We start from the raw sequence: 918,547 nt of genomic DNA on the forward strand, positions 1-918,547 counted from the left end.
TTTTAGTGGCTTGGCGCAGATTGTGGGTGAAATCTGGCCATTTGGGGCCATTGGATTAATGATGTGCTATTTATTGGTTCGTCCAAAAATCGACGTTTAGAGTGGGGTATTGCTCATTTGGTAATATTCTATAATATTTGCGTGGCAATACCCTAGAGCTTAAGGGGTCACTTGTAGCGGAACCGTTGGATTACTAAACGATGTTTGCGTTAATAACTTCTCGTACATGGCAGGATCAAGCCATTCTTGCTGGCATTGCTCGGAAAAAATAATCTCAGCTAGACGAATTTCGCCCATGCGCGGATTGTAGGCATCTTCTCGAAATGCCTGAGCATAACCAGTATCCGTTTCGTGGGCAATGACTGAGTGGAGTCGTACATCGGTCTCACCATTGCTCATGATGGTCTGCGATAGAATTCGGTCGATGACAACAAAAAACAGCCGTGCAAACTGTTCGGCAGAGGGTGATACTGGCATCGAAATCCAGCGGGCTGAAAACTGTTTGCACAGTCGAATATATTCGGCGTCGTCTTTATCCCAAAAGCAAACCGCATGATCGAAAGCATCAATCACATCACGAATCGTGCCCTTCATTAAGCCAAAGTCATAAACCATCTGGCCATGATCCAATGCATGCGCCTCGAGCAACACTTCTACTTTATAGCTGTGGCCGTGGATTGAGGTGCGGCAGCGCTCTGATGAGCAGTTGCGCACGATATGCGCATTTTCAAATTTAAATAGTTTACGAATCAGCATCTTTGGGTACCCGAATTTGATTCAAGGTTTTATCAGATGATGCTCAATCGGGCAAGTTGTGTTTTGCCGTTATGGCGCTGAGAAAATGGCTTTTGATTGATGAATTGCCGTTCATAAGCAAGCCGGCTTATCTCGTTTGAGTATTAATCTATTTGAATTTTCTAATACCACTATTCTGACAGGCGCTTCAAATTTCCGTGGAAATATTCCAGAAAGTATTTTCGAAAGCAATAAGAAAGATAGTTGGATGCTGGCATTTTGTGCAGGTATTTTGTTCGATCAAAACTTGTGCTTGTGGCGAGAAAGAAAATTTTTTTTCCATTAGAAACTACTTGTTTTGATTGAAATATCCTACATTAGATTCGTCTAATGATGTGGTGCAGCATTGGTTATGTTGCACTGAATTTATTTATTATCAATGAATTGCGTTTAATATTGTGCGGTGCAATATATTTTTATTTTTAATTTGTGTAGTTGTATGTAGTGTTGCTGGAAATAACTACGTGCGGTGTTTCACAGTTGAAAAATAGGGTGTTGACAAGAAAAACGGCTTGGCGGTTAATCGAAGCAACTGGAAGAGGTTTGAGTATTCCCAAACAGCTCTAGCGTAAATAATCACCCAATACTTACAAAAGGGTGACTAGGTGGCGGTCATCAGTAAAGACCACTTTATCGAAGACCCCAATGCCATTTATAAAAACGGAGGAGACGTCAATGTCCCGTATTAATCGTCTTGCGCTTGCTACATTGCCTGTAGCAATGTTTGCGGCATATGCATTTGCTGCACCAGCGTGGCAAGAAGGCTCGACTTACAGTGCTGGCACTGTTGTTAGCTATAAAGGTAGTGATTATTCTGCGCTTGTAACGCACACCGCTTACGTGGGTGCTGGTTGGACGCCAGATACAACCCCAACGCTATGGAAGCTTGTTGGTACTGCATCAGCAACTTCAGCTCCAGTGGTAACGCCAACCGCAGCTCCAGTCGTTACACCAACAGCTGCGCCAGTGGTAACGCCTACAGCCGCGCCAGTAGTAACTACTGCGCCAGCTGCGGGTTGTGATAACACCGTGGCTTGGGATTCTGCAACGGCATATACCAGCGGTAAAGTTGTTGCATACAACGGCAAAAAATTCTCTGCGAAATGGTGGACACAAGGTCAAGCGCCTTCTGCTACAGATCAGTGGGGCCCATGGAAATATGAAGGTGAGTGCGGTGGTTCAACTGTAACGCCGACTCCAACTCCAACAGCTACGCCAGTGACTGTAACGCCAACGCCGACTCCAACGGCGACTCCAGTTACCGTTACACCGACACCTACTCCTACTGCAACACCAGTGGGTGTAACGCCAACACCAACGCCAACAGCTACACCAGTAGGCCCAACGCCAACACCAACTGCTACTCCTCCTGTTGTTGGTGGCCAAGATCAATGTCGCCCAACGGGCCTCGTGTCTGAAGTTGCGAATGTTCCATACTGCGATGCATACGACAGCGCTGGTCGTGAGAAACTGGCTAATGGCATGAAACGTCGTAGCATCGGTTACTTCACTAGCTGGCGTAACGGCGCGAATGGCCAGCCAGCCTACTTGGCTGCTGACATTCCTTGGAATGACATCACTCATGTTAACTACGCATTCGCACACATCGACCAAAACTGGAAAGTATCAGTTGGTACGGACGGCCCAACTAACGCTGCGACTGGTATGAGCTGGGATTCAAAAGGCGCGAAATACGCGCTGGACCCAAGCTTGCCGTACAAAGGTCACTTCAACATGCTGAACAAGCATGCTGATCCAAAAGGCGTGAAGTTGCTATTGTCTGTTGGCGGTTGGGCTGAGACTGGCGGCTACTTCGGTGATGATGGTAAACGCGTTGCCAGCGGTGGTTTCTACTCGTTGACTGTGGACGAAGTAACTGGTGCAGTTCGTCAAGATCGCATTGATACATTTGCTAAATCTGCGGCTGAATTCGTTGTTAAATACGGCCTGAACGGTATCGATATCGACTACGAATACCCAACTTCTATGTCTGACGCTGGTAGCCCAGACGATTGGAAGATCGCGAACAAACATCGCGGCAAATTGTGGGATGGCTACATGGCTTTGATGAAAACTCTGCGTCTAGAGTTGGATAAAGCTGCTGCAGCGCAAGGCAAGTACTACATGCTGACGATTGCTTCACCATCTTCAGGTTACCTATTGCGTGGTTTCGAAGGCTTCCAAGCATTGAAATACCTCGACTACGTGAACATCATGAGCTATGACTTGCATGGCGCATGGAACCACTTCGTTGGTCACAATGCAGCGCTGTACGATACTGGTAAAGACAGCGAAATCGCTGACGCTAAGATCTACGACACTGCTGGCGATGGTAAGTACTACAATGCTCAGGGTTACCTGAACATCGACTGGTCTTACAAATACTTCCGCACTGCATTGGCAGGTGGTCGTATCAATATCGGTCTGCCGTACTACACTCGTGGCTGGCAAAACGTAACTGGCGGTACTGATGGTCTGTGGGGAACTGCAGCATTGGCTGACCAGAAGACTTGTAACACTGGTACTGGCGGTAACTTGGGTCCAGACGCTCTGAGCCCGAAAGCTGGTGCTCCGTGTGGCTTCGGTGCACAAGGTATCGACAACCTGTGGTTTGACGTTGATGCCAACGGCAAGGAAATGTTTGCAGGTGCTAACCCATTGTGGCACGCAAACAACTTGCGTGATGGCTTGCCAACGCCATACGTTGGTATCTATGGTCATGACATGACTAAGCCAGAGTCTAAAGTTCGCGGCACTTATGTAGAACGTTACGACGACATCGCTCAATCGTCTTGGTTGTGGAACCCAACGACTAAAGTCTTCTTGTCGACTGAAAACGAGAAATCGTTTAAAGCTAAAGTTCAGTACGCAATTGACCAAGGCGCTGGCGGTATCATGTTCTGGGAATTGGCGGGTGACTACAGCACGCCAGCACAGAATGGCTTGGGTCACTACTACTTCGGTAGCACGTTGACTTCATTGGCAGGCACGATGCTGAAAAATGCAACGCCATACGGCATCAAAGCGGGCGACGAGAAATTTGTAGCTCCTGCTGAGGCACTGGATGTATCGGTAGACTTGGTTGGTTTCTTGCCAAAAGGTGAAGACAACTACCCAATCCAAATCGGTTTGAAATTGAAAAACAATTCAAATGTTGATTTGACTGGTGCAAAAGTATCCTTCGATATGGCGCCTTCTACTCCGCTGACTTCGTCAACTGTTGAGTTCTTGAAACCTTATGCGCCTCCAGCGGGTAAAGGGATCGAAAACTTGGTTGATATCTACAGCGGCGGTACTTGGTCAGCAACGACTGCCTCTAACAAAGTTGGCAACATCGGCGGTCTGCCAAACGCCTTCCACCGTCCAGCTTACCAATTGAAGCAAGGTACTGTGGGTACTACGTGGGGTGTAACTGACTTCGGTCCAGGCAAAACCATTACCATCGGTATGCGTATTTTCATGCCAATGCCAGTGCCAACAAATGTGACTCTGACTCTGCCAAATGGCAAAGTCTACGGTGTTAAGCAGTAATTTTAGCTAAGCCGTCAACGAAAACGCCGCGAGTGATCGCGGCGTTTTTTTTGCTGGCGCTATAGCTTCTGTGTCAACCCGTTTTGATTCGGCCAGTAGTTTTCTTGTCGGTTGGTGGGGTAATTGAATTGGCTGAAAAACGCAGAGCCATGTATTTCTTCGAGCGATATCTACGTTGCAGGGGGCAGGGTGGCTTCACTGGCTTATTGAAGTGATGCAGGCAACAGGTGGCGAATAATTAGTCTGTGGCGTGTTTGTGGTTAATACCACTTGCTGACGAATATAATTATTTTCGAATATTTTGCTGATGGTTGTGTAAGTACGAGTCCGCTGACTTTTTGTGTAATTCTATGAATTATTCAGGAAAGCTTTCTCCTGGTGCATAGCTGTGATTTACACCATAGTTGCAACGGAATTGGCTAAAAAAAGTTGTAGTTAATTGGTGTAATACTACATGTTATTTATTTTAAAGCTACATTATTTAATGCTTATGTTGCGGTGCAATAGTGCCTTTTTTCTTTGTTTTGCTGGTTTTTTTGTGGTTTATTTGCTCGATTGTTGCGATGCAATATTCGTGTTTAAAGGCTGTTTGTAGTTTCTTTGTAAGAGGCCTTTTTTTTTAGGAAGTCCTTCAAAAAAAGTTAAAAAAAGAGTGTTGACAAGGTTTTTTGTTTGACGATAAATAGACAGCAACGCAGCTCAGCACAGATTGAGATGCGAAGATTGAAGGCTCAAATCAGTTTAATCTTTCATTATGCTGACGTGCCGAATGATCTGGTTAGTACCAGTTGCATTGCGCGAGTGATGCCAAAAATATATGAGGATGGAGACCCTTATGTCACACTTTAATCGTTTTGCTGTAGCTGCAATCCCTGCTGCCTTGATGGCAGTTGCTAGCTTCTCTCACGCAGCTGAGGCGTGGAAAGAAGGTAATACCTACACTGCGGGTACCGTTGTTACCTACGCAGGCCAAGACTACAAAGCACTGGTGACTCATACTGCTTATGTAGGTGCTAACTGGACACCGTCAACAACTCCAACACTGTGGACTGCAGTTGGTACTGCAACGCCTACTACTGCGCCTACAACAGCGCCAGTCGTAACTGCTGCGCCAACAACTGCACCAGTAGTGACAGCTGCACCGACAACGGCTCCTGTAGTGACTGCAGCGCCAACAACTGCGCCAGTAGTAACATCAGCTCCTGCCCAAGGTTGTGGTACCGTACAAGCTTGGAACTCTGCAACTGCCTACAATGGCGGTGCGACTGTTGCCTACAACGGCAAGAAATTTACTGCTAACTGGTGGACGCAAGGCAATACGCCTTCAACTACCGATCAGTGGGGTCCATGGAAATATGTTGGTGACTGCGGTCCTGTAGTAACTACTGCGCCAACTGCTGAACCAACAGCAACACCAGTAGGCATGACACCAGCGCCAACAGTTGCTCCAACTGCTGCTCCAACGCCAGTTGCTACTTTGGCTCCAGGTCAAGAAGTTCCAGCTCCAGCAACTGCACAAGTTGGTTCTTACTTCACTCAGTGGGGCGTTTACGGCCGTGACTACCAAGTCGCTGACATTATCAGCTCTGGTGCTGCAGCTAACTTGACGTTCATTAACTATGCATTCGGTAACATCTATCAGAAAAATGGTGGTTACGAATGCGGTATCGTTAACAAACTAGAACCAGGTGCAACTGATGCGAACGCACCAGGCGCAGGTACTGGTGGCGATGCTTGGGCTGACTTTGGTTTAACAGCTAAACGCCGTGTTGACCCAGCTGATCAAATCAAGTGGGACGACAAACTCGCAGGTAACTTCCGCGAATTCCAAGCGTACAAGAAAAAATTCCCAGATACTAAACTGTTCATCTCATTGGGCGGCTGGACTTGGTCTAAGTGGTTCTCTGCAGCTTCGAAAACAGATGCACTGCGTAAACAGTTGGTTAGCTCTTGTATCGACATCTACATCAAAGGTAACTTGCCAGTTGTTGATGGTCGTGGTGGCCCAGGTTCAGCGCCTAACATCTTCGACGGTATCGATATCGATTGGGAATTCCCAGGTGTTCAAGGCGTTGGTTACAACACTGTAGCGCCAGAAGACAAACAAAACTTCACACTGTTGTTGGCTGAATTCCGCAAACAATTGGATGAGTTGGGTGCCGCAAACAACAAACGTTACTTGCTGACTGTGGCAATTGGTGTTGGTCGCGACAAGATCGAAATGACTGAGCCACGTGAGTACGCACGTTACCTCGACTGGATCAACATGATGACTTACGACTACAACGGTGGTTGGAATGCTCAAGGTCCTACAGACTTCCAATCACACTTGTACGCTGACCCAGCTAGCCCACAATACAAGTGTTCTGGCAAAGCAGGTGACAAGTGCTACGGTGATCGCAGCTTGACTTCGTTCTACAACACTTCTGATGCCGTTGACTTGCTGATCCAAGCTGGCGTGAATCCGAAGAAACTGGTTGTAGGTGTACCTAAGTACGGTCGTGGTTGGACTGGCGTAACTAACGCTAACAACGGTCTATACCAAAAAGCGACTGATGCAGCTCGCGGTACTTACGAGAAAGGCATTGAAGACTTCAAAGTACTGAAAAACGCACCAGGTACTGTGTACGTTCACCCAGTAACTAAACAGTCTTACAAGTTTGACGGCTCGACTTTCTGGTCTTATGACACGCCAGAAGTGATCCAAACTAAGATCGACTACGCAAAAGCTAAAGGTTTGAACGGCGGCGTATTTAGCTGGTCTCTAGATGGTGATGACAGCGCAGCAACTCTGTCTAAAGCAATGGGTAAAGCGCGTCAATAATTGACGAGCTCTCAACAAAAAACCCCTCTTCGGAGGGGTTTTTTTATTTGCGCAGGATTATTTGGATGAGTGGCACGATGTTGAATGGCGGACTAACTATAGTTAATTATTGAATTTAACGAGGTGGATGATGAGTCGATTTATCCAACGCTTGTTTGCAGAAAAAGAAATCGCCAGCGGGCCAGATGCCTTTGCTCAGTTAAACCAGCTATCGCCTTTAACCAGTCCTGAAGGGAACGATCATGACGTGGCGCATGCCCATGACGCCCACAGTATCTTATGCCGAGAGACGATCGTTAATCGTGAAGAAAAAGTAGTTGGGCATGAGTTCATGCTGAAAAAGAGCATCACGCGCCGAATTTTTCTCGGGCACGCAATGCGTCGGCTCTATGATCAGGCCTTAGTCAGTCAATTGGTGGGGATGCCCTTAGTCCGTTTATTGGGTCATCGTTTTGCCTTGGTCAATTTCGAAGCCAGTCATATTTTTGATCCCAATCTGCAATTTCTACCTGCATCGCAATGTGTGCTTATTTTGCGTTTTGGTGAAGAAGATGTCAGCCCTGAGATCATCCATCAGGTGGGGCTGCTGCGACAAATTGGGTTGCGATTTGGCGTTTTTGCACATGAGTGTATGAATGTGGGCATGTCACAGCTAGCCGCGCAGCTTGATTTCATCGTGCTTGATTTGCAGGAAGAATGGACTTTTGCCAACGATGTGGTGCAGTGGATTAATGACCTGGAACGATTGCAATTGATCGCCTGTCGTGTTGATTCGAATGAAGCCTTCGAATCGGTGTGGCATTCCGCCGTGTATGGCGAGCGTATTGACTACTTTCAAGGGGCATTTATCAGTTCGCGCTCGCGGTGGGATGCTCATTCGCCGCAAGTAATGCGCTCGCAAGTACTTCAATTGATGGAGTTCATCCGCCAGGAATCACCTACTCCGGTTTTAGTAGAAGCGCTCAAAGCGGATCCGATTCTATTTTATAAATTACTAAGAATGATTAATTCGCCCGCGCTGGGTTTGGAACATGAAGTGAGCACCGCCGAGCAAATCCTCAAAACAATAGGCCGGGATAGCTTGTATCGCTGGTTGAGCTTATTGTTGTTTAGCGCAGAAACGCAGTGCGTGGATGATTTGCATTTTATGGATGCCGCACTCCTGCGTGCGCGCTTGATGGAAAACTTGGGAGCGCATAAATTCGGAGCAGGGCAGGGGGAGCAATTATTTCTAACGGGCGCTTTATCGCTGATGGATGTATTGTTGCAACAACCTTTGAATCAAGCGCTGGCCGCGCTATCTTTGCCAGATGCGGTGAACGAAGCTTTGCTCAAACGTAAAGGCCCATACTACCCTTATTTGCAATTGGCCATGGTCATTGAGCGCAATGATCGGCCTAATATGCTGCGCTTGGGTGGTCTACTCGGTTTTAGTGAGGCGCAATTACTGCGTTGTCGAAGCGAGGCATTAATTTGGACCGAAAAAGTTCATCATTAAATTGGTGGGGTATAGTCTTTATGTTCTCAATTTAATTATCTTGTATAGATATACTTCCGGTGTGTATTGGCTTGAGCCACAAATCGTTTACACTGCGATGAATTGTGGAGTTGATATGACCGCCAAAATTCTCATCGTTGAAGATGATGCCCAAATTAGCGCCAATATTTATGACTTTTTAAGTGCCAAAGGCTTGCAGCCCGATGCCGCCCCGAATGCTGCCGCTGCGCTGCATTTATTGGCCAATGAGCACTTTGACTTAATGGTCTTGGATTTAGGGCTACCAGGGCTAGGTGGTGTGCAGCTGGCTCAGCATGTTCGGCAACAATTAAAGCTCACCCTTCCGATTCTGATTTTAACTGCTCGCGATACCATCGAAGACAAGCAGCTCGGCTTTGATGCCGGCGCTGATGATTATCTGCTCAAGCCTTTTTCGTTGGCTGAGTTGGTGATGCGGATTAATGCGTTGTTGCGTCGTGCACATGGGCGGGTAACCTCGGCGGATTTACGCTTTGGTGCTTTGTATTATACCGCGCAAACTGCCCAATTCTACTGGCAAGGTCATGCATTACATCTGCCACCCAAAACATTAACGCTATTGCACATCTTGCTGCAAAAACCGCAAACTTTATTTACCCGAGAGCAACTCGAACGAGCGTTGTGGGGTGAAGTACAAGACACAAGCGATGCACTGCGTTATCACCTTTCTCAATTACGCAAAGTACTCACACTGGCTGATGGGCATAGCCCAATCCAAACGATTCATGGTCGCGGCTATATGCTTGTGCCGCATGAGGCGCAGTCATGCAAAGAATGAGTTTGCGTCGGCGAATTTCTTTCGCGTTTTCGTTGCTGATTTGTAGCGCTCTCATTGCGCTGGCCTTCGCAATATTAACTGCCACGCAAGAGCAGGAAGAGGAGTTGATTGATGAAATCGTCAATGCCACGCTCAATCAGATTCAAACACGTTGGCCGATTCAAGGTGAATTACTGCTGCCGAAAAACCTGTATTTTTATCACGCTCCGCTTGGTCAAGTTGCCGCAAAATTGCCAGCAGAAATCAATCAGTTTGGCTTGGGTAATACCGAATACTATGAGCAAGGGCGCGAATATCATGTGGGCGTGCGTGAATATCGTGGCGAGCGACTGTATGTACTCTACGATACCCAAGATCACGAGTTGCGCTTAACTGCCACCTATATTGGTGTCATTTGGGCGGTTGTGTTGCTAAGTATTTTAGCCTTGCTCGTTGGGTATTTTTTCGCTGGGAGCATCTTGCGGCAGTTTAATGCGCTAACAGCCGCGGTTGAGTTTGATCTGCCAATTGATGTTTCGCAGGTACGTGACCGAGAGCTTGGAGTCTTGGCGCAAGCTATTTCCGAGTCTCGCGAGCAAAAAGCACAACTGTTGCTGCGTGAGCGTGAATTTACTGCGCATGTGGGGCACGAACTTCGCACTCCGCTGACTCGCATCCGCACTAGCGCCGAGCTAATCCGAGAATTGGGGGCGCTGAGCAAGTCCGATCAAGAACGTGCTATGCAGATTGAAGCTGCCGCTGATGAAATGGAGCAAAGGTTAAGCGCCTTGCTATTTTTAGCGCGCGACTTGCGATCAATAAATCTGGCACAAATCAATTTGCGCCAGGCTTTAGAGACCTCTTTGCAGCAAGTTGCCGAGCAAAAGCCACAAATACAGCGCTTGCTTAATGTGGATGCCGCGGTGTGGATTCTGGCTGATCCACAATTATTGAAGATGTTGATTGATAATTTGCTCAGCAATGCATTGCGTTATACCCAGGCAGGGCAAATCCGTTTGGATTGGCTCCAAGGCCAGCTAATTCTGAGTGATACTGGGCAGGGAATGGCAGAGCAAGATTTGCACCGAGTAACGCTGCCATTTGAGCGTGCTAGTTCATTGCCTGACGGAAGTGGCTTGGGTTTGGCGATTGTGATGCGAATTTGTGATGCCTTGGGTTGGCAATTACAGATTCAAAGTCGGCTGGAGCATGGTACGAAAATTAGCATCCAGATGCTGAAAGTCTAAGGATTTTCCCCTCACAAAATACTCACACAAACCTTCGTTTCTACTCACACTGTGCTTGTTACAGTGTGCGCCATTGTTTCTTTTTTTGCTGCATGCTATGGCGCAACACTCTCTTCGGTTTTACTGCAGCCACATTTTACTTCCGCTTGTTGCTGGTGCGGCATTGCTTTGGCTCTATCCACAAACGCAATGGGATGTAACACTCACTAGCTGGTTTTATGATCCAAATCGGCATGTTTTTCCGCTAAAAAATCATTTTTTCCTTGATGCAGTTATGCATACCGGGCTAAAGAGTGCACTGTGGTTTATTCCGATTACCTTGCTCTCTGCTTTGATTTGGTCCCGATTTGCTAGCGACTTTGTCGTTCATCGGCGGCGCATCATTTGGATGCTGCTGGGGTTATTGCTCTCTACAGCACTGATTCAAGTAATGAAACGCCACAGCATTCATGCCTGCCCATGGGATTTGCAACTCTTTGGCGGCCAAGCCCCGCTATTGCCTTTATTGGGCCGTTTACCGCTCGGAGTTAGCCCTGGACGCTGTTTTCCAGGCGGCCATGCTTCGGGTGGTTTTGCGCTACTCGTTTTTTACTTTGCACTGCGTGATGACGCGCGAAAATATGCTTGGATTGGCTTTGCCATCGCCATTGGTTTGGGCTTTGCGATGGGCTGGTCGCAAATGATGCGCGGGGCCCATTTTCTTTCACACAATTTATGGACGCTGTGGTGGGTATGGATAATTCTCGTATTGCTATATATTGTGTGGCCGCCAGTTTTGTGTCAGAAAATAGTCAAATGATGGGTGGATTTTAATATGGTCTTACGTAGCGAACGGCTCACCGCCTTATTTGTTCTATTTTTGCTCAGTGCCTGCAATATGGTGTTTTGGCAAAAATTTATCGCCTTGCAGCAACCCAATACTTTTGCGGCATGGATGTTTATTGCAATTGGCTTTGTTTTTTTATTTTTGGTGTTTAACGCCATTTTGACGCTGATTGCGGTGCCCTATGTGCTCAAACCCACGTTCACGGCCATCCTTCTAGTTACCCCATTTATTGTGTATTTCATGAGCCAATACGGGGTAATGATTAATGCGGAAATGGTACAAAACGCATTTGAAACCAATCACGGCGAGGCGCGCGATCTGCTCACCTTCAAAATGCTGCTGTATGTATTGCTGCTTGGTATAGTCCCTATCGTCTTGCTATGGCGTGCGCAAATTGAGTTTCGACCTTTTAAACACGAGGCCAAAGTGAAATCTTTGGTGATCTTGGGGTCCGTTCTGCTGCTGGGTACGATTGCTGCCGGTTACTATAAAGACTTTGCATCCGTATTTCGTAATCACCGCGAATTGCGCTATTTGCTAACGCCGAGTAATTACATTCAAGCCACCTCAAAATACTTGCGCAATAGCGCGGCATTAACGCCGGTTGAGGTTAAGCCGATTGGTGAGGATGCCAAGTTGGGGGCGAGCTGGCAAAAAGTAACCCGTCCGTCATTGACCGTCTTGGTGGTCGGCGAAACGGCGCGTGCTGCCAATTTTTCGCTCAATGGGTATGAACGCGACACTAATGCTGAATTAAAGAAAATTCCAGCGCTGATCAATTTTAGTCAGTTCAGCTCCTGTGGTACCGATACCGCAGTGTCGGTGCCCTGTATGTTTTCGATGTTTGAACGTAGCGATTACAGCGATAAGCTGGGTAAAAGCCACCAGGGCTTGCTCGATATATTGCAAAGAGTGGGTTTGGCGGTGAACTGGCGGGATAATCAGTCTGGCTGTAAAGGCGCCTGTGACCGTGTGCCGAATGAATCGACTGCGGCTGAGTCCGATCCTGCTTTATGCCGCGACGGTGAGTGTTGGGATGAAATCTTGCTGCAAAAAATTCCGGCGCAATTGGCGGAGCTGGAAAAGGGTAAGCAATCCGCGGTACTGGTGTTGCACATGATGGGTAGCCATGGACCTGCCTACTACAAACGCTACCCTGCGCAATTTGCACAATTCAAACCGTATTGCCAAACCAATCAGCTTGATAAATGTAGCCAGGCCGAAATTTTAAATAGCTATGACAATACGCTGCGCTATACCGATCACGTATTGGCGAGCTTGATAAAGATGCTGCAAGAAAAACAAGATGTCGTAGATACTGCTATGGTGTATGTGTCTGATCATGGCGAATCAATTGGGGAAAGGGGGTTATACCTGCATGGTTCGCCCTATGTGATTGCGCCAGATTATCAAACACATATTCCTGCAATCATGTGGTTTTCGCCGCAGTATCAGCAAAGCCGGGGTTTGAATGCTGCGTGTTTAAAGCAAAAAGCAGCTCAAGCGTATTCACACGACAATCTATTTCATTCGATGCTCGGTTTGCTGGATGTGCAAACCACGGCCTATCAGCGCAAGCTTGATTTATTTGCCGCTTGTCAGCCGCGGTCGTAATTGAGCAAAGGCGTGCATCAGCGCGCCTGCGCCTTGCAGTGAAATCACATCGCGACCCCAAGGTTTGCGTTGCTTGGGCAGATGGCGCAGCCAAGCCAGACTATGGCCGCTGTTTTTGATTAAAGCTTGAACTTCAGTACTATCTTGCCCAACAAAATGGGCAAAACGCTCAGTCAAAACCTGCAGCTCGAGCTGCATTAGGTAAACGGTTGAATGGATAAACAGCAGCCAATCTCGCGTTTGCGCCTGTGCCAAGCTCAGTACCTCGAGCGGATCGTCTTCAAAATCGATGAAAATGATTTCTCCATCGTGGAGGTGGATATTGCGTGCAAAGGCTTGGCTTAAGGTTTGCCCTTTACGATGCGTATCCAAAATTGCGGCTAATGCTTTGTCCCAGGTCGCTAACTGCGGCTCTGTGCTACGCGTGAGTAAATAGTCGATCGATGTTTCGCCGGCATCACTGATGGCAATCCAGTCCGAGCCTGTGTGCAGTACTTCGGGTACTGCAACTGCCGCATCTTTGAGTTGGCGCAGGCGACGCACTTCAGTGGCTTGGCCTTTTGCTCCGCCATAGGCGGGCACTGCGCATAAAATCGGCTGCTGTAATATTTTCGCCGCTAAGTTAAGCGCGCTGTAGCCAAACGGGCGGGCGCGGCTTTCTTGCCGTTTAACGATGACACGTTGGCGATCTAACTCGACGACCACGACCCGCCCGCTGCGCGTGGTTAGGGCTTGTTCAATGGTGTGAAGGTGTGCGGCAGACAGCATACTGAGCTCAATCATCAAAGTGGCGCAATTATAGCCTTGAATGAAATGTTCACTGACGAAAATGACAGTGGAAAATTATCGCTTAAGTACCCAATCAATTAAGGGTTGCCACTCGGCTTGGTCGCGCTCGATTTTACTGGCGGGTAGGTCGAATAAAGTCATGCCGCGTTGGATGGTTTGGTTGTACAGCTGCGTATCGCGGATGCTGGTGATCAATGGAATGTCGAATTTTCTTAAAAATTCAGGAAGTTGATGGGCTGCTTGCGTGCGCGAATTAACCCGCATCCCCACCGCGCCAACTTGTACATTTTCATGGCGCACAGCTTTCATTTCAGCCAATTCTTCAAAAAAATCAGCGCTGGCCCATAAATCGAACGCCGATGGCAATAAGGGCACGATGACATGATCGACGATTTTTAATACTTTTTTGAGTTTGCCACCGCTAAAACACGCTGGGGTGTCGAGGACGGCAACTTGGCAACCTTTTGGGGGACGAGCGATGTGATCGTCACCGATTTCCCAGCGATTGATTTGCGGCAGCGTTTCAGGTCGTAAATCCAGCCAATGGTGGCTAGAGTGCTGTCGATCTAGATCGCCCAACATGACTTTCGCTTCTTGCCAGGCAAACCAGCTGGCCAGATGGGTAGAGAGGGTGGACTTGCCACTGCCCCCTTTGGGATTGACGATCAGAATCTTGCGCATAAAGCTAAAAACCAAAACAAAAAGCGAGATTGATTATGGCAGAGATTGTCAGCTTTAATGTGACAAATTTGTTAAATTATTACTAATTTTTTAAATTTTTGTGAATATCTCAAAGATTGGTGTAAGTGATGCCCGTGTTTTTTGCGGGGTATGAGTCTATAGCTATTGTTGAAAAAGGCTTTGATGCTTACACATTGGGTGGGTATAAAAAAGCCCCGCTCTAGGCGGGGCTGGTGTTGGGCTAAACTAAATTATTTAGTCAGTTCCAACAATTTGGCAAAGGCTTCGTCAAATTGCTTCAAGCCATCAACCTGCAATTGCTCGCCAGCGAGGTTGTAGTTGATACCCAATTCGCGCACTTTCACCAAAGTTTGTACTGCTGCATCTGTGCCAGTTTCCAGCGTATTTGCTGCATTGCCGTGGTCGCGGAACAACGCCAAAGTCGCGTCAGGTACGGTGTTCACAGTTTCTGGTCCGATCAAATCTTCCACGTACATCACGTCGTTGTACGCTTTGTTTTTCGTACCCGTTGATGCCCACAGCAGACGTTGTGGGTTTGCGCCTTTGGCTTTCAACGCCGCAAAACGGCTACCGTGGAATAGCGCTTTGTAGTGCTGGTAAGCCACTTTAACGAATGACTTAGCTACTGTGCCGCGCAATGCGAGTGCTTCTGGGGTGCCGATCGCTTCGAGTTGTGGGTCGATCAGGCTATCCACGCGTGACAAGAAGACTGACGCGACAGCTTGTACTTTATCCACTGGCAGGCCAGCCGCAGCACGCGCTTCCAAACCGCGGATGTAGGCGGTCAATACGTTATCAACGTGTTTCAGGTTGAACATCAGTGTGATGTTTACATTGATGCCAGAAGCGATCAATTCTTCAAACGCCACCACGCCAGCGTCAGTGGCTGGTACTTTGATCATTGCGTTAGGGCGGTTGATTTCAGCCCACAGACGTTTCGCGTTGTCGATGGTGCCTTGTGCGTCGTTAGCCAGTGTTGGTGATACTTCCAAGCTTACATAGCCGTCTTGGCCATTGGTCGCGTCGTACATTGCGCGCGTTAAATCGCACGTTGCTTGAATATCAGGCACAACCAGCGCTTCGTAGCGTTGTTCAGCAGTCAGGTCTTGCTTTTTCAGCTCAGCCAAGTCGCCAGTGTAGAGCGGATCAGACGAAATTGATTTGTAGAAAATCGCAGGGTTAGAAGTCACACCAGCGATGTCGTCTTCTGCGATCAGGCGAGCCAATTCGCCAGATTCCAACAGACCACGGGAAAGATTGTCCAACCAAATACGTTGACCGAAAGGTTTAATTGCGGCGATTCTGCTCATGGTAATGACCTCATTTTCTGTGAAGTAGGCAATTCATTTCTGCACGATGTGCGCGTCGGTTTAAACCTGTGCGCCACGCATTTCAATGACATGGGGCATTATCAACGAAAGCCAAGAGCTTTGCCTTTGCGCAGACGCAAAAAAACCGCAATTGCGGCATTTGCAGCGCAAAAAAGGCGGCAAATGCCGATTTGGACTACTCGATCATGCGCGTGGCTGGAAATTTCACTGCAAATTCACTGCCTTTGCCTAATTCCGAAGAAATCAACATTTGCGCTTGATGGCGGTGCAGAATGTGTTTGACGATTGCTAGTCCCAAGCCCGTGCCACCGGTATTGCGTGAGCGGCCGCGATCAACCCGGTAAAACCGCTCGGTCAGGCGTGGAATGTGTTCGGGCGCGATGCCAATGCCGGTGTCACGGCAGGTAAAGCAGACGCTATCGTCGCGTTTTTCCCAGCCCAGCGTAATTTTGCCGCCCGGCGGCGTGTAGCGAATCGCGTTCGAGACTAAATTGCCCAGCGCGGAATGCAGTTCATCGTGATTGCCAATCAAGCGTGGGCGATCAAGTTGACCAATCTCCACCGTATGGCGCCCTTGCGAGAGTCCATTGGCTTCGGTGCGCAGTAATTGCATCAGCTGCGGGATATCGACTTCTTCTTCACGCACCTGCGCGCCACTCTCAAGTTTAGAAAGCGTCAGCAAGTCTTCTACCAAGCGCTGCATGCGCTGTGTTTGTTCGTACATCAGTTGTAAATGCGTTTCGCGCGTTTTCGCGTCAGACGATGGCATATCGATCATCGTTTCGATAAACCCTCCCACGACAGTGAGCGGGGTACGCAATTCGTGCGAGACATTGGCGACAAAATCACGGTGCACAGTTTGCACGCGTTCAAGCTGGGTAATATCACGGCTAAGCAATAATTTACGCGTTGAATCAAACGGTACCACTTGAGCCGAGAGCGTTTGCTCGGTGGGGCGGGTAATGCGAATGATGACGGGATGACTAAAATCTTGCTCTTTCAAATAATCGCGTAGGCTAGGGTAGCGCAGTAAATGCGTAATGGGCTGCCCCATATCGAGCTTGCGATTCAGGCTTAAATGCTCGCACGAGGCCGGGTTGCACCATTCAATGCGATCATTGTCGTCCAGAATCACCACGCCATCGGGTAACGCTTCGGCGGCTGATAAAAAGCGATCCAATGTGCCGGCCAAACGCTCTTTGGCTTTTTTCTGTTTACGCACCTCGGCGTAAATTTGATCGAATACTTCCTGCCACAGCATAAAGCTGCCCGGCACATTATCGACTTGCGGGTTTTGCAACCAAGCGTGCAGGCGGTGCAGGTTATAAATATGAAACAAACAAGCGATCGCAACGACGCCCAGTGCGAAAGACAGCCCCCAGACCACGCCGCCGATGGCGCTAATGGCCAAGGTAATTAGCGCAACAAAAAAATAATAAACAATCGATCTAAACCAAAGCATGGGCTGCCTTTCAATCCGTTCTAAACAAAAAGGGTAATGCAGTGCATTACCCCCGTCGGTGAAAAAAGCGCACTTAGTTCACAGACAGTCGGTAGCCTGAGCCACGCACGGTTTGAATCAGATTATCGTGACCAGTTCCCTCTAGTGATGAGCGTAGTCGACGAATGTGTACATCAACAGTGCGTTCTTCAACAAACACATGGTCACCCCAGACTTGATCGAGTAGGTGGGCGCGGGTATGAACACGTTCGGTGTGCGTCATAAAGAAATGGAGCAGGCGAAACTCGGTCGGGCCCAGTTCCAGTGGCTGGCCATTACCTGAAACGCGATGCGTAACTGGATCGAGACGCAGCCCATGAATCTCAACGGGGTCGTCCGTCGCCTGTGGCGCACGGCGGCGCAGTACCGCTTTGATGCGCGCTTGCAATTCACGTGGGCTAAATGGTTTGGTGATGTAATCGTCCGCACCCGTTTCCAAGCCGGCAATTTTGTCTTGTTCGTCTGAGCGCGCGGTCAGCATGATCAGTGGGATCGAGCGCGTGCGCTCATCTCCGCGCAGTTTGCGCGCAAAATCAATGCCCGACATGCCTGGGAGCATCCAATCGAGCAAAATTAAATCGGGTAGGGCATTGCGAACAATCCCTTGTGCGCTTTCGACCGAATCGGCGCGCATCACATGATGACCTGCCTGCGACAGATTAAAAGCAATCAGTTCTTGAATGGCTGGTTCATCTTCGACCAGCAGAATGTTGGCGGCCATAGATCGCTCCTCGCGGAAAAAGTTCAATTATTTGATTGCGAGAATAAGGCTTAAGTGTGAACTTAATATTACAAGTCTGCAAATTAGCGATTTATTTTTCATGTTTTGAAAGCTTTACTGTCGCCAATGGCGCGGATTCGTGACGCTAGTAACTATTTATTAGGCTAAGTGAGTGAAACTTGCCCGCAGTTTGCCATGCTGCGCAGGTGGTCGCTAAACCGTAAGCGCGGTATCATTAGCACAATTTTCATCTAGGCACATCAACGTTTATGGCTGGCCTTCAAGCAGACACTCCGCATCCAACCGAAGTTACCTTGCATCAAGCGTCGCGCGTGCTCGAAATCGCCTTTGCCGATGGCGCACGTTTTCAATTGCCGTGTGAGTATTTGCGCGTCCTGAGCCCATCGGCCGAAGTGCGCGGACACGGCGTGGGCAATGAAGTGCTGCAAGTGGGCAAAATCAACGTCAATATCAAGGCGATTGAGCCCGTTGGGCATTATGCACTCAAGCTGGTATTTGACGATGACCATGATTCAGGCTTGTTTTCATGGCAATACCTCTATGAATTGGGTGCAAACTATTCAGCCTACTGGCAAAAATATCTCAATGAACTCGAGGCGGCCGGCGCGTCGCGCGAACCACTTTAAAAAGGCAGAACGCAATGAGCGATTCAAAAACCCATTTCGGTTTTAGCACCGTCAACGAGTCGGAAAAAGCGCAAAAAGTCGCCGAAGTGTTTCACTCGGTGGCGCAAAAATACGATGTGATGAATGACTTGATGTCGGCCGGTTTACACCGCGCATGGAAGTTTTTCACCATCGAAACCAGCGGCGCAAAAGCGGGTGACCGCATCTTGGATATCGCCGGTGGCACGGGCGATTTATCAAAAGCGTTTTGCAAAAAAGTGGGTAAGACCGGCCAAGTGTGGCTGACCGATATTAATAGCTCGATGCTCGGCGTAGGTCGTGATCGTTTGCTCGATGCCGGATACCCCCTGCCAGTAGCTCAGTGTGATGCAGAAAAACTGCCGTTCCCAGATGGATACTTCGATATCGTGACCGTGGCGTTTGGCTTGCGCAATATGACGCACAAAGATGCTGCGCTCAAAGAAATGCACCGCGTCCTCAAACCGGGTGGCCGTTTGCTGGTGCTGGAGTTTTCTAAAGTTTGGGCGCCGCTTAAACCGGCTTACGATTTGTATTCATTTAAATTGCTGCCGTTTATGGGCAAGCTGGTGGCCAATGATGCGGATTCATACCAATATTTGGCCGAATCCATCCGCATGCACCCTGATCAAGAAACGCTAAAGCAAATGATGCTCGACGCAGGTTTTGGCCGCGCCGATTTTCACAATATGACCGGCGGCGTCGTGGCGTTGCATAAAGGGACGAAATTCTAATGTCGCTCGGGCAATGGGGTTTGTCGGCGGTACTGAATCATTTATTGCAGCAAGCGCCAGCGGTGCAAGCTGATTTGGCGCGCGTCGCTGGGCGTACCTTTGCGATTCAAATGCCCTTGTTGGCTGCGAATGTGGTGGTGATGCCCGATGGCTTGTTAGCCCACTCCGAAGCACCATCGGAGGCGAGCCTGCAACTGCCATTGTCCTTCTTTAGCATGCGACTCACCGACCCACAGGCCGCTTCGCGCCAAGTGATATTGGCGGGCGATCCGGATTTTGCGGCGAAGATTGGCGCGGCCTTGGGCGCGCTGTCATGGGATGCCGCCGAAGATTTATCGCGTCTGGTTGGCGACATCGCCGCGCATCGCATCACCACGGCAGGACAAAGCTTGGCCAAAATGCCGCTGGCGTTTGGTCAGCGCTTTGGCGAAACCGTGGTGGAGTATGTGCGTGATGAAGATCGGCTATTGCCGCGCAAAGAAGCGGTCGCTGCGTTTTGCGACGATGTCGATACGCTGCGCAATGATTTAGCGCGTTTGGAAAAACGGCTGGTGCAACTTGAAGCCCATTTTGGCGCAGCCAGCAAAGAATAAAGGCGGCTATGTTTCGTTTTTTTAAAATCGCCTACGTGGTGGTGCATTTCGGCTTAGACGAATTTTTACTTGGCCATGAACGTGTGCACGGCTTGCGCAAGCTAATTGGCGCACTGTTTTTCTGGCGCAAACTCGATCAGCCGCGCGCAGTGCGTCTGCGTTTGGCACTCGAATCACTTGGCCCTGTTTTCGTTAAATTCGGCCAAGTGCTCTCCACACGGCGCGATTTAATGCCGCCCGATTTGGCGGATGAACTCGCCAAACTGCAAGACAAAGTGCCGCCGTTTGATTCGCAAACGGCGATCAACCAGATTGAAAAAAGTTTGGGCAAATCGATTGCCGAGCTATTTGCTGAGTTTGACCCGCAACCCGTCGCGTCGGCGTCCGTCGCGCAAGTGCACCGCGCGCGCCTGCATCCAATAAATGGTGAAACGGGGCACGAAGTGGCGGTTAAAGTATTGCGCCCAAATATCTTGCCGGTGATTGAAGGCGATTTGGCGCTGATGCGCGTACTGGCAGTGTGCGTCGAAAAACTATTTGCCGATGGCCCGCGCCTGAAGCCGCGTGAAGTCGTGGCCGAATTTGATCGCTATTTGCATGACGAGCTCGATTTAATGCACGAGGCGGCGAACGCCAGCCAGTTGCGCCGCAATTTTAAAAATTCAGATCAATTGATCGTGCCCGAAGTGTATTACGACTTCTGCGCGCGCGAAGTGCTGGTGCTCGAGTGGATGAACGGTATTCCGATCGGCAAAATTGACGAGCTGAAAGCCGCCGGTATGGATTTGAAAAAGCTCAGCCGCTTTGGTGTGGAAATCTTTTTCAGCCAAGTATTTCGGCACGGTTTCTTTCATGCCGATATGCATCCGGGCAATATTTTCGTGGCGCCAGATAATAGGTATATCGCGCTAGACTTTGGTATTGTTGGTTCGCTGAGCGATACGGATAAGCAGTATCTGGCGATTAACTTTTTGGCGTTTTTTAACCGCGATTATCATCGCGTTGCGACTGCGCACATTGAGTGCGGTTGGGTGCCAAAAGACACGCGCGTTGAAGAACTCGAAGCAGCGGTGCGTACTGTGTGCGAGCCGTTCTTTAATAAGCCGCTGAGCCAAATTTCGTTTGGCTTTGTGTTGCTGCGCCTGTTTGAAACCTCGCGTCGCTTTAATGTCGAAATCCAGCCACAGCTGGTGCTGCTACAAAAAACGCTGCTCAATATCGAAGGTTTGGGTCGCCAACTCGACCCTGATCTCGATCTATGGCAAACGGCGAAGCCATTTCTGGAGCGCTGGATGAATGAGCAAATTGGCTGGCGCGGCCTGATTGCAACGCTGAAACACGAGGCGCCGCAATGGGCGACTTTGTTGCCAACGCTGCCGCGTAAACTGAATGAAGTGCTCAACCAAAACCACACCGAGCTATTGCTGCAGGGCTACAAAGGCCTGATGTGGGAACAAAAAAAGCGCAATTATCTACTGGCGGTGATTGCCACCTTGCTGGGGGCCTTAGTATTTAGCATTTGGTTTAGATAGTGCCCCACCTTGTGATTGTTGAAATTAGAAAGAAAACAAAAAAGCCACCTGACTGGGTGGCTTTTTTGTTTTGCTAGTCCATTTCCGCTGAGCATTTGCGGCTTGCTATTCCTCGAATTTGATCTGTATTGATAGTTATTGTTGTTTAAAAAAGGCGCATCAGGCGCTCGAATAAAAGAACAAGCAATAACTCCGAGGAGTATGAATGATGAGCAAATATCTCTGTACCCTGACCATTTTTGCCGCTTTAGCGCAGCACACTACAGCCGCACCTTTGCCGCAGGTTGTTGAAAAGCTGTTACAAAATAGCCCGGATATTTTGACCGATGTTGGGCAGCGACGGGCCAGTGACGCTGCGGTGGATAAAGCCAAGAGTGGCTATTATCCGCAAATTGATTTATCCGTAGGCGCTGGCCGGGAGTACACCAACGATCTGTCGACGCGAACTAATTTTGGTGGTGGTACTGATTACAATCGTCAAGAAGCTCAGGCGCTGTTGACGCAAATGTTGTTCGATGGCATGGGAACACAAAATGAAGTGGCCCGACAACGTGCACGGCAGCAAGGGGCGGCTCATCGCTTAGCGAATACTTCAGAAGATATTGCGCTGAAAACGACCGAGGCGTATCTAGAAGTATTGCGCCAGCAAGAGTTGGTGAAACTTACCCAAGAAAATTTAGAGTCTCATTTAAGCACGGCCGATCAGGTTAAATTGCGGACTTCCGGTGGTTTTGGGCGCAAATCTGATGATGAGCAAATTGATGCGCGTGTTTCATTGGCAAAAGCCAATTTATCCGCCGCTCAATCCAGCTTGAACGAGGCCAAGATTGCATATATGCGCTTGGTGGGCGAAATGCCTGAGGATCTTGTTCAACCCACATCACCCGCTAATTTGCCTGCGTCAATGGAGGAGGCCGCCGATTGGGCGGTGGCGTCCAACCGCTTATTGCAGGCAGCCAAAGCGGATGTGGATGGGGCCAATGCCCAGCATGGCTTGGCGCAATCGCAAATGTATCCGCGCATTAATTTAGAGGCTGGGGCGGTTTATACCAATTCACTGGATGGTAAAGCCGTCGAGGATTCAACCCGCTATTACGGCATGCTGCGGATGCGCTATGCCTTTAAAAGCGGTGGCGATAAGGCGTATGTTGCTGAAACTAAGCAACTAGCCTATTCCGCTGCTGAGGTGGCGCGGCGGGTAGAGCGTCAAGTGCGTCAAAATGCGGCGCTGTCATGGAATGCCATGACCATTGCCGCCGAACGCGTGCCAGTGTTAACGCAATACGCCGATTCTAGTAAATCGGCTCGTGATGAATACAGCAAGCAATTCTCCCTTGGTCAGCGCTCATTACTCGATTTGCTCGATAGTGAAAATGAGTATTTCACCGCCCGTCGTGATTTAGTTGGTGGGCAATATGATGAGCTGCGTGCTCGTTTTCGCCTGCTAGCCGATGGCAACCAATTGCTGAACAACTTAAGTGTTCAACCATTGGTTGAAACTGAGCTGGTGAATCAATAGTTTTTTCTGACCTAAAGAGGCGGCCATGTCCGCCTCTTTTTTTGCCCAGACAAAAGCGCAAGCGTGTTTTTTTTCAACTAGGATCAAAACAAGTCGTATGAAATAGGATGATATCAACCGTGAGCTCTAGTTCTGCGCTTCCACATCACGAAACGGCCATTCCACACTCGGCCTTTGTGCCCGATGATCCATTAACCACGTGTTTGCTGCAGCTCACACGTTTTTTTCATCGCCCCTGTTCGGTGCAAACACTCACTAGTGGATTACCACTCAATGGCAATCGGCTCGATGCGATGCTTTTTCCTCGAGCTGCGGCCAGAGCGGGGCTGAATGCTAAATTGCAACGGCGCAGCTTAGACGATATTCCTGAATTATCGTTACCCGTAGTCCTGCTGCTCAAAGAGGGCGGAGCCTGCGTTGCGATTGAAAAATCGGGCAGTGATTGGTTAATTCTTGAGGCCAGCTCAGGCGGCGGACAGCAGCGCCTTAGTACTGAGGCGCTAGAACAGCTATTTTGTGGCTTTGTTATTTTTGTTAAACCGAGTTTTCAATTTGATGCGCGTACTCACAGTGACTACATCCCCAAAGCGGAGCATTGGTTTTGGAGTAGCGTACAGCTGTGCTATCCAATGTACGGTCACGTTTTACTTGCGGCGTGTTTGATCAACGTTTTTGCGCTTGCTTTACCGCTCTTTACGATGAATGTGTACGACCGTGTGGTCCCCAATCAAATTTATGACACGCTGTGGGTGTTATCGATTGGCGTAATCTTGCTCCTGCTTTTTGATATGCTCATTAAGGCATTGCGTGCGTATTACATTGATTTGGCGGGTAAGCGCATTGATGTGATGTTGTCGGCGCAAATTTTCGAGCGAGTGCTGGGCTTAAAAGTTGCATCACGCCCCCAGTCTGTGGGATCCATGGTCAGCCATTTTCAGGAGTTTGAAGGTTTTCGCGAATTTATCACCTCCGCGACGGTGACGGCGATTGTGGATATTCCATTTGTCGCATTGTTTTTGCTGGTGATTTTTTGGTTAGGCGGTTGGTTGGTTGTAATTCCTTTAGTTTGTATCCCACTCATTATTGTCATTAGCCTCTTATTGCAGCGCCCGCTTGGGGATTTGATTCAACAAAGCTTTCGTGTCGCCTCACAAAAGCAATCGGGCCTGATAGAAACCCTCAGTGGTATTGATACTTTAAAGGCCTGTACGGCAGAGAGCTTTGCTCAGCGTCGCTGGGAAAAAATCATCGGTGAGTTTGGCAAGCTGGCTGTTCGCACGCGAGGCTTATCCAGCATGATTGTTATTCAGGCCGGGTTTATTCAGCAGTTAGCCACGGTGATTATGGTGATCGGTGGGGTGTATTTGATCGGCTTGCACGAGCTCACTGTGGGGGGCTTGATTGCCTGTAATTTATTGCTCGGTAGAACGCTAGGCCCGTTTGCCCAAGTGGCAAGTTTAATTAGCCGCTATCATCAGGCTCGTGCCGGTTTGCAGGGGATGGAGCAAATCATGTCATTGCCTGTGGAGCGAGAAAAAGGGCAAGATTTTGTGCAACGGCCTAATTTTCGCGGAGAGATTGAGTTTCGCGATGTGAGTTTTAGTTATCCAGGCCAAGATACCCTAGCCTTAGATAAAGTCTCGTTCCGAATTAATGCCGGTGAGCGGGTCGGTATTATTGGCCGTATTGGCTCGGGTAAAAGTACGCTTGAGAAATTGATTTTAGGATTCCAGCAGCCGAGCGCGGGGGCGGTTTGGATTGATGGCGTGGATGTGCGCCAAATCGACCCTGCTCAATTACGTCACAATATTGGTTATGTACCGGAAGACGTGTTTTTGTTTTATGGCTCGGTACGCGATAACTTAGTCCTTTCTGCGCCGTATATCGACGATGCCGCCATGCTTGATGCCGCTGAAATTGCAGGGGTCAGTGAGTTTGTTAATCGGCACCCAAAAGGCTTTGACATGATGGTGGGCGAGCGCGGGGCGGGCTTGTCGGGTGGGCAAAAACAAACCTTAGGTATTGCGCGAGCGCTATTACTGAATCCGCCCATTTATGTGTTTGACGAAGTGACCAGCGCGCTAGATAACCGCAGTGAAGAACAATTCAAGCAACGCTTTGCGCGGCGTTTAAATGCAAATCACACCTTATTGCTGATTACCCACCGCATGTCGATGCTCACCTTGGTTGATCGTTTGTTGGTGCTGGATAACGGCCGTCTGATCGCGGATGGACCAAAAGAAGAAGTGATGAATTTGCTTGCGGGAGGAAAACTCCATGCTGCCAAATAAGCCTATTAAGCAAGAAGACCTCAATTTTCTTGGCGATGGTGCCGCCGCGATATATGGCGGAACGACGCAGCGAGCCAATAGCCTACTGTATGCCTGTGCTGCGCTGTTGGTCGTGGGAGCGCTTTGGGCGTGTTTTGCCGAAATTGATGAGGTCACCGTTGCGGAAGGTAAAGTGATTCCATCCAGCCAAGTGCAGGTGATTCAAAATTTGGAAGGCGGAATTGTGGCCAATATTCCGGTGAAAGTCGGCGAAGTGGTAAAAAAAGGCCAAATTTTAATGAAGTTGGATGAGAAACGGTTTTCGTCATCATTGGATGAAAGTAATGTGAAGCAAGACGCACTAGCTGCCAAAATAGCCCGCCTAAGTGCCGAAGCCAATGGCACTGCCTTTGTGCCTCCACCACAAATTATGAAACGCAACCCAGCATTGATCGACGCGGAGCAGCAATTATTTAATTCACGTAAACGGGAAATCGAATCGTCTGTCGCCATTTTACAAAGTGAAGCGGCGCAACGAAATCATGATATTGCGGCGATGCGTGCCAAATTGGCCAAGCTCGAATCGGGCTTGAAGCTGGCGCAAGAAGAATATGCAATGAGCAAACCATTGGCCGAGAAAAACGTGATTTCGCAAATTGATTTTATGCATTTGCAACGGCAAATGAGCGATCTAAGCGGCGAGATTAATGAAACGCGCTCAGCTATCCCCAGTTTGCAAAGTAGTTTGTCTGAAACCAATGGCAAGATTGCCGGGGTGTATGCCAAAGCCAAAGCCGATGCTGCCAATGAATTATCCACGGCGCAGGCCGAGCTGGATGCCACCTCTGCGACCACTGTCGCGCTGAGCGATCGATTTGAGCGCACCACCATCCGCGCCCCGCTAGCAGGGATAGTTAAGCTGATCAAAGTAAATACCGTTGGCGGTGTCTTGCAGCCTGGGATGGATGTGATGGAGATTGTGCCGTTAGAAGATAATTTACTGGTTGAAGCCAAAATCAGGCCTTCTGACATCGGTTTTTTACGCCCCAAACAAGAAGCGATGGTCAAACTCACGGCGTATGATTTTTCGATCTACGGTGGCCTGCAGGCTGATGTAGAAACCATTACCGCCGATTCGATTGTTGATGAAGCCAAAAAAGAAAGTTATTACCTCGTTCGCGTGCGGACGCGCTCGAATCACCTCGGGGATAAACAACACAACCTACCCATTATTCCGGGCATGTTATCGACCGTGCATATTAAAACCGGCAAAAAAACAGTGATGCAGTATTTGCTCAAACCCATCGTTAAAGCCAAGAACGAAGCCATGCGAGAACGCTAACTGGGTATGTGCTGGTGAGTTATTTCTCTCTTTGCGTACAATAAAATACCCAGCCAAGTATGGCTGGGTATTGTTATATTCACCTCAGATCAATGACTCGTTTTAATTTCGCCGTTATCGAGTAAGGTGTTGAGCAAGGTGCTTGGATCGGTTGTGCCCATGCCTGTTAGTGTAGCAACTTGGACTGCTGCACCAGCACCTGTGCCATCAGCGTCAAACATCACATTCACATCGCCGATATTACTGCCCTCAGTAAATTGTAAGAACGCACCTTCATTACCCGAGAACGCGCCGCCGTCATTGGATAGATTAGCTCCGCTCAGTAGATCGGTAATGTCCAGGACATCTCCACCAGTTGTAACTGTTTTGACTGTAAAGTCTTGAATGAGATCAGCTCCATTGTTGCTGAGGTTGTTGAAAACAAAGGTATCTGAACCGTTACCGCCATTCAGAATATCGTTGCCTCCCCCGCCTTTGAGTAGATCATTGCCGTCGCCTCCGACGAGAATATTGTCATTACTATCCCCATTGAGTACATCATTGCCTGCATAACCAAAGACATATGGGTGAGCAGGGGTAGAACCGGACGCTGTGTTTGCAGTCAGTGTGTCACCGCTGCTTGTCCCTTCGAGCGTGTTCGCTACAGGGTATAAGCTGGCAAGCAAATTGCTGCTAATGCTATCTCCATCGGAATCTTTACCAATAATTCCATAATTTAGATCAATAGGGATATTTGTCGGATTAGTCTGAATAGTGAATAAGCCAAGGGCAAAGGTATCCGTACCTGTTGCTCCGTCAATTTGTAAGGCATTAAATGGAGTTGAGGAGCTAACGGTAAATGTCCAGTCATCTGCAAGACCTGTGAGGGTAACAAGCCCACCATTTTCAGTTACATGTCCTGTATTGCTGACGATGGCATTGGTGGCATCCCTAATGACGATATCATTGATCGATAGAGCAATTGAAGTATCGCCTGTATCGCCAATAAATTGATTATCATTATCGGAATTAATGGCGCTTAGCGTGAAGCTTGCAACGCCCTTGCCATTAATGCTGATGATTTGAGTGAAGCTGCTGATGCTCATATGACTGGTATAGCTCGGTCCGGTGGAGCTCACGGTACTGGCTAGATCTTTAATAAAGTCATAACGGAGGTGTTCACCAGCCTCAATTGTTTGCCCTTGGTCGACGCCTATATCACTGTTGCTTGTATTGGCGGTATGCCCGACTCCTGCTGATAGGAGTACATCGAGTGTGGAGCCAGAAACGTTGACCATGGTTTTATATTCAGAATTGCCGCCACCCACAGTGGATAATGTACTCGACGTGGCCGAAATGGTTTCGCTATTACTTACCACCCCTGCTCCCAAGGTGAGAGTGTACTGATTCGTATTGGGGTCGATATCAATACGGAATGCTTCCGTTCCACCTGTGCTGGCTGACGTGGTTGCCTTCAAGACTGAATGATCACTTCCCTCATAGTGCAGATAGAGTTTTTCGGCCCCCAAATAAAGCTGATTGCCATTTGTATCTGTCGCAAATACCGGGTTAGCCAGCGTGCTTTCTACGAATGTGAATGTCACTGATCCTATTCCATCAGCACCAGGGAAGAAATTCAATCCGCCTGTAAATGAGTCAACACCACTTGTATGATCAACAATGTTTGTTATTTCTGGTGCTAGTCTGAAAGGCGCATCATCGTTGATAGTGATGCTTATGTTTGCGCTATTACTCAATGTGCCATCAGAAACTGAAATTGTGACCACTTCGTCAAAACTGGTTGATGCAGGCGTCGTATTCAAAACGGACTGCTTCAGTTCATAGGTATAAGTAAACACACCATTTGCACTATCATTTTCACTGATACTTAGTGTGCCGTGAGGGGTATCTATAGATTTACCCACCAAATCGCTAAGCGAATTGATATGTACTTCACCAACTCCTGCCACGCCAAACGTAAACACTTTCCCACCAATGGTGATAGAGCGGATATCATCTAACCCATCTTGATCGCCTAGGCTAAAGCTTCCTTCTGCGGTCCTAGTATTAATGCTACCCAGATGTGAGCCCGTGCTCAGCCAAGCTTCCGCCACGATATCCGCACTGTTTCCAATATTAGTTGTAATTGTGGGCCTATCATTGGTGCCGTTGATGGTCACGACCACATTGACGCTAGCGCCATCCACGCTGACGACCGTAAAGGTTTCGCTGAGTGTCTCATCATCATCGAGCCTTTGAATGACAGCTTGGCTATTGTCGGCCGTATAGTGCCAAGTACCATCACTATCAACGCTAAATGAGCCATACCCATTGGCATGAGTCGTGTTGGTTTGAGGGATGAACACCGATTCATCCGTATCGGCGTCGCTAATCGTTAGTTGACCACCGACGCTGATTTGCCCCTCGACCACATTGACATCTTCTTTGACACTGCCTTCGTCATCGCCCCCAATCACTGCGCCATCGTTGGTGCCGGTAATGGTGATCGTGAGCGTACTGGCGACGGTTTCTGTGCCATCGGTGACCGTGTAGGGCACATTTAAGGTGAGTTTTTCTCCTGCTTTCAGGTAGTCATATGCACTGTTGCTAGGGTCGAAGCTAAAGCTGCCATTGTTGTTGATGACAAGCCCTGCAACGGGGGCTTCACTGGCTAACGCAAAAGTCAGTGTTTCGATATCCACATCCGTTGCAATTAGCTGGCCCGTGGCTAGACTGCCACCCTCTGTGACTTGCAAGGTGGCGGCAGTGGGGACTGGTGCGTCATTGGTGCCGTTGATGGTTATTACGACTTCGACGCTAGCGCCATCCACGCTGACGACCGTAAAGGTTTCGCTGAGTGTCTCATCATCATCGAGCCTTTGAATGACTGCTTGGCTATTGTCGGCCGTATAGCGCCAAGTGCCATCACTATCAACGCTAAATGAGCCATACCCATTGGCATGAGTCGTGTTGGTTTGAGGGATGAACACCGATTCATCCGTATCGGCGTCGCTAATCGTTAGTTGACCACCGACGCTGATTTGCCCCTCGACCACATTGACATCTTCTTTGACACTGCCTTCGTCATCGCCCCCAATCACTGCGCCATCGTTGGTGCCGGTAATGGTGATCGTGAGCGTACTGGCGACGGTTTCTGTGCCATCGGTGACCGTGTAGGGCACATTTAAGGTGAGTTTTTCTCCTGCTTTCAGGTAGTCATATGCACTGTTGCTAGGGTCGAAGCTAAAGCTGCCATTGTTGTTGATGACAAGCCCTGCAACGGGGGCTTCACTGGCTAACGCAAAAGTCAGTGTTTCGATATCCACATCCGTTGCAATTAGCTGGCCCGTGGCTAGACTGCCACCCTCTGTGACTTGCAAGGTGGCGGCAGTGGGGACTGGTGCGTCATTGGTGCCGTTGATGGTTATTACGACTTCGACGCTAGCGCCATCCACGCTGACGACCGTAAAGGTTTCGCTGAGTGTCTCATCATCATCGAGCCTTTGAATGACTGCTTGGCTATTGTCGGCCGTATAGCGCCAAGTGCCATCACTATCAACGCTAAATGAGCCATACCCATTGGCATGAGTCGTGTTGGTTTGAGGGATGAACACCGATTCATCCGTATCGGCGTCGCTAATCGTTAGTTGACCACCGACGCTGATTTGCCCCTCGACCACATTGACATCTTCTTTGACACTGCCTTCGTCATCGCCCCCAATCACTGCGCCATCGTTGGTGCCGGTAATGGTGATCGTGAGCGTACTGGCGACGGTTTCTGTGCCATCGGTGACCGTGTAGGGCACATTTAAGGTGAGTTTTTCTCCTGCTTTCAGGTAGTCATATGCACTGTTGCTAGGGTCGAAGCTAAAGCTGCCATTGTTGTTGATGACAAGCCCTGCAACGGGGGCTTCACTGGCTAACGCAAAAGTCAGTGTTTCGATATCCACATCCGTTGCAATTAGCTGGCCCGTGGCTAGACTGCCACCCTCTGTGACTTGCAAGGTGGCGGCAGTGGGGACTGGTGCGTCATTGGTGCCGTTGATGGTTATTACGACTTCGACGCTAGCGCCATCCACGCTGACGACCGTAAAGGTTTCGCTGAGTGTCTCATCATCATCGAGCCTTTGAATGACTGCTTGGCTATTGTCGGCCGTATAGCGCCAAGTGCCATCACTATCAACGCTAAATGAGCCATACCCATTGGCATGAGTCGTGTTGGTTTGAGGGATGAACACCGATTCATCCGTATCGGCGTCGCTAATCGTTAGTTGACCACCGACGCTGATTTGCCCCTCGACCACATTGACATCTTCTTTGACACTGCCTTCGTCATCGCCCCCAATCACTGCGCCATCGTTGGTGCCGGTAATGGTGATCGTGAGCGTACTGGCGACGGTTTCTGTGCCATCGGTGACCGTGTAGGGCACATTTAAGGTGAGTTTTTCTCCTGCTTTCAGGTAGTCATATGCACTGTTGCTAGGGTCGAAGCTAAAGCTGCCATTGTTGTTGATGACAAGCCCTGCAACGGGGGCTTCACTGGCTAACGCAAAAGTCAGTGTTTCGATATCCACATCCGTTGCAATTAGCTGGCCCGTGGCTAGACTGCCACCCTCTGTGACTTGCAAGGTGGCGGCAGTGGGGACTGGTGCGTCATTGGTGCCGTTGATGGTTATTACGACTTCGACGCTAGCGCCATCCACGCTGACGACCGTAAAGGTTTCGCTGAGTGTCTCATCATCATCGAGCCTTTGAATGACTGCTTGGCTATTGTCGGCCGTATAGCGCCAAGTGCCATCACTATCAACGCTAAATGAGCCATACCCATTGGCATGAGTCGTGTTGGTTTGAGGGATGAACACCGATTCATCCGTATCGGCGTCGCTAATCGTTAGTTGACCACCGACGCTGATTTGCCCCTCGACCACATTGACATCTTCTTTGACACTGCCTTCGTCATCGCCCCCAATCACTGCGCCATCGTTGGTGCCGGTAATGGTGATCGTGAGCGTACTGGCGACGGTTTCTGTGCCATCGGTGACCGTGTAGGGCACATTTAAGGTGAGTTTTTCTCCTGCTTTCAGGTAGTCATATGCACTGTTGCTAGGGTCGAAGCTAAAGCTGCCATTGTTGTTGATGACAAGCCCTGCAACGGGGGCTTCACTGGCTAACGCAAAAGTCAGTGTTTCGATATCCACATCCGTTGCAATTAGCTGGCCCGTGGCTAGACTGCCACCCTCTGTGACTTGCAAGGTGGCGGCAGTGGGGACTGGTGCGTCATTGGTGCCGTTGATGGTTATTACGACTTCGACGCTAGCGCCATCCACGCTGACGACCGTAAAGGTTTCGCTGAGTGTCTCATCATCATCGAGCCTTTGAATGACTGCTTGGCTATTGTCGGCCGTATAGCGCCAAGTGCCATCACTATCAACGCTAAATGAGCCATACCCATTGGCATGAGTCGTGTTGGTTTGAGGGATGAACACCGATTCATCCGTATCGGCGTCGCTAATCGTTAGTTGACCACCGACGCTGATTTGCCCCTCGACCACATTGACATCTTCTTTGACACTGCCTTCGTCATCGCCCCCAATCACTGCGCCATCGTTGGTGCCGGTAATGGTGATCGTGAGCGTACTGGCGACGGTTTCTGTGCCATCGGTGACCGTGTAGGGCACATTTAAGGTGAGTTTTTCTCCTGCTTTCAGGTAGTCATATGCACTGTTGCTAGGGTCGAAGCTAAAGCTGCCATTGTTGTTGATGACAAGCCCTGCAACGGGGGCTTCACTGGCTAACGCAAAAGTCAGTGTTTCGATATCCACATCCGTTGCAATTAGCTGGCCCGTGGCTAGACTGCCACCCTCTGTGACTTGCAAGGTGGCGGCAGTGGGGACTGGTGCGTCATTGGTGCCGTTGATGGTTATTACGACTTCGACGCTAGCGCCATCCACGCTGACGACCGTAAAGGTTTCGCTGAGTGTCTCATCATCATCGAGCCTTTGAATGACTGCTTGGCTATTGTCGGCCGTATAGCGCCAAGTGCCATCACTATCAACGCTAAATGAGCCATACCCATTGGCATGAGTCGTGTTGGTTTGAGGGATGAACACCGATTCATCCGTATCGGCGTCGCTAATCGTTAGTTGACCACCGACGCTGATTTGCCCCTCGACCACATTGACATCTTCTTTGACACTGCCTTCGTCATCGCCCCCAATCACTGCGCCATCGTTGGTGCCGGTAATGGTGATCGTGAGCGTACTGGCGACGGTTTCTGTGCCATCGGTGACCGTGTAGGGCACATTTAAGGTGAGTTTTTCTCCTGCTTTCAGGTAGTCATATGCACTGTTGCTAGGGTCGAAGCTAAAGCTGCCATTGTTGTTGATGACAAGCCCTGCAACGGGGGCTTCACTGGCTAACGCAAAAGTCAGTGTTTCGATATCCACATCCGTTGCAATTAGCTGGCCCGTGGCTAGACTGCCACCCTCTGTGACTTGCAAGGTGGCGGCAGTGGGGACTGGTGCGTCATTGGTGCCGTTGATGGTTATTACGACTTCGACGCTAGCGCCATCCACGCTGACGACCGTAAAGGTTTCGCTGAGTGTCTCATCATCATCGAGCCTTTGAATGACTGCTTGGCTATTGTCGGCCGTATAGCGCCAAGTGCCATCACTATCAACGCTAAATGAGCCATACCCATTGGCATGAGTCGTGTTGGTTTGAGGGATGAACACCGATTCATCCGTATCGGCGTCGCTAATCGTTAGTTGACCACCGACGCTGATTTGCCCCTCGACCACATTGACATCTTCTTTGACACTGCCTTCGTCATCGCCTGCAATGATTGCTGCGTCACTCATTGGAGTTACGTTGATATTAACACTCGCAGTATCGGAACCCCCTTTACCGTCATCGACGGTGTAAGTGAAGCTGGCGGGGCCGTTGTAGTCTTTCGCTGGGGTAAAGACAATCTGTCCATCGACCAAGGCCACCGTCCCATTTACGGCACCTTGTACGCTGGTGATGGTCAATGTATCGCCATCGGGGTCGACATCATTGGCTAGCAGCGTTGCTGGGCTGATATTCAGCGCGATGTCTTCCTTCGTGGTCAAGGCGTCATTTGCCGCATCAGTACTATTGTCATTTTTGGCATCCGGCACATCATTGACTGGCGTGACCGTGATATTCACAGTTGCGGTATCAGTGCCACCATTGCCGTCATCGACGGTGTAAGTGAAGCTGGCGGGGCCGTTGTAGTCTTTCACTGGGGTAAAGACAATCTGTCCATCGACCAAGGCCACCGTCCCATTGACCGCACCTTGTACGCTGGTGATGGTCAATGTATCGCCATCAGGGTCGACATCATTGGCTAGCAGCGTTGCTGGGCTGATATTCAGCGCGATGTCTTCCTTCGTGGTCAAGGCGTCATTTGCCGCATCAGTACTATTGTCATTTTTGGCATCCGGCACATCATTGACTGGTGTGACCGTGATATTCACAGTTGCGGTATCGGTGCCACCATTGCCGTCATCAACGGTGTAAGTGAAGCTGGCTGGGCCGTTGTAGTCTTTCGCGGGGGTAAAGACAATTTCTCCATTGACCAAGGCCACCATCCCATTGACAGCTCCTTGTACGCTGGTGATGGTCAATGTATCGCCATCGGGGTCGACATCATTGGCCAGCAGCGTTGCTGGGATGATATTCAGCGCGGTATCTTCCTTGGTGGTCAAGGCGTCATTTGCAGCGTCAGTGCTATTGTCATTTTTGGCATCCGGCACATCATTGACTGGCGTGACCGTGATATTCACAGTTGCGGTATCAGTGCCACCATTGCCGTCATCGACGGTGTAAGTGAAGCTGGCGGGGCCGTTGTAGTCTTTCACTGGGGTAAAGACAATCTGTCCATCGACCAAGGCCACCGTCCCATTGACCGCACCTTGTACGCTGGTGATGGTCAATGTATCGCCATCAGGGTCGACATCATTGGCTAGCAGCGTTGCTGGGCTGATATTCAGCGCGATGTCTTCCTTCGTGGTCAAGGCGTCATTTGCCGCATCAGTACTATTGTCATTTTTGGCATCCGGCACATCATTGACTGGTGTGACCGTGATATTCACAGTTGCGGTATCGGTGCCACCATTGCCGTCATCAACGGTGTAAGTGAAGCTGGCTGGGCCGTTGTAGTCTTTCGCGGGGGTAAAGACAATTTCTCCATTGACCAAGGCCACCATCCCATTGACAGCTCCTTGTACGCTGGTGATGGTCAATGTATCGCCATCGGGGTCGACATCATTGGCCAGCAGCGTTGCTGGGATGATATTCAGCGCGGTATCTTCCTTGGTGGTCAAGGCGTCATTTGCAGCGTCAGTGCTATTGTCATTTTTGGCATCCGGTACATCATTGACTGGTGTGACCGTGATATTCACAGTTGCGGTATCGGTGCCACCATTGCCGTCATCAACGGTGTAAGTGAAGCTGGCTGGGCCGTTGTAATCAGGGTTGGGGGTAAAGATCACTTGCCCGTTGATCAGCGCAACGGTGCCATTGATGGCGTCTTGTACGCTGGTAATGGTCAGTGGGTCACCATCCACATCGACATCATTGCCCAATAAGGTGGCTGGATTAATAGTTAAGACGCTGTCTTCATTGGTGCTAAGTCCATCATCGGCGGCACCGGTGCTGTTGTCATTGATTGCGGCTGGAGGGGTATTGGCTACCACATCGCTCTGTGGCGGCTCTGCCAGCGTTAACGTGGCCCCAGTATCGATACCGGTTGTGTCAATGCCAGTTGGGATATCTACCCGTGATTGTGGGGTATCAAGTACCACGAAGCTGTGCCCACCATCCTCTGTGCCCCCTGCTCCCGCGGCGGTAGCGGCGGCAATTTGGGTTGGGTCTGCACCTTGGGCGATCAATTCTTGAATTCGTGCAGCATCATCGGCGGCACTAGTGGCCGGTTTTATTAGTTCGGCTAAAACTTGCTCGCTGAGGAGCAAAGAATCGGCGTGGCCAAGACTGATTTGTGAGCCATTATCAAAAGTGATGGAGACGGCGCCATCGGCGCCAGTTTGAATCGTGTCTCCAGGATTGAGCTTATCGCCAACGCGTAAAACGCGCTCTTCGCCATTGGCGGCAATCACTTTGACTTCGCCGATTACTTGGGATGCGACGCCTTTTTGGCTGATTGCATTCGCGCCATTGCTAACGGCTTTCGTGGTGGTGTTTGCTACGGCCATGATATGTACTCCTGATCAGAAGGCGAAGGCGCTGGTTTTTAACTTCGCAAGCACCTAAGCTGGTTTGCACAGCGGTACACAATGCCGCCACGCACGAATTGGCTGAATGATTCATTGTATGAATTGCGGGTCAAACTGAAATCAGCCTGATGGACTACAGCAAATACCTTATGGGCCTTGGTTGGCGGGGATAATCGCGTATGCTGGCAGAGTTTGTTTTGGCTTCGAGTGATCAGGCGCTGATCCAGCGATGGCAATCGCTGGCTGTGCCTTGCCAGCGCTTTATCGTGTGCGCTGATTATCAACAATTGGCACTGCTCGCTTGGCCCGCACCCAGTTGCTGTGTGCTTGATGTGGAGATGGGCGCCGAGCTTGAGCATCATGAACAATGGCGCCATTTAAGTCGCGAAGTGAGTCTTTGCTTATTTGCACCAGCGTTCACAATTGAAGCCGAATTGCATTGGCTCTCGAGCGGTATTCGCGCATGTTGCACACCCGATTTGGACGATGAGCGTTTAAAAACCATTGTTGAAGTCACTGCACAAGGCGGAATTTGGGTTTCTCAGCACGCTTTGCCGCAGTTAATGCAAGGACTACAGCGTTACTCGCAGGAGTCTCATCTCCAAGCTGGCGCAAAAACCGCGATGTCGAGTTTAAGCGTGCTGACCCCGCAAGAGCGCAAAATTGCCCAGTTGGTCGGGCAAGGGGAGAGCAATAAATTAATTGCCCGCGCTCTCAATATTTCCGATCACACAGTTAAAACTCATTTAAGTGCCATTTTTAGCAAGCTGCATTTGAGTGATCGGGTGCATCTGGCCTTGCTCGTTAATCAAGACCCGGAAAATCGACCTTGAGCTTTTGGCCCATGCTGCATATACCAAAATGTTAACTGAATGAGCTTTGCTAATGATGCTGGGGCATTTTCCATTTCGCTCTAATTTGTTTTGCCGATGCGCCTTAGTCGCCGCCTTGGGCTTGGCCGCCTGCTCATCAACGCCCACTGTGGGTGAAAATCCATATAAGTTGAAAAATGACACCTTAGATCGCGCCGAAACCAAGTACGGCCCCGAGGCCAGAAAACGCTTAAGCAGTTGGCAAGACTTGTTGGGCGCAGGGCCAAAGGGCGACGAAGTGGCTAGGCTTAATGCGGTGAATAATTTCTTTAATGAACGCATGATTTTTGCTCCCGATCGCCAAGTGTGGGGGGTGGAAGATTATTGGGCGACGCCAGTTGAGTTTTTAGGGCGCGGCGCAGGCGATTGTGAAGACTTTGCGATTGCTAAATATTTTTCTCTTTTAGCGCTCGGAGTGCCCGAGAGTAAATTGCGCATCACCTACGTTCAGGCCACGGGTTATGGCCCGGCCAATTTGGCGCATATGGTGTTGACCTATTACCCCACGCCATCCGCGGTGCCGCTGGTGTTGGATAATTTAATTCCCGATATCAAGCCGGCGTCGAAACGGCCTGATTTGACGCCCGTGTATGGTTTTAACGGGCAAGGTTTGTGGTTAGCCAAAGATCGTAGCAGCGGGAATGCTGCGCCGCGGCAAAATAAAATTGGTTTGTGGGATCAACTCAAAGCGCGCCAAGGGCGGGAGTTTGAATAAGTAACTGACCAAAAATTTTGGCCCTAGGCCACCCCGTCGCCAAGGCGGCAAAGCCAAAGATAGTACTGTGCTACAGCTAGGCGTGGCAACGATGGGCGGAATTTTGGCTGCCTACTTAATCGCCGTGCATTGGCCTCAAGGAGGACAACATGACCTTACTGAAACAGCTTATTCTTTTAATTGTCACGCTGTTTGTTTTTTTGTTTTGCGGCACCGTTTATCTGAATGCGGAAAATTCCCGCGCTTTTTTGACCGAGCAGCTCACAACGATTGCGCAAGATTCAGCCACATCGCTGGGCATGCAAATTTCCCCACTGATTTTGGATAAAAATAATCAAGTGATTGTCGAGCGCATGGTCGATGCGGTGTTTGATAGCGGCTATTACCGTGAAATTCAAATCGCAGATATGGAAGGTAAAGCGCTGATTAGCAAGAAAGCCGGTACACAGGTTAATAAAGTGCCCGATTGGTTTATTCGGTTATTTCCGATCGAAACCCCGTTAGGCGAAGCGTTGATGACCAGCGGTTGGCAGCAAGCGGGTACAGTTAAAATCGCCGCGAATCCCGGGATTGCCTACGCCTCGCTATGGGCGAGCAGCATCAATGCCTTGTACTGGTTTCTGGGCGCTTCAGTGCTGACACTGCTGGTGGGGCTGTTTGTTTTGCATTTTGTGTTGCGTCCGCTGCGCGATGTGGAGATGCAAGCCTTGGCCATTTGCAACCGCGAATATCCAGAGCCCGCGAAATTGCCGTGGACTTTGGATTTACGCAGTGTCGTGCAGGCCATGAACCGCATGACGCAAAAAGTGAAAGAAATGTTTGCCGAGCAGGCGGCCAGTATCGAGCGCATGCGCGCAGAAGCTTATCTGGATTCCTTAACGGGTCTTGCCAATCGGCGCTATTTTGATATGCACGTGAAGCAGCTCTTGAGTGCGGAGGAGCCACTTAGTCATGGCGCATTGATGTTTTTAGAAATCAGCCATCTGAAGGAAATCAACGATCAAAAAGGTTTTCGCGTTGTCGATCAACTGTTGATTGACACAGCCGTATTAATGAAAACCTTGGTTGATGAATCTGGCTGCGCCGAGGCATTTGCTGCGCGGATGAGCGGTAATACCTTCGCCGGTTTTTTTGCCGATTTGGATCAAGAAAAAGCCCAGCAACTGGCCAATACCCTGGCGCATAAAATCAGTAGCCTGCACGAACGCGGCTTAACGCCATTGGCCGATGTTGGGCATATCGGTGTGGCGATGTTTCATGGGCAGAAAATTCCCGCTTGGTTGTCTGAAGTTGATATGGCTTTACGCACCGCGCAAACCGCAGGGCCGAATGCGGTTCATGTTTATGCGCCGCAAGTTGAAAGTGTGCACGGTACTTTAAGTGCCAGCCAATGGAAGGGCTTATTGCTCGAAGCGTTGAATTCGCAGCGGATTGAACTTTACACTCAGGTGGTCAATACGGTGGACAGCGAGCTGATTCATCGTGAGGTGTTTATCCGTTTACGCGATGAATTGGGTGAGCAAATCCCGGCGGGGTTGTTTGTGCCCATGGCTAAACGCCATGGCTTAATCCAAGAGTTTGATCGTGTGGTAATTAATTTGTGTTTTAAAGAATTACTGAAAGATCAAAGCCTAAAATTGGCGATTAATTTATTTCCCGCGTCGATTTTGCACCCCGAGTTTGTCGCATGGCTGGTCAAAAAACTGGAAGACAATCCAAGCATCGCCAGCCAAATTAGCTTTGAATTGCCAGAGCAAGAAGCATTAAACGAGCTGGATGTCTTGCGCAGTTTTATTAATCAGGTTGCTCGTTTGGGCGTGAAAGTCGGGCTCGATAATTTTGGTCGCGGTTTTAGCTCATTTGCTTATCTGAGTAGTTTAAAAGTGGATTACCTGAAGGTGGATGGCTCATTTAGCAAAGACATCGATCAAAATCGGGAGAACCAATTTTTTATGGATGCCATCGTTAAGATTGCGCATGGCCTCGATTTGCTAGTGATCGCAAAATCCGTCGAAACGCCCGCCGAGCAGGCCATGCTCGAGAGTTTACGCGTCGATGGTGAACAGGGCTTTGGCGTGGGGGGTACGGAGCTGTGGAAAAAAGCGCCTAGCTTGTAATTGATGAGTATTGCCATGTAGCTAATTATTTATATGGCTTGTGTGGCAATACCCAGATCTTTACTTGTCGAGCAATTGGCGGTCGATTTTAATGACTACTTTGCGAATCTGCTGCGACTGGTTCAGGCTACGACAGGGCTTATGTAGCTCGCCAGGAAAGAAAATCGCAAACATCCCCGCGCTTAATACCAGTTTGCTTTCATTTTCAATCGGATGAACGAAGGCAATATCGCGTTCCGTCAATTGATCAGTCGCCAAGGGCAAATCCGGTTGGGCAATGCTAAAACCAATTACTTCTTCGCCTTCCAATAAATATTGAATATCCAGATAGCGTTGGTGAAACTCGGGCATGCCGGTTTCCCATGGTTGCGTTTGCGGGTTTTGCACAATCGCGATCATTTGATCGCCTTCAATTGGATAACGGCCAGGGGCTAATTGGCTAAAATCGGTCGATTTTAAGTAGGCAAGGCCACGCTCAATGGCTGCAGGTAAGGGGGCTTGCGGATGGTGTAGATGGCTTAAATACATAGTGATCTCAAGAGGCGCTTAGCTGGCTGCGGTGGTGTAAAACAAATTGTTTGAATTCTTCGGCAGGGATGGCAGGCGACCAGAAATAGCCCTGACCTTGCTCGCAGCCTAACTCGATCAGGCGGTTTAGGGTGGCCTGATCTTCAATCCCTTCAGCGATGAGTTGTAGCTTCAGGCTATTGGCAACCTGAATAATCGCACTAACGATGGCTTCATCATGCGCATCTTCAGTTAGGCGGCGAATAAAGGACTGGTCAATTTTCAGCCGTTCCACTTCAAAGTGTTTCAGATAACTTAGATTGGAATAACCGGTGCCAAAGTCGTCAATTGAAAAACTTAAACCCAAACTGCGTAGATTTTGTAGTATCACTTTGAGGTGATCAGAATCTTCAAGCAGGAGCGATTCAGTTAGCTCCAATTCGATTAATTCAGCTGGCAGGCCTGAGAGCCTCAGTGCATCGGCGACAAGTTTTTCCACATCGCCGCGGCGAAATTGGATGGGGGAAATATTAATACCAATGACAATACCTCCCAAACCCTCATCATGCCATTGCTTGGCTTGTCGGCAAGCCTCCTGCACAATCCATTCGCCCATTTCAACAATTAAGCCTGAATTCTCAGCCACCGGGATAAATTTACCCGGTGGTACCAGCCCAAGCTCGGGGTGGCGCCAGCGCACCAAGGCCTCGGCGCCAATAATTTGCCCACTTTTTAGATCAAATTGCGGTTGGTAATGCAGAGTAAATTCAGATTTACTCAAGGCGGTGCGCATTTTAGACGCCAAATGCAATTGCTCTGCCGCCTTGGTATTCATGCTTTCATCGTAAATACGCATCGCATTGCGTCCGGCGGCTTTGGCGCGATACATGGCCATATCGGCCTGCTGCAATAGGGTGTCAAAATCATCGGCATTCCGATTTGATACTGCAATGCCGATCGAGCAGGTCGCCGTGATTTGTAAATGCTTGAGTGTTATTGGTTGGGCAAGGGTGCGGATCACCTTATTAGCAATTTCTGTGCAGATTGCGGCGTCTTGAATCTGATCCAAAATAATCAAAAATTCATCGCCACCTTGGCGAGCGACGGTGTCGGATTGGCGCACACAGCTCTTTAAGCGCCGTGCCATTTCCACCAATAATCGATCCCCGGCATCGTGCCCGAGTGAGTCATTAATCGTTTTGAAATTATCTAGATCAATGTAGAAAACTGCGGTTTTTTGTTGATTGCGCCGACTGATTTCTAAGGCATGGGCGCAGCGATCTCGTGCTAGAACACGATTCGGTAAGTGGGTTAAGGCGTCATGAGTGGCAAGAAATTCGACCTCTTTTTGCGATTTGCTCACACGCATATTTTCGGCTTGCAGTGACAAAACAGCTTGGCGAAAGTCTTTCATAATGAGCGCGACCCCTGCTGTTACGATGCTCATAATCAAGATGGTGTCGAGCCAATAGGGTAGCCCAGGTGGTGCTATGGGGGAAATTCGCCAGCCTTGAGCTTCGGCTAAAATCAAAAAGCTTAGATTGATCACGATCACGATAAATTGCAGAATAAATAGCCATGGGGCACACAATAAGCCGGTAAAAATAATCAAAGCTGGATACATCAGCATCCCCGGGTCATAAATACCGGAGTCGCTCCAATGAATAATGACCATCATGGTCGTGAGGCTGAGGGTAAATAGGCTTGCTGCGGATTCAAGTCGTTTATACTGGGCCAAACCGAAGGAAATCGAGGTTGCAAGCAGGCCACCAAAGAAAATCAATGCGTCGAGGGTTTTGCCAAAAAACAGATTTTGCAGCGTGGTGAGTATCAAACCGATCAGGGTCAACTTGATTAAGTCGACCAAGCGGTGATGACGGATTGCTTTCATGCTGGCATCGTTTTTCAGAAAACAAAGATTCATGGTGTTTGCAGATCCAAGCCGAGCGTGGACGGGGCTTTTATCATAGTCATACATTTGGCAATTGCAGGTGGTTCTGCTGTTGTTTAGTCCGTTTGCCAGAATGCGCGAATCAAAAAAAGCGGCCCGGAGGCCGCTTTGTCATCTTACTGCAATTTAGCTAACTGAGCATTCAGTTTGGCCAGTTTGTCGTCGAGTTCCGCCAGTTGCGCGCGGTCTTTCTCAACCAGATGCGCTGGTGCTTTGTCGGTGTAACCCGGTTTTTCCAGCTTCGCCATCAGCTTCTCGCGGGCATCGGTGGTTTTGCCGATTTCTTTGCTCACGCGCGCGGTTTCTGCCGCTTTATCGACTTCAACGACCAACATCATCCGCGTCGTGCCCAAGGCGCTTGCTGCGACTGCGACTGGTGCGTCACCCGCTGGCAGCGCGGCCACGATATTCACTTCCGACAATTTCGCCAATGGCTTCAGGTACGGTGCGAACTCGGCCATTTCTGGCGAGCCTTCCAAGAACATTGGCACTTTCACCGCAGGCGACAGGCCCATTTCACCGCGCAGATTACGCGCTGCAAAGGCCAAGGCTTTCAGCGTTTCAACTTTGGTGTTCGCTTCCGCGTTCACTTTGCTCAAATCTGCTACTGGCCATTTCGCCGTCATCAGCGAATCGCTGTCTTTCTTGCCGGCAAGCGGTGCAACGGTTTGCCACAGCTCTTCGGTAATAAAAGGCATGATCGGATGCGCTAGGCGCAGGATGGTTTCGAGTACGCGAATCAGAGTGCGACGCGCTGCGCGCTGCTGGGTATCTGTCCCAAATTGAGTAGATACCTTGGCTAGCTCGATATACCAGTCGCAGTATTCGTTCCACACGAATTCGTAGATTGCTTGTGCAGCCAAGTCGAAACGGAAAGTGTCGAGCGCTTGCGTGATCGTGGCTTCTGCTTCTTGCAGGCGACCAATAATCCACAAATCAGGGAAGCTGTATTCGAGCTCTGCGCCGTCTTCTAGACCGCAATCTTTGCCTTCGACGTTCATCATCACGAAACGCGTGGCGTTCCAGATTTTGTTGCAGAAGTTGCGATAGCCATCGCAGCGTTTCTGGTCGAAGTTGATCGAGCGGCCCAAAGACGCCAATGACGCAAAGGTGAAGCGCAGCGCATCCACACCGTAGGCTGGAATACCGTCCGGGAATTCTTTCGCCGTTTTTGCCGCGACTTTTGGTGCGTTTTCTGGGCGACGCAGACCGGTGGTGCGTTTTTCCAGCAAAGGCTCTAGCGCGATACCGTCGATCAAATCGACCGGATCGAGCACATTGCCTTCGGATTTCGACATCTTATTGCCTTCGGCATCGCGCACCAGACCGTGGATGTAAACGTGTTTGAACGGCACTTTGCCGGTGAAGTGCTTGGTCATCATAATCATCCGGGCCACCCAGAAGAAAATAATGTCGTAGCCAGTCACCAGTACCGATGAAGGCAAGAACGCTTGCAGATCAGGCGTTTCGTTCGGCCAGCCGTGGCTAGAGAATGGCACCATTGCTGAGCTAAACCACGTGTCGAGCACGTCGTTATCGCGCGTTACTGCTTTGCCGCTGGCTTTGGCAACGGCTTCGGCTTCGGTGCGCGCTACATAAACTTGGCCGTCTTCGTCGTACCAAGCTGGGATTTGATGGCCCCACCACAATTGGCGTGAAATACACCAATCTTGGATATTGTTCAGCCACGCGTTATAGGTATTCACCCAGTCGCCCGGTACAAATTGCACTTCGCCTCTGTGAACGGCTTCAAGCGCTTTATCGGTAATGCTTTGGCCGTTTTCGTCGGCCTTGCTCATCGCCATAAACCATTGGTCAGTCAGCAATGGCTCGATCACCGTGCCAGTACGGTCGCCGCGTGGCACCATCAGTTTGTGCGGTTTGGTCTCCAGCAACAGGCCTTGCGCTTCCAAGTCCGCGAGCATTGCTTTACGCGCTTGTGCTGTTGTCAAACCGGCGTACGCCGCTGGCAATTCAACGCTACCCAAGCTCGCGCCGTCAAAGCTGAATACTTGCGCTTTAGCCAGAATCGTCGCTTGCAAGCTCATCACATTGATCAGTTGCGTGTTGTGACGTTTACCAACTTGGTAGTCATTAAAGTCGTGCGCTGGCGTGATTTTTACAAAACCAGTACCGAATTCTTTATCGACGTATTCGTCGGCAATCACGGGAATGGTACGGCCAGTCAGCGGTAGCTCAACTTGCTTGCCAACGAGGTGCAGGAAGCGCTCGTCGTCCGGCGCAATCGCCACCGCCACGTCGCCGAGAAGTGTTTCTGGCCGCGTCGTTGCGACGGTGATGAATTCATCCGAGCCCACAACTGGGTATTTGATATGCCACATATGGCCGTTTTCTTCTTCGGAAATTACTTCCAAGTCAGAAATCGCGGTGCCCAGTTTGGCGTCCCAGTTCGACAGGCGTTTGCCACGGTAGATCAGGCCTTCTTCGTACAGACGTACAAAGGCTTCGATGACTGCGGTCGACATTTTGTCGTCCATCGTGAAGTATTCACGGCTCCAATCGACCGACGAGCCCATGCGGCGCATCTGGCTGGTGATCGTGTCGCCCGATTCTTTTTTCCATTCCCACACTTTTTCGAGGAAGGCGCTGCGACCCAAATCGTGGCGGCTTACACCTTGCGCGTCGAGTTTGCGCTCAACGACGATTTGCGTCGCGATACCGGCGTGGTCAGTACCTGGCAACCATAAAGTGTTGTCGCCGCGCATACGGTGGTAGCGCGTCAGGCCGTCCATAATCGTTTGATTGAACGCATGGCCCATGTGCAAAGTGCCGGTGACGTTCGGCGGTGGCAACTGGATACAAAAGGCCTCGCGGGCGAGGTCCATACTTGGCTGGAAATAACCCTGGCTTTCCCAGAACGGGTACCAGCGGGATTCAATATTCTGTGGCTCGAAGCTCTTGGCGAGTTCCATGGCGGCGTGCTCGAATTAAACGCGAAACCGCAGATTATAAACGAGAAAGGGGGGCTCTGTGCGAATGGCGCAGCTGAGCTTGAGCTGGCCAATCGCACTGGTCGTCCGTACTGCGCAGCTTAATCTAGCAATTTTTTGCTGCGCAATTCCGCTTCGACTAATTCGGCAATCCGGGGGGCGAGTCGCTCTTCCAGATCGCGGCTGATCTCTTCGGTGAGTTTGCGCAAGGTTTCGGCATAAAACTGATTCATTAGCGTACTGAAATGCTGTTTGGTCAGTTGCTCGATTTCCAGTGCGACATCAATCGCGAGGTGAGCACCAACGCTAGCGGTGATTTCTTCTATCGTTGCGTTGGTAATTTTGTTGGGTATTGCTTCAGGAGTTAAGATGGTGCTTGTTTCTAGAGTAATACATTGTGGTTCGGGTGTGGGTGTAGCTAAAATTTCTGCTTCTGCTTCTGCTTCTGCTTCTGCTTCTGCTTCTGCTTCTGCTTCTGCTTCTGCTTCTGCTTCTGCTTCTGCTTCTGCTTCTGCTTCGATTTTTACCTCGGACTCTGCCTCTGTCGTCGCCACGCCTGCAATATCGTGCAAGCTGATTGTCGTGCCATCCGTGTAATGCGTTTCCAGCTCTGATGATAGGGCTGTGTTGTCGTCTAAATTAATGGACGCGGCTTCAATGGGCTCGGCGCTGTAAACGACCAGCTCTGGCTCATCATCCCAAATCAGTGTGGTCGGCGCGCTGTTGACGAGCACTTGGCGTAGCGTCTCATCTTGCCGCAAGGTCTGTTCGATATTGTCGTTGCTGTGCAGAACGTGTTGAGCTAACTCAGCTTCGCTGCTGTCCTCGACGAACAGGGTGTGTTCGACCTGGGGTGCGAGTGCCTGCTCGACGATCAGGTCATCTAGCGTGATTTCGTACTCGCCTTGCGCTAAGGTCGGGGTGGGGGTTGCCAGTAATATCTGATCTTGGCTTAGCGTGAAAGTGTCGACGCTGATTTCATCGGATAGCGCACTGGATTCAGATAAATTGAACTCGGCGTCCAGCTGAGACAGTGCTTGATCGTCGCTAATCAGTAAAGGTGCTTGCGCCAAAGTATCCAATAGTTGGGTGTTAGCGGGCGCGGTATTTTGTGTTTCCGGCGTATCTAGAAACTCAGGGGCCGCTACTTTGGGGGCCGCTATGCTCGACTCTGGAACGATCGAAGGCGCGAGATCACTGGGGGGGATGCTTAAGATGGCATCCAAATCAAGGTGAGGTACTTCGTCGGCGGCAAGGCTCGTTTCGGCCAGAATTTGTGAAAAATCGATGGTACTTGGCGCGTTGCTCTGGTTGATGTCTTCTAAGGGTAAGACTAAATCAGTCGCGATAAAGTGTTCGGTTGGAGTGGGGGGCTCCATATCCCGGGGTGCACTAATGCTAAGTAATGGCAGGTCGAGATATTCTGGCGTTGGGGCTCGCGTCAACTCGTCTAAATCCAGCATCGGTAAGTTCATAAACTCCGATGTTGGCTTGGGGGCTGCACTCTTGACTTCCGCCGCTTGCGGTACTTGCAGGATAAATCCTTCCGCTTGCGGTGCTGGAATAGCCGTTTTGCTCGCCGGCTCGAGCCCCCGCGTTTTCACTGCTTGTGCCAGTTCGGCGGTTTTTTGAAATGGCAGCGGGTCTATGGCGAGCGAATCGGCTTTGGCCTGTTGTTGGGTAATGATTTCTTGATCTAAATGACTAATGTCAGGTTCATGGTGATCAATGCCCCAAGCGATCTCTAGGCTGGCAATCTTATCAGCTAAATTGGGCTCGACCACGTCAGTGAGTGCGGGAATATCGTCGATTGCATCAAAGAGACTGGGGATCGCCTTCGGCGCCACGTCGGTGAGCACCGGAATATCATCCAAGCTGGCGGCAGGACCATTGCGATGGCGCGCCATCAGGGCATCCATTTTATTGAATAGTGGATTGACCGAGTCATTATTCGGCATAGGTTTTTGATCATTCTGATCGGCCACGATTCAATCGCTCCTGCTGGCAGTAAGTAAAGTCATATCGGTTGCCGTGGGGGTGTAGCCCAATTGCTTATAAGCCGCCCAACGCTGCCGGGCGGCTAAACGCAACTCTTCATCGGTATCGACAATTTCAATCAAGCGGCCAAACTCGCTAAAGCGGGGCGCAACATGATCGGTCCAATTAAACAGCACATCGCGCGGCTGGAGTAGCTCTACGCGATGATCGAGAATAATTGGGGTCTGAGTGGACTGCGCCGAGTCAGCGCTGCAATGGGGCAGAAACCCGGTTGCCGGCACTTCCCACAACAGGCGATCAAGCGCCTGCGTTGCGGCTTCGGACCCGCTAAGGATGCAGATGCGTTTGCCAGCCGCTAGCGCTTTGCCCGCGAGTTGGCACAAAGCCGTTTCGCGGGAACGCACATTAAAATAAAACGAAATCTCAGTCATATCTTGTGGGTATGCGCCTAAGGCCTAATTAATGAATAATTCCTAGGTGTATACCCTATGAGTTATAGCTTGGATAAATATTGCAATAACAGCGGAACAGGTCGGCCGGTTGCACCTTTGGCTGCGCCCGATTTCCACGCGGTGCCAGCGATGTCCAAGTGCGCCCATTTTTGCTCTTTGACAAAGCGCGATAGGAAAGCCGCCGCAGTAATTGAGCCCGCTGGACGACCGCCAATATTGGCCATGTCGGCAAAGTTGGATTTAAGCTGTTCTTGGTATTCGTCAAACAGCGGCATGCGCCATGCTTTGTCGTCCGATTCTTTTGACGCAGCTAACAACGCATCGGCCAAGTCGTCGTCGTTGGCGTACAAACCAGTCGTTGTGTGACCGAGTGCAATAATACACGCACCAGTTAATGTCGCGATATCGATCACGGCGGCTGGCTCAAAGCGCTGCACATACGTCAACGCGTCGCACAAGATCAAACGGCCTTCGGCGTCGGTGTTCAAAATCTCAATCGTTTGACCGCTCATGCTGGTCACGATGTCGCCCGGTTTCACCGCGTTACCGTTTGGCATGTTTTCGCAGGCGGGGATAATGCCGACCAGATTGATTTTCAAATCAAGCTCAGCTACCGCACGGAAGACGCCCAGTACGGTCGCAGCGCCGCACATATCGTATTTCATCTCGTCCATGCCTTCGCCTGGCTTCAGAGAAATACCGCCCGAATCGAAAGTAATGCCTTTGCCGACCAGCGCGACCGGTTTTTGCTTCTTATCGGCGTTGCGATATTCCATCACGATGAATTTCGGTGGCACGATAGAGCCGCGCGCAACCGACAGGAACGAACCCATTTTCAGCGTTTCGAGTTCTTCTTGCTCGAGTACGTGGCAAGAAAAGTCGTAGGTATGCGCCAAATGCTGCGCAGTCGCGGCAAGGTAATCTGGCGTGCACACATTCGGCGGCAAATTGCCCAAATCGCGTGTCAAGTTCATGCCGTGGCCGAGCGCCAAGCCATACACCAAACCGGCTTCGATTTCGTCGATATCACCTTTTTTCGGCGCCAGCAGGCTGACTAATTCCAGTTTGATCGCAGGCGCTGCTTCTGATTTGAATTGGTCAAAGCGATATACTTCGAGCATCAGCGCGTTAACAATTTCTTGCGCCGTTGCTTTTTGGTCTTGTTTTTTATAGCCAGCGAGCGACAGTGCAACGCAAGCGGTTTGGTTTTGGCTGGCCACCAATACTTTGGCGAGCGCGCGCGTGCTATCGCGAACGATTTTCTCGCTTGGCTCTTTGCTTAATTGCACCAAAACGACGCGTTTAAAGCCTAAACCGGCTGGCAAGCCCAAGGCGATTACTGAGGCAGCTTTAGCGGCTAATTCGCCATCTTTAATCGCTTGGCTTAAAATGCCGCCGCAAGCGGTATCGAGCTCTTTGCCTTGTGCGGGCAATTTTTCACCCAAAACTGGTAATACTAAGCAGTCTGCCGACTCGGGGGCTGGGGAAACTATGGTAAATTCCATGTTGAGCTCCAAGAAAATATTTTATAAATTTTAAGCGATTATTCTCTTACCCTAGTCTCAAGTCAAAAGACAAATTTACTGATGCTTTTTCGTAAAACCCTAATTCATGAAATGACTTGGATGGCCTTTGGCCTCTTTATCGTTTTATTGCTGATCGTGATGACCTCGCAAGTGGTGCGCTTGCTTGGCGAAGCGGCCCTGGGCGCACTGGCTTCCTCCGCTGTTTGGGCGGTGATGGGCTTTACCGCGGTGCGTTATTTGCCCACTTTATTCTCGTTGATGCTGTTTATTACGATTTTGTCGGTGATTACGCGGCTGTGGAAAGATCATGAGATGTTTGTCTGGTTTTCCGCTGGCCGCTCAATTTACAGCTTTATCACGCCGGTATTGATGATGGGCTTGCCAGTGGTGCTGCTGATCGGTGCATTATCACTAGGCGTGTCGCCATGGGCGCAATTGAAAGGCAAAGAATATCGCGAGGCTAGCTTGAAAAGCCAAGAAGTCACGCAGGTTGCGCCTGGTGTGTTTCGTGAATCGAAAGGGGCTGATCGCGTTTATTTTATTGAGAATTTTTCACCCGAGCGTGGTTTTGGCGAAAACGTCTTTATGCAAATTCGGCAAGATGGCAAGGTCAGCACCATTTTGGCTAATCAGGGTGGGATTGAGGTCGATGAAAATGGTGACCGCTGGTTGTGGTTAAAGCAGGCGAAAGCGTATCAAGGGATTCCTGGCGCTGCGCAATACGACATATTGCGCTTTGAGGAAGGGCGAATTCGCATTGATGATCCCTCAGCCCCAATAATCCAGCCCGCAACGGAAGCGACTAAAACTCGCGATTTGATCAAGGATTTAAACCCGCAGCGTTGGGCCGAGTTGCACTGGCGAATGGCCTTGCCGATACAGGCGCTGATATTAATGTTGGCAGCGATCCCGCTGGCGTTTGCTAATCCGCGTGGTGGGCGCTCATTTAATATTTTGTTTGCCGCGATTTTGGCGTTTGGGTATTACAACGCGATCAATGTGCTGCAAGCATGGATCGCGGCAGAGAAAATCCCAGGTGTAATTGGGATGTGGCCGTTGCATATATTAATGGCATTGCTGACGGCAGGGCTGTTTGTTTGGCGTAGCAAGGTGAGGGCTTAATCATGAATCGCCTTGGTCGCTATGTATTGCGCTCGGTGGCTTGGCATGTCGTTTTGACTTTGCTGGTCTTATTGGGCTTATTTGTCTTTTTTGATTTGATCGCTGAATTACGTGATGTTGGTAAAGACGGCTATCGCCTGCATCATGCGCTGATTTACGTGCTGCTCGAGTCACCATCGCGAATATATGATTTGCTACCGGTATCATTATTAATTGGCAGTATTTTTGCCCTGTCGGGATTGGCGGATAGCTCGCAAATTACCGTAATGCGTGCGGCAGGCGTCTCGATTTTGCGTTTTTGTGGCTGGTTAACGGTGGGGGGCGTGATTTTTGGCGCACTCACCTTTGCTATCGGCGAGTATTTGGCCCCACAGGCGAACGATGCCGCGACACGTTATCAAGTGGCAGCGAAGCAATCGGTGATGTTTGGTCGTTTTCGCTCGGGCGTGTGGATTAAAAACGGGGATCAAATTATTAATATATCTGCCATGCAGCCCGATTACAGTTTGCAAGGGGTGCGGGTCTATGTCCACGATCATGGGCATCAGCTGTTAAAAACAATGGAAGCGGAAAAGGCCACTTATCAAGGAGATGGGGAATGGGTGCTGACTAACGTGACGCAAACCCGTTTTTTTGTCGATTCAGTGAAAGTGACGCATGCGGCGCAAGCGCAATGGCAGGCGCAAGTCGAGCCGAAAATGCTGGCGGTGCTGATGATTAAGCCCAAAGACATGTCAGTCAGTGCGCTGGCACAATATATTCAGCATTTGAAAGACAATAAACAAAGTACCACGCGCTATCAATTGGCGTTTTGGAGCAAAATTTTCTATCCACTGGCCTGTTTGTCGATGATGCTGATCGCCTTGCCATTTGCCTTGGGGCAGCGCCGTAGCGGCAATGTGGGTGTGAAGATCTTCCTAGGTATTTTGCTGGGCGTGTCGTTCAATTTCATTAATCAAATGATGGGTTATATCGGCGAGTTGTATCGTTTACCGCCGATGCTGGCCGCCGCGCTGCCAACTTTGGCCTTATCTGCGCTGGCGGCGTTTTTCCTGTGGCGACAAGAAAATAGTTAATGATTCATTTCGCGTCGGTATTGTGCTGGCGCGAGCATAATTCTCAACTTGGATACCTATTGTATGTATGTCTTGCTAACTGGCGGTGCAGGTTATATTGGTTCACATACCTATATAGAATTATTAAGTTCAGGCTTTGTGCCGGTGATCTTTGATAATTTTTATAATTCGAATCCAGAAGTGCTCAATCGCATCAAAACCATTACTGGCCAAGAAGTGCTGTGCATTGAAGGTGATATTCGCGATTCAGCAGCAATGGATGCCGCGCTGGCGCAATATCCATTTTCTGCGGTGGTGCATTTTGCTGGCTGGAAAGCAGTTGGCGAATCGGTGGCTAAGCCACTGGAATACTACGATAACAACGTCGTAGGTACGCTGCGCTTGCTCGATGCGATGAAAAAAGCCGGCGTTAAAAATCTGGTGTTTTCATCCAGCGCAACTGTATATGGCGACCCGCATACGGTGCCGATTTTGGAGCATTTCCCACTCTCGGCGACCAATCCGTACGGCCGTAGCAAATTGATGATCGAAGACATGCTGCGCGATCTGCGCGTGGCCGATCCAAGCTGGAATATTGCGCTGTTGCGCTACTTTAATCCGGTGGGCGCGCACGAAAGTGGCCTGATCGGTGAAGACCCGCAAGGCATTCCGAATAATCTGATGCCGTTTGTCACGCAAGTGGCGGTGGGCAAGCGCGAAAAATTGTCGGTATTCGGCGGTGATTACCCAACGCCAGATGGTACGGGCGTACGTGATTATATTCACGTGGTGGATTTGGCCAAAGGTCACGTTAAAGCACTGCAAAAGCTGGCTACCAATCCGGGCAATGTCACTGTCAATCTGGGCACGGGCGTGGGTTATTCGGTGCTCGATATGGTCAAAGCGTTCGAATCTGCCTCTGCGCGTCCCGTGCCATACCAGATTGTTGACCGTCGTCCTGGCGACATTGCCGCGTGCTATGCCGACCCAAAGGCCGCGTTGGAACAATTGGGCTGGCGCGCAGAAAAAACCTTGCAAGATATGTGCAACGACAGCTGGCGCTGGCAAAGCGGTAACCCGAACGGCTACGCGGCATAACTTTAATAGCATTACTCCAATGATGTTGGCCAACTCAGCCTTGAGTTGGTTCGCCTAGCCAGCTATATCTCAAGAGCAATCCAATCTTATATAAGCCAATACGCAGAGTATTGGCTTGTAGCTTTTATAACGATTGATCTTGAGGGTGATACGGCATGGTGTATGGCGAAGGCCAAGCTCGGTTCAAACAATGTGGCGCGGTTGTGTTGCTGCTAATGTTGATACTGACGGTGGGAGTGGCCTCGCTATTGCTTACGCGATTACCAACGCGAAATCTTGAACAACAGCGACGAGAACAAAGTGTAGTTGTGCTTGAAGCAGCACGCCAAGCGCTATTGGCGTGGTCATTAACGCGCGATGGCACGGGCGGCAGTGGCAATTGCTCTGGATCTACAGGCCGAGCCTGCGCACCGCTTGAGCTACCTTGCCCCGCCAATCCCAATGAAACCGCGATCAATACCATTGGCACATCGATCACCAGCTGCAATAGCGCCAACAATCCTAGCTCACGCATTGGTTGGCTGCCGTGGAAAACGCTAGGCATTCCAAAACTCGTTGATGCCTATGGCGAGCCGCTGTGGTATGCAGTGGATTATGGATTTGTTGTGCGCACGCAGGACACTGAAGCGCGCAAAATCAATAGCGATAGTCTGAGTATGTTGCAGTTGCTGCGCATTTCGCAAAATATTGCGGGAGATGGCGAAAATCCTGCTGCAATTATCATTGCTCCAGGCCCACCATTAGCGGGGCAAATTAGAACGACTCCATTGGCCGTCGCGCAATTTTTAGAGGCAAAGGGCAGCGCAAATAATGCGTTAGCAACCGGTCCATTTGTCAGTGCGCCACAAAGTGATGCGTTTAACGATTTAATGCGCGTCATTACTGGCCATGAGCTGATTGTGGCAGCGCAGCCGCGTTTGGGGGCGGTGATTGCTAATCAGTTAGCGCAGTATTGGCAGGCCTATCAAACAAGTAATCCAACCATGGCGCAGGCCAAACAATGGGGTACTGTGCCGCAAAAAGCCACAGCCGCTGCTGCGCCCGATTGTGCTCCTGCATGGAGTGCTAGCGTTAGCTATCAAGTCGGGGAGCTGGTTAGTGCTAGTTCTGCTGGTGGCGCTACTTGGCGAAACTATATGGCTCAGTCATCTTCTATTGGCGCCGCGCCACCAGACTACCCCGCTGTTTGGTTGGTCGCAGCGCTTTGTTCGGCACCCACACCCAGTGCTGAACCCAGTGTGACTACAACCCCATCGCCTGTATCGAGCTCCACGCCTTATTCGGAAGATCATCCAGAGGTATACCCATATCCTGCTGATTTAGTCGGCGATGCTAAATGCCGCGATAATGTGATTTATTCAGCAAATGCGGGCTGTCGTAGTCAAAGTAATTTGTGCTGCGGCATCTTGCCACGTGCTATTGATGATTGGACAGGGCTGGGCAAATTAGCGATCCCTGCGGCCAGCCAGTTGCCAACATGGTTCCACCAAAATATCTGGCATCGTGCAGTGCTGTACGCCGTGCGGCAAGGCGCCAGCTGCAGTGGCATGTTTTATCTGGATGGCGTGGCTGAACCCAATATTGATGCGCTGTTTATCTTGCCCAGCGCACCACGTATCGCGCGCGCAGATAATTTAAAAACCGCAGCCGCGGCGAGCAGTGATTTAAGCCTGTATTTAGAAGATGCTGGTAATCAAAATAAATGGCTAAACCCCAATGATCGCCATTTTGTCAGCCCGAGTTGTGCGAGTAACGATCAGCTTTATATCTGCCAGCAAGGGGTCTGCACGGCAAGGGAGAAGGCATGTTAAGACATAAAAAATGGCCGCGACAAAGCGGTTTTTCCCTCGTAGAAATGGCGATTGTATTGCTGATCATTGGCATCTTGCTCGCATCCGGCTTGGGCGCGCTGACAGGGCAAATGGCGGCACAGCGCTATGCTGATACGAAGAAAATGCTGGAGCAGGCCAATGAAGCATTGCTGGGCTTTGCGCTCGCCAATAATCACTTGCCTTGCCCGGCTGATCCCGCGCTACTGAATGCCGACGCCAACGCGGGGACTGAAGAACGCCAAAGCGCCGGCAGTGCCAACGCTTACCGCTGCGTACGCAGTTATGGCGATCTACCTTGGCGAGATTTAGGTCTGCCCGAGCTGGACTCATGGGGGCGTCGCCTCAAATACGCCGTGGTCACCAATCCCACCGGTGGAACCGCCAGCTACGCCGGAGATTTTGCCGGATCAAACCCTACAGCAGGCACCACGTGCGGCCTGCCGACCAATAAACCCTGCTTCACACTCCAAAGCACCGCCAACCTCACCATTCGCTCTGCTACTCGCCGCGACGGAGTGGCGGTGACCTCGCGCGTGCTAGTGAGCAATGCAGTGGTGGTGGTTTTTTCGGAAGGGGAAAAAGGCGCTCTTGGCACGACAGACGAAAACGAAAACAGGAATGGAGATATTAACTTCCGAGCCGATGCCCCAGTTACTGAATTTGATGACTTGATAATCTGGCTTCACAGTAATCAATTGCGCTATCAACTCACCCAGGCCCGAAAATTACCATAGTGCGTGCTTTTCTGTGGGGGGAAACACAAAAAGCGCATTAGGACTAGCGTCTTCATATGTGCTCTAGTAGGCTTTGCTAATTCGGGATCAAGCGTAGGATTGGCAGATGAACAAGGCACTTACAGAGCTAGACGTCCGTTTAGCAAATCGAACCGTGGTAGTTGGCATATATGGCTTGGGTTATGTTGGGTTGCCGTTAGCATTAAGATTTGCCGAGGTGGGTGTTAAGGTTATTGGTTTTGATATTGATCAAAACAAAGTGGAACTGATTGGCCGGGGGCAAAGTTACATTGAGCGGATCACTCCGTTGGAAATTACTGCTGCACAAAAGCATGGACTGGAAGCCACAACCGACTTTAGCCGCACTGTAGAAGCCGATGCGTTGATAATTTGTGTGCCAACCCCGTTGGATCGTCATCATGCCCCTGATCTAAGTTATGTAACCGATACAGTTGACGCGCTATTGCCTTTTTTTCGAGATGGGCAGCTATTGAGCTTGGAAAGCACCACCTACCCAGGGACTACAGAAGAGGTGTTAGCCCCAAGATTGTTGGCAAGGGGGTTCACCCCAGGCGTAAATTGCGCACTGCTGTTTTCCCCTGAGCGCGAAGACCCAGGGAATCCAAATTTCACGACTAAAGATATTCCAAAGGTTGTGGGAGGCATGACGCCAGCCTGCCTTGAGTTGGGTAAAAAATTATATTCCCTTGCAATTGATCAGGTGGTGCCTGTGAGTAGCCCACGCGTCGCAGAAATGAGTAAATTGCTGGAAAATATCCATCGAGCTGTAAATATCGGTCTTGTAAATGAAATGAAAATTGTGGCGGATAAGATGGGTATTGATATTTTTGAAGTAATCCGCGCGGCAGCCACCAAACCATTTGGCTTTGTTCCATATTACCCAGGACCAGGGTTGGGCGGGCATTGCATCCCGATTGACCCATTCTATCTTACGTGGAAAGCAAAAGAATATGGTGTGAATACACGATTTATCGAGCTAGCAGGTGAAGTTAATCACTATATGCCTAAATATGTCGTTGAGAAAATAACCGAGGCGTTGAATAATCGAGGTAAGGCGCTTAAAAACAGCAAAATACTAATTTTGGGCATTGCATATAAAAAAAATATCGATGACACGAGGGAATCTCCTTCCATCGAGATAATGGATCTTTTGGTGCAACGAGGCTGCTTCATTGCGTATTCTGACCCACATGTATCTTCATTTCCAATTAAGCGAGATTACCGATTTGATTTACAGTCAGTACCGATTAATGAAGCATCTCTCAATGATTTTGACTGTGTAGTACTGGCAACAGATCATGATGCATTCGAGTACGAATTAATAATGAATCAAGCAAGGCTAATTATTGATTGTCGTGGTCGATTCGTTAAAGGTATCAATGTTGTTGCTGCGTGAATAAGAGTCAGCTAAAGGTGTCATTGATGCATGCGCTGCATTTTTTGCCCAGCTTTAAGTCTTGGGACATGATTAAATTGGCCTACTAGGCTCTCCCAGTCTTGGCTGGCTTCAGTTCGAAATTTAAATTGATTTTGAGTGACTATACATGCTGTCTACTCGCCCTCGTATTTTACACATGACCCGTAATTTGCCTCCGCTTGTTGGTGGTATGGAGCGATTGAACTGGCATATTGCTGATGAATTAGCCAATTATGCTGATGTTCATGTCATGGGGCCTGATGGGTCTTACAATTCAAAGCCTAAGCAAGTCCAGTTGTCGGAGATTTCATTACGACCACTATGGAAGTTTTTATTGCTTGCGAAGATATATGGGGTTTTTCTTGCTAAAAAATTTAAGCCAGATATTGTTCTAGCTGGAAGTGGGTTGATGGCTCCTGCAGCATTGTTCGCCGCTCGCATTACCGGCGCTCGTGCATGTGTCTATGTCCATGGATTAGATGTCGCTGTTATGCATCCAATTTATCGCGCCCTATGGCACCCGGCTATTCGCCACATGGATGCGGTGATTGCCAATAGCTTGCCTACAGCCGAACTAGCTCAAGAGATTGGTGTTAACCCAAAGAAAATCAATATCGTGCATCCAGGCGTAGATATTCCGAAATCACGGCAAGCCATGGCAGCATTGCAGGCTTTTCGACTACAGCATGGTTTGGGAAACGCTCGAATTTTATTGTCAATTGGACGTCTAACCACTAGAAAAGGGTTGCGTGAGTTCGTGTTGGAGGCATTGCCTGCAATTGTCAAGGTGGAGCCACATACCTTGCTAGTTGTAATTGGTGATGCCCCAAGTGATGCTTTGCGTGCAGGGGCACAGTCTCGCGAAAGTATTCAAGCAGCTGCTGCTACAGTTGGTGTGAGTCAGAATTTGCGTTTCTTGGGCGTTGTTACCGACCCGATAGAATTGGCGCTTGCCTATGAAAGTGCTGAATTGCATGTATTCCCAGTGCGCACACTTCCCGGTGACCCTGAGGGTTTTGGAATGGTTGCGATCGAAGCGGCAGCTCACGGTTTGCCAACTGTTGCATTTGCTTCAGGAGGGGTTATTGAGGCTGTTGCCAATGAACGTTCCGGTGTTCTGGTACCCCCTGGAGATTATCCCGCATTTGCTCAGGCTGTTTTAAACGTACTCGCTGCAGATAAGGCAGTATTTTCTCGCTCAGCTTCTGATTTCGCTAAGGAGTTTGCCTGGCCTGAATTTGGTAGTAAGCTATTTCCGTTGTTGCAAAATCAAATCTAAATTAGCATTTGCAACAAGTTTCTTTTCTTGTTGATTGTGACAATCAACTAACCTTTTGGAAAGAATGGTCATTTTTAGGATTTAAAAACCACGTGCAGATCAATGGTTTACATTTCCAATAAATGAAGCTACTTTCTAAAAGATTAGTAAGCCAAACTTTGAGCCCGTGTGGCTATAGAACGCTCATCATGAAGCTTGAACGCGCACTGGTGTCTCAGCTGGCTGGGCTATAGCTTACGGACTCAAGCTGAATGAGAAGTGCGAGGAAAACTATATTGAATTCGAAACCAATCACTTGCACGATAGAATTAGTATCCCTCCTTGAGATAAGGTTACTAACCTTTTGACAAGCAGAGTCATTTTTATTGAGAAAGGTCCCTTGTAGATCGGGGGACTACATTTTAGAAAAATGAATCTACTTTTGCAGAGATTAGTACGTTGTCTAATTTTTCTGAATTTGAATGCGCTAAAAAAGTTAAACACACTCGACGTTAAAGTTCTGACGTTTGCATTGAAAAATTGTTCAAAGGGTCATAGAGCATGAAGATCTCTCAATTTAGCGGGAAAAAAGTTTTAATTACTGGTGGTCTTGGTTTTATTGGCTCGAGTCTGGCTATGAGGCTTGTTGAGTTGGGAGCGGAAGTTTTACTGGTAGATAGTCTTATACCCGAATATGGTGGCAATTTATGGAATGTTGAATCGGTTAAAAATAATTTGCGAATTAATATCTCTGATGTACGCGATCCACATTCTTTGAAGTATTTAATAAAGGGGCAGGATTATTTGTTTAACTTGGCTGGTCAAACTAGTCATGTTGACTCAATGCAGAATCCTTTTATAGATCTCGATATAAATGCACACTCTCAGCTTTCAATACTAGAGGCGTGTCGACAACATAATCCAGATGTTAAAGTTGTTTTTGCTAGCACAAGGCAGTTATATGGAGCCCCAAAATATTTACCCGTGGATGAAAACCATCCACTTCACCCTGTTGATGTAAATGGGATTAATAAAATGGCTGGTGAAGGATATCACCTGCTATACAATCAGATCTATGGCATACGTTCTGTAATATTGCGATTAACGAATACATACGGTCCTAGAATGCGTGTTAAAGATGCTCGACAAACTTTTTTAGGAATATGGATTAAGAAGATACTATGTGGCGAGGCATTCCAAGTTTTTGGCGATGGATTGCAATTGCGTGATTTTAACTATGTAGATGATGTGACTGATGCTATGTTACTCTCCGCCTTGTCAGAAGATGCGAATGGACAAATTTTTAATCTTGGCGATTCAAATCCCGTAAATCTTATCGCGTTAGCAGAATGTCTTTGTCGCTTAGAGCCTGCCGGTCGTTTTGAATTAATACCATTTCCACCGGAAAGAAAGGCAATTGATATTGGTGATTATTATGCAAATTACCAGCTCATTCAGCATAAGTTAGGCTGGGAGCCACAATGCCATCTAGAAGAAGGCTTGAATAAGACGCTGAATTTTTATCGTGAATTTGGTCTTCATTATTGGGATTAACTTTTATGAATATGATTCCTGTTGCCAATCCACAAGCTCAGGTGAGTGCTCTACGTACCGAAATTGATAAGGCAATATCAAAATTTTTATCAGGTAATGTCTACATTTTGGGATCTGAGGTATCTGCTTTCGAGCAGGAGTTTGCTTCATACCTTGGGGCATTATTTGCTTGTGGGGTCGCGAATGGAACTGATGCAATTCGTCTTGCATTAATGGCGGTTGGCGTACAAGCCGGAGATGAAGTGATCACTGTTTCTCATTCAGCAGTAGCAACAGTAGCTGCGATTGTAGAAGTTGGCGCTGTTCCGGTTATGGTGGACATAGATCCGCAAACCTATTGTATTGATATTGCTGCAATTAGGTCTGCTATTACGCCAAAAACACGAGCAATTGTTCCGGTGCATATTTATGGGCATCCTGCAGATATGCTTTCTATTATGCAGTTAGCGAAAGAATTCAATTTAAAAGTTGTGGAAGATTGTGCTCAGGCACATGGTGCATCAATACTTGGAAAGAAAATTGGCACTTTTGGTGATGCTGCGGCATTTAGTTTTTATCCCACTAAAAATTTGGGGGCTCTGGGTGATGGTGGTGCTGTTGTGTGCCAAGATCCAATTATCAACGAGCGTGTAAAAAATTTAAGACAGTACGGTTGGAAAACCCGTTATATCAGCGATTGTCATGGGATTAATTCTCGTCTTGATGAAATACAAGCTGCAATATTAAGGGTGAAATTGAAGTATTTAGAAACTGGTAATCAGCGGCGTAGGGAAATCGGAGCTCAATATTCTGCTGCGTTAAGCAATAGTGGTGTCATTGCTCCCTATACTTGTGAAGGCGTAAAGCATGCAATGCATTTATATGTAGTACAAAGCAAAAATCGTGATGCATTATCTGTCTATCTAAGAGAGGAAGGTATTGCTACGGCGCTTCATTATCCAGCGGCAATTCATCAGCAGGCGGCATATCGCATTGAAGCATCGTTAGTGCAAACGGAGTCCATATATAAAAATATATTGAGTCTTCCTATGTTTCCTGAGTTGAGTGAAGCGCAAGTCGAATATATCTGTCAGGTATTGCGGGTTTGGGATAAGGACTGAAGTTATCTAGAAGGAAAGCTGCTCATTCAAGATGCTTTGAACTAATTAGTATGTAGAAAGATTGAGCAATATCCCGCCATGTTTGAGTTTTACAGGTATATGAGTAATGGTTTTCTAATGAATCAATTATTTTTTGATTGGCATTTTTATCATCGTTTAAATCTAGTAGCAACGATTGCTGATCGTTGAGAATCCATTCAATCGACTTTGTTCTAGAGCACAAAATTCGCCGATTACAACTAAGAGCTTCATATATTTTAACAGGAGATGCATAGCTACCAAAAGAATCTTCTTTGTTAAGACAAAGAACTATATTGCATGCATTAATTAATTGCGGGATTTTCTCTGAAGCAATGTAGCCTAAATTGGTAATTTTTGCATGTGTGGTTAATTGACGGTCTAATTTTCGTCCGCTTATAAATATTTGAATATCGTTTCGATCTATGATGTGATCTGCAAGTTTTAATAAAAAAGGTTGATTTCTGTGCTTGTCAATAGACCCAAAGTGTCCAATTATTTTTATTGAAGGGTCAATATTAAAGTGGTGTCGACATTTTTTTAGGTCTAGTGGTACAAAGTTTGGATCAGCTGCCATTGGAATTACTTTCGACAATCCAGTGAAACTTGAATTTTTCAGTAAAAGGTTAAGCAGTGGAGTCGAAGAAGCTGTTAAATAATCTGCTTGGTGGCATGCCTTGCGCCATGCATAATGCAAAGGTTTGAAATAAGGAGTATAGGATTCGTAGTTGTCATATGCATCAATGAGTAGTTTACACTTGGCTTCTTTTGCGATTGAGGCAGCTAAAATGCCAATCCATGAGTCAGAAAAACTAACAATTATGTCGATTTTTTTATTTCTTACGATGTCAAGCAAATTTTTTTTTAAATGCAAATTAGGGCGGAACACATAATGACTATTATGTTTTAAACTATTACTCTGCATCGATATATCGATATATACATTAGTGACTTGTGCGGATGTTTCGTTTTGGATAAAGTCTGGAATGTAGTGAAACCTACCATATGGCGAGTTGACAAGATCTCTGCCTTGAGTGTAACGCTTGCAAAGAAATAGAATATTCATAATTTAAATTGGTGATAAAGGTTTAATTGCTTAACATGTCTATAGATTCCGACAATGAGCCCGGCAAGAGAACCTAGAAGACCCAGTGACTTGCGCTGTGGCTCTAGAATTATATTCTGCTCTTTAAGCTCTGAAATCGTTCTTCTTAGATCTCTAAAATATAAAGAGTAAACATAATTTAATGTTGGTGCTGGAATCCAATTGCCACTCCTTACTATATAACGTTCACTCAGTCTTACATCATGGAAGTGATAAAGTACAGCCTCTGAGTGTGGATAACGCATTGCATTCCAAGGTGCTTGAGTTAACTCGGGCTTTGATAAAACATGCACTTGGCTTGGATAGTCAGTTGGCCATGTATCTAAATATTTTTGGTCACCAAATCGACCATTTTCCGCTCGTGCATAACACCATTCTATGCATTGCTGCTGCCAAATATCTAAAATTTCCTTACTGCCCTCTCGCTTGAAAATCATAAATTGAACACAGAAATAACCATTTTCTGAGGATTTGTCATAAGCAGAATAAAATCCATGTTGTGTTATAAGTACAGATTTATTTGATTTTTCGAATTCGGTGTGAATAATTTCTAAATCTTTCAAGAAGTACAAATCTGCATCAATGTATGTAACTTCATTGATGTCAGGGTTCAAATCAAATATAAATTGTGGGCAAAAGGGAGTTAATGTCCAACAATACTCGCCTTTAGTTCTTGTTTTTTTTACTTCTACTAATTGTTGATTTTCTACTGTGCTTAGTAGAATGGGTCTCAGGTCTGGTCGCGATTTGAAGGAGATGAAATCAAATGTAATTTGATCAATACAAATGACCCACAGAGTAAAGTTTTTCGAATGTTTGGCTAAAGAGTAATACAGTGTAAGACCTTGTGGAAGATAATTTTTATCAAATAGCGTGACGTAATTACGCATGATTTATCCTTTGCGCAACAATGACCTGATCTAGAAATATCGAGTCAGGCATAGAAAAGAATTTAAATATTAATGAGAGAGGATTTAGTGTAAAGCTTGCTGCTATCAGCAAAATTAATCGAAGTGGCCTCGGTAGGTTTTTGCTACTGTCATATATAGAGCTTAAAATTGTCTGTAGTATTGTATTTGGGCTATTGCCAACTTTAGTCTGAGAGATAATTGAAAGCCTATTATCATTGAGTAATTTACTAATGCCAAATGATGTGTAGCGTGCATAGTCATGAGGTTGCTCATGTTCTGCCCAGAAAAAAGGGATTGTAATTATGATTTTGGCACTAGGTTTTGCAACGCGGGTTAACTCTGATAAAAATTCATCAGGTTCAAAAATATGCTCAAGTACTTGACTAATTAATATTGTATCAAAAGTATTATCGGAGAATGGAAGGTGGCTGCCATTGTAATAAATATCGGCCGTGGAATTTTGATTCTTAGTGGGGAATTTTTCAATTCCAATATAAGTGCAAGTTTTAAAAATCTCTTGATATGGCTTTGATCCACAACCCAAATCAAGCAGAAAACCTTTTGCATGATGGGACTGTGCTTTCACCGAGTGATATAAACCCGCTCTCGCAATGTAAAAAGGGTTTGTTAAGAGTGAGTATATATTAGGTTCAAATCCTATTTTTCTTTTTTGCGATGATGTTAACATACCTTATTTCCAATCCTGTATATGTACTATGCGATGTAGATTCAAATTCTATGGTGGTAACGGTGTAAAATTTTTCAATTTTGGACAAAAGTAAAGAAAGTGAAAATACCCAGATAGGGTAACTTGCTTCGTAAATGTTGCTTGGAACTTTTTGTACGAAGCAACGCTGAATACTTAATTCAGCAGTTGGTAGCATTCTGAAAAATAATATTTGATGCTCTTGGTGGTTAATTACTTTATCAAGTAACTCCATTGGAGATTCGATGTATTGAAGGCTATTCGAAAAAATAAGTGCTGTAGAGTTCTCCAGTTCATCGTGGATGCTTCTATGAAAATATATATGTGATGGAAAGTTGAGTTGTTTTGCTGCGGCAATAAACTTGGGTTGCTCAATTATGTGCCATTCTAAATTAACTTTTGTGTGCAGTATTTCCTTGTGGCGAAAATACAAAGAAGCTAACCCTCCCCCAAAGTCAATTATTCTTGAGTTTTTTGGCAAATCTGAGAGAAAATTCGCAACAATCGGTTCATTTGCCGGCGAATGGAATAAACGTGAATCTCGTTCATACACCGCAATTCCGTCAATTACTTGCTTGGTGCTTTCTAGCGTTTTATTGATTATGTTGTCACTGTCATAGCCTGTGGAGTTATCAAGTGCTTTACTCCAAGATTCATAAGGACCATTGAATGAGATTTTTCGAGCATGTGCTATATTGTAAGTCCATTTTCTTATTTTCATCCAAATTGAGTTGTAATTGTGAAATAAAAATAGATAGCAATGATCAAATTTTGACGAATTCTTCTTAAAAAAACTACTAAATTGATTGTATGCGGCTGCTGAATGCTCTGGCAGAGGTGTTTCGTGTGGTACAAAGTCCGCAATTTCAGTGCAATAGATGTCACTTTTCTTTGAATGCGTGCCAGATGCATCATTTCCAATATTTTTTATGAATGATAATTTTGAATAGAGTGTAAGTTTATTCTGTAAAACAGCGCTTGCATGCCAGCGTATAGCCCATGACTGACTTTGATTTTTAACGACCTTTTTGAGTAGTCTGCTGAATGGCGCTTTTCCATTATAATCAAAATAATTAAGCTGATCAGTTTTTACTAGTTCCTCATACAACGCTTTAGCGTTAGGATTGAATAACTGCCAGCCTCGTTTCCAGGTGCCCCATCCCCAGCAATCTGCACCTTTTAGAAAAAATACATCAGGTAACTCATTGTGAATTGGGTAGCTGTAGGCGTGTATACTTAATACATCATGAGCATCCTTATAGTAATTCAGGTATTTATTCATGAATTCGAGAAAGTATTCGCTGCAAATTAAGTCGTCCTCTAGAATAATTGCCTGTTCATGAGTTTCAAATATTTTATTAAGCGAGTTAATAATGCTGGTGGATAACCCTTGATTGCTTTGGCTGTAGTGTCTTGTTAGTGATTTGAAAAAAAAATCCTGGTCATTAATTATGGATCTACATGCTTCAACATTTTTGATGTCTTGGTCTGATTTTGGCCCATCCGAGAAAACAATTAGATCTGTTTCTATAGCAAGCTTATTTTTTTTAAGGCTGTTAATTACAGCCGACAAATGTGCTGGGCGATTATAAATAAAAAGTATTACTGGCGCTACGTGCATGTCACTACTCATCTTGTGTCAGCTCAGAAATTGCAACTAGATTTTGGTAGGCATAGATGTTCTGGAGATATGCGGCACTCGGTAATGGAGTTAAGCCTTTTGGAAGCATACGGTATAATTTATAATTTGGTAGTGCAGTAATTATGTCTTGCATTGTTATCTTCGATATGTAGTTTATTTCATTGAATTCGAATTGAATGCAGGTGATTTTTCCTGCTTTTATAAGAGAGTTTGCACCATGTAGCGCATCTAGCTCATTTCCTTCGAGGTCAAGTTTGAGAAAATCAATGTGTTCTATCCCTTGTTGCATGCAAAATGCATCTAGTGTAGTACATTCAATTTGAATTTGATTCACAGCGCCATGCTCTAAACGATAAAGTGAACTATGGCTGCTGCCTGGATTGTTGGTGGGTTCGAATAGAATTGACTGCTTGCATTCTGCACCAAGAGCCTTGTTTATAGCTTGAAAATTATCTTTAATATTAATTAGCTGGCGGAAGGCTGTGGGATTGGGCTCAAATGCATAGATTTGTGCCTTGGGAAAAAATTTCTTTAAAAGAGACTCGGAGTAGCTTCCAATGTTGGCTCCTCCATCGATAAATACTAAATTGGCTTTTTTTCTGACTATTTTTTTTAGTTCCTGTTTAATAAAGAAATGCTCTCCGCTCTGTAGGTGGTTTGAATAATTTAATATGCCTATTGATCTAAGGTGGAATCTGATCGCTGCATGGTTGAATTTTTGGAACGATACTCTTCCGAATATATATAGGTAGATTTTTAGTGTCATGTTAAATATAAGTTGCTTCATTTTATGCCCAGTGATTTTATTTGTAGAATGAAAGATTCTTTTGCCCATATGTAGTTTGCAAAAAAAGCGGCAAAGCTTTGTGCTAAGCTTGCGACAATTGCTGCAGATACAAGCCCAAAATGTGGAGTTAACAATAGATTCAATGTTATGCTGAGTATTGCGGTTGCTATTGTTCCATATAGACGCACCAGAGGTTTTTGGTTGGAAAGGATCCAAAGGCTATGTGCCACCCCCATAAAAACGAAAAAATTGCTAATAGTTAATGTTTTTAGTATTAATGCAGATGCTTGGAATTTTTCCCCGTATGCTAAATTTATAATAGAATCTGCACATAATAATATAAAGATCGATGATGCAAGGGCGGCTTTGTTAAATTTAATGAATAATGCAACAAATTTTTCATTGCTTATTTTTTCATTGTTTTTTTGTAAGGAAAGAAATGAAGCTGCATGACTGTTATATAGTGCAACTGGAATGAAATTAAAAAAGCTGATTATCTGCGTGGCAGCAACATATATTCCTAACTGTTGTTCGCCAAGGCTTCTGGCAATGATAATTTGATCTACTCTGGTGTAAGCTGCAATTCCTAATGCGGAAACCCAAAGGGGCATCGATTCAGTAATTATACTTTTAAATGATGACAAAAAAGGTAGGGAGATTAGCTTTCTGTTCCTATTTTTTTTGGCGAGCATGAATATGCAAGCATTAGTGATGCATGGTTCTGCTGCATAAGTGATGAGTAATAAATTAAGAGGTAATTGATGAAATATGATTACGGCTTTAACTATGGCGATAAAGGAACAGCAGAATATTTTTATTTTTGCTAAGGACATTTGTTGATTGTTACTTAATAATTCAACCTCGAATAATTCTAGGCAGGTGAACGGAATATATAGTAAAAGTAACAGATAGAGAAAATGCTCAGATGGCTGGATTAATGGCCAGCACATTAGTGAAATTAGCGTGGCGAATAGGCAGGCTGCTATTTTTATTTCTAGAAAAGAATTGAGGTGGTTGATTCTGTCTTTTAGGGAAAGCTGCCTAAGTAGAGGTCCTTCTAGGCCGAGCGATAAAAATATAGAAGCTAAGGCTAGATTTGTAGTAATAAAAGCTAATAGCCCATATTCTGCAGGTCCATATGTTCGAGCAATCAGAGAGGCAAGTATAATCGAAATCAAAGACCTATAGATTTTCTCGGCTACAAGAAATGATGCTCTGATGTTTTCAATTGGAAAGGCTAGCTTTATTTTCATTTAAACTACTGGCTGACCGAAATAATATTGTTATTAGATCTGTTTGTTGATTTTCAGATCGTGGTTTGAGTTTCTTGGTGCTTCATGGCCGCAAGGCTGAAATAAGTAGCGTTGAGTAACAACATGTAGTATATACTAATCTACTTGCGTAGATGCCGCTTGGTTAATGGCTTTTCCATGGCATTGACTCTGAGTTTTTCCATTCGGTTGCAACCTAAGACTTAGTTTTATTTTTTATACATTAATTGTGTGATTTGTTCTGAAATTAGACCCAATAAAAAAGTCATAACTGAGCCGGTATACAGCAACGCGCTCATATTAGTGAAACGTTGCTCATGCCACCAAGTCCATCCGTACCAGCTGCTTGCAATTAAAAACATAGTAAAGGCAACTGGGGCAAATATTTTTAAAGGTGAAAATAGTGTTCCAACTTTAAATATAATCAGGAAGAAGCGAACGCCATCTTTCCATATGTTGATATGGCTTTTTCCTGTGCGTTTAGGTGCGTGTATTGGTAAGTATGCCACCGAATATCCAGAGCGAAAAAAACTCATAGTAATTGTTGTTGGGTAGGAAAAACCATTAGGGAGGAGGGGTAAAAATTCCTTAAATTTTTCTGTTTTAACCGCACGAAATCCTGAGGTTAAGTCATAGATTTTATGTCCTACCATCCAGCCTGAAAAAAGGTTGTAAAATCCGTTGGCAAGAGAGCGATGTGCTCCCGCTTGTGAGGCACGACTTCGTGCGCCAACCGCCATATCATACCCCTCTGCTAATTTTGCAAGGAGGTGTTGAATGTCATCAGCTTGATGTTGCCCATCTGCATCCATTGTGATCAATATATCACCTTGAGCTATTCTTGCTCCTGACTTGATCGCCGCTCCATTTCCTTTGCTATAGGGGTGGGTGATTATCTTGTGATTTGAACCTGCAAAGGCAGAACTGGTGCCATCCGTAGAGCCATCATCAATAATGATTATTTCGGCAGATGGGTGGAGGGTGTGAATTTGGGGTATTAGAGTCTTTAGGCTCTCGAGTTCATTTTTTGCAGGTATTATGATTGAAATGTTTACCATTGTTTTTCGGAACACTTTTGAATTTTGTCTAGAATTATTTGGCTATAGATAGCATTGTTTTTACTTGAATTAAGGTATTGCTTTGCCTTTCTCGTTGTCTGGCAAGAGTCAGTATAGTGTCCAGCGAGTCCTTGCCAATTGGCGATAATAATCAATAGTTCGATATTTTTGTTCAGGTCGAAGCTTTTTCCCATGTGGCTGATTGCGTTACTTGAATCCCCGTTCGCATGTAGCAACATTGCTTTCATGAAATGCAGGCGATCCTTTTCTATTTTAGCTGGATTAATGAGTAGCGCATCAACCACTTGATTGGAGAAAGATCTAATTGTATCAGGGCAATGCCCATCGATTGTGGCTTCTACTAGCTCTTGGAGCGAGTTTTCAATGTATCTAAATTGAGTGGCGGTTTTAAATCTCTGGACGATTTCTTCCGAGTTCTCAAATGTTACGCGATCATCCATGCATTTTAATCTGGCGAGTGAAAGCCATGGCGAAAGCTCGTTGATATTTCGTAGTGCTGATGCAGTTACGATTTCTGCTGCATTGAGCACATATCCTTTATTCGCTAGAATGACGACAGCGTATTCCTGAGCGCGCAACGAATTAGGTTTTGATTTTGCCCAGAGTAAAGCCTGTTTTGTGGGGTCTGACCAAGTCAGTGCTTGGGTATAAAGTACTCCGGCAAGGAGGGCGATATACACTAAAGTAATTGTTGAAATTAATTTTGAGTTAAGATCAACAACCTTAATTAGTGAGTTTAGAGAGTTTGCTAGAAGAAAGATTGGCCCAAGCATGGGTAGATAATTACGGTGGTCGAAGTATAGCTCAAGACCTATGGTTGTTGATTCCAGGCTGTGGCCAAGGAAAAACCAAAGGCAAGAGAATGCGAATATTGGATATTTTTTCTTTAAGGCTATTGCAGCTAAAATTAGTCCAATTATGATTGTTGTTGCAAATAATGTGCTTAATGGTTTGAGGATGCTGCGGGAGACAAGATAGTCATCATAAAATAAATGCAAATTGCTTGATGATGGAATTAAAATTTTGTAGAGGTATTCAATTAATATTCTGGCTTCTGTGATGAGTCTTTCCACTGGCGTGAAGTCACGGTTGGGCCAGTTTGAAAAGATGAGTGAGTAGATTAAATATGCAAAGAAAATGTAAACAAGAGTGTGTGTAGTGAAAACCACAATTCTATTGAGGGTGCAATTGTGCTGATTTGGAATTGTTATTTGCATGCAGAAAATATATAGCAAAAGCAATCCGCCGGACTCTTTTGATAAGATTGCAAGCATCCCTGCAGCTATGACAGCTACAAGGTAAAGGATACTAGACTTTAAGTTCTTTTCGATGTTGATAGCATCGAAATATTTTAAATATAGAATGCACCCCACTAGGACAAAAGTGGAGGACAGCGTGGTCATGCGCTGGATAATATATAGCACGCTTGAGGCATTAATCGGGTGGATCAACCAAATTGTTGAGACTACAAAAGGAATCCAGCGATGGTTTGAGTTGGTGTCTGCAAGTTTATTCGCTAATTTGCTGATGAAAATATAGACTAGCGCGCCATTAAGTAAGTGAATCATAATTCCGATGTGTCGGAAATTTTCTGGCTGGGATGGCCAGGAGTCACGTTGTAAATAAAATGTGAATAGACTAATCGGGCGCCCTAATGGGCCGGCGATTCCCTGTTGAACAAGGAAAGTATATAGGTCCGATAAGCTGAATTTGGAGTTTGTATTGGCGAGTAATTCCAAATTTGCGGCATCATCTAATACAAAACCGCCAGGTAATCCTTGGCGGTAAATGAAATAAGCTAGTGGCAAGATTAGAAATAGAAAAATTAGGTCGTAATTTGTAAGTCTTTTTTTCATCGGTGCCAATTTAAGCCTTGCTGATTAATTGCAGCCTGAAGGTTTGATATTTTGATCTAAATCGGAAGTGCACGCCCAATATTTACTTGTGGTGATGTAAGTAAAGGTTATTTTTCGGCCAATTAGTTTTCCAGACACGCTTCCCGCACCCTTGAAGTTTGCCTCCAATCCAAGAGCGCCAGACTTAGTAATTGCGCTGACGTATTTGCCAGTAGTTACTGCACCACTTGGAACTGTGAATATCCCGGTTTCAGAGTATTCTTGAGTTGCAGAGCTTTTTAGGGCTCCCAAAAGTTCAATTGCTTCGGATGCTTGAGCTTTGGCAGTGTATTGTTGGTAGGCTGGGATTGCTATTGCAGATAAAACCCCAATGATGGCGACAACAATCATTAGCTCGATTAAAGTAAACCCTAGGTTTTTATACATGGCGTTTACCCTTTAAGCGATATCAGGAGGATTGAAAAAGGCGACTTCCTTGCAATAGGAAGTCGCCTTGATTTCATTAAATTACGAACATACTTTTGGTTTTACTGATGTATCCAAGGTAGAGGTACAAACCCATTTGCCATCTGCTGTTGTGTAAGTAAATGTGATTGTTTTGCCAGCCAATTTTGCATTCACACTACCCGCGCCTTTAAAGGTTGCAACAAATGCATTGGCGCCGCTTTTTGCAATCGAAGCAACGTACTTGCCGCTAGTAACAGCACCTGTTGGCAGTGTTACAACGCCTGAGTCAGCGTAGGCTTCAGAAACTGGTGTTTTTAGGCCACCTAGCAAATTCATGCCCTCAGTAGCTTGACCGCGTGCAGTGTAGTCTGAGTAAGCTGGAATCGCCACTGCAGCTAAAATACCGATAATCGCTACAACGATCATCAACTCGATCAGGGTGAAGCCTTGCTGTACTTTTTTCATTGACATGGTAATTCTCCATTGTGTAATTGAATGGCTTATCGCCTGAGCTTGATAAAGCAAACATCATGCCAATTTAATCTAGCGCAGGGGGCGCTTCTTCCCGTTCATGGCCAATTCATGCAGTTTCTGATTACTTGATCCCCGCCATGCTAAGGTTATAGCTTTGTCATGTTCGTAGCGCCCATCGATTACCACGTCCACATATTCAAGCAATGTCAGCTCTCGCACTTCTTCGTACAAATATCCAGTCCACAGCCAGATATTCTTATCTGGAAATCGTGTTTTGAAGGCTTTACAGAGTTCCAATATTGCTTCGCGATTGGCGGGGTGAAGTGGATCACCTCCGGATAGGCTCAGGCCATCGTGGCCTTCGCTGGCGTCGAGTAGTTCTTGCTGGATTTGTGCCGTAAATGGTAAGCCTGATTTTCTATCCCATGTTGATTGGTTGTAGCAGCCGGGGCAGGCGTGGGTGCATCCGGTGACAAAAAGTGTCACGCGAATGCCGGGGCCGTTGACGAGGTCGTGGGTGTAGTAGCGGTCGTAGTTCATAGTACGGTTGATAATTCTTGGGTATTGCTCTGTAGTTCTTTTACTGTTTGATTTTTAGACTTATACCCATTGCTGTATCTGACTTGAGCAAAATGTTTAACGCGGCGCATTACTTCTTTTTGTTTGCCGGCATTAAATGGCCGAGCATTTGGGCTGCCGAGGTAGCCGCAAACTCGGCGGGTGACGGAAAGTGTCGCACTGTCGTGATTGCCGCATTCTGGGCAGGTGAAACCATTAGCTGTCGCTAATGTTTCGCCCATAAAGCCGCATTTTCCGCAGGCATCCACCGGTGTATTACTGCCAAAATACGGCACTTTTGTAATGGCGTAGTCCCAGATGCGTTCCAGCGCCAGCAGGTTGTGCTTCATATTTGGCAATTCAACGTAGGTAATGTGCCCACCGCTGGCTAGCTCCGCGTAGCCCGCTTCAAAGTCGATTTTTTCAAATGGATTGACCTTGTGCAGTACATCGAGGTGGAAAGAGTTGGTGTAATAGCCCTTGTCGGTCACTTCGGCAATATCGCCAAAGCGTTCTTGGTCGAGTTTGCAAAAACGATGGCATAGCGATTCGCTGGGTGTGGAATACAGTGAATAGCCAAATCCTGTTTCGGCTTTCCAGCGTTTGGCGGTGTCGCTCATCGTTTGGACGATTTGGTGTAAAAACGCTTGTGCGTCTTTGCTGTGCGCTGGATGTTCGCCAAACATTAATACGCCAACTTCATGTAGACCGATGTAGCCCAGCGAAATAGACGCGCGGCCATTGTTAAAAATGTTGATGATGTCGTCGTCCGGTTGCAGGCGAATGCCAAACGCACCTTCGGTATATAAAATCGGCGCGACATTGGCTTTAACGCCTTTTAACCGTTCGATGCGCAGTTGCAAGGCGCGAAAGCAAACTTCGAGTCGGCTATTGAGTAGCTCGTTAAATTTGGCTTTATCACCTTGGGCTTCAATCGCAATGCGCGGCAAGTTCAAACTCACCACACCAAGGTTATTGCGGCCATCGAGCTCTTCATTGCCGTTGTTATCATGCCACGCCGATAAAAAGCTGCGGCAACCCATTGGTGAAACCGGAACGCTAGAGCCGGTAATCTGGCGATTGAGCTTGGCCGAAATAATATCGGGATACATGCGTTTCGATGTGCATTCGAGCGCGAGCTGCTTAATATCGTAATTGGGGTCGGCGGGTTTCAGGTTGATGCCTTCGTCGATAAAGAACACCAGTTTTGGGAAAACCGGCGTCGTGCCTTCTTTGCCCAAGCCTTTAATGCGTACGCGCAATATCGATTGCTGAATAATCCGCTCTGCCCAGCTGGTGCCCATGCCGAATGAGAAAGTCACAAACGGTTGCTGGCCGTTTGAACTGAACAGCGTGTTGATTTCGTATTCACACGCTTGAATGCCGTCGTACGCTTCTTTTTCGGTGCGCTCTTTGGCGTAGCGCTCGGCGTCGGGAATTTGGTATTCAGCGGCGATCGCGAGGTTTTTCTCGTAGGTTTTTAGTACATACGGCGCGAGCGTTAGGTCGATATTGGGAATCGTCGTGCCGCCGTATTGATGGCTGGCCACTTGCGCAATGATTTGCGCGGTGACGGCACACGCGACGCCGACTGATTTTGGGCTTTCAATTTTGGCATTGCCAAGGCGGAAGCCATTTTGCAGCATGCCTTTTAGGTCGACCAAGCAGCAATTGGTAAAGGGCAGGAAGGGCGAGTAATCCAAGTCATGGAAGTGGATGTCACCGCTGTTGTGCGCCTCCAGAATATCTTTTGGCAAAAAGGTGCTGGCAAATTGTTTGGACACAATGCCGGCCATTAGGTCGCGCATCACGGGAAAAACATTCGCGTCTTTGTTGGCATTTTCAGTGGTGGCGTCGATGTCGGTTTTATTGACTAAGCCCATCAACTTGGCGTGCAGCTCCGAGCCTTGTGCGCGAATCCGGTCGCGATCCGAGCGGTATTGAATATACACACGCGCGACTTCGGGGTATTGCTGCATCAACGCGTCTTCGACTAGGGCTTGTATCGTCGGAATGTCGAGTTGCAATGGTGTTTTATTAAATAAGTCGGCCTCGGTGAGTTTGCGACATTCGTCTTCAACGTAAACGGTGATTTCTTCGGCGAGCAGATCCGGCTCTGGGTATTTGGCTGCCGCGGCAGCACGACGACAAGCTTCGAAGATTTTTGCGCCATCGTAGGCGGCTTTGGCACCATCGCGTTTGATGACTTTCAGCATGACGTCCTATGTCCTTTGTGTGAAAAAGTGAGTAGGTTTTCGTGTGGTCAATTTTCATGGCAAAAAGTGGGCGAGCAAAATTGCTCGCCCCAAGTGGCTCATGATTGTATCTTGCTCAAATTCAACCCCTGCCTTGTATGGCGCAACATACCATGTAGGGTATGTTGTTAGCTTACATGCTAAGGTCTATCATTGCGGAGGGGTGAGTTCAAAACACAATATATTGTGTTGGTGTCTTCTTGTCTTCGCTAAATGTGTGGTTTTTGATGGTGGTCAATTTCTGACTTATATTTTCTTTGTGTGAAAGCTTTGGTGGGTGAGGGGGTTGTTGCTATGATTCAAAACCTGCGATTGAAATCAATTTAGGTCACAAATTTTGCTGTGTTTCCAAGCTGAAAATGAAGCGTTGAAGCAAGTTTTTGGCTTGCGAGTTGAGGTGGGTAAATTGAGCGCCTGTGCGGATAGTTTTAATGCCATTTTTCAAAATCAATTCAGACTGGCTGCCAATTGATAAGTCGCAATGAAAGATGCCGAAATGTGCGAGCTCAATTCGGCACCCTCGAAGGATTTGCCCAGCTTGAAGGTCAAGATCAGGGCTGAATCCAAGTAGGCCTAGGCCACCGTAGCCAATATCAACGATTGCAAAACGAGATTCGCTCAAAGCGTCGATGGGGCGGATAAAACAAGAGCACGGCAGTGCAGGGCTAATCGCCAAGCGAAGACTGTCACGGCGTTGCATCTGCGTACTCCTTAAAATAGCAGCTCTTTAATTTCGCCTAATGGCTGAGCTTGGCTATCATCGCTGCTTGCTCCACCACCTAAGCCCAATTCGCTGTTGGTATTTGGAAACTCTTGTAAATAATATTCTGTAACGGTTCCACGTTCGGTTTCAATGCTTTTGCTGATTAAGCCATCTGGGATGGGCATTGGTGTTTCCGGCACATTATCGAGTGCGCTGGACATAAATTTCACCCAGACCGGAAGTGCTGCAGCGCCACCGGTTTCGCGTGCGCCTAATGAACGCGGTTGATCGAAGCCAATCCAAGTAACCGCGACTAAATTAGAATTATAGCCAGCAAACCATGCATCAAATGCATCGTTGGTGGTACCTGTTTTACCCGCTAGATCGTTGCGACCAAGGGCTTTGGCTTTGGTCGCAGTACCCATTTTGATTACATCGCCCATCATGCTGGTCATGATAAACGCATTGCGCGGGTCAAGTGTGCGTGGTGCATTTTGGCCTGCCACTTCGGGTTGGGTTTTTGCAATAATATTGCCTCGTGGATCTTCAATGCGGTCAATGTAGTATGACCTCACTCGATAGCCACTATTGGCAAATACTGCATAGCCTTCAGCCATTTGTAATGGTGTTACGCTGCCTGCGCCTAGGGCCATCGTTAGGTAGGCAGGATGGTTTTTGGGTGAAAAGCCAAAGCGTGTTAAGTGCTGCTGGGTGTAGTCGGTGCCAATTGCCTGCAAGATTCGAATTGAAACTAGGTTTCTTGATAAAGTTAAAGCACGGCGAACACTCATCATTCCGGAGAAGGTGCCGTCGTAGTTTTTAGGCTCCCAGCGCTGACCGTTGACGCTGCTAGGATCCACCACTAATGGTGCATCGTTAATTTGGGTTGATGGTGTTACGCCCCGCTCAAGGGCTGCTGAGTAGATGAAGGGTTTAAAAGTTGAGCCCGGTTGGCGCCATGCTTGAGTGACATGATTGAAATTGTTGCGATTAAAGTCAAATCCACCAACTAGGGCCTGAATTGCACCTTGTTGCGGGTTGAGGGCAATGAGCGCTCCTTCAACTTGAGGTAGTTGGCTGATCGTCCATCCTTGATCACTAGCACGAACACGAATAATTGCACCTGGTCGGATGCGTTTTGCAGGGGCAATTTTTTCCGATAGTGCAGAGCGTGCGAAGCGAAGACCGTTGCCTTGAATTGTGATTTTCTCTTCGCCTTTAAGGTAGGCGGTAACGACTTTGTTACTTACTTGTGTAACAACGGCAATCCGTAAATCATCTGTATCTTTTACATTATTCAATGCATCGTCAAGCTGCTCTTCCTCACCGGACGTCAGTAGGTTGGGGTCAATAAAACCCTCGGGGCCCCGATACCCATGGCGTACATCATAGTCAATTAATCCGCTGCGCAATGCTTCGTAGGCTGCTTGTTGGGTTTTGCTGTCGAGGGTCGTGTAAACCTGATAGCCGTCGGTGTAAATTGCCTCTTTGTAGCGTTCATACATCATCTGACGAACCATTTCTGCGACAAATTCGGCGTGAACAGGGAATTGTTGCGCAGATTTATTAATTGCTAATTGTTCGGTTTGAGCGTGTGCATATTCGGCATCACTGATGCTCTTGAGTTCATGCATGCGCCGTAAAACATACATTTGACGCAGTTTTGCCCGTTTTGGATTTACTACGGGGTTGTAAGCTGATGGTGCTTTGGGTAAGCCTGCTAACATCGCCATTTCGGCAATACTCAATTTGTCTAGCGGCTTGCCATAGTATATTTGCGCGGCAGAGGCAAAGCCGTAAGCTCTCTGGCCAAGATAAATTTGGTTGATATAAAGCTCTAAAATTTGGTCTTTAGATAGATTATGTTCAATTTTAAAAGAGAGTAATGCTTCGTTAAATTTTCGCGTGAATGTTTTTTCGTTTGATAGATAAAAATTACGGGCTACCTGCATCGTAATTGTGCTGGCGCCTGAGCGTGCGTGTCCTGAGGTGAGGTTACCAGCGATGGCGCGCAGAACCCCAAGATAGTCAATTCCTCCATGCTCATAAAAGCGCTCGTCTTCTGCCGCCAATAGCGCATTGATCATTTGTTTTGGAACTTTATCAATAGGTGTGAATGCTCTGCGTTCTTCACCAAATTCACCAATTAATACTTTATCTTGAGTAAAAACCCTAAGTGGAACCTTTGGCTTATAGTCAGTTAATGCTTCCAGCGATGGAAGTTTAGGGTAAGTAATTGCTACGGCCATAGCCGATAAACAGACTGCTACTACAACTAAGCTGAAAATTATCGTAAAACAAATTAATAGGATTTTTTTTATCATTGCAGTTGTGTTTGTTTGTTTATAAAGTTCAAGCTAAGGTACTAATGTACTTGTTCTGACGCGTTGTTGCAAAATGCGAGTTTGTGACGGTGCTTTCTTTACACTGGATTGCGTCCGCTGATAGCATTTTTCAGATTACATATAAGGGGGCTATTGCGTTGAACCTCGATTTTTTAAAGCCATCAGCACCACCTCTCATTGGCGTGGATATCAGCGCGTCTGCGGTAAAAATGGTTGAGCTGAGCCAAATGGGGCGCAATTTTAGCTTAGACCGCTATGTAATTGAGCCTTTGCCAAAAGATGCTGTTACAGATAGCAATATTACAAATCCAGATGCCGTTGCCGAGGCCGTGTTGCGGGCTTGGAAGCTCATGGGTGGGAAAATTAAAAATGTAGCAATCGCATTGCCCGCTTCAGCTGTAATTACCAAGAAAATTTTGGTTGCGGCTGGTATGAGCGAGCGCGATTTAGAAATGCAAGTTGAAACAGAGGCAAATCAATACATTCCATTTTCGTTGGATGAAGTAAATCTTGATTTCCAAGTTCTTGGTCCTGCTGTTAATAATCCCGATGAAGAGGAAGTTCTCATTGCTGCGGCCAAAAAAACCAAGGTAGAAGAACGCGTTGCAGCCATTGAAGAGGCCGGCCTCAAGGCTGTGGTGTTGGACGTTGAATCTTATGCAACTCAAGCTGCATTTGAGCTGATGCGGCCACAGTTGCCAAATGGTGGAGAAAATCAGATTGTTGCAGTTGTTGATATCGGCGCAACAGCAATGCACATGAATATTTTCAAGGATGGTCAATCAATCTATAGCCGGGATCAGGGGTATGCTGGAAATCAGCTGACGCAAGAAATTCAGCGCAAATTTAATATGTCTTCTGAAGAGGCCGAGCAGGCGAAGCGTCAAGGCGGTTTGCCAGATAATTACGAGCCAGATGTTTTACAGCCATTTATGGACACCATGGCACTGGAAATATCGCGCTCACTGCAGTTTTTTTACACTTCAAGTAACTACACAACTGTCGATCACATCTTGCTAGCTGGTGGTTGCAGTGTTATTCATGGTTTGGATGAAGTTGTTTCGAGTCGTACACAAGTCGCTAGTACGATGCGTGCAAATCCATTCTTTAGCATGTCTACAGGCAAAGTGCGCGGCAAGCAAATTCAATTGGATGCGCCTTCGCTGCTTATTGCATGTGGATTGGCTATGCGGAGGTTTGACCCAGCATGATTAGAATTAATTTATTACCGCACCGCCAAGAAAAAAGAGCCGCTCGTCAGCGTCGCTTCGTAGCTATGCTCGCGTTTTCTTTTGTCGTGGCATGTGCCATTGTGGTTGCTGGATATTTAGTGCTTGCGGCAAAAATAGAAACGCAGTCCGAGCGCAATGAATTCTTAGCTTCTGAAAATGCAAAACTAGATCGTGAAATCGCTGAAATCGAGAAGCTTAAAGCAGAAAAACAGGCTTTGCTTGATCGCAAGCAAATTGTAGAACGTTTGCAATCTAATCGGACTGAAGTTGTTCACATGTTGGATCAGCTAACTCGACAGGTTCCAGAAGGGGTGTATCTGAAAGATGTTAAGCAAACAGACGATTTGCTAGTGTTAAACGGATATGCTCAATCAAATGCTCGAGTTTCAACGTTGATGCGTAATCTGAATGACTCTCAAACCTTTGAGCAGCCTTTATTGATTGAAACGAAAGCCGCTTCTGTGGGTAATCAGCGTCTATCTGACTTTACTCTAAATATAAAGTTAACTAGAGCTTCGCTTGAGGCCTCGGCAGTTGCAAGTCAACCAACTGCTCAAGGGAAATGATATGGCAATGACATTTGATGAATTCAGAAATTTAGATCCCAAAGATGCGGGCAACTGGCCAATTCCTGTTCAATTAGGTGCGATGTTCTTATTGTTGATCATCGTTGTAGCTGCTGGTGTGTTTTATTTTTGGCAGCCTCAATTTGATGAGTTGGAGGTTGGTACTCAACAAGAAGAACAATTAAAGCAGGAGTTTTTGGATAAGAAGAAAAGAGCAATTAATCTCGAAGCGTATCGTCAGCAGTTACTTGAGATTCAGCAATCTTTTGGTGCTTTACTGAAGCAACTGCCTAACAAGTCAGAAATGGAAACATTGCTAACAGAGATTAACCAAGCTGGTGTAGGTCGTGGCCTATTGTTTGAGTTGTTCAAGCCTGGTGCCGAAGTGAAAACTTCAGAATTTGCTGAAATGCCAATCCAAATTAAAGTAACAGGCTCATTTCATGATTTGTCTGCTTTTGTCAGCGATGTGGCTCAGTTGTCACGAATTGTGACTTTGAGCGATGTTAAGTTGTCTGTGCCAAAAGATCCTGCCATGTTAAATATGGAAGCAACGATTAAAACTTATCGTGCGTTAGATGAAGCAGAGCAGCAGGCAATTCGACAGGCTGAACTTGAAGCTCGTAAAAAGAATAGAAAGTAATGTTCTATCCGGGGAAAAACAATGAAAAGATGGATCTTACTTAGTTTGCTGCCAGTTGCGCTTACGGGATGTTTTGGTGAAGAAAATAGCGATCTAAAAGCATGGATGGCTGAACAGTCTGAAGGATTGCGTGGTCGCGTAGAGCCTTTGCCCGAAGTAAAGCCCTATCAACCATTTACTTATGATGCATTCGGTCTTCCTGATCCGTTTCGACCCAGTAAAATGGAGCTGGCAAAAAAGGCAGGCAACAGTGGCTTGGCACCAAACACCAATCGCGTCAAAGAAGTATTGGAAAACTACGATTTAGAAAAGTTACGCATGGTTGGCACTTTGCAGCAAGGCAAAACAATACAGGCTTTGATTAAAGCCCCTGATGGTAATCTTTACCGCGTCAAAAATGGTAGCTATATGGGGCAAGATTTCGGTATGGTAATGAACATTACTGAAACCGAGATCACTCTCAAAGAGATCGTGGAAGACAGTGGTGGTGATTGGGTTGAGCGTACAACAACTCTTGGCTTAGATGATGCGGAGCAAAAAAAATGAAAATGAAGAAACTACTGAGCTGGGCAACTCAAATAACCCTTTTGTTTGTTGCTCCGTTTGCCATTGCCGCAGATGTGGCTAGTATTACAGCTGTTGACGTAAGTAATGTTAGTGCCGAAAAACAGCTGGTTAAAATCACTTTTAATGGGACGCCGCCTACCCCTACAAGTTTTTCAGTGAACACCCCGCCTCGAATTGCTTTCGATTTCGCCAATACAAGCAATCAAGCGGGCAAAAACTCTGTTCAGGTTAATGGTGCAGCATTACGCTTAATTAATATTGCCGAAGGTACTGGTAGGACAAGGGTGGTTTTCAATCTTCAAAAACCTGCCTCATATGAAACCAAAGTAGAAAATAACAATTTATTAATTTCAATCGACGGTGCTGTTGCTGCTTCTACAGCCAAAAACAGCGCTCCAAGTAATACAAGTACCCAGTTTGCTGCAGCAAAACCAAGCGGAAAATCTGAAGGTATTCAAGATGTCGATTTTCGTCGCGGTACAGCAGGCGAGGGTAAAGTAGTAATTGATTTGACAAGTGCGAATGTTGGAATTGATATTCGACAGCAAGGAAAGAAATTATTAGTTGAATTTACCAAGGCTTCTCTCCCAAAAAATCTTGAACGAAGCTTAGATGTTTCCGACTTCGGTACTCCAATTCAGAAAGTGGATACTTTTTCGCAGGGTGACAAGGTCAAAATGCTGATTGAGCCCAAAGGAAATTGGGAATATTCAGCATATCAAACAGAGAATCGATTTGTCGTCGAAGTGCGTGATGCGTCTGATAGCAAAAATAAAACAGCACAATCGAAGCCAAATTATAAAGGTGAAAAACTCTCACTTAACTTCCAAAGCGTAGAGATTCGTACAGTTTTGCAGGTGATTGCTGAGTTTACTGGCTTAAATATCATTACAAGTGACACAGTTAGTGGTTCGCTAACCTTGCGTTTAAAGGATGTTCCTTGGGATCAAGCACTGGATATTATCTTGCAGGCCAAAGGCTTGGATCAGCGCAAATCTGGCAATGTTATGTGGATCGCACCCCGTGACGAATTAGCTTCTAAAGAAAAGCAAGAACTTGAATCAAAGAAGCAAATTGCTGAACTTGAGCCAACTCGCACTGAATATTTTGATTTGAAATACAGTAAAGCAGATGACTTTAAAAAGGTGCTAACTGACGAGAAGCAAAAATTATTATCTCCTCGTGGTAGTGCTGTAATTGTTCCACGTACTAATCAGCTTATTGTTCAAGATATTCCATCAAAACTTGAGCAAATTCGTGACATGATTGCCAAAACCGATATTCCTGTTCGTCAGGTCATGATCGAGGCTCGGATCGTAGAGGCCGAGGATGGCTTTAGTCGAAATTTGGGCGTGAAGTTTCACGGATTGTATTTGAATAAGGATGTAGGAGTTGCCGGTGGTTTAACCACTAAAGATTATAAACCTACAAATGGCGACTCTTATCCTGCTCCTGCCCTTGCTGGCGATAAGCCTTCCGTTAACTTACCTGCTGCAGCTATTGGTGGTTTTAATCCGGGCTCAATAGCCATGCTTTTGGCTGGTTCTGATGGCTTACTAGGTTTGGAATTGTCGGCTCTTGAGCAAGATGGTAAGGGTAAGATTGTTTCTAGTCCGCGTTTAGTTACCGCTGATCAAGTTGAAGCGGTTATTGAAGATGGTCAAGAAATTCCATATTCAGAATCGTCTCAAAATGGAGCAACTTCGGTTTCGTTCAAAAAAGCAACGTTATCGTTAAAGGTTACACCTCAGATCACTCCTGACGGTAATGTATTTATGGACGTAGCCGTTAATAAGGATAGCCGTGGCGAGAATACGATTAACGGACCAGCGATCAATACTAAGCAGATTAAAACTAAAGTGTTAGTTGAGAACGGCGGTACAGTGGTCATTGGTGGGATCTATATTGAAGATACAACCAATACCGTAACGCAAATTCCTCTGCTAGGTGATATCCCTGTAATGGGTAATTTGTTCAAAAATCGCTCAACTATAAAAGCCAAGCGTGAACTGTTGATTTTCTTAACGCCACGCGTTTTGCAATCTGATCTCACATTGCGATAATTAAAAAAGCTAGAGATTGAAGATCGCTAAGCTTCGTAGTTTCAAGTAAAATGCCTGGCATGAAAATGCCAGGCAATTTTTTTTTAGTCGGCCTCATGGGGGCTGGCAAGACGACAGTGGGTCGTGCCCTAGCCAAAGCTGCAGGCAAAACGTTTTATGATTCTGATCATGAAATTGAAGCCAAGACTGGTGCTCGTATTCCTACAATTTTTGAACTTGAAGGCGAGGCTGGCTTTCGGCAACGAGAGGCAGAGGCGATTGCTGAGCTAACACAATTGAAAAACATTGTGCTAGCTACTGGTGGCGGTGCTGTGCTTAATCCGATTAATCGTGCTCATCTACGAAGAAACGGTTACGTGATCTATCTATGCGCTTCGCCGGAAGAGCTATATCACCGCACCTGCCACGATAAAAATCGCCCTTTGCTGCAAACTGCTGATCCAAAGGCGCGATTGGCCGAGTTGTACGCTGTGCGCGATCCTTTGTATCGTGAGGTAGCCGACTTGGTAATGGATACTAGCCAGCAAAGTGTTAATTCTCTACTGCAATTACTTCTCAAAGAATTGGAACGCAAAACATGACCACTCACGTTGTTCGTGTCGACATTGACCACGCGCCATACGACATTTTGATCGGTAATAATCTGTTGTCATTGGGCGAAAAGATTGCAAGCCACTTGCCTCAACCGCGTGCTGCGATTGTCACGAACACAACGGTGGCGCCACTATATTTAGCCAAGCTAAAGGCGACGCTAGCGTCACAAGGAGTGGCCTGCCAAGAAATTATTTTACCCGATGGTGAAAAATATAAAACTTGGGATTCACTAAACCTGATTATGGATGCCTTGCTCGGTGAGCGCGCCGAACGTAAAACTACGCTAATCGCGTTAGGTGGTGGGGTTATTGGCGATATGACGGGGTTTGCCGCTGCGATTTATCAACGTGGCGTGCCCTTTATCCAAGTCCCAACTACCTTGCTTGCTCAGGTCGACTCTTCCGTCGGAGGTAAAACAGCGATCAATCACCCCTTGGGTAAAAATATGATCGGTGCTTTCTATCAGCCGCGCCTAGTTTTAGCCGATTTGGACACCCTTAAAACGCTGCCTGATCGTGAATTTTCTGCCGGTATGGCCGAGGTTATTAAATACGGCTTGATTGATGATCCCGAATTCTTGGTTTGGCTAGAGCAAAATATTGATGCACTCATGCTGCGTGATGAGTCCTTGCTTGCGCAGGCTATTGAGCGTTGCTGCCAAAATAAGGCCCGCATTGTCGCCGCCGATGAAAAAGAAACTGGTCAGCGTGCTTTACTCAATCTGGGCCATACCTTTGGCCATGCGATCGAAGCGGGCTTGGGTTATGGTGCATGGTTACATGGCGAGGCGGTAGCAGCGGGTATGGTGCTGGCTGCGTATGCTTCGAAAGAGCTCGGTCATCTGAATGACCAAGACCTCTCTAGGGTTATCCAGTTGTTAACAAAAGCAAAATTACCCGTTGTAGCTCCTCAGTTAGGGCCTGATTGCTATAAAACCTTAATGGCTCAAGATAAAAAAGTAGATGCTGGCCGAATTAAATTTATTCTGTTGCGCCAATTAGGCCAAGCTTATATTGGCGAGCTGCCAGAATCTGCGATTGACGCCGCATTGCTGGCAGGCTGCGCCGTCGCTAAGTAGTCTTGCAAGGTGATCTCAAGTGCGGCTTTCGCTTGGCCTAACGGACGAGCCAAGCCGCTTTTTTCATCGCTGCTCAGTGGGCTGACGATAAGTTCAAAAACTTGATCAAGCCGAATTTGACTCGCGCTGCAGGCCAGTAACCATTGTCCGTCACGGTTGGACTCAACCCAATCTCGTTCGGCCATCTCCTCTAGCAAACATTGCGTCGCATCGACCCCTAGGCCAACGCGCTTGCGCAGATCGTTGATGTGCAAAATTTGTGCATTTTGATGGGCGAGAGCCAGCTCTTTTAAGATGCACATCGCTTGTTCAAAGCGCGTGCCATGATGATCATTCCACTGCCAGCCATCGTTATGCCAATACGATAGTGTCGCCGATATCACTGCACCAGCCAGCACAATGACCCAGCACACATACAGCCACAATAGGAAAATAGGGAAGCTAGCAAAAGCGCCATAAACCAGTTTATAAGTACCAAATTGCTTTAAATACAGCGCAAACAGCCATTTCATTAATTCCAGAAAAACGCCCGTAATTAGTGCTGCTGTTAGTGCATGCTTACGTGGAACAAAACAATGTGGCAGCGCCAAATACAACAAACTCAAAGTGCCGATTACTAAGATCATTGGGCCAATTTTAATAATGTCGACGCCAATGCCGGTGAATTCCCCCGCTTGATTTGCTAGCCAATTGGTGAGCGACAAACTCAAACCAATGAGTAATGGCGCCAACGTTAACGTGGCCCAGTACGTCAGCGTGCGTGATAGCAATTTGCGCTGGCGACGTACCCGCCAGATATTGTTGACCGATTTTTCAATCGTCATCATTAATAAAATCGCAGTCGCCAACAAACCAATCATCCCGAACGCGGTGAGACGGTCGGCATTTTCTGCAAACTGGCGCATATATACGCCAACTACTTTGCCTGCCGCATCGGGAACTAGGTTTGTGATAATAAAAACACGAAATTTACTGCTGATGCCGCTGAACATCGGAAATGCCGAGATGACGGTGAGTGCAATGGTAAACAGCGGTACGACCGCCAGTAGCGTGGTGTAAGTCAAGCTCCCTGCAGTTTCGAGGCAGCGGTCTGCATATAAACGGCGGCCGACAAAGCGGGCGAAACCGATAATTCTGCGCCAAAGCGGCAAGGGAGAAGTCTCAGACATGTTTATTTCGCAGAGCTTGAATGCCTTTATAATACCGCAAACTTTGAATGAGCCTGATAATGACAGAGATATTGGTGTTGTATTACTCAACGCATGGCGCAACGCGGCAAATGGCGCAGCTGATTGCGCGTGGCATTGAATCTGTGCCAGGAGCAAAGGCACGGCTGCGCACTGTGCCGCGCATTTCCACTGTGTGTGAAGCGACTGAGGCGGTGATTCCTGAGGCTGGTGCGCCGTACGTTGAGTTGAAAGATCTGCAAGAATGCGCCGCTTTGGCGCTAGGTAGCCCCACTCGCTTTGGCAATATGGCCGCACCGATGAAGTATTTTTGGGATTCAACCATTGCTGAATGGTTGCAGGGCACGCTAATTGGAAAACCAGCTTCAGTATTTACCAGCTCGGGTACTTTGCACGGTGGCAATGAATCGACTTTGCTAACCATGATGTTGCCGCTGCTGCATCATGGCATGTTGATTGTTGGAACGCCGTATTCAGAAAATGCCCTGATGTCGACCACGACCGGTGGTACGCCATACGGCCCAAGCCACTGGGCGGGTACTGATTCTAAGCAGCCGATCTCCGAAGCCGAGCGCCAATTGTGTTTGGCACAAGGCAAGCGTTTGGCCGAGATTGCCTTGAAATTAAACGGAGCAGCAGCATGAATTTAAGCCCGAAACAATTGCCTTTGTGGCAATGGATTACCGTTGCTAGTTTGCTAGGCATGGTATTGCTTACCATGCTATGGGAGCTATGGCTTTCGCCGCTATACCCTGGTGGCTCATGGTTGGCGGCGAAAGCATTGATTATGCTATTGCCACTGCGAGGTTTGCTGCATGGCCGCCGCTATACCTTTCAGTGGTATACGATGTTTATTTTGCTCTGGTTGCTGGAAGGCATTATGCGCGCGTACGCCGAGCAGGGCATGGGGCGTTATCTGGCGTGTATCCAAGTTCTGTTAGTCGTCATTGGATATACGACGGCCAATTTATACGCCAAATATTCTGCGCCGTCGCGCTTGGCGCAAGCCAAGCAATAACTTTACGCGGTGGAAAAGCAGCATAAAAAAATCCCCTGCGAGCAGGGGATTTTTATTTGTTAACAATGAGCCGCTTATTTTGGATACGTATTCAAATACGCTTTATGGCCTTTGGCAAATGAATAGCCATTAGTTTTATCCCAGTTAATCGACCAAGTCATCACGCCGCGCAAATCAGGCTGCGCTGCAGTTGGTTTGTAAGTGCCGCAGTTTTGTAGCTTCATCAGGCAGTCGAGCGCTTTTTGCACTTCAGCATTATTCATGTAGCCACCTGAAGGAGCTGCTGCAGGAATCGAAGGCAGGCCGATGCCGACTTGGTCTGGGCGTAGCGGTGGGAAGAACTTGTTCGGGTCACGCCCCACGTTAAAGCCGGTCAGCAGCATATCCGTCATCGCCACTTGGAAGTCAACTGTACCTTGGGTGTAGGTTTTGTCGTCTTTGCCGGTGATGCCGCCTGAATTGTAGTGCTGAACGTGCAAGAGGTTCAGATCATCACGCAGGCCGTGGATAATTCCCAAGTAGCCACCCCAAATGCCGCCAGACACGCCGTAGCCACCCTGCACATAGGCGGTTTCTGGTGCCATGGTCAGGGTAAAGCCTGGGCCAAAGCGTTTTTTCAGCGCTTTAACGCCCGCAACCAGATTCACCACTTGTGGCGTGGTTGGGTTACGGAAGTCTTCGCCAGATGCAATCGATAGATTGTTTTCAATATCGATATCTACGCCGTTAAAACCATATTTAGCGATGATGTCGCCCAAGCTTTGGATGAACACGTCGCGCGCAGCTGGGCTGTCGATCACGATGGTGCCGTTAGCGCCACCAAGTGAGACTTGTACAATCTTGCCCTTAGCTTGTTTTTCTTTGATGTCGGCAATGAATTCAGCTTCGTTAAACAGCTTGTCCAGTACGAAAGTCGCTTTGCCCTTAGTCCATGGATCGCCTTCGACGAATGACACATTGATGATGTCGTATTCATCCGGCACGTCTTTAATGCGAATTACGCCTGAGCCATTGTCAAAATTGTGCCAATAACCAACAACAGCGTGTTTTGGCAATGTTGGGCAATCGCTAGTGCATGGCGTTGCTGTTGGTGCCGGTGTTGGCGTTGCTGTGACTACTGGAGTCGCCGTTGGTGTTGGGCTTGGCGAGACGCCAATACAATCACCACCCGGTGCAACTGGGCATGGCGTTGGCAATACAGGGGTTGCCGTAGGTGTTGGTGAGGCGGTTGGTGTTGGTGTAGCAGGCGTTCCGCTAACTAATTTCCAAGGTCCCCATTGATCCGCACCAGGTTGATTACCTTGCGTCCACCATTTGGCTTCGTAAACCGCGCCGTTATAGCTAACGCGTTGGCCGCCGTTATACACCGCAGTGCTGCTCCACGCGGCGACTCCAGAAACTGGCGTTGCGGTTGGGGCATTTGTTGGCGCAACTGTTGGCGTAGCGGTTGGTTTTGCGCTCACAGCAGGCGTTGCCGTTGGTGCGCTAGTTACGACAGGGGTAGCTGTTGGTGTAGTACTTGGCACAGGTGTTGTGCTGCTGGTGCCCGTTTCTTTCCACAGCGTTGGGGTTGCGGCAGGATTCCAGTTGGCGCCTACATAAGCGGTGTGGGTAACCAGCGCGCTGTAGGTTTTACCGTTGTAATCGACCACAGTACCTGCTGTGTAGGTATTGCCTTCTTGCCAAGTTGCTGCGCTCACGCTGGCTGCGAGCAGCAGGCCGCCAATGACAGCGGCAATACGGGTACGGCGCATCATGGTGCGTTGTTTCATCTTTCGTCTCCGACCAAATAGTTTGGGGTGCGGCTTTTTTGAATGCCGCTATTTTTTACTGCTCTATGGCAGCTCGTTGATCGTAAGGTATATGGCTTACAAAAACAACAGCGCTACAAGTGCTTGTTGCGAAAAAGAATTTATGCTTACATGGGGCTGATTTTTACTTCGTGAGCATGAGAAATATTCATGGGTAAATAGATTGTTTGGTGTTACCATTCATAAATTAACTGCTTTTGAGTTGTAAAAAATGACCTCCGGATTGCGCCCCATTAGTTTTGAATTTTTCCCACCTAAAACCGAAGAGGGCGCGGCCAAATTAGCGACTACGCGTCAGCAATTGGCGCAATTTAATCCTGAATTTTTCTCGGTCACCTTTGGTGCTGGCGGCACCACGCAAGAGGGCACTTTGCGTGCGGTGTTGTCGATCCGCGAAGCGGGTTTTGCCGCGGCGCCGCATCTTTCTTGCATTGGCTCAACGCGCGACAGCATTCGGCAAATTGTGCAGCAGTATAAAGACCATGGCATTCGCCATATTGTTGCGCTGCGCGGCGATATTCCATCGGGGATGGTTGGTTTGGGCGAGTTTCGTTATGCCAATGAGCTGGTCAGCTTTTTGCGCGCAGAATTTGGCGATTGGTTTCACATTGAAGTGGCCGCTTACCCCGAGTTTCACCCGCAATCGGAAAGCGCAGAAGCGGATATGCGCAACTTTGTGAACAAAGTGCGCGCCGGTGCTGATTCGGCGATCACGCAATATTTCTTTAACGCCGATGCTTATTTCCGCTTTGTCGATGAAGTGCTCGCGCGCGGGGTGAATATCCCTATCGTGCCGGGCATGATGCCGATTCAAAACTACAGCCAGTTACAACGTTTTTCTGATATGTGTGGCGCAGAAATTCCGCGTTGGTTGCGTCTGCGTTTGCAGTCTATGGGCGACGATACCGCATCGATTCGTGCGTTTGGTTTGGATTTTGTCACCGAGCTCTCTGATCGCTTACTTAGTGGTGGTGCGCCGGGCTTGCACTTTTACACGCTCAATTCCGCTGGCGCGGTATCAACGATTTGCCAGCGTTTAGGGTATTGATGGGTATTGCTTTTTTGCGCTTTTAAAATAATGGCTACAAGGCTATACCCTAGAGACTGTTCGTGGTTTTGGTGAGTGGCACCACGCGGGCTGTCACTCCATCAGTAATCACATCCACATGCTGACCCACGCTAAAGTTGAGGTCAGCATCTTGCACCACAACCAAGCGCTGCGCGTTATCCTTCATTAAAATCGTTAATTCTTTCGCTGGTTTGCGCGTGATATTGGTTTCGATTTTATTGCCCAGTAAGCCGCCTAAAATCGATCCAATCACGCCGCTCACCACTGCACCGCTGCCTTTGCCGATATGTGAAGACGCGCCAAGTCCGCCGATCACCGCACCTGCAATTGAGCCGATGCCTGTGCTGCTATCGTCCATTTTTACGTCGCGAATATTCTCAATCACACCCGCGCGTGCAGTGGTCAGCTGCTTCATCTCGTTTTTTTTATACACATTGGCCGAGTCGGCTGTAATGCATGCACTGAGCAGACTAGTACTCGCCAGGATGCAAGCCGTTAAAAACTGTTTGCCGCGCATAGGGCCTCCTTGCTTCGCTTTCTTCTCCTTAGTTTACGCTCGCAGCATTGAAAAAACTGTACCAAATGTCATCTTCTAGTGCCCACCGCGTCGATTATTTCAATAACCATAGATAAGTTTTTCGGCACGGCATGTCCCCTTAGTCGTAAGATTAAGGCATTGATACGCTGACTTATTTTCAAACGAAGTATTTCGTCTAAAATAAAGCCACAATCAATGTATGGGCTTTGGAATGAAGTATTTTTTTCTTTTGCTACTGAGCTTGTTTTTATCTGCAGGCAGCCACGCGGCAAAAATCGTGAAGGTGGGCGCGGCCGTATTTCCGCCTTATATCGTGGAACGCAACAATGGTGATTTGTACATTGAACTGTTAGATGTAATGAATGCCTTTCAAGATCAATATCAGTTTGTTGTCGTTGCCAGCAATCCTAGCCGACGCTTTATCGATTTTGATCGAGGCCTGTTTGATGTGTCTTTTTACGATAATCTAGCCTGGGGTTGGCAGGGGCGCTCGGTTGAGGCAAGCCCTATTTTTCTGCGGGGTTGTGAGCGCTATGTGGCGCTGAAAAAAGCGGGGCGAGATCAGTCATTTTTTGCAGAGTTTGATAAAAAACGCATGCTTGGTTTACGTGGGTATCACTACCAATTTGCCCAATACAATGCCGATCCGCAGTATCTACTCAAGCACTTTCGCATGATAGGCTCATTGAATCATGACGCCACGCTTAGGCAATTAAAAGCTGGGCGTGGTGATATTGCACTGTTAACCGAAGCGTATCTGCTGCAGAAACTAGCCAGTGAGCCTCAACTACAAGATCAATTACTGATCGGCACAGTCCCAGATCAGGTTTACCACCACACCGTTGTGGTCCGCAAAGGTACATCGCCTAGTGCCGCGGAAATTGGCGAATTGTTAGAAAAAATGGAACGCACCGGTGCCCTACAGCCGCTGTGGCAAAAGTATGGCACTGGCCATGCGTGCGAGAAAAAGCGTAATTAAATTCTAAACTGCGCGTCGCTTTGTTGTAGTTCGTTACGCTCAGCCAGTTTATGCACTCCATCTGCGATCACGGCAAAGCCACTGCCTTATTCGCTAGCCCATGCCGCTTCAATGGCGACATTGAGCGCCAGTAAAGTGGTTTGACCTGCACTGTCTTTAATGACCGCCACAACGCCCGAAATTTCGCGTGCTTTGTGGTCTTAGGCTTGAATTGTCTGCTTGTACGTTAAAGCTAATGTTTACATTGAAATACCCTGCCAGAGTATTTGGGGGCTTAAACTGGGCGGCGGCGATACCAACCTGTTAGCGAAAAGCGTTCGCGCTTGGCTGGTAACACTTCATGCTCAAAGCGGTTCGACATAAATACCGCCAGCGTGCCGCCGTAGGGCGTGACATCAACATGGCTGCCATCGTCCAGATAAATGCGCAATTGGCCGCCATCATCGGCATGCCATTCAGGATTCAGGTATTGCACCACGGTTACCACGCGTGTGTCTTGCTCGCGATGCTGATCCAAATGGCGTTGATAAAACGCCCCGACTGGATAGCTAGCAAAGTGCCATTCCAGCTCGTGTAGCCCCAAATACAGCGTACGATTCAGGTATTGCTGCAACAATGCCATACGCTCATTGGCGCTGCGCATCGCCGCATCGTCGTCTTCAACCCATAAAACCGAATCGCCGCGAATGTCGCTGCGGATTTGATGCCCCGCTTCGCGTCCCACGCCAGCGCGGTTAAATTGATCGCGCCGACTTTGTGCCAATTGCTGTAATTCGAGCACGGTGGCTGAGTCGAGAAAATGGGGAATCTCAATCCAACCAGGGCCGGCTAGGGCATCGCAAATTTGCTCGAGAATGTCATCGGCAATCAAGGGGCTATTCATTGGCTTTCTCAGGCTGAGCTTTCGGGGCAATAAAAAAGTCGATCGGGCGCTGCCAGAAGCGCTTCCACAACAAACCAACAATCGGCTGCAATTCGCGCAGGCGGCGTTTGCGTGAGCGCAATGCAACCCAGAGCGCCAACACAAAGCTGGTAATTAAATTGGTGGCACCAATCAGCGCCACGCCAAGGAAGGCCCAACCGATGGCCATCAGCGGCATTTCAAAGCCATTGCCCGCGAAGGCGTATGATAAATTGGCGGCCGAGAAGGTAATGTGACGAATATCAACCGGCAAGCCGAGCAGAATCCCAATGGTGCCGATGCTGCCCAGCATAAAGCCGAAATAAAAATTTCCCGCCAGCGCGCCCAAATTGTGCTCAATGTATTGACCGACTTTTTGCGCGCGATAATCGCCAATGATTTTACGCAGCATGGGTAGGGCGGCAATCCGCTCTGGAATGCGATTGTAGAGCGCTTTATTATCGTAATAACCTGAAATCAAACCTGCTAGGAATAAACACACCCCGGCAATCGCCGCGTGCGGAATGCCCATGCCGGCGATGGGCTGCAAGTCGCGTAATAGTGTTTCAGCTTTTTCCGGTCCGACCACGTGTTCGCCCAGTCTATCCCACCACAACCATGCAATCCCCAGCGCCACCGGCATAGCGAGCAAAACGTTGCCCATAATCGCGATAAATTGGGTGCGAACAACTTTGACAATCAGCTCGATTAAATTGCTATACCCATCGGCGTTTTTACTGCCCGCTGCTGGCAACGCCGCCGCGATCCGCGCCGCCGTCATCGCGGGTTGTTTGGTCGCAATCGTGCAATGCATTAAATGCACCAGCATAAAACCGATGGCGTAATTTAGGCTAAATGCAAAGGCTTCCAGCAGCAGCGGTAAGTGTGCTTTGGCAATCAAAATTTTGATCAGCGCCATAAAACCTACCACCACACCTGCGCCCGCCGCCGAGCGGAACATATCCAGCCATTCACGGCGTGATTCGCTGGTGTAATGCTCGCCAGTGTGGCTAGCGTGTTCGGTAATCTGCAGCGCCAAAAGCTCGGTATTCTCACGGAATACATCACCAACACTATTTTTGCGGTTTTCCGCTTTGACTAATACAAGAAATAAGCGAACCAGTGCATCGCCTTGCGTCACGGTAGGATCGATTAATTCGAAGAGTAACTTCATTCGATCAATGTGCTGTTTCAGACGCAATAAATGGTAAGTCAGGCTGACCGACGCCCCGTTTTTGGAGGCATATTTCCACACCCGACCCATGATCGTTTCGCATTGCTCCAGCAATACTAATAAATGACGATGATCTTCGGCTGGCGCAGCGCGTACCGTTAAATCTTGCCGATATTTTTCGATATAGTTCAGCACTTCGGCATTTAGGCGCACAAAAGGCGATTCAAAGCGCTCTACATCGGGGTAACTGCGAATAATTTCCGGCTCAAGTCCAATGGCTGAAATACGACACGATAAAACCTGAATGGCTTCCAGTTGTTGCAAGCGGATATGTGCAGGTGATTCATCCGGCGGCACCTCTTCCATGTGCAGGGCATTGCCAATTTCATGCCATACATCCCGGGGGATTGCCTCTAGCCACAAGTAATCATCTGGTTTGTGAAAGATTACCCCCAGTAAATCGCTGAAATGTTCTTCATTAACAGTGGGGGGGAGTAATTTCGCGCCAATCCGGCGCTTAACCGCAGTCATCATGCTCTCGTTGAGCAAAATCCCCGTTTCGGTATAGAGATTAACTTGACGGGTGTTATCGAGCAGCGAGTAAAACTCATTGCGTAATGCCGCGCGATACTCGGGATGTTGTTCAAGTAGATAACACAATGCGCGCGCATTATTAATCGCAGCGATGTGATCATCGGCCTTCATGGGCCGTAATGCATTGACCAGCGCAGTGAGCTTAGTCAGTGAATCTTGATCCGTTTTGCTGTTCTGCATCTCGCGCAGCAGTTGTTCCATACCTAATCCTTGTTCAAGACTATCCTCGCCTAAGACTTAGCTAGGGCGAGTTTGGTTCTCTAAATCTGTGAGCCAGTACATTGCATCGTGGCGGCTATTTCCACACATCTCCAGCGCGGGTTGCAGCCCTGCACAAACAGCTGGCCGATCTGGGTGCATGAATATTTTACACCGCAAACTGTCATCAAGCTGAATACAAGCCACACCCGCAGGCTTGCCATTGGGCATTCCGGGTATCGGGCTGGAGATGGAAGGGGCGGTGCAGCAGGCGCCGCAGTGTGATCGACATTGCATTTGGCCGATTATACCTGATACCTGTCTACATCAAGTCTGACAAGGTTGGTGCTTAGTCGGCGTGGCTTTGGTACATTGGCAGACTAATATCAGCGGCTTAGCCGCAAGGCCGTTAGAGCCACCATGGATGGAGTGTGAAAATGTTACGTCAAACCGTATTGGCAGTGAGTTTGTGCTTGGCGCTGTCTGCCGCCCACGCCCAAGAGGCGCAATCATCGGCCAATCAAGCGCTGGTGAATGAATCATTCGAGAGCGGCACTGCGCTGCCCAGTGATTGGACCTTAACCGCGTGGCAACCCAATATTTCAACCGCTACGGTTGCGGCAGCGAGCGCTGCCGATGGTCAGCAAGTCTTGCATTTAAGCAGTAGCAAACCCAACCACGTGCGCGTGAATAAAACTGTGCCCGTCGAGCCGAATCAAACGTATTTATTCCAAGCCAAAGTCAAAGCGCGTGGCGCGAATGCCGACAAACTCGCTGCGGTGATCGGCGTTGAGGGCGTGTATGACGTCAGTGAAACCGTGCGTACCGATGCTGAATGGCAGCTGCGCCAAGTGTATATCAAGACTAACGACGCGCAGCAGTTGCAACTCTTGCTTGGTCTTGGGCACTTTGGCAATGAAAATCAGGGTGAGGCGTGGTTTGATGCGGTGAGCTTGGAAAAAGTCACCGAGGTACCCGCAGGCGCGAAAGTACTAGAAATGCCGCGCTCGCAAGCCAAGACCGAGAACGTCACCGCAGCACTGAGCCCCGCAGCTCAAGGCAAAGCCGCGCCGTGGCTGATGCTGGTTGGATCAACGCTGGTGCTGTCGGTGTTTGGGATGGCGCTGGCCATGGTGCTGATGCGCCGCAATGTTGTGGAAAAGGGCGTCGTCGTAAAAGATGACGCGAAGGATGCCGCATCATGAGCGCGTCAACCCTAGAAAACCCGCACGCGCCGACGAGCGCTGCGCAGCATATTGCGATTGTCGATGGCTTGCGCGGCTTGGCGATTTTGCTGGTCGTGCTGTTTCACTATTGGCAAATCACGTGGTGGGTGATTCCCGTGCCGTTCACGGGCGGTACGATCAATTTTGAAATGATTCAATACGCTGGTGCGCTGGGTGTTGAATTGTTTTTCTTTTTAAGCGCATTTTGTCTTGCCTATCCACACGCCAAAGTGATGCTGGACAAGGGCAGTCTACCGAGCATTGCCCACTATACTTATCGCCGTGCGATCAAAATTTTGCCATCGTACTGGCTGGCGATGCTGCTGTTGCTGGTGCTGTTGCCCGAGATGTACCCCACCAGCGGCCAGCGTGGCTACTGGACTGATATCCTGATGCACTTGGGCTTTGTGCATAATCTGTTCCCCGACACGCACGGCAGCATCAATGGCGTGTTCTGGTCGCTCGGGGTTGAGGTGCAGTTTTACCTGATCTTCCCGCTGCTTGCGTGGGGTTTCCGCCGCAAGCCGTGGCTGGTGTTTGCGCTGATGTGCGCGGTGGCGCTGATGTATCGCCACTGGACACGGACCTTGCCAATGTGGGAGTTCGTTAACTTAAATAATCAATTGCCGGGATTTCTTGATTTATTTGGCGGCGGCATGCTGACCGCGTATTTGCTGGTTTGGGTGCGAGATCAGGGTGCGAGTGTGCTGAGTGCAGTGAAATCGGGCATGGGCGTGATCGTTGCGCTTGCGCTGTTGACGATGCTGCTGCTGTTTAATGATTTGTATCTAGCCCGTTTTGAGCCCGATTCCTACCCCATTTGGCAATCGCACCATCGGCTGATGTTCGGTATCGTGCTCATCGCGCTGACCGTTGCGGCCACCTACGCGCACGCAATTTTCCGCACCATCCTCGCCAATCGCGCGCTGACCTTTTTGTCGCTGATCTCGTACAACTTGTACATCTGGCACCAAGTCATCGCCCGCGTCATCAAAGAGCACGGCTGGTGGACCGCCGCCACACCCACACCGACTGACGATCCCACGTGGCGCTGGAGTATGTTCTTTGTGGCCTTCATAGCCTCAATCCTCGTCGCCAGCCTGATCACCTATTGCTTCGAGCGGCCGTTGCTGCAATATGGGGTGAAGGGATGTTGGGCTAGGCTAAAAGCCAAGATGGCGGGGTATATGGCAGAGGAAGAATCCAGTGTTCCTGCTAAGGCAAATACATGAGCTGGTATCTGAAAGATGGCGATAGATATTCGCCAACAGCATAATAAATAAGGCTGCAATCGCGGCCTTATTGATTGGATTTCAGATCATTTTCGATACGCCTGCGCCCGTGCCGACACCGCCAGCACTTGCACCTGCCCATTATCAAAAATCACCGGATATTGCCCGAATAGGCTGGCCAGTGTGGGGTAGCTATTGCGCTCAAAATCGCTAACGTAAATATAATCGACCTTGTATTTGGCGATTAGCGCCGCGCGCTCGGCCGGGCTCTCGTAGATTTTGCGTACATCGTCGTGGCGCTGTTTGGTGTTCAGACCGTGGAAGAACAAATAAGTATCCGTGCCGACGACGATATTGCGGCCAGTCAGCGCGGCGACGGTGTTGTTGTGGTTGTCGGCGGTGACAAACATCGCATCCACCGGCGTGTTGTTATCAATAAACTGCGCCGCAGCAACGTGGGCGGGATTGTACGCGGTGTAGGTTGAAACCCATTCGCGCGCCAAGGTGAGCACGCCCGAGATGCAACCAAGCGCGATGCTAAACACCACTAAATTAGCCGCCAGCATATAGCGGCCACGCGCCAGCCAGTAGCGGAAAGCGGTGATAATCACGCATGCAGCGGTGATCGTAGCGAACACATACCAGATGTAAAACAGCTTGTTGTTGTCATAGAGATTGGGCTGGAAAATAATCAGCTCGGCGACGATGTAAATTACCAGCGGGCCAAGCTGCAACAATGCCAGATGTTTATCGAGCAGCGAGCCTTCTGCGCTATCAGTCGCGATGGCGAATTTCTCGCGCCATGCGCTGCGCGCGAGCAGTGCCAAGCCCATCAGCCAACCGACATACACGACACCCATGTTTTTCAGATAGAACCAGAAGTAGGGATCAATCTCGAGCTTGTTCACCCAATTCAGATGGAAATGCACAAAGCCTTCGCCCGCCGTGGCTTGCTGGAAAGTCCAGAACAGCAATTGGCCGATGCCAAGGCCAATCGCCGGCAGGCCGTACCAGCACCAATCGATAATCACCTGCACGATAGCTTGGCGGCGTAAAACTAAATCCACACCGAGCCAGCCGAGCGAAATCAGACCGATGGCCATGAAAGAGTGGGTATGTATCATCGGGAGTAATCCCACCAAGATCCCGGCGAGCATACCCCAGTCGCGTTTATCTTCGCGAGCTGTGGTTCGTGTAAAGCGCAGCAGCGCCCACAGCGCAAATAGCGCCACTGACCATCCCGCCATCGTCGTGCGCTGCGGGATAATCATATCGGCGATCACGTTCGACCAGCGAATATTCATCTCGTTGTAATTGGTCGGCGTTTTGTAGAATTCGGTCAAAATTTGCGCGAAGGTGTATTCGTGCCAGCCAAAGAAATAAATAAAGCCCAAGCCACCGTTAAAGAAAAACAGCAGCGTTGCGAGTTGCATTGCACGCTTGTCTTTGCTGACTTCAAATGCCAGCAGGATAAAGCTGAACACAATCATCGCGCACATCAATAGCGACGGTAGCAGCAGCGACCAACGCAGCGAGAAACCCATCTGATACAGCGACGACGACACCAGATTCACCAAAAACGGATAGCTCAGGCGTTGGCCGGGCAAGATGCTGTATTCGGGTGGGAAAATCTGCTGGCGCGCCAGTGAAGTCACCATGCCCATATGCATTTGCAAGTCGCCAAACGTCGATTGGCCAACATCGTAGCCATTGGCCGTTGGCAAAATCAGATGCGTGTGCAGCAAATAGGCCATCAGGCCAAAGATTGGCAAGCCTAGCCATAGCAAGGTTTTTTGCATCGCGCCGTAGTTAATCGGGCTAGCTGCGAGCGGGCGTGCTTTGGCGTAAATCGCACCCGCCAACGCGCACGAGAGCACCAATCCAAGCCCATGGCTAAGCGGACTAAATTGCACAAAGAAGGCAAACGGCACCGGTGCCCACATTAAGGCCGTCACCGCCAATACACCACCAGCGCCCAAGCGCACCCACTGCGGATGATCTGCAAATAATTTTTGCGCGGCATAGCCCCACGCGATCAGATGGGCGACGAAATAAATCAAAGCGAACAACATGATGTTTTCTCTTTTAGCAATCTTTAAGCGCTGGCTGGGTGGCGAAATGCCCACCAGCGGCTACCAGCGAAATTCCACAACAGACCAATCGCCGTGGTTAATAGCTGCGCCGGCCAGTGGGCCCACGCCAGCATATCAACGAACAGCAGCATCAGGCCGGTATTGAGCAGCCAACCAAGGCCGGCAATGGTATAAAACTTCGCCGCCGCCTCACGATGCGATTTTTGCCCGTGCTGGTCTTTAAAGGTAAAAAAGTAATTGAGCAGGTAATTGGCCACCGAGCCAAGCAGGTAACCAATCGCCGACGCGCTGACAGCTGCGCTATCACCGCGCCAAGCAACGCCTAGCCAGAGCACCAGATATTGAATACCGGTGCCGCACAGGCCGACGAGGGCGAAGGTTAGAAATTGTTTTAGAATTTTTGGCATTTCATTTTTAACTCAGTGAATTTAATGAGCTCACGCAAAATCAAGGCCAGTTAAGGTAAAGCCATAAAGCCCCATACGCATTAATCCCCAACCCAAACAGCGCCAGCATTAAATCTTTGCCATCAAACTTGCTGCGGTTCAGCCACAACAGCAGCACCACCGCCGGAATCATATCGATAAAGTAGCGATTACCAAACTGCCAGCCGCCCATGGTGCGGTGGCTCCACGTCGATAACATGTGCAACGCAATGCCGCCAAACAACAGGGCATTCACTTGCCACATTTCGCGTTTCAGTTGCAGTAGCTTGCGCGCCAAGATTAAAAAGATTGGATTAACCAAGAAGAACATCACGCCGTCCATGCGCGGGAAGGTCAGCCCGCCCTCTGGCGTGAAGCTTGGCAGGCGCAAGCTGCGCATGATGTTTTCCGGAATATACGACAGGCTAAATTGCCCCTCGGTTGCGCGCTGAAATTCGGGCAGATAGTTATGGCCAAACTCGATCGGGTTGCCAAAACGCAGCCAGTTATACCAAGCCAGCGCGCCGCCAATGATGATCGGGAAAATCAAAAACTGCTGCAGCGGCTCGGCTTCTTCGCGACCTTCGGGCGTTTTTGCTGCTGGCGTGGCGTTGCCGATATAGCCAAGGTGATAGGCAAAAATCCACAATAGCGCTGGGAAGTACACCAACTGGAATGGTCGGCAGCCTACGGCCAGCGCCAAACACAAGGCCGACAGATGCATCGCCCAGATGCGATTTTGGCTTTTCACAGCGAAAAAGAAGGCGATGATCGTGAACAAAAACGCCAACACTTGAGCCTGAAACCACACGCCGCCATTCAGTGACACCGCCAGCAAATTGCTACCAAACACCGCTGCAAGCGGTACGGCAAAACCTTTGATTTTGAGCTCGGGGTTAAACCACAGGGTTAGCAGCGCGAAGCTCAACACTGTGTAGGTCGAATTGAGGAAGTGATTGGGCGTATTGGTGTCAAAGAAAGGGTAAAGCAAAAATTGCGGAATCGTCGGCACCGGCGGGAAGCTGACATAATATTGGCCGTTGAAAATCGCCAATTCCAGATACGGGTAATCCTGCGCCAGCATCGTGCGACCTTGCCACCACGCTTGCGCCTGCAAGATGTACGAATCCCAACCGCTGTGCGAAAACCATGGCTGCTTTAGCGCTGCGTAAAACAGCACATACATCAGCACAATGCCGAGCACGATATAGCTCCACTCAGCCCGCGCAAACAGGCTATTGCGCCAGCGTGCGTTCCAGCGCGGCAATAGCGCATTCAGTTTGCGGCCAACAAGCAGGGTATAGGCTTGGCGGCTAATCTTGATGCTGACTTCGTCGATATACTTGGCAAAGAAGTGCGATGAGACAAACACCGCCACTAAATACACGGCAAAGGTCATCACAAAAGCCGCCGCATAGCCGATGCTAGGCACCAATTTCACGATCAGCCACGAGCAAATCGAACCCAAAAACAGGCCATGCATTAAATACATCGAAAACGAGATTCGTCCCAACCAACGCCAAGGTTGGCGCGACAAAATCGCCTGCCAGCTTGGCGCGTGCAGCACGGCAATTAGCAAAAATAGCGCGCCCCAATTGTGCGTCCACTGCGCATTCGGCATGGAACCGCCATCGAGCCAATACAGCCAGCTAAACCAGAAGTTCTGGCTGGCGTCGATCCCCTTTGGAAAACTGCCCAAATAGAGGCCAATAATGGCGAAAGTCCAATACGCAGCAGGGCGGCTTAAGAACGCGCGCGCTTTAGCTGCGCCCGGCGCATAGATAAAATCAGCCAGCGCCACGCCCATTACAAAACACAGATAGGGCGAATTGCCAAAATAAAAACCCAGCGCCACATAGGCCCACGCGCGCCAGCATTGCCGCCCCAACACGGCGACCATCGCAAACGCCAATAGCGAGCCATAAAACTCGATGCAAATTGTCCACAACACATTGTTGTAGCGTGGCTCAGGTTTAAACGGCACCTCTAAAAAAGTATTACGCAGCACATCAACAAAGCCCGCGTTGGGCGTATGCCATTGCAGCGCCAGCCATTCAAACGATAGGGAATATTGCGCTGCTTGTTGATGAAACAGCCCGCCCATTTGCATCACGAGCAGCACAATCAGCGAGGCAGCAAAAATTGGCAATACCAAACGCGGATAGCGGCGCAGCGTGGCCGAGCTTAAAAAGCTAACGCGGCTAAAGTTCGGGTCGTGCTGATCGCGGAAGAAGCGATAGGTGAGCACAAAGGCGCTCATCACAAAAAACACCATCACGGCATAATCGCCGCTCCACAATAAATTCAGCGGTGTTTGCGCAATCGCCATCTCAAACTGCGGAAAAATCAGCCCCTTATTACCAGCCGCACCCCAAATCAGCGCTGGCAAAAAGGCATAAAAGAAATGATGTAGCGTGACAGAAAACGCGGCAATGCCGCGCACGCCATCGAGATAGTCAAAGTGACCTGCTTCTTGCTTCATGTTTTTCCTCCATCCATCCCGCGCTTTAGTTTTGTGTTTCCGATGCGGGTATTGGCTCAATCATTGTGGGGTGTTGCTCGGGCGAGGCTTTTAAGGCCGCTTCAAAGCGGGCAAATAATTGTGGTAGTCCATAGCTCGCGAGCAATAAGAGCGCAATTGTGCTCGATAGGATGTAGCGCGATTTGGATTCCCACAGCATATACATGCCAAACACCATCAGCGTGTAAAACACCAACAGCAGTACGGTTTCATCCAGTTGCGCATCCTGATCGCGGCAGGCGCGTTTGAAGGCCAAAGCGACGACGCAAGTGGCGGCAAACAAATACAGCCAGTTTTGCAATTGGGTAATGCGCCGCACAGAATGGCGGAAAGTCTCACCGTGTTCGCCATGTGCAAATTGGCTGGCCGGCGTTGCGTGGGCAAAGTAATCGGGGCGGGCTGGGTCGCCAATGCCGTAATACACGGCTTGGTACGTGCCTTCAGTCCATTGCCAATAGGTTTTTTTCGCCCAGTGAGCCAGCGTGCCAGTCAGGCCAATCGTTTGCCACTTTTTGGCGATTTCTTGTTTGAACAGCGTATTCACTGCAGCTTCATCAATCGGCGCCTCGCTAACGAAGGTCGCGTACGCTTCGTTGTACGACCACACGCCCAAGCGCTTGTAATCGTAGCCAATATTGAGCCACATCCATTTGGGCGCGGGCGCGCTGGTCGCAAAGCCGCTGTAGGTCGGCACGCCACCGAGCGCGAGCGCGCCGTTGACGAGTTTGTGCGGTACTTGAATTGCAATAAATAGCCCAAACAAAATCCATAGATAAGATTTATATTGGCCTGATTTAATCCAGCGCAGCACAATAATCAGTGCAAAGCTCAGCGCCAACAGCAACGCAATTGGGCGAAATAGATTGGCAAAGGCCAGTGCAATCAGGCACAAAATCATCGCGCGTTTGCGGCCTTGTTGCTGCCATAGCGTAAAGAAGTAAATCGATACACAGCTTAAGAAAATCGCAGGAAAATCGTTATACACCCACGCACCGAGCAAAATAAATGGAATAAACGTGGTGCAAATCAGCGCCGCAAAGAAATCATGCGTTTTGCGCTGCCACAGTAAATAGATTTGATAAATTGTATAGCTACTGCCGGTAATCCAAATGGTATTGATGATACGCGTATAGGTGTAGCTATCGCCAATCACGCTATGAATCGCGTAGGTATACAACGTAAACGGTACTTGTAGCGGAAATAGGTAGAGGTAATTCTTCGCTTTATTTTCCAAGGACATCGTATCAAAAAACGAAATGAAATTGCCGCGCAATAAATCATCGACCACGATACGAATCACCAGCGCGTCGTCGTAGGCATGTACCGGAAAATAATAAATAAATACATTAATCAGGCCAAAAAAAACTAAAAACAGCGCGGGGATAATCAAACGAATGTATTTGGCTTGATTGATTCTTTGCGATGCTTTCCACGCGCCATACAGCGCAAAAAACCACAGCGAAATGCCTAATGCCTGAATAAAAGGATTTTGCGCGCCCAGCATTTCCAAATCGCCACGCGAAAACCAGGTATCGCTTTTCCAAAATGCATCAACAAAAAATGCGCAGCCAAGAAAAATCGAAAAAACGCCAGCGAAAATCAAATAGATTGATTGCGTGACGCGCTGGCTGATCGTGGTATACAAGCTCATAGGAGGTATTGCTCTCTAAGCTTTTCATGTGAATGCGCATAGCGCAATACATGGTTGGGTATTGCGTTGTGCACGATGGATATAAAACAAGCCAGCGCAAATGGCTGGCTTGCGGGGCTTATTTTTCTTCGGGGAACCCTAAGCGATCTTGCACCACATATAGCGGGCGGCGTTTGATTTCGTTGTAGGTGCGGCCTACGTATTCGCCCAAAATGCCGATACACAGTAGCTGTACGCCACCGAGGAACAGAATCGCCACCATGATTTCGGCCCAACCGGCAACCCAGTCATTGGTTGTTAAGCGCACCACTAAGGTATTAATAATGCCGATTAGCGCTAAGAACGACGCGATCAAGCCTAGGGTGACTGCTAAACGCAATGGCTTGGTCGAAAACGACATAATGCCGTCGGTGGCAAAGCGCACCATTTTGCGCAGCGGATATTTGCTCTCGCCAGCAAAGCGCTCGGCGCGGCGGTACGGTAGTGCCACTTGTTTGAATCCCACCCAGCTCACCATGCCGCGAATAAAACGATCGCGCTCTGGCATGCCCTTGAGTACATCAACCACTTTGCGATCCATCAGACGGAAGTCGCCCGTGTCGAGCGGAATTGGCACATCAGAAAGGCGATTGAGCACGCGATAGAAAGCGCGGGCGGTCACGAGTTTGAACGCTGATTCACCCGGGCGATCAACTCGCGTGCCGTACACCACATGGTAGCCATTGCGCCACAAGGCGATCATTTCGCTGATCACTTCGGGCGGGTCTTGCAAATCGGCATCGATCAGCACCACGGCATCGCCGCTGGCGGCATCAATGCCTGCGGTAACCGCAGTTTGGTGGCCGAAATTTCGCGCAAAGCCAACGACGCGGATTTCGGGATTGGCTTGCTGTGCTGCGGTCAATAATTCGCGGGTGCGATCTTTACTGCCGTCGTCGACAAAAATAAATTCCACGTCCAAATCGGTGACGGTGGCACGAAACTCGCCCAAGCGCTTGAGGGTTTCGCCGATCACTTCTTCCTCGTTGTAGCAAGGGATGACTACTGATAGAAGTTGCTGCATTGTCTCTTCCTCCATGCGCTCCAAGCTCTTTGGCTTGGTATTGGCGCTAGGCACGCGGCCTATTTTGTTATGGTTTTTTCGCGACTACATCACGATTGGGGTCAACCTTACATCATCGCGCTTGGGTTGAAAACCCCACGATGGAAGCTTTGTGCCATAGCTCTCGAAAAACGGTATTGCAGGTGCAATAAGTACTGCGGCAAATTTGCCACAAAGCTAGGAAAATAAACGCTTTAGCGGATGCTGATATAGCTAAAACAATGTTGCGTCGCGATATGAGAGGAAGGCCGCAGGAGCGTTGGGTTTGTAAGGAAGTACTGGCTCTGGAGCATTCAATTCTGCTGCACATGCGCACGAGGAATGTGAGCCTAGGAACTAGGCGTAAGTATGCAGAGTCGATATAGTGCGAGCTTCCCTCAGTCTCATTGAGTTTCAAATCATGTTGATGTCTGCAATGCGTATAAATTGGCACACTTTGTCGATGAAATGGCTACTGCTGTGCTGGTGCTGCCTATTGGCATTGGCTTGGCCGGCGCACGCGGCTGAGGAGTTGGCACGCAATGCTGGCGTTGAGGAAACCAGCCCATCGGGCGGCGCGGCGGGGTGGACTTTTGATCACTGGACGCAGGGCGAGCCTAAAAGCATTGCGCAACGCGATGATCAGGTTTTCCATTCTGGCAAAGCCTCGGTCAAGATCGTGTTGGGGCAGGGTGACGATGGCAAATTAACGCAGGCCATTAAGGTTAAACCCGATACTTGGTATCGCGTGTCGGCTTGGGTGAAAACCGATGGTATTCCTTCTGATGCGCGAGTGGGCGCGAACATCAGCATCGTTGACGCGATGGATTACTCGAATGATTTAAAAGGCAGCAACGATTGGCAAGAAATCGTGGCTTGGGGCAAAACAGGGCCTGAGCAAACCGAAGTCAAACTCGCCTTGCGTTTGGGGTTTTATGGCAGTTTAACTACCGGTACAGCGTGGTTTGACGATATTTCGCTGCAGGCGGCCGAGCCGGGAGCTGGCGCCAAAGTGATCAGCTTTACCCCGCCCCCCGCAGCGGCGGCCGCACCGGCTGCGAGCACCAGCCCGAATCAATCGGCCACCTTGGCCAATGTGATGACATGGCTAGTTACGCTGGGCTATATCGGCCTAGTTGCTTGGCTGATTCGAGCTCGTGATGGCGCGTATCAGCGCTTTGGCGCGGTGCTTGATGGCATTGCGCCGCTGACTAAAACTTGGCCTGCGATTGCGCTGGTTTTGGGCGTATTTCTAATTAAATGGTACTGGGCAGGCGCGTATCGTGGGCACTCTTACGATATCGGCACGTTTAGCGCGTGGGCGCTGGATATGTACCAACGCGGCTTTGCTGGCTTTTACCGCCCCGGCTATTTTGCCGATTATCCGCCGGGCTATATCACTGTGCTGTGGTTGGTTGGCGGCGCAGCCAACTGGTTTAATTTGGCGTATGACACGCCCGGCTTTTTTATTGCGCTGAAAATGCCAGCCATGCTGGCTGACATCGCTGGCGCGGTGTTTTTGCTGTGGGTAGGTCGCAAAGAAAACGCCACGCGCGCGATTGCATTGATTGCGGCGATTGCATGGCTGTTTAACCCGCTGGCGATTGTCACCTCCACCTTCTGGGGGCAGGTTGATAGCATCTTTACGCTGATTTTGGCCGCATCGTTCCTAATGCTAGAGCGTCGTCGCATTGTATTGTCTGCGGCTTTGTACGCCGCGGCGGTGATTTTCAAGCCACAAGCGCTGCTGGTTGGGCCGATTGCGCTGATTGCATTGCTGACTTTTGGAAATGTCAAAGAGCAAGCCAAAGCCTTGGGCGCAGCGATTGGCACGTTTATTTTGCTCTCGCTGCCGTTCACGATTTCGCGCGAACCATTGTGGATTTTTAGCTTGTACGGCGGCACGCTGGCCAGCTACGACTATCTGACGGTGAATGCGTTTAATTTATACGCGCTGTTTGGCGGCAATTGGCTACCGAACGAAACGCTATTTCTCGGCTTGCCAGTCGGCAAATGGGCGTGGTTCTTAACACTATCGGCCTTAGGCGCCGTGGTGTATGGCGTGATCAAGGGTAAAGGCCAAGGTCGTTATCTGTTTGGCGCGTTTGCGATTTACGTGCTGTTTTTTGTCGTTGGGCCAAAAATGCACGAGCGCTATTTATTCCCCGCGGCGTTTGTCGGTTTGACCGCGTTTATGGTGATCCGCGATTCACGCGTGCTGTGGCTGGCGGTGTGGGCAAGTTTGACGACCTTTGTGAATACCTGGATCACGCTCGATATTCTGACGCGCCTGAATAGCACCGGCGTGCCAAACGATAATTTCTTTATGATCGCCTGCTCGATCGCCAACGTGGCCTTGCTGATTCAAACGTTCCGCGTCGGCTACGCGATTTTCTTGCGCGGCGAGCGTCAGGAAATGGAATCGAAATCAATTGATGAGGGTATTGCTCCGCAGGCTAATTCTGGCGTTGCTGCTGAGGCTATACCCGTTGCGCCTATTGAAACGCCACTCGCTCCGATTAGCCGCCGTGCGTGGCTGGCGCTGGCGGCAATTTGCGCGGCGTACAGCGTGGCGGCGTTTACCTATTTGGGTAATACGCAAGCGCCGCAAAAATTCTGGAACCCACCGGCGGCGAGCGATTGGGCTGTGTTTGACTTGGGGCAAATGCAGCAAGTCACGCAGCTGCAATACCACCACGGCTTGGGTGAAGGTGAATACGCGCTGCAATGGTCGGCCGATGGCGAAAATTGGACTGTCGGCAAAGGCATCGTCATTAGCAACCGCTTTTCCGAATTCCGCTGGCGCAATTTGGATGTGAATTTACCGGCACGATATTTCAAAATTGGTTTGAGCACCGGTTCATTACAGATGAACGAAATCGCGGTGCGCGGCAGTAATAATGCCTTGCTAACGCCTGCGCTCAAAGCGGGGCCAAGTGATGCGGTGGCGCTGATCGACGAGCAAGAAAAAGCGGTGACTTTATCAACCGCGTACAACGGCATGTACTTTGACGAGGTCTATCACGCGCGCAGTGCGTGGGAAATCTTGCAAGGCATCGACGCGACTGAAAACACGCACCCGCCGCTGGGCAAGATTTTGATTGCCTTTGGCGTGTGGTTATTTGGTATGAATCCGTTTGGCTGGCGCTTTGTTGGCACTACTTTCGGCGTATTGATGCTGCCGGTGTTCTTTGGCCTGTCGCGTCGCCTGTTCCGTTCGGAAAATTTCGCCTTGCTGGCGACCGCCCTGTTAGCGCTCGATTTTATGCACTTCACGCAAACGCGGATTGCCACGATCGATACCTACGGCGTGTTCTTTATTCTGGCCAGCTCCTACTGGATGCTGCGCTGGATGCAGCAAGAACCGGCGAGCCAAGATTGGAAAACCGATGTTAAATCCTTGCTGCTATGCGGCACGATGTTTGGCTTGGGTGCGGCGAGTAAGTGGATTGTGCTGTACCACGGCGTCGGTTTGGCGATCTTGTACTGCTGGAATTTGTGGCGCCAATACCAAGTCGCAAAAGGTTTGCCGCCCAAACTGCCAGGCCAACGCAGCTACGGCGATTGGGTGACGCAAAGCGTGATGTGGTCGGTGCTCGGCTTTATTGTGATTCCGGCGCTGATTTATACCGCAGCGTATATCCCGCTGATGCAAGCGACTGGCCAAGGTATTTCGGGCATGTTGGCCAATCAAACCGGCATGTATCAATACCATAGCCAACTGAAAGCCACGCATCCGTTTAGCTCGATGTGGTACGAGTGGCCGACGATGGTCAAACCGATGTGGTACTACTCGGGCACGGAATGGACTGGCCCGCTGAAAGTATCGTCGATTAGCGCGTTTGGTAATCCAGTGACGTGGTATCTGGGTACGCTGGCCTTCTTGCTGGCCATCGGTTGGCGTTTAACGATGGCGAGCTCAAAAGCGATGGTGCAGCGCTTTGCTGTGACATCGAGCCAGATCTTCGCACTGAGCTTTATCGTTGCGGTGGGCCTGATTCAGTTCCTGCCATGGGCGCTGATTCCACGTAAATTGGTGTTTATCTACCACTTCTTTGCATCAGTGCCATTTATTATTCTGGCCTTGGTATGGGGATTGCAGCGTTTGCAGCTCGACAACCCGCAACGCGCTTGGGCCAAATACCTGCCGTGGGGTGTGGTGGCGCTAGCCGCCGTCTTGTTTATTGCCTACTTCCCAGTAATTAGCGGCTATCCGGTACCGCGTGGCTGGGTGGAATTCATCAACAAAGGGCCGGTAACGCTGTACTTCTAAGCGAGTGATGCGCTGAAATGAAAAAGGCCAACTGATGTTGGCCTTTTTGCTGGGTATTGCCCTCTGATTAATCCAAATAGCGATCTGGTTGGCAATACGGGTATGGGTATTAGCTAAATAGTTTGCCTTTGAGCAAATCTAAACCTGCACTTAATACATTGCCACCGTCTTGCGTAGGCACCTCACCATCGGGGGTGAGCCCATCGATCAATTGCGGCAGCAGGGTTGTTAATGAGCTGGCTGCTTGCTGTGGGTCCACGCCAAATTTTTCAGCTAAATTCGCCACGGTTTCGTTGCCTAAAACCGCTTGAATTTGTTCTTCTGAAATCGGCAGATTACCGCCGGTGGATACCCAAGATTGCGCAATCTCACCCAGCCCGCCATTTTGAAATTTCTCGACCAGCCCCGAAATTCCACCGTGTGACTCCAAAAGGCCAGACAAGGCGCTGCTTTGCTCGTTGCCACCCAGAACTTGTGCTGCCAAAGTGTCAAATAAACTCATGCTAGTTACTCCCGTAGTCAATCATGATTGAAAGGCGTTGCCATGGGCAATTGCCCTATCATACAGACAAATGTTGTTTGTTTCATGTAATTAATTTGTTGGTATTTTTGTGGTTGTGTCAGAAAGTAGGTGAGTTGCTATAGTTTAGGGTATTGCTCTGTATGCCTTATTAATCAAGACTTACTGGGCGATGCATTAGCGGGTATCTGAGAGTGGCCGAATTGCTCGGCGCTGCGGTAAGGCGTGTCCTACACTGAGAGAAAATTGCCGATGCCCGCGATATGATCAAAAAAATACCTGCTCATGCACTTCGTATCGGGATGTTTATTCATGACTTAAATGTCGATTGGATGAATCATCCCTTTGTGCGTAATAAGTTTGTTATTGCGGACGATGAAGCTCTCGCCAAAATTATGGCCACTGGCGTGCGCGAGGTTTACATCGATATCACTCGGGGTTTAGATATGCCCGACGCGCCAACGGTCGAGGAAGTGAATGCCGAGTTAGATGCGCAGTTAATTCAAATCGCTGAGGCGCCGGCGCCGATTATTCAGGTCTCGTTTGCTCAAGAGCTGGGCCGGGCAAAGAAAATTCATGGCCACGCGACGAATGTTGTGCGCAATGTGATGCGGGATGTGCGCTTGGGCAAGGCGATTGAGCTGGCGGGCGTGGCGCAGGTTGTTGAGGATATTACCGAATCGGTGCTAAGAAACAGCGGCGCGCTGGTGGGGTTGGGCGCGATTAAAGATAAAGACGAATACACGTTTTTGCATTCAGTGAGTGTCTGCACCTTAATGGTGACATTTGCACAGTCGCTAGGGCTCGATCGCGACACGATACGCTTGGCTGGCGTTGGCGGTTTATTGCACGACACCGGAAAAATGAAAGTACCGAATGATATTTTGAATAAACCTGGACGATTGAGCGAGGCGGAATTTGCCATTATGCGTAGTCATCCTGAAGAGGGGTGGAATATTCTGCGCGGTATTGAAGGGGTGGAGGAGATTCCGCTGGATATTACGCTGCATCATCATGAGCGGCTCGATGGTACTGGCTATCCACATCAATTACCTGGTGAGCAAATTAGCCGCATGGCGCAGATGGCTGCGGTGGTGGATGTGTATGACGCAATCACCTCTGATCGCTGTTATCACAAAGGGATGACCGCGCCCGAAGGGCTTCGTAAATTATGGGAATGGAGTAAATTTCATTTTAATCCCGAGCTGGTGCAGGCCTTTATGCGAACCGTTGGTATTTATCCTGTTGGTACCTTGGTTAAGCTCGAATCTGGTCGTTTGGCGGTGGTGATTGAACAAAATAATGCAGCGATGCTGCAGCCGATTGTTAAAGCGATTTTTAGTACTAAATCCAACACCTATATCAACCCTGTTGTCGTTGATTTGTCTCGCCCGATGGGTAAGGGGGGGGCGGATAAAATCGTGGGGCACGAAAACCCGGAAAAATGGCGCATCGATGTGCAGCGATTTTTGTTTGAACTGGTGTAAATGCTAGTTGTGAGATGAAGGGGTAACGCAAACATGGCCGATGTTGGGCAACAGCGAATATTAATCGTCGATGGTGATGCGGCGATGCGCGTGCAACTGATCGACGCTTTGGCCCATTTAGGTGAGATCAAAGAGGCGCATGATGGACAGCAGGCTCTGGCGTTAGCTCAAGAATTTAGGCCGCATATCGTGTTACTCGATACAGATCTGGCCGTGATCGATGGGTTTGAGCTCTGTCGTCAACTGGTGCAAAGCGTGAAAGAGACGCGTGTCGTGTTCATGGCGAGTAATGCCTCTTTGGAAAGCCGAGAGGCGGCGTATCTGGCGGGGGCCGATGACTATATGGGCAAGCCGCTACTGATGCCGAAGGTGCGTTATCGTATAGAGCGATTAGCCAAAGTGATTGCCGATGCTGAGCAATTAAAACAATCGCTGAAATCAGCCACCGATGTGGCGATGATGGCCATTTCCAATAGTGGTGAGATGGGCGGCGTTATTGATTTTATGAAACGCACCAGCGAATGCCATGATATTGAAGCGCTACTCAAAGCGGTGGTCTCTACGTGTGCAGGCCATTTTCAGCTAAAAGTTTCGGCGCAAATTAGTACAGAACATGAGCAAAAAACACTCAATAGTGAGGGGCGTTCCAGCCCGCTGGAAGCCGAATTATTGCTACGTTTAAGAGAGGGCCAGCGTATTTATCAATATGGCACGCGGATGGTGATTAATTACCCGAATGCCATCGTGCAAATAAAAGACCTCAATTGGAGTAATGACGAATACATTGGGCGGATACGCGATCATATTGCCATCGTGGTAGAAGCGGCATCTAATCGTGTGAATGGCATTGTGCTTGAGCAAGCGATGATCGAGCACAATCGCAAAATACAGTCCTCGATTAACCAAATTGTCGAGGTGGTACGGCAAGTCGAAGTGGAATATAAATACCAGCAAGGGGCGGCCCGTGAATTATTTGAAGGTTTAAGGATCCAAATTTCAGGTGCTTTAGCTGGATTGGGCTTAACGGATGCTCAAGAAGAAGATTTGTTATACATTGTGCAAGCCAGCTCAATGTACGCTGATAAATTATACGAAGCTGGTTTTTCTCTAGACCAGAAATTTGCAGGTGTAATCGGGCAACTCCAGCAATTAATCGTCGCAGAAACGCAGCTTGTTTCTGTGCCCGAATCCGATTTGGACGATTCTGTGATTTTGTTTTAATGCCAATTCATCAAGGTTGACGCCATGTTTGCTGCCGCCGAATTAGGACATACCCTCGAAAAAGAGCAATATAAAATCGCTGCGGATCAATTAAGGCAGCAATTACTGAGTATTCAGTATCAGCTCAAAGAGCGTGCGGATTTTCCCGTCGTTATTTTATTAGGTGGCGTGCCCACTGCGGGACGCGGGCAGGTGGCCAATTTATTGCTCGAATGGATGGATCCGCGGCATATCGCCACGCACGCTTTTGCCGCTCCGAACGATGAAGAGCGCGCGCGCCCTCCGTATTGGCGCTATTGGCGGGTGCTGCCACCCAAAGGCAAGATGGCCATTTTGTTTGGCGGCTGGTATAGCGGGCCGATGTGGGATCAGATGATGTCGCAGCCCGATTCAGTTGATTACGAGCATGAATTGGCCAAAATTATCCGCTTGGAAAAGATGCTGTCGGATGAGGGCGCGCTGATTTTGAAATTTTGGCTGCACTTACCGAAAGAGCAGTTGAAAAAACGCCTCAAAAAATTTGCCAATGACCCGCGTACTTCTTGGCGCTTTGATGAAAGCGATACGTGGTTTGCCGATCATTATGATGAAGTGATCGCCTCGCAAGAAGATTTATTGCACAGAACCAATTTAGCCGATGCACCATGGCGTGTGATTGAAAGTACAGATGAGAAGTACCGCGATATAACCGTTGGCACACATATCTTAGAAGCCATTACCCACCATATGGAGCGTGCTTCGGTACGCCAGAAACGCGTTGATGCCGCGCCCTTGATGCCATCGATTGATGGTGTGCGCTTGCTCGATAAGCTAAGTCTGGATTCATCACTCAGTAAAAGCGAATACGTCGAAGAGCTCGAAGTTTTACAGGGGCGCTTAAATCGCCTCACGCGGCACCCCGATTTTAAACAGCATTCGGTGGTGTGCGTGTTTGAAGGGATGGATGCTGCGGGTAAAGGCGGGGCAATTCGGCGCATTACGGCTGCTTTGGATGCGCGCCAATACCGCACCGTTCCAATCGCGGCCCCCACTGAGGAAGAACGCGCACAGCCGTATTTATGGCGTTTTTGGCGGCACATTCCGCCCCACGGGCAAATTACCCTGTTTGATCGCTCTTGGTATGGTCGCGTTTTGGTGGAGCGCGTTGAAAGCTTTGCCAGCCGCGCCGATTGGATGCGCGCATATGGTGAAATCAATGATTTTGAAGCGCAGATTAGCAATGCCAATGTGATTGTGGTGAAGTTTTGGCTGGCTATCAGCAATGAGGAGCAACTACGCCGTTTTAAAGAGCGTGAAGCAATCGAATATAAGCGCTTTAAAATTACCGACGAAGATTGGCGCAACCGCGAAAAATGGGATGCGTATATCGAAGCTGGTAGCGACTTAATTGAGCGCACCAGTACCGCAATTGCACCGTGGCATTTGGTTGGTGCTAATAATAAATACGCGGCCCGTCTAGCTGTATTACGTCATCTATGCGATCGAATTGAAGCCGCTTTAGAACCCAAACCAAAGAAAAAACGCAAATCCAATTAGCCCAGCGTGTGCATTGTGCACACCCAGTAGATTACTTCTCCGTTTTGAGCGCTGAAACGGTAAAATAGGCCGCTTAAAGGAGAGTCGTGTGGCCGATTGGAGTATCTGGAAAACGCTGGAAGATTGGCGGAGCAAGCGTCATGAGCTTGATCCGATCTTTGCTCGAGCCGGTGTCGCACCAGAGTTAGAATCGCTCGCCAATCGGATTGCAACTGATCTGCGCCGCGTTCCCCCTACTAAACCGCTGCTATCGGGCGACACTGATCGCGATGATAAAGAAATGGCCGCCTATTTTGAGGCCTATTTTATTCATTTTGATGAAGCGTTGTACAAAGCCGAAAATCTGGTGCGGATGCCGTGGGTGCCTGAAGCGGCCCCAACAGGCCGCGCGGTGCTGGCTGAAATTGAACGCCTGCGTAAAGAGATGCGCACGCATCCAGGCACACATCCACCGTTCGAGCCTCTGGATCAATTGATTCAACAGTACATCCGGCTTGATGATCCGGATCTGAATATTCCAGCCGAATTAATGAATGCGCGCCGCCAGATGTTGGTTGATGTGGCGGGCTATCCGCTGAATGTGCAACACTCCATCAAAGACCCGTACGACAATTCAATTCCACCCTTAGCGAGTGACGAATTTCGGGTGCAGTTGCACGAAAAAATGCAGCAATATTTGGAGCAAGACTGGCTGCATTGTCGTTTGATCACGCAGTGGTACATCAGCCTTGCACTGGATGCCGCCTTGGCACGCAAGAAGCGCGATGCCGCGGACGACGAGCGTATTCGCGCGATGCTATCGCGGCGCTGGCCAACTTTATCGGTGCTGATGCCAACCGTCGAGCATATTGATCAAGTTTGGTATTTGCTATTGGCAATGGGCGCGATTGCTAGCTTATTGCTGGAAATTTGGTGGTTGGCTGTGCCCTTGATTCTGTGGCTGAATTTATCAGTGGGCGGGCATCGTCGCGAGCGTAAAGAGCTAGAGGCGCGGCGAGCGCAATTAGCTTCCCGTGCCCAAAGCCTTAAAACGGTGCGAGATCGCTTTGCGCATAATCAATTGACCTTGGAGCGGATTGCGCCTCTGTTGCGCCAATTAGATGAAAAAGGTGAATATTTCGATGAGCATGTCTTCGCGCTATTGGGCCTTCATCAATTTTCAAGCTAGGGTATTAGCATACAGGCCAATCTAGGAAGTGCTTGTGCTGCTATACTCTGGCTCTCCATCGACGAACATTAATAACTGACCGCTTGGCATCGCGATCCATTGCTCATTATCCGTGAGTGGCTCGGTGGCGATCACTGCGACCTTGTCGTTTGGTGTGGTTTCTTTAGCAAAATCAACGGCAAGATCAGTATCACGCAAATGGGCTTGGCAAAACGGGGCTTGTCGCACGATATAGTGCAATTTGGTGCTGCAATGTGCAAACAAGGCTTGGCCATTTGAGAGTAGGAAATTAAATGTGCCGCCCTCGGCCAGCTGTGCGCTCAAGCCTTGGAGTGTTTCATGCAGCTGGACCAAGCTTGGCGCTTGCGCAAAACGGCTTGCTAGCTCGTTCAATAGCCAGCAAAAAGCATGTTCGCTATCGGTTGTGCCAACTGGCAAAAAGCGTGAATTCGTCAAAGGGGGCAATTGAGTCAGATTGCCGTTGTGCGCAAAGATCCAGTGTTGCCCCCACAGCTCGCGGCCAAATGGGTGGGTATTGGCTAAATTAATTTTCCCTTGTGTTGCTTTGCGAATATGCGCGATGACATGCTTGCTTTTGATTGGATAGGCACGGACTAAATCCGCGACCGGGCTCGAGATCGACGGTAAATAGTCCAAAAACAAGCGACAGCCTTCGCCTTCAAAAAAAGCAATCCCCCAGCCATCGGAATGCTCATCGGTTAAGCCGCCGCGCCGCCGAAACCCTTCGAACGAAAAAATAATATCAGTGGGCGTATTGCAGTTCATGCCGAGCAGTTGGCACATGATCGATAACCTATTGTTTTTCAACGCTATTGGCGTAGAATGAAAAGAGATGCTTTTGGGTTATCACCGTATCGCCATCTCGGCGAAAGTAGGTGAACATCATGTTAAATAGTATATCTGGCCGCAACGATTTTTACTCGCGCTATGGCGGGGCTGAATCGATTTACGGGCGAAATACCAGTGTGCAATCTGCGGGCTTATCCGCTCAATCGCTTGCTGCCATTAATCAGCTGAGTGGCATTGGTTCGATTTCAGCCTCCAATTTACGGCTGAATAATCTCAATTCGCTCAATAGCCTTTCGAACGATTTTCTCAGCAAACGCAGCGCTAGCTCGACGGTGAGTTTATCGCCCAGTGCCAAAATCCAATCCAGCTTAAGCACGCTCAATACCGAATTAAAACGCTTAGCGGCGCCATTGCGTAGCAATCTTTTGCAAGCAACGTCGTCCGACCCTACGGTCGCACAGGCAAAAACGCTGACGGGCGGCGCGCCGGCTGCGGCAAAAAATGTCAATGTCGAACAATTGGCGCAAGGCCAGCTCAGCCAAACTGCCAACTTCAATGCCGCGACCGAGCTGCTTGGTCAGGGGCGCTTAACGATTCAACTGGGCGCAGTAGCCAATGGCTCGCAGCAAGCAGAGGGGCGTGCGATTAGCGTTGATCTGGCCGCAATCGATACCTTGAGTGACGTGGCGCGCAAAATCCAAACGGCTCAACCGGCATTGAAAGCCAGTGTGGTCAGCGACGAGGCGGGCACGCGTTTGCAAATAGAAAATAGCGCAACTGGTGCGGCGCAGGCTTTTACGATCCAAGCGCAATCCAGCGATGATGAGGCAGCGTCGGGCAACTTGGCAAAGCTCGCGATCGACGCCAGTGCGGCACAAAATAATGCCAATCGTGTGGCGCAAGATGCCCGAGTGCAAATTGACGGTCGCGATCTGCGCAGTAATACCAATGTGCTGAACGACCCCACCAGCAATTTAAGCCTCGATATACGTCAGGTCGGCTCGACGTCCGTGACTTTAAGTCGTGATGTGCGAAGCTTAAATCAGAATTTTGCGCAATTGATTGAGCAATTTAACCAAGCGCGTAGCCAGTTAACCGGGCAGACAAAAAGTGCGAGCAGCACGGATGTGGGTTCTGGGTTGGCGCGGCGTGAACTGAGCCGCTTAGACGAGGTGCTGAGCAATTTGGCGGTAGGGCAGGGGCAACAGCGGGTTTCGCTGAATGATTTAGGAATAACGACGGCCAGTGATGGCAGACTGATCGTCAATGAAACACGGCTCAGTCAACAAGCTTTGGCGCAGCCCGAGGCTGCCAATAATTTGCTGAATCTAGCGATCGATAAACTGAGTCAAAGCACGGCGAGCTCATTGCAAGAGTTGTCGATACTCAATTCACCGTTTCAGCAAATACAGCGCAGCGCCAATCCAAATACCAGCATTAGTTTTGCTGCGGCAGGCAATGCGCTGTCGCTGTTGCAATCGAGCTCGCAAGGCTTAAGTCTGCGTGGTTTGTATGGAGTCTCACAGTATCTGCAGGTGGCCCAATTTAGATAAAGGCTAGCGCGATATACTGGATGGAGGTAATAAAAAAGCCCGCTTGCGCGGGCTTTTTCTATTCAAGCGGTATGCTGCTTGATTATTCGCTAGCCAATGCGCCAGCACCGATGAAGAAGCCAACGTCAACGTGCAAGATCTCACCGGTCATCCCAGATGCCAAGTCAGACAACAAGAAGGCGGTTACATTGCCCACTTCTTCTTGCGTTACATTGCGTTTTGCTGGGGTTGCATCGGCCGCGCCTTTCAGCAATTTACCAAAATTGGCGATACCTGCTGCGGCCAAAGTTTTAATTGGGCCAGCAGAAACACCGTTAACACGGATTTCTTTGCTCGTACCCAAAGCGGCGGCCATATAACGAACGTTCGCTTCCAAACTCGCTTTTGCCAAACCCATCACGTTGTAGTTTGGAATCGCGCGTTCAGCGCCAAGGTAAGACATCGTTACCAACGAGGCGCGTTCATTGAGCATCGGGCGCGCAGCTTTGGCCAAAGCGGCAAAGCTGTATGAGCTGATGTCGTGCGCAATCGCGAAGTTTTCGCGGGTTACGGCGTCTAGGTAATCACCTTTCAATGCATCGCGCGGCGCAAAACCGATCGAGTGCACCAAGCCATCAAATGTTGGCCAGTGTTGACCCAGTTCAACGAATAAACGGTCAATTTGTTCATCGCTGGCAACATCACAGGGCAGTACGATGCTTGAGTTAAAGTGCGCTGCTAATTTAACAACGCGGTCTTTCAAGTCTTCGCTGACATACGTGAATGCCAATTCAGCGCCTTCGCGGTGACACGCTTGCGCAATGCCGTAGGCGATAGAGCGATCGGACAAAAGGCCAGTAATCAAAATCTTTTTATTAGCGAGAAACCCCATTGGGCACAGTCCTCGAATATCAACAATCGGGCGATTATAAGCTTAAAAATCAATTCATGGCATAGGGCAATGCTAAGTTGTGCAGCAAGGGGCCATTTACATCGCCTAAATGTAGGCCATGTTCAAGGCTGGCGATTTGCGCCACAACAAGCAGTTCCATGCCGCCTTGCGGTGCTGGCGCTGCCAACATAATTTTGCCGCTAGGCTGGCCATTCATTTCAGGACTGAATACGTCTTGCCCTGCTTGAGCATCAAGACTATCAACGTGCATGCGGTAAGTGCGACGTTTGAGTTTGCCCAAGTATTGCGTACGCGCCACAATTTCTTGCCCAGGGTAGCAACCCTTGGTAAAGCTAATGCCACCGATTAGTTCGAGGTTGGCCATTTGCGGAACAAACTCTTCTTGTGTTGCCGCCGTGACCCATGGCGAACCAGCTTGAATTTCGCTGAGACGCCATACCGCTTCACCTGCAGGCGTAGCACCACTGGCAACGATTTGTTCCCAAACCTGCTTGGCTTGTTCTTGCGGTAGCAATACTTGGTAATGCTCATTGAGCAAACCGATGATCTGAATGTCGCCTTGCTCGATCACTTGCATCGCATCGGGCGCAGCGCCAAAAACTTTGCTTATGCTGGCTTTGGCGTGCTTGCCAGCTACACCTAGTAATGCCAATTCGCTAGTTGCATCGCTGGCTTTGGTTTTGCTGCGCAAAATAAACATCGATAAGCGTTTTTGGATTGCAGCTTGAATCGCCTGATCGATTTGCAATAAGTAGTCGTTGCCGCGACGAATCACATAAAAACTCGCCTGCATCCGCCCCTTCGGCGTTGAATAGCTCGAAAATTGAATCTGATTGCTTTGTAGTGCGCGAATATCGCTCGACAATTGGCCTTGTAAAAAGGCTTGAGTTTCTTCTCCGCTAAACCGGATCAAACCGAATTGTGTCAGCGGGCAAACAACGGTTTGCTCTGCATAAGCCTGTAGCTCGGCATCGGGCTTGCCAAATGAGGTAACCAGAGTGGGATTAGTGTCAGAAAGCGTAGCGCCAATCTCGTTGAGCCAAGTCATAAAGAAAGCCGTCCTATCAAAAAATTTAGAGCTAAATATTATCACGCCCCGACTAGCGGGACGTATTGGCTTACTCTTTTGCAGCATCAAGATTTGGGGGTGGTGGCTCACTTGACTCTTGCAGTGTTGGAGCTTGGCTGGAGGGGCGGTATGCGCCGGCACTGCGCAGCTCTGGTGCGTTCAATGCGCCAGTGACGCGCAGTTGATTGCTAACGGTAACCACGCCAGCAGAAAGTTGTGATGCCACATTTCCTGAGATTGTATTGTCGCGGATGATCAGGTCGCCGCGAGAACGGAATTTCCCAGCGTCTAAAGTCATGCTGCGCAATTGCACCACTTTGCCGTTGATCGCTATGCCACCTGATAAGGTGTTGAAGTTCGTTTGTCCGCCTCGGCTTTGTACCGTAGGGCTTTGGGTTTTGAGTGGAGTAACTAAATCGAAGTTGCTCAACATACCGTCTTGGATAATAAATCGACCACTGATTTGAGCCTTATTGAATAAGCTTGCATAGTCTGCCGCAGTATATCTAAACACTGCATCGGCGTTCATTCGACCGCTGCTACGAGTGACAGGGCTAAAGATTTCAATTAAGGGCTCGACTTGAATGTTTTTGCCGAACAACTGACCAGTTAATTCCCAGCCTTGCTTCCAGTTGAGTTGGCCATTGCCAGTTACAAGGCCGTTGTAAAGGTCGGCTCGAATGTCGGCGATTTCAATGCCCTCCGTATTTGCACGACCAATCAGTTTGAGGTATTCGAAATGGACAGGATAGCCCAAAGGGAGCTTCCAGCCCTTGGCATTAAACTGTACTTTGAAGTTTTCACCTTGCTCGGGTTGAACTTGCAGCTCAGCGCGACCTTCGTCGGCGGTAATCAGTAAATCATCAATACCACCATCGGCCTTAAAGCGAAGCTGCCCATCAACGGGGCCGATAGTACTGTTTTCGAGCTTAACGCTGGTCTGTACTAAATTTAGGCGTGAGATTTTAATTGGCTTGTCCGCTGCTGGCTGTAGCTTATTTGGTATATCGAGCGCGAATGCACGAGAGAAAGTGGCCTGATTGAGTGAAATATCGCGAAGTGATTTGCCCCAATTGAGCACGTTATAGGTGTTGATTGGAATTTCGATGCGTTGAATTGATGCGGTATCTGCCGAATCGAGTACGACATTCTCTAAGCTGAAAACGGGTTTAGGGGTGTAACTAAAATGAATGCTACCGATCTGAGCCTTGCTGCCAGATACCTTGGAGAGCGTTGATTCCAAATCAGATTTGATCAATCCATAAGGAAAAATGAGGGGGGCTGCGGCAATGATGCCACCGGTTGCCAATAAACCAATCAGGATATTTTTAGACATGGGTTTCGTTTTCGTCGATAAATTTTTACGGTTTTTCTTGACTGCAACGCTAGAGGTGTCTATTATACGCCCCATACCGATTCCCCGATAGCTCAGTCGGTAGAGCAACGGACTGTTAATCCGTGTGTCCCTGGTTCGAGCCCAGGTCGGGGAGCCAAATTACCGATTCAAGTTAGATCTATTAACTTGAATGGATTGATGTAAAGATCAATTCCCCGATAGCTCAGTCGGTAGAGCAACGGACTGTTAATCCGTGTGTCCCTGGTTCGAGCCCAGGTCGGGGAGCCAAATAAGAAGGCTAGCTTACACGCTAGCCTTTTTTCTTTTTTGCTGCAAATAAATCTTCTTGTCCGATTGATATTGTCGCGTTTATGCTAAATGAAGTTAATGCTTTAATCATTAATGGAGTTTAAGCATGTCCGAAGAAACTGCCGCCCCTGACGAAGAGAGTCATACCCCTAACCCTGTTGTTGCTGACGCGCCTGGCTTTTTACAGAAATATCGCTGGCATTTGATCGGTGCGGGGGCATTTTTGCTGGTGGTGATCTTTTTTATGGCGGGTGTAGCCGTTGGGATGAGTAAGCGCGGATTTGAAAAAAAATTCTATCTGGATCAAATTGCCAAACTCAAAGTAACTTTATCCAGCGCCGTTGAACGGCAGGAAGAGCTGCGGCAGGAAATAAAAGAGCTGAAAATTGATTTGCGCGCCAAAAAAGATCATGTGGCCGAGCTGGAAGATAAAGTGGCGGCTTTTGAGCGTAAATCTGAGAAGTCGGCTGAGCCTGCTGCGCATGGTGCTGTCAAATCTGAGGCGTCGGCGCAATCTGCAGAATCAGGCGATCCTGGCTTAGATTATGTTCGAATGAAGGCGGGTGATTGTGTGGTTGATGGCTCCGCAGGTGCGACGGCAAATAAATGGAAAGAGTGCCTGCAAAAGGCAAAAAAATAAGGGTATTGCCTGCTAGCTAATGCAAATTGCTATTTGTAGGGTAATACCTACCATTCTGAATTCTATGTTCGTAAAAAAGCCCGCAAGTAGCGGGCTTTTTTCATTTCAATTTGAGGCGCTAATTACAATACTTTAGCAATTGAATCAGCTACGTAGTCGATGTTGTTGACGTTCAACGCAGCCAAGCAGATGCGGCCAGTTGAAACGGCGTAAATGCCGTATTCAGCGCGCAGTTTTTCAACTTGTTCAGCAGTCAGGCCTGTGTACGAGAACATACCGCGCTGTTGCGTTACGAATGAGAAGTCTTGCGCCACGCCGCGAGCTGCCAGCTTTTCAACCAAGCCAGAGCGCATTGCGCGGATGCGAACGCGCATGCCGCCGAGTTCTTCTTCCCACATTGCGCGCAATTCTGGGCTAGCCAACACTGCAGCAACCACTGCACCACCGTGGATCGGTGGGTTAGAGTAGTTAGTGCGGATAACGCGTTTCAATTGGCTCAATACGCGGCCAGATTCTTCTTTGCTTGAGGTGATGATCGACAAAGCACCAACGCGCTCGCCGTACAAAGAGAAGCTTTTCGAGAACGAGCTAGAGATAAAGAATTGCAGGCCAGACGCAGCGAACGCTTTCACCGCTACTGAGTCAGCGTCGATGCCTTCAGCGAAACCTTGGTAGGCCATGTCGAGGAATGGCACCAAGCCGCGCTCACGGCACACTTCAACCACTTCGCCCCATTGTGCGTCAGACATGTCTGCGCCAGTTGGGTTGTGGCAGCAAGCGTGCAAGATGATGATCGAGCCAGCTTCAAGAGTTAGCAGGAACGCTTTCATCGCCGCGAAATCAACGCCGCGTGTCGTCGCGTCGTAGTATGGATAGTCGCCTACTTTGAAACCAGCCGATTCAAAAATCGCGCGGTGGTTTTCCCAGCTTGGGTTGCTGATGTAAACGGTCGCATTTGGGTTTAGACGTTGCAGGAAGTCGCCGCCGATTTTCAGTGCGCCCGTGCCGCCCAAAGCTTGAGCAGTCACTACGCGACCTGCGGCGATCAGCTCGCTTTCTGCGCCGAACAACAAGTTTTGCACGCCCGCGTTGTACGCTGGGTTGCCTTCGATGGCTTGGTAGCCGCGTGGTGGTTGCGCCGCCAAGCGTGCTTTTTCAGCTTCTTTCACTGCTGCGAGCAAAGGAATTTTGCCTTCGTCGTTGTAGTAAACGCCTACGCCCAAATTCACTTTGGTGCTGCGTGTGTCGGCATTAAACGCTTCGTTCAAACCCAAGATCGGGTCGCGAGGGGCCATTTCTACGGCGGCGAAAATCGAGGATGTCATCCTGTGCTCCATCAATGAGTGTATCCGGGCAAGGGCCTATGCATGCGGTTGCCGCGGTTTAGGGAAAATATCGTCGCCAATTTTACCACGACTGTGTGCTGTGTGCTGTAGTGCGTGTGTAAGGCGCTTTGTGTCAAATCAAGCTGTTGGGTTTAATTTTTTAACTGGTGGGTATACGTCTGAATATCTTTTTCAGTATGAATTCTAGCCGCATACCCTGATGTATTTTTTATGGCTTAAACACTGCGACGGGAAAAATCGCGTGGTCTAAAGCCCAATAGGCCCAGCGTCGCAAAGTAGGCACCAATGCCGACTGCAACCAAGCCCGCCAAGCGCAATAAGCGCAGTGCCATATTGCCTTGCGACCATTCGGGCATGATTTGCAACATGCCAAACAAGGCTGCACCCATCACGCTGACGGCGATCAGTAGTTTGAGTAAAAAGCCAGCCCAGCCACTTTGTGGCGTGAAAAAATCTTGTTTACGCAAATTATAAAAAAGTAAGCCCGCGTTGGTTAGCGCGCCCAAGCTAATCGCCAATGCCAAGCCTGCGTGTTTAAGTTCGCCGATCAGCAATAAGTTAAATAACTGCGTAACCGCCAAGGTAAATAGCGCAATTTTGACCGGCGTTTTAATGTTTTGCCGTGCGTAAAAGCCGGGCGCCAAAATTTTAATCAAAATCAGCCCGACCAAACCCACTGCGTAGGCGCTGAGTGCCTGTTGCGTCATTGCTGCGTCGTGTGCGGTGAATTTGCCGTATTGAAACATCGCCACGGTCAGCGGTTCAGCAATCAGCGCCAACGCGACGGCCGAAGGGATGGCCAGCAAGAGCGCGAGGCGCAAGCCCCAATCGAGTAGGCGTGAGTATTCGGCGGTGTCGTTGCTGGCGTAGGTTTTCGACAGCGACGGCAATAAAATCGTGCCCAGTGCTACGCCAAGCAAACCCGTCGGAAATTCCATCAAGCGGTCGGCGTAATACATCCATGAAACTGAGCCCGAAATCAGGAAGGACGCGAAAATCGTATTAATAATCAGCGAAATCTGCGCGACTGAAACGCCCAAAATGGCGGGACCCATTTGCCGCATCACACGCCAGACACCGGCGTTTTTAAAATCAAGTTTCGGCCACGACAGCATGCCGATTTTGCGCAAATGCGGTAGCTGATACGCCAACTGCGCCACGCCACCGACGACCACGGCAACAGCCATCGCCATAATTGGCGGGTCGAAGTAGGGCGTTAAAAACAGTGCGAAAATAATAAACGAGATATTCAGCAGCGTCGGAACAAAGGCGGGGACCGAGAATTTATTCCAGGTATTAAGTACCGCGCCCGCTAAGGATGACAGCGAAATCAGGAAAATATACGGGAAGGTAATGCGCAGCAGATCAACGGTTAGCGCGAATTTATCCGGGTTTTTGGCAAAGCCCGGGGCTGAAATCCAGATAATCGCCGGTGCGGCAATTACGCCAATGGCGGTGATGATCGCGAGCACCAAGGTCAGCATGCCTGACACATCGGCGATAAACTCACGCGCTGCTTCGTCGCCTTGCTTGTTTTTGTATTCGGCCAGTATCGGCACGAACGCCTGGCTGAATGCGCCTTCGGCGAAGATACGTCGTAGTAAGTTGGGTAATTTAAACGCCACATTAAATGCATCGGTGGCGACGCCCGCACCAAAAATCCGCGCCATAATTGCATCGCGCGCGAAACCTAACACGCGTGACACCAAGGTCATTGAGCTGACCGCTGCGACTGCTTTTAATAAGTTCATGTTTTTATTCCCACCCTATTGGGGGTGAATGATACGCTGCTCTTGCACTTGGCGTGAAGAACGAATAAAATCGTCGGCTTTCTAGGGTTGTGTGTGCTGCCGAAAGTCCGTGTCTCCGGCCAAGCAGTAGACCCGTTACACCTACTAGGAGCAATACAACATGGCAAATTCAGCACAAGCACGCAAACGCGCTCGTCAAGCTACCGCAGCACGTGAACACAATGGCGCTCAGCGTTCAGAGTTCCGCACTGCAGTTAAAAAGGTACTGAAAGCGATCGCTGCTGGCGATAAAGCTGCTGCAGCTACTGTTTACCAGCAAGCGGTTAGCACGATCGACCGTATCGCTGACAAAAAGATTTACCACAAAAACAAAGCTGCTCGTCATAAGAGCCGCCTGGCTGCTGCTATCAAAGCAATGGCTTAAGTTTTTGCTAGAATCGCAGAAAAGCCCACTTTCGAGTGGGCTTTTTTGTGCCTGCAACTTTTGTGGGTGTTTAAGCTGGAGTAGGTCTCGGCGTAGCCGAGCCCTTGAGCATGGTAGAGAAATTTGCAGGCTATGTTCTATTCTCACACCCCCCCTGCCCTCTACCGCTTCGGGTATGCCACGTCGCTAAGCGGCAAAGCCGCTAAGCTTTGGCGTTATCCTTGAGAGGGAGCCTCGCTGCGCGAGTGGGTATTTCATAGAACTCAGTTTGTTGCGTAGAAATCGCTTTATTTCAGGTTTTTGAGTGATTTGATTAATGCGGGTGTGAGAGGCGAAACGTTTCCATAATGCGCCAGTAGGCCGCTTCTTCGAGAATAAACACGCGTCCATCGGGGGCTTCGTGTGGGGCGATGTCGATCACAATGCGTACAAAGCGGCCGATATCTTGCCAGAGTGCCGCCGCAATCCGCTCAACGAACCAATCCGCGCTTTCGCCCGCTTTGAGTGCGGCTTCATGGCGTAGCTCTAGTAACAATACGCCATCGCCCAGCGCTTGCTTGCGTATCCAAGAGGGCATGCACCAAATTCGCCGAATCGTGGTCAGGGCAATTTCTGCCTCTTGCGGGGCAAGCGGTGACAAACCAATTTGTAAACGATAAGAGCTAGCCATCGGTTTATCCTTGCACAATGCGGCGGCATTAACCCCTTATTTATTACATGCTCGCCGTTGACTGTCTAGTCTTATTCACGTTACTGCACTAGATTTACACCTTTCTGGGCTTGTTATGCTAGGCTACAGACACTGCATCAATGAATAGATAAAACCATGAATGACAGCACCGAATTGCTAAATCGCCCGAAAATTCTGGTGGTTGATGATTCTCGTATTGTCCGCGCGACAATTAAAAAGCATTTATCTGAGTTCTATGATTTGCTTGAAGAGGCCGATGGTGAGGCTGGCTGGCGCCGTTTGATTGGCGATGACTCGATTAGCTTGGTGTTGTCGGATTTAACCATGCCCGAACTTGACGGGCTTGGCTTATTGGCGCGCATTCGTGCCTCGGGTGAGCCTCGCCTTAATTATTTGCCGGTGATTATTATTTCTGGTGAAGAAGATGAGGAGACCAAATTGCGCTGTGTCGAATGCGGTGCGAACGATTTTGTCACTAAATCAACCGATCGCACTGAAATGTTAGCGCGGGTGAAAGCTAATTTAGATCTAGCCGAAACGCGGCGCGAACTTGCCGAATCGCGCTCGGTGCAAATCCAAACCAGCACTACGGATGCGATCACAGGGGTTGGTAGCTCGCATTTATTGAACTTGCAGCTAGAGCAGGCATTAGCATTTGCTTTGCGCCACAATAGCGAAGTCACAGTGATGCTGCTTGAAATTAATCACGGGCAAACGCTGCAAGATAAGCTGGGTGAGCGCGTGCATGGCCAATTATTAGGTCTGCTGGCGAAATTACTCGAAGCCAAGCTGCGTAAAGAAGACACCTTAGCGCGCTTAAATGATTCGATGTTCGCCGTAGTATCTCCTGCCACCCCGCTGATTGAGGCTCGCGTGGTTGCCGAGCGCTTGCGCCAAACGGTAGCGAATGCGCGGGTTAATTTCCGCAATGAGCAATTGCGGGTTACGGCATCCATCGCGGTGGGTAATTCTTGGCATGACGACGTGCACTCAGCCGAGCGCATGATGGCTATTTTGCAGGATAGGCTGTATGCCGATCCGATGAATAATCATGTGTTCATGACCGACCCAGATACGGTGCAAACACCAACGCCGTTAATTTCGGAAGCCTTAGTGATGCTACACAAGGGCAATGTGGATGAGTTGCGTCCGCACTTGGCCGCCTTGCTGCGCAATTTAAAACCACTCTTGCAATTGGCCAATGACGAAATGAATTTGGATTGGGATTTAAAGCAAATTGATTAGGTATAGCGCCACGGTGCTTTGCTGGTATGTGCTTACTGGCAATACCTGCTAGATTCTACTTTCGTTGTAGCCATTGATGCGTCGATCAATAAACAAAGCATTGCCCGCCTTGCGCTTCGCCATACTTTTCGCCGAGCTGGCAATGCTGGCGACTTCATGATGCGATTCATACCAACGCGCAATAATGCGTGCCGCACCCAATGATAAGGATACGAGTGGGTGTTGCTGAATTTCACCTTGTCGGTTGGGGGCGACATAGCTGCCTCGATTTATGTCGTCGTGGCTAAAATATTGCCGCAGTTGATTGGAAAAATCTTGCAACAAGGCTTCACAGCGCTGCTGCCAATTATCGCTGCGCAGTAACAAGATGAAATCATCGCCACCTACGTGTCCGACAAAATCAACCGCAGGGTCAAAATGATTGAGCAGCAATTGCCCAACGCATTTTAATAATTCATCGCCCCGCGCATAGCCATACACATCGTTATAGGGTTTGAAGTGGTCAAGATCGGCATACACCACCGTGAAGTTTTCTTGCTGCGCCAATAGCTGGCTCATGGTTTCTTGGATCGGCACATTGCCCGGCAAGCCCGTTAATGGATTGGCGTGACGGGCCGCATTGAGTTGTAGTTCGGTCATGGTGCGAATAAAGTCCCGCCCCGTACCCATGCCCAAATAGCGGCCTTGCTCGGTAATGATAAAACCCTCGTCGAGTTGTCGGTGCTCACACGCAGTCATTAAGCGTGCCAATTCAGTAAGACTAGTCGATTGTTCGACGATTAATGGCTGGGTATTCATATGCAAACTACACTTGCGGGTGCCAAATAATTCTCGACTAAATGGACGAGCCAGTAATTCTAGAAAGGCGTGGCGCCGAATCAGTCCAACCGGTTTATCTTGATCGAGGATTGGAATAGCTTGTAATTCGGCGTGAGCTTGAAAACGGCGCCACACCGCATCGTGCGAGTCATGAACCGACATCGGCGTGACATCACGCAATAAAGACATTGCCGAGCCATTGCTATGTAAAGAGTGATACTCAGTTTCCAATGGGGGCAAATTGATATTGGTCTTGGGATGTGGTGCGGCATGGCCTAGCAAATACCCTTGGCCAAATTGAATGCCTAGGCTGCGCACCATATCGAGTTCGGCACTTTCTTCAATGCCTTCTGCGATGACTTGGGTATGCGTATTTACGGCAATTTGCTGCAATGAACGCACAAATTGCCGTTTTTGTGGGTCTAAATGAATACCGCGAATAAAGTATTTATCAATTTTAACAATGTCAGGCCGCAGCTCCGACCACAAACGTAAACCGGAAAAACCTTCACCTAAATCATCCAAGGCAATTTGGAATCCCATTTCACGATAGTGGCGAATGGCATCAGCGAGCAGCGCATAATCGCTAATCGCCTGAGTTTCGGTCAACTCAATCACAATCCGCTGCGGGCGTAGTCCTACCCGGTTAAGGTAGTCGAGTGTTGCACGGGGACGAAAATTGGCTTGGGTAAAACTGCTGGGGCACACATTTAAAAAAAGTTTGCCGGGTAATTGGCTTTGGACAAATGCCGAAATAATCACTTTGCGACACGCAATATCCATTTCGGTCAGTAGGCCACAGCGTTCTGCGGCCTGAAAGAGCGCCATCGGCTGATGCAATTCACCTGCTGGGCCGCGAATTAATCCCTCAAAACCAAAAACCTCGCCCGTTTTAAATGCCGCAATGGGCTGAAATAAAGGGAAGAGCGTTGCTTGCTGGATAATATGGAGCACTTGTTCATACAAGTGCTCGATACGGCTAGAGGGAGGCATGCTAGGTAGTCGAGTGAGGCGTGAATATTGTAAGGTAACAGTGTAAGGTTACGATTGCGTTACATCAATATGTAAAATCGCACGTAGCGAAGCAGATTACACTGTACCCACATAAGAAACGCACATACTGCTACGCCGTAGGCACCGCAGTATGACTTGGATGACCAGCTTATAGGGTGAAGCGTTGCGTAATTGGCATGCGCCAATCTTTGCCAAACGAGCGCTCGGTAATGCGCGGGCCAACCGGTGCTTGGCGGCGTTTGTATTCGTTGATTTTCAATAAGCGCACCACTTTATTCACATCGGCCTCGGCGTAGCCGCGCGCGATAATGTCGGCAATGCTGAGGTTTTCTTCCACATACGCTGCCAAAATCGCGTCGAGCACGTCGTATTCAGGCAAGCTGTCTTGATCTTTCTGATCGGGGCGCAGCTCGGCCGACGGTGGGCGCGTGATAATGCGCTCGGGAATCGGCGCAGCTTGGCCTTTTGCAATCGCTTGTTGGTTGCGCCAGTTTGATAGGCGATAGACCATCGTTTTGGCGACGTCTTTCAGCACCGCAAAACCGCCGGCCATATCGCCGTACAGTGTCGCGTAGCCCGTCGTCATTTCGGATTTGTTACCCGTGGTGAGTACTAGCTTGCCGGTCTTATTGGATAAGGACATCAACAGCATACCCCGAATACGGCTTTGCAGATTTTCTTCGGTCGTATCCATGTCCGTGCCAGCAAACTCGTCGGCCAAACCCGCCATCATGCTTTCATACATCGGCCAGATTTCGATTTCGGAATATTTGCAGCCCAAAATATCAATCATCGCGCGTGAGTCGGTGACCGAAATATCGGCGGTGTAGCGCGATGGCATCATGACCGCGTGGCAACGCTCGGCACCGAGCGCATCAACGGCAATCGCCAGCGTCAGCGCCGAATCAATTCCGCCCGACAAGCCCAGTAAAATGCCGGGGAAACGGTTTTTGCCGATATAGTCTTTCACGCCTTGCACTAGCGCGCCGTAAATGCTTTCTTCTATCGAGGTATCGGCTTCAACCTTAGAAGGTAAAAGATCGCCAGCGCTATACTCACAGTAGGTAATTAGATTTTGATACGCAGGTGCTTGCAGCACCAACTCACCCGATTTATTGAGCGCAAACGAGTGACCATCAAACACCAATTCATCTTGCCCGCCCACCAGATTGCAATACACAATTGGGAAGCCGTTTTCTTCGACGCGTTGGCGCGCCACTTCGCGGCGGGTTTCTTGCTTAGCTTGATGGAACGGCGAGGCGTTCAGCACCAATAGTAGCTCAGCGCCTTCGTCACGCGCGGCGGCAGCAGGTTCGGTATCCCAAATGTCTTCGCAAATCGCGATGCCGACTTGCACGCCATCTTGCTCAAAGACCAAGGGCGAAAAGCCGGGGGTAAAGTAGCGAACTTCGTCGAAAACCGCGTTATTCGGCAACAACAATTTATCGTAGCGGCCAAGCAGATTGCCATCGCGAATCACGCTGGCCGAATTGAATACTTCATCGCCCGCCACACCGCTCGGGTGGCCGATCACCAAAGTGATGCCGTCAACTTCGTCGATAAAACGGCCGATCGCTTGCTTGCACTGCTTGAGAAATGCCGGGCGCAGTAGCAAGTCTTCGGGCGGATAACCAGTGAGCGCGAGTTCAGGCGTCAGCAAAATATCAGCGCCAGCCGCTTGTGCTTCGCGTGCGGCGGCCAAAATCAGCTCGGTATTACCAGCAAGGTCACCAACAATGGGGTTGATCTGGGCAAGGGCGATTTTCATGGCAACAGCTTCACGCAAAGTAAAACCGCTATTTTACTCCAGATTGCGCTTGGCGACTGCTATGTGCATTGAGCCTTTGCGGCAACAAGTGGCTGGACAACTAGTTCAAAAGGCGGCGCTTTTGTCTGTGGGCCGCATCACCTTTTTGATGTATGGCGCACTCGTAAAGATGTAAGCAAGGTACAATTCGAAGCGATTGATTCCACACCTTTTTTTCGAAGTATGAGCCAAGCCAAAATCGCGCATTATCAGTTGCAGTCCCGCCTCGGTAAAGGCGCGATGGGCGTGGTTTTTCGCGCGCGCGACGAGCGGCTTGAGCGCGATGTGGCAATTAAATTATTGCAGGTGAATCTCGAAAGCGATGAAGCGGCCGATTACGCTGCGCGTTTACTGCAAGAGGCGCGCTCTGCCGCGCGCTTAAATCACCCGGGCATTATTACGGTTTACGATTGTGGTGAGTGGCGTAGTAAATCGTATTTGGCGATGGAGTTGGTGCACGGCATTACGCTGAAAGACTTGCTCGAAAAGCGTGGGCAATTGTCGATCCGCCAAGTCGTTAGTATTGCGCGGCAAATGTTCGCCGCCTTGGGGCATGCGCATCGGCATAAAGTCATTCATCGCGACATCAAACCCGGCAATTTGATGTTGACCAAAGAAGGGCGCTTGAAGATTACCGATTTTGGCATCGCCCAACTTCCCGCCAGTGATTTAACGCGGACGGGTACGATTTTGGGCTCGCCACGGTATATGTCGCCCGAGCAATTGGCGGGCAAAAAGTTGGATGGTCGTGCCGATTTGTATTCGGCTGGCGTCGTGCTGTATCAATGCCTGACGGGCAAAGCGCCTTTTGACGGCGAAACGACGATGAACATCGTTTATCAAGTGCTACACACCACGCCGCCCGCGCCGCATGAGCTACGCCCAGAAGTGCCGCGCGTGCTTTCTGACCTCGTTATGCGTTGTATTGATAAGCACGCGGACCAGCGTTTTAGTAGTTTGGATGCCGCCTTGGCGGCTTTGCTTGGCGGAGATGTTTCCCCACAACGAGCAGAGTTGGCACCCGAAGACCCGACCGAGGCATTTCATACCAGCGATGCAGCTTTTGAAGCCAAAACGGTGGCGACGGCTTCACCAATATTACCGTGGTTGTCGCAAACGGGATCTGTCTTGGCATGGTTGGTGCGGCATTGTCTTGTTGGCCTGCGATTTTTGGGGCGACATCTTTGGTATTGCACTCAGGCCTTGGCGCGAGCATTACAACGCTGGACCCCACTGCTGTGGAATGGCCTGACTCGCTATGCGCAATTTTTGCGCCCTTACGGTAAAACGGCGCTGCAAGCGACTCGTTCGGCATTTCGCCGGCTGCCGCAACGGGTTCAGTTGCTGATTGTGCTGCTTGCAGCAGCAGGGGCGCTGTGGGCGATTTGGCCTAGCCAGCCAGCGGTTGAGCTGGAATTAAGCCCGGCCGTATCGAATAGTGTTGAAGACAGCAATGGCGATGCAAATCAATTGCAGGCTGAGCATCAGCAACGTAGTCAGTTATTAGAGAGTATGGCCGAGCAACAGGCTTTGGCTCAAGGCGAAGAGGGCACAAATCAAGTTCAGGCCAAGCAAGAAACCGCACCGATTGATCAATTTGACGCAGATGCACCGCGTGCCGAGCCAGAATCAATTGATCAGCAAGCGAATGTGTCTGGCTCGCTAAAACAGGCGGGGCAAGAAATTAAACAGGATGTCAAAGGGGTGTTCAATTGTATTCTGGGGCAAGGAAATTGCCCGAAGACGAATACCCAGGCTAATCATCAAACTGATCAACGGCGTCCTTAATGCAATTTGGGCAAGCTATTGCTTGCCCAATCAAAGCCATTTTATGCTGCAAGCTGGCTCAATAATTTGCCATGGATACCGCCAAAACCACCATTGCTCATCACTAAAATTTGATCGCCGGCACGCGCTTCAGCGACAATTGCTGCAATCAATTGATCTAAATCACTAAAACTATGCGCTTTTTCCCCTAACGGCGCGAGTGCTTCGGCAGGATCCCAGCCCAGATTAGCGCCGTAGCAAAACACCACATCGGCCTCGGTCAAACTCGCTGGCAGCGCCGCTTTCATCGTGCCCAGTTTCATCGTGTTCGAGCGCGGCTCTAGCACCGCCAAGATGCGTTGTGTGCCGACTTTCGCGCGCAAGCCAGCAACTGTAGTGGTAATTGCTGTCGGGTGGTGGGCAAAATCGTCGTACACGGTAATTCCGTTCACTGTGCCTTTGACTTCCATGCGGCGTTTGACGTTTTCAAAGCGGGATAGCGCATCAATCGCCACTTGCGGCGTGACGCCAACGTGACGCGCCGCGGCAATCGCGGCCAAAGCATTGTGCGCATTGTGTTCGCCCATCAACGACCACACGAGGCGGCCTTGTTGCTCGCCATTAAACAGCACGTCAAAACCATCGGAATAAATCTCGCCTAAGGCCCAGCCTTGCGCGTCAGCAAACTGCTCCACTTCAGACCAGCAGCCGCGCTCCAATACGCGCTGCAGGCTGTCCTCTTTGCCATTCACAATCACGCGGCCTTGGCCAGGAATGGTGCGCACCAGATGGTGAAATTGCGTTTCAATCGCGCTCAGATCGGCAAAAATATCGGCGTGATCAAATTCCAGATTATTCAAAATCGCAGTGCGCGGGCGGTAGTGGACGAATTTGCTGCGCTTATCAAAAAAAGCCGTGTCGTATTCGTCCGCTTCAATGACAAAAAACGGTGACGTGCTGGCCGCATCTTGGCGCGGCGTGCCCGGAGCGCGCGCCGAAACGCCGAAGTTTTCCGGAATCCCGCCAACCAAAAAGCCCGGCGCTAAACCGGCGTCTTCCAAAATCCACGCCAGCATTGAGGTGGTGGTGGTTTTGCCGTGCGTGCCAGCGACTGCCAATACCCATTTATCGCGCAGCAAATGTTCGCCCAGCCACTGTGGGCCAGAGGTATAGGGTAATCCGGCGTTGAGGATTGCCTCCATCAGCGGCATACCCCGCTTAACCACATTGCCGATCACAAATAGATCAGGCTTGAGCGCAAGTTGTTCTTCGCCAAAACCTTCGATTAATTCAATCCCAAGGCTTTCGAGCTGGGTCGACATCGGCGGGTAAACGTTGGCATCACATCCCGTCACTTTATGGCCTGCCTCACGAGCCAATGCGGCAATGCCGCCCATAAAAGTGCCGCAAATACCGAGAATGTGAATATGCATAATGCGATCCTCTTACCGAGTGCGAGTAATCGGTAATATTGAATTGGAATAAAAAGATGCATCATTGTATCGAACTTGCTTGGCGTAGTCTGCGCCAACACTTACAATCACTTTTCCAAGTATTAGCTTTTCCTTAGGTAGCTTTCAGATGTCTTCAGCAACACCGGTCAATCCGGTCGAAATTGCCCGTATTGCGCTCAAACGATTATCGGAGCGCGGCCTGCCACCGACACCTGAAAATTATGCGCAATTTTATAACGCGATTGTCACGATCAAAGCCCCTGAAAGCAAAACGGCGACCGAGATGCAATTGGCGTGGCAAGTGCTATATAAGCTCGATGATGCTGCGCATGATATGGGGGTAATGACCGAGGGCTTGCTGACCAATCTCTCTGGCTCGACCTCGGTGATGCAGCAAAGCCTGGGTGATCTGCACGCGGTGCGCGAAGCGCATGCGGCGCAAGCGGTCTCGCCTGAAGAGACGCATGCCACGCTGGAAGATTTACTGAATGTGGTGATTAGCACCACGCACAATGTACATTCAACGGTGACGACATCGCATGCGGATTTGCAAACCATCCGTGATTCGATTCGCCATATTGAAGAAGACCTTGCGTTTAATCGCAAAGTGCTCGAGCAAGATGCGCTCACCGGCGCACTTAATCGCCAAGGTTTGGATCATCTGCTCATGCGTGAAGTGAAACGCGCACAGCGGAATGATGCGCGTTTGACTGCAGTGATTATTGATTTGGATGAATTCAAATCAATTAATGATCGCTTTACGCATTTGGTGGGTGATCAGGTGTTGGTGCATATGGCCAATCTAACCAAGGCGGTCTTGCGTGAATCGGATATTTTGGTGCGCTACGGTGGCGAAGAATTTTTAATTCTATTGGTTGATACGGATAACAAAGGCGCGGCGTATGTGGTGGATCGTTTACGTCTGGTTGCGGGTAGAACGCCGTATATGCATCACGCGCAGCGTATTGAAGTGCGCTTTTCGGCTGGGATTGCGCAATTGCGTAATGATGAAAATGGCCGAGCGATGGTTTTGCGTGCCGATGAAGCGTTATACCGCGCAAAAAATAGCGGGCGTGGCAAAACTGAAGTGGCCGAATAATCTGCAGAATCGAGATCTGCATCCTATTAAGCCCAGCCTGTGCGCTGGGCTTCGTATTTACAGCAGGGCGTGATAGCCGTTGCGAATTACGATGATCGCAAAATAAACATACAGCAAGGCCGACATGATATGGCAGCCTTGCTTAAACCTAGCCCCCATGGTCTGACCGCCATGATGGGCGGCCAAGGCGATAAACACAGTCCACGCGACGCCGCCCAGAAAGAAGCCGCTCAGAAAATCGATGGTACTCAAGAGCGTGCCATCTGTCGCTTGTGCGATTAGCGTGCCGCCAACTGCGGCGAACCACAGTATCGACGTTGGGGAAGCCATCGCGAGTGTTAATCCGCGCGAAAATAGATGGCGGCGGCTTGGTAGGGCCGGGTGCTCACCTTCGGCACGGCTTGCATCGCGCAAAGCTTCACGCGCCATTTTAAAGGCCAGATAGAGTAGTAAAGAACCGCCGCCGAGCCACGTTAGCCACTGTACCCACGCAAATTGCAGCAAAAAGCTCATCCCTGCTAGCGCCAAAATGGCGTAGGCCAGATCGCCAAAGCACGAGCCAAAGCCCATCCACAGCGCAGCTTTGCGGCCGTATTTGAGCGTCACATCGATCATCGCAACATTAACGATACCAATATCCAGACACAGAGACAGTGAAAGTAAAAAGCCGGTGAAAAAAGTATCCATCGCGCTAGCTTACTGCTGCACTTCGCGCGTGGATATTGGGGATTTGGCTAGTTGCTTGGAGTATTGCTCTGTAGGCTATTTCAGATCTGGCCTACAGAGCAATACCTTAGTTTCGCCAGAAGGCGGTTGTGAATAAAATCAAGACCGAGAAGATTTCCAAGCGACCCAGCAGCATCGTAAAGCTGCACACCCAAGTTTGAAAGTCGGTCAACCCGGCATAATTGCTGGCCGGGCCCACTTCCCCCAAGCCAGGGCCTGCATTATTGATGCAGGCAATGATGGCCGAAAAGCTACTGATAAAATCCAAGCCCGACAGCAATAACACAAAGGTCAGTACCACGATGCTGGCAAAATAGATAAAGACAAAACCCATTACCGAAAATAGGATCGAATTGGGAATAATTTGGCCATTAACCCGCAGTGGGTGTACGCCTTGTGGGTGCAGTAGCGTGGACATTTGGCGCGATACTTCGCGTACTTGAATCATTGTGCGGATCATTTTAATCCCGCCGCCCGTTGAACCTGCGCACGCTGTAACGCAAGATAAAAACAGCATCACCAGCGGCACCAAGATCGGCCACGCGCCAAAATCGACGCTGGCAAAGCCGCAATCGGTGGCGAGCGACACCAAATTAAACGCCACATGACGCAGTGCGGTTAGAAATTCAGGGTAAGTGTTTTGCCAAACCAGATATGCGGCGCAACCGAGTGTGGAGACCACAATCAGCATGAGCATCGCTTTAAATTCGCTGTCTTTGGCGTAGACCGACAGTTTGCGCCCCGAGAGCGCGAAATAATGCGTGGCAAAATTGGTCGCAGCCAGCAGCATAAAAACGATCAAAATGCCTTCGATCACTGGCGAATTAAAATAGCCGACGCTTGCGTCTTTGGTCGAAAAACCGCCGAGGCACAAGGCGGCAAAGGCGTGGCAAACTGCATCGAGCCAGCTCATGCCGCCTACGTATTTCAGTAGTAAAGCGCAAATCAGCGTGAGGCCGGCGTAAATTAACCACAAATTGCGTGCCGTTTCGTGGATGCGCGGCGTGAGTTTGCTGTCTTTAATTGGACCTGGTGTTTCGGCTTTAAATAGCTGCATACCCCCTACACCTAATAGCGGCAAGATCGCTACAGCCAATACGATGATACCCATACCACCTAGCCAGTTTAGTAGGTGACGCCACAGATTGATCGAAGGCGGCAAATGATCCAGCCCCGTAAACACCGTCGCCCCCGTGGTGCTGAGTGCCGACATGGTTTCAAAGTAGGCATCGGTAAAGCTGGTGTTGGGGTTAAATAACAATAGCGGCACCGCCGCGACCGCAGGAAGCAAGCTCCAGACACCGACCACAAGTACAAAGCCGTCGCGTGAGCGCATTTCGCGTTTGTATTTGCGCGTAAGCACAATCGTGCTCAGGCTGACTAGCAGTAGCGCAGCCAGTGAGTCGATGAACGGCCATAAACCGGCATCATTATTCCACCACGCGACAATGATCGGCACGATGATCGAGAGTGAAAACAGCGCAGAAACGCGTGCCAAAACATTGACGGTGGGGAGAAGGCGTTGCGAAAGCGTCATTTAGAAGAACCCAATTTTGACGGCAAAGAGTTGCTCAATAGCGCGAATGTGATTTTTGTTGTCGATAAACACGACCACATGGTCTTCGTTTTCAATCACGGTATCATGGTGCGCCATAATGACCTGTTCGCCACGAATGACCGCGGCCAAATTGGCGCCTTGTGGTAGTTTGATTTCTTCAACTCGCCGACCAACCACGCGCGAATTGCTGCGATCACCATGCGCAATCAATTCGATCGCCTCGGCCTCGCCACGGCGCAGGCTATGCACGGCCACGATATCGCCTTGACGAACGTGAGTGAGTAGGGCGCCAATGGTGGCTTGGGCTGGCGAAATCGCCACGTCGATTTTTCCGCCTTGCAATAAATCAACGTAGCGCGAGCGATTGATAATCGCGACGACTTTACGCGCACCCATTTGTTTGGCCAATAAAGACGACATGATGTTGTCTTCGTCGTCGGAAGTTAGCGCCAAGAAGAGATCGCAGCGATCGACTTGCTCGTTGTCGAGCAGATTTTCATCGGTGGCTTCACCGCGCAAAATTAGGCATTTAGGTAAATGCTCTGCCAGCCATTGTGCACGCTCACGGTTGATTTCGATGATTTTGACTTGATAGTCGTCGGCCAAAACTTGCGCAAGTCGATAGCCGACATTGCCGCCACCGCAAATCGTGATGCGCTTAATGGCTTGCTCGGTTGCACGTAGCAAGGACAACACCGTGCGAATGTCTTTGCGTGCGGCTAAAAAGAAAACCTCATCACCCACGCTGAGTGTTGTCGCTCCATCAGGGTTGATCCGCTTGTTTTTGCGATAGATCGACACGACCCGACAATCGACCTCATCGAGGTATTGCGCCATCGTTGCAAGATCTTTGCCATCCATGCGAGAGCCTGCTTCAACACGAACTGCCACCATTTTGGCGCGTGCCTTGCCAAAATCGAGCACTTGCAGCGCTTCGGGAGTGGCGACTAAACGTGCCAATAAATCGGTGACAATCTGCGCCGGCGTAATAATATGGTCAATCGCAAACCCATCGGTATTGAATAATTCTGCGTGCGATAGAATGTCTTGGTCGCGAATACGCCCCAAACGGGTTGGAATATTAAACAGCCGATGCGCCATTTTGCAGGCGACCATATTGAGCTCGTCGGATGGGGTGACGGCCAGTAACAGATCGGCATCTGCTGCGCCAGCATTGGCTAAGGTCACTGGGTTGGCGGCGTGCCCGACTAAAGTTTTTAGATCGAGTTTGTCGGCCAAAGGCTGGAGATTGCTGGCATTTTCATCCACGATGGTGACGTTGTAGTTTTCGCGAACTAATTGCTCGGCAACCGAAGTGCCGACCCGGCCTGCGCCGAGGATCAGGATATTGGGCATAGCTACTCCAGCGGGATCACCGCCACAAGTTGCAACGCCGACGATGGGAGATTCGTCGGCGCTGTCGGGGTTAAATTACGCTTCTTCTAGATTGCGCAATTTACGGGGCATTTGTATCCCCAGTTGTTTCAGTTTTCGATACAGGTGCGTGCGCTCGAGGCCAATACGCTCGGCAACACGGCTCATATTGCCATTCGATAGCTCGATTTGGCGTTCCAAGTAAAAGCGCTCGAATTGATCACGCGCTTCACGCAATGGCAAATCCAAGTCGATTTGCGGCAATGGCATTGCTTGTTGGATTTCTGTGGTGGCGACTTGCGATTCTGGTGAGAGTTGAGCCAATAAGCGGCTAACTGGCAAGATATCAATATCGCCATCACGCCCCGTCAAAGCCAAACTTTTCACCACATTCGCAAGCTGATCGATATTGCCAGGCCATTCTTGCTGGCTGAGCAATTGCAAGGCCGATTTCGAGAAGCGACGAACGCCCAATTTATTCACGGCAACAGTTTGTGCCAGCAGGTTTTCCGCCAGACTCGGGATGTCTTCCGCGTGGTTGCGTAGCGCTGGTACTGGCACAATAATTTGCGTCAGCTGGCGAAGTAACTCAGGCTCAATCAGACCGGTTAATTGATCTAGTGGGCGAGTTGACGCCGTTACCAATCGAACTTTGTGCTTTTCAAGCTTCGGAATCAGATTGAGTAAACCGGTTTGCGCTTTACGATCCAACCAAGCAATATCGCGGACAAAAATTGTGCCGCCTGCCGCGCGAGTCAACATGTCTTGCGGTGGGAGTGCCAATTCTTCATTTGAGTTTGGCGCGACGAAACCGCCCCCTGTGCGGGTGAGATGACGGGCGCATGCTTCAAAACCAGAGCCAGGTTCACCGGTTAAGATCAGAGGCAGGGACTGACTTGCAACTTGGTCAAGTGCCTCGCGCAGCGCATTAATCGTGCTGCTCGTTCCCAGGCTCTGCAGACCCTGCGTTGGCTTTACCGAGTGAGCGGGTTGCGAAAATGCGCGCTTCACTGCGGCTAGCAATTTTTGCAAGCCAATGGGTTTTTCTAAAAAGTCGAGTGCGCCGATGCGAGTGGCTTCAACGGCGGTGTCGACCGTTGCGTGCCCAGACATCATGACGACCGGCATCGTGAGTTGGCCATTACGCGCCCATTCTTTGAGTAGCGTCACACCATCGGTGTCCGGCATCCAAATGTCGAGTAGTACCAGCTTTGGTTCAGCTTGGTTACGGTATTTACGTGCAGCCTCAGCATTTTCAGCGAGTGCAACGCTATACCCTTCATCCAGTAAGATCTCAGATAAAAGTTCGCGAATACCAACTTCATCATCAACGATCAGAATTTCTTGATTAACCACTTATTGTTTCCTCCCAGAGCGGCAACTCGATCCGAACGTAAGCGCCAGTGGCATTGCCCACCTGAACCCGCCCGTGATGTTCTTCAATAATTTTTTTAACAATGGCCAAACCCAAACCCGTGCCCTTGGTTTTTGACGTGACATACGGCTCAAAAACGCGGGGTAGCAAATCGGCAGGGAAGCCTTTGCCGCTATCTTCGATATAAAGACGCGCCCATTTTTCGTCTTTTTCGAGAATAAGGCAAATCTGTTTTTCATCGACCTCTGCAATTGCGTCTTGTGCATTCTGTAATAGGTTGTGAATGACTTGACGTAAATGGGTGGCGTCGCCGTTGACCATCAGCGAGTCATGGACTCGGAATTCACGAATCACCGGTGACGCTTCGTACAACACTAGGACTTCCTTGACCAAGGCCATAAAGTCCAGTGGTTTCTTTTTGCCCGACGGTTTGCGCGCATAATCGCGGAAGGCATCGACCATTTGTTTCAGTGCCGCAACTTGCTTGATGATGGTTTGCGTGTTGCGGGTTAAGAAATCTGCGCCAGTTTGGTCGAGTTTGTCGACCAATTTAATTTCCATCCGCTCGGCGGAAAGTTGAATTGGCGTGAGCGGATTTTTAATTTCGTGCGCTAAGCGGCGTGCTACTTCACCCCAAGCAGCATCACGCTGCGCGGATAACAGCTCGGTAATGTCGTCAAATACCAAAACATAGCCGTGCAAGTCTTCGGCGCCGTCGATGATTTGCGTTAACCGAGTGCCGCGTACCAGTAAGACACGTTTTTCATCGGCCAAATCAATTTGGCGCTGCCACACTTCTTCGTCGGATAAAAAGCCGTGAATGGTGTGCGCGGCAAATGCGGTGAGCGCCGGGTAGCTTTCGTTCCAGCGTGATAAGGGTTGACCAATGATACGCTCTGGATCCAAGCCCAAAATGCGCGAGGCGCTTTGATTAATCGATTTGAGTTGCCATTCTTCGTCAAATGACAATACACCGGCAGAGAGGGACGCTAAGATCGCCTCAACATAGGCTTTGGCTTCGGCTTGTTCAGCTTGGTTTTCTTCCAGCTTGTCTCGTGCATCGGCCAGCTGCCGTGTCATGCGATTAAACGAGTGAGTTAAAATACCCAGCTCATCGCGGCTGATCACGGGGTGTTGCTGCGTAAAATCGCCTTGCGCTACCGCGCGTGTTCCCGCCGCTAAAACACCCAGCGGGGCTGCTAGTTTGTCTGATAAATAAATTGCCAGAGCCAGCGCGCCTAACAGTGCAATGGTTAATGCAATGGTGAGGGTCAGGCTGTAAATGATTTTCAGCCCTTGTCGTGATTGTGAGAGCTGTTTGTAATCACTGCGGACTTGTTCAACCAATTCGGCATCTTGCGCTAATTGTGCCGGCACCGGCTGCATTAATTGCAATAAACGGGTGCGATTGCCGATTTCCCCTTCGGGCATCGGCACGATGACCCGCATCATTAACCCATTTAAATCTGATTTTTCCAGCCCGCGATAACTGCCACGTAAAGCCTCACGGACTAACTCGCGGGAGGGTAATTGCGGAATCAATGCCGCATATTCGTTACCAACGTTGGCATACAACTGGTTGTTGTCATCAAACAACGTAATTTCTTGGACGCCAGTTTGCTCGCGCAATTTGGATAGACGAGCAAACACCGAGCTTTCACTATTGTCGTGTACATCCCACGCAATAACGCTGGCTTTGCGCTCAAGCTCGCCTAGCTGAAAATCGATCGCATTGCGCCCCAAATTCAATCCACGATCAAGCGCGTTATCAACACGAACGTCGAACCAAGCTTCAATGGAGCGATTTAAAAATTGAACAGAGAGGGTGTAGACCAAAGCTCCTGGTAGCACCGCCACCAGCGCGAACATAAACACCATGCGCAAGGTGAGCCGCGAGCCAAACACCTTGCGTTTGACGCGTTTAACTAACCGAGTGAGGCGGGTGCCGACCAGAAGGGCCATACCCAATAGGAGTGCTACATTGAGCCCAAGTACTAAGCCGTAGTAGTTAGAAAATTGTGAGGTATTGCTAGATGCGGTTGCTAGCAAAAATAATAAAACAGCGGCTAAACAAGCGATTAATAACAGCCAGCGTTTCACTGCTCAATCTCCGCTTCTGCGCTCAACACCTGCAGCTCATTCCAATTGGATTCCAGCTGCCAATTGGCGTTGCCAATGGTGCTAACTTGATAGGTTTTCGGCAGTTGTGAGCCATCTAGTCGCAGTCGAATTCGCCCAGCGAAATCCTCAGGATCGATGTTGGCGTTATCGAGAACTTTCCAATGTTTTAGTTGTCCTAACACTGCTAGCGCTTCTTCGAGTGAGTTGAAGTGGCGTGTAACGGAATTTGAAGCTACGCGATACTGTTTGGTGAGAGGCAGGTAGCTAAGACGCAATGCGAGTTGTGCATTAGGGCCAAAACCTTCGGCCACTTGGCGATACCAAGCATACATTCTGGGTTTGCTGAGTTTGAACTCGTATACAAAAGGAAGTGTTAAGCCATTTTTAAGGGCGTCTTCCAGATCGCTATTGAGTACCACGCTATATTTGGCGAAAAGCTCTATCTGTTGCGGTTTGACTGAGGCTTCCATTTTGGTGCCGCGAATTTCAGCGGCATGCCCCTGCTGGATGGCTAAGAGCAATAGTAGGCAGGCGCTAAAATAGCGCCAGCTCATACGCGCCATTGTGTTAAACGGCTTTGGTAAATAAAGCGTAGTAAAAACCATCATGCTCTGAATTGGGTAGTAGCTGACCCTCGCTGAGGTCGGCTGGAATATATTCGCTACTCAAAACTTCCCATTGCGCATCAGGGTGGCGCGCGGCAAAGGCTTGGGCAGACAATCTGTTTTCCACAGGAAACACAGAGCACGTAGCGTACAGTAGTTTGCCGCCTGACGCTATGAGTGGCCAAAGCTGGTCCAGCATTTTTTCTTGTTGACGTGCAAATTCAGCAAAATCTTCAGGTCGACGCAACCATTTTATATCAGGGTGGCGTCGCGCTACGCCCGTCGCCGAGCAGGGGACGTCAGCCAAAATACGATCAAACGGTTTCCCATCCCACCAGCTGGTAGGCTCACTGGCGTTGGCGGCCAGCACTGTGGCACTGAAATTTAAACGCGATAAATTATCTTCAACGCGTTTTAAGCGGCCCGCGTCGGCGTCGATCGCGGTTAAATCGACGTTAGCCAATTCCAGAATATGGCCCGTCTTGCCGCCCGGCGCGGCGCAAGCATCGAGCACGCGCATGCCATCTTTCACGTCCAGCAAATGCGCTGCGGCTTGCGCGCCCCAATCTTGCACCGACACCCAGCCATCAAAGAAATGCGGTAAGGCGTCCACAGACTGGGCTTTTTCCAGTTGAATGCTGTACTGACTAAGGCGACGCGCAGCGATGCCGCGTTCAGCTAACAAGGCTAAGTACTGATCCGCATCACCGTGGCGGCGATTAACGCGCAAGGTCATTGGCGGGTGCTGATTATTCGCCTGCAAGATTTGTTGCCATTGCTTTGGATAGGCATTTTTCATTTCAGTCATCCACCATTTGGGATGGCTGAATTTGGCGCGCTCGTTTTTTTGCACCGCCACGACGAGTTCGTCCTTTTGGCGCAAAAAGCTGCGCAGTACCGCATTAACCAAGCCTTTACCCTTGCCTTGCCCAATTTTGGCCGCGACATTGACGGCGTGATCGACCACCGCGTGCGCGCCGGCGCGGGTAAATTGCAATTGATACAAGGTGGTCAGTAGCAGCACTTTGAGCTCAAGCTCTTTCAACGGTTTGTTGGCGAGGGTGTTTAAAATCGCTTCGAGCAGGCCGAGATGACGCAAAGTGCCGTAGGCAATATCTTGCACCGCGCCGCGTTGCTGCGGCGTGATATTTGGGTTTTGGCGCCAAGTGGTACTCAGTGCTTCGGTCAAATTTTGTCCTGAGAGCACCGCAAAAACGGTTTCACAGGCGAGGGTTTGCGTGAGTAACATTCAGACTTCCGAATCGGTGGGTATGTGCTTGGGGGTTAATCTGATTTAAGTTTTCAGGCTTATACCCCGTTGGTGTTATTGGCCTAGTTGCTGGCCTGCAGCGAGTTCATTGCCGCTTAAAAAAGCTTGAGCGCCCAGGCGTTTGCCGCCGGCTTTTTGCAACTCGGTAATGCGCAATGCGTTTTCGCCGCAGGCGACGATAATCGCCTCTTTTTCGAGTGCAAGAATTTCTCCAGGCGCACCATGGCCCTCCGTGACGCTGGCCTGCCAGATTTTCAATGCTTGGCCTTGCCAAGTGGTTTGGGCGCTCGGGAAGGGGTTAAAGGCGCGGATCATGCGATCAAGCTCGCTGGCGCTGGCTGACCAGACAATTTGCGCTTCTTCTTTCTTTAATTTTTCCGCGTACGTCACGCCTTCTTCGGGCTGCACTTGGCGCGTGCTTTGCAATTGCGGCAAATCGTTCAGTGCAGCAACAATCGCTTGCGCGCCTTGCGCGGCGAGTTTGTCGTGCAAGGTGGTCGCGTTGTCGTCGCTTAAAATTGCGGTGCGATGAATCGACAGCATATCTCCTGTGTCGAGCCCCGCGTCCATTTGCATGATCGTGATGCCGGTTTCGGCGTCGCCCGCCAAAATGGCGCGCTGAATCGGTGCCGCACCGCGCCAACGTGGCAGCAAGGACGCGTGAATATTGAGGCAGCCTAAACGAGGCAAATCCAATACGGCTTGCGGGAGTATAATGCCGTAGGCCGCAACGACCATGACGTCTGCGTCAATACCCTTGAGTGGTGCTTGCTGTTCCGCGGTACGCAACTTTTCCGGTTGATAGACAGTAAGGCCGTGTTTGAGGGCGACTTCTTTGACGGCTGACGCGGTCAGTTTCATGCCACGGCCACTGGGTCGGTCCGGCTGCGTGAGCACTAAGGCGATGTCGTGGCCTGCAGCGATCAGCGCCTCAAGCGCGCTCGCCGCAAAATCCGGCGTGCCGGCAAAGATTATTTTCATAACTCAATTTCAGTACTGGAGAGGTAAAAGGTGCGATTGGGGCGGCTCGCTTACATCGCTTTGCGTTTTTTTAGCTTTTGCACAATGCGATTGAGCTTCAGGCGCGAGAGCTTTTCGACAAAAACCTTGCCATTCAAGTGATCGATTTCATGCTGAATACAGATCGCGAGTAAGCCATCTGCGGCCAGTTCGAATGGTTTGCCCTGAGCATCGAGTGCTTTGATTTTGATGGTTTCAGCGCGTTCGACTTCTTCATAAATCCCCGGCACTGACAAGCAACCTTCTTCATAGGTTGTGATGCCGTTCATCTCTATAATTTCAGGGTTGATCAGCACCAGAAGATCATCTTTGTTTTCTGATAGATCGATGACGACCAAGCGCTTGTGGTAATCCACTTGCGTGGCGGCCAGGCCAATGCCGGGCGCTGCATACATGGTTTCAGCCATATCATTGATTTGGCGTTGTAAAGCCGCATCAAATTCAGTGATAGGTTGTGCAACTGTGTGCAAACGCTCGTCGGGGTAGTGCAAAATATTAAGAATTGCCATCTTTGCTTGCTAGACCAAAAGTTTGTGATGCAGAATCGGTTAAATTATTGCTTAAGCTTAAAACATCATATAGAAATTTGAATAGGACTGCATTTTATATCTAAGACCTATCCAAGTTGAAAATTTACTTGCTGTACTAAGGCGAGAACTGGGCTCACACTATGCGTAAATCAATTATATCCCTTCTTATGCTGGCCGGATTCATGGCTGGTACAGCCTCTGCCGATGAGCTCAAGCTCGCGCAAAATGCGCCAGAGAGCTACACGGTGGTTAAAGGCGATACGCTTTGGGGGATCTCGGGGAAGTTTCTAAAACAGCCTTGGCGCTGGCCAGAGATTTGGCAACTAAATAAAGCCGAGATTAAAAACCCACATTGGATTTACCCTGGTGATGTGATTGTACTTGCGACTTGCAACGGCAAGCCATGTTTACGGCTACTGAAGAATGCAAAAGCCGACGGACGTCGTGGTACGGGTAAGTTAAGCCCGCGTGTTCGTGCTACGCCATTAGAGGGGGATGCGATTCCAAGTATTGCAATGACCTCCATTGAGCCATTTTTCTATAAACCATTAATTATGGATATGGAGACCTTCAAGGCCGCGCCACGCATTGCTGCAGGCCCTGATGACCGTGTGATGTATACCACCGGAGATCAAATCTATGCCGTGGGTATGCCTGACGTAGAGCCAGGCGAAACGTATCAAGTATTTCGCAAAGGTAAGGAAATCAAAAATCCGGATAATCTGAAAGAAACGCTTGGCATGGAAGTCAATTATCTGGGCGATGTGATCGTAAATAAAGCGGGTGATGTACAAACGCTCAAAGTGCTATCGACAGTACGCGAAATACAAATTGGCGATCGCATGGTTAAAACGCCAGAAAAGACCTTCCTCAATTACGCGCCGCATCTGCCTGTTCAATCCATCGAAGGTAAGGTGGCATCAACCTATGCCGATGTGGTCGATGTTGGTTCGCTGATGACCGTGGTCATTAACAAGGGTGCACTGGATGGTGTAGATGTAGGTACTGTTTTCTTTACTTACAAAGCGCCACGTGTGGTTAAAAAGGAGGAGAAATCTGAGCCAGATCGTATGACTCCGCCGATTAAGAATGCCAACCTCTTTATTTACCGCGTTTTCCCAAATCTATCGTACGGCTTAGTGCTCGATAGCACGATGCCAGTGAATGTGGGTGATGTGGTTAGTGCGGAAGCTAGTCTTGCGGAGTGATGATTGCTGACTCATGATGAATTAGTCCCGTGGTTGCGACTTAGTCTAGTGAAAGGCTTGGGACCACGGGGGCAAATTCAACTATTACGGGCTCTGGGTGAGCCCGTTGCTATTTTTGCCGCTCCCTATGAGCAATTACGCGCGCTGGTGACGGATCCGTTGGCACAGACTATTGTTGCGACACGAGAGCTCGAGCTTCCGCAAATTGAAATGACTTTGCGCTGGCTTAATGAGCCTAATCGACTGATTTTGACCTTGGCTGATGAGCAATATCCTAAGAAACTACTCGATTTACCCGATCCGCCTTGCGTGCTTTATGCTCAGGGGAAGTTAGATTTTTTAAATAAGCCTGCCTTAAGCGTGGTTGGTAGTCGAAACGCTAGTGCTCAAGGCATTCAAAATGCGCATTCGTTTGCCCACTATGTGTCGACACAAGGGGTAACGATTGTCAGTGGCTTAGCCACCGGTATTGATGCTGCGGCTCATCGTGGTGGTTTAGCTGGGGTTGGGGCTAGTATAGCTGTTGTGGGGACAGGCTTAGATCGTGTGTATCCGGCATCAAATCATCAATTAGCCCACCAGCTAGCTGCCGATGGATTAATCTTGTCTGAGTTGGCCTTGGGTTCGCCGCCTAAGTCGGAACACTTTCCACGGCGAAATCGTATGATAGCGGCGCTGGGTTTGGGTTGTTTGGTGGTTGAGGCTGCCCTTGGTAGTGGATCGCTGATTACCGCTCGGCAAGCGTTGGAGCTTGGGCGTGAGGTTTTTGCCATTCCGGGCTCGATCCATTCGCCTTTGGCAAAAGGATGTCACCAGCTAATTAAGAATGGCGCTAAGCTGGTTGAGTCAGGTGCTGATATTTTCGAGGAGTTGGCCGCGCCTTTATCTTTATTTGAGCTGCCCAAAGGCTCGAACGCGATTGAGAAAAAGCCGAAAAAGGCAATAGAAGTGGATCCGATTTTATGCCAAATGGGCTGGGATCCGATTGAATTTGATGCGTTGATTGAAGTAACTGGCTTGACTAGTGAGGCGCTGTGCGCGATTCTGTTAGGTTTAGAATTAGAAGGGCAGATTTCTTGCTTGCCGGGTAATCGATACCAGCGCTTAGCAGGAACTGGGAAAAGCTAAAATATGCTGGAAGTGCTAGCCTACCTTTTTGAGCAGTTTTATAACGCGGACGGACTGCCTGATGTCTCCCAATTGGCCAAAAAATTGTCATTGGCCGGTTTTGAGGGCGAAGACATTCATGATGCATTGGCTTGGCTGGGTGAGTTAAAACAGATTGATGTCACCCCGTATCGTGCTTTAGATCAAGCCGATGCGCCTTTGCGTTGCTTGCAGCCGATCGAATTGGCTCGATTTAGTGATGAGGCAGCCCAGTTTATGTTTTCGCTGGATGCCACTAGAATTTTGACCGCTGGCGAGCGCGAGTTAGTGCTTGACCGAGTTTGGCGTGAGCCCGAAGGTGAAGTTAGCTGCGAGCGGATTAAGTTGATTGTGTTGATGGTGATTTGGCAAAAGCGGGATGCATTGTCTAATCTCCTGATCGAAGACTTGCTCTTTGGCCGAGATGGCGCAGCGTTCCATTAAAAACAATGCTGTGGCTACTTAGCTGTTTTAATTAAAACTATTGAATCTTTATTAACGGGGAACCATGCCCGCAAATCTATTAATCGTAGAGTCGCCTTCTAAGGCGAAGACGCTGCAAAAATACTTAGGCAAAGATTTTCAAATCTTGGCTTCCTACGGTCACGTGCGCGGCTTAGTCCGTAAAAATGGTTCGGTCGATCCTGAGAATGACTTCAAGATGAAGTATCAGGTCATCGACAAAAACAAAAAACACGTCGACGCCATCTGTGAAGCGGTAGATCAAGCCGATAACGTCTACCTCGCATCCGATCCGGACCGCGAAGGTGAGGCGATTTCTTGGCATATTTTGGAAATCTTAAAAGCCAAAAAGCTGCTAAAGCCAGAAAAGCTGTTTAAGCGTGTCGTATTTCACGAGATTACTGAGACAGCAGTACTGAATGCGGTTGCTAATCCTCGCGATTTGGATTTCAACCTCGTGAACGCGCAGCAAGCACGTAGCGCCTTGGATTACCTGGTCGGCTTTAATTTGTCACCATTGCTATGGCGCAAAGTACGTACCGGCCTTTCTGCTGGTCGTGTGCAAAGCCCCGCTCTGCGCCTGATTTGCGAGCGCGAAAATGAAATTCGTGCGTTTAACGCGCAAGAATATTGGACTGTTCACCTCGACACGAAAAAAGGCCGCAGCAAAGTTGCAGCTAAGCTAACGACTTGGCAAGGCAATAAGCTCGATCAGTTCGATATCCCGAATGAATCGGTGCAGGCTGATATTTTGGCGGGGCTGGCTGGCAAAGAGGCTGTCGTTCATTCGGTTGAAAAGAAAAAGAAATCGCGTAGCCCAGCTGCGCCATTTACCACGTCAACGCTGCAGCAAGAGTCGGTTCGTAAACTCGGATTTACCACCGATCGTACGATGCGGACCGCGCAATCTTTGTACGAAGGTATCAATCTCGGTGGCGAAACCGTCGGTTTGATTACCTATATGCGTACCGACTCGGTGGCCTTGTCGAATGACGCTTTGGCTGAAATTCGCGATTATATTTCGAGCAATTTTGATAAAGACTATTTACCGAATTCGCCCGTAGCGTACAAAAACAAAGCGAAGAATGCGCAAGAGGCGCACGAGGCGATTCGCCCGACGTCGATTTTGCGCACGCCCGAATCAGTAAAAACCTTCCTGTCGCCTGAGCAATTTAAGCTGTATCAAATGATCTGGAAACGCACCTTGTCGTGCCAGATGACGCCAGCGAAATTTGATACCGTCGCCGTTGATATTGCCGTAGGTGGGCCAGAAAATCTGTTCCGCGCCACGGGTCAAACCTTGGTATTCCCAGGCTTTATCGCCGTTTACCAAGAAGATGCGGACGACGTTGAAGACGATGAAGACGAAGCGCGTCTGCCGGTGTTGACTGAAGGCGATGCTTTGCCGGTGGAGAAAATCTACGGCGAGCAGCATTTCACCCAGCCGCCGCCGCGCTTCACCGAGGCGAGCTTGGTGAAATCGCTCGAAGAATTTGGCATCGGTCGCCCTTCAACGTACGCATCGATTATTTACACGTTGAAAGATCGTGAATACGTCATTCTGGATAAAAAACGCTTCACGCCGACCGATACCGGCGAAGTGGTGAATAAATTCCTGACCGAGCATTTTACGCAATACGTGGACTACAACTTCACCGCGAAGCTGGAAGACAAGCTCGATGAAATCTCAACTGGCTCACGTGAGTGGGTACCGGTGCTTGATGAATTCTGGAAAAAATTCCACAAGCAGTGCGAAGAAAAACAGGCGCTGTCACGTGCTGAAGTCACGCATGAAGCGATGGACGAAGATTGTCCGAAATGCGGCAAGCACAAATTGTCGATTCGCTTAGGCCGTCGCGGCCGCTTTATTAGCTGTAGCTCGTACCCTGAGTGCGACTACACGCGCAATATTGGCGACGATCCCAACGCTGCGCCGATTGAGCCTGAAGTGGTGCCAGATCGCACGTGTCCGAAGTGCGAATCGGCTTTGCATATCAAGGTGGGTCGTTACGGCAAGTTTATTGGTTGCTCCAATTATCCGAAGTGCAAACACATAGAGCCGTTGGAAAAACCAAAAGACACCGGCGTTGAGTGTCCTGAATGTCATAAAGGCAGTTTGATCGAACGTAAGAGCCGCTACGGCAAGATGTTCTACTCGTGCAATACTTATCCAGATTGCAAGTACGCGACGTGGAACCCGCCAGTGGCGGAGGCTTGCCCGCAGTGCAAATGGCCGGTGATGACGATTAAAGTGACCAAACGTCGGGGAACTGAAAAAGTTTGCCCGCAAAAAGAGTGTGGTTACAGCGAAGTACTGATTCCACCGCCAGCAAAAGAATAAAGTCATATGCTGATTAAAACGGGAATTCTGTTGAATTCCCGTTTTACGTTTGTTTAGTCGAAAATAACCAATTATTGACCAGAGGCTTTCATTGTCTGATTCAATTGCTTTTACTGGCTTAGCCCAAACCGAGCAGCAGGCGCTGGGCATATATCACACTTATTTCAATGCATTTGATAGTGTGGTTGGCATTCTGGCGCAGCCAGATAGCCCAGAATACCTGGTTGATATGCTGCAGGTATTAGGACAAGCCTCGCGCAGCAGTATGACGGGTTTGTATCTGAATGATGAGCGGGGGCGCTCAGCCAAACTCGTTGCGGCTTGGCGCGACTGCGATTGCCATTTCCTTGAATATACTCCTACCCCGTTTTTGTCGATAGACTATGACCAATATGCGCTACTGGGCGATACCCTTGCTGTTGGTATGGTGTTGAATAAATCTTTATTGGAATTGCCACTCGCCGAGCAAATGCTGTTAGCACAAGTCGGAATTCGGCAATTGCTCTGTATTCCACTGCTGCAAGGCGGTGAGTTATTCGGCTTTTTGGCGTTTTTAAACGATGACGATAGCCGAACTCGAGATTCAATTGAGCTGCGTCTATTGGCGATGTTATCCAATCATGTCGCGCAATCGTTAGGCAAAGCTAAGCTTGAAGCTGAAGCGCTCGCTAATCAGCTGCGCTTGCGTGCACTGGTTGGCGCGACGCAAGATATGGTGTTCGAATTGGATGCGCATGGCGTTGTGCGCCATGTATGGTCTGGGCATCCGGCGCTGCCAGTGGCTGACAATTTACTCAATCGGCCGATGGCTGCGGTGTTGCCCTATGAATTAGCCCATGAGTTGATTCGGGGACTACCCGCTGTTTTAGCAGGGCAAGGCAGTAAACAATTTAACTGTGTCCTCCCACAACAGGATTTGTGTTTCTTGGTACGAATGCAGGCACTGGGAGATGAACAAAAGCGCAGTGCTGTGGTGCTATTGCAAGATGTATCAGCCTTAATGCACGACGCTGCGCGCAAGAAAACCATGCTGGAAACGCTCAATCTGCTCGAAGAGGCGATTATCGATCTGTTGCCAGATGGGACTTTGATTGAAGCCACAACAGCATGGGCGCAATTACGCGCCATTGAAGCACGACTTTTACCCCAAGAATTAGGCAAAGCATTGTGTGCGTGGGTCTACCCCGAAGATGTTGCACTGGTGGCGCAGTTAATTCATCAGCAGCTCAAATCGAAAGTCGCCGCTAGTGAACGCTTTAGACTTTTGCGCGCCGATGGCGATTTCATTTGGGTTGAGCTGCGCTTGATCGCCCATTTTGGCCCCGATGAGCGGCCGAGTGCCTTGCGAGGCGTACTGCGTGATGTCACTGTGGCGCATCTGAATGAGCAGAACATCACGCAAATGGCGCTGTACGATGGGCTTACTCGGCTACCAAATCGCTTATTGCTCGATAATGAGATTCATCGTGCGATTGATGAAGCGGCGCGCGAGCATAAAAAAGTGGGTCTTGGCTTTATCGATCTTGATCATTTCAAGCAAATCAACGACGCATTTGGCCATAAGACTGGCGATGATTTGTTGGTGCAATTGGCAGTGCGCTTGCAAAATGCCCTGCCTGAGAACGCCGTCTTAGCCCGCTGGGGCGGGGATGAATTTGTCGCACTAGTTCCCGATCTTGATAACCAAAAGCAATTGGCCTTAATCGCTGAGCAGCTGCGTCTGGCGGCGCGCCATAGTATGGTGATTAATGGTATGGAAACGCAACCGACAATTTCGGTTGGTTTTGCGATGTACCCAGATAATGCCGAAAGCGGTGATGAATTGTTATCGGCGGCCGATCACACGATGTACCACGCGAAACACGCGGGTCGCAATAGCGTGTGCTTTTACAGCGATATCGTTCATCTGAAAGCGCTAGGGCGTGAACACGTCGCAATCCAATCGCGGCTATCGAATGCCATTCGCCATGGTGGTTTACAAGTATTTTACCAACCGATAGTGAATGCGCGAAGTGGCGACATCATTGCGGTAGAAGCGCTGGCACGTTGGATGGATGATAAGAGCGGTTGGATTAGCCCCGAATTGTTTATTCCAATGGCGGAAAAAGTCGGGCTGATTCAAGAATTGTCCGAGCAAATCATGTTGCAATCGTTCGCCAAATTACGCGAATGGCGCGATTCAGGTTTGACGCAGCGTTTAATGATTAACGTCTCGCGTAGCCAGCTGTATTTACCCACCTTTGTCACGACCTTGGTCGAGCGGCTGAGCCAATTTAAATTACGGCCGAACGACGTCATTATCGAGGTGACTGAAAGCGTCGCTTTAACCGATTACGCCCGACAAATGCGGCATTTGCGGCAATTGAGCGATGCGGGGTTCATGCTGGCGATTGATGATTTTGGCACTGGCTATTCTTCCTTATCGCAATTGCACGAAATGCCCGCAAAAATGCTGAAAGTTGATGTGTCGTTCTCACAGCGTTTACACACTGATGAAGGCCGGCGCGTGATGCAAGCGATTGCGCAAATGGCGCAGGGTTTGCAGCTTGATTTGGTGGTGGAAGGGGTCGAGAGCTTAGAAACGGTTCGCTTTCTGCAGGGTTTAGGGGTGAATAATATGCAGGGCTTTTATTTCAGCGAACCCGTGCCGTCTGGGGTGGCTGAATTATGGATGCGAATTGGTTTGGTCGGTAAAATTTAACATACCAGGCGGAGTATTGCTTTGTAATAATTATGGTGCAATGTCTATATAGCTATACTGCCTGATTTTATTTTGCCATTTTGGGTCTTTCGCCATTTCGTCAACGGCTTTGTTGATAAATTTAATTAAGCCCGTTTGGTTTGGGCTGATTAGAATTAGTCGCTCATAGCGATTGCGCGGTGTGCTGGCGGCATAGAGCCCTGCTACAGCAGCAGGTGTGCTCAGACGTAATTCAATCCAACTACTGTGCGGAATAAATACAAAGTCTACCCGGCGTGCCTGTAGTTTTTTCAGATTCATGTCTTGATTGGGCGCATCGTCGCGCACTATGCGGCCACTACTGATAAGGGCTTCAAATTCTGCGTAGCGATGCCCTAAGATGCCACCCAATGTTTTGCCACTCATTGATTCTGGATTGGTGTAATTGAAGGCCTGATAACTTAAGACTAAATCGGCATCATGCATAATCACGCCACTCCAGGCGTAATGCGTTTTTGTTTCATCCCGAAACCAGATGGGGGATACCCAAGGAATAATACCCTGCCATTTTGGATCTTCTAGTAGTAAGTCAATGCGCTTTCTGGGGGTGATTTGAACTTCAAATTGGTACGCGCCTTTGCTTTGTTCGCTCAGCCTGTGGGCCAATTCTTGCGTTAAGCCATAGCCATCAGCGCGCCAAAAAGGCGGAAAGTCGTAGTGTGAATAGAGCGTAATACGCTCGGTGGCGAACAGCATCGGCGCGATACACGCGACGATGAGAGCGGTAAGCAGCTTCATGGAAATCTCGCAGCAATTATGTTGAGTTTAGACCAAAACATTTGATTTGCTGCGAGCAGGCGACATAACGCGCTCAACAGGTCGTGAGCGCGTGGACCGCGATTACTGGTGCATTGGCGCCAAGATTTGACGCAGGAATTGTTTTGCGCGATCGGTTTGTGGGTTGGTGAAGAATGATTCTGGTGTTGTATCTTCCAAAATTTCACCATGATCGAGGAAAATAATCCGATCGGCCACTTCGCGCGCAAAGCCCATTTCGTGGGTAACGACCATCATCGTCATGCCCGATTCGGCCAGCGATTTCATTACTTCCAAAACTTCACCGATCATTTCAGGATCAAGCGCACTGGTTGGTTCGTCAAATAGCATTACGCGTGGGCTCATCGCCAAACCGCGTGCAATCGCAACGCGTTGCTGCTGACCGCCAGACAGATTGCTAGGGTATGCGTCTTTTTTATGCGCTAAACCAACGCGTTCCAACAATTCCAATGCGGTTTTATTCGCGACTTCTGGGGATTGCTTTTTCACCTGAATTGGCGCTAGCGTGATGTTTTCGAGTACCGACAAATGCGGATACAGGTTGAAGTGCTGGAACACAAAACCGACTTCTTCGCGCAGTTTATTAATATCGGTTTTTGGGCTATTCGCTTGTACGCCGTTCACCCAGATCTCGCCGTCGTTAATCGCTTCAAGCTGATTAATGGTGCGAATCAGCGTGGATTTGCCCGAGCCTGACGGGCCACATAACACCACCACTTCACCTTGCTTTACTTCCAGGTTTAGATTTTTTAAAACATGGTGGCTAGGGCCATACCATTTGTTAACTTTGCTAAAGCGAATCATGGTGGTATCTGTGTTCATCAATCAAGCCTTTGATTTTGCAATCTTTGTACTGCAAAGCCTAGCGGGGAAAACCCTAGGCCTTACACTTATTTTTGCAATGCGTTCGATAGCGCAACATACTGCGCGACGGTGACGTTTTCTGGGCGCAAGCTCGGCTCAATACCAACTGCTGCGAGCACTTCATCATTCGCAATGCCTTTTAGATTATTGCGAATGGTTTTGCGGCGCTGAGCAAAGGCCGTTTGCACCAGATTGCGCAGATGTTCTTCATCCTTGGCTGGGTGTGGTAACACATCGTACGGCACCATGCGCACCACGGCAGAGTCCACTTTCGGTGGAGGATCAAAACTTTCTGGTGGCACATCAATGATGTGATCCATCAGATAGCGATACTGCAACATGATCGACAGCCGACCGTAATCGGTAGTGCCCGGCTCGGCGACCATGCGATCAACGACTTCTTTTTGCAGCATAAAGTGCATGTCATAAATCACATCACCAAAGCTCGCGAGGTGAAACAGCAGCGGCGTGGAAATATTGTAGGGTAGGTTGCCGACCAGCTTAATGCGGCCACCGGGCGCAATCTCGCGCGCCAAGGCACCAAAATCAAACATCAGCGCGTCACAATTATGAATCACCAATTGTTCTGGCGTGTAGCGGGCGGATAAATGCGCAACGATATCGCGGTCGATTTCCACCACATGCAGCTGTGGCACACGCGCCATCAATGGGATAGTCAGTGCGGCCAAACCAGGCCCAATTTCAACGATGGCGTCTTCTTTGTGCGGGTCAACCGCGTTGATAATGCTGGCGATCACGCCTTGGTCTTGCAAAAAATTCTGCCCAAAACGTTTGCGTGGGATATGTGCCATGTCTTTCCTAATTCTATGTGGGCGAAAGTCTCGCACGGGCGCGAGTCTGTCGCTTAAAGCTGATGTGATGCGAGTTGGGCCGCGAGTTTCGTCGCGGCAATCAGGCTGCCGATATCGGCTTTGCCGGTACAAGCCAAATCGAGCGCCGTGCCGTGATCGACTGAGGTGCGAATAATTGGCAAGCCCAAGGTAATATTAATGCCCGCACCAAAAGTTGCGAATTTTAACACTGGCAGACCCTGATCATGGTACATCGCCAGTACGGCGTCACCCTGCGCCAAGATCGGCGGATTAAACAGCGTGTCGGCGGGCAGCGGGCCGATCAGTTGCATGCCTTCACCGCGCAATTGCTCCAGTACCGGCATGATGACGTCGATTTCTTCACGCCCCATATGGCCTGATTCACCTGCGTGTGGATTGAGCCCCGCGACGATAATGCGCGGCTGCGTAATGCCAAATTTTGTCTGTAAATCGGCGTGCAAAATCCGCAAGGTCGTCGTTAACGAATCGGCCGTTAATGCGGCTGGCACGTCTTTGAGCGGTAAATGCGTGGTCGCCAAGGCGACGCGCATCTGCTGTTGCTCGCCGTATTCGCCCGCCAGCATCATGACCACCTGTGGGGTATTGGTCAGTTCGGCAAGGTATTCGGTATGGCCAGAGAAATACCCCTTGCCATCGGCATGAATACCTTCGTTTATCACGCCTTTATGAATCGGCGCGGTCACCATGGCTGCGAATTCACCATTCACACAACCTTGCGTCGCGCGATCAAGCAATTGCAACACATAAGCAGCGTTGTCGCGATTGAGTTGCCCCGCTTGCACAGGGCTGCTTAGCGCAATATCGAGAATGGAAACTGGCGCAGTTTGCGCCGCGTCGTAATCTGGCCACGCTGCGACTTGTGACGCAGCAACGCCCAGTTGTGTTGCACGCTCGAGCAGCAAGTGGCGATCACCCAAAATCACAATGGGGTAGGGTATTGCTCCCAAGGCCATTTGGATAGTGATATCTGGGCCAATACCTGCGGGTTCTCCGCTGGTGATCGCCAATGGCTTAGCTGACATTATTCGTCCTTCAGGCGAATCACAATGCGGGAGCGATCACGCAATTGACGTAACCAATCTTCGTACTGCTCTTCGGCTTTGCGTTGGGCTAATTCTTTGCGCACTTTAAAGCGTGCTTGCTCCTGCGTTACGTCTTGATCGCGGCGTTCGAGCACTTGAATCAAATGGAAGCCAAACGGCGATTGCACCGGCATACTGATTTCATTCACCGCTAAGGCGTTCATTGCCTCTTCGAAGGGCGGTACGGTTTCGCCTGGATTGAGCCAACCTAGATCGCCACCTTTGCTCGCACTGGCATCATCCGAGAACGATTTGGCCATGCGGGCAAAATCTTGCCCACCTTGAATGCGATCACGCATTTGCAGCAGTTTCTGGCGCGCATCGGTGGTTGAGGTGACTTCGTTGCTACGAATTAAAATGTGGCGCGCACGGGTTTGTTTAACGATCACTTTTTCTTCTTGGCTGCGTTTATCCATCAGCTTGAAGATGTGAAAAGCGACAGGAGTACGCACAATATCGGTGTATTCGCCCGGCTGTAATTTATCGAGCAAATTGGTAAAGGCGGGTGGCAATGAACCTGCTGGGCGCCAGCCGAGCACGCCGCCTTTGGTGGCATTGGCATCATTTGAGTAACTCGCCGCCACGGTGCCAAAGGCTTTGCCCGCTTCAATTTCTTGTCGCGCAGCCTGAATGCGGGCGCGTTTAGCGGCAATTTGCTCAGGGCTGGCGTTTTCCGGAATATTTACTTGGATTTGTGCCAATTGATATTCCATTTTGGCTTTGCCGGCCGAAATCTTCAGATAGTCATCAATTTCTGATTCGGTAACGACCACTTTGCTATCCACTTCTCGCTCTTTTAGACGGGCGAGCAAAATTTCTTGCCGAATGTCATCGCGAAATTGGCGCCAAGTCACGCCTGTGCTTTGTAATTTATCGCGAAAAGCGGGGACACTCATGCCATTTTGTTCGGCCAAACGGTTTATTGCCATTTCCAACTGTTTGTCATCGACGCGAAGGCCAATCTTTTCTGCGTGCTGCAGTTGTACCTGATCGGTAATTAAGCGATCAAGCACTTGCTGCTGCAAAATGTCATCAGGGGGAAGTTTGACTTTTTGGCGATCAAGGTTGGTTTTAACGGCCGACACTTTGCGATCAAGTTCGACTTGAGTAATCGCATTGCGATTGACTACGGCGACAACGCGATCGACGGTGACAACTTCTGCGGGCGCAGTTTGGCTAAGCAAAGCAGCTAAAAGCGCTGCACTGAGTTTTTTACTAGATGTCAGACTGAATGTCATACGATGCCTATTAACGCAGTTTGGGCGAAGAGTAAGTGTCGGCATAGCCGGGAATGGACTGACGCAGCACCGAAATCGGATTCATCCCGATGCCTGCCAAACCTCCAAGTTCCAATAACAGGAAGTAATTCGTTTTGTATTCGCTATCGGTCGTGATATAGCGCTGTGCCGCAAGGCGCAGTGCCCAGCAGCCCGCATTATATTCAAGGCCAGCTAGTGCCTCTAGCGCTTGATTGTCTTTCAATGAATAGTTGTAACGAGCGACGCCGTACCAACCGCCGCCCAGTGGCCATTGACCGCTGGCATCGACTTGTTCGGTGGCGGTGGTACGATTGACGCTATAGCGCAAATTCAGCGTTTTATACTCGCTTGGCGTCCAGTTTAAATTCACGTCGGCACGGACGGTGCGGTCATTACGTACATCTTGTTGCAAGGTGTAGTCGGCACGCAAATGGTAAGGTAGCTGGCCACCGAGCATCACTAATAAATCAGACGAGGTATTCAGATTATCTTCATAGGTGGTATCAAGTCCGACTTTGGGGGCGGAAAAATAAACCCGCTGCCCTATCCCCGCATAAAAACGTTCGATCCCATTTGCATCGTCAAAAATCCGTGTATTGACAGCCAAGGTGATTTCATTGGCGTCGTTAATGCGGTCATTACCCGAGAATTTATTTTCCGAAAACAGGGAAGACCACGATAAATCGGTGGTGCCGCTATCGTAGTTAGGCAGGTGCGATTGTTCTTTAAACGGCACGTACAAATAGTACAGCTGTGGCTCTAGCGTTTGCAGAATATTATTGCCGAACAAGCTGCCTTCGCGCTCAAAAAAGAGCCCGGTGTTGATACTGGCGATGGGCAAAACCCGATTCTCACTACCCAAATCCTGACCCGTGATTGATTCATTGCGATAATGAGTGGCATGAACGCCAATTTTAGGGGTAATGAAGCTGTATTCATTGGCTAATGGAAGGCTCACCGTTGGATAAATCCACGAGCGATCTCCTTGGGCTTTGCTGTCGTGAGCAAAACGCGTGTACTCGGCCGAAATATTGCTTTGTGTGCCTGCGCCTAAATTGGGCGTATAACTGCCATACCACTGTGGCAAGCGTTTATACGGCTCATCAACAGGTGTCGTGCTGCTTTGTAGGGTCTGATATTGCTGCGCACGCAAAAAGGTTGACCAATTGCTACCGCTATATGACAAAGTGCCTTCTTGTGGCAGATTGACTTGCGAAGCCACGGCGAGTCGATCGCCAAAATCGCTAAAGTAGTGGTCGTCCGACACTTTTTGATAATTTAAATCGAGACGCAAGCGATCGGCCAGTAATTGACTGTGCTGGAAGATTACGCTGTAGCGACGATCTTCCTCTTCCTTGTCGTTAATTCCCTCTAACTTGATCGCACCGGCGTAATTGGGCTGCAAATATCTAAATTCGCCACCGAGCATAAAGCCGCGCTTGCCAAAATAGCTTGGGTAAATTGTTGCGTCATAATTGGGCGCGATATTCCAGTAAAACGGCTGGGTATATTCCAGCCCATTGGTGCTGCTGTACGCAAAATTGGGCATTAAAAAGCCGGTTTTGCGTCCGCCATCAAGCGGGAAGTCGACCCATGGGTAATAAAAAACTGGTACCGATTGAAACTCGAGCCAGCCATGCCAAGCTTGGCCATAATTGCGCGTGTAATCGAGTTGCAGCTCATTGGCGTGCAGTTTCCACGAGTTTTGTTCTGGCGTGCAGGTGGTCATGGTGCCACTTTGGACGCGGTATTTATCCTTGCCTTCAAACAGGATTTTCACCGCCTCGCCACGCGCCATACTTTGGCCCATTAAATAGGTGGCGTCTTCCAGTTCGCCCTCTTGAGCGGTGACGGCGATATCGAGGCGTTTGCCGGTGAGTGTGTCGCCATCTTTTTCCATTGTTACTTTATCGCCAGCGTGCACCATATCGGTTTGCTGCTGGTATTTGACCCAGTCGGCCTTAATTTCCACCGCATCGCGATTGATGATGACGTTGCCCTTGGCCTCAAGATGATCGCCCTCAAGCACATTGGCTTGATCCGCCTCGATAAACACCGGCGGTTCAGGCGTTGGGGCAGGTGCGGTTTGTGCCTGCGCTTGCAAAGCCCAAAAACACGGCAATGCAGCGAGCGAGAGCTTCAAAATAGTGAGGTGAAATGGTGGTGAATGATGCACCCGCATGTGGCCTTGTTCAGCTAACTGGTAGAATTGCGTGATATTAGCAGATTTGAGAGTAATTCTTAGCATGAACAGACAAGAACAAATTACCAATTGGCTGCAAGCAGAGTTTGCCGCCACGCCTTCTTCACTCTCCATTGCGGCGTCTGATGCCAGCGTACGCCAATACTGGCGCGCTAGCTGGGCCGATCGATCCCTGATCGTGATGGATTTTGACCCTACCCAATTTGATGTGCAGCCGTTTCTAGCGCGCCAAGCGCAACTGGCTGGTGCTGGCGCAGCGGTGCCGGTGTTGCTAAAAACATCAAGCGACTTAGGCTTGGTCGCACTGGAAGATTTGGGCGATGTGACCTTGGCGAGTTTACTGAATGAAGACAATGCCAAAGCCTGGTATCTGCGTGCAATTCATGATTTAGTTCAGCTGCAGGCGCATACCCTTGATGAAGGCTTGCCACTGTTTGACGCTGCTTTTATTCAGCGCGAGCTTGATATTTGCCGCGAGTGGTATATTGGCCAGCAATTTAAAACCGAATTAGCCGGCACCGATCTGAAGGTGTGGGAACGCTCGTGCGAGTTGATTCGCAATGAAATTTTGCAACAGCCTACCGTGTTTATGCACCGTGATTTTCATTCACGTAATTTAATGGTCAAAGACGATCAGTTGCGCGTGATTGATTTTCAAGACGCGGTCAAAGGCCCCATCGCGTACGATTTAGTGTCTTTATTGCGCGACGCTTATGTGTCGTGGAATGAAGCGTTTGTCCTCGATCTAGCGATTCGCTATTGGGAAATGGCGCGCGAAGCGGGTCTGCCGGTGCACGACGATTTTTCTGACTTTTACCGCGCCTTTGAATGGGCTGGCCTGCAGCGCCATATCAAAATCCTTGGCCTGTTTGCACGTTTGAGCATCCGCGATGGCAAAGATCGCTATCTGGCTGATCAGCCACGGGTATTTGAATACGTGCGCCAAGTGTGCCTGCGCTACCGCGAACTAACACCACTGGGCCGTATCTTGCTTAATTTGCACGGCACGCCGGTTGAGTCTGGCTTTACCTTTTAATATGGGTATTGGGCTGTAGGCCAATTACAATAATTTCTGTGGCCCAATACTGTTGTTGGTATATGTAAATGAAAGCAATGATCTTGGCCGCTGGCCGTGGCGAGCGCATGCGCCCGCTGACTGATGTAACTCCCAAACCCTTGCTCGACGTGGTCGGTACGCCGCTGATTGGCTGGCATCTCAAGCGCCTCGTTGCGGCGGGAATTGATCAAATTGTGATCAACCACGCTTGGTTGGGGCAACAGATTGAAGACACGCTGCAAGATGGCGCGGCGTATGGCGCGCAAATTCAATATTCAGCCGAGACCACCGCACTAGAAACCGCAGGCGGGATTACGACTGCTTTGCCGCTGTTGGGCGAAGCGCCGTTTTTGGTCGTTAACGGTGATGTGTTTACCGATATTGATTTTAGCCAAGCAGCTTTGCAGCAATTGGACGCCGGCATCCTCGCGCATCTGATTTTGGTGCCCAATCCGCCGCAACATCCGAATGGTGATTTTGCGTTGGTCGATGGTAAAGCACAGTCTGATGGTGAGCAGAAATATACCTTCAGCGGAATTGGCATATATCACCCCGATTTATTTGCCGATTTAGCGGCTAATCAGCCCGCCAAATTAGGCCCGCTGCTGCGTGAGGCGATGACGCAGGGTAGGGTGAGCGCGTCATTGCATACTGGCTTATGGATGGATGTCGGTACCGTTGAGCGTTTGGAATTGGCGCGGCAGGCTGCCTTGGCACTCGGGTAATTTTTTGGTGTGAGCAATGCGCAAAAAGTGCATTGCTTTATGTTGCGTCGCAGCGTAAATTTAAAGATATCGCCTGCGGGGAGCATGATCATGCCAGAAACGATTTTTTCTCAGTTTTATGCCGAGCAACAACAGCGTTTTGAGCAGTTTCAACACCAAATGCGTCAAACTTTGGATCCTTTTGGCCTTGGGGAAACCACGCTAAAAGCGCAAAAAGCATGGCTGCACCACCCCGATCTGCTGTATCAGGCGTATACCAGCTACGCCAATGATCTGATTCGTATCCAAGGTTTTACGCTAAGGCGTTATTGGGGCGAGCCCGATAGCGATGTGATCCCGCCGCATCCCGATGATCCGCGCTTTGCCGACCCGATTTGGTGCGATTCGCCATTCTGGGATAGCTTAAAAGAATGGTATTTGCTCAATACCCGCTGGCTGCAAAATAATCTGTATGCCACGCCTGATTTATGCGATCAAGAGCGCAGTATTTCGGCCTTTTGGTTGCGGCAAATGCTCAACGCCATGGCGCCAACCAATTTTCTGCTCACCAATCCGACTGCGCTCGCCACCGCTTTAGAAAGCAAGGGCATGAGCCTAGCGCGCGGCATGGATAATTTTATCCGCGATATGGGTAAGGGCGATATTGCGATGACCGATTTGGATGCCTTTAAAGTCGGTGAAAATCTGGCAACGACTGAAGGCGCTGTGGTGTATCGCGGTAGACTCCTTGAAGTGATTCACTATCAGGCCAATACCCCTACGGTGCATAAAGTGCCGCTGGTGCTGGTGTCGCCGTGGATTAATAAATACTACGTACTCGATCTCAATCCGCAGAAAAGCATTATCAAATATCTGGTCGATCAGGGCTTTTCGGTGTTTGTCACCAGTTGGAAAAACCCCGATAGCAGCATGTCGGAAGTGAGTTTTGACGATTACCTGACCGATGGCGTGGCGCAAATCATCGACGTGGCGCGCGAAATTAGCGGCAGCGCCAAGGTTAACTTGCTCGGCTACTGCATCGGCGGCACCTTGGTAACGACTTATTTGGCGTGGGCTAATCGGGCCGATCCGAATAATGTGCCAGTCGAAACCGCTACTTTACTAACGACACTCACCGATTTTGAGCGACCCGGCGATATTGAAGTCTTTATCGACGAAGACGGTCTTGATTACATCGATAAAGTGATGGATAGAAAAGGCTATCTCGACGGCAAAGAAATGGCCGCGAGTTTCCGCCTATTGCGCTCCAACAGCCTGATTTGGAATTACTGGGCGAGTAACTATTTGCTCGGCGAAACACCGATGGCATTTGACGTGCTGTATTGGAATATGGATACCACGCGGATGCCGAAAAAAATGCACCGCAGCTATCTGCGCGATTTGTATTGGTCGAATAAATTAGTCCAACCCGATGCGCTGAACTTGGCGGGCCAGCCGATTGATTTAGGCAAAATCACGCAGCCAATTTATATGGTCAGCGCCGAAGAAGATCACATCGCACCATGGAAGCAAACCTTTACTCTGGCTGATCGAGTGTCAGGCCCAGTGCAATTTACGCTCTCCACCTCGGGGCACATCATCGGCATCATCAATCCACCGGGGCCAAAATGTAAGCGCAGCTACTGGCAGGGCGAACCCGCTAAGCAGCAAAGCGCGGATGAGTGGATTGAGGGTAAAGAGCAGGTGGCGGGCTCGTGGTGGCCCAATTGGGTGGAATGGCTCAAGCCTTATTCGGGCAATCAAGTGAAGCCAAAATTATCGAGCCGTAAACATACGAAGTTGTGCGACGCACCCGGCACCTATGTACTCGAATAAACGCTAAATTCCTTTCATGAAATTTTGTTTTTCCGCAACATCACGCTCACGCCCGTATTTTACAATGCGGGCGTGTAGTTTTTTTATCTAGCCCCTATGCCACTGGCCTTAGGCTCGGCGATAATGCAGCACCCATTTTTACCTTGGTTCGCGACAGAATTTCAGACACACTGTGGCGCAGCAAGGAATTCGTTTTCATACAATAAGGAATACAGTGATGGCAGCAACGCGTACTGACTTAGCAAATGCAATTCGCGCACTGGCGATGGACGCTGTGCAAAAAGCCAATTCAGGTCACCCAGGCGCACCGATGGGGATGGCTGAAATTGGTCTGGCGTTGTGGGGTGGCCATATGCGCTTTAACCCGCAAAACCCAGCTTGGGCTAACCGTGATCGCTTTGTGCAATCGAACGGCCATGGCTCAATGCTGCAATATGCGCTGCTGCACCTCACTGGTTTTGATGTATCGATGGATGACATCAAAAATTTCCGTCAATTCCACTCAAAAACGCCAGGCCACCCAGAAGTTCACTACACGCCAGGCGTAGAAACAACGACTGGTCCATTGGGTCAAGGTATCACCAACGCCGTGGGTTTCGCTTTGGCAGAAAAACTGCTGGCGGCGCAATTTAATAAACCGGGTCTGGATATCGTTGACCACCACACGTATGTGTTCTTGGGCGACGGTTGCTTGATGGAAGGTATCTCTCACGAAGCGTGCGCTTTGGCCGGTACTTGGGGCTTGGGCAAGCTGATCGCGTTCTGGGACGACAACGGCATTTCAATTGATGGCCACGTTGAAGGCTGGTTCACTGACGATACGCCAAAACGTTTTGAATCATACGGCTGGCACGTGATTGCTGGCGTAGATGGCCACGACGTTGACGCACTCAACGCTGCGATTGTTGCCGCCAAAGCGGAAAGCAATAAACCAACACTGATTTGCTGCAAAACCATCATCGGTAAAGGCTCGCCAAACAAAGCCGCTAGCCACGATTGCCACGGCGCACCATTGGGCGACGCTGAAATCGCTCTGACGCGCGAAGCGATTGGCTGGCCACACGCGCCATTCGAAATCCCGGCTGACGTGTACGCAGGTTGGGACAAAAAAGCCGCTGGTGCTGCAGCTGAAGCCGAGTGGAATGCATTGTTTGCGAAATACGCAGCGCAATTCCCAGCTGAAGCGGCTGAGTTCACTCGTCGCATGAAAGGCGACTTGCCAGCAAACTGGCAAGATCTGGTGAAAACTGCCGTTGCGGAAGCGAACAGCAAAGCTGAAACCATCGCTACGCGTAAAGCCAGCCAAAACGCAATTCAAGCTTTCGCGCCAAACTTGCCAGAAATGCTCGGCGGTTCGGCTGACTTGACTGGCTCTAACTTGACCAACTGGAAAGGCTCGAGCAGCTTGAAAGTTGAAAACGGCCAAATTAGCGGCAACCACATCAGCTACGGTGTACGTGAATTCGGTATGAGCCACATCATGAATGGCTTGGTACTGCACGGCGGTTTCCGTCCATTCGGCGGCACCTTCCTGATGTTCTGCGAATACGCATTGAACGCGGTGCGTATGGCTGCGCTGATGAAAACCAACAATATCTTCGTTTACACGCACGATTCAATCGGCTTGGGCGAAGATGGTCCAACACACCAGCCAGTTGAGCAATTGCAAACGCTGCGTTGCATCCCGAACATGAACGTATGGCGTCCAGCTGATACCGTTGAATCAGTGGTGGCTTGGGCTGATGCGATCGAACAACGCACTACACCATCTTCATTGATCTTCAGCCGTCAAAACTTGGCTTTTCAAGCGCGCACTGAAGAGCAAATCGCCAACATCAAACGCGGCGGCTATGTATTGCGTGATGCGGCCAATCCAAAAGTGGTATTGCTAGCCACCGGTTCTGAGTTGGATCTGGCGGTGAAAGCGTTCGACGCACTGGCTGCTGAAGGTATCGCAGCGCGCGTGGTTTCTATGCCAAGCACCAATGTGTTCGACAAACAAGACGCAGCGTACAAAGCTTCAGTGTTGCCAGCCGGCGTAGTGCGTTTGGCGGTTGAAGCGGGCACCAGCGACTTCTGGCGCAAATACGTTGGCCTCGAAGGCGATGTGATCGGCATCGACACCTTCGGTGAGTCAGCGCCAGCGCCGTTGTTGTTCAAACACTTCGGCTTCACGGTAGAAAACGTAGTAGCGCGTGCGAAAGCTTTGGTGAAATAAGCCTTGCTACGCCAATAAAAAAAGCGCCTTCGGGCGCTTTTTTTATTGCCTAGATTATCTGGGTATTGCTTCCAAAGCTAGATTTTAGCTTGTCTTCGAAGTATTACTACCATCGGGTATTAAGCGATTTAAAATCGAAAATAGCGGTGGATTGATCAAGATTGAAATCAGCGCGCCAGCAATAATCAGCGCATTGGCATCGGCATTTAACAGCCCTAGCGACAAACCCAAGGTTGCCAAAATAAACGAAAATTCGCCGATTTGCGCCAAACTGGCGGCGATCGTGCTGGCAACGGCGTTGTTATAGCCATAGACACGCACAATACCCCACGCCGCGAGTGATTTGCCGACGACGATAACCAGCACGGTGGCGATCAGCGCCAACGGTTGTTCAACAATAATGCTCGGGTCGAACAACATGCCGACCGAAACAAAAAACAGCACGGCAAACGCATCGCGTAGCGGTAGCGATTCTTCGGCGGCGCGATGGCTAAACTCCGATTCGGCCAAGACCATGCCGGCAAAGAAAGCGCCGAGCGCGAAAGAGACGCCAAATAAATGCGATGCGCCGTAGGCGACGCCCAAGGCAATCGCCAAAACGCCCAGGCGAAACAACTCGCGGCTACCGGTCCACACGGTTTTTTCCAGCACCCACGGAATGACACGGCGACCAATAATCAGCATAAACGCGACAAAGGCGGCGACCTTGCTCATCGTTGTTAATAGCAACATGCCCAAGCTTTGCTCGCCACTGCTGGCGCTGGTATTGCCGCCAAGCAATCCGGCCATCGCCGGTAGCAAAACTAAAATCAGCACCATGGCCAAATCTTCGACAATCAACCAGCCAATCGCAATGCGGCCTTGTGGTGTGTGCTCTAATTCGTATTTTTGCAGCGCTTTCAGTAGCACGACGGTGCTGGCGACCGACAACGCCAAGCCAAACACCAGACCTTGACCCCAAGGCCAGCCCATAAACCACGCCAAGGCCATGCCCAGCAGCGTGGCGCACGCGATTTGCAAAATCGCTCCCGGCACCGCAATGCGTTTGACGCTCATTAAATCTTTGATCGAAAAATGCAGCCCCACGCCAAACATCAGCAAAATCACGCCTATTTCGGCCAGCTCGGTGGCTAGTGCTGGGTCGGCAACAGGGCCGGGTGTATACGGGCCAACAATAATCCCGGCACATAAATAACCAATTAGCGGCGGCATACGACAACGTTGAGTCAGCATGCCAAACAGGTAAGCCAGTCCCAAACCTAACACCAGTGTCGTCAATAAAGGGGTATCGTGGTGCATTCATTCTCCTGCGCTAGAGTGGGGCTTGATCCTATTGTAATACGCAGTGATGACACAAACCTTGCACAATCTGCGCATATCGGTTTGGCATATTTACTTTACAAAAGTTGAATGGCTTTATTTTGACTCGGTTTTTTGAGCTTAAGGCACAAGCAGGTACAATAGACCCTTTGGCTCGCCGCCGTGATTGATCCGGCCTTGTTCGAGCCCGCACAGATCCAGCTTTAGGCGCATTTATGACCCAAACCACTGCAAACTTAACGATTTCTCAACTTCTCGCGCAACGCGTTGAAGCCGCCTTGGCTGCCGCGGGCGCTGCTGGCGCACCAGCGGTGATTCAGCCGTCGGGCAAACCCGAATTTGGCGATTTTCAAGCCAATGGCGTGATGGGCGCCGCCAAAGCGGCCAAAACCAATCCGCGCGAGCTGGCGACCAAAGTCGTTGCTGCCCTGGATTTGGCTGGCATCGCCGACAAAGTTGAAATCGCCGGCCCCGGCTTTATCAATATTCACCTCGCGCCGTCTTTCCTCGCGCAGCGCCTTGAAGCCGCGCGTAACGACGACGCGCTCGGCATCAATAAACCCGCGCCGCAAAAGGTGATGGTTGAGTATTCATCGCCGAACTTGGCCAAAGAAATGCACGTAGGCCATTTGCGCTCAACGATTATCGGCGACGCGATTGCGCGTGTGCTGGCATTCGCCGGCCACGACGTTCAGCGTTGCAATCACGTTGGCGATTGGGGCACGCAGTTCGGCATGTTGGTTGCGTATCTGGTTGAAACGCGTCAGTCGGGCGACGCCGATTTGGAACTGGCCGATCTGGAAAATTTCTACCGCAAATCCAAAGTACGTTTTGACGAAGACGCCGCTTTTGCCGATACCGCGCGTAATTACGTGGTGAAACTGCAAGGTGGCGATCCAGAAGTGTTGGCACTGTGGAAGCAGTTTGTTGAAGTCTCAATGCATCATTGCCAAGCGGTTTACGACAAGCTCGGCGTCGGTCTTGATCTGGCCGCTGTACGCGGCGAGTCGGCGTACAACGACGACTTGCCCGTTGTCGTGTCGGATTTGAAAGCCGCAGGCCTGTTGGAAGAGAGCCAAGGCGCGCAAGTGGTGTTCCTGCCGGAATTCAAAAATCCGGAAGGCGAAGCGCAAGCGATGATTATCCAGAAAAAAGATGGTGGCTTCCTGTACGCGACGACTGACCTTGCCGCCGTGCGCTACCGTCACCGTACGCTGGACTTGAAACGTGTGGTGTACGTGGTTGACGCGCGCCAAAGCCTGCACTTCCAGCAATTGTTCACGCTGAGCCGCAAAGCCGGCTTCGCACCCGCCGACATGGCGCTGGAACACGTGGCGTTTGGCACGATGATGGGCGAAGACGGCAAACCGTTTAAAACCCGCTCTGGCGACACGGTGAAATTGGTTGAATTGCTCGACGAAGCTGTTGAACGTGCGTATGCGCTGGTAAGCCAGAAAAACCCTGATCTAGCTGAGGATACCCGTCGCAGTATTGCGCAGGCCGTTGGTATCGGCGCGGTGAAGTACGCCGATCTATCAAAAAACCGCACCAGCGATTACATCTTCAACTGGGACACGATGCTGGCCTTCGAAGGCAACACCGCGCCGTACCTGCAATACAGCTACACGCGCGTCGCCTCAGTCTTCCGCAAAGTCGGCGACTACAATGCGAACGCCGAGATCGTCATCAGCGAGCCAGCGGAAAAACAACTGGCGCTGCAATTGGCGCAGTTTGACGAAGTGATCGCTTTTGTGTCGGACACCTGCCAGCCGCACCAATTGTGCAGCTACTTGTTTGCCCTCGCGCAGCAATTCTCACGCTTCTACGAAGCATGCCCAATCTTGTCAGCCGAGGGCGCAGTGCGCGACAGCCGCTTGGCGATTGCGGCATTGACCGCACGGACGATGAAGGCGGGCTTGAGTTTGTTGGGTATTGCGGTGTTGGAAGAGATGTAATTGGATTGATTAATAAAAAAGCGACCGGAAGGTCGCTTTTTTATTTAAAGATAATGTTGCTTAGCTCGTCAATTTTTGCAGAATGCATGATGCTTTGCTCTTTTAGGGTTTCTAAATTGAACGCCATTAGCGTGTTCCAGTGTGAACCATCTTTGTGTCTTGGATACCTTAATATTTGATCTGTTGGATGTTGTTGGTCAGCTTGCTTGACAAGCGTTTCTAGATTTTCCTCAATAAAACCCGCGAATTTGTTTTCGAATGGGAGATCTACGTGGAAGAAGCTATCGGGGTATAGTTTTCTATACGTCCGAGCCAATGAGTTTATCGAGTGATTTAGTTTTTTGAATTCTTTGTCTTTTTTTATAATTGCGGCTTTGAGAAAAAGTTCGGTGCCAAGCCTTAGATTGAAAGCTGCAGTTGCTGCATGAGCATAATTGTATTTCTCTGGTTTTTTTTCTAAATCTTCGATGATTGCTATAGCTGCACTTAAATATGCTTTCGAAAATATAAGGTATTCCTGTTCTGGAGTGCCCTCAGTTCGGTACTCATAATTGCTAACCATCATTTCTTTTATTCGCAGTAATAGTATTAGCGATCCATTTTAGGCGTGGACTAACTTCAATGGCAATTTGATTCAGCCGTGTAGGGCGGGTTGGGTTTATCAACCCGCGCTGATCAACAACTTGGATTTATCGCCATGTTGGCTAGTTACGCCTGCGGCTAACCCGCCCTATGTTGGTTGATCTATTTTTTGCGCCGTTGGCGCGATGTTTTCACTGCGCGTTCCGCCGCGCTAACGGGAAGGGGTATTTGCTTCGCCAAATACCCCTTCACCCCAAAGGCGACCCCTCATCAAGTTTTGCTGCGCAAAATGCCCTCGCTGCGGACAATCGATTCGGCGGCTGCGGAACTCGGCCTGCGGCCTCAAACAGTCCTCGCCGAAACCCCGAACCGCTTGTTCCTCGCTCGGCTTGATGAAAGGGGAATTCAAAACCATCGCTCAACCATCGTTGTATATACGTGCCTATGTGTAGCTCTGTAGTCGTGTAGGGCGGGTTGGGTTTATCAACCCGCGCTGATCTGCAACTTGGATTTATCGCCATATTGGCGGGTTACGCCTGCGGCTAACCCGCCCTACGTTGGTTGATCGATTTTCTGCGCCGTTGGCGCGATGTTTTCACTGCGCGTTCCGCCTCGCTAACGGGAAGGGGTATTTGCTTCGCCAAATACCCCTTCACCCCAAAGGCGACCCCTCATCAAGTTTTGCTGCGCAAAATGCCCTCGCTGCGGACAATCGATTCGGCGGCTGCGGAACTCGGCCTGCGGCCTCAAACAGTCCTCGCCGAAACCCCGAACCGCTTGTTCCTCACTCGGCTTGATGACAGGGGGAAATGTGAAGAACGACGATTGTGGTATATACATGCCTTGGTATTTCCATAAAGGTTATTTATTGATTGGTTTTTGTAGATATACCCATACTGTTGATGAGAACGGAAAGCCCGTTTGAGCCGCGCCGCTTGAAAAAGTTATGGCGAGGTTTTAAGCCGCGATTTGTTTGAGCCACGCGACGTTAGCGCGTGGCGAGTTGAAGCGGCGCCTCGCCGTGGCTTTTTCAAGCGGGGTTTCGCGGCGATCGGGTGCGTTAGGGTTATCAGGGGCAAGGCAAGACTGCCCCTGATTCGTCCGGCGGGCGAAACCGCCGGTTTACCGCCTGCGCCAGCAGGCCATGCAATCGCAAAAAAACCGCCGCGCGATGCACAAACTAGCACCAAAAATTGCTGCATTGCCACAAATCCATCCTTTAATTTCAGCTAACTGACTTCTACACTGGTTGTATTGCCAATAGGAGTTCAGTCTGATGCGCGCTTTATTTCTTCCCGCCATTCAATTGCTGTCTCGCCTGCGCTTTGCCCATAAATTTATGCTAATTGCGCTGATTTTTGCGGTACCAACTTTTTATATGCTGAGCCGCTTAGTCATTGAGAATAATGAAAATTTGGCGATTATTGCAGCTGAAAAAGAAGGTTTGGCGATTACCGCGAAGGCGCGGGTGGTGATTGAAGAGGCGCAAAAACACCGTGGGCTAACCACATCCTTCTTGCAGGGGAAGACTGATTTTGCGCCGGCGATTGCCGAGTCGGAAAAAAAATTACAGCAGGCAGTGCAAGACTTGGATACTGTGTTGAGTGATACGTCACTCAAAGAAGTTGTCGCGGGTTGGGCTACGGCCAAACCAGCACTCGAAGCCGTTTTGGGGGCGTGGAAATCAGAAAAACCCGGCGATAATTTTGCCAAGCACACCGCGGTGATCGTGCAGCTAATGCAAATGATGTCGGATATTTCGCACTATTCAACGCTGGCGCTCGATCCCGAAAGTAATAGCTATTATTTGCAAGACACCTATTTCAGCCATTTACTCCCCTTGGAGGAGGCACTGGGTAAAGCGCGTGGCATTGGCGCGCGCTTGGCGACGGCGCAAACGGCAACGCATCAAGAGCAGTTGCAAATGGGCGCTTTGGCGGGAATGTTGGGTTATCAGGGGGAAATGGCGGCTCATAAATTGGCGCGTACCGATTTTAGTGATTTGCTCAATCAGGCCAAAGGTTTGGGAGCCGCGCTGCAAAGTGATCAGCAATATATTTTGACCACATTTTCAAGTGAAGCCGTTGCTGCCGACCCTAAGGTGCATTTTGCCCGCCTGACCGAGCGGATTGAGTCACTGAATCAATTCTCGGATTTGGTTTTTGCTGGTGTGGTGCAAACACTGGATGCACGGGAGGCTCGTTATGAGCGGGAACGTTTTATTGTATTGGGGCTCACGATTGTAACCTTGTTGCTGGCGAGCTATTTCTTTGTTGGGGCCTATCTGTCTATTCAGGGCGCGGTATCTCAGTTACGAGCCGAAAGCGAACAATTTGCGCAGGGTAATTTAAGCCGTGAAGTGAATTTATCGGTACACGATGAATTAGCTGATGTGGCTCATAGTTTTAATACCATGGGAACGAGTTTGCGCAGCCTAATTCAGCAAATTCGACAAAATGCGGACAAAGTGGCGAACTCTGCGCAGCAATTAACCCGCAATGCACAAGAGGTCGTTGCATCGTCACGTGAGCAAGCGAATGCCTCGGGCGCAATGGCGGCAGCAATCGAGCAAATGAGCGTGAGCATCGCCTCTGTATCCGAGCATGCGGCTTCGTCGGTGCAGCAAGCCAAAACGGCACAGACTGAAGTTGATCAAGGCCAGCAATTAATGCAAAGCGTGCTGCACGAAATAACCGAGCTATCGGGTAATTTGGAGCAGTTGGCTGGCACGGTGGACAGCATGAAAGGCCATTCAGTCGAAATTGGCCGTATTGTGCAGGTGATTAAAGAAATTGCCGAACAAACCAATTTGTTGGCGCTCAATGCCGCAATTGAAGCGGCGCGTGCTGGTGAGCAGGGGCGCGGTTTTGCCGTGGTCGCTGATGAGGTGCGTAAATTGGCCGAACGCACGGCGCTATCGACTGGTGAAATTACCCGCTTGGTTGATACTATTCGCCGCGATACCGATGCGGCTGCGCAAGGGATGGATTTAGCGCGTGAAGAAATGCAGCGCGGCAGCAGTCGCGTGAGCGAAGCTACTGGTTCTTTGGCGCATATTCGCGATAGTAGTTTGGCCGAGCTCAATGCCGCGGATGAAATTAATACCGCGATGTACGAGCAAAAAAATGCCAGCCACGCGGTGGCGCAAAACGTCGAGCAAATTGCGCGTATGGCCGAGCAAAATAATCACCATGCCGAGCAAAATGCGCAGCTATCCAACGATTTACAGCAAAGCGCCGCAGAATTGGATCGCTTAGTGGCGCAATTCAAATTGACTTGAGCTGCATGCGCCTTGCTTGATCGTCGCCCGCGGCCAAACCGCGGGTTTTTTCTGCCGCTTGTGCGCTGTTAAGTCTTGTTCTGGCCGCTACTTGCTGCCATATTCACGGCTTGCCTGTCTGATCTGCTGCCAGAATGAATAAACAAACCCGCCATACTTTTTATGCTCGTCTTGCCGAGTTAGACCCGAATCCGACGACTGAACTCAATTACACAACGCCGTTTGAATTGCTGACCGCCGTGCTGCTATCGGCGCAGGCGACCGATGTCGGTGTCAATAAAGCGACCAAAATTCTATTTCCGGTGGCCAATACCCCTGCGGGGATTCTGGCGCTAGGCCAAGAAGGGCTTGAGTCCTACATCAATACCATCGGTTTATATCGCAGCAAAGCCAAGCATCTGCTCGAAACCTGTCGCATTTTGATTGAGCAGCACGGCGGCGACGTGCCACGCGACCGAGAAAGCCTCGAGGCCTTGCCAGGTGTTGGCCGCAAAACGGCGAATGTGGTGCTCAATACCGCGTTTGGCGTGCCAACGATTGCGGTCGATACGCATATTTTCCGCCTTGGTAATCGCACGGGGCTGGCGCCGGGCAAGGATGTGCGCGCGGTGGAAGATAAATTGCTCAAGGTGACGCCGAAAGAATTCTTGCTGAACGCGCATCATTGGCTGATTTTGCACGGGCGTTATATCTGCAAAGCGCGCAAGCCGGAGTGCTGGCGCTGCGTGGTGAACGATGTGTGTGATTACCGTAGTAAAACGATGATGCCACCGCCTGGGCGTTAGGGTATTGCCCTTCGATCCATATTTGGATTTGCCTTAGTGGGAATGCCCTAGTGTTCGAGCAGCGAGTGATAAATAAAGTGCTCGAGTACCAGCCGCTCGGCAAGTGGGAGCTTGTCAAATTCAATCCCAAACTGCGCAGTGACCGCTGGTGGATCGATATGACAATTACGCACGGTAGCGGCGATTGTCATGGTGTGGTCGTCACCTGCGGCGGGTAGGCGTAGCGCGATCTGGATTTTTTGCTCCGCCTCCAATTGCAAATTGCCTCCCTCAAGCATGGCACCGCTCGCCGATAGGTTGGTGATTTTTGCGGGGGTAGTGTTTAGCTGCTCGCCGCTAATACTCACAATCAAATTGGTGTTCACGCGAAAACTATTGCGTAGTTGATGAATTTCGAGCTGCTCAGGCCAGCTTAAATGTAGATACGGAAAGGGGGTAAAACACACTTTGTTCACGATGCCGCGAAAACTGATTACGTCTTTGCCCGCGATCGTTTTAAGCTGCAACGTTTCACCCTCGCGAAACGGCAAAATCGCGCCCTGTTGATTCAATGTGCTAATCAAAACCCCCGTTTTTTCCAGCCAGCCAATTAATTTAACCGAAGCTTTGGGTTTGAGTGGGTCGCCCAAGGATTGTACGTGCAAGGTCGAATTTGGCGGCAGTTTAACTTGGGCAAAATGCCGTGCAGCTTTGGGCTGCTTTTTGGCTGGGGCGTAATTTAATGGCGTTTCTGCCTGTACCGCTGTGCGTGTTTGCGCACGCATTGAGCTATCGTGCCAAAGCGGGTTACGAAATAAACCCTGCTGGCCGATTAATTCCAGTTGCTTCCTATTTTGAATAGTCTGCCCAGCGCTGAGCAATAATAATCCTTGGCCATCGTAAATGGGGTAGGGGAGTGGCACGCCGATTTGCAAATCTTGTTTGCGCACCGGTGATAAGTTGGATTCTGTCATGATCAACTGTTAAGCCAAGGAATAGTTTAGGTTGTAATCTAATTCTTACTACGCGCCAAGTGTCAGCCGACCTGCGTTGCAGTTTGGTGACGTGATACCATTTGCGCCTTCTTGATCGTCACAAAGTTATTGCCACTGATGTTGCATCTACTGAACGCCCCCCAACGTGCCGCTGTGCAATATTTATCTGGCCCTTGCCTGGTCTTGGCTGGTGCTGGTTCAGGCAAAACGCGGGTGATTACGCAAAAAATTGCGTATCTGATCGAAACGGCGGGCATGGATGCGCGCAATATTGCGGCGATTACCTTTACTAATAAAGCCGCGCGCGAAATGTCGGAACGAGTGGCCACTTTGCTGCCACCCGAGCGTTTGCGCGGGCTAACGGTGTCGACCTTCCACAGCTTGGGAATGAAAATCCTGCGCGAAGAAGCGCCGCACTTGGGCTATAAACCCAAATTTTCGATTCTGGATTCGGCCGACGCGAGCAAGATTATTGCCGATCAATTGGTCACCACCGATAAGGCGCTAATCCGCCAAACGGTCAGTCATATCTCAATGCTGAAAAACGACCGAATTTCGCCCGATCAAGCGATGGCGATGGCCACGTCGGAAGGCGAGCTGCAACTGGCGAAGATTTACCGAGCTTATCAAGACACTTTGTACGCGTACCAAGCGGTTGACTTTGACGATTTGATTCGTCTGCCGGTCGATTTATTTGAAGACAACGAAGAAGTGCTGAAAAAATGGCGCCATAAACTGCGCTATTTATTGATCGACGAATACCAAGACACCAACACCACGCAATATCAATTGGTGAAGCTGTTGACCGACGTTACCGGCTATTTCACTGCGGTGGGGGACGACGACCAGAGTATTTATGCGTGGCGTGGCGCGAACGTTGAAAATTTGAATCTGCTGAAAACCGATTTTCCGAAGCTGGAAGTGATTAAACTCGAGCAAAACTATCGTTCTGTCGCACGCATCTTGCGCTGTGCCAACGCGGTGATCGGCAATAACCCGAAATTATTCGAGAAAAAACTGTGGTCGGATTTGGGAGAGGGCGATCTGATTAAGGTTGTCGAAACCAAGAGCGACGAAGATGAAGCTAAATGCGTCGCCGATCGCTTGCGCCAGCATATGTTACTCAATCGCACTTCGTATAAAGATTATGCGATTTTATATCGCGGCAATTTTCAGGCGCGGATTGTCGAGGCGCAGCTGCGCAACGACAAAATCCCGTATGTGATGGCAGCGGGTGAAAGCTTTTTTGATCGCGCTGAGATTAAAGACATCTTGGCCTATCTGCGTTTGATCGCCAACGAGAACGACGATCCGGCATTTATTCGCGCCGTCACCACGCCCAAACGCGGTATTGGCAATGTCACTTTGGAAAAGCTAGGGGCATATGCTGCTAGCCGGCATATTTCTTTATTTGCAGCGGTATACGAGGAGGGGTTTATTCATCAAGTCCAGCCCGCGCAAAATGAGATGCTGCATACCTTCTGTAATTTCATCGGCAAACTGCAATCACGCGCCGAACGCGAGCCTGCAGGCCAGCTCTTGCAAGAGTTGCTCGGCGCAATTGATTACGAAGCATGGCTCTACGACACCGAAGAGCAAAAACCAGCCGAGAATAAATGGAAAAGTATTCTGGACTTGGCCGGCTGGATTCATAAGAAGGGCGAAGAAGACGGCAAGAACCTGATCGAAATCGTGCAGACGATTGCGATTATCACGATGCTAGAAGGGCGCGACGAAGAAGAAGTCGACGCGGTGCGGCTATCGACTTTGCACGCCAGCAAAGGCTTGGAGTATCCGCATGTATTTTTGATTGGTTGCGAAGAAGAAATCTTACCGCACCAAAATTCAATCGAATCGGGCATGGTCGAAGAAGAACGTCGCTTAATGTATGTAGGTATTACGCGTGCACAGCGTAGCTTAACTATTACTTATTGTAGCAAGCGCCGACGTGCCGGCGAATGGCAAATTACGCGACCAAGCCGATTCTTGGATGAAATGTCACCGGGCGACGTGCATTTCACTGGGCGACTGTCGGAAAAGTATCAGCAATCGGCTGAAGTAAAAAAAGAGCACTCCGGAATGGCCGCCAGAATGCTCGAATTACTCGCCAAAAAATCATAGACTTATCACCTTTCTTCGCTTTTCTTTGTCGATAGGTGTTGACGGGTTTCAAGGCGGTGGGTATAGTTCGGCCTCTCTGCTGATGACGCAGCGAAACAAAACAAGTTTCACAGTGTCTCGCAACGATCTTTAACAAATTACAGCCGATGAGTGTGAGTGCTTGATTCGTAAGTCGAAACAAGTGCTTGCACTCAGATGATAGGAAATAAACAAGACGAACTTAATTGTTCATCTCGTTTCTTTCTTTGAGTATTGAAGTACAAGCCAAGTAGTAAAAATAGCAGAGATTAAACGAAAGAGTTTGATCCTGGCTCAGATTGAACGCTGGCGGCATGCTTTACACATGCAAGTCGAACGGCAGCACGGACTTCGGTCTGGTGGCGAGTGGCGAACGGGTGAGTAATACATCGGAACGTACCCAGTAATGGGGGATAACTATCCGAAAGGATAGCTAATACCGCATACGCCCTACGGGGGAAAGAGGGGGATCGCAAGACCTCTTGTTATTGGAGCGGCCGATGGCTGATTAGCTAGTTGGTGGGGTAAAGGCCTACCAAGGCAACGATCAGTAGCGGGTCTTAGAGGACGATCCGCCACACTGGAACTGAGACACGGTCCAGACTCCTACGGGAGGCAGCAGTGGGGAATCTTGGACAATGGGCGCAAGCCTGATCCAGCAATGCCGCGTGCGTGAAGAAGGCCTTCGGGTTGTAAAGCGCTTTTGTCAGGGAGCAAATCCTTGTGGCTAATACCCACCGGGGATGAGAGTACCTGAAGAATAAGGACCGGCTAACTACGTGCCAGCAGCCGCGGTAATACGTAGGGTCCAAGCGTTAATCGGAATTACTGGGCGTAAAGCGTGCGCAGGTGGTTTGTTAAGCACGATGTGAAATCCCCGAGCTCAACTTGGGAATTGCATTGTGAACTGGCTAACTAGAGTACGGCAGAGGGGGGTGGAATTCCACGTGTAGCAGTGAAATGCGTAGAGATGTGGAGGAACACCGATGGCGAAGGCAACCCCCTGGGCTGATACTGACACTCATGCACGAAAGCGTGGGGAGCAAACAGGATTAGATACCCTGGTAGTCCACGCCCTAAACGATGTCTACTAGTTGTTGGGCTTTTCGGAGCTTAGTAACGCAGCTAACGCGTGAAGTAGACCGCCTGGGGAGTACGGTCGCAAGACTAAAACTCAAAGGAATTGACGGGGGCCCGCACAAGCGGTGGATGATGTGGATTAATTCGATGCAACGCGAAAAACCTTACCTGGTCTTGACATGTACGGAATCCTTTAGAGATAGAGGAGTGCCTTCGGGAACCGTAACACAGGTGCTGCATGGCTGTCGTCAGCTCGTGTCGTGAGATGTTGGGTTAAGTCCCGCAACGAGCGCAACCCTTGCCACTAGTTGCTACCATTCAGTTGAGCACTTTAGTGGGACTGCCGGTGACAAACCGGAGGAAGGTGGGGATGACGTCAAGTCCTCATGGCCCTTATGACCAGGGCTTCACACGTCATACAATGGTCGGTACAGAGGGTCGCTAACCCGCGAGGGGGTGCCAATCTCACAAAACCGATCGTAGTCCGGATTGCACTCTGCAACTCGAGTGCATGAAGTCGGAATCGCTAGTAATCGCGGATCAGCATGTCGCGGTGAATACGTTCCCGGGCCTTGTACACACCGCCCGTCACACCATGGGAGTGGGTTTCACCAGAAGTAGGTAGGCTAACCGTAAGGAGGCCGCTTACCACGGTGGGATTCATGACTGGGGTGAAGTCGTAACAAGGTAGCCGTAGGGGAACCTGCGGCTGGATCACCTCCTTTCAAGAGAAAAGACCTTCGGGTCAAGTACTCACACTCATCGGCTGTAGAGTTTGAAGATACAGAGAAAGTAGCTGAGCAATGAAGCAATTCATTGCAGGGTTACGGACTTGGTTGGAAGCTGGGTCAGTAGCTCTGGCGGCGTAGATTATCTAAAAGTAATCGCGAAGTTAGAGATGATCTAGTGAAGACAAAAGCTGGGTCAGTAGCTCAGTCGGTTAGAGCACCGTCTTGATAAGGCGGGGGTCGCTGGTTCGATTCCAGCTTGACCCACCATTGATTCATCAGTGGAAACAGCTTTGTAATGCCAGATTGGGGGATTAGCTCAGTTGGGAGAGCACCTGCTTTGCAAGCAGGGGGTCGTCGGTTCGATCCCGTCATCCTCCACCAATCACAAGAGTTCAGAATTCAGTGAGCAAGCAGATTTATTCTGGTTTGTTTATTTTGTTCTGGTTTCTTAAATCAGAATGCCTTTGGCATCTGTATCGTTCTTTAACAAAATAGAAGAAGTAATATCTCCTAATTAAACAATGTGAGCATCAAGGCAACTTGGTGTGAACAGTAAATAAATTGGGTTGATTGTATCTCTGATCGAAAGATCAGCGTTGAATGACGTGAGAACTCATTCAACAAGTCGTAAATACCGATACTCTAAACCGATGATACGGTAAAACGTGTTTGAGGTTATAGGATCAAGCGAATAAGTGCATCTGGTGGATGCCTTGGCGATGATAGGCGACGAAGGACGTGATAGCCTGCGATAAGCGTGGGGGAGCTGGCAAAGTGCTTTGATCCCACGATTTCCGAATGGGGAAACCCGGCCCTTTTGGGTCACTCATCACTGAATACATAGGTGATGTAGAGCGAACGCGGTGAACTGAAACATCTAAGTAACCGCAGGAAAAGAAATCAACCGAGATTCCCAAAGTAGTGGCGAGCGAAATGGGAAGAGCCTGTACGTGATAACAGTCGTGTTAATAGAACGGAATGGAAAGTCCGGCCATAGTGGGTGATAGCCCCGTATATGAAAACACAATTGTGGTACTAAGCGTACGATAAGTAAGGCGGGACACGAGAAATCCTGTTTGAAGATGGGGGGACCATCCTCCAAGGCTAAATACTCATCATCGACCGATAGTGAACCAGTACCGTGAGGGAAAGGCGAAAAGAACCCCGGGAGGGGAGTGAAATAGAACCTGAAACCGGATGCATACAAACAGTGGGAGCAGACTTGTTCTGTGACTGCGTACCTTTTGTATAATGGGTCAGCGACTTACGTTCAGTAGCAAGCTTAACCAAATAGGGGAGGCGTAGGGAAACCGAGTCCGAATAGGGCGCATAGTTGCTGGGCGTAGACCCGAAACCAAGTGATCTAGCCATGGCCAGGATGAAGGTGCGGTAACACGCACTGGAGGTCCGAACCCACTGACGTTGCAAAGTCAGGGGATGAGCTGTGGCTAGGGGTGAAAGGCTAAACAAACTTGGAAATAGCTGGTTCTCCTCGAAAACTATTTAGGTAGTGCCTCATGTATCACTGACGGGGGTAAAGCACTGTTATGGCTAGGGGGTCATCGCGACTTACCAAACCATGGCAAACTCTGAATACCGTCAAGTGCGAGCATGGGAGACAGTCCTGGGGTGCTAACGTCCTGGGACAAGAGGGAAACAACCCAGACCGCCGTCTAAGGTCCCAAATGATCAATTAAGTGGAAAACGAGGTGGGAAGGCATAGACAGCCAGGATGTTGGCTTAGAAGCAGCCATCATTTAAAGAAAGCGTAATAGCTCACTGGTCGAGTCGTCCTGCGCGGAAGATGTAACGGGGCTCAAATTGATAACCGAAGACGCGGATATGTACGATGTACATATGGTAGAGGAGCGTTCTGTAAGCCTGTGAAGGTGTCTTGAGAAGGATGCTGGAGGTATCAGAAGTGCGAATGCTGACATGAGTAGCGATAAAGGGGGTGAAAAGCCCCCTCACCGAAAACCCCAGGTTTCCTGCGCAACGTTCATCGGCGCAGGGTGAGTCGGCCCCTAAGGCGAGGCAGAAATGCGTAGTCGATGGGAAACAGGTTAATATTCCTGTACTTGGTATTAGTGCGATGTGGGGACGGAGAAGGTTACCTCAGCCAACGGTTGGAAGAGTTGGTTTAAGCGTGTAGGTGTGTGGCTTAGGCAAATCCGGGCTGCTTTAACACTGAGGCGTGATGACGAGTCTACTTGTAGACGAAGTGAGCGATACCCTGCTTCCAAGAAAAGCCACTAAGCTTCAGCTAATATCGAACCGTACCGCAAACCGACACAGGTGGGTAGGATGAGAATTCTAAGGTGCTTGAGAGAACTCGGGAGAAGGAACTCGGCAAATTGACACCGTAACTTCGGGAGAAGGTGTGCCTCTAGTAGGTGAAGGTGTACAACTGGAGCCCAATGAGGCCGCAGAGAAATGAGGGCTGCGACTGTTTATCAAAAACACAGCACTGTGCTAACACGAAAGTGGATGTATACGGTGTGACGCCTGCCCGGTGCTGGAAGATTAAATGATGGGGTGCAAGCTCTTGATTGAAGTCCCAGTAAACGGCGGCCGTAACTATAACGGTCCTAAGGTAGCGAAATTCCTTGTCGGGTAAGTTCCGACCCGCACGAATGGCGTAACGATGGCCCTACTGTCTCCTCCCGAGACTCAGCGAAGTTGAAGTGTTTGTGAAGATGCAATCTCCCCGCTGCTAGACGGAAAGACCCCGTGAACCTTTACTGTAGCTTTGCATTGGACTTTGAAGTGGTTTGTGTAGGATAGGTGGGAGGCTTTGAAGCAGGAACGCCAGTTTCTGTGGAGCCGTCCTTGAAATACCACCCTGACCCCTTTGAGGTTCTAACCTAGGTCCGTTATCCGGATCGGGGACCGTGCATGGTAGGCAGTTTGACTGGGGCGGTCTCCTCCCAAATTGTAACGGAGGAGCTCGAAGGTCGCCTAGGTACGGTCGGACATCGTACTGATAGTGTAATGGCAAAAGGCGGCTTAACTGCGAGACCGACAAGTCGAGCAGGTGCGAAAGCAGGACATAGTGATCCGGTGGTTCTGAATGGAAGGGCCATCGCTCAACGGATAAAAGGTACTCCGGGGATAACAGGCTGATTCCGCCCAAGAGTTCACATCGACGGCGGAGTTTGGCACCTCGATGTCGGCTCATCACATCCTGGGGCTGTAGCCGGTCCCAAGGGTATGGCTGTTCGCCATTTAAAGTGGTACGTGAGCTGGGTTCAAAACGTCGTGAGACAGTTTGGTCCCTATCTGCAGTGGGCGTTGGAAGTTTGAGGGGGGCTGCTCCTAGTACGAGAGGACCGGAGTGGACTGACCTCTGGTGTACCGGTTGTCACGCCAGTGGCATTGCCGGGTAGCTAAGTCGGGAATAGATAAGCGCTGAAAGCATCTAAGCGCGAAACTAGCCTCAAGATGAGACTTCCCTAGGTCTTTAAGACCTCTAAAGGATCGTTCGAGACCAGGACGTTGATAGGTCGGGTGTGGAAGCGTAGTAATACGTTAAGCTAACCGATACTAATTGCCCGTGAGGCTTGATCCTATAACCTGAGACGCGTTGATATGACGTGATACAGTTGACCCAAAAAGACTGTTTAAGACAGAGAATAAAGATTACTTCTTCTATTGATTTCGAGTGATTGCAAACCCAATGGGGTAAGCAGTTAACTCACCCAGTTTTGTCTGGTGACCATAGCGAGGTGGTCCCACTCCTTCCCATCCCGAACAGGACAGTGAAACGCCTCAGCGCCGATGATAGTGCGGATTGCCCGTGTGAAAGTAGGTCATTGCCAGACTACCCAATAGAAAGCCCAGCTCAACCGAGCTGGGCTTTTTGCTTTGCGCTGGAAAGAAATAGATACCTGTCTTGGTATGGCTCTGTGAGCTTTATTCCTCAGGGAATCTAGTGGTATACCTCATTCGACTGTTGCGAATGTTTTGCTCAGATTGCGAGGTGTGTCAATGCTATTGCCGCGTAGTGTTGCGCTGTAATAGGCGAGTAGCTGTAGCGCAATGATAAAGGTAATGGGGGCTAAATGAGTTAATCCCCCTGGCATCCGGATTACATTGAATCGCTCCGCATTAGCGAGCAGCCCATCCGATAAGACGAATAACTCACCCTTATTGGCGCGAATTTCCTGCAAATTGCTAAGCATACGCTCTGCATGTTGGTTCCAAGGTAGGCAGGCGATAACAGAGAGTTGCGGATTAACGAGCGTAATCGGGCCGTGTTTGAGTTCCCCTGCCGCAAAGGCGCTGGCATATTGGTAGGCAACCTCTTTAAATTTAAACGCGCCTTCAAGGGCAACGGGATACATCGCGTTGCGGCCAATGACAAACAGATGCTCTTTGGCATGTAATTCACCAGCCCAGCGGCGTAGCTCTTTGCTGTGCGCTAGGACTTGCTGCACTTTGCTGCCTATTTGCGCCATTTCATTTTGGCATTCGTGTACACGCTCAGCGCTGATGTATTGCCGCGTTTGGCCTATTTTTAATGCCAAATTGAACAAGAGTAATAATTGTGCGGTAAATGATTTGGTAGAGCTAACTGATAATTCTGCGCCGCTATGAGTAAGTAAGGTAAAGTCACTCAATTTGCTTAAAGAGCTTTGGCTGGTGTTACAGATGGCGAGGCAGTGTGGATGCCCTGCCGCTTGGGCGTGACGGACTGATTCGACGGTGTCGGCGGTTTCACCTGATTGTGATAGTGCAATCAATAGCTCTTTGTTATCTGGGTGAACATCCCGATAACGGTATTCACTGGCGATGTCGACTATGGTTTTCAATCCCGCCAAAGTTTCAAACCAATACGCTGCGGTCATCGCCGCGTGATAACTAGAGCCGCTGGCGACGAGGGTAATGCTGGTAAACCCAGCCAGTTTGGCGCTAAGTGGTGTTGGCATCCATGGTTCTGACAGGTAGTGCTGAGCAAGCGATGCTAGTAAGCTGGCCTGGCTTTCAATTTCCTCTAGCATGTGATGCGGCAGGTTTTTGTTTTGCTGTTGTTGCAGAACGAGTGTTTCGGGCGTTTGGCGATAATGGCAGCGAGCGGGTGCATGTAGGCCAAAGCGGATAATTTCGCCTGGTTGTAGTGCATAGCTTGGATTGGCTACGTGCTGAATGAGCCGAGCATGTGTTGAGCAAATCTGGCGCAAGCCTGCTTCTAGGCCAAGATATAGCGGTTTGCCCCAGTGTACCGCATAGCCATGTTGTAATTCTTTTAGATCCTGACAAATAAGCGCCATCTCACCCATCAGATATTTGCCCATTTGCGCAAGGGCATCGCTCAGCGGCAAGCCCTGTTGCAGTAGTGGATAGAGCAAATGCGCAAGTAGTACATTGAGTGTGCAATGCGCCTCAAGCTGATATTCACGTGCTAGCTCCTGATGATTTTGGCAGTGTCCAATGGCGCAAATGGCCAAACGATGCTGAAAAATCAGTGGTGATATTTCGCCTTGCGGGCTGCTCGCTGCCAGCGCCCAGCGCGTTGAATCTAAAAAATCCAGCGCTTGAACGGGGCTTTCGAGGACAAATTGGCGCACTTGGAAATCAGGGGCTTGCCCTGAGGCCAGAGCAATGTGGTTGTCATTTGTGCCTAATACCGAAAAGGCAGAATGCAGTGCAGGAACTACGTTTTGTGGGGCGATTAGTGCAATGAGGTCAGGCATGGGCTGAAGTCCGGTAGCGAGAAAGTGCTTACCGTTCATCTTAGGCCATTTCAATTTTGCTTGACGCTGAAATGGCCTAAGTCCATCAAATTACAACTTATTTTTTGACCGCAGCAAATAAGGCTAGCGCAGCCTCACGTTGTTCTGCGTGATTCACAATCGGTGGGAAGTAATCCGTTTCTTGCAGGAAATTCGCCGATCTGCGCGTACTGGCTTTGGCTTCCCACGGAGCGTGGATTGCCTCATTGGGTAAGTCAGCCAACTCGGGGCAATAGCGACGGATAAATTTGCCTTGCGGGTCGAACTTCTCCGATTGCGACACCGGGTTAAAAATGCGGAAGTAGGGTTGCGCATCGCAGCCGGTTGACGCCGCCCATTGCCAGCCGCCGTTGTTCGCCGCCAAGTCAAAATCGAGCAAATGCTCAGCGAAAAATTTTTCGCCCCAGCGCCAATCGATCAGCAGGTCTTTCACCAAGAAGCTCGCAGTCACCATGCGTAGGCGATTGTGCATATAGCCCGTTTGCGTCAACTGGCGCATTGCCGCGTCAACCAGTGGATAGCCCGTTTCGCCGCGGCACCACGCGTCGAATAATTCGAGGTGATTCGGGAAGGGCAAATTGTCGTATTCGGGTTTGAATGTGTGTTCAACCACATCGGGTCTGTGCCACAAAATTTGCTGATAAAACTCGCGCCAGATCAGCTCAGATAGCCACGTTTCAGCACCCGCACCACCGTGATTAAACGCATAACTCACTAGCTCACGAATCGACACCGTGCCAAAACGCAAATGCGCCGATAAATACGACACGCCTTTTACGGCGGGGAAATCGCGCGCTTCTTTGTAATCGTCGATGCGGTTTTTAAAGTCTTCGAATAATTTCTCGCCACCACTCATGCCGAGCGGTATTTTCAGCTCGGCCAAATTGGTTTTGGCAAAGCCCAGCTCTTTGAGTGATGGGAAATACTGCGCCTTCATCGGTAGCAGCTTGTGAATAAATTTATTCACCGCCCACGATTTCATCGCCTTCGGATTGAGTTTATTCAACCACGCGCGCTTGTACGGCGAGAATACGCTGTACATCGTGCCCGATTGCGTCAGCACTTCGTCTTGCTCAAAAATCACTTGATCTTTATAGGTATTGAAGTAGCGGCCTTGTATTTTGAGTGCTTCAGCCACATACCCATCACGCTTGATGGCTGCTGGTTCGTAATCGCGGTTGCAATACACGGCTGACGCATTGTATTGCTCGGCCAGTGCCAGAATTTCAACGAGCGGGTCGCCATGACGAATGACGATGTCGCTATTGTATTGGCGCAGCGCAGTTTTAATGTCTTTCAGCGCTTCCCAAATAAATTCAACGCGGCGATCTTGCTTGGGCAGCCCCGCCAAAATCGTCGTATCAAACACAAAAGCCAGCACCACCTGATCGGCATTTTTTAGCGCGGTATACAGCGCAGCGTTATCAAAGATGCGCAAATCACGGCGTAGCCAAACGATGGCGGTGGTTTTGGTGGCGCTTGAATCGCTCGCAGTCGTGCTCATGGTGATCTCTTCTTTACTCACAATACTCAATGGTAGTGCATTGTACGCGAATGCCAGCCTTGCTTTATGCTGCCTTGCGATATGCCATGGCGATAAATGGCTTGACTGTATATGTGTATTAATAAAATAATACACATATACAGTTGCGGAGCACAGCGATGTTCGTGCTAAACCCCCATTTACCGACGCCAATTTATCGGCAAATCCAAGATCAGGTGCGACGCCTGATCGCTGGTGGCCAGCTTGCGCCCGGCGATGCGCTGCCATCGGTACGCGAAATCGCCGAATCGCAAGCGGTGAATCCGATGACGATATCCAAAGCCTATAGCCTGCTTGAAGCCGAAGGGCTGCTGGTGCGCCAGCGTGGCAAGCCGATGACCGTCGCAGCGCCATCCGAGCGCAGCGTTAGCCCGCAGCAGCAGCTCGCGCCGCTGCTCAACGATTTAATTATCGCCGCCCGCCAGCTCGGGCTTTCCGATTCAGACCTGCAAGCCGCGCTCAATGCCGCGCTGCAAAAACCAGATCAGGAGTAAAACATGAGTGTTAGCGATTCATTTCTAGTCGCCCGTGATGTCGAGCTGGGCACTGTGCATTGCAAAGGCCAAAGCTTCGCCATCGAGCCGGGGCAGGTGATTGGTTTGGTCGGTAAAAATGGCGCGGGCAAAACGACTTTGCTCGATGGTTTACTCGGCTACACCTTTTTGGCAAGCGGTGAGGTCAAGGTGTTTGGCCACACCCCCACCGATCTGCCGCCAGAGGTGTGCAGCCAAATTGGTTTTGTCGCCCAAGTCGACGATTTAATGCCGTGGCTCACCGGTGGTGAAATGCTGGCGGCGACCAAGCTGTTTCATACGAACTGGAACGCCGAGTTGGTCGAGCGCCTCGTTAAAAATTGGCAAGTGCCAACGTGGCAAAAAATCAGCGAGATGTCGGTGGGCGAGCGGCAAAAGCTCGCGCTGATTGCCGCGATGGCGCACGAGCCGAAATTACTGGTACTCGACGAGCCCGCCGCCAGCCTTGATCCGGTCGCGCGCCGCGCATTAATCGAAGAAATCATCGCCATTGTCGCCGACGGCGAGCGCTCGGTGCTGCTATCTAGCCATATTTTCAGCGACATCGAGCGCGTTGCTAGCCATGTGTGGCTACTGGAAAACGGCCGTTTCAGCTATCGCGGTGAATTGGATGATTTAAAAGAATCCATCGTGCGCCTGCATTTAACTCGCCCTCTCAATATTACCGGCTCACTCGCGGTTACGACCAGCCGCGTTGTGCGTACACACCTGAGCGCCGAGCGTGAAACATGGATTATCCGCGGCTGGAACGATGCGCTCGCAGCCGAATGCGCCGCTGCGATCACTTCTCCGTATCAAGTTGAATCCTTGGGTTTGGAAGACGCTTTTGTGGAGATTTCACAATGAGTTTGGTGCTTGATGTGTTTACTCAATGGCGAGACCCTGCGATCCGGACGCAGCGGGACTGGCTATTTACTTTATTCTGGGGGCGCACTAGCAATCAGCGCATGATTTGGCCTTTGGCTTATATGCTATTGCTGTGTTGGATGTGGATTTTCCCAGTTAATTTTGTACTGGCGATGTATTTGCCATTGGCTTTTCTCGCATTTGCTCCAAGCATGAATACCGCAATGCTGCTGTGTGCTCTGGAGCGCTGGCGAGTACGCAAACCATATTGCGCAGTGATGATTGCTCAGGCTTTGCTGCTCAATGGTTTGGTATGGGGCTTGATCGGTTTGATGTTCTGGTATCGCACATCCAGCCCAACGGTATTACTGGTCATGGGGTTTGCATGGTTGCTCGGGCAATTCATGGCATTTGCTATGCCTCAAGCTTTTGCTAAACGTAGTTTTACGCCAGTACAAGGCCAAACTTGGCAGGTGCAACTGGTGTTTACAGTTATGTTTATTCCGCTGTTGGGCTTAACTCTAGCTCCGCAGTATGAGTTTTGGATCGGGGTAGCTTTGTTGCTTTGTTCTATGGGTTTGATCGTCGCTCTGTTGGTGCATATACAGCGCTTTGGACAACCACGTTCAATTCAGGGTATCCATATGAGCAAGGATACTAAGCGCACCATTTCGCCTGTGAAATCGCCGTTGTTGTTCAGAGTTGAAATGAATTTGGGCTTTGCTTTGGACGCCAAAGGCTGGAGAAAATTGTTTAATAGCTTAATTTTGACGCCTTACGGCATGATTTTGGCGTATCAACATTTCTTGCCAATTCAGGGGGTAAATCAATGGGGGGCAGGGGCTATTTTTGCCATGCAAATGGGGGCATGTCTGGTGTATTTTTCAGGGCGCCGCCAATGGTCGAATGCATGGTTAAGGCGCAGCAATAGTCGCAGCCAACTTTGGTTGCAGGATGAGCAGCTTTTTCTTGCCGGCCTTGTTCTGATTGCCGGATTAAATTGTGGATTATTGCTGCTGTTGGGGATGGATGGCCTCACGCAAATCGTTAACGCCGCACTATTATTTGTCGTTGGTATGTCTTTGCTGCGCTATGTGGTGCAGAGCTTCCCTTTGTTGAATTTGTATGGGCTAAATGCCAATGGGCGCAGCGATATGCAAGGTGTTGGCTTAGCTTTTATTTTACTAATGCCTATTTGGATGGTTGTCGCTTGGATTTGGGGGAAGGGCGTGCAAGATCAAATTGAGATAATGATCTTCTGCTTGGCTACGCCGATTCCATTCTTTGCGTATTTTTCGTATCGCTATGCGCTGAAAATTGATTTGGGGGCGATGCGTCGAGCAAAGCTGAATTAACTTGATGGGTATATGCCATTGGGTGTTATCCATATTGGGTTATGAAGATATACCCATGACTTAATCTGAGGCTTTGCGCCAACGCTGTTTGTGCTGCGTGTTGGCGCAGCGACTTTGCAAAAGCTATGCGATAATCACGGCTATGGAAAATACCGCTGAAATGAATCTCGCGCGTCACTTTCTGGTGGCGATGCCTAATCTGACCGACCCGATTTTTGCGCGTTCGCTGATTTTGATTTGCGAGCACACCGCGGCTGGGGCGATGGGGGTGATTTTGAATCGCCCGCTGGGTATGAATGTGCAAACGCTGTTCGAGCAAATCGAGCTGGAATTGCATCGCCCTGACGTCGCCGATTTACCAGTGCATTTTGGCGGGCCGGTGCAAACCGATCGCGGTTTTATTTTGCACTCGCCGCTCGGTAGTTGGCAGGCATCGCTGGCGGTGACCGATGTATTGGGCTTGACCACGTCGCGCGATATTCTAAACGCCGTTGGCGAAGGCGCGGGCCCTGAGCAGATGTTTGTTGCGCTGGGTTTTGCCGGCTGGGAAGCGGGGCAGTTGGAAAAAGAAATCGCCGAAAATTCTTGGCTGACGGTGCCGATGGAAGATATGAAAATCCTGTTTGAAGTGCCGTCGGATGAGCGATATGAGGCGGCGCTGGCACTGCTGGGGATTGATGTGGCGATGTTATCTAAAGACGCAGGCCACGCATGAAATTGGCGCGCTTTGCTACTGCGCCAGCGCTAGACTTTGTCGTGCGCTGCTCGACCTCCTCATGGACATTAGTCCATTGCGGGCTCTGCGCTGCTACTTCGCGTCTAGCACTGGCTCGCTACGCAAATCGCCTCCAATTTCTATACCTTCAGGCATCGTACGCATGAGCACAATACTGGGTTTTGATTTTGGCGAGGTGCGCATCGGCGTGTCTATGGGCTCGACCGAATTGGGGATTGCGCATCCGCTCGAAACGATTGCGTTTGAAGAGAACGATAAAAAGTTCGCGCGCATCGAGGCCTTAATTAAGGAATGGCAGCCCAGCGCGCTGGTCGTTGGTCTGCCCGCGCATTTGAATGGCGAAGAACATGAAATGAGCCGCCTAGCGCGTAAATTTGCCAACCGCCTGAAGGGGCGGTTTGGTTTGGCGGTGAGCTTGGTCGACGAGCGCTTATCCAGCGCCGGTGCGACTCAGGCTTTGAATGAAATTGGCTTGCGCGGTCGCAAGCAAAAACCAGCGCTCGATCAAGTGGCGGCGATGCAGATTTTGCAATCGTACTTTGATGGCGTTGGGGTAATCACTGAATAAAGGGTATTGCGCTGTAGGCTAATTCAGATTTGTGCTGCAGGGTGATACTGGTAGGGAGTAATCAAGGCGACTTGATTGTTCCAAATGAATTTTGATCGTTTTGATCGCCGTGAAGTACTTTGCCGCGAGGATGCTATGTATAACCCGCAATTAAATGCCCAAGGTGAGTTGATTCACCTGTTGACGACCGAAGGCCTGCCGCGCCGAATTTTGCACCAGATTTTAGATAAAGCCGCTGAATTTGTTTCGGGCGGCGAGTTGGTGAATCAAAAATTTGCCGATCTGGCAGGTACGTCGGTGTTCAACCTGTTTTTTGAAAACTCAACGCGCACGCGTACGACGTTTGAAATCGCGGCTAAGCGTTTGTCGGCTGATGTGTCGAGCTTGAATATTCAAGCGTCCAGCACTGCCAAGGGCGAAACGCTGCTCGACACGGTACACAATCTGGAAGCGATGGGCGCGAACTTGTTCGTCGTGCGTCATTCGGAATCAGGCGCGGCGCATTTGATCGCCAAGCACGTGAAGCCGGGCGTTGCGGTGGTGAATGCTGGTGACGGCCGCCACGCGCATCCGACGCAAGCGATGCTCGATATGTTCACGATTCGCCATTACAAAGGCGATTTCACCAATCTGCGCGTCGCCATCGTCGGCGACGTGTTGCACAGCCGCGTGGCGCGCTCGCAAATTCACGCGCTGTCGACTTTGGGTTGCCCTGATATTCGCGTGATCGCACCAAAAACTTTGCTGCCAACGGGCGTCGAGAATCTGGGCGTGCATGTGTACCACGATATGGCAGAAGGCCTAAAAGACGTGGATGTCGTTGCGATGTTGCGCTTGCAAAACGAGCGCATGGCCGGCGCTTACCTGCCAAGTACGCAAGAATTCTTTAAATACTACGGCCTGACGCCAGAAAAACTCGCGCTGGCTAAGCCCGACGCGATTGTGATGCACCCAGGCCCGATGAATCGTGGCGTTGAAATTGATTCTGCGGTGGCCGATGGCGATCAGGCGGTGATCTTGCCGCAGGTGACTTTTGGTATCGCGGTCCGCATGGCGGTATTGAGCATTGTTGCTGCCAATCAGAAAGGCTTGCTCTAAGGAAACCAGACATGACGAAGAATATTCATATCAAAAATGGTCTGTTGGTGGACCCGATTGCAGGTACTGAATCACAGGGTGATTTATTTCTGGCCGATGGCAAAATTGCCGGCGTGAATACCGCACCAGCTGGTTTTGTTGCCGACGAAGTCATCGACGCGAGCGGCTTGGTCGTTGCGCCAGGCTTGGTCGATTTCGCCGCGCGTTTGCGCGAGCCAGGTCAAGAATACAAGGCCACTTTGGCGTCTGAAATGGCGGCGGCAGTCGCTGGCGGCGTGACCAGCGTTGTGTGCACGCCTGATACTGACCCAGTCCTCGACGAAGTCGGTTTGGTCACGATGCTGCGCCAGCGCAGTAAACAACTCGATCTGGCACGTGTATACCCAGTCGGCGCGCTGACCCGCGGGCTAAAAGGGCAAGAAATTACCGAAATGGCGCAATTGCACGAAGCCGGTTGCGTCGCGTTCTCGCAAGGCGACGTGCCTATTGCCGATCTGCAAGTGCTGTACCGCGCGATGCTGTACGCGGCGAACTATGGTTTCGAGCTGCGTTTGCGTCCTGAAGAAGCATCCTTGGTGAACGACGGTGTCGCCCACGACGGCCCATACGCTTCGCGCCTTGGTTTGACTGGTATTCCGGTGATTGCCGAAACGATCGCGATCGCGCAAATCACGCAGCTAATGCGCGCTACCGGTTGCAAGGTGCACTTGGCACGCGTGTCGAGCGCGGCGGGACTGGAGCTGATTCGCGCGGCCAAACGCGAAGGTTTGAAGTTGACCTGCGATGTGAGCATTAACCACATTCATTTGGTTGATCTGGATATCGGCTTCTTTGACAGCCAATACCGCTTCGATCCACCGCTGCGCTCAGTCGCTGACCGCGATGCGATTGTGGCGGCGCTCAACGACGGCACGATTGATATGATTTGCTCGGATCACGCGCCGGTGGACGACGACGGTAAATTGCTGCCATTTGCGCAAGCGGAGCGCGGCGCGACGGGTCTGGAATTGTTGTTGCCATTAACACTGGCTTGGGCGCGCGCCAATAAAGTGAGTTTGCCGCAAGCCTTGGCCAAAATCAGCGCCACGCCAGCCAAAGCGCTGGGTTTTGACGCTGGTTTAGCTGTCGGCAATCGCGCCGATTTGCTGCTGTTTAATCCAGAAGCGAGCTGGTATGTGATTCCAGAAAAACTGAAATCACAAGGCAAAAATACGCCATTTGTTGGTCACGAAATGATCGGTAAAGTGGCGCATACCATCGTGAAAGGCAAGGTCGTTTATTCGGCTTAGGCCATAATCGAATGCAGTAAATAGGGCGACTGAGGTCGCCCTATTTTTTTGTCTGCGTGATAGCTTGAATAATGCTGAGGGTATATTGACGAATGCTTATTAAAAACAGCTTTTGGAGCGAATACCTCTGAATGTTAAGCGTGAGCTAGATTACATTGCGCTAATTTTTTAAACCTATTTGTAATTTTGGTGAAGTATTCACGTTGGCTGTGCTTTATGCTATTGGCTTATTGAAATGGAGGAGTGGCATGAAGCGTTCAGCATTGGCGTTGTTAATGGGGTTGTCCTTGGTGGCGTGTGGGGAAAAACCGGTCGCGCCAGTGGAAACAACAGAACAATCCGTTCAAGCCTCGTTCAGTGCAGTACGAGACTGGTTGGGCCAAGAGGCCAAGCCATTGGCAAGCCTTGATGCTGCACACTCAAGCCCTGACGATTTAAGTGAATTTGGTGATGCTATTGCTGATGCGCGTGTGGTGGTGCTCAGCGAAGATAGTTATGCCGATGCAAATGCGTTCGAGCTGATGAATCGCTTGGTGCAATATTTGCATCAGCAAAAAGATTTTGATGCCTTGATTATTGAAAGCGCCATGTTTGACGTTGAGGCGATGTGGCGTAGTGCATTGGAAAAAGATGCCAGCCTGACCGATCTGGCTCCTGGTCGTGTGTTTTATATGTATTCGCAAACCGATGCTAGCCGCAAGGTCTTGCAGTATGCCGACGTGATGAAAAAGTCGCCGCGGCCTTTAGCGCTGTATGGTCTTGATATTCCATTGGCAGGAACTACATCGATTAATGAATTAATCCCAGCCTTAAGCGATTATTTACAGCAAACGGGCTCAGCCATTTTGAGTGAACCGGCTTGGCCTGCTTATGTAGCAGTCGCTAAAAAAGCCATTTCACTCAATAGTGAGGGGGCAGAGCTAAGCGAGTTTACGCAAGTCTCGAAATTGCTGGAAACTGAGCTGTGTAATGGCGCTAGTGATGCCGCACTCATGCGTGAAAATGCGGGTTGGTGGTGCCGCCAAGTGCGGGGAATTTCGGCAAATGTGATTCGCCAGCAACATCGAGATGATAAGAACTACGATTATCGTGATACCGCCATGGCGGATAATGTACAGTGGCTACTGCAGCATCCACTCAAAGACAAAAAAGTCATTATCTGGGGCCACTCGTCGCATGCAATTCCGGCTGTGTCGGGGCTTAATCCAGATTCTAAACAAGAAATTCACAGCATGGCGTGGCATTTAAAATCGCAATTAGGCGATCAGGTGTATATCGCCAAATTGCTACCTTTGGGTGGGCAGGTGAGCCGGTACTGGGATACTGGTGAGCAAGCGGTGACCCTTGAGGCCAACTCGCTCGAGTGGGCTTTGAAATCGCTCAATTTGAAACAAGGGTTTGTGAATGCGCCCAATGATGTCGCAATGCGAGCGCATTTGTCACAAATTAAAAAAAGCTATTTATTTGGTAAAGATGTGAATGGTTTGTTTTTCTACGAAGCCGCTGTTGCAGCTAAACAAGGAACTCATCCTATCCTACCTTTACCGCAATAAACATTTGTCTACACGAAGTACCACTTAGTTTGATGGAGTTTTACATGCGTCATTTCGCAGCACTGGCTTTCACTGTTTTGGCATCTCTTGCCCATGCAACTTCACTTGAAGCAATCCAAAAGAAAGGTGAAATTGTGATTGGAGTTAAAGATTCATCGCCACCTTTTTCGATGATGGATACCAAAACCCGTGCGCTTAAAGGTTATGACATTGATTTTGCGCTAGGTATTGCCAAACGCTTGAATGTAAAACCCGTTTTCAAAATTGTTGAATCAGATGATCGGATTCCACATTTGAAAAATGATACGGTTGATATTGTGGTGGCCGATCTTACTCGTACCGCCGAGCGCGAGCGCGAGATTGATTTTAGCGTGGGCTACTTTGTAACCGATGACCGCATTTTGGCAAAGAAAGGCCGTTTCAAGTCAGAGGCTGATTTAGCTGGGGCGCAAATTGCGGTGACGGCCACATCGAGCACGTCAAAAAAGATGAAGAAAAATTTGCCCAATACCCCACAGGTGGAGTTTGAAGACAAGCCTGAAATGGTGAAGGCGCTTCTAGCGGGCTCGGTGGAAGGTGTTGCGGCCGATGGCCCTGTGCTTGCGGCATTTTTATCGAGAATGCCAGCCGCACAACGTGCGCAATACGAAATCAGCGATTTCGCCATTGAAATAAAAACCATTGCAGTGGGCATGCAAAAAGGCGAAAAGAAACTGCAAGAGGCCGTGAATCTGGCTTTAGTTGATATGGAAAACACTGGCGAAGCGGTCACTATTTTTAATCGCTGGTTTGGCCCGCAAACGGCAATGCCAATGATGCGAATTTTCAAAATTAGCAATCGTCGCTTCTAATAAAAAAGCCCTAGTGATCTAGGGCTTTTTTATTTTTACTGCTAATTTCAGCCAAATAGGCCTTTCCACCATAAACGAATCGTATCCCACGCGCGGCCGAAGATGCTGGCTTCTTCGACGGCGGCCACGGCGACGACTGGGCGCTCACTTAAAACTTTGCCATCCAAGGTGATTTTCATCGTACCAACAGTTTGGCCAACTTTAATCGGCGCCATCAGTGGCTGCTGCGTGGTTAAATCAATTTTAAGTTTCGCAGCATCGCCTTTGGGTACGGTGATGTATTGGTCAGCCATAAAACCGACAGCAATTTGCGACTCTTTCCCCTTCCAGACTGGCACTTGTTGTACGGCTTGTTTGGCCGCATACAATTTAGGGGTTTCAAAGAATTGGGTGCCCCAGTTCAATAGTTTTGATGATTCAGCCGCCCGAACTTCTGGACTAGCAGTACCCACCACCACAGAAATCAAACGACGGCCATCACGCTTGGTTGAGGCTACTAAATTATAACCCGCGCTATTGGTGTGACCGGTTTTCATGCCATCAACGAATGGATCTCGGTACAGCAATAGATTCCGGTTTGGCTGGCTGATATTGTTGTACTTGAATTCTTTAATTGAGTAGATGTGATAGAACTCAGGGAAATCGTTGATGATGGCAGTAGCCAAACGCCCCAAATCACTGGTTGTGACATGAAGTGCTGGGTCGGGGAGGCCGGTTGAATTAGTAAAATGCGAGCCTTTTAAGCCAAGTCGCTTTGCTTCGGCATTCATCATTTGTGCAAATACTTCTTCGCTACCCGCAATCGCTTCGGCCAGCGTTACGCAGGCGTCATTACCTGATTGAACAATCATTCCTTTGATTAGATCTTCAACGGTTGCGGGTACTTTCGGGTCCAGATACATCCGTGAACCTTCTGTTTTCCAACCTTTTTCGGATACCAGCAAAGTTTGGTTGAGTTTGAGTTTGCCCTCTTTAACCATTTTGAACGTGATATACGTCGTCATCATCTTCGTCAAAGAGGCGGGCTCGACTTGCAGATCTGGATCACGCGCGGCCAAAACTTGGCCACTTTGTTTGTCATACAGATAATAAGATTTCGCCGCGATTTCCGGCACTGGTGGCACAAAGGCCTGAGTTATTGAGCTAGAGAAAACGGCGACAAGCGCAGTCGCAACGATAGAGCTTTTCAATGGTAGGCGCGGCATGTTGTGATCTTTGCTGAAAAGAAAGGTAAGTTTTGTGTGAACCCATTATACGGGTAAACCGTCTAAAAAAGACTGGCGAAGTGATGAATTGTTCCGGTAAAAATTGCGTAATTGTGTGGCCTAGCGCTCAAAAAGAAAGGCCTACCCGCGGGTAGGCCAATTCATTCGAGCAAAATCAAATTAGAAAGGATAGCTTGGTGTCGTTGCCGCTAAATCTAGCCAGACTCCGGTGCTCGGTTGATTGTGTTTGCCCGTGGCTAAGGCGTAAAACTGCTCGGCTGCGAGCGGTAAATTCAAGTCTGCAATTGAATCGAGCGCAGTTTGCGATACGCTGATGCCGTACATTGCAAAAATAGAGCGCAAATCGCGGCCGATGATTTTGGAACTTAACACATACAGCAAGTCTGGATTACTGATTTTATTATCTGCAAAGCGGCTCATGCCATACTTGGCTTTATTGTTGGCATCCCAGCCTTGGGCGACCATCCGGTCCGCCTTGGTGAGCAACGTAAAGTAGTCCAAGGTGCTTTCCATACTTGGTTTCGCTTCGTTCAAACGATATTTGCCAAACAAAAATGCAATTTGGAAATGCGCTGCCCGCATCGGGTCTTGCCCATTGGCCATATCCCACAAGCGCGTTTGCATATCGACAATTTTGGCGTTGCCACTTAGGCCTGAGTTTCGATTAGCGATAATGTCTTGATATAAACCGGGGTGATCGGTTGCGTGTCCAGTATCGATGCCCAAGAGCTTGTACTGGCGCATCATATGCATGCTAGCAAGAATATTATTGTCGCATTCCACCACGCAGCCTTTGCCATTAAATTCAATGTGCATAACACGCTGTACTGTGTTGTGACCCAATTCGTGCGAGTGCCCCCAGCCTGTGCCGCTAATGGCGGCAAAGCCATCAGAAGGGTTGCCCGAGCAGAGGTAACCACATGCAGCAATCCAGCCGACAAAGTGCTGCACGCTGCGGGCTCGATGGATAGGGCCAGTACAATCCCAGCCAAACTGAGTGCATAAATTAGCCACATTGCTGCTTAGCGGCATATTGTTGAAGCCATTGGCAATGTGGTTCGAGTCGAACAGCATTTCTTTGATTTCACCGACCACATATTGCTCTGGCGTTTTATTGCCCATTGCACTGTTGGCAAAACCGATGGTTTGTTGAATTTCACCACCCACCAATTTAGCCGTTTGCCAGCCAAAATCTCTACGCTGCATGGCGGCAACGGCTTCGTCGATTTCGGCCTGATTTTGCGGCTTGGTAAAATCAAAGTGAGCGTATTTAGCTGCGCCGCGAATTTTTAGCGTCACATTTTGGCCCGCCGTTGCGCCGCTGTAATTCAAATACAGCGGGCCGCCAAACGGGGTGACAAAGACATTTTCCCCACTAGCTAGGGGGATGGAAAATGATTGCGGACGGCGAGGGCGTTTATAACCGTCGCTCACCTTGTCAGTCAGCGGGTTGCCCCAAGCGCGTAAATAGTTAGTTTGAACTTTCAGTGCGCTCGCGCCACCTGCATTAACAACCTCGATATACACCGGTTTGCCTGGCACCGCACCGCGGCCAATAGCGGTAATACCGCCACTTTGAGGAATGGTTACTTCGATGGTTTCTGCATTGCTACTCACCGGCAGGCTTTGTGCTACCGCAGGCATAAAGTCGCCTTGGCCAGTTGCTGAAACCGTCGTGTCGCTGCGGTTGAAGGCTAGCCAAGAGTCGGAGGCATAGGTGCGCAAAAAATCACCGGGGGCTGTATCGCGATTGATTTTGCCGTACTGAATTTCGGGGCGATACAGATCGGCCCAGAGTACCAATAAGCGATAAAGATCGGTGGTGGCGTCATTAAAAATATTGATGCCATTACCTTGCATTGCGGCCAATTCATTATGAATTTGCGTGATGGGATTAGCCACGCTAGCGTCTTGGCTTAATGCCAATTGTGGCTTGTCTTGCGCAAGTAAATTGAGCGTTTGCACCAATTTGCTCATTTGATCGCTTTTGGCCAGATTCTCAGCCACAGTGCGAGTCGCGCCAATTGAAACTCCTGCTGCAGAGGCATAGTAATTGCCGGGATAGCCGCCCAGCGACATACCCATGCCCGCTAAGACTTGGCGGCCCCCAGCGGAGTCGATCCAGCTTGGATGCATGTAAATCACCGCCTTGCCGCTATCTAAGTATTTGCGCACTTGCGCGGCTAGCTCGGCGCTATAGGTGGTTCCACTGCCGAAGACCAGCAAATCAGCGTTTTGCCAGCAGGTATTGGTATTTACGCTTAGATCACATGCTACCGCCTGCGCTACTTTGCCTTGATTGCTAATGAATTTGCTGACATTGGCAGTCGCATAGCCCGTTGTCGCAAATTTGATTGTGCTCGGTAATGGCCCTGCGGCTTTGCCAGTGAGGACCCAGTTAAACGCACGGGTGAATAGCGCGGTATGCTGTGTTTCGCGTGATTGATTCGCAATCCAGCTTAAAACATCAGCGCCATAAGCCAACCCACGCCCTTTACCATATTGCGCGATGGCAGCCATGCCGCTGCCATCATCAGCTAGCAGCAATGGCGTTGCCACGGTGCGGCTAGAGACATTGATCTCGCTGCTATTGGACGTGTGGTTGAGCGTTAAATTGAGCGAGGCATCGCCATAAATATCTGTAATTGCACCATTTTGTTGCTGCTGATAGCGCGTGGAAAGTTGAGTCGCTAAGGAAAGAAAGGCTGCTCGGTCGGTGGCATTAAGCCCTTTAACACTACCTGTGCGTAGCGCTTCAAGCTGCGGATTGCCGTTCCCTGTACCTACTTGTGCAATCGCTGAATTGGTGACTTGATCTAGTGTGGTTTGCGTTGTGCTGCCTGTTCCAGAACCTGAATTAGGGTTGCTGCTGTTGGTGCCTATCGTGCTGGAGCCTCCGCCGCCACCGCAGGCCGATAATAGGCTGGTGCAAACAAAAGCTGCAATTAATCGTTTATTCATTTTTTACTGAAACTAGAATTATGCGCGGCTGCAGATTCTAGGTTGTATTAGAAAATTCTGATATATCCATTGGTCATGTAGTTTCTAGAGTGTGTGCTAGCTCACAACTGAATGCGCTGGATAGGATAGGGCATTTCTATCCCAGCGAAGTGCAATAAATATACTTAAATTTCTGCCGCTAATTTAAATGTCCCTTCACCAATTCTTCTTACTTTACCCCCTATATGTATCTGCTTGTTGGTATTGATCGATAAGCTCAATCGAGCAATACGTCCAATGCTGTGCCCTTGTTCCATCTTCAGTTGCAGTGGTAGCGGGGTGTTTTCGGCCAACAGCCAGCCGCCCAAGTTGGCGCATGCTGAGCCAGTGCCAAAATCTTCGGCAGCTTGCCCATGTTGCGACCAGAAATACCGCGCGATAATGGTGTCGCCAGACTTGGCCCAAACCAGTGCGCCCGAGCGGCCTTCTAAATTGCACGCCACTTGCTCAAACTTGGCTAAGTCGAGCGTACAACGCGCGACGCTCTCTGGCGAATCCAGCGGCACAACCAATTGCTCGCTGCCGGTATTCACAAAGCGCGGCGTTCCGATAATGTGTTTGGCGTCGATATTGAATGCAGCGGCGAGCTCGGCCACATCAGGCCCTGCGCGATAGCTCGGCGAGTTGGCAGACAAAGTAATCTGTTCGCCGTCGATCTCAACTGGAATAATGCCCGCCTGCATTTCAAGCATCAGCTGTTTGCGCCCGGCGGCAATCACGTACGATGTGCCCAAGGTCGGGTGGCCGGCAAAAGGCATTTCGTAGCTAGGCGTGAAAATGCGCACATGCGCGTCGGCTTTATCGCTCGGGCGCACAAAAGTGATTTCCGACAGATTCATCTGCTGACCCAAGCGAAGCATGGTTTCATCACTTAAAGTCTCCTCTGGCTCGAACACCGCCAGCGGGTTGCCCGACCAGAGCTCATCAGTCACAAATACATTGACTACTTGATATTTCAACACGGGCATTGTGCGCTCCTTTATGGGTATTGCTGGCTATATTAACCACAATATTGCCTGCAGAGAAATACAGTTGGGCAGTATTTGAGGGGATCAGATTATCGTGTGAATGGCTGTGCCAAATGGTCGCGTAGATGACTGATCTGCCACGCGATCTGCGTAAAAAAGATACGTCAGTCACATTGCGCTTGTATAATGTGCGGTTTCGCCGTGTTATTTCGATAAAAGCCCATGATTCGTAAACTGATAGGCAAGGTATTGCGCCGCCCTGGCAAGCGTATTTTGCACGCCAAACACTATGGCATCCGCCGTGATCAATTGCACTCAGGCGCGTTGAAAGTCTGCGATCGTCTGCAAGATGCTGGCTACGAGGCGTATATCGTCGGTGGCGCGGTGCGTGATTTGTTGCTCGGTAAGTCGCCCAAAGACTTCGACGTGGCCACCAGCGCCACGCCCGAACAAGTGCGCCATGTATTTCATCGCTCGCGCATCATTGGCCGTCGTTTCCGTATCGTGCATGTGCCGTTTTATGACCGTGGCGGCGAGGAAATTATCGAAGTCACGACCTTCCGCGGCAGCGCCGATTCTCCGACCGATGCGAGCGGGCGCATTATTCGCGATAACGTCTACGGCACTTTGGAAGAAGACGCGTCACGCCGTGACTTTACCGTGAATGCGCTGTATTACGACCCGAATAGCGATGAAATCATCGATTTTCACCACGGCGTAGAAGACCTCGAAAAAAAACAATTGGTGATGATTGGCGATCCGATCAAGCGTTACCACGAAGACCCAGTGCGCATGCTGCGCGCGACGCGTTTGTCGGCCAAATTAGGGCTGCAAATCGCCGCCGATACCGCCAAGCCAATTAAAGAACACGCGCAATTGCTGGAAAACATCCCGTCGGCACGCTTGTTCGACGAAATGATGAAGCTGTTGTTGTCGGGTAAAGCGTGGGATTGCTTGCAATCGTTACGCGCCTACGGACTGCATAAGCCGCTGTTTCCGCTGCTCGATAAATTGATGAGCCAAAAAGAAACGACGGCGTTTTTAAAACAAGCGCTGCTTAGCACCGATCAGCGTTTGGCCGACGATAAACCAGTATCAGCGGGCTTTTTATTTGCCGCTTTGTTGTGGCACGAAGTTGAAGCCAACTGGCAAAAGAAAATCGCCTCCGGCGAGCATAAAGTGCCGGCCTTGGTGGAAGCGATGAACGACGTGGAAGCCAAAGTAACCAAGCGCTTGGCGATTCCGAATCGCTATAGCGCGGCGATGAAAGAAATCTGGCTGTTGCAGCCACGCTTTGAGCAACGAGCGGGCCAAAAGCCATTTCGCTTGCTGGAGCAGCCGCGTTTTCGCGCCGCGTACGATTTCCTCTTGCTGCGCGCCGAATGTGGTTTGGTCGAGAAAGAGCTGGCCGATTGGTGGACGCAATTTCATGCCTGCGACGATAGCACGCGTGAAGTGCTGATCAGCGACGCCATTGCCGCTGGTAAGGGGGGCGAAGTTGAAAAACGCCGCCGCCGTTCTCGTCACCGTAAACCGGCATCAGCCAAAACTTCTGCTCCGAAATGACCATTGCTTATATTGCCTTGGGCGCCAATTTGGGCGACCCAAGTGCGCAGCTGCGCGATGCTCTGCGTTTGATCGCGGCTTTGCCTGGCACGCAGCTACTTGCTAGCTCGTCTTTTTATGCCAGCGCGCCGGTGGGCTACGCCGACCAACCTGATTTTGTAAACGCCGTTTGCGCCGTACAAACCGAGCTGTCGGCGCCTGATTTGCTGCAAGCGCTGCTGGCGCTGGAATTGCAGCAAGGGCGCGAGCGCAGTTTTAAAAACGCGCCGCGGACTTTAGATTTAGACGTGGTGCTGTATGGGGATGAGGTGCTTAATTTGCCCAATTTGCAAATACCCCATCCTCGTATGCATCAGCGCGCGTTTGTGCTGCTGCCTTTGCTAGAAATAGCCCCTGATGCGCAAATTCCGGGTTTGGGCGCGGCGACGCAATTTATTGCTGATGTGATCGATCAAGAGCTCTATCGCCTCGAAGCCTGAGTTTAAATCGTTCAATATTGCCTTTGTGTTCGTAAAACAGTCGATTTTAATCCGCGAGTGTTTTAGCATCTGATTACGAATTTAATCTTGCATTGCACCACGAGTGCAGTCCTTAACGAAACGGCTTGATTACCCATCATGAAAACGACACTTTCGACTCTTAGAAAAATGAAGCAGGATGGCGCCAAGATCGCCATGCTGACTTGTTATGATGCGAGCTTTGCCTCGCTGCTCGACGAAGCGGGCGTGGATATTTTGCTCGTCGGCGACTCGCTCGGCAATGTGATTCAAGGTCATACGACCACGCTGCCGGTCAGCGTTGACGACATGGTGTATCACACCAAAGCCGTCGTGCGCGGCACGCAAAAAGCGCTGGTGCTGGCCGACTTGCCGTTCGCTAGCTACCAAGCGTCGCATATCCAAGCCTACGAAAACGCCGCTCGTTTGATGGCCGCTGGTGCGGAAATGGTCAAAATCGAAGGCGGCGCAGTGATGGTCGATACCGTCGATTTTCTGGTGCAACGCGGTATTCCGGTTTGTGCGCATATTGGTTTGCAACCGCAGTCGGTGCACGTTTACGGCGGCTACAAAGTACAAGGTAAAACCGAAACCGAAGCCGAAGTTCTGAAGCGCGATGCTTTGGCCTTGCAAGCAGCAGGCGCGGCGATGGTGTTGATGGAAATGGTGCCCGCTAGCGTGGCGGCCGAAGTCACCGAATCGCTGTTTGTGCCAACGATTGGGATTGGCGCTGGCGTACAGGTCGACGGCCAAGTGCTGGTGCTGCACGATATGCTCGGCGTTTATCCCGGCAAAAAAGCGCGCTTTGTGAAAAACTTTATGAGCGGTGGCGTGAGCAGCATTCAAGGCGCGGTTGAAGCTTATGTGAAATCAGTCAAGGCACTGACTTTCCCGACTGAAGAACATTCATTCTGATTCAAGATTGACCGCCAGCACGCATGAGCCGCGTGCTGGTATCCAAAAGATAGAACTATGAAAATCATCCATACCATTTCCGAATTGCGCGAGTGGCGCAAAACCGTCGGCACCGTCGCTTTCGTGCCAACGATGGGCAATTTGCACGCGGGGCATATGTCGCTAATCCATGCTGCAAAACAGGAAGCTGCGCATACCGTGGTCAGTATCTTTGTGAATCGCCTGCAATTTGGTCAGGGCGAAGATTTTGATCGCTACCCACGCACTTTGGATAGCGATGCGGCGATCATCGCTGAAAACGGTGGCGTTGACGTGATTTTCGCGCCGGATGAGAAAGAGCTGTACCCAAATGTGATTCAGCAATATCAAGTGAATCCCCCCGCGATTGCGGACGAGTTGTGCGGTGCCTTCCGTCCGGGGCACTTCCGTGGCGTGGCGACGGTGGTGACCAAGCTATTCAATATCGTCGAAGCCGACGTGGCCTGTTTTGGCAAAAAAGACTACCAACAATTGGCGGTAATTCAGGGCATGGTTGCCGATCTGAACGTGCCGATTCGCATTGTGCCAGTCGATACTGGTCGCGCGGAAGATGGCTTGGCGCTGTCGTCGCGCAATGGCTATTTGACTGAACCGCAACGCGCTGAAGCGCCGCGGATTTACTACCATTTAAGCCGCATGAAACGCGCGATTGAAAACGGCGAGCGTGATTATTCCAAGCTGGCGATCGAAACCGTCACCGACTTGCGCGTGCGTGGTTGGTTAGAAGTCGATTACGTTGAAACGCGCAATGCGCTAACCCTCAAACCCGCGGCCAGCACCGATAAACAATTGGTGATCTTAATCGCCGCCCGCCTTGGCTCGACGCGCTTGATCGATAATATTGAAGTGAATTTGCCCTAAATCATCTGCAACAAAAAAGACCGCTGCGGCGGTCTTTTTTGTTGGGTATATAGCTCTAGCTCTCTATTCAATTGCCTTTCAAGTAGATACTGTGCTGGCTGGTGCTGAGTCTAAACTCACTGTATCTCCGCTAGGAATGCCTTCTTTTTGCCAGCGATCAAATTCGCCCATGATCTTATCGTAGGTTTGCTGGCTAATATCGGGTAGTGCGCCGCCCAAAGCTTCTTTGGCCGAATCAAAGCCTTGCTGCACCGCTTTGCGAATGCTCTCTAGCTTGCTTGGATCGTCGCCGATGGCAAATTTAGCAAAACTTAAAATCCGCTCGGCGACTTTTTTGACGCCAAATTCACCATCCTCGCCAATCGCTTCTTTCGCAGCGTCAATGCTGGCTTGATCTGCGCTTAGTTTTTGCTCGCCTTTGATAACTAGTTTGAAGTCTAGCCCTTGTTGCTCGACAAGATTGCGCACTAGATTAATCAGGCTTTCCGCTTTCTTTTCAGATTCAGCCATTAAGGTTTCTAAATCTGGCGGCACGATGCGTGGATTTTTTGGCTTGCTATAGGTTAGAGCTTCACTTTGTTCGTTTTTTAGATCGACTTGTTCTTGGGGAACGACTTCGTTTTTGTTCTCGTTGGCTTTCGGGTTGGATTTGCTCTCTATGGTGATCGAGCTGCTCACGCCGACATTGATGCTCGATAGATTCATGCTCATGATGTCACCTCAAAATCGTAGTTTGTCGCAATCATTATCGGCAAGATTGAGTTGGCTTTTGAGTGGAAAATGTATTTGAATCAATTAATTGGCGGTTTTCTTCTGATTGAGCTGATCGACGGTAGGAATGAGCGTGCGTTTGACCTCTGGAGTAGGCAAGTAGCGCGCGATGATTTTTTGGATGGTGCCATCCGCTTGCATTTGGTAGATGATCTGATCCCATGCTGCCATATCAGCCTCGCTAAAATGCTTTTTGGAATAAACCAAACGCGCTTCAACGCCACGATCAACCGGCGCCCAGTCGCGGGCAACCAGCGGCTTGTCAAAACTGAGCTGGCGTGCATAAAAATTGTAAGCGGTGGCTTGGGCAAATAAGCCTTGGATTTTATTCTCGCTCAGCATTTGAAATAGCTCAGCGCTGTCTTTGGCCTCAATCACGCGCTCTTGGGCGCGAAGTTTTTCAATCAATTCGTCTTGTTCCGCGCCGTGTTTGTACGATTTCACTACGCCCCAACGCAAATTAGAATTGGCCAGAAAACGAGCCGCATCGGGGTTTTGGTCGGCGATGTGTTTTTGCATCACCGCCATATTTTTAAGGCGTAAATACGGTGCGCTAAAGAGCGAAAACACTTCGCGCTCGGGGGTTTTAATCGCCGATACGCTCATCATCAGCTGACCGCTACTGAGCTCGTTCCAAATCTGTGCGCGTGGCAAATTACTCAGCTCAAACTGGCAGCGACTGCGTTTGATTAATTCATCCACCAGATCGCGATCAATGCCGACGTCCTGATGGTAGAGCAGCCCGAATTCATAAAACGCCAAGCTAATTTTTTTGGGCATATGGGCAAGGCAAGCGCAAATTGGCTGGCAAATATACCTGTTATGAGTATTGTCTTGGTTATTTTACTTAGCATGGGTTAGCCTCGAATACCCCAATTCCTGATTGATAAGATATGAAATATCTCTTTGCATAGTGGTTGATTGCCGTGGTGATGAAAAACAAAATGCGCACAATTAGCTTACGAGCGGTGGCTTGTAGTTTTTATAGAACGAACGTACACTTGCTAGATCGGTGCTTATTTCAACGCATGCGACATGACGCTGTATGGAGAGGGGATTTTGCGCAAAATCATTCATATCGACTGCGATTGCTTTTACGCTGCGGTGGAAATGCGCGATCGCCCCGAATTGCGTGATGTGCCGATCGCGATTGGCGGTGCGCCCGATCAGCGCGGCGTGATTTCAACGTGTAATTATCCAGCGCGTAAATTTGGCATCCACTCGGCGATGCCGACCAAATGGGCTTTGCGCCAGTGTCCGAATTTAATCTTGTTGCCGCACTCGTTTGAGCGCTATCGCGATGCATCGCGCCGGGTGCAGCAGATTTTTGCCGATTACACCGAGCGCATCGAGCCGCTGTCGCTCGACGAAGCCTATCTGGATGTCACGGGCTTGCCGCATTGCCACGGCAGCGCGACCTTGATGGCGCAGGAGATCCGCGCGCGCATCGAGGCTGAAGTCGGCATCACCGCCAGCGCCGGTATCGCGCCGAATAAACTGCTCGCCAAAATTGCCAGCGATTGGAATAAACCCAATGGGCAATTCGTCATTACGCCCGACGACATCGCCGCCTTTATGCCGAGTTTGCCGGTGGGCAAACTGTGGGGCATCGGCAAGGTGACGGCGGGCAAGCTGGCGAAATTGGGCTTGAATACTTGTGGCGACGTGCAAGGCTGGTCGCATGAAGAGCTGGTGCGCGTATTGGGGCGCTTGGGCGAATCGCTGCACTGGCAAAGCCGCGGCATCGACGAGCGGCCTGTGGCGCGCAGCGAAAAGCGCAAATCGCTGTCGGTGGAGCACACCTACAATCAGGATTTGCCCGATTTAAATTCGTGCTTGGCCAAACTGCCCACGCTGTATGCCGATTTTAGCCAACGCCAGCAAAGGTCGCAGCGCGATACCCCGCATAAAGCGTTTGTCAAAATCAAATTTCACGACTTCACGCAAACGACGATGGAGTGTATCTGCCCCGATCCCGATCCGGCCGTGTTCGAAACGCTGCTCAGCCAAGCTTGGCAGCGCGGCGCCAAGCCGGTGCGTTTGCTTGGTGTGGGCGTGCGGTATGCTGATCAGCCTAAAACCGTTATCGGGGAGACTTTGCCGCTGTGGTAAGTTGCTGATAGCTATGGCCAAGGGCAATGACCATCATACTGGCTAATAAGTAGCCAGCCAGAATATCGCTAAAATAATGCACTCCGAGTACCAAACGAGCTGCACCGCTGCACGTAATCCAAAGCGCTGCCGATACCAGTCCAATGTTGCGAAAGTGGGGCTGGTGGCGGCTAAAAACTAGGTAGGTTAAGGCGCTGAGTGTGACTGAAGCCATTGCGTGGCCACTAGGGAGCGAATGGCCTGTGGTATGAACCAGATGTTCAAATTCGGGTCGAGGTCGACCCAGGAATTCTTTAAAGATGGCATTAAGTGACCAGCTTAGCACTACGCCGCCAAATATCAGCCATGCGGCCAATTTGTCGTGAAAGCGCCGATATACAAGGGCTGCTAGTGCGCCGGCAATCAGCAGTGTGCCAACGCCACTGCCCAGCATGCTAATCACAATGCTGAGTTTGATGCTCCAAGGGTTGGCGGCATATGCCCATTGGCCCAATGCCAAGTCTAAATTGGCTAATCGTGGATAGTTGGCCAATAAAAGCCATAACATGGCTGCGCAGCTTATAAGTGCAGCTAAGGGGCGTGTGTAGGAAAGTTGCATCGCCAATTTTGCGAAGTAATAAAGGCGCTGAAGGTACACAATGCCGCTCTGCTTGGCATTGTGAGTATTGCCATTGGCAATTTACTATGGGTACCCTGCCATAAATCAATTATGGATTGATTTGTAGCGGTATACCCATTGATGTATTTAGGCCTGAATAATAAAAACGGTAGGGCGTTTATTGATATTTGGCTCGGCGCGTTTTTTCCATTGTGCGATGTCGAGTGTGACGATTTCTTCGCTAGGCAGCGTGATGTCGCAGGCAACGGTGAGCTTGGTGCCAGGTTTGAGCGTATCGCGCAAAGCAGTAAAGAGCGCAGGATTGCGGTACGGTGTTTCGATAAACAGCTCGGCTTGGCCTTCTTTGGCGGAAATGGTTTCGAGTTGGCGGATGGTTTGTAGGCGACCCGCCGGATCAGACGGCAAATAGCCGTTAAAGCGAAATTTCTGGCCATTTGCGCCTGACGCCATGAGCGCTAGCAGCAGGGACGACGGGCCGACCAGCGGCGCGACTTTAATGCCGCGCTGATGCGCCAATTGCACCAAGCGCGCGCCCGGGTCGGCCACGCCGGGGCAGCCTGCCTCGGACATCAGGCCGACGTCGTGGCCTTCAAGTAGCGGTTTCAGTAGCGCGCTCACTTCGTGATCTTTGGTGTGCTCTGATAATTCTTGCATCCACAAGCTGCGTAACTCGTGCGGCGTACCGAACATTTTCAGATGCGCGCGCGTGGTTTTGGCGTTTTCAACGACAAAGTGCGTCAGCTTTTTGGCGATTTCGATGACGTCGGCAGGCAAAATATTGCCGAGCGTGTCGCCACCCATCGGAACGGGAATTAAATATAAAGTGCCAGCCATGTGATCCTCGAAATAAATACTGTGCTGTGTATAGGGTGATATACCGCTAATTCATTTAGCTGTATGGATATACCAGCTGCTTGACGCAAATTATAGAATGGCAAAACCTTCTTGATTGAGCATCGTCACCAAAGCAATTAACGGTAGACCAATAATGGCGCTCGAATCGGTGGTTTCAACTTTTTCAATCATCACAATGCCCAGCGCTTCAACTTTGGCGCTGCCGGCGCAGTTGTACGGCTGATCGCGCAGCAAATAGCTTTCGATTTGCGCGTCGGTATAATTACGCATCGTCACGTTTGTAATATCAACGTGGCTTTGATGCTCGCCAGTGGCGGTGTTGTAGAGGGCGAGTGCGGTATGAAACTCAATGGTTTGCCCGCGCATCGCTTGTAGCTGTGTCACTGCGCGCTCGTGCGTGCCCGGCTTGCCCAGTTGCGCGCCATTCAGTAGCGCGACTTGGTCGGAGCCGATGATTAAACTATTTGGAAATTGCTCGGCCAGCACGCGCGCCTTGGCAATCGCGAGGCGCTCGCTGGTTTGCGCGGCACTCTCGTCCGCTAGCGGAGTTTCGTCTAAATTAGGCGCGGCCACGGTAAAGTCGACGCCAAGGCGTGCGAGTAATTCCTTGCGATAAGGCGAGGTTGAGGCCAGTACCAAGCGGCGATTCTCGACGCCAGAGAGAGTGGCTTGTTTTTTCATCATAAATTAATCTCACCGTGCGCCACGCGCATTTGACAGACATGGGGCGCAGATTATATCATGCGCGGTTTCCGGTTCTACGCCCCAGCCAATATGACTGTGATACATAGCGCGGAATTTGCGCAGGAAGCTAGAGAACTTAAGGGTTCAATACCACTTTCCCAGCTTTCTCGGCTTGCCGATCAGTTGGCTAATACGTCAGGTGAAGTGTTCTGGCATATAGAAAGTGGTGTGGATCGCTTGCAGCGCCCTTGGCTTTATTTAGAAGTGACGGGAACTCTGCAGCTGGTGTGCCAACGCTGCCTTAGCGCAGCGCCTTGGCAGCTACACAGTGAAACCGTATTGACGCAATTTGCCGACGAGGCACAAATCGACGAAGCCGAAGCGCTCGACGAAGACCTCGAAGGGATTTTGATCGATCCGGAACTGGATATTGAAGCACTGGTTGAAGATGAGATCTTGCTCGCTTTACCTGTAGCGCTGACGCATGATGTATGTGGCGGCGACGACGCGCTAGCCAAATTGGCGAGCGATAAACCTAATCCGTTTGCAGTCCTGGCTCAGTTGAAAACCAGGAAAGCGGAATGACAACTGAGTATTAAGGAGTTTTAACATGGCAGTTCAACAGAATAAAAAATCACCTTCGAAACGTGGCATGCACCGCGCTCACGACTTCCTGTCTGCACCAGCTTTGTCTGTAGATGCTGCGACTGGTGAAGTTCATCGCCCGCACCACATTTCTCCAAACGGCTTTTACAAAGGCCGTCGTGTGATCAAGGCTAAAGGCGAGTAATTAACGCTTTTGTATGCCTCTCTAAGCTTTGCTTAGCCTTGCGGCGCAAGTGAGACCCCTCGCTTGCGCCGTTCGTCGTTTAGGAATTCAGATGGATATTACCGTTGCAGTTGATGCCATGGGTGGCGATCACGGCGCTCATGTGACCGTACCCGCAGCCCTGCGTTTTTTGCGCGATAACCCCGATGTCAATATCGTGCTGGTTGGTTTGGTCGATGCGTTAGAGGCGGAATTAAAAGCTCATAATGCACAAACTGGGCCGCGTTTGCGCATTCATGGTGCGACCGAAGTCGTTGCTATGGATGAATCGCCGCAATTGGCGATGAAGAATAAAAAAGATTCTTCAATGCGCGTCGCGATTAATTTGGTGAAATCGGGCGAAGCCAATGCTTGCGTCTCTGCAGGTAATACCGGCGCCTTGATGGCGACAGCGCGTTTTGTGCTCAAAACGATTCCGGGTATTGATCGGCCTGCGATTGCTAGTCTGATGCCGACGATGAAAGGGCAGACTTTGATGCTCGATTTGGGCGCGAATGTCGATTCAACACCGCTGCAGTTGACGCAATTTGCGATTATGGGCTCGGCGATGTTTGGTGCATTAAAGCAAAAAAGTGCGCCGACCGTGGGTTTGCTCAATGTGGGCTCAGAGGAAATCAAGGGCAATGAAGTGGTGAAGGCGGCCGCTGAACTGGTGCGCCAAACGCGTCTGAATTTTGTTGGCAATGTCGAAGGTAATGACATCTACAAGGGTACGGTCGATGTGGTTGCGTGTGATGGCTTTACCGGCAATATCACACTCAAAGCATCCGAAGGCGTAGCGCAAATGTTCAGCACCTTTTTAAAGGCTGAATTTACCCGCAACTGGTTTACCAAAATGCTGGCTTTGTGCGCCATGCCGGTATTGAAGAGTTTTAAAAATAAACTCGATCCGCGTCGCTTTAATGGCGCGTCATTCCTTGGTTTGCGTGGCATTGTGGTAAAAAGCCATGGCGGCGCAGACGAAGTTGCGTTTTACTGGGCGTTGGCTCAGGCCGTTGAGGAAGCACGCTCCAGCCTGATTCAGCGTATTACTGATCAAGTGCAGCATGAGTTGCAGCACTTTGAAGCTGTTGATGCTGTGGAAAAATCGGCATCAGGACAAACTGCCTAGATGCAGCCTTTGGCTGGGTGCTGGTAGTGCGACAGAATATAGTTTCTTAGTGGTATCTCCGCTAAGGACGGCATCAGATCGTTTGGGCGATCTGTTAAGGGAGTGGCTTGTGATTTATTCTCGTATTGCAGGAACTGGCTCGTACTTGCCAGAGCGTATTTTAAGCAACGATGAGTTGGCTCAAACCGTTGAGACTAGCCATGAGTGGATTGTGACCCGCACAGGCATTTCAGCGCGTCATATTGCGGCCGATGATCAGCTCACTTCTGATTTGGCGTTGATCGCAGTTGAACGTGCGATTGAGAGCGCTGGTGTTGCTAAAGAAGACATTGATTTGCTGATTGTCGCAACGACAACACCAGATAATATTTTCCCGTCAACTGCATGCTTGCTGCAAAACAAATTGGGCGTACATGGTTTTCCAGCGTTTGACGTGCAAGCGGTGTGCGCTGGTTTTGTTTATGCACTAACAACCGCCAATGCAATGATTAAGAGCGGCGCGGCTAAATGTGCCGTGGTGGTCGGCGCTGAAAAGCTCTCAAACTTGATTAACTGGCAAGATCGTGCAACCTGCGTGTTGTTTGGCGATGGCGCTGGTGCTGTCGTGCTCACGGCATCTGAAGAGCCGGGTATTTTGTCGACCAAGCTTAAAGCGGACGGTCGTTACAACGGCATTTTGAAAACTGCCGCACGACCGAAGCAAGGCGTACTCGATGGCGAGCCATGGATTTACATGGAGGGTAACGCGGTATTTAAATTCGCCGTTCGCGCCTTGGCCGATATTGCCGAAGAAACTTTGGCCGAAGCTGGTTTGGAAAAAAGCGATATCGATTGGCTCGTGCCGCACCAAGCTAATGTGCGGATTATTGAGTCGACCGCCAAGCATTTGGGCTTGGAGATGGATAAAGTGATTGTCACTTTGGGTGAGCAGGGTAATACCTCGGCGGCGTCGATTCCATTGGCGCTCGATCATGGAGTGCGAACTGGCAAAATTCAGCGCGGCCAAACCATTTTGATGGAAGGCATTGGCGGCGGTTTTGCTTGGGGATCTATCCTCGCGAAGTTTTAACAGCTTGAATCAAAACGGCGCTGAGTGCGCCGTTTTTACTGTATTGAAACATTTGTTTGAATGTGAGTCTGCGCAGGGCGCACGCTTATCAAGGAGTTGGCAATGTCGTTAGCATTTGTATTTCCGGGCCAAGGCTCGCAATCGATTGGGATGATGAATGGCTGGGCAGATTCAGCGGTGGTGAAAGCTACATTTGACGAAGCATCTAGTGTGTTAGGCCAAGATCTGTGGGCCATGGTTAATGAAGGCCCGGCGGAAGATCTGAACGCGACCGTCAATACCCAGCCTGTGATGCTAGCTGCCGGTGTGGCTGCGTGGCGTGCGTATTTAGCCAATGGTGGTGCGATGCCAGCCGTGATGGCCGGTCATAGCTTGGGCGAATATACCGCTTTGGTGGCGGCAGAAGCGATTAGCTTTGGCGATGCCTTGCAATTAGTGCGTTTGCGCGCCGAAGCAATGCAAGAAGCCGTGCCTGCTGGCACCGGCGCGATGGCGGCGATTTTGAATTTGGCCGACGAAGAAATCATCGCTGCGTGTGCTGAAGCCGCGCAAGGCGAAGTGGTGCAAGCGGTTAATTTTAACTCGCCTGGCCAAGTGGTGATTGCCGGTACCAAAGCTGCGGTTGAGCGCGCCTGCGAAGCATGTAAAGCACGTGGTGCAAAACGCGCCTTGTTACTGCCTGTCTCAGTACCATCGCACTGCGATTTAATGAAGCCTGCGGCAGAAAAATTAGCGGCTAAATTGGCGACGATTGAAATTAACGCGCCAAAAGTGCCGGTCTTGCACAACGCTGATGTGGCTGCATATAGCGATGCCGCCGCCGTGCGTGACGCGTTGGTTCGTCAGCTGTATCAGCCTGTGCGCTGGGTAGAAACCGTGCAAAAAATGGTCGCAGATGGTGTGACGGTGATGGCTGAATGTGGTCCAGGTAAAGTGTTGGTTGGCTTGAATAAACGCATTGCCGCCGATTTGCCATCTGTGGCTTTGCTTGATTTGGCGAGTATCGATGCACTTAAAGCTGCGCAATAAGGATCAAGCCTTGAAAAAATCAATGATGCAGCATGTGATTTTGCTTAGCCTGTTGGCTTCGGCGCTGGTTGCGTGTGGTGGCGGTGGGGTGAGTATTGAGAATGGCAATGTGAATGCCGTGATCAGCAATACCGTGCCTACCTTAAGCGCATTGCGGGTTAAGGCCAGCGCAGTGACTGCATCAAACGCCTCTGCGGTGCAGATTGCCGCAGGTGAGTTTGACGTCGAATGGGATGCTCAGGCGGTCGATGCATCAACGCTGAACCTGTATCTGAGCGCCGATGCAGTGAAAGGCGATGGTGATTTGGATATATTCCTGACCGCCAATCCGCAAAAAAACAGCCGTGTCAAAATGAATTGGAAGGTAAGTCAAACCCAAATTGAGTTGGCGGGTTTGCCGTTGGATATCTCGTCATTTTTCACGGCGAGCCCAACCGGTCAGGGTTTTGTCATTGCGCGTGCTTGCGGTTTGATTGTGGATACGGCCAATGGCGAGCGTAAAGAGTGTCAGCAAAAAGAAGTGGCCATCGTATTTTTGAAATAAATAAAGCAGATACTTTTTCGATGGTATTGCCCTGCAATGATTTGTAGTTATTGGTTGCAAGGCTATACCCTTAATGGAGATATTTATGAGTTTGCAAGGTAAAGTTGCGCTGGTCACCGGCGCATCACGCGGTATTGGTCAAGCCATTGCTTTGGAATTGGCGAGCATGGGCGCTACCGTGATCGGTACCGCAACCAGCGATAGCGGCGCTGCGGCGATTGGCGAGTATTTGAAAGCAGCTGGCGCTAATGGCGCAGGTTTGCGTTTGAACGTGACTGAAGACGGCGCGTGTGATGCGATCGTGGCGCAAATCGAGAAAGAATTCGGCGCGATTGCGATCTTGGTCAATAACGCCGGTATCACGCGTGATAACCTGTTGATGCGCATGAAGGATGAAGAATGGGATGCCATTATGGATACCAATCTGAAGCCGGTGTACAAATTATCGAAAGCCGTGATGCGCAATATGATGAAGGCGCGTTGGGGCCGTATTATCAATATCGCTTCAGTGGTGGGCGCAACGGGCAATGCCGGTCAAACCAACTACTCAGCAGCGAAAGCGGCTTTGTTTGGCTTTACCAAATCATTGGCTAAAGAAATCGGCAGCCGTGGTGTAACGGTCAATGCCGTGGCGCCAGGCTTTATCGATACCGATATGACCAAAGGTCTGCCGGATGAGCAAAAAGCGCATTTGGTGGCCAATATCGCCTTGGGTCGCTTGGGTGATCCACAAGATATCGCTGACGCCGTGGGTTTCTTGGCCTCGGATAAAGCAGCGTACATCACAGGCAACACCATTCATGTAAATGGTGGGATGTTTATGAATTAATCAGGTAAAATCGCGACCGAGTTGCGATTTTGCCGGATAAGATGCGATAAAAATCTGCTCCGGCGGTAGCAAAATTACTGAAAAAAAGGTAAATTTGCGCTCTATTGCATCATGTAACTGTTTGCATGAGCCAAAATTTTGGTAGAATGCGAACGCACTTTTCAGAAATTAAGCTAATAAAGGCTTGGGAACTAAATCCATGGAAAACATCGAACAGCGCGTGAAGAAGATTGTTGCTGAGCAACTGGGCGTGCCAGAAACTGACGTTAAGATTGACTCTTCGTTTGTTAACGACCTCGGCGCCGACTCACTCGACACCGTTGAACTCGTTATGGCCCTCGAAGAAGAATTCGAGTGCGAAATCCCTGACGAGGACGCTGAAAAAATCACTACCGTTCAACAAGCTGTTGACTACGTTAACGCTCACCTGAACAAGTAATCTCGGTGATTCCAGACCTCCGCTATGGCTTGCTGTAGCGGGGGTTTTATTTTATCTGGCGCTGCTAAAACATTTGTTTGAAACGCAAAAAATCTCCTGCAAGACGCGATGTCGCAGGCCGTACATGTTGTACGGCGAGACAAAGCAACGCTCCGGAGGGATTTTTGCTTTAATACTATTTTTGAAGCGCTGCCGGCTAGATGCCGGCTTTTAAGCGGAGTACCCCCACGTGTCTAAACGCAGAGTAGTTGTTACCGGGTTGGGTCAAGTATCGCCCGTCGGCAATGATGTTGCCACTGGCTGGGCCAACCTGCTTGCTGGCAAGTCTGGTATTGGTATGATCACCCGATTTGACGCGAGCGATCTGGCTTGCCAAATCGCCGGTGAAGTAAAAGATTTCGACATCGGACAGTACATCAGCCCGAAAGATGCACGTCGTATGGATGTGTTCATCCATTACGGTATCGCTGCGGCATTGCAGGCCGTTGCTGATGCTGGCTTGGATGATATTGCTGGTTTGGATAAAACCCGTGTTGGCGTGAATATCGGTTCGGGTATCGGTGGTTTGCCATTGATCGAGAATACCGGCGTTGACGTTGTCCACGGCGGCCCACGCAAAATTGGCCCGTTCTTTATTCCTGGCTCTCTGGTGAATTTGATTGCTGGCCACGTATCAATTATCAAAGGCTACCAGGGCCCGTCGTACGGCATCGTTTCGGCGTGTACGACTGGCGCACATTGTATCGGCGACTCAGCCCGTATGATTCAATACGGCGATGCAGATATCATGGTGGCGGGTGGCGCTGAAGGTGCGATCTCTAAACTGGGTATCGGCGGCTTTGCAGCGATGAAAGCCCTGTCGACTCGCAATGATGATCCAGCGACTTCGTCTCGTCCATGGGACAAAGGCCGTGATGGTTTTGTGATGGGTGAGGGCGCGGGTGTCTTGGTACTGGAAGAGTACGAACACGCGAAAAAACGTGGCGCGAAAATCTATGCTGAGCTAGTTGGTTTTGGTATGAGCTCTGACGCACACCATATCACTGCGCCAAATGCTGATGGCCCTGCGCGTGGCGTATTGAATGCGCTGCGCGATGCTGGCTTGAACGCAACAGACGTAGATTATGTGAATGCACACGGTACATCTACGCCACTGGGCGACGCGAACGAAACCAATGCACTGAAAATTGCGTTGGGCGATCACGCGAAGAAAGTCGTGGTGAACTCAACCAAATCAATGACCGGTCACTTATTGGGTGGCGCGGGTGGTGTTGAGGCCTTGTACTCTGTATTGGCCTTGCATCATCAAGTATCGCCACCAACCATCAATATCTTCGAACAAGATATTGAAGCGGGTTGCGATCTGGATTATTGCGCCAATACTGCGCGTGATATGAAGATCGACGTTGCGATCTCCAATAGCTTCGGCTTTGGTGGTACCAACGGTACTTTGGTATTCCGCCGCGTTTAAGCTAGGATGGTCCAATAAAAAACCACGCTGCGGCGTGGTTTTTTATTGGTTTGGCAATAATTAAAATTTAATACATGGTCTACCCTTGTTTAATGCAAAGCATTGGCAGTTGGCAAAGCGACCATCAGCATTCACGATTAAAGTGTGTGCACTCAGCTTGCACCAACGACCACTTGTAGCTTCAAATGCATGATCAATATCGAGCTTGTTGCTACTTTGGCTGTGAGCGGCGACAGTGTAATTGCCATGATCATCATCCCAAACTTGAACAGCTTGTGCACTTTGATTATTGACCCGACCATTTAAGGGCCAAGGCCAGTGGCCATCACGTTCGCGTTCTTGCAGGATGATGAAAACGGCGGCTGTTGCGAGAGTGCAAAGTAACAGCCCCAATAGAATAAATATGCGAAGTTTCATTACAGCTTGGCCGATTTAGTTGTTCCGTTTCGCTTTACGCCAATCCCACGGTGGGGTTGGATTTTTATCGGCCCATAAGCCGCTTTGATCACGCTGTGCCGCTTCTTGTGCTGATTGATAACGTGAATAGTCGCTGCCGCTCTGTGTCTTGGCGTATTGGGTATAGTGCCAAGCGTAGCCGTTCACAACTTGCTGAAAATTGATATCTTGTGCGCCTTTAGTGATGCGTGCTACGCCACGTCCATATCGATCCACATCGTCAATATCCGCTTGGATCGTTTGACCGTAGACCAAGTCAGAGAGTGATTTCTTGGCTGCTTGGCCAAATGGCATTGCTTTTTCTGGCGCATCAATGTAGGCCAACCGCAGCTTATATTGTTTTTTATCGTCATCCAGCACGGTGACGGTATCGCCATCAGCAACACCAACAACCTGGCCGTTGATCACCATGCCCGTCGTTAATTTGCCAGGCTCGCTCGGTGTAGGCTTGATACAGGCCCAAGCGCCGACCAAAACGATGATCAGCGCCACAATCCGTTGTGGCCAGGTTTTAGCACTAAATAGGCGGAAAATAGCGCGTTGTTGTGCGGCAGTGACTTTCATTGCTTTAATGACATCCGGTGTGAGAGTTTGATGATGGGTATTTCGCTTTAATTGCTTGATACAGAATAATGGGCCAGTCCAAGGTGGTTAAGGTTGGACGCGCGGTGTAGATGTTGTAATTTACTTGTTTTAGTTTATGTAAAACTCGATCCGCAGATAACACAATCGTCCGAATTTCGAGGCCAATCCTGCCTGGTAGTGCACGGCCTAAGGGTGAGCCGGCACGCAGCATTTTGCGGGTGCGTTCACACTGAAAAGCCATTAGCCGCTTAAATTGCTCGTTATACTCGTGTGCAAAAAGCTTGCCATCCGTAAGACCGTATTTTTGCAATTCGTCCTGCGGAATATAGATTCGATCCTTTTTGAGATCGATTGCCACGTCTTGCCAAAAATTGACTAATTGCAGGGCGGTGCAAATGCCGTCTGACTGTGCCAGCATTCTGCCGTCGGTATAGCCAAAAATATGCAGCAAAATTCGTCCCACTGGATTCGCCGAACGGCGGCAATAGTCGATGACTTCGCCGAAATTGTCGTAACGACTTTTGACGACATCTTGGCGAAATGCGGAGAATAAATCTTCAAATAACTGCAATGGAATAGCGTATTGCTGCACAACAGGCACCAGTGCTGCAAAGCGAGGTGTTAAGGGGGGGAGCCCCTGAGCAATTCTTTGCAGTTCGTGGCTGCATTCATCGAGTGCTGCGATGCGCTGCTCGGGACTAAAATCACCTTCATCAGCCAAATCATCGGCATAGCGGGCGATGTGATACACGACGGCGATCGGTTTGCGAAAGGGCTTGGGAAGTAAAAATGAGCCAACGGGAAAATTTTCATAATGTTGGACTGTTTGCCCAGGGGTAATCATGACATATCCTTAATAAAAACTGACTCAGTCTGGTTTTATTTTCTATGAATGCTATAGTGGTCGAGCGTAAATGCTTACGTATTCAATTTTAATAAGTACGGAGAATGTAATGTTGAAAAAACTAGTTATGACCTTGTTTGCCACTTTCATGCTGTCAGCTTCGGCATTTGCTGCTGTTAATATTAACACCGCTACTGCGACCGAGTTGGAGGCGCTTAATGGCATTGGCCCAGAAAAAGCCAAGGACATCATCGACTATCGTACCAAAAATGGCCCGTTTAAAACGGCTGAAGATATTATGAAAGTGCCAGGTATTAAGGAAGGTACTTTTGCCAAAATTAAAGCTGACGTAACTGTAAATGGTAAAACAAGCGCAGTCGCGGCGGTAAAAGCCCCAGCTAAAGCCGAGTCCAAAGCGGCTCCAACTATGAAGCCAACCGCAGAGCCAAAGGCGACCAAAGCGCCTAAAGCAACCAAAGCGCCAAAAGCGGGCGCTAGTGAGCCAGCAAAGAAATAATTGAAAAGTGGCAGATAAAAAAACCGGATCAGTGATCCGGTTTTTTTATCTGCGCAAGCTATGCTCGGCAAGTAGGTCTTACTGGACGATTTTGGCGTTTTTCATCAAATCATCAACCAGTTTTTGAATGCGCTGCCCTTGGATTTGTTGTTCCAATTGTGGTTTCACTTCATCGTAAGAAGGGCCTTTCGCATCACGCACGTCATCTAGCTTGATAACATGGAAACCAAATTGCGTTTTCACTGGGTCAGAAATTTTGCCTTTAGGCATTTTTTCTAGTGCGCCGCCGAATTCAGGAACGAAGTTCTTTGGATTCGACCAACCCAAATCACCGCCGTTTGAGCCTGAACCTTTGTCCATTGATTTAGCTTTGGCCAAATCATCGAATTTTTTACCTTTTTTCAGGTCTTCGATAATCGCTTTAGCTTCAGCTTCAGTGGCCACCAAAATGTGACGCGCTTTGTATTCTTTGCCGCCAAAGTTCACTTTGATTTTGTCGTATTCTTTGCGCAGTTCGGCATCAGTAATTGGGTTGGCTTTAACGTACTGATTGATGTACGCGCCGATCACGATGCGCTGTTTCAGCATATCCAATTGCGCCATGGCTTCTGGGCTTTTATCCATGCCTTTTTTGATCGCTTCTTGGTAAACCACTTCGTTTTTGATCAATTCATCTTTGATCTTTGCGCGCAATTCTGGAGAGTCTTTCTGACCACGTTGTGCCAAATCATTCACAAATGCGTCTGATTTAGCTTGTGGAATAGCGACGCCATTGACGGTGGCCACAGTACCTGCCGGAGCAGCAAAAACACTAGCTGACAAGCTAGCAGCAGCAATGGCCAGAGCCAAACGGTTTGCTTTAAACATGCGATTTCCTTCGTTCAAAATAGCCAACATCAAAATTCATCCGGCGTTAGCGCTCGGATACTGAGTGCATGTATGCGATGCGGAATTAGATCAGCTAAGGGCTGGTACACCATACGGTGCCGCTCCAGCGTTTTTTTGCCAATAAACGCGCTCGATACAATTGTTAATTCATAATGCCCGCCGCCACTGGCTGCGCCGGCATGGCCCGCGTGGGCTGCACTATCGTCAAATAGCTCTAAGCTTTCAAACTCCAGCGACTGCAAACGCGTGCGAATTTCGTCGGTAATGCTCATGATACCAGACTCTTAGGGCAATACATGACGGAAGGGTTTTACCACGACTTCGGTAAAAATGCCATCTGTCACGTAAGGGTCTTCACTAATCCAGCTTTGGGCCGCTGAAAGGTTTTCGAATTCGGCAACAATCAAACTGCCGCTGAAACCTGCTGGCCCAGGATCGACGCTGTCAATAGCAGGAAACGGGCCCGCTAAAATCAAGCGACCTTCATTTTTCAACTCTTCCATCCGTGCCAAATGCGCAGGGCGCACGGCGAGACGATCAGCTAATGAGTCTGGTTTATCGGTACCGATAATGGCATACAAAGGCATGAACGATCCTTAAGTTTTATTCAGAATCGGCAGGCTTTTCTTCCTGCTCGGGCAACATGTGTTTTGATAGGTAAAGGCTTTGTGCCACGACAAAGGCTAAGGTCAGCACCAAGGTGCCAAATACTTTGAACTTCACCCACAAGGCTTCAGAGAAACTGTGGAACACATAGATATTAAGTGCGCCCATTGCGAGGAAAAACAAGGCCCAAGCGTACAACAATTTCGTCCAAATCGGGCGTGGAAGCGTAATCGATGCGCCCATGAGCTTCTCAATCAAATTGTTTTTTTTGATGTGCCACGCCCCGATCAGGACTACGGTAAACAGCCAGTACAAAATGGTGGGTTTCCACATAATGAATTGTTTATTGTGGAAAATCAGCGTGAGGCCGCCCATGACCGTGATGAGTACTAAGCTAATCCACAGCATATTGTCAACGTGGCGGTGACGAACCCAGCTGTACACGACCTGGAGTACGGTTGCTCCGATGGCCACGCCCGTGGCGAGGAAAATATCGTTGGTATAACTATACGCGCCGAAAAACAACAAGATTGGAAATAGGTCAAAGAGGAATTTCATCGAACGTCAGTCCCAAAGAATTTCGGCGATTATGCAGTGGGAGTGACAGGGTGACAAGGCGAAAAAAAAACGCCGATCAAAAGATCGGCGCTCAATGACCACTGGAGATACACGAAGCATCAGCTTGCGAAACCTATAGTGCGCCTTTGCGGTGTAAGCCGCTTTGATGTGGCGCAATAAATCATTTCTTGCGCAAAATAATCAAAAGCTCGGCCTGCTGGAGCAAATCGTCAGCCTCTGAATGGCTAAAAATTCTATTTATTGGTTCGGGTGGTGTGACGCTTAGGGGGTATTGCTTGCTAGACAAGATAAAATCTTAGGCGCAGGGCAATACATTGCACGTGTATGTGTAGATGGATAGCATCGCAAAATTTTAAGAGGGGGGGTGGCGAGCCCGACCCCCGGCACTAGCATCAAAAGCTGTGGCTGCTTCCTTCCGGACCTGACCAGGTTCACCTTCTAGCTATGCGGGGAGACCCGCCGTCGAAGCTTTTGGCTGACGCCAAAATTCGCGGTGTTGTGCTCAAGAGCGCGTTAAATCGCAGCCTCAATCACAACAGGCCGCGACTATAGCACAGCGATGGCTTGCCACGCCAGTGCTAAAACATCTTTTGGTGCGCGCGCCAAGTGCGTATACAGCCAAGTGGTCGCCGCTTCAACGCTGCGCCGTCCGGCTGGCCACGCGCCCAAGGTGTTAAACACGCTGCCCGCCGCGTACAGCCCTTGGCGTACTTCGCCGGCGATGCATTGCGTGCAATTGATAATCACCGCGCCGTGATCGGCCTGCGCTTGTAGTGCGGCGATCAGCGCCGCGTGTTGCGGTAAATTGCCGCTGCCATAGCTCTCAACCACGATGCCATCCCAAGTTTGGCTATTGATCATGCCGGTGATGGCCGTCTCGCAACCGGGGTAGAGTTTGAGCGCCAAAATGTGCTGCTGCGGATTGAGTGGTAGATACGTAAAATCTTTATCGTTCGAAGTGGTGTTCTTGGGCGCATTCGGCGCGGCGTACGCCGTATCGTGATCGGCGTCGAGTTTTTTCACGCAATGCGCTGGCAATAGCAAACCACCAAATGCCAACTGAACGCCGGCCGGCGCAGAAGCTGCGCTTTGCAAGGCCAGCAGCATATTCGCAGGCGCATCGCTGCCCACATGCACCCATGGGCGTTGCGAACCGGTCAGAATCACAGGCTTGTGAATATGGTCCAGTTGCCAATGCAGCGCTGCGCCCGTCCAAGCCATCGTGTCGGTGCCGTGCAGCACAACAAAACCATCGAAATCGTCGATGCGGCTGGCGATGTCTTGTGCGATTTGCTGCCAGTGGTGCGGTGTCATCGCCGAAGAATCAAGCGGCGTAGCGTACTCGTGCAGTGTAATCGCTACATCGGGTATATGTTTAAAAGCTAAATCAGCAATGAGCTTGCTTAATATACCCTGTTGCGGCGCCAAGCCATTCGGGCCATCGACGCAGGCAATCGTGCCGCCGGTATACAGACAAAAAATTCGTTTCATGGTCAGTAGGCCCTTCGGGTGCTAGAATTCTTTCTTTTTTGCAGTACAGGATGATACGGCATGGTCATCGCCGACAACCGTAAGGCGTTTCACGAATATTTTATCGAAGAACGAATCGAAGCAGGCATCGTTCTGGAAGGCTGGGAAGTCAAATCGATTCGTGCTGGACGCGTACAACTCAAAGAATCATATGTGATTTATAAAGGGGGCGACTTTTACCTGTTCGGCTGCCATATTTCACCGCTGATTAATGCCTCGTCGCACGTCTTGCCCGACGTAGTGCGCACGCGCAAATTGCTACTCAAACAAAACGAAATCAACAAGCTGGCGATCAAGGTGGACCGCGCTGGTTACACCATCGTGCCCGTGAATATGCATTTCACGCGCGGCTATATCAAGCTGGAAATTGGCGTGGCCAAGGGTAAAAAGCAGCACGATAAACGTCAAACCGAGAAAGAGCGCGAATGGCAGCGGGAGAAGGCGCGCATTGTGCGCGACCACACCAAACAAGCTAGCTGATGCGCTACTGCGAGCGGCGATTCCTGCTAGCTTTGCACACACTGCGTGCGAAAAAATAACTCAAAATCCTCATGTACTCGAGTACATTCCGGTTTTTCCTTATTTTTTGCCTTGTTCTCACCGCTCTCGCTACGCGCTTCAGCGTAGTGGTAAGTGTCCAAAAATAAAAACCGGGCTAATTCGCGCCCGGTTTTTTTATTCTTCGATTTAGGTCTTAATTAGCCTTTTCGCCAATCTTGCCTTCTTTGCCGCTGATTAAGCCCATAATGTTTTGCTTGTGACGAACAATCAGCAGTACGCTGATTGCAATCACTGCGGCGATGTAGACTTGGACGGGCAGGAAATACCAGCACAAAAAAGGTGCCGCAATTGCGGCGCAGATCGCCGATAGCGATGAAATCTTCAAGCCTTTGGCGACAAACAGCCAGATGCCTAAAGTCGCTAAGCCCAGCCATAGGTTGAGCGCCAGCAAAATCCCCGCCGCAGTCGCAACGCCTTTGCCACCTTTAAATTGGAAAAACACCGGCCACATATGGCCAACGGTCACCGCTAGCGCGACGGCGGCGATTAAGGTATTAAATTCTTCTGGGGCATTGACGCCAACCACCGGTGCGAGCTGCTGCGCTGCAAACACGGCAACCCAGCCTTTGAGTGCGTCGCCCAGTAGCGTGAGCGCGGCGGCTTTTTTATTGCCGGAGCGCAAGACATTGGTCGCGCCCGGATTATTGGAGCCATAACTGCGTGGATCGGCCAAGCCCATGACGCGGCTCACGATGACGGCAAACGATAAAGAGCCAATCAAATAGGCGCCAATGATGAAAAATACTAAGGTGAGGTTCATCCCAAATTCCACTACAATCGTGAACTTTTGATTTTAAGCTAATCTGCTATTGGCCTCAAACGATTCGAGTTTGCGGCGCAAGCGCAGAGGGCGATCCGCTATGGACATTATTTATTTACAGCAAGTGCGCGCCGAAACTGTGATTGGCTGGTATGACTGGGAGCGCACCCAGTCGCAGGTCGTTGAGTTGGATCTGGAAATCGGCCTGCCTTCTGCGCGCGCCTGTGTGTCAGACGATCTGGTCGATACCATCGATTACGATAAAGTCGTCACGCATTTGCGCACGGTAATGGCTGAAAAGCACTTTTTGCTGATCGAGGCCTTGGCCGAACATATCGCGCATATTTTGATTCACGACTTTGGCGCCCCATGGATCAAGGTGTCGGTGACCAAGCTCAATATTCTGAAAGATGTCGCTCGCGTTGGCGTGACGATTGAGCGTGGACAGCGCGGTCATTAATGCCCGGTAGGTGTATTCCTCTGTAGCCATTATTGGGTTTGGCCTTTGGCTTAATACCCATGAGTGGGGTGAGTGTATCGCCTTTTCTTCTGGCCACTTATTGAACTTATTTAACAGCGCCCATACTAATACCGTATTCATAAACTAATCCCATTACAGGGTAGAGATAAAAATGGCTCGTTTTAGTCAAGCTTTTATGGTGGTGCTGATGAGCACGACCTTGTTTGCTAGTCACATTGCCGAAGCAAAACGCGTTGGCAGTGGCCGCTCAGCCGGGATGCAGCGCCAAGCTGCGCCAGCGCCGCAACGTCAAGCCGCGCCGCAGCAACCTGCGCCAATGGCACCGGTGCCTGTGCAGCAGAAAAAGAGCAGCAGCGGCATGATGGGGGGCATCTTGGGTGGTCTCGCAGTCGGTGGTTTGCTCGGTTATATGATGGGCAATAATGCATCTGGCGCCGCAGAAGGCGACGGCATGCCTTGGGGTACTTTGCTTTTGCTCGGCGCATTGACTGCCGGTGGCGTGATGTTGCTACGTCGTCGTAAATCAACGCCAGTAGGTCAAGCGCACGCTTACGCAGGTGTGCCAGCGATGAATCCTGCCCAGATGAGCTCTTCACCTGCGCCTGCAATCAATCCACAAGCAACGGCGTTTCAAGCGCCACAACAAAACGATTTAAGCGGTGGCTTCCGTATTGGCCAAGGTGTTGGTGGTGCATACTCATTGCCAGCAACACCAATTACGCGTTTGCCGGATGGTACTGAGTCTGCGGCCTTCTTGCGCCAGGCGCGTGCAAGCTTCTTGCACATGCAGGCACTTAATTCGCCAGAGCAAGCCGAAGAAATGCGCCGCTATATGACGCCTGAATTGTTTGCGATGCTCAAAGACGATATCGCTAGCAACGATGATTTGGCGGAGTTCCCAGAGTTGAATCTGAATATCATCGAAGCCGTTGATGAGGGCGGCCGCATGGTGGCGAGCGTGGAATTTAGCGGTCGCGTCAGCGAAAGCCTGAATGCACCAGCGGTGCCGTTTAAAGAAGTTTGGCACTTTGTTCGTCCAATGCAGGGTGATCCACGCTGGTTGTTGGCGGGTATTCAACAAATTTAATGTGAAAGTTTGTCGTAATTAATTAAAAGCCCGTTAGGTTATTGCGACTTAACGGGCTTTTTGTCTTACAATTTACCTTGATTTCCTGTTAGAAGGTGTTCCTGTGAAAGCGCTAAAAACGATGTTGCTGCTAGTGCCGCTGACATTTGGCTTGGCAGGGTGTGACCAACTGCTCGAGCTGGTAAATAAGCCCAAAGCGAATGGCAAAGCGATCGGTGCAGCCTGTCGCCACAGTGGTCGCTCGCTGGAAGATTGTTTTCGACGCAATGCGAAGATTCCTAAGGCCGATATTTTTGCCGGCTGGAAAGAAATGAACGAATACATGCAGGCCAAGAAAATCGATGTGGTGCCACCACCACCCGATGTAAAAACGGGCGAGCTATCGCAAACAGAAATGATGAAAGAAGAGACCGAGCCGATGGCCTCTGAAGTCGCCTCCGCAATGGCCAGTGAAAAACCAGCCAAAGAAGCGGCCAAACATTAACAAAGAGCATTGATATGGGATACGAAGCAGTTTTAGCTAAAGTCGAACTATTTTCTACCTTACCCGTTGAGGACTTGCTCGAACTTGAAAACGTTGCAACGCGGCGCCACTTCTCAAAAGGGGTGCTGATTTTTAATGAAGGTGAGCCGGTAGATCATTTATTGGTGCTCATCGAAGGCCGGATGCGTATTTTTCATAATAATGATGCGGGGCGTGAATTTGTATATGGCGTTGCTGATGCAGGAACCAGCTTTGGTGAGTTAGCGCTGTTTGCTGATGAAGAGCGTGCAGTGAGCGCAGAAGCCGAGGAAGATTGCGTCTTTCTCGCTATTTCCCGTACCAATTTTCTGACCTTGCTGTCTCAGCATCCAGAGCTGAAAGATCACATGCTGCTGACGGCCATGAATGTGATTCGCCATTTAACCAAAACAGTCAGTGATTTGGCATTGAAAGACGTGTACGGGCGAATCCGTAAAGTGTTTGAAGCCTTAGCCGTGCCGACCGAAGAGGGCGGTTTGATCGAAGATCAGTTAACGCAACAAGATTTGGCTGATCGCGTAGGGGCTTCGCGCGAAATGATTGCCAAGGTGATGAAAGAACTCGTTGCAGGCGGTTATGTCCAAACGGGTCGTCGCCGTATTTTAATTTTAAAAAAGCTGCCTGAGCATTTTTAAATCATTTCAATTTGAATTGAATACCAAGACTAAAAACGAGGTGTATGTATGCTGGAAATGTTAAAGGCAATCCCGCTTTTGCAGGGGTTTCCCGATGATCAGTTGGAGTACATTCTTCATACTGGTTTAAAGCGCAATATGCCAAAAGGCACGTTCTTATTCCGTGAAGGCGATCCTGCTGAGTCGATGTATGTGATGATCGAAGGCCGCGCGCGCAGCTTTACCAGTGATAACCAAGGTAAAGAATTTGTCTTTATGGAAGTTGAGCCGGGTGATGCGATTGGCGAGATTTCTTTGATTGATGAAGAGCCACGTGGTTGGTCATGCCAGTGTGAGGAAGACTCGAGTTTCTTGATGTTTACTAAGCAAGAATTTCGTGAGGCGATGGAGCGTGAACCGCATGTAAAAGATTTGGTTATCCAAAATCTGGCAGCGATGGTTCGCCATTTATCTACCACGATGAAAAACTTGGCCTTGCTCGATGTGTACGGCCGCGTTCGTGCTTTGTTTGAATCAATGTTGATTGTGGAAGATGGCGTTGAGATGGTTAATCAGCCGCTCACTCAGCAAGCGATTGCCGATCGCGTTGGTTCTTCGCGCGAAATGATTGCACGTATTTTGAAAGAGTTGGTGTTTGGTGGTTATATCCGTTTGGAAAACAAACGGATTATTATTGTACAAAAACTGCCCGAACGTTTCTAAGCGTGGATAGTCAATAAAAAAGCGGCCTCGGCCGCTTTTTTTATACCTGCTTATTGAATGGCAGAAGCCGTTACCGCACTGGCTTTGCTGCTATCGACCGGCTGATCGTTCGGTAAATACAAGGGGCCTTTAAAGCCGCAAGCGCTGAGCACAAAGGCTGAGCAGATAAATGCAATCAGGGCGCGCATAGAATCGATAAACAGTGGCAAAATTGCAGTTTAACACGAGCGAGTAGGGCTATGACTGAATCTGAATTCTTAAGCGCAAGCGACGCCATTTTTGCGCAAATCGAAACTGCGCTCGACGACGTTGATTTTGATGTTGATCCTCTATTATCTGGCAATGTGCTCGAGATCGAATTTGAAGATGGCAGCAAAGTTATCGTCAATCGCCATACCCCCAATCAAGAGTTATGGATAGCCGCTAAATCGGGGGGCTACCACTATCGCCAGCAGGGTGGGGCGTGGATCAATACGCGCGGCGACGGCGAGTTTTTTGCCGATCTGGCGGCTGCAATTAGCGCGCATGCGGGCGAGCCGTTTGCCTTCGGTCGTTAATGCAAACTGTCGCGTGGCTGCTCGGCCTGTGGTTTTCGGCGTTTAGTTCGGCAACGATTTTACCGGGTAACTCCGAGGCGGTTTTTGCCGCTGCGCTGCATTTTCAACCGCAATTATGGCTGCTGGCGTGGGTTGCGGTGTCGATCGGCAATATTATGGGCGGCTTGCTTACCGTATGGATGGGGCGCAAATTGCCAGCCGCACCGACCTTGACGCACTCGCCGCGTTTAGCGCGTTGTCTTGATTGGGCGCAGCGCCTTGGGCCGATGTCCTTATTGTTGTCGTGGGTGCCGGTAGTTGGCGACGCTTTGTGTGGTTTGGCGGGTTGGTTGCGCTGGCCAGTTTGGCCGGTTGTGGTTTGCTTAAGTTTGGGTAAAATTGCCCGTTACGGGGTAATGGTTTGGATGTTAATCTAGATAAGCGTTGCGCGAGTGTACGTAGTGGGGGTATAGCTTGAGGTCTAAAATTATTGCTGCCAGCTTGGCGCTGATCATGGCGATTCCTCCTGTGAGCTATGCAGAAAAATTGCCCGATATGGGTGATGTGTCACAGCAAGGCCTGAGCAAACAGCAAGAGCGTGAAATCGGCGAATCGGCGATGCGGCAAATTCGCCGCAGCGGCATTATGATTGAAGACCCCGAAATCATCGCTTTTCTGAGTGCGATGGGTAATCGCCTGACCGACGCCGCCGAAGTGTACGAGCCGCAATTTACTTTCTTCCCTTTGCTCGATAGCTCGGTTAATGCGTTTGCGATACCGGGTGGTTTTGTCGGCGTGCATACTGGCCTGATTGTGCAAGCTCAGCATGAGTCTGAAGTTGCCAGCGTCTTGGCGCACGAGGTGGCTCACGTTACGCAAAACCATATTGCCCGCTTGATCGAAGGTATGAAAGCCAGTCCGTGGCTGAGTTTAGCGGGGATTGCTGCTGCCATTGTTGCTGGTAGCATGGGGCGGGGTGATGCGGCGGCGGCGGCGATTGCGGCAACGACCGCAGTTTCGGTGCAACGCCAGCTCGATTACACCTATTCGTTTGAGCAAGAAGCCGATCGTATCGGCATGCAAACCTTGCAAAAGTCGGGTTACGATCCGGCAGCTATGGCGGTGTTTTTTGAGCGCCTGCAAAAACATAATCGCATCGTTGAAAATAATGCGCCAGAATATTTGCGCACTCACCCGGTGACGATGAAGCGGATTTCAGACGCGCAAAATCGCTTGGGCGATAGTAAATATCGGCAAGTGCCTGACTCGGCCGAGTTTTTGTTTATGCGCGAAAAAAGTCGCGCCTTGCAGTTTGGCGGCCGTGAAGCCGTGTCGTATTACCAAAAAACCATTAATGAAAAACGCTACGCCAGCGAAGCCGCGCAGCACTATGGTTTGGCGTTTGCCTACTATTTAAACCGCGAATACGAGCCCGCTTGGCAGGCTTTGCAAAAAACCAAAGCCGTGTTTGGCACTAAATCGCACCCAACTTTAGAATATTTGGCGGGCAGCATTCGCTTGGCGCAAGGCAATAGCAGCGAGGCGGTGAAGATCTTAAGCGAGGCGAGCGTTCGTTTTTCTGGAAGTCGCGCCTTATTGTACGGCTTGCTCGATTCACAAATTGAGGCCGGAATGTACGAGCAGGCCAAGGCAGGCTTGGATGACGCCTTGGCAATGTATGCCAGCGATGCGCAGCTGTACCAACGCGCCGCTAAGTTGTACGGCAAACAGGGTAAGGCGATGCTGCAGCATCAAATGCAGGGCGAATATTATTTGCGCTTAAAAGAATATTCGTCGGCGCTGGAACAATTTAATTTGGCCTTGCGCCAGCCCAACCCCGATTTTTATGTGCAATCGGGCGTTGAGGCGCGAATTCGTGAAATTGAAAGCCTAGATCAGCCGAAAAAGAAATAAGGGTATATTGCTGCAGTTAATTTCTAGCAAGCTCTATGGCTGTATACCTAGCTGCGTATCTTAACGCGCGCACGTAAACCTTCTAAATAGATCTTGGGATCTGGTGCGGTATTGTGGCGTTGTGCTTGCCAAATCATTTCGCCCAAGCATTCGAGCATATCGTGCAAAGCTTTGTGTGCGTCGCCGTATTGCGCATGCAATTGGCTGTACAGTTGGCGCACGCCAGCCGGTTGGTCAATCGATAGTTGCTCGGCAATCGCTAAATGCAGGCTAATGTGCAAAAACGGGTTGCTGTCGCCATGCTCGGGTGGCCAGTCACGATCAATATAGTCTTCGCTCAAATATTGATGGTATTCCGGATGCGCCATCAACACATCAATCACGATGGCTTCAAGGTCGGCCAGTTGCAGGCCTTGCTGATGTTTTTGCCAGCTGGTGATAAAAAAACGGCGGGCTTGGTCGCGACTCGGGTTGAACAACATGGTTTTAATCAAATAGAGCAAGAAGAACGCTATTGTCGACGATGCGATTGAGCTTGTCGATTGGCTGATGATGATTGGGCGGTGGAATAATTTGCCCGTTGCCGTAAAAGCCTGCGAATGGCACGTCGGGCAAGGTTTTGCGCATTACATTCCAATCCGGCTCGCTCAAACCATCCCCTGTCATGACACGGCGATGGCTGGAAAATGCCAGTGCCCATTTCGGTTGTGGTTTGCCTGCCAACTGCAGCATGATCTGTTGCGCCAATTCGTCGCTGGCGGCTTTCGCGTTAAAGTGCCCCCAGCGTAATTGCTCGCCAACAAATAACTCATGCGCCAGCATGACGCTGCCGCGACTTAAATCGGTGCCAATCACAGGAATCCAGCTTTGCGCGGCATTGCTAATTTGTGCAAGTAGTGCTTCTTGTGGATATTGCGCTAAATAAGGTCCCAACGTATCTAGTGCTGGCCGCCCATCCAGGCTTTCCAGAACTAAACCTTGGCTCGCCGTAATGGTGAAATACGCGCCTAAACTTTGTGTGCCTTCAGACACAATAATATTGCGCGCTTCTAATGGAATCTGAATAAAACTAAATCGCTGTTGCGCTGCTTGCCATAAAGCGTAATGACCTAAGCCGGTGGCATCGCCCGCAACGCCACCGAATTTCAGCGCGCCATCATTGAGCCAAAATTGGTTGATGGCATTGGGCGCGGCCAGTGCTAAATGGGAATTGCGCATTTGCGCCGGAAAATCTGGTGGTAACACTAAGGCCGCGGCGGCGGGGGAGTCGAGCGACCAATCTTGTTCGGTAAAAACCCCGGCGGCACTCGCGCCAACAACGTCCATGCTGCCGCTAATGGCAACGACAGCACGCAAACATTCGTCGATCTGTTGATGAAAATGCGTCGACAAAAACAAAAACACTTTCCCGGCTTGCGTTAGGCCGCCGCGCGCCATCGCGCTGCTCACCGCAGCAATCGCGACTTGCGTGCTGGCCTTGGGGCCGTTGGCGTATCCACTGGCTGGCTTCATATGCTACTTTATTCGCTTACAGGTCAAACCGGAGTTTTTGATGTCTAGCATTTATGAAATACCGCTGTTGTCGATTGATGGTCAGTCCAGCACGATGGCGCAATATCAAGGCCAGGTGCTGTTGATCGTGAATGTGGCGAGTCGCTGTGGTTTTACGCCGCAATACGCCGGCTTGCAAGCTTTGTACCAGCGCTTTCATGAACGTGGATTTACAGTGCTGGCGTTTCCTTGTAACCAATTTGGTCTGCAAGAGCCTGATGCAGAGCCTGAAATTGCGCAATTTTGTGCTAGCAATTATGCCACTCAATTTCCGTTGTTTGCCAAAACCGAGGTCAATGGTGCAGCGGCTCATCCGCTCTTTCAATTTTTATGCCAAGCGAAACCTGGCTTACTGGGGACTGAAGCGATCAAATGGAACTTCACGAAATTTTTACTTGATCGCAATGGTCAGGTTGTTGGGCGCTATGCGCCAACAACGACGCCTGAGTCGCTGGCTGATAAAATTGAAAGTTTATTGTAAATATGAAAGTATCTGCTGACTAGTCTAGGCTTTGCCATTGATGGACAAGGCCTTTTGCGGTAGAATTCGGCCAATTTTGTATGCGTAAAACGGGGTTGGCTCAGCTGATCCCGTTTTTCTACGCCTACCCCACGGATTTTGACTTATTGGGCGTAAGCCCTGGAGCCCGCCAGTGTCCACACCAGCCCCCACTCCAGCCCTGTTGGCCCTTGCCGACGGCACCCTGTTCCACGGTATTTCCATCGGCGCAGACGGTGAAACCCTTGGTGAAGTGGTATTCAACACTTCAATGACGGGTTATCAAGAAATTCTGACTGACCCATCGTATACCAAACAGATCGTAACTTTAACCTACCCACACATCGGCAACTACGGCGTTAACGCTGAAGATGCGGAAAGTCGTGGCGTTTTTGCTGAAGGCCTGATCATTCGTGATCTGCCTTTACTGCACTCTAACTTCCGTTCAACGATGAGCTTGGGGGAGTATCTCAAGCAAAACAACGTCGTGGCTATTGCGGATATCGATACCCGTAAACTCACGCGTATTTTGCGTGAAAAAGGCGCTCAGCCTGGCTGTATCGTTAGCGGACACAATATCGACGCTGCGGCAGCGGTTGAGAAAGCCAAATCGTTCGGCTCAATGGCCGGTCAAGATTTGGCCAAAGTTGTGTCATGCGACAAGCCTTTTGAATGGACAACCGCCGAGTGGAAACTGGGCGTGGGTTATACCGTTCAATCGAATCCGAAATTCCATGTTGTGGCTTACGACTTTGGCGTGAAGCACAACATCCTGCGTATGCTTGCTGAGCGTGGCTGCAAACTGACCGTCGTGCCAGCGCAAACGCCAGCCAGCGAAGTATTGGCGCTGAATCCAGATGGCGTGTTCTTGTCGAACGGCCCTGGCGATCCTGAGCCATGCGATTACGCGATCAAAGCGATTCAAGAATTGTTGGCAACTAGCCTGCCGATCTTCGGTATTTGCTTGGGCCATCAATTGCTCGGTTTGGCGGCAGGCGGCAAAACCAGCAAGATGAAGTTTGGTCACCACGGTGCCAACCATCCGGTGCAAGACCTCGATAGCAAACACGTGATGATCACGAGCCAGAATCACGGCTTCCAAGTTGACGAAACCAGCTTGCCAGCTAATGTACGTGTAACGCACCGTTCATTGTTTGACGGCACAGTGCAGGGTATTGCGCTGACCGATAAGCCAGCATTCTCGTTCCAAGGTCACCCAGAGGCGAGCCCTGGTCCGCACGATGTGGCGTACTTGTTTGATAAATTTATCGATGCAATGACCGCGAAAAAAGGCTAACACATGGATAGCCTGATCGCCCAAATCGGCCAATTCTTCGCTTCGCAACCATTAGGTTGGGGCACGCTGATTGCTGTGGTGGTGGGCTATTTTTTTGTGACCCGCATTTTGAAACTGATCTTTTTCTGCGTGTTTCTTGTTGCAATTGCGGCCGGTTACTATTACCTGACTCATCAGTCGGAATTGCAGCCCGTTGTCGATAGCGTCAAGACCGTCATCGAGAAGAAACACTAAGGACGAACAAATGCCAAAGCGTACCGACCTAAAAAGCATTCTGATTATTGGCGCTGGCCCGATTGTAATCGGCCAAGCCTGCGAATTTGACTACTCTGGCGCCCAAGCGTGTAAAGCGCTGCGCGAAGAGGGTTACAAAGTTATTCTGGTGAACAGCAACCCTGCCACCATCATGACTGACCCGAATATGGCCGACGTGACTTACGTTGAGCCAATTACGTGGCAAATGGTTGAAAAAATTATCGCCAAAGAGCGTCCAGACGCGATCTTGCCAACCATGGGTGGCCAGACCGCACTGAACTGCGCGCTTGATCTATGGCGCAACGGCGTGCTGGATAAATACAGCGTTGAATTGATCGGCGCGACGCCAGAAGCGATTGATAAAGCGGAAGACCGTCAGAAATTTAAAGCCGCGATGGATAAAATCGGCTTGGGTTCTGCGCGCTCTGGTATCGCGCACAGCTTGGAAGACGCGTTGGCAGTGCAAACGCAAGTGGGCTTCCCAACGATTATTCGTCCGTCGTTCACGATGGGCGGCTCAGGCGGTGGTATCGCCTACAATATGCAAGAATTCATCGAAATCTGCACCCGTGGTCTGGACTTGTCGCCAACCAACGAATTGCTGATCGAAGAATCATTGCTCGGCTGGAAAGAATACGAGATGGAAGTCGTGCGTGACCGCAACGACAACTGCATTATCGTGTGCTCGATCGAAAACTTGGACCCAATGGGCGTGCACACTGGTGACTCGATCACCGTCGCACCAGCGCAAACGCTGACCGACAAAGAATACCAAATCATGCGTAACGCATCGATCGCGGTCCTGCGCGAAATCGGTGTCGATACTGGTGGTTCAAACGTTCAATTCTCGGTGAATCCAAAAGATGGTCGTTTGATCGTCATCGAGATGAACCCACGCGTATCGCGCTCTTCAGCTTTGGCATCGAAAGCGACGGGCTTCCCAATCGCGAAAATCGCGGCGAAACTGGCTTGTGGTTACACGCTGGACGAGCTGAAAAACGAAATCACGGGCGGCAAAACGCCAGCGTCGTTCGAGCCATCGATCGACTACGTGGTAACGAAGATTCCGCGTTTCGCTTTCGAAAAATTCCCGCAAGCGAACGACCGTCTGACGACACAAATGAAATCAGTCGGCGAAGTGATGGCCATCGGCCGCACGCAGCAAGAATCGTTGCAAAAAGCTTTGCGTGGTCTGGAAACCGGCATGTCAGGCTTTGACGAAATCTGTACCGATCGCACTAAGATCGAATCAGAAATCGCGACGCCTGGTCCAGAGCGTCTGTGGTACGTGGCTGACGCGTTCCGCGTTGGTCTCAGCCGCGACGAAATTCACAATATTTCTAAGATCGACCCATGGTTCCTGGTGTTGATCGAAGACATCTTGAACGACGAAGCAGCGTTGCGTGGTCGTAGCGTTGATAGCTTGTCTAAAGAAGAATTCCGCAAACTGAAACGCAAAGGTTTCTCTGATCGTCGCTTGGGTACTTTGCTCGGTTGCGATCAAAATGCAGTACGCAAAGCGCGTCACGCCTTGGCTGTTCGCCCAGTGTATAAGCGTGTAGATACGTGTGCTGCTGAGTTTGCGAGCAATACCGCCTATATGTATTCGACTTATGAAGAAGAATGCGAAGCGCAGCCAACGGACAAGAAAAAAGTAATGATCTTGGGCGGTGGCCCGAACCGTATTGGTCAGGGCATCGAGTTTGACTACTGCTGCGTACACGCGGCGATTGCGTTGCGCGACGATGGTTATGAAACCATTATGGTCAACTGCAACCCAGAAACCGTTTCGACCGACTACGACACGTCAGATCGTCTGTACTTCGAGCCGTTGACGCTCGAAGACGTGCTGGAAATCGTTGCAATCGAAAAACCAATCGGCGTGATCGTGCAGTACGGTGGCCAAACGCCATTGAAACTGGCGCGCGCTTTGGAAGCGAACGGTGTGCCTATTATCGGTACAACACCAGACATGATCGACGCAGCGGAAGACCGTGAACGCTTCCAAAAATTGCTGCAAGACTTGGCCTTGCGTCAGCCGCCAAACGCGACTGCACGTAACGAGCAAGATGCGCTGCATTTGGCACGTGAATTGGGCTACCCATTGGTTGTTCGTCCGTCCTACGTATTGGGCGGCCGCGCGATGGAAATCGTTCATTCAGATAAAGACCTTGAGCGCTACATGCGCGAAGCGGTGAAAGTATCGAACGATTCGCCAGTCTTGCTCGATCGCTTCTTGAACGACGCGATTGAAGTGGACGTGGATGCGGTGTCGGACGGTACTGACGTGATCATCGGCGGTATCATGGAGCACATCGAGCAAGCGGGTGTTCACTCAGGTGACTCAGCGTGTTCATTGCCTCCGTACTCTTTGAGCAAAGAGCTACAAGACGAATTGCGTCGCCAAACCGTGTTGATGGCCAAAGGCCTGAACGTGGTTGGTTTGATGAACGTGCAGTTTGCGATTCAAGGCAAAGGCGCGGACGCTAAAGTTTACGTGTTGGAAGTAAACCCACGTGCTTCACGTACCGTACCGTATGTATCAAAAGCGACCAGCGTGCCGTTGGCGAAAGTCGCTGCGCGTTGTATGGTTGGCCAGACTTTGGTGTCGCAAGGCGTAACTGGCGAAGTGATTCCACCGTACTACTCAGTGAAAGAAGCGGTATTCCCATTCGCGAAATTCCCAGGCGTGGATTCGATTCTCGGCCCTGAGATGAAATCAACGGGTGAAGTGATGGGCGTAGGCGTGTCATTCGCTGAGGCGTTTGTTAAAGCTCAGTTGGCAGCTGGCGTGGTATTGCCAAGCTCAGGCAATGTGTTCATCTCGGTTCGCGAAGGCGATAAGGCACAAGCCGTTGAATGCGCGCAAGTGCTGACTTCATTGGGCTTTAAAGTGATCGCCACCAAAGGCACTGCGGCTGCCATTAACGCAGCGGGTGTTGCGGTGACTGCGGTCAATAAAGTGACCGAAGGTCGTCCTCACATCGTGGATATGATTGTGAATGGCGAAATCGGCATGATCTTTAATACCGTGGACGAGCGTCGCCAAGCAATTCAAGACAGCTACTCAATCCGTCACGAAGCACTGAAAGCGAAATTGCCAGTGTTCACCACCATCGCCGGCGCGAAAGCGGCGTGTATTGGTTTGCGTGATATGAAAGAGTTGGATGTTTATGACCTGCAGGGCTTGCATCGCCAACTCAATAGCTGATATTTTATCGCTGTATAAAATACGATAAAAAGCCGCCCCTGTGATGGGGCGGCTATTCTTTTTAGCGGCGCCTATCCTCGCGCTGGGAGAAATAAATGAATAAAGTGCCTCTGACCGTTGTTGGTGCAGAATTATTGAAAGCTGAATTGGCGCATCTGAAAAGCGTAGAGCGTCCAGCCGTGATCGCGGCGATTGCCGAAGCGCGTAGCCACGGCGATTTGTCGGAAAACGCCGAGTACGATGCAGCCAAAGAAAAACAAGGTTTTGTTGAAGGCCGCATTGCCGAGCTGGAAGGCAAGCTGAGCAATGGTCAAATTATCGATCCAAAAGACATGGCCGATACCGCCGAAGGTCGTATCGTGTTTGCGGCGACTGTGGTGTTGCAAGATTTGGAAACCGAAGCCGAAGTGACTTACCAAATCGTTGGTGACGACGAAGCCGATATCAAATTGGGCAAAATTTCAGTGTCTAGCCCAATCGCTCGCGCGCTGATCGGCAAGTACGAAGGCGATGTGGCTGACGTGCAAGCGCCAGGCGGCATTCGCGAATACGAAGTTTTGGAAGTGAAATACATCTAAGCCAAAGCCCGCTGGCCTGCCGTCTACGCCAGTGCTGTTTTCATGAACGTTGATTGGAGGTGGGTATTGCTCTGTGGGTTATATCCATATTGAGCTATATCTAAATACATCGTATGGGTAATGGAATCAAGAATCTACTGACGACATTGTGGATTGGTGGGATGTGGATTATCGGCGTCGTAGTGGCGCCAGCCTTGTTCTCGACTTTGGATAAGGCTGTAGCGGGGATGGTGGCGGGGAAGTTGTTTCACGCCATCGGCTGGATTGGCATTGTCGCAGGTGTGTTTTTGCTGATTTGGTGGATTTGGGTCGACGGTGCGCGCGCGTTTAAAGGCGGCAAAATCTGGCTGATTGTTGGGATGTTGCTGTGTACCTTAGTCAACCAATTTGCGATTTTTCCACTGATTGCCGAAATTAAACCGGCAGTGAGCCATGCCGCGACAGGAATGTTTGGCGGTGGCTTGGCGCAATGGCACACGATTTCAAGTTTGATTTATTTACTGCAAAGTGTGCTCGGTTTAGCGTATATTTGGCGCAACGACTAAGTGATTGAAAGCGCAATAAAAAAGGGCGCTAGTGGCGCCCTTTCTGTTTCACGTTGAACGTGATTATTGTGCTGCCTTTTTCTTCTTCGGCAAAACAATACGTGGTTTGTCGGTATTGCTAGGGCGGTAAATGAGTAATAATTTACCGAGCATTTGCACTGGGGCCGCGCCCAAATCAGCACAAATTTGCTGCATAAATTGCGCGCGCGCTTCTCTATCGTCGCCCAATATACGCACTTTGATGAGTTCATGCGCGTCGAGGTTGACGGCAATTTCGCGCATAACGGCGTCGGTTAGGCCATTGTTCCCAATCATCACCACCGGATTAAGGTGATGCGCCAAACTGCGCAAATGACGGCATTGATCCGGCGAAAGTTCTAACATAATGATTGAATCCTTGAAAATCTTCTTAACTAACAGGGTAGTGTAACCGATGGCAGGTATCAATTCCAGTAGTGCTTGGCTACACGAGCATGTCAATGATCAGTATGTGCAGATGGCCAAAAAAGAAGGCTATCGGGCTCGTGCGGCGTACAAGCTGCTCGAAATTGATGAAAAAGATAAATTACTCAAGCCCGGCTTGTGGGTGGCCGACCTAGGCGCTGCGCCAGGTAGCTGGTGCCAAGTGGCGATGAAAAAGGTGGGCAAGAATGGTCGGGTCTTTGCGCTCGATATTCTGGAAATGGACCCGATTCGCGATGTGGAATTTGTGCAGGGCGATTTTCGCGAAGAAGAAGTGCTGAATCGGTTTAATGCCTTGCTCGATGGTCGCCAAGTTGATCTTGTAATTTGCGATATGGCCCCCAATATGAGTGGTAACGCGGTCACTGATCAGGCGCGCAGTATGTATTTGTGCGAGTTGGCACTGGAATTTGCGCAAGAACAACTCAAGCCTGGTGGGCATTTTTTAGTGAAAGTGTTTCAAGGAAGTGGTTTTCAAGAGTATATGAAGGTGATGCGTGAAACTTTTACCACCGTTGTCTCTCGAAAGCCTAAAGCATCTCGTGATCGCAGCTCGGAAATCTATCTCTTGGGTAAGCAAAAAAAGGCTTAAACAATTGCGCGTTCCGAGTAAAATATATTTGTCATTCCCACGTTCGGGAAATACAGGAGTAAAGCCGTGAACAATCTCGGCAAGAATGTCGCCATTTGGTTAGTTGTTGGCTTGGTGCTGATGACTATTTTTAACCAGTTTTCGAAAAGCCAAGATACGGCGAGCCAAATTCCCTATTCACAATTTATGGTGGAAGTGGAGCAAGGCCGAATTGCGAGCGCCGAAATTGAAGGTAGCCCGCTGCGTGGTCAGTGGATCCGCGGTAAAAAATCAGATGGCAGTAACTATGCAACTTTGGCGCCATTTGACTTCCGTATGGTTGATACGCTGATCAAGCACAATGTGAAGTTTGCTGCCAAGCCTGAGGCTGAACCAAGCTTGTTAATGAGCTTCCTGATGAATTGGGGGCCAATGCTGCTGCTGATCGGCGTGTGGATTTTCTTTATGCGCCAAATGCAAGGTGGCGGTAAAGGCGGCGCGTTTAGCTTTGGTAAATCCAAAGCCAAAATGCTCGATGAGAGCAATAACGCAGTGACGTTTGCCGATGTAGCAGGTTGCGATGAAGCCAAAGAAGAAGTAGCTGAAATCGTCGACTACTTGCGCGACCCAAGCAAATACCAAAGCCTTGGCGGCCGTATGCCACGCGGTATTTTGATGGTGGGTTCGCCAGGTACGGGTAAAACGCTGCTGGCCAAAGCTATCGCTGGTGAAGCGAAGGTACCATTCTTCTCGATTTCAGGTTCTGACTTCGTTGAAATGTTTGTGGGCGTTGGTGCCGCGCGTGTTCGTGATATGTTTGAAAATGCGAAGAAAAACGCGCCGTGCATTATCTTTATCGACGAGATCGATGCTGTGGGTCGTCAACGTGGCGCAGGTATGGGGGGCGGTAACGACGAGCGCGAGCAGACTTTGAACCAGATGCTGGTTGAGATGGATGGTTTTGAAGGTAATTCCGGCATTATCGTCATTGCCGCTACAAACCGTCCAGACGTGCTGGACCCAGCCTTGATGCGTCCAGGTCGTTTCGATCGTCAAGTTGTTGTGTCGTTGCCGGATATTCGTGGTCGTGAGCAAATTCTGGGCGTGCATATGCGCAAAGTGCCCATCGCGAACGATGTTGATGCATCAGTTCTAGCGCGTGGTACACCTGGTATGTCCGGTGCTGATTTGGCCAACTTGGTCAATGAAGCCGCGCTGTTTGCTGCGCGTCGTAACAAACGCTTGGTCGATATGGCCGATTTTGAATCTGCTAAAGACAAGATTTATATGGGGCCAGAGCGCCGTAGTATGGTGATGACCGAGGAAGAGCGTCGTGCGACGGCTTACCATGAGTCTGGCCATGCTGTGGTTGCTGAAATGCTGGAAGGCACTGACCCTGTGCACAAAGTCACCATTATGCCGCGTGGACGTGCTCTTGGTTTGACTTGGCAGTTGCCTGAGCGTGATCGTTTCTCGCATTACAAAGATCAAATGCTCAATGAGTTGGCGATCTTGTTCGGTGGTCGTGTCGCGGAAGATTTGTTCATCAATCGTATTTCGACTGGTGCATCGAATGACTTTGAGCGTGCAACTGCAATGGCGCGTGATATGGTCACTCGCTACGGTATGACCGAGAAAATGGGCCCGATGGTCTACGCCGAAAATGATGGCGAAGTTTTCTTGGGTCGTTCAGTAACGACGCATAAAAACGTATCCGAATCGACTATGCAGCAAGTTGATTCAGAAATTCGCCGCATTATCGACGAGCAGTATGCGATTGCAGTGAAAATTCTTGACGAAAATCGCGACAAAGTTGAGGCAATGACGCAAGCGCTAATGGATTGGGAAACCATTGATCGCGAGCAAGTGCTCGATATTATGGCTGGTCGTCCACCGCGCCCGCCAAAAGAATTGCCTCCGCTACGCAAGCCCGCTCCGGTTCAAAAAGATGAGCCTACTGGCGGTGCAGAAGCGACTGATGCACCTGCAGCTGAGGCATAACTTCGTGTGTGTTTAACTAATAAAGGCGGCTTCGGCCGCCTTTATTGCATTTTGAGAACTTTCAATGCAAACGTATTTTCACTGCGGCCGTTTCAAGTTGGAGTTGGAGCGCCCACTCGTGATGGGTATTGTGAACGTAACACCGGATTCATTCTCCGATGGTGGACGTTATTTGCAGCTTGAGCAGGCTTTACAAAAGATAGAGCAACTCATCAGCGATGGTGCGGATATTATCGATATCGGTGGAGAGTCAACTCGGCCAGGTGCGGCGAGTGTATCGGTAGATGTGGAGCTAAGTCGCGTTATGCCGGTGATTGAGGCTGCACGGGCTTTTAATGTGCCGCTATCAATTGATACGTGTAAAACAGCAGTGATGCAGGCTGCATTGCAGGCTGGCGTGGATATGGTGAACGACATTGCTGGTTTAGAGGCGCCTGGCGCCATTGCAGCCTTGGCGCAATCACAAGCTGGAATATGCCTAATGCACAAGCAGGGCAATCCTCAGACCATGCAAGCCGCGCCACATTATCAGGATGTTGTTAGCGAAGTATCCAGCTATTTGGTAGATCGAATTTCAGCGGTGATCGGTGCGGGGGTTGCAAAAGAGCGTATTCTGGCCGACTTGGGGTTTGGTTTTGGTAAAAATCTTGAACACAATCGCGCGCTTTTTCGCTCAATCAGTATTTTGATTGAAGAGTTGCAAACCCCGATGTTGGTCGGCGTATCGCGTAAGCGGATGCTGGGCGAATTAACTGGGCGCGAAGTCGGTGATCGAACTACCGCCAGTGTAACTGCTGCATTATTGGCAGTTCAAGCTGGCGCTCAGATTGTTAGGGTGCATGATGTAAGGGAAACATTAGATGCACTAAAGGTTTGGCAAGGGTTAAAATAAGCAAAGTGATTGAGGGAAAGGTTTATGGCGCGTAAATATTTTGGTACTGATGGTGTGCGAGGTTTGGTTGGTGAGTTTCCGATTACGCCAGATTTTGCGATGAAATTAGGCTATGCCGCAGGCCGTGTTTTGGTGGCTGAGGCCGCCAAAAAAGGGCTGCAAGAGCATCCAGGCGTATTAATTGGTAAAGACACCCGTGTGTCTGGTTATATGCTGGAAGCTGCATTGCAGGCCGGTTTTAACGCTGCAGGTGTTGATTGCCACCTCACTGGCCCGTTACCAACGCCGGGTGTTGCCTATTTAACCCGAGCACTGCGTTTGTCAGCGGGCGTAGTTATTTCTGCATCGCACAACCCATTTCATGATAACGGGATTAAATTTTTTGGTTCGGGTGGCAAGAAGCTACCTGATGATGTGGAGTTGGCGATTGAGGCTGCTATTGATGAGGTGCAGCCTTGTGTTGCCTCGAAACAAATTGGCCGTTCTTGGCGCATTAACGACGCTGCGGGCCGCTACATTGAATTTTGCAAATCAACGTTCCCAAATGATCTTGATTTACGCGGATTGAAACTCGTCATTGATTGTGCGCATGGCGCTACATATCATATTGCACCGCACGTGTTTCATGAATTGGGTGCAGAGGTTGTTAGCATTGGTGCTCAGCCTGATGGCTTTAATATCAACGAAGAAGTCGGTGCAACACATCCCGAAACTTTGCGCTTAAAAGTGCTGTCGGAAGGCGCGCATTTTGGCATTGCATTAGATGGTGATGGCGACCGGTTGATTATGGTTGATCGCGACGGCACGATAGTTGATGGTGACCAGTTGCTCTACGTGTTGGCGGTATATCGCCAGCAAAAAGGAACCTTGGGTGAGGGCGTTGTTGGAACTTTAATGACTAACCTCGGTGTTGAAAACGCTTTGAAAGCGCGCGGTATTGGTTTTGTGCGTGCCAAAGTCGGTGATCGCTACGTGCTGGAGCAGCTACAGGCGAAATCATGGCTAGTTGGTGGTGAAGGCTCGGGGCACTTGTTGTGCCTTGATAAGCACACCACGGGTGATGGCATCGTTTCTGCTTTGCAAGTGATGCAGGCGCTGAAAGAAAGTGGCCAAACTTTGGCTGGTTTCTGCAAAGATCTGCAGCTCTCCAAACAAGTCTTAAAAAATGTGCGGATTGCCAAAGGCTTTGACTGCAATGGTTCGCAAGCCATTCAAGCTAAAGTTGCCGAAGCAGAGTCGGCAATGGGGACGGATGGCCGCGTGCTCTTGCGTCCATCAGGTACTGAGCCAGTCGTACGTGTCATGGTTGAGCACGTAAATCCAGTGCAGGCGCGTGAATGGGCCGATCAAATTGCCGTGGTCGTCACTGCAGAGGCTGCACTGCATGATGCTTAATGGGTATATTCATCAGGCCGTTGTCTATAATGGTTTGGGTGAGTATACCTAGCAACAAAAAGGGACTGCATTGCAGTCCCTTTTTGTTGCGGTTTGATTTGGAGAGTTAGCCAAATTTACCAGTAATGTAGTCTTCGGTGGCTTTGAGACTTGGTGCAGTAAAGATCGTGTCGGTTTCGCCCATTTCGATCATTTCGCCCAAATACATATAAGCGGTGTAATCGGAAATACGCGCCGCTTGCTGCATATTGTGCGTCACGATGGCGATGGTGTAGTCCTTTTTCAATTCGTGGACCAATTCCTCAACGTGTGCGGTTGAGATTGGGTCCAATGCCGAAGTAGGCTCGTCCAGTAACAGCACTTCAGGTTTGACTGCAACTGCGCGCGCAATGCACAAACGCTGTTGCTGACCACCAGATAGGCCAAGGCCTGATTGTTTCAACTTGTCTTTCACTTCATTCCACAGCGCGGCTTTGGTCAGAGCCCACTCAATGCGGTCGTCCATTTCGGACTTGCTCAGGTTTTCATACAGCTTCACGCCAAACGCTACATTGTCATAAATCGACATTGGGAATGGCGTTGGCTTTTGAAACACCATGCCGACTTTGGCGCGTAGCATGTTCAAATCAATGCCGGGGCGCAGAATGTTTTCGCCATTGAGCAAAATCTCACCCTCAGCGCGTAGCTTAGGGTAGAGGTCGTACATACGGTTAAACGTGCGCAATAGGGTTGATTTACCGCAGCCTGAAGGGCCGATAAACGCAGTAACCTTGCCTTCGCGAATGTCGAGCGTAATGTTTTTTAGCGCATGAAAATTACCGTAGTAAAAATTGAGGTTTTTTACGGCTAAAGTAGCTTTGTGTTCGATCGTCATTATCAATATCCAATATCAATGTTGTTTCGGCTGGCGCAGCATGACGCGAGCAATAATATTCAAGGCCAGAACAAAGAGGCCGATCAGCAGTGCACCTGCCCAAGCGAGGGTGTGCCAATCTTCATACGGGCTCATCGCAAACTGGAAAATCACCACCGGCAAGTTGGCCATTGGTTGATTCATATCTGAGAAGAATTGATTGTTCAAGGCGGTAAATAGCAGTGGTGCGGTTTCGCCTAAAATACGTGCAATCGCCAGCAAGATACCAGTTGCCACACCAGTTTTTGCTGCACGCAAGGTAACAAACATCACCATTTTCCACTGCGGTGCTCCTAGGGCATACGCAGCTTCACGCATCGCAGTTGGTACTAAACGCAGCATGTTTTCGGTGGTGCGCAATACAACTGGAATCACCAAAATTGACAAGGCTAAAGAGCCTGCCCAACCAGAAAAATGCTCCACTTGCGCTACGTACACTTCAAATACAAACAGACCAATCACAATTGAAGGTGCTGAAAGCAAAATGTCGTTAATGAAGCGTGTCGCTGGGCCAAGCCAACCCCGGCTACCAAATTCAGCTAAATACGTGCCAGCTAAAATACCAATTGGCGTGCCGATCAGTACCGCGACAAAGGTCATTTGCAAACTACCCAAAATCGCATTAGCCAAGCCGCCTTGACTGCCTGGTGCTGGTGTCGCTTGGGTAAATGTTGCCATGTTAATGCCGGGTAAACCGTTAACAAAAAGGGTTTGTAAAATCCAGCCTAACCAAAACAGGCCAAAGGCCATGGCTGCGTAGGATAAAACTTGGCTGATTTGGTTTGCCAATAAACGGCGTCGATACAAATTAGTCATCACAGTGCTCGCTTAAGAATGGGTGCCTTCGCCAGATTCCAGGCGCATTAACAGTAGCTTGGACAGAACCAGAACGATAAAGGTGATAAAGAACAGTAGCAGGCCAAGCTCGATCAGTGACGAGGTGTACAGTTCGCCATGCGCTTCGGTAAATTCATTCGCTAGCGTTGCAGAAATGGTTGTCGCTGGATCGAACAATGAGTTTGATAGCTGCTGTGAGTTACCAATTACGAAGGTAATGGCCATTGTTTCACCTAGCGCACGGCCTAGGCCCAGCATAATGCCGCCGATAATGCCGTTTTTGGTGTAGGGGACAACGACTTTCCAGATCACTTCCCAGCGGGTTGCGCCAAGGCCATAAGCCGATTCTTTCAGCATTGCTGGGACGATTTCAAAGACGTCACGCATCACAGATGCAACGAAGGGAATTACCATAATTGCCAAAATCAAGCCCGCGGTGAACATGCCGATACCCATCGGTGCACCCATAAAGAGCTCACCGAGTAATGGTACGTCGGCTGTGACATCCATAATCCAAGGTTGAATATTGTCGGCAAAAAATGGCGCGAAAATAAATAGACCCCACATCCCGTACACAATCGACGGAATGCCGGCTAATAATTCAATCGCGATGCCGAGTGGGCGGCGCAGCCACATCGGTGAAAGCTCGGTAAGGAAAATCGCGATGCCGAAGCTAATCGGAACAGCCACGACGAGCGCAATCGAAGCGGATAATAAAGTGCCGCGAATCGAGGGCCACGCACCGAATTGATCGGTAACCGGATTCCATTCAGTCGACGTAATAAAACCTAAACCAAAAGCTTTAATACTAGGTAGCGCGCCATACAGCAATGAAACAATAATCGCCGTGAGCGTAAATAAAACAAGCGCTGCAAAAAATCGCGTGCTGTTGACAAACAGCGCGTCTTGAAAGCGCTGAATTTTCATACGCGCATTTTGAGAAGACATCGAACTCTCCAAACCTTCAACACAAACAAACACCCAACCACTCAAATGGAGCGATTGGGTGTTTCATTCACAGACAAGTCTGCAAATTGTAAGCTAATTATTTCCAAATTGGCTTGCTGCCATCACTAATTTGAGTCTTCCAGTTGGCTTTGATCATATTCACTACGCTGTCTGGCATAGGGATGTAGTCCAGTTCCAGTGCGGTTTTGTCTGCATCAGCACCGTAGGCCCAATCAAAGAATTTCAACACTTCAGCGGCTTGGGCAGGTTTATCTTGTTTTTTGTGCATCAAGATAAATGTTGGGTTGGCAATTGGCCATGAACCTTTGCCTGCCGCATTCGTGGTAATGAGGTACATGCCTGGTGCTGATTTCCAATCGGCACCCGCTTGAGAAGCAATAAATGATGCTTCAGTTGGCTGAACAAACGCACCTTCTTTATTTTGCAATTGGGTATGAGTCAGTTTGTTTTGCTTGGCATAAGCAAACTCAACATAACCGATTGAGCCTTTGATGCGCTGTACGTAGTTAGCAACGCCTTCATTGCCTTTGCCGCCTACACCCGTTGGCCATTGAACAGATGTGTTCGCGCCCACTTTTGCTTTCCATTCAGGAGAGACTTTCGATAAGTAGTCGGCGAAAACGAAAGTGGTGCCTGAGCCGTCAGAGCGACGTACTACTGTAATTGCTTGGTCTGGTAATTTAACACCCGCGTTGGCTGCAGCCAAAGCTGGGTCGTTCCAGCGTTTGATTTTGCCTAAGTAAATGTCAGCTAAAGTTTGCGGGGTTAATTTCAATTGGCCAGCTGCGACACCGGGAATATTAACAACTGGCACAACGCCGCCAACGACGGTTGGAAATTGTACTAAGCCAGCTTTGTCCAATTCTTCTACTTTCAACGGCATATCGGACGCGCCAAAATCAACAGTTTTGGCTTGAATTTGTTTGATACCACCGCCAGAACCGATGGATTGGTAGTTCAAGCCGTTACCAGTTTTGGCTTTATATTGCTCAGCCCATTTTGCGTACAGTGGATACGGGAAGGTTGCACCCGCGCCGGTAATGTCAGCGGCCATTGCGTTTGTAAAGAGACCAGCAACTAAGCCAGCGCTAACCATCAATTTACGAGCTAAAGTCATGCTAAAAATTCTCCAGTGCGGATGTGTGTGTTGATTCGATAGCTCGCATCTTAGTGGAGTAATGTTTCTGAATTATTACAAATCTACTGTGTGAATCGGCTGAGCGGAAAAACAAGGTTTGACGGTCACTCCGTGGGGTTGTTACCATCGCGCTCTATGTTTGCCAAAGAGGTGTTGCATGGCGAAGCAAATGGTGATTGGCAATTGGAAATTGCACGGCAGTATCGGGCAGATTAAGTCTGTATTGGGTGAGGTCGCGCAAGCCAAGCTGGCTGCCAATGTTGGGGTTTGTGTTCCAGCCCCTTATATTATGTTGGCGAAACAGATTTTGCAGCATACCCATGTGCAGTGTGGGGCTCAAGACGTTAGTCAGTACCATATTGGGCCGTATACTGGTGAGGTTTCGTCCGGTATGTTGGCAGACGTGGGTTGTGAAATGGTGATTATCGGCCATTCAGAACGCCGCCGATTGTTTGGTGAGACAACGGAACAGGCTGGCGTGAAGTTGCGTTCGGCATTGGATGCTGGTCTGTTTGGCGTGTATTGCGTGGGTGAGTCGGCTGAAGAGCGTCGCCAAGGGCGGGCGGAAGAAGTGGTTGCTGCACAATTGGAAGTATTGCGCGGCTTGCCGATGGGCTTGTTTGCTGTGGCGTATGAGCCGTCGTGGGCAGTGGGAAGTGGTGTTGTTGCTTCGGGTGCGCAAATTTCACCGATGCATGCACTAATCAAAGATCGCTTAGATAGTCGTGTCAAAGTGCTTTATGGTGGCAGCGTGAAATCAGGTAATGCTGCTGAAATTTTGGCGGTAGATCATGTAGATGGCGTCTTAGTGGGTGGTGCGGCGTTATCGGCATTTGAGTTTCTTGGGATTTGCCAAGCAGCGCGCTGATTGGTACAATTCACGCCGCCATAGGAATGGGAAAAAATGGACTTTATTACTAGTTTAGTGTTGATCGTTAACGTGATTTCTGCTTTGGCAGTAATCGTCTTGGTGTTGATGCAGCACGGTAAGGGCGCCGATATGGGCGCTGCGTTTGGTAGCGGCTCTGCTGGTAGCGTGTTTGGCGCTTCGGGTTCTGCTAACTTTTTAAGCCGCTCTACAGCTGTTGCTGCGGCGGTGTTCTTTGTAACTTGTATGGCTTTGGTGTTGTTGACTGCGCCAAAAACCAACAAAAATGACTTAGGTGTCATGTCAGGTGTAGCAGCTTCCGCACCTGCAGCAGCATCTCAGCCTGCTGGACAAAAGATTCCTGACTAAACCGCAGTTGGTGGTTTGAGTCCGGGCGACTTACCAAGTCGTCTATCAATATCTAGCTGAGCTGCGTTACGTAGCTCAGCTATTTATATAAAAAAAGCAGTATAAATAACTGCTATTCTGTCTTTTTGTATTACTTCTGAACTGGGGATTTTCATGCTGCAAGACTATTTCCCCATCCTGCTTTTTCTAGTTGTCGGTTTAGTGGTCGGTGTATTGCCGCTGCTGCTCGGTGCTGGGATCGGTAAGGTCTTGGGAACGGTTCGGCCAGATTCGGCAAAATTATCACCTTATGAGTGCGGTTTTGAAGCATTCGAAGATGCGCGCATGCAGTTTGATGTGCGTTACTACTTGGTGGCGATTCTGTTTATTCTGTTCGATTTGGAAGTCGCGTTTTTGGTTCCTTGGGCTGTTGTGCTCAAAGAATTGGGTCTGTTCGGCTTTGTATCGATGATGATATTCCTGGCCATTCTGGTGGTCGGCTTCGTCTACGAATGGATGAAGGGTGCGCTGGAGTGGGAGTGAGATAAATGGAAGCACAAAGTCTCGAGAAAGGGTTTGTCACCACAACGGTTGATGCAGTTGTTAACTGGACGCGCACTGGTTCTTTGTGGCCAATGACGTTCGGTTTGGCCTGTTGTGCGGTGGAGATGATGCATGCAGGTGCGGCGCGTTACGACTTGGATCGTTTCGGGATCGTATTTCGCCCGTCTCCACGTCAATCCGATTTGATGATTGTTGCAGGTACGCTTTGTAACAAAATGGCGCCAGCGTTGCGCAAAGTTTACGATCAGATGCCTGAGCCTCGTTGGGCGATTTCAATGGGTTCCTGTGCGAATGGTGGTGGTTACTACCACTATTCATATTCAGTCGTGCGCGGCTGTGATCGTATTGTTCCGATTGATATTTATGTGCCGGGCTGTCCTCCGACGGCTGAAGCGCTGTTGTACGGTTTGATTCAGTTGCAAAACAAGATCAAGCGTACCAACTCAATTGCGCGTTCTTGAGGTGAGCCATGGCAAATAAGCTAGAAACACTGATTGAAAGCCTACGTGCGGTATTGGGTGAAGCAAAAATTGCTTCGCTGAAAAACGCGCTAGGTGAAGTAACAATTGAAGTGCCCGCTGCTGCATGGCCTGAAGTTGCGTTGCAGCTGCGCGACGCTGCAAGTTTGCACTTTGAACAATTGGTTGACGCCTGTGGTGTTGACTATAGCGAATATAAAGATGGTATTTGGGAAGGTCAGCGCTTTGCTGTTGTCTACCATTTGCTCTCTTACAAGCACAATGTTCGCCTACGTGTGCGCGTATTCTGTGCAGATGATTCGTTCCCAGTGCTCAATTCTGTAGTTGATGTTTGGCCAGCGATTAACTGGTTTGAGCGCGAGGCGTTTGACCTCTTTGGTATCGTTTTTCAAGGTCACCCTGATCTGCGCCGCATTTTGACTGACTACGGTTTTGTTGGTCACCCATTCCGCAAAGATTTCCCATTGTCTGGTTATGTTGAAATGCGCTACGACGCTGAGCAAGCGCGTGTCGTTTACCAGCCTGTGACCATCGATCCGCGTGAAATTACACCGCGCATTATCCGCGAGGAGAACTACGGTGGCTGCTGAAATCCGTAATTACACCTTAAACTTCGGTCCACAACACCCTGCAGCGCACGGCGTATTGCGTTTGGTGTTGGAGTTGGATGGCGAGGTGGTTGAGCGTGCAGACCCGCATATTGGTTTATTGCATCGTGCAACTGAAAAATTAGCTGAGCACAAAACTTATATCCAATCTTTGCCATACATGGATCGTCTTGATTACGTATCGATGATGTCAAACGAGCATGCTTATTGCATGGCAATTGAAAAATTGCTCGGTTTGGAAGTGCCGATTCGTGCTCAGTATATTCGTGTGATGTTCGATGAAATTACACGTGTATTGAATCACTTGATGTGGATTGGCGCACACGGTCTGGACTGTGGCGCGATGACAATCTTCTTGTACGCTTTCCGTGAGCGTGAAGACTTGATGGATTGCTACGAGGCCGTTTCTGGCGCCCGTATGCACGCGGCTTACTATCGTCCAGGTGGTGTTTATCGCGATCTGCCAGATGAAATGCCGCAGTATCAAGCATCAAAAGTACGTAATGCAGCTGCAATTAAAGATCTGAACAAAAACCGCCAAGGCAGTTTGCTCGACTTTATTGAAGACTTCACCAACCGCTTCCCAACGTATATCGACGAATACGAAACGCTGTTAACGGATAACCGTATCTGGAAGCAACGTACTGTCGGTATCGGTGTGGTTGATGCTGATCGCGCGAAAGCAATTGGCTTTACTGGTGCGATGTTGCGCGGTTCTGGTGTTGAGTGGGATCTGCGTAAAACTCAGCCTTATGAAGTTTATGATCAATTGGATTTTGATATTCCAGTTGGTAAAACTGGCGATTGCTACGATCGTTATTTGGTTCGCGTTGAAGAAATGCGCCAATCAAATCGCATCATCAAGCAATGTGTTGCTTGGCTCAAAGCAAATCCAGGTCCTGTGATTACTGATAATCACAAAGTGGCGCCACCTTCTCGCACGGCGATGAAGGAAAACATGGAAGAGCTGATTCACCATTTCAAATTGTTCACTGAAGGTATGCACGTGCCAGAAGGCGAAGCATATGCCGCAGTAGAGCACCCGAAAGGTGAGTTTGGTATCTACATGATTTCTGATGGTGCTAATAAACCATATCGTTTGAAAATTCGCGCGCCAGGCTATGTACATCTTTCTGCGCTCGACGAAATGGCTCGTGGCCATATGATTTCCGACGTTGTGGCGATTATCGGTACGCAAGATATTGTATTCGGGGAGATTGACCGCTAATGACAACTACCAATCTTCTTTCTGCTGAGTCTTTAGCGTTAATCGATCGTGAAGTTGCAAAATACCCTTCTGAACAAGCGCGTTCAGCGGTAATGGGTGCTTTGCGTATCGCGCAAACTGAAAAACGTTACTTGACCAATGAATTGATTGAGTTCATCGCTAACTACCTCGGTATTGCGCCCATGATGGCGTACGAAGTGGCGACGTTCTACAACATGTACGACATGAAGCCTGTAGGTAAATACAAGCTCACTGTGTGTACTAATCTGCCCTGTGCTTTGTCTGGCGGCTATACAACTGCAGACTATTTAAAGCAAAAGTTGGGTGTCGATTTTAATGAAACGACCGCTGACGGCAAATTCACTCTCAAAGAAGGTGAGTGTATGGGGGCCTGTGGCTATGCACCAGTAATGCTGGTTAATAACCACAGCATGTGTAATCACATGACGCCAGAAGCAATCGATAAAAAACTGGCGGAGCTTGAATAATGACCGTCTATGTAAAAGGCGTCGTTTTTGAAGGCGTGAATTTTGAAGATCCAAACTGCTGGCGCTTAGAAGAGTATGTAAAGCGTGGTGGTTATGCGGCTCTGAAAAAGATCATCAACGACAAAATTACCCAAGATGACATCATCGCAGAGATGAAAACATCGAGCTTGCGCGGTCGTGGCGGTGCAGGTTTCCCTACAGGTTTGAAATGGTCTTTTATGCCCCGGAGTTTTCCAGGGCAAAAGTACTTGGTTTGTAATACCGACGAAGGTGAACCAGGTACATTTAAAGACCTAGACATTATGGTTTACAACCCTCATGCCTTGATCGAAGGCATGATTATTGGCGGATACGCCATGGGTATTACCGTAGGTTACAACTACATCCACGGTGAAGTCTTTGAGGCATATCAACGCTTCGAAGAAGCGCTTGAAGAAGCTCGCGCAGCTGGCTTCTTAGGTGACAATATTTTAGGTTCAGATTTCTGTTTCCAACTGCACGGTCACCATGGTTATGGTGCTTACATTTGCGGTGAAGAAACGGCTCTGCTCGAATCATTGGAAGGTAAAAAAGGCCAACCGCGCTTTAAGCCTCCATTCCCTGCGTCTTACGGTTTGTACGGTAAGCCAACCACGATTAATAACACTGAAACCTTTGCTTCAGTACCTTACATTATTCGCGAAGGCGGCCAGAAATTCCTTGAACTAGGTAAGCCAAATAATGGCGGTACTAAATTGTTCTCGGTTTCTGGTCATGTTAATCGTCCAGGTAACTACGAAATTCCATTGGGCACGCCATTCTCTGAGTTGTTAGAGATGTGCGGCGGTATGCGCGACGGCAAAAAACTTAAAGCAGTGATCCCTGGTGGCTCTTCTGCTCCAGTATTGCCTGCTGATGTGATGATGCAATGCACGATGGATTACGACTCAATTGCTAAAGCCGGCTCAATGCTGGGTTCTGGTGCGGTAATTGTGATGGATGAAACAGTTTGTATGGTGAGCGCTCTGGAGCGTTTATCGTATTTCTATCACGAAGAGTCATGTGGTCAATGTACCCCTTGTCGTGAAGGAACAGGCTGGTTGTATCGTGTAGTGCACCGCATCGCAAAAGGCGAAGGTCGCTCAGAAGACCTCGATTTGTTGTCACGCGTTGGTGACAATATCGCTGGTCGCACAATTTGTGCCTTGGGTGATGCTGCTGTGTTCCCTGTGCGTGGAATGTTGAAACACTTCCGCCATGAATTCGAAGATTTGATCAATAAAGCACAAAAAGCGAAAGGTTTGTAATTTCGCGCTGTATTAGTCGAGTTTTCTTTTGAATTATTGCCTTTGAATCGAGTCGAGCATGCTGGAAATCGAAATCGACGGTAAAAAATTGACAGTCCCTGGTGGTAGCACTGTGATGGACGCAGCCAATTCAATTGGTGTGCATATCCCTCATTTTTGCTATCACAAAAAACTCTCAATTGCCGCAAACTGCCGTATGTGCCTTGTTCAGGTTGAAAAAGCACCTAAGCCTTTACCGGCCTGTGCCACACCTGTTACTGATGGTATGAAAGTATTTACCCACTCTGATCAAGCGGTTACCGCTCAGAAAGGGGTTATGGAGTTTCTGCTGATCAACCACCCACTTGATTGCCCAATTTGCGATCAAGGTGGTGAATGTCAGTTGCAAGATTTGGCTGTCGGTTATGGCCAATCAGGCTCTGTATACACTGAAGAAAAACGTGTTGTTGCCAATAAAGACCTTGGCCCGCTGATTTCCACTGACATGACACGCTGTATTCATTGCAGCCGTTGTGTTCGCTTTACTGAAGAAATCGCAGGTTTCCAAGAGTTGGGTATGGCTAACCGCGGCGAATTTACCGAAGTGATGCCATTCATTGGCAAAACGGTTAATTCTGAAATCTCTGGCAATGTGATTGATCTGTGTCCGGTTGGCGCTTTAACCAGCAAGCCATTCCGCTACACCGCACGTACTTGGGAGTTGTCGCGTCGTAAATCAGTCGGTGCGCACGATGGCTTGGGTTCTAACTTGATCGTTCAAGTTAAGAACAACAAAGTAATGCGCGTATTGCCGCTGGAAAACGAAGCGATTAACGAATGCTGGTTGTCTGACCGCGATCGTTACTCATACGAAGCTTTGAACAGCCAAGAACGTTTGACCAAGCCGATGATTAAGCAAGGTGGCGTTTGGCAAGAAGCTGATTGGCAAACTGCTCTCGAATACGTTGCGAATGGCCTGAAACAGGTTGTTGCTGAACACGGCAAAGACAGTGTTGCTGCGGTTGCTTCTGCAAACAGCACAGTGGAAGAGTTGTTCACGCTGCGAAAATTGATGGCAGGCTTGGGTGTTGATGCGGTACAAGCATTTGCACGCAATGCTGACTTCTCAGTGAAAACGCAAGGCGCTAAATGGCTAGGCCAATCACTGGAAGAATTGTCGCAAAACGAAGCAGTTCTGATCGTTGGCTCAACGGTTCGTAAAGAACAGCCTTTACTGGCACAGCGTCTGCGTCAAGCAGTGAAGAAAGGCATGGCCTTGTCATTGGTGAATGTGCATGGCGATGACTTGCTGACTAAATTGGCTGGCGAAGTCATTGTTCGTCCTGACCAATTGGTCGAAGGCTTGCTGCAAGTAGTTAAAGCTGTAGTTGAGCTCAAATCAGTTGCTGCTCCTGCTGGCATCGATTTGGCTAATGTTGTCGTTAGCGATGCTGCACGTGCAATTGCAAACAGCTTCGAAGGCAAAGCAAAAGCGGCTGTGTTGTTGGGCAATATCGCTCAAACTTCAGCACGCTACGCTGAAGTCTACGCTGCTGCTGCTGCATTGGCTGCCTTAACTGGCGCTAAGCTGGGCGTTCCTGCTGTTGCTGCCAATAGCGTTGGTGCTGAACTGATCGGCGCTGATGTTGGTGGTAACGTCTTCGCTTCAGCTAAAAAAGCTTATGTATTTGTCGGTGTAGAACCTGAATACGACGCACACAACGGCGCGCAAGCGTTGGCTGCGGCTAAACAAGCGGAAATGGTTGTCGTGATGTCGGCGTTCCAAAGCTGTGCGATGGATTACGCGGATGTATTGCTGCCAATCTCTCCATTTACTGAAACGTCAGGTACGTTTGTCAATATGGAAGGTAAAGCACAAAGCTTTAACGGCGTAGTTCGTCCATTGGGTGAAACGCGTCCAGCTTGGAAAGTATTCCGTGTCTTGGGTAATGTCTTGGGCTTTAACGGCTTTCACTACAACTCATCCGAAGAAATCCGTGATGAAGCGCTGGCTGGTGATACCGCAGCTCGCTTGAACAACACGTTGACTTCAGCTGTCGCAGTTTCTGTGAAATCAGCTCAAGGGCTGGTTCGTTTGGGTGAAGTGCCTGTTTACCAAGGCGATGCAATTGTTCGTCGCGCTCCAAGCTTGCAAGCAACTGCTGATGCGGCTTTGGCAACTACAGTTCGCCTCAATGCAGCAACCATCGCGAAGCTTGGTCTTGTTGATGGCGGCAAAGCCGTTGTTAAACAAGGGCAGGGTAGCGCTGAGTTGACTGTGAAGCTTGACGCTGGTTTGCTTGACGACGTAGTTCGTGTTGCAACTTCTCATCCGCTGACTCGCGATTTGGGCGAGATGGTGGGTGCTGTTGAAGTACTCAAAGGATAAGGGGGTAGATAATGGAATTTCTACAAAACATCCTCGCTGGGTACTTGAGCGCAGAAACTGCACATCAAGTGGCATTCCTAGTTTGGACTTTGCTGAAGATCGTTCTGATCGTTGCGCCAATTATGGGCGCGGTTGCTTACCTGACTTTGGCTGAGCGTAAAGTAATTGGTTATATGCAGATCCGTATCGGCCCTAACCGGGTCGGACCGTTTGGTTTGCTACAGCCAATCGCTGACGGCGTGAAGTTGTTGCTCAAAGAGATCATCGCACCAAGCGCAGCCGATAAGAAATTGTTCTTCTTGGCGCCAGTGATGGTATTGGTCCCTGCGCTTGCTGCTTGGGCGGTTGTACCGTTTTACCCTGGTTATGTATTGGCAGATGTTAACGTAGGCTTGCTCTACGTAATGGCCATTACTTCAATGGGTGTTTACGGTGTGATCTTGGCTGGTTGGGCGTCTAACTCAAAATACGCTTTCTTGGGTGGTATGCGTGCAGCGGCTCAGGTGATTTCGTACGAGTTGGCGATGGGCTTTGCGCTCGTTGGCGTGATCATGGTGTCGGGCAGCTTGAACTTGACGAAAATCGTTGAGCAGCAAGCGTCTGGCATGATGGGCGGCTCGATCTTGTCATGGAACTTGATCCCTCTGTTGCCACTGTTCGTTGTTTACTTCATTGCTGGTGTGGCTGAAACCAACCGCGCACCATTTGACGTAACCGAAGGTGAGTCTGAGATCGTTGCCGGTCACATGGTTGAATACTCAGGTATGAGTTTCGCGCTGTTCTTCTTGGCCGAATACGCCAATATGATCTTGATTTCGGCAATGGCATCGGTGATGTTCTTGGGCGGATGGTTGTCTCCGTTCCCTGCGTCAATCCCGGTGCTCGGCGCTGCAAGCCCACTGTGGTGGGTATTGAAAGTAGCATTCTTGCTGTTCTGCTTCTTGTGGTTCCGCGCTACTTTCCCACGTTATCGCTACGACCAACTGATGCGTCTGGGCTGGAAAATTTTCATCCCTGTGACCTTGGTGTGGATTATCGTGGTCGGTGCTTGGATGCAGACCCCTTGGTCGATCTGGTAAGAAGAAAAGGACAGAGACCGTGGAAAAAATTTCGTATTTCTTTAAAACCTTCTTGCTGTGGGAGTTGGTGTTGGGCCTGAAGTTGACCGGCCGCCACTTCTTCCAACGCAAGATCACCGTGCAGTTTCCGGACGAAAAAACGCCGTACAGTCCACGTTTCCGTGGTCTGCACGCGCAACGTCGTTATGCCAACGGTGAAGAGCGTTGTATTGCTTGTAAATTGTGTGAAGCAGTTTGCCCAGCAATGGCGATTACGATCGAATCAGAAGCGCGTGAAGACGACAAAACTCGTCGTACTAGCCGTTATGATATCGACCTGACAAAGTGCATTTTCTGTGGTTTCTGCGAAGAAGCCTGTCCAGTTGATGCCATTGTTGAAACACATATTTATGAATATCACGGTGAAAAACGTGGCGATTTGTATTACACCAAGCCAATGTTGTTGGCAGTGGGTGATCAATACGAAAAAGAAATCGCTGAGCGTAAAGCCGCTGATGCTAAATACCGCTAAGGGTTCCGAGCTATGGATATGAGTTTAGCGATTTTTTATGTATTTGCCGCCGTACTGGTATTCGCTGCGTTCCGTGTGATCACAGCAAAAAACCCAGTTCACGCCGTGCTGTACTTGGTACTTTCGTTCTTTAATAGCGCCGTACTTTGGATGCTGATGAAGGCCGAATTCTTGGCGGTATCGTTGATTGTGATTTACGTTGGGGCGGTGATGGTACTGTTCCTGTTCGTGGTGATGATGCTCGATATCAACTTTGAAGCATTGCGCAAGAGCTTCTGGAAGTTCTTGCCAGTGGCGGGCACTGTTGCAGTGATCATGTTGGCCGAGATGGTGATGATTTTGACGCACCGTTTTGCCAAGATCGACAATGTAGTTGAGCCGTCTTTTAACACTGCTTCTGCTGAAGTGTTGGGTAAATTAATTTATACCCAGTATTTCTTGCCATTCCAATTGTCAGCAGTTTTGCTGCTGGTGGGTATGGTAGCGGCAATCGCCTTGACGCTGCGTAAGCGCAAGAATACGAAATACATTAATCCGGGTGATCAAATCCGTATTAAGCGTGAAGATCGTGTTCGCATGGTGAAAATGAAGTCAGAGCCTAAATTCGTCGCTGATGATGCATCAGCTGGCGAAGATAAGCCTGCTGCATAATAGGGGACGACAGTGCTAACGCTTACACATTACCTCGTACTTGGCGCCATTATGTTTGCCGTCAGTGTATTTGGCATTTTCATGAACCGTAAAAACCTGATCGTATTGCTAATGGCAATCGAGCTGATGCTTTTATCGGTCAACATGAACTTCATCGCGTTTTCGCAGTTCTTGGGCGACACCGCGGGTCAGATTTTCGTCTTCTTTATCCTCACCGTAGCTGCTGCTGAAGCAGCGATCGGCTTGGCGATCTTGGTTGTTCTGTTCCGTAATCTACGGTCGATCAACGTTGAAGATCTGGATAGTCTGAAGGGTTAAACCGGACAACATTAAATCGGACAAGAATACCAATGGACATGAAATCGATTTATCTGCTGATCCCGCTTGCGCCGCTGTTTGGTGCGCTGATTTCCGGCCTTTTAGGCTGGTTAATCGGCCGCCGTGCAGCACACTGCGTGACCATCGCGGGGGTTGCCGCTTCATTCGGCTTATCAGCTTACGTACTGAATTATTTGCTCGGTGGTGGCGAATCATTCAATGGCACGGTTTATACCTGGCTCACCGTTAATGGCGTTGATCTGAACGTCGGCTTCTTGGTCGACAATCTGACCGCCATGATGATGTGCGTGGTTACTTTTGTATCGTTGATGGTGCACTTATACACCATCGGCTATATGCATGACGATCCAGGCTATCAACGTTTCTTTAGCTACATCTCACTCTTTACCTTCTCAATGTTGATGCTTGTCATGAGTAACAACTTTGTTCAGCTGTTCTTCGGCTGGGAAGCAGTAGGTTTAGTGTCTTACCTGTTGATCGGTTTCTGGTTCAAGCGTCCAACTGCGACGTTTGCGAACTTGAAAGCCTTCTTGGTTAACCGTGTAGGTGACTTCGGTTTCCTATTAGGTATCGGCTTGGTACTGGCGCACTTTGGTACACTCGATTACGCCGAAGTTTTCGCAAAATTGCCAGAGCTTGAGCACGCAACGATCAGCATCATTCCAGGTACAACTTGGTCTTTGATGACTGTCACGTGCATCTTGCTGTTTATTGGTGCAATGGGTAAATCTGCTCAATTCCCATTACACGTTTGGTTGCCAGATTCGATGGAAGGCCCAACGCCAATTTCTGCACTGATTCACGCAGCAACAATGGTTACAGCGGGTATCTTCATGGTATCTCGTATGTCACCGATGTTTGAGTTGTCAGAAACTGCGTTGAACTTTGTGTTGGTGATTGGCGCAATTACTGCGCTGTTTATGGGCTTCTTGGGCATTATCCAGAACGACATTAAACGTGTGGTTGCGTACTCTACTTTGTCGCAATTGGGTTATATGACTGTTGCATTGGGTGCTTCTGCGTACTCAGTAGCAGTATTCCACTTGATGACTCACGCGTTCTTTAAAGCTTTGTTGTTCCTTGCTGCTGGTTCGGTAATTATGGGTATGCATCACGATCAAGACATCCGCAATATGGGTGGCTTGCGTAAATACATGCCAATTACTTGGATTACGTCGTTGCTTGGCTCATTGGCCTTGATTGGTACGCCATTCCTGTCTGGTTTCTACTCTAAAGATTCGATTATCTTGGCAGTAGAAGCGTCTAAATTGCCAGGTGCTGGTTTTGCGCAATTCGCCGTAATTGCTGGTGTGTTTGTTACTGCGTTCTACTCATTCCGTATGTACTTCTTGGTATTCCACGGTAAAGAGCAGTGGATGCAGAAGAAAGAACATCACCATGCTCACGACGCGCATGATGATCATGACCACCACCACGGTTTGGGTCCGAATGACAAGCCACACGAGTCACCATGGGTTGTTACATTGCCGTTAGTCTTATTGGCGATTCCATCAGTGTTTATTGGTGCGTTTGCAATGACCAATATGTTGGTGGGTGATTTCTTCAAAGACGTGATTTTTGTAAATCATGAACTGCACGGCGCAATGGAAGCGGTAGGCGAGCACGCTGAAGACTGGTACCACATGGGCATGCATGCGTTTGTAACGCTGCCGTTCTGGTTGGCTGTAGCCGGTGTAGCAAGTGCTTACTTCTTCTACATGGTTAAACCAGAAATTCCAGCTGCTTTGGATCGCTTCTTCACTTCGATTGGCGTGAAAAAATTGCTGGAAGAGAAATACTACATGGATCACTTGTACATCAACGGCTTTGCCGCTGGTGGTCGTGCATTGGGTACCGTGTTGTGGAAAGTGGGTGACACCCTGCTGATTGATGGTTTGGTTGTCAATGGTACGGCGAAATTGGTTGGTTTGTTCTCTAACCTAACGCGTCGCATCCAAAGCGGCTACATCTATCACTACGCGTTTGCAATGATTGTTGGTGTGTTGTTGTTACTAACATTGTTAGCAAATTCGTTACTGCAAGTGCAGTAATCAGTGGGTTCACTGATTGCCAGATTTAATTATTAACAAGTAGGTTAACTATGACGGGTAATCTCCTCAGCCTTGCGATCTGGATGCCAATTTTGGCAGGCGTGATCGTGCTCGCGACAGGAAGCGATAAAAACGCTACTGCTGCGCGCTGGCTGGCGCTACTGGGCGCTTTGGCCTCTTTCCTTGTAACGATCCCTTTGTATACAGGTTTCGAAACGCTTCATGGCGGTATGCAATTTGAAGAAATGAAACCTTGGATTCAAAGCCTAAACATTAACTACCACTTGGGCGTTGACGGCTTGTCGATGTTCTTTGTGATCTTGAACAGCTTTACCACCTTGATGGTGGTATTGGCTGGCTGGCAAGTCATTGAAAAGCGTGTAGCGCAATACATGGCTGCATTCTTGATTATGTCAGGCTTGATCAATGGTGCTTTTGTTGCGTTGGATGCGATTCTGTTCTACGTATTCTTCGAAGCAATGTTGATCCCGATGTACCTGATTATCGGTGTATGGGGTGGTCCAAACCGCGTTTACGCGTCAGTGAAGTTCTTCTTGTACACGCTGATGGGTTCATTGCTGACTTTGGTGGCCTTCATCTACCTGTACTTCCAATCAGGTGGCAGCTTCGAAATCGCTGAATACCATCGTCTGCCTTTGGGCATGGCGGCGCAAACCTTGTTGCTGGTGGCGTTCTTCTTTGCCTTCGCGGTGAAAGTACCAATGTGGCCAGTTCACACTTGGTTGCCAGACGCGCACGTTGAAGCACCGACCGGTGGTTCTATGGTGTTGGCGGCGATTACGCTGAAACTCGGTGCTTACGGTTTCTTGCGATTCGCTCTGCCAATCGCACCAGATGCCTCTCGTGAGTATGCTTGGGTATTCGTTGTATTGTCGCTGGTTGCAGTCGTATACATCGGTATGGTGGCGTTGGTACAAACTGATATGAAAAAATTGGTGGCTTACTCATCAATTTCTCACATGGGTTTTGTGACACTGGGCTTCTTTATGTTCGGTGGTGCTGATGGTAACCAATTGAATGCTTGGGCTGTAGAAGGCGCCTTGGTTCAAATGATTTCTCACGGTTTTGTTTCTGCCGCGATGTTCTTCTGTATCGGTGTGATGTATGACCGTGTACACAGCCGCAAAATCGCTGATTACGGTGGTGTTGCGAACAAGATGCCAATCTTTGCTGCCTTCATGATGTTGTTTGCTATGGCGAACTCTGGTTTGCCAGCGACATCAGGTTTTGCTGGTGAATTCATGGTGATCTTGGGTGCTGTTCAGGTGAACTTCTGGTACGCCGTTGCAGCAGCCACTACGCTGATCTTCGGTGCGGCATACACATTGTGGATGTACAAACGCGTGATTTTTGGTGATGTTGCGAACGACAACGTTGCTGAGTTGAAAGATGTCAACGCACGTGAATTCTTGGTATTGGCTATTTTAGCCATCGCAGTATTGGGTATGGGTCTATTCCCGAAACCATTTACTGATGTGATGCACCAGTCAGTGAACGACCTGATTTGGCATGTTTCACAAACCAAGCTCCACTAATAATCGACTATAAAAGTAGGCTAGAACCATGACCTGGACCAGTCTTAATCCATGGGTGGCAACGCCAGAGATCTTCTTGCTCTGTGCGGTATGTGCCATCCTGCTGATTGATTTATTTATCAGTGATGCAAAACGTGGCATTACCTATGTTTTGACCTTGCTCACTTTGGGTGTAACCGCTGCACTGGTTGTTGCGGGACACGAACCTCAAGCGCGCATGGGCTTTAGCAATTCATTCTTGGCTGATGCCTTGTCTGACTACGCTAAACTCGGAATGATCTTGGGTGTTGCCCTAGTATTGATCTACGGCCGAGGCTACGCAAAGGCTCGCGGCTTATACCGTGGTGAATTCTTCACGCTGGCGATGTTCTCATTGCTCGGTATGATGGTAATGGCATCTGCTGTTAACTTCCTGACTCTGTACGTGGGTCTGGAATTGATGTCGCTGTCGATCTACGCGATGGTTGCGCTGAATCGTGATTCATTTGCTTCTACTGAAGCTGCGATGAAGTACTTCGTACTTGGTGCTCTGGCGTCAGGTATGTTGCTCTACGGTATGTCTATGCTGTACGGCGCGACAGGTACTTTGGACGTATTCGCGATTGCGAAAGCAATTCAGCAAGGTACGGCGAATAACCTGCTGGTGGTGTTTGGCTTGGTGTTTGTTGTAACCGGTCTTGGCTTTAAGTTTGGTGCTGTTCCATTCCACATGTGGGTGCCAGACGTTTATCAAGGCGCGCCAACACCAATGACTCAGTTGATTTCAACTGCGCCAAAAATTGCCGTGTTTGTTTTCACGCTGCGTGTATTGGCGCAAGCGCTAGAAGGCTTCGCAGGCGACTGGCGTGGCATGCTGATGATCTTGGCAGTGTTGTCGATTGCCTTGGGTAATATCACAGCGATTGCACAAACCAATATCAAGCGTATGTTTGGTTATTCAACCATTTCTCACATGGGCTTTGTGCTGTTGGGGATTTTGGTTGCAACGCCAAATGGCTACGCAGCTTCATTCTTCTACGTGATGAGCTATCTGTTGATGGGCGCGGCAGGTTTTGGTGTGTTGATGCTATTGTCACGCCAAGGTTTTGAAGCGGAACAAATCGTAGACTTGAAAGGTCTGAATCAACGCAGCCCATGGTTTGCGCTGATGATGTTGTTCACAATGTTCTCAATGGCGGGTATCCCTGTGTTCTTGGGCTTCTTTGCAAAACTATCTGTTTTGAAAGAAATCGTGAATCTGGGTATGGTTTGGTTAGCCGTTGTCGCTGTGGCGTTCTCGTTAATCGGTGCATTCTATTACCTGCGTGTCGTTAAAGTGATGTACTTTGACGATGCAGAAACGACTGAACCATTGAATGCTTGCTTTGACGCCAAAGTGATTCTGTCGATCAACTGCTTGTTGTTGCTGGTATTGGGCTTAATGCCAAATACGGTGATGACTGTGCTGATCGATGCGGTACAGCGCTCGATTATTCCTGGCGTTATTCACTAAGCCTAATTAAATGCAAAATTTGCTATTAATTGGTACGTTGGCGGCCTTGGCCGCCAATTTGCCATTCTTGTCTGAGAAAATCTTGTTTGTTTGGGAAACCAAAACAGGGAAAAAAAACTTCCTGTGGCGTTTATTTGAACTCACTTTTTACTTTATCGTTGTTGGTTTTATTGCTCGCTTGGTCGAGGCGCAAGTCAGCCCAATTCATTCACAAAACTGGCAGTTTTATGTGAGTGTGTTGGCCTTGTTTATCGTCTTGGCGTGGCCCGGTTTTGTCTGGCGATATTTCTGGCGCAAACCCGGATTGTAAAATTAGCCATCACAAGCTAAATTCTTGCCAAAGCGCAGTAAGCCGTTTATGATTGCGCTTCTTTAGGCACGTAGCTCAGCTGGTTAGAGCACCACCTTGACATGGTGGGGGTCGTTGGTTCGAGTCCAATCGTGCCTACCAACATAGAGGAATAAGACATGCAACGAACGAGCACCACAACCTGGATTATTTTAGGTTAAGCCGTTCACAGTCTTGTTTCTAAAAAGTGCGGCTTAGCCCGCACTTTTTTTTTGTTCAGTTTCAATGATGACATCGGCGCTCCCGATACTTGTAAAGGCGAAAACAATGCCAGTAGTTACTCTTCCTGATGGTTCGCAACGTCAATTTGACGCAGCAGTGACGATTGCTGATGTTGCCGCAAGTATTGGTGCCGGTTTGGCGCGTGCTGCGTTGGCGGGCAAAATCGATGGTCAACTGGTTGATACCAGTTACTTGATCGACCGTGATGTCAATTTGGCGATCATTACTGAAAAAGACGCCGATGGTCTTGAGATTATCCGTCACTCTACTGCGCACTTGTTGGCGTATGCAGTTAAGCAATTATTCCCGACCGCGCAGGTCACCATTGGCCCTGCAATCGAAAACGGCTTTTATTACGATTTTTCCTACGAGCGCCCATTCACGCCAGATGACTTAGTGTTGATTGAGAAAAAAATGCAGGAGTTAGCCAAGCAAGATATTCCTGTCGAGCGCTATGAAATGTCGCGTGACGACGCTGTGGCTTATTTCAAGAGCATTGGTGAAGTTTACAAGGCTGAAATCATCGAATCGATCCCTGCAGATCAAACGCTTAGTCTGTATCGCGAAGGCGATTTTACCGACTTATGCCGTGGCCCTCACGTTCCTTCAACTGGCAAACTGAAAGTATTTAAGTTGATGAAAGTGGCTGGTGCATACTGGCGCGGCGATAGCAAAAACGAAATGCTAACGCGTATTTACGGTACTGCGTGGGCTAAAAAAGAAGACTTGGCGCAATACCTACATATGCTGGAAGAAGCCGAAAAGCGGGATCACCGCAAAATCGGTAAGCAACTTGATCTGTTCCATATGCAAGATGAAGCGCCGGGCATGGTGTTCTGGCATCCGAAAGGTTGGACTTTGTGGCAAACGATTGAACAGTATATGCGCCGCAAACTCAATCAACATGGTTACGACGAAATTCGCACGCCGATGGTGATGGATCGTACCCTGTGGGAAAAATCAGGCCACTGGGAAAACTATCACGACAATATGTTCACGACTGAGTCGGAAAAACGTGATTACGCCGTTAAACCGATGAATTGCCCTGGTCATATTCAAGTCTTTAACCAAGGCTTGCGCTCTTACCGCGATTTGCCGTTGCGCTACGCTGAGTTTGGTTCATGCCACCGTAATGAGCCATCAGGTTCTCTGCACGGCATTATGCGCGTGCGTGGCTTTGTACAGGACGATGCGCATATCTTCTGTACTGAAGATCAAGTGCAGCAAGAAGCGGCAGCATTTATTGATTTGCTCAAAGAAGTGTATGCAGACTTTGGCTTTAGCGAAATTCTAGTCAAACTCTCAACGCGCCCTGAAAAACGTGTGGGTACAGAAGAGGCCTGGGACAAAGCGGAAGCTGCTTTGGCTTCTGCGCTGCAGTCAAAAGGCTTAGAGTTTGAATATCTGCCAGGCGAGGGGGCTTTCTACGGCCCTAAAATCGAATTTACGCTGAAAGACTGCTTAGGTCGTCTGTGGCAGTGTGGTACTTTGCAGATTGATCCAAACTTGCCTGAGCGTTTGGGCGCTGAGTATGTCGGCGAAGATAATGCCAAGCATCGCCCGATCATGTTGCACCGCGCGGTGTTGGGTTCACTCGAGCGCTTTATCGGTATTTTGATCGAAAACTTTGCGGGTGCATTCCCGGTCTGGTTGGCTCCGGTGCAGTTGGTCGTGATGAATATCTCAGAATCTCAGCGTGAATATGCCCAAAATGTGACCGCTCGTCTCAATCAAAGTGGCCTTCGTGCAATTGCCGACTTGAGAAATGAGAAAATAACCTATAAAATCCGCGAACATAGCTTGCAACGTTTGCCATATCAATTGATTATTGGCGATAAAGAACGTGATGCAGGCTTGGTGGCCGTGCGAAATCGCAGCGGTGAAGACTTGGGCCAGATGACTGTAGACGCATTGATTGCGTTGATTCAATCAGAAATGCCGCAAGCCTAACGCTAGCCGATGCACGGTTTTGTTTTTGAATGACTTGGAGTAATGACAATAGCTGCTCAGGACAAAGGCCCGCGGATCAATGGTGAGATCACCGCGCGCGAAATTCGTTTACAAGGTGTGGATGGCGATCAACTCGGTATTGTTTCGCTGAATCAAGCTCTTCAAATGGCTGAAGATGCAGATGTCGATCTCGTTGAGATTGCGCCTAATGCACAGCCACCAGTTTGCCGTTTGATGGATTTCGGCAAATTCCGTTACGAAGAGGCCAAAAAGAAGCACGCTGCCAAGCTCAAGCAAAAGCAGGTACAGGTCAAAGAAATCAAGTTGCGTCCTGGGACGGATGAAAACGACTACCAAGTTAAATTGCGTGGCGCGATCCGTTTCCTGAACGACGGCGATAAATGCAAATTCACTTTGCGTTTCCGTGGTCGTGAAATGGCCCACCAAGAAATTGGTATGGCGCAACTGAAACGCGTTGAAGCTGACTTGGCTGAATTGGCGACTGTTGAGCAATATCCAAAGCTCGAAGGCCGTCAAATGGTCATGATGCTGGCACCGAAGAAAAAATAACAGACTGACGACTGTGTCTGTATAAGGCGCGTTGCAAGACGTTGCTAACAGTCGTAACAAAAGCGTGGTGGCGGGTATTAAGTTCTAATTTATTAGACGCCTGTCGCCTGATCTAATAGCTCATCGGAGCAATGCAATGCCAAAGATGAAAACCAAGAGCAGCGCGAAAAAGCGCTTCAAAGTGCTTGGCGGTGGTGGTGTTAAACGCAGCCATGCGTTCAAACGCCACATCTTGACCAAGAAAACCACTAAAACCAAGCGTCAATTGCGCGGTACCTCTATGGTCGATGCGACCAATATGGGTCACGTTCGTGCAATGTTGCCTTACGCTTAACCAAGGAGAAGAATCATGCCTCGCGTTAAACGTGGTGTAACCGCTCGTGCTCGTCATAAAAAAGTTTTAGCTCTTGCTAAGGGCTATCGTGGTCGTCGTAAGAACGTCTATCGCATCGCTAAACAAGCGGTGATGAAAGCCGGTCAATACGCGTACCGTGACCGTCGTCAGAAAAAACGTCAATTCCGTCAATTGTGGATCGCGCGTATTAACGCTGCTTCACGTGAGTGCGGTCTGGCGTACAGCCGCTTCATGAACGGCCTGAAAAAGGCTGGCATCGTGGTTGACCGTAAAGTGTTGGCTGACTTGGCTGTATTTGACAAACCAGCTTTTGCTGCTTTTGTTGAAAAAGCTAAAGCTAGTCTCGCTGCCTAATCGGTTCTGCTGATGAGAAGGGAGGCTTAGCCTCCCTTTTTTATTCAAAAAATCCAAGAGATTATTTCTACAAGCCAATGTTGTATCTAAATTGCGCTGTTGCTTTGCAGAAACAATTTCCCTCCACATTTATATAGATCGGGCGCAAAACCATGGTTGCGAACGTGCAAACGTTACTTGAAGCCGGTTTGGCCGCATTAGCTGCGACCAATGATCCGGTAGAACTCGAAAATGTCAAAGCCCATTACGTCGGTAAACAGGGCGAAATCACTCAATTGATGAAGCAATTGGCTAGCTTGCCTCCGGAAGAGAAAAAATCTTTCGGCGCAACGGTCAACCAAGCCAAACAAGCATTCGAAGCTGCGCTGAACGCCAAGCGTGACGCGATTGCGGCGCAAAAATTGGCGGCGCAATTGGCGGCTGAAGCGTTGGATATCAGCTTGCCAGGCCGTGGTACGGCGAAGGGCGGCTTGCACCCTGTGACTTTGGTGCAGCAGCGCATCGAAACGCTATTTGCCAGCATGGGTTTTGCGGTGGCTGATGGCCCAGAGATCGAAAACGACTTTCATAATTTCGAAGCGCTGAATATTCCAAAGAATCACCCTGCGCGCGCGATGCAAGACACGTTTTACGTTGAAAACGACGGCGAGCCATTGGTATTGCGCACGCACACGTCGCCGATTCAAGTTCGCTACATGTTGAACAACGAGCCGCCGATCAAAATCGTTGCGCCAGGTCGCGTATTCCGCGTCGATTCGGATGCCACGCACTCGCCGATGTTCCACCAAATGGAAGGTCTGTGGGTTGATGAGAACGTTTCGTTCGCAGATTTGAAATCAGTGATTGTCGACTTCCTGCGCCGTTTCTTTGAGCGTGATGATCTGGAAGTGCGTTTCCGTCCTTCATTCTTCCCGTTTACCGAGCCATCGGCTGAGATCGACGTGAAATGGTCGAAAGGCTGGATGGAAGTCGGCGGTTGCGGCATGGTGCACCCGAACGTGCTGAAAAACGTCAATATCGACGCTGAGAAATACACTGGCTTTGCGTTCGGGATTGGCCTAGATCGTTTTGCAATGCTGTATTACGGCGTGAACGATTTGCGCCAGTTTTTCGATAACGATCTGTCGTTCTTGTCTCAATTCAAATAAGCCGAGCTGGTAAAAATGAAATTTTCTGAACAGTGGTTGCGCAGCTGGGTGAATCCTGCGATCAATTCTGACGAGTTGGCTCATTTGTTGACGATGGCCGGCCTCGAAGTCGAAGAGAACGATCCTGCTGCACCTGAATTTACTGAAGTGTATGTCGCTGAAGTGCTGAGTGTGACTAAGCACCCAGATGCAGATCGCTTAAACGTGTGTAGCGTCAATGTTGGCGAAGCTGAGCCTTTGCAAATCGTGTGTGGTGCAGCTAACGTTGCCGTTGGTATTAAAGTGCCTTGCGCGCGCGTTGGTGCGGTGTTACCGGGCGATTTTAAAATCAAGAAAGCCAAAGTACGCGGTGTTGAATCATTCGGCATGTTGTGCGCCGAGCAAGAAATTGGCTTGGCTGAAGAGTCTTCCGGCCTGTTGATTCTGCCGGCTGATGCGCCAGTCGGTATGCCGATTCGTGAGTATTTGAATCTCGACGATCGCTTAATGACGTTGAAATTGACGCCAAATCGTTGTGATTGCTTGTCAATTCGCGGTCTAGCACGCGAAGTTGCTGCGCTGACCAAAACCGAGCAACAAGTTGTTGCAACGCCTGCGGTGGCCGTTACAGCCAGCCAAACGCGTGCAGTCAACTTGCAAGCTGGTGATGCCTGCCCACGGTATGCCGGTAGAGCCATTATTGGTGTTAATCAGGCGGCCAATACCCCTGATTGGATGAAGCAGCGTCTTGAGCGGTGTGGTGTGCGTTCGATTTCAGCGATCGTTGACGTAACCAATTATGTCTTGCTCGAACTCGGTCAACCAATGCACGCGTTTGATCTGGCTAAATTGCAAGGCGACATTAATGTGCGTTTTGCCAAAGCTGGCGAGAAGATCAAACTCTTGAACGAAAAAGAGTTGGAACTGACCGACGATTTGCTGGTGATTGCTGATGACGTGAAGCCTGTCGCATTGGCCGGCATTATGGGCGGCGCAGAATCCAGCGTTGAAGCCGGTTGCACCGATATCTTCCTCGAATCAGCCTTCTTTGCGCCCAACGTGATCGCCGGTAAAGGCCGTCGCTTTGGCTTCTCGTCTGATTCAAGTCATCGTTTCGAGCGTGGTGTTGATTTCGGCTTCGTGCGCGAAGCGCTGGAGCGCGCTACAGCTTTGATTATCGAAATTTGTGGCGGTCAAGCTGGTCTAGTGACTGAGTCATTGGCAGAACTACCTGCGCGTAAACCTGTCGCTTTGCGCGTATCTCGCGTTGCTAAAGTGCTGGGTATCAGTTTGCCTGCGTCTGAAATCGTCGCTTTGTTGCAAGGTCTGGGTCTGAATAGTGAGCTGGCTGGCGACGTGATTACTGTAACGCCACCGTCGTACCGCTTTGATATCGAGATCGAAGAAGACTTGATCGAAGAAGTGGCGCGCGTTTTTGGTTACGACAATATTCCAGTGCAAGCGTCGAACGCCCGCATGGCAATGTTGCCGCAACAGGGTAATTTGCGTAGCAAAAATGTGCTCAAGCAAATTATTGCTGGTCGTGATTACCAAGAAGCGATTTCTTATGCCTTCGTTGAAGCGCAATGGGAAGCCGACTTTGCCAATAATACCGCGCCAATCAAGCTGATTAACCCGATTGCCAGCCAAATGAGCGTGATGCGCTCAACGCTGCTTGGTGGTTTAATTTCTGCATTGCAACACAATCAAAACCGCAAACAAGACCGCGTTCGTCTGTTTGAAGTGGCGCGCGTGTTTAATGGCTTGAATGCCGAGCAACAACCTGAGAAAATCGCCGCCCTCGCTTGGGGTGGTCGTGTGGCTGAACAATGGGGCGCAGGCAAGGAACGCGTTGACTTCTTTGATGTCAAAGCCGACGTCGAAGCTTTGCTGGCGCCACGCGTGGCTGAATTCCGCCGTGCTAGCCATCCTGCGCTGCACCCAGGCCGTAGCGCTGAAGTGGTGCTCGATGGTCAAGTGATTGGTGTACTGGGCGAGTTGCACCCACAGTGGGTACAAAAATACAGCCTGCAAAATGCACCGGTGGTTTTTGAGCTGGATGTCGCGGCACTAACGCAGGTTGAGAAATTGACTGCTGGTGCAGTATCGAAATTCCAAGCTGTACGCCGTGACTTGGCTTTGCTGATGGATGAGGCGGTATCGGTGGCCGAGTTGCAGCAAGCTTTTGCAAGTGCAAAACAAAGTATCGTTGCAAACATCGAGGTGTTTGACGTTTACCGTGGCAAAGGTTTGCCAGAAGGTAAAAAGAGCCTTGCATTCAAGGTGTTATTGCAAGATACTCACAAAACTTTAACAGATGAAGAAGTTGATGCTGCAATTGCAGCATTGATTAAGAAGGCAGAAACATGCGGCGCGATCTTGAGAACATAATGCAGTACGAAGCAAGTACTTTGACCTTAACCAAGGCTGACTTAGCCGATATGTTGTTTGATAAGGTTGGGTTGAATAAGCGCGAAGCCAAAGATATGGTTGAAGCGTTTTTTGATGAAATTCGCACTGCATTGGCAGAGGGTGATACGGTTAAATTGTCGGGTTTTGGTAATTTCCAATTGCGCGACAAACCACAACGCCCAGGCCGCAACCCTAAAACTGGTGAAGAAATTCCTATTTCTGCGCGCCGCGTGGTGACATTCCACGCCAGCCAAAAACTAAAAGGTATGGTTGAAGTTCACTATGCAAAACTCCAGCAGCGTTATTCCAACCAATGAGTTACCACCGATACCAGCAAAACGCTACTTCACCATCGGTGAAGTTAGCGATTTGTGCGGTGTCAAACCTCATGTTCTGCGTTACTGGGAACAAGAGTTCACCCAATTAAAGCCGGTTAAACGGCGCGGAAATCGACGCTACTATCAGCACCATGAAGTTTTATTGGTGCGTCGAATCCGCTCTTTGCTCTATGAGCAAGGCTTTACAATTAGTGGTGCGCGCAATCAATTGGGTGCGCATTTGGCTGAAATTGGTCATTTTGATTCGGGCGAAGTTAGCCTGAATGAAATTCGCCATGAGCTAGAAGACCTACTCGCTTGGCTCGAAGACTAAGCACTTATATGGGGTGCAAGGGGTAGCGCTGGATAAAATCAGCCTACCACCTTGAGGCTCTATGTAAGCTCTGATAGAATGCAGTTTCTCGGAATATGGCGCAGCCTGGTAGCGCACTTGCATGGGGTGCAAGGGGTCGCGAGTTCGAATCCCGCTATTCCGACCAATTAAATAAATGGGTTACAGCAAGTGGTTGTAACCCATTTTTTATTGCTGTGACTATTGAATTTCGCAATATAAATTACATGCTCGTTCAAGCTATAGATTGCTAAAGTTCAGAATATACTGGCAAAATCAAGCTCAGTTTGGTTTCTGGGCTTGTTTGAACGTTTATGTTGATTCGCGAATGGATTACCAATTCTAATTGCCAGCCTTGGCAATATCAGCAGTATATCGTTCCGAAAATCCAATTTCATTTGCATTATCATCCCGAATTTGAGCTTACTTATACGCGCAATGCCAGTGGCTTGCGTTATATCAGCGGTAAGGCTGAAGCGTTTCCGCGTTACGATTTAGTGCTAGTTGCGCCAAATCAGCCACATAGCTGGGAGGCTCCGGCCAACTCAGATGCTAGTCCACAGCGATTGCAGGTACTTTTTTTTCGCGAAAGTTGGCTTAGGCAGTTGGCTGAATCTGGCTTGCCTGAGTTGCGAGGTGTGTGCAATTGGCTAAGCCAAATCCGCCATGCCATCAAGTTTAGTGCTGGCCTAGCCGAAGAGTTAGCGCCACACTTTGATCGGCTGCATCAAAGTCGTGGTCTGGAGCGTATCGGTTTAATTATTGAGTTGCTCGCCATTTTGCATAAGGCGCCAGATTCGGCAGAAATCATTCAGCGGATTGGTGGCATTTCACCGGATCAGCGGATTGAAATTGCGCTGGAATATATCTCGCAGCATTTTGCCAAGCCACTGTATTTGGCTGATGTAGCAAAGACAGTTTTGACTAGTGAAGCCAATTTAAAGCGTTTATTTACTTTGCAACTCGGTAAAAGTTTTAGCGACGTTCTGGCAGAGTTTCGAGTGATCCACGCGTGCAATTTGCTGTTGAGCAGTCAGATGAATATCGAAAGCATCGCGAATCAAAGTGGCTTTCCAAGTCTGAGCAATTTTCACCGGATTTTTCAATCTTATACCCGACTAACACCACACGCTTATCGCAAACAACGCCAAGGCATTCATGCTGAACTTGCCCTTAGCGTCGATTTGCCGCAGACGTAGGACCCAATCTCGAAATCGAGCCCCCGCAATCATTTCACTGCACCATCCATGCCAGAGATAAAGAAACGCTGCGTAAAGGCAAAGAACACCAGCACAGGCAATACTGTTAACACAATCGCGGCCATCAATAGATTATCCGATGTTGCAAAAGGCCCAGTTAAATCATTAAACACCCCAACGGCGACGGGCAGTTTTTCTTTAGTATTGATGACAATCGATGGCCACAAATAATCATTCCATGCGCTTACCAGCGTAAAAATACTCAAGGCCGCAATCGCGGGGGCGGTAACGGGGACCATTACCAGCCACAAAATCTGCATTTCGCTCGCGCCATCAACGCGTGCCGCATCGATTAAATCTTGCGGAATCGCTTCAAAAGCCTGTTTCATTAAAAAGATGCCAAAGGCGGTGGCAAAGTTAGGCACGACGGCGGCAAAGTGGCTATCCAAACCCACCCAGTTCGACCAACTGGCGGGGCTTTGGTTTGAGCCAAAGAGGCTATGTGCAAACGGGCCCCAGCTAGCTTGAACCGAATGCCAAAATTCATTGTTTGGTGATGTAGGATCAAAACAAAGCGTTTTGCCTAGCATAAAAAGCTGAGCCAAAAATGCAATTGCCCCAAGGGCAAGCATCAGATTGCCCTTCGCTCTATTGGTGTACAGCGCCAAAATGGCGAGCAGCACTGCTGCGCCAAAAATGGCAAGACAGCTCCACACAAACCAATCTCCACCATAGAGTAGATGCTGAAATGTATTGGCCAAATCACCCATTTTCTTAATGATGATAAAATTCGGTACGATGCCTACTTCGGATGGCAGCATCATCGTGGTGACAATCGCGATAAAAATAAACTGCCGCCCCGGAAATTCCATCCGTGCCAACGGATAGGCCGCCAATACCGAAACGGTGAGTACGCCGACAATGCTCATCACCGACATAATCAATGAGTTTTTCAGATAGATCAGAAAAGGCATTTCTTCAAAAACGCGGCTAAACCAATCTAGGCTAATGCCGATGTAAAGCCCTTCCTTGCTCGATTCAAATAGACAATAGCTCAAGGTATTGCTACAACTGGCTGCGTCTTGATGCGGAAAAAAACCATCGGGAAAGAAATACGCGACAGATGCATCACTCGATAAGCCAAACGCAATGGCCCACACAAATGGAAATGCGGTAAAGCCCACCATCAGCAATAGGGCTGAGTAATGCCAGAAATAGGCCGCTGTTTGCTTGATCCGTTTTTTCGGTAATTGCATGGCCTTGTCCTAGTCTTTTTCTTTGAATAATCTAAATTGCGCAATCGCTAGCAATACGCAGAATAAGGTAATGACCAAACCTGCGGCCGCAGAGCGGCCAAATACAAAATTCTTAAATGCTTGATCGTAAACGTAGTACAGCGCGGTATAGGTATCGGCCTGGCCTTTGGATAGCACGATTACCTCTTGAAAAGCCTTCAACGCCGCAATGGTAGAGAGCAAAGTGCAGAGCAAAATGGTCGGCTTAACCATCGGCACGGTGATTTTCCAAAAACGCTCCCAAGCATTCGCCCCATCCAGTTCCGCCGCTTCTTCAATTTCACGCGGAATCGCTTGAAGCCCCGCTAAATACAGCACCATGTAATAACCCACGCCTTTCCAGCACGTGAAGGCCATCGTTGAATACAGCGCGATATCTGGATTGCCCAGCCAGTCGATTTCGATTAATTCATCAGCTTTCAGTAGCCAAGTGTTATGGCCTATCCAAGTTAAAAAGCCGTTTAGCATCCCATCGTATTTGTAAACGAAGGCCCAAACGACGCCGGCGATAGAAATGGCCGTAATGACCGGGATATAAATCGTGGCGCGAAAAATCGTCATTCCAAATAGTTTATTGTTCACCAGCTTGGCGGTGACCAAGGCCATGATTTGAACAATGGGGACGATCAGCAGATAGATCAGAGAGTTTTTCAGCGCGCTATGAAACAACTCTTCTTCGTAGATGTAGGCAAAATTCTCTAAGCCTATCCATTTGGCGCTGCCATCAGAAATATTGTAATCATGAAAGGCGAGATAGGTATTAAAGCCCACCGGCAGAAAAGTAAACAGCGCCAGCAAAATCAAGGCTGGTCCTAAAAACAGGTACGCTACCAATATGTAGGTGTGTCTGGGTTTCATAAAATACCTGTTCAAACTGGGTATTAATTCAGAAGGTGCATCTTGGCTGCAGCTGCGCTAGATCAATAGAGAAAGCGCAGGTGCCTCGCATGAAGCACCTGCGCTGAGGCGATTATTTTTTCGCCATTCTGCGGTTCCAATCGTTGGCCGCGTCTTCCAGTGCTTTGCTCGTTGGTTTACGGCCTTCGATCGCCATTTGCATCTGATCGTTAAAGATCTTCATCATCGTGGCTTCATCGGGCAGTGCATTCGGCGGCAGCATCGGTGTGCGTGCGTATTTCATCGACTGCGCTGCAGCCGCGCGAGCGCGCTCGATGGGCTCCTTGCTGTTCTTACCAGCCATGAAATACGGGTCTTCGGTTGCTTTTTTCGATGACGGCAGCATGGTTTCGGTAAAGCGGGCAATCGCTAATTGCTGCTCATCGCTGGTTAGGAATAAGCCCAACTTGGTCGCAGCTTCGGTGTTGGGGTAGCCTTTCGGAATCACATAGCTCATCAACCATGCACCCAAAGCCATTTTGCCCTCAGCCACAGGGAAAGGCATGATGTCGGTTTTGTTGTACATCGCCTTATTATCCACTTCGACGCGTTTCAGTGCCGTTGACGAAGTGGTCATCATCGCCAACTTGCCCGAAGAGTAGGCTGCCACTTCTTGCTCGTATTCCAAGCGGAAGCTGTCTTTGGGTACTACGCCTGACTTATACAAATCGGCGAAAAGATCGACGACTTTGGCGTGCTCTGGCGTATTAAATGCAGCCTTACCGTTTTGCACGACGGGTAGGCCAAGGTACATAAACCAGCGCGCCATGCCGCCGTCACCGCTCTTGGTGGCCAGCTTCGGCGAGAACGCTGCTACGCCAGTTTTTTGCTTGATTTGACGTGCTTGCGCGATAAATTCATTAAAGTTAGTAGGCTGTGCGTTAATGCCGGTCTTGTTGTACAAGTCTTTGTTGTAGGCAATGACCGACACCGAGTTATAAAACGGGAAGCCATACACTTTGCCATTCACCGTCAAATCATCGAGCGCAACGGGTAAATAAACATTGCGGCTTGCGCCATTGCTTAATCCATCTAGCGCTTGCAAATGGCCTTTGCGGGCAAATTCATGCGTCCACGGCACATTAAAATTCACCAGGGCCGGTGCTTTGCCCGCGGCCATCGCGGTGATGAGTTTAGGCTGGATTTGATCCCAGTTCATGTCCACCCATTTCGCTTCCAGAGTCGGATTGGCTGCGTTGAATTTTTTAACTGCGTCTTGGAAGTAAGGGGCAAATGGGGATAAATTGAAGGTCCAAAATTCCACCGTGGTTTTTTGGGCAAATGCGCTGCTGGCAAGTAAGGCTGCGGCGAGGGGTAAACAAGTTACAAAACGCGATTTCATTTTATCCTCCAGGATGATTCAACTTTGAGAGTTCGTATTCTTTTGCTCCGTGTCCTGTAGCGATGTCCAAGGCGCTACATTGATGTTTATTCTCAATGCCTTGATCGATTGAATATCCTCAATTAGCTAAAAATTATCCTTTATTAGCTATTTTGAATGCCTTGCGGAAGTTTTTTGTAAGTGATCGATAGGAAGTCAGCGTGGGCTTAGTCTGCTTCCTTCTTGCTTCGTGAATAGTTTTTCTTCGGCCTTTTGCCGGTAAACGCTCTCGAGGTGCCCCGCATCCTTTACAATATCGCCTCACTTCCTTGCGTTAGGCATTGCTAGCTTATGGCCCATAGAATCATTTTTCTCGATACCGAAACCACCGGTTTGCGCGTGGAAGACGGCAACCGCATTTTGGAAATCGCGGCCGTCGAGATGATCGATCGCAAACTGTCTGCGCCCGATTGTCATTTGCATCGCTATATCAACCCTGAACGCGATTCGGAAGAGGGCGCGTTGAATGTTCACGGTTTAACGACGCAGTTTTTGGCCGATAAACCCAAATTTGCCGCGATTGTTGACGAATTTCTGGAATTCGTACGCGGCAGCGAACTCGTTATCCATAATGCACCGTTTGACGTTGGCTATTTGAATATGGAGCTGGGCCGCCTCGGCCGCGGCAAAATCGAAGACTACGTCGAGACTGTTACCGACACGCTGAAAATGGCCAAAGATTTGTGGCCGGGCAAGCGCAATAGCTTGGACGCGCTGTGTGATCGTTACGAAGTCGATCGCTCTGGCCGTACTTTGCACGGCGCCTTGATCGACTGCGAATTGCTCGCCGAAGTGTATATGGCGATGACGCGCGGGCAAGATAGCCTGCTGATCGACTTTGCCCCGACGCAAGAAGAAGCCGCCGCCGACGCCGCGCGCCGCAGCCAACGCGCGCCGCTAATTATTGCGCAAGCGAGCGCCGAAGATTTGGCGCTGCACACGGCTTATTTGGATGAACTCGATAAAATTGTCAAAGGCGATTGCCTGTGGCGCACGCTAGAACCTAAGCTTGAATCTACGCCTGCCGCGCCTGCAGCTTAAAAAACTATGAGTGTTTGTATGAATACCACCGAATTAAAATCCGCCGCGCACGCGGCGTGGGAAGACGGCGATTTAGCCGCCGCCGAACAGCATTTTTTGGCCGCGCTCGCCATCGACGAGCAAGACGCGCAAACGCATTACGATTTGGCGCTGCTGTATAAAAACAGCGAGCCGAGCAACTGGACCAAAGCGCAGCAGCACAATGCGCGCGCGCTCGAAATCAAACCCGACGACGAAGCCGCGTGGTGGAATCTCGGCATCGCCGCCACGGCCAACCAAGATTGGGCCAGCGCCGCGCAGGCGTGGGCCAAGTTTGGGCATCACTACAGCGCTGACGAATTAGCGGGTTTGCAATCTGGCACTGAACGTATTGCCATCCGCATCCGCGTTGGCAAACATCAGGAAGTGATTTTTGGTCAACGCATCGATCCAGCGCGCGCGCTGGTATCGGGCGTGCCGTTGCCCGATCTGGAAATCGGCCACGGCGATATTCTGCTGCTCGACGGCGTGCCGCGCGGCGCGCGCGAAGTTGACGGCGTGAGCTACCCCGTTTACGAAGTGTTGGAGCGCATTTATCAACATACTGCCGCCACGTATGTGATTGAAGCCGAAGTGCCGGATGAGACTGCACAAGATACCCTGTTTAAAGTGGCGGCCGAAGCGAAACTACCCGTTGCCGATTTTGACTTTAATGTTGCCAGCGAAGCGCCGAAATGGCTGGTCGTGCGCCAATACGGCGTCGCCGCAATCGAAGATCAACCCGTCGCCGACCTGATCACCGCCTGGCTCACCGCGCGCAGCGATGTGATTATTCGCGATGTGTATGTGGCGTATCCGGAAGAGTAATGAAAAAGATCGCCCTCGTTCCCGCCGCTGGTAGCGGCAGCCGCATGGCCAGCGCCACGCCGAAACAATACCTTGATTTACTCGGCCAGCCGCTGATTGCGCACACGCTGCGCGCGCTGCTTGGCGCGGCGCAGATTGATCAGGTCATCGTCGTGATTTCGCCCGAAGACGAATGGTGGGGCAGCTATGATTGGGCGGCTTTGCTCGGCAGCCTAGAGCGCCTGCTGGTGCTGCGCGTCGGCGGCGCGAGCCGTGCCGAATCGGTGATGAATGGCTTGGCCGCAATGGACGCCGCCGACGAGAGCTGGGTGCTGGTGCACGACGCCGCGCGGCCTTGCCTGACGAGTGCGCAAGTCGATGGCATGATTACCGAGCTGGAGTATGATGCTGTAGGCGGTATTCTGGCTGTGCCGGTGGCCGATACCCTGAAGGTTGCTGCTGCAGAGCAACGCATTGCGCGCACGACACCACGCGATGGCCTGTGGCAAGCGCAAACCCCACAAATGTTCCGCCGCGGCGAGCTACTCGCCGCACTGCAAGACGCTTTGCCCGATCATGTTGCCGAGATAACCGACGAAGCGAGCGCGCTCGAACGCCTTGGTAAATCGCCCAAACTCGTCATGGGCAGCCCGTGGAATTTGAAAGTGACCTATCCGCAGGATTTGGCTTTGGCGGGGTTATTGCTTAACGCCAAGTGATCAAGCATCTTAAAATTGAGGAGGTTTGATGGTTTCGTTTCTTTTTTTAATTATCGGTTTTGGTCTGGCTGCGTTTGTTTCTGAGCGTTCTTTGAAACTGCTAACAGAAACCGAGGTTGGGTTGCTAATGAAAGAAACGGCGATTTTTTGCAAGTTTAATCTAGTCGCAATATTCATTTTTGTAGGGTTGTCATATCTTGTAGAAGGTTATGCGGGGCTGTGCTATTTTTATTGTGTTTATTGATTATTCAAGGTTTTTCAATACGAAAAATATTGAGCCTAAATTTGCCCCCGTCGTGTAAAAAAGCCCAAATAGCGTCTGTAGTGATTGTAAATTTAGGTATTTTGCTAACGCTTAGCGCGACTTGGTTGGGGGTTGCGTAGGGTCGGCTTTAGCCGACTTTTTATTTTGATAGGAATTAATCATGCCACGCAGTGATTTGCTAAAAGGTCGCTATAGCGCCGCTGGGCATGTTTACCACATTACTTGTACCACTCATAAGCGAACCCCTTATTTCGAAGAACCCGCATTTGCCAGAATCGTGATTCGTGAAATGCGCTCTTTGCACGAAGCTCATCACGTTGATTCATTAGCATGGGTATTGATGCCCGATCATTTGCATTGGCTTTTTACTCTGCAATCTGAGCGAGATATGGCAGATGTAATGCAAAGTGTAAAAGGTCGCAGTGCAAGATTGATCAATGAATTTTTGCACCGCAATGGCGCGATTTGGCAAAAAGGTTTTTATGATCACACAGTGCGTTCGGATGAAAATTTGAAGCACATTGCGCGGTATATTGTGGCAAATCCACTGCGTGCTGGATTAGTGCAGCAGATTGGTGACTACCCGTGGTGGGATGCAGTCTGGTTGGAAAATAGTCTGATGGTCGGCTGAAGCCGACCCTACAAGTACATTTGGTTTAATAAGGAATTTGAAATGTCTTTACCTTTCCGCATCGGCCAAGGCTGGGATGTGCACCGTATGGTGTTGGAACGCCCGTTAATTCTGGGTGGGGTGCATATACCCTATGAAAAAGGCTTGCTCGGCCATTCGGATGCCGATGCGCTATTGCATGCGATTACCGATGCGGTGCTCGGCGGTGCTGGCTTGGGTGATATTGGTCGGCATTTTCCGGATACCGCGGTCGAGTTTAAAGGCGCTGATAGTCGCGTGTTGCTGCGCGAAGCGGTCAATCGGGTGCGGATTGCGGGTTGGCGCGTGGGCAATGTTGATGCGTCGATTTTGATTCAGCAGCCGAAAATGGCGCCGCATATTCCAGCGATGGTCGCCAATATTGCCGCTGATTTGGGCATTGACCCGACTTGCGTCAATGTTAAAGCCAAGACTTACGAAAAGCTCGGCTCAGTGGGTGAGGGCGATGCGGTTGAGGCACAAGCGGTGGCTTTGCTGCTGCCAGCATAAAATACTGTGATTGGTATATAGCTGTAGCCTTTATATAAACTAACCTACAGCCCTATACCTTTTTTTGTAAAAAAGCCGAAACAGCCATTTTCGGCCTTCTTCCAGCAGCCAAATGCTAGACGCGACGGCGATGCAAGTTGGCCAGTCGCTCCACGCCATGCCGTGGGTGTGAAACAGGCTTTGCGCGGTAGGCCAGTGCACCGCGATGATTTGCAGGCTCAGTACCGCCAAGAGCGACATCCACAGCATGCGGTTGGTGAAAAAATGGCCGTTGAACGCGCTGTGGCGCTCGTTACGGGCGTTAAACACATTAAAAAACTGAAACAGCACAAAGGTCGTGAACGCCATCGTTGCGGCTCGCTCGGGGCTGCCTTGCTGTAATTCCCACGCCAAAACCCCAAGCGTGCCGACCATCATCGTCGCACCGTAGGCCAGAATGCGGCTGAGTCGCGGCGCGGTCAACACCGCTTCGGATTGGCTGCGCGGCGCTTGCTCCATAATGTCGTCGCGCGCCGGGTCGAGCGCGAGCGAAATCGCCGGCGGGCCGTCCATAATAATCGCAATCCATAAAATCTGTATCGGCGTAAACGGCGCGGGCAAGCCCAGCCACGGCGCGATAAACACGGTCAGAATCGCGCCGATGGTTGTTGAGAGCTGAAAACGCACAAACTTCAGGATGTTTTCATACAGCGCCCGGCCTTGATGCACGGCGGAAACGATGGTGGCGAAATTATCGTCGGTCAGCACCATCGTCGCTGCTTCCTTGGCGACTGCGCTGCCGTTTTTGCCCATTGCGACGCCGATGTCGGCGGTTTTCAGCGCCGGCGCATCGTTCACTCCGTCGCCTGTCATTGCTACGACATGGCCTTGCGCCTGCAGCGCATTCACAATTTTGACTTTGTGTGCCGGTGAGACGCGCGCAAAAACGGCGATATCGTCGATGCGCTCGGCCAGCTCGCTGGTGCTGAGTTTTTCCAATTCCGCGCCGGTCATGCAGTTGCCGACAAGGTTGAGCTCGTGCGCAATCGCTTGGCCGGTGGCCTGATGATCGCCCGTAATCATTTTGACAGCGATGCCCGCGCGCTGGCACAAGGCTATGGCATCGCGCGCTTCGCTGCGCGGTGGGTCTTGCAGGCCGATTAAGGCGACAAAGCATAAATCATGGATGTGTTGCTTGAGTGGCGTGCTGGCTAATGCCTGCGTAGGAATATGGCGCTGCGCCAGCATTAAGCCGCGCAGGCCTTGCTGCGCCATCGCGTGATACTGTGCGATGATGTTTTGGCGCTCGCCGTCGCTCAGCGCTATTTCGCCTGCGGCATTCAGCGTATGCGTACAGTGCGCGAGCAGTACATCGGGCGCGCCTTTTAGATAAATCTGCACGCCAGTTTCTGCATGATGGAAGGTCGCCATGTATTTGTGCGCGCTGTCGAACGGGATTTCGGCGCAGCGTGCCAGCGCAGGGCTTTGGCCGGGTATTTTCGCCGCCAGCACCAACAAGGCGGCTTCCATTGGGTCGCCGATGATTTGCTCGCCAGTGATGTGGCTATCGTTGCAGGCGCGTAATGGCGCAAGCAGCGGCATCAAGTCGGGCAGTGTATCGCAATCACTGGCGCTGATTTCACCGCTGCTGCGATAGCCTTCACCGCTAATCTGAAATAAGCGTTGTTGATAATACAGAGATCTGGCCGTCATTTGATTTAGTGTCAGCGTGCCAGTTTTATCTGAGCAAATGACCGTAGTGCAGCCCAAGGTTTCCACGCTGGCCAGGCGTTTGACGATGGCGTGCTGCTTGGCCATTTTATGCATGCCTAAAGCCAGCGTGACGGTGACCACGACGGGTAAACCTTCGGGAATTGCAGCTACGCCCAGCGCAATGGCGCTGATGATAATTTGCGCTAAAGCCAAGCCGCGCAGCCACTCGAGTAGGGCTAGTATGCTGACCAAACTGATTGCAATTAGCCCCAGTTTCTTTCCCAACAGATCGAGCTGGATTTGCAGCGGAGTGGCCGATTCGGCGCTGGCGGCAAGGACGGCTGATATTTTCCCCATTTCAGTGTGCAGACCGGTGGCGGTAACAAGTATTTCCGCGCGTCCGCGTGTCAGTAGTGTGTTCATAAACGCCATGGTATGGCGCTCTGCCAATGGCGTTTCTATGGGCAGCGCAGCGTCGACTTGTTTGCTCGCGGGCAGTGATTCCCCAGTCAGTGTTGACTCATCAATTTCCACGCCAACCGCCACCAGTACTCGCCCGTCTGCAGGGACGCGATCACCCGCTTCCAGTAGCACAATATCGCCAGGGACTAGCTCGGAGGCGTCGATTTGCTGCTTTTGACCATTGCGCCGCACTTGGGTTTGCGAGGGTAGCATCGCTTTCAAAGCGCTGAGGCTTTGCTCGGCGCGGTATTCTTGGTAAAAGCTAACCAAGGCATTGATTAATACCACGGTAAAGATGATTAGCGCATCTTTTTGATTGCCGATCAGTGCCGATAAAATTGCCGCACCAATTAACACTAAAATCAACGCACTGCGAAATTGGCTGATAAAAACCAAAACCGCATGACGCTGCTGTGTTTCAGGTAAGCCATTTTCACCATAAGCGGCTCGCAATGAGTGAATGGCCATGTCGTCCAAACCCAGCTGCGCGTCCACGCCAAAACCTTGCGCCAATTCACGGTGTGACATTGCGTGCGCGTGTGTAAGCGGGCTGGGCGAATCTTTTGCAGGCAGACTGGGCATAATGCACATTCTCAACAAGACATAGTTCAGTTTAGTTCTATCGCTGCGCAGTGCAGAAAATCATGACGAATCGTGAGTGCGAAGCGTTATTTTTTACCGAATGAATACTTGAGTTTGGCGTACGATAAAGGCTTAGCGAATGAGACAGAAAGAGGCAAGGTGATGAAACGGCAAAGCGTGCAAGGGCTGATCGGATTGCTCATGTTAGGAATGAGCTTATTCAATGTGGCGTATGCGGATTATGTTGATAGCTTCGCACCCCGACATAAGTTGGCGAGCCAATTGGCCGACGTGCTACAAGCAGCTTTTCCCGATGCATCGATCAAAGCATTTTCTGGTCAAATTATTGTGAATGCAGCTGATCAGCCAAGTTACGAGCGGATTCGTGCTTTTGCCACGCAACTTGATACTGCAACACGCAGTTTGCAAATTACCGTTGAGCAACGTGCGCAATCACAAACGCAGCAAAGTGCTGTTGGTGTGGATGGTGAGCTTGTTCTTTCTAATCAAGGAACTGCCGGGCGTGTTGAGCTGGAGATGCAGCATCAGCAAAATCAGCGGCAAGCATTTAGCCAGCAGCGTTTGCGTACCCTAGATGGGAGCAATGCAATGATTATGCTGGGCCAGCAGCGCTTTATTCCGCAGCTCAGTTTTGTATACCGACCAGGGTATGCCATTGTGCAGCATGGTGGCGCTTGGCAAGCGGCAGGTACTGGCTTTTATGTCGCTCCAAGCTTGCTGGGTGATGGTCGTATTAGTCTGAAGATTGCACCGCAAGCGAGTAGTTTTATTCGCGATGGCAGCATCAATGTGCACCAAACCTACAGCGAGGTTGAAGGCCGCTTGGGTGAATGGTTGCCGATTGGAGAATCGCGCAGCGAGGGCTCGAACGATAGGCGCCGTATTGCTGGGGTCGACCAGCAAGCCAACCAAGCGCGCTATACCGTGTGGGTAAAGGTTGAATTACAGTAGGCTTTGAATTGACTTTAAAAGGGATCACGATGTTGGCAGTGGGGTTGGATCATCTTAATTTTCGAGTGCCTAGCCATTTATTGGTGCCAATGAAGTCATTTTATTGTGACATTGTCGGACTGTACGAAGGTGCAAGGCCTGATTTTGGCACGGTTGGATATTGGCTATATGCTCAAGGTCAGCCGGTGATTCATTTGTCGTGCTTAAAAAATGCCGACCTGTTTGACCCTCTGGCTAAAAGCGCTTTTGATCATGTCGCCTTTCGTTGCTTAGATGCCGATGCGGCTCTGCAAGCGCTAACCGAGCAGGGCGTACAATTTACGCTACGCCATTTTCCACTTGAGGGATTAAGCCAGATTTTTATGCGCGACCCTGCGGGCAATACGGTGGAGCTCAATTGCCCGCTTTCAGCATCGCATCAAGATCAAGCCTAAGCGCAGAGAATGCTCATTGGGTTTCGGCAATAAAGCGCAAAATTTCGCGCTCCTGCAACTCATAAAACGGGTTGTAGCGCAGCCGTAAAATCTCCCCACCACCCACTTGTAGCAAACCGCGCTCGCCAATCAGGATCTGGTTGAGCTTCAGGGCGCGCGAGTTGCTCTCTTGGGCTGGGTCGCCAAACAAAGGATCAAGCGGTGAAAAGGGGAGTGCAATGTGCGAGAGGGCAAAGATCTCATTCGGCCACGCTAAATCACTCTCAATCAACTGCCGCTGCGAAGCGCCCGCTGCGGTGTCTTCAATACTGACCTTGCGCGATTGCGGGACATGGCGATTGCTGACAAATTGCAGGCGATAGGGCCGCGCTTGCGCTTGATTGGCCAGTGCAAGCGCCCAATCAGCTGCGTGCGTATTCAGCAGCGGCGAATATTCCTGATAGCGATTTAAATCAAACAGCATCAATTGATGGCGGCCCGGAACGAGTTTGGACATCCAAATGCTGACGACGGGCTCGGGCAAGACTGTGCTATCGACCGCACTTAAAAATACATTACTTGGCGGCCAGTCTTTTAGCGGGGCGTGACGGGCAAATCCGGCGGCAATATGGCTGGTCAACTCGTGCATTTGCACAGCGGCGTTCAACGGGAAAGAGTTGTATTTATACGGGTTATATTCGGGCGCAATATCGCTCCACGCTGCCGCTCCGACGCCGCTGAGCGGTGCTAAATAGCGTACCCATTGTGCATATTTGGCTGACTCTGTGACGGCAATGGCGGGCGAAATAAAAGTCACGCTGCTAATAGCTGGCAGTTGTTCGCCGTCCAAGCGCGCCAATAAATATTCGCAGCCCAGCGTTGCGCCCGTTGAATAGCCGACATAATGAATTTTGCTGTGCGTTTTGGCCAAGTCATGCATTGCCAAGCGCACCACGGCCGCTGCGTCTTGCCATTTAAATCGCGTTAAAGCCGCTGGTGCTGTGCCATGCGAAGGTAGACGCAGGCCCACTACGGTATAGCCTTGGCGGTGTAGCTTTTGTGCCAGCTCGTGCAGGCTGTAGGGTGAATCCGACAAGCCATGAACCAGCAGTACCGCTTCTTTGCCACCCTGAAGTTGATAAGTTAGGTTCCAGTTTTGCGGGTATGCCAGTGGATTAGTTAGCGATTTTTGCGCAAAGCGGTTAATGGCACGTTGCTGATCAGGCTTGGTTTTGGCAATGATTTCTTCGCTGACTTTGAGCAGTAGCTTTTGCTCCAGCGCCTGGTAATCGGCTAAGGTTTTGATGTCGCTCCTGTTACGCGTGAATTCACCTGTGGGAACACGTGTATGCCAGATTTCTAATTCTGGGAGTTTTTTGATCCACAAAATGGCCAAAACTAGAAAGGGGATAAGCGCACCCAGTGCAACCCAAGGCAGTTTTCGAAGGAGTAAGCGCAGCATGGCTCTAGCCTGAGCAAAAAACTAATCTTAACTGATCTTTACGGATTACTCGTTGCTTGACTTAAAACTTGTACCATCAAGGCGCAATAAACGCAGCTGTTGACCGTCATGCGCTAAATAGCCGCCCTCACCAAGGTGCCAATCGGGTAGAACATAACGAAGACCTGTGGGGTATTGGTGGGTGAATGGCTTATGGGTGTGGCCGTGGATCAATACCTTGGTAGCGTATTTTTTGAGCGCTGCTTCAATCGCTGCGTTGTTCACATCCATAATCATCTGCGATTTATGCTGATTCATGGCTTTGGATTTATTGCGCAATTTTTGCGCTTCGCGATCGCGAATGCGGCGCGGTAAATTGAGCCAAATCCATTGCACCAAGCGGTTGCGCGCTAGTTTACGATAGCGCTGATACCCCACATCATCCGTGCAATACGCGTCGCCATGCGCAAGTAGGATGGTTTGTCCGCCAAGTTCAATTATGCTGGGGTCGGGGATAATCGTTAGCTGTGCCGCTTGGGCAAAGCGCTGGCCGGGTAAAAAATCGCGATTGCCGGCCATAAAATAGACCGCGACGTTGGCGCTTTTTAGTTGCGCAATATCGCGCGCAATATCGCCGTAAAACGCGTCATCGAGTTGATCATCACCGAGCCAGTATTCAAACAAATCGCCCAATATATACAGCGCGTCGGCTTGGCGCGCAGGGCCAGCCAAAAACTGGCGGAAAGCCGCAACCGTGGCTGGATCGTGTGGGCCAAGGTGTAAATCAGAAATAAACAGCGTTGCGCGTGTCATAGGCGAGTTCAAATTAAAAAAGCACGGTGGTGAGCCGTGCTTTTTATCAGTCTTTCTGTGTGTTGTTAAGCCAAAACTTCGGCTTTAACGATCAATACATCTTCTTTTGGTACGTCTTGGTGGAAACCGTTGCTGCCGGTTTTCACTTTTTCGATTGCGTCAACGACGTCTTGGCCTTCAACGACCGCGCCAAATACCGCGTAGCCCCAGCCTTGCGCTGTTTTGCTGCGGAAATTCAGGAAGTCATTGTCAGCGGCGTTGATAAAAAATTGCGCCGATGCTGAGTGTGGATCTGGCGTGCGTGCCATCGCGATGGTGTAAATATCGTTTTTCAGACCGTTATCCGCTTCGTTTTGAATGCTCGGACGTTTGTCTTTTTTCTCTTTCATGCCTGGCTCAAAACCGCCGCCTTGGATCATGAAACCATCAATCACGCGGTGGAAAATCGTGCCATCGTAGTGGCCAGACTGAACGTATTGCAAGAAGTTCTCTACGGTAATCGGCGCTTTTTCGGCGTTCAATTCCAGAACGATATCGCCTTTGCTGGTGCTGAGTTTTACTTTAGACATGGTTTTCTCCTGTGGATTGATCTGCTGAATCTGTTCGGTTTTATTTACCCGCTTTGCTGGCCTTTGACGCGACTTTAGAGGCGGTCTTTTCGGCTTTGGCTGGCAGCTCTTTGGCGCTGATCAGCACGATATTTTCTGCTGGACGATCTCCAGGAACGGTTGGCGCTTTGGCGATTTGATCAACCACATCCATCCCGCTAACGACTTTAGCAAATACGGTATAGCCCCATTTATCGAATGAAGGGTAGTTCAATGAATCGTTGTTCACCAGATTAAAATAGAACTGGCTGGTGGCCGAGTGGGGGTTGCCAGTGCGCGCCATTGCGATGGTGCCGCGATCATTTTTCAAGCCTTTTTCCAGCGCTTGTTTGGCTTCGTTCTCAATCGGTGCTTTGGTTGGTTTTTGCTCTAGGTTGGTGTTCATGCCACCGCCTTGCACGACGAAATCTTTAATCACGCGGTGGAAAATCGTGCCGTCGTAATGTTTGCTATTCACATATTGCAGAAAATTAGCCACTGATTTGGGCGCCGCCTCAGGGTAAAGCTCGATGACGATTTTACCTTTGGTGGTGGTCATTTCTACTTGGGGGTTGGCAGCAAAAGTCACCATGCTGGTGAAGGCGAGAGCGGCGGCAGCAATAAAGCGTTTCATTGATATTCCTACTTGCAGTGCAATTTGAAGGATTTTTAAGCTAGGGGTGAAAAATATCAACGAATCATACCACGGTGGCGGTGTAGAATTGTGCGTCTGATGGAGTCCACCTATGTTCAAATTACCTAGCATTGATCAAGTTATTGGCGAATTCGATACCGTATTGCGCACTCTGGCTGCGCCTGCGGGCAGTGTGCGGCCGCATCCGGATCGTGATCTGGCTGAGGCCGAATTGAGCGAGGCTGAAAAAGCCCATGCAGCCGGTTTAATGCGCGTGAATCATTGTGGCGAAGTGTGCGCACAAGCACTGTATCAAGGCCAAGCCTTGACTGCGCGTGACCCGGCGGCCCGCGATGCGCTCAAACAAGCGGCGGCCGAAGAAGTTGAACATTTGGCGTGGACGCGCCAGCGCTTGGATGAGCTGGGCAGCCATCGCAGTTTACTCAATCCAGTTTGGTACGCCGGCTCATTCGCGATGGGCGTGACTGCGGGTTTGGTGGGCGACAAGTGGAATTTGGGCTTTTTGGCTGAGACTGAACGCCAAGTGACCGCGCATCTGGAAAGCCATTTAGACCTACTGCCTGAGCAAGACGCGAAAAGCCGCGCGATTGTGAAACAAATGGCGATTGATGAAACCAGCCATGCCGAGCAAGCGGTGGCGCTGGGCGCAGCTGAATTGCCGTTGCCAGTAATGAAGCTGATGAGTGCCACGTCCAAAATCATGACCAGCTTATCTTATCGCATTTAAATTAGACTGTTTATTGTTGTGTTGGGGTATATCCTTCCAGGCCTTTATCAGAGTGGCTTTGATGGGTATACCCTTTTTTATGCGTTATTTCGATTTAAAGCATGCAATCTTCATATTGGTTTGATCGGATAAAAAATACCGTTTGTCGTGTGTACTAATACCTTGTTGATTACAGTCAAGAACTGCTTGTAAGCAAAGTGGCACTCTAGCTCTAACGCCAAAACCTTTACAACAAAGGCGGCGTATTTTGGAGTGACGGAGGTCATAATGGCTAAAAATAGATGGTTAATGGCTGCAGCTGGGGTGGGGATTCATATCTCAATTGGCTCTGTGTATGCATGGAGCGTTTTTTCTAAACCGCTAATGGCGCAATTTGGTTGGAGCTTGAAAGAAGTCGGCTTCACCTTTGGTTTGGCCATTTTTATGCTCGGGATGTCCGCTGCGGTGATGGGACACGTGGTGGAAAAACGCGGCCCGCGCTTCTCCGGGACGATTTCCGCACTATGTTGGTCGATCGGTTTGCTAGGCTCTGGGTTTGCCATTTCAATTGGTAATCTATGGATGCTGTATCTGTGCTACGGCGTACTCGGTGGCGTGGGGCTCGGGACTGGTTATGTCACTCCAGTTTCAACTTTAATGAAATGGTTCCCGGATCGTCGTGGCTTGGCCACTGGTTTGGCGATTATGGGCTTTGGTTTCGCGTCTTTCCTCGGCGCGCCCTTGATGGCTGAGTTGATTCAAACCGTTGGGATTGCCAATACGTTCTATACCTTGGGTATTTTGTATGCGGTGGTGATGTTGGCTTCAGCGCGTTATCTTGAGCCACCTCCTGCTGGCTGGAAGCCCGCTGGTTTTGAAGAGAGTCTAGCCAGTGGTAAAGCCAAAGTGGCGATGGATCTGATGCCGATGACTGCGAATGAGGCGGTGAAAACCAAACCATTCTACGGTTTGTGGATCATGATGTTTATTAACATCACTTGCGGTATTGCGGTGATTTCGGTGGCCTCGCCGATGACACAGGAAGTGACTGGCATGAGCCCATTGGCGGCAGGTGCCGTGGTCGGTTTGATCGGCTTGTTTAATGGTGGTGGCCGCCTTGTATGGGCAACATTGTCAGATTATTTGGGGCGTCCAAGCACATACATCACTTTCTTTGCGATTGAAGTCGTTGCGTTCTACTTCTTGCCTTCAATGCGCGACGCAATCATCTTCCAAGCTGTGCTGTATCTGATCATGACTTGTTATGGCGGTGGCTTCTCAACCTTGCCAGCGTATATCGGCGACTTGTTCGGTACTAAGCAAGTGAGTGCGATCCACGGTTATGTGTTGACTGCATGGGCGATGGCCGGTTTGGTAGGGTCTTCATTCGCATCCTTCCTGCGTGAAGCATCAGGCAGCTACGCGGCGATGACCGTGGTGTTTGCTGGGATCTTCTTGTTTGCCTTGGCCGTATCAATTGCGATGAAAGTGTTTGTAACTCGCGAACTGGCCAAAAAACAAGCGAGAATTGGTAATGCGGCTTTGGGTGCAGTAGGTCAGTAATCAGTGAAGTTTGATTTGGAACAAAAGAGCCGATAATTCGGCTCTTTTTTATTGGTATTTGTTAATTTTGGGCATTTATTTTAATAGTGCGAAGCCTAGAATATGATCTCCGCATGTCTTGTTGGTATTTTTAAAAATGGCCGCAACGAATATTCTTAGTCCCGATCATTTAGTTAATTACATTGATGAAGCCGCCGTCACCAAAGTGGCGTTGAGGCCGCCACGTTTGTTGGTGATGGCTTTTCTCGGCGGCATTTTTATCTCGCTGGGAGCCTTATTGTCGGTCGTTGTGGCGGGTGGGGCGATTCAGCTCTTGGCGCAAAATCCAGGGCTGGATAAATTGCTGTTTGGCGCGGTATTTCCGATTGGCTTTATTGCCGTCGTTTTAACTGGTGCGGATTTATTTACCTCCAATTGCGCCACCCAAATGGTGCCATGGTATCGCCGCAAGGTGAAATTACCCGAGGTGGCGCGTGTCTGGGGTGTGTCGTATGCGGGTAATTTGATCGGAGCCTTATTTGCTGCTTGGGCTTTTGCACATATGACGGGTTTGCTCGCCGCCAATCAACCGTGGACGCCGTATTTAATTAATTTAGCCGAGCATAAAGTGCATCAGCCATTTCAGGTGGTGTTTATGAAAGGCGTGCTGGCCAATATGTTGGTGTGTGTGGCTGCTTGGCAGGGTTATTCGGCCAAAGATACTTTAGGGCGCATGGTGGGGATCTGGGCGCCAGTGATGACCTTTGTGGCGCTGGGAATGGAGCACAGTATTGCGAATTTATTCTTTGTGCCTGCGGCAATTTTGGCGGGGGCAGACATTACCGTTGCTGAGTTTTTGAGTGGGAATTTATTGCCAGCCACCTTGGGTAATATTGTTGGCGGTGCGCTACTCATCGGCTTGCCATATGCATGGTTGTATTCTGAAACAGAGGGTAAAGTAGACTCTCCTACGGAAATTGATTTGCCATGAATCAGTCAACACACTTAGCCGCCGAAGCGACGCGTTATCATCCAACCTCAATTCTAATGCACTGGCTTACCGTATTACTGGTGCTGGGCATTTTGGCTGCTTTGGGGGCTGCACACTGGCTTGGCCGTGGGAGTGCGATGTATGCGGGGCTGATGCAGCTGCATTCAATTTTAGGGCAGGCAACCTTTATCGTTACTTTGCTGCGCTTACTTGTACTGAATTACTACGGTGCACCCAAGCCTTGTGGCGTGGATGAATCGCAAGTGCTCGTCGCCAAAGTAATGCATTCATTACTGTATGGTTTGATCGGCTTTTTGGCATGTAGCGGTATTTTATTGAGTATTTCGTATCTGGCTGGGCAACAGATGGTTGGTTTTACTATTCCAATGACCTTGAATTCTCAGGCGATGGGCTTGATTCGCCAGTTGCATGGTTTAGTGGCGATGGGCTTTATTTTCATCGCTTTTGCCCATGCGCTCTACGCTGGGGCGATGCATTACTTTGCGGGGCAGGTGGCCTTGCGTCGCTTGTCGGTGCGGGACTTGAAAGTGGTCGACGCGATTACTGCGCCACAAGTAGATGCAAAATATATCCAATTCGAGCAGGAGCGAGCCTAGTGTATGGTCAGATCGGTTAATCAGCGCTTTATTGCGATTATTGCTGGCGCTGTCTCTGCATTACTAATCATTGGCCTGATCGGCGTGCTTAGCACTCGCCAGATGGCCGATGAGCTGGAGTATACCGACGAGAGTATTATCCGCAGTTTGGCTATTTTATCGGGCATTGAGCGCGATTTTCTCTTGATTCGCGTGAATGCGCTCTATCACCTTTCGTATGCTGAGCAAGGCAAGAAAGCGCCGCACGAGGCGACGATACGGCACAATATTGCCGAAACGCAGTCGCTGCTCGACGAATATCAACGCACATTAGTGGTGAATGCGCGCGATAAAGAGCTAATCGAGCAAGATATCCAATTATTTAATGTGTACTTAGCCGCGCTAGATAAGGTGCTGTTGCATTCCAACGCCAACCAGAAAGAAGCGGCGGTGGTGGTAGTTGAGAGCGAGTGGAAGCCGGCAGGAGAGCGTTTAACGACGGCTTTGGCGCAGCATGCGCACTTCAAAGAGCAGTTTGTCGAACAGGCGGTGCAAAAATCGATGGAGTCAGGACGGCGCCAGACTTGGTTGATTGTGCTGCTAACGATTTTGGGTATTGTCGCGGTGGTGGCGGCGGCCTACTTTTTCCGTAAAAGCCTGCTCGCCACGCATCAAACGCATTAATTAAAGCAATTAATTCGCTTCAAGCACTTCAAAGTCATGCGTAATGGGCACAACTTGACCCAGCATAATTGAGGCTGAGCAGTATTTCTCTGCCGATAGCTTAATTGCGCGTTCAACTACTTCGGGCTTGAGTGCTTTGCCCGTCACAATAAAGTGCAGATGGATTTTGGTGAAGACTTTTGGGTCGGTTTCTGCACGCTCGGCATCCACTTCAACCACGCAGTCGCGTACATCAGCACGCCCCTTTTTCAAGATATGAATCACGTCATAGGTTGAGCAACCTGTCATTCCCATGAGCAGCATTTCCATGGGGCGAGGGCCTAGATTGCGCCCTCCGCCAGAAGGCGGGCCATCCATCAATACAGCGTGACCTGACTCAGAGGTCGCTAGAAAACTTACTTCTTCTACCCATTTGACACGAACTTTCACGTGTATCTCCTTTTGGCCTTACGCCGCGATTGTGCTGATATGCCGGTTATTTTAGCGGGAAATCTGCTTAAATGCCCGTTGCGTTAGCATTGTTTCTAATTTGGTGCATCCTCTTGTCGCGATGCACCAAATCCACTTGCCTTACATAAAGATGTCATGGATAATCCAATGTGACATCAGGCCTGCTTGGTGTCGTCTCCTCCATCCTCCATTTTTGGTGGATTTCGCGCAATCTGGGTCACACTAGATTGCGTTTTTTTTGCCGCCTGTGAATGTTTGCGGATTGTTTGCATAAACTCTTTGACAGGGTGGCAACTTGTTCGTTAGAATTCTCGACTTTCTCAAAATCAAAAACGTGGACTAGCAGTCATGAAAACCTTTTCTGCCAAGCCGCACGAGGTGAAGCGCGAGTGGTTCGTTGTGGACGCCACAGACTTAGTGCTGGGCCGTCTCGCTGCCGAGATCGCCAAACGCCTGCGTGGCAAACATAAAGCTGAATACACCCCGCACGTCGATACTGGCGACTACATCGTTGTGGTAAACGCAGACAAGCTCCGCGTTACTGGCGATAAAGCTACATCGAAAAAATACTACCGTCACACGGGTCACCCAGGTGGTATCTACGAGCGTACCTTCACTGAAATGCAAAATAAATTCCCTGGCCGTGCTTTGGAGTTTGCCGTTAAAGGTATGCTTCCAAAAGGTCCGTTGGGCTACGCAATGATCAAGAAGATGAAAGTTTATGCTGGCAGCGAACACCCGCACGCCGCGCAAGAACCTAAATCTCTTGCTATCTAAGCAGAACTAAAGGAATTGCATCATGGTAGGTAAATACAACTACGGTACTGGTCGTCGCAAGAGCTCTGTAGCTCGTGTGTTCATCACCAAAGGTACTGGCAATATCGTGGTAAACGGTAAAGATCTGGATCAGTACTTCGCTCGCGAAACTGGCCGCATGATCGTTCGTCAGCCACTGGAAATCACTAGCAACCTCGAAGCTTTTGACATCATGGTAAACGTAGCTGGTGGCGGCGAGTCTGGCCAAGCTGGTGCGGTTCGCCACGGTATCACTCGTGCTCTGATCGAATTCGATGCAGCTCTGAAGCCAGCATTGAAATCAGCAGGTCTGGTTACTCGTGACGCTCGTGAAGTTGAGCGTAAGAAAGTCGGTCTGCGTGGCGCTCGTCGTCGCAAACAGTTCTCAAAACGTTAATTCGTTTTTGGTTCTGCTCAGAAAGCCATCCTTCGGGGTGGCTTTTTTATTGCCTATCGTGCGCAAAATGAGCGTTTTTTTCGTCCTGCGCCTGTCTCTGTAAGGCTTTTTGTTTTATGATCATGCTGACATTTTCACGGGGGTTAGGCATGATCAAGGTAGGGATTGTTGGCGGTACTGGATACACTGGGGTTGAGTTATTGCGTTTGTTGTCTCGCCACCCCGATGTGCAATTGCATGCCGTAACGTCGCGCAAAGAAGCGGGAATGAAAGTCGCAGAAATGTTCCCTAGCCTGCGTGGCCGCGTTGATATCGCGTTCTCTACCCCTGAAGAAGCCCAACTGACCGAATGTGACGTTGTATTCTTTGCCACGCCGCACGGCGTAGCAATGGCGCAAGCACGCGAATTACTCGACGCGGGCGTCAAAGTCATCGACTTGGCGGCTGATTTCCGCCTGAAAGACCCGGCTGAATTCGCTAAATGGTACGCGATGGAGCATAGCTGTACCGATCTGCTCGCTGAAGCCGTGTACGGTTTGCCTGAAGTGAATCGCGAAGCGATCAAACAAGCGCGTTTGATCGGCATGGCGGGCTGCTACCCAACTTCAGTGCAGCTTGGCCTGTTGCCGTTGATTGAAAATGGCGCGAAATTAATTGAAACCAGCGGCATTATCGCCGACTGCAAATCGGGTGTTTCTGGTGCTGGTCGTAAAGCCGAAGTCGGTACTTTGTTTGCCGAGGCGGGCGACAATTTCAAAGCCTACGGCGTCAAAGGCCACCGCCACTCGCCAGAAATTATGCAAGGCTTGTCGGCAATTCACGGCGCGCCCGTTGAATTGACTTTCGTGCCGCACCTCACGCCGATGATCCGCGGTATTCATTCAACGATTTACGCGCGCTTAACCGAAGCGGGTAAAGCGGCTGATATCCAAAAACTATTCGAAGAGCGTTTTGCTGGCGAGCCATTTGTTGACGTGATGCCAGCGGGCTCTTGCCCAGAAACGCGCTCAGTGCGTGGCAGCAACACAGCGCGGATTGCGGTGCATCGTCCAGGCAACGGCGACTTGCTGGTGATCTTGGTGGTCGAAGACAATCTAGTGAAGGGCGCTTCAGGCCAATCGGTGCAAGTGATGAACTTGATGTTTGGCTTGAATGAACAGCACGGCCTCGATGTCGTGCCATTGTTGCCATAAGCCTCAATGCCGATTAAACGCCTGTATCGTGCCCATCGGGCGCGGCTGACTGCCGCGCCTTTAACGCTTCGTCCGCAAGAAACGTGGCGTGGTAAATTGCTTAGGTGGGTATTGCTCTGTTGCTTAATGCTAGCAATTCTCATGGCCGGATACTGGCTTGGGTATCGACAGTTTTTATCAGAGCAAGCACAGACGCAATCGCAGCACCAAACCGCCACGCATAAAGCGCAGGCACAAATTGCCTCTTTAACAGCTTCAGCGGCTCTGTTGACGCAACAGGTTACGATCCTAACGTCAGAGCGTGATGCCCTTGCGCAAGCGCAAAAGCAAGCGCAACAAGACGTTGCGGCAATGCGTGAGACGCTGTCGTTTTTTGAGTCTTTATTGCAAAGCAACGATAGATCACGTATTGCGAGTTTCGTAGCCTGCGATTTGCAACCGCTTGAACCGGGGAAATTTCGCTATCGATTGTTGCTGGTGCAAGGCACGAATCGCACCGACGAATTGCTTGGTCGCCTGCAGGTGAATTTGCAGTTTCAGGCAGATGGAAAAAAAGCGCGCATCAGCCAAGGGCAAGCCCCGATTATTAAAGTCCAAGCCCGGCACTATGCCAAGCTAGAGGGCGAATTAACGCCACCTGCTGGTGCAAGTAATCTGGCGATGGACGTGCAATTCTTTGGCGAGCAAGGCAATCAGGTTTTGGCGAGTTGTCAGAAAAAAATATAAGGAGACGTGATGTTTAGCAAGAAAAAAGGCAGCACCAAAATTGATAGCCTGATCGGGCACGGCACCACGCTGACGGGTGATGTGCAATTTGCCGGTGGTTTACGCGTAGATGGCGTGATTATCGGCAATGTGAGCATGGCCGATGAAAAAAATGGCACCTTGGTCGTGAGTGAAAAAGCGCGCATTGAAGGCAAAGTACAGTGCAGCCATTTAATTCTAAACGGTGAAATTCGCGGCCCGATTGAAGTGAGTCATTACGTCGAGCTGCAAGCGAAATCACGCATTGTTGGCGATTTGGCGTATAAAACTTTGGAAATGCACCCTGGTGCAGTGATCGAAGGCCATCTGGTGCATGTCCACAATGGCAAGCGCGAAGAAGTTTCGCCAGCCGATGTGCCGCGCACCGAGCCGAAAAAAGCGTAAATTTGCGCTGAAGGTGATTGTGCCAATTGACCTTGTTGCCGTTGCAGCGGATAATTCATACTGTTTTAGTCAACTATTATTTTCGGAGCTGTGATGACTACCGACATGCCAATGCCTTTTATTTTCACCGATAACGCGGCAGCGAAGGTGAGTGAGCTAATCGCCGAGGAAGGCAACCCAGATCTGAAATTGCGCGTCTTTGTGACGGGTGGTGGCTGTTCAGGCTTCCAATATGGCTTTACGTTTGACGAAATCGTCAACGAAGACGATACGCCAATTACCAAAAATGGCGTGACTTTGCTGGTTGACCCGATGAGCTATCAATACCTTGTTGGCGCGGAAATCGACTACGTTGAAAGCTTGGAAGGCTCTCAATTCACAATTAAGAACCCGAACGCACAATCAACCTGCGGTTGTGGCTCTTCATTCTCGGTTTAAGCGACACAATGGCAATGAAAAAGCGACCTGATGGTCGCTTTTTTTATGACAACAAGGATTAAGAATGGGCTCCATTGCGGTTATGCCATTTAGTGCTGAGCTTGATCTGAGTGGCGTCTCTACTTCTTTAGATGAAACCCAGGTCGCACGATTGGCGCAGATTACTCACTCGGAGCGCAAGAAGCAGTTTTTAGCTGCTCGCTACCTCGCGATTGAATTATTGCGCGAGCAAGGCGTGCAGACTGAGCTAGGGGCCCACGACTCTGGTCGTCCATACGCGAAGCATTGGGTCAGTGCCGAGGGTGTATCGTGGACTCACAATCCACACTGGGTGGGGGCTGCCTTGGGCGCAGGCCGAGTCGGCATTGATATTGAATCTGTGCGTCCGGGGCGTAATGTTATTGCGATTGCCGAGCAATATTTCAGTCCCAATGAAGTGCGCTATTTGCAGAGTTTGGTGGGGCAAGAGCAAACCACGATATTTTACTTATTGTGGGTGGCAAAAGAAGCGTTGTTAAAGGCTTTGGGGACGGGCATTGTTGGTGGTTTGGCTCGTTTTGAGTTATTTCAGCAGCAAAATACATGGTACTTTAACTGCTTAGAGCGTGAAAACTGGTTTTTACAAGTTTGGCAATTAGATCTGCATACTTACTGCTCCGTTGCGAGCGATACGCGGCAATCTTGGTCGTTTGACTGTGCGACGGCGCTTTCGGTGTTGGAAATCAGTTGTTAATTGAGTTGTGCACTTAGCAACTTGCGGGATTGAGTTCTATAAATAGACCATCTGAATAATGGGCGACTAAGATGGTAAAAATTCCAAGTAGCGGCTCAGCGGCGCTCAACCCTGACTTGAATTGGAGTCAGGTGCAGGAAACGATTTTGATGCTTGGTATCGTTGTTGCCCAAGTTCGCCATGCGATGGAAGACAGTAGCGCTTCGCTGAATACCTTAGCCAATTCATTTTCTGCCACCGCCGCACATATAGAAGCGTTTAAAGAGGCCTTGCTGGAGGTTGGGCAGCAGCTACCCGCAGAAATAAATGTTGAAGCACGTGTGGCGGAAATTAATGAGCAAAATATTAAATCGGTTATGGCGTTTCAGTTTTATGATCGCTTATCCCAGCGGTTGGAGCACGTGTGCGGCACGGTGAGTGCGCTGGCCGAATTGGTCGCAGATCGGCAGGCGATGTTTATTCCGTCGGAGTGGCTGAAATTGCAAGAGCGTATTCGTTCGCAGTACACGATGGAGCAAGAGAAAATGCTCTTTGATGCCATTCTAAAAGGTGTGCCGATTAATGAGGCAATTGAACTGGCGGGTTCGGTGAAATTGGCCAATACCAGTTCGAAATATGACGATATTGAGTTGTTTTGATCTTGATTTTTACAATGAAAAAGCCGCCCATTATGGCGGCTTTTTCACGTCGCTTGAAAGCTAAATCACGCTGAAGGCTAGCATCCCGACACCAGCACCTGTTGTGCCAAGTATCGTTTCCATCACCGACCAAGTTTTTAAGGTCTGTGCTTCATTCGCGCCGGTAAATTTACCAAATAGCCAGAATCCTGAATCATTTACGTGGCTGAGTACGATTGAGCCGCCGGCAATGCAAATAGACAACGCCGCCAACTGCGCGCCGGAATAACCAGCCAATTCGATCACAGGCAAGACCAAGCCAACCGTCGTCAAACAAGCCACTGTGGCTGAGCCTTGAATCACTCGTACTGCGGCGGCAAGAACAAAGCAGGCTAGTGCAATTGGCAACCCTGCACCGATCAACGCGTTGCCCAGAGCGGGGCCGACGCCAGAATCAACCAATACTTGTTTAAAGACACCACCTGCGCCAGTGACTAGCAGGATAATGCCAGCAGGTTGCAATGCGGCGCTGCATACTTCCATGACTTTATCGCGGCTCATCCCACGGCGCAGCGCCAAGCCATAAATTGCCAATAAACACGCCAGCAAGATTGCTGTGAATGGGTGACCAATCAATTGCAGCCAAGGATAAACCGCACCGGCTGGGTCAACAAAACGCGCCGCGATCGTTTTCAAACCGACCAGCAGTAGGGGAAAGAGTACCAGCGAGATGCTAAAGGCAAACGACGGCATTTGCCCTTTGCCAAGGCTAGGCTCGTTGACATCGGCGGGCAAAGGCAGTGAAACGTATTTGCTGATAAAGTTGCCGTAGATCGGGCCAGCCAGCAACATGCCTGGAATCGCAGCCGCTAAGCCAAGCGCGATCATCCAGCCAAAATCCGCGTTCATTTGCGAAGCCAGCAGCATCGCCGTTGGTCCCGGCAGTAAGAATGCTGCAGAAGCCGCGACACCAGCAAACAGCGGAATTGCCAGTTTAATTACATTACCACCAGTACGGCGCGCTACGGCAAATACGACACCAATCAGCAAAACAATCGCCACGTCGAAAAACAGCGGTAGCGTACAAATCAAACCGGCGATACCCAGCGCGTAATTGGCACGGCTATGACCGAATTTGTCGAGCAATTTCACCGCAATTTGATCGAGTGCGCCCGTTTCGTGCAAAATTTTGCCAAACATGGCACCGAGCGCGACGACAATGGCCAAAAAGCCCAAAGTGCCACCCATGCCTTTTTGCATCGTATCGGCGATTTTTTCGATCGGCATGCCAGAGAAAATCCCTGCGCCAATTGAGACCAACATCAGCGCAACAAAGGCGTGTAGACGTGCTTTCATCACCAAAAATAGCAGCAACAATACTGAGCCGATGGCAGTGAAAATCAGTGTGAACGTTTCCATGCTATTTCTCCTGCGCCAAAATAATGGCTTTCGCAGCTGCCACAACGTCTGCTAAAGGCGGGGTAATATCCACGCTATGCACATCGGTTTCGCTTGAATCAGGTCGCTCTAAAGTGGCAAATTGTGACGTGAGCATGCCTTCCTTTTGAAAATGTCCTTGACGTTGGCGTAGGCGTTCGGCGATCAAATCGTACTCACCGTCGAGGAAAATAAACGCCAAGTTGGGGTTACCTGCACGCAAGCGATCTCGATAGGCTTTTTTTAGCGCCGAGCATACGATGAGAGACACTGCATTGGTGCGTTGCATTGCAAACGCGGCATCGTTTAACGCAGCGAGCCATGGCGCTCTATCGTCGTCGTTGAGCGGCTGACCTGAGGCCATTTTGGCGATATTGGCGCGTGAATGAAGAAAATCTCCATCGAGCAAGGCTGCGTTTAATTGCTGAGCCAGCGCGGTGGCAACGGCCGATTTACCGCAGCCTGAGACGCCCATCAGGACGTAAATTTTAGCGTTATCCATAAAATCGACTCCCATCGATAAGTGTTGTTACTGGTAACATGTTATGGGTAACATTTTGCCTTGAGCTGCGATGTAGTTGCAATGGCTTTTGCTACATATTTGATTTAAATCAGACTAGGAATTGTACTTATACGAGGAAATGATAAGCGTGTTTTGATGTATATTGCTGCAAGCCATTATTTATATTGGTTGCAGATAAATACCTGTTTAGGTATTTGGTGTACTGTTTAAAGGCTGCCGCCTAAAAACAATTCAAAGCCAAGATCGAGTACAGCTTGATCAATCTGTTCACCGTTAATGCGAGCAATTAAGCGCTGCGCAGATTGGCGTCCAATTTCATGGCGCGGCGTCATAATACTCGCCAACTGCGGCTGCAGTGCCAAACCAATGTCTAGATGATTAACACCAGCAATGCTTAAATCGCGTGGAATCTGCAAGCCTTGCGCTTGGGCGGCCAGTAGCGCGCCAGCGGCGATATCGTCGTTGGTGCAGAATAAACCGTCCACTTCGGGTACTCCACGCTGCGCTTGGGTTAAGAGTTGTGCGCCAAGACTAAAGGTCGACGATGCATTCGTTTGTACGATTTGGCAGGGCAAATTGGCCTGTGTCATTGCTTGCCGATAACCTTGTTCCCGAAGCTGGGTTCGATAATCAAGGCGGGCGGCCAAATAGACAATATGGCGACGCCCACGCGCAATCATTGCCTCGACCATCGCATACGCTGCAGCGGCATGATCGAGCCCGACGGCTTGATCAATGGGTCGTGCGGGTAGCTCCATCATTTCAACGACAGGAATATTCGCGACTTCCAGCATTTTGAGCGTGCGCTCGGTATGCTGCGATTCGGAGAGCAGCAAGCCATCGATGTGAAATGACAATAGTTGCTCGATCTGTTGCTCTTCGCGCAGCATATCGTAGCCGTAGTGGCCATATAAAATGTGATAACCGGCAGGGAAGGTGATTTCTTCAATCCCTTGTGCTACCGCGCTAAACACCTGATTCGACATCGAAGGCAATAGCACGCCAATTGCGCGGCTGCGATCATTCGCCAACATTTCGGGCACGCGACTGGGAATATAGCCCAGCTCAGCCATGACTTGTGTAATGCGCGCTGCCGTTGCGGGCGCAACGAGCTCGGGCGAGCGTAAATAGCGACTGATCGTCATTTTGGACGTGCCTACCCGATCGGCAACGTCCTGCATTGAAGGGCGGCGTGGTTTATCGTTCATCAGTATTATTTTGCGCTGCGGATGGATTGACCGCTGCAGATTGATTGCTGCAAATGGGGCAAGCGGGGTCTTTTTTGTAGCGCATTTCGCGCCAGCGCGCAGTGCGAGCATCGTAGAGCTGCAAGCGGCCACGCAATACTTCGCCGCAGCCGGAAATCACTTTCAGCGTTTCAGCCGCTTGCGCCGCGCCAATAATGCCAACGAGCGGTGCAAAGACGCCAAAAGTCGCGCAAGGGCTGTCATTGGCGTCGCCATCTTCGCCAAACAGACAGTGGTAGCACGGCGCACCGTCGACGCGTGAGTCAAATGTGGTAATTTGGCCATCAAAGCGTACGGCCGCGCCTGAGACTAACGGTTTTTTTGCTTCAACGCAGGCACGGTTTACGGCGTGACGCGTTTCGAAATTATCACAGCAATCAACCACAACATCGGCTGCGGCGACTAATTGAGCCAAGCGTACCGCGTCAGCGCGTTCGCCAATCGCATTGATCGTAATGTGTGGATTAAGTGCGCTGAGCGTGGCTTTGGCCGATTCGGCTTTATTACTGCCAACACGCGCTTCGGTATGGACAATTTGGCGCTGTAGATTGGTTAAGTCAACGTCGTCATCGTCGATAATCGTTAACGTGCCCACGCCAGCGCTGACCAAGTAAAGCGACAGGGGAGAGCCCAAGCCCCCAGCACCGATCATCAGCACATGCGCGGCACTGATTTTTTCTTGGCCTTCGATGCCAAGTTCGTCGAGCAAAATATGGCGGCTATAGCGCAGCAGTTGTTCGTCATCAAGCTCAATCTGGGCGCTGCGAGTCGGGCAAAATGTCATGATGGGGCCGCCACAAAAGAATAAGCCCCGATTATAACAATCGGGGCAGGGCTTGGCTTAAGCGATATCAAAAGTCGATTGCGCAATTATAAATAGCGGCGCAGCTCTTCAGGGGTGTCGTCATGGTCGCCGTGCGGGTGTTTTTCCCATACTTTGACGTAGACATCACGGCTTTTAATATTGTGTTCAGGGATCGCGCGGTTGTCGTAATGCACTTCTTCGCAGTAATGTACTAAGGCACGTTTAATTTTTTGCAAAATGCTGTTGTCCAGATGAAAGCCGGCTTCTTGCAAGCGTGTTTCCAGCTCAATCAATGTATGTTGATCGATGTGGTATTGCACGCTAATACGATGCTGGCGGACAAACACTTGGCATTCGACGCCTGCGATGCGATTGAGTAATCGAGCGGCTTGGCTGGCTTGCTCTAGCGGATGTGCGCTAAAAACAATGTCGCGATGTTTAATCTCGTCATGATGGTGTTTCATGGCAGCCCCTTATCGATAAGTCTTATCGTTGTTTTAGATTAAACCTTTTTTCACTTTTGTGCAGCAGGTTTTTGGGGCTTTGGGCTGAAATATTAAATTATAAAGCTGGTTCTCAATACCTTAGCTGGTATTGGTTTGGGGTGATTATTTTATAAGGCTAAAAATAAAATACCCCTTAGTCACTTGCGTGATTAAGGGGTAGATGTTGTTGCGTGTACTTACTTGCTAGCTGGTTTATTCAGGAGCAATTGCTGCACTTTCAGTACGTTCAAAGCTTGTTGCAATTGGTAGTCAGACTTCGATACCAATTCACGTGGGTTTTCTTCGCTTTCCACTTCGCTACCCACTTTGGTGCTGGGCTTGGCTGGCGCTTTAGTCGTGTTGCTTGGCGCTGGTGTGGCTTTGCCTGCGTCTTTGTCGGTAGGATTATCGAGGTGACGACCCAAATCGGCTTCGCGCAGACGGAAACCATTGTCTTCTTTGCCGTTAAGTGTTGCTTCTTCAACGACGATATCTGGCGTAATACCTTTGGCTTGAATTGAGCGGCCATTTGGCGTGAAGTAACGTGCAGTTGTTAACTTCAGTGCGCTCTTGGCATCGATTGGCAAAATGGTTTGTACCGAGCCTTTACCAAAGGTTTGTGTGCCAACTACCAGTGCGCGTTTATGATCTTGCAAAGCACCCGCAACGATTTCAGATGCCGAGGCTGAGCCACCATTGACTAGCACAACCAGTGGCACCGATTTCACGTCTTTCGGCGTGGTTTTGAAATAGTCTTTGCCGGCATCACGCTGATAATATTGCGGGCTTGCGGTCAGCTTAATTTTTGCATCTGCGGTGCGGCCTTCGGTGTAAACCACCAATACGTCTTTCGGCAAGAAGGCGGCCGATACACCGACGGCACCATCGAGCAAGCCGCCCGGATCGTTACGTAAATCCAGCACCAAGCCTTTGAGTGGCGCTTTGTTTTCTTTGTACAAAGCTTCAATTGCTTGGGCGAGGTTTTCCGTGGTTTTCTCTTGGAACTGCGTAACGCGGATATAGCCGTAGCCGGGCTCGGCTAACTTGGATTTCACGCTTAGCGTTTTAATGATCGCGCGTTTTAAATTCAGCACCAACGGTTTTGATTCACCTTTACGCAATACCGTTAGCGTCACGCTAGTGCCAGGTTTGCCGCGCATTTTCGACACAGCTTCATTCAAGGAAATGCCCTGGACTTGCAAATCATCAATTTTAACGATGTAGTCGCCAGCCTTAATGCCTGCACGATACGCTGGCGTGTCTTCAATAGGCGATACGATACGAACGAGGCCGTCTTCCATATTCACTTCAAGACCCAAGCCACCAAACTCGCCTTGGGTGCTGGCTTTCAGATCTTTGAAGTCATTTTCGTCCAGATAGCTTGAATGCGGATCGAGCCCTGACACCATGCCTTTAATCGCTTCATTGATCAGTTTTTTATCTTCCACTGGTTCAACATAGCTTTGTTTGATCAGGCCAAACACGGTAGAAAATGCGCGTAACTCATCAATCGGTAGCGGATTGCTACTGGCTTCTTTATCTGCCGTAGCAGTCAGTGAAAGGCTAAGTACGGCGCCGAGACCGGCACCCGCAGCCAAAAGGCTAATTTTTTGCCAGCGGCTGTATGGCTTGTTAGGCATCCCAAGTTTCCTGTTCGTGCTTGTTATTTGGCCCACTGCAATGGATCGAGTGGACGACTGTTATATCTGATTTCGAAGTATACGCCAGATTCTGCCATGCCACCGCTATTGCCAACGGTAGCAATTACATCACCGGGTTTAACGCTATCACCAACGCGTTTAAGTACGCTTTCATTGGCACCATATAAACTCATATAGCCGCCACCATGATCGATAATCATTAAGTTACCAAAACCGCGTAGCCAATCGGCAAAGACCACCCGACCACTGGCAATGGCGTGTACTGACTGACCATTATTGGCCTTGATCATCAAGCCTTTCCATGTGCCACCTTCACCGCGTGGCGCACCAAACTTACCAATAACAGCACCTTTAACGGGTAGACTTAACTTGCCTTTGAGCGAGGCGAAATTAGCCCCAGCAAGTGCTGGATTCGGTAAGTTTTCATTGATTTGCGTCGCTTCTTCTTTTGGTTCTGGCTCAGGCGTTGGCGCAGGGCGGCCAGCGGCTTTCGCTTCTTGAGCTTGCTTGGCTTGACGTGCCGCGCGCTCGGCTTTGGCACGGGCTTGTTGCTCTGCCCGTTTTTTGGCTTCTTGGCGTTGTTTTTCTAGCTGGCGAGCGCGTTCGGCCTCTTGCTTTTTAATCAGCGCATTGAGGCGTTCGGTTAGCTGAGTTAGACGCTTTTCATCGGCGGCGAGTTTTTGAATTTGATTTCGCTGGTCGGCGATTTCTTTTGATAACTGGTTAACTACGGCTTTTTTCTCTTGCTGCTCATTCACCAATTGCTCGCGCTGGATTTGTTTATTGCGGGCAATTTCTTGTAATTGCGCGTTTTTTTGCTGGATTTCTTCGGCTAATTGATTGAGTTGTTCCAGCTGAGTTTCAAGCTGCGTCGCCAATTGTTGTTGCGAGCGTGCCAAATGCTTGTAATACGTTAAGTCACGACTAACTTGATTGGGGTCTTTTTGGTTTAATACCAAACGCCAAGCTTCAAGCTGGCCTAATTTGTAGCGACTTTTTAATAATTCGCTCAGGCGACTCTGGCTGGCACGAATGCTAATGCGGGTGCGGGCGATGTCCGCTTCCAATTGCGCGAGTTCATTCGCTGTTAAGGCTCGTTCGTGAGCTAGTTCGCCCAGAACACGATTGGCTTCGGAAATCGATTTTTCTGATTCTTTCAGGGCATCGGCCGCTTCGCTACGCGAAGACTCATTGGCGGATAATTCTTTTTGTAATTGCTGGATTTGGCCGCGCAGATCTTTCAGCTCGGCTTGTTTGGCTTCTTTTTCTTTAACGCTGGCATTGGGCGCCTTAGTCGCAGCGGGCGCAGCGACTAAGGACGTACTGGTCACGAGGCCAGCAGTAATCAGCGAAACAAGTAAACGTACACGCACAGCTTTAACTCAGAGTCCTGTCAGAGTGCATAACTTTACTTGATTCGTCCAATTCCCTAAACCCAATTTATATTAATTACAGAAAATTGATCAGTGACTGACCTGTCATTTCGCTTGGTTGCGGCAGACCCATCATTGCCAATAGCGACGGTGCGATGTCTTTGAGTGCGCCGCCAGGTGACAGGCGAGCAGGACGGCCCACGTAGCAGAACGGTACCAAGTCGGTGGTGTGCTGTGTGTGTGGCTGGCCAGAGTTTTTGTCGTACATCATCTCGCAATTGCCATGATCGGCCGTGATCAATACTTCACCACCGATGGCCAATTGCGCGGCAACCACTTTGCCTACACACTCATCGAGCGCTTCAACCGCCTTAACTGCTGCGTCGAAAATACCGCTGTGGCCAACCATATCGCCGTTGGCGTAGTTACAAATAATCGCTGCGTACTGTTTGCTATTGATCGCCTCGATCATTTTTTCTGTTACTTCGGCCGCAGACATTTCTGGTTTCAAATCGTAGGTAGCCACTTTCGGTGATGGCACCAAAATGCGATCTTCACCGGCAAATTCTTTTTCTTCGCCACCAGACAAGAAATATGTCACGTGCGGATATTTTTCAGTTTCAGCAATACGCAATTGTTTCAAGCCAAGACCTGCAATGTATTCACCAAAGCTGTTTTTCACTTTTTCTTTGGTGTAGGCCACTGGGTGGCTGTAGGCCGAACCGTAATCAGTTGCTGAGCAGAAGAAAGCCAATTTTGGCTGACGCTGAGGATGCTCAAAGCCTTTGAACTCAGCTGAAGTCAACGCTGTCGTCAATTGGCGCGCACGGTCGGCACGGAAATTCATAAAGATCACCGCGTCACCGTCTTCCATGCGAGTTGGTGTGCCGATGACGGTGGCTGAAACGAACTCGTCGTTTTCGTCGCGTGTATAAGCGTCTTTCAGGCCTTCAAGCGCCGTGGCTGCGCTGTAGAGACCTACACCGTCAACAACGAGCTTATACGCAGGTTCAACTCGTTCCCAACGTGTATCGCGGTCCATCGCCCAGTAACGGCCAACGATGCCGACGATTTTGGCGCTGTTTGCATCACAGACAGTTTGTAGTCGTTGCAAATAGACTTCGGCGCTACGTGGCGGGGTGTCACGACCATCGAGGAAGGCGTGTACACGGATATCGCTGACGCCCGCTTTGGCTGCGGCTTCAATCAGGCCAAACACGTGGTTTTCATGGCAGTGTACGCCTCCATCTGACATCAAACCCATGATATGCAGCGCTTTGCCGCTGGCTTTAACCGTATCGATGGCTTGTTTGAATACTGGATTATCACCGATGGTTTTATCGGCTACATCGCAATCGATGCGGCTGATGTCTTGCTGAACGATACGGCCCGCGCCGATGTTCAAGTGGCCCACTTCTGAGTTGCCAAACTGACCTGCTGGCAAGCCGACAAATTGCTCAGAAGCATTAATCGTCGTGAACGGATATTGGCTGAACAAGCGATCGAAATGATGTTTACGCGCGTGCAAAATGGCATTGTCATCGCCACCGGTGCGGTAGCCAAAGCCGTCAAGAATAAGAAGAAGTACGGGAGTGATTTGTTGTGGCATGACAAAGTCCTATGAAGATTCGCTTGCAACTTGCTAAAATATTTGCAGTCTGCGGTTGCGAATAGATTTCAAACACGGTTAGTATTCTAACTCAAGCTGATGTTAGATCGTCGCAATTTGGCATAATGCTGATTCGGCTCAAGCCTACAGCCCAAAAAATAAATAAAAGAAACTCCAAAATGATTGAATCAATTGAAGAGATGGATGATGAGCACATCGACCAAGCGTCACGGGCGATGAAAGCAATGTCTCACCCTTTACGTTTGAAGATTTTATGTGTGCTGGCCGATCAAGAGGTGAGTGTGCAGGATATCGTTGAGCGCGTAGGCACAACCCAATCGAATATTTCACAGCATTTAGCACTAATGCGAGAGAAAGGCGTATTAAGAACGCGCAAAGATGCTAATCGCGTGTATTACCGCGTGGGCGATATTCGCACGCTGGTCGTGGTGGCGATGATGCGCGACGTGTTCTGCGGTTTCTAGATTCTGTTTTTAAAGCATAAAAAATACGCCCTACGGGGCGTATTTTTTTATTTGCGCTTCCATTTCAGCTTTTGTGATCTTTCCCACATGTTTGCTCACTTGCTGGCCTTTGGCGTCAAAAAACACGGTAAATGGCAGCCCCCCCAAATTATTGCCTTGGCTGCGCATTAAATTCATCGCGCTATTGCCACCGATTAAAATCGGATAATTGACGCCAATTTGTTTGGCAAATTGTGCCGATGGTGCAGGCTCATCGATGGCAATCCCGATAAATTGCACCTTTTTGCCATATTGCTTTTGCAGCGCAATCATTTCAGGCATTTCGACGCGGCACGGCCCGCACCACGTGGCCCAATAATTCACAATCACCATTTTGCCTTGCCATTGTTTCATCGCCTGAGCTTTACCTTGTGGATCGGGAAAACTCATTGACCAGATCGAATCTACCGCCCAAACGTTCACGCTAAGGCAGAGCAGGGCGCTAGCAAGCAGTCGTTTCATTGTTCCAAGCCTCGTAGTGTGGCGATAAATTGTTCGGGCCCTTGAAAGCCGATAACACGCTGCTTAAGCTCCGCACCGTCGTTAGCATAGAAAATCAAGGCGGGTGGCCCATACAGCTTGTAACGTGCCAGCAGGGCGGCATCCTCAGCGCTATTGGCGGTGACGTCGACACGGATCAATTTGTAGTCTTTTAACGCGGCTTGTACCGCTGGCTGGCTCAGCGTTTTACGCTCAAACTCGATGCAGCTCACGCACCAATCGGCGTAAAAATCGACCATCACGCGTTGGCCTTTGGCGGCGGCTAAGGCTTGATCAAGCGCGCTATTGCTTTTCACTGTTTCAAATGCCAATTCGCTGTGATTATTAATACCCAGGAGGGGTTCCCATAGTGGACGCGATACCCAGATTGCCATAGCGAGCAATACTATGCCAAAAACGATTTTGACGCCTTTCATCACTTTGCCTGAAATTTTAGGCAGCACGGTTGAGCCAAAAGCGCCAATTGCCAGCAATGGTACGCCCAGCCCTAAGGCCATACTGTACAGCGCAGCCCCGCCTAGCCATAAGTCGCCAGTCTGACCAATGTAGGCCAGTGCAGCCGCGAGCGGCGGTGCAATACACGGGCCGATAATCAACGCCGATAAGAGCCCCATTAGCAGCACTGATGTCCATTTGCCGCCGGGAAGCTTCATGCTCGCTTCATTGAGCTTACTTTGCAGCGCGCTGGGCAGTTGAAAGTTAAATAGGCCAAACATCGACAAGGCCATCGCCACAAAAAACAGCGCAAACAGCGCAATCACCCAAGGCTGCTGCAAAGCGACGACCAGCAGTGTGCCCGTTGCAGCGGCGGCCACCCCAATCGCGGTATACGAAATCGCCATGCCTTGCACATACACAAAGGTCAGGCTAAACGCGTGCCAGCGCCGCGCTGCTTTTTGCCCGATCACAATGCCAGATACGATGGGAATGAGTGGGTACATGCAAGCAGTGAGCGCGAGGCCAATACCGGCGACAAAGAAAATCGCGAGGGTACTAAAAAAACTACCCCCGAAAAATTGTTCTTCGGGGGTGTTGTCGTTAGCGCCGAAAAGCTGCTTTAGGGCGGGAATTTTGGTATCCCCCAGCTTCATCGTCTGGGTTTGCGGCGGGTAACAGATGCCAGCCTCCGCACAGCCTTGGAATTTCAGCGTAATCGCTTGCTGCGCCGAGATCGGCTGCTTGCTATTGATGCGAACAATTAATTGGTCGTGAAAAACAGCTACTTTGCCAAAGCTAGGGTCGTTTTTAATTTCGCCTTTGGGCATTTCAACTTTAAGGTCTAAGCCTTGCGCTGACACACTGATTCGGTCGCGGTACAAATAATATTTAGGGGCGATGGCAAAGCGCACCTCAACCGTGTTGTCATCAATTTGCACTAAGTTGGGTTTGAAGGCCTTTTCTGGCGGTAAAAAATCCGCACTAGCCCAAGCGGCTATTGAAAAAAAGCACATCAGCAAGCAAGTAATAAAGCGCGACATCATTTGGTACTACCTTGTTCAGAGCTGCGTGTTTCTTGAGCTATCCAAGTAAGGTAACTCGGGCTGCCCGCCATGATGGGGAGGGCAATGATTTCGGGTACGTCGTAAGGATGGTGCTCAAGCAGCCAAGTTTCAAGCTTTGGATACGCCGCAAGCGTGGTTTTTATCATTAGCGGAACTTCTTGTGCGGTTTCGATTCCACCATTCCAGTGGTACGTAGACTTTACCGTTCCCATTTGGTTCACACAAGCGGCTAAGCGAGCGTTAATAATGCCGTTGGCCAGCGCTGTGGCGCTGGTCTCATTGGGGCAATTGCACCATACTACGATCGACTGTTGGAATGTGTTCATGGTTGAGGATTTTTCATGCCGTATTTAGTTTTTGCCTGTTTCTTGGCGTATCCGTTTATCGAGATCATGTCACTGATTTGGCTCTCTGACGCGATTGGTACGTTTCCGATGTTACTTGTCGTGCTATTGAGCTTTGGTCTGGGCGTTATGATGTTGCGCCATCAGCGTTTAGGCATTGGTCTAACCTTAATGAATGACTTACGGAGTGGTCGCCTAGGGTTACATAGCCTATTTAGTGTGGCGCGTTATTATATTGCCGCCGTTTTATTTATTATCCCTGGTTTGCTTGGTGATGTTATTGGGCTTATTTTACTCTTGCCATGGGGAAAGTCAGCACCAGCAGTCAGCCCGACGGGCGGCATGCCGCCACAAGATGGGGTGATTGATGGCGAGTTCCGCCGCGTTGATCCGCAAGGTAATCCAAATCCTGATGATACTCAGCGCCGTATTGGCTCGTAGGTATTCTGGTCACTAGGTGGGAGGGGTATACACCTGCCTATGCTTCTGAATGATCTAAAAAAAGGGGCTCTATCAAGCCCCTTTTTTATTATCCAATGACCTTCACGCTTTGCAGTAAGATCGGTTCAAGCTCTGCAATGACCACGCCCAAAATCAATTGAATCAGCAGGATCAATACTAAGGGCGAAATATCAATGCCACCAATGGGTGGAATGATTTTTTGAATCGGGCGTAAAAATGGTGCGGTTAAACCTGTTAACGTTGGCATCAGTGGATTGTATGGCGCCAGCCAGCTCATTAACGCCTGGCCAATCACGGCGGCAAACAGCAGATAGAGCGACATTTTCACTAGTTCTAAGGTCGCAGTGAGCGCCAAAGCGACGATTGATGCGCCGGCCGAAAAATCAAACGGCCATGGCGTAATCGCCAGCAGTAGCGAATGCATCCCAAACGCAATCAGCCACGCCAGTACCATGCTGGTGCTGTCGTAGGTTTTAAACGGTGGAATTAATTTTCGCACCGGTAGTACCAGCCAGTTGGTCAGCGCAAGGACAAATTGCCCTAGTGGATGACGAAAAGACACCTTAGCTGCTTGTAAATAAAACCGAGCAAGCAACAACAAAATCAGAAACTCGAGCAAATTACGGATTAAAAAATCCAAAACGCTGGTGAGCATACGCTACCCCTTTGTCCTTTCGGTATCCAATTAAGGCTCAATGTCGCGGCCAAGCTCTTCACCTAACTCGCGTGAGCGCGCTGCGGCGGCCGAAGCTGCGGCAATAATTGTCGAGCGCACTTGGCTAGTTTCCAGCGCTTTAATTGCGCGCTCAGTTGTGCCGCCTTTGGAGGTGACTTTTTGTTGCAAGGTGCCCGCATCGTCCTCTGAGTTGAGGGCTAATTTCACCGCTCCCGCAAAAGTTTGATACGCCAGTTTATGCGCGATTTCAGGGGCAAAGCCTTGCGCGCGCGCTGCGGCTTGCAGTGCTTCCATGAAATAGAAAATATACGCAGGGCCGCTGCCCGAGATCGCAGTAATGCCATCAATTTGCGATTCTTCGTCAACCCAAACTTGCTCGCCAATCGACGTAAGAATGCGGCGGGTCAACTCGCGATCGGCCTCGTTGACAGCTTCACTGGCGTAAACGCCTGAAATGCCTGCTTGAACGAGGGCGGGGGTATTAGGCATGACGCGAATAATACGCTGATGTCCAGCAAGGAACCTGGATAGGGTATCGACGCGAATGCCGGCCGCAATTGAAATCACCAATGCATCGCCAATGTGTGGCTGCACTTCGGCAGTAACGGCTTTGAATTGCTGTGGTTTTACGGCAAATAAAATGGCCGTGCTATTTGGAATGTCTTCGCCTGGGGCAGAAGTTTGAATACCGTATTGTTGCGTTAGCTCCACACGTTTGCCGGCATCGGGCTCGACCACGTGAATTTGTTCACTGCTAAAGCCTTGCGCCAACATGCCACCAATCATGGCTGTCGCCATATTGCCGCCACCGATAAAGGTAATGATCATTGCTGTTCCTGCTGTGTTGAATATTGGCGGGCGCCAAAAATGGCACTACCCACACGAACTAAAGTTGTGCCATTGGCAATGGCAAGCTCTAAATCACTCGACATGCCCATCGAGAGCGTGTCGAGCTCAAAACCTTGTTCGATTAAATGAGCCAGACATTGTTTCAGTAATTGAAACTGTTTGGCGAGTTTTACTTCATCATCCGTTGCCTCTGGGATGCACATTAGGCCACGTAACTTCAAGCGCGGCAGCGCGGCAATCGCTTGCGCTAACTGAATAACTTGATCTGGCGCGACCCCAGATTTGCTCGCTTCACCTGAGACATTTACTTGCAGGCAGACATTCAGCGGCGGCAAATGTTCCGGTCTTTGCGCGTTCAGCCGTTCGGCAATTTTAACGCGCTCTACGGTGTGTACCCAATCTGCACATTCGGCGACGATTCGGGTTTTATTGCTCTGCAGAGGGCCGATAAAGTGCCAGATCAGGTCGGTACAATCGGCCAATTGGGTGTGTTTATCGCTTAATTCTTGCGCATAATTTTCGCCAAAGCTGCGCTGACCCAGCTCGTAAAGCGCTCTGACATCTGAGGCTGGAAATGTTTTACTCACCGCCAGTAAGCTAATTTCTGCTGCATTTCTTGTACAGGCTGTGCATGCAGCGGCTATCCTGCCTTGTACGCCTTGCCATGCTTCAAATAACGTTGCCATAATGAACGGATCTTTGTCAGGATGTTGCTAGAGCGCATTGATGCTTGCTAACAGACCTGATTCGTGAATGAGAGGAAGAATTATAAATGGAAATCTCGGAACTCTTAGCGTTTTCGGTCAAGAATAAAGCATCCGATTTGCATCTGTCGGCAGGCTTACCACCGATGATTCGCGTGCATGGTGATGTACGTCGTATTAATTTACCGGCAATGGATCACAAAGACGTACACGATATGGTGTACGACATCATGAATGATGGTCAGCGCAAAATTTATGAAGATACGCTTGAATGCGATTTCTCATTTGAAATTCCCAATTTGGCGCGTTTCCGGGTAAATGCCTTTGTGCAAAACCGGGGTGCCGGTGCGGTATTTCGGACGATTCCTTCGAAAGTACTCACGCTGGAAGAGCTCAATGCGCCGCGTGTTTTTCAAGATATTGCAATGAATCCACGCGGGCTGGTGCTGGTTACTGGGCCTACGGGGTCAGGTAAATCAACCACCTTGGCCGCGATGATTAATTTCATTAATGACAATGAATACGGCCATATCTTGACGGTGGAAGACCCGATCGAGTTTGTGCATCAGTCGAAAAAATGTTTGGTCAACCAACGTGAAGTCGGGCCACATACTCTGTCGTTCTCGAATGCATTGCGCTCAGCCTTGCGGGAAGACCCCGATGTTGTGCTGGTCGGTGAGATGCGAGACTTGGAAACCATCCGTTTGGCCTTAACTGCGGCCGAAACGGGGCACTTGGTGTTTGGTACCTTGCATACGAGTTCTGCCGCGAAAACCATCGACCGTGTGGTCGACGTGTTTCCTGCCGCAGAGAAAGAAATGGTTCGTGCAATGTTGTCTGAGTCATTGCGGGCGGTAATCTCGCAAACGCTGCTCAAAACCAAAGATGGCACAGGCCGTGTGGCTGCGCACGAGATCATGATTGGGATTCCTGCGATTCGAAATCTGATCCGTGAAAATAAAATTGCGCAAATGTATTCGGCGATTCAAACAGGTTCAGCGCACGGCATGCAAACTTTGGATCAGTGCTTGCAAAATCTAGTACAACGCAACATTGTTTCTGTGGCTGAAGCGCGTAATAAAGCGGCCATTCCGGATAACTTCAAAGGTTAATCCGAGTCGGAGGAGTCAAAATGGAAAAAGAACAAGCCGCCAAGTTTATGCATGATTTACTGCGCCATATGCGCAGTAAAAATGCGTCCGATTTATTTATTACGGTTGATTTTCCGCCAGCGATGAAAATCGATGGTCGAGTAACGCCAGTATCGAATCAGCTATTAACTGCGCAGCATACCAAAGAGCTGGCGCGGGCGATTATGAACGATCGCCAAGCCGAAGATTTTGAAGCAAATAAAGAATGTAATTTTGCGATTAGCCCGGGCAGTATGGGGCGTTTTCGCGTGAATGCGTTTATGCAGCAAGGCCGTGTAGGCATGGTGCTGCGGACGATTAATTCCGAAATTCCAAAGTTGTCTGAGTTAAATCTGCCGCCGGTGTTGGAAGACATTGCGATGACCAAACGTGGTCTGGTGATTTTCGTTGGTGGAACAGGCTCGGGTAAATCAACTTCGCTCGCGGCGATGATTGGCCATCGTAATGAAAATGCGTACGACCATATCATCACGATTGAAGACCCTATCGAGTATGTTCACGAGCATAAAAACTCGATCATTACCCAGCGCGAAGTTGGCGTTGATACCGACTCGTGGATGGCGGCACTGAAAAACACGCTGCGTCAGGCGCCCGATGTGATTTTGATCGGTGAGATTCGCGACCGAGAAACGATGGATTACGCGATTGCATTTGCTGAGACCGGCCACCTATGTATGGCAACCTTGCATGCCAACTCGTCCAATCAGGCACTCGATCGGATTATTAACTTCTTCCCCGAAGAGCGCCGGCAACAATTGTTGATGGATTTGTCCTTGAACTTAAAAGCCTTTGTTTCTCAGCGCTTGGTGCCGCATTTGTCAGGCAAAGGTCGCGTTGCTGCGGTTGAGGTGATGCTGAATTCACCATTGATTTCTGAGTTGATTTTCAAAGGCGAAGTGCATGAAATCAAAGAGATTATGAAAAAATCTCGTGAATTGGGCATGCAGACTTTCGATCAGTCACTGTTCGATTTGTTTGAGCAAGACCGGATTTCATATGAAGATGCGCTGCGAAATGCAGACTCGGTCAACGATCTGCGTTTGCAGATTAAGCTCAATAGCTCAGACGCAAAACAGCGCGATGTTTTAGCTGGCTTAGACCACTTGGATATCGTCTAGGCGATATCGCAAGATCAGATGAGTTTATGAAAACAAACTTTGTGAAAGTATTCGAACTTCGATTAATTTCTCTTGCCTTAATCAGTGCAGGTTGTATCGGCTTTTCTCAGGCGGCCATGCTTGGGGAAATTCAGGTGCGATCTGCGCTGGGTGAGCGATTTAATGCGTCGATTACGGTGGCTGCGGCTGAGGATGAAGATCTCAATGCCAATTGCTTTCGCATTGTTTCCCCGCAAGATGAAAATGCGGCAGGCATTTTACGCCGCGCTAGACTGACCTATCAGTATGAGGTAGGTGGAGGGCGACTGCTGGTTAAGGGGGAGGAAGCGCAAAGTGAGCCTGTCTTAACCCTAGGCATTCGTGTCAAATGCCCAGGTGAAGAGGAGCGGGTATTTCAGCGGGATTATCGAATCTTGCTCGATCCTCCCGAGTATCGTCCCAATATCGCCGCCCCGAGTGTTCCAAGCGCACGCTCAAGCGATAGCAGCTCACGTTCTCGACGCAAGCTACCCGCGATGGGGACCGCTTGGTTGACGGAAGATGGGGATTCGGTGGCTAAAATCGCGGCGAGTTATTACCCCGGCGATAAAGCGAAACAGCAAGCTTTAGTCGAGGCCATTTACGATATCAACCCCGATTTGCCCCAAAATACCAATGCCCGTTTAGATGGAGATTGGCGCATTTTATTGCCCGTGCCAACACCGAAAGCAGGGCGCTCGTCATTAGCTGCCGCGCCGCGCTTGGAAAACTTACCCGCAGCGCCGCAATCGCTTGAGGCTTTACCAAGGCTAACTTTAGGCAGTGATTCTTTGAGTGGTAATGCTCAGGCGCAATCTAATCTACCTGCCACGACAGAAAATGCCTCTGGTGAGTTTCGGTTGCGACTCTCGGAGGCAAATTTAGATACTGATCGAAAAAACACGCTAACGCCCGAGCAAACATTGCAATTACGCGAGCGTTTATTATCGCTTGAATCAGATGATCAAGCCGCACAAATGCTGCAACTCAAATATCAAATCACCGAGTTGGAGAAAAAACTGGCGAGCTTCCAATCGCAAACTGGTCAATTGGCAGAGCGGCAGGAAAATACCGATAAAGCAAATTCTTGGTGGTATTTCTCGCCGCTGATTGCTTTGTTGTTATTGCCTTTCGGCTTTTGGCTATGGCGTCGTCGCATGCAGCATATTACGGCGCGAGATGATTTCTATACCTCGATTTCACCGTCCACCAGCTATTTACATTCTCCGAGCCCTAGCGGGGGGGAAACCAGCTTACGTAGCCGCGGGCTAACATTAGGGGGGCTCAATGGTGAAGAAATTGGAACGCCAATTCACCGTGACCATGCTGATGATTGGCGCAATATTGATGCCGATGATATGGATGTTGTTTCACCGAGCAATGTGGCAGAAGAAGCCCAATTATTGCTAGATCATGGCTTGGTGCCGCAGGCGATTAATTTATTGAATCATGAAATTGCACAGATGCCAGCGGCCTTGGCTCTTTGGATGAAATTATTTGAGATATTTCAGCGTAATGCGATGCCTGAAGCGTTTCAAGAAAAGGCTGTGGCATTTCGTTTACAGTTTGCCAGTGATGCCCTCTGGAAAAATGTGCAAGAACTGGGTTTAACCGTCGACCCCGCTAACCCACTGTATCAGTCGCTAGAGTTGAGTGCCGAAAGTACCGCAGTGGACGAGCCTACAGTGGACGAGCCTAAATTTGTAGGTAATGCCGATGATTTGGCATTTGCGACTGCCTTGCATGTCGATGCTGGTTTGGATGTGCCGGATCAATTGATTGAAGCTAGGGAAGAGGTGGCAATACACAATTCGCTGAGCTTGCAAGATAATGCACCTGAAATTCTCGCAATTAAAAACGACAATGGCTTGATTTACCATAGCTCAGCGGATCAGCGCGTGGATCATGAGTTGGTGGAAAATGAAGCAATAGAGTTACAAGCTCTTGATGCAAATGTGTCGCCTTTTTCGATTCAAATTGATGATATTCAAGTGTTTGATCCAGTGGAAATCAAGCCAATTGAGGCTCATCAAACCGCAAGCAAAGAAGCAAAATCAGCTCCGCTGTTTAAATCAGATGACCCCGCTTTGCAGGAGATCGCTCAGCTCATTGAACATGGTCAACGAAAGGAAGCTTTTAAGCTTTTAGAGGAAATGCTGTACAAAGGAACAATGCCACAGCGACTCACTGCATCAAAATGGCTTGATAAAATGTTGGGCACTTTTGGGCATGGTTAATATAGCTTGATGCCATAAAAAAGCCGCAGCGGTGTGAGCAGCGGCTTTTTTATGCAATAAGAACTTAGATTTAAGCCAAGCGTGTATAGCCGGGCAGGGTGAGGAAGTCAACAAACTCATCACTAGTGGTGATTTGCTCGAACATTTTGGCTGCTTCTTTCAGCGTGGCGCTATAGCGTCCTTGTTGCTCCAGTTTATCCACCTCTTCTCGCAATAAAAGCTCGAACAACTCTCGAGTGACTTTGCGACCATCTTCCAGTACGCCTTTGCTCGAGCGTATCCATTGCCAGATTTGCGAGCGGCTAATTTCGGCTGTGGCTGCGTCTTCCATTAAATTATGAATCGGTACGCAGCCCATGCCCGTCAACCATGACGCCAAATACTGCACCCCGACCGAGATATTGTTGCGTACTCCGGTTTCAGTAATCGGTGTTTCAGGCTGAAAATTCAGTAAATCGGCCGCGTTGACCGTTACATCGAGTCGCTGCTTATGAATTTGATTGGGGTATTTTCCTAGAACCTTATCCCATGCTTCCTTGGCGATTGATACTAGTCCGGGGTGTGCTACCCAGCCGCCATCGTAGCCATCGCCCGCATCACGCTCTTTATCCGCTTTCACTTGCGCCATCGCGCGCTCATTCGCCTCGGGATCGGATTTGACTGGAATATACGCCGACATGCCCCCCATCGCGGGTGCGCCGCGCTGGTGGCAGGTTTTTAGCAACAGCAAGGAATACGCGCGCATAAACGGTACGGTCATCGTGATTTTGCCGCGATCGGCGAGGCAAAAATCGGCGTTGCTGCGAAATTTTTTAATGCAGCTAAAAATATAATCCCAACGACCGGCGTTGAGTCCTGCCGAATGCTCACGCAATTCGTACAGAATTTCGTCCATTTCAAACGCGGCCAAAATCGTTTCGATTAGCACCGTGCCCTTAATGCAACCATGCGGCGCTTTCAATTTCGCTTCGGCCCAAGTGAACACATCGTTCCACAAGCGCGCTTCCAGATGCGATTCCATTTTGGGCAAATAGAAATAACAAGCGCTGCCAATGCTGAGGCGATATTGCAGATTGTGAAAAACGACGAGGCCAAAATCGAATAAGGAGCCTGACATGATTTCGCCGTCGACCTCGACGTGTTTTTCCATCAAATGCCAGCCACGGGGGCGTGTTAGCAAGGTCGCAATTTCTGGGTTGAGCTTATATTCCTTACCTTCGGGGCTGGTGTAGCTAATCGTGCGCCGATACGCGTCATAAACATTGATTTGGCCTTCGATTTGGTTTTCCCATGTCGGCGTATTCGAGTCTTCAAAATCGGCCATAAATGATTTCGCGCCGGAATTGAGCGCGTTAATCATCATTTTGCGCTCGACAGGGCCGGTGATTTCAACGCGGCGGTCTTGCAAATCTTCAGGAAGCGGGCTGATTTTCCATTCGCCATGGCGAATGTGTGCCGTATTCGGCAAAAAGTCGGGTTTAACGCCTTGATCAAGTAATACTTGTCGCGCTAAGCGCGCCGCCATCAGCTCGCGGCGGCGTGGTTCAAACAGGCGGTGAAGTTCGGTCAGAAATGCTAGGGCGTCAGGGGTGAGTATCTTGCTGAACTCATTGCTGATATTGCCTTTGATGCGGATACCCGCCAATGTGGTCGACATAATGATTTACTCCCTTGGCTGGTGAGCAGCCGTGTATGGGCTGAGCAGGGTTCGCAAGGAAAAAGCGGAAAGCCAGCCATCGCCAGACTTTCCGCCCTTGTGCTTAGTGAAATTGTTCAGTTTCAGTCGAGCCTTTCAGCGCCGTGGTCGACGATTGGCCTTGCTGAATCACCTGGGTGACTTGGTCAAAGTAACCCGTACCCACTTCGCGCTGGTGTTTCACCGCCGTGAAACCGCGATCGGCGGCGGCAAATTCGGCTTGTTGCAATTGCACAAAGGCTGTCATGCCCTCGCGTGCATAGCCGTGTGCCAAATTGAACATACCGTAGTTCAGTGCATGGAAACCCGCCAAGGTGATGAACTGGAATTTATAACCGAGCGCGCCCAGCTCTTTCTGGAATTTGGCAATCGTCGCGTCGTCGAGATTTTTTTTCCAGTTAAACGATGGTGAGCAGTTGTACGCCAACATTTTGCCCGGGAATTTAGCGTGGATGGCCTGTGCAAATTTGCGCGCGTATTCTAGGTCTGGCTTGCCGGTTTCACACCACACCAAGTCAGCATAGGGGGCATAGGCCAGACCGCGAGAGATGGCTTGCTCTAGGCCCGGATACGTCTTGTAAAAGCCTTCAACGGTGCGCTCGCCAGTGCAGAATGGTTTGTCGTTGTCGTCAACGTCGCTGGTCAGCAAATCGGCAGCTTCCGCGTCAGTGCGCGCTACGATAATGGTCGGCACGCCCATGACGTCCGCAGCCAAACGGGCAGCGACCAGTTTTTCGACGGCTTCGCGTGTCGGAACCAACACTTTACCTCCCATGTGGCCGCATTTCTTGACTGAGGCGAGTTGATCTTCAAAGTGCACGCCAGCAGCGCCTGCTTCAATCATTGCCTTCATTAATTCAAACGCATTCAAAACACCGCCAAAACCCGCTTCGGCATCGGCGACAATCGGTGCAAACCAATCAATACTGTCGTCGCCTTCGGCGTGATGAATCTGATCTGCACGCGCGAGCGTGTTATTGATACGGCGCACGACTTGCGGTACCGAATTGGCAGGGTAGAGCGATTGATCAGGGTACATTTCACCCGCCAAATTAGCATCGGCTGCAACTTGCCAGCCAGAGAGATAAATCGCTTTGAGGCCGGCTTTGACTTGTTGCATTGCCTGATTACCAGTCAGAGCGCCAAGTGCATGCACGTAGGATTGCTCATGCATCAGCTTCCACAGCTTATTCGCACCGTGACGGGCAATCGTGTATTCCTGCAATAAATTGCCACGCAAACGTTCCACATCCGCGGCGGAGTAGGGGCGTTTGATGCCGGCCCAACGTGGGTTGGTTTTCCAATCTAATTCAAGTGCGGCGATTCGTTCGGTTGCTGTGCTCATGGTGTACTCCCTGTGGTCTCTCAAAGCGGCAGTTCAAAGGCTGTTTTTATTGAAGCAGGAAAATTTTGCAATGCAACAAATATTGCGATGCACAATGAATTGTAGTCGAAAAAAAATGACTACATATTGGGGCAATTACTTAGCGAGTGCGTTTTTTGCGATGAAAAGCCCTTGAAATGGTGTGGCTTATCCCAATCTAGCCGTCATTCGCTGTTGGAGAACATCATGAATCAAGAAGTAAACCCAGAAATTCAAGAAGAAGTTGCCGCTCCAGTTGAGCAGCAAGAAGCGCAAGCGCCAAGCACAGAAGAATTATTGAACCAAGCTTTGGCTGATTTAGAAAAAGCGCGCCAAGACATTTTGTACGTGCGTGCAGAAGCTGAAAACGCACGCCGCCGTGCAGCGGAAGAAAATGAAAAAACGCGCAAATTTGCCGTTGAAAAATTCGCGCGTGAAATCATTTCAGTCAAAGACGCGATGGACATGGCGCTGCTCGATCAATCTGGCAATTTTGAAGGCCTGAAAATGGGCGTGGATTTGACCGCGAAGCAATTGATTAACGTGTTTGAAAAATTCGAATTACGCGAAATCAACCCTGTGGGCGAAAAGCTCGACCCGAACAAACATCAGGCTATTTCAACTGTGCCGAGCGACGAAGAAGCTAATACCGTCGTGCAAGTGATGCAAAAAGGTTATGAATTATCTGGTCGCACTATCCGCCCAGCCATGGTTGTGGTGGCAGCAGCCAAATAAGCAGTATGAATTCAAGCGCTTGAGTGAAAAGACTTGCTAATCGGCTCTTGAAATCAAAATGTGTATCCCCACTTAGTGGACATGGTTAATTAAACAAGGCCGCCTTAAAAATTTGAACAATCAAGGTGGCTGGCACTAGAGATGAAGGAAGAAAAAAATGGGTAAAATTATCGGTATTGACTTGGGTACAACCAATAGCTGTGTGGCTGTGATCGAAAATGGTCAACCTAAAGTAATTGAAAATTCAGAAGGCGCGCGTACTACGCCTTCGATCATCGCTTACCAAGAAGATGGTGAGATTCTGGTTGGCGCGCCTGCAAAACGTCAGGCGGTAACTAACCCAAAAAATACTTTGTACGCTGTTAAGCGCTTGATCGGTCGCCGCTTCGAAGACAAAGAAGTGAAGAAAGACATCGATTCAATGCCATTTAGCATCGTACAAGCTGATAACGGCGACGCTTGGGTTTCTGTGCGCGACAAAAAAATGGCGCCACCGCAAATTTCTGCCGAGATCCTGCGCAAAATGAAAAAAACCGCCGAAGACTACCTCGGTGAAGAAGTAACTGAAGCAGTGATTACTGTTCCTGCGTACTTTAACGATAGCCAACGCCAAGCAACTAAAGACGCTGGCCGTATCGCGGGTCTGGACGTAAAACGTATCATCAACGAGCCAACGGCTGCGGCGATGGCGTTCGGTATGGACAAAGTAGCGAAGGGCGACCGTAAAATCGCCGTTTACGACTTGGGTGGCGGTACTTTCGATATTTCGATCATTGACATCGCTGACGTTGATGGCTCGACTGCATTTGAAGTATTGGCTACCAACGGTGACACGTTCCTCGGTGGTGAAGACTTCGACCAACGTCTGATGGACTACATCATTGCTGAGTTCAAGAAAGAGCAAGGCATTGATCTGAAAAACGACGTAATGGCGCTGCAACGCCTGAAAGAAGCGGCTGAGAAAGCGAAGATCGAATTGTCATCTAGCGCGCAAACCGAAATCAACTTGCCATACGTGACAATGGACGCAACCGGTCCTAAACACTTGGTAATGAAGATTACTCGCGCCAAATTCGAGTCTTTGGTGGACGATTTGATCACTCGCTCTATCGAGCCATGCAAGATTGCATTGAAAGACGCGGGCCTGAAAGCGTCTGACATCGACGACGTGATCTTGGTCGGCGGTCAGACTCGTATGCCAAAAGTGATGGACGCAGTAAAAGACTTCTTCGGTAAAGATCCACGTCGTGACGTGAATCCAGACGAAGCGGTTGCGGTTGGCGCGGCATTGCAAGGTTCGGTATTGGGCGGCGATCGTAAAGACATCTTGCTGCTCGACGTAACGCCATTGTCTTTGGGTATCGAAACTCTGGGCGGCGTGATGACTAAGCTGATCCAAAAAAACACGACGATCCCAACGAAAGCGTCACAAACGTTCTCTACTGCGGACGACAACCAAAGCGCGGTAACGATCCACGTACTGCAAGGTGAGCGTGAAAAAGCGTCGGCGAATAAATCGCTGGGTCAGTTTAACTTGGGCGATATTCCACCAGCTCCACGTGGCGTGCCACAAATTGAAGTGACGTTCGACATCGACGCAAACGGTATCTTGCACGTTGGCGCGAAAGATAAAGCATCAGGCAAAGAAGCGAAAATTACGATCCAAGCTTCTTCAGGTTTGTCTGAAGCTGAAATCGAAGCCATGGTACGCGACGCGGAATTGAACGCGGAAGAAGACAAAAAACTGCACGAATTGGTAACAGCTCGCAACTCAGGCGAAGCGATGATCCACCAAGTGAAGAAAATGTTGACTGACGCGGGCGACAAAGTAACGGCCGATGAGAAAGTGGAAATCGAAGCGGCTATCGCTGAACTTGAAGGCGTAGTGAAAGGCGACGACAAAGAAGCGATCGAAGCGAAAACTGAAGCGCTGATGAAAGCCAGCCACAAAGTTGCTGAGAAAATGTACGCTGAGCAGGCGCAACCAGAAGCTGGCGCACAAGCAGCTGGTAGCGAAGCTAAGGATGACGGCAACGTAGTTGATGCTGAATTTACCGAAGTGAAAGACAAGTAATTTGGCATAACCATTAGGCACAGCGCTTGCATTGCGGGCGGCTGTGCCTTTTTGTCTCATGGAAAAGCATCATGGCAAAGAAAGATTTTTACGACATTCTGGGCGTTAATCGCGACGCTTCGGATGAAGAAATCAAAAAAGCATATCGCAAGCTAGCGATGAAGTACCATCCGGACCGCAATCCGGATGCGAAAGATGCTGAAGAAAAATTCAAAGAAGCGAAAGAAGCCTACGAGATTTTGTCGGATGGCCAAAAACGTGCTGCGTATGATCAGTATGGTCATGCTGGCGTTGATCCACAGGCCGGCATGGGCGGCGGTGGCTTTGGTGGCGGCGGCTTTGGTGATTTTGCCGACATCTTTGGCGACATCTTCGGTGGCGGCGGTGGTCGTGGCGGTCGCAGCAATGTCTACCGTGGCGCTGATTTGCGTTACAACATGGAAATCACGCTGGAAGAAGCGGCGCGTGGCGTTGAAAAGCAAATCAAGATTCCATCGCATGAGGAATGTGATAGCTGCCACGGTACTGGTGCAAAACCCGGCACCGAAGCCAAAACCTGTCACACGTGTAATGGCCACGGCCAAGTTCGCGTCGCGCAAGGCTTCTTCAGTATTCAGCAAACGTGTCCAACGTGTCATGGTTCGGGCAAATACATCCCAGATCCATGTCGCAAATGTAGTGGTACAGGCCGAGTTTCAACGCACAAAACACTGGCGGTGAAGATTCCTGCTGGTGTGGATGAAGGCGATCGTATTCGCCTCAGCGGTGAAGGCGAACCAGGCGTCAACGGTGGCCCTCCGGGCGATCTGTACGTCGTAACGCACATTAAGAAACATGCGGTGTTTGAGCGTGAAGGTAACGATCTGCATTGCGAAATGCCGATCAGCTTTACCGTGGCGGCCTTGGGTGGCGAGATTGAAATCCCAACGCTGTCGGGCAAGGCGCGCATTACGATTCCGCCTGAGACACAAACCGGCCAAGTGTTCCGCTTGCGCAGCAAAGGCATCAAGGGCGTACGCAGCGCGATTACCGGTGACTTAATGTGCCACGTGGTCGTTGAAACGCCAGTGAAGCTGACAGGTCGTCAGAAAGAGCTATTGAAAGAATTTGAAGAAATTAGCCAAGGTGATTCGGATAAACACAATCCACGTGCCAAATCATTTATGGATAAAGTAAAAGAATTCTTTGCTAGCTAATGGGTATTGCTCGCTAGGCTAATTACAGTTTGGCTTGGCGGGTGATACCTAAGAAAAAGGCCATTCATTCGAATGGCCTTTTTTATTGCATGGAGCAATTCAATCCCGCGTTAACGAGTAAGTGCACCGGTCGGTGAAATCATCGTCAATTCACCAAAGGTTGAACCGCTGCGTTTTGTTGCGTTGTAATCAACGACAAAACCGCCAAGGTCATAACGGCCCAAGGTGCTTAATGCGGTATACAAGGCCGCACGAGAAGGGGCTTTGCCGGCACGTTTAAGGCCTTCAACCACAATTCTCGCTGCGATATAACCTTCAAGCATTGCGTAGCTTGGGTACTTCGCAATCGCGGCCAGAGATTCGGTTTTACCTGATGAACCTGAGCCTAGCTCGGCATAAACGTCGTCTTGGAATTCCTGCACTAAGCGTGTCCGCGTATTGTATGGGTAGGGAATCACTTGGCTAATGCCCAAACCATGCGCTGTGCGCTTCCCGATCTGTTTGCTCACTTCTTCAAACTGCACTGAAGAGAGGGAATACAATTGCGAGGTGCCGCCGCTATTTTTGTATTCCTGCACAAAAATTGCGGCCGGGCCGGTTTGTGCGACCAAAATGACGGCTTCTGGATTTTTCTTGGCTAATTCTTTTGCCGCTTTGCTGCTATCGCCTGATTTGGCATCGTACCAAGCTTCAGCAGTGAGGCTGAGTTGACGTTTGGCCAGAGCTGCTTTCAGTGCCGCTACGCCGGATTCGCCAAAACCATCTTTTTGTGCCACAACACCAAACTTGCTAACACCCAAGTTTTCGTTGAGTAGCTTCACGATCCGTTCGGCTTCAAGCGAGTAGCTTGCACGCGTATGGAAAACATAAGGGCTCGCCGCGTTACGCACCGCATCAGCGCCGGTATGAATCCCAATCAGGGGAGTGGTGTTGGTATCGAGTACTTTTGACTTGGTTAGCGCCGCTAAGTTATCGGTGCCATAAAACGAGATCAAGGCGGTGGCGTTTTCTTTCTCGATCAAATCTTGGGCATTTTTTACTGTGCGTTGCGGATCGCCTGCATCGTCACGTACTACATGGTTGATTAACTCACCATTGACGCCACCCCGGCTGTTGACCTGATTAAAATAAATCGAGGCACCCAAAGCCATTGCTTTGCCGGTCACCGCGCCAATTCCTGTGGTGGGCACAGATTGGCCGATGGTGATATCCGCGTAAGCCTGTGAAGCTAAGCCCAAGCTAACCGCGATGACGAGTTTTTTGAACACGATGCACTCTCCCCTTTGCATGTGAATTGATGCGTCTCATCTTAAATTAATGTGGGCTGGTGGTATAGTGTTCGCTGAATTTGGCGGAGAAAATGGTATGCGGCGTGGCGTTTACGCAGGTAGTTTTGACCCAGTGACCAAAGGTCATCTATGGATGATCGAACATGGCGTACAGATATTTGACGAAATGATTGTCGCCATTGGTGAAAATCCAGACAAAAAATACACCTTTAGCCTGGAAGAACGCGTGGCCATGCTGCGTGAAACAACCAGCCTTTGGCCTAATTTGCGCGTAGAAGTCTTTCAAAACCGCTTCTTAGTCGACTATGCCCGTGAGCAAGGTGCGCAATTTATCTTGCGCGGTATTAGGGAAGCTGCTGACTACGAGTTCGAGCGAAAAATGCGCTACGTCAATGCTGACCTAGCACCGCACATCGATACTATCTTTTTAATGCCACCGCGCGAGATTGCCGAAATCAGCTCGACGATGGTCAAAGGTTTGGTTGGCCCGCAAGGCTGGGAAGGCGTGGTGAAGCAATATGTGCCCGATCCAGTCTTTATGCGCTTACTGCATGGATATAAAACTGTCGCTAAATAACACCACTTTTTGTAAGAAAAATTGAGTTCGCTGTTGCGTGACATGCTGAAATGGAAGGAATTGTCGTGAGAATTGGTACGCCATTAAGTCAATCTGCTGTGAAAGTGATGCTGCTCGGATGCGGCGAATTGGGAAAAGAAGTCATCATCGCGTTGCAACGCTTGGGCGTTGAAGTGATCGGTGTTGATCGCTATGACAACGCGCCAGGCATGCAGGTCTCGCACCGCAGCCATGTGATTGATATGAGCGATGCGCAAGCCTTGCGCGCTTTGGTTGAATTAGAGCGCCCGCATTTTATCGTGCCCGAAATCGAAGCCATCGCTACTGATGAGTTAGTGCGTATCGAGGCCGATGGTCTTGCAACCGTAATCCCAACCGCCCGTGCGACGCAATTGACGATGAATCGCGAAGGCATTCGTCGTTTGGCAGCAGAAGAGCTGGGCGTACCTACCTCAAGCTACCGCTTTGCCAACTCTTTGGCCGAATTACAAGCGGCAACGGCCGAAATTGGCTTTCCGTGCCTTGTTAAACCGGTGATGTCTTCGTCGGGTAAGGGCCAGTCCTTTCTTAAATCGGATGCCGATGTTGAGGCCGCGTGGAACTATGCCGCAGCCGGTAGCCGAGTTGATCATGGCCGTGTGATTGTTGAAGGTTTTGTTGATTTTGAATACGAAATTACGTTGCTTACGGTGCGCTCGCTTGGCGAAGATGGCGATATTAAAACCTCGTTCTGCGCGCCGGTGGGCCATTTGCAAGTGAAAGGCGATTATGTTGAGAGCTGGCAACCGCAACGCATGAACCCGAAAGCGCTGGCGCGTGCGCAAGAAATTGCCGCCAAAGTCACTGGTGCTTTAGGTGGTCGTGGCCTGTTTGGCGTTGAGTTGTTTGTCAAAGGCGACGACGTGTGGTTCTCCGAAGTGAGCCCACGCCCGCACGATACCGGCTTGGTGACCTTGATGAGCCAGTATTTCTCAGAATTCGAACTGCACGCGCGCGCGATCTTGGGCTTGCCGGTTGATGTCAGCCAACGCGAGCCTGCGGCCAGCGCGGTGATTTATGGTGGTGTCGAAGAAGCGGGCATCGCCTTTGACGGTGTCGCTGCCGCCTTGGCCGTGCCGCGCAGCGATTTACGCCTATTCGGTAAGCCAGAAGCTTTTGAGCGCCGCCGCATGGGCGTGGCTTTGGCTGCTGGGCACGACACCGATGTGGCGCGCGATCGCGCTAAATTGGCGGCGGGCTTGGTGCAGCCGGTTATCGTCGAAAATGAATAGCGAGAGAAGTAAATAAGATGAGCTTGCCGGTACTTGATGCCTTTGATCATGTGCACATTTATGTTGCAGATCGAATCCGCGCTGAAGCTTGGTATCAACAAGTCTTAGGTTTCACGCGGAGTGCTGAGCTCGAATTTTGGGCTGTCGATGGTGGGCCTTTAACGTTGCAAAACGCCAGTGGCTCAGTGCATTTAGCACTATTTCAAAAAGCAAACGCCAGCGCTGGGCCAACTGTTGCTTTTCGCGTCGGCGCGCAAGCTTTTGGCGACTGGCGCGCGCATTTGCAGCGCCATGAAGTCAGCGTTGATTTACAAGATCATCAAGTATCGCTGTCATTGTATTTTGCTGATCCTGATGGCAATCGTTATGAAATCACCACGTATGACTATGCGAGCGCGCGCGATTTACTCGCGCTCAATTGACCGCTGGCAAGTTAAATCGCGCATTTTGTAGCAAAAGCACACAGCGAAGACCGCAGGGTTTGATACACTGCGGTCTTTGCTTTTTGAAGTAGTGCGCCACATGTCCGATTTATCTAGCTATCGCAATCGTCTTGCCAAAAACGCCCGTCACTGGGGCAAATGGGCTCGTCGTCAGGGTTTGCAGTGCTATCGCATTTACGATAGAGATGTGCCCGAATACCCGATGATTGTTGATGTCTACGCTGATCGCGTGCATTTGCAAGAGTTCGATACTGGTTGGGTTGAGTCGGATGAAGACTACTCGGCGTGGATCGACGAAGTGCATGCGGCAACGGCCGAAGTGCTGGGTTTGCCGATCGAACACGTGTCGCTGAAAATCCGCAAACGGATGAAAGGCCTGACGCAGTACGAGAAAAACGAAGAGTCGGGCGAGTTTTTTGTCGTCGAAGAAAACGGTCTCAAATTCGAAGTTAACCTCGACGCTTACCTCGACACCGGCCTGTTTCTCGATCACCGCAACACGCGCAAACGCGTGATGGGCGAGGCCGCTGGTAAGCGTTTTCTGAATTTATTTAGCTATACCGGTGCGTTCAGTGTGTACGCTGCGGCGGGTGGCGCGGCGAGCACGCTGACGGTCGATTTATCGAATACCTATCTGGAATGGGCGGGCCGCAATTTTGCGCTGAACGGCATGGATCCAGCCAAGCATCAGCGCGTTCGTGCCGATGTGTTTGAGTTTTTGCGCGAAGCAACGTGCAGCCCGCAAAAATACGATTTGATTGTGATGGACCCGCCAAGCTTTTCCAATTCGAAAAAAATGCTCGGCGTACTCGATGTGCAGCGCGATCATGCTTACTTGATCGAATCGTGTATGAGTATGCTCGCACCCGGTGGCGTGCTGTATTTCTCAAATAATTTGCGCAGCTTTGAGCTTGATCCGATGTTTGTCGGCCAGTGCGAAAACCTGACCGCGCAATCGGTGCCGGAAGACTTCCGCAATAAGCGGATTCATCAGTGTTTCCGTTTCACCAAACGAGCGATTTAACAAGGCTGCGCATCCCGTGATCGCTGTTTAGGTGGTACTCGAAATCCTCATGTACGGTAAGTACATTCCGGTTTCTGCGTTCCAGCCGCACAGCGCTGACGCTCGCTCTCGTTAAACTCGCACTTATATTTTTGATGATGTCGTCGATGAGTTATCCCTTTTACCCCGCGCCGCTGGTGCTGCTCGATCTGGAAACCACCGGCGCGAAGCCCGCGAGCGATCGAATTACTGAAATCGGCTTGGTGCATATCAACCAAGTTGATGAGGGTATTGCTAGCTGGAGCGCTTTGGTTAATCCTTGTCAGGCAATACCCCCGTTTATTCAGGAGCTAACGGGGATTGATGACGCAATGGTGGCCAATGCGCCAACGTTTGCGGATCTTGCTGATGAAGTGCTCGCCAAGCTGGATGATCGCATCTTTGTTGCGCACAATGCGCGCTTTGATTACACCTTTTTGCGCAATGAATTTAAGCGCCTAGGCATGACGTTTCGTGCCAAAGTACTGTGCACGGTGCAATTGTCGCGCAAGCTCTACCCCGATGAATTCAAACACAGCTTGGATGCGCTGATCGCGCGCCATGGGCTGGAATATCACGGTGAGCGCCATCGTGCGCTGACCGACGCTGAGCTGATTTATCAATTTTTAAACGCAGCTGTGAAAGATCTTGGCGCGGAACGCGTACAGGCGGCGATTGACGAATTGATTCGCCCACCAGCGTTGCCGCCGCAAATTGATGAGCGCGTGATCGACGATCTGCCCGATACCGCTGGCGTGTATATATTTTATGGCGAGCGGGACGAGGCGCTGTTTGTCGGCAGCAATAGCAATTTGCGCCGCCGCGTGTTGCAGCACTTCGGCAAAAAAGCGGGAGATGGGCAAGCGGCGCATTTGTCCGCTGCGCTGCGCCGGATTGATTGGATCGAAACCTCGGGTGATTTAGGCTCGGCCTTGCTCGAACGTCGTTTGCTGAGCCAATTACGCCCACGCTTTAATCCATCGGTGCGTGGCAAGGTCGATCAGACGCAAAGCGTGTGGGAAGTGGTTTTGCCTGAACTCGGCGCGAGCGAACAAGCCCTGCAAATTAGACTGCTACCGCTATCTGATATGCCGCAAGCAAAGGGTGACTTATTTGGCCCGTTTCGCGGCGCGCGTGAAGCGCAAAATGTGCTTAATCGGATTATCAAAGGGCAGGGCTTGTGCCGCGTGACGTTGGGCCTCGAAAAACCAAAGAAAAGCGCTCACGCTGGCGCATGCGCGGCGTTTGCGCAAGGCGAATGCCACGGTGCTTGCGTAGGGCGTGAACCCGTCAGCATGCACCATGCGCGATTGTTATCGGCTTTATCTAAACACAAACTCGCTGAGTGGCCGTACACAGGGCCGATCGGCATTACCGAAGGGCCGGAGTGGGCGCAGGTGATGCATGTGATCGATCAGTGGGTATACTTGGGTGAGGTACGTGATCAGAGTGAACTAGCAGAGGTGCTTGCAGCGCCATACCCTGATTATGATTTGGATATGGCGAAACTGATACGCTCAGAAATTAAAAAGGCCCAGCACATCAGCATCCTTAAAGCTTAATTCCCTAAGCGATGTTCAGCTCGGCGCCAGCAGGTATGTGGGGCTTCGTCGGGCCAGCACATGACGGTTGGGCTGCTGAAGGTGGATTTTGTCATCGGCGGCTTGACGTCGAACATCGCTAACGTCATCCCTGCTGTGAGCACAATAATCACAAAACTGATTTTTTCTAGCATCGGGTTTCCCCTAAGGAAGAATCAGTCTCAATTCTATATTTCTTTATTGGAAATATATTGTTAAATATTTAGTAAGCTGATGATCGGTTATGGGTAATAAAAAAGCCAAGCGAATTGCTTGGCTTTTTGGCGTTGAGCAATCAATTAAGCAAAAATCGCTTGAATATCATCGCTCTCGCTCAGCGTGAATTTCTTATCGGTTGGCACGAGTTGGTTGCCGTCAAATTGGCCGATGTGGTAAATCGTACCAAACGAGAACGTTGGCGCAGCCGCACCTTGACCGCCACAGACTTCAGCGCCACGGCGGACATTATCCGCCATCCAGCCTGGCAAACGCAGGTGGTATGGATTGCGACGTACTTCTTCCACGTGACACGCAAGCGCAGCGATCAAATCAGCGGTGTCTTGCTCGTTGGTTGCGATCAGTGCATTTGGCGCTTCCATTTGACGCCAGAATTCACTTTGTACGATGGTGCAGCTGTGGTTCGCTGCTTTCAAGGCATCGACCACGAGGTAATGTGTACCGATGTGCGCTGAGTGGTAGTCATTATTGTGCGGGCAAACCACCACTTTCGGTTTGTGTTCGCTGATGATTTTAGCAATCACGGACACTTTCTCGGCCCATGCTGCTGGATCGCTATCGCGCGTTTTGGTCGTTACTGACATCAGGCCGCCTGGAATGGTTTCCAATAGACCCCAGCCGAGGTAATCGCAGGCGTTTTTCAGCTCAACCCAACGCTCTGGCTGGCGTTTGGCGTTTGAGCCTTGCGTTACCGCAACGTTGATTACGTTAAAGCCCGCTTCGCGGCCCAAGCGCAATGGAAGTGCGCCGATAATGCATTCATCGTCAGGGTGAGGAGCGAAAATCATCGCGACAGGTGCATCAGCAGCCACGGTTTTGGCGGCGCTACCCAAAGTGCTTAAATCACTAAAAAGTGGGGCATCTTGTTTTTGTAATAGCTCGTTATGCGCTTGTACGAGTGCGAGGTAAGGATTGCTCATTCGATGATCGCTCCAACAGTGAGGGTAAATGATGCCCTAAGGTCCGCAATCTGCGTCGCGTAAGGCATGTGCAGAATAGGCAAGAGTATAGGCGCTCCGCCTTGCTCGACCAAGTGCTTTTGTGGCTTAGTTCGGATTCCTCTGATGATTCTCAGCTTTTTGGCCGAAAGCGGTTCTGATGCAACGCGTCAAATCTGGCAGAATGTGACAGGAAGCTTTAATCACTAAAAACACGACCTACTTTCATGCGCTATTTTTATTCCTCGTTTGTTGTAACACTGTGCGGTTTATTCGGCGCGTGGCTGCTTGCTGGCTGGGCTGGTTTGTGGATTGCGTTTAATTTGGCCTTGCTTGAGACCAGCCTCAGTTTCGATAACGCGGTGGTGAATGCATCGGTGCTCAAGCATTGGGATGAAAAATGGCGGCGGCGTTTTTTATTGTGGGGTATGTTGATTGCAGTGTTTGGCATGCGGGTGATTTTTCCGCTGATTATTGTGGCGGTAATAGCTGGCATGGCGCCGATGCCGGGGCCGATGGCGTTGTGGGAGTATTTGAATACGCATATTTGGCCTGCGCATGATGTGCTGTCGATGGCGATTATTCAACCAGATCGTTATGCGGCGATTTTGTCTTCCGCGCATATCGAAGTGACTGCTTTTGGGGGGGCTTTTTTGCTGTTGGTCTTCCTCAATTTTTTTATCGATTACGAAAAAGACACGCACTGGTTTGCGCCGCTGGAGCACATTTTGGCCAAACTGGGTCGGATTGAGATGGCCGCCGTGTTGGTCAGTTTGCTGACTTTGCTGTTGCTAGCGGCAAGTATGCCGATTGCGACGGCGCAGCGATTCCTAGTGGCAGGCTTGTGGGGGGTGATCGTATTTATCGTGGTCGATGGACTGGGTGAGGTGATTGGCGATGAGGGTGCTGCGGCGAAAACGGGGTGGGCAGGCTTTATTTACTTAGAAATCCTCGATGCATCATTTTCGTTTGACGGGGTGTTGGGGGCCTTTGCGCTGACGAAAAATATTTTTCTGATTGCGATTGGCCTGGGTATTGGTGCGATGTTTGTTCGTAGCTTTACACTGATGCTGGTCGAAAAAGGAACGCTAAACGCGTTTAAATATCTGGAGCACGGTGCATTTTGGGCGATAGGTGCGCTCGCGGCGGTAATGCTGCTGGCCGCACAGATGCATGTGCCTGAAGTCATTACCGGTGGCGTGGCTGCGCTCTTAATTATGCTCTCTGCACTGCATTCTTGGTTTATTCGGCCAAGTGGTGGGGTATCTTCATCGAGCTGATTTTTAATAAAGCTTTGGGCTATATACCCTTGTTTTAGTTCTGATGAAATATTTATTTTAGAGTGGTGAAAATAGCGATCATGGGATCGCTATTTTTTTTGTCGGTGATGTTTGTATGTCGCGCTGCACCACTGGGGCTAAATAGTCGATAGTTTTGCTTTGGCTTTTCCAATATGTCAGCTAAAAACAAATGGAACTTAGGATTGCTAACGGGGGGTCAAAATGAATAAAAAGCTCTCGCCATTTGTTATTGCCCCGATTGCGTTTTTGCTCGCAATGCAGGGGGCAAGCGCCATGACTTTGGGCGACTTACAAGTCAAATCATATATTGGGCAACGATTCAAAGGGGATATTCCATATCGTTTGGGCGCCAATGAACGTTTACTTGAAGACTGCCATGCAATTCGGCAAATTAGCGGTGATGTGAATTATTTGGGATCGGCCAGTTTGCAAGTGATTCCGTATGGCGATGGAAACTCCGGCGTAATTCGTATTACCTCGCAACGCCCCAGTGACGAGCCCATCATGGGATTTGCCCTTCAAGTGCAATGCGAAAATATTGACTTAACACGGGAATTCACTGTTTTTCTTGACCCAGCTCCGATCGTCGATGCCCCGGTAGTGTCAGACAAAACGAAAACTTTGCCGCTGAATACGTCAATCGAAGCTAAAAAAGCGCAGATGACAACGGTTGTTAAAAAAGACACCAGTTTGGAGCAAATTGCCCGGCGTTATTATTCTCTAGGTTCAACTCAATATGAGCGCTATTTGCAGAAACTTAAACGCAGCAACCCAGACTTTACCGCAGATGAAGTGATTGTGGCAGGGACTGAATTGCATGTTCCTCCCAGACCGAAAGCCAAGCCTAAAGCCGTTAATTTGAACGCGGCACCACCTCAATTAGCGGCAAACCCGCCTCAGCTTGCTAATGAGCAGGGCTTATTACGTCTGGAGGGGGCTGAACGGCAGGTCAGCGTACCCAATTCCAAGGTGAACCCCGATGCGTATGTAAAAGAGCTGGAGGCGAAGGTTGCCCAATTGACGGAACTGCGGCAAAAGTTACAAATGGAGATCGATGCTCTAGACCAGCGTTTGGCACTCAATGCAGCAATAAGTGCGCAGCAGACAGGGTTGGCGAGTGGTATGGCTAGTGCAGTGGCGACTGTCGCGCCTAAGCCGGTGCAAACGGCTGCCGCAATCGCAAAACCCGCTGAATCGACCGTTAAAAGATCTGTCGATAACGGGATGACCTGGCAATGGCCGATGGTTGGGTTCTTGGCCTTTGTGGGTGGGGGAGTGTGGTGGTGGTTGCGTCGCCGTACTGAGCAGGATGGTTTTGATTCGGTGGCATCACACAGCGTCTTGAGTGTATTAAAAACGAATTACTCGCCGCGGCACGCCGCGCCCACAGAGTTGTCATTAATTCAGCAAGCCAATTCGGCTATTCAGGTATCAGATGCGGAAACATCGAGTTTAGAGCAGGCTCAGTATTATTTAGCCCATGGTGATACTTTCCGTGCTCTGGAATTGCTGCAGCAATTACTGGATGCAGACCCGCAAGACGTTGAACGCTGGTTGATGCTATTTCGGGTTTATCGTCAGCAAGGGATGAAGTCAGACTATATTCGTCTGGCACAACAATTTAGAGCGCAAGATCCAAAACCAGCCGATGATGATTGGGAGTTGGTTCGCAGTATCGGCTATAAGCTAGCGCCGGAAGTGGAGTTGTTCGCGCGCGGGGATTCAACGCATGTTGCAGCTGCTGCTGAAAAGCAGCAAGAACAACCTGTAGATTTAGCCATTGAGAATTTAACCATGGCCACTCAGGCAGCCAGCATCGGCAAAGAACCCGATAATATTAACTTGCTTGAGGCATTTCAGGCTAAGCCAGCCATGGTGAAGCCATCTACAGCACAAAAAATCGCACCGCCATTAGCAGGGGATGAAACGATCAATGTGCCTGAGCTTTCGGTGATGAATCATCAGGAAGATATTTCTAGCTTGGAACAATTTGAGTTTGATGTGAAAGAATTAGAGTTTGACGATGAAAAAGAGAAGGCCAACAAAAACTAATTGAAAGATCCGTAATAAAATCTATGCTCAGCCAGAACTTTGCAAGCACAATTTACTGATGAATAATGACTTTGAAGCCTTGCTCTAATCTATTCGGATTCTGTTGGACTCAATAGCCCGATCCTTGATGTGAGCCGCTCCTGACGATCCTTAAAAAGCCCACAGTCTCGTGGACTGTTTTTATTGCCAGGTTAGTCGTCAGGCCGTGGGGCCGCTTGTCTTCATCAGTGTCTGTCTTGCGCAAAGGCAGGCTTCACTCACCGCCGGTTCTGCCGGCGGTTTGTTTTTTCATGCAAGGTCCGCGGGTGCGGGTGATACTCGTCCCCTGTGGCGAGGATCGCCCACACCACGCGGGCCAATTTGTTGGCGACCGCACACGCCACTACATTGCCGTGTCGCCGCACCATCAATTCTCGCGTCCATTCGGCGATCGCACTGTCCCAGCGTGTCGCGTTGAGCATGATCACGTGCGCGCACTGCACTAACAATCGTCGCAACGACTTGTCACCTCGTCTGCTGATGCCCAATAGTTTGGCTTTGCCGCCCGTCGAATGCTGCCGCGGCACGAGGCCAAGTGAGGCAGCAAAATCCCGTGCTTTGCCATATCCTTTGGCGTTGCCCGCATCGGCGGCGAGTTGGCTGGCGGTGATCGGACCGATGCCGGGTATCGTCATTAAACGTGTGGCGACATCATTGCTGCGTGCCTCAGTGGCAATCTGCTGGTCGAGCACCTGAATCAGGCGTTCCAGCAACAGCACGTGCTCGAACTGCTGCAACAAGATCTGCCGCACCATCACCGGCAAATCATCGGATGGTGTGGCGAGCAAGGTGGGCACTTGCCGGATACCACGCATGCCTAGCGGCAATGTGATGCCAAATTCCAGTAGCAAAGCATGGATCTGATTGGTGGTTTGAATCCGCTCGGCCATGCGGGCTTCGCGCATTCGATGCAAGCTCGAAACAGCTTGTTGTTGCATTGATTTGATCGCGACATAGCGCATTGAAGGACGACAAGCGGCTTCGCAGATGGCGTGTGCGTCGATGAAGTCGTTCTTGTTGCCTGTGACGAAGGGGCGAATGTACTGAGGGGCAATCAGCTGGGCGTGATGTCCGAATTCGATGAGTTTGCGCGCCAGCCAGTGCGCACCGGCGCACGCTTCCATCACAATACGGCAAGGTGGATGCGTCGCAAGAAACTCGATCAAGCCTGTGCGGGTGAATTGGCGCTTGTAGAGAACGTGCCCTGCCACATCCTGTGCGACAGCGTGAAAAGTGTGTTTGCCAATATCAAGCCCAATCAAAGTTGCAGTTGCCATGATGATCTCCTCGCCAGAAAAGAAAACAGCCCCTACAGCTTACGCCTGCAGGGGCTGGTTCTGGCTGACCATCACATTAAGCCTCGATTCTTTCCGTAGAGTCGAGGCTTTTTAGTTAGTGCAACTTAATACATTGCAAGTAAAACTAGCTAATTACTGCTCAGTTTTTTCTGGAAACGGCTCACCACGGGTTTTCCACAGTGAGTACAGCACACCAGCGAGCAACAGGCCAAACGTCACACCTAATGAAACCGCGGTTGGAATCTTAAAGTCGACCAAGCCTTCGTGATTGAAGTATACCAAGCCCACCTTCACACCGATGAATACCAATACCACTGACAATGCGTATTTCAGGTAATGGAAGCGGTGAACCATTGCTGCCAAAGCGAAATACAGCGCACGCAAACCTAAAATCGCGAAGATGTTTGAGGTGTATACGATGAAGGGATCTTGAGTGATCGCGAAGATCGCAGGAATACTATCCACCGCGAAGACCAAGTCAGCCGTTTCAACCAAGATCAAGGTCAGGAACAGCGGAGTAGCCCACCAGCCTCTCGCCAAACCGTGATCTTCACCACGAACCCAGAAGTTTTGGCCGTGCAAAGTTGGGGTGAAGCGCATTTTGCGACGTAGCCATTGGTAGAATTTATTGTCTTCCAAATTGCCGTGTTCATCGTCCGAGAACAGCATTTTCACGCCAGTGAAAATCAGGAATGCACCGAACAATACCAACACGCCTTGGTATTTTGCAACCAAGACTGCTCCGAGGCCGATCATGATGGCGCGCATCACAATCACACCCAAGATGCCCCAGAATAGGACGCGATGTTGATACATCCGTGGCACGCCTAAGCTGGTGAAAATCAAGGCAATCACAAAGACGTTATCCATCGACAACGATTTCTCAATCAGATAGCCTGTAATGTACTCCATACCCGCTGTCGCACCTTTATACCACCACAGCCAAGCACCAAAAGCCAAGCCCATGAAGATATAGAAAGCCGATAATTTCAGGCTTTCGCTGACCGAGATTTCATGTTGATCTTTGTGTAATACACCTAAGTCAAACGCCAGCAGGGCAATGACCAAGCCAAAGAACATGAGCCAGACCCATAAAGGATAGCCAACCCAAAGCGTAGTAAAAAATTCCATAAATTTCCCTTACCCCGTTAGGTAATACAATGTGGATTAATTATTAATATATAGCGTACACAACCGCGAACTACACTATGAACACAGATTCAACAATAAGTTTCATTGATAGCCACTGCCATTTAGATGCCAGCGAGTTTGATCGTGATCGTGACGAAGTCGTCGCGCGTTCAATTGCGGCTGGTATTCATCAGTGGGTAGTTCCGGCGGTCAGTGCTCAAAGTTTTGCCAAGACGCTAAGCATGCAGCAATTATACGGTGCAAAAATTGCTTTGGGTTTGCATCCTATCTATGAGGCAGAGCATGATGACTCCGACTTAGGACAATTACAGGGATTGTTGGAGCAAGGGCATGCTATTGCTGTGGGTGAGATTGGTCTAGATTTTTATTTGCCAAAACTGAATGTTGCTCGGCAAATTCAATTTTTTGAAGCTCAGCTTAAAATAGCCCGCGATTATGATTTACCAGTGATTGTGCATATTCGGCGCAGTCAGGATCATGTGCTCAAATATCTTCGGAAATGGCGAGTAAAGGGCGGTATTGCCCACGCTTTTAATGGCAGTGAACAACAAGCAAATGAATTTATTAAATTAGGTTTCTGCCTAGGGTTTGGTGGTGCCATGACCTATAGCGGATCACAGCGCATCCGCCGACTTGCGCAAAATTTGCCGCTGGAATACATCGTGTTAGAAACTGATGCACCCGATATTCCGCCTGCGTGGTTGGCTGGTCCGCCCATGCAACGAAATGAACCTGCCGAGTTGTTACTGATTGCAAATGAGTTGGCGAAGCTGCGGGGGATAGATCTAGCAAAAGTTGCTTTACAAACAAATGAAAATGTATCCCGGGTGCTTGAGTTAAGCCTTGAGCGATAAAAAAATGCCGTTCACAACAGGAACGGCATTTTATTCTTATATGCCGATGCGAGTGTTTTTATCACTCGTTGCTTTGCTGCTCCCACGGTAGCGGCACTGCGATGTCGTTCAGAATGAATTTTCCCTTTTGCAGCGATGCCTTGGCTGATAATAAATCACCGTTTACTCGGATGAGATTTTGATCGGCAAGCTTGTTGATCTGTCCTTCAACAAATTGGCTAGCTAAGTAGTCAATATCGGCATGATTGACATCACCTGCTGCTCCATCGGCGTTGCTAAACATATTGCGTGCTTGCCACATCACTAGTGTTTCAACAACTTTACGTGGAATCACAAAATCGGCTTTGGCGTCGAGTTTGTTGACCAGATCAACAGGCTTTTCCAAATCAGCCTCAACAAAGCCCTTTAAGCCCACTGAGCCAGAAAAGTGAATTTTGCCATTAGGTAACTTCACTTCCAGTTTACGAATGGCAAATTCTGGGTCGTTTTTCAATAATGGTAGGCCGTGTTCTTTTGCTAATTTGCTCAAGGCTTCTGTGAGCTGCTCGCGAGTAAGTTTTTGTTTTTGCAGTAGTGTTACTTCATCGCTAATTTTAGCTAATGTTTTACCGTGCAAATGATTGGCTTCAGCCAGCAAAATAGCTGGGCCGTAAGGTTTGTCGTTGAGAGTGAGCTTATTTAAGTCAAATTGCGCACTGCCATTAATAAACTCACCTTGTTCGCTCACTTTGCCGTGATAAACCAAGTTTTCCAGCTTGAGCTTCAGTGGATTGCCTTCTTGCATATCCAAATCAAACTGAGCTACTTTTGCGGTGTTGGTGCCGATCATGATTTGATTGGCGCCTTTGCTTTGATTCAGATTAATCGTCAAGCCCTGTAGCGCAAAAGAGCCCTTAGACTTAGCTTCGCCAGATAGGCCGGGAACGCTGGCGTCAAATTTTACGCGATTGAAATCACCGCCGTAATCGAGCGTGGCTTCTAAGCCTTGCCACTTGGCTTTAACGCCAGACAGCGCTTCTTCATAGTCAAAGCTTGGCACAGAAATTTTCATCACGCCATCGTCGTTAAAGGCGATGCGGTTTTCGATGCTAATTGGTTTTTGTTCACCAAAAAATTTGGCTAAGAATTTTTGTGTATCTTCGCTGTATTTAAAGTCCGTAGTCACAACGGCTTTATATGGAATGGGGTTGAGGCGAGTTAGCAGCGGTAAAGGGCCATGTTGAATGTGATTGGTGTAAGTCACTTCAAACGTTTGCAGCTTTTCGCCTTCTTTTTCTAGCAAAAAGCGATACAACTCTGGGTTGACTTGCAAAGTGGTGGTTTCAGTCGAGCTGAGCCAACCTCGCTGATAGCTGTGCGATTTAACGATAAAGTACGGCAGTTTGCTGATCCAATCGTGCTGTTTAAGCATCGTAGTTTCAACTGCTTGACCAGCATAATAGCTGCCACCCAAGTAGCCAGTGCTCAACACGAGCAAACCGAGTGCACTGCCTGCGATTACTTTACGTTTCACCGTGAAACCTCTAAATTTGATGTTTGTTTTACCGTGTTGCGATTATATCTGATCGATGTAAAAACAGGCGCCGAAGCGCCTGTGATTATTTGCTTAGTGCTTAGATACGGCGCGCCAGTTCCTCGGCGGTGCCAAGGTAAGAGCTAGGCGTCAATGCTTTCAGACGGTCTTTCGCGTCTTGTGGAATCGCCAGGCCATCGATAAACACCGCTAGCGCCTCTTTGCTGATACCAGTTTTGCCACGCGTCAATTCTTTCAATTGCTCGTATGGATTAGGTACGCCATAACGACGCATTACGGTCTGGATAGGCTCAGCCAATACTTCCCAGTTGTTGTTCAAGTCAAACAACATCGCATCGCGATTGGCCATCAATTTGTTCAAGCCTTTCAGCGCTGCAACGTAGCCGAGCAAGGAATAACCCAAGCCAACGCCCATATTACGTAATACGGTTGAGTCGGTCAGGTCACGCTGCCAGCGTGATACTGGCAGTTTTTGGCTGAGGTGGAACAATACTGCGTTGGCGATACCCAGATTACCTTCGGAATTTTCGAAGTCGATCGGGTTTACTTTGTGCGGCATCGTCGAAGAGCCCACTTCGTTTTTGTTCACTTTCTGTTTGAAGAAACCCAGAGAGATATAGCCCCAGATATCGCGATTCATATCGATCAAGATCGTGTTCGCGCGCGCGAAGTCGTCGTACAACTCGCTCATGTAGTCGTGCGGTTCGATCTGGATTGTGTATGGGTTGAATGTAATGCCTAAGCTTTCAACAAAGCGGCGGCAGAAGCCTTCCCAATCGAGTTCTGGATAGGCTGATAAATGTGCGTTGTAGTTACCTACGGCGCCATTAATTTTGCCAAGCAACTCAACATCAGCGATGCGGCTTAGTTGACGCTCTAAACGGAAAGCGACGTTGGCCATTTCTTTACCCATCGTCGTTGGCGTAGCTGGCTGGCCGTGCGTACGGCTCATCATTGGCGCATCGGCTAATTCGTGGGCCAATTCTTTCAATTTGGTAATGATTTCGGCCAGTTTTGGCAACATCACGCCTTCGCGTGCGCCTTTGAGCATTAAAGCGTGCGACAGGTTATTGATGTCTTCTGAAGTGCAAGCAAAGTGAATAAACTCGCTCGCAGCTGAAACTTCGGCGTTGCCAGACAGACGTTCTTTCAACCAATATTCAACGGCTTTCACGTCGTGGTTGGTGGTGCGCTCGATCGTTTTTACTTCCAGCGCATGTTCGGTATTAAAGTTGGCAACCAGTGCATCCAATTCTGCGATGGTCGCTGCCGAAAATGGTTTGATTTCTTCCAGTGCGTTTTCGCTGGCAAGGGCTTTGAGCCATGCCACTTCTACGGTCACGCGATTTTTAATCAGGGCGTATTCACTGAAATGGGCGCGCAAATCGGCCAATTGTTTTTCATAGCGGCCGTCAAGCGGCGAAAGCGCGGTCAGTGCTGAAAGTTCCATAATGCCAACCCGTCCGTAGGTCTTTATCGATCAAACCCGAGATTCTATCACAGCAGTGGCACGCTGACTGCCTAACACGATCAACGCATAACGAACAGTGAGAACCCCATTTTATAGGGTGGCTTGTGACGTTCGTGACGAATCTGCCCAGTGGTATGTAAGAAAGAGTGACAAGTGGTCTTTTCGCATGAATAATGCATATACCTTACAACGTTTTCGCGACCAGGCCGATCTAAGCGCTTGGCGACGAAACGAGCGAGTCTAGCGAGCCGGTCAGTTTTCGCCGGCCATAGACACCCGCAAGACAATGGATGGAAGAGGCGTATTTTAAAATGAGCGGTTTTACCCAAATTACCCCCGAGTGGCAGGATTGGATTATTGAAAACTTGCAACGTGGCTGTCTGGCGCAATCAATCGTCGAAATCATGATTGAAAAAGGCTTTGACCCGATGTTTGCCAATGCCGTCGTTTTCCATTTTTCGTCTAGTCCTACCCAACGTTATTCGCAAGCAGATGATGGAGCAGGCCAGCCTAGTTAAATACTCGGCCGTACTGCTATGGGTATGTTCTTGTCGGTTTTGCTAAGTAAGCTCCACAGGGATATACCCATTAAAAAGCCCCGCTAAATTAGCGGGGCTTTGTTTTTGCTGCACTCTGTTTAGCCTTATTTGATTTCAGCCATGGTTTTGGTCAGCGTAGCGTTGGCGTCGTCACCATCGAGCGCCCAGCTGAAGTTACCGCGCAAGCCTTTGGCTTTGAGGTAATCATTTTTCAGGCGGATCGTTTGTATGTCGTCGTAGCTCCACCAGTCGCCTGTGGTCGTGTACAAGTACAGTTGTTTGGTGACTGGATGATATTTCCGTACCCCAGCCACGTCTTTCAGTGCTTTGTAATCACCATAACCAGCTTCGGTTTGTACGCCGACTTTACCCGCGGCGCGAGTTTTCTTCTGGTACAAGCCATCATTCAGGCTAGCAACACCACCAAAACCACGGCCGTAGTAGGGGATACCCAGCACGATTTTATCGGCAGGCATACCATTGGCCATCAGTTTGGTCAGCGCGTCGTCGATGTTGTACGTACGTGCGATGCCCACGGTTGGATCCGCTGGATCTGGATACAGGTGTGAGTGGAAGTTGGTGGTGTCATCCCAATCCCCGTGGAAGTCATAGGTCATGACATTCACCCAATCCATCGATTTGCTGTATTGCGCAGGCTCGGTTTGATCGATTTTCTCGCTGCCCGCGCCGATGGCTGCGGTTAGATAGAATTTCTTGCCACCTTGGCTCGCGCCGTATTCATCCAACTGCTTGCGGAACTCGGCCATCAGCAGGGTGAGGTTGTGTTTGTCGTTCACGGCGTCGACTACGTTGTTGCCAATGCCTTGTACACCTGGGTATTCCCAATCGATGTCGATACCATCAAAAATATCTTTGGCAACACCAGCACCACCTGCGGGATCGCCCCCCGATTTTTTCAGATTCCCTTTCAGGTAAACGTCGATACACGAAGCCACCAGAGCTTTACGGTTAGCATCGGTTGACGCCGCGGTTGAGAAATAACGTGACCAAGTCCAGCCACCCAAGGAAATAAAGATCTTCAGGTTTGGATTTTTAGCTTTCAGTTTTTTCAGCTGGTTAAAGTTGCCTTTGAGCTTGCTTTCCCAAGTGTCGGCCACGCCGTCGACTGAGTCTTTGGCAGCATAATCCATTTGGTAATCAGCCCAAGCATCGCCGCCATCGCCGGCGGTATTGCCATCGTTGGCTTTATTGATGCCGCTATCGCACTTGATCGTGCCATCCGCTTGTTTGTAGATATTGCCGAACGCGTAGTTGATGAAGGTCAGTTTGGCGGCTGCGCCACTGTCTTGCACGGCTTTGGCGAAAAATGCGCTGTCGTAGACGCCCCATTGGGTGAAGTATGAACCGACTTCACGGCTTGGAATTTGGCCAGTTGGCGTTGAGCTAGGTGTAACCGCTGGCGTTGCAGTTGGAGTTACCACTGGCGTAGCTGTTGGCGTTACCACAGGAGTAGGTGAAATAAGCGGTGTTGCAGTCGGTGCTGGGCTTGGTGTAGCCGTTACTTTTGGAGTTGCAGTTGGTGTGACAACTGGCGTAGCCGTTGGGCTTGCGCTTGGTGTTGCAGTCACGACTGGGGTGGCTGTCGGGGTGACCGCGCCGCAAGTGCCGCCAGCTTTCCACAGCGTTGGTGTTGTCGCAGGCGTCCAGCCAGCACCCACATACGCGGTGTGCGCACTGAGAGCTGTGTAAGTGACCCCGTTGTAGCTCACAACGTCGCCTGCTTTATAGCTGCTGCCTTCGCTCCAAACAGAGCATGAGCCAACAGGCGCGCTCGTCACGACCGGGGTTGCCGTTGGTTTTGGCGTGGCAGTTGGCGAGCTGGTTGGTGCGGTAGTTACGACTGGGCTGGCAGTCGGTGTAGCGGTTACTACCGCTGTGGGGGCTGGTGTTGCGTTGCTCGCGCCGCATACGCCCAGATCGCTCCACACGCCCCAAGAACCCGATTTGCTTGGGTCTTCGTTCAGCGTCCACCATTTATTGCTGTAGTTATGGCCGTTTTGGCTCACCAGTGTGCCGCCCGCAGCGTACGTGGTATTGGCTGACCAAGGTGTGGCGCAATCCGCGGCCATCACCTGGCCGCCGATCAACACGAGCGAGCCCGCGATGATCGTTTGGCTTAATTTTTTCATCTCTTCCATTCTCCGTTAGTTTGTTCTGCACCCTGATCGCAATCGAAGATTGCGATGCCACCTTGTCTCAGGTGTTTGCGCACCTTTTTTAGTAAGGTTGGGTGCAAGTCGAGCATGCACTGCGAAAAATGGAAAGTAAATTGACTGGTCTGAGAATTAATGAAACGTTAATGCCTGTGGGTTGAATATTATCTTTTTTCGCGTAGTGCTGGCAGTGGATGGCCCAATTCGCAGCTAGCCACTATTTGTTGTTTGGCGTCACTTAAATCAAAACCGTTGGCGGCAAGCCAAGTTGCGGAGAAGTAAGTCTGTGCATAGCGTTCGCCACTATCGCACAGCAAAGTGACGATGCTGCCTGCTTGCCCTTGAGCCTGCATTTCTTGGGCTAATTGCAGTGCGCCAACCCAATTGCAACCCGTTGAGCCGCCGACCTTTTTTCCGATTTTGGCACTTAACCAATGCGCGGCGGCTAGGCTTAAATTGTCTGGAATTTGCAACATTCGATCGATGACGCTCGGAATAAATGATTCTTCCACGCGCGGGCGCCCGATGCCTTCGATACGAGAGCCGGTTTCTAACATGTGGTTACGATGCGTGCTGTGATAGGCGTCGAAAAACACTGAATTTTCTGGGTCAACGCAGGCAATGCCAGAGGCGAGGCGGCGATAGCGCACATAACGCCCCAGCGTGGCACTGGTGCCGCCTGTGCCGCAGCTGGCAACGATCCAATGTGGAATTGGAAAACGCTCGAGCGCCATCTGGTTAAAGATTGATTCGGCGATATTGTTATTCGCGCGCCAGTCGGTCGCGCGCTCGGCATAGGTAAATTGATCCATAAAATGCCCGCCCGTTTCAATGACCAACTCTTTCGATTTGGCACTTATTTGGCTTGGGTTACTCACGAAATGGCATTGCCCGCCATAAAACTCGATCGCGGCGATTTTCTCCTTGCTGGTGCTCTCGGGCATGACAGCGATAAAGGGGAGTTTAAGTAAGCGGGCAAAATAGGCTTCCGATACCGCGGTCGAGCCGCTAGAGGCTTCGATCACCGTGCTGCCCTCGCGTAACCAGCCGTTGGCAAGTGCATACATAAATAACGAGCGCGCCAAGCGATGTTTTAAGCTGCCGGTCGGGTGGCTGGATTCATCTTTTAGGTAAAAATCAATATTGGGATAAGCGGCCAAATGCACCGGAATCAAATGCGTATCAGCCGAGCGATTGTAATCGGCTTCGATGGTTTGCATGGCTTGATTGAGCCATTCGCGGTGCTGTGTCATGATTTTATCCCTATGGTATTGATTTGTAAGAACCATTCAAGCTGAAATGCAGAGCAAAACCTATTGGGGGTATATCTTATAAACCCAGCTCGGCTTGCTGAAGAATGCCTTGCCGTACTTCCACGCTGATTTGCTCATCGGCAAAGCGCACATTCAGCGCTTCGCCTGCACGCACATCCAAAGCGCTACGCACAATTTGGCCATCGGTTTTGCTAACCAAGGCATAGCCGCGGGCTAGCACCTGCTGTGGGTCCCACGGCGCCAATTGCAATTGGGTCTGTTTTAAACATTGCTGACGCAACTCCAAAAAACGGTGCATAGCGCGTTGCAAGCGCTGTTGTTTCTGCTGCAAGCCCTGTTGCTGCAAGGATAGCTTGGGGCGTTGATGTGTTAATTGCAACGCCAAGCGCGCCAGTTTCTGTTGCTGTTGCTGTTGCGACACGCGAATAAATTGCTGCAAACGGCGCGCTTTGTGCGCTAAGTCTTGTTGCTGCTGCGCCAGCCTTTGCCCCGGATGAAGTAATCTGCGGCCAAGTTGGTCGAGCTTTTGCATGTGTTGCTGCAATTGATATTGCATCACCCGCGCCAGCCTTTGCTGCTGCTGGTTTAAACGCATTAATAATTCTGCGCGATTCGGGCTGACGAGCTCGGCCGCAGCCGTTGGCGTCGGCGCACGCACGTCAGCGACAAAATCGGCAATGGTAAAGTCGGTTTCATGCCCGACGCCACTGACCAGCGGAATCGGGCATGCCGCCATCGCGCGCGCGACGATTTCTTCATTAAACGACCATAAATCTTCCAAGCTTCCGCCGCCACGGCACACGATCAGCGTGCCGACCTCGTTACGGCTGGCCGCTTGGCCGATCGCCTTGGCAATTTGGGCCGCGGCATCCGCGCCTTGTACTGCGGTGGGATACAAAATCACCGGGATATTCGGCATGCGGCGCGCTAGCGTCGTCAGTACATCACGCAATGCTGCCGCCGCGGGCGAGGTGACAATACCAATTGCGCGGGGAAAAGCTGGAATGACTTGTTTGCGTTCAGCCGCAAACAGGCCTTCGGCGGCAAGTTGTTTTTTTAAGGCTTCAAAACGCTCGAAAAGCGCGCCTTGACCCGCTTGGCGCATCGCTTCGATCGTTAGCTGAAAATCGCCGCGTGCTTCATATAAAGACACCACCGCGCGCACTTCGACTTGCAAGCCTTCGCGCGGTTGAAAGTCGAGTAGAGATGCGCGGCCACGGAACATCACGCAGCGCACTTGGGCGTTGGCGTCTTTCAGGCTGAAGTAACAATGCCCTGAGTCATAACGTTTAAAGTTAGATATTTCGCCCGCCACCCACAGTGAGGGAAAACCGGTTTCTAGCAACATGCGCACGTCACGATTCAGTTGCGTGACAGATACTACAGCTTTAGAGGGGCTTGACAAATCAAGATTCACGCCGAAAACACCTTGAGTAATCCACAAAATCCAGCTTCTAAGCCTTTTGCCGTTAGAATCGAATGTTGTAGTTTATGAAAAACATCTAAGTTGATGATAAATAACAATAATATATTTAAGCTATAAGTTGTAGCAAAGCGATTATATACAGCATTTATGCCGCTTTTAGCCCCGTTTTGCCAACTTGCTCACAAAGTTATCCACAGAAAGTGTGGGTAAACAAAATTTTCCCAATTAGATCTGTTGCTTAGGGCTCCACCTGTAATCATAGCCTCTTCCCCCAACGGCAAATAGCGGCTAAAGTTACGCGGTTTTCGCGCTAGACTTCAGATTCACTTTTTTCAAGGTTTAAACCACTATGTACGCCATCATTCAGGCTGCTGGCTGGCCGATTTGGCTGATTATCGCCGCTTCTGTTGCCACTGTGACCATTATCATCGAGCGTTTACTCTCTTTACGTAAATCGCAAGTGCTGCCCACCGGCTTGCTCGCGAAAGTGGTGCAAGAATACCGCTCGCAAGGCGTGAATGCAGAAATGCTCAATAAATTGGCCGCGAACAGCCCATTGGGCCGCGTACTGGCATCTGGCCTACGCAATGTGAAAAGCTCACGCGAAATTATGAAAGAGTCGATCGAAGAAACCGGCAGCGCCGTAGCACACGATCTCAATCGTTACCTCTCGACTTTGGGCACATTGGCGGCGGTAACGCCATTACTCGGTCTATTTGGTACCGTGATTGGTATGATCGAAATTTTCGGCTCGCAAGCGCCTACCGGCGGTGGCAATCCAGCGGCGCTGGCGCATGGTATCTCGATTGCGCTATATAACACCGCCTTCGGTATTATCGTCGCCGTACCAGCGCTGATGTTCTACCGCTACTTCGCGAGCCGCGTGGATGACTTCGTGGTTGAGATGGAACAGCAGGCGATTAAGCTAGTAGAAGTCGTTCACGGCGAGCGCCACCACTGATTTGCTGAGAACGGGCTGCAAAGCCCAATGACCGCGTTAAAAAGATGACTCAAAATCCTCATTTACTTGGTGTAAATTCCGGTTTTTCGTCCCTTTTTGCCTTGTCCTTGGACTTTTCGCTCCGTTCTTAAAGCCTGTTGAAGGACTGAAAAGCTATGAAATTTCGTAAAGGACGCGAACGCGTCGAACCCGAAATCAACTTTATCCCGCTGATCGACGTTTTGCTGGTGATTTTGATTTTCCTGATGGCGACGACGACGTATTCCAAATTTGCCGAATTGAAAATCAACTTGCCGACGGCCGATGCTGAAAAGCAAGTTGAGCAGCCGCAAACCATCCAAATCGGCATTTCGGCCAACGGCCAATACGCGATCAATGGCGAACCCGCGGTGTTTAACAGTCCCGACGAATTCTCGGTACTACTACGCCGCACCGCCGGCAACAACGCCGACCCAATGATCGTCATCAACGCCGACGCGCAATCAAGCCACCAATCGGTGGTCAATGTGATGGAAGCGGCGAGGACGGCAGGGTATGGGAAGTTGACGTTTGCGACGCAGACGACAGGGAAGTAATTTATCTTGATCTGAAATGAAAACGGAGCGTAAGCTCCGTTTTGTTTTTTTGCGGCTTAAAAAGGTGTTTGATATGTCTTTTCCTCACTTCTTAGTGATTATGTTTCTAGTTTTATCTTGTGGGGATATAGCACGAACTGTTTTTGCTCAGCCTGATTTACACGCTCCACCTACTAAAGGCCTTTTAGTATTCTTTTATTTGACAACGTTTCCTTGCTCTATTGGAGTATTTCTTTTTCCAATATATGGATTTTTTATTCTTCCTTGGTGGCAGCCAATCGCTGGTTTTTTTATTGCATCAATACTTGTTAATGTGGTGACTAGGCCTCTCGTTTCAGGTAAACGTGCTTTATATGTATGGTCATCCGCTCTTGGTTTAACTGCATCGACGTTCTTTGGCTATTCGTTGACATTGTAACTAAAGAAAACACAATACTCTTAGGTTGGGCCAATAATTGCCCCGCATGCTTTGTACGATTAGCGGAGTGTAAACGGACGCATGAGATGCCACTAATGGTGATTGGTCTATTGCAATTTCATTGATCGGGGTTGGCGGCTATGCGCCGCGGCACTTACTTCTCTTGCTTCGCCAAGAGAAGTAAGCAAGAGAAGGCGACCCGGGCGAAAAGCGCTCCGCGCTGCCCTTGCTTCGTCGTGAGCCAAACGATAAAGCCGTTTGTCTCCCTCCTCGCCGCGGTTTTCGCTACACGGGAATCAAGCTCTAGACCAACCATCACGGAAAGATACCTGCCTTAGTGTTGCTCTGAAAATTAGTGTTGAATTAACTTTGGTGGATATACCCCCTATTGCTAATTAGAACGGCTTGCCCGTGGAGCCGCGCCGTTCGGGAGGCGGTTGGCAAGGTTTTAAGATGCGGCTGTTTGAGCGTTGCGACGCTAGCGCAACGCGAGTTTGCCGCATCGCCTTGCTAATTGCTGGACGGACGGGGTTTCGCGGCGATCGGGCGCGCGAGGGTTGCAAGGGGCGGGCAAGACGCCCCTTGCTGGCCATCGGCCACGGCCTTTGCTACGGCGGCAAACCGCCAAGCTTCGTTACGTCGTCAGTCGGGCAGAATCGCCGGTTTACCGCCTGCATAGCAGGCCATACAATGGCGGTGAAACAAAAACATGGTAGCCCTGTAGCACTGAGGCTATGTTTTAACGATCTTGGCGGGTTACGCCTGCGGCTAACCCGCCCTACATGATGTTATGAGCCTCGAATCCCTCATCCACCGCATCTGGTATCGCCCATCGCTGTCGCTCGGCGCAGTAATTTTGTGGCCTTTGTCGCTGCTTTTCGCTGCGCTGGCGGCGGTCAATGCCGCGCTATTCAAACTGGGCATCAAAAAATCGACCCGCTTGCCAGTGCCTGTCGTTGTGGTTGGCAATATCACTGCGGGAGGTACGGGCAAGACGCCGTTGACGATGGCTTTGGCGCGCGGTTTGAGTGCGCTGGGTTATCAGGTCGGGATTATTTCCCGTGGCTATGGTCGCCACGATGATGATGGCGCGGCGCGCGCGGTTGAGTTGGCTAGTTTGCCCAGCGAAGTGGGTGACGAGCCCTTGTTGATGCGGCGCTCGCTGGCGGATTTGCCTGTGCCGGTGTTCGTTGCGCGGCGGCGGGCCGAGGCGGGTAGGGCGCTGTTGGCGGCGTATCCAAACGTGAATCTGCTCTTGTGCGACGATGGTTTGCAGCATTACGCGCTGGCGCGTGATTTTGAAATTTGTGTGCTCGATGCAGCTCGCTGCCTTGGCAATGGCTTGCGCATTCCCGCTGGGCCACTGCGCGAGGCGAAGACACGTTTGAGCACGGTGAATGCCTTGGTTGTGAATGGGGTATCTGATGTAGTGCCAATTAGTGATTGGCTTGCGGGGCTACACGGCAATGGGTATATGTCGAGCCATCAAATGAGCTTGCTCGCCGATGCGTGTTATTGCCTGAACGATGCCAGCCAGAAACGCCTCCCCACAGATTTTGCCGCGCCACTGCACGCCGTGGTGGGGATTGGCAATCCGCAACGCTTTTTTAACACGCTCGCAAGCTTGGGGTTTAGCTACACCGAGCACGTATTTCCCGACCATCATGCGTTTACGCTGGCCGATTTGCCGTGCGAGGGCGAGATTATCGTCACTGAAAAAGACGCGGTGAAAATTGCGGCATTGCTGCAAAACAAAGCGCAGCTTGACGCGACTCAGGGCGCGCTCGGTGATAGAATCTGGGTTTTGCCGGTCAACGCGGTGATTTCGCCCGATTTGGCGCAGCGCATTGATCGTTTAATTCAAGACCAAAGGTAAATCATGGACGCCAAATTGCTTGAGATTCTCGTTTGCCCTGTGTGCAAAGGCCCCCTGGTGTACAACAAAGCCGCGCAAGAGTTGATCTGTAAAGCCGATCGCCTTGCATTTGCGATTAAAGATGGTATTCCGGTGATGCTCGAAGGCGAAGCGCGCCAAATCGCTGCGGATGAAGCCATTTAATCACGCTGGAGATCAATCATGCGCTTTTACGCCATTATCCCTGCCCGCTTAAAATCGACGCGTTTACCGAATAAACCGCTGGCGGATATTGGCGGCAAGCCCATGATTATCCGCGTGATCGAGCAGGCATTAAAAACCGACGCCGAGGCCGTGGTGGTGGCGTGCGATGATATGGCGGTGCAAGATACCGTGGCGTTAGCAGGCTACGCCTGTATGCTCACCAGCCCCGATCACACCTCAGGCACTGAGCGCTTGGCCGAGGTGGTGGAACGGATGGCATTGCCCGACGACGCAATCGTGGTCAATGTACAAGGCGATGAGCCGCTGATTGACCCAGACTTGATTACCGCAGTCGCAGCGCATTTAGCGGCGGATAAAAGCCTCGCCATGGCAACGGCCAGCCACAAAATTGACAGCGCCGAAGACTTCTTTAACCCGAATGTGGTCAAAGTTGTTTGCAATGCACAACAGCAAGCTATGTATTTTAGCCGCGCGCCCATTCCGTGGGATCGTGATGCGTTTGCATCGGATAACGAAGAGGATGACTGGGTATTGCCTGCTGAGCTAGATGCACAAAGGCATATCGGCCTATACGCCTATAGAGCAGGATTTCTGCGCGCCTACGCCAAGCTGGAAGCATCGAAATTAGAAGATATTGAAAAATTAGAGCAGCTGCGCGTTTTATGGCATGGCTATAAAATCGGCGTTTACCGCGCCGCACAAGCGCCAGCAGCCGGCGTGGATACGCCCGAAGATTTAGAACGTGTGCGCGCCGTTTTTGCGCAAGCGTAATGGACGCAAAGCGGGTGCGTAAGCACACGAGCAATTGAAATAATTAGAATCGAAATCGATCACTGTTTTACTTTTTAAACGTTGGGGAACTGAGCAATGCGATTAATCCTTCTGGGCGCACCAGGCGCTGGTAAAGGCACTCAAGCTAATTACATCCGCGAAAAATTCAATATTCCACAAATCTCAACGGGCGACATGCTGCGCGCAGCGGTAAAAGCCGGCACGCCGTTGGGTTTGGAAGCGAAAGCGATTATGGACGCGGGCGGTTTGGTGCGTGATGACATTATCATCGGTTTGGTGAAAGAGCGCATCGCTCAGCCAGACGCAGCCAATGGCTTCTTGTTCGACGGTTTCCCACGCACGATTCCACAAGCTGAAGCGATGATCGCGGCTGGCGTGGACATCGACTACGTGGTTGAAATCGACGTGCCGGACGCTGCCATCGTTGACCGCATGGCAGGTCGCCGTGTACACGTGGCTTCAGGCCGCACTTACCACGTGAAATACAATCCGCCGAAAGTGGAAGGTAAAGACGACGAAACCGGTGAAGAGCTGATCCAACGTGACGACGACAAAGAAGAAGTGGTATTGAAACGCCTTGGCGTTTACCACGAGCAAACCGAAGTATTGGTTGGCTTCTACGGCAAGATGGCTGAATCTGGCGCGGCTAACGCACCTAAGTACATTAAAATCGACGGCACGCAAGCGGTTGAAACCGTGCGCGACGAGACTCTGAAAGCTCTCGGCGCATAATCAAGCCGGTGTTCGCAAAAAACCGCACTTTAGGGTGCGGTTTTTTTATGCCTCAAACCTCTGCTCGGGGCTTGGATATTCCTGATTATTTTCACTTTTTCGCCTAAAAAGAGAAATCAGGAGGCGACTATGTATTTGGGATTGACCTATATTAGCCATTCAAAAAAAATGCTTACCGAAGATATGCGCATGCAGCTAATGCGTGAATGTCAGGTACGCAATGCGCACAATAACATTACGGGTTTATTGCTGTATCAGCAGGGTTTTTTTCTGCAATACCTTGAAGGGCCACCCGATCAGGTGCGAACCGTTTTTGCGCGGATTGGCCAAGATCATCGGCATGAAGATGTGGAACTCATCAGTGAAGAAGTGCTGATGGAGCGGCGGTTTCCGCATTGGACGATGTTTTTTCGCGATTACGATTTTATTTATCCGCATATTCGGCAAGATTATGCCGAACTCACGAGCTTGGCCAAAGTAGTTGAGGCACTCGAGGATGATCCAGATTTGCAAAAGTTGATGTTTGATTTTTTAAAGCTCACCCACGATCAGCAAAGCTGAAATTGGGCGGCAATAGATTGCCACTTTTCCGCATTGCAGCTTTAATACCCCATGCCGTATGCTTGTTTTTTTCAAATCATTCTTGCCAAGTAGGGCAATACCCATGGAAAAAATCTTGTTCGAAATATTTGCCACCGTGCTGGCAACCATTTCAGCCCTGCTGCCAATTACCAACCCGCTGATTACCGTATCAATTTTGCCAGGCATGGCGGCGCATTTGACCGCTGCCGAGCGCGATAGCCAAGTCAAACGCGCCTGTATTTATATGGCGGGGATTTTGGTGACTTTCCTACTGGCTGGCGCGCTGATTATGGATTTCTTTAATATTTCGATTCCGGGGCTGCGTATCGCAGGTGGGCTTATCGTTAGTTATTTTGGTTTTGATATGCTGTTTGGCGAACCGCACGATGCGAGCAATGCGCCCAACAGCAGTAAACGCGATATTTCGTTTACCCCACTGGCGATGCCATCGCTCTCTGGCCCCGGCTCGATCGCGGTGGTGATCTCGATGTCATCGGGTGTGCATACGCAAACGGCATTGCCAGTCTGGTTGGGCTATCTCACCGTTGTAATTGGTATTTTGCTGGTGGCCTATATTTCATGGCTAACGCTACGCGCCTCGACCAAGCTGTACCGTTTACTTGGCGAGGATGGCATTAACGCGATTTCGCGAATTATGGGCTTTTTGCTTATTTGTATTGGCGTGCAATTTGTCATTAACGGCATTGGTAATCTGTTGCACGACCCGTTTTTTTGGCCGCTAGCCAAATAAACCGCGTTTCTCTCGATGAAAAAAACGGCGCAGCGGCGCCGTTTTTGCTAGGTAGCGATTTTATAAATACGCTTGAACTAACTGAAGCGAGTCAGCTGACATCGTAATGCCACTGCAATCAATAACGCTTAAATTATCCATACTGCGTAGCCAAGTCATTTGGCGCTTGGCCAATTGCCGTGTTGCTGCAATGCCTTTTTCTCGGCTGGTTTTCAGGTCGACCTCGCCATCCAAATATTCCCAAGTCTGCCGATAGCCTACGCAGCGCATTGACGGCAAATCAAGATTCAGTGGGTATTTCTCGCGCAGTATTTTGACTTCATCAATCAAGCCTCCAGCCAGCATGGTGTCGTAGCGCTGCTCAATGCGTTTATGCAGTACGGCGCGGTCTGAGGGCAGTAGCGCGATTTTCAGTAAATCGTATTGCAGTGTGTCTAGCGCAGGTTCGGCCAAAATCGCCGACATAGGGCGGCCAGCCAGAATGCAAATTTCAATTGCGCGCTCGATGCGTTGCGAGTCGTTGGGCGACAGGCGTGCGGCGGTGATCGGGTCGAGCGCGGCGAGGCGTTCGTGCATTGCGGGCCAACCGAGTTTGATCGCATCTGCATGGATTTGTTCACGCAGCGCAGCGTCGGCCTCGGGTAAATCGTGGATGCCTTGCTCTAGCGTATTGAAATACAGCATCGTGCCGCCGACCAGCACCGGCACTTTGCCGCGCGCTGTAATGTCGTCCATCAGCGCACGCGCGTCGCTGCGAAATTGCGCGGCCGAATACACTTCGGTTGGATTAATAATATCGATTAAATGATGCGGCGCGCGTTGTAATTCTTCGCGCGTGGGCTTGGCGGTGCCGACGTCCATATCGCGAAACACCAAGGCCGAATCGACCGAGATTAGCTCAACCGGCAGGCCCGATTCGAGCAAATGCATCGCGGCGGCGGTTTTGCCGCTGGCGGTCGGGCCCATGATGAAGATGGCGGGGGGCAGTTTATTCATGTGGTAATTCCAAAGCGCGGCGTTGCGCGATTAGATGCAGGCTGGCGGTGCAGCACACGGCGGCCAACAGGGCGGGCAGTAGCGCGGCAAAACCTAGTTGGCTAATGCCGAGCGGCCATAATAAAAAGCACACGGCAAAGCCGATTAAACCGAGCACAAAGCCGCGCAATTGATGCAGGAGTGCGCTGCGGCCGTACAGCGCCAAGGTAAACGCGGGCAATATCAGCGATGCGACCGGAAAGCCAGTAAAGATGCCGCTGTAGCTGGTGCCAACGCTGGGCGCGGCGAGGCTTAAGGCCAAAATCAGTGCCGCAGCCAAGCCCATGCGCAGCAGCAATTCAATTTTTGGCAAGGTAGTTTTGAGATGACTTGTGGCTTGCTTGGGTATTGCCTTGTAGGCTAATGCCAAGAATATTAGCGAGCAAATACCGCTATGGGGTATTTGATGGGCGGAAAATTTAACCAGCAAAATCGCCATCGCCACATAGCCACTGATGGCGACGAGTACGGTACCGAAGACCTTAAAAAAACGGCTCGCGTACGCCAGCAGCAGGATATACAAGGTATTGGCGAATAGGCCAATCGGCGCGTATTCAATCACGTTGCGGGTAAATTCGCTGCCTTGCTCCAGCCACAAAATACCAATAATCAGCAGCGCCAAGCTCGGCAGTCCAGCCAAAACGCCGGCCATTTGCTGGCCCCAGCGCTGCCCAGCCAAGCTGGTGGCGCCGATGACGAGCGGGCCAGCGAGCAATTTGGCGACAAGGACGCTGAGCATTATTGGCCCCGCATGAATAGTTTATCCAGATCATTCATGCTAAGCCGGAACCACGTCGGGCGGCCATGATTGCATTGGCCCGAACGTTCGGTGACTTCCATTTCGCGTAGCAGTGCGTTCATTTCGGGAATGGTGAGTGATCGATTGGCGCGCACCGAGCCGTGGCAGGCCATCGTCGCGAGCAATTCATTGCGCCGACCAGACAGCACTTGCGAGACGCCGACTTGGCGGATATCGCGCAGCATTGCTTGCGCGAGCTCCACTGGATTGCTGTTTTTCAGCAGCATCGGCACCGCGCGCACGGCCAATTGTGTTGGCGACGACACTGAAATTTCCAAACCAAGCCCCGCCAATTCTTCGGCGTGATCTTCAACGGTGGCGACGTCGAGCTTATCGGCGGCGAAAACGTGCGGGATTAGCAAGGGTTGCATCGGCATTGCTTGCAAATCAAGCGCGGTTTTCAGCTTTTCGTACACCACACGTTCGTGCGCCGCGTGCATGTCGACTACGATCATCCCGTCTGCCACTTGGCTCAAAATATACACGCCGTGTAGCTGCGCCAAGGCAAAGCCCAGCGGTGGAATTGCCGAGTCGTCGGCTGCAGGCAAGGCGGTGTTGCTGGCGCTGCCGACAGGTAAATAATCATTAGCTGAGCGAGTCGGTACTGGACGTATTGCTTCCAACTGCTTCATCCACGCTGGCTGCGCGCCAGTACTGGCTGGCGTATCGCGGCGCAGATCGCCAAATTGCGTGTCGTAAAATGCCATTGGTGCGCCGGACGAGGGTGCGATGTCGCGGTAGCTGAAGTTCGTCCGCTGCTGAGCTGAGGCCGATCCTTGGTTGGAATTTGCTTCGCTTGAGTTTGCTCCAGAGGCGGAAAACGGCTCGTTCGAGTTTGATCCATATCCGGCGAACGGTTCGTTCGAGATCGATCCATAACCGGCGAACGGTTCGTTCGCCATCGGCAAGGGCATCGCTTGCTGATGGCGGTAGGCCATCTGCGCGTAATCTTGCGGTTTAAGTTCACCTTGGGGTATTGCCGCAGCGCTTAATACCTCACCTGTTTCTGGGTCAATACTGCTGGCAGTATCCTGCGTGGCCGCGCCGGCCGTGGTTTTGGCCAGCGCTTTGGATAGGCTGGTAATCAAAAAGCGGTAAATCGCTTGGCTTTCGCGAAAGCGCACTTCGATTTTGGTCGGGTGTACATTGACGTCGACGCCTTCGGGGTCGAGCTCTAAAAACAGGCAAAACGCCGCGTGCATATTGTGGTGTAACACGTCGCGATACGCCTCGCGCAGCGCGTGTTGCACAACTTTATCGCGCACAAAACGGCCATTTACAAAGAAAAACTGCGCATCGCGGCTCGATTTGCCCAAGGTTGGCGAACCGGCAATGCCGTATAAACGCAGATTGCCAAAACCTTCATCCACCGGAATACCGGTTTTGACGAATTCTTCACCGATAATCGCTGCGGCGCGTTTATTCAGATCGCCCGCTTGCCAGCGGTTTTGCGCGCGGCCGTTGTGGATGACAGTAAATTGCACGCTAGGATTGGCCAGCGCCAAGCGCTCGATCATCGCCGCACAATGCGCGTATTCGGTTGCGTCTGATTTTAGAAATTTCTTGCGCGCTGGCACTTGGTGATACAGCTCGTGCACTTCAATTGTCGTACCTGCCGCCAGCGCCGCCGGTTCCGGGTCGAGCATACGGCCGTGGTCGGCCTCAACGCGCCACGCGTGCGGCGAGATTTGGCCATTGTCATTAAACCGACTGGTTAAACTCAGGCGCGATACCGACGCAATCGACGCCAAACCCTCGCCGCGAAAACCCAGCGTGCCGACGCGCGCCAAGTCTTCCATGCTGGCGATTTTACTGGTGGCATGGCGATGCAGCGCCAGTTCCAGATCGTCTTTGGCGATGCCACAGCCATCGTCGATGACTTTCAGTAATTTAGTGCCGCCCGCTTGCAACTCGATTTGCAGATTTTTGCTGCCGGCATCTAGGCTATTTTCCAGTAATTCTTTTAGCGCCGAAGCGGGGCGCTCAACGACCTCGCCAGCGGCGATTTGGTTCACAAGATGGTCGGAAAGTAACTGAATGCGTGGCATGGGGCGTTTTGGTCTAATATGAAACGGCGTAGGGCGTCAGTATATCAGTCGGTGCCGAATTCATGATTGTTAGGGTGAGAATTGATGGGAAGCAAAAAAATCAGCTGCGTCATCATTGATGACGATGCCATTATCCGAAACTTGATGTCGGCATTGCTGCGCCAATTGGAATTCACCGTGATTGGCGATGTGGGGCACGCGCACGATGGGTTGAAATTGTGTATGGATCACAATCCCACGGTGGTGTTGCTGGATATTAATTTGCCCGAAACCGATGGTTTGGCGCTGCTGCCGCAATTGTTGAAGCTCAACCCGCAACCAAAAGTGATTATGGTTAGTGGCGAAGCCACCGGCGAGCACGTGCGCGAAGCTTTAACGCTAGGGGCGAGTGGCTTTGTCGTCAAGCCATTTACCCCTGCGCGTTTGCTCGACGCCATCGGCAAAGCCGTTGGCGTTAAGTTGTAATTATTTGGTCGCGATGCGGGTGCGCGCCAGTGGCGGATTTTTCGCAAAGTAACGTTTGATGCCTTTGAATAAGGCTTGTGCCATTTTTTGCTGATACGCCTCGTCAATCAACTTTTGCTCTTCCGCTGGATTCGAAATAAACGCGGTTTCGACCAAGACCGATGGAATATCAGGCGCTTTGAGTACTGCAAAGCTGGCTTGCTCGACATTGGGTTTGTGCAGCCGATTGATGCCGCCCAATTCCCCAAGCATCGCTTTACCTAGCTTCAAACTGTCGTTAATCGTCGCCGTCGTCGTTAAATCCATCAGCGTTTTACGCAGGTCTTCACCTCCTTTGATCTTCACTCCGCCAATCAAATCGGCATCATTTTGCGTTTGCGCCAACCAGCGTGCCGCGGTGCTCGATGCGCCGCCTTCCGAGAGCGCAAATACAGACGAGCCATTGGCATCGGGGCGCACAAAGGCGTCGGCGTGAATCGAGACAAATAAATCGGCTTGCACCGCGCGCGCTTTACGCACGCGAACGCCTAAAGGCACAAAGAAATCGGCGTCGCGCGTCAGCACTACGCGGAAATTGGGCTCGCTTTGCAGCAAATCGCGCAGGCGTTTGGCGATTTGCAAGACGACGGTTTTTTCATACGTGCCGCTCGGGCCGACCGCACCCGGGTCTTCACCACCGTGGCCTGGGTCAAGCACGACAGTAATCAGGCGATCGACTTGCAGTTTATTGCGATCAACCGTTTCGCTTGGTTTTTTCTCGTTTTTGGCTGGCTCGCTGGCGTCGGCTTTTTTCGCGCTGCTGGCCGAGCTGGCGGTGTTTTTCTCGGTTGGCGCAACGACGACTGGCGGCACAGGATCGGTTTTCAGATGGCTATTGTCATTTAAAAACGCCAGCAGCTCGTCGGTTTGTACCGCAGGGTATAAATCGATTACCAAACGGTTTTTGTATTCCGATACCGGGTCGAGCGTGAAAATCTGTGGCTTGACCGCTGTTTTGAGGTCCAGCACCAAACGCACCACGCCCGGCTTATTGCGGCCCGCGCGCAGCAACTTGATATACGGATCGTCTTCGCCGACCTTGCCGGCCAAGCTTTGCAATTCGTTATTGAGGTCAACGCCTTCCAAATCGACGACAAGGCGCTCTGGGTCTTTAAGCAGAAATTGCTTAAAAGTGAGTGGCGCGCTCGACTCGATCGTGACTCGCGTATAGGCATTGGCAGGCCAGACGCGCACCGCGACGACGCTAGCGCTGGCCGCAGCCAAACCCACTGGGGACACCGAGAGCAATAAGGACGCAGCCAGGCCGCGCAGTACGTCGCGTCGCTCTAGTTTCAGCGTTGAAGATGAAGCGATTAATTGCTCAGCGATTTCAGGGTGTTTTGACATGCCAAACCTAAAGGAGTCAATGCGTTAAGTACTAAGCGGCGACCGTTGTTTTCAGGTGCCAATTCAATCATCCAGTCGGGCTGGGGGAGTTGGCCTTGGGCTTTATCGGCCCATTCAATCAGGCAAACCGACTCGCTGTTAAAGTAGTCACGAAAGCCGGCGTCTTCCCATTCGCTTGGATCATTAAACCGATATAAATCAAAGTGATAAAAGTATAAGCTAGAAACAGTATAAGGTTCAACCAAGGTATAGGTTGGGCTCTTTACCCGACCATTAAAGCCCAATCCGCGCAACACTCCGCGGGTTAAGGTGGTTTTGCCTGCGCCCAAATTGCCTTCTAGAAACACCGTCATCCCCGGCGCAATCGCGCGCGCTAGCTGCGCGCCCAGCGCCAGCGTGGCGTCTTCGTCGCTTAAATAAACCGAAAAGGCGTTATCATTGGGCTGCATTGACTCATACTTCCGTTTAAAAAATCTGATGGATCAAATTGTTACTCACCCTGCTGCCGACTACGCGCAATTGGCCTTATCCATTAAGGACTGGGCGCGCGAGCTTGGCTTTGCCCGCGCGGCGATTACTGGCGTCGATTTAAGTCATGCCGAAGCCGAACTACTGGCGTGGCTGGACAAGGGTTATCACGGCGAAATGGATTATATGGCAAGGCACGGCTTGAAACGCGCCCGACCAGCGGAATTAGTACCAAATACCTTGTCGGTGATTAGTGTTTTTATGCCGTATCTGTCCGCAGGGCAAGATCCAGAGCAGGTTCTGGCCGATACATCCAAGGCGTATATTTCGCGTTACGCGCTAGGGCGTGATTATCACAAAGTTTTGCGTAATCGTCTGCAGCAATTGGCCGATAAAATCAGCGCCGTAGCGGGGCAATATGGCCATCGGGTGTTTGTCGATTCGGCGCCGGTGCTAGAGGTTGAAGTTGCCAAACAGGCGGGCAACGGCTGGCGCGGCAAACATTCGCTATTGATCAACCGCGAGTATGGCTCGTTTTATTTTTTGGGCGAGCTATTTACCGATTTGCCGCTGCCAACTGATCCACCGTTGCCCAAAGAGCATTGTGGTAAATGCACGGCCTGTATCGACGCCTGTCCAACGCAGGCGATTGTTGCGCCGTATCAAGTGGATGCTCGGCGCTGTATTTCGTATTTAACGATCGAGCTCAAAGGCGCTATTCCACTCGAGTTTCGCCGCGCGATCGGCAATCGGGTGTATGGCTGCGACGATTGTCAGCTTGTGTGCCCGTGGAATCGTTTCGCCGCGCAAAGCCCGGAAACCGATTTTGCGATTCGCAATGGGCTAGATGATGTGAGCTTGCTCGAATTATTTGCCTGGAGCGAGGCTGACTTTAACCAAAAAATGGCCGGTAGCCCGATATATCGGATTGGCTACGCCAAATGGTTGAGTAATCTGGCGATTGGTTTGGGTAATGCGTCCGCACGCCCTGAGATTGGCGCAGCATTACTGGCTCGTCGTGCTGATCCCAATGATTTGGTGCGAGAACACGTTGAATGGGCTTTGCTGGTGGGCGGGTATATTCATGAGAGCATTAAATGATAAGAGTTGGGTGCTTATACATCTATGTTTTTTTCTTGCTGTGCTCGCGTAATACTTGATCAATCGTGAGCAAAGCCTGGCTGATTTGTATCGGTTTGCTTAAGTAGGCGCAAAAGCCAAGGCGCAATGCATCGTCAATTTGCTCGGGCAAGGTATTGCCCGAAAGAGCAATGCAGGGGATGACGCGCGTGCGCTCATTTTTGCGTAATTGCTCAAAAATCATCTGCCCGCTGCCATCGGGTAATTGCTGGTCAAGCAAAATGAGATCTGGCATCAGTTGCTTTGCTAGACCAATTCCTTCTTGAGCGGTTTTGGCGACAAAAACTTGGTAGTCTGGGCGTTGTGAAGCCAGAATATTTTGGATCAATTTTTGTGATAGCAGATCGTCTTCGATATACAAAATCGTCTGTGCGCCTTGTGAAATAGCGATGGTTTGGTGAGCATTGGCGGGGCTAGGCGCGGCCGAGGCTGGAAGCTCGATCCAGAAGCAACTGCCGACATTCAGTTCGCTGCTCATCCCAATTGCACCGTGCATGATCTGGGCGAGTTTTTTTGTGAAAGCGAGTCCAATCCCTGTTCCCTCAATGCTACTTTGCGCATTGCCAACGCGGTTAAAGGCCATAAAGAGTTGGCGCTGGTCGTCTTCTGAGATGCCCATGCCTGTGTCCTGCACATTGATCCGCCAACACTCGTTTTGTCGGTGTTCAAGCGTGATGTTCACCGAGCCATGAGGTCGGTTGTATTTAATGGCATTTGAGATCAAATTGAGCAACATTTGTTTCAGGCGTCGACCATCCGCCCAAATAAAACAAGGCTCGCTCGGAGGGGTAATTTGCAGAGTAATGCCCTTATCTTTGCTGAGCACTTCAGTGAGTTGCAGGCAATCGTTGATGCAGGCGATGGTGTCAACCGATTCAAGTTGCAAGGCCATCTTACCGGCTTCGATACTCGCTAAATCCAGAACTTCATTGATCAGACCGAGCAGATGTTGCCCTGCTTTATGGATATAGCCCCCTAAAATGTGATTGCTAGCACTCTCGTCGGCTTCAATTACTTGCGCAAAGCCCAGAATAGCGTTGAGTGGGGTGCGCAGCTCATGACTCATATGCGCTAGGAAATCTGATTTGGCTTTGCTGGCATGCATGGCGATGTCGCGTGCCTCGCGCAGTGCGGCCTCGGTGGCTTTTAGCGATGAAATATCGTGAACACAAAATAGCCGACCAATCGGCGCATCGCGGTATTGCAGAGGGCAGCTACTGATTTCAAATACCCGATCATCGTACAATTTAAATGTGTTTTGTTCTTCGATATAGGGGTCATGAAATAGCAAGGCCAACCATTGCTCGAATCCAGAGCGATCACAGAGTTGAGCTTTAAATTCTTCAAGCTGCCGATGTAAGCTCGGATCATTATTGGCATGCCAAGGCCAAATTTGGCCAAGCCTGTGATTGTAATTGATGACGTTGCCATTTAAATCACAGACCAGTATGCCGTCTGCCGTCGATTCAAGCGTGGCGGAAAGTAGCGCGCTGGTGCGTGCGCTTTCATCTTCTAGACGTTTATTGGCACTAATATCGTTGGCTGAAATAATGCACAGCGTTTGCCCATCCTGCTGCACGATGCGGATGGTTTTGCTGACAAAAATAAAATGCCCGTTGCGATGACGATATTCGCCTTCAACTTGAAATACCTCCTGCACGCCAGAATTACGGACATCTTCCCAAAAGAAAACATCCTGCAAACCGACTTCAATCTCAGAGATTTTTAAGCCGATTAATTGTGCGCTGGTGTAGCCAAGCAAAGTTTCACAGGCGGGGTTGCAGGCAACGATGCTTTCATCTTGCGGGTTAACCGCCAAAATAGCCGTGGCGCAATAATCACTGAGTAACTGAGGGGCTATCATATCAAAGCCTCACTCGGGCTAAAGTAGTACGTCATGCGTTTGCGCGGATTAAGGTAGGACAGAACCGGACGCGGCAGTTGGCTAGCTTTCAGTGCCTTGCTGATATTCAGATCTGGATGGCGTTCTAAATCCAGCACCATCGCCTCATCGCGCGTAATCGCTGGGTCGTGTACTAAAACTTGCGGTTTGAGCGGTCGGGAGGAGTTCACAGCGACCACCAAACCATAATGCTCATTTGACAGCTGTACCAAGGTGCCTGGCGGATATACACCTAAGCTACGAATCAAAATATTCATCGGCGCAGGATCGAATTTGGCCTTTTGGTGCGAAAACATCAAAGCCAACCCCTCATGCGGGGTTAGCGAATCAGCAGGATTGACCTTGTTGCAATAGTTGTCATACGTATTGGCAACAACCAAAATGCGCGCTAATGGATCAATTTGCTCCAGCTTCAATTGTTTGGGGTAGCCGCTACCATCACAATACTCATGGTGTTGTTTGATTAAAGTTAGGATTTCAGGCTTGAGCTGCGCCCGCTGGCCTGCCTCGACGCCCCATTGGCAGTGTTGCTCCAGCAAGCTTTTTTCTGCACGATTCAGAGCCTCGGTTTTCAGTAAAATGCGATCTGGCACTTCCACTTTGCCAATGTCGTGCATTAACGCCGCCATTCCTAGCGTTTCAATGGCTGCGCGATCGCACTTCATTTCGCGCGCGAGCAAGAGTGCCAGCACGGTGGTATTGAGGGCGTGAAAATACAAATCATCACCCATCGATTTTTCATTCATCAAATGAATCGCAATGTCGTTATCGGTGAGCAATGAATCGAGCATGGTGCTGATGAGTTGCTCACCGGCGGCAATACTCTCGCGGGGATTGCTGTGAATTTCTTTGGTTAGCTTACGCACGGCGTTGGCGGCCAAGCTAAACGCCTTCGTGCATTCGGCCAATTGCGCTTTGCGTCGCTCTTGTTCGGCTTGGCGCTGGCGTTTGGCGGCCAATTCAGCGGCGATTGCTGGGTCTAACTCGGGAATCTCTTCGCTGGTTGGTGTTTGTGGCGTGGCAATTGCTGTTTCTTTCGGTTGGCAGTCGCTCTTATCCGGAATGTAGCGAATCTGCGTCAAACCTAGTTTTTTCAGCGTATTAATTTGCTCGTCAGATTTAAGCTTGAAACTACCAAACGGAAACGGGTGATCCATCCAATGCAAATCAAGTTGGATAAATAATCCGATTTGGAGTTGATCTGGTGAGATAAATACCGCTGTGTCGTCTTGAGTCATTGCACCGTTGTTACCGTAGCTAAATTGACTGAGTGAAACTGTTTTCTAGTATGGCCTATTTTGGTTTTTTTGGTAGCGTTCTTAAAGCGAGTGGTGATGTCCAGCTTAATGATTTACCCCTTGGGGGAAACTGCCTTGGTGTTGCAAACCAATCTGGCCGAGCAATCCCGATTAATTGCGATGCTGCGCCATTTTGAAAAGCAGCACAGCGCGCATACTGGCTACCAAATGGTGTTGGGTGTGGGCAATCTTACGCTACGCTTTAATCCTTTGCAGCAATCCGCTGAGGACGCGCTGCTATGGTTGCAACAGCAATGGGCCCTGAGTGAGATGCAGGTGGACGAGATCAACGGAGATACCGTGGAAATTCCTGTGGTGTATGGTGGTAATGCGGGGCCTGACCTTGAGTTTGTGGCCGAACAAGCCAGCATGAGCGTGCAACAGGTCATTGAGGCGCATTGCACGCCGCTGTATCAAGTTTTGTGTATTGGATTTTTACCCGGTTTTCCATATCTGGCAGGCCTAGCGCCAGTATTACATACTCCGCGCCGTGCTGAGCCTCGCAGTCAAGTACCTGCGGGATCAGTTGGAATTGGCGGTGCACAAACGGGCATTTACCCCTGCAGTAGCCCAGGGGGATGGCATCTAATTGGCCGTACCGCTCTGACGCTTTTTGATGCCAATGCCAATCCGCCTTGTCGCTTGCAAGCCGGGGATCGGGTGCGTTTTGTGGCGCAGGACAGCTTATGAAGTCGGGCCATACTGCAATATTGCAAATAGAAAAACCGGGCTTGCAGACTAGCGTACAAGACCTTGGGCGACCACAGGGCGCAAGCTGGGGGCTGCCGATTGGGGGGGCTGCGGATGGTTTTGCCATACAAGTGGCCAATTTATTACTTGGCAATTCACTGGATGCGGCAGCGCTGGAAATTACCTTGGGCGGTTTTCGAGCCCAGTTTTTACACACCACATCGTTTGCGCTAGCAGGGGCAGATTGCCAAGCGAGGCTTGATGGACAAATTTTGCTGCCAAATGCGGTCTATCGAGGTGTGAAAGGACAAACCTTGCAATTGGCCGCTCCAGCACAGGGGGTGCGTACTTATTTGGCACTGCCGGGGGGAATTGATGTCCCTGTGTTGTGGGGTAGCCGCTCAACCTTATTAAGTGCCCAGCTGGGTGGCTGGGATGGGCGCGTTTTGCATAAAGGCGACCTTATTGCCGCTCGCCGGCGCGATAAATTACGCCCTGCATGTGCGGTAGCAATGCCTGAGCGTGGGCAAATTGTGCGATTTATTGCCGGACCACAATGGCAGGAGTTGGGGCTTGAGGGGCAAAAAAACTTCACCGCTCAAAATTGGAAAGTGGATGCCAAAAGCAACCGTATGGGCTTGAGATTAAATGGCAATCAGCTATCTATGGAAATACCCATAGAAATGGCTTCCCATGCTGTAATGGCGGGTACCGTGCAATTGCCCGCAAATGGCCTGCCGATTATTTTATTAAGTGATGCGCAGGTCACGGGCGGCTATCCGGTGATCGCGCAGATTATTCAAGCCGACTTATGGCGTTTGGGGCAATTACGGCCAGGGGAGAGTTTTTTCTTATTACCTGTTGAACAGGCAGAGGCCTTAAGTGCTTTGGCTCGTCAACAGGCTTGGTTTAAACGACTAGCTAGCGCGATAGCTACCTGCACTTAATGGCTCGTGCCCTGCTAAAATAAACGCTTATGAAAACCCACCTCGATTTAAACGCCGATTTGGGCGAAGGCTACCCGTTTGATGCTGAACTGATGCAAGTGATTAGCTCGGCCAATATTGCCTGTGGTGGCCACGCCGGCAATGTCGACAGCATGCGCACGACGGTGCGTTTGGCGCATCAATACGGTGTGCGCATCGGCGCGCACCCGAGCTACCCTGATCGCGAAGGTTTTGGCCGCAAAAGCATGACGCTCACGCCGAGCCAGCTGGTGTTTAGCCTCACCGCGCAATTGTGGGCGCTCAAAGCCGTTAGCATCGAAGAAGGCGTTTCGGTCGCGTATGTGAAACCGCACGGCGCTTTGTATAACGACGCCGCGCGCGACCCTGTATTGGCGCGGCAAATCGCGCAAATGATCCGCGAAATCGACCCCGATCTGGCGTTGATGGGTTTAGCTGATAGCGAACTGATCAAAGCTGGGCGAGAAGCCGGTTTGCAAGTGATTGAAGAAGGCTTTGCCGATCGCGCCTATTTGCCCGACGGCAGCCTGATGCCGCGCGAGCAAGCCGGTGCGGTGTTGGAAGACACGCAAGCGGTGATTGTGCAAGCCTTGGCGCTAAGCCAGCGCGTCGATTCGCTGTGTTTGCATGGCGATAACCCAGCGGCGCTGACCCAAGCGCACGCGATTCGTGATGCTTTGCGCAAGGCGGGAATCCGCATCAGTGCGGACGATAACCCCGTGGATGCAATTGTCGGTGATCGCGCTTTCGGCAACCCTCCGCCGCCGAATGAATGGGAGTGATGGGTATTGCTCTGTAGCTAACTATTGGTGATGGCTACAAAAATATACTAGCCGGTGTATTGTTGCTCTAGCCAAGCTAACAGCGCTTGCATCAACTGCGGCTGAGTGCGATCGCACATCATCGCGTGACCGGCCTCGGGCAAGATCACTGGGTTAACGCTCCATGCCTGCGCGGTGATTTGCACGTCGCCAAACGGAATAATGCTGTCATCTCCCGCGCCGAGCACCAAAACCGGAAACTTGGGAAAGCGCGGCAGGTTTTTCCACCAGTTCGGCATCCACAGCTCAGACAAGGCGGTCATCGATTCTAGCTGCGCGTGCGCGGCAAAATCGTCGACGACCTGCATCGCGGTATTCTTTGCAAAGAGTAAATGCTGTAGCAGTGCGGCTTCGGGCTTGCTGGTGTGACCCAAGGCAAAGCTTTGTAAACCCATCAATAGATTCGGATGTAGCGCCGACATATACGCCAGCGAGCCCGATAAACCGTAAGGCGGGATGCTGGCCAATAGCACGAGGCCGGCAATCGTATGGCGCTCGGCAATTTGCTGCGCTAGATAGCCGCCCAAAGAATGGCCGACCAGAATGCAAGGCTCGCCAATTTGTGCCAGTGCCACTTCCACATCGGCGATGAAATCATTGATCGTCGCGCTGGCGAGCAATAAATCTCCGTCGCTGTGGCCGTGCCCGCGCAAGCTCAGCGCGTAGCTATCCCAGCCTGCGGCGGCGAGGTCGTCTTGCACGGCTTGCCAGCACCAAGCACCGGCAAATGCGCCATGCAGTAATAAAATCGGCGCGCGCGTGGTTTCGGTGTGGGCACTGACGTGTCGCAATTCAAGCTGTAGGTTGGGCATGCTGTTCTGATCTATGTGGTTGATTTGCTGGGTTCGAGGCCATCGCTGGCGCGCAAAGCGCGGCTCAGCCTTTGCCCCAAGCTAATTAAATCGACGCTATGCGCTTGCGCGCGTTGGCGACAATGGTTTTGCAGCGTTTTTTGTGAGGGCAGGCGGCCTTGATTAAAGCCATACACAATCCGATTGGCACAGCCATCAGCGCCGATTGCGATCGCCGCGTCGTTAAAAGTGAGGCGAATGCGCTGGTAGTAGCTATCAAAGCGTTTGTCGCTGCCCCATAAGTTGACGATCAGCACGCCGTGGCGTGTTAAGCGCTGGCGGCAGAGGTCAAAAAAAGCTGCGCTGGCGATCTGTTCGGGCATGCCTGCAGGGCCGTAGGCGTCGATCATCAATACATCAAATAATTGAGTGTTGTTTTCCAGCCAATCTGCGCCGTCGGCGCAATCAATTTTCAGCCGTGGGCTAGCGAGCGGAATTTGAAACTGCGGCGCGAGTGCAATCACGCGTGCGTCGATTTCGGCGACGCTAATTTGCACTTGCGACAGGTAATGGTGGCAGTATTTGGCAAGCGAGCCACCGCCCATGCCTATCATGCCGATCTGTTGGGTATTGTCTTGTAGTAAAACAAAACCAAGCATTGCACGGGTATACCCAAGCACTAAATCGTTGGGTTGATCACGCTTCATCCGGCTTTGCACGGTATTGAGGTCAAACATCAGCGACACTTCGTCGCCTTCGTCGTAAACAAACGGCTTGCCCGATTCGCTTTCATTCAGTAGCGCGGCGAAGGTTTCGGCAAAGCTAGTTGGCATGGTTTTGTTGGAAGTCACAAATCCTCGACAGATGACGGTCTAAACTGAAATTCCCAAGCTACGCAAGCCGCCATCATGATCGCCGCCCTTGAAGCCCAGCGCGCTGGACTATTTCAGCGCCAACACATCTTACCGAATTTAATCGCCGGGGTGGTGGTCGGCATTGTGGCATTGCCATTGGCGATGGCGTTTGCCATTGCCAGCGGCGCCAAACCCGAGCAGGGCATTTACACCGCGCTGATCGCGGGCATCGTCGTTGGGCTGTGCGGCGGCAGCCGGGTGCAAATTGCCGGGCCGACTGGCGCGTTTATTGTAATTTTGGCGGCAATTACCGCGCAGCACGGCATTGTCGGGCTAGAAATCGCGACGATGATGGCGGGCGTGATTTTGCTGCTGATGGGGCTCGCTAAGCTCGGCGGCGTGATTAAATTTATCCCCGCTCCGGTCATCGTCGGCTTTACCGCCGGCATTGGCGTGATTATCTGGACTGGGCAATGGCCGGCTTTTTTGGGAATCCCCAATCCAAATGCTGCGCATTTTCACCAAAAAGTGTGGCTCATGCTCAATAGCCTGCCCGAGTTGCACGTCGCTACTACCGCGCTGGCGAGCCTAGGTTTGGCGCTGCTGCTCATTACGCCCAAAATCCCCTACCTAAAAAAACTACCCGCGCCGCTGATTGCGATGAGCGTCGTAACAGTGATTCAAGCGATTTGGCATTTTGACGGCGTCGCGACCATTGGTTCAGCGTTTGGCGGTATTCCACAAGGCCTGCCGCAACTGGCTTGGCCCGATGTGACGATGGATCGCGTCATTACGCTGATCGGCCCAGCGTTCACCATTGCAATGCTTGGTGCGATTGAGTCGCTCTTATCGGCGGTGGTCGCAGACGGCATGGCGGGCACGCGGCACGATTCGAATCAGGAGCTGATCGGGCAGGGCTTGGCCAATATGGTCATCCCGCTGTTTGGTGGTTTTGCCGCAACCGGCGCGATTGCCCGCACCGCGACCAATATTCGCAACGGGGGCAATAGCCCGCTCTCCTCGGTGGTGCATGCGCTGGTGCTGGTGTTGATTTTGCTATTTTTAGCGCCACTTGCCGCCAGTATTCCCTTGGCGGTGTTGGCGGCGATTTTGTTTGTCGTGGCGTGGAATATGAGCGAGGTGAAGCATTTTTACTATATGGCCACGCACGCCCCGCGTGCCGATGTGGCGATTTTATTCATTACTTTCTTGCTGACGGTGTTTGCCGATTTGGTCGTTGCGGTGAATATTGGGGTGATTTTGGCAACGATGCATTTCCTGCGCCGCATGGCGATGTCGGTTGAAGTTGGCCCGCAAGATGAAAAAGAGCTGGCCATGGATTTGCTCAGCCAAGGTATGGTCGAGCTTCCCAAAGGCGTATTGGTTTACGCCATTGAAGGGCCATTTTTCTTTGGCGCGGTCGAAAACTTCCAGCGCGTATTGCACGACACGCACACCGATCCCAAAGTACTGATCATCCGCCTGCAACGCGTACCGTTTATGGACATGACCGGCCTACAAACGCTCGATGAAGTTATCGCCGAACTGCAAAAACGCGGTGTAGTGGTGATTTTGTGCGAAGCCAATCGAAAGGTGAGCGAAAAACTAAGCCGCTCGGGTGTACTCGACACCTTAAAAACCGAAAATCTAGTTCCAACTTTTGCTGCGGCTTTAAGTCGAGCGGATGCCTTGCTGCATCAAAGCCAGCAATAAAATGAGCAAAATTGATTTGGCACTATTTTTGTCGCGCTCGCGCCCTATCTGCCACGCTGCGCGCAGGGTAGAATTGCGTTTTTCTGTCTTCGCCTTGCGTGTATGAGCTCAACTCGAATTTCTCAAAACTCTTTGCCTTCGCACCCGATTGGGGTTTTTGATTCGGGTGTTGGCGGTTTGACTGTCGTTCGCGCTTTGATGGATAGGCTGCCGTTTGAAAACATCATCTATTTTGGTGATACCGCGCGCGTGCCGTATGGCGTAAAGTCGGTCGCAACGATTGAGCACTACACGCAGCAAATTGCTGACTTCTTGCAGCAACAAGACGTCAAAATGCTGATTATTGCGTGCAATACGATGGCTGCGGTGGCGGCTGATAAGGTGCGCGCGAGTGCTAAAGTGCCGGTGCTCGATGTCATCGAAGCGGGGGCGAAAAATGCCGTGGCGCACACCAAAACTGGCGGCATCGGCGTAATCGGCACGCCGACGACAATTAATTCGAATGCCTATGCGCGCGCAATTCACCAGCTCAACCCCGCTACGCGCGTGTATTCGCAATCGTGCCCGCTGTTTGTGCCGCTGGTCGAAGAAGGCTGGCTCGATCACGCGGTAACGCGAATGACGGCGCAAGAATATTTAAAACCAGTGTTTGTTGAAGCGATTGATACGCTGGTGCTCGGTTGTACGCATTATCCGCTGATCAAGCCATTACTGCTTGATGTGTGTGGTAACCGCATGCAGCTGGTCGATTCGGCTTTGTCGATTGCCGATCAAACGGCTGAAATTTTGCAAAGCAGCGGTTTAGCCAACCCAGCGCACAGCATGCCAGAGTACCGCTTTGTCGTGACCGATTTGCCGGTGAAATTCCAAACCATCGGCGAGCGCTTTTTGGGGCGCAGCTTGGGTAAGATCGAGCTGACCCAGCTGTAATTGCTTTGATCAACAACCTAGACGCAAATAGTACCAATGCCCAATGTCATCATTGGGCTGGCGTAAAATAGACCTTCAACGCACAATCAAATTAGGCAATATGCCGCCGCGATTGCTGCCGATCGAACAAAATACATTCAATCGCTTCACGCATTGAATGGGCTTTAAACGTTGAAAAAGCACTGGGTTGTTGGGCCAATAACTCGTGTAAACCAAATTCCAGCGCTTCAAGATCACGATCAGGCAGCAGATTCAGCCAATCGTAGGGGGCATTACCAAATGTAGGGCGTTGCATTATCAACCTCGCTTTTTTGTTTCTTCCACCTCAGTAAAGCCAGCTTTGGCTGGTTTTAAAGTTGCAATGGACAAAAGGCGTTTTCGATTTATGTGTAAGCAATAACTGGACGGAGAGGGTTCATACTCGTGCTCTATGGCATAACGATCATTTTCGCTGCGCTTTTTTTGGGGGAGGCTTTATGCATTTTGCTGCACTTGCCGCTACCAGGCTCAGTATTGGGAATGTTGTTATTGCTGCTCGCCGCGCTGATTAAACGCGGTTTTGATTTGCGTGTGGTTGAAGTATCCAATCATTTATTGCGCTATATGGCTTTGTTGTTTATCCCCGCCGGCGTTGGCCTGATGACCTTGGGAGATTTATTGGGGCAACAAGGCTTGGCTTTATTGCTAACGATGGTTTTTTCTACCGTTGTGACGATGGCGGTGACTGGTTTAGTTTTGCAATGGTTATTACGTCGGCAACGTAGAAACAAGGATGCACCATGACTTGGGATATGCTCGAGCACATGGCGCAGCCATTGCAAAGAATACCGATTATCTGGTTAATGCTGACCATCGCTGCTTTTGTGATTAGCGATGCCATTTATGTGGCTGCGGCTCGTTTTCCGCGGATACAGGCTTTTTTCCACCCCGTTTTAATTAGCGTGTGTCTATTAATTGGTCTGTTACGACTGGCTGATGTGCCGTATACGCGATATTTTCAGGGCGCATGGCCGATTCATCTCTTACTCGGGCCCGCCACCGTGGCCTTGGCTATCCCGCTGTATGCCAATTTACGCCGGATACGCGAAAGCTTGCTACCCTTAATTATTGCCCTAATCATCGGCTGCATCGTTGGGATCGTCTCGGCCTTGTTGTTGGGGCAACTATTTGGGCTCTCTGCAAATAGCTTGGTGTCGATCGCGCCCAAATCGGTGACGACGCCAATTGCGATGGCGCTGGCCCAGCATGCGGGCGGCAATGTGTCTTTGGCCGCTGGCTTTGTGATTTTGACTGGCATTTGTGGCGCGGTACTTGCCGTGCCCTTATTTCAATTACTGCGAATCGATGATGAAGTAGCGCAAGGCTTTGCCATGGGCATCGCCGCGCATGGCGTGGGAACTTCTCGCGCGATGCAAATGTCTGAGACCACAGGCGCGTTTGCGGGCTTAGCGATGGGTTTGAATGGGGTATTAACCTCTTTGATTTTGTCGTTAGTGCTTAGCGCTTGGTTTTATTTTTTCTAATGTGCCCATTGGGCAATAATCGGTTTGATTAAGCTATTTGTTTGTCATGCGCTATACACGGCGATGGCATTGCTGATAAGCTAAAAAAGATGAAAGCGCTGCGAATCTTCCTTTTTTGTGTGATGGCCATTGTGCTGCCGGTGAATACCGTGCTGGCGCAGTCGCTTGCGCACGCAAAAATACTCGCTGCGTCGCATTCTGTGGCAGGCAACGCAGAGCAAACAGCACTGGACCACTCGCATCACCCACAAGCCGAGTCTGAGCAGCATCTGCACTTGCATAAAGGCTTGTTTGGCAAAGTGAGCGTGCATATTCATGAGCCCGCCAAGCAAAACGATTGCATCAAAGCCTGCCAAGCGATGCCAAGCTCTATGCTGGCCGCGGACAGCTTTGCTGAACCTCTACCTCTTGCCGCGATTTTAGTTGGCATTTCTCTTGTCACCCCAGCCGGTGTCACCGTCGATCCGCTCGAAGACCCCCCTAAATTGCGCGCCTAATCTGGCGCGTCATTCACTTTTATTTATTCGTAGCTAGTACTTGGCTTCCAAAGCCATAGCTTTGTGCGTGCGGTCAACGTGCCTGTTTTTTTGCGGCAATGGTTGTGCGAAGCTCAGTTTGGCTGCAATTAAAAGTGGACTACTGATGCGTCTTTTCTAGTGGCGCGCTACTGCGTGCCGGTCATTCTAGAAGTGATGATAAGTAATCGAGCAAAAGTAATCCCGCAAGGCACCGAGCCGCAGACAGTACATAGGTACGGCAAGGCGAGGTAACGATGCGCGATAACCTTTGGCTGCCCACTTAGGTATACCATCATGCGATTAAACCGATTCTATACCCCCATTTTATGCGGGGTATTCATCGCGCTACCCGTTCATGCTGCAAGCATGAAAGACGTTTTTGAATTAGCCACCCAGCTCGATGCACCGCTGTATGCGGCGCAGCGCACCAAGGCTGAGATGGCTTTAAGCAATGCGCAAGCCCTAACGCCAGAGCCAATGTCCTTAACTTTGTCTGGCACCAATTCGCTCAATGACAATTTGGCCCCAACGCAAGATTCGCGTGAATATGAGGCTGAGCTAGGCATCCCGCTTTGGCAATGGGGGCAAAAAGAGCGCTTGCTCTCGCAAGTGAAACAAGCCGCACAAGTAGAGCAACAGCAATTATTCCTCGAGCGTTGGGAATTGGCGGGCAAGGTGCGCGAAGCTGTTTGGGCTGCGCGCTTAGCCCAGCTCGAGCAGCGCAGCGCAGAGCAGAAAAAAGCTGCGCTCGAGCAAATCGCCAATGATTTAGCCCGCCAGCTCAAAGCGGGTGAAGTTGCGCCGCTTGATGTTAATTTGGCGCAGCAGGCTTTGTTGCAAGCAGAGCAAGAGCTGGCGCTGAGTCGCCAATTGGCGAGCGAAACCGTGCAGCAGTTCCAATCTTTGCTTGGTGCCGACAGCGAGTTGCCACAACACGCAGAAGTCATCCCAAGCCAGCTGGAAGCAACTCACCCGCAACTATTGGCTTTGCAGGCGCAGGCCGAGTTGGCGCGGGCTCATTTGGCGCAAGCGCAGTACGACACGCGCGAGACGCCTGAGCTGGCGATTAGCTTAACGCGCGAACGCGGCTCGCCCGATGAAGAATACAAGCATTTGGGCAAATTATCGTTGCGGATTCCTTTTGGCTCCGATGGCCGAACTCAGGCGCGCGTCAGCAGCGCGAATGTCGAGCTACTGAGCGCGCAAACGCAGGCGCAGCGGCTGGAAAAACAAATTCGCATGCAACAATTCGCCGCCCAGCAAGCGCTGACTCAAGCCCAGCAAGCACTGAAGTTTGCCGAGCAAAATGGCCAGTTAGCCGCGCAAGCATGGCAATGGCAGCAGCGTAGCTACCGCGCTGGGCAAACCAATCTACAAGCTTTTTTAAACGCACAGCGCGATTTTCTTGACCGCGGTTTTGCCGTGCAGCGAGCCGAATTGGAATTGGGCCGCGCTACGTCACACTATTTACAAACACTAGGGGTATTGCCATGAAGCGTATTTCTGTATTGATCTGTGGCCTGATACTCAGTGCTGTATCTTGGGCGCATGGTGATGAAGACCACGGCGCTGCGCCGCATCCCGAACCCGTCCTTCAAGCCGGTGCGAGCGCTGAAAGCGCCAGCAGTGATTTTGAAGTGCTGGCCACGATGCAAGGCGAGCAGCTCACGATTTATCTCAACCGCTATGCCGACAACCGCCCAGTGAGCGAGGCGCAATTGGAAGTTGAAAGCGGCGCGTTCAAAGCCAAGCTCAAACCCGTCGCCTCAGGCGTGTATCAAGTCAGCGCCGCGCCATTGGCCAAAGTCGGCGAGCATGCGCTGGCGATTACCGTGGTCGCTGGCGAGCAAGCGGATTTGCTCGACGCCAGCTTAAGCGTTGCATCGGCAACTGAATCGTTGGCCGTGGCCACTGCAGCCACTGAATATAAAAATTGGATTTGGGGCGCAGGCGCGGCAGCGCTGTTGCTACTGGCTGGCGTGTACGTGCGCCGTCGTGGGGGTAATCAAGCATGAAATTAAATCGCATTATTTTAAGTTTAAGTCTGGCTCTGGCGACGGTGAGCAGCTTTGCGCACGAAGGCGAAGACCACAGCCAAGACGCTCCGAAAGCCGCTGTTGCCCCCAGCCTGAATAAACCGCAACGTTTACCCGATGGCCGGGTGTATGTACCTAAAGCCACGCAGTTTCAATTGGGCGTGATCACGCAATTGGCCAAAACCACCGCCGCAGCCAAAACCATTGAACTTAACGGCCATGTGGTGATGGACCCGAACCGCAGCGCCCGCGTGCAAGCCAGTACCGCCGGGCGCATCAGCGCACCGAGCGTGGGTTTACCGCTCTTGGGTAGCAAAGTGAAAAAAGGTCAGGTACTGGCGGTGATTCAACCGGCGCAAAGCGCGTTTGAACTCGCGCAACAGCGCGCCGATTTGGCCGAAGCGCAAGCCAATTTAAAGCAAGCCGAGCAAAGCCTTAATCGCCTGCGTGATTTAGAGGGCTCGGTGGCGCGCAAAGACATTGAAGCCGCCAGCGCGCAAGTGAGCGCCTTGCGCGCCCGCACCGCGGCGCTGTCGCAAGCCAGCAGTGGCGAAGTATTACGCGCCAGCGTTGATGGCGTGTTGGCCTCAAGCAATGTGGTGAATGGTCAGGTGATTGACCCCGCGATGGTGCTGTTTGAAGTCGTTGATCCCAAAGGCTTTTTAATCGAAGCCACCGCCTTTGATCCGGCCTTGCTTAGCCAGATCGACAGCGCGGCATTGAACGGTGTGAAGCTGAAATACTTAGGCGGCGCGAGCGCCTTGCGCGACGGCGCTTTGCCCTTGCTATTTGCCCCGAGCGAGGCGATGCCATTGGCTTTAGGCCAAGTGGTCAAAGTGGCGGTCAGCACGCGTGAGCAAGTGAAAGGCAGTGTTTTACCCGCCAGTGCGGTGGTGAAAAACGCCAGCAATCAAAGCGTGGTGTGGATTTTGGAGCAAGCGCAAGTATTGCGCGCGCAGCCAGTGCAGCCTATGCCGCTCGATGGAAAAACGGTGCTGGTACCGTCGCTGAAAGAGGGCGCGCGCGTGGTGGTTGAGGGCGCAAACCTGATTAATCAGATTCGTTAAGGGGGTTGCGATGTTTAGTTGGATCGTCAATGCCAGTTTAAAAAACCGGCTGTTCGTCCTCGCCATCGCGGTGATTATGATGGTGTATGGCGGCTATACCGCCAGCAAAATGCCGGTCGATGTGTTTCCCGACCTGAACAAACCCACGGTCACGATCATGACCGAGGCGGGCGGGATGGCGCCGGAAGAAGTCGAGCAATTGATCAGCTTTCCGCTGGAAACTTCGCTGAACGGCATGCCAGGCGTCACGCGCGTGCGCTCGGTGTCGGGCGTTGGGCTGTCGATTGTGTACGCCGAATTTGCTTGGGGCTCGGATATTTATCGCAATCGGCAATTGGTTGCCGAGCGGCTCGCCGAAGTGAAAGAGCAGTTGCCGGCCGACATTAGCCCGAAAATGGGCCCGATTTCGTCGGTGATGGGCGAAATTATGTTGATCGCGTTTCCGATTGTGAATAACTCCGCGAATCCACAACAAGGCATGGCTGTGCGCGAATACGTCGATTTCGTGCTGCGCCCACGTCTTTTGTCGATTCCTGGTGTGGCGCAGGTGATTCCGATTGGTGGCGAAGTGCGGCAATTTCGCGTTGAGCCCGATTCGGCGCGCATGGCGCAATTAACCGTTGGGTATGAGGATATTGAGAATGCGCTTAATGGCTTTGCAAGTAATACCAGCGGTGGGTATTTAGAGCAAAACGCGCGCGAATATCTGATCCGCAATATGGGCCGCACCACGCGGCTGGCCGATATGCAAAATCTGGCGGTGAAAGTCGTTAACGGCCAGCCGGTGCTGCTCAAGCAAGTGGCGCAAGTGAAATTCGCACCGGCTTTCAAACGCGGCGACGCAGGCTTTAACGGCCAAGCGGCGGTGATTATTGGCGTGCAAAAACAGCCGACAGCCGACTCGGTCAAAGTGACGCGCGAAGTCGAAAGCGCGCTCGCCAGCTTGAGCAAAGCGCTGCCCGCCGGCGTGAGCCAGCCGCAAGTCTCGTTCCGCCAAGCCGATTTTATTGAGGCCTCGGTCAATAACGTCGAGGAAGCGTTGCGCGACGGCGCGATTATGGTCGCGGTGATTTTGTTCCTGTTCTTAATGAACACGCGCACGACGATTATTTCGCTAACCGCAATTCCGCTGTCCTTGGGGCTGACGTTTTTGATTTTCCAAGCGCTGGGTTTGTCGGTCAATGTGATGACTTTGGGCGGTTTGGCGATTGCGATTGGCGAGCTGGTTGACGACGCGCTGGTGGACGTGGAAAACGTGCTGCGCCGGCTGAAAGAAAAGCGGCCGCAAGGCAAAATCGAGGCGATCAAAATCATCGCCAGCGCGTGTAATGAAGTGCGCTCGGGCGTGGTAGTCGCGACGATGGTCGTCGTGCTGGTGTTCGTGCCGCTGTTTGCCTTGCCCGGCATGGAAGGGCGTTTGTTTGTGCCGCTGGGCGTGGCTTATATCACATCGATTTTGGCCAGTTTGCTGGTCGCGCTGACCGTCACGCCGGTGATGTGCTACTACTTGCTGCCAAAAATGCGTCAAATCGAGCACGGTGACTCCAAGCTGGTGCAATGGCTAAAACGGCACGATCAACGCTTGCTGGAAGGCACCTTCGATCGCGCCAAATCGCTACTGGCGGCGAGCACCTTGCTGCTGCTGGTGGCGATGGCGAGCATGCCATTTTTGCCGCGCGCATTTTTGCCCGCGTTTAACGAAGGCACGCTGCTGGTCAGCCTATTGCTGAACCCCGGTACCTCGTTGGCTGAGTCAAACCGCATTGGACAATTGGCCGAAACCTTGGTGCAGCAAGTGCCAGAAGTCGAAAGCGTTGGTCGTCGTACCGGCCGCGCCGAGCTTGACGAGCACGCCGAAGGCGTTCACACCAGCGAGCTTGATATCGACCTAAAACCATCCGATCGCCCGCGCGAACAAGTGCTGGCCGATATTCGCCAAAGTCTGGCTGGCCTGCCAGCAACGGTGATGTTGGGCCAACCAATTTCGCACCGACTCGATCACTTATTGTCCGGCGTGCGCGCGCAAATCGCCTTGAAGATTTATGGCGACGATCTCGATACGCTACGCGCGCAAGCGGCAGGCCTGCAGCAGAAATTGGCTGGCGTGCCCGGGCTGACCGATTTGCAAATTGAGAAGCAGGTGTTGATCCCGCAACTGAAGGTGCAAATCGATTATGACCGCGCCGCGCAGTTAGGCGTTGCGCCCGGCACTTTGCTCAGCACGCTGGAGGCGCTGAGCGAGGGCGATACGGTGGCGCAAATCGTTGACCAAAATAAACGCTTTAATTTGGTGATCCGTCTGCCCGACGCGGCGCGCGATGCCGCTGGTTTGGCCAATATTTTGATCGACACGCCGCACGGCAAAGTGCCGCTGTCGCAAGTGGCGACGATTGAAGAGGGCGACGGCCCCAATCAAATTGGCCGCGAAAATGGCCGCCGCCGCATCGTGATTTCGGCCAATACCGATGGCAGCGATATGGCGCAAGTGATCGCCAAAATGCGCACGGTGATTGCTGAAAACCAGATGCCGGAGGGCTATTTCGTCAGCCTAGAGGGTCAGTTCCAAGCGCAGGAAGACGCCACGCGTTTGATCGCCTTGCTCTCGGTCGTGTCCTTGGCGCTGATTTTTATGGTGCTGTACACGCGTTATCAATCGGGCGTACTCGCGACGATGATTATGGCCAATATCCCGATGGCACTGATCGGCAGTATCGCGGCGATGTGGCTGGCGGGTATTACGCTGTCGGTCGCCTCGATGGTCGGCTTTATTACGCTAACCGGTATCGCCACGCGCAACGGCATTTTGAAGGTCAGCCACTACATCAATTTGTGCAAGTTTGAAGGCGAAACCTTTGGCAAGGCGATGATTGTGCGCGGCTCACTCGAGCGCCTAACGCCGGTGTTGATGACCGCCTTAACAGCCGCCTTGGCGTTGACGCCTTTGCTATTTGCTGCGGACGCGCCGGGTAAAGAGATTTTACACCCTGTGGCGGTGGTGATTTTTGGCGGGCTGATTAGCTCGACCTTGCTCGATACGCTGCTGACGCCGCTGATGTTCTGGCTGTACGGCGAAAAACCGTTGCAGCGCTTATTGAAACAAGATGCAGACACCGTTTTTTAACCCCTAGCCTGCGGCGAATGTCGCAGGTTCTTACCAACAAGGCTCGTACGAGCGGCGCTAGTCAGGCCGTATGGGCGTGTTGGTTTAACACTTAGAAAGGAAATAGTATGAAAAAGATGATGATTGCTTTGAGCTTTTCTTTGGCTTCTGCGCTGAGCATGGCCGATGGCACGATGACGCCAGCCCATGGTGGCGTGATGAGCGAGGCCAAATCAGGCACGCGCGCTGAATTGAGCACCGCCGGCAATATGCTGATGGCCTACTTAACGAGCCATAGCAATGAAGCGATTGCAACCAAAGGCGCAGTGGCCGAGCTGACTTTGCTCAATGGCACCGAAAAGCAAGAGGTTAAATTTATGCCATCGGGCGCCAATTCATTGATGGCGCAAGGCAAATACAAAGCCGTTGCCGGCACTAAGGCTTTGCTGAAAGTGACTTTGCCGGGCAAAGCCACTGAGCAATTTCGCTTTGAATTGAAATAATCAACCTTTGGGTATTGTTTTGTATGCTAATTGTGTATTTGTTCGCATCGCAATACCCCTGGTATTCCTTAAAATCATGGCGCAAAAAGTACGATGCTTGGCTTAAGCTTGTGCTTAACAGATTAATCGCTGGCTGCGTCCATTGCGCAGTCTGGCTATATTGAGCCGGATACGGTACACAGAGGCTGTGTGCAAGGGCGCGAGTGGCGCATGGCTCGTCCAGATGAAGGAGTTTGAAATGGATAGACGACAATTTTTAACTACGTCGATCGGCGCTGGTGCGCTCGGCTACTTTTCGCTTAATGCGGCGTGGGCGGCAGCTATGGATCACTCCGCACATGGCTCGATGGATCATTCCGGCCATGGTTCGGCTGGGACTGCGTCACACGGCGCTGGCGCAATGACATTAAAAACCGTGCCCGACATGCCTTTGCTGCCGGTGACGGCCTTAGCCGCCGGACGCGCGCACGTGGCTCTATCGAAATTGGCCAATACGGCCACCGCTGTAAATCGCTTTGAGGCGACGCTGACTGCCGCCGAGCACCAAGTTGAGCTGGTTGCAGGCCAGAAAACGCCGATGTGGTTGTACAACGGCCAAGTGCCTGGCCCATTGATCGAGGCGTATGAAGGCGACGAGGTGGCGATTCGCTTTGTGAACAAACTAACGCAAGCGTCGACGATACATTGGCATGGCCTGCCGGTGCCACCGGAAGAAGACGGTAACCCGCAAGATGCCGTGCCCGCGGGCGCTGAGCGCGTCTATCGTTTTAAATTGCCGAAAGACAGCGCTGGCACCTACTGGTATCACCCGCATCCGCACGGCGACACGCCCGAGCAGGTTTATCGTGGGCTAGCTGGGCTGTTTATTGTACGCAGCAAAAACGATCCGCTACGCGCATTTGCCGAGCAGCATCTGGTGATTTCGGATTTAAAACTCGATGCACAAGCGTTGATTCCCGATAACACCGCCAACGACTGGATGAATGGCCGCGAAGGGCAGTTTGTGCTCGTCAATGGTCAGCGCGAGCCCGTGGTGACGATTGCCGGCCGTCAACGCCTGCGCATCTGGAACGCGTGCAGCGCACGTTATTTGCAACTGGCAATTCCCGGGCAAAAGCTGACCTTGGTCGGTACCGATGGCGGTTTGCTGGAAAAACCGGTCGTACACGAGCAGATTTTGCTGGTGCCGGGGCAAAGAATTGAAGTGCTGGTCGGTGACGGTAAAGCGGCCCAGCTGGCGCTAAAAGCCTTGGCGTATAACCGCGAAAAAATGGGCAATGTAGAGCCCGAAGTTGATCGCGTCTTGGCGCGTGTGAATTTTGTCGCTGGTGCTGTGCCCGCAATTCCGGCGCAGCTACGCAAAATCAACGATTTAGGCCGCGCCACAGCGCTGAAAAAAGTTGAGTTTAGCGAAACGATGAGCATGGAGAATGGCGTTCACACGATGGCGTTTTTAGTGAACGGCAAGGTGTACGACATGGATCGTATCGATATGACCAGCAAACTCAATGAAGTTGAGATTTGGGAAATCTTTAATAACTCGCATATGGATCACCCTTTCCATATCCACGGCACGCAGTTTTTGGTGCTTGATTCAAAGCTGGACGGCAAACGCCAAAACGCGAAATACCGCGCGCTGCACGACACGATTAATTTGCGCCCGTATGAAACCGTGCGCATCAAAATGGTCCAGCACGACAAGGGCTTGCGCATGTTCCACTGCCATATTCTGGAACACGAAGGGCAGGGCATGATGGCGCAAGTGCTTGTCAAATAAGGCTGTGATCAGAAAATGAATTTTGGAGAATATCAATGAATAAAATAGTTCCTGCTTTACTGATTAGTTTACTCGCCGCACCAAGCTGGGCGGGCGTGGCCGCAACGCTGTACAAAGACCCATACTGCGGCTGCTGCGATGAGTATGTGAAATATCTGAACGCCAATGGCTTTAAAGTGAACGCGATTGTGTCAAACGATATGAGCACGATTAAAAAGCAATTGGGCTCGGACAAAATGGCCAGCTGCCACACGATGCAAATCAAAGCCAGCAATGGCCGCAGCTACACGGTTGAGGGCCATGTGCCGGTGGCGGCGATTAATAAAATGCTCAAGCAAAAACCCGATATTGTCGGCATTACCGTGCCAGGCATGCCGGCCAATTCGCCTGGGATGGGGCCAGAAGTGAAGGGCACCTTGAAGGTTTACGCCTTAAATCGTGAAAATAAGGAAGTGCTTTTCTCGGTTGAGTGATGGGTATCTTAATCTAGAGCTCTTTATATATTGGCTTGCAATACATACTGGCTAGAGTATTTAAAAGCCACGGTCTTGACCGTGGCTTTTGTATCTGGATTTGTGCGTTGCAGCATGTTAAGCTGCATAGATCGAATGGCGTAATTCTTGCGCTATTTTCCTGATTTTCTTTGTGATTTTTTTGAAATGAACTGCCAGCTCGTAAAGGAGAATTAGCATGTCGTTTTATTTTGAAGATCTGAAAATCGATCAAAGCGCAGAATACCGCAAAACCTTAACCGAAACCGATGTGGTGTTATTTGCTGGCCTGACTGGCGACAATAATCCGATGCACATCGACGCCGAGTTTGCCAGCCAAACGCGTTTTGGCGAGCGCATTGTGCATGGGATGTTAACCGCGAGTTTTTTGTCGACGGTCATCGGTATGCATCTGCCGGGGCCGGGTTGCATTTATATGGCGCAGAATATCCGCTTTGTTCACCCTGTGCATATTGGTGAAACGGTCAGCGCGCGGGCGCGGATTGTTGAATTGTTTCCAGACAAACAACGCGCCAAATTAATTACCGAATGTTGGGTGCGCGATGTACTGGTGCTGTCGGGCGATGCACTAGTTTGGGTGCCAAAACGTCCGGCCTAATGGGTATTGCCTTGTAGCTTTCTCAAATTGAAGGCTACAGGCTGATACGGTAATAAAAAAGCCACGCTAAGTAAGAGTAGCGTGGCTTTTTTAATGGGCGGTAAATTTACTTTTCTTGTGCTTCCGTATCGATCTTGATTTGGCGACGCACAAAGAAATAAATATAGATGGCCATGACCAGTACAAAACCAATCGTAAACAGGCTAAGCAGACCAATTTGGGATGAGAACAAGGTACTGAGCGGGGTATTTTCCATGATGCATCTCCGTTGTTGTGACTTTAATTTAGTCTGGAAATGCCAGATGAGTTTTGACGTTAATCAATCTTTAAGTGTAAGAAATTAAACGCTAAAGTTGCTCATAACACTGAGTCTGATTTCGGCCATTACGCTTTGCCACATACAGTGCTTCATCCGCGCGTTTTAGTGGCGCTTCGATGGATGTGTCGCTTTCAAGTAATTCGCTAATGCCAATACTGGTGGTGAAATGAATAACGCGATGATCGTCAAGCGTTAGCGAATGGCTTTCAATTCGTCGGCGCAAACGTTCTGCAACTTCATACGCTTGGGCTAGTTTTGTTTCTGGCAGGAGGGCGGTGAATTCTTCGCCACCAATTCGAGCCAGTAAATCATTGTCGCGCAGTGTGGCTTTACACAATTGGGCCATAGTTTTAATAACCGCATCACCCGCCTGATGGCCGTATTGATCATTTACTTTCTTAAAAAAATCAATGTCGAGCATCATGACGCAGGCTGGATGATGGTAGCGTTTGGCTCGCGCTATTTCTTGCTGGGCCCGCTCCATAAAATGGGCGCGGTTGGCTAGGCCACTCAAACTATCGGTCGTTGCACGATGTTTCAGCTCTTCTTCAAGGCGTTTGCGTGGTGTTATGTCATTAAAACCAATGACCAACGTGCTGCCATCTTCAGTATGTGTCGCAGACATCGAGACATTGGCCCAAAATGGGGTGCCTTCACGATGCTTTAACAGACATTCAGCGTTATTCACGGGGTGCCCGGCCAGAGCTTGTTCGGAGTGATGAATGAAATCAATTCGATCGTAATACAGTTCATGTGCTCGTTTAGATAAGGCCGCCGCTTGGGGCCAGCCGAACATTTTGGCACCAGGTTGATTGATATAAGTGATAAAAAAATCTGGGATCCGCACCAAAACCAAACCGACTGGCGTGGTTTCAATCATTTGCCGAAAGCGGGCCTCGCTGGCAGAGAGTTTGATTTGTTTGGTTCGCAAATTTTGTCGTAAACGCTGCGAGCGCCAAAAATAAAATGCCATTAATAAGGTAAGGAGTAACACTAAACAGCCAGCGAATACGTAAAACAGAACGCTTCTTTGCCACGGGTTTAAGTACACCTCAGCCGGAAACTGCGTGACAATGATGAGATCGCTACCTGTAATCTGCTGTAAATTGATCAAGCCGGTCCGCGATTCATACGTCACCATTTTTTGCGCGGGATTCACTTTTGATTGAAGAGCCGCAATGAGTTCTGGTGTGGACTTGAGTGGTTTCGCATCAGTAGGTAATGCTGCAATGACATTAAGGCTGGCGTCGAGCAAAAATAATTCTTGTCCCGAATGTCGAGGTGCAGAGGCAAAGGCCGTCTGCAAATAGGATCGGTTCATGTGGGCCAAGAGTAGTTGAGCGCCCTCTGCGGTCTCAAAACGCTGCCCAATGATTAAAGCTACCGGCTTTTCGGCGCTGCTGGTCAAGAAACTGCTGTGATGTTCACTCAGTTTGAAGAGTGGGAAGAAGTCTTGCTCTAAGCTATGTGCTTTTTGCTCGCTCAGCTGGAGATTGAGTTTGCCATCGGCTTGCACCAGGGCGAAATTATCAACTTGTGGCAGGCGGCTTTGTGCCTTGCTCAAGCGTGCCTTGATCTCCTCGGCGGAGATCGAGTTTTCACCCCACTGATCAGTGATTTGCCCAAGCGTCAGGGCGACTTCGCGGCTGAGCGTGGCAATTTTATTTTCCACGACAACGGCTAAATGCTGATTATCGCTACGGGCTTTTTCCTGTGCGGCAGTGAAGTTCATGCTGGCTTGATAGGCGAGTAGGAAGATCATTCCTAAGCCACCTAGCAAAGCCAACATAATACTAAGGGAAGTTTTCTTTTTGAGCTCGCGCATGGAAACGGGTCTAGTAGCAATTGCTAATAATTAGCGCAATTATAGTAGATTGCTGCCCGTTTCGTCGGTTTAGTCGCGGAAATTACCGCATTGCAATGGGAAGTCGATCTTAGTACGCACTAAGGCAATCACTTGTTGCAAAGTATCGCGATCTTTACCGCTAATGCGCAGCTCTTCGCCCTGAATTGCTGTTTGCACTTTGAGCTTTGAGTCTTTGATTTCTTTAATGATCTTGGCGGCTAGTTCGCGATCAATGCCGTCTTTAATTGTTAGCACTTGTTTGGCTTTATTGCCCGATACTTTTTGCACATCGCCTTGTTCCAGACGCTTGCTGCTATCCGGTTCTTTCTTTTCCAGCGCCGGGAAAACGATGTCTTTGATTTGATCGAGCTGGAAATCGGAGTCGCCATGAATGGTGATCAGTTTGTCTTTTTCGTTCAATTCAACTTTGGCGCTAGTGCCTTTAAAGTCGTAGCGGTTGACGATCGTTTTTTGCGCAATATCGATCGCGTTTTTCAAAGCTACCATATCGGTTTCAGACGTAATGTCAAAAGAAGGCATGTTTGATTCCTCGCGGGGATGAAATGACAAAAAGGCAGGCGAGAATCTCGCTGCCTTTTTTGAAATATTTTAGACGGCTTTACTGCAAGCCGCCGAATTGCTGTATCAGCCGAAATGGCAAACGTAGTGCAGAGTTTCTACCGTTTCGATTTCGAAACTAGAATTGCCAGGTACGTTGAAAGATACGCCTGCGCCGTATTCAGTTGCAGTGCTTTCGCCTGCTAGCTTAACACGGCATACCCCTGCAACCACTTCCATGATTTCAGGTGCGCCGGTGTTGAAAGTCAGCGTTGATGGCAAGATCACGCCAACAGTTTTTTTGCTGCCATCAGCAAAAACGACAGTGTGGCTAACGCATTTGCCGTCAAAGTAAACATTACCTTGTTTCAAAACCGAAACATTATCAAATTGGCTCATTACTTAAATCCTTGATTGATAAAGCAAGTAGCTTCACGCACGTGACTGTAGCTGACGTGAAAACACTTGCTGAATTATTTATTTAAAACTTCGGTCAAAATGGTTTTGGCGATAAAACCCAACATGCCAAAGCCAAGCGCAAAAAACAGCACCAAAGTGCCGTATTTGCCCGCTTTTGATTCTTTGGCCAGATTGTAGATAATAAAGCCCATATACAGAATCAAGCCGGTACATAAAATGCTGGTCGAGAGCGTGGTAAACGTCTCTTCATCCATATTGATGATGGCTTCAAGCATAGCGATCGCTTCTTTCTCATGGTTTTAGGTTTACCCCAAACCATGACTTATTAAACAGTGCAAAGTTCATCGCCGATCGCGCCGAGTACGGCTTGGCGCGATGTGCGATTTTTTGCAGATTACTTATTATTCATGCGACCAGCAATGCGCATACGCAATGCGTTCAGCTTGATAAAGCCGCCCGCATCAACTTGGTTGTACGCGCCGCCATCATCGTCAAATGTTGCGATATTCATATCGAACAATGAGTTGGTTTTCGAATCGCGGCTCACGACGATTACATTGCCTTTGTACAGCTTCAGGCGTACCCAACCATTGACGGTTTTTTGCGTTTCGTCGATCAGCGTTTGCAGTACTTTACGCTCTGGCGACCACCAGTAGCCGTTGTAAATCATGCTGGCGTAACGTGGCATCAAATCGTCTTTCAAGTGGGCTACTTCGCGATCCAGTGTGATCGATTCGATCGCGCGGTGCGCTTTCAGAATGATCGTACCACCTGGTGTTTCGTAGCAGCCGCGTGATTTCATGCCGACGTAACGGTTTTCTACCAAGTCCAGACGGCCAATACCGTGCTTGCCGCCCAATTCGTTCAATTTAGCGAGTACTGTCGCGGGTGACATACGCACGCCGTTCAAGGCCACGATATCGCCTTGCTCGAATTCAACGTCAAGGTATTCAGCTGCGTCAGGCGCAGCTTCTGGGCTCACGGTCCAACGCCACATGCTTTCTTCTGCTTCAGCCGATGGGTTTTCCAGGTGACGACCTTCAAACGAGATGTGCAGCAAGTTCGCGTCCATTGAGTAAGGCGCGCCGCCGTTTTTGTGTTTCATGTCGACTTCAATGCCGTTTTGCTCGGCATAAGCCATCAATTTTTCGCGGCTGAGCAAATCCCATTCGCGCCATGGGGCGATGATTTTAACTTCTGGCATCAAGGCGTAAGCGCCCAATTCGAAACGAACTTGATCGTTCCCTTTACCGGTTGCGCCGTGGCTGATCGCGTCTGCGCCAGTTTCACGTGCGATTTCGATCAAACGTTTCGCGATCAATGGACGCGCAATTGAAGTGCCGAGCAGGTATTCACCTTCGTAGATGGTGTTAGCGCGGAACATTGGGAATACGAAGTCGCGAACGAATTCTTCACGCACGTCGTCGATGTAAATGTTTTCTGGCTTGATGCCGAATTTCAATGCTTTTTGACGGGCAGGTTCCAGCTCTTCGCCTTGGCCCAAGTCAGCAGTGAAAGTCACCACTTCACATTGGTAAGTGTCTTGCAGCCATTTCAAAATAACCGAGGTATCCAAACCACCGGAATAAGCCAGAACTACTTTTTTTACATCAGACATGAAAGAACCTCGATTACGTCAATCAAATTACTAGGATGAGTCTCACGCGACTATTCGTTTAGTCTAACGCCAAGCGCAAGCCAAAGCTCACAAATAGCGTGCCAATCAGTTTACTTAATAAGGTTTTTAGCCAGCGCACCCCAGAGAGGCGGCGCGACAGCGCGCTGCCGGCCAAAATTAAAGTGGTAAGATAAGTAATGCTAACCACTTGCACAATCAAGCCCAGCACGGCAAAGCTTTGCCACACGGCGGGATAGTTCGGGTCGACAAATTGCGGGAAAAAAGCCATGAAAAACAAAATGGCTTTTACATTGACCAGCGAAATTGTCAGCGCCGAACGGAATGCATGTTTGGGGTCGGCTTTTTGTGGTGCTTGTTCGCGAGTTTGGCTTGGGGTATTGCTTGCTAGCAAAGCCTTAATGCCGATCCAAACCAAATACCCCGCACCTAAATAGCGCACTACGTCAAAAGCAACGGGGTGGGTTTTCATCAGTGATGCCACGCCCAACACGGCGGCCAGCATCAAAATCAAATCGCCCACTACGATACCCGCGGCAGCAGCAAAGCCGGCTTTGCGCCCGCGCGTTGCTGCTGTGGTGAGTGCAAATAGCGAATTAGGGCCCGGCGCTAAAATAATCAGCACCGTGCCTAATACATAAGCCCAAATGTCGACGATCCCAAACATTGGCTTTAGTCGTCTACACGGCCAAGCAGTAAGAACTCAATCACCGCTTTTTGTACATGCATGCGGTTTTCTGCTTCGTCCCACACCACGGATTGCGGGCCGTCGATGACTTCTGGATCGACTTCTTCACCGCGGTGCGCAGGCAGGCAGTGCATAAACACGGCGTTGGCTTTGGCTTGCAACATGACTTTTTCTGAGACTTTGTAGTTCAGGAAGTCTTTCTTGCGTTGCAGCGTTTCGCGCTCATAACCCATTGAAGTTGATACGTCGGTGGTTACGATGTCGGCATCGCGCGCGGCGCTGTAAATATCGCGGAACATTTCAAAATGCTCAGAACCGTAGGTTTCGCCATCCAAGACCGTCATTTCATAACCGGCAGGGCAGGCTAGATTGAGCTTGAAATTAAAGATTTTGGCCGCTTGCAACCACGTGCGGCTCACATTATTTGAGTCACCAATCCACGCTACGGTTTTACCTTCAATCGAACCGAAACGCTCAACGTAGGTAAAAATATCGGCCATGATCTGGCAAGGGTGGTATTCATTGGTCAGTCCATTGATCACCGGTACGAGCGAATTTTCGGCAAAGCGATCAATGATCGATTGCTCGTAAGTACGCACCATCACAATATCAACCATGCGGCTAATGACTTTGGCCACGTCTTCAATCGGCTCGCCACGACCCAATTGCGTATCTTTGGATTGAAGGAACATCGCGTGTCCACCCATCTGGAACATACCAGCTTCGAATGAAACACGGGTTCGGGTAGACGATTTTTCGAAAATCATACCCAGCACTTTGCCAGTGAAAGGCTGATACAGTTGGCCTGATCGCAAGCGAGCTTTAAGTTTTGCCGCGCGTTCGAACAAGTATTGGTATTCTTCAAGAGTAAAATCGCTGAACTTCAAATAATGGCGCATCGGATTGTGTCCCGAGCCGTGTTTTTTAGCGACGGCTCAAATGGCTGAAAAAACGAACATTATTCAGTGTTTTACCCATTTCTGGCAAGTACTGATCAATTGTGAGCAAATTGCAATAGTGACTTGTACTAGTTGGTGCAGTGCTACAAATGTCAACGTGAAACCTGCGCTCAATGCTATAATCGGCACATTGGTGATCGGCCCAAAGCAGCCGTGTTCAAATTCATTTACGCTTGGCACCCTTATGATCTGTAATCCGTACGAAATTATCATTCAGGGAATCACGAGTTCTGGTCGTGAATTTCGCCCCAGTGATTGGGCAGAACGTTTGTCTGGGATCTTATCTACGTTTGGCGTCGATCAAAAATTATCTTACGCGCCCTTTGTTCGCCCGATGGTGCACAATAATGTGCGCTGCGTTGCGGTGGATCGCCAGCTCGAAAAAGTGGACCCGCGCGTGTATGAATTTATTATGACGTTTGCGCGGGATAACGATCTGCAAGTGGTGGACTGTCGCTCCCTAATCAAAGGGATTGAGCGCTAAGCGTTTCATATCTCATTGTTTTTAGAAATCAGCTAGCCAATCCGAAACTGAATGTTTCCGATTGGCTTTTTTGCGTTTAATCAAAATTATTTCGTGAATTGTTTCTTGCTGCGACGCAGCATTGGGCTTATTCTGATAGACAGCAACCATGCTGCAATGCAGGGTTATTTTTTGTCTAGGGGAAAACCATGAAACTCAAAGATAAAGTAGCGATTATTACCGGTTCGGCTAGTGGTATTGGTGAGGCGACGGCTGTTCGTTTTGCCGCTGAAGGTGCAAAAGTAGTGGTATGTGATGTGAATCAGGCTGGCGTTGATGCGGTGGTTGCCAACTTGAAAGCCAGCGGGGCTACTGCATTAGGTTTTGTGGTGGATGTCACCAAAAAAGACACGATTGTGGCCATGGTCGATGCCGTGAAAGCGCAATGGGGCCGTGTGGATATTTTGGTCAATAACGCCGGCATTACGCAAGACGCGCAGCTGTATAAAATGAGCGATGAGCAGTTCGATCGTGTGGTTGATATTAATTTAAAAGGTGTTTACAACTGCACCAAGGCCGTAGTCGACACGATGATTGAACAAAACTACGGTGTGATTTTGAATGCATCATCAGTGGTGGGCGTGTACGGCAATTTTGGTCAAACCAATTATGCCGCGACTAAATTTGGCGTGATCGGCTTTGTGAAAACATGGGCCAAAGAGCTGGGTAAAAAAGGTATTCGCGCCAACGCGGTTTGCCCGGGTTTTGTCGCCACGCCGATGGTGAAAGCGATGCCAGAAAAAGTACTGCAAGGCATGGAGGAGAAAGTACCGATGAAGCGCCTAGCGCAACCGTCGGAAATTGCCAGTGTGTATGCGTTCTTGGCGTCGGATGACGCGAGCTACATCAATGGCGCTGCGATTGAAGTAACGGGCGGTTTGACCTTGTAATCAGCCGCTGGCAGTGTTCAATAAAAAAACCCGCTTTGTGCGGGTTTTTTTTATTAGGTATTGCTTGCAAGCTTAGTGCTGTATTTACTTGTAATGATATACCTAGTAGGTAGCGTTGCCTTCCCAGCGGATCTTCCATTGCCCGTTTTCGGGTTGCCAATACAGGCGTTTACGCATTTTGTTTTGCAGATTATTGCTTTGATAATCTTGCTCAAACGTTGCAACCATTTGATCGTCGCCGCCGGTTATGCTGAAAATCGATAAATCATTGAGCTGCACTTTGGTCCAGGTTTTACTGCGGTTCACTTGCTCTTTTTGCGAGCGCCACGTGGCTAAGTTTTGCCCTTCGCCGCTGATAAAATGATTGCCGTAGAAATTCAGGTATTGTTCGGTATTGAGCGTTTCCCACGCACTTTCCCATTGCCCCATCAGCAACTTGGCCGCATGGTGACGTTTTTTCCAGTCGGCGCGGCTGAGCCATTCCACTTTGGGCGTTACAATCACTGGCGTAGTGCCGATTTGCAGGTATTCGGCGACGTTCAGCATCTCTTCGTTGGTCAATACCACGCAGCCATTCGATGCTTGTGGTGCCCGCGCGTAGGTGGCGGCTGGGCTGCCGTGCAACCAGATGCCTGAACCGGTTTTGCGATTACTTTTATCTAGCTCGTTCGGGTAAGAAATTGGCCACGCGCCTACGCCATACAGATCGGCGAGTTCGCCATAGGTTTTATCTAGTAGCGGGCGGGGTAGGTGTTTATAGACAAAATAAACGCCAATCGGCGTGCGCTGATCGCCTTCGACAAATTTGCCCGTCCCCAGTTTGCCCACCGTCACATAATGGTCTTTCACCATTTTGGGGGTGCCATTATCGTTAGCAAAAACATAGAGCCGTGAGGTTTCGGCATCGACCAAAACTGCGTATTTTTGCTGCGCGTTGAACATCAAAATATTCGCAGGCAACAAATCGGGCGGGGTTGGCATATTGCGATAATTGCTACGCACCAAGGCTTCGTTACGCAATTCCGCCAATCGTTCGGCGATAATTTTTTGCTGCTCTGCCAATAATGCCGGGGCTGCCGCACCAATATCGCTGAGCGGCATCGCACGCATCGCATATAAATCGGCTTTTAATAAATGGGCCAGACGGTAATTGGGTTTTTCTTCCAGTAATGCATCCACGGTGGCGCGCGCATCGGGTAGGTTGCCAGTGCGTATCGCGTCAATTGCCGCCAAAATCCGCTCTTCTGGGCTGCCTTGCGCAGCTTGGCCGACTTCATCACCGCTAAGTTTAAAATAATTGCTCTGTGAATCCGTCATCAACGGTTGCGCGGCAGGCGCGAGCAAGAGCAATGCAACCAAGCAAAGCGCTCGCTTGGTGCGACGTTTCAATCTAGGCATTCAAAAAACCGCAAGCTGTGGCGTATATAAAAACTGGAAACTCAAATTAGCCACCAATACGTTCTTCACGAATCAGCCAACGGCTGCCCGATTTTTCCATGATCAGCGTTTTGCCGGTGCTGGTCGATAGGCGATCAGATTTATAATCCTGACGGAAGCGCACTTTGGCGGTTTTCTCGTCAATCATTTCTACTTTGATATCACGCAGATTCACATCAATCGATTTTGGCCCGCTGATTTTCGCCTCGCGATCTTTTTCCCACGCGCTACGTCCGCCCGGTGCTTTGAATGATTTGGCGTAGCTATTGATATAGCCATTTACATTCTGGCGGCTCCACGCGCTTGCCCAGCCTTCTACGCTGGCAATCACTTGCTGGCGAGCTGCGCTATCCGATTTTGGTGCTTCCGTTGGTGCCGCGGTTGGCTTGGCTGTTGGCTTCGCCGTTGCAATTGGGGCTGTTGTTGGTTTCGCGGTCGCTTTTGGTGCTGCAGTTGGCGCGGCGCTTGGTACTGGTGTCGGTTTGCTCGTTGGCACTGCCGTTGCAGCAGCTTTGACTGGTGCAGTTGGTGCCGCCGTAGCTGCGCTTACAGGTCTGCTTGGCGCTTTGTTGCCTGGCTGGCTAAATAAAGAGCCCACCAGTTTTAATTTGGTTTGAACTTGCGCATTGCCGCCTTCCAGTTGCAAGGCTTTATCGTAGGCTTGTGATGCGAGGCGGGCGTATAAATCGCCCATGTTTTCATGCGCAATCGCGTAGCTCGGGTTGGTTTGAATTGCCAGTTGTAAAGCGCCACGCGCTTTATCAAATTGCCCTTTGTTGGCGTAGAGCACCGCTAAATTATTATATGGCTCTGGCAGTTGCGGATAATCTTCCGACAACTGAGTAAACGCCTTAATCGCTTCGTCGGTGCGACCCATCTCGCTCAAAGTAATACCGCGCAAGAAACGCAGTTGGGCGTCTTTCGGCGTTTTGAGCAGTGCTTTGTCGGCACGTTCTAGCGCTTGCGGGAATTGTTTGGCGCGAATCAGTTGCTGAATGTCCTCACTTTCGCCCGCATAAGTTGCCATTGAAAAGAACAGGGGCAAGGCGACGATGATAGAGCGTAGTGCAGACATTGGCATTCCGAATGAAGTAGGGGTTACGGTAAACTGCGCAGATTCTATCAAAATTTCAAGCGTTTGCCTGTATGAACCTGCCGCCCGCGATCACCAGTGTAGTGTTATTAGTTGCGTCTAATGTTTTTATGACATTTGCGTGGTATGCGCATTTGCGCGATGGCACAAGCAAACCGTGGTTTCTCATGGCCTTGATGAGCTGGGGCATCGCGTTTTTCGAATATATGTTGCAAGTGCCCGCTAATCGGATCGGCTATCAGGTTTACAGCTTGGCGCAGCTGAAAATCATGCAAGAGGTGATTACCTTAAGCGTATTTATCCCGTTTGCGGTGTTGTATATGAAGCAGCCATTTTCGATGAATTACGTCTACGCCGCGCTGTGTATGGTAGGGGCGGTGTATTTTATGTTTCGCGGTTAATGGGGTATTGGTAGCTTAGTTAATATTGAATTGATCTGCAGTTATATACGTGGCTAGGTATGCATGGTGTGCGCTAAGCCTACGCCTAGGTGATAAGCGCATTCACGCATTCATCAGTTCTCCGTTATAATGCCGTGTTCTGGAAAGGAGTACTTATGCCTATCTACGCTTATCGCTGCGCTGCTTGTGGTCATGCTGACGAACATATGCAAAAAATGTCCGACGCGAGTTTAACGCAATGCCCAGCTTGCAATACCGAGCAATACGAAAAACAAGTCACCGCTGCCGGTTTTCAATTAAAGGGCAACGGTTGGTATCAAACTGATTTTAAAAATAAATCAGCGCCAAGCAACTAATTATTAATGCGGTTTTCACCTTCAGGAATGTTGTGACCACTTTCTTTAAGCGCTACATGCTGACCGGTTTGCTGATCTGGATCCCAATGGCGATTACGCTGTGGGTGCTCAGCACACTGATTGGGACGATGGATCAACTGGGTGCATTTTTGCCCAACGAAGTTCGCCCCGATTACTGGTTGCTCAAAGCCTTATCGAGCAGTTTCCCATTCCTGAATGGCACCAAGCACATCCCCGGTTTTGGCGTGATTTTAACCGTGTTGGTGTTGCTGACCACCGGCATCATCGCCACCAATATGATTGGTCGTCGCCTGATGCAATTGGGTCAGAGGCTGCTGAATCAAATTCCGATCGTGCGCTCGATTTATAACGGCGTAAAGCAAGTATCGGACACGCTGTTTTCTGATTCGGGCCAAGCGTTTCGCAAAGCGGTGTTGGTGCAGTTCCCGCATCAAGGCACCTGGGCGGTAGGGTTTCAAACGGGTACGCCCGGCGGTGAAATCGGTGAAAAATTGGATGGCGACTTGATTTCGGTGTTTGTGCCGACCACGCCCAATCCAACATCGGGCTTTTTGTTTATGGCGCGTAAAGCGGATGTCAAAGAGCTGGATATGAGCGTTGATGACGCGCTGAAGTATGTGATTTCGATGGGCGTCGTGATGCCCACCGCCAAGGCGGTGACCTATCCCGAAGCCTCAAGCCTGAATATCGGCGAAGCAAGTGCAGCCCCGGCTGCAAAAGATTAACTGTAGATATGTAATTGGCCAAAAGTTTTCGCACAAGGCGGCGAAGCCGAAGATAGTACCCACGTACAGCGAGGCGAGCCAACGAAGGACGGAAACTTTTGCCTACCTATTTAACGCGCCCAGCCGCAAGGTGGGCGTTATTGATTTAGTTTGAATTAGGGAAATGCAATGCGTACTAATTACTGTGGTCTGATTAACGAGCAATACCTCGGCCAGACTGTAACTTTGCAAGGTTGGGCTCATCGTCGTCGTGACCACGGTGGCGTGATTTTTATCGACTTGCGCGACCGTGAAGGCATCGTGCAAGTGGTCGTAGACCCAGACACCCCAGACGCATTTGCGACCGCCGACAGCGCGCGTTCTGAATATGTATTGGAAATCAAAGGTATCGTTCGTGCGCGCCCTGAAGGCACCACTAACGCGAAAATGATTTCTGGCCAGATCGAAGTGTTGGCCAAAGACATCATCATCTTGAATAAAGCCGAAACGCCACCGTTCCAGATCGACGACGAAAACCTCTCTGAGAACGTGCGTTTGACCAACCGCGTGATCGACCTGCGTCGCCCGACGATGCAACGCAATCTGCGTTTGCGTTACCAAGTGGCTTTGCTGGTGCGTAACTTCCTCGACACCAAAGGCTTTATCGACATCGAAACACCGATGCTGACTCGCAGCACGCCTGAAGGCGCGCGCGATTACCTCGTGCCATCTCGCGTACACGACGGTCAATTCTTTGCCTTGCCACAATCGCCACAGCTGTTCAAACAATTGTTGATGGTGGCGGGTTTCGATCGCTACTACCAAATCACCAAATGCTTCCGTGACGAAGACTTGCGCGCTGACCGTCAGCCAGAATTCACACAGATCGATATTGAAACTTCGTTCCTGAACGAAGAAGAAATCATGAGCCTCACCGAAGAAATGGCGCGCCACGTCTTCAAACAAGCCATCAACGTTGATCTGGGCGAATTCCCACGCATGGCGTATGACGACGCGATGTTCTACTACGGCTCGGACAAACCGGACCTGCGCGTTGACTTGAAATTCACCGAACTGACCGACGTGATGAAAACGGAAGAATTCAAAGTCTTCCGTGGCGCGGCGGACATGGACGGCGGCCGCGTCGTTGGCTTGCGCGTACCAGGCGGCGCAGTAATGAGCCGTAAAGACATCGACGACTACACTAAATTCGTCGGTATCTACGGCGCGAAAGGTCTGGCCTACATCAAGGTTGAAGACGTTAACAACATCACCAACGGCGAAGACTCTGGCCTGAAAGCGCCTATCGTCAAGTTCCTGTCGGTTGAAGCGCTGAAAACCATTATCGAGCGCACTGGCGCGCAAAATGGCGACATCATCTTCTTTGGCGCGGACAAACGCAAAGTGGTGGACGAAGCGATCGGCGCATTGCGGATCAAGATCGGTCACGAGCGCGGCGAAGAAGGCGGCTACTTCACCAAATCGTGGAAACCATTGTGGGTCGTTGACTTCCCAATGTTTGAATACGACGAAGATGGCAAACGCTGGAACGCCTGCCACCACCCATTCACATCGCCAAAAGCGGAACACCTCGAGCTACTCAAAACCAATCCGGGCGCCTGCAAAGCACGCGCTTACGACATGGTCTTGAATGGTTGGGAAATGGGCGGGGGCTCGGTGCGTATCCACCAAGCGGACGTACAATCAACGGTATTTGACGCACTCGGCATCGGCGAAGAAGAAGCGCAAAACAAATTCGGCTTCTTGCTCGACAACCTGAAATTCGGCGCGCCTCCACACGGCGGTTTGGCCTTCGGTCTGGATCGCTTGGTTACATTGATGACCGGCGCCGAATCAATCCGCGACGTGATCGCCTTCCCGAAAACGCAACGTGCGCAGTGTCTGTTGACCAATGCACCCAATGCGGTGGACGAGAAGCAATTGCGTGAATTGCACATCAAATTGCGCAATCCGCCAGTGATTGAGTAATTGGCTTTGTAGTTTGAGATGATAAAAAAGACCGCCGATGGCGGTCTTTTTTGTTTTGGGTATGTCGGTGTGGTTATTGCTAGTATTGGGCTGGCTATACATACCTTGGTTGGTATATGAAGGTTGGCGTGTCTTCAACAAGGGTGGCAATACGCCAGGGGATGTCGGTTTATTTGAATTAGTGCTTTTGTCTACTAGCCCTAGGGCTCTTAACTTCTAAGCTGCTGTTTTTTCGGAAAGGGAGGTGCGCATCAGTAGTTCTTTGAACCAGCCTAGATCTTGTAAATTGATCAAATCAGGGTCTTTTTCGAGGTGGTCGCGATCTGGTAAATTGCCAGCATCTTCGCTTAGTTTAAGATATTTCATAGCTTCCTCTATTTCTCCTTGAATTGCATTCCAGCATGCAAGGTTGTAATAACCTTCGTGGCCTGCGGCCAGGAGGTGCTCTTTTGCAGTACTTAGCTTCTGTGTACGCTCTGCCCCTGTCAAAACGTGCGACCAGCCCATGAAGAAGTTACCTAGTGAATCTGAAATTGCCAGATCGTTTGGGTCTAGCGCGCTAGCATTTTTTAGTTTCTCAAGTGCTTCGTCATAAAGTTGCTTTTGTTGTGCTTTATCCTCTAAATTTTTTGCCAGCGAAGCTAATGCGTCTGCCCAGCAAGATAACGTCTGAATATCATTGGCTCTCAAACTGTCAGCTAGAGTGTATTTTTCGATTGCCTCTGAGTACAGTTTTTGTTGCTCTTCTCCATTTGATTCCTCAGCCCAGGTACTAAGTGCCAAACCCCAGTTGTGATAGCTTGCCGCAGATTTTTTTAGAAACGCTGCATTCTGATACGCTTCGCATATTTCTTTGGATGGGGATTTTGTATTTTGTAAACAATGTCCCAGGTTAAACCATACGCTAGGGTCATCGCCCTCAATAAATCTTAGTGCGCGCCAATGAGGTAATGCGTCATGCCATTTTTTCGCTTTATATAAATCCCACGCCTCTTGAATTAAATGGGCGACTTGAGGTGGGCGCTCATTTTTTAACTCCTCTAGTATTTCACGCTGCTGTTCTTCAGACATTTCTTTAGTCGGAATTGCCGCTACTTTTTGATGGCCATCCTTTACCAAATTATCAAGTGCCGAGGTGTGTTCTTTTGCCAATTCGAGTTGTTTGCTTGCTTCATCGAGTTTTTGGGCGATGACTTTCAAATCGGACTCCAGTTCTTGCCTCCGATTACGTCCCATTAAATAGGGGATTGCAAGACCTGCTCCGGCAATCACAAAGCCTACTACGCCAGTAAATAAACTTAGATGTGACTCCCACCAATCAATAGATTTTCTGCTAGTTTCAAACCAATTCTTTTGTTGTTCTAAATCGAATTGCCGAGCTTGTTGCAAGGCAATTATTTGAGCGTTCTGATCTTGAAGTTTGTTGCTTAGATCATTTTTAATTTTTTCTATTTCTAATTGCTGTTTTGCTGTAAATGGCTCAATGTCAGCTTTTTTGGCGAAAGCACACGGTGTGAATATGGATAAATAGATAATTATACTTGCGATGAGGTGACGCATGATCGAGGCGGTTTGATTGGAAATGGTAAGTTATGAGTCTACCTTAGCTGCCGTTGGGCGGCTACCGCGTAAATACGCTATTTTCTCCGCCGTTAGCGCCGTAGGGCGTAATCGCCGAAGGCATTACGCCGCAAGCAAATCTGGCTGGCGTATTGCCGCTTTGCGTCGAATACGCCCTACATTTTGAGGTTTTTGCGCCGTTGGCGTGATGTTTTCAATGCGTGTTCGATTGCCTTAATTCTTCTGATTTCGTGTCGCGGTATCTTTTGGCTTGGGTTGGCGGCTGTGCGCCGCGGCACTCACTTCTCTTTTCGCTGCGAGAAGATAAGCAAGAGAAGGCGACCCGGGCGAAAAGCGCTCCGCGCTGCCCTTGCTTCGTCGTGAGCCAAACGAAAAAGCCGTTCGTCTCACTCCTCGCCGCGGTTTTCGCTACACGGGAATTCAAGCCCCTGATCGATCCGCGTGGCATATACATGCCATGGTGTTGCTCTGAAGGTTAATTTGGGGTTGATTTTCATCGATATACACATGCTGTCTTTGTAGGGTCGGCTTTAGCCGGCCTTTTTTGATCGTGCGCGGTCGGCTAAAGCCGACCCTACTGTTGCTGCTGATTAGAACGGATTGCCGTGGAGCCGCGCCGCTTGAAAATGACTCGGCGAGGCATGGTGGAGCTTGGCAACTTGTTGCCTTAGCGGAGACTGTGGCCTTGGGGCATTTTAAGCCGCAACCTGTTTGCGACCGAAGGAAGTCCAGACGGAAGCTGCGCGACGGTAGCGCGCAGCGAGTTTTGCGGCGCCTCGTCGTGGCTTTTTCAAGCGGGGTTTCGCGGCGATCGGGCACGCGAGGGTTGCAAGGGACGGAGCAAGACCCGTCCCTTGCCGGCCTTAGGCCGCGGCCTTCGCTAAGGCGGCAAGCCGCCAAGCTCCGTCGCGTCGTCTGGTGGGCGAAGCCGCCGGTTCACCGCCTGCGCAGCAGGCCATGCAGTCCTGTTAAAGGCTTAATCATTGTGATTTTGCTGCTTCAAATCCAAGCAGCTGCCGCCATGTTGCACGATCCAGCGTGGGATTGTTGTTGCTAGCACTATCAATTGCCCATTCTGCCAATTGGCGGCTCGATAGTTGTGCTGTCTGAAGTTGAGTTAGTTTTTGAGAGCACAGCTCGGTTTTGTTTTCGCATTGCCATTCTTGATTTAGCCACTGCACAAAATCGATATTGGCGGAGCATTGGCTCGCAATAGTCGGATGGCTGTTGTTGCAAATGTCTGCCCAGTTAATGGATTTAAGTAGACATTCCTGACTTTGATTGACGATGAGCTTGAGCGTTTGAATTTGATTACTTAGTTTGATTGTTTCAGTTTGCGAGCTCAATGCATTTGTATCTATTGTGGTCGATGCATTTAGGGGTTGCGCAATTTGCATTAATCCTTGCATCGTTCTGAGATCTAGTTGCCACTGCTGCAGACGCGTCGTTGGGTTGAGTAAAACAGCGCAGCTTCGATCTTTCTGTGCCTGTTGTTCCATTAAGGGGATGAGCTGCTCTGCAATTTTTGGGTTGCTAAATAGCTTTCCAATATCTACCGCATAACACGGCGCAGACAAAACCAAGACAATCACAAGAGGCGCTTTCATCGGGCTATTTCCACTTTATTTGACGGACAAAGGCTGCGTTCATTTGTGCGCTGCAAGAAGCCATTTTTTGATTAATCGTGTTTTTTTTGCTGATAGTATTGCTTTGAATGCTATGTATTTGAAGCTTTTTGGCTTTATACCTATAACATTAAAGCGCTAATAGATTAATTTTGACTCATTGACGCTACTTAAAACAGCGCGTGCTTCAATTTCCCCATTTTCAACACGGGCGAACGCGCTTTATTGCCGCTTAAATCAATCTCAGCCTCGCCCAGTTGAAAATCTTCACCTTCGTGATTACCGGAAAAATGTTCCACCAGTTTTTTCTGGCCTTTAAACACCGTTAGCTCAACGCCGCTGGCTTGGCCGCCGTTGATGGCGATATAGTAGCTAAATTCACCTTGATAGATGCCCACCACATCCATGCCAGTGTGTGGCCCGGTGCTGAAGTTGGCGATGGTGAACGGCGCTTGGGGCGTGGCGTCGAGCTTCATTTCTACTTTGCCGGGTAGGCCGTAGCGATAGCTGATGCGGCCAAATGGCTCGCGCGCTTGGTCGGCGCACAGTGATAGCACTTTGCCTTGCCGCGTATTTTTGTAGCCTGAATCGGTGGCGACCGTTTTACCCATCCACGCGTCGACAATGGCGTATTCGTTTTCGCTGCAGTGGCTGGGCACTTGCGCCTGTGCCAATAAGCTGGCGCTGAGGAAAGTGACACTGAGCAATAGACGTTGAATCATGAGTCGCTGATTTAAATGGGGAATATGCGAGTGTAGTTGGATTTAGTTGTGATTTGAAGGGTATTGCTCGCAACATTAAATTTTATGTGTTGTTCTGGGATATGCCCAAAATAAAAAACCGCCCGTTCTTGCGAAGGGCGGTTTTTGGCGAAGCATTCAAGCGCTTAGTCTTGATGGTAGTTCGGCGCTTCTTTGGTGATTTGCACGTCGTGAACGTGTGATTCACGGATACCAGCAGCGGTGATTTGCACGAATTCAGCTTTCGCGTGAACGTCGTCAATCGTCGCGCAACCGAGGTAACCCATTGATGAGCGCAGGCCGCCAACCAATTGGTGGATGACCGCAGTCAATGGGCCTTTGTACGGAACGCGACCTTCGATGCCTTCCGGTACGAGCTTGTCAGCATCAGCGGTTTTGTCTTGGAAGTAACGGTCAGACGAGCCGTTCGCGCCGGCCATGGCACCGAGCGAGCCCATGCCGCGGTAGCTCTTGTACGAACGACCTTGGTAGAGTTCAACTTCGCCTGGTGCTTCTTCTGTGCCGCCGAACAAACCGCCGAGCATGACCATGTGCGCGCCCGCAGCGATCGCTTTAGCGATGTCGCCAGAGAAGCGGATACCGCCGTCGGCGATCAATGGCACGCCAGTGCCGGCCAAAGCTTCAGCCACATTCGCCACGGCAGAAATTTGTGGTACGCCAACACCGGCTACGATACGCGTCGTGCAGATCGAGCCTGGACCGATGCCTACTTTCACCGCGTCCGCGCCTGCTTCAACCAGAGCCAAAGCCGCTGCGCCAGTAGCGATATTGCCGCCGATGACTTGCACTTGTGGGAAGTTGGTTTTTACCCACTTCACGCGATCCAGCACGCCTTGGCTGTGGCCGTGCGCGGTGTCAACAACGATCACGTCAACGCCAGCTTCCACCAGCAATTTAACGCGCTCATCCGTACCTGCGCCAACGCCAACCGCAGCGCCAACGCGCAAGCGACCTTGCTCGTCTTTGGCGGCCAGTGGGTGCTCACTGGTTTTGATAATGTCTTTAACGGTGATCAAGCCTTTGAGCTGGAATGCGTCGTCGACGACCAGCACGCGCTCAAGGCGGTGTTCGTGCATTAAGGTGCGAGCGTCTTCGATGCTCGTGCCTTCTTTAACCGTAACCAATTTGTCTTTTGGCGTCATGATTGATGAAACTGGCACATCCAGGCGAGTTTCAAAACGCAAATCGCGGTTGGTCACGATGCCGACCAGTTGACCGTTGTCGATCACTGGTAGGCCAGAAATTTTGTGTTGACGCGTCAGTGCGATGACGTCGCGAACCAGCATGGCTGGTGCAACGGTCACAGGGTCTTTCACAATGCCAGACTCGTAGCGTTTTACTTTCGCTACTTCTTTGGCTTGCATTACCGGAGTCATGTTTTTGTGAATGATACCGATGCCGCCTTCTTGTGCCATGGCAATGGCCAAGCGTGCTTCAGTAACGGTATCCATCGCAGCAGATACGAGGGGGAGGTTCAGGCGGATACCGCGCGTGAACTGGGTTGCCAACGAGACATCGCGTGGCATCACGTTTGAGTGGGCTGGGACGAGCAAAACGTCGTCGAACGTGAGGGCTTTTTGCACAATGCGCATGAGCTAAATCCTTTTCGCCAAAAAAGCATTATACCGAAATGCAAGTTTTTCGACTATGGGCTTGTAATATGACAAAAGTGCTTTTGTGTATCCAAATGTGATTGCTGCGTTGCATGATTGATGTATTGCGCCGCGCAAGCTAGCTTGAAAGCATGACAGCCCGATCCATGTTAATTAATTGGGCGAGGAGGCGGCATGAGTCGCACACTCAATGCAGCGCCCAATACCGCGCTGATTTTATCCGGCGGTGGCGCAAGGGCGGCGTATCAGGTTGGCGTGTTATTGGCGATCGCCAAATTATTGCCGCAGCACGCGGCGAATCCTTTTCCCATTATTTGCGGCACGTCGGCCGGCGCGATTAACGCCGCTGGTTTGGCAATGGGCGCGGGTGAGTTTCGCCGTGCGGTGTTTTCCTTGGCGCGGATGTGGCAAAACTTGCAGCCCGAGCAGATTTATCACGGTTCGATTAGCGCTTTGCTTGGCACTGGGGCTCATTGGCTGGGGGCGCTGCTGCTAGGTGGTTTGGGGAAATATAATCCGCGCTCTTTTTTAGATAATTCGCCGCTGCGCGAATTTTTATCGGGCGTGGTCGATTTTTCGCAAATCCAGCGACATATCGATTCGGGTGCGCTGCGGGCGGTGTCGATTTCGGCGCTGGGCTATAGCTCGGGGCAGTCGGTGGCGTTTTTTCAGGGCGCGGCAGATCTGGATGGCTGGCAACGCGCCTCGAGAATTGGTGTACGTACCGAGCTTAATGTCTCACACTTAATGGCTTCCAGCGCTATACCCCTGGTTTTTCCGGCCGAGCGCATTCACCGTGAGTTTTTTGGCGATGGCTCGGTACGTCAAATCGCGCCGCTCAGTCCCGCGATTCATATGGGCGCGCAACGCGTGCTGGTCATCGGGGTTGCGCCGCAGTCGGACGATAATCCGGCGCGCCAACATACCACCGCTTATCCGAGTTTGGCGCAGGTGAGTGGGCAATTAATGAATAGTATTTTTTTGGATTCGCTCGAAACCGACTTGGAACGCATTACGCGCATCAATCGCACTATTTCGTATATCTCACCTGAAGTGCGGGCGCAGGCGAATTTAAATTTGCGCCCGGTTGAGGTCTTAACCATTTCACCATCACAACCGTTGGAGAAATTAACGCTACCATTTCGGCGTGAGTTTTCGCTGGGGATGCGCTTTTTTCTTGGCGGTTTAGGCGCTTTTCGCCGGCAAGGTTCGGTGCTGGCGAGTTATTTATTATTCTGTGGGCCATATTCTCGCAAGCTGATTGCCTTGGGCTATCACGACGCATTGCAAAAAGAGCAGCAATTGCGTGATTTTCTAGCTGCTGAACCGCCGAAATAAGCGTTAGAATAGTTGTTTTCTATTTGCGCGGAGATCCGGCATGAATCTATTACGCTGGCGACTCGGTTTTGGCGTCTTGTTTTTGGCTTGTGCTGGCATGATGGGCTTCGCGCTCTACCACCAATTTTATCAATGGCTAATGCCGTGCCTGATGTGTGTGTATGAGCGCATTGCAATAATTGGTTTTGGTCTGTTTGCGCTGCTGGCCGTGGTTTTGCCGGCTCGTACGCGCACGGGTGTGTATCTATATGGATTGATTCTAACCGCGTGGGCGGGGTTCGGCGCGGTTACAGGCGCTCGCCATACTTGGATGCAGTACGGCCCGAAAGACCCTACGGTGACTTGCGCTTCAAGTCTGCCATTTCCGATTGATCTGAATGCTTGGCCAGGCTGGATTGCTGCAGTGATTCGTCCGGTGGGTGATTGCGCGAATATTGATTTCCTGCTGTTTGGTATCACGATGCCGATCTGGATTGTTGTTGCTTGCGTGGGTTTAATTGCCGTGACTTGGTATTTGCTACGGCTTCAATTGCAAGAAATTCGTAGGAATCAATGGCGATGACACTCACTGAACTTAGATATATCGTCGCAGTGGCGCGTGAACGCCATTTTGGTCGTGCCGCCAATAGCTGTTTTGTCTCGCAGCCCACTTTATCAGTTGCGGTGAAAAAGCTCGAAGACGAGTTGGGTGTTACGCTGTTTGAGCGCTCTTCGGGTGATGTCACTTTGACTGCGAATGGCGAGCGCATCGTCGAACAGGCGCAGCGCGTTTTGGAGGAGGTTTCTGTCGTCAAGCAATTGGCCGAGCAGGGGAAGGACCCGCTGGCAGGAACGTTGCGACTTGGGGTGATTTACACGATTAGCCCTTATTTATTGCCGCACTTGATTCCGCAACTACGCGAACACGCGCCGCAAATGCAACTCTTGCTTGAAGAGAATTTCACTTCGCGTTTGGCTGAAATGCTCAAGCAGGGCGAGATTGATGTTGCAATCGTGGCTGACCCATTTCATGAGGGGGGCATTGCTACGCAGGCGCTTTATGATGAAGGATTTGTGGTTGCTACCCCTAAGGGGCATGAGTGGGAAAAGTTGGCTGCTGTTTCTGCTGAACAATTGGCAGAGGAAAACGTGCTGTTATTGTCACCTGGCAATTGCTTTCGCGACCAAGTTTTGCAAACCTGCCCAGATTTGAATCGCGAAAGTATTAATCATGGCGGCTTGCAGCGTACCCTACAAGGCTCGTCGCTGACGACAATTCGGCATATGGTGGCGGGTGGCATTGGTGTGACGGTGCTGCCAGAAACATCGGTCAGTGCCGCAGATGATGCTTTATTAAGTATTCGTCCGTTTAGCGAGCCAGCGCCAACGCGCCGTGTTGTGATGGCTTGGCGTCGTAACTTCCCACGTATGGCTGCAATCGAAGCGCTGCGCAAGGCAATTTTGCAGTCCACAATGCCTAAGGTGCAGTGGTTGCACGATGCCAAAGTCGAGTAATAGAGAACGCCTACTGAGTATATAAATATAATCAAGTGGCTATAGTTGATTGGTCCGACTAAGATTATTTGAGCAGAAGTGCAGATAGCTAACATGGTGCTGCAATCAATCAAGGAGTCGGGTTATGGCGGAGCTGTTGAATCAACTCAAAGAAAACATGGCTGTGGTGTGGGAGCATTACGGTGCGGTTTATTAATAGGCTATAGATACTTGGTATGTAGTTCATGTCAAAGCCCGCGCCAGCGGGCTTTGTGCTTTTTGTTCTTGGTTTTTGCAGTTTGTTTGTTGGGTTTGCCAGTGCTGAGCTCGTTGAGTTTGCGGGAGTTTCAAAATTGTTTTAATTTGCGTTTTCTTTATTATCAATGATTTATCGCCTTTGTTCGCTTTTCTTTGTCGATAAGTGTTGACGTGTTTCAGAGGCGTGGGTATAGTTCGGCCTCTCTGCTGATGACGCAGCGAAACAAAACGAATGTTTCTCTGGTTGTTCAGCCCGATCTTTAACAAATTACAGCCGATGAGTGTGAGTGCTTGATTCGTAAGTCGAAACAAGTGCTTGCACTCAGATGATAGGAAATAAACAAGACGAACTTAATTGTTCATCTCGTTTCTTTCTTTGAGTATTGAAGTACAAGCCAAGTAGTAAAAATAGCAGAGATTAAACGAAAGAGTTTGATCCTGGCTCAGATTGAACGCTGGCGGCATGCTTTACACATGCAAGTCGAACGGCAGCACGGACTTCGGTCTGGTGGCGAGTGGCGAACGGGTGAGTAATACATCGGAACGTACCCAGTAATGGGGGATAACTATCCGAAAGGATAGCTAATACCGCATACGCCCTACGGGGGAAAGAGGGGGATCGCAAGACCTCTTGTTATTGGAGCGGCCGATGGCTGATTAGCTAGTTGGTGGGGTAAAGGCCTACCAAGGCAACGATCAGTAGCGGGTCTTAGAGGACGATCCGCCACACTGGAACTGAGACACGGTCCAGACTCCTACGGGAGGCAGCAGTGGGGAATCTTGGACAATGGGCGCAAGCCTGATCCAGCAATGCCGCGTGCGTGAAGAAGGCCTTCGGGTTGTAAAGCGCTTTTGTCAGGGAGCAAATCCTTGTGGCTAATACCCACCGGGGATGAGAGTACCTGAAGAATAAGGACCGGCTAACTACGTGCCAGCAGCCGCGGTAATACGTAGGGTCCAAGCGTTAATCGGAATTACTGGGCGTAAAGCGTGCGCAGGTGGTTTGTTAAGCACGATGTGAAATCCCCGAGCTCAACTTGGGAATTGCATTGTGAACTGGCTAACTAGAGTACGGCAGAGGGGGGTGGAATTCCACGTGTAGCAGTGAAATGCGTAGAGATGTGGAGGAACACCGATGGCGAAGGCAACCCCCTGGGCTGATACTGACACTCATGCACGAAAGCGTGGGGAGCAAACAGGATTAGATACCCTGGTAGTCCACGCCCTAAACGATGTCTACTAGTTGTTGGGCTTTTCGGAGCTTAGTAACGCAGCTAACGCGTGAAGTAGACCGCCTGGGGAGTACGGTCGCAAGACTAAAACTCAAAGGAATTGACGGGGGCCCGCACAAGCGGTGGATGATGTGGATTAATTCGATGCAACGCGAAAAACCTTACCTGGTCTTGACATGTACGGAATCCTTTAGAGATAGAGGAGTGCCTTCGGGAACCGTAACACAGGTGCTGCATGGCTGTCGTCAGCTCGTGTCGTGAGATGTTGGGTTAAGTCCCGCAACGAGCGCAACCCTTGCCACTAGTTGCTACCATTCAGTTGAGCACTTTAGTGGGACTGCCGGTGACAAACCGGAGGAAGGTGGGGATGACGTCAAGTCCTCATGGCCCTTATGACCAGGGCTTCACACGTCATACAATGGTCGGTACAGAGGGTCGCTAACCCGCGAGGGGGTGCCAATCTCACAAAACCGATCGTAGTCCGGATTGCACTCTGCAACTCGAGTGCATGAAGTCGGAATCGCTAGTAATCGCGGATCAGCATGTCGCGGTGAATACGTTCCCGGGCCTTGTACACACCGCCCGTCACACCATGGGAGTGGGTTTCACCAGAAGTAGGTAGGCTAACCGTAAGGAGGCCGCTTACCACGGTGGGATTCATGACTGGGGTGAAGTCGTAACAAGGTAGCCGTAGGGGAACCTGCGGCTGGATCACCTCCTTTCAAGAGAAAAGACCTTCGGGTCAAGTACTCACACTCATCGGCTGTAGAGTTTGAAGATACAGAGAAAGTAGCTGAGCAATGAAGCAATTCATTGCAGGGTTACGGACTTGGTTGGAAGCTGGGTCAGTAGCTCTGGCGGCGTAGATTATCTAAAAGTAATCGCGAAGTTAGAGATGATCTAGTGAAGACAAAAGCTGGGTCAGTAGCTCAGTCGGTTAGAGCACCGTCTTGATAAGGCGGGGGTCGCTGGTTCGATTCCAGCTTGACCCACCATTGATTCATCAGTGGAAACAGCTTTGTAATGCCAGATTGGGGGATTAGCTCAGTTGGGAGAGCACCTGCTTTGCAAGCAGGGGGTCGTCGGTTCGATCCCGTCATCCTCCACCAATCACAAGAGTTCAGAATTCAGTGAGCAAGCAGATTTATTCTGGTTTGTTTATTTTGTTCTGGTTTCTTAAATCAGAATGCCTTTGGCATCTGTATCGTTCTTTAACAAAATAGAAGAAGTAATATCTCCTAATTAAACAATGTGAGCATCAAGGCAACTTGGTGTGAACAGTAAATAAATTGGGTTGATTGTATCTCTGATCGAAAGATCAGCGTTGAATGACGTGAGAACTCATTCAACAAGTCGTAAATACCGATACTCTAAACCGATGATACGGTAAAACGTGTTTGAGGTTATAGGATCAAGCGAATAAGTGCATCTGGTGGATGCCTTGGCGATGATAGGCGACGAAGGACGTGATAGCCTGCGATAAGCGTGGGGGAGCTGGCAAAGTGCTTTGATCCCACGATTTCCGAATGGGGAAACCCGGCCCTTTTGGGTCACTCATCACTGAATACATAGGTGATGTAGAGCGAACGCGGTGAACTGAAACATCTAAGTAACCGCAGGAAAAGAAATCAACCGAGATTCCCAAAGTAGTGGCGAGCGAAATGGGAAGAGCCTGTACGTGATAACAGTCGTGTTAATAGAACGGAATGGAAAGTCCGGCCATAGTGGGTGATAGCCCCGTATATGAAAACACAATTGTGGTACTAAGCGTACGATAAGTAAGGCGGGACACGAGAAATCCTGTTTGAAGATGGGGGGACCATCCTCCAAGGCTAAATACTCATCATCGACCGATAGTGAACCAGTACCGTGAGGGAAAGGCGAAAAGAACCCCGGGAGGGGAGTGAAATAGAACCTGAAACCGGATGCATACAAACAGTGGGAGCAGACTTGTTCTGTGACTGCGTACCTTTTGTATAATGGGTCAGCGACTTACGTTCAGTAGCAAGCTTAACCAAATAGGGGAGGCGTAGGGAAACCGAGTCCGAATAGGGCGCATAGTTGCTGGGCGTAGACCCGAAACCAAGTGATCTAGCCATGGCCAGGATGAAGGTGCGGTAACACGCACTGGAGGTCCGAACCCACTGACGTTGCAAAGTCAGGGGATGAGCTGTGGCTAGGGGTGAAAGGCTAAACAAACTTGGAAATAGCTGGTTCTCCTCGAAAACTATTTAGGTAGTGCCTCATGTATCACTGACGGGGGTAAAGCACTGTTATGGCTAGGGGGTCATCGCGACTTACCAAACCATGGCAAACTCTGAATACCGTCAAGTGCGAGCATGGGAGACAGTCCTGGGGTGCTAACGTCCTGGGACAAGAGGGAAACAACCCAGACCGCCGTCTAAGGTCCCAAATGATCAATTAAGTGGAAAACGAGGTGGGAAGGCATAGACAGCCAGGATGTTGGCTTAGAAGCAGCCATCATTTAAAGAAAGCGTAATAGCTCACTGGTCGAGTCGTCCTGCGCGGAAGATGTAACGGGGCTCAAATTGATAACCGAAGACGCGGATATGTACGATGTACATATGGTAGAGGAGCGTTCTGTAAGCCTGTGAAGGTGTCTTGAGAAGGATGCTGGAGGTATCAGAAGTGCGAATGCTGACATGAGTAGCGATAAAGGGGGTGAAAAGCCCCCTCACCGAAAACCCCAGGTTTCCTGCGCAACGTTCATCGGCGCAGGGTGAGTCGGCCCCTAAGGCGAGGCAGAAATGCGTAGTCGATGGGAAACAGGTTAATATTCCTGTACTTGGTATTAGTGCGATGTGGGGACGGAGAAGGTTACCTCAGCCAACGGTTGGAAGAGTTGGTTTAAGCGTGTAGGTGTGTGGCTTAGGCAAATCCGGGCTGCTTTAACACTGAGGCGTGATGACGAGTCTACTTGTAGACGAAGTGAGCGATACCCTGCTTCCAAGAAAAGCCACTAAGCTTCAGCTAATATCGAACCGTACCGCAAACCGACACAGGTGGGTAGGATGAGAATTCTAAGGTGCTTGAGAGAACTCGGGAGAAGGAACTCGGCAAATTGACACCGTAACTTCGGGAGAAGGTGTGCCTCTAGTAGGTGAAGGTGTACAACTGGAGCCCAATGAGGCCGCAGAGAAATGAGGGCTGCGACTGTTTATCAAAAACACAGCACTGTGCTAACACGAAAGTGGATGTATACGGTGTGACGCCTGCCCGGTGCTGGAAGATTAAATGATGGGGTGCAAGCTCTTGATTGAAGTCCCAGTAAACGGCGGCCGTAACTATAACGGTCCTAAGGTAGCGAAATTCCTTGTCGGGTAAGTTCCGACCCGCACGAATGGCGTAACGATGGCCCTACTGTCTCCTCCCGAGACTCAGCGAAGTTGAAGTGTTTGTGAAGATGCAATCTCCCCGCTGCTAGACGGAAAGACCCCGTGAACCTTTACTGTAGCTTTGCATTGGACTTTGAAGTGGTTTGTGTAGGATAGGTGGGAGGCTTTGAAGCAGGAACGCCAGTTTCTGTGGAGCCGTCCTTGAAATACCACCCTGACCCCTTTGAGGTTCTAACCTAGGTCCGTTATCCGGATCGGGGACCGTGCATGGTAGGCAGTTTGACTGGGGCGGTCTCCTCCCAAATTGTAACGGAGGAGCTCGAAGGTCGCCTAGGTACGGTCGGACATCGTACTGATAGTGTAATGGCAAAAGGCGGCTTAACTGCGAGACCGACAAGTCGAGCAGGTGCGAAAGCAGGACATAGTGATCCGGTGGTTCTGAATGGAAGGGCCATCGCTCAACGGATAAAAGGTACTCCGGGGATAACAGGCTGATTCCGCCCAAGAGTTCACATCGACGGCGGAGTTTGGCACCTCGATGTCGGCTCATCACATCCTGGGGCTGTAGCCGGTCCCAAGGGTATGGCTGTTCGCCATTTAAAGTGGTACGTGAGCTGGGTTCAAAACGTCGTGAGACAGTTTGGTCCCTATCTGCAGTGGGCGTTGGAAGTTTGAGGGGGGCTGCTCCTAGTACGAGAGGACCGGAGTGGACTGACCTCTGGTGTACCGGTTGTCACGCCAGTGGCATTGCCGGGTAGCTAAGTCGGGAATAGATAAGCGCTGAAAGCATCTAAGCGCGAAACTAGCCTCAAGATGAGACTTCCCTAGGTCTTTAAGACCTCTAAAGGATCGTTCGAGACCAGGACGTTGATAGGTCGGGTGTGGAAGCGTAGTAATACGTTAAGCTAACCGATACTAATTGCCCGTGAGGCTTGATCCTATAACCTGAGACGCGTTAAGCGACAGGTGCAATCGACCCGATTGTGAATGTTTAAGACAGAGAAATAAGATTACTTCTTCTATTGATTTCGAGTGATTGCAAACCCAATGAGGTAAGCAGTTAACTCAGCCAGTTTTGTCTGGTGACCATAGCGAGGTGGTCCCACTCCTTCCCATCCCGAACAGGACAGTGAAACGCCTCAGCGCCGATGATAGTGCGGATTGCCCGTGTGAAAGTAGGTCATTGCCAGACTCCCTAATAGAAAGCCCAGCTGAATCAGCTGGGCTTTTTGCTTTGCGCTGGAAATATAGGGCTTGATGTATTGTCGCCACAGCATCACTTGCTATGGCTTATGGAAATATACCCATGCTTTGGGTCGGTTCGGCACGATATAATGTCTACGAATGAGTTTTAAATACTAAATATAAACACTGGAATAGGTTGTGCAGGATTGAGAATGTTACTTAAACTGCTTCTTCTGTGTGTGGTATCAAATTAAGGAATTGCAATGTCTGTCTATGACAAACCGAGCTTTGAGTCGAAAATTTGTGCGCCTGAGCAGTTGCTGCAGCGCCTAGGACAAATTGCGCGCCCGCTGGTTTTTACGAATGGCTGCTTTGATATTCTTCATCGCGGCCATGTGACGTATTTGGCGCAAGCAAGCGCGTTGGGTTCTGCGATGGTGGTGGCTTTAAATACGGATGCTTCAGTACGTCGTCTGGGGAAGGGCAATGACAGACCAATTAACCCACTCGAAAATCGTGCTGCCGTGATGGCGAGCTTGGAGTCGGTTGATTTGGTGACGTGGTTCGATGAAGATACCCCATTTAATTTGATCGAGCTGATTCAACCTGAGATATTGGTCAAAGGTGGAGACTGGTTGCCTGAGCATATCGTGGGCAGTAAAGAGGTTTTGGCACGCGGTGGTGCGGTTCATTCGATTCCATTTTTGTTTGATACATCGACGACTAAAACGCTGCAATTAATTCGAGGTGAGTAATTAATGACGCTGGACCGACATAATTTGTTAGCAATTCTGATTAGCGATTTTAATCAGCTGGGCTTCTTTCATCCGCAGATTATCACGCAGGCTGTGACACTTTTGCTCTGTTGGGGCGCTGCATTTTGGGCTTCGCGTCGAGTGCTCAGTCATCAGTCCGTGCAGGACATGCGCTGGAAAACCGGTGGTGATGGACTCAAACGGGTTTTATTTCCAATTTTGGCGCTCATTTTGGTAAGCGTATCGAATTTGGTGCTGCATTTTATTGATGGGCAAAACAATTCGCTATTGCGAGTCGCGAATTTATTGATGCTAGCCATGGTCAATATTCGCATCTTTGTTTATGTGATTCGCCGAGTATTTGAAGGTGCACAATGGGTGCAACAATGGGAGAAGTATATTTCGCTCACGATTTGGGGCTTATATGTCTTGCATGTCGTTGGTATTCTCCCAGAAGTTTTACAAACACTGGATGCGATTAGCTTTGATGCTGGGAAGGTGCATATATCGGTATTGACCGTGTTACAAGGCTTGCTGTCTGTTGGGGCAACATTATTGTTGGCGATGTGGTTAGGACGAACAATCGAACATCGTTTAATGATGGCCGATGTAATGGAAATGAATGTTCGCGTGGTTTTGGTCAAAGTCATGCGTTCTGCCTTAGTGGTATTGGCCGTACTGCTTTCTTTGTCATTGGTTGGTATTGATCTCACGGTGTTATCCGTTTTTGGTGGAGCCTTGGGGGTCGGTTTAGGGTTTGGCCTGCAGAAAATTGCATCGAATTATGTGTCTGGTTTCATCATTCTGCTCGATCGTTCGATCAAAATGGGAGATTTGATTTCAGTAGATAATCGGCAAGGGGTGATTAGCGGACTAACTTCGCGTTATATCGTGCTTAAAGCACCGGATGGCACTGAATCTCTAGTGCCTAACGATACTTTAATTACGCAAACCGTTGTTAATCAGTCGTATAACGACCGCTCAGTATGGGTGGGGTTACCCGTTTCAGTGGCGTATAACTCTGACTTAGATCGAGTCATGGAAATTATGGTGGCGGCGACTGAGGGGAATCCACGTATTTTAAAAGATCCTGCGCCAGGGGCTTTTGTCACAGCCTTTGCGGATAGCGGCATCAATCTAACACTTGGTTTTTGGCTGGCGGATCCCGAAAATGGGCAGATGGGACTTAAGTCTGAGCTGAACTTAAAAATTTGGCGCGCGTTTAAGGAAAACAACGTCGAAATTCCGTATCCAAGACGCGATATTATGCTGTTGCAGCCGGATGGCGCTAGCCCATCATCGGTGAATCCTGCGTAATAATTGCGTAGTGGGTAGAATTGATTTCGAGTACCCGCTCGAATGATTGGTTTAAGGATAAATTTACAATGCAATGGCTCAATGGCCTAATTGATTTGCCTTGGTGGGCATATCTTATTATCACTTTATGTCTGACCCATATCACGATTGCATCGGTGACGATTTTTTTACATCGCCATCAAGCACATCGTGCGTTAGATTTGCATCCGATAGCGAGTCATTTTTTCCGTTTTTGGTTGTGGTTGACAACGGCACAGGTTACGAAGGAATGGGCAGCTATCCATCGCAAACATCATGCAAAATGCGAAACAGAAGAAGATCCGCATAGCCCACAAATTCTTGGGATTAAGAAAGTTTTCTTTGAAGGGTGGGAGCTCTATCGCGCCGAAGCTGCAAATGCTGAGACGATGAAAAAATATGGGCATGGCACGCCTGATGATTGGCTAGAGAGAAATTTGTATAGCAAGTATGCGTCTATGGGCCCAGTATTGATGGCTCTGATTGATCTTGCTTTATTCGGTGTGAATGGCATTTGGATTTGGGCAGTTCAAATGCTTTGGATTCCTGTTACAGCTGCAGGTGTAATCAATGGGATTGGCCACTACTGGGGCTATCGGAATTTTGAATGTGAAGATGCATCGACCAATATCATGCCGTGGGGGATTTTGATTGGTGGTGAAGAGTTACATAACAACCATCATACCTTTGGTACCTCGGCCAAACTTTCGTATAAATGGTTTGAGTTTGATATTGGCTGGCTGTATATCCGAATTTTATCCTTATTGGGTTTAGCGTCTGTACGCAAAGTAGCGCCCAAATTGAAACTAGCTGATGCGCGCCCAGTTTTGGATGACGCTGCCTTGCAAGCGATTATCGCTAATCGTTATGCAATTGCCGCTAGCTATGCACGTACCCTCAAAGCGACGGTAGCTGCAGAGGTAGAGTCATTGCGTGCCGCGGCCTGCTTACCTGCATTCAATAGCAATTTGACCAAGCAGATGAAAATTTGGCTGAAGCAGGATGATAAAGACACCCCAATGGCAGAAAAAAAGCATCTGCAAGCTGTGTTAGCGCAAAGTGCAGTATTGACCCAAATTTATCAAATGCGGCAAGAGTTGACGCGAATTTGGGAGCGCTCAACCTTAACTCGGGATGAATTAGTACAACAATTACAAGATTGGTGCCAACGCGCAGAAGCCAGTGGAATTCAAGCGTTGCAAGAATTCTCCTTACGATTACGCGCTGTGGCTTAATTCTATTCATCGAGGCGAGCCCAGCTCGCCTTTTTTGCAAGGAAATTAAATGTCTTCAATTCAACGCTATCATGTTGGCCCACGCTTATGTGAGACAGTGGTACATAACAATACGGTCTATTTGGCTGGGCAAATCGCCGAGACCTTGAGCAAAGATGCATTGGGGCAAACTCAGGAAGTCTTAGCCTGCATTGACCGTTTATTGGGGGAGGTGGGGTCAGACAAAAGCAAAATCTTGCAAGTGACGATCTTTTTGAGTGATATGGCTGATTATGATGCCATGAATCAAGCGTGGTCTGACTGGGTTCCACAGGGGCATACGCCGGCTCGAGCTACTGTGCAGGCCAAATTGGCGGATCCGCGCTATTTAGTGGAAATGACGATTATCGCTGCTTTGTAAACTTGCCTTAACTAACGCCAAGACCGGTACCATGTCCCGTATATTTTTAGCCTATTTGGCTACTTGGAATAAATTTGATATTGCTAGCATGCCGGCAGAAAAACTCACTCATGTGTGTTATGCCTTTGCCAATATTTGTGATTCTCAAGTCGTCTTGGCCCCTAGTCTAGCCAGAGGTAGTGAGCAGTTAGCGCAGTTTGAGGATAAGTTCAAGCAGCTTCAAACGCTTAAATTGCAGAACGCTGAACTCAAAATCATGATTTCGATCGGTGGTTGGGGGGCGGAAGGGTTTTCTGATGCCGCACTGAATCAACAATCTAGGCAGGAGTTTGCCCGCTCAGCAGTGCAGTTTATGTGTGAGCGACAACTCGATGGAATCGATTTGGATTGGGAGTACCCGAGTAATGCCATGGCGGGTATCAAAGCACGCACCGAGGATAAAGGTAATTTCTCCCTACTATTAGAGGAAGTACGCCAGGCCCTCGATCGGCAGTCAGATCTGGAGTGTCGGCAAGGTTCGGCACGCTATCAGCTCAGTATTGCGGCGGGTGCGGGTCAATATTATCTCGATGGTGTTGAGATTGAACGAGTTGCCCAGACCTGCGATTTCATTAATTTGATGACGTATGATTTTTATAATGGCTGGGCAACGAAAGCCGGTCATCATGCCAATTTGTATTGCTCTTCGCTCGACCCGACTGGGGATAGTGTTGATAGCGCCGTTCAGCTATTCATCGATCATGGTGTATCACCGGCAAAATTGGTGCTGGGTTGTCCGCTCTATGGTCGTTCGCTTAAAGGGGTTGGTCGGGCCGGTTTAGGGGCGCTTGGTCAAGCCGGGAGTAACGCAGCACCTGGGTTCCACAAAATAATGACGGAATTACTTCCGAGTAATCGCTTTGTGCGTCATTGGGATGAGGCGGCACAAGCACCATGGCTTTTTGATGGCGATGAATTCATCAGCTATGAAGATTGCGAATCCATCGAGCGAAAAGGGCGGTATGCAAAACAATTGAATTTGGCAGGCGTAATGTTTTGGGAGTTAAGCGACGATCATCATTATGCGTTACTTAACGCGCTGCATGATGGTTTTTATTCCTAGGGTATAGCGTTCTATTAAATATATAGACTGATTTTGGGCGGAATACGTGTAGGAGTATTGTGATGACGACTTTAACGACAATGCATATTAATCTGCCATTTGGTGGTGTCGAGTTGATCGCGACAGATGCCACACTATTAAGGCTAGATTTTTTAGGCCACCTCGTACCGGAATTGACATGCGTCCATCCCTTGCTCGCCGAAGCGAAAAAGCAGTTACTTGCATATTGCAATAATCCGAGATTTACCTTTGATTTGCCCTACTCCTTAGAGGGGACACCGCATCAACAAAAAGTATGGCAACAAATTGCACGCATCGAGTCGGGGCAGACGCTGCGATATCTCGATATTGCCAGTATCATTCGCTCAAGTCCCCGAGCGGTAGGGGGGGCATGTGGTCGAAACCCGCTACCTATTATTGTGCCTTGCCACCGAGTTCTTGCGGCGAATGGGCTAGGCGGTTTTAACGCGAATCGAAATGGCATCGATTGGATGCCGATCAAACGTTGGCTGTTGGCACACGAAGGCATCATTTCCTCAAACCTTATCAAATGACCGATAGCCGCAATATTATCTCTGCCGATGAAGTCACACTGATTGATCGTTTTCTCGATGGCATTTGGTTAGGCGATGGCTTGGCGAAAAATACCATCGAGAGTTATCGCCGCGATTTGCTGATCTGGGCGCACTGGTTGCAGCAAGAGCGACAACTGACTTTATGGCAAGCTGATCGTGATGCAGTGCAAGCATTTCTAGCTCGCCAAGCTAGGGATTTAAAAGCCGCCAGTCTTGCGCGCAGAATGGCCAGTTTACGGAAGTTTTATCGTTATTGGATTTTGCAGGATCAGTTGAAATTGGATCCTTGCGCTGAACTAGCGTCACCAAAGCGCGTGAGACCCTTACCCAAGGCCTTATCTGAAGGCGCTATTGAATCATTATTAAACGCTCCAGATTTGGACACTGCGGCTGGCTTGCGCGATCGGGCCATGCTTGAGCTTATGTATGCTACCGGTTTGCGGGTCACTGAATTGGTAACGTTGCCAATCACACAAGTGCATTTACGTGAGCGCTATTTGCACATTACCCAAGGTAAAGGCGGCAAGCAGCGCTTGGTACCAATGGGGGAGGTGGCCGCGGATTGGATTGCCCGTTACCTCACTGAGGCGCGTACATTACTGGTGGCAAATCCTGCCGAAGCATGTTTGTTTGTCAATCAGCGTGGTGAAGCCATGACGCGACAAGGCTGTTGGTTCATTATCAAGCAGTATGCGGCGCAGGCAGGTATTGAGCCCCAATTGCTGAGCCCTCATGTGCTGCGCCATGCATTTGCTACTCATCTATTGAATCATGGCGCTGATCTGAGGGTTGTGCAGACTTTATTGGGGCACTCCGATATCACGACAACTCAAATCTATACGCAAGTTGCAAGCGAACGACTCAAACAATTGCACCAAATTCATCATCCACGCGGCTAGTTTGTTCAGTAAAAAGCTAGATTCGGGTAAGATTTTGTTATGCCAGTAGTTGGCTATCATTAGGAGAGGATTATGGATACGGCGGTAATTAGTAAATACCAAGATTTGGCCATGAGTTATGTGGCTGAGTTCGGGATTAAAATTTTAGCTGCGATTGCCTTTTGGGTGATTGGTCGTTGGTTAATTGGTGTTGTTGTTCGTTTTGTGCAAGGAGGCTTGAATCGGCAGCACGTTGATCCTACGGTGTTACGCTACGTAGGCTCCGCGGTTACCGTCATTTTGAATGTCCTACTGGTAGTGGGAATTTTGGGCTACTTTGGCATCCAAACGACCACTTTTGCCGCGCTACTGGCTGCAGCGGGTGTTGCAATTGGTATGGCATGGTCTGGATTGTTGGCTAATTTTGCGGGTGGCGCGTTCTTAATCGTGCTTCGCCCGTTCAAGGTGGGTGACATGATTACAGCTGGTGGTATCACTGGTGTAGTGCACGAAGTGGGCTTATTTTCGACTGTGATTTTAACGCCAGACAATATCATTACTTATGTCGGCAATAACAAAATTTTTAGCGATAATATTCAAAACTACACATCAACTCAATTTCGCCGGGTTGACTTGAAAGCGCAATTATCAGCTGCTGCCAATGTGCCAGAGGCCATTGCACAGCTGAAAGCCAATATTGCCAAGATTCCAAATGTGGTGGCAGAGCCGACTGTTGACGTTGAAATTCTAGAATTCCAATTAGTGGGCCCAGTTTTGGCTGTTCGTCCGTATTGCCATAATGATCATTACTGGCAAGTGTATTTCGATACGAATCGCGTCATTATGGAAACGCTCGCTGCATTTCCCGCGCCGACACCATCTCAGATGCTCACCGTCGTGCAAAAATAATCTATTTGAATATAAAAAAACCCGCCTTCGATTGGCGGGTTTTTTTATGCATCAGTAGAGTATCAAGCTGGAACTGTTTCTTTCTCTGCGATATCAAGCAATACCTTACCATCCTTGTCGATGTCGATGGTTACTTCGCCACCACTTACCAAGCGGCCAAACAGCAATTCATCAGCTAAAGCTTTGCGTATCGTATCCTGAATCAGGCGCGCCATTGGACGAGCACCCATTTGCGGATCAAAGCCGTGTTTAGCCAGATAGTCTTTCAACTCATTGCTGAAATGCGCTTCGACTTTTTTCTCGTGCAGTTGAGCTTCAAGTTGCATCAAGAATTTCTCGACCACTTGTAGGATGATCTCGTGCGTGAGTGGCGCAAACGGAATGATTGCATCGATACGGTTACGGAATTCTGGCGTGAACATGCGTTTGATTTCTTGCATCTCATCACCAGTTTCTTTTTTCGCAGTGAAACCAATCACCGATTTATTCAGCATTTCCGCGCCGGCATTGGTCGTCATAATGATCACGACATTGCGAAAATCCGCCTTGCGCCCATTGTTGTCGGTCAGCGTACCGTGATCCATTACCTGCAACAATACGTTGTAGATATCGGGGTGCGCTTTTTCGATTTCATCGAGCAAGACCACTGCGTACGGGTGTTTGTTAATCGCTTCGGTTAGCAAACCTCCTTGTTCAAAACCAACGTATCCGGGTGGCGCGCCAATCAAACGGCTAACCGCGTGGCGCTCCATATATTCCGACATATCAAAGCGAATCAACTCAATCCCCATTGTGTACGCGAGTTGGCGCGCCACTTCGGTTTTGCCGACTCCGGTCGGACCAGAGAAAAGGAAAGAGCCGATTGGTTTTTGCGGATTGCCCAAACCGGCGCGCGCCATTTTGATCGAAGTCGCAAGTACTTCAATCGCTTTTTCTTGGCCAAAGACGACATTTTTCAAATCACGCTCGAGTGTTTTAAGCGTGTTTTTATCGTCAGTCGACACCGATTTAGGTGGGATGCGCGCAATTTTTGCGATGATGTCTTCGATTTCACCTTTGCCGATGGTTTTTTTCTGTTTCGAGCGCGGCAGGATTTTTTGCGCCGCACCGGCTTCGTCGATCACATCAATCGCTTTATCGGGCAGATGCCGGTCGTTAATAAATTTGGCAGAAAGCTCAACTGCAGTGGTTAATGCGGCTTGCGTGTATTTGATGCCGTGATGGGCCTCAAATTTATCCTTCAAGCCTTTTAAAATTTCCACGGTTTGTTCAATCGTTGGCTCGACCACATCGATTTTTTGGAAGCGACGCGACAATGCGTTATCTTTCTCAAAAATGCCGCGATATTCGGTGTAGGTGGTTGCGCCAATGCATTTGAGCGTGCCGTTCGACAAGGCAGGCTTGAGCAAGTTGGACGCATCCAGCGTGCCGCCGGAAGCCGCACCTGCGCCGACCAGGGTATGAATCTCATCGATAAACAAGATGGCGTTGCGCTCTTCGCCGAGTTGCTTGATCACGGCTTTAAGGCGTTGCTCAAAGTCGCCACGGTATTTAGTCCCAGCAAGCAGGGCTCCCATATCAAGCGTGTAGACGGTGGCGTCGGCCAGCACATCAGGCACATCACCTTCGACGATTTTACGTGCCAAGCCATCGGCAATTGCGGTTTTACCCACGCCAGCTTCCCCGACGAGTAGCGGGTTATTTTTACGGCGACGGCACAAGGTTTGAATTACGCGTTCCAGCTCATGATCGCGGCCAATCAATGGATCGATTTTGCCCGCCAGCGCTTGCTGATTCATATTCTGCGTGTAGTTTTCTAATGCGCCACCTGCGCTGGTTTCTCCATCGCTTTCTTCATTAGGCTCATTTTTCGGTGCCGATTGCGATGAATTGCTCGCACTTTTGCTGATGCCATGCGCGATGAAATTAACCACATCCAGACGGGTAATGCCTTGTTGGTGCAGGAAGTACACCGCATGGCTGTCTTTTTCACCAAAGATGGCGACCAAGACATTCGCACCGGTCACTTCTTTTTTGCCCGATGATTGCACGTGCAAAATCGCACGTTGGATTACGCGCTGAAAACCGATGGTGGGTTGGGTTTCCACTTCGCTGGTGCCTGAGACCACGGGCGTGTGCTCGGTGACAAAGTCTCCCAACTGACGGCGCAGTTCTTCAATATTGGCACCACACGCCTTCATCACCTCAATGGCGGAGGGGTTGTCGAGTAGTGCGAGCAATAAATGTTCGACCGTAATATATTCATGGCGCTTTTGCCTCGCATCCATGAACGCCATATGCAAGCTGACTTCGAGTTCTTGGGCGATCATTTTATTTCACCTCCATGATGCATTGCAGCGGGTGCTGATGTGAGCGCGCGTGCTGCGTAACGTCGGCCACTTTGGTGGCGGCAATGTCTTTGGGATAGATTCCGCAGACGCCGCGACCTTCATGGTGCACTTTAAGCATAATTTGTGTGGCCTGATCCGATCCTAGTCCGAAAAACTGCTGCAACACGTCGATGACGAAGTCCATCGGGGTGAAATCATCATTTAATAACACTACCTGCCACATGGGCGGGGGCGCGGTACGTACGTCTGCTTTTTTGAGTTCGGTGTCAAACTGATGCGAAATTGCCATTGTGTTCCACTACTTTGGGTGTCTCTTCTATTTTGGCTCTAAGTCATCTTTTTTCAAGCGTGATAGAGATGACACACTGTTAATTAGTTAAGTTTGTTCCACTTGACCGACCACGTTAATCTCGCGTAAAAAGTAATGCAAGTTTGATGGAAGTATTTCTGTCTAACTAAACCTAGGACTTGACGTTTTATTGGGTCCGAAATTTCATGATTATTTAATTTAGTTTGCAGGATTATTTCGATATGGCATTAGGTACTGTTAAGTGGTTCAATGATTCTAAAGGTTTTGGCTTTATCACTCCAGATGAAGGCGGCGATGATTTGTTCGCTCATTTCTCTGCAATCAATATGCCAGGCTTTAAAACACTGAAAGAAGGTCAACGCGTTTCTTTCGAATTGACGCAAGGCCAAAAAGGCATGCAAGCTGGCAATATTCAAACAGCTTAAAACTTTCGAGTTTTAAAGCCCGCAGCATTAGTCTGCGGGTTTTTTTATGTCTGTTGCTTCAGTATATCGGTGAAAATTGTAAGAAATAAAAAAACCCCGCTAAGCGGGGTTTTTTGTTGATCAGCGTGATGCGAATTACATGCGCTCGATCATTGCTTTACCGAAGGCCGAGCAAGACACTTCTTGCGCGTCGTCCATCAGGCGAGCGAAGTCGTAAGTAACGATCTTGTCTTGAATGGCTTTGCCCATAGATTCGATGATCTTGTCAGCAGCTTCAGTCCAGCCCATGTGGCGCAACATCATTTCAGCAGAAAGGATCAATGAACCTGGGTTTACTTTGTCTTGGCCTGCGTATTTCGGTGCAGTACCGTGCGTTGCTTCAAAGCACGCTACGTTGTCAGACAAGTTCGCGCCTGGAGCGATACCGATACCACCCACTTCTGCTGCCAACGCATCAGAAATGTAGTCGCCGTTCAGGTTCAATGTAGCGATAACGTCGTAATCAGCTGGACGCAACAGGATCTGTTGCAAGAACGCGTCAGCGATCACGTCTTTGATTACGATGCCGTTTGGCAATTGCAACCATGGGCCGCCGTCGATCTCAACGCCGCCGAATTCGTTTTTAGCGAGTTCGTAGCCCCAAGTGCGGAACATACCTTCGGTGAACTTCATGATGTTACCTTTGTGAACCAAGGTAACGCTCTTACGGTTGTTGTCGATTGCGTATTGAATCGCTTTACGAACCAGACGCTCAGTACCTTCTTTCGATACTGGTTTGATACCGATTGAAGAAGATTCTGGGAAGCGAATCTTGTTCACGCCCATTTCTTTTTGCAAGAATTCGATAACTTTTTTCGCGCCTTCAGAAGTGGCATCCCACTCGATACCGGCGTAGATGTCTTCAGTGTTTTCACGGAAGATCACCATGTCTACGAGGTCTGGGCGTTTAACTGGCGAAGGAACGCCGTCGAAGTAACGTACTGGACGCAAGCAAACGTACAGGTCCAGGTTTTGACGCAAAGCCACGTTCAATGAACGGATACCGCCGCCAACTGGTGTAGCCAATGGGCCTTTGATCGATACAACGTATTCTTTCAATGCATCGAGGGTTTCTTGTGGCAGGTAAGAGCCGTCAGCGTACAATTTAGACGCTTTCTCGCCGCAGTAGATTTCCATCCAGTGGATTTTACGCGCGTCGCCGTAGCATTTTTTCACAGCAGCATCGACTACATCGATCATTACTGGAGTGATATCCACACCAATACCATCACCTTCGATGAAAGGGATAATTGGATTGTCAGGAGTGGCGAGGTTAGGAACGATTTTCGCGCCGCCTTGAGGTACTTTGATCAGACTCATCGTGCTATTTCCTGTGTAAAACAGTCATTGAAAACAAATCGATTCAGCTATTTATTGTATTTTTCCAAGCTGAAACGAAAAAACGCACTATTATCACAGGTTTGACGCTTACCTGCCAAGTCCGATCGCCATGCCACAGCTGATCTTGTTGAATAAACCCTACGGTGTGATTTGCCAATTCACGCCTAGCCCGCCGCACCAGTGCTTAGCCGATTATGTACCGATCAAAGACGTCTATGCCGCTGGTCGGCTCGATACCGATTCGGAAGGCTTGTTATTGCTCACCGGCAACGGCCCATTGATCCATCGCATCACCGATCCCAAGCACAAATTACCGAAAATTTACTGGGTGCAAGTCGAAGGCATTCCCGACGAAGCAGCTTTGCAAGCGTTACGCGCAGGCGGTTTGGATTTGGGCGACTTTAAAACGCAGCCCGCCGGCGCGCGGATTATTGATCAGCCAGAGATCGTTTGGCCGCGCATCCCGCCGATTCGTGAGCGCGCCAATATTCCAACCACATGGCTGGAAATTACGATTTCGGAAGGCAAAAATCGCCAAGTGCGTCGCATGACCGCTAAAGTTGGGTATCCAACGCTGCGCCTTATTCGGTATGCGATTGGTGGCTATACCTTAGATGGTATTGCCTTGGGTAAATATAAAGAGTTGAGCGTTGCCGCGCCCGGAGCGCCCAGGCCTGCAAGCCCACAAAAGGCAAGACCTAAGCAGCGCGGTCGCCGTGGTCCGAATAAAGTGCGCTAATCTTATTTTCCAACGCTGATTTTTACGCAGTAAGGGCTTAGGGCTTTGGGCTTGAGTGCGGTAAAATTCTGTTTTTCCTGTTTAAATTCAAATCCAATGTGGAAACCCAATACCACCGTTGCAGCGGTAATCGAACGTGATGGCCGTTTTTTGATTGTAGAAGAGCGTATTCAGGGCGAACTTAAGCTTAATCAGCCTGCGGGTCATGTTGACCAGAATGAATCGATTATTGCCGCTTGCCGGCGTGAAACTTTGGAAGAAACGGCTTACCACTTTGACCCCACCGCCTTGGTCGGGATTTATCAGTGGACGGTGCCGGGCACCGATTTGACGTATCTGCGTTATGCCTTTTGCGGCAAGCTAGGTGCGCACGACCCGCAGCGCCAGTTGGGTTTGGCTGATGAGGGCATTGAAGCGGCGGTATGGTTGACGCGCGATGAGCTGATCGCTCGGGCCGAACAGCATCGCAGCCCATTGCTGCTGGCGTGTATTGATGATTATTTAGCGGGGCGGCGTTATCCGATTGAGCTGATCCGCGACTTTGATGGTAATAGTTTATGAGCAGCAAAATTGTAGTGGGTCTATCTGGTGGCGTTGATTCGTCGGTCACTGCGCATTTATTAAAAGAGCAGGGCTATGAAGTGCACGGCGTTTTCATGCAGAACTGGGAAGACGACAATAACGACGAATACTGCTCGATCAAAGAAGACTCGATGGACGCGATTGCGGTCGCTGACTTATTAAGCATCGACATCGAGCTGGTGAACTTTGCGGCTGAATACAAAGACCGCGTGTTTAGTCATTTCCTGACCGAATACTCGGCGGGCCGCACGCCCAACCCCGATATTCTGTGCAATAGCGAAATCAAATTTAAATCGTTTTTGGAATACGCGATCAAGCTTGGTGGCGTCAAACTCGCGACTGGGCATTACGCGAAAACACGGCTACGGAGCGACGGTCGCACCGAAATGCTGCGCGCCGCCGATCAAAGCAAAGACCAGACGTACTTCTTGTATCGCCTCAGCCAAGAGCAAATCTCGCACGCGGTGTTCCCGCTCGGTGATTTACTGAAGTCCGAAGTACGGGTGATTGCGGAAAAGATCGATTTACCGAACGCGAAGAAAAAAGACTCAACGGGCATCTGCTTTATCGGCGAGCGTCCGTTCCGTGAGTTTTTGAATCGTTATCTGCCGAAAAAACCGGGCGCGATGGTGACGCCGGAAGGCAAGGTGATGGGTGAACATCAAGGCTTGATGTACTACACACTCGGTCAGCGCCAAGGGCTGGGCATTGGCGGCACCAAAGGTAGCGCCGAGCCGTGGTTTGTCGCCGGCAAGAATATGGAGCGCAACGAGCTGATCGTCGTGCAAGGCCACGATCATCCCTTGCTACTCAATCCAGTGCTGGTCGCCAAAGATTGCTCATGGATTTTGGGCGAAACCCCAGCGGAAGGGCGCTACACCGCCAAAACGCGCTACCGTCAGCAAGACAGCGCGTGTACGCTCACTCACATTGATGGCGGCGTGCAACTGGTGTTCGACGAGCCGCAGTGGGCGGTAACGCCGGGGCAGTCGATGGTGCTGTATAAAGATGAAGTGTGTCTGGGTGGTGGAATTATCCAATAGGGTATTCGCTGGTATTTATTTATAAATAAAGCTTGGGAGGCGATACCTATTGTTTGATGGGGCCGCCTTTTACCAATCGAGAGCGCCTTTACTTCAATTTAATTGAGATGTTTTTTTGCCCGCCTTATTCCAAATAGCAACACTCAAGCGTAGTTTCACTGACCGTCAGTGACTTTGAATTCAACCATTTATCTGGATTTTTAAAAAAAAGCTGCTGATAGGAACTGAAATCCTTACAATCCGTCCGATAAAAAGAGGTGAGTGTCATAATAATTTCACCCTAAAATAAAAAATTGCGCACAAATGGATGGATATGGATCGAAATGACTTATTGACCGTCATTCGCGGTGAGTTTTTGCGGGCGTTTAATCAATTATTGCCTACTATTTTGTCGGATGCTGCGGATGCCTTATTTCTAAAAGCGGATCGGGCAAGCAGTCTTATTGAGCAGCGAGCGATGCTCGATGCGCGTGCCGCCTTGATGACGCGTGAGCAGGCGTGGCCGCAAGCGTTGGCGATTGATATGGAAAAACTGCTCAATCGCAGTTTTCAAACCGCTTATAGTACTTTTCGCCCTTCATTTAATGCCTCTGCAACTTTAGGTGCTTTGTCCTTGGTGGACGTCGGTGAGTTTGATGGCGAGCTGAAAATCGACGAACTAACGACCCAATTGCGCAACTGTGCCGAAGAGGAGTTGCGCGACCTAAATATCCGCGTAGCAATCTTGTTTGAACAAGATGATATTAATGAACGCGAAAATCCATTTCGTCCCTATTTATTAACGCGCTGCCTCGGTATGGCCAGTGAGCAATTGGGTATAGAGCCTGAATTGCACGAGCTGCTCAGCGAAACCTTAAGCGAGCAGTTGCAAAAACATGTTGTTGGTATTTACCGCCAGTTAAATCAATTATTGGCACAGCATGGGATCGCAGCGCAGTTGCAGTTGCGTGTTCGCCAATTACCGGACCCCATGACCTTGCGGCAAATGGTGGCAGATCCAATTAGCGAGGCGAGTGAATCGCAATTTGCGCATGGCGATTATGTTGATACCAGCGCGGCACCCGCGGAACTGAGTATTGGTGCTGGACCGCAGCCATTTATGGACGGGGGTTATTCGAGCCCTATGCAAAATGGTGAAGTGAAAAGCCCCGCTTTGAGTGTGGAAAGTCGCCTTAACCAATGGACATCGCTAATTCGTGATCAAGCGCAGTCGCAAGTGGGCAGCTCAACGCCTCTGCATTCCGCACCGCAGGCCAGCAGTGCGCCCTTAGGCTGGTTAGGGACGGTGAAACAGGTTGGTGCAGCTATCCGGCAACTTTGGTCGGGTCAATCGCCGATTCAGGCTCAGCCACAAGTTTTAAGTACTGGTTTGGCGCAATCGATTGCGCAGATGAGTCAAGCCCATATTCAAGGCACGCAGCTGGATGAATATGGGCAGGTTCGCAATCTAATTTTGGAACAGCGCGCCGAGCTTGCTGCGGCGACAAGTGATATTAACGAGCAAATGATCGTTGATATCGTCGGGATGTTGTTCGAATTTATTTTGCGCGATGCGCAAGTGCCTGCGGAGATTCGCGCGCAATTAGGGCGTTTGCAATGGGTGGTGCTGAAAACGGCTTTGCAAGAACCCGCGCTGTTTTCGCAAAAACATCATCCCGCGCGTTTACTGGTCAATCGTATTGGCTCCATTGCGCAAGGCTTGCAACTCTTAGACCCAAATGCCGAACGCGTTACGGCCGAAATTCGCCGCATTATCGAAGCGCTGCTGCAAGATGAAGAAGAGAGCAGCGCCTTATTTGCGCGCATGCTCGATGAGCTTGATCGGTTTATCGCGCGTGAGTTGCGTGCCGCCGATGAGCAGTCCGAGTTGGCCTCGCAAGCATTAGAGAACGCAGAAAGCCGGACCTTACGCTTTGCGCGCATTACCGCACAAGTCTCACAAGCGATTAGCCATTTTACCCTTGACCAAGTGCTCGCTGATTTCTTGGTACAAACTTGGCCGTATGCCATCGAACATGCCGAGCGTACCGATCAAGTGCAGGCTTTGCGTTTTCGAATTTTCGTACCAGAGCTGATTTGGAGTATTGCACCCAAAACAGCTAAAGAGGATCGGCAACAATTACTGGGAATGATTCCGCGCCTAGTTAGTACGCTGAGTGAAGGGCTAAAGTTAACGCCGTGGTCAAGTAGCGAGCAGCTTACGTTTAAGGGCTATATGATCGACGCGCACCGCAGCGCGATGGCCGGGCAATTGCAATCGGATGTCGAAGTGCCCACAATGCCGATGCTGCGGGCACAAATGGCCGACTTTATTAGCGAAGTGGCCAGCGATACGGTGCTGGAATCGCCACATGACTTGGCCGAGATTAACCCAGTGCTGCTCGATCAAGCGATTAGCGAATTAAAAGTCGAGATTGGTTTTATTGATCGTCAGGTTGAAAGCGAATTAGCGCACTTGGCTCATCAGCCCGATGTGCAGGAGCTGAGTAATGAAGCGCTATTTGAATTTTTGCGCAGTGGTGTGCCGATTGAAATTAACCTCACCGGCAAATTGTTGCGAGCACGTCTGTGCTGGATGAATCCGAATGAGACGCGCTTGTTACTCAAATTTGGCGAAAATGCACCGCCATCGATGATCACCGTCGTGGTCTTCAAGCGCTTGCTGGCACGTGGTCGTGCGCGCTGGATTGAACAAGCGCCATTGTTCGAGCGCGCGATGGAGTCCTTGCTCAATTCAGCTGATCAGCTTGACCAGCAAGAGGCCTAGTCAGGTATAGCCCTGTAGCTCAATTTTGATAAGTGCTACTGGGCTATACCTTAGTTGTGGCGAGTGTAGTCGAGCTCGCGTAAATCATAGCCTTGTTCAATCGCCGCTTTTTGCGCTGCTTGTAATTGCGCTTCAGGCAAGACTGCGGTGCGCGATAAAATCCATAAGTATTTGCGGTTCGGCGTACCGACCACAGCCCATTGATAATTTGAGTCCAAGCCGATCACCCAATAGTCGCCTTTAAATGGCCAGAAAAAGCTCACTTTTAATTGCGTATTATTGCTGTTCTCGACCACGGTCGCCTTGCCTTGGGCTTGATCGAATTCGCCAGACTCAGTCCGGCAGCGATTGATGACTTGAATCGTGCCATCGTCGTTGGCGCTGTAATTGGCCGTCGTGTCGCTGACGCACTTGCGCTGAAAATACATTGGAAATTTGGCGATTTCATACCATTGCCCCAGATAGCGGTTTAAATCAACGCTCGCTACGCTTTTTACTGGCGTGGTGTCGCTTGCGCTCACCCAGCTGCTGGCCAGCAAGGCGCAGTACAGCGCCCATTGTTTAAGCTTCATCATATTCATCCTTTTGTGATGGAGATGTGTTCTGCGGGATCAACCTATATCGTGTTTGCACGCGAATGCCATTACAATGCGCGCATGCACGCTTATCATACTATCCGTCTTTCTACCGCACCTGATTTCATCGCTTTGGCCGCGAGCAAGCCGCAAGCTTTCCCTGCATTATTGCAGTCGGCGCGCACTCAGGGGTGGGATATTTTATTGGCTTTGCCGCAAAGCCACCGCGTTTATGCTGCCGATGAAGGTGCCGCTTTTGTCGCCGACTTGGCCGCCTTGCCCGTTCAAGCGCGCATCGAGTCTGAATATCCATTTCATGGCGGCTGGCTGATTTACGCTGGGTACGAATTATTAGAAACCTTTGAGCCAACGGTCGCTGCGCGTGACAGTGCGAGCGCAGGGCAAATCGCTGATTTTCCACTCGCCGCCTTAATGCGTTGCCCTGCGGCGATTTTATTGCACCGCGAAACACAGCAAGCAACGCTGATCGCCGAAACGGCGGCGCAATTGCAAGAATTGCAATCGCTGCTCGCCGACGACATCACTTGGTCGCCCGCTGCACTGAAAATCGCCGCGATTTCTGAGGACGAGCCGCAAGCTTTCCTCGCCGGCGCGCAACGTGCGAAACAATATATCTACGATGGTGACGTGTTTCAGGTGAATTTATCGCGCGGCTGGGACGTGACGCTGGAGCAAGGTGAGCCGCTCGACGTGTTTGCGCATTTGCGTCAGGCCAATCCGGCGCCGTTTTCGGCGTATGTGAATTTAGGCGACGACGTCGGCCAGATTGTTAGCAGTTCACCCGAGCGCTTGGTCAGCGTGCGCGATGGCGTGGTGCAAACGCGCCCGATCGCCGGCACTTTTGCCCGTTCGCTCGACCCAGTCGAAGATGCGCAACTGAAAGAGCGGCTACTCAATACCCCGAAAGAGCGCGCTGAGCACATTATGCTGGTGGATTTAGAGCGCAATGATTTGGGGCGGATTGCAGTGCCGGGCACGGTGAAAGTCGACGAGCTAATGGCTGTTGAGACGTATGCCTTTGTGCATCATATTGAATCTAATATTCGGGCGCATACCCGCGAGGGTATTAATGCGGCCGATGTACTACGCGCGCTGTTCCCGGGCGGCACAATCACCGGTTGCCCGAAAGTGCGCTGTATGCAAATTATCCGCGAGCTCGAAGATCGACCCCGCCTCGCCTACACCGGCAGCTTGGGTTACATCAACCGCGACGGCAGCATGGACACCAATATCTTAATCCGCACCTTTGTGCAGCAAGGCAATCAGCTGTATTTCCGCGCTGGTGCTGGCATCGTCGCCGATTCGGACCCAGAACGCGAATTGCAAGAAACGCGCCATAAAGCCCGCGGGCTGTTGCGCGCCTTGGGCGAGGCGGGCTGAGATGAGCGCGGCCATGAAGCTCGTCAACGGCATACCCGCAGAACAAATTAATTTAGCCGATCGCGGCCTGCAATTTGGCGATGGCGTGTTTCGCACGATAAAAGTCGTCGATGGCCGCGTAATTTGGTGGTGCGAGCATTACGCCAAACTCGTTGCCGATTGCGCCAAATTGGCGATTACGCCGCCGAGTGAAGCCGATTTATTGGCTGATATTGCGCAGCTCTCGCCGAGTAATCACACGCTAAAAATCATCGTCACGCGCGGCGAAACGGCGCGCGGCTATGTCGCGTCGGCTGATTTACCCGCCAATCGCATTGTACAAATCGCACCGTTGCCCGCGTACGCGCCAGAATTGGCAACGCAAGGCGTGCGTTTGCGAACGTGTAGCACGCGCGCGAGCTGGCAGCCTGCGCTGGCGGGGGTGAAGCATTTAAATCGACTCGAAAATGTGATCGCGCGGCGCGAATGGAACGACGCGAGCATTTTTGAAGGGCTCATGTTTGATCGCGACGACAATCTAATCGAAGGCGTGATGAGCAATGTGTGGGTGTTGCTCGATGGCGTGCTGTGTACGCCAGATTTATCCGAATCGGGCGTTGAAGGGGTATGTCGCGATATGGCCCAACGCGCTGCAGATTATATCGGCATACCTGTATTGGTATGTAAAATAGCGCGTAGCCAATTAAGCCGCGCACCGGCGATGTGGGTGTGTAATAGCTTGGCCGGTTTATTGCCGGTGAATACATTGGATCAGCAGGCGCTGGCAATTGGCGCTTGCCATGCAGATTGGGCTCGTGCCTTGCAACAATTGATGCAAATCGATTCAGAATGAGGTTTCTAATGAAGTTGGGTGTTTTAATTGCATTTGGTTTAACGCTGGCCGCGGCCAATGCCGAACAATATTACCAACCCGATCCGGCCAAGCTCGCCAAGCTTGAGGCGGAGCGCTGCGCCAAATTACAAAAAGAAGATAATCTAATCTCGCGCCGGCTCGGTGGTGGCAATAATAAATCGTACGACATCGAGAAAATGCGGGCGCGGCAAAAAGTCGTTCAAGCCGACTACGCTAAATTTTGTAGTAAAAAATAAGTTTCCCCACTGAATCTGAGGGCATGCTCCGCTCATTCCCTCGCCGCTTGAAGCGTTCGTGGCATTGTCTACACTGAAACCTCGCATGAGGAGCTTGGTCATGGACATTGCGCAACGTTTACAACAGTTGATCGGCGAGGGCTCATTCCCTCAGCAGGTTGTCACGCAATACCCGCATCTTGCCGAGCGGCTCGTCAATATTTGGGGCACGCCAGCAATGGATATTTTCCTCAACGATCTGTTTTTTGATCGACGCGGCGGTCGGCAGGGCTTTAGCGATGAAGTGATGCACGAGTTGTTCGCGCTGCAAAATCGGCATAACACCTTATTTCCCCCTAAAGAAAACAACGGCATTTGGACTGAAAGCGATCTGGCGGTTGAAGATCAGCGGGCAGATTTGGCCACCTTTGACGTTTCTAAGCTTATCGAGGCGGCTAAGGCAGGCAATATGGCGCTGATTACGCATGCACTCAGTTGTGGCGTGCATATTGAATGTGCCGATGATGCTGGCCTCACAATGCTGTGGTGGGCATGTCGCTATGGCCATGCCGAGCTGGTGCTGACTTTGCTACGCGCTCGAGCCTCAGTCAAAGTGGCTGATGAGCATGGCTGTTTTGGCTTGCATTGGTTAGCAGCACAGGACCTTGCTCTGGTGATCGAAGAAATGCACCGCTGCGGAGCCAATTTAAACGTGAAAGATCATGATGGCATGACGCCATTAATGTACGCAGCAAGGCGCGGCCGCCTCTCTGCTGCGGGCTCATTATTGCGATTGGGGGCGGAAATTGATGCGCAAGACGAGCGTGGAATGAGTGCTTTGCACTTTGCGGCCGATGCGGGCGTCGCTCGAATGCTCGAATTATTGATGGCGTACTCTGCCAATCCAAGATTACTTAACTGTCAGCAAAAAACCGCCGCCGATTTGGTCGATGAAAAGCCGGATGCCATGCGCTTAAAAATGTATCTGAGCGAGTGAAAAACTGGCGGTTGTAGCCAATTTTGCTTGCCGAATATAGGTTGGATTTGAGCTTTTTCTCTCTGAGGGAATGACGACCTTTCCTTTGTCATTTTCTTTCGTTATTTGAATTTTAATCCCAGGTAAATTTATTTTTTTTCTTTTGCTGATGGCAAGAAAAGTGGCGTTTTTGCTGAAATATTAGATTTTTATAATGGTCTTGTGAAAATTTTTGTTTGTCGTTTCAATAAGATGCAGGCACAATGCGCGCATCCTTACAGATTATCAGGTCGGCATGAAGAGATTTTTGGTAGCGCTTTCTACGTTCTTATTATTCGGTTGTGGCGAGTCAAATCAGGCTCGTGTGCAGCAGGTATTACCGTGGTCAGAGACCAAAGAACTTGTCGTACTGGTGCAAAACGGGCCAACCGCTTTGTACGTCAATGCCGAGGGCAATTACGCGGGCCTTGAGTACGATTTGGTGACGCAGTTCGCGCAAAAAAATAATTTGAAAGTGCGTTTTTTGGTGAGTAGCAATTACGCAGATATGCTCGAGCGCCTGAAACGGCGTGAGGCGCATATGGCTGTTGGCGGCCCACGGGATGATGTGCCAGGCCTGATTTATGGTTCTGCGTATCAAGACGTCAATGCAACGCTGATTTTTAGCTCAAAAGTGAGCGAAAGCGCCGCTTTAAAAGCCTTGCACGATGGGCGTTCTACGCTCAATACCTTGCCGCAGTATGTGAATGCGCTCAATAAAATCAAGCAAAAATCACCTGCGCTTAATTGGCACGTGGTTCCCAATGGCGATAGCGAATCGCTGATTGAGCAAGTCTCGCAAGGCAAGCTCGATTATGCTTTGGTCGATTCACATGCGGCTGAAGTGGCGCAAAATTACTACCCGAATATCGTTCGTTCACGTGAAATTGAAGGTGCCCAGCAGTTAGCTTGGGCGATGCCTGAGAATGACATCTACCTGCAGGTGCTGATTAGCGGCTTTTTCCAGCAGCAAGTGGCCGACGGTACGATGCGCCGCTTGCATGATCGTTATTATGGCCACGTTAATCGAGTCGATCAGCTCGATGCCTTGGCTTACCTTGGGCGAATTCAATCGACTTTGCCACGCTATAAAGAGTGGTTCCAAGAAGCCGAGCAGCGCACCGGTCTTGATTGGCGTTTGATTGCCGCCTTGTCGTACCAAGAATCGCATTGGAATCCTGATGCGGTCTCGCCCACTGGCGTACGTGGCATGATGATGCTGACCAATGAAACGGCGCAGCGGATGAATGTGGATCGCACCAATCCGTATGAAAGTATTATCGGTGGTGCCAAATACATTCAATTGCTCAAAGAAACACTGGCCGATCGCGCGCCAGAGCCGGATCGCACATGGCTCGCGCTGGCGGCCTACAATATCGGTTTGGGTCATTTGATCGACGCGCGCACTTTGGCGGTGCGAATGAAGAAAGATCCAAATAGCTGGACTGATGTGAAATCGGTGTTGCCTCTACTGCGCAAGCCTGAGTATTTCAGCACCCTGAAATATGGCTATGCCCGCGGTGGCGAGCCGGTGATTTTTGTCGAAAGCCTGCAATCGTATTACGACATCTTGGCTCGTTTTCAGCCGCCGAGCAAAACTGTGCTGCCAATGCCGTCCGATTCGGTTATCGTGCATAATCCAGACAATTTGCAGCTTGAAATCAATAGTGTGCTAAACCCGATGGCGGTGGAAAAACTCGCGTCCCTTTAGGGTATTGCACTCTAGCTCAATATTTATAATTTTTAGCGGCAAATACATCGGCATGTATTTGCCGTTTGTGTTTCTGCGCAGCTTGATCAAGCATTGAACTGGCGTTGCATCATCCTCGCACTTTCTTGCCGTGCCGCATAACCCGCCAGACTATCTTCGGCTGCGCCGCCGAGCGCAGAAACTTTTGGTCGTGACTTACGGTACAATGGCGTTTTTGCATTCTGCTGGACTTAAGCACGATGACCGTACGCACTCGTTTCGCTCCTTCACCCACTGGCCTGTTGCACATTGGTGGTGTTCGCACAGCGCTGTTCTCTTGGGCTTATGCCAAAAAACACGGCGGCCAATTTGTTTTGCGCATTGAAGACACCGACTTAGAGCGCTCAACGCCTGAATCGGTTGCGGCGATTTTGGACGGTATGCACTGGATCGACATCGGCTACGACGAAGGCCCGTTCTACCAAATGCAGCGCATGGAGCGCTACAAAGAAGTCATCGCGCAACTGCTTGCGAGCGGCCACGCTTATTACTGCTATTGCAGCAAGGAAGAGCTTGAAGCTCAGCGCGCAGCCGCCGAAGCGAAAGGCGAAAAGCCGCGCTACGATCGCACATGGCGCCCAGAGGAAGGCAAAACCTTGCCAGCGATTCCGGCTGACATTACCCCAGTAGTGCGTTTTAAAACGCCTATCGGCGGCTCGGTAGTGTGGGAAGACCAAGTGAAAGGTCGCATCGAAATCGCGCACAGCGAGCTGGACGATCTGATCATCGCGCGCCCCGATGGCACGCCAACGTATAACTTCTGCGTCGTCGTTGATGATGTGGATATGAAGATCAGCCACGTGATTCGCGGCGACGACCACGTGAATAACACGCCACGCCAAATCGTGATTTACGAAGCGATGGGCGCGACCGTGCCAGTATTTGCGCACTTACCAATGATCAACAACGATCAAGGCGTGAAACTCTCTAAACGCCGCGACGCGGTATCTGTCGTCGATTACGACAGCCAAGGTTTTTTGCCAGAAGCTTTGCTCAATTATCTAGCGCGTTTGGGCTGGGGCCATGGCGACGACGAAATCTTCTCGATGCAGCAGTTCGTTGAATGGTTCGATCTGAAAGACGTCAGCGGCAGCCCAAGCCGGATGGACCGCGATAAATTGCTGTGGATTAACGCGCAATATATTAAAGCGGCCGATCCAGCCAAACTCGCAGCACGCGTGGCCGGCTTCTTGGCCGATAAAGGTGTGAATACCGATGCTGGCCCAGCTTTGGCTGAGGTGTGCGCCTTGCTGAAAGATCGCAGCCAAACTTTGGTCGAAATGGCCGAGCAAGCGGTGTACTTCTACCAAGCTTTGACGCCAACAGCCGAGATCGTCGAAAAACACCTCGACCCAGAATCAGAAGAGCGTTTGAAAGTCTTTGCGGCTGAAGCGGCAAAACTCGAAAACTGGGACGCGGCAACGATCGGCGCGTTCATCAAAGAGTTTGTGAAAGCGCAGGGCGTGAAAATGCCGCAAGTGGGCATGCCATTACGCGCGAAAGTCTGCGGCATTACCAACACGCCATCGGTCGATGCCGTACTCGCGCTAATTGGTCGCGAAGAAGTATTGCGTCGTTTGACGGCTTAAACGACAGGCTACGTTCTCCTCCCCTTACGCTACGTCGAGTGATGCGTAAGGGTGGTTAGGGCGATATTATTAAAGCTGCATGGCCTGTCATGCAGCTTTTTTATGTGGGGTGAACTGCAATGAAGAGCGCTTTACTGGTAATCGATTTTCAAACTGGCTTGATCGAATCAACTCTACCTGCGACGCGAGGTGCTGAAACACTAGCGCAAATTAACGCGACGATTGCGCTGGCGCGCCAGCGGCAGATGCCGGTGATGTTTATCCAGCACCATGAAGACGATTTGCCGCAAGGCTCGCCAGCGTGGGAGTTGCACCCAGGTTTGGCGCGTGTAGAGAGCGACATCGTTATTGCTAAAGAGTCAGCCGATGCTTTTTTGGATACCGATCTGACAGCAACGCTTGAAGCGATGAGGATTAAGGGCCTTTGGATTACGGGCTATGCCTGTGATTTTTGTGTCGATACCACGCTACGCCGCGCAGCCTCATTGGGTTATGCCGTAACCGTGGTGAGCGATGCGCATACCGGTAAAGATCGCCCGCACGCCACTGGCGAGCAATTGGTCGCGCATTTAAATTGGCTGTGGGCTCATTTGGCGGTTAAAGGCAATCCAATTAGAGTAATTTCCTATGGTGAGTTGGAATTGTCAGAGCGGACTAATATCTAGAGTTCGTATTTGGTTAAGTGATTCAAAAGCTACACACTAGCGCACTTGCGATTAAAGGCTATTTTGCAAAACTTTATGACCTGATTCTTTTAATAAGGATTGGTAGAGTGGTTTTTGTGCTTGCTATTGATTGGGAGCGGAAAGTGGTTTAGGGCGTGTGGGCCATTCCTTTTGAGCAGTCGCTTATACGATTGAGCCTAAAAGGAGGTTGTAGTTTTGCAAGGTTTCGGCTCTGGTTGTTCGATGCTGAATAAAAGCTAATGCAACGCGTGAAAATACTCCAACGTGCTGTATTTCTTGTGTATTTGCCTGAAACTACAAAGGAATTATAAAGAACCGATTGGATGTGCCTTCAGATAGCATAAAACAACACTAGCGGGGATGCGAACACGGGGCTGTAAACTGCTGCAAGAAACGGTAAAATCGGCCGTCCGATGATGCGCGGTGTAGGTACACGGTTAGGTGCACAATTTGTAGGGGTATTTTGATTTCGATTGACGCTAAGTCTTTGATTCATTTGGTGGCGCACCCAGCAGGAATCGAACCTGCGACCTTCAGCTTCGGAAACTGACACTCTATCCAACTGAGCTATGGGTGCATCAAGGAGCGCAGATAATAACTGCTTTATATCTGTGCGTCTAGCTGGCAAAAACTTGTCGCGCTTGTGATTAGCGGTATAATTGCACGCTAGAAAAGCTGTACAAGCTATTATTAACGAATTCTACAAGGGATGACAGCATGGGCGGATCCAACGCGTCTGCGTCTAAGGGCGTTGCTGGTATGGTTCTGGCAGCTTTGATTGGCGTGCCACTGGTTGTATATTTGCTTATTAAATTGTTTACATCAGGCATGTCAACAAATTTGACGAGCTCGACGATGACTTCAGAAGCTGTTTCTGCTCGTCTGCAGCCTGTTGGTGTGGTGAAAGTGGTAGAGGGTGGTGCTCCAGGTTCTCGTAGCGGTAAAAGTGTTTATGAAAACGTCTGTATCTCCTGTCATGGCGCTGGCTTAGCTGGCGCTCCAAAATTTGGTGATGCAGGGGCTTGGGCTGCGCGTATTGGTCAAGGCTTTGAAACTCTATCGAAACACGCTATCGTTGGCTTCAACGCTATGCCTGCGAAAGGTGGTGCGGCTGATCTGACTGATGATGAAGTGAAGCGTGCAGTTGCCTTTATGGGTAATGCAGTCGGTGCTAAGTTTGAAGAGCCTGCCGTGGCTGGCGCTGCTGCAGGTGGTGCAGTAGATCCAAATACCAAAGGTAAAGAAATCTACGGTTCAACCTGTGTTGCGTGTCACGGCTCTGGTGCTGCTGGTGCACCTAAGTTTGGCGATAAAGCTGCTTGGGCTCCACGTCTGAAAGATGGTGTAGATGCGGCTGTCGCATTGGGTATTAAAGGTCTGAACGCTATGCCTCCAAAAGGTGGTTATGCTGGTTCTGATGAAGAGTTTAAAGCTGCAGCGTTGTACATGATCAACGCATCAAAATAAGCTAATTCTGTAATAAAAAAAGCCGCATTGATGCGGCTTTTTTTATTTCTACAAATCAATTAGTCATTGGCTTGGGCTTTACTAAGGTTGCGTGGTGCATCAACATCATTACCACGAGAAATAGCAATTAAATAGCTCAATAGCTGAAATGCAACGCCGTACAAAATAGGATTGAGGTGCGGCATTTTTCGTGGAATTTGAATGCAGTAAAAGTGTTCGCTCGAACTTAACGCAATATCTGTTAAGAGGTAAATATCACCCTTTCTAGATTTCACTTCGTGCAAATTAGCGAGCATTTTGTCGGCATTGACATCCCAAGGTAAGCAGGCGATTACCGGAATTGTGTGGTCAATCAACGCAACAGGGCCGTGCTTGAGTTCGCCGCTGGGGTAAGCTTCGGCATGGATGTAGCACACTTCTTTAAATTTTTGCGCAGCTTCGAATGCAATGGGTAGCTGCGAATGTTTACCAATGACGAACAGGTTTTGCATTGGCGCTAAGCGCTGCGCCCATGTTTTTAGTTGGGTGTTCAGTTGAAGTGTTTCAGACAATGCCAAAGGTAAGCAGTGAAGCTCTTCTATGGCTGCGCGATTAAAACGCTGTCGTCCTTCAGCTAATTTGATCGCGATAAAATACAGGCAGAGTAATTGGCTGGTGTAGGTTTTTGTCGATGCGGTACTTAGCTCTGGCCCTGCATATTGCAGGAATTCATATTTTGCCAACTTGGCTAACGGGCTATTTTTTTGATTGCTGATCACCAGGGTTTCTTGGTAGCCAGTGGCTTTTGCCAAGCGCAAGGCGGCGACAGTGTCAGCCGTTTGTCCCGATTGCGAAATGGCAATCACTAGTGTGTTCGGTTCTAGTAGCGGCTGTTGGTCGCGATACTCACTGGAATATTCTACTTTGCACGGCAGTGCCGCGATTTGTTCTATCCAATATTGAGCGCTGAGCGCGGCATGATGACTTGAACCGCTGGCTAGCAACAGTATCCGCTCGAAAGCATGGCCCTGCCCCAGTTCGTTTAGCACTGAAGCAAGTTGGTTGTTGAGAAATAATTCAATTAGGTCAGCGGCAACCATCGCTTGGGCAAAAATGTCGTCCAGCATATGGTGGGTAGTGCCGAGTATGGCATTGTGTGGCGTTGGGTCTTTATGCCGAACTTGACCTGCATAATCAAAGCAGAATATCTGTTGTGGTGTAATTTGCGCCAATTCATCGCTGTCTAGCGTAATAAAGAGCGAGCTTTGGTCTTTAAGGATTTTGCGATCGCTACATACAAAGTTGCCCTGCGAATTTTGGCTGATATATAACTGTGGTCCCTTGCTGCAGCAAATTAAGCTGGGTGCTAACTCTTGGGCATAAACACAGCAACTAAAATAGCCTTGAAGTTCGGCCAAGGCCTCACGAATCGCAACGAGCAAATCTTTGTGAGAGCGGCTATGCCAATCGATCAATGCCGCAACAACTTCCTCTGCGCGCGATAAATTTGCTGCATAGCCTACAGAATCTAGTTTGCTGAGGATGAGGTTGAGGTTTTCAATATGACCAATTATTGAAACAATAATCCGTCCCCGAAAAGCATGGCAATTTTGTGTGCTGGCTGCCAAACCTAAAGTCAGTACCCCTACTTGAGCGTGGGTATTGTTATGAAGGCTCCCCAGTGAGGCGGGGTTGAGCGCTTGTTCGTCTAAATGGCCGCAACGCAGCTGATAGTGTTGCTGGCTGGCGCGCAGCAGCGCGGCACTTAGCATTTGGCTAGTGCTACTCAACGATACTGCGCCAATCAATATGCTCATAAAATTGTTTAATTTGCGGTGAGGACTAACTCATCCTAGCCCCGCTTGAGCAGGGCTGCAAATTTGAATGATTATTTTACACTGGCCGAATTGCTGGCGTTTCTTGCTCACCCAGCCAGCACTTGACGCATATTTTGAAGCCAAATTGACTCAAGCAAGGCCAAATTCAATGCGCTGAGGTAGAATAGCGGGCTTTAAGTTCGAGTTGCCTGCGCCGTGGTTTGGCAAAGCGGAGCTTGTCTTTGATTTTGAGAGATTTTTGATGGCCAAAGCGAGTAAACCCCAATTACCAGAGAGCTACGAAGCGGGCGTGGCCGAGCTTGATGCACTCATTGCACAAATGGAAAGTGGCGCCATGCCGCTAGAAGCGAGCTTGGCTGCGTATCAGCGTGGCACCGAGCTTTTGCGCTTTTGCGAAGGCAAGCTAGCGGCTGCTGAGCAGCAGGTAAAAATCTTAGAGGCGGGCGAATTGAAAGCCATGCCAGATTTGGGGGCTTAATTGGTGAGCACGACAACACTCAATTTCAAAGACTGGATGGCGCAAGTTCAAGCGCAAATGGAAGACGCGCTCGGCCAATTTCTCCCGGCGAGTACCCATATTCCCGAACGCCTGCATGACGCGATGCGCTATAGCGTGCTCGACGGTGGTAAACGCGTGCGCCCCTTGCTGGTGTTCGCAGCAGGTCAGTTGGTCGATGCCGACCCGCAACGCTTGCAAGCCGTTGGCTCAGCAGTGGAAATGATCCACGCATATTCATTGGTGCACGACGATATGCCACCGATGGATAACGATGTGCTACGCCGTGGCAAGCCAACCGTTCACGTGGCATTTGGCGAAGCCACTGCTTTACTGGCGGGCGATGCGCTGCAAACGGCGGCGTTTGATGTTTTGTCAGCTCAAACTTTGGCTGATTCGCCTACCGATCAATTGAAAATGGTCAATATCCTCGCGCGTGCTTCAGGTAGTCTGGGGATGTGTGGCGGGCAGGGGATCGATTTATACAGCGTGGGCCAAGCGCTAACATTGCCTGAACTTGAACACATGCATATTCTAAAAACCGGCGCGCTGATTCGCGCGGCGGTATTGCTCGGTTCTTACTGTGGCCAGCCCTTGAGCGAAGCGCAGCGCAATGGCTTGGATCATTTTGCCAAGTGCATTGGTTTGGCCTTCCAAGTGGTCGACGATATTCTCGATTGCGAAGCCGATTCAGCAACTTTGGGCAAAACTGCAGGTAAAGACGCCGCCAATAATAAGCCGACTTATGTTGCGCTATTGGGAATGAAGGGCGCGAAGGAAAAAGCCCAAGAGCTCAAACAAGCGGCGTTTGATGCATTGGCACCGTTTGGTGAAAAAGCAGATCGATTGCAGGCCCTTGCCGGGTATATCGTTGATCGCAAGTATTAATATTGTCTGCAGACTTATACCCTGTGGATTGGATGGTTTTAAATGAATTGCCCTGTTAAATATCCTTTACTCGATGCTATCGATTGCCCGGCTGATTTACGCGAAGTCGAGCGCAAAGACCTGCCGCAAGTGGCGCAAGAAGTGCGCCAGTTTTTGCTCGGCTCGGTCAGCCAAACTGGCGGCCACTTTGCCTCGAACTTGGGCGCGGTTGAGCTGACTGTAGCGCTGCACTATGTGTTCGATACGCCGCACGATCGCTTGGTGTGGGATGTGGGGCATCAAAGCTATCCACATAAAATCCTAACCGGCCGCAAAAACCGCATGCACACCATGCGGAAAAAGGGCGGTTTGGCGGGCTTTCCCAAGCGTGACGAGTCTGAATACGACACCTTTGGCGTCGGTCATTCGTCAACGTCGATTGGCGCTGCGCTCGGCATGGCTGAAGCTGCGCTATTAAAAGGCGAAAAGCGCAAAGCGATTGCCGTGATTGGCGATGGCGCAATGACGGCAGGGCAGGCGATTGAGGCGCTGTTTAACGCCGGTCACCGCGATTTAACCGATTTATTGGTGATTTTGAACGACAACGAAATGTCGATCTCGCCGAACGTCGGCGCGTTTAATAATTACCTCGCCAAACTTTTGTCAGGCAAGTTTTATAACGGCATTCGCAATGCCTCGGGCAAAGTGCTTGACGCAATGCCGCCGCTGAAAGAGCTGGCGAAAAAGGGCGAAGAAAGCGTGAAGGGCTTTTTGACGCCCGGCACCTTGTTTGAAGAAATCGGCTTTAACTATATCGGCCCGATTGACGGCCACGATATGGAAACCTTGGTGGCGACGCTATCGAATATCAAAGAGCTGCGCGGACCGCAGTTTTTGCACGTCGTCACGAAAAAAGGCAATGGGTATAAGCTGGCAGTGGCCGACCCTGTTAAGTATCACGCGGTTACCCCCTTTACGCCAGAAGATGGCATGAGCGCGGGCAAGGGCGGCGGCAAGCCGAGTTTTACCCAAGTATTCGGCGATTGGCTGTGCGATATGGCCAAAATTGACGATAAATTGGTCGGCATCACGCCAGCGATGCGCGAAGGCAGCGGCATGGTGCGCTTTCATGCCGAGCATCCAGATCGCTATTTCGACGTCGGTATCGCCGAGCAACACGCGGTGACGTTTGCCGGCGGCTTGGCCTGTGAAGGGCTCAAACCCGTCGTGGCAATTTATTCGACCTTCCTGCAGCGCGCGTACGATCAGCTCATCCACGATGTTGCACTACAGAATCTGGACGTGACCTTTGCGATCGACCGTGCAGGTCTGGTCGGTGCAGACGGCCCTACGCACGCAGGTAGCTTCGATTTGTCATACCTGCGCTGTATTCCGAATGTGGCGATTTTGGCGCCGGGCGACGAAAACGAATGCCGCCAAATGCTGTACACGGCGTATCAATATCCGGGCACGGCCTGTGTGCGGTATCCGCGCGGTAGTGGTTTGGGCGCGAAGGTTGAGGCCAATATGGTCGCGCTGCCTTGGGGTAAAGGCGAAATTCGCCGCGCAGCTGCGGCTAGCGAAGGCAAAAAGGTAGCGATTCTGGCCTTTGGTACCGTGCTCGAGCCAGCATTGAAAGCCTCTGAGGTCCTCAATGCCACGGTCGCCAATATGCGCTTTATTAAGCCGCTCGATACCGAATTGGTGCGCCAATTGGCTGCAACGCATGACTTGATCGTGACCGTTGAAGACAACGCGGTCATGGGTGGCGCAGGTAGTGCGGTGATCGAAGCGATGATGACGATGGGCGTGTGCAAACCGGTGCTGCAATTGGGCCTGCCCGATAGCTACGTCGAGCACGGCGAGCAAAAAGAAATCCTCGCGCTGTGTGGCCTCGATGCCGCAGGCATTTGCGCGAGCATCGAGCAAAAACTCGCCACGCTGTAACCCATTACTGTCGGGCTGCCCATGCACACATTAGAACAACTGTGTACCGGGCAGCTGCTCGGTATTACTCGGCTCGATTTATCGGCCAATCTCAGCGAATTTCCGCGCCAGATTTTCGATCTGGCCGACACGCTAGAAATCCTGAATCTATCCGGCAATCAGCTCTCTAGCCTGCCAGACGATTTACCGCGGCTGCACCAGCTTAAAGTCATTTTCTGCTCGGATAATCGCTTTACCGAGCTGCCCGCCGTGCTGGGGCAATGCGCGCAGCTGGAAATGATCGGTTTTCGCGCCAATCTAATCAGCCACGTACCTGCCGAATCCTTGCCGCCACAACTGCGTTGGCTGATTTTGACCGACAATCAGATTACCCAACTGCCAGAGCAATTAGGCCAAGCCACGCGGCTGCAAAAGCTGATGCTGGCGGGTAATCAATTGCGCGAATTGCCAGCCACGCTGGCCAATTGCCACAACCTCGAATTAGTCCGCATCGCCGTCAACCGCTTTGAGTCGCTACCCGAATGCCTGCTGAATCTGCCCAAACTAGCGTGGCTGGCTTTTGCTGGCAACCCATGCGCTGATCGCGTTGAAGCTGCGATGGTCGCGCGCTATAGCGTGCCCAAAGTGGCATGGTCTGAACTTAGCTTGGGTGCGCAGCTCGGGGAGGGTGCATCTGGGCAGATTTTTGCTGCTGAATGGCTGCATGAGGGCCAAGTGCACAAGGTTGCGGTCAAACGCTTTAAATCGGCGGTGACCAGCGACGGCGTACCGCGCTGCGAAATGGACGCGTGCATTGCCGCAGGCGCGCACCCCAATTTAATCCCGGTGCTGGCTCAGATCGACGACGCGGAAAATCCAGCGCTGGTGCTGGGGCTGATTGATCAAGATTATCAAATCCTCGCCGGCCCACCGAGCTTAGAGAGCTGTACCCGCGATATTTTCGCGCCTGACGCGCAATACAGCGTGCCGGTGATTTTAACTATCCTGAAGGGTATTGCCTCAGCACTGATGCAGCTCAATAGCCATGGGCTCATACATGGTGATGTATATGCGCACAACATCTTGGTTCATCAAGACGGCACCTGCCTACTCGGCGACTTCGGCGCCGCATCGTTCATGCCGCCCGAACACAGCGTAGCTCTCGCCGCGATCGAAATGCGAGCGTTTGCTTGTTTGATCGAAGATTTAATTGATCGTGCAACAGCCGCAAATAAAATGGAGTTGCAACAACTTGCAGAACTGAAAGCACTGCAAGCCCAATGTGCAGGAAAAAAACCAAGTTTGAGGCCAAACCTCTCTTTGGTTCTCGACTTATTGCAGAATGAAACATTAAAGCTAGGGTAGAGATATGCGATCCGAGTGGGTTAGTTTGGGGCCAAAAAAACAAAAACACTCATCTGGGATGGTCTGGATTGTGCGAGTTGGCTCTATTTTATTGAGTTATGCTTTATTTAAAGCACTTGCTGAATATGATGATTGGTTTCTTTCATCTTGTACCGTCGCAACTTATCTAATTTTTGCTTATGCGTTTGGATTGAATCACGAAATTAAATTCAATTGTGTACGACGAGTAATTGCTACTTCGAGTACATGGTTTGGTTTGCCATTAAAAAAACAAACGGAAGTCGAAATAAAAGATTTTTTATACGTTTATCTCAGTCGTCATGGGAGTGAGTCTGAATTTTGGCAGGTCAAATTGTTTAGCATTAAGCATGCTGAAACGGGTGTTTCAGTGGCTTTTTCAGATAAGGATGTGGGCTTGGCTGAGGCTGAGCGCTTGGCCCAATTATTTGGCTTACCCAATCGCGGATTTGTCACTTTTAAAGGTGGGTTTTCGCAGTAAATAGGAAAGCTCAAAATCGTTGAACTCAATGCATAAAATGTATAAATAAAAAAACCGACCCGTAGGTCGGTTTTTTTATTGGGTATCGCTCTGCAGCTCAATGCTAGATTGAGCTGCAGGGTTATACCTCAGTTGTGCAATGCCAGCATCAAACCATTCAGGCGTTTTACGAACGCTGATGGGTCTTCCAGTTGGCCGCCTTCGGCGAGCAGCGCTTGGTCGAACAGCAATCGTGTCCAATCGCCAAACTTGTCGCCAGTCGCTTCAGCTTTTAGTTTGCCGACCAGTGGGTGAGTTGGATTCACTTCCAAGATTGGCTTGCTACCTTGCACGTCTTGGCCGGCGGATTTGAGCAATCGCTCCAGATTCGCGCTCATATCGTTGTTTTCAACGACCAGACACGCAGGGCTGTCGGTCAGGCGGTGCGTCACGCGAATGTCTTTGACTGAATCGCCCAGCACGCCTTTCATTTGCTCCAGCACGTCTTTCAGCTCGGTCGCTGCAGCTTCTTGCTGTTTTTTCTCTTCTTCGTCGGTAAATTGCTCCAGATCGAGTTCGCCTTTGGCAACCGATTGCAGTTTTTTACCTTCAAATTCGGTCAAACCGCTAAACGCCCATTCGTCAACGCGATCGCTCAGCAACAGCACTTCGATGCCTTTTTTGCGGAACACTTCGAGGTGCGGGCTGTTTTTCGCTGCGGCGTATGAATCGGCAGTGATGTAGTAGATCAACTCTTGGCCTTCTTTCATGCGGCCCAGATAGTCTTTCAGCGATACAGTTTGCTCGGCGTTGTCGTTGTGCGTTGACGCAAAACGGCACAGGCCAGCAATGCGCTCTTTGTTGGCGAAATCTTCGCCAACGCCTTCTTTGAGCACTTTGCCGAATTCGCGCCAGAACGTGGCGTATTTTTCTTGATCGGCCGCTTCTTCCGAGTTCGCCAAACCTTCGAGCATGCCGAGGACTTTTTTCACGCAACCCGATTTGATTTGCTCGATGTCTTTGCTGTGCTGCAAGATTTCGCGCGATACGTTCAGCGGCAGGTCAGACGAGTCGATCACGCCGCGGATAAAGCGCAGGTATTGCGGCAGCAATTTTTCGCTGTCTTCCATGATAAATACGCGGCGCACGTAGAGTTTTACGCCATGACGACGCTCGCGATCGTACAAATCGAACGGCGCGCGTTTTGGTACGTAGAGCAGCTCGGTGTATTCCTGACGGCCTTCGACTTTGGCGTGGCTCCACGCTAGCGGATCGTCGTAGTCGTGTGCGACGTGTTTGTAGAATTCGGTGTATTGCTCATCAGAAATTTCCGACTTGCTGCGCGTCCACAACGCGTTGGCTTGGTTGACGGTTTCTTCGCCTTCGGCCGGTTTAATCGAGCCGTCTTCGTTGTAACCGGCTTGCGCTGGCATCAAGATCGGCAGCGTGATGTGGTCGGAATATTTGCGGATGATAGAGCGCAGTTTCCAATCGCTGAGGAATTCCTCTTCACCTTCTTTCAGGTGCAAGACGATTTCAGTACCACGGCTCTCTTTCGCTACGTCCTCTAAAGTAAATTCGCCATCACCGGCAGAAACCCACTGCGTAGCGCCAGTTTCACCCGCGCGACGCGTCGTCAGTGTCACTTTATCAGCAATGATAAACGCCGAGTAAAAACCCACGCCGAATTGGCCGATCAGGTGCGCGTCTTTTTGCGCGTCGCCTGAGAGTTGGCTAAAGAATTCTTTGGTGCCCGAGCGCGCGATGGTACCGATGTTTTTGATCACTTCTTCGCGGCTCATCCCGATGCCGTTATCCGCAATCGTGATGGTTTTGGCGTCTTTATCAAACGACACGCGGATTTTCAATTCCGCATCGTTGCCGTACAGGCTGTCGTTGTTAATCGCTTCAAAGCGCAGCTTGTCGCACGCGTCGGACGCGTTGGATACCAGCTCGCGCAGGAAAATCTCTTTGTTCGAATACAAAGAGTGAATCATCAATTGCAATAATTGTTTAACTTCGGCCTGAAAGCCTAGGGTTTCTTTACTCATGGTTTTTTATTTCCCTAATAGTGGGTTGCAGACAATGCTGGATAAATGGGGCTAGTTCAAAACTCTTCAAGACCCTTTTTGGCGCAGGGGCATCGCTGTGGTTGGGTAAAACGCTAGGTGAGTGATTTAAAACGTTGTTTTGAAGAACATTTGCGCTTAGCTGACAGCAAGAGTGGCTAAAAGCTTGTTATAGTGTCGTCAATAGGTGAAATCAGCCGAGGTGACGATGTTACGACGTGTGGTGTTTAACCAGAAAGGCGGGGTAGGAAAATCAACGATTACGGTGAATTTAGCCGCCGTTGCTGCCGCACAAGGCAAGCGGGTATTGGTCGTAGATTTAGATCCACAGGGCAATAGCAGCCATTACCTACTAGGGGCATCTGCTGCAGAGGCCACGCCAACTTTGGCCGATTTTTTTGAGCAAGTGCTCAATTTCTCCTTGTACGCCAAAGGCCCGGCTGAGTTTGTTCACGCCACGCCGTTTCCCAATCTGTATTTAATGCCCTCGCATCCAGCGATTGCCGAGCAGCAAGTCAAGCTAGAGTCGCGTTACAAAATCTATAAACTGCGCGAAACGCTGGCTGAGCTCACCGGCCAATTTGATGAGGTGTACATCGATACGCCACCGGCGCTTAATTTCTTTACCCTCTCGGCCTTGATCGCGGCCACCGGCTGCTTGATTCCGTTTGATTGCGATACCTTCTCGCGTGATGCGCTACTGGGCCTGATCGCCCGCGTGGAGGAAATCCGGCAGGATCATAATGCCGAGTTGCAAATCGAGGGCATTGTGGTCAATCAATATCAACCGCGCGCCAGCTTGCCGCAGCGCTTGGTGCAAGAGCTGGAAGCGCAGCATTTGCCCGTGCTCAAAACACGGTTATCGAGTTCGGTTAAAGTACGCGAGTCGCACGATAAGGCTGCGCCGCTGATTGCGCTGGATGTGAAACATAAATTGGCACAAGAGTTCATCGCACTCTACGGTGAATTGTCAGCCGTACCGCAAGCAGCGTATATTACCGAATAATAATAAAGAAGGATTGGGCGAGTGATGAAGCCATTGAGCAAACCTGGCCGAGTGCTGATCGTCGATGATGAGCCGTTTAATTTAGAGATCTTATCAGAACATTTGAACGACGCGGGTTACGAAACCGCGACTGCGATGGATGGCGAGGAGGCTTGGGAGGTTTTGCAGGCCGACCGCATTGGTTTTGATACGATTTTGCTCGACCGGATGATGCCACGCATGGATGGCATGCAAGTGCTCGCTAAGCTCAAGCAGCACCCAGAGTTTCAACACATTCCAGTGATTATGCAAACCGCCGTTGGCGCGGCTGAGAACGTGCAAGAAGGGCTGGCCGCCGGCGCGTATTATTATTTGATCAAACCGTTTCAGCGCGAAATGCTGCTGGCGATTGTCGCCGCCGCAGTGGGCTTTCATACTGAGCGCAGTCAACTTGAGCGTGAAATTGCCGAGCACGCCGATTCATATAAATTACTCGTCAATGGGCATTTTCGCTTTCGTTCTCTCGACGAAGCTCGCCAATTAACGCTGCTGCTATCGCGCGCTTGTCCTGACCCTCAACGTGTTGCACTCGGCTTATCCGAGCTGCTGGTTAATGCGGTTGAGCATGGCAATTTGGCCATTAGCTACGGAGAAAAAACCCGCCTGCTACAACTAGGCCGTTGGCAAGATGAAGTTGAAGCGCGTTTGCTCGACGAAAAATACAAAGCACGTTGTGTGGACGTGAGTTTTGTGAGCGCAGCCGATGAAGTCCGAATTCGGATTAAAGACGAAGGCGCTGGCTTTGATTGGCAGCCATTTTTGGAGTTTTCACCCGAGCGCGCGTTTGACCCGCATGGCCGCGGTATTTCAATGGCGCGTATGATGTCGTTCGATAGCGTAGAATATCAAGGTAATGGCAACGATGTGCTGGTGCGCATTAAAAAATAGTTTCTAAGGTAGACTTGATTTGTATCGTTATCGTAATGCGTTTGGGTATTTATTGCGTACGCTGTGTTGGATGGGCTTGTTTTATTTGTTGCTTGAATACGGCTTTAGCTTCGCCGCCGAATTTTTGCAGCTCAATCTCGATGGTCGCTTAAAAGCCTTTGCTTTTCTGCTCGGCTTAAATCTGATCGCCGCTTTTTCTTTGCCGGCCACTTTCGAAGAAATTAAACGCATTCGGGAAGAGAGCCGCTTTAATCCCTAGCCCTTTCGTCGCTCTTCAATTATTTATTCAAACGCTATTGCACTGCGCCGTGCAATCATCCCCCAGTTAGGAATCCGTGATGTCACAACTTATTTCCGCCGAGCTACGCGCGCAAATTGGTCAACTGCTAATGGCAGGCTTTGCTGGTTTTCAACCCAGTGAAGAGATTGAACGCTTGATTCGTGAGCAGCGCATTGGCGGCGTGATTTTGTTCCGGCGCAATATCGATACGCCAGCGCAAGTGGCCGCGCTGTGCCGCCGCTTGCAAGAGATCAATGCGGAAGTTTCCGATTTGCCCTTGCTGATTGGCATCGACCAAGAAGGTGGGATGGTGATGCGCATCGAAGAGGGCGTTACGCCGCTGCCGTCGGCCATGGCCTACGCCTCGGGCTACGCCTCGCACGCGGTGGCGGGCTGCAGCCCCGCTGATTGCGAAGAGCTGCATCGCATTGGCGCAGATGAATTGCGCCAGATGGGCATCAATATCAATTTTGCGCCTAGCCTCGACATCAATAATAACCGCGCCAATCCGGTGATTGGCGTGCGCTCATTCGGCGAAAACTCGCCCACGGTGACGGTCTACGGTTTGGCGGCACTGCGGGGTATCCAAGCCGCAGGCTTGGCTGCGACCGCCAAACATTTTCCCGGCCATGGCGATACCGCCGCCGATTCACATTATGCTTTGCCGTTAATCGCGCACGATAAATCGCGCCTCGATGCGGTTGAATTGGCGCCGTTTAAAGCGGCGATTGCCGCCGGCGTTGATGCGATTATGACCGCGCACGTGGTTTTCCCCGCGATTGAGCCCGATACTCAAATCCCCGCAACTTTATCGCGCAAAGTGTTAACTGGTTTGCTTCGTGACGAGTTGCAATTTAACGGCGTGATTGTCACCGATTGCTTGGAAATGGACGCGATTGCCAACGTTAACGCCGGCGGCGTTGGTGTTGTGCAAGGTGCGGTGCAGGCGATTGCCGCTGGGGCGGATATTGCGTTGGTTTCGCACACCTACGCGCACCAACGCGATGCGGTTGAAGCACTGATATTAGCAGTGGAGCAGGGGTATATCTCGCTGACTGAAATTCAGCATAAATTACAGCGCATTACCCAGCTTAAATCGCTCAAAGCAGCACAAGATTGGCGCACACTGCCGCAGCAGCCGGCGAATTTACAAGCGCCAAGCAGTCTGGTTTTCGCAAAAAAAGTGCAAAGCAAAGGCATTTTCTTTGCGGGACAAAAATTAAACGTCTGTAAATCGACTTTGTTGATCACGGTGGAGCTGTTGGTGCGCACCGAAATCGATGAAGTCGCACTTGGCGCATCCAAAAGTGCACGCGGTACTTTACTGCCTTTCTTGCAGCGAGCAGGCATCGCGGCTCAAGAATTGATTATTGCGCCCAAGCCAAGCGATGAAGAAATCGCTCATGTGCTCGCGGCAGCGCAAAGCGCGGAGCAAATTATTTTCCAAAGCTATAACGCCACGCGTTTTGCTGCGCAGCGCTCTTTGATTGAGTTGCTTGATCCGCAAAAATTGGTACTGATTGCAGGGCGTAACCCCTATGATATCGAGATCGCTCCGCAAGCTAAAACGCGAGTCGCGGCCTGCAGCAATCGCCCTCCGGTTCTCGCGCTGATTTTTGATCGCCTAATGGGTATAGCTTTGCAATAATTGCAAATAGTTAGATAGAGGCTGATACCCCGCTAGGGGTCTCGCTTTGTGTGAGTTGACTGGGTAGAATTTCTGGTTTGTGAACGCCAAAGCCTTGGGCGTAGTCGACGCCAAGGCGGCGCAAAATCTCAATTTGCTGATTGTTTTCGACAAATTCGGCGATCACTTTGAGTTCCAGCGATTTGGCCATTTGCACAATCGCCGTCACCATCACCTCATCTGCGCGATTGTTTTCGATATTGCGTATCAAACTACCGTCGATTTTTAGGTAATCGACGGGTAGGTCTTTTAAGTAGCTAAAGGATGAAAATCCGCTGCCAAAATCGTCCAGTGCAAAGCGGCAGCCCAATGCTTTGAGCGAGGTAATAAAGTGGCTGGCGGCCTTCATCTCGGTCATGGCGGCGGTTTCGGTGATTTCGAAACAGAGTTGCTCAGCTGGGACGGCACTTTGCTTAATCCACATCAGCAAGGTCTCAAGAAAACGCTCGTCGGCCAGTGAGGCGGCTGAAAGATTGATACCGAAGACCACTTTTTCGGGCAGGATTTGATTTAAAAAGGTTTGGCTAACCCAGCGATCAATGCGGTTAATCACATTAAAGCGCTCTGCCGCCGGTAAAAATAGCCCTGGCGGCACCACTTTTCCCTGCTCGTCCAAGCCTCGAACCAGAATTTCAGCATGTGGCTCAAGCTCTGCAGTGTCTTGTAAGGCCAGCATTTGCTGATAAAACAGCACAAACCGGTTTTGCTCCAACATTTCCGGTAATTTAGCGGCCCAGCTCATGTCTTGTTGTAGCTGTTGATGGCGCTGGTCAAATTCAATGGCATGGGCGATTTGGCCTTGCCCGCGCTCTTTGGCAATGCTGCATGCCGTATGGGCGCGCAAGAGTAATTCATGGAACTGGCTATCACTCTCTTTGATCGCGATGCCGACGGCAATATTTAAAGCAAAGTTGCGGTTTTGCCAAATAAACGGAATGGCTTGAACCTGTTGTTGCAAGATTTCGGCAAAACTTTGCGCACTTTGCGTATCCTGTTGTGGTAAGAAAATCGCGAACTCATCTCCCTCAATGTGCGCCAAAACCCCCGCGCTGCGTTCAACTAAAGCAGCAAAGCGATGTCCGAGTAGGCGCAATAAATCGTCACCGGCGCTATGCCCGCATAAATCATTGATCAGCCTAAATTGATCCAAGTCGAGATACAGCAGTGCGCCTTGCTGGTGCTGAGCTAGTGAGAGTGTACGTGCAAAACCGCGGCGATTTAACAGGCCAGTGAGGGTGTCGTGATCTGTTTGATAAGCGAATTGCCGACCAATTTGCAGGCTTTTACGTGTCACCGAATAAGCCAGCAAAGCGCAGAAAATGATTAGGCAACTACTTACAAACGCCAGTTGGATTAAGCGATGTTGGCGTAAATCATCAAGTTGTTGAATCGATGATAGTTCACGCTGTTCACTCGCAACGCTGAGTTTGCTAATTGTCGATTCAAGATTGTAAATAAAGCTTTTGTAGGGCGTGAAGCTGCGATTGGCATCGGCCGAATTTTCAAATTTTTGATGTTGAATATGATCGATTAAGATCAAGATGCCATCCTGATAACGCGCGAGATTTTCTCTAATGATGTGTAAATCCTTCGCATTATTTTGCCCCAGCAATTGACCTAGTTTAATGAGCCGCTGTTGCAGCGCAGTTTTGGCGACCGTCCACTCACGAATATTTTCAGCCACCATACTGGGTAAATTCAGATTGAGCATTAGATTTTTTTCGGCTCGTCTCAACTGAGCAATTTGATATTCAAGCTGCATAACAGCTTCATAGCGTTCATGGTCTTGAGTGAGCTGTTTTTCAAGCTCGCGATAACTCAGATGAGCCTGATAAGCGATTAATCCACTGAAGCCGATAATGACAATAATCAGAGTCAAAAAACCGAGCGCGATGCGTAGGCCGATTTTTTCATAAAATAATTGGCTCATAGTGCTCTCGTCGATTATTGAATGATTTAACTATCTATCAACATAGTTCTTTCAGATGAATTCGACAAATAGCAATAAAAAACGCCACATAGATACCTATGTGGCGTTTGTCGTTCTAGCTTAGGCTAGATGATTATTTCAGAGTGATACCCCAGTTAGCTTCCACACATTTGGTGTATTGGCCGTCGATCAGGGCATTGTATGGTGTTTGGTAGCTAACAAGCTGACACTTGTTGTCGCCGCCCACTTTCCAATCTTTTTCCCAGTAGATGTTAAATGCGGCTGATGAACCACCATCAAAACGACCCATGCCTGAGCACTTCATCGATTCTTTGGTGATATCCCAACCCAAATCACGCGCAAACTCGGTGTAGTAGTTAATGCGGTTTTGCGCAGCTGGTTTGGTAGGCGTGTCTTGACATTCAGCATTGATAATCTGGATCGTCGTTGGGAAGTCGTTACCCAATTGACGTGATTTATCAAACTCGTTTGGCACCCAAGTACCGTCAATGACGTGCAGCATTGATGGTTTTGGTGGTTGTGGGTAAACGAAGAAGAACACCGCTGACGCGAGATTCAACCAGCTTTCCGCTACCAAGTCTGGGTTTTTCAGCAAGACAGATTGGTCGCCATCAAACATTGCTTGGCTAAATGGGCCGTAGTTGTAGTTATAAGACAACTGTTTGGCGCCACGACCGAAGTATTTCAGGTAGCCGCCTTTGGCATCGGTACCGCAAGTCCATACTTTGTTAAATACTGGGTCAGCGCATTCGCCGTTGTAGCCGCAGTTAGTGCCTTCGTCAGTACAACCCATTTCACGAACGTGTACCAAAGCTTGCAGCCATTCTGGATTGCCGTATTGCTCTACGCTATGGCCACCAGTTTCTTGGGCGAAGTGCGCAAATGATGCAGCCAGAGAGCGGCGGCAGATTTCATCGGCGTTGCGACCATCGGTGTAGTCACCGCAGAAGGCTGGGAATTTAGCCGTGGCTTGCAAGAAGCGGGTGTAAGTGTAGCTTGGGTGCGCTTTCGAGAAGTAGTAATCCCACTTCGCTTTTGGCAAGATCGCTTCAACGCGTTTCACGTTGCTTGGATTGCTCATCAGGCCAGGGGCAACAGCTTCCACCACCGAGTTTGGCATGGTGCGAACTGATGCTTTGACTTTGCGGAAGATATCGCTATTGGTCAGTGTGGCAGCGTAGGCTTCAGCTTCCGCTTTAGTCGGTACGCCAGTTGAGCCGCCGCCAGTACCTGGTGCTGGGGTTGTCATACCCGCGGTATCACACGCGCCCGCAGCGCCCCAAGCGCCGTCTTTGCCAGGCTCTGCGCCGGCATTCGCCCACCATTTAGCAGTGTAGTTGACCGCGTTAAAGCTCACTTTCGCGCCGCCAGCGTAAGAGCTACCTGCGTTCCAAGCGGTTTCACATTTTGGCAAGCCAGTTCCTGGTGCGCTGGTTACGGCCGGGGTTGGAGTAGGGGTTGGTGCGGTCGTTGGCGCTGTAGTTGGTTTAGCGGTAACAACAGGGGCCGCAGTCGGCGCAACGGTTGGAGCTGCCGTAGGCGCTACCGTTGGTTTTGCTGTTGGGGCTGCAGTCACAACGGGTGCCGCAGTTGGTGCTACGGTTGGCGCAATGGTCGGTTTTACGGTTGGAGCGGCTGTCGGAGCTGGTGTTGTACCACCCGCAGTGCTCACCACTTGCCATGGACCCCATTGGCTTGCGCCTGGTACTTCACCTGTTGTCCACCATTTAGCTTTGTAGTCTTTACCTTGATAGGTGACTACGCTATTGGCGACATACACCGCTTTGGCATCCCAAGCTGGTGCAGCCCAAACGCTGGCGCTAAGGCACATTGCTGCGACCAAAGCAGAAATTTGGAAATTCTTTTTCATAGTCCCACTCCATCGAGGATTTTGGCCTTTCCATTTTGGAATGCAGCGATTTCCTCATTGACGCTGCAGGCGCTTTTATTGTGACCGCGCCAAGCTCACGCTAAGAGTGGTCCTGTATCTATTCTTAAATTGGTATTCAAGAATTTTTGTAATCCTACCACTTGTAGTGCAGCCGTCAATCACTACAAGCTAGGGGAAACACTTATTTTTGTGAAATAAATTACTTAGTAAATCAAAGGTTTACAAAATATTTATGTTCCTGACATATGGCTTTTGCATGGCTTTTTTTGGCGCAGATTGTTAGTGCTTAATAATGTACTAAAGCAGCTCTGGTTTGGCAGAAGCTAGGTATAATGGCTCCTGAAATTTGAACCCGACAAAGGCCTTGAGGGAATGCGGCAATTTTTGAAGCAACTGGTTGTTTTTTCGAGTGCAATGGTCTTAGCCATCAGCACGGTTTGGGCTGAAGATGCGCCATTGCCATTCGATAGTCCGGATGCAGCTCCACCGATCGTTAAACGGGCGCCACCAGTGTCAGCGCAGCCAAGTACCGCACAGACCACGGCCCCGAGCAAAAAAACCACCAAGGCTGTGAGCAAAACCCGAGCGACTAAAGGTAGCCAGAAAGGTAAAAAAGGGAAGGCAGTACGTCAATCCAGCGCAAAAAAAGGCCAATATGCAACGAAGAGCAAAGTTAAGCAAACGGGCAAATCGAAGACGAACAAGGTGAAAAGCAGCAAAACGAGTAAGGCCAATAAGGCCAAGTCTGGAAAGCGAAATCAAACCAAGAAGGCTAAACAAGCTCAGTCGAGTACCAAAAAATCGGCAGCTAAAAAAAGCGTTAAAAAAGCGCCCCAGCGGCGTTAATAAAAAAGCCCTCAGATGAGGGCTTTTTTATTAACGAATGTATTTAGCTCAACAAATTATTCTAGTTAAGCTTTCAGGCAATACCCTTACAGGGTAATTCGAGCCAATTCTTCAAAGTAAGTCGGGAAGGTTTTCGCCGTGCATTTTGGATCGTTAATGCGCACCGGCACGCCACCCAAGGCCACTAGCGAGAAGCACATCGCCATGCGGTGATCGTCGTACGTGTCGATTTCGGCATTTGGCGTCAGTTGTTCAGGCGGGATGACTGAAATCCAATCCTGACCTTCTTCCACAATCGCACCGACTTTGCGCAATTCAGTCGCCATGGCCGACAGGCGATCGGTTTCTTTCACGCGCCAGCTTTCGATATTGCGAATCGTGGTTTTGCCCTTGGTGTACAGCGCAGCCACGGCAATCGTCATTGCTGCATCAGGAATGTGGTTCAGATCGACGTCGATGGCTTTAAGCTGGCCATCGCTCGGTGGGGCGGCTTCGATCCAATTTGGGCCCCACGTGATCTGCGCGCCCATTTGTGCCAGTGTTTCGGCAAAGCGTTTATCGCCTTGAATCGACTCGCTACCGACGCCGGTGACGCGAACGGCATCGCCACCACCGATCGCACCGGCGGCAAGGAAATACGACGCGCTGGACGCATCACCTTCAACAAAAATCTCGCCCGGCGATTGGTAGACTTGGCCGGCAGGAATAAAGAACTCGTTCCAGCTCTTTTTCTCGACTTTCAGACCAAATTTGGCCATCAGGTTCAGCGTGATTTCGATATAGGGTTTGGAGATCAGCTCGCCGACCACTTCAATCGTCATATCACGATTGGAGAGTGGCAAGGACATCAATAGGCCGGTCAGGAACTGGCTAGACACATTGCCTTTGACTTGAACTCGATCGGCAGCAACCACGCCCGGTTTGATTTTCAGCGGTGGGAAACCGTCGTTGCCCAAATAATCAATCTGGCAACCGGCTTGCCGCAACGCATCGACCAAGTCGCCAATCGGGCGCTCGTGCATGCGCGCCACGCCGTGCAGGTGATAGTTGCCGTTTGATAAGGCCAGCGCGGCGGTCAAAGGGCGAAATGCCGTGCCAGCGTTACCGAGGAATAGGTCGGCGTCTTTATTCGGGAAGTTACCCGCGCAACCATGCACGATAAAATCGCGGCTGTCGCCAATTTGTTCTACCTTCACGCCCAAAGTGGCCAAGGCTTCGAGCATGCGCTGCGTGTCGTCCGACGCGAGCAGGCCACGCACAGTGGTTTGGCCTGCGCACAAAGCGGCGAGCAACAGTGTGCGGTTAGAAATACTTTTTGAGCCCGGGAGCGCAACCGTACCGGCTACTTTGGCGATCGGGGCGAGGTCGAGAAATTCCATCGTGATTCCTTCAGTATCAAAAGGCGCGGGGCGCATTATTCGTTGCAGCTGGCGCTGATCTCTTTCAGCGCTTTCAGCACGCGATCAGGCGTGAGTTTATTTAAACAGTCCATATGGCCCAGCGGGCAAACGCGCTCGAAGCACGGACTACATTCCAAGTCGAGCGTCACAATTTTGGCTTTTAAAGTCAGCGGTGGCGTAAACGACGGCGAGCTAGAGCCAAACACCGCGACCAGCGGGCGGCCGAGCGCGGCAACCACATGCATCAAACCCGAATCATTGCATACGGCCACATGCGATAATGACAGCAAATCAATCGCTTCGGCCAAGCTGGTTTTGCCGGCCAGATTGATCACTTGCGGCGCGAGTTGCGCAATCTCAGAGCAAATTTCGCTGTCTTTGCCTGAGCCGAACAGCCAAACTTGCGCGCCATCGGCGATCAGTTGCTTGGCTAATTCGGCCGCGTGCACGGCAGGCCAGCGTTTGGCTGGGCCGTATTCGGCGCCGGGGCAGATGGCGATGATCGGTTTGTCGGTGCTCAAGCCCAGTTTGGCCAGCGCCGCAGCGCGTGATTCTTCGCTAATCGTCAGTACCGGATGCGGGATGACGCTGATGCGTGGTGCGTCTTTTTCATCGGCCAGCGCGTAAAAACGCTGCACCATTTGCGGCAATTTCAGCGGATCGAGGCTGCGGATATCGTTCAGCAAACCAAAACGCGCTTCGCCTACCCAACCGGTGCGGGTGCGAATGCCAGCCAGTAGCGGCACTAAAGCCGATTTGATTGAATTGGGCAGCACAATCACTTGATCGTAGCCGCGCGCTTTCAATTGCCGCGCCAATTTCCAGCGCTCGCGCAATTTGAGCTCGCCATGACCAAACGGCGCGTCAATCGCCTCGCTAATCTCAGCCATTCGCGCATGCAGCGGGCGCGTCCACGCTGGCGCGAGCACATCAATTTGCGCATTTGGGTAGCGCTGCTTTAAGCGCGCATACATCGGCTGCGCCATAATCGCATCGCCAACCCAAGCGGGCGCGACAATCAAAATCTTATTCAAACAGCAAATTCCTAAAACGTACTTTTTTAAAGCATAAAAGCGGCGGCTGAATTTCAGCTGCGCCGCTTTGGTCGATCTAAGCCGATTAATGGCCTTTGATCACTTCGCCTTCTTTCAATTTGTATTGCGTGCCACAGTATGGGCATTGCGCTTTGCCAGTTTTGGCAATGTCGAGGAAAACGCGTGGGTGCGAATTCCATTTCAACATATTGGGCATCGGACAGTGCAATGGCACGTCGTGCGCGGTTACTTCGATTTCTTTTTGGGTGTTGTCGATCAAGCTCATCATTCTCTCCAATTTAATATTGGGTACTCTATTGGGTATCGTTGTCTAATCATTGATTAATAATGATTAGAGAAATATACCCTGGATATTCTGGTGGGTTACGCCTTCGGCTAACCCACCCTACGATGCTGCGGTGCCAATTTAATACGCTTCAGCAATGCCAAGAAGCGAGCGAGAGGCTCGAAGGCAAGGCAGAAAAAAGCGAAAAACCGGAGTTTACAAGTGTAAATGAGGATTTTGAGCTTTTTTCTAACGCCGAATTCGAGTCTCGCAGCCGCTTTGACTTATACCAGCGTCAGCCAGTCTTCGTGGCGAGGGTCTAGCCCCTTCACGCAGTCGAAGTAGCGTTTTTGCAAACGCTCAGTAATCGGGCCGCGCGTGCCTGCGCCGATAGGGCGGTTGTCCAATTCGCGAATTGGCGTTACTTCGGCTGCGGTGCCGGTGAAGAAGGCTTCGTCGGCGGTGTAAATTTCATCGCGCGTGATGCGTTTTTCAACGACTTTAAAGCCTTCTTCGGCCGCCAGCGTCAGCACGGTGTTACGGGTGATGCCGTCCAAGCAAGACGCGACGTCTGGCGTGTAGATCACGCCTTTTTTCACGATAAACAGATTCTCGCCCGCGCCTTCCGATGCGTAGCCATCGGTATCCAATACCAAAGCTTCGTCGTAACCATCGGCTGCAGCTTCTTGGTGCGCCATGATCGAGTTGATGTAGTAGCCGCTAGCTTTCGCACGCACCATTGATACATTCACATGGTGACGAGTAAAGCTCGACGTTTTCACGCGGATACCTTTCGTTAAGCCGTCTTCGCCCAGGTAAGCGCCCCAAGGCCACGCCGCCACGATGGTGTGGATGGTGTTGTTAGTCGCTGCGATGCCGAGTTTTTCGCTGCCGATGAACGACAGTGGACGCAAGTAGCATGATTTCAGTTTGTTTTCACGCACCACGGTTTTTTGCGCTTCGTTCAGCTCTTCGGCGGTGTAGCCAATCTTCATTTGGAAAATTTTGGCTGAATTGAGCAGGCGCTCAGTATGGTCTTGCAGGCGGAAAATCGCAGTGCCTTTTGGCGTTTCGTACGCACGTACGCCTTCAAACACGCCCATGCCGTAATGCAAGGTGTGCGTGAGGACGTGCGTGGTCGCATCGCGCCAATCTACCAATTTGCCATCGTACCAAATGACGCCGTCGCGATCTGCCATTGACATGCTGAGCTCTCCTGCCTGTTTTGCTGTATTCGGGAAAACGGCGATTGTAACCGAAATTGCCCGTTTTCTGTTGTACTTAGTGAGTAGGCTACATCGCGTGCTTAGGCTGTGAAATCAGCGGCTTGGGCTAGGCCTCGTTTGTGGGGTTGAGGAGTTTTTCCAGCGCCGGGTGCAGGATTTTTTTCGGGCTGTAAATTGCGTGGTATTGCACCTCGACCTGATCAAATGCACCTAAGTTTTGCAGTGTGTCGATGGGTATTGTCTTGGATGGGATGACTGGTGCTGGCTGTAGGCCAATACCTGCTTTGGCAAAGGTGTGCATTAATTCGCTATCCGAAAATTCGCCGACAATATCGGGATAAATTTGGCGTTCAGCAAACCACGCATCCAGTTGCAAACGCAGCGCGGTATTGCGCGTCGGCAGCAACAGCGGCGCGCCATTCAAGCTGTGCGGAAAATGTGCTTGATACTGGGCCACGAGTTCTGGCGTGCCTTGCAGCATCACGGGCGCAGTGGCCAGCGGCTGGCTGCGCAATTGCAAGGCTTCGGCGTTCAGCAAAGGGCGGTCGGCCAAAATCAAATCAAACTGATGCAAAGTCAGTTTGGCGAGCAGTTCATTGAGTTCGCCATCCACCTGACAAACCAGCTTAATCGTGTTCGGCGACGTTTGCAGCAAGGGGCTCAATAATTGCAAGGCATTGCTTTTCGGGATCATATCGACAATGCCGATATTAAGCCGTGCGCGTTGGCTATCACCGCGCTCCATCGCTTGTTTTAGCTCTTTACCGAGCATGAAAATCTGATCGGCGTAATGCAGCATGGTGCGGCCCGCTTCCGTCAGCTGCAAATTGCGCCCAACTTGCACAAACAGGCTTTGACCGATGTCTTGTTCGAGCAGGCTGACTTGCCCACTAATGGTTTGCGCGGTGATGTCGAGCTTGCGAGCCGCGGCGCTAATGCCGCCTTCTTTGGCGACCACCCAGAAATAATGCAAATGTTTGAAATTAAGCGGCTGCATGCAATCTATCGAAAAAAACTGAAGGTTCTTAAGCGTAAGACTGATGTTGGAATCTGTAAAGTGCGTTTATGCTAGCTGCATCATAAAGCTGCAAAGGGGATTGAGATGGATTGGGCTGTCTTGATGGACTCGTGGTGGTTTGCCGCGATCTGTATCGTTTTTGTTGCCGCCTTTTGGTATATCGCGGTTTACAACCCCGGCGCGCAAACTTATTGGGAACGCTTGCCGACGCGAGAGCAATATCGCGCACAGCATCCAGACTGCATTCGCGGAGAAGATATGGCGTGCTGTCACTGTGGCTCAACCGTTAAGCTCGATTTGGGCCTATTGCAATACTGGGATTGGCGTCGCCGGATGATGTGCCGAAATTGCAAAAATTTACTTTGGCGCGAAGAAGATAAATGACAAAGTGGTTGAATCTGGCGTGGTTGATAAAGGATCTGCCCTTTGCGTACTATATTTTTGAGCGTTACTTGATGCATTGGCCTGGTTTGCAAAATCGAATGCATGCCCAAATGAGCGAGATTGAATATCGGCAGTGGCACCTCGATTTAATCACTAACAAGGGTATTAGTTGTTATCAATGCGGTGGAACTGAAAAATTAAGCGTAACTCTAAGCCCTAAACAGTGTGGTATTGCTTGCGCACGCTGCAAAAGCATTCTGTGGCGGCAAAGCTCTACTTTATAATGCTGAAAATTCTAATTAGGAGTGACAAATGAAACGGACGATCCTGTTAATCGCGACCAATATCGCGATTATGGTGGTGTTGGGCATCGTGGTCAGCGTTTTGGGCCTGAATCGCTTTTTAAGCGCCAATGGCCTGAACTTACCGATGCTGTTGATGTTTGCTGCGGTGATGGGTTTTGGCGGTGCGTTTATTTCTTTGGCGATGTCTAAAACCATGGCCAAATGGAGCACCGGCGCACAAGTGATCGAGCGCCCACGCAATCAAGACGAGCAATGGCTGTTTGATACCGTGGCGCGTTTGGCGCAACGCGCACAAATTGCGATGCCGGAAGTGGCGATTTACGAAGGCGAACCGAACGCGTTTGCGACGGGTCCGAGCAAAAATAACTCGCTGGTCGCAGTATCAACCGGCCTCTTGTACAGCATGACGCACCGCGAAATCGAGGCGGTGTTGGCGCACGAAGTGGCGCACGTGAAAAACGGCGATATGGTTACTCTGACGCTGATTCAAGGCGTGGTGAATACCTTTGTTTTCTTCTTGGCGCGTGTGGTCGGTTATTTGGTCGATTCGTTCTTGCGCAAGAACGACGAAGAATCATCTGGCCCCGGTATTGCCTATATGATCACCGTGGTGATCTGTGACATCGTGTTTGGTATTTTGGCCAGCGTCATCGTCATGTACTTCTCACGCCAACGCGAATTTCGCGCTGACGCCGGTGCTGCGCAATTGATGGGCGACGCTGCGCCTATGGTTGATGCGCTGCGCCGCTTGGGTGGCATGTCGCCAAGCGCTTTGCCAAGCAATATGGCAGCGTCCGGTATTTCGAATAAATCGGGCTGGAGCTCATTATTTAGCTCGCATCCGTCAATGGAAGAGCGTATCGCTGCTTTGCAAGGCCAACGTTAATACGTCGGTCAGTATTGCTTTGAAACACAAATGGGGTATTGCCTGTAGGCAAATACCCCATTTTTATTTCTGTGCTGCCAATCAATTACTTGGCATTCAAGGTTTTTTTCAGGCTGTTTAATAAAGTGAATTGCGCGTCGTCTTGCGTGATTTCCCAAATCATCACGCCGCCCAGTTTTTTAGTTTTGACAAATTTCACCTTCTCGGCCAATGAGATCGGGTCGTCAAAAGTGATCAGCTCTTTTTTAGCCGCGTGATACAGATACGGCGATTGGCCTGATTCAGCGTTGCGATAGGCTTTCCAGACATCGGCTTTGGCGTATTTGCGCTGAAAATCAGCCCAGCTGGCTACGCCAGCCTCAGCTTCATCTTTCAGGCCGGGGCCATTCATGCTTTGGACCAAGCCATCGCCATTCGGGCCTGCGGCCACATTGCCCAAACCACGTACATAAAATGGCACGCCCAATACTAATTGCGCCGGTTTTGCGCCTTGCGCAATCAAGTATTCCACTGCTTTGCTGCTTGATAGCACATTGCCATCTGGGTCATTGGGCACACTGTGCAAGCTCGCTTGCAAGGTTGCCGTTTTGCTCCAGCCGCCGCTGCGATCGTAGGCCATTAAATTTACCCAATCGAGCAGCGGCAGCGCGCCTTTCAAATTGTAGCCCTGCATGACCCAACCGCCGTTATTGGCGGGAATCGCTGCGGTGAGCAGGTATTTTTTGTTATCGGCCTTGCCGGCCTCATCGAGCGTTTTGCGCATTTCGCGCAGCAAACTCACCCAGTTTTGAAAATCCGCCGCTGAGGCATCCGCTGCAAAATCACCGCCGGTGACGGGGTGTTCCCAATCCAGATCCAAACCGATGCAGCCACTGTCGCGCATGATGTTGAGCGCAGATTTGGCTAATTTACTGCGGCCTGCGTCGGTTTGTGCTGTTTTAGCAATATTGGCCGATAAACTCCAGCCGCCGATGGCCCACATGCAGTTAAATTGTGGGTTAGCTTTGCGCGCATTGGCTAAATGTGGTTTCCACAATGCAGCGCCATTTTGCGTGCTTTTGGAAAGCACCGCTTCACCACTGGGCGTGACTTCAATAAAAGACAAAATCGCGTAATCGACTTTGCCCAATTGCGCGCCTGCAGGATTGACCAGCGATGCGTCTTTCCATGTGGGTAAATACGTGATGAGCTTGTCATTGGCTGCTACTTGTAGGCTTAGCATTAGGGTGCATAGGCCAAGTCTGATCGGTTTCATTCGGCTCCTCGTTATCCTGCTCGGCAGGTTTTGCTTTCTTATCAAGCCCGCAGTATAAGCAGGATCGATCGGCACGAACATGCTCTCAATGATATGCACCTTCCATTTTTAGGCGCTGATGACAAGCCGCCCGTAGTCGTTCTGCCCCGCTGGTAAGGCGCTTTTCGGCGTGCCATACCAAATAAAACCGCCGCAGCATTGGGATATTGGGCAATGGAATCATCACAAATTCACCGCACGCTAATTCGCGTGCAATGGCACGTTTGGAGCCGCAGGAAATTCCTAACCCTAGCCGTACGGCCTCGCGCACGGCTTCGCCACTGCCTAATTCAAGCAAGATATTAATACCGCCCAAGTGCGGTAACAGCATAGATTCCAGCATTTGCCGCACCCCTGATCCCGGCTCGCGCATAATCCACGGCGTAGCGGCTAAGTCGCTCAGATTCGGTTCTTGTTGCGCCAAGGGATGATCGGCGCGAGCAAAAATGGCCATTTCATCGCTGAGCCATAATTCATTAACCAATTGGCGATGGCTAATCGGCGCTTCGATCAGGCCGATATCAGCGCGACTATCAAGCAATAAATCAACAACTTGCTGCGAATTACCGATAGCGACTTCGTAGCGATCTTCGGGTCTGGCCTGCATTAACTCGCCGAGCAGACTGGGCAGGACAAAATTACCAATTGTGAGGCTGGCTGCAATATGCAGGCGGCTTGGCGCACCTGCGGTGTAGCTACTTTCTAAATCAATTGCTTGGCCGAGTAATTCTTGCGCTCGGGGCAGCAAAAAGCGCCCGTGTTCATTCAAAACCACCCGCCGCCCGATGCGATCAAACAGTGTACAGCCCAGCCGGCGCTCTAATTCGGCCAAAGCCCCACTGGCCGCTGATTGCGATAAGCCCAATTGCTCGGCGGCGGCCGTGACGCTGCCGGTGTGATTGATCGCGCAGAATACCTCAAGCTCACGCAGGGTCATTTTGAGCATGCTTTACTCCTGATCGGTTTTTCCGATTGATTAATCTGAATTATCAGTTATTCAAGATTGGTTGGCCAGCTCTACACTAGGCGCATCAATCGAAGTCAGGAGTACAACAATGAGCATCTTAGCTTGTAAGCGCTTAATACCAGGTTTGGCGCTGGTAGGCGCTCTGACCATCGTGGCGCAAATGATTGGAGAGTATGTGCCGTTGATGGGCGGGGCGGTCGCAGGTATTTTGCTGGGATTGATGTTGCGTAGCCAATTTAAAATATCGGATGCGCAATTGCCGGGTATTCAATTTGCGGGTAAGCAATTATTACAATGGTCGATTGTTGGTTTAGGTTTGGCTTTGCCCATCAGCGCGGTGCTCGAGACGGGGTTGCAGTCTTTAGCGGTGACCTTGGTAACCTTATCCGTCGCCTTTACAAGTGCTTTCGTATTTGGCAAATGGCTGAAAATTCCAACTAAATTATGTGTGTTGATCGGCGGCGGGACTGCAATTTGTGGCGGATCAGCGATTGCCGCAATGACACCTGTGGTCAAACCCGATGATCATGAAACCGCATTCTCCTTATCGACCATTTTTTTATTTAATATTGTTGCGGTATTGATTTTTCCCCCACTGGGTCAGTGGTTGGGGATGAGCGATACTGGCTTTGGTCTTTGGGCGGGGACGGCGATTAACGACACCTCGTCAGTGGTCGCGGCCGCCTATTCATGGAGCAAGGCGGCTGGGGATCACGCTACGATTGTGAAACTCAGCCGTGCCATGCTGATTATTCCCGTCACTTTGATCTTAAGTTTGATCTTTATGCCACGTGATCGCTCAGCAGCCGGTACGCCGCGCCTGAGCATCGCTCACGCGGTGCCGTGGTTTATTGTGTGGTTTTTGGCGGCTTCACTTTTTAATGGCTATTTGCCCGAAGTGTTAACTCGCACAGCGCATAGCATTTCAACCGTGATGATTACTGCGGCATTAACCGCAATTGGTCTCTCTACTGATTTGGGCCAAATGAAAAACACGGGCTGGCGTCCAGTGCTATTAGGTTTGCAAGTGTGGGTTATGGTCGCTGGTTCAAGTTTGCTGATGCAATATATTGGCGGACATTGGTGATCGTAATGCGAAATTAAAAAAGCCCGCGATTTGCGGGCTTTTGTTTGTGGCTGAGAAAGTTACTCTTTTTCAAACCAAGCAATACTCTCCACATGGGCAGTATGTGGAAACATATTAATAATGCCGGCGCTTTTGAGCGTATACCCCTTCACATTAACCAAGACATTCGCATCGCGTGCCAAGGTCGATGGGCTACATGACACATAAATAATCCGTTTCGGGCCATTTTCTGCCGAGATCGCTGTCACTAATGAGATCGCGCCATCGCGTGGCGGGTCGATCAGCATTTTGTCAAAGTGACCGAGCTGTTCTAACCATTCTGGGTTCATATCGAACAGATTGGCCATCGTGAAATCGGTCAGGTTATCGAGGCCATTGTGTTTGGCGCTCTCGAACGCGCGCTCAACCAATTGCTGGCTGCCTTCCATGCCAAGCACTTTCGCGCCGCTGCGGGCGATTGGCAAGGTGAAGTTGCCCAAGCCACAGAACATATCGGCAATGCGCTCGCCCGGCTGCGGATCAAGCATTTTGATCGCACGCTCAACCATGACTCGGTTAATCCCGTGGTTCACCTGAGTGAACTCGGTGGGTTTAAACGGCATTTCAATATTGAACTCAGGCATCAAGTAGCTGAGTTTTGGCGCGTCGAGCGGGTAAATTGGATATGCAGTATCTGGGCCTTTCGGTTGTAGCCAGATTTGTACTTTCCACTGATCGGCGTAGGCTTTGAATAAAGCAAAGTCAGCGTCGTTGATCTCTTCCATATTGCGGAACACCAGCACGGTGACATTCGCGCCAACGGCCAATTCGATCTGCGGCATACGATCGAAAATCGACAGCGATTTCACCAGCTCGCGCATAGCGGGTAATTGCGCTGAGACATGCGGCGGCAGAATATGGCATTCGGTCATGTCGGCGATAAAACTGCTGCGCTTTTCATGAAAGCCGACCAGTACCGTGCCTTTTTTGGCGACGTTGCGCGCCGATAAACGCGCTCTGTGACGGTAGCCCCATGCAGGGCCATAAATTGCTGGTAGAATCGCTTCTGGCTTTACATGACCAATGCGACTGAGGTTATCCTCAAGTATGCGTTGTTTAGCTGCAACCTGTGCACCAAATTCCATGTGTTGTAATGAACAGCCGCCGCAGACGCCATAATGTGGGCATTTTGGCTTTACGCGCATAAAGCTGTCATTATGTACGCTAGTAGCTTGCGCATTTTCAAAGGTTGGTTTTTTGCGGTAGCTGCTATAAGTCACGGTTTCGAATGGCAGCGCACCGTCAATAAAAATTGTTTTGCCCTCGACATGGGCAATTCCGTAGCCTTCATGGCTTAAAGATTCAATCTGTGCGGTCGGGTTGGTCATCTTGAGTCAATGTATTGGGCAATTAGATCGCAATTATAACTGAGGCGCGCGGCTTAGCCCATGCTCAGCCCCATTCTGATATTTAGGTCGTTTTGATGAAGCTCGAATCAGTTCTCCAGCTTTCTGCGCTCCTTGAGGCGCCAACTTGGGAAGTATTTGCTGAGCAATTAGTTGGTGCCGTTCGTCATTCATTTGATGCCAAGCGCACGTTTCTGATTTTACCGAGTGCTGCGCCAGAAACCCTGCTGGTTCACGCTCAGGCCGTTGTGGGTTTGCGCCCTTTGTGCTTTGTCGAGCCACAAAATCCCAACGAGTTTTTTGGTTTAGCAGTGGAAGAACTCATTTGGCAATTGCGCGAGCCGGCCTTGTCGGTGCGACCTGTTGATTTTCAAGTGCAGGATATTTGGGAAGTAGAAGGAGATTGCGTTCCCGAATTGGTGCGCTGGATTTTGCCGCTCGAATCGCATGGGCAACTGATGGCGCTGCTATATGTGGAATTGACTGATGTACAGCGCTTGAAATCATACTTAGAAACGGCGTCATTCCGTGTTGAGTGTGAAGCTTTGTCAGGCATGATGGCCGATCGGATTGAGGCATTGCTCAGTGGGGGCGAGATCGAGCGCGATGAAATGACGCGTCGTTTGCAAAACAGCCTGCAGCGCGCCGAAGAATACCGCGCCTTATTACAAAAATTGCATGAAGTTACGCTCCGCCTCACTCAAACCCCTGATCTAGATACCCTGCAGCGCGAATCTGTGCGTGCAGCCATTACTGATTTGGGCATTGATCGGCTGGGTTTGTTTGCCGTTGACCACGAAAAAGGGTTAATGCTCGGCACTTACGGCACCGATAATAATGGTCAATTAACCGACGAACATTGGTACAGCACCACCATTCCACAGCATCAAATTTTTGTTGCGGCGGCCGAAAAACCGGGCGAAGTGATTGTTAAAGAAGACGCACCGATTTATTACAACAAAGTGGTCGTCGGTCGAGGCTGGAATTCCTTAGTGGGCTTGTATGCAGACGGTATTCATTTAGGCTGGATGGCGGCGGATAATTTCTTGCGCCGTCGTACCTTGATGCCGTATCAGCGCGAAGTGATGAAACTCTTTGCTGCGATTGTGGCGCAACTCATTCGTGCCAAACAAGTGCAACAAGAGATGAGCCTGCTCAATGCGCGGCTTTCGCAGCAAACCGCGGCCTTAGCGCATGCCAAAGATATGGCCGAGGAGGCCAGCCGTGCTAAATCAGATTTTTTAGCCACGATTAGCCATGAAATTCGTACTCCCCTCAATGGCGTGCTGGGGTTTGCGCAATTACTGGCCGATACCCCGCTGAATAAAGAGCAAAGCGAATACGTGGGCAATATTCGCAAATCCGGCGATTCGCTGGTGCTGCTGGTGAATGATTTGCTCGATTATTCAAAAATTGAAGCGGGTAAATTTGAGCTGGTTCCTGATTTCTTTAATTTGCAAGAAGTGCTGGAAGACTCGTGCAGTATGTTGGCATCACGCGCCGTTGAGCGCCGTATCGAACTCGTACTCGATATTGCACCGGTGTTTCCCGTCCGCTATTACGGGGACGGCTTGCGCCTCAAGCAGGTGATTGCCAATTTAGTGTCGAATGCTTTGAAATTTACTGAGCAAGGTGGTGTTTATATTCGCGCGGGGGTTAGCGGCGATGCGATTGAAATCTCTGTGCGTGATACGGGAATTGGGATAAGTAAACAACAGCAAGCGTTGCTATTTCAGCGCTTTTACCAGGCCGATTCAAGCTCAACTCGGCGTTATGGCGGTACAGGTTTAGGGCTGGCCATTTGTAAGTTATTGCTTGAATTAATGGGTGGCGCGATCAGCGTAGATTCCGAGTTAGGGCAGGGCTCCTGTTTTAGCGTCCGCTTGCCGATAGGCAGTGATGACGCGATCCGCCCGCGTATTTTGCCGACGTTGTCGTCCTTAAAAAATAAAAAAGTTGCATTGCTGGGTTTGCCGAACTGGAGCTTAGCGTGGGTGCAACGTTTACTCAGCGCATCGCACGTGCAGTGGCTGGATTTGCAAAGCGCTAGTTTGGCTGAGGCAGATCTTATTGTGATCGATGAAGCCGCTTCGGCCATGAGCACCCTCGATACCCACGTGCCGACATTGGTGCTCGGTTGGCAAACACAGCCCCATGCTGGACAAAACGGACAAAGAACTTTCTTGCCGAAACCGGCTTTGACTGAAAATGGTTTAATCGTTGGCTTGAAAAAAATCCTCGATAGTCAGCCGCCAGCCATTGTTGTGGAACCAAGTCAGCTTCGCTTGCAGGGTCACATTTTAGTGGCCGAAGATAATCCAATGAATCAACGGGTTGTGCTTGCTTTCTTAAAAAAACTGGGCTGTTCCGTCAAAATCGCCCACAGTGGCAAAGAAGCGATTGAAATGGTGCAACGTGAGCCATTTGATTTGATCTTGATGGATTGGCAGATGCCGGAAATGGATGGCATTGAAGCAACGCGTTTATTGCGCAGCCAGCCGCAGTTTCAATCGCTGCCCATTATTGCGCTAACTGCGAATGCATTTGAAAGCAGCGAAGCACAATGTCTTGCCGCAGGGATGAATGGTTTTTTAGCTAAACCGCTTGAATTTGGTCGTTTGCAAGATATGTTGTCTTACTATCTGGCCGAGTGCGATGATGATGAATCTTGCATGCAATGCCAATAATCAGGGAAAACCCTAGCTGGATTGGATGTTTTAGCCGATTAAGCTAGCTGCCCCATCTCAATTGAAATAATCATGAAATCCAATTTAAAAGGCCATTTATTGGTGCTGTTTTGCGTCTTGGTGTGGGGCGTGACTTTTGTTTCGACCAAAGTACTGCTCCAGCTGCGTACGCCAGTGGAAATTGCCTTTGATCGCTTTGTGCTGGCCTTTGTAGTGCTGTGCGCGCTGCACCCGAAGTTTAAATGGCAAGCTTGGCGCACTGAATTGCAATTTTTTGGCCTAGGTTTATGCGGCGTTACGCTGTATTTTCTAACCGAAAACTACGCGCTGCAATTTACCCAAGCGTCCAACGTCGGCTTATTAGTCTCCTCCGCGCCGCTATTGACCGCCATCTTTGCGCACTTTATCACCCACGAAGAACAACTGAGCGTGCGCTTTGCCATTGGCTCCTTCATCGCCTTACTTGGCGTAGCCTTGGTGATGTTTAATGGCTCGGTGATTTTGCAGCTCAACCCCCTGGGCGATATTTTGGCCTTGCTCGCGGGCGCTGCGTGGGCGTTGTACTGTTTGCAATTGCGCAAAGTCGGCGCACGGTTTGGTTATTTGTACCTAACGCGGCAAGTGTTTTTTTATGGCCTGATCACGATGCTGCCTGCCTTGTGGTTTAGCCACTATCGCCTTGATTTGAGTTTATGGCTGACGTGGCAGCAGGGCGGCAATATGCTGTTTTTGGGGCTGATCGCCTCCGCCTTGTGTTATGTGGCGTGGAATAAGGCCGTGGGTTTGATCGGCTCGGTGAAGGCCAGCAATTATATTTATTTAATACCCATCGTAACGATGGCGACCGCGGTGCTGGTGCTGGGCGAAAAGCTCACTGCCGTGGGCTTGGCGGGGGCTGCATTGATTTTATTTGGGGTATATTTCGCTGAACATGGTTTGAAGCTGCCTTCAAGTAAATAGATAGGGTAAGTATATGAAACTCATCGTGGTCACTGGCGCGCAAAAAAGTGGCAAAAGTCGTTATGCCGAGCAACGCGCGCTCGCGTTGTCAGATCGCCCCGCCTATCTAGCCACCTCGCGCGTATGGGACGATGATTTCGCGCAACGCATCGCGCGCCACCAAGCTGAGCGTGACGAGCGCTGGGTTAATTTAGAGCAAGACGTCGATCTGGCCGCGCACGGCTTTACAGGTGAAGTGATCGTGCTCGATTGCATTACACTGTGGCTGACTAATCTATTTACCGATTGCCAATACGATAGAGACGCCACGCTTGTTGAGGCCAAGCAGCGCTGGCAACAATTTGCCGCAGCGACACCGCAAACGGTGATTGCGGTCGGTAATGAAATCGGCTGGAGCCTACACGCCGAAACCCAAATGGGTCGCCATTTTGTCGATCTGCACGGCAGCTTTATGCAACACATCGCCGCGCAAGCCGACGAAGTCGTACTGATGGTGGCGGGCTTGCCGATGGTGGTGAAAGGAGGTGCTTGAGGATGATGCGGATCTATCAAATTTTACTTAGCGGTTACTGTCTGCTCGCTGGTTTTGTGTTCGCAGGCGAGGGCCACACAATGCTCTTTAAGCCGATGAGTAATGAAATAGTTGTAGAGCAGGCGCCTCCTCCGCCAGTTTATCCCGCTATATCACGGCACTTGGGTGAGGCTGGAACTGTTCAATTGCTGTTGATTGTTGGTGAAGATGGAACTGTCATAGATACTCAAATTCTATCGGCTTCTTTTCCAAGACTGGGTAAGGCATGTGCTCAGGCGATGGGGCAAATGCGCTTTGCGCCAATCGTTCGAAATGAAACGTCATACCAATTTCAAACTAGCATCAAATGTCGTTTCCGTCTTGAGGCTGACGCGTCGGAAGCTTCTTCAATTCCAGCTAAATAACTTGAACTACCCTAGTTACCGCGATAAAAAAGCCGTGCATTGATGCACGGCTTTTTTTATCGAAGGTTTGATTACTCAGCTTTCGATGAACTCAGGAAACATTTGTATGCAACGCCTGCCAGTGCCGCACCAATAATTGGTGCAACCCAGAACAACCAAACTTGTGATAAGGCTGCCGTATCGGCAAAGAAGGCCACAGCCAAGCTACGTGCTGGGTTGACTGAGGTGTTGCTCACTGGAATTGAAACCAAGTGAATCAGCGTTAAGCCCAAACCAATCGCGATTGGAGCAAATCCAGCTGGTGCGCGGCTGTCAGTAGAACCCAAGATAATGATCAGGAACATAAAGGTCAGCACGATTTCGCACACGAGTACCGCCGTGAGCGAATAGCCGCCAGGTGACAAGGCATCAAAGCCATTCGTTGCAAAACCACCGGCAACAAAACCCGCTTTACCTGAGGCAATCAGATAGAGCACAGCAGCTGCGGCAATACCACCCAATACTTGGGCGATGATATACGGAATCAAGTCTTTGGCATCAAAGCGGCCGCCCATCATCAGGCCCACTGATACCGCAGGGTTAAAATGGCCGCCTGAAATATGGCCAACAGCATACGCCATGGTCAGTACGGTTAAACCGAATGCTAAGGAAACACCAACAAAGCCAATTCCTAATTCTGGAAAAGCTGCTGCTAATACCGCGCTACCGCAACCGCCCAATACTAACCAAAACGTGCCGATAAATTCGGCCGCGAGTTTATTTTTTAATGAAACCATGTTGCTCCCCTCTGTGATAAAAAAATGCCATTGCACAGTGCTGACAGTTATTCAGCCTTATGGCAATGGCATTGATATTACTCTTTTGGAAAGCTATGGAAAAGTAAAGATTTTGTGTTCTTTGCTTTTAAAGTTACATTTTTATGCGGATAAGATTTCACCTAGGGCAGAAACCAGTGCCGCACACTCGGCATCGGTGCCGATTGAGATGCGCAAAAACTGCTCAATGCGCGGTGCTTTAAAGTGGCGTACCAAAATCGCGCGCTCGCGCAAGGCCTGCGCTAACTGCGCTGCGTCGCGTTGCGGGTGGCGGGCGAAGACGAAGTTGGCTTTCGATGGCAACACTTCAAAACCCAGTTCGGTTAATTGCTGAGTTAGGGTATCACGACTGGCATTAATCGCTGCGCAGGTTTGCTCGAAATACCCCTTGTCTTCAAATGCGGCTACTGCGCCAGCCAGCGCGATGCGGTCGAGTGGATAGCTATTAAAGCTGTTTTTAACGCGTTCTAGCGCGGCGATCAGGTCGGGGTGGCCGACGGCAAAGCCAACGCGCAAGCCAGCAAGCGAGCGTGATTTCGATAGGGTTTGCACGACGAGTAAGTTGTCGTAACGCTGTACGAGGCTAATTGCGCTTTCTCCGCCAAAATCAACGTAGGCTTCATCGACCACGACCACTTGATCGGGATGCGCTTTCAACAGTGTTTCGATGGTGTCGAGCGGCAACAAAATGCCGGTGGGCGCGTTGGGATTGGGGAAAATAATCGCGCCGGCATCGCTATAGTCGGCAGTGTCGATTTCAAAGGCGTCATTCAGTGGCACTTGGCGGTAGTCAATGCCATACAGGCCGCAGTAGACCGGATAAAAGCTGTAGCTGATATCGGGAAACAGCAAAGGTTTATCGTGTTTGAGCAGCGCTTGGAAAGTATGCGCCAACACTTCATCCGAGCTATTGCCCACAAACACATTCGCGCGCGCAATGCCATCGGCGCTGTGGTAGTTGGCGATAGCGTCTTTCAGTACGTCGCCATTCGGATCGGGGTAGAGGCGCAAATGATCATTTACCGCCGCTTGCATTGCCGCGATGGCCTTCGGCGATGGCCCATACGGGTTTTCGTTGGTGTTTAGTTTGATCAGATTGGTGATTTTTGGCTGCTCACCCGGTGTATACGGGGTGAGGGTGTGAACGACAGGGCTCCAAAAGCGGCTCATGGTCAGGTGCTCAGTGATAAGGGTTTGCACTGATTCTACCAAGATCAAGCCATTTTGCGTTGATCCATGTGCAACTCAAAAAATTGAGCGGCTTGCCGTAACTTAGCGCCTGTTTTCTTGTCGACGACGGCTGGATTGTTTTTCGGAATACATATCTTTATCGGCCTGTTCGAGTAAAGCGTCGGGCGTGGTTGGATTATGGGGAGAGAATGGCGCTAGGCCGATACTGAGTGAAATATCATAGTCTTGAGCCAGATCTGTTGCACTCCTACAGAGATTTAATGCCCATAATTTAGGATCTTCGTGGCTGAGCAAGATTACAAATTCATCGCCGCCAATTCGAAAGGCCACTGCCCCTGCTGATTTGAATTTATCCGCGCAACGCTTTAATACTAGATCCCCCGTTTCATGGCCAAAGCGGTCATTAACAGGTTTAAAGTTATTCACGTCAATATATAACAGCGTGCCTGTTTCACCAGCTTCTAGCTTTTGCTTTAAGGTATAAAACAAGGCGCGGCGATTGCCGAGACCCGTTAGTTCATCGGTATTGGCTTGGCGCTCTAACTCGATTTTTAATTGATTCGAACGTTGTATTTCATTTTGATATTCGGTAATTAGCTGTTTTTGTGTTCGCGTGGCATTTACAAATGCCAATCCAATGAAATAAAACCCTATGGTCAGCAGCAGGCCATCAAGTATATCAAGTGGCTCTGCCCAGGGGGGCGGGACTAATTTATCGAAATAATCAAACAATAATGCAAACCAATAAATGCCTATCCCTAGGGATAAATGCTTGGAAGGGTTCGCCTGGAAAATGGGTTCACTTTGGATGTAGATGAGCACTAAGCTGGTGAGTAATAAGGCATACAGATCGCCCCCTTCAGAGATAGGTAAAGTATCCATGAGGATATGTACTGCCACCAGAAGGATAATCCAGTGCCAATTTTTAATCTTATCCATAGTGGGACAATTCACGCACGATGTATCGGTCTCAAGTATAGGTAGAGTTCAGTAAAATTCCTGCTTCGATTTGGATCTTCAGGCCCTAGTAGGTGTGTTGAGTTTTTGCCCTTGTGGGAGGCCAGACCTGACTGCTGCTAAGCCGCTTAAAGCAGGGTTGCAATCAATCCCAGCAAGGCACAGCCAGCAATGACTTGAATAACGTTGGCCTTAAATTTAAACAGCGCAATCGCCGCAATGATGGAAATCCCCACCGCGATGCCATCTATTTGACTGATGAGCTGTGAACCAAAACCGCTAAACCCGGTTGGCCACCATACGTGGTAGCCAAAAAAAAGCGCCAAATTGACAATCACGCCAACGACGGCCGCGGTAATTGCGGTCAGCGGCGCGGTAAATTTCAAATCATTTTGCGTGCTTTCGATCAAGGGTGCGCCAGCCAAAATAAAAATAAACGACGGCAAAAAGGTAAACCACGTCACCAAGCAGGCCGCCATCGCGCCGGCCAAGAACAGCGAATCGGGGCCAAAAACTGCTTTAACATAAGCGCCAACAAAACCAACAAACGCCACCACCATAATCAGCGGGCCCGGCGTCGTTTCGCCCAATGCCAAGCCGCTCATCATTTGGCTAGGGCTCAGCCACTGATAATGCGTGACCGCACCCTGATACACATACGGCAATACAGCATAAGCGCCGCCAAAAGTTAGCAAGGCGGCCTTGGTAAAGAACCAGCCCATTTGCGTGAACGTGTGTTCCCAGCCGTAAACAAAATACAGCAGCCCCATCGGCACAGCCCACAGCAGCGCTCCCGCAAGCAAAATGCCCGCCAGTCGCATCGGCTTAAAGCGCGCATGTTCTTGCACCGGCGTGTGGTCATCGATAATCGCTGCGCCCGCAGAGCTGGCGGTGGCGGCATGGCCGGCAGCGCTTTGAAAAAAGTCTTTACGGTATTGTCCGACCACATAGCCAATTAACGCTGCAACCAAGACAATGATTGGAAATGGAATCTGAAAAGCAAAGATCGCAATAAATGCCGCAGCCGCAATCGCCCAGAGCAGATTATTTTTTAGCGTGCGCGCGCCGATGCGGTGCGCAGCTTGCGCGACAATGGCCGCTACCGCGGGTTTGATACCATAAAAAATACCCGCCACCAGTGGCATATCGCCAAAGGCAATGTAAATCCACGAAAGGGCTATCAGTATTGCTAGCGAAGGCAGTACAAATAAGACTCCGGCGACAATACCCCCGAGCTTTTTATGCATTAACCAGCCGATATAGGTCGCCAATTGTTGCGCCTCTGGGCCTGGGAGCAGCATGCAATAGTTAAGCGCATGCAAGAATCTTTTTTCTGAAATCCAGCGGCGGCGCTCGACCAATTCTTCGTGCATGATCGCGATCTGCCCTGCAGGGCCGCCAAAGCTAATCCACCCTAATTTCCACCAAAATAACAGCGCCTGCCAAAAGCTAACCGAAGCAGGAGCATTGTGTGTTGTTGAATGGGGCATCGCAAGGCCAGTGAACGTTGAAATTGAAAACCGCTAGTTTAATGTTTTGGCTTTGATTTGCGCAGCAAAAACAGCCAATTTTATGTGAGGGACTGTCGCGATGCGCAGCAAGGTTCGCGATGGTGATGTAATAGCGATGTGGGTATTTTGGTAGTCAACCCAATCGGTTTCATTGTTGAAGTACAGATTCCGTAAGCAAATTGCTGCGCAGCTTTTTTCATCGTCTATAGTAAACGCAGCCCGATGCTGGCATCTGGCGGCTTTTGGGATGGTCTAATGCGAATCAATTGAGGTCGGAGATGTTCTTAACAGAAAAAAACAGCAATGAAATTCCAGTTTACTGTGTGCGGGGGGCCGCTGATATCGCGGGAATTGGCGAGATGTGGGCGCAGCTATCTGAATTACGCGAGCAAACAGCACAGATTGATTTATCTGGTGTTGTTTACGCCGACAGCGCTTTCCTACAAATGCTGTGCATATTAGATCGCGATGCCCCACAACTGAAACTAACCAATCCCAGCGATAGTATTTTGGCCTTGGCTTCGATTTTTAATCTTGAGCGCTTGTTTGCGAGGGCATGATGAGTCAGGCGGCCAAGCGATTGTTTTTCGTTGAGGCGCAAGAGCAATTGCTTGAATTGGAAAGTATTGTCCAGTCTATGCAGCCAGGCTCTCCAAATGACGAATCGCTTGCCGCATTATTCCGAATTTTTCACACGATCAAAGGTTCGGCCAGCATTTTTGATTTTCGGGTAATTGTTGATTTTATCCATCAATGTGAAAGCGAATTGAGCCAGCTGCGCGCGCAGCCCCAGCTATTAAATCAGGCCATGCTGGACGATTTATACCGGCAAATTGATCAGTTGACGCGCTTGCTACAGGCTGCCGAAACTGAGCAATTAGCAACTTCATCCCCGCAGATCGAAAATCAAACGCCTGTAACTGAATCGGAGTGGCATTTATCACTGCGTTTTGACGCTCAAGCCTTCCAAATGGGCATAGACCCCGCCGCGATCATCGATTTTTTGCGCCAGCAGGGGCGGATTTTGTACCTGCAAACCTTGCTCGATGATTTGCCCGAATGGTCGCAATACAATCCGCTCGATTGTTACTTCGCTCTTGAGTTGGGCTTGCAAACACAGCTTGGCCAAGATGAACTGCGGCAAAGTTTATCGTTACATTCGCCCTATTTACGGGCAGAAATTTTGTCCAAAAATGCGACCAATGCCCAATTTGAAGCGCTTGCCACACAATTATCTACTCATCCCGCGCGGCTAATGGCGCTTTGGCAGCAGTTGGGGGTAATCGCATTGGCAGCTGAGTCAACAACCAAGCCGATTACGTTTACTGAGCAAAGGCGTGGGGTCAGAGTCGATCCTGATCGGCTTGATCTGTTGATTCATTTGGTCGGAGAGCTGATTTTGGCGGGTGAAGGTAGCAATCTGCACGCGCAACGCTTAGAGGACGAAGAATTATTACAATCGCAGCACCTGATGAATCGCTTACTCAATCAATTACGCTCCCAAGCTTTGCAACTACGCATGGTGCCTATTAGCGATGCCTTTGAGCGCTTTCCCCGCGTCGTGCGTGAAACCGCAGAAAGCTTAGGAAAAATAGTGCGGTTTGAACGGCTAGGTGGGCAAACCGAACTAGATAAACAAATTATCGATCAGTTGTTCGATCCTTTATTGCATTTAATTCGCAACGCATTGGATCACGGCTTGGAAACGGTGGAACAACGGCGAGCTGCGGGTAAGCCAGATAGTGGCGTTCTGACCGTCTCGGCGCGGCAAGATGCGGGTTTAATCGAAATCGAGGTGCGCGATGACGGGCGGGGGCTGGATGAGCGCCAAATTCAAGAACGGGCCTGGCATTTGGGGTTAATTCAGCGTGATGAAGTGCTCGATCGCGAGCGCTTAGCACAATTGATTTTCCATCCCGGCTTTTCCACGTCGCACGAGGTGAATGCGCTTTCAGGGCGCGGCGTTGGTTTGGACGTAGTCAAACGCAGTGTTGAGGCGCTGCGCGGGCAAATTAGCCTGCATAGTGAGCCGGGGCTAGGGTGTGTCTTTAAATTGCGTATGCCTTTGACCTTGGCGATTGTACAAGTCTTTCGCCTGCGCGTAGCGACGGCGCAATTTATTATGCCCGTTGATCAAATTAAAGCCTGTTTTGGTTTACGAGACCCCAAGGCTGATCAGCTCAAGCATATTGCTTGGCAGGGTGAAATGTTGCCGCTATTGCATTTGGGCGCTTTGTTTGGCATTGCCTCACCCAGCGCCAAACGCCGTGATATTGCGGTGATTAGCCATGGTTCACAGCGCGTTGGGCTAGTGGTGGATGAGTTGTGCGGAGAAATGGCCGCAGTGATTAAGCCTATGCACGAGTTACTGCAGCAGTTACCGTGTTTGACAGGCTCAAGCACTTTGCCGGATGGGCAGATGGCTTTGCAACTCGATGCTCGGCAATTGATCGAACTGGCTGAGCAACGCGAGCAAGATAGCAGTCGGAAATCGCCTTTTATTATTCCATACGGTGCGGAGGTATTGAATGGAAGGTCTTGAAAGGTATGTTCTATCGGATTATACCCATAATTATTTGACGTTCTCCTTGGCGGACGAGCTGTTTGCTTTGCCCTTAGCCCAAGTGCGAGAAATTATTTTTTATCGCAACGTGAGTCCCATTCCGCTGATGCCTAATTTCATGCGTGGTATTTGCAACCTGCGTGGACACGTCATGCCCGTGATTGATTTGGCTGTTCGGCTTGGGCGTGAGCCACAGGCGTTGCATAAGCGCAGCAGCATCGTGATCTGCGTGCTGACTACCGGGCAATTATTAGGGGTTTTGGTCGACGCGGTATGCGATGTTTTGGTTTTACTGCCCGATACGATTGAGGCTGCGCCATTACTGGGTACCGAGATTCGGCATGATTTCATCCATGGCGTAGCGGCCTATCATGATGGTTTTGTCGTGGTGTTGGATGCGGAACGAGTGTTACACATGAGTGAGTTGGCTGAGTTAACGCAGCAAGCCCATTTAGCCTTTGCACAGCAATTTGCCAATTAAGCCCAGGGGAATGCCATGCCATCTCTGTCTTTAAAAGCGCGTTTCACTTTATTGCTGTGCGTCATCATGCTGAGTATTTTGGCGCTAGGCCTTTTGGGTTATTTAAAAATGAGTGCGATTAATGAGCGAGAAAAAATCGTCTCTGAGCAAGTCGAACGAAATATCGCACTGAATAATGCGATGGCGAGTACACAAAAACGATTCCTAACCCAAGTGCGCGAATTTAAAAATGCCCTACTGCGCAGCTACGACGAAGCGATGTTTCGCAATCACCATCAGCTATTTATCGAAGAAACTAAAGGCGTTGAGGCGGCGTTAGAGCATACGATTAATTTGACGGCGCTTGATACAAAAGAGCGCAATATGCTGTTGAAAATTCGCACGGATAGAGCAAAGGTCAATCAACAATATTTGCAGGTTTTGGCGCAGATTAAGCCTGGCACGCAAAATCAAGCTAAAAAAATTGATCAGGAAACTCTGGGGATCGATCGCCCAAGTAGTGAGGCCTTAACGCAATTAAGAGAGGAAATCTCTCAGCGTAGCAAGCAAAGCCTGCATCAAAGCCACTTAATGAGCGCCCAGCTCATACAAAATAGCGTACAGCAGTTTGTCGGCTCGGCCTTGATTGGTCTATTGATTCTATGCGTTTTATTGATCTGGCTCTATTACGATCAGCAACGTACTTTGGGGGGGGATTTGCGTGATGTGAACACATGGGTTGCGCAAATTGCCGGTGGCGATCTCACCGTCGATTTTCACGGCAAGCAATATCCGCAAGGTAGTTTGATGGAGTCGATGCAGGTAATGGTGGTGCGTTTGCAAGGGATATTTGTCGACATCCACAATAGTGCGCAGGCAGTGGCACTGGCTTCGGATCAAATGAGTTCCACCTCGATCAATTTGTCTCAAAGCGCCACCGAGCAAGCGAGTAGCCTAGAAGAGGTGACCGCATCGATGCAGGATATTTCTTCCGCGGTGACTTACAACGCCGATCACGCCACGGTCACCGAAAAATTTGCAACCACAGCAGCCGATGATGCAGGAAAAAGCAGCTCGACGGTGAAAGCCACCGTGCAGGCGATGAACGATATTGTCGAGCGTATCGACATCATCGACGATATTGCTTACCAGACCAATATGCTGGCGCTCAATGCCGCAATCGAAGCGGTACGCGCGGGTGAGCAGGGGCGAGGCTTTGCGGTGGTTGCTGGTGAAGTGCGCCAATTGGCTGAGCGCAGTCAAAAGGCCGCCAAGGAAATCGGCAAATTGGCTTCACGTAGCATCAAAGTGGCGGACGAGGCCGGTGAAGTGCTTGATGCCATGGTGCCCGGCATCCAGCGCACCGCCGATTTAAATCAAGAAATTGCAGCCTCTGCACGCGAACAATCGAACAATATTGCCCAAATCAATAATGCGCTGGCGGGCTTAAACGATATCGTGCAGCAAAATGCGGCGGCGTCCGAAGAGTTGAGCGCAGTAGCTGAGGAGATGGCCGGACAAGCGGCGACACTCAGGCAAAAGCTCGCCTACTTTAAACTGGAAAAAACGAGTGTGCTTGCCAGCCCACTGAAGGCCGCTTGAATATGTTTAAAGTATTGGTCATCGATGATTCCGCGGTAGTGCGCCAAGTTGTCAGCGATATTTTAAATAAAGCGCCTGATATCAAAGTGATAGGTGTGGCCAATGATCCCATTTTTGCCAAAGCAATAATGGAAAAAGATTGGCCTGATGTCATTGTGCTGGATATTGAAATGCCGCGTGTTGATGGCTTAACCTTTCTACGTCAGCTTATGCAAGAGCGGCCCACGCCTGTTGTCGTGCTCTCATCGCTGGCGCAAGAAGGCTCGGCCACGGCGATTGAAGCTCTGCGACTCGGTGCTTTGCATGTGTTAGCCAAGGCCAAACTCGGGATTAAGCAGCAGCTATTAGATGATGCCAGTAGCCTACTTGCTGCCGTCTATAGTGCGGCACAAGCTAGAGTGCATGCCGCTCATTTAATCACTTCCCAGAGTAGCGATATCGCGCAGCAGGTGAATGTCGGTGCAATGCAGCAAACGACCGATAAAATCGTGCTGATCGGCGCCTCGGCGGGGGGGACACAGGCTCTTGAATATGTGCTGGAGCGTTTACATCGAACTAGTCCACCCATTGCAATTGTGCAGCACATGCCTGAAGTCTTTACCGAGGCTTTTGCCAAGCGCTTAGATCAAATCTGCAAAATCGATGTACGAGAAGCTAAGGCAAATGATCGACTATTGCCCGGCACCGCTTTGATTGCCCCTGGCGGGAAGCATTTAACAATTAAGCGCAGCGGAGCCAATTATTTAGTCGATGTAATCGCAGGCCCACGGGTGAGCCGCCATTGTCCTTCAGTAGATGTGCTATTTCGTTCCGGTGCACAATGTGCCGGTGCCAACGCGGTGGGGATTATTATGACCGGCATGGGCGATGATGGGGCGCGTGGTTTAAAAGAAATGCGAGATAGCGGTGCAACTTGTTTTGCCCAAGACGAGGCGAGTTGTGTGGTGTTTGGCATGCCCAAAGAAGCCATTCGCCTAGGTGCAGCGAACGCGGTAGTGTCATTGCAGCAAATTCCCGGCATCATCGAAAATTTAACCTATACCAAATCCGCCTAACGCCGCATCAAGCTCGCAGTTATAGCGAGTTGGGTCGGCTGATTTTGTCACAAATGTGACATTTCGTATCGTTCCCTTTTCTAATGCAACGAAGACGTTTTTTTTAGCCTATTTTGTGCATTTTTACGGCAGAATAGGGGCAAATCCTGACGTTTTTGAGCTTGCCATGAAAAAGATCCGCAAAATCCTCGTCGCCAACCGTTCTGAGATCGCCATTCGAGTGATGCGCGCTGCATCCGAAATGGGCATTGCAACGGTGGCTATTTATGCCCGTGAAGATCGTTTTGCCTTGCATCGTTTTAAGGCGGACGAAAGTTATTTGGTTGGCGATGGTCAAAAGCCAATCGCGGCTTATTTAGATATCGAGAGTATTTTGCAAGTTGCCAAAGCGGCAGGCGTTGATGCAATTCACCCTGGCTACGGTTTCCTTTCAGAAAATCCAGATTTTGCCGAGGCCTGTGAGCGCGAAGGCATTCAATTTATTGGCCCCCGCGCCGACGTGATGCGCACCTTGGGTAATAAAGTCGCCGCGCGTAATGCTGCGGTGGCGGCGGGGGTGCCGGTGATGCCAGCGACTGGACCGCTGCCTAGCGATATGGACGAATGTCTGGCGATGGCGCAAGCTGTTGGCTACCCATTGATGCTGAAAGCGAGCTGGGGCGGCGGTGGTCGTGGTATGCGCGTGATCGAAAGCGCAGCCGATTTGCCGGGCAGCATTGCCACCGCGCGTAGCGAAGCGCTGGCTGCGTTCGGTAATGACGAAGTTTACTTAGAAAAACTGGTGCGCCGTGCGCGCCACGTTGAAGTGCAATTGCTCGGCGATAAGCATGGCAATTTGGTGCATTTATTCGAGCGCGACTGCACGATTCAGCGCCGCAACCAAAAAGTCGTCGAGCGCGCACCTGCACCGTATTTGAATGATGAGACGCGTAGCGAGTTGTGTAATGCCGCGCTGCGCTTAGGCCAAGCGGTGGGGTATAGCCACGCAGGTACCGTCGAATTTCTGATGGACGCCGATACTGGCAAGTTTTACTTTATTGAAGTGAACCCGCGTATTCAGGTTGAGCACACCGTTACCGAGCAAGTCACTGGCGTTGATATTGTCAAAGCGCAGATTCGCGTGACAGCCGGTGCCAAGCTCACCGACCCTGAAACCGGCGTTCCCGCGCAGGCAGATTTGCGCCTGAGCGGCCATGCGATTCAGTGCCGTGTAACGACGGAAGACCCGGAAAATAATTTCGTACCCGATTATGGCCGCCTGACTGCGTATCGCAGCCCAGCTGGTTTCGGTATCCGTCTGGATGCGGGTACTGCGTACGCCGGAGCGGTGATCACGCCGTACTACGATTCGCTGTTGGTGAAAGTGACCGCGTGGGCGGCAACGTCTCACGAGGCCGCGCACCGTATGGATCGCGCCTTGCGCGAGTTCCGCATTCGTGGCCTGTCGACCAATTTGCTGTTTTTGGAAAACGTCATCAGCCATCCACAATTTTTGTCGGGTGAGGCGATTACGCGCTTTATTGATACGACGCCAGAGCTGTTTAAATTTACCCACCGCCGTGATCGCGCATCGCGCCTGCTGCGCTTTATCGGTAATGTGGTGGTGAATGGCAACCCAGAAATGAAAGGCCGCAGCAAACCAGCGCTGCCTTTGTCTGAGCCGATCACGCCAAAAATTGTACTGAGCACCGAGATTCCACGCGGTACGCGCGATATTTTGCTCGAGCGTGGCGCGCAAGGTTTTGCCGACTGGATGAAAGCGCAGCCGCAAGTGTTGCTGACCGATACGACCATGCGCGACGCGCACCAATCGTTGTTTGCCACGCGGATGCGCACGCACGATATGGTCAAAATTGCGCCGCATTACGCGCGCATGTTGCCCAATTTATTGTCGATGGAATGCTGGGGCGGTGCGACGTTTGACGTGGCGATGCGCTTTTTGAAGGAAGACCCGTTTGCCCGTCTGCGCGAACTGCGCGCTGCGGTGCCGAATGTGCCGTTCCAAATGTTGCTGCGTGCGTCCAACGCCGTCGGTTACACCAATTACCCCGACAACGTCGTGCGCTATTTCGTACAGCAAGCGGCGATCAATGGCGTTGATATTTTCCGCGTGTTCGATTCGCTGAACTGGGTGGAAAACATGCGCGTTGCGATGGACGCGGTGATCGAGGCGGGTGGCGTGTGTGAAGGCACGATTTGCTACACCGGCGATTTGTTCGACCCAGCGCGCAGCAAATACAACTTGGCCTATTACGTCAAAATGGCCAAAGAGCTCGAAAAAGCCGGCGCACACGTGCTCGGTATTAAAGACATGGCCGGCATTTGCCGCCCACGCGCTGCGTCGGCCTTGGTCAAAGCACTGAAAGAAGAAGTCGGCTTGCCGATTCATTTCCACACGCACGACACCAGCGGCATCGCGGCGGCCAGCGTGTTGGCGGCGATTGAAGCGGGCGTTGATGCGGTTGATGGCGCGCTCGATTCAATGAGTGGCCTAACGTCGCAACCGAATTTAGGCGCGATTGTTGCCGCGCTGGAAGGCACTGAGCGTGCGCCGGATGTTGACTTGAATAATATGAAGTCGCTGTCGACTTATTGGGAAGGAGTGCGTCGTTTCTACGCGCCGTTCGAAGCCGATATGCGCGCCGGTACGTCGGACGTGTACCAGCACGAAATGCCGGGCGGCCAATACACCAATTTGCGCGAGCAAGCGATCGCGACGGGTTTGGAAGCGCGCTGGCCTGAGGTGTCACGCGCGTATGCTGACGTAAACCGCGCGTTTGGCGATATTGTGAAAGTGACACCAACGTCGAAAGTCGTCGGTGATATGGCGCTGTGGTTGGTGCTGAACGACTTAACGATGGCCGATGTTGAGAGCGCTACGCGTGATTTTGACTTCCCAGAATCGGTGATTTCGCTGTTTAAAGGCGAGTTGGGCCTGCCGCCGGATGGCTTCCCAGTCGCGCTGCAAAACAAAATCCTGAAAGGCGCAAAACCGCTGACCGAGCGCCCAGGCGCGAGCTTGCCACCAGCCGATCTGGAGGCGGTACGAGCTGAAGCTGAAAAAGCGACGGGTCGCAAGATTAGCGATGCGGATTTGGCGTCTTACCTGATGTATCCAAAAGTATTCCGCGATTTTGCCGAGCACCAAAGCCATTACGGTGATGTGTCGAAACTGCCAACACCGGTGTTCTTCTACGGGCTTGCCGAGCATGAAGAAGCAACGGTCGATCTGGAGCCGGGCAAATCGCTGATTATGACCTTGCAAGGTCAGACCGAAGTGCCGAGCGATGGTGAAGTGAAAATCTTCTTCGAACTCAACGGTCAGCCACGCACGGTACGCATTGCCAAAGCCGCTACTGAGGGCAAAGCCGCAGTGGCGAGCGCCAGCCATCAACGTGCTGAAGCGGGCAACCCAGCCCATATCGGCGCGCCGATGCCGGGTATGGTCGTTAATGTGGCGGTCAAAGCAGGGCAGCGCGTTGAAAAAGGCGATACTTTGCTCGCCATTGAAGCGATGAAGATGGAAACCGCGATTCGCGCCGAGTTTGCCGCAACGGTCAAAGACGTGCTGATCAAGCGTGGCTCAGCAGTCAAAGCGCATGATTTACTAGTGGTGCTAGAAGCGGTTTAATATAGTGCATTAAAATGAAATACAACGCCGACCTTTTAAACGAGGTCGGCGTTTTTACTGGATAAAAGGTATTGCCATGTTTGAAACCACCGAGCGCACCCGCACCCCAGATTACGCGCAATTGGAACTGCAATTGCAAAGCTTGCTCGCGGGCGAGCGCAATTTCGTGACGAATGCCGCGCAGTTTTCGGCGTTTATTTTCCAGACCTTGGCCGATTTGAATTGGGCGGGGTTTTATTTAGCGCAAGACCAAACGCTGCTCTTGGGGCCGTTTCAGGGCAAAGTGGCGTGCGTAAAGATTCCATTTGGCCGTGGCGTATGTGGTGCCGCGGCGCAGCAGCGCAAAACCATCGTCGTGGCCGACGTGCACGCTTTTGACGGCCACATCGCTTGTGACTCGGCATCAAATTCGGAAATTGTCTTGCCTGTTATCGTGGGCGAGCGTTTATTGGGCGTGTTTGATATTGATAGCCCACAACTGAATCGCTTTAGCGACGCCGACCAGCTTGGCCTAGAAAAGCTGGTCGCGTGTTTTGTGGCAATGACCGACGTGGCTTAATGCTGACAGCCAGGCCCGCATTGGTGAGGTACAGCGCTCGCTGTTGGGGCGCTTGCCGTACCTTTGAGTGCAATACCGACCGCACTCAGTTGTTTTTCATATTTCGGCGCTTGGCATTTGGGGCAAACGGTCAGTTGTGGATCACTCATTTTTTGCAAATGATCACCCTGATGACCGCATTCACTGCAACGGTAAGCATAAATTGGCATAGATACTCCGGTGTGTTGGATACGCAAAATATCATTTCTATGTCAAAGCTTAACTCATAAGTGGAGGTAGAAACAGCATCGGGAAATTGAGGATGGCTTTGCGGATTTAAATCCGTTATAAGAGAAATGTTCCTTGGTCTGAGCGTTTTGCGATGCTGAATCAGCAACTCTATCTCGTTGTGCTCTTGCTGCAGCAAACCTGCATTTTTATGGTGATTGCGTGGCTATTGGCACGCACGCCGCTCTTTACGCCGCTGATGCAAGTGTCGATTCGCTTGCCGCACAAGCTCACCTGTTACGTCGTTTTTTCCGGTTTTTGCATTTTAGGCACTTATCTTGGCCTGAAGGTCGACGATTCGATTGCCAATATCCGTGCGATTGGTGCTGTGCTCGGCGGTTTGTTGGGCGGGCCTTCGGTCGGGCTGGCGGTGGGTTTTACCGGCGGTTTTCATCGCTACACGATGGGCGGCCCAACCGATGTGGCGTGCATGGTGTCGACGATTTGCGAAGGTCTGCTCGGCGGCATGGTGCATCGTTTTCTGATTCGCAATGGGCGAGTTGATCTATTGTTTCAACCCATGTTGGTCGGCCTGGTAACGCTGGTGGCCGAAATGATGCAGATGTTGATTATTCTGCTGCTGACCCGCCCGTATTCCACCGCGTTTTCTGTTGTGAACCATGTGGCGCTGCCGATGTTAATTGCCAATAGCGTTGGCGCGGCAATGTTTATGCGATTGCTGCTTGATCGACGCGCGCTGGCCGAGCAATTTTCCAATGCTTTTTCTGCGCATGCGCTGCGTATCGCTGCCCGCACTGAGGGTGTGTTGCGTTCGGGCTTTAACGAAGCCAACTCGATGAAAGTGGCGAAAATTATTTCCGAAGAAACCGGCGTTGGCGCGGTGGCAATTACCGATAGAGAAAAGTTACTCGCGTTTACCGGCACCGGTTCAGACCATCATTTGCCCTGCACGCCAATCACCTCGCAGCATACGATACAGGCGATTCGTGATAATCGGGTTGTGTATGCCGATGGCAATGAGGTCGCGTATAAATGTTCGATCCACGCCGATTGCAAACTCGGCTCAACCTTGGTGATTCCGCTGCAAGACGCTGATGATCAGGTGATCGGTACGATCAAGCTGTACGAACCGAAAGGGCGCTTGTTTGCCAAGCTGAATCGCACCTTGGGTGAGGGGATCGCCAAATTACTGTCGCGCCAAATTCTAACTGGGCGGATCGAGGCGCAACGCGCGCTGCTGGCGCAATCCGAAATCAAATTGCTGCACGCGCAGGTGAACCCGCATTTTCTATTTAATGCGCTCAATACCTTGAATGCTGTAATTCGGCTAGACCCTGATCGCGCTCGTGCCTTGGTGCAGCATTTATCAACGTTCTTTCGCAAAAACCTCAAGCGGCCCGACGAAATGGTGACGCTGGCCGATGAGTTAGAGCATATCAACGCCTATTTGCAAATCGAGTTGGCGCGCTTTGGCGACAGATTGAAGGTGGCGGTTGAAATTGATTCGAGTTTTTTACAAACTCGCCTGCCGGCATTTTCATTACAGCCCTTGGTCGAAAACGCGATCAAGCACGGCACCTCGCATTTGCTCGGTTTGGGGCAACTGAAATTGTTCGCCCAGGCGGGCAGTAAAGCCAATACGCTGCTGGTGCACGTTGAAGACAACGCCGGTTTGTTTGAGCCGAGCCGCGGCGATGGGATGGGGATGAGTTTGGTTGATCGGCGGCTCAAAGCACGTTTTGGCCCAGAATACGGCTTAAGTGTAGAAAAAGAATCCGATCAATTTACCCGTATCACCTTGATGTTACCGTTGGCAGAGGAGTTGGCTTGATGCAGGCCTTATTAATCGATGACGAGCCGTTGGCGCGCGACGAATTGCGCAATTTGTTACTCGCCGAAGGCGTCGAAGTGGTTGGCGAAGCCAGCAATGCGATTGAAGGCATACAGCAAGTGAATCGCCTGCGCCCCGACGTGATCTTTCTCGATATCCAAATGCCGCGTATTTCGGGGCTGGAAATGGTCGCGATGCTCGACCCAGAACGCCTGCCGCTGATTGTGTTTGTCACCGCGTTTGACGAGCACGCGGTCAAAGCGTTTGAAGAGCACGCCTTTGATTATTTGCTCAAGCCTGTTGAAGCCAATCGCTTGGTTAAAACGCTGACTCGATTGAGAAAATCACTGGGTAGTCGACCCGACTACAGTGCGCTCGCGCCGCGCGAATCGTTAAAACAACTGCCTTGCCATCGCCATGATCGCATCGTGTTATTGCCGATTGACGAGGTGGAGTTTGTCACCGCGCGGCTCTCGGGCGTGTATCTGATTTCGCGTGATGGTAACGAGCACTTCACTGAGCTGACGCTTAAAACGTTGGAAGAAAAAACCAAATTACTGCGCTGCCATCGTCAGCATTTGGTCAACCCTGATCGTATCGCCGAAATCATCCACCAAGACGGTGGCGGCGCAGATTTATTGACTCGCGCGGGCTTAACTGTGCCGGTGAGTCGCCGCTTTTTGAAGTCGGTCAAAGAGGCTCTTGGAGTATTGCACTGAAGTCATTGTTTGATGGTGATTATGGGGCTATACCTATCGTAGTAATTTTGCCATTGCTTATTCTGCGCTAAATCAATATGCGCGCCGCTTAATCTGTGTAGCGCACCGCTTAATTGCACCCATAACCGCTCCCTGCTTTTTATGAACGCTTGCACAAAGCCCTGGCTTAGCATCAGCGTGTCTAAAACTATGCACTGAGGTCAATCATGAGCTCAATCAAGCAGTGGGGAGCGTGGGCGGCGGTGACGCTGGGCGGCGCATTCTCCTTTGCCATGCTCGCGCTGTCGCGCGGCGAGCACGTTAATGCCGTGTGGTTGGTGTTGGCAGCAATTTCTTGCTACAGCATCGCCTATCGTTTCTATTCCAAATTTATCGCAGAAAAAGTGTTCGAGCTCGACGATTCGCGCTTAACACCAGCAGTTCGTCGTAACGATGGCCTTGATTATGTGCCAACGAATAAGTGGGTGCTGTTTGGTCACCACTTTGCTGCGATCGCCGGCGCGGGCCCTTTGGTCGGCCCGATTTTGGCCGCGCAGATGGGGTTTTTGCCCGGCACGATCTGGATTTTGGTCGGCGTGATGCTCGCTGGCGCGGTGCAAGACTTCTTGATTTTGTTTATTTCAACGCGCCGCGACGGCCGTTCTTTAGGTGAAATGGCCAAACAAGAGCTCGGTACGATTCCCGGCTTTATTGTGATGGTCGGCGCCTTGGGCGTGATGATCATTATCTTGTCGGCGCTGGCGCTGGTCGTGATCAAGGCCTTGGCCGAAAGCCCATGGGGCGTGTTCTCGATTGCAATGACGATTCCTATCGCCTTGTTTATGGGCGTGTATATGCGCTACCTGCGCCCAGGTCGCATTATGGAAATCTCTATCATCGGTTTCGTGCTGATGATGGCGGCGATTGTCTTTGGTGAGAATATTGCTGCCGATCCATACTGGGGCCCATTCTTCACGATGACTGGCCCGCAACTGACTTTTGCGCTGGTGCTGTATGGCTTTATCGCGTCGGCCTTGCCTGTTTGGCTCTTGCTTGCGCCACGTGATTATCTGTCTACCTTCTTGAAAATCGGTGTGATTGCTGGTTTGGCGGTCGGTATTGTGTTTGCCGCGCCAGAGCTGAAAATGCCAGCGGTGACAAAATTCATCGACGGTACTGGCCCAGTTTTCTCGGGTTCATTATTCCCATTCTTGTTCATTACCATTGCCTGCGGCGCAATTTCAGGTTTCCACGCCTTGGTGTCATCAGGTACAACGCCAAAACTGGTTGAGAAAGAAAGCCATATGCGCGTGATTGGCTACGGCTCGATGTTGTGTGAATCGTTTGTTGCGATCATGGCGCTGATTTGTGCTTCGGTTCTCGATCCTGGTATCTACTTTGCGATGAACTCGCCAGCTGCCGTGATTGGTAAAACGGTAGAAAGCGCGTCAACCGTGATTAATGGCTGGGGCTTTGTGATCACACCAGAAATCTTGACGCAAATGGCCAAAGACGTCGGCGAGCATTCAATCTTGTCGCGTGCGGGTGGTGCACCAACGTTTGCAGTGGGTATGGCGGCGATTATTTCCGACATCTTCGGCAGCAAAGCGATGATGGCGTTCTGGTATCACTTTGCCATTCTGTTTGAAGCGCTGTTTATTTTGACTGCAGTCGATGCCGGTACGCGTGCTTGCCGCTTTATGGTGCAAGACACGGTGGGTGTGTTTATCCCTGGCTTTGCAAAAAGCACTTCATGGGCCGGCAATATGCTCGGTACCGCGGTGGCCGTATCGGGTTGGGGCTTCTTCGTTTACCAAGGCGTAACCGACCCATTGGGTGGTATTAATACGCTGTGGCCGCTGTTCGGGATTGGTAACCAGATGCTCGCGTCGATGGCCTTGCTACTCGGTACCGTGGTGTTGTTCAAGATGAAGAAAGAGCGCTACGCGTGGGTAACGATTGTGCCAACCGTATGGTTGTTCATCACGTCGATGACGGCTGGCTGGCAAAAAATCTTCCATGAAAATCCGAAGATTGGTTTCTTGGCGCAAGCTGATCGCTTTAAAGCGGCGATTGCTGACGGCACGATTTTGGCTCCCGCCAAAACCATCGCCGATATGGAACGCATTGTATTTAATAACCAGATCAACGCCGGTCTATGCGCCTTCTTTATGTTGGTGGCGGTGACGATGTTGATTGCAACGATTATTCATGTACGCAAAGCGCTTGGCCACGCGCATCCGACCGTGAATGAAGTTGGTAGCAATCTAAAAGTTGAGGCCAGCCGTGCTTGATCTGAGCTTTTTGCTCCCCAGCGCAGGGCGTGAACAGCGCTCTGCCTTGGCTGATGAGACGCTGCAGGATGAATATGATCGCTACGTGGCCGAACAGCGAGCTATTAATCCCTACGGCGTTTTGATGAGCCCGGAAGATTTTCGGCGTTATAGTCTGGGCTCTAACTGGTTGACGGATTCGAACTGGTTAGCGGACTTGAAAGACACCGCGCAAAAAGTGGTACAGACTTGTCGCTTGATGGTCGGGATTCATGATTATGAATATTACGTCGATCATATGCGCAGCCAGCATCCGGGCGCTACGCCATTCACGCGCGAGGAGTTTTATCGCTATTGCCTTGACGCGCGCTTTCCCGGCGCGGGCAATGTCAATAAATGCCCGTGTTAATTAAACCCATTCATTGGGCGTAGTACAAAGCAAAAGCCCAGTTGAGACTGGTAATGCCGTTCACTTAAGCCGTTCGTGGTGAGCTTGTCGAACCATGAATGGCGTGCATAACAGACAAAATGGCCGTTTCCCCTTCGACAAGCTCAGGGCGAACGGCCATTTTTTTGCTTAAGTGAACGGCATTAAGTAGTGTCTGGGTTTTTGCTTTTTATTCAGCCATTATGCTGTTTACCAAGCCAATTCAAGTGTTTTGATTTTATCCAGCACCTGCTCAGCTACTTGCTGATGATCACTTAAATTCGGGTGCCACTGGCAGGCGGTGAGTTGCAGCGGATCAAGGTTCAGATAATGAATCCGCGTATTTCCTACCGCTTTTTCCTGCTCAACGACGGCTTGTACATTCGGGCGCTGCTGATCATCGGGCCACAGCTTCATCGCGGTGAGGATGATTTGTGGGTTTTTATAACGCTCGTTCAGTTGGGCAATCAATTGGCGGTAGGCCGCCTGAAAGTCCGTGGCCCTTTGCTCGGTCGTGCGTTTTTCGCCGGCATTCACTGGCGTTGAAAAATCATTAATTCCTAAACCGATGACGACCAATTGCGGCTGCCATTTGGCATCAAGTTTGCTGCTGGCATCGGTGTGCAATTGGCGCGGGTAAAAGGTGCGAAAATCACGATCAGGCAAATTGCCGTTCCAGTTGCGAATCAGCCCCATGCCCGACATCGCATTGGTTTGCCATTGTGCGCCCAATTGCCGTGCTACTTTGATCGCAAAACCTTGGCTGATGTCGGTGCTGGCGCCAATCTCTGCGTCGCTGCATTCGCGTTTGGTCGATAAATTGGCCAGCGCCGCGGTGAACGAGTCGCCAATAAATTCAATTTTTCGCTTTGGTACTGCGGGCGCAGCCAACCATTGGCCTTTGTCCAGCGTAAAGCCGTGTACGGTGCCGATGTATTCTGGGGTTTCATTGCGGCGTATGAGTTCTATCGTGTGCTCGCCCGCGGGCAAGTTTTTAACCCTAACCGTGCGTTTACCCCAAGCTGGCGTAATTTGCTGGACCACTTTGCCGTCGATTTCAACGCTGTAAAAACTGCGCTCATCATTAAGCACCACACCGACCGATTCGCCGTTAAAACGTGCCGAAAGCGTCACTCCCGCCCATGTGGCCTGATAGCCTTTCTGTGTGAGTTGCCAGCGGCCACTGGTATGAATCTGCTCTGGGGTGGTATGAATTGCGTCGCTGGCTTGTACCGCCAGACTCAGCGTGCTGATCAATAGGGCTAGTAATTTTTTTTGCATAAAGCCTCCTCCTGATCGATCAGTTTACTGCCATTGAGCAGGAAAGGCTTTGATGTAAATGACTTTGTCATTCAATACAGACACACCCAGCTAAGCTGAGTGTGCCGGTATTGATGTAGTATGTATAGCTCAGAAGTTATTGCTAATATTGATCTGTAAAGATATACCCCGCTCTGACTTAGAAAACATCAAAGACTAGGGCTTCAGCGTGTTGTCCGTGTGCCAGTTGCAATTGTGTCTCGTGCGTTAGCATTGCTGCATCGCCTGCTTTGAGCACAATACCGTTCACCTCCAGTAGCCCGCGCGCGATATGCACGTATAATTTGCGCCCCATTTGAATCGGCGCTACATATTGCTCGTCGCCATCAAATAGCCCAACGTATAAGCGCACATCTTGGTGAATCAGCACCGAGCCATTTTCAGCATCGGGGCTGGCGACCAAGCGCAATTGCCCGCGTTTTTCTGCCTCGCTAAAGATCTTTTCTTCATACGATGGCGTCACGCCTTTTTGATTGGGCATAATCCAAATTTGCAGCAAGTGCGTCTCTTCAGTTTCACTTGGATTAAATTCGCTATGACGCACGCCCGTGCCGGCGCTCATGCGCTGCACATTGCCGGGGCGAATGATGCTGCCATTACCCATGCTGTCGCGGTGCTCAATCGCGCCTGAGAGTACATAGGTGATGATTTCCATATCCTGATGCGGATGCATGCCAAAACCCATGCCCGGCGCGATGCGATCGTCGTTGATCACGCGTAGCGCACCAAAATGCATGTGTGCCGGGTCGTAATACTCGGCAAATGAAAAACTGAAATTGGAATCGAGCCAACCATGGTTGGCGTGGCCGCGTTCTTCGGCTTTGCGTAGCGTAATCATCAGATTCTCCATCAATTCATTTGAACTCTGTATGCCATAATAAGTTGACGGCTGCTGCTTTGATAGCTAAAAGATCTGCCGAAATTATTCAAAATTTTCGATAAAGAATCCTGCGCTGAGGTAGGTTACACACGCGGATCTTCCAAAATAGGGCTGCAGGTCGGCTTCTTGTGCTACTAGGACGGAGTAAAAATATGCTGCGCTTGAGTTTGGAGTCGCTAGAGATCTTGGATGCGATTGCCCGGCGGGGCAGCTTTGCTGCCGCCGCAGAGGAGGTGCATCGCGTGCCGTCGGCGGTCACGTATATGGTGCGCAAACTCGAAGACGATATGGGCGTGGCGATTTTTGATCGCAGTGGTCATCGCGCCACGCTTACCGCTGCGGGGTTGGAGCTGCTGAATGAAGGCCGCCATTTATTGCGCGCGGCTAATGAGTTGGAGTGCCGAATCAAGCGGGTGGCCACGGGCTGGGAAACCGAATTATCCATCGTGATCGATACGATTATCCCGCAGCATTTGATTTACCCCTTGTTGCGCGATTTTGATGCGATTAATTCTGGCACCCGTTTGCGCTTATTGCATGAGTCTTTGGGGGGTAGTTGGGAGGCTTTGCTTGAACGGCGGGCAGACATTGCGATTGGTGTGATCGCCCAAGGCCCATCAGGAGGGGGGTATTCCACCCATGCATTGGGTGAGTTTCGCAGCGTCTTCGTGGTGGCGCCGAATCACCCCTTAGCTAACGCTCCCGAGCCGCTTGCCACACAGGTGATTATGCAGCATCGCGCGATTGTGATTCCAGATAGCGCAAGGCAAATGCCCGCTTATTCGTACAATATTTTGTCTGGGCAAGATATTTTGCGTGTGCCATCGATGGCCGATAAAGTGGCGGCGCAAGTCGCTGGCTTGGGTTGTGGCTATTTGCCGCTGCCGTGGGCCAAGCCTTATTTAGATCGTGGTGAGTTGATTGTGAAAGCGGTGTCAGAAGTGCGTCCGCAATCGCGTTTGTGTCATGCTTGGCGCAGTCAAGACGCGGGGCAGGCGACGAAGTGGTGGATTAATGCATTAACGCATTCGCCACTGATTCAGCAGTGGCTAAATGCAGAGGGATGATGGGTATTGCCTTATAGCTTAGATCAGTAAATGGCTAGGTGGCAATACCCTGTTTGCTTAGTGCTGACTGCTAACCGAATGCAATAGTTTATCGGTATACGCCAAAGCCGCCGCAGAAACGAGGAAGGCCAGGTGAATGATCACTTGCCATTTCATTGTTGCTTCCGACATTTGCGCGGCGTTGATAAATGTTTGCAGCAGGTGAATCGACGAGATGCTAATAATTGCCATTGAAAGCTTCACTTTCAATACGGTCGCGTTCACATGATCAAGCCATTCTGGCTGATCGGGATGGCGGTCAATGCGCAGGCGCGAGACAAAGGTTTCATAGCCGCCCACCGTCACCATCAATAACAAATTGGCAATCATCACCACGTCGATCAGTCCCAATACGCCCAGCATAATTTGCGTTTCAGACAAGGTGGTTAAATTGCTCATCATGCTAAATAACGCGGCCAAAAACTTATACGCATACACGCCTTGCACGATGATCAAACCCAGATAAATTGGTAGTTGCAGCCAGCGGCTGGCAAAAATCACTTTGCCTAAGAGGGGCGTTGGCATTGAGTCTGGCTTCGCTTGTTGATCGTGCATAAAGGTTCACTCGTGTAAATCAAAGGGTGGCGGTATTGTCTCTGTTGGCCTGTATCGCTGCAAGTCTGCTACCAAGAAAAAACCCCTTTGCACGAAACAAAGGGGTTTTAATTGGCAAGCGCTGAATTATTTTGCGCTAGCTTCTACTTGAATACGCAATGTCACTTCGTCGCTCACGGCTGGCACGTAAGCGGCCATGCCAAATTCGCTACGCTTAATTGTTGCTACCGCATCAGCGCCGCACGTTGGTTTTTTGCTCATAGGGTGCGGCGCACATTTGAAGGCGCTTACATTCAGGGTCAATGGTTTGGTCACGCCGAGCAAAGTGAAATCGCCGCTGACGCTGCTTAATTTGTCGCCGTCAAATTTGAATGACTTGCTTTTGAACGTCATCGTTGGGAATTTGCCCACGTTAAAAAAGTCTTCGCTAGTCAAATGCTTATCACGCGCCGCCCAGCCGGTATTCAGGCTGGCCGTGTCGATGGTGATATCGACGCTACCGGTTTTCTTTTCTTGATCTAGCGTGATCACGCCATCGGTTTTTTGGAAAGAACCGCGTTGAGTTGAGAAACCCAAGTGGTTGATTTCAAAGCTGGCGTAGGTGTGCGATGGATCCACGTTGTAAGTGACCGGCGCAGCTACCGCGCTGAGCGTTGCTGCAGATAAAATCGAAGCCAAAATCAGTTTTTTCATTGTATTACTCCTAGTGGGTATGTTAATGAGGCCTTTTATTGACCTGCTTTTCCGGTTAATACGAGTTTGTACTTCACTGTTACTTCGTTAGCGACCGTGCCTGTATCGGCCCATGCGCCATCGCCGAGTTTGTAATTCAGGCGCAGTAAGGGCACGCTGCCTTCCAGAATTAATTCAGCACCTTGCTGCTTCGCGCTCATCTGGCCGACCACATCACGGCTAATGCCTTTGATCGTTAATTTGCCACGGGTTTCAAATTTGCCGCCGCCCAGTGCTTTGACACTGGTCGCGGTAAAAGTGCCTTTCGGAAAGGCGGCTACGTCAAACCAAGCTTTCTTTTTGGCTTCGGCATTGCCATCCGGTCCGCCGACGTCAATGCTGGCCAGATCAACAACGATCTGTGCTTTGGCGCTTTCTGGCTTGGCTGGGTCAAAATCAATCGCCGTGGTGTAGGTTTTAAACAGGCCATCCACTGGCGTATTCATTTGGCTAAAACTAAAACCGATGCGGCTTTTTTGCGGTACCAAGGTTTGTGCAGCTTGTGCACCTAAAGCACCGATCAATAGCGTTGCAGCGAGAAGAGGGCGGATCATGCTGTGGTTCTCCGTAGGATTTATTTATGTTTCAAGAAAGGTAGCATCCGCGACAGCGTAGCATCTTTGTCGATGAAATAGTGTTTCAACGCACCCGCCACGTGCAGGCCGATTAACAGCAGCAAACCATTGGCGAGTAATTCATGAATATCTTTCAATACTTTGGCCAAATCTTCATTTTTGGCGACTAAATCAGGCATTTGCCACACGCCATAAAGCATGACGGGATAGCCCTTAGCGGAGCTAAGCATCCAACCCACCAGCGGCATAACCAGCATCAATACATACAGCAGATGGTGTACGCCGATGGCCAATTTGCGCTGCAGCGGCGGTAAATTCGGATCTACCGCAGGAGTACCCCGTACCAGTTTGTAGGCAAAGCGCAGTGCAAATAAGCCCAATACAGTAATACCTGCCCATTTGTGCCAAGCAATGAGTTGAAGTTTGAGCTTAAAGGTATCTGGCGCTAAGGGCGTATTGTCGAAAGTCCAAACCAGCGCAAAGGCACCGCAGATCAAGATGGCGGTGAGCCAGTGCAAGCTGATTTGCAGTGCGTTGTAGTTACTAGGGGCTGCTGACTTCATTGTGGAATCCTTATTCAGTTATTCTGAATTCGAAGTTGATCTTAAATGCGAATACTTCCTATTGATAGCAAAAATACTTGTATTGACTATTCAAAAAAATTGAACCAGATCAGTCTTTGCGTGCCATCCACGTAATTGTCCGTACCAAGTGGGCTGAAACACAGTAGAATTGCGCAAAAAAATTCACTGAGAAACTCAGGGGGAAAGATGGAAGATATTGAAAAATTCATCGGTGGGTTTCGCCGTTTTCAGCATAAATATTTTGGTGAACACAGCTCTTTGTTTGAAGAGCTGAAACAAGGCCAGAATCCAAAGACACTGTTAATTGGCTGTTCAGATTCACGCGTAGACCCTGCTTTACTGATGGACTGTGATCCGGGTGATTTATTTGTCGTGCGCAATGTGGCCAATATGGTGCCGCCGTACGAGATTGATGGGGCATATCACGGTGTTTCGTCGGCGATTGAATACGCAGTTGTGCATCTGGAGGTCAGTAAAATTATCGTTCTTGGCCATTCCGGTTGCGGCGGTATTCGCGCTTTGATGCAAAACCCAGAGTCGAAAACCGAGGCCAATTTTGTTGGCCGTTGGGTGCGTATTGCCGATTCGGCGCGTGAGCAAGTGCAACGTGAATTGGCGCATAAAGACGAAGAACGCCAAATCCGCGCCTGTGAAATGGCGGCGATTATTGTTTCACTCGATAATTTAATGTCATTCCCCTTTATTGCCGAGCGTGTTGAAGCGGGCAAACTGAGCTTAATCGGCTGGTATTTCGATATTCAGCAAGGTGCGCTCTACGACTTTGACCAAGGCATTAACCGTTTCCGCCCCTTGGTAACGGCGATTACCACGCCTTAATGACCAAGATAAACCGCGCTTCGCTGCATTAAATGGATGGCAAATTCCACTCGCGCAGCGAGGCTCCCCTCAAGAGGGGACGGGAGGGGGGAGTAAAACATCAAGGCTGCAGATTCAAGGCCTTATTTCTTAGGCTCGGCTTTGCCGAGATTTGGAAAATGTTGCCTCACCTCTTGCTCATCAGCCTGAGCCGCCCGTGGGCGGCTATTTCTTTGGCAACCAGCCCTCGATTTTGCTGATGATTTCTTTGTCATCAGGTTCGGTCATCGAGCTATAGGCCGTGACCGTTTTGCCATCGGGCGCGATCAGGTATTTGTAGAAATTCCATTTCGGGCTGGTGTCAGAAGCTTTGATCAGCTGCTGATAGAATGGGTTGGCGCTTTTGCCAGTGACGCTGGATTTTTCCATCATCGGAAACTCGACCATATAGGTGAGTTTACAAAAATCGCCAATTTCGGCGTTGCTCTCCAATTCTTGCTTGAAATCATTCGATGGAAAGCCAATCACCAATAAGCCGCGGCCTTTGTACTTGTCGTACATCTGTTCCAGCTTGGTAAATTGCTTGGTAAAGCCGCATTTACTTGCGGTATTGACGACCAAAATCGGCTTACCAGCATACTGGCACAGATCAAAAGGCTGGCCTTGCAGCGTTTTAAATTTGTGCTGGAGTATTGGGCTGCAAGCAGCATTAGCCAAGCCACTGATAAGAATACCGCCAAGTAGTATTGCAAAGCGCATGATGTACTCCTGCCCAATGTTGATGTTTAGAGTTTAAACATACTGCGTAATTGTGTTGCCACGCCATGATTTTCATTACTACCGATCATCGGCAGATTGGGGTGCGCGGCTTTCAATTTTTCACTCGCGTTGGCCATTACAAACGCTGTACCGGCCACGCCGAGCATTTCAATATCATTTTGCCCGTCGCCAAAGGCGATGCAATGTGTTTTATCAGAATCGAGCCGGCTTAATACCGCTTGCAATGCGTGCCCTTTGGATACGGTGGGCGCCATGACTTCTAGGCAATCATGCGCTGAGAACGTGATGTACACTTGATCGCGGTACTGGGCCAAGATTTTGGCTTCGATTTCAGTTAATTGAGCGTGCTCGCCAATATACAAAATTTTGGCCATGCCTTCGCCGGAGTGGTTTTTCAAATCGCACACTTGATAGCCAAAGCCCGAATCTTTGTAATACACACCGACCAATTCAGGGCAGTCGCGCTCGACGAGCCAGCCTTCATCGACGTAGGCATTGAGCAGTGAACCGGCAGAAAATTCAGGTTGCATCAGCGTTCTAGCCAAGGCCGGATCTATATTTTCGGCGTAGATTTCTTCATCATTGGGCGCATGCACGCGTGCGCCGTTGGAAGTGATCAAATGCGCGGGAACGCCTAAAACGCTGCGGATGCCCTTCACATCGAGAAAGTGACGACCGGTGGCGATAGTGATGTTGATGCCTTGCGCCGCAAGCGCCTGAAACGTTTCGGCGGTATACGGATCGACTTTGTGTTCTGAGTCGAGCAAAGTGCCATCGAGGTCGGTAACAATCATCGTGTGCATGCAAAAACTCCGGCAAGATTAAGTAGCTTATTTTACGCCAATGCTGGGCTTAAAGGTCTGCGTAAAAATGCCAATGGGGTTTGGCCTTAGTTGATCAGCGTATATGCCCACAGGCGCCGAAGTCGGTACAATGTGCGCCTTCGAAGGGGTAAGCAATGCAGCAAACAGACGTAGTAATCATTGGCGCGGGCGCCGCAGGTTTAATGTGCGCCGCGACTGCGGGGCAACGGGGCAAGCAAGTGGTGCTCGTCGATCACAGCACCAAGCTCGCTGAAAAAATCCGCATCTCCGGTGGTGGGCGCTGCAACTTTACCAATCTGAATATTCACCCCGATTGCTACCTGTCGAACAACCCGCATTTTGTGAAGTCGGCGCTCAAGCAATACACGCAGCACGATTTCATTGCGCTGGTGTATAAGCATGGCCTGAGTTTTCATGAGAAAACTTTGGGGCAATTGTTTTGCGACCAAAATTCGGACGGCATTATTCAAATGCTAAAAGCCGAAGTGGAGCAGGGCGATGTGCTCTGGCGTATGGGCACCAGCGTGGGGGCCATTAGCCAAGCCGACGGTGGCGGTTTTATCGTTGAGACCAGCCAAGAAACTTGGCATTGCGCATCGCTGGTGATTGCGAGCGGTGGCTTGTCGATTCCGCAAATCGGTGCGACTGCGTTTGGCTACGAAGTGGCCAAGCAATTTGGCCTAAAAATCGTGCCGCAAACGGCGGCATTGGTGCCGTTAACTTTTCAAGCCGAAGATTTGTGGCCCGAATTGGCTGGTGTGGCGATCGAAGATGCGATTGTTTCGTGCCAAAACCAGCAATTTCGCGAAGCGGTATTATTCACACACAAGGGCGTTTCTGGCCCTGCAATTCTGCAAATTTCCAGCTATTGGCAGCCGGGTGAAGTCATTTCGATCGACTTAATTCCGGATCTAGATTTGCAAGAATTTTTGGCCAGCGCCAATCGTGACGCGCTGTTAACGACCGTGTTAAGCGATATTTTACCCAAGCGTTTTCTGCAGGTATGGCTTGAAAGAAAAGGTGAAATAAAGCCTTTGAAGCAATACTCACCTAAAGTATTGCAAGCCTTAGAGGCGGAATTGCACGCATGGCAAGTCAAACCGTCGGGCACCTTGGGGTATAAAAAAGCCGAGGTGACCAAGGGTGGCGTTGATACGGATGAGCTGCTATCCAAGACCATGATGGCGCGCAATGTTCCAGGCCTTTATTTCATTGGTGAAGTGGTCGATGTGACCGGTTGGCTGGGCGGATACAATTTTCAATGGGCCTGGTCGTCGGGATATGTTGCAGGAATGAATATTTAGGACTAGAGTAATACTACAGCAACAAAACAGGAGGCCAGTTTGGAATTCAAAGTTTGTTGTTTGAGCATAAAACACAGGAGGCCAATTTGAAGAATTGTTTTCTGGATGTTTTTGTAACAGGCCGCTAAGGCTAAACATGATCAATCAGTTGATCGATAAAAATGGTTTTCGGTATAAGGCAGTCACGGAACTCGCCTCAATCGATTTAATACCGAGCCAAAAACGAGAAGCAGTTAAGTTCTCGATGCTCTTTAGATGACGTTCTTTCGTAGTGGCAAGTGTCGTAGATCGGTAGTCAGCATCTTTGCTGATAAGGCAATTCTGTTTAGATCTATGTTGCACAGGCAACTTTAACAGTTGAAAGCTTTAAAGGTAGTTTGATCTGCGAGCGTAGTATTGGTAAGTAGGAAAGAGCGAATAATCAGTATTATCGATTATTCTTTTCATCGAAGGAAAATAAAAAGCGAGGCCGATTTTGACCTCGCTTTTTTTCATGCCTTGCGTATTGGTTTAATTTAAACCTAACACATCCTGCATATTGAAGTGGCCTGCTGTTTTGCCCGCCAAAAAGCGCGCAGCGCGCAAACTGCCTTGTGCATAAATGGTGCGATTGCTTGCTTTATGAGTGATCTCGACACGCTCGCCCGCGCCAGCAAATACCACGGTATGATCACCAATCACATCGCCGCCGCGCAGTGTAGCAAAGCCAATCGTGCCGTCTTGGCGCTCGCCGGTAATGCCTTCACGTGACCATACTGCGATGTCTTTCAGCGCTTTATCCCAAGCTTTGGTTACTGCTTCACCCATGGCAATCGCAGTGCCTGATGGCGCATCAACTTTGTGCTTGTGGTGCATTTCAACGATTTCAACATCGTAACCTTGATTGAGCACACCTGCGGCAACTTCTAGCAGTTTGAACACCAAGTTGACGCCCACGCTCATATTGTAAGCCGACACAATCGCGATTTTTTCGCTGGCAGTGGCCACCGCAGCGCGGCCAGCTTCGTCAAAGCCGGTCGTACCAATAATCATATTCACGCCATATTCTTGGCAGGCTTTTAGGTGTTCAAGCGTGCCTTCAGGGCGGGTGAAGTCAATAATGACATCGGCGCCATTCAGTGCAGCTAAATCGCTACTAATTAGCACGCCGCTATTTGTACCCAAAAAAGCAGTGGCATCGGTACCGATGCTGTCGCTGCCTGCGCGATCAAGCGCGGCGAAAAGTTCAGCATCAGGCGCATTTACGACCGCTTCGATCAACATGCGACCCATACGGCCGCTCGCGCCTGCAATGGCGATTTTCATCGTCATTTAGAATCCTTTATCTATCAGTGGTTTGACTTCGATTTCTTTGCTGCCCACATTACTTGGATCAGCCTTCATTCGCATTAAATCGTCGTCTTTAAGTGGCGCGCTGGCATTATTTTTGATGGCTTTACGGGCAGGAGGTTCGGGGAGTACATCGCCCTGCCACTTGGTGACCAGATTATTTTCAAAGAATACCGTCAGGCGTTTTTGCTCTTTCAGTGAGCCAGAACGTTGATCGCGGTAAATATATTCCCAGTTGTTTTGATGAAATGGGTCAACCAATAGTGGCGTGCCCAGAACAAAACGAACCTGAGACGGTGTCATCCCGACCTTCAAATTGGCAAGCTGATCTTCCGTCACTTCATTACCTTGAGGAATGTCGAGCTTATACGGCGTGATGAAATTGACTACGCTGCAGCCAGTTAAAAACAGGCTGCTACTGATGATAACAGTTAAGATTCTAGCCTTCATGCGTTTACGCTTCACGGTGAGGGTCGGTGCGCGGCACCGAAAAACGCTATATGATAACCGTATTGAGCCAACACCGCACATATCGACAGTGGGAAAATTAATATGAGCAAAGCAGCTGAATTAAAAGGCATGGGTTTAAAGGCTACCGGACCGCGCCTGAAGATCCTTAATTTATTTGAAACCAGCGCCGAGCGTCACCTAACCGCCGAGGATGTATATCGCCTATTGCTAGCCGAAGAAATTGATGTGGGCTTAGCAACGGTATATCGTGTGCTCACGCAATTTGAACAAGCCGGTATTTTGGTTCGCCATCATTTTGAAACGGGCAAATCGGTATTCGAGCTCAATCACGGTGATCATCATGATCACTTGGTGTGTGTGAAATGTGGCAAGGTCGAAGAGTTTTTTGACCCCGAAATTGAAGCACGCCAAGACGCGATTGCGGAAAAACACGGCTTTCAAATTCAAGAGCATGAAATGTACCTTTATGGCATTTGTGGCGAATGCCAAGACAAAGGCAAAAAATAAGCAGGTTTTTGTCGCGTTATGATTCCTTGGCTAGACCATCGCCACCAATTTCCGCCGCTAGCAACTGCGTTAAATGAACCCAATGGTTTGCTCGCCGCGGGCGGTGATCTAGCGCCAGGACGCGTTCTGGCCGCCTACCGTCGCGGCATTTTTCCGTGGTTTATGCCTGGCGAGCCGATTCTATGGTGGAGCCCTAGCCCGCGGATGGTGCTTTACCCAAATGAATTACATATTCATCGCTCTCTAGCCAAAGTGCTGCGCAATAAACCCTATCGGGTTACTTTTGATACCGCGTTTCGCGACGTGATGCAGGGCTGTGCTGAGCCACGCGGCGCTGAAACCGGAACTTGGATCTCTCCCGAGATGCTCGAAGCCTACGTGGCCTTGCACGAGGCCGGTTACGCGCACAGTTTTGAATGCTGGATGGGCGACGAACTCGTCGGCGGACTTTACGGCATGGCGATCGGCAAAATGTTCTATGGTGAATCAATGTTTGCGCGCCGTGCAGATGCATCGAAAATTGCCTTTGTGCATGCGGTACAGTGGTTGAGTGCGCAGGGTTTTGGCTTGATTGATTGCCAAATGTACACCGACCACTTAGCTCGATTTGGCGCGCGGGAAATTAGCCGCGACGATTTTATCGAGCAACTTGAAATGTTAACGGCGCAATATGATGTGCTTGGCCCATGGCCATATCGCTATGAATCACTAGGCGCCAACTAAGCTGCGCCAAAATGAGGCCGATATGAACGACACTTTTCGTAAGCATACGGTGCAACTTCAGTTTTACGCGACCGCGCCGTATCCATGTAGTTATCTCGAAGATCGCGCCGCGCGCTCTCAGGTGGCTGTGCCTTCGGATTTAATCAATACCAGCGTCTATAGCCAGTTGGTCGAGCAAGGTTTTCGCCGTAGTGGCCAGTTTGTGTATCGCCCGTGGTGCGATCACTGCCAAGCCTGCGTCCCGGTGCGCCTTCCTGCCAATCAATTTCAGCCAAATCGTACACAGCGTCGTGTCGTGCAACGCAATCAAAATCTGAAAGTGCGGTTGATGGATTTGGTGTTTCGCGAGGAGCATTTTTTGTTGTATCAACGCTACCAGCAATCGCGGCACGCGGGTGGCGGGATGGATCAAGATAATCGCGAACAGTACGAAAGTTTTCTGTTGCGCAGTAATGTCGCTAGCTTTTTGGCCGAATTTATCGAAGATGGCCAAGTACGGATGGTCAGCCTAATTGATCAACTCGACGATGGTATTTCATCGGTCTACACCTTTTTTGATCCTGATATGGCGGCGCGCAGTTTGGGCGTTTACAACGTCGTATGGCAGGTTGGTCTGGCCAAGCAATTAGGCCTGCCCTATGTGTATTTGGGCTATTGGATTCAAGAATGCCGCAAGATGTCATACAAAACGCAGTATCAGCCGATCGAAGGGCGGATTAATGGCGAGTGGATTGTGCTGGATTGATGGGTATGTTCATACGGGCTATATTTATAAAGCGCTATATTAATATACCCATAGTGATTAATTGCTGATTTTTCTCGACCACGCGGCGAGTGCTACAAGCTGCGCTTTGATGTTTTCTTTCAGCTTATCGTCGACGACATTGCCATCGGCATCAAAACTGCCCGTGAATGCGTTGGCAAACACTTCGGGCTTATTCAGCGGGTGCAAGTCGACAAAGACGCAGACTTGGCGCAAATGATACTGCGCACGCGATGTGCCCATGCCACCACCAGAGCCCATGAGCGCGACTGCTTTGCCGCCAAAAATCGCATTGTTGGGGGCGCGTGAACCCCAATCAATCGCGTTTTTCAGTGCAGGAGAAATCGAATAATTGTATTCCGGGCCACCAAAAATAAACGCATCGGCTGCGGCCATTTGGGCTAGTAATTGCTGCACGCTTGCAGGTGGATCGGTGATGTCAGCGTTATAAAACGGGATTTGTGATAAATCCGCGATGTCGATTTGCATACCTTCAGGCGCATTGGCTTGCGCGCAACGCAGCATGCCCTTGTTGGTTGATTTTTCACGCAAACTACCGCAAATGGCAAGTACCTTCATGATGAGCTCCTAAATAAGTGTGCTGCAACAATAAATGTTGTGTCAGCGCACGGATAGTTCAATTATTCGTCAAATGGGTTCAGTTTTCTTGAAGAAGACGTCTTTAATCTGTGCAATTACCCAATCGGGCGCATCGAGGCTTAAATCATGCCCAGCTTCAGGGTGAGTGCGCAGCGGTACTTGCCAAGCACGCGCAATAGCAACACTACACTCGGGGCTAACCAAGCGATCTTGCTGGCCATTGAGTAGCAATAGCGGCACGGGCGGCGCAGCATTTTTCGCTTGATAACGAGTGGCAGCCAAGAGTTGCCGCGCGGCATTACATGCCGTGATGGGGTACTGCTGTGCATAGTGTTGCCATTGTGCCAGCGTGTTAGTTGGCGGGTTTTGGCTCGTAAGCTGGAGAATGATTTGTTCCCGCGCAATGGCTGGCATGAAAAGCAATTTCACAATATTCGGCCAGTTTTGATAGCGAAGGCGTTGGGAGTAGGGGTTGTAGTTGCGCAGGCTGGTATTGATTAAAGTGCAACTGGCGATATTGTGCGGGTAGCTGTATGCCCATTCGATCGCCGCCATGGCACCAAGAGAAATCGCAACCACATGGTATTGCCCTGTATGTCCCATATTATCTAGGCTTTGCTGGATATACTCTGCCATGATTTCAATTCGGCTGAAGCTGGGTTGCTGGTGCAAACGCCCATTACCCGGCCATTCAATACTCACAATCTCGTCACAAGGACACTGCGCTTGTAGTAATGTCGCAAAATCACCCCAATGCCGTTTTTCGCGCATGAGGCCGCGTAATAACACCCATGTGCTCATGATGAATACCAGGTCTGTAGTGCTTTTTGCTGCACAGTGTGGCGCTCAGTGCTTGTGACTTGCCAGTGTTCAAAATCATGCACGGCGTGGATTAAAAATTCAAATAAGATCAGATGCTTGCGTAGCACACGTTGTTCGCGGTGTTCAACGATCGGGTTAAATAAACCATCAATCGAGAATAGTTGACGAGGATTTTTCTTAATCCAGAGCCACGACCCCATTTCCAGCGTCAAAGGTAAAAACACGCGATCTGACTGCGCTAAATGCTGCTGGTAGAGATAATCCCAAATATCACCATGAGTCATATATTGTTGTGATTGCGGTTCGATCAGATAGGGGTGATAGGGATAGCTGCGCTGAAATAACTCGGTTAAAGCGAACACCTCCGCCAGATGCGCGATTGGTTCTTGGGTGTAAGCATAAGGAAACCATAGGCGATCACGTAGTCCAAAGCCAGAATGGCAATCGAGCGCCAGGCTAAATGGGCTATTGAGCAATTGATCTTGTACCAATTGGCATAGTGCTTGGTTTTCTTGCGCCATCGCAGTATTTGCCGCGCCACGATACCAAGGCAAAACTCGGCTAATGCGATGTCCCCCCATCAAAAATGGCACCCGATGGGCTGCCTCGATCGGCGCATTGCGCATCAGATCAATGCCATCGTGATTGCAGCGCGTGCCACGCGCCATCCCTACTGGATTAATCAGCGGCATAAACACCAGGCGGATTTTTTCTAGCTGCCGCTGCAAGCTGCTATCCCACTGCAAGCGCACGAATAGGCTAGCCAGTAAGGACAGCACAATTTGGCAGCCAATTCGTTCCAGGCCATGAACCCCGCCAAAGAAGCCGAGTACGGGGGCGCTCGGCGCAGCATTGCCGATTGTTAAGCTATACAGCGGATAGCGTTGCTCTTTGTATGCAATCTCGCCGTGCATGCCCACCCGAACACAGGCAGGTGCTTGCATGATCAGGTGTTCCAGTTGGGTTAATTGAGCAAAATGGGGCATTTCATCTATGAGCGCAAAGCAATGCCACCACTATAGGCAAGCAATCTCGGCCTTATGTTACAGCTTGAGCTATTAAGGAAATTACTGCTTGTGCGTCGCACGACGAATCGGGCTAAATCAACATCAATCTCACTTTGCCAGGTGTCAGCATGACGGTTCATGTCTCGCTATTGAAAAATCATAATGGCTCTCAAATTGCCTGCCTTGCCTTAAGCGCGCCAGAGCGGATTAATGCGCAGAATTTGGCGATGGTTCGGCAAATGAGCGCAGCGCTGGCGCAATGGCGGGATGACGAATCCATCATGGCCATTGTGTTGATCGGCGCTGGGGAACGGGGCTTTTGCGCCGGTGGAGATTTAAAAACGTTGTATCAGGCGATGAGCGAGCCAGCGCACATCGAGCAAGGCGATGCATTTTTTCGCGAAGAATACCGCCTATGCCAATCGATTCGTGAATATCCAAAACCAGTGTTGGCGTGGGGGTATGGCATTGTCATGGGCGGAGGCTGGGGGCTGTTTGCCGCGGCCAGCCATCGTGTCGTGACCGAATCGAGCCGCTTGGCGATGCCGGAAACCGGCATAGGTTTATTTCCTGACGTTGCTGCGAGTTGGTGGTTGCCCAAATTAAACGGCGCCGGGCGCTTTTTGGGGCTGACCGGTGCGGCCATCAATGCACGCGATGCGCTGGAGTTGGGCGCAGCCGATTTCTTGCTGCCCGATGCAACGCGGCACGAGACCTTAATCGCGCTGGAGGCTTTGCCATGGACAAGCTCGGCTCAACAAAACGCCTTCTTGCTTAGCGAGTTTTTAAGCGCCCGCTCGCAGCAATTACAGCATCTAGAGCCGCAGCTCATGCGTTATGAGGCACATTATCAAGCGCTCAATCAGTTCGAACTACCGCAGGCCTTGGATTATCTGGCGCAGTGGGTTGATGAATCTGCGACCGATTCAGCATATTTGCTGCACGTATCACAGCGGATACGCAAAGCATCGCCCACATCTTTGTATTTAAGCTGGGCTTTGCAAGCAAAGTGTGCCGCCTTGACGATGGCGAAAACGGTCGACATTGAAATTGCAATGGCGGCGTGCGCATTGCGCTATGGCGATTTTGCCGCCGGCATTTACAGCACACTCATCGATCGCCAATCGAGCCCACGCTGGCAGTTTGCCGATTGGCATTTACTCGATGGCGCACATATTCAGTCGCATTTTTGGCCTTTACGGCATGAATAAGTAAAAAAACTTACCCATTTTGCAATCGAGCTTGAAACTTTTTAGCTTTCCCCGCATCTTAGTCATAGGTTAAGCGGTTTGACGCGAGCCAATGATAAAGACTAGGAGAGCCTGATCATGCAATACAATACTGCTACATACGGGAGCACGGCGCTTTCTGCTGAACGCAACCGCGTGATGCGTAATACTTATTTCTTGTTGGCGCTAAGCATGTTGCCAACAGCCGCCGGTGCGATGCTCGGTATTTCAATGAAGTTCGGTATGAGCTCCTGGATGGGGCTGATCGTTTTCTTGGGCGTGAGCTTTGGTGCTTTTTACGCCATTGAGAAAACCAAAGAATCCGCTTTGGGCGTGGGTATTTTGCTCGCCTACACCGGCTTTATGGGCCTGTGGCTCAGCCAAATCTTGCAAGTGGCGCTCAAATTTAGCAACGGCGCGCAATTGATTGGTATTGCCGCGATGGGTACTGCCGCGATCTTCTTCACCTTGGCGAGTATCGCGACCGTTACTAAGAAAGACTTCTCCTTCATGGGCAAGTTTTTGATGATTGGTATGGTCTTGGTGATGTTGGCGGCAATTGCAAATATCTTCTTCGCGATTCCTGCGCTGTCGCTGACGATTTCTGCGGTTGTGGTATTACTGATGTCAGGTTTTATCCTGTACGACGTTAGCCGCATCGTGAACGGTGGTGAAACCAACTATATTTCAGCCACTTTGAGCTTGTACTTGAACATCTACAACTTGTTCACAAGCTTGTTGCATTTGCTGATGGCCTTCACTGGCGGCGATCGCGATTAATCTAGCGATACGTAATAAAAAACCGCACTTTATGGTGCGGTTTTTTTATGGGTATTGCCATCTGGGTTAAATGAAGTATGGCTTAGCTAGATATACCTATTGCTGTATTTGTGCCAAAGAACTAGCTTAAACCCGATAACGTGAAATCGCTTGATCAAGCTGTTGCCCCAAATCATTTAAGCGTGAGCTCTCGGCTGCGGTGCTCGCGGCTGCGGCGCTACTTTCTTCTGACATTTGTGCCACGCGCTCAACTTGTTGCGCCATCACCGAGCTGGCGCTGCTTTGTTCGCGCATCGCGGTGGAAATTTCGCTTACCTGATCAACGACGGTATCGGCGCTATGGCGAATATCGCCAATCGCTTTACTCGCTTGTTGCGCGCGCGAAACGCCTTCGTCCACTTGCCGTACCGTCATTTGCATCGTTTGTACCGTGGTATTGGCTTCGTTTTGGATCGACGCCACGGTGCTGATAATTTCTTGGGTAGAGCTTGAAGTGCGCTCAGCCAGTTTGCGCACTTCGTCGGCCACTACGGCAAAACCGCGCCCCAGATCGCCCGCGCGAGCGGCCTCAATCGCGGCGTTGAGCGCCAATAGATTGGTTTGGTCGGCAATGTCTTTAATCACATTGACCACTGCATTAATGGTGGCGGTTCGCTCTTTTAACGACTCGATTTGCAGTGCCGAAGCGCGCACTTGCTCGGCAATTTGATTAATGCTGCTAATCGTATCTTCGATCACCGTGCCGCCTGTGGCTGCCAAACGGCCCGCGTCGCGCGCAGTGTGATCGCTTTCTTGCGCTCGATCGGCTACGTGGCCAATGCTAACGGTGACCTCTTCAATGCCGGCGGCCATCGCGGACGCTGATTCACTGACTGCGGTAGAGGTTTGTGACATTTCATGGCTGGTGGCCATAAGGGTATTGACCGATGTACTGACGTCGCGGCCAACTTGGTGCACGCGCTTGAGGCTGGCTTGTAATGAATCGAGTAAAGCATTGAGCGCAACAATCGATTTGCCTATTTCATCATTATTTTTCACAGGCATGCGCTCGGTGAAATCAAAATGGCTGCCGAGTTTTTGCATAAACTGCTGCATTGCGCCCAGTGGGATGGTGATGCTGCGCGTTACAAAGTAGGCGGTAATACATCCAACAAGCAGAGCGAGCACGGTAATCATAATCATCAAGCTTTTGGTCGTTGATATATCGGTTTTGGTTTGCTGCACTTTTTCCTGATTGCTTTGGTGTTCGTAGTCTGCAAAATCCCGCAAAGCCTGATTTAAATTGGTGACCTTTACGGCTAAATCGCCGTTGATTACGCTGCGCGCCTCTGCAAAATTACCTGCGGCGGTGAGTTTTAATAATTTATTTTCTACTAGCGCAAAAGTGGCTTCCTGCTCACTTTTGATCAAGCCCACTGCTTTCTTTTCCTGCTCATCGGCGGGGTAATCAGGGCTGGCAAACAGTTTGCTCAGCTCTGCTTCGGCTGCTAAATAATCTTTTTTGGCTGCTTGGTATTTTTCGGTGGTTTTCGCTTGCTGATCGGGATCGGGCTCTAGAATCAGTTGTCGATACTGAACGCGAATTTCTTGCAGTCGGTCAATCATGATCGAAGCATTGCGCATTTGCTCGGTATTGGCGGTAACAATTTCATCCATATCTTCCGATATTGTATTAATCCCGCGAATCGCCAGAAAATCACTCACGGATAGCAAGAGCATCAAGAGGATAAAGCCGGTAACTAGGCGTTGCGCTACGGTGAAGTTCATGATGACACCTGAGTGTGTTAAATAACTTCTTACAGCCTAGACGCAGACTTCACCAAAAAAAGTAAAAAATAGTAAGCAATGGATGAAGGGTTAGCTGGGCAGGATCAGTGGGGGGGGGCGGGAACAGAATTTGAAATTCAATAACTAGGCAGTATTGCTCTGAAGTAATTCATAGGATTGGTCTGCGGCGTGATACAGGCAAGGGTATCAGCCCCTGAGTGGATCAGGGGCTGATGTTCACTTTAGGCCTTGCTCAATTGCATTGCGCCATCTGCTGCATCGATTTTGATCGTGTCTTTTGGCCCAAATTCGCCTGCCAAAATACGTTTGGCCAACACGTTTTCCAGCTCGCTTTGGATCGCGCGTTTTAATGGCCGTGCGCCGTAAACCGGGTCGAAACCCGCTTCGGCAATCAGATCGAGCGCGGCATCGGTGATGTCGACGCCGATTTCCAATTGCGCCAAACGACCAATCAGTTTTTCTAGCTGGATCTTGGCGATATTGCGAATATGCTGCTGCGCCAAGGCGTGGAAAACGACCACTTCGTCGATGCGGTTGACGAATTCGGGGCGGAAATGCGTTTTCACTTCGGCCATCACCGCCAGCTTGATTACTTGATAATCCGAATCGGCCAAGCGCTGGATGTGATCGCTGCCCAAGTTCGACGTCATCACGACGACGGTGTTGCGAAAATCAACCGTACGGCCTTGGCCGTCTGTGAGGCGGCCATCGTCGAGTACTTGCAGCAGGATATTAAATACATCCGGGTGCGCCTTCTCAACTTCATCAAGCAAGATCACGCTATACGGTTTGCGGCGCACTAGCTCGGTTAAGTAGCCGCCTTCTTCATAGCCCACGTACCCCGGAGGCGCGCCGATCAGCCTTGCAACCGAGTGTTTCTCCATAAACTCGCTCATATCGACGCGAATCAGTTGCTCTTCCGAATCGAACAAATAGCTGGCCAAAGTTTTGCACAACTCGGTTTTACCAACACCCGTTGGCCCCAAAAAGAGGAAGGAGCCATAAGGGCGATTCGGGTCGCCCAAACCGGCGCGCGAGCGGCGAATTGCATCCGACACCAATCGCACTGCTTCGTCTTGGCCGACGACGCGCTCGTGCAAGACATCTTCCATATGCAGCAGTTTTTCGCGTTCGCCTTGCAGCATTTTGCTGACCGGAATGCCGGTGGCGCGGCTAACGACTTCGGCGATTTCCTCTGCGCCCACTTGCGTGCGTAGCAGTTTATTGGCTTTTTCCGCTCCGCCTTCCGTCGCTTCGGCGGCTTTCAGTTTGGCCTCCAAAGCGGGTAGGGCACCGTATTGCAACTCGGAGACTTTCTGCCATTCGCCGGCGCGCTTGAGCGCTTCCATTTGGTTTTTCAGCTTGTCGATTTCCTCACGAATCGCTTGGCTGCCGAGCACGCTGGCTTTTTCGGCTTTCCAAATCTCTTCAAGGTCTGAATATTCTTTATCGAGTTTGGCGATTTCGTCTTCGATTAAGCCGAGGCGTTTTTTACTCGCTTCGTCTTTCTCGCGTTTCACCGCTTCGCGCTCGATTTTGAGCTGAATAATCCGGCGATCGAGTTTATCCATCACCTCGGGCTTGCTGTCGATTTCCATCTTGATCTTGGCGGCCGCTTCGTCGATCAAATCGATCGCTTTATCAGGCAGGAAGCGGTCGGTGATGTAGCGGTGCGATAACTCGGCGGCAGCAACAATCGCCGGGTCGGTGATATCAACACCGTGATGGATTTCGTATTTTTCCTGCAAGCCGCGCAAGATCGCGATGGTGTCTTCAACGCTTGGCTCGCCAACTAATACTTTCTGGAAACGGCGCTCGAGCGCAGCGTCTTTTTCGATGTATTTGCGGTATTCATCCAGCGTCGTCGCGCCGATGCAATGCAGCTCGCCGCGCGCCAAAGCGGGTTTGAGCATATTGCCGGCATCCATCGCGCCTTCGGCTTTACCCGCGCCAACGAGGGTGTGCAACTCGTCGATAAAGACAATATTATTGCCTTCGTCTTTCGCCAATTCATTCAGCACGGCTTTGAGGCGCTCTTCAAATTCACCCCGGTATTTGGCGCCAGCCAGCAGCGCAGCTAGGTCCAGCGACAATACCTTCTTGTGTTTGAGTGATTCTGGCACTTCACCATTGATAATGCGCTGCGCCAAACCTTCAACAATCGCCGTTTTACCAACGCCGGGCTCACCAATCAGCACCGGATTGTTTTTGCTGCGACGTTGCAGTACTTGAATCGCGCGGCGAATTTCATCGTCGCGACCGATCACCGGGTCGAGCTTACCGGCGCGCGCGCGCTCGGTGAGATCAAGGCAGTATTTAGTCAGTGCTTCGCGTTGCTGTTCAGCATCTGCACTGTTGACATTGTCGCCACCGCGCACTGCGTCCACCGCAGCGGCAATCGCTTCTTTTTTGCCGCCATTTTCTTTTAGTAGCCGACTAGTTTCGCCTTTGTCGTCGGCCAAAGCGAGCAAAAACAGATCACTAGAAATAAATTGATCGCCGCGCTGCATGGCGGCTTTATCGACTTGATTCAGCACACGGCCCAAATCTTTGCCGATGGTGATATCGCCATCGCCGCCTTGGATTTTCGGCAAGCGCTGCACCGCTGCATTGAGCGCGATTTTGAGTGGTTGCACGTTCACGCCGGCGCGCGCGAGTAGCGCCGCTGCGCCCGAATCGTTGTCGTTCAGTAGCGCCAGCAGCAAATGCTGTGGCTCGATATAGGCATTGTCGCCTGCGACGGCCAAACTTTGCGCGTCGGCCAAGGCTTGCTGAAATTTGGTGGTGAGTTTATCGATACGCATCTTAGGCTCCTACAAATGGGTTGATTAATTCCTAAATGGACGCCGCCGAAGGAAATTCAAGGATGCAAATGAGCACAGTTAGAAAAGTGCTTTAGGCCATTTGTGCAGTGCACTAAGATCGTTTTAGATGTAAAAACAGCCCGTGAAACGGGCTGTTAGGATTAGCGGTAACTTTGGAGAGTTATTTTTGTGCTTCGGGTGCAGGTGCTGGCTCAGCAACATAAATTTCAATCCGGCGATTCTGTGCTTTGCCCTCGCTGGTGCTGTTGTCGGCGATTGGCTCACGTGACCCACGGCCTTCAATGGTAATGCGGCTGCTGGCAACATTTTTGCCAATTAAATACGTTTGCACCGCTGCCGCACGATTTACTGATAGTGGGTCGTTGATGGCATCGCTACCACTGCTGTCGGTGTGACCAATAATACGAACTTTGGACACTGGGTTTTGATTGAGCGTGGTCGCTAGGGTATCTAGCACTGGGCGCATCGTTGGCTTGATCGTCGCTTTGCTAGTATCAAATGAGAAGTCACTTGGAACTTGAATTTTCAACTCATTATCCGGCGTTTGGATGACATCAATATCTGTGTCTTTGGTCGCGTCTTCAATCGCTTTGCGTTGTTTTTCCATATGGGCTGACCACGCATAACCACCAATACCGCCAATGGCAGCACCGATCGCCGCATCGCGGCCTGTGTGATCGCCACCAGTGCCTTTACTGATTAAGGCACCCGCTGCCGCGCCGCCGGCGGCACCCAGTGCTGCGCCAGACATATTAGAGCAACCACCAACGCTTAAAGAAATAGCAATAATTGCAGGGATAACTAACTTTTTCATGAGTTTCTCTCCTATCAAATGATGTCTACATTAAAACATGCAAATTATGACTATGTCTGTAAAAAAATACCATTGGTATTGTAAATATACGCACAGAATGGCGTAGTTTATCGCGGGATTGTCTTTGTATGTATTTGATATTTATGTGTTATTTGTTTTGAAATAAATTTTTCATAATTTGTCAGTTTTAGGGTGTTCTCACCAGACTAGCGTCTAAAACGATATACTGGGTTCGGATAATTCGTTTGAAAACTGCTGCTGTTCATGGTTTTGCCATCAAAATGTCACCATTTTTTCCTTAACTTGTCGCTGTAACGTCATTGAATTTCAGTAAAAAGAGTGAAGACAACGCTGGAGTTCATAGCATGCGGATTACGGTAATTGGTTCGGGTTATGTGGGTTTAGTGACAGGGGCCTGTTTGGCAGAGTTTGGCAATCAAGTGCTGTGTCTTGATCTTGATGTTGAGATCACTACCCAGTTACAACAAGGGCACATACCGATTTACGAGCCCGGTTTGGATGAACTGATTCGGCGCAATCTCCAAGCAGGGCGTTTACAATTTACCTGTGATATTGGCGCATCGGTGGCGCACGGCACGATTCAATTTATTGCGGTAGGTACGCCAAGTGATGAAGATGGTTCGGCCGATTTGCAATACGTTTTGGCCGCAGCGAGCAATATTGGCCGTTACTTGAATGAGTATAAAGTCATCGTCAATAAATCAACGGTGCCAGTCGGAACGGCTGATTTAGTGCGGCAAACCGTGCAACAGCAGCTTGATCTGCGCGGCCAGCGTAGTAGCTTTAGCGTGGTGTCTAATCCAGAATTTTTAAAAGAAGGCGCTGCGGTCGATGATTTTATGCGGCCAGATCGGATCGTCATTGGCGCTGAGGATGAAACCGCAAAAGATTTAATGCAGGCTATTTATGCGCCGCTGGTACGAAATCACGATCGTATCCTCAATATGGACTTGCGCTCAGCCGAGCTGACCAAATACGCCGCTAATGCCATGTTGGCCACCCGTATTTCGTTTATGAATGAGTTGGCCAATTTAGCCGAGGTGCTGGGGGCCGATATTGAGCTTGTGCGCAAAGGAATTGGCTCCGATCCGCGTATTGGCTACCATTTTTTATATCCAGGGGTAGGTTATGGTGGCTCTTGCTTTCCCAAGGATGTGCAGGCATTGCAGCGAACCGCGCTTGAATTAGGTGAGCCGCTGAAAATTCTGCAGGCGGTGCACGAAGTGAATGGCTTACAAAAGCAAATCTTGCTCGATAAAATCATCGCTCATTTTGGTCCTGATCTACGTGGTTTTCACTTCGCGGTATGGGGCTTGGCCTTTAAACCGGATACCGATGATTTGCGCGAAGCACCTAGTTTGGTCTTGATAACAGGCTTGCTGGCACGCGGGGCGACGGTGACTGCGTATGATCCGGTGGCTAACGCCAAAGCGGCGCAGTATTTTGCAGGTCACCCTGCCTGCCGTTTCGCAGAGCAAGCGCTCGACGCGCTCAATGAGGCCCATGCCTTGCTGATCATCACCGAGTGGAAAGCATTTCGCAGCCCTGATTTTGCTGAAATGAAACAAAGGCTACGCAAACCGATTATCTTTGATGGGCGTAATTTATATGATCCTAAGCGGATGAAGGCCGAAGGATTTGCTTATTACCCGATTGGGCGTGAACAAATCGAATTTCCTATCTCATCGACGCACCACCACTTAGCCACTCAATTGGCTACAGTTGTCTAGCAAAAACGGCCTTTGGTCTTTTTGCCTGACTGCAAGGATGAGTAGTGACATAGGCTAAGAACTCTGATTTTGTGTTCTGACTAATGTCACTGATTTTTCGCTGTTTTTTCTTATTCTGGGTGCTCATTGTTGACGTCAATGGCAATGGCACGCAGTTTGTTGTGCGCTCTGAGCTGGAATCTAGCGACCCTTGGCGCGCAGCGGTTTATTACTGTGAACAAGCTCGGCAAGGTAATACCGAGGCGCAATATCGTTTAGGCGTACTGTATGCTTTTGGCTTGGGGGTGCCAGAAAGTCGTACTATGGCCGCTAGCTTATTTTCGATTGCGGCCGAGCAAGGCCACAGCCAAGCGCAAGATATGCTCGATACGATACGCATTAGTCATCATCAACTGCCCAATTGCGTGATCAATGCCAGTTTGCCCGATCATGCGCCACCTGGTGCGGGCTCGATTACCCGAATCAGCTTTAGCGTTGATCAGAAAAAAACCGCACGAATTATTGCGCAAATTGCGCGTTGGTACGGCGTTGATCCTAATTTTGCGCTCAGCATTGCGATGGTTGAATCGCGCTTACAAACCTATGCGGTGTCGCCTAAAGCCGCGATGGGCGTTATGCAATTAATCCCCGATACAGCCAGTCGATTTAATGTACAAGACGCGTTTAATGTTAGCCAAAACGTCAAAGGTGGCGTGCGCTACTTGCGCCTCTTGCTCGATCGCTATCAGGGGCGTATCGATCTGGTTTCAGCGGCATACAACGCTGGCGAAGGCGCGGTGGATAAATACCGGGGCATCCCGCCGTACCGTGAAACTCAACAATACGTCAGCAAAATACAAAAGCTCTACCCAGCGCCGATCCATCTGCCTGATCTGGAGCGCTATACCCGCGCCGAGCATAAACGCTGGCAATAAGCGTGCGGGCTGTTCTCGCGGCCATTGGGCTTCTCGTGGATACGCACACAAAACTGCTAAACTCGCAGCCTATTTGCTAGAAGGGCGGCGGAGATGATGACGGGAAACTGGGCAATTTTTTGCCGTGTGGTCGATAATTTTGGCGATATTGGCGTGTGCTGGCGTTTGGCGCGGCAATTGGCCAATGAATTTGCGCTGGATGTCACGCTCTGGGTCGATGATCTGGCCAGCTTTGCGCAAATCCGCCCCGAAGTGAACCCGCAGCTTGCGCAGCAAACGCTGGAAAACGTCACGATTAAACACTGGCCCAATGATTTTCCTGCTGACGAAATCGCTGCTGACGTCGTGCTTGAAGCATTTGCCTGCGAGATCCCCGCCGCGTATCTGGTGCAAATGAAGGCGCGAGCCATTTCACCGGTTTGGATTAATTTGGAATACCTGAGCGCCGAGCCTTGGGTTGAGGGCTGTCACGGCTTGCCTTCGCCGGTGCAGGGCTTGAATAAATATTTTTTCTTTCCCGGCTTTAGCCCCAAAACCGGCGGTGTATTTAGCGAACAGCAGCAGCGGCAATTGCAGTTGAGCTGGAATCAAACGCACAGTGAGCAATTTTTGGCTAAGCTTGTCCCGCAGCTAGCCACTCGTCGGATGGATGATTTAGTGATTTCACTATTTGCCTACGAGCCTGCCGCGCTGCATGATTGGTTGCACAGCTTAAGTCTGCAATCACACACCACGCATTTGATTGTGCCTGAGGGCAGGGTATTGCGTGCTATGAATTTATCAGAAAGCAGTTCATGGCAATGCATCGCGGGGGTATGTCAGCAGGGCGCAGTCAAAGTCTATCCGCTGCCAATGTTGTCGCAAGATGATTACGATCGCCTATTGCTGAGTTGCGATCTTAATTTTGTGCGCGGTGAAGATTCATTTTTGCGCGCGCAATGGGCGGCCAAACCTTTTGTTTGGCATATTTATCCGCAGGACGATAACGCACATCAAGACAAGCTCGACGCCTTTCTGGCGCTGTATTTGCGCGGCTTAGCGCCAGAAGCTGCGCAGGCTGGCGAGCAAATGATGCAGGTTTGGAATCACGGTGGCGACATAGTGAGCGCGTGGTCGGCGCTATTGGCGCAGCGTGATGCGCTACAACAGCACGCCGAGCAATGGCGTAAAAACTTGATCGAACTCGGGGATCTGGCAACTAATCTGGTCAGATTCGTCAATTCCAAGGTAAAATAGCGGGATTTTTCTATTTTCAAACATCGATTTTTCTAAAATCGATCAATTTCAGGTAATCGAAATGGCAATCAAAACCGCACACGAAGTACGCGCTGGTAACGTAATCTTGGTTGACGGCCAACCTTTGGTCGTTCAAAAAACTGAGTTCTCTAAATCTGGCCGTAACGCTTCTGTGGTCAAAGTAAAATCTAAGGGTCTGTTGTCAGGCTCTGGCTCTGAAGTCGTATACAAATCAGACGACAAATTGGAAGTAGTGGTTCTGGACCGTTTGGCTTGTACTTACAGCTACTTCGCTGACCCAATGTACGTATTCATGGACGAAGAGTTCAACCAATACGAAGTTGAAGCTGACAACTTGGGCGACACTTTGGGCCTGATCGTTGACGGCATGGAAGACAAATGTGAAGTGACTTTCTACGACGGCAAAGCGATCTCTGTTGAGTTGCCAACTGTTGTCGTGCGTGAAGTTGAATACACTGAGCCAGCAGTTCGTGGCGACACGTCAGGCAAAGTAATGAAACCAGCTAAATTGGTTGGCTCTGAACTGAGTATCCAAGTTGCTGCCTTCATCGACATCGGCGACAAGATCGAGATCGATACTCGCACAATGGAATTCAAAAAACGCGCTAACTAAGCGTTTGTTGCATCCATAAAAAAAGCCACCGCGAGGTGGCTTTTTTTATGACTTTGTACGCAATACAAGGGCATAAGAACGCGTTATGATGTTCAGGGTTTATCAAATAAAAAGGTAAAAGCATGAAATTTCTCGGTGGCTTTAGTTTAGGTACTGTGATCGCGGTTGCTTTATCTTGGTCGGCCAATCATTCGATTCTCTGGGCGATCGTGCACGGCTTTTTAAGCTGGTTTTATGTGATTTACTACGTGTTATTCAAATAAGCCAGACGAAAACTAACCGAGCTAGCAAAGGCATACGACATGACAAGCACTATTTATTTATTGCGCCACGGACAAACCGAATTCAACGCTGAGCGTCGTTTGCAAGGGCATTGCGATTCGCCGTTGACCGCTTTGGGCGAAGAACAAGCGCAAGCGATGGGCGCAGCCCTGCGTGATGAATTGGGCGATGAGCTAAGAAATGGTCATGACTATGCCGTGCTGGTCAGCCCCTTGGGGCGCGCGCAACAAACCGCGCGTTTGGTGTGTCAGCAGCTGGGTATTCCTACTCAGAGAATTCAAACTGATCAACGCTTGATCGAGGTGAGTTTCGGCAATTGGGAAAAGCTCAATGTCCTCGAATTGCACGCCGAGCAACCGCAATTGGCTAAGCTTGATAACTGGTATTTTGAAGCGCCAAACGGCGAAGCCTATACCGACGTCGTGGCGCGTATTGAGCACTTTTTAGCCGACCCGCAGCTCCCCAACAAGATGATTATCGTTGCGCACGGCCTATTGGGGCGGATTTTCCGCGGCGTTTACGCCAATATGAGCGCCGCGACGATGTGGTCACAAGATATGCCGCAAGATGCATTTTTCAAACTGCGGGCTGGAAAGATTAAACGCATCGAGTGCCGCTTACCTGCCTAGTGTATTGCTCTGAAATCTATATATCAAAAGGGTTTTGACTCAATACTTGGGTGGGTATTGCTGCTGAAGTTGATCTGATTTTTTGCGCAGTCGGCCAACTAGGCTGCGCTACGTGCTTAAACCCGCCTCCCTCACCCTTGGGGGCAGGTCTTCAGCGCGAAGGATCACCCTGTTGTATAAATCCCCACTGTTTCTCTCTTTCTGCATGAATCAAAGTAAGCCTGAAGGCTTATTCTCTGAATGATCATTCGTCTGGCAAGGGCTTACTTAGGGATGGAGCTTCCCCATAGCTTAAGGTTCTTCGGCATCAGCGCTTGAGGTATTTCTTCTTCGTGATTGACCTGATTTTGATTGTGTTTTTTTTATGTGCTTGAATTTAAAAGGAATAAAGTTTTTTTATGAACTAGTTTGAACTAATTAAATCATGGTTGGTCTATGTAAAAAGCCTTTCCGATTTTCAATTAATTACACATTTAGCTGACGCAGGTTTTTGGTTTTTCGTAATTACCATTTGTTTGTGGTCTGGTCAATGTGAATATTGACATTGCGCAAACCGTCCTTCTCGCAAAATGCCCTAGTATCTGAGCAAACCCACTGTTGATGTTGCTAAGCCGAACGCTAGCGTAATCGCAGTGGTGGCAGATCGATGCATGACCCTTTGAAGGAAGGATAAACAATGACTAATTCCGATAACCCTGCACCATTTGGCGAGCCAAATAATGCGCCGCACCGAGTTGTGATTCTGATTGCTGGGATTACCTTGCTGGCCAGCTTAGGCTCCGTTTATGCATGGAGCTTCTTTTCCAAAATTCTTCAAGCGACCTATCACTGGAGCAATATGCAAACCAGCTTGGTATTTAGCTTGGCCGTGGCGGGTTTGGGTTTCTCTGCCCTTTACACCGGCCCCTATGTTTCAAAGTTGGGTGGACGCCACCTGATGAAGCGAGCCACCAAGTTTTTTGTGGCGGGCAATTTTATCGCGGCCTTGGGTCTATATCTGGGCGGTGGGGTGCTTGGCCCAGTCGAGACGCCATGGATTAATCATCTGAGCTTTGGCTTATTGGCGCTGGGCTACGGCGCGATTGGGGGTATTGGCTTGGGAACGGGTTATGTCACCGCAGTTTCCACCGTCTCTGGGTGGTTTCCTGATAAAAAAGGCTTGGCTACCGGCTTGATTGTGATGGGCTTTGGTTTGGGCGCGCTGTTTATGAGTAAAGTGTTTGCCCCGCTAGCCATGTCACTGACTGGTGGCGATGTCGCACTGAGCTTTCTGTTCCTAGGCATCTTTTTTGCGATCATTATGACCATCGCTTGCCAATATATTTACAGCCCGCATGCGGCGGTGAAATCGAAAGCCAAACCCACTGTTGGCGAAAGTATGGAATATGGCCAAAGTGTACGTGTTCGTTTGTGGCTGATTTGTTTCCTCTATAGTGTGGCCGGTTTGGGGATTATTAGTCTGCTGTCGCCACTTATGCAGAGCATGATGTCGGCTGCCGATCCTGCCATGGATAAAGTGGCGTTGGCTGCGGCAGGGGCTACCTTGATTGCGATTGCCTCGATCGGCAATAGCTTGGGGCGTTTGCTGTGGGCGGGTTTATCCGATTACATCGGCCGCGTGAATGTGTTTTTAGCCTTGCTCAGCACTGCGGCGTGTGCATATCTGGTCTTGCCGTATGTGTCATCGCCATTTTTGTTTGGCTTGTTAATCTGTTTTGCAATTTCAACCTACGGCGGTGGTTTTGGCACCATTCCTTCGTTAATTAGCGATCTGTATGGCGTGAAACGTATGTCGGCCATGCATGGTTTGGTCCTGACTGGTTGGGCGACGGCGGGTTTGATTTCTCCAACTTTCTTTGGGATTTTGTACGATCGTTTGCCGGCAGCACAGGCTACGCAAATCGCCTATGGGATTTGTGCTGCGGTACTGGTGGTGGCCACGGTGATTGTGGCGTCGTTACGCAGTGCACATCAGCGTGCGGTAACACCGGTAGAAGAGGCTGCGCTCGCTTCGACTTAATCTTTATCTAATCTTCAAATAAAACGACATCTGTTTTACATGCGGATGTCGTTTCTTGACATTCAAGTGGCTGCAGCTACCCGCCATAGCTGACCAGCGTCAATTTATCTGTAAATCCAGCCAAAAATGTAAATAAGTCACAATAATGTTTTTCCCTAGGCGGATAGAATTCGGCTCCTTCTTCGATCGCCAAGGATGCGAGCATGCCTTCTTCTGCTAACGCACTATCTATCAATGATACCTCTGCAAATCCCGCACCCTTGGGCCTGATGGGCTTTGGTATGACCACCGTTTTGCTCAATTTGCATAACGCCGGTTTTTTTGAACTCAACGCCATGATTTTGGCGATGGGCATTTTCTACGGCGGCATTGCGCAAGTGATCGCGGGCATTTTGGAATCGAAGAAAAATAATACTTTTGGCATGACCGCGTTTACTTCGTACGGCATGTTCTGGCTAACCTTGGTTGCGCTGATTTTCTTGCCGCAGTGGGGTATTGCTGCAAAGACTAGTGAATTTGCGATGGGCTGTTATTTACTGGTGTGGGGTATTTTTACTGCCTTCTTGTTCGTTGGCACTTTACGAATGAATTTCATCACACAGTTTATTTTCGGTTCGCTCACCGTGTTGTTCTTCCTGCTGGCGATTGGTGACTTTACTGGCAGCGCCGCAATTAAAACGATTGCGGGCTATGAAGGCATTATCTGCGGTGCCGCGGCAATTTATTCCGCAATGGCGCAAATTTTGAACGAAATTTATGGCCGCGAAATTATGCCTTTGGGCGGTAAATCACACTAAGCTTGGTCAGCAAGCTGATAAAAAACCGCGCTATCTGGCGCGGTTTTTTTATGGTAGTTAATTGAGGCGATTCCAGTTTTTGGTGGCCAGATTGAAAAAACCCGATTCTCGGTAGGCTTTTTCGATTAAGCCTTTGTCGCGCAATTTATCGAGGCCAAGGTCGAGCTGCTTAGCCACTTGAGCTCCATTAGGCGCGGCTTTGCTGACGAAAAAATGGCGGCTGCCTTGTAGGCCGACTTTCACATTTTGAATCGGCACCAGTTTTTTTCCGCCAACATCCATCGACATATCGGCTGTCGGCTGAAACGGGGCTAGCACGACATCGGCCCGTTTTTTAAACAGCATGCCCACCATCGAATCCCAGCTTTGGGTTTTTAATAAATTGGAAAATTTCAAGCTTTCCAATGTGGCGACATCGGGTTTCCAGCTTTCGGCCACGACGGCGGTGAGCTTTTGTAATTCAGGCAATGTGCGAGTCAATCGTGCATCGGCGTTATCTGCGGTGGTGTAAAAACCCGCTTCAAATTCACCATTGCGAATGACTGGGTCGGAAATAAATACCTTATCGGCGAGGGGGTTTAAATCAATTTGCCATGCACTATTGCCGCCCATTGTGGCACTGCCGCTGGTGATTTCTTTGATATAGCGACTGTAGGAATCGCTGCTATTGTCCACTTTTACAATCTTGATCGGTAATTCATTGCCACCGGCTTTCAGTGCTTGCTGCACCAAAATGAGCTCAACCACATCGCGCCGCGAACCAGTTCCACCGTAGCTCGTTAAGGTGAGGGGGTCGCGTTGCCCGATGAATTTTTGGTAATCATTAAATACATCTTGCTGCGTTAAGATCGTGATGACTTTGTCACTTGCCCAAGCAGGGGTCTGACTTGCCATGAGTGCGACAGAAAGGGCCACTGTGAGTTGTTTAAATTGGCGCATCATGATTCCTAATGATTCTGCAATGCTATGATCATGGCAAGTTGTAAGCCAAAACGCAAACCGTGTTTTCCCTAAAGTGATCTACTCCATCTAGGCCATTTCTGCTGCCCTTATAGTATTTAACTATGAAGTAGATGAATACTCTTGATTTGACGGATTGTGCCCCCATGTCTAAAGTAAGCAGATCCTGTTTTAACCTACCCTAGGAGTATTCAAATGGCTGTTCTCGTTGCAAAGCAAGCCCCTGACTTTACCGCTGCTGCCGTACTTGGCAATGGCCAGATCGTAGATAGCTACAATCTGAAAGCCGCGACTGCTGGCAAATACGCTGTGATTTTCTTCTACCCATTGGACTTCACTTTCGTATGCCCATCAGAGTTGATCGCTTTTGATCACCGCCTGGAAGAATTCAAAAAACGTAACGTAGAAGTGATCGGTGTATCGATCGACAGCCAATTTACTCACGCTGCATGGCGCAATACGCCAGTGGACAAAGGCGGTATCGGCCAAGTGGGCTACACTTTGGTAGCTGACGTTAAACACGAAATTTGCCAAGCTTACGACGTTGAATTGGCTGAAGCTGGCGTGGCATTGCGCGGCTCGTTCCTGATCGACAAAAACGGCGTGGTACAACACCAAGTGGTAAATAATCTGCCATTGGGTCGTGATATCGACGAAATGTTGCGCGTAATCGATGCGCTGCAATTCACTGAAGAGCACGGCGAAGTTTGCCCAGCGGGTTGGAAACAAGGTAAAAAAGGCATGAAAGCTGACGCTGCTGGCGTTGCTGATTACTTGGCAGAAAACGCAGCTGCGCTGTAATTTACGCCTGTGCTGAAAAAACCCCGCGCTGCGGGGTTTTTTTTCGGCTGTATTTCATAGCGGATTTTTGCGCTGGTTTTTCCCGAGTGGGCTAGAAGATGCGCTATGTTAAATTGTTCATCCTCAAACTGTAGCCAAAGGTTTGCCCTATGCAGCTGCCAGCGTTGTGCTTGGCCTTTTTGTTGCTGGCCAGTGTGAAAATCCACGCCGCATGTAGCCAGACCGTGCTTGTGCCTGCCGCGCCAGCGGGTAAATTTGTCATCGCCAATGAGCAAACGCACGAAGTATCTGGCGTTTATCCCAAGCTTTTGCGCCAAAGCAGCAAAAGGGTCGGCTGCACGTTTAAATTTGAAATTGTGCCGCGCGCACGCATGGCCAATATGTTTCAAACTGGCGAAGGCCAGCTGATTATCCCCGAATCACAAACGCCAGAAAAAGACCGTTTGGGCGAGTTTGTTCCGCTGTTTTATTCCACGCCGCTGATTATCTCGGCCCGACCTGAACTTCATCTCAGCAGCATCGACGATATTTTAAAACACCCACAGCTGCGGGTGAATATCGTGCGCAGCTACGACTGGGGCGAGGCGTACCGCAAAGCCATCGATCGCTTGCGCAAGGCGGGAATGGTTGAAGACGTGATCGACGCGGCTGTGATTGCCAAAAAAATGGACGCTGATCGCGCCGACATTACCATCATGTCCGCGCATATTTTGTACGGCAATGTGCAAACCTTGGGCTTAGATACCACGCTGGGTAAACGCCTGCGATATATTCGCAGCAATGATTTCGAGCCTATACCCTCGGGTGTGTATTTATCCAATAGCCTACCGGCTACTGACCGAGCCCAATTAAAAATCATGCTGCAACAATGGCTCAACTCGCAGGCTTTGTGGCGCGAATTTCAAGCCACTTTGCCGCCCGATGGCTTGATGAGCCTCACGCCACTGCAAGCACAACATCGCCCTAATTAGCGTTCGCCGCATCACAGTCGGTGCAATCGCCTTTATAATGCCGCCACTGAATCTTGGATTTTGCTCATGTCGCAGCACGTTATTGCCCCACCGCAAACGGGAGTTAGCCCGTTGACTTGGTACCAATCGCTCGCCAGCCAACCCGGCTTTATTGCCGACGAATCGCAAGCTGCGGCGATTGAAAAGCTCGAAAGCCTTTGGCAATCGCTGGTGGTGTTCAAGCAAAAGCGCAATCGCCTGTTTGGCAAAACGCTGCTGCCGATGCCCGACTTACCGCGTGGCCTGTATTTTTGGGGCGGCGTTGGGCGCGGCAAAAGTTTCTTGATGGACGCGTTTTACGCCGGCTTGCCATACAAGCGCAAAAAACGCCTGCATTTTCACCACTTTATGCAGGAGGTGCACCGCGAGCTGCGCGCGCAGCAAGGCAGCGACGATCCGCTGGCCAAAGTCGCCGACAAATGGGCCAAAGCCGTACGCGTGCTGTGTTTTGACGAGTTTCACGTTTCCGACATTGCCGACGCAATGATTTTGGGCCGGCTGATGGAGCAGCTCTTTAACCGCGGCGTCGTGCTGGTAACGACCTCCAACTACACCCCCGATGGCCTGTACCCGAATGGCCTGCAACGCGCCAACTTCCTGCCGACGATTGAATTACTGAAAGCGCGCCTCGATGTGCTGAACGTCGACGGCGGGCAAGACTTCCGCCTGCGTACGCTGACTGCTGCGCGCACCTATTTGCAGCCGCAAAGCAGCGACACTGAGCGCGAAATGGCCGAGTTGTTTGGCAAAATGAGCACCGGCAACGATCAAGACCCGCACCTCACCATCGAAGGGCGCAAAATCAAAGCGCATCGCCGCGCCGGTGGCGCCATCTGGTTTGATTTTGCCGTGCTGTGCGGCGATGGCCGCGGTCAGGCCGATTATCTGGCCTTGGCGCAGGAATATCACACGGTATTTTTATCGGGCCTGCCCAAACTTAAGGCCGAGCAAAGCAATCTAGCGCGCCGCTTTACCTGGCTGGTCGACGTGTTTTACGACCACCGCGTGAAGCTGATCATCGCCGCCGACGTGCCGGTCGAAGAAGTGTATGTTGAAGGCCTGCAAGCCAGCGAATTTTTCCGCACCGCCAGCCGCATGACCGAAATGCAATCGAAAGAATACCTCGCGCTGGCACACCAAAGCGTCGAGCAAGCGCAGGCTGGCTTGATTGAAACCTGATTTGCGCTGCGCATCGTAGCTAGTCTGCTGAATCTGACTTTATGTTATGGTTTTGCTTATCGTATAAATCAGAGCAAAACCATGGCCAAAGGATATTGGATCGTCCGTCTCGACATCAATCAGCTAGAACCCTTTCAAGCCTACATTGCCGCCAACGGCGCGGCACTGGCACAATATGGCGCCCAGTATCTGGTTAGAGCTGGCCAGTATCAATGCGTAGAAGGCAATACCCGTTCACGCAACACCATCGTTCAATTCCCAACTTATCAAGCCGCACTCGATTGCTATCACTCCGTACCGTATCAAAATGCCAAAGCCTTGCGCGATGGCGCGTGTGAGATTGATTTGGTGATTGTCGAAGGGTATGAGGGGGCGCAGCCAGAATAATTTGGTTGAGTTCGGTCAGACTTCGGCGATTGCCTTTGCCGCTTACGGTACTTTCACCCAATTTTTTTCAGCATCAATTAAGAATGCATGGGGTAAAAAATAGTAATGCCTACGCCGAATGAACTTGCAGAGATGTTTCTCAACGGGGAATACATCATTGACATTGATGGAAGTGTCTGGCGTGACACATTTCTGTTGCTCGCTAAGCGAGGAGAGCCAGAGCTGTCTGTAAAACATAAAGCCCACATGCTTTGGACTGTGAACGGGGGCCATCTGCGCAGAAAAATTCAGGACGACAGATTAGTTCTGTGTGTCCTTAAAAAATACCTGCCAGGTTACGGTGGTTCTGGATTGTGGCTCTATAGAGGCGAGTGCCAATTTCTACATGAGAAAAATTTAATTGGTTTTTGCTGGAGCCCCAAAATTGAAGTGGCAGAGCGATTTGCAAGCGGGTTAAATGCCATTGAATCTGGCGGGATTCTTTTAAAAGCGTATGCCCCTCCCGAGGCAATTTTGGCAGAGCCAAATCAACACAGCGCTGTACAGATGGAAGAGTTTGAGTACACCTGTGATCCTTGGCTACTGAAAGAAATTGAAATAGTAAAAAGCTTTCCAGCATCATAGCTCCGATTAGCACAGCTAAATCGGAGAAATTTGCTATGTACGATTACGCTACGCTAATCGTTCCTACCTGATTACTTGGGATTTTGAATCAATGATTAGAGTCGCAAATTCTAATGACTTAGCCGGTGTACTGCGCTTGTATCAAGAGCTGCGCCCGCATGATCCGGCCTTGGCCGAGGATCTTGCGCAAGAGCGCTGGGCGCAGATTATTGACGATCCAAACACGCAGATTGTCGTGGCCGAGATCGATGGCGTGCTGGCCGCGACCTGTGCTTTGAGCATCAATCGCAGCATCGCCAATGGCGCCAGACCGTTTGGCATCATCGAGCATGTGATCACCGCCAGCGCCTATCGCCGCCGTGGGCTAAGTCGCCAAGTGTTGGAATTCGCGCTCTCCTTGGCGTGGCAGCGCGATTGCTACAAAGTGATGCTGCTATCGGGCGAGCAGCTGACTGCGGCGCATTCGGTGTACGAGTCGGTGGGCTTTAAAAGCGGAATTGAAAAAGGTTTTGTGATTAAACGGCCTAATTAGCTGCGCGATTTGAAGATTAATAATTTGTTGGCGAGGCAGAGATCGGGTGTTGTTGGATAATGGAGGGATTCTCTGATGGGTATTTGCTTAAATGATGTCGTCATCGGCACCTGTGACGCTGATGATCTTGAGCAAGCAATTTTCTTGCTGCATGAATCTGCTCGCACCCATTTTTTTCACGGAGTTGAATTAAAACAGCAAGCATTATTTCTCGAAGCAAATACTCACCAATGCGCGATTGAATTACAGCAGCAGGGATTTCAATATTTTGCGGCGAAATGTACTGATAAATTAGTCGGTTTTGTTTCGATCTCTCCGCTTGGGCATATTCATCAATTATTTGTTGCAACATCGAATCAGAAAAGTGGGGTTGGTCGCCTGTTGTTGCAAAAAGCAATTGGCAGTGTGGATTTAATCAAGGCGAAACATAGAGTAACCGTCGCGGCGTCGTTCAATTCAGCGCAATTTTATGTAAAAAACGGCTTTGAATTTATTGATGATAAAAAATACTGGCACGGAGTTGCATACTATCCCATGGCTTTACAGTTGAAGTAGTTTTGTTCATGTGCACGATTTGACGGCTTGAGCGCTTAATCAATTTAGGCATGTATCTTGCTAAATACCCATATCTCTTTAGACTCTGCGGAGCCCCCCATGCGCATCATCATCGACGACCTTTCCCACCCCAAAGTCGCCGCTTTATTAAATGAACACTTGGCGGGCATGTACGCCAGCTCGCCGGCCGAGTGCGTGTTTGCGCTGGATTTGGACGCTTTAAAAGCGCCGGAGATTACGTTTTTAACCGCGTGGGATGGCGAAGCGCTGCTCGCTTGTGGTGCATTCAAGCAGCTGGATGCCCTACATGCGGAAATTAAATCGATGCGCACCGCAAGCCAGCACTTGCGCCGTGGCGCGGCACGCGCGATTTTGGACGAGATCGAGCGCCAAGCGCGTGAGCGCGGTATTGCACGGTTAAGTTTGGAAACGGGAACCACGCCCGATTTTATCCCTGCGCATACCCTGTATCGGCAACGCGGCTTTAGCGAGTGCGGGCCGTTTGCTGATTATCGCGAAAACGAATTTAGCCTGTTTATGACTAAAGAATTGGCGGTTTAATTACGGCTGGGGTGGAGCTTCGCTGGTGGGTTTATTGCTTGCCTTGGGTGTTTTGTAGGCTGCGCTGAAACAAATACGCCACTGCCAGCACCAAGAGCACGGCAAATGCGGTGAAGCCGAGCAAAATCCATGAGTTTCTGCGCCCACTGTGCATTGATTGCTGCATCACTTGATCCACCAGCCGCTCTTTGTATTGTGCATGATCGCTAAACGCTGCGGTGAGTCGCTCGCCGGCGGGCTTCCATTCGCTTTCTACAATCGCTAGTGCCTCGATCCGTTTACCCGCTTTCGAGGCCGCTAGCGCTTTTTCCAGCGCGATTAGGTATTCATCGAGCAATTCTCGATCGCGTTGTAGTAGCTCGCCGTCTTTGCGATTGACGACTAATTCGGTTTGATAGTTTTGCAGGTGCAATTGAATCTGCGCAATATTGTGTCGGATGGTATTTTCATGCGGCGCTTGTTTTAGCGGGTCTTCATAGGTGAGGTGATAGAGCGCATTGACGCGTATTAGTAAGAAATCACGTTCAATACTGGATAAAACGGCGAGGCTGCGAAAGATGTTTTCATCGGTAAATTCGATTTCTTCCGACATCCATTGTGAGCTAAAAAAACCGATCAAACCGGTGACGACAACGGCCAAAATGGCGCCGCCAACGACAGCATGAAAGCGCTGTAAAATGCCAAAACTCATCGGGTAGTGCGCCTTAATTAACTCAGCGGTGGGGTGGGGTGGCGATCAATGCGCGCATAGTTGTCTTCGCCTTGCTGCGAGGTCAGGTAGTCTAATGCGCGCCCTTTGGGCGTCATGCGAGACAATACACTTTCCTCGCCCTTCACATGCAAGGCATAGGCCATTGCAATATGTGCCAGTGTAACAAACACCAGCAAAATTCCTGCAAGTTGATGGCATTGCGCTACCAGCATCACTGCGCCACCGGTTAACAGCAGCGGTATCGTCATGCCTAGCCATTGCTGTCCCGCCGCTTGTGCCAAAAGCATCAGCGCGCTGGAGCAGGCCAAAAACCCCACTAAGCCATAAAGCAGGGCGTGGAGCACCGCGCTGCCCATTTTTTGATCTTCATTCAGGCCAGCAGGCGCTGGCTGGCCGAATGTGCTGAGCACTAATAGCCGCAATAAATTAACCAAAAATAGCCCTTGCCCACTCCACATATGCGTCAACATCAACACATCATGCGCAGGGTGCCGCCGCCCGAGTATGCTGGCGAGCAAAACCGTTAGCATGCACAGTACGGCCAGCGCCGCTGCGAGCCAGTGCCCGGCGAGTGACAGTGGGTGATAGCATTGTGTTGCGCTCTGATTCATGATCGTCTCTCTGTGTTGATGGCGGTACAATCTATCGTCGATATCGACTCTCGGTTTGCTACGTAGCTACTTTCTGCATAGTGCAAACAATCGCTGATCGCCATTCAGAAGCGATACGGGCTAAATCCTGTAAAGGCAGCTAGCCCAGTTGAAATTAGATCACACAATCTGCGCTGGGTATTTGCTATGACGGTGGCGTTTGTCGCAAATCAAATCCAGCCTCGCATTTAGGGGGAGTAGAGGGCTGTTTGAGCTTTGCGGTTGGTGTTTTCCAACTACTTTATTGATAATCACGGCTCGCATTCGGCTTGCACCTGTGGGCCATGTTCGATCCGATCAACTGCCGTCACTGAGCAAGGATAAGCATGTACGCATTTATCGCCCAGCAAGGGCAACTCGCGCTGGTTGAGCATCCGATGCCAAGCCCCGCAGCGGGCCAGTTATTGGTGAAAGTGGCCGCGGCAGGCGTGAATCGCGCCGATTTAATCCAAGTGGCGGGCAAATACCCACCGCCGCCGGGCGAGTCGGAAATTTTGGGCTTGGAAATCGCCGGCGAGGTGGTTGCACTGGGTGAGGGTGTGAGCGATTTTCGCCTTGGCGACAAGGTATTTGGTTTGGTGGCGGGTGGTGCCTATGCAGAGTATTGCCTGTTGGATCAATCTCTATCTATTCTGCAGCCCAATACCCTTGATGATTTATCGGCAGCCAGCTTGCCCGAAGCATGGCTAACCGCTTGGCTGAATTTAGTCGAGCTGGGCGGCTTGCGCCTCAATGGGAGTAGCGCGGGGCAACGCGTATTAATCCATGCTGGTGCCAGCGGCGTGGGCGCGGCGGCGATTCAGCTGGCTAAAGCGTGCGGAGCGTGGGTGGCGGCAACAAGCAGCTCGCCAGCCAAATTGGATTTCATCCGTGCGCTCGGCGCTGATCTGGTGATCAATTACCGCGAGCAAGATTTTGCCGCCGAAGTTAAAGCCGCAGGCGGTGCGGATTTGATTTTGGATACCGTCGGTGGGCAGTATTTGGCCGGCAATCAACGCTGTCTTAATCAGGATGGGCAAATGATCGTGATTGGCCTATTGGGCGGCGTAGAGGCGCAACTGAATCTGGGCCTCTTGCTCGTCAAGCGTCAGCGCATCAGCGGTTCCACCTTGCGTAGCTTGCCGCTGGCGCGCAAAGCGGCCTTAACGCTGGCCTTGCGCAGCGAAGTGCTACCGCGGATTGCGATGGGCGAATTTAACATCACGCTCGATCGCCATTTTGCCTTTGCCGACGCGCCCGCTGCGCATGACTATCTGGCGCAGAACCGTAATCTAGGCAAAGTGGTTTTGCAGTTTACGCCGAGCGGGAAGGGCTAAGATGCTGGAATTACTAAAACTCAGTGCCTTGTTTGCAATCACAGCGATTGCCGAAATCGTCGGCTGCTATTTACCGTGGCTGGTGCTCAAGCAAGGCAAATCCGCACTCTGGCTAATTCCCGCCGCGCTGTCGTTGGCGCTATTCGCCTACCTGCTCACGCTACACCCCAGCGCCTCAGGCCGCATCTACGCCGCCTACGGCGGCATGTACATCGCCGTAGCCTTACTCTGGCTGCGCTGGGTTGACGGTATAGTGCTGACGCGCTGGGATTGGATCGGCGCAGCGCTGGCCTTGACAGGCATGGCGGTGATAGCGCTGCAGCCTAGCCAATCGTAGTGAATTAACTCGCAGGGTTTGAGTTGATATTTCGTTAAAACCTGAGGATTCCTCAGGAAAAACCATAGCAAGCCTATGTCATAATCGCGGCTCAATATTTTTAGAGCCCGTCATGAATAAGTCATTCATTGTTGCTGTTTCTATATTTTCTGCTTTCTCATCATTATCTTTAGCTGACAAACTGCCATTGATTCCGCACCTGCATAGCAGTGTAAAGCAAGGCCAATTGCCCAATGGCTTGCGCTATATGATCAAAGCCATGCCTGCTAAAGCTGGTGGGGAGCGCGAAGTTGAGCTGCGTTTGCTTGTAAATAGTGGCTCGATGGATGAGCTACCGGGCGAGCGTGGTATCGCTCACTTAATCGAACATATGGCTTTTCGCCAGACAAAAAGTTTTCCTGCAGATCAGCTAAAAGCGCTATTAAACAGCAATGGGTTACGCTTAGTGAATGACAGTAATGCGTTCACAGCCCATGAAAACACGGGCTATATGCTTAAGCTCAAGCAGGAGTCGTTGGGACAAGGACTACAATTAATGGCCGACTGGGCCAATGGCGATGTAATTTTTGATGCTGCTGCATTAGATCTAGAGCGACAAATTGTATTGGATGAAGGGCGCCTTCGTGGTAATGGCTTTAGGTCTTATTTGTCTGCGTTGATGCCAGATTCAAAATATTTACAGCAAATGCCTTTGGGCGAGAATATGGATATTCGAGAGGTGTCGCTTGATCAAGTGGGGGCTTTGTATCGACGCTTATATCAACCACAAAAGATGACCTTGGTGGTGGTGGGTGATGTACCCAAGGATATAGAAGAGCAAATTAAAAAGCGTTTTGCCAAAGCGCCGCAAGGCGATGGCATTGCACAACACCCGAATTTTCAACCTACGCCTACAGTGCGCATGTATCGTGGTAGCCCACCACCGTGGCCGCAAAACGAATTCGCGGTGGCATGGAATTTCTTGCAAAGCCCATTGCTCGATGCAGAACAAGTCCAATTGCAAGCTATTGCCATGATATGCATGCAGCGTCGTTTGCAGGCGATCTCCGCCAAGGATCAGCAAGTGCTGGCCCGTGCCGAATGGGTGGACTTTAGTGGTATGGTTGGCCGAGAGCGATATCTGACTTTGTATGCGGCTGTAAAAGATGAAAAATTAGGTGAAGGCTTAGAGCAGCTTTATCGCGAAATTCGCCGGGCCCGCGAATTTGGTTTGATTGAGCAAGAAGTCCTTGAAGCTAGTTCCAGCCTCGCTCTGTATCTAGAAAATTTGCCTAATCACACTACATTTTGGGCCGATTCGCTCATGAACGCAGCCAAACTTGGCGTTGCAACGTTGAATGTGAAAGCGCATTCTGGGCCGCTCAATACTAATACGATCAATGTTAGTTCAGTGAATGCCGCGCTACAGCAAATTTTGACAACGCCAGATCAATTGGCGAGCGTTTTGTATTCCGGCGTTACGCGCGATAAAGCGAATGAAAAATGGAACGATGAAACCTTGGCGGCCATGGTCAAGCGAGTGAATTCTGAGGCGCTGCAAAAAACGACGATTGAGGCGGCTAAACCGCTGATATCAAAAGAACCTCTGCGCGGTAAAGTGATGCAGGAGCGGGCAGAGCAGGGTGTAACGGAGTGGACTTTATCGAATGGAGTAAAAGTTTTGCTTCGCCCACAAAGACAGGCCGATGAGCGAATTGGGATTAATGGGCGTTTTGCGGGTGGAGCGCTAGCACTGCCAAAAGAATTGCAAGCGAGTTCGCAAGTATTAACGCGATATATGAATTTATCTGGAATCGGTGCACTGAATGTAGCCGAGGTGCAGCAAGCTTTGCGCAATGAAGATATGCAACTGTTCCCTACTTTTGAAACCGCTCAGCATGGTTTTGCTGGTGACGCGGCACAACGCTCTTTGTTGCCGATGATGCAGACCATTCATTTGGCTTTGGCGCAGCCTCGCAGTGATGATGGCGCGCGTAAAACAGCCATCAATCAAGGTGCAATTGAATACAAGGGGCCAGGTAGTAATCAATTTCTCTATGGTTCAGCTTGGCCTTTTAGGGTATGGGGAAGTTTAGAAGACTTTGAGATTAGTCTTGAAAAGCTAGATTCACTTCGACAACAGTTCTTTGGCAACCCCGCTGAGTTACGCGTGATGATTACTGGGGTGAAGGATATGGCGCAAATGAAAGATCTGGTTGAGCGTTATATTGCCAGTATTCCTGCGCCAAAAACGCCAAACCCTACTTTGCTTGTTAAACCAATACTACCGAAAAAGTATGGCTTTCAAAACTTGAGCTTAAGTGCTCGGATTAAGGGCTCCTTGAGTGAATTTGAAACGGCTAACCCTGCGTATACGCTGTGGAGCCATGCAATGGATGGCGTACCGAGTAGTACATCAACTGGATTTATGTTGGAAGGTTTGGCGGATATAGCAAAGCAGCGCTCATGGAATGTGCTGCGGGAAAATTCTGGCGATAGTTATGAGGTTGCGAGCTGGTATGAGATTTCCCCATATTTTGGGCCGATTATTAATCTTCAGTACAGCGCAGATGCAGATAAATGTGGCCCCGCTATCTTAGCAACAGCCAAAACGCTGCGTGAGTTGAGCTTGAATTCGGTGACCGACAAGGAGCTCAAAGCCATGCACGAATATATGAGAAATGGATTGAATAATGCACCAAAGCAAGCAATTGGTTACGCTTATGCACAGATGTTTCATTGGGTGAACAACACGGATTTTAACTGGGTCAACCCCAAGCCAGAGCAGATCTTAAGCCGCGAAAAAGTGGATGCTGCCGCGCGAAGCTGGTTTGCGCCAGAAAAATGGCTGGTGCAGGCCAATTGCAAGGCTTTGCCGGATTTGAGTGAGCTTGATTTGCCACTAAAAGCGCAGTAATCAGTAGCTAAGAGCATTAGCAAAAACGCCGCTTTAATGCGGCGTTTTATTTGATGCACCTAATGAAGGTTTGAACTACCAAGATTTTTTCTCAAAACCAGTTTTGATTATGTACGATGATCTGTGTTACTCACACAGAAAGGAGATGCGCAATGTTCCAAGGCTCCATGCCGCAACTGATGGCGGCGTATAACCAGTGGCAGAATCAGCAAGTGTATGCGGCGGCGCTGCAATTGAGTGATGAGCAGCGCCAAGCGCAACGTGGGGCGTTTTTTGGCTCGATCCAGCGTACGCTCGATCATATTTTGTGGGGCGATTTGATGTGGTTGTCGCGCTTTACCGGTGAGGAGCTGGTGAATACCCCGTCGAGCGAAGCGCTGTTTAGTGAGTTTAGCGATCTGCACGCGGCGCGTGTGGCGATGGATGCGCGCTTAATTGCTTGGGCCGATGGGCTGAGTGCCGAATGGTTGAACGAGCCGGTGACGTGGACGAGCAAGATGTATGGTTTTACCCAAACGATTCCGCGCTGGGTGCAGGTGCAGCACTTATTCAATCACCAAACGCATCATCGCGGGCAAGTGGGTACATTGCTCAAACAATATGGCATTGATGTTGGCGTCACCGATTTGCCGCTGTTGAGTATGCTCAACGACTAGGTATGTCTTGCAAAGCTCTATTTAAATAGGATTTGAGCAATATACCTAGTGCTTATTTGCTGATTTGCTGGGCGCGGATTTGGTTTTTTTGTCGATCAAAAATGCCGCGCCGGATTAATTCCAATTGCATCAGCATTTTTAAGCGCTTGGCGGTTTGGTGTAGATCGCTTTGTGGTTTGCTCTGTTGCTGTAACTCTTGAGCTTGCGCTTCGATGCTGACTAAGTCGGATGAGTCGAGATTTTGCGGATTCATATTAAGTCTCCCTTAAACTGATTTCATTGTATAAAACCAGCGCCAAGGGGCTTAGTAAGCTGATGCGCGGTGATGTGGTGTAAAAGCTGACGAATTAGCGCAGCTTATTCCAATTGGCAATCGCTTCTTTTTTATTGCTGCCTTGCGGGCTGATCGCGTTGCAATTGCCGTTCTTGCCAAATTTACTGCACTGTACCCAGAATCGATTTGAACCGGCTTTTTGCGGTTCGGCTGGCGCGCCGCATTTGGGGCAAGGTTTGGCGGTGACTGCAGGGGCTTGATCGCTCATATTGGCTTCTCTTGAAAATGGGGCGCTTTATCCATACGCACGGTGATGAATTCGCACTGTAGGCTAAAAAACGGCGGGGCGCGAGTAGGGCTTATGGCGCTGGCTGATGATATGTAAAAGGGCTGAGTTGAACTTCACTCAGCCCTTGGGTATCTGCCGCTAGGCCAGATTTAGATTGGCTTACAACTTAATACGTTCAGCTAAATACGCTTTAACTTTAGCCGCATCCGCGTCAATCGCGTCAAAACGTTGTGGCAGCTCTTCCAAGCCCACCAAGCCGGCTGGGCGAGCAGGTGGCTGGTTTAGCGCTTCTACCATTGTCGTTTCAAACTTGGCTGGCAATGCGGTTTCCATAATCACCATCACCACGTCGTTGCGGCGGTGCGCTTTAGCGGCTTTGTAGCCATCGGCGGTGTGCGGGTCGATCTGGACGCCGAATTTTTCAAACACTTCGCGGATATGCGCTACGCGGTCGGCGTGCGTACTGGCTTCTGATTTAAAGCCGTATTGGTCGCGCATTTGCGCAAACAATTGCTCGCCGATTTCAAAGCCGCCGCCAGTTTCTACCGATTTCCACATCGCCGCCAGTTTGCTCGCATCGCGACCCACCAAATCGAAAACGAAACGTTCCAAGTTCGATGCTTTGGTGATGTCCATCGATGGGCTAGACGTCTCGTAAGTGCGATCCAAACCGCGCGGGTGGTAACCGCCGGTTTTGAAGAATTCGTCGAGCACGTCGTTTTCATTGGTCGCAACGATCAATTGGCCAATCGGCAAGCCCATCTGGCGCGCGATATGGCCGGCGCAGATATTGCCGAAGTTGCCCGATGGTACGCAGAAATCAACCACGTCGCCGACATTCTTGGCCGCAGCGAAGTAACCTTTGAAGTAGTAAACCACTTGCGCAACGATGCGACCCCAGTTGATCGAATTCACCGCGCCGATTTTGTATTTGGCTTTGTATTCAGCGTCTTTATTCACATCTTTGACGATGTCTTGGCACGCGTCGAAAAAGCCATGGACTGACAAGTTGAAAATGTTCTCGTCTTGCAGACTAAACATCTGCGCGCGCTGGAACGGGCTCATTTTGCCAAATGGGCTGAGCATAAACACATTCACGCCTTTTTTGCCGCGCATCGCGTATTCCGCCGCCGAGCCGGTGTCGCCTGAAGTTGCGCCCAAAATATTCACTTGCTCGCCTTTCGCAGCTAACACGTACTCAAACAAATTGCCCAAGAGTTGCATCGCCATGTCTTTAAACGCCAGCGTCGGGCCGTTCGACAATTCTTGGATCACCAAGGTGTCGTCCAGTTTGATGATCGGCGTGATTTGGTCGGCATCAGCGGCATTGCGGCCATTGCTGTACACGGCAGCGGTGTAGGTTTTGTCGATCAGCGCTTTTAAATCCGCCGCTGGAATATCGTCAACAAAACGGCTGATCACGGCAAACGCCAGATCGCGGTAGTTCAGTTTGGACAGTGCTACGAGTTCATCTTGCGAGAACTGTGGGTAGCTTTCTGGAATCGACAAACCGCCGTCGGCCATCAAACCGCCAAGCAGGATATCGCTAAATTGTTGGGCGGCAACGCCACCACGGGTAGAAATGTATTTCATGGGTATAGGCCCGTAGATATTTATATGATTGGTCTGCGTGTTTATACCCATTTGGGTATTGAGCTGCGTAGGGCGGGTTAGCATTGCGTAACCCGCCTTTCAACGCCGATGGTGGGTTACAGCCTTCGGCCTAACCCACCCTACGATGCAATCAACCGTTTAGGTGTTCCAAGCGCAGTTTCACAACTTTACCGTTCGTGCTTGGCAACAATTCGATTTTGGCAATCGCGGCATTGACGTTTTTCTCGATCGCCGTGTGCGTCACGATGACGATTTCAGCAGCGTCGTTCGCCGAAGCTGCTGGTTTTTGCAGCATTGCGTCAACCGAAATCTGGCCCTCAGCCAAGATCGCCGTTACATTCGCCAATACGCCTGGTAGATCTTTTACGCTCAGGCGCAGGTAGTAGCAGGTTTCTACCTCAGAAATTGGCAGAATCGGCAGGTTTGCCATCGCGGTTGGCTGGAAAGCCAAATGCGGTACGCGGTGCTCTGGGTCTGCGGTGTGCAGGCGAGTGATATCAACCAGATCAGCAATCACTGAAGACGCTGTTGGTTCAGCACCAGCGCCCGGGCCGTAGTACATCGTAGCGCCGACTGCGTCGCCTTTTACTAATACTGAGTTCATCACGCCGTCGACATTGGCGATCAAGCGTGAAGCGGGGATTAGCGTTGGTGACACGCGCAATTCGATGCCGTTTGGACGGCGGCGAGTCATGCCGAGTAATTTGATGCGGTAGCCCAATTCAGCGGCGTATTTAATATCCGCAGCTTCCAGTTTGCTGATGCCTTCGAGGTAAGCTTTATCAAACTGAACTGGAATACCAAACGCAATCGCGCTCATGATCGTCAGTTTGTGAGCTGCGTCGTGGCCTTCGATATCGAAGGTTGGATCCGCTTCTGCGTAACCGAGGCGCTGTGCTTCGGCCAATACATCAGCAAAGGCCGAGCCTTTGTCGCGCATTTCGGTCAGGATGAAGTTCGATGTGCCGTTGATAATGCCGGCTACCCATTCGATTTTGTTGGCGGTCAGGCCTTCACGCAAAGCCTTGATCACGGGAATACCGCCAGCAACCGCGGCTTCAAATGCAACCATCACGCCTTTTTCTTGCGCTTTGGCGAAAATTTCATTGCCGTATTCGGCGATCAATTTTTTGTTGGCTGTTACGACGTGTTTGCCGTTTTCAATTGCCGCCAATACCAAATCTTTGGCAATCGTCGTGCCGCCAATCAATTCAACCACGATGTCGATGTCTGGGTTATTCACCACATCCATCGCGTTGTCGGTCAAGGTAACATTTTCACCGACTAATTCGCGCGCGCGCGCGAGATCGCGATTGGCCGCCATTTTTACGACAATCGGGCGACCCGCACGGCGGGCGATTTCTTCGCCGTTACGCTTCAAAACGGTGGCAGTACCGCCACCTACAGTCCCCACGCCACACAGGCCTACATTGATAGCTTTCATGCTGAACTTTCCTGAAAAATAAAATTGCCAATAATTAAAATCTAAAACGATAGTTTTATTTTGCCGCAAACTCGCCTGTGCCGTGGCGTTTTCGCCAGCCAGCCAAGAAACGAGCCACGCGATTGATGGCCTCGGTTAGGTCATCTAAATTCGGTAAGAACACCACGCGGAAATGGTCGGGTTGGTGCCAGTTAAAGCCGGTGCCTTGCACCAATAGTACTTTTTCTTCGGTCAGTAGTTCCAGCATCAACTGCTGATCGTCACTGACCGGGTAAATCGCTGGGTCCAGCCGCGGGAACATATACAGCGCGGCTTTCGGTTTGATGACGCTAACGCCCGGAATGGCGCTGAGCATCTCGTACGCCAAATCGCGTTGCTTAGCCAAACGGCCGCCTTCTTTAACCAGATCATCAATACTTTGGTAACCACCAAGCGCCGTTTGAATCGCGTATTGCGCAGGCACATTGGCGCACAAGCGCATCGTCGCCAGCATATTCAGGCCTTCGATGTAGTCTTTCGCCGGTTTTTTATCGCCAGATACAATCATCCAGCCCGCGCGGTAACCACAGGCACGGTAGTTTTTCGATAAACCGTTAAACGTAATAAACAGCACGTCATCAGCTAGTGAGGCGATCGACGTGTGCGTTACGCCGTCGTACAACACTTTGTCGTAGATTTCATCGGCGTAAATAATCAGGCCGTGCTCGCGCGCCAGATCAACGATTTGCAAGAGCAATTCGTCTGGGTAGAGCGCACCCGTTGGGTTGTTTGGGTTGATCACAACAATCGCGCGCGTTTTGTCGGTAATCTTGGCGCGCATATCTTCGATCGACGGATACCAGTGGTTGGCTTCATCGCACAAGTAATGGCGCGGTTTGCCTCCCGCCAAGCTCACGGCCGCAGTCCACAGTGGATAATCCGGCATCGGTACCAAAACTTCGTCGCCATTATTGAGCAGCGCTTGCATACTCATCACGATCAGCTCGGACGCGCCATTGCCGATGTAAATATCATCAACAGTCACATCTTTGATGTTTTTTTGCTGTGTGTAGTGCATCACCGCTTTGCGCGCTTGGAACAAGCCTTTGCTATCGACATAGCCCGCAGCGTTCGATAGATTGCGAATCACGTCTTGCACGACTTCTTCAGGTGCGTCAAAACCGAAGTTGGCCAGATTGCCAATATTGAGTTTAATAATGCGGTGGCCGTCTTCTTCCATCTGACGGGCTCGCTCTGGAATCGGCCCGCGAATTTCGTAGCAGATGTTCAGTAGTTTGTTCGATTTAAGAATGGCTTCCATCGGTGCGGCCCACGCAAAATAATTTTAGGGGAAACCCCGTATTCTATCGAAAGATTCGCCATAGCGAACAAACAATTAAGTATCAAAACGCACAGCACAGTGCTTTTGCAATGATTTAAAATGATCGCAATGAAAATTTGAGGTTTCCCATGAAGCTGCATCAGTCCAAAGTTGATCATCTGAACCAAATCACGGCTTACGATCATGAGTCGATTCACGTTAATCAAGAGCGCTATGCAGGCAGCTTGCTGGTATTGCCCGATGCCGTGCATAGCTGGCGCCCGACGCAGTTTAGCGATTTGACCGAGGATGATTTTGCGAGTTTATTGCAATACCAGCCTGAACTTGTTTTGCTGGGGACCGGTGCCAATATTCAGTTTCCGCATCCCAAACTCTACGCCGCATTGTCGGCTAAGTTGATCGGCGTTGATGTGATGGGCACTGGTGCTTTGTGCCGCACCTTTAATGTGCTGGTTGCCGAAGAGCGCCGAGTTTTGGCTTTGATACTGCATAAGTAACACTCGCGAACAGGTATTCCTGCACAAAACCCTCGGTAGAGGGTTTTGTTTTATCTAATTTACAACTAATCAGTGCATGATATTTTATGTAGGTGGTTTCCTGTATGAACTAAGTTGTGGTGTGTTTGAATCGCCTTGCTGCTAGAGCTTATTGTGCTTGTAGTGAGTCTGGTAAGATCGTTGAAATAATTAGAAGATTCTGAGCTCGCAACTGATGCCGATGACGGTGCTGCGCGGGCTTTTCAACGTCCAACCAACCGCTGCAGGGCGGATTACAAACTAAAGAGATGTCGCATGCCATTTGCCGCAATGACGTCCATTACGCTACGACTGCGTATGGCTTTTTTGATTGTTGCCGCGACCACCTTGTGTGCGGGTCTAGTCGCCATTTGGGTGTTTCGTTCTGTTGATCAAACCTATAGCAATATTTCGAAAGAGAGTTATCCGGCAACGCGGACCATTGCCGAATTAGAGAAAAATGCCTTGGAAGTCGCTTTGTGGCTCCATCAGCTCTCTAGTGCCAGTGATGAAGCGAGTCGAGCCGATGCATTTCGACATTTGGGCCCCTTATTGCAACAAGCCCCCACGCATCTAAGCCAGCTAGAAACATTCTACAGCACAAAAAATCAAGCTCTGGCCGAGCAATATAGCCAAATCAGCAAGCAATTTGTTGAAACCAATCAGATTATTCAAGACTTAATCGAAATTGATCAAAAGAACCGCCTGATCGTGCAGCAAGTTGAGGCGATGAATGCTGGCTTTGAGAAAAGCATCGATCCACTGCTGCATAAGGCTAAAGAAGATCTGTTGTTATCGGCAGCGAAAACCTCTGCGCAAGCAGGGCAAAAATGGGCCAAGTTAAATGAGGCCGAAAAATCATTGCGCATCGGAGCGACTGCGGTACGGGCCGATATTTCGCGTTTGCAAATGCTAATTGTTAATGAGGGAGCCGAAGGTTTTCGCAAGAAAGGCCCAGAAATTATTGATCGTTTGGAAAAAGCCATTTTACAAACTGAACCAGAGTTTCGCGCGGAAGGGGCTAAGCTAATCAAGATTTTGCGCTCCCCAATGGCCAATGTTTCCAGAGATTCGTCAGAGGCGATGACGAATTTCTTTCGCAATACCAGCCGTTTAAATCAGCGCGCAATGGATCAACTGAACCATACCGGTGATTTAATCACCCAAGAAGCAACCAGCTCGGTGGTGAATTTGGTGAATAACCAAGTCCAAACATTAACGGCCAGCGAGCAAATAAAAAGTGGCTATTTCCGGCTCATGAGCACCTTACGCAAGATGATCTGGTCGCAAAATGAGGAAGTGTTAAAGGCAGAGAGCCATCGTTTTCAAACTACTTATAACGAGGTGCTTGCGGCAACGCAGCGCATTGTGAATCCTCAATTTCGGCAGGCTCAGCTTGATAGTCGTACTGCCTTGGAAAATTTACAGCATCAACACCAACTGATCTTGGCGCAAACATCGCGCAAAATTATCCTCAAGGCGCTTTTAGAGCGTTTAGAGGCAGAAAATAAAAGCGTTACCAATGAGTTGCTAAAAACTACGCATTCGCTAAGCACCTCGGTATCAGGTAGCTTAAGCGGACAGGTGAGGGTGCTGGATAAAGAAATAAAGCACAGTGTGCGTTTCATGATGATTGCGACTTTTCTATCGATTTTGGTCGCTTTGCTCGTTGGCTGGCTGTATGTCTCACGCTACCTCGGGAATCGACTTGAACGTTTAGCCCAAGCCATGCGCTCCTTATCACAAGGACAATTGGCCGATGATTTGGTCGTGCAAGGCAGCGACGAGATTAGTGATATTGAGCAAGGTGTAGTGCAGTTTCGGGCCTTGCTCATTCAGCAGCAAGAACAAACAGAGGCCTTAAGGCTGGCGCGTGATGAAGCACAGGCCGCGGTTAAAATGAAGAGCGAATTTTTGGCCAATATGAGTCATGAAATTCGTACACCACTGACCGCGATTTTGGGCTACACCAATTTGGTAGCCAAAAATGATCTGACAAGTGTGCAGCGACAATATATTGGTCGGGCCCAAATCTCAGCGCAAATGCTGTTGGGGGTGGTGAATGATGTGCTCGACTTCTCCAAAATTGAAGCCAATAAGCTGGAAATCGAAAATAGCCCGTTTGATGTTATGCAGTTGTTTGGCCAGTTAGCAGGTACTGTTGCCATTCAGGCGCAGGAAAAAGGCTTGCGCTTAAGTTTTGAAATTGCCCCCGAAGTGCCCAACTATTTACAGGGTGACGCCTTGCGTTTGGGGCAAGTGCTGCTCAATCTACTCAATAATGCAATTAAATTTACCACTCAGGGTGATGTGAGCTTGTTTGTGCGCTGTGTTCGACAGGATGCACAAAACATAGCCCTTAGTTTTGCCGTGCAAGACTCAGGAATAGGGATTAGTGACGAAGCGCAAGCACGCTTGTTTAATTTATTTAGCCAAGCCGATTCATCGACCACGCGGCGTTTTGGTGGAACAGGGCTGGGCTTGGCAATTAGCCAGCAATTAATTCATTTAATGGGTGGCCATATCCGCGTGCATAGCGAGCTAGGTTTGGGTTCGGAGTTTAGTTTTGAATTGCAATTTGTTAAAACCGCGCAGCAGGTCGAACCCTTGTCCTGTTTTGAAGCGCGTCGAGCAATTATTGCCGACAGCAATCCAGATCATGCACTGCATTTAAGCCAGCACTTGCATGCGCTCGGCTGGCAGACCGTTGTGCTGAATAATGCAGCTCAACTGCAAAGTTATTTGGCCTCTGATCAGGCGATCGACCTGCTGTTTTTAGAGGTCAAACTTTGCCAGCAACCAGGCCAAGGTATTTGCGAACAAATGCAAAAACTGAGCACGCAAGGTATACCACTTATTCTGCTGTGCTACGGCCTAGATGATGTCAATCAGGCGCAAAACAGTAATTTAAAAGATTGTCCAGTCATAATTAAGCCCTTGGTGCCCAGCCATATCCGTAGCGTGATTGCCCAAGCCCTGGATCTCGATCAAGCGAATGCGACGGCAGACCAGCCATCGTCTGAGCAGGAGGTGCTGCAAGGTTTGCGCGTCCTGTTGGTTGAAGATACCGACATCCTGCTCGATTTAGGGCAAACGGTGTTGAGCAATATGGGGGCCGACGTAACCGCCGTAAGTAGTGGCAATGCGGCGATTGCCGCTGTGATGTCGACGACTTTTGACGTAATTTTGATGGATGTGCAAATGCCTGATATGGATGGTCGCGATACTACGCGCGCCATCCGGGCGCTGCCTGGCTGTGATCAGTTGCCTATTCTGGCGCTAACCGCCCACGCAATGGAAGGTGAGCGTGAACTTTGCCTAGCGGCAGGGATGAACGATCATTTATCCAAACCGATTGATGCACAAACGCTAAAACACGTCTTACAAGCCTATTTGCCACAAGGTCGGGGTGTAATGTTGTCGCACGTAGAACCCGCCGTCAGCGCGCAGGCAAGTTTTGCCAGCGATGGGGTTGATTTTCTATCGGCTTTGCAACGCATGGGCAGCATGAAAATGCTGAGCAAAATGTTGCCACGTTTTGTCGAGCGATTTGCAGATAGTGCCGCGCAATTGCAGCGTTTGATTGCTGAGGGACAATTCGCCGAGGCTGAGCGCCTAGCCCACACGTTAAAAGGCGTGGCGGGGCAGGTTGAGGCTGGCAAAGTGATGCAGCTTGCTGCAATAATCGAGCAAAGACTGCATCACGGGCAAGGCGATTTAGCCGAACAATTGGATGAGTTGGCCAGCGCTTTGACACAGGCCTGTACGCAAATTACACAATGGTTGGCGGTGAATGTGGCCACTGAGTCTGTGGTTTGATCCTGAGTATGGGTCGAAAGAATAATATAAGATTGGCTTTTCGACCTATACGGGCTGGATGTATCTGGCTCTTTTCCAAATTGTTCGGGTTATTGCTTGTTGAGAATTAATCCTCCTCACCCAAAAAACCACCACTTTGGTGCGCCCACAATCGTGCATAAATACCGCCTTGCGCGAGCAGCTCGGCGTGCGTGCCTTGTTCAACAATTTGGCCCTGATCGAGTACGATCAATCTATCCATCGCCATGATCGTCGACAGCCGATGCGCAATCGCGACGACGGTTTTGCCTTCCATGAGCTTGTAAAGGCTTGCTTGAATCGCCGCTTCCACCTCCGAATCGAGCGCGCTGGTCGCTTCGTCGAGCAATAGAATCGGCGCATTTTTCAGCATCACGCGCGCAATCGCGATCCGTTGGCGCTGTCCGCCCGAAAGCTTCACGCCGCGCTCGCCTACGTGCGCATCATAGCCTTTGCGCCCGCTCGGATCGCTTAGCTGGCTAATAAAATCGTGCACTTCGGCCCGCTGCGCAGCGCGGATCATTTCGGCCTCAGAGGCATCGGGCTGGCCGTACAGAATATTGTCGCGCACCGAGCGATGCAGTAGCGAGGTGTCTTGCGTGACCATGCCGATTTGGTGGCGCAAACTGTCTTGCGTTACCGCGGCAATATCTTGTCCATCGATGCGAATTTGGCCGCTGTGCAAATCGTAAAAGCGCAGTAGCAAATTCACAATCGTCGATTTGCCTGCACCAGAGCGCCCGACCAAGCCGATTTTTTCTCCCGGCTGGATGGTTAATTGCAGCCGATCGATAATCGCCTTGGCGCTATCGTCTTGGCCGTAATTAAAGCGTGCCTGATCAAATTCGATCAAACCGCGGCTGACTTGCAAAGCGGGGGCGTTAGGCTGGTCAAGCACGCTGGCGGGTTTGGCCAGCGTGTTAATGCCGTCTTGCACCGTGCCGATGTTTTCAAACAGGCCGGCCATTTCCCACATAATCCAATGCGACATGCCGCTTAAGCGCAAAGCCATGGCGGTCGCTGCTGCGACGGCACCCATGCCCACTTCGCCGAGTGTCCATAAATACAATACCGCGCCCGCCGTTGAGGCGATCAGCAGCATGCTCAGCGTGTGGTTGACGATTTCAAACAAGCTGACCAAGCGCATTTGGCCGTACGCGGTCAGCATAAATTCTTGCATCGCCGTTTTGACAAAACTGGCTTCGCGGTTGGTGTGCGAAAACAGTTTTACGGTGCTGATATTGGTGTAGGCGTCGGTGACGCGGCCAGTCATCAAGGAGCGCGCATCGGCTTGTTCGCGCGACACCCGGCTCAGGCGCGGGACGAAATAAATCATCGCCACGATATACAGCAGCAACCAGCCCACAAAAGGCAGAATCAACCGCGTGTCAAAGCCGCCTGCGACCGAGGCCATCGTGACAAAATAGATAATGACAAACACAAAAATATCGCAGGTCGTCAGCACCGTATCGCGCACCGCCAACGCGGTTTGCATTACTTTGGCCGAAATACGGCCAGCGAATTCGTCCTGATAAAAGCTCATACTTTGGCCGAGCATTTTGCGATGGAACTGCCAGCGCAAACGCATCGGGAAATTCCCGGCCAAAGTTTGGTGTTTGATCAAGGTTTGCAGGCCAATCAGGATTGGGCTCGCGAGCAAAATGCCGAGCAAGAGCAGCAGGTTTTGCTTCTCGTTTTGCCACAATAGCGCCGGCTCGGTGCGACCCAGCCATTCGACCACATTGCCGAGCATGCTATAGAGCAGCGCCTCAAACGCGCCGCACAAGGCCGTCAGCAGCGCCATCACTGCGATGTAGGCGCGCATCCCCTTGGTGCAGCTCCAGACAAAACCGAAAAAGCTGCTTGGCGTTTCGGCGCTTTGATCAGGGTAGGGGTGGATGAGTTTTTCAAAAAATGAAAACATGGCTGCGCCAAATAAAAATAATTATCAGCTGATTCTATCGTACTTTTGTCCTCTGCTTGAGCAGGCTTTCGCAACGAAATGTTATTTTCGTGTCAGTATATTTCGTTAGGGTATTGCTCTCTAGATTATTTGATGTGAGATTTCTGGCGTAATACCCAGTTGGTGTATGTGTGAGCCAAAAAAAACGGCAGCCGAAGCTGCCGTTTTTGTCAGAAGTAAAACTTAGTTAGACTTGGTGTTATCAACCACGATCTGGCCGTTAAACTTCACTTGGCCGCGGAAGAAGTAGTCTACGCACGCTTTGTAGTCGCCTGGATTGGCCAAGCTAAATGGCGTTTGGTAAGTCGCCAACTGGCAAGACCAAGACACGCCGCCTGGGTTGTTGGCGTTGTAGTTCCAACCTTTATCCAGATACGTTTTAGTCGCTGCTGCTGAGCCATCGGTAAAGCCTTTCGATGTGCCGCAAGTCAGTTGCTCGCCAGTGATGTCAACGCCGAGTTCTTTAGTGAACTCTTTGTACGCCGCGATACGGTTCAGCGATTGATTGGCTTCAGAACCTTTACCACACTCGATACCACCGTTGATGATGTAAGTGGTTGCACCAAAGCCTGGCTTCATATTGTTGGCGGCATCCACTTGATTTGGCTGCCATGTGCCATCAACAACCCAAGTCATAGGTGGTTTTGGCGATTGTGGGTAAACCGCGAACCAGATCGCTGAGGCGAAGTTCATCCAGGTATCGGCTACCAAGCCTGGCTTATCAAGCAAGACGTTCACATCGCCGTACATCGATTTGCTGAATGGACCGTAGTTGTAGTTCCAAGACAATTGCTTAGAGCCGCGACCGAAGTAGCTGAAGTACTGGCCTTGCTCGTTTTTACCGCATGGGTAGAAGATCGAGAAGATCGAGCCGCCCGCGCCGTTAAAGCAATCTTGGTAACCACCAACGCCGCTGCCCTCTTGCATGCCTTGTTCACGCAGGAACCACAAGCCTTGACGGAAGGTTGGAATCGCTGTGTTTTGCTCCATTGTCGCCAACACCGCGTTGTTTTGATCGGCGTAGCCGCGTGCGGTTGCAGGCGTCAAAGCTGGCCAGTTCGCGCCAGTTTCTTGCGCGAAGTGAGCAAACGACGTTGCCAGCAGTTTTTTACAAATCAGATCTGAATCGCGACCATCGGTGTAGGTTTTGCAATACGCTGGGAATTTCGCTACGCCTTTGAGCAAGTTCAGATACGTGTATTTCACGTTGCGTACAGGGAAGAAGTAATCAAACTTCGATTCTGGCAATACACGTTCAACGCGTTTTACGTTGTCTGGATTACCTGCTGCACCGGCAGCCACCGCGTCAACCACTGAATCTGGACGAACTTGCAGTGCTTCGCGGATGCGGTCGATGGTTTTGCTGTCAGAACCGGCTTGGCTGTACAGCGCTTGTTCAGCAGCAGCAAATTGCGCATCAGTTGGGTAGCCCGCTGGTGCTGTAATGTACGTGATTTGCGGTTTGTACGATGCAGTTGATGGCGTTGGTGCAGGAGAAGGTGAAGCACATGGGCATGGGGTGGGAGCAACTGTGCTGACTGGTGTCGATACTGGTGTATTTACAGGCGTAGCAGTTGGTTTAACCGTCACCACTGGTGTTGCCGTTGGCGCAGCAGTAACAACTGGCGTGGCCGTCGGTTTTGCTGTCACAACAGGTGTCGCTGTTGGTGCTGGCGTTGAACCACCAGAGCTGCAGGTGCCGCCCGCTTTCCACAATGTTGGTGTTGAAGCTGGATTCCAGTTTGCACCTGCATAAGCGGTGTGCGTAGATAGGGCGGTATAGCTCGCACCGCCATAGCTAACAGAGGTTCCAGCTGTATACGTATTGCCTTCAGCCCAAACTGCGCAGCTGCCTGCGCTTGGTGCTGTGGGTGCAGGGCTTGCTGGTACGGTGGCCATCGGTGTGGCGGTTGGGGCACTGGTCGGTGCTGTTGTTGGTGCCTGCGTCGGCGCGGCGGTTGGCGCGCTGGTTACATTTGCAGTTGGGACTGGGGTGGCGCTAGCTGTGCCAAGCAATTCCCATGGGCCCCATTGTTCGGTGCCTGGTACATTACCTTGTGTCCACCATTTAGCTTTGTAATCTTTACCTTGGTAAGTGACCACTTGGCCGCCGGTATACACCGCTTTACTATCCCAAGCGGTTGCCGCCATCACTTGTACCGAGCAAATAGCCGCCGGGATTGCCGCCAGCATCCAACGATTCAATTGCAACATAAATCTAGTCTCCATCCTATTGCGCACCCGCTAGTAGCAGGTAGCTCGTTTTGGTTTTGACGGCTGACTAATTCCTAAGACGCGCCGTGACAAGATATTAACGAAGTAATGAGATAAATGCCTAGTGCTGATTGTCACAATTGTTGTTTTAATTCATTGTTTTATTGATTATTACAATGTCGTAAACAAATAAGAGGCCTTATGTAAAAAAATAATTGATTTAGCTCAAAGAAAATGGCTTTCCTTTAAATATCAATATGTTAGATTTTTCTAATTTATCATTCGGAAAAATAATAAATTATCAACTTGTAGGTTAAGGCCAGGGTAATTCGCCCGGATTTTTATGCGCAATTAATGCTTGTGAAAAAGCGGGTGATTGAAAATGAATCCCAATTTCAGGTAATGCATAAAAAGCATAATTGCATTCACCCAAGCTAAATTCGATCGCATAGGCGTGTAAATAAGCGCGGTCGGCTGCGCCGCCACCATAGCGGTCATCGCCTAAGATCGCGCTGCCTAGGCTTTTCATCGCCACACGCAATTGGTGGGTGCGGCCACTGAGTGGCTTCAGAATAAATAAGCGCAAGCCGTTACCCAAACCAAAGCTGAAAAACTGCGTAGTGGCCAAAAGGCCGCCTTCGCGCACCAGTTTCCAGCAGCCATTACGGCCTTTTTCCATTCCCCCTTGGATTTTGCCTTGTTTTTTGCTTGGTTTTTTATCGCTGAGCGCAACGTAATATTTTTGAATTCGGTGCTCTGCAAACAATTGTGCTAGCTCGCGTGCCGTGTCGGCTGTGCGCGCAAAAATCAGCAAGCCTGAAGTGATTTTGTCTAAACGATGCACAGGATATAGCTCGTTCAAACCAGTTTGCTGGCGCAGCAACTCAACCAAGCTGTCTTGCTCATCGTTGTGATGAAAATCGAGATTAGCAGGCTTATTAATCACCAAAAATTGCTCGGTCTGCGCGATGATAGAAATGTTCTGCAGATTGGTCACGATGTTTTATTAACCCATTGATCGCCAAAATTGACTAGCAGCACGCCGATAATAATCAGTGCCGCACCCAGCAGACGTGGCCAGCTAATATCGCGCAGCGGCAGGCCCAACCAGCCGAATTTATCGAATAACAGCGAGGCGATCACTTGGCCGCCGATGATCAGCGCCATCATGCTGGCAGCCCCCAATTTTGGGGCGATCAGCGTGGTGCCAAATACAAACATCGCCCCCATCACCCCGCCCAATAGCATCCAAGGTTCAGCTTTCGGTAGCGCGAGCAGGGCGTTGATTTTTTGCCCGCTGGCTAGCGACATCAAAATCAGCGTTAGCATCCCCACCGCAAATGAGACCAATGCCGCCAGCAAGGTACTGCCACCGATGATGCTTTTGAGTTGATTGTTGACTGCGGCTTGCAATGGAACGATGAGGCCAATGACGAGCGCAAATAGCGCGTAAAAAGATTGCATGCCAGATCCTTAGCAGGAAAGAGGTCGATTTTAAGCGCTACAGCGCGAGATCGGCGTATTTGCGATGAAAAAAACGCTCAAATTGTGATCTAGCCAGTAAAATGAAGATGATCAAATTCCAATACAGGTTAGCGCATGCATCATATTTCAGCAGTCGAACTCAAAGCATGGCTTGATGACGCGAGTTTAGAACCTCCTAAATTATTAGATGTGCGCGAAGCGTGGGAGTTTGCGCTATGCCAAATTTCAGGTAGTGAACACATTCCAATGGGCAATATCCCCGCCGATCAAGCCAGGCTAGATCCCGATGCAACCTATGTGGTGATTTGCCATCACGGCGTGCGTAGCTATCAAGTCGCGGGTTTTCTGGAGCGCCAAGGGTTTGAAAAAATGGTTAATCTGGATGGTGGTGTGGCGGCATGGGCCGAGCAGGTTGATCCGAATATGGCAAGATACTAGTCGGGTGTATTTCTCAATAATGCTCTTATTGATTAATCTTCATGGCGATACCCAGGATTACTCGTATGCAGCGAATTAGCAATTTTTTGATCCTGCTAGAGAAAGCGCTGGCGGAGCAGCCAGATTTATACGCCGATCTAAAGGCCGTAATGCAGTTTGAGCCGACTTCGTTGCTGGCCTGGTTGCCGCTACTTGATTTGGCAGAACAAAAATTCGGTGATTTGGAGACCGTTGTACAGTGGCTAACTTGTCCGCATGCTGAGTTAAATGGACAAGCGCCTGCGATTTTGGTCGGATCGCAAGATGGGATCGAGCGGGCAAAAACCTTGCTGGCGATGTATGAAGCCCCGCCTTGGCGCAGCTAAAATCGCCCAGCATCTGAATTCTTTGTTCCATTTGCCAATGGGCTGGCTATGAAAATCTTACTTTGCGTGCTGTGTCTATTTGGATCGTGGTCTACAAGCACAATGCTACAGGCCGCGCCTGAGCCGCAGTCGCGTAAGGTCGTATTTTTATTAAGCCAAAGCAATAGTATGCCGATGCTGGAGTTGCAGCGTGATCGGCCTACGGATGGCATCCTTAAAGACATGGCCAGCGAGCTGGCCGCGCAATTGCAACGCGACGTTCAGTTTCGGGTGTTGCCACGAAAACGCTTGCAAGCTGAAATTGAATCGGGCGCGGCGGATTTGTATTGCTACACCAATGCTGGGTGGCTCAAGGGCGATATGCTTTGGAGTGAGCCACTCATTCGAAATCATGATGTGATTGTGACCCGCCGCGATACTGTGCAACCTAAGGCAATTCAGGCATTAAAAAACCAGCGTGTAGGCACCGTACTCGGTTATCAATACCCTGAGCTTGAGAAATTGCTGGGCCCTCAATTTATCCGTGACGATGGTTTGAGTGAGCAGCAAAACCTAAAAAAACTGCTCGCACGCCGTTATGACTACCTCATTATGAGCGAACTTGATTTTCTATATTTGTTTCGCCAGCGTGAGCTGAACAAGCAACTGAATCAAACAACGCTGCGCATTAGTAGTTATGACAATGCTTGTGCACTCAGTCGCCATAGCACGATTAAGCTTGCGCAGTTGAATGCAGCCATTCAAAGGCTGAAAAAAAACAACCGAATTCAGGCTATTCAACTGCGCTATCGATAGCCATTAATGACCATATCCATCCGGCTTGGCTTTATAAAACTCAATCGTTTGCACATTCGCCGTTGTGGGTGGCGGCGATTTGAGAATGTGCGATTTCATTTTGCCCACCACGTGCATCTCGCACGGCTTGCAATCAAAATCGAGGCGATACGTCTCTGAGCCAGAACTGAGTGTCATCGAGTCCGCTTTGATTTGACCCTTCACCCCAATCACACCTTTGGCCTGTTTCGGGCATAAATTAAAGCTAAAACGCAGGCAGTGTTTGGTCACCATCAACGGCACTTCGCCAGCTTCCTCGTGCGCTTCATACGCGGCGGCGATCAATTTAACGCCGTGCTGGGCATAAAATTCGCGTGCTTTGGCGTTATAGACATTGCCCAAGAACGATAGCGTTTCATCAGGGTATTGCGCTGGAGGCTCTACTGGCGCTTTGCGTTCAGGCCTATACCATGCTGCAATACGCGCAGCTTCTAATTGTTCAACCGCATCGCGGCGCAGCGCGTTAATCACTGACGCTGGCGCAAACCACGGTTGCGAAAGATTAAGTGCTACATCTTCGGCATAAAACATCGTATTGCCCAATTTGGCCAAATTATCGCGCAGCGTGCTCCACGCTTTATCGGCGTTTTGCGCTACTTCGAGCGCCAGCTCGACTTGCGCCGTTGCCGTACAGCCGTCGGCGTCGGTCATCGTGAGCGCGAGTCCAGAGCTAGTTTCATTTAACGTGAGCCAAGCGCCGATTTTGCGCTCGGCCGATTTTTTCGTTAGCGCCTGCTCCCACGCATGATCGCGGTTGCGATGAATTGGCGTGCCGGCTTTGAGGCCGACCAATTCACTCATCATTTCATTTGGGAACACGCGCCAGATGCCAGCGGCTTTATTCGCGGCCTCCACCGTGTTCGCTTGCACGCCAACTACTTCACGTTTTTTCATGAAGTTTAAGCCGTCGCCATTGCTCATCGCGTCGTTCTGATCGGCGACTTCCAGCTCGAAATATTTATCGGTGACTTTGGTGACGGTGCCCAGCGGCACGCCGACGTATTTCGGTGAATCAAACGCGCCGATGTCTTCTTTGCGCGCGGTGGCAAAGTAATCGGTGTGGCCGCGGTGGAATGATTTATCAACATCAGGGCGGAAGAAAATATCACTGCGACCGCTGGAAGCGGGCGCGAATTCGCTGCGTTGCTCCATGATTTCGTCGAGCAACAAGCGGTAATGCGCCGTGATGTTTTTGACGTACTGCATGTCTTTATAGCGGCCTTCGATCTTGAAAGAGCGCACGCCCGCGTCGATCAGCGCTTCCAGATTATTGGTCTGATCGTTGTCTTTCATCGACAGTAAATGTTTATCAAAAGCGACCACGCGGCCATTTTGATCGGTCAGTGTGTACGGCAAACGACAGGCTTGTGAGCAGTCGCCACGGTTGGCGCTGCGGCCAGTGTGCGCGTGGCTGATATTGCATTGGCCCGAAAACGCGACGCACAAAGCGCCGTGAATAAAGTATTCAATCGTCGCTCTGTCGCCCATGAAGTCGCTGATTTGCTTGACCTTGCCCAAACCCAGTTCGCGCGCTAACACGACTTGCGAGAAACCGACATCGGCCAAAAACGCCGCTTTTTCCGGCGTGCGAATATCGCATTGCGTGCTGGCGTGTAGCTGAATTGGTGGAATATCGAGCGAGAGTACGCCCATGTCTTGCACGATTAATGCGTCAACACCGGCTTCATAGAGCTGAATAATTTGTGATCGCGCCGGTTCTAGCTCGCTGTCGTGCAAAATCGTATTGAGCGTGACAAAAATACGCGAGTGGTAACGATGCGCAAATTTGACCAGCTCGGCGATGTCTTCAATCGAGTTGCTGGCGTTATGCCGCGCGCCAAAGCCCGGGCCGCCGATATACACCGCATCCGCACCGTGCAAAATGGCTTCGCGGCCGATTTCGGCGTTTTTAGCAGGGGAGAGCAGTTCGAGTTGGTGGGGCAATAACATGGGCTTTTCGCAATTAAGACAGCAAGGCGCGGAAGTATAGCGGAATCAAGGGCTTGTGCGGCGGATTTGCTACTTTTTCACTGAAGAAAAAGCTTAGCGGCTGCGGTTGCGGCGTGCGGTTTTTTCCTGATACATCTCGTGGTCAGCTTTGGCCAATATTTCATCGGCGCTATGTGCCGCACCGTCGCCATAGCTGGCTTGGCCGATGCTAAATGAAACGCCGTATTCTTGATTCAGTGTATGGGCCAATTGGCTGATTTCATCAATCCATTGAGCGGGTTGCAGTGTCGGAAGCAGAACAACAAATTCATCGCCGCCGATTCGAAACGCCTGCGCGTTTTTGTGCCTGAGTTTATTGGCGCATCGTTGCAGCACTAGGTCGCCTGTGTCATGGCCATATTGATCATTAACAGGCTTAAAGTTATTTACATCGATAAACAGCAGGGTGCCTTGCTCTTGGCTGGCAAGTTTGCTGCGCAATGATTCAAATAAGGCCCGACGGTTGCCTAAGCCGGTTAGTTCATCGGTAAACGCTTGCTGATAAAGGGAGTTTTGTAATTCAATGCTGCGTTTTTTTTCTTGATTTAGCTTTTCAATCACGCGTAAAAAGGCAATTCCGATCAGAAAAAAACCTGCTGCAAAGAATAAATCATCATAAGTATCCGCAATTTTGCCAATAAAACCTTCCCCTTTGAATACTCCATCGATCCAATCCATCAGATTGCCGATCCAGTAGATGGATACGCCTAGCGTGAAGGGGCGAAGTAAACTTTGGTTGCTGACTTTGCTCCAAACTAAGCCCAAGATCAGTGTGGTCACAAGCAAACCAAAGAGGTCGTGCGCATCAGGAAAGTTAAATACATGAAGCGCGCCGCGAATGAGGGCGAGGATGCCAATCCAATGCCAATAGCTAAGAAAATTCATTCAGTTGTTTACGCCTTCATGCGAAATCAATCAAAAAAATGGCGGTAGAGTGTGTTTACTTGCCTTATGGTGTGGCGATGAAGAAAATTAAAGGCTTGTTTTCAAAAGGTTCTTCTTCAATATACTTTGCTTTGTGTGGGTTGGTATTGGGGTTTTTATGTATGAAAAATCAGAAAATACATGCACAAGCGGGTAAATTCAGTTAAAAGTAAGCCCTTCGTTCTGAACTATTGTTGCTTGCGATGCGTATTCCTGTTTTAGCTTTCTCTTTTTTGCTGCTATCGGCATCGGCTGCGGCTACTGATCCGCGCTCTTACACGGTCAATGCTGATGATGTGGCGCGTACTTCGGTGCGCTACCGTGTTCAAGAGACCGAAGCGCCCCGTGGACCTAAGGAGATTGAACATCGAACCCGCCAATCCTACTCGATTCGACATGTGCAGTATTTCGGCCTCGCTGGGCAATTGGCCTATGCGGGTTTGAGTGTGCCATATCATCGTATTGAGCAAGATTTCAGCAATAGTCGCCGCAAAGGTGATGATCAGGATGGCTTAGGCGACCCGATGCTGGCGTTTGGCATGGGGCTATACCGTACCCCTGCGCTCAGTCGTGAAGCTCTGCGCAGCTACAATGACGACGGCCTCAGTAGCGGCTGCCAGCTTCATATCAGTGTGCCTTTGGGCTCATACCAGGAAATGCGCGCAAGTAATCCTGGTGCGAATCGCTGGATGGTCATCCCCGAGTGTCAGCTGGGCTGGAATCAAGGCAATTGGTTATTTGAAGGCTTGGCCAGCGTTAATTGGTTTTCCGATAACGACGAATACCGTGGCACGACATTTAGCCAAGAAAATCAATATAACTTGAAGTTGATCGGCAGTTACGGCTCGCAAAGATCGATGTATGGTGGCCTCACGCTGGAATATCATAATGGCGGCGAGACGATACGCGCCGGCCGTGCCGATGATAATAAGCTGGATAACTGGGTTGGCGGCGCGATGGTGTATTTCAAAATCGATGGCTTAACCAATGTGAAGTTGATCGGCGAAGTGCCGCTGAAAACTGCCAAAGGCGCGCCGGAAACCAGCGAATTCTCGGTCGTGCTCTCACACAACTGGTAAAGCACCGCGCTTGGTCTGATTGTCGGTTTGGCGTTTAGTCGCGCGTGATACTATGTGGCTCGTTTAAATAGATGCTCGCCCGTGCTTGGGTAGAGTGCTTTGGCTACGCGCCGGTTTACCAGATAGTGTGACTATGACTTTTTCTTCGCTCGGTTTATCAGATCAACTTGTTGCAGCTACGCTAGAACACGATTACGTCGCGCCAACGCCGATCCAAACCGCTGCGATTCCGGCAATTTTAGCCGGTAGCGATGTGCGTGCGTGTGCGCAAACGGGTTCTGGCAAAACGGCGGCGTTTGTCTTGCCGCTGTTGGCGCGTTATCAAGCGTATCGTTTGGAGCTGAGTACGTGTGATATTGATTTGCGGCCCAAGCAAAAAGCGGTGCAAACGCTGATTCTGGTACCGACGCGAGAACTCGCGGTGCAGGTAGCCGAGACCATTCGTAAACTGGCCAAACGTTTACCCGAATTACCCAAATTAGTCTGCGTCTATGGCGGCGTATCGATCAACCCGCAAATGATGGCCTTGCGTGGCGGCGCCGATATTGTGGTGGCGACGCCGGGGCGTTTGCTCGATTTGATTGATCAGCGCGCACTTAAAATCAATGCGGTGCGCTCGCTGGTGCTGGATGAAGCCGATCGCTTGTTTGATCTGGGCTTTAGCGCCGAATTAAACCGCATTTTAGAGATCTTGCCACGCCAGCGACAAAATCTGTTTTTCTCGGCCACCTTCTCGGCTGCGGTACAGGCTTTTTCTGAACTCTTGCTCCAGCAACCGGTGCGGATCGAGATTGAAGCCACGCCAGTGGTCGCGCCCGATATTTGGCAGCGCGCAATCGAAGTCGATGAAGCTGCGCGTACTTCAGTTTTGCGCCATCTAATTAAAGAGCGGGGCTGGCAGCGCGTTTTGGTTTTTGTGGCCACTCAATACGCCGCAGAACACGTCGCCACAAAATTAAAACGAGCCGGCATCAAAGCCGAGGCGTTTCATGGCAATTTTGAACAGGGCAAACGCAATCAGGTCATTAGCGATATTAAAGCGTCACGCATACAGGTTGTTGTCGCCACCGATTTAGCCGCGCGCGGTATCGATATTGCGCAATTGCCTGCGGTGGTGAATTACGACTTACCGCGCTCCAGCACTGATTACACGCACCGCATCGGTCGTACTGGCCGCGCGGGCGAGCGTGGCGAAGCGGTGAGTTTCATTACCGCTGATTTTGCCGCGCATTTTCAGCGTATTGAAAAACAATTAAAGCTAAATATCGAGCGCGAGCAAATTGCTGGGTTTGAGCCCAAAGATAAAATCAGCGTTGCCGAAATCAATTTGGTGGCCGCCGATGGCGGTGGTATCAAAGGCAAGCGCAAGAGCAAGAAAGATAAATTGCGTGAAGCGGCTGCATTGGCAGCGAAAGAATAATCTTGATGGGGTATTGCTCTGAAGGTATTACTAATAGACTGGTGTGAGGTGATACCCTCTATTTGCTGCTGATGCGATAGCGCTGCAAGATTGCTTCGATTTGTTTGTCGCTGTGCAATTGTGCTATTGCGGCTCTGATTTGCGAGTGGGGGATTTGCGGCTCAGGGGCAAACAGGCAATACGTGGTTTGCACATCGAGTGTTTGCACGATAGTTAATTTTTTTTCTGGCGCTAACTCGCGATTGAAATAGTCGACGTTGATGCGATTAGCAATACTGTACGGCAGTTTGCCGTCTTGGGTATTTTTTAGTAATACGGCTTGATTGGGAGAATCGATCCTACGAATAATCCCGCGGCGAATGGCATCTGCGATTTTCGGGTATTGATAACCCAGCACGGTCCCTAAATTCAAATGGCTGGTCTGTTCCAAATTAATCGGAACGATGGGGTGATTGGGCGCCTGAATAATCACGTTCTCTTGCGGCAAAAATGGCCCACTCCAGCGGTCAACTGGCAACGGGGTGTCGAGCCACTTTGGGTTGATATGGCACAGCACGTCAGCTTGATTCTTTTCGAGTGCAAATAACAAGCGCTTGCGAGGTAAAACTTGCAATTTAAGCTGAGCATTTAAGTTTTTGGCAATTTGTGCAAAGAGCTCAATAAATACTCCTGCGACGGGGTGGCCATCCTGATAGATCACTTGGGGCGAATTCCAAGCAGAGTCGACTACAACGCGGATTGCTTTTTCTGCCGCGCTGGTGCTGCTTAAAGCCAGAGTAAAGATCATTAAGCGCAAAAAGCTAATCATCGATTGGCACCTAGGAGCTTTGCTGAGTTGGCATGAAGCCATACTAGGCTATTTTTAACATCCTGTCGTGTGACTAAACTTTCAGCAAAGCTTCGCGCCCGGGCAGCCAACGATCCAAGTGCGGCTGCGCCAATTGCGGGCTGTGCGCCAGAATATCTTCAGCGGTTTCACGAGCGATTTCGAGTAAATCGACGTCGGCTTCCAAATCGGCAAAGCGTAGCATTGGCACGCCCGATTGCTTGACGCCCGCCAGCTCGCCGGGGCCGCGAATTTGCAAATCTTGCCGCGCAATTTCAAAACCATCGGTGTGCTCGTAAATCACTTTCAGCCGCGCTTTGGCGGTTTCGCCCAGCGGCGTGGTATAGAGCAAAATACATAGGCTGGCGTGCGCACCACGCCCAACGCGGCCGCGTAGCTGGTGCAATTGCGATAAGCCCATCCGTTCGGCGTGCTCGATCACCATTAGGCTGGCATTCGGTACATCAACGCCGACTTCAATCACCGTGGTCGCGACCAAAACCTGAATTTCATTGCGCGAAAACGCCGCCATCGTCGCCGCTTTCTCGTCCGCTTTCATCCGCCCATGCAGCAGCCCAACGCTGATGCCTTCTAGTTCTTCCGATAGTTGCGCGTGTGTATCGACCGCAGTTTGCAATTGCAGTGTTTCCGATTCTTCAATCAGCGGGCAAACCCAATACACTTGTCGGCCTTCCAGCACTTTGGCCGCGATGCGCTCGATAATTTCATCGCGTCGCGCATCCGAAACCAGTTTGGTGACAATTGGCGTACGCCCCGGCGGTAATTCGTCGATCACGCTAACGTCCAAATCGGCGTAAAAACTCATCGCCAAAGTGCGTGGAATCGGCGTTGCCGACATCATTAATTGATGCGGGCTGCCGCCTTTTTCGCGTAGCGCCAAACGCTGCGCAACGCCAAAGCGATGTTGCTCGTCGACAATCGCCAAACCGAGGTTTTTGAGCTCGACGCTGGCTTGGAAAATTGCGTGCGTGCCGACGAGTAATTGCGCGCTGCCATCGGCTGCGGCGGCCAAGGCTTCGCGTTTTTCTTTCGCTTTCAAGCTGCCCGCCAGCCAGACCACTTTGACGCCTAGCGGCGCTAGCCATTGCGATAATTTTTGAAAATGCTGTTCGGCCAAAATCTCGGTTGGCGCCAGCATCGCCACTTGGTAACCCGCTTCAATCGCGTGACAAGCGGCCACTGCGGCGACAATCGTTTTACCCGCGCCGACATCGCCCTGCAGCAATCTTTGCATTGGGTGTTTTTGCGTTAAATCGTGGCAAATTTCGAGTAAAACGCGCTTTTGTGCGCCAGTCAGGCCAAACGGCAGATTGCCGATTAATTGCGCCGCCAAACGACCTTCGGGCGCGATTGTTGGCGCAGTTTTTTCCCGCCGCACTGCGCGAGCAAGGCGCAGCGATAATTGCTGCGCGAGTAATTCGTCGAATTTCAGCCGCTGCCACGCCGGATGCGTGCGCGCCGTCAGTAAAATTTGTGGAATATCGGGCGTAGGGTTGTGTAGTAGCTTCACGCTGGCGGCAAAGTCGGGCAAATCCAGCGTATCGAGCAGCGCCTTGGGCAGCGTGTCGCTCAAGGTCGTCGCTTTGAGCGCTTTGGCGATTAAATTGGCGATCTGGTTTTGCGATAAACCCGCTGTCGTTGGGTAAATGGGGCTGAGCGCCTCTTGCAAGCTGACTTCGCCGCCGACGCGAATTTTCGGGTGCACCATTTCGGGGCCAAAGTAGCCGCGGCGGATTTCGCCATACAGCCGCACGCGTTTGCCCGCCGCCAGTTGCTGTGCTTGGCTGGGGTAAAAGTTCAGCAAACGAACCATTACCGAGCCGGTCGCATCTTTGACGCGCGCGACCAATTGTTTGCGCGGTTTGTAGTTGACTTCGCACGATAGCACTTCGCCTTCGATCAACACGCCACCCGCAACAACCTGCGCGTCGGCGATCGTATACAAATGCGTTTCGTCTTCGTAACGCATCGGTAAATGCAAAACCAAGTCAAAAGGGCGATTGATGCCGATTTTGGCGAGCTTGGCTTGCAAAGGGGCGGGAAGTTTAGCGAAGTCCATTTGTGGAACAATCGTTCTGTGATGTTGGCACTTTAGCGTTTTTTGTATCGACTGACTAGCGTTGGAGGTGCAAATTCATTTGATTTTCCATTTAGGAAATAGCTTGTCGAATTGATCTTTCAGTCTGGAAATTTGCGTCTACATTCAAAGCAAAGGCTGAAAGTATGGGAGTCTGTATGAACAAGCAAGGCGAAATGCACAAAATTAAAAATGAGCAGGAGCTAAAAGACTACCTTGAGCGCGCCAAGGAGCTTGCTGTCATGCCGATTGGTCAAGTGTTGCTGAAGGAGGGCGCGATTACCGAAGAGATGCTTAACGATGCAATCAAGCTCAAAAAGGTGCTGCCCGATAAGCGCTTGGGCGATGTATTGCTCGATTTAGGGATGGTGGATAATAAAACCTTGCAGCTTTTGCTTTATCGCCAGATCGGTATCCCCTCTATTGATCTGGATGGTTTTCTTATCACCCATGAGTTAACCAGTTTATTGCCCGCCGCAGTGGCTCGCAAAAACAAGGTGTTGCCCTTGCTGAATTTAAATAGCACCTTTGTTGTGGCCTCCGATCATCTGCCCACTCAATTGGTCTACGACGAGCTGCGTTTTCATTTACAAAAAAACGTGATGATTGTACTGGCCGAACACAGCCAGATAGAAGAAAAAATTCGGCAGTTCTATGACATCATTACCGAAAATCTTGAGGCGGAAAGTAAAAGCCCCGATCGCATCGTTAATAATGATGCTCGTATCTGGCAAGAGGCGGAATATTTAGCCAAACAAACGCCGATCGTTAAATTAGTCAATTCGATATTTACCGAGGCAATTACGCTCGGCGCTTCTGATATCCACCTTCGGCCTACGGATAGTGACGTTAAATTGTCATTTCGCATCGATGGCGAACTACACGCAGCGCGCTCGATTGAAAAGCATTTGCAAGCGGCACTGATTAGCCGCATTAAGATTTTGGCCACAATGAATATTGCCGAGCATCGCATGCCGCAGGATGGGCGAATATTGATTCAGGTAAACGATCAGGAAATCGATTTACGCGTCTCGATTATGCCCACCTTACATGGTGAAAATGCCGTCATCCGGGTACTGGGCGGCAATAAATCCTTGCTGAGTTTAGAGGATATTGGCTATAGCGGGCACGATTTACAACGTATCAAAGAGATGGTGCATAAAGAAAGTGGGTTGGTGCTGGTCACCGGCCCGACTGGCTCGGGCAAGAGCACCACTTTATATAGCATGCTTCATGCCGTGGCGCGCGACGGAATTAATGTGGTGACGATTGAAGATCCCATTGAGTTTCATCAGCCCAAGATGGTACAGGTGCAGTTATTATCGTCACAGGGCTTTGGCTTTCCGCAAACGCTGCGGCACGTTCTGCGGCAAGACCCTGATGTGATTATGATCGGTGAGATCCGCGACGCCGAAACGGCGCAGTTGGCATTTGAAGCAGCATTGACAGGGCATTTGGTGCTGAGCACTTTGCATACCACGTCGGCTTGCGGCACGATACCGCGCTTAATGGAGTTGGGTATTTCGCCGCAAATTTTGAAATCGGCTTTGCTCGGGGTGTTGGCGCAGCGTTTGGTTCGCCACAATTGTCCGCACTGTTTACAGCACGAAGTGATTTCTGAATTGGTGCAAAGCAAATTAGGGCTGAAAGACACCAGCGCATATCGGATTGGGAAGGGGTGCAAGCAATGTAAACAATATGGCTTTAAAGGTCGCCTTGCTGTTTATGAATTGTTTGAGCCCGATGCCGCGCTGCGCGAGCATTTTTCATCGAGCATTACCGAGTATCAACTGTTTAAATTAGCCAGCGCCGCAGGAATGAAATCCATGCTGCGCTATGGACATGAATTAGCGCTGCAAGGAAAAGTCTCGCTGCTCGATGTGTACCGCGCGTGCAGTTAAGGCTTGCGCGGCAATTTGGCTAGAAAACGATCGAATGATCGACCGAATGCTTGTCGATCACTCTGGCTAAATGGCGCCGGCCCACCGATATGCCGACCTTCGCTGGGCATACTGCTGCGCAGCTCTTCCATAAAATCGCGCATATTCAGCCGCTCGCGGATGTTTTCTGCCGAGTAAAATTCGCCACGCGGATTGAGCGCGGCGACATTTTTCTCGACCACGCGTGCTGCCAGCGGTATATCGGCGGTAATCACTAAATCGCCTGGCAAAGCCTGCTCGACAATCCAATGATCGGCTTCATCAAAACCGTGCGCCACTTGTACGGCGCGAATTACCTTGGACGGCGGGACGCGCAGCAATTGATTGGCCACCAGCACCGTCGGCAATGCTAAGCGTTCCGCAGCACGGAAAATGATTTCTTTAATCACAACCGGGCAAGCGTCGGCGTCGACCCAAATATGCGGCCTGCGGGTATTGCCCGCTAGTTCAGATCCAGTTTGTTCTGTAGTCATATACCCTGCTTGCGTTCGAGCAGTTTTTTCCGGATTTGCGGCAAGGCGGCCAAAGCGGCTTTTTCACCTTCTAAAATGGCGACGTTTTTCTGGTCAAAATCTGCGGCGCCAATTTTGCCGACTTTCGGGCGAATCACAATATCGGCACGGGCCAGCTCTTGTTCGCCCAGTTTTTGCCCCATGATGACAATCGCTTGGTTCATCATGCCCAAGGTGCTGGTCGATGATTTGCCGGTGGCTTTGGCCGAAATATCGACGGCGATGACAAAGTTTGCGCCCAATTGGCGCGCAGCATCGACTGGCACAGGGCTAACAACGCCACCGTCGACGTATTTACGCGGGCCAATCAGAGTCGGTGCGAAAATACCCGGAATGCTGCTTGACGCGCGCACCGCTTGGCCGACGTTCCCGCGGGTAAATACCACGCGATTGCCGTTATCCAAGTCGGTGGCAACGGCTGCAAAGGGTTTGGCGAGCTTTTCAAAGGGCTTATTGCCAATTTGCGCGTTGACATAGTCTTGCAGTTTTTGCCCTTTCACCAGTCCGCCGCCAAGTAAATTGACGTCACGAATTTGGCTTTCGTCGAGCGCGACGGCTTTTTCTTGTAGATCAAACACATTGATGCCGCTGGCGTACAAGCTACCGACGACGCTGCCGGCGCTGGTGCCGCTAACGACTTCGACTTTAATGCCATTGGCTTCGAGCATTTTAATCACGCCAATATGCGCAAAGCCTTTGGCCGCGCCGCCACCTAAGGCTAGGCCGATTTTGATCGGCGCGGGTGTGGGAGTGGGGGCGGATGGTGCAACCGGTTGTGGATTGGTCGTAATACAAGCGCTAAGCACGATTGCAGCGCTTAAACTTAGCAATGTGATTTTAATTTTGCTCATTTTTTACCTTCAAACTGAGGTGCCGTTGCTAGAGGAAGATGGGATTGTGCAAAAACAAGTTCTAGCGATTCAACCCATGCGGTTTGTCCATCGCAACGCCACTTCACGTCATAATCATAAAGGCGTACGCCATAGGTGCGGTATGGGTCGCTAGCGTATGCTGGTCTTGGATCTTGGGCCAATACCTCGGTAATTAATTGCCGAAAATGCGAGTGCGAGCTGGCCGTGATTTGCTGCATGGCTAAGGCGGAAAACTCAACCGCTAATTGCTCAGGCTCACCGCGAACAAAGCCTGATTTTGCGTCATTCACGCTTTCGACAAATGGAATATACGGTTTGATATCGACAATCGGCGTGCCGTCGACCAAATCAACGCCGCCAAAGTGCAGGGTGACGCCATCACTGCAATCAATATCGATCAGTTGAACTAAAGATAAGCCCAAAGAATTAGGACGAAACGGGCTGCGGCTGGCAAATACGCCGACTTTGGCGTTGCCGCCCAAGCGCGGTGGGCGCACGGTGGGCGACCATTGCCCGGCGACTTCATGAAAAACAAAGCTCAGCCATACATGCGAGAAATCGCCCAAACCGCGCACGCATTCGGCGCGGTTATACGGCGCTAGTAGGCGCAGCGTACCGATGGCATGCGGTGCAAGGCGTGGCTGGCGCGGAATGCCAAACTTATCGGCAAAAGGCGTCGCAACATAGCCAATTGGCTCAATGGAGTAGGAAAGATTCGTGTTCACCAGCGCATTGTGCCCAATCTAGCGCCGAAGCAATAGCCTAGATTGGGCTTTATACACGGTAAATATGTTACAGACTGTGAATCCAGATTGCGCCAATCACCACCGGTGAAACCCACGCGCACACAATGCGGAACGACGGCAAGATGCGCGCTGAACCTTCTGCTTGCATATCTTGTGTCACGCGCGGCCAAATCGCCCAGCCGACAAACAAGGCCGATAGCAAGCCACCGGCTGGCAACATGATATTGCTGGCGGCGTAGTCCATCAGATCAAACGGATTTTTACCAAACAGCAGGAAGTCTTTGAGTACGCCAAACGACAAAGCGGCAGGAATACTAAATACAAAGACGCTTAAGCCGGCTGCCCAGGTTGCGGTTTTGCGGGCAAAGCCAAATTCGTCAATCAAGAACGCCACGATAGGCTCTAAAATCGAAACCGATGAAGTGAGCGCAGCAAAAATCAACAATAAGAAGAAGGCAATCGCAAACAACTGACCAAATGGCATTTGAGCAAAAATGGCGGGCATCGTAATAAAGGTCAGGCCAGGCCCAGCGCTTGGGTCCACATTAAATGCAAATACTGCAGGCAGTACGAGCAAGCCAGCAAAAATACACGCCAATGTGGCCAGCAGGGTAATCCACAGCGAGGTTTTACTCAAATTGGTTTCCGGTGCTACGTATGAGCCGTAGGCGATAATTAGGCCGCCGCCGACTGATAGAGAGAACATCGCCAGACCCATGGCGTCGAGCACCATATCGGAATTAATTTGTGAGAAATCCGGCGTGAGAAAATAAGCCACACCTTCCATCGCACCCGGTAAAGTTAATGAGCGCGCGATCAGCACCAACATCAGGCCGAACAGCAGCGGCATTAAGACCTTACTCCAGCGCTCAATCCCTTTTTCTACGCCACACAACACCACCCACATCGTTACGCCCAAAAACAGCACCGTGTAGAGAATCGCCTGTGCGGGATCTGCAATAAATTGACCAAATAAAGCACCCAGCTGATCAACATTGCTGGTAATCGCTGCACCAGTGATTGACTGGTACAAATAGGCAAAGGTCCAACCGCCGACGACCGAATAGAACGATAAAATTACAAACGAGCACAGCACCGATAAGCGTCCCGCCCATGGCCAGAGGCCACCTTTGAGATCGCGGTAGGCGGTGGTCGCCGATTTTTGCGCCGCACGGCCGATAATCATTTCAGCCAATAGCATGCCGATACCCACGGTGAAGACACACGCTAAGTAGACGAGCAAAAATGCGCCACCGCCATTTTTACCTGCCATATACGGAAATTTCCAGATGGCTCCCAAGCCGACGGCAGAGCCTGCCGTGGCTAGAATAAAGCCGAGTTTTGAACCCCAATTTGCTCTTTTCATACGCGAATACCTGAGTTGTGCTTCAAATTAGTTTGCCATGCAGTACATTGTCATGACGAACTACAAGTGCCAGAAAGATAGTGATTTAATTACTTTTAATCTGAAGCCGATTTTAGCCATCAGTTCCCACTCGCGAGTTGGCGATATCCCCAATAAAATCACAGAAAATCAGGCTTTTTTCGGTGAAAATGCTTAATTCCGTCATCCCCTTGCGTTACAATTGCGGATTCTTGCTCGGTAAAGAGTCAATTATTGTTTTGGAGCTACTATGCCTGTAAATATTGCCCCGCTTGATCCTGCGGCTTTGTTGCCCATCGCTGGTGTTGAAATTGGAATTGCCTCGGCAGGGATTAAAAAAGTAGGGCGCAAAGACACGACTTTATTCCGCATTGCGCCGGGATCGCGTGTAGCAGGCGTGTTTACCCTCAATCGCTTTTGCGCGGCACCAGTACGTTTGTGCCAGGAGTATCTGGCTGCAGGTCAGGAGATCCGTGCCTTGGTGATCAATACTGGTAATGCCAATGCCGGCACTGGCGTTGATGGCATGCAACGCGCGCAAGCGATTTGTGCTGCGACTGCGGCGCAATTGGGTGTCAAAACCGAGCAAGTATTGCCGTTCTCAACTGGTGTGATTTTAGAGCCGCTCCCTAGCGACAAAATTATTGCGGTGCTACCCGATGCTGAAGCGAATTTCTCCGCCAGCAATTGGGCTGAAGCTGCCAGCAGCATTATGACCACCGATATCGTGCCGAAAGCCACGAGCACGCAAGTGAATATCGGCGGCAAAACCGTGACGATTACCGGTATCGCCAAAGGTTCGGGCATGATTCACCCGAATATGGCGACGATGCTGGGCTACGTGGCGACGGACGCGGCGATTAGCCAGCCATTGCTGCAGCAAATGCTCAAATACGCAGCCGACCATTCATTCAACAGCATTACCGTGGATGGTGACACCAGCACCAACGACAGCTTTATTCTGATCGCCACTGGCCAAGCGGGGAATGCTGAAGTTGTTGACGCCAACAGTGCCGATTTTGCCGCTCTGCAAGCAGCAGTGGTGCAAGTATCACAATTTTTGGCGCAAGCGATTGTGCGCGACGGCGAAGGCGCGACGAAATTCATTACGATCAATGTTGAAGGCGGCGCAAGCTACCAAGAATGTAAAAACATTGGCTACGCGATTGGCCGCTCGCCACTGGTGAAAACGGCGTTTTTTGCCTCTGACCCTAACTTGGGCCGCATCTTGGCGGCGATTGGCTATGCTGGTATCGACGATTTGAATGTCGATAATATTGAAGTGCGTTTGGACGATGTGCTGGTTGCGATTAACGGTGGTCGCAATCCAGAATACCAAGAAAGCCAAGGTCAAGCGGTGATGAATAAGGCGGAAATCGCGATCAATATCAAACTCAATCGTGGCGAGCACAAAGGCACCGTTTGGAGCTGCGATTTCTCTTACGATTACGTCAAAATCAACGCGGAATATCGCAGCTAATTTTGATTCAAGGCACAACCAGAGAGCGAGATACCTATACGGGTATCTCGCTCTTTTTATTTAAAATTATAAGATAGCAATATATACCCAGCCTTCGAGGTTAGCTTGCAAAGCCCTTATTTGCACTGAGTCAGTGGATGACTATAGTAAAGCAATAGTTTTTACTGAGCGCATTGGGCATGAGTCATCTTCCGATCTCTGCACCGCTACAAATTGAGTTGGACAAAATTATCAAGTTGACCAACTCTGATCGCTATGAGGCTTTCAATTATTGTGAGGCTGGCTTTGCGGCTGCGCGGGCGGCGCATGATGATGCGGCATTTATCGCTATTGCGATTCAGTATGGTTTAGTAATCGATCAGCATGGCTATCCGCAAGAGAGCATTGATATCTTGTATGAAGCCTTGCAACTAGCACAAAGTTACCACCAATTTAGTGATGAAGCTCGGTTACTAAATGTGATTGGGCGAGCAGTCTATACCCGAGCAGAATATCGCCGCGCGATGCAGGCATGGGCTCATTGTCTGGAAGTAGCTAATTTGGCGGGGGACAATATCAGCTGGATTTGGGCCAAGGTGGGGATTGCCCAGATTTATGATGCTTTGGATGATAACGATACCGCAGTTATTTTATTAAAGCAGGCAGAAGAGCGAGCCAGACCGCTGGGTGATCCGATTCTACTGCTCAATATTATGCTCAATTTAGGCGTCGATTTATTTCATCTTCGGCGTTTTCAGCAGGCGCTCGATTCATACCAAGAATCGTTGCAATTAGCGAGAACGCTCAATCATCTGGATGATATTGGTGAAACCTTATTTCGCATCGCCGAAGTTGAATTGGAGTTAGATCATCTCGACACTGCGTTGGATTTGCTGAAAGAAGCGCAAGAAATCTGCTCTCAATCTCACCATATGTGGGCTTTGGCGAATATTCATGGCGTGCGAGCTAAAATTTTGCAACTGCGCCAGCAGCATGATCAAGCCTTGGAAGAGGTGCAGCAGGGGCTAGATTATGCTTGCGCCTCCAGTTCGACGCATATTCAAATGCGTTTATTGTATTTACAGGCCAAAATAGCGGAAAGTTCGCAGAAGATTTCGCTGGCTTATTCCTCATTCCAGTTGGCCACAGAAATCAAAGGGAAAATAAATCCGACGGATTATCGACAGCAATTGGCGGAATTAGAAGATCTAGCAGGGCTTCGTCCAAGTCCTGGTCGTGTTTTGCTAGATTTGGCCAACAGCCGGGATTTAGATCATTGTAATTTGCCATTTTTAGCACAAACATTGTGTGAACACGCTGCCAAAATTATTCGACAAGTCCAGGCCAGTTATTGGGAATACCAACCGGGTGATGGGACATTTTGTCAGCTATTTCCTGATAAACAAGCCGAAAAAATCACTTTAAATGATAGGTTGATTTTAAGCTTGCGTCGTGGGGAAACTACGGTTGCACATAATGCCCAACATCATCAACATACCTGGGATTTGTACGAAAAATTATGGCTTTTCAAGAAAACGATTTCGCTGCTAATTATACCTTTACGTTTAAATGAAAGTATTTATGGTATTTTAATGATCGAGTATAGTGAACGATCAAAAAATTGGAGTTCTGATGAAATTCAATACATGAACCAATTGGCGATGATTGGAACTCGGGTGTTACTGAACATCGAGCGCGATGTTTTTCAGGCGGATGTGGCCCGTTTAAATGCCCAGCTGCAGGAAAGTAATGTTGAATTAGAAGCGCGAGTTTTGCAGCGAACTCTCGAGCTCCAAAAAGCCATGGAACATTTAATTGAGGCTGAAAAGCTTGCTTCCTTAGGTAATTTAGTGGCTGGATTTGCGCATGAACTAAACACCCCGCTTGGCAATACATTGACCGCTTCTTCGACGTTGTTGGATAAGAATAAAGAATTAATGGAAAGCATCAATGCTGGCGTGATGAAGAAATCAATACTATTGCAGTACCTAAATGAAAGCACGATGATTGCTGAGTTGGTAGAGCGCAACGCGCGACGAGCAAGCAATTTAATTTCTAATTTAAAGCAGGTGGCTGTCGATACCGCCTCTGGCAAGCGCAGGTTATTTAATTTAAATACCGTAGTCGAGGAAACTATTGCGACATTGTCAATGAATCTAAGACGTCGCCATATTCGTGTTACAAATTTGATTGATTCAAAAATTGAACTAAATAGCTATCCGGGGTCGCTAGAGCAAATTATCAGTAATTTAATTAATAATTCCTTGGTGCATGGCTTTGGAGAAAATGAGGAAGGCGAAATTGTAATCGAAGCCTACAAAATTAACGAAAACAAAATTGAGCTACATTATAAAGACTCTGGCGCAGGTATTCCGGATACGATCAAAAAACGTGTGTTTGAGCCGTTCTTTACTACCCGTTTTGGGCAGGGAGGTAGTGGTCTTGGCTTGTACTTGGTTTATTCATTAGTAACAGGAACTTTAGGCGGGATGCTGGAGCTGCGGGATCCTCCACTTCACGGTGTTTGGTTTGTATTGACTCTGCCCATCGAGGCGCCAGCAGAACATCATGAAAAAGTCGATATTTTCCGACATTAATTGTGCAGCTAAATAAAAAAACGGGGCTTTCGCCCCGTTGCTTTTTACTCATTCAGTTTGCTTTGGCCGCACCTACCGAAATGGTTCTGCGATCTCAAGTGCGAGGTTTCTCGCGTCATCATGATCGAGTTGAATCGGATTTTTAAAGGCCCGGAACAAGTTCATCAACGCATCGTTGACCGTACTCGCTAAGCCTTCCATGAAGTGTACTCGCATTGCGAACTCCTTGAAGGTTTCACTATCTACGTCGCTGATTTTGCTGACAGGTGCTATCCACATTAGCGATAGCTCGTTGCAGGAGTGTCGTCTCCTGCCTCGCCGACACAATGGCGTCAGCCTGTTGGCACAACCGTACGTGTTACCCTAACCCCATGTTAAGGCAACAGATTTACTCTAGCACCAGTGAAAAGAAAAGGAAATATAAATTACATCAAACGGTTGTTGGAGGCTTGATCGGCGTGAGTAGGAATAAATCCTTGATAAGGGTTAGCTAAAGAATACAGTGCTTCACTATTGCTCTGACACAGTAGGCACGGTTGCAGACTAACTAAGTAATCAGCGGCAGGTTCAACATCGATATTGCTTAAATCATTAATAAAGCTGCTGATGAAAAATACGCGGTGTGCTTTTTCAATTGAAGGGCGTAAGTATTGTAATAATTTGATTGGGCCGCTGCGCAATAGATACCATTCATGATCATGTACAATCAAAGCATTGAAGTAGTGTGACGCGCTGCTTAGCTCCGCACTGTTTTGCGGAGAGATCGCCAATATTGTACAAACCATTTCACTCTCATGAATGAGTGTGTTGAGCTGCGCTACTGTGCGCGTCAACTGGCTGTGTTGTAATTCGATCAGGTTGCGTTTCACGATTGAAATGATTGGAATTTAACCACTTGATTCTTATGTATTTGCCATAAAAATCAAGCTGTTTTCAAAAAATTGCAGACAAACGATGAATAAAAGAAAAGTGACCCGTGTTGCCGCTGGTATCTTGATTAAAAGGGATGGCCAGTTTTTGCTCGCTAGTCGTCCACAAGGCAAGCCCTATGCGGGATATTGGGAATTCCCTGGTGGGAAATTAGAAGAAGGTGAATCTGCCCTTGAGGCGTTAAGCCGCGAATTAAAAGAAGAATTAGGCATTGAACTTGCGCAAGCAACGCCATGGCTTTGCCAGCGCTTCGAATATCCACATGCATTGGTTGAATTGAATTTTTTTCGCGTAACGTCGTGGCAAGGCGAGCTTCATTCGCATGAGGGGCAGCAATTTGCTTGGCAAAAAACGAATCAGCTATCCGTTTCGCCTATTTTACCTGCCAACGGCCCAATTCTACGTGGACTGAGTCTACCAAATACTTTGTTGTTCTCTCCTGCTGGCTTGATTGATGACGAGTCCTTGATGCAACAGGCGGCACATTATTGGCAATATTCTAATATGTGTTTGGTACTGCGGGAGCCGCAACGCTCCGTTGCCGCGTACGCCAAGCTGTGCAAACAACTTGCGGCTTTGCCGCGGCCTCATGGTGGCAAGTTAATCGCGCACGGTGAAATTGCGGCAATCGGTGATTTGCCTGTGGATGGGATTCACCTCACATCTGCGCAGTTGATGGTGCTGAACGAACGCCCACGTGGTTTTGATTGGGTTGGAGCATCAACGCATGATGAAACGCAATTGGCCAAAGCACAAAAATTGGGGGTTGATTACGCCGTTTTAGGGCATGTCAACCAAACGGCGAGTCATCCCAACCAAGCCCCATTGGGTTGGGATAAATTTGCACAGCTCTTGGCGCTAGGTTGGGCTTTTCCTTGCTTTGCTATCGGGGGACAAACTTGTGCGAGTATTCCGACCGCACAAACCCATGGAGCGCATGGCGTGGCCATCTTGAGTGGGGCATGGCGATGAAATCGAATCGTTTATTACGTCGTGTTCTATTTGCACTCATCATTGTATTGCTTGGGCTTGCCGTGGTTATATATCCACGCTACCAGCACCTGTTTGGCGAACAATCCATGCAAACAGTGCTCCATATGAGTTGCGAGGATTTACAACAAGGTTGCCAATTTACCGTCGATGGCCAGCAATTTCAGTTGAAAACCAAACAAGCGATTGGGGGCGCAGCTCCATTTGAGCTGCTATTTCATGGTAAGGCCAATCAAGTTCGTGCTAATTGGTCTATGCAAGGAATGGATATGGGGCCTAATGAATATCGCTTTGTCAAAAAAGGTGATGTTAGCTGGACTGCAACTATGGCCCTGCCATTTTGTACTGCCGCACGTAAGGACTGGATATTAAATCTGAGCATTGATAAAGTGAATGTGCAGATCACTACGGTGGCACAGCGCAATTAGCATGAATCTCAAGTAATAAAAACAACTAGATTGGGGTTGGAGGGGAAGAGGTAATGATGAAAATAACCATGATCTGTTGCGTGGTGGCGGTGCTGACAGCCCCAGTTCACGCTGGCAAGGTTTATCAATGGCGGGACGCGGATGGTCGCGTGTTTTATTCTGATCAGCCGCCCCCTGTCTCTGGGGTAAAAGAGCGACAAATTCGCCCAAACACGGTGGGCAATGCCAGCCAGCCAGAGGCCAAGTCTCTATCCGTGGCAAAAGATGAAGTTACCCTTTGGGTGAGTGCTGCATGTGAGCCTGCATGTTCTCAAGCGCTTGCCATTCTCGATCAGCGCAATGTGCAATATGAAGTTCGCAGCGTAGACCCTGGCAATGAGCAAAGCATGCTGGCGTTTTTTAATGCCGTGGGAACGATGCAGTCGCGGCCCCCCATTCTGATTATTGGTAAACAAGTATTGAAAGAATGGAATAGCCCGATGTGGCAAGCGGCCTTAAGTAAGGCCGGCTACCCATTGCCCAAAGCAAAAAAATAAGCGGCCAACAGGCCGCTTATTGGGGCAAGCGCTGATTATTTGGTATTCAGCTCTTTATCGACTGAGTACTTCGATCCAGCAACGGTGGCCTCCGCAACCAAGCCATTTTCGGTAAATTGATACACGTAAACGCCTTTGGCTACTTGTTTGGCGCCGGTAATACCCACGCCTTTATCGCTGGCTTTCGCTGCTGCGGTTGCATTGGCGTCTGCGGTCCAGCCGCTATTTACAAATGAATCAAATGCTGATTTTTCTGTAAACACTAAGACTTCGCGGGTTTCTTTGGCGCCCAAGCCGAGGCCGACTTTGCCTTGAATCATCGTCATATAGGTTTTTTTGCCTTTCGATACGGCCACACCTTCACCGCCGCCAGCCCCTAAAAACACGGCAGTAAATCCGCCGGTTTTGAAAACGGCATAGCCAGCGGCTTTGGCTATCTGTGCTTTGGCGTCGGGATATTTCTTGTAAACCATTGCAAGTGATTGCTGAATATTTTTATCAATATCAGCACGCCGCTGCGTAGGTGTTTTTTGCTGTTGGGTTTCGTGGCTTTTATTGGTGGCATTGCCCTCGGCCCAAACAGGCATACTGAGTGTAACTGCTGCAACAGCGATAACGCATTGACGTAATAGCATGATAACCCTCATTCTTGGATTGAAACTTTAGTATAGCTTGCGATTTACTTTCATTTAAAAATTATTTTCCTAAGCTGACTTAGTGTGTAGCGTTATTTTTTGATCAAAACAAGCCATCAACCCTGCATTTTTAGTCATACCAAAAATAAAAAACCGACCAGCGTGGTCGGTTTTTTATTGGTTTAACCTATTGGGGTACTGCCATCTAGCTTGATTAAAGATTGCGCTGCATCAATATACCCTTGGGGGCTATTTCTGCGCTACTTTCTGGCCTACGCCATCATTCCAGTCGTAATACCCTTTCCACGCGCTATAGACCAGATTCGGGTATTCGGCTTTACCGAGGCTGCCGTTGTAGCGGCCAAGGGCGCGAAATAGGTCGCCGTTTTCGATGTTCAGATAATGGCGCAAGATTGAACAGCCGTAGCGCAGATTGGTGTTCATATCAAACAAGCTTTGATCGGGCGTGCCAATCGCGCGTTGCCAGAAGGGCATCACTTGCATCAGACCGCGTGCGCCGACAGGGCTGATCGCGTAGCGGTTAAAGCGGCTTTCGATGTGAATCAGGCCCAGCACCATTTGTGGGTCGAGCCCGGCGCGGGTCGCTTCGTAATGTATCGCCGTGAGCAATTTACGGCGCACGAATTCGTCGGGGATGCGCGATTTTAGCCGCTCGGACATTTCGTCCAGCCACGCTTCACCCTCGGCTTTATTGGCAAACATCAGCCGCGGCTCGATGCGATCGGCAATGCTGCGGCGCAAGCTGCTGGCGACTGAATCAGATAAATATTCTTCACGCTGCGCACCGGCGTGGGCAGTGGTGGCGAGCAGGCTAAGGCAAAGTAGGGTAGGAGCGAAAAACTTCAACATATTGAACGACTTGTATAAATTGCTGGTATGCACTGATCCGTCATTTTGGCCGCTAGTGTGCGCAGGGTCAATGCCTTACAGCGATTTGGGCTGCTCTAAGGTGAACGATCACACTTTGCGCTAAGCATAAAAAAGCCCACTAATTCGTGGGCTTATTTTGCGCATAGGGTATTGCCTGCTAAGTCTTTTTAGGCCTGTGCTACAAGGCAATACCCAGCTTGATGCTTAGGCGATTTGTTGCTGAACAAAGCTCAGCGCTTCGCCGATCGCCACTTTCTGCATTTCACCTGCGCGGCGTGCTACGTATTCAACTTCGCCATTGGCCAAGGCTTTGTCGCCAATCGTCACGCGGTGTGGAATGCCGATCAATTCCATATCGGCAAACATCGAGCCTGGACGCTCGTTGCGATCGTCGAGCAACACGTCGATGCCAGCGGCAGTAAAGTCCGCGTACATCTGATCCGCCGCCGCTTTCACCGCTTCCGATTTGTGGTAACCCACTGCGACGATGGCCACGGCAAACGGCGCCATCGCTGCTGGCCAGATAATGCCGCGTGCGTCGTGGTTTTGCTCGATCGCGGCGCCAACAATGCGCGATACGCCGATGCCGTAGCAGCCCATTTCCATAGGCGTCAGCGTGTTTTGCTCGTTCAGGAACGTGCAACTCATCGCTTCGGAATATTTGGTGCGCAATTGGAAAATATGGCCGACTTCAATACCGCGGCACAATTCCAACACGCCGCCTTTGCCGTCTGGACACACATCGCCGTTCACGACATTGCGGATGTCGGCCACAACGTGCGGTTCTGTCAGGTCGCGACCGAAGTTCACGCCTGCCAAGTGCAATTTCGGTTTATTCGCGCCGCACACAAAGTCGCTCATCGCTGCCACGGTACGGTCGGCAATGACGCGAATGTTCGCGTTAATGCCAACAGGGCCGATAAAGCCCGGTGGGCAATTCAGATTGCTGCGAATTTCTTCGTCAGTCGCGAAGCGGAAATCCGCCATGCCTGCAACTTTGCTGATTTTCACTTCGTTCAGATTATGGTCGCCACGCAGCAGCGCCAGTACGAATTCGCCCGCGGTCGTTACCAAAGCAATCGCTTTTACCGTGCGATCAATGCCGATGCCGAGCAAGGCGGCAACGTCTTCGCACGCGGTTTGTTTTGGCGTGTCTACTTCGGCCATCGCTTGCGCCGCAGTTGCGCGTGGTGTCGCGGGTGCGAAGGCTTCAGCCAATTCAACGTTCGCAGCGTAGTCGCTAGTTGGGCAGTAGGCGAGCAAGTCTTCACCCGCGTCAGCCAAAACGTGGAATTCGTGCGAGCCATCACCACCGATTGCGCCAGTATCGGCTGCAACAGCACGGAATTTAAGGCCTAGACGCGTAAACACCTTGGAGTATGCGCCGTACATTACTTCGTACGTGGCTTTCAATGAATCCAGATCGGCGTGGAATGAATACGCGTCTTTCATCATAAATTCGCGCGCGCGCATTACGCCAAAACGGGGGCGGATTTCGTCGCGGAATTTGGTTTGTACTTGGTAGAAATTCACCGGCAATTGTTTGTAGCTTTTGATTTCCGAGCGCGCGATGTCGGTGATGACTTCTTCGTGCGTTGGGCCAAAGCAGAAGCTGCGCTCGTGGCGGTCGGTGATTTTCAGCATTTGCGGGCCAAACACGTCCCAACGGCCGGTTTCTTGCCACAGTTCAGCCGGTTGCACCGCTGGCATCAGCAATTCTTGCGCACCCGCGCGATTCATTTCTTCGCGCACCACGGCTTCTACTTTGCGCAAAATACGCAAGCCCAGCGGCATCCACGTGTAGAGGCCTGAGCCCAAACGTTTGATCAAGCCCGCGCGCAGCATCAGCTTGTGCGATAGTAATTCGGCCTCGGAAGGCGCTTCTTTTAAAGTCGAAATGAATAATTGCGATGTGCGCATGGTGCGTGATCCAGTGAAGTAGGGCTAACTCAAATGAAGCCGGCTATTTTATCCGATTTATGCTGATTATTCAGCTGCCGGCTTCTCAGTTTGCGCGGCGCGCTCGGCTTCGAGTTTGGCGATTTCAGCCGCTTTTTGCTCAGCGCGTTTGGCGGCAAATTTCGGGCGCAGCTTGTTCATTAAAATAATGTCGCGCGCTTTCATCAGCGCCAGCAGCCAAACGACCAAAATCGCGCCGTAGGCCAAACTATCGGTGCGAACGCTGGGGGCGAGCGACTCAAGCAAAGGGTTGATGACGTATTGCACACTGCCAAAAACGGCGATTAACAAAATCACGGTTGAAACGGCACGCTCGCGCAGAAAAGTGCCGCGCAGCAAAACGCGTTGTTCCCAATTGCTCAAACCCGATAATTCAGGCACATCGTCTGGGCGGAAATAAAAAGCCATGGCAGGTATTCCAAATCAAAATCAATGGCGGGCAATATTACGGGAAAGTGCGCATAAAGCAAGCGTATATCCTTGAAAGCCTAGTGTTTTTTTATGATTTGACGTGCTCGTTAATCAGAAGCTGACAAGCAGCTAGTTTATCGCTTGCGATAACACACTGATCGCCGCGCAGACTTCCTGTTTTGTGCCAAGCGTGTTATCAATGACGGATAAAAAACGGAGACGACCTAATGAATACATCTTTGCTGAGAAAATCATGCCGCTTTGCGGCCTTGAGTGTCGCCATTTGCTGCGTCGCGGCGGGCGCGCAGGCTGAAGAGGTGGCGTCCAGCGTTGCGGAGCGTCAGCCCTTGTCGAATATGGAGTTTACCCGCTCGCAGCTCACCGATATTCATTTAGCGGCACAAGCCAATTTGGCGCAGATCAGCTCGCAATTGGTCGCAAGCAGCCGTGCGTTTTGCGCAGCGCCAAGCGAGATGACTTTTCGCGCGGTGCAAACACAGTATGTCCAAACCTTGCTCGCATGGCGGGCGATTGAAATCGCGCCGATGGGCCCTAGCGCTGAGCCCGATGTGGGTAAAGTAATGGAAGGGCAGACAAAAGATGCGGCACAAATTTTAAGCCTGGCTGCGCAAAAACCAGCGGGCCAAATGGTGGATGGGCAAGCGGCGTACGAAGCCAAAAAACTGCCGGATTGGGGTATTGGCTTCAAAGCTATTGAAGAATTGCTTTATGGTGATAAACCCGCCAATAGTATGGCTAGGCTAAGCACCGAGCCCGCGTGTGGCTATTTGGTATGGCAGTCGCAAGTGGTGGCTTATCAGGCTGAAACTTTGCGCCGTGCTTGGCAAGGCTTGAGCCGCGGTGCAGGTTACGATTTAAGCTATCCGCGCACTTATTTAACGCAGTATTTAAATAGCCAAATTGAAGGCCTGCGTGATTTGTCGGCCAATAAATTGGGGATTAAGCCGTCAAACTGGTTAGATCAGCGCTCAGGTGCGACGGTGATGAGCTTGCAGAGCAATGTGGCGGGCTTGCGTACTTTGCTAACTGGTAATCAATCCGCCAAAGGGTTGGATGATTTGATGCTGAGCCGTGACGATACCGCGCGCTGGGCCAAGGTTGAGCAGGCATTAACGGCATTAGAGGCTAGCTTGCCCAAATCGGAGCAGGCACTGACGAGTACAAATGCTAAAAAAATCGCACGCGCCGCCAGTCGATTAGCCGATGTTTTGGAAAAAGACATCGCGCCGATGTTGGCGATTAAGATTGGTAAAGTGAAAAAATAAGCCCAAGCGCCCCTCACGGGGCGCTCCAATCAAGCCACTTATTCAACTTCGTCGAGTAACTGGCCGCCCCAGCCCCAGTTTTCCTCTTTCGTTTCATCAAAATTCACGATTACATATTCGCGTGGTTTTCCCGCGATCCGCTCCATCGTGCTCGTCATTTCTTCAACGATCTGTTTTTTCTGCACACGGCTTAATTCACCCGCGAGGCGAACGTGGATATAGGGCATAGGATTCTCCAGAAGCTTACAAAGATTTAACGAAACCGTCATATTGGCAATCTATGATGCAGCCTTGATTTGCCAGACTGGAATGCCTTGATGTTACACCGTTTTTTTGCCTTAACTTTCGTTTTGCTCACCGCACCGTGTTACGCTGATTTGTCCGTAGGCCTGTTAACTTCACGCAATTCAGAACAATCGCTTGAAGATTGGCAGCCAGTATTGAATGATTTGGCGCAGGCAACAGGACAAAAAGTGACGGGTATCGTGCTCAGTGATCGCGATGAGTTGCTACGCCGCATGCAAAAAAACCAGATTCAGATTGCACGCCTTGACGATAAGCTGGCCTTGGATGCGGTGGAAACCGCTAACGCTGAACTGTTTGCGCGCTTATCGCAAACGGGCAATGTGAACGACTATCGCAGTGTGATTTTGGTGAAAAAGAGCAGTTCAATTCAGAATGTCGAAGACTTGCTTAATCGGCCGAAACAACTGCGCTACGCGGGTGGCCAGCCTGGGGCGATGGCAGAATATCTGATCCCGCATTACCATCTGTTTTTTAAGCGTAATGTGCTGCCGGAAAACTACTTCAAGTTATATTTGCAGCGCAATGCCGAAACCGCCTTTGTTGCCTTAGCACAAGGACAGGTTGATGTAGCCGTGAGCAATACCTTCGATCTAGAGCAGCTTAAAGAAAAATTCCCACGTGACTTCTCACAGATGCGCATTGTGTGGGAGTCGCCAAAATTTGCTTTTGATCCGCTGGTAATGCGCAAAGATTTGCCGCCGGCACTGAAAAAATCGATTAGTAATTTCTTCACCCAATATGGCAAAGTCGGGAGTAATACGGCGCTGGCCAAACAGCGTTTATATTATGCCGATCAGCTTGCGGGCTTTGTTGCCGCGGATAATCGCAGTTTGCGCCAAGTGACCGATTTGCAATTATTTCATGATCTATTTCGGCTGACGTTTAATACCCAAATGAGTGTCGATGCCAAGAAGAAGCAAGAAAAGCTTTACTATCAAAGGTTTGATGCTTTGGTTGGGGTGCTCGGTGGGGCGAAATAAGATATCAGCCAAAAAAAATCAAACTATTTTGCAAAAAATGGTTGACGAGTCGGGGAAGTATCCGTAATATGCGAGGCCTTGAGGGGGGATTACCCCAGCGGTCAACGGGTCCGGACTGTAAATCCGGCGGCTCAGCCTTCGAAGGTTCGAATCCTTCTCCCCCCACCAGAATAAGAAAAAGCCCTTGTCGAAAGACAAGGGCTTTTTTGTTATGGGCGATTAATAGTCAAAAATTCCGTGAATATCCCACTTTTATCCTAATCCCCGTCAGGCTGGCAGTAGTTCAATCCCCGCGAATGTATGCGCTAATTAAAGGCATGCATGCGCCGAGTGCACGCCTTATTTTTCTGCATACACAGCAAATCAGCAGTTACCCATGCCATGCCGTAGCGGTGGTTCAGACATTAATGCAATTTGTTCGCGCAATTCAAGAATGCGGTTTTGCCAGTAAATGGGCGAGTTAAACCACGGAAATGCCGCAGGAAAAGCGGGGTCATTCCAACGTCGTGCGATCCAGGCGCTGTAATGCAGTAGCCGCAGCGTGCGCAATGCTTCGAGTAAATGCAGCTCGCTCGGGTTGAAATCGATAAAGTCTTCGTAGCCGTACAAAATATCGTTGAGTTGCGCTTGTTGTTCATGCCGCTCGCCGGAGAGTAGCATCCATAAATCTTGGATTGCCGGGCCATTGCGGGCGTCGTCAAAGTCAACAAAGTGCGGGCCCGCATCTGTCCAGAGAATATTGCTAGCGTGACAGTCACCGTGTAGACGCACAGTGGCCACTTGGCCGGCTCGCTCAAAGCAGGCGCGAATTGAATCTAAAGCCTGCGCGCTCACCGTTTGATAAGCGCTCATTAAATCAGCGGGAATAAACTGATTTTGCAAAACAAACTCAACTGACTGATGGCCAAAGCTGTCGATATCAATCTGTGGGCGTGCGCTAAATGGCTGCTTTTGTCCGATGGCATGAATCCGACCCATAAATCGCCCGATCCATTCGCGTGTTTCGCGTTGATCTAGTTCTGGGTATCGTCCACCACGGCGCGGGAAAATAGCAAAGCGAAATCCATGCTCGCTATGCAGGGTATTGCCTGAAAAGCTAAGCGGGGAAACAACTGGAGCCTCATACTCTGCTAGCTCCTGGCAGAACTGATGTTCTTCCAAAATCTGTGCCTCGCTCCAGCGATGAGGGCGGTAAAACTTGGCGACAATAAATTTTCCCCATGGTGTCTCGTCTTCAAGACCAATTTGGTAAACCCGGTTCTCGTAGCTGTTAAGCGCTAATAAATGGCCCGAGGTGCGCACGCCGAGTTGATCAATGGCCGATAAAATTAAGTCTGGGCTCAGTTCAGAGTAGGGGGTTAATGTGTTTGTCATCACAAGCTAGCCAAAGAGAATGGTCAAAACATACGGCAATACGTGATATTTGACTACTGTTGCGCCACTTTTTGGCCATCCAGCCTAGCCCTTGCGGCAATTGTGCCGGTTGAAGCGATGATTTTTGCCGCGAACGATGCCTTTGGTCGATAATTGAACCATAGCCTGTTTCATCAGGTCTTCCGGGTGTGAGTGATGACCGTATTGAAGCCTTCCGATTCAGACATGACCGCCTCTGCGCCGGCTACTCCTCTGCCTAGCGTGTTGCGCTACGCTGCGCGGGCAAAACGCGAGCGCCGAGAGCAGCGCTGGCGCTTAGCGCTGAGTTTGGCCTGTTTATCCTTGCTCGCTGCTACCTTGATGCTTGCTATTGGTCAATCTTGGTATTGGGCCGTGCCTGCACCGCTGGCAAGTGCTTTGCTGTTTTTTTACGCGGCCTTTGCCGCCTCGCAAGGGCGACAGTATTGGGAGTGGCGGATTTCAGCCTTGGCGGTGTTTATACCGCCAGTGTTGTTGAGCAGCTGGGCCTGGCTGTTGCACGCGCAACTGCCGCCTGCCACGCTGGCTTTGCCTTTTGTGTTGCAGCCCATTTTATTATTGTTGGCCGGTTTACCGATCAAGCGCTACATCGCCGCAGTCAGTTTTAATCTGGCGCCAATTAGCTATATTTTGCTCAGTAGCGACGCGACCTTTATTGCCGCAATTTCAGCTTTATTAGTGGTAGTGATTGCGAGTTTTCTAGGCGTGAATACCGTGCATCGATTGGTCTACCATCAGCGAAATCTGATGCTGATGCGGCAGCGTGTTGCGGAAAATGCCGAAAAAATGGCCGAGCGTGATCAAAAAATGCGCAAATTAGCGTTTGAAGATCCACTAACGGGCTTGGCTAATCGCTTGCACTTGATCAATCAACTGCGACAAACACTGAAAAATCCACGCGCAGAAGCGATGAATAGCGTGGTGTATTTGATCGATTTGGATTTTTTCAAAACGGTTAATGATGAGTTCGGCCATGCAGCGGGTGATGCACTGTTAATTGAGATTGCTCAGCGTTTTAAATCGCTGGTTCGTCGTGGTGATTTAGTTTGTCGCTTAGGCGGGGACGAATTTGTGATTTTAGTTCGCGGCATTCATCAGGCGAGCGAAATCGCGACGGTGGCAGAAAAAATCCTTGCGAAGTTAAGTGAGCCCGTTTGGTATGAGGAGCGACAGCTTCCCTTGGGCGGAAGTATTGGGATTGCGCCTTGGTTTCCTGATTTGCGCTCACCAGCTAGTTGGTTACAAGCCGCAGATGACGCTATGTATGCGGCAAAAACCGGGGGGCGCAACCGCTATGTGATTGCCGATTATCATCCCAACTCAAAGGATCAATCGTGAGCGGGCCAGTATTGGAGATTCAAGACCTGAGTATTGGTTTTACCCATGGATCAGCTGTGGTGCAGCACATTGATTTGCACCTAAATCGTGGGGAAAAGTTAGCACTGGTTGGTGAATCTGGCTCGGGAAAAAGTGTCTTGGCTCGCGCGATTTTGCGTCTTGATTCCGCTGCAACACTGGAAGGGCACATTTTTTTTCATGGCGCTGATCTGCTCACTTGTTCGGCATCAGAGCTGAGGCTGATGCGCGGGGCGAAAATCGCGATGATTTTCCAAGAGCCCATGGTGGCGCTCAATCCCTTGCAAACTGTCGGGCAACAGATTGCTGAGGTTTTATTTTTACATCTGGGGTATAGCCCCTCACAGCAAGTAAAACGGGTTCTGGAGCTATTACACCAGGTGGGTATGAGTGATCCTGATCGCCAGAAGCATCGCTATCCTCATCAGCTCTCGGGTGGGCAGCGTCAGCGAGTGATGATTGCGATGGCTCTAGCGGCTGAGCCTGAATTGCTAATTGCGGATGAGCCTACCACAGCCTTAGACGTCACGATTCAGGCACAAATTTTGGCTTTGTTGGCCCAGATTCAAGCCGAGCGCAAGATGACCGTTTTGCTTATTACTCATGATCTAAATTTGGTTCGTCATTTTGCCGACCGGGTCGCTGTGATGCAGCAAGGGCGTATTGTCGAAACCGCTGCAACAGCTGATTTATTTTCTGCTCCTCAGCATTCTTACACACAGCAGCTATTGGCCGCTCGGCCGCAACGCGTTGCTGCTGATGTGCCGCATGAGGCACAGATCTGTTTACAAGCACAGCAAATCAGTCATCAATACGCCCAAGCTGGGCGTTATTTTTGGCAAAAACAGTGGCAAACGGTGTTAGCTCCGCTGGATTTTAATTTGCGGCAAGCTGAAACCTTAGCCATTGTTGGTGAATCGGGAAGTGGTAAAACCACGCTGATTTTGGCGATCTTGCGCCTATTGCAAAGTGGGCGTGGTGGCGGACGGGTTGATTTGAGTGGCAAAGATTTTACTGCCTTACAGGGGGCAGGCTTGCAGCGCGCTCGTCGTGACATACAAATTGTGTTTCAAGATCCGTTTGCCGCATTGTCGCCGCGAATGACCGTTGAGGAAATTGTAGGGGAAGGTTTGCTGGTGCATGAGTTGGCTCAATCGCCTTCCGTGCGTCGCGCATTGGTGGTGCAAGCCTTGCTGCAAGTGGGTTTAACTGAAAGCATGTTGCTGCGTTATCCCCATGAGTTTTCAGGGGGGCAGCGGCAACGCATTGCGATTGCGCGCGCCTTGGTGGTTCAGCCAAAAATTTTGGTGCTGGATGAACCTACTTCCGCACTGGATGCGACGATACAACAGCAAATTTTAAGCTTGCTGGCCACGTTACAGCGTCAATTAGGGTTGAGTTACGTGTTAGTGAGCCACGATATGGCGGTGGTTCGTGCTTTGGCGCATCGTGTTTTGGTGCTGAAGGATGGGCAACTTCAGGAATCCGCGTCAGTTGAAGCGCTGTTTACCCAACCGCAAAGCGAATATACCCAAGCTCTAATTGCTGCCGCAACGCTGACTCTGCCCAATTAAGGCATATTTGCCTAGTTTTTGTAAGAAAGGGTGAAGATAGCCATTGGATTGAATGCTCGGATCGGGTAAAGTGGCTTAGACACTGGCAGCTAAGAGGCGGGGTTATTACCTTCAATGGCTGCGCGTGAGCTAATTTACTCATCAGAATTTGGATTTATTGTTCATGAAAATAGCCACTTGGAATGTCAATTCGCTCAAAGTGCGTTTACCGCAGGTTCTTGAGTGGATGCAGGCCAACCCAGATGTGACTGCTCTATGCTTGCAAGAAACTAAAATGGACGACCCCGTTTTTCCGCATGAAGAAATTAGCGCAGCGGGTTTTGAAGTGGCATTTGCTGGACAAAAAACCTACAACGGCGTTGCTATTATTGCGCGAGCACCGATTGAAGACGTGGTGATTAATTTACCTGGATTCGAAGACCCACAAAAACGCGTTATCACCGCAACGATTAATGGGGTACGTCTTGTTGGCGCCTACATTCCAAATGGGCAAGATCTAGAGTCAGATAAATACCAATATAAATTGGCTTGGCTCAAGGCATTATTAGCTTGGTTGGAAGCACAAATGGCCCTGTTTCCAGAGTTGGCCTTGCTCGGTGATTACAATATCGCTCCCGAAGATCGTGATGTACATGATATTAAAAAGTGGGCGGGTGGTGTATTAGTATCGCCCTTGGAGCGTGAAGCGTTTCAACAGATGCAGGCCTTAGGTCTGATCGATGCATTTCGGCTATTTGATCAGCCAGAGAAATCTTTTAGTTGGTGGGATTATCGGGGCTTTTCATTTAAGAAAAATGCGGGTTTAAGAATCGACCATATCTTGATGTCACCTCGTTTGGCTGCGCGCTGTAGTGCGTGTCAAATCGACGTCGAGCCACGAAAACATGAGCGTCCGTCGGACCATACCCCTGTGATTGCTACCTTAGATTGAGCAAGAAAATGGATAAAGCGAAATTACTGTCAGGCAGTAGCCTGTTTTGCGAACTGAGCTATGCAGATCTAGCCGAGCTTGCCCAGCACGCGCAATCGCGCGCTGTGCGTGCCAAGCAAGTGGTGTTAGCGCAAGGCGAGCGAAGCGATGAAATGTATGCGGTGATTCATGGCCGCTTGAAAGTCATGCGCAGTAATACAGAAGGCCGCGAGTTGACGCTGGCCATTTTGGAAGCCGGTGAAGTATTTGGTGAACTTGCCATGCTCGATGGTGGGCCACGCACTGCGACGATTGAGGCTTTAGAAGATTGTGAATTACTCGTGTTGCAGCGCGCAACAGTCGATCAATATCTCAATGCACATCCACTGGTGATGCGCTCAATGATTCAAACCTTGTGTGAGCGTTTACGTAGTGCTGATGAACTTGTTCAAGACACATTATTTTTGCCCTTACCACAGCGCTTAGCCAAAGTGTTGCGGCAACTGGCACAAAACCATGGTGACGAGACCGCGGATGGTATTTTGATCGACCTAAAATTAACACAACAAGAATTAGCAAACTTTGTTGGTGCGACGCGTGAGAGCGTCAATAAGCAATTAAGCGCATGGGAGTCTCAAGGTTGGCTATCAATGCGTGGCGGGTATATCTCGATTAGTGATGTTAAGTCACTTCCCTAGAACGATACCTTGCAAATCTATATTGCTTCTTGAGTCAGTTTTTCCTTGGGCCGCAGCAGTATGGTTCAGTTCAAATTAAACCTCGCTTTAGCGAGGTTTTTTATTTACCTAGTGAAAATACCAATTTCCGCTATTTTGGTGTTGTAGTAATGCTAACATTTTGCTTTGTAATAAAGTGTAATTGACTACATCTTACAGTGTCAGGCCTAATTGCGTCCGTAAGTTATTGGATGTTTGTTTTGTTATTAGGGGTAAGATTAGAAAATGTTTGGCCGTAATTTTTCGTGTGTTTTCCTCACTTCATGCTTGTTTATGGCTGGGGTCTCAGCCACTTCTCTCGCCTATGATGCTAATTCCAATGCTCCCGTAAATGTCGATGGCAAAGGCGTGGCTTTGCGTGGGTATGATCCCATTTCCTACTTCTCGGGCAAGCCAGTGCTAGGTGATGATGATTACAAGTTCAGCTTTGAAGGCGCGACTTACTTTTTTGCCAACAAAGATAACCTTGCCAAATTTAAAGCGAATCCAGGCCAATACGCCCCGCGTTTTGGCGGATTTTGTGCTCAAGGTGTCGCGAAAGAGAAAAAAATCGACACCGATCCACTGGCTTACAAAATCGTCGATGGCTATCTTTTCCTAACTTCAAAAACAGCCTACAAGGAGTGGGTAGTCAACGTGGATGGCTATGTGAAGCAAGCTTATGTACGTTGGCCAGATATCAAAAACGTGCCGCCAAAGGGGCTGTAAGATCACGCGGTGAGGCTTGATTGGTATTAAGCTGATGCTTTGCTGAGTGCTTGCTGGTAAGAAGCAGACCATTCGCGAGCAGCAATATAGTGTCCCGTTTTGCCAAGCATGATTACCGCGTTTCATCCATTGGAGTGATACACTTGCAAAAGCCAGACTTTAGTCTGGCTTTTGCGTCTTCAGGGCGGGGTGAAATTCCCCACCGGCGGTAAGTCGATACGACCAGCCCGCGAGCGCCAAGTGACGTGATGTCATTTGGGTCAGCAGATCAGGTGCAAAGCCTGAGCCGACGGTATAGTCCGGATGAGAGAAGACCTGCCGCGTATTCCTGGCGAATACGCGGCTTTGCCGTGCGCGCGAAAATTATTTCAGTGCCGGCTTGGCCCTGAACGCTTTCTTGCCAACTACAAGGAGCGTTTCAAATGAAAGAAACCTTTAATTCTTATTTTCAAAACTCTTAACCCGAGCAACGGGTTCAAGCGGCTGTGACGGCTTTTCAAGCGGGGCGAGCCGTAATCTTGCTCGACGATACCGATCGAGAAAACGAAGCCGATTTGATCTGCCCAGCCAGTCAGCTGAACTTGGCAACGATGGCGATGTTGATCCGTGAATGTAGCGGTATCGTCTGCCTTTGCCTGACTGCCGAGCGCGCAAAACTGCTGCAGTTGCCGCTGATGGTGCAGCAAAACCAAAGTCGCTACGGAACGGCGTTTACTGTTTCAATTGAAGCGGCGCACGGTGTCACTACAGGGGTATCAGCTGCAGATCGTTTAGCAACAATAGCTGCGGCTACACACCCTGATTCAGTACCAGAAGACTTGGCGCGTCCTGGCCACGTTTTTCCATTAATTGCTCACCGCGCTGGGCTGGCCGCACGGCGTGGCCATACCGAAGGCTCGATTGCCCTGAGTCAATATGCTCAATGCGGCGACGCGGCGGTATTGTGCGAATTGATGATGCCAGATGGCACCATGATGCGCGGGCAAGACTTGATCGACTTTGCTGCTCAGCATCAGCTAAGTATCTTATCGATTGAAGATATCGTTCAGCACTGTTTGTTTGAATTAGCCTAAGCCTTGCCTTAGCCTAAGTGCGCATTTCGAGCTTAGGCTAAGGCAAATTGCGTAGCATACTGCGCGTGGAGTTTGGCGGTATCAAAAAGTGGGATGGCTGCATCGTCAGGTCCAACTAGCAGAGCTATTTCCGTGCAACCTAAAATAATGCCTTCAGCCCCTTGAGCTGCGAGTTTGTGCATCACGCCACGATAAATCTGTTTTGACTGTTCCGTGATGATGCCCTGACAGAGTTCATTAAATATAATTTGATCAATCAACTTTCGCTCTTCGGCTGTAGGGACCAAAATTTCAAGCTGGTGAGATTGTAATCGTTCTATATAGAAGTCACGCTCCATGGTAAAGCGGGTACCTAATAGACCGATCTTGCTTAACTGGGCGTTTTTAATCTGCTGAGCCGTTGCATCGGCAATATGTAGGAATGGCACTGCTAAGCCATGGCAAATTTGATCCGCGACGATATGCATAGTGTTGGTGCATAAAATAATGCAGTCAGCCCCCATGTTTTGCAGTTGCTGGGCGGCGTTTGCTAACTTTTTTGCCGCAACTTCCCACTCATTTGCCCGCTGATGGGCTTCAATTTCGGCAAAATCAACGCTGATTAGAATGATTTTTGCGGAGTGAAAGCCGCCCAATTGTGCCTTCACTTGCTGATTTATTTCTCGATAATAAGGAATCGTTGATTCCCAACTCATTCCGCCAATCATCCCAATCGTTTTCATTGCTCAACTCGATCCATTGTTTACTCAAAGAAGTAATGTTTGCGTAAATTTGCGGTGATTTGCCAAGTGCAACTCATCCCTGCCGGAAAAGTCGCCAGATCGCCAGTATGAAGGGTTACAGGCTCGCCGCCTTCGGGTGTAACAATCACTTCGCCTTCGATCAGCAAGCAGGTTTCGCTGCAATCGTAAGTCCATGGGAATGTGGAGATGTTTTTCTCCCAAACCGGCCAGTGGTGAGTACCGAGTTCGGCTTGGCGCTCTGCGCTAATCGCGCGTTCAATTTGGATGCGGGGCATGGCTTTTCCTGCGTTGCATGACAAGTGCTATTGTAAATTGCCGCTAATCGGCGGTGTAAAAATAGTCTTGTCAGTGGCAAAAGTTTTGTAGATAATGAGAACGGATATTAATTAGGTTCTCAATATGATTGTCTGCGTTTGTAATAATGTCAGCGATAAAGCGATTCGCAAAGCCGTCGAGCAAGATGGTGTTCGTAGCTACATTCAATTACAGCGCGCCACGCAAGCAGGCACATGCTGCGGTAAATGCACTTCTTGCGCCAAGCAAGTTTTGCATGAGGCGGTGCAAAGCTATGAAGAGAAAATGCTCGCTGATTTGCAAGACTTGGTATTTGCCTAATACGCTGTTCGGTATAGCGCTAAGACCAAATATCCAACTTGCGTACAGATCAATACATGACAAAAAGCCCGAGTTAAACTCGGGCTTTTTGTTTGGTCATCGGTCAGGGCTGGGCTTGCCCAGCAATCTGTCCGTGCCTACCTCTTTAACTTAGCTTAAAACGCTTGCGATTGCAGATAGTTTTGCAAGCCCATCGCTTTAATCAGATTGAGCTGTTGCTCTAGCCAGTGTGCATGATCCACTTCGGTGTCGTCGAGCAGACCAACGAGCATTTCGCGTGTCACATAATCTTGCTCGGCTTCACAGACTGCGATCACTTTTTTCAAGGCTGCAGCGACTTCATACTCGGTTTGCAAATCAAATTCGAGCATTTCTTTCACGTCTTTGCCGACGCGCAGCGGCGTGCGAGCGGCAACATTGGGGATGCCTTCTAAAAATAAAATACGCGCGATCAGTTTGGTCGCATGGCCGATTTCATCTTGGCGCTCGTGATCGATGCGCTCGAACAATTTGCCATAGCCCCAGTTGTGATACATCTGGCTATGAACAAAATATTGATCGACCGAAGTTAATTCGGCCGCGAGCAAGTCGGAAAGACCAGCGAGTACTTTTGCACTTCCTTGCATGATGTATTCTCCTGTGCGGCGCTTAATTATGAGCCAAATGCTTGTGATTGCAGGTAATTTGGCAAGCCCATTTCTTTAATCAGGGTTTGTTGGGTTTCTAGCCAATCGACGTATTCTTCTTCTTCTTCCAAGATGTCTTCTAATACATCGCGGCTGACATAATCTTGCGCGGCTTCGCACGTTTTAACCGCGTCGCGCAGTTTGCCCAAAAAGCCGGTATACAGTGTTAAATCACAGGCGAGCATTTCTTGCACATCTTCGCCGATCAGTAATTTGCCCAAGTCTTGTAAATTAGGCAGACCTTCTAGAAATAACACGCGCTCGATCAATTTATCTGAGCGTTTCATTGCGTCGATAGATTCGTGGTAAACCTTATCGTTCAGGCCCTTAAAGCCCCAGTTTTTATAAATACGGGCGTGGAGAAAGGTTTGGTTAATGGCAATCAGCTCATTGGCCAAAATGCCATTGAGCACCGTGATGACTGATTTATCGCCTTGCATCGTATTCTCCTGTTGGCTGAGCCAATCTAGATTCAAATAAAAAAACGATCTAAGCCAGATCGTTATTTTTAGAAAAGTGTACTCTTTTAGTCGGGAATTTCAAGAAAAATTTCAGCTTAAGTAATTGAATAGAAATATAAATAAAAACAATTCTCGATACATTACGACTTAAATCAATGCGAAATGTGTGATTCATAGAGCCTTCGCATAAAAGCTCGTAAAATATGCAGCATACTTTCAGGAGTTCATTGTGATACCTAGCCTAGAACAAATTGCCTTTGCCAAAAAACTCGCCGACGCCAGCGCCGCAGTCATTCGCCCGTTTTACCGCAGTGGTTTAGCGATTGATGATAAATCTGACGCCAGCCCCGTGACGCAAGCCGATCGCGAAGCCGAATTGGCGATGCGCGCGCTGATTAATGCCGAGCGCCCGCAAGATGGCATTATTGGTGAGGAGTTTGGCGCCGAGCGCGATGACGCCGATTGGGTGTGGGTGCTCGATCCGGTCGATGGCACCAAGGCCTTTATCACGGGGCGTCCGCTGTTTGTCACGCTAATTGGCCTCTTGTATCGCGGCGTGCCAGTGCTGGGCGTCGTGAACCAGCCGATTGCCAACGAGCGTTGGGTCGGCGTGGTCGGGCAGGGTTGCACCTTAAACGATCAGCCCGTTTCAGTTAGCCAAATTAGCGAATTATCACGCGCACGCGTCGGCACAACGGGGCCGCAGTATTTTAGTGACGCGGGGCGCGACGCGTTTATGCAATTTCAGCAAGGCGGCCGCTTTACCGTTTACGGCGGCGACGGCTATCAATACGCCTTGGTGGCGACAGGTGGTTTGGATGTCGTCGTTGAAGAAGGTTTGAAGCTGCACGATTTTGCGGCCGTAGCGCCGGTGGTGATTTCAGCTGGCGGCCTGATGACCGATTGGCAAGGCCAAGCCTTAACGCGCAGCAGCTCGGGTCGCGTGATTGCTGCAGCTACCCCAGAGGTGTATCAAGCTGCACTTAATGTGATGAGCAAGGTTTAAGCCAATACCCCTAGAAGGAGTTACGATGAAACCGCTGATTTCTGCCGCAGAATTAAAAAACCTGTTGCCGCAAGGCAAGGTTGTCGTCGTCGATTGTCGCCATGTATTGGGCAATGCCGAAGCCGATGCCGGCCGCGCTGCATACTTGGCTGGCCATATACCTGGCGCGCGCTTTTTGCATTTAGATGAAGATTTATCCGCGCCGAAAACGGGTAAAAATGGTCGCCACCCGCTGCCGAATGCGGCGACGTTGGCGATTAAATTGGGCGGGCTCGGCATCTCCCGCGACACGCACGTCGTCGCTTACGACAGCAGCGGCGGCCCGTTCGCCGCGCGCTTGTGGTGGTTGCTGCGCTGGCTTGGGGCCGAGCGCGTACAGGTGCTCGATGGCGGATTGGCTGCGTGGCAAGCGGCGGGCGGTGAGTTGCTCAGCGAAATCGCCGCAATCAAGCCGGTGCAATTTGATGTGCAAATCAACGAAGCCTGCCATGTGAGTGCTGACGAGGTGTTGGCTAATTTGGAGTCGGGCGACTTTCAAGTTGTCGACGCGCGCAGCGCCGAGCGGTTTGTCGGTATTGGCGAAACTTTGGATCCGGTGGCTGGGCATATACCAGACGCGGCCAATCGTTCCTTTATGCTGAACTTGCAAAATGGCTACTTCAAGTCGGCAGAAGCTTTGCGCGCTGAGTGGGGGGTATTGCTCGGTGATTTAGAGCCAAAGCAGCTTGTCCATCAATGCGGCAGTGGGGTAACTGCATGCCATAATTTGCTGGCGCTGGAAGTGGCGGGCTTATCTGGTGGGCGACTGTATCCGGGCTCGTGGAGCGAGTGGTGCAGCGATCCAAGCCGCCCTGTGACGCAATAAATGGGCAAATGGCGCTGGCCGATTAAATCCAGCGCCGTACCTGCTGGCAATAGCGGGCAAAATCTGCGCCAAACAGCGCGTGCATGCTGCGCTCTTCAGGCTGAATTTGAAAACGATTTAAATACAGTACAAACAAGGGCAGCATGGCGAAGCTGGCCAAGTTGGCCAACAGATCGGCCCAACCGATTAAAACCAGCAAAAAGCCGAGGTACATCGGGTTGCGCGAATAGCGGTACACGCCGCTGACGACCAATTCGCGCGCCGCATCGGGCGTGCGCGGGTTAAACGTCGTTTGCGCTTGGCGAAACGCCCAGCCGCCGGCCAGCACAATCGCAACGCCGAGCAAGATCAAACCAACGCCGAGCAGGCCATTGAGCGGCAATAGTAAATTCACTGCCGGCAAAGCCCATTTCAGCGCCGCCATCGCCAGCGCAAAAATCAACACCAGCACCATCGGCATGATTTTTAGTTCGAGTCGGCTAAGCATCGGCGATTTCTCCGTTCATTAGAATATTTTGGGCAAGAAAAAGCCCCACGTGCTCAGCAGTGTGGGGCTGATGAAGCTATTTACAAGCCGCAGATCATTCTTCTTCGTCAAAAACCGCGGTGGTGTAAACGTTTTGCACGTCGTCGAGCGCTTCCATCATGTCGATCAGTTTTTGCATTTTGATCGCATCGTCGCCAGTCAACTCGGTTTCGCCTTGTGGCTTCATCGTTGATTCGCCCATTTCGGCTTTGAAACCGGCCGCTTCCAGCGTTTCTTTGATCGTCACGAATTCGTATGGTGGCGTGATCACTTCGATCGAGCCGTCTTCATTTGTTGTCACGTCGTCTGCGCCAGCTTCGAGTGCCGCTTCCATCAACGCATCTTCGTCAGTGCCGGGTGCGAAAATCAAATAGCCGCAATGTTTAAACTGAAAGCTCACGCAACCGTCGGTGCCCATATTGCCGCCGTATTTGCTAAATACATGGCGCACATCAGCCACGGTGCGGGTGCGGTTGTCAGTGAGGCAATCAACCATTACCGCTGCGCCGCCCAAGCCATAACCTTCATAACGTGTTTCGATGTAATCAACGCCGTCGAGCGAGCCGGTACCGCGTTTGATTGCGCTTTCGATATTGTCTTTTGGCATCGATTGCGCTTTGGCTTTATCAATCGCCAGACGCAGACGTGGGTTCATCGTGACATCGCCGCCGCCCATTTTGGCCGCAACGGTGATTTCTTTGATCAGCTTGGTAAAAATCTGGCCGCGTTTGGCGTCCTGACGGCCTTTACGATGCTGAATATTTGCCCACTTGCTATGACCTGCCATGCTGCACCCGTTCAATCTGGTTAATTTAATTGGGCGCTATTCTAGCATGAGCGCGGTGCGGCCAAAATATCGACGCATCAACGCAGATTCGATTTAGATTAAACCCCGCGCAAATTGTGGCTTGAAATACCGCCGTCCGGTGATTTTACTTTGCGCCAAACAGCACCGGCGCCTGACCTGCTCGCCATTGCGGGTATTTTTCCATGCACGCGTGCAAAAGCTCAGACGCGAGCCAATGCGATAACCACTGTTGTAATTGAGGGCTGGCATGCTGCGCAAACGCCGCCGCGTCTACTGCGGCACATTGCCGAATAAAAGGCATGATCGCTAGATCGGCAAGTGAAACCTTATTGCTGAATAGGTGGGTATGCTTATCTAGATTAGCTTCAATATGACTTTTAAGCCAATACATGGCTTGGTATTGATGCTCGGCGAAGCTTAATTCTGGATGGCGCTCTGGATATTTATAGCGATCAAGTAAGGGTTTAAATTGTGTGTCGTGCAGTTTGATGAGTGCTAGTTGCGCCGCCAAGTTGTCTTGTAAGCAGCCCAGTGGGTCGCGATGTTCAAACGCCCAGCGCATGATGTCTAGGCTCTGATCGATGACTTCCCCCGTGGGCAATTGCAGCACTGGCACAGTGCCTTTGGCCGAGGTGTTCAATAGCTCTGCTGGTTTGTCGCGTAGTACCACTTCTCGTAACTCTACTGTGAGTCCACTTAAGCGGATCGCCAAACGTGCGCGCATCGCATACGGGCACCGACGAAATGAATACAAAATGGGATGTGGCGGGATTGGTTCTGACATTTCGATACTCAAAAATACAAATAAATCAGGTGTTTAATGACAGTGTTTGCAAAGATTGTGTTGGTTTCTTGCATTTTAAATGGCATTGCTTCGCAGTCTTGCCTATAAACAGAAACGGCTCAAGCGCTTTTGTGCGTCGCGCCATCCGGTTATGTATGACGTTTGTGATGAAGGGGGAAGTATGGCAAAAAAAATTCTAGCGGTGGATGACTCAGCTTCCATACGGCAGATGGTCAGCTTCACTTTGCGCAGCGCGGGCTATGAAGTGGTTGAAGCCGTTGATGGCAATGCTGGGGTAACTCAGGCTAAAGCCGCACAAGTTGATTTAGTCCTTACCGATCAAAACATGCCCGGAATGGATGGCTTAACGCTGATTCGTACCTTGCGCGGCTTGCCGCAATATGCAGCAACACCGATTTTAATGCTAACCACAGAATCTAGCGATGCCATGAAGCAACAAGGCCGAGCAGTTGGAGCAACAGGTTGGCTCGTCAAACCGTTTGATCCGCAAAAGCTGCTTGAAGTGGTGCGCAAAGTCATCGGTTAGCCGCATTGGCGAGGGGGAGTTATGACAATCGATATGAGCCAATTTATTGCGGTTTTTTTTGATGAAGCCGCAGAGCACTTGGCAAATATGGAAGCCTTGTTGCTCAAATTGGATGTGACTTCACCAGATCCAGAAGACCTCAATGCTATTTTCCGTGCGGCTCATTCGATCAAAGGGGGGGCGGCTACTTTTGGATTTACTGATCTAACTGAAGTAACGCATGTTTTAGAGAACCTGCTTGATCGGATTCGCAAAAATGAAATTGCACTCAAACCCGAAATGGTCGATGCCTTTTTACAATCGGGTGATGTGCTGCAAGCGATTTTGGCTTCTCATCGAGACAATAGCGATATTGATAGTGACGAAATTACCCGCATTACCGACATGTTAACTCGCCTGGTTGCCGACGAAACGGTCGCCGTGCCGAATGATTTGGCAGCGCTGACCATAGTAATTCAAGCTGGTGAAGATTTTGATTCGTCTTTATTAGCCAGTGAGTTAGCTCGTTTTGGTGAAGTGGATGACTACGAGCCAGGAGATGCGCTTAGCCCATGGCGCTACCGGATTAAAACGGATACCCCGCGGCAGAAAATACAGGATTCAATTGCATTTTTAGTCGCACCAGAACGGGTATCGATCGAGAATTCAAGCGATGAATCCCCTGATTTTGGGTTCTTTATGCCGGAAATTGAACCCACGCCGCAAATTGATGTGGGTTTTGGTTTCTTTGAACCTTTAGCCCCCCCTGTGGAAACGTCGATTGCGGATGAAAACAAGGGGTATGGTTTTTTTACTCCCGTGCCTATTGTTCCCCCTCCCCCCCAAAACGAGCCAGTTACCAATTCAGTACCCACAGAACCTACCACCGTGGCTCCTGTACGGTCTGCAAATGAGCGTGCTACTGACAAAAATCCCGATAGCTCGATCCGAGTTAGCGTGGAGAAAGTGGATCAATTATTGAATTTGGTCGGTGAATTAGTCATTACCCAATCGATGCTGGCGCAAAATGCCCTGCAGCTTGATCCTGTCCTGCATGAAAAATTATTAAGTGGTGTTGCTCAGCTTGAGCGTAATACGCGCGAATTGCAAGAGTCGGTAATGTCAATTCGCATGATGCCAATTTCCTTTGTATTTAATCGCTATCCCCGTTTAGTGCGTGATTTGGCGGGTAAATTAGGAAAAAAAGTTGAATTACGAATGATTGGTGAAAATACCGAGTTGGATAAAGGATTTATTGAAAAACTTAGCGATCCATTAACTCACTTGGTCAGAAATAGTTTAGATCATGGCATAGAAATGCCGGAGACGCGCCTCGCTCGCAATAAACAAGAGCAGGGTACTTTAACGCTCAAAGCCTTTCATCAGGGCGGCAATATTGTGATCGAGGTCAGTGATGATGGTGCTGGCTTAAGTCGCGAACGAATCTTAAATAAAGCTAAAGAACGCGGCATGAATGTTAGCGACAATATGTCGGATAACGAAGTATGGATGTTGATTTTTGAAGCAGGCTTTTCAACTGCAGCCGAAATTACCGACGTTTCTGGTCGTGGAGTCGGTATGGATGTAGTGAGAAAAAATATCCAAGCAATGGGTGGCCGAGTAGAAATTCAGTCAATGACTGGCGTTGGTTCAACCATGAGTATTCGTTTACCACTGACATTGGCGATCTTGGATGGCATGTCAATTTCTGCCTCAAATGAACTCTATATTATTCCATTAACCTTCATTATTGAATCATTGCAGCCTAGGACTACAGAAATAAAACCGCTGGCTGGGCGTGGCAACGTTATTAACGTTCGAGGAGAATATCTTCCTCTGATTGCGCTTTATGACATATTCAATTTGCCAACAAAAATTAGATCATTTGAAGAAGGTTTAGTCATTATCTTAGAGGCTGAAGGTCAGAAGGTCGCTTTATTTGTCGATGATTTATTAGGGCAGCATCAAGTGGTAGTAAAAAATCTAGAGACTAATTATCGTCGAGTTAATGGCGTGGCCGGGGCAACAATAATGGGTGATGGCCATGTGGCATTTATTTTAGATGTGGCCGCCTTGGTAAAAATGGCACAACACATTTCATCTTCAGATATCGCCAAAGTGGCTGCGTAGGAGGTTATATGGACCAAATAGTAAAAGATGAAGAAGTGAACCGTGAGTTATTGGTTTTTGCTTTGGGTAAAGAAGAATACGGTATTGATATACTCAAAGTCCAAGAGATTCGTGGTTACGATGCGGTAACTAGTATCGCCAATTCGCCAAATTTTATTAAAGGTGTGATCAATCTACGCGGCAATATTGTACCCATTGTGGATTTAAGAATTAAATTTAATATTGGAAACCCAACGTATGATCAATTCACCGTAGTAATTATTTTAAATGTGGCGCAAAGAACATTAGGCATTGTCGTCGATGGGGTATCGGATGTGATGACGTTGGCTACCGATCAATTACGCAGTGCTCCTGAGTTCGGTGCGGCATTGGACACCGCTTATATCTTAGGGTTAGGTACGGTTGACGAAAGAATGATTATTTTGGTCGATATTGAGAAACTCATGACAAGTGCCGATATGGCACTGGTTGAAGCGGTTGCTGCATAAGGAGAAAAACATGGAGAACATGACATTAAATCGCCGCCTTAGCCTTGGGATCGGTGTGCTAGTTTTAGTCATCATTATTTTAGCGGCGGTATCCTATCGCGCAGCTACGGCAACCTCAGCGGATATGAAAGATCTGACTGAAGATCATTTACCTCATTTAGTTAAAACGCAAGAAATCATTAATGATGCCAATACGATTGCGCGTTCTTTGCGCAATATGCAAATATTGGGTAATAGCACGCCTGAGGATAAAGCCAAATCGGATGAAGAATGGGCTAGGGTTTTGGCTACACGAGCAAATATTGGTAAAACAGTAGAAGAAATTGAAAACCAGGCAAAAAGCATTAATGATGCCGAAGCGCTTGATTATATTAATAAGGTTAAAGAGAAGCGTTCGGCCTTTGTTGCTGCGCAAGAGAAATTTAAATCCTTGTTTGACTCAGGTAATGTTGCAGAGAGCCGTAGTTTTGTCATGGGCGAGTTACGTGATTCGTTTAATGCATATCGCGATGTGATCCTGGATTTTGGCAAACAAGAACAAGAAGGTGCTTTAGCTAGCGCGAAAGATTTGGAAGAATCCGCAGAGACCTTAAAAAACCAAATTATTGTCACTTCCATCATTGGTCTCATCATCGCTATAGCTATTGGCACATTATTGGTTCGTCGCCTGCGTCGCCAATTAGGTGCGGACCTTGAGTATGTTCAAGTTCAAGTTAATAAAATTGCGGACGGTGATTTAAGCCAAGATTTGAATGTAGCGGGTGTGGCAGAGTCGAGTCTGCTAGCTCAAATTCGTACTTTGCAATTGAAATTACGAGACTCCGCGAAAATGGCGGCTGATAACGCCCGAGTTAAAACGGCGCTGGATTCTGTTTCAACCAGTGTGATGATCTCCGATGCAGATCGTAATATTATTTACTGTAATCGAGCAGTAGAAAAACTTTTGCAAAATGCCGAAGCAGATATTCGCAAAGATTTGCCACAATTTAATGCGCGCAATGTGATTGGTGTGAATATTGATAGCTTCCACAAAAACCCAAGCCATCAACGCAGCATGCTTGACCGCCTGAATGGTGAGCATCGCACTAGCATTGTGGTTGGCGGACGCACCTTTGCCTTAATTGTTAACCCCGTAATGAATGAGAAAAATGGCCGCGAAGGTTATGTCGTTGAATGGCTAGACCGTACTGAAGCTATTGAAGCTGAAAATCGTGAACGCAAAATGGCCGAAGAGAATGCACGGATCTTGGGTGCGCTGGAAGCCACTTCGACCAACGTCATGCTGGCAGATGAAAATCGCAATATTGTGTATATGAACAAGGCTGTGACCGCGATGCTGTCTCGGGTTGAGCCTGAACTCAGAAAAGTGCTCCCCAACTTTAATGTCAGCAAATTGATTGGTACCAATATGGATGGCTTCCATCGTAACCCAAGCCATCAGTCTACTTTGTTGGCCAACTTGACCAATACTTATCGTTCACAAATTACCGTTGCCGGCCAAACATTCTTATTGATTGCTAATCCGGTATTTGATCATGCCGGAAAACGTTTAGGGTCGGTGGTTGAATGGGTGGATCGTACGGCAGAAGTGGCGATTGAAAATGAAGTAAGTACCCTGGTTGAAGCCGCTGTTAATGGTGATTTCTCGCGCCGCCTCAGTTCGGCAGGGAAAGAGGGCTTTATGCTCAAGCTAGCTGAAGGCATGAATCAAATGCTCAGCTCGAGCGAGGCCGGGATGAGTGATGTGGCCCGTGTTCTTGGTGCTCTTGCCCAAGGTGATTTAACGCAAAAAATCAGCGCTGATTATCGTGGCTTACTGGGGCAATTGAAAGACGACTGCAATATGACTTGTGATCGTTTGGCTGAAATTGTCACCAACATTCAAGAAGCAGCATCGACCATTAATGTGGCCTCGCAAGAAATTGCTGCTGGTAATAGTAATTTGTCTAGTCGCACGGAACAGCAAGCCGCAAGCTTGGAAGAAACTGCATCAAGTATGGAAGAGCTGACTGGGACTGTGAAGCAAAACGCCGAAAATGCGCGACAAGCCAATCAGCTGGCGATTGGCGCCTCCGATATTGCGGTTAAAGGTGGTGAGGTCGTTGGCCAAGTCGTTTCAACGATGTCCGATATCAATGATTCTGCGAAGAAAATTGTCGATATTATTTCGGTGATAGATGGAATTGCCTTCCAAACCAATATCTTGGCGCTCAATGCTGCAGTTGAGGCGGCGCGAGCAGGTGAGCAGGGGCGTGGTTTTGCGGTTGTTGCTTCCGAAGTTCGTAATTTAGCGCAACGCTCTGCCGGTGCAGCAAAAGAGATCAAAAATCTGATTGGTGACTCAGTCGTTAAAGTGGAAGCGGGTTCTAAATTAGTCGATCAGGCTGGCCATACCATGCAGGATGTGGTGAGTGCGGTACGGCGCGTCACCGATATCATGAGCGAAATTTCTGCCGCATCGAACGAACAAAGCGCAGGGATTGAGCAGGTCAATCAAGCCATTACACACATGGATGAAAATACGCAACAAAATGCGGCCTTGGTTGAAGAGGCGGCAGCTGCGGCAGAAAGCCTAGAGGATCAAGCGAATAATCTGACGCAAACTGTTGGTATTTTCAAATTGCTTGGTGGAAAAATGCTGAATACGCAATCGAGTAAACGAGCCCCCACTGCAGCAAGTGTGCCGAGCAGAGTGATTGCTGCCGCCGCTAAACCTGTTACCGCTAAGGCTGCAAACCGAAATGTGCCTAATTTAGGAGGCGCTGATGATGATTGGGAGGAGTTTTAATCCCGCTCGCTCCTGATGATGATGTTCTGCTTTAGGTCAAAGAGGGGCTCTAAGCCCCTCTTTTTACTCGCAAGTTTTAAGCTCCAATTTGCTAAGGCCCGACGGTTGACGTTATGCAAAATGATCATGAATTTAATTACACCAAAGCCGATTTTGCAAAAGTGGTCGATTTAATTTATCGACGAGCTGGTATTCGTCTCAATGAAAGCAAGCAGCAGATGGTGTATAGCCGCCTAGCTAGGAGGTTGCGTGCTTTACAGTATGATACCTTCTCTGGGTATTTGCGCTGGCTTGAACAAAATCCCGATTCAGAGGAATGGCAACAGTTTATCAATGCCCTAACCACTAATTTGACCTCTTTTTTTAGAGAGTCACACCACTTTGATTTATTGGCTGAGCAAATGCAAAGAAGTGCATCGCACCCATTTCGTATTTGGTGCGCGGCTTCATCTACGGGTGAAGAGCCCTATTCATTGGCAATGACGGCAATTGAGGCCTTTAATTTAGCCAAGCCCCCTGTAGAGATTATTGCTTCAGATTTAGATACCAATGTTCTTAGAACAGCTGCGCAGGGTATTTATTCGATTGATAAGTTGGAAAAATTGTCGCTGGAGCGTAAACGTAACTTTTTTCTGAAGGGAAACAAAAATAATGCGGGCAAGGTTATGGCAAAAAAAGCCCTGCGTGACTTGCTCGAATTTCAACAAATTAATTTGCTAGATGATCGCTGGCCTTTATCTGGTAAATTTGATGCCGTTTTTTGCCGAAATGTAATGATTTATTTTGATCAGGCAACGCAAAAAATAATTTTAGAGAAAATTGGTCGATTATTAAAAGAAGATGGGTTGTTGTACGTTGGTCATTCAGAGAATCTACATTTTATGTCTGATTATTATCGATCGTTTGGAAAAACGACCTATCAACTTTCAGATAAGGCCAAAGCAATATGGAGTAAACCCTAATGTCAATTTCTGATTATGAAGAGGTGTTAGCTCCAACGATTTACTATGACAAAAATTTCTCGATCGAGGCGGCAAAAATATTGCCCGGTGAATATTATGTGACGGGTAGAGAGATGGTTTTGGTGACTGTCTTAGGTTCATGTGTGGCTGCTTGCGTGCGAGATGCTGTAACAGGTATCGGAGGAATGAATCATTTTATGCTGCCAGAATCACAGGAAGACATGGCGACGGTTAATGGTTTGTCGACCCGATATGGAACCTATGCAATGGAAGTGCTAATCAATCAACTTCTAAAACAAGGTGCAAAGAAAAATAGGTTGGAAGCTAAGGTTTTTGGTGGTGGCAATGTATTGCGTGGTTTTACGGTCTCGAATGTGGGCTTGAGAAATGTTGAGTTTGTGAAAACCTTTCTATCCATAGAGCAAATTCCGATTGTGGCAGAAGATTTACTCGATATTTTTCCACGAAAAGTTTATTTTTTTCCTAAAAATGGTCGTGTTTTAGTTAAAAAATTAAAATCAGTTCACAATAATACGATTGTTGAGCGTGAAAAAGTGTATGGCTCACGTCTTAGCCATATGGATAAGGGTGGAGACATCGAGTTGTTTAACTGATTTGGCGCATGAGGTTGATAAAAATGCCTAAGATAAAGGTAGTGGTGGTAGATGACTCGGCCCTGATCAGGTCGTTACTGAAAGAAGTGATCGATAAAGCGGGTGATATGGAGTGCGTAGCAACTGCGCCAGATCCATTAGTTGCTCGGGAGCTGATACGTGAACTAAATCCAGACGTAATCACCTTAGATGTTGAAATGCCCAAAATGGACGGACTCGATTTTTTGGCCCGCTTAATGCGTCTGAAGCCAACTCCCGTATTGATGATTTCTTCATTGACCGAGCAAGGCTCCGAAGTTGCGTTGCGAGCACTTGAGCTTGGTGCAGTTGATTTTATTGCAAAGCCAAAAATGAATATTGCGAGTAAAATCGAGGAATATTCTGAAGAGATTCGCGATAAAATTCGAATGGCGTCAAAAGCAAAAGTAAGAAGTATGGTTCGTGAACCGATTGCGCCAGTGGCACCTAGCAATACTGCGGATGCGGTTCTACCTAAAGTGTCTCGACCACTATTAAAATCAGAGAAATTAATTATCGTTGGCTCATCTACCGGTGGGACTGAAGCATTGAAAGAGTTTTTGATGCCGATTCCTCCTGATGCTCCGGCTATTTTGATTGCGCAACATATGCCTGAGTCGTTTACCAAATCATTTGCTAATCGTCTTGATTCGTTATGCAGAATATCTGTGAAAGAAGCTGAGCATGGCGAACGAATTTTGCCTGGGCATGCGTATATTGCGCCTGGTCATTCGCATCTTTTACTGGGTGTGTCTGGGGCCAACTATATTTGTGAGTTATCACAAGCGCCACCTGTGAATCGACATCGCCCTTCGGTTGATGTTCTTTTCCGTTCAGCTGCGAACATCGCGGGACGGAATGCTGTTGGTGTAATTCTAACCGGCATGGGTAAAGATGGTGCTCAAGGTATGTTAGAAATGCACCAAGCAGGAGCGCATAATTTTGCTCAAGATGAAGCAAGTTGCGTTGTGTTTGGGATGCCTAAGGAAGCCATTGCTGTTGGTGGTGTTCATGAAGTGGTGTCTCTAAAAGACATGACGCAGAAGGTCATGAATTGGATTGCTAATAATAGTAGCCGTGCGTTGCGGATTTAAAGGGTTTACATGACCTTACCGGTTTTAATTGTTGAAGATGATGATGATTTACGTGAAGCCTTAGTTGATACGCTAGAGCTTGATGGATATTTAGTATTAATTGCCGAAGATGGTCAATCAGCATTGAAAGTGATCGAAAGCCAACAAGTTGGTCTGGTTGTTTCTGATGTACAAATGCAGCCGATGGATGGTGAAGCACTGCTAGTTGAAATTAAGCAACGTTATCCGTGTCTTCCGGTTATTTTGATGACAGCGTATGGGGTGATTGAAAAGGCAGTCAGTGCTTTGCACGCTGGTGCAAGCCATTATTTACCAAAACCTTTTGAGCCTGCTGCGCTTTTAGAGCTGGTGGGGCGTTATTTGTTGCCAGATGTTGGTGAGGATCAACTGGTTGCTGAATCAGTTCCGATGCAGCAATTATTAGATGTGGCACGCAGAGCCGCTTTTTCTGATGCATCCATCATGCTCACTGGGGAATCTGGGGTTGGTAAAGAAGTGTTAGCGCGATTTATTCATCGCCATAGTGCTCGTTCGAGCAAGCCGTTTGTTGCGATAAATTGCGCAGCGATTCCAGAGCAATTATTAGAGTCCACTTTATTTGGGCATGAAAAAGGGGCTTTTACTGGGGCTGCAACTCACCATATTGGTAAGTTTGAGCAAGCGCAAGGCGGCACTTTATTGTTAGATGAAGTCACCGAAATGCCATTGCCACTCCAAGCAAAACTACTCCGTGTGCTGCAAGAGCGAGAGCTCGAGCGAGTAGGAGGGGTTAAGTCAATTGCCTTGGATATTCGGGTACTGGCGACTTCGAATAGGGATCTTGCATTAGAGGTAAAAGACGGGCGTTTCAGAGAGGATTTGTTTTATCGTCTTAATGTCTTTCCTCTGCAAATTCCCTCTTTGAGAGATCGAATTGACGATATATTGCCTTTGGCACGTAATATGCTTTCAAGGTATGCGGCTGTACAAAAGCGCCGAGTGCCTGTACTGCTAGAGTCAGCGCAAAATGCACTTACGCATCACACTTGGCCTGGCAATATTCGAGAATTGGATAATGTAATGCAGCGCGCCCTGATTTTAGCTCCTGGGGATGAAGTTGCCGCTGATCACCTTTTTTTGCCGCATCAGGCGGCAAAAATTGCCGGTGCAGTGGTCGATGCAGAACCTGTGCCCGTGAGCAGTAATATCAAGGATATGGAAAAAACCATGATTCTTGATGCTCTAAAGTCTGTGGGTGGGGTGAGAAAGGCTGCGGCAGAAAAATTGGGCATGAGTGAGCGAACACTGCGCTATAAACTAGCGCAATACCGTGAAGAGGACGGTAGTTTGCCAATTTAACACGACAAGGCGTAGGAAGTGCTTGCTGCAACAGGCTTGCGCCCCTACAATTTTGCAAGGAAGGTAGGTAGTCATGAGCGTGCAGGGAATCGATCAGCTGCTCGGTGAATTAAGATCAATGTCTGCATTGGCTTCAGGCCAAACGGTCAATCAGCCAACCGAAGTGCCTGGTGCACCCAAGTTTGCCGATGTACTGAAAGAATCTATTGATCAAGTTAACCAAGTATCGCAGGATGCTCAAGCTAAACAGGTCGCATTTCAATCGGGCGATCCTGATGCCAATTTGCAAGATGTGATGGTCTCATTGCAAAAGGCCAGCTTGAGTTTTCAAACCATGGTTCAAGTTCGTAACAAGCTCGTTACTGCCTATCAGGAAGTTATGAATATGCAGGTTTAACCTGCAGCACTGATAATCGGTAGGGTATGGCAGAAGCGGGCGTCGCAACAGATAACTCCTTGGTGACAGCAAGAAATATCGGCGGGCTTCGACAACGCTTCGATGCGTTGCCCCCTGGCCGCAAAATGATGGCGATGGTGATGGTCGCCGTAATAATTGCAGCTGTTGTCGGTTCTTTGCTGTGGTCGCGTGAGCCCGCTTACCGGATCCTCTTTACCAATCTGCCAGACAAAGATGGGGGTGCCATCGTTCAGTCGCTCGAGCAGATGAAAATCCCTTATAAACTCGATGCAGGCATGATTTCTGTTCCTGCGGAAAACATCTACGATGTACGACTCAAACTTGCTGCCCAAGGCTTACCAAAGGCGGGTAATGTTGGGTTTGAGTTACTTGATAACCAAAAGTTTGGTGTTTCGCAGTTTGCCGAGCAGGTCAATTACCAGCGTGCGGTTGAAGGTGAGTTAACCCGCTCTATTGAATCAATTTCTGCGGTTGAAAAAGCTCGAGTTCATTTGGCAACACCCAAACAAACCGTTTTTCTGCGTGACCAACAAAAACCATCGGCATCGATTGTACTCACTCTGCACCCGGGACGAGTGCTTGATGGTGGACAAGTGGCCGGCATTATTCATTTAGTGTCATCCAGCATTCCTGGCTTGCCAGTTGCAAACGTTACCGTGGTTGATCAGGACGGTAATCTGTTATCGCGCTCTGCCGATTTGAATTCGCGCGGTAATTTAGATCAGCGTCAGTTGCAATATGTGAGCCAAATCGAGCGTGGATTTGTTGAGCGGGTGCAAACGATTTTGGCCCCAATCGTTGGTAAAGACAATGTCCGTGCCGAAATTACCGCTCAAGTCGATTTTGCCGAAATTGAGCAAACCTCGGAGAGTTTTAAGCCTAATTCACCGCCTAATGCTGCTGCGATTCGAAGCCAGCAAACCAGCGATCAATCAGGGCGCTCTGGCGTCGATAACGCCATGGGGGTCCCAGGTGCGCTATCCAATCAGCCCCCAGGCGCGGCTGCAGCACCAATCACTGCACCGGTGGCGTCGGATGCGAGCGCAGTTGGCGTTAGCGTAGCGGCAAATACACGCAAAGACGCAACGACCAATTACGAAGTGGATAAAACCATCCAGCATGTAAAACAACCGGTTGGCATTGTAAAAAGGCTCTCTGCAGCTGTGGTATTAAACTATAAGGCTGGCAAAGATAAAGAAGGCAAAATTGCTTACGTGCCATTCACGGCAGCGGAGATGACGCAAATTAATAATTTGGTCCGCGAGGCGATTGGTTACAACAAAGATCGCGGCGACTCGGTCAATGTAGTAAACGCTGCATTTGCTGAATCTATGCCTTTGGAAGAAAAAGCGCTACCTGATAAAGCGTTGAATTACATCCAAGGTAACGCGATTGAAGTCTTGAAAATGTTCGTTATTTTTGTCGCATCGCTGTATCTACTGTTCTTTGTGGTACGGCCTTTGATGAAAGACCTTTCTCGTTCGCGTGAAGAGGCGCGCTCGGTTGAGCTCGACCTTGGAGAGCCAGGTGGCGGCAGTGTCTTTTCGATTGAAGGGGGCTCTGATGATAGTCCTGAAGAGCAAAATAAAATGGCTGCATTTGCTGATCTGTTGCAGCAAGCTAAGGAATTGGCCCGAAACGATCCACGTATGGTTGCGACTATTTTGCGTGAATGGATGACCCCACAAGACGATAAATCTAATCCGAACAAAGTGTCCTAAGCAGGAGCAATCATGGCTGCCAATTTAAATGAAGATGGCGTGCATAAAAGCGCGTTGCTGCTGATGTCGTTGGGTGAAGATGCTGCGGTCGAAGTATTTAAATTCCTAGGTCCAAAGGAAGTTCAAAAATTGGGTTTTGAAATGGCCAATATGAACTCCGTAACGCGCGATCAAATGGATGCCGTACTAGGTGATTTTATAGCCGCATCGCAAAATCGTGCCAATTTGGGCGCTGCAGATGAATATATTCGCTCGGTGTTGACCAAAGCACTTGGTACGGACAAAGCAGCCAACCTGCTCGACCGTATTTTGCAGGGCAATGACAACAACGGGATTGAATCGCTCAAATGGATGGATTCTGCTGCCGTTGCTGAATTAATCCGCAATGAACACCCGCAGATTATCGCGACCATTTTGGTGCATTTAGAGCCTGATCAATCATCCGAAATCATGAGCAATTTCTCTGAGCGCGTTCGCAACGATGTTCTACTTCGGATCGCCACCTTGGAAGGCGTACAGCCCGCCGCATTGAAAGAACTAAACGATGTTTTGACGCAATTGCTATCCGGTTCAGACAAGCTGAAGAAAAGCGCAATTGGTGGCGTGCAAATGGCGGCGGATATCCTCAACTTTATGGGCGGCGTGGTCGAAGCCTCGGCGGTGGCCAATATTCGCGAATACGATCCAGAGTTGGCACAAAAAATTCAGGACAAAATGTTTACCTTCGATAATGTCTTGGATATTGACGACCGTGGCATTCAGATCTTGCTGCGCGAAGTGCAATCGGATTCACTGATTATTGCGCTCAAAGGCACGAGCCAAGCGCTGCGCGAAAAAATCTTCAAAAATATGTCGCAGCGTGCCGCAGAAATGTTGCGTGAAGATCTGGAAGCCAAAGGGCCAGTTAAATTGTCTGAAGTGGAAGGCGAGCAGAAAGAAATTCTTAAAATCGTACGTCGACTCGCCGATGAGGGGCAGATTGTCCTGGGCGGTAGTGGCGGCGAAGGCATGATTGAGTAAGGATAAGTAGTGTCGGGTCATCCACGTCGTATTATTCCTAGCGAAGAGCTGACCGAGTTTCAGCGCTGGCAGTTTAATTCTTTACTCGATAAACCATTGGCGCCGCAGCCTGAAGCTGAGCCGGAATTGGCACAGACTCAGCCGCTTGAAATAAGCGAACCCGAGCCTATTGTTGAGGCGATTCCCGAACCTGTAGAGGCTTTGCAGAGCGAGGCCATTGCTAATGCGATGCCGTACCCCACGGCGGAAGAAATCGAAGCGATTCAGCATCAGGCGCATGAAGAAGGTTATCAGGCCGGTTTAGCCGAGGGGCGTGCTCAAGCTCAGCTTGAGTTACAGCAGCTAGGCCCCTTGTTGCAAAATATTGCCCAAGCCTGCCAGCAAAGCGAGCAAGTGTTGGCCGATTCCGTCTTGGAGTTGGCCTTATTGGTCGCCAAGCAAATGATCGGTGACGAGTTACGCCAACACCCAAAGCAATTATTAGTGCCGATTCGAGAAGCGCTCGCTGCGATACCCACTGCGACAAATCCAGCCAAACTCTACTTGGCGCCAGATGATTTGCAGCTACTACAGCACGATTTGCGCTATGAATTGCCGGAAGACGTGTGGCGCTTTGTTGCCGATGAACAATTAAGCACCGGCAGTTGCCGCATTGAAACGCCCAATACGCAGCTAGAGTTTTCGCTTGCTAGCCGCTGGAAGAAAATTATTGGGGTATTGGGCTCTAAGCAAGATTTAGATTTTTCTCTAGAGCAATACGGTAGTAGAGTACCTTTGGCTACCGAGCCTAATGATCTGCAAGCCGCAACTGAAGCTATTGCCCCCATCCCGCCCATAACGCCAGCAGACGAAGATGAACCCGACGCTTAAGTCGATTCAAGATTATTTGCGCGATTGCGGTTCGGCGGTGAAAACCGTCAAACCGTGGCTGCCTCGCGGCCGCTTGACGCGTGTTTCGGGTTTGGTGCTTGAAGCGGTTGGTTTGCGTCTACCGATTGGCGCTTCCTGCGATGTGATGACTCCCAGTGGCCACCCCGTAGAAGCGGTCGTCGTCGGCTTTCAAGAACAGCGGCTGTTTTTAATGCCCATCGCCGAAGTCTACGGTATCGAACCTGGCGCGAGCGTAATGCCGCGCGAAGAAGTCGCCGCATGGCGCCCCCAGTTTGGTCAACCGCGGCTAGAGCAGCGCCGCGCCGAAGATCATGGTCGGCAAGTGCCGGTTGGCTGGAATTTGCTTGGCCGAATTCTCGATGGTTTAGGTCGCCCTTTGGATGGCAAAGGCCCGATTAATAACGAAGCTTATTACCCTTTGTTTTCCCGCGCCTACAACCCAATGGATAGAGAGCCAGTCCGCACCGTGATGGACGTCGGCGTACGCGCGATTAATGCGATGCTCACCGTAGGGCGCGGCCAGCGTTTGGGTTTGTTTGCTGGCTCCGGCGTTGGTAAATCGGTGCTGCTCGGCATGATGGCGCGCTACACTGCGGCCGATGTGGTGGTGGTCGGCTTGATCGGCGAGCGTGGCCGCGAGGTGAAAGATTTTATCGAAAATATTCTGGGCGATGAAGGCCGGGCACGCAGCGTTGTCGTGGCGGCTCCCGCAGATACGCCGCCACTGCTGCGTTTGTACGGCGCGGCGTATGCGACGAGTATTGCTGAGTATTTTCGCGATCAGGGCAAAAATGTACTGCTGATTATGGATTCGCTAACGCGTTACGCCATGGCGCAGCGTGAAATTGCGTTGGCGATTGGAGAACCACCTGCAACCAAAGGCTATCCGGCCTCGGTATTTGCGCGCTTGCCGCAGTTGGTCGAGCGCGCCGGTAACGGTCGTGAAGGCGGCGGGTCGATCACCGCGTTTTATACCGTGCTGTCGGAAGGCGACGATCAGCAAGACCCGATCGCCGATAATGCGCGGGCGATTTTGGACGGCCACTTTGTCCTGAGTCGGCAATTGGCCGAATCGGGGCATTACCCTGCGATTGATATTGAGGCGTCGATCTCGCGGGTAATGCACGATATTATTAGCCATCAAGAATTCGAGATGGTGCGCCGCTTTAAATTTTTATATTCACGCTATCAGCGCAGCAAAGATTTGATTAGTGTCGGCGCTTATGTGCCGGGCTCTGATCCTGTGTTAGACGATGCCATCCGTCGCCATCCGAGCTTTGAAGCCTTTTTGCAGCAGTCCATTAACGAGCAAGAAGGCTATGAGGGCGCTAGAATGAAGCTGGCGCAATTATTCGCTCAATAAACGCTAGGCACTATCCCTTAATCATCGCTGGTATTTCTCGTGGCCGCTTTTCGTTTCGCCTTTTTATTGCAACTTGCGCAAGACGAGCGCGAGGAAGCCTCACGCGCCATGCAAACAGCGCAAGCCGCGTGGTTACTGGCCAAATCCAAGTTAGAACAAGTGGATGGTTTTCGCGCCGAATATCGCGCTCGTTTGGCCAATAGTGCTCAGGCAGGGATGTCGGTGGTGCAATGGCGCGATTTTCAATTGTTTCTGGCTAAACTAGACGGTGCTGCGGTGCAGCAGGGCGACGAAGTGGCGCGTCTCAGCCAAGAGTACGAGCGGCGTAAAGCCGATTGGCTGGCCTGCGAGAAGAAAGTTAAAGCTTTTGATGCACTGCGCGTGCGGCATGAGCAAAGCGAGCTTAAAAAAGAAAACCAGCGCGAACAAAAAATACTCGATGAATTTAATAGCCGCATACGACCCAATTCATCTGACGGTTAATAAAAAAGCCCCGCTATGGGGCTTTTAGTTTTTGGTATCCCCACCCCGACTCGAACGGGGATCTTTCGCTTAGGAGGCAAGTGCTCTATCCTGTTGAGCTATAGGGACAACCAGAAGCGGCATTCTACTTTTTTAGCGAAGCCGCGTCCAATCAATTACTTCGTCATTTCTTTTCTGCAATGCCACCGATTGAAAATGAAATTGGCATTTAAGCGACAACTTCGCTGATATTGCATGCAAATCAACTTAAATTGATTAGGCTCAGATCGTTTGTTTTCTAACTGTTCAAAATAGAAATTAATCCGATTGCCGTTTAGGCACATCAATGCCGAATCAATTGAAAGGAGTTTTGCATGTTACGCAGCACTAAAATTGTTTCAACCCTAGGCCCAGCTTCGAGTGATGCCGCAACGTTAGAACGTTTGGTGGCGGCTGGGGTGAATATGGTTCGGCTTAATTTTTCGCACGGAACGGCGCAAGATCATCTGGATCGCGCCGCCTTAGTGCGTGAACAAGCGAAGAAAGTAGGCCGCCCGATTGCGATTATGGTCGACTTGCAAGGGCCAAAGATCCGTGTTGGCAAATTTAAAAAGAACAAAATCGAACTCGCCAACGGGGCAAAATTTATTCTGGATGCCGCGTGCGAGCTCGGCGATCAAACGGTAGTGGGGCTGGACTACAAAGAACTACCTAACGATGTAGAGCCTGGCAATATTTTATTGCTCGACGACGGGAAAATTCAGCTAATCGTTGATGCGGTCGAAGGGCAAAAAGTATTTACCACGGTGCTGGTCGGTGGCACTTTATCTAATAACAAAGGCATTAATCGCCAAGGTGGCGGCCTAACTGCGCCTGCTTTAACCGCCAAAGACATGGAAGACATCAAAGTGGCGGCTAAATTGCACGCAGACTATGTCGCTGTATCATTCCCAAAAAGCGCGGCCGATATGTATATGGCGCGCACCTTATTGCGCGCTGCGGGTAGCAAAGCGCTGCTGATTGCCAAAATCGAGCGCACCGAGGCGATTGCGAATTTGGCCGAAATTTTGGAAGCATCAGACGGCATTATGGTTGCGCGTGGCGATTTAGCGGTTGAAGTGGGCGATGCTGCAGTGCCTGCGCTGCAAAAACGCATGATTAAAGCCGCGCGCCGCATGAATAAGCTGACCATCACAGCGACGCAGATGATGGAATCGATGATCTCTAGCCCAGTACCGACGCGTGCAGAAGTATCAGACGTGGCGAACGCTGTGCTCGACGGTACCGACGCGGTCATGTTGTCGGCCGAAACCGCATCGGGCCAATATCCGGTGGAAACGGTGGAGGCGATGTCGCGCATCTGCTTGGAAGCTGAGAAATCGCAGGATTATAAGGTGAGCAACGAAGCGCTGCTCGATGGCGAATATACCCGCGTCGATCAAACGATTTCGATGGCGGCTTTGTTTGCCTCAAACCATTTGAATGTCAAAGTGATTGCGGCCTTAACGCAATCGGGCTCATCCGCGTTGTGGATGTCGCGGGTGATTTCTGGTGTGCCGATTTATGCGCTCACGCCTGAGGCCGAAACCTATAGCCGCTTGTCATTATTCCGCGATGTTGAACCGGTGATGCTCTCGCACGATAATACGGATCGTGAATCACTGCTGGTTCGTGCTGAATTAGAAATGCTGCGCCGTGGCATTGTGCAACCCGGTGATTTAATCGCCTTCACCTTTGGTGATGTGGTTGGGATGTTGGGCGGCACGAACTGCCTGAAAATTATTAAAGCAGGTGAAGCACAAAAGTTAGCAAAGTAAAAATTGAAGTGAAATTGACGTGAATAAAAAGGCCGCTGAAAAGCGGCCTTTTGAATGGTATATCTTTGTGTTCCTTATCTATCAAGCTATATAGGGCAATACCCGTTAAACTTTAAAGCGACCAAACATCTCACGCAAAAAGCCAGCGAGGTGATTCAATTGAGCAACTGAATCATTTGCGCGGTGCAAGGCGGCATCAGATTGCTGCATTTGGCTGGTAATATTTTCCGCGCTTTGCGCCATCATTGTCGTTGCGTCTTGCTGCTCTTTAGTCGCGTGCGCGATTTCGCTCATTTTCTCCATCACTTGGCTCATATTGCGGCGAATATCGACGATTTTTTCCGCGGCTTCATTCGACAAACTCACACCTGATTGCACCGCCCCCAAGGTCGATTCCATATTGCGAACCGCTTCGTTGGTCTCGCCACGGATACCATCAATCATGCCAGTGATTTCCAGCGTGGCCGTACTGGTACGCTCGGCCAATTTACGCACCTCATCAGCCACCACGGCAAAGCCTCGACCTTGTTCACCCGCACGCGCGGCCTCAATGGCAGCGTTAAGCGCCAGCAAATTGGTTTGGTCGGCGATTTCTTTAATTACTTGAATAATGCCGCTGATTTCTTGGCTGCGCTGGTTCAGGCGATCGAGCAGGGTTGATAGATCGCGAACTTCGCTCGCTGATTTGCCCACTTCGGTCGCTACTTCGTTCATTGTTTTGGCCGAATCAGCCGACAGAGCACCGGTATTGTTAACCAAATCGTTCGCTTCACCTGCATTGTCCGCAATGTGGCTAATGCTGACCGTAATTTCTTCGATTGTTGCAGCATTGGTTGCTGCCATGTCTGATAAAACGCGAGAATCGTCAGAGAGAGTATTAATCACCTGATTAATCTGCTGAACCCCGGTAGTGAGGTTTTCGGTCTCTTTGCGCAAATCGCTAAACATGGTGCGCAAACGAGCGGTAAATTGATTGAATGCTTTAGCGGTTTGGGCAATTTCATCATCGCCTTCAATTTGAATTTGACGGGTTAAATCGCCTTCGCCCTGTGAAATTTCCACCATCCCTTTGCGTACGCGTTCCAAACCAGACAACATGCGATTCACAAGGTAGCTCGCCAATGGAATCACGATCACCAAAATTACCAATAATGTGCCAATCGCCATCCACAGCAATTGTTGCAGTGGCGCCAATGCAGTGGCTTTGTCGATCACCATGACCATATACATGTCAGAGCCTTCGACCGATTTGGCGAAAACAAATTTGCCCTCACCATTAATATCTGTTTCGAAGAAGTCTTGGCTTTTATCTATATTCGCTAGGATGTCGGCGGTCAATGCTGTGCTTAATTCGCTGAGTGGTTTGAGCACTTTGCTTTGATCCGAGTGGACCAAAATCGTACCTTGTTTATCCGCCAAAATCGCATAGCCATTGCCCGTCATCTTAATGCTGAGAACATCTTTTACAATGGCATCCAGGAAAATATCAGAAGAAACTACGCCAAAAAGTTGACCATCTTTCTTTACGGGGGCGGCAAAGGAAAGAGTCAGTAGTTTTGTCCCCGCATCAATATACGGCGGAGTCATAATCGCTTTATCTTCTTTAACTGCTTGTAAATACCAAGGGCGCCCTGTGGGGTCATACCCCGGTGGCAGCTTCATATCCTTGGTGTAAAACATTTGCTTGTCGGTTGTACCTAAATAGACAACGTCAAAACTAGAACTCCGCACAGCCTGATCAATACTCACTTGAACATCATTGGTTTTTTCCAAAGCTTGCGCTGTTGAACCTAAAATCAATTTTTTCTCATGAATCCAGTTACGCAGCATGACGGTGTAGCCGGTTTCCACGCCGATAATCTCGTTGCGCAAACCGGTATTAATCATTTCGTTGCGCATTTTGCTGTAAGCACCAATGGTGAGAAATGTTGCTACCAGCAAGATGAGAATCGCGATAAAAGCAATAAGTCGCAGGCGTAAAGACGAGAACATGGTGTGACCCCTTGTGATCAAACTATTTTACTTCTGTATCGGTTTGATATCGGCCAAATCAGGCTGGGCTAAAGGGGCTTGGTCAATATTTTGCGGCAGGCATAATGGCCAAAACCCTTACGAAAAAATAGATCAAGAAATTGATTTATTCAATCAAGGGTTTAGCAAAGTAAGAAAATAAACTGACATTAGGTGCGGTTGCAGCGCAGTACTCCCGGTACTTCTTGTAGGCGAGCGAAAATGCGCTGTAATTGCTCGCTATTACGAATTTCAATGGTAAAGGCAATGCGCGCGCGACCATCCCTCACTTGCATATTGGCCGCACTGACGTTGATTTTTTCGCGCGACATAATATCTGTTAAATCACGCAATAAATTAGCGCGCTCTTGCGCTTCAACGGCAATATCAACGGCAAATACATGGCCACTCGTGGCCAAATTGCCCCAGTCGGCACGAATCAGTCTTTCTGGCGCCTCAGCAGCCAAGCGTTTTAGCGCCGTGCAATCGCAGCGGTGTATAGAAATGCCACGCCCTTTGGTCACATAACCCATCACCGCATCCGGTGGCACCGGTTTGCAGCATTTGGCCAGCATCGTCATCAGTTTATCGATACCTTCGATCAAAATGCCTTCGCCATACTGCGTGGCGCGTGCCGCTCGGACATAATCTTCGGGTGTTTCAGGCGTGACGGTTTCAGCTGGGCGCAGCGCATCGCTAAATGCAAGGTTGAGCTCGCGCAGGCTGACTTCGCCTTGGCCCAAGGCGATATGCACTTCGTCTATCGTTTTGTAACCTAAGCGTGTAGCGATTAATTCTTGATTAAGCTGGCTGGCACCTGCCCGTGCCGATTCTTTTTCATATAGGTTTTTGCCTGCTTCAATCGCCACATCAAGGTTTTGCTGTCTTACCCAATGGCGAATTTTTTGCGCTGCACGATGGCTTTTTACATAGCCTTGATGCAACCAATCTAGACTAGGCCCACCTTCTTTGGTCGACAAAATCTCAACGCGTTGGCCATTTTCTAGCGCGGTATACAACGGCACAATTTGTCCGTTGATCTTCGCTCCACGGCAGCGGTGGCCTAAATCGGTGTGTAAGTGATAGGCAAAATCAACCGGTGTGCTGCCTTTAGGCAGCGAAATCACACGGCCAGCTGGCGTTAACACATAAATCGTGTCTTCAAATAATTCGGCTTTAAACGCGTCGGTAAATTTGTCGTCAGTGGCAACGTCTTCGCGCCAATCAAGCAGTTGGCGCAGCCAAGCGATTTTTTCTTCATAGCGCGCATCGCCTTGCCCACCTTCTTTGTAGCGCCAATGCGCCGCGACGCCATATTCGGCGTGGTCGTGCATATCAAAAGTGCGAATCTGCACTTCAACCGCTTTATCTTGTGGGCCTATCACTGCGGTGTGAAGGCTGCGATAGAAATTACCCTTCGGCTGCGCAATATAGTCGTCAAATTCGCCCGGAATCGGCTGCCACAGATTGTGCACAATGCCGAGCACGGTGTAGCAATCCTTCACGTCGTCAACCAGCACGCGCACCGCGCGAATGTCGTACAGCTCCGAAAAATCGAGCTTCTTTTTCTGCATCTTTTTCCAGATGCTGTAAATATGCTTAGGTCGCCCCATTAAGTCGACGTGCGTTACGCCGGCTTTGGCCAGCTCGGCGCGCAGCGTGCTCAACACTTCGGCAATAAAGTGTTCGCGATCGACGCGGCGCTCGAGTAGCAGTTTGGCGATTTTTTTATACGTGTCGGTGTGCAAAAAGCGAAAACCGAGGTCTTCCAATTCCCACTTGATTTGCCACACGCCCAAGCGGTTAGCCAAGGGCGCGAAAACATCGAGCGTTTCCTGCGCAATTTTGCGGCGACGCTCTTCTGAAATTTTGGCGATGCTGTGCATCGTTTGCGTGCGCCACGCCAACTTGATCAATACCGCGCGGATGTCTTCAACCATCGCTAGCAGCATTTTGCGCTGTGCTTCAATTTGCTGCGCGTAGTCATCTGCCTTGCTGGTGGCGGGTTTGGCCAGCGAGCGCAATTTACGCACTTTGCTAATCCCGTCGACCAGCGAGGCTACCGTGCGACCAAAGCGCTTATCAATCGCTTCGGCTGATTTCTCGACGAAATCTGGAATGCAAAACAGCAGCGCAGCAATCACCGCATTGGCGTCCATGCGCAAATCAGCGACGATGGATGCGCTGGCCACAGCATGCAAAAACAGCGATTCGTCAGTGTCCGGGTTTAACGCCGCGCCATAAACCTCGCCAATCCAATCCAATGCTTCGCGCAGACGCGCGATTTCATTGGGCGGATAGCGTTCGGCCAAGGCCGCCAGCCAGCGATCGGGATCTGCGGCTTCGGCAATCGATTGAGCGAGCGGGCGGGTGACTGCAACCATAATTAATCAGCGGTCCTTGGCTGGAACGATCTATATTTTAGCGATGATTGAATTTTGCCCAATTTAACCGGTCTGTCATAGCTAAATTAACGCGAAAATTTACAAATGCCTCGAAAACACTTGCGTCGGTGGTTACCTGACCAACACACCTTACATAAAAACGTTTTTTTAAGCCGCTTTGCGCATTGGTTTGAACATCCTAATTTATGGCACCTTAATCGCCGTTCTGTCGCCGGTGGCATGGCCGCGGGTATGATCGGCGGTCTGATTCCGGGTCCGCTGCAGGTTATTACTGCCTCGGTATTGGCGCTGGTGTTTCGGGTGAATTTGCCCGTGGCGATCTTTGCCACTTTTTATACCAATCCGTTTACGATTGCGCCGATTTACTGGGTGGCGTTTTTGCTGGGCTCTTGGGTGACTGGTCAAGATGGCGGCGCAACGATGGCGCAGATGCCGTCGTTTATGGATTTGGCTTTTCTAGATTGGATTGCCGCGATGGGCTTGTGGGTGCAATCCTTGGGCATGCCGCTATTGGTTGGTTTGCCGCTATTAAGTATTTTGCTGGCGATTGCCGCTTATGTGTTGGTGCAAGTGTGTTGGCGAGTATGGGTGTATTGGGCGCTACGCAAGAAAGCAAAACGCCCACGGGGCAATACCTGATGGTGTATATGAAGACCGCTTAATAATTCGTCGCCGCCAATTGAATTTCGTCTTGCAGTCTATGCATTAATTCCAAACGCGTTGGCGCAATCTCACCCGCCGCTACGGCGCTCAGCACCGCGCAGCCAGGTTCTTGGCGGTGGCGGCAATTACTAAAACGACATTGCCCCACGTGCGGCGCCATATCGGCCATTAAATGCGGCAGCGACTCGGCGCGCATATGTGCCAAACCAAATGATTGCAAGCCGGGCGAGTCGATTAACTCAGCACGTGCATTCAATTTGTATAGTTGCGCATGCGTCGTCGTGTGCTTGCCCGAATCCAGCGCCAGCGAAATATCGTTGACCCGCGCATTTGCGTCCGGAATCAGCGCATTGGTAATTGTCGATTTACCCATGCCCGATTGGCCGACCAACACTGAAATCTGGCCATCCAGCCACGGCAATAGCGGGCTTAGGTCTTGTTTGGCCGAAATCTCAACCACCGGATAATCAAAGCGTTTGTAATAGGCCAAGCGCTCGCGCGCGGCTTCGCTTTCGGGTAAATCGCATTTATTCAGGCAAATCACCGCGCGGATATTGGCGTCAGCAGCGGCGAGCAGGGCGCGGCCGATCAGCTCGTCCGAAAAGCTTGGCACCGATGCGACGACGATGATAATTTGCGTCACGTTCGCCGCGATCAATTTGCTTTTCCACTGATCGGAGCGATACAGCAGCGTTTTGCGCTCAAGCGCCTTATTAATCACCGCTTGCTCGGCGTTGATAATGTCGATCGCGACATAATCACCGCAGGCGTAATCGGTTTTTTTTCCGCGGGTGGAGGCGGAAAGGCGGCGGCCATCGTCGAGCTCAACGATGTAAACCTTGCCATAGCTGGTAACAATGCGGGCGGTAGTAGCAGTCATGAAGCCTTGTGGGTCTACGCCTTCAATTTGTCGACTCGGGCGGCGCAGATAAAATCATTACGGGAAAGGCCGCCGGCTGAGTGGGTGTTCCAAATCAGCTTGCAGCGACCAAAGCTTAAATCCATCGCAGGATGGTGGTTTTGCTGATGCGCAATATACGCCACCGCGTTTACAAAGCTCATCGTTTCATGAAAATTGCGAAAACGAAACGTTTTTTCTAATGAGCCGTTCACGATAATCCAGTCTTGCAAATCGGTGGCAAGCATTTCAGCCGCCACCTCGTCGAGTTTCTCGGCTTTTTCAATACAGCTTTCTTGTGCTAAAGACATCATCGCTACTCCATCCGCGCAATAAGTCGTTCTAGCACGGATGGCGCACGATGTAAGTCTTTATGCGTTTAAACGGCGTAATGCGGCAATACGCAGGCTCGCCGGTGGGTGGCTATCGTAAAACATACTGTGCAGCGGGTCTGGCGTTAAGGTCGATGCGTTGTCGCGATACAGTTTGACCAGGGCAGTGACCAAGTCTTCACTTGAGCCACCTGACTGAGCACACACTTTGGCCGCATACGCGTCAGCCTCGTATTCGTGCTTGCGTGAGGTGATCGAACTAATTGGCGACAAAATAAAGGTAAACACCGGCAACACCATAAAGAACAACAGCAGAGCGGCGGCGGTGCTTGGCGTACTCACGCCCAAACCTTGGTAAAACCATGGCTGAGTTTTTAATACGCCCAATAGCCACAGCAGGCCCAGCATCAGCGCAAAAGTCCAAACCAAGCGTTTGACGATATGGCGGTGTTTAAAGTGGCCCAATTCGTGCGCCAGCACCGCTTCCACTTCAGCCGGTTCCAGATGCGTGAGCAGCGTATCGAAAAAGACGATGCGCTTTGATTTGCCAAGGCCGGTAAAGTAAGCGTTGCCGTGGCTAGAGCGCTTGCTGCCATCCATCACAAACAGGCCATTGCTTTTAAAACCGCAGCGCGCCAATAGTGCAACGATACGCTCTTTCATTGCGCCGTCTTCCATTGGCACAAATTTATTAAATAGTGGTGCAATAAAGGTTGGGAACACCCACATGAGGGTGAGTGAGAACACCAGCCAAGTTGCCCACACATACAACCACCACATCTCGCCCATTTGCCCCATTAGCCACAAAATTGCGGCCAACAGCGGCAGGCCAATGATGGCGCCGATACAGGTCGATTTAATTAAATCGGTGATAAACAGCTTGGCGCTCATCTGATTAAAACCAAAGCGTGCTTCAATCACAAAAGTGGAAATCAGCGAAAAGGGCAGGCTGATGAGAGTGCTGAACACGGCCAAGCTGCCAATCAGCGCTAAACCTTGCGCCAGTTCAGACTCAAACCACGGGCTGGTCAGTTGCGATAGCAACTCAATGCCGCCACCCACAGTAAAGGCCACCAAGACCATGGCATCAAAAATATTGCTGAACATACCAAAGCGCGTTTTGGCTACCGTATACGCGGCCGCTTTGCCATGCGCATCAAGCGTGATTTGCTCGGCAAATTCAGCGGGAACCGCTTTGCGGTGTTTGCGTACATGGTTGATGTGCCGCATTGCGAGCCACATTTGTAGCAGCACGCTGCTCACCAAGGCGAATAAAAATAGAATTGAAAATTGATGGGCAGTCATGGTCTTGCGCTAAAATGAGGTCTTTACGTAATTCAAGTGAGTAAGTATGCCACAAGACCAGAACCACCTCATCTGGATCGACATGGAAATGACGGGCCTAGAGCCAGAAACTGACCGTGTCATCGAAATTGCCGTGGTGATTACCGATAGTCATTTGAATATTGTCGCCGAAGGCCCGAGCCTGGTTGTGCATCAAAGCGATGCGGTGATGGACGCGATGGACGAGTGGTGCACCAAGACGCATGGCAATTCGGGGCTGACCGCCAAAGTGAAAGCATCGACTTTGTCTGAAGCTGAAGTTGAAGCGCAAGTGATCGAATTCATCAGCCAATACTGCCCGAAAGGCGTGTCGCCCTTATGCGGCAACTCGGTCCATCAAGACCGCCGCTTTTTGGTCAAATACATGCCCGAGCTGGAAAGCTGGTTCCACTACCGCAATCTGGACGTCTCAACGCTAAAAGAATTGTGCAAACGCTGGAAGCCCGAAGTGGCCAAGCAATTTAAAAAGCGCGGCGCGCACACCGCATTGGCCGATATTCTGGAGTCGATCGACGAGCTGAAATTCTACCGCGACAACTTCATCAAGTTGGCGGGCGAGGGAGTGGATGTTGCGCTTTTACAGACTGAAGAGGATGACGCCTGAGGCGGTGTGATTCGCAAGTGACAGCTCGTCTCATGTGGGCGAGCTGGTTTGGCATAACAGTCTGACCATAAAGATTTTGACTTTCGATGATAAATTTCCCCGCTCCTTTTTCCCCCGAAGTTGAAGCCTTAGCGACCGAGATCGGTCAGTTATTACTCGCGCGTGGCGAAACGCTCTCGACGGCTGAATCGTGCACTGGCGGTTTAATCGCCGCAGCGATTACCGAGATCGCGGGTTCGAGCGCATGGTTTGAACGCGGTTACATCACCTACGCCAACCACGCCAAAGCCGAGATGCTCGATGTTCCGCCGGCTTTTATCGACGGCCTTGGCGCGGTGAGCGAGCCTGTGGTCGCGGCAATGGCGCAAGGCGCAGCAAGCAATGCCAACGCCCGTTGGGCAATCGCCGTTTCGGGGGTCGCAGGGCCAAGCGGCGGCAGCGCCGAAAAACCAGTTGGTACGGTGTGGCTCGCTTGGGCAACCCCAAACGGAATCGTGACGGAGAGGCAGGTATTTGCTGGTGATCGAACTCAGGTAAGGGCTGCCACGGTATACCGGGCGTTGTATCGTTTGGCTGAACTGATTAAAGCGGCGCATTAATGTCGCGCGCGCAACGCCTGCTCGATTTATTGCAATTATTGCGCATGCATCGCTTTCCGGTGGCAGGTAGCGAATTGGCTGCGCAATTGGGCATTAGTTTGCGCACGCTGTATCGCGATATTGCCACGTTGCAAGCGCAGGGCGCGCAGATTGAAGGCGAGGCGGGATTGGGTTATGTGCTCAAACCGGGCTTTACATTGCCGCCGCTGATGTTTAGCCCAGAAGAATTGGATGCGCTGGTGCTGGGCTTGCGCTGGGTAGCCGAGCGCGCTGATGATGATTTGCAAAGTGCAGCTCGCCAGGCCAAAGCCAAAATCTCCGCCGTATTACCCGCTACCTTGCGCCATCAATTAGATCACTCGCCGCTGCTGATTGGCCCCAACGAAATCGCAGAGGGCAGCCATGATTTTCTGGCGGAAATTCGCCTCGCAATCCGCGAGCAAACCAAGTTAGCAATTCGATATTCCGACTCGAAAAGTCAAGCCAGCGAGCGTATCGTGTGGCCGCTGGCCTTGGGATTTTTTGATCAGGTGCGCATTTTGATTGCTTGGTGCGAGTTACGCGCGCAATTTCGCTGCTTTCGCACCGACCGCATTCATCAGCTCTTGACGGCCGAAACCCGCTATTCCACCCCGCGGCAGCAATTATTGCAGCAATGGCGTGAGCAGGAAGGTATTGCCAATTCTTAGATACTGCTGACATTTTCTGACACTAGCACCCCCTATGATGGCGACACGCTCAAACGCAGCCAGGTGGCGCGTAGCGTTGTGGAGAGAAACAATGTTGGCACCCAATTTGGTTTTGTATTACGTCGAAAATGTCGCGCGCAGCGCTGCCTTGTATGGCGAATTAATGGGCAGCGCGCCGATTGAACAATCCGAAGGGTTTGCGATGTTTAAGCTCGCCTCTGGCATGATGCTGGGGTTTTGGGCTAAGGCGACGGTTGCCCCGCCAGCAGCGTGGCAGGGTGCGGGCGGTGAATTGTGTTTTGCCGTCGCGGATGAGGCACTGTTGCAGCAACATTTTGTCGCCTTGCAAGCCAAAGGCCTGACGATCGCGCAAGAAATTACCGAGATGGAGTTTGGCCGCACTTTTGTGGCGCTAGACCCTGATGGACACCGTCTGCGGGTCTATTTCCCAAGCTAATCTTTGTATTCAACGACGTAGTGATAATAATCGCTACGGAAAAATGAATAGCTCAATTCTAGCGGGATACGACCTGCTAGATAGCTCACTCGGGTCAGCCGCAGCAGCGGCTGGCCGGGGTCAAAACTGCACCATTTGGCCATGTCTTCATCGGCATAATCGGCGTCAATTTCTTCGGTGGCAAAATCGATAACCAAATCGTGCTCACGAAAATATTGGTACAGCGAGTCTTCGATTTGCTGCGGGTCGGGCACCAAGCGCTCAGGCATGGCGCTGACTTCATAGCCAATCACGATGCCATCGGCGATGCGCAAGCGTTGCAAGCGGGCGACGTTTTCCCCGGTATCAAGTTGCAAGCGCCATTGCTCATCAAGGCTAGCTTGGGTGATGACGCGTTCGATCCACGTAGAGGACGGCGTAAAGCCTCGTGCTTTTAGTAGTTCACTAAAGCTGCTGAGTTTACCAATTGGTTGATCAAGTCGTGGGGTGGGGTAAAAAAAACCATCGTCACCTTTGCGTATCCAATGCTGGCTGCTTAATAAACGCAATGCCATGTGGATTTCAAGCGCAGGCACATCGACATAAAAAGCAAATTCTTCTACCGTTGGTAGCGCGTGATTGGGAGGCCAACGACCGCTGATCACGGCCTGCCGCAATAACTCAAAAAATTGAATAAGACTGGGTTTATGGCTGGTGGGGGATGGCTTTAACTGGCTAAGGTCGATGCGGGCTTCGTTCCCCGTGCTTGACTCGATAAATTCTTTTTCTGAACGATCCATACCCACCTCCAACAGGCGCGAAGCCTTATTTGGCGAGTATAGTTTGCCGCTTGTGGGGGCTTTTTTTAATCCTTTCTTGAGCAGATAAGCGGCAGTTTTGGAGCGGTTTTACTCGATTTATCTGACGCTAATTGGCTTGGGTATTGCTCTGAATGTTCAGTTATTGTTTGTTTTTAAAGATATACCCTACATTTGCTTGAACTGTGCTGCATGGCTACGACTCAAGGGCAAAACTTCATCGCTGCCTTTTAAATGCACGCGCTGGCGGCCGAGTAGGTCGCGATCGATTTTGGCAATCGCTGGCAGGCAAACAATATACGCGCGATGAATTTGCGCGAAGCGCTGCGGATTGAGTTGCGGCAGCAATTCTTTGAGTGAAGTACGAATTAAATGCCGCTCAGTGGCGGTGATAATTTCGGTGTATTTTTCATTGGCTTGAAAATACAGCACTTCGTCGCAAGAAACTAAACGCGTGGTTTCACCCAAACCGGTGGTGAGCCAGCTTAAATAGCTGGGCGCATTGCTTAAGCGCTGTACTTGTTGCAGCAAGCTGGCCAAATCCAGCGCTGGCGCGGCACTTGCCACGCTGCGCTGTAATTTACTCACGCATTGGGCCAGGCGCGTATCGCTCACCGGCTTGAGCAAATAATCGATCGCATTATTCTCAAACGCCGCCACCGCGTATTCATCGTAAGCGGTAACAAACACCACGCGGGTGTTGTGCAATGAACTGGCTACTTGCAGCCCGGTTAAGCCTGGCATTTGAATATCTAAAAACGCCAAATCAGGCTGCAGGCGATTCAGTTCCGCACTCGCTTCAACGCCATTTTTGGCGATAGCGACAATCTCTAGCTCGGGCCACAATTGTTTCAAGCGTTCGGCCAAAGCTTGGGCCAGTAGCGGTTCATCATCGGCAATCAGGGCGCGCGTCATACCTGGCTCGCTGTTAGAGTTTGATAGGGGAAAGAGAGTTGGGCGATAACGCCATGTGGCGCATTCGGCGAGAGTTGCAACTGGCCTTGCTCACCGTAGAGCGTAGTCAGCCGGCCGCGCACATTGGCAAGGCCAATGCCGCTGCTGCCGCTGTCTTTTAAGCCTTGCCCGGTATCGCTAACGCGCAAAATCAGGTTTTGCGCATCAGGGCTCAACTGGGCAGAAATCGTGATTTGTCCGCCGTCGATGGCCGGTTCAATGCCGTGTTCCAGTGCATTTTCGACTAAGGGTTGCAGCAGTAGCGGCGGTAGTTGCGCCGTGAGCAGTTCATCGGGGATGTCGATTTGATACTGCAAACGCTCGCCTAAACGAATTTGGCTAATGCTGAGTAGCGCGCGGATCAGCGCCATTTCATCGGCCAAACTGGTTTGCGCTTGGCGCGTGCGCGATAGACTGGCGCGCAAGTAATCATTTAGGTTTTCCAACATGATTTTGGCGCGCGGCGCGTCGATGGAAATCAGGCTATGAATATTGGCCAAGGTATTAAACAAAAAGTGCGGCTCGATCTGCGCCTGCAGCATCGCCAATTGCGCGCTGATTTCGGCTTGCTTGGCCTCGGCTTGTTGGCGTTTGGCGGTTTCGAGCTGGTTTTTGTACGACAGCGAATGATAAAAAATCACAAAAAACGCGCAGGCAACAAAGGACACAATCAGCGAAAAAGCAAAACCGCGCCATTGCACTTCTGGCTTTTGCAGCATGTAGCCAAATACATCTGGCGCGCCAAGCCAATGCGCTACTTTAAAGCCAAGGAAAACGCCAAGGATGACTGAAGTGGGCGTGCGCCAGTTCCAGCCCATGCGTGGTGTACCCCAGCTCAGTAGGTAATGCAAAACGCCAATGCTAAAGCCGATGCAGTGTGAAATCAGCAGGTTTTGCCCAAAGCTGGCTGGGCCTTCAAGTACGGTGAGCGACAGCGCGATAATCGTATTGATCAGCAAAAGCAAGCCGATCTCACGCTGCCAGCTGAAATTGGGGAATTGCGCTCGGGTGGAAAATAAAGCCATGCTTTCACTCAAAAATAATATTTCAGCAGCGCCTGCACGCTCGATTTTTGCGGCAGAGCGCCAAACTGGCTGCCTGCGTTGCCTTGCTGGTATTGCCATTGCAGCGCGATATCGGCTTGCGAAAAGCGATAGCGGGCTTCCAGCCAATATTGTCCGCTGTGATCGACCAAATCGTGGCGCAGCATGGCGCTTAAATCAAAACGCCGCCACAGTGCATTATTCCAGTTCGCCAGCATAAATAGATTATGTTGCGTTGGATTGTCTTGCAGATGAAACACGTATTGCCGGTAAGCCCAGTATTTTTGCGGCTGGCTGGCCAATACCTGCCATTGCTGGTGATTGGCCGCAGCTTGGTTGTATTGATATTCCAGCGTTAGGCTTAAATCGATTGGAAAGGTATAAGTGCCGCCTGCAGCTAGGCGAGAATAAAACTGCGCCTCGCTCGGGTTTTGCAGCGCTTGGTCGAGCAAGCTGCGCGCTTGTCCGCCGCTGTATTCACCATGCATTGTTAGGGCATCGCCGACTAAAAAACTGATATTTGCGCCGATTTGCGGCGCTTGGCCTTCCTCGCCAAACAGCAAAAATTGTGGTGTAAAGCCGTTAAACCATTGCTGGCTGAGCGCCAATTGCCAGCGCGAACTGGGGTTGCTGGCACCCCAATCCAGATCAAACGCTGCTGTGTTGCGCCTGTCGCCTAGTTTGGGCGAATATAATGCGCTGATCGCGCCGCCATCCCACAAATACTGCCCCCGCAGCATGCCACTGCCCAGCCGATTTTCACGCAGGCTGGATGGCTCAATCGATACCAAGGAGCGCACCGCGCCGACTTTAAAATAATCGGTCGGGTTGTAACCATACGCCATGCCATTGCGCTGATTGACGCGCCCCAGATCTATAATCAGCTCAGGTTGGGCTTGCCAGCTGAGATACGCTTCTTTCAAGGTATTAATCTGCTCGTCTTGCCCGCTTTGCCAATTCAGGTCTAGCCGATTGGCCAGTACCGCGCGCCACGCCGGATTAATTTGATAATCAAAGCCCAGATCAATCGATATACGTTGTGGGTATATATCTTCCTGAGTATTTCTGTAATTGACTAGACCAGACATACCCTCGATGAATAATTGCCAAGGGCGAGCTTGCTCGCTCGTCTGGGCGGTGTGATCGGCCAAGGCGAGCGCGTCCAAATCATCGGCGGCCCAGCTGTGGCTTAAACACGCCCAATACAAGCAGACCCCTAAGCTGGTGAAAGTCGTTTTGCTCATGATGCAGGACTAAAGCGCGGTAGGTAATCGCGTTGCAACCAGCTTTCTGGCACGTCGCGGTAGGCAAAATCGCTGCTGCGCATCACTGTTACCCATTTCGGGTCTAGCCCGTCAATAATCACGGTTTCGGTCGGGCGCTCTTTGCCCAATTGCGCTTTGTACTGGCGGTAGTAGGCGGTTTTCAGCAGCCGATCACTGCTGGAGTAAAACTTGGCTTTGATCGGGCGCTGATTCTCGCGATCGATCCAGTATTCGATACGGTGATACGTCACTTCGTTATTTTTGGCTTTTAGATTCAGTAAATAGCTACTGCGTTTTTGCTTTTCACCGTCTTGGATTTCTTCTTCTCCGGCCAATTGTGCTTGATAATCGAGCGCCAAATTCACCGACATCACATCGCCATTGGCCGCTTGGCCGAGCAGGCGTTGTTGCGGCGAAATGCGCACGCTGGCTTTGCTGGCTGGGTCAAAAAACCATAAATCATTGCCATTTTTCAGCATTAATTTACCGCTATCGCGCTGCGGCGCGACAAAGCGGATCAGGTTGCGAAATTGCCCGCTGGTTTTGTCGGCGCGGGCGTAGATCGCCAGCGTGGAAGTTTCTTGCTGTTTGCCATCTTTGTATTCGATCAAGGTCACCGTTTGGCCAAACGATTGATCCGGGTTGCGAATGGCGTCGCTCGCCGCCAGCAGGCTTTGTGCTGACGGGGCTGTGGCGTTGAGATTGGCCGCTGGTGCTGCCAGTGCCATGTGAGCCAGTAGGGCCAGCCCCAAGGCGCAGCTAGGTCGGTTTAGCGCTTGCATTACACATGCTCCTCGTCTGAGCGGCGATTCAGTAAACGGCTGACGCCTAGTGCGATCAAAATGAGCGGCCACCACGTGGCGAGTAAATTCATCAGCCCCGGCCACCAGCCAAGATTCACACCAAGAAACAAAATACCGATGGTCATTAAAATAATTGAGCTACGCATGATGATTCTCCTGATGGGTATATTGATATAAGTATTATTGGCGATGGACTTCAGGCCTATACCCTGACTAGGCATGGCGAAGCGCATCAACAATATTGAGCTTGGCCGCGCTGCGCGCTGGCCACCAGGCCGAGAGCGAAGCCACTGCAATTAGCCCAAGCACGGTGCCGATGATCATTTGCGCCTCGCCCCATACCCGCACCGTGAGCGGAACAGGTTCGGTATTGCCCGGTGGCATCCAGCTCAAACCGCTTTGATTAATCAGGTAAGCCAAAGCCAGCGCCAGTACTAAACCCAATCCCGCGCCGACCAAGCCAAGCAAGACGCCTTCGCAGATAAACAGTTTGCGAATGCCTGCGCGGCGCAGACCGATGGCGCGCAGCGTGCCAATTTCCACCGTGCGTTCAAGCACCGCCATATTCATGGTATTGCCGACGGTAAACAGCACAATCGCGCCGATCAGCAGTGAGATAAAACCGAAAATCGCGGCAAACATGCCGGTGATCTGGCCGTAGCTGGGGTTAATCACCGTGTAGTCGTACACCGTCAGCGGCAGCTGTTTAAATTGCGTGCTCAATATGTGCTTTAAGCGCGCTTGTGCCGCTGGGATTTGTGAGGTGTGTTTCAGTTGCAGCACAATCGCAGTGACTTGCGGCGCGTCTTGGCCAAAGATCAGTTCCTGCGCTTGTTTCAGATGCAAGGTCACTGCCATATCGTCCAGCTCTTTCACGCCCAAGCTTTCAGCTTTAACCACATTCAGCGCGGCGACATTGGGCGCGCCGTGCGCATTGGCGGCGAGTAGCTCAATGGCTGCGCCTGATTTGGCTGGTGGTGCGGCGCTTTCTAAATTGCTCAACTCGGTAATATCGCTCGGCGCAGCGATGGCTTCGCTACTCGCAGGCTTAGTTTTCATCGCTGGGCAATCGGCTATTTTGAGTTGCTCGCACAATTGCAATACACGCCCAACGCCCACACCGATGCTGGCGGCGTTGGCGGCAGTACTCGTCAATGGCGAGCGTTTGGCTTCGCCCGGAAATTGATAGTCATTCCAGAGCGCCATTTGGTTTTGCTCATCAACGACGATGCCTTTACCAAACACAGTGCGTGAAACGCCGGCTTGATAGTTGCCTGCGATACCGCCCAAACTTAGCGTTGGGGTGACTACGGTGAGCATGCGGGATAATTCTGGATCTTGTTGGACTGCCTTGATCAGCGCTTGATAATCACGAATGCCGTAGGCGGCTGGGTTGCCCGTGCCATAGAGGAAATAATCCTGATGCTGGATTTGCAAATGCCCGCTGCTACGCACAAAGCCGGTTTGCAGCCCCAAATTGATATTGCCGCTATAACCGCCAAATAACAAAATCGCGACGGCGCCAATAATCATCGCCAATAAAGTGGTTAAAGAACGGCGACGATTGCGCAGCAAATTGCGCCAAGCTAAAGATAAGGTGTTCATGCCAAGGCCTCCTCGGCAAGGTGGTTAGGTGTGGTCTTGTGGTTGGTGATGATGCGGCCATCGCGAATCAATACCGCGTCATCGGCTGCCGCCAATACTTGCGGGTCGTGCGAAGAAAAAATAAACGAGGTGTTTAAATCGCGCTGAATTTGGCGCATCAGCGCAATAATCGCTTGTCCGGTGTGGCTGTCTAAATTGGCGGTCGGCTCATCGGCCAATACCCAATCGGGTTTACTAGCCAACGCACGCGCAATCGCCACGCGTTGGCGTTGACCACCTGAGAGTTGCCCCGGCAAATTGCGCGCTTTATCGCCCAAGCCAACCGCGTCCAGTAAAGTGAGTACCCGCGCTTTGCGTTGTGCGGCGGGCATTTTGGCCAAAATCAGCGGGTACTCGATGTTTTCGAATGCGGTGAGTACCGGTAGCAAATTAAAATTTTGAAAAATAAAGCCTATGTGACGCGCACGAAAATCGGCTAGTGCATCGTCGCTGAGATGTTTAACATTCTGCCCCGCGATGATGATCTCGCCCGAGTCGGGTTTATCAAGGCAAGCGATCAGGTTCAGTAGCGTGGTTTTGCCGCTACCCGACGGGCCCGATAACACAGTAAAGCGCTGAGGCTGGATGGTGAGATTGATATCGACCAGCGCCGGCACACTGACCGAATCGAGCTGATAATCTTTGTACAATTGGCTGATGTGCAGTGCGGACATGCTAAGAAACCTCGTGAGTGCTTGATGCTATTTAAGCGCGAGCGCGGCCCTAAAGCGCGGCGCTGCGATAAAGCGCGAAACCGCACGATAAAACGCAATAGGGCGCGATAAACTGCAGCGCTTAAAATTGACCAGAGAAGGTAACGGCAATGAAGGGTATAGGATCGTGCTTTTCTTTCACGACTTCGTTGCCGTTTTGATCATGAATCAGCATTTCGCCCGCCATGGCACTGCCTAAATAGCCATCAAGGCGCAGCGCCGAATTAAAGCGATACCCTGCGCGGACAAAAAGTGGGAACGACTTTTGCTCCAAAACGCCGCTACTGGCGACGCTATTATTTTTGGCTAAGCGACTGCGGTACGAGCGCATTGTGCCGCCTGTGGCCAAGTCGAATTGCGGCGTCGCCGCCCAGCTCAATTCAAGCCCAGCAGGCCCGACCGCACTGGCGGTAAATGGATTGCTTAAGCGCAGTGTGGGCGTGATTTGCCAATTGACGATAATGAATGGAAACACGCTGGTATCGTCGAAATTGCTAAATGCGCCCAAGCCAAGGCCAAGCAATAAATCGGGGGAGAATGATTTGGCGATAAATCCTGTCGCGCCATAATTGAGACCATCGCTGTGCTCGGCATCGGTTTCGCCTGAATATTCAACACTGGGTGAGAATGAATAAATCAAGCCACCTGGGCTGGCAAAGGTGTAGTTCAGGCTAACCCCGGTTTGCTCAATGGTTTCCCACGGTGTTTTGCCACCCCAGGCTTGCGGGTGTTTAAAATCCCAATCTTGCCGCGCAGCCGAAAAATCAATGCCAACGCTATTTTGCGCATCAAGGCGGTGCTTAATTCCGAAATGGCCCATGATCCAATGGGTTTTGGCTTCGCCGCCTGAGTCGAGCTTAAATTCAGCGCTGCGGATCGAGCTAACTGCATAGTCATAACTGCTTTCATTGGCCTGTGCCAAACTGGCCGCTTGGGCAAATAATAAGGTCATCAGAGTTTGCTTGAGCATTTGATCGTTCTCCATGGTGAGTGCTGCGCAAGGTTTACACCTTGTCGACGTCGCTACTGTAAAAGGCATTGATGCCTGCCACTGCACGCTGCGATAAAATGTAATTGGCATTGATAAGCAGTCGCGATTGGCGATGAATGGTTCTTGTGTTGCGTTGCCATCCAGGCCGAAAGCGTGCGCTAAAGCGCCGCCATATCCGCGCCAGGGTTGACGGCGGCGGGCCTACGCCGCAGACTGATCGACTTACTGAATATGCGGAAAAACTGACGATGACCACGGTAGTAGTCGTGCAAAAAGACGGCCAAATTGCCATTGCGGCCGATAGCCAATCGACTTTTGGCGATATGCGTTTGGGCGCAATCGACGATGCGCGCTGGAATAAAATTTTTGAGCACAATGGCAGCTATTTTGCGATTTGCGGCAGCGCAGCGCACGATCTGGTGCTGCAATCGGCGCTAAAGAAAATTAAAAATCTTGATTTTTCCAGCCGCGCCGCCATCTTTGAGTCATTCCGCAAATTGCACGTCAAACTCAAAGAAGACTTCTACCTTAAACCCGATGAGGAAGAAGACGATCCGTACGAATCGAGCCAGATGACGGTGTTGATCGCCAATCAGCACGGCATTTTTGGCGTGTACAGCCTGCGCGAAGTGTATGAATTCCAGCGTTTTTGGGCGATGGGCAGCGGGCGCGATTTTGCGATTGGCGCGATGAATGCGCTGTACGATCAGCTCGACGCAGCCGGTTTAGCCAAAGCCGGCATCGAAGCCGGTTGCGCGTTTGATATTAGCTCGAGCATGCCAATGACCAGCTATCAGCTGGCAAAAGTGCAGCCAGAATAAGCGTTTTCACAAGGTATAATGGCGGCAAAAGTACGGATTCGTTCTGGCTTTTGTCCAGAACACAGCTTGAAAGGTTGAAGCAATGAAAGATGTTTTAGAGCGTTTCTTGTTTGAAAAAGCGCCGGTGCGCGGCGAATTGGTCAAGCTCGACGCCACGTATAAAGAAGTGCTGGCGCGGCATAATTACCCGCAAGTGCTGCAATCGCGCTTGGGCGAATTGATGGCGGCCGGCGCGCTGCTGTCGGCCATGCTTAAATTTGACGGCACTTTGGTGATGCAAATGCACGGCACTGGCGCCTTGCAATTGCTGGTGGTTGAAGTGACCAGCCAAAACACCTTGCGCGCGACCGCGCGTTGGGACGCCGACAAGATTGGTCAATTTGACGGACAAGATGCGAAGGCATCCATCGCCGAGTTATTGGGGCGTGGCCGCTTTATGATCACGATCGACCCAACGGTGGGCGAGGCGTATCAAGGCGTCGTTGGCATGGAAGTCGGCCAAACCGTAGCGCAGATTATCGAGCACTACATGACGCATTCCGAGCAGCTCGACACCCGTTTGTGGTTAGCGTGCGAAGACGGCATTGCGGCGGGCATGATGTTGCAAAAAATGCCAGCGCAAGATGACTTGGAAAACACTTGGGATCACCTCGTGACGCTGGCCGATACGGTGAAAAACGAAGAGCTATTGCAGCTCGAGCCGCGCGAAACACTGTACCGCCTATTTCACGAAGACAGCGCCCGCGTGTTCGACCCAGCGACACCGCGTTTCGCCTGTACCTGCTCGCGCGAGCGCGTTGGCGGCATGATCAAATTGATGGAACGCCATGAAGTCGACGAAGTACTAGCCGAGCGCGGCAACGTGCATGTGGTGTGCGATTTCTGCGGCAAAGAATACAGCTTCGACCCGGTGGATATTGGCGTGTTGTATGCCGGTGATAATGGGCCGGTGAATCATACTGTGCAGTAGTATTTGATTGTGGGCTAATTTGATATTAACCTGTGAGGCAATACCCTAAAGCCAGCGTTCTGATACGCTGGCTTTTTGTTTGGAGTTCGGCAAGGCTTGCAATGGTGGGTCTTGCTTAGCGATTGATTTGGCGCATTGCAGTTTGAACACCGTTCGGCCTGAGCCTGTCGAAGGCCATGAATTCATGCATCAGAGGGCTGGATCAATAGTGCCAATTTAAATTGTTGTTCCAAATCCGCGATTGCATGGCCTGCTGGCGCAGGCGGTAAATCGGCGGTTTTGCGCTTCAATTTTGCGTCGAAACACGTTTATGCGTCTACGCCGCGATGGTTTAATGCGCGTTCCGCCGCGCAGACGGGTAGGGAGCTTTGCTTCTCCAAAGCCCCCTACACCCCAAAAGAGCCCCGATCGCCGCGAAACCCCATCTGAAAAAAGCCCGTCAGGGCGCCGCTACAACTCGCGTTGCGCTAACGTCGCAACGCTCAAACACGACGCGGCTTAAAACCCTGACGGCCATTTTTCAAACGGCGCGTCTCCACGGGCTTTCCGTCCTAATTGGCTGTACCTGTAGGGTCGGCTTCAGCTGACCAAGTGCAAACACAAAAGGTCGGCTACACGAAGCGCACCTAAAGGCGAAGCCGACCCTACGGGTATTTCGATAAAAATCAAATAAGCATTGTTCTACAGTGCAATACATCGGCAGGTATATATCGCAATGGTGAATTTGCGGGAATTCCCCTTTCATCAAGCCGAGTGAGGAACAAGCGGTTCGGGGTTTCGGCGAGGACTGTTTGAGGCCGCAGGCCGAGTTCCGCAGCCGCCGAATCGATTGTCCGCAGCGAGGGCATTTTGCGCAGCAAAACTTGATGAGGGGTCGCCTTTGGGGTGAAGGGGTATTTGGCGAAGCAAATACCCCTTCCCGTTAGCGCGGCGGAACGCGCATCAAAAACATTGTGCCGTAGGCACTTAAAATGATTACAATCGTTGAAATTAAATTGGCTGCAATCGGCCAATAGCTGTCTATCAGACGAATTTATCATTTTATTTTACGAATCTACAGAGATTTGAGATGTTAAATAGAAATTTATATTCGGACCAACTTTTGCCAAAAGAAGCATACCCTGCTTGTTGTTATTACTAGCTTCTACCTGTAGCGCCCCATCAAAAATGAATACTCCCGACACCGCACAAGAAATTATCCGGATGCTTGAACAAAACTATGCGGGTTATCAAGACAAATATTCAAAATATCAAACAGAAATACTCAATGCTCGAATGCAACTGTTGGAAAGCAGCAATGAACCGGTCGAATTAGATCAGGCAATTAGGACTTATCTGGCAGCCTTTCATGAAGGGCATATTCGTTTGGATAGCCAATATACTCGTCAACATAGTGCGGCTCAGCCAAATATGAGTTACAGCCCCCGTTTGAAGCTAAGTAACGATTGGATATGGCTGACAATTCCAAGTTTCGACGATAGGTGGAGGGATAAAATTAAGGACCTACTTGCCGAACATCAGGCTGAAATCATTGATGGGCGTACACTTGTTATTGATTTGCGTGAAAACAGCGGGGGAAGTGATGAGAGCTATTCTGCGCTGCTGCCTTTTGTAATGAGTGGCGCATTTCAGATTACGGGTATGCAAGTTCTCAGTACCCCAGACAATATCAAGGCGTGGGAAGCTCTTCCCCATCAGTTTCCAGATATGTCCGATGAGACAAAGGCTCAAGTACATTCCTTAACTGAGAACATGAGTGCCCACCCCAAACAATTTGTAAACATGGGTGATTCATTAAGCTACACGATACCACCTGAAGAGTTTGGAGGTGTGCAGAAAAATCCGTCTAAAGTTATTGTTATACAAAGCAAAAAAACGGCAAGTTCCGCTGAGCAATTTTTACTTGCAGCCAAGCAGAGTCATAAGGTAGTTAGGATTGGAGAAAATAGCGCAGGCGTCCTTGATTATGCAAATATGCGCCAATTTGACTTAGCATCAGGACATCGGACTTTATGGTTAGGAACTACGCGAAGTCTGCGGGTATCGCAGGGATTAGGGATTGATGAAATTGGCATCGTTCCAGATATCAAATTGGATCACGATACACTTTTTAATGATGATGTTCTAGAAATGGCAATTAGAAGTCATATTGCAAAAAAACTATAGAGCCTTGCCTTTTATATGAATGGCATTTCATAATCAACTAGAGGAAGCTTTGGGTCGACAGCCGGCAAAAGCAAAAAACAAAAACCGCCAGCATGGGCGGTTTTTGTTTTTTTAAGACTGCTTGCGGCAGGTCCGGATTAAGCCCCGAGTGACTTGCTCACAATCTCAAACGTATCCGACGACAAACCTTGATGGTCGCGAATGCGCTCCAACTCCTGCTTCATCAACTCGCGGCGTACCGGTTCGATTTTTTTCCAGCGGTTAAAGCAGCTAGCGAGACGCGCGGCGATTTGGGGGTTGATGGCGTCGAGCTCGATGATTTTTTCCGAGGCAAACGCGTAGCCATAACCGTCGGCAGCGTGGAAGTGCTGCAGGTTCAAGACGCAGAACGACGTGATGAGCGAGCGCACTTTGTTCGGGTTTTTAATCGAAAACGCCGGATGCGCCAGCAGGCTTTGTACGCGGTTCAGTACGCCTTTGCGACGGCTGGTCGCTTGCAGCATAAACCATTTGTCCATCACCAATGCGTCGTCTTTCCATTGCGAGGCAAAGTCGGCCAGTTGCGCCTCGCCACCATCGCGATTGACTAGCGCGCGTAGCGCGGCCAAGCGGTCGGTCATATTGTCGGCTTTGCGGTATTGATCGGCGAGCAGGCTGCCGATCATCGCTTCATCTAGCTCGGCCAAGAAATCCAAGCAGACGTTTTTCAAGTCGCGCCGCGCGACTTGCTCGCCGCCGTAGTGATACGGCTTGCCGTCGTTCAGTTTTTGGTACACAGCGAGCAATTCTTGGCGTAATTCACGCGCGATTTGTTGTTTGATGCTGTTGCAGACCAAGGCCAAGCGGCTTGGGTCGACGTCATCAAGTTGCTCAAGCAAATAACTTTCGGCGGGTAATTGCAACATCAAGGCCAGCAGCGCTGGGTCGAGCTTGTCGTTGCCTAGCAATTGGCGATACGCAGCGATAAATTGCTCGGGGGCGGTAATCGCTTGTTCTGGCGCTTGGGCGTACAGGCGTTTAATCAGCGAGCAGGCGAAGGTATTGGCCGCTTCCCAGCGCGAAAACGCGTCGCTGTCGTGCGCCATTAAGAACACCAAATCGTCGTCGCTGTAGGCGTAATCTAAAATCACTGGCGCAGAAAAATCGCGCAGCAGCGATGGCACGGGCGGGCAGGGCACGTTGATAAAGGTGAAGGTTTGCGAAGCTTCGCGCAATTGCAATACGCGCGTGCCGGCGCTGGCTTGCGCCTCGCCTTGCAATTGCAGCGGCAAATCTTGTCCGCGACGATCGATCAGCCCCATCGCAACGGGAATATGGAACGGCAGTTTAATTTCTTGGCCCGGTGTTGGTGGGCAAGATTGGCTGAGCGTCAGGGTATACGTCTGCGCGTCAGCATTGTATACGCCCTGAGCGGATACCCTAGGGGTGCCTGCTTGACTGTACCAACGTTCGAACTGGGTCAAGTCTGCGTGATTCGCGTCGGCCATCGCTGCACGGAAGTCGTCGCACGTTACCGCTTGGCCGTCGTGGCGCTTGAAGTACAAGTCCATGCCCTTACGGAAACCGTCGCGGCCGAGCAGCGTTTCGTACATGCGCACGACTTCGCTGCCTTTTTCGTACACGGTCATCGTGTAGAAATTATTGATTTCCAGATATTCATCCGGGCGAATCGGGTGCGCTTGTGGGCCCGCGTCTTCGGCGAACTGGCTGGTGCGCAGTGTACGCACATTGCTGATGCGCTGTACGGCGCGGCTGCCGAGATCGCTGGAGAATTCTTGGTCGCGGTAAACCGTTAGACCTTCTTTCAGTGACAATTGGAACCAGTCGCGACAGGTGACGCGATTGCCGGTCCAGTTGTGGAAGTATTCGTGCGCAACAATCGCGTCGATCGCGTCAAAGTCGGCGTCGGTTGCGGTTTCGGGTTTGGCTAACACGTATTTGGTGTTGAAAATATTCAAACCCTTGTTTTCCATTGCGCCCATATTAAAGTCGGATACGGCGACGATCATATAGGTATCCAGATCGTATTCGAGGCCATAGCGCTCTTCATCCCACGCCATTGATTTTTGCGCGGCGGCCAAAGCGTGGTGGCATTTATCCAAATTGCCTGCTTCAACGTAGATTTCGATATTAATCGTGCGGCCCGATTGCGTTTGATGCGTGCCCGATAGCACAACCAAGCGGCCAGCGACGAGGGCGAATAAATAAGATGGCTTTTTAAACGGGTCGACCCATTTCACCCAGTGGCGGTTTTTGTCGAGCTGGCCTTCGCCAACGCGGTTGCCGTTCGAGAGCAACACCGGATATTTGGTTTTGTCGGCAATCATCGTCGTCGTGAACTTGGCCATTACGTCGGGGCGATCGAGGTAATAGGTGATTTTGCGAAAGCCTTCGGCCTCGCACTGCGTGAACAAATTACCGCTCGATTCAAACAAGCCCATCAAGCTGGTATTAGTCGACGGATTAATTTGTGTGACGATTTCCAAAATGCCGTCTTCGGGCATGTTCGCAATCGTCAGTGTCTGATCGTCGACACAGTAGGCCTCCGGCGACAACAACACCCCATCAAGCTTGACGCTATCGAGTTGTAACTCTTCGCCATGTAGGATCAGCGGCGCATCGGCGGCCACGTCTTTATTGCGGCGGATAATTAATCTAGAAGTAACTTTAGTGTGGGTATCGTCCAGATCAAACGTTAAATCAACGCGGTCGATAAGATAGCTTGGGGGGGTATAGTCAAGGCGACGAATGGCTTGGCGGCTGCTCATGCTGTGCGGCTCTTTTTGCTAACTGATAAAGTCTGCAAGAGTAAACCTAGCGCACGGGCAAGACAATGCCCGCTCTGTGGTGATAATCATGAATTGCTATTGCGTTCCAATTGTGGGTGCGTTTTTGCGTTGGGTCAGATAGAACTAAAAAATAGATGCATATTCAAAAAGAATCGTTCTCTTGAATATAGAAGGGCTGGTATTATTGCAACCTGTCTGCCGTCTAACCGGATTGAAGCAATGTATATTTACGACGATTACGATCAAAAAATCGTGGACCAGCGTGTTGCGCAGTACCGCGATCAAACGCGCCGCTACTTGGCTGGCGAATTAACTGACGAAGAATTCCGCCCTTTGCGTTTGCAAAACGGTTTGTATATTCAACGTCACGCACCGATGTTGCGCGTTGCGATTCCTTATGGTCATTTGCGCAGTGAGCAAGTGCGCAAGCTGGCCGAGCTCGCTCGTAAATACGACAAAGGCTATGTGCATTTCACTACGCGCCAAAACGTACAGTACAACTGGCCGGCGCTAGAAAATGTGCCAGAGATGTTGGCTGAGTTGGCTACCGTACAAATGCACGGCATTCAAACGTCGGGCGCCTGTATTCGTAATACCACGTCAGACCAATTTGCTGGCGTAGCGTTTGACGAGATTGTCGATCCACGTCCTTGGTGTGAAATCATCCGCCAGTGGTCGACTTTCCACCCCGAATTTGCTCACCTGCCACGTAAATTCAAAATCGCCGTCAATGGCGCGAAAGAAGATCGCGCGGCGGTGATGGTGCATGACGTCGGTATCAATGTGAAATTGAACGACGCCGGCCAAGTCGGTTTTGAGATTTTCGTCGGTGGCGGCTTGGGTCGCACGCCGATGATCGGCGATTTGATCAAACCATGGCTCGAGCCAAAACACCTGCTGACTTATCTGAATGCCGTGCTGCGCGTGTATAACCGCTACGGTCGTCGTGATAATAAATACAAAGCGCGGATTAAGATTTTGGTGAAAGCGATGACGCCAGAAGTGTTCGCGGCCAAAGTTGAGCAAGAATGGGCGTTTGAAAAAGACGGCCCACAAACGCTAACCGACGCAGAAATCGCGCGCAATCATCGTTTCTTTACTGCTCCAGCGTATGAAACCCTGCCAGCTGACGATGCCCAATTTGTGGCTGCCAAAGCGGCTAATCCAGCGTTTGCGCGTTGGGTAGAACGCAATGTGTTCGCGCACAAAGTGGCGGGCTACGCTGCGGTAACGTTCTCTTTGAAGAAAACCGGCGTTCCGCCAGGCGATGCGACCGATGCGCAGCTTGATGACGTAGCGAATTTGGCCGACCGTTTCAGCTTTGGCGAAGTGCGCGTATCGCACGGTCAGAATCTGATTTTGGCGGATGTGAAGCAATCTGAATTGTTTGCATTGTGGGAAGAAGCGAAGCGCATTGGTTTTGCAACGCCAAACATCGGCTTGCTGACCGACGTAATCTGCTGCCCAGGTGGCGACTTCTGTTCGTTAGCGAACGCGAAATCAATTCCAGTCGCGCAAGCGATTCAAGAACGTTTTGATAATCTGGATTATCTATTTGATCTGGGCGACATCGACGTCAATATGTCGGGCTGTATAAACGCGTGTGGTCACCACCACGTTGGCAATATCGGTGTCTTGGGCGTGGATAAAAACAACGCCGAGTATTACCAAATTACCTTGGGCGGCCGTCAAGGTTCGGATGCGAAGATCGGTAAAGTGATTGGCCCATCGTTCGCGCAAGAAGAAATGCCGGACGTGATGAGCAAGATTATCGAAGTCTTTGTCGCTAACCGCGAAGGCGACGAGCGCTTTATCGATGTGTTCGACCGTATCGGCGCTGAGCCATTCAAAGCCAAAGTGTACGAAGGCAAACCAATTCGCAAGGAGAAAGCCGATGTCTAAGGTGATTGTGAATCGTGAGATCGTAGAAAACCGCTGGACTCGCGTGGTTGCGGATGCAGAAGGTGGGGTATCTGTTCCAAGCGAAGGCGCTATCTTAGTTCCATACCAATACTGGTTGGCAAATCGCGATGCATTGGCGGGCCGTGAAGTGGCGGTGTGTTTTGCGCCAACGGATGAGCCAGAATCGTTGCCGGTCGATGCCAATACTTTCCCAATGATCGCGTGCGAGTTTCCGGCGTTTACGGACGGTCGTGGCTTCACCATTGGCCGCTTGTTACGTGTACGTTATGGCTTTAAAGGCGAGTTGCGCGCGGTTGGCGATGTATTTAAAGATACGCTGAACTACTTGGCGCGTTGTGGCTTTAACGCATTTGAAGTGCGTAGCGACAAAGACATCAATGAAGCAATAAAAGGGATTGATGACTTTACCGAGTTTTATCAATCCAGCGTTGACGAACCAAACCCATTATTCCTGCGCCGTCCAGTTGCGGCTTAAGAAGAGTTTGCATCTTTAATGATATATACAAAGCCCGCGCCAGCGGGCTTTGTACTTTTTGTGTTTGGTTTTTGCGGTTTAGGCGCTGCGTTTGCTGGTGCTGGCCACTGTGTTTTGATTGGCTAGGCTAAATTGTTTGAAATTGAGTTTCCTTTGTCATCAATCACTTATCACCTTTCTTCGCTTTTCTTTGTCGATAAGTGTTGACGTGTTCTTGGGCGGTGGGTATAGTTCGGCCTCTCTGCTGATGACGCAGCGAAACAAAACAAGTTTCACAGTGTCTCGCAACGATCTTTAACAAATTACAGCCGATGAGTGTGAGTGCTTGATTCGTAAGTCGAAACAAGTGCTTGCACTCAGATGATAGGAAATAAACAAGACGAACTTAATTGTTCATCTCGTTTCTTTCTTTGAGTATTGAAGTACAAGCCAAGTAGTAAAAATAGCAGAGATTAAACGAAAGAGTTTGATCCTGGCTCAGATTGAACGCTGGCGGCATGCTTTACACATGCAAGTCGAACGGCAGCACGGACTTCGGTCTGGTGGCGAGTGGCGAACGGGTGAGTAATACATCGGAACGTACCCAGTAATGGGGGATAACTATCCGAAAGGATAGCTAATACCGCATACGCCCTACGGGGGAAAGAGGGGGATCGCAAGACCTCTTGTTATTGGAGCGGCCGATGGCTGATTAGCTAGTTGGTGGGGTAAAGGCCTACCAAGGCAACGATCAGTAGCGGGTCTTAGAGGACGATCCGCCACACTGGAACTGAGACACGGTCCAGACTCCTACGGGAGGCAGCAGTGGGGAATCTTGGACAATGGGCGCAAGCCTGATCCAGCAATGCCGCGTGCGTGAAGAAGGCCTTCGGGTTGTAAAGCGCTTTTGTCAGGGAGCAAATCCTTGTGGCTAATACCCACCGGGGATGAGAGTACCTGAAGAATAAGGACCGGCTAACTACGTGCCAGCAGCCGCGGTAATACGTAGGGTCCAAGCGTTAATCGGAATTACTGGGCGTAAAGCGTGCGCAGGTGGTTTGTTAAGCACGATGTGAAATCCCCGAGCTCAACTTGGGAATTGCATTGTGAACTGGCTAACTAGAGTACGGCAGAGGGGGGTGGAATTCCACGTGTAGCAGTGAAATGCGTAGAGATGTGGAGGAACACCGATGGCGAAGGCAACCCCCTGGGCTGATACTGACACTCATGCACGAAAGCGTGGGGAGCAAACAGGATTAGATACCCTGGTAGTCCACGCCCTAAACGATGTCTACTAGTTGTTGGGCTTTTCGGAGCTTAGTAACGCAGCTAACGCGTGAAGTAGACCGCCTGGGGAGTACGGTCGCAAGACTAAAACTCAAAGGAATTGACGGGGGCCCGCACAAGCGGTGGATGATGTGGATTAATTCGATGCAACGCGAAAAACCTTACCTGGTCTTGACATGTACGGAATCCTTTAGAGATAGAGGAGTGCCTTCGGGAACCGTAACACAGGTGCTGCATGGCTGTCGTCAGCTCGTGTCGTGAGATGTTGGGTTAAGTCCCGCAACGAGCGCAACCCTTGCCACTAGTTGCTACCATTCAGTTGAGCACTTTAGTGGGACTGCCGGTGACAAACCGGAGGAAGGTGGGGATGACGTCAAGTCCTCATGGCCCTTATGACCAGGGCTTCACACGTCATACAATGGTCGGTACAGAGGGTCGCTAACCCGCGAGGGGGTGCCAATCTCACAAAACCGATCGTAGTCCGGATTGCACTCTGCAACTCGAGTGCATGAAGTCGGAATCGCTAGTAATCGCGGATCAGCATGTCGCGGTGAATACGTTCCCGGGCCTTGTACACACCGCCCGTCACACCATGGGAGTGGGTTTCACCAGAAGTAGGTAGGCTAACCGTAAGGAGGCCGCTTACCACGGTGGGATTCATGACTGGGGTGAAGTCGTAACAAGGTAGCCGTAGGGGAACCTGCGGCTGGATCACCTCCTTTCAAGAGAAAAGACCTTCGGGTCAAGTACTCACACTCATCGGCTGTAGAGTTTGAAGATACAGAGAAAGTAGCTGAGCAATGAAGCAATTCATTGCAGGGTTACGGACTTGGTTGGAAGCTGGGTCAGTAGCTCTGGCGGCGTAGATTATCTAAAAGTAATCGCGAAGTTAGAGATGATCTAGTGAAGACAAAAGCTGGGTCAGTAGCTCAGTCGGTTAGAGCACCGTCTTGATAAGGCGGGGGTCGCTGGTTCGATTCCAGCTTGACCCACCATTGATTCATCAGTGGAAACAGCTTTGTAATGCCAGATTGGGGGATTAGCTCAGTTGGGAGAGCACCTGCTTTGCAAGCAGGGGGTCGTCGGTTCGATCCCGTCATCCTCCACCAATCACAAGAGTTCAGAATTCAGTGAGCAAGCAGATTTATTCTGGTTTGTTTATTTTGTTCTGGTTTCTTAAATCAGAATGCCTTTGGCATCTGTATCGTTCTTTAACAAAATAGAAGAAGTAATATCTCCTAATTAAACAATGTGAGCATCAAGGCAACTTGGTGTGAACAGTAAATAAATTGGGTTGATTGTATCTCTGATCGAAAGATCAGCGTTGAATGACGTGAGAACTCATTCAACAAGTCGTAAATACCGATACTCTAAACCGATGATACGGTAAAACGTGTTTGAGGTTATAGGATCAAGCGAATAAGTGCATCTGGTGGATGCCTTGGCGATGATAGGCGACGAAGGACGTGATAGCCTGCGATAAGCGTGGGGGAGCTGGCAAAGTGCTTTGATCCCACGATTTCCGAATGGGGAAACCCGGCCCTTTTGGGTCACTCATCACTGAATACATAGGTGATGTAGAGCGAACGCGGTGAACTGAAACATCTAAGTAACCGCAGGAAAAGAAATCAACCGAGATTCCCAAAGTAGTGGCGAGCGAAATGGGAAGAGCCTGTACGTGATAACAGTCGTGTTAATAGAACGGAATGGAAAGTCCGGCCATAGTGGGTGATAGCCCCGTATATGAAAACACAATTGTGGTACTAAGCGTACGATAAGTAAGGCGGGACACGAGAAATCCTGTTTGAAGATGGGGGGACCATCCTCCAAGGCTAAATACTCATCATCGACCGATAGTGAACCAGTACCGTGAGGGAAAGGCGAAAAGAACCCCGGGAGGGGAGTGAAATAGAACCTGAAACCGGATGCATACAAACAGTGGGAGCAGACTTGTTCTGTGACTGCGTACCTTTTGTATAATGGGTCAGCGACTTACGTTCAGTAGCAAGCTTAACCAAATAGGGGAGGCGTAGGGAAACCGAGTCCGAATAGGGCGCATAGTTGCTGGGCGTAGACCCGAAACCAAGTGATCTAGCCATGGCCAGGATGAAGGTGCGGTAACACGCACTGGAGGTCCGAACCCACTGACGTTGCAAAGTCAGGGGATGAGCTGTGGCTAGGGGTGAAAGGCTAAACAAACTTGGAAATAGCTGGTTCTCCTCGAAAACTATTTAGGTAGTGCCTCATGTATCACTGACGGGGGTAAAGCACTGTTATGGCTAGGGGGTCATCGCGACTTACCAAACCATGGCAAACTCTGAATACCGTCAAGTGCGAGCATGGGAGACAGTCCTGGGGTGCTAACGTCCTGGGACAAGAGGGAAACAACCCAGACCGCCGTCTAAGGTCCCAAATGATCAATTAAGTGGAAAACGAGGTGGGAAGGCATAGACAGCCAGGATGTTGGCTTAGAAGCAGCCATCATTTAAAGAAAGCGTAATAGCTCACTGGTCGAGTCGTCCTGCGCGGAAGATGTAACGGGGCTCAAATTGATAACCGAAGACGCGGATATGTACGATGTACATATGGTAGAGGAGCGTTCTGTAAGCCTGTGAAGGTGTCTTGAGAAGGATGCTGGAGGTATCAGAAGTGCGAATGCTGACATGAGTAGCGATAAAGGGGGTGAAAAGCCCCCTCACCGAAAACCCCAGGTTTCCTGCGCAACGTTCATCGGCGCAGGGTGAGTCGGCCCCTAAGGCGAGGCAGAAATGCGTAGTCGATGGGAAACAGGTTAATATTCCTGTACTTGGTATTAGTGCGATGTGGGGACGGAGAAGGTTACCTCAGCCAACGGTTGGAAGAGTTGGTTTAAGCGTGTAGGTGTGTGGCTTAGGCAAATCCGGGCTGCTTTAACACTGAGGCGTGATGACGAGTCTACTTGTAGACGAAGTGAGCGATACCCTGCTTCCAAGAAAAGCCACTAAGCTTCAGCTAATATCGAACCGTACCGCAAACCGACACAGGTGGGTAGGATGAGAATTCTAAGGTGCTTGAGAGAACTCGGGAGAAGGAACTCGGCAAATTGACACCGTAACTTCGGGAGAAGGTGTGCCTCTAGTAGGTGAAGGTGTACAACTGGAGCCCAATGAGGCCGCAGAGAAATGAGGGCTGCGACTGTTTATCAAAAACACAGCACTGTGCTAACACGAAAGTGGATGTATACGGTGTGACGCCTGCCCGGTGCTGGAAGATTAAATGATGGGGTGCAAGCTCTTGATTGAAGTCCCAGTAAACGGCGGCCGTAACTATAACGGTCCTAAGGTAGCGAAATTCCTTGTCGGGTAAGTTCCGACCCGCACGAATGGCGTAACGATGGCCCTACTGTCTCCTCCCGAGACTCAGCGAAGTTGAAGTGTTTGTGAAGATGCAATCTCCCCGCTGCTAGACGGAAAGACCCCGTGAACCTTTACTGTAGCTTTGCATTGGACTTTGAAGTGGTTTGTGTAGGATAGGTGGGAGGCTTTGAAGCAGGAACGCCAGTTTCTGTGGAGCCGTCCTTGAAATACCACCCTGACCCCTTTGAGGTTCTAACCTAGGTCCGTTATCCGGATCGGGGACCGTGCATGGTAGGCAGTTTGACTGGGGCGGTCTCCTCCCAAATTGTAACGGAGGAGCTCGAAGGTCGCCTAGGTACGGTCGGACATCGTACTGATAGTGTAATGGCAAAAGGCGGCTTAACTGCGAGACCGACAAGTCGAGCAGGTGCGAAAGCAGGACATAGTGATCCGGTGGTTCTGAATGGAAGGGCCATCGCTCAACGGATAAAAGGTACTCCGGGGATAACAGGCTGATTCCGCCCAAGAGTTCACATCGACGGCGGAGTTTGGCACCTCGATGTCGGCTCATCACATCCTGGGGCTGTAGCCGGTCCCAAGGGTATGGCTGTTCGCCATTTAAAGTGGTACGTGAGCTGGGTTCAAAACGTCGTGAGACAGTTTGGTCCCTATCTGCAGTGGGCGTTGGAAGTTTGAGGGGGGCTGCTCCTAGTACGAGAGGACCGGAGTGGACTGACCTCTGGTGTACCGGTTGTCACGCCAGTGGCATTGCCGGGTAGCTAAGTCGGGAATAGATAAGCGCTGAAAGCATCTAAGCGCGAAACTAGCCTCAAGATGAGACTTCCCTAGGTCTTTAAGACCTCTAAAGGATCGTTCGAGACCAGGACGTTGATAGGTCGGGTGTGGAAGCGTAGTAATACGTTAAGCTAACCGATACTAATTGCCCGTGAGGCTTGATCCTATAACCTGAGACGCGTTAAGCGACAGGTGCAATCGACCCGATTGTGAATGTTTAAGACAGAGAATAAAGATTACTTCTTCTATTGATTTCGAGTGATTGCAAACCCAATGGGGTAAGCAGTTAACTCACCCAGTTTTGTCTGGTGACCATAGCGAGGTGGTCCCACTCCTTCCCATCCCGAACAGGACAGTGAAACGCCTCAGCGCCGATGATAGTGCGGATTGCCCGTGTGAAAGTAGGTCATTGCCAGACTCCCAATAGAAAGCCCAGCTGAATCAGCTGGGCTTTTTACTTTGCTGGTCGAAAAGCAGACTTTCAAATACTCACCGCAGTATTGCGTTGTCGCCGACCGAAAGTTAACCCGCTTTAGCTAGTTGTACCGATCCAAATTGACCCAGATCTTCTACTTGTTCTGCTTAATTGCGTATTCTTAGGTAGAGGATAAAAGGTGATCGCTACCCTACTTTGTTACAAGCAGCTAGTGCTTTTTATCTGGAGCAAAAATCATTAATTGAATCCGCTACTGTATTTGACGTTCCCTTGCCACAACTGGAAAGTCTAGTACGAAATGCTGGAGTGAGCATGGCGAAGGTGCTGAAAATGATTGCTCAGGGCGGAGAACAGTGATTCTTTACGAAGACACAACAAAATCTGCCGACTGTATGTTTTGCAAATTAATCCAATAGGACGGGCTAGCAAGTCAGTCAAAGTGGAGGCTAGACTGATTAGCATTCGAAAGCGACGTGATTTTTAAGATAAATGATCCTTTGTAAGCTTCAGTCACGACATTAAAAATGCCCCTTCGCTGCAAGGGGCATTTTTATTGAGTCTAATTTCACGACTATATTAAACAATTCACGACTTTAATAGGATGAAATAGCATCCCCATCACAGCAATTTTATTATTCCACAGTCACAGATTTTGCTAGATTTCTTGGTTTGTCGACATCGGTGCCTTTGCGGTGTGCTGTATGGTAGGCCAGTAGTTGCAATGGAATGGTAAAGACGATGGGGGCCAGTGGGCCGGTGTTAAGTGGTAAAAATACAGCGGATTTCACGTAGGGTAGTGCTGCTTCACAGCCTGGCTCGGCAATCAGATAGATTTGTCCACCGCGCGCTTCGACTTCTCGCAGATTAGACATGAGTTTTTCAAATAATCCATCGTTGGCTGCGCAAACGATGATGGGCATATTTTCATCGACTAAAGCCAGTGGACCGTGTTTAAGCTCGCCGGCGGCATACCCTTCGGCGTGTATGTAGGCAATTTCTTTGAGCTTGAGTGCGCCTTCTAGGGCGATTGGGTAAAGCGTATTACGGCCTAGATACAGAGTGTGTTCGAAATGACTGAGCGATTGTGACCACGCCTCGATATATGTTTCTAAACTCAATACACCACTGATCATCGCTGGCAGGCGTGGTAACCAGTTGGCTAGCTCTGCTAATTGATCAGCGGTTAGGGTTTTACGTGCACATGCTAGGCTGCCGGCGAAAAGATACAGTGCGGCCAGCTGGGTGGTAAAGGCTTTGGTCGATGCTACGCCAATTTCGATCCCTGCTTGGGTTAAGAGAGTGAGATCCGCTTCGCGAGTCAAGGTTGAATGCGGCACGTTACATAGCGCCAACGTGCTGACTTGGCCACGCTCTTTCGCATTGCGAATTGCCGCCAATAGATCGGCAGTTTCGCCTGATTGAGAGATGGCAATGATCAAAGTCCCCGCTTGTTCCCGGCCTTGGCTATACCTGTATTCGCTTGCAATGTCGACGCTGACTGGCATACCGGTATATGCCTCTATCCAGTATCTGGCTACAAGACCTGCATGGTAGCTTGAGCCACAAGCAATGATTCGGATGGCCGTGGCTTGGTTAAAGATTTGCTCTGCAGTGCTGCCAAACAGTGCTGGGTTAAAGCCTTCATGTAGTGCTGGGTTGATGGTGTTGGCCAGTGCCAGGGGCTGCTCAAAAATTTCCTTTTGCATATAGTGGCGATAAGGTCCTAATTCGGCCGAATCACTACAAACATCCAGCATTCTCACCTGCCGGTGAACTACTTCGCCCTGTTTATTCCAAATCTGTATTGCTTGTCCATCTAGCAGGGCGATATCACCTTCTTCGAGGTAAATCATTTTTTGCGTAAGAGGGAGTAGGGCTGCAATATCTGAGGCAAAGAAGCTTTCCTGAAAACCTTGGCCAATGACTAGTGGGCTGCCTTGTCGGGCGCAGATGACTTGGTGAGGATGAAGGCTGCTTAGTACGCCAATTGCAAACGCACCCTTGAGCAATTGAATAGATGCTTGTACCCCGGAGAGAAAATCCGGCGTTTTGTTAAGTTCGTAATCAATTAGGTGAGCGATGACTTCGGTATCGGTGTCAGAACTAAATGCATAGCCACATTCAATGAGTTCAGCTTTTAGCTCGGCAAAATTTTCAATGATGCCATTGTGTACCACCATCACCTTGCTCCCACCTAAGTGGGGATGTGCATTGGCTTCGGTGGGTGCGCCATGCGTTGCCCAACGGGTGTGTGCAATCCCTGTGAAACCGCTGGTTTGAGCCGCTTTTTTTGCCAAGTCGGCGACGCGGCCAGCGACGCGTACACGCTCTAATTCGCATGCAGTGGCACTCGAGTTAATGACGGCAATACCGCTTGAGTCGTAACCACGATATTCCAGCCTTGATAATCCTTCCAAAAGCATGGGCACTACATTGCGAGTCGAGATCGCGCCTACAATTCCACACATGGTTTCATCCTTGAATGATGCGTTGCACAAGCGAACTTTAGGGGACTGTGTGATTACTGTCGCTAGATAAAACACCTTATGCAGTAATGGCAAGGGAATTTTTCTTGGGTGACCGTTAGACGGATGGCCCTATCAAAGCTAAGGTGGCTCGCTAGAGTGAACTATAGGTTTTATGCGGGTTGGAGCGTGATATGGCGAATCAATTATTAAGTTTAGGGGTGATCGGCGTACGTTTACTTGATCGAATATTGACAGCCAAAGCACTCTACCCTGAGGAGTTGGCAGATCAGATCGTGGATGACATCAATCTGTATCTAAGCCGAGCCCCGGATGCTGAAAAGGCGATGCTGTTTAATTTGGCTTGCGAGGTGCATGAGGCACTAGCGGGGCGCTATGGCCGGGTTGATACACCCCAGACTCGGCTAGATATTTCACATTTGATGGGTTTGCTGGTCTATCGAGCCAAAATGAGCGCTGGCCAAGGCCGTTGATAATATTTGTGCCGATCCCGTAATTACTGTGCGGCTTTTTCTTTCTATATGCTTAATAAAGAGGAGTGATTTGAGGTTTTGAGTTATGCTTGGGTGCAATGAGTGTATACCAATGGCAGATTGAGCAATGAAATTCAAAACCTCGGAATTAATTGAGCCCCTAGTAGCCTTAGGGGCTTTATTTTTATTATGTCTTACAGTCTATGCCATTATGAAACCATTTTTGGCTGCTAGTTTGTGGGCTGCGATTTTGGTGTTGAGCACGTGGCAGCCTTATATGTATTTAGTGAACAAGCTCAATGGTCGCAGAGCTCTGGCCGCGATTATATTGCTTGTCACACTTTGCTTATTTTTCTTGCTACCGGTTTTGTATGCGGCGAGTGATTTTGCCAGTGTGGGGGTTAGTTTCTTTGACAATGTGCGGCGAAGTTTTGAAGCTGGTTGGCCGGCATTGCCAGAGTGGTTGGTTCAGCTTCCCTTGGTCGGTACATCGTTAAATGATTTTTGGGTCGGAATAGGGGCTCATGATGCTAAAACGATGTCTATGATCCGAGGGCTAATTGCGCCTATCTCGCAATGGGCCATTATGATCGCGAGTGAAATTGGTGGAGGCATGTTGTTGATGTTTATGAGCCTATTTATTGCCTTTTTTATCTACCAAGATGGTGAGCATATCCGTGAGTGGGTTCGAGGTCTGATGTCACGAATTGCAGGAGAAAGAAGTACTGATCTGCTGGCGGTTTCTGTCGTCTCAACCAAAGGCGTGGTATACGGATTTCTCGGTACTGCAATTGCTCAGGCCTTATTATCATGGGTTGCGTACTTGATTGCTGGTGTACCGAATGCGCTCTCGCTGGGGTTTGCGAGTTTTATCCTTGCATTGTTACCTGGCGGCCCTGTTTTGTTGGGGTTACCTGCAGCGGCGTGGTTGTATCACCAGGGTGATATTGGTTGGGCAATTTTCTTGGCGGCATGGATGTTGTTGGTGGTGAGCTCGGCCGATAATGTGATAAAGCCACTTTTGATCGGCAAGGGCAGTAATTTGCCATTTATATTAATTCTATTTGGCGTTTTAGGTGGCGCAATCGCTTTTGGTATGCTCGGTGTTTTCATTGGCCCTGTGTTGTTGACCATTTTCTATGAAATTGCTCGCACTTGGATTTTGCGTCCAGCGGCTTTGCCACCTGATGCTATCGTGGGCAAGCCAGAAGATGTAACTAGACTGCCTTAAATTGAAAAGCCCGACGTTATCGATGTCGGGCTTTTTATTCTCGATGTAATTCAACTTACAATTTGAATTTGTGTACGAGCTCAGCTAGCTGTGACGAGACTGATTTGATCGAATGAGCTGCACTAACGGTGCCTTGAGCGGCTGACATTGTGCCATTAGATGATTGCGCCACTTCATCTACATCATTGCGAATTTGAGTGCTGGCACCGACTTGCTCGGCCAGAGCGTGACCAATTGCGCCAACAACGATAGAGGTAGCTTCCGTTTCTTGTCGGATCGCTTTAACCGCTTCACCGCCTTCTTTTGCTTGTCGTATCCCTTCTTTTAGTTGAACAAACATTTCATCCATGCGACTTTTCGCATTTTGACTACTACCTTGAACTGCGGTGATGGTTTGTCCAATTTCTTGAGTGGCAGCACTGGTGCGCTCGGCTAATTTGCGAACTTCATCGGCCACTACGGCAAATCCGCGACCCATATCGCCGGCACGAGCAGCTTCGATGGCTGCATTCAGCGCGAGCAAGTTGGTTTGATCCGCGACATCTCGAATAACCGCAATGACAGCCGAAATACTAACGACGCGCTGAGCTAAGTCGTCGATACTACTTTGCGTATCGCCTACTGCTTGTTCAATATCTGCAAATCGATTCACCGCGGCAGAAATGACTGTTAAACCTTTTGCTGAGATTTCTGTTGCTGATTCGCTTTGTTGGCGGGCTGTGGCGGCTTGTTCAGCTGCAGATCGTGTTTGCTCCGCAAAATTTTCGGCCGTATGGGCGATGCGCGTTGAGGCATTGCCTTGAGCTTCAATGAGTCGATTGCTGTCTTGTGCTCTAGAGACAATATCATCACTGGTGTGGTGCAAGGTGTTAACCGCTTGTGATAGCTGAGCCAGCACCGCACGAAGTGACGAACGCATGCGTAAAACGGACCCATAAATACTATGTGGGTTCGCCTGATGAACTTCACGATTGTCTTGTAAATCACCATCGGCAACGGCTTGTACTAATTTGAGAACTTCGGCGGGTTCTCCACCTAAGTCATTTAAGATTCTGCGCACGGCATTGAGCATGAAGAAGGCAACAATACCAGCAACAATAAGACAAATAATCACCTGCCAACGCGCTTCCGACCAAAAACGCGCATCGGCCTCTGCAAAGCTGACTCCATTTCCGACAATCCAACCCCAGCGAGGGGTTTTTGCGGCCACAGACAATAGATCGACTACTTTGCCTTCGCGTTCGGATGTCCAAGGATACTCGGTCAATGCCCCTCCAGATTTTTCAAGAGCTGCCACAGCCAGTGCACCTACACTGCCGCCTTTTGCATCTTTAAATTCATTAAAACTGGTGCCGTGCAGCTGTGGGTCAAGCGGGGTTGCTACAAAATTAAGCTTCTCATCCGTAACATATACATACTCAGATGGGTGATATTTGTTTTCACGTAATATCTGTGTGGCGATTTGCTTGGCTTGTTCTTCAGATAGCTTGCCACTGGCCGCCATGTTCTCGAGCTGAACGATAGTCAGATAGGTGCTTTTCATGAGCTGTTCAATGCGCGAACGATTATCCTTCGCGCTCATTTCACGCATCGTCGTTAAACCGACCAGCATCATGGCGACCAATGCGATGAGAACGCCAATTGATAGCGTCCAAGCTTTTAGTTTTAATGACATAAATTTCGCCTTCTATAAGTTTTTGCTGCGAATAAAACAATACCAATAAAACATTAGCAATGTCTTATGTTTCTATTTGTCCAGAACCCAAAAACTGCACTTTGCCTTTAAGGTGTACATCTAGCTTAGTATCGATTTGCAAATAAAGATGCGATAAACGCGTGATCGCTTTTTCAATCGTATGGCCCTGCTCAATTTTTACCTGAAAGGGCAATCTACCTCCGCTTGCTAGATGCGCGCTAGCTAAATTAAGTGCAGAACTAGCTGCGCCAAAGTCTTCGTAAATGTTGAAGTGATCCACAGTAAAACTGCGCATCGTGATGAGGTCGCCATCACGATGCCAGATTGCAACTTGTGTCGCCTGCTTTGGGCTTTCTGCGTACTCAGCGAGTAGGGCGGAATGTGGGCGCGCTTGCAGAACATTTTGGCGTGAACGTACTTGTACGATTAACTGCTCGACTCCTGTGTCGGCAAAAAGCATAGGCATCAAAATGTCATGACTGTGAATCCCCAAGGCAAAAGCAATCTCTACTTGTCCCTTCGTAGATGGGCGAGTTCTACCTGCCGGGCAATTTAGGTGGAAATATTCTCCCTCTTGCCCAAGCTGATAGCTGCCAGCTGAACAGTGGAGGGTAATGGGGGCTGCAGGCAATGTTTTGTCTTGTAGTAGTAATGCCGCCGCGCCCAGTAAGCCTTTTCCGGAAAAAGGGAGGCTAAATTGGGGGTGAAAGAAACTCACTTGGGCTTTGTTTCTATTTAGAAAAACAACCTCATTCCCCCCCATTTGATAAGCCAACATTTGCTGTTCATGCTCGGAGAGCTGGGCCGAGTGCTCAAATATTACTAATGAATCACCCGAACCTGACTTTTCTGAAAAAATACTCGCCAAATAAAAAGGAAAAGTCGCCATTTAAGAATTCCGTTCAAAGTTTCTGCGCGAATCAGCGGCAGAGATCGTGAGTTTTTGTTAGAATACGCAAAATTTTTTTGTCTTGAATTTGCCGAAATTGGATTGCCATGTCTGTGATCGAACCTATTGCTGAAAAGGATCTACCGCTCAAGCGTGATTTGGATCTGCTCGCCGCCTTGTTGTCTGACACTATCCGCGAACAGGCCGGTTCGGCCACCGCAGAGCAAATCGAATCAATTCGAGAGCTCGCTGTTCGTTACGTTCAGGGTCATGACCCCGACGCAGGTAAAGCTTTGGCAAGGTCTCTTTCGACCTTGGATATGCCCACCACGATGGCATTGGTGCGCGCCTTTAGCTATTTTTCGCACTTGTCCAATATAGCAGAGGATTTGCATCACAACCGCCGTCGTCGTGTGCATAAAATTGCCGGCTCTAAGCCACAGCGCGGCAGTATTTCCGCGGTGCTGGAAACATTGACCGATCGGCAGGTTAAGCCTTCTGAGATTCTAGCCATGTTGGCCGATACATTAATCGCGCCAGTGATGACGGCTCACCCAACGGAAGTAAAGCGCAAAACCATCCTTGAATGTCATCGTGCTTTAGCTGATTTACTGACTCAACGTGATCGTAGCCAAATGACGCCGGAAGAAATCGCCGCGAATCAAGAGGCGATGGAACGCGTGATGCTGACGCTGTGGCAAACGCGTGAAGTCCGTACCGTAAAATTAACGGTGCAAGACGAAATCGAAAATGGTGCGACGTATTTCCGCAATACTTTCTTGCATGAAATTCCTCGCCTGTATCAAGACATGGAAGATCGCCTGTCTGAGATGACGGGTGAGCAAGTTACGTTGCCTAATTTCATCCAAGTAGGTAGCTGGATTGGTGGTGACCGTGATGGCAATCCGTTTGTCACTGCCGATGTAATGCGCTATGCCGTATCACGCCAAGCTGGCGTTGCGCTCGATTACTACTACCAGCAATGTTTAAAGCTCGAAGGCGAGCTTTCAATGTCAACCCGTTTGGTGCAGGTAGATCAAGACTTATCTGCCTTGGCAGCAACAGCGAGCGATGATGTCGTTCGCAAGTCTGAAGAGCCATATCGCTTAGCCGTATCTGCGATTGCATCGCGCATTTTTGCTACCGCCATTGAAATTGGCACTTTCCATCATCAGTTGCACGATGTTGCGCGAGCTCAGCCGTATGAAAATGCTGATCAACTATCTGCAGATTTGGCGATTATTGCGCGCTCATTAAAAGCGCATGGTGCTGCTAAATTAGCGGATGGTCGCCTACGCCGTCTGCAACGTGCGGTATCCGTATTTGGCTTCTTCTTAGCCCCAATCGATATGCGTCAGTTTGCGGGCCTGCATGAAAAAATGATTAGCGAACTCTTCAACCGCGCTGGTTTGGAAGAGTATATGGCTTTGGATGAAAACAGCCGTCGCGTCGTATTGTTGCGTGAATTGGCCAGCCCACGGCCGCTGATCTGTCCGCACGATGTGTCCTACAGCCCAGACGTGCAGCAAGAGTTGGATATCTTAAAAGCTGCGGCGGAAATTCAGGCGCGCTATGGCGAAGCTGTACTGCCAAACTACATTATTTCAAACTGTGCTTCAGTATCGGACATGCTCGAAGTTGCAGTCTTGCTGAACGACGTTGGTTTGGTGTCATTGGCGCCAACCGTGCGCAGCAAGGTCAATATCATCCCATTGTTCGAAACCACTGGCGATTTGCGCGCCAGCGGCGAGATCATGACGGACTTGTTCGCAATCCCACAATGGCGCCAATTGGTTGCTTGCCGTGGCGACGTGCAAGAAGTGATGTTGGGCTACTCAGATTCGAATAAAGATGGTGGTTACCTCACTTCGAATTGGGAGCTCTACAAAGCTGAATTGACCTTGGTTGATGTATTTAATAAGGCGGGTATCAAGCTGCGCCTATTCCATGGCCGTGGTGGTACGGTTGGTCGTGGTGGTGGCCCAGCTTATGATGCTATCTTGGCGCAGCCAATTGGTTCGGTAAATGGTCAAATCCGTATCACCGAGCAAGGTGAAGTAATTACCGCAAAATACGCTGATCGCGAAGTAGGTCGTCGTAATCTGGAAATCTTGGTGGCCGCTACTTTGGATGCGAGCTTCCCATTACCGTATGACGTAGATCCAACTGCACGCCGTGCTTTGATGGAGCGACTGTCGAATGCTGCATACCGCTTCTACCGTGATTTGGTGTATGCAACGCCTGACTTTATCACTTACTTCTTGGAAGCAACGCCAATCAAGGAAATTCCGAACCTGAATATCGGTTCACGCCCATCGGCGCGTAAAAACACCAGCAGCATTTCTGATTTGCGCGCAATTCCTTGGGTATTCTCTTGGTCGCAATGCCGCTTGATGCTTCCGGGCTGGTACGGTTTTGGTAATGCAATTCAAGAGTATTTAGCAGAAGCGGGTGATGAAGGCTTGCAAACCCTGAATCATTTGTACAAAACATGGCCGTTCTTCCAAACGACGATTTCCAATATGGAAATGGTGTTGGCAAAATCGGATATCGCCATTGCCGCGCGTTATTCAGAATTGGTGCAAGATCAAGATGTGGCAAAACGCATCTTTGGTCGTATCAAAGATGAATGGCAGCGTGCTGTGGATTCCGTGTTGGCGATTACTGGTCACGAAGAATTGCTCGGCGACAACCCAATGTTGGCACGTAGTTTGAATAACCGCCTGCCATACCTTGATCCGCTCAATCATTTGCAAGTAGAGTTACTCAAGCGCATCCGCGCTGGCGATGACAGCGAAGAATTGCGCCACGCCGTGCATCTAACTATTAATGGCGTAGCAGCAGGTTTGCGCAATAGCGGTTAATTGTCCATCATTGGTCAAGCGTCAACCGACTAAACACCAATGACAAAGGAGCCACCGATGAGTCGAACAAAATCCCAGATTTTACTCGGCTTGACGGTGGTTTTTTTTATGGTGCACGCGCAGGCCGCCGTGCCTAGTCATTTTGGCGATAAAGTAGAAAACGCGCTGGCTTGCCGCAGCGAATGGTCAACCGATTATTGGCGCAGCTATTTTCGGCAATACCTACAAGCCCCGATTCGCACGTGGGGAGAAGCTGAATGGTTTCTTGCGCAAGATGCTGAGTTAGCGGGTAATCGAACCGAAGAAGTGTTTGTAAATGTGCCCGAATCAGGCGCCTTGATGGTGGGGGCCTTGATTAATAAACCGTTGGCGGATGTGAAAAAAAATATTGAAGATAAGATGGGTTTTGGCTTTGTACAACTGGCGGGCCCTTATCCACGCTGGCTCTCAAAATTTGGCAGTGTTTTGGTTGAAGTGGGGCCAGAGCAAACTAAATGGTATTGCGCACGCTGGCATTTGGGGAATCGACCTTAGGGTATGTGCTTAAAGTCAATTTTTAGCATGCTTTATGATCTTATACCTATCCAATGTATATTTTTTTCACTCCCGCTGAAGGCTAGGCGATAATACGTTTTTGCCTTTTTCGCCGTATTCCATGTTACCCATCCAATCTCACTATCCACTCACCAAGCTCAATACCTTTGGCCTGCAATCATATGCGGAACAATTCTTGCGTATTGAAAGCATTGAACAATTACAAGAGTGTATTCGCAACCCAGAGTTACGAGCCATGACATGGTCACTACTTGGTGGCGGTTCAAATTTGGTGTTGGCTGAATTGGTTCATGGCTTAGTACTCAAAATCGATCTACTCGGAAAAACGCTTGTTGCTGAAGATGCCGATGCTTGGTATGTCCAGGCGGCGGCAGGAGAAAATTGGCATCAATTCGTGCAGTGGACAATCGCACAGGGCTGGGGTGGTCTGGAAAACTTATCCCTCATTCCCGGCACAGTGGGCGCATCGCCGGTGCAAAATATCGGCGCCTATGGCGTTGAGATCAAGGATGTGATGCATGAATTAAAGGCGGTGCATTTGCACTCTGGAGAGCTTAAAACATTTACGCATGATGAATGTCGATTTGCTTATCGCGATAGTTTTTTCAAGCAAGAAGGGGCTGGCTTATGGTGTATTGTCGCGGTAACTTTCCGCCTAGCCAAAGAGCACCTAGCGAAAACTAGTTATGGCGAGATCGAGCAGGAATTAGCAACCCAGAGTTTAGCCATTAATGCGGCAAATATTGCCAAAGCGGTGATTGCGGTACGTCAACGAAAATTGCCCGATCCTGCTGTGTTAGGCAATGCGGGCAGTTATTTCAAAAACCCCATCGTCCCAAATCAAATCGCGCAAACTCTGAAGCAGCAATACCCAGGTTTGGTCTTGTATCCCGTAGATGCTAATCACAGTAAATTAGCCGCCGGTTGGCTGATCGATCAGGCCGGTTGGAAGGGGCGGCAATTGGGGCCAGTCGGCATGTATCAGCGGCAAGCCTTAGTCATGGTCAATCATGGCGGGGCGAGTGCATCGGATGTGAAAGCGCTCGAGAAAGAAATTCAACTAGCTGTGCAGCAAAAATACCAAGTAACCATCGAAGCAGAGCCGATTAGCTGGAACTAGGCAGGATTAAAAATCCTGCCTAGCATTTCAGTTTATTTGAAAAACTCAGCAGGTTTGCCAATCAGGTAGCCCTGTGCAGCATTAAATTTCATTGATTTAAGTTGCTCAAGCTGCGCTTCAGTTTCTAAGCCTTGCGCAATGGTGCTGATATTGAGCGAGTGCGCCACTTCGAGAAGTGACATTAGCATCTTGCGGGTATCTTCATGATCCGCCATGTCATTTACCAAGCGACGATCAATCTTGATGTAGTCTGGGCGCAAAGTTGGCAATAGTGAAGCCGCCGCAGCTGAAAAACCAAAATGATCGATGCCAAATTTAAAGCCCAAATCGTGCAAAAGCTTGGCTAGGCGTTTGGCTAGCTCAGGGTGCGCGACAATCTGGTGCTCGGGGACTTCAAAATAGATTTGGCTTCGCCTGTGAACGAGTAAATTAAGCTGCTTGATAAAGGTATCCTGTCCCTCAATAGAGCCCAGCGTGCCAAGTAGACCGATATTAAGCGCAAACGCTTGATCAATTTCATGTGCAGTTTGATTGATTTTCTCAATCGCATAATCAAAAACAGATTGCTCGGTTTTTTCAAGCAGACCATGCCGTGCCGCCATGGGAACGAATAGGGCGGCTTTGATGGGGTTGGCTTCGTGGTGTAGTAGTACAGTCGTTAATTCGTAATGATGAAGCCGACCTAATTGTAAGTCTTGAACAGCTTGCGCTTTGATATGCCAAGATTTCTGCCTAATAGCAGCTTGTAAAATTTCACGCCATGCTTGAGAGCCACTTGGTTGCTCCGCGTGTTCAGTATCAAGGCGGGTATGTTGGAAGTTCTCGCCGCCACTAAAAATAGCTTGCTGTAGGGCGAGATCAAGGGCGCCCAATAATTGGCCCTTATTGGTCGTTGCTGCAAATTCAACGAGCGCTATGCCGTAACGGATAGGGCGGGTGGATTTGATTGTAATGCTTCGCACTGCGAGTAAAAAATCGTCTACTTTTTGAAAAGCTTGATCGGCATTTTCTGAATAAAACAGGGCAAAAAGTGTCGAGCCATTTAAGCGTGAGCAGATTGATGCCTGCTCACCGATGCAGTCCTTTAGTGCCGCAGCCAACTCCCGAATCAGAGCATCACCACCTGGATAACCTTCTAGCTGATTAATTTCAATCAGATTATCGATTTGCAAGGCCAGCGCCGAGCCCGTCATCCCTTTCGGGTGGTTTGCCAGAATATCGCCCAAGCGCAAATCCACGCTACGTCGATTGTCTAGCCCAGATGTTGGATCAGTAAATGCTTGATGCCGGTATTCTTCTGCGCGTTGTTGTTCGATCGACAAAAATTGGCGAACTCGCTCCAGCATCAGGTTGAATGCGGCAACGACACTGCGAAATTCACGTGTACTGGGTATGTAATCAATCGCATTGAAACGCCGTTGTTGTACTTCATGGGCTGAATGCTCAATTGCGCTGAGCGGTCGCAGCAAAAGGCGCACTAAGAAAAACATGGCGAACAGGCTGCAGACGTAGACCAGCAAAAGGATGAACGCAGTGTGCTTGAGTGATAACCAAAGTTGCTTATAAGCAATAGCCGGTTCACTGGTAACAACCACGCGGCCCATTTGTTTCCAGCCATCGCTGATTAATGCATTACCTGGGGTTAAGTTTAAAGGAAATTGATGAATAAACCATTCAGGTACGCCTTCGATGGTTTTATTTTGCTGCATTTGGGCAAGACGAATCCCACGGGTAGAAATAATTTCGATGTGTTGATAATAACCGCGATCAAGTAATGATTTGATCATGGTTTCGGCCAAAATAATATCGCCTTTAGCAATGGCACGAGAAATTGGATAGGCCAGCGATGAGGCAGCATCTTGTGCAGTGGCAGATAATTGGCTTTCTGCATATTGCTTGGTGCTATTTACACGCTCAATAAATAAACCAATGATCAGGGCAGTAAAAAGGGCTGTTAAACCAAGTAAAAACTGCAATCTGAGGGTCATTCTTGAGCCTTTATTGAAAAAAAATATGACTATCAAGTTAAAAGAGGATATTTGCTTATTTTGGCTCGATTTGATCAAGCGTTCGTGCACACCAGCCCAAAGCTAAAATTGTGCTAAACAGTAAAGCATTTGCTGGAATTTGCATATTAAAGTCAACCAGAGAGTGCAATAGAATATAAATAATGGCCATGAATACACCAAGTGCGATACCTTTAGCCATTGGGTTACGTCTAAGCTGAATGGCGCGCAAACATTGCCATAGCGTACTAATAATCAGCAGGGCAAACAAGCTAAACCCAATTACGCCAAAGTCTGTCAAAATTTCCACGTAATCATTATGCGCATGGTCATAGTAGCCCCGCGATTCCGTTGGGCGATACTGCGGGAAAATTGTATAAAATGTACCCGCGCCAGAGCCTAACCAAAAATAATCACGAATGGCAGGTATCGCATATTCAACAGGCAAAGATCGCTCTTCAATCGATTCTTCGGTGTGGGGTTTTACGAAGTTGAGCTCATTGCCGGCATTTTGTTTGGCTTGTGCAAGCATCGAAGCGCGCTGTGCTTTGCTAACTTGTGTGGCCTCAAGCCGTTCTACCACCTTATCTAGGCCTACCCATTGGCCCAAAATCCAGATATCAATCACAATCAGGCTGGCTAGTAAAACAAAAACCACTTTGCGGGTTTTGGGGCTATAGAAAGCATACAATGCCAAGCTAAACAGCATGGCAATAAAAAACCCAGCATTGCCCATGCGTGAGCGAGTCATCACTAAAGCAATGACTAAAATCACCAACACTAGGCGCAGCAGCATTTTTTTGCTGAGTAAAAAATCCAGTGTTCTAACTATCCATTTGCCACTATTGCTTGCGCTGCCTTTTTCAAGTTGTACCAAAAAAAGCCCAATGCCAATACACAGACTCATAGCCAGCATGGCTGCGGCATTATTGTGATATACAAAAGTGCCTAGCATTCGGTCATGAATCACTTCGCTAGTGAATAACTGGTAATGGGCATTAATCGAGAAAAGAAAGCCGCCCACTAAAGCCTGAAATACTGCACTGGCCAGTAGGGCGTAGGCGATTATTTTCATCCTGCGGGTGGAGCGAATTAATAAGCAGGTAAAGAAAAAAGCCGAAAAATAAACAAAAACCAACGAGCCCATCAGCTGGGTTTGCGCCAGATTAAGCGTGGCGCTAACACTGTCTGCGCTTAAAACACTGCTGTGAAGGAGTGCTGTATTTGGCGAAATCGCTTGTAGAATACTGTATGGTAGGGGTATTGACTGTACGGCGATTAAAACTATAATCCCAGTGAGAATACCGCAAGGGAGTATGATGTGGCGTATGCGCTGAATTAATGGGTTTAGCTGCTTTCGATAAATAACAGCCGCAGCAACCCATTGTGCAATAGTGATCAACACTAAGATACCCACGGCCCAGGTGCGATTACTAGCCAGTGGAATTGGCGCCCAAATAATTTGTGCAATCAGCAAAAAAAAAAGGGTGCTATCACTGCGATGGTCGAGTTGAAGAGTCATGAATTTGGAATTATTAATTGCGGCACATAAAAAAGAAGATGCCCTAGGGCATCTTCTGATTGGGAATTGAATTCAATGGCGCTTAATTTTTCGACACAGAGGAACCACCGCCGCCACCTAAAGATGGTGTGCTAGGGAAGCTAAGTACCGGCGCTGGTTGGTTGTTTGCAGCGGGTGCGGCAGCATCACCGCTGTTATTGGGGCCAGCTGCTGTAGATGCGTTATTTGCAGCTACAACCGCAGTAGCAACGGCTGAATTGGCAGCTTCGGCAGAGACACCAGCCGCCTGCAGGCCCGCTTTTACGTCGGCTTCGGGCGCTTTCGCCGCAACCATTGCTGCTGCTACAGCTTGAGGGGCAACGCCAGCTTTAGCCAAAGCAGCGGTTACGGTAGTGGCAGGTAAACCAGCAGCAACCATCGCCGATGCTACGCTTTCAGCAGATACACCAGCAGCAAGAGCTTGTGCTGCGATTTGTTCTGCAGTCTTGCCAGCTTTCTTTTGAGCCGCGACTTCTTTCGCAACATCAGCTGGTTTCATTGCTTTAGTAAATTCAGCGTTTGCGCTAGTGCTAATAACAGCAGCGAAAGCAAAACCAAGTAGAGTTAATTTAAAATTCATGGGAGGTCACCTTGTTAGGGGGTGGCGGATACAGTTACCGCGAGGTTAGTGAGCTAGGCCACAGCTGTCAACAAAGAATCGACGAAATGCAGCTGATTTATGAAGTTTTTTCATAATTGAAACAACTTGAGTGCAAGCAGGAGTAAACATTAGTAGATGCTACAAAAGGTAAGGCTAATATATTGATATTCAAATGTTTATTGAATCAATTGAGAATGCTTCTTGCGATTTGTGTTTTGTCATAAAAAAGCTATAATGCCTTGGTATTATTGCTGTATGTAAGTATTATTATACAATGCTTACGTTTTGTTTTTTTTCTTGTATGTATTTTGTAATGGCAAATTAAGTCTTCTCTGTCTGCCGAGCACTTACCCCTAGCCCCCAATATTAAATCTATGCGAAAAAGCACCACCCGCCACGGCACTACAATTGTGAGTAAACTAATTCTGCTGGCCGACATGCTGGTAGTTTGGATAGCTGCTTATGGTGCAGCCCATTGGCGCTTTGGTGGCGCGAGTTTGGATAATCAATATGCCACTTTGGTGTTGGCAACCAGCTTGATTATGGCGGGTGTTTCATCGGCGGTGTACCAATCATTCCGTGGCGGTAGCTGGCTGGCCGTGTTGGCGCGAGTCAAAATCTGCTGGTTTACTGTATCGGTATTGCTGATGGCGTGGCTGGTGTTTTCAAAAACCGCTGATGATTATTCGCGAGTATTTATAGCTAGCTGGATGGGCTTGATTTTGCTCGGTTTATTAATCGAGCGCAGCCTGTTTATGATCTTGCTGCGCTATTTAAGCAAAAAGGGCTACCGCACGCGCGATGTGTTACTGGTTGGCACTGGCCCAATGAGTAAGGCGCTGAGTGATCGCGTGCGCTTATCGGCTTGGAGTGGCTATCGCATTCACCAGATTGTAGATGCGCACGAACTGGGTCAAGTGGAAGATCTAGCCGATCATTACGATTTTGATGAGGTGTGGATTAACTTGGCGATGCAAGATACCGAGCTAATCCCCAAGGTACTGCACGCTTTGCGCCATAGTGCCGCTGATATCCGCGTAGTGCCCGATATGCTGACATACCGAATTATCAACCACGGCATCACCTTTATTATGGGCGTGCCGATGTTGGATATTTCGGCATCATCGCTGGGTGGTATTAACAAAATTGTGAAGCTGATAGAAGACTATGTGCTGGCCAGCCTAATTTTATTGCTAATCAGCCCAATCATGATTGGTATTGCCATTGCAGTAAAAGTAACTTCGCCCGGCCCTGTGTTTTTTAAGCAGCGCCGCCACGGCTGGGGTGGGGAAGAGATTACGGTGTATAAATTTCGCAGTATGAAAGTACACCAAGAAAACGATGGCCAAGTTAGCCAAGCCACCAAAGGCGATAGCCGCATTACGCCATTGGGCGCATTTTTGCGCCGCACCAGCCTCGATGAATTGCCGCAGTTTATTAATGTACTGCAAGGCCGTATGAGCATCGTAGGCCCGCGCCCGCATGCGGTGCAGCACAACCACCATTACAAAGAGCTAATCCCCCGCTATATGCTGCGCCATAAAATGAAGCCTGGCATTACCGGCTGGGCGCAAGTAAATGGACTGCGCGGCGAAACCGATACGCTGGATAAAATGGAAGCACGGGTAGATTATGATCTGCATTATCTAGAGCATTGGTCACTATTCCTCGATTTGAAAATTGTGTTTTTTACAATATTCAAAGGTTTTATTAATAAAAACGCATATTAATAATTGATTAATTAGTAAGTGCTAAATTGAATGCCGTGCATCATTTAGAAACACAAAATCGATAAATAATGTGTTAGATTTCGCAAAAATAAATAGGTAAAGATTACGCATGAATAAAGACAGCAAAATTTATGTGGCAGGCCATCGTGGCATGGTGGGTGGGGCGATTGTGCGCGAACTGCAAGCCCAAGGCTTTAGCAATATCATTGGCCGCACCCATGCCGAGCTAGACCTAACTAGCCAAGTCGATGTGAATGAATTTTTTGCCGCCGAAAAGCCTGACTATGTATTTTTAGCCGCCGCCAAAGTGGGCGGCATTCATGCAAATAATGTATACCGTGGTGAATTTATCTACCAAAACCTGATGATCCAAAACAACATCATCGACGCCGCTTATCGCAATGGCGTGCAACGATTATTGTTTTTGGGTAGCAGCTGCATTTACCCGCGTGATTGCCCGCAGCCAATTAAAGAAGAATATTTGCTCACCGGCCCGCTAGAGCAAACCAACCAGCCGTATGCGTTGGCCAAGATTGCCGGTATTGAAATGTGCTGGAGCTATAACCGCCAATACGGCACCCAATACATGGCGGTGATGCCGACAAATCTATACGGCCCGGGCGATAATTATCACCCAGAAAACAGCCATGTGATCCCCGCGCTATTACGCCGCGCGCATGAATACAAGCTAGCGGGTAAAACCGAATTTGATGTATGGGGCACCGGCACGCCAATGCGCGAATTTTTGTATTGCGAAGACATGGCCGCCGCTTGCGTGCATGTGATGAATTTGGACGACGCCACCTACGGCCAGCTACTAAACGATAAAAACCCGCCACTGATCAACATCGGCACCGGTGAAGACATCACCATCGCCCAGTTGGCACAAGCTGTGTGCGATACCGTGGGCTTTGAAGGCAAGCTAGTGTTTGACACCAGCAAGCCCGATGGCACACCACGCAAATTGCTAGACGTAAGCCGCCTGCATGCGCTGGGCTGGAAAGCCAAAATGCCGTTTGCCGAAGGCCTAAAAAAAGCCTACCAAACCGCGCCGTTTTACCCCCGTAATCAGTAATACCCATTGGTAGTATTGGTCTTAAAGTCAGACAAAATAATTAACACAACGATATACATACAAGGAAACAGAATGACCCAAGCTAAAGTCGCCCTGATCACTGGTGTAACCGGCCAAGATGGCTCTTACCTCGCTGAATTTTTGCTGGAAAAAGGCTATATCGTGCACGGCATCAAACGCCGCGCATCTTCATTCAACACCCAGCGCGTAGACCACATCTACCAAGACCCACACATCGAAAACAGCCGCTTTAAGCTGCACTATGGCGACCTAAGCGATTCATCGAATCTGACCCGCATTATTAAAGAAGTGCAGCCAGATGAAATCTACAACCTGGGCGCGCAATCACACGTAGCGGTAAGCTTTGAATCGCCAGAATACACCGCCGATGTAGATGCCATGGGCACGCTGCGCCTGCTGGAAGCGATCCGATTTTTGGGCCTAGAAAAGAAAACCCGTTTCTACCAAGCATCGACTTCCGAGCTGTATGGCCTGGTGCAGGAAATCCCGCAAAAAGAAACCACGCCATTCCACCCACGCAGCCCGTATGCAGTGGCCAAGATGTACGCCTACTGGATTACCGTAAACTACCGCGAGGCGTATGGCATGTATGCGTGTAACGGCATCTTGTTCAACCACGAAAGCCCACGCCGTGGCGAAACATTTGTAACCCGCAAAATCACCCGTGGCCTGGCCAATATCGCCCAAGGCCTGGAGCAGTGCCTGTATATGGGGAATATGGATGCGCTGCGCGACTGGGGCCACGCCAAAGATTACGTGCGCATGCAATGGATGATGTTGCAGCAAGACCAACCAGATGATTTCGTGATTGCCACCGGCGTGCAATACAGCGTCCGCCAGTTTATCCAGTGGAGTGCCGAACATCTGGGCATAGAGCTGGAATTTAGCGGCAGCGGCGTAGACGAAATCGCCACCGTGAAAAGCATCACCGGCGACAACGCCCCAGCATTGAAAGTGGGTGATGTAATTGTACGCGTGGACCCCCGCTATTTCCGCCCGGCCGAAGTAGAGACGCTATTGGGTGATCCAAGCAAAGCCAAAGCCAAATTAGGCTGGACGCCAGAAATCACAGTGCAAGAAATGTGCGCGGAAATGGTGGCGCATGATTTGCAGGTAGCGAAACAACATGCGCTGTTAACTGAGCATGGGTTTGATGTATCGGTGAGTTCAGAGCGGTAAGTAACAAAACTCAATTTTATATAAGTACCTAGCAGCCTTGCGTCGATAGCAGTAAATTCAATGCAGGGCTGAGTTTTTAATATAATTAACTTGTGTATTTTATTTTGTGTTTAATATAATTTAATCTTTATGGTTTGAGTATTTATTGTTTTATTTCTCCGGTTTCTGGTTTGATTTTATTTAAATTGTGACTAAAATATTATAGGTATAGGAGTTAATCACCAAGCAATGCAATTGGTCAAAAATAATAAAATTTGGAGTAAATTTACTCGAGAGCACTTTTTGTGGGTAGGTATAAATCAAATACTCTGTCGTGCTTTAGTCGCGTTTAAATTCTTATACTTCGCTACTGTGTTTGGTCCGGCCGCAATCGGTTTGGTTGGTGTTGGCTTAATGGCATTGGCAATAGTGGAATCACTTACTGATACTGGTTTGCCTCAGGCTGTTGTACAGGCTCCGCAGCACCCAAATCGAAGTGCACTATCAGCGGTTTGGCTGATCCAGTCAATTCGTGGTTTGGGTCTATCAATTTTATTATTTTTGGCAGCTAGCCCACTTGAGCAATTTTTTAATATTGATGGATCAGCAGAAGTTTTGGCATCTATCGCATTTTGCCCTCTTTTGCGAAATTCCCTGTCAATTAATTATTATTTGCAACAAAGAAATAGAAATTTCAGATATTTAGCTTTCACTGAAGTGTCGTGTTTAATTCTCGATTTGGGCGTGACCTTGTTTTTTTATAGCAGAAATCATGGTGTTTTATCTTTGATTTATGGGAATGTTGCAGCTGATGCTTTACGTTTTACTGTTTCATGGATGCAGCCTTTTTTGATAAAAAAACCAGACTGGAATGATGTTCGTAAGTTAAAGGGTTTTGGGAATTGGATCTGGATTAACTCAATAATTATTACAATAATTAACCAGTTTGATAAGGTCGTTGTGGCGAAAATGTTAGGGGCTACATCTTTTGGCTCGTATCAAATGGCGAGTAAAGTTAGTCAAATGGCATTTGTCGATGTCGCATCGATGTTCGCCCAGTATTTATTCCCTACTCTGGCTAGATTGTACAGTACTGATCCGCGCTCTGCATATTTAGTATTTCGTAAAATAATAATTATATTACTAGTTTTCTTTTTTAGCTCTGCAGTATTAATTTATTTAAGTATTGAAAATGATTTGCTTTTTTTCTTGCCATATAATTGGATTGTAGTGTTGCCTATTGTGGCTTTACTTTTACCTGTTATGGTGATGGCGGCAACAAATGGTGTTTTATCTTCATACTTGCGGGCTATTGGACGGCCAAGAGTGGTTACCATGGCTACATTATTTCAGGGTTTTGTTTGTATTCCACTTGTTTTTTATTTGATTAAAGATCACGGAGTTAATGGAGTAATACTAGGCAATACAATAGGAATGCTTTGTTCCCTTTTTTACATGCTCCGTGGTGTTTTTGAAATCAGAAAGGTTTCATAGAATTATGGCAAAAATCTTGATCATTGAACCAGAGTTATCTGGACATCATCGAAGCTATTTAGAGTGGATTGTTGTTGGTGCTATACAAAATGGACATTCAATAGTTATTGGTACGACGCCTTGTGCTGAGAAAATACTTGCCTCAGATCCTATTTTCAATGGTCTGGAGTATGTGTTACTAGAGTTGCCAAATGGTGCAATGAAGTTTGGTGGTTTTTTAGCGGATGTTCAGAGAGAAATTGCATTTTGGAAATGGTCTAAGGATATTTTTAATAAGAGTACAGGTCATACAGTTGTCTTATTACCTTATATTGACTATATGCTTAATGCAATAAGCCTTCTTGGAACTCCGTTCCAAAAAATTCCATTTTTTGGGATATGCATGCGTGCTACATTTCATCATAAGAAAATGGGTATAAACACACCACATAGCTCTGTTTCAAGAGTAAAAGAGTTCCTTTTTAAACGTCTAATTAGATTGCCATCACTAATTTCAATTTTTTCAATTGACGAATCCTTACGCCTATACTTTAGCAGTTACAGTATTTTAAATGTGAATAAAATTGTTTACCTCGCAGATCCATCCGATGCGTCTCCTTCTGAGGATAAACAAATATCTAGATATGCACTCGGATTACCGCTTGATAAAGTTGTCATTTTAATTTACGGCGCAATTACAGCAAGAAAAGGAGTTTTTGAATTGTTAACATATCTTGAGTTGAGTGGGCGTGATGATATTCATGTGGTTCTTGCAGGTAAGCAGGATGAAAATGTTCGTTCATATTTAGCAAGTAATTCGAGCCTAAATTCTAAAATTACGCAGATAGATCGAAGAATTGAGAATGCAGAGGAAGTAGAATTATTTAATGCTTGCGATATTGTTTGGATATGTTATGCGAACCATTACACAATGAGTGGTCAGATGATTAAAGCTGCCCAGTATAATAAATATGTTGTAACTAAAAATGAAGGGCTTATTGGGTGGATCTGTATGAAACATGATCTTGGCTATGTACTTGACACAATGGAAGTCGAGGATATAAATAAATCAATAGCTGGATTATCTGTTAGAAAGATAAATAAAACAACAAGCTGGCGAGTAGATCATAGTATTAGTAAAGCAATTCACACTGTTTTTAATGTAATAAATTGATATTCAAGATGTGCTTGGTTTTTTAATTGGGATGTTGGTTTTGAATTTTTTGCGATGTGTTATTTTTTTTAAAAAAAAGATTTTTTGCTGGAATTAACTGGTTTTTTTGGAGTTTACATTGTGAATGAATTAAATTATGGTGAGTTTTAAAATAAACGATGCGGAAAGTAATGGTGGACGATTAAGCTGGCTCGATTTTTATCGCGGAGTAGCAATTTTTCTGGTTGTTTTGGTACATATTGGGCAAAGTTTTAACGCTGATGTATTTCATTACCTTACTGCATGGGGGCAATATGGAGTTCAGTTATTTTTTTGTATAAGTGTATACACAATTACACTGACTCACCCTGCTGTACGTGGCGTACTTGATAGTAGAAGCCATTTTTCATGGATGTGCAGGCGAATTTTCAGAATACTTCCATTGTATATACTGGCTGCAATAATTTTTCCTTGCCTTAGGTATTTACTGTATGTATTAAATTTATCATCAACTTCGCCGCCAACATTGTTTGATATTGGCTTGAATTTTTTTCTTTTAAATAGTTTTTCGGCTTCGGCAATTAATAGTGTCGTTCCAGGAGGTTGGTCGATTTCAATTGAATTTCTGGTTTACATGTTAGCACCTGTTATAATTTTCTGTCAAAGAAGGCATATATGGTCTTCGATGTTGGTTCTTGGTTTTGTATTATCTTATGCTTTGTTTGCTTATACGCTTGGAGTAGGGCTTCGCCCTGAAAATAACTCGTTCTTTTTTTATTGGCCTCCGTTGCAAATTTTGGTTTTTGTAATTATTTTTTACTTGCAAAACTATATTGTTAGGTTTTTTGTTAGTGACTACATTAAAATTATATTGTTCGCCATTTTTTTTGCATCAACACTTATGTTTGGTGTGGTCGGTGAATTAAATCATGCATTAGCTGCTATTTTCTCAGGCGTTGCTTTTGCGTTTTTAATTGATACAAAATCATATGTGCTTCAATGGGTTAATTCTCGTTTTTTTGATGTGTTTGTTGTAGTCGGTAGGCTTAGTTATGCGATTTATATATTTCATTTTCTGTATGTCTTGACGACCAGAAAATTGATTAACCCTGACTCATCTTTGATGTTTTTTCCGCTACTTGTTGGTTGCTTTATTTTTACAGTGCCATTGGCAATACTATCTAAAGTGTATATTGAGACACCTATGATTAAGCTAGGAAAAAAAATTTCTGCATTAATGTGCCCTTGAGTTTATTTTGTATTAGTTTTTATTTGTATGGGTGGTCCTGCGTAACTAGATTTGCATAATTTTGACGAGATTCTGTGCGAACACCTTGATTTTTCAACATCAAAATGATGTTTACATGATGGAATATTGCAATTTATGTGTGCAGCACTGCTTGGGTTGATTTTTTTATTATGTAGATAAATTGAGTGGTTAAAGTTTTTTCTGTGTATTTGGCTTGTGCATATTAAATGCGGTTTGTTTTTTATTAAGTTTTCGTCAGGGTTTACATTTGTGCCTGGGGTTTTTGATGCTAACTCAAGATAAAATTTTGTATTGGTTTTTTTTGATAGTTTTTTGTTTTCTAATGTTGAGCCCATTTGGTTCGAATATGGTTTTAGTTTTTGGGGGTAATTATTATCCAGAGTTTTTCGTGGTTTTTTTGTTGGTTGTTATAAATATTTTTTTTCCGTCTATATATTCTTATGTTATTGGTTGTTTTAATCAATATTCTGTTATCGCATGGGCTGCTTGGTGTATATTTTTAGTTGTATTAGGTGGAGCGCTTTTGCATGGTAATTATATTGCTGCTTATGCGGATGCAAGATCTTTTTTAGTTTTTATTCTAGCATTTGTTTACTTTTCACGAGTTAGTCCTAGTGACCCTATGTCTAGAGATGTCCTGTTGTTTCATGTGGTTTGTATTTCTTTGGTGGCGCATTTTATATTCTTTTCTTTTTTTGCAGGGTCAGGTGATGATGACTCGATTAAATTAGGCTATCCATTTGCTATGTTTTTTTGTCTTCTATATGCAATGCGTAATAATGTAAAGCTTAGGTATGTGCTCATTTTTGTTGTAATTGTTGTCTACGCTGCAGTTACCAGTTTTTACAGGCAAAATTGGATCATGGCATCAATCCTTGTGTTTGCATCAGTTTTAAGTTGCTTGACCTTAAATAAAAAACCTAGTTTAATTTTTTTAAAATTACTACTGCTTCTTGGTATAATTTTTATCATGATGCCAATCGTCCAGTCGATTGTGTTTGACTACTTTAGCTCATCTGAGAGTAGGTATATACATTCAATTAAGAAGTTTGAAAATCTCATGGATCTGCTCAAGTATGGTGAGGCTGGAGAGGGTGATGATATTAGGGCTGCATATATTGAGTTTTTCATTTCAAATATTTATGCATTTCTTCTTCCTAGTGGATTTGGTCATAAGGCAATGTATTATTTAACTAGTCTATGGACTGATCAAAAACTACCTGTTGCTGGTGCATCAGTTGATGGTGGCTATATTTTTGGATTTGTACATCTTGGTGTTATTACAGTGCTATTAGGAATGATATATATAATTTCATGTGTAATTACTCGTATTTCTGAAGAAAGTATGTTTGGCTGCAAGGTGATTTACCTTGCAATACTACTTTCTTGTGCTGTTATTTTTGTAACTAATGGTCAAGTTTTTACCGTGATTACGGCAGCTTTCTTTTATGGGGCAGCCCTTGGAAGTATTGTTAAAAAATCCAATAAAAATTATAACTTTGTTAATAAAAGGCGAATCTAGTGCGTGTAACCATATATCATAATATTCTATGGTCAAAATATAAGGGTGGGGTTTTTTCAGCCCTTAATAAGATCAGCAAAGATATTGAATTTATTCAAATCGCCGAAACAGAAGGCGATCGTGTAGGTTTAAGTGGCGTGGACATGAGTTATCACACTTATCCGCACCAGCTCTTGCACCAAGGTAAATACGAAGATATTGGCACAGCCAAACTCGCTAACGAGCTATTCTGGCACACGTTAAAAGCCGAAGCAGATCTAGTGGTATTGGCCGGCTATCATCGCATTGAATACTGGGCCCAGTTATTTGCAGCTTTTCTGTCTGGGAAACAAGTGGCCGTTTTTTGCGACTCAACCGCGAACGACAAGCCCTTTTCTTTGCTAAAGGCGATTCCGAAATGGATTTTCTTCCATGCTGTGGATGGTTTTTTTGCCTACGGTGAGCGTAGTAGAAACTATATCTGCAGCTATGGCATTAAGCCGGAAAAGGTGTTTTTTAGATGTCAGGCAGCCGCTTTGCCACACCATTATTCGCCAGACAGCGCCATTACGACTCGCGTGGTGGCACAGCAAAGTCAAGATCATCCGGTATTTCTGTATGTAGGCCGCTTATCACATGAAAAAGATCTGCATATTTTGCTAGATGCGTTTCATACGGTTGTGCAGCAGTATTCCGATGCCAAGTTACGTCTTGTAGGCAGCGGGCCATTGCGTGAATCACTGGAAGCACAGGCTAAACAGCTGGGCCTGAATGATTCGGTGGTATTTACAGGTGGGAAAACGATTAATGAGCTGGAAGGCGAATATGCCAAAGCCACTTGCATGGTGTTGCCAAGCAATAGTGAGCCTTGGGGTTTGGTCGTGAATGAAGCGTTGAGCTATGGCTGCCCTGTGGTGGTTAGCGAGGCTTGCGGTTGCGTGCCAGAGTTGGTCATTGATGGTTTTACTGGTTTTTCATTCCGTACCGGTAATACGGCAGAGCTGGCATTACGCATGTTGTCTTGTGTGAATGAGTTTACCGATCAGCAGCAAACCGCGACTAATTGTGTGTCACACATTGGTCGTTTTTCGCCAGAAAATGCCGCACGGCAAATTTTGGCTGGTCTTGACCACATGCTGAGCGAATAGTTGAATGGGTAAGATTGTGTTTGTGGGGCCATTGCCACCCCCAGTGCATGGCTTTTCGGCGATTAATCTGGCCATGCACCAAAAAATGGCAGCTAAAGCTGATCGGGTTCTGACTTTTAATCGTGCCTATACATCGACACGGTTGCCGTTACTGCGGCCAGTGCTGAAATGGTTTATGCCTGTACTGCAGTCGGTGCAATTATTAGTGCTGGGAATTTTCAGTCGTTATCAGGCTATGTATTTAGGCCTGTCGGGTGGTTTTGGTCAGGCGTTAGATTTGCCTTTTCTGGCTGTGGCTCGTCTGCTGCGCATTCCGATATTTATTCATCATCATAGTTACGCTTATATAAATGATGTGAGTCCATTGGCACGAATTCTATTTCGGGTTGCTGGAGCGGCGCAGCATATAGCGCTTTGTGAACGGATGGCATTAGCGCTGGCTGAAAACTATCAAATTGATCCGGCCAGAATTACCGCTGTATCAAACGCAGCATTTCAAGCCAAATCAAACCTTATCTATCAAGATTTTTCGGAGCATGTTTGCCTAGGCTTTCTATCGAATATCACTGAAGAGAAGGGTATCTTCGAGTTTTTTGATACTGTGCAGCTCGCAAGCCGTAGTGGCATAAAGGTAGCGGCAAAGATTGCAGGCCCAGTATCGGGAGATATCAGAGAGAAGTTTGAGCAGCAGTTGGCTGCAACGCCTGAAGTCACTTATTACGGCCCAGTTTATAGCACTTCAAAAGATGATTTTTTACAGTCACTCCATTTTTTACTTTTTCCCACTAAGTATGTGAATGAAGCCGAGCCTGTCACGATCTTGGAAGCAATGCGCTATGGTGTTCCAGTGTTTGCGGCACGCCGAGGTTGTATTGAGGCGCAAATCGGAACTGAGGCTGGTTTTTTGATTAACGATATAGCCCAGTTTCCTGAGCAGGTTTGCCATGTGATTAGCCAGCTAGATCAAAATGCATATCGTCAATTACGCGCTGAGGCTGCAGCTAGATTCGAAACTCTTGCAGAGAGCTCACGAGCACGGATTGAAAAAGTGCTGGAGGTTATGATTGATGCGTAACTTTCAAAATCTGGCTGCATTTACCATGCCTGCCAATTTCCGTGGTCGCTCAGCTATTTATGTGCAGTTGTGGTGGCTTGTTCAGGCGACATTATTTCGGTGCTCACCCCAATTTGCCTATCGATTCAGAGCAGCATTGCTACGCTGGTTTGGTGCAGAAGTTGGGGTGGGTACTGTAATTCGTCCTTCGGTCACCATTACCTATCCGTGGAAAGTCAAAATCGGTGACTACGCGTGGATTGGTGATGATGTGGTGCTGTATAGCTTGGGTGAGATTGATATTGGTGCACATGCTGTAGTGTCGCAGCGTAGCTATTTGTGCGCGGCCGATCATGATTATCAACAGGCAGATTTTCCGATTCGTGCCTTTAAGGTGTGTGTGGAAGATCAGGCTTGGTTAGCCACAGACGTGTATGTCGCTCCGGGGGTCACGATCGGACGGGGTGCCGTGATTGGCGCGCGTAGCTCGGTATTTAAAAACATGCCCGAAGCTATGGTATGCATGGGGTCTCCTTGTCGGCCGTTTAAACCACGCTTGTCTCAATCTATTTCAGAGTCCTTGTAGTGAAAATCTTAATCCACGGCATCAATTACGCGCCCGAAATGACGGGCATTGGTAAATACACGGGTGAAATGGCCGAATGGCTTGCCGCGCAGGGGCATCAGGTGCGGGTGGTCACAGCGCCACCTTACTATCCGCATTGGCAGGTGGCTGAGGGGTATAGCGCTACACGTTATGTAAAAGAAGATCTGCATGGCATTATGGTGTACCGGTGTCCGTTATGGGTGCCCGAAATCGTGAATGGGGCCAAACGCATTGTGCATCTAAAAAGCTTTGCCCTCTCCAGTTTGCCGGTGATGCTCAAGCAGGTTTTCTGGCGGCCTGATGTGGTGTGGGTGGCTGCGCCGGCGCTGTCTTGCGCGCCGAATGCGTGGCTGGTGGCACGTCTCAGTGGTGCCCAGTGTGCGGTGCATATTCAGGATTACGAGGTTGATGCTGCATTTCAGCTTGGTTTGCTCAAAAATCCATTGATGCGTCGTTTTGCCTTGTGGGCAGAGCGGGTGTTGCTGCGTCGCTTTGATGTGGTCTCGACGATTTCTGGGCGCATGGTCGATTTAGCCAAGGCTAAAGGTGTTGATGCGGCCAAGGTGGTGTTTTTCCCCAATTGGGTGAAACTACCTCCGGCCTCCATCGTTCAGCATCGCAGCAGCTACCGGGACGAATTGGCGCTGGCTGATGACACTGTGGTGGCGTTGTACTCTGGCAATATGGGGGCAAAGCAGGGTTTGGAGGTAATGGCTGAAACGGCGCGGCTGCTGCAAGATAAATCACAAATTCAATTTGTATTCTGCGGCCAAGGCGCAGGTCGTGCGGGCCTAGAGGCACTGTGCGCAGGCTTACCTAATGTGCGGTTTATTGATTTACAGCCGTTTGAACGCCTACCTGATTTATTGGCGCTGGCCGATATCCATCTGCTGCCGCAAAAGGCCGATGCGGCTGATTTGGTAATGCCGAGCAAGCTAACTGGCATGTTGGCCAGCGGTCGCGCAGTGGTTGCTACGGCGCTGCCGGGTACCGAGCTGGCTAGTGTAGTCAAAGATTGTGGCCTAGTGGTCGATCCCGAAAATGCACCCGCCATGGCTGCGGCGGTAGCGCAGTTGGCCAATGATGCGCGTTTACGGGCTAGCTTGGGTGCTGTTGGCCGCGCCTACGCAGAGCGTAATCTGGATCAAGATCAAATCCTAAATCGTTATTTCAGTATTTTTGCCGATAGGCTTAAGTAGCGTAGTAATCATTACCGATTTTCAAGTTTGATCATAAACTAAAATTACAAAATCTGAGGTGTAGTGGATGAAAATTACGGTTGTCGGTACAGGGTATGTGGGCTTATCCAATGCTATTTTGCTTGCGCAAAAAAATCAGGTGATTGCCCTCGATTTAGATCAATCAAAGATCGATCTAATCAATCAGAAAAAAAGCCCGATTGTCGACGTCGAGATTGAGCAATATTTGTCACAAAAGCGGCTTACTTTGCAAGCAACTACCGATCAATCATTGGCCTATGCCGATACGCAATTTGTCATCATTGCTACGCCGACTAATTACGACCCCGAGACTAATTATTTCAATACCGATTCGGTAGAATCTGTAATTCGAGATGCGCTGCAATATGCGCCCCAAGCTACGATTATTATCAAATCTACTGTGCCGGTTGGTTTTACGGCGCGGATGCGTGAGCAATTTGGCGTAGAGCATATTATTTTCTCGCCCGAGTTTTTGCGAGAGGGCAAAGCGCTTTATGATAATTTGCATCCATCGCGCATTGTTGTCGGCTCGCATTCGGCTGCTGCGGTGCAGTTTGCCCAGCTATTGCAAGATGGCGCGATCAAGCGCTATGTACCTGTGCTGCATACCGACTCTACCGAGGCCGAGGCGATCAAGCTGTTTGCCAATACCTATTTGGCCATGCGCGTAGCCTATTTTAATGAGCTCGATAGCTATGCCATTAGCCATGGCCTTGATACTCGCCAGATTATCGAGGGCGTAGGTTTAGATCCGCGGATTGGCGATCATTATAATAATCCATCGTTTGGCTATGGCGGCTATTGCCTGCCCAAAGATACCAAGCAGCTATTGGCTAATTATCAAGAAGTGCCAAACAATATTATTCGCGCCATTGTTGATTCCAACACCACGCGCAAAGACTTCATCGCCAATCAAATCTTGCTGCGTCATCCGAAGGTGGTGGGCATCTATCGCTTGGTGATGAAGGCGGGCTCGGATAATTTCCGCTCTTCTGCGATTCAGGGGATTATGAAGCGGCTAAAGGCCAAGGGTATTGAGGTGATTATTTTCGAGCCTGCAATGCATGAAGATACATTCTTTAATTCAAAAGTGCTTCGTGATCTAGACCAGTTTAAAGCGGCTGCCGATGTGATTATTTCTAATCGCATGGTCGACGAGCTAATCGATGTAACAGACAAAGTATATACTCGGGATTTATATGGTCGGGATTAAGATCCGCCATACCATGGGGCGATCCTCTCTATGAATATCAAGTATTCACCGGTAATTCAGGCTTGGCAGCCCTATTGGGCTAGTGTGCCGCAGATAGATTTTGTGGTGCTAATTGGCAGCCAGCTTAGCGGTACAGCAGATGCAGCTAGTGATTGGGATTTAGCAATAGCGCTTGCTCCGCAACTGGATGCTATTGCGCGATATGATTTGCTGGCTGATTTACAGATTCAGTTGGCGGCGCTTTCTGGTGTAGCGGTTGATGATCTGGATTTAATTGATTTAGCTAGGTCGGGTTTGGCTATGCGCGAGCAAGTTGCCAATCATGGGCTGGTATTACATGGCGGTGATACCCTGGCTTGGAGCCGTTTTATGGTGCGCACTTGGCGTGATCTGGAAATGCAGCAATGGGAACAGCAGCATGCAGCTTGATCTTTATTTACAAGAAACCGCAGCCCATGCAGCCCGGCAATCGCTCATTTTACAGGAAGCAAGAATACGTTTGGTAGGCCATGGTGCATTAACTCCATTGGAGTTTTCTGGGGTCGTTCATGCCTGGCAGGTGTTGGTGGAAAACTCTATTGGTAAAGCTAAACATTGGCTTAAATACTGTGGCGTTGCTGTGCCTATCAGCGCGTATGATTCATTCTCACTACTTAGGCAATTAAATCTAATTAGTGCAGAGTCTCTATCTGGCTGGCAAAAGGCCATCGGTTTGCGCAATCGGATTGTGCACGATTATTTGAATCTGGATGATCAGGTGGTTATCGCATTGATTCAATCGAATGCGGATCAATTCATGATCGATTTTTTAAATACCCCATTTAGATTGCCAAACGAGTAATCTTATTTCGGCTTTAACAAGGATTAATCAATGACGATTACACCTGTAATCCTATGCGGTGGGTCTGGTACCCGCATGTGGCCTCTGTCTCGCGGTGGCTATCCTAAGCAGTTTCTTAATTTGTATGGCGATGAAAGCCTGCTGCAGCAAACGGCTACACGGCTCAAGGGGCTGCCTGATGTGGCGGCGCCTTTGCTGATTAGTAATAACGAGCAGCGCTTTTTGGTGGCAGAGCAATTGCGTGCGGCTGGCGTGACTAAGTCCAAGATTGTGCTGGAGCCAATGGGCCGCAATACTGCGCCCGCGGTGGCGGCTGCGGCGGTGATCGCGTTGGAGAATAACCCTGATGCTGTGCTGATGGTGTTGCCATCCGATCATGTGATTACCCATGGTGATGTGTTTCAGCAACTGGTGTTGCAGGCGGCCACTGTAGCGGCGCAGGGTAAATTGGTGACCTTTGGTATTGCGCCTACCGAGCCGCATACGGGGTATGGCTATATCCGCCGCGGTTCATCTCTATCTGAGAGCAATACCACCTTTGAAGTGTCGGCCTTTGTCGAAAAACCAAACGCCGAAAAAGCGGCCGAGTTTTTAGCAAGTGGCGATTACTACTGGAATAGCGGCATGTTTATGTTCCGTGCCGATGTGTATCTGCACGAGCTGGCACAATACCAGCCCAAAATGCTGGAGCAAGTTAAAGCTGCTGTTGCTGCTTCACAGCGCGATCTAGATTTTGTGCGTTTGGGCCACGATGAATTTGCAGATTGCCCATCCGATTCGATCGACTATGCAGTGATGGAGCATACCGCCCACGCTGCGGTGATTGCAGCGGCAGGCTTGGGCTGGAACGATATTGGCTCATGGACAGCGCTAGCGGAGGTAAGCCAAGCGGATGCCGATGGCAATAATATCGTTGGTGATGTAATGGTTGAGGGTGTTAAAAATAGCTATTTGCGCAGTGAAAACCGCATGATTGCTGCCCTAGGCGTTGAAAACCTCGTCGTGGTTGAAACCGCTGATGCAATTTTGGTCGCCCACAAAGACAAAGTGCAAGACGTTAAAAACATCGTCAATCGCCTACAAGCCGCTGGCCGTAGCGAGTCAGTCACTCATCGCAAGGTGTATCGCCCATGGGGCAGCTACGAAGGCATCGATTCTGGCTCTCGCTTTCAGGTGAAGCGCATTGTAGTGAACCCTGGTGCATCGCTTAGCCTGCAAATGCACTACCACCGCGCCGAGCATTGGATCGTAGTGAATGGCACTGCGCGCGTGGTGAATGGTGACCAAACACTACTGCTTACTGAAAACCAATCGACGTATATCCCAATCGGCGCGACACACCGTTTAGAAAACCCGGGTAAATTTCCGCTGGAAATGATCGAGGTGCAATCCGGTAGCTATTTAGGCGAGGATGATATTGTGCGCTTTGAAGATACTTACGGTCGGGTAGGGAAGTAAACATGTCCAACCCAACAAGCCAGCAGCCGCTGGCTTTTTCTGATTTTATGCACGTAGTGCAAAATGCACCGTTGGTCTCGATTGATCTGATTATTGAAAATCAGGCCGGGGAAATCCTACTCGGTTTTCGCCGCAACGAGCCAGCGGGTGGATTTTGGTTTGTGCCGGGTGGGCGGGTGCTGAAAAACGAGTGCTTGGATGATGCTTTTCGCCGCTTAACCCAAGCAGAAATCGGCATAGCCCTGCCGCGTTCTGCCGGTGAATGGTTGGGTGTGTATGAGCACTTTTACGATACCAATGCAGGCCGTCTAGATGGATTTGGCACGCATTATGTCGTGCTGGCTTATCGCCTGCGCCTTAACGATGATCAATTGCAATTGCCACTGGGTGAACAGCACGATCAGTATCGTTGGCAGCAGCCTGCCGATGTTTTGACTGACGCTAGTGTGCATTACCATTCCCGAGCTTATTTCGAATCTAATACTTAATCGACCATGACTACACTCACTTGTTTTAAAGCCTATGACATCCGTGGCCAATTAGGCACTGAGCTAAACGAAGACATCGCTTACCGCATTGGCCGCGCCTATGGCGAATTTTTAAAGCCCAAACGTATGGTCGTCGGTGGCGATGTGCGCCTGACTTCCGAATCGCTGAAAATGGCGCTGGCCAATGGCCTGATGGATGCTGGTTGCGATGTGATCGATATCGGAATGACGGGGACTGAGGAAGTCTACTTCGCCGCCTTCCATCTTGATGTGGATGGCGGGATCGAAGTCACTGCCAGCCATAATCCGATGGATTACAACGGTATGAAGCTGGTGAAGCGTGGCGCGGTACCGATTAGTGGCGATACTGGCCTGCGTGATATTCAGCGTTTAGCTGAAGAAAACAGCTTCCCAGCGGTGACTACCCGTGGCAGCTTAAGCCAACAATCAATTTTGGCTGACTATGTGCAGCATTTGCTGGGCTATATCGATATTACTGCGCTGAAACCGCTCAAGATTGTCCTAAATGCGGGCAATGGCGCAGCGGGCCATGTGGTTGATGCGCTGGAAACGCAATTTGCCGCCGCCAATGTGCCAGTGCAATTTATCAAAGTGCATAACGAAGCCGATGGCACTTTCCCAAATGGCATCCCAAATCCATTGCTACCCGAAAACCGTGCCGACACCGCTGATGCTGTCAAAGCGCATGGCGCGGATCTGGGTATTGCATGGGATGGCGACTTTGATCGCTGTTTCCTGTTTGATGAAACGGGTGAATTTATCGAGGGGTATTATATTGTAGGGCTTTTAGCGAAAGCCTTTTTAGCTCATACCCCTGGTGCAAAGATCATTCACGATCCACGTCTGACTTGGAACACCATTGATATGGTCGAGCAGGCGGGCGGCGTAGCGATTCAAAGCAAAACCGGCCATGCCTTCATTAAAGAGCGTATGCGCAAAGAAGATGCAGTGTATGGCGGCGAAATGAGCGCGCATCATTACTTCCGCGATTTTGCCTACTGCGATAGCGGTATGATTCCATGGCTATTGGTCATCGAGCTGATGAGTCGTAGCGGGCAAAAACTCTCTGCGATGGTGAGCGAGCGTATTTCTGCCTTTCCATCGTCCGGTGAGATCAACCGCGTCGTGCCCGATGCCAAAGCCGCTATTGCCAAAGTGCGCGCGGCGTATGAAGGCCAAGCGGTGGCCGTAGATGAAACCGATGGTGTGAGTATGGATTTTGGTGCTTGGCGCTTTAATCTGCGCAGCAGCAATACCGAGCCGGTAATCCGTTTGAATGTAGAAAGCCGTGCTGATGTGGCATTAATGCAGGAAAATACGAGTGCGATTCTTGCCTTGTTAGATTGAGTTGGTGAATGAAGAAAATCATTTGGCGGCTGGCTTTAGTGGCTAGCCTGCTATTTTTATTAAGAACTTGGCTAGGCTTGCCAGAAGTACGGCAGTTGTATGCTGTTCCGCATGATAAATATGTGCACGTTGCGGTTTTCTTCTTAGTCCCTTGCCTTTTAACATGGATTGCGCGCTGGCCCATGTGGATATTGCTCTGCGTGCCAATATTTGGTGCGGGCGTAGAAGAATACCTACAGTCATTTGAGCCGGGCCGCAGCTGCGATTTTGCGGATTGGGAGGCGGGCGTGATTGGTGTTGTGGCGGCTTGTGTGCTGATCGCACTTTGGCGCTATTGGCAGCAATCGCGGATTACTCGCTGATTGGCTTGACCGTTACTGAAATTACATGGCCTGTTCGCGGGCCATTTTTTCTTTTAGCTCTTTCCAAAAGCGAATTTGGCTTGCTCCGCCTTTGCTTTGAGTGCTGCTGGTCCATAAATCGTCGTCATTAAAGCTATACACAGGCTCTAGGTCTGTGCGTTTAGACGCCAGCATAATGCTGCCGTTCAGGTTGTCCAAAATATAGGGCTCGGCTTCTGGGTTGGGGTACCAGGCGAGTACCATGTGGGCTTCATTTAATCGTAGCGCGCGCACATACACCATGCGCAGCTGGCCTACCGGGGCACCCAAATCGCGCAGGCTAAAATATTTAGCTGCGGCATAGTCTTCACAATCTCCCCCATTTGATCCCAACATCTCGATCGGCGTTGCCCAATAGTCTGTTTTACCCCAGTGTGCTTGATCAGATAAATAGGGCACTCGGTTGAAAAACGCATTGGTGTTTTTTAGTGCTTCTAATGTATTGGGGGTAATCGTTTGCCATTGCTTTTCAACTTTTGGTTTTTGTTGCTGGATAATTTCTTGCCAGGCCATCAACCTTTGTGAAGCTGCGGCACCCCATTTTCTAGTAACGGCATTCAGTATATTACTTGAAAAATCGGTTAAACCGGCCCAAGTGCCACAGGCGGCAAGCATGATCGCGATTGCGACCAGCATCTGCGCAAGTTTGCCGCTAAGCCTTGGTTTGCCGATTTTGTTTGAAATCATCATTGTGCTAGGGTCGGAAAGTTGCGCCGCAATTGCTCAACCTGCTGGTTTTGTTTACTGCGTGCTTGGCTTTCTAAAGCTAAGGTTTCTTTACGCATTTGTGGGCTTAATTTATTCCAGCTTAAATAGGCTGCATTAAGCAGGGTAAGCTGTATATCTTCTTCATGCGGTGCTAATTTTCGGCTCAAAAGAAAATAGTTTTCAAAATCTGGGTCATATTGCCCTAGATAGGCTTTAAATTGCACAATATTCGCCATGCTGTAATAGTTGTTTGCTTGTGCGTTCAGCGCTTTGTGAAAATATGCTATTGCTTGCTGATAGTGCGCGTGGCGTTCGATTTGGCTGAGCTTAGGGCCAAAACTTTGCAGAATATGCAGTTGCGCTAGTGCAATTGGATATTGCGCAAGCTGTGGGCAGGCATCGTTTGCTTGCTTCAAGATTTGCTCTGCGTTTAGCATTTCGTCGCTAGTCCGCGCTTGCTGTGGTTCTGCCAGCCAAGTTTGGATTTGTTTGCGCGCGCTGAGCGTTTGCAAATCATACCAAGCCAATTTCAAACTAGGCCCTAAAAATAAAAATCCAGCGCAAAGCACTATAAAGCCAATTGCAACAATAATAATTTTTAGGCGCAAATTCATTATCGCCCCGCAATAATTTGTTGTGGGTTTTCAATCATTAGCATATCTGCATAATCAGCCCCATGTTCTTTGGCGATTACATCGTAGGCCTGCTTTAGGTTTGGGGGGCGATATTGCACATTATGGCAATCACTAGCGATGATGTGTACCCAATTGTTTTCGATCAGGTATTCCGCTGTTTTACGTGCAGTGTGGCCAAATTGATTCAGGATAGAACCCGCTGTTACTTGCAGCCAGCAACCCAGATTTAAGAATGTCTGCACCTTATCGGGCTGATTTTGCACAATGGTGTTGCGCTCTGGGTGGGCAATCAGTGGGCGAATTCCTAAATTTAGAAAATGGCGGATCAAATTTTCACTACCCACAGGGATTAATTTATCTGGAAATTCAAGCAGCATGACTTTCATGCCGTCAACAGCGCCTAAAAAAGGAATCTGATCTTGTTCTAATAGGGGCAGAATATCATCGCCAATCCGCACTTCGCCACCCAAATGTACATCTAAGACAATTTTTTGGCTTGCTAAATGTAATTTAAAAATTTCGATGTCGCAAAGCAATTGCTGTTTCTGATTGTTCCAGCGAGCGGGGTAGATGTGGGGGGTCAGTACTGCACTGTTTATGCCGTTTTTCACTGCCAATTGTGCTAGTGAAAGAGCAGATTCCATATTGCTAGGGCCATCATCAATACCCGGTAAGATGTGGCAATGTAAATCGATCATTTGATGCAAGTTACCTTATTCTGTGGCCTTTCAAACGCCCTAATACAATGGGGCAACTGCTAACAGTTGCCCCATTAATGTGCTTTAAGAGTTAATCCTTAGCTGCCATAGGTCTGGCCATATTGACCATACGCGCCATAATGGCTGTGGTAGCGTTCTGCTTTTTTAAAGTCTAGATGGCTTAAGGTTACACCCATAACATGCCCACCCGCTTGTGCAACGCGCTGCAAATTGCGTTTTGCAAGTGGGTATGGCGTTTCTTGTGCGCGTGTAACAAAAATTGTATCAGTGCACATTGGCGCTAAAATCAATGGATCACTAACCAACGCCACCGGTGGGCCATCCATCACAATCATCTCAAACTGCTGGTTTAATGCATCAAGCAATTCTGTAAATCGATGCGACATTAAAATTTCTAAGGAATTAGGCGGAATATCGCCGCTGCTGATGCACACTAGCTTGCTATCTGGCACTGTTTGCAGGCATTCGCTGAGCGTTGCCGTACCCGCTACTAAATTACTTAAACCTTTGGCTGCAGGATTTAGGCCCAACTTGCGAGCTAAACCGGGCTTGCGCAAATCTGCATCAATAATCAGCGTTGGGCGCGTGCTAGCCAAAGAGAGTGCTAAATTGGTGGCAAAAGTCGTTTTGCCTTCATTAGGTACACTCGAAGTAATGAGAACTTTACGCTGTTTTGCATCAATCGAAGATAGTGCAACGCCTGTACGTGCCGTGTAGATGGCTTCTGAGTAAATTGATTTCGCTTCTTTGATAACCAGCTTGCCATTGTCTGAGGCTTGTTTCTTACCCAGCAGCGGTAGGGCGGTTAACAGGGGATAGCCCAGCAAGCGTTCTACATCATCACTGCTGTTGATGGTGTTGTTCAAGCGATCTAGCAAAATAGAAGCTGCAGATGCCGTTAACAAACCAAGCAAAAATGCCATCAGAATGATTTGCGCTTTTTTAGGTTTAATCGGTTTATCTGGCAATGCCGCATTATCCATAATGCGGGCAATTGCAGATTGCAAGTCCTGTGCAGCAGAAGTTTCTTTCGCACGCTCAACAAAGCTTTCATACACTTGGCGATTGGCTGCAGCTTCACGCTCAAGCACACCTAGCTGAACTTCTTTGCGATTCAAATTCGATACAGCGCCACGAGCTTGACCCAATACACCCGAAATGGCGTTTTCGGTTCCCACTGCGGCTTGGTAGGCTTGGCGTAAACTGCCAACAACTGCATCAATTTGGCGTTTTGAATTCGCTTTTGCTGCTTTTAGTTCACCTTCTGCTTGCACCATGCGTGGATGCTCAACGCCATACCGTTGCGAAAGTTCTGATACTTTGCGTTCTGCTTCGGCTTCCTGTCTCTTTGCATCCGCAACCTGTGGGTTGGTAATTACGGCTGGAATCGAGCTATAGTCGCCATTTTTAACTCCGATCACTTGGTTGTATGCGTTTTCGGCTTCGGCTCGCTTCATCTTTGCTGCAATCAACTGTTCAGTAGAATTGCTAATTTGAGCAGCCGCACCACCTTGCGCTTCTTTGCCCAATGAAATAATGCCATTGGCTTCGCGATATTGCTGCAATGCTTTCTCAGAAGCATCCAATTTTTGGCGTAAACCACCTAAACGCTCGTTCAGCCATTTGGCGGCGTTTTGTGCCATCTGCATGCGCGCGTCGCGATCATCCTCGATGTACATTTCCGCTAGTTTATTTGGTACGGCTGCAGCAATTTTTGGGTCTGTGCTGGTAAAGCTGATTTTGGCTAATTGGCTTAAGCGCACCAATTCAACGTCTAAGCTTGCTGAAAAGGCTGGATAGATCGCCGCAGCAAGGCTTTCTTCGGTCCATACTGGCTGTTTTTCTTGGGCAGAAGTCAGATATTGCGACCAGAAAGGCTTTTCTTGCTTGCGCGGGTCGTATTCTGGATTTTCCCAAAGTTTTAACGCTTTAATCGTTTTAATTGCTAAATCGCGTGATTTTAAAATTTCAGCTTGAGTTTGGAAGTATTCGCGATTTGCTGAAACGCCAGAATAGACCTCTTCAACTGACAAAATCTTTTGTCGGCTAGATTCAATCAGAATCGTTGTGGTCGATCGATAAGATGGCGCAATAGAAAATACGATCGCCGTAGCAACGGCGGCCACGGTGATCGCGAATAGAATAATTTTCCATTTACGTTTGTTTAAGCTGCGCCAATATTCAAGCAATGGGTTTGGCTCTGACACGTTGGTATTCACCACTGTGCCAAGTCGGCTTTGTGTTTGGTTCATGCGGATTATTTCCTTCCCACAACAGTTAATGCTAGATGTTTAATTAGAAAAAACTATCTTGCACTGTAATAATGTCGCCAGGGTAAATGGGGCTATTGAGGTCAACCTTTTGTGCGGATTGATTAGGATCATCAGCGCGGATGACAAAGATTTTATCTTTGGAAGCGCGTTCCTTAAATCCACCCGCTAAAGCAATCGCCTTTAAAACGGTCAAACCTGGTCGGTATGGAAACCCACCACCGTTGTAAACCATGCCATTGATGTAATACGGGCGATATTCATCGATCAATACCGCTACGCGTGGATTGACCAAGTATTTACCGCGCAAGCCTTCGGTTATTAGACGTTGTAAATCACCAGTCGTCATGCCTTTAATGACAATTTCGCCAATCACTGGGTACTGCAGAGTACCAGCATCGGTGAGTTTGATGCGTTCACGGCTAAGTTCGTCTTCACCAAATACGCGAATGGTGACCACATCACCTGCGCCTAGCTTGTAATTGGATAAGCCTGATGTTGAGCTGCTACTCAAATGATCGGCGGTTGGTGCCACATCAGTTTTGGTAGCTTGCGGTGTGGGCTCAGGCGAATCGAAAAGGCCTGCATGTGCTGTTTGAATTAAAAGCACAATGCATGTGAGGGCGATACAAAGCCATTGAAACTGCAGCTTATGCTGCAATTTCAATGGCAAAAACGACAAATTTTTATGCATTAGTTCGTTTTTCACTTATTGACGGATAATAAGAAAACTAAGAATCAGAGCGATCCGCTGAAATTTAGCATATAAATAGCGCGATCGTAGTTTTCGGTGCGGATGTTGGAGTCGCGATTTTCAAAGCGAATTTCCGCGCCAGTTTTCAGCCAGCGCGTCACTTTGTAATCAAGACCAAGCGCCATATTTAAAGTATCGTCGTTACGGATGCTGCCTACATAGTCACTCATGGTGTAGCTTGCCGTTGCACGACTACTAATGAAGTTACTCCATGCATGATTCCACGTCAATGAGAAGATATCTTCAAGTAAGTAGTCGCCCAAGCCTGTTGATTCTGATGTAGTTCGCGTTGCTGTCAAATCAAGGCTGCTGTAGGTACGTGGCATGAAACGTAGCATGGCTTCGTAGCTAAAGCCGCGGAAATCTTTTTTAGTTGGATCGTCAAAATCTTTTGATTGCATACCCAATTTTACGGTGCCGAGGAAGTAGGCGTCAGCATCCCAATTTGCACCAGCATATAAGCGATATTCATCACTGTTTTGTTGTTCTGGCCGAACATCATAATTGATGTCTTGGTAGCGAGCCTCAAGCAATAGTCGCGTTTTAGGCGCAATCCTGTAGAAGAAACGGCCAGATAAGGCCAGAGTTTCTTGATCCTGAGAGGCTGTTGTTTGGCGATTATTTAGGTAATCTTTATTAATGAACGTTGCGTCTGCCTCAATACGGCCAGTTGCATCTTGTGCGCCATAACCAATTAGACCTCGAATCATATATTGGCGGTACTCATCAGGGCTTTTGCTGCGGCTATCAGTTGAACCAACCTGATCTTCTGCCTGGATTACGTTCGCAAATACCACTGAGCTTAGACGCGCGGAGTAATTATTTTGCGCTTGAAATTGCAACTCATTGCTATCGGTATTGTTCGATTTACTATCGAAGTAACGGACGAAGCGACCATTGTAGCCAACTACATATCGATCACCGTTGTTAGCTAGATCAGCGACGATTGATGGAGCGATCAAAGTGCCTGCAGAGCTAATTTCATTGTCTGCCGCACGCGTGATGTTGTCATCGTATCCAAAGCTAACGCCAAGCATCGGATATACATAAAATGGGCCAGCTTCAATAGGGGCTGGATTTTGTCGACCTGTGTCCGCAAATTCTTTAGCACTAAAGCTCGGCTTTACTTGAGTGGAATTGGGGGATGCTAACTGCTGTTCAATCTCGGCACTTGAAAGTTGTTTCGGCTGCTCATCGGCATAGCTCGTGATTGCCGTGAGACTCAAGGCGGCAGCAACTGCTTGTGTCATTAAACTGAGTTTTGTCATTTAGTAGGCACCTAGGGTCTTGAAATTTTGTTTTATACCGTTCTAATCAGATAAATGATCTAATGATTAGTATTATCTGATGTATGCAGAAAGGTAACTTAAAATATGGCGCGATTCTACCTAGAAAAAAAACTCCTGCCTATATCCATTTAGCAGTTTATGCAATGATCTGTTGCTCAAATATTTATTAGAATTTAATGATTTAACTTCGATTTGATCTTTTTTTTTAAAGCTTTCAAGAAAATTGGTATTGCTTTCATCTTCGACCACCACCTCGATTAGGCCAGTGGGCGAAACGCCAGTCTTGGTATGATTTGGCTTCGGCAAAACCCAGCGCATCTTCGGGAAAGTTAGCGGTTTTGAGTGGTTTTTTTGGAGACTTGCTGGCTACTCCGACAAAGCCACCGCCTGGTGCTCCGATATAGGTCCAATCATCATCGGTGATAGGGTCTTTGTAGGCTTTGCGTAAATAGCGCTTAGGAAAGGGGACGCGCGGGTCTTGTACTAGATCTTGCAGTGTTTTGGGGTAGGCGGTTTGTGGGTTGTCGCCGATATTGTTTTCGGTATAGCGTTTTACGGCTGTTTTGATTTCAGCCCCAATTCGCAGTAATTCTTCTTCTTTGCTGCGCTGAATACGGTTTTGCCACGCTTCACCCACTTGCGCCAGATAGATACTCATAATGAGCACCATCATCAAGGCCCACATATAGGCAAAGCCTTGTTGCTGGTGGGCAAAACGCTGCTTGCTCACTTTTTCACCAGGTATTGTAGTTGGTGCCATCTTTGGCGACGGCGTCTGATCCACTGCGGATGTCGTAAACACCAGGTGCGCCTTCGGCATTGATAATCACCCAGCTGTCACGGCGGTTGGTAATGGGGTCGAGTGGCACTTCACGCAAATATTTGCGTTCGACCATTTCTTCTAATGTGGCAGGGTAACGGCCAGTATCGGAGAAAAATTTATCAATCCCTTCCCGTACCGCAACCAGATTGTGTTTCAGTACGGTTTCTTGAGCGCGGTCGGTCTGCTGGAAATAGCGGGGGACAACCAGCGTTAATAAGCTGGCCATGATGGCGAGAACGACAAGCAGTTCAATCAGGGTAAAGCCAAGGCGGCGGGTTTTACCAATCACGGTAGCTGACACCATTTAATCCAATATTGCTCGATAAAGAGTACACATCATACACGTCACGACCCTCGGCGGGGGCATCAGGTGGGCTGGCATAGCTGCGCAAACCCCATGTCTGCGCATTAGTCTTGCTTGGGCAATCGCAAAATGGATCGCGCGGCATGCGACGCAGGAAATAGATTTTCCGCCCACCAGGGTCTTTTAAATCTTTCACCCCGTCCACCAAGACGTTTAAGCTTTCAGGATAGCCAGAGTCTTCTAGGGATTTGTTGATTTTCCCTGCATCGGCTGCCAGCTTGTATTGGTCAATTGCAGTGCGGATTTGCCATAAGGAGCGGCGTAGTTCTTCTTCGCGGTTACGCGTTGAAGCCACTTGCGACAGTGGCAAAGCCACCGTTGCAAGCACGGCCAAGATGGTTAAAGTGACCATCAACTCAATCAGTGTAAATCCGCGCTGCATTTTGAACACTTAGCGTCCCCGCATGCCCGAGCCACGACTTACTGGGGATGGCGTGACTTCTGGTGCTCCCGATTGTGGTTGCGGCGCTGGCTGCGGTGCAGGTTGTACCTCTGGTGCCGGTGCTGGCGCAGGTGGTACATACGGCATTGGCTGCTGTCCGCCTTGGTTGTTAATGCTAAAGGTGGACGATGGGCGCAGGCGCAGTGGATCGGTGCTGATATTGCCCTCCGTACCGCTATCAAAACTTGTGATATGCGATGACGGCAGTGGCAATGAACGCACTACGCGAGGCGTAATCAGCAGGATAATTTCGGTTTTGGCTGATTCGGTTTTTTTGGTGCCAAAAATGCGATCCAATACCGGTATCGTACTCAGGAAAGGCAAGCCTTGTCCCGCATTGCGCTCGGCACGCGATAATAAGCCCGCGAGTACCTGTGTTTCACCGTCACGTGCCGTCATAATGGTTTCGGCTCGGCGGGTACCAATTTGGTAGGCGATTAAGCCAGTTTTACTGGTCACCGTGTTGGCGATGTTGGATACCTCAAGATTAACTTTTACGCTGATCTCGTTGTCTACCGTCATGACGGGTTCAACGTTAAGAGTTAAGCCAACGTCTTGGTAATTCACACTTTCGCTGCTGACACCGTTGGACGTGGTCGTGGTAACGACGGGCACACGGTCACCAATCAGGATTTTGGCTTTATCCCGGTTTTTAACGCGAATTTTAGGATTCGCCAGCACATTGGTGTTGCCTCTTGTTTGCAAGAAGTTCGCAGTCACTGTTGGAGTGCCCAAGTTAACCAGTACGTCACTCTTATTGATGTTGCCAATTTGATCCAGCGTGACTTGCCCAGCCACTTTCGTTGGTGTGGTTGTGGTCGTGGTGCCGTCCGCATTTTTGGTCGTAACTGGCACTGCACCGATAGTATTGCCGTAGACGGTAGCGCTGACGGCGCCTGGATAGAGGATACCCAGGTCGAGTACATCGCTATTGCTGACTTCGAGTACTTCTACATCCATCAATACTTCGGATTGTGGGATGTCTTGTGCCGCAATCAGGCGCTCTGCGACTGCAATGGCATCTGGCGTGTCACGCATCACGAGCATCGATAAGCGCTCATCAATATAAATGTCGCGCGTTTTAACCATCTGCTTGAGCATGGCCAGCACTTGTTTCGGGTCGGCGTTCGATAGATAGAAGGTACGTAACACCATGTCTTTGTAATCACGATCTTTATCCGGACGTTTTGGATAGATCAGAATGGTGTTGTCGTTCAGAATCTTTTTATCAAGTTGGTTGGTCGCCAAGATCAAATTAATCACGTCTTCAACCGTGGTATCACGGGCGTAGATCGTGGTTTTTAAATTCGGTGGAACGTCTTTATCGAAAATAAAGTTAACTTTACCGATGCGCGAGATGATGTCAAACACGCTCATCATGCTTTGATCGCGAAATTGTAGCGAAATCGGGCTTTTCAGTGCCTGTGCCAAAGTAGGGCGCAGACTTACTTCGCGCGCTTTGCGATTTTCGATGTCGTTTTTAATCGTTTGGGCAGCGACGCTACGTGGATTGTCCATCAAAATTTGATTCACAATCCCGAGTACTTCATCAGGCCGAGTGTCTTTGTTTTCACGGGCATAGCGCAGCATTGAATCGTGGCGCACGCCCATTTCAACGTAACGAATGCCTTCCTGTGCTCGGATATTGGTCGGATCCCATTGCAAGGCTTGCTGGTATTGGCTGATTGCCAATGCGCTATTGCCTTGTTGACGAGCTTGTTCGCCCTGCGCGATCAAGCGGTTCACATACGTTAGAACATTGCTTTGATAAGCCGCGCGCAATTTCAGATCATTGGGCGAGCTCGCGATTTGCGCCTTCAGCGTAGTCAATGCCGCTTCCGGATTGCCGGCATCAAGCTGAGTTTCAGCCTGATAGCGTGCAATATCGGCTGCACAGCCACCTAAAAAGGCCAAAGAAATAATTGAGGTCATTAACGCACGTTTCACGGCGTTCCTCCTGTCGACAGCGATTGCTGTTGATTGAGTGGTAAAAAGGTCACGGTAATCACATCACGGCTCAGTTTGTCGAGTCGGTAAACGCCCATAAAGGAGTCTCCCGGCACGATTCGACCCAACGTGTCACAACGTGTACAGAAAACGAGAGATTGACCTTGGCCTTCCAGCACAAAGTAGTCACTATTTTTATCATGCCAAGTCGCCGTGACTTGCAATGGAAACGTCGGCGCAACGGGAACCGGTGTGGGTGTCGGTTTCGGTGTTGGCGTTGGCTTGGGCGGCGGCGGAGCCCAATTTTGTTTTGGGAACAAATCAGACAGGCTCATGCCCTCCGAGGCCGAGCTAGCTGCTGCTGAGCTGGCGGTGGAAGCATTGGCCGCCGATCTGATTTCGCTAGCAATTTTACGAGGCGCAGGTCGAGCAGTTGAGTCAAGTTCCGGCTCTTGCTGTGAGTCATGCCAAAAGGTATAGGCGGTTGCGGCTAAGGTGACGCCCAACAGCCATTGCATAGGACGGGAGAGCATTAGTGCACCTCCGTCAGATAGGAGAGCTGCATCTGAATAGACAGCTGTTCCTCACCAATCGTTTGGCGCTGAAAATTCACCGCCTCAATGCGAACCCCTGGAATTTGCTGTAATGCAGCGCTAAAACGGCGATATTGAATATAGCGTGCAGTGGCGGGGAATTGCATGCTATAGCGTTTTAGCTTGCCATCGGCTTCCACTTGCGCCTTGTAGTCAATTTGTGGGATTGCAATATTATTCTTTTCCGCAACTTGATTTAAGCGGCGTAAAAAGAAAGTAAACGTGTCGTCGTGATTCAGTTTTGGCAGCTGTGCTTGTGCTTCACTGGCCACATTTGCTACGCGCAAGTTGGCAAATTTACGCTCCAACTCACTTTCTCGATTGGCGAGGTCGGCCTCATAAGGCTTCAGGTCTTGAAAATAGAGTAATGCGGCAAAGCCCAAGAGCGCCAAGCCTGCTAAGCCTAGAATGCCAGAGTATTTCGGAATTAAACGTAAATACCAGAGCAACTGCGATTTAGTCATCGATTTGCTCCTGTTTCTATGGCGACCACGTTAGAGGCTTTTATTTCCTCAGGGCGATCATCTTTCCAAAAAATCTCAATGGCGGCTACAGCTGGTTTATATGGGTCGCCTACTTTTGTGGAATTGCGCGCCAGTGAAACTTGCTTTACTTGTGGATGTTGCGTTAAACGATCAACCAGTAAAAGCACGTCATTGAGCGTTTTAGCCTCAATTTCCAATTTAATATCGCGATCTAGATTAACCACATCCATGCGGGTAAGCGCAATTTCTGGACGCCAAACCTCCTCCAGCAGCGCAATACCAGTTTCGGCGCTGAAGGTTTGGGCTTTGGCTACTTTCGCAACTTTGTCGGAGACTGGCGAGGCTTTTTGTGCCGCCAATCTTTTTGCTTCTTGTTGCTTGAGGCGCAATGCAATTTCATCTTCGCGGATTTCAATTTGCGCCTTGTTTTCCTTTGCTACATCTAGCTGTGTCATCACCCAAAGTACGGCCACAATACCGAGTACGGTTAGCAGTAGACCGATCCAAGGTACCACGCTGGGGCGACGATTAAAGTCGAGTTGCAGGGCTTTCATGCGTGCACCTCCCCAGCAATAAATTGAGGATGGGCTGCACCTAACCATTCGAAATCAAAATCGGCAGCTTTGATACTTGAAAGTGTGATATCCGAAGAGGTGAGATAAATGTGTTCTGGTAAGAATTGCCCGGATAATACCGCGGCCTCTCGAACAATAGCTGAGAGTGAACGGGTAGTTTCACCAATTTCTAATTGAATCGGTAAGGCAATGACGCTCTGCCATGCTTTCTCACGATAAAAACCGACAATTGCATGCGAGGTCTCCACCACCAACAGGGCGTGTTCTGGATATTTCATCGCCCGACGATGTTGATTTACCGCGGTTGTGAACAACGGTTCCACCTCAGCCAGCTTGAGTTTGCTGCTGCGACATAGCTCAGCGATGGTTTGATATAGGCCTTCTTCAATCGCTGCTGCGATCCGTGGTTTGCCATAATCGCCAGCAGAGACGCGAACACGCCAATTGTCAGCACTAACCCCGTATTGCTGTGCTAGGACGATACGCGCGTAATTTTCCCAGTCCACATCTTTATTCAGTGAATCTTGCCAAGGCAAACAAGCGTAGCGTACCCATGGCGAACCAAAAATCAATTTGATTTGATCTAAGCCGAGATTGCCGCGCGGGGTATTACTCAGTAAATCCTGCAAGCGGGAGACCAACACATCTGGTGAAGGATCAATTGTGCCGCGACGACGGCTCAAGACCTCACCCGACAGTGATAGGCTACTGAGCCGGACGCGCTGCTTACCAAAGCAGGCGTGATGTTTAATCAACAAATGTGACACGGTTGATTTCCTGCAAGGTGGTTTCACCACGAGAAACCGCGTTCACCGCGATTTGTCGCATCGAGACAAAGCCTTTAGCTAAGGCAATTTTTTTCAGTTCTACCGCTGGTGCGTGATTAGCGATGGCTTGTTTCATATCGTCATCAAGGCGCAAGACCTCAGCAATCGCTTTACGGCCTAAGTAGCCGGTGTTGCGGCAAGCAGGGCAGCCTTGGCCTTTGCGAAACTTCCAGCCCTTGACTTGCTCAACGCTCAACCCTGAGTTGATCAAGAGGCTTTCTTCGGGTTGGTCATCTGCCACGCAATGCGGGCAGACTTTACGGATCAAACGCTGCGCCACGACACCGATCAGGGCATCGACAAAGCTATTGGGTTCCACGCCCATGTGAATGAAACGATCAATCACCGAAAATGCGTTATTGGCGTGGACAGAAGTTAATACCAAGTGGCCTGTTAATGCCGCTTGCACCGCAATATTGGCGGTTTCACCGTCACGAATCTCACCGACCAGAATTTTGTCTGGGTCATGGCGCAAAATAGAGCGCAAGCCACGGGCAAAAGTCAGACCTTTTTTGTCGTTAACCGGGATTTGCAATACGCCAGGAAGCTGATACTCGACTGGGTCTTCAATGGTGATGATTTTCTCTTCACCATTATTAATTTCCGACAGCGTTGCATACAGCGTGGTCGATTTGCCCGAACCCGTTGGGCCAGTAACGAGTAGCAAGCCATACGGCTCGTGTGACAGACCGCGAATGGCGGCCATCGTTTGTTCTTCGTGCCCTAGAGTTTCAAGACGTAATTGCTTGAAAGTATCTCCGCCGCCTTGTTTATCCAAAATCCGCAATACGGCGTCTTCGCCGTGAATCGACGGCATGATAGAGACACGAAAGTCGATGTCGCGGTTGTTAACTAAGGCTTTAAAACGACCGTCTTGTGGAATGCGGTGTTCAGAAATATCGAGCTCGGCGAGTACCTTTAGGCGGGAAATAATCTGTTCCGCTTTATCAGAGCCATTGGTGCCGCCCGCGTGCAGCAAAACACCGTCAATACGATATTTGATCGTCATGCCGCTTGGCGTCGTTTCCATGTGGATATCGGACGCTTTGGCTTTGAGTGCATCATAGAGCGTTGAGTTAACCAGCTTAACCACTGGATTGGCGTCTTGCGATAGCGTCGAGAGCGAAATTTCTGTGACGCCGCCTTTCGCTGCTTCAGGATTTTCGCCCTCAGCAAGTTGCTCCATCGCACGGTGCGATGCTTCATATTCAGTAAAGTACTGCTGTAAAACTTCGTAATGTGCGAATGCCGAACGGAAGGCGACGGTAATCCGCTGTTGAGCCCAGTTGCGAACTACTGGGCTAAACGGATCCGCCATGACTAAGACCACGCCGTGGCTATTGCTATCGGCTAAAAAGCATTGATGCGCGGCCGCATCTCCAAATGACAATAGGTCATAACGAGGCTTCAGTGCATATAATTCATCACGGGTAATTGCCGGTATGCCAAGGTATTTGCTAACTTCAGAGCAATACCCCTCGTCTGTGAGTCCCAGCGATTGCTGCACCAAGATGGGGAGCGGCTGATTGCCGCCTGTGATGCGCAGATGTTGAATAAGATCCAGCGTGAGTTCGCTCATTGCATATTCCCGGCCAACTCAAAAATCGGCATATACAGCAAAAATACAATGCCACCGATCAAAATACCGATCAATAACATCAAAATGGGCTCAAACAGTCGAGTAAACATTTCAATTGCGCGATCGAGTTCTTCGTCGCAAAACTGAGCTGCTCGTTCTGCCATGGTTGCTAGCTCACCACTTTGCTCACCAACTCGCAATAAGCGTTCAGCAACGGGGGTGGTTAAACCATATTTCGGCAGCGTAGCTGACACCTGTTGTCCCGATTTAATATCAACAAGTGCTTGAGATAGAGCTAAGCGCATTTGAGCAGGGAGCAATTGTGCGGCCAATTCAAGCGCCGCCACAATGGATAAGCCACCGGCTAATAATAGGCCTAATGTGCGATAAAACCGCGTGAGCGAAAATAATCGGCGATAGCTATCGAGTTTAGGTAGTTTCCAAAAAATTTCCCTGAGCATCGATTGGGCCGCATCGGTTTTTACGAGTAAGTAGCCGCCGACCAAAGTCGCCACGATGCTACCAAAGATCAACTGTCCATGCTGATGAACTAAATCACCCCACCACAGCATGACTTGGGCAGCAAACGGCAAATTTCGCATCGAGGCGTAAATTTGGCTGAATTTGGGAATAACGTAAAACAGCAGAAACAGCATAATGCTGCCGCCAATGCCAATCACAACCAGCGGGTAGACGAGCGAAGCGACGATTTTCTTTTTTACCGCAGCCAAGCGTGTTTCGTAGTGGTGGTAGCGTTTTAATGCATCAGACAAATGCCCCGTTTTTTCTGCTGAACCCACGGTAGCAATATATAGTGGCGGAAATAGTTCTGGCATCTGCGCCAGTACTTTTGATAGGGGAAGGCCTTGGTACAGGCCTTCAATCATGCGCGTCAGAACGGTGCGGTTTTGGTCTTGGTCGCTTTTATCTTTCAGCGTTTCCATGGCCTCAACTAAAGTGAGGCCCGCTTCTAGCAAGGCGATCAGTTCTTGCGTGAACAAGGAAACTTGAAATTCGTTTTTACCAAACGAAAATCCAAATTTCTTTTCTGCTTCAAAACTAATGAGTTGCAAACCTTTGCTGGATAATTGGCTGCGTAGCTCATCAGGATTAGCGGCGTCGAGTTCAAGCTGCTGCATTACGCCTGCAGCAAGTGCTTTGACTTTGTAGCGCATGATTTAGCCGTTATTGCCAGTAGCTAACGTCTGCATCTTCGCCTGTTCCACCCGCTTTGCCATCAAGGCCATAGGTGAGCAGGTCGTAGTCACGGCCATTCTCGCCTGGAATCCGATAGATATACGGTTTATCCCAAGGATCGTTTGGTACGTCCTTCATCAAATAAGGGCCGTTCCATTTGCTTTCATCAGAAGGCTTTTTAACCAAGGCGCTAAGACCCTGATCGGTGCTCGGGTAACGGCCAGTATCGAGGCGATAGTGATCCAATGCATCAGCAATCGATTTCATCTGGCTCGCAGCTGTTTTGGTTTTTGCTTTGCCCACTTCACCGAAGAGTTTCGGCCCGACGTAGCCAGCAAGTAGTGCAATAATCAAAAGTACAACCAGCAACTCAAGTAGGGTAAAACCCGATTGGGCTGGGCGTGAAAAATGAAGCTTTTTCATAATGAATCTCGTGTAAATATCTTTATTGTCGAGACGTAGTTTGTTGCCATCCTCAGGCTGACATCGTAACTGCCAAATGTAGGCTAAATCAAGGGTTTTTATTCAGATGTGCAGCTGTGAAAGCCTTTATTTTCGCGGTTTTTAGCTTATGCTAGCGATGAGATTATTTATTTGTCGTAATGTAATTTATAAGAAAGAAACGTTGGGTGTAATTGCTAATAAAAAAAGCCCCTAGTTGGAATCTAGGGGCTTTTTTGGATTTTAGCGACTGATATTACTTATTAATATAAGTCATTGCTTCTACTAACTCGCCAGTTGCAGTGTCGCCATCAGCTTCCCAGCTAAAGATACCGCCCATGCCCATTGATTTAGCGTAATCCGCTTTCAATTTGATGTCGCGTGGTGTGTCATAAGACCAGAACGTAGTGCCATCAAAGCGATAGGTTTGTTTTGTTACAGGGTGAATGTACTCAGTACCTGGTGCATTTTTCAGTACTTTGTAGTCTTCAATACCTGCTTCGTAAGTGCCTTTCGCCGCACCAGTTGCTTTTTGGTACAGGCCGTTGTTGGCGTTGGTAACGCCAGTCCAGCCGCGGCCATAGAATGGCACGCCCATGTGCAATTTAACGGCAGGCACGCCGCGCGCGATCAAATCTTTAACTGCTGCGTCAGTGTAGTATTTGCTGACTTTGCCAGTTTTTGGATCAACAGTGCGTGGGCTTGCTGGATCTTGGTATAGGTTGGACTGGAAGTCGGTTGGGCCTTGCGCATCCCAGCCGCCGTTGTAGTCATAAGACATAATGTTGATCCAGTCGAGGTACTTGCTGTACTCAGCAGGATCAGTTGCAGCAATTTTCTCGTCGCCCGCGCCGATTGCAACAGTTAGTAAGTATTTTTTGCCATTGGTTGCGCCCAAAGCGTCAAGCTGTTTGCGGAATTCTTGCATCAACAGTGTGTAGTTGGCGCGATCGTTAACTGGGTCAACGGTGTTGGTGCCGATGCCTTGTACGCCTGGGTATTCCCAGTCGATATCAATACCGTCAAATACGCCAGCGCCTGTACCTGGGCCGCCTGCATTTGATGCGGCGTCAAATGGCAAGTTACCTTTGATCCACACGTCGATACATGATGAAACCAGTGCTTGGCGCAATGCTGGTGTTGCAGAGGCTGCAGAGAAGTATTTAGACCAAGTCCAGCCACCCAATGAAATCAGGGCTTTTAAGTTCGGGTTTTTAGCTTTCAGCTTTTTGAGCTGATTCATATTGCCCTTTAAGTTAACTTGCTGGCCGTCTGTGCCCCAAGCATCAGCTACGCCGTCGACAGACTCGTTCGCTGCGAAGCCTTTTTGGTAAACCGCCCAAGCATCGCCGCCATCTTGGCTGCCTGTTTCTGCTTTGTTGATATTGGCTTGACACTTATAAGTGCCATCGCCTTGTTTGTACACGTTTGCAAACGAGTAGTTCAAGAAGGTTAACTTGCTGGCTTGGCCGCTGTCCTGCATGTTTTTCAGGTAGAAAGCACGACCGTAGATCGACCATTCAGCAAAGTAGGTGCCCACTTGTTTTGCGCCGGTACTTGGTGGCGTGCTTGGGCTTACTGTTGGTGTTGGTGATACGGTAACCACTGGTGTTGCCGTTGGTGTTGGGCTGGCAGTAACTACAGGTGTCGCCGTTGGTGTTGGGCTTACGGTCACTACCGGCGTTGCAGTTGGTTTTGGTGTTGCAGTTACTACTGGCGTTGCCGTTGGTGTCGCAGTTGCAGTAGGTGTTGCTGTGGCTTGGCCATCGCATGCGCCCATGTCCTGCCAAACATCGTTGGTGCTAGGTGCATTGCCCTGAGTCCACCATTTTGCTTTGTAATTGCGGCCGGCGTAGCTAACGAGGTTGCCGCCAACATAAACCGCTGATTCGCTCCAGGCCGCGTTGGTGCAGCTACCTGTTGCAGGTGCAGTAACCGCAGGGGTCGGGGTTGCTACGGCTGGGGTGGCGGTAGCTGCGGCAGGGGTAGTTGTCGCAGGTGTGGCGGTAGGTGAAACTCCGCCACTTTGCAATTCCCATGGGCCCCATTGTTCGGCACCAGGTACATTGCCCTGTGTCCACCACTTAGCTTTGTAGTCTTTGCCTTGGTAGGTAACGATTTCGCCACCAGTATAGGTAGTGGTGCTGTTCCAGGCGGTTGCGGCAAATGCAGAAGCAGAAGCCATTGCAACGACAGCGGAAATTGCTGTTAAGCGGAAGTTCATTCTTGGTCCTCTCATCCTAAGTTATGAGTGTCGTCTGATTTGCAAAAGTGCAAATGGATAGCCAGTGGGGCTGAGTGCGACTTACAACCGCATCAAGGACGCGACGGATCATTCGGGGTGTGAATAAACGATGGCTTGTCCGGTTGTAATTTGGTTCTGGTTTATTTTTGATACCAGTCACCAGAGCATTGTGAGCAATTAACCTTCGGTGGAAGGGCTGATCTAAAATGCCATGCTTGGTAATTTTTCATATTTGCTATCCAGCGTCAATAGCGCTAGATCACAGCGAAGTGTTGATTTCTTATGGCTCTGGCTTGGTTGTAAGTTTTTGTATGTTTGAAAAAAGCTGGGGAGATACCACTCCAAAATGATCAGGTAGTGATGATTGTGGCGTGAGTAAAGGGTGATAGGCCTAATACCAGTGTTTGTTTGATTTCAATACCAGTGGCCTGGATAAAATAAATTATGCCGTTGGTATTTTGTGTGAAATAGAAAAAACAAAGGCAGCCGTGGAGGCTGCCTAGTGTGTGATGCTTATTCAGAGATGCAGTGTGGTAATTTTTGCTAAACGTGGTGCTTAAGCAGCAAAACGTGCAGCGACAACAGACCAATCAACCAATTTCCAGAAGCCTTCCAGGTAGTTAGGGCGGCTGTTGCGGTAATCGATGTAGTAGGCGTGTTCCCAAACGTCACAGGTCAACAATGCGGTATCGGCAGTGGTCAATGGCGTGCCAGCTGCGCCAGTGTTCACGATGTCAACGCTGCCGTCGGCTTTTTTTACCAACCAAGTCCAGCCTGAGCCAAAGTTGCCAGCTGCAGATGCGTTGAAAGCTTTTTTGAATTCGTCGAATGAACCCCATTTCGCGTTGATGGCGTCAGCCAATGCGCCCGCAGGAGCGCGATCTTCGCCAGCTGGGTTTGGTGCAAAACCAAGCCAGAAGAAAGTGTGGTTCCAAGTTTGTGCTGCATTGTTGTACAGGCCGCCAGCTGGTGCAGTTTTAACGATTTCTTCCAGCGATTTACTTTCGTTATCTGTGCCTTTGATCAGGTTGTTCAAGTTGGTGATGTAAGTTTGGTGGTGTTTGCCATAGTGAAATGACAAAGTTTCTGCTGACATAAACGGCGCGAGTGCGTCTTGTGCGTATGGCAGTTCTGGTAATTTGTGTTCCATGAGGTTTTTCTCCGGTTGGGTGGTCATCGTTTGAGATATGGCGCTGTGGCGACATTTTTCAAGAGGCATTGTTATGTTTGGTTGCCTTTCAACGCTATGGTATCGTGAAAGCCTGCGTGTGACAGCTAGCGCAGCACAAATTTGGCGTCTGAGCTGTTTTATGGCTCGACGCACTACCTGAGTGGTGATTTATGAGTATTTTATCGTTGATTTTGGCTTTGGCACTTGAGCAGTTGCGCCCGATTAGTAATCGCAATCCGATTTATTTGTTATTCGTTCGTTTGGCGAATCAAATGGGTGCAAGCCTGAATGCGGGCGAGTTTCGCAATGGGGTATATGCCTGGCTGATCGCTGTGGTGCCTTTACTGGTGGTCGCGGTGGGGGGGTATTGGTTTTTGGCTCAGCTGAATTGGCTGGCCGCCATGGTGTGGAATGTCGCGATTTTGTATTTGCTAATGGGGTTTCGTCAGTTTAGCTACGCCTTTACCGGTATTTCAAAAGCGCTACAACGCGATGATTTGCCTGAGGCCAGGCAATTGCTCGGCGGTTGGACGGGGCAGTCAACGTCGGAGTTAAGCGAGGCCGAAGTGGCGCGCTTAACGATTGAGCAAGGCGTAATCGATTCGCATCGCTATGTATTTGGCACGATTTTCTGGTTTGTGGCTTTGTGCGCTTTTGCTGGGCCAGCTGGCGCAGTGCTCTATCGCGCGGCGAGTCTGCTGCAAGAGAAATGGGGCGGTCATGGTGATGTATTTGGCCGTTTTGCTGATTTGGCGATGGATGTGCTCGATTACATTCCGCTGCGTTTGGCAGCGGTGAGTTTTGCCATTGTCGGTAATTTTGAAGATGCGGTGTATTGCTGGCGCGAGCAAGCTGCGCAATGGATGGATCAGGAGTACGGTATTTTGCTGGCATCAGCGGCTGGCGCCTTAGGGGTGCGCTTAGGTGAAGCGCTGCATCAAGATCACACCGTTAAGTTCCGCCCTGAGTTGGGGGTGGGTGAGCAAGCCAGTACCGACGATTTGGTGAGTGCCGTCGCCCTAGTGTGGCGCGCGGCGATTCTGTGGCTGGCGGTGATTTTGCTGTTCTCGATTGCGCAGTGGTTGTCTTGAATTATTGAGGGTATGTATTGATGGCTCAGGTGCAAGTTGGTCTTCAGCAATATACGGTAAATAATATTTTTTGCGTGGCGCGCAATTACGTTGCGCATGCGAAGGAAATGGGCTCTGTTATTACGGAGGACCCGATGTTCTTTATTAAACCCAATTCAGCGGTGTTGCAAAGCGGCGAGGCGATCGTGTTGCCGTCATGGTCGAATAATGTGCACCACGAACTCGAGCTGGTGGCCTTGATTGGCAAGGGTGGAAAAAATATCGCCGAGGCTGATGCCTTGGGTCACGTTGTGGGCTACACCTTGGGTTTGGATCTGACCGCGCGCGATGTGCAGGCCGAGGCGAAAAAAGCCGGTAATCCGTGGACGTTGGCTAAAGGTTTTGACGGCGCTGCGGTATTGGGGCGCTTTATCGCTGCGGATGGCATTGACCCGACGACGCAAAACTTCACGCTAAAAATTAATGGCCAATTGCGCCAAGCGGCAGATACGCGCGACATGGCGTTTCCGGTTGCGAAGTTAATTGCCTATCTATCGAGCAGGTTCACACTGCAGGCCGGCGATCTTATTTATACCGGAACGCCAGAAGGCGTTGGGCAAATTGTTGCGGGTGACGAGTTGTTGCTTGAGTGGCCGAATCGCGTGGTCGAGCAGTTTATCGTTCGTGCCGAGTAACTGCCGCGACTTTGCGCTTGCGGTGGTCGGAAATAAAAATACCCACACTTTTTAAGTGTGGGTATTTCTTTGTAGGGCATGCCTAGCGCGGTTTTCTGCGGTATACCCTTAAACTTTGTCGAGGCTCGCCAAGTCCCAACGGGGTTGCACGGCAAACGAGCCGGCGTTTTGTTGGTGTTTTAAACGTTGCGCGCCCGCGTAGGCAATCATTGCGCCATTGTCGGTGCACAGCGCCATCGGTGGATAAAACACTTCCAATTTACGTTTTTGTGCCGCGTCATCGAGCGCCGCGCGCAGCTGACGATTGGCGCCAACGCCACCAGCAATTACCAAGCGCTTCATGCCGGTTTGTTTGAGGGCGGCCAGCGATTTTTTCAGTAAAACTTCAACGATGGCTTCTTGAAAAGCTGCGCAAATATCGGCGCGGGTTGTGTCGTCGATTTCGCCAGCTTGGCTTTGTTGCGTCACTAAATTAAGGACTGCAGTTTTCAGGCCGGAAAAACTCATGTCCAGTGTGCCAGAATGCAGCATTGGGCGTGGTAGCGTAAAACGCTTTGCGTCGCCCGTATCGGCTAATTTAGATAACGCTGGCCCGCCTGGGTAGCCCAAGCCTAGTAATTTGGCCGATTTATCAAATGCCTCACCCGCCGCGTCGTCAACGGTTTCGCCGAGTAATTCATAATGCCCAACGCCATGTACGGCCATTAGTTGTGTGTGGCCGCCGGAAACCAGAAGCGCAACGAACGGAAATTGCGGCGCGGGGTCGGCAAGGCAGGGTGAGAGCAAGTGACCTTCAAGGTGATGCACGGCAATCGTCGGCTTATTAAGCGCTACGGCCATGGCATTGGCAACTGATGCGCCAACCAAAAGGGCGCCCGACAGGCCGGGGCCGGCGGTGTACGCGATCGCGTCAATATCGGCAAGTTCGCGCTGCGCTTGTGCCAAGCACGCGGTGGTGAGTGGTAGTACGCGGCGGATATGATCGCGCGAGGCGAGTTCCGGAACGACGCCGCCATATTCACTGTGCATGGCAATTTGCGTGTGGAGTTGGTGCGCAAGCAGGCCGTGTTCGGTATCATAAAGCGCCACGCCTGTTTCATCGCACGATGATTCAATCCCCAAAACCAACATATTGCCAACCTAAAGAAGCTACAAAAACAATATGGTAGCGTTCATAGGAGTAACAATAAAGCACAACTTGGTTTTGATGCTTTGACAAGTGTGGAGAAATTGGGGATAATGCCAGCCTTTGCTAGTTTCTCTAGCCATTTTGGCTAAAGCTTTTATTACAGGACTCGATTAATGCCTTCAGTTCGCGTTAAAGAAAACGAACCGTTCGAAGTTGCAATGCGCCGCTTCAAGCGTTCTGTTGAAAAAACTGGCCTGCTCACCGAACTTCGTGCTCGCGAGTTCTACGAGAAGCCAACTGCTGAACGTAAACGTAAATTGGCTGCTGCTGTTAAGCGCCAACACAAACGTCTGCGTAGCCAGCAATTGCCAGCTAAACTGTACTAAGATTTTATCTTAGTTGCGTTAGCAGCAAGCAAAAGGTCGCCACGGGCGGCCTTTTGTTGTTTATAGCCTTCGTATACTATCGCACCATCAATTAGCCCAATTGGAGTCAACAATGAGTTTGAAAGCGCAAATCACGGCAGACATGAAAACCGCGATGAAAGAAAAGCAAGCCGAACGTTTAGGCACGATTCGCTTATTGATGGCCGCGATGAAGCAGCGTGAAGTTGACGAGCGCATTGAATTGAGTGATGCCGATATTGCCGCGATTGTTGAAAAAATGATCAAGCAGCGTAAAGACAGCATTTCTCAGTTTGAAGCTGCGCAGCGCCAAGACTTGGCCGATAAAGAAAAAAGCGAACTCGAAGTGTTGATGGGCTATATGCCGCAACAATTGAGCGCTGAAGAAATCGCTGCCTTTTTGGATGAAGCGATTGCCACGCATGGCAGTACGCCAGCAAGCATGGGTAAAATCATGGGCGATCTGAAGCCAAAAATGGCCGGTCGCGCCGATATGGCCGAAGTGAGCAAATTAATCAAAGCCCGTCTGGCGTAAGGGTTTTTAATGGCGCGTATCCCTGAAGACTTTATTCAGGATTTGCTCAATCGCGTTGATATTGTCGACGTGGTTGAGCGCTATCTGCCGCTCAAAAAAGCGGGCCAAAATTACATGGCCTGCTGTCCGTTTCATAAAGAAAAATCCCCGTCGTTTACGGTAAGCCAAACCAAGCAGTTTTATCACTGCTTTGGTTGTGGTGCGCATGGCTCGGCCTTGAGTTTTGTGATGGAGCATCAGGCGCTGAGTTTTCCCGATGCGGTGCGCCAGCTCGCCGAATCGGTTGGTATGCAGGTGCCGGTTGAAGATAAGCCGCAAACTGAAGAGCAGAAAAAAGCGCCTGGCATTTACGACGTGCTGAAAACCGCGTTCGACTTTTATCGTGCGCAACTCAAAACCGCGCCGCAGGCGATTGAATATTTCAAAAAACGCGGCGTCACCGGCAAAATTGCCGCGCGCTTTGGTTTGGGCTTTGCGCCGGGTGATGAAGATTGGCAGCCCTTAAAAAAAGCGTTTCCCGATTACGATTGGAATGCGATTTTAGCTGAAGCCGGCCTGGTTATTGATAAAGAAGACACTAAGCGCCGCTATGATCGTTTTCGGGATCGCGTGATGTTCCCGATTATGAATCAGCGCAGCCAAATCATTGGCTTTGGCGGTCGTGTCATGGGGCAGGGCGAGCCTAAATACCTCAATTCCCCCGAAACGCCGGTTTTTGAAAAAGGGCGAGAGCTGTATGGTTTGCCGCAGGCGCGCGCTGCGATTCGCGATCATGGGCGCGTTTTGGTGTGTGAAGGCTATATGGACGTCGTCATGTTGCACCAGCACGGCGTTGAGTATGCGGTGGCTTCCTTGGGAACGGCGTGTACGCCTGAGCATATTCGTAAATTGCTGAAATTGGCCGACGAAGTGGTATTCGGTTTTGACGGCGATAAGGCGGGGCGACGTGCGGCGTGGCGAGCGTTGGAAAATAGCATTCCCGAAGTGCGCGATGGCAAAGAGCTGCGCTTTTTGTTTTTGCCAGCCGAGCACGACCCCGATTCGTATGTGCAGGAGTTTGGCAAGGCGCAATTTGAACGCTTAATTGTGCAAGATGCTTTGCCTTTATCGCAGTATTTGTTGAAAGAGCTCTCGGCGCAGGTGGATTTAACGATGGAAGAGGGGCGCGCTAAATTATTGCGTTTGACCCAACCTTATCTTGAACAACTAACACTTGCCCCCATTTTGAAATTAATGCTGAGCAAGCGTTTGGCTGAATTGTGCCAGCTGACGATGGACGAGATGAGCTTGCTGCTGAGTGGGGTATCTGCCTCAAGAAAGCAAGAGCATTATCCTGTAGAGCAATACAGTGGTGATGTATCTGCGAGCTATGCGGCGAGTGCTGATGCAGTTGGTGCTGCAACATTTATGCCCAAAAAACAATGGCAGCCCAAACGGCCATTTAGCAAAGGCAAGCGCTGGCGCAGTGATGAGCCAGAGCGCGTCCCCTTGCCGCCAAGGCCGCGCCAAGACCCGCTACTGCGCGTGCTGCAATTAATTTTGTATCGCCCTGCATTATTGCAAGGGTGCGACGAGTTGGAGCGGGATTGGCCGGCGCAAGGTTTTGCGGGGGCTGTGCGCGCGGTATTGCAGTATGTGCGTAGCCAGCCCGATATATTACCGCAAGCGTTGTTAGAGCATTGGCGTGGCGAGCCGCTGTATGCGCGGTTGCTGCAAATTCAGTCTGAATCGCAAGGGATGTTTGATCGCTTTGAAGAGACAGAATTGAACGAAGAGTTACAAGATACCTTGCAAACGGCCGCGCAGAGTCAAGATCGAAGTTCTACACTAGATCGCAAGGCGCAGTTGGAATATCGCGATGCCAATGGTGGTTTGACCGACGACGAGCGGGAAGAATACTTGGCTTTGCTATTGAAGAAGTAGGAAATTGCAGGATAAAGGCAAAATTTTGCCAAACGGATCAGAGCTTGGGGACAAAATACACCTTGTTCTGGTATAATTTTCGGTTTTGCTAGACACATCAAGTAGAGTCATGGCAGCAGATAAAAACTACGACAAAGAAAACCCTGAATTGAGCGGCAAATCAGAGACAGAAAAACTGGACCCTGAGGCGCGTAAGGCCAAGTTCAAAACGCTGATCGTGCTCGGTAAAGAGCGCGGCTACCTCACGTACGCTGAGATCAACGACCACCTCCCTGAAGACATGTTGGATGCCGAGCAAATCGAAGGCATTATCAGCATGATCTCGAATATGGGTATTCAGGTCTACGACGAAGCGCCGGATGCCGAAGATCTGTTGATGTCTGATGCCCCAGCAGCGGTGGCCGACGAAGACGCAGCAGAAGAAGCTGAAGCGGCCTTGTCATCGGTTGACGCTGAGTTTGGCCGTACGACAGACCCAGTGCGTATGTATATGCGCGAAATGGGTACGGTTGAGCTATTGACGCGTGAAGGCGAAATTGAAATCGCCAAGCGTATCGAAGACGGCTTGCGTCACATGATTACCGCAATTTCTGCGTGCCCAACGACAATCGGACAAATTATCGATCTGGTTGATCAAGGCCTGAACGATGAAATTCGCATCGACGACGTCATCGATGGCTTTATCGACCCGAACGCGGTTGAAGAAGAAGAGCAAGAGCCCGATTTGCCTGATCCAGACGCAATTGATGAAGTGTCTGAAGACGACGAAGACGAAGATGGCGAAGACGCTGGTGCAGCCGCAGCAAGTGCTAATCTTGAGCTACTAAAAACACAAGCGCGCGAATGTTTCGAACGCGTTCGTGATTTATACGCCAAAATGCTGGCCGCCTTGGATAAAGACGGCACGAATAGCCCGAAATATCAAGAGTACCAGCAAGCGATTGCGGCTGAATTCCAATTGATTCGCTTCTCAGCTCGCCAAGTTGAGTCTCTGTGCGATGTAATGCGTGGCATGGTTGACGATATCCGCACGCACGAACGCCAGATTATGGATTTGTGTACCCGCCGCGTTGGTATGCCGCGTGATCACTTTATCAAAGTGTTCCCAGGCCGCGAAACCGACTTGACGTGGGTGCCAGAAGAAATTGCCGCTGAGCATAGCTATTCCGGCGTGATGTATCGCTACAAACACGCAATCATGGAAAAGCAGCAAAAGCTGAACGAATTGCAAGACGAGTCGCGCATCAGTATTAAAGAGCTGAAAGAAATTTCACGCCAGATGAGCACCGGCGAAGCCAAAGCGCGCCGTGCGAAACGTGAAATGATTGAAGCTAACTTGCGTTTGGTGATTTCGATAGCGAAAAAATACACTAACCGTGGTTTGCAATTCCTCGATTTGATTCAGGAAGGCAATATCGGCTTGATGAAAGCGGTGGATAAATTCGAATACCGTCGTGGTTACAAGTTCTCAACTTACGCCACATGGTGGATTCGCCAAGCGATTACTCGTTCGATTGCCGATCAGGCGCGTACGATTCGTATTCCGGTACATATGATCGAAACGATCAATAAAATGAACCGTATCCAGCGCCAAATCTTGCAAGAAACTGGTTTGGAAGCGACGCCGGAAGAATTGGCTGAACGCATGGAAATGCCGGAAGACAAAATCCGCAAGATCTTGAAAATCGCAAAAGAACCGATTTCGATGGAAACGCCGATCGGTGACGACGACGACTCGCACTTAGGCGACTTTATCGAAGACCAGAACAATATGGCGCCTGCAGATGCGGCCGTATACGCTGGCCTGCGTGAAGCGACCAAAGAAGTGCTCGACACCTTAACGCCACGCGAAGCAAAAGTACTTCGCATGCGTTTTGGTATCGATATGAGCACAGACCATACTTTGGAAGAAGTGGGCAAACAGTTTGACGTAACGCGTGAACGTATCCGTCAGATCGAAGCCAAGGCCTTGCGTAAGTTGCGCCACCCAACGCGTTCAGAAAGATTGAAATCTTTCATTGAAAATGCGGCCAGTGAGCAGTAGAATAGCGCCTCTCTCGCATTCGGCGTAAGTCGAGTGCGGTACAGAATGACGGGCCTATAGCTCAGTTGGTTAGAGCAGAGGACTCATAATCCTTTGGTCCACGGTTCAAGTCCGTGTGGGCCCACCAATAAAATCAAGCACTTAGCGGAAACGCTAGGTGCTTTTTTTTGCCCTCTTAAAAGTGATGTACTGGCAAATGTACGGATTTTGTTAGCATCTATGCGGGTTGCAGCGTGATTTGCCCGTACATTGCGGTTGTAGTTGGTGCTGTTAATGATGATTTCTTTGCTTTGGTATTGTTTGATTCTCTACCTGATTTGCTAAGAATCCGTACATTGTGCCCGTACATTGGCTTGTTTTTACTATAAGTGCTTGTTTCTATAGCAAATCACTTAGTTAACTTCTGGGCATCTAAATGCTTGTTTATGCTTGAAAATAGGCAGCTAACTCCTCTTATTAAGCTAAGCCTTATGCTTATGGAAAACACTCACAATAAAGACTGAGTTGTTAAATATATGTAACGTTATGCAGCAACCAAATATCACGATAGACTTACAATAACTATGTGAATAACTTCAGCAAAAATGAGAAGACTATGAGACCAGCCAAATACGTTGTACAACTATCCGACACAACTTTTCAGGAGTCCACACGAACTGAAGAGGGTGGTACAGAACTTAAATGGTCTCGTAATTTCAACCGAATTCATATCCCCATCAAAGACATTCAAGTTGTTAATGGTTTCACGGTACATGCAATAGACTTCTCTGGAAGAGAAGAGTTAGTGGCTAACCCGAATGCGCGTGTCACACCAAACATTGCCAATAATCTTATGATTAAAGGTTTAATAGACGAGGCTGTATTTACAGATAATTTGTACTTTACGGCTGAACTTGATGCCGAAAAAAAATTATTTGCTGTAGAGCAAAATAAAGGCAAGCTTCAGGTTTTAATTCGCGCTAGTACCGCAAGCGATGGAAAAAGCCGTGCAAACGAGGGTACTTACTGGGGGACTGCATATAGGCTTAAACGCGAGGAAATCGATACAGACGATTTAGTACTGGATTTAACATTGCCGGAGCATCAGCTAGTTTCACTTTGCAACGATCTATTGGAAGACAGAAACAATTTGAAGCTAAATGTAGATGTACTGTTGCTATCTTATACATCAGAGCTAGAGGACTACAACGACTCTGGATTATATCGTGACATAATAATTAACGATTCAATTGCATGGACGGATTGCTATATCGCTTCGATTTCACTCGCTAGTGACGTAGCGGCATCGCTCCCCGTTCAAAAAAAAGAAGAACAAGAGGAAGCTATACCGCTAGACATCCCTAAACCATTGGAGAAAAAAATAACGCACATAGAAGATAACACTTATGCAAAGGCGTTAAGCGGTATTGCCAAGGCTTTGTGGGTACTAGCTGTAATTTCACTACTGCATTTTTTCAAATAATTACATTGTCGAAATATCATGTGCGACCAATTCTTGGTGGCTCGCGCATGATATTGCGTAGAGTATTTCAAGTAATCCGTTTCTGCTTTGTTCTTTTACTACTAGTGCCAAGTATCAATCGTTCAAGTAGCCGACCTGTGCATTCGAACGGCTGGCGCTCTTTAATCAGGAGTTCATGCAGCTCGCTCGATATCATCGCTCCGATATTCACAAAACCTTTTTGCTTCATTCGCTGGCGATAGCGTTTGATACGTTCGCTGTTGGTTGTCATGGGAAGCACCGTACTAGTCTGAAATGGAATAGGGGTAAAGCCCGCCATATAGACGGGCTGTTGGGTTATTGGTTTATGTATTGCAGGACGTTACGAAATTGCCTGTATACGTCATGCTGCATTAGTTCCTGTGCGATTTGTTCACTTCCTGTTGCTTGTCCCTCCTTGAATCGCTGCCAGATGCCTGCGCGTTTAAAGGCCGGTTCAAACAATTTAATCAGTTGGTGTCCACGTTTTAAAGTTGTTGCCATATTGTCATGCTCCTTTGATTTGAAGTTGTTTAATCAATCGCTCGGCTTCAGTTTTCGACCATTCCCACATATCAGGCCGTGCATGTATGTCATTCCATACCGCCTGATAGTCGCCCACAATTTCGTAAAACCTGTAATGGCGATCCAGCACCAGCATTAGGTGCATTGGGAATTGCTCATTTTTTACTGCTCCATGTGCTTCTTCTTGGTTATGCTTATTTTTCAAGGGAACACAGGGAACACAGGGAACAGACTCCACAAGTTCAGTTTTTATGCGGGTTTGCGGGGCGGTGGTTTGTTCCCTTTGCTCATTTTCGTACAGGGAACATAAGGGAACAGATTGATTGCCACTGTTTTGAATCGCCGTTTTCATCCATTCAGAGACGCGCATTATTCAATCCCTCCTAGCGCCAATTCCGTTAGCACATAAACCCATTGCGATTTAGAGCCTAGCGCCTTGATTCGCTTTTTCTGTGTATTGCGTGACTGATTGGCTTCTTTATCACCCGCTAACATCCACCCCGCAGCCTGTAACACCTTTGCGGTATCGGTCGACTTAAAGCCCTTGCAAAGTTCTTTTTTGAATGGCTCAGTCAATACCCAATATTGCACCACGCCAGCGGCATCCTCGTAGCGAAAGCCTGCGCGGTTAATGTGCCGTGCCAATACTTCATCGCTGGCATCATGCGCGGGAAAGCGCGTATTACTGTGCGCCTGCATAAATGCTGATACTTGCGAGAATAGTGCTCTATCATCTGCGCCAAACTCAGCGCCCACTGATGAGTACCACGCCTGAAAGCATTGCTTTGCCGCCTTGATTGCTTCGCCAGCTTGCCAGCCTGTTATGCCGTATTGCGTTGCCAATTCTCCCGCAAAGGCCACCAGCCCAAACCGCGCCGCTACTCGGCCAACTTCGGCGGGTGCTGTTTTAGATACGTCGAATTGCTCACAAATCGCCTGCATTTCGGCGCGGATTGATTCGCGTACATCGGCCAGATTTTCAGGGATGCAAAGCTGCTCAATAAACGCGCGGCCAGCCGTGCCGTACTGTTGGCGGGATTGGCTTTTCATATGATCCGCAAACGCTTGCCCATTGGTGAATTGGTGCAATTGCTCCAGCGTACCCAATCCAGCACCAGCGTCGGCTGGTATAGCGGGGAGTCGCGCCATTTGTCCACCCTTGGCGCTTTTGCCAGCCTCGGCCATGTGTTGCGCTAAATCGATTTCACCCGCTGACAACAACATCACCCGCCAAGTTTGCGCGGGACGGTTGCCGCCTTCTTTGGTCATGCGTGCTTTGGCTTGGCCGTTGGCAATCAGATACGCCGCTCCGCCTGCCTCTTGGGGGGCAACTTGCGCCAACTCATCCAGAATCAACAGCCCGTCATTGCGGGAAGTGCACAGCGATTCCAGTCCGTTTGTGGTGGTTCGCCACTTCTTCGCAAAGCGGTCTGGATTGCCCCAAACACTAGCGGCGGGGTCTAGTAGCGTACTGGTTTTGCCCTTGCTCGTTGTGCCGACAAAGTGAAACCCGCCGCCGCTTTCACCTGCCATTTCTGCCAGCGCCCCCGCAAAGGCTACCGACAGCGCAAACACCATGCGCGAATTACCCGCCGCTGGTGCTGCAATTTGCCGTTGCCAATCGGCCAATGTGCCTGCCTGTTCGTAATCACTAGCGGTTGCGCCTTGGTAAATCACGCCTTCGTCAGATTTAGCACCGTATGCTGCATCTGGCAAAACATAGCGATCAGCAAACCATCCCATGCGGGTGACACAGCGCAACGGGATTACAGATTGTGGCGGATAGCTAAAAACGTAATCCACCAGCTTTTGCCGTGCCTTCCCATTGGTTGCAATGGTCAATCCTTGCCGCGCTAGTTCTCTGCGAAACTCGGCGGTATCGCTGGCGGCCAGCAGTTCGGCAGGACAAGCCCAAGCGTGCAAATGCCCGTCATCATCGCGCCATTGCAGATAGCGCCCCCAGTTGCCTTGCGCAGTGTCACGGGTCTTGGCGATGATGGCTAATGGGGTACATAACCACAGCGGCGGCGCGTCCTCGTTCCCCATATCCAGCCAATACACACCGCCATCATTGACAATAAACGGGCTTTTATCGGCCTTGTTCCCTGTTGTTCCCTTGGCTTTTTTTGCTACAGGGAACAAAGCAGCGCCGCCACAAGCCGCATTTTCATTAGGTTTTTCTTGACCGTTCCCTGTGTTCCCTTTGTTCCCTGTTCTTTTGAGCGTGTCCAGCATTTCTACTTGAGTAGGGTCAATTTCAATCACATCAAGCGCGGGTAGTTGCTCGGCAAACATATCCAAATTATCCAGCATTATGCGGCCTCCTTTTGTTGGCGCTGGTTCAGTACATCAAGCCAATCCGCACCCGCTACAGGCGGTAGGTATATACGGCACTTGCGCCCCTCCTTGATGAATCGCTCACCAGCAGCCAATGCGGCCAATTTGCCAGTGTTGCGGCCTTGGTTGTCGGGTAGATCGTTGTCGCCATAGATCAGCACTTCGCGCACGGTATCGGGCAATACAACACTTCGCAGGCCACCCGCGCTAATGCACGACCACACGGCCAAGCCCGTCATGCGATGCACGGCCAGCGCGTTTTCTATGCCCTCAGTTAGCGCCAAGCGCCCTTCAGCAGCAACGGAAAACAAACGGCAAGCCGCACCGCTTAAAGCCCCATCATGCGCGGCCTGTAGTTTTTTGCTAGGTAGCGGTTCGCCGTTGTCGGTATGTAGTAGCGCCAGTTTGTGCGCGTTGTCGTTTAGGTAGATACGGTGCAGGCCAGCCAATGCGCCGTTGGGCTTATCAATCCGCGCCACCAGCGCAGGGAATACGCCCAGCTTGACGGGCTGATTATCAGTGACGTGCCAATAATCCAGTGCATTAGTGCTATGCAATACATCCGTATATAAATGCAGGCTAATATCTAAGCCACGTAGGGCTAAATACTGCCCAGCAATATTGCCCTTGCTCACAGGCTCGGCGGCATCAAATACCGCTTGCAGCTTGGCGGTTGCTCGGTCTATTTTGGCTTGGTCGATTTCAGGTGCAGTGGCGATCCGTGGCACAAATTGGCCTGCGTTGTAATGGCTATCTTGATGAATACCCAAAGCCGCAGCCACCCGTTTTACCGCCTCATTAAATCCGCAGTTATACAGGTGCATCACCAAGGCGAAACCATCACCGCCTTGGCTATCCATGCCACGACAAGCAAAGCGGCCATAGTCGGCACCAGCGCCGCGCACAGTGAATTGAAAGCGGTCTTTACCACCGCAGGCGGGGCAAGGGTGATTGCGCCCATCAAGCGTCTTTGCAGGCACATCGAAAGATTGCAGGATTGCAGGCCAGTTGCCTTGCGCAGCTTGTTTGACTTTATCGCTAAGTGATTCGCGTATCATGATTGCACCTCTAAACCGTCGTTAATGCGTTCGGCTTCGAGTTTGGCAATTAGGAGGCTATCGCTATCGAATGGGCGATAATCCATCAGGTCGTTATATCCTTTGGTATAATGATTATGTGTAGTTTGATTTGGTTTGCTTAGTGCCCCGCCTGCCCGTGGGGTATTTTTTTGCGCGTCGATTAAAGGTGCGTTCATAATCCGCCCTCCAATACTTTGGCAATATCATCCAGCTTCCAGCGCAATCGGTTGCCAATTTTGACGGGCCGAATACCTAGCGGTGCCGTGTCTTTGCACGCCCAGCGCCGTACTGACTGTTCTGTGATTTGGAATACTTTGGCGGTTTGTGCCGATGTGGCTGTGCTTGAGCCTGAATTGGCTATAGCTTGTAATATTTGGTTTTGGTAGTTCATCGCGCACCCCCAACAAATCGGGCGGTGGCATTAAGAGCACGAGCTAGAGTTAGTCGTGTGTACTGCGGTTCAGTGTGTTGTCGTCGGGGTTCGGGGTCGGGGTCGGATGATCCACTGCTGCTTGATTTTGCAGCATTGTTGCCCGTGGTGCGGCTTGCTGGTGCTGATGTGCGTGTGTTACCTGTTTTGCTGATTGTTAAAGTGGCAATCAACTCAGCAACAGGCGGAATAATTCGCTTTAGTAGGTTTCGCAGGTTGATTCGACCTTGATCGGTCGTTCGGTTTGCTAACTCTTCAAAGCCTTTGTGTGTGATTGCTTTGTTTAAATCTTTTTTCTCTAAAGCCGTGGCGATAGATGCTTTAAGTTTGAGTAGCAAGGGGCTTAAAACTGGTGCTTTAATCTTTGGCTTGGGTTTTCCGGTAAATGCAAGTGCACCGCGTAATCCACCTAGCTGTAAATCGTTGGAAGGGATTTCCATTGCTTTTCCTTTTGGTTGGGTTGGTGTCGATATAAAAAAACTATCGACAGGGCAAATATTAGCACAGTGTCGCTGCTCTGCGTAGCTTTGCGCTATCTACGCTCGGCAAAACTGAGAATTGTGTTTTCCACCTCGGCCGCCCATTTAGCCAAAGTATCAAGTGAACGGTTGACGTAATGCTTGCCGCGCACGTCTTTAGGAACATGGCCCTGCAATTGAGCCGCAACACCCGCAGGACAAACTTCTTCGCTTAAAGTGGCGTAGGTGCGGCGTAAATCGTGGATTGTGTGGGGGACGCCGATTTCTGCAATGACTCGATCTAGTGATTTTCGCGGCTCTTGTAGTCGGCCATTGGCCGATGACGGGCTGCTGAAAACCCACTCATTATTTCTTGGTAGTTTATTTAGTAACTCAAGAGAGTAGGGCGCTAATGGCAAGGTTACACGGCCCTGTACTTTGTCGTTGACCGTCATGGTTGCCCACTTAAAATCTAAGTCAGTCCACTTTAAATCCAGTATTTCTTCACGCCTACGCCCACTAAGTAAAACAACTTGCAAATATACGGCAATGATTTGATTTGGTAGTTTGAGTACAGCATCAAACCATGGCTTGATTTGGCGCTCCCTGAGTTGGTTGTTTTTTTCGGTTGGTTTGGGCAAAACCTGTACAACTTTGGTTGCGCTGATTGCTTTGGTGTTTACGATGTCGCTGTATTCGGGCTGTTCAGCGATCCAGTTTAGGCAAGTGCGTAACATGCGGTAGGCCAGTGCGGCCACGGTTGCACGGCTTGCGGTTTCAATCTCGAGCCATTGTTTAAGCCGTTGTTCGGTTAAATCAGCAATTGCAACATCCAGTAGCGCGGATAATGCGCCACCGTCTTTCACGGCCCTCTCATGCGCGGCAATATGATGCGCTCCCCATGGCTTCGAATTTTTGCGGCGGCCATGGCGTGAGGCCTCGGCAATATATCGCGGCCAAATGTCCCTAAGTGTAGTTTGCTTGATTTCAGCTTCTTGCTTTGCCCGCTTGGTTGTGGCTAATTTTTCAGCTTTGATTTCGCGTGGATCGTCGCCTTGGTCTATGACGCTTTGCAATCTTCGGGCTTCAGCCCTTGCATCTTCAATACTCCAAACGTCGCAATTGCCAATAGTAAGGCGGAAATAGTTACCAGCTATTAACCCTTGAAAGACAAACGCCTTTGTTGGTTTTGGTTTGGGGTTCTCAGGTGTTGGCTTTGGGCCCTTAGTGATCCGCACAAACAAAGACTTCGGCTCTGCATCCCACAAAAACGCCTGAGTTTTACCTTCAGGCAATTCTAGTTTGCGTATGCGGTCTAGCGTCAAATTAACCCGTGCCATGATTTATCCCCTAGTTAATCCCATACATTAACAATGTACTGGCAAATGTACGGGAATTAGGGTCATTCTACGCTATTCTAGGGTATTCTGTGCAACGATAGATAATTGGCTATTTAGGTGTAAAGCTAGTATTTATGCGGGTTGTGGCTTGTTTTGCTGGGTTTGTGGATTTTAGATAGTAGGACTCATAATCCTTTGGTCCACGGTTCAAGTCCGTGTGGGCCCACCAATAAAATCAAGCACTTAGCGGAAACGCTAGGTGCTTTTTTTATGCTCAATTAGCTTAGTACCCGATGTGTAACTAGATTATTAGTTTTATCGGTTATTTATTTGAGTGGCGCAGCTCCAGGATTTTGTCTTGCGAAATGAGCAGGTCCTGTTATTGCTTTAGTTTTTTGTGCTTATTATGTGTATCAGATGCGAAATCTACTTCGAACTCTCCCTGTGAGGATACGCCGCAGCCAACATGAGCGGGGATATAGCTTGGTGCAGTTGTAGTACCTTCTAAGCAAAAGTAATGGGTAATCTGCGGTATAGGGCATCCAGCGATTGATGGTGCTGGATAAATAGGCGTGGACTTTATCTACTTCACTGAGTGGGTAATCTGCGAAGTAGCGTCGTTGAGCTTATGTCATTCGCTAGGAGTATGGCGCGCAAACTCCCATAAAACGCGCCACGGCTTTAAAGTTGCGGCTCCCACTTGGGCGACGATTATGTCCCCACCTTTTATGCAGTCAGTTGCGATTGCAGTAGCAATAAATCCTGCCAAGCTTTGGCTTTGTCGGGCATATTGCGCAACAAATATGCGGGGTGATACGACACGACTACCGGCGTTTGGCGGTAACGATGTACTTTGCCGCGTAGCGCTGAAATCGGCGCATCGTCGTTCAGTAGGCTGGAAATTGCAAAGCGTCCGCTGGCGAACAGTACTTTCGGCGCAATCAACTCGATCTGGCGCTGTAAAAACGGCGCGCATTTGGCCACTTCATCGACTTGCGGGTTGCGATTACCCGGAGGTCGACATTTGAGCACATTGGCGATAAAGACTTGCTCTCCGCGTTTTTGGCCAATGCTAGCCAGCATATTGTCGAGCAGCTTGCCGGCTTTACCTACAAATGGCTCGCCCTGCGCGTCCTCGTCGGCGCCCGGTGACTCACCGACCACGACCAGCGGTGCCGCGGGGTTGCCAGTGCCAAATACCGCTTGTGTTCGCGTTTTGCAAAGGGAGCATGCCGTGCAGTTGGCAACCGCCTCTTGTAACTGCTCCCAATTCATTTGCATGATGGCTTGCGTGCGCTCATCTTGCGTTGATTCGCTCGTAGCAAGGGCTGGCTGACTCGCCTCGCTACGTGGATTATTGCGCGCGTTTAGCACTTGGTGAATCGCCGCTGCGCCGCTGGATGGCGCTTTGGCCACTTCAGGCGCATGCGCGATGGTTTCCTCCATGCGCTGATGTGCAGCTTGCACAATCGGGCTGAACTTGCCTTCGCTACTTTGGCTGATTGCTTGTTGTGCAGGTTCGGGGGCGACAAGTGGCTCTTCATGAGTCTGCATCTGCGCCAAGACTTCATGGCGCACCCAAACTGGATTCAGGCCTAATTCATTGAGGATGAGTGCGCGGCGATTCATGTGTTGCCCTCACTCACGTTCAAACTGCCCAAGGTTTTGCCACACATAATCGCGTCTTCACGCGTTTTAAGCTGGCCATCGTCCAAAGTAATTTCACACGGGTAATAGTTTTTGCGGCGGCCATTTTCCTGCCAGCCGTGGCGGCGATAAAAAGCGCGAGCGCGCTCATTGCTTTGGCGCACTTCTAAAAATAATTGCTTGACGCCTTCGCTCGCTAGTTCTGCTTCGGTGTGCTGCAATAGTTGTGCGCCTAAACCCGTGCCTTGCAGTGCGGGGCGAACGGCGATTAATAAAATTTCGGCTTCATCCAGCGTGGCCATGCAAACGGCAAAGCCGATGAGTTGGTCGGTCAGCCACAGCCCAAAGCAATCGTGTTGTTGCAAAGAATCGAGCCACTGCTTACCCGTCCACGGATGTGGGTTGGTTTCTTCGTCCAAATCGGCCAGTGCAGCCACATGGCTGGTGTTTAAACGGGCAAAAACGGGTGCATTAAGCGTGTGGCGAGCAACAGTCATTTGGCGACTCGTTCGTGCGTTTTAAGCGCGACTTTATCGCGCAGATAGACGAGGTTGGCTTCGTGCGCCGCCTGTACCTGACCTTTGGCAAATTGCGGCAGCGCCAGTTGCAGCATTTCACGCGCATGCGCTTGGCGCGCGGCGTCGATTTGGCTTAAATGTGCGCCGATGCGCTCTTGCAGTGCAGCGCCGTAGCTGTGAAAGCCAGTGCCAATGCCAAACCAATCGCAGCCTTCTGGCACTGGCACGTCTTCGGGGTTGCACACTTGCGCGGCATGGACTTCTCGCCACGATTGATCGGCTTGGCGCTCGTAAGCTGCACAATAAACTTGATTCATCCGCGCATCAATGCATACATAGGCACGTATTGCGCCAGAGGCTTGTGCCAGAGCTTGAAGCGTCGATATACCCACAACGGGAATATTGAGCGCATACGCCAAACCTTGCGTAATGCCACAGCCAATGCGCAAACCGGTAAACGAGCCTGGCCCGCAGGGGTAGGCAATGCCTTTGAGCTCGCTCATCGCGATGCCTTGCTCGCTGAGCAGTTGCTTTAAATATGGCAAAGTGAGCTCGGCGTGCTTTTGCCCCACGGCCCATTCGCGCGCCACAATCGGCTTGGCTGGGTCATGGCTAATGGCTAGTGAGAGCTGATCGCTCGAAGTATCAATCGCTAAAAAAGGCATGGCGCAGTGTCGGGCAGGCAAAACGTTATTCTAACATGGCTCAGGGCTTTGCTTTATTTGATGATTTGATGTCATTGCCAAGGTATTGCCGACGGATTTTGTCGAGTTCGCCACTACTGCGCAATTGCTCGAACGCAGTATTAAAGCGCTGATACAAATTGGGGTTGACTTGAGGATTAAACGCAAAAAAACAGCCGCCCGTTTTGGTAATCGTGTACGCCGCAGTGAGCTGGCTAGCGTCATAGCGCTGCTGCTTGGCGCTATACACATGTGGGATCAACATACCGGCGGATAAATCAAAGCGCTTAGCGTACAGCATGCGTACTGTGCGCGCTTCCTCGGGCGAGCGCGTATCAAGGCGGGCCATGTTGTAGCCCATGCTGGCTAAAATTTGTGATGCTGCTGCGCCGCGCGCTGCACCCGCGGTGTACTTTTCAGCGTCTTTTAAACTATTGATTTGAATATCGCTACGATTTTTCAGCTTGATAAACACCACATCGCAATCATCGTAGGGCCCCACCCATAAATACTGTTTTTCGCGCTGCGGGGTACGCACCGTGGTGTAGAGCAGGCTATTGGGATGAGCTTGATTTTCATTGCTCGCGCGCAGCCAAGGTAAGCTTTCACGCTCGAATTGCAGGCCGCTACTTTGGCTAATTCGGTCCAGAATTTGATTCGCCAAGCCCAAGTACTGGCCTTGCTGCGTGTAGTTAAACGGCGCGAATTCTTCGGTATATGCTTTCAGCGTTTCGGCGCTAATCAGCGAGCTTGCACAGCCGAACAGCATTAGCAGAGGTAATACGCGCATAGGTCTTCACCGATCATCATCATGCAATATGTAAGCTAGACGGCCAGTGTAGTGTGTACCAGCCTATTCTGATAGACGTGTTGCGTGCTTCCGACGTAAAAAACACAGCCATCCGATCAAATTAGCCTTTGCTTTATGATGCAAGCTATGAAAAAAATACTATTACTCGTGTTGTGCTTATACCAATGCCAAGTATGGGCTGCTCATGCTTATTCGTTAAGCGATAGCACGAAATACCCCGAGGGTTTTAAATCTTTTGCCTATGCCGACCCTCAGGCGAAAAAAGGCGGCGCATTAATTTTGCCCAATCCTGATCGTCGCTCAAGCTTTGATTCATTTAACCCTTTTATTATCAAAGGCCTGCCCGCCGCCGGCTCGGGTTTAATGTTTGAATCGCTGGGAACGATGAGCATGGACGAAACGGCGACGATGTATGGCTTGCTCGCCAGCGACATCGCCGTCGCGGCGGACGGCAAATCAGTGACGTTTACGCTGAATGCCAAGGCGCGCTTTAACAACGGTGACGCGGTGACGGCGCAAGACGTCAAACACAGTTTCGACACCTTAAACAGCAAGCTGGCCGCGCCGCAATTTGCTTCGCAATTGAGCGACGTAGCGGCTTGCGACGTGATCGATGCCAAAACCATCCGCTATCGCTTTAAAACTGCCAACCGCGAATTACCGCAAATCGTCGGCGGCTTGCCGGTGTTTTCGCGAAAGTGGGGCGGCGGGAGGTCGTTGGATAAAATCGCGCTGGAAAAACCGATCACTAGCGGGCCGTATCAAATTGGCGATTACCAGCTGGGCCGCAGCATTACTTACCAGCGCCGCGCCGATTATTGGGGCGCGCAGCATCCAACGCGGCTTGGCCAATATAATTTTGACCGCGTCACTTATCGCTATTATCAAGATGAAGTGGCGCGGCTAGAGGCGTTTAAAGCCGGCGAATTTGATTTCATCACCGAATACAGCGCGCGCAATTGGGCACGCCAGTATCAAGGGCCGAAATTTCGCAGCGGCGAAATCATCAAGCGCGAGCTGCGCCACCACAATAGCAGCGGTATGCAAGGCTATGTGCTCAATATCCGCAAGCCGCAATTTGCCGACATCCGCGTGCGCCAAGCCTTGGGGCTGGCGCTCGATTTTGAATGGCTCAATCGGCAATTGTTTTACAGCCAGTACGTGCGCCTCAATAGCTTTTATGCCAACGGCGAGTTGGCCGCCAGCGGCAAGCCAAGCGAGGCCGAGTTGGCATTACTCAAACCCTTGGCTAAAGACTTGCCGCCCGCCGTATTCGGTGAATTACCCGCGCCGCCCAATACAGATCGTTTATCCAATGGCGCGCCCAACTCCTTGCGCAACAATCTGCGCCAAGCGCGTGAATTATTAAAACAAGCCGGCTGGGAATACCGCGATGGCGCGCTGCGCAATGCCAAGGGCGAAGCGTTTAGCTTTGAAATTCTCGACGACGGCGGCGCGATGGGCCGCGTTTTCCCGCCGCTGGCGCGCAATCTGGCCAAACTGGGCATCACCGCCACGCTGCGCAATATCGATTTCGCCTTGTACCAACGTCGGCTCGACAGCTTTGATTTTGACGTAACGGTATTGCGCTTTCCTGACGTACAAAATCCAGGGCAAGAGCTGCTCGATTATTACGGCAGCAAAGCGGCCGATGTGAAAGGTAGTAGCAATGTGATCGGGATTAAAAACCCCGCGATTGATGCACTGATTAATCACGTGCTGGCCGCGCCAAATCGCACCGCCCAAATCACCGCCGTCCACGCCCTCGATCGCGCCTTGCTGGCCGGCCACTACATCATCCCGCACTGGTATAGCGCGACGCATCGTGTGGCGTGGCGGGATCGGTTTGCCATGCCGAAAGTGATGCCGTTGTATTATCAAGCGGGGGATTGGATGTTGGCGACTTGGTGGGTGAAGTGATTCATTTTTTATTGAATTATTTGGATATTAGTTATGGATGCAAAAGTAAAAATGGAGTGGGAACGATTCTTAAATCCAGAGTCTCTCAAGCGAAACATAATAACTGCCGCCATTTTTTCAATGGCATTTGAAATGCTTAAATCGAGTATTGTCGATAAGTTGAGATCATTCTATGTGAATGGTTTTGATTCGGAGGGTGTACAAGTCGATGATGATTACAAATCTGAGGTTCTATCCCTTAATAAAAGTCCTATTTATGCTTCTTTGTATTGGCTGTTAGAGAGAAGTGCTATCGATAGTAATGATATTGAATTATTTGAGTCAGCCAAAAAATGCCGAAACAATTTGACCCATGAGATGCTTTCTTATTTGTCATCTGGTGTCGATGTTGATGTCGAAGGTGAGTTTCAAAAGATGGTTAAACTTCTGAGAAAAATAAACATTTGGTGGTTTGTTAATTTTGAAATGGCAATAGATCCTGACGCTTACCCAAATGATCTCGATATTGATACTGTTGTTTCGGGTTCGGAATGGAGCATTCAGATGATGCTGGACGTTGCGTTGGGTTCGGAAGACGATGCAAAACAATATTATGATCATTTCACTAAAGCAACTGCAGCTGTCTAAGTGCGGGGCTCGAATGATTTGCTGGCTTTATTAAGCAGCATCTGATTATTTGCGAAGGATTGGCGGCTGTGCGCCGCGGCACTTACTTTCCTTGCTTCGCCAAGGAAAGTAAGCAAAGGAAGGCGACCCCTCATCAAGTTTTGCTGCGCAAAATGCCCTCGCTGCGAACAATCGATTCGGCGGCTGCGGAACTCGGCCTGCGGCCTCAGACAGTCCTCGCCGAAACCCCGAACCGCTTGTTCCTCGCTCGGCTTGATGAAAGGGGAACTCCCACAGTTGCACCATTACGATATATACATACCAATGTATTGCTCTAAGAGTTATTGTGGTATTGATTTTTGTAGATATACCCATGCTGTTGATTAGAACGAAAAGCTCGTTTGAGCCGCGCCGTTTGAAAAATGGCCGTCAGGGTTTTAAGCCGCGTAGTGTTTGAGCGTTGCGACGGTAGCGCAACGCGAGTTGTAGCGGCGCCCTGACGGGCTTTTTTCAAACGGGGTTTCGCGGCGATCGGGCGCGTTAGGGTTATCAGGGGCAAGGCAAGACTGCCCCTGATTCGTCCGGCGGGCGAAACCGCCGGTGTACCGCCTGCGATAGCAGGCTTTGCTTTGGGTTGAAAAACTGTAATGCCTGATTGGTCGGGCGCATTTTGGGCATCGCCGACCTACAAACTGGATTAAAAAATATGCTGCAATACATCCTCAAACGCCTACTGCTGATGCTCCCCACCCTGTTTGGTGTGCTGCTAGTCAGCTTTATTGTCATCCAATTCGTCCCCGGTGGGCCGGTCGAGCAGATGGTGTATCAGCTTAAAGGCCGCGGGGCGGCTGAGTCGGCGGGCAATACATCGGCAGGTACTTCGGGTGGCGGGACTGGTGGAATGTACCAAGCGGCGCGGGGTTTGTCTGATGAGCAGCTCACACAGATTAAAACGCAATACGGTTTTGATAAGCCGGCGCACGAGCGTTTTTGGTTGATGCTGAAAAGCTACGCGACGTTTGATTTGGGCGAGAGCTGGTTTCGCCATGCCAGCGTAACCGAGCTAATCCGCGAAAAGTTGCCGGTGTCGATGAGTTTGGGGATTTCGAGCTTGCTGCTGACTTATCTAATCGCGGTGCCGCTCGGCGTGGCCAAGGCGGTGCGGCATGGTTCGCGCTTTGATGCGGCGACGACTTTGCTGTTGATGATTGGCTACGCGATTCCGTCGTTTGTGTTGGGCGTGGTGCTGCTGGTGCTGTTTGGCGGCGGCTCGTTTTGGCAGGTTTTTCCGCTGCGCGGGCTGATGAGCGACGATTGGCAGACGCTCTCGCTACTGGGCAAAGCGATGGATTTGTTGTGGCATGTGGCGCTGCCGGTCACCGCGATGGTGGTTGGCGGTTTTGCTAGTTTGACGATGCTAACTAAAAATTCGTTTCTGGAAGAAATTCATAAACAATATGTGACGACCGCGCGAGCCAAAGGAGCATCGGAGAAGCGCATTTTCTGGCGGCACATCCTGCGCAACGCCGCGCTGCCGCTGATGGTGGGGCTGCCCGAGGCGATTATTGCGGCTTTTTTCACCGGCAGCTTGCTGATTGAAACGCTGTTTTCGCTCGATGGGCTGGGGCTGCTCGCGTATGAATCGGTGCTGCGGCGCGATTATCCGGTGGTGTTGGGCACGTTGTATTTCTTTACGCTGCTGGGGTTGGTTGGCAAATTATTGTCGGATTTGGGCTATGTGCTGCTTGATCCGCGCGTGCAGTTTGCTGCGGTGGGGGAGAAATCATAATGGATCAGATGATCAAATCCCCCGGCTATTGGGCGCGGGCGTGGGCGCGCTTTAAGGCGCAGCGCCGCGCGTATCTGTGCTTGTGGCTGTTTGCGATTTGCTTTGTAACGAGTTTGGCCGCCGAGCTGATCTCGAACGACAAGCCCTATATCGTGCATTACCAAGGGCAGACGTACTTTCCACTCTTGAAGGATTACCCCGAAACCACTTTTGGCGGCGATTTTCCAACGCCGACTGATTATCTCGACCCATTTATTGCGCAGCAATTGGCTAAAGACGGTAATTGGGCGATTTTCCCGCCCAATCGTTATGGCGCCAATACGCTCAATTATTTCGCCAGCCAACCCAACCCCGCGCCGCCTTCGAGCGCCAATGTACTCGGTACCGATGACAAAGGACGCGATTTGCTGGCGCGGTTGCTGTACGGTTTTCGCACTTCGGCATTATTCGCGCTGGCGCTGACGATTACCGGCTCGCTGCTCGGCATGTTGATCGGCGGCGTGCAAGGCTATTTTGGCGGGCGCGTTGATTTGTTTGGCCAGCGGCTCAGTGAAATTTGGGCCTCGCTGCCCGAGCTGTATTTGCTGATTATTTTCACCGCGATTTTCGAGCCCAGCCTCGCGCTGCTGTTGATTTTAATGACGCTGTTTGGCTGGATGGGTTTGGCCGATTACACGCGCGCCGAGTTTTTGCGTAACCGTAATCAGGAATACGTGCTGGCCGCGCGCGCGATGGGGCTGAGCAACTGGCAAATCATCCGCCGCCACGTGCTGCCCAATAGCCTAACGCCCGTGCTGGCGTTTTTGCCATTTCGGATGGGCGCGGCGATTTTGGCGCTGACCAGCCTCGATTTTCTCGGGCTGGGCGTTGGCATGCAAACGGCGTCGCTCGGTGAATTACTGGCGCAAGGCAAGGCGAATTTGGATGCGTGGTGGATTTCGCTGTCGACCTTTGCGGTGTTGCTCGGATTAATGCTGATGCTGGTGCTGATAGGTGAGGGGTTGCGTAATGCGCTGGACCCACGGGCGCGCTAGGCTGGCAAAAGCTACAGCGATTTCAGCCGCTGTAGCGTTTACATCAATCACACAACACGATCAGGCGGCGCCAAATACATCGGGGCCGAAGGCTTCATAATGGATTTGCTGCGCAGCAACCCCTTGCGCTAACAGCCATTGCCGCTGCGCCGCCATAAAGCCAAGTGGGCCGCAAAGATAAAAATCTGCCTCTGTTTGCAGCGGTCCGATTTGGCTTAAATCCATGCGGCCATTGAAAGCGGCGTTGTCTTGGCTTGGCTGATCTAGCCACAAGGCCAGTTGACCGTTTTCTAAGGCATCGATCGCTGCGACGACTTCATCCCAATGCGCAATCGCATTTTGGCTTTGGCTGGCATGAGCGAAGACGATTTTTCGCGTTGATTGCTCGGCGAGCAGTTGTTGCAACATCGCCAAGACCGGCGTAATGCCAATGCCCGCGCTGATTAAATACACGGGGCGTGCATCGGCGTGCAACACAAACTCACCCGCTGGTGGGCCAACGCGTAAGGTATCGCCAATCTGTTTCGCATCGTGCAACAGGTTTGATACATTGCCCGCTGGGCCTTGTTGTGGCTGTTCGCGTTTGACCGTAATACGCCACACGTCTTGCGCAGCCTGCGACAGGCTGTATTGGCGGCATTGATTAAGCCCTAATGCCGGAACATCTAGCCCCACACTGATGTATTGGCCAGGGCTAAATGGGCGTAGTGGGCTACCGTTGCTAGGGCGCAGGTAAATTGCCATTGCGCCATCGCCTGCCTGCTGTTTGTCGATAATGGTCATTTCATCCCAATCTTGGCCAGCTTGCCACGCCAGCTCCTGGTAAATCCGCGCTTCACGGGCGATCAGGTCGGTGGCCATTAGCCAATAGGCTTCGTCCCACGCTGACAAAATCTCTTTGGTCGCCGCTTCGCCCAAAACTTCGCCGATGGATGCAATCAAATGGCGGCCAACGATGGTGTATTGCGCAGGGGTGATGCCAAGGCTGACGTGCTTATGCGCAATGCGGTTCAAAATAGGCTCGGTAATCTCGGTACGGCCTAGATTAGATGCATAGCCATACACCGCGCCCGCCAAAGCCTGCGCTTGATCGCCCGACGCTTGATTGCCCATATTGAACAGATTTTTCAATTCGGGTTGGTGCGTGAACATGCGTTTATAAAAATGGCCGGTAATGGCTGCGCCATGCTCTTTAACCACGGGTAAGGTGGCTTGAATAAATGGTAATGCGTCTTTTGATAGCATCGGTATCTTCCTTTTGGTGATGATGAACTCAGTCTTTGCTGATTGACTCTTAATACATGAATATAAATTGAATCTTTTTGGCTAAAAAAAATCAGCCAGCGGTGTAGTTGCCTAGCGTATGGTGCGCGGCTAAACGAACTACGTAGCCTAGTTTGAAAAATCCGGCCATCAGTGGCAACGAAATATGCGCTGCTACTTGCTCGCCCAAGCTAAATTGCTCCGGATAGATATATGCGACGGCCAATGCCACTAATGCCCCTAGAACGGAAAGCAACATCATGCCGCGCCCTAGATTAAGCGTGGTTGAGGCAGAAAACTGAAAAAATGGTGGATTGCTTGGTGATGCTGCTGGTGGTTTTTTGTCTGCTTTTGTTTTCGAAGTTCGCTGAGTAGCTTGAGCCTGTGCTGCGAAATCGTCTTGCTTTGATGAGATCGGAAACTGCAGAGTGTTTGTATTAAACATCGTTCGCTCCTTAGCTTTGAGTGAGTAGGTGGGCGATTTAATGCGCCCAGTGTTGTTGCAACGCCGTAAACAAAACACGTTCTTCAAACCGCACATGAGCAAAAAGTAATTCACCAAATTGGACCAAAATCCGATAGTCATTTGCATTCTCGTGCAAATGTCGCAGCTGCTGGTGCTCTTGTTGCAAGCGGGCAATCAAGGCCGTTTCAGTAAATTGCGCCAATTGAGGGATTAGCAGCAATTCTTCTTCTTGGAAGTGTGTTTCCAGTTCAGCCATCATTTGCGTTAGTAATTTGTGGTGCGCAGAGAAAGTTTCTGCGGTGGTATGACGCAACGTTTTGGCCAGTTTTAAAGCGGAATAATGTTCGCGTGAGAATTCAACGAGCTGAGGGTCGCGTTGCATGTTGTTTCTCCTTTTGTTTATAGATTCATTTTAAATGAATCTTATTTTAAGAGTCAAATTATATTCATCTTTTTCGCTGGTAACTTTATACTTGACCTCTAGGCCAATTAGGAGAGCTTGCATGCACATCACCCAGCACACAGACTATGCACTACGGGTTTTGATCTATCTAGCAGCCAACCAAGAGCGATTGGTCACGATTCAGGAAATCTCTGAGCGCTTTCAGGTGTCTCGCAGTCATATGATGAAAGTAGTGAACCAGCTTATCCGCCATGGATATGTCAACGGCTTGCGGGGGAAGGGCGGTGGAATCAGGCTCGCAGTTCCAGCAGCGCAAATCGGTGTCGGTCAGGTTGTACGGCATATGGAAAGCGATTTGGAGCTAGTGGAATGTTTTGGCAGCTCCAGCCAATGTTTGCTAACAGGTAATTGTCGGCTGCGTGGCGCTTTGGGTAATGCGCTTAATGCATTTTTAGCGAGTCTGGATCAAGTCACTGTGGCTGATTTACTCACTCCTGCCGAACAGAGTATTTTATTTTTCCCTAGCCGATGATTAGGGATAAATGGCTAGGGAAATGACCTTGAAGGAAGAATGTTGCTGGGTATGTCGCTAGAGGTCATCTCTAAATTATCTTTTAGTCTTATACCCTGCTAAGTATTTTTCGGATCGGTGTTGGTATGCCTGCCGCTAGCGCTTCATCAATATCAAACCACTGCGCTGCTGATTCGTGCAGTGCATTCGCTGAAATGGCGAACGCAGGTTGTGGCGTGATGGTGAGTTTGTAGTGTGTAAACACATGCACAAACTCGGGCAGGGCTGGATCGAGCTCGATTTTTAGCCCGAGTTTTTGCGCGGCGATGTCGCTGGCGGCCAGCGTGCTTTCCACCTCGGGCAAACTCCATAGCCCGCCCCAGATGCCGCTTGGCGGGCGTTTTTCGAGCAGGATTTGGCCTGCGTCGTTGCGGATAATCAGCATGACCGTTGATTTTTCCGGTACGGCTTTTTTCGGCTTGGGCGTCGGTAATTCGCTTTGGCGATTAGCTAATCGCGCTTGGCAATCGCTGCTCATCGGGCAGGTCAGACACGTAGGCTTTTTCGGCGTGCAGACCGTCGCGCCCAAGTCCATCAGCCCTTGCGTATACGCTTCGATGCCTGCTTCTGGTAGCAATGCATTAGCCAAATCCCATAACTTGTTTTCTACCGCTTTGACGCCCGGATAGCCTTCAATACCAGCCCAACGGGTGAGCACGCGTTTGACGTTGCCATCTAGAATTGCCGCGCGCGTGCCATAGGAAAACGCAGTAATCGCCGCGGCGGTGCTGCGGCCAATGCCGGGCAGTTCGGCAACGAGCGCAGGATCGCTCGGGAAGCGGCCGTTGTATTGTTCAACCACCGCTTGCGCGCATTTATGCAGATTGCGCGCGCGGGTGTAGTAACCAAGGCCGCTCCACAGCGCGAGTACATCGTCGAGCGGCGCAGCGGCTAGATCAAAAATAGTCGGAAATTTGTCTAGAAAACGCGGGTAATAATCGAGCACTGTCGTTACCTGCGTTTGCTGCAGCATGATTTCAGACAGCCACACTTTGTAGGCATCCGCTACCTGCCATGGCAGACCGTGCCGGCCATGCTCGCGCTGCCAAGCGATTAAACGGCTGGAGAAGTCGCTCATTTTTTAACTGGCTTTGGCGTTGCTTTTGGGGGGGCTTTGGGCGCGATTTTTTGTGCCGATTTCTTTTTAGCAGCCTGCTTTTGCGCCGCCGCTTTTTTCTCCACCGCCTTGCGTTCAGCTTCTGCCTTGGCGCGTGCTTGCTCGGCTTTCAATTGCGCCGCACGCTCTTTCGCTTCTTGCTCTGCTTGTTGCTTGGCTAAGATTTGTTCTTTCAAGCTGGCGTAATCCGCTTTGTAGGTCGGAGCGCCAATTTCTCCACTAAATGCGATCGGCAGTGTTAGCCCTTTAAGGCCTGATAGTTCAGGCACATTAGGGTTAGCGCTGGCTTTCATTTTGTAGTCAATCTGGCCATTGCCCAAATTCACTTCACCGCCACCGGTGAGTTTTAAAATGCCTGCGCTCACGTTCAGATCATTATTGCTTGCCACGCCGTGCTTGAGCTGCCATGTGGCTTGCAGCGCCGAGAATTGCGTGCGAGCGTCTTTATTGCTGATCGGGGTGTTGTCGCCATTCATCAATTTAATTTGCTGACTGGCGGTGTGCAGCAAGGCCGGAATATCAATGCCGCGAATCGCCCCTTGATTTAGGCGCATTCGGATATTGCCGCCCGCTGTGCGGCGCAAATCGTCGAGCTTATTACCTACGGCAGCCACATCAATATTAATATCACTGCGGCCTTCAAAGCGGCTGGTATCAAGCACGTCCGTAAGTAGCGTGTTGATGTTCATATTGGTCAGCGTTTGCTCGAGGCGGAAATACACAGGTTTTTTGCTGGCGTCGATTTCAGCTCGGCCATTGAGACGGCCTTCGTATAACGTTGCAGACAGTGGATCAAGTACGATGCGATTATTGCGTGCGATCAGTTTGAGCGACAAATCATCGATATACAGATTTTGCAGCACCAGCTCGCCAATTTTAATTGAGCCAATTGCATTCAGGTTTTGCAGCCACCATAAATCGAGTGGTGCAGTGTGGTTAACGGTTTTTGCTCCAGCTTTGACCACCGGTAGATAGGGGGTCAAATCCAGCTTAGCTAAATCGATATTGACGCGAAATTGGGGGGAGACAAAGTTTTCTAAATTCACCTGCGAGTTCAGTGTTTCACCGTCGAGATGGCCGCGGCTTTCTAAGCTGAGCACCTCATTGCGGATATCGAGCTCGCCATGTCCATCAAGCGCAAGGCGGATTTCACCCCGCGGTAAGCTGCGGTTGGAGTAGCTGCCCTTCAATTTATAAGCAGCTAAACGAGCCAAGTAGCCATGGTGCAGCTCCATCGGGGTGCTGAGTTGCGCTGAGAGGTTTTGTTCAGGGCTTTTAAATTTAACGGAAATCTCTGCTTTTTCAGTCCGTAATAGGCTGCGTTGCGCACCGCCCAAGGTGGCGATTTGCGTATGGGCGCTCAATTCGCTCGTCCCATCCTTCATGCCAATATCAAACTTGAGGCGATTAAGGTTAAGTGCGGTGTCGGTCAGGTTAATCTCTGGAATATCTAGCGTGCTGGTCCACAATTGCCCCGCACGGTTGGCACTCATGGCGATTTTCATATCGCCGCCAGCCAAACGTAGTGGATCCCAGCTGTAGTTCAGATTGCCCGTTGCCTTAAATAAACCGTCTTTAATTTGCAATTCTGCGGCGCTATCACCATGCTGCAGAATATTAAATTCAATCCCAGCGATGCGCAGCATCCGTTCCTTTTCTAAGTAGCGCATTGCCGCCGCGCCCGAGAGCTCGCCCTGCCAAATCGGAGCTTTGGTTTTTTGCCCGACCAGCACTTGCCCTTGTAGAGATAAGGCGCCTTTTTTCGGGTCGGTTAAATCATCCATCGTCAGTTCGAGTTGATTCAAATGCACTGTTTCGCCAAGAAACTCATCTTTCCAGCTGAGGCTGGCATCAACCAAGCTAAAGTTATCGAGCGCAACTTCAACTTTATTACTGCGTGCTTGTAATAAATCTTCAAAATTATAGGTGCCGTTCTCATTGCGAACGATGCTTAGCTCGGGCTGTTCTAGCTCAATGGCATGCACCACGGGTTTGCCGCTAAGAAGTAGTGGCCAGAGGCGAAATACCACTTTAATGCTATTGGCATACGCAAAAATGGTCGGGTTTTGTGGCTCGGAAAGTGTGGTGTCGTTAATTAAAACGGCGGGGCGGGGCAGTAGAACCACGTGGGCACTACCGCGTATCGTCATCGTCCTTTGGGTATCGGATTGCACCTGAGCAATAATTTGCTCACGCAGACTGTCAAAAGATAAAAAATACGGTAAGACACCAACAAGGGTGATTAGCGTAAAAATCAGTAGCAGTAAAATCCGTACCGGACGGGAATGTCGCCAATCCATAAAAAGCATTTCTATTCGCGCGAATCGGACGATTATCCATAAGAAATCACTTAAACAAAAGCGCGATGTGAAAATTGTCAGCAATGGGCGTCAGCAAGAAGGCTGAATTCGATTTATGATGCGTTTTTCTTGTTGGGTTTTCGCCATGTCTCATTTGACGACGATTAAAGTGCGCGGCTATCACTTAGATCTCTACGGCCATGTTAATAACGCGCGTTATCTGGAGTTTTTAGAAGAAGCACGCTGGGGCATGCTCGAAGAAGGTGGTGGTGTAGAGTGGTTTACCGAGCGCAGCTTGGCCTTGGTGATTAGCCGCATCGATATCCGCTATAAACGCTCCGCCACGATGGGCGATGTGCTGGAAGTGAAAACCGCCTTGGCGCAATTGAACGAGCGCGATGGGCTCATTCGCCAGCAAGTGCTGCGCCAAGATAATGGCAAACTTGTCGCCGAAGCGGACGTGACATTTGCCGTTATCCACCCTGAGCAAGCGGGTGCGCAATTATTACAAGGTGAATTGGGCGAGCGCTTGGCGCTGATGCAAGAGGTAGCAAAAAATGTTTAAACGTTGTTTGGCGCTGTTTATGTTGCTGGTGCTGGCTGGGTGTTCGAGCATTCCAGCCAATTTTGAAAAGCCGCAAGTCAATTTAGCCAGTATCTCAATTGCCAAGCTGGGCCTCCTTGAGCAACAGTTTGTGCTCAATCTTCGCGTCACCAATCCGAATGATTTCGATATTCCCATCAATGGCCTGAATGTGAATGTCGATTTAAATAATCGGGAATTTGCACAAGGCGTGAGCAATGAAAAAGTGACTTTGCCGCGCTTGGGCGAAAAAATCGTCAAGCTTAATGTCACGACCAATCTGGGTAATGTGTTTAAGCAATTGGGCGCATTACAAAGTAGCGATCTTAAATTGGCGTATAAAATCCGCGGCAAAGTGTATGCGCCGCTGATTCCCGGCGGCCTGCCTTTTGAACGTACGGGTGAACTCAATGGTTTGGGTGAAGCCAAAGGTGTACAGAAGTACTAGGTCGGGTATGGTCTTGGGATTATTTTATAGATTGATCTAGCTAGTTATACCCCTGGATTCACTCGGCAACTTGCCGCTGTGCTGTTGCCACACACGACGAAAATCTCGGCTGGATGAAAACCCAGCGGCTTGCGCAACTTCATCCAGACTTAAATCGGGGTTCAGCAATAATTGCTGCGCCTGCGCGAGCCGCAGCGATTTTTGGTAATCATGCGGCGTTAAGCCCGCGTGTTGCAAAAACAAGCGGCTTAATGTGCGTGGCGTGGTGTGTACCTGTGAGGCCAGCTCGGAGAGTGTTTGGCGCTCGCTCAAGTGCTGGCTGATTAAATCTTGCGCCTTATGCACCAGCGGGTGAATGTGATTGCGATGCGCCAGCCACGCCGATAATTGCGGATCGTTACCGCTACGCCGTAGCCAAACGACCATCTCACGCGCGATGCTTTGTGCCATCGCAGGGCCATAGTCACGCGCAACCATATGCAGCGCCAAATCAATCCCCGCCGTAATGCCCGCACTGGTGGCAATCGGGCCGTCTTCGACGAATAAGCGGTTTTCGGCAATCTGCGCCTTGGGCTCGGTATTGCGCAGCCGCTCAATCAGCTCGTGATGCGTCGTGCAATGGCGATCTTTTAACAGGCCCGCTTGCGCGGCGATCATCGTTCCCGAACAAATACATGCCAGCTGGTGTTGCTGGGCATCAAACTGCGCGCGCAGCCAAGCGACGATGGTTTGCGCCTCGGGTAGTTGCAAATTGTCTTTCGAGTTTTGCACCCCGATCAGCATCACCAACGCACCCGCTGGGATTGGGCACGGCAGTGGCGCGAGCTGATGCTGGCGCAGGCCGATTGACGACACCAAATCGGGCACTGGCGCGATCATATGCAAGCGCAAATCAGCACCGTGCTCGCGCGCGATTTGCAGCACTTCAGCCGGCCCCGCTAAGTCGAGCAGCATAAAGTGCGGGCTCAATACAAAATAGACGTCACGCATATTTCAACTTTCCAACGCTAATTCGTGCGCCAAATACATTCAGCACCAAGCCCAGCATCAAGATCAAGGCGCCCAGCCATTGCATGGGCAATAATTTTTCATCTAAAAATAGGGCCGACGACGCTAAACCAAACCACGGCACCAGCAAGCTAAACGGCGCGACTAGATTGGCCGAATGGCGCTGCAATAAATCGTTCCAGATCGACGTCGCCAAAATCGTCGCGATTAGCGCCAAATACAGCACGGCCAAAATCGACTGCAGCGAAATATTGAGCAGGGCGGCGCTGACCACTGCCGGGCCGTCGATCGCGAGCGTCAGCATGCTAAAGATAGCCAGTGGGGGTAATGCCGCCCAGATGATTAGGTGACTGGCTTTGAAGACAATGCCCGACTTGGCCATATGGCGAATCAATACATTGCCCAAAGCCCAACCCGCCGCGCCGCACAGTGTAAAACTAAAACCAATCAAGCTCATTGCCGAGCCGCTCAATCCCTTACCGTGCGAGCTGGCAATGATAGCCAAGCCCGCCGCCGCGACGATCAGCCCCGCCAATTGATACCAGCGCCACGTTTCGCGCAAAAACAGCAGCGCAAACAGCAGCGTAAAAAACGCCTGCGATTGCAACACTACTGAGGCCAGACCCGCTGGCATGCCCAATTTCATCGCGGTAAATAAAAAGCCAAATTGCCCCACGCCCCACACCACGCCGTAGGCCAACCAGTATTTGGCCGCAAGCGCAGGGCGCGGGATAAAGAAAATCGCAGGCAGCGCCACCAGCAAAAAGCGCAGCGCACCGAGCAACAGCGGCGGTAGGCCGTGCAATCCCCATTGAATCACGACAAAATTAAAGCCCCAGGTGCTGACCACCACCAAGGCGAGCAGCAAATCACGTAAAGGCATGGCGCGGCTCCTTCGGCTGCCGGCGAGGTCGCAAAACCAATTCGCCTTGGCAATTAGGGCAGGTATGCTTGAGCTGCTGCTCGCTGCAATGCGGACAAAAAGTGCACTCGAATGAGCAAATATACGCCCGATCTTGTTCACCCAGCGAGGCGCCGCAGCGCTCGCATGTGTTTTTCATTTCAAGCATGAGCCACCTCAGGTTTTTTCAAATCCGCCAATACTTGCGCCACGCTGCAAATCCGCGCAAAACGTCCCGCCAATACCAGCTCGGTCCGCGCTTTAATCTCGGCCGCGCTATACACCGTACCATTGGCGTGCGTCATCGCAAAGGTCAGCGTTGCCTCGCTAACAAAATCGACCGTAAAGCCCAAATCAGACGCCACCCGGGTGGTGGTTTCGCAGCATTGTTCGGTCCGGATGCCGCTGATGATCAAATGCCGAATATTGCGCTCGTTCAGCCATTGCAACAAACCCGATTCGGTCAGCGCATTGTGCACATGCTTTTCAAACGTCGCCATTGGCGTGTGGCGCAAAAAAGCCATCGGCTTGACCCAGCCACTATCTTTACGAAACACATCATCGTTATCGGCGTGCAAGATATTGACCACCGGAATCCCCGCCGCTTCGCAGCCCGCGATCAACTGATTCAGTCTGCGCGAAAACTCCGGTAGATCGTGCGTATCCCAATACGGGCGATGCTCAAACGATTGCTGTACATCTATTACAAGTAGTGCTGCGGACATTTTGGTATTCATTTTGGCTTGGATGTATGCAGTATCTACTTAGTTTTAAATTGGCATAAGGCTAGATTTCGACATTCGATAGGACATATTAAGACATTTAATTGAAAAAAGGCTTGAGTTTGATTCAGCAGCGCTTCAGCTTCGCTCATTTATGCTGGCTTCATCCATAGTTTTAGGGGCGTAGCGATGAAAACGATGTTGAGCTTACTCGTAGCCAGTGTTGTGTTAAGTGGCTGCGCAGCAATGAGCGAATCCGAATGCAAACTCGGTGATTGGTACGGCGCCGGCTTGCGCGATGGTCAGCAGGGCGAGGCCAGCCAGATTGCCGAATATGCCAAAGCCTGCAGCGAGTACGGCGTAACGGCGGGCTTGGTCTCGTATCAGCGCGGGCATGAGCAAGGTTTGCTTAGCTACTGCACGCCAGAAAATGGCTACCGCGTCGGGCGTGCCGGTGGCAATTACGGCAATGTTTGCGCTCCGCACCTGCAAGCGGGCTTTTTACGCGAATACCAGCGCGGCTACGATTTTTATCGCATCGAGCGCGATATTCGCGAGCAAGAATCTCGGCTGGAGCGCCTACATAAAGAGCGCAAAACGCTGGAAGAACAATTGATCAAGGCCGACAAAGAAGACGAGCGCCGCAAATTGCTGCGCCAGCTCAATCGCGTGGGGGACGAGCAGGAAGATACTTACCGCCAGATCAAACGGCTGCGCAGTCAGCTTGATCGCTAGTTACAAATGCGAGAAGCTTAGACTTTGATCGGCAAATAACCATCAAAGCGCGTGCTTTCACCTTCCAGCGCAAAATCGGGTTTGACGCCCGCCAAGTGCGGGGCGTGGCGGGGGCGTTTTACGGTGATGCGTTTGAGTGCGATTTGCCGCGCTGGCGCGAGCAGCGCGTCGGCATCTTCATCGCCGCCGATTAGCGTTTGAAATGCAGCCATTTCTTTTTTCGATTTCGCGCGCTTGCCCGGCTCGGGGAACATCGGGTCAAGATAAACGACGTCGAACTCTTGCGCGGCCAAGGGGCCAGCGCCTGCGGCGCGCTCGGCGAGCCACGCGCGGCCGTCGCCAAAATGCAGCTGCATCCGATTGGCGATATCGGCAACTTGGGTATCTTGCTGCGCGCGTTCTAGCCCGTCTTTTAGCAGTAAATACGCCACTGGGGTACGTTCGATTAGCGTCATTTCGCAACCCAAACTCGCCAAGACAAATGCGTCGCGTCCAAGGCCGGCAGTCGCGTCGAGCACGCGCGGCGTGTAGCCGCTTTTAATCCCGACCGCTTTGGCGACGGGCTGGCCGCGGCCGCCGCCAAATTGCCTGCGATGCGCTGCGGCGCCGCCGATAAAATCCACCCATACCGCCGCTTTTTCGCTGAGCGAGCGTAATTCAAGATGCTCGTCGACCCAAGCCAAATAGTGCGTTGCATCTTCCGGTGGGGTATCCCACAGTGGCAAGCCTAGTGATTGGGCTAGCTGGCAAAGCTCGGTGGGGGTATGGGTGCTGATTAAACCGATCATCTTAATGAATAACTGTGTCTGCAAACCCGTAGCCTACACGAGGAAGCCGGCGAATGGGGTCTTGGCGGTAAAAGAGTTTGAGCTGCTGATACACCGCAGGGTAGCTGTCGTTCAGTGTGTGCGGGTCTTCAAAGAACATTTCGCTGCAAACGGCAAAGCATTCGGCCGCGTCGGTGGCGGCGTATAAATCGACCGCGCTGTATTCGCCATTGCGCGCTTTTTGCTGCAAATCGATAAAGGCATGGCTAAACGCGGCCTGCCAGTGGTTTTGATTCATGCCGTAATGCAGCGGCGGGTTGCCGTTCGGAAAACCGTTGCGCATATCGAGTTTATGCGCCAATTCGTGGATCACGACATTAAAGCCATCCTGCCACGGCGCTTCCATCACATCGTGCCACGATAGCAAAACTGGGCCGTCGCTACGCGCTTGGCCGGCCAGCACTTGCTCGCCCTCGTGCACAAAACCATAGTGATCGCGCTTATGCGTTTTGCTGACAAACTGGCTCGGATAAATGATGATTTCTTGCCAATCGTCGTACGCGTCAAAGCCCAAATTCAGAATCGGCAGCACCGCTTGAATCGCCAACACGACGCGCATCGGGTCGCTAAATTCAATGCCTTGCACTGGGCTGATGGCCTTGGTGTGCAAAAACCACGCAGCCAGCTCTTTTAGCCTTTCAAGTTCTTCCGTATTCAAGCCGCGCAAGATCGGCATCGTTGTTAAAGGCAGCCATAAATCGTCGTTAATCGGGTGCTTTTTTAGCCACCAACGGCGGTACAGGTTTTGCATGGTTTGCAGCATAAGGGCTCGCTTGCGCAATAGTCTGTATTTCACATGGATGTTGTAGGCTGAAATTTCAACTCACCGCGCGAACAGATGTCAGGCTGGGCTTGCACTAAAAATACAACAAAGCCTGATTAAGTAAGCTTTAAGCGATTGGATTAGTTTATTCTAATTTTAGGGCGCTATTAGGTTAATCCTGTATTTCAAAATTATTACAAGTTTGGGTGATGAAGATGTCTCTACAAGCTCGCATTGTATCGATAGCCTGCGCAATTTACTTGGCGACTGCGCTGGCCTTAATGTTCGCAGGCCAACTCAGTGGCGTGGGTTTTGCGGTGTTGGCGATAGGTTTATTGGCGCTGATCGCCGCGCTGTATTTAGCAACTCGCAAGTCGATTGGACAATTGGCGGCGATGAGTTCCGCGATTGCACATCAGGCGGGCGAGCATGGCGATCTGACTTTGCGCTTGCCAGTCAGTAGCGGCGAAGTGGGTGATATTGCCCGCGCTTATAATTTATTTGTCGCCAAATTTCAAAACGTGCTGCGCGATGTGCAGCGTGAAATGGAAGGCTTGGCGATTAGCCTGCATGAATTAAGCGCCGTCACGACGCAAATGGCGCGCGATACGCGCAGCCAATCTGATTTTGCCGCCTCGTCCGCGGCGACGGTCGAAGAAATCACCGTCAGCATTAATCATATTGCCGATAGTGCACGCGACATGGATAGCGTGGTTGGCGAAACGCAGCGCATTTCTGGCGATAGCGCCGATGCGGTGCAACGCGTGTCAGAAGAAGTGGGGCAAGTTTCGAGCGCGATGGTTTCGCTGGGTAAAACCATGGATGGCTTGGGCGAACGTTCGGTGGAAATTAGCAGCATTATTGGCGTGATTAAAGATATTGCTGATCAAACTAATTTGCTGGCATTGAACGCAGCGATTGAAGCGGCGCGCGCCGGAGAGCAAGGGCGTGGTTTTGCCGTGGTGGCCGACGAGGTGCGAAAACTCGCTGAACGAACCTCACAAGCGACGGTTGAAATCGCGCGCAAAATTGAATCGGTGGGGATCGAGACCGAACGCGCCGTTAGCAATATGTCGAGCACATCAAGCCGTGTTGGCCAAAGCGTCACCTTGGCCGACGATGCGCGCACGCATATGCTAGAAATTCGCGAACGCATGGATCATGTGGTGAGCTTGGTGAGGCAAATTGCCGATTCAACTACCGAGCAATCATCTGCTGCGATGTCGATGGCGACTTCGGCCGAACAAATTAATGTAATGACGATGGCGACCGATTCGGCCTTGCAGCAGGCGAGCAAAACTTTGGTTTCACTCGATGATAGAGCCAAGCGTTTATTGCAAATCGTCGGCAGCTATAAATTGGCCGATATTGAAGTGCTGCACTGGTGGCAGGCGGCGAGTGAAGCCAAAGCCGTTTCTGAAATTAAAGCTTTACTCAATCAGCGCGATCACCACTGGGTTGACGCGCAGATCGGCGGTGATAACCCGATGGGCTCGCTGAAACAGCGCGTGATGGCTGGCCATCCGCCGACTGCTGCGGCCATTGGCGGCGTGAAAATCCAAAACTGGGCGCGCGATGGCGTGTTGGCTGATCTAAGCGATATTGCACGCGGCGAAAATTGGTCTAATTTATTGCCAGCTGTGCTCGATAAAATGATGCAGGCCGATGGTAAATACGTAGCTGTGCCGCTTGGCGTGGCCCGCGTCAATATGATGTGGATTAATGCGGCGATGTTTAAACGCATTGGTCTTAATGTGCCCAAAACCTGGGATGATTTTTTTGCCGTTGGCGATCGCTTTAAGCAAGCAGGTATTCCGCTGATCGCTATCGGTGAGCAGCATTGGCAAATCGCGACGATTTTTGAAGCTTTGGCTTTGGGGCAGGGCGGGGCTGATTTTTATGTAAAAGCCTTTAGCAAGCTCGATCCATCAGCACTCACTGGCCCGGCAATGATTCGCGCCTTGGAAACGCTGCGCCGCATGAAGCCGTATTGCACGCCCGACAAAACCGGCCGCGATTGGAATCTGGCTACCGCTGACGTCGTGAATGGTCGCGCAGCTTTGCAGATTATGGGCGATTGGTCGAAAGGCGAATTTGTGCAAGCGGGTAAACAGCAAGGCGTGGATTATCTGTGCGTGCCATCGCCAACGCTCAATGGTGAATACAGCTTTGCTGCCGATACGCTAACGATGTTCAAACTAACCGAGCCTAAAGCCATCGCTGCGCAGCGCGATTTTGTTAGCTTGCTGATGAGCCAAGAAGGGCAGGAAGTATTCAATTTGCACAAAGGCAATATTCCAGCGCGTACCGACGTGAACTTGGCGCGCTATGACGATTACGCCAAACAATCGGCGCGAGATTTCTCGGGAGCCGCGAGCAAAGGCGTGCTGGTGCCGTCGTGGGCGCATAATATGGCGGTGCAAGACGAGGTGCGGATGGCGTGGTTTGAGATTGTTGAAGCCTTCTGGCGCAACGACAGCATGACTCCGCAAGACGCGGCCAAACGCTTTGCTGAAGCGGCGCGGCGCTCGCGATAAGTGTTAGGAGAGGCGGCTATGCCGTAATGCCGTTCACTTCAGCAAATAAATGGCCGTTCGCCCTGAGCTTGGCTAAGGGTAAATGACCATTTTGTCTGTTATGCACGCCATTCATGGTTCGACAAGCTCACCATGAACGGCTCAAGTGAAAGGCATTACGGCTAGGCCGCCTTTTTTACTGCTGGCGCATTTATTCGCCACCGGCACCTTGCTCAGCCAAACGCAGTTCTTGTTGTGCTTGGGCGGTGAATGGGTGCAGGTGCGAAGCAAATTGGCGGCTCGCTGCCGCCCAAGAGTATTTCTCGGCAAAGCGGCGAACTTCGTCGCGATCAATTTGCAGTGCGCCCATGCATGCTTCGTGCAAGTCTTCATGCAATGAGCCCGGGCCATCGCTGCCAATCACATCAATCGGGCCGGTAACGGGGTATGCGGCTACAGGGCAACCGCAGGCCATTGCTTCGAGCAATACTAGGCCAAAGGTATCTGTTTTGCTCGGGAAAACAAACACGTCGGCGCTGCTATACACTTCAGCCAGTTCGCTTTGATTGAGCACGCCTAACCAGTGAATATTGGGCATATTGCCGTATTGTGCTTTTAAGCTGGCTGCAGCGGGGCCATCGCCGACCACCCATTTGCTACCGGGTAAATCCAGCTCTAAAAAAGCTTGGACGTTTTTCTCAACCGCTACGCGGCCGACATACACAAAAATCGGCGAACGCGACGCCAATTTATCGCGGCGGCCCGGTTTAAAGATATCTAAATCCACGCCGCGTGACCACAGTACGACGTTTGTAATGCCACGTTTTTCAAGGTCTTCTACCACCACGCGCGTTGGCGCCATCACTGCTTGCGCCGAATTATGAAAGCGCCTCAGCCAGGCATAGGTCCACGATAAAGGAATACCAAAGCGTAGCTGCACATACTCCGGAAAGCGCGAGTGGTACGCAGTGGTGTACGGGAGTTTATTTTTTAAGCAATACTTGCGCGCGGCCAGACCCAATGGGCCTTCGGTTGCGATGTGAATTGCGTCGGGCGCGAAATCACGAATGCGTTGATTCACTTTGCTGCCGGGGAAAATCGAGAGGCGAATATCGGGGTAAGTCGGGCAGGGAACGGTTTTAAATTCCAGTGGCGTTAGCAAATCAACGATATGCCCCATTTTTTGCAACTCGGCGCGCGTTTGTTTGAGGGTACGCACCACGCCATTGACTTGGGGCTCCCACGCATCGGTAACGATCAAAATCTTCATGCCGCATTTCCTTTGTTCAATTGAATTACAGGATTTAAAGATGGGCTCGGTAATAGGGCAGAAATTTGCTCCGCCTGCTCACCGTAAAGCTTTTGCCACGTGATAATTTTTAATTCGCCATTGGGCAATTCGACCAAGGCGGATAAACTTTCAACCCAATCGCCGTCGTTGCAATACATCACGCCATTGATTTCGCGCATTTCCGCTTTATGGATGTGGCCGCAGATCACGCCATCAAGGCCGCGATTTTTGGCTTCAGCCGCCACCGCTTCTTCAAAATTGGTGACGAAATTGACGGCCTTTTTGACTTTGTGTTTGAGGTATTGCGATAGCGACCAGTAGCCCAAGCCCATGCGAGCGCGGGCGCGGTTAAACCAGTGATTGAGTTTGAGCGTGATGCCATACGCCCGATCGCCGACAATCGCCAGCCATTTGGCACATTGCACGACGCCATCAAATTGATCGCCATGCAGTACTAAATAGCGTTTGCCGTTCGCCGCGGTATGGATGACTTCGTCTTCAATTTTGATTTCGCCAAACATCAAGCCAATAAACTGACGGGCGGCTTCGTCGTGATTGCCGGGAATAAACGTAACTTGTGTGCCTTTGCGTGCTTTACGCAACACTTTTTGAATCACGTCGTTATGACTTTGCTGCCAGTACCAGTTTCTTTTTAAAGCCCAGCCGTCGATAATGTCGCCGACCAGATACAGATGATCACATTCGGTGTGCTTGAGAAAGTCGAGTAAATAAGCGGCTTGGCAGCCTGAAGTGCCTAGGTGAACGTCAGAAATCCAGATACTACGAAAACGTAATTCATTGGCCATATTCGCACTCCGGTGTGGGTGTGAATCCATCTTGCCGCTGCCAGATGACAGTAGTGCGACCAATATATGAACGAAATATGACGTGCTAGCGATGGCGCGTGATTGCTGAGGTAAGAATGTCTGCTAACAATAATCGCCCCGACTCTCCTTGCATTGCCGTGTGTTCGACCGCGGTGGGAGACGATATTTGCCGTGGCTGCGGTCGCACCGTACAAGAGGTGGCGATGTGGGTGGCCTTGCCTGCCGATCAAAAAGAAGCAATTTGGCAAAGGTTAGAGCAACATTGGGCAACCCGTGGTTTACCTCCACCATGGCTTGCGCGGGATAAACGCGGTTAAGCGATTGTTTTAGATGTAAAATTACCATGACAACGTGGTATTTCTTGACGGTAGTAAACCTAGGTGCACGGTAAGCTAAAGCCAGATTGATGTTTGGACGCTGCCATGCACTTATTAAGCCAACAACTGCGCGCAATTGACCGTGCAGATCTAATTCCTACCGAATTAATCCGGCAATTTCCAGCCGCCGCAGACTACATTGCCCAGCATTGGGGTCAGGCGCGCCTGCAAGAGGATTTACTCAATGCGCTGGTCTTGGACGAGCAGGCCGATCCGCGTTATCGCCAATTAGCCAATTCACCTGAAGTCGTGCGTGAAGTAATGCGACTTTCGATTGTTTACGGTGAGCTACTGACCCAGATTCACAGCACTGATGTATGGGTTGCCGAACGCGAGCTAGCTGATTTACCTAATCAAGCAGGGTATGCTTTTGCGACCAATGCCAATATTGATTTAGCTAACAATACAGTGCGTGGGTATGTGCCGGATCCCGATAGCATCGTGCCCCAAAGCTATCATCACGAAGAATGGACGGCCTTAATGCAGGCCAGTTTTGCCGGCCGCTTATTGAAAGTGCGCGAGCTATTGGCCAGAGGGCAAAACCTATCCGCTCGTGATACCGATGGCCACCAAGCCTTGCATTTAGCTGCCTTGCAAGGGCATCACGATGTGGTGCTTGCCTTACTGGCTGTTGGGGCTGATCTAGATGCACGTAGTCTGCGTGGTAATACCGCGCTGATTTTAGCTGCCGCGGCAGGCCATTTAGCGGTGGTTGCTGAGCTAATCAGTTTTGGTGCCGATCTTGATCAAATTCGCCATGATGGCCGCAGTGCTTTGCATCAGGCTGCGGCCAATGGCCACGATGCAATCGTGGTGAGTCTATTGCAGGCTGGGGCTGATGCAGGGTTGCGTACCCCGGCGGGTCAGACGGCGTTAGATTTAGTCCCCGCAAATAAAACGCGCATGGCCCAATTATTGAGTAGTGCTATGCCCCGCCGAAAATTGCAGGTTTTGCAAAATCGCGAGATTGTTTTCCAGCCATTAATCGATTGGAGTTAGGGGCTAAGTAACAGTTAAAGATGCTCAGTTTTTTAGAACTAATTGTGCTATCGAGTTAACTGAATGAGCTTTGGTGTAATAATATTTGGCCCTATACTGCGCGCATTCATAAAAATAATGCGTACATATGAAAATCCGCCACCCCGATTTAAGCGATAGCCCCGAAAATCGCGAACACCAAGCCATCGGTATTCCACCCCTCGACACCGCAATCGGCAGCGAGCGCCGCTTTTGGCAGCGCAAACGCTATATCGGTTTGGCTTCGTTGATTGTTTTTGCGATGGTGGCTTTTGCGTTACAAAACGTCGATTTGCCGGCGCACCAAAGCGTATTGGCCGGCGTTGAACGTGTTCTAACATCGCCGGCCTTCTGGGCCGCGGTGGCCGTTGGTTTTGCCGCGCAAGCGATTGATGGCGCGCTCGGTATGGCTTACGGTATTAGCTCGAACACCTTTTTAATTGGCGTCGGCGCTAGTCCCGCTGCCGCATCGGCTGCGGTGCACGTCGCCGAAGTGTTCACCACCGGCTTTTCGGGTTTATCGCATTTAAAGTTTGGCAATGTGGATAAAGCGCTATTTAAACGCTTGGTCATTCCCGGCGTGATTGGCGGGGTAACGGGGGCGTTTTTATTAACGCACGTTGATGGCAAGGCGATCAAACCGTACGTCGCAGCGTATTTGCTGATTATGGGCCTGTATATCTTGCGCAAAGCATGGCTGGCCACACATCCGAAACCAAGCTCAAGCGAAGTAAAGCACGTTGCTCCTTTGGCCTTGTTCGGTGGTTTTGTCGACGCAGTTGGCGGCGGTGGTTGGGGCCCGGTGGTGACGTCAACCTTGGTCGGCCGCGGTAACGATCCGCGTAAAACCATCGGTTCGGTCAACGCCGCAGAATTCTTTATCGCGTTCTCGACCGCTGGCGCATTTTTGCTATGGGCCGAAATGGAGCACTGGATTTTAGTTGCTGGCCTGATCGTCGGCGGTCTCTTTGCTGCGCCGTTCGCCGCATGGTTGTGCCACAAGCTGAATGCCCGCACTTTGCTGTGGATCGTCGGCGGCTTGATTACTTTGCTAAGCGCTTACAATCTGTTCCAAGCCTTGGCATAAATAAGCAGTATTGCTGCAAAGGCGCGATCGCTATCGCGCCTTTTTTCATATTCCCAGCTACAAAGCCGATATACTGGTGTTTTGTCAGGTCAGCCACCGAATGCCAGAACGCCGCTATCCACCGAATAAAGAAGAAATCGCGCTATTCCCGCCGTTTGCTGGTTTGAGTTTGGCGAAGATCTCGGTGCCCAGCAGCTCTGCTGAATTTGACGCCGCTTTAGCCGATTTATCGCACCAGCGTTTTATTGGCTTTGATACCGAGTCTCGTCCGGTGTTTCGCATTGGCGAGCTATCGCGCGGGCCGCATTTATTGCAATTGACGACCGACAATCACGCTTATTTATTGCAAGCTTTTCGGCCTGAAACCAAAGCATTGCTCGAAGCTATTTTGGCCAGTCGCGAGATTGTCAAAGTCGGTTTTGGCTTGGAATCAGATCGCGCCGACATCGCGCGTAATTTTGGCATTCAGATCGACGCAGTGCTTGATTTGAACGCCATTTTCCGCCGCCAAGGCTTTACCCAAACGCTGGGCGTAAAAGGCGCAGTGGCGGTAGTGTTGCAGCAGAAAATCACTAAATCAAAAAAGGTGACGATGTCGAATTGGGCGCAAGCGCGCTTACAGGATAATCAACTCTTGTACGCCGCGAACGACGCTTATGCGGCGCTGAAAGTCTTGCACGCGCTGAACTTGCCTGCTGAGCAATTGCCGATACATTACCTGAGCCGTGCCATTAAAAGCGCACCGAAAACCGCCACGCCTTAAGCACCATCCGCGCTAGTTCATCATCGGCCAGTGCAGCTAGAGAACTTAGCGATTCATTAGGCATAAAGCGCGTAATTTCTGCATAACACCATTCACGTTGCGCTGTATTCATCGCAGCGAGTTGCTGCTTGGGGCTGGCGTAGTGCCGAATTGCGATTTCTGCATCCGAGCAATCGCACGGCGCGCAGCTTTTTTTCGCGTGGCAAGTGAGCGTGAGGTGAGCAAATGGCTTATTCATTGCGCCATTATTATTAGATATCGGCTGATTGCTCTCGATTTGGATCAAATCGTGCTGTTTTATTTCACGCTGCGTGCATTGGCGTGCGTATTATGTCATCAATTGAAAGTTGGCCAGCAAGGCTGGCGGCAATGCGCGCTAAAATAGCGGCAATCGAAATGGAGTAGCACTGCCGATGAACAAATCTTATTACCGCCAAATCGCCCACGATATCGCGTTGTGGCTACCGCTCGCGTCGATCGTTGGCGTGTTGGGCGGCGGTGCGGCGGCGATTTTTTTGTGGTCTTTGCAGTGGGTTACTGAAACACGTGTTGCGCATCCGCAGCTGATTTGGGGCTTGCCGATTGCCGGATTTGTAGTCGCTTGGCTGTATTTAAAATTCGGTAAAGACGTTGAAGCGGGCAATAATCTGCTGATCGACGAAATTCACGACCCGAAAGCGATTATTCCGCTGCGCATGGCGCCGCTGGTGCTGTTTGGCACTTTGGCATCACATTTATTCGGCGCTTCGGTCGGCCGTGAGGGCACTGCGGTGCAAATGAGCGGCGCGCTGGCCGATCAATTAACGCGGCTAACTCGGCGCCAAGCTGATGGGCGACGCGTGTTATTAATGGCTGGGATTAGCGCCGGTTTTGCCGGCGTTTTTGGCACGCCGCTGGCGGGCGCGGTGTTTGGCGTAGAAGTGCTGGCGCTGGGGTTAATGCGCAATAATGCGCTGCTACCTTGCCTGATCGCTGCCTTTGTCGCCGATGCGATCGTTAATGTGATTGGTCATTATTTGGGCATTCACCATACGCATTACAGTGTCGGTGCTGTGCCGCAGATGAGTCTGTATCTGGGCGCAATGGTACTGATCGCGGGCGCGATTTTTGGTGGCGCGGGTAAGTTGTTTGCCGATGGCGCGCACTATCTGGGTAATTGCTTCAAGCGCATTGCTTACGCGCCGTACAGGTCATTACTGGGTGGAGGTATCTTGGTGCTGGTTTGGCTGGGCTTTGATGCAGTCGGCCTTGATAGTACGCGCTATATGGGCTTGGGCATTCCAGTGATCGAGCAAGCTTTTGCGCAGCCCTTAAGCTGGTTTGAGGCGCCAATTAAACTGGCAGCGACCATTTTCTCGCTCGGCGCGGGCTTTAAAGGTGGCGAGGTAACGCCGCTGTTTTATATCGGCGCAACGCTAGGTAATGTGCTCGCGCCGCTGCTCAATATGCCGTTTCCGCTGCTGGCCGGTTTAGGTTTTGTCGCCGTTTTTGCCGGCGCAACCAATACGCCGCTGGCCTGCACCTTAATGGCGATCGAACTATTCGGTGCACCGATCGCGCCATTTGCCCTGCTTGCGTGCGCGATGGCGCATTTGTGCTCTGGTCACAGCAGCATCTACAAAGCGCAGCGCATGGGCTCGGGCAAGGGCAGGGGCGTTGAGACGCTGCATGCGAAAATTCGGATTGGTGATTGGAAAAACTAGCTTTGTGCTGCGCGAGCAAAGCGTGGTTTAAAACCTGTGACCAAGGCGGTGCCGAGCAAAATAATGGCAGCGCCAACGATGGTATTGGCGCCAATGTGTTCGCCCAAAAATAGCGCGCCCCACAGTACGCCAAATACCGGAATTAAAAATGTGACGGTTAGCGTTGACGCGGCGCCAATCTCGGCAACCAGCCGGAAATACACTAAATACGCAACGCCAGTGCATAAAATCGCCAAGCCTGCGATTGCCAAATAGGTCGTGGTCGTTGGCGTAGAGTTTGGTGCGCTGCTGAACACTAGCGGCAGCAGCAAGATTGTTGCGCCCCACATGCTGCCGTGCGCGGCTTGAAACGGAGGGATATGGCTGGCTTTGAGTTTGGTGTAGGCGCTGGCTAGGCCATAACACAGCGTAGCAAATAGGCAGGCGGCAATACCGAGCTCGGCGCCTGGCTGCGCTAAAATCCGATCAAACCCGACCAGCACGCCAACGCCAACCATGCCAATGGCTAAGCCAAGGCTAACCTTGGCGCTAGGCCGTTTTCGCATCAACACCGCCATAATCAGTGCACCCCAGATAGGCGCAGTGGCGTTCAAAATCGACATCATCGACGCGTTTAAGGTGCGAGCAGCAAAGCCATAAGCCAAAAATGGCAAACCCGTATTGAGCACGCCGAGCACCACATATTCGCGCCAATTTTGCCAGCCCACGGCATGGCGCAAAATTTGCGCCACCAGCAGCAGAAACAGCGCAGCGCCGCCAACGCGCGCACCAATCAGCCACACCGGCCCTAGACTGGGCACGGCGATGCGCATAAATAGGAAGGACGCCCCCCAAATGGCGGCAAGTAAAATCAGGCGGCTGGCGCTGGCAAAATTCATGGCAAAAGCCTCTGGGTCGATGCCAGATTTTGTAGCGCCTGTTGGCGCAAGACTAGTTTTATCTGGCGATTGTCTCGCGCTGTGGAGAGATTGCGGCCGAAATTTTGGCCTTAGTGCCGCCAGTTCAACTGCTCGTGCAGTTTCACCACGTCGCCAATAATCAATAGCGCCGGTGGTTTGATGTGCGAGTCGGCAATGGTCTGCGCCAGATTATCCAATTGCGCGATCACGACGCGTTGCTGCGGCGTGGTGGCGCGCTCGATAATGGCGACTGGAGTATTGCTTTGACGTCCATGGGCAATCAGTTGCTCGGCAATATACCCAGCTTGCGCGACGCCCATGTAGACGACAACGGTTTCACTCGGGTTAACCAAACGTGCCCAGTCGAGCTCGAGCTTATCCGCGTCCGACTCGGTCGCGCGACGATGGCCGGTCACGAAAGTGACCGATTGCGCGTAGTCGCGGTGCGTCAACGGGATGCCGGCGTAGCACGATGCGCCTGCGGCTGAAGTGATGCCCGGCACGACTTCAAACGGAATTTGCGCCGCCGCCAGCTCGGCAATTTCTTCGCCGCCACGGCCAAAAATAAACGGGTCGCCCCCTTTCAGGCGCAGCACTTTTTTGCCTTCCAAAGCCAAACGCACCAGCAATTGGTTGATTTCTTCTTGTGGCAGCGCGTGGTTATTTGATTTTTTGCCGACATAAACGCGCTCGGCGTCGCGGCGCACTAGCTCCATGATTTCGTTGGAAACCAGATTGTCGTACAGCACCACATCGGCTTGCTGCATCAGCCGCAGCGCGCGGAAGGTGAGCAGGTCGGGGTTGCCCGGGCCGCTGCCAACCAGATATACCGCACCACGTATTGGCGTGGAGCCCTTTTCAATGGCTTCGGTCAAGGCAATACGTGCGGTTTCTACTTGGCCAGAAAACACTTGATCAGGAATCGGGCCTGCGAGCACGTTTTCCCAAAACTCACGTCGCGCAGCAGGATCGGGCATTTTTTCTTTGGCTAAATGGCGTAAATCGCTGCCGATTTTGGCTAAATCGCCCCAGCCGTGCGGAATTAAAGCTTCCAGTTGCGCGCGCAAATGTCGCGCCAACACGGGTACGCCGCCGCCGGTGGACAGTGCAATCGTCAGCGGTGCGCGATCGACAATCGCTGGCGTAATAAAGCGGCTGTGTGATGGATCATCCACTGCGTTCACCAAAATACCCGCTGCTTCACAGGCGGCAAACACCGCTTGATTGACGCTGGGGTTGTCGGTGGCGGCAATCACCAAGCGTTGGCCAGCGATGTGCGAGAGTGAAAATTGCGCTGGGCGCCAATGCACTTTGCCGTGCTTAACCATCTCGCGCAATTCGCTGCATAGTTCGGGTGAAACCACGGTAATGTCAGCTCCCGCTGAGGCGAGCAGCCGTAATTTGCGTACGGCGATTTCTCCTCCGCCGACGATTAAACACGGTTGTTGCTTCAGATTGATAAATAGCGGGAAGTAATCCATGGTATTGACCTGCAAAGTGGGGCGTCTATTGTCGCTTGGAATACGCTATTTGCGTATGGCTAATTGCACTTTGTTGATTTAAATCGTTTGTGCTGAGGCCAAATTATGCCATGCTCCAATAGCCATGGTTTGGCCTGTGTCATTGAAAGAGTTGTCAATAAATAGGGGATTACTATGAAGTGCAAAATGCAAAGCTTGGCGCTGGCTTTAGTTGCGGGTGGTTTACTCAGCGCGGCGGCCCATGCCAATAATATTGAAGCCACCATGAAATCGAAAAGCTGTTTTGCCTGTCACTCGATGGACAAAAAACTCGTTGGTCCATCGTATAAAGACATCGCAGCTAAATACAAAGCAGATAAAGGCGCAGTGTCTAAGTTGGCTGTGAAAATTCAAAAAGGTGGCTCTGGCGTTTGGGGTGCTGTACCGATGCCGCCCAATGCTGTTTCGGAGGCAGAAGCCAAACAAATGGCCGAATGGGTTTTGAAAGTTAAGTAAGTTGTTGCGCTAGTTGCTGTGTTAACGCTGCGGCTGAAACAGGGCGAGAAAAATAAAAGCCTTGATATTGGTCGCAGCCCTCGGCGCGCAAGACGGCTAACTGAGCGTCAGTTTCAACGCCTTCAGCGACGATCTTCATGCCGAGTTTATGCCCTAAGGTAATAATGGTGCTCACCAGCATTCGGGTTCGTTCATCGCTTGCGCATTGATCAATAAAGCAGCGATCAATCTTTAATACTTGCGCAGGCATTTGTGTTAATTGGCTGAGCGAGGAATACGCTACGCCAAAATCATCAATTGCCAAAGTAACGCCTAATTCGAGTAATTGCCTCAATTTGGGCAAAATGGGTAATAAATCGCTGATATAACTGCTTTCAGTGATTTCAATTTGCAATAAATGTGCTGCTAATCGTGTCGTTTGCAAGCTTGAGGTGATTAGCTCGTTAATTTGATCTTGCTCGAGCTGAATGGCTGATACATTCACCGCCACCGGTATTAAAAAGCCAGCTTGCTGCCATTGCGCGGCTTGCTGGCATGCTCTGTGCATTACCCAGCGGCCAATCTCGATGATTTGCCCACTTTTTTCTGCCACTGGAATAAATTCAGCCGGCGAAATAGCTCCCCATTCCGGATGTTGCCAACGTAGTAAGGCCTCACATCCAACAATCTGATTGCTAGTTACATCGACTTTGGCCTGATACTGCAGACTAAATTGTTGCTCGCTGATTGCCTCGCGCAAACCCATTTCAAGTTGCTGTTGTCGCCTGATTTTTTCCTGCATTTGTAGATTAAAAATCGCGTAGGTGTTTTTGCCGAGTTCTTTGGCGTAATAGAGCGCAATGTCAGCTTGTTGCTGGACTTCTTCAGGCTTGGCATTCGCATGATTTTGAGCAATCCCCAGCGTGCAATTTACTTGCTGTTGTTGATGGTGTAATTGATATGCTCCGCTGGTTTTTTGCAATATTTGCTGCGCAATTAAGTCTACATCGATGCTGGGATTATTCACGATAATCGCGAATTCATCGCCGCCAATACGATAGTTGCTAAATTGGCCGATGTTTTCAATCCGCCGGGCAAATTCGCGCAGTACTACATCCCCCCACTGATGGCCTAATTGATCGTTGATGCGTTTGAAATCATCTAAATCGAGCAAAATCAGGGTAAATGCTTGTTTGTGTTCGCTAAGTTGTTTTAGTTCGGTATAAAACGCTTTGCGGTTGGGAATCTGAGTTAAGTAATCGGTGAGACTTTCTTGCCGATAGCTATTCATCATTGCTTCGGTTTTTACTTGGTAATACGCCATCAGCGTGGCAAAGCCAGTGATTAATAGCAATTCTATTGAGTCTTCAAGTAAGCCATCTTCGTGTGAGAAATGCAGGTAATAGGCGGCACACAGTGCTAGCGAATAATAGAGCGCCCAAAATTTGCCCCGGCTGCACATTAATAATAACAAGGGGGTAAGAATGAAGGCCTCTTCGATTGCTTCGAGTGAGAGCGGGGCTAGAGCCGTATTGACCAGCAGCAACGCGCTTGCGAGCATGGCCAGCGGCGCTCTTTGATTCTTATGTCGCGTAAAATACGCTATCAACATCAATATCGGATAAGCGAGCAGAATGATTTGCCAGATGGGGCTGCTGTGATGAGTTAAGGATTCGCTCACGGCCAAGACACCGCCGATAAATAGCAGTGCCAACCCTGTTGTCCAATTCAAGAATCGCGGCATATTGGTGTTCACGGTTTGCAGCGGCTTGTGCGAGCTGCCAATGTTTTGATATTACGACTGTTTTATAGTTGATCAGCAAGTTACCAGCTTATTTATTGCGCTATTGTTGTCAGATCGCCGCGTTGATGACGACTAATTAGTAATAAGCCAGAGGAGTAGTGCCATGCTAATTCGCAAACCGAGCGATATTTTGCCGTCAGAAATCACGCCACAATCTGTATTTCTCAATCGTCGGCAATTTATGGCTGCCACTGCGGGCAGCGCTTTGCTGGCAGGCGAAGCCATTGCTGCGTTGAAAACGACGCCAAGTCGCTATTCGAGTGATGAAAAGCTCAATACGCTCAAAGAAATCACTACGTATAACAATTATTACGAATTTGGCACCGGCAAAGACGACCCGGCCAATAATGCGACACGCTTTAAAGGCAAACCATGGCAAATTGCCGTGGAAGGCGAAGCGGGCAAGCCACGCGTGTTTGGTTTGGAAGAACTACTTAAAATTGCACCACTAGAAGAACGTATCTATCGCCTGCGCTGTGTAGAAGGGTGGTCCATGGTGATACCTTGGGTGGGTATTCCGTTGGCTAGCTTGCTCAAGCTCGTAGCGCCCACGGCGAATGCCAAGTTTGTCGCGTTTGAAACGCTGAACGATCCCAAGCAAATGCCGGGGCAGCTAACGCGCGTACTTGATTGGCCGTATCGTGAAGGCTTGCGCATCGACGAGGCCATGCATCCTTTGACAATTTTGGCGGTGGGTTTATACGGCGAAGTATTGCCGAATCAAAATGGCGCGCCGGTGCGGCTGGTGGTGCCGTGGAAATATGGTTTTAAAAGTATTAAGGCCATCGTCAAAATCCGTTTGCAAGCGCAACAACCGGCGACGAGCTGGAATATGGCTGCGCCCAATGAATACGGCTTTTATTCGAATGTGAACCCCGCCGTGGCGCATCCGCGCTGGAGTCAGGCCAGCGAGCGCCGGATTGGTGAATTTCTAAAACGCAAAACGCTGCCCTTTAATGGCTATGGAGAGCAAGTCGCCCATCTGTATAAAGGCATGGATTTGGCAAAATTTTTCTAGGGGTATTGCCCGTTAAATAAAATTTAAATTTGATTTTGTGGCAATACGGCAAGGGGTATTTGGTTTGCAGGCTTTCTTTCGCAGTACTCGTTTGTGGTTTTTCGTCTCGCTGTATCCATTGTTGCGTGGCGTGTGGTGTGTGGTGCAGGGCGATTTGGTTAACCCGATTGAATTTATCACGCGCTCTAGCGGAACATGGACGCTGGTGTTTTTGCTGCTGACTTTGAGTATGACACCGTTGCGTCAGCTCACCGGCTGGTCGGGTTGGCAAAATTATCGGCGCATGTTGGGTTTGTACGCGTTTTTTTACGCCAGCCTGCACTTCGCCACGTATATCTGGTTGGATCAGTTTTTTGCTTGGGGCGAGATTTATACCGATGTGCTGAAACGGCCATTTATTACCGTGGGTTTTGCCGCGTTTATATTGCTGATTCCGCTGGCTGCCACGTCAAACAAGCTGATGATGCGCCGCTTAAAACGTCGCTGGGGGCAGTTGCATCGCTTGGTCTATCTGATCGCGATACTGGCGGTGACGCATTATTGGTGGCTGGTCAAAAAAGATTTAAGCCAGCCCATCATTTATGCCGCGGTATTGGCTGTGTTGTTGGGTTGGCGTATGCAGCGCCATTGGCGACAATTGCGCGCTTAAAGGCCGCCCGAGGGCACAAAGTGGATGCGCTCAAAATCGATCCCACGGCTTAGTAAGCTCACAAGGCGGATGCGATGCATTTGTTTGCCATCCCAGTATTCTAGCAAGCGCCCCTGCCTAAACCAGCCGGGGGGAAGGATCAGGCTAGCTGGGGTTTTTAGGGCAGGAATTGCGCTGAGTAATACCGCCTTGGTAAAGTCGCCCTGCCCAAAGCGCGCAGCATCTTGCGCGCGAATCGATGCGGCTTCGGGAATGCCGGGGAGCAGGGCAATACCCAGTTCGCGCATTTGCGCCGTTTCAGAGAGCCAGCGAATTTGGCCAATTAAATGACTTTTACCATCGGCAAGTAGCACGAGCTGGTGTAGATGGACTCGTTGCTCATGATCGCGCTCACGTTGAATGCAAATGCCTTGCGCTGTTTCATTTTGGATTTGCCATTGCTGCGTTTCCGTTTTGATGGGTTGTACCACCATACGGGCGCTGGTTTGACCAAACATGCGAATTTGCATTAACTCATTGCTGCTCATTTGCTGCTCATTTTGCGGTGGTGGTGCAAAATGGTCTTTTGCCAGTATTAAGTGTAAATTGCTTAAGCTAATCCCAACTTCTACATAATTACTATTATTACGGCGCGGTAGCGAGCGCTCAATGGGGTGCTCACACCACGCCCGATAAACTTCCCGTAGTAACTCATCTGCAGCTTGTGAGCTAAGTTCACTGCCTAAACCAATCTTGTCAGGCAGCTCGCCAAGCTTTAATAGTTTGATCCGCTTACTAATAACCTGCGCTAAGGTGTAGGTTTCGATTTCCAGCTCAGATTCTTGCCGAGCTTGTTGGCGACGTTTTGGTGCAGCAGGCGACAGCAAATCAATAAACAGAGCGGGGCGGTTCGGGAGTGTTTGGGCGCTTTGCGCTAAAGTGCAGCGAGTGGCGAAAATTTCAAGCCGTTGGCTCAGCCACGTTTGTTGCTTAAAGGTGTATTGATTGGGGTTGGCGGCGCAAAATAACAGCGCATGAATAAACACTGATTCTGGGGTGGTGATACCACTGATTTGAATCAGGCTATCGCGCGCTTTTAATTTGTCTAGATGCTGAGCTTTAGCTAATTCATAGTAGGCAAAGAGCTCACGCCACTGTTTATCATCGGGTCGGCGATAAATGTGTGCGGTATTGCAAATGCGCTTACAGGCATAGTACAACGTGCGTTCGGCCAATAAGGGCAAAAACTCGGTTACGCCAATTTCATCTTGGCTGGCGGCATGCCAAACTCGAGCGTAGCAACGCTCCAGCAGGTACCACAGATTGTCGACCTCATTCCAAACTCGCTGCTCTTCATCGGATAAGGGCAGTGGTTTGGTCATTAATTTCATGATCATTGCATCTTGTAAAATATGCACTGATTCTCGAAATTGCTCGACGATTTTTAGATTGTCGAGCGCAGGAAGATCGCTTTGATTGAGTTGCGAAATGGCTTGGCTCAACTCACTGTGTGCAACTGGAACATTAATCATGGGTAAAAGTTTGAGCCAGTCGCGCGCGCTACGGACATCGTGAAATGGCGGTAGTACGTTGCCGCCTAGGGCGGGAAGGGCGCGCTGAATCAAAACTTCGTTCATGGCTTTAGTTGCTCAAGTTGAAAACGCAATTGCTGTAATTGTGCAGCCGGAACCTGATGAATTTGCCGACTAGGTTCTGCATTGGCCCAAACTGGAGCGGGAAAATGCAGGTCATCTTGCCAGCGAGGAATAATATGCCAATGCAAGTGAGGCACCATATTTCCCAAGCTGGCTAAATTAATCTTAGTTGGCTTGAGTGTATTGCGCACACAGGTTTCCACCGCCCAGACGATAGCCATCAGCTGACTGCGCTCTTCCACCGTCAAGTCAGTCATTTCTGCCTGATGGCGATGCAAAATAACGCGGCAAAAACCTGGATAGTTGGGTTCATCGGCCAACACGACTCGGGCCAATTCATTACGCCAAACGACTTGGCCTCCATCGTTTTCACAGAGTGGGCAGCTGATGCTCATAAGGTTCCGTAGGCTAAATAATCTATTGATTATATTACGCGTTCGCTCGAAGACGAGCGGTTTCTGCTATGCGGATAATAGGGTAGGTGATCAAGATTACAACTTTTCTTTCAAGTTGTGATGGTATTGCATGTTTTCTAGTATGCATTTGGAATTGTGCAATTAAAACAAGTGTTTATATTGCGCAGGATTGTTGCAGATTGAGTTGCGGCGAAGAATGTTCTTACAAAAACAATGGGCAAGAATTGGTTTATTCTTGCCCATTGCGGTTTTGTTACAACAGTCACTGAACGGTATTTACAGTAAAACTCGCTCAATACCGCCATTACCTGCTTTTGCTACATACTCAGGCATCCAGTTTTGGCCCAGCACGGTTTTGGCAATTTCTACCACGATGTAGTCAGCTTCGGTGCCCGCATCGTCGTTATAACGGCTTAAGCCCTGCATACACGATGGGCAAGAAGTTAGAATCTTCACTGGCGCTTTAGCGTCGCCGGCATCGGCGCGCAATTTAGCCGCACCTTTTTCCATCTCTTCTTGCTTACGGAAGCGAACTTGCGTCGAAATATCAGGGCGCGCCACAGCGAATGTACCTGACTCGCCGCAGCAACGATCATTCAGGTCAACACGTTGCCCCATCAGCTCGTTGGCCACCTCGATGCCTTTGTACGTCTTCATCGGCGTATGGCATGGCTCGTGATACATATACTGGGTACCACTCACACCTTCAAGCTTGACGCCTTTTTCAAGTAGATACTCATGGATATCCAACAGGCGGCAGCCTGGGAAAATCTCTTCAAAACGATATTTGAGCAGCTGATCCATACACGTGCCGCACGAAACGACCACGGTTTTGATATCCAGATAATTCAAGGTATTGGCCAAGCGATGGAACAGCACGCGGTTTTCCATCGTGATCTTGTCACCTTTATCTTGCTGGCCGCTCGATGTTTGCGGATAGCCGCAGCACAGATAGCCTGGCGGCAAGACGGTCGTTGTACCGACATGCCAAAGCATCGCTTGCGTCGCCAAACCCACTTGGCTAAACAGGCGCTCTGAGCCGCAACCCGGGAAGTAGAACACCGCTTCGTTCTCTTCATTGAGGCGTTGTGGGTCACGAATCACTGGCACCACATTGCTATCTTCAACATCAAGCAAAGCGCGGGCCGTTTTCTTCGGTAAGCCACCTGGCATCGGCTTATTGATGAAGTGAATCACCTGCGCCTTAATCGGCGCCGTGCCTAAGGTCGACGGTGGTTGCTTGGTTACGCCTTTCAACAGGCCAAATTTCTTCGCCAGTGAATGGCCCAAACGCTGTGCTTGGTAACCCCAACCAATCATCACGGCGCGCATCAATTTGATCGTAGCCGGATCTTTTAAGGTCAAGAAAGTCATACCCAGTGCCGAACCCGGGTTGAATTTCTTTTTGCCTTCTTTGCGCAAGAAATTACGCATCGCCACCGATACATCGCCAAAGTCGATTTTCACTGGGCACGGGTTCACGCAGCGGTGGCAAACCGTGCAATGGTCGGCTACATCACCCAGCTCTTCAAAGTGCTTCAGTGAAATGCCGCGGCGCGTTTGTTCTTCATACAGGAATGCTTCGGTCAGTAAACCGGTGGCCAAAATCTTATTGCGCGGGCTGTAGAGCAAGTTCGCACGCGGGACATGCGTGGAGCAAACAGGTTTACATTTACCGCAGCGCAAACAGTCTTTGACCATATTGCTGATGCTGCCAATATCCGATTGCTCGAGAATCAGCGACTCAGTGCCGAGAAGCGAGAATGACGGCGTGTAGGCGTCGGTTAGATCGGCACCCGGCATCAACTTGCCTTTGTTGAAGTGGCCGTTCGGATCGACTTTTTGTTTGTACGCTTCAAATGGCGCGAGCTCTTCGCGCGTTAAGAATTCGTACTTGGTAATGCCAATGCCGTGCTCACCTGAAATAACACCATTCAGATCACGGGCCACTTGCATAATGCGCGCCACTGCGTGGTGGGCGCGTTGCAGCATCTCGTAGTCGTCTGAATTGACTGGCAAGTTGGTATGCACATTGCCATCACCGGCGTGCATATGCAGCGCCACCCACGTGCGGCCTTTGAGCACCTTTTGATGCAGCGCGTGAATCGCATCCAAAATCGGCTTGTCGGTACGGCCGCTAAACAGTGTTTCCAATTCGGTGAGCAATTCGCGTTTGTACGAAATACGCAGCACAAAATCGCGCAGGGCGTGGAAGACACTTTGCGGCAATTCATTGGCATCGACCGCTTTTTCGAGCGGCATGTGTGGGAATGCGGTTTGGTATAGCTCGAAAGCATCATCCAAATTCGTATTAATCCACATCCAGTGTTTACGCGTTTGTTCGATAAAGCTCAGCGCCGATTCGCGGCGATCACCGATCAGTACATCATGGCTGACGGGGGCATCGCTGGTATCAAACGGCAGGCGACCTTGAGTGAAAAAATCGCTCAAATGATCGAGCAGCTCGAGCTTGTTGTGAATCGATAATTCGATATTAATGCGTTCAATTGCGTCCGAGTATTCGCCCAACCGTGGTAAAGGAATGACCACGTCTTCGTTAATCTTGAAGGCGTTGGTGTGTTTGGCAATCGCGGCCGTACGGGCGCGATCGAGCCAGAATTTTTTGCGCTGCTCTGGCAGCACCGCAACAAAACCTTCGCCACCACGGGCGTTGGCCAATTGCACCACATGGCTGGTGGCTTCGCCCAGCGCCTTTTCATCGTCCGATACGATATCGGCGATCAAGACCATCTTCGGACGGCCTTTGGATTTGGCCTTGGTGGCGTAACCCACGGCACGTACATAGCGCCAGTCCAAATGCTCAAGACCGGCTAATTGTACGGTTGGGTGTGCATCCAGATAGTTTTTGATTTCAACAATTGATGGTACTGCGCGGCTGACTTCACCGAAGAATTCCAAGCAAACAGTACGGATGTGATCAGGCATGCGATGCAATACAAAGCGCGCGCTAGTGATCAAACCATCGGTACCCTCCTTCTGTATGCCCGGCAAACCCGCAAGGAACTTGTCTGTTACGTCTTTACCCAGGCCTTCTTTTCGGAAAGTGCTGCCTGGAATAACGAGCGTGTCTTCACTGAGTTTGGTTTTGCCATCAGGTTTGAATTTGCTAATGCGGAAAGTAGCTTCTTTAGCGTCGTGGATTTTGCCCAGATTGTGGTCCATCCGCTCGATGAACAACCAATTACCATCCGGATCGACCATTTTCCAGCTGACCAAATTGTCGAGCGCTGTGCCCCAGAGCACGGCTTTTTTGCCGCCAGCATTCATCGCGACATTGCCACCAATACAGGAAGCATCGGCAGATGTTGGGTCAACAGCAAATACAAGGCCAGCGTCTTCCGCCGCTTCCATCACGCGGCGGGTGACCACACCTGCGCCGCACTGGATGGTTGAAACTTCGTGATCGACACCTGGAATGCGAATCTTTTCTACACCTTGGTGACGATCGAGTTTCTCGGTATTAATGACCGCACTCAATGGTGTGAGCGGAACTGCACCACCGGTATAGCCGGTACCACCCCCGCGCGGAATAATAGTCAACCCAAGTTCGATACAGGCGGAAACCAGCGGCGCCATTTCGGCTTCAGTATCGGGTGTGAGTACGACGAAGGGGTATTCAACCCGCCAGTCGGTCGCGTCGGTGACGTGCGAGACGCGCGCCAAACCATCGAATTGGATATTGTCTTTGCGGGTGAGCGCGCCCATTTTTTTCATGACTTTTTTGCGCAAAATGGCAATGTCACGGAATTCGCGTTCAAACTCGTCAACTGCTTGACGTGTCCGTGCTAGTAGCACGTTCACGCGTTCATTTTCTTGGCGGCGTTTTTCAATTTCAGCCAAGCGATGATGCATCGCTTCAACCAACAATTTCAAACGTTTATTGTTTTCCAATAAATCGTCTTGGACGTATGGGTTGCGCTTTACGACCCAGATGTCGCCGAGTACCTCAAACAGCATCCGCGCCGAACGGCCAGTTTTACGTTCCTGACGTAACTCGTCCAATACTCGCCAACCATCTTGCCCTAAGAGGCGGATGACGATTTCACGATCGGAAAACGAGGTGTAGTTATACGGAATTTCACGCAAACGTTCATGCGTGTGAGCAAAGGGCGTGGCGGTCTGGTCGGCCATTAAGGGCATCTCCGGCGGGAAATACGGCTAAAGACCAGATTTTAACGGAAAAACGTTAGTTAAAACTCGCAAATTTAATAGGGATTTGGGAACTTAGCCGAAATTCTTTGATTTTCCACTAGAAAATGCGCAGTTTAAATCGTTAGTAAACTACTTGGTTACGTCCAGCTTGCTTGGCACGATATAAATTTTGGTCGGCACGCTGGACCATTTGGTTTACATGGGTTTCATTTTGATAGAGCGTGACACCAATGCTCAAAGTGATTTGCAAATCGCGTTCGATTTTTTCCCAAGTCCAGTTCTCAACCATCGCTCGTAAACGCTCAGCAACTTCTCGAGCCGGTAAGCCATTACGTGACGGTAGCAAAATCAAGAATTCTTCGCCGCCCCACCGGCAAACTACATCATCTTGGCGGCAACCAGATTTCAATAGTGCCGCTACTTGGCGTAGAACATGATCGCCAATCAGATGCCCCCAGCGATCATTGACATGCTTAAAATAATCGATATCAAGCATCAGTAAGGCAAGTGGCTCTCGATGCTCTGGATTGGAGTGGAGAAAATTCAAGCTGCGTAATTCAAACCCACGACGGTTAAATAGCCCCGTTAATGGGTCTTGCGAGGCCATATATTCACTTTGTTGACGGGCTTGTCGTTCGAAATCGTTTTGCTCACGCAAACTGGCATTTTCCATGCGTATTTTCTCGGCGTCGAGCTTGATTTCCATCGTGTGTAGTCGTTGTGGAGTGGCCTGACATAGCAACTGATAATGGTGCTGATATCCTTGCTGATGATACTTAAGGGCTGCCGCATATTCCCCGCGTAGTTCTAGTGCGCTAGAGAGGGCAAATTCAAGCTGAAAAACTAAATGGGCCGCTCCGATATTTTGCGCGGCACTCAATCCGGCAGAAAAAAATGCTATTGCCTCATCCACTGTATGCTCTTTGCGAGCTAATAGGCCTAAATTGTATAAATTGTGTGCTTCACCCCAGCAATTATCATGCCTTCTGTTAATCCCACGGGCTCTTTCAAGTAAAGATCGGGCTAATGCAAGGTCATCTTCTGCTAGGGCTATCCGACCCAAGGTGCCCATCGCAGCCGCTTGATACTCGAGATTGTCTGCTTTTTGTGCATAAACCAGGGCTTGTTTGAGCGTATTTTTGGCACTGTCATAGTGCTGTAATTCGAATTGGTCTGCGCCAATATTGATTTCAATGGCTGCCAAAACACTTGGGTCTTGGCATTGATAAGCGTAATCACGCGCTTTAAGGTGATGATTGAGCGCGCTGTAAAAATCATCATGCGCGAAATACAGTTGCCCCAAGCCAATTTGACCTTTGATATAAATATCACGTGCATCAATCGCCAAGGCCGCATCAAGACATTGAGTCCATGCATCAAGGGCATGGTCGTATTCGCCTCGTGTATAACAGGCTCGGGCAATTTCTTGTAAACAATCAGGAATGAGCGATTTGATTTGATGTAGCTTGGCCATATACAAGGCATGCCGCATCAGCGATAGGCCTTCTTCATAACTACCTTGTAAAGCGATGATACTGCCTTGAATAAAGATTGACTCAGTAAAACCCAAGTCATCATTGAGTGCGATGGCATAGACTGCGGCCTGTTGCGCGCAGGCGAGGGCTTCTGCATGGTGTTCGCGTGCTAGCGCCCTGGCTCGTTGATTTAGATTTTGAATATCCAGATGAGTGGCCATAGCATCAATGTGTAAGAAGGGTTACAAAAATTCTAGCTTTAATTCCATGGTTTCAAGATCATTTTCCAGCGTACTTGCTAGCAATTGCTGACGCAGTGTTTGATGAAGATTGGCATGCCCCTCGGCCGTTTCGGCTTTACCCAGTTGCAGATAAATTTGAGCTAATACTTCATGAATGCTGTATTGCATATGAATGGCCCCTAAGCCACAGGCTTTATTGAGGGCTTCTACCAATTGCTCACGCGCCAAGTCGATTAAGCCACTGGCAAAATATACTTTGCCCAACAGCATCATGGTACTTGCTTCACCCCATTGATTGATATGCATGCGGTTGATTTTTAGTGCCACCAACAAACTCATCCGAGCCTTATCGTACTCTTGGCGCAATAATTGGATTTGACCGATTAAGGCGTAGATTTCCGCTTCATTTCGATAATTTTGATCCGCTTTTACTAAGGGGAGCGCCCCCTTGAGGACGACGTGTGCTTCGTTGAGCTTGTGGCAGCTAATCAAATCGACCGCGATGTTAATTAAAATCGCTGCTTGTAGTTGATAATCGTCCGACCCTGCTGCTAACTCTTCGGCGCGACGATGATGGGCTAGCGCAGACTCATAATGTTCATGGGCGTAGAATAATTGGCCCAGGCCAATATGGGCCTTAATTCTGGTTTCTAAAATGATGGCCGAGTCGGGCAGGGTGAGGCAGCGACGCCAGTAGTCGTGCGCCTTGCGATATTCACCCATAGTGTAATAAGTCCGCGCGTAGGTTTGTAGCTGCTCACCTTCTTGAATGCCGATTGATGCTTGAGTCGCGAGTTGACCGACTTCGTCGAGGTAGGTCAGCACTTCGCTGTAATGACCAAAGTCGTAAACGCATTGAGCCATTAAGCATAAAGCGCAAGCCTCAAGCTCGATGAGTTGCTGTTGCTGGGCTTGTTTACGCGCTTCTAATACCAGTGCTAAAGCTTCGGTGCTTTGGGAGTGCAATAGTTTGCGCGCTTTGGCCAATTGTCGGTTTAAATCTGCCTCGTTCATCTGGCACTTTCGGTTTAAGCTCAAAGCGCCAGAATACCATTGTGGTTTAGATTACACTGCAAAGTCTTACGCTGCTGTGATTAAAATGGCACGGCAATCCTCGGGGCTTAGGTCCTGATTTTCGCCAAGTTTTAGCCGATTATGGCGAATTAATTGTGCCGCAACGTTATCGGCAGCTGTTTGTGCATCGATAGCGTAAGCACTTAGTGTCGTGGCCAAGCCCATTTGTTGAAAATATGCAGAGGTATTGTCAATCGCGTGCTGGGCTACTGTGTTATCGCTGCCAGTAAGCCCCCAAACTCGGCGGCCATATTGTGCTAGCTTGGCTTGTTTTGCGGCAAATCGATAACGCCAGAGTGCTGGTAGTACGATGGCTAGGGTACGAGCATGATCAAGACCAAATAGCATAGTCAATTCGTGCCCGATAGCATGCGTTGCCCAATCTTGCGGCTGCCCTAAACCAACCATGCCATACAGGGCTTGATTAGCGGCCCACATTAAGTTGGCTCTGGCATCATAATTATTGGGCTCGGCCAGTGTAATTGGGCCAATCTCGATCAATGTTTGCAAGATACCTTCGGCAAAACGATCTTGAACGCGCGCCTCATTGGGGTATGTTAAATATTGCTCGATTGTGTGTACAAATGCATCGACCACGCCATTGCCGATTTGTCGCGTGGGCAATGAAAATGTCAAGCTCGGATCAAGAATCGCGTATTTCGGGAAAACCAGTGGGTTTTTAAAGGATAATTTATCCTGCGTTTCACGACGGCTAATCACAGACGCAAAATTACTCTCGGATCCTGTGGCCGGCAACGTGAGGACTGCGGCAATTGGTAGCGCACTTTTGATTTGGGTCCGATTGCCAATAATCAGCCAACAGTCACCTTCATGTGGTACGGCCGCCGCGACAAATTTGGCGCCATCGATCACTGAGCCGCCCCCCACTGCGACAATGAAATTGCGCTGTTCCACTCGAGCATACTCAACGGCTTTCATTAGCGTTTCGTATTCAGGATTGGGCTCAATGCCTGAAAATTCTAGCCAGTCATGCCCACTCAGCGCGGTTTGCAACTGCTCATACGCACCATTGCGCTTGATACTTCCGCCGCCATAAAGCACTAGCACACGGGCGTTAATGGGAATTAGCTGGGTCAGTTTGGCGATTTGCCCTTGACCGAATTCAATTTGACAGGGGTTATGAAAACTAAACGCATGCATCGATATGCCTCAGCGAACCATGACAAAATTAAAGTGTAATTCAAGGGGTATAACGGTGGTACCTTTTTCTGCGCTTGGCTTGATCCAAATACAATGGCTATGTATTTTCGAGTTGAACTTCAAGTTGCTGCAGTCGCGCAAAAATTTCGGGAGAGCCTAGACGCTTAAAATGTTCCTGATAGAGCCGCTGGTGTTTTTCTGCGAGCTCGTGATTTCCCATATCGCCGTAGGCATGCGCTAACACGGAATGGATAATATGTACTTTACTCGTGCATTCATATTTATTGCTGAGTGCGAGGGCCTCTAAAAAACACTCAATGGCCTGAGAGTATTCGTGTTGAGCTTGAAGAATTTTGCCGGTAACGACTTTCCAGCTGATCTCTCCCCATGCCCAATATCGTTCCATAGCATGTCCTTGCTCTAAGATTGATGCAATCTCATCGAGCCGATTTTGTGCCAACAAAATCATCGTACGGTAGCCGAGTGCTTCGCCAACGTATTCAAAATGTTCAATCGCCCGAGCTTGGGGTTCCGCTTCATCAAGATAGCTTAGCGCTTCATCATAGCGGCCCAATTCATACAGATCGGCAACTAAATTAATTAATACGCGGACATATAGCTCAGATTCGATTTGGCTATCAACCCATTTCATCGCCTGTTGATGATGTCTCAAGGCGTCTTCAGGCATATGAAAGGCAAAATAAAGTTGCCCCACAGAAATATGCGTGTTGATACGAGTGGCCGCAGAAAATCCTTCATTTTCTAGATTTAAACAATCACGCCAAAAATCGAGTGCAGTGCCAAAGTCGCCCGTGGTGTAATGGGCAATACCGATGTGATATAGCAAGTTACCACGTTCTACTTCGAGATTTTCCGTCTCTGCAATGACTAGCGTTTGATGCAATAAAATCAAAGCTTCATGAATGCGGCCGATGGCCGTTAGCATTTCGATTTGTTGATAAACAACGGCAATACGAAACTGCGGATCAACTTCGGCAGGCAGTAGATCAACCGCTTGATTGATTAGATGCAACGATGCACTCGGATCGGTATAGATCAATCGTTTGCTTTGTTCGTAGAGTGATTCTATGAGGCGTTGATCTGAGTTCATGATGAGGTCGTGGAATTAAGGGCTAACGATACCTTTTTCTGCTTTCAAGCTCAATAAGTATTGTAGTGTTCTGATGACTGGTTGATTCGGGTGTTGGTTAAAAGCAAAAACACCTCAGCCTAAGGCTGAGGTGTTGTTTGAACTGACCTAAGAATTACTTCGGTAGTGCTTTGAGCGTGGCCGAGGTAGGCTTAGAGAAGCTGTAGCCATCTTTCTTATCCCAGTTGATTGACCACGTCATAACCCCACGGTAGCTTGGATAAGCCTGTTTGGGTTTAACTGTGCCGCAATTTTGCAATTGAGTCAGGCAAGTCAATGCATCGCTCACCACTTGATTGCTCACAAAACCCGTGTTGGCTGAGTTGCGACCGCTTGGAACCCCAAAGGCTACTTGATCAGGGCGCAGGCCTTTGAATTCCCAACCTGTACCACCCACGGTTTTGAAGCCTTCGATCAGCATCAGTGAACCACCAACCAAGGCGTCAACCGTACCTTCATTCAAGGCCCCGTTTGAATAAGGGCTCCACAGGCCGCCGTTGTTGTAGTACTGAACGTGAATCATATTCAGATCATTACGCAGACCGTCGATAATCGGTAGGTAAGCGCCCCAAATGCCTGAGTAAGCTACATAGCCACCCTGTACATAAGGGTGTTCTGGCGCCATTGAGAGGTAGAACGTCGGGCCCACTTTGGCTTTGAGCTGTTTTACCGCGTCGATCAGGTTGTTGATGATCGGCGTGCCCAATACAACACCTGCGCCGCTTTCCAAATCTAAGTCGATGCCGTCAAAACCATACTTGGTGATGATGGCGTGCAGGCTATTAACGAAGTTGTCGACATTGGCCTTAGTCGACAAAGTCATGCGACCTTCTTGACCGCCTAGTGACAACACGACTTTTTTGCCTTGCGCGCGTTTGGCGGCTACATCAGCAATAAACTCAGCTTCGGTACCGGCATTTTTATCTAAGTTGAATGCCACCGCGCCATTGCCAGCGTCATCAGCAAACGAAATCATAATCACGTCCCACTCATTTGGAACGTCACGAATGCGGAACGTGTCGCCAGATGGGTTGGTGAAGTTGTGCCAGTAACCAATCAGCGCGTGTTTGGCTACATCATTGCAGCCACCTGCACCCACGACGGTTGCGCAAGGTGTTGGGCTTGGGGGGGTAATGGCAGGTGTAGCAGTTGGAGTGGCAGTTGGCGTAACGACTGGAGTCGTGCTTGGAGTTACCACTGGCGTTGGACTTGGCGGTGGAGGCGCGCAGGTCCGCATTGGGCTGACCACAGTGGTGCTGTAACCAGGGCACGGTGGGAAATAGGTCGGTGTCGGCGACGGTGTTGGTGTGATAATAGGGGTTGCCGTTGGTGATGGCGTTGGCGTGCATTCCGGTGTAAAGCCTGGGCTAATGCAGCTACCAACTGGTGTCACTTTAGGTGTTGGTGTTGGTGGAATTGGAGTTTGAGCTACGCCGACTAATTTCCACGGACCCCATTCATTCGCACCTGGGGTGTCGCCTTGAGTCCACCATTTTGCTTCATAAGTATTGCCGTTATAGCTGACACGTTGGCCGCCAGTATAAACCGCTGACTTGTCCCAAGATCCGCCAATAGTCGTGCCTGGCGTTACCACGGGTATTGGTGTGATATTGGCTGGGGTGTTGCTTGGTGGCGCAATCGGTGATGCTGTTGGATTCGGCGTTGCCGTTGCTACTGGGTTGGTGCTGCTACCTGTTTCTTTCCACAGCGTAGGCGATGCTGCTGGATTCCAATTCGCACCTACGTAGGCCGTGTGCGTAACTAGCGCCGTGTAGGTTTTGCCGTTGTAATCGACCGTGCTGCCCGCATTGTAGCTATTGCCTTCTTGCCAAGTGGCGGCGTGAACGCCCGCTACTAAGAGCATGCCACTCAAGAGGGTGGCCAGTTGTTTGCGACCAAAAGTGTTCATCATTGTCTCCATCCATCTTCGATTTTTGTTGAAAGCAGTCGAGGCTGCTTTTTACCTGCCCGTGAGTTCAGGTCAAGTGATCGTAAGATGAAAAAGGAGCAGCAGCAATGAAGTTGACTACACCGTAAGAATATGATGGATTGCTGATGAATTTGCTGAATTTGAAACTGGGTAGTGTGTTGGGGGTATTGCTCTGGCGTTTAGCTGGCGCGTGCTTTATAGGTAAATACGTGCCATTGGTATGTTGGCAAAAAAAAAGAGCAGCGAAGCTGCTCTTTTTCTGGTGTTGTAATTTAGGCTTTTTTGCCTTCAATGGCGATCCGGATTTCTTCCATATGGTGTTCCAGATAATGAATGCTGGTGCCACCTTTGATAAAGGCTTTATCCAGTAATAATTGCTGGTGCAGTGGAATATTAGTTTTAATCCCTTCAACCACCATTTCAGACAGCGCAATCCGCATCCGCGCCATCGCTTGCTCGCGCGTATCGCCGTAAGTGATGATTTTGCCGATCATACTGTCGTACGTTGGTGGAATCGTATAACCCTGATACACGTGCGAATCCACGCGTACACCTGGACCGCCGGGCGTATGCCATTTGGTCACCTGGCCTGGGCTAGGGATAAATTTCACCGCGTCTTCGGCGTTAATACGGCATTCAAACGAATGGCCTTTGAGCTTCACATCATCTTGCGTGTACTGCAATGGCAAGCCAGCGGCAACACGGATTTGCTCTTGCACGATGTCGATGCCGGTGATCATTTCGGTCACAGGGTGTTCAACCTGTACGCGGGTGTTCATCTCGATAAAGTAGAACTCGCCGTTTTCGTACAAGAATTCAAACGTACCTGCTCCACGGTAGCCGATTTGACGGCAAGCTTCGGCACACGCTTCACCGATTCTGCGACGTTGCTCTTCTGTTACACCCGGTGCTGGCGCTTCTTCGATCACTTTTTGGTGGCGACGTTGCATTGAGCAATCGCGCTCGCCCAAGTAAATCGCGTTGCCGTGCTGGTCAGCAAGAACCTGAATTTCAACGTGACGTGGTGTTTGCAGGAATTTTTCCATGTACACCATCGGGTTGCCAAAGAACTGATTGGCTTCCTGTTTGGTCAGCGCTACTGAAGAGAGCAAATCTTCTTCAGCATGCACCACGCGCATACCACGACCACCGCCGCCGCCAGCGGCTTTAATAATGACTGGGTAACCGACTTCGCGACCGAGGCGCAAAATCTCGGCTTCATCATCTGGCAAACCGCCTTCCGAACCCGGAACACATGGCACACCCGCTTTTTTCATCGCGTCTTTGGCGGCAACCTTGTCACCCATGATGCGGATTGAATCAGGGCGTGGGCCGATAAAGGCAAAGCCAGATTCTTCAACGCGCTGTGCAAAGTCAGCGTTTTCTGACAAAAAGCCATAGCCAGGGTGAATCGCTTGTGCGCCAGTGACTTCAGCCGCAGCGATTAAGCGCGGTACGTTTAGATAACTTTGTGCCGATGGGTTGGGGCCGATACACACTGATTCGTCGGCCAACTTCACATATTTGGCTTCGCGATCGATTTCAGAGTGGACGACAACGGTTTTGATGCCCATTTCGCGGCAGGCGCGCAAAATGCGCAGCGCAATTTCGCCGCGATTGGCGATAAGGATTTTTTCAAACATATTCAAACTCCGTGAGGAGTGAGCTGGGTGCGAGCCACTCACAGTCGCTCTCACACACCACGCATCACAGAATTAGCCAATAATAAACATCGGTTCGCCGTATTCAACTGGCTGGCCGTTTTCAATCAAGATTGCTTTGATGACGCCTGAATGTTCAGCTTCGATCTCGTTGAGCAATTTCATCGCTTCGATGATGCACAATGTGTCGCCCGCGTTGACGGTTTGACCCACTTCAACAAATGATTTCGCGCCAGGGCTAGAAGAGCGGTAGAAAGTACCGACCATCGGTGATTTTTGTACATTGCCTTCAACAGCTGGGGCCGCCGGAGCTGCTGCAGCTGGCGCGGCTGCGGCAGGGGCTGCTGCAGGTGCTGGTGCCGCAGGGATATGATATTGCATTGGCGCTTGCATGAAGCCTTGATTGGCTACACTGCGAGTAATGCGTACTTTTTCTTCACCCTCGGTGACTTCCAATTCGGCGATGCCAGATTCTTCAACCAAGTCGATGAGTTTTTTTAGTTTACGCAGATCCATTGATGCAATCCTCTCTGTTATAAGGTGGAATAGCTAAGCTTTTTTGAAGCTCTTAATGTTATTGGGACTTTAGCTTGTTGATCGCAAAGGTGAGGGCAAACTCATAACCTTGCGCGCCCAAGCCGCAAATCACGCCGGTGGCGAGATCTGAAAAGTAGGAATGATGTCGAAACGCTTCACGCGCATGCACATTCGATAAATGTACTTCGACAAAGGGAATTTTGACGCCAGCCAGAGCATCGCGCAGCGCAACGCTGGTATGAGTGAACGCAGCTGGGTTAATCACGATATAAGCGATGCCTTCAGCGTAGGCCGCATGAATGCGCTCGACGAGTTCATATTCGCGATTGGATTGAAAAGTCGTAACGTTGACCTGATTTTTCTGACCTAACTCGAGCAATCGTTGATTGATTGCGTCAAGTGTCATATTGCCGTAGTGCTGCGGCTCACGCAGCCCAAGCAAGTTCAAATTGGGGCCGTGTAGAACCAGGATTTTGTCGTTAGACGACATAAAGCAATCCTTATATTCCCTGTGAATCGTCGGAGTTTGCCGCAACTTCGGCGAACTTGTCCAGAAAAAGCAGCGAAAATATTTTAATTTCTTTGCGCTTACAAGGGGAACTTTTACGGAAAAATATTGTTACATCAGTATTGGCGCGGGTTACATAGGGATTTACTGATATAATTTCCGCGAATTATTACCTAGGCTTACGGCGTACTGTTGCAATGCAAATATCTGATTTTGACTACCACCTACCCGAACATCTGATCGCTCAATTTCCACCCGAGACGCGTGGGACGAGCCGATTGCTGCATGTGGCGGGTAAAAACCTGAGCGACCGCGTTTTTACCGAACTTCCTGATCTTTTGCAATCAGGCGATGTTTTGGTGTTTAACGACACCAAGGTGATTAAAGCGCGCATGTTCGGCGAAAAAGCCAGCGGCGGCAAAATCGAAGCGCTGATTGAGCGCGTGTTGGATCAACATCAAGCCCTAGCGCACATCAAAGCGTCGAAAGCCCCTAAGCCCGGCACGATTTTACATTTTCAGGGTGGTTTTAGCGCTGAGATGACCGAGCGCCAAGGCGATTTATTTAAACTCGATTTTTCGGCTTTTCATTCCGATTTAACGGTGCTCGATATTTTGGAAGCGAGTGGTTTGTTGCCATTACCGCCGTATATCACGCATGTCCCGGATGAAGAAGACGCTAAGCGCTATCAAACGGTTTATGCGCGTGACCCTGGTGCTGTAGCTGCCCCAACGGCAGGTTTGCATTTTACTGAGGAAATCCTCGCACAGTTGCGTGCGAAGGGCGTTAAAACCTGCTTTCTAACGCTACACGTGGGCGCTGGCACCTTTATGCCGGTGCGCGTTGATGATATTAGTCAGCACGTGATGCATCACGAACGTTATCGTATTCCTGCAGAGACGCAGGCGGCGATTCACGAGGCGAAGGCAACTGGTAAGCGTGTGATCGCCGTAGGTACGACCTCACTGCGCGCATTGGAAGCCTCATCGCAAAATGGCTTGTTGGCTGAACCCGAAGGCGATACGAATATTTTCATTACGCCAGGCTACCAATTTAAAGTGATTGATCGTTTGGTGACGAACTTTCACTTACCCAAATCAACCTTGCTGATGTTGGTGTCGGCTTTTGCTGGGCATGAGACGATGCGAGCGGCCTATGATCACGCCGTGGCCAAGGAATATCGTTTCTTTAGTTACGGCGATTCAATGTTACTCGAGCCAGCGGCCCAATAAAAATAACGTGATGATTTGCAAAGGCGAAGATCAGTATCTTCGCCTTTTTTATGTCTACAATTCCCTTATTTCGCATCATGTTGAAGATGTAGCTACGCGACTTGCGGCTAATGACCTGTTTTTATTGAGTAATATTCAACTTGCCAGCACGGGCTTTGCTGGTTAATCTTGCCGCCTCGCGCTGGACTGTGTATCTGGCTGCTTTTTCTAGGAAGATTTCATGCAATTCGAATTAAAAACTACGTCGGCCGGCGCGCGCCGTGGCACTTTGACTTTAAATCATGGCGTGGTGCAAACGCCGGTGTTTATGCCGGTCGGCACCTACGGCACCGTTAAAGCGATGACGCCGCGCGATCTGAATGACATCAAGGCGCAAATCATCTTGGGCAATACTTTCCACCTGTGGCTGCGCCCGGGTTTGGAAGTAATCGAGCAATTTGGCGGTCTGCACCAATTTATGGGCTGGGATAAGCCGATGCTGACCGACTCGGGTGGTTTCCAAGTGTTTAGCTTGGGCGCGATGCGCAAAATCACCGAAGAAGGCGTCAAGTTCCAAAGCCCGATTAATGGCGATAAATTATTTTTAACGCCCGAAGAATCAATGCGCATTCAGAAGGTGCTCAATTCCGACGTTGTGATGATTTTTGACGAATGCACGCCGTATCCGGCCGACCACAAAACCGCGGCCGCATCGATGCGCCTTTCGCTGCGTTGGGCGAAGCGCTCGAAAGACGAATTTAATAAGCTGGAAAATCCAAATGCGCTGTTCGGTATTGTGCAGGGCGGTATGCACGAAGACTTGCGTAATGAGTCGCTCGCCGGTCTGAACGAGTTGGATTTTCACGGCATGGCGATCGGTGGTTTGTCGGTCGGCGAGCCGAAAGAAGAAATGGAGCGCATTCTGGCGCATACCGCGCCACAATTGCCAGTGAACAAACCGCGCTATTTGATGGGCGTCGGCACGCCAGAAGATTTGGTGTACGGCGTGAGCCAAGGCATCGATATGTTCGACTGCGTGATGCCAACGCGCAATGCGCGTAACGGCATGTTGTTTACTCGCTATGGCAATGTAAAGATCAAAAACGCGCATTACAAAAAAGATACGCGCCCGCTGGATGAGAGCTGCGATTGCTACACCTGCCGCAACTTTAGCCGCGCCTATTTGCACCATTTGTTCCGCAGCCAAGAAATCTTGAGCTCGCAACTCAATACCATCCACAATCTGCATTACTACCAAGTCATTATGCAAGAAATGCGCGATGCGATCGAGGCGGATCAATTCCCGCAATATGTGGCGAAATTCAAAGCTGATCGTGCGCGCGGCGCTGATTAAGTTAATTTGAAATTGCAAAATAGCGACCTGTGGGTCGCTATTTTTTGTTGGGTATAGCTCGCTAGCTCAATTAGAGTAATTCCTACATGCAAATACTTTGCTAGGTATATTAGGTGGAACTGCGCACACCAAGCTCTGCGGCGATCTACGCAAGCTAGCAGCTTAAATTGTCTATGCTGGAAACTTGATGACGCAAGGAATCCGCATGAGCGAATCTCTCAAACTGGCCGAGCTGTTGGGCTCTTTATCGTACGCGCTGGATATGACCGAAGGGCAGCCGGAAGGACATTGTGTGCGCTGTTGCTGGATCGGCGTACATATTGGCCAGCAGATTGGTATGAGCGAGCAGGCGATTTGGGAGTTGTACTACACCTTGTTGCTGAAAGACTTGGGCTGTAGCAGCAATGCCGCCCGCATTTGCGAGCTGTATCTGACCGACGATCAAAGTTTTAAACGCGATTTTAAATTGGTCGGCACTAGCCTGTCGCAAGTGCTCGGCTTTGTGTTTGAACACACCGGCCGCAATGAAAGTTGGACCAAACGCCTGACGGCTATTTTGAATATCATGCGCAATGGCGATGATATTGCCAATGAGCTGATACAAACGCGCTGTGATCGTGGCGCACGTATTGCGCGGCAATTGCGCTTTCCTGAATCGGTGGCGCTCGGTATTCATTCGCTTGACGAGCATTGGGACGGCAGTGGGCGGCCAGAAGGCTTGCAGGGCGACCAAATACCGCTGAACGCGCGCATTGCCTTGCTCTCCCAAGTGATCGACGTCTTTCATTTTTCCCGCGGTAAAGACGCCGCCATAGCCGAGGCGCGGCAGCGGGCAGAGGCGTGGTTTGATCCTTTGCTAGTCGCGGCGTTTGAAAAGGTCGCGGCGGATCCAGATTTTTGGCGCACTTTGGCCGATCCCGAGGTGGGGCTGGAAGTCCTCAAGCTAGAGCCTGCGCAGTTTACGGTACCGCTGGATGACGAGTATATGGATGAAATTGCCTCGGCTTTTGGTCAAGTCGTCGACGCCAAAAGTCCGTTTACTGCCGGCCATAGCGAACGCGTCGGTTTTTACGCCGATTTGATCGCGCACGAATTAGGTCTAGATGCCAAGCACCGCAACTGGGTGAAGCGGGCGGCCTTGTTGCACGATGTTGGCAAATTGGGCGTGAGTAGCAGTATTTTGGAAAAGCCGGGCAAACTCACCGATGACGAGTTTCGCGCGGTGCAACAGCACGCACGTTTAAGTGAAGAAATTTTGGCCAAAATTGCGCAATTTGCCGATTTGGCGCTCGTTGCAGGGGCGCATCACGAGCGCTTAGATGGTAACGGCTATCCTCGGCGTCTGGTGGCAGCGCAAATTCGCTTAGAAACCCGCATTATCACCGTGGCCGATATTTTCGACGCGATCAGCGCCGAGCGGCCATATCACGCCGCCAATTCGCCAGAAAAAACCCTTGCAATCATGGCGGGGATGGTGGGTAATGCCATTGATGAGCGCTGTTTTGCGGCCCTAAAAACCGTGCTGGAGCGAGAGTTGCAAATGGTGCCCGCATAGAGTGTTGTAGCGATGTTGAGTGGATGGTCGTGCTTGTGTCCTCATTGATTTAAATCAAACGGCGTTGGGCAAGCCCTGTGCAGTATGCAAGCTTTACGTTCGGCTTGAATACTAAAAACACAGGAGCGCACGACATGAGCCAGCTAATTGAATGGAACGAATCCTTATCGGTCGGGATACAAGAAATCGACGAACAACATAAGGTGTTGGTCAATTTACTGAACGAATTGCACGATGCCATTCGCCATCATCATGGTCGTGACGCGTCGATTGAAGTATTGCAACGCTTGGCCGATTACACCCGGATCCACTTCACCGTGGAAGAAAGCCTGATGCGCATTTTGGGTTATCCCGAATACGAAGCGCACAAGGCGCATCACGAAGACCTGATTAGCCAGATGAACGATTTGCAAGCGCGCCTGAATAAAGGCGAGGCGGTGTCGTTTGAATTGCTGCACTTTTTACGCAACTGGCTGACCAACCACATTATGGAAGGCGACCAACGCTATGTAGAACATTTTTTGTCACGCGGCGCGCAAAAAAGCTGGCACAAGAAAAGCTGGCTTGAGCGTTTTTGGTCCTAATGTATAGCCATCTAAGGCAAATCAATACTTGGTTGTGGCGATATACTGCCCTTGGTGTTGCGCAAAAAATGTTGCTGTATCTGGGTATTTCAAGCTCCAGCGCAATTCGCGTTTGGCGCGTTGATTTTTAATCCGCCGCGATTCATTCATATACGACAGCATGGTGGGCGATAGTAGCGTTTGCGCTTGTTCGCGGCTCACTTTCGGCACGCGCGCTAGCCTGGTGAAGTCGGCGACTTGATCAAACCACTCGCTCATGGTTCCCGGCACATCGTCGACAATATTGTAAGTTCGCTGCGCTTTGCCGCGAAAAAGCGCTAGGCATACCGCATGCGCGAGATCAGCGGCATGAATATGATTGCTGACGCTGTCTTCGCTCGCGACAATCCCGACTTCGCCACGCGCAATTCGCGCTGTCGGCAGCCGATCTAGCGCATAAATGCCGGGGGCGCGGGCAATGCAGATTTGCGTTGGGTGTTGATTTAAAAAAGACTGGCGTTTCGCCCATGCGCGCAGCTGCTGTTCTGCATCAACGCGGCGCAGCGCGCGGGCGTTGCGCGCCTTTTGCGAGCTGGTTTCATTGATCCAAGCCCCAGAGTGATCGCCGTAGACGCCGCTGGTGCTGATATAGACCAAGCGCCGCTGTGCTAAAATCGGCTTTTTGTGGCGACGAGCAGGCGCAGAATGCGCGTTACGAGTGGACAGCGCGGCCAATAAACGCCGCGTACGCTGATCGCCGTGGCCTTGCTCGGGCGGCGCGCTGTGAATTAGGTAATCGGCCAGCGCAGCAATGCGCTGCAGGATAGGGTGCTGATCTAAATCGGCCAGAATAGGCGTCACCCCAAGGGTATGCAGCTGGCGCGCTTTATCAGCGTTGCGTGCAGTGGCATACACCTTGAAGCGTTGAGTCAGCCAAGGCAGCGCACGTTGTAGCACATCGCCACAACCAATAATTAACAAGCGTTTTTTTCGCACAAGTCGGAAATCCAGTACAAATGAGTAAGCAACTTATCATTGAACCTTCTGGTCAGCAACTGAGCGTGTTTGACGGTGAAACCCTGCTCGATGCAGCAATGCGCGAGGGGTTTAATATGCCTTATGGCTGTAAAAATGGCTCCTGCGGTGCGTGTAAAGGCAAGGTGTTGGCTGGAGAGGTGGCGCATGGCGATCACTCACCGACGGCGCTGACGAGTGAAGAAGTCGACAAAGGCTTGGCATTATTTTGCTGCGCCACGCCGGTCAGCGATAGCGTGAGTATTGAATGCCGCGAAGTGGCGGCGACGAAAGATATTCAAATTCGCACGCTGCCCACGCGCATCGAAAAAATCGACAAGCTGTCGCACGATGTGGCGGTATTAACGCTGAAATTGCCATCGACCGAACGGCTACAATTTTTAGCCGGCCAATACATCGATATTCATACCAAAACCGGTAATAAGCGCAGCTTTTCAATCGCTAACGCGCCGCACGAAGATGGCTTTTTGCAATTGCACATCCGCCATGTACCGGGTGGTGAGTTTTCTGGCTATGTCTGGGAGCAGATGAAAGAGCGAGAAATTTTCCGCTTCACCGGCCCCTTGGGTAGCTTCTTTTTGCGTGAAGACAGCGATAAGCCGATTATCTTTATCGCCACTGGCACTGGCTTTGCGCCGATTAAGGGTATCGTAGAGCACGCCTTGCATCACAATACCCAACGCGAAATGGTGCTGTATTGGGGTTGTCGTAGCCTAGAGGATCTCTACATGCCGGCTGTGCCATCGCAATGGCAGCAGCAATACCCTAACTTTACCTTTATTCCGGTTTTGTCTGAGCCGAAAGCGGAAGACCAATGGCAAGGTAGAACGGGCTTGGTGCACGAAGCGGTGCAGGCTGACTTTTCCAATTTCACCCATTACCAAGTCTACGCCTGCGGCGCGCCTGTGATGGTTGATGCTGCATATAAGGCATTGATTGCCAAAGGTTTGCCAGAAAACGAGTTTTACTCCGATGCCTTTTTTAGCAGTAAAGACAGTAAATAAAGCAAAAATTCTTCAAAATGGGCTTGCGCATTTAAAAATATAGTGTAGAATGCGCAGCTCTTAGCCGATGTAGCTCAGTTGGTAGAGCACCTGACTTGTAATCAGGGGGTCGCGAGTTCGATTCCTGCCGTCGGCACCAAGAATATCAAAGGGTTAGCAAGAAATTGCTAACCCTTTGTCATTTGCGCAACGCAATTTCAACGTCCTTACCTGTCGCACCTCCAAGCAAACCACATCAGCTACTATCTCATTTTAGAGCTTTAAAGCGACTGATGCGTTTGGTGCATCAATTCAAAGCATGAAACACTAAGGCTCTTCGCTTTGGTAGTCTGCCGGATTGGTGTGCGTCTTCACCATTTTTGTTTTGAATTGTTTTAATTGGCAGTCTAGGCTTGGTTTGTTGTGGTTGCAGGTGGCTTAGTTGTTTTAGCCTTTTTGCCCATCGATGCGGGCTTGCCAGTACATTGGCAAATAGACTCGTGACCAAGACAACAGGCTGGCAAGAGCAAAAATAGCTGCGACTGTATACCAATAGATTGCTTGAGTGGGCCAAATCTCCCCTGTTACGCGGGCTAGGGTTGCGCCATGCATTGTCCAGTAAGTAATCCATGCCACGCCGCCTGCGATGAGGGGGCGGCCAGAGTGCCCGAGCGTAACACGGGTGACGAAGGCGAGTAACATAGTGCAGAAAAAACCTATGGTTAAAGCATGCAATGGTGCAAAGCCTAGGCCTGTGTAACCCAGAAAGACCAGAGCATCATTGATTGTAAAAAGTATTAGGCTGATGCCGGTCCACGCAAAAGCCATATGTAGCATTGCGAGAAGCTTGATTTGGAACGAGTCGAACAACCGCCAGCGCCAGCTTGTATACAGAAATAACAGGGTTAAAAATAGGCTGATTAGCAGGGTATTTAGTTGTAGTAATTTAAAAATAAGATTTACCGCTAGTAACCCTCCCCATGTATAGAGGAGCCAATTGGGTCGCCAAGCTTGATAGGGTTTGAGCACATTGGCGCTAAAAAATGGAATCATTCTATGGCTAACGGTTAAAAATACCGGGAGTAAAAAGCCCCAGATGCCCAGATGGATTGAGGCAAGCCACCAATTTGCGTTGCTGCTGAAGAGCCAGATATTGGCAAACAACATGCCCAGCGCCCCCAGTGCAAAAGCAGTGCCAATAAAATAGGCGTGAATTTTGTCGACAGCGCTGCTCCGTTTAATGGCATTCCACCATATCGTAATTGCCCAGACCCAGCTGCAAAAGCCAAGGGCAGCGCCCGCTTGCAAGAATTCAATGGACCAGCGTCCTGTTAGTGTTGCAATGGTTCCTAAGGAGAACCCGATGATTGCAGGGATGTATTGCCTGCGGGTGGGGCTGCTGACATTTAGCCAGCGTGGTCCTGCGGTATAAATAAAACCCAACATAAAAAGTGGGAAAAAACCATAAATCATCACATAACCGTGCCATAGCATTGCAGGCACTGTGCCGGCCAGTGCAAGCCCCCCGCTGCGACTAATCATTTCAAATGTCCATAGGGCCAAACTGGCAATGAGCACGGCTGCGCCACAAAAAAAACCGAGTCGGTGGGGTGTGCAAAATAAGGTGCTGAGTCGCTGATTCATAGTTTGCTCCCAGAAATTAAGTCGCAGTAATGCATTTACTCGACGTTATGCTCTTTACTGGCCGCTGCATGCACAGCCATTTGTGCCGCAGCCTTCGTTGGTAGCTGTTGCTTGTATGGATTGAATGGCAAAATCAATGACTACGGCTTCGTGAGTGCGTTGTTGGTAGCTCACTTTTACCTTGCCTTGATAGCGTTGTTTGATCTGAGCCAGTAGTGGTAGTGGGTCATGATCATTGACGAAGCGCATGGTTTCGCCTTCATCTAGCGAATCAAGTGCGCCGAAAATCGCGGCGTGTCGAAAGCGCTTAGCAACGCCTCTGGCGTCAAATCCATAAACACCATCCAAACTTAAATGTGAAGTGGCACAAGATGTCATAGCTATTCCTTTGTGGTAGGTATGGTGTGGTAAATCAATATTTGCCTAACCTCTAGCGGTATACATTGAGTTTTCTACCGTGTGCGTTTGCTTGCAAAGTGAGGTATAGAGTTGATACATGTATATTTTATACATGTTTAATGTAATATGTAAATTGTATGTATATTAATGCATCGAGTAAGCCATGTTCTTCAAGACTTACGTTTGTGGTTTATCGCTTAAGGGATGGGATATTTTTTGCGGGGAGTGTCGGGAGTTGAATCGCAAAAATAGGGGTGAGTTCATGCCGATTTTGGACTAAATCGGCCAAGGTGTAGTGGTCCAAAACCAGATAAAGCGCTTGCACTGCTTCATGTAAGATGTGTTTTAAACGGCATGCCGCTACGATATTGCAGCTGTTATGTTCTGGGTCGAAGCACTCAACGATAGGGCTATCTTCTTCGCTGGCGCGTACGAGCGTACCCAGATTAATAAGGTGGGGTTCACGCGCCAAACGTATGCCCCCCCCTTTTCCGCGCAGGGTTTGCACGAAGCCCTCTTGAGCGAGAAAATGGACCACTTTCATCAAGTGATTGTCAGAAATGGCATACGCCTGAGCAATTTCAGCGCGGGTAACGATTTGACCCTCTTTCAAGCAAATGTAAATCAGCGAGCGTAAACAGTAATCGGTGAATACATTCAGGCGCATTGCAAGCCTCTTGCTAAGAGTTGGAGTGCCGAGACATAGTAAAAAATAAAGCCCGCTAGCGGGCTTTATTAGTGTGTTGGTGGAGGTGGGGGGAGTTGAACCCCCGTCCTGTTTACTACAACCAAGCCAATAAAAAATAAAAAATTCTTAGTAGATTGTAGCAGTTGTTGTAGCTGAATGTTGCTTTCCCTGTTTGAGGATATGTTTAGTATTCTTTGTTGTTGTGCCTGTATGATTTGGTGTTATTGATCGGGTGAGGAGAGTTCTTTGGTTACATTACTTTTTGGTGCAGGGGCAAGTTATGGGTCTGGTCGATGTTTTCCGCATGCGCCACCATTGGGAAATGACTTGTTTCAAAAACTCATCGAGCTTAATGGGGCTTTTGCCTTGCTTGACGATGATTCAAAGCAGGTTTTTATCGATAAAGGTTTTGAGGCGGGTATGGCTACTGTAGATAATGACAGTAGAGTTATTAATCCCTTGCAGAAAGAATTGGCCTGTTACCTTTCCAGCTTCACGGTCGCTCCTGATAATGCCTATGTCAGACTGTGCATGAAGCTTCGTAATTCTCTTGCCCAGATAACTATTGTTACCCTCAATTATGACTTGTTGATCGAACAGGCTCTGCAAATGCATGGCTTGGACATTGACTATAATTGTTCTAATGCAGGCGTTAATTTAATTAAGCCTCATGGGTCTTCAAATTTTTTACCTGAACTTCCTAGAGGAATGAGTTTTTCAGGAAGCACTATGGTCTCTTGTGGGGCTTTCTTTGAGGGGCTTCCGACTAATGCGGTAGGAAGTCATGAAGAAGTGAAGTCGTGGTGTTTGGATGATAGAAACTCTGACTTAAGCCCTGTTTTGGCTATGTATGCCGAAGGAAAGAGGGTAGTAATAAATCCAAGAACAATATTGGCAGCGCAAAATGAATATTCTAAGCGTATTGCCTCCTCTGAGTTAGTTGTTCTTGTTGGTGTTCGATATGTTCCCCACGATAACCACATATGGGATCCAATATCAGAAAGGATGCCCAAATTACTGATAGTGGATCCTTACCCGCTGGGTACAACAAGTTGGGCTGATGCCAATGGTTTGAGTGATGTCATTGTTATTAAAAAAGGATTTGAGGACTCTGTTTGGGATATAAAAAAGGCAGTGCAAAAGGTCTTGTGAAGAACTGTTAGTTACGTCAACTCTCTCGTTTAACTACTGATGTTTGTAGGCTGGTGCTGGCATGTATCAGAATCGACCGTATCCGATACGCTTTTGAGGCAACGGTTTTATTGGGCTCAACTGTACTCGCAAAATAGGCTTTGACATAAAATACACTGGCGACATAAAATACACTTTTTTGATACAGTTGATTTGCCTGCCATGAGCCGCACCTTCTCTTACTCTCGCGTTTCCACTTCCGACCAAACCACCGACAATCAAGAGCTTCAAATTAAAGAGGCTGGCTTTGACGTCAAACCTTCACGCGCATTCACTGAAACCATCAGCGGCAAGACATGCGCCATGCAGCGCCCAATCTTTGCAGAGTTGGTAGGCAAGCTGGAAGAAGGCGACACGCTGATTGTGACAAAGCTCGACCGCTTAGGCCGCGACACTTCGGACGTATTGGCAACGATCACCAAATTGATCGAGATCGGCGTAAAGGTGCATTGCTTGGCGCTGGGTGGCATGGACTTAACCAGCGCAGCAGGCAAGATGACTGTGACCGTTTTGGCGGCAGTGGCTCAGTTTGAGCGTGATTTGTTGGTGGAGCGTACCCAAGCAGGTCTGCAACGCGCTAAAGCAGAAGGAAAGCAGCTAGGAAGGCCGACCACAATAAGCCCTGATACTGTTGCTGCAATCCTCAAAGACCTTCAGCACCTGAGCATCAGAAAGACCGCAGAAAAGAACGGCGTCAGTGCAGGAACAGTGCAGCGAATCAAGGCAAACAATCCAACCTAACCCAAGAGCCCCGAAAGGGGCTTTTTATTGCAACCTATATTTGAGAAATCTATAAAATTGGTTGCATAGCAGTAAGTATTTGCGTAAAATTCTTACATTAAAACAAAGAGTTTTTTGCAATGCCAAAGATAGTAAAAATCCCAAGAGCCCTTAAGTTGAATGGAAAATCAACAAAAGTCAGCCTTGAGAGCGAGTTATGGGCAAAGGTTGACGCTGTTTCAGAGTCTTACGGCATGACTTGGCAAGCCCTGTTGAATCAAGCCCATGCTGAATACGCGCCAAGAATGATGTCAGTCGAAAATGCTGCAAAAATGCTGATCGACAAACTACTTCTTGAATTCGACACCTCAGAACTATCGCTACATGAGTTCGACACGCACCCCCTATGCCAATCATCAAACACATGGGTAAAAGCAGACATTAGCGCCCTGCTGGAAGATCCAGAAAAGTGGGGCATTCGCTTGGTAGAGGGAGAGGCCGACTATGGCGGCTTTGTCGTTCGTTATGGCTACTACGGCGAAACGCCAATCATGGTGATTTTGAACCAGTTGGGCGACAGACCAAGCATGGTATTCACTTTGGGGTCGAACTAATGGCCTCAGTCAAACCACCAAAACCAGAAGTGATGAGCATGTCGGATGCTTCGTTCCATATCGAGAGCCAGCTAAGAGCGCATGGCATTCAATTGAGTGGGTATGACCTATTGAGTGATGTGACCCGCTCAGACCCCACCAAGCGGCGTGGCTACCCTCAAATCGAAGTAGCAAAGAAGGACAGCAAGCGATACTTCAGAACCTCAGATATTGAGTGGCTGATCACTTTAGCTCTGTGCTCGACAAAGCCAACCAGCAGGCCGCCAGCAATTGAAAAGTTGATTTTCAGGAAGCATGAGACCGCAGCAGAGAGAGAACGGCACTTCACCGAGCTAGTTTAAAAAAACGCTTACTAAAATAGGAATACCATCATGCTTTATCGGGATCCGTACGTTCGGGCATGAAGGCGTCACAGTGGTGACAATTGGGTAGAAGATACTGGTAGACCCAAACGGCGGGATTGGACTCGAAAGAGACTGTCGCAGGCCGTACCAGTGAGGGTTGTGATGAGCGCCGAACCTTGCTTGTCATCACAATTCAACACAAGCTGCGACTAAAGTGAGGACGGTGTCCTATACCGATGATGTCGGGTTGGAGCTGGGCGACCAACAACTTCAAGCTATTGTTTGGGGTTGGGGGATTTTCGCCTTTCCAACCCGATGGGGAAGAAAGAGAAAAAGAGAAAAAGAGAAAAGCAGATAGGAACGAGCAACGCGAGTGACCATTGCCCCGTACCATCAAACCAGATTCATCACTTCGCTTGCTTCGCAATCTCATTGATAAATCTGACTCACCAAGCACAATCAAAATTCATATCAAAGCCTTGCCTCACTCTGTTCGGCGCAGCTTCCATACAAGTTCACATTCGATAGACAAAAAGAGATTTTCTTTCTGTGACAAGACACCGAAGTCTTACATTTTTGAGCGCCTACGGCAGCTCCACCCTTGAAAATTTTTTGGACAAGTTAGGGTTTAACCTTTAGATCACCAAAAAAACAAGGCGAATTCCATTTGCTTCACTTTGACCAGGCTAACTAATTGGGAAAAAGCTTGTGTTGAGTGCTGTCGGCCATGAAATAACCTTTAAGGCAAACCACCAACAAGGCGTTTTAAAGCTGATAGGCGTACCAAGCTACACAAACGCCCAAATACATGTGTCAACCATCAGTAACGCAATGCAGAGCGATTCTGTGGCATCCGGCGCCATGAATTCTTGATGCTGTCGGCTAATAAACCACTACTCACCTGTAGACGGGTTTAAATCCTCTTAGATACCCACCCCACTTTTGATGGTGCGGCAATGTTTGGATTTTCGATTACTACAATGTGGGCATCACATAAGGATTTGGACGCATGAAGTTAGAGTTTTCGGTTTTGTTTAACAATGGCCAGCGCGCACAGTTCAGCGTATCAGCAGAGATTGCCCTCGATGTAGTCCAGCACATGACCAAAATGAAAGACGTTCTGCAGATCACAAAGATTGAGGCCATCGAGATAGAGCTTTACCCCCGATAAGACCGCACACAAGAGCCGCACCCACTAGCGGCGCTGGTGCTGTTGATCAAAGCGATTTTTCATTCTTTATGCTCACATCCTTGTACTTAGGGATCAGATGCTTAATCGCGTCAGGGATCGAGATTCCGGTGACAATTTTGTGTAAATTGATTAGCGGAAAGGCGGTTGCGCCGTAGACCCTTTTCGTAACTAACTTTCCTTCGTGGCCAGTGATTGGAGCAATTTGTTCTTCCGAAAAACCCATTTCTAACAGGTTTGTAACGAATGTGTGTCGGAAGGAGTGAAAGACCTTTTCTATGGCATCTATGCCACAAGCCGCGCTGTATGATCCAAACCACCTACTGGGTTGCTTGCCGTACCCGTCTCTACCGAATTTGAGTTCGGGAAAGAGGCGGGTTTCGCCAGCGGCTCGCAGCTTTTCTATGTGCTCTAGCAGCCCTAGTTCAATTAGGTACGGGTGGATGGGGATGTGGCGAATTGAGGATTTGTTTTTAACCTTTTTGGTGCCTTCAGTTACGACTTTGCCTCGAAGGTCGTATTCGCCATTGATGTAGATGCAGTCAATCGTTTCTGGCTGATCCGAGTGCGGCTCTTTGGCGCTGAGCTTAACAAAGTCTGCCAGATCAAGTTGACATAGCTCGTTGAGGCGAGCCCCAGTTAGCAATGCCATCGGCATGAGCCAGTAAGAGTAGCTATTCTGAAAGTTACTTTTCGTGAATATCTTACCCGAAAACAGTTTGCACAAATCTTCCTCTGTAAATGGCAATCTTGGGGTGGGCTGTCCAATCGCGATGAGTCCTTTATCTGCGAATGGGCTGTTCTCAAGTTGCCCTGTTTCGATTGCGTACTGAAACAACGCACGCGCCCGAGCGATTTTATTGTTGATTGTGGTGCTGGATTGCTTGTCGGTAGTGGGGATGTCAAGGGAAAGGATGCTTTCGATGCTTTCCCCTTTATAACGTCCTTTGAAGCGGTTTTTAGGGAGAGCCTTAATCGCATCGCTAAATTTGACAGCATCAGCGTGAGTAAAGCTCGTAATTGGCCTGTCGCCAAGTACCTCAAGTATTTCTGCATACTGAGAGCGGTAAACCCCGTGCTGCTTGTCGGTTGTTTTGTCGCTTAACCCCTTTAGTCGCGTTTCAATTAGCGCACTAAGCAAGATACCTTCGGGCTTAGCTATGGCCTTTATAGCGGCTTCCGTTGCGAGCTTTGCAGCTTCCTTCATGGCCTCAAGTTCTTTCGCATGCTTCTCTTCGAGTTCGCGCACGGCTCTCACTCGTTGTTGGTGAGCCTCGAACTCTCTATCGCTTGCTTCGGATGCCTTTGATTCGGCTCGAAGGATTTGTTTTTGCGCGTTTGCGTGGGCTTGAATGGCGTTTTTGTTTGAGGAGGCAAGCTTCTCTACAAGTTCCTCATTTTTGAGTTCAAGCAAGGTTTTTGCAATGATCAGCTCTTTTTCATTTTCATTCATGGTGTAATCGGCTAATGCGCTAAACAATTGGTTTGTGATCAGCGAGTAGTGAGCAGCAATAGCTCTTGCTTGTGGTATGCCGATCTGACCTAGCGAGAGGTAAAACTCTCTTTTTTTGAGTGCCATTCTGTGGCGCTTGGGGATCACACGGCGGAAGTAAAAGCTGTTGTTGCGTCTCTGAATGTGACTCGCTGTTTTGTACACTTTGTAGCACCCGTTGTAGCAGGCGGGTAGCAAACACATCGCCAAAAACGCCAAACGGCGCGGGAAGCCGCGCCGTTATTGGCATTTTGCAAAATGTGGTGGAGGTGGGGGGAGTTGAACCCCCGTCCAGAAGCACTCTACAGTGAGTTCTACATGTTTAGCCGTATCATTTGGGTTTTAACTCTCAATCACGCCGATGGGCAGGCTTAACGAGAGCGAGTCACCTTAATTTAACCTTAATCCAAGTAACCCGAATCAAAGCGATCCCATCTAAATGACTCTACTGCTGGTTTGACCCAGCCCGCCCGATGGGCCCTGCGGTGTAGAGTCTAGCTTAAGCAGCTAGAGCGTAAGTTTCGTCGTTTGCGACTATTTTTTTTCAGTCGTTTTTACGGGCAGCTGAGACCCCGACATGCCCTCATCCGCTTTGCAACCCCTGTCGAAACCATGGCACCCCCGGCTTTTACAGCTGTCTTCATGCGAAGTGAAGAAACGCGATTATACCTTGCTTTAGTCCAAATGGCCTAGTAATTCGAGCGGGTGATTGATATTCAAATCCGCGCCCCAGCTTTCGGGCTGGTCGGTCTCGCTGATGTAGCCGTAATTGGCCAGCACTGTTTTCATGCCGACACGGCGGCCTGCTTCAATATCGCGCTCGGCGTCACCTACATACAGACAGTGCTGGGGGTCGATCCCTAGTTCAGCGGCGGCGTGCAGCATTGGTTTGGCATCGGGCTTGGGTATACCTACCGTATCACCGGAAACACAAGTCTGCGGGGCAATAGGGAGGGGGAGTAATTGCACCAGCGGGTCGGTAAAGCGCATAGGCTTATTGGTAATAATGCCCCAGCGCATACCGCGCGCGTCGATTTCGCTGATTAGTTCGCTAATCCCGTCAAACAGCGTCGTGCCTTCGCAGATTTTTTCGGCGTACAGATCAAGAAAACGTTCGCGTAATTCGCCAAATCGCGTATGGGTTGGGCCAATGCCGAAACCTAATTCAAGTAGGCCGCGTGCGCCATGGCTGGTGACGGGGCGAATATCGTCGAGCGAGCGGGGCGCAATGCCTTCCTCGATGAGCAGGCGATTGAGCGCCGCGCCCATATCGGGCGCGGTATCGGCGAGGGTGCCGTCGAGGTCAAATAACACGGCTTTGATCATTTATTGGCCTTTGCGCGTGGCAACGAGGTAGTTCACGTCGGTGTCGTCGGTCAGTTTGTACACTTGCGTCAATGGGTTGTACGTCATGCCGGTGACGGTAACGGTATCCAGGCCCACGGTACGCGTCATGCGCGCCAGCTCAGACGGCTTGATGAATTTATCGTAATCGTGCGTGCCGCGTGGCAGCATATTGAGTACATATTCAGCGCCGACGACGGCGAGCAAATATGATTTGGGATTGCGATTTAAGGTCGAAAAAAACACCCAGCCACCTGGTTTCACGAGGCGCGCACACGCTTCAACCACGCTGGCGGGCGATGGTACGTGTTCGAGCATTTCCATGCAGGTCACGACGTCGTAGCTTTCGGGCTCAGCCGCGGCGAGTTCTTCCACCGGAATCTTGCGGTAATCGACGTTAAGGCCAGATTCAAATAAATGCAGTTTGGCGACTTTGAGTGATTTTTCCGCCAAATCAATGCCGGTCACTTGCGCGCCGCGCTCGGCCAAGCCTTCCGATAAAATGCCACCGCCGCAGCCGACGTCCAGAATTTTTAAATCTTTAATGCCCGAATGTTGGTCGATAAAGCCGACGCGCAGTGGGTTGATTTCGTGCAGCGGTTTGAATTCGCTGGTTTTGTCCCACCATTTATGGGCGAGCGCAGAAAACTTGGCAATTTCGCCATCATCTACGTTGATAGTATGGGTATCGGTCACGGTGCTAATCCCTATATGGTTTACGGGGCAATACATAGCAAAGAAAAACTCCTCGCACTGCGTCGCCTTGTCGTACTCGGTGTACTGTCTGCAGCTACGCGCCTTGTGCGCTGGCTTTTTGTCTTTACTGACTAGCTTGAATTTTGTGTTGCCAATGACGAGCAGTGCTCAGTACTTCGGCGTAATCCAAGCTTTGGTGTTCGTAATGGCGGTAAACGGCGCGGCCGGCGATCCAGACGTCGCTGACTTGGCTGCGATCGGCTGCGTACACTAAATGCGAGACTGGATCGTAACACGGCTGCGTGGCTAGGTTGGCTAAGTTTACCGCGATCAAATCAGCCTGTTTGCCCACTTCAATACTGCCAATTTTATCCTGCAATCCCAATGCTGTCGCGCCATTGATGGTGGCCATCTCAATCGCTTGCCACGCCGGTACGGCTTCGGGGTTGCCGCTTTGACCTTTGGCCAAGAGTGCGGCAAGGCGCATTTCGGCAAATAGATCGAGTTTATTATTGCTCGCCGCACCATCGGTACCGATGCCGACATTGACGCCCGCGGCGATTTGATCAGTGATACGAGCAAGGCCCGAGGCTAGTTTTAAATTACTCGCCGGGTTGTGTGCGATGTGCACGCCTTTTTTGGCGAGCAGGGCAATTTCGGCATCGCTCGTGTGCACCATGTGCGCGGCAACCAGTGGACTATCGAGTAGGCCAAGCGCCGCCAAGCGCTCGAGCGGGCGCACGCCATATTGCTTGATACTGTCGTTGATCTCGTCCAGCGTCTCGTGAATATGGCAATGAATGCTCAGCTCCAACTCATCCGCCAAAGTAATGATGCGGCGGAAGGTGTCGTCGCTTACGGTGTACGGTGCGTGCGGGGCGAGGGTAAATTGCACCAATTTTTCGCCCAAAAATTCATCACGGCAGGCGAGCGCTTTGCGGATGTAATCATCGGCGTTGCTCGCGTACGGTGTTGGGAATTCTAAAATCGCGCAGCCAACGGTAATGCGAAAATCTGTATCTAGGGCTGCTCTGGCCACTGCGCCATGGTGAAAATAAGCGTCGTTGCAGCAGGTGGTGCCACCGGCAATCATCTCGGCAATCGCCAGCTTAGTGCCGTCAAACACAAATTGATCGCTAACATGTTTGGCTTCGGCCGGCCAAATGTGCTCGTTCAGCCAGCGCATTAGCGGTAAATCGTCGGCAAAGCCGCGCAACAAGGTCATCGCCGAATGCGTGTGCAGATTAATCAAGCCCGGCATCAGTGCATGATCGGGTAGTTTGATGATTTCTGCGTCAGGATATTGGGCGAGTGCTTGCGCTTGTGGTTCGATAGCGATGATCTGCTCGCCATTGATCACAACCGCGTAATCGGTATAAACAGCTTGACGTGGCACAACCGGAATAATCCAGCGTGGCAAAAGAATTTGAACAGTCATTGGCGGGGTAGGTGAGGCATCAGATGTGGCTTATTTTACGCCAGAAATGCAAAAAGCCGACCTTGCGGTCGGCTTTTCTTGTATTCGGTAAAACCGAATTACTGAGCAGCAACTGCAGAAGCAGCAGAAGCAACTTCAGAAGCAGCTTCAACAGCAGCAGAAGCAACTTCAGAAGCAGCAGTTTCAACTGCAGAAGCAGCTTCAACTACAGCAGAAGCAGCTTCAGTAGCTGGTTTTTCGCCACAAGCAGACAAAGCAGCAGCCAACAAAGCAGCAACGATCAGAGATTGTTTCATTTTAATTTCCTTTAAAGGTAAGTTTGATTTACTAACTATTAGGTAACTGGCTTACAGCCAATTGCCTTAAATTCACTTCGGTGTGTGTTTGTTCACAACCAACGGACTGAATTCTAATCAGCTCATCGGTAAATTGCTAGTGCTGGAGCCGGTTTTACGCCGGGTAATCTGCTACTTCATGTAACGCAGTGTACATCCTTATAAATCAAGACGTTGCAATGCACTTGTTGAAGTGGATTGTTCCCAGAGTGTCGCAAATTGTTGTTTCAGCAAGGCCGTGGTTTTGGCGTCGCTGCCTAATTCACCGCGATACCAGTCGTAATGATGGCGAATTAAGTAATTCAGCTGATCTGCAATGAGCCAACCTTTTTGCCAATGCTTTAAATGTTCAGGAATCACGCGCAATTCAATTAAATGACCAAAACGATCCAGTAATTGAATAAAGCGTGGGCATTGTTGCGCGAGAAAGTCTGCTTTGGCGACGAGTAGTTGCATGCGCCCTGGTGAGCTTTGTGAAAAGAAGGCCCACAATGCTTTTTGATTGCTTAAGCAGCCCAAATCACTCTCAGCAAAATCGTTTTCGCAAAGAATAAGGGTATGCCTCGCTTGGCTAATAACAGTCGAGAATGCCTTTTGATACCCTGCTCGAGTATCAAAAGGCTGCGCGCTGTCATTCTGCGCAGGGGTGTAGGTAGCCATATTCGTGATAGCTATAAAGTAAATCGACTAATTCATCAGAATACTCGCCTGCCGGCAGTGCGCGGGTGTTGGCCAGTGTGTGTAAATGCGCTAAATCTTCGTCGCTGGCCTCGTCAAACTCAACTTCCTCGCCATTAATATAGAGCTGTGTCTCGCTGTAGAGCATCTGACTCTTTAGATCGAGCTCAATGCCGCGTGTGCTGATGGCTTCGGCGAAATCGTCAAAATCCAGTGGCTCGCTAGTTCGATCAAAGAAAACGTGCGGCTTGGGCTCAGAAAAATAGCGGCCGATAAATTGGCGCACCGTATCGTCGTTCCACTGCACTTGTTTGAGCATATCGCTAATTTGCGCCACAAACGCGTTGTCGATCTTGGCAGGGTTACTTGTTGCTTTGGCGTTAGGGTCGCTATACATGCCCTCTAAGCAAATTTCGTCCTGTAAAAACTCAAGAAATTTGGTCGCCATTTCTTGTGTTTTGGGGGCTCTAAAACCGACCGAATACGTCATGCCTGGGGTCAAAGCCACGCCGTAGTGCGCGTATTTAGGGGGCAAGTACAGCATATCGCCGTGTTCCAACACCCATTCCTGTTCGGGGTTGAAGTCTTTTAAAACCCGAATCGGCGCGTCTTCAATAAAGCCGCTGGCGTCATCGCTGGAAATTTGCCAGCGTTTTTGCCCGCCCACTTGCAGCAAAAATACGTCATACGAGTCATAATGCGGCCCCACTGTGCCGCCAGGCGGCGCGTACGAGATCATCACGTCGTCTAAACGCGTGTACGGCAGGAAACTAAATTGATATAAAAAGTCGGCGATATGAGGAACCAAGTGGTTCACATTCGACACCAAAATAGTCCAATCGGTTTCGGGAAGGCGATTAAGGCGGTTGACGCTGAACGGGCCGTGTTCGAGCTTCCAGCGGCCATTGTTAAATTCAATCAGGCGTGATTCCACATCGTCGCGCTGGGCGAATTCAGATAAACGCGCGAAATCGATCAGCTCTGGAAAATGAGTCCATGCCTGACGAATCAACAAAGGTTTTTTTTGCCAGTATTCGGCCAAAAATTGTTCGGGGCTTAAATTTCCCAATAGGGCAACATCAAATGGTGTTTTAGGCATGGCTTATTACTATAAAGAAAAAAACGAGTCGTTCGCCGCCTCGCAGTTGCGTGGCTAGGCGCGCAGGCCCAAATATAAAAGTGATTGCACAATACACAGCACCTGATCATCGCTGATGATACTTGTTGGTGTTCTGCAGTCCGATAATAAACGTATTATTGCACCGACTGGAGATCCAATGCTCAATGTAGGCGATTTAGCTCCTGATTTTTCTTTACCCGATGCTGCGATGGAGATGGTGCAGCTGAGCCAATTTCGCGGCAAAAAAAATGTCGTGTTGTACTTTTTTAACAAAGACCATACGCCAGGCGGCATTGTTGAAGCGGTCGAGTTTTCAGATTTGGTTGACGCATTCTCGCAATATCAAACCATTATTCTGGGCGTGAGTTTGGACGATTGCCTTGCCCACGATAGTTTTATTGATGAGCAAGGGCTGTCGTTTGATTTGTTGTCCGATACCGAGATCGAAGTCAGTCGCTTGTACCATACAGTGCACGAATGGGAAGCGCAGGGCGTGGTAAGATACGGTATAGAACGTTCTACATTTGTGATCGATCAATCTGGGGTGATTCGACATGCTTTATATCATGTCACCCCGAAGGGCCACGCGGCCGAAATTTTAAACCTTGTAAAACAGCTAGGATAAACACTATGCAAATCGCCAAAAATTCCGTTGTTACACTGACTTATGAAATGTACAACGCCGAAGGCAATCTGATCGACAAAACCGAAGAACCGATTGCGTACTTGCATGGCGGTTACGACAATATCCTGCCGCTGGTAGAAGAAGCGCTGCACGGCAAAGCCGTGGGTGATAGCGTTGAAGTGACAATGTCTCCTGACGACGCCTTTGGTGAGTTCGAGCCTGACTTGGTGCGTGACGAAGAAAAAGATAGCTTCCCACCTGAAGTATCAGTGGGCATGATGTTTGAAGCGGATGATCCTGAAACAGGCGAAGTGATCTTGTTCCGTGTGACTGAAGTTGAAGGTAATAAAGTGACTGTGGATGGTAACCACCCATTCGCTGGCATGACGATTCGCTTCGTGGCCAAAGTGACTGCAGTGCGTGAAGCTAATGCTGAAGAATTGGCGCACGGTCACGTACACGGTGAGCACGGTCATCACCACTAAGATAGTCCATGCCGCTTAGCGGTAGGCTAATCAAATAAAGGCGGAGAAATCCGCCTTTATTTTTTGTTGGGGCATGAATGTTTGCCAATAGTGGGGCAAGGCTACGGATGTTGCAATCTTGCAACTAGCTGTCATGTAAGTGTGTAATAACAACAGCTCGCAAACGTAGCAAATGCCCCATTTCGCTTTATCGGCTCTTCCATCTGTCTGCTAGCACAGGCACTGCTAGTTGCACTAGCCCCCCTCTTTCCCCTAGTATTTGTGTCACCACTGTGATCGGGACACAAGATGTAGTGTTTCTTCACAAACTATACACAGACTTATACACAAAGCTTTGAGGAACCGTGCATGTACGACACGCTCGATAGTACCCCAACTAGCCGCTCAGATAACGCAGAGACCCCAGCGTTGCCACATGACGCGGCACATTATGCCAATTACAAAATTATTCGCCGTAATGGTGCTGTGGTGGCTTTTGAACCCTCCAAAATTTCGGTTGCGGTGACTAAAGCCTTTATCGCCGTTCAAGGCAGTCACGCCGCTTCGAGCGCGGCCGTGCGTGAACAAGTAGCGCGTTTAACTGATTCGGTGGTTAGCGCGTTGATGCGTCGCAAGCCAGAAGGTGGCGCGATCCATATTGAAGACATTCAAGACCAAGTTGAATTGGCGCTGATGCGCTCGGGCGAACACGATGTGGCGCGCTCATACGTACTGTATCGCAGCGAGCGCCAGCGTGAGCGTGATGCTGCACGCCATGAGGCAGAGCCAGCACAAGAGCACGCTATCAATGTGCTGTTTGAAGACGGCAGCCGCCGCCCACTCGATTTAAACAAACTCAAAGCACTGATCGCTTCGGCGTGTACTGGCCTTGAGCAAAATACCGACCAAAACTTGATTTTGGCCGAAACATTGAAAAACGTGTACGACGGCGTGCCAGCCGAAGAGTTGCGCAAATCAACCGTCATGGCGGCGCGTACTTATCTAGAGACTGATCCTGCCTACAATTTGGTAACCGCCCGTCTGGTTCTCAATAGCTTACGCCGCGAAGTACTCGGCGAAGAAACTAGCCACGAAGAAATGGCGCAAACCTACGCCAGCTACTTTCCACGCTATGTGAAGAAAGGTATCGAAGCAGAGTTGCTTGACGAAAAACTGGGTCAGTTTGATCTGGAGCGTCTGGCGGCAGCGCTTGATCACAACCGTGACTACCAGTTTGGCTACCTCGGTTTGCAAACTTTGTACGATCGCTACTTCCTGCACATTAACGATCGTCGTATCGAATTGCCGCAAGTATTCTTTATGCGCGTGGCGATGGGCTTGGCGCTCAATGAAGTGCAGCGCGAAGAGCGTGCAATCGAGTTCTACAACGTGCTCTCTAGCTTTGACTTTATGAGCTCAACGCCAACACTGTTTAACTCAGGTACACGCCACAGCCAAATGTCGAGCTGCTACTTGACCACGGTGCCTGATGACTTGGACGGCATTTTTGAAGCGCTGAAAGAAAACGCCTTGCTGTCGAAATTCGCCGGTGGTTTGGGTAATGATTGGACTAATGTGCGCGCGATGGGTAGCCACATCAAGGGTACCAATGGTAAATCACAGGGCGTAGTGCCATTCCTGAAAGTCGTGAATGACACGGCCGTGGCGGTGAACCAAGGTGGTAAACGTAAAGGCGCGGTGTGTGCTTACCTAGAAACTTGGCACGCCGATATCGAAGAATTCCTCGAATTGCGTAAAAACACCGGTGACGACCGTCGCCGTACGCACGACATGAACTCAGCGAACTGGATTCCTGACTTGTTCATGAAGCGCGTGATGGAAGGTGGCGAGTGGACTTTGTTCAGCCCATCTGAAGTGCCTGATCTGCACGATAAAGTGGGCAAAGCGTTCGAAATCGCCTACACCAACTACGAAGCGAAAGCGGCGCGTGGCGAAATGCGCGTGGCCAAAACCATCCCAGCTTTGAGCCTATGGCGCAAAATGCTGACGATGTTGTTCGAAACGGGCCACCCATGGATCACATTCAAAGACCCATGCAATATTCGCAGCCCGCAGCAACACGTTGGCGTGGTTCACTCGTCTAACTTGTGTACCGAGATTACCCTGAATACCAACGACGAAGAAATCGCCGTATGTAATCTTGGCTCGATCAATCTGTACAACCACCTGAAAAATGGTCAGTTGGATGCAGAAAAACTATCGCGCACCGTAAAAGTAGCGATGCGCATGCTCGACAACGTCATCGACATTAACTTCTACCCAGTTCGCAAAGCGCGCACATCCAACTTGAAGCACCGTCCAGTTGGTTTGGGCATTATGGGCTTCCAAGATTGCTTGCACGCATTGCGTATTCCATACGCATCGGAAGCGGCGGTTGAGTTTGCCGATGTATCGATGGAAACCGTTGCGTATCACGCGTACTGGGCGTCGACCGAATTGGCGCAAGAGCGCGGCATTTACGCCAGCTACAAAGGCAGCTTGTGGGATCGTGGCATCTTGCCGCAAGACTCATTGCGTTTGCTCGAAGAAGAGCGCGGCGGTTACCTCGACGTGGATCGCAGCTCGCGTCTGGATTGGACGATGTTGCGCGATCGCATCGCCGCCTACGGCATGCGTAACTCAAACTGCTTGGCGATTGCGCCAACGGCGACGATTTCAAACATCATCGGCGTGGACGCGTGTATCGAGCCGACGTACCAAAACTTGTTCGTCAAATCGAACCTATCAGGCGAATTCACCGTGATCAACGAGCACTTGGTCCGCGATTTGAAAGCGCGCGGCCTGTGGGACGAAGTGATGGTGTCGGATTTGAAATACTTCGATGGCTCAGTACAGCGCATCGATCGTATTCCGCAAGACCTGAAAGACTTGTACGCCACTGCGTTTGAAATGGACCCGAAATGGTTGGTGGAAGCGGCAAGCCGTCGCCAGAAATGGATCGACCAAGCGCAATCGCTGAACATTTACATGGCGGGTGCGTCAGGTAAAAAACTGGACGAGTTGTACAAACACGCATGGTTGCGCGGCCTGAAAACCACCTACTACCTGCGCACGCTAGCAGCAACGGCGGCGGAAAAATCAACTGGCCGTGGTGGCGAGTTGAACGCGGTGCCAGTGGATGGCGGTTATGCTGCGGCGCAAGCGGCGATTGCGGCGGCGGCGGTGGTGGATAACACGCCAGCGACCGATGCGAAGTTCTGCTCGATTGATAATCCAGATTGCGAGGCGTGCCAGTAATCAGCCAAACCGCTTGCTTGCAAGCGGTTTTATAGATTGCAGTGCCTGCGGTTCCTGCGTTTAGGTACCGCTACCCGCTGCGGGGGATTTAAGCCCTAACCCAATCAGCGCGGTGCTGCCGTAGGGCGGGTTAGGCCGAAGGACGTAACCCGCCATCTTATAGGTTGGCTGGTATGCTTCTGCAGGCTTTGTTGTTATTTTTCTGTATTGATATACCTCGGTGCCGCTGTGCGGTGCCGATATTTAAGACGGTTCTGCGAGTCGTTTTAAATATCGGTGATCCCGATTGAATAGATAGCGCAAAAGCGCGCTGGCAAGGCGTGAGGCTGATGATAGTACGTGTCGTACAGCGAAGCCGAACAACGCAGCCAGCGTGTTTTTGCTTAAACCATTAAGGAATGATTGTGACCCAACACCCGCTCGACTTACTGATCACTCGCTTGCCGAAAGCCGAACTGCATATGCACATCGAGGGCTCGCTCGAGCCGGAGATGATGTTTGCGCTGGCTGCGCGTAATGGCGTGGCTTTGCCGTATGCGAGTGTGGAGGCGGTGCGCTCGGCGTATGAGTTCGATAGTCTGCAATCGTTTCTGGATTTGTACTACGCCGGTGCGTCGGTGCTGGTGACTGAGCAAGATTTTTACGATCTGACTTGGGCCTACCTAGAGCGCGCCAAAGCGGACAATATCGTTCACACCGAGATTTTTTACGATCCGCAAACGCATACCGCGCGCGGCATTGATTTTGCGGTTTCGCTGAACGGCATTCGCCGCGCTTTGCTCGACGGTGAAGCCAAGCTCGGTATTTCGTTTAAGTTGATCATGTGTTTCCTGCGTCACCTGTCTGAAGAAGACGGTTTCGCAACGCTGGAGCAAGCTTTGCCCTATCTGGATCAAATCGACGGTGTCGGTTTGGATTCGAGCGAAATGGGCCATCCGCCGAGCAAGTTTGCGCGCCTGTTTGCGCGTTGCGCTGAGTTGGGTCTACCAGCAGTGGCGCACGCAGGCGAAGAAGGTCCGGCGAGTTATATCTGGGAAGCCTTGGATTTACTTAAATCGCGCCGCATCGATCACGGCGTGCGCTGCACTGAAGATGCCGAGCTCGTTCAGCGCCTCGCCACCGAGCGTGTACCACTGACCGTATGCCCGCTGTCGAATTTAAAACTCTGTGTAGTCAAAGACTTAGCGCAGCACAATCTGCGCCAATTATTGGCCGCAGGTCTGTGTGCGATGGTCAATTCGGACGACCCAGCGTATTTTGGCGGTTATCTAAATACCAATTTCTTAGCCTGTCGCGCCGCGCTCGATCTGTCGCAAGACGAGATCGTGCAGCTAGTTCGCAATAGTTTTGAGGCGAGCTGGTTGAGCGCAAACCAGAAACAGCATTGGCAAAACCAAATTAGCCAAGTGCTGGCTGAATAACAGGAGGCATGATGTTGCTCGCAAACCGTGTGTTGAAACGCGCCGCTGTCTTGGTCGCCAGCTTGCTGGTGCTCACTGGCTGCGCCAGTGTGAAATTGCCGCTCGAAAATGGCCGTTTAACGCCAGCGGCAGGGCAGGGGATAGCGATTGTAGCGTTCACCGCGCAATCGTTTAGCCCCGATACCGCCGATGCGCAATTATTTATTCAAGGTGCCAATGGTCGTGCAGTAGGGTATACACGTCTGGTTACTGATTTTATTCGCGCTCCAGGTGATACCCAGAATAGTGTTGGCCGCTTGCTGGTGCTGCCTTTGCCTGCCGGCCAATACGCGGTCACGCGTGCGGCGGGGTCTTGGTTGCGCGATAGCGGTACTTTGATCGGCAACTATCAATACGTCGATGTGCCGCTGAACGCGCCATTCAAGGTCGCCGCTGGCGAAGTCGTGTATTTGGGCCAAGTCCATTTGAATATGAATTTGCGCGGTGAAGTGGCTTTCAGCCAAAACAGCACCCGCGATTTTTATGATCTGCAAGTGCGCAGCGGTGTCACCGACACCAGCAATATCCAAATTCGCCCCTTGGCGGCAACGCCAGCGGGCCAGTAAACAAAGTAACAGTATTAATTTAAGGAATCAGCAATATGCTCAGTTTTGACGAAGACGTAATCAGCCGCCCAGCACCTGCCAGCCCACACGCCGCGCCAAACCACAGCGCCGCAGCGGGCAGCGCGGTACCTGCGCGCATTACCGCCGACGACAAACGCGTCATCAACGGCACCACCGACGTTAATCAGTTGGTGCCGTTCAAACACAAATGGGCGTGGGAAAAATACCTCGCGCAGTGCGCAAACCACTGGATGCCGCAAGAAGTGAACATGCAGCGCGACATCGAGCAATGGAAAACCGGCCAATTGTCGGAAGACGAAATGCGCATCGTAAAGCGCAACCTTGGCTTCTTTGTCACTGCGGATTCGCTCGCGGCCAACAACATCGTGCTCGGCACATACCGCCAAATCACCTCGCCAGAATGCCGCCAGTTCCTGCTGCGCCAAGCCTTCGACGAAGCGATCCACACCCACGCATACCAATACATCGTTGAATCATTGGGTCTGGACGAAGGCGAAGTCTTTAACGCCTACAACGAAATCAAATCAATCCGCGATAAAGATCAGTTCCTGATGCCATTTATCGACGTCTTGACCGACCCAGCGTTCAAAACCGGCACGCTGGCGAACGACCAAGCCTTGCTGCGCTCGATCATCGTCTTCGCGTGCATTATGGAAGGCCTGTTCTTCTACGTTGGCTTCGTGCAAATCTTGGCACTCGGCCGTCAAAACAAAATGACCGGCGCCGCCGAGCAATACCAATACATCCTGCGCGACGAATCAATGCACTGCAATTTTGGTATCGACTTGATCAACACGATCAAAATGGAAAACCCAGAGTTGTGGACCGAAAGCTTCAAAGTCGAAATCACCGACTTGTTCCGCAAAGCCGTCGAGCTCGAATACGCCTACGCCGAAGACACGATGCCACGCGGCGTATTGGGTCTGAACGCAGCGCAATTTAAAGAATACCTGCGCTTTATCGCCAATCGTCGTATGCAGCAGATTGGCCTGAACGAATTGTTCCCAGGCGTAAGCAATCCATTCCCATGGATGAGTGAGATGATTGACTTGAAGAAAGAGAAGAATTTCTTTGAGACTCGGGTGACTGAGTATCAGACGGGTGGGGCGTTGAGCTGGGATTGATTTTTTATTTATTGGGATGAATTATTAATGAGCCTTGATGCTATTTTAGATTTAATTACCGAAGACCGGTTGCGTGAATCAACAGGTGGAAAGAGAGGTTTAGTTGTTGCTTCTGAAAGTGACAAGGCTAGGGTTGTTAATTCATCAGCCTTTCGACGGATGCAACAAAAAACACAGGTTTTTCCTCTGGAATTTAATGCTGCGGTACGAAGTCGATTAACCCACTCAATCGAGGTGTCCCAAATTGGGCGTTACTTAAGCCAAATGGTCCTTAAAGATTCTATTGGCTTGGGGTATGAGAAATTAACTGCATTTACCAATGTGGTTGAAACTGCTTGCCTTTTGCATGATATTGGGAACCCACCATTTGGCCATTTTGGTGAGGCGGCAATTAAAGACTGGCTTAAGAAAAAGTATTTTATAAAAAACGCAGACGGCAGCGGGGGCTGGGAGCTTAATCTAGGAGGCCTTAATGATTTTGATGGAAATCCACAAGGATTTAGGATTGTTACAAGACTGCAAGGTAATGATGGGTTTGGCTTAAATCTTACTTGCACCCAATTACTATCTACAATTAAATATCCATGCAGTTTTGGTAATAAGGGTGACTTTAAGAAAATTGGTGTTTTTGATTCTGAGGTACAGATATATAAAGAATTATGTCTAAGATTGAAATGGGGTGAGGGTGCTCAGTTTCCTTTTATGTATTTAATGGAGGCCGCTGATGATATTGCGTATTGCCTTAGTGACTTGGAAGATGGCTTAGAGAAGAAAATAATATCTCAGGTTGATTTGGAAGAGTTGCTCGATATTGTTAAAGTTGATAGATTTTCAAAAATTGGCTGGTTTGTTGAGTTTAAGACTAAAGTTGTTAATCAGGCTGTCGCTTATGTCGCAAGTAATTACGTATCCTTAGCTGATAAAATCATGAATGGTGACAAGGTTACTTTGATACCAAAAGAATCTGAAGTCGGCATGATTTTGGAAAAGGTTAAGAAAATAACTATTGGCAAAGTTTATCGGTTTCACGAAGTGGAAGAGATAGAGTTGGCTGGTTATAGTGTAATTACAGGGATTTTAGATTCTTTCGAACGGTTGCTAGATTTGAGTCAAGATGATTTTTTATCTCTACTTAAAGATGATGGCGTGAAGAAGAAAGGATTGGATGTTGAGGCACGACTTTTTCGTCGTTTGCCAAAGTCATATATTGAAAAGTACGCTATCTTTTCCGAAGAAGCCAATGAAAGATTGCACCGAATTCATTTGATAATAGATTACGTTTGCGGAATGACGGATGATTTTTCGTTACGCTCATATCAGAATTTGAAAGGTATTCGGGTTGGCGATGCTTAAAAAAAATCATCCATTCTATCTGTTTGAAAAATTCTTCTCAGAAAGAAGGTTGGAGTTGAATTTTAGTAGGTATTTATACCAGCCTGATTCAATCCTTGATGAGAGAAGTTGCTTTATGCTTGATTCAAACTTTTTAAGTGCTGAGAAAATTTCTGAGCAGATAGATGTACTTGATTCTAATGAGGAGTTGGCATTTCATTCATTGTTTTATGATGTAAAAGCAAAAAGGAAATATCACATTCCTATGATTGATTTTTCTATTTCAAAATGGGATTCTGACTTGCAGTTTCGTCTTGCACATATTTTGCCAAGAAGCATATTTAATGAGTTGGCAATTTTCGAAAGTGGTCGTTCATTTCATGGCTATTCGTTAAATAAAATAACGCATGATGAGTGGATTGATTTTATGGGAAGATTATTGCTAATTAATCCTCCTGGTGTTTGTTATATTGATACTCGGTGGATTGGGCATCGTTTAATGGCTGGGTATTCAGCATTAAGATGGTCATGTACAACGAAGCAATATCTCAGCGAACCCAGATTTCTTGGTTTTGCACCAATGATGTAGCCATGTAGAATTGTAGCAGAGTAGGGCGTAATCGCCGAAGGCATTACGCCGCATACAAACTGTTTGGCGTATTGACGCTTCGCGTCGAATACGCCCTACCTGTTTAATACAAACCGCTGGATTGATTCTGGCGGTTTTGTTTTATGCGCCGTTGGCGCGATGTTTCAATGCGCGTTCCGCCGCGCTAACGGGAAGGGGTATTTGCTTCGCCAAATACCCCTTCACCCCAAAGGCGACCCCTCATCAAGTTTTGCTGCGCAAAATGCCCTCGCTGCGGACAATCGATTCGGCGGCTGCGGAACTCGGCCTGCGGCCTCAAACAGTCCTCGCCGAAACCCCGAACCGCTTGTTCCTCGCTCGGCTTGATGACAGGGGAAACCGCGCAGACCGACAATGGTGGCATATACATGCCGTGGTGTTGCTCTGAAGTTAATTATTTTATTAGTCTTGCTTGATATACCCCTGCTATTCATTAGGACGGATTGCCCGTGGAGACGCGCCGTTTGAAAATGCTTCGGCGAGGTTTTAAGCCGCGTCGTGTTTGAGCGTTGCGACGTTAGCGCAACGCGAGTTGTAGCGGCGCCTCGCCGTGGCTTTTTCAAGCGGGGTTTCGCGGCGATCGGGCACGCGAGGGTTGCAAGGGACGGAGCAAGACCCGTCCCTTGCTCGTGTGGCCGGCGAAACGGCCGGTTCACCGCCTGCGCAGCAGGCCATGCAATCGCTGTGAATCCATGCAGATCAACGATTGCAGCATATACATGCCATGGTGTTGCTCTATAAATCAATTCTAATGTTGGTTTGGTTGATATACCTCTGCGCTAATTAGCGCAAATTGCCCGTGGAGCAATACCTCACCACCAACTTCCTTACACGCCACTCAAATTTTCTGGTATTGTCTCTGCCCCCAATGTTTTCAAGGCTTCAGCGCTGATTGTTGTTGGCGCGGGGCTGGCTAGGTATTCCCACATGATGGCCCGCACGCACATTGCATTTGCCTCACTGCTGATGGTGGCTTGCAGTGTTGGTATTTTGCAGCGCATGCCGCAATTGCACGAGGTGGCGATTGCTGGCGCGGCGGGGCTATTGCCTGATTTGGATCACCCAAAATCGACGTTTGGCCGCATTGTGCCGTATATTTCGCTGCCGCTGGCGGCGATTTTTGGCCATCGTGGTTTTACCCATTCACTGTTGATGGTGGTGGCGATGGTGTATGTGCTGCTGACTTATCACGAAAATCATAATTGGCCGGTGTTGCCGCTGGTGGTTGGTTATCTATCGCATATTATTGGCGATATGCTCACACCGTCCGGCGTGCCTTTGCTGTGGCCGGTGAAGCAAAAATTCTCGCTGAATTTATTTAAAGCCGATGGCCCAATGGAGCGGACGATTTACCGTGGCTGTTGGGTTGGGGTGGGTTATTTTCTGTGGGTGGCGTTCGATCGCCCTGGTGAGGTGTGGCTAGATCCCTTGCAAGCGTCGCTGCACAATCATGCCACGCTATTGCTGCAGCATGGCAAGATTTTTCTGGTGCATTGGGTTGAGCGTTTGGCTGCGGCATAGCGCGCCTTGCTGTGGATTGCTTGGATTGAGATGCTTGGGTATATCGATCAAGCCATTTTTAGGATTGGCTTTGATTTAGATACTATGGGCAGTATAGGGGCAATAAAAAGCTCGGCTTCTCGAGCGAATTTCGCTGTCAAAGCCGAGCTGAGCCTTCTACTCGTCTCAGTGGAAGAACTTACATTTTCGAAGATTGGGTTAGCGAGAACTCACCCGATAGGTTGCGATGCACCAGCGCTTTCCACGTGCTGCCGTCTTCCAACTCGTAAGTGATGTTGTAGTTTGTGCCTTTCACCACTTGTTTTTTCACTTCGACGATGCGTTTTAGCTTGGCAGATGAACCATCTTTGCTGACCGCAAAGTTGGCAGCATCGATTGCCAATTGATCGACTTCACCATTGCTCCAGCCACCCGCAATCGCAGTCGTGGTTTGTGGGGTGTTTACCGGAATCAGGTGCTCGATATCTTGTGATTGTTGACGATCCAGCGGGATACGAACGACTTCTTTGGCATCGAAATTCACCGTTTTAAAGTCTAGCTGGCGCACGCGGCGGTTATGCTGCGTGTGGTATTGCAATACTAGGTTTTTCGTGTCGTAGGCCGTTGTCCAGATCGTTGAGCTGCGCATGCCTTCTTGATGGACTTCACCGCTACCTTCGGCTGCAGCAGTACCGATCGTTAGATTGAAGTTGTCCAAGATACGGAATGCTTCGTACATGGTCTCTGAGCCATTCTCGGTTTGTCGCGCAGTGCTGGCGTATGCCGCCGCACGCAAGAAGCGTGATGGCGAGGTTAAATCACCTGGCAGGCCAAACAAGCGTGCACCGGCACCAAATTTAAGTGAGCGAATATCATCCACTTTACGGTGTGGTAGCGGTACATCGAGGTTGGTGTAGTTCAGTAAATTAGTAATGTGCCAATCGTAGTTCGGGCCATTGGTTACAACACCGAGTGGTGCATCGTGCAGCTTGGTGACGCCATTGGTAAATTCAATCACCACGGCTTTACCATTGCGATCAGTCACGATCAAGTGTACTGGTGGTACGCCACCAATGGCCTCTACGTGTACGCCGACCACATTGAGTTTGCTCATCGCAGTGCGAACTTCATCGATCGATTGGAAATTAGACAGCAGGTAGGGGGCAAGCGCTAATACGGGAATGCTGCTTGCTGCTTTGCTTGCGTCGTATTTTGGATATTGGGCAAAGCCTTCGTGATAGAACAGATTAACCGTCAGGCCTTTTTCATTCATCCCGTCGATCAGGTAGTCTTTTTCCACGACGTCTAAGCCGACCACACCGTATTTAGTTTTCCAACCCACGCCTTTTTTACCGTCTTCCAGCGTAGTTTGTAGCGCAAAATTGCGTGGAATAATCGTAACGCGCGATTTCAAATCAAACGTGCCCCATTCTTGGGTGCGCGCAAAAATGTAAGCGCCGTCTTGTGATTTCAGCGTAATGCCAGTGCACGCTTGTGCTTGTTGGATTGGGGTGATCGCTAGCATGGCAGTAGCGATGGCGGCGCTAATAAATTTATGAGCGGATTTCCAGGGTGTGTGAGATGTGTGTTTCATACCGTTCTCCTTAGTTTTTGCTCAATAAAAAAGTGCTGAGTCTTGCTGATGCAAGAGTGCTGCTTTCAATTTCTATGAATTTGGAATTTGCAAATAAGCATCAAGTAAGGATATGGTATTTAATTTTAAGGTGTTGCGTCAATGCAAAAATGCACAAAGCATAAAATGAATTGAGTTGCGAGCTAAATAGAGCTCTTAGTCTTGGCTCCCATGCTTGCAGCCTGGAAAGAGTTGTAAGCAAGTGAGGGAGGTAAAATAGCCAGCTGATGAGGCTGGCTGTGTGAGTGAGTTGTTTGCTGGCTTATGTCTATTTTAGGATGAGCAGCTTACCGATAATTCACTGGCCCAGCTGGGCGGTGCTGCGGCGTACGCTTCGAATTCGGTTTGCTCATCAAATGGGCGCATTAGGCAGTGATGCAGGCACTCGATTTCGCTAAAGTCACCGTGTTGCGCTTTCTCGATGGCAATTTGCGCCAGGTGATTGCGCAAAACATATTTCGGGTTGACCGCGAGCATCGCTTGGCTGCGCGCCTTATCGCTGAGGCCATCGTTCAGGCGGCGCTGGTAACGCTCCAACCAATCGTCGAAATGCTCACGCGCTAAAAATAGATCGCGCAATTCGCTAGTGTTTTGCGCGACTGACCAGTGGCTGAGCGTGCGCCAGAAGATTGTCCAATCGGTGTGAGTCGCTTGCATCAGCTCAAACAAATCGGTGACTAAAGTCCAGTCGTCTTCAAACCACTCGGCAAACCCCAGTTTTGCTCGCAATTGCTCGGCAAACGCCGCTTCAAATTGTGGCTGATATTCACCCAGTGCGGCGAGCAACGCATCTTTGTCGGTCAGTGGCAGCAGTGCTTGCGCGAGGCAATGCAGATTCCACAGGCCGATTTGCGGTTGCTGGTTGTAGGCGTAGCGGCCGGCCTCGTCTGAATGATTGCAAATATGCCCAGCGTCAAAACCATCTAAAAACCCATACGGTCCGTAATCAATCGTTAGGCCCAAAATCGACATATTGTCGCTATTCATCACCCCGTGGCAAAAGCCGACCGCTTGCCATTGCGCGATCAGTTGGGCAGTGCGGGTGATGACTTGTTCGAGCATCGCCAGATACGGATTTGGCGCAGCTGCGCATGCGGGGTAGTGGTGTGTGATCACCCAATCGGCGAGCTCCTTAATGCGCTCGGGCTCGCCCTGATAAAAGAAATATTCAAAATGCCCAAAGCGCACAAAAGTCGGCGCCAGCCGGGTAACGACGGCGGCGGTTTCGCGCGTTTCGCGCCACACGGTTTGCGGCGAGCCGCCAATCGCGAGCGCGCGCGTGGTGGGAATACCTAGGTGGTGTAATGCCTCGCAGGCTAAGTATTCACGGATGCTAGAGCGCAATACTGCCCGGCCATCACCACGGCGCGAGTAGGGCGTAGGGCCCGCACCTTTCAGTTGCATTTCCCAATGCTCACCGTGCGGGTCGGTAAATTCAGCGACCAGCAGCGCGCGGCCGTCGCCAAGCTGCGGCACATTCACGCCAAATTGATGGCCCGAATACACACTGGCCAGTGACACGCTGCCTTGCGGGATGCGGTTGCCCAGCAGATAATCGGGCAGCGTTGGGTCGAGCTGCTGCTGATCGGCGTGCCAGTTAATCCCCAACTGCTGTGCCAGCGCGTAATTGAGCGCCACCACATGCGCATTCGGCATCGGTGTTGGCGGCGTATGATCCCAAAAACGCTCGTTTAATTGGCTAAAGCGTGGGTTAAGCGGCAGGCAATCGAAGGGCATGGCTTTAAACTTGAGTAAAATAGTCGGATATATTAAGCCGATTGGCCGCCTTTGTCATGGCGCGCATTGCAAGGATGAAAATAATGAGTGAGAAAATGCCGGTCACCACGGCGATTCGTTTTTTACGTCAGCATAAAATCGCGTTTACCGAGCATTTGTACGCGTACGAAGAAAAGGGCGGCACCGCAGTATCAGCGCGCGAGCTCGGCGTGGACGAGCATTGCGTGATTAAAACGCTGATTATGGAAGACGAAAAAAAACAGCCTATGATCGTGTTAATGCATGGCGACAAGGAGGTCAGCACCAAAAATCTGGCGCGCCATATCGGTTGCAAAACCATCAGCCCGTGCGCGCCGGAAGTAGCGAATAAGCACAGCGGCTATATGGTCGGCGGCACATCGCCGTTTGGCACCAAAAAAACAATGCCCGTGTATATGCAGGACAGCATCGTTGTGCTGGAACGGATTTATATCAATGGTGGTAAGCGTGGGTTTTTGGTGTGTTTAAGCCCTGTTCAATTGCAGCAGGCATTAAACGTAATATTGGTCGATGTTGCAAATGAATGATTTCTTATCTTGAATTTGCTAGTAAAAGCCACGGCATTTTGCCGTGGCTTGACCTTATGTTAACTATTGATTATGGAAGAGGATTTACTCCTGCAGGTAGGGTACCATATTGCTTGCCTTTGATGATGGCATGGCGCAATTCACGTGCTTTGTTGGAGTACCATTGCGTCACCGTTGGATTGGCCGCATCAGTATAATCATCTTCAACGTCAGTCATGTATACCACGCCTAAGCCCGGAACATGGTGCTCGGTGTTTACCTCAACAACCTTCCAACCTGCTTTGGCTGTGTTCCAGCTTGGCCAAGTAATGGTGTAGGTTGTTTTAAGTACACAAGTATCAAAGCTTCCCAATGCGGTGGTAACTTGGCCGCGGCCTGTATACAGTGCTTCTGTTTTCATATCGCGAGGGTCAATATCGTTGCCACCACCAATCCACGAGGCTTTGACTGCTTGAGTGCGCATATCGGTCACGGGCACATTTTTACGCAAACCACCATTCCAAAAGGCAGGGAAAGCATCCCATTTTGCCGCAAATGCCTGCATGAAATACTGCGATGGTCCAACCAAACCACTGCTAGATGGATTGTTGGCATCACCCTCTTCACGCCAGCCTAACCAAGCATTGGTTGCCGCATCGCTATAGGCAAAACCATTAAGCTTAAAGTTGGTGGCTAGACTTGATCCTGATGGTGTGGTGCCTGCTGGAGTGTTTGAGAGTGCTTGTAAGTTGGCGTAAGAGCTAACAGATCCTTGATATTGTCCCGGAACGACGAAATAATACGGTTCGACTTTTGCGTTCACACTGACGAGCGGATCATTTCCAGCAAATTTGACGTAGTTAGTAGCCTGGCCAACTTTTGAAGATTGCACGTAGGCATCTTTGCGCCAGTTGAAATTGTAACCACTACCGTTGTAGTTGGCTGTATATTCAAATACCGAGCCCATCAAATTTTGCGCAGCAAGGCTGGTATCTGTTGCGGTCAAACTACTTGGTAGTTTTGTTGATTTCATACATGCGCCGAAGGTGCTGTCATTTAGTATTGCGCTACCGTAGTTTGTATTGCCGACGACTATACTAGTTAATTCTCTAGATTGTGATGCAGACCAGACTTTTTTACTGTCGGAGTTAAGACCCGTTTCTTCGTAGTCTCGGCGAATTACCCCCAAAGTTGGAGCAGTCCAAATTGTAGTTTTGAATGTGATGTTAGTGGCATCGCTCGCTTTCGCTCCTGCAGCATAACTGTGGGTTACATTGCCATTTTCCGTGTATTTACATGCTTTAATTGCCCCTAATTTCGTCGTAATTATTTCACTGCCAACATAAGTATGCGAATAGGTAATTGAGCCTGTTTTGTCTGTGTTTTTTAAATAGGTTCGAGTAAGCGGCCCGTATTTTACCTCGACATCTTTTTTCAACCCATCGAGAGCTAGGTCGGCGGGGCGATCAGACTTGTAAGTAAAACCAAACTGATAATTCTTGCCGACCCCGACGTCGCCAGGATTGTCATCATTTCCTTCTTCTTTGTAGCCCCAATAGATTCGGCCAGCAGGTGACCAGTAGTCATTCAAGTCGAGGTACCAAGGTTTGAGGAGCTTACTGCCATTTGCCGATGATTGGCTGCTGACGATGTATTTATAAGGTCGGGTAATCGCTGTCGTGGTTGAACCTGTGTCGTTGGTAAAATCTGTAATTGTTTTCTCAGGAAATTCAATTAATTTGGTCGCGGCAGCACCTTCGGTATCTTCTCCGCGCGAAGCATTCCATCCTGCATTCCCGGTGGCTGGATCGAAATCGCTTAATTTGTAGGACGTATAAATCCAGTGGGCTCGATCTTCTGGTTGTTCAGTCAGCGTTATTTTGCTAACACCTGAAATGGAATTGCCTGCAACCAATCCTGCCATGCAACCGCCATATGTGTCTTCGTTAATTGCGGTTGATTGGGTAATTGGTGTTCCGCCTGTGGGTGATTTTCCGCCATTATTTGTAACTGTTTCAACTGCAATTTGAGTGGTCACAGCTGCGATATTAATGCTGGGGTTGGCCGCAATGATATCTAGTAAATTGTCGTATACGTTGCCTGTGCTAGAGGTACTGGTTGCTGCTTGTAAAGTGCCGGCTAAAAAATCGCCAATACTATTAAGATCGCTGCCTGATACGCCAAGGCTTTTTAGCGTGTTGATGACTTGGCTTTGTGCGGTTGCTAATGCTTGGCTATTGATCAAGGTCGCAGCGTTAGGTGCAGCAGTTGTGCCAATTTGGCTGAAAAAATCAGAGGGCTGTTGGCCTGATAATGCAGCAACAAGCATGGTAGTTAATGGTGTGATGTTGGCTGTGGAGCCCGAGGCTGAAGTTGCAACAGAGAATAAGCTGCTTGTGTTTGCGGGCCCTGTTGCTGAGCCAATATTGCCACCAGACACCTGGACGACAAACGGAGCTGTGAATCCCGATAATTGAGCTTCAGTAAAGGTGTAGGAGCCTGTCGTATCGGTTTTAGTGGTTGCGGTAGCACCTTTGCTATCTTTGATGGTAACTGTTGCATCTACAATTGCTGAGCCTGTTGCAGCAACACCGCTTAAAGCTTTTGTGGTTGCGCTGGCACTCGGCGAACTGCTGCTGTCGCCACCTCCGCCGCCGCAAGCGGTTACTGCCATTGCAGTAAAGCTACACACCAACAATCTAACGATTAGTTTTTGCTTAAAAGTATTCCGCATTATTCATCTCCACTCGGTTTGTCTTTCCGACTATCGGAGATCGTAATTTAGTTTTTGGTTCTTTTTCTTCAAGTGTAAGCTGACTTTCGGTTGCGATCTTGACGTTTCGTAAAAATGGGCTAGCTCAGATTACTTTCGCCTGAGTAATCATGCTTTGAAGCTCTTGATTCAAACTGTGATAAGTGCCTGCGTCGATCAGTCCTTCTAGCCGGCTGAGGAAGTGGTAGGCTTGATTGAGTAAGGCGTCGCGTTCTTTTTTCTCGACGGTATTTTCGCTGCGCAGATATTTGATAATGGCGTGCGTGCTCGAGAGCATCAGGCGTTGATTGAAGGTGGTTTGCGCGGTAGGTAATAGTTTCTCAATCGCTTCGGCAAACTGTGATTTAAGCATCAACTGTACGCCTTCATTATTCAGCTCGTTGATCTCGCTGCCAGCTTGTTGGATAAATTGCTGCCACACGGGGCGCATATTGGCCGAGCTTTCTAACATGCCGGAAATGTGCTTGGTGGTAATAAAGCGTTGTGCGATGTGCAGCAGCCATTTATACGGTGCCGTTGCGCCACTGGCCTGCTCGCCCTCAATGGTGGCAGGGCAAACAATATCGGCGGTCATAATAAAACTAACGGCAATTTCCAGTACAAACTCGGGGTCGGCCATATAGGTTTCGATTTGCTCGAGTAATTGCGGTTTACCTTCGTATACCGCCGAGGCGAGCAAATCAATAATCCGATTGCTGGTGTTATCTTCGCGCTTGGCAATTTCGCGCACCATGCGCAAGTATTTATCGGCATCCGAGCTATTATTTTCACGCCGAGCAGCGAGCGCCAATTGCAGTACCGTTTCGCCGCTGAGTAGTGAAGAATTGCCGCCGCAAGTGACAGCGCGTTCCAAAAATTGCTTGGCTTTGCTCGAGTCGCCAAGCATATTGGCCAAATTGCCAGCTTTTTGCAGGCGCCCGACATTATTGGGTGTCAGCGAGAGGCATTTTTCAAACACCGCCATCGCTTCATTTAAGCGACCTTCGGCCATATACATGGATGCGAGCTCTTCATACGCATCGACGTATTGGGCGTGCTCAACAATCGCGGCTTGGAGTGTATTTTCCGCCTGCGTTTTTTTTCCTTGCCGACTCAGTGTTTTAGCTAAACCAAGCTTGGCCCAGGGTACAACACGCTGTTTTAGAATCTCTTCAAATAACTTAGCCGCTTCGTCGAGCTTGCCCGCTTCAAGTAATAGCGACGAGAGTAAGCGCATCAAATCATTGCTAAACCCGGCGGCTTTGGGGACCAGTGACTTTGCGACTTCAATTGCACCCAGCGTGTCGCCGTCGTTGATTTTGTCGTAAATCGGTTTAAGAAAGCGTTTTCTGCTCCAAGCTAGCGATAAACGTTGGGTGAGTTGCTTGCTGGTAAAGGGCTTGATCAGGTAATCATCGGGGCCAATTTCGGCGACGGCGACCACTTTTTCATACGATGCTTCTGCCGTGATCATAATCCAGATGGTGTAGAGCGGTAATTCACCGCTATGGCGCAGCTCTTCCAGTAGCTCCTGCCCGTTCATGCCCTCGCCAAAATGGTAATCGCACAGCACGACATCATAATCACTATTGCGTAAGCGGCGGCGCGTCTCACCAATGCTGCTGGCTGCATCGGCGCGATTAATCCCCGATTGTGCCAAAGTCATGCGAATGGATTGGCGAACAGTCGGCGCATCGTCGGCAACCAGGACGTGAGCTTGGGTGAGTTCTTCGGACATTGGCCTTTGGGGAAATGGAAGGGCGATAGTCTTACTATCGGCCAAATTCAAGCAAGCTCAAGGACAGATTGGTTTTTGTCGCGCAGAAATAACAAAAACCACAATAATCAATTGCCACTTGGCGCATGCGTTTCCAAGAGGATGGCTGGAAAGAAACATCATTGTGAGTCGATGCGATGGCGCTTTACGATTACCCAATTAGCAGTGCCTGTTGGTGCAGAGCTTGCGGTTGAATTTAGATCAAGGTGTCTATTCCTCTGCTGTACAAAATAAAATGAAGTTGTTGTCACTTGTAAGCGCTGGCAACGTTATAGCCGCTTTTATAGCCGGGTTAGTTCGTGTGAGTGCTCATATGCATTATTAACCCTTCACTGCTAATAGCTGATCCGTGCTCAGGCCGGTTAGTTTTTTAAGGCTATGCAGCAGGTACCATAGGCTGATCATTAGGACGATCATGCTTGGGATTGCAATCACAGGGTAGCTAAGCGCTGTCATTTTGCCCAGTTCGGCCGCAAATTCACTGGTGCCCGGAGGGCTTACCACTATCCAACGGGCCAAGAGATAATTCAGGGCTCCCGATAAAAAGAACGAGCTTGCTACTAAGTAGTTCGTAATGCTCAGACGTTTACCAAGCTCGGCTTGTAGTTGTGCCGTAGCTAGGGCTTGCTCGATGGCGGCTAAGTTTAGAATTTGATCGTTATAAAGCAGCTTTTGGAGTAGCGGATAGGGGGTAAACTGACTAATCAACAGCACTAAGCCAATCAGGGTGGGAATTGCTGCTTCCTTGATGGCTAAATACTTAGGGTCAAGCTCGAGTAAACTAATGCCACCGGTAAGAAGCACACTGACTACCCCTAGAATCGAAATAAAATTGACTTTGCCGCTTTGTTTTAAATCGTACAGGCCGTAACCTAACGGGAAGGCTAGCGCGGCTACCACTGCCCAAGTAGGTCCAAGCCACTGTTCGGTGCTTAATTTGGTGAGTATCAGCGTAGGGATCAGAATGTTTAGCAGTAGATTGCCAAACAGGCTAGGTTGCTTTTGTGTGCTCATCGTGTTCACCAAATGTAAAGTTGCTGATGTTATTAAAGGTGCCCATAGGCAATAAACCAATTAAACTCACCGCCGCTTAAACAGCTATTTGCAACGGGCACATCCTCTGCGCCGGAATAATCCAGATCAACACGGAACCCAAGGACTTTAGTAATGACTGCCTCGTCAAAATTTATCGCGCAGCCTAGTATTGCTGATTTGGCAACTTTCGCAACGGCGGTAGATTATTCTTTGATGAGTCGCCTCACGCCAGATCCAAATGGGACAGTAGACGGGGATGATCATCGTGCTAGGCAAGTTTATTCTGGCCATTATGTTCGTGTGAAGCCCACCGCACTTAGCGATGCCGAGTATGTTAGTCACAGCCAAGCCTTTTTTGTTCAATTGGGCCTAGCCGATCAGCTTGTCCATGATCGTGGTTTTAGGCGGCTATTTTCTGGTGATTTAAGTCAGGTCCCTGCACCAATGGTGCGTTATGGCTGGGCAACGGGCTATGCACTTTCGATCTATGGTGCTGAATATACCCAACAATGCCCATTTCGTACTGGTAACGGTTATGGTGATGGCCGTGCAATCTCGGTTTTTGAGGGGGTGTTTCGCGGTCAACGCTATGAAATGCAATTAAAAGGTGGCGGGCCAACGGCCTATTGTCGCGGCGGTGATGGCCGCGCAGTCTTACGCTCAAGTGTGCGTGAATTTTTAGCCCAAGAATATATGCACGCCCTTGGTGTTCCCACATCGCGTTCACTCACGTTATTTGTATCCAAGTCCGAAACGGCTGCACGGCCTTGGTATTCACCCAATTCCTATTCAAGCGACCCCGACATCATGGTGGACAACCCGGTCGCTATTGCAACTCGCGTTGCGTCATCATTTTTGCGGGTTGGCCAGATCGAGCTGTTTGCGCGCCGAGCACGAGTCAATGCGCATGAAAATGCACTACCTGAGCTGCAAGCCATCGTGGCGCATTTGATTGAGCGTGAGTATCAAGGTGAAATCGATTCAAGCCTTGAATTTAATCAACAGATTATTGAGTTGGCCAAAGCTTTTCGCATGCGCTTAAGTAAACTCGTCGCTCATTGGCTGCGGGTCGGTTTCTGCCAAGGTAATTTTAATAGCGACAACTGCCACGCTGGTGGATTAACCCTAGATTATGGTCCTTTTGGTTTTTGTGAAGCCTTTGAGCTCGATTTTCAGCCATGGACCGGAGGCGGCCAACACTTTGCTTTTTTTAATCAGCCTGCCGCCGCCGAGGCTAATTTTCATATGTTCTGGCAGGCACTCCGCGCTTTACTCGCGCAAGATCAGCAAGCAATGGATCAATTAGACGAAGTTCGCCGTAGCTTTAAAGCCGAGATTCAGCAGCAATGTCAGAGCATGTGGGCCGCAAAATTGGGCTTGAGCGAGTTTCCCCAACGATTATTCAGCCAATTAATTCTGTTAATGACGCAAACAAAGCTGGATTACACGATCTTTTTTCGTGAGCTATCACATATACCCGCAGAAATCGGAAGCCTGAAAAAAAGCTTTTACCAAGCAATTTCCACTGAACTGGATCAGCAATGGCAAGATTGGCTTGAGCAGTGGCATATAGCATTGGCAAATGAAAAATTAGATTTAAATACGATCCGCATGAATATGCTGGGCACCAATCCTAAATACACTTGGCGAGAATGGTTGGTTGCACCCGCGTATGAGCAAGCGCGACATGGTGACTATTCACTAATTGAAGAGCTAAAACAGGTTTTTAGCGACCCATATAGCGAACAAGGGCTGGCGATTGAAGACAAGTACTATCAACTAAAACCGAATGAATTTTTTAGCGCAGGTGGTATTTCACACTACAGCTGTTCGTCTTGAATCACTGAATGCACAAACATCGTAAGTTAAGCAAGGCAAGGGCGATTATCACAGCATCATAGACCGTTGACTCGATCCGCTCCTGGCTAGCAATGGATGTCATCATTTTTTGTTTTTTTTCGTGGGTATTTGCCTGTAATTCAATCGTGGATTTTACTTGATAGTAATACCTTGGTAGGTATTCTGTAGATTCTTCACCCGCAGCAATTCGCCTGCGACGCCATCGACCATCTGATCTAGGCCGATGCCGCAGCAGAAGGGGCCGATTGCGTATGATGGCAATGACAACCTGACGCGCCAAGCGTTTGGCCTTGGTTGATTGATTATCGTTTTGATGAGCGGCTTGATGGTATCTGGTATCTGTGAACGGTGGCAGACATCGACGCTCAGTACGATGTTCGGGTTAGATCACCCAGCGTGGCGATCGCGAGGTATGTTGGGAAATGTCACTACTTTGATGCTTGGATTGGCTCTTGTGTATGATTGTTGCCATATGAAGTTGGGGGGGCAACAATAAAAACTGGATTGCAAGCTAGATGGGTTTGCACGCTTGGATAGTTGGGTTTTGCTTGAGTGAGTGTGGCGGTGATTTTTGAGATTTTGGTAAAAATATACCAACAATGATACCAACAATGGATATTGGATTTACTTAGATAGGTTTGGATCGCGTTGGATACAAAAAACCCCGCAAACCTTTGTTTTACGGGGCTAATTGGACTTCTTTGTACTGCTTTGTATAACAAAATGGTGCCCAAGAGAAGACTCGAACTTCCACACCCTTGCGGGCGCTAGGACCTGAACCTAGTGCGTCTACCAATTCCGCCACCTGGGCACGTCTGATGTTATGATGTTGTTTGAAGAGTTGGTGCCCAAGAGAAGACTCGAACTTCCACACCCTTGCGGGCGCTAGGACCTGAACCTAGTGCGTCTACCAATTCCGCCACCTGGGCTCTTCACAACAATCATTCATTTGCAACGAGCTACAAATTCGCAGCGCCGCTACATCAGAGAGGCGCTATAATATGCAATCAGACGTAGAGCGTCAACCTTAATATGAAAAAAACGGGATCAATGGAAAAAACTCCAGTAACTAAGAAAAAACCTACTCGCAAAATCACTGGCTTGCGTGCCCAAGACCCTTATCTCGAGCGCGAAAAAGGGCGCTATGAATATCCTTTGCCGTCGCGTGAATTTATTCTGCAAATTCTTGCTGAGCGTGGCGCGCCGATCATGGCCGAAGAATTGGCCCAATTACTCAATATCCGTGAAGATGAATTAGTCGCGTTCGAGCGCCGTATGCAGGCCATGGGGCGCGAAGGGCAGCTCTTGCTCAATCGCAAAGGCGCTTTGTGCCTGCCCGAAAAGCTCGATTTGATTGCGGGTAAAGTACAAGGCCATCCCGATGGATTTGGCTTTTTAATTCGTGACGATGGGGGCGATGATTTATTCCTTGGCCCCAAGGAGATGGACAAAGTCCTGCACGGCGATCGCGTACTGGTGCGGCACATTGGAGTTGACCGCCGTGGCCGGCCAGAAGGCAGCATTGCCGAGGTGCTTGAGCATGTAAATCAGCGACTAGTTGGTCGTTTGCATAATGAGCGCGGCGTGTTTTTTGTCACCGCCGAAGATAAGCGTATCAGTCGCGATATTTTGCTCGAAGCGCAAAACACCGGTGGCGCGAAAGCGGGGCAGGTGGTGATGGTTGAGCTGTTGGCGCAGCCGTCCCGCTATTCTCAGCCTGTGGGCCGTGTAATCGAATTGCTTGGCAATTACGACGATCCAGGCATGGAAATCGAAATTGCGCTGCGCAAACATAATTTGCCGCATGTGTTTTCCCCAGAGGCGCAAGCGCAAGCCGACGCGACGCCGCAAAAAGTGAAAAAGAAAGATTGGAAGCCCGTGCAAGGCGTTGAACGCGTTGATTTGCGCGGGCTGCCGCTGGTAACGATTGATGGCGAAACGGCGAAAGACTTTGACGACGCGGTTTTTGCCGAGAAGAAAGGCAAAGGTTGGCGTTTGGTTGTGGCGATTGCCGACGTTAGCCATTATGTGCGTCCGGACGACGCCTTGGATTTAACCGCGATCGAGCGTGGTAATTCGGTGTATTTCCCACGCCGCGTCATTCCGATGTTGCCTGAAGCGCTGTCCAATGGCGTGTGTTCGCTAAACCCCGATGTTGAGCGCCTGTGTATGGTGTGCGATATGAAGGTCACGCAAACCGGCGAGATTAAAAAATATCAGTTTTACCCAGCGGTGATGTTGTCGAAAGCGCGTCTGACCTATACCCGGGTGTGGGATATGTTGCAAAACCCTGATGGGGAAGATGCCCAGGCCAATACCCGTTTGCTTCCGCATCTGAATACACTGTACGATTTGTATAAAGTGTTTGTTGCTGCGCGCCATGAGCGCGGTGCAATTGATTTTGAAACGCAAGAAACTGAAATGCGTTTTGACGACTTTGGCAAAATCAAAGCGATTGTGCCGGTGGTGCGTAACGACGCGCATAAATTGATCGAAGAATGTATGTTGGCGGCCAATGTGTGCGCGGCGGATATTTTAATCAAAAACGAGCATGTGGGGCTTTACCGTGTGCACGAAGGCCCGACGCCCGAAAAACTGAAAAACCTGCGCGAGTATTTGCGCACCATGGGTTTGAGTTTGGGCGGCGCGGAAGATCCGAGCGCCAAAGATTACGCGCAATTACTCGAAAGCATTAAAAACCGCCCCGATGCGCCGCTATTGCAAACCATGTTGCTGCGTAGTCTATCGCAAGCGGTGTATTCGCCTGATAATGAAGGCCATTTTGGCTTGAGTTACGAGGCGTATGCGCACTTTACGTCGCCGATTCGTCGCTACCCCGATTTGCTGGTGCATCGCTCGATCAAGGCGATTTTGGCTGGCAAAAAATACAAGCCAGCAACGAAGTGGGAGCAGCTTGGGGTGCAATGCTCGATGACCGAGCGCCGCGCCGATGAAGCCAGCCGCGACGTGCAAAATTGGCTCAAGTGCTACTACATGCAAGACAAGATCGGCGAAGAGTTTATGGGCTCAGTGTCCGCCGTGACTGGTTTTGGCATGTTTGTACTGCTTGACGAATTGTATGTCGAAGGCTTGGTGCACGTGTCCGAATTGGGTACCGATTACTTCCATTACGACGAAAAGCGCAAAGAGCTTAAAGGTGAGCGCGGTGGGCAGGTGTACCGGATTACCGATCGCGTCAAAGTGCGTGTAGTGCGCGTTGATTTGGAAACCAGCAAGATCGATTTTGCCTTGGTCGACGATTTTGGCCGCTTGGTCGGCGTGAAGAGTGCTTCGGCTGCCACCGCTAAAGCGGGTGCTAAAACAACCGCTAAAGCGGGTGCTAAAACAACCGGTAAAGTCGGTGCAAGAGCGGCTGAGAAAACGCCGACGGCCGCAACTGAACCAGCTAGCACACGCCGAACTAGCGCAAAGCCACGCGTTCAATCTGGCGGAGTACCTGCAACTCCGCGCGCGAAAACGGTAGCCACTGAACCGGCTGCAAAGCGCAAAAAGCCGGGTACCGCTACGCAGCGTCGTCGCGCGCAAGCGGCGGCCGCCGCCACTGGTGAAGTGAGTACTGGCACACGCCGTCGTCGGCGCTAAACTTTGGGGGCAATTGCACTTTGGCGCTTTGCCCCCATCTGATTGTTTAAGTATTGATTGAAATTTGAAAATATATGAAATCTGAAGGAAACCGGATGTTTATCGTAGACCGTTCTGCCGCCATTATTCGCCCCAAGCAGCCTTTTTTGGATTGGCTTAACGCCTTGCCGGGTAACGATGTGACCTTAACGTTGGCCGAAATTCGCTCGGACTGTACCGTGATTTTGGTGCCTGAAGCGGCTGAACCTGAAGACTCGATCGCGTTTATCGACGATATTGCCGATAAATTATTCGATCAAGAATTGGCGTCTTGGGTGGCCGATGATGCGCTGTGGCCAGAAAAGCGCAGCTTAAAGCTATTTTGGGAGTGGTTTGACGTTGAAATTCATCTGGGCGTGATGGATGCGGTGTCGGATGATATTCACAATACGCCGACCGATCACAACTACCATTAATTGTTGGACTAGAGCTGAACCGAAACTGAATCGTCGCCATCATTGATGGCGACTTTTTTACGCAGCGAGAAAATATGCGCTGTGCTTAAATGACTTTCATTCAGTCTTATTAGGGCAAGGGTAGTCATATGAAAAAAATGCTAATTGCAACGCTATTGTCAGTGCCCTGCATGGCTTGGGCTGAGTCGGCTGTGCAATATAATGTCGTCAATCTAGATGCCAGCGTCAGCCGACAAATCGACAACGATATGGCGCAAGCCACTTTGTTTGTTGAGTTAACCGATACCGATTCCAGCAAATTGGCTGAGAAAATCAATCAAACGATTACTGCCGCGCAAAAACAGCTCAAGCAATACCCGAGCGTGCAATCGGCAGGCACGGGTTATAGCAGCTACCCAATTTACAATAACAAAACCAATCAATTGCAATCATGGCGCAGTCGCGGCGAGTTGCGACTCAATTCGAAAGATTTTGCCGCCTTATCGCAATTAATCGCGCAATTGCAAAAGCCGCAAAGCAATGGCATCGCGCTGCAATTGGCTGATATCCGTTATGAAGTTTCTGAGCAAAGTCGCAAAGTAGCGGAAGACGCTTTAATCGAAGAGGGAATTCGTGCCTTCCGTCAACGTGCGGCTATTATTCAGCGCAGCATGGGTGGTGCGGCGTGGAAGACGATGCAGATGAATGTTCAAACGCAGTCGCATTATCCATCGCCACGTCCAATGCTGTATAAGAGCGCGGTGATGTCGGCCGAAGCCGCACCAGCGCCTGCGCCAGTGGATGCCGGCGAGAGTCGTCTGGTTGTTAATGTGAATGGCAGCATTCAGGTCGGCGAGTAATGTTGCCCGCAATTCTCAAACTAAACCCCGTGTCGCGTTGGCAACGGGGTTTTTTATTGTCGATGCATTTGCTTGCTGGCGTGAATGCGTGGTGGATGTCGTGGCCGATGGCCTTGGCGCTGGATGGTGTGCTTGTGCTGTCTTTGTTCTGGCAGTGGCGGCGCGAAAATTTGGTGAGCTCAATTCAATGTTTGCCGGATGGCGTGATGCAGGTGCAATTGAGTGAGGGAACAAGCCATTTAATGGAGTTGCAGCCCAGTAGTGTGCTGACGGCACAGGTGCTGGTGTTGCATCTGAAGGGTGAAAACAAACGAATTAATTTCGTGGTGTGGCCTGATAGTGCGGATGCCGAGGTTTTGCGGCAATGGCGTATTTATTTGCGCTGGATGTGGCCAAACGCGGTTCGTAGGGCAAAAATACCTCTGTAGGTATGCAAGGCCACGGATTGCTATGTGACCCTGCTAGTAATATACCCTTACTTTTTATTTTCCGGCGTGAGTAGCGTGGGTTTAGAGTTGGTGTCGATGCCGGGGTAATCGCGGCTGTAATGTAGGCCGCGACTTTCTTTGCGCTCCATTGCACAACGCACGATTAACTCGGCAGTAATCACCAGATTGCGTAACTCCAGCAAATCGTTTGATACGCGGAAATTGCGATAAAACTCGTGAATTTCGCTTTTCAGTAAGTCAATGCGGTGCAGCGCTCTTTCAAGGCGTTTATTGGTGCGCACGATGCCGACGTAGTCCCACATAAAGCGGCGCAGCTCATCCCAATTGTGTGAAATCACCACTTCTTCATCCGGGTCGGTGACACGGCTTTCGTCCCATTCGGCGACTTCGGGCAGTGGCTGAGCTTGCTGCGCCAAAATATCACTCGCGGCCGCTTTGCCCAGTACCATACATTCGAGCAGTGAGTTCGAGGCTAAGCGATTTGCGCCATGCAAGCCGGTGCAAGCAACTTCACCAACAGCGTACAGATTGGCCAGATCAGTTCGGCCATCTAGATCGGTTACTAGGCCGCCGCAGGTGTAATGCGCAGCTGGCACAACAGGAATCGGCTCTTTGGTGATGTCGATGCCAAGTTCTAGACAACGTTGGTAAATATTCGGGAAGTGCTCTTTGACAAAAGCGGCGGGTTTGTATGAAATATCCAGATACACGCAGTCGTAACCGCCGCGCTTCATTTCAAAGTCGATCGCGCGCGCGACGACGTCGCGCGGCGCTAATTCGGCGCGCTCATCATGGTTGGGCATAAAACGCGTACCGTCGGGGAGGCGCAAAATGCCACCTTCACCACGCACCGCTTCAGTAATCAAAAATGATTTGGCGTGTGGGTGATACAGGCAAGTGGGGTGGAACTGGATGAATTCCATATTCGATACGCGACAACCTGCGCGCCAGCCCATCGCAATCCCATCGCCGGTCGCAACGTCTGGATTGGTCGTGTACAAATAGACTTTGCCCGCGCCGCCCGTGGCCAGCACAGTAAATGGCGCCAGTATCGTTTCGACTCGATCGTTGATTTTGTCGTAGACGTAGGCCCCGACGCAACGGGAGGCCTCGTTAGCGGCTTTCTCGGTGATTAAATCAACGGCGATATGTTCTTCCAGCAAGGTGATATTTGGGTGGGCAGCAACTTTAATCGCTAGTGTGTCAATGACGGCCGCACCCGTGGCGTCCGCTGCGTGAATAATGCGGCGATGGCTATGGCCGCCTTCGCGCGTCAAATGGTAGCCCTGATAGCTGGTGTCGCCCGTTTCATCTTTGGTAAACGGCACGCCCATTTCAATCAGCCAATCGATCGCGTCTTTTGAATTTTCGATGATGTAGCGCGTGGCGTCTGCGTCGCATAGGCCCGCACCGGCGACGAAAGTGTCTTTGATGTGGAGTTCAATGCTGTCGGAATCGTCGAGTACCGCTGCAATGCCGCCTTGCGCCCAGCCGCTGCCACCGTCGCGTAATGCGCGCTTGGTGATCAGACCTACTTTTAATTTTTCTGCCAACTGTAAAGCGATGGTCATGCCACCGAGCCCACTTCCTAAAATCAGAACATCAAACTTGCGCATGCGGTTTAGTCCTATAGTCCCTGCGTGATTCTTTAGCTAAGCTGTAATACTATCAGAGCTAGCTCGCCAATGTTGCGACTCAATACGCTGCTGGGTGCTTGTAATTTTGCGACTCGCCCAAATAATGATGAACATCACTGGCAATATAAAACGATAGGAATACGAGTTTGACACAGGTCACCGACCGCGATTTAGATCAGGAGTTAGTGCGACGCGCCCAAGCAGGCGATCAACGTGCGTTCGAAATGCTGGTGATTAAATACCAGCGGCGAATTGCGCGCTTGTTGTCGCGAATGATTCGGGATCCCGCAGAGTTAGAAGACGTCAGCCAAGAGGCCTTTATCAAGGCTTATCGGGCTTTACCGTCTTTTCGCGGTGAAAGTGCGTTTTATACTTGGCTCTATCGTATTGCGATCAATACCGCTAAGAATCATTTGTCATCCCTTGGTCGTCGCCCGATGATGGCGGCTGAATATGAAGACGAAGATGGTGAAACACTTGATGCGGTAGCGCAAGTTCCCGATTTTCATACGCCCGAAACTGAACTATCCAATCGGCAAATTGTCTCTACAGTGAATGAGGCTGTCGATGCGCTACCCGCTGATCTTCGTGAAGCGATCACTTTGCGTGAAATGGATGGCCTTAGTTACGAAGACATCGCGCTGGCGATGGATTGCCCAATCGGTACTGTACGAAGCCGTATTTTTCGGGCGCGCGAAGCGATTGCGAATCGCCTAAGACCCCTGTTGTCCGAGGTAGGGAAGGATAAACGATGGTGAGGGCGATAGCGAAATCGAGTGAGGATACCAAGATGAACGAAAAACTATCAGCTCTGATGGATGGTGAGTTGCCTAATGAGCAATGGGATGAAGTGCTCGACGCGCTTAAGCAAGATGTGAAATTACAAGCGCAGTGGCAAGAATGGCACGCCACCAAGGATGCAATGCAGGGTTTAACCCCGCTCTCAAATGATTTTATGACGAAATTTTCTGCGCGACTCGCCGCCGAGCCGCGTGTTATTGCGCCAAATCGCCTGCAAAAACCTAAACGCTGGTGGGTGCCATTATCTGCCGCCGCATCAGTGGCCTTCGTTGGATTGGCTGTGTGGCAATTTAATTTGCCTTCTTCGACTCCGCACCAACAACTGGCCAGTGCTGATGTGTCAAATGTTCAGCACGTTCAGGTGGATGCGGCAGAAGTGCGTGCCTATCTGGCGGCCCACCGTTCTGGTTTGGCCAATCCAATGGGTGAAGATCATTTGGCACAGGTTTCATTTGAAGTTGGAGAACAGCGCTAGATGTTGATCGCTCGTTGGAAATCCCGATTCGTTTTGCTGGCTGTTTTGGCTAATTGCGTGATGAGTGTGGCCGTTGCCGCGGAAACGCTGAGCAAAGATGCAGCCTTAAAGTTGCTCGAGCGCGCAGCCAATGCGGCTAAAAGTGCCACGTATGCGGGAACCTACGTTTATCAATATGGCGATGAAGTTTCAACTTATCGCATGATTCACGTGCTGGACGGGGTAACCGACGCTGAGCGTCGAGAAACGCTGGACGGCCCCCCACGTGAATACTATCGTCATGGCACGCAAGTAAGTATTTATCCTGCAGAGCAAAATTCTGGTGCTCTCGATCGGCGTTATACAGCGAAATTATTTCCGCGCCAGTTGCCGGATCAACTCGATAAATTGCTCGTGGCCTATCAAGTGCAATTGCTTGGCCATGAGCGTGTAGCGGGTAGGGAATCGACGGTGTATCAGTTGGAGCCGAATGATCAGTATCGTTACCCGCATCGCTTTTGGGTTGACGATCATTCTGGCTTGCTACTCAAATGGGTCGTGTTGGGTATGCGCAAAGAGGCTACGCAGCTATTCTCGTTCACGAATATACAGCTGGGGAGTAGTGTTGATCGTAAATGGCTAAAGCCTACTCGCCAGTTGCAATCAGTAGTCATTGATAATAGTACTGGTATTGCGGCAGTGACGCAGGAAGCTGGTTGGGATATTAAGTCACCGCCCCTGGGTTTTCGCTTACTTAAACAAACGCGCAAAACCTTGCCGGGCAAAAGTCGCACTGTCATTCATCATCTGTACAGCGATGGCGCGGCGACCGTATCGATCTTTATTGAATCGTTTCATCAACGCATTCCATTGGGTTTGGCTCATCAAGGCGCAACTCACTTATACGCGCGACAAAGTGGCGGTTATCTAGTCACTGCTCTGGGCGAAGTCCCTGCTGCAACGGTTGAGGCATTTGCGAACGTGTACAATGCACGCTAAGTCTGTCCATTGAGCTGTAGCCATGATTGAAACTCAAGCGCAAGTTGTAAAAGCAGAGGGCGATTACGCCTGGGTAAAAATTCGCCCTCATACCCCTTGCGGAAGTTGCGACCCCGAAAAAGGATGTAAATCAGTTGCCATCACGCGTATGTTTGGCAATGCGCAGGAAAGTTATCGCGTTAGTAATCCTGTGCATGCGCAGGCCAATGATCTAGTAACCATCGGTGTTGCCGAGCGCGCCTTGCTCTCGACGGCCCTGTGGGCCTATGGCTTACCCATGCTGTTATTGCTCTTGGGCGCGATGATTGGTCATTTTGTGACTGCCAAGAGTGAATTAGCCACTTTAAGTGGCGCAGTCATTGGGTTTATCCTTGGTTTTTTTGTGCTGCGGTTGTTACCTAAAACGCCAATGCAACCTGCTGAGCCTGCAATTGTGGCAAAGCATCCAACTGGACAGGTGCTGAAAACCTGTGAACTAAAACGTACTCACTGACCCAGAGGAAGGGACTATGTTGAATCGATTTATGCTCACGACCTTACTGATTAGCGGTAGTTTGACGGCGGTTGCCGCGACAGCCGCGTTGCCCGATTTTACGGCCGTGGTCGAAAAGGAAGGCAAAGCAGTTGTAAATATTTCTACTACGGCATCAGTCCGTGAGGATGCAGCGGGGGCTCAAGGCATCGATCCGGAAACATTGGAATTGTTACGTCGCTTTGGTTTTCCAATGCCACCCGGAGCGCGTGGTGGTCAACCGCGTCAACATCAGGCGCAATCGCTGGGATCCGGTTTTATTATTGATAGCAATGGCTACATCTTAACCAATGCCCATGTCGTGGCGCAGGCTGATGAAATTACGGTCAAAATGGTAGATAAACGTAGCTTTAAAGCTAAGGTGGTCGGTGCTGATGCCCGTACTGATGTGGCTTTGCTTAAAATTGAAGGCACAAATCTTCCCAAGGTTGACTTGGGGGATGCTAATAAATTGAAGCAGGGTGAGTGGGTGTTGGCGATTGGCCAGCCTTTTGGCCTAGATAACACCGTGACTGCTGGGATTGTATCCGCTAAAGGCCGTAGCTTGCCCGATGAAAATTTTGTGCCCTTTATCCAAACAGATGTGGCGATTAATCCAGGCAATTCAGGTGGCCCACTGTTTAATATGAATGGCGAAGTCGTGGGAATTAACTCGCAAATCTATAGCCGTTCCGGTGGCTATATGGGTCTGTCATTCTCGATTCCGATCGATGTTGCGATGAAGGTGGCGGATGAGCTCAAAGCCAATGGTAAAGTGACGCGTGGCCGTATCGGGGTGTCGATTCAAGACGTGAACGAAGACTTGGCGAAGAGTTTTGGCTTGTCTAAAGCGAGTGGCGCATTGCTCAGCTCAGTAGAAAAAGACGGCCCCGCCGAAAAAGCGGGTTTGAAAGCCGGCGATATCTTGCTGAAGTTTAACGGCCAAACGATTGCGAATGCAGGTGAATTGCCGCGCGTAGTGAGTGCAGCTAAGCCCGGATCAAAAGCAACAGTGCAAGTTTGGCGCGATAAAGCGGCGCGCGACTTTCAGTTGACAGTGGGTCAATTGGAGGAAAGCGATAAAAACTCTCAAGCCCGTGAATATAAAGGCAATAGTGACGATGCCGGTAAATTTGGTCTGGCAATTCAGGAGCTAAATCCAAGGCAGCTAAAGCAGTTGGGAATTAGTTTTGGTTTGTTAGTGCGTAATACCAGTGGTGAAGCAGCTAAAGCAGGTTTACAGGCTGGGGATGTCATTGTCGGCTTGGGTGGACAAGATTTGACGAGTGCTGCGCAGCTGAAAAAAGCCTTGAGCGAGCTTAAACCCAACGGATCTTTGCCTTTGCGAGTTTTGCGAAATGGTAACCCTGCTTTTGTGGTGATCAAGGCGCCGGCTAAATGATCAAACTAAAGTTGTTTGGCCGCGAATATTGCAGCTTGTGCCATGTGATGAAGGATCAATTGCTGGTGCAAGCGGCGGGACGCTTTGAATTTGAGTGGATTGATATTGAAGATATTGATGCGCTTGAAGCTTTGTACGGTGAATTGGTGCCGGTGTTAACCGATGAGAAGGGGCAGGAAATCTGCCACTATCATTTGGATCAAGCGGCACTGGATGCTAGGCTGGCCGTTTTAGGCTAAAATCGCGGATTAACGCACAACCGGGCACGCGTGGCGTGCCCGTTTTATTTTCTTGCCCTTACAAGATTTGGCTGGACACATGGATCATATTCGTAATTTCTCTATTATTGCCCACATCGACCACGGTAAAAGTACCTTGGCGGATCGGTTCATTCAGTTTTGTGGCGGCTTAGAAATGCGTGAAATGAGCGAGCAAGTGCTCGACTCAATGGATATTGAAAAAGAACGTGGCATTACGATTAAAGCGCAAACTGCCGCGCTGCATTACAAAGCGCGCGACGGCAAAGTTTATAACCTCAATCTGATTGATACCCCAGGACACGTTGACTTTAGCTATGAAGTCAGCCGCTCACTCGCAGCGTGTGAAGGTGCGTTGTTGGTCGTTGATGCTTCACAAGGGGTCGAAGCGCAAACCGTTGCTAACTGCTACACAGCGATTGAGCAGGGCGTGGAAGTTCGCCCAGTCTTGAACAAAATCGATTTGCCAGCGGCTGACCCAGATCGCGTGGCGCAAGAAATCGAAGACATTATCGGCATCGAGTCGATGGGCGCAGTGCATGCATCTGCCAAGTCGGGTATTGGCATCGAGGATATTCTGGAAGAGGTTGTTACGAAGATACCCCCTCCTAAAGGTAATCCAGCTGGACCTTTAAAAGCTTTAATCATTGATTCATGGTTTGATAACTATGTTGGCGTTATCATGCTGGTGCGCGTAGTGGATGGTGAGTTGCGCCCGAAAGACAAAGTGCTGTTTATGTCATCGAAAGCGCAGCATTTGTGCGAACAAGTCGGTGTCTTTACGCCCAAATCTGTGCAGCGTGATGTTCTGAAGGCGGGCGAAGTAGGTTTTGTGATTGCCGGTATTAAAGAATTGGCCAGTGCCAAAGTGGGAGACACGATTACCAACGCCAAAGAGCCTGCTGCTGAGCCTTTGCCTGGTTTTAAAGATGTGAAATCTCAAGTCTTTGCTGGCTTGTATCCAGTAGAAAGTCACGATTACGAAAAATTGCGCGATAGCTTGGAAAAGTTGCAACTAAATGATGCCTCGCTGCATTTCGAGCCTGAAGTGTCTTCGGCCTTGGGCTTTGGTTTCCGTTGTGGTTTCTTGGGGCTGTTGCACTTGGAGATCGTGCAAGAGCGCCTTGAGCGTGAGTTTGATATGGATTTGATCACTACGGCGCCGACCGTGGTGTACGAGTTGGTGATGCGCGGTGGTGAGGTGGTGCAGATCGAAAACCCATCCAAACTGCCTGATCCATCGAAATACGACGAAGTACGCGAGCCAATTATCACGGCGACAATTTTGGTGCCACAAGATTACGTCGGCCCAGTTATGACGCTATGCAATCAAAAACGTGGTGCGCAGGTCAATATGCAGTATATGGGTCGCCAAGTGATGTTGACCTACGATTTGCCGATGGCCGAAGTTGTGATGGACTTCTTTGATAAGCTCAAATCCGTATCGCGTGGTTATGCGTCGCTCGATTACGACTTTAAAGAATTCCGCGCGGGCGATTTGGTGAAGCTGGACGTATTGGTGAATGGCGAGCGCGTTGATGCTTTAAGTTTGATCGTTCACCGCAGCAATAGCGTGTATCGCGGTCGGGAATTGATTTCAAAAATGCGTGAATTAATTCCACGCCAAATGTTTGATATCGCAGTTCAGGCCGCGATCGGTAGCCAAATTATCGCGCGTGAAACAGTGAAAGCAATGCGTAAAGACGTGCTGGCGAAGTGTTACGGTGGTGACGTTTCACGTAAACGCAAACTGCTGGATAAGCAAAAAGCGGGTAAAAAACGCATGAAGCAAGTGGGGAATGTTGAAATCCCACAAGAAGCGTTCTTGGCTATCTTGCAAGTATCAGATAAATAAACTTTACCGAGATTAGGATAAACACATGAACTGGTTGTTGATCGGGGTAGTTTTATTGATTTTGGGTCCAGTGCTCATTGGCGCGGGCGCAAAGCACGAACGTAAAGGCAACGAGCCGCCTCAACTGGTTCAATACGGCTATTTGTCAGTCGTCGTTGGCGTTTTTATCTTGATGGTGCAATTCTTATCAATTAGCACGGCAATGTTGCTGTTTGTGCTGATCACTGGCGTGATTTGGTCGCTGGATAAGTTTGTATGGCAAAAAAAGCGCGGTCAAAATCCAGTGGCAGATTGGGTTGAATATGGTCGCGGTTTTTTTCCTGTGATCTTGATCGTATTTGTCCTACGTTCATTCTTGGTAGAACCGTTCCAGATTCCGTCATCATCAATGCGCCCCGGGCTGATTGTTGGTGATTTTATTCTCGTCAATAAATACGCCTTCGGTTTACGTATGCCGGTGACTAACCAAGTGGTAATTCCGGTCTCAAAGCCAGAACGTGGCAATGTGATGGTGTTTAACTACCCAGTTAATCCGCAAATTAACTATATTAAGCGCGTAGTGGCAGTGCCAGGTGATACAGTTGAATATCGTAACAAAAAGCTCACCGTAAACGGACAAGCGGTGACAACTGTGGCTGCGGGTGAACACGCTTATACTGAGCAAGGTGTTTATGAGGTACGGAATTTGCAGTTCACCGAGACGATGGGCTCACATAAGTTTAATACGCTCAATATGGCAGATACACCAACCCTAAGTCTTTCTGAAGTCGCTGACTTTCCTGGGCGAGAAAAATGCCGCTATGATGAAAGTGGATTTGTGTGTAAAGTGCCCGCCAATCAGTATTTCACGATGGGTGATAATCGTGACCACAGTGCCGATAGTCGCTATTGGGGGTTTGTGGATGATAAGTATGTGGTGGGTAAAGCATTTTTGATCTGGATGAACTTTAAACATCTAGACCGTATTGGTACGATGATTCAATAAGGAATCACATATTCATATTTAGTGGGGATGAGAAAATGAGAAAACAGCAAGGCTTATCTTTTTTTGGCTTTATCATCGTTGCAATGGCAGTTGCGATGGCTTTAATTACTGCCTTCAAAGTTGTACCGACATATATCGAGTATTTTAATATTAAGCAGGCTATCGCAACTGTTGTGAGTCAAAATTCAGGAGCTTCACCGGCTGTTATTCGCGATTCGTATTCAAAACATGCTCAAATTAGTGATATCGAAGCCGTGAATCCAGAAGACCTTTTGATTAATCAGGTCGGAGGAAGCACAATAGTGACAGCAAATTATGAAAAGGTAGTACCTTTGGTTGCAAACGTCAGCTTGTTGTTCCAGTTTGATGTCGAAAGTAGTTCTGCCGCTGCTAAAGATTGATTTTTTAGATTAAGGGTATATTTTGTCTGTTGTGCTTCCTGCCGAGCGCTTACAAAAAGCGCTCGGTTATGTTTTTTCTGAGCCTAAGCTTTTAAAGCAAGCTTTAACGCATCGATCTTCTTCATCGATCCATAACGAACGCCTTGAGTTTGTTGGGGACGGTATTCTTAATGCCTTGGTGGCGCGCAAGCTTTATCACTCATTTCCGCAATTTAGCGAGGGTGATTTGTCACGTTTGCGTGCGCACTTTGTTCGCCAGGACTCTTTGGCCGTGATTGCGACCGAATTGCAATTGGGGGATTACCTCTCTCTTGGCGAGGGGGAGTTAAAAAGTGGTGGGCATCGCCGCCCAAGCATCTTAGCGGATGCCTTGGAAGCTATCTTGGGTGCGATTTGGCTAGACGGTGGTTTTGACGCGGCGGCTAAGGTCGTTGAAAAACTATTTGATGCCCGCATCGCCGAAGTTAACCCAAGCGATGCAATGAAAGACGCAAAAACTTCATTGCAAGAATGGCTACAAGCGCGAAAACTAGCGTTGCCTCAATATGAGGTGTTACGCCAAATTGGTGAGTCGCCAGATCAAATTTTCGAAGTGTCGTGTACTTGCGTTGAATTGAAAGTCGCGACCAAAGCCGAAGGCACAAGTCGTCGCGCCGCCGAGCAAGAGGCCGCTGGACGCTTATTGCATCAACTTCGTTTGCAACACCCCGGCAAAAAGGTAGCCAAAAAATGACTGAAGAAATCCTAACTGCTGAAAATGAAAATGGCTATCGCTGCGGTTTTATTGCGATCGTAGGCCAGCCCAATGTGGGCAAGTCAACGATGATGAATCATTTAATCGGCCAAAAGCTCAGTATTACCTCGCGTAAAGCGCAAACGACGCGTCATCGTATTAATGGCGTATTAACTTCAGAAACCGCGCAATTTGTGTTTGTCGATACTCCGGGTTTTCAAACCAAATATCGCAATGCGCTCAATCAAGCGATGAATCGCAGTGTGACCACTACGCTGGCTGATGTTGATGCGATTCTATTTGTCGTCGAAGCGGGCCGCTTTGGCCCTGCGGATGAAGCTGTGCTGAAGTTGTTGCCACGTGATCGCCCTGTTATTTTGGTGATTAATAAAGTCGACCTGCTCGATAACGTTGCGATGATGCTGCCGTTTATTGAGAAAGTCTCTGGCCAATTTAACTTTGCCGCTATCGTACCGATTTCTGCTCAGCGCTCACAAAAACTCGATGTGCTGCTCGAGGCGGTTGAACTGCTATTGCCTGAATCAGTTCCGCTGTTTGACGCGGATCACCTCACCGATCGTAATGAACGCTTTTTGGCATCCGAAATTATTCGCGAAAAAATATTCCGAATGATGGGTGAAGAGTTACCGTATGTGATGGCGGTGGAAATTGAAAAATTCCAAGAAGAAACCCTGGCCAATGGCAAGGAATTACGCCGCATTTATGCCGCGATTATGGTTGAGCGCGAAAATCAAAAGGCTATTTTGATCGGTAAAAAAGGCGAAAAGCTTAAAAAAATCGCGACGGACGCCCGGGTCGACATGGAGACCTTGTTCGACGCTAAAGTCTTTCTGGAAGTCTTTGTCAAAGTGAAAAGCGGCTGGGCCGACGATACGCGTTTAATTCGTCAATTCGGTTACGAGTAAGATGGCTAAGGGTGCAGCAAAAAATCGGATTAATGATCATCCGGCCTTTGTGCTGCACCAATATGCCTATCGCGAAACGAGTCGACTTCTCGATGTGTTTACTCGGGATCATGGTAGGCAAACCATTTATGCTCGAGGTGTTCAGCGACCAGGTTCGCAAATTCGTAGTGTTTTACTCAGTTTTCAACCGCTCTTACTCTCATGGTTTGGCAGTGGTGAGGTTAAAACCTTGCACGCTGCGCACTGGCAACCTGGGCTGCCTCAACTTTCCGGGCTACCTTTGCTCTGCGCTTTTTATTTGAATGAGCTACTGCAAAACTTATTGCTAAAAGAAGAGCCACATCCCCGTTTGTTTGTGGCTTATTTCGATGCAATTCAAGCATTGGCCAAATCATCATCTGATGCAGTAGAGCCAATTCTTCGACTCTTTGAGAAAAAACTGTTAATAGAACTCGGTTTTGGGATCAGTTGGAATCAATTGTGCAATAGTTCGGAATTCATCCAACCCCATCTTTACTATCAATTTCAACCGCAACACGGATTTGTTCGCTCTGCGTCGCTGGATGCTTGTGCGGGTGAGTTGATTTTGCAATTCGCGCGTGATGATATGAGCAATGAAGCGCTTTGGCCTTGGGCGAAAATCTGGATGCGACAATCGTTGTCATTGATTTTGGGGGATAAAATTTTACATACACGTCAGCTGCTGTTGGATTTACAGCGTATCTAGGGTATATCGCAGTAATCCTTTCTATATTTTCAATATTACTCAATACATGGGGTGGGTATTTGGTGCCCACATCTTTATGATGATGTACTATCGATATGGATTGCTGGACTAAGCTAACGACTGCCATTCTCGATACATACTAACGAACAGCAATTGTATTGCTGCCGTTATTTTAATGTAAAAATGCTTAGGCTTTAGTTGGTTTTCGCTCTATCTTTAGAGTAGTCGCACATCGTGCCGCGACAAGGGGGCTCTATGATTAGCATTTCACACGAAGCGAACTACATTCATGTTGTGATCTTTGGGCAATTTACACTTCAAGATTACAAAGAATTCGAAGACAACGTACTATACGATATTGGCTTTCACGGCCCTGCTCGCTTGTTGTTTGACCTAAGCGAGATGACCTCTTATACACTTGATATGGCATGGGAGGAAATTCATTTTTCACAACAACATCAGCAAGACTTTGAAAAAATTGCGGTTGTGACTGATGATCAGTGGGTCGTATGGTCTGTTTGGATTAATCGTGCAATTTCAGATTCAAATGTCATGATTTTTGAATCGGTTAATGACGCATTAGCTTGGTTTGCCGAGGCACAAGATTTGTCCAACACTACATCTGCACAAAATTAGGCTGGATTAAGCATGCTGGATCGTATTTCTTCGTTATTCGTTAAAGACAAATCACCGTTGTCCAACGTCAAAGCAGCTACTCAATGGTGTAAAGGCTTGGACTTGGTCGACCCTGCAACACGCAGTGCCAAGGTGCACGGTATTGTGAATGACTTTGTTGCTGGCAATCAAACAATCACATTTGAAAGCCTACAAGCGTTAATGCTAATTGACGAGCATGTGCAAGAAGCATTTGATGCCGTGTGCTATCAGTATGTTTCAAATCCCCGCATGTCGAAGGAAATCGAACAAAAGCTGTGGAAAGATATCGTTACTTATGCATACGACATGGTCGATGCATATCAACGCTTTGTGCAAGCTGAATCCAATGAAGTTTTGCAAAAACAGTTTGAGCCATTAATGCCCGTGGTTTTGGCTCGCTGTTTGCGTTATTTATCAATTCAGGCCAAATGGCACTACTTTAGATTCGAACGTGTTCCGCCAAAAATTTGGACGAGTGCGCATCAGTTTTATCGCCTATCTGAAATAGGTGGCTTTGATAGTAATCCTTTTTCCTTGTACCCAAGTCACTCAACTGAAATCTCATCCTGTGCGGATGAGTATATTCAGATGTTGATGCTCAATACATTGTCCAATAATAATCTATCGGTTCGGCAAATTGATCTAGTCGATTTATGGTTAGAGAAATGGTCTAAGTTAGTGCAGATTTCGCGTAAATATGCCGAAGATCGCCATCATTTTTGCGTTAATTTGCAAGAGTCACAGGGTGCGCAAAAAATTAACCCTGAACTAATGGGTGAGCCTTATCGCTATTGGGGCTTAACAGAACTAGTAAATCAAGTGCAGGAAATCTTGGGGCGCTTGATGACCGGAGCAAATTTTGCCTCGCTAGACTTAGGCCCCGATGCACGTGGGCCTGCAGTGACCGAGTTGTTAAAGCATCTCGATGTCTTCTGGACTATGAGTATGCGCAACAGCCAAGTCAAGCGCAGTGAACGTACTAAGGTCACCAAAGCAGCGGACATTATCTACGGCCTGGATCGAATTTGTGGCTATATCAAAGAAGATAATGACAAATTTATGAAGTCGGGCCGAGAGGCAAGCGAGAAAATCGATTACGATGAAATCATGGACATGCGCCTGTATGGTTTTGTTTCTTCACGCACTAAGCAAAAAAGCGCGATTGCCAATAATCCCTATGTCGTGAATAAAAAGCAAAACGATTGGCAAACTTGGGCGATTGAAAATGAAAGCAACGGTGGCCTAGGGGCTGTACTGCGCTTTTCTGAAAATGAGTGGATTCGTCCTAATGTGTTGTTGGGCCTACGTTTGGGAAGTGCAGAAAACTGGCAAATTGGTGTTTTGCGACGAATTGCTCGTTTAAACGATGATGAAATCTCTGCAGGCATTCAGGTTCTCACCACGACTCCTGTGATGGTAGGAATGCATTCTGAACAGAATGATCGCATTGAGAACATGACGGTCACGGAGCTTGGCTTTACCGGTGGACTTGATCTCCCGAATGTAAAAACAGCGCTCTATGTGCCACATCAAATTGACGGTAAAAGCGTCAATACCTTGATTATGCATTCCGCTGATTATGGACTGGATAAGATTTATCAAATTCGCGCACGTGATAAACGCTTCTCGGTTAGTCTGGGCTTAGTGTTAGAAAAAGGGGTTGATTGGATTTGGGTTGCCGTGAATGTATTACGGCAAGAAAATTGATCTATGCGTTACAAGGGGCTAGGTAGCCCCTTATTTATTTGACAGCATCATGTATCGATTTTTATCTTCCCATCGACGATTTGAATAATTTTATCTGCAACGCTGGCAAATTGTGCGTCATGAGTAACGGAAATAATTGTTTTTCCGAGCGAATGGCTTAAGTCTTTCAAAATATCCCTCACATTAGCAGCAGAGGCCGAGTCCAAATTACCCGTGGGTTCATCCGCAAGAATAATTTTGGGATCATTGGCCAAAGCCCTGGCTATCGCAACGCGTTGGCGTTGGCCACCAGAGAGTTGATGGGGAAATTTCTTTTGCTGATCTGCTAAACCTAACTGTGTTAGCAAACTGCACGCCCGTTCTAGAATCGCCTCGTGTTCCAGTTCGCCTAGTTTTCTCATCGGCAAAGCAACATTATCAATTGCGCTAAATTCACTGAGCAAAAAGTGAAATTGAAACACATAGCCAAGATTTTTTAAGCGAAACTGCGCCAGCTCGACATCGCTAAGTTGCGCAGTGTGCTGCCCAGCCAGCCAAATTTGGCCTGCGGTAGGTAAATCGAGCAAGCCAAGAAGATAAAGTAATGATGACTTTCCCGATCCCGATGGCCCCATAATACAAACAAATTGGCCAAGTTCAATTGCAAGTGACACATCATCCACGAGCTGAATAGTGATTTCACCCTCGATACTGCGGGATAAATGCTCTGTGCGTAAGATATATTGCTGCTGTTGAATCTCCCCCGCGGCCATTATGTTGCCCCACGTAAAGTCTGAACTGGCATGAGCCGACTGGCGCGACGTGCAGGTAAATAGGATGCCAATAAACTAGTGAATAAGGCAAAGAGGGTGGCGAGAAAGAATTGCTCGTGCCCCCACCAAATGGGTAAATGGCTAGTTTGTGTAGCGCCTGGTGGTTTTATTTCAACCAAACTTAGTCCCTGCATTAAACCAGCGCCAATGAGTAGTCCAGCTAAACTACCAATCAGGCCAATAATCAAACCTTGTAATAGGAAAATTGTTAAAACATCTTGAGCCTGAAACCCCATCGACTTCAATATGGCAATATCCCGCGTTTTCTCGATGACAAAGGTTGATATCGTGTTGTAGATGCCAAATGATGCGACGATTAAAATAGCCCCAACCACACTAAACATGATTAAGTTGCGAATCAGTAGTAGGCTCAATATATCTTCTGATGCTTCAAGCCAAGAGATGGCTTTGTAACCCAATTGTTTTTCTAGTTGATGTGCTAATTCTCTGGCTTGATAGGGGTCGTCCAACTGCAATATCAGGCGATTTATTCGCTGTGGCCGTTCAAGTAAAGCTTGAGCTTGCTTTAATAAGACAAAAGTTTGGCTTTCATCATAATTCGCGTTGCCTGAACGAAATATACCCACGATGTGCAGCGTTTTATTGCCTGCTGCTCCCGCAGTAATGCTTACGGTGCTCCCTAGTTGTAATTGAAATTTCTGAGCTAAGCTTGCCCCAATAATGATGCCGGCTGTCTCTCCATCTAGCGCATCGAGTTGTCCTGCAATAAATTGATCATCCAGAAAAGAAACTTCTTGCATCATGCTGGGCGCAATGCCTGAGATGGCAATGCTTTGCTGACGACCAGCAAATTGCAAGACAGCTGAGCCCACTAATACGGGAGCGACTTTGACCCCTGGGAAGTGTTTTAAATATGCCAATTTAGCCTGATAGTTTCGTATCCCTCGTGTTTCAATGCTCGGTTTAATATGCCGAATAGCGATCGCAGCATCAGGCCAGCGTAGTTGTGCCGCTTGAGGTGCCGCAGTGCGATGCTCATCTGAGATGGTGATATGCGGGCTGTTATCAATTAAGCGTTTAATAAAGTCTTTTTCTGATCCTTGCATTAGCGCTGAAACTGCCAAAAAAAACGCCACGCCTAATACAACCCCGCCTAAAGAAACTAGAGTTGCTCGCAATCGGCTGTGCAAATAGGTGATGGCAATCGATAGCAATAATTGCATTAGGGTTGACTCTTTCTAATGGGGAGTAAGTGATTTTTTACCGCCAATCGTCGTCCTTCACGGATGCCCTTGGGAATTGGCCAAATGATTTGTTCCTGTGCAGTTAGCCCTGTCAAAATCTCACTTTTTGTGCTGCCCTTTATGCCAAAATGAATTCGCCGAAATACGGCACGTCCATTCACATGCAGCCAAACACCTTCATCCTGTATCATTTCGTTGGCAAGCAATAAAGCGCGCTCTTTTTGCTGCACAATTAGATTGGCTTCTATGGTCATGCCGACCCGCAATGCTTGATGATTCTTGACCGCAATCCGAACCCGATAGCTACGCGCAATTGGATCTCCTTTCGGTGTAATCGATTCCACATGCCCAGCTAGTACTTTCTGGCCAAGGGCAGGGGCCTGTAAAACGACGGTTTGTCCCACCCTGACTTGCTCAATATCTTCTTCATCAACTTCGGCACTCACCCGCAATGGCGCACAGCAGGACATGGACATTAACACTTGGCCCGCATTCACAAATTGGCCTACCTCTACATCGCGGCGCAGAATCAAACCGTCAGCCGGTGCTAGGATCGTGGTATAAGACTGTAAAGCCCTTGCTCGCCGCAGTGCGGCCTGCGTTGCATTCGCTTCAGCGGTGACACGATCAAGCTCTGCGCCAGAATAAAATCCTTGGGCAACCAAAGATGCCGTCCGTGCGCGCTGTTGTTGCGCATATTGGGCGCGGGCATTTTGTTCATCGACAGTTCTGGCCAGATCATTCGCCGACAGTTGCGCCAAAATTTGCCCCTTTCGAATCTGTTGGCCTTCTTGTACAGGGAGCGCAGTGAGGTAGCCAGCAATTCTTGGTGCAATAGGTAGCAGTACACTTGGTTCAACTTGACCTGTGGCATAAATGGCCTCGATCGCCAAGCCCGGTTGGGCGTGCAGGATGTTGACTTCAAGGGGTCCGTAGCGATACCAGGCACCATAGCCGAGAAGAAGGGCGGTGACTAAAACCAAAAAAGCGGATTTAAAACGCATGTGGCACTCGTCAATGAAGCAGCAACGCGTTTGCTGTACTTTCATTGTGGCCGATATTTCCTCGTAGACTAGCTTTTTCTTGCCTCTGAACTAATCAAGCTGGATAGGCATAATTAAAATCGAGTAAAAAATCTGATAGTTGTTGCCATGCGGTTACATTTACATACGGGGTATTTGCTAGGATCTTAAATTGGAAGCAGTTTTTTGGAGTATGCCCCATCTGGGTATTGAGCAATGCGCAGATTTGCATGCGGCCAGCGTCACGTGCTTGAGGCACTGAGCACGCTAGGGTATCAACGCTGTACCACGCGCAGGGTTCTGTAAGTGAGTATTCGCTGTGGCAAAAAATGACTAAGTGCCGGCCATCCAATTGTGTTGTCCGCATCATTTGAAGCGATGCCACCCTTTGCACTTCTAGATACGCCTGCCAGCCATGCTGGCAAGTCCATCTGCCTAGAGTCAAAGCCAATGCATCACTGCTTGCGAATGGCGAGCAGGGCTTGGTATGAAAACTAATAAACAATATAGGCGCGGTCATGTAGGCAAACCCGCTGGGTAGGGGTTAAGGTAAGTTTCACTATGCAATCTATGCGGGGCATAGCGAGTGGCAAGAGCTTGAACGTATTATTTCGCCGATATGCGGTCCGAGACATGTGATAAAAGCTGGCGTTGATTAAGCGGGGCCGCTGTGAGGCGATCGGCGAGAAGTTGTTGTAGTGATGAAAATTTATCCATATACAGCTTGGAGGTATCCGCGCTAACTTTTAAAGTTGGTGACAGGCTTTCTTGGTGATGGAGAAAAGATGCTGAGCTTGCTAAAAAAAATGTTGTTACAGCCAGCCCTCGCATTGTTCTTACTGATTGTTTTGGGGGCGACGATGGGGTCGGTGCGCGCAGCCAAAATTGCACTTGATGTGGGCCATAATTTAATCGCATCAGGTACAACCAGTGCGTATGGCGAAACGGAATTTAGTTATAACCTGGCCATTGTTCAGCGCGTCGCCGAGCGTTTGCGAGGAGCAGGGCATAGTGTCACTGTGATCGGCGCAGATGGGCAAATGCTGGAGCTTAAGCCGCGAGCTGAATTAGCTCAAGGTCATGATTTGTTTATTTCATTTCATCATGACTCAATGCATGAAGCCTATCTCGACGATTGGCTTTGGCAAGGGCAACGTTATAAAATGAGCCGCCGTTTTGCGGGGTATTCCTTGTTTGTCTTCAATGCGGACCCACAATATGCCAACACCACCACTGCTATGTCACCGAGCAACGTATTAGCTGGACATGGCCACCATCTGCAAACCAGCATGGCGTGCGCGGAGCGTTTGGCCGATGAACTACAAAGCTTAGGCATGAGGCCGACTTTACATCATGCCAATGGGGTGGCTGGTAGTTATCGTCCTTTATTGGATGAAGCACGGGGAATCTATCAGGCTAATTTCGCCGTCTTGCGCCATAACAGTGTTCCTGCCATTTTGTTTGAAGGCGGCGTGCTGCCTAATCCCGAGGAAGCATTGCTGCTCAAATCACCAGCTCATCAAGCTAAAGTAGCGACTGCAGTGTTAAATAGCCTAGATTGTTTGGCCTTGCCCGCGTCAATAAATCCAGCGGCCCAACAATCAGCCACAAGCCGCAGAAAAAAATCAGCTGATGCGCAATAAGATGAAATATTTGCTCTATTTTTTGATGTTGCTGCCCATCTATTCACAGGCGGGCTCAAATCTGCTTTTGGTCAGCGACCCGTGGTGCCCAGTGGTTTGTAATGATGATCCCAAAAAACCAGGTTACTTTGTTGAGCTGGCCAAGGCGATTTTTGAGCCGGCAGGCTATTCCGTCAAGTATGACGTGGTGCCATTTGCGCGTGCGGAAGCGATGATGAATTCAGGTGAAGCCGCTGGCTTTTTGGGGGTGTTAAAACTCCCCAAACGTCAATCATGGGTATTTCCCGTCCATCCACAAGCCATTTCACGGGTCTGCTTTTATACCCAGCCAAGCTCAAATTGGCGATTTCACAATGAGGAATCATTACGAGGTATACGCCTCGGCACGATCCGCGGTTATAGCTATGGCAGTGAAATTGATGCGCTATTGCCTTTGAGTCAGGTGGATCCTGTGAATGGGGTTGGGGGCTTTCAGCGCAGTGTAGCCAAGCTGAATGCAGGGCGTGTTTCCACCTTGGTTGAATACGAGCTGGTTGCCCAGTATCAAATGTATCAAATGGGCTATGCCTTGCGCGAAGCGGGTTGTGCCCAGCGTAGTGACGCCCTGTATTTAGCATTTTCCCCGCGTCGGGTCGATGCCGCACAATTGGCCAAATTGCTGGATGAAGGGATTAAGAAAATGCGAAAAACTGGTGAGCTACAAAAAATCCTCAAACCTTATGGTTTGGTTGATTGGGTAGATAAAGGCAGGGTATTGCCTTAGAAGATAGATATGATGTAGCTTTTTGGCAAATACATGACGATGTATTTGCTGTTTTATAAATACCCTCATGAAAAAAGCCCGCTTAACAGCGGGCTTTTTGCTTAGGCGCGAACGCAATCGACAAAGTACTTGGTTTGACCATCCACTTTCTCGGCCACCAGGCCGTGGGTGTAAGTCTCAAAGCCCGGGAATTTGCCATTGAACGCACGGACAAATTTCAGGTAGTCAACGATGGTTTTGTTAAACACTTCACCCGGTACCAACAGTGGAATGCCTGGCGGATAGGGCGTTAACATCACCGCGGTGATGCGGCCTTCCAGCGCATCGAGCGGCACGCGCTCGATCTCTTTGTGCGCCATTTTGGCGAATGCTTTCGATGGTTTCATCGCTGGCACCAGATCCGACAAGTACATTTCGGTCGTTAATTTAGCGACGTTGTTCTCGCGGTAAATGCCGTGAATTTGCTGACACAAATCGCGCAGGCCGATGCGTTCGTACTGCGGGAATTGCGCTACAAATTCGGGCAATACGCGCCACAGTGGGGCATTTTTGTCGTAGTCGTCTTTAAATTGCTGCAACGCCGTCACCATCGTGTTCCAGCGGCCTTTGGTAATGCCGATCGTGAACATAATGAAGAAGGAGTATAGGCCGGTTTTCTCAATCACGACGCCGTGTTCAGCCAGATACTTCGCGACAATCGCGGCTGGGATACCTTGGTCGGTAAAGTCGCCATCCACGTTTAGACCTGGCGTTAAAATCGTCGCCTTGATCGGGTCGAGCAAGTTAAAGCCTTCGGCGATGTCACCAAAGCCGTGCCAGTTTTCACCGGCTTTGAGCATCCACGCATCACGGTGATCCAGACCTTCGTCGGTCAGATCATCTGGGCCCCAGACCTTGAACCACCAGTCGCTGCCGTATTCTTCGTCCACTTTGCGCATTGCGCGGCGGAATTCCAGCGCTTCGGCAAGCGATTCTTCCACCAGTGCAGTGCCGCCTGGTGCTTCCATCATCGCCGCCGCCACGTCGCATGACGCGATAATCGCGTACTGTGGGCTGGTTGAGGTGTGCATCAGGTAAGCTTCGTTGAAAATATCGCGGTCAAGCTTATTGTCGGTCGCGTCTTGCACCAAGATTTGTGATGCCTGCGAAATCCCCGCCAATAATTTATGCGTCGATTGCGTTGAAAAAATCATTGAATCTTTACAACGCGGGCGATCCTCGCCAATTGCGTGGTAGTCGCCATAGAAATCGTGGAACGCCGCGTGCGGCAACCACGCTTCGTCAAAGTGCAGCGTTTCGATTACGCCATCCAACAGGCCTTTGATCTCTTCGACGTTGTACAACACGCCATCGTAAGTCGATTGGGTAATCGTCAATACGCGCGGTTTGATGTCTGGATTTTCGGCCAGTTTTTCACGGCAGAATGGGTTGGCCAGCATTTTCTGGCGGATCGACTCTGGCTCGAACTCGCTGCGAGGGATTGGGCCGATAATGCCGTAATGATTGCGCGTTGGCATCAAGAAAATCGGCACCGCGCCGGTCATCATGATCGCGTGTAGAATCGATTTGTGGCAGTTACGGTCAACGACGACAATATCGCCCGGCGCCACGGTTGAGTTCCAGACGATTTTGTTCGACGTTGATGTGCCGTTGGTTACGAAATACAAATGGTCGGCGTTAAAAATACGCGCCGCATTGCGCTCAGACGCCGCAACTGGGCCAGTGTGATCGAGCAGCTGGCCGAGTTCTTCTACTGCATTACATACGTCGGCGCGCAGCATGTTTTCGCCAAAAAATTGGTGAAACATCTGGCCGACGGGTGATTTCAAGAACGCCACGCCGCCCGAGTGACCCGGGCAGTGCCATGAATACGAGCCGTCTTGCGCGTAATTAGTCAGCGCGCGGAAGAACGGTGGCGCCAGGCTATCGAGGTAAGACTTGGCTTCGCGGATAATGTGGCGCGCCACGAATTCGGGGGTATCTTCGTGCATGTGAATAAAGCCGTGCAGCTCACGCAATACATCATTGGGTATATGGCGAGCGGTGCGCGTTTCACCGTACAAGTAGATCGGAATATCGGGGTTGCGACGGCGAATTTCGGCGACAAAGGTGCGTAAATGTTCAAGCGCGTTTTGCGTTTCTTCTGCAGAGCCGCCACCAAATTCTTCGTCGTCAATCGACAAGATAAAACCACAAGCGCGGCTTTGTTGTTGGGCAAACGAGGTTAAATCACCATAGCTGGTATAACCCACCACATCCGTACCCTCGGCCTCAATGGCCGCCGCCAATTCACGGATACCGGAACCGCTGGTATTTTCCGAGCGGAAGTCTTCGTCAATAATGACGAGGGGGAAGTAAAAGCGCATGGTGTTTCCCAATTTAGACGTCTGAAAAAGAAAGAAGAGGGCGAAAAGCGCCCCCTTATTTTATTGCTGCATTCTAACCTATGATCGTTGATTCGTTGTGAAGTTTATTCACATGCGCCTTCGAGTCGCCAAGCGTCTTTCCAGTTGGCACCAGTGCCCGGAGCGTACGGCCCCCCAATCCAGCACCAACCCCCAACAATGCAAACATACTTATAGCCAAGATTTTTAACTATATCCCCATCTTTGTATTGCGAACGATCAACATAAGCTGGCGCGCTGCATGGTGCTGCTGTAACACTCGGAGCTGCAGTGGCGGCGGGCGCCGTAGTTGCCGAAGCGGCTGCGACATTAATTTGCGTACTCACTGCGATTTCTTGTTTTGTCCCTGTCGAATCGGTCCAACAAGCATGAATAGTCATATTTCGCAGATTGCTAATGCCAGAAACAGTGCTAACAACCCAAGATCTATGAATTGATCCATCGGCATTATTGCAATTACCCGTGTCTTGCCCGCTCGAGGTCACGCCGATCGCGCGGAAATAATCAATTTGCTGCTGTACTGCGGCCATTGCTTTGGCGCGCTCATTGCTATAGCTAACACTGCGATACAGATTGCCATTAAATCCGGCTAGGGCTAACAGTCCAATGGCTAAAATGGCGACCGAGATCAATACCTCGATCAAACTAAAGCCAGTTTGTGCTTTAGTCATTAGAAATCCCTCCATGAGCCATTAAAGAGTGTCGCTGCAACCCCCGCGCTGCCAGCTGGGACGCGAGAATAGGTGGGGTTGGCATTGACATTTAATGATAAATCACCAGTTACATTGCCAGCAAATGCGGCAGTGCCTTGCAGAAACAAGCTGCCGCCAAGCGATGATTGGCCGGTATTGCCCACTACATACAGCATGCCAAACATCGATAAAGTATTGTTATTCAGGTTAAAGTTCCCCCCCACGATCAGCTCGACCCCAGCGGGAAATCCCCAGCCAAAATTGGCAGTGCTACTGTTGATGTTGACATCACCGGTGACATAAATTTGGCTAATCCCTGCGGCGGTACAGGCGGTTAAATCTGCCTGTGTGGCATTGCCGGTAATGACGCAAGCTGTTCGCGGCGATGCGCCGTTTTGACTGGTGCGTTGGGCGAAAATTTGGGCCTGCGTTTGACCGCTAAAGTATTTTTGAAAATGCGCGTCATTTGGAATCGAGCCAGTCACTTGATAGCGTGGCGTATACCGATCACCTGGATTATTCTGGCAATCGACCTTACAGCCCGTCACGCTGGCATCATTGCCAGCGATGGCGCCAACTGAAATGCCGCAGTTATATTCTGTCATCGAACCGGTAAAGCCATGGATGGATGGCGGCGGCGAATACGTGTTGCCAATGGTCAGTGTGCCATTGATATCAAGCGGACAAATTGCCCCAGGTCCAATATTAAAATCGGTAACCACAAAGGCCTCCGCATAGGGATTGGTGCAATTAGTGGTATCAGCACAACCCTGTGAGATGAGGGTAAATCGATTGGGGGTCGTCGTTGCGGCCAGATACACGCGATAAGACTGGCTGATCCCGCTCAGGGTATTACCGTCATTATCCGTAGGTTGAGTTAGCTCTCCTGAAATGGCCACATTCCAGCCTGAAGCAGCAAAATTATGGGCATAGGTATTGCCTAGACTATTCAAATAACCCACATTATTTAAGCTATTGGCAAAAGCTGGCCGCAAAGTGAGGGTTGTGCCACTTTGGGTGAAATAAGTATTCCAGTTGGTGGCTATTTGGGTAATAAAGCGAGCCTGCCCAGATTGAGCTGCTTCCAGGGCTTGAGCTTGTTTGTATTCATTGGTGGCGCTGCGTTGCTCCAAGATGACTGAGCGATTGCTGTACAAAGTCATGATTGCCAATACCAGCAGCAAAATAACTGAAACCAATAGTGTGGCAACGCCAGCTTGTTTTTTAGGGTAGTAAAGTTTGGGCATACTTAAGAACCTGCGGTTGCATTGCCCGGAGCAGGGGCATTAGGCAGCACAATTTGCAAATTAATTGGCAGTTTAACCGTAGTATCGGTGCGTAATCGGGATGCCAAATTAATTAGAATTCGTGGTTGATTGCCGAAATTAAAGTAGTCAACAGTGAAAGCGGTCACTTCCACATTATTGGCCGAGGTTACTTCGCTCCAATCACTGCTCACCGCACAGGTGTTGTCAGCGCCCGCCGTTTTCATGTAAAGCTTGCCATCGGTGTTCAGCAAAAATCCACTATTGCGTAAATTGCCACGCTCATCGACGTAGCGATAAATAATGCAGTTATTCGTGGTTAGCGAGGCATTCGTGCGCCCCAGCCAAATGATGCTCACCACAGCAGCATTCGTACTGCCCCTTGGGGCATATCCAGCGCGGCGAATATCACGCTGCATCAATGTGGCGGTACTGCGAATATCTTGCTGCAGTTTGCTTTGCAGCAGCAAAGATTTGCTGGTTTGCAATGTACTTAAAAAATATGAAAAAGCTGCGCCCATCACCAATAAGCCGAGCGCGAGTGCCACCATGATCTCGATCAGGGTGAAACCAGCTTGTTTGGCAGAAATTTGTTTAGCAAGCATTGGGGTATCCTGCTACTTTGTTTGCGCCTGCTGACGAGCTGATGCATACCCCACCAATAATGGTCATTTTAACCTGGGCTGTATAGCTACTATTAGTGATGCTGATATTTTGCGTGCTGTTGAGCATGCCAAAGCTATTGGACATTGGTAAGCCGCGCACTGAATCAAAAATTAATTGATCAAATTGACCACTTGCTGGCGCTAAATTAACCGGCGTGGCGGTGACTTGTTTGACTTCACAGTAATTGCTGTTGCTGATATCGGTCACCGTGCAATTGCAATGCGAGCCTTTGGCGCTTAGGCCATAGCAAGTGTTTTGCACGTTCAAATACACGGGCTTATTGCGGCGGATGGCCTCTGAGCGGGCCAGAATTAAATCTTGCGCTAAGTTTTCGGTAATGGATTTCACACGTGTGCTGCTCACAAAAGACATCATATTTGGCGCAGCGATTGCAAGAACTATCCCTAGGATAACGACCGTGATCATCATTTCGATCAGCGTAAAACCACGTTGAGGTGCGAGCATTGACTTAAAGCGTTGTTAGATTTGTTGAATTGTTACAGATATCGAGCAGGTATTGAGAAAAAATTGATTGGCGGTCAGTTGGGTAAGAAGAGCGGATTAAATAGAGCCGATTGCAAAGTCTAGACGTATGTAAGCAAGCATTCTTGCTATGCATCAGCTTGTCAATTTTGCCTTTGTTGCGAACGCTGTTGCTCTTGGTCGATGGATCATGTACCGCCAATGCGGCATTAGCCGGCCGTCCTGATGTGCCTATCGTTTAGCAATTGGCAGGTCGCGGCGGCAAACTCGCGATACGCTAGCGTCGCGCAGCTTGCTGCGTCAAATGGTTCAAGGCCACAGTCTGCGCTAAGGCGGCAAGCCGCCAAGCCTCGCTGAGTCATTTTCAAACGGCGCGGCTCCACGGGCAATCCGCTCTAGAAAATGCAGGGGTATATCAACCAATCCTTTTTTAAAATTGTTCTTCGGAGCGACACTATGGTAGGTATGTGCTTAGACGGTTGGGCTGCGCCCAATCCCCTACGTCAAGCCGAGCGAGGATCTGGTGATTATTTGGTGTTTGTATGGCCTGCAGGCGCAGGCGGTGAACCGGCCGTTTCGCCGGCCAGACGAGCAAGGGACGGGTCTTGCGCCGTCCCTTGCAACCCTCGCGCGCCCGATCGCCGCGAAACCCCGCTTGAAAAAGCCACGGCGAGGCGCCGCTACAACTCGCGTTGCGCTAACGTCGCAACGCTCAAACACTACGCGGCTTAAAACCTCGCCATGACTTTTTAAAGCGGCGCGGCTCCACGGGCAATCTGTACTAATCAGCAGCAACTGTAGGGTCGGCTTTAGCCGACCAAGCACGATCAAAAAGGTCGGCTAAAGCCGACCCTACAAAGATGGTGTGGGTATATCGATGGAGGTTAAGTTCAAATTGACTTCCAGATCAACACGTAGCCATGTATATGCCGCAATCATTGGTCTGCGCTAATTCCCCTACATCAGCGCCGAGCGAGGAACAGGCGGGGCGGGGTTTCGGCGAGCACTGTTCGAAGGCCGCAGGCCAAGTCGCGCAGCCGCCGCCTCGACTGTCCGCAGCGAGGGAACGGGCGTAGCCCGCGCAGATGTGGGGTCGCCTTCCTTTGCTTACTTTCCTTGGCGAAGCAAGGAAAGTAAGTGCCGCGGCGCATAGCCGCCAATCCCAGCTTGATCAATTGCGGCAGGTAAATAAAAAACCGCCATAGATGGCGGTTTAGGAAATTAGCAGCAAAAATTGGCGTGAGTAACCTTAGCCAGCCAGCCGCATTAATTAAAATGGAAACTTCCAATATTCGCTCGATTCTATGGTCCAGTTTGTAAATCGAGATAGTCCATCAAGATCTGGGAAAATAGTTGCTGAATTAATGCCGTAATATGACAACTCTGTTTTGAGTTCTTTTTTATACTCTTGGGCTATGACGATCTGTTCGAATTGATGGACCCCTGTCGATTCTTTGCTTAGCTCCAATCGTGGGTCTGGATGTATTGTGAACAATCCGCCTTGATTTGTAATTCGATTCGCTGTCCTAGGGGGACGGAAGACCGCTAAGTGCTCATGTTCCATTGGGCTTTTACTTAGCGCCTCTAATGAGACCTGCTTATTAAATTGTGCGGCAAGGATAATCGAGTCATTATTGCTGTCATCATCAATGGCGAAAAAAGTCGCAACTAGCGGATTAGTGGTCCAGTCGAGTAACCTAGTCGCTAATCCGTGATGCTGAGCTATAGCCAACCATTCCCAATCTGATTGCGGTCTATTTGGTAAGTATGCAATTGCTTGGCGCTTCCAAGCTTCAAATACTGTTTTGTCCGAAACTTTATCGTAAGGGGCTCTCCCTGCTTTTGGAATGATTTTCCAATCGGGGTTGGATTGACCACGAAAATACCATCTTTTATCAGATCTGAACTCGCTAAATTTTTGGTGCAATTGAATGAAATTTTCAATTCTCATCAAAAAATCCTCATTTTCTGAAAATGGTGGGTTACGCCTTCGGCTAACCCACCCTACACATCACACGCCATTACCGCTTGGTAATCTCCGCCCAAACCTTATCCAGCCGCTTCACCGATACCGGATACGGCGTGCGTAATTCTTGTGCAAACAGCCCCACACGTAATTCCTCGATCATCCAGCGGAACGGCAGTAGGGTGGCGGTATCTCTCCCTTCGCGTTGCCATTTGTCGACTTCAGCGATATACCGCTGCATCAACTCGCTCACTTCCGCGCCGCGCTGGCCGTCGCGGTTTGGATTTTGGACGCGTTTTTCGAGGCGGATTTTCATTGCTTTGATGTAAATGGGCAGCCGTGGTAATTGCTCCCATGGCGTGGCGGTGAGAAAGCCTTTGTAGATCAGCTCGCCCAGCTGCGTTTTTAGCTCGTTCTGGATATTGCCGCCTTTGGCAAGCAGCGTGCCGAGCGCAATAAAATCGGGCGCGATGTCGTTCAGCGTACGCAGTACCGCATCACGTACCGACGGTAGCCGCACTTTGGCGCGGCTTTTCTGATCGTCGAAATCTTTTTTCTTGCGCGGCGCTTCGTCTTCGCCCAAGAAGGCGCGGTTGCAGATGCAGGTGATCACATCGGCCATCAACTCGTCGCTATTGCCCAAGCTGCGGTAATGAATCGCCAGCTGGTTAAAGTTGGGCAGGGCTTTCGGCAATTGCTTGACGTGCTCTTTGAGCTCGAACTGCAGCAGCCGCACGACGCCGGCGCGGTGCGCTTCGTTCGCGGCGTGTTCGGTGTCAAACAGCCGAATCGCGACGCATTCTTTGCCTGCTTCGTCTTCATCGGGCACGAGGCCGGGGTAGCCGGTCATCGCTTTGCCGTGGCGTTTGAAATTGATTTTGGCCGGTAGATCGCCAAAGTCCCATTTCGTAATGCCCGATTTTTCGATGCCGGTGCTCTCGTCCGCCGTATCGCGGAAGGTGAGTTGCGCGGCTTCACCGAGTTGCGCGCGAATCGCGATCAAATCGCGGCCTTGCGCCAGCTCTTGGCCTGCGTCGTCGACGATGCGGAAGTTCATCCGCAAATGGATCGGTAAATCGGATCCATTGAAATCATCGGCGCTGACCGGCTGACCGCAGCCGCGCGTAGCGGCTTGTGCCAATTGCGGTAGCAGCGGTGCTTCGCGGTCGGCGTTTTCGAGCGCCACCATCATCTTGGTGGCAAAGTCGGGCACCGGCACGCACAGGCGTCGGATTGGTTTCGGTAACGATTTAATCAGTAGCGTAATTTTTTCGCGGATTAAGCCCGGCACCAGCCAATCGAAGGTCGCGTGATTAACGCGATTGAGTAAATGCAGGGGGAGGGTAATCGTCACCCCATCAAGCACATGGCCGGGCTCGAAGCGATACCCCAGTGGCAGCTTGGCGTCCTGCAGGCGGAAGAATTCCGGATATTGCTCTTCAGTCACCGCTGCGGCGCTGTGCTGCATCAGATCTTCTTTACTTAAATACAGCAGCGTTGGGTTGAGTTTTTCAGCCTGTTTGCGCCACGCTTCAAAGCCCGCGCCGTTAACGATGTCGGCAGGGATTTTGGCGTCGAAAAAGGCGAACAGTGCGTTTTCGTCGACCAAGACGTCTTGGCGGCGCGCTTTGTGTTCCAGCTCTTCTACGTCGAGCAGCAGGGCGAAGTTGTGCTCAAAGAATTTGGCCTTGCTGTGATAGTTAAAGCGCACCAAGGCTTCGCGGATGAAAATCTCGCGTGATTCGGCGGCGTTGATACTACCGTAGTGTACCCGTCTGCGCGCCACAATCGGTAAGCCATACAGCGTGATACGTTCGGATGCGCTGACTTGCGCTTGCTCTTTGCTCCAGTGCGGGTCGAAATATTGTTTCTTGATCAAATGCGGCGCGAGTTTTTCGACCCATTCCGGCTCAATCGCCGCGACGCAGCGCGCGTAGAGTTTGCTGGTTTCAACCAGCTCGGCGGCGACGATCCATTTGGGCCGCGCTTTTTTCAGGCCAGAGCCGGGGAAAACATTAAATTTAATCCCGCGCGCGCCCAGATATTCGTCGTTTTCTGGCTGCTTAAAGCCCAGATTGCCAAGTAGGCCGGTGATCAGTGCCTTGTGGATTTGCTCGAAGGTGCCGGGCTTTTCGTTGACGCGTAATTCGCTCGCCATTTCCGACAATTGCTTGTGTAGCTCGCGCCATTCGCGTAGGCGCAAGTACGAGAGGAAATTGCGGTGGCATTCCTGCACCAACTGGCGGTTTGAGGTTTTATCGGCGAGTAGTTTTTCAAAGAAATCCCACAGGCGCAGGTAGGAAAGGAAGTCCGATTTTTCCTCGGTAAACTTGGCGTGCGCTTGATCGGCGGCTTGGCGCGCATCGAACGGGCGCTCGCGCGGGTCTTGCAGCGACAGGCCCGAGGCGATAATCAGCATTTCTTTCAAACAGCCTTCGTCTTGCCCAGCGAGCAACATGCGGCCCACGCGCGGATCGATCGGCAGGCGCGCCAGTTGCTGGCCGATTTGCGTGAGGCGGTCTTGCTCGTCCACCGCGCCGAGTTCGCGCAATTGCTGGTAGCCGTCGGCGATCAGCTTGCCCGATGGCGCTTCCAGAAATGGGAATTCATCAACGCGACCAAGGCGTAGCGCCGCCATGCGCAAGATAACGCCAGCGAGGCTGGAGCGGACGATTTCGGGGTCGGTAAACGGCGGGCGCAGGTTGAAGTCTTCTTCCGAATACAGGCGCACGCAAATACCGCTGGCAACGCGGCCGCAACGACCTGCGCGCTGGCGCGCGGAGGCTTGCGAGATTTTTTCGATTAAGAGCTGTTCAACCTTAGCGCGCGGGCTGTAGCGGTTAATCCGCGCTTGGCCGCTGTCGATGACATAACGGATGCCGGGTACCGTCAGCGAAGTCTCAGCGACATTGGTCGCCAGCACGATACGTCGGCCAGTACTGCTAGGGCGAAAGATACGTTGCTGGTCTTCATTGGATAATCGGGCAAATAGCGGCAGCACTTCAGCGTCGCGTAATTTGGCTTTGCGTAGCTCGTCCATCGTTTCGCGAATTTCGCGCTCGCCCGGCAAAAACACCAGTACATCGCCGCTGCCATCGCGGCGCCACAGCTCGTCGACCGCATTGGCGATGGCTTCTTCCATCTCGATTTCTTGATCGTCTTCGTCGGTGCTGGCCAGCGGCTTGTAGCGTACTTCAACTGGATAAGTACGACCCGATACTTCCAGCACCGGTGCGCCGTCGAAATGTTTGCTAAAGCGATCTGCATCAATCGTCGCGGAGGTGACGATGACTTTCAGATCGGGGCGTTTCGGCAGAATTTGCTTTAAATAGCCGAGCAAGAAATCAATATTCAGGCTGCGCTCGTGCGCTTCGTCGATGATGATGGTGTCGTAGTTATTCAGATAGCGATCACTGAGTGACTCGGCGAGCAAAATACCGTCGGTCATCAGCTTGATATAGCTGGCGGGCGAGCTTTTATCGGTAAAGCGCACTTTATAGCCAACGTAATGGCCGATTTCGGATTTCAATTCTTGCGCAATGCGGCTGGCGACCGAGCGTGCGGCCAAGCGGCGAGGCTGCGTGTGGCCGATTAAGCCATGGATGCCGCGACCGAGTTCGAGGCAGATTTTCGGTAGCTGCGTGGTTTTACCCGAACCGGTTTCACCGCAAACGATAACGACTTGATGCTTGGCAATCGCGGCTTTGAGTTCATCGCGGCGCTGATTGACCGGCAGAAAATCATCATATTCCGGCGTTGGTAGCTTTTCGCGGCGAAGGACAGTTTTGGCGAGTGATTTTTCAACGCCTGCAGCAAATTGGACCTGCAATTGATCGGTTGGCTGATTGCGCTTGATGCGATCGCCCATTTGGCTAATTAGCCGTGAAAGCGGGTGACGATCGCTGCTTTGGCAGTCGTTAAGCTGGGCGCGAAGCGCTGGAAGATCCCGAAGTGTAAGTGTCATTGCCGCTGCGTTGAATTGATAAAATCAAGGCGGCGATTTTAACACGGGCAGTGGCTGACCTTAGTGCAATGTAATCAATTGGCTTGCGGCCAAGCTTGGCTCGAGTTGCCGAACGCTACAACGGATTTCTTCACCCTGGCTGCTGCTGAGTTTAATTTCGTCGCCATTGGCACTGGCAATGGGCTCGCTGCTGATTGTTTTAAGCGATTCGCCGATCAGCAGTTCAGGGCTAAGGCCAAGGCGCGTGCAAGCGGCGTGATTGGCAAATAAAATTTGATCGTATTGCACCAGCATAAAGGCGTGCGGTAGCGCGTGTGCCATGGCGTGGACCAAAGCTTTGCAATCGTCGCGTGCCGCTTCTTGCTCTTTTTGCGTGGTGATGTCGATGGCGATGCTCAACAGATAGGTTTTGCCTTCGCGCTCGACCGCCACCTTGGTGATGTCAAACCAGTGAGTGCGGCCGCTGGGTAAAACGCAGCTGTCCTCAATACGCAGCGTTTTGCCCGTAGCGAAGACTTCGGCGTCCCCTTTGCCTAATATGGGGGTATCGTCATCCAAGCCCATATGTGAATGGACTAGCAGGTCATGCCCCAGTAGGGTTTGTGTGGTTTGATTGACGAGCAGGAAGCGGCCGTATTGATCGCGAATAAAAACCAGATTCGGGCTGGAGTCGATGATTTGTTGGGTAAAAATTTGCTGTTTAAATAGCGCTTCTTCAGTGGCTTTAATATGCGAAATATCGCGAATTACAACGACGCAGTCGCGCTCACTGAGGGGTGATAGACGTGCTTCAAAAGTATATTGTTCGCCGTGATTACCTAGTGTGTATTCGAAGCGAATCGGTAGTTGTGTATTTTGTAACTCGATTAGTGTTTCAAGGTATTGCCGCGAAACGCGAGCAGGGAAAATGTTCGCGAGTTTGGCAAATTGGCAACCATCAGGATGGTGCTCGATATGCGCGTCATTATGCGAGCTGACGCGTCGGCTCGCATAATCGATGGTCCAAAGTAGATCAGGTATGCCCGCGAGTACGTCGACTGGGTTGGCGGGAGGTACGATCGTGGTTTGAGAATCAGTGTACGTTTTTTCTTCTTTAGGTTTTAGTACCACTTTGCCAAGAGCGATTGCTGCCATATTTAGCAGTGCTAAGCCCAATAAACTAATCTGAGTGGTTTGTGTTAATCCAAGGTCGATTGCTAATAAACCCAGACAAATCAATATGCTAGTGGCAAGTGAGATCCATTGGCTGCGACGCTGAATGCGGGTAACCCAGGGTGTTGCTAGGCTTGCTGTGCTTGTTTCAGGGGTCATAAGCAGTATGCCATCGGCAAGTGGTGTTATTTCTGCTGGAGTTTAACTGGAAAGCAAGCGATTGGCGAACACTGGTTGATATAAGGCGTAGCCTAACAACAGCAATTCTGAGGTGGATGGCGGAGTGGACGGGGCTCGAACCCGCGACCCCCGGCGTGACAGGCCGGTATTCTAACCAACTGAACTACCACTCCGCAGTGGTGAATTTTTTCTGGGCGAAAAAAAATGCCTGACGGCATTAATTTTTGATTTTAAGAGGCTTGGTGGGTCGTGACGGGGTCGAACCGCCGACATTCTGCTTGTAAGGCAGACGCTCTACCAACTGAGCTAACGACCCAATGTAAAACTGGTGGCGGAGTGGACGGGGCTCGAACCCGCGACCCCCGGCGTGACAGGCCGGTATTCTAACCAACTGAACTACCACTCCGCAGTGGTACTAAATTACTGCATCGAGTTTGTTCAATTGCTAATCTACGCCGCCTGAACTACTACTCTGCAGTGGTATAACTTGTATTGCTACTTTCCATGTCAAGGGAAAGTGGTGGGTCGTGACGGGGTCGAACCGCCGACATTCTGCTTGTAAGGCAGACGCTCTACCAACTGAGCTAACGACCCAATAAAACTTTTGGCGGAGTGGACGGGGCTCGAACCCGCGACCCCCGGCGTGACAGGCCGGTATTCTAACCAACTGAACTACCACTCCGCAGTGGTATAACTTGCATTGCTACTTTCCATGTCAAGGGAAAGTGGTGGGTCGTGACGGGGTCGAACCGCCGACATTCTGCTTGTAAGGCAGACGCTCTACCAACTGAGCTAACGACCCAATAAAACTTTTGGCGGAGTGGACGGGGCTCGAACCCGCGACCCCCGGCGTGACAGGCCGGTATTCTAACCAACTGAACTACCACTCCGCAGTGGTATAACTTGCATTGCTACTTTCCATGTCAAGGGAAAGTGGTGGGTCGTGACGGGGTCGAACCGCCGACATTCTGCTTGTAAGGCAGACGCTCTACCAACTGAGCTAACGACCCAATAAAACTTTTGGCGGAGTGGACGGGGCTCGAACCCGCGACCCCCGGCGTGACAGGCCGGTATTCTAACCAACTGAACTACCACTCCGCAGTGGTATAACTTGCATTGCTACTTTCCATGTCAAGGGAAAGTGGTGGGTCGTGACGGGGTCGAACCGCCGACATTCTGCTTGTAAGGCAGACGCTCTACCAACTGAGCTAACGACCCTTAGCTAAGACTTTCGTCCGTCGCTTCAGAGAGGCAGGATTAAAACATGCACACGTTTAAGCGTCAACTGTTTTGCTGCAAAAAAAGAATAAAAAAAGCGCCATGAATGGCGCTTTTTTGCTAAGCATTTGATAATAAATGCGATAAATTTTATGCGAAAGTATCGATTTTGGTGCGGGCTTCATCCATTTTTTGCGCAGTCGCCTGTCGCTCTTGTAGATTTTGTAATGCTTGTTGCGAAATGTTTTCTTTTTTACGGTCAAGTCGTTCAGCCCCTTGGGTGATTGCTTGGGCAGCTTGTTTTGATCCTTGAAACATCGTTTGAGATAAAGAAGAGCTAAAGTTCATTACCGAGCTGATGCTAGACATGGCCGTCCCCTCGTGGAGTTAGCGTTGCTTATGCAAGAAATATACAACTCGTATAGCTGGAAAACTAACTGAGCTGATAGTCGGCTCTTTGCGCCTAGTGATGGGCGCGTTAAGATTTTGTTTCGAAATAATGGTTTATGGGTTTTGCATGAGTTTAGGCCTGAAAGAGCGGGATCAGCGCGGGGCATTACGTGTTGCGGTGAATTGTAAAGTTAAAATTCGGCCATTGGATTTGGGGCTACCGTTTTATGGTGAATGCACTGATTTAAGTGTTACGGGTATGACGGTACAAACAAGTTATGTGCCACGACCGCATGAAGAATTTGATATTTATGTGATGCCAGCACGAACGGAAGGGATGAAGCGGCAGCCTTTTTCTGCTCGAGTCAGAGTTCGACGTAGTCATCAGTTGAAAGTGACGTCTTTGTATGAATTGGGGCTAGAGATTGTTCAGGTGTATGCTTAATTCCATTACACTAGCAACTTTGCAAGCTAGCCCAGATTTAAAGCGGATTCATGAAGCGTATTGCACTGAAAATTGACGTAGATACCTCGCAGGCAATAACAGTAGGCCTTCCTCAGATTATTCCCGTTCTGCAGTCTCATCAAGCTGGCGCCACTTTGTTTTGGGCGCTGGGCGATGAAAAAAATGGTTCTTTCTTGCGTCCCGCACGCTACATACGACGTACACCTGGACGTAGCGAAATTAAGCTTAAAGTGCGTTATGACGTTTCTGCCTTACTACGCGGTAGCTTTAAACCCTCAAAAAATTTAGCAAAAGTCGTCAGCGTTAGTTTGAGTTCATTGGCCTTATCTGCATTTGAGCATGGCGTTCGCCCTGCCCAGCAATATGATTGGCAAAATAATATTATGCAGCGGGATATGAATCAGACGCGCGAGGCTTATGATGATGCGTTAGCAAAATTTGAAAAAACATTTTCTGCTAAGGTAATTTGCCATGCGGCGAGTGGTTGGCAGATCAATCGTGCTGCTTTTCGATTGCATCAAATTCATCAACTTGAGTTTGCCAGCGATTGCCGTGGCATTTTTCCTTTTTGGCCTATCGTATCTGGTGAATATACGCGCTGCCCGCAAATTCCTGTAACGCTACCAATGCTGGAAGAACTACTGCCAAAAATGGATATTGCTGAGGCCATTGATCATCTAAAGCAGTTGACTGAACTTAGGCCCAGTGAGTTTCATGTGTTTAATATTGCGGCTGATTTTGATGTGCGCTATGTTCAACAGCTTGATGAACTTTTCGCCGCTTGGAAAAATCAAGGCTATGATTTGGTGAGTTTGGGGGTGTTGAAACAGAGTTTAGATTTGAAGAAATTGCCCTATCATCATGTCTCGATGCAACCTTGTCCGGGGCGTTACGGCTTGCTGGCCACGCAGGCTGATGTTTACCCTTAACAGTAAAAAAGCCGACAGTTTGTCGGCTTTTTTTGATGCTGTGTTTAGCCATCAGAGGTAATCTTCAACATTAGCTCACGCAATGTGCTGTCAACAGCTTCGTTAGCAACTTGGCAAGTGCCCGCGTTCTCATGGCCTCCGCCGCCATATTCGAGCATAAGTGCGCCGATATTGGTTTGCGATGAGCGATTGATGATCGATTTACCAGTTGCGAAGACGGTATTGCGCTGCTGTACACCCCACATCACATGGATTGAAATATTGCACTGCGGATACATCGCGTAAATCATAAAGCGATTCGTAGCATAAATCGTGTCTTCTTCGCGCAGATCGAGTACGACTAAATTGTCGTATATACGGCTACAGCGTTTAATTTGCTCTTTAGCTAATGGTGCATGTTCGCGGTATAACTCGATCCGCTCGACGACATCGGGTAATTGCAAAATATCTTCGATGCCATGACTGTGGCAGTACTGAATCAAATCCATCATCAATTGATAGTTTGAAATTGTAAAGCTACGGAATCGACCAAGACCAGTCCGTGCATCCATCAGATAGTTTAGTAGTACCCATCCTGAAGGATTTAAGATTTCCTCACGGGTGAATTCTGCAGAATCTGCCTTATCTACTGCGAGCATCATCTCCTCGGAGATATTGGCAAATCGATCTTTCCCCCCGTAGTAGTTGTAGACCACACGTGCAGCAGAGGGGGCATTCGGATCAATGATATGATTTTCGGCAGCTGTGGTGTTGCGCAGTGTTTCAGATAGATGATGGTCAAACGATAAATACGCACCAGGCACGTAGGGCAAATTGGTTGTGATATCGTTGGCGTCGATCGCGATTTTGCCATCCTGCATGTCCTTGGGGTGGACAAACAGGATGTCATCGATCATTTCCAATTCATTGAGCAGTACAGCGCACACGAGCCCGTCAAAATCACTGCGGGTGACTAGGCGGTATTTTTTGTCAGACATAAGTATCCTCCTGTAGCAACTGTACTTAGCTTAGAAGCTTTTTCACTTTTTTGCTGACTGAACCACATTCATTGCGGTGGCGACCATGCTGGCCACATCGGCGGCATTGCCCGGTAGCAGCATCGTATTGCCTTGCTTAGCGATATTGCCAAACGCACCCACGTATTGCTCGGCCACTTTCAAATTTACGGCTTGCAAACCGCCAGGTTGTTCAATCGCTTTAGCAACGGCATTGATTGCTTCGGCGGTGGCGTGGGCAACTAGTCGCAGGGCTTCAGCCTCGCCGGTTGCACGGTTGATTTGTGCTTGGCGTTCACCCTCCGATTGATTGATCGCCGCTTGCATATCACCTTGTGATTTTTGAATCGCCGCTTCGCGCTGGCCCGTTGCGAGGTTAATTTGTTCTTGTTTCACACCTTCAGATTGCGCAATGCGGGCGCGTTTTTCTCGTTCGGCGGTGATTTGCTGTTGCATCGAATGCAAAATCGCTTGCGGTGGCGTTAAATCTTTAATTTCGTAGCGCAAAACCTTCACACCCCAACTCGTCGCCGCTTCGTCGAGCGCAGCCACTACCGTGCGATTGATTTCATCGCGCTCTTCAAACGTCTTATCTAGTTCCAATTTACCGATGACAGAGCGCAGCGTGGTTTGCGCGAGCTGACTGATCGCCAAGACGTAATCAGAAGTGCCGTATGAGGCGAGGCGGGGGTCAAGGACTTGAAAGTACAAAATACCGTCGACTTGCAATTGCGTGTTGTCGCGCGTGATACACACTTGGCTCGGTACATCGAGTGGGATTTCTTTCAAGCTGTGCTTGTAGGCGACGCGATCAACAAAGGGAATAACAAAATTAAGCCCCGGCGCTAATACGGCGTGGAATCGACCGAGTCGTTCAATGATCAGCGCACTTTGTTGCGGAACGATTTTGAAGGTTTTGGCGATAAAAATAATCACCACAGCAAGAAAAATAACAGAAAACTCTAAGCCCATGATGCCATCCTTTAATTTGTGGGTGGGGTATTGCTAATTTCGAATTGTGTGCCATGGTTTGCAGCGATATACCATGTCGCCGTATCGCTCGCTTGGCAATGGGGTGCAAGAACCGCATCCCAATGACTGCCACGGTAAAGAATGCGGGCGCGACGATCATCGAGCCAAGCTTCGATTTGCACTACTTTGCCGATATCATCGCTCGGCATTTCTTTGCTGCAAGCTCGATCTTTCTTCCATTTTTTGATGGCAAGACCGGCAATTAGGCTAACGACGCTGGCGATGAAAAGTTGTGCGGCACTACCCAAGGACAGTGCGCTGGCTGCTGCTGCGGCAAAAAAACCAGCGGCAATTGCGAGTAAATAAAATGTGGTGGTGAATAATTCGAGGGCGATGAGAATTGCGCCAGCGATTAGCCAAAGCGTGGTATTGGTCATTGGCGATTTTTCCGAGTGGGGTTACCACAGCCTAAACCAGTCTTACTCTGGGCGCAAAAAAAGCGCACCCTTGGGTGCGCTTTGCTGATTTAGAGCAACACAGCTTAGGCGCTGAGTTTCTCCAGACCACCCAAGTAAGGGCGCAAGACCGTTGGTACTGTGATGCTGCCGTCGGCATTTTGATAGTTTTCTAACACCGCGACCAAGGTGCGACCCACTGCTAGGCCAGAGCCATTCAGTGTATGCACCAATTCGTTTTTACCCGCTTCGTTTTTAAAGCGCGCTTGCATGCGACGCGCTTGGAAGCTGCCCATGTTCGAGCAGCTTGAAATTTCGCGGTAAGTGTTTTGTGCAGGCAACCATACTTCCAAATCGTAGGTTTTTTGGCTGCTAAAGCCCATATCGCCTGTGCATAGCAACATTTTGCGGTACGGTAATTCGAGCAATTGCAGGATTTTTTCAGCGTGGCCAACCAATTCTTCCAGCGCTTCGCTCGATTGCTCTGGATGAACGATTTGCACCAATTCAACTTTATCAAACTGATGCTGGCGAATCATGCCGCGCACATCGCGGCCGTAAGAACCCGCTTCGGAGCGGAAGCACGGGGTGTGGGCAGTGAATTTAAGCGGCAACTCATTGGTTTTCAAAATCGTGTCGCGTACGAAATTGGTTACCGATACTTCCGCGGTGGGAATCAGGTACAGCGAATCATCGTTGTGCGGAACTTTGAAAAGGTCTTCTTCAAATTTGGGTAGCTGACCGGTGCCGTGCATGCTCGCCGCATTGACTAGATACGGTGTGTAAACCTCTTCGTAGCCGTGCTCGTTGCTGTGGGTGTTGAGCATGAACTGCGCCAAGGCGCGGTGCAGTTTGGCAATATGGCTTTTCAGCACAGTAAAGCGCGAGCCAGACAATTTGGCACCCGTTTCGAAATCCAGACCCAATGGCGCACCTAAATCAACGTGATCTTTCACTTCAAAATCAAACGTTTTCGGCGTGCCCCAACGAGCGACTTCAACGTTAGCGCTTTCATCAACGCCGTTTGGCACATCTTCCATTGGCAAGTTAGGAATGCTTTGCAGCAGGGCATTCAAACGGTCGGCCAATTGAGCAAAAGCGGTTTCTGCGGCTTTTAACTCATCGCCCAAGCTCGCAACTTCAGCCATGATCGCGCTAACGTCTTCGCCTTTGGCTTTGGCTGCGCCGATTTGCTTGGACGAACTATTGCGCTTGGCTTGCAAGTCTTGCATGCGTGTTTGCAGTACTTTGCGCTCGTCTTCCATAGCTTGGAAAGCGGCAGTATCAAGGACAAATTTGCGGTCGGCCAAACGGGCAGCGACGGCGGCTAGATCGGTACGAAGCAGTTGAATATCGAGCATTGATTAAGCGTCTGTAAACATTTTGGATGGTTCGATTTTACACCAAGGCGCTGACTCAACGTAGTGCCTTAATGTATTTGCGGTAATTTGTAATTGTTCTATGGGTATATCGTTGGACATTTTTTAGATATTGAGCTGTAGCTAAATACGTTGCTGGGTATTATTTGTTTTGTTGCAGCCATAAAGCGTCGAGTTCTTTGAGGTGGCGAAGTTTGTCAGCAATCTTGCTTTCCAAACCGCGTGGCACGGGCCGATAGAACTGGGTGTGTTCTAAGCCTGTTGGAAAGTAATTTTCGCCGGCTGCATAGGCTTCGGGCTCATCGTGCGCGTAGCGGTACTCTTTGCCATGGCCAAGTTCACTCATCAGTTTGGTCGGTGCGTTGCGCAAATGATTGGGTACTTCGCGCGATTGATCGCTACTCACCAAGGCTTTGGCGGCCTTATAGGCCATGTAACCGGCGTTGGATTTCGGTGCAATCGCTAGATAGATTGCGGCTTGCGCTAATGCAAGTTCGCCTTCGGGTGAGCCAAGGCGCTCAAAGGTGGTGGCTGCATCGTTGGCGATTTGCATCGCACGCGGGTCGGCAAGGCCAATGTCTTCCCAGGCCATACGCACCAAGCGGCGCGATAAATAGCGTGCGTCAACGCCACCGTCGAGCATGCGCGTCAACCAATACAGCGCCGCATCGGGGTTGGATCCGCGCACGGATTTATGCAGAGCCGAAATTTGATCGTAAAAATGATCGCCGCCTTTATCAAAACGTCGGCCATTGGTGCTGAGCGCCTGCGCTAAAAATTCTGCGTCAATTTGAGAGAGTTTTGCGGCACGTGCAGCTTGCTGCAGTTGCTCGACTAAGTTGAGTAAGCGACGACCATCGCCATCGGCCATCGCGCACAAGGATTGGCGCGCGTCTGAATCAATATCGATTGCGTGCTCGATATGTTTTAAAGCTCGATCAATGAGCTCGTTGAGTTCGCTCTCGCTCAAGGACTTCAGTACGTAGACTTGCGCGCGCGAAAGAAGTGCGGCGTTAACCTCAAACGACGGGTTTTCGGTAGTGGCGCCGATAAAAGTGACTAAGCCCGATTCAACATACGGCAAAAAAGCGTCCTGCTGTGCTTTGTTGAAACGATGGACTTCGTCGACAAACAAAATAGTGCGTTTGCCGAGTATTTGATATTGCTGGGCTTGCTCCATCGCCATGCGAATGTCTTTTACCCCTGAAAACACCGCAGAAATGGCGAGGAGTTCTGCTCCAAATTCACTCGCGAGCAAACGGGCAAGTGTTGTTTTTCCAACACCTGGAGGTCCCCAGAAAATCATTGAATGAGCTTTCTTGCTTTTAATAGCCAAAGAAAGTGGTTTGCCAGTGCCAAGTAAGTGTTGTTGTCCAACAACATCAGCAGCGGATTTGGGGCGCAATCGTTCCGCTAGAGGTTCATTTTTTTGTGTGCTAAAAAGATCATTCACGAATGACGTCAACTCCTTTGGGTGGAATGAAGTTGAAAATACTGCGAGCTACTGATTGATTGTGTGCCACTTTGTCGAACTGGATGATGGTTGTTTGGTTAAATTGGTCATCCAATTCCATCATATTTAATTGCCCTTTGAGCAAGCCAATTCGGATTTGGGCAAAGCTGGCTTCTTTATTTTTTGGGTTTAAAGCAACCCAGTTTAGGCCGTTTTTGCTGGGCAGTGATTGTAAATTAAAGTTTTGATGTAGATTGTTATTGCCTGTCAAAACCGCTGCTGGGCTTGCATCTAAGGCTTTGTTGATGGGTTTGATTGTCACTTGGGCTAGATCGACGTCATAGAGCCAGATTTGTTGACCATTGCTAATGATTTCTTGGTTATAGGGTTTGGCGTAAACCCATTTGAATTGGCCAGGTCTAAGAAGCTGAAATTGGCCGCTGGAGTTTTCAGTTTTTCCCGATTTTTGGCGTACGGATTGTGTGAAGTTGGCGCTCAGGCTCTTGGTGTTACTCAAATAAGTTTGCAATTCGGTGATTGAATTGGCTTGTGCGGTTGGCAGAATACTCGCTAAAAAAATTGGCAATAGTCGATGGAAGGTGGATTTTTTGCTCATTTTGATTAAGTTCCTTGCTGTGAATATTCACCATAAAAAAAGCCCCGCAAGCGGGGCTTTTTACGTTAGAAGTTAAAATTATTTAACTTCAGTCGTTTCAACACTAACACCGTTGATTTCGATTTCTACGCGACGATCTGGAGCCAAGCACTCAACCAGTTTAGCGCGAGTTTTCTTAGTATCTTTGATGTTGTTGCAAGTGTCGCCAGTTACTGGATTCGCTTCGCCACGACCTTCAGCAGTGATGCGATCCGCTTTATCTGGAGCTTGAGATACGAGGTATTCACGAACTGCATTAGCGCGACGCTCAGACAACGCTTGGTTGTATTTTTCTGAACCGATGCGGTCAGTGTAACCAACTACAACAGCAGAGCCACTACCTGCATCAATTGTCATTTTCTTAACTTCAGCAACCAATGCGTCCAGAGCGTCTTTGCCTTCTGGTTTCAGAGTTGCTTTGTTGAAGTCGAACAATGCATCAGATTTCAGAGTGAATTGCTTTTTGGTGATAACTGGAGCTGGAGCTGGAGCTGGAGCTGGAGCTGGAGGAGCAGCTGGTTCTACATAGCCTGGGCAGCCTTTAACTGTGGCAGCTTTTTCAGCAGTCCACAGGCCAGTTTGCCAGCACTCGCCGATACCATTTTTCACAACACCTTCTGGATTTGCTTCAGATACGTTTGTGCTGTTGGTTACGTATGCATCAGTAGCTGCGTGCGCGCCAAAAGAAGCGAAAGCTGCAACAACTGCGAGAGAAGCGATAGATTGCTTGATCATGAAGTGGTTCTCCGTTAATAAAGCTTCAATAAATGATGTTCGACAGCACTAAACCTATTGCGCATGTCATGTATAGATTACTTTTTGTAATTTAGCAGCAGTTGCGATAGAAACAAAATTTAATGATCAACCCTAAACAGCGGTGCATCACTATCTAGAGCTAATCAACAAATGTGCTAATTTTCTATTGGTCATATTTTAGAAGCATAAGCTGGTGTTGGGCAATACTATTTCTGTAAACAAATGCACAATCTGCTTACAAAAATGGCTGGGATTGGTACTCAGGCAGTGCTGTGCTAATATTGCGAGCTGCTCTAAGTGGTATTTTTCCATCTATTTTTAGACTGTAAGTTGAATGGGAAGGTTTGAGCCCACTCAATCTACAATCTAGATACAAACATAAAGAAAACGCCAAACGCATGTCCGAACAATTTAGTTTTGCCAAAGAAACCATCCCCGTTAGCCTAGAAGAGGAAATGCGGCACTCCTACCTCGATTACGCCATGAGTGTAATTGTGGGACGTGCTTTGCCCGATGTCCGTGATGGCCTCAAGCCCGTACATCGCCGGATTTTGTTTGCGATGCACGAAAGCAGCAATGTCTGGAATCGCCCTTATGTAAAATGTGCTCGTGTGATCGGTGATGTGTTGGGTAAATACCACCCGCATGGCGACTCGGCAGCCTACGAAGCCTTAGTACGGATGGCACAAGATTTTTCCTTGCGTTACACCTTAATTGATGGGCAGGGTAACTTTGGTTCTATCGATGGCGACCGTGCTGCCGCTTATCGTTATACCGAGTGCCGTTTGGAAAAAGTATCGAGCGAGCTGTTGGCAGATATTGATAAAGAAACCGTCGATTTCACGCCCAACTACGATGAGAAAGAACTAGAGCCGACGGTTCTGCCAACACGAATTCCGAATTTATTGATCAACGGCTCATCAGGTATTGCCGTTGGTATGGCGACGAATATTCCGCCACACAATATCACTGAAGTCATCGATGCTTCTTTGGCGCTGTTGGCCAATCCTGAAATGTCGATCGACGAATTGATCGACATTATGCCTGCGCCAGACTTCCCAACCGCCGGCATCATTTATGGCGTGGCGGGTGTGCGTGAAGGCTACCGCACAGGTCGCGGCCGCGTGGTGATGCGTTCGCGTACACACATTGAAGAATGTGGCAAAAATGGCGATCGTCAGGCGATTATCGTTGATGAGTTGCCATATCAAGTGAATAAAGCGCGCTTGCTCGAACGTATTGCCGAGTTGGTACGAGAAAAAACGCTGGAAGGTATTTCTGATCTACGCGATGAATCGGATAAATCCGGTATGCGCGTGGTGATTGAGCTTAAACGCGGTGAAATGGCCGACGTTGTGCTCAATAATTTGTTTAAACATACCCAGTTGCAAGATAGTTTCGGTATCAATATGGTCGCCTTGGTTGATGGTCAACCGCGTCTATTGAATCTGAAACAAGTGCTCGAGTGCTTCTTGAAGCACCGTCGCGAAGTGGTTACTCGCCGTACCGTGTTCGAGCTGCGCAAAGCGCGTGAACGCGGTCATGTGCTCGAAGGTTTGGCGGTTGCGCTGTCTAACGTCGACGAAATGATCGCGCTGATCAAGGCTGCTGCGACGCCACCCGAAGCGAAAGTCGCGTTGATGAGCCGAGAATGGCGCTCGGAATTGGTCGAAGACATGTTGTCGCGTACCGATATCAATGCCTCGCGCCCAGATGGTTTGGGTGAAGAGTTCGGCTTGACCGGCACGGGCTATCGCTTGTCGGATGTTCAGGCGCAAGAAATTCTGCAAATGCGCTTGCAGCGTTTGACGGGGCTTGAGCAAGACAAGATCGTTGGCGAATACAAAGAAGTGATGGATAAAATCCTTGACTTGCTCGACATCTTGGCGCGCTCTGAACGCGTGACCGAAATCATTCATAACGAAATGTCTGAAGTCAAAGCCAATTATGGCGATGCACGTCGTTCGGAAATCGTTGCGCACGGCGAAGACATCAATCTAGAAGATCTGATTACGCCGCAAGATATGGTCGTCACGCTGACACACGGCGGCTATATGAAAACGACGCCGGTTGAAGAATACCGGGCGCAAAAACGTGGTGGTCGTGGCAAGCAAGCGGCGGCTACGAAAGACGACGACTTTATCGACAGCCTGTTTATCGCCAATACGCACGACTACATGCTGTGCTTTAGCTCGCGGGGTCGCGTTTACTGGCTCAAAGTATATGAGTTGCCACAAGGTGGCCGCACTAGCCGTGGCAAGCCGATCATCAATCTATTGCCGCTCGAAGACGGCGAGAAAATCAACGCGATTCTGCCGATCAAAGAATTTAGCGAAGATAAATACGTCTTTATGGCGACCGCTGACGGCACAGTGAAGAAAACGCCGTTGACTGATTTTTCTCGCCCTATGAAGCGCGGCATTATCGCGATTAACTTGGAAGAGGGTAATTATCTGGTCGGTGTAGCGTTGACGCGTGGCGCAGGCGGCGCGGTACTAGACGACGAAGCTGGCGACGAGGAAATCATCGACGACGAAAGCGCAGATGATTCAGCGGAAGCCGTGGCGATCGACGACGATCAAGTGATGTTGTTCTCCGATGCCGGTAAATCAGTACGCTTTAGCCAAAGCAAAGTGCGCCCTATGGGTCGTAACTCGAAAGGCGTGCGCGGTATGAAGCTCGGTGAAGATCAGAAAGTGATCTCGCTGCTGGTAGCTAATTCCGATACGCAAATGGTGCTGACAGCCAGCAACGGCGGTTACGGTAAACGCACTCCAGTCGGCGACTTCCGTCTGTCTGGTCGCGGCACGCAAGGCGTGATCGCGATGGATCTGACCGATAAAACCGGTCTGAAACTGGTGGCGGCAAGTCTGGTTGAAGAAACTGACGACGTAATGTTGATTACTACTGGCGGCGTGTTGATTCGTACCAAAGTGGCGCAAATTCGTGAAACTGGTCGATCGGCTCAGGGTGTACGCTTGATCAATCTGGACGATGGCGAGCAATTATCAGGCTTGGAAAAAGTGTGCGAACCAGAGGATGAGGAAGAGGGCGTTGAGGTTGCGGCGATTGCGGATGCCAATGACGCCGAAGTCGGTGATGCGCCTGCTGGTGAACAAACTGAGTAAAATTAGCAATCAATTGATGTTTTAAAAAGAGGGGTTTGCGATGAATAGCTTGTGGTTACCCGTGGCAAACCCCGATTTTTTTGCGCAAGTCGGGCCGTGGTTCATGGCCTTGCCGCATTGTAAAGCGCTTGGGCTGGAGTTGGTAGCGGCCGAACGCGCAAAAGTCACACTGAAATTACCATTCAAAAATGAACTGATCGGCAACCCCGAAACGCGTGTTTTGCACGGCGGGGTGGTCACCTCGTTGATCGATACCGCATCCGGTGTCACGCTCTACACCCTGCTTGATGCGCCCGAAGCTGCCGCTACGCTCGATTTACGCATCGATTACCTACGCCCAGCCAAACCCGATTTGCCGCTGTATTGCACTGCAGAGTGCTATCGCCTAACTGATTCGGTGGCATTTACTCGCGCCACGGCTTATCAAGAAGACCCTGATAAGCCGGTTGCCCATTCGGTGGCAACTTTTGCCCGAACTGCTAGCTAACAGGTGTGCTATGGAAAAACCGATCTCTGCTTTATGTGAAGGTATTTCATCACACGCTATGCTAGAAAAAGCATTGCAAGCAATACCCTATGCAAAAATGCTAGGTGTTCAAGTGCGGGAACAGTCCGGTGAACCCTTGTTTTACTTGCCTTTCGCTGAGCAAAACATCGGCAACGTTTTATTGCCGGCGATTCACGGCGGAGTCATTGGCGGCTTTTTAGAAAACGCGGCGGTGCTGCATTTGATGTGGGCGCGCGAATCGGCTGGCATTCCGCGCATTGTGGATTTCTCGATTGATTATTTACGCTCTGCGCGAGCGCTCGATTTATACGGGCGCTGCGAAATAGTGCGCCAAGGCAAGCGCGTCGCTAATGTGTTGATGACAGCTTGGCAAGACGACCCAACAAAACCAGTCGCAATGGCACGAGCGCACTTCCTTTTAAGTTAGAATAAACCCTTACTTCGCTTTCCTAATTTTGTTTCGAGATTGGCTTTATGACTCAAGTGTTTAATTTTTCCTCTGGACCTGCGGTGTTGCCGGCTGAAGTATTGCGTCAAGTGCAAGCAGAATTGCTCGATTGGCACGGCTCTGGCATGAGTGTGATGGAAATGAGCCATCGTGGCCCTGAGTTTGGCCAAATTTTGGCTGAGGCTGAAGCTGATCTGCGCACTTTGCTCGCGATTCCTGAGAACTACAAAGTGTTATTCCTGCAAGGCGGCGCGCATTTGCAATTTGCGATGCTGCCATTCAATTTCGCTAGCGCCGATAGCACGGTGGATTTTGTAAATACCGGGCATTGGTCCAAAGTGGCGATTAAAGAAGTCAGCCGCTACGCCAAAGTGAATATCGCGGCGAGCAGCGAAGATAAAAATTTCAGCTACGTGCCCGATGAAGCGTATTGGAAACGCACCAAAGACGCAGCGTTTTTGCACTATTGCAGCAATGAAACCATCGGCGGCGTTGAATTTAACTTTATTCCAAAATCGAATGGCGTGCCGCTAATTTGCGATATGTCGTCCAATATTCTGTCGCGTCCAGTCGATGTGAGCCAGTTCGGCATGATTTACGCCGGCGCACAAAAAAACATGGGGCCATCGGGTGTGGCGGTGAGTATCGTGCGCGAGGACTTGCTGGGTAAGGCGCGCAGCGATACACCCACGATGTTGAACTACAAAACCTTTGCTGATAATGGCTCGATGTACAACACTCCACCGTCGTTTGGTATTTATGTGGCGGGCTTGGTGTACAAGCATGTTCTGGCGCAAGGCGGCTTGGCGGTGATGGAGCAAAAAAATATTGAAAAAGCCAATATCGTTTACGCCGCGATTGATGCGTCAAATGGCTTCTACAACTGCCCAACGGCTTTGGCCGATCGCTCCCGGATGAATATTCCATTTACTCTGGCCGACAGCCAATTGGATGCCAAATTCTTGGCTGGTGCTGAAGCGCGTCATTTATTGCAATTGAAAGGCCATCGCTCGGTCGGCGGTATGCGTGCGTCGATTTACAATGCAATGCCAATCGAAGGCTGCCAAGCGCTCGCTGACTATATGAACGAATTTGCCAAGCAACACGGCTAAGAGGAAAGACCATGGCAGGACAAGGCTCGGGCGGTAATGTCATCGCCGCACTCTGCAGTTTCTTTATCCCCGGTTTGGGGCAATTACTGCAAGGTCGCTTACTGAAAGCTGCGCTGATGTTTGTGTTGGCGGGCGCGTTGTGGGTGATCTTTATGGGCTGGATTATCCATCTGTGGTCGATTCTGGACGCGGCTAAGTTTGATCCGAATAAAAATTAGTTTGAGTACACACGAATGTCTGACGAGCAACTCAATTTACTAAAGCAACACCGTGATGCAATTGACGCGCTCGACGCGCAAATTTTGCAGCTGATTAACGAGCGCGCCAAACACGCACATCAGATCGGCGTGATCAAAGGCAGCGGCGTTGTGTATCGCCCAGAGCGCGAAGCGCAAGTGCTAACGCGGATTAAAGAAATCAACCAAGGCCCACTGTCGGGCGAGGCCGTTGCGCGTTTGTTCCGCGAAATAATGTCGGCGTGCTTGGCGCTCGAAAAACCGCTGATGATTGCGTATTTGGGGCCAGAAGGCACGTTTACGCAAGCGGCGGCGATTAAGCATTTCGGCCACGCAGCGAACACCTTGCCGTGCGCGTCGATTGACGAAGTATTCCGCGTCGTTGAAGCGGGTAGTGCAGATTACGCGGTTGCGCCGGTAGAAAACTCGACCGAAGGCGCTGTCGGCCGCACGCTCGATTTAATGGTCGGCAGCTCGTTGAATATTTGCGGCGAAGTGGTGCTGCGTATTCATCACCATTTGCTGCGTGCCAGCGAAGGCTTGGAAGGCATCAGCCGTGTGTATTCCCACGCGCAAAGCTTGGCGCAGTGCCACGAATGGTTGAATAAAAACCTGCCTGCGCACGTTGAGCGTATTTCGGTGTCGAGCAATGCCGAAGCTGCGCGGATGGTCAGCCTCGATCCAAGCAGCGCAGCGATTGCCGGCGATGCGGCAGCGGAAAAATATAATCTATTGAAACTGGCGCAAAATATTGAAGACGAGCCCAACAATACGACGCGTTTCTTGGTACTCGGCAAACAATCCTCTGCGCGCTCGGGCAAAGATAAAACATCTTTGGTCATTTCTGCGCCAAATCGCGCCGGCGCGCTGCATTCGGTGGCGGAGCCATTGGCGCGCAATGGTGTTTCGATGACCAAGTTTGAATCGCGCCCAAGCCGCACCGGTTTATGGGAATACGTGTTTTTTGCCGATGTGGAAGCGTATATCGACGATGAGAACATGCAAACTGCACTGGCGGAGTTGCAAAAAGTAGCGGCGTTTGTAAAGGTACTCGGCTCGTATCCTCAAGCTGTCATCTAGTGGTGTAACACTACTGCGAAGCACGATGACTGCGTTGTAAAAACACTCAAAATCCTCATGTACTTCAGTACATTCCGGTTTTTCGCCGTTTTTACGCCTTGTCCTCGCGCTTCTCGCGACGTTTTCCACTCTCCGCTTTGACTGCTTTATGCGGATCTTGTCTGAATAAAAGGAAGCCTATGAAAGCCGTTACCGTATTTTGTGGTGCCCGTTTTGGGGCGCGTGAAATTTATCGTGAAGCTGCGCAAAGCTTAGGCAAAGAAATCGCCCTGCGCGGCATGACCTTGGTGTATGGCGGTGGTCATGTGGGTTTGATGGGGGCGGTGGCGGAAGCTGCGCTGCAAGCCGGCGGTGAAGTGATCGGCGTGATTCCAGAGTTTATGGTCGAGCGCGAGCTGGGTTACGGCGCATGCACTAAGCTGGAAGTAGTCGATTCAATGCACACGCGCAAAGCGCGCATGGCCGAGTTGACCGATGGCTTTATCGCCATGCCTGGTGGTTTTGGCACTTTTGACGAATTGTTTGAAATTTTAACGTGGGCGCAAATTGGTTTGCACGCTAAACCAATTGGCCTACTGAATGTAAACGACTATTTTGTGCCCTTGCGTGCGATGGTAGCACATGCCGTCAGGGAAGGATTTGTTGGTGACCGTGACGCGGCGCGCTTGATGATGGCCAATGATAGTCAAACCCTACTCGATATCTTGCAGGCTGAACCCAGCCAAAGCGCAGGTGAATGGTGGAAAACTTAGGTTTAGCGAGTCCGAGCGACGCGAAAAGGGCGGCGGAGCTGATTTATCAGTCCGACGCCCCTTTTTACGATTATTGGTTTGCCCTGCCACGCGAAATGACGCTAATGAATTTAGCGCGTCTGTGGCACGAACCCAATGGCAGCTACAGCTACCGCAATGCGCAAGTGCTGCGCAATGCTAACGAAGAAATCATCGCCTTGGTTTTTCATTACCCTGCGGGGTATGGGGCACAACTTCAGATTGACGATAGCATAGAGCTACATACCCTGGCGCTTGATTTGGATATTCTGCGCTCACGGCAGCGTGATCTGGATTTTCTGTTTCCGCATGTGCCCAATGATGCGTGGTATTTGCGCACGATTGCCGTGCATGAAGAACACCGCAGCCAAGGCCTTGGCGCGCGCATGCTCAGCCAAGTGATTTTCACTGCCCGCCAAGCGGGTTTTGATCAACTGCACGTCGATGTCGATAGTGGCAATCCGCGTGCGGTGCAGTTTTATTTGCGCCACGGCTTTGAAGTCTTGGTTGAATCCAAAGTGAAATCACTGACCAAATTTTCATTACCAGCCAGTTTGCGCTTGGTAAAAACACTGTAATTGGGCTTTTTGCCCCGTATTGATTGATAAGGATAATAATGTCCCACGTAGCCCTTTCTTCACTCGCTCCTGACTATATCCGCGCGATTGCGCCGTACCAGCCTGGTAAACCTGTTTCTGAACTCGCGCGTGAAATGGGTTTGGATGCCGAAAAAATTGTCAAACTGGCATCGAACGAAAACCCGCTTGGCATGGGGCCAAAAGCGCGGGCCGCGGTGGAAAAAGAGCTGGCCGAATTGGCGCGTTATCCCGATGGCAATGGTTTTGAGCTGAAAGCCAAAATTGCTGAGAAATTTAGCGTCAATCTCGATCAAATCGTGCTGGGCAATGGCTCGAACGATATTTTGGAACTGATCGCGCACGCATTTTTAAAGCAAGGCGATTCGGCGGTGTTTTCCGAATATGCCTTTGCCGTTTATCCGCTGGCGACGCAAGCCGTTGGTGCCACGAATATCTGCGTCAAAGCCGTTGATTACGGCCACGATTTAGACGCGATGCGCGCCGCGATTCGCCCTGATACTAAAGTGGTGTGGATCGCCAATCCCAACAATCCCACTGGCACGTTGGCACGCCCGGGCGATTTAATCGAATTTTTAGAACTGTGCCCGAAAAACGTGCTGGTGGTTCTGGATGAAGCCTACACCGAATTCTTGCCGCGCGAAAAACGTAGCGATTCAATCGGCTGGTTGAAACAATTTCCAAATCTGATCGTGGTACGCACTTTTAGTAAAGCCTATGGATTGGCCGGTCTGCGCGTGGGTTTTGCGCTGGCAAACCCCGAAGTTGCCGACATCTTGAATCGTATTCGTCAGCCATTTAATGTGAACAGCCTCGCGCAAGCGGCGGCTGTGGCGGCGCTCGATGATCTGGAATTTTTAAAGCAATCGGTTGAAGTCAATGCCGCCGGTATGAAGCAAATTACCGAAGCGCTGCAAGAATTAGGTTTGAGCTTTATCGAAAGCTACGGCAATTTTGTCACCTTCCACTGTGGCGACGCAGCGATGCTGAACCAGTTTATGCTCGAGCGCGGCGTGATCGTTCGACCGCTGGCGGGATACAAAATGCCGAACAGCTTGCGCGTGTCGATCGGCTTGCCGGAAGAAAACGCACGCTTTATTGAAGTATTGCGTGAGGCGATGGAAGGCTAATGTGGTCTTTGGCGGCGACGGTTGAAGCGGATTTTGAGGATTTACTCGCGATTCGCATCGCCGCAATGCGTGAAAGTCTGGAGCGTTTAGGTCGCTTTGACCCCGAGCGCGCTCGGCAACGGCTACGCGCCAATTTTAATCCCGCCGCCACCCAAAAGATCCTCGTCGATAACGCCGTCGTTGGGTTTTACGCCATTAACGAAACCGAGCTGGCTTACTCATTAGATCATTTGTACATCTTGCCCAGCTGGCAAGGGCAGGGGATTGGTGGCGCGGTGCTCACGCAGATTAAGCAAACCTACAGAGGGAAAGAGATTGCCCTGTGTGCTTTGCGCGGCAGCGATGCCAATCGTTTTTATCAAGTACATGGTTTCACGCAATGTTCCGAGTCTGAATGGGATATTGAGTATGTTTTTGATGGGTATGTTCCTGTAGTTTAGATTGATGATCCTGTGCGTGAAGATACATGTGCATGTATATTGCCACACCAGAATTGAGCCTGATCGCTTATAATAGCGGCAATCAATAGAAATAGTTTGAAAGGGATGTTGAGATGGTTGATCGTAATTACGTTTCTGAATACACCAAATTCATGGACAAGTTCCTGCAAGAAAACCCAGAGGTAGCTAAAGGCCAAGTCGAAGGCCGTGCACTGCTGTGGGATAAAGAACCCATCAATCTGGACGAACGCGCTCGTCACGAAGAGTCTCGCGTCAATAAATAAGCGCGCTGTTCTCCAAAAAACGCCATCCCCTGTGATGGCGTTTTTTTATTAGCTATATCTTAATCGCCATTGCTGCGTAGCAAAGTCATATTCAAACACTGAATAAGGCATTTTAGTATCGAGGTAAAACAGTTTTGGAGGATTTTTTGCGGAATAATGTAAGCTAATTTGCTTCTTAAGCTGATTGCTGTCTAAGTCTAATTCTTCAAGTGTCGTTGGATAGCGTTTATGGCTTTGCTGAAACTGCAAGATTTTAATGGCGACAATAGTGGCTTGTTTTTGCCTTTCAGTGCTACGCACATGATGAATGCCGTAGGTGATTGCAAAACCAACACCCCAAATTAATAGAATGTGTGCAATGTAGCGCAATTTGAGTTTGCCTGTGAAACACTGAATGATCCGCACAAGCGTCCATATAAATAGAAAGAAGCCAACCCAGAAAAACCACAGTAGACCATAGTCCATCGCGGCTAGGCTGCTGATAAAGATGCAGCATAGTGTGGTGATGAACAGGCTTTTAGTCTCTGAATTTGAAGCAAATAGCATTGATTAGGCCGTGCGATATTAAAAAAGGGAGGCCATGCCTCCCTTGTGTGGACCAATTGACTGTTTATTTAGCAGCTACGCCGCCAACCACTTCCATGGTTTCCCATTTACCATTTTTAACGGTGTAAAGTGCGATTGCTCCGTTTTTGATATCGCCTTTCTCATCGAAAGTGATCGCGCCAGTCGCGCCTTGGTAGTCGGTTTTAGCCAACTCTGGCAGGTATTTCGCAGGGTCTGCTGAGCCTGCTTTTTGCATGGCCGCTACCATTACTTTAACTGCATCGTAGCAGTATGGTGCGTAAAGCTGAACTTCAGTGCCAAACTTGGCTTTGAATTTATCCAAGAAAGCTTGGCCGCCTGCCATTTTTTCTTTTGGCATGCCTGGTGATGAAGAAATCATGCCTTCAGCGTCGCTGCCCGCCAATTTGATAAATTCTGGCGTTTGCGTACCGTCACCGCCCATGACTTTGGCGTTGATGCCCAGTTTCTTCGCTTGTTTTTTTAGTGGTGCTGCTTGCGCGTCCATACCGCCGTAGAAAATCAGATCGGGCTTGCTGCCTTTGATGGTGGTCAGGATCGCGTTGAAGTCGGTTTCTTGGTTGGTCGTGAATTCACGGCGAACTACTTCTGCGCCAGCGGCTTTTGCTGCTTTTTCGAATTCATCTGCCAAGCCTTGGCCGTAGGCCGTGCGATCGTCAACGATTGCTACTTTTTTCGCGCCTAATTTTACCGCGTATTCGCCAAGCACTTTACCTTGTTGCGCATCGTTCGCCATTACGCGGAAGGCAGTTTTAAAGCCTTGTGCTGTGTAGGCAACTGCAGTTGCAGATGGAGAAATTTGTGCAATGCCCGCGTCAGAGTAGATTTTTGACGCTGGAATTGTGGTGCCAGAATTCAAGTGACCAATCACGCCGGCTACTTTTTGATCGACAAAGCGCTGTGCAACGGTGGTTGCGGTTTTTGGATCGGCTTGGTCATCTTCTGAAATCATTTCTAATTTCATTTTCTTGCCGCCAATATCAACACCGCCCGCTTCATTGATCTCATCGATCGCCATGCGCACACCGTTTTCATTGTCTTTGCCCAAGTGAGCGATGTTGCCCGTCAGCGGTGCTGCGTGACCAATTTTGATCACATCGCCAGCTGGCGCAGCTTCAACTTTAGCGGCTGGTGCTGCGCTTGCTTGTTCGGTTGTAGCTGCAGGTTCTTGTTTGCCGCAAGCCGTCATTGCTAAAACAGCGGCGGTGATCAGGGTGTAACGAGCGATAGTCATACAAAATTTCCCCAGTGATTTGTAGTGTCGTGCCATTTGTTCTGTTTAGATCCGATAAGGTCGGTTTCTGATGTGTTGCCATCTAAACAGCAATTCACATTAGAAGTGACAAATATCTACCTCGCAATGCACGTCGTTGAATAGGGGTAATCCTGTAGCTGGGCCGCAACAGTTCTTTGATTTTTTCTGCGGTACAGTTTTTGCCTTTGTCATATTGCTGTCAGAATGGCTTGAATGCAGGTTTTTATTGGCTTTAGCCGATACGCATCGCAGCCAGAAATACTCGCGAAGGATAAAGAGGGGCGTGATACTTGCGAGGGTTAAAATGTCGCTATTTAACAACGATGTGTGTTTAAAACGCCTTTGTATGGACGTAAAAAAAGGGAGCTAAAGCTCCCTTTTTTGATGGTAAATGCGCTTATTTTGCGCCGCCAACCATTTCAGCTAATTCCCACTGGCCATTTTTCACGCTGTAAACGCCCACTGCTGCGTTTTTCACGTCGCCCTTTTCATCAAAAGAGATTGGGCCCGTTAAACCTTGGTGCTCGATTTTGGCTAATACTGGCAAGTATTTCGTTGGATCAGCAGAGCCAGCTTGTTTCATAGCGGACAACATCAATTTTGTTGCGTCATAGCTGTATGGCGCATAAACCTGAACTTCTACACCGTATTTGGTTTTGAATTTTTCTTTAAATTCTTTACCGCCTGGCATTTGGTCAACTGATTGACCTGCAGACGAGCCGAAAGTGCCTTCTGCGTCAGCGCCGGCCAATTTCAAGAATTCAGGAGATTTGGTGCCGTCTGCGCCCATCACAATCGCAGTCAGACCCAGTTTTTTGCTCTGTTTTTTCAGTGGGGCAGATTGTGCATCCATACCGCCGTAGAAAATCAAATCTGGTTTCGCGCCTTTTATGTTGGTTAGGATCGCGTTAAAGTCGGTTTCTTGGTTGGTGGTGAATTCGCGTTTAACAATTTCAGCGCCAGCCGCTTTAGCTGCTTTTTCAAACTCGTCCGCCAAGCCTTGGCCGTAAGCGGTGCGGTCGTCAACAATCGCTACTTTTTTCGCGTTCAGTTTGCCCACTGCGTATTGCGCCAATACTAAACCTTGTTGACCGTCGTTGGCGGTCAGACGGAATGTGGTTTTGTAGCCTTGCGCCGTGTAAGCGAGGGCAGTAGCTGATGGAGAAATTTGTGGGATACCTGCGTCAGAGTACACTTTAGACGCTGGAATGCTAGTACCCGAAGTCAAATGGCCGATCACGCCGGCGATTTTTTGGTCAACAAAGCGTTGCGCAACAGTCGTAGCATTTTTCGGGTCAGCTTGGTCGTCTTCAGATACCAAAACTACTTTCTTTTTCGCGCCATCAACGTCGATGCCGCCTTCGGCATTCACTTCTTCAATCGCCATTTGCGCGCCGTATTCAACGTCTTTACCCAAGTGTGCGATATTGCCAGTCAGTGGCGCTGCCAAGCCGATTTTAACGGTGTCGCCGCTCGTTGCTGCGCTGTCAGCAGCAGGTGCGCTTGCTGCAGCACCTTCTTGGCTTGGTTGTTTACAAGCAGACAGGCCAACAATAGCCGCCGCAATCAAAGTGTATGACGCGAATTTCATATTTTCGTTTCCGAAGAAATGTTCAGGAAGGGTCTATGTGCAGGTAATCAGGTAGGCTAAACGCTAATGACTACATAACTGTAATCTTGCAGCAGGGGGTGGCAGTTGGATACTAGGGTATTCCTGTATCGGTCTGAAATACGGGGAACTGTAATGGTCTTGCGTTTAAACGCTCAGATCTAATTGCTGCGCAGTGCCGACCGCTCCCGTCTCGAATAGAAACAGACCTGCACTGCGAATCTGCCCATAATTTTGATTGTGCGCATTGTTTAAATCGAAATCAGCTTTGGCTCGCCCAAGAAAAATCGCGCCAATTTTCATTTGCGCTAGTGTTTGGAGTTGATCATTACCGCTTGCGTCTTTGATCCAAAGTTTCAGTTCGCCAAAGATCTGATCGCCTTCGTCAATCCAACCATTTTGATCTTGATCGTAATGCGCCAAATCGGCAAAGCCATCGCCGCTTTGAGTGCCAAATAACTCGCGGCCATTATTGATTTTGCCATCCCTGTTTTTATCGTGCGCCAGATACGCACTGCCAGCATTCAGCTGATGGATCGTCTCGGCTTGGCCTTTGCCATCGATATCAAATTGGAAAGTCTGCTCCGCCAAAGTGACGGCAGAGGCTGCGTAGTTGAGTATTAAGGGGTCTTTTTTGGGTCGCGCAGCGCTGCTAGTAGCGATGGTTACGTCAATTTGCTGGCGGTAACTGCGATTGAGTTCAAGTTGGGCGCTAAATTCAATCTCGCGTCCATCGGCGGTTTTGATGATGCCAGCGCCAGCAAATTGCATTTGCTCGGCTTCATTTTCACTGGCGTGATATTCCAGCACCAAGCCACCTTCATTTTGTGTGGGGGTATTACTCTGTACGTCTTGCTGATTATGCTCTTGATTAAGATACGTTAGTTTAATCTCACGTCCCAAAATCGCCTCAAGCAGATTTTTAATCATCAATAGTTTAGGGTCGTTGTTTACGGCTTCTTCCTGTTCTTCAAGCATCTGCGCGGCACTGGAAATCTCGACGCGATCATTATTTGCTGCACGACGAGGTGGCTCGTAACGTATCGACAAACTTTCGCTTTGCTCGCGTTGGTATTGGCGCTGTGCAGCCAGCGCAACATTGGATTCAACAATCCGCATGGGACACCTCGAGGCGCCAAAGCGCGTGTGCGTGGAATAACTATTTATCGGCGCAAGGCGAGCTGATTACAGGTGGCCGAGCTCGGCCAAGGAGACGACCTGATGGGCGGCGACGATAAAATGGTCGATCAGTTTGATCTCCAGCAGATCGAGCGCATGTTGCAATTGGCGCGTGAGTAAGATGTCGGCGCTGGATGGCTCGGCGCAGCCGCTAGGGTGGTTGTGGGCAATAATAATGGCCGCTGCGTTGTGCAAAATCGCTTGTTTGGCGAGTTCACGCGGGTACACCCGTGTTTCGTTTAGCGAGCCCTTGAATAATGTTTGCGCGCTGATTAAGTGGTAATTGGTGTCCAAATACAAGGCATGAAATTCTTCATGCGCGATGCCGCGTAAACGCAGGCGCAAATAATCGCGTACCGCCGTTGGGTTGCTAAACGAATCGCGCACTTTCAATTGTTCAGCCAATGCGCGGCGGCTCATTTCGAGCACGGCTTGCAATTGCGCATATTTGGCCGAACCAACGCCGCTAATCGCGTCAAAATCGGCTAACTGCGCGGCAAATAGCGCTTCGAGCGAACCAAAATGTTGCAAGAGTTCGCGCGCCAAGTCGACCGCCGATTTGCCCGGCAAGCCGACGCGCAAAAAAATCGCCAATAATTCGGCATCCGACAACGCCGTAGCGCCGTGCAGTAGCAATTTTTCACGCGGACGCTCGTCCGAAGGCCATTCTGTGATCGACATAGAGGTTCTGTTTACGTTGGTTTTACACGTCGCGTTTGCGCTGGTTTTGGTCTGAACAAGGCGCAAAACCTGATGCATAGTGAGGCTATGGAAAGGTTTTGCAACGCAGTTTCAGGCTAAAAGCAGCCAAACCTTGTGGCTGCGGCGCGACCGTAAAACTAACGTCAACAGAACCTAGTTCTTTTTCGGTAAACTATCGACCATTCTTTCTAGCAGAGGCGCGCCCTTCGTGAGCCCTATCAATCAGAAAAAAATCGTTCTTGGCATTACCGGCGGCGTTGCGGCGTATAAATCGGCCGAGTTAACGCGGCTTTTGGTCAAGGCAGGTTACGATGTGCATGTCGTGATGAGCGAGGCCGCTACGCATTTTGTCGGCACGGTGACGTTCCAAGCACTCAGCGGCAATATCGTTTACACCGATCAATGGGACGCCCGCCGTCCGAACAATATGCCGCACATTGATTTAACGCGCGGCGCGGCTGCGGTGATCGTGGCGCCAGCGTCGGCCGATTTTATTGCCAAAGTCGCGCACGGCCAGTGCGATGATTTGCTCTCGACCTTGGTCGCAGCGCGTGATTGCCCGCTGATGATCGCGCCGGCGATGAACCGCCAAATGTGGGAAAACCCACCGAATCAGCGCAATATCGCGCAACTGAAAGCAGATGGCGTCTCGATTTTTGGCCCGGGCAATGGCGAGCAAGCGTGCGGTGAAGTCGGTGATGGGCGGATGCTCGAAGCGCAAGACATATTCGACCATCTAGAAGCTGCGTTGCAGCCCAAAGTTTTAAAAGGCAAGCGCGTATTGCTAACTGCGGGTCCGACATTCGAGCGCATCGACGCCGTACGCGGCATTACCAATACCAGCAGCGGCAAAATGGGCTACGCGATTGCGCGCGCGGCGTACGAGGCGGGTGCTGAGGTGGTGTTGGTGTCAGGTGAAACCAGTTTGCCAACGCCAATCGGCGCACGTCAAATTGATGTGAAATCGGCGCAGCAAATGCTCACCGCGGTTGAAGCTGAAGTTGATGCCTGTGATATTTTCATCGGCGTTGCGGCGGTTGCGGATTATTATGTGCTCAATCCATCTGAGCAAAAAATCAAAAAAGACGCGCATATTCTAACTTTGGAATTGGCGCCAAACCCCGATATTCTGGCTGGCGTTTCATCACGCCCGAACGCGCCGTTCTGCGTGGGTTTTGCTGCCGAATCGGAAAACCTGCTCGAATACGCTGAGGCCAAACGTTTGCGCAAAAAGCTGCCACTACTGGTGGCGAACTTGGTGCAAAACGCCTTTGGTGCGGATACCAATGAAGTGGTGCTGCTCGACGATCACGGCGAAACGCGTTTACACAGCGCGCCAAAAATTGATATCGCGCGCAAACTTGTCGCACACATTGCGCGGCTCTACCCTAACGTAAAACAAGATTAATACCTGCCAATGTATTGCTGTGTAGGCAATATTTAAATTGGCTTTAAGCGATATACCCATAAGGATTGAAGATGACTAAGAAAAGCATGGATGTAAAAATCCTCGACGTACGCCTCAAAGACAATTTGCCTGCATACGCAACACCGGGCGCGGCGGGTTTGGATTTACGCGCCTGTCTGGATGCGCCGATTGAGCTCGCGCCCGGCGCAACCACCTTGGTGCCAACGGGTATGGCGATTCACTTGGAAGACCCAACTTTAGCGGCGATGATTTTGCCGCGCTCCGGTTTGGGCCATAAACACGGCATCGTGCTGGGTAATTTAGTTGGCCTGATCGATTCGGATTACCAAGGTCAGCTGTTTGTTTCGGTGTGGAATCGCGGTAGCAGCAGCTTTACGATTCAGCCTTTAGAGCGCATCGCGCAATTGGTGATCGTGCCGGTGGTACAAGTGGCGTTTAATATCGTCGACGAATTTACCGAGTCAGATCGCGGTGAAGGTGGTTTTGGCAGTACCGGTAAACACTAAAATTAAAGGGGGCGTCGCCCCCTTTTGTTATGATTGCCGTGGTTTTAGGCTTGGAATATGCTCTGGATGGTCTGCAATTAAGCCGGCGAGTGGCCAAGTGAGTACTTGGGCATATTCGTCTGGATGTTGTACCCCATACACCCAGCAAGGTACTTGTTGCCGGGTTAGTTCAGTGATTTGCTCGGCTGATGCGACTTCATAATCAAAGACTAAGCCAATCCCCACTGGACGAGGCATGGCGGCCAGCATCGTATATAAGTTGATGGTGCGAGCTGGTGAGTTGGATAGTAATAGTGCGCAGGGCAAGGTGGTGTCTCTTGCCAACGTTAGGATTAGCTGGTGATGAAAAGAGCTAAACAGGCCTTTAAAAGCATGTTGTAGTTGGGCCATGACCGCCATGGTTGCGCTAAGACAGTCGGCTGATTTTAGCTCTAAGTTCCAAAAAGCAGTTGGAAAAGCCTGCAAAGCTTGAGCTAGCGTTGGGACTTCGTAACCTTGGATTGCACAGAGTTCTGCATGACTCAATTGTTGAACAAGCCGACCATCTTTTGCGCAACGATCATGAAATAAAATAGCAACTCCGTTGCAATCGGTGCGGATGTCGGTTTCGAATCCATTAAAGCCTGCGCGCCACGCATCTTCAAATGCAGCTAAAGTGTTTTCAGGAAAATTGCGGGTCCAGCCGCGATGTGCAATGTAATGCATATTAGTTACACTCGAGTGGCGAATGATCGCCCAGAATAAAACAGAAGTAGGAAGTATCCTTGAATGAAAGCTCGCCACACCTTATTTTCTTTGTTGCTCAGCCTTGGTGCGCTGAGCGTAAGTGTAGCACCGTCTGCGGCTCAAGACCTCACTTCTGGCAATTTAGCGGTTACAACTTCCGCAACTCAGTCTTCGCTTCAGCCTAGCTCGCGTCCGCGGGTTGGCTTGGTGTTAGGGGGGGGCGGAGCTCGCGGTTTTGCTCACATTGGTGTGCTTAAAATACTCGAGCAAAACCATATTCCAGTCGATTGTGTGATTGGTACGAGCATTGGTTCATTGGTGGGGGGCGCGTATGCATCAGGGCGCACCACCGATGAAATGACAGAACGAATTCAAAATGCCAATTGGGATGATTTGCTGTCCTCCAGTTTGCCGCGTCAGCTCAATTCGTATCGCAAAAAAAGTGATGATGCCCTTGGCCTTATTGGGCTTGAGTTGGGTTTAGGTGATGATTTATCGGTAAAATTGCCAACGGCGGCAATTAGTACGCAAAAAATTGAATATTTTTTACGCGAGCTCACCTTTGCTGGAACTGTGCCGCATTTTGATGAAATGCCAATTCCCTATCGAGCGATTGCCACTGATCTGGTAACTGGCGATATGGTGGTATTTAGCAGTGGGGATGTGGTGACGGCTATGCGGGCCAGCATGGCTGTGCCAGGGGTTTTTCCGGCGGTGCAAACCGATAAGCATTTTTTAGTTGATGGCGGTTTAGTCCGGAATATGCCAATTGATGTGGCGCGCAATACCTGCGCCGATGTGGTGATTGCAGTTGATGTCGGCTCGGAGCCACTCAAGCGGGGTGAGCTCAATAGTATTTTCTCTATGGCCGACCAATATACTCGCTTGATGATGCTGCAAAATGTCAAACCGCAGCTTGATTCATTGACCGGTGCAGATGTTCTGATCTCCCCCACCTTGCCCAATTTGTCTTCCAGCGATTTTAATAAATCAGCCGATATGATTAAGGAGGGCGAAATTGCCGCCTTAAATATGTTGTCCCAATTGCAGCGTTATGCGGTGAGCCCGGAGCAATTTGCCGCATGGTCGCAAGCAAGGGTGGAGCGTCATCTAGAGAGTCGCGCCATTTCACAGGTTCAAGTTAAAGATCCAAAGCACGTGAATCCAGTGGTGGTTGAAAAAGCCTTGGAAGTGAAAGTAGGTGAAAAACTTAATTTGCCTGAATTTTATCAAAACCTAGGTGAGGTCTACGCACGAGGTGATTTTAGCCAGTTGGATTACGAATTAAGCCGTTCAGGGCAAACTGATACGCTCAATATTCTGCCGATTGAAAAATCATGGGGGCCGAACTATCTGAATTTCGGCTTGGGCTTTGGTACCGATTTTGAAGGTTCGACGCCTTGGAGTATTTCCGCCATGTATCGCCGGACGTGGATAAATGACCTCGGTGGCGAATGGAAAACGGTCATGAAGCTGGGCTCTTCTCAGACGGTGCAGAGCGAGTTTTATCAACCGCTGCAAATCGATGGTTTGGCTTTTATTGCGCCATATATCACCTATAAAACTGGCCCTTTAGCACTTTGGTATCAAGGCATACAGTTGGGAAATTATAACTCCCATCATTCTGCGGTCGGGATAGATTTAGGCTCTACGTTGGGTCAGTATGGCGAGTTTAGGATTGGCCCAGTGGCCAATAAATACAAACTTAGCGAAAGTATTGGCTTGCCCTTAGGGCAAGATGCCTCAACGCAAGATATGGGTCTGCGCGCTAGCCTATTTTACGATCAGCTGGACAACTATTTTTTCCCAACGACAGGCGAATATTTGAATCTGAATGCCTATGCGTCGCTTAAAAATGGCGATGATATCAATCAGTTTGCGGACCTTGCTGCGGAGTTTCGCTCCGCGCGGCCATTTAAATCGGGTGTGATGCTATTGACCTTAAAAGGCCAGGAGTTGCTTGGGGATAGCCCTGAGTTTCTAGATGTGAGCTGGCTGGGTGGATTTATGAATCTGTCTAGCTACCGTTATCAGGAAATTCTGACTAATCGCTTCTTATATGGATCTTTGCAGTACTATCAGCCAATGTCGGTGCTGGCCAATAGTTACTGGGGGCTGGGATTGGAGGGCGCCTATGTGATGGATCAATATAATGGGGGCGAAGATAATGCTTGGCATGGCTCTCTGATGGCTTATTTGGCGTATGACAGCTACATTGGCCCGCTCTATCTTGGCTTTGCGTATGGGGATAATAAAAAATTAACCAGTTACTTAATGCTGGGTAAGCAATTTTGATGATCCGATTGCGATTGTTTGGGCTTGCTTTTCATGGCAATGGCCACATTTAGCCCAGATACTCTTTGCATACCACTATGAAAATATTTGATCGATTGCTAGGGCGTCAAAGCGCCGCACCAAGTACAGGAAATAACACCGTGAGTGAACAACAACTAGAAGTGATCCGCCAAGCCCTGTCTTTGCTGATTGATCCTGATACAGGTAAAGATTACGTTAGCAGCAAAAATATTAAAAACCTGCGCTTTGAAAATGGCGTTGTTAGCTTGGATTTAGTGTTGGGTTACCCCGCGCAAAGCCAATTTGCAGTGCGCGAACAGCAAGTAAAAACGGCGTTGCGAGCTCTGGATGGCGTTACAGACGCTAATGTGACGGTGAGCAGCCAAATCGTTGCGCATTCAGTGGCGCGTGGCATTCCATTGCAAAAGGGAATTAAAAATATTATCGCCGTGGCATCAGGCAAAGGCGGGGTAGGTAAATCGACAACGTCGGCCAATTTGGCTTTAGCCTTGGCGGCGGAAGGCGCCAAAGTGGGCCTGCTGGATGCGGATATTTACGGCCCAAGCCAGCCGACGATGATGGGCGTTGCCGATCGTCATCCCGAGTCGATCGATAATAAATACATCAAACCGATTGAAAATCATGGCGTGCTCAATATGTCGATCGGGTTTTTGATCGACCCTGAGCAACCCATGGTATGGCGCGGCCCAATGGTGACGCAGGCGTTAACACAATTACTGAATGACACCCTGTGGGGCGAGCTGGATTATTTGGTGATTGACCTGCCGCCGGGCACCGGTGATATTCAGCTGACCTTGTCGCAAAAAGTGCCCGTGACCGGCGCGGTGATTGTCACTACGCCGCAAGACATTGCGCTGCTGGATGCGCGCAAAGGCTTGAAGATGTTTGAAAAGGTCGGCGTGCCAATCTTGGGTATCGTTGAAAATATGAGCATGCACGTATGCAGCAATTGTGGTCATATCGAGCCGATTTTTGGCGAAGGTGGTGGCGCAAAAATGGGTGAGGAATATGGCACCGAACTGATTGGTAAATTGCCACTTGATTTATCGATTCGTTTGAATGTGGATGCCGGTACACCAACCGTTATCGCCGAACCAGATGGTGAAATCGCCGCGATTTACAAGCAAATTGCCCGTAAAGTGGCGGTTAAGGTGGCTGCGAAGTCGCAGGACTTCTCGAGTAAATTCCCAAAGATTGTCATTCAAAATACATAATTTCTGCTTGTGTAAGACGTTTGAAGCGCACGCTAAGGCCCAAGTCTGGTATCCTTAGCGTCAGCGTCTTGTTTAGGATGGCAGGACCATAAAAACCGCTTAACCACGATTGAGCTTCCCGAATTTAGAGACATCACGATGACCGACACGCAATTAGGCGCGCTAATCATCGCCGGCGCATTTGTTGGCGCGGTATTTGCCTATAACCAGTGGCAAGAATATCGCTATAAAAAACAAGCAAACAAAGCCTTTGCCCGTAATCAGGACGATGTGCTGATCAATACCCCAAAAAACTTGGTGCGCAAAGGCGATGCGCAGCGTCTTGAGCCTGTGTTTGGCGCGAGCAACGTGGCCGAAAAATCCGAGCCAATGCTCGATAATGAGCCAGAAAATTCGTCAGCTCCCGAATATGATGTTCCACAGTTTAGTGCGCCAGCTGTGCGTTATGATGAAGACATGCCGGATGATATTCCCGATCTTCCTCCGTCATACCGCTCAGCGTATGTTGTGCCAGCAAAGACTGAATCTGAATTGGCGCCTTATACCCCTGAAGTAAAGCCTTTGGATGATGTGCCCAAATTCTTGATCGCTGAGGATAAAGGTGCCACCACAGCCGCAGCTGCGGTCCCGCCAGTCTTGGCGCAGGAAGAGGGCGAGGCGCTGGTAACTAGCTTAATCGATCCCTCGCTTGATTTTATCGCTGAAGTGCATGCTGGTTCGCCGATTGTGGCTAGCGATGTTCCGCCGTTTCCAGCCAACAAACGCGTGCAAATTATTGGCTTGAATCAGCTGGATCAATGGGAAGTGGTGAATTCAACCAGCCGCAATCGCTATTTGGAATTGCGCGTGGGGATGCAATTGGCTGATCGCCAAGGCCCGATTACCCAAGAATCACTGAACGCGTTTTGCATGGGCGTACAGCAATTTGCTGACGAGCACGAAGGCACGGTTGTTACATTCCCGCAACGCTCCGCTAAGCTCACTGCAGCACGCGAGCTTGACGATTTTTGCGCCTCGGTTGATGTGTTGATTGGTCTGAATTTGCCAGCGGGCGCACGTCCTATCCCGATGGAAAAAGTACGCATCCACGCCGAAAATGCCGGCATGGTGCGTGCTAACGATGGCACTTTCCAATATCGCAGCGATTCGGGGAAAACACTGTTTGTCTTGGCTAACCAAGACCAAACCCCGCTGATGGCCACCTCGCAAGGTCTGACCTTGCTGTTTGATGTGCCGCGCGTTGCGGGTGGTATTGCGGTATTTGATTATTTAACTGAATTTGCGCAAAGCTTGTCGCAGGCGCTAGCACTTGAATTGGTTGACGATAATGGCAAGCCGCTGAATGCGCAAAGCTTGGTTAATATTCGCCGACAGCTCGCTGATTTGTATGCGCGAATGGATGATCGTGGCATTGCACCGGGCTCGGTGGCAGCTTTGCGTCTTTTTGCTTAATGGATTAGCCGCTTTATGGCAAACACAGCGCCGCTTCACTGGAAGCGGCGTTTGTGTTTATAGCTTCAGAATTGGAAAAAAAGATGAGTGAACTTGCTCAACAAGCAGCTGTGCTGCGTGAAAAACTCAATCAATATGCGCATGAATACTATGTGCTCGATGCGCCAAGCGTGCCCGACGCCGAGTACGATCGCTTGTTCCGCGAATTGCAGGCTATTGAGCTGGCAAACCCCCAATTGCAAACCCCCGATTCGCCAACCCTGCGTGTTGGTGGTAAACCTTTGCCGCAATTTTCCCCGGTAACTCATGCGGTGGCTATGCTGTCAATACGCACTGAAACCGATGTTACCGAGCAAGGGGCTTTGGCGTTTGATGCCAGTGTGCGCAAAGAGTTAGGGTTGGCAGAAAATGATCCACCGGTTGAATACGCCGCTGAGCTGAAGTTTGATGGCTTGGCGATCAATTTGCGCTATGAAGATGGCGTGTTGGTGCAGGCCGCCACGCGTGGCGATGGCGCTACAGGCGAGGATGTGACGCAGAATATCCGTACGATTGGGCAAATTCCATTGCGGCTGAAAGGCGATGCCCCTGCGCTGCTTGAAGTGCGTGGCGAGGTGTATATGCGCCGCGATGATTTTGCCAAGCTGAATGCTAAGCAAATTGCCGCAGGTGAAAAAACATTTGTGAACCCTCGCAATACCGCTGCTGGTGCTGTGCGGCAGCTAGATCCTGCGATTGCTGCGCAACGTCCTCTTTCTTTCTATGGGTATGGGCTTGGTGATCTTTCTGGGTGGGATTCACAGCCTAATACCCATGCTGGTATTTTAAATGCTCTGCGCGATTTTGGCTTTCCGGTGTGCGATTTACGGGCCGTGGTATTGGGTGGCGTGGGCTTGGCACAGTTTCATGCGCAAGTGGCGGCGCAACGCGATGAGCTACCGTTTGATATTGATGGTGTGGTTTACAAAGTCAATTCCATCGCGCAACAGCGCCAATTGGGTTTTCGAACGCGCGAGCCGCGCTGGGCAGTAGCGCATAAATATCCGGCGCAAGAGGCCTTAACCACGGTTGAGGCGATTGATATACAAGTGGGGCGCACTGGTTCGCTAACGCCGGTGGCGCGTTTGGCGCCGGTGTTTGTTGGGGGCGTCACCGTCACCAATGCCACATTGCACAATCAAGATGAAATCGATCGCAAAGACGTGCGCGTTGGCGACACGGTGGTGGTGCGCCGCGCAGGGGATGTGATTCCTGAGGTGGTTTCGGTGGTTTTCGAGCGTCGCCCGATGATCGAGCAGCCCGGTGCGGATTTATTTACGCCAACCCAAGTGCCGCAATATCCTGCGTATCGTATTTTGGAACTCTATCCAACTTGTCCGGTGTGTGGCTCAAAAACGGTGCGTGAGCCTGAAGAAGCGCGGGTGCGGTGCACTGGTGGTTTGTTTTGCTCAGCGCAGCGTAAAGAGGCACTCAAGCATTTTGCTGGGCGCCGAATGATGGATATTGAGGGTTTGGGTGACAAGCTGATTGAGCAGTTGGTTGACGCTGACTTGGTCAAAACCCCTGCTGATTTGTATCGATTGAACCTAAGTCAGTTGGCGGGGTTGGAGCGCATGGCCGAAAAATCGGCGAATAATTTACTCGCGGCGATTGAGGCTAGTAAAAGTACCACGCTCTCGCGCTTTATATTTGCGCTGGGTATTCGCAATGTCGGCGAGGCGACTGCCCGTGATTTGGCACAGCATTTCACCAGTTTGGATGCATTGCAAGTGGCCACTGTCGAAGATTTGCAGGCCGTGAATGATGTTGGCCCGATTGTTACGCAGTCGATTATTGAGTTTTTTGCCGAGCCGCATAATCGCGAAGTGATTGCCTCGCTGCTAGAAGTGGGGGTCAATTGGCCGGTCATCGAGGCCAAGCCGCTCGATGGGGTCTTGGTCGGTAAAACTTTGGTGATTACTGGTACCTTGCCGACGCTGAGTCGTGATGAGGCCAAAGCCTTAATAGAAGCCAATGGCGGCAAGGTGGCAGGTAGTGTGTCTAAAAAAACGGACTTTGTGCTGGCAGGTGAGGCGGCTGGAAGTAAATTAGACAAAGCGCAATCCTTGGGGGTGGCTATTCTTGATGAAACCGCATTGCGACGAATGCTAAATGTTTAAAAAAATGAACATTAAGTTTAGATGAATGGCGTTGACATTTTTGTTTATTTAATTGAACATGCAAGCCATGCGAAAGACTGAAGCCCTGCAACTATTTGGTACACAAGCCCGCCTCGCCGATGCGCTCGGGCTTGGTCGCTCTGCCGTTTCTCAATGGCCTGATCAGCTCAATTTAAAGCAAGCCGATCAAGTAATGGGCGCTGCGCTGCGTTTGGGGCTGCTCGACAACACCGTCTCATATCAAGGAAATACCATGCAAAAAATTCGTAAAGCCGTGTTCCCCGTGGCAGGGATGGGCACTCGTTTTCTGCCTGCAACGAAGGCAAGCCCGAAAGAAATGATGTCTGTGGTGGATAAGCCATTGATTCAATACGCGGTGGAAGAAGCATTGGCAGCGGGTATTACCGAGATGATTTTTATCACCGGTCGCCACAAACGCAGTATTGAAGACCACTTCGATAAAGCGGGTGAACTTGAAGCGGATTTGGAGGCAAAACAAAAAACCAAATTGCTCGAAGTGTTGCGCGGGATTATTCCTAAATCCGTAACGTGTATTTATATCCGCCAGCCAGAAGCTTTGGGTTTGGGTCATGCGGTATTGTGCGCCAAGCCAGTCGTGGGTGATGAGCCATTTGCGGTGATTTTGGCAGATGACTTGATTGATGGTCATGGCGTTTCGGAAATGAAACGCATGGTCGATGTATTTGGCGATACGCACTGCTCGGTGCTTGGGGTGGAAGAAGTGGCGCCAGCCGAAACGGGCAGCTACGGGATTGTTGAAGTAAGCGAAAACGCCGGCCGCCTGCGCGTGGGTAATATTGTTGAAAAACCAAAACCAGAAGAAGCACCGTCGAATTTGGCCGTAGTGGGGCGCTATATTTTGACGCCACGCGTGTTCCATCATTTACAGCATGTTCAGCCTGGTAAAGGCGGCGAGATTCAATTGACCGACGGTATTTTCGCCTTGATGCAAGAGCAGCACATTTTGGCGCACAAGCTGCAAGGCACGCGTTACGACTGCGGTAGCAAAATCGGCTTTTTGAAAGCGACGGTTGAATTGGGGCTAAAACATCATGAGGTAGGTGAGGAATTCACTGCCTATATGAAGGAATTTTGTCAGACATTTTAATAGATGAGCTTAGAAAACCCCAAGATGGCTTAGCGATCTTGGGGTTTTCTTTTTGAATTGTTAAGTATTTACTGTGCAAGAGACTGTAGGCTTGATAAGATAAAGTTCTTATTTTTGATGTCACTTTGCTTTCATTTTGTGACAATAATAAGATCTCTAAAACGATGAAGGAGCAATCAGATGTCTACGCAAATCGATTCAGTATTGATTGATGAAACTAAAGATGCTTTGAAAGAAACAGCACAATTAATCGAAGCAGCAGCCAATGCACAAGGTGAAGAGGCAAAGGCACTCTATGCCAAGATTGCTGATAATCTGCGCAGTGCAAAACATCGTTTGACCGAGCTAGAAGGCAATGCGGTCGAAAAAGCCAAAGTTGCTGCTAAACACACCGATGAATATGTACATAATCACCCGTGGCAGGCCGTGGGTGTTGGTGCCGCGATCGGCTTGTTGGTTGGCTTTTTGGTCGCACGCCGTTAATTGGTATGAGCTCGATTCGAGAAGCTTTGGGTGGCTTAATTGCCACCCGTGTGGCACTTTTTGGGCATGAGCTGCGTGATGAGCTGGATCGTGTGGCGTTTATGATCGGCTTGGCGGTGGCTCTTGCATGTGCGCTGATTTTAATGCTGAGTTTCTTCGGCTTGACCCTGCTATTTAGTTTCTGGGCTTACCGCATTTTAATCTGTGCAATCACTACGCTGGTGTTTCTAACGATAGCCTTGGTGGCATGGTGGAAAGTTCGGCAGCTTGTACAAGTGCTAAAGCATCCCTTTCCATTGACGTGTGAAGAGTTTGTGCAAGATCGGCAATTGCTTAAGGCCGTTTTAAAGCCAAATCAAACTGCGACTGAGGAACAAAATGCCTAATCAAGCGCGCGAGCAAAAGAAACAGCATTTAGTGTATGCCTCGCAATTGCATCGTCTGCAGCTGGAAACCAAACTGCTTGAATCTCGACGGCCGATCAAACTGGCGAGCTCCTTCATGGGCGGGGCCGCGTCTTGGGGCGTTTTGACTACACTTGCCCTTAAAATGGGTAAGTCCTACCCAGCAGTTGGTCGCTTAGTGCGAGGCTTGAAACTGTTTAGTGTTGTTTTTACCGTGGCAAGAATGATGCGTAACAAATAAACCGAACTCCTTGGGCTTGCGTATAATCGTTGGCATCCATGGAGTTCGTTTGCATGTTTAAATACCTCGAAGATTTTGTTGGCAATACCCCGCTGGTTAAGCTCAAGCGCTTGCCAGGTAGCACCTCAAATACCATCCTACTCAAACTTGAAGGCAATAATCCGGCCGGCTCGGTCAAAGATCGTCCAGCCTTATCGATGATTACGCACGCCGAACGCCGTGGCACGATTAAGCCCGGCGACACACTGATTGAAGCCACCAGCGGCAATACCGGCATTGCACTGGCAATGGCGGCGGCGATGATGGGTTATCGCATGGTCTTGTTGCTGCCAAAAAATTCCAGCGTCGAGCGCATCCAAACGATGAAAGCCTACGGCGCTGAAGTGATTTTGACCGAAGGGATGGAAGACGCGCGCGATCGTGCACAGGCGATGGCTGCCGCAGGCGAGGGCTTGATTCTCGATCAGTTTTCAAACCCCGATAATCCGCTGGCGCATTTTGAAACGACGGGCCCAGAAATTTGGCGCGATACGCAAGGGTCGATTACGCACTTTGTATCGAGTATGGGCACTACCGGCACGATTATGGGTACGCGCCGTTATTTAAAGCAGCAAAATGAAGATATCCAAATCGTTGGCGTGCAGCCTTGCGATGGCGCGCAAATTCCGGGCATTCGCAAATGGGCGCCGGAATATTTGCCAAGTATTTGCGATTTTTCGCTGATTGATCAGGTGCTGGAAGTCACGCAAGCTGAAGCCGAAGAAATGACGCGTCGCCTCGCGCGCGAAGAGGGAATTTTTGCCGGTATTTCATCGGGTGGCGCCTTGGCCGCGGCATTGAAACTGTCTGAAACTGTAGAAAACGCCGTGATTGTCAGCATTGTGTGCGATCGCGGCGATCGCTATTTATCGACTGGCGTTTTCCCCGCATGAGCCCGCAAATTATCGAATACATTGGCCTTGCCGCAGGCACCTTAACGACAATTTCGTTTGTGCCGCAAGTATGGCAAGTGTGGAAAAGCAAATCGGCCAAAGATATTTCGCTCGGCATGTACAGCATTTTTGTCACGGGCGTTGCACTTTGGTTGGGGTATGGGCTGCTAGTTGGCTCTGCGCCTGTGTATCTGGCCAATACTGTTGCTTTGATTTTGGCGGGAGCGGTGTTGGTGATGAAAATTGTCTTTGATCGCAAAGAAAAGCAGGGCAAAGAATGACGCCGGTTGACTTGCATTGCCATTCGAATATCTCCGATGGTTTATTGCCGCCCGATGAAGTGGTGCGCAAAGCGCATGCGCGCGGCTGCCAGTTGTTTGCGCTGACCGATCACGACGACACGCGGGGTTTGGCGCTGGCCAAGTCGACGGCGGATGAGTTGGGTATGCAGTTTATCAACGGCGTTGAGATTTCGGTCAGCTGGGGCAAGCACACCTTGCACGTCGTCGGCCTTGGTTTTGACGCGAATAATCAGGCTTTGCTCGATGGTTTAGCGTATGTGCGCTCTGGCCGCACCGAACGCGCCGAGCGAATGGCGGCGGCGCTGGAAAAACTCGGTATCGAAGGTATCTTAGAAGGCGCACGCCGCCATGCGGATAACCCAGAAATGATCAGCCGTTCACACTTTGCGCGCTTTTTGATCGAAACCGGCCGTTGCAAAGACATGAAATCGGTGTTCAAAAAATTTATGGTGCGCGGCAAGCCCGGCTTTGTTGAGCACGAGTGGGCGCGTTTACACGATGCGATTGACTGGATTCGCGGTGCGGGCGGCGTGGCGGTGTTGGCGCACCCAGGTCGTTACGATATGGGCAATGAAACGATGCGCGTGTTGTTGACCGAATTTAAACGCTTGGGCGGCGAGGCGATTGAAGTCGTCTCCGGCAGTCACGGCCATGCCGATGTGGGGCGCTTTAATCATTTGGCCAAAGAATTCGGCTATCTTTGCTCTAGCGGCACCGATTACCACGCCACCGGCGAAGGCGCGCGCGAGCCGGGTATGAACGCCGATTTGCCGATTGGCTGCGAGCCAGTTTGGATGCGTTGGGCGCCCGATTTAAAACCGATTGTGGCCAACGCCACGCTTTAAAGAAGTTAAAGCCAATGTCTCAGTTTTTCTCAATTCACGCCGAAAACCCGCAAGCGCGCTTGATTAAGCAGGCGGTCGAAATTATCCGCAAGGGCGGTTTGATTGTGTACCCCACCGATTCTTGCTACGCCTTGGGTTGCGCGCTGGATAATAAAGACGGGTTGGAGCGCATTCGTCGCATTCGTCAGCTCGACGATAAACATCATTTTACGTTGGCGTGCAGCGATCTCTCGCAATTGGGCACGTATGCCAAAGTTGATAATCGCACTTTCCGCATGCTCAAAGCGGCTACACCCGGCAGCTACACCTTTATTTTGCAAGCGACCAAAGAAGTACCGCGCCGCGTTTCGCATCCGAAAAAACAAACCGTCGGTTTGCGCGTGCCTGAGCATGCGGTGGCCTTGGCTTTGTTAGAGGAATTGGGCGAGCCGATGTTGTCGACCACCTTGCTGTTGCCCGATGAAGAATACCCGATGACCGACGCGTGGGAGATTCGGGATCGACTGGAGCGTGACGTCGATTTGGTGATTGAGGGCGGTTATTGCGGTACCGATCCAACGACGGTGGTTGATTTATCCGATGATTACCCGCAAGTACTCCGTGAGGGCAAAGGCCCGTTAACGCCGTTTGGTTTGTAACACTCAAGCCAAAGCCTTTTTGCCAATATATTGGGTATTGCTTGCTAGGTTAATTACTTATTATGCTGTAGCTATATACCGGTGTCGGTATATTAAAAGGATAAAATGGAACTCAATCTGATTCAAAATATCGCCGTTTGGGCCTTGCCGGTGCTGTTTGCCATTACGGTACACGAAGCCGCCCACGCGTATGCGGCTAAGCGCTTTGGCGATCCGACCGCATTTTTAATGGGACGGATGACGTTTAATCCACTGAAACACATCGACCCGATTGGGACGATTGTCTTGCCGCTGATTTGTGTGCTGTTGCCAGGTGGCTTTTTATTTGGCTATGCCAAGCCAGTGCCGGTGAACTTTAACGCGCTACGCAACCCTAAGCGCGATATGCGCTGGGTGGCGGCGGCTGGCCCTTTGGCGAATTTGGCGATGGCGGTGTTCTGGGCGTTGCTGTTGCGCCTTGCAATGGGGCCTATGGATGGCAATAGCTTCCAATTACCATTGGCTTTAATGGCACAAGCGGGTATTCAGATCAATGTGGTGCTGATGGTGCTCAATTTGCTACCTTTGCCGCCACTCGATGGTGGGCGGATTTTGGTGTCGCTGTTGCCCAATCATTTAGCGTATAAAGTTTCGCGCATCGAACCCTATGGCTTTTTTATCTTGATCGGCCTGTTGGTGACGGGTTTGCTAAGCACCATTTTAAGCCCGTTTATGCATGCGGTGATGAGCTTGGTCAGCATTGTTTTATAAGCTGAGGTGAATGATGAGTAGTAAAAAGCAAGGCGGTGTATGGCTACCGATTGCCTTAATCGTAATTGGCTCTGGCTGGTTGATGCATCGCTTGGATATTTTTCCGAGTGTGAATTGGATTGTGATTTTGGCGCTGCTATTTGCCGGTATCGCCGTATTGCTGCTTGAAGGCGTGAATAAATCGACGGTCGTGATCGGCCCGATGCTGATTGCGGGCGGCGCGACGACGTTTTTGCAGCAGCACTACGACTTATCCCGCTCAGTACAAATCCCAATCCTGCTGATTTTGTGTGGCGTGCTAATGTTACTAGCGCGCTCTAGCCATATTCCACCGGCGCCGCCGAAAGCTTGGGAGCGATCCAAGCAAGATTAGGTATATTGTTGGGGCGATTTATTGATGTAACTTAGGTCAATATACCCAATGGTTTTGTGATGCTTGTGTAATAGCGCACAGCTAAAAAATGACTTGATATTGTTTTTTATAGCGAACAATGCGTTTCTGATTTGTAGTTTATTGTGATCAATGACTGCTGCTACTATGACGCCTGTGTTTTGCTTTATCGATTAAAGGATTAAAAATGTCTCTGACCCGCTCCGATTTTGATCAATACATGGTTCCTAATTATGCGCCTGCGGCGTTTGTACCAGTGCGTGGTGCGGGTAGCCGAGTTTGGGATCAGAACGACAAAGAATACATCGACTTGGCTGGTGGTATTGCGGTGAACTCATTGGGCCACTGTCACCCAGTGTTGGTTAATGCCTTGACCGAGCAAGCCAATAAGCTGTGGCATGTGTCGAACGTTTTCACCAACGAGCCTGCATTGGCTTTGGCGAAGAAGCTGGTTGAAGCGACCTTTGCCGACAAAGTGTTTTTCTGCAATTCAGGCGCTGAAGCGAACGAAGCAGCTCTGAAACTCGCGCGCCGCGCAGCGATTGAGCGTTTTGGTGAGCAAAAACACCAAGTGCTCTCAACCTTAAATAGCTTCCACGGCCGTACCTTTTTTACGGTAACAGTCGGTGGCCAGCCTAAATATTCCGACGGCTTTGGTCCAAAACCACAAGGCATTGAATATTTCGAATACAACAATCTGGACAGCCTCAAAGCGCTGATCAACGACAACACCGCGTGTGTCGTGATCGAGCCGATTCAAGGTGAGGGCGGTGTACTGCCTGCTGACCCTGCGTTTATCCAAGGCGTGCGCGAATTGTGTGATAAGCACAATGCATTCCTGATTTTTGATGAAGTGCAAACGGGTATGGGTCGTACGGGCTCATTGTTTGCCTACCAAGAATATGGCGTTACGCCAGATATTTTGACCAGCGCAAAAAGCTTGGGTGGCGGTTTCCCGATTGGCGCGATGTTGACGACAGCTGATATCGCCAAGCATTTAGTCGCAGGCACGCACGGTACGACTTACGGCGGTAATCCATTGGCGTGTGCAGTCGCTGGCGCGGTGCTCGATGTAATCAATACCCCTGAAGTACTCGCTGGAGTGAAAGCGAAGCATGAGCAGCTGAAAGCCGGCGTTGAAGCAATTAACGCCAAATACAGCGTATTCAAAGCCGTACGCGGCATGGGCTTGCTGATGGGCTGTGTGCTGGCTGATCAATACAAAGATCGCGCCAAAGACGTGTTAAACGCATCTGCCGCGCAAGGTTTGATGGTGTTGATGGCCGGCACGAATGTAGTGCGTTTTGCGCCGTCACTGGTCATTACCGACGAAGAAATCGAAACCGCATTGGCGCGTTTTGATGCGGCTTTGGCAGCTTTCGTTGCTTAATTCGCCGTAATTGATGAGCAAAAACCCGCTTTAGAGCGGGTTTTTTTATGGGTGAAAAAATGAAGTTAGCGATCATCATTGGCGGCTCACGCGGCTTGGGTTTGGCTGTATGCGAACAATATCGAAGCGCGGGCTGGCAGGTGCTGGAGTGCTCTCGTTCAGGTAGGGGTGAGGGGCATATTGATCTGGATCTTGCCAATATTGATCTATCAACCTATACCTCAGTATTGCGACAGTTGGCCGTGCAAGACTGGGACGAGGTGGTTTTGATAAATAATGCAGCCACGATTACGCCGATTAAACCGCTCGCCAAACAAAGCCATGCTGCACTGCTTGAAGCTCTGCAAATTAATTTCATTTCGGCAATTAGCTTGATTCATGGCTTTGTCGTCGCATTTGCACAACATCGTGCGCGCAAAGTGGTTGCGCAAATTTCATCGGGGGCGGCTCAGCGGCCAATTGCAAGCTGGAGTACTTATTGTGCGTGCAAGGCTGGCCTCGATCACTTTATGGCGGTGTTGGCGCAGGAGCAAAGAGTGGCAAAGCACCCAATTCTGGCGATTGTGATTGATCCAGATGTGATGGATACCGATATGCAAGCGCAAATTCGTGCCAGTACAAACGATGATTTTGCTGACTTGCCGCGTTTTATTGCACGCAAAGAGCAGGGGCTGTTGCGTACTCCTGACGAGGTGGCAAGATTTTGCCTTCAGGCTATAGCGCTGGCCGAACAGGGGTGCCGCTACGACATCGAGCTGGGTTTATAGCTTGAATTAATTGCAGCGAAATTGACTTAACTCAAGTCATTCTTTGCATTGAGTAGCAATAAGGGTTTTCCGTGTAAGGGAAAAACGCAGTGTTCCGCGCAACAGCAAAAGTGTAATTTGTACCAATTCCGAACTGTAACGGTAAAATTCATACCAATCTGATATGGATTACACATAAAACGGTCAGACTTCATCAACTAGGCTGAATCGTACTTATAAACCTCCTCAAGGGTGGCTAGCGTGGATATCTTTTTGCAACAACTAATCAATGGCCTAGTGGTCGGTAGCATTTATGCGCTGATCGCCTTGGGCTACACGATGGTGTACGGCATCATGCAGCTGATCAATTTTGCCCACGGCGAAATTGTGATGATTGGCGCGATGGTGACCATTACATGTATTAATTTACTCGTCGGTTCTGGCGTGCAATTACCGGGCCCAGCCTTGCTGCTGGTCGGTTTGATGATGGCAATTCCGGTGTCGATGTTTTTGGGCTACTCGATTGAGAAAATTGCCTACCAGCCGCTGCGTAAAGCCCCACGCTTGGCACCGTTGATTACAGCAATTGGTGTTTCTATTGTATTGCAGCAGGCAGCAATGCTGATCTGGGGCCGTAACTATCGCCCATTCCCACAGATTTTGCCTACCGAAGTGCATATTATTGGTGGTGCTGCGATCACCGATTTGCAAATCGCCATCATCGCCTTGGCGCTGATTTTGATGGGCGGCTTGTTCTTCCTGATTGAAAAAACCAAATTGGGTCGTGCGATGCGCGCTACTTCACAAAACCCTGAAGTGGCCAAATTGATGGGCGTGAATGTAAATACCATTATTTCGATGACTTTCATTATCGGCTCCGCTTTAGGTGCGATGGCTGGTGTGATGGTGGCTGCCAATTACGACCAAGCGCATGCTTATATGGGCTTTATGATCGGCCTGAAAGCCTTTACTGCGGCGGTGTTGGGAGGTATCGGTAATATCGGTGGTGCAGTACTCGGTGGCTTGTTGCTCGGTGTAATTGAAAGCATGGGTTCGGGCTACTTGGGTGACTTGACCGGCGGCGTATTGGGTAGTCATTACAAAGATATTTTCGCCTTTGTCGTGCTGATTATTGTTTTGGTGTTCCGCCCCTCTGGTTTGTTGGGTGAACGCGTTGCAGAACGCGCCTAATGGCCTAAGGAGCTGAAAATGAACGCTATGTTTATGGAAAATAATCGTAAGAATACGATGCTGCTGGCTGTCTTGGCTGTCGTATTGGCTGTGCTGCCATGGGTCTTGGGTGGCTTTTTTGAGAATGGCAATTCGTGGCTGCGCGCGGTTGACTTTGCCTTGCTCTACATCATGTTGGCGCTGGGGCTGAATATCGTCGTCGGCTACGCCGGTTTGCTCGATTTGGGCTATATCGCATTTTATGCTGTCGGCGCCTACTTATTCGCCATTCTAAATTCGCCGCATTTGCAAGCCATGTTGCCTGAGTGGTTAAGTCATCCACCGTTTTTGGTGATGATGGTGTTAGCTGCTGTAGTGGCCGGTATTTTTGGTGTATTGCTCGGTTCGCCAACGCTGAAGTTGCGTGGTGATTACTTGGCGATCGTGACTTTGGGCTTTGGTGAAATTATTCGTATTTTCATGAATAATCTTGATCGCCCAGTCAACATTACCAATGGTCCGCAAGGGATTAATAATATCGATGCAGTACAAATCGGAGGCTATGATTTTGGTCGTCCAGTTGAGTTTTTGGGCCTGACATTTGAAAAAATCCATCTGTACTACTACTTGATCCTTGCGTTCTGCGTCTTGATCATTTTTGTTTCAGTACGTTTGCAAAATTCGCGTATTGGCCGAGCCTGGGTAGCGATTCGTGAAGACGAAATTGCTGCGAATGCGATGGGCATTAATACACGCAATGTGAAACTGTTGGCTTTTGCAATGGGCGCGAGCTTCGGTGGTGTATCAGGCGCGTTGTTTGCCAGCTTCCAAGGCTTTGTATCACCTGAGTCATTTGTGCTGATGGAATCGATTATGGTGTTGTGTATGGTCGTTCTGGGTGGTATGGGTAATATTCCGGGCGTGATTTTGGGCGCAATTATTGTGTCGATTACCCCAGAAGTACTGCGCGATATTATCAACCCACTGCAAATGGCGATCTTTGGTGAGAAGGTGGTCGATCCTGAAAACTTGCGGATGTTGATTTTCGGTGTGGCGATGATTGTGATTATGTTGGTTCGCCCAGCTGGTTTGTGGCCATCGAAACGCCGCCGCGCGGAATTGCAGCCCAAGACCAAAGGTATTGCTTTACAAGAAAAAGACAGCTTGCAAGACGCGGAGCGCAACCATGACTGAAGTGTTATTAAGTATTGAAGGCATTAACAAGCGTTTTGGTGGCTTGCACGCGTTAAGCGACGTGGGCTTAACAATTAATAAAGGCGAAATCTACGGTTTGATCGGCCCCAATGGCGCAGGTAAAACCACGCTATTTAATGTGTTAACCGGGTTGTACCAGCCTGATGAAGGTAAATTTACTTTCAAAGGCAAGGATTTATTCCGCAAAAAGCCTAATATCGTCGTTGAAGCGGGTATTGCTCGGACTTTCCAAAATATTCGCTTGTTCGCCAATATGAGCGCGCTGGAAAATGTGATGGTTGGTCAGCACGTTCGCACAGCCGTGGGTGTTATTGGTGCGGTATTGCGTCATCCCAAAGCTAAAGCCGAAGAAGCTGCGATCAAAGCTAAAGCCGAGGCGTGGTTGGAATATGTGGGCATTGCAGACCGAGCGGATGAGTTAGCGTGTAATTTATCGTATGGTGATCAGCGTCGTTTGGAGATTGCGCGCGCTTTGGCGACTAACCCGACTTTGCTGGCGCTGGATGAGCCCGCGGCGGGGATGAATCCGAAAGAGACTGATGATTTGAAAAAGCTGATGGAAAAAATCCGCACTGATGGCGTGACCATTCTGCTGATTGAACACGATGTGAAATTAATGATGGGCTTGTGCGATCGGATTGCGGTGCTCGACTACGGTAAGAAAATTGCCGAGGGGATTCCAGAGCAAGTTAAAAATGATCCACGCGTGATTGAGGCCTACTTGGGAGTTGCACCTGAATGAGTACCGAACCGAAAGCTCTATTGCAAGTGAAAGATCTGAAAGTTGCTTATGGCGGCATTCATGCGGTGAAAGGCATTGATCTAGAAGTCAAAGAAGGCGAGTTGGTTGCTTTGATCGGCGCGAATGGCGCAGGTAAAACGACGACGCTGAAAACTTTGATGGGTATGGTGAAGCCTGCTGGCGGCGAGATTATTTTTGATGGTAAATCAACCAATAAACTGGCCGCTCACGATTATGTGAAAAACGGCTTGGTGATGGTGCCTGAAGGCCGTGGCATTTTTAGCCGCCTAACCGTCGAAGAAAACCTGCTGATGGGCGCTTATAGCCGCAATGACAAGGCCGAAATTTTGCATGATATGGAACGCGTTTATCACCTGTTCCCGCGCTTGAAAGAGCGTTATAAGCAATTGGCTGGCACATTATCGGGTGGTGAGCAGCAAATGGTCGCGATTGGCCGTGCGATGCTCAGCCGTCCTAAGTTATTGCTGCTTGATGAGCCATCAATGGGCTTGGCGCCGATTATCGTGCAGAAAATTTTTGAAATCATCAAAATGATTGCTGCTGAAGGCGTTACGATGCTGCTGGTGGAGCAAAATGCCAAATTAGCCTTGCAAACTGCTGATCGCGGTTATGTGATGGAGTCGGGTAAAGTTACTTTTAGTGATAATGCCGCAGCATTGCTGGCTAATGAAAAAGTGCAGCAGGCCTATTTGGGCGAATAATTGCTTTAGTTAATTTAAAACCCCGCATCTACCTCAAGGAGTGCGGGGTTTTTTATTGGGCAAGCAATTGAATATCACCACCGCTTGCAGCTGTGTTTGTTGTGATCGTGTATTCCGCAACAAGGCGAAACAATGGCCATTTACCGTCTTCATAGGGTTGAATCAATTGAATAATCGCACCATCAATTTGGGCTAATTGTTTTTCTATTACCTCGGCGATGCTTGGATGCGCCAGCGCTGCGTTGATATGACAATGCATTGGATCACTTGAAAAAACTAAATATTGATGTCCAAGGTAACGCTGCCATTGTTGAAATAATTCTGCGTTAGCGATGATAGCTTGATTGCCTGTGATAACTGCGATAACTACTTGTTGAATTAAATCCCAGTCGCTAGGCCCAAGGCAGGCAATTCTACCTCTACCTCGGTAGCAAAGCTCATTGTGTTCGCCTGTGATTGAGGGCAGCGAGAGTTTTTGACTCAACGGGCTACGGCGCGCAGCGTCTTCAAGTAGAATTTCCAAATCAACAGCTTGATCTAAATCTGGCCAGAGGTGAACAATTTGGCGTAATTGTTCAAATAAGGCCGGTAAAGCCTGATAGTGCGGTTGGCATGGGTCACTATTCTTAACCATTCGGAACAATGCCCATGGTCCGCCCGCTTTGGGGCCAGTCCCCGATTTATTTTGCCCACCAAATGGCTGACTTCCAACCACGGCACCAATTTGATTGCGGTTGATATAGTAGTTACCAATTTGGGTATGCTGAATAATTTGCTGGATATGGCGATTAATTCGGCTGTGAATGCCAAGCGTTAATCCATAGCCAAGTTGGTTCAGGTGATTGATTAAATCTGATAGCTCGGTGGCTTTGTAGCGATACACGCAAAGTACTGGACCAAAAATTTCCTCACCCAGTGCGGCTAATGTTGGTAATTCAATAAGAGTGGGCGCAATAAAATGCCCTTGCTGGCATTCAATGGGTAGGCGCGTTTGGAAAACGTCGTATCCCAAGCGTCGATAGGTGTTGATTGCAACTTGAATACTGCGTTCCGCCTTTGCGCTGATCACGGGGCCAATATCGGTGCTAAAACAGTATGGGTCTCCAACCACTAAGTCCAGCATGCATAATTTTAGCCGCTGTATTAATTCGTCTGCGATGGTGTCTTGTACACACAATAGGCGTAGGGCTGAGCAGCGTTGACCTGCGCTGTCAAAGGCCGAGCTAATAATATCGCGCAAGGCCTGATCAGCTTGAGCGCTGCTATCTACAATCATGGCATTAATCCCGCCAGTTTCGGCAACCAAAACGCCATTGGCACCAAACTCAGCCATTGCGGAACGAATTTTTCTAGCCGTTGCAAGCGATCCAGTAAAGCTTACGCCGTGACAGCGATGATCATAGGTTAGGGCTGCGCCAATCGCTGTCCCGCCAAGAAGTAGTTGCAATACATCGCTAGGAATACCAGCGCGATAACAGGCTTGAATAGCTTCATAGGCAATTAGTGGAGTTTCTGGTGCAGGTTTGGCTATCACGACATTACCTGCGAGAAGTGCAGAACTAATTTGCCCGATAAAAATGGCCAATGGAAAATTCCATGGGCTAATGGCGACGATGACACCAATCGCTTGCGGTGGATTATTTGCCCAGTTTGCTTTTGCTTGCGCTGCATAGTAGCGGCAGAAATCGATCGCTTCACGCAACTCGGATTGCGCGTTAATTAGTGTTTTCCCAGCTTCCCGAATCAGTAGGTTGATCAGTGTAATTGAGCTAGCTTCAAGTTCTGAGGCGAGTTTTTCAATTAAATTGATGCGCAAACTGATATCAAGTTTTTCCCAATTTTCTGCCGCGCAAATGGCCGCAGCAAAAGCATCTTCAATTGCAGAAAAATCACTTTCAGTGTATTGGCCAATCTGCTGATTTTTGTCGGCAGGATTAACAGCTATAAGGGTATTGCTTTGCTGGTTAATATTTTTTTTGGTTGTAGCTATATACCTATGCTCATTGAGTGTTGTTAATTTTTCAGCTAGCTGTTTCAAGTGCAAATAGTCTCCCACATCAAATAGTTGCGGTGTGAGGCGGGGACTAAAAATTCGATTGGGTGCGAGCAGTTTTGTAGGCGTAGCTTCAGTTGATGTGCTCGACTGGATTTGATGCACAAATGACGAGCTAGCGCCATTTTCAAGAAAGCGGCGCACTAAATAGGGTAGCAGTTGAGTTTGATCCCCAATTGGCGCATAGAGGCGGCAAGGTCGCTCGATACCCAGTTCGTTGGCGAGCCGATAGACGGTTTCGCCCATGCCATAGAGAGCCTGAAACTCATAATTTTGCAGACCTGCCATTTGATAGATGGCACAAATAGTAAAAGCATTATGGGTGGCAAATTGGGGGTAAATGCGGTGATTGGCCTGCAGTAAAACTTGCGCGCAAGCCAGATAGGCTTGATCGGTTAATGTTTTATTTGTCCAAACAGGATACTGTGAGAGCCCTGCTAATTGAGCAGACTTAATCTCACTATCCCAATAGGCCCCCTTGACCAATCTTACACTGATCGCACGATGGTACTCGCGGGTGTGTTGACACAGCCACTTAACAATGTGGAGGGCATTTTTTTGATAGGCTTGAATTGCAATGCCCAGCCCACTCCAGGCGATTAACTGTGGCTCCCGCATTAAGCGATCAAAGAGTTTCAGCGTCAATAATTGCCGCGCGCTTTCCTCCGCATCCACAGTTAAACCAATATCGTAGTGCTTTGCTAGTAGCGCTAAGTCCAATAGTCGTGGGTAAAGTTCAGCTTGAATCTGTTCGTCATGCAGGGTATCGAATTTAGGATGCAGCGCTGATAATTTTACCGAGACACTTGGGCCAAACTGGCCTGCGCCTTGGCTGTATTGGCCAACATGATGAATCGCAGATCGATAGCGTTCGGTGTAGTTTTCGGCCTCTTCTCGGTTTAATGCCGCCTCGCCCAGCATATCGAAAGAATAGCGAAAATCCACATCTTGTTTGCTTAAAGCAATGGCAATATCGTCGGCCATAATAAATTGGCCTGCTAATATTTTAAGCGCTTTTTTTACGGCTTCGCGGATGAGTGGACTTAACGCGGGGGAGTGCAAGTGATCCGCCCAATCCAGACCTAAGGTGGCCCAATTGATTAGCCAAGATGGGCTATTGCCGCGGTGATCGTGCCAATTGGCCGAGTGCAATTGTTCTTGAATAAAGAGATCAAGCTGATAATGATCTGGGATGCGTAAAACACCTTCGGCCAATTGCAGTAAAGCTCTGCCAGCTGGGCTAGATAATGGATATTGTGCCAACAGGCTGTCTAATCCCCCCAAGCTTTGGCGTGCAATCCGTAATTTTTGACTAAGTAAATGCCCCATCGCATCAGCGCGAAGCCCTTGCTCACCATTGAGTACGCTGATGGATTGAATCTGTCGAGCTGCGCTTTGTTCTTCCAGATACTTTGCTTGTGCTAGAGCTGTGAATGTTGATGTGAGCTCTGGAATTGCTAACGTTTTGCTTCGCATGACTTGATTCCAAAGTGGTCGAGTTTGCGTGCGCCTTTCTTGGGTTAAATCATGAATACAGGGCTAGCTTAAACGGTGAAACGATGAATTGTTTTATCCAGGTCTTGTGCAATATCACTGAGTCGCATCGATAGCTCGTTGGTGCTTTGTGCTGCGCTATGGTTTTCTTCACTCGCTTGGGAGATCTGCTCAACATGGCGCGCAATTTCTTGGCTGGCTGAGCTTTGTTCTTTAATCGCGTTGCTGATGCTGGCAATGTGTTCCACGGAGCGGCTGGTGACCGCTTCAATCAGTGACAAAGCTTCTGCTACGCTTTCTGTGCTACGAACGCCATCCTCTACTAATTTGCCGGCTGAGCGCATTCCTTCGGCCGCGGTACTGGTATCACGCTGAACGGAATCAATTTTGCTGGTGATTTCTACCGTGGCTTGCGTGGTGCGTTCTGCTAATTTGCGCACTTCATCAGCCACCACGGCAAACCCACGGCCAAGATCTCCTGCTCGGGCTGCTTCAATGGCCGCATTCAATGCTAATAAATTGGTTTGATCGGCGATGTCTTTGATCACCATCGCAATACTGCCAATTTCATCTGATCGCTGGTTCAGCTGCAAAATGAGCTCAGATGATCGGGTAATGGAAGCTGCAATTTGATTGATTTCGGTAGCTGCCCGATGTGCAGTTACCGAGCCTTCAGACGCGGTTTGTGCTGCTTCCCGCGATTCATGTTCCATATTTTGAGCATTGTCGGCAATCATATGAACACTTACTGACATTTGCTCAATCGCCGCAGCAGTGGAGGCCGCCGCTTCTGCTTGCAGCTGAGACGCATTCGTCACTTGTCCTGAGGCTTTTGCTAACTCGTGCGCAGCGGTGACAACAAGTTTAGAGTTGTTATTAGCTTGCCCAATCACCTCACACATACCACTAAATAGGCGATTTAGTACGGTAGCAGTCTGACCAATTTCATCCATATTTTTAATGGCTAATCGGCGGCCAATATGTCCACTGCGATCAATCTCGGTAATCTCTTGTTGGATGGCGGCCAGTGGCTTGCGTACTGATTGGCTTATGTAGACCGCTGCAAAAATGCCTAATGCGGTAGCGATGACGATAAGGGTGAGTGTTTTGGTCAGCGTTAATTCTTCTTTTTCTTTAATTTTGCCTGAAATTTGTTTTACCGAGGTAATTGCAGTCTCAGCATGCTCATCGGAATCCTCTGCTAATTTTCGCACCACCGATTTATATTTATCAAAAGCTGCGTTTGCGTCATGGGTGGTACTAAAAGCGCCGGCTTGTACCTGTGCTGCGATCTCATTGAAACTTGCCTCATAAGCGCTTAGTGATTCCGATAGGCCATTGAGCTCTTTTTTTTGTTGGTCGTTAGCGATTGTATTTAAATCTGCCAGTGTTTTTCGCGAACTGGCCACGGTCTCATCCCATTTTTTCTTATATTCCTGCACTTTTTCAGGCTTGTTCAAATTGATGAATAAATCCTTTTCAAAGCGGCGCAGTTGTAGCATATCTTCAGCAAAATCATTCATCCCTATGCCATAGACCAAGTCCGTTTTCAGTAAATTATCAATGGTTTCGGCAGAACTGCGCATCTGGAAAATACCTATCGCACCGACGATGACTAGTAGAGCCATTAGCAGCGTAAAGCCAGCGGTAATTTTGCGAGCTATAGAAAGACGTTGGAACATGGCGTCACCTTTTGGGCAAGAATACTTTCAATCAGTATATAAGCCGTGTTGTTCATAGCAAGCCTAGCGTGTATTTTTCATCCCTAGTGTGCAACTGGAGCATTTGATAAATAACTGTAATAATTACGCTTTTTGTGAGTTGGGATAGTCGATGTCTGAAGTGCAGGAATTAACGCCATATGAATTACTCGGTGGCGAGGCGGTGCTAAGAAAATTAGTTGATCGTTTTTACGACATTATGGAAACGGATCAACGCGCCGCGGGCATTAATGCAATGCACGGCAAAGATACGACCTTGATCCGAGAAAAGCTGTTTGAATTTTTGTCGGGCTGGTTGGGCGGGCCGCAATTATTTATTGAAAAATATGGGCATCCCCGTTTGCGCGCACGCCATATGCCATTCTCAATTGGTGAGGCGGAACGCAATCAGTGGCTGTTATGCATGTATCAGGCCATGAATGAAATCCCAATGAGCCAAGAATTGCGAGAACACTTGGAGCAGGCATTTTTCAAAACCGCTGATTTTATGCGCAATCAGTAGGGGTATTGGCCGCTATTGATTGATGGATAATGTTTTCAAAGCAATACATCAAAAAAGGTCGCCAAGGCGACCTTTTTTGTTATAAACCGCCAGCAAAATCATTTTGCCTCCAGGCCTCGTATACCGTGATGGCTACGGCATTCGATAGATTGAGGCTGCGATTATCTGGGTGCATCGGTAAGCGAATACGATCGTGTGGCTCAAATTCGGCCAAAATTTCAGCGGGTAGCCCGCGTGTTTCGGGGCCAAATACTAAAACATCGCCCGGTTTGTATTGCACTAAATCGTAGCGTTGTGAGCCTTTGGTGGTGCCAGCAAAAAAACGCTTGCCCGCCAACGCTGCGCGACATGCCGCCCAGTCTTCGTGCACCTGCATTTCGGCGTACTCATGGTAATCCAAGCCGGCGCGCCGCATTTTAGTGTCGTCCAACGGAAAGCCAAGTGGCTTGACCAGATGCAAACGACAGCCCGTATTGGCGGCCAGGCGAATAATATTGCCGGTATTAGGCGGGATTTCAGGTTGGAATAAAACAATATCAAACATAGATTTTTAGTAAGCTGATCAATGGGTTGGTATATAGATTGACTGATCTTGTTCGAGCTCTACACTGCAAGGAGTCAATGTCCATATGGGGCTGGTATATGCGCATGATACCAAAGGAAGTCTTAATCGCCGCGACCAAGATGGCAAAATTAGATGGTTTAACGCCAGAGCAAACGATGTCCTTGGTTTTTCGCGCACTAGATCATGAATTGAGCGAGCAAAACGGGCGAAAAATCAATCTGGCACGTACACCGGGAATTGGGAAGGCGATTTACGCCGCCTTGTTTGCCTACCCCGTCGAATTCATTCCAGATCAAAATTCACCCAATGGCTGGTGTTGGGATGTTGTGCTTCCAGAGCATGGCTACGGCCAAGCCTTTGAGCAGATGTTTCTTCAAGCGCAAATTAATGTCGATGAGCAACGCCAGCATCGGAAAGGTTACAGTCAAACTGACATTGCGCAAAACCAAAGGTTTTAGCCTGACATCAAGGGCTTGTGGCTGTTAGAATCAATCTAAATAATTGTTTGCCAAAGATGATTTATGACCCACACCGCCACCTTGCTCATTAGCTGCCCAGACCGCAAAGGCCTGTCTGCGGCGATTGCTAATTTTTTGTATACCTATAACGCCAATATCGTTCATTCTGATCAGCACCAAGACAGCACGGATAATCTGTTTTTAATGCGTATTGAATGGGATTTGTCCGACTTTACCCTTGATATGAACGCTTTTTCTGCCGCCTTCCAGCCGATTGCCGATCGCTTTGAAATGACTTGGAAAGTGGCATTATCAAATCGCCCGCAAAAAATGGCGATTTTCGTGTCGAAATACGATCACTGTTTAGTCGATTTGCTGCATCGCCATAAAAGCGGTGAACTGAAATGCGAAATCCCGCTGATTATTTCCAATCACGAAGATTGCCGCGCGTTGGCTGACTTTTACGGTATTGAATACCACGTGATTCCAGTCACCAAAGACAATAAAGCCGAAGCTGAAGCCAAGCAAAAAGCGCTGTTGCAGGAAAAAGGCATCGACCTCATCGTGCTGGCGCGCTATATGCAGGTGCTCAGCCACGAATTTACCGCAGCTTACCCGCAGCGCGTGATTAATATCCACCACAGTTTCTTGCCAGCCTTTGATGGCGCAAAACCGTATCATCGCGCGTTTGCGCGCGGCGTGAAGCTGATCGGCGCAACCAGCCATTACGTCACCGAAGTATTGGACGATGGCCCAATCATCGAGCAAGACGTTAATCGTATTACGCACAGTGACGACGTGGATGATCTGATCCAGATCGGCCGCGACTTGGAGCGCGTCGTACTGTCGCGCGCGGTGCGCTGGCATCTGGAACACCGTGTGTTGGTGTATTCAAACAAGACGGTGATTTTTAATTAAGCGGCATCATTCACCAAATAAATAGGCCACGGATGTGGCCTATTTTTATTTCGCAGGACTTAGCGCCTGCAATAACTCATTTTCAATCTGTAAACGCGCACGCTCGTCACCCAGCACGCTGCCGCTGACCAAGAAATTGTCCTCGGCGCGCTCGCCCAAGGTCATGATTTTGGCTGATTGAATTTCAATGCGGTTGCTGGCCAAAATTCGCGCAATCGTTGATAGCAAGCCGGGTCGATCGCCTGCCATAATTGCCAAGACGAAGTATTTGCCTTTTTCATCGGCACGCAATTGCACGTGCGTTTGCACCGGGAAATGCTTTTGCTGGCGCGATAGTCGCGCGCTGGGCGCGGCTTGCAGTGGCAGTTTTTTCTCAATCCTCTGCGCCAGCTCGTATTCGACATAATTGATCAGATCGCGATACGAGGTATTGAGGCTATCTGGAATAAAGACATAGAAAGTATCAAGCGCGTAGCCGTGCGTAGTGGTGTGAATATGCGCATCGAAAATGCTGTAACCGGCGCGCTCAAAAAAGCTGCAAATTTGTGCGAATAAATCCGGCTGATCGAGCGTATACACGACCACTTGCAAGCCTTCGCCCGATTCGGAAAGTTTGGCTTTTACAATCGGTTTTTCGCTATTGATATGCGTCAGCAAAACGCGCGTATGCCACGCAATATCGCGCGCATCATGGCGCAGGAAATACACTGTATCAAGTTTGCTCCAGAATGGCTGATGCGCGTCTTCGCGGAAACCATATAAGCGCAGTAGGCGTAGTGCTTCGTCTTGCCGCTCGTTCAGCCATGAATGCGCGGTAATGTTTTGGCTATTCAGATAGCGCGCCGTGCCTTTGAATAAGTCTTCCAGCAGCTTGGCTTTCCACGCATTCCACACTTTCGGGCTGGTGCCGCGAATATCGGCCACGGTTAGCAAATACAGCGCATTCAGATGACGTTGATCTTTGACGAGCGCGGCGAATTCGGCGATCACATCTGGGTCGTACACGTCTTGTTTCTGCGCAATCGACGACATGGTTAAATGATGTGTCACCAGCCACACAATCAAATCGCGATCGTCTTGCGGCAGCGGGTGCTGTTCGACCCAATGGCGGGTAATCGCTGCGCCCAATTGCGAATGATCGCCACCACGGCCTTTGCCGATGTCATGAAACAGCGCGGCTAAATACAGTACTTCTGGTCGTTCAAACTCTTCCAGCAGGCGCGAGCACAGCGGGTATTCGTGCGTAAAGGCATTCACCGCAAAGCGGCGCACATTGCGCAGCACCATCAGCGTATGTTCGTCGACGGTGTAAACATGGAATAAATCATGTTGCATGCGGCCGACAATATCGCCGAATTCTGGAATATAGCGGCCCAACACGCCGTATTGATTCATACGGCGCAAAATACGCGTTAAGCCGCGTGGCTCGCGGAACAGCGCAATGAATAATTGCCGGTTATGCGGGTTGGCTAGGAAATCATCGTCGATTTTATGTCGTGCATGCCACAGCGCGCGTAGCGTTTCCGGCGCAATATCGCGCGCTTCGCGACGCTGCTCGAAATGCAAAAACAGCGCCAGAATGCTTTCCGGTTTGCGCTCAAACAGCGCAGGGTCGGTGATTTCCAGTAAGTCGTCACGAATCTGAAAATCATTGCAAATCTGTATCGTTTGCCGCCCGATAAACGAGAAAATCCGCGCGCGTAGCGCTTGCACCAAGACCGGAACGAGCTGGGTGACGATGCGCGCGGCCAAATAATATTCGGCCATTAGCGCTTCGGAGGCGCGCTGCGTAATGCGGCCGGCGGCGGATAAATCGTCAAAGCCAAACTCTTTCGCCAGCGGGTGCTGATAGTCAAACAAAATGCGGTCTTCGCGGCGGCGCGCGCGCCAGTGTAAGGCGATGCGATAGGTGCGTAGCACGCGTTCGGCCTCGCACAGTTTTTGGTTTTCTTCAAAGGTCAGCATGCCCAGCGCCGCGAGCGCGTGCCAGTCGCGTCCAAGGCGCTGGCTAGCGGCGATCCAGCCGATTAAGTGCAAATCGCGCAAGCCGCCCGGCGCTTCTTTGATATTCGGTTCCAGCTTGTAAGTGGCGTTTTGAAATTTGCCGTAACGCGCTTGCTGCTCGATCAGTTTGGCGTCAAAAAATTCTTTTGGATCAATGTGCTGGTGCACCGTATCCATAAAACTGGCAAAGCGAGCCTCGTCGCCGACCAACAAGCGCGATTCGAGTAGCGCAGTTTGGACGGTGATGTCTTTTTCGGCTTCATTCAAGCAGTCTGCAATCGTGCGCACCGAATGGCCGACTTCAAGACCGATATCCCACAACTCACCAACGAAAATTTCTAATTTTTCTAGTAACGCAGGGCTGGGTTGGTCGGGCAATAAAATCAGTAAATCAATATCGGATGAGGGGTATAGTTCGCCACGCCCGTAACCACCTACCGCAGCGAGTAATACCTCGCTGTTAAATTCGTGCCGATTCCACAACTCGCTCAGCGTGGTATCGGTTAAACGTGCCAGCTCGCCCAATAGTGGCGCGGCTTTGGAGGGCACGGTAAAACGCTCGCGTAGCGCGGCTTTAGCAGTGGCGTACGATTCACGAATGGCGGTAACGGAACGCATAATTCAACCTTTTACAACACGAAAAAAAGGGTATTGCCATGCAATACCCTGATCTATTCAACTACAGACAATTACCCAAGCAGGTATTTTTCTGGTTTGGCGGGTGAGCCGGCTGACAAGGTCAAAACTTCGTAACCTGTTTCAGTCACCAAAATGGTGTGCTCCCACTGCGCCGACAAGCTGCGATCTTTGGTCACAATCGTCCAGCCGTCGTTCATTTGTTTGATTTCGCGTTTACCGGCATTAATCATCGGCTCGATGGTGAAAATCATCCCCGCTTGCATTACAGGGCCAGTACCTGCTTTGCCGTAGTGCAACACTTGCGGCTCTTCGTGAAACACGGCGCCGATGCCGTGGCCGCAGAATTCACGCACCACCGAATAGCCGGCTTTTTCGGCGTATTTTTGAATCGCCGCGCCGATGTCGCCAAAGTGCGCACCGGGTTTCACTTGCTCAATGCCGATCCACATACAGTCGTAAGTCACTTGCGACAGACGTTTGGCGTGGCTAGCGACATTATCGCCAACCATAAACATGCGGCTATTGTCGCCGTGGTAGCCGTCTTTAATCACTGTGATATCCAGATTAACCACGTCGCCATTTTTTAATGGTTTGTCGTTTGGAATACCGTGGCAAATAACATTATTCACCGAAGTGCAAATCGATTTAGGGTAGGGTATATAGCCAGGAGGGCAGTAATTCAATGGTGCTGGAATAGTACCCTGCACATTGATCATATATTCATGGCACAGGCGATCTAATTCAGCGGTGGTGACGCCCGGCACAATAAAAGGCGTGATGTAGTCGAGCACCTCGCTGCCCAAACGGCCAGCCACGCGCATTTTTTCGATTTCGCCTGCAGTTTTAATCGTAATTGTCATTTAAGCCTCAGTGGTCGATGCCTAGTGCATCGCTACAATTTTTGGCCAATTATAGCACTGCGTTGTGTGGCCGGCTTTGGAAATGCTTGATGTTACCTCAGGCAAGAAAAAAGGAGCTTGCGCTCCTTTAATTTAAACTTGGCCGGTCGGCTGTTTGCGATGCTCGGGTAAGACAATATTGACTTCAAGTACTTCAAAATCGTCTTTTTTATCGAGCTGAACTTTAATATCGTTCGGGTCGATCGAGACGTATTTAGAAATCACTTCAACCAATTCCCGCTGCAATTGCGGCAGATAATTCGGCGTTTCACGGCCACTACGCTCGTGGGCCAAAATGATTTGTAGGCGTTCACGTGCAACCGACGCGGTTTTTTTCTTTTCGCCAAAGAAATAGCTCAGAATCGACATGGCTTAACCTCCAAACAACCGTTTCCAGAACGGCTGTTTTGGCACTTCAATAAAGCGCAGTGGTTTTTCTTCGCCTAGGAAACGGCCAATGACATCTTTATACGCTTCTGACACATCGGTGCCGGCGTTATGAATCGCTGGCGTACCAGCATTCGATGCCTGCAGCACTGATTCTGATTCTGGAATAATCCCGATCAATGGGATGCGCAGCAGATGTTGCACATCATCCAGCGAGAGCATTTCGCCTGATTCAACGCGCGCTGGACTGTAACGGGTAATCAGCAAATGAGTTTTAACCGTTGCACCTTCTTCGGCTTTACGTGATTTAGCGTCCAAAATACCGATAATGCGGTCTGAATCGCGTACCGACGAAACTTCTGGGTTGGTGACCACAATCGCTTCATCGGCAAAATACAGCGCCAGGAATGCACCGGTTTCGATACCCGCAGGGCTATCGCACACGATGTAATCAAAACCGTCGTGTTTCAATTCATTTAATACGCGCTCAACACCTTCTTTCGATAGCGCATCTTTGTCGCGAGTTTGCGAAGCTGGCAAAACAAATAGATTGTCGCAGTTTTTATCTTTGATCAGCGCTTGGCGCAGCGTAGCTTCGCCTTGGATCACGTTAACAAAATCGTAAACCACGCGGCGCTCGCAACCCATGATCAGGTCCAGATTACGCAAGCCCACGTCAAAGTCGATAACGGCAGTTTTAAAGCCGCGCAAAGCTAAACCCGATGCAAAACTAGCGCTGGTGGTGGTTTTACCCACGCCGCCTTTACCAGAGGTGACGACTACGATTTTTGCCACAATAAATCCCCTAATTAAAATAAGCTATTTCAAAATTCTTAATTCAAATTCACTAATGGATCGATCAGCAACTTGTCCTGATCGAGCGAAATTTGTGCCGGTTTTGCGCGCAGCGTATCGGGCAGCGCCTCATCCAAACTACGGTAAACACCGGCAATCGATACCAATTCGGCTTCCATGCAGGTGGTGAAAATACGCGCGTTGGTGTCGCCGCGTGCACCTGCGAGTGCGCGGCCGCGCAGTGGGGCGTAGACATGAATATTGCCATCCGCAATCACTTCGGCCCCATTCGATACCAGCGCCAGTACGATCAGATCGCCGCCTTTGGCATATACTTGCTGGCCGGTGCGAACAGGGCGGGTAATGATGGTAGCGCCTTGTGGTGCAATGGTCTCAGGCTGATGCGGTACTGGGGTATTCGATGGTGCGTTGTTGCTTGCCGCAATTTCGCTCTCTTCAAGCACCACCAGGCCTGCTTCTTTGGCGGCCACTTGCTGATCGCGATTGCCACCTTGCGCTGCAATTGGCGCGAGCGCGAATTGGCGCAATAGATTCACCATAGCCACGAGTTCAACTGCGCTTGGAATTTGTGGCAGGCTATTAAAATCAAAGACGATTTGCTCGCCTGCTAAAAAGTGATCAACACCGCCTAGTTGCGCCTGAAGTGCTGCTTGTAATTGATCGCAATCGGTCGTGACGGGTATAAAAGCAGTAAGGCGGGCGGTGGTACTTTTAAATTCAAACAAACTAGCAGCTTGTTCAGGGTAGGCGAAACTCGTCATGGCTGGCGATCAATGGAAGATAATCTTTAAAGGTTGCAGTTTACCTTTTCATCCTTGCACTAGGAAGCTGTAATCACGCGTCAGACTACTAAAACAACTGATAAAAGTGAAATTGTGCGCTAAACGGAGTATTTGGTGCTCATTAGCGCACATCGTCAATTTCTCAAATCAATACGCGCGGCGGGTTAGCCCCGTTTTGTGCATGATGGTGGTGGCCAGCTCTTCAATCGACATGCGCGTGGTATTCAGATACGGCACGCCCACTTGCCGCATCAATGCTTCAGCTTCGGCGACTTCAAATTGGCAGGTTTCAAGCTGGCAATAGCGGCTGTCAGGCTTACGCTCTTGCCGGATTTGGCGTAAACGTTCGGGGTCGATCGTCAAGCCAAACAATTTATTACGATACGGTAACAATAGGCGGGGTAGCGTGTGTTGCCCAAAATCCTCAGGTGTCAGCGGATAGTTGGCGGCCTTAATGCCGAACTGCAGCGCCATATATAAACACGTTGGCGTTTTGCCCGAGCGCGATACGCCGACCAAAATTAAATCCGCCTCGGCTAAATCGCGCGGCATCACGCCATCGTCGTGATTGAGTGAAAAATTTACCGCGTTGATGCGATTATTGTATTCCTCAAAATTGGTGATTTCGTGCGAGCGCCCGATGGTGTGCGACGATTGCACGCCGAGTTCGTTTTCCAGTGGGCCAATGAATTGAGCAAAAAAATCAAATGATTGCGCGTCAGAAACTTGGATTTTTTCGCGGATTTTCGGGTCAGCAATTGTGCTAAACACCAGCGGGCGACAGCCGTCGATTAAGGCCTGCCGCCGAATTTGCAAAGCGACGCCTTCGGCTTTTTCTAGCGTATCGACAAAGGGTAAAACGATACGATTAAACGTGACATCTTCAAATTGTGACAGCAAAGAATGGCCCAAAATTTCAACGGTAATCCCGGTGCGGCCCGAGACAAAAAACGCAGTTCGACGCATTAAAATCCCCTTTTTTTCTTAGCATAAACTGACGTGACAGGGAAAACCAGTAGATACAATTACTTACTTTTCCAAAAAAAAAACTATGGTTAACTTATTACCTTCGCTGCGATGCAGCAAAGGCTAAATTAACCCGATAGGAAGGGCCTAGCGATGACAGAAAAATATGTGATTGACTTTGCGCATCTGCGGATGAGTGATGTTGAAAAAGTAGGCGGAAAGAACGCGTCTTTGGGGGAAATGATCTCCCAGCTGACTGAAAAAGGCGTTCGTGTACCCGGCGGTTTTGCAACCACAGCCGAAGCTTATCGCGTATTTTTAGCTCATGAAGGTTTAGCCGATCGAATCGATGCAGCTTTAGCCAATTTAGACGTCGACGACGTTAAAGCCTTGGCCGAAACCGGTAAGCAAATCCGCGATTGGATTATGGCCACGCCCTTGCCGGCACAGCTCGAAGCTGAAATGGCTGAGCACTACGCCAAGCTCGGCGACAACGTCACCGTCGCGGTGCGCTCATCTGCGACTGCCGAAGACTTGCCCGATGCGTCTTTCGCCGGTCAGCAAGAGACTTTCCTCAATATTGTCGGCTACCAAAATGTTGTCGACGCGATGAAGCAGGTGTTCGCGTCGCTGTATAACGACCGCGCGATTGCGTATCGCGTGCACAAAGGCTTTGATCATAAAATCGTCGCGTTGTCGGCCGGTATTCAGCGCATGGTGCGTTCGGACAAAGGCGCAGCGGGTGTGTTGTTTACGATTGATACCGAGTCGGGTTTCGATCAAGTTGTGTTCGTGACCGCTTCCTACGGTTTGGGCGAAACCGTGGTGCAGGGCGCGGTGAATCCGGATGAGTTTTTTGTGCACAAACCCACGCTGCGCGCAGGTCGTCCAGCGATTGTGCGCCGCCATCTCGGTGGCAAAGCGATTAAGATGGAATTCGATACCGCATCGGTCGCAGGTAAATCGGTGCGCACCGTTGACGTTGACCTGGCCGAGCGCCGCCAGTTTTCGATTTCGGATGATGAAGTGCAAGAATTGGCGCAATACGCACTGATCATCGAAGAGCACTACGGCCGCCCCATGGATGTCGAGTGGGGGCGTGATGGCATCGACGGCAAGCTGTATATCTTGCAAGCGCGCCCAGAAACGGTGAAATCGCAAGAGTCGGGCAATCTCACCAAATTCCGCATGCTAGAGAGCGGTGACGTGCTGACCGAAGGCCGTGCGATTGGCCAGAAAATCGGTCAGGGTCGCGTGCGCATTATTCGCGATGTGTCCGAGATGGATCGTGTGCAAGCGGGCGATGTGCTGGTGTCAGACATGACCGACCCGGACTGGGAACCGGTAATGAAGCGCGCGGCAGCGATTGTTACCAACCGCGGTGGCCGCACCTGTCACGCGGCGATTATTGCGCGTGAACTCGGAATTCCGGCGGTCGTTGGTTGTGGCGATGCGACGCGTGCGCTGCGTGAAGGCGACGAGGTGACCGTATCGTGCGCCGAAGGCGATACCGGCAATGTCTACGCTGGCTTGCTCAAATTCGAGCGCATGGATGTATCAATGACCACCTTGCCGCAAGCGCCGGTGAAATTGATGATGAACGTCGGTAATCCAGAGCTGGCGTTTGAATTTGCGCAATTACCGAATGAAGGCGTTGGCTTGGCGCGCTTGGAATTCATTATCAACCGCATGATTGGTATTCACCCGAAAGCGCTGCTGGCTTATCCGAATGTTTCAACGCCGCTAAAAACCCAGATCGAAGAGCGCATTGCCGGCTATCGCTCGGCGGTCGATTTTTACGTCGATAAAATCGCCGAAGGCATCGCCACGCTGGGCGCGGCGTTCTACCCGAAAAAAGTCATCGTGCGCTTGTCTGATTTCAAATCAAACGAATACGCCAACCTGCTCGGCGGGCCAGACTACGAGCCGCACGAAGAAAACCCGATGATCGGTTTCCGTGGCGCGGCGCGCTACGTCGATAAATCATTCCGCGATTGCTTCGAACTTGAATGTCGCGCGGTGAAAAAAGTGCGTGATGTGATGGGCCTAACCAACGTCGAAGTGATGATCCCCTTCGTGCGTACCGTCAAAGAAGCTGAATGCGTGATCGAATTGCTGGAACGCAATGGCCTGAAACGCGGCGAAAATGGCTTGCGCATCATTATGATGTGCGAAATTCCCGCCAACGCGGTGCTGGCTGAGCAATTCTTGCAGCATTTCGATGGCTTCTCGATCGGCTCAAACGATATGACGCAATTGACGCTCGGGATCGACCGCGATTCCGGTGGCCCAGTATCAACGAGCTTTGACGAGCGCAACGATGCGGTTAAAGCGATGTTGAGTATGTCGATCAAAGCCTGCCGCAAACTCGGCAAATACGTCGGCATCTGTGGCCAAGGCCCGTCGGATCACCCTGATTTCGCGCAGTGGTTGGTCGAGGAGGGGATTGAAACGATTTCGCTCAATCCCGATACGGTGATCGAGACTTGGCTGTTCTTGGCGAATGGTGGCAAGAAATAATCTTTGAGTATATCTTTGTGGTTCAATTGGTGTTTGGGTCGCAAAGAAATACTTGGCCTAGTATGCAAAGCCCGTTCTTGTGACGGGCTTTTTTGTAGGCTTTGATAAGCCTGCTGGTGCAGGCGATAAACCGGCGTTCGAGCACCGGACGACGTGACGGAGCTTGGCGGCTTTGCCGCCTTAGCGAAGGCCGTGGCCTAAGGCCAGCAAGGGACGGGTCTTGCTCCGTCCCTTGCAACCCTCGCGCGCCCGATCGCCGCGAAACCCCGTTTGAAAAAAGCCCGTCAGGGCGCCGCTACAACTCGCGTTGCGCTACCGTCGCAACGCTCAAACACTACGCGGCTTAAAACCCTGACGGCCATTTTTCAAACGGCGCGTCTCCACGGGCTTACCGTCCTAATTGGCAGTAGGGGTATATCAGCAAAAGCTATATACCAATTAATCTTCATGGCTACACTATGGTAGGTATATGTCGCGATGGTCGGTCTGGGGCTTGAATTCCCGTGTAGCGAAAACCGCGGCGAGGAGAGAGACAAACGGCTATATCGTTTGGCTCACGACGAAGCAAGGGCAGCGCGGAGCGCTTTTCGCCCGGGTCGCCTTTGGGGTGCAGGGGGCTTTGGCGAAGCAAAGCCCTCTGCCTGTCTGCGCGGCGGAACGCGCACCAAAAACATCGTGCCGTAGGCACTGAAAATTACTACAATCGTTGAAATAAATTGGCCGCAATCGGCAAGTAGCTAAATTGAATTTGTAGTTTGTTGCTGAGCTAGCGAAGCCAAACCAATACGGTAAAACGTTGGGCTGCATTTCATTTGGACCAACCTACGCGCTAGATTTACATGTGGTGACTTTTGATTCCTAATCTTGAAATTGAAAGGAAAGATGAGCTATGAATTTAGCATGTAGTTGAGTAATTAGGTGCGTGTGTTAATTAAGTAAATTATTGTTGTTGAGAAATTAATTGGGTTGCTATGAAAATATTTATTGCCACTTTTATCATGATTTTTCTAGTTGGTTGTGGTGGGAAAATTAAACCACACCCAAGAAATTTAGAGTGCTTCAATATGGCAATGAATGAAATAAAGAAGGAAGGACGGCCATATCCTCCATTGAGTAAATATGGAAATGCATTGACGGTAAGGCCATTTTGGGTAGGTAAGTATAAGTTTGTTTTTACTGAAGATGAAGAACCATTTTTTATTATGGTTCAAGAAGGGAGTGGGTATGTATATGCAGGGGAGAAAGACATCGCGTTTCCCGGTAGCGATGTATCAAAACGGATCCCTTTAGACGTACTGAAAGAGAAATATCCAGATCGATTTAAAAGGACGCTAGCCGAGAAAGCTGCTTATTTAGTAATTCAAGTAAGGTGCGAGCCTAAGATCACCATAGATCCTCAATGGATATTACAAACGCCCAAAGAAAGAGAAGAATCTGAGGGATATCGAGTAAAAATGACATCAGCACCAATTACTTATCCAGAGCTCGGATTGATAGGGTACCCTGATTATACGAATGAAAAAGAAAATAATATTTTGTGGCAGTCGTATTACGCAGTGAATAATTTTAGAGCTATAGATGGGCGACCATTTCGGGTTATTTGCGCAGAAGTAGGTGGATGTCAAGGAACCTTTGTTTTGAAAGATGGGCTGGTTATTGATTATGCTTATCCAATTGAATATGTGGCGGACTGGCAGGATTTTTATTTTTTTGTACTGGAGTATATCGTACAGCATTTGCAATTTTCATAACAATTAACTCGGCCAATGACTCAAGTTGAGTCGAAAACGTCTGAACTAGAAATTTGTGTACTTGCTCGCTTAATCCTCGTAATGTACGAGCTTTTTTGTGCGCTACACTGCGCATTTCAAACCCTACTGTTCAATCTTTAAGCCGAGTCGGTATCCGCCAGACATACGTCCCACCGATAATCGCCACCACAATCAAACCACCCTGCAGCCAAGGCCTCCCCGCAAACTGCCATAGCGACAATCCACTCATCACCAGCATGCAGCCGATGGCGATGCATTTAACGCGCATTGAGATCGCGTGGTGTTGTTCCCAGTCGGCAATGATGGGGCCAAACAGGCGATTGGCGAGTAGCCAGCGGTGTAGTCGTGGCGAGCTTTTGGCAAAGCAGGCTGTGGCGAGTAGTAGAAAGGGGGTGGTGGGCAAACCCGGTAGGATTACGCCGAGCACGGCCAAGGCCAGCGCCAAAAAACCGGCGAGGATCAGCAAGGGTTTGGCGTAGCGTTGCATTGCGTTTACAGCTCGTCAGCGGTCGAGCGCGCTTCAGGCGCTTGGTAAATCGCCAATCTCAACGTGTTGTTGATCAGTTGCCCGCGCACAAAGCGGCGGCAAAAGTCGTGTAAATCCATGCCACGGCAGGGATGGTAAACGTGGTAGTGCGTGCGATAGTGAATAACGACTGTATTGCCATCTAGCTCAATATGATCAAGCTCGCTACGCGTATACTGCGAGTGGGTATCAAACTCGCCCACTTCGCAATCAAGCGCAGGTTCAAGTTGCACCCAGTGCGTGCGAATTTGCGCCTCGATTTCTGTCAGGCTGGGTGGGGTTGAGGCAAAAGCGAGTTCTATCATGCGTTTTCTAGATCTTCTTTATCTATCGGCGACTATTTTAAACATGCTTGTAGCCATTTGGGCAAAGCGCTAGGCATAAAAAAACCCATGCACGTTAGACATGGGTTTTTTTGGATTTCTGCGTATTAGGCAAACAGCACGCTGGCGGCCCAGAATAGGCCACCGGAGAGCAGCATCGTCACTGGCAGCGTGAGTACCCACGCCATCAAGATTGATTTAACCGTGCCACCTTGCAGGCCGCTCTTATTGGCGACCATTGTGCCGGCTACGGCAGATGACAAGATATGTGTGGTGGACACGGGCATACCAGTCCAGCTGGCGATACCAATCGCGCTGGCGGCGGTAATTTGCGCGGCGTTACCTTGCGCGTAGGTCATGCCTTTATTGCCGATTTTTTCGCCGACGGTCAGTACAATGCGTTTCCAGCCGACCATCGTGCCCAAACCCAGTGCTAAGGCCACGGCAATGATCACCCATTGTGGCGCGTATTCGGTGGTGACATTCAGATCTTTACGCAGCTTGTCGAGGTCCGATTTTTCTTGCTTGTTCAAAATATCGAGCTTGCTCGCTTTCTTGGCTGTATCGTCCAGACACAACAAGATACGGCGCACGACGCGGCGTTGCTCGCCATTGATTTGGCTGTAGCTTTGTACATTGTTCAAGGTGCTGGTGAGTGTCGCAATCGCTGGTAATGTGGTTGAAGATTCGCATTTAAACAGCGCTGGCAGCGGGTGATCTGCATTGTATTTCAGATCGAGTGAGCCATTTAAACGCTCGCGATTTTTGGTGTAAAACTCGCCCATATGCTGCGCGGCATCAACAGTGCGCTCGATTTGATATGCGCTGCTTTCCATATCAAGCGCGTATTTGGCCGGCGCCAAACCGATCAATACCAACATCAATAAGCCAATGCCTTTTTGGCCGTCATTTGAGCCATGCGCAAAGCTCATCCCCATCGCAGAAGCGATCAGCGTGGTGCGGGTCCAAAACGGGGGGTGTTTTTTACCATCCAGCTGTTTGCGCTCTTCCGGCGTCATATGCATGCGCGAAGTAGGGCGCCATTTTTTCAGCGCCAACAGCATCAAGCCCGCCATCACCAAGCCAATCGTCGGTGAAATGAGTAGCGACAACATAATGTCGATCGCTTTTTTCACATTAATGCCCGACAGCCAGTACTGATTATTCATCATCGCATTAGCGATGCCGACGCCCATAATCGAGCCAATCAGCGTGTGCGAGCTAGACGCTGGAATACCAAAGTACCAGGTACCCAAATTCCAGATAATCGCCGCCGCCAGCAGTGCGTACACCATATACAAGCCATGGCCGACGCCGACGTTGAGCAATAGATCAACCGGCAGCAAATGCACGATGGCATAGGCTACGCCCAAGCCGCCCAAAATCACGCCCAAGAAGTTGAAAATCCCAGAGCCGATCACTGCCAAATGCGCTGGCATCGCTTTGGTGTAGATCACCGTCGCAACCGCGTTGGCGGTATCGTGAAAACCGTTGATAAATTCGTAGGCCAGAACAAAGAACAGCGCCAATGCCAGCATCAAGGCGGGCCAGAGCGCCATGCCAGAAAACAGATCAAGCATAAAATGCTCTTGAAAAGATAATGATGCGGCGGATTATCGCAGAAATTGACCTTGCATACGTGTAAGTATTTGGGGTTTGATCAAAAAAAGATGAAAAAAATCCGTCATCTTGAAAATATATTTGGCATAAAAAAGTGGCTAGATAAATCTTTCGGCACTTTGGGGTAATTTCGCAATTTTTGTAGTGTTCGGGAAAGTGTTTGGTAAAAAACTATAAGGTTTTTAGAAGGGTATGCCTCTATATTAATTATATTTGCTGTTGTTAAAAGCTATACCCTGACTAAGCCTTAACGCATCGTAATTTCAGCCGCCAATACCTGTTGCGCTTCGAGCAAGGAAGCGACAATTTCTAAGCCCAGTGCATGTGTGCTGGCTTCCGGAGCTCGCAGGTCTGGCACCATAAAGACACGGCAGGCGGCTGCATGGCCTGCTTGCGCGCCAAAGTTGGAGTCTTCAAAGACTACGCATTGCTCAGCCAAAACACCCAAGCGAGAAATCGCGCTTAAATAAATATCGGGTGCAGGCTTGGGGTGCAAAATTTCATCGCCACACACTGCAAATTCAATACGTGACCATAGCCCCGCTTGTTGCAGATGATGTTCGGCGATACTGCGTCGTGTCGAGGTTGCCACGGCTTTGCGAATGCCGTGCTCTTCTAGCCAGCTAAATAATTCCAACACGCCGGGGCGCAGCGGAATCGGCTCGTCGCTACGCTGCATATAAATTTCGTGCGTTAATTCGCGCAAGCGCTGGCACGGAAAATCCGCACCCAGTTGTTCATGCAGATAAGCTAGCGTTTTTGATGAGTGCATGCCAACCATGCCTAGCGGAATGGCTTCGTCAATGTGATGGCCAAGTTGCGCGGCCGCATCGTGCCAGCACGTTAATGCGATACGCTCGGTATCCAGTAATAGGCCATCCATATCAAAAATGGCTGCGCAGATGTTGGGGTGTTGGGAAGCTAGCATTTGCGGATCGATCAATTTTGGAAAACAATGCTACTAGTTTACCCAAGCTTGAGAACCTATGCCGCGAACTTTACACACTGCCTCGCTAACGTGCCCTTGTGGCGCCGCCGATTATGAGCAATGTTGCCAGCCTTTTCATCAAGGCCAAGCTGCACCTACGCCCGAAAAATTGATGCGTTCTCGTTACAGCGCATATGTACTGGGTTTGGAAGATTACTTGCTGGCAAGTTGGCATAGCAGCACTCGGCCGGAAACACTGGATTTAAACGAAGACCCTAAACCCAAATGGCTGGGGCTGACGGTGAATCATGCTGAAAGCGATGGCGATCAAGGCTTTGTGGCATTTGTCGCCCGCTATAAAGTAGGCGGGCGCGCGTATCGGATGAGCGAGCACAGCCGTTTTAGATTTGAAGATGGGCGATGGTTTTATGTTGATGGTGTGGTTGCCGACAATGCTTAGGCGGATTGAAACATAATAGCTGAAAGATTGAAGTGCTTGCTTTTCTTAGATGTCATATTTCTGACTGTGTGTGATAGTATTTTTGAGTTGTCCGTGTGAACGCCTCACTTGGGCTTAGATATATTCAAATGGAGAGTAAGCAAATGCGTAAATCGATGATGGCAGCAATTTTTGCGGGTGCATTGTTCAGTGTGGCTGCTCAGGCTGCAGAGCCTGAAGTTCTGGTGACCCAAGGCGTGCGCAACCAAGTTCAAGCCGTGGTGCAAAGTATTGATTTAGTGAACCGCGATATGACCGTGAAAATGCCAGACGGTGAAGTGATTGACTTTAGAGCCGTTGATAACCGTGTGACGCATTTTGAAAACGTAAAAGTGAATGACAAAATCAATGTCGCAGGTTCCGAAAGCGTGTCAATCGCATTGAGCAAGGGCACTGCGGGTTTGCGCCGCGTAATCACAAGTGAAGGCAAAGATGTAACTGCCGATGGTGTGGGGGTGCTAAAAACCCGTGCCACCTATAACGATTTAGTGTCGGTGGATCGCGAAAAGAAACTCGCTAAAGTAAAAAGTCCTGATGGTGTGGTCATTGAAGTATCCGTTCCCAACGACGAAGTGCTCTCAAAAGCGGCGACTGGCGATCAAGTGATCGTTTATTCTCGCGCCACATTGACAGTGTGGGGCAATTACACCTACTAAGCTGAGCTCGGCTACTAGGCAATAAAAAACCACGACCTAGGTCGTGGTTTTTTATTGATTCGGATTAAAATGCCCCTAATCCCTTGAGCATAATCACCGTAATAATAATCGGCGTAATGTACCGAACAAGGATAAACACCGCATTTATCAGCGCACCATTGTTTAATTGACCATCGTTGCTCAATTGCTTTTTCAGCTGTGGCAAGCCATACACCCAGCCCACAAACAAACAGATCAAAATGCCGCCCAGTGGCAACAGGATATTCGAGCTAATAAAGTCGAATAGATCAAACGCATTTAGCCCAAATAATTTCCAATCGGCGGTCAGTGATGATGACAGCATCGCTGGCACACCAAACAAGCCAATTGTGCCGACCGAAATCGCGGTGGCTTTTTTGCGGCTATAACCAAAGCGCTCGCTCATCATCGCCACCGGCACTTCCAAGATCGACAAGATCGCACCGGTTGCAGCAACTGCGGCCAAGACAAAGAAAATTGCCATGAAGATATGGCCAAATGGCATGCTGGCAAACACGGCTGGAATCGTCATAAACACCAGCGATGGCCCCGCCGATGGCTCAAAACCAAAGGCAAAAACAGCTGGGAAAATCGCCAAACCAGCCAGCATCGATACCGATAAATCGGCCAGCATCACACGCGTAGCGGTGGCGGGGATGTTTTGCTCTTGGCGGAAATAGCTGCCATAGGTCAGCATCGTGCCCATGCCGATGGATAATTTGAAGAAGGCCAAACCAACGGCTGTCAGCACCACTGGCGCAGTGATTTTGCTAAAGTCAGGTGCAAACAAAAACTTCACGCCTTCCATTGCGCCGGGCAGGGTTAGGCTGCGAATACAGAGCAAAACCAGCAGCAAAAACAGCAGCGGCATCAGCTTTTTCGCCACCGCCTCAATCCCTTTGGACACGCCCAGCATAATAATCACGCCAGCACCGCCCAGCACTACCCACTGCCACATCAGCACTTGCGTGGGGTTTGATACCATCGCGCCAAATGCCGCTTTGGCGGTTTCAGGGTCGGTACTATTAATACTGCCAGCGATTGATTTGAAAATATAGGCAAACACCCAGCCGGCAACACCGGAATAAAACGCCAAAATCAAAATCGCCGACACCAAGCCCATATAGCCGATGATGGTCCAAAATTTCTGGTTTTTGGGGGCAAGTTTTTCAAATGCAGTCACCGCATTAGCGCGCGAAGCGCGGCCGAGCATAATCTCGGCCATCATCACCGGCAGCGCCACCAGCAAGGTCGCCAGCAGATACACCACCAGAAAACTCGCACCGCCATTGGTGCCGGTTAAATACGGAAATTTCCAGATATTGCCCAAGCCGACGGCTGAGCCTAGCGTGGCGACGAGTACGCCAAAGGTTGAAGTAAATCCATCACGGTTTTGGCTCATGGCCGTCACCTCCATTGTTTTTTTCGGTGATGCCATCTTCTGGCTTTCCTTACAAACTGTCCATGCGGGAAAACCCGTTTTGCATAGCTGCAGCGCGTTTTTTCTATGTGAAGTTGATTTTGCTCAGCCATTCTTACCCAGCGCCGTGCGCGAACAGTACAATGCTTGGATTCAGATTGATCCACGCTCCCTATGCACGCTAGCGATACCCCCGATACCCAGCAATCCGCATCCGAGCCTGACGCGGCTAGGCTGGCCTTATTACTGCAAGTCAAAAACCTGCCCGATCTGCCCGGCGTGTATCGCTACATCGGTGCGGATGGTACGGTGCTGTACGTCGGCAAGGCGATTAGCCTGAAAAAACGCGTTGGCTCCTATTTCATTAAGAACGATCACAGCCCGCGTATTCGCTTGATGCTGGCGCAAGTCGCGACCTTGGAAACCACCGTGGTGCGCTCGGAAGCCGAAGCGTTGGTGCTGGAAAACAATCTGATCAAGGCCTTATCGCCGCGCTACAACATTCTGTTTCGTGACGATAAAAGCTACCCGTATTTGGTGCTCACGGGGCACGCCTCACCGCGCTTGGCCTACTATCGCGGTGCGCTCGATAAGCGCCACACGTATTTTGGGCCGTTCCCGAATGGCTACGTCGTTAAAGAAAGTATTCAGTTGCTGCAAAAAGTATTTCAGCTACGCACTTGTGAAGATTCGGTGTTTGCAAACCGATCGCGAGCCTGTTTGCTGCACCAAATCAAACGTTGCTCCGCGCCGTGCGTAAACGCGATTTCGCCCGACGATTACCGTCGCGACGTAAATAACGCGATGCTGTTTTTATCCGGCAAAGAAAATGAAGTGCTGCAGCAGCTCGAAGCCCGAATGCAAACACTATCGGCCAATTGGGAGTTTGAAGCCGCTGCCGCGGTGCGCGATCAGATTCAGGCCTTGGCCAAGGTGCAAGAAAAACAATTTGTATCGAGTAATAGTAGCGATGGTGACGCCGATATCTTGGCCTGTGTCGAAGAGGAAGGCGTGCTGTGCGTTAATTTGGCGATGGTGCGCGGCGGGCGGCATGTGGGCGACAAAAATCTCTTCCCCAGCCACGCCGATGATTACAGTACCGCCGAAGCGCTCAGCGCCTTTATCGCCCAGCATTATCTGGAGCGCACCGTACCGCCGCTGATTTTCTGCAGCCCCGAGCCCGAGGGCGTCAGTATTTTGGCCGCTTCGCTATCCGAACAGACTGGCCGTCGTGTCATCATCAATAGCAATCCCAATGGTGAGCGACGTATCTGGCTGGAGATGGCGGCCAAGAACGCGCAGCTGGCAATACTGCAGCGCAAAACGCAGCAGGCCTCACAAGCCGGGCGGCTCGCCGCCTTGGTTGAAGCATTGGGCCTTCCCGATGAAACACAACGGATTGAATGCTTTGATATCTCGCACACGATGGGCGAGCTGACCGTCGCCTCGTGCGTTGTGTACGACAACCAAGACATGCAACCCAAGCAATATCGCCGCTTTAATATCGCGACGACAACATCGCCAGGGAAGGGTGATGCAGGCTTTGAGCCCATTACACCCGGCGACGACTACGCCGCAATGCGCCAAGTGCTAACGCGCCGTTATGAAAAACTAGCGGCGGGGGAGGGCAGCGCCGATAGCAAAGTGCCCGATGTGATCTTGATCGACGGTGGCAAAGGCCAGCTTGGCGTGGCGCTCGAAGTGATGGAAGAAATCGGCCTGAACGAGTCATGGATTATCGGCGTAGCGAAGGGTGAAACGCGCAAGGCTGGTCTGGAGCAGCTAATCATTCCGCGGCTTGGCAAAACCATTCAACTCAAGCGCGATCATCCCGGCCTGCACCTTATTCAACAAATTCGTGACGAGTCACATAGATTTGCCATCACCGGCCATCGCGCCCGCCGCGCCAAAGCCCGCGTTGCCAGCACCTTAGAAGACATCGAAGGCATAGGCCCAAAACGCCGCCAAAAACTACTCGCCCGTTTTGGCGGATTGCAAGGCGTGAAAGCTGCGAGTGTGGATGATTTGGCGGCGGTGGAAGGAATTAATGAAGCGCTAGCGGAGAAGATTTATGCAGCGTTGCGAGGGTAGATTGTTGCTGGAATTGACTTTTAGTTCTGATTAAAAATGGGGGTTTACCACAGGAAACGGTATGCATTGAAACCCAGAGCATTAGTGGATGACTCAAGGTGAGCTGTTTTACCGATTTGAAAAGGCTCAATACGTCGTGACCAACCAAAACCACAATAAAATGGAGTGTGCAGTGGATTTTCGGGAGTGCATTCATTCCATTTTTTCTTGTCGAAAGTATGGACAATTGAGATTTTTACTGTTGTGTTTTTTGAACTGTAGCTGTTTTTGTCATCAATTACGATGCTAATTGCTGTCCAAGATTTATCTGTTTTCGCCTTTCTTTGGTGTATCGTATAGAGTCGACTTTTTCCATAATAACGGGGCACACATTCGGTTTTTTCCTCGATATTTTCGTGCATACCAAGATTTTGGTGAATGACATGTTCAAAAGCTTGGCAGACTTGAATACCATTTTGAGTGGTTTGATACCTTGATTTTATATATGTAGATCGAGAATAATACTCCCCGAAAAAGCTAGTCTCGCTATATTGAGTGGAGATTTTTGGATGAGGAAGGCTATTGAAAACAGCAACCAATTCTTGATCTGCTGATGCCCTATCCGCGTGAAGATGCCATGCACCTAGTCCTATGCTTAATACTAGGGATGCTAATAATAAAAATCTAAAAATTTTCATGTGCTAGATGTTTTAAATGATTTTTTGCATCATAAATCAATTAAGTATTGTAGGTTGGGCTTCATGCAATGAAGTCCAACGTTCACCGCGAAACTGTTATTTCTTTATCTGCATTTGTTAAGTCGTGTAGGGCGGGTCTTGACCCGCGCTGGTTAATGTTTGTTGATTCGGATACTGTTTGGCGGGTTACGCCTTCGGCTAACCGCGCCCTACGTTGCGG

At 49.8% G+C, this 918,547-nt stretch carries 823 protein-coding genes, 28 tRNA genes, 9 rRNA genes, 2 other RNA genes, 10 pseudogenes and 1 riboswitch (1 of these 873 cut by a window edge); of the genes and pseudogenes, 488 read left to right on the plus strand and 384 right to left on the minus strand.

Annotated elements, in window-relative coordinates:
- Nucleotides 1-100: the end of a VanZ family protein gene (locus NT239_11840; protein ID XGA70464.1), read on the plus strand. It extends 1,004 nt beyond the left edge of the window; 100 of the gene's 1,104 nt are visible here — the last part of the coding sequence; its start codon lies beyond the left edge, outside the window; the stop codon is at nt 98-100.
- A gap of 59 nt (nt 101-159) precedes the next feature.
- On the opposite strand, the gene NT239_11845 is transcribed toward NT239_11840, so the two are convergent.
- The gene (locus NT239_11845) at nt 160-756 is read right to left on the minus strand and encodes a 6-carboxytetrahydropterin synthase (GenBank protein ID XGA70465.1); all 597 of its coding nucleotides are present in this window, start codon (nt 754-756) and stop codon (nt 160-162) included.
- A 1,071-nt stretch (nt 757-1,827) separates the two neighbouring features.
- On the opposite strand from NT239_11845, the pseudogene NT239_11850 reads away from it, so the two are divergent.
- The 8 genes and pseudogenes from NT239_11850 (at nt 1,828) to NT239_11885 (ending at nt 13,131) form a co-directional block, all read left to right on the plus strand.
- A pseudogene (locus NT239_11850) lies at nt 1,828-1,929 on the plus strand (carbohydrate-binding protein).
- A 348-nt stretch (nt 1,930-2,277) separates the two neighbouring features.
- On the plus strand, nt 2,278-4,326 hold the full coding sequence (locus tag NT239_11855) for a glycosyl hydrolase family 18 protein (GenBank protein XGA72804.1): 2,049 nt from the start codon (nt 2,278-2,280) through the stop codon (nt 4,324-4,326).
- Nucleotides 4,327-5,161: 835 nt separating this feature from the next.
- Nucleotides 5,162-7,150, plus strand: a complete 1,989-nt coding sequence (locus tag NT239_11860) for a glycosyl hydrolase family 18 protein (protein ID XGA70466.1) — start codon at nt 5,162-5,164, stop codon at nt 7,148-7,150.
- 127 nt (nt 7,151-7,277) lie between these two features.
- Entirely contained in the window at nt 7,278-8,648 is a 1,371-nt protein-coding gene (locus NT239_11865; protein ID XGA70467.1) for an HDOD domain-containing protein, read from the plus strand.
- 115 nt (nt 8,649-8,763) lie between these two features.
- Nucleotides 8,764-9,465 (plus strand): response regulator transcription factor, encoded by a 702-nt coding sequence (locus NT239_11870; protein XGA70468.1) that lies wholly within the window; start codon nt 8,764-8,766, stop codon nt 9,463-9,465.
- Nucleotides 9,453-10,691, plus strand: a complete 1,239-nt coding sequence (locus tag NT239_11875) for a HAMP domain-containing histidine kinase (GenBank protein ID XGA70469.1) — start codon at nt 9,453-9,455, stop codon at nt 10,689-10,691. The genes NT239_11870 and NT239_11875 overlap by 13 nt, the downstream gene beginning before the upstream one ends.
- A gap of 97 nt (nt 10,692-10,788) precedes the next feature.
- Nucleotides 10,789-11,490 carry a phosphatase PAP2 family protein gene (locus NT239_11880; GenBank protein ID XGA70470.1) on the plus strand — a complete coding sequence of 234 codons (702 nt, stop codon included), beginning with the start codon at nt 10,789-10,791 and terminating at the stop codon, nt 11,488-11,490.
- Nucleotides 11,491-11,505: 15 nt separating this feature from the next.
- A complete protein-coding gene (locus tag NT239_11885; protein XGA70471.1) occupies nt 11,506-13,131 on the plus strand; it encodes a phosphoethanolamine--lipid A transferase in 1,626 nt (541 codons plus the stop codon).
- Here the strand turns inward: NT239_11885 and NT239_11890 are convergent.
- From NT239_11890 to phoB, 5 genes are all read right to left on the minus strand, one after another.
- Entirely contained in the window at nt 13,102-13,899 is a 798-nt protein-coding gene (locus NT239_11890) for a hypothetical protein (GenBank protein XGA70472.1), read from the minus strand. The two genes, NT239_11885 and NT239_11890, sit on opposite strands and share 30 nt — an antisense overlap.
- A 75-nt stretch (nt 13,900-13,974) precedes the next feature.
- On the minus strand, nt 13,975-14,601 hold the full coding sequence (locus NT239_11895) for a ParA family protein (protein XGA70473.1): 627 nt from the start codon (nt 14,599-14,601) through the stop codon (nt 13,975-13,977).
- Nucleotides 14,602-14,852: 251 nt separating this feature from the next.
- Complete coding sequence (tal, locus tag NT239_11900; GenBank protein XGA70474.1) at nt 14,853-15,932, minus strand: transaldolase; 1,080 nt, start codon at nt 15,930-15,932, stop codon at nt 14,853-14,855.
- 196 nt (nt 15,933-16,128) lie between these two features.
- Nucleotides 16,129-17,415: a phosphate regulon sensor histidine kinase PhoR gene (phoR, locus tag NT239_11905; GenBank protein XGA70475.1), complete on the minus strand. Its 1,287-nt coding sequence runs from the start codon at nt 17,413-17,415 to the stop codon at nt 16,129-16,131.
- Nucleotides 17,416-17,488: 73 nt separating this feature from the next.
- Entirely contained in the window at nt 17,489-18,175 is a 687-nt protein-coding gene (phoB, locus tag NT239_11910) for a phosphate regulon transcriptional regulator PhoB (GenBank protein ID XGA70476.1), read from the minus strand.
- A 269-nt stretch (nt 18,176-18,444) separates the two neighbouring features.
- Between phoB and NT239_11915 the strand changes: the two genes are divergently transcribed.
- The 7 genes from NT239_11915 (at nt 18,445) to NT239_11945 (ending at nt 26,830) form a co-directional block, all read left to right on the plus strand.
- Nucleotides 18,445-18,822 carry a DUF971 domain-containing protein gene (locus tag NT239_11915; protein ID XGA70477.1) on the plus strand — a complete coding sequence of 126 codons (378 nt, stop codon included), beginning with the start codon at nt 18,445-18,447 and terminating at the stop codon, nt 18,820-18,822.
- A gap of 14 nt (nt 18,823-18,836) precedes the next feature.
- A complete protein-coding gene (ubiE, locus tag NT239_11920) occupies nt 18,837-19,574 on the plus strand; it encodes a bifunctional demethylmenaquinone methyltransferase/2-methoxy-6-polyprenyl-1,4-benzoquinol methylase UbiE (GenBank protein XGA70478.1) in 738 nt (245 codons plus the stop codon).
- The gene (locus NT239_11925) at nt 19,574-20,167 is read left to right on the plus strand and encodes a sterol-binding protein (protein XGA70479.1); all 594 of its coding nucleotides are present in this window, start codon (nt 19,574-19,576) and stop codon (nt 20,165-20,167) included. The genes ubiE and NT239_11925 overlap by 1 nt, the downstream gene beginning before the upstream one ends.
- Nucleotides 20,168-20,175: 8 nt before the next feature.
- Complete coding sequence (gene ubiB / locus NT239_11930) at nt 20,176-21,699, plus strand: ubiquinone biosynthesis regulatory protein kinase UbiB (GenBank protein XGA70480.1); 1,524 nt, start codon at nt 20,176-20,178, stop codon at nt 21,697-21,699.
- A 205-nt stretch (nt 21,700-21,904) separates the two neighbouring features.
- Nucleotides 21,905-23,218 carry a TolC family outer membrane protein gene (locus tag NT239_11935; protein ID XGA70481.1) on the plus strand — a complete coding sequence of 438 codons (1,314 nt, stop codon included), beginning with the start codon at nt 21,905-21,907 and terminating at the stop codon, nt 23,216-23,218.
- A gap of 119 nt (nt 23,219-23,337) precedes the next feature.
- Nucleotides 23,338-25,509 carry a type I secretion system permease/ATPase gene (locus tag NT239_11940; GenBank protein XGA70482.1) on the plus strand — a complete coding sequence of 724 codons (2,172 nt, stop codon included), beginning with the start codon at nt 23,338-23,340 and terminating at the stop codon, nt 25,507-25,509.
- A complete protein-coding gene (locus tag NT239_11945) occupies nt 25,496-26,830 on the plus strand; it encodes an HlyD family type I secretion periplasmic adaptor subunit (GenBank protein XGA70483.1) in 1,335 nt (444 codons plus the stop codon). Before NT239_11940 ends, NT239_11945 begins: the two co-directional genes overlap by 14 nt.
- Before the next feature lie 89 nt (nt 26,831-26,919).
- On the opposite strand, the gene NT239_11950 is transcribed toward NT239_11945, so the two are convergent.
- The gene (locus tag NT239_11950; GenBank protein XGA70484.1) at nt 26,920-36,045 is read right to left on the minus strand and encodes a retention module-containing protein; all 9,126 of its coding nucleotides are present in this window, start codon (nt 36,043-36,045) and stop codon (nt 26,920-26,922) included.
- Between the two features lie 200 nt (nt 36,046-36,245).
- Here NT239_11950 and NT239_11955 point away from each other — a divergent pair, with 200 nt between their 5' ends.
- The 3 genes from NT239_11955 to NT239_11965 all read left to right on the plus strand — a co-directional run bounded on the left by NT239_11955 (nt 36,246) and on the right by NT239_11965 (nt 39,770).
- Nucleotides 36,246-36,899 (plus strand): response regulator transcription factor, encoded by a 654-nt coding sequence (locus NT239_11955; protein XGA70485.1) that lies wholly within the window; start codon nt 36,246-36,248, stop codon nt 36,897-36,899.
- A gap of 52 nt (nt 36,900-36,951) precedes the next feature.
- Nucleotides 36,952-37,653 (plus strand): transglutaminase-like cysteine peptidase, encoded by a 702-nt coding sequence (locus tag NT239_11960; GenBank protein ID XGA70486.1) that lies wholly within the window; start codon nt 36,952-36,954, stop codon nt 37,651-37,653.
- Between the two features lie 149 nt (nt 37,654-37,802).
- Nucleotides 37,803-39,770, plus strand: a complete 1,968-nt coding sequence (locus NT239_11965) for an EAL domain-containing protein (GenBank protein XGA70487.1) — start codon at nt 37,803-37,805, stop codon at nt 39,768-39,770.
- A gap of 60 nt (nt 39,771-39,830) precedes the next feature.
- Here NT239_11965 and NT239_11970 read toward each other — a convergent pair whose 3' ends face one another.
- From NT239_11970 to NT239_11995, 6 genes are all read right to left on the minus strand, one after another.
- Entirely contained in the window at nt 39,831-40,298 is a 468-nt protein-coding gene (locus tag NT239_11970) for a YhcH/YjgK/YiaL family protein (GenBank protein XGA70488.1), read from the minus strand.
- Between the two features lie 7 nt (nt 40,299-40,305).
- Nucleotides 40,306-42,201, minus strand: coding sequence for an EAL domain-containing protein (locus NT239_11975; GenBank protein ID XGA70489.1), 1,896 nt, complete (start codon nt 42,199-42,201; stop codon nt 40,306-40,308).
- Nucleotides 42,202-42,344: 143 nt separating this feature from the next.
- Nucleotides 42,345-45,161, minus strand: a complete 2,817-nt coding sequence (locus NT239_11980; GenBank protein XGA70490.1) for a valine--tRNA ligase — start codon at nt 45,159-45,161, stop codon at nt 42,345-42,347.
- A gap of 119 nt (nt 45,162-45,280) precedes the next feature.
- Nucleotides 45,281-47,164 (minus strand): hypothetical protein, encoded by a 1,884-nt coding sequence (locus tag NT239_11985; GenBank protein ID XGA70491.1) that lies wholly within the window; start codon nt 47,162-47,164, stop codon nt 45,281-45,283.
- 3 nt (nt 47,165-47,167) lie between these two features.
- Entirely contained in the window at nt 47,168-47,608 is a 441-nt protein-coding gene (locus NT239_11990; GenBank protein ID XGA70492.1) for a DNA polymerase III subunit chi, read from the minus strand.
- A gap of 62 nt (nt 47,609-47,670) precedes the next feature.
- A complete protein-coding gene (locus tag NT239_11995; protein XGA70493.1) occupies nt 47,671-49,134 on the minus strand; it encodes a leucyl aminopeptidase in 1,464 nt (487 codons plus the stop codon).
- An 81-nt stretch (nt 49,135-49,215) separates the two neighbouring features.
- On the opposite strand from NT239_11995, the gene lptF reads away from it, so the two are divergent.
- The 9 genes from lptF to NT239_12040 all read left to right on the plus strand — a co-directional run bounded on the left by lptF (nt 49,216) and on the right by NT239_12040 (nt 60,346).
- Nucleotides 49,216-50,277 (plus strand): LPS export ABC transporter permease LptF, encoded by a 1,062-nt coding sequence (gene lptF, locus NT239_12000; protein ID XGA70494.1) that lies wholly within the window; start codon nt 49,216-49,218, stop codon nt 50,275-50,277.
- A gap of 2 nt (nt 50,278-50,279) precedes the next feature.
- A complete protein-coding gene (gene lptG, locus NT239_12005) occupies nt 50,280-51,353 on the plus strand; it encodes an LPS export ABC transporter permease LptG (GenBank protein ID XGA70495.1) in 1,074 nt (357 codons plus the stop codon).
- A 63-nt stretch (nt 51,354-51,416) separates the two neighbouring features.
- Nucleotides 51,417-52,430: a UDP-glucose 4-epimerase GalE gene (gene galE / locus NT239_12010; protein ID XGA70496.1), complete on the plus strand. Its 1,014-nt coding sequence runs from the start codon at nt 51,417-51,419 to the stop codon at nt 52,428-52,430.
- A gap of 155 nt (nt 52,431-52,585) precedes the next feature.
- A complete protein-coding gene (locus NT239_12015) occupies nt 52,586-54,241 on the plus strand; it encodes a hypothetical protein (GenBank protein ID XGA70497.1) in 1,656 nt (551 codons plus the stop codon).
- Complete coding sequence (locus NT239_12020; GenBank protein XGA70498.1) at nt 54,235-54,996, plus strand: prepilin-type N-terminal cleavage/methylation domain-containing protein; 762 nt, start codon at nt 54,235-54,237, stop codon at nt 54,994-54,996. The genes NT239_12015 and NT239_12020 overlap by 7 nt, the downstream gene beginning before the upstream one ends.
- Nucleotides 54,997-55,102: 106 nt before the next feature.
- On the plus strand, nt 55,103-56,413 hold the full coding sequence (locus NT239_12025; protein XGA70499.1) for a nucleotide sugar dehydrogenase: 1,311 nt from the start codon (nt 55,103-55,105) through the stop codon (nt 56,411-56,413).
- A gap of 148 nt (nt 56,414-56,561) precedes the next feature.
- Nucleotides 56,562-57,713: a glycosyltransferase family 4 protein gene (locus tag NT239_12030; protein ID XGA70500.1), complete on the plus strand. Its 1,152-nt coding sequence runs from the start codon at nt 56,562-56,564 to the stop codon at nt 57,711-57,713.
- Nucleotides 57,714-58,253: 540 nt separating this feature from the next.
- Complete coding sequence (locus NT239_12035; GenBank protein XGA70501.1) at nt 58,254-59,246, plus strand: NAD-dependent epimerase/dehydratase family protein; 993 nt, start codon at nt 58,254-58,256, stop codon at nt 59,244-59,246.
- A gap of 5 nt (nt 59,247-59,251) precedes the next feature.
- Nucleotides 59,252-60,346: a DegT/DnrJ/EryC1/StrS family aminotransferase gene (locus NT239_12040; GenBank protein XGA70502.1), complete on the plus strand. Its 1,095-nt coding sequence runs from the start codon at nt 59,252-59,254 to the stop codon at nt 60,344-60,346.
- A 22-nt stretch (nt 60,347-60,368) separates the two neighbouring features.
- Here NT239_12040 and NT239_12045 read toward each other — a convergent pair whose 3' ends face one another.
- The 15 genes and pseudogenes from NT239_12045 to NT239_12115 form a co-directional block, all read right to left on the minus strand.
- Entirely contained in the window at nt 60,369-61,289 is a 921-nt protein-coding gene (locus tag NT239_12045) for a glycosyltransferase (protein XGA70503.1), read from the minus strand.
- 137 nt (nt 61,290-61,426) lie between these two features.
- Nucleotides 61,427-62,359, minus strand: coding sequence for a glycosyl transferase (locus NT239_12050; GenBank protein XGA70504.1), 933 nt, complete (start codon nt 62,357-62,359; stop codon nt 61,427-61,429).
- Nucleotides 62,352-63,068: a class I SAM-dependent methyltransferase gene (locus NT239_12055; protein ID XGA70505.1), complete on the minus strand. Its 717-nt coding sequence runs from the start codon at nt 63,066-63,068 to the stop codon at nt 62,352-62,354. Before NT239_12055 ends, NT239_12050 begins: the two co-directional genes overlap by 8 nt.
- On the minus strand, nt 63,031-64,707 hold the full coding sequence (locus NT239_12060; protein ID XGA70506.1) for a methyltransferase, TIGR04325 family: 1,677 nt from the start codon (nt 64,705-64,707) through the stop codon (nt 63,031-63,033). The genes NT239_12055 and NT239_12060 overlap by 38 nt, the downstream gene beginning before the upstream one ends.
- Before the next feature lie 4 nt (nt 64,708-64,711).
- Complete coding sequence (locus NT239_12065) at nt 64,712-65,515, minus strand: FkbM family methyltransferase (GenBank protein ID XGA70507.1); 804 nt, start codon at nt 65,513-65,515, stop codon at nt 64,712-64,714.
- Entirely contained in the window at nt 65,512-66,768 is a 1,257-nt protein-coding gene (locus tag NT239_12070; GenBank protein XGA70508.1) for an oligosaccharide flippase family protein, read from the minus strand. Before NT239_12070 ends, NT239_12065 begins: the two co-directional genes overlap by 4 nt.
- A 227-nt stretch (nt 66,769-66,995) precedes the next feature.
- A complete protein-coding gene (locus NT239_12075) occupies nt 66,996-67,844 on the minus strand; it encodes a glycosyltransferase family 2 protein (protein XGA70509.1) in 849 nt (282 codons plus the stop codon).
- Nucleotides 67,838-69,730: a hypothetical protein gene (locus NT239_12080; GenBank protein ID XGA70510.1), complete on the minus strand. Its 1,893-nt coding sequence runs from the start codon at nt 69,728-69,730 to the stop codon at nt 67,838-67,840. Before NT239_12080 ends, NT239_12075 begins: the two co-directional genes overlap by 7 nt.
- Before the next feature lie 15 nt (nt 69,731-69,745).
- A pseudogene (locus NT239_12085) lies at nt 69,746-70,033 on the minus strand (pilin).
- A pseudogene (locus tag NT239_12090) lies at nt 70,019-70,147 on the minus strand (prepilin-type N-terminal cleavage/methylation domain-containing protein). Before NT239_12090 ends, NT239_12085 begins: the two co-directional pseudogenes overlap by 15 nt.
- 81 nt (nt 70,148-70,228) lie before the next feature.
- The gene (locus tag NT239_12095; GenBank protein XGA72805.1) at nt 70,229-70,633 is read right to left on the minus strand and encodes a pilin; all 405 of its coding nucleotides are present in this window, start codon (nt 70,631-70,633) and stop codon (nt 70,229-70,231) included.
- A gap of 78 nt (nt 70,634-70,711) precedes the next feature.
- Nucleotides 70,712-71,182 (minus strand): anaerobic ribonucleoside-triphosphate reductase activating protein, encoded by a 471-nt coding sequence (nrdG, locus tag NT239_12100; protein ID XGA70511.1) that lies wholly within the window; start codon nt 71,180-71,182, stop codon nt 70,712-70,714.
- Entirely contained in the window at nt 71,179-73,416 is a 2,238-nt protein-coding gene (nrdD, locus tag NT239_12105) for an anaerobic ribonucleoside-triphosphate reductase (protein ID XGA70512.1), read from the minus strand. The genes nrdG and nrdD overlap by 4 nt, the downstream gene beginning before the upstream one ends.
- A 367-nt stretch (nt 73,417-73,783) precedes the next feature.
- Nucleotides 73,784-74,155 carry a hypothetical protein gene (locus NT239_12110; GenBank protein XGA70513.1) on the minus strand — a complete coding sequence of 124 codons (372 nt, stop codon included), beginning with the start codon at nt 74,153-74,155 and terminating at the stop codon, nt 73,784-73,786.
- An 11-nt stretch (nt 74,156-74,166) separates the two neighbouring features.
- On the minus strand, nt 74,167-76,407 hold the full coding sequence (locus NT239_12115) for a penicillin-binding protein 1A (protein XGA70514.1): 2,241 nt from the start codon (nt 76,405-76,407) through the stop codon (nt 74,167-74,169).
- 233 nt (nt 76,408-76,640) lie between these two features.
- On the opposite strand from NT239_12115, the gene NT239_12120 reads away from it, so the two are divergent.
- From NT239_12120 to aroB, 7 genes are all read left to right on the plus strand, one after another.
- Entirely contained in the window at nt 76,641-77,714 is a 1,074-nt protein-coding gene (locus NT239_12120; protein XGA70515.1) for a pilus assembly protein PilM, read from the plus strand.
- Entirely contained in the window at nt 77,711-78,301 is a 591-nt protein-coding gene (locus NT239_12125; GenBank protein XGA70516.1) for a PilN domain-containing protein, read from the plus strand. Before NT239_12120 ends, NT239_12125 begins: the two co-directional genes overlap by 4 nt.
- Before the next feature lies 1 nt (nt 78,302).
- A complete protein-coding gene (locus NT239_12130) occupies nt 78,303-78,944 on the plus strand; it encodes a type 4a pilus biogenesis protein PilO (GenBank protein XGA70517.1) in 642 nt (213 codons plus the stop codon).
- A gap of 21 nt (nt 78,945-78,965) precedes the next feature.
- Nucleotides 78,966-79,490 carry a pilus assembly protein PilP gene (locus NT239_12135; GenBank protein ID XGA70518.1) on the plus strand — a complete coding sequence of 175 codons (525 nt, stop codon included), beginning with the start codon at nt 78,966-78,968 and terminating at the stop codon, nt 79,488-79,490.
- Nucleotides 79,487-81,574 (plus strand): type IV pilus secretin PilQ, encoded by a 2,088-nt coding sequence (locus NT239_12140; GenBank protein XGA70519.1) that lies wholly within the window; start codon nt 79,487-79,489, stop codon nt 81,572-81,574. The genes NT239_12135 and NT239_12140 overlap by 4 nt, the downstream gene beginning before the upstream one ends.
- 65 nt (nt 81,575-81,639) lie before the next feature.
- Nucleotides 81,640-82,155 carry a shikimate kinase gene (locus NT239_12145; protein ID XGA70520.1) on the plus strand — a complete coding sequence of 172 codons (516 nt, stop codon included), beginning with the start codon at nt 81,640-81,642 and terminating at the stop codon, nt 82,153-82,155.
- On the plus strand, nt 82,152-83,246 hold the full coding sequence (gene aroB / locus NT239_12150; GenBank protein XGA70521.1) for a 3-dehydroquinate synthase: 1,095 nt from the start codon (nt 82,152-82,154) through the stop codon (nt 83,244-83,246). The genes NT239_12145 and aroB overlap by 4 nt, the downstream gene beginning before the upstream one ends.
- Here the strand turns inward: aroB and NT239_12155 are convergent.
- Nucleotides 83,177-84,415: a YihY family inner membrane protein gene (locus tag NT239_12155; GenBank protein ID XGA70522.1), complete on the minus strand. Its 1,239-nt coding sequence runs from the start codon at nt 84,413-84,415 to the stop codon at nt 83,177-83,179. The two genes, aroB and NT239_12155, sit on opposite strands and share 70 nt — an antisense overlap.
- A 59-nt stretch (nt 84,416-84,474) precedes the next feature.
- Here NT239_12155 and wrbA point away from each other — a divergent pair, with 59 nt between their 5' ends.
- Both wrbA and NT239_12165 read left to right on the plus strand, forming a co-directional pair.
- Complete coding sequence (wrbA, locus tag NT239_12160) at nt 84,475-85,077, plus strand: NAD(P)H:quinone oxidoreductase (GenBank protein ID XGA70523.1); 603 nt, start codon at nt 84,475-84,477, stop codon at nt 85,075-85,077.
- The gene (locus tag NT239_12165) at nt 85,074-85,451 is read left to right on the plus strand and encodes a DUF2069 domain-containing protein (GenBank protein XGA70524.1); all 378 of its coding nucleotides are present in this window, start codon (nt 85,074-85,076) and stop codon (nt 85,449-85,451) included. Before wrbA ends, NT239_12165 begins: the two co-directional genes overlap by 4 nt.
- Before the next feature lie 74 nt (nt 85,452-85,525).
- Here the strand turns inward: NT239_12165 and NT239_12170 are convergent, their stop codons facing one another.
- A complete protein-coding gene (locus tag NT239_12170) occupies nt 85,526-87,223 on the minus strand; it encodes a glycosyl hydrolase family 18 protein (GenBank protein ID XGA70525.1) in 1,698 nt (565 codons plus the stop codon).
- Nucleotides 87,224-87,473: 250 nt separating this feature from the next.
- Between NT239_12170 and metF the strand changes: the two genes are divergently transcribed.
- Nucleotides 87,474-88,310 (plus strand): methylenetetrahydrofolate reductase [NAD(P)H], encoded by an 837-nt coding sequence (metF, locus tag NT239_12175; protein ID XGA70526.1) that lies wholly within the window; start codon nt 87,474-87,476, stop codon nt 88,308-88,310.
- Between the two features lie 49 nt (nt 88,311-88,359).
- Here the strand turns inward: metF and NT239_12180 are convergent, their stop codons facing one another.
- Nucleotides 88,360-88,848, minus strand: a complete 489-nt coding sequence (locus tag NT239_12180; protein ID XGA70527.1) for a hypothetical protein — start codon at nt 88,846-88,848, stop codon at nt 88,360-88,362.
- A 232-nt stretch (nt 88,849-89,080) separates the two neighbouring features.
- On the opposite strand from NT239_12180, the gene NT239_12185 reads away from it, so the two are divergent.
- The gene (locus tag NT239_12185) at nt 89,081-89,848 is read left to right on the plus strand and encodes a hypothetical protein (protein ID XGA70528.1); all 768 of its coding nucleotides are present in this window, start codon (nt 89,081-89,083) and stop codon (nt 89,846-89,848) included.
- A gap of 86 nt (nt 89,849-89,934) precedes the next feature.
- Here NT239_12185 and NT239_12190 read toward each other — a convergent pair whose 3' ends face one another.
- From NT239_12190 to NT239_12205, 4 genes are all read right to left on the minus strand, one after another.
- Complete coding sequence (locus NT239_12190) at nt 89,935-90,030, minus strand: hypothetical protein (GenBank protein XGA72806.1); 96 nt, start codon at nt 90,028-90,030, stop codon at nt 89,935-89,937.
- Nucleotides 90,031-90,122: 92 nt separating this feature from the next.
- Nucleotides 90,123-90,731 (minus strand): 2OG-Fe(II) oxygenase, encoded by a 609-nt coding sequence (locus NT239_12195; GenBank protein ID XGA70529.1) that lies wholly within the window; start codon nt 90,729-90,731, stop codon nt 90,123-90,125.
- Nucleotides 90,724-92,718, minus strand: a complete 1,995-nt coding sequence (locus NT239_12200) for a site-specific recombinase (protein XGA70530.1) — start codon at nt 92,716-92,718, stop codon at nt 90,724-90,726. Before NT239_12200 ends, NT239_12195 begins: the two co-directional genes overlap by 8 nt.
- Before the next feature lie 36 nt (nt 92,719-92,754).
- Nucleotides 92,755-93,012, minus strand: a complete 258-nt coding sequence (locus NT239_12205; GenBank protein XGA70531.1) for a YkgJ family cysteine cluster protein — start codon at nt 93,010-93,012, stop codon at nt 92,755-92,757.
- Nucleotides 93,013-93,152: 140 nt separating this feature from the next.
- On the opposite strand from NT239_12205, the gene NT239_12210 reads away from it, so the two are divergent.
- A complete protein-coding gene (locus tag NT239_12210; GenBank protein XGA70532.1) occupies nt 93,153-93,920 on the plus strand; it encodes a carbohydrate binding domain-containing protein in 768 nt (255 codons plus the stop codon).
- Entirely contained in the window at nt 93,917-95,173 is a 1,257-nt protein-coding gene (locus tag NT239_12215) for an acyltransferase (protein XGA70533.1), read from the plus strand. Before NT239_12210 ends, NT239_12215 begins: the two co-directional genes overlap by 4 nt.
- Before the next feature lie 86 nt (nt 95,174-95,259).
- Here the strand turns inward: NT239_12215 and NT239_12220 are convergent, their stop codons facing one another.
- The 5 genes from NT239_12220 to NT239_12240 all read right to left on the minus strand — a co-directional run bounded on the left by NT239_12220 (nt 95,260) and on the right by NT239_12240 (nt 102,926).
- Nucleotides 95,260-97,245, minus strand: coding sequence for a hypothetical protein (locus NT239_12220; protein XGA70534.1), 1,986 nt, complete (start codon nt 97,243-97,245; stop codon nt 95,260-95,262).
- Between the two features lie 23 nt (nt 97,246-97,268).
- Nucleotides 97,269-97,673, minus strand: coding sequence for a GtrA family protein (locus tag NT239_12225; GenBank protein XGA70535.1), 405 nt, complete (start codon nt 97,671-97,673; stop codon nt 97,269-97,271).
- A gap of 40 nt (nt 97,674-97,713) precedes the next feature.
- Nucleotides 97,714-100,173, minus strand: a complete 2,460-nt coding sequence (locus NT239_12230) for an acyltransferase (GenBank protein XGA70536.1) — start codon at nt 100,171-100,173, stop codon at nt 97,714-97,716.
- A gap of 25 nt (nt 100,174-100,198) precedes the next feature.
- Nucleotides 100,199-101,863 (minus strand): glycosyltransferase family 39 protein, encoded by a 1,665-nt coding sequence (locus NT239_12235; GenBank protein XGA70537.1) that lies wholly within the window; start codon nt 101,861-101,863, stop codon nt 100,199-100,201.
- Nucleotides 101,864-101,981: 118 nt separating this feature from the next.
- Complete coding sequence (locus tag NT239_12240) at nt 101,982-102,926, minus strand: glycosyltransferase family 2 protein (protein ID XGA70538.1); 945 nt, start codon at nt 102,924-102,926, stop codon at nt 101,982-101,984.
- Between the two features lie 439 nt (nt 102,927-103,365).
- Here NT239_12240 and NT239_12245 point away from each other — a divergent pair, with 439 nt between their 5' ends.
- Nucleotides 103,366-107,217: a phospholipid carrier-dependent glycosyltransferase gene (locus NT239_12245; protein XGA70539.1), complete on the plus strand. Its 3,852-nt coding sequence runs from the start codon at nt 103,366-103,368 to the stop codon at nt 107,215-107,217.
- 109 nt (nt 107,218-107,326) lie between these two features.
- Here the strand turns inward: NT239_12245 and NT239_12250 are convergent, their stop codons facing one another.
- On the minus strand, nt 107,327-107,719 hold the full coding sequence (locus tag NT239_12250; GenBank protein ID XGA70540.1) for a YidB family protein: 393 nt from the start codon (nt 107,717-107,719) through the stop codon (nt 107,327-107,329).
- 281 nt (nt 107,720-108,000) lie between these two features.
- On the opposite strand from NT239_12250, the gene NT239_12255 reads away from it, so the two are divergent.
- The 4 genes from NT239_12255 (at nt 108,001) to NT239_12270 (ending at nt 113,149) form a co-directional block, all read left to right on the plus strand.
- Nucleotides 108,001-109,224 (plus strand): HD-GYP domain-containing protein, encoded by a 1,224-nt coding sequence (locus NT239_12255; GenBank protein ID XGA70541.1) that lies wholly within the window; start codon nt 108,001-108,003, stop codon nt 109,222-109,224.
- A 33-nt stretch (nt 109,225-109,257) separates the two neighbouring features.
- The gene (locus tag NT239_12260) at nt 109,258-110,445 is read left to right on the plus strand and encodes a response regulator (GenBank protein ID XGA70542.1); all 1,188 of its coding nucleotides are present in this window, start codon (nt 109,258-109,260) and stop codon (nt 110,443-110,445) included.
- 24 nt (nt 110,446-110,469) lie between these two features.
- Nucleotides 110,470-111,981 carry a polyphosphate:AMP phosphotransferase gene (pap, locus tag NT239_12265; protein XGA70543.1) on the plus strand — a complete coding sequence of 504 codons (1,512 nt, stop codon included), beginning with the start codon at nt 110,470-110,472 and terminating at the stop codon, nt 111,979-111,981.
- An 88-nt stretch (nt 111,982-112,069) separates the two neighbouring features.
- Complete coding sequence (locus tag NT239_12270; GenBank protein XGA70544.1) at nt 112,070-113,149, plus strand: hypothetical protein; 1,080 nt, start codon at nt 112,070-112,072, stop codon at nt 113,147-113,149.
- A 21-nt stretch (nt 113,150-113,170) separates the two neighbouring features.
- Here NT239_12270 and NT239_12275 read toward each other — a convergent pair whose 3' ends face one another.
- On the minus strand, nt 113,171-113,953 hold the full coding sequence (locus NT239_12275) for a class II glutamine amidotransferase (protein ID XGA70545.1): 783 nt from the start codon (nt 113,951-113,953) through the stop codon (nt 113,171-113,173).
- Nucleotides 113,954-114,054: 101 nt separating this feature from the next.
- On the opposite strand from NT239_12275, the gene fliD reads away from it, so the two are divergent.
- Complete coding sequence (gene fliD, locus NT239_12280; protein XGA70546.1) at nt 114,055-115,512, plus strand: flagellar filament capping protein FliD; 1,458 nt, start codon at nt 114,055-114,057, stop codon at nt 115,510-115,512.
- A gap of 82 nt (nt 115,513-115,594) precedes the next feature.
- Here the strand turns inward: fliD and NT239_12285 are convergent, their stop codons facing one another.
- From NT239_12285 to NT239_12295, 3 genes are all read right to left on the minus strand, one after another.
- Nucleotides 115,595-116,383 (minus strand): SDR family oxidoreductase, encoded by a 789-nt coding sequence (locus NT239_12285; protein XGA70547.1) that lies wholly within the window; start codon nt 116,381-116,383, stop codon nt 115,595-115,597.
- Between the two features lie 49 nt (nt 116,384-116,432).
- A complete protein-coding gene (locus NT239_12290) occupies nt 116,433-117,452 on the minus strand; it encodes a folate-binding protein YgfZ (GenBank protein XGA70548.1) in 1,020 nt (339 codons plus the stop codon).
- A 70-nt stretch (nt 117,453-117,522) separates the two neighbouring features.
- Entirely contained in the window at nt 117,523-118,809 is a 1,287-nt protein-coding gene (locus tag NT239_12295) for an AsmA family protein (protein XGA70549.1), read from the minus strand.
- 81 nt (nt 118,810-118,890) lie between these two features.
- Here NT239_12295 and NT239_12300 point away from each other — a divergent pair.
- From NT239_12300 to NT239_12310, 3 genes are all read left to right on the plus strand, one after another.
- Nucleotides 118,891-118,966: transfer RNA gene (locus NT239_12300), tRNA-Asn, on the plus strand.
- A gap of 55 nt (nt 118,967-119,021) precedes the next feature.
- A tRNA-Asn gene (locus NT239_12305) sits at nt 119,022-119,097 on the plus strand.
- A gap of 127 nt (nt 119,098-119,224) precedes the next feature.
- Nucleotides 119,225-119,758, plus strand: coding sequence for a hypothetical protein (locus NT239_12310; GenBank protein XGA70550.1), 534 nt, complete (start codon nt 119,225-119,227; stop codon nt 119,756-119,758).
- A gap of 122 nt (nt 119,759-119,880) precedes the next feature.
- On the opposite strand, the gene NT239_12315 is transcribed toward NT239_12310, so the two are convergent.
- Both NT239_12315 and murJ read right to left on the minus strand, forming a co-directional pair.
- Nucleotides 119,881-121,083 (minus strand): aspartate/tyrosine/aromatic aminotransferase, encoded by a 1,203-nt coding sequence (locus NT239_12315; GenBank protein ID XGA70551.1) that lies wholly within the window; start codon nt 121,081-121,083, stop codon nt 119,881-119,883.
- A 236-nt stretch (nt 121,084-121,319) separates the two neighbouring features.
- On the minus strand, nt 121,320-122,855 hold the full coding sequence (gene murJ, locus NT239_12320; GenBank protein XGA70552.1) for a murein biosynthesis integral membrane protein MurJ: 1,536 nt from the start codon (nt 122,853-122,855) through the stop codon (nt 121,320-121,322).
- Between the two features lie 160 nt (nt 122,856-123,015).
- On the opposite strand from murJ, the gene rpsT reads away from it, so the two are divergent.
- Nucleotides 123,016-123,279: a 30S ribosomal protein S20 gene (rpsT, locus tag NT239_12325; GenBank protein XGA70553.1), complete on the plus strand. Its 264-nt coding sequence runs from the start codon at nt 123,016-123,018 to the stop codon at nt 123,277-123,279.
- A 313-nt stretch (nt 123,280-123,592) separates the two neighbouring features.
- On the opposite strand, the gene NT239_12330 is transcribed toward rpsT, so the two are convergent.
- Complete coding sequence (locus tag NT239_12330) at nt 123,593-123,949, minus strand: hypothetical protein (GenBank protein ID XGA70554.1); 357 nt, start codon at nt 123,947-123,949, stop codon at nt 123,593-123,595.
- 156 nt (nt 123,950-124,105) lie between these two features.
- On the opposite strand from NT239_12330, the gene NT239_12335 reads away from it, so the two are divergent.
- Nucleotides 124,106-125,215, plus strand: a complete 1,110-nt coding sequence (locus NT239_12335) for a diguanylate cyclase (GenBank protein XGA70555.1) — start codon at nt 124,106-124,108, stop codon at nt 125,213-125,215.
- 48 nt (nt 125,216-125,263) lie between these two features.
- Here the strand turns inward: NT239_12335 and NT239_12340 are convergent, their stop codons facing one another.
- Nucleotides 125,264-127,027, minus strand: coding sequence for a GGDEF domain-containing protein (locus NT239_12340; GenBank protein ID XGA70556.1), 1,764 nt, complete (start codon nt 127,025-127,027; stop codon nt 125,264-125,266).
- Between the two features lie 169 nt (nt 127,028-127,196).
- Nucleotides 127,197-128,816 carry an NAD+ synthase gene (locus NT239_12345; protein XGA70557.1) on the minus strand — a complete coding sequence of 540 codons (1,620 nt, stop codon included), beginning with the start codon at nt 128,814-128,816 and terminating at the stop codon, nt 127,197-127,199.
- Between the two features lie 222 nt (nt 128,817-129,038).
- Here NT239_12345 and NT239_12350 point away from each other — a divergent pair, with 222 nt between their 5' ends.
- Nucleotides 129,039-130,643: a serine/threonine protein kinase gene (locus tag NT239_12350; protein ID XGA70558.1), complete on the plus strand. Its 1,605-nt coding sequence runs from the start codon at nt 129,039-129,041 to the stop codon at nt 130,641-130,643.
- Nucleotides 130,644-130,684: 41 nt separating this feature from the next.
- On the opposite strand, the gene mpl is transcribed toward NT239_12350, so the two are convergent.
- On the minus strand, nt 130,685-132,055 hold the full coding sequence (gene mpl / locus NT239_12355; protein ID XGA70559.1) for a UDP-N-acetylmuramate:L-alanyl-gamma-D-glutamyl-meso-diaminopimelate ligase: 1,371 nt from the start codon (nt 132,053-132,055) through the stop codon (nt 130,685-130,687).
- A 148-nt stretch (nt 132,056-132,203) separates the two neighbouring features.
- Here mpl and NT239_12360 point away from each other — a divergent pair, with 148 nt between their 5' ends.
- Nucleotides 132,204-133,175: a GGDEF domain-containing protein gene (locus NT239_12360; GenBank protein XGA70560.1), complete on the plus strand. Its 972-nt coding sequence runs from the start codon at nt 132,204-132,206 to the stop codon at nt 133,173-133,175.
- A 57-nt stretch (nt 133,176-133,232) separates the two neighbouring features.
- Here NT239_12360 and NT239_12365 read toward each other — a convergent pair whose 3' ends face one another.
- The 9 genes from NT239_12365 to def form a co-directional block, all read right to left on the minus strand.
- Nucleotides 133,233-133,862 carry a LysE family translocator gene (locus tag NT239_12365; protein XGA70561.1) on the minus strand — a complete coding sequence of 210 codons (630 nt, stop codon included), beginning with the start codon at nt 133,860-133,862 and terminating at the stop codon, nt 133,233-133,235.
- Between the two features lie 106 nt (nt 133,863-133,968).
- A complete protein-coding gene (locus NT239_12370) occupies nt 133,969-135,438 on the minus strand; it encodes a TrkH family potassium uptake protein (GenBank protein ID XGA70562.1) in 1,470 nt (489 codons plus the stop codon).
- Nucleotides 135,439-136,815, minus strand: coding sequence for a Trk system potassium transporter TrkA (gene trkA, locus NT239_12375; protein XGA70563.1), 1,377 nt, complete (start codon nt 136,813-136,815; stop codon nt 135,439-135,441).
- 75 nt (nt 136,816-136,890) lie between these two features.
- Nucleotides 136,891-138,189, minus strand: a complete 1,299-nt coding sequence (locus NT239_12380; GenBank protein ID XGA70564.1) for a sigma-54 dependent transcriptional regulator — start codon at nt 138,187-138,189, stop codon at nt 136,891-136,893.
- Entirely contained in the window at nt 138,182-140,308 is a 2,127-nt protein-coding gene (locus tag NT239_12385; protein XGA70565.1) for an ATP-binding protein, read from the minus strand. The genes NT239_12380 and NT239_12385 overlap by 8 nt, the downstream gene beginning before the upstream one ends.
- Nucleotides 140,305-140,883: a DUF4390 domain-containing protein gene (locus NT239_12390; GenBank protein XGA70566.1), complete on the minus strand. Its 579-nt coding sequence runs from the start codon at nt 140,881-140,883 to the stop codon at nt 140,305-140,307. The genes NT239_12385 and NT239_12390 overlap by 4 nt, the downstream gene beginning before the upstream one ends.
- 13 nt (nt 140,884-140,896) lie before the next feature.
- The gene (gene rsmB, locus NT239_12395; GenBank protein ID XGA70567.1) at nt 140,897-142,183 is read right to left on the minus strand and encodes a 16S rRNA (cytosine(967)-C(5))-methyltransferase RsmB; all 1,287 of its coding nucleotides are present in this window, start codon (nt 142,181-142,183) and stop codon (nt 140,897-140,899) included.
- Between the two features lie 75 nt (nt 142,184-142,258).
- Nucleotides 142,259-143,185 carry a methionyl-tRNA formyltransferase gene (gene fmt, locus NT239_12400; GenBank protein XGA70568.1) on the minus strand — a complete coding sequence of 309 codons (927 nt, stop codon included), beginning with the start codon at nt 143,183-143,185 and terminating at the stop codon, nt 142,259-142,261.
- Nucleotides 143,186-143,235: 50 nt separating this feature from the next.
- Nucleotides 143,236-143,733, minus strand: coding sequence for a peptide deformylase (gene def, locus NT239_12405; protein XGA70569.1), 498 nt, complete (start codon nt 143,731-143,733; stop codon nt 143,236-143,238).
- A gap of 203 nt (nt 143,734-143,936) precedes the next feature.
- Here def and NT239_12410 point away from each other — a divergent pair, with 203 nt between their 5' ends.
- The 5 genes from NT239_12410 to NT239_12430 all read left to right on the plus strand — a co-directional run bounded on the left by NT239_12410 (nt 143,937) and on the right by NT239_12430 (nt 151,612).
- Nucleotides 143,937-144,962 carry a LysM peptidoglycan-binding domain-containing protein gene (locus tag NT239_12410; protein ID XGA70570.1) on the plus strand — a complete coding sequence of 342 codons (1,026 nt, stop codon included), beginning with the start codon at nt 143,937-143,939 and terminating at the stop codon, nt 144,960-144,962.
- 3 nt (nt 144,963-144,965) lie between these two features.
- Nucleotides 144,966-146,090: a DNA-processing protein DprA gene (gene dprA, locus NT239_12415; protein ID XGA70571.1), complete on the plus strand. Its 1,125-nt coding sequence runs from the start codon at nt 144,966-144,968 to the stop codon at nt 146,088-146,090.
- Between the two features lie 3 nt (nt 146,091-146,093).
- Nucleotides 146,094-146,552, plus strand: coding sequence for a DUF494 domain-containing protein (locus NT239_12420; GenBank protein XGA70572.1), 459 nt, complete (start codon nt 146,094-146,096; stop codon nt 146,550-146,552).
- Nucleotides 146,553-146,616: 64 nt separating this feature from the next.
- Nucleotides 146,617-148,911, plus strand: coding sequence for a type I DNA topoisomerase (gene topA, locus NT239_12425; protein XGA70573.1), 2,295 nt, complete (start codon nt 146,617-146,619; stop codon nt 148,909-148,911).
- Nucleotides 148,912-149,002: 91 nt separating this feature from the next.
- Nucleotides 149,003-151,612 (plus strand): EAL domain-containing protein, encoded by a 2,610-nt coding sequence (locus NT239_12430; protein XGA70574.1) that lies wholly within the window; start codon nt 149,003-149,005, stop codon nt 151,610-151,612.
- 30 nt (nt 151,613-151,642) lie between these two features.
- On the opposite strand, the gene NT239_12435 is transcribed toward NT239_12430, so the two are convergent.
- From NT239_12435 to NT239_12460, 6 genes are all read right to left on the minus strand, one after another.
- Nucleotides 151,643-152,389, minus strand: a complete 747-nt coding sequence (locus tag NT239_12435; protein ID XGA70575.1) for a transporter substrate-binding domain-containing protein — start codon at nt 152,387-152,389, stop codon at nt 151,643-151,645.
- A 102-nt stretch (nt 152,390-152,491) separates the two neighbouring features.
- Entirely contained in the window at nt 152,492-153,232 is a 741-nt protein-coding gene (locus NT239_12440; GenBank protein XGA72807.1) for an amino acid ABC transporter ATP-binding protein, read from the minus strand.
- Between the two features lie 86 nt (nt 153,233-153,318).
- Entirely contained in the window at nt 153,319-154,104 is a 786-nt protein-coding gene (gene rsmA / locus NT239_12445) for a 16S rRNA (adenine(1518)-N(6)/adenine(1519)-N(6))-dimethyltransferase RsmA (GenBank protein XGA70576.1), read from the minus strand.
- A gap of 53 nt (nt 154,105-154,157) precedes the next feature.
- The gene (gene pdxA, locus NT239_12450) at nt 154,158-155,168 is read right to left on the minus strand and encodes a 4-hydroxythreonine-4-phosphate dehydrogenase PdxA (protein XGA70577.1); all 1,011 of its coding nucleotides are present in this window, start codon (nt 155,166-155,168) and stop codon (nt 154,158-154,160) included.
- Nucleotides 155,168-156,466, minus strand: a complete 1,299-nt coding sequence (locus NT239_12455) for a peptidylprolyl isomerase (protein XGA70578.1) — start codon at nt 156,464-156,466, stop codon at nt 155,168-155,170. Before NT239_12455 ends, pdxA begins: the two co-directional genes overlap by 1 nt.
- A 10-nt stretch (nt 156,467-156,476) precedes the next feature.
- Entirely contained in the window at nt 156,477-158,735 is a 2,259-nt protein-coding gene (locus tag NT239_12460) for an LPS-assembly protein LptD (protein ID XGA70579.1), read from the minus strand.
- Here NT239_12460 and NT239_12465 point away from each other — a divergent pair.
- The 4 genes from NT239_12465 (at nt 158,734) to tkt (ending at nt 164,505) form a co-directional block, all read left to right on the plus strand.
- A complete protein-coding gene (locus NT239_12465) occupies nt 158,734-159,726 on the plus strand; it encodes a phosphotransferase (GenBank protein XGA70580.1) in 993 nt (330 codons plus the stop codon). The two genes, NT239_12460 and NT239_12465, sit on opposite strands and share 2 nt — an antisense overlap.
- A 68-nt stretch (nt 159,727-159,794) precedes the next feature.
- On the plus strand, nt 159,795-160,472 hold the full coding sequence (locus NT239_12470) for a nucleotidyltransferase family protein (protein XGA70581.1): 678 nt from the start codon (nt 159,795-159,797) through the stop codon (nt 160,470-160,472).
- Nucleotides 160,473-160,562: 90 nt separating this feature from the next.
- Nucleotides 160,563-162,287: an alpha/beta fold hydrolase gene (locus NT239_12475; protein ID XGA70582.1), complete on the plus strand. Its 1,725-nt coding sequence runs from the start codon at nt 160,563-160,565 to the stop codon at nt 162,285-162,287.
- Between the two features lie 217 nt (nt 162,288-162,504).
- Nucleotides 162,505-164,505 carry a transketolase gene (tkt, locus tag NT239_12480; GenBank protein ID XGA70583.1) on the plus strand — a complete coding sequence of 667 codons (2,001 nt, stop codon included), beginning with the start codon at nt 162,505-162,507 and terminating at the stop codon, nt 164,503-164,505.
- Between the two features lie 84 nt (nt 164,506-164,589).
- On the opposite strand, the gene NT239_12485 is transcribed toward tkt, so the two are convergent.
- The gene (locus tag NT239_12485) at nt 164,590-165,804 is read right to left on the minus strand and encodes a cation:proton antiporter (protein ID XGA70584.1); all 1,215 of its coding nucleotides are present in this window, start codon (nt 165,802-165,804) and stop codon (nt 164,590-164,592) included.
- A 236-nt stretch (nt 165,805-166,040) separates the two neighbouring features.
- Here NT239_12485 and argS point away from each other — a divergent pair, with 236 nt between their 5' ends.
- Nucleotides 166,041-167,780 carry an arginine--tRNA ligase gene (gene argS, locus NT239_12490; protein XGA70585.1) on the plus strand — a complete coding sequence of 580 codons (1,740 nt, stop codon included), beginning with the start codon at nt 166,041-166,043 and terminating at the stop codon, nt 167,778-167,780.
- Nucleotides 167,781-167,820: 40 nt separating this feature from the next.
- On the opposite strand, the gene NT239_12495 is transcribed toward argS, so the two are convergent.
- Nucleotides 167,821-168,345, minus strand: coding sequence for a hypothetical protein (locus tag NT239_12495; protein ID XGA70586.1), 525 nt, complete (start codon nt 168,343-168,345; stop codon nt 167,821-167,823).
- 1,293 nt (nt 168,346-169,638) lie between these two features.
- On the opposite strand from NT239_12495, the gene NT239_12500 reads away from it, so the two are divergent.
- The gene (locus NT239_12500) at nt 169,639-171,642 is read left to right on the plus strand and encodes a methyl-accepting chemotaxis protein (GenBank protein ID XGA70587.1); all 2,004 of its coding nucleotides are present in this window, start codon (nt 169,639-169,641) and stop codon (nt 171,640-171,642) included.
- Between the two features lie 134 nt (nt 171,643-171,776).
- Nucleotides 171,777-172,427, plus strand: a complete 651-nt coding sequence (nth, locus tag NT239_12505; GenBank protein ID XGA70588.1) for an endonuclease III — start codon at nt 171,777-171,779, stop codon at nt 172,425-172,427.
- A 47-nt stretch (nt 172,428-172,474) separates the two neighbouring features.
- Here nth and NT239_12510 read toward each other — a convergent pair whose 3' ends face one another.
- Entirely contained in the window at nt 172,475-173,380 is a 906-nt protein-coding gene (locus NT239_12510; GenBank protein ID XGA70589.1) for a flagellar brake protein, read from the minus strand.
- A 138-nt stretch (nt 173,381-173,518) separates the two neighbouring features.
- Between NT239_12510 and NT239_12515 the strand changes: the two genes are divergently transcribed.
- The 6 genes from NT239_12515 (at nt 173,519) to rrf (NT239_12540) (ending at nt 181,172) form a co-directional block, all read left to right on the plus strand.
- Nucleotides 173,519-175,522, plus strand: coding sequence for a UvrD-helicase domain-containing protein (locus NT239_12515; protein XGA70590.1), 2,004 nt, complete (start codon nt 173,519-173,521; stop codon nt 175,520-175,522).
- Nucleotides 175,523-175,811: 289 nt separating this feature from the next.
- Nucleotides 175,812-177,345 (plus strand): 16S ribosomal RNA (locus tag NT239_12520).
- Between the two features lie 196 nt (nt 177,346-177,541).
- Nucleotides 177,542-177,618 (plus strand) — tRNA-Ile (locus NT239_12525).
- 38 nt (nt 177,619-177,656) lie between these two features.
- A tRNA-Ala gene (locus tag NT239_12530) sits at nt 177,657-177,732 on the plus strand.
- A 300-nt stretch (nt 177,733-178,032) separates the two neighbouring features.
- Nucleotides 178,033-180,919 (plus strand): 23S ribosomal RNA (locus tag NT239_12535).
- Between the two features lie 139 nt (nt 180,920-181,058).
- Nucleotides 181,059-181,172, plus strand: a 5S ribosomal RNA gene (gene rrf / locus NT239_12540).
- The 16S, 23S and 5S rRNA genes sit together here with 2 tRNA genes alongside, the layout of an rRNA operon.
- Nucleotides 181,173-181,292: 120 nt before the next feature.
- On the opposite strand, the gene NT239_12545 is transcribed toward rrf (NT239_12540), so the two are convergent.
- Nucleotides 181,293-183,044, minus strand: coding sequence for an isomerizing glutamine--fructose-6-phosphate transaminase (locus NT239_12545; GenBank protein ID XGA70591.1), 1,752 nt, complete (start codon nt 183,042-183,044; stop codon nt 181,293-181,295).
- Between the two features lie 97 nt (nt 183,045-183,141).
- The gene (locus tag NT239_12550) at nt 183,142-184,587 is read right to left on the minus strand and encodes a DNA photolyase family protein (protein XGA70592.1); all 1,446 of its coding nucleotides are present in this window, start codon (nt 184,585-184,587) and stop codon (nt 183,142-183,144) included.
- A 158-nt stretch (nt 184,588-184,745) separates the two neighbouring features.
- On the opposite strand from NT239_12550, the gene NT239_12555 reads away from it, so the two are divergent.
- The 9 genes from NT239_12555 (at nt 184,746) to NT239_12595 (ending at nt 193,455) form a co-directional block, all read left to right on the plus strand.
- Complete coding sequence (locus NT239_12555) at nt 184,746-185,120, plus strand: GntR family transcriptional regulator (GenBank protein ID XGA70593.1); 375 nt, start codon at nt 184,746-184,748, stop codon at nt 185,118-185,120.
- A 3-nt stretch (nt 185,121-185,123) separates the two neighbouring features.
- Nucleotides 185,124-186,005: an ABC transporter ATP-binding protein gene (locus tag NT239_12560; GenBank protein ID XGA70594.1), complete on the plus strand. Its 882-nt coding sequence runs from the start codon at nt 185,124-185,126 to the stop codon at nt 186,003-186,005.
- The gene (locus NT239_12565; protein XGA70595.1) at nt 186,002-187,360 is read left to right on the plus strand and encodes a hypothetical protein; all 1,359 of its coding nucleotides are present in this window, start codon (nt 186,002-186,004) and stop codon (nt 187,358-187,360) included. Before NT239_12560 ends, NT239_12565 begins: the two co-directional genes overlap by 4 nt.
- Nucleotides 187,361-187,502: 142 nt before the next feature.
- The gene (locus NT239_12570; GenBank protein ID XGA70596.1) at nt 187,503-188,075 is read left to right on the plus strand and encodes a YqgE/AlgH family protein; all 573 of its coding nucleotides are present in this window, start codon (nt 187,503-187,505) and stop codon (nt 188,073-188,075) included.
- A 163-nt stretch (nt 188,076-188,238) separates the two neighbouring features.
- Nucleotides 188,239-188,664, plus strand: coding sequence for a Holliday junction resolvase RuvX (gene ruvX / locus NT239_12575; protein XGA70597.1), 426 nt, complete (start codon nt 188,239-188,241; stop codon nt 188,662-188,664).
- Nucleotides 188,665-188,748: 84 nt separating this feature from the next.
- Nucleotides 188,749-189,762, plus strand: a complete 1,014-nt coding sequence (locus NT239_12580) for an aspartate carbamoyltransferase catalytic subunit (GenBank protein ID XGA72808.1) — start codon at nt 188,749-188,751, stop codon at nt 189,760-189,762.
- Between the two features lie 11 nt (nt 189,763-189,773).
- On the plus strand, nt 189,774-191,051 hold the full coding sequence (locus tag NT239_12585) for a dihydroorotase (GenBank protein XGA70598.1): 1,278 nt from the start codon (nt 189,774-189,776) through the stop codon (nt 191,049-191,051).
- Between the two features lie 248 nt (nt 191,052-191,299).
- Nucleotides 191,300-192,604, plus strand: coding sequence for an erythromycin esterase family protein (locus tag NT239_12590; GenBank protein ID XGA70599.1), 1,305 nt, complete (start codon nt 191,300-191,302; stop codon nt 192,602-192,604).
- 44 nt (nt 192,605-192,648) lie between these two features.
- Nucleotides 192,649-193,455, plus strand: a complete 807-nt coding sequence (locus NT239_12595) for a transporter substrate-binding domain-containing protein (GenBank protein ID XGA70600.1) — start codon at nt 192,649-192,651, stop codon at nt 193,453-193,455.
- A gap of 47 nt (nt 193,456-193,502) precedes the next feature.
- Here NT239_12595 and NT239_12600 read toward each other — a convergent pair whose 3' ends face one another.
- From NT239_12600 to NT239_12610, 3 genes are all read right to left on the minus strand, one after another.
- Nucleotides 193,503-194,660 carry a D-alanyl-D-alanine carboxypeptidase gene (locus NT239_12600; GenBank protein ID XGA70601.1) on the minus strand — a complete coding sequence of 386 codons (1,158 nt, stop codon included), beginning with the start codon at nt 194,658-194,660 and terminating at the stop codon, nt 193,503-193,505.
- Nucleotides 194,661-194,840: 180 nt separating this feature from the next.
- Nucleotides 194,841-197,642, minus strand: a complete 2,802-nt coding sequence (locus NT239_12605; protein XGA70602.1) for an ImpA family metalloprotease — start codon at nt 197,640-197,642, stop codon at nt 194,841-194,843.
- Nucleotides 197,643-197,806: 164 nt separating this feature from the next.
- A complete protein-coding gene (locus NT239_12610; protein XGA70603.1) occupies nt 197,807-198,649 on the minus strand; it encodes a PhzF family phenazine biosynthesis protein in 843 nt (280 codons plus the stop codon).
- A gap of 222 nt (nt 198,650-198,871) precedes the next feature.
- Between NT239_12610 and pcnB the strand changes: the two genes are divergently transcribed.
- From pcnB to panC, 4 genes are all read left to right on the plus strand, one after another.
- The gene (pcnB, locus tag NT239_12615; protein XGA70604.1) at nt 198,872-200,215 is read left to right on the plus strand and encodes a polynucleotide adenylyltransferase PcnB; all 1,344 of its coding nucleotides are present in this window, start codon (nt 198,872-198,874) and stop codon (nt 200,213-200,215) included.
- Entirely contained in the window at nt 200,212-200,694 is a 483-nt protein-coding gene (gene folK, locus NT239_12620) for a 2-amino-4-hydroxy-6-hydroxymethyldihydropteridine diphosphokinase (protein ID XGA70605.1), read from the plus strand. Before pcnB ends, folK begins: the two co-directional genes overlap by 4 nt.
- A gap of 138 nt (nt 200,695-200,832) precedes the next feature.
- Nucleotides 200,833-201,627 carry a 3-methyl-2-oxobutanoate hydroxymethyltransferase gene (gene panB / locus NT239_12625; protein ID XGA70606.1) on the plus strand — a complete coding sequence of 265 codons (795 nt, stop codon included), beginning with the start codon at nt 200,833-200,835 and terminating at the stop codon, nt 201,625-201,627.
- Between the two features lie 57 nt (nt 201,628-201,684).
- Nucleotides 201,685-202,527: a pantoate--beta-alanine ligase gene (gene panC / locus NT239_12630; protein XGA70607.1), complete on the plus strand. Its 843-nt coding sequence runs from the start codon at nt 201,685-201,687 to the stop codon at nt 202,525-202,527.
- Nucleotides 202,528-202,605: 78 nt separating this feature from the next.
- Here the strand turns inward: panC and NT239_12635 are convergent, their stop codons facing one another.
- Together NT239_12635 and NT239_12640 are read right to left on the minus strand one after the other, a co-directional pair.
- Nucleotides 202,606-203,238 (minus strand): hypothetical protein, encoded by a 633-nt coding sequence (locus tag NT239_12635; GenBank protein XGA70608.1) that lies wholly within the window; start codon nt 203,236-203,238, stop codon nt 202,606-202,608.
- 84 nt (nt 203,239-203,322) lie between these two features.
- A complete protein-coding gene (locus tag NT239_12640; protein ID XGA70609.1) occupies nt 203,323-204,078 on the minus strand; it encodes a transporter substrate-binding domain-containing protein in 756 nt (251 codons plus the stop codon).
- Nucleotides 204,079-204,333: 255 nt separating this feature from the next.
- Between NT239_12640 and dinB the strand changes: the two genes are divergently transcribed.
- The gene (gene dinB / locus NT239_12645; GenBank protein ID XGA70610.1) at nt 204,334-205,410 is read left to right on the plus strand and encodes a DNA polymerase IV; all 1,077 of its coding nucleotides are present in this window, start codon (nt 204,334-204,336) and stop codon (nt 205,408-205,410) included.
- Here the strand turns inward: dinB and NT239_12650 are convergent.
- The 3 genes from NT239_12650 to NT239_12660 all read right to left on the minus strand — a co-directional run bounded on the left by NT239_12650 (nt 205,382) and on the right by NT239_12660 (nt 207,568).
- The gene (locus NT239_12650; GenBank protein XGA70611.1) at nt 205,382-205,957 is read right to left on the minus strand and encodes a phosphatase PAP2 family protein; all 576 of its coding nucleotides are present in this window, start codon (nt 205,955-205,957) and stop codon (nt 205,382-205,384) included. The genes dinB and NT239_12650 overlap by 29 nt on opposite strands.
- Nucleotides 205,958-206,155: 198 nt before the next feature.
- A complete protein-coding gene (locus tag NT239_12655; GenBank protein XGA70612.1) occupies nt 206,156-206,863 on the minus strand; it encodes an SAM-dependent methyltransferase in 708 nt (235 codons plus the stop codon).
- Nucleotides 206,864-206,953: 90 nt separating this feature from the next.
- Nucleotides 206,954-207,568 (minus strand): Maf family nucleotide pyrophosphatase, encoded by a 615-nt coding sequence (locus tag NT239_12660; protein ID XGA70613.1) that lies wholly within the window; start codon nt 207,566-207,568, stop codon nt 206,954-206,956.
- A 57-nt stretch (nt 207,569-207,625) separates the two neighbouring features.
- Between NT239_12660 and NT239_12665 the strand changes: the two genes are divergently transcribed.
- From NT239_12665 to fabF, 9 genes are all read left to right on the plus strand, one after another.
- Complete coding sequence (locus NT239_12665) at nt 207,626-208,153, plus strand: YceD family protein (protein ID XGA70614.1); 528 nt, start codon at nt 207,626-207,628, stop codon at nt 208,151-208,153.
- A gap of 25 nt (nt 208,154-208,178) precedes the next feature.
- Nucleotides 208,179-208,358 (plus strand): 50S ribosomal protein L32, encoded by a 180-nt coding sequence (gene rpmF, locus NT239_12670; protein XGA70615.1) that lies wholly within the window; start codon nt 208,179-208,181, stop codon nt 208,356-208,358.
- Nucleotides 208,359-208,449: 91 nt separating this feature from the next.
- Complete coding sequence (gene plsX, locus NT239_12675; GenBank protein ID XGA70616.1) at nt 208,450-209,508, plus strand: phosphate acyltransferase PlsX; 1,059 nt, start codon at nt 208,450-208,452, stop codon at nt 209,506-209,508.
- A gap of 112 nt (nt 209,509-209,620) precedes the next feature.
- Nucleotides 209,621-210,577 (plus strand): ketoacyl-ACP synthase III, encoded by a 957-nt coding sequence (locus NT239_12680; protein ID XGA72809.1) that lies wholly within the window; start codon nt 209,621-209,623, stop codon nt 210,575-210,577.
- 102 nt (nt 210,578-210,679) lie between these two features.
- Nucleotides 210,680-211,606 (plus strand): ACP S-malonyltransferase, encoded by a 927-nt coding sequence (fabD, locus tag NT239_12685; protein XGA70617.1) that lies wholly within the window; start codon nt 210,680-210,682, stop codon nt 211,604-211,606.
- The gene (locus tag NT239_12690; GenBank protein ID XGA70618.1) at nt 211,584-212,150 is read left to right on the plus strand and encodes a hypothetical protein; all 567 of its coding nucleotides are present in this window, start codon (nt 211,584-211,586) and stop codon (nt 212,148-212,150) included. The genes fabD and NT239_12690 overlap by 23 nt, the downstream gene beginning before the upstream one ends.
- Nucleotides 212,151-212,235: 85 nt before the next feature.
- Complete coding sequence (gene fabG, locus NT239_12695; protein ID XGA70619.1) at nt 212,236-212,979, plus strand: 3-oxoacyl-ACP reductase FabG; 744 nt, start codon at nt 212,236-212,238, stop codon at nt 212,977-212,979.
- A gap of 199 nt (nt 212,980-213,178) precedes the next feature.
- Nucleotides 213,179-213,418 (plus strand): acyl carrier protein, encoded by a 240-nt coding sequence (gene acpP, locus NT239_12700; GenBank protein XGA70620.1) that lies wholly within the window; start codon nt 213,179-213,181, stop codon nt 213,416-213,418.
- 229 nt (nt 213,419-213,647) lie between these two features.
- Nucleotides 213,648-214,889, plus strand: coding sequence for a beta-ketoacyl-ACP synthase II (gene fabF, locus NT239_12705; GenBank protein ID XGA70621.1), 1,242 nt, complete (start codon nt 213,648-213,650; stop codon nt 214,887-214,889).
- Nucleotides 214,890-214,949: 60 nt separating this feature from the next.
- On the opposite strand, the gene NT239_12710 is transcribed toward fabF, so the two are convergent.
- The 3 genes from NT239_12710 to hpnC are packed head-to-tail and all read right to left on the minus strand — an operon-like array spanning nt 214,950 to nt 216,774.
- Complete coding sequence (locus NT239_12710; protein ID XGA70622.1) at nt 214,950-215,306, minus strand: hypothetical protein; 357 nt, start codon at nt 215,304-215,306, stop codon at nt 214,950-214,952.
- A gap of 15 nt (nt 215,307-215,321) precedes the next feature.
- Nucleotides 215,322-215,909 carry a thermonuclease family protein gene (locus NT239_12715; GenBank protein ID XGA70623.1) on the minus strand — a complete coding sequence of 196 codons (588 nt, stop codon included), beginning with the start codon at nt 215,907-215,909 and terminating at the stop codon, nt 215,322-215,324.
- A gap of 4 nt (nt 215,910-215,913) precedes the next feature.
- Complete coding sequence (hpnC, locus tag NT239_12720; GenBank protein ID XGA70624.1) at nt 215,914-216,774, minus strand: squalene synthase HpnC; 861 nt, start codon at nt 216,772-216,774, stop codon at nt 215,914-215,916.
- Nucleotides 216,775-216,883: 109 nt separating this feature from the next.
- Here hpnC and NT239_12725 point away from each other — a divergent pair, with 109 nt between their 5' ends.
- Entirely contained in the window at nt 216,884-217,291 is a 408-nt protein-coding gene (locus tag NT239_12725) for a helix-hairpin-helix domain-containing protein (GenBank protein ID XGA70625.1), read from the plus strand.
- Between the two features lie 78 nt (nt 217,292-217,369).
- Here NT239_12725 and NT239_12730 read toward each other — a convergent pair whose 3' ends face one another.
- From NT239_12730 to NT239_12755, 6 genes are all read right to left on the minus strand, one after another.
- Nucleotides 217,370-218,158: a peptidylprolyl isomerase gene (locus NT239_12730; GenBank protein XGA70626.1), complete on the minus strand. Its 789-nt coding sequence runs from the start codon at nt 218,156-218,158 to the stop codon at nt 217,370-217,372.
- Nucleotides 218,159-218,187: 29 nt separating this feature from the next.
- The gene (locus NT239_12735) at nt 218,188-218,451 is read right to left on the minus strand and encodes a BolA family transcriptional regulator (protein ID XGA70627.1); all 264 of its coding nucleotides are present in this window, start codon (nt 218,449-218,451) and stop codon (nt 218,188-218,190) included.
- Between the two features lie 12 nt (nt 218,452-218,463).
- Nucleotides 218,464-218,766 carry a YciI family protein gene (locus NT239_12740; protein XGA70628.1) on the minus strand — a complete coding sequence of 101 codons (303 nt, stop codon included), beginning with the start codon at nt 218,764-218,766 and terminating at the stop codon, nt 218,464-218,466.
- A gap of 16 nt (nt 218,767-218,782) precedes the next feature.
- On the minus strand, nt 218,783-219,343 hold the full coding sequence (locus NT239_12745; protein ID XGA70629.1) for a septation protein A: 561 nt from the start codon (nt 219,341-219,343) through the stop codon (nt 218,783-218,785).
- Nucleotides 219,344-219,727: 384 nt separating this feature from the next.
- An RNA gene (gene ffs, locus NT239_12750) (signal recognition particle sRNA small type) lies at nt 219,728-219,825 on the minus strand.
- Between the two features lie 85 nt (nt 219,826-219,910).
- Complete coding sequence (locus NT239_12755) at nt 219,911-220,855, minus strand: asparaginase (protein ID XGA70630.1); 945 nt, start codon at nt 220,853-220,855, stop codon at nt 219,911-219,913.
- A 60-nt stretch (nt 220,856-220,915) separates the two neighbouring features.
- Between NT239_12755 and smpB the strand changes: the two genes are divergently transcribed.
- A complete protein-coding gene (gene smpB / locus NT239_12760) occupies nt 220,916-221,374 on the plus strand; it encodes an SsrA-binding protein SmpB (GenBank protein ID XGA70631.1) in 459 nt (152 codons plus the stop codon).
- Between the two features lie 214 nt (nt 221,375-221,588).
- On the opposite strand, the gene plsY is transcribed toward smpB, so the two are convergent.
- Complete coding sequence (gene plsY / locus NT239_12765) at nt 221,589-222,215, minus strand: glycerol-3-phosphate 1-O-acyltransferase PlsY (protein XGA70632.1); 627 nt, start codon at nt 222,213-222,215, stop codon at nt 221,589-221,591.
- Between the two features lie 100 nt (nt 222,216-222,315).
- On the opposite strand from plsY, the gene NT239_12770 reads away from it, so the two are divergent.
- From NT239_12770 to NT239_12790, 5 genes are all read left to right on the plus strand, one after another.
- Nucleotides 222,316-222,675: a dihydroneopterin aldolase gene (locus NT239_12770; GenBank protein XGA70633.1), complete on the plus strand. Its 360-nt coding sequence runs from the start codon at nt 222,316-222,318 to the stop codon at nt 222,673-222,675.
- 172 nt (nt 222,676-222,847) lie between these two features.
- Nucleotides 222,848-223,783, plus strand: coding sequence for a Tim44-like domain-containing protein (locus NT239_12775; GenBank protein ID XGA70634.1), 936 nt, complete (start codon nt 222,848-222,850; stop codon nt 223,781-223,783).
- Nucleotides 223,784-223,886: 103 nt separating this feature from the next.
- On the plus strand, nt 223,887-224,267 hold the full coding sequence (locus tag NT239_12780; protein ID XGA70635.1) for a hypothetical protein: 381 nt from the start codon (nt 223,887-223,889) through the stop codon (nt 224,265-224,267).
- Between the two features lie 14 nt (nt 224,268-224,281).
- Nucleotides 224,282-224,941: a Crp/Fnr family transcriptional regulator gene (locus tag NT239_12785; protein ID XGA70636.1), complete on the plus strand. Its 660-nt coding sequence runs from the start codon at nt 224,282-224,284 to the stop codon at nt 224,939-224,941.
- Nucleotides 224,942-224,989: 48 nt separating this feature from the next.
- Nucleotides 224,990-225,643, plus strand: a complete 654-nt coding sequence (locus tag NT239_12790; protein ID XGA70637.1) for a Crp/Fnr family transcriptional regulator — start codon at nt 224,990-224,992, stop codon at nt 225,641-225,643.
- Nucleotides 225,644-225,693: 50 nt separating this feature from the next.
- Here NT239_12790 and NT239_12795 read toward each other — a convergent pair whose 3' ends face one another.
- Nucleotides 225,694-225,831 carry a lipoprotein gene (locus NT239_12795; protein XGA70638.1) on the minus strand — a complete coding sequence of 46 codons (138 nt, stop codon included), beginning with the start codon at nt 225,829-225,831 and terminating at the stop codon, nt 225,694-225,696.
- A gap of 51 nt (nt 225,832-225,882) precedes the next feature.
- Between NT239_12795 and cyaY the strand changes: the two genes are divergently transcribed.
- The 3 genes from cyaY to NT239_12810 are packed head-to-tail and all read left to right on the plus strand — an operon-like array spanning nt 225,883 to nt 228,093.
- Nucleotides 225,883-226,200 (plus strand): iron donor protein CyaY, encoded by a 318-nt coding sequence (cyaY, locus tag NT239_12800; protein XGA70639.1) that lies wholly within the window; start codon nt 225,883-225,885, stop codon nt 226,198-226,200.
- Nucleotides 226,200-226,616, plus strand: coding sequence for a DedA family protein (locus tag NT239_12805; GenBank protein XGA70640.1), 417 nt, complete (start codon nt 226,200-226,202; stop codon nt 226,614-226,616). Before cyaY ends, NT239_12805 begins: the two co-directional genes overlap by 1 nt.
- 37 nt (nt 226,617-226,653) lie before the next feature.
- Nucleotides 226,654-228,093: a M48 family metalloprotease gene (locus NT239_12810; protein ID XGA70641.1), complete on the plus strand. Its 1,440-nt coding sequence runs from the start codon at nt 226,654-226,656 to the stop codon at nt 228,091-228,093.
- A 47-nt stretch (nt 228,094-228,140) separates the two neighbouring features.
- Here NT239_12810 and NT239_12815 read toward each other — a convergent pair whose 3' ends face one another.
- Together NT239_12815 and NT239_12820 are read right to left on the minus strand one after the other, a co-directional pair.
- A complete protein-coding gene (locus tag NT239_12815; GenBank protein ID XGA70642.1) occupies nt 228,141-228,596 on the minus strand; it encodes a DUF1841 family protein in 456 nt (151 codons plus the stop codon).
- On the minus strand, nt 228,580-229,605 hold the full coding sequence (locus tag NT239_12820) for an FIST C-terminal domain-containing protein (protein XGA70643.1): 1,026 nt from the start codon (nt 229,603-229,605) through the stop codon (nt 228,580-228,582). Before NT239_12820 ends, NT239_12815 begins: the two co-directional genes overlap by 17 nt.
- A gap of 40 nt (nt 229,606-229,645) precedes the next feature.
- On the opposite strand from NT239_12820, the gene NT239_12825 reads away from it, so the two are divergent.
- From NT239_12825 to NT239_12850, 6 genes are all read left to right on the plus strand, one after another.
- A complete protein-coding gene (locus NT239_12825) occupies nt 229,646-230,125 on the plus strand; it encodes a glutathione peroxidase (GenBank protein XGA70644.1) in 480 nt (159 codons plus the stop codon).
- A 172-nt stretch (nt 230,126-230,297) separates the two neighbouring features.
- Nucleotides 230,298-231,440, plus strand: coding sequence for a glutamine-hydrolyzing carbamoyl-phosphate synthase small subunit (carA, locus tag NT239_12830; GenBank protein XGA70645.1), 1,143 nt, complete (start codon nt 230,298-230,300; stop codon nt 231,438-231,440).
- Nucleotides 231,441-231,443: 3 nt separating this feature from the next.
- On the plus strand, nt 231,444-231,674 hold the full coding sequence (locus tag NT239_12835) for a hypothetical protein (protein ID XGA70646.1): 231 nt from the start codon (nt 231,444-231,446) through the stop codon (nt 231,672-231,674).
- Nucleotides 231,675-231,684: 10 nt separating this feature from the next.
- Nucleotides 231,685-234,906, plus strand: a complete 3,222-nt coding sequence (gene carB, locus NT239_12840; protein ID XGA70647.1) for a carbamoyl-phosphate synthase large subunit — start codon at nt 231,685-231,687, stop codon at nt 234,904-234,906.
- A 95-nt stretch (nt 234,907-235,001) separates the two neighbouring features.
- The gene (greA, locus tag NT239_12845) at nt 235,002-235,484 is read left to right on the plus strand and encodes a transcription elongation factor GreA (protein XGA70648.1); all 483 of its coding nucleotides are present in this window, start codon (nt 235,002-235,004) and stop codon (nt 235,482-235,484) included.
- Between the two features lie 113 nt (nt 235,485-235,597).
- Complete coding sequence (locus tag NT239_12850; protein XGA70649.1) at nt 235,598-236,029, plus strand: DUF4149 domain-containing protein; 432 nt, start codon at nt 235,598-235,600, stop codon at nt 236,027-236,029.
- A gap of 63 nt (nt 236,030-236,092) precedes the next feature.
- Here NT239_12850 and yhbY read toward each other — a convergent pair whose 3' ends face one another.
- The gene (gene yhbY / locus NT239_12855; protein ID XGA72810.1) at nt 236,093-236,416 is read right to left on the minus strand and encodes a ribosome assembly RNA-binding protein YhbY; all 324 of its coding nucleotides are present in this window, start codon (nt 236,414-236,416) and stop codon (nt 236,093-236,095) included.
- A 46-nt stretch (nt 236,417-236,462) separates the two neighbouring features.
- Here yhbY and rlmE point away from each other — a divergent pair, with 46 nt between their 5' ends.
- The 4 genes from rlmE (at nt 236,463) to glmM (ending at nt 241,350) form a co-directional block, all read left to right on the plus strand.
- Nucleotides 236,463-237,083: a 23S rRNA (uridine(2552)-2'-O)-methyltransferase RlmE gene (rlmE, locus tag NT239_12860; GenBank protein XGA70650.1), complete on the plus strand. Its 621-nt coding sequence runs from the start codon at nt 236,463-236,465 to the stop codon at nt 237,081-237,083.
- A 66-nt stretch (nt 237,084-237,149) separates the two neighbouring features.
- The gene (gene ftsH / locus NT239_12865; protein XGA70651.1) at nt 237,150-239,063 is read left to right on the plus strand and encodes an ATP-dependent zinc metalloprotease FtsH; all 1,914 of its coding nucleotides are present in this window, start codon (nt 237,150-237,152) and stop codon (nt 239,061-239,063) included.
- Between the two features lie 64 nt (nt 239,064-239,127).
- Complete coding sequence (gene folP / locus NT239_12870; protein XGA70652.1) at nt 239,128-239,955, plus strand: dihydropteroate synthase; 828 nt, start codon at nt 239,128-239,130, stop codon at nt 239,953-239,955.
- A 24-nt stretch (nt 239,956-239,979) separates the two neighbouring features.
- Nucleotides 239,980-241,350, plus strand: coding sequence for a phosphoglucosamine mutase (gene glmM / locus NT239_12875; protein ID XGA70653.1), 1,371 nt, complete (start codon nt 239,980-239,982; stop codon nt 241,348-241,350).
- 106 nt (nt 241,351-241,456) lie between these two features.
- On the opposite strand, the gene pstB is transcribed toward glmM, so the two are convergent.
- From pstB to pstS, 4 genes are all read right to left on the minus strand, one after another.
- Entirely contained in the window at nt 241,457-242,224 is a 768-nt protein-coding gene (gene pstB, locus NT239_12880) for a phosphate ABC transporter ATP-binding protein PstB (protein ID XGA70654.1), read from the minus strand.
- Nucleotides 242,225-242,239: 15 nt separating this feature from the next.
- The gene (gene pstA / locus NT239_12885) at nt 242,240-243,079 is read right to left on the minus strand and encodes a phosphate ABC transporter permease PstA (GenBank protein XGA70655.1); all 840 of its coding nucleotides are present in this window, start codon (nt 243,077-243,079) and stop codon (nt 242,240-242,242) included.
- 12 nt (nt 243,080-243,091) lie between these two features.
- Entirely contained in the window at nt 243,092-244,048 is a 957-nt protein-coding gene (gene pstC / locus NT239_12890) for a phosphate ABC transporter permease subunit PstC (protein XGA70656.1), read from the minus strand.
- A 97-nt stretch (nt 244,049-244,145) separates the two neighbouring features.
- Nucleotides 244,146-245,186, minus strand: coding sequence for a phosphate ABC transporter substrate-binding protein PstS (gene pstS, locus NT239_12895; GenBank protein ID XGA70657.1), 1,041 nt, complete (start codon nt 245,184-245,186; stop codon nt 244,146-244,148).
- A 178-nt stretch (nt 245,187-245,364) separates the two neighbouring features.
- On the opposite strand from pstS, the gene tpiA reads away from it, so the two are divergent.
- From tpiA to NT239_13035, 28 genes are all read left to right on the plus strand, one after another.
- Entirely contained in the window at nt 245,365-246,075 is a 711-nt protein-coding gene (gene tpiA / locus NT239_12900; protein XGA70658.1) for a triose-phosphate isomerase, read from the plus strand.
- Nucleotides 246,076-246,111: 36 nt separating this feature from the next.
- Complete coding sequence (secG, locus tag NT239_12905; protein XGA70659.1) at nt 246,112-246,444, plus strand: preprotein translocase subunit SecG; 333 nt, start codon at nt 246,112-246,114, stop codon at nt 246,442-246,444.
- Between the two features lie 153 nt (nt 246,445-246,597).
- Nucleotides 246,598-246,966, plus strand: a complete 369-nt coding sequence (ndhC, locus tag NT239_12910) for an NADH-quinone oxidoreductase subunit A (GenBank protein XGA70660.1) — start codon at nt 246,598-246,600, stop codon at nt 246,964-246,966.
- Between the two features lie 5 nt (nt 246,967-246,971).
- Nucleotides 246,972-247,448 carry an NADH-quinone oxidoreductase subunit B gene (locus tag NT239_12915; GenBank protein XGA70661.1) on the plus strand — a complete coding sequence of 159 codons (477 nt, stop codon included), beginning with the start codon at nt 246,972-246,974 and terminating at the stop codon, nt 247,446-247,448.
- 8 nt (nt 247,449-247,456) lie between these two features.
- Nucleotides 247,457-248,056: an NADH-quinone oxidoreductase subunit C gene (locus NT239_12920; GenBank protein ID XGA70662.1), complete on the plus strand. Its 600-nt coding sequence runs from the start codon at nt 247,457-247,459 to the stop codon at nt 248,054-248,056.
- Nucleotides 248,046-249,302 carry an NADH-quinone oxidoreductase subunit D gene (locus NT239_12925; protein XGA70663.1) on the plus strand — a complete coding sequence of 419 codons (1,257 nt, stop codon included), beginning with the start codon at nt 248,046-248,048 and terminating at the stop codon, nt 249,300-249,302. Before NT239_12920 ends, NT239_12925 begins: the two co-directional genes overlap by 11 nt.
- Nucleotides 249,302-249,790, plus strand: coding sequence for an NADH-quinone oxidoreductase subunit NuoE (gene nuoE, locus NT239_12930; GenBank protein ID XGA70664.1), 489 nt, complete (start codon nt 249,302-249,304; stop codon nt 249,788-249,790). The genes NT239_12925 and nuoE overlap by 1 nt, the downstream gene beginning before the upstream one ends.
- A complete protein-coding gene (gene nuoF, locus NT239_12935) occupies nt 249,790-251,076 on the plus strand; it encodes an NADH-quinone oxidoreductase subunit NuoF (GenBank protein XGA70665.1) in 1,287 nt (428 codons plus the stop codon). Before nuoE ends, nuoF begins: the two co-directional genes overlap by 1 nt.
- Before the next feature lie 58 nt (nt 251,077-251,134).
- The gene (nuoG, locus tag NT239_12940) at nt 251,135-253,444 is read left to right on the plus strand and encodes an NADH-quinone oxidoreductase subunit NuoG (GenBank protein ID XGA70666.1); all 2,310 of its coding nucleotides are present in this window, start codon (nt 251,135-251,137) and stop codon (nt 253,442-253,444) included.
- An 11-nt stretch (nt 253,445-253,455) separates the two neighbouring features.
- Complete coding sequence (gene nuoH, locus NT239_12945; GenBank protein ID XGA70667.1) at nt 253,456-254,523, plus strand: NADH-quinone oxidoreductase subunit NuoH; 1,068 nt, start codon at nt 253,456-253,458, stop codon at nt 254,521-254,523.
- A gap of 19 nt (nt 254,524-254,542) precedes the next feature.
- On the plus strand, nt 254,543-255,034 hold the full coding sequence (gene nuoI / locus NT239_12950; protein XGA70668.1) for an NADH-quinone oxidoreductase subunit NuoI: 492 nt from the start codon (nt 254,543-254,545) through the stop codon (nt 255,032-255,034).
- 12 nt (nt 255,035-255,046) lie between these two features.
- Nucleotides 255,047-255,685 (plus strand): NADH-quinone oxidoreductase subunit J, encoded by a 639-nt coding sequence (locus NT239_12955; GenBank protein XGA70669.1) that lies wholly within the window; start codon nt 255,047-255,049, stop codon nt 255,683-255,685.
- 12 nt (nt 255,686-255,697) lie between these two features.
- Nucleotides 255,698-256,003, plus strand: coding sequence for an NADH-quinone oxidoreductase subunit NuoK (nuoK, locus tag NT239_12960; protein XGA70670.1), 306 nt, complete (start codon nt 255,698-255,700; stop codon nt 256,001-256,003).
- 32 nt (nt 256,004-256,035) lie between these two features.
- Nucleotides 256,036-258,075, plus strand: a complete 2,040-nt coding sequence (nuoL, locus tag NT239_12965) for an NADH-quinone oxidoreductase subunit L (GenBank protein XGA70671.1) — start codon at nt 256,036-256,038, stop codon at nt 258,073-258,075.
- Between the two features lie 50 nt (nt 258,076-258,125).
- Nucleotides 258,126-259,631 (plus strand): NADH-quinone oxidoreductase subunit M, encoded by a 1,506-nt coding sequence (locus tag NT239_12970; GenBank protein ID XGA70672.1) that lies wholly within the window; start codon nt 258,126-258,128, stop codon nt 259,629-259,631.
- Between the two features lie 28 nt (nt 259,632-259,659).
- A complete protein-coding gene (gene nuoN / locus NT239_12975) occupies nt 259,660-261,123 on the plus strand; it encodes an NADH-quinone oxidoreductase subunit NuoN (protein XGA70673.1) in 1,464 nt (487 codons plus the stop codon).
- Between the two features lie 10 nt (nt 261,124-261,133).
- Nucleotides 261,134-261,433: a DUF2818 family protein gene (locus NT239_12980; protein ID XGA70674.1), complete on the plus strand. Its 300-nt coding sequence runs from the start codon at nt 261,134-261,136 to the stop codon at nt 261,431-261,433.
- Nucleotides 261,434-261,497: 64 nt separating this feature from the next.
- A tRNA-Val gene (locus NT239_12985) sits at nt 261,498-261,574 on the plus strand.
- A gap of 165 nt (nt 261,575-261,739) precedes the next feature.
- Entirely contained in the window at nt 261,740-263,644 is a 1,905-nt protein-coding gene (gene thrS / locus NT239_12990) for a threonine--tRNA ligase (GenBank protein ID XGA70675.1), read from the plus strand.
- A 42-nt stretch (nt 263,645-263,686) separates the two neighbouring features.
- Nucleotides 263,687-264,214, plus strand: coding sequence for a translation initiation factor IF-3 (gene infC / locus NT239_12995; GenBank protein ID XGA70676.1), 528 nt, complete (start codon nt 263,687-263,689; stop codon nt 264,212-264,214).
- A gap of 136 nt (nt 264,215-264,350) precedes the next feature.
- On the plus strand, nt 264,351-264,548 hold the full coding sequence (gene rpmI / locus NT239_13000) for a 50S ribosomal protein L35 (protein ID XGA70677.1): 198 nt from the start codon (nt 264,351-264,353) through the stop codon (nt 264,546-264,548).
- Nucleotides 264,549-264,563: 15 nt separating this feature from the next.
- On the plus strand, nt 264,564-264,923 hold the full coding sequence (gene rplT / locus NT239_13005) for a 50S ribosomal protein L20 (protein ID XGA70678.1): 360 nt from the start codon (nt 264,564-264,566) through the stop codon (nt 264,921-264,923).
- Nucleotides 264,924-265,075: 152 nt separating this feature from the next.
- On the plus strand, nt 265,076-266,071 hold the full coding sequence (pheS, locus tag NT239_13010) for a phenylalanine--tRNA ligase subunit alpha (GenBank protein ID XGA70679.1): 996 nt from the start codon (nt 265,076-265,078) through the stop codon (nt 266,069-266,071).
- Nucleotides 266,072-266,086: 15 nt separating this feature from the next.
- Nucleotides 266,087-268,441 (plus strand): phenylalanine--tRNA ligase subunit beta, encoded by a 2,355-nt coding sequence (gene pheT, locus NT239_13015; GenBank protein XGA70680.1) that lies wholly within the window; start codon nt 266,087-266,089, stop codon nt 268,439-268,441.
- Nucleotides 268,442-268,461: 20 nt separating this feature from the next.
- Nucleotides 268,462-268,779 carry an integration host factor subunit alpha gene (locus NT239_13020; GenBank protein ID XGA72811.1) on the plus strand — a complete coding sequence of 106 codons (318 nt, stop codon included), beginning with the start codon at nt 268,462-268,464 and terminating at the stop codon, nt 268,777-268,779.
- Nucleotides 268,745-269,113, plus strand: coding sequence for a MerR family transcriptional regulator (locus NT239_13025; protein XGA70681.1), 369 nt, complete (start codon nt 268,745-268,747; stop codon nt 269,111-269,113). Before NT239_13020 ends, NT239_13025 begins: the two co-directional genes overlap by 35 nt.
- A gap of 89 nt (nt 269,114-269,202) precedes the next feature.
- Nucleotides 269,203-269,279: transfer RNA gene (locus tag NT239_13030), tRNA-Pro, on the plus strand.
- 166 nt (nt 269,280-269,445) lie between these two features.
- Nucleotides 269,446-270,330 (plus strand): AraC family transcriptional regulator, encoded by an 885-nt coding sequence (locus NT239_13035; protein XGA70682.1) that lies wholly within the window; start codon nt 269,446-269,448, stop codon nt 270,328-270,330.
- A 29-nt stretch (nt 270,331-270,359) separates the two neighbouring features.
- Here the strand turns inward: NT239_13035 and NT239_13040 are convergent, their stop codons facing one another.
- The 3 genes from NT239_13040 to NT239_13050 form a co-directional block, all read right to left on the minus strand.
- Complete coding sequence (locus tag NT239_13040) at nt 270,360-271,586, minus strand: carbohydrate ABC transporter permease (GenBank protein XGA70683.1); 1,227 nt, start codon at nt 271,584-271,586, stop codon at nt 270,360-270,362.
- 9 nt (nt 271,587-271,595) lie between these two features.
- Nucleotides 271,596-272,483, minus strand: a complete 888-nt coding sequence (locus tag NT239_13045) for a sugar ABC transporter permease (protein ID XGA70684.1) — start codon at nt 272,481-272,483, stop codon at nt 271,596-271,598.
- Nucleotides 272,484-272,595: 112 nt separating this feature from the next.
- Nucleotides 272,596-273,864 (minus strand): sugar ABC transporter substrate-binding protein, encoded by a 1,269-nt coding sequence (locus NT239_13050; protein ID XGA70685.1) that lies wholly within the window; start codon nt 273,862-273,864, stop codon nt 272,596-272,598.
- Nucleotides 273,865-274,194: 330 nt separating this feature from the next.
- Here NT239_13050 and dnaQ point away from each other — a divergent pair, with 330 nt between their 5' ends.
- The 5 genes from dnaQ to ispF all read left to right on the plus strand — a co-directional run bounded on the left by dnaQ (nt 274,195) and on the right by ispF (nt 277,912).
- Nucleotides 274,195-274,944, plus strand: coding sequence for a DNA polymerase III subunit epsilon (gene dnaQ, locus NT239_13055; GenBank protein XGA70686.1), 750 nt, complete (start codon nt 274,195-274,197; stop codon nt 274,942-274,944).
- 18 nt (nt 274,945-274,962) lie between these two features.
- Entirely contained in the window at nt 274,963-275,790 is an 828-nt protein-coding gene (locus tag NT239_13060) for a hypothetical protein (GenBank protein XGA70687.1), read from the plus strand.
- Entirely contained in the window at nt 275,790-276,488 is a 699-nt protein-coding gene (gene ispD / locus NT239_13065) for a 2-C-methyl-D-erythritol 4-phosphate cytidylyltransferase (protein XGA70688.1), read from the plus strand. The genes NT239_13060 and ispD overlap by 1 nt, the downstream gene beginning before the upstream one ends.
- Nucleotides 276,489-276,913: 425 nt before the next feature.
- Nucleotides 276,914-277,384 carry a transposase gene (locus NT239_13070; protein XGA70689.1) on the plus strand — a complete coding sequence of 157 codons (471 nt, stop codon included), beginning with the start codon at nt 276,914-276,916 and terminating at the stop codon, nt 277,382-277,384.
- Between the two features lie 42 nt (nt 277,385-277,426).
- Nucleotides 277,427-277,912 (plus strand): 2-C-methyl-D-erythritol 2,4-cyclodiphosphate synthase, encoded by a 486-nt coding sequence (gene ispF / locus NT239_13075; GenBank protein ID XGA70690.1) that lies wholly within the window; start codon nt 277,427-277,429, stop codon nt 277,910-277,912.
- 39 nt (nt 277,913-277,951) lie between these two features.
- On the opposite strand, the gene NT239_13080 is transcribed toward ispF, so the two are convergent.
- Complete coding sequence (locus NT239_13080; GenBank protein ID XGA70691.1) at nt 277,952-280,594, minus strand: HAD-IC family P-type ATPase; 2,643 nt, start codon at nt 280,592-280,594, stop codon at nt 277,952-277,954.
- A 216-nt stretch (nt 280,595-280,810) separates the two neighbouring features.
- Here NT239_13080 and NT239_13085 point away from each other — a divergent pair, with 216 nt between their 5' ends.
- Together NT239_13085 and NT239_13090 are read left to right on the plus strand one after the other, a co-directional pair.
- Nucleotides 280,811-281,620, plus strand: a complete 810-nt coding sequence (locus NT239_13085; protein ID XGA70692.1) for a type II and III secretion system protein — start codon at nt 280,811-280,813, stop codon at nt 281,618-281,620.
- Between the two features lie 89 nt (nt 281,621-281,709).
- A complete protein-coding gene (locus NT239_13090) occupies nt 281,710-282,054 on the plus strand; it encodes a VOC family protein (protein XGA70693.1) in 345 nt (114 codons plus the stop codon).
- Between the two features lie 13 nt (nt 282,055-282,067).
- On the opposite strand, the gene NT239_13095 is transcribed toward NT239_13090, so the two are convergent.
- From NT239_13095 to NT239_13110, 4 genes are all read right to left on the minus strand, one after another.
- Entirely contained in the window at nt 282,068-283,495 is a 1,428-nt protein-coding gene (locus NT239_13095) for an alpha/beta fold hydrolase (GenBank protein ID XGA70694.1), read from the minus strand.
- A 45-nt stretch (nt 283,496-283,540) separates the two neighbouring features.
- Nucleotides 283,541-284,287, minus strand: a complete 747-nt coding sequence (locus tag NT239_13100; GenBank protein XGA70695.1) for a UDP-2,3-diacylglucosamine diphosphatase — start codon at nt 284,285-284,287, stop codon at nt 283,541-283,543.
- A gap of 65 nt (nt 284,288-284,352) precedes the next feature.
- Complete coding sequence (locus tag NT239_13105) at nt 284,353-284,856, minus strand: peptidylprolyl isomerase (GenBank protein ID XGA70696.1); 504 nt, start codon at nt 284,854-284,856, stop codon at nt 284,353-284,355.
- A 40-nt stretch (nt 284,857-284,896) separates the two neighbouring features.
- Nucleotides 284,897-285,466 (minus strand): peptidylprolyl isomerase, encoded by a 570-nt coding sequence (locus tag NT239_13110; protein ID XGA72812.1) that lies wholly within the window; start codon nt 285,464-285,466, stop codon nt 284,897-284,899.
- Between the two features lie 154 nt (nt 285,467-285,620).
- Between NT239_13110 and coq7 the strand changes: the two genes are divergently transcribed.
- The 5 genes from coq7 (at nt 285,621) to NT239_13135 (ending at nt 290,048) form a co-directional block, all read left to right on the plus strand.
- On the plus strand, nt 285,621-286,256 hold the full coding sequence (coq7, locus tag NT239_13115) for a 2-polyprenyl-3-methyl-6-methoxy-1,4-benzoquinone monooxygenase (protein ID XGA70697.1): 636 nt from the start codon (nt 285,621-285,623) through the stop codon (nt 286,254-286,256).
- Nucleotides 286,257-286,523: 267 nt separating this feature from the next.
- Nucleotides 286,524-287,798 carry an OFA family MFS transporter gene (locus NT239_13120; protein ID XGA70698.1) on the plus strand — a complete coding sequence of 425 codons (1,275 nt, stop codon included), beginning with the start codon at nt 286,524-286,526 and terminating at the stop codon, nt 287,796-287,798.
- Between the two features lie 136 nt (nt 287,799-287,934).
- Nucleotides 287,935-288,768, plus strand: a complete 834-nt coding sequence (locus NT239_13125; protein XGA70699.1) for a formate/nitrite transporter family protein — start codon at nt 287,935-287,937, stop codon at nt 288,766-288,768.
- On the plus strand, nt 288,765-289,385 hold the full coding sequence (locus NT239_13130) for a cytochrome b/b6 domain-containing protein (GenBank protein ID XGA70700.1): 621 nt from the start codon (nt 288,765-288,767) through the stop codon (nt 289,383-289,385). Before NT239_13125 ends, NT239_13130 begins: the two co-directional genes overlap by 4 nt.
- 3 nt (nt 289,386-289,388) lie before the next feature.
- A complete protein-coding gene (locus NT239_13135; protein XGA70701.1) occupies nt 289,389-290,048 on the plus strand; it encodes an MCP four helix bundle domain-containing protein in 660 nt (219 codons plus the stop codon).
- A 9-nt stretch (nt 290,049-290,057) separates the two neighbouring features.
- Here NT239_13135 and NT239_13140 read toward each other — a convergent pair whose 3' ends face one another.
- Complete coding sequence (locus tag NT239_13140; GenBank protein ID XGA70702.1) at nt 290,058-290,477, minus strand: OsmC family protein; 420 nt, start codon at nt 290,475-290,477, stop codon at nt 290,058-290,060.
- A 369-nt stretch (nt 290,478-290,846) separates the two neighbouring features.
- Here NT239_13140 and rplM point away from each other — a divergent pair, with 369 nt between their 5' ends.
- The 8 genes from rplM to NT239_13180 all read left to right on the plus strand — a co-directional run bounded on the left by rplM (nt 290,847) and on the right by NT239_13180 (nt 295,841).
- Nucleotides 290,847-291,275: a 50S ribosomal protein L13 gene (gene rplM, locus NT239_13145; protein XGA70703.1), complete on the plus strand. Its 429-nt coding sequence runs from the start codon at nt 290,847-290,849 to the stop codon at nt 291,273-291,275.
- 22 nt (nt 291,276-291,297) lie between these two features.
- On the plus strand, nt 291,298-291,690 hold the full coding sequence (gene rpsI, locus NT239_13150; protein XGA70704.1) for a 30S ribosomal protein S9: 393 nt from the start codon (nt 291,298-291,300) through the stop codon (nt 291,688-291,690).
- Nucleotides 291,691-291,839: 149 nt separating this feature from the next.
- Nucleotides 291,840-292,883, plus strand: a complete 1,044-nt coding sequence (gene argC / locus NT239_13155) for an N-acetyl-gamma-glutamyl-phosphate reductase (GenBank protein ID XGA72813.1) — start codon at nt 291,840-291,842, stop codon at nt 292,881-292,883.
- Between the two features lie 126 nt (nt 292,884-293,009).
- Entirely contained in the window at nt 293,010-293,609 is a 600-nt protein-coding gene (locus tag NT239_13160) for a hypothetical protein (protein ID XGA70705.1), read from the plus strand.
- A 9-nt stretch (nt 293,610-293,618) separates the two neighbouring features.
- On the plus strand, nt 293,619-294,032 hold the full coding sequence (locus NT239_13165) for a polymer-forming cytoskeletal protein (GenBank protein ID XGA70706.1): 414 nt from the start codon (nt 293,619-293,621) through the stop codon (nt 294,030-294,032).
- 93 nt (nt 294,033-294,125) lie between these two features.
- The gene (gene erpA / locus NT239_13170) at nt 294,126-294,470 is read left to right on the plus strand and encodes an iron-sulfur cluster insertion protein ErpA (protein XGA70707.1); all 345 of its coding nucleotides are present in this window, start codon (nt 294,126-294,128) and stop codon (nt 294,468-294,470) included.
- A gap of 64 nt (nt 294,471-294,534) precedes the next feature.
- Nucleotides 294,535-295,203, plus strand: a complete 669-nt coding sequence (locus NT239_13175; GenBank protein XGA70708.1) for a 4'-phosphopantetheinyl transferase superfamily protein — start codon at nt 294,535-294,537, stop codon at nt 295,201-295,203.
- A 71-nt stretch (nt 295,204-295,274) separates the two neighbouring features.
- Nucleotides 295,275-295,841, plus strand: a complete 567-nt coding sequence (locus tag NT239_13180; protein ID XGA70709.1) for a hypothetical protein — start codon at nt 295,275-295,277, stop codon at nt 295,839-295,841.
- Nucleotides 295,842-295,901: 60 nt separating this feature from the next.
- On the opposite strand, the gene gntU is transcribed toward NT239_13180, so the two are convergent.
- The 8 genes from gntU to gpmI form a co-directional block, all read right to left on the minus strand.
- The gene (gene gntU / locus NT239_13185) at nt 295,902-297,239 is read right to left on the minus strand and encodes a gluconate transporter (protein XGA70710.1); all 1,338 of its coding nucleotides are present in this window, start codon (nt 297,237-297,239) and stop codon (nt 295,902-295,904) included.
- Nucleotide 297,240: 1 nt separating this feature from the next.
- A complete protein-coding gene (gene gntK / locus NT239_13190) occupies nt 297,241-297,759 on the minus strand; it encodes a gluconokinase (GenBank protein ID XGA70711.1) in 519 nt (172 codons plus the stop codon).
- A 227-nt stretch (nt 297,760-297,986) separates the two neighbouring features.
- The gene (locus NT239_13195) at nt 297,987-298,988 is read right to left on the minus strand and encodes a substrate-binding domain-containing protein (GenBank protein XGA70712.1); all 1,002 of its coding nucleotides are present in this window, start codon (nt 298,986-298,988) and stop codon (nt 297,987-297,989) included.
- On the minus strand, nt 298,978-299,811 hold the full coding sequence (gene moeB / locus NT239_13200) for a molybdopterin-synthase adenylyltransferase MoeB (GenBank protein XGA70713.1): 834 nt from the start codon (nt 299,809-299,811) through the stop codon (nt 298,978-298,980). The genes NT239_13195 and moeB overlap by 11 nt, the downstream gene beginning before the upstream one ends.
- Nucleotides 299,812-299,897: 86 nt before the next feature.
- Nucleotides 299,898-300,296 (minus strand): hypothetical protein, encoded by a 399-nt coding sequence (locus tag NT239_13205; GenBank protein XGA70714.1) that lies wholly within the window; start codon nt 300,294-300,296, stop codon nt 299,898-299,900.
- 218 nt (nt 300,297-300,514) lie between these two features.
- The gene (locus NT239_13210) at nt 300,515-301,957 is read right to left on the minus strand and encodes a S41 family peptidase (GenBank protein XGA70715.1); all 1,443 of its coding nucleotides are present in this window, start codon (nt 301,955-301,957) and stop codon (nt 300,515-300,517) included.
- Between the two features lie 23 nt (nt 301,958-301,980).
- On the minus strand, nt 301,981-303,351 hold the full coding sequence (locus NT239_13215; protein ID XGA70716.1) for a peptidoglycan DD-metalloendopeptidase family protein: 1,371 nt from the start codon (nt 303,349-303,351) through the stop codon (nt 301,981-301,983).
- Between the two features lie 76 nt (nt 303,352-303,427).
- Nucleotides 303,428-304,960 (minus strand): 2,3-bisphosphoglycerate-independent phosphoglycerate mutase, encoded by a 1,533-nt coding sequence (gene gpmI, locus NT239_13220; protein ID XGA70717.1) that lies wholly within the window; start codon nt 304,958-304,960, stop codon nt 303,428-303,430.
- Nucleotides 304,961-305,139: 179 nt separating this feature from the next.
- Here gpmI and NT239_13225 point away from each other — a divergent pair, with 179 nt between their 5' ends.
- Nucleotides 305,140-305,445 (plus strand): metalloregulator ArsR/SmtB family transcription factor, encoded by a 306-nt coding sequence (locus NT239_13225; GenBank protein XGA70718.1) that lies wholly within the window; start codon nt 305,140-305,142, stop codon nt 305,443-305,445.
- Between the two features lie 30 nt (nt 305,446-305,475).
- Here NT239_13225 and NT239_13230 read toward each other — a convergent pair whose 3' ends face one another.
- The 3 genes from NT239_13230 to NT239_13240 are packed head-to-tail and all read right to left on the minus strand — an operon-like array spanning nt 305,476 to nt 307,813.
- Nucleotides 305,476-305,946 carry a TlpA family protein disulfide reductase gene (locus NT239_13230; protein ID XGA70719.1) on the minus strand — a complete coding sequence of 157 codons (471 nt, stop codon included), beginning with the start codon at nt 305,944-305,946 and terminating at the stop codon, nt 305,476-305,478.
- A complete protein-coding gene (gene dsbD / locus NT239_13235; GenBank protein XGA70720.1) occupies nt 305,943-307,466 on the minus strand; it encodes a protein-disulfide reductase DsbD in 1,524 nt (507 codons plus the stop codon). Before dsbD ends, NT239_13230 begins: the two co-directional genes overlap by 4 nt.
- Nucleotides 307,463-307,813, minus strand: a complete 351-nt coding sequence (locus tag NT239_13240) for a divalent-cation tolerance protein CutA (protein ID XGA70721.1) — start codon at nt 307,811-307,813, stop codon at nt 307,463-307,465. Before NT239_13240 ends, dsbD begins: the two co-directional genes overlap by 4 nt.
- Before the next feature lie 15 nt (nt 307,814-307,828).
- Between NT239_13240 and NT239_13245 the strand changes: the two genes are divergently transcribed.
- Nucleotides 307,829-308,272: an FxsA family protein gene (locus NT239_13245; protein ID XGA70722.1), complete on the plus strand. Its 444-nt coding sequence runs from the start codon at nt 307,829-307,831 to the stop codon at nt 308,270-308,272.
- 88 nt (nt 308,273-308,360) lie between these two features.
- Here NT239_13245 and NT239_13250 read toward each other — a convergent pair whose 3' ends face one another.
- The 3 genes from NT239_13250 to NT239_13260 are packed head-to-tail and all read right to left on the minus strand — an operon-like array spanning nt 308,361 to nt 310,504.
- Nucleotides 308,361-308,948, minus strand: coding sequence for a YggT family protein (locus tag NT239_13250; protein ID XGA70723.1), 588 nt, complete (start codon nt 308,946-308,948; stop codon nt 308,361-308,363).
- A gap of 30 nt (nt 308,949-308,978) precedes the next feature.
- Entirely contained in the window at nt 308,979-309,797 is an 819-nt protein-coding gene (gene proC, locus NT239_13255) for a pyrroline-5-carboxylate reductase (protein ID XGA70724.1), read from the minus strand.
- Nucleotides 309,794-310,504 (minus strand): YggS family pyridoxal phosphate-dependent enzyme, encoded by a 711-nt coding sequence (locus tag NT239_13260; GenBank protein XGA70725.1) that lies wholly within the window; start codon nt 310,502-310,504, stop codon nt 309,794-309,796. Before NT239_13260 ends, proC begins: the two co-directional genes overlap by 4 nt.
- Nucleotides 310,505-310,590: 86 nt before the next feature.
- Here NT239_13260 and NT239_13265 point away from each other — a divergent pair, with 86 nt between their 5' ends.
- Genes NT239_13265 through NT239_13275 form a run of 3 tightly spaced genes read left to right on the plus strand, consistent with a single transcriptional unit; the run spans nt 310,591 to nt 315,046 of the window.
- The gene (locus NT239_13265; GenBank protein XGA70726.1) at nt 310,591-311,634 is read left to right on the plus strand and encodes a type IV pilus twitching motility protein PilT; all 1,044 of its coding nucleotides are present in this window, start codon (nt 310,591-310,593) and stop codon (nt 311,632-311,634) included.
- A gap of 20 nt (nt 311,635-311,654) precedes the next feature.
- Nucleotides 311,655-312,791, plus strand: a complete 1,137-nt coding sequence (locus NT239_13270; protein XGA70727.1) for a PilT/PilU family type 4a pilus ATPase — start codon at nt 311,655-311,657, stop codon at nt 312,789-312,791.
- 26 nt (nt 312,792-312,817) lie between these two features.
- Nucleotides 312,818-315,046 carry a hypothetical protein gene (locus tag NT239_13275; GenBank protein ID XGA70728.1) on the plus strand — a complete coding sequence of 743 codons (2,229 nt, stop codon included), beginning with the start codon at nt 312,818-312,820 and terminating at the stop codon, nt 315,044-315,046.
- Between the two features lie 70 nt (nt 315,047-315,116).
- Here the strand turns inward: NT239_13275 and aceB are convergent, their stop codons facing one another.
- Together aceB and aceA are read right to left on the minus strand one after the other, a co-directional pair.
- The gene (gene aceB / locus NT239_13280; GenBank protein XGA70729.1) at nt 315,117-316,703 is read right to left on the minus strand and encodes a malate synthase A; all 1,587 of its coding nucleotides are present in this window, start codon (nt 316,701-316,703) and stop codon (nt 315,117-315,119) included.
- A 103-nt stretch (nt 316,704-316,806) separates the two neighbouring features.
- Nucleotides 316,807-318,087 carry an isocitrate lyase gene (aceA, locus tag NT239_13285; GenBank protein ID XGA70730.1) on the minus strand — a complete coding sequence of 427 codons (1,281 nt, stop codon included), beginning with the start codon at nt 318,085-318,087 and terminating at the stop codon, nt 316,807-316,809.
- A 225-nt stretch (nt 318,088-318,312) separates the two neighbouring features.
- Between aceA and grpE the strand changes: the two genes are divergently transcribed.
- The 3 genes from grpE to dnaJ all read left to right on the plus strand — a co-directional run bounded on the left by grpE (nt 318,313) and on the right by dnaJ (nt 322,110).
- A complete protein-coding gene (gene grpE, locus NT239_13290) occupies nt 318,313-318,840 on the plus strand; it encodes a nucleotide exchange factor GrpE (GenBank protein ID XGA70731.1) in 528 nt (175 codons plus the stop codon).
- Nucleotides 318,841-318,997: 157 nt separating this feature from the next.
- The gene (gene dnaK, locus NT239_13295; GenBank protein XGA70732.1) at nt 318,998-320,914 is read left to right on the plus strand and encodes a molecular chaperone DnaK; all 1,917 of its coding nucleotides are present in this window, start codon (nt 318,998-319,000) and stop codon (nt 320,912-320,914) included.
- Nucleotides 320,915-320,985: 71 nt separating this feature from the next.
- Entirely contained in the window at nt 320,986-322,110 is a 1,125-nt protein-coding gene (gene dnaJ / locus NT239_13300) for a molecular chaperone DnaJ (protein ID XGA70733.1), read from the plus strand.
- Between the two features lie 110 nt (nt 322,111-322,220).
- On the opposite strand, the gene NT239_13305 is transcribed toward dnaJ, so the two are convergent.
- Nucleotides 322,221-323,378 carry an ABC transporter substrate-binding protein gene (locus NT239_13305; GenBank protein XGA70734.1) on the minus strand — a complete coding sequence of 386 codons (1,158 nt, stop codon included), beginning with the start codon at nt 323,376-323,378 and terminating at the stop codon, nt 322,221-322,223.
- A 97-nt stretch (nt 323,379-323,475) separates the two neighbouring features.
- Here NT239_13305 and coaD point away from each other — a divergent pair, with 97 nt between their 5' ends.
- The 5 genes from coaD (at nt 323,476) to NT239_13330 (ending at nt 328,294) form a co-directional block, all read left to right on the plus strand.
- A complete protein-coding gene (coaD, locus tag NT239_13310; protein ID XGA72814.1) occupies nt 323,476-323,976 on the plus strand; it encodes a pantetheine-phosphate adenylyltransferase in 501 nt (166 codons plus the stop codon).
- 50 nt (nt 323,977-324,026) lie between these two features.
- Nucleotides 324,027-325,247 (plus strand): formate-dependent phosphoribosylglycinamide formyltransferase, encoded by a 1,221-nt coding sequence (gene purT / locus NT239_13315; GenBank protein XGA70735.1) that lies wholly within the window; start codon nt 324,027-324,029, stop codon nt 325,245-325,247.
- A 17-nt stretch (nt 325,248-325,264) separates the two neighbouring features.
- Complete coding sequence (locus tag NT239_13320; GenBank protein ID XGA70736.1) at nt 325,265-325,669, plus strand: VOC family protein; 405 nt, start codon at nt 325,265-325,267, stop codon at nt 325,667-325,669.
- Between the two features lie 100 nt (nt 325,670-325,769).
- Nucleotides 325,770-326,714: a class I SAM-dependent methyltransferase gene (locus NT239_13325; protein ID XGA70737.1), complete on the plus strand. Its 945-nt coding sequence runs from the start codon at nt 325,770-325,772 to the stop codon at nt 326,712-326,714.
- 146 nt (nt 326,715-326,860) lie between these two features.
- The gene (locus NT239_13330) at nt 326,861-328,294 is read left to right on the plus strand and encodes an exonuclease domain-containing protein (protein XGA70738.1); all 1,434 of its coding nucleotides are present in this window, start codon (nt 326,861-326,863) and stop codon (nt 328,292-328,294) included.
- On the opposite strand, the gene NT239_13335 is transcribed toward NT239_13330, so the two are convergent.
- Together NT239_13335 and NT239_13340 are read right to left on the minus strand one after the other, a co-directional pair.
- The gene (locus NT239_13335) at nt 328,291-328,467 is read right to left on the minus strand and encodes a hypothetical protein (GenBank protein XGA70739.1); all 177 of its coding nucleotides are present in this window, start codon (nt 328,465-328,467) and stop codon (nt 328,291-328,293) included. The two genes, NT239_13330 and NT239_13335, sit on opposite strands and share 4 nt — an antisense overlap.
- Nucleotides 328,468-328,611: 144 nt before the next feature.
- The gene (locus tag NT239_13340) at nt 328,612-329,469 is read right to left on the minus strand and encodes a PIG-L family deacetylase (GenBank protein ID XGA70740.1); all 858 of its coding nucleotides are present in this window, start codon (nt 329,467-329,469) and stop codon (nt 328,612-328,614) included.
- A gap of 245 nt (nt 329,470-329,714) precedes the next feature.
- Here NT239_13340 and NT239_13345 point away from each other — a divergent pair, with 245 nt between their 5' ends.
- A complete protein-coding gene (locus NT239_13345; protein XGA70741.1) occupies nt 329,715-330,767 on the plus strand; it encodes a DUF475 domain-containing protein in 1,053 nt (350 codons plus the stop codon).
- 222 nt (nt 330,768-330,989) lie between these two features.
- On the plus strand, nt 330,990-332,840 hold the full coding sequence (locus tag NT239_13350) for a hypothetical protein (protein ID XGA70742.1): 1,851 nt from the start codon (nt 330,990-330,992) through the stop codon (nt 332,838-332,840).
- A gap of 257 nt (nt 332,841-333,097) precedes the next feature.
- On the opposite strand, the gene NT239_13355 is transcribed toward NT239_13350, so the two are convergent.
- Both NT239_13355 and NT239_13360 read right to left on the minus strand, forming a co-directional pair.
- Entirely contained in the window at nt 333,098-334,156 is a 1,059-nt protein-coding gene (locus NT239_13355; GenBank protein XGA70743.1) for an IS110 family transposase, read from the minus strand.
- A 153-nt stretch (nt 334,157-334,309) separates the two neighbouring features.
- A complete protein-coding gene (locus NT239_13360) occupies nt 334,310-335,308 on the minus strand; it encodes a TerC family protein (GenBank protein ID XGA70744.1) in 999 nt (332 codons plus the stop codon).
- A gap of 77 nt (nt 335,309-335,385) precedes the next feature.
- On the opposite strand from NT239_13360, the gene NT239_13365 reads away from it, so the two are divergent.
- On the plus strand, nt 335,386-336,183 hold the full coding sequence (locus NT239_13365; GenBank protein ID XGA70745.1) for a TatD family hydrolase: 798 nt from the start codon (nt 335,386-335,388) through the stop codon (nt 336,181-336,183).
- A gap of 61 nt (nt 336,184-336,244) precedes the next feature.
- Here the strand turns inward: NT239_13365 and NT239_13370 are convergent, their stop codons facing one another.
- Nucleotides 336,245-337,696 carry a YdgA family protein gene (locus tag NT239_13370; protein ID XGA70746.1) on the minus strand — a complete coding sequence of 484 codons (1,452 nt, stop codon included), beginning with the start codon at nt 337,694-337,696 and terminating at the stop codon, nt 336,245-336,247.
- Between the two features lie 100 nt (nt 337,697-337,796).
- Nucleotides 337,797-339,167 carry an adenylosuccinate lyase gene (purB, locus tag NT239_13375; protein ID XGA70747.1) on the minus strand — a complete coding sequence of 457 codons (1,371 nt, stop codon included), beginning with the start codon at nt 339,165-339,167 and terminating at the stop codon, nt 337,797-337,799.
- 332 nt (nt 339,168-339,499) lie between these two features.
- On the opposite strand from purB, the gene NT239_13380 reads away from it, so the two are divergent.
- On the plus strand, nt 339,500-339,706 hold the full coding sequence (locus NT239_13380) for a hypothetical protein (protein ID XGA70748.1): 207 nt from the start codon (nt 339,500-339,502) through the stop codon (nt 339,704-339,706).
- A 125-nt stretch (nt 339,707-339,831) separates the two neighbouring features.
- Here NT239_13380 and NT239_13385 read toward each other — a convergent pair whose 3' ends face one another.
- The 4 genes and pseudogenes from NT239_13385 to xseA form a co-directional block, all read right to left on the minus strand.
- The gene (locus tag NT239_13385) at nt 339,832-341,040 is read right to left on the minus strand and encodes a glycoside hydrolase family 18 protein (protein XGA72815.1); all 1,209 of its coding nucleotides are present in this window, start codon (nt 341,038-341,040) and stop codon (nt 339,832-339,834) included.
- An 84-nt stretch (nt 341,041-341,124) separates the two neighbouring features.
- Nucleotides 341,125-341,526: pseudogene (locus NT239_13390) on the minus strand (hypothetical protein).
- 539 nt (nt 341,527-342,065) lie between these two features.
- Nucleotides 342,066-343,154, minus strand: a complete 1,089-nt coding sequence (locus tag NT239_13395; GenBank protein XGA70749.1) for a PLP-dependent cysteine synthase family protein — start codon at nt 343,152-343,154, stop codon at nt 342,066-342,068.
- 76 nt (nt 343,155-343,230) lie between these two features.
- On the minus strand, nt 343,231-344,592 hold the full coding sequence (gene xseA / locus NT239_13400) for an exodeoxyribonuclease VII large subunit (protein XGA70750.1): 1,362 nt from the start codon (nt 344,590-344,592) through the stop codon (nt 343,231-343,233).
- 358 nt (nt 344,593-344,950) lie between these two features.
- Here xseA and NT239_13405 point away from each other — a divergent pair, with 358 nt between their 5' ends.
- From NT239_13405 to NT239_13445, 9 genes are all read left to right on the plus strand, one after another.
- Complete coding sequence (locus tag NT239_13405) at nt 344,951-345,562, plus strand: MotA/TolQ/ExbB proton channel family protein (protein XGA70751.1); 612 nt, start codon at nt 344,951-344,953, stop codon at nt 345,560-345,562.
- 155 nt (nt 345,563-345,717) lie between these two features.
- A complete protein-coding gene (locus NT239_13410) occupies nt 345,718-346,137 on the plus strand; it encodes a biopolymer transporter ExbD (GenBank protein ID XGA70752.1) in 420 nt (139 codons plus the stop codon).
- Nucleotides 346,138-346,153: 16 nt separating this feature from the next.
- Complete coding sequence (locus tag NT239_13415) at nt 346,154-346,555, plus strand: hypothetical protein (GenBank protein XGA70753.1); 402 nt, start codon at nt 346,154-346,156, stop codon at nt 346,553-346,555.
- Nucleotides 346,556-347,345: 790 nt separating this feature from the next.
- The gene (lpxK, locus tag NT239_13420) at nt 347,346-348,431 is read left to right on the plus strand and encodes a tetraacyldisaccharide 4'-kinase (protein ID XGA70754.1); all 1,086 of its coding nucleotides are present in this window, start codon (nt 347,346-347,348) and stop codon (nt 348,429-348,431) included.
- 3 nt (nt 348,432-348,434) lie between these two features.
- Entirely contained in the window at nt 348,435-348,614 is a 180-nt protein-coding gene (locus NT239_13425) for a Trm112 family protein (GenBank protein ID XGA70755.1), read from the plus strand.
- Nucleotides 348,615-348,632: 18 nt separating this feature from the next.
- A complete protein-coding gene (gene kdsB, locus NT239_13430) occupies nt 348,633-349,406 on the plus strand; it encodes a 3-deoxy-manno-octulosonate cytidylyltransferase (GenBank protein XGA70756.1) in 774 nt (257 codons plus the stop codon).
- 96 nt (nt 349,407-349,502) lie between these two features.
- Entirely contained in the window at nt 349,503-350,159 is a 657-nt protein-coding gene (gene adk, locus NT239_13435) for an adenylate kinase (protein XGA70757.1), read from the plus strand.
- Nucleotides 350,160-350,288: 129 nt separating this feature from the next.
- Nucleotides 350,289-350,720 (plus strand): BLUF domain-containing protein, encoded by a 432-nt coding sequence (locus tag NT239_13440; GenBank protein ID XGA70758.1) that lies wholly within the window; start codon nt 350,289-350,291, stop codon nt 350,718-350,720.
- Between the two features lie 103 nt (nt 350,721-350,823).
- Complete coding sequence (locus tag NT239_13445; GenBank protein XGA70759.1) at nt 350,824-351,492, plus strand: MarC family NAAT transporter; 669 nt, start codon at nt 350,824-350,826, stop codon at nt 351,490-351,492.
- A gap of 60 nt (nt 351,493-351,552) precedes the next feature.
- Here NT239_13445 and miaA read toward each other — a convergent pair whose 3' ends face one another.
- From miaA to mutL, 3 genes are read right to left on the minus strand one after another with little or no spacing between them, the layout of a single operon-like run.
- Nucleotides 351,553-352,488: a tRNA (adenosine(37)-N6)-dimethylallyltransferase MiaA gene (gene miaA, locus NT239_13450; protein XGA70760.1), complete on the minus strand. Its 936-nt coding sequence runs from the start codon at nt 352,486-352,488 to the stop codon at nt 351,553-351,555.
- Complete coding sequence (locus NT239_13455) at nt 352,481-353,266, minus strand: hypothetical protein (GenBank protein ID XGA70761.1); 786 nt, start codon at nt 353,264-353,266, stop codon at nt 352,481-352,483. The genes miaA and NT239_13455 overlap by 8 nt, the downstream gene beginning before the upstream one ends.
- Complete coding sequence (gene mutL, locus NT239_13460) at nt 353,266-355,374, minus strand: DNA mismatch repair endonuclease MutL (GenBank protein ID XGA70762.1); 2,109 nt, start codon at nt 355,372-355,374, stop codon at nt 353,266-353,268. The genes NT239_13455 and mutL overlap by 1 nt, the downstream gene beginning before the upstream one ends.
- Nucleotides 355,375-355,458: 84 nt before the next feature.
- On the opposite strand from mutL, the gene NT239_13465 reads away from it, so the two are divergent.
- Nucleotides 355,459-355,839: a response regulator transcription factor gene (locus NT239_13465; protein ID XGA70763.1), complete on the plus strand. Its 381-nt coding sequence runs from the start codon at nt 355,459-355,461 to the stop codon at nt 355,837-355,839.
- Here NT239_13465 and NT239_13470 read toward each other — a convergent pair whose 3' ends face one another.
- Both NT239_13470 and tsaE read right to left on the minus strand, forming a co-directional pair.
- Complete coding sequence (locus tag NT239_13470; protein XGA70764.1) at nt 355,840-357,225, minus strand: N-acetylmuramoyl-L-alanine amidase; 1,386 nt, start codon at nt 357,223-357,225, stop codon at nt 355,840-355,842.
- Nucleotides 357,192-357,674 carry a tRNA (adenosine(37)-N6)-threonylcarbamoyltransferase complex ATPase subunit type 1 TsaE gene (gene tsaE, locus NT239_13475; GenBank protein XGA70765.1) on the minus strand — a complete coding sequence of 161 codons (483 nt, stop codon included), beginning with the start codon at nt 357,672-357,674 and terminating at the stop codon, nt 357,192-357,194. The genes NT239_13470 and tsaE overlap by 34 nt, the downstream gene beginning before the upstream one ends.
- Nucleotides 357,675-357,702: 28 nt before the next feature.
- Here tsaE and queG point away from each other — a divergent pair, with 28 nt between their 5' ends.
- Nucleotides 357,703-358,794, plus strand: coding sequence for a tRNA epoxyqueuosine(34) reductase QueG (gene queG / locus NT239_13480; protein XGA70766.1), 1,092 nt, complete (start codon nt 357,703-357,705; stop codon nt 358,792-358,794).
- 22 nt (nt 358,795-358,816) lie between these two features.
- Here the strand turns inward: queG and NT239_13485 are convergent, their stop codons facing one another.
- Together NT239_13485 and NT239_13490 are read right to left on the minus strand one after the other, a co-directional pair.
- The gene (locus NT239_13485) at nt 358,817-360,697 is read right to left on the minus strand and encodes an ATP-binding protein (protein ID XGA70767.1); all 1,881 of its coding nucleotides are present in this window, start codon (nt 360,695-360,697) and stop codon (nt 358,817-358,819) included.
- Nucleotides 360,694-361,974, minus strand: coding sequence for a DUF3391 domain-containing protein (locus tag NT239_13490; GenBank protein ID XGA70768.1), 1,281 nt, complete (start codon nt 361,972-361,974; stop codon nt 360,694-360,696). The genes NT239_13485 and NT239_13490 overlap by 4 nt, the downstream gene beginning before the upstream one ends.
- A gap of 96 nt (nt 361,975-362,070) precedes the next feature.
- Between NT239_13490 and pxpB the strand changes: the two genes are divergently transcribed.
- The 3 genes from pxpB to pxpA are packed head-to-tail and all read left to right on the plus strand — an operon-like array spanning nt 362,071 to nt 364,471.
- Entirely contained in the window at nt 362,071-362,724 is a 654-nt protein-coding gene (gene pxpB, locus NT239_13495) for a 5-oxoprolinase subunit PxpB (GenBank protein ID XGA70769.1), read from the plus strand.
- A complete protein-coding gene (locus tag NT239_13500) occupies nt 362,721-363,671 on the plus strand; it encodes a biotin-dependent carboxyltransferase family protein (GenBank protein XGA70770.1) in 951 nt (316 codons plus the stop codon). The genes pxpB and NT239_13500 overlap by 4 nt, the downstream gene beginning before the upstream one ends.
- Nucleotides 363,672-363,700: 29 nt before the next feature.
- Entirely contained in the window at nt 363,701-364,471 is a 771-nt protein-coding gene (gene pxpA / locus NT239_13505) for a 5-oxoprolinase subunit PxpA (protein ID XGA70771.1), read from the plus strand.
- Between the two features lie 47 nt (nt 364,472-364,518).
- Here pxpA and NT239_13510 read toward each other — a convergent pair whose 3' ends face one another.
- Together NT239_13510 and NT239_13515 are read right to left on the minus strand one after the other, a co-directional pair.
- Nucleotides 364,519-365,322 (minus strand): alpha/beta hydrolase, encoded by an 804-nt coding sequence (locus tag NT239_13510; protein ID XGA70772.1) that lies wholly within the window; start codon nt 365,320-365,322, stop codon nt 364,519-364,521.
- Nucleotides 365,323-365,333: 11 nt separating this feature from the next.
- Complete coding sequence (locus NT239_13515; protein XGA70773.1) at nt 365,334-366,152, minus strand: fused MFS/spermidine synthase; 819 nt, start codon at nt 366,150-366,152, stop codon at nt 365,334-365,336.
- A 57-nt stretch (nt 366,153-366,209) separates the two neighbouring features.
- Here NT239_13515 and NT239_13520 point away from each other — a divergent pair, with 57 nt between their 5' ends.
- Both NT239_13520 and murI read left to right on the plus strand, forming a co-directional pair.
- Nucleotides 366,210-367,868, plus strand: coding sequence for a SulP family inorganic anion transporter (locus NT239_13520; protein ID XGA70774.1), 1,659 nt, complete (start codon nt 366,210-366,212; stop codon nt 367,866-367,868).
- Nucleotides 367,869-367,970: 102 nt separating this feature from the next.
- Nucleotides 367,971-368,798, plus strand: a complete 828-nt coding sequence (murI, locus tag NT239_13525; GenBank protein ID XGA70775.1) for a glutamate racemase — start codon at nt 367,971-367,973, stop codon at nt 368,796-368,798.
- 91 nt (nt 368,799-368,889) lie between these two features.
- Here the strand turns inward: murI and NT239_13530 are convergent, their stop codons facing one another.
- On the minus strand, nt 368,890-369,093 hold the full coding sequence (locus tag NT239_13530) for a hypothetical protein (GenBank protein XGA70776.1): 204 nt from the start codon (nt 369,091-369,093) through the stop codon (nt 368,890-368,892).
- 128 nt (nt 369,094-369,221) lie between these two features.
- On the opposite strand from NT239_13530, the gene NT239_13535 reads away from it, so the two are divergent.
- The 11 genes from NT239_13535 to NT239_13585 all read left to right on the plus strand — a co-directional run bounded on the left by NT239_13535 (nt 369,222) and on the right by NT239_13585 (nt 380,432).
- Nucleotides 369,222-369,581 (plus strand): CidA/LrgA family protein, encoded by a 360-nt coding sequence (locus tag NT239_13535; GenBank protein XGA70777.1) that lies wholly within the window; start codon nt 369,222-369,224, stop codon nt 369,579-369,581.
- Nucleotides 369,578-370,321, plus strand: coding sequence for an LrgB family protein (locus tag NT239_13540; GenBank protein ID XGA70778.1), 744 nt, complete (start codon nt 369,578-369,580; stop codon nt 370,319-370,321). Before NT239_13535 ends, NT239_13540 begins: the two co-directional genes overlap by 4 nt.
- Nucleotides 370,322-370,410: 89 nt before the next feature.
- Complete coding sequence (locus NT239_13545) at nt 370,411-370,818, plus strand: hypothetical protein (GenBank protein ID XGA70779.1); 408 nt, start codon at nt 370,411-370,413, stop codon at nt 370,816-370,818.
- Nucleotides 370,819-371,133: 315 nt separating this feature from the next.
- Nucleotides 371,134-372,333, plus strand: a complete 1,200-nt coding sequence (locus NT239_13550; protein ID XGA70780.1) for a TolC family protein — start codon at nt 371,134-371,136, stop codon at nt 372,331-372,333.
- Nucleotides 372,330-372,854, plus strand: coding sequence for a hypothetical protein (locus tag NT239_13555; GenBank protein XGA70781.1), 525 nt, complete (start codon nt 372,330-372,332; stop codon nt 372,852-372,854). The genes NT239_13550 and NT239_13555 overlap by 4 nt, the downstream gene beginning before the upstream one ends.
- Nucleotides 372,851-373,942 (plus strand): efflux RND transporter periplasmic adaptor subunit, encoded by a 1,092-nt coding sequence (locus NT239_13560; protein XGA70782.1) that lies wholly within the window; start codon nt 372,851-372,853, stop codon nt 373,940-373,942. The genes NT239_13555 and NT239_13560 overlap by 4 nt, the downstream gene beginning before the upstream one ends.
- A 10-nt stretch (nt 373,943-373,952) precedes the next feature.
- On the plus strand, nt 373,953-377,063 hold the full coding sequence (locus NT239_13565) for an efflux RND transporter permease subunit (GenBank protein XGA70783.1): 3,111 nt from the start codon (nt 373,953-373,955) through the stop codon (nt 377,061-377,063).
- 107 nt (nt 377,064-377,170) lie between these two features.
- Nucleotides 377,171-377,545, plus strand: a complete 375-nt coding sequence (locus NT239_13570; protein ID XGA70784.1) for a hypothetical protein — start codon at nt 377,171-377,173, stop codon at nt 377,543-377,545.
- Between the two features lie 238 nt (nt 377,546-377,783).
- Nucleotides 377,784-379,322, plus strand: a complete 1,539-nt coding sequence (locus NT239_13575; GenBank protein ID XGA70785.1) for a multicopper oxidase family protein — start codon at nt 377,784-377,786, stop codon at nt 379,320-379,322.
- A 35-nt stretch (nt 379,323-379,357) separates the two neighbouring features.
- Entirely contained in the window at nt 379,358-379,795 is a 438-nt protein-coding gene (locus NT239_13580) for a CopG family transcriptional regulator (GenBank protein XGA70786.1), read from the plus strand.
- 217 nt (nt 379,796-380,012) lie between these two features.
- A complete protein-coding gene (locus tag NT239_13585) occupies nt 380,013-380,432 on the plus strand; it encodes a MaoC family dehydratase (protein XGA70787.1) in 420 nt (139 codons plus the stop codon).
- Between the two features lie 106 nt (nt 380,433-380,538).
- Here the strand turns inward: NT239_13585 and NT239_13590 are convergent, their stop codons facing one another.
- From NT239_13590 to argF, 8 genes are all read right to left on the minus strand, one after another.
- A complete protein-coding gene (locus tag NT239_13590; GenBank protein XGA70788.1) occupies nt 380,539-380,688 on the minus strand; it encodes a DUF3149 domain-containing protein in 150 nt (49 codons plus the stop codon).
- Nucleotides 380,689-380,779: 91 nt separating this feature from the next.
- Entirely contained in the window at nt 380,780-382,513 is a 1,734-nt protein-coding gene (locus NT239_13595; GenBank protein ID XGA70789.1) for a sensor domain-containing diguanylate cyclase, read from the minus strand.
- Between the two features lie 132 nt (nt 382,514-382,645).
- Nucleotides 382,646-383,137 carry a YajQ family cyclic di-GMP-binding protein gene (locus NT239_13600; protein ID XGA70790.1) on the minus strand — a complete coding sequence of 164 codons (492 nt, stop codon included), beginning with the start codon at nt 383,135-383,137 and terminating at the stop codon, nt 382,646-382,648.
- 105 nt (nt 383,138-383,242) lie between these two features.
- Nucleotides 383,243-383,554 (minus strand): pyrimidine/purine nucleoside phosphorylase, encoded by a 312-nt coding sequence (locus NT239_13605; GenBank protein ID XGA70791.1) that lies wholly within the window; start codon nt 383,552-383,554, stop codon nt 383,243-383,245.
- Between the two features lie 74 nt (nt 383,555-383,628).
- Complete coding sequence (locus NT239_13610; GenBank protein XGA70792.1) at nt 383,629-383,850, minus strand: DUF2788 domain-containing protein; 222 nt, start codon at nt 383,848-383,850, stop codon at nt 383,629-383,631.
- Between the two features lie 119 nt (nt 383,851-383,969).
- A complete protein-coding gene (locus NT239_13615; protein ID XGA70793.1) occupies nt 383,970-385,193 on the minus strand; it encodes an argininosuccinate synthase in 1,224 nt (407 codons plus the stop codon).
- A gap of 58 nt (nt 385,194-385,251) precedes the next feature.
- Entirely contained in the window at nt 385,252-385,878 is a 627-nt protein-coding gene (gene leuE, locus NT239_13620; protein XGA70794.1) for a leucine efflux protein LeuE, read from the minus strand.
- 5 nt (nt 385,879-385,883) lie between these two features.
- Nucleotides 385,884-386,798, minus strand: a complete 915-nt coding sequence (gene argF / locus NT239_13625; GenBank protein ID XGA70795.1) for an ornithine carbamoyltransferase — start codon at nt 386,796-386,798, stop codon at nt 385,884-385,886.
- A gap of 244 nt (nt 386,799-387,042) precedes the next feature.
- Between argF and NT239_13630 the strand changes: the two genes are divergently transcribed.
- Together NT239_13630 and fabG (NT239_13635) are read left to right on the plus strand one after the other, a co-directional pair.
- Nucleotides 387,043-387,342, plus strand: a complete 300-nt coding sequence (locus NT239_13630; GenBank protein ID XGA70796.1) for a DUF3579 domain-containing protein — start codon at nt 387,043-387,045, stop codon at nt 387,340-387,342.
- 188 nt (nt 387,343-387,530) lie between these two features.
- On the plus strand, nt 387,531-388,271 hold the full coding sequence (gene fabG / locus NT239_13635; protein XGA70797.1) for a 3-oxoacyl-ACP reductase FabG: 741 nt from the start codon (nt 387,531-387,533) through the stop codon (nt 388,269-388,271).
- Between the two features lie 102 nt (nt 388,272-388,373).
- Here fabG (NT239_13635) and NT239_13640 read toward each other — a convergent pair whose 3' ends face one another.
- Both NT239_13640 and NT239_13645 read right to left on the minus strand, forming a co-directional pair.
- Nucleotides 388,374-389,669: a L,D-transpeptidase family protein gene (locus NT239_13640; GenBank protein XGA70798.1), complete on the minus strand. Its 1,296-nt coding sequence runs from the start codon at nt 389,667-389,669 to the stop codon at nt 388,374-388,376.
- A gap of 46 nt (nt 389,670-389,715) precedes the next feature.
- Complete coding sequence (locus NT239_13645) at nt 389,716-390,783, minus strand: tetratricopeptide repeat protein (GenBank protein XGA70799.1); 1,068 nt, start codon at nt 390,781-390,783, stop codon at nt 389,716-389,718.
- 71 nt (nt 390,784-390,854) lie between these two features.
- On the opposite strand from NT239_13645, the gene NT239_13650 reads away from it, so the two are divergent.
- The 4 genes from NT239_13650 to aspS all read left to right on the plus strand — a co-directional run bounded on the left by NT239_13650 (nt 390,855) and on the right by aspS (nt 394,272).
- Complete coding sequence (locus NT239_13650) at nt 390,855-391,202, plus strand: DMT family protein (GenBank protein XGA70800.1); 348 nt, start codon at nt 390,855-390,857, stop codon at nt 391,200-391,202.
- Between the two features lie 155 nt (nt 391,203-391,357).
- Nucleotides 391,358-391,558: a zinc ribbon domain-containing protein gene (locus NT239_13655; GenBank protein ID XGA70801.1), complete on the plus strand. Its 201-nt coding sequence runs from the start codon at nt 391,358-391,360 to the stop codon at nt 391,556-391,558.
- Nucleotides 391,559-391,590: 32 nt separating this feature from the next.
- Entirely contained in the window at nt 391,591-392,304 is a 714-nt protein-coding gene (locus tag NT239_13660; protein ID XGA70802.1) for a DUF502 domain-containing protein, read from the plus strand.
- A 168-nt stretch (nt 392,305-392,472) separates the two neighbouring features.
- The gene (gene aspS, locus NT239_13665; protein XGA70803.1) at nt 392,473-394,272 is read left to right on the plus strand and encodes an aspartate--tRNA ligase; all 1,800 of its coding nucleotides are present in this window, start codon (nt 392,473-392,475) and stop codon (nt 394,270-394,272) included.
- 216 nt (nt 394,273-394,488) lie between these two features.
- On the opposite strand, the gene NT239_13670 is transcribed toward aspS, so the two are convergent.
- The 4 genes from NT239_13670 to guaB all read right to left on the minus strand — a co-directional run bounded on the left by NT239_13670 (nt 394,489) and on the right by guaB (nt 399,831).
- Nucleotides 394,489-395,832, minus strand: a complete 1,344-nt coding sequence (locus NT239_13670) for a hypothetical protein (GenBank protein XGA70804.1) — start codon at nt 395,830-395,832, stop codon at nt 394,489-394,491.
- A gap of 1,001 nt (nt 395,833-396,833) precedes the next feature.
- Entirely contained in the window at nt 396,834-397,460 is a 627-nt protein-coding gene (locus NT239_13675) for a hypothetical protein (GenBank protein XGA70805.1), read from the minus strand.
- Nucleotides 397,461-397,648: 188 nt separating this feature from the next.
- Complete coding sequence (locus tag NT239_13680; protein ID XGA70806.1) at nt 397,649-398,200, minus strand: hypothetical protein; 552 nt, start codon at nt 398,198-398,200, stop codon at nt 397,649-397,651.
- A 164-nt stretch (nt 398,201-398,364) separates the two neighbouring features.
- The gene (gene guaB / locus NT239_13685) at nt 398,365-399,831 is read right to left on the minus strand and encodes an IMP dehydrogenase (GenBank protein XGA70807.1); all 1,467 of its coding nucleotides are present in this window, start codon (nt 399,829-399,831) and stop codon (nt 398,365-398,367) included.
- A 195-nt stretch (nt 399,832-400,026) separates the two neighbouring features.
- Between guaB and NT239_13690 the strand changes: the two genes are divergently transcribed.
- The 16 genes from NT239_13690 to NT239_13765 all read left to right on the plus strand — a co-directional run bounded on the left by NT239_13690 (nt 400,027) and on the right by NT239_13765 (nt 415,883).
- Nucleotides 400,027-401,190: a patatin-like phospholipase family protein gene (locus NT239_13690; GenBank protein ID XGA70808.1), complete on the plus strand. Its 1,164-nt coding sequence runs from the start codon at nt 400,027-400,029 to the stop codon at nt 401,188-401,190.
- 40 nt (nt 401,191-401,230) lie between these two features.
- Entirely contained in the window at nt 401,231-401,752 is a 522-nt protein-coding gene (locus NT239_13695) for a disulfide bond formation protein B (protein ID XGA70809.1), read from the plus strand.
- Nucleotides 401,749-402,684, plus strand: a complete 936-nt coding sequence (locus NT239_13700) for a hydrogen peroxide-inducible genes activator (GenBank protein ID XGA70810.1) — start codon at nt 401,749-401,751, stop codon at nt 402,682-402,684. The genes NT239_13695 and NT239_13700 overlap by 4 nt, the downstream gene beginning before the upstream one ends.
- 657 nt (nt 402,685-403,341) lie before the next feature.
- A 16S ribosomal RNA gene (locus NT239_13705) occupies nt 403,342-404,875 on the plus strand.
- Between the two features lie 196 nt (nt 404,876-405,071).
- Nucleotides 405,072-405,148: transfer RNA gene (locus NT239_13710), tRNA-Ile, on the plus strand.
- 38 nt (nt 405,149-405,186) lie between these two features.
- Nucleotides 405,187-405,262, plus strand: a tRNA-Ala gene (locus tag NT239_13715).
- A 300-nt stretch (nt 405,263-405,562) separates the two neighbouring features.
- A 23S ribosomal RNA gene (locus NT239_13720) occupies nt 405,563-408,449 on the plus strand.
- A gap of 138 nt (nt 408,450-408,587) precedes the next feature.
- A 5S ribosomal RNA gene (rrf, locus tag NT239_13725) occupies nt 408,588-408,701 on the plus strand.
- Nucleotides 408,702-408,957: 256 nt separating this feature from the next.
- Nucleotides 408,958-409,449 (plus strand): adenylyltransferase/cytidyltransferase family protein, encoded by a 492-nt coding sequence (locus NT239_13730; GenBank protein ID XGA70811.1) that lies wholly within the window; start codon nt 408,958-408,960, stop codon nt 409,447-409,449.
- Between the two features lie 3 nt (nt 409,450-409,452).
- Nucleotides 409,453-410,766 (plus strand): mechanosensitive ion channel, encoded by a 1,314-nt coding sequence (locus NT239_13735; GenBank protein ID XGA70812.1) that lies wholly within the window; start codon nt 409,453-409,455, stop codon nt 410,764-410,766.
- A 68-nt stretch (nt 410,767-410,834) separates the two neighbouring features.
- Nucleotides 410,835-412,019, plus strand: coding sequence for a fatty acid desaturase (locus tag NT239_13740; GenBank protein ID XGA70813.1), 1,185 nt, complete (start codon nt 410,835-410,837; stop codon nt 412,017-412,019).
- Between the two features lie 49 nt (nt 412,020-412,068).
- A complete protein-coding gene (locus tag NT239_13745) occupies nt 412,069-412,419 on the plus strand; it encodes a RidA family protein (protein ID XGA70814.1) in 351 nt (116 codons plus the stop codon).
- 31 nt (nt 412,420-412,450) lie between these two features.
- The gene (locus NT239_13750; GenBank protein ID XGA70815.1) at nt 412,451-413,521 is read left to right on the plus strand and encodes a glycoside hydrolase family 18 protein; all 1,071 of its coding nucleotides are present in this window, start codon (nt 412,451-412,453) and stop codon (nt 413,519-413,521) included.
- 62 nt (nt 413,522-413,583) lie between these two features.
- Nucleotides 413,584-414,075 carry a methylated-DNA--[protein]-cysteine S-methyltransferase gene (locus NT239_13755; protein ID XGA70816.1) on the plus strand — a complete coding sequence of 164 codons (492 nt, stop codon included), beginning with the start codon at nt 413,584-413,586 and terminating at the stop codon, nt 414,073-414,075.
- On the plus strand, nt 414,072-414,995 hold the full coding sequence (gene xerD / locus NT239_13760; protein ID XGA70817.1) for a site-specific tyrosine recombinase XerD: 924 nt from the start codon (nt 414,072-414,074) through the stop codon (nt 414,993-414,995). Before NT239_13755 ends, xerD begins: the two co-directional genes overlap by 4 nt.
- Before the next feature lie 72 nt (nt 414,996-415,067).
- Nucleotides 415,068-415,883 (plus strand): mechanosensitive ion channel family protein, encoded by an 816-nt coding sequence (locus NT239_13765; protein XGA70818.1) that lies wholly within the window; start codon nt 415,068-415,070, stop codon nt 415,881-415,883.
- Nucleotides 415,884-415,945: 62 nt separating this feature from the next.
- On the opposite strand, the gene clpA is transcribed toward NT239_13765, so the two are convergent.
- Both clpA and clpS read right to left on the minus strand, forming a co-directional pair.
- On the minus strand, nt 415,946-418,213 hold the full coding sequence (clpA, locus tag NT239_13770; GenBank protein XGA70819.1) for an ATP-dependent Clp protease ATP-binding subunit ClpA: 2,268 nt from the start codon (nt 418,211-418,213) through the stop codon (nt 415,946-415,948).
- Nucleotide 418,214: 1 nt separating this feature from the next.
- Nucleotides 418,215-418,523 (minus strand): ATP-dependent Clp protease adapter ClpS, encoded by a 309-nt coding sequence (gene clpS / locus NT239_13775; GenBank protein ID XGA70820.1) that lies wholly within the window; start codon nt 418,521-418,523, stop codon nt 418,215-418,217.
- Nucleotides 418,524-418,765: 242 nt separating this feature from the next.
- Between clpS and NT239_13780 the strand changes: the two genes are divergently transcribed.
- On the plus strand, nt 418,766-418,969 hold the full coding sequence (locus NT239_13780) for a cold-shock protein (protein ID XGA70821.1): 204 nt from the start codon (nt 418,766-418,768) through the stop codon (nt 418,967-418,969).
- 135 nt (nt 418,970-419,104) lie between these two features.
- On the opposite strand, the gene icd is transcribed toward NT239_13780, so the two are convergent.
- Nucleotides 419,105-420,328 (minus strand): NADP-dependent isocitrate dehydrogenase, encoded by a 1,224-nt coding sequence (gene icd / locus NT239_13785; GenBank protein XGA70822.1) that lies wholly within the window; start codon nt 420,326-420,328, stop codon nt 419,105-419,107.
- Between the two features lie 130 nt (nt 420,329-420,458).
- Here icd and NT239_13790 point away from each other — a divergent pair, with 130 nt between their 5' ends.
- From NT239_13790 to NT239_13805, 4 genes are all read left to right on the plus strand, one after another.
- Complete coding sequence (locus NT239_13790) at nt 420,459-421,088, plus strand: pseudouridine synthase (GenBank protein XGA70823.1); 630 nt, start codon at nt 420,459-420,461, stop codon at nt 421,086-421,088.
- Nucleotides 421,089-421,184: 96 nt separating this feature from the next.
- On the plus strand, nt 421,185-421,649 hold the full coding sequence (locus tag NT239_13795; GenBank protein XGA70824.1) for an NUDIX hydrolase: 465 nt from the start codon (nt 421,185-421,187) through the stop codon (nt 421,647-421,649).
- Nucleotides 421,646-422,713 (plus strand): tRNA 2-thiouridine(34) synthase MnmA, encoded by a 1,068-nt coding sequence (gene mnmA, locus NT239_13800; GenBank protein ID XGA70825.1) that lies wholly within the window; start codon nt 421,646-421,648, stop codon nt 422,711-422,713. The genes NT239_13795 and mnmA overlap by 4 nt, the downstream gene beginning before the upstream one ends.
- A gap of 313 nt (nt 422,714-423,026) precedes the next feature.
- Nucleotides 423,027-425,480: a DUF1631 domain-containing protein gene (locus tag NT239_13805; GenBank protein XGA70826.1), complete on the plus strand. Its 2,454-nt coding sequence runs from the start codon at nt 423,027-423,029 to the stop codon at nt 425,478-425,480.
- Nucleotides 425,481-425,530: 50 nt separating this feature from the next.
- Here NT239_13805 and NT239_13810 read toward each other — a convergent pair whose 3' ends face one another.
- Nucleotides 425,531-426,055 (minus strand): lipocalin family protein, encoded by a 525-nt coding sequence (locus NT239_13810; protein XGA70827.1) that lies wholly within the window; start codon nt 426,053-426,055, stop codon nt 425,531-425,533.
- A 21-nt stretch (nt 426,056-426,076) separates the two neighbouring features.
- Between NT239_13810 and NT239_13815 the strand changes: the two genes are divergently transcribed.
- From NT239_13815 to NT239_13845, 7 genes are all read left to right on the plus strand, one after another.
- Nucleotides 426,077-427,456 (plus strand): aminodeoxychorismate synthase component I, encoded by a 1,380-nt coding sequence (locus tag NT239_13815; protein XGA70828.1) that lies wholly within the window; start codon nt 426,077-426,079, stop codon nt 427,454-427,456.
- Between the two features lies 1 nt (nt 427,457).
- Nucleotides 427,458-428,288, plus strand: a complete 831-nt coding sequence (pabC, locus tag NT239_13820; GenBank protein XGA70829.1) for an aminodeoxychorismate lyase — start codon at nt 427,458-427,460, stop codon at nt 428,286-428,288.
- Nucleotides 428,289-428,296: 8 nt separating this feature from the next.
- On the plus strand, nt 428,297-428,545 hold the full coding sequence (locus tag NT239_13825; GenBank protein ID XGA70830.1) for a hypothetical protein: 249 nt from the start codon (nt 428,297-428,299) through the stop codon (nt 428,543-428,545).
- Nucleotides 428,546-428,645: 100 nt separating this feature from the next.
- Nucleotides 428,646-429,521, plus strand: a complete 876-nt coding sequence (locus NT239_13830) for an ankyrin repeat domain-containing protein (protein XGA70831.1) — start codon at nt 428,646-428,648, stop codon at nt 429,519-429,521.
- 274 nt (nt 429,522-429,795) lie between these two features.
- The gene (mltF, locus tag NT239_13835; GenBank protein ID XGA70832.1) at nt 429,796-431,250 is read left to right on the plus strand and encodes a membrane-bound lytic murein transglycosylase MltF; all 1,455 of its coding nucleotides are present in this window, start codon (nt 429,796-429,798) and stop codon (nt 431,248-431,250) included.
- 239 nt (nt 431,251-431,489) lie between these two features.
- Nucleotides 431,490-432,878, plus strand: a complete 1,389-nt coding sequence (gene gltX, locus NT239_13840; GenBank protein XGA70833.1) for a glutamate--tRNA ligase — start codon at nt 431,490-431,492, stop codon at nt 432,876-432,878.
- A 119-nt stretch (nt 432,879-432,997) separates the two neighbouring features.
- Nucleotides 432,998-433,543, plus strand: coding sequence for an isochorismatase family protein (locus NT239_13845; GenBank protein XGA70834.1), 546 nt, complete (start codon nt 432,998-433,000; stop codon nt 433,541-433,543).
- 521 nt (nt 433,544-434,064) lie between these two features.
- Here the strand turns inward: NT239_13845 and NT239_13850 are convergent.
- Nucleotides 434,065-434,141: transfer RNA gene (locus tag NT239_13850), tRNA-Arg, on the minus strand.
- A 278-nt stretch (nt 434,142-434,419) separates the two neighbouring features.
- Between NT239_13850 and NT239_13855 the strand changes: the two genes are divergently transcribed.
- Nucleotides 434,420-435,031, plus strand: a complete 612-nt coding sequence (locus NT239_13855) for a c-type cytochrome (protein XGA70835.1) — start codon at nt 434,420-434,422, stop codon at nt 435,029-435,031.
- 59 nt (nt 435,032-435,090) lie between these two features.
- On the opposite strand, the gene NT239_13860 is transcribed toward NT239_13855, so the two are convergent.
- Complete coding sequence (locus NT239_13860; GenBank protein XGA70836.1) at nt 435,091-436,827, minus strand: isomerizing glutamine--fructose-6-phosphate transaminase; 1,737 nt, start codon at nt 436,825-436,827, stop codon at nt 435,091-435,093.
- 262 nt (nt 436,828-437,089) lie between these two features.
- Here NT239_13860 and NT239_13865 point away from each other — a divergent pair, with 262 nt between their 5' ends.
- The 5 genes from NT239_13865 to NT239_13885 are packed head-to-tail and all read left to right on the plus strand — an operon-like array spanning nt 437,090 to nt 442,001.
- Nucleotides 437,090-437,326 (plus strand): exodeoxyribonuclease VII small subunit, encoded by a 237-nt coding sequence (locus NT239_13865; GenBank protein XGA70837.1) that lies wholly within the window; start codon nt 437,090-437,092, stop codon nt 437,324-437,326.
- Between the two features lie 36 nt (nt 437,327-437,362).
- Nucleotides 437,363-438,232 (plus strand): polyprenyl synthetase family protein, encoded by an 870-nt coding sequence (locus tag NT239_13870; GenBank protein XGA72816.1) that lies wholly within the window; start codon nt 437,363-437,365, stop codon nt 438,230-438,232.
- A gap of 42 nt (nt 438,233-438,274) precedes the next feature.
- Entirely contained in the window at nt 438,275-440,158 is a 1,884-nt protein-coding gene (gene dxs, locus NT239_13875) for a 1-deoxy-D-xylulose-5-phosphate synthase (GenBank protein XGA70838.1), read from the plus strand.
- Nucleotides 440,159-440,179: 21 nt separating this feature from the next.
- Nucleotides 440,180-441,502 carry a leucine-rich repeat-containing serine/threonine-protein kinase gene (locus tag NT239_13880; GenBank protein ID XGA70839.1) on the plus strand — a complete coding sequence of 441 codons (1,323 nt, stop codon included), beginning with the start codon at nt 440,180-440,182 and terminating at the stop codon, nt 441,500-441,502.
- 4 nt (nt 441,503-441,506) lie between these two features.
- Nucleotides 441,507-442,001 carry a hypothetical protein gene (locus tag NT239_13885; GenBank protein ID XGA70840.1) on the plus strand — a complete coding sequence of 165 codons (495 nt, stop codon included), beginning with the start codon at nt 441,507-441,509 and terminating at the stop codon, nt 441,999-442,001.
- A 128-nt stretch (nt 442,002-442,129) separates the two neighbouring features.
- Here NT239_13885 and htpG read toward each other — a convergent pair whose 3' ends face one another.
- Entirely contained in the window at nt 442,130-444,031 is a 1,902-nt protein-coding gene (gene htpG, locus NT239_13890) for a molecular chaperone HtpG (GenBank protein ID XGA70841.1), read from the minus strand.
- 226 nt (nt 444,032-444,257) lie between these two features.
- Here htpG and NT239_13895 point away from each other — a divergent pair, with 226 nt between their 5' ends.
- The 4 genes from NT239_13895 (at nt 444,258) to nagZ (ending at nt 447,910) form a co-directional block, all read left to right on the plus strand.
- Complete coding sequence (locus NT239_13895) at nt 444,258-445,055, plus strand: ParA family protein (GenBank protein XGA70842.1); 798 nt, start codon at nt 444,258-444,260, stop codon at nt 445,053-445,055.
- Between the two features lie 24 nt (nt 445,056-445,079).
- Nucleotides 445,080-445,982 (plus strand): response regulator, encoded by a 903-nt coding sequence (locus NT239_13900; protein XGA70843.1) that lies wholly within the window; start codon nt 445,080-445,082, stop codon nt 445,980-445,982.
- Between the two features lie 19 nt (nt 445,983-446,001).
- Nucleotides 446,002-446,241, plus strand: a complete 240-nt coding sequence (locus NT239_13905) for a hypothetical protein (protein XGA70844.1) — start codon at nt 446,002-446,004, stop codon at nt 446,239-446,241.
- 79 nt (nt 446,242-446,320) lie between these two features.
- Nucleotides 446,321-447,910 (plus strand): beta-N-acetylhexosaminidase, encoded by a 1,590-nt coding sequence (gene nagZ / locus NT239_13910; protein XGA70845.1) that lies wholly within the window; start codon nt 446,321-446,323, stop codon nt 447,908-447,910.
- Nucleotides 447,911-447,920: 10 nt separating this feature from the next.
- On the opposite strand, the gene NT239_13915 is transcribed toward nagZ, so the two are convergent.
- From NT239_13915 to NT239_13925, 3 genes and pseudogenes are all read right to left on the minus strand, one after another.
- Nucleotides 447,921-449,879 carry an EAL domain-containing protein gene (locus NT239_13915; GenBank protein XGA70846.1) on the minus strand — a complete coding sequence of 653 codons (1,959 nt, stop codon included), beginning with the start codon at nt 449,877-449,879 and terminating at the stop codon, nt 447,921-447,923.
- Between the two features lie 133 nt (nt 449,880-450,012).
- Nucleotides 450,013-450,981, minus strand: a complete 969-nt coding sequence (locus tag NT239_13920; GenBank protein XGA72817.1) for a chitinase — start codon at nt 450,979-450,981, stop codon at nt 450,013-450,015.
- Nucleotides 450,982-451,581: 600 nt separating this feature from the next.
- Nucleotides 451,582-451,680 (minus strand): annotated as a pseudogene (locus NT239_13925) (carbohydrate-binding protein).
- Between the two features lie 495 nt (nt 451,681-452,175).
- Between NT239_13925 and NT239_13930 the strand changes: the two are divergent.
- Entirely contained in the window at nt 452,176-452,637 is a 462-nt protein-coding gene (locus tag NT239_13930; protein XGA70847.1) for a hypothetical protein, read from the plus strand.
- An 86-nt stretch (nt 452,638-452,723) separates the two neighbouring features.
- On the opposite strand, the gene aroA is transcribed toward NT239_13930, so the two are convergent.
- From aroA to NT239_13955, 5 genes are all read right to left on the minus strand, one after another.
- The gene (aroA, locus tag NT239_13935; protein XGA70848.1) at nt 452,724-454,016 is read right to left on the minus strand and encodes a 3-phosphoshikimate 1-carboxyvinyltransferase; all 1,293 of its coding nucleotides are present in this window, start codon (nt 454,014-454,016) and stop codon (nt 452,724-452,726) included.
- A 35-nt stretch (nt 454,017-454,051) separates the two neighbouring features.
- The gene (waaF, locus tag NT239_13940) at nt 454,052-455,071 is read right to left on the minus strand and encodes a lipopolysaccharide heptosyltransferase II (GenBank protein ID XGA70849.1); all 1,020 of its coding nucleotides are present in this window, start codon (nt 455,069-455,071) and stop codon (nt 454,052-454,054) included.
- 85 nt (nt 455,072-455,156) lie between these two features.
- Nucleotides 455,157-455,360 carry a zinc-finger domain-containing protein gene (locus NT239_13945; GenBank protein XGA70850.1) on the minus strand — a complete coding sequence of 68 codons (204 nt, stop codon included), beginning with the start codon at nt 455,358-455,360 and terminating at the stop codon, nt 455,157-455,159.
- 281 nt (nt 455,361-455,641) lie between these two features.
- Nucleotides 455,642-456,562: a branched-chain amino acid transaminase gene (locus NT239_13950; protein XGA70851.1), complete on the minus strand. Its 921-nt coding sequence runs from the start codon at nt 456,560-456,562 to the stop codon at nt 455,642-455,644.
- Between the two features lie 127 nt (nt 456,563-456,689).
- The gene (locus NT239_13955; protein ID XGA70852.1) at nt 456,690-457,580 is read right to left on the minus strand and encodes a LysR family transcriptional regulator; all 891 of its coding nucleotides are present in this window, start codon (nt 457,578-457,580) and stop codon (nt 456,690-456,692) included.
- Nucleotides 457,581-457,685: 105 nt separating this feature from the next.
- Here NT239_13955 and NT239_13960 point away from each other — a divergent pair, with 105 nt between their 5' ends.
- Nucleotides 457,686-457,985: a hypothetical protein gene (locus NT239_13960; GenBank protein XGA70853.1), complete on the plus strand. Its 300-nt coding sequence runs from the start codon at nt 457,686-457,688 to the stop codon at nt 457,983-457,985.
- Between the two features lie 312 nt (nt 457,986-458,297).
- Nucleotides 458,298-459,176, plus strand: a complete 879-nt coding sequence (gene htpX / locus NT239_13965) for a protease HtpX (GenBank protein ID XGA70854.1) — start codon at nt 458,298-458,300, stop codon at nt 459,174-459,176.
- A gap of 85 nt (nt 459,177-459,261) precedes the next feature.
- Here htpX and NT239_13970 read toward each other — a convergent pair whose 3' ends face one another.
- Both NT239_13970 and NT239_13975 read right to left on the minus strand, forming a co-directional pair.
- The gene (locus NT239_13970; protein XGA70855.1) at nt 459,262-460,431 is read right to left on the minus strand and encodes a glycosyl hydrolase family 18 protein; all 1,170 of its coding nucleotides are present in this window, start codon (nt 460,429-460,431) and stop codon (nt 459,262-459,264) included.
- An 85-nt stretch (nt 460,432-460,516) separates the two neighbouring features.
- Nucleotides 460,517-461,416, minus strand: coding sequence for a LysR family transcriptional regulator (locus tag NT239_13975; GenBank protein XGA70856.1), 900 nt, complete (start codon nt 461,414-461,416; stop codon nt 460,517-460,519).
- Nucleotides 461,417-461,525: 109 nt separating this feature from the next.
- Here NT239_13975 and NT239_13980 point away from each other — a divergent pair, with 109 nt between their 5' ends.
- Nucleotides 461,526-462,524 carry a YeiH family protein gene (locus NT239_13980; protein ID XGA70857.1) on the plus strand — a complete coding sequence of 333 codons (999 nt, stop codon included), beginning with the start codon at nt 461,526-461,528 and terminating at the stop codon, nt 462,522-462,524.
- Nucleotides 462,525-462,583: 59 nt separating this feature from the next.
- Here NT239_13980 and rlmD read toward each other — a convergent pair whose 3' ends face one another.
- Nucleotides 462,584-463,891: a 23S rRNA (uracil(1939)-C(5))-methyltransferase RlmD gene (gene rlmD, locus NT239_13985; protein ID XGA70858.1), complete on the minus strand. Its 1,308-nt coding sequence runs from the start codon at nt 463,889-463,891 to the stop codon at nt 462,584-462,586.
- Between the two features lie 95 nt (nt 463,892-463,986).
- On the opposite strand from rlmD, the gene NT239_13990 reads away from it, so the two are divergent.
- From NT239_13990 to NT239_14005, 4 genes are all read left to right on the plus strand, one after another.
- Entirely contained in the window at nt 463,987-466,596 is a 2,610-nt protein-coding gene (locus tag NT239_13990; GenBank protein XGA70859.1) for an ATP-binding protein, read from the plus strand.
- Between the two features lie 72 nt (nt 466,597-466,668).
- Nucleotides 466,669-467,556, plus strand: a complete 888-nt coding sequence (locus NT239_13995; protein ID XGA70860.1) for a DMT family transporter — start codon at nt 466,669-466,671, stop codon at nt 467,554-467,556.
- A gap of 13 nt (nt 467,557-467,569) precedes the next feature.
- Nucleotides 467,570-468,088, plus strand: coding sequence for a bifunctional adenosylcobinamide kinase/adenosylcobinamide-phosphate guanylyltransferase (locus NT239_14000; GenBank protein ID XGA70861.1), 519 nt, complete (start codon nt 467,570-467,572; stop codon nt 468,086-468,088).
- Between the two features lie 2 nt (nt 468,089-468,090).
- Entirely contained in the window at nt 468,091-468,492 is a 402-nt protein-coding gene (locus tag NT239_14005) for an energy transducer TonB (protein XGA70862.1), read from the plus strand.
- Between the two features lie 71 nt (nt 468,493-468,563).
- Here the strand turns inward: NT239_14005 and aqpZ are convergent, their stop codons facing one another.
- From aqpZ to chrA, 4 genes are all read right to left on the minus strand, one after another.
- Nucleotides 468,564-469,268, minus strand: a complete 705-nt coding sequence (gene aqpZ / locus NT239_14010) for an aquaporin Z (GenBank protein XGA70863.1) — start codon at nt 469,266-469,268, stop codon at nt 468,564-468,566.
- Nucleotides 469,269-469,409: 141 nt separating this feature from the next.
- Nucleotides 469,410-470,477, minus strand: coding sequence for a histidinol-phosphate transaminase (gene hisC / locus NT239_14015; GenBank protein ID XGA70864.1), 1,068 nt, complete (start codon nt 470,475-470,477; stop codon nt 469,410-469,412).
- Nucleotides 470,478-470,579: 102 nt separating this feature from the next.
- Nucleotides 470,580-471,437, minus strand: a complete 858-nt coding sequence (locus NT239_14020) for a GGDEF domain-containing protein (GenBank protein XGA70865.1) — start codon at nt 471,435-471,437, stop codon at nt 470,580-470,582.
- Between the two features lie 146 nt (nt 471,438-471,583).
- A complete protein-coding gene (gene chrA / locus NT239_14025) occupies nt 471,584-472,945 on the minus strand; it encodes a chromate efflux transporter (GenBank protein XGA70866.1) in 1,362 nt (453 codons plus the stop codon).
- 299 nt (nt 472,946-473,244) lie between these two features.
- Here chrA and NT239_14030 point away from each other — a divergent pair, with 299 nt between their 5' ends.
- From NT239_14030 to NT239_14060, 7 genes are all read left to right on the plus strand, one after another.
- Nucleotides 473,245-473,526 (plus strand): STAS domain-containing protein, encoded by a 282-nt coding sequence (locus tag NT239_14030; GenBank protein XGA70867.1) that lies wholly within the window; start codon nt 473,245-473,247, stop codon nt 473,524-473,526.
- Entirely contained in the window at nt 473,523-475,508 is a 1,986-nt protein-coding gene (locus NT239_14035) for a chemotaxis protein CheA (protein ID XGA70868.1), read from the plus strand. Before NT239_14030 ends, NT239_14035 begins: the two co-directional genes overlap by 4 nt.
- Nucleotides 475,495-476,010: a chemotaxis protein CheW gene (locus tag NT239_14040; protein XGA70869.1), complete on the plus strand. Its 516-nt coding sequence runs from the start codon at nt 475,495-475,497 to the stop codon at nt 476,008-476,010. The genes NT239_14035 and NT239_14040 overlap by 14 nt, the downstream gene beginning before the upstream one ends.
- A gap of 15 nt (nt 476,011-476,025) precedes the next feature.
- On the plus strand, nt 476,026-477,591 hold the full coding sequence (locus tag NT239_14045; protein ID XGA70870.1) for a methyl-accepting chemotaxis protein: 1,566 nt from the start codon (nt 476,026-476,028) through the stop codon (nt 477,589-477,591).
- Nucleotides 477,592-477,593: 2 nt separating this feature from the next.
- Nucleotides 477,594-478,646 carry a chemotaxis response regulator protein-glutamate methylesterase gene (locus NT239_14050; protein ID XGA70871.1) on the plus strand — a complete coding sequence of 351 codons (1,053 nt, stop codon included), beginning with the start codon at nt 477,594-477,596 and terminating at the stop codon, nt 478,644-478,646.
- Nucleotides 478,647-478,812: 166 nt separating this feature from the next.
- The gene (locus tag NT239_14055; protein XGA70872.1) at nt 478,813-482,277 is read left to right on the plus strand and encodes a pyruvate carboxylase; all 3,465 of its coding nucleotides are present in this window, start codon (nt 478,813-478,815) and stop codon (nt 482,275-482,277) included.
- Between the two features lie 76 nt (nt 482,278-482,353).
- A complete protein-coding gene (locus NT239_14060; GenBank protein XGA70873.1) occupies nt 482,354-482,836 on the plus strand; it encodes a GAF domain-containing protein in 483 nt (160 codons plus the stop codon).
- Here NT239_14060 and NT239_14065 read toward each other — a convergent pair.
- On the minus strand, nt 482,833-483,045 hold the full coding sequence (locus NT239_14065) for a zinc ribbon domain-containing protein (protein XGA70874.1): 213 nt from the start codon (nt 483,043-483,045) through the stop codon (nt 482,833-482,835). The two genes, NT239_14060 and NT239_14065, sit on opposite strands and share 4 nt — an antisense overlap.
- Before the next feature lie 152 nt (nt 483,046-483,197).
- On the opposite strand from NT239_14065, the gene NT239_14070 reads away from it, so the two are divergent.
- The 4 genes from NT239_14070 to NT239_14085 all read left to right on the plus strand — a co-directional run bounded on the left by NT239_14070 (nt 483,198) and on the right by NT239_14085 (nt 488,275).
- Nucleotides 483,198-484,895 carry a sensor histidine kinase gene (locus NT239_14070; protein XGA70875.1) on the plus strand — a complete coding sequence of 566 codons (1,698 nt, stop codon included), beginning with the start codon at nt 483,198-483,200 and terminating at the stop codon, nt 484,893-484,895.
- Nucleotides 484,895-485,614 carry a two-component system response regulator BtsR gene (gene btsR / locus NT239_14075; GenBank protein ID XGA70876.1) on the plus strand — a complete coding sequence of 240 codons (720 nt, stop codon included), beginning with the start codon at nt 484,895-484,897 and terminating at the stop codon, nt 485,612-485,614. Before NT239_14070 ends, btsR begins: the two co-directional genes overlap by 1 nt.
- Before the next feature lie 206 nt (nt 485,615-485,820).
- Nucleotides 485,821-487,887: a carbon starvation protein A gene (locus NT239_14080; GenBank protein XGA70877.1), complete on the plus strand. Its 2,067-nt coding sequence runs from the start codon at nt 485,821-485,823 to the stop codon at nt 487,885-487,887.
- A 124-nt stretch (nt 487,888-488,011) separates the two neighbouring features.
- A complete protein-coding gene (locus NT239_14085) occupies nt 488,012-488,275 on the plus strand; it encodes a YbdD/YjiX family protein (GenBank protein ID XGA72818.1) in 264 nt (87 codons plus the stop codon).
- A gap of 228 nt (nt 488,276-488,503) precedes the next feature.
- Here NT239_14085 and NT239_14090 read toward each other — a convergent pair whose 3' ends face one another.
- Together NT239_14090 and NT239_14095 are read right to left on the minus strand one after the other, a co-directional pair.
- Nucleotides 488,504-489,574 carry a GDSL-type esterase/lipase family protein gene (locus tag NT239_14090; GenBank protein ID XGA70878.1) on the minus strand — a complete coding sequence of 357 codons (1,071 nt, stop codon included), beginning with the start codon at nt 489,572-489,574 and terminating at the stop codon, nt 488,504-488,506.
- 178 nt (nt 489,575-489,752) lie between these two features.
- A complete protein-coding gene (locus NT239_14095; GenBank protein ID XGA70879.1) occupies nt 489,753-490,451 on the minus strand; it encodes a pirin family protein in 699 nt (232 codons plus the stop codon).
- A 194-nt stretch (nt 490,452-490,645) separates the two neighbouring features.
- Here NT239_14095 and NT239_14100 point away from each other — a divergent pair, with 194 nt between their 5' ends.
- Nucleotides 490,646-491,560, plus strand: a complete 915-nt coding sequence (locus NT239_14100) for a LysR family transcriptional regulator (protein ID XGA70880.1) — start codon at nt 490,646-490,648, stop codon at nt 491,558-491,560.
- 57 nt (nt 491,561-491,617) lie between these two features.
- On the opposite strand, the gene NT239_14105 is transcribed toward NT239_14100, so the two are convergent.
- The 4 genes from NT239_14105 to NT239_14120 all read right to left on the minus strand — a co-directional run bounded on the left by NT239_14105 (nt 491,618) and on the right by NT239_14120 (nt 494,024).
- Nucleotides 491,618-492,154, minus strand: a complete 537-nt coding sequence (locus tag NT239_14105) for a TIGR00645 family protein (GenBank protein XGA70881.1) — start codon at nt 492,152-492,154, stop codon at nt 491,618-491,620.
- Between the two features lie 126 nt (nt 492,155-492,280).
- On the minus strand, nt 492,281-492,847 hold the full coding sequence (locus NT239_14110) for a YceI family protein (GenBank protein ID XGA70882.1): 567 nt from the start codon (nt 492,845-492,847) through the stop codon (nt 492,281-492,283).
- A 35-nt stretch (nt 492,848-492,882) separates the two neighbouring features.
- Entirely contained in the window at nt 492,883-493,440 is a 558-nt protein-coding gene (locus tag NT239_14115) for a YceI family protein (GenBank protein ID XGA70883.1), read from the minus strand.
- A gap of 20 nt (nt 493,441-493,460) precedes the next feature.
- Entirely contained in the window at nt 493,461-494,024 is a 564-nt protein-coding gene (locus tag NT239_14120) for a cytochrome b (protein XGA70884.1), read from the minus strand.
- A 207-nt stretch (nt 494,025-494,231) separates the two neighbouring features.
- Between NT239_14120 and NT239_14125 the strand changes: the two genes are divergently transcribed.
- On the plus strand, nt 494,232-494,882 hold the full coding sequence (locus tag NT239_14125) for a carbonic anhydrase (GenBank protein ID XGA70885.1): 651 nt from the start codon (nt 494,232-494,234) through the stop codon (nt 494,880-494,882).
- Nucleotides 494,883-495,086: 204 nt separating this feature from the next.
- Here the strand turns inward: NT239_14125 and NT239_14130 are convergent, their stop codons facing one another.
- Both NT239_14130 and NT239_14135 read right to left on the minus strand, forming a co-directional pair.
- Nucleotides 495,087-495,620: a glutathione peroxidase gene (locus tag NT239_14130; protein ID XGA70886.1), complete on the minus strand. Its 534-nt coding sequence runs from the start codon at nt 495,618-495,620 to the stop codon at nt 495,087-495,089.
- Between the two features lie 26 nt (nt 495,621-495,646).
- Nucleotides 495,647-496,444, minus strand: coding sequence for a Cof-type HAD-IIB family hydrolase (locus NT239_14135; protein XGA70887.1), 798 nt, complete (start codon nt 496,442-496,444; stop codon nt 495,647-495,649).
- Nucleotides 496,445-496,599: 155 nt separating this feature from the next.
- Here NT239_14135 and NT239_14140 point away from each other — a divergent pair, with 155 nt between their 5' ends.
- The gene (locus tag NT239_14140; protein XGA70888.1) at nt 496,600-497,769 is read left to right on the plus strand and encodes an NAD(P)/FAD-dependent oxidoreductase; all 1,170 of its coding nucleotides are present in this window, start codon (nt 496,600-496,602) and stop codon (nt 497,767-497,769) included.
- A 510-nt stretch (nt 497,770-498,279) separates the two neighbouring features.
- Here the strand turns inward: NT239_14140 and dapB are convergent.
- Together dapB and bamE are read right to left on the minus strand one after the other, a co-directional pair.
- Nucleotides 498,280-499,080: a 4-hydroxy-tetrahydrodipicolinate reductase gene (gene dapB / locus NT239_14145; GenBank protein ID XGA70889.1), complete on the minus strand. Its 801-nt coding sequence runs from the start codon at nt 499,078-499,080 to the stop codon at nt 498,280-498,282.
- A complete protein-coding gene (bamE, locus tag NT239_14150; GenBank protein ID XGA70890.1) occupies nt 499,081-499,548 on the minus strand; it encodes an outer membrane protein assembly factor BamE in 468 nt (155 codons plus the stop codon). It lies immediately after the preceding gene.
- 102 nt (nt 499,549-499,650) lie between these two features.
- Between bamE and fur the strand changes: the two genes are divergently transcribed.
- From fur to NT239_14165, 3 genes are read left to right on the plus strand one after another with little or no spacing between them, the layout of a single operon-like run.
- Complete coding sequence (fur, locus tag NT239_14155) at nt 499,651-500,076, plus strand: ferric iron uptake transcriptional regulator (GenBank protein XGA70891.1); 426 nt, start codon at nt 499,651-499,653, stop codon at nt 500,074-500,076.
- An 18-nt stretch (nt 500,077-500,094) separates the two neighbouring features.
- Complete coding sequence (gene aat, locus NT239_14160; GenBank protein ID XGA70892.1) at nt 500,095-500,799, plus strand: leucyl/phenylalanyl-tRNA--protein transferase; 705 nt, start codon at nt 500,095-500,097, stop codon at nt 500,797-500,799.
- A 22-nt stretch (nt 500,800-500,821) separates the two neighbouring features.
- Entirely contained in the window at nt 500,822-501,544 is a 723-nt protein-coding gene (locus tag NT239_14165) for an arginyltransferase (GenBank protein XGA70893.1), read from the plus strand.
- A 57-nt stretch (nt 501,545-501,601) separates the two neighbouring features.
- Here NT239_14165 and NT239_14170 read toward each other — a convergent pair whose 3' ends face one another.
- From NT239_14170 to NT239_14180, 3 genes are all read right to left on the minus strand, one after another.
- Nucleotides 501,602-502,141, minus strand: a complete 540-nt coding sequence (locus tag NT239_14170; protein ID XGA70894.1) for an NAD(P)H-dependent oxidoreductase — start codon at nt 502,139-502,141, stop codon at nt 501,602-501,604.
- 69 nt (nt 502,142-502,210) lie between these two features.
- Nucleotides 502,211-502,963: an alpha/beta hydrolase gene (locus tag NT239_14175; GenBank protein ID XGA70895.1), complete on the minus strand. Its 753-nt coding sequence runs from the start codon at nt 502,961-502,963 to the stop codon at nt 502,211-502,213.
- On the minus strand, nt 502,960-503,970 hold the full coding sequence (locus tag NT239_14180) for a DUF2817 domain-containing protein (GenBank protein ID XGA70896.1): 1,011 nt from the start codon (nt 503,968-503,970) through the stop codon (nt 502,960-502,962). Before NT239_14180 ends, NT239_14175 begins: the two co-directional genes overlap by 4 nt.
- 149 nt (nt 503,971-504,119) lie before the next feature.
- On the opposite strand from NT239_14180, the gene NT239_14185 reads away from it, so the two are divergent.
- The gene (locus tag NT239_14185) at nt 504,120-505,202 is read left to right on the plus strand and encodes an enoyl-CoA hydratase/isomerase family protein (GenBank protein XGA70897.1); all 1,083 of its coding nucleotides are present in this window, start codon (nt 504,120-504,122) and stop codon (nt 505,200-505,202) included.
- Between the two features lie 117 nt (nt 505,203-505,319).
- On the plus strand, nt 505,320-506,000 hold the full coding sequence (locus NT239_14190; GenBank protein XGA70898.1) for a Bax inhibitor-1/YccA family protein: 681 nt from the start codon (nt 505,320-505,322) through the stop codon (nt 505,998-506,000).
- A gap of 126 nt (nt 506,001-506,126) precedes the next feature.
- Here NT239_14190 and NT239_14195 read toward each other — a convergent pair whose 3' ends face one another.
- The 3 genes from NT239_14195 to NT239_14205 form a co-directional block, all read right to left on the minus strand.
- On the minus strand, nt 506,127-507,767 hold the full coding sequence (locus tag NT239_14195; protein ID XGA70899.1) for a methyl-accepting chemotaxis protein: 1,641 nt from the start codon (nt 507,765-507,767) through the stop codon (nt 506,127-506,129).
- Between the two features lie 242 nt (nt 507,768-508,009).
- Complete coding sequence (gene clpB, locus NT239_14200; protein XGA70900.1) at nt 508,010-510,592, minus strand: ATP-dependent chaperone ClpB; 2,583 nt, start codon at nt 510,590-510,592, stop codon at nt 508,010-508,012.
- 181 nt (nt 510,593-510,773) lie between these two features.
- Nucleotides 510,774-511,427 carry an OmpA family protein gene (locus tag NT239_14205; protein XGA70901.1) on the minus strand — a complete coding sequence of 218 codons (654 nt, stop codon included), beginning with the start codon at nt 511,425-511,427 and terminating at the stop codon, nt 510,774-510,776.
- 365 nt (nt 511,428-511,792) lie between these two features.
- Here NT239_14205 and NT239_14210 point away from each other — a divergent pair, with 365 nt between their 5' ends.
- The 8 genes from NT239_14210 to NT239_14245 all read left to right on the plus strand — a co-directional run bounded on the left by NT239_14210 (nt 511,793) and on the right by NT239_14245 (nt 519,690).
- Nucleotides 511,793-513,178 (plus strand): UDP-glucose/GDP-mannose dehydrogenase family protein, encoded by a 1,386-nt coding sequence (locus NT239_14210; GenBank protein XGA70902.1) that lies wholly within the window; start codon nt 511,793-511,795, stop codon nt 513,176-513,178.
- Nucleotides 513,179-513,261: 83 nt separating this feature from the next.
- A complete protein-coding gene (locus NT239_14215) occupies nt 513,262-514,092 on the plus strand; it encodes a transglycosylase SLT domain-containing protein (GenBank protein ID XGA70903.1) in 831 nt (276 codons plus the stop codon).
- A gap of 93 nt (nt 514,093-514,185) precedes the next feature.
- A complete protein-coding gene (gene earP / locus NT239_14220) occupies nt 514,186-515,328 on the plus strand; it encodes an elongation factor P maturation arginine rhamnosyltransferase EarP (GenBank protein ID XGA70904.1) in 1,143 nt (380 codons plus the stop codon).
- Nucleotides 515,329-515,395: 67 nt separating this feature from the next.
- Nucleotides 515,396-515,962 carry an elongation factor P gene (locus NT239_14225; GenBank protein ID XGA72819.1) on the plus strand — a complete coding sequence of 189 codons (567 nt, stop codon included), beginning with the start codon at nt 515,396-515,398 and terminating at the stop codon, nt 515,960-515,962.
- Nucleotides 515,963-516,084: 122 nt separating this feature from the next.
- The gene (locus tag NT239_14230) at nt 516,085-516,225 is read left to right on the plus strand and encodes a hypothetical protein (protein XGA70905.1); all 141 of its coding nucleotides are present in this window, start codon (nt 516,085-516,087) and stop codon (nt 516,223-516,225) included.
- 39 nt (nt 516,226-516,264) lie between these two features.
- Complete coding sequence (locus tag NT239_14235; GenBank protein ID XGA70906.1) at nt 516,265-516,873, plus strand: phosphoglycerate mutase family protein; 609 nt, start codon at nt 516,265-516,267, stop codon at nt 516,871-516,873.
- A 676-nt stretch (nt 516,874-517,549) separates the two neighbouring features.
- Entirely contained in the window at nt 517,550-518,893 is a 1,344-nt protein-coding gene (locus tag NT239_14240; protein XGA70907.1) for an MFS transporter, read from the plus strand.
- Nucleotides 518,894-519,096: 203 nt separating this feature from the next.
- Nucleotides 519,097-519,690: an acetate uptake transporter gene (locus NT239_14245; GenBank protein ID XGA70908.1), complete on the plus strand. Its 594-nt coding sequence runs from the start codon at nt 519,097-519,099 to the stop codon at nt 519,688-519,690.
- A gap of 57 nt (nt 519,691-519,747) precedes the next feature.
- On the opposite strand, the gene NT239_14250 is transcribed toward NT239_14245, so the two are convergent.
- Nucleotides 519,748-520,632: a hypothetical protein gene (locus tag NT239_14250; protein ID XGA70909.1), complete on the minus strand. Its 885-nt coding sequence runs from the start codon at nt 520,630-520,632 to the stop codon at nt 519,748-519,750.
- A gap of 213 nt (nt 520,633-520,845) precedes the next feature.
- On the opposite strand from NT239_14250, the gene NT239_14255 reads away from it, so the two are divergent.
- The 8 genes from NT239_14255 to NT239_14290 all read left to right on the plus strand — a co-directional run bounded on the left by NT239_14255 (nt 520,846) and on the right by NT239_14290 (nt 526,299).
- On the plus strand, nt 520,846-521,451 hold the full coding sequence (locus tag NT239_14255) for a peroxiredoxin C (GenBank protein XGA70910.1): 606 nt from the start codon (nt 520,846-520,848) through the stop codon (nt 521,449-521,451).
- Nucleotides 521,452-521,600: 149 nt separating this feature from the next.
- Nucleotides 521,601-522,422 (plus strand): transporter substrate-binding domain-containing protein, encoded by an 822-nt coding sequence (locus tag NT239_14260; protein ID XGA70911.1) that lies wholly within the window; start codon nt 521,601-521,603, stop codon nt 522,420-522,422.
- 66 nt (nt 522,423-522,488) lie between these two features.
- Nucleotides 522,489-523,640 (plus strand): cell division protein ZapE, encoded by a 1,152-nt coding sequence (gene zapE, locus NT239_14265; protein ID XGA70912.1) that lies wholly within the window; start codon nt 522,489-522,491, stop codon nt 523,638-523,640.
- Between the two features lie 81 nt (nt 523,641-523,721).
- Complete coding sequence (locus tag NT239_14270; protein XGA70913.1) at nt 523,722-524,027, plus strand: DUF1330 domain-containing protein; 306 nt, start codon at nt 523,722-523,724, stop codon at nt 524,025-524,027.
- A 105-nt stretch (nt 524,028-524,132) separates the two neighbouring features.
- Entirely contained in the window at nt 524,133-524,651 is a 519-nt protein-coding gene (locus NT239_14275; GenBank protein ID XGA70914.1) for a hypothetical protein, read from the plus strand.
- A 91-nt stretch (nt 524,652-524,742) separates the two neighbouring features.
- The gene (locus tag NT239_14280; GenBank protein ID XGA70915.1) at nt 524,743-525,183 is read left to right on the plus strand and encodes a GNAT family N-acetyltransferase; all 441 of its coding nucleotides are present in this window, start codon (nt 524,743-524,745) and stop codon (nt 525,181-525,183) included.
- 75 nt (nt 525,184-525,258) lie between these two features.
- Nucleotides 525,259-525,738, plus strand: coding sequence for a GNAT family N-acetyltransferase (locus tag NT239_14285; protein ID XGA70916.1), 480 nt, complete (start codon nt 525,259-525,261; stop codon nt 525,736-525,738).
- A 99-nt stretch (nt 525,739-525,837) separates the two neighbouring features.
- Nucleotides 525,838-526,299 (plus strand): GNAT family N-acetyltransferase, encoded by a 462-nt coding sequence (locus NT239_14290; GenBank protein XGA70917.1) that lies wholly within the window; start codon nt 525,838-525,840, stop codon nt 526,297-526,299.
- A gap of 31 nt (nt 526,300-526,330) precedes the next feature.
- Here NT239_14290 and NT239_14295 read toward each other — a convergent pair whose 3' ends face one another.
- Nucleotides 526,331-526,990, minus strand: a complete 660-nt coding sequence (locus NT239_14295; protein XGA70918.1) for an MCP four helix bundle domain-containing protein — start codon at nt 526,988-526,990, stop codon at nt 526,331-526,333.
- Nucleotides 526,991-527,007: 17 nt separating this feature from the next.
- Entirely contained in the window at nt 527,008-527,622 is a 615-nt protein-coding gene (locus NT239_14300) for a cytochrome b/b6 domain-containing protein (GenBank protein XGA70919.1), read from the minus strand.
- Between the two features lie 365 nt (nt 527,623-527,987).
- Between NT239_14300 and NT239_14305 the strand changes: the two genes are divergently transcribed.
- The 4 genes from NT239_14305 (at nt 527,988) to NT239_14320 (ending at nt 532,866) form a co-directional block, all read left to right on the plus strand.
- Nucleotides 527,988-528,977, plus strand: a complete 990-nt coding sequence (locus NT239_14305) for an NAD(P)H-quinone oxidoreductase (GenBank protein XGA70920.1) — start codon at nt 527,988-527,990, stop codon at nt 528,975-528,977.
- 1 nt (nt 528,978) lies between these two features.
- The gene (locus NT239_14310) at nt 528,979-529,314 is read left to right on the plus strand and encodes a YnfA family protein (protein ID XGA70921.1); all 336 of its coding nucleotides are present in this window, start codon (nt 528,979-528,981) and stop codon (nt 529,312-529,314) included.
- A 112-nt stretch (nt 529,315-529,426) separates the two neighbouring features.
- Nucleotides 529,427-532,210: an insulinase family protein gene (locus tag NT239_14315; protein ID XGA70922.1), complete on the plus strand. Its 2,784-nt coding sequence runs from the start codon at nt 529,427-529,429 to the stop codon at nt 532,208-532,210.
- A 152-nt stretch (nt 532,211-532,362) separates the two neighbouring features.
- Nucleotides 532,363-532,866 (plus strand): DinB family protein, encoded by a 504-nt coding sequence (locus NT239_14320; protein XGA70923.1) that lies wholly within the window; start codon nt 532,363-532,365, stop codon nt 532,864-532,866.
- A 52-nt stretch (nt 532,867-532,918) separates the two neighbouring features.
- On the opposite strand, the gene NT239_14325 is transcribed toward NT239_14320, so the two are convergent.
- The 5 genes from NT239_14325 to NT239_14345 form a co-directional block, all read right to left on the minus strand.
- Nucleotides 532,919-533,119, minus strand: a complete 201-nt coding sequence (locus NT239_14325) for a hypothetical protein (protein XGA70924.1) — start codon at nt 533,117-533,119, stop codon at nt 532,919-532,921.
- Nucleotides 533,120-533,213: 94 nt separating this feature from the next.
- On the minus strand, nt 533,214-533,408 hold the full coding sequence (locus NT239_14330) for a Lar family restriction alleviation protein (protein XGA70925.1): 195 nt from the start codon (nt 533,406-533,408) through the stop codon (nt 533,214-533,216).
- Nucleotides 533,409-533,588: 180 nt separating this feature from the next.
- Nucleotides 533,589-535,022 carry a threonine synthase gene (gene thrC, locus NT239_14335; protein ID XGA70926.1) on the minus strand — a complete coding sequence of 478 codons (1,434 nt, stop codon included), beginning with the start codon at nt 535,020-535,022 and terminating at the stop codon, nt 533,589-533,591.
- Between the two features lie 151 nt (nt 535,023-535,173).
- The gene (locus NT239_14340) at nt 535,174-536,487 is read right to left on the minus strand and encodes a homoserine dehydrogenase (protein ID XGA70927.1); all 1,314 of its coding nucleotides are present in this window, start codon (nt 536,485-536,487) and stop codon (nt 535,174-535,176) included.
- 55 nt (nt 536,488-536,542) lie between these two features.
- Entirely contained in the window at nt 536,543-537,787 is a 1,245-nt protein-coding gene (locus tag NT239_14345; GenBank protein XGA70928.1) for a pyridoxal phosphate-dependent aminotransferase, read from the minus strand.
- 149 nt (nt 537,788-537,936) lie between these two features.
- On the opposite strand from NT239_14345, the gene NT239_14350 reads away from it, so the two are divergent.
- Nucleotides 537,937-538,305, plus strand: a complete 369-nt coding sequence (locus NT239_14350; protein ID XGA70929.1) for an Mth938-like domain-containing protein — start codon at nt 537,937-537,939, stop codon at nt 538,303-538,305.
- A 294-nt stretch (nt 538,306-538,599) separates the two neighbouring features.
- Entirely contained in the window at nt 538,600-542,142 is a 3,543-nt protein-coding gene (locus NT239_14355; protein ID XGA70930.1) for a response regulator, read from the plus strand.
- Between the two features lie 106 nt (nt 542,143-542,248).
- On the opposite strand, the gene NT239_14360 is transcribed toward NT239_14355, so the two are convergent.
- From NT239_14360 to NT239_14375, 4 genes are all read right to left on the minus strand, one after another.
- A complete protein-coding gene (locus NT239_14360) occupies nt 542,249-544,084 on the minus strand; it encodes an ABC transporter ATP-binding protein/permease (protein ID XGA70931.1) in 1,836 nt (611 codons plus the stop codon).
- Nucleotides 544,085-544,306: 222 nt separating this feature from the next.
- Nucleotides 544,307-546,337 (minus strand): carbohydrate-binding protein, encoded by a 2,031-nt coding sequence (locus NT239_14365; GenBank protein ID XGA70932.1) that lies wholly within the window; start codon nt 546,335-546,337, stop codon nt 544,307-544,309.
- Nucleotides 546,338-546,650: 313 nt separating this feature from the next.
- Entirely contained in the window at nt 546,651-547,334 is a 684-nt protein-coding gene (locus NT239_14370) for a TIGR01621 family pseudouridine synthase (GenBank protein XGA70933.1), read from the minus strand.
- On the minus strand, nt 547,331-547,801 hold the full coding sequence (locus NT239_14375; protein XGA70934.1) for a DMT family transporter: 471 nt from the start codon (nt 547,799-547,801) through the stop codon (nt 547,331-547,333). Before NT239_14375 ends, NT239_14370 begins: the two co-directional genes overlap by 4 nt.
- A 135-nt stretch (nt 547,802-547,936) precedes the next feature.
- Here NT239_14375 and NT239_14380 point away from each other — a divergent pair, with 135 nt between their 5' ends.
- The 3 genes from NT239_14380 (at nt 547,937) to NT239_14390 (ending at nt 549,420) form a co-directional block, all read left to right on the plus strand.
- Nucleotides 547,937-548,260, plus strand: coding sequence for a rhodanese-like domain-containing protein (locus NT239_14380; protein ID XGA70935.1), 324 nt, complete (start codon nt 547,937-547,939; stop codon nt 548,258-548,260).
- A gap of 65 nt (nt 548,261-548,325) precedes the next feature.
- Nucleotides 548,326-548,625 (plus strand): MbcA/ParS/Xre antitoxin family protein, encoded by a 300-nt coding sequence (locus NT239_14385; protein ID XGA70936.1) that lies wholly within the window; start codon nt 548,326-548,328, stop codon nt 548,623-548,625.
- Between the two features lie 48 nt (nt 548,626-548,673).
- Nucleotides 548,674-549,420, plus strand: a complete 747-nt coding sequence (locus NT239_14390; GenBank protein XGA70937.1) for a transporter substrate-binding domain-containing protein — start codon at nt 548,674-548,676, stop codon at nt 549,418-549,420.
- Nucleotides 549,421-549,423: 3 nt separating this feature from the next.
- Here the strand turns inward: NT239_14390 and NT239_14395 are convergent, their stop codons facing one another.
- Nucleotides 549,424-551,409: a U32 family peptidase gene (locus NT239_14395; protein ID XGA70938.1), complete on the minus strand. Its 1,986-nt coding sequence runs from the start codon at nt 551,407-551,409 to the stop codon at nt 549,424-549,426.
- Nucleotides 551,410-551,502: 93 nt separating this feature from the next.
- On the minus strand, nt 551,503-552,333 hold the full coding sequence (locus tag NT239_14400) for a GGDEF domain-containing protein (protein ID XGA70939.1): 831 nt from the start codon (nt 552,331-552,333) through the stop codon (nt 551,503-551,505).
- A 242-nt stretch (nt 552,334-552,575) separates the two neighbouring features.
- On the opposite strand from NT239_14400, the gene NT239_14405 reads away from it, so the two are divergent.
- Nucleotides 552,576-553,451 carry a transporter gene (locus tag NT239_14405; GenBank protein XGA70940.1) on the plus strand — a complete coding sequence of 292 codons (876 nt, stop codon included), beginning with the start codon at nt 552,576-552,578 and terminating at the stop codon, nt 553,449-553,451.
- Between the two features lie 133 nt (nt 553,452-553,584).
- Nucleotides 553,585-554,871 (plus strand): DEAD/DEAH box helicase, encoded by a 1,287-nt coding sequence (locus NT239_14410; GenBank protein XGA70941.1) that lies wholly within the window; start codon nt 553,585-553,587, stop codon nt 554,869-554,871.
- A gap of 58 nt (nt 554,872-554,929) precedes the next feature.
- Here NT239_14410 and NT239_14415 read toward each other — a convergent pair whose 3' ends face one another.
- On the minus strand, nt 554,930-555,679 hold the full coding sequence (locus NT239_14415; GenBank protein XGA70942.1) for a transporter substrate-binding domain-containing protein: 750 nt from the start codon (nt 555,677-555,679) through the stop codon (nt 554,930-554,932).
- A gap of 73 nt (nt 555,680-555,752) precedes the next feature.
- On the minus strand, nt 555,753-557,777 hold the full coding sequence (recG, locus tag NT239_14420) for an ATP-dependent DNA helicase RecG (protein ID XGA70943.1): 2,025 nt from the start codon (nt 557,775-557,777) through the stop codon (nt 555,753-555,755).
- 176 nt (nt 557,778-557,953) lie between these two features.
- On the opposite strand from recG, the gene NT239_14425 reads away from it, so the two are divergent.
- Nucleotides 557,954-559,696 carry a GspE/PulE family protein gene (locus NT239_14425; protein ID XGA70944.1) on the plus strand — a complete coding sequence of 581 codons (1,743 nt, stop codon included), beginning with the start codon at nt 557,954-557,956 and terminating at the stop codon, nt 559,694-559,696.
- Here the strand turns inward: NT239_14425 and NT239_14430 are convergent.
- The 4 genes from NT239_14430 to NT239_14445 form a co-directional block, all read right to left on the minus strand.
- Entirely contained in the window at nt 559,693-560,208 is a 516-nt protein-coding gene (locus NT239_14430; protein XGA70945.1) for a YaiI/YqxD family protein, read from the minus strand. The two genes, NT239_14425 and NT239_14430, sit on opposite strands and share 4 nt — an antisense overlap.
- Nucleotides 560,205-561,098 carry a patatin-like phospholipase family protein gene (locus NT239_14435; GenBank protein XGA70946.1) on the minus strand — a complete coding sequence of 298 codons (894 nt, stop codon included), beginning with the start codon at nt 561,096-561,098 and terminating at the stop codon, nt 560,205-560,207. Before NT239_14435 ends, NT239_14430 begins: the two co-directional genes overlap by 4 nt.
- Nucleotides 561,095-561,844 carry a tRNA (N6-threonylcarbamoyladenosine(37)-N6)-methyltransferase TrmO gene (tsaA, locus tag NT239_14440; protein ID XGA70947.1) on the minus strand — a complete coding sequence of 250 codons (750 nt, stop codon included), beginning with the start codon at nt 561,842-561,844 and terminating at the stop codon, nt 561,095-561,097. Before tsaA ends, NT239_14435 begins: the two co-directional genes overlap by 4 nt.
- Before the next feature lie 67 nt (nt 561,845-561,911).
- A complete protein-coding gene (locus NT239_14445) occupies nt 561,912-563,231 on the minus strand; it encodes a sodium-dependent transporter (GenBank protein ID XGA70948.1) in 1,320 nt (439 codons plus the stop codon).
- 268 nt (nt 563,232-563,499) lie between these two features.
- On the opposite strand from NT239_14445, the gene argJ reads away from it, so the two are divergent.
- Nucleotides 563,500-564,729 (plus strand): bifunctional glutamate N-acetyltransferase/amino-acid acetyltransferase ArgJ, encoded by a 1,230-nt coding sequence (gene argJ, locus NT239_14450; GenBank protein XGA70949.1) that lies wholly within the window; start codon nt 563,500-563,502, stop codon nt 564,727-564,729.
- A 179-nt stretch (nt 564,730-564,908) separates the two neighbouring features.
- Nucleotides 564,909-567,305, plus strand: coding sequence for an ATP-binding protein (locus tag NT239_14455; GenBank protein ID XGA70950.1), 2,397 nt, complete (start codon nt 564,909-564,911; stop codon nt 567,303-567,305).
- Between the two features lie 72 nt (nt 567,306-567,377).
- Here NT239_14455 and NT239_14460 read toward each other — a convergent pair whose 3' ends face one another.
- Together NT239_14460 and NT239_14465 are read right to left on the minus strand one after the other, a co-directional pair.
- A complete protein-coding gene (locus tag NT239_14460) occupies nt 567,378-567,521 on the minus strand; it encodes a hypothetical protein (GenBank protein ID XGA70951.1) in 144 nt (47 codons plus the stop codon).
- Between the two features lie 209 nt (nt 567,522-567,730).
- Nucleotides 567,731-568,174: a hypothetical protein gene (locus NT239_14465; protein ID XGA70952.1), complete on the minus strand. Its 444-nt coding sequence runs from the start codon at nt 568,172-568,174 to the stop codon at nt 567,731-567,733.
- An 85-nt stretch (nt 568,175-568,259) separates the two neighbouring features.
- Here NT239_14465 and NT239_14470 point away from each other — a divergent pair, with 85 nt between their 5' ends.
- The 3 genes from NT239_14470 to NT239_14480 are packed head-to-tail and all read left to right on the plus strand — an operon-like array spanning nt 568,260 to nt 570,189.
- Nucleotides 568,260-569,207: a Nudix family hydrolase gene (locus NT239_14470; protein XGA70953.1), complete on the plus strand. Its 948-nt coding sequence runs from the start codon at nt 568,260-568,262 to the stop codon at nt 569,205-569,207.
- Nucleotides 569,204-569,653 carry a hypothetical protein gene (locus NT239_14475; protein XGA70954.1) on the plus strand — a complete coding sequence of 150 codons (450 nt, stop codon included), beginning with the start codon at nt 569,204-569,206 and terminating at the stop codon, nt 569,651-569,653. The genes NT239_14470 and NT239_14475 overlap by 4 nt, the downstream gene beginning before the upstream one ends.
- Nucleotides 569,654-569,706: 53 nt before the next feature.
- Nucleotides 569,707-570,189, plus strand: a complete 483-nt coding sequence (locus NT239_14480) for a DUF4124 domain-containing protein (GenBank protein XGA70955.1) — start codon at nt 569,707-569,709, stop codon at nt 570,187-570,189.
- Nucleotides 570,190-570,224: 35 nt separating this feature from the next.
- Here NT239_14480 and NT239_14485 read toward each other — a convergent pair whose 3' ends face one another.
- The 4 genes from NT239_14485 to NT239_14500 form a co-directional block, all read right to left on the minus strand.
- Nucleotides 570,225-570,824 carry a YSC84-related protein gene (locus NT239_14485; GenBank protein ID XGA70956.1) on the minus strand — a complete coding sequence of 200 codons (600 nt, stop codon included), beginning with the start codon at nt 570,822-570,824 and terminating at the stop codon, nt 570,225-570,227.
- Between the two features lie 249 nt (nt 570,825-571,073).
- Nucleotides 571,074-571,694, minus strand: a complete 621-nt coding sequence (locus NT239_14490) for a transglycosylase SLT domain-containing protein (GenBank protein XGA70957.1) — start codon at nt 571,692-571,694, stop codon at nt 571,074-571,076.
- A 225-nt stretch (nt 571,695-571,919) separates the two neighbouring features.
- Entirely contained in the window at nt 571,920-573,635 is a 1,716-nt protein-coding gene (locus tag NT239_14495; GenBank protein XGA70958.1) for a proline--tRNA ligase, read from the minus strand.
- A gap of 66 nt (nt 573,636-573,701) precedes the next feature.
- Nucleotides 573,702-574,082, minus strand: a complete 381-nt coding sequence (locus NT239_14500; protein ID XGA70959.1) for a hypothetical protein — start codon at nt 574,080-574,082, stop codon at nt 573,702-573,704.
- A 230-nt stretch (nt 574,083-574,312) separates the two neighbouring features.
- Between NT239_14500 and NT239_14505 the strand changes: the two genes are divergently transcribed.
- Complete coding sequence (locus NT239_14505; GenBank protein ID XGA70960.1) at nt 574,313-575,371, plus strand: hypothetical protein; 1,059 nt, start codon at nt 574,313-574,315, stop codon at nt 575,369-575,371.
- A 38-nt stretch (nt 575,372-575,409) separates the two neighbouring features.
- Here the strand turns inward: NT239_14505 and NT239_14510 are convergent, their stop codons facing one another.
- Nucleotides 575,410-575,598 carry a 4-oxalocrotonate tautomerase family protein gene (locus NT239_14510; protein XGA70961.1) on the minus strand — a complete coding sequence of 63 codons (189 nt, stop codon included), beginning with the start codon at nt 575,596-575,598 and terminating at the stop codon, nt 575,410-575,412.
- Between the two features lie 90 nt (nt 575,599-575,688).
- On the opposite strand from NT239_14510, the gene phnD reads away from it, so the two are divergent.
- Nucleotides 575,689-576,657, plus strand: coding sequence for a phosphate/phosphite/phosphonate ABC transporter substrate-binding protein (gene phnD / locus NT239_14515; protein XGA70962.1), 969 nt, complete (start codon nt 575,689-575,691; stop codon nt 576,655-576,657).
- A gap of 82 nt (nt 576,658-576,739) precedes the next feature.
- Nucleotides 576,740-576,825 (plus strand) — tRNA-Tyr (locus tag NT239_14520).
- 195 nt (nt 576,826-577,020) lie between these two features.
- On the opposite strand, the gene NT239_14525 is transcribed toward NT239_14520, so the two are convergent.
- Complete coding sequence (locus tag NT239_14525) at nt 577,021-578,031, minus strand: serine/threonine protein kinase (GenBank protein XGA70963.1); 1,011 nt, start codon at nt 578,029-578,031, stop codon at nt 577,021-577,023.
- A gap of 195 nt (nt 578,032-578,226) precedes the next feature.
- Here NT239_14525 and NT239_14530 point away from each other — a divergent pair, with 195 nt between their 5' ends.
- From NT239_14530 to ribB, 6 genes and pseudogenes are all read left to right on the plus strand, one after another.
- Nucleotides 578,227-579,408: a GGDEF domain-containing protein gene (locus NT239_14530; GenBank protein XGA70964.1), complete on the plus strand. Its 1,182-nt coding sequence runs from the start codon at nt 578,227-578,229 to the stop codon at nt 579,406-579,408.
- Nucleotides 579,405-581,000, plus strand: a complete 1,596-nt coding sequence (locus NT239_14535; GenBank protein XGA70965.1) for a dipeptide ABC transporter ATP-binding protein — start codon at nt 579,405-579,407, stop codon at nt 580,998-581,000. The genes NT239_14530 and NT239_14535 overlap by 4 nt, the downstream gene beginning before the upstream one ends.
- Before the next feature lie 163 nt (nt 581,001-581,163).
- On the plus strand, nt 581,164-581,931 hold the full coding sequence (gene xth, locus NT239_14540) for an exodeoxyribonuclease III (protein XGA70966.1): 768 nt from the start codon (nt 581,164-581,166) through the stop codon (nt 581,929-581,931).
- Between the two features lie 8 nt (nt 581,932-581,939).
- Nucleotides 581,940-582,608, plus strand: coding sequence for a Crp/Fnr family transcriptional regulator (locus NT239_14545; protein ID XGA70967.1), 669 nt, complete (start codon nt 581,940-581,942; stop codon nt 582,606-582,608).
- 264 nt (nt 582,609-582,872) lie between these two features.
- Nucleotides 582,873-583,355 carry a hypothetical protein gene (locus NT239_14550; protein XGA70968.1) on the plus strand — a complete coding sequence of 161 codons (483 nt, stop codon included), beginning with the start codon at nt 582,873-582,875 and terminating at the stop codon, nt 583,353-583,355.
- A gap of 171 nt (nt 583,356-583,526) precedes the next feature.
- Nucleotides 583,527-583,674: riboswitch (FMN riboswitch) on the plus strand.
- 160 nt (nt 583,675-583,834) lie between these two features.
- Nucleotides 583,835-584,428, plus strand: a pseudogene (ribB, locus tag NT239_14555) (3,4-dihydroxy-2-butanone-4-phosphate synthase).
- 32 nt (nt 584,429-584,460) lie between these two features.
- Here the strand turns inward: ribB and NT239_14560 are convergent.
- Together NT239_14560 and NT239_14565 are read right to left on the minus strand one after the other, a co-directional pair.
- Nucleotides 584,461-585,150 carry an aspartate/glutamate racemase family protein gene (locus tag NT239_14560; GenBank protein XGA70969.1) on the minus strand — a complete coding sequence of 230 codons (690 nt, stop codon included), beginning with the start codon at nt 585,148-585,150 and terminating at the stop codon, nt 584,461-584,463.
- A 20-nt stretch (nt 585,151-585,170) separates the two neighbouring features.
- Nucleotides 585,171-585,446, minus strand: a complete 276-nt coding sequence (locus NT239_14565; protein ID XGA70970.1) for a cupin domain-containing protein — start codon at nt 585,444-585,446, stop codon at nt 585,171-585,173.
- 124 nt (nt 585,447-585,570) lie between these two features.
- On the opposite strand from NT239_14565, the gene NT239_14570 reads away from it, so the two are divergent.
- Nucleotides 585,571-585,786 (plus strand): (2Fe-2S)-binding protein, encoded by a 216-nt coding sequence (locus NT239_14570; protein XGA70971.1) that lies wholly within the window; start codon nt 585,571-585,573, stop codon nt 585,784-585,786.
- Between the two features lie 155 nt (nt 585,787-585,941).
- On the opposite strand, the gene bfr (NT239_14575) is transcribed toward NT239_14570, so the two are convergent.
- Complete coding sequence (bfr, locus tag NT239_14575) at nt 585,942-586,412, minus strand: bacterioferritin (GenBank protein ID XGA70972.1); 471 nt, start codon at nt 586,410-586,412, stop codon at nt 585,942-585,944.
- 26 nt (nt 586,413-586,438) lie between these two features.
- The gene (bfr, locus tag NT239_14580) at nt 586,439-586,912 is read right to left on the minus strand and encodes a bacterioferritin (protein XGA70973.1); all 474 of its coding nucleotides are present in this window, start codon (nt 586,910-586,912) and stop codon (nt 586,439-586,441) included.
- 250 nt (nt 586,913-587,162) lie between these two features.
- On the opposite strand from bfr (NT239_14580), the gene hisN reads away from it, so the two are divergent.
- Complete coding sequence (hisN, locus tag NT239_14585) at nt 587,163-587,939, plus strand: histidinol-phosphatase (protein ID XGA70974.1); 777 nt, start codon at nt 587,163-587,165, stop codon at nt 587,937-587,939.
- Between the two features lie 25 nt (nt 587,940-587,964).
- Complete coding sequence (locus tag NT239_14590) at nt 587,965-588,804, plus strand: sulfurtransferase (protein ID XGA70975.1); 840 nt, start codon at nt 587,965-587,967, stop codon at nt 588,802-588,804.
- Nucleotides 588,805-588,826: 22 nt separating this feature from the next.
- Here NT239_14590 and NT239_14595 read toward each other — a convergent pair whose 3' ends face one another.
- From NT239_14595 to NT239_14605, 3 genes are all read right to left on the minus strand, one after another.
- Nucleotides 588,827-589,291 carry an isoprenylcysteine carboxylmethyltransferase family protein gene (locus NT239_14595; protein ID XGA70976.1) on the minus strand — a complete coding sequence of 155 codons (465 nt, stop codon included), beginning with the start codon at nt 589,289-589,291 and terminating at the stop codon, nt 588,827-588,829.
- A 94-nt stretch (nt 589,292-589,385) separates the two neighbouring features.
- Nucleotides 589,386-590,117 carry a YebC/PmpR family DNA-binding transcriptional regulator gene (locus tag NT239_14600; GenBank protein XGA70977.1) on the minus strand — a complete coding sequence of 244 codons (732 nt, stop codon included), beginning with the start codon at nt 590,115-590,117 and terminating at the stop codon, nt 589,386-589,388.
- A 145-nt stretch (nt 590,118-590,262) separates the two neighbouring features.
- A complete protein-coding gene (locus NT239_14605) occupies nt 590,263-590,922 on the minus strand; it encodes a glutathione S-transferase N-terminal domain-containing protein (GenBank protein XGA70978.1) in 660 nt (219 codons plus the stop codon).
- A gap of 181 nt (nt 590,923-591,103) precedes the next feature.
- On the opposite strand from NT239_14605, the gene NT239_14610 reads away from it, so the two are divergent.
- The 15 genes and pseudogenes from NT239_14610 to fliJ all read left to right on the plus strand — a co-directional run bounded on the left by NT239_14610 (nt 591,104) and on the right by fliJ (nt 606,776).
- Nucleotides 591,104-591,469, plus strand: coding sequence for a response regulator (locus NT239_14610; protein XGA70979.1), 366 nt, complete (start codon nt 591,104-591,106; stop codon nt 591,467-591,469).
- A gap of 21 nt (nt 591,470-591,490) precedes the next feature.
- Nucleotides 591,491-593,578: a chemotaxis protein CheW gene (locus tag NT239_14615; protein ID XGA70980.1), complete on the plus strand. Its 2,088-nt coding sequence runs from the start codon at nt 591,491-591,493 to the stop codon at nt 593,576-593,578.
- 8 nt (nt 593,579-593,586) lie between these two features.
- Nucleotides 593,587-594,066 carry a chemotaxis protein CheW gene (locus NT239_14620; GenBank protein XGA70981.1) on the plus strand — a complete coding sequence of 160 codons (480 nt, stop codon included), beginning with the start codon at nt 593,587-593,589 and terminating at the stop codon, nt 594,064-594,066.
- A 19-nt stretch (nt 594,067-594,085) separates the two neighbouring features.
- Nucleotides 594,086-595,246, plus strand: a pseudogene (locus NT239_14625) (MCP four helix bundle domain-containing protein).
- A gap of 480 nt (nt 595,247-595,726) precedes the next feature.
- A pseudogene (locus NT239_14630) lies at nt 595,727-596,854 on the plus strand (methyl-accepting chemotaxis protein).
- Nucleotides 596,855-596,967: 113 nt separating this feature from the next.
- Entirely contained in the window at nt 596,968-597,816 is an 849-nt protein-coding gene (locus NT239_14635; protein XGA70982.1) for a chemotaxis protein CheR, read from the plus strand.
- Nucleotides 597,816-598,430 carry a chemoreceptor glutamine deamidase CheD gene (cheD, locus tag NT239_14640; GenBank protein XGA70983.1) on the plus strand — a complete coding sequence of 205 codons (615 nt, stop codon included), beginning with the start codon at nt 597,816-597,818 and terminating at the stop codon, nt 598,428-598,430. Before NT239_14635 ends, cheD begins: the two co-directional genes overlap by 1 nt.
- Nucleotides 598,431-598,453: 23 nt before the next feature.
- Entirely contained in the window at nt 598,454-599,542 is a 1,089-nt protein-coding gene (locus NT239_14645; GenBank protein ID XGA70984.1) for a chemotaxis response regulator protein-glutamate methylesterase, read from the plus strand.
- Nucleotides 599,543-599,551: 9 nt separating this feature from the next.
- A complete protein-coding gene (locus NT239_14650) occupies nt 599,552-600,880 on the plus strand; it encodes a sigma-54 dependent transcriptional regulator (GenBank protein XGA70985.1) in 1,329 nt (442 codons plus the stop codon).
- A 73-nt stretch (nt 600,881-600,953) separates the two neighbouring features.
- Entirely contained in the window at nt 600,954-601,277 is a 324-nt protein-coding gene (gene fliE, locus NT239_14655; protein ID XGA70986.1) for a flagellar hook-basal body complex protein FliE, read from the plus strand.
- A 26-nt stretch (nt 601,278-601,303) separates the two neighbouring features.
- Nucleotides 601,304-603,019: a flagellar M-ring protein FliF gene (gene fliF / locus NT239_14660; GenBank protein XGA70987.1), complete on the plus strand. Its 1,716-nt coding sequence runs from the start codon at nt 601,304-601,306 to the stop codon at nt 603,017-603,019.
- Between the two features lie 12 nt (nt 603,020-603,031).
- Complete coding sequence (fliG, locus tag NT239_14665) at nt 603,032-604,039, plus strand: flagellar motor switch protein FliG (GenBank protein XGA70988.1); 1,008 nt, start codon at nt 603,032-603,034, stop codon at nt 604,037-604,039.
- 9 nt (nt 604,040-604,048) lie between these two features.
- On the plus strand, nt 604,049-604,909 hold the full coding sequence (locus NT239_14670) for a FliH/SctL family protein (GenBank protein ID XGA70989.1): 861 nt from the start codon (nt 604,049-604,051) through the stop codon (nt 604,907-604,909).
- Entirely contained in the window at nt 604,893-606,293 is a 1,401-nt protein-coding gene (fliI, locus tag NT239_14675) for a flagellar protein export ATPase FliI (GenBank protein ID XGA70990.1), read from the plus strand. Before NT239_14670 ends, fliI begins: the two co-directional genes overlap by 17 nt.
- A gap of 39 nt (nt 606,294-606,332) precedes the next feature.
- Entirely contained in the window at nt 606,333-606,776 is a 444-nt protein-coding gene (gene fliJ / locus NT239_14680; protein ID XGA70991.1) for a flagellar export protein FliJ, read from the plus strand.
- A gap of 32 nt (nt 606,777-606,808) precedes the next feature.
- On the opposite strand, the gene NT239_14685 is transcribed toward fliJ, so the two are convergent.
- A tRNA-Arg gene (locus NT239_14685) sits at nt 606,809-606,884 on the minus strand.
- Nucleotides 606,885-607,129: 245 nt separating this feature from the next.
- On the opposite strand from NT239_14685, the gene pyk reads away from it, so the two are divergent.
- Nucleotides 607,130-608,572: a pyruvate kinase gene (gene pyk, locus NT239_14690; GenBank protein ID XGA70992.1), complete on the plus strand. Its 1,443-nt coding sequence runs from the start codon at nt 607,130-607,132 to the stop codon at nt 608,570-608,572.
- Nucleotides 608,573-608,677: 105 nt separating this feature from the next.
- Here the strand turns inward: pyk and NT239_14695 are convergent, their stop codons facing one another.
- Nucleotides 608,678-610,564: a methyl-accepting chemotaxis protein gene (locus NT239_14695; protein ID XGA70993.1), complete on the minus strand. Its 1,887-nt coding sequence runs from the start codon at nt 610,562-610,564 to the stop codon at nt 608,678-608,680.
- A 188-nt stretch (nt 610,565-610,752) separates the two neighbouring features.
- Nucleotides 610,753-612,966, minus strand: coding sequence for a bifunctional (p)ppGpp synthetase/guanosine-3',5'-bis(diphosphate) 3'-pyrophosphohydrolase (locus tag NT239_14700; GenBank protein ID XGA70994.1), 2,214 nt, complete (start codon nt 612,964-612,966; stop codon nt 610,753-610,755).
- Nucleotides 612,967-613,071: 105 nt separating this feature from the next.
- On the opposite strand from NT239_14700, the gene NT239_14705 reads away from it, so the two are divergent.
- The gene (locus NT239_14705) at nt 613,072-613,626 is read left to right on the plus strand and encodes a DUF2062 domain-containing protein (protein ID XGA70995.1); all 555 of its coding nucleotides are present in this window, start codon (nt 613,072-613,074) and stop codon (nt 613,624-613,626) included.
- Between the two features lie 19 nt (nt 613,627-613,645).
- Here the strand turns inward: NT239_14705 and rsgA are convergent, their stop codons facing one another.
- From rsgA to NT239_14720, 3 genes are read right to left on the minus strand one after another with little or no spacing between them, the layout of a single operon-like run.
- Nucleotides 613,646-614,530 (minus strand): ribosome small subunit-dependent GTPase A, encoded by an 885-nt coding sequence (gene rsgA, locus NT239_14710; protein ID XGA70996.1) that lies wholly within the window; start codon nt 614,528-614,530, stop codon nt 613,646-613,648.
- 14 nt (nt 614,531-614,544) lie between these two features.
- A complete protein-coding gene (locus tag NT239_14715) occupies nt 614,545-614,862 on the minus strand; it encodes a 4a-hydroxytetrahydrobiopterin dehydratase (protein ID XGA70997.1) in 318 nt (105 codons plus the stop codon).
- 57 nt (nt 614,863-614,919) lie between these two features.
- Nucleotides 614,920-616,185, minus strand: coding sequence for a M48 family metallopeptidase (locus NT239_14720; protein XGA70998.1), 1,266 nt, complete (start codon nt 616,183-616,185; stop codon nt 614,920-614,922).
- Nucleotides 616,186-616,231: 46 nt separating this feature from the next.
- Between NT239_14720 and orn the strand changes: the two genes are divergently transcribed.
- The 4 genes from orn to NT239_14740 all read left to right on the plus strand — a co-directional run bounded on the left by orn (nt 616,232) and on the right by NT239_14740 (nt 618,573).
- Nucleotides 616,232-616,828, plus strand: coding sequence for an oligoribonuclease (orn, locus tag NT239_14725; GenBank protein ID XGA70999.1), 597 nt, complete (start codon nt 616,232-616,234; stop codon nt 616,826-616,828).
- Nucleotides 616,829-616,914: 86 nt separating this feature from the next.
- Complete coding sequence (locus NT239_14730; protein ID XGA71000.1) at nt 616,915-617,427, plus strand: CinA family protein; 513 nt, start codon at nt 616,915-616,917, stop codon at nt 617,425-617,427.
- Complete coding sequence (locus NT239_14735; GenBank protein XGA71001.1) at nt 617,427-618,116, plus strand: YafY family transcriptional regulator; 690 nt, start codon at nt 617,427-617,429, stop codon at nt 618,114-618,116. The genes NT239_14730 and NT239_14735 overlap by 1 nt, the downstream gene beginning before the upstream one ends.
- Nucleotides 618,117-618,207: 91 nt before the next feature.
- A complete protein-coding gene (locus tag NT239_14740; GenBank protein ID XGA71002.1) occupies nt 618,208-618,573 on the plus strand; it encodes a drug:proton antiporter in 366 nt (121 codons plus the stop codon).
- Here the strand turns inward: NT239_14740 and NT239_14745 are convergent.
- From NT239_14745 to NT239_14785, 9 genes are all read right to left on the minus strand, one after another.
- Nucleotides 618,570-619,352, minus strand: a complete 783-nt coding sequence (locus NT239_14745; GenBank protein ID XGA71003.1) for a GntR family transcriptional regulator — start codon at nt 619,350-619,352, stop codon at nt 618,570-618,572. The genes NT239_14740 and NT239_14745 overlap by 4 nt on opposite strands.
- A gap of 186 nt (nt 619,353-619,538) precedes the next feature.
- A complete protein-coding gene (locus NT239_14750; protein XGA71004.1) occupies nt 619,539-620,285 on the minus strand; it encodes a LytTR family DNA-binding domain-containing protein in 747 nt (248 codons plus the stop codon).
- Complete coding sequence (locus NT239_14755) at nt 620,282-621,349, minus strand: histidine kinase (GenBank protein ID XGA71005.1); 1,068 nt, start codon at nt 621,347-621,349, stop codon at nt 620,282-620,284. The genes NT239_14750 and NT239_14755 overlap by 4 nt, the downstream gene beginning before the upstream one ends.
- Before the next feature lie 8 nt (nt 621,350-621,357).
- Entirely contained in the window at nt 621,358-622,611 is a 1,254-nt protein-coding gene (locus NT239_14760; GenBank protein XGA71006.1) for a hypothetical protein, read from the minus strand.
- Nucleotides 622,608-623,414 carry an outer membrane lipoprotein-sorting protein gene (locus NT239_14765; GenBank protein XGA71007.1) on the minus strand — a complete coding sequence of 269 codons (807 nt, stop codon included), beginning with the start codon at nt 623,412-623,414 and terminating at the stop codon, nt 622,608-622,610. The genes NT239_14760 and NT239_14765 overlap by 4 nt, the downstream gene beginning before the upstream one ends.
- Nucleotides 623,414-623,581: a DUF5668 domain-containing protein gene (locus NT239_14770; protein ID XGA71008.1), complete on the minus strand. Its 168-nt coding sequence runs from the start codon at nt 623,579-623,581 to the stop codon at nt 623,414-623,416. Before NT239_14770 ends, NT239_14765 begins: the two co-directional genes overlap by 1 nt.
- Before the next feature lie 67 nt (nt 623,582-623,648).
- On the minus strand, nt 623,649-625,040 hold the full coding sequence (locus NT239_14775) for an FtsX-like permease family protein (protein ID XGA71009.1): 1,392 nt from the start codon (nt 625,038-625,040) through the stop codon (nt 623,649-623,651).
- Nucleotides 625,037-625,753 (minus strand): ABC transporter ATP-binding protein, encoded by a 717-nt coding sequence (locus NT239_14780; protein XGA71010.1) that lies wholly within the window; start codon nt 625,751-625,753, stop codon nt 625,037-625,039. The genes NT239_14775 and NT239_14780 overlap by 4 nt, the downstream gene beginning before the upstream one ends.
- A gap of 121 nt (nt 625,754-625,874) precedes the next feature.
- The gene (locus NT239_14785) at nt 625,875-626,762 is read right to left on the minus strand and encodes a DUF6268 family outer membrane beta-barrel protein (protein ID XGA71011.1); all 888 of its coding nucleotides are present in this window, start codon (nt 626,760-626,762) and stop codon (nt 625,875-625,877) included.
- Nucleotides 626,763-626,899: 137 nt separating this feature from the next.
- On the opposite strand from NT239_14785, the gene NT239_14790 reads away from it, so the two are divergent.
- From NT239_14790 to NT239_14800, 3 genes are all read left to right on the plus strand, one after another.
- Nucleotides 626,900-627,604, plus strand: a complete 705-nt coding sequence (locus tag NT239_14790) for an MFS transporter (GenBank protein XGA71012.1) — start codon at nt 626,900-626,902, stop codon at nt 627,602-627,604.
- 82 nt (nt 627,605-627,686) lie between these two features.
- Complete coding sequence (hslO, locus tag NT239_14795) at nt 627,687-628,574, plus strand: Hsp33 family molecular chaperone HslO (protein ID XGA71013.1); 888 nt, start codon at nt 627,687-627,689, stop codon at nt 628,572-628,574.
- Nucleotides 628,575-629,741: 1,167 nt separating this feature from the next.
- Entirely contained in the window at nt 629,742-630,740 is a 999-nt protein-coding gene (locus NT239_14800) for a S41 family peptidase (GenBank protein ID XGA71014.1), read from the plus strand.
- 137 nt (nt 630,741-630,877) lie between these two features.
- Here NT239_14800 and pepN read toward each other — a convergent pair whose 3' ends face one another.
- A complete protein-coding gene (gene pepN, locus NT239_14805) occupies nt 630,878-633,508 on the minus strand; it encodes an aminopeptidase N (GenBank protein XGA71015.1) in 2,631 nt (876 codons plus the stop codon).
- Between the two features lie 240 nt (nt 633,509-633,748).
- On the opposite strand from pepN, the gene NT239_14810 reads away from it, so the two are divergent.
- From NT239_14810 to rrf (NT239_14840), 7 genes are all read left to right on the plus strand, one after another.
- Nucleotides 633,749-635,431 carry a nitrite/sulfite reductase gene (locus NT239_14810; protein ID XGA71016.1) on the plus strand — a complete coding sequence of 561 codons (1,683 nt, stop codon included), beginning with the start codon at nt 633,749-633,751 and terminating at the stop codon, nt 635,429-635,431.
- Nucleotides 635,424-635,927 (plus strand): DUF934 domain-containing protein, encoded by a 504-nt coding sequence (locus NT239_14815; GenBank protein XGA71017.1) that lies wholly within the window; start codon nt 635,424-635,426, stop codon nt 635,925-635,927. The genes NT239_14810 and NT239_14815 overlap by 8 nt, the downstream gene beginning before the upstream one ends.
- Before the next feature lie 454 nt (nt 635,928-636,381).
- Nucleotides 636,382-637,915: ribosomal RNA gene (locus tag NT239_14820) — 16S ribosomal RNA — on the plus strand.
- A gap of 196 nt (nt 637,916-638,111) precedes the next feature.
- Nucleotides 638,112-638,188: transfer RNA gene (locus NT239_14825), tRNA-Ile, on the plus strand.
- Between the two features lie 38 nt (nt 638,189-638,226).
- Nucleotides 638,227-638,302, plus strand: a tRNA-Ala gene (locus NT239_14830).
- A 300-nt stretch (nt 638,303-638,602) separates the two neighbouring features.
- Nucleotides 638,603-641,489: ribosomal RNA gene (locus NT239_14835) — 23S ribosomal RNA — on the plus strand.
- Nucleotides 641,490-641,627: 138 nt separating this feature from the next.
- Nucleotides 641,628-641,741, plus strand: a 5S ribosomal RNA gene (gene rrf, locus NT239_14840).
- Nucleotides 641,742-642,391: 650 nt separating this feature from the next.
- Here the strand turns inward: rrf (NT239_14840) and glmS are convergent.
- Complete coding sequence (glmS, locus tag NT239_14845) at nt 642,392-644,227, minus strand: glutamine--fructose-6-phosphate transaminase (isomerizing) (protein ID XGA71018.1); 1,836 nt, start codon at nt 644,225-644,227, stop codon at nt 642,392-642,394.
- Between the two features lie 191 nt (nt 644,228-644,418).
- Here glmS and NT239_14850 point away from each other — a divergent pair, with 191 nt between their 5' ends.
- Nucleotides 644,419-644,718: a hypothetical protein gene (locus NT239_14850; GenBank protein XGA71019.1), complete on the plus strand. Its 300-nt coding sequence runs from the start codon at nt 644,419-644,421 to the stop codon at nt 644,716-644,718.
- Nucleotides 644,719-644,845: 127 nt separating this feature from the next.
- A complete protein-coding gene (locus NT239_14855) occupies nt 644,846-645,949 on the plus strand; it encodes an AI-2E family transporter (GenBank protein ID XGA71020.1) in 1,104 nt (367 codons plus the stop codon).
- Between the two features lie 55 nt (nt 645,950-646,004).
- On the opposite strand, the gene NT239_14860 is transcribed toward NT239_14855, so the two are convergent.
- Together NT239_14860 and NT239_14865 are read right to left on the minus strand one after the other, a co-directional pair.
- Nucleotides 646,005-647,624 (minus strand): methyl-accepting chemotaxis protein, encoded by a 1,620-nt coding sequence (locus tag NT239_14860; protein ID XGA71021.1) that lies wholly within the window; start codon nt 647,622-647,624, stop codon nt 646,005-646,007.
- Nucleotides 647,625-647,688: 64 nt separating this feature from the next.
- Entirely contained in the window at nt 647,689-648,534 is an 846-nt protein-coding gene (locus NT239_14865) for a PhzF family phenazine biosynthesis protein (protein ID XGA71022.1), read from the minus strand.
- Nucleotides 648,535-648,641: 107 nt separating this feature from the next.
- On the opposite strand from NT239_14865, the gene ppc reads away from it, so the two are divergent.
- From ppc to murB, 3 genes are all read left to right on the plus strand, one after another.
- Nucleotides 648,642-651,398, plus strand: a complete 2,757-nt coding sequence (gene ppc, locus NT239_14870) for a phosphoenolpyruvate carboxylase (GenBank protein XGA71023.1) — start codon at nt 648,642-648,644, stop codon at nt 651,396-651,398.
- A gap of 57 nt (nt 651,399-651,455) precedes the next feature.
- Nucleotides 651,456-651,932 (plus strand): hypothetical protein, encoded by a 477-nt coding sequence (locus NT239_14875; protein ID XGA71024.1) that lies wholly within the window; start codon nt 651,456-651,458, stop codon nt 651,930-651,932.
- A gap of 121 nt (nt 651,933-652,053) precedes the next feature.
- A complete protein-coding gene (gene murB, locus NT239_14880) occupies nt 652,054-653,073 on the plus strand; it encodes a UDP-N-acetylmuramate dehydrogenase (GenBank protein ID XGA71025.1) in 1,020 nt (339 codons plus the stop codon).
- Nucleotides 653,074-653,105: 32 nt separating this feature from the next.
- Here the strand turns inward: murB and NT239_14885 are convergent, their stop codons facing one another.
- The 3 genes from NT239_14885 to NT239_14895 form a co-directional block, all read right to left on the minus strand.
- Nucleotides 653,106-655,061, minus strand: coding sequence for an EAL domain-containing protein (locus tag NT239_14885; GenBank protein ID XGA71026.1), 1,956 nt, complete (start codon nt 655,059-655,061; stop codon nt 653,106-653,108).
- 55 nt (nt 655,062-655,116) lie between these two features.
- Nucleotides 655,117-656,154, minus strand: a complete 1,038-nt coding sequence (locus NT239_14890; protein XGA71027.1) for an O-antigen ligase family protein — start codon at nt 656,152-656,154, stop codon at nt 655,117-655,119.
- Between the two features lie 529 nt (nt 656,155-656,683).
- Nucleotides 656,684-657,220: a hypothetical protein gene (locus NT239_14895; GenBank protein XGA71028.1), complete on the minus strand. Its 537-nt coding sequence runs from the start codon at nt 657,218-657,220 to the stop codon at nt 656,684-656,686.
- A 431-nt stretch (nt 657,221-657,651) separates the two neighbouring features.
- Here NT239_14895 and NT239_14900 point away from each other — a divergent pair, with 431 nt between their 5' ends.
- From NT239_14900 to NT239_14985, 18 genes are all read left to right on the plus strand, one after another.
- Nucleotides 657,652-658,971: an undecaprenyl-phosphate glucose phosphotransferase gene (locus tag NT239_14900; GenBank protein ID XGA71029.1), complete on the plus strand. Its 1,320-nt coding sequence runs from the start codon at nt 657,652-657,654 to the stop codon at nt 658,969-658,971.
- A gap of 109 nt (nt 658,972-659,080) precedes the next feature.
- Nucleotides 659,081-660,046 carry a GDP-L-fucose synthase gene (locus NT239_14905; protein XGA71030.1) on the plus strand — a complete coding sequence of 322 codons (966 nt, stop codon included), beginning with the start codon at nt 659,081-659,083 and terminating at the stop codon, nt 660,044-660,046.
- Between the two features lie 72 nt (nt 660,047-660,118).
- The gene (gene gmd / locus NT239_14910; GenBank protein XGA71031.1) at nt 660,119-661,246 is read left to right on the plus strand and encodes a GDP-mannose 4,6-dehydratase; all 1,128 of its coding nucleotides are present in this window, start codon (nt 660,119-660,121) and stop codon (nt 661,244-661,246) included.
- A gap of 228 nt (nt 661,247-661,474) precedes the next feature.
- On the plus strand, nt 661,475-662,719 hold the full coding sequence (locus tag NT239_14915) for an oligosaccharide flippase family protein (protein ID XGA71032.1): 1,245 nt from the start codon (nt 661,475-661,477) through the stop codon (nt 662,717-662,719).
- A 4-nt stretch (nt 662,720-662,723) separates the two neighbouring features.
- Nucleotides 662,724-663,872, plus strand: coding sequence for a hypothetical protein (locus NT239_14920; protein XGA71033.1), 1,149 nt, complete (start codon nt 662,724-662,726; stop codon nt 663,870-663,872).
- 136 nt (nt 663,873-664,008) lie between these two features.
- Entirely contained in the window at nt 664,009-665,100 is a 1,092-nt protein-coding gene (locus tag NT239_14925) for an acyltransferase (protein ID XGA71034.1), read from the plus strand.
- A 286-nt stretch (nt 665,101-665,386) separates the two neighbouring features.
- Complete coding sequence (locus NT239_14930) at nt 665,387-666,643, plus strand: hypothetical protein (protein ID XGA71035.1); 1,257 nt, start codon at nt 665,387-665,389, stop codon at nt 666,641-666,643.
- Complete coding sequence (locus tag NT239_14935) at nt 666,643-667,770, plus strand: glycosyltransferase (protein XGA71036.1); 1,128 nt, start codon at nt 666,643-666,645, stop codon at nt 667,768-667,770. The genes NT239_14930 and NT239_14935 overlap by 1 nt, the downstream gene beginning before the upstream one ends.
- Nucleotides 667,771-667,774: 4 nt before the next feature.
- The gene (locus NT239_14940; protein XGA71037.1) at nt 667,775-668,845 is read left to right on the plus strand and encodes a glycosyltransferase family 4 protein; all 1,071 of its coding nucleotides are present in this window, start codon (nt 667,775-667,777) and stop codon (nt 668,843-668,845) included.
- Nucleotides 668,838-669,410 carry a putative colanic acid biosynthesis acetyltransferase gene (locus NT239_14945; protein ID XGA71038.1) on the plus strand — a complete coding sequence of 191 codons (573 nt, stop codon included), beginning with the start codon at nt 668,838-668,840 and terminating at the stop codon, nt 669,408-669,410. Before NT239_14940 ends, NT239_14945 begins: the two co-directional genes overlap by 8 nt.
- The gene (locus NT239_14950; protein XGA71039.1) at nt 669,410-670,630 is read left to right on the plus strand and encodes a glycosyltransferase WbuB; all 1,221 of its coding nucleotides are present in this window, start codon (nt 669,410-669,412) and stop codon (nt 670,628-670,630) included. Before NT239_14945 ends, NT239_14950 begins: the two co-directional genes overlap by 1 nt.
- 67 nt (nt 670,631-670,697) lie before the next feature.
- A complete protein-coding gene (locus tag NT239_14955; GenBank protein XGA71040.1) occupies nt 670,698-671,864 on the plus strand; it encodes a nucleotide sugar dehydrogenase in 1,167 nt (388 codons plus the stop codon).
- 30 nt (nt 671,865-671,894) lie between these two features.
- Nucleotides 671,895-672,293 carry a nucleotidyltransferase domain-containing protein gene (locus tag NT239_14960; GenBank protein XGA71041.1) on the plus strand — a complete coding sequence of 133 codons (399 nt, stop codon included), beginning with the start codon at nt 671,895-671,897 and terminating at the stop codon, nt 672,291-672,293.
- On the plus strand, nt 672,283-672,705 hold the full coding sequence (locus NT239_14965; GenBank protein ID XGA71042.1) for a DUF86 domain-containing protein: 423 nt from the start codon (nt 672,283-672,285) through the stop codon (nt 672,703-672,705). Before NT239_14960 ends, NT239_14965 begins: the two co-directional genes overlap by 11 nt.
- 30 nt (nt 672,706-672,735) lie before the next feature.
- Complete coding sequence (locus tag NT239_14970; protein XGA71043.1) at nt 672,736-674,163, plus strand: mannose-1-phosphate guanylyltransferase/mannose-6-phosphate isomerase; 1,428 nt, start codon at nt 672,736-672,738, stop codon at nt 674,161-674,163.
- 2 nt (nt 674,164-674,165) lie between these two features.
- Nucleotides 674,166-674,651 (plus strand): GDP-mannose mannosyl hydrolase, encoded by a 486-nt coding sequence (locus NT239_14975; protein XGA71044.1) that lies wholly within the window; start codon nt 674,166-674,168, stop codon nt 674,649-674,651.
- Nucleotides 674,652-674,657: 6 nt separating this feature from the next.
- A complete protein-coding gene (locus tag NT239_14980) occupies nt 674,658-676,019 on the plus strand; it encodes a phosphomannomutase CpsG (protein XGA71045.1) in 1,362 nt (453 codons plus the stop codon).
- An 8-nt stretch (nt 676,020-676,027) separates the two neighbouring features.
- Nucleotides 676,028-676,381: a VanZ family protein gene (locus NT239_14985; GenBank protein XGA71046.1), complete on the plus strand. Its 354-nt coding sequence runs from the start codon at nt 676,028-676,030 to the stop codon at nt 676,379-676,381.
- 21 nt (nt 676,382-676,402) lie between these two features.
- Here the strand turns inward: NT239_14985 and NT239_14990 are convergent, their stop codons facing one another.
- The 19 genes from NT239_14990 to NT239_15080 all read right to left on the minus strand — a co-directional run bounded on the left by NT239_14990 (nt 676,403) and on the right by NT239_15080 (nt 695,463).
- Nucleotides 676,403-677,110: a transglutaminase-like cysteine peptidase gene (locus NT239_14990; GenBank protein XGA71047.1), complete on the minus strand. Its 708-nt coding sequence runs from the start codon at nt 677,108-677,110 to the stop codon at nt 676,403-676,405.
- Complete coding sequence (locus tag NT239_14995) at nt 677,107-677,742, minus strand: hypothetical protein (GenBank protein ID XGA71048.1); 636 nt, start codon at nt 677,740-677,742, stop codon at nt 677,107-677,109. Before NT239_14995 ends, NT239_14990 begins: the two co-directional genes overlap by 4 nt.
- Nucleotides 677,742-678,461 carry a hypothetical protein gene (locus tag NT239_15000; GenBank protein XGA71049.1) on the minus strand — a complete coding sequence of 240 codons (720 nt, stop codon included), beginning with the start codon at nt 678,459-678,461 and terminating at the stop codon, nt 677,742-677,744. The genes NT239_14995 and NT239_15000 overlap by 1 nt, the downstream gene beginning before the upstream one ends.
- A gap of 98 nt (nt 678,462-678,559) precedes the next feature.
- Nucleotides 678,560-680,734 carry a polysaccharide biosynthesis tyrosine autokinase gene (locus NT239_15005; GenBank protein ID XGA71050.1) on the minus strand — a complete coding sequence of 725 codons (2,175 nt, stop codon included), beginning with the start codon at nt 680,732-680,734 and terminating at the stop codon, nt 678,560-678,562.
- A gap of 43 nt (nt 680,735-680,777) precedes the next feature.
- Entirely contained in the window at nt 680,778-681,446 is a 669-nt protein-coding gene (locus NT239_15010; protein XGA71051.1) for a polysaccharide export protein, read from the minus strand.
- A 44-nt stretch (nt 681,447-681,490) separates the two neighbouring features.
- Nucleotides 681,491-682,774: an outer membrane beta-barrel protein gene (locus tag NT239_15015; GenBank protein ID XGA71052.1), complete on the minus strand. Its 1,284-nt coding sequence runs from the start codon at nt 682,772-682,774 to the stop codon at nt 681,491-681,493.
- Between the two features lie 256 nt (nt 682,775-683,030).
- Nucleotides 683,031-683,525, minus strand: coding sequence for a type II secretion system protein (locus NT239_15020; GenBank protein ID XGA71053.1), 495 nt, complete (start codon nt 683,523-683,525; stop codon nt 683,031-683,033).
- 4 nt (nt 683,526-683,529) lie between these two features.
- A complete protein-coding gene (locus NT239_15025) occupies nt 683,530-683,922 on the minus strand; it encodes a type II secretion system GspH family protein (GenBank protein ID XGA71054.1) in 393 nt (130 codons plus the stop codon).
- Nucleotides 683,897-684,364: a type II secretion system GspH family protein gene (locus tag NT239_15030; GenBank protein ID XGA71055.1), complete on the minus strand. Its 468-nt coding sequence runs from the start codon at nt 684,362-684,364 to the stop codon at nt 683,897-683,899. Before NT239_15030 ends, NT239_15025 begins: the two co-directional genes overlap by 26 nt.
- A 9-nt stretch (nt 684,365-684,373) precedes the next feature.
- On the minus strand, nt 684,374-686,371 hold the full coding sequence (locus NT239_15035) for a secretin and TonB N-terminal domain-containing protein (protein ID XGA71056.1): 1,998 nt from the start codon (nt 686,369-686,371) through the stop codon (nt 684,374-684,376).
- Complete coding sequence (locus tag NT239_15040; protein ID XGA71057.1) at nt 686,368-686,904, minus strand: hypothetical protein; 537 nt, start codon at nt 686,902-686,904, stop codon at nt 686,368-686,370. Before NT239_15040 ends, NT239_15035 begins: the two co-directional genes overlap by 4 nt.
- The gene (locus NT239_15045; protein ID XGA71058.1) at nt 686,904-687,428 is read right to left on the minus strand and encodes a hypothetical protein; all 525 of its coding nucleotides are present in this window, start codon (nt 687,426-687,428) and stop codon (nt 686,904-686,906) included. The genes NT239_15040 and NT239_15045 overlap by 1 nt, the downstream gene beginning before the upstream one ends.
- On the minus strand, nt 687,425-688,003 hold the full coding sequence (locus tag NT239_15050) for a hypothetical protein (GenBank protein ID XGA71059.1): 579 nt from the start codon (nt 688,001-688,003) through the stop codon (nt 687,425-687,427). Before NT239_15050 ends, NT239_15045 begins: the two co-directional genes overlap by 4 nt.
- Nucleotides 688,000-688,791 carry a hypothetical protein gene (locus NT239_15055; protein ID XGA71060.1) on the minus strand — a complete coding sequence of 264 codons (792 nt, stop codon included), beginning with the start codon at nt 688,789-688,791 and terminating at the stop codon, nt 688,000-688,002. Before NT239_15055 ends, NT239_15050 begins: the two co-directional genes overlap by 4 nt.
- On the minus strand, nt 688,772-690,430 hold the full coding sequence (locus NT239_15060; GenBank protein XGA71061.1) for a GspE/PulE family protein: 1,659 nt from the start codon (nt 690,428-690,430) through the stop codon (nt 688,772-688,774). The genes NT239_15055 and NT239_15060 overlap by 20 nt, the downstream gene beginning before the upstream one ends.
- A complete protein-coding gene (locus NT239_15065) occupies nt 690,427-691,605 on the minus strand; it encodes a type II secretion system F family protein (GenBank protein XGA71062.1) in 1,179 nt (392 codons plus the stop codon). Before NT239_15065 ends, NT239_15060 begins: the two co-directional genes overlap by 4 nt.
- Nucleotides 691,606-691,615: 10 nt before the next feature.
- Nucleotides 691,616-692,050 carry a type II secretion system major pseudopilin GspG gene (gspG, locus tag NT239_15070; protein XGA71063.1) on the minus strand — a complete coding sequence of 145 codons (435 nt, stop codon included), beginning with the start codon at nt 692,048-692,050 and terminating at the stop codon, nt 691,616-691,618.
- A gap of 274 nt (nt 692,051-692,324) precedes the next feature.
- Entirely contained in the window at nt 692,325-694,292 is a 1,968-nt protein-coding gene (locus NT239_15075) for a glycosyl hydrolase family 18 protein (GenBank protein XGA71064.1), read from the minus strand.
- A 577-nt stretch (nt 694,293-694,869) separates the two neighbouring features.
- On the minus strand, nt 694,870-695,463 hold the full coding sequence (locus tag NT239_15080; protein XGA71065.1) for a superoxide dismutase [Fe]: 594 nt from the start codon (nt 695,461-695,463) through the stop codon (nt 694,870-694,872).
- A 191-nt stretch (nt 695,464-695,654) separates the two neighbouring features.
- Between NT239_15080 and NT239_15085 the strand changes: the two genes are divergently transcribed.
- A complete protein-coding gene (locus NT239_15085) occupies nt 695,655-696,575 on the plus strand; it encodes a CobD/CbiB family protein (GenBank protein ID XGA71066.1) in 921 nt (306 codons plus the stop codon).
- A gap of 20 nt (nt 696,576-696,595) precedes the next feature.
- Nucleotides 696,596-697,249, plus strand: coding sequence for a fumarylacetoacetate hydrolase family protein (locus NT239_15090; GenBank protein ID XGA71067.1), 654 nt, complete (start codon nt 696,596-696,598; stop codon nt 697,247-697,249).
- 108 nt (nt 697,250-697,357) lie between these two features.
- Here NT239_15090 and tsaD read toward each other — a convergent pair whose 3' ends face one another.
- Nucleotides 697,358-698,380 (minus strand): tRNA (adenosine(37)-N6)-threonylcarbamoyltransferase complex transferase subunit TsaD, encoded by a 1,023-nt coding sequence (gene tsaD, locus NT239_15095; GenBank protein ID XGA71068.1) that lies wholly within the window; start codon nt 698,378-698,380, stop codon nt 697,358-697,360.
- 171 nt (nt 698,381-698,551) lie between these two features.
- Between tsaD and rpsU the strand changes: the two genes are divergently transcribed.
- The 6 genes from rpsU (at nt 698,552) to NT239_15125 (ending at nt 704,746) form a co-directional block, all read left to right on the plus strand.
- A complete protein-coding gene (gene rpsU, locus NT239_15100; protein ID XGA71069.1) occupies nt 698,552-698,764 on the plus strand; it encodes a 30S ribosomal protein S21 in 213 nt (70 codons plus the stop codon).
- 112 nt (nt 698,765-698,876) lie between these two features.
- Entirely contained in the window at nt 698,877-699,317 is a 441-nt protein-coding gene (locus NT239_15105) for a GatB/YqeY domain-containing protein (GenBank protein ID XGA71070.1), read from the plus strand.
- Between the two features lie 9 nt (nt 699,318-699,326).
- Nucleotides 699,327-701,240 carry a DNA primase gene (dnaG, locus tag NT239_15110; protein ID XGA71071.1) on the plus strand — a complete coding sequence of 638 codons (1,914 nt, stop codon included), beginning with the start codon at nt 699,327-699,329 and terminating at the stop codon, nt 701,238-701,240.
- A gap of 109 nt (nt 701,241-701,349) precedes the next feature.
- A complete protein-coding gene (rpoD, locus tag NT239_15115; GenBank protein XGA71072.1) occupies nt 701,350-703,284 on the plus strand; it encodes an RNA polymerase sigma factor RpoD in 1,935 nt (644 codons plus the stop codon).
- A 50-nt stretch (nt 703,285-703,334) separates the two neighbouring features.
- Nucleotides 703,335-703,411: transfer RNA gene (locus NT239_15120), tRNA-Ile, on the plus strand.
- 468 nt (nt 703,412-703,879) lie between these two features.
- Nucleotides 703,880-704,746 carry a hypothetical protein gene (locus NT239_15125; protein ID XGA71073.1) on the plus strand — a complete coding sequence of 289 codons (867 nt, stop codon included), beginning with the start codon at nt 703,880-703,882 and terminating at the stop codon, nt 704,744-704,746.
- Nucleotides 704,747-704,813: 67 nt separating this feature from the next.
- On the opposite strand, the gene NT239_15130 is transcribed toward NT239_15125, so the two are convergent.
- From NT239_15130 to NT239_15170, 9 genes are all read right to left on the minus strand, one after another.
- A complete protein-coding gene (locus NT239_15130; protein ID XGA71074.1) occupies nt 704,814-705,017 on the minus strand; it encodes a hypothetical protein in 204 nt (67 codons plus the stop codon).
- Between the two features lie 65 nt (nt 705,018-705,082).
- On the minus strand, nt 705,083-705,268 hold the full coding sequence (locus NT239_15135; GenBank protein ID XGA71075.1) for a hypothetical protein: 186 nt from the start codon (nt 705,266-705,268) through the stop codon (nt 705,083-705,085).
- A gap of 4 nt (nt 705,269-705,272) precedes the next feature.
- Nucleotides 705,273-705,659: a hypothetical protein gene (locus tag NT239_15140; GenBank protein XGA71076.1), complete on the minus strand. Its 387-nt coding sequence runs from the start codon at nt 705,657-705,659 to the stop codon at nt 705,273-705,275.
- Entirely contained in the window at nt 705,659-707,602 is a 1,944-nt protein-coding gene (locus tag NT239_15145) for a DUF927 domain-containing protein (protein XGA71077.1), read from the minus strand. Before NT239_15145 ends, NT239_15140 begins: the two co-directional genes overlap by 1 nt.
- On the minus strand, nt 707,602-708,684 hold the full coding sequence (locus NT239_15150) for a toprim domain-containing protein (GenBank protein ID XGA71078.1): 1,083 nt from the start codon (nt 708,682-708,684) through the stop codon (nt 707,602-707,604). The genes NT239_15145 and NT239_15150 overlap by 1 nt, the downstream gene beginning before the upstream one ends.
- A complete protein-coding gene (locus NT239_15155; protein ID XGA71079.1) occupies nt 708,681-708,881 on the minus strand; it encodes a hypothetical protein in 201 nt (66 codons plus the stop codon). The genes NT239_15150 and NT239_15155 overlap by 4 nt, the downstream gene beginning before the upstream one ends.
- A complete protein-coding gene (locus NT239_15160; GenBank protein ID XGA71080.1) occupies nt 708,878-709,096 on the minus strand; it encodes a hypothetical protein in 219 nt (72 codons plus the stop codon). Before NT239_15160 ends, NT239_15155 begins: the two co-directional genes overlap by 4 nt.
- Nucleotides 709,093-709,575 carry a hypothetical protein gene (locus NT239_15165; GenBank protein XGA71081.1) on the minus strand — a complete coding sequence of 161 codons (483 nt, stop codon included), beginning with the start codon at nt 709,573-709,575 and terminating at the stop codon, nt 709,093-709,095. The genes NT239_15160 and NT239_15165 overlap by 4 nt, the downstream gene beginning before the upstream one ends.
- Before the next feature lie 92 nt (nt 709,576-709,667).
- The gene (locus NT239_15170) at nt 709,668-710,933 is read right to left on the minus strand and encodes an integrase family protein (protein XGA71082.1); all 1,266 of its coding nucleotides are present in this window, start codon (nt 710,931-710,933) and stop codon (nt 709,668-709,670) included.
- 158 nt (nt 710,934-711,091) lie between these two features.
- Here NT239_15170 and NT239_15175 point away from each other — a divergent pair.
- A tRNA-OTHER gene (locus NT239_15175) sits at nt 711,092-711,162 on the plus strand.
- 497 nt (nt 711,163-711,659) lie between these two features.
- On the opposite strand, the gene NT239_15180 is transcribed toward NT239_15175, so the two are convergent.
- Genes NT239_15180 through NT239_15195 form a run of 4 tightly spaced genes read right to left on the minus strand, consistent with a single transcriptional unit; the run spans nt 711,660 to nt 714,571 of the window.
- Nucleotides 711,660-712,562, minus strand: coding sequence for a uracil-DNA glycosylase (locus tag NT239_15180; protein ID XGA71083.1), 903 nt, complete (start codon nt 712,560-712,562; stop codon nt 711,660-711,662).
- Entirely contained in the window at nt 712,559-713,077 is a 519-nt protein-coding gene (gene rimI, locus NT239_15185; GenBank protein XGA71084.1) for a ribosomal protein S18-alanine N-acetyltransferase, read from the minus strand. The genes NT239_15180 and rimI overlap by 4 nt, the downstream gene beginning before the upstream one ends.
- Nucleotides 713,074-713,763 (minus strand): tRNA (adenosine(37)-N6)-threonylcarbamoyltransferase complex dimerization subunit type 1 TsaB, encoded by a 690-nt coding sequence (gene tsaB / locus NT239_15190; protein XGA71085.1) that lies wholly within the window; start codon nt 713,761-713,763, stop codon nt 713,074-713,076. Before tsaB ends, rimI begins: the two co-directional genes overlap by 4 nt.
- Nucleotides 713,764-713,803: 40 nt before the next feature.
- On the minus strand, nt 713,804-714,571 hold the full coding sequence (locus tag NT239_15195) for an ABC transporter substrate-binding protein (GenBank protein ID XGA71086.1): 768 nt from the start codon (nt 714,569-714,571) through the stop codon (nt 713,804-713,806).
- A 147-nt stretch (nt 714,572-714,718) separates the two neighbouring features.
- Here NT239_15195 and NT239_15200 point away from each other — a divergent pair, with 147 nt between their 5' ends.
- The 4 genes from NT239_15200 to NT239_15215 all read left to right on the plus strand — a co-directional run bounded on the left by NT239_15200 (nt 714,719) and on the right by NT239_15215 (nt 719,941).
- Nucleotides 714,719-716,512, plus strand: a complete 1,794-nt coding sequence (locus NT239_15200) for an extracellular solute-binding protein (GenBank protein XGA71087.1) — start codon at nt 714,719-714,721, stop codon at nt 716,510-716,512.
- Nucleotides 716,513-716,545: 33 nt separating this feature from the next.
- Nucleotides 716,546-717,139: a hypothetical protein gene (locus NT239_15205; protein ID XGA71088.1), complete on the plus strand. Its 594-nt coding sequence runs from the start codon at nt 716,546-716,548 to the stop codon at nt 717,137-717,139.
- Between the two features lie 685 nt (nt 717,140-717,824).
- The gene (locus NT239_15210) at nt 717,825-718,907 is read left to right on the plus strand and encodes an ABC transporter permease subunit (protein XGA71089.1); all 1,083 of its coding nucleotides are present in this window, start codon (nt 717,825-717,827) and stop codon (nt 718,905-718,907) included.
- A gap of 8 nt (nt 718,908-718,915) precedes the next feature.
- Complete coding sequence (locus tag NT239_15215) at nt 718,916-719,941, plus strand: ABC transporter permease (GenBank protein XGA72820.1); 1,026 nt, start codon at nt 718,916-718,918, stop codon at nt 719,939-719,941.
- A 60-nt stretch (nt 719,942-720,001) separates the two neighbouring features.
- On the opposite strand, the gene NT239_15220 is transcribed toward NT239_15215, so the two are convergent.
- The 3 genes from NT239_15220 to NT239_15230 all read right to left on the minus strand — a co-directional run bounded on the left by NT239_15220 (nt 720,002) and on the right by NT239_15230 (nt 722,052).
- Nucleotides 720,002-721,186 (minus strand): globin domain-containing protein, encoded by a 1,185-nt coding sequence (locus NT239_15220; GenBank protein XGA71090.1) that lies wholly within the window; start codon nt 721,184-721,186, stop codon nt 720,002-720,004.
- Between the two features lie 91 nt (nt 721,187-721,277).
- Nucleotides 721,278-721,649, minus strand: coding sequence for a hypothetical protein (locus tag NT239_15225; protein XGA71091.1), 372 nt, complete (start codon nt 721,647-721,649; stop codon nt 721,278-721,280).
- A gap of 37 nt (nt 721,650-721,686) precedes the next feature.
- Nucleotides 721,687-722,052 (minus strand): hemerythrin domain-containing protein, encoded by a 366-nt coding sequence (locus NT239_15230; GenBank protein XGA71092.1) that lies wholly within the window; start codon nt 722,050-722,052, stop codon nt 721,687-721,689.
- A gap of 121 nt (nt 722,053-722,173) precedes the next feature.
- On the opposite strand from NT239_15230, the gene NT239_15235 reads away from it, so the two are divergent.
- The gene (locus tag NT239_15235) at nt 722,174-722,605 is read left to right on the plus strand and encodes an Rrf2 family transcriptional regulator (GenBank protein ID XGA71093.1); all 432 of its coding nucleotides are present in this window, start codon (nt 722,174-722,176) and stop codon (nt 722,603-722,605) included.
- An 88-nt stretch (nt 722,606-722,693) separates the two neighbouring features.
- Here the strand turns inward: NT239_15235 and mutY are convergent, their stop codons facing one another.
- Together mutY and NT239_15245 are read right to left on the minus strand one after the other, a co-directional pair.
- Nucleotides 722,694-723,722: an A/G-specific adenine glycosylase gene (gene mutY / locus NT239_15240; GenBank protein XGA71094.1), complete on the minus strand. Its 1,029-nt coding sequence runs from the start codon at nt 723,720-723,722 to the stop codon at nt 722,694-722,696.
- Nucleotides 723,719-726,061: an AsmA family protein gene (locus tag NT239_15245; GenBank protein XGA71095.1), complete on the minus strand. Its 2,343-nt coding sequence runs from the start codon at nt 726,059-726,061 to the stop codon at nt 723,719-723,721. The genes mutY and NT239_15245 overlap by 4 nt, the downstream gene beginning before the upstream one ends.
- A 145-nt stretch (nt 726,062-726,206) precedes the next feature.
- On the opposite strand from NT239_15245, the gene NT239_15250 reads away from it, so the two are divergent.
- Both NT239_15250 and NT239_15255 read left to right on the plus strand, forming a co-directional pair.
- Nucleotides 726,207-726,626: an acyl-CoA thioesterase gene (locus tag NT239_15250; GenBank protein XGA71096.1), complete on the plus strand. Its 420-nt coding sequence runs from the start codon at nt 726,207-726,209 to the stop codon at nt 726,624-726,626.
- On the plus strand, nt 726,619-727,092 hold the full coding sequence (locus NT239_15255) for an LEA type 2 family protein (GenBank protein XGA71097.1): 474 nt from the start codon (nt 726,619-726,621) through the stop codon (nt 727,090-727,092). The genes NT239_15250 and NT239_15255 overlap by 8 nt, the downstream gene beginning before the upstream one ends.
- 36 nt (nt 727,093-727,128) lie before the next feature.
- On the opposite strand, the gene NT239_15260 is transcribed toward NT239_15255, so the two are convergent.
- The 3 genes from NT239_15260 to NT239_15270 all read right to left on the minus strand — a co-directional run bounded on the left by NT239_15260 (nt 727,129) and on the right by NT239_15270 (nt 729,726).
- Nucleotides 727,129-728,082, minus strand: a complete 954-nt coding sequence (locus NT239_15260; GenBank protein XGA71098.1) for a helix-turn-helix domain-containing protein — start codon at nt 728,080-728,082, stop codon at nt 727,129-727,131.
- A complete protein-coding gene (locus NT239_15265; protein XGA71099.1) occupies nt 728,075-728,983 on the minus strand; it encodes an EamA family transporter in 909 nt (302 codons plus the stop codon). Before NT239_15265 ends, NT239_15260 begins: the two co-directional genes overlap by 8 nt.
- 179 nt (nt 728,984-729,162) lie before the next feature.
- Complete coding sequence (locus NT239_15270) at nt 729,163-729,726, minus strand: isochorismatase family protein (protein ID XGA71100.1); 564 nt, start codon at nt 729,724-729,726, stop codon at nt 729,163-729,165.
- 186 nt (nt 729,727-729,912) lie between these two features.
- On the opposite strand from NT239_15270, the gene NT239_15275 reads away from it, so the two are divergent.
- Nucleotides 729,913-730,458 carry a DUF2799 domain-containing protein gene (locus NT239_15275; protein XGA71101.1) on the plus strand — a complete coding sequence of 182 codons (546 nt, stop codon included), beginning with the start codon at nt 729,913-729,915 and terminating at the stop codon, nt 730,456-730,458.
- Between the two features lie 17 nt (nt 730,459-730,475).
- Here NT239_15275 and NT239_15280 read toward each other — a convergent pair whose 3' ends face one another.
- Together NT239_15280 and NT239_15285 are read right to left on the minus strand one after the other, a co-directional pair.
- A complete protein-coding gene (locus tag NT239_15280; GenBank protein XGA71102.1) occupies nt 730,476-731,270 on the minus strand; it encodes a class I SAM-dependent methyltransferase in 795 nt (264 codons plus the stop codon).
- Nucleotides 731,248-732,048 carry a zinc-dependent peptidase gene (locus NT239_15285; protein ID XGA71103.1) on the minus strand — a complete coding sequence of 267 codons (801 nt, stop codon included), beginning with the start codon at nt 732,046-732,048 and terminating at the stop codon, nt 731,248-731,250. The genes NT239_15280 and NT239_15285 overlap by 23 nt, the downstream gene beginning before the upstream one ends.
- A gap of 215 nt (nt 732,049-732,263) precedes the next feature.
- On the opposite strand from NT239_15285, the gene NT239_15290 reads away from it, so the two are divergent.
- On the plus strand, nt 732,264-734,585 hold the full coding sequence (locus NT239_15290) for an extracellular solute-binding protein (GenBank protein XGA71104.1): 2,322 nt from the start codon (nt 732,264-732,266) through the stop codon (nt 734,583-734,585).
- A 190-nt stretch (nt 734,586-734,775) separates the two neighbouring features.
- On the opposite strand, the gene NT239_15295 is transcribed toward NT239_15290, so the two are convergent.
- Together NT239_15295 and NT239_15300 are read right to left on the minus strand one after the other, a co-directional pair.
- Nucleotides 734,776-735,834: a glycosyltransferase family 1 protein gene (locus tag NT239_15295; protein XGA71105.1), complete on the minus strand. Its 1,059-nt coding sequence runs from the start codon at nt 735,832-735,834 to the stop codon at nt 734,776-734,778.
- Nucleotides 735,831-736,661 carry a UDP-2,3-diacylglucosamine diphosphatase gene (locus NT239_15300; GenBank protein ID XGA71106.1) on the minus strand — a complete coding sequence of 277 codons (831 nt, stop codon included), beginning with the start codon at nt 736,659-736,661 and terminating at the stop codon, nt 735,831-735,833. The genes NT239_15295 and NT239_15300 overlap by 4 nt, the downstream gene beginning before the upstream one ends.
- A gap of 116 nt (nt 736,662-736,777) precedes the next feature.
- Between NT239_15300 and NT239_15305 the strand changes: the two genes are divergently transcribed.
- The 4 genes from NT239_15305 (at nt 736,778) to NT239_15320 (ending at nt 739,926) form a co-directional block, all read left to right on the plus strand.
- Entirely contained in the window at nt 736,778-736,999 is a 222-nt protein-coding gene (locus NT239_15305; GenBank protein ID XGA71107.1) for a DUF1289 domain-containing protein, read from the plus strand.
- A 105-nt stretch (nt 737,000-737,104) separates the two neighbouring features.
- The gene (locus NT239_15310; GenBank protein XGA71108.1) at nt 737,105-738,058 is read left to right on the plus strand and encodes an ankyrin repeat domain-containing protein; all 954 of its coding nucleotides are present in this window, start codon (nt 737,105-737,107) and stop codon (nt 738,056-738,058) included.
- 127 nt (nt 738,059-738,185) lie between these two features.
- On the plus strand, nt 738,186-739,163 hold the full coding sequence (locus NT239_15315) for a sulfite exporter TauE/SafE family protein (protein ID XGA71109.1): 978 nt from the start codon (nt 738,186-738,188) through the stop codon (nt 739,161-739,163).
- Between the two features lie 100 nt (nt 739,164-739,263).
- Nucleotides 739,264-739,926: a 3'-5' exonuclease domain-containing protein 2 gene (locus tag NT239_15320; GenBank protein XGA71110.1), complete on the plus strand. Its 663-nt coding sequence runs from the start codon at nt 739,264-739,266 to the stop codon at nt 739,924-739,926.
- Here NT239_15320 and NT239_15325 read toward each other — a convergent pair.
- Nucleotides 739,895-740,164 carry a hypothetical protein gene (locus NT239_15325; GenBank protein XGA71111.1) on the minus strand — a complete coding sequence of 90 codons (270 nt, stop codon included), beginning with the start codon at nt 740,162-740,164 and terminating at the stop codon, nt 739,895-739,897. The two genes, NT239_15320 and NT239_15325, sit on opposite strands and share 32 nt — an antisense overlap.
- Before the next feature lie 175 nt (nt 740,165-740,339).
- Here NT239_15325 and NT239_15330 point away from each other — a divergent pair, with 175 nt between their 5' ends.
- Complete coding sequence (locus NT239_15330) at nt 740,340-741,629, plus strand: voltage-gated chloride channel family protein (protein ID XGA71112.1); 1,290 nt, start codon at nt 740,340-740,342, stop codon at nt 741,627-741,629.
- On the opposite strand, the gene NT239_15335 is transcribed toward NT239_15330, so the two are convergent.
- Together NT239_15335 and cysG are read right to left on the minus strand one after the other, a co-directional pair.
- Entirely contained in the window at nt 741,626-742,507 is an 882-nt protein-coding gene (locus tag NT239_15335; protein ID XGA71113.1) for a DMT family transporter, read from the minus strand. The genes NT239_15330 and NT239_15335 overlap by 4 nt on opposite strands.
- A gap of 110 nt (nt 742,508-742,617) precedes the next feature.
- Entirely contained in the window at nt 742,618-744,009 is a 1,392-nt protein-coding gene (gene cysG / locus NT239_15340) for a siroheme synthase CysG (GenBank protein XGA71114.1), read from the minus strand.
- Nucleotides 744,010-744,183: 174 nt separating this feature from the next.
- Here cysG and NT239_15345 point away from each other — a divergent pair, with 174 nt between their 5' ends.
- Complete coding sequence (locus NT239_15345; protein XGA71115.1) at nt 744,184-744,504, plus strand: c-type cytochrome; 321 nt, start codon at nt 744,184-744,186, stop codon at nt 744,502-744,504.
- On the opposite strand, the gene NT239_15350 is transcribed toward NT239_15345, so the two are convergent.
- On the minus strand, nt 744,497-746,197 hold the full coding sequence (locus NT239_15350) for a bifunctional diguanylate cyclase/phosphodiesterase (GenBank protein ID XGA71116.1): 1,701 nt from the start codon (nt 746,195-746,197) through the stop codon (nt 744,497-744,499). The two genes, NT239_15345 and NT239_15350, sit on opposite strands and share 8 nt — an antisense overlap.
- Nucleotides 746,198-746,390: 193 nt before the next feature.
- Between NT239_15350 and msrP the strand changes: the two genes are divergently transcribed.
- Together msrP and NT239_15360 are read left to right on the plus strand one after the other, a co-directional pair.
- On the plus strand, nt 746,391-747,305 hold the full coding sequence (msrP, locus tag NT239_15355) for a protein-methionine-sulfoxide reductase catalytic subunit MsrP (protein XGA71117.1): 915 nt from the start codon (nt 746,391-746,393) through the stop codon (nt 747,303-747,305).
- 64 nt (nt 747,306-747,369) lie between these two features.
- Nucleotides 747,370-747,954, plus strand: a complete 585-nt coding sequence (locus NT239_15360; protein XGA71118.1) for a sulfoxide reductase heme-binding subunit YedZ — start codon at nt 747,370-747,372, stop codon at nt 747,952-747,954.
- Here the strand turns inward: NT239_15360 and NT239_15365 are convergent.
- The 12 genes and pseudogenes from NT239_15365 to aroQ all read right to left on the minus strand — a co-directional run bounded on the left by NT239_15365 (nt 747,951) and on the right by aroQ (nt 763,897).
- Nucleotides 747,951-749,570, minus strand: coding sequence for a hypothetical protein (locus NT239_15365; GenBank protein ID XGA71119.1), 1,620 nt, complete (start codon nt 749,568-749,570; stop codon nt 747,951-747,953). The two genes, NT239_15360 and NT239_15365, sit on opposite strands and share 4 nt — an antisense overlap.
- Nucleotides 749,567-749,983 carry an HIT family protein gene (locus NT239_15370; protein ID XGA71120.1) on the minus strand — a complete coding sequence of 139 codons (417 nt, stop codon included), beginning with the start codon at nt 749,981-749,983 and terminating at the stop codon, nt 749,567-749,569. Before NT239_15370 ends, NT239_15365 begins: the two co-directional genes overlap by 4 nt.
- A gap of 297 nt (nt 749,984-750,280) precedes the next feature.
- A complete protein-coding gene (locus tag NT239_15375) occupies nt 750,281-754,156 on the minus strand; it encodes an FAD/FMN-binding oxidoreductase (protein XGA71121.1) in 3,876 nt (1,291 codons plus the stop codon).
- Nucleotides 754,157-754,298: 142 nt separating this feature from the next.
- Nucleotides 754,299-755,873 (minus strand): GGDEF domain-containing protein, encoded by a 1,575-nt coding sequence (locus NT239_15380; GenBank protein XGA71122.1) that lies wholly within the window; start codon nt 755,871-755,873, stop codon nt 754,299-754,301.
- Nucleotides 755,874-755,894: 21 nt separating this feature from the next.
- Nucleotides 755,895-756,908, minus strand: a complete 1,014-nt coding sequence (locus tag NT239_15385; GenBank protein XGA71123.1) for a hypothetical protein — start codon at nt 756,906-756,908, stop codon at nt 755,895-755,897.
- A 66-nt stretch (nt 756,909-756,974) separates the two neighbouring features.
- Nucleotides 756,975-758,129, minus strand: coding sequence for an iron-containing alcohol dehydrogenase (locus tag NT239_15390; GenBank protein ID XGA71124.1), 1,155 nt, complete (start codon nt 758,127-758,129; stop codon nt 756,975-756,977).
- Between the two features lie 97 nt (nt 758,130-758,226).
- Nucleotides 758,227-759,240 (minus strand): tetratricopeptide repeat protein, encoded by a 1,014-nt coding sequence (locus NT239_15395; GenBank protein ID XGA71125.1) that lies wholly within the window; start codon nt 759,238-759,240, stop codon nt 758,227-758,229.
- Nucleotides 759,241-759,394: 154 nt separating this feature from the next.
- Nucleotides 759,395-760,516, minus strand: a complete 1,122-nt coding sequence (locus tag NT239_15400; protein ID XGA72821.1) for a chitinase — start codon at nt 760,514-760,516, stop codon at nt 759,395-759,397.
- A gap of 198 nt (nt 760,517-760,714) precedes the next feature.
- Nucleotides 760,715-760,843: pseudogene (locus tag NT239_15405) on the minus strand (carbohydrate-binding protein).
- Between the two features lie 638 nt (nt 760,844-761,481).
- Complete coding sequence (gene accC, locus NT239_15410; GenBank protein XGA71126.1) at nt 761,482-762,852, minus strand: acetyl-CoA carboxylase biotin carboxylase subunit; 1,371 nt, start codon at nt 762,850-762,852, stop codon at nt 761,482-761,484.
- Between the two features lie 72 nt (nt 762,853-762,924).
- Nucleotides 762,925-763,386 (minus strand): acetyl-CoA carboxylase biotin carboxyl carrier protein, encoded by a 462-nt coding sequence (gene accB / locus NT239_15415; GenBank protein XGA71127.1) that lies wholly within the window; start codon nt 763,384-763,386, stop codon nt 762,925-762,927.
- A 58-nt stretch (nt 763,387-763,444) separates the two neighbouring features.
- Nucleotides 763,445-763,897, minus strand: coding sequence for a type II 3-dehydroquinate dehydratase (gene aroQ, locus NT239_15420; GenBank protein XGA71128.1), 453 nt, complete (start codon nt 763,895-763,897; stop codon nt 763,445-763,447).
- A 215-nt stretch (nt 763,898-764,112) separates the two neighbouring features.
- Between aroQ and queA the strand changes: the two genes are divergently transcribed.
- From queA to NT239_15440, 4 genes are all read left to right on the plus strand, one after another.
- Entirely contained in the window at nt 764,113-765,147 is a 1,035-nt protein-coding gene (queA, locus tag NT239_15425; protein ID XGA71129.1) for a tRNA preQ1(34) S-adenosylmethionine ribosyltransferase-isomerase QueA, read from the plus strand.
- A 220-nt stretch (nt 765,148-765,367) separates the two neighbouring features.
- The gene (tgt, locus tag NT239_15430) at nt 765,368-766,480 is read left to right on the plus strand and encodes a tRNA guanosine(34) transglycosylase Tgt (GenBank protein XGA71130.1); all 1,113 of its coding nucleotides are present in this window, start codon (nt 765,368-765,370) and stop codon (nt 766,478-766,480) included.
- Nucleotides 766,481-766,685: 205 nt separating this feature from the next.
- Complete coding sequence (locus tag NT239_15435) at nt 766,686-768,035, plus strand: HD-GYP domain-containing protein (protein ID XGA71131.1); 1,350 nt, start codon at nt 766,686-766,688, stop codon at nt 768,033-768,035.
- Between the two features lie 134 nt (nt 768,036-768,169).
- A complete protein-coding gene (locus NT239_15440) occupies nt 768,170-768,619 on the plus strand; it encodes a bacteriohemerythrin (protein ID XGA71132.1) in 450 nt (149 codons plus the stop codon).
- Nucleotides 768,620-768,640: 21 nt separating this feature from the next.
- Here the strand turns inward: NT239_15440 and NT239_15445 are convergent, their stop codons facing one another.
- Complete coding sequence (locus tag NT239_15445; protein ID XGA71133.1) at nt 768,641-769,594, minus strand: NAD-dependent epimerase/dehydratase family protein; 954 nt, start codon at nt 769,592-769,594, stop codon at nt 768,641-768,643.
- A gap of 20 nt (nt 769,595-769,614) precedes the next feature.
- On the opposite strand from NT239_15445, the gene NT239_15450 reads away from it, so the two are divergent.
- Together NT239_15450 and NT239_15455 are read left to right on the plus strand one after the other, a co-directional pair.
- On the plus strand, nt 769,615-770,637 hold the full coding sequence (locus tag NT239_15450; GenBank protein XGA71134.1) for a CDP-6-deoxy-delta-3,4-glucoseen reductase: 1,023 nt from the start codon (nt 769,615-769,617) through the stop codon (nt 770,635-770,637).
- A gap of 63 nt (nt 770,638-770,700) precedes the next feature.
- A tRNA-Thr gene (locus tag NT239_15455) sits at nt 770,701-770,776 on the plus strand.
- Between the two features lie 287 nt (nt 770,777-771,063).
- On the opposite strand, the gene NT239_15460 is transcribed toward NT239_15455, so the two are convergent.
- The 3 genes from NT239_15460 to NT239_15470 form a co-directional block, all read right to left on the minus strand.
- Nucleotides 771,064-772,260: an NnrS family protein gene (locus tag NT239_15460; protein ID XGA71135.1), complete on the minus strand. Its 1,197-nt coding sequence runs from the start codon at nt 772,258-772,260 to the stop codon at nt 771,064-771,066.
- 54 nt (nt 772,261-772,314) lie between these two features.
- Nucleotides 772,315-772,638: a DUF2249 domain-containing protein gene (locus NT239_15465; GenBank protein ID XGA71136.1), complete on the minus strand. Its 324-nt coding sequence runs from the start codon at nt 772,636-772,638 to the stop codon at nt 772,315-772,317.
- 211 nt (nt 772,639-772,849) lie between these two features.
- Nucleotides 772,850-773,326 (minus strand): Rrf2 family transcriptional regulator, encoded by a 477-nt coding sequence (locus tag NT239_15470; GenBank protein ID XGA71137.1) that lies wholly within the window; start codon nt 773,324-773,326, stop codon nt 772,850-772,852.
- Nucleotides 773,327-773,593: 267 nt separating this feature from the next.
- On the opposite strand from NT239_15470, the gene NT239_15475 reads away from it, so the two are divergent.
- The 5 genes from NT239_15475 to NT239_15495 all read left to right on the plus strand — a co-directional run bounded on the left by NT239_15475 (nt 773,594) and on the right by NT239_15495 (nt 777,387).
- On the plus strand, nt 773,594-774,499 hold the full coding sequence (locus NT239_15475; protein XGA71138.1) for an SIR2 family protein: 906 nt from the start codon (nt 773,594-773,596) through the stop codon (nt 774,497-774,499).
- A 201-nt stretch (nt 774,500-774,700) separates the two neighbouring features.
- Nucleotides 774,701-775,279, plus strand: coding sequence for a recombinase family protein (locus NT239_15480; protein XGA71139.1), 579 nt, complete (start codon nt 774,701-774,703; stop codon nt 775,277-775,279).
- A 119-nt stretch (nt 775,280-775,398) separates the two neighbouring features.
- The gene (locus NT239_15485) at nt 775,399-775,872 is read left to right on the plus strand and encodes a ribbon-helix-helix domain-containing protein (GenBank protein ID XGA71140.1); all 474 of its coding nucleotides are present in this window, start codon (nt 775,399-775,401) and stop codon (nt 775,870-775,872) included.
- Nucleotides 775,872-776,213 carry a hypothetical protein gene (locus NT239_15490; protein ID XGA71141.1) on the plus strand — a complete coding sequence of 114 codons (342 nt, stop codon included), beginning with the start codon at nt 775,872-775,874 and terminating at the stop codon, nt 776,211-776,213. Before NT239_15485 ends, NT239_15490 begins: the two co-directional genes overlap by 1 nt.
- A 1,012-nt stretch (nt 776,214-777,225) precedes the next feature.
- The gene (locus NT239_15495) at nt 777,226-777,387 is read left to right on the plus strand and encodes a hypothetical protein (protein ID XGA71142.1); all 162 of its coding nucleotides are present in this window, start codon (nt 777,226-777,228) and stop codon (nt 777,385-777,387) included.
- Between the two features lie 46 nt (nt 777,388-777,433).
- Here NT239_15495 and NT239_15500 read toward each other — a convergent pair whose 3' ends face one another.
- The 8 genes from NT239_15500 to NT239_15535 all read right to left on the minus strand — a co-directional run bounded on the left by NT239_15500 (nt 777,434) and on the right by NT239_15535 (nt 784,487).
- A complete protein-coding gene (locus NT239_15500) occupies nt 777,434-778,984 on the minus strand; it encodes a tyrosine-type recombinase/integrase (protein ID XGA71143.1) in 1,551 nt (516 codons plus the stop codon).
- Between the two features lie 174 nt (nt 778,985-779,158).
- Nucleotides 779,159-779,520, minus strand: a transfer-messenger RNA (tmRNA) gene (gene ssrA, locus NT239_15505).
- Nucleotides 779,521-779,572: 52 nt separating this feature from the next.
- On the minus strand, nt 779,573-780,223 hold the full coding sequence (locus NT239_15510) for an HAD-IA family hydrolase (GenBank protein ID XGA71144.1): 651 nt from the start codon (nt 780,221-780,223) through the stop codon (nt 779,573-779,575).
- A complete protein-coding gene (ubiG, locus tag NT239_15515; protein ID XGA71145.1) occupies nt 780,224-780,937 on the minus strand; it encodes a bifunctional 2-polyprenyl-6-hydroxyphenol methylase/3-demethylubiquinol 3-O-methyltransferase UbiG in 714 nt (237 codons plus the stop codon).
- Between the two features lie 124 nt (nt 780,938-781,061).
- Complete coding sequence (locus tag NT239_15520; protein ID XGA71146.1) at nt 781,062-782,375, minus strand: TRZ/ATZ family hydrolase; 1,314 nt, start codon at nt 782,373-782,375, stop codon at nt 781,062-781,064.
- Between the two features lie 98 nt (nt 782,376-782,473).
- Nucleotides 782,474-782,671 (minus strand): hypothetical protein, encoded by a 198-nt coding sequence (locus tag NT239_15525; protein ID XGA71147.1) that lies wholly within the window; start codon nt 782,669-782,671, stop codon nt 782,474-782,476.
- A gap of 198 nt (nt 782,672-782,869) precedes the next feature.
- The gene (locus NT239_15530) at nt 782,870-783,370 is read right to left on the minus strand and encodes a hypothetical protein (protein ID XGA71148.1); all 501 of its coding nucleotides are present in this window, start codon (nt 783,368-783,370) and stop codon (nt 782,870-782,872) included.
- Nucleotides 783,342-784,487, minus strand: a complete 1,146-nt coding sequence (locus NT239_15535; protein XGA71149.1) for a cupin domain-containing protein — start codon at nt 784,485-784,487, stop codon at nt 783,342-783,344. Before NT239_15535 ends, NT239_15530 begins: the two co-directional genes overlap by 29 nt.
- A 178-nt stretch (nt 784,488-784,665) precedes the next feature.
- Here NT239_15535 and NT239_15540 point away from each other — a divergent pair, with 178 nt between their 5' ends.
- From NT239_15540 to NT239_15580, 9 genes are all read left to right on the plus strand, one after another.
- Nucleotides 784,666-785,133: a peroxiredoxin gene (locus NT239_15540; GenBank protein ID XGA71150.1), complete on the plus strand. Its 468-nt coding sequence runs from the start codon at nt 784,666-784,668 to the stop codon at nt 785,131-785,133.
- A gap of 5 nt (nt 785,134-785,138) precedes the next feature.
- Complete coding sequence (locus NT239_15545; GenBank protein ID XGA71151.1) at nt 785,139-785,618, plus strand: peptidylprolyl isomerase; 480 nt, start codon at nt 785,139-785,141, stop codon at nt 785,616-785,618.
- Nucleotides 785,619-785,966: 348 nt separating this feature from the next.
- The gene (locus NT239_15550; protein XGA71152.1) at nt 785,967-788,855 is read left to right on the plus strand and encodes a ribonucleoside-diphosphate reductase subunit alpha; all 2,889 of its coding nucleotides are present in this window, start codon (nt 785,967-785,969) and stop codon (nt 788,853-788,855) included.
- 404 nt (nt 788,856-789,259) lie between these two features.
- On the plus strand, nt 789,260-790,276 hold the full coding sequence (locus NT239_15555; protein XGA71153.1) for an adenosine deaminase: 1,017 nt from the start codon (nt 789,260-789,262) through the stop codon (nt 790,274-790,276).
- Between the two features lie 8 nt (nt 790,277-790,284).
- Nucleotides 790,285-790,881, plus strand: coding sequence for a hypothetical protein (locus NT239_15560; protein XGA71154.1), 597 nt, complete (start codon nt 790,285-790,287; stop codon nt 790,879-790,881).
- A 35-nt stretch (nt 790,882-790,916) separates the two neighbouring features.
- Nucleotides 790,917-792,026, plus strand: coding sequence for a ribonucleotide-diphosphate reductase subunit beta (locus NT239_15565; GenBank protein XGA71155.1), 1,110 nt, complete (start codon nt 790,917-790,919; stop codon nt 792,024-792,026).
- Between the two features lie 27 nt (nt 792,027-792,053).
- A complete protein-coding gene (gene dgt / locus NT239_15570) occupies nt 792,054-793,379 on the plus strand; it encodes a dNTP triphosphohydrolase (protein XGA71156.1) in 1,326 nt (441 codons plus the stop codon).
- A complete protein-coding gene (locus NT239_15575) occupies nt 793,372-793,947 on the plus strand; it encodes a hypothetical protein (protein XGA71157.1) in 576 nt (191 codons plus the stop codon). Before dgt ends, NT239_15575 begins: the two co-directional genes overlap by 8 nt.
- A 966-nt stretch (nt 793,948-794,913) precedes the next feature.
- Entirely contained in the window at nt 794,914-795,507 is a 594-nt protein-coding gene (locus NT239_15580; protein XGA71158.1) for a metal-dependent hydrolase, read from the plus strand.
- Between the two features lie 178 nt (nt 795,508-795,685).
- On the opposite strand, the gene NT239_15585 is transcribed toward NT239_15580, so the two are convergent.
- Both NT239_15585 and NT239_15590 read right to left on the minus strand, forming a co-directional pair.
- Nucleotides 795,686-797,080 carry a linear amide C-N hydrolase gene (locus tag NT239_15585; GenBank protein XGA71159.1) on the minus strand — a complete coding sequence of 465 codons (1,395 nt, stop codon included), beginning with the start codon at nt 797,078-797,080 and terminating at the stop codon, nt 795,686-795,688.
- A 312-nt stretch (nt 797,081-797,392) separates the two neighbouring features.
- The gene (locus NT239_15590) at nt 797,393-798,856 is read right to left on the minus strand and encodes a YdiU family protein (GenBank protein XGA71160.1); all 1,464 of its coding nucleotides are present in this window, start codon (nt 798,854-798,856) and stop codon (nt 797,393-797,395) included.
- Between the two features lie 83 nt (nt 798,857-798,939).
- Between NT239_15590 and ybaK the strand changes: the two genes are divergently transcribed.
- The gene (gene ybaK / locus NT239_15595; protein ID XGA71161.1) at nt 798,940-799,422 is read left to right on the plus strand and encodes a Cys-tRNA(Pro) deacylase; all 483 of its coding nucleotides are present in this window, start codon (nt 798,940-798,942) and stop codon (nt 799,420-799,422) included.
- Nucleotides 799,423-799,492: 70 nt separating this feature from the next.
- On the opposite strand, the gene NT239_15600 is transcribed toward ybaK, so the two are convergent.
- The 3 genes from NT239_15600 to NT239_15610 all read right to left on the minus strand — a co-directional run bounded on the left by NT239_15600 (nt 799,493) and on the right by NT239_15610 (nt 804,944).
- Nucleotides 799,493-802,075 carry a hypothetical protein gene (locus NT239_15600; GenBank protein ID XGA71162.1) on the minus strand — a complete coding sequence of 861 codons (2,583 nt, stop codon included), beginning with the start codon at nt 802,073-802,075 and terminating at the stop codon, nt 799,493-799,495.
- Between the two features lie 184 nt (nt 802,076-802,259).
- Nucleotides 802,260-803,891: a response regulator gene (locus NT239_15605; GenBank protein ID XGA71163.1), complete on the minus strand. Its 1,632-nt coding sequence runs from the start codon at nt 803,889-803,891 to the stop codon at nt 802,260-802,262.
- A 360-nt stretch (nt 803,892-804,251) separates the two neighbouring features.
- Nucleotides 804,252-804,944, minus strand: a complete 693-nt coding sequence (locus NT239_15610; protein XGA71164.1) for a hypothetical protein — start codon at nt 804,942-804,944, stop codon at nt 804,252-804,254.
- Nucleotides 804,945-805,097: 153 nt separating this feature from the next.
- On the opposite strand from NT239_15610, the gene NT239_15615 reads away from it, so the two are divergent.
- Nucleotides 805,098-806,804 carry a protein adenylyltransferase SelO family protein gene (locus tag NT239_15615; GenBank protein ID XGA71165.1) on the plus strand — a complete coding sequence of 569 codons (1,707 nt, stop codon included), beginning with the start codon at nt 805,098-805,100 and terminating at the stop codon, nt 806,802-806,804.
- Nucleotides 806,805-807,549: 745 nt separating this feature from the next.
- Here the strand turns inward: NT239_15615 and NT239_15620 are convergent.
- Nucleotides 807,550-807,636 (minus strand) — tRNA-Leu (locus NT239_15620).
- Nucleotides 807,637-807,667: 31 nt separating this feature from the next.
- Nucleotides 807,668-807,754 (minus strand) — tRNA-Leu (locus tag NT239_15625).
- Nucleotides 807,755-807,875: 121 nt separating this feature from the next.
- Between NT239_15625 and rnr the strand changes: the two genes are divergently transcribed.
- The 4 genes from rnr to NT239_15645 all read left to right on the plus strand — a co-directional run bounded on the left by rnr (nt 807,876) and on the right by NT239_15645 (nt 812,150).
- Entirely contained in the window at nt 807,876-810,428 is a 2,553-nt protein-coding gene (gene rnr / locus NT239_15630; protein XGA71166.1) for a ribonuclease R, read from the plus strand.
- Between the two features lie 95 nt (nt 810,429-810,523).
- Nucleotides 810,524-810,883 carry a hypothetical protein gene (locus NT239_15635; protein ID XGA71167.1) on the plus strand — a complete coding sequence of 120 codons (360 nt, stop codon included), beginning with the start codon at nt 810,524-810,526 and terminating at the stop codon, nt 810,881-810,883.
- A gap of 128 nt (nt 810,884-811,011) precedes the next feature.
- Complete coding sequence (locus NT239_15640) at nt 811,012-811,722, plus strand: SIMPL domain-containing protein (protein XGA71168.1); 711 nt, start codon at nt 811,012-811,014, stop codon at nt 811,720-811,722.
- Complete coding sequence (locus tag NT239_15645; GenBank protein ID XGA71169.1) at nt 811,722-812,150, plus strand: hypothetical protein; 429 nt, start codon at nt 811,722-811,724, stop codon at nt 812,148-812,150. The genes NT239_15640 and NT239_15645 overlap by 1 nt, the downstream gene beginning before the upstream one ends.
- 47 nt (nt 812,151-812,197) lie before the next feature.
- Here NT239_15645 and nadB read toward each other — a convergent pair whose 3' ends face one another.
- Nucleotides 812,198-813,787 (minus strand): L-aspartate oxidase, encoded by a 1,590-nt coding sequence (gene nadB / locus NT239_15650; protein ID XGA71170.1) that lies wholly within the window; start codon nt 813,785-813,787, stop codon nt 812,198-812,200.
- Nucleotides 813,788-813,954: 167 nt separating this feature from the next.
- Here nadB and rpoE point away from each other — a divergent pair, with 167 nt between their 5' ends.
- The 14 genes from rpoE to NT239_15720 all read left to right on the plus strand — a co-directional run bounded on the left by rpoE (nt 813,955) and on the right by NT239_15720 (nt 826,223).
- Nucleotides 813,955-814,566, plus strand: coding sequence for an RNA polymerase sigma factor RpoE (rpoE, locus tag NT239_15655; GenBank protein ID XGA71171.1), 612 nt, complete (start codon nt 813,955-813,957; stop codon nt 814,564-814,566).
- 32 nt (nt 814,567-814,598) lie between these two features.
- Nucleotides 814,599-815,084 carry an RseA family anti-sigma factor gene (locus NT239_15660; GenBank protein XGA71172.1) on the plus strand — a complete coding sequence of 162 codons (486 nt, stop codon included), beginning with the start codon at nt 814,599-814,601 and terminating at the stop codon, nt 815,082-815,084.
- Nucleotides 815,085-816,062 carry a MucB/RseB C-terminal domain-containing protein gene (locus tag NT239_15665; GenBank protein ID XGA71173.1) on the plus strand — a complete coding sequence of 326 codons (978 nt, stop codon included), beginning with the start codon at nt 815,085-815,087 and terminating at the stop codon, nt 816,060-816,062.
- 22 nt (nt 816,063-816,084) lie between these two features.
- Nucleotides 816,085-816,555 carry a SoxR reducing system RseC family protein gene (locus tag NT239_15670; GenBank protein ID XGA71174.1) on the plus strand — a complete coding sequence of 157 codons (471 nt, stop codon included), beginning with the start codon at nt 816,085-816,087 and terminating at the stop codon, nt 816,553-816,555.
- A gap of 16 nt (nt 816,556-816,571) precedes the next feature.
- On the plus strand, nt 816,572-817,975 hold the full coding sequence (locus tag NT239_15675; GenBank protein ID XGA71175.1) for a DegQ family serine endoprotease: 1,404 nt from the start codon (nt 816,572-816,574) through the stop codon (nt 817,973-817,975).
- Entirely contained in the window at nt 817,975-818,214 is a 240-nt protein-coding gene (locus tag NT239_15680) for a glutaredoxin family protein (GenBank protein XGA72822.1), read from the plus strand. Before NT239_15675 ends, NT239_15680 begins: the two co-directional genes overlap by 1 nt.
- Nucleotides 818,215-818,293: 79 nt before the next feature.
- Entirely contained in the window at nt 818,294-820,087 is a 1,794-nt protein-coding gene (gene lepA / locus NT239_15685) for a translation elongation factor 4 (protein XGA71176.1), read from the plus strand.
- Between the two features lie 25 nt (nt 820,088-820,112).
- Nucleotides 820,113-821,072, plus strand: coding sequence for a signal peptidase I (gene lepB, locus NT239_15690; GenBank protein XGA71177.1), 960 nt, complete (start codon nt 820,113-820,115; stop codon nt 821,070-821,072).
- A 35-nt stretch (nt 821,073-821,107) separates the two neighbouring features.
- On the plus strand, nt 821,108-821,473 hold the full coding sequence (locus tag NT239_15695; protein XGA71178.1) for a DUF4845 domain-containing protein: 366 nt from the start codon (nt 821,108-821,110) through the stop codon (nt 821,471-821,473).
- Between the two features lie 22 nt (nt 821,474-821,495).
- Nucleotides 821,496-822,206, plus strand: a complete 711-nt coding sequence (gene rnc / locus NT239_15700; GenBank protein XGA71179.1) for a ribonuclease III — start codon at nt 821,496-821,498, stop codon at nt 822,204-822,206.
- The gene (gene era / locus NT239_15705) at nt 822,203-823,132 is read left to right on the plus strand and encodes a GTPase Era (protein ID XGA71180.1); all 930 of its coding nucleotides are present in this window, start codon (nt 822,203-822,205) and stop codon (nt 823,130-823,132) included. Before rnc ends, era begins: the two co-directional genes overlap by 4 nt.
- A 1-nt stretch (nt 823,133) precedes the next feature.
- A complete protein-coding gene (gene recO / locus NT239_15710) occupies nt 823,134-823,859 on the plus strand; it encodes a DNA repair protein RecO (protein XGA71181.1) in 726 nt (241 codons plus the stop codon).
- 255 nt (nt 823,860-824,114) lie between these two features.
- A complete protein-coding gene (locus NT239_15715; protein XGA71182.1) occupies nt 824,115-824,495 on the plus strand; it encodes an STAS/SEC14 domain-containing protein in 381 nt (126 codons plus the stop codon).
- Nucleotides 824,496-824,507: 12 nt separating this feature from the next.
- Complete coding sequence (locus NT239_15720; protein XGA71183.1) at nt 824,508-826,223, plus strand: hypothetical protein; 1,716 nt, start codon at nt 824,508-824,510, stop codon at nt 826,221-826,223.
- Between the two features lie 47 nt (nt 826,224-826,270).
- Here the strand turns inward: NT239_15720 and NT239_15725 are convergent, their stop codons facing one another.
- The 3 genes from NT239_15725 to NT239_15735 are packed head-to-tail and all read right to left on the minus strand — an operon-like array spanning nt 826,271 to nt 829,289.
- Nucleotides 826,271-826,975 (minus strand): ABC transporter ATP-binding protein, encoded by a 705-nt coding sequence (locus NT239_15725; protein XGA71184.1) that lies wholly within the window; start codon nt 826,973-826,975, stop codon nt 826,271-826,273.
- Nucleotides 826,975-828,219 (minus strand): ABC transporter permease, encoded by a 1,245-nt coding sequence (locus tag NT239_15730; protein ID XGA71185.1) that lies wholly within the window; start codon nt 828,217-828,219, stop codon nt 826,975-826,977. Before NT239_15730 ends, NT239_15725 begins: the two co-directional genes overlap by 1 nt.
- Entirely contained in the window at nt 828,219-829,289 is a 1,071-nt protein-coding gene (locus NT239_15735; GenBank protein XGA71186.1) for an efflux RND transporter periplasmic adaptor subunit, read from the minus strand. Before NT239_15735 ends, NT239_15730 begins: the two co-directional genes overlap by 1 nt.
- Nucleotides 829,290-830,047: 758 nt before the next feature.
- Here NT239_15735 and NT239_15740 point away from each other — a divergent pair.
- Both NT239_15740 and NT239_15745 read left to right on the plus strand, forming a co-directional pair.
- Complete coding sequence (locus NT239_15740; GenBank protein ID XGA71187.1) at nt 830,048-830,905, plus strand: N-acetylmuramoyl-L-alanine amidase; 858 nt, start codon at nt 830,048-830,050, stop codon at nt 830,903-830,905.
- 1 nt (nt 830,906) lies between these two features.
- A complete protein-coding gene (locus tag NT239_15745) occupies nt 830,907-831,668 on the plus strand; it encodes a transporter substrate-binding domain-containing protein (protein XGA71188.1) in 762 nt (253 codons plus the stop codon).
- Nucleotides 831,669-831,769: 101 nt separating this feature from the next.
- Here the strand turns inward: NT239_15745 and NT239_15750 are convergent, their stop codons facing one another.
- The 19 genes from NT239_15750 to NT239_15840 form a co-directional block, all read right to left on the minus strand.
- On the minus strand, nt 831,770-834,034 hold the full coding sequence (locus tag NT239_15750) for an arginine/lysine/ornithine decarboxylase (GenBank protein ID XGA71189.1): 2,265 nt from the start codon (nt 834,032-834,034) through the stop codon (nt 831,770-831,772).
- 104 nt (nt 834,035-834,138) lie between these two features.
- Entirely contained in the window at nt 834,139-834,744 is a 606-nt protein-coding gene (locus NT239_15755; GenBank protein ID XGA71190.1) for a prepilin-type N-terminal cleavage/methylation domain-containing protein, read from the minus strand.
- Nucleotides 834,744-836,012, minus strand: a complete 1,269-nt coding sequence (locus NT239_15760; protein ID XGA71191.1) for a hypothetical protein — start codon at nt 836,010-836,012, stop codon at nt 834,744-834,746. The genes NT239_15755 and NT239_15760 overlap by 1 nt, the downstream gene beginning before the upstream one ends.
- Nucleotides 836,013-836,014: 2 nt before the next feature.
- Nucleotides 836,015-836,635 (minus strand): prepilin-type N-terminal cleavage/methylation domain-containing protein, encoded by a 621-nt coding sequence (locus tag NT239_15765; GenBank protein ID XGA71192.1) that lies wholly within the window; start codon nt 836,633-836,635, stop codon nt 836,015-836,017.
- A complete protein-coding gene (locus NT239_15770) occupies nt 836,625-837,161 on the minus strand; it encodes a GspH/FimT family pseudopilin (protein ID XGA71193.1) in 537 nt (178 codons plus the stop codon). The genes NT239_15765 and NT239_15770 overlap by 11 nt, the downstream gene beginning before the upstream one ends.
- Before the next feature lie 1,288 nt (nt 837,162-838,449).
- A complete protein-coding gene (locus NT239_15775; protein XGA71194.1) occupies nt 838,450-839,130 on the minus strand; it encodes an FRG domain-containing protein in 681 nt (226 codons plus the stop codon).
- A gap of 70 nt (nt 839,131-839,200) precedes the next feature.
- On the minus strand, nt 839,201-843,109 hold the full coding sequence (hrpA, locus tag NT239_15780; GenBank protein XGA71195.1) for an ATP-dependent RNA helicase HrpA: 3,909 nt from the start codon (nt 843,107-843,109) through the stop codon (nt 839,201-839,203).
- A 60-nt stretch (nt 843,110-843,169) separates the two neighbouring features.
- Complete coding sequence (locus NT239_15785; protein XGA71196.1) at nt 843,170-844,243, minus strand: PAS domain-containing protein; 1,074 nt, start codon at nt 844,241-844,243, stop codon at nt 843,170-843,172.
- A gap of 294 nt (nt 844,244-844,537) precedes the next feature.
- Nucleotides 844,538-844,614: transfer RNA gene (locus tag NT239_15790), tRNA-Asp, on the minus strand.
- A gap of 67 nt (nt 844,615-844,681) precedes the next feature.
- A tRNA-Val gene (locus tag NT239_15795) sits at nt 844,682-844,757 on the minus strand.
- Between the two features lie 13 nt (nt 844,758-844,770).
- Nucleotides 844,771-844,847, minus strand: a tRNA-Asp gene (locus NT239_15800).
- A 112-nt stretch (nt 844,848-844,959) separates the two neighbouring features.
- Nucleotides 844,960-845,035, minus strand: a tRNA-Val gene (locus tag NT239_15805).
- Nucleotides 845,036-845,046: 11 nt separating this feature from the next.
- Nucleotides 845,047-845,123, minus strand: a tRNA-Asp gene (locus NT239_15810).
- A gap of 44 nt (nt 845,124-845,167) precedes the next feature.
- Nucleotides 845,168-845,243, minus strand: a tRNA-Val gene (locus NT239_15815).
- Between the two features lie 11 nt (nt 845,244-845,254).
- Nucleotides 845,255-845,331 (minus strand) — tRNA-Asp (locus NT239_15820).
- A gap of 44 nt (nt 845,332-845,375) precedes the next feature.
- Nucleotides 845,376-845,451, minus strand: a tRNA-Val gene (locus NT239_15825).
- Nucleotides 845,452-845,462: 11 nt separating this feature from the next.
- Nucleotides 845,463-845,539 (minus strand) — tRNA-Asp (locus tag NT239_15830).
- Between the two features lie 44 nt (nt 845,540-845,583).
- Nucleotides 845,584-845,659: transfer RNA gene (locus NT239_15835), tRNA-Val, on the minus strand.
- A 150-nt stretch (nt 845,660-845,809) separates the two neighbouring features.
- Nucleotides 845,810-846,007 carry a hypothetical protein gene (locus NT239_15840; protein ID XGA71197.1) on the minus strand — a complete coding sequence of 66 codons (198 nt, stop codon included), beginning with the start codon at nt 846,005-846,007 and terminating at the stop codon, nt 845,810-845,812.
- A gap of 169 nt (nt 846,008-846,176) precedes the next feature.
- Between NT239_15840 and NT239_15845 the strand changes: the two genes are divergently transcribed.
- Together NT239_15845 and NT239_15850 are read left to right on the plus strand one after the other, a co-directional pair.
- Nucleotides 846,177-846,494, plus strand: coding sequence for a PilZ domain-containing protein (locus NT239_15845; protein XGA71198.1), 318 nt, complete (start codon nt 846,177-846,179; stop codon nt 846,492-846,494).
- A gap of 50 nt (nt 846,495-846,544) precedes the next feature.
- Nucleotides 846,545-847,444 carry a hypothetical protein gene (locus NT239_15850; protein XGA71199.1) on the plus strand — a complete coding sequence of 300 codons (900 nt, stop codon included), beginning with the start codon at nt 846,545-846,547 and terminating at the stop codon, nt 847,442-847,444.
- A 44-nt stretch (nt 847,445-847,488) separates the two neighbouring features.
- Here the strand turns inward: NT239_15850 and NT239_15855 are convergent, their stop codons facing one another.
- The 7 genes and pseudogenes from NT239_15855 to NT239_15885 form a co-directional block, all read right to left on the minus strand.
- Nucleotides 847,489-848,421: an exopolyphosphatase gene (locus NT239_15855; GenBank protein ID XGA71200.1), complete on the minus strand. Its 933-nt coding sequence runs from the start codon at nt 848,419-848,421 to the stop codon at nt 847,489-847,491.
- A gap of 42 nt (nt 848,422-848,463) precedes the next feature.
- Nucleotides 848,464-849,411 carry a paraslipin gene (locus NT239_15860; protein ID XGA71201.1) on the minus strand — a complete coding sequence of 316 codons (948 nt, stop codon included), beginning with the start codon at nt 849,409-849,411 and terminating at the stop codon, nt 848,464-848,466.
- Nucleotides 849,412-849,422: 11 nt separating this feature from the next.
- Nucleotides 849,423-849,848: a hypothetical protein gene (locus NT239_15865; GenBank protein ID XGA71202.1), complete on the minus strand. Its 426-nt coding sequence runs from the start codon at nt 849,846-849,848 to the stop codon at nt 849,423-849,425.
- Nucleotides 849,849-849,952: 104 nt separating this feature from the next.
- On the minus strand, nt 849,953-851,227 hold the full coding sequence (serS, locus tag NT239_15870; protein XGA71203.1) for a serine--tRNA ligase: 1,275 nt from the start codon (nt 851,225-851,227) through the stop codon (nt 849,953-849,955).
- 160 nt (nt 851,228-851,387) lie between these two features.
- Nucleotides 851,388-852,698, minus strand: a complete 1,311-nt coding sequence (locus NT239_15875; protein ID XGA71204.1) for a replication-associated recombination protein A — start codon at nt 852,696-852,698, stop codon at nt 851,388-851,390.
- Complete coding sequence (gene lolA / locus NT239_15880; protein ID XGA71205.1) at nt 852,691-853,314, minus strand: outer membrane lipoprotein chaperone LolA; 624 nt, start codon at nt 853,312-853,314, stop codon at nt 852,691-852,693. Before lolA ends, NT239_15875 begins: the two co-directional genes overlap by 8 nt.
- A 78-nt stretch (nt 853,315-853,392) precedes the next feature.
- A pseudogene (locus NT239_15885) lies at nt 853,393-853,851 on the minus strand (OmpA family protein).
- A 656-nt stretch (nt 853,852-854,507) separates the two neighbouring features.
- On the opposite strand from NT239_15885, the gene gyrA reads away from it, so the two are divergent.
- The 11 genes from gyrA to NT239_15940 all read left to right on the plus strand — a co-directional run bounded on the left by gyrA (nt 854,508) and on the right by NT239_15940 (nt 863,841).
- Entirely contained in the window at nt 854,508-857,237 is a 2,730-nt protein-coding gene (gene gyrA, locus NT239_15890) for a DNA gyrase subunit A (GenBank protein XGA71206.1), read from the plus strand.
- Nucleotides 857,238-857,277: 40 nt separating this feature from the next.
- Nucleotides 857,278-857,724: a PaaI family thioesterase gene (locus tag NT239_15895; GenBank protein XGA71207.1), complete on the plus strand. Its 447-nt coding sequence runs from the start codon at nt 857,278-857,280 to the stop codon at nt 857,722-857,724.
- Nucleotides 857,725-857,734: 10 nt separating this feature from the next.
- Nucleotides 857,735-858,172: a PaaI family thioesterase gene (locus NT239_15900; GenBank protein XGA71208.1), complete on the plus strand. Its 438-nt coding sequence runs from the start codon at nt 857,735-857,737 to the stop codon at nt 858,170-858,172.
- A 47-nt stretch (nt 858,173-858,219) separates the two neighbouring features.
- The gene (gene serC, locus NT239_15905) at nt 858,220-859,305 is read left to right on the plus strand and encodes a 3-phosphoserine/phosphohydroxythreonine transaminase (GenBank protein ID XGA71209.1); all 1,086 of its coding nucleotides are present in this window, start codon (nt 858,220-858,222) and stop codon (nt 859,303-859,305) included.
- 11 nt (nt 859,306-859,316) lie between these two features.
- On the plus strand, nt 859,317-859,523 hold the full coding sequence (locus NT239_15910; protein ID XGA71210.1) for a hypothetical protein: 207 nt from the start codon (nt 859,317-859,319) through the stop codon (nt 859,521-859,523).
- Between the two features lie 15 nt (nt 859,524-859,538).
- Nucleotides 859,539-860,621, plus strand: coding sequence for a prephenate dehydratase (gene pheA / locus NT239_15915; GenBank protein XGA71211.1), 1,083 nt, complete (start codon nt 859,539-859,541; stop codon nt 860,619-860,621).
- A 179-nt stretch (nt 860,622-860,800) separates the two neighbouring features.
- Entirely contained in the window at nt 860,801-861,373 is a 573-nt protein-coding gene (locus tag NT239_15920) for a TIGR00730 family Rossman fold protein (protein XGA71212.1), read from the plus strand.
- Nucleotides 861,358-861,969 (plus strand): GNAT family N-acetyltransferase, encoded by a 612-nt coding sequence (locus NT239_15925; GenBank protein ID XGA71213.1) that lies wholly within the window; start codon nt 861,358-861,360, stop codon nt 861,967-861,969. The genes NT239_15920 and NT239_15925 overlap by 16 nt, the downstream gene beginning before the upstream one ends.
- 38 nt (nt 861,970-862,007) lie before the next feature.
- Nucleotides 862,008-863,117, plus strand: a complete 1,110-nt coding sequence (gene hisC, locus NT239_15930) for a histidinol-phosphate transaminase (GenBank protein XGA71214.1) — start codon at nt 862,008-862,010, stop codon at nt 863,115-863,117.
- Entirely contained in the window at nt 863,117-863,557 is a 441-nt protein-coding gene (locus tag NT239_15935) for a GNAT family N-acetyltransferase (GenBank protein XGA71215.1), read from the plus strand. The genes hisC (NT239_15930) and NT239_15935 overlap by 1 nt, the downstream gene beginning before the upstream one ends.
- 113 nt (nt 863,558-863,670) lie before the next feature.
- Nucleotides 863,671-863,841, plus strand: a complete 171-nt coding sequence (locus tag NT239_15940) for a DUF3460 family protein (GenBank protein ID XGA71216.1) — start codon at nt 863,671-863,673, stop codon at nt 863,839-863,841.
- Nucleotides 863,842-863,889: 48 nt separating this feature from the next.
- On the opposite strand, the gene NT239_15945 is transcribed toward NT239_15940, so the two are convergent.
- The 5 genes from NT239_15945 to radC all read right to left on the minus strand — a co-directional run bounded on the left by NT239_15945 (nt 863,890) and on the right by radC (nt 869,150).
- Nucleotides 863,890-864,387: a hypothetical protein gene (locus NT239_15945; GenBank protein ID XGA71217.1), complete on the minus strand. Its 498-nt coding sequence runs from the start codon at nt 864,385-864,387 to the stop codon at nt 863,890-863,892.
- A gap of 64 nt (nt 864,388-864,451) precedes the next feature.
- A complete protein-coding gene (locus NT239_15950) occupies nt 864,452-865,660 on the minus strand; it encodes a branched-chain amino acid ABC transporter substrate-binding protein (protein XGA71218.1) in 1,209 nt (402 codons plus the stop codon).
- A gap of 418 nt (nt 865,661-866,078) precedes the next feature.
- Nucleotides 866,079-867,272, minus strand: a complete 1,194-nt coding sequence (locus tag NT239_15955; protein ID XGA71219.1) for a branched-chain amino acid ABC transporter substrate-binding protein — start codon at nt 867,270-867,272, stop codon at nt 866,079-866,081.
- Between the two features lie 165 nt (nt 867,273-867,437).
- The gene (locus tag NT239_15960) at nt 867,438-868,409 is read right to left on the minus strand and encodes a hypothetical protein (GenBank protein XGA71220.1); all 972 of its coding nucleotides are present in this window, start codon (nt 868,407-868,409) and stop codon (nt 867,438-867,440) included.
- Between the two features lie 66 nt (nt 868,410-868,475).
- A complete protein-coding gene (gene radC / locus NT239_15965) occupies nt 868,476-869,150 on the minus strand; it encodes a DNA repair protein RadC (protein ID XGA71221.1) in 675 nt (224 codons plus the stop codon).
- A 238-nt stretch (nt 869,151-869,388) separates the two neighbouring features.
- Between radC and coaBC the strand changes: the two genes are divergently transcribed.
- Entirely contained in the window at nt 869,389-870,579 is a 1,191-nt protein-coding gene (gene coaBC / locus NT239_15970) for a bifunctional phosphopantothenoylcysteine decarboxylase/phosphopantothenate--cysteine ligase CoaBC (protein XGA72823.1), read from the plus strand.
- A 71-nt stretch (nt 870,580-870,650) separates the two neighbouring features.
- On the plus strand, nt 870,651-871,106 hold the full coding sequence (gene dut / locus NT239_15975; GenBank protein ID XGA71222.1) for a dUTP diphosphatase: 456 nt from the start codon (nt 870,651-870,653) through the stop codon (nt 871,104-871,106).
- Between the two features lie 27 nt (nt 871,107-871,133).
- Here dut and NT239_15980 read toward each other — a convergent pair whose 3' ends face one another.
- The gene (locus NT239_15980) at nt 871,134-871,811 is read right to left on the minus strand and encodes a glycerophosphodiester phosphodiesterase (protein ID XGA71223.1); all 678 of its coding nucleotides are present in this window, start codon (nt 871,809-871,811) and stop codon (nt 871,134-871,136) included.
- Between the two features lie 63 nt (nt 871,812-871,874).
- Here NT239_15980 and NT239_15985 point away from each other — a divergent pair, with 63 nt between their 5' ends.
- The 20 genes from NT239_15985 (at nt 871,875) to NT239_16080 (ending at nt 891,073) form a co-directional block, all read left to right on the plus strand.
- Nucleotides 871,875-874,127 carry a patatin-like phospholipase family protein gene (locus tag NT239_15985; protein ID XGA71224.1) on the plus strand — a complete coding sequence of 751 codons (2,253 nt, stop codon included), beginning with the start codon at nt 871,875-871,877 and terminating at the stop codon, nt 874,125-874,127.
- A gap of 77 nt (nt 874,128-874,204) precedes the next feature.
- A complete protein-coding gene (gene apbC / locus NT239_15990; GenBank protein ID XGA71225.1) occupies nt 874,205-875,362 on the plus strand; it encodes an iron-sulfur cluster carrier protein ApbC in 1,158 nt (385 codons plus the stop codon).
- Nucleotides 875,363-875,500: 138 nt separating this feature from the next.
- The gene (locus NT239_15995) at nt 875,501-876,814 is read left to right on the plus strand and encodes a cell division protein ZipA C-terminal FtsZ-binding domain-containing protein (GenBank protein XGA71226.1); all 1,314 of its coding nucleotides are present in this window, start codon (nt 875,501-875,503) and stop codon (nt 876,812-876,814) included.
- Nucleotides 876,815-876,897: 83 nt separating this feature from the next.
- Complete coding sequence (ligA, locus tag NT239_16000; protein XGA71227.1) at nt 876,898-878,973, plus strand: NAD-dependent DNA ligase LigA; 2,076 nt, start codon at nt 876,898-876,900, stop codon at nt 878,971-878,973.
- 253 nt (nt 878,974-879,226) lie between these two features.
- Nucleotides 879,227-880,102, plus strand: a complete 876-nt coding sequence (galU, locus tag NT239_16005; GenBank protein XGA72824.1) for a UTP--glucose-1-phosphate uridylyltransferase GalU — start codon at nt 879,227-879,229, stop codon at nt 880,100-880,102.
- Between the two features lie 180 nt (nt 880,103-880,282).
- Complete coding sequence (locus NT239_16010; protein ID XGA71228.1) at nt 880,283-880,585, plus strand: DUF883 domain-containing protein; 303 nt, start codon at nt 880,283-880,285, stop codon at nt 880,583-880,585.
- A 5-nt stretch (nt 880,586-880,590) separates the two neighbouring features.
- Complete coding sequence (locus NT239_16015) at nt 880,591-880,971, plus strand: phage holin family protein (GenBank protein XGA71229.1); 381 nt, start codon at nt 880,591-880,593, stop codon at nt 880,969-880,971.
- Entirely contained in the window at nt 880,964-881,230 is a 267-nt protein-coding gene (locus NT239_16020) for a hypothetical protein (protein XGA71230.1), read from the plus strand. Before NT239_16015 ends, NT239_16020 begins: the two co-directional genes overlap by 8 nt.
- A 53-nt stretch (nt 881,231-881,283) precedes the next feature.
- Nucleotides 881,284-882,162, plus strand: coding sequence for a cysteine synthase CysM (cysM, locus tag NT239_16025; protein ID XGA71231.1), 879 nt, complete (start codon nt 881,284-881,286; stop codon nt 882,160-882,162).
- Nucleotides 882,159-882,443: a SemiSWEET transporter gene (locus NT239_16030; protein XGA71232.1), complete on the plus strand. Its 285-nt coding sequence runs from the start codon at nt 882,159-882,161 to the stop codon at nt 882,441-882,443. Before cysM ends, NT239_16030 begins: the two co-directional genes overlap by 4 nt.
- Nucleotides 882,440-883,309, plus strand: a complete 870-nt coding sequence (locus tag NT239_16035) for a PHP domain-containing protein (protein XGA71233.1) — start codon at nt 882,440-882,442, stop codon at nt 883,307-883,309. Before NT239_16030 ends, NT239_16035 begins: the two co-directional genes overlap by 4 nt.
- A gap of 14 nt (nt 883,310-883,323) precedes the next feature.
- The gene (locus NT239_16040; protein XGA71234.1) at nt 883,324-883,947 is read left to right on the plus strand and encodes an L-threonylcarbamoyladenylate synthase; all 624 of its coding nucleotides are present in this window, start codon (nt 883,324-883,326) and stop codon (nt 883,945-883,947) included.
- A 105-nt stretch (nt 883,948-884,052) separates the two neighbouring features.
- A complete protein-coding gene (locus NT239_16045) occupies nt 884,053-884,697 on the plus strand; it encodes a site-2 protease family protein (GenBank protein ID XGA71235.1) in 645 nt (214 codons plus the stop codon).
- A 10-nt stretch (nt 884,698-884,707) separates the two neighbouring features.
- Nucleotides 884,708-885,070 carry a hypothetical protein gene (locus tag NT239_16050; protein ID XGA71236.1) on the plus strand — a complete coding sequence of 121 codons (363 nt, stop codon included), beginning with the start codon at nt 884,708-884,710 and terminating at the stop codon, nt 885,068-885,070.
- Nucleotides 885,071-885,275: 205 nt separating this feature from the next.
- Entirely contained in the window at nt 885,276-886,478 is a 1,203-nt protein-coding gene (locus tag NT239_16055) for an aspartate aminotransferase family protein (GenBank protein XGA71237.1), read from the plus strand.
- 59 nt (nt 886,479-886,537) lie between these two features.
- The gene (locus NT239_16060; GenBank protein XGA71238.1) at nt 886,538-887,245 is read left to right on the plus strand and encodes an SDR family NAD(P)-dependent oxidoreductase; all 708 of its coding nucleotides are present in this window, start codon (nt 886,538-886,540) and stop codon (nt 887,243-887,245) included.
- Nucleotides 887,246-887,485: 240 nt separating this feature from the next.
- Nucleotides 887,486-888,415 carry a branched-chain amino acid ABC transporter permease gene (locus tag NT239_16065; protein ID XGA71239.1) on the plus strand — a complete coding sequence of 310 codons (930 nt, stop codon included), beginning with the start codon at nt 887,486-887,488 and terminating at the stop codon, nt 888,413-888,415.
- A 27-nt stretch (nt 888,416-888,442) separates the two neighbouring features.
- A complete protein-coding gene (locus tag NT239_16070) occupies nt 888,443-889,588 on the plus strand; it encodes an ABC transporter ATP-binding protein (protein ID XGA72825.1) in 1,146 nt (381 codons plus the stop codon).
- Complete coding sequence (locus NT239_16075; GenBank protein XGA71240.1) at nt 889,581-890,351, plus strand: ABC transporter ATP-binding protein; 771 nt, start codon at nt 889,581-889,583, stop codon at nt 890,349-890,351. The genes NT239_16070 and NT239_16075 overlap by 8 nt, the downstream gene beginning before the upstream one ends.
- Nucleotides 890,348-891,073 carry an ABC transporter ATP-binding protein gene (locus NT239_16080; protein XGA71241.1) on the plus strand — a complete coding sequence of 242 codons (726 nt, stop codon included), beginning with the start codon at nt 890,348-890,350 and terminating at the stop codon, nt 891,071-891,073. The genes NT239_16075 and NT239_16080 overlap by 4 nt, the downstream gene beginning before the upstream one ends.
- 52 nt (nt 891,074-891,125) lie before the next feature.
- On the opposite strand, the gene putA is transcribed toward NT239_16080, so the two are convergent.
- Together putA and NT239_16090 are read right to left on the minus strand one after the other, a co-directional pair.
- Nucleotides 891,126-894,602 carry a bifunctional proline dehydrogenase/L-glutamate gamma-semialdehyde dehydrogenase PutA gene (putA, locus tag NT239_16085; GenBank protein XGA71242.1) on the minus strand — a complete coding sequence of 1,159 codons (3,477 nt, stop codon included), beginning with the start codon at nt 894,600-894,602 and terminating at the stop codon, nt 891,126-891,128.
- Between the two features lie 68 nt (nt 894,603-894,670).
- Complete coding sequence (locus NT239_16090; GenBank protein ID XGA71243.1) at nt 894,671-896,302, minus strand: methyl-accepting chemotaxis protein; 1,632 nt, start codon at nt 896,300-896,302, stop codon at nt 894,671-894,673.
- Between the two features lie 151 nt (nt 896,303-896,453).
- Here NT239_16090 and NT239_16095 point away from each other — a divergent pair, with 151 nt between their 5' ends.
- On the plus strand, nt 896,454-896,843 hold the full coding sequence (locus NT239_16095; GenBank protein XGA71244.1) for a group II truncated hemoglobin: 390 nt from the start codon (nt 896,454-896,456) through the stop codon (nt 896,841-896,843).
- A gap of 79 nt (nt 896,844-896,922) precedes the next feature.
- Here NT239_16095 and NT239_16100 read toward each other — a convergent pair whose 3' ends face one another.
- Entirely contained in the window at nt 896,923-897,387 is a 465-nt protein-coding gene (locus NT239_16100) for a tRNA (cytidine(34)-2'-O)-methyltransferase (GenBank protein ID XGA71245.1), read from the minus strand.
- Nucleotides 897,388-897,485: 98 nt separating this feature from the next.
- On the opposite strand from NT239_16100, the gene NT239_16105 reads away from it, so the two are divergent.
- Both NT239_16105 and purU read left to right on the plus strand, forming a co-directional pair.
- Nucleotides 897,486-897,866, plus strand: a complete 381-nt coding sequence (locus NT239_16105) for a hypothetical protein (protein XGA71246.1) — start codon at nt 897,486-897,488, stop codon at nt 897,864-897,866.
- A 63-nt stretch (nt 897,867-897,929) separates the two neighbouring features.
- Nucleotides 897,930-898,784 (plus strand): formyltetrahydrofolate deformylase, encoded by an 855-nt coding sequence (gene purU / locus NT239_16110; GenBank protein ID XGA71247.1) that lies wholly within the window; start codon nt 897,930-897,932, stop codon nt 898,782-898,784.
- Nucleotides 898,785-898,829: 45 nt separating this feature from the next.
- Here purU and NT239_16115 read toward each other — a convergent pair whose 3' ends face one another.
- The 6 genes from NT239_16115 to NT239_16140 form a co-directional block, all read right to left on the minus strand.
- Complete coding sequence (locus tag NT239_16115; GenBank protein ID XGA71248.1) at nt 898,830-901,406, minus strand: [protein-PII] uridylyltransferase; 2,577 nt, start codon at nt 901,404-901,406, stop codon at nt 898,830-898,832.
- A gap of 71 nt (nt 901,407-901,477) precedes the next feature.
- Nucleotides 901,478-902,287 (minus strand): type I methionyl aminopeptidase, encoded by an 810-nt coding sequence (map, locus tag NT239_16120; GenBank protein XGA71249.1) that lies wholly within the window; start codon nt 902,285-902,287, stop codon nt 901,478-901,480.
- 132 nt (nt 902,288-902,419) lie between these two features.
- Nucleotides 902,420-902,695: a cell division topological specificity factor MinE gene (minE, locus tag NT239_16125; protein XGA71250.1), complete on the minus strand. Its 276-nt coding sequence runs from the start codon at nt 902,693-902,695 to the stop codon at nt 902,420-902,422.
- Nucleotides 902,696-902,698: 3 nt separating this feature from the next.
- Nucleotides 902,699-903,508 carry a septum site-determining protein MinD gene (minD, locus tag NT239_16130; GenBank protein XGA71251.1) on the minus strand — a complete coding sequence of 270 codons (810 nt, stop codon included), beginning with the start codon at nt 903,506-903,508 and terminating at the stop codon, nt 902,699-902,701.
- A gap of 38 nt (nt 903,509-903,546) precedes the next feature.
- The gene (gene minC, locus NT239_16135; GenBank protein XGA71252.1) at nt 903,547-904,290 is read right to left on the minus strand and encodes a septum site-determining protein MinC; all 744 of its coding nucleotides are present in this window, start codon (nt 904,288-904,290) and stop codon (nt 903,547-903,549) included.
- Between the two features lie 168 nt (nt 904,291-904,458).
- Nucleotides 904,459-905,283, minus strand: coding sequence for a kinase/pyrophosphorylase (locus NT239_16140; GenBank protein ID XGA72826.1), 825 nt, complete (start codon nt 905,281-905,283; stop codon nt 904,459-904,461).
- 147 nt (nt 905,284-905,430) lie between these two features.
- Here NT239_16140 and ppsA point away from each other — a divergent pair, with 147 nt between their 5' ends.
- Together ppsA and NT239_16150 are read left to right on the plus strand one after the other, a co-directional pair.
- On the plus strand, nt 905,431-907,797 hold the full coding sequence (gene ppsA / locus NT239_16145; GenBank protein XGA71253.1) for a phosphoenolpyruvate synthase: 2,367 nt from the start codon (nt 905,431-905,433) through the stop codon (nt 907,795-907,797).
- A gap of 971 nt (nt 907,798-908,768) precedes the next feature.
- Nucleotides 908,769-909,548: a hypothetical protein gene (locus tag NT239_16150; GenBank protein XGA71254.1), complete on the plus strand. Its 780-nt coding sequence runs from the start codon at nt 908,769-908,771 to the stop codon at nt 909,546-909,548.
- 130 nt (nt 909,549-909,678) lie between these two features.
- On the opposite strand, the gene NT239_16155 is transcribed toward NT239_16150, so the two are convergent.
- From NT239_16155 to NT239_16170, 4 genes are all read right to left on the minus strand, one after another.
- Nucleotides 909,679-910,056, minus strand: a complete 378-nt coding sequence (locus tag NT239_16155) for a YbaN family protein (GenBank protein XGA71255.1) — start codon at nt 910,054-910,056, stop codon at nt 909,679-909,681.
- 5 nt (nt 910,057-910,061) lie between these two features.
- The gene (locus NT239_16160) at nt 910,062-910,400 is read right to left on the minus strand and encodes a hypothetical protein (GenBank protein XGA71256.1); all 339 of its coding nucleotides are present in this window, start codon (nt 910,398-910,400) and stop codon (nt 910,062-910,064) included.
- Between the two features lie 125 nt (nt 910,401-910,525).
- A complete protein-coding gene (locus NT239_16165; protein XGA71257.1) occupies nt 910,526-911,998 on the minus strand; it encodes an inorganic phosphate transporter in 1,473 nt (490 codons plus the stop codon).
- 287 nt (nt 911,999-912,285) lie between these two features.
- Nucleotides 912,286-912,966: an HAD family phosphatase gene (locus NT239_16170; protein ID XGA71258.1), complete on the minus strand. Its 681-nt coding sequence runs from the start codon at nt 912,964-912,966 to the stop codon at nt 912,286-912,288.
- A 58-nt stretch (nt 912,967-913,024) separates the two neighbouring features.
- Here NT239_16170 and NT239_16175 point away from each other — a divergent pair, with 58 nt between their 5' ends.
- Together NT239_16175 and NT239_16180 are read left to right on the plus strand one after the other, a co-directional pair.
- Nucleotides 913,025-913,426 (plus strand): YchJ family metal-binding protein, encoded by a 402-nt coding sequence (locus tag NT239_16175; protein XGA71259.1) that lies wholly within the window; start codon nt 913,025-913,027, stop codon nt 913,424-913,426.
- A 143-nt stretch (nt 913,427-913,569) separates the two neighbouring features.
- Entirely contained in the window at nt 913,570-914,121 is a 552-nt protein-coding gene (locus tag NT239_16180; protein XGA71260.1) for a hypothetical protein, read from the plus strand.
- A gap of 64 nt (nt 914,122-914,185) precedes the next feature.
- Here the strand turns inward: NT239_16180 and NT239_16185 are convergent, their stop codons facing one another.
- Nucleotides 914,186-915,541 (minus strand): sodium-dependent transporter, encoded by a 1,356-nt coding sequence (locus NT239_16185; GenBank protein XGA71261.1) that lies wholly within the window; start codon nt 915,539-915,541, stop codon nt 914,186-914,188.
- Between the two features lie 192 nt (nt 915,542-915,733).
- Here NT239_16185 and uvrC point away from each other — a divergent pair, with 192 nt between their 5' ends.
- Nucleotides 915,734-917,650, plus strand: a complete 1,917-nt coding sequence (uvrC, locus tag NT239_16190) for an excinuclease ABC subunit UvrC (GenBank protein ID XGA71262.1) — start codon at nt 915,734-915,736, stop codon at nt 917,648-917,650.
- A gap of 44 nt (nt 917,651-917,694) precedes the next feature.
- Here uvrC and NT239_16195 read toward each other — a convergent pair whose 3' ends face one another.
- Nucleotides 917,695-918,327, minus strand: coding sequence for a hypothetical protein (locus NT239_16195; GenBank protein XGA71263.1), 633 nt, complete (start codon nt 918,325-918,327; stop codon nt 917,695-917,697).
- Nucleotides 918,328-918,547: the final 220 nt, after the last annotated feature.

It is taken from the genome of Chitinibacter sp. SCUT-21, from assembly GCA_041874755.1.
Lineage (GTDB): Bacteria > Pseudomonadota > Gammaproteobacteria > Burkholderiales > Chitinibacteraceae > Chitinibacter.

Bases quoted from the DNA above. Each gene is read 5' to 3' on its own strand.
- queA (XGA71129.1), top strand. From the start codon at position 764,113: ATGCAAATATCTGATTTTGACTACCACCTACCCGAACATCTGATCGCT.
- NT239_12515 (XGA70590.1), top strand. From the start codon at position 173,519: ATGTTGCATCTACTGAACGCCCCCCAACGTGCCGCTGTGCAATATTTA.
- NT239_14455 (XGA70950.1), top strand. From the start codon at position 564,909: ATGAGTCATCTTCCGATCTCTGCACCGCTACAAATTGAGTTGGACAAA.
- NT239_12650 (XGA70611.1), bottom strand. From the start codon at position 205,957: ATGTTATGGCTTTTATTGGCCAACTATCCACGATTAGCCAATTTAGAC.
- NT239_13585 (XGA70787.1), top strand. From the start codon at position 380,013: ATGTCGTTTTATTTTGAAGATCTGAAAATCGATCAAAGCGCAGAATAC.
- NT239_15205 (XGA71088.1), top strand. From the start codon at position 716,546: ATGGATGCAAAAGTAAAAATGGAGTGGGAACGATTCTTAAATCCAGAG.
- NT239_14750 (XGA71004.1), bottom strand. From the start codon at position 620,285: ATGACGCGCGCCCTGATTGCCGATGATGAACCGCTACTGGCCCAAGCT.
- pyk (XGA70992.1), top strand. From the start codon at position 607,130: ATGTTACGCAGCACTAAAATTGTTTCAACCCTAGGCCCAGCTTCGAGT.
- NT239_13260 (XGA70725.1), bottom strand. From the start codon at position 310,504: ATGGCAACGTTATTTGAAGCATGGCAAGGCGTACAAGGCAGGATAGCC.
- NT239_13530 (XGA70776.1), bottom strand. From the start codon at position 369,093: ATGCAACGCCCTACATTTGGTAATGCCCCCTACGATTGGCTGAATCTG.
- pepN (XGA71015.1), bottom strand. From the start codon at position 633,508: ATGAGCAGCCGCCAAGCCATTCGTCGCCTTGACTATACCCCCCCAAGC.
- ppc (XGA71023.1), top strand. From the start codon at position 648,642: ATGTCTGTGATCGAACCTATTGCTGAAAAGGATCTACCGCTCAAGCGT.
- cyaY (XGA70639.1), top strand. From the start codon at position 225,883: ATGACTGAATCTGAATTCTTAAGCGCAAGCGACGCCATTTTTGCGCAA.
- lptG (XGA70495.1), top strand. From the start codon at position 50,280: ATGAATCGCCTTGGTCGCTATGTATTGCGCTCGGTGGCTTGGCATGTC.
- NT239_12635 (XGA70608.1), bottom strand. From the start codon at position 203,238: ATGAGCATGAATCTATCGAGCATCAATGTCGGCGTGAGCAGCTCGATC.
- NT239_15995 (XGA71226.1), top strand. From the start codon at position 875,501: ATGACCGACACGCAATTAGGCGCGCTAATCATCGCCGGCGCATTTGTT.
- NT239_13580 (XGA70786.1), top strand. From the start codon at position 379,358: ATGAATAAAATAGTTCCTGCTTTACTGATTAGTTTACTCGCCGCACCA.
- NT239_15640 (XGA71168.1), top strand. From the start codon at position 811,012: ATGAAAAAAATGCTAATTGCAACGCTATTGTCAGTGCCCTGCATGGCT.
- NT239_14110 (XGA70882.1), bottom strand. From the start codon at position 492,847: ATGAAAAAACTGATTTTGGCTTCGATTTTATCTGCAGCAACGCTCAGC.
- pabC (XGA70829.1), top strand. From the start codon at position 427,458: ATGAGCGCGGCCATGAAGCTCGTCAACGGCATACCCGCAGAACAAATT.
- NT239_12420 (XGA70572.1), top strand. From the start codon at position 146,094: ATGCTGGAAGTGCTAGCCTACCTTTTTGAGCAGTTTTATAACGCGGAC.
- NT239_12290 (XGA70548.1), bottom strand. From the start codon at position 117,452: ATGACTTGGCTCAACGAGATTGGCGCTACGCTTTCTGACACTAATCCC.
- NT239_14205 (XGA70901.1), bottom strand. From the start codon at position 511,427: ATGAAAAAGTTAGTTATCCCTGCAATTATTGCTATTTCTTTAAGCGTT.
- NT239_12345 (XGA70557.1), bottom strand. From the start codon at position 128,816: ATGAAAATCGCCCTTGCCCAGATCAACCCCATTGTTGGTGACCTTGCT.
- NT239_15000 (XGA71049.1), bottom strand. From the start codon at position 678,461: ATGATCGATTTACATTGCCACATCTTACCGGGTATTGATGATGGCCCT.
- NT239_15770 (XGA71193.1), bottom strand. From the start codon at position 837,161: ATGCTCGCACCTCAACGTGGTTTTACGCTGATCGAAATGATGATCACG.
- NT239_15230 (XGA71092.1), bottom strand. From the start codon at position 722,052: ATGCAACGCGACCCTCAGCTCGTTGAATTCTCACGCGAACATTATTCC.
- bfr (XGA70973.1), bottom strand. From the start codon at position 586,912: ATGCAAGGCGATAAATCAGTCATCACGGTGCTCAATGGCATTTTGGCC.
- NT239_14885 (XGA71026.1), bottom strand. From the start codon at position 655,061: ATGACCCTCAGATTGCAGTTTTTACTTGGTTTAACAGCCCTTTTTACT.
- NT239_15920 (XGA71212.1), top strand. From the start codon at position 860,801: ATGAAAGCCGTTACCGTATTTTGTGGTGCCCGTTTTGGGGCGCGTGAA.
- NT239_13750 (XGA70815.1), top strand. From the start codon at position 412,451: ATGTCCCGTATATTTTTAGCCTATTTGGCTACTTGGAATAAATTTGAT.
- NT239_13575 (XGA70785.1), top strand. From the start codon at position 377,784: ATGGATAGACGACAATTTTTAACTACGTCGATCGGCGCTGGTGCGCTC.
- rlmE (XGA70650.1), top strand. From the start codon at position 236,463: ATGGCAGGTATCAATTCCAGTAGTGCTTGGCTACACGAGCATGTCAAT.
- NT239_13990 (XGA70859.1), top strand. From the start codon at position 463,987: ATGAAGCTCGAATCAGTTCTCCAGCTTTCTGCGCTCCTTGAGGCGCCA.
- NT239_14780 (XGA71010.1), bottom strand. From the start codon at position 625,753: ATGTCCGCACTGCACATCAGCCAATTGTACAAAGATTATCAGCTCGAT.
- bamE (XGA70890.1), bottom strand. From the start codon at position 499,548: ATGAAGGCTAGAATCTTAACTGTTATCATCAGTAGCAGCCTGTTTTTA.
- pstA (XGA70655.1), bottom strand. From the start codon at position 243,079: ATGACTAATTTGTATCGACGCCGTTTATTGGCAAACCAAATCAGCCAA.
- NT239_14865 (XGA71022.1), bottom strand. From the start codon at position 648,534: ATGGCGACTTTTCCTTTTTATTTGGCGAGTATTTTTTCAGAAAAGTCA.
- rsmB (XGA70567.1), bottom strand. From the start codon at position 142,183: ATGTTACTCACGCAAACCCTCGCCTGTGAAACCGTTTTTGCGGTGCTC.
- NT239_15615 (XGA71165.1), top strand. From the start codon at position 805,098: ATGACTGCCTCGTCAAAATTTATCGCGCAGCCTAGTATTGCTGATTTG.
- NT239_12155 (XGA70522.1), bottom strand. From the start codon at position 84,415: ATGTCTGAGACTTCTCCCTTGCCGCTTTGGCGCAGAATTATCGGTTTC.
- NT239_13615 (XGA70793.1), bottom strand. From the start codon at position 385,193: ATGTCTGATGTAAAAAAAGTAGTTCTGGCTTATTCCGGTGGTTTGGAT.
- NT239_14755 (XGA71005.1), bottom strand. From the start codon at position 621,349: ATGGCTTTATTTTCCACCCGAGCGCAATTCCCCAATTTCAGCTGGCAG.
- ubiB (XGA70480.1), top strand. From the start codon at position 20,176: ATGTTTCGTTTTTTTAAAATCGCCTACGTGGTGGTGCATTTCGGCTTA.
- NT239_12955 (XGA70669.1), top strand. From the start codon at position 255,047: ATGGATATGAGTTTAGCGATTTTTTATGTATTTGCCGCCGTACTGGTA.
- NT239_13175 (XGA70708.1), top strand. From the start codon at position 294,535: ATGGGCTCCATTGCGGTTATGCCATTTAGTGCTGAGCTTGATCTGAGT.
- NT239_12545 (XGA70591.1), bottom strand. From the start codon at position 183,044: ATGCCTGACCTCATTGCACTAATCGCCCCACAAAACGTAGTTCCTGCA.
- NT239_15585 (XGA71159.1), bottom strand. From the start codon at position 797,080: ATGAAACACACATCTCACACACCCTGGAAATCCGCTCATAAATTTATT.
- NT239_15950 (XGA71218.1), bottom strand. From the start codon at position 865,660: ATGACTATCGCTCGTTACACCCTGATCACCGCCGCTGTTTTAGCAATG.
- nrdG (XGA70511.1), bottom strand. From the start codon at position 71,182: ATGAACTACGACCGCTACTACACCCACGACCTCGTCAACGGCCCCGGC.
- NT239_14040 (XGA70869.1), top strand. From the start codon at position 475,495: ATGGAAGGTCTTGAAAGGTATGTTCTATCGGATTATACCCATAATTAT.
- htpG (XGA70841.1), bottom strand. From the start codon at position 444,031: ATGAGTAAAGAAACCCTAGGCTTTCAGGCCGAAGTTAAACAATTATTG.
- NT239_15750 (XGA71189.1), bottom strand. From the start codon at position 834,034: ATGCGCTTTTACTTCCCCCTCGTCATTATTGACGAAGACTTCCGCTCG.
- NT239_13125 (XGA70699.1), top strand. From the start codon at position 287,935: ATGGCCGCAACGAATATTCTTAGTCCCGATCATTTAGTTAATTACATT.
- tal (XGA70474.1), bottom strand. From the start codon at position 15,932: ATGAGCAGAATCGCCGCAATTAAACCTTTCGGTCAACGTATTTGGTTG.
- NT239_15900 (XGA71208.1), top strand. From the start codon at position 857,735: ATGGAAAAACCGATCTCTGCTTTATGTGAAGGTATTTCATCACACGCT.
- NT239_12200 (XGA70530.1), bottom strand. From the start codon at position 92,718: ATGGAACAACTGCTGCGCGAGATGCAGAACAGCAAAACGGATCAAGAT.
- NT239_14470 (XGA70953.1), top strand. From the start codon at position 568,260: ATGAATAAAAGAAAAGTGACCCGTGTTGCCGCTGGTATCTTGATTAAA.
- NT239_14895 (XGA71028.1), bottom strand. From the start codon at position 657,220: ATGAATTTTAAATTAACTCTACTTGGTTTTGCTTTCGCTGCTGTTATT.
- NT239_15665 (XGA71173.1), top strand. From the start codon at position 815,085: ATGTTGATCGCTCGTTGGAAATCCCGATTCGTTTTGCTGGCTGTTTTG.
- NT239_11915 (XGA70477.1), top strand. From the start codon at position 18,445: ATGGCTGGCCTTCAAGCAGACACTCCGCATCCAACCGAAGTTACCTTG.
- NT239_13915 (XGA70846.1), bottom strand. From the start codon at position 449,879: ATGAGCCAATTATTTTATGAAAAAATCGGCCTACGCATCGCGCTCGGT.
- NT239_15490 (XGA71141.1), top strand. From the start codon at position 775,872: ATGGCCTCAGTCAAACCACCAAAACCAGAAGTGATGAGCATGTCGGAT.
- pstB (XGA70654.1), bottom strand. From the start codon at position 242,224: ATGACGATCGAACACAAAGCTACTTTAGCCGTAAAAAACCTCAATTTT.
- NT239_14570 (XGA70971.1), top strand. From the start codon at position 585,571: ATGATTGTCTGCGTTTGTAATAATGTCAGCGATAAAGCGATTCGCAAA.
- wrbA (XGA70523.1), top strand. From the start codon at position 84,475: ATGACAGAGATATTGGTGTTGTATTACTCAACGCATGGCGCAACGCGG.
- NT239_16040 (XGA71234.1), top strand. From the start codon at position 883,324: ATGTCTCAGTTTTTCTCAATTCACGCCGAAAACCCGCAAGCGCGCTTG.
- pxpA (XGA70771.1), top strand. From the start codon at position 363,701: ATGAAAACCCACCTCGATTTAAACGCCGATTTGGGCGAAGGCTACCCG.
- NT239_15305 (XGA71107.1), top strand. From the start codon at position 736,778: ATGTCTGCTAACAATAATCGCCCCGACTCTCCTTGCATTGCCGTGTGT.
- NT239_12410 (XGA70570.1), top strand. From the start codon at position 143,937: ATGGCTGGTACAGCCTCTGCCGATGAGCTCAAGCTCGCGCAAAATGCG.
- NT239_15440 (XGA71132.1), top strand. From the start codon at position 768,170: ATGAGCCAGCTAATTGAATGGAACGAATCCTTATCGGTCGGGATACAA.
- NT239_14115 (XGA70883.1), bottom strand. From the start codon at position 493,440: ATGATCCGCCCTCTTCTCGCTGCAACGCTATTGATCGGTGCTTTAGGT.
- NT239_15235 (XGA71093.1), top strand. From the start codon at position 722,174: ATGCACATCACCCAGCACACAGACTATGCACTACGGGTTTTGATCTAT.
- NT239_14485 (XGA70956.1), bottom strand. From the start codon at position 570,824: ATGCTATTACGTCAATGCGTTATCGCTGTTGCAGCAGTTACACTCAGT.
- NT239_11950 (XGA70484.1), bottom strand. From the start codon at position 36,045: ATGGCCGTAGCAAACACCACCACGAAAGCCGTTAGCAATGGCGCGAAT.
- kdsB (XGA70756.1), top strand. From the start codon at position 348,633: ATGCGCTTTTACGCCATTATCCCTGCCCGCTTAAAATCGACGCGTTTA.
- NT239_16080 (XGA71241.1), top strand. From the start codon at position 890,348: ATGAGTACCGAACCGAAAGCTCTATTGCAAGTGAAAGATCTGAAAGTT.
- nuoH (XGA70667.1), top strand. From the start codon at position 253,456: ATGGAATTTCTACAAAACATCCTCGCTGGGTACTTGAGCGCAGAAACT.
- adk (XGA70757.1), top strand. From the start codon at position 349,503: ATGCGATTAATCCTTCTGGGCGCACCAGGCGCTGGTAAAGGCACTCAA.
- NT239_12340 (XGA70556.1), bottom strand. From the start codon at position 127,027: ATGCCTCCCTCTAGCCGTATCGAGCACTTGTATGAACAAGTGCTCCAT.
- NT239_13360 (XGA70744.1), bottom strand. From the start codon at position 335,308: ATGGAATTTTTTACTACGCTTTGGGTTGGCTATCCTTTATGGGTCTGG.
- NT239_15560 (XGA71154.1), top strand. From the start codon at position 790,285: ATGATGTTGCTCGCAAACCGTGTGTTGAAACGCGCCGCTGTCTTGGTC.
- NT239_12370 (XGA70562.1), bottom strand. From the start codon at position 135,438: ATGACGCTTTCGCAACGCCTTCTCCCCACCGTCAATGTTTTGGCACGC.
- NT239_13945 (XGA70850.1), bottom strand. From the start codon at position 455,360: ATGATGAGCTTGATCGACAACACCCAAAAAGAAATCGAAGTAACCGCG.
- NT239_16105 (XGA71246.1), top strand. From the start codon at position 897,486: ATGCGCATGATACCAAAGGAAGTCTTAATCGCCGCGACCAAGATGGCA.
- mutL (XGA70762.1), bottom strand. From the start codon at position 355,374: ATGCCACGCATTCAGTTACTTTCCGACCATCTTGTGAACCAAATCGCC.
- NT239_15140 (XGA71076.1), bottom strand. From the start codon at position 705,659: ATGCGCGTCTCTGAATGGATGAAAACGGCGATTCAAAACAGTGGCAAT.
- NT239_11885 (XGA70471.1), top strand. From the start codon at position 11,506: ATGGTCTTACGTAGCGAACGGCTCACCGCCTTATTTGTTCTATTTTTG.
- NT239_13830 (XGA70831.1), top strand. From the start codon at position 428,646: ATGGACATTGCGCAACGTTTACAACAGTTGATCGGCGAGGGCTCATTC.
- NT239_13415 (XGA70753.1), top strand. From the start codon at position 346,154: ATGAAAACGGAGCGTAAGCTCCGTTTTGTTTTTTTGCGGCTTAAAAAG.
- NT239_12205 (XGA70531.1), bottom strand. From the start codon at position 93,012: ATGCAATGTCGATCACACTGCGGCGCCTGCTGCACCGCCCCTTCCATC.
- NT239_13690 (XGA70808.1), top strand. From the start codon at position 400,027: ATGAGTCGCACACTCAATGCAGCGCCCAATACCGCGCTGATTTTATCC.
- pheA (XGA71211.1), top strand. From the start codon at position 859,539: ATGTCTGACGAGCAACTCAATTTACTAAAGCAACACCGTGATGCAATT.
- NT239_14590 (XGA70975.1), top strand. From the start codon at position 587,965: ATGAAACCGCTGATTTCTGCCGCAGAATTAAAAAACCTGTTGCCGCAA.
- NT239_14850 (XGA71019.1), top strand. From the start codon at position 644,419: ATGGCGAATCAATTATTAAGTTTAGGGGTGATCGGCGTACGTTTACTT.
- NT239_13565 (XGA70783.1), top strand. From the start codon at position 373,953: ATGTTTAGTTGGATCGTCAATGCCAGTTTAAAAAACCGGCTGTTCGTC.
- NT239_15480 (XGA71139.1), top strand. From the start codon at position 774,701: ATGAGCCGCACCTTCTCTTACTCTCGCGTTTCCACTTCCGACCAAACC.
- NT239_15400 (XGA72821.1), bottom strand. From the start codon at position 760,516: ATGCGGACCTGCGCGCCTCCACCGCCAAGTCCAACGCCAGTGGTAACT.
- chrA (XGA70866.1), bottom strand. From the start codon at position 472,945: ATGCCCCATTCAACAACACACAATGCTCCTGCTTCGGTTAGCTTTTGG.
- NT239_13650 (XGA70800.1), top strand. From the start codon at position 390,855: ATGAACCTGCCGCCCGCGATCACCAGTGTAGTGTTATTAGTTGCGTCT.
- NT239_14315 (XGA70922.1), top strand. From the start codon at position 529,427: ATGAATAAGTCATTCATTGTTGCTGTTTCTATATTTTCTGCTTTCTCA.
- NT239_14130 (XGA70886.1), bottom strand. From the start codon at position 495,620: ATGCGCTTTGCAATACTACTTGGCGGTATTCTTATCAGTGGCTTGGCT.
- leuE (XGA70794.1), bottom strand. From the start codon at position 385,878: ATGTTTGGGATCGTCGACATTTGGGCTTATGTATTAGGCACGGTGCTG.
- NT239_15195 (XGA71086.1), bottom strand. From the start codon at position 714,571: ATGCGCGTATTACCTCTGCTAATGCTGTTCGGCTGTGCAAGCTCGCTG.
- NT239_16185 (XGA71261.1), bottom strand. From the start codon at position 915,541: ATGAGCCAAAACCGTGATGGATTTACTTCAACCTTTGGCGTACTCGTC.
- NT239_14385 (XGA70936.1), top strand. From the start codon at position 548,326: ATGCAGCGAATTAGCAATTTTTTGATCCTGCTAGAGAAAGCGCTGGCG.
- NT239_14605 (XGA70978.1), bottom strand. From the start codon at position 590,922: ATGTCAGAACCAATCCCGCCACATCCCATTTTGTATTCATTTCGTCGG.
- NT239_13640 (XGA70798.1), bottom strand. From the start codon at position 389,669: ATGCCTAGATTGAAACGTCGCACCAAGCGAGCGCTTTGCTTGGTTGCA.
- NT239_15335 (XGA71113.1), bottom strand. From the start codon at position 742,507: ATGAATTTTGCCAGCGCCAGCCGCCTGATTTTACTTGCCGCCATTTGG.
- NT239_16050 (XGA71236.1), top strand. From the start codon at position 884,708: ATGATGAGTAGTAAAAAGCAAGGCGGTGTATGGCTACCGATTGCCTTA.
- NT239_15670 (XGA71174.1), top strand. From the start codon at position 816,085: ATGATTGAAACTCAAGCGCAAGTTGTAAAAGCAGAGGGCGATTACGCC.
- NT239_14045 (XGA70870.1), top strand. From the start codon at position 476,026: ATGCCATCTCTGTCTTTAAAAGCGCGTTTCACTTTATTGCTGTGCGTC.
- NT239_12330 (XGA70554.1), bottom strand. From the start codon at position 123,949: ATGGCTAGCTCTTATCGTTTACAAATTGGTTTGTCACCGCTTGCCCCG.
- NT239_12050 (XGA70504.1), bottom strand. From the start codon at position 62,359: ATGCGTAATTACGTCACGCTATTTGATAAAAATTATCTTCCACAAGGT.
- queG (XGA70766.1), top strand. From the start codon at position 357,703: ATGGATCAAATTGTTACTCACCCTGCTGCCGACTACGCGCAATTGGCC.
- metF (XGA70526.1), top strand. From the start codon at position 87,474: ATGACCTCCGGATTGCGCCCCATTAGTTTTGAATTTTTCCCACCTAAA.
- topA (XGA70573.1), top strand. From the start codon at position 146,617: ATGCCCGCAAATCTATTAATCGTAGAGTCGCCTTCTAAGGCGAAGACG.
- NT239_13405 (XGA70751.1), top strand. From the start codon at position 344,951: ATGTACGCCATCATTCAGGCTGCTGGCTGGCCGATTTGGCTGATTATC.
- NT239_12020 (XGA70498.1), top strand. From the start codon at position 54,235: ATGTTAAGACATAAAAAATGGCCGCGACAAAGCGGTTTTTCCCTCGTA.
- dapB (XGA70889.1), bottom strand. From the start codon at position 499,080: ATGACGATGAAAATCGCCATTGCAGGCGCGAGCGGCCGTATGGGTCGC.
- NT239_13060 (XGA70687.1), top strand. From the start codon at position 274,963: ATGAATACCACCGAATTAAAATCCGCCGCGCACGCGGCGTGGGAAGAC.
- NT239_12745 (XGA70629.1), bottom strand. From the start codon at position 219,343: ATGAAATTCCTCTTTGACCTATTTCCAATCTTGTTGTTTTTCGGCGCG.
- NT239_12775 (XGA70634.1), top strand. From the start codon at position 222,848: ATGGCTCGTTTTAGTCAAGCTTTTATGGTGGTGCTGATGAGCACGACC.
- NT239_12600 (XGA70601.1), bottom strand. From the start codon at position 194,660: ATGCCGCGCCTACCATTGAAAAGCTCTATCGTTGCGACTGCGCTTGTC.
- NT239_14320 (XGA70923.1), top strand. From the start codon at position 532,363: ATGTTCCAAGGCTCCATGCCGCAACTGATGGCGGCGTATAACCAGTGG.
- NT239_15765 (XGA71192.1), bottom strand. From the start codon at position 836,635: ATGCTTGCTAAACAAATTTCTGCCAAACAAGCTGGTTTCACCCTGATC.
- NT239_15935 (XGA71215.1), top strand. From the start codon at position 863,117: ATGTGGTCTTTGGCGGCGACGGTTGAAGCGGATTTTGAGGATTTACTC.
- folK (XGA70605.1), top strand. From the start codon at position 200,212: ATGACCATTGCTTATATTGCCTTGGGCGCCAATTTGGGCGACCCAAGT.
- murB (XGA71025.1), top strand. From the start codon at position 652,054: ATGTTACCCATCCAATCTCACTATCCACTCACCAAGCTCAATACCTTT.
- NT239_14965 (XGA71042.1), top strand. From the start codon at position 672,283: ATGCAGCTTGATCTTTATTTACAAGAAACCGCAGCCCATGCAGCCCGG.
- NT239_13130 (XGA70700.1), top strand. From the start codon at position 288,765: ATGAATCAGTCAACACACTTAGCCGCCGAAGCGACGCGTTATCATCCA.
- NT239_12035 (XGA70501.1), top strand. From the start codon at position 58,254: ATGAAGATCTCTCAATTTAGCGGGAAAAAAGTTTTAATTACTGGTGGT.
- NT239_12275 (XGA70545.1), bottom strand. From the start codon at position 113,953: ATGTGCCAACTGCTCGGCATGAACTGCAATACGCCCACTGATATTATT.
- NT239_15530 (XGA71148.1), bottom strand. From the start codon at position 783,370: ATGGCTACCTACACCCCTGCGCAGAATGACAGCGCGCAGCCTTTTGAT.
- NT239_13550 (XGA70780.1), top strand. From the start codon at position 371,134: ATGCGATTAAACCGATTCTATACCCCCATTTTATGCGGGGTATTCATC.
- NT239_13365 (XGA70745.1), top strand. From the start codon at position 335,386: ATGAACACAGATTCAACAATAAGTTTCATTGATAGCCACTGCCATTTA.
- NT239_12740 (XGA70628.1), bottom strand. From the start codon at position 218,766: ATGCCTTTGTATGCCATTATCGGTACCGATAAACCAGACTCATTAGCT.
- folP (XGA70652.1), top strand. From the start codon at position 239,128: ATGCAAACGTATTTTCACTGCGGCCGTTTCAAGTTGGAGTTGGAGCGC.
- NT239_14360 (XGA70931.1), bottom strand. From the start codon at position 544,084: ATGTTTTCATTTTTTGAAAAACTCATCCACCCCTACCCTGATCAAAGC.
- NT239_14280 (XGA70915.1), top strand. From the start codon at position 524,743: ATGATTAGAGTCGCAAATTCTAATGACTTAGCCGGTGTACTGCGCTTG.
- NT239_15210 (XGA71089.1), top strand. From the start codon at position 717,825: ATGCTGCAATACATCCTCAAACGCCTACTGCTGATGCTCCCCACCCTG.
- coaD (XGA72814.1), top strand. From the start codon at position 323,476: ATGCGGCGTGGCGTTTACGCAGGTAGTTTTGACCCAGTGACCAAAGGT.
- NT239_12655 (XGA70612.1), bottom strand. From the start codon at position 206,863: ATGGCTGGCACTTTATATTTAATTCCCGTTCCGATGGGTGGCGACACG.
- pheS (XGA70679.1), top strand. From the start codon at position 265,076: ATGGTTGCGAACGTGCAAACGTTACTTGAAGCCGGTTTGGCCGCATTA.
- galU (XGA72824.1), top strand. From the start codon at position 879,227: ATGCAAAAAATTCGTAAAGCCGTGTTCCCCGTGGCAGGGATGGGCACT.
- NT239_12820 (XGA70643.1), bottom strand. From the start codon at position 229,605: ATGAAGCCAGCCAGTGGATACGCCAACGGCCCCAAGGCCAGCACGCAA.
- map (XGA71249.1), bottom strand. From the start codon at position 902,287: ATGACAATTACGATTAAAACTGCAGGCGAAATCGAAAAAATGCGCGTG.
- mutY (XGA71094.1), bottom strand. From the start codon at position 723,722: ATGAGCGACTTCTCCAGCCGTTTAATCGCTTGGCAGCGCGAGCATGGC.
- NT239_12605 (XGA70602.1), bottom strand. From the start codon at position 197,642: ATGAATAAACGATTAATTGCAGCTTTTGTTTGCACCAGCCTATTATCG.
- moeB (XGA70713.1), bottom strand. From the start codon at position 299,811: ATGACATTTTGCCCGACTCGCAGCGCCCAGATTGAGCTTGATGACGAA.
- argC (XGA72813.1), top strand. From the start codon at position 291,840: ATGATCAAGGTAGGGATTGTTGGCGGTACTGGATACACTGGGGTTGAG.
- NT239_12825 (XGA70644.1), top strand. From the start codon at position 229,646: ATGTCTAGCATTTATGAAATACCGCTGTTGTCGATTGATGGTCAGTCC.
- dinB (XGA70610.1), top strand. From the start codon at position 204,334: ATGACGCTGTATGGAGAGGGGATTTTGCGCAAAATCATTCATATCGAC.
- NT239_14285 (XGA70916.1), top strand. From the start codon at position 525,259: ATGGGTATTTGCTTAAATGATGTCGTCATCGGCACCTGTGACGCTGAT.
- NT239_14695 (XGA70993.1), bottom strand. From the start codon at position 610,564: ATGTTCTCGTCTTTACGCCTGCGACTTATTGCTTTTATCGCGATTCTC.
- NT239_15260 (XGA71098.1), bottom strand. From the start codon at position 728,082: ATGCGTGACGTCTATTTTGTATTGAGCCCGCACTTTATGCTGCTCGAC.
- NT239_14615 (XGA70980.1), top strand. From the start codon at position 591,491: ATGACAATCGATATGAGCCAATTTATTGCGGTTTTTTTTGATGAAGCC.
- NT239_14275 (XGA70914.1), top strand. From the start codon at position 524,133: ATGCCTACGCCGAATGAACTTGCAGAGATGTTTCTCAACGGGGAATAC.
- NT239_13590 (XGA70788.1), bottom strand. From the start codon at position 380,688: ATGGAAAATACCCCGCTCAGTACCTTGTTCTCATCCCAAATTGGTCTG.
- NT239_13090 (XGA70693.1), top strand. From the start codon at position 281,710: ATGAAGTCATTTTATTGTGACATTGTCGGACTGTACGAAGGTGCAAGG.
- NT239_14365 (XGA70932.1), bottom strand. From the start codon at position 546,337: ATGTTGCAATTGAATCGTTGGATGCTGGCGGCAATCCCGGCGGCTATT.
- nth (XGA70588.1), top strand. From the start codon at position 171,777: ATGAATAAACAAACCCGCCATACTTTTTATGCTCGTCTTGCCGAGTTA.
- NT239_12215 (XGA70533.1), top strand. From the start codon at position 93,917: ATGAGCGCGTCAACCCTAGAAAACCCGCACGCGCCGACGAGCGCTGCG.
- NT239_12835 (XGA70646.1), top strand. From the start codon at position 231,444: ATGGATAGCCTGATCGCCCAAATCGGCCAATTCTTCGCTTCGCAACCA.
- NT239_12455 (XGA70578.1), bottom strand. From the start codon at position 156,466: ATGACATTCAGTCTGACATCTAGTAAAAAACTCAGTGCAGCGCTTTTA.
- NT239_13745 (XGA70814.1), top strand. From the start codon at position 412,069: ATGTCTTCAATTCAACGCTATCATGTTGGCCCACGCTTATGTGAGACA.
- NT239_14855 (XGA71020.1), top strand. From the start codon at position 644,846: ATGAAATTCAAAACCTCGGAATTAATTGAGCCCCTAGTAGCCTTAGGG.
- dnaQ (XGA70686.1), top strand. From the start codon at position 274,195: ATGGCCCATAGAATCATTTTTCTCGATACCGAAACCACCGGTTTGCGC.
- NT239_15325 (XGA71111.1), bottom strand. From the start codon at position 740,164: ATGAATAAGCCATTTGCTCACCTCACGCTCACTTGCCACGCGAAAAAA.
- NT239_13380 (XGA70748.1), top strand. From the start codon at position 339,500: ATGAGCGGTTTTACCCAAATTACCCCCGAGTGGCAGGATTGGATTATT.
- recG (XGA70943.1), bottom strand. From the start codon at position 557,777: ATGGACTTCGCTAAACTTCCCGCCCCTTTGCAAGCCAAGCTCGCCAAA.
- NT239_15535 (XGA71149.1), bottom strand. From the start codon at position 784,487: ATGCCTAAAACACCATTTGATGTTGCCCTATTGGGAAATTTAAGCCCC.
- tsaE (XGA70765.1), bottom strand. From the start codon at position 357,674: ATGCAGCCCAATGATAACGCCTTTTCGGTTTATTTAAGCGACGAAGAC.
- fabG (XGA70619.1), top strand. From the start codon at position 212,236: ATGAGTTTGCAAGGTAAAGTTGCGCTGGTCACCGGCGCATCACGCGGT.
- NT239_13230 (XGA70719.1), bottom strand. From the start codon at position 305,946: ATGAAACGACTGCTTGCTAGCGCCCTGCTCTGCCTTAGCGTGAACGTT.
- NT239_13490 (XGA70768.1), bottom strand. From the start codon at position 361,974: ATGACTCAAGACGACACAGCGGTATTTATCTCACCAGATCAACTCCAA.
- NT239_14985 (XGA71046.1), top strand. From the start codon at position 676,028: ATGAAGAAAATCATTTGGCGGCTGGCTTTAGTGGCTAGCCTGCTATTT.
- NT239_14765 (XGA71007.1), bottom strand. From the start codon at position 623,414: ATGCAAGCGCTAAACCGACCTAGCTGCGCCTTGGGGCTGGCCCTACTG.
- NT239_12580 (XGA72808.1), top strand. From the start codon at position 188,749: ATGAATTTTGATCGTTTTGATCGCCGTGAAGTACTTTGCCGCGAGGAT.
- NT239_15065 (XGA71062.1), bottom strand. From the start codon at position 691,605: ATGCGCTACAAAGTCAAAGCACTTGCTGCAGGCGTAATGCAGCAGCTT.
- ndhC (XGA70660.1), top strand. From the start codon at position 246,598: ATGCTGCAAGACTATTTCCCCATCCTGCTTTTTCTAGTTGTCGGTTTA.
- NT239_13885 (XGA70840.1), top strand. From the start codon at position 441,507: ATGCGATCCGAGTGGGTTAGTTTGGGGCCAAAAAAACAAAAACACTCA.
- murI (XGA70775.1), top strand. From the start codon at position 367,971: ATGAGCTCAACTCGAATTTCTCAAAACTCTTTGCCTTCGCACCCGATT.
- pstS (XGA70657.1), bottom strand. From the start codon at position 245,186: ATGACTTTAGCTCGTAAATTGATGGTTAGCGCTGGCTTAGTTGCTGGT.
- NT239_12790 (XGA70637.1), top strand. From the start codon at position 224,990: ATGCTGGAAATGTTAAAGGCAATCCCGCTTTTGCAGGGGTTTCCCGAT.
- NT239_15060 (XGA71061.1), bottom strand. From the start codon at position 690,430: ATGAGCGAACTCACGCTGGATCTTATTCAACATCTGCGCATCACAGGC.
- NT239_13920 (XGA72817.1), bottom strand. From the start codon at position 450,981: ATGAGCAATCCAAGCAACGTGAAACGCGTTGAAGCGATCTTGCCAAAA.
- NT239_12560 (XGA70594.1), top strand. From the start codon at position 185,124: ATGAGTGTTAGCGATTCATTTCTAGTCGCCCGTGATGTCGAGCTGGGC.
- NT239_15200 (XGA71087.1), top strand. From the start codon at position 714,719: ATGAAAAAAATACTATTACTCGTGTTGTGCTTATACCAATGCCAAGTA.
- NT239_16090 (XGA71243.1), bottom strand. From the start codon at position 896,302: ATGTTCCAACGTCTTTCTATAGCTCGCAAAATTACCGCTGGCTTTACG.
- NT239_13730 (XGA70811.1), top strand. From the start codon at position 408,958: ATGTCTGTCTATGACAAACCGAGCTTTGAGTCGAAAATTTGTGCGCCT.
- NT239_13330 (XGA70738.1), top strand. From the start codon at position 326,861: ATGAGTTATCCCTTTTACCCCGCGCCGCTGGTGCTGCTCGATCTGGAA.
- NT239_12195 (XGA70529.1), bottom strand. From the start codon at position 90,731: ATGAATAGCCCCTTGATTGCCGATGACATTCTCGAGCAAATTTGCGAT.
- NT239_12460 (XGA70579.1), bottom strand. From the start codon at position 158,735: ATGCTAAGAATTACTCTCAAATCTGCTAATATCACGCAATTCTACCAG.
- NT239_15435 (XGA71131.1), top strand. From the start codon at position 766,686: ATGAGCGAATCTCTCAAACTGGCCGAGCTGTTGGGCTCTTTATCGTAC.
- NT239_16165 (XGA71257.1), bottom strand. From the start codon at position 911,998: ATGCTTGATCTGTTTTCTGGCATGGCGCTCTGGCCCGCCTTGATGCTG.
- fliE (XGA70986.1), top strand. From the start codon at position 600,954: ATGAGCGTGCAGGGAATCGATCAGCTGCTCGGTGAATTAAGATCAATG.
- aroQ (XGA71128.1), bottom strand. From the start codon at position 763,897: ATGTCGTCTAACGACAAAATCCTGGTTCTACACGGCCCCAATTTGAAC.
- NT239_12715 (XGA70623.1), bottom strand. From the start codon at position 215,909: ATGAAAGTCACTGCCGCACAACAACGCGCTATTTTCCGCCTATTTAGT.
- NT239_15450 (XGA71134.1), top strand. From the start codon at position 769,615: ATGAGTAAGCAACTTATCATTGAACCTTCTGGTCAGCAACTGAGCGTG.
- rpsT (XGA70553.1), top strand. From the start codon at position 123,016: ATGGCAAATTCAGCACAAGCACGCAAACGCGCTCGTCAAGCTACCGCA.
- NT239_15125 (XGA71073.1), top strand. From the start codon at position 703,880: ATGAGACCAGCCAAATACGTTGTACAACTATCCGACACAACTTTTCAG.
- NT239_16045 (XGA71235.1), top strand. From the start codon at position 884,053: ATGGAACTCAATCTGATTCAAAATATCGCCGTTTGGGCCTTGCCGGTG.
- NT239_13510 (XGA70772.1), bottom strand. From the start codon at position 365,322: ATGCCCAACCTACAGCTTGAATTGCGACACGTCAGTGCCCACACCGAA.
- infC (XGA70676.1), top strand. From the start codon at position 263,687: ATGACAATAGCTGCTCAGGACAAAGGCCCGCGGATCAATGGTGAGATC.
- lpxK (XGA70754.1), top strand. From the start codon at position 347,346: ATGAGCCTCGAATCCCTCATCCACCGCATCTGGTATCGCCCATCGCTG.
- NT239_13520 (XGA70774.1), top strand. From the start codon at position 366,210: ATGATCGCCGCCCTTGAAGCCCAGCGCGCTGGACTATTTCAGCGCCAA.
- NT239_16020 (XGA71230.1), top strand. From the start codon at position 880,964: ATGCCTAATCAAGCGCGCGAGCAAAAGAAACAGCATTTAGTGTATGCC.
- tkt (XGA70583.1), top strand. From the start codon at position 162,505: ATGGCAGCAACGCGTACTGACTTAGCAAATGCAATTCGCGCACTGGCG.
- NT239_12510 (XGA70589.1), bottom strand. From the start codon at position 173,380: ATGACAGAATCCAACTTATCACCGGTGCGCAAACAAGATTTGCAAATC.
- aceA (XGA70730.1), bottom strand. From the start codon at position 318,087: ATGAGCACAGCAACCGAACGAATCGCCGCACTTGAATTAGATTGGAAA.
- NT239_14060 (XGA70873.1), top strand. From the start codon at position 482,354: ATGTTTGAAACCACCGAGCGCACCCGCACCCCAGATTACGCGCAATTG.
- NT239_13630 (XGA70796.1), top strand. From the start codon at position 387,043: ATGATCTGTAATCCGTACGAAATTATCATTCAGGGAATCACGAGTTCT.
- NT239_11995 (XGA70493.1), bottom strand. From the start codon at position 49,134: ATGGAATTTACCATAGTTTCCCCAGCCCCCGAGTCGGCAGACTGCTTA.
- NT239_15030 (XGA71055.1), bottom strand. From the start codon at position 684,364: ATGCAGCGCGGATTTACACTGATTGAGTTGATGGTCACTTTAACCATC.
- NT239_12015 (XGA70497.1), top strand. From the start codon at position 52,586: ATGGTGTATGGCGAAGGCCAAGCTCGGTTCAAACAATGTGGCGCGGTT.
- NT239_12125 (XGA70516.1), top strand. From the start codon at position 77,711: ATGATTAGAATTAATTTATTACCGCACCGCCAAGAAAAAAGAGCCGCT.
- NT239_12170 (XGA70525.1), bottom strand. From the start codon at position 87,223: ATGAAACAACGCACCATGATGCGCCGTACCCGTATTGCCGCTGTCATT.
- NT239_15645 (XGA71169.1), top strand. From the start codon at position 811,722: ATGTTGCCCGCAATTCTCAAACTAAACCCCGTGTCGCGTTGGCAACGG.
- NT239_15715 (XGA71182.1), top strand. From the start codon at position 824,115: ATGATTAGCATTTCACACGAAGCGAACTACATTCATGTTGTGATCTTT.
- NT239_14705 (XGA70995.1), top strand. From the start codon at position 613,072: ATGCCTCGAAAACACTTGCGTCGGTGGTTACCTGACCAACACACCTTA.
- hpnC (XGA70624.1), bottom strand. From the start codon at position 216,774: ATGATTACCCCTGGGCAAACAGTCCAACATTATGAAAATTTTCCCGTT.
- NT239_15390 (XGA71124.1), bottom strand. From the start codon at position 758,129: ATGCATGCGTTTAGTTTTCATAACCCCTGTCAAATTGAATTCGGTCAA.
- pxpB (XGA70769.1), top strand. From the start codon at position 362,071: ATGTCCAGCTTAATGATTTACCCCTTGGGGGAAACTGCCTTGGTGTTG.
- NT239_12240 (XGA70538.1), bottom strand. From the start codon at position 102,926: ATGCAGCAACTTCTATCAGTAGTCATCCCTTGCTACAACGAGGAAGAA.
- NT239_14100 (XGA70880.1), top strand. From the start codon at position 490,646: ATGCTGCGCTTGAGTTTGGAGTCGCTAGAGATCTTGGATGCGATTGCC.
- NT239_15380 (XGA71122.1), bottom strand. From the start codon at position 755,873: ATGGCCACTCATCTGGATATTCAAAATCTAAATCAACGAGCCAGGGCG.
- NT239_15955 (XGA71219.1), bottom strand. From the start codon at position 867,272: ATGAAATTCGCGTCATACACTTTGATTGCGGCGGCTATTGTTGGCCTG.
- NT239_14260 (XGA70911.1), top strand. From the start codon at position 521,601: ATGCAGCTGCCAGCGTTGTGCTTGGCCTTTTTGTTGCTGGCCAGTGTG.
- proC (XGA70724.1), bottom strand. From the start codon at position 309,797: ATGATCATTACCTTTATCGGTGGCGGCAATATGGCGACAGCCATGATT.
- NT239_14235 (XGA70906.1), top strand. From the start codon at position 516,265: ATGACAAGCACTATTTATTTATTGCGCCACGGACAAACCGAATTCAAC.
- NT239_12350 (XGA70558.1), top strand. From the start codon at position 129,039: ATGAGCCAAGCCAAAATCGCGCATTATCAGTTGCAGTCCCGCCTCGGT.
- NT239_13100 (XGA70695.1), bottom strand. From the start codon at position 284,287: ATGACACGCGCAACGCTGTTTATTTCTGATTTACACCTTGGCCCACAC.
- NT239_15980 (XGA71223.1), bottom strand. From the start codon at position 871,811: ATGCATTACATTGCACATCGCGGCTGGACCCGCAATTTTCCTGAAAAC.
- NT239_12285 (XGA70547.1), bottom strand. From the start codon at position 116,383: ATGGGGTTTCTCGCTAATAAAAAGATTTTGATTACTGGCCTTTTGTCC.
- NT239_13025 (XGA70681.1), top strand. From the start codon at position 268,745: ATGCAAAACTCCAGCAGCGTTATTCCAACCAATGAGTTACCACCGATA.
- NT239_15275 (XGA71101.1), top strand. From the start codon at position 729,913: ATGAAAACGATGTTGAGCTTACTCGTAGCCAGTGTTGTGTTAAGTGGC.
- NT239_15395 (XGA71125.1), bottom strand. From the start codon at position 759,240: ATGAACTCAGATCAACGCCTCATAGAATCACTCTACGAACAAAGCAAA.
- NT239_15285 (XGA71103.1), bottom strand. From the start codon at position 732,048: ATGCTGCAAACCATGCAAAACCTGTACCGCCGTTGGTGGCTAAAAAAG.
- NT239_16070 (XGA72825.1), top strand. From the start codon at position 888,443: ATGTTTATGGAAAATAATCGTAAGAATACGATGCTGCTGGCTGTCTTG.
- NT239_14430 (XGA70945.1), bottom strand. From the start codon at position 560,208: ATGACTACAGAACAAACTGGATCTGAACTAGCGGGCAATACCCGCAGG.
- NT239_14740 (XGA71002.1), top strand. From the start codon at position 618,208: ATGTTGGCACCCAATTTGGTTTTGTATTACGTCGAAAATGTCGCGCGC.
- NT239_15600 (XGA71162.1), bottom strand. From the start codon at position 802,075: ATGGCAGTAACCGCTTGCGGCGGCGGAGGTGGCGACAGCAGCAGTTCG.
- NT239_12145 (XGA70520.1), top strand. From the start codon at position 81,640: ATGCCAGGCAATTTTTTTTTAGTCGGCCTCATGGGGGCTGGCAAGACG.
- NT239_15370 (XGA71120.1), bottom strand. From the start codon at position 749,983: ATGAGCATCAGCTGCCCACTCTGTGAAAACGATGGAGGCCAAGTCGTT.
- NT239_15635 (XGA71167.1), top strand. From the start codon at position 810,524: ATGTTTATCGTAGACCGTTCTGCCGCCATTATTCGCCCCAAGCAGCCT.
- NT239_13410 (XGA70752.1), top strand. From the start codon at position 345,718: ATGAAATTTCGTAAAGGACGCGAACGCGTCGAACCCGAAATCAACTTT.
- fabD (XGA70617.1), top strand. From the start codon at position 210,680: ATGTCGTTAGCATTTGTATTTCCGGGCCAAGGCTCGCAATCGATTGGG.
- NT239_15565 (XGA71155.1), top strand. From the start codon at position 790,917: ATGCTCAGTTTTGACGAAGACGTAATCAGCCGCCCAGCACCTGCCAGC.
- NT239_13470 (XGA70764.1), bottom strand. From the start codon at position 357,225: ATGTCAAAACACCCTGAAATCGCTGAGCAATTAATCGCTTCATCTTCA.
- NT239_11955 (XGA70485.1), top strand. From the start codon at position 36,246: ATGCTGGCAGAGTTTGTTTTGGCTTCGAGTGATCAGGCGCTGATCCAG.
- NT239_15660 (XGA71172.1), top strand. From the start codon at position 814,599: ATGAACGAAAAACTATCAGCTCTGATGGATGGTGAGTTGCCTAATGAG.
- lolA (XGA71205.1), bottom strand. From the start codon at position 853,314: ATGAGCAAAAAATCCACCTTCCATCGACTATTGCCAATTTTTTTAGCG.
- dxs (XGA70838.1), top strand. From the start codon at position 438,275: ATGAATTGCCCTGTTAAATATCCTTTACTCGATGCTATCGATTGCCCG.
- NT239_13755 (XGA70816.1), top strand. From the start codon at position 413,584: ATGACGACTTTAACGACAATGCATATTAATCTGCCATTTGGTGGTGTC.
- NT239_12795 (XGA70638.1), bottom strand. From the start codon at position 225,831: ATGCGCGCCCTGATTGCATTTATCTGCTCAGCCTTTGTGCTCAGCGCT.
- NT239_16155 (XGA71255.1), bottom strand. From the start codon at position 910,056: ATGCAACGCTACGCCAAACCCTTGCTGATCCTCGCCGGTTTTTTGGCG.
- NT239_13195 (XGA70712.1), bottom strand. From the start codon at position 298,988: ATGAACGATAAACCACGCCGCCCTTCAATGCAGGACGTTGCCGATCGG.
- NT239_14125 (XGA70885.1), top strand. From the start codon at position 494,232: ATGGAAGATATTGAAAAATTCATCGGTGGGTTTCGCCGTTTTCAGCAT.
- NT239_15300 (XGA71106.1), bottom strand. From the start codon at position 736,661: ATGGCCAATGAATTACGTTTTCGTAGTATCTGGATTTCTGACGTTCAC.
- ubiE (XGA70478.1), top strand. From the start codon at position 18,837: ATGAGCGATTCAAAAACCCATTTCGGTTTTAGCACCGTCAACGAGTCG.
- NT239_13805 (XGA70826.1), top strand. From the start codon at position 423,027: ATGGATCGAAATGACTTATTGACCGTCATTCGCGGTGAGTTTTTGCGG.
- pap (XGA70543.1), top strand. From the start codon at position 110,470: ATGTTTGCTGCCGCCGAATTAGGACATACCCTCGAAAAAGAGCAATAT.
- NT239_14065 (XGA70874.1), bottom strand. From the start codon at position 483,045: ATGCCAATTTATGCTTACCGTTGCAGTGAATGCGGTCATCAGGGTGAT.
- NT239_13545 (XGA70779.1), top strand. From the start codon at position 370,411: ATGAAAGCGCTGCGAATCTTCCTTTTTTGTGTGATGGCCATTGTGCTG.
- NT239_15695 (XGA71178.1), top strand. From the start codon at position 821,108: ATGAGAAAACAGCAAGGCTTATCTTTTTTTGGCTTTATCATCGTTGCA.
- NT239_12690 (XGA70618.1), top strand. From the start codon at position 211,584: ATGCACTTAAAGCTGCGCAATAAGGATCAAGCCTTGAAAAAATCAATG.
- NT239_13815 (XGA70828.1), top strand. From the start codon at position 426,077: ATGTGTTCTGCGGGATCAACCTATATCGTGTTTGCACGCGAATGCCAT.
- cheD (XGA70983.1), top strand. From the start codon at position 597,816: ATGTCAATTTCTGATTATGAAGAGGTGTTAGCTCCAACGATTTACTAT.
- NT239_14170 (XGA70894.1), bottom strand. From the start codon at position 502,141: ATGAAGGTACTTGCCATTTGCGGTAGTTTGCGTGAAAAATCAACCAAC.
- NT239_14700 (XGA70994.1), bottom strand. From the start codon at position 612,966: ATGGTTGCAGTCACCCGCCCGCTCGCTCAATCGATTGCCGAAGCCGCA.
- NT239_15855 (XGA71200.1), bottom strand. From the start codon at position 848,421: ATGTCTGACAAAAAATACCGCCTAGTCACCCGCAGTGATTTTGACGGG.
- NT239_15130 (XGA71074.1), bottom strand. From the start codon at position 705,017: ATGACAACCAACAGCGAACGTATCAAACGCTATCGCCAGCGAATGAAG.
- argJ (XGA70949.1), top strand. From the start codon at position 563,500: ATGCCTGTAAATATTGCCCCGCTTGATCCTGCGGCTTTGTTGCCCATC.
- xerD (XGA70817.1), top strand. From the start codon at position 414,072: ATGACCGATAGCCGCAATATTATCTCTGCCGATGAAGTCACACTGATT.
- NT239_12710 (XGA70622.1), bottom strand. From the start codon at position 215,306: ATGAAACTTCGCATATTTATTCTATTGGGGCTGTTACTTTGCACTCTC.
- NT239_13240 (XGA70721.1), bottom strand. From the start codon at position 307,813: ATGAACACATTCCAACAGTCGATCGTAGTATGGTGCAATTGCCCCAAT.
- NT239_12245 (XGA70539.1), top strand. From the start codon at position 103,366: ATGTTGATGTCTGCAATGCGTATAAATTGGCACACTTTGTCGATGAAA.
- NT239_14020 (XGA70865.1), bottom strand. From the start codon at position 471,437: ATGGATAAGATTAAAAATTGGCACTGGATTATCCTTCTGGTGGCAGTA.
- NT239_12365 (XGA70561.1), bottom strand. From the start codon at position 133,862: ATGGATACTTTTTTCACCGGCTTTTTACTTTCACTGTCTCTGTGTCTG.
- NT239_15500 (XGA71143.1), bottom strand. From the start codon at position 778,984: ATGGCACTCAAAAAAAGAGAGTTTTACCTCTCGCTAGGTCAGATCGGC.
- NT239_14955 (XGA71040.1), top strand. From the start codon at position 670,698: ATGAAAATTACGGTTGTCGGTACAGGGTATGTGGGCTTATCCAATGCT.
- NT239_13560 (XGA70782.1), top strand. From the start codon at position 372,851: ATGAAATTAAATCGCATTATTTTAAGTTTAAGTCTGGCTCTGGCGACG.
- NT239_12920 (XGA70662.1), top strand. From the start codon at position 247,457: ATGGCAAATAAGCTAGAAACACTGATTGAAAGCCTACGTGCGGTATTG.
- gyrA (XGA71206.1), top strand. From the start codon at position 854,508: ATGTCCGAACAATTTAGTTTTGCCAAAGAAACCATCCCCGTTAGCCTA.
- NT239_13180 (XGA70709.1), top strand. From the start codon at position 295,275: ATGGTAAAAATTCCAAGTAGCGGCTCAGCGGCGCTCAACCCTGACTTG.
- NT239_13825 (XGA70830.1), top strand. From the start codon at position 428,297: ATGAAGTTGGGTGTTTTAATTGCATTTGGTTTAACGCTGGCCGCGGCC.
- NT239_16160 (XGA71256.1), bottom strand. From the start codon at position 910,400: ATGATAGAACTCGCTTTTGCCTCAACCCCACCCAGCCTGACAGAAATC.
- NT239_13790 (XGA70823.1), top strand. From the start codon at position 420,459: ATGCCACAGCTGATCTTGTTGAATAAACCCTACGGTGTGATTTGCCAA.
- rpoD (XGA71072.1), top strand. From the start codon at position 701,350: ATGGCAGCAGATAAAAACTACGACAAAGAAAACCCTGAATTGAGCGGC.
- NT239_13160 (XGA70705.1), top strand. From the start codon at position 293,010: ATGCTAGCAATTCTCATGGCCGGATACTGGCTTGGGTATCGACAGTTT.
- NT239_15135 (XGA71075.1), bottom strand. From the start codon at position 705,268: ATGGCAACAACTTTAAAACGTGGACACCAACTGATTAAATTGTTTGAA.
- NT239_13165 (XGA70706.1), top strand. From the start codon at position 293,619: ATGTTTAGCAAGAAAAAAGGCAGCACCAAAATTGATAGCCTGATCGGG.
- NT239_14930 (XGA71035.1), top strand. From the start codon at position 665,387: ATGCTAACTCAAGATAAAATTTTGTATTGGTTTTTTTTGATAGTTTTT.
- NT239_13080 (XGA70691.1), bottom strand. From the start codon at position 280,594: ATGTCACACCGTGAATTGGCGCAAGGTTTTGGCGTGGACGCGCAGCTG.
- NT239_15255 (XGA71097.1), top strand. From the start codon at position 726,619: ATGTTTAAACGTTGTTTGGCGCTGTTTATGTTGCTGGTGCTGGCTGGG.
- NT239_15375 (XGA71121.1), bottom strand. From the start codon at position 754,156: ATGGCCGACCAGACCGCCACGCCCTTTGCTCACACGCATGAACGTTTG.
- icd (XGA70822.1), bottom strand. From the start codon at position 420,328: ATGAGTCTGATCAAAGTACCTCAAGGCGGCGCGAAAATCGTTCCTAAC.
- NT239_15520 (XGA71146.1), bottom strand. From the start codon at position 782,375: ATGACTGTTCAAATTCTTTTGCCACGCTGGATTATTCCGGTTGTGCCA.
- NT239_14210 (XGA70902.1), top strand. From the start codon at position 511,793: ATGCGGATTACGGTAATTGGTTCGGGTTATGTGGGTTTAGTGACAGGG.
- tpiA (XGA70658.1), top strand. From the start codon at position 245,365: ATGGCGAAGCAAATGGTGATTGGCAATTGGAAATTGCACGGCAGTATC.
- minC (XGA71252.1), bottom strand. From the start codon at position 904,290: ATGACGAGTTTCGCCTACCCTGAACAAGCTGCTAGTTTGTTTGAATTT.
- NT239_15940 (XGA71216.1), top strand. From the start codon at position 863,671: ATGGTTGATCGTAATTACGTTTCTGAATACACCAAATTCATGGACAAG.
- NT239_14980 (XGA71045.1), top strand. From the start codon at position 674,658: ATGACTACACTCACTTGTTTTAAAGCCTATGACATCCGTGGCCAATTA.
- NT239_16095 (XGA71244.1), top strand. From the start codon at position 896,454: ATGTCTGAAGTGCAGGAATTAACGCCATATGAATTACTCGGTGGCGAG.
- msrP (XGA71117.1), top strand. From the start codon at position 746,391: ATGCTAATTCGCAAACCGAGCGATATTTTGCCGTCAGAAATCACGCCA.
- NT239_13350 (XGA70742.1), top strand. From the start codon at position 330,990: ATGAATAAAAAGCTCTCGCCATTTGTTATTGCCCCGATTGCGTTTTTG.
- aqpZ (XGA70863.1), bottom strand. From the start codon at position 469,268: ATGGTTTCATTAAAAAATAAACTCGCGGCCGAATTTATCGGCACGTTT.
- tsaD (XGA71068.1), bottom strand. From the start codon at position 698,380: ATGTTGGTTTTGGGGATTGAATCATCGTGCGATGAAACAGGCGTGGCG.
- NT239_14165 (XGA70893.1), top strand. From the start codon at position 500,822: ATGAACGACACTTTTCGTAAGCATACGGTGCAACTTCAGTTTTACGCG.
- NT239_14195 (XGA70899.1), bottom strand. From the start codon at position 507,767: ATGAACTTCACCGTAGCGCAACGCCTAGTTACCGGCTTTATCCTCTTG.
- NT239_13040 (XGA70683.1), bottom strand. From the start codon at position 271,586: ATGCAATTACCGAAAAAACGGATCAAGCAAACAGCGGCCTATTTCTGG.
- NT239_13095 (XGA70694.1), bottom strand. From the start codon at position 283,495: ATGCTGCGCTTACTCCTTCGAAAACTGCCTTGGGTTGCACTGGGTGCG.
- NT239_15365 (XGA71119.1), bottom strand. From the start codon at position 749,570: ATGAACGAAGTTTTGATTCAGCGCGCCCTTCCCGCCCTAGGCGGCAAC.
- NT239_11960 (XGA70486.1), top strand. From the start codon at position 36,952: ATGATGCTGGGGCATTTTCCATTTCGCTCTAATTTGTTTTGCCGATGC.
- NT239_16010 (XGA71228.1), top strand. From the start codon at position 880,283: ATGTCTACGCAAATCGATTCAGTATTGATTGATGAAACTAAAGATGCT.
- NT239_15960 (XGA71220.1), bottom strand. From the start codon at position 868,409: ATGCGGATTGTTGAATCCAATGTTGCGCTGGCTGCACAGCGCCAATAC.
- aroB (XGA70521.1), top strand. From the start codon at position 82,152: ATGACCACTCACGTTGTTCGTGTCGACATTGACCACGCGCCATACGAC.
- NT239_14475 (XGA70954.1), top strand. From the start codon at position 569,204: ATGAAATCGAATCGTTTATTACGTCGTGTTCTATTTGCACTCATCATT.
- NT239_14495 (XGA70958.1), bottom strand. From the start codon at position 573,635: ATGCGCACATCGCAATTATTCATTTCGACTTTAAAAGAAGCGCCTTCC.
- ispD (XGA70688.1), top strand. From the start codon at position 275,790: ATGAAAAAGATCGCCCTCGTTCCCGCCGCTGGTAGCGGCAGCCGCATG.
- gspG (XGA71063.1), bottom strand. From the start codon at position 692,050: ATGAAAAAGCTTCATTTTTCACGCCCAGCCCAATCGGGTTTTACCCTA.
- rpsU (XGA71069.1), top strand. From the start codon at position 698,552: ATGCCTTCAGTTCGCGTTAAAGAAAACGAACCGTTCGAAGTTGCAATG.
- NT239_15250 (XGA71096.1), top strand. From the start codon at position 726,207: ATGTCTCATTTGACGACGATTAAAGTGCGCGGCTATCACTTAGATCTC.
- NT239_12065 (XGA70507.1), bottom strand. From the start codon at position 65,515: ATGAAGCAACTTATATTTAACATGACACTAAAAATCTACCTATATATA.
- NT239_13045 (XGA70684.1), bottom strand. From the start codon at position 272,483: ATGAAACCCAGACACACCTACATATTGGTAGCGTACCTGTTTTTAGGA.
- NT239_15895 (XGA71207.1), top strand. From the start codon at position 857,278: ATGAATAGCTTGTGGTTACCCGTGGCAAACCCCGATTTTTTTGCGCAA.
- NT239_13880 (XGA70839.1), top strand. From the start codon at position 440,180: ATGCACACATTAGAACAACTGTGTACCGGGCAGCTGCTCGGTATTACT.
- pdxA (XGA70577.1), bottom strand. From the start codon at position 155,168: ATGTCAGCTAAGCCATTGGCGATCACCAGCGGAGAACCCGCAGGTATT.
- NT239_12485 (XGA70584.1), bottom strand. From the start codon at position 165,804: ATGCACCACGATACCCCTTTATTGACGACACTGGTGTTAGGTTTGGGA.
- uvrC (XGA71262.1), top strand. From the start codon at position 915,734: ATGCACGCTAGCGATACCCCCGATACCCAGCAATCCGCATCCGAGCCT.
- NT239_13250 (XGA70723.1), bottom strand. From the start codon at position 308,948: ATGCTCACCAGCGTTTTGGATTTTTTAATCCGTAATTTGCTCGAGTTT.
- NT239_12595 (XGA70600.1), top strand. From the start codon at position 192,649: ATGCGTCATTTCGCAGCACTGGCTTTCACTGTTTTGGCATCTCTTGCC.
- NT239_11925 (XGA70479.1), top strand. From the start codon at position 19,574: ATGTCGCTCGGGCAATGGGGTTTGTCGGCGGTACTGAATCATTTATTG.
- NT239_12470 (XGA70581.1), top strand. From the start codon at position 159,795: ATGAAAGCAATGATCTTGGCCGCTGGCCGTGGCGAGCGCATGCGCCCG.
- dsbD (XGA70720.1), bottom strand. From the start codon at position 307,466: ATGATGTCGCGCTTTATTACTTGCTTGCTGATGTGCTTTTTTTCAATA.
- galE (XGA70496.1), top strand. From the start codon at position 51,417: ATGTATGTCTTGCTAACTGGCGGTGCAGGTTATATTGGTTCACATACC.
- NT239_12585 (XGA70598.1), top strand. From the start codon at position 189,774: ATGACGAAGAATATTCATATCAAAAATGGTCTGTTGGTGGACCCGATT.
- NT239_11895 (XGA70473.1), bottom strand. From the start codon at position 14,601: ATGCGCAAGATTCTGATCGTCAATCCCAAAGGGGGCAGTGGCAAGTCC.
- NT239_13655 (XGA70801.1), top strand. From the start codon at position 391,358: ATGCCTATCTACGCTTATCGCTGCGCTGCTTGTGGTCATGCTGACGAA.
- NT239_12915 (XGA70661.1), top strand. From the start codon at position 246,972: ATGGAAGCACAAAGTCTCGAGAAAGGGTTTGTCACCACAACGGTTGAT.
- NT239_15590 (XGA71160.1), bottom strand. From the start codon at position 798,856: ATGCCCTTCGATTGCCTGCCGCTTAACCCACGCTTTAGCCAATTAAAC.
- dut (XGA71222.1), top strand. From the start codon at position 870,651: ATGACTAAGAAAAGCATGGATGTAAAAATCCTCGACGTACGCCTCAAA.
- NT239_12115 (XGA70514.1), bottom strand. From the start codon at position 76,407: ATGGCCGTAGCAATTACTTACCCTAAACTTCCATCGCTGGAAGCATTA.
- NT239_11865 (XGA70467.1), top strand. From the start codon at position 7,278: ATGATGAGTCGATTTATCCAACGCTTGTTTGCAGAAAAAGAAATCGCC.
- NT239_14770 (XGA71008.1), bottom strand. From the start codon at position 623,581: ATGCGTAGCTCAATTATTTTAATGACCATCGGTATTTTGTTTCTTGGT.
- NT239_15315 (XGA71109.1), top strand. From the start codon at position 738,186: ATGAAAATCCGCCACCCCGATTTAAGCGATAGCCCCGAAAATCGCGAA.
- NT239_14990 (XGA71047.1), bottom strand. From the start codon at position 677,110: ATGATGATTTCAAACAAAATCGGCAAACCAAGGCTTAGCGGCAAACTT.
- aceB (XGA70729.1), bottom strand. From the start codon at position 316,703: ATGTCGACCACATTGGCGGGTATCCGCATCAAAGGCAATATCAGCAAT.
- fliF (XGA70987.1), top strand. From the start codon at position 601,304: ATGGCAGAAGCGGGCGTCGCAACAGATAACTCCTTGGTGACAGCAAGA.
- NT239_12220 (XGA70534.1), bottom strand. From the start codon at position 97,245: ATGTTGTTCGCTTTGATTTATTTCGTCGCCCATCTGATCGCGTGGGGC.
- smpB (XGA70631.1), top strand. From the start codon at position 220,916: ATGGTCATCGCCGACAACCGTAAGGCGTTTCACGAATATTTTATCGAA.
- NT239_15540 (XGA71150.1), top strand. From the start codon at position 784,666: ATGCTCAATGTAGGCGATTTAGCTCCTGATTTTTCTTTACCCGATGCT.
- NT239_12045 (XGA70503.1), bottom strand. From the start codon at position 61,289: ATGCAGAGTAATAGTTTAAAACATAATAGTCATTATGTGTTCCGCCCT.
- NT239_15345 (XGA71115.1), top strand. From the start codon at position 744,184: ATGAAGTGCAAAATGCAAAGCTTGGCGCTGGCTTTAGTTGCGGGTGGT.
- NT239_13425 (XGA70755.1), top strand. From the start codon at position 348,435: ATGGACGCCAAATTGCTTGAGATTCTCGTTTGCCCTGTGTGCAAAGGC.
- NT239_15985 (XGA71224.1), top strand. From the start codon at position 871,875: ATGAAAGCTCGCCACACCTTATTTTCTTTGTTGCTCAGCCTTGGTGCG.
- NT239_14785 (XGA71011.1), bottom strand. From the start codon at position 626,762: ATGCTCAAGCAAACTCTGATGACCTTATTATTTGCCCAAGCGGCCAGT.
- NT239_16170 (XGA71258.1), bottom strand. From the start codon at position 912,966: ATGCTAGCTTCCCAACACCCCAACATCTGCGCAGCCATTTTTGATATG.
- NT239_13950 (XGA70851.1), bottom strand. From the start codon at position 456,562: ATGTCAATGGCAGATCGCGACGGCGTCATTTGGTACGATGGCAAATTG.
- NT239_14815 (XGA71017.1), top strand. From the start codon at position 635,424: ATGTCTAAGGTGATTGTGAATCGTGAGATCGTAGAAAACCGCTGGACT.
- xth (XGA70966.1), top strand. From the start codon at position 581,164: ATGAAAATAGCCACTTGGAATGTCAATTCGCTCAAAGTGCGTTTACCG.
- NT239_15735 (XGA71186.1), bottom strand. From the start codon at position 829,289: ATGAAAGTACAGCAAACGCGTTGCTGCTTCATTGACGAGTGCCACATG.
- carB (XGA70647.1), top strand. From the start codon at position 231,685: ATGCCAAAGCGTACCGACCTAAAAAGCATTCTGATTATTGGCGCTGGC.
- NT239_13680 (XGA70806.1), bottom strand. From the start codon at position 398,200: ATGATTCAACGTCTATTGCTCAGTGTCACTTTCCTCAGCGCCAGCTTA.
- NT239_15040 (XGA71057.1), bottom strand. From the start codon at position 686,904: ATGCTCTCCCGTCCTATGCAATGGCTGTTGGGCGTCACCTTAGCCGCA.
- plsX (XGA70616.1), top strand. From the start codon at position 208,450: ATGGATATTACCGTTGCAGTTGATGCCATGGGTGGCGATCACGGCGCT.
- rsgA (XGA70996.1), bottom strand. From the start codon at position 614,530: ATGACTGCTACTACCGCCCGCATTGTTACCAGCTATGGCAAGGTTTAC.
- NT239_12665 (XGA70614.1), top strand. From the start codon at position 207,626: ATGCGCGGTTTCCGGTTCTACGCCCCAGCCAATATGACTGTGATACAT.
- serS (XGA71203.1), bottom strand. From the start codon at position 851,227: ATGCTCGATATTCAACTGCTTCGTACCGATCTAGCCGCCGTCGCTGCC.
- gntK (XGA70711.1), bottom strand. From the start codon at position 297,759: ATGGATAACGCTAAAATTTACGTCCTGATGGGCGTCTCAGGCTGCGGT.
- NT239_14175 (XGA70895.1), bottom strand. From the start codon at position 502,963: ATGAGCACATGGGTGTTATTACGCGGCCTCATGCGCGAAAAACGGCAT.
- NT239_11975 (XGA70489.1), bottom strand. From the start codon at position 42,201: ATGAATCTTTGTTTTCTGAAAAACGATGCCAGCATGAAAGCAATCCGT.
- NT239_16055 (XGA71237.1), top strand. From the start codon at position 885,276: ATGTCTCTGACCCGCTCCGATTTTGATCAATACATGGTTCCTAATTAT.
- NT239_15045 (XGA71058.1), bottom strand. From the start codon at position 687,428: ATGACTAAATCGCAGTTGCTCTGGTATTTACGTTTAATTCCGAAATAC.
- NT239_14215 (XGA70903.1), top strand. From the start codon at position 513,262: ATGTCACTGATTTTTCGCTGTTTTTTCTTATTCTGGGTGCTCATTGTT.
- NT239_14330 (XGA70925.1), bottom strand. From the start codon at position 533,408: ATGAGCGATCAAGCCCCTGCAGTCACCGCCAAACCTTGCCCCAAATGC.
- hisC (XGA70864.1), bottom strand. From the start codon at position 470,477: ATGAGCCGCTTTTGGAGCCCTGTCGTTCACACCCTCACCCCGTATACA.
- nuoN (XGA70673.1), top strand. From the start codon at position 259,660: ATGACCTGGACCAGTCTTAATCCATGGGTGGCAACGCCAGAGATCTTC.
- NT239_14425 (XGA70944.1), top strand. From the start codon at position 557,954: ATGAACAAGCAAGGCGAAATGCACAAAATTAAAAATGAGCAGGAGCTA.
- rpmI (XGA70677.1), top strand. From the start codon at position 264,351: ATGCCAAAGATGAAAACCAAGAGCAGCGCGAAAAAGCGCTTCAAAGTG.
- NT239_15580 (XGA71158.1), top strand. From the start codon at position 794,914: ATGATGGCCCGCACGCACATTGCATTTGCCTCACTGCTGATGGTGGCT.
- NT239_15510 (XGA71144.1), bottom strand. From the start codon at position 780,223: ATGATCAAAGCCGTGTTATTTGACCTCGACGGCACCCTCGCCGATACC.
- purU (XGA71247.1), top strand. From the start codon at position 897,930: ATGACCCACACCGCCACCTTGCTCATTAGCTGCCCAGACCGCAAAGGC.
- NT239_11870 (XGA70468.1), top strand. From the start codon at position 8,764: ATGACCGCCAAAATTCTCATCGTTGAAGATGATGCCCAAATTAGCGCC.
- NT239_14085 (XGA72818.1), top strand. From the start codon at position 488,012: ATGAGCCCGGAAGATTTTCGGCGTTATAGTCTGGGCTCTAACTGGTTG.
- NT239_12435 (XGA70575.1), bottom strand. From the start codon at position 152,389: ATGAAGCTGCTTACCGCTCTCATCGTCGCGTGTATCGCGCCGATGCTG.
- NT239_14445 (XGA70948.1), bottom strand. From the start codon at position 563,231: ATGAAAAGAGCAAATTGGGGTTCAAAACTCGGCTTTATTCTAGCCACG.
- NT239_13445 (XGA70759.1), top strand. From the start codon at position 350,824: ATGGAAAAAATCTTGTTCGAAATATTTGCCACCGTGCTGGCAACCATT.
- NT239_11890 (XGA70472.1), bottom strand. From the start codon at position 13,899: ATGCTGTCTGCCGCACACCTTCACACCATTGAACAAGCCCTAACCACG.
- nuoL (XGA70671.1), top strand. From the start codon at position 256,036: ATGGACATGAAATCGATTTATCTGCTGATCCCGCTTGCGCCGCTGTTT.
- NT239_16150 (XGA71254.1), top strand. From the start codon at position 908,769: ATGAAAATATTTATTGCCACTTTTATCATGATTTTTCTAGTTGGTTGT.
- aspS (XGA70803.1), top strand. From the start codon at position 392,473: ATGCGTACTAATTACTGTGGTCTGATTAACGAGCAATACCTCGGCCAG.
- pheT (XGA70680.1), top strand. From the start codon at position 266,087: ATGAAATTTTCTGAACAGTGGTTGCGCAGCTGGGTGAATCCTGCGATC.
- orn (XGA70999.1), top strand. From the start codon at position 616,232: ATGCCACAAGACCAGAACCACCTCATCTGGATCGACATGGAAATGACG.
- mnmA (XGA70825.1), top strand. From the start codon at position 421,646: ATGAGCAGCAAAATTGTAGTGGGTCTATCTGGTGGCGTTGATTCGTCG.
- NT239_12185 (XGA70528.1), top strand. From the start codon at position 89,081: ATGAAGTATTTTTTTCTTTTGCTACTGAGCTTGTTTTTATCTGCAGGC.
- NT239_15215 (XGA72820.1), top strand. From the start codon at position 718,916: ATGATCAAATCCCCCGGCTATTGGGCGCGGGCGTGGGCGCGCTTTAAG.
- NT239_15150 (XGA71078.1), bottom strand. From the start codon at position 708,684: ATGATACGCGAATCACTTAGCGATAAAGTCAAACAAGCTGCGCAAGGC.
- grpE (XGA70731.1), top strand. From the start codon at position 318,313: ATGAATCAAGAAGTAAACCCAGAAATTCAAGAAGAAGTTGCCGCTCCA.
- NT239_14000 (XGA70861.1), top strand. From the start codon at position 467,570: ATGAAACTCATCGTGGTCACTGGCGCGCAAAAAAGTGGCAAAAGTCGT.
- pcnB (XGA70604.1), top strand. From the start codon at position 198,872: ATGATTCGTAAACTGATAGGCAAGGTATTGCGCCGCCCTGGCAAGCGT.
- recO (XGA71181.1), top strand. From the start codon at position 823,134: ATGGCTAAGGGTGCAGCAAAAAATCGGATTAATGATCATCCGGCCTTT.
- NT239_13210 (XGA70715.1), bottom strand. From the start codon at position 301,957: ATGCCTAACAAGCCATACAGCCGCTGGCAAAAAATTAGCCTTTTGGCT.
- NT239_14305 (XGA70920.1), top strand. From the start codon at position 527,988: ATGTACGCATTTATCGCCCAGCAAGGGCAACTCGCGCTGGTTGAGCAT.
- htpX (XGA70854.1), top strand. From the start codon at position 458,298: ATGAAACGGACGATCCTGTTAATCGCGACCAATATCGCGATTATGGTG.
- dgt (XGA71156.1), top strand. From the start codon at position 792,054: ATGAGCCTTGATGCTATTTTAGATTTAATTACCGAAGACCGGTTGCGT.
- ppsA (XGA71253.1), top strand. From the start codon at position 905,431: ATGACAGAAAAATATGTGATTGACTTTGCGCATCTGCGGATGAGTGAT.
- NT239_14745 (XGA71003.1), bottom strand. From the start codon at position 619,352: ATGGATCGTTCAGAAAAAGAATTTATCGAGTCAAGCACGGGGAACGAA.
- NT239_13135 (XGA70701.1), top strand. From the start codon at position 289,389: ATGGTCAGATCGGTTAATCAGCGCTTTATTGCGATTATTGCTGGCGCT.
- radC (XGA71221.1), bottom strand. From the start codon at position 869,150: ATGTCGATCACAGAATGGCCTTCGGACGAGCGTCCGCGTGAAAAATTG.
- gmd (XGA71031.1), top strand. From the start codon at position 660,119: ATGACCCAAGCTAAAGTCGCCCTGATCACTGGTGTAACCGGCCAAGAT.
- NT239_13555 (XGA70781.1), top strand. From the start codon at position 372,330: ATGAAGCGTATTTCTGTATTGATCTGTGGCCTGATACTCAGTGCTGTA.
- NT239_14550 (XGA70968.1), top strand. From the start codon at position 582,873: ATGTTTGGCCGTAATTTTTCGTGTGTTTTCCTCACTTCATGCTTGTTT.
- NT239_15180 (XGA71083.1), bottom strand. From the start codon at position 712,562: ATGAATCGCCGCGCACTCATCCTCAATGAATTAGGCCTGAATCCAGTT.
- NT239_13970 (XGA70855.1), bottom strand. From the start codon at position 460,431: ATGAAACCGATCAGACTTGGCCTATGCACCCTAATGCTAAGCCTACAA.
- cysM (XGA71231.1), top strand. From the start codon at position 881,284: ATGTTTAAATACCTCGAAGATTTTGTTGGCAATACCCCGCTGGTTAAG.
- rpmF (XGA70615.1), top strand. From the start codon at position 208,179: ATGGCAGTTCAACAGAATAAAAAATCACCTTCGAAACGTGGCATGCAC.
- NT239_11990 (XGA70492.1), bottom strand. From the start codon at position 47,608: ATGACTGAGATTTCGTTTTATTTTAATGTGCGTTCCCGCGAAACGGCT.
- NT239_14380 (XGA70935.1), top strand. From the start codon at position 547,937: ATGCATCATATTTCAGCAGTCGAACTCAAAGCATGGCTTGATGACGCG.
- NT239_13610 (XGA70792.1), bottom strand. From the start codon at position 383,850: ATGCTTGAAGCCATCATCAATATGGATGAAGAGACGTTTACCACGCTC.
- NT239_15015 (XGA71052.1), bottom strand. From the start codon at position 682,774: ATGACAAAACTCAGTTTAATGACACAAGCAGTTGCTGCCGCCTTGAGT.
- NT239_14300 (XGA70919.1), bottom strand. From the start codon at position 527,622: ATGAATCAGAGCGCAACACAATGCTATCACCCACTGTCACTCGCCGGG.
- NT239_14080 (XGA70877.1), top strand. From the start codon at position 485,821: ATGAGCTCAATCAAGCAGTGGGGAGCGTGGGCGGCGGTGACGCTGGGC.
- NT239_11880 (XGA70470.1), top strand. From the start codon at position 10,789: ATGGCGCAACACTCTCTTCGGTTTTACTGCAGCCACATTTTACTTCCG.
- NT239_14270 (XGA70913.1), top strand. From the start codon at position 523,722: ATGGCCAAAGGATATTGGATCGTCCGTCTCGACATCAATCAGCTAGAA.
- NT239_14390 (XGA70937.1), top strand. From the start codon at position 548,674: ATGAAAATCTTACTTTGCGTGCTGTGTCTATTTGGATCGTGGTCTACA.
- NT239_12210 (XGA70532.1), top strand. From the start codon at position 93,153: ATGTTACGTCAAACCGTATTGGCAGTGAGTTTGTGCTTGGCGCTGTCT.
- NT239_14620 (XGA70981.1), top strand. From the start codon at position 593,587: ATGGACCAAATAGTAAAAGATGAAGAAGTGAACCGTGAGTTATTGGTT.
- def (XGA70569.1), bottom strand. From the start codon at position 143,733: ATGGCAATTCTTAATATTTTGCACTACCCCGACGAGCGTTTGCACACA.
- NT239_14290 (XGA70917.1), top strand. From the start codon at position 525,838: ATGCGCATCATCATCGACGACCTTTCCCACCCCAAAGTCGCCGCTTTA.
- NT239_15525 (XGA71147.1), bottom strand. From the start codon at position 782,671: ATGAAACAATCTCTGATCGTTGCTGCTTTGTTGGCTGCTGCTTTGTCT.
- NT239_15005 (XGA71050.1), bottom strand. From the start codon at position 680,734: ATGAACCAAACACAAAGCCGACTTGGCACAGTGGTGAATACCAACGTG.
- NT239_13900 (XGA70843.1), top strand. From the start codon at position 445,080: ATGAAGCCATTGAGCAAACCTGGCCGAGTGCTGATCGTCGATGATGAG.
- NT239_14645 (XGA70984.1), top strand. From the start codon at position 598,454: ATGCCTAAGATAAAGGTAGTGGTGGTAGATGACTCGGCCCTGATCAGG.
- NT239_14860 (XGA71021.1), bottom strand. From the start codon at position 647,624: ATGTCATTAAAACTAAAAGCTTGGACGCTATCAATTGGCGTTCTCATC.
- NT239_13485 (XGA70767.1), bottom strand. From the start codon at position 360,697: ATGATAGCCCCTCAGTTACTCAGTGATTATTGCGCCACGGCTATTTTG.
- NT239_12225 (XGA70535.1), bottom strand. From the start codon at position 97,673: ATGCCAAAAATTCTAAAACAATTTCTAACCTTCGCCCTCGTCGGCCTG.
- NT239_12250 (XGA70540.1), bottom strand. From the start codon at position 107,719: ATGAGTTTATTTGACACTTTGGCAGCACAAGTTCTGGGTGGCAACGAG.
- NT239_16195 (XGA71263.1), bottom strand. From the start codon at position 918,327: ATGAAAATTTTTAGATTTTTATTATTAGCATCCCTAGTATTAAGCATA.
- NT239_14035 (XGA70868.1), top strand. From the start codon at position 473,523: ATGATGAGTCAGGCGGCCAAGCGATTGTTTTTCGTTGAGGCGCAAGAG.
- NT239_14505 (XGA70960.1), top strand. From the start codon at position 574,313: ATGAATACATCTTTGCTGAGAAAATCATGCCGCTTTGCGGCCTTGAGT.
- NT239_12030 (XGA70500.1), top strand. From the start codon at position 56,562: ATGCTGTCTACTCGCCCTCGTATTTTACACATGACCCGTAATTTGCCT.
- NT239_13700 (XGA70810.1), top strand. From the start codon at position 401,749: ATGACACTCACTGAACTTAGATATATCGTCGCAGTGGCGCGTGAACGC.
- NT239_14375 (XGA70934.1), bottom strand. From the start codon at position 547,801: ATGCAATCTTTTTACGCGCTATTTGCGCTCGTCATTGGCCTCATCGTT.
- NT239_15265 (XGA71099.1), bottom strand. From the start codon at position 728,983: ATGCCTTTACGTGATTTGCTGCTCGCCTTGGTGGTGGTCAGCACCTGG.
- NT239_15050 (XGA71059.1), bottom strand. From the start codon at position 688,003: ATGAAAGCCCTGCAACTCGACTTTAATCGTCGCCCCAGCGTGGTACCT.
- NT239_15755 (XGA71190.1), bottom strand. From the start codon at position 834,744: ATGACTAAAGCACAAACTGGCTTTAGTTTGATCGAGGTATTGATCTCG.
- NT239_14090 (XGA70878.1), bottom strand. From the start codon at position 489,574: ATGCAAAAAAAATTACTAGCCCTATTGATCAGCACGCTGAGTCTGGCG.
- NT239_13765 (XGA70818.1), top strand. From the start codon at position 415,068: ATGGATACGGCGGTAATTAGTAAATACCAAGATTTGGCCATGAGTTAT.
- NT239_15310 (XGA71108.1), top strand. From the start codon at position 737,105: ATGCACTTATTAAGCCAACAACTGCGCGCAATTGACCGTGCAGATCTA.
- NT239_14940 (XGA71037.1), top strand. From the start codon at position 667,775: ATGGGTAAGATTGTGTTTGTGGGGCCATTGCCACCCCCAGTGCATGGC.
- NT239_13455 (XGA70761.1), bottom strand. From the start codon at position 353,266: ATGCTCAGCGTCCTTGTCGCCAAATTGCTCGCTGGCCCGCTCGTCATC.
- NT239_15225 (XGA71091.1), bottom strand. From the start codon at position 721,649: ATGTTTAATACAAACACTCTGCAGTTTCCGATCTCATCAAAGCAAGAC.
- ybaK (XGA71161.1), top strand. From the start codon at position 798,940: ATGAGTGAGAAAATGCCGGTCACCACGGCGATTCGTTTTTTACGTCAG.
- NT239_15605 (XGA71163.1), bottom strand. From the start codon at position 803,891: ATGTCCGAAGAACTCACCCAAGCTCACGTCCTGGTTGCCGACGATGCG.
- ruvX (XGA70597.1), top strand. From the start codon at position 188,239: ATGAGCACAATACTGGGTTTTGATTTTGGCGAGGTGCGCATCGGCGTG.
- NT239_14790 (XGA71012.1), top strand. From the start codon at position 626,900: ATGGTTCTTGTGTTGCGTTGCCATCCAGGCCGAAAGCGTGCGCTAAAG.
- lepA (XGA71176.1), top strand. From the start codon at position 818,294: ATGGATCATATTCGTAATTTCTCTATTATTGCCCACATCGACCACGGT.
- rplT (XGA70678.1), top strand. From the start codon at position 264,564: ATGCCTCGCGTTAAACGTGGTGTAACCGCTCGTGCTCGTCATAAAAAA.
- NT239_13960 (XGA70853.1), top strand. From the start codon at position 457,686: ATGGATTGGGCTGTCTTGATGGACTCGTGGTGGTTTGCCGCGATCTGT.
- NT239_12970 (XGA70672.1), top strand. From the start codon at position 258,126: ATGACGGGTAATCTCCTCAGCCTTGCGATCTGGATGCCAATTTTGGCA.
- NT239_14525 (XGA70963.1), bottom strand. From the start codon at position 578,031: ATGACAAACACATTAACCCCCTACTCTGAACTGAGCCCAGACTTAATT.
- gntU (XGA70710.1), bottom strand. From the start codon at position 297,239: ATGGAAACGTTCACACTGATTTTCACTGCCATCGGCTCAGTATTGTTG.
- NT239_16060 (XGA71238.1), top strand. From the start codon at position 886,538: ATGAAGTTAGCGATCATCATTGGCGGCTCACGCGGCTTGGGTTTGGCT.
- nadB (XGA71170.1), bottom strand. From the start codon at position 813,787: ATGCGCAAGTTTGATGTTCTGATTTTAGGAAGTGGGCTCGGTGGCATG.
- NT239_14995 (XGA71048.1), bottom strand. From the start codon at position 677,742: ATGAATTTGCGCCTAAAAATTATTATTGTTGCAATTGGCTTTATAGTG.
- NT239_12565 (XGA70595.1), top strand. From the start codon at position 186,002: ATGAGTTTGGTGCTTGATGTGTTTACTCAATGGCGAGACCCTGCGATC.
- NT239_15740 (XGA71187.1), top strand. From the start codon at position 830,048: ATGCTGAGCTTGCTAAAAAAAATGTTGTTACAGCCAGCCCTCGCATTG.
- guaB (XGA70807.1), bottom strand. From the start codon at position 399,831: ATGCGCATTGTGCAAAAAGCCCTCACGTTCGACGACGTTTTGCTCGTC.
- NT239_14415 (XGA70942.1), bottom strand. From the start codon at position 555,679: ATGATTAGCTTTTTGCGCTTAATGATCTTTACTCTGGCTTTAAGCAGC.
- btsR (XGA70876.1), top strand. From the start codon at position 484,895: ATGCAGGCCTTATTAATCGATGACGAGCCGTTGGCGCGCGACGAATTG.
- NT239_14180 (XGA70896.1), bottom strand. From the start codon at position 503,970: ATGCCCCATTTTGCTCAATTAACCCAACTGGAACACCTGATCATGCAA.
- NT239_14560 (XGA70969.1), bottom strand. From the start codon at position 585,150: ATGAAAACGATTGGGATGATTGGCGGAATGAGTTGGGAATCAACGATT.
- NT239_16175 (XGA71259.1), top strand. From the start codon at position 913,025: ATGCCGCGAACTTTACACACTGCCTCGCTAACGTGCCCTTGTGGCGCC.
- phnD (XGA70962.1), top strand. From the start codon at position 575,689: ATGTTACACCGTTTTTTTGCCTTAACTTTCGTTTTGCTCACCGCACCG.
- minE (XGA71250.1), bottom strand. From the start codon at position 902,695: ATGTCGATTCTGAGCTATTTCTTTGGCGAAAAGAAAAAAACCGCGTCG.
- NT239_12735 (XGA70627.1), bottom strand. From the start codon at position 218,451: ATGAGCATTACCGACGAAATTCGCACGCGTTTGCAGTCGCTGGAGTTT.
- NT239_14340 (XGA70927.1), bottom strand. From the start codon at position 536,487: ATGAAAGCTATCAATGTAGGCCTGTGTGGCGTGGGGACTGTAGGTGGC.
- miaA (XGA70760.1), bottom strand. From the start codon at position 352,488: ATGAATAAACTGCCCCCCGCCATCTTCATCATGGGCCCGACCGCCAGC.
- NT239_14925 (XGA71034.1), top strand. From the start codon at position 664,009: ATGGTGAGTTTTAAAATAAACGATGCGGAAAGTAATGGTGGACGATTA.
- thrC (XGA70926.1), bottom strand. From the start codon at position 535,022: ATGAAATACATTTCTACCCGTGGTGGCGTTGCCGCCCAACAATTTAGC.
- NT239_16100 (XGA71245.1), bottom strand. From the start codon at position 897,387: ATGTTTGATATTGTTTTATTCCAACCTGAAATCCCGCCTAATACCGGC.
- rpsI (XGA70704.1), top strand. From the start codon at position 291,298: ATGGTAGGTAAATACAACTACGGTACTGGTCGTCGCAAGAGCTCTGTA.
- NT239_13780 (XGA70821.1), top strand. From the start codon at position 418,766: ATGGCATTAGGTACTGTTAAGTGGTTCAATGATTCTAAAGGTTTTGGC.
- NT239_13860 (XGA70836.1), bottom strand. From the start codon at position 436,827: ATGAGCATATTGATTGGCGCAGTATCGTTGAGTAGCACTAGCCAAATG.
- NT239_11970 (XGA70488.1), bottom strand. From the start codon at position 40,298: ATGTATTTAAGCCATCTACACCATCCGCAAGCCCCCTTACCTGCAGCC.
- hrpA (XGA71195.1), bottom strand. From the start codon at position 843,109: ATGACACTTACACTTCGGGATCTTCCAGCGCTTCGCGCCCAGCTTAAC.
- NT239_13975 (XGA70856.1), bottom strand. From the start codon at position 461,416: ATGCTCAAAATGACCCTGCGTGAGCTTGAGGTATTCTGCGCGATCAAT.
- NT239_13335 (XGA70739.1), bottom strand. From the start codon at position 328,467: ATGCTAGAAAAAATCAGTTTTGTGATTATTGTGCTCACAGCAGGGATG.
- NT239_15155 (XGA71079.1), bottom strand. From the start codon at position 708,881: ATGAACGCACCTTTAATCGACGCGCAAAAAAATACCCCACGGGCAGGC.
- accC (XGA71126.1), bottom strand. From the start codon at position 762,852: ATGTTTGAAAAAATCCTTATCGCCAATCGCGGCGAAATTGCGCTGCGC.
- pstC (XGA70656.1), bottom strand. From the start codon at position 244,048: ATGTCTTCTCAAAATGCGCGTATGAAAATTCAGCGCTTTCAAGACGCG.
- NT239_12610 (XGA70603.1), bottom strand. From the start codon at position 198,649: ATGCCCGTGTTGAAATATCAAGTAGTCAATGTATTTGTGACTGATGAG.
- argS (XGA70585.1), top strand. From the start codon at position 166,041: ATGACCCAAACCACTGCAAACTTAACGATTTCTCAACTTCTCGCGCAA.
- NT239_15840 (XGA71197.1), bottom strand. From the start codon at position 846,007: ATGAACTTTAGCTCTTCTTTATCTCAAACGATGTTTCAAGGATCAAAA.
- greA (XGA70648.1), top strand. From the start codon at position 235,002: ATGAATAAAGTGCCTCTGACCGTTGTTGGTGCAGAATTATTGAAAGCT.
- glmM (XGA70653.1), top strand. From the start codon at position 239,980: ATGGCGCGTAAATATTTTGGTACTGATGGTGTGCGAGGTTTGGTTGGT.
- fliG (XGA70988.1), top strand. From the start codon at position 603,032: ATGGCTGCCAATTTAAATGAAGATGGCGTGCATAAAAGCGCGTTGCTG.
- NT239_13735 (XGA70812.1), top strand. From the start codon at position 409,453: ATGACGCTGGACCGACATAATTTGTTAGCAATTCTGATTAGCGATTTT.
- NT239_15785 (XGA71196.1), bottom strand. From the start codon at position 844,243: ATGGCAGCAATCGCTCTTGGCAAAGTGGTACTAAAACCTAAAGAAGAA.
- NT239_13345 (XGA70741.1), top strand. From the start codon at position 329,715: ATGCGCTATTTTTATTCCTCGTTTGTTGTAACACTGTGCGGTTTATTC.
- NT239_12260 (XGA70542.1), top strand. From the start codon at position 109,258: ATGGCCGATGTTGGGCAACAGCGAATATTAATCGTCGATGGTGATGCG.
- NT239_12850 (XGA70649.1), top strand. From the start codon at position 235,598: ATGGGTAATGGAATCAAGAATCTACTGACGACATTGTGGATTGGTGGG.
- NT239_12075 (XGA70509.1), bottom strand. From the start codon at position 67,844: ATGGTAAACATTTCAATCATAATACCTGCAAAAAATGAACTCGAGAGC.
- lptF (XGA70494.1), top strand. From the start codon at position 49,216: ATGCTTTTTCGTAAAACCCTAATTCATGAAATGACTTGGATGGCCTTT.
- NT239_13645 (XGA70799.1), bottom strand. From the start codon at position 390,783: ATGTCTGCACTACGCTCTATCATCGTCGCCTTGCCCCTGTTCTTTTCA.
- NT239_12440 (XGA72807.1), bottom strand. From the start codon at position 153,232: ATGATTCGCTTTAGCAAAGTTAACAAATGGTATGGCCCTAGCCACCAT.
- NT239_11965 (XGA70487.1), top strand. From the start codon at position 37,803: ATGACCTTACTGAAACAGCTTATTCTTTTAATTGTCACGCTGTTTGTT.
- NT239_15485 (XGA71140.1), top strand. From the start codon at position 775,399: ATGCCAAAGATAGTAAAAATCCCAAGAGCCCTTAAGTTGAATGGAAAA.
- NT239_15465 (XGA71136.1), bottom strand. From the start codon at position 772,638: ATGACATCTTGTGCCACTTCACATTTAAGTTTGGATGGTGTTTATGGA.
- NT239_12230 (XGA70536.1), bottom strand. From the start codon at position 100,173: ATGAAGCAAGAAGCAGGTCACTTTGACTATCTCGATGGCGTGCGCGGC.
- nrdD (XGA70512.1), bottom strand. From the start codon at position 73,416: ATGCTGAAAGTCATCAAACGCGATGGTGCCAAAGCCGCCTACGATGGC.
- cysG (XGA71114.1), bottom strand. From the start codon at position 744,009: ATGGATTACTTCCCGCTATTTATCAATCTGAAGCAACAACCGTGTTTA.
- NT239_14650 (XGA70985.1), top strand. From the start codon at position 599,552: ATGACCTTACCGGTTTTAATTGTTGAAGATGATGATGATTTACGTGAA.
- NT239_13695 (XGA70809.1), top strand. From the start codon at position 401,231: ATGAATCTATTACGCTGGCGACTCGGTTTTGGCGTCTTGTTTTTGGCT.
- NT239_14890 (XGA71027.1), bottom strand. From the start codon at position 656,154: ATGAAAATAATCGCCTACGCCCTACTGGCCAGTGCAGTATTTCAGGCT.
- NT239_12640 (XGA70609.1), bottom strand. From the start codon at position 204,078: ATGCCCAAAAAAATTAGCTTGGCGTTTTATGAATTCGGGCTGCTCTAC.
- NT239_15550 (XGA71152.1), top strand. From the start codon at position 785,967: ATGTACGACACGCTCGATAGTACCCCAACTAGCCGCTCAGATAACGCA.
- gltX (XGA70833.1), top strand. From the start codon at position 431,490: ATGACCGTACGCACTCGTTTCGCTCCTTCACCCACTGGCCTGTTGCAC.
- NT239_15170 (XGA71082.1), bottom strand. From the start codon at position 710,933: ATGGCACGGGTTAATTTGACGCTAGACCGCATACGCAAACTAGAATTG.
- NT239_12335 (XGA70555.1), top strand. From the start codon at position 124,106: ATGAATGACAGCACCGAATTGCTAAATCGCCCGAAAATTCTGGTGGTT.
- NT239_11935 (XGA70481.1), top strand. From the start codon at position 21,905: ATGATGAGCAAATATCTCTGTACCCTGACCATTTTTGCCGCTTTAGCG.
- NT239_14310 (XGA70921.1), top strand. From the start codon at position 528,979: ATGCTGGAATTACTAAAACTCAGTGCCTTGTTTGCAATCACAGCGATT.
- NT239_14510 (XGA70961.1), bottom strand. From the start codon at position 575,598: ATGCCCTATATCCACGTTCGCCTCGCGGGTGAATTAAGCCGTGTGCAG.
- NT239_14600 (XGA70977.1), bottom strand. From the start codon at position 590,117: ATGGCAGGTCATAGCAAGTGGGCAAATATTCAGCATCGTAAAGGCCGT.
- NT239_12040 (XGA70502.1), top strand. From the start codon at position 59,252: ATGAATATGATTCCTGTTGCCAATCCACAAGCTCAGGTGAGTGCTCTA.
- NT239_13500 (XGA70770.1), top strand. From the start codon at position 362,721: ATGAAGTCGGGCCATACTGCAATATTGCAAATAGAAAAACCGGGCTTG.
- NT239_12025 (XGA70499.1), top strand. From the start codon at position 55,103: ATGAACAAGGCACTTACAGAGCTAGACGTCCGTTTAGCAAATCGAACC.
- NT239_13570 (XGA70784.1), top strand. From the start codon at position 377,171: ATGAAAAAGATGATGATTGCTTTGAGCTTTTCTTTGGCTTCTGCGCTG.
- hisC (XGA71214.1), top strand. From the start codon at position 862,008: ATGTCCCACGTAGCCCTTTCTTCACTCGCTCCTGACTATATCCGCGCG.
- NT239_12060 (XGA70506.1), bottom strand. From the start codon at position 64,707: ATGCACGTAGCGCCAGTAATACTTTTTATTTATAATCGCCCAGCACAT.
- NT239_15290 (XGA71104.1), top strand. From the start codon at position 732,264: ATGTCTCTACAAGCTCGCATTGTATCGATAGCCTGCGCAATTTACTTG.
- NT239_12500 (XGA70587.1), top strand. From the start codon at position 169,639: ATGCGCGCTTTATTTCTTCCCGCCATTCAATTGCTGTCTCGCCTGCGC.
- NT239_14920 (XGA71033.1), top strand. From the start codon at position 662,724: ATGGCAAAAATCTTGATCATTGAACCAGAGTTATCTGGACATCATCGA.
- NT239_13440 (XGA70758.1), top strand. From the start codon at position 350,289: ATGTATTTGGGATTGACCTATATTAGCCATTCAAAAAAAATGCTTACC.
- clpA (XGA70819.1), bottom strand. From the start codon at position 418,213: ATGATCGCCCAAGAACTCGAAGTCAGCTTGCATATGGCGTTCATGGAT.
- fabG (XGA70797.1), top strand. From the start codon at position 387,531: ATGAAACTCAAAGATAAAGTAGCGATTATTACCGGTTCGGCTAGTGGT.
- NT239_13855 (XGA70835.1), top strand. From the start codon at position 434,420: ATGACTTCAGAAGCTGTTTCTGCTCGTCTGCAGCCTGTTGGTGTGGTG.
- NT239_11980 (XGA70490.1), bottom strand. From the start codon at position 45,161: ATGGAACTCGCCAAGAGCTTCGAGCCACAGAATATTGAATCCCGCTGG.
- lepB (XGA71177.1), top strand. From the start codon at position 820,113: ATGAACTGGTTGTTGATCGGGGTAGTTTTATTGATTTTGGGTCCAGTG.
- NT239_14565 (XGA70970.1), bottom strand. From the start codon at position 585,446: ATGCCCCGCATCCAAATTGAACGCGCGATTAGCGCAGAGCGCCAAGCC.
- NT239_12360 (XGA70560.1), top strand. From the start codon at position 132,204: ATGTCTTCAGCAACACCGGTCAATCCGGTCGAAATTGCCCGTATTGCG.
- NT239_12980 (XGA70674.1), top strand. From the start codon at position 261,134: ATGCAAAATTTGCTATTAATTGGTACGTTGGCGGCCTTGGCCGCCAAT.
- zapE (XGA70912.1), top strand. From the start codon at position 522,489: ATGTCGCAGCACGTTATTGCCCCACCGCAAACGGGAGTTAGCCCGTTG.
- NT239_14970 (XGA71043.1), top strand. From the start codon at position 672,736: ATGACGATTACACCTGTAATCCTATGCGGTGGGTCTGGTACCCGCATG.
- ispF (XGA70690.1), top strand. From the start codon at position 277,427: ATGTCTTTACCTTTCCGCATCGGCCAAGGCTGGGATGTGCACCGTATG.
- NT239_14915 (XGA71032.1), top strand. From the start codon at position 661,475: ATGCAATTGGTCAAAAATAATAAAATTTGGAGTAAATTTACTCGAGAG.
- NT239_14050 (XGA70871.1), top strand. From the start codon at position 477,594: ATGTTTAAAGTATTGGTCATCGATGATTCCGCGGTAGTGCGCCAAGTT.
- NT239_12805 (XGA70640.1), top strand. From the start codon at position 226,200: ATGCAAACTGTCGCGTGGCTGCTCGGCCTGTGGTTTTCGGCGTTTAGT.
- hslO (XGA71013.1), top strand. From the start codon at position 627,687: ATGAAAGATGTTTTAGAGCGTTTCTTGTTTGAAAAAGCGCCGGTGCGC.
- mltF (XGA70832.1), top strand. From the start codon at position 429,796: ATGAAGAGATTTTTGGTAGCGCTTTCTACGTTCTTATTATTCGGTTGT.
- NT239_14635 (XGA70982.1), top strand. From the start codon at position 596,968: ATGCAAAATGATCATGAATTTAATTACACCAAAGCCGATTTTGCAAAA.
- NT239_11875 (XGA70469.1), top strand. From the start codon at position 9,453: ATGCAAAGAATGAGTTTGCGTCGGCGAATTTCTTTCGCGTTTTCGTTG.
- tsaB (XGA71085.1), bottom strand. From the start codon at position 713,763: ATGCCTTTTTTAGCGATTGATACTTCGAGCGATCAGCTCTCACTAGCC.
- NT239_12235 (XGA70537.1), bottom strand. From the start codon at position 101,863: ATGAGCTTGTATACCACGATCAGCCAGCGCGTCACGCAATCAATCTAT.
- NT239_12140 (XGA70519.1), top strand. From the start codon at position 79,487: ATGAAAATGAAGAAACTACTGAGCTGGGCAACTCAAATAACCCTTTTG.
- NT239_14255 (XGA70910.1), top strand. From the start codon at position 520,846: ATGGCTGTTCTCGTTGCAAAGCAAGCCCCTGACTTTACCGCTGCTGCC.
- NT239_16030 (XGA71232.1), top strand. From the start codon at position 882,159: ATGAGCCCGCAAATTATCGAATACATTGGCCTTGCCGCAGGCACCTTA.
- NT239_14245 (XGA70908.1), top strand. From the start codon at position 519,097: ATGCCTTCTTCTGCTAACGCACTATCTATCAATGATACCTCTGCAAAT.
- NT239_13670 (XGA70804.1), bottom strand. From the start codon at position 395,832: ATGCGTCACCTCATCGCAAGTATAATTATCTATTTATCCATATTCACA.
- NT239_16035 (XGA71233.1), top strand. From the start codon at position 882,440: ATGACGCCGGTTGACTTGCATTGCCATTCGAATATCTCCGATGGTTTA.
- earP (XGA70904.1), top strand. From the start codon at position 514,186: ATGATGACGGGAAACTGGGCAATTTTTTGCCGTGTGGTCGATAATTTT.
- NT239_15160 (XGA71080.1), bottom strand. From the start codon at position 709,096: ATGAACTACCAAAACCAAATATTACAAGCTATAGCCAATTCAGGCTCA.
- NT239_13600 (XGA70790.1), bottom strand. From the start codon at position 383,137: ATGCCTTCTTTTGACATTACGTCTGAAACCGATATGGTAGCTTTGAAA.
- NT239_14185 (XGA70897.1), top strand. From the start codon at position 504,120: ATGACGGTTCATGTCTCGCTATTGAAAAATCATAATGGCTCTCAAATT.
- NT239_15865 (XGA71202.1), bottom strand. From the start codon at position 849,848: ATGACCAATACCACGCTTTGGCTAATCGCTGGCGCAATTCTCATCGCC.
- NT239_15245 (XGA71095.1), bottom strand. From the start codon at position 726,061: ATGGATTGGCGACATTCCCGTCCGGTACGGATTTTACTGCTACTGATT.
- NT239_15330 (XGA71112.1), top strand. From the start codon at position 740,340: ATGAACAAATCTTATTACCGCCAAATCGCCCACGATATCGCGTTGTGG.
- NT239_13895 (XGA70842.1), top strand. From the start codon at position 444,258: ATGTTACGACGTGTGGTGTTTAACCAGAAAGGCGGGGTAGGAAAATCA.
- dnaJ (XGA70733.1), top strand. From the start codon at position 320,986: ATGGCAAAGAAAGATTTTTACGACATTCTGGGCGTTAATCGCGACGCT.
- NT239_15075 (XGA71064.1), bottom strand. From the start codon at position 694,292: ATGAACTTCCGCTTAACAGCAATTTCCGCTGTCGTTGCAATGGCTTCT.
- NT239_12135 (XGA70518.1), top strand. From the start codon at position 78,966: ATGAAAAGATGGATCTTACTTAGTTTGCTGCCAGTTGCGCTTACGGGA.
- NT239_12180 (XGA70527.1), bottom strand. From the start codon at position 88,848: ATGCGCGGCAAACAGTTTTTAACGGCTTGCATCCTGGCGAGTACTAGT.
- serC (XGA71209.1), top strand. From the start codon at position 858,220: ATGACTCAAGTGTTTAATTTTTCCTCTGGACCTGCGGTGTTGCCGGCT.
- NT239_13035 (XGA70682.1), top strand. From the start codon at position 269,446: ATGTTGATTCGCGAATGGATTACCAATTCTAATTGCCAGCCTTGGCAA.
- argF (XGA70795.1), bottom strand. From the start codon at position 386,798: ATGCGCCATTATTTGAAGTTCAGCGATTTTACTCTTGAAGAATACCAA.
- NT239_14735 (XGA71001.1), top strand. From the start codon at position 617,427: ATGTCGCGCGCGCAACGCCTGCTCGATTTATTGCAATTATTGCGCATG.
- phoB (XGA70476.1), bottom strand. From the start codon at position 18,175: ATGGCCGCCAACATTCTGCTGGTCGAAGATGAACCAGCCATTCAAGAA.
- purB (XGA70747.1), bottom strand. From the start codon at position 339,167: ATGGAACTTTCAGCACTGACCGCGCTTTCGCCGCTTGACGGCCGCTAT.
- panB (XGA70606.1), top strand. From the start codon at position 200,833: ATGAAAACGACACTTTCGACTCTTAGAAAAATGAAGCAGGATGGCGCC.
- NT239_13110 (XGA72812.1), bottom strand. From the start codon at position 285,466: ATGGTGACTTTTGCTGCCAACCCCCAAGTAGAAATGACCACCACCAAA.
- NT239_14500 (XGA70959.1), bottom strand. From the start codon at position 574,082: ATGGCTTTTTATTTCCGCCCAGACGATGTGCCTGAATTATCGGGTTTG.
- NT239_14530 (XGA70964.1), top strand. From the start codon at position 578,227: ATGACCGTATTGAAGCCTTCCGATTCAGACATGACCGCCTCTGCGCCG.
- NT239_12555 (XGA70593.1), top strand. From the start codon at position 184,746: ATGTTCGTGCTAAACCCCCATTTACCGACGCCAATTTATCGGCAAATC.
- NT239_15775 (XGA71194.1), bottom strand. From the start codon at position 839,130: ATGAGAATTGAAAATTTCATTCAATTGCACCAAAAATTTAGCGAGTTC.
- NT239_14295 (XGA70918.1), bottom strand. From the start codon at position 526,990: ATGAGTTTTGGCATTTTACAGCGCTTTCATGCTGTCGTTGGCGGCGCC.
- NT239_15025 (XGA71054.1), bottom strand. From the start codon at position 683,922: ATGGTGTCAGCTACCGTGATTGGTAAAACCCGCCGCCTTGGCTTTACC.
- NT239_15385 (XGA71123.1), bottom strand. From the start codon at position 756,908: ATGAACGAGGCAGATTTAAACCGACAATTGGCCAAAGCGCGCAAACTA.
- NT239_14490 (XGA70957.1), bottom strand. From the start codon at position 571,694: ATGTTGAAGTTTTTCGCTCCTACCCTACTTTGCCTTAGCCTGCTCGCC.
- rnr (XGA71166.1), top strand. From the start codon at position 807,876: ATGGAAAAAACTCCAGTAACTAAGAAAAAACCTACTCGCAAAATCACT.
- NT239_12550 (XGA70592.1), bottom strand. From the start codon at position 184,587: ATGAGCACGACTGCGAGCGATTCAAGCGCCACCAAAACCACCGCCATC.
- NT239_15575 (XGA71157.1), top strand. From the start codon at position 793,372: ATGCTTAAAAAAAATCATCCATTCTATCTGTTTGAAAAATTCTTCTCA.
- nagZ (XGA70845.1), top strand. From the start codon at position 446,321: ATGTCACAACTTATTTCCGCCGAGCTACGCGCGCAAATTGGTCAACTG.
- NT239_14460 (XGA70951.1), bottom strand. From the start codon at position 567,521: ATGCGAGTACACTTCATGGAAGGCTTAGCGAGTACGGTCAACGATGCG.
- murJ (XGA70552.1), bottom strand. From the start codon at position 122,855: ATGAACTTATTAAAAGCAGTCGCAGCGGTCAGCTCAATGACCTTGGTG.
- fliD (XGA70546.1), top strand. From the start codon at position 114,055: ATGTTAAATAGTATATCTGGCCGCAACGATTTTTACTCGCGCTATGGC.
- NT239_13865 (XGA70837.1), top strand. From the start codon at position 437,090: ATGGCCAAAGCGAGTAAACCCCAATTACCAGAGAGCTACGAAGCGGGC.
- NT239_13795 (XGA70824.1), top strand. From the start codon at position 421,185: ATGTGGAAACCCAATACCACCGTTGCAGCGGTAATCGAACGTGATGGC.
- coq7 (XGA70697.1), top strand. From the start codon at position 285,621: ATGTTCAAATTACCTAGCATTGATCAAGTTATTGGCGAATTCGATACC.
- NT239_15910 (XGA71210.1), top strand. From the start codon at position 859,317: ATGGCAGGACAAGGCTCGGGCGGTAATGTCATCGCCGCACTCTGCAGT.
- NT239_15545 (XGA71151.1), top strand. From the start codon at position 785,139: ATGCAAATCGCCAAAAATTCCGTTGTTACACTGACTTATGAAATGTAC.
- NT239_13605 (XGA70791.1), bottom strand. From the start codon at position 383,554: ATGAGCCAATTTGATAATGTTTCGGTTTTGAAACAAGGTAATGTTTAC.
- NT239_14070 (XGA70875.1), top strand. From the start codon at position 483,198: ATGCTGAATCAGCAACTCTATCTCGTTGTGCTCTTGCTGCAGCAAACC.
- NT239_14140 (XGA70888.1), top strand. From the start codon at position 496,600: ATGCAGCAAACAGACGTAGTAATCATTGGCGCGGGCGCCGCAGGTTTA.
- NT239_14105 (XGA70881.1), bottom strand. From the start codon at position 492,154: ATGCACGATCAACAAGCGAAGCCAGACTCAATGCCAACGCCCCTCTTA.
- NT239_13325 (XGA70737.1), top strand. From the start codon at position 325,770: ATGTCCGATTTATCTAGCTATCGCAATCGTCTTGCCAAAAACGCCCGT.
- NT239_15845 (XGA71198.1), top strand. From the start codon at position 846,177: ATGAGTTTAGGCCTGAAAGAGCGGGATCAGCGCGGGGCATTACGTGTT.
- fmt (XGA70568.1), bottom strand. From the start codon at position 143,185: ATGAAAATAATCTTTGCCGGCACGCCGGATTTTGCGGCGAGCGCGCTT.
- NT239_12495 (XGA70586.1), bottom strand. From the start codon at position 168,345: ATGATGGTTAGCAATTATGAGTACCGAACTGAGGGCACTCCAGAACAG.
- NT239_14350 (XGA70929.1), top strand. From the start codon at position 537,937: ATGAAGCTGCATCAGTCCAAAGTTGATCATCTGAACCAAATCACGGCT.
- NT239_15220 (XGA71090.1), bottom strand. From the start codon at position 721,186: ATGCTATCAAAAGACGCATTACCATTTATTCAAGCCACCTTACCCGTG.
- NT239_13275 (XGA70728.1), top strand. From the start codon at position 312,818: ATGAAAACAAACTTTGTGAAAGTATTCGAACTTCGATTAATTTCTCTT.
- NT239_15460 (XGA71135.1), bottom strand. From the start codon at position 772,260: ATGAATCAGCGACTCAGCACCTTATTTTGCACACCCCACCGACTCGGT.
- nuoE (XGA70664.1), top strand. From the start codon at position 249,302: ATGACAACTACCAATCTTCTTTCTGCTGAGTCTTTAGCGTTAATCGAT.
- trkA (XGA70563.1), bottom strand. From the start codon at position 136,815: ATGCCCAATATCCTGATCCTCGGCGCAGGCCGGGTCGGCACTTCGGTT.
- ligA (XGA71227.1), top strand. From the start codon at position 876,898: ATGAGTGAACTTGCTCAACAAGCAGCTGTGCTGCGTGAAAAACTCAAT.
- NT239_13955 (XGA70852.1), bottom strand. From the start codon at position 457,580: ATGCAGCCGCTTAATTTCAAACATTTGCATTATTTCTGGGTGGTCGCC.
- aat (XGA70892.1), top strand. From the start codon at position 500,095: ATGATTCCTTGGCTAGACCATCGCCACCAATTTCCGCCGCTAGCAACT.
- acpP (XGA70620.1), top strand. From the start codon at position 213,179: ATGGAAAACATCGAACAGCGCGTGAAGAAGATTGTTGCTGAGCAACTG.
- NT239_12755 (XGA70630.1), bottom strand. From the start codon at position 220,855: ATGAAACGAATTTTTTGTCTGTATACCGGCGGCACGATTGCCTGCGTC.
- clpS (XGA70820.1), bottom strand. From the start codon at position 418,523: ATGGCAATTTCGCATCAGTTTGACACCGAACTCAAAAAAGCAGACGTA.
- NT239_15610 (XGA71164.1), bottom strand. From the start codon at position 804,944: ATGAGCACACAAAAGCAACCTAGCCTGTTTGGCAATCTACTGCTAAAC.
- NT239_13540 (XGA70778.1), top strand. From the start codon at position 369,578: ATGACTTGGGATATGCTCGAGCACATGGCGCAGCCATTGCAAAGAATA.
- NT239_15730 (XGA71185.1), bottom strand. From the start codon at position 828,219: ATGCAATTATTGCTATCGATTGCCATCACCTATTTGCACAGCCGATTG.
- NT239_14095 (XGA70879.1), bottom strand. From the start codon at position 490,451: ATGATTACGCTACGCAAAGCCGAAGAACGCGGCCACGCCAACCATGGT.
- bfr (XGA70972.1), bottom strand. From the start codon at position 586,412: ATGCAAGGAAGTGCAAAAGTACTCGCTGGTCTTTCCGACTTGCTCGCG.
- NT239_14410 (XGA70941.1), top strand. From the start codon at position 553,585: ATGACTTTTTCTTCGCTCGGTTTATCAGATCAACTTGTTGCAGCTACG.
- NT239_14545 (XGA70967.1), top strand. From the start codon at position 581,940: ATGGATAAAGCGAAATTACTGTCAGGCAGTAGCCTGTTTTGCGAACTG.
- NT239_13340 (XGA70740.1), bottom strand. From the start codon at position 329,469: ATGAGCAATCCTTACCTCGCACTCGTACAAGCGCATAACGAGCTATTA.
- NT239_16115 (XGA71248.1), bottom strand. From the start codon at position 901,406: ATGCGTTCCGTTACCGCCATTCGTGAATCGTACGCCACTGCTAAAGCC.
- NT239_12660 (XGA70613.1), bottom strand. From the start codon at position 207,568: ATGATGAAAAAACAAGCCACTCTCTCTGGCGTCGAGAATCGCCGCTTG.
- NT239_12295 (XGA70549.1), bottom strand. From the start codon at position 118,809: ATGTCTAAAAATATCCTGATTGGTTTATTGGCAACCGGTGGCATCATT.
- putA (XGA71242.1), bottom strand. From the start codon at position 894,602: ATGCGAAGCAAAACGTTAGCAATTCCAGAGCTCACATCAACATTCACA.
- NT239_15105 (XGA71070.1), top strand. From the start codon at position 698,877: ATGAGTTTGAAAGCGCAAATCACGGCAGACATGAAAACCGCGATGAAA.
- NT239_13845 (XGA70834.1), top strand. From the start codon at position 432,998: ATGAAGAGCGCTTTACTGGTAATCGATTTTCAAACTGGCTTGATCGAA.
- NT239_15850 (XGA71199.1), top strand. From the start codon at position 846,545: ATGAAGCGTATTGCACTGAAAATTGACGTAGATACCTCGCAGGCAATA.
- NT239_11855 (XGA72804.1), top strand. From the start codon at position 2,278: ATGAAACGTCGTAGCATCGGTTACTTCACTAGCTGGCGTAACGGCGCG.
- NT239_14480 (XGA70955.1), top strand. From the start codon at position 569,707: ATGATGAAAATAACCATGATCTGTTGCGTGGTGGCGGTGCTGACAGCC.
- NT239_15270 (XGA71100.1), bottom strand. From the start codon at position 729,726: ATGTCCGCAGCACTACTTGTAATAGATGTACAGCAATCGTTTGAGCAT.
- NT239_13120 (XGA70698.1), top strand. From the start codon at position 286,524: ATGGCTAAAAATAGATGGTTAATGGCTGCAGCTGGGGTGGGGATTCAT.
- NT239_13995 (XGA70860.1), top strand. From the start codon at position 466,669: ATGAAATCCAATTTAAAAGGCCATTTATTGGTGCTGTTTTGCGTCTTG.
- era (XGA71180.1), top strand. From the start codon at position 822,203: ATGACTGAAGAAATCCTAACTGCTGAAAATGAAAATGGCTATCGCTGC.
- NT239_14960 (XGA71041.1), top strand. From the start codon at position 671,895: ATGAATATCAAGTATTCACCGGTAATTCAGGCTTGGCAGCCCTATTGG.
- NT239_12465 (XGA70580.1), top strand. From the start codon at position 158,734: ATGAACAGACAAGAACAAATTACCAATTGGCTGCAAGCAGAGTTTGCC.
- NT239_14405 (XGA70940.1), top strand. From the start codon at position 552,576: ATGCGTATTCCTGTTTTAGCTTTCTCTTTTTTGCTGCTATCGGCATCG.
- NT239_14875 (XGA71024.1), top strand. From the start codon at position 651,456: ATGAGTCGAACAAAATCCCAGATTTTACTCGGCTTGACGGTGGTTTTT.
- NT239_12165 (XGA70524.1), top strand. From the start codon at position 85,074: ATGAATTTAAGCCCGAAACAATTGCCTTTGTGGCAATGGATTACCGTT.
- panC (XGA70607.1), top strand. From the start codon at position 201,685: ATGAAAATCATCCATACCATTTCCGAATTGCGCGAGTGGCGCAAAACC.
- NT239_13105 (XGA70696.1), bottom strand. From the start codon at position 284,856: ATGTCTAAAGTAAAACTCAGCACCAGCAAAGGCGATATCGTTCTGGAA.
- NT239_14435 (XGA70946.1), bottom strand. From the start codon at position 561,098: ATGAGCAAAATTAAAATCACATTGCTAAGTTTAAGCGCTGCAATCGTG.
- NT239_15145 (XGA71077.1), bottom strand. From the start codon at position 707,602: ATGCTGGATAATTTGGATATGTTTGCCGAGCAACTACCCGCGCTTGAT.
- NT239_15720 (XGA71183.1), top strand. From the start codon at position 824,508: ATGCTGGATCGTATTTCTTCGTTATTCGTTAAAGACAAATCACCGTTG.
- accB (XGA71127.1), bottom strand. From the start codon at position 763,386: ATGGATCTGCGTAAACTAAAAAAACTCATCGACTTGGTTGAAGAATCT.
- NT239_13205 (XGA70714.1), bottom strand. From the start codon at position 300,296: ATGAAACACCATCATGACGAGATTAAACATCGCGACATTGTTTTTAGC.
- NT239_14005 (XGA70862.1), top strand. From the start codon at position 468,091: ATGATGCGGATCTATCAAATTTTACTTAGCGGTTACTGTCTGCTCGCT.
- NT239_14240 (XGA70907.1), top strand. From the start codon at position 517,550: ATGACTAATTCCGATAACCCTGCACCATTTGGCGAGCCAAATAATGCG.
- mpl (XGA70559.1), bottom strand. From the start codon at position 132,055: ATGCATATTCACATTCTCGGTATTTGCGGCACTTTTATGGGCGGCATT.
- NT239_13265 (XGA70726.1), top strand. From the start codon at position 310,591: ATGGAAATCTCGGAACTCTTAGCGTTTTCGGTCAAGAATAAAGCATCC.
- NT239_12315 (XGA70551.1), bottom strand. From the start codon at position 121,083: ATGACATCCTCGATTTTCGCCGCCGTAGAAATGGCCCCTCGCGACCCG.
- NT239_15295 (XGA71105.1), bottom strand. From the start codon at position 735,834: ATGAAGATTTTGATCGTTACCGATGCGTGGGAGCCCCAAGTCAATGGC.
- NT239_14250 (XGA70909.1), bottom strand. From the start codon at position 520,632: ATGATGCGCCAATTTAAACAACTCACAGTGGCCCTTTCTGTCGCACTC.
- NT239_15745 (XGA71188.1), top strand. From the start codon at position 830,907: ATGAAATATTTGCTCTATTTTTTGATGTTGCTGCCCATCTATTCACAG.
- rplM (XGA70703.1), top strand. From the start codon at position 290,847: ATGAAAACCTTTTCTGCCAAGCCGCACGAGGTGAAGCGCGAGTGGTTC.
- rlmD (XGA70858.1), bottom strand. From the start codon at position 463,891: ATGACCAACCCGACCGCACAGATTGAATCTTTAAGCCATGAAGGCTAC.
- purT (XGA70735.1), top strand. From the start codon at position 324,027: ATGGAAGGAATTGTCGTGAGAATTGGTACGCCATTAAGTCAATCTGCT.
- NT239_15860 (XGA71201.1), bottom strand. From the start codon at position 849,411: ATGGGCTTAGAGTTTTCTGTTATTTTTCTTGCTGTGGTGATTATTTTT.
- NT239_13595 (XGA70789.1), bottom strand. From the start codon at position 382,513: ATGATCTTCCTACTCGCCTATCAAGCCAGCATGAACTTCACTGCCGCA.
- nuoG (XGA70666.1), top strand. From the start codon at position 251,135: ATGCTGGAAATCGAAATCGACGGTAAAAAATTGACAGTCCCTGGTGGT.
- NT239_13870 (XGA72816.1), top strand. From the start codon at position 437,363: ATGGCGCAAGTTCAAGCGCAAATGGAAGACGCGCTCGGCCAATTTCTC.
- NT239_12130 (XGA70517.1), top strand. From the start codon at position 78,303: ATGGCAATGACATTTGATGAATTCAGAAATTTAGATCCCAAAGATGCG.
- NT239_14230 (XGA70905.1), top strand. From the start codon at position 516,085: ATGAAATTTCTCGGTGGCTTTAGTTTAGGTACTGTGATCGCGGTTGCT.
- NT239_13245 (XGA70722.1), top strand. From the start codon at position 307,829: ATGCCGTATTTAGTTTTTGCCTGTTTCTTGGCGTATCCGTTTATCGAG.
- NT239_13810 (XGA70827.1), bottom strand. From the start codon at position 426,055: ATGATGAAGCTTAAACAATGGGCGCTGTACTGCGCCTTGCTGGCCAGC.
- NT239_12730 (XGA70626.1), bottom strand. From the start codon at position 218,158: ATGTTTAAAGCAAACCGTTTGGCTCTGGCCATTGCTGCTGCTAGCTTG.
- NT239_14400 (XGA70939.1), bottom strand. From the start codon at position 552,333: ATGAATTTTCTTAGCTATTGGCATTGGATTGGCATCCTCGCCCTCATT.
- clpB (XGA70900.1), bottom strand. From the start codon at position 510,592: ATGCGTATCGATAAACTCACCACCAAATTTCAGCAAGCCTTGGCCGAC.
- NT239_12310 (XGA70550.1), top strand. From the start codon at position 119,225: ATGTCCGAAGAAACTGCCGCCCCTGACGAAGAGAGTCATACCCCTAAC.
- dnaG (XGA71071.1), top strand. From the start codon at position 699,327: ATGGCGCGTATCCCTGAAGACTTTATTCAGGATTTGCTCAATCGCGTT.
- NT239_14055 (XGA70872.1), top strand. From the start codon at position 478,813: ATGAAAAAGATCCGCAAAATCCTCGTCGCCAACCGTTCTGAGATCGCC.
- tgt (XGA71130.1), top strand. From the start codon at position 765,368: ATGCAATTCGAATTAAAAACTACGTCGGCCGGCGCGCGCCGTGGCACT.
- NT239_12590 (XGA70599.1), top strand. From the start codon at position 191,300: ATGAAGCGTTCAGCATTGGCGTTGTTAATGGGGTTGTCCTTGGTGGCG.
- apbC (XGA71225.1), top strand. From the start codon at position 874,205: ATGAAAATATTTGATCGATTGCTAGGGCGTCAAAGCGCCGCACCAAGT.
- NT239_13270 (XGA70727.1), top strand. From the start codon at position 311,655: ATGGAAAAAGAACAAGCCGCCAAGTTTATGCATGATTTACTGCGCCAT.
- plsY (XGA70632.1), bottom strand. From the start codon at position 222,215: ATGAACCTCACCTTAGTATTTTTCATCATTGGCGCCTATTTGATTGGC.
- NT239_14975 (XGA71044.1), top strand. From the start codon at position 674,166: ATGTCCAACCCAACAAGCCAGCAGCCGCTGGCTTTTTCTGATTTTATG.
- NT239_14945 (XGA71038.1), top strand. From the start codon at position 668,838: ATGCGTAACTTTCAAAATCTGGCTGCATTTACCATGCCTGCCAATTTC.
- NT239_12055 (XGA70505.1), bottom strand. From the start codon at position 63,068: ATGTTAACATCATCGCAAAAAAGAAAAATAGGATTTGAACCTAATATA.
- NT239_15010 (XGA71051.1), bottom strand. From the start codon at position 681,446: ATGCATAAAAATTTGTCGTTTTTGCCATTGAAATTGCAGCATAAGCTG.
- NT239_11845 (XGA70465.1), bottom strand. From the start codon at position 756: ATGCTGATTCGTAAACTATTTAAATTTGAAAATGCGCATATCGTGCGC.
- NT239_14730 (XGA71000.1), top strand. From the start codon at position 616,915: ATGATAAATTTCCCCGCTCCTTTTTCCCCCGAAGTTGAAGCCTTAGCG.
- NT239_15925 (XGA71213.1), top strand. From the start codon at position 861,358: ATGGTGGAAAACTTAGGTTTAGCGAGTCCGAGCGACGCGAAAAGGGCG.
- NT239_12725 (XGA70625.1), top strand. From the start codon at position 216,884: ATGTTGAAAAAACTAGTTATGACCTTGTTTGCCACTTTCATGCTGTCA.
- NT239_14720 (XGA70998.1), bottom strand. From the start codon at position 616,185: ATGACTGCCCATCAATTTTCAATTCTATTTTTATTCGCCTTGGTGAGC.
- dnaK (XGA70732.1), top strand. From the start codon at position 318,998: ATGGGTAAAATTATCGGTATTGACTTGGGTACAACCAATAGCTGTGTG.
- NT239_14345 (XGA70928.1), bottom strand. From the start codon at position 537,787: ATGGAAGCCATTCTTAAATCGAACAAACTACTGAACATCTGCTACGAA.
- gpmI (XGA70717.1), bottom strand. From the start codon at position 304,960: ATGCCACAACAAATCACTCCCGTACTTCTTCTTATTCTTGACGGCTTT.
- NT239_15320 (XGA71110.1), top strand. From the start codon at position 739,264: ATGCCAGAACGCCGCTATCCACCGAATAAAGAAGAAATCGCGCTATTC.
- NT239_13070 (XGA70689.1), top strand. From the start codon at position 276,914: ATGCCACGCAGTGATTTGCTAAAAGGTCGCTATAGCGCCGCTGGGCAT.
- NT239_16075 (XGA71240.1), top strand. From the start codon at position 889,581: ATGACTGAAGTGTTATTAAGTATTGAAGGCATTAACAAGCGTTTTGGT.
- thrS (XGA70675.1), top strand. From the start codon at position 261,740: ATGCCAGTAGTTACTCTTCCTGATGGTTCGCAACGTCAATTTGACGCA.
- NT239_14610 (XGA70979.1), top strand. From the start codon at position 591,104: ATGGCAAAAAAAATTCTAGCGGTGGATGACTCAGCTTCCATACGGCAG.
- NT239_13085 (XGA70692.1), top strand. From the start codon at position 280,811: ATGAAACGGCAAAGCGTGCAAGGGCTGATCGGATTGCTCATGTTAGGA.
- NT239_11945 (XGA70483.1), top strand. From the start codon at position 25,496: ATGCTGCCAAATAAGCCTATTAAGCAAGAAGACCTCAATTTTCTTGGC.
- NT239_13395 (XGA70749.1), bottom strand. From the start codon at position 343,154: ATGACACAGCACCGCGAATGGCTCAATCAAGCCATGCAAACCATCGAA.
- NT239_14395 (XGA70938.1), bottom strand. From the start codon at position 551,409: ATGTTATTGCCCCACCAACTCGAACTGCTCTCCCCTGCTAAAAACGCC.
- NT239_14595 (XGA70976.1), bottom strand. From the start codon at position 589,291: ATGCTTAGCCGACTCGAACTAAAAATCATGCCGATGGTGCTGGTGTTG.
- NT239_14905 (XGA71030.1), top strand. From the start codon at position 659,081: ATGAATAAAGACAGCAAAATTTATGTGGCAGGCCATCGTGGCATGGTG.
- fur (XGA70891.1), top strand. From the start codon at position 499,651: ATGAGCAAAGCAGCTGAATTAAAAGGCATGGGTTTAAAGGCTACCGGA.
- nuoF (XGA70665.1), top strand. From the start codon at position 249,790: ATGACCGTCTATGTAAAAGGCGTCGTTTTTGAAGGCGTGAATTTTGAA.
- NT239_15725 (XGA71184.1), bottom strand. From the start codon at position 826,975: ATGGCCGCGGGGGAGATTCAACAGCAGCAATATATCTTACGCACAGAG.
- secG (XGA70659.1), top strand. From the start codon at position 246,112: ATGGACTTTATTACTAGTTTAGTGTTGATCGTTAACGTGATTTCTGCT.
- NT239_15080 (XGA71065.1), bottom strand. From the start codon at position 695,463: ATGGAACACAAATTACCAGAACTGCCATACGCACAAGACGCACTCGCG.
- rsmA (XGA70576.1), bottom strand. From the start codon at position 154,104: ATGGCACATATCCCACGCAAACGTTTTGGGCAGAATTTTTTGCAAGAC.
- fliI (XGA70990.1), top strand. From the start codon at position 604,893: ATGAACCCGACGCTTAAGTCGATTCAAGATTATTTGCGCGATTGCGGT.
- NT239_12095 (XGA72805.1), bottom strand. From the start codon at position 70,633: ATGAAAAAAGTACAGCAAGGCTTCACCCTGATCGAGTTGATGATCGTT.
- NT239_14325 (XGA70924.1), bottom strand. From the start codon at position 533,119: ATGAATCCGCAAAATCTCGACTCATCCGACTTAGTCAGCATCGAAGCG.
- NT239_12475 (XGA70582.1), top strand. From the start codon at position 160,563: ATGCCAGAAACGATTTTTTCTCAGTTTTATGCCGAGCAACAACAGCGT.
- NT239_15470 (XGA71137.1), bottom strand. From the start codon at position 773,326: ATGCGCCTGAATGTATTCACCGATTACTGTTTACGCTCGCTGATTTAC.
- NT239_14190 (XGA70898.1), top strand. From the start codon at position 505,320: ATGCAATACAATACTGCTACATACGGGAGCACGGCGCTTTCTGCTGAA.
- NT239_12570 (XGA70596.1), top strand. From the start codon at position 187,503: ATGGAAAATACCGCTGAAATGAATCTCGCGCGTCACTTTCTGGTGGCG.
- NT239_14355 (XGA70930.1), top strand. From the start codon at position 538,600: ATGCCATTTGCCGCAATGACGTCCATTACGCTACGACTGCGTATGGCT.
- NT239_15945 (XGA71217.1), bottom strand. From the start codon at position 864,387: ATGCTATTTGCTTCAAATTCAGAGACTAAAAGCCTGTTCATCACCACA.
- aroA (XGA70848.1), bottom strand. From the start codon at position 454,016: ATGGAATTTCTCGACCTCGCCCCGATCGCCAAAGTAGCCGGTACGGTT.
- NT239_14775 (XGA71009.1), bottom strand. From the start codon at position 625,040: ATGAACACCTTATCTTTAGCTTGGCGCAATTTGCTGCGCAATCGTCGC.
- NT239_13050 (XGA70685.1), bottom strand. From the start codon at position 273,864: ATGAAATCGCGTTTTGTAACTTGTTTACCCCTCGCCGCAGCCTTACTT.
- NT239_16015 (XGA71229.1), top strand. From the start codon at position 880,591: ATGAGCTCGATTCGAGAAGCTTTGGGTGGCTTAATTGCCACCCGTGTG.
- NT239_13980 (XGA70857.1), top strand. From the start codon at position 461,526: ATGAGCATCTTAGCTTGTAAGCGCTTAATACCAGGTTTGGCGCTGGTA.
- NT239_11860 (XGA70466.1), top strand. From the start codon at position 5,162: ATGTCACACTTTAATCGTTTTGCTGTAGCTGCAATCCCTGCTGCCTTG.
- glmS (XGA71018.1), bottom strand. From the start codon at position 644,227: ATGTGTGGAATTGTAGGCGCGATCTCGACTCGCAATGTAGTGCCCATG.
- NT239_16180 (XGA71260.1), top strand. From the start codon at position 913,570: ATGCGTAAATCGATGATGGCAGCAATTTTTGCGGGTGCATTGTTCAGT.
- NT239_14120 (XGA70884.1), bottom strand. From the start codon at position 494,024: ATGAAGTCAGCAGCCCCTAGTAACTACAACGCACTGCAAATCAGCTTG.
- NT239_14800 (XGA71014.1), top strand. From the start codon at position 629,742: ATGAATACTCCCGACACCGCACAAGAAATTATCCGGATGCTTGAACAA.
- erpA (XGA70707.1), top strand. From the start codon at position 294,126: ATGACTACCGACATGCCAATGCCTTTTATTTTCACCGATAACGCGGCA.
- NT239_12255 (XGA70541.1), top strand. From the start codon at position 108,001: ATGATCAAAAAAATACCTGCTCATGCACTTCGTATCGGGATGTTTATT.
- rimI (XGA71084.1), bottom strand. From the start codon at position 713,077: ATGACTGTTGCTCGCCACACGCTTAATGCACCCGTTTTTGCCCGTTTA.
- NT239_15495 (XGA71142.1), top strand. From the start codon at position 777,226: ATGAAGTTAGAGTTTTCGGTTTTGTTTAACAATGGCCAGCGCGCACAG.
- NT239_15090 (XGA71067.1), top strand. From the start codon at position 696,596: ATGGCTCAGGTGCAAGTTGGTCTTCAGCAATATACGGTAAATAATATT.
- NT239_12070 (XGA70508.1), bottom strand. From the start codon at position 66,768: ATGAAAATAAAGCTAGCCTTTCCAATTGAAAACATCAGAGCATCATTT.
- NT239_15165 (XGA71081.1), bottom strand. From the start codon at position 709,575: ATGGAAATCCCTTCCAACGATTTACAGCTAGGTGGATTACGCGGTGCA.
- NT239_14810 (XGA71016.1), top strand. From the start codon at position 633,749: ATGTATATTTACGACGATTACGATCAAAAAATCGTGGACCAGCGTGTT.
- NT239_12390 (XGA70566.1), bottom strand. From the start codon at position 140,883: ATGAGCTGGCGCTATTTTAGCGCCTGCCTACTATTGCTCTTAGCCATC.
- NT239_12110 (XGA70513.1), bottom strand. From the start codon at position 74,155: ATGCAACGCCGTGACAGTCTTCGCTTGGCGATTAGCCCTGCACTGCCG.
- NT239_12770 (XGA70633.1), top strand. From the start codon at position 222,316: ATGGACATTATTTATTTACAGCAAGTGCGCGCCGAAACTGTGATTGGC.
- NT239_15760 (XGA71191.1), bottom strand. From the start codon at position 836,012: ATGCCCAAACTTTACTACCCTAAAAAACAAGCTGGCGTTGCCACACTA.
- NT239_12785 (XGA70636.1), top strand. From the start codon at position 224,282: ATGGGATACGAAGCAGTTTTAGCTAAAGTCGAACTATTTTCTACCTTA.
- NT239_14715 (XGA70997.1), bottom strand. From the start codon at position 614,862: ATGATGTCTTTAGCACAAGAAAGCTGTATTGAAAAAGCCGAGAAACTC.
- NT239_13355 (XGA70743.1), bottom strand. From the start codon at position 334,156: ATGGCAACTGCAACTTTGATTGGGCTTGATATTGGCAAACACACTTTT.
- NT239_14760 (XGA71006.1), bottom strand. From the start codon at position 622,611: ATGAGCAAAACGACTTTCACCAGCTTAGGGGTCTGCTTGTATTGGGCG.
- NT239_14030 (XGA70867.1), top strand. From the start codon at position 473,245: ATGTTCTTAACAGAAAAAAACAGCAATGAAATTCCAGTTTACTGTGTG.
- NT239_13675 (XGA70805.1), bottom strand. From the start codon at position 397,460: ATGAAAGCGCCTCTTGTGATTGTCTTGGTTTTGTCTGCGCCGTGTTAT.
- NT239_13465 (XGA70763.1), top strand. From the start codon at position 355,459: ATGGGAAGCAAAAAAATCAGCTGCGTCATCATTGATGACGATGCCATT.
- NT239_13225 (XGA70718.1), top strand. From the start codon at position 305,140: ATGATTGAATCAATTGAAGAGATGGATGATGAGCACATCGACCAAGCG.
- NT239_13320 (XGA70736.1), top strand. From the start codon at position 325,265: ATGAGCTTGCCGGTACTTGATGCCTTTGATCATGTGCACATTTATGTT.
- NT239_13740 (XGA70813.1), top strand. From the start codon at position 410,835: ATGCAATGGCTCAATGGCCTAATTGATTTGCCTTGGTGGGCATATCTT.
- NT239_15675 (XGA71175.1), top strand. From the start codon at position 816,572: ATGTTGAATCGATTTATGCTCACGACCTTACTGATTAGCGGTAGTTTG.
- NT239_15085 (XGA71066.1), top strand. From the start codon at position 695,655: ATGAGTATTTTATCGTTGATTTTGGCTTTGGCACTTGAGCAGTTGCGC.
- NT239_14135 (XGA70887.1), bottom strand. From the start codon at position 496,444: ATGCACACGATGATTGTTACCGACCTCGATGGCACTTTGCTCGACTCA.
- phoR (XGA70475.1), bottom strand. From the start codon at position 17,415: ATGCTTTGGTTTAGATCGATTGTTTATTATTTTTTTGTTGCGCTAATT.